732 protein-coding genes, 2 tRNA genes and 21 pseudogenes (2 of these 755 cut by a window edge) are annotated in these 922,746 nt (G+C 64.0%); 343 read left to right on the plus strand and 412 right to left on the minus strand.

All coding sequences use genetic code 11. The features are described from left to right. Positions 1-244 carry the 3' end of an alanine racemase gene (locus ACM62G_RS24240; protein WP_419735773.1) on the plus strand. The gene continues 890 nt to the left of window position 1, outside the view, so only the last 244 of its 1,134 coding nucleotides appear in the window; its start codon lies beyond the left edge, outside the window; it ends in the stop codon at positions 242-244. 31 nt (positions 245-275) lie between these two features. On the opposite strand, the gene ACM62G_RS24245 is transcribed toward ACM62G_RS24240, so the two are convergent. After that, positions 276-1,499 carry a hypothetical protein gene (locus ACM62G_RS24245; protein WP_419735774.1) on the minus strand — a complete coding sequence of 408 codons (1,224 nt, stop codon included), beginning with the start codon at positions 1,497-1,499 and terminating at the stop codon, positions 276-278. Between the two features lie 88 nt (positions 1,500-1,587). Further along, positions 1,588-2,337, minus strand: a complete 750-nt coding sequence (locus tag ACM62G_RS24250) for a substrate-binding periplasmic protein (RefSeq protein ID WP_054057337.1) — start codon at positions 2,335-2,337, stop codon at positions 1,588-1,590. A gap of 178 nt (positions 2,338-2,515) precedes the next feature. Between ACM62G_RS24250 and ACM62G_RS24255 the strand changes: the two genes are divergently transcribed. Together ACM62G_RS24255 and ACM62G_RS24260 are read left to right on the plus strand one after the other, a co-directional pair. Continuing rightward, positions 2,516-2,653 carry a hypothetical protein gene (locus ACM62G_RS24255; RefSeq protein ID WP_419735775.1) on the plus strand — a complete coding sequence of 46 codons (138 nt, stop codon included), beginning with the start codon at positions 2,516-2,518 and terminating at the stop codon, positions 2,651-2,653. A 91-nt stretch (positions 2,654-2,744) separates the two neighbouring features. Continuing rightward, positions 2,745-4,214, plus strand: a complete 1,470-nt coding sequence (locus ACM62G_RS24260) for a DUF6765 family protein (protein ID WP_419735776.1) — start codon at positions 2,745-2,747, stop codon at positions 4,212-4,214. Between the two features lie 189 nt (positions 4,215-4,403). Here the strand turns inward: ACM62G_RS24260 and hpaI are convergent, their stop codons facing one another. The 8 genes from hpaI to ACM62G_RS24300 form a co-directional block, all read right to left on the minus strand. Next, a complete protein-coding gene (hpaI, locus tag ACM62G_RS24265; protein ID WP_273820945.1) occupies positions 4,404-5,201 on the minus strand; it encodes a 4-hydroxy-2-oxoheptanedioate aldolase in 798 nt (265 codons plus the stop codon). Positions 5,202-5,217: 16 nt separating this feature from the next. Next, positions 5,218-6,021: a 2-oxo-hept-4-ene-1,7-dioate hydratase gene (hpaH, locus tag ACM62G_RS24270; protein WP_273820946.1), complete on the minus strand. Its 804-nt coding sequence runs from the start codon at positions 6,019-6,021 to the stop codon at positions 5,218-5,220. 14 nt (positions 6,022-6,035) lie between these two features. Continuing rightward, positions 6,036-7,343: an MFS transporter gene (locus ACM62G_RS24275; protein WP_419735777.1), complete on the minus strand. Its 1,308-nt coding sequence runs from the start codon at positions 7,341-7,343 to the stop codon at positions 6,036-6,038. Positions 7,344-7,379: 36 nt separating this feature from the next. Beyond that, positions 7,380-7,790, minus strand: a complete 411-nt coding sequence (locus tag ACM62G_RS24280; RefSeq protein ID WP_054057332.1) for a 5-carboxymethyl-2-hydroxymuconate Delta-isomerase — start codon at positions 7,788-7,790, stop codon at positions 7,380-7,382. A gap of 15 nt (positions 7,791-7,805) precedes the next feature. After that, positions 7,806-8,729 carry a 3,4-dihydroxyphenylacetate 2,3-dioxygenase gene (gene hpaD / locus ACM62G_RS24285; protein ID WP_273820948.1) on the minus strand — a complete coding sequence of 308 codons (924 nt, stop codon included), beginning with the start codon at positions 8,727-8,729 and terminating at the stop codon, positions 7,806-7,808. A gap of 80 nt (positions 8,730-8,809) precedes the next feature. Continuing rightward, positions 8,810-10,270, minus strand: coding sequence for a 5-carboxymethyl-2-hydroxymuconate semialdehyde dehydrogenase (gene hpaE / locus ACM62G_RS24290; RefSeq protein ID WP_419737556.1), 1,461 nt, complete (start codon positions 10,268-10,270; stop codon positions 8,810-8,812). Between the two features lie 5 nt (positions 10,271-10,275). Further along, a complete protein-coding gene (locus tag ACM62G_RS24295; RefSeq protein ID WP_273820949.1) occupies positions 10,276-11,043 on the minus strand; it encodes a fumarylacetoacetate hydrolase family protein in 768 nt (255 codons plus the stop codon). Further along, positions 11,040-11,711: a fumarylacetoacetate hydrolase family protein gene (locus tag ACM62G_RS24300; RefSeq protein ID WP_054064253.1), complete on the minus strand. Its 672-nt coding sequence runs from the start codon at positions 11,709-11,711 to the stop codon at positions 11,040-11,042. The genes ACM62G_RS24295 and ACM62G_RS24300 overlap by 4 nt, the downstream gene beginning before the upstream one ends. Positions 11,712-11,865: 154 nt before the next feature. Here ACM62G_RS24300 and hpaA point away from each other — a divergent pair, with 154 nt between their 5' ends. The 4 genes from hpaA (at position 11,866) to ACM62G_RS24320 (ending at position 15,656) form a co-directional block, all read left to right on the plus strand. Further along, the gene (gene hpaA / locus ACM62G_RS24305) at positions 11,866-12,774 is read left to right on the plus strand and encodes a 4-hydroxyphenylacetate catabolism regulatory protein HpaA (RefSeq protein WP_054057328.1); all 909 of its coding nucleotides are present in this window, start codon (positions 11,866-11,868) and stop codon (positions 12,772-12,774) included. Positions 12,775-12,955: 181 nt separating this feature from the next. Continuing rightward, a complete protein-coding gene (gene hpaR / locus ACM62G_RS24310) occupies positions 12,956-13,378 on the plus strand; it encodes a homoprotocatechuate degradation operon regulator HpaR (RefSeq protein ID WP_273820951.1) in 423 nt (140 codons plus the stop codon). A gap of 120 nt (positions 13,379-13,498) precedes the next feature. Beyond that, positions 13,499-14,668 (plus strand): p-hydroxyphenylacetate 3-hydroxylase oxygenase component, encoded by a 1,170-nt coding sequence (locus ACM62G_RS24315; protein WP_273820952.1) that lies wholly within the window; start codon positions 13,499-13,501, stop codon positions 14,666-14,668. Positions 14,669-14,729: 61 nt separating this feature from the next. Next, a complete protein-coding gene (locus ACM62G_RS24320) occupies positions 14,730-15,656 on the plus strand; it encodes a p-hydroxyphenylacetate 3-hydroxylase reductase component (RefSeq protein ID WP_419735778.1) in 927 nt (308 codons plus the stop codon). Positions 15,657-15,887: 231 nt separating this feature from the next. Here the strand turns inward: ACM62G_RS24320 and ACM62G_RS24325 are convergent, their stop codons facing one another. Further along, positions 15,888-16,316 (minus strand): helix-turn-helix domain-containing protein, encoded by a 429-nt coding sequence (locus tag ACM62G_RS24325; protein ID WP_419737557.1) that lies wholly within the window; start codon positions 16,314-16,316, stop codon positions 15,888-15,890. A gap of 343 nt (positions 16,317-16,659) precedes the next feature. Here ACM62G_RS24325 and ACM62G_RS24330 point away from each other — a divergent pair, with 343 nt between their 5' ends. Beyond that, positions 16,660-17,121: a RidA family protein gene (locus tag ACM62G_RS24330; RefSeq protein ID WP_419735779.1), complete on the plus strand. Its 462-nt coding sequence runs from the start codon at positions 16,660-16,662 to the stop codon at positions 17,119-17,121. A gap of 19 nt (positions 17,122-17,140) precedes the next feature. Here ACM62G_RS24330 and ACM62G_RS24335 read toward each other — a convergent pair whose 3' ends face one another. Beyond that, positions 17,141-18,127: a LysR family transcriptional regulator gene (locus tag ACM62G_RS24335; protein ID WP_419735780.1), complete on the minus strand. Its 987-nt coding sequence runs from the start codon at positions 18,125-18,127 to the stop codon at positions 17,141-17,143. Between ACM62G_RS24335 and ACM62G_RS24340 the strand changes: the two genes are divergently transcribed. Together ACM62G_RS24340 and ACM62G_RS24345 are read left to right on the plus strand one after the other, a co-directional pair. Continuing rightward, positions 18,106-18,537: a hypothetical protein gene (locus tag ACM62G_RS24340; protein ID WP_419735781.1), complete on the plus strand. Its 432-nt coding sequence runs from the start codon at positions 18,106-18,108 to the stop codon at positions 18,535-18,537. The genes ACM62G_RS24335 and ACM62G_RS24340 overlap by 22 nt on opposite strands. Positions 18,538-18,769: 232 nt before the next feature. After that, entirely contained in the window at positions 18,770-20,317 is a 1,548-nt protein-coding gene (locus ACM62G_RS24345; protein WP_419735782.1) for a M10 family metallopeptidase C-terminal domain-containing protein, read from the plus strand. Between the two features lie 243 nt (positions 20,318-20,560). Here ACM62G_RS24345 and ACM62G_RS24350 read toward each other — a convergent pair whose 3' ends face one another. Beyond that, on the minus strand, positions 20,561-21,424 hold the full coding sequence (locus ACM62G_RS24350) for an SDR family NAD(P)-dependent oxidoreductase (protein ID WP_419735783.1): 864 nt from the start codon (positions 21,422-21,424) through the stop codon (positions 20,561-20,563). 4 nt (positions 21,425-21,428) lie between these two features. Beyond that, a complete protein-coding gene (locus tag ACM62G_RS24355) occupies positions 21,429-22,349 on the minus strand; it encodes an alpha/beta hydrolase (protein WP_419735784.1) in 921 nt (306 codons plus the stop codon). Positions 22,350-22,480: 131 nt separating this feature from the next. Here ACM62G_RS24355 and ACM62G_RS24360 point away from each other — a divergent pair, with 131 nt between their 5' ends. Next, complete coding sequence (locus tag ACM62G_RS24360; RefSeq protein WP_419735785.1) at positions 22,481-23,497, plus strand: AraC family transcriptional regulator; 1,017 nt, start codon at positions 22,481-22,483, stop codon at positions 23,495-23,497. A gap of 323 nt (positions 23,498-23,820) precedes the next feature. Here ACM62G_RS24360 and ACM62G_RS24365 read toward each other — a convergent pair whose 3' ends face one another. The 3 genes from ACM62G_RS24365 to ACM62G_RS24375 form a co-directional block, all read right to left on the minus strand. After that, the gene (locus tag ACM62G_RS24365) at positions 23,821-24,180 is read right to left on the minus strand and encodes a cupin domain-containing protein (RefSeq protein ID WP_419735786.1); all 360 of its coding nucleotides are present in this window, start codon (positions 24,178-24,180) and stop codon (positions 23,821-23,823) included. After that, positions 24,177-24,770, minus strand: a complete 594-nt coding sequence (locus tag ACM62G_RS24370) for an N-acetyltransferase family protein (protein ID WP_419735787.1) — start codon at positions 24,768-24,770, stop codon at positions 24,177-24,179. Before ACM62G_RS24370 ends, ACM62G_RS24365 begins: the two co-directional genes overlap by 4 nt. Before the next feature lie 208 nt (positions 24,771-24,978). Beyond that, positions 24,979-25,950, minus strand: a complete 972-nt coding sequence (locus tag ACM62G_RS24375) for a GlxA family transcriptional regulator (RefSeq protein ID WP_419735788.1) — start codon at positions 25,948-25,950, stop codon at positions 24,979-24,981. A 109-nt stretch (positions 25,951-26,059) separates the two neighbouring features. Here ACM62G_RS24375 and ACM62G_RS24380 point away from each other — a divergent pair, with 109 nt between their 5' ends. Beyond that, complete coding sequence (locus ACM62G_RS24380; protein ID WP_419737558.1) at positions 26,060-26,623, plus strand: thioesterase family protein; 564 nt, start codon at positions 26,060-26,062, stop codon at positions 26,621-26,623. A 202-nt stretch (positions 26,624-26,825) separates the two neighbouring features. Then, on the plus strand, positions 26,826-27,368 hold the full coding sequence (locus ACM62G_RS24385; protein WP_419735789.1) for a GNAT family N-acetyltransferase: 543 nt from the start codon (positions 26,826-26,828) through the stop codon (positions 27,366-27,368). A gap of 99 nt (positions 27,369-27,467) precedes the next feature. Here the strand turns inward: ACM62G_RS24385 and ACM62G_RS24390 are convergent, their stop codons facing one another. From ACM62G_RS24390 to ACM62G_RS24400, 3 genes are all read right to left on the minus strand, one after another. Beyond that, complete coding sequence (locus ACM62G_RS24390; RefSeq protein ID WP_273820967.1) at positions 27,468-27,869, minus strand: hypothetical protein; 402 nt, start codon at positions 27,867-27,869, stop codon at positions 27,468-27,470. A gap of 123 nt (positions 27,870-27,992) precedes the next feature. Continuing rightward, positions 27,993-28,460 carry a GFA family protein gene (locus tag ACM62G_RS24395; protein WP_419735790.1) on the minus strand — a complete coding sequence of 156 codons (468 nt, stop codon included), beginning with the start codon at positions 28,458-28,460 and terminating at the stop codon, positions 27,993-27,995. Positions 28,461-28,475: 15 nt separating this feature from the next. Continuing rightward, positions 28,476-28,919: a GFA family protein gene (locus ACM62G_RS24400; RefSeq protein ID WP_419735791.1), complete on the minus strand. Its 444-nt coding sequence runs from the start codon at positions 28,917-28,919 to the stop codon at positions 28,476-28,478. A gap of 121 nt (positions 28,920-29,040) precedes the next feature. Between ACM62G_RS24400 and ACM62G_RS24405 the strand changes: the two genes are divergently transcribed. Together ACM62G_RS24405 and ACM62G_RS24410 are read left to right on the plus strand one after the other, a co-directional pair. Further along, positions 29,041-29,934, plus strand: coding sequence for a LysR family transcriptional regulator (locus ACM62G_RS24405; RefSeq protein ID WP_419735792.1), 894 nt, complete (start codon positions 29,041-29,043; stop codon positions 29,932-29,934). Positions 29,935-30,079: 145 nt separating this feature from the next. Continuing rightward, a complete protein-coding gene (locus ACM62G_RS24410) occupies positions 30,080-30,535 on the plus strand; it encodes a methyltransferase family protein (protein WP_419735793.1) in 456 nt (151 codons plus the stop codon). Between the two features lie 271 nt (positions 30,536-30,806). On the opposite strand, the gene ACM62G_RS24415 is transcribed toward ACM62G_RS24410, so the two are convergent. Then, positions 30,807-31,211, minus strand: coding sequence for a MerR family transcriptional regulator (locus tag ACM62G_RS24415; protein WP_054057898.1), 405 nt, complete (start codon positions 31,209-31,211; stop codon positions 30,807-30,809). A 73-nt stretch (positions 31,212-31,284) separates the two neighbouring features. Here ACM62G_RS24415 and ACM62G_RS24420 point away from each other — a divergent pair, with 73 nt between their 5' ends. Further along, positions 31,285-32,349, plus strand: a complete 1,065-nt coding sequence (locus ACM62G_RS24420) for an SDR family oxidoreductase (protein WP_419735794.1) — start codon at positions 31,285-31,287, stop codon at positions 32,347-32,349. A gap of 241 nt (positions 32,350-32,590) precedes the next feature. On the opposite strand, the gene ACM62G_RS24425 is transcribed toward ACM62G_RS24420, so the two are convergent. Further along, entirely contained in the window at positions 32,591-32,947 is a 357-nt protein-coding gene (locus ACM62G_RS24425; RefSeq protein WP_419735795.1) for a DUF6124 family protein, read from the minus strand. Positions 32,948-33,647: 700 nt separating this feature from the next. Between ACM62G_RS24425 and avs1a the strand changes: the two genes are divergently transcribed. Genes avs1a through avs1c form a run of 3 tightly spaced genes read left to right on the plus strand, consistent with a single transcriptional unit; the run spans position 33,648 to position 40,905 of the window. Beyond that, positions 33,648-34,835 (plus strand): AVAST type 1 anti-phage system MBL fold metallo-hydrolase Avs1a, encoded by a 1,188-nt coding sequence (gene avs1a / locus ACM62G_RS24430; protein ID WP_419735796.1) that lies wholly within the window; start codon positions 33,648-33,650, stop codon positions 34,833-34,835. Beyond that, entirely contained in the window at positions 34,825-40,629 is a 5,805-nt protein-coding gene (avs1b, locus tag ACM62G_RS24435; RefSeq protein ID WP_419735797.1) for an AVAST type 1 anti-phage system protease Avs1b, read from the plus strand. The genes avs1a and avs1b overlap by 11 nt, the downstream gene beginning before the upstream one ends. A gap of 18 nt (positions 40,630-40,647) precedes the next feature. After that, positions 40,648-40,905 carry an AVAST type 1 anti-phage system protein Avs1c gene (gene avs1c / locus ACM62G_RS24440; RefSeq protein WP_419735798.1) on the plus strand — a complete coding sequence of 86 codons (258 nt, stop codon included), beginning with the start codon at positions 40,648-40,650 and terminating at the stop codon, positions 40,903-40,905. A gap of 160 nt (positions 40,906-41,065) precedes the next feature. On the opposite strand, the gene ACM62G_RS24445 is transcribed toward avs1c, so the two are convergent. Together ACM62G_RS24445 and ACM62G_RS24450 are read right to left on the minus strand one after the other, a co-directional pair. Beyond that, positions 41,066-41,686 (minus strand): tyrosine-type recombinase/integrase, encoded by a 621-nt coding sequence (locus ACM62G_RS24445; protein ID WP_419735799.1) that lies wholly within the window; start codon positions 41,684-41,686, stop codon positions 41,066-41,068. A gap of 314 nt (positions 41,687-42,000) precedes the next feature. Continuing rightward, positions 42,001-42,711 carry an HNH endonuclease signature motif containing protein gene (locus tag ACM62G_RS24450; protein WP_419735800.1) on the minus strand — a complete coding sequence of 237 codons (711 nt, stop codon included), beginning with the start codon at positions 42,709-42,711 and terminating at the stop codon, positions 42,001-42,003. 458 nt (positions 42,712-43,169) lie between these two features. On the opposite strand from ACM62G_RS24450, the gene tnpB reads away from it, so the two are divergent. Together tnpB and tnpC are read left to right on the plus strand one after the other, a co-directional pair. After that, entirely contained in the window at positions 43,170-43,394 is a 225-nt protein-coding gene (gene tnpB / locus ACM62G_RS24455; RefSeq protein WP_419735801.1) for an IS66 family insertion sequence element accessory protein TnpB, read from the plus strand. Positions 43,395-43,547: 153 nt separating this feature from the next. Continuing rightward, positions 43,548-44,643 (plus strand): annotated as a pseudogene (tnpC, locus tag ACM62G_RS24460) (IS66 family transposase). 258 nt (positions 44,644-44,901) lie between these two features. Here tnpC and ACM62G_RS24465 read toward each other — a convergent pair. Both ACM62G_RS24465 and ACM62G_RS24470 read right to left on the minus strand, forming a co-directional pair. Further along, positions 44,902-46,314: a DUF4435 domain-containing protein gene (locus ACM62G_RS24465; protein ID WP_419735802.1), complete on the minus strand. Its 1,413-nt coding sequence runs from the start codon at positions 46,312-46,314 to the stop codon at positions 44,902-44,904. A 598-nt stretch (positions 46,315-46,912) separates the two neighbouring features. Further along, positions 46,913-47,323 (minus strand): annotated as a pseudogene (locus ACM62G_RS24470) (aldehyde dehydrogenase (NADP(+))); the annotation flags it as partial. Positions 47,324-47,833: 510 nt separating this feature from the next. Between ACM62G_RS24470 and tcmP the strand changes: the two are divergent. From tcmP to ACM62G_RS24495, 5 genes are all read left to right on the plus strand, one after another. Then, complete coding sequence (gene tcmP / locus ACM62G_RS24475) at positions 47,834-49,024, plus strand: three-Cys-motif partner protein TcmP (protein WP_419735803.1); 1,191 nt, start codon at positions 47,834-47,836, stop codon at positions 49,022-49,024. A 230-nt stretch (positions 49,025-49,254) separates the two neighbouring features. Then, complete coding sequence (locus ACM62G_RS24480; RefSeq protein WP_419735804.1) at positions 49,255-49,998, plus strand: phage Gp37/Gp68 family protein; 744 nt, start codon at positions 49,255-49,257, stop codon at positions 49,996-49,998. Positions 49,999-50,015: 17 nt separating this feature from the next. Continuing rightward, positions 50,016-51,350, plus strand: coding sequence for a three-Cys-motif partner protein TcmP (locus ACM62G_RS24485; protein ID WP_419735805.1), 1,335 nt, complete (start codon positions 50,016-50,018; stop codon positions 51,348-51,350). A gap of 208 nt (positions 51,351-51,558) precedes the next feature. Continuing rightward, positions 51,559-52,314: a hypothetical protein gene (locus tag ACM62G_RS24490; RefSeq protein ID WP_419735806.1), complete on the plus strand. Its 756-nt coding sequence runs from the start codon at positions 51,559-51,561 to the stop codon at positions 52,312-52,314. A 728-nt stretch (positions 52,315-53,042) separates the two neighbouring features. Then, positions 53,043-53,426 carry a hypothetical protein gene (locus ACM62G_RS24495; protein ID WP_419735807.1) on the plus strand — a complete coding sequence of 128 codons (384 nt, stop codon included), beginning with the start codon at positions 53,043-53,045 and terminating at the stop codon, positions 53,424-53,426. A gap of 85 nt (positions 53,427-53,511) precedes the next feature. Here ACM62G_RS24495 and ACM62G_RS24500 read toward each other — a convergent pair whose 3' ends face one another. The 5 genes from ACM62G_RS24500 to ACM62G_RS24520 all read right to left on the minus strand — a co-directional run bounded on the left by ACM62G_RS24500 (position 53,512) and on the right by ACM62G_RS24520 (position 60,415). Continuing rightward, positions 53,512-55,092 carry an aldehyde dehydrogenase (NADP(+)) gene (locus tag ACM62G_RS24500; RefSeq protein WP_419735808.1) on the minus strand — a complete coding sequence of 527 codons (1,581 nt, stop codon included), beginning with the start codon at positions 55,090-55,092 and terminating at the stop codon, positions 53,512-53,514. Between the two features lie 122 nt (positions 55,093-55,214). Beyond that, the gene (gene garD, locus ACM62G_RS24505) at positions 55,215-56,768 is read right to left on the minus strand and encodes a galactarate dehydratase (RefSeq protein WP_054064555.1); all 1,554 of its coding nucleotides are present in this window, start codon (positions 56,766-56,768) and stop codon (positions 55,215-55,217) included. Positions 56,769-56,848: 80 nt separating this feature from the next. After that, positions 56,849-58,216: an MFS transporter gene (locus tag ACM62G_RS24510; protein ID WP_419735809.1), complete on the minus strand. Its 1,368-nt coding sequence runs from the start codon at positions 58,214-58,216 to the stop codon at positions 56,849-56,851. A 104-nt stretch (positions 58,217-58,320) separates the two neighbouring features. Further along, on the minus strand, positions 58,321-59,232 hold the full coding sequence (gene kdgD / locus ACM62G_RS24515; RefSeq protein ID WP_054060954.1) for a 5-dehydro-4-deoxyglucarate dehydratase: 912 nt from the start codon (positions 59,230-59,232) through the stop codon (positions 58,321-58,323). A gap of 283 nt (positions 59,233-59,515) precedes the next feature. Next, positions 59,516-60,415 carry a LysR family transcriptional regulator gene (locus ACM62G_RS24520; RefSeq protein ID WP_419735810.1) on the minus strand — a complete coding sequence of 300 codons (900 nt, stop codon included), beginning with the start codon at positions 60,413-60,415 and terminating at the stop codon, positions 59,516-59,518. A 100-nt stretch (positions 60,416-60,515) separates the two neighbouring features. Between ACM62G_RS24520 and ACM62G_RS24525 the strand changes: the two genes are divergently transcribed. From ACM62G_RS24525 to ACM62G_RS24545, 5 genes are all read left to right on the plus strand, one after another. Continuing rightward, entirely contained in the window at positions 60,516-60,647 is a 132-nt protein-coding gene (locus tag ACM62G_RS24525) for a hypothetical protein (RefSeq protein WP_273820979.1), read from the plus strand. Further along, positions 60,644-62,431 carry an acyl-CoA dehydrogenase C-terminal domain-containing protein gene (locus tag ACM62G_RS24530; protein WP_419735811.1) on the plus strand — a complete coding sequence of 596 codons (1,788 nt, stop codon included), beginning with the start codon at positions 60,644-60,646 and terminating at the stop codon, positions 62,429-62,431. Before ACM62G_RS24525 ends, ACM62G_RS24530 begins: the two co-directional genes overlap by 4 nt. 77 nt (positions 62,432-62,508) lie before the next feature. After that, positions 62,509-63,672, plus strand: coding sequence for an iron-containing alcohol dehydrogenase (locus tag ACM62G_RS24535; RefSeq protein ID WP_273820981.1), 1,164 nt, complete (start codon positions 62,509-62,511; stop codon positions 63,670-63,672). 308 nt (positions 63,673-63,980) lie between these two features. Further along, entirely contained in the window at positions 63,981-64,178 is a 198-nt protein-coding gene (locus tag ACM62G_RS24540; RefSeq protein ID WP_054056974.1) for a hypothetical protein, read from the plus strand. Between the two features lie 55 nt (positions 64,179-64,233). Next, positions 64,234-64,785 (plus strand): DUF2857 domain-containing protein, encoded by a 552-nt coding sequence (locus ACM62G_RS24545; protein ID WP_054056973.1) that lies wholly within the window; start codon positions 64,234-64,236, stop codon positions 64,783-64,785. A 67-nt stretch (positions 64,786-64,852) separates the two neighbouring features. Here ACM62G_RS24545 and ACM62G_RS24550 read toward each other — a convergent pair whose 3' ends face one another. Further along, positions 64,853-66,964, minus strand: a complete 2,112-nt coding sequence (locus tag ACM62G_RS24550; RefSeq protein WP_419735812.1) for a TonB-dependent siderophore receptor — start codon at positions 66,962-66,964, stop codon at positions 64,853-64,855. 270 nt (positions 66,965-67,234) lie between these two features. Between ACM62G_RS24550 and ACM62G_RS24555 the strand changes: the two genes are divergently transcribed. Then, positions 67,235-68,080 carry a fumarylacetoacetate hydrolase family protein gene (locus tag ACM62G_RS24555; RefSeq protein ID WP_054056972.1) on the plus strand — a complete coding sequence of 282 codons (846 nt, stop codon included), beginning with the start codon at positions 67,235-67,237 and terminating at the stop codon, positions 68,078-68,080. 16 nt (positions 68,081-68,096) lie between these two features. Here the strand turns inward: ACM62G_RS24555 and ACM62G_RS24560 are convergent, their stop codons facing one another. Then, the gene (locus tag ACM62G_RS24560) at positions 68,097-68,720 is read right to left on the minus strand and encodes a TetR/AcrR family transcriptional regulator (protein WP_273820984.1); all 624 of its coding nucleotides are present in this window, start codon (positions 68,718-68,720) and stop codon (positions 68,097-68,099) included. Between the two features lie 205 nt (positions 68,721-68,925). Here ACM62G_RS24560 and ACM62G_RS24565 point away from each other — a divergent pair, with 205 nt between their 5' ends. From ACM62G_RS24565 to ACM62G_RS24575, 3 genes are all read left to right on the plus strand, one after another. After that, positions 68,926-70,446 (plus strand): phytoene desaturase family protein, encoded by a 1,521-nt coding sequence (locus ACM62G_RS24565; protein ID WP_419735813.1) that lies wholly within the window; start codon positions 68,926-68,928, stop codon positions 70,444-70,446. Beyond that, the gene (locus ACM62G_RS24570) at positions 70,439-71,602 is read left to right on the plus strand and encodes an FAD-binding oxidoreductase (RefSeq protein WP_273820986.1); all 1,164 of its coding nucleotides are present in this window, start codon (positions 70,439-70,441) and stop codon (positions 71,600-71,602) included. Before ACM62G_RS24565 ends, ACM62G_RS24570 begins: the two co-directional genes overlap by 8 nt. A gap of 298 nt (positions 71,603-71,900) precedes the next feature. Further along, positions 71,901-72,644: a polysaccharide lyase family 7 protein gene (locus ACM62G_RS24575; protein WP_419735814.1), complete on the plus strand. Its 744-nt coding sequence runs from the start codon at positions 71,901-71,903 to the stop codon at positions 72,642-72,644. A gap of 155 nt (positions 72,645-72,799) precedes the next feature. On the opposite strand, the gene ACM62G_RS24580 is transcribed toward ACM62G_RS24575, so the two are convergent. Genes ACM62G_RS24580 through ACM62G_RS24595 form a run of 4 tightly spaced genes read right to left on the minus strand, consistent with a single transcriptional unit; the run spans position 72,800 to position 75,093 of the window. Further along, a complete protein-coding gene (locus ACM62G_RS24580) occupies positions 72,800-73,213 on the minus strand; it encodes a DoxX family protein (protein ID WP_419735815.1) in 414 nt (137 codons plus the stop codon). Positions 73,214-73,224: 11 nt separating this feature from the next. Beyond that, on the minus strand, positions 73,225-73,977 hold the full coding sequence (locus tag ACM62G_RS24585) for a putative DNA-binding domain-containing protein (RefSeq protein WP_419735816.1): 753 nt from the start codon (positions 73,975-73,977) through the stop codon (positions 73,225-73,227). Continuing rightward, a complete protein-coding gene (locus tag ACM62G_RS24590; protein ID WP_419735817.1) occupies positions 73,974-74,798 on the minus strand; it encodes a DUF692 domain-containing protein in 825 nt (274 codons plus the stop codon). The genes ACM62G_RS24585 and ACM62G_RS24590 overlap by 4 nt, the downstream gene beginning before the upstream one ends. Position 74,799: 1 nt before the next feature. After that, complete coding sequence (locus ACM62G_RS24595; protein WP_054056965.1) at positions 74,800-75,093, minus strand: DUF2282 domain-containing protein; 294 nt, start codon at positions 75,091-75,093, stop codon at positions 74,800-74,802. 217 nt (positions 75,094-75,310) lie between these two features. Between ACM62G_RS24595 and ACM62G_RS24600 the strand changes: the two genes are divergently transcribed. The 3 genes from ACM62G_RS24600 (at position 75,311) to nhaA (ending at position 78,052) form a co-directional block, all read left to right on the plus strand. Beyond that, on the plus strand, positions 75,311-75,895 hold the full coding sequence (locus tag ACM62G_RS24600; protein ID WP_419735818.1) for a sigma-70 family RNA polymerase sigma factor: 585 nt from the start codon (positions 75,311-75,313) through the stop codon (positions 75,893-75,895). Next, positions 75,885-76,526: a DUF1109 domain-containing protein gene (locus tag ACM62G_RS24605; protein WP_054056963.1), complete on the plus strand. Its 642-nt coding sequence runs from the start codon at positions 75,885-75,887 to the stop codon at positions 76,524-76,526. The genes ACM62G_RS24600 and ACM62G_RS24605 overlap by 11 nt, the downstream gene beginning before the upstream one ends. A gap of 161 nt (positions 76,527-76,687) precedes the next feature. Beyond that, positions 76,688-78,052: a Na+/H+ antiporter NhaA gene (nhaA, locus tag ACM62G_RS24610; RefSeq protein ID WP_419735819.1), complete on the plus strand. Its 1,365-nt coding sequence runs from the start codon at positions 76,688-76,690 to the stop codon at positions 78,050-78,052. A gap of 37 nt (positions 78,053-78,089) precedes the next feature. Here the strand turns inward: nhaA and ACM62G_RS24615 are convergent, their stop codons facing one another. The 5 genes from ACM62G_RS24615 to ACM62G_RS24635 all read right to left on the minus strand — a co-directional run bounded on the left by ACM62G_RS24615 (position 78,090) and on the right by ACM62G_RS24635 (position 85,316). After that, complete coding sequence (locus ACM62G_RS24615) at positions 78,090-79,418, minus strand: amidohydrolase (RefSeq protein ID WP_273820991.1); 1,329 nt, start codon at positions 79,416-79,418, stop codon at positions 78,090-78,092. A 9-nt stretch (positions 79,419-79,427) separates the two neighbouring features. After that, the gene (locus tag ACM62G_RS24620) at positions 79,428-80,612 is read right to left on the minus strand and encodes an acyl-CoA dehydrogenase family protein (RefSeq protein WP_419735820.1); all 1,185 of its coding nucleotides are present in this window, start codon (positions 80,610-80,612) and stop codon (positions 79,428-79,430) included. Positions 80,613-80,631: 19 nt separating this feature from the next. Next, a complete protein-coding gene (locus ACM62G_RS24625; protein WP_273820993.1) occupies positions 80,632-81,978 on the minus strand; it encodes an MFS transporter in 1,347 nt (448 codons plus the stop codon). 6 nt (positions 81,979-81,984) lie between these two features. Next, complete coding sequence (locus tag ACM62G_RS24630; RefSeq protein ID WP_419735821.1) at positions 81,985-84,510, minus strand: TonB-dependent receptor plug domain-containing protein; 2,526 nt, start codon at positions 84,508-84,510, stop codon at positions 81,985-81,987. 104 nt (positions 84,511-84,614) lie between these two features. Further along, on the minus strand, positions 84,615-85,316 hold the full coding sequence (locus tag ACM62G_RS24635) for an enoyl-CoA hydratase/isomerase family protein (RefSeq protein ID WP_419735822.1): 702 nt from the start codon (positions 85,314-85,316) through the stop codon (positions 84,615-84,617). 147 nt (positions 85,317-85,463) lie between these two features. Here ACM62G_RS24635 and ACM62G_RS24640 point away from each other — a divergent pair, with 147 nt between their 5' ends. Further along, complete coding sequence (locus ACM62G_RS24640; RefSeq protein WP_273820996.1) at positions 85,464-86,486, plus strand: alcohol dehydrogenase catalytic domain-containing protein; 1,023 nt, start codon at positions 85,464-85,466, stop codon at positions 86,484-86,486. Positions 86,487-86,488: 2 nt separating this feature from the next. Next, positions 86,489-87,976: a class I adenylate-forming enzyme family protein gene (locus ACM62G_RS24645; RefSeq protein ID WP_273820997.1), complete on the plus strand. Its 1,488-nt coding sequence runs from the start codon at positions 86,489-86,491 to the stop codon at positions 87,974-87,976. On the opposite strand, the gene ACM62G_RS24650 is transcribed toward ACM62G_RS24645, so the two are convergent. Together ACM62G_RS24650 and ACM62G_RS24655 are read right to left on the minus strand one after the other, a co-directional pair. Then, complete coding sequence (locus tag ACM62G_RS24650; RefSeq protein WP_273820998.1) at positions 87,973-88,755, minus strand: IclR family transcriptional regulator; 783 nt, start codon at positions 88,753-88,755, stop codon at positions 87,973-87,975. The two genes, ACM62G_RS24645 and ACM62G_RS24650, sit on opposite strands and share 4 nt — an antisense overlap. Positions 88,756-88,862: 107 nt before the next feature. Then, positions 88,863-89,162 (minus strand): hypothetical protein, encoded by a 300-nt coding sequence (locus ACM62G_RS24655; protein WP_419737559.1) that lies wholly within the window; start codon positions 89,160-89,162, stop codon positions 88,863-88,865. A gap of 221 nt (positions 89,163-89,383) precedes the next feature. On the opposite strand from ACM62G_RS24655, the gene ACM62G_RS24660 reads away from it, so the two are divergent. From ACM62G_RS24660 to ACM62G_RS24670, 3 genes are all read left to right on the plus strand, one after another. Continuing rightward, positions 89,384-89,593 carry a hypothetical protein gene (locus tag ACM62G_RS24660; protein ID WP_026145362.1) on the plus strand — a complete coding sequence of 70 codons (210 nt, stop codon included), beginning with the start codon at positions 89,384-89,386 and terminating at the stop codon, positions 89,591-89,593. 30 nt (positions 89,594-89,623) lie between these two features. After that, positions 89,624-89,785: a hypothetical protein gene (locus ACM62G_RS24665; RefSeq protein WP_162491358.1), complete on the plus strand. Its 162-nt coding sequence runs from the start codon at positions 89,624-89,626 to the stop codon at positions 89,783-89,785. Between the two features lie 210 nt (positions 89,786-89,995). Then, the gene (locus ACM62G_RS24670) at positions 89,996-91,180 is read left to right on the plus strand and encodes a sugar transporter (RefSeq protein ID WP_419735823.1); all 1,185 of its coding nucleotides are present in this window, start codon (positions 89,996-89,998) and stop codon (positions 91,178-91,180) included. Here the strand turns inward: ACM62G_RS24670 and ACM62G_RS24675 are convergent. Continuing rightward, entirely contained in the window at positions 91,177-91,467 is a 291-nt protein-coding gene (locus tag ACM62G_RS24675; RefSeq protein WP_301601517.1) for a nucleotidyltransferase family protein, read from the minus strand. The genes ACM62G_RS24670 and ACM62G_RS24675 overlap by 4 nt on opposite strands. Before the next feature lie 289 nt (positions 91,468-91,756). Next, positions 91,757-92,695, minus strand: coding sequence for a hypothetical protein (locus ACM62G_RS24680; protein WP_273821000.1), 939 nt, complete (start codon positions 92,693-92,695; stop codon positions 91,757-91,759). Between the two features lie 221 nt (positions 92,696-92,916). Between ACM62G_RS24680 and ACM62G_RS24685 the strand changes: the two genes are divergently transcribed. Continuing rightward, on the plus strand, positions 92,917-93,264 hold the full coding sequence (locus ACM62G_RS24685) for a BON domain-containing protein (protein ID WP_273821001.1): 348 nt from the start codon (positions 92,917-92,919) through the stop codon (positions 93,262-93,264). A gap of 54 nt (positions 93,265-93,318) precedes the next feature. On the opposite strand, the gene ACM62G_RS24690 is transcribed toward ACM62G_RS24685, so the two are convergent. The 8 genes from ACM62G_RS24690 to ACM62G_RS24725 all read right to left on the minus strand — a co-directional run bounded on the left by ACM62G_RS24690 (position 93,319) and on the right by ACM62G_RS24725 (position 100,962). Then, positions 93,319-94,290 (minus strand): oligopeptide/dipeptide ABC transporter ATP-binding protein, encoded by a 972-nt coding sequence (locus ACM62G_RS24690; RefSeq protein ID WP_419735824.1) that lies wholly within the window; start codon positions 94,288-94,290, stop codon positions 93,319-93,321. Beyond that, the gene (locus tag ACM62G_RS24695) at positions 94,287-95,279 is read right to left on the minus strand and encodes an ABC transporter ATP-binding protein (RefSeq protein ID WP_273821003.1); all 993 of its coding nucleotides are present in this window, start codon (positions 95,277-95,279) and stop codon (positions 94,287-94,289) included. Before ACM62G_RS24695 ends, ACM62G_RS24690 begins: the two co-directional genes overlap by 4 nt. A gap of 8 nt (positions 95,280-95,287) precedes the next feature. Then, entirely contained in the window at positions 95,288-96,169 is an 882-nt protein-coding gene (ddpC, locus tag ACM62G_RS24700; RefSeq protein ID WP_054056954.1) for a D,D-dipeptide ABC transporter permease, read from the minus strand. Position 96,170: 1 nt separating this feature from the next. After that, positions 96,171-97,187 (minus strand): ABC transporter permease, encoded by a 1,017-nt coding sequence (locus ACM62G_RS24705; RefSeq protein WP_054056953.1) that lies wholly within the window; start codon positions 97,185-97,187, stop codon positions 96,171-96,173. Between the two features lie 70 nt (positions 97,188-97,257). After that, on the minus strand, positions 97,258-98,838 hold the full coding sequence (locus ACM62G_RS24710; protein WP_054056952.1) for an ABC transporter substrate-binding protein: 1,581 nt from the start codon (positions 98,836-98,838) through the stop codon (positions 97,258-97,260). Between the two features lie 195 nt (positions 98,839-99,033). Then, positions 99,034-99,573: a D-alanyl-D-alanine dipeptidase gene (gene ddpX, locus ACM62G_RS24715; protein ID WP_054056951.1), complete on the minus strand. Its 540-nt coding sequence runs from the start codon at positions 99,571-99,573 to the stop codon at positions 99,034-99,036. A 35-nt stretch (positions 99,574-99,608) separates the two neighbouring features. Beyond that, positions 99,609-100,469: a MurR/RpiR family transcriptional regulator gene (locus tag ACM62G_RS24720; RefSeq protein ID WP_054056950.1), complete on the minus strand. Its 861-nt coding sequence runs from the start codon at positions 100,467-100,469 to the stop codon at positions 99,609-99,611. Between the two features lie 157 nt (positions 100,470-100,626). Then, positions 100,627-100,962, minus strand: a complete 336-nt coding sequence (locus tag ACM62G_RS24725) for a DUF6124 family protein (RefSeq protein ID WP_419735825.1) — start codon at positions 100,960-100,962, stop codon at positions 100,627-100,629. Positions 100,963-101,390: 428 nt separating this feature from the next. On the opposite strand from ACM62G_RS24725, the gene ACM62G_RS24730 reads away from it, so the two are divergent. Beyond that, positions 101,391-101,987 carry a helix-turn-helix transcriptional regulator gene (locus ACM62G_RS24730; RefSeq protein WP_419735826.1) on the plus strand — a complete coding sequence of 199 codons (597 nt, stop codon included), beginning with the start codon at positions 101,391-101,393 and terminating at the stop codon, positions 101,985-101,987. After that, positions 101,980-102,858, plus strand: a complete 879-nt coding sequence (locus tag ACM62G_RS24735) for a queuosine precursor transporter (protein ID WP_419735827.1) — start codon at positions 101,980-101,982, stop codon at positions 102,856-102,858. The genes ACM62G_RS24730 and ACM62G_RS24735 overlap by 8 nt, the downstream gene beginning before the upstream one ends. Positions 102,859-102,906: 48 nt before the next feature. Here the strand turns inward: ACM62G_RS24735 and queC are convergent, their stop codons facing one another. After that, positions 102,907-103,602: a 7-cyano-7-deazaguanine synthase QueC gene (queC, locus tag ACM62G_RS24740; protein ID WP_273821007.1), complete on the minus strand. Its 696-nt coding sequence runs from the start codon at positions 103,600-103,602 to the stop codon at positions 102,907-102,909. A gap of 129 nt (positions 103,603-103,731) precedes the next feature. After that, complete coding sequence (locus ACM62G_RS24745; RefSeq protein ID WP_054056945.1) at positions 103,732-104,223, minus strand: winged helix-turn-helix transcriptional regulator; 492 nt, start codon at positions 104,221-104,223, stop codon at positions 103,732-103,734. A gap of 113 nt (positions 104,224-104,336) precedes the next feature. Here ACM62G_RS24745 and fabF point away from each other — a divergent pair, with 113 nt between their 5' ends. Together fabF and ACM62G_RS24755 are read left to right on the plus strand one after the other, a co-directional pair. Further along, positions 104,337-105,605, plus strand: a complete 1,269-nt coding sequence (gene fabF, locus ACM62G_RS24750) for a beta-ketoacyl-ACP synthase II (RefSeq protein WP_419735828.1) — start codon at positions 104,337-104,339, stop codon at positions 105,603-105,605. Between the two features lie 254 nt (positions 105,606-105,859). Next, positions 105,860-106,921, plus strand: a complete 1,062-nt coding sequence (locus tag ACM62G_RS24755) for an alpha/beta fold hydrolase (RefSeq protein ID WP_054060872.1) — start codon at positions 105,860-105,862, stop codon at positions 106,919-106,921. A gap of 33 nt (positions 106,922-106,954) precedes the next feature. Here ACM62G_RS24755 and ACM62G_RS24760 read toward each other — a convergent pair whose 3' ends face one another. After that, complete coding sequence (locus ACM62G_RS24760) at positions 106,955-107,440, minus strand: PaaI family thioesterase (protein WP_419735829.1); 486 nt, start codon at positions 107,438-107,440, stop codon at positions 106,955-106,957. Positions 107,441-107,535: 95 nt separating this feature from the next. Between ACM62G_RS24760 and ACM62G_RS24765 the strand changes: the two genes are divergently transcribed. Continuing rightward, positions 107,536-108,876, plus strand: a complete 1,341-nt coding sequence (locus tag ACM62G_RS24765; protein WP_419735830.1) for a PLP-dependent aminotransferase family protein — start codon at positions 107,536-107,538, stop codon at positions 108,874-108,876. 112 nt (positions 108,877-108,988) lie between these two features. Beyond that, entirely contained in the window at positions 108,989-110,167 is a 1,179-nt protein-coding gene (locus ACM62G_RS24770; RefSeq protein WP_273821012.1) for a GGDEF domain-containing protein, read from the plus strand. Positions 110,168-110,243: 76 nt separating this feature from the next. Here ACM62G_RS24770 and ACM62G_RS24775 read toward each other — a convergent pair whose 3' ends face one another. After that, a complete protein-coding gene (locus ACM62G_RS24775) occupies positions 110,244-110,918 on the minus strand; it encodes a hypothetical protein (protein WP_419735831.1) in 675 nt (224 codons plus the stop codon). 595 nt (positions 110,919-111,513) lie between these two features. Continuing rightward, positions 111,514-112,434 carry a LysR family transcriptional regulator gene (locus tag ACM62G_RS24780; protein WP_054059267.1) on the minus strand — a complete coding sequence of 307 codons (921 nt, stop codon included), beginning with the start codon at positions 112,432-112,434 and terminating at the stop codon, positions 111,514-111,516. 174 nt (positions 112,435-112,608) lie between these two features. Here ACM62G_RS24780 and ACM62G_RS24785 point away from each other — a divergent pair, with 174 nt between their 5' ends. Genes ACM62G_RS24785 through ACM62G_RS24810 form a run of 6 tightly spaced genes read left to right on the plus strand, consistent with a single transcriptional unit; the run spans position 112,609 to position 119,517 of the window. Then, the gene (locus ACM62G_RS24785) at positions 112,609-113,226 is read left to right on the plus strand and encodes a thermostable hemolysin (RefSeq protein WP_054059268.1); all 618 of its coding nucleotides are present in this window, start codon (positions 112,609-112,611) and stop codon (positions 113,224-113,226) included. After that, positions 113,223-114,788 (plus strand): AMP-binding protein, encoded by a 1,566-nt coding sequence (locus ACM62G_RS24790; RefSeq protein WP_419735832.1) that lies wholly within the window; start codon positions 113,223-113,225, stop codon positions 114,786-114,788. The genes ACM62G_RS24785 and ACM62G_RS24790 overlap by 4 nt, the downstream gene beginning before the upstream one ends. Further along, positions 114,763-115,644: a TauD/TfdA family dioxygenase gene (locus tag ACM62G_RS24795; RefSeq protein ID WP_054059270.1), complete on the plus strand. Its 882-nt coding sequence runs from the start codon at positions 114,763-114,765 to the stop codon at positions 115,642-115,644. The genes ACM62G_RS24790 and ACM62G_RS24795 overlap by 26 nt, the downstream gene beginning before the upstream one ends. Positions 115,645-115,653: 9 nt before the next feature. Beyond that, positions 115,654-116,781 (plus strand): aminotransferase class III-fold pyridoxal phosphate-dependent enzyme, encoded by a 1,128-nt coding sequence (locus tag ACM62G_RS24800; protein ID WP_273821014.1) that lies wholly within the window; start codon positions 115,654-115,656, stop codon positions 116,779-116,781. Continuing rightward, entirely contained in the window at positions 116,759-118,099 is a 1,341-nt protein-coding gene (locus ACM62G_RS24805) for an aspartate aminotransferase family protein (protein WP_054059271.1), read from the plus strand. The genes ACM62G_RS24800 and ACM62G_RS24805 overlap by 23 nt, the downstream gene beginning before the upstream one ends. A 2-nt stretch (positions 118,100-118,101) precedes the next feature. Beyond that, entirely contained in the window at positions 118,102-119,517 is a 1,416-nt protein-coding gene (locus ACM62G_RS24810) for an amidase (RefSeq protein WP_419735833.1), read from the plus strand. 6 nt (positions 119,518-119,523) lie between these two features. On the opposite strand, the gene ACM62G_RS24815 is transcribed toward ACM62G_RS24810, so the two are convergent. The 3 genes from ACM62G_RS24815 to ACM62G_RS24825 all read right to left on the minus strand — a co-directional run bounded on the left by ACM62G_RS24815 (position 119,524) and on the right by ACM62G_RS24825 (position 122,717). Beyond that, positions 119,524-120,435, minus strand: a complete 912-nt coding sequence (locus ACM62G_RS24815) for a DMT family transporter (protein ID WP_054059273.1) — start codon at positions 120,433-120,435, stop codon at positions 119,524-119,526. A gap of 153 nt (positions 120,436-120,588) precedes the next feature. Further along, positions 120,589-121,779 (minus strand): cyanate transporter, encoded by a 1,191-nt coding sequence (locus ACM62G_RS24820; protein ID WP_273821016.1) that lies wholly within the window; start codon positions 121,777-121,779, stop codon positions 120,589-120,591. A 215-nt stretch (positions 121,780-121,994) separates the two neighbouring features. After that, positions 121,995-122,717, minus strand: a complete 723-nt coding sequence (locus tag ACM62G_RS24825) for a pirin family protein (RefSeq protein WP_273821017.1) — start codon at positions 122,715-122,717, stop codon at positions 121,995-121,997. 223 nt (positions 122,718-122,940) lie between these two features. On the opposite strand from ACM62G_RS24825, the gene ACM62G_RS24830 reads away from it, so the two are divergent. Next, positions 122,941-123,891, plus strand: coding sequence for a GlxA family transcriptional regulator (locus ACM62G_RS24830; RefSeq protein ID WP_419735834.1), 951 nt, complete (start codon positions 122,941-122,943; stop codon positions 123,889-123,891). 185 nt (positions 123,892-124,076) lie between these two features. After that, a pseudogene (locus ACM62G_RS24835) lies at positions 124,077-125,527 on the plus strand (ATP-binding protein). Here the strand turns inward: ACM62G_RS24835 and ACM62G_RS24840 are convergent. Together ACM62G_RS24840 and ACM62G_RS24845 are read right to left on the minus strand one after the other, a co-directional pair. Next, complete coding sequence (locus ACM62G_RS24840) at positions 125,519-128,305, minus strand: ATP-binding protein (protein WP_419735835.1); 2,787 nt, start codon at positions 128,303-128,305, stop codon at positions 125,519-125,521. The pseudogene ACM62G_RS24835 and the gene ACM62G_RS24840 overlap by 9 nt on opposite strands. Before the next feature lie 243 nt (positions 128,306-128,548). Then, the gene (locus ACM62G_RS24845) at positions 128,549-129,004 is read right to left on the minus strand and encodes a helix-turn-helix domain-containing protein (protein ID WP_054059280.1); all 456 of its coding nucleotides are present in this window, start codon (positions 129,002-129,004) and stop codon (positions 128,549-128,551) included. Between the two features lie 260 nt (positions 129,005-129,264). Between ACM62G_RS24845 and ACM62G_RS24850 the strand changes: the two genes are divergently transcribed. The 4 genes from ACM62G_RS24850 (at position 129,265) to ycaC (ending at position 133,438) form a co-directional block, all read left to right on the plus strand. Then, on the plus strand, positions 129,265-130,188 hold the full coding sequence (locus ACM62G_RS24850; protein ID WP_054059281.1) for a LysR substrate-binding domain-containing protein: 924 nt from the start codon (positions 129,265-129,267) through the stop codon (positions 130,186-130,188). A gap of 250 nt (positions 130,189-130,438) precedes the next feature. Further along, the gene (locus ACM62G_RS24855; RefSeq protein ID WP_273821021.1) at positions 130,439-130,855 is read left to right on the plus strand and encodes a DoxX family protein; all 417 of its coding nucleotides are present in this window, start codon (positions 130,439-130,441) and stop codon (positions 130,853-130,855) included. Positions 130,856-130,901: 46 nt separating this feature from the next. Further along, positions 130,902-132,740: an amidohydrolase gene (locus ACM62G_RS24860; protein WP_273821022.1), complete on the plus strand. Its 1,839-nt coding sequence runs from the start codon at positions 130,902-130,904 to the stop codon at positions 132,738-132,740. Positions 132,741-132,811: 71 nt separating this feature from the next. Further along, a complete protein-coding gene (ycaC, locus tag ACM62G_RS24865; protein ID WP_054059284.1) occupies positions 132,812-133,438 on the plus strand; it encodes an isochorismate family cysteine hydrolase YcaC in 627 nt (208 codons plus the stop codon). Positions 133,439-133,542: 104 nt separating this feature from the next. On the opposite strand, the gene ACM62G_RS24870 is transcribed toward ycaC, so the two are convergent. Then, positions 133,543-134,562, minus strand: coding sequence for an alpha/beta hydrolase (locus ACM62G_RS24870; protein WP_419735836.1), 1,020 nt, complete (start codon positions 134,560-134,562; stop codon positions 133,543-133,545). 149 nt (positions 134,563-134,711) lie between these two features. On the opposite strand from ACM62G_RS24870, the gene ACM62G_RS24875 reads away from it, so the two are divergent. Beyond that, positions 134,712-135,608, plus strand: coding sequence for a LysR family transcriptional regulator (locus ACM62G_RS24875; RefSeq protein WP_273821025.1), 897 nt, complete (start codon positions 134,712-134,714; stop codon positions 135,606-135,608). Positions 135,609-135,647: 39 nt separating this feature from the next. On the opposite strand, the gene ACM62G_RS24880 is transcribed toward ACM62G_RS24875, so the two are convergent. The 9 genes from ACM62G_RS24880 to ACM62G_RS24920 all read right to left on the minus strand — a co-directional run bounded on the left by ACM62G_RS24880 (position 135,648) and on the right by ACM62G_RS24920 (position 144,318). Continuing rightward, positions 135,648-136,049 carry a hypothetical protein gene (locus ACM62G_RS24880; protein WP_419735837.1) on the minus strand — a complete coding sequence of 134 codons (402 nt, stop codon included), beginning with the start codon at positions 136,047-136,049 and terminating at the stop codon, positions 135,648-135,650. A 2-nt stretch (positions 136,050-136,051) separates the two neighbouring features. Continuing rightward, complete coding sequence (locus tag ACM62G_RS24885) at positions 136,052-136,786, minus strand: hypothetical protein (protein WP_419735838.1); 735 nt, start codon at positions 136,784-136,786, stop codon at positions 136,052-136,054. A gap of 13 nt (positions 136,787-136,799) precedes the next feature. Next, complete coding sequence (locus ACM62G_RS24890) at positions 136,800-139,217, minus strand: penicillin acylase family protein (protein ID WP_419735839.1); 2,418 nt, start codon at positions 139,215-139,217, stop codon at positions 136,800-136,802. Positions 139,218-139,244: 27 nt separating this feature from the next. Next, the gene (locus ACM62G_RS24895; RefSeq protein WP_054059290.1) at positions 139,245-139,865 is read right to left on the minus strand and encodes a 2OG-Fe(II) oxygenase; all 621 of its coding nucleotides are present in this window, start codon (positions 139,863-139,865) and stop codon (positions 139,245-139,247) included. Between the two features lie 27 nt (positions 139,866-139,892). Continuing rightward, the gene (locus ACM62G_RS24900) at positions 139,893-141,149 is read right to left on the minus strand and encodes a hypothetical protein (protein ID WP_273821029.1); all 1,257 of its coding nucleotides are present in this window, start codon (positions 141,147-141,149) and stop codon (positions 139,893-139,895) included. A 22-nt stretch (positions 141,150-141,171) separates the two neighbouring features. Then, the gene (locus ACM62G_RS24905; RefSeq protein WP_054059292.1) at positions 141,172-142,347 is read right to left on the minus strand and encodes a hypothetical protein; all 1,176 of its coding nucleotides are present in this window, start codon (positions 142,345-142,347) and stop codon (positions 141,172-141,174) included. 5 nt (positions 142,348-142,352) lie between these two features. Further along, positions 142,353-143,129, minus strand: coding sequence for a sterol desaturase family protein (locus ACM62G_RS24910; RefSeq protein WP_054059293.1), 777 nt, complete (start codon positions 143,127-143,129; stop codon positions 142,353-142,355). Positions 143,130-143,175: 46 nt separating this feature from the next. After that, positions 143,176-143,754, minus strand: coding sequence for an acyl-homoserine-lactone synthase (locus ACM62G_RS24915; RefSeq protein ID WP_054059294.1), 579 nt, complete (start codon positions 143,752-143,754; stop codon positions 143,176-143,178). 174 nt (positions 143,755-143,928) lie between these two features. Continuing rightward, positions 143,929-144,318, minus strand: a complete 390-nt coding sequence (locus ACM62G_RS24920; RefSeq protein WP_081009934.1) for a DUF4902 domain-containing protein — start codon at positions 144,316-144,318, stop codon at positions 143,929-143,931. Between the two features lie 124 nt (positions 144,319-144,442). Here ACM62G_RS24920 and ACM62G_RS24925 point away from each other — a divergent pair, with 124 nt between their 5' ends. Continuing rightward, entirely contained in the window at positions 144,443-145,156 is a 714-nt protein-coding gene (locus tag ACM62G_RS24925; protein WP_054059295.1) for an autoinducer binding domain-containing protein, read from the plus strand. A gap of 86 nt (positions 145,157-145,242) precedes the next feature. Here the strand turns inward: ACM62G_RS24925 and ACM62G_RS24930 are convergent, their stop codons facing one another. Then, positions 145,243-146,031, minus strand: coding sequence for a PhzF family phenazine biosynthesis protein (locus ACM62G_RS24930; protein WP_419735840.1), 789 nt, complete (start codon positions 146,029-146,031; stop codon positions 145,243-145,245). Between the two features lie 551 nt (positions 146,032-146,582). Between ACM62G_RS24930 and ACM62G_RS24935 the strand changes: the two genes are divergently transcribed. Continuing rightward, a complete protein-coding gene (locus ACM62G_RS24935; RefSeq protein WP_054059297.1) occupies positions 146,583-147,206 on the plus strand; it encodes a glutathione S-transferase family protein in 624 nt (207 codons plus the stop codon). Between the two features lie 11 nt (positions 147,207-147,217). On the opposite strand, the gene ACM62G_RS24940 is transcribed toward ACM62G_RS24935, so the two are convergent. Beyond that, on the minus strand, positions 147,218-149,389 hold the full coding sequence (locus ACM62G_RS24940) for a TonB-dependent siderophore receptor (protein ID WP_419735841.1): 2,172 nt from the start codon (positions 149,387-149,389) through the stop codon (positions 147,218-147,220). A 243-nt stretch (positions 149,390-149,632) separates the two neighbouring features. Between ACM62G_RS24940 and metE the strand changes: the two genes are divergently transcribed. The 3 genes from metE (at position 149,633) to ACM62G_RS24955 (ending at position 153,979) form a co-directional block, all read left to right on the plus strand. Continuing rightward, positions 149,633-151,921 (plus strand): 5-methyltetrahydropteroyltriglutamate--homocysteine S-methyltransferase, encoded by a 2,289-nt coding sequence (metE, locus tag ACM62G_RS24945; protein ID WP_419735842.1) that lies wholly within the window; start codon positions 149,633-149,635, stop codon positions 151,919-151,921. A 148-nt stretch (positions 151,922-152,069) separates the two neighbouring features. Beyond that, a complete protein-coding gene (locus tag ACM62G_RS24950; RefSeq protein ID WP_419735843.1) occupies positions 152,070-153,137 on the plus strand; it encodes a DUF2157 domain-containing protein in 1,068 nt (355 codons plus the stop codon). Continuing rightward, positions 153,134-153,979 carry a DUF4824 family protein gene (locus ACM62G_RS24955; protein ID WP_273826440.1) on the plus strand — a complete coding sequence of 282 codons (846 nt, stop codon included), beginning with the start codon at positions 153,134-153,136 and terminating at the stop codon, positions 153,977-153,979. Before ACM62G_RS24950 ends, ACM62G_RS24955 begins: the two co-directional genes overlap by 4 nt. Positions 153,980-154,385: 406 nt before the next feature. Here the strand turns inward: ACM62G_RS24955 and ACM62G_RS24960 are convergent, their stop codons facing one another. Beyond that, positions 154,386-155,777 (minus strand): aldehyde dehydrogenase family protein, encoded by a 1,392-nt coding sequence (locus ACM62G_RS24960; protein WP_419735844.1) that lies wholly within the window; start codon positions 155,775-155,777, stop codon positions 154,386-154,388. A gap of 101 nt (positions 155,778-155,878) precedes the next feature. Between ACM62G_RS24960 and ptrR the strand changes: the two genes are divergently transcribed. The 4 genes and pseudogenes from ptrR to ACM62G_RS24980 form a co-directional block, all read left to right on the plus strand. Beyond that, positions 155,879-156,763, plus strand: a complete 885-nt coding sequence (gene ptrR / locus ACM62G_RS24965; RefSeq protein ID WP_054061129.1) for a putrescine utilization regulator PtrR — start codon at positions 155,879-155,881, stop codon at positions 156,761-156,763. 65 nt (positions 156,764-156,828) lie between these two features. After that, positions 156,829-157,632, plus strand: a complete 804-nt coding sequence (gene dapF, locus ACM62G_RS24970; RefSeq protein WP_419735845.1) for a diaminopimelate epimerase — start codon at positions 156,829-156,831, stop codon at positions 157,630-157,632. Positions 157,633-157,690: 58 nt separating this feature from the next. Then, the gene (locus tag ACM62G_RS24975) at positions 157,691-157,987 is read left to right on the plus strand and encodes a DUF3144 domain-containing protein (RefSeq protein WP_054061124.1); all 297 of its coding nucleotides are present in this window, start codon (positions 157,691-157,693) and stop codon (positions 157,985-157,987) included. Between the two features lie 90 nt (positions 157,988-158,077). Beyond that, positions 158,078-158,197: pseudogene (locus ACM62G_RS24980) on the plus strand (histidinol phosphatase); the annotation flags it as partial. A 43-nt stretch (positions 158,198-158,240) separates the two neighbouring features. Here ACM62G_RS24980 and ACM62G_RS24985 read toward each other — a convergent pair. Further along, positions 158,241-159,143 carry a DMT family transporter gene (locus tag ACM62G_RS24985; protein ID WP_054061126.1) on the minus strand — a complete coding sequence of 301 codons (903 nt, stop codon included), beginning with the start codon at positions 159,141-159,143 and terminating at the stop codon, positions 158,241-158,243. Positions 159,144-159,623: 480 nt separating this feature from the next. Here ACM62G_RS24985 and ACM62G_RS24990 point away from each other — a divergent pair, with 480 nt between their 5' ends. Then, the gene (locus ACM62G_RS24990; RefSeq protein ID WP_160319913.1) at positions 159,624-160,610 is read left to right on the plus strand and encodes an MBL fold metallo-hydrolase; all 987 of its coding nucleotides are present in this window, start codon (positions 159,624-159,626) and stop codon (positions 160,608-160,610) included. 152 nt (positions 160,611-160,762) lie between these two features. On the opposite strand, the gene ACM62G_RS24995 is transcribed toward ACM62G_RS24990, so the two are convergent. The 4 genes from ACM62G_RS24995 to ACM62G_RS25010 form a co-directional block, all read right to left on the minus strand. Continuing rightward, positions 160,763-161,227 (minus strand): GNAT family N-acetyltransferase, encoded by a 465-nt coding sequence (locus tag ACM62G_RS24995; protein ID WP_419737560.1) that lies wholly within the window; start codon positions 161,225-161,227, stop codon positions 160,763-160,765. Between the two features lie 152 nt (positions 161,228-161,379). Further along, positions 161,380-162,627, minus strand: a complete 1,248-nt coding sequence (locus ACM62G_RS25000) for a ribonucleotide-diphosphate reductase subunit beta (RefSeq protein WP_416769221.1) — start codon at positions 162,625-162,627, stop codon at positions 161,380-161,382. Between the two features lie 373 nt (positions 162,628-163,000). Then, entirely contained in the window at positions 163,001-163,864 is an 864-nt protein-coding gene (dapA, locus tag ACM62G_RS25005; protein WP_054057672.1) for a 4-hydroxy-tetrahydrodipicolinate synthase, read from the minus strand. 283 nt (positions 163,865-164,147) lie between these two features. Further along, entirely contained in the window at positions 164,148-165,062 is a 915-nt protein-coding gene (locus ACM62G_RS25010; protein ID WP_054064424.1) for a LysR substrate-binding domain-containing protein, read from the minus strand. 110 nt (positions 165,063-165,172) lie between these two features. Between ACM62G_RS25010 and ACM62G_RS25015 the strand changes: the two genes are divergently transcribed. After that, the gene (locus tag ACM62G_RS25015) at positions 165,173-165,547 is read left to right on the plus strand and encodes a tautomerase family protein (protein WP_273825885.1); all 375 of its coding nucleotides are present in this window, start codon (positions 165,173-165,175) and stop codon (positions 165,545-165,547) included. Between the two features lie 37 nt (positions 165,548-165,584). Here the strand turns inward: ACM62G_RS25015 and ACM62G_RS25020 are convergent, their stop codons facing one another. Then, the gene (locus ACM62G_RS25020) at positions 165,585-166,493 is read right to left on the minus strand and encodes a LysR family transcriptional regulator (RefSeq protein ID WP_054057687.1); all 909 of its coding nucleotides are present in this window, start codon (positions 166,491-166,493) and stop codon (positions 165,585-165,587) included. A gap of 104 nt (positions 166,494-166,597) precedes the next feature. Here ACM62G_RS25020 and tam point away from each other — a divergent pair, with 104 nt between their 5' ends. Further along, entirely contained in the window at positions 166,598-167,362 is a 765-nt protein-coding gene (tam, locus tag ACM62G_RS25025) for a trans-aconitate 2-methyltransferase (RefSeq protein ID WP_419735846.1), read from the plus strand. Between the two features lie 232 nt (positions 167,363-167,594). On the opposite strand, the gene ACM62G_RS25030 is transcribed toward tam, so the two are convergent. The 9 genes from ACM62G_RS25030 to ACM62G_RS25070 form a co-directional block, all read right to left on the minus strand. Next, on the minus strand, positions 167,595-169,295 hold the full coding sequence (locus tag ACM62G_RS25030; RefSeq protein ID WP_419735847.1) for an ABC transporter ATP-binding protein/permease: 1,701 nt from the start codon (positions 169,293-169,295) through the stop codon (positions 167,595-167,597). After that, positions 169,292-172,075, minus strand: coding sequence for an insulinase family protein (locus ACM62G_RS25035; RefSeq protein WP_419735848.1), 2,784 nt, complete (start codon positions 172,073-172,075; stop codon positions 169,292-169,294). The genes ACM62G_RS25030 and ACM62G_RS25035 overlap by 4 nt, the downstream gene beginning before the upstream one ends. A gap of 57 nt (positions 172,076-172,132) precedes the next feature. Further along, positions 172,133-175,072, minus strand: a complete 2,940-nt coding sequence (locus ACM62G_RS25040) for a TonB-dependent receptor plug domain-containing protein (protein WP_419735849.1) — start codon at positions 175,070-175,072, stop codon at positions 172,133-172,135. A 181-nt stretch (positions 175,073-175,253) separates the two neighbouring features. Next, on the minus strand, positions 175,254-176,300 hold the full coding sequence (locus tag ACM62G_RS25045) for a FecR family protein (protein ID WP_273825891.1): 1,047 nt from the start codon (positions 176,298-176,300) through the stop codon (positions 175,254-175,256). Next, entirely contained in the window at positions 176,293-176,799 is a 507-nt protein-coding gene (locus ACM62G_RS25050; RefSeq protein ID WP_054064418.1) for a sigma-70 family RNA polymerase sigma factor, read from the minus strand. The genes ACM62G_RS25045 and ACM62G_RS25050 overlap by 8 nt, the downstream gene beginning before the upstream one ends. A gap of 129 nt (positions 176,800-176,928) precedes the next feature. Then, a complete protein-coding gene (gene ppnN / locus ACM62G_RS25055; protein ID WP_054057678.1) occupies positions 176,929-178,302 on the minus strand; it encodes a nucleotide 5'-monophosphate nucleosidase PpnN in 1,374 nt (457 codons plus the stop codon). Positions 178,303-178,405: 103 nt separating this feature from the next. Continuing rightward, positions 178,406-178,801 carry a RidA family protein gene (locus tag ACM62G_RS25060; RefSeq protein WP_273825892.1) on the minus strand — a complete coding sequence of 132 codons (396 nt, stop codon included), beginning with the start codon at positions 178,799-178,801 and terminating at the stop codon, positions 178,406-178,408. 109 nt (positions 178,802-178,910) lie between these two features. Continuing rightward, entirely contained in the window at positions 178,911-180,224 is a 1,314-nt protein-coding gene (locus ACM62G_RS25065; protein ID WP_419735850.1) for an ATP-binding protein, read from the minus strand. Next, positions 180,221-180,961, minus strand: coding sequence for a response regulator (locus ACM62G_RS25070; RefSeq protein ID WP_054057681.1), 741 nt, complete (start codon positions 180,959-180,961; stop codon positions 180,221-180,223). The genes ACM62G_RS25065 and ACM62G_RS25070 overlap by 4 nt, the downstream gene beginning before the upstream one ends. 337 nt (positions 180,962-181,298) lie before the next feature. Here ACM62G_RS25070 and ACM62G_RS25075 point away from each other — a divergent pair, with 337 nt between their 5' ends. From ACM62G_RS25075 to fabV, 3 genes are all read left to right on the plus strand, one after another. After that, complete coding sequence (locus ACM62G_RS25075) at positions 181,299-181,568, plus strand: DUF2790 domain-containing protein (protein WP_419735851.1); 270 nt, start codon at positions 181,299-181,301, stop codon at positions 181,566-181,568. A 62-nt stretch (positions 181,569-181,630) separates the two neighbouring features. Beyond that, positions 181,631-181,843, plus strand: a complete 213-nt coding sequence (locus ACM62G_RS25080) for a hypothetical protein (protein ID WP_419735852.1) — start codon at positions 181,631-181,633, stop codon at positions 181,841-181,843. 562 nt (positions 181,844-182,405) lie between these two features. After that, a complete protein-coding gene (gene fabV / locus ACM62G_RS25085) occupies positions 182,406-183,602 on the plus strand; it encodes an enoyl-ACP reductase FabV (RefSeq protein WP_054064414.1) in 1,197 nt (398 codons plus the stop codon). A gap of 139 nt (positions 183,603-183,741) precedes the next feature. Here fabV and ACM62G_RS25090 read toward each other — a convergent pair whose 3' ends face one another. Further along, positions 183,742-184,557: an AraC family transcriptional regulator gene (locus tag ACM62G_RS25090; protein ID WP_054057684.1), complete on the minus strand. Its 816-nt coding sequence runs from the start codon at positions 184,555-184,557 to the stop codon at positions 183,742-183,744. A 154-nt stretch (positions 184,558-184,711) separates the two neighbouring features. Between ACM62G_RS25090 and selD the strand changes: the two genes are divergently transcribed. Beyond that, positions 184,712-185,746 carry a selenide, water dikinase SelD gene (selD, locus tag ACM62G_RS25095; RefSeq protein WP_273825894.1) on the plus strand — a complete coding sequence of 345 codons (1,035 nt, stop codon included), beginning with the start codon at positions 184,712-184,714 and terminating at the stop codon, positions 185,744-185,746. Further along, positions 185,746-186,843 (plus strand): tRNA 2-selenouridine(34) synthase MnmH, encoded by a 1,098-nt coding sequence (gene mnmH, locus ACM62G_RS25100; protein ID WP_054064412.1) that lies wholly within the window; start codon positions 185,746-185,748, stop codon positions 186,841-186,843. Before selD ends, mnmH begins: the two co-directional genes overlap by 1 nt. Before the next feature lie 122 nt (positions 186,844-186,965). On the opposite strand, the gene ACM62G_RS25105 is transcribed toward mnmH, so the two are convergent. After that, complete coding sequence (locus ACM62G_RS25105; RefSeq protein WP_054064411.1) at positions 186,966-188,021, minus strand: permease; 1,056 nt, start codon at positions 188,019-188,021, stop codon at positions 186,966-186,968. 151 nt (positions 188,022-188,172) lie between these two features. Beyond that, a complete protein-coding gene (locus ACM62G_RS25110; RefSeq protein ID WP_054061526.1) occupies positions 188,173-188,610 on the minus strand; it encodes an Lrp/AsnC family transcriptional regulator in 438 nt (145 codons plus the stop codon). 132 nt (positions 188,611-188,742) lie between these two features. Between ACM62G_RS25110 and ACM62G_RS25115 the strand changes: the two genes are divergently transcribed. Continuing rightward, entirely contained in the window at positions 188,743-189,639 is an 897-nt protein-coding gene (locus ACM62G_RS25115) for a DMT family transporter (protein WP_054061527.1), read from the plus strand. Between the two features lie 67 nt (positions 189,640-189,706). On the opposite strand, the gene ACM62G_RS25120 is transcribed toward ACM62G_RS25115, so the two are convergent. Continuing rightward, complete coding sequence (locus tag ACM62G_RS25120; protein ID WP_273825895.1) at positions 189,707-190,489, minus strand: SDR family NAD(P)-dependent oxidoreductase; 783 nt, start codon at positions 190,487-190,489, stop codon at positions 189,707-189,709. A 101-nt stretch (positions 190,490-190,590) separates the two neighbouring features. Here ACM62G_RS25120 and ACM62G_RS25125 point away from each other — a divergent pair, with 101 nt between their 5' ends. Then, positions 190,591-191,145, plus strand: coding sequence for a TetR/AcrR family transcriptional regulator (locus ACM62G_RS25125; RefSeq protein WP_416769208.1), 555 nt, complete (start codon positions 190,591-190,593; stop codon positions 191,143-191,145). Here the strand turns inward: ACM62G_RS25125 and ACM62G_RS25130 are convergent. Together ACM62G_RS25130 and ACM62G_RS25135 are read right to left on the minus strand one after the other, a co-directional pair. Beyond that, a complete protein-coding gene (locus ACM62G_RS25130; protein WP_419735853.1) occupies positions 191,095-192,612 on the minus strand; it encodes an aspartate/glutamate racemase family protein in 1,518 nt (505 codons plus the stop codon). The two genes, ACM62G_RS25125 and ACM62G_RS25130, sit on opposite strands and share 51 nt — an antisense overlap. 8 nt (positions 192,613-192,620) lie before the next feature. Then, positions 192,621-193,910 carry a dicarboxylate/amino acid:cation symporter gene (locus tag ACM62G_RS25135; RefSeq protein ID WP_419735854.1) on the minus strand — a complete coding sequence of 430 codons (1,290 nt, stop codon included), beginning with the start codon at positions 193,908-193,910 and terminating at the stop codon, positions 192,621-192,623. Between the two features lie 181 nt (positions 193,911-194,091). Between ACM62G_RS25135 and ACM62G_RS25140 the strand changes: the two genes are divergently transcribed. After that, the gene (locus tag ACM62G_RS25140) at positions 194,092-195,003 is read left to right on the plus strand and encodes a LysR substrate-binding domain-containing protein (protein WP_419735855.1); all 912 of its coding nucleotides are present in this window, start codon (positions 194,092-194,094) and stop codon (positions 195,001-195,003) included. Between the two features lie 7 nt (positions 195,004-195,010). On the opposite strand, the gene ACM62G_RS25145 is transcribed toward ACM62G_RS25140, so the two are convergent. The 3 genes from ACM62G_RS25145 to ACM62G_RS25155 all read right to left on the minus strand — a co-directional run bounded on the left by ACM62G_RS25145 (position 195,011) and on the right by ACM62G_RS25155 (position 197,946). Continuing rightward, the gene (locus ACM62G_RS25145; protein WP_273825900.1) at positions 195,011-195,940 is read right to left on the minus strand and encodes an AEC family transporter; all 930 of its coding nucleotides are present in this window, start codon (positions 195,938-195,940) and stop codon (positions 195,011-195,013) included. Between the two features lie 130 nt (positions 195,941-196,070). After that, entirely contained in the window at positions 196,071-197,150 is a 1,080-nt protein-coding gene (gene ada / locus ACM62G_RS25150) for a bifunctional DNA-binding transcriptional regulator/O6-methylguanine-DNA methyltransferase Ada (protein WP_273825901.1), read from the minus strand. A gap of 94 nt (positions 197,151-197,244) precedes the next feature. Further along, positions 197,245-197,946 (minus strand): 2OG-Fe(II) oxygenase, encoded by a 702-nt coding sequence (locus tag ACM62G_RS25155; protein ID WP_273825902.1) that lies wholly within the window; start codon positions 197,944-197,946, stop codon positions 197,245-197,247. A 156-nt stretch (positions 197,947-198,102) separates the two neighbouring features. On the opposite strand from ACM62G_RS25155, the gene ACM62G_RS25160 reads away from it, so the two are divergent. The 6 genes and pseudogenes from ACM62G_RS25160 to ACM62G_RS25185 all read left to right on the plus strand — a co-directional run bounded on the left by ACM62G_RS25160 (position 198,103) and on the right by ACM62G_RS25185 (position 203,442). Beyond that, positions 198,103-198,702, plus strand: coding sequence for a flavin reductase family protein (locus tag ACM62G_RS25160; RefSeq protein WP_273825903.1), 600 nt, complete (start codon positions 198,103-198,105; stop codon positions 198,700-198,702). A 247-nt stretch (positions 198,703-198,949) separates the two neighbouring features. Then, positions 198,950-199,216, plus strand: a pseudogene (locus tag ACM62G_RS25165) (M20/M25/M40 family metallo-hydrolase); the annotation flags it as partial. 473 nt (positions 199,217-199,689) lie between these two features. Beyond that, a complete protein-coding gene (locus ACM62G_RS25170) occupies positions 199,690-200,637 on the plus strand; it encodes a cysteine synthase family protein (protein ID WP_419735856.1) in 948 nt (315 codons plus the stop codon). Then, on the plus strand, positions 200,637-201,200 hold the full coding sequence (locus ACM62G_RS25175) for a phosphoribosyltransferase family protein (protein ID WP_419735857.1): 564 nt from the start codon (positions 200,637-200,639) through the stop codon (positions 201,198-201,200). The genes ACM62G_RS25170 and ACM62G_RS25175 overlap by 1 nt, the downstream gene beginning before the upstream one ends. A 52-nt stretch (positions 201,201-201,252) precedes the next feature. Then, positions 201,253-202,173, plus strand: a complete 921-nt coding sequence (locus ACM62G_RS25180) for an EamA family transporter (protein WP_419735858.1) — start codon at positions 201,253-201,255, stop codon at positions 202,171-202,173. A gap of 3 nt (positions 202,174-202,176) precedes the next feature. After that, positions 202,177-203,442 carry an ATP-grasp domain-containing protein gene (locus tag ACM62G_RS25185; RefSeq protein ID WP_419735859.1) on the plus strand — a complete coding sequence of 422 codons (1,266 nt, stop codon included), beginning with the start codon at positions 202,177-202,179 and terminating at the stop codon, positions 203,440-203,442. Positions 203,443-203,613: 171 nt separating this feature from the next. Here ACM62G_RS25185 and ACM62G_RS25190 read toward each other — a convergent pair whose 3' ends face one another. Genes ACM62G_RS25190 through ACM62G_RS25200 form a run of 3 tightly spaced genes read right to left on the minus strand, consistent with a single transcriptional unit; the run spans position 203,614 to position 209,402 of the window. Then, positions 203,614-205,041, minus strand: a complete 1,428-nt coding sequence (locus tag ACM62G_RS25190) for an efflux transporter outer membrane subunit (protein ID WP_419735860.1) — start codon at positions 205,039-205,041, stop codon at positions 203,614-203,616. Then, positions 205,025-206,188, minus strand: coding sequence for an efflux RND transporter periplasmic adaptor subunit (locus ACM62G_RS25195; protein ID WP_419735861.1), 1,164 nt, complete (start codon positions 206,186-206,188; stop codon positions 205,025-205,027). The genes ACM62G_RS25190 and ACM62G_RS25195 overlap by 17 nt, the downstream gene beginning before the upstream one ends. Beyond that, entirely contained in the window at positions 206,181-209,402 is a 3,222-nt protein-coding gene (locus ACM62G_RS25200) for an efflux RND transporter permease subunit (protein ID WP_419735862.1), read from the minus strand. Before ACM62G_RS25200 ends, ACM62G_RS25195 begins: the two co-directional genes overlap by 8 nt. A gap of 220 nt (positions 209,403-209,622) precedes the next feature. On the opposite strand from ACM62G_RS25200, the gene ACM62G_RS25205 reads away from it, so the two are divergent. Together ACM62G_RS25205 and ACM62G_RS25210 are read left to right on the plus strand one after the other, a co-directional pair. Continuing rightward, positions 209,623-210,027: a hypothetical protein gene (locus ACM62G_RS25205; protein ID WP_054060373.1), complete on the plus strand. Its 405-nt coding sequence runs from the start codon at positions 209,623-209,625 to the stop codon at positions 210,025-210,027. A gap of 29 nt (positions 210,028-210,056) precedes the next feature. Beyond that, entirely contained in the window at positions 210,057-210,467 is a 411-nt protein-coding gene (locus tag ACM62G_RS25210; RefSeq protein WP_054060372.1) for a hypothetical protein, read from the plus strand. An 87-nt stretch (positions 210,468-210,554) separates the two neighbouring features. Here ACM62G_RS25210 and ACM62G_RS25215 read toward each other — a convergent pair whose 3' ends face one another. Both ACM62G_RS25215 and ACM62G_RS25220 read right to left on the minus strand, forming a co-directional pair. Beyond that, complete coding sequence (locus ACM62G_RS25215) at positions 210,555-212,564, minus strand: hypothetical protein (RefSeq protein WP_273825908.1); 2,010 nt, start codon at positions 212,562-212,564, stop codon at positions 210,555-210,557. Positions 212,565-212,809: 245 nt separating this feature from the next. Next, the gene (locus ACM62G_RS25220) at positions 212,810-213,502 is read right to left on the minus strand and encodes a YoaK family protein (RefSeq protein ID WP_081009921.1); all 693 of its coding nucleotides are present in this window, start codon (positions 213,500-213,502) and stop codon (positions 212,810-212,812) included. A 198-nt stretch (positions 213,503-213,700) separates the two neighbouring features. On the opposite strand from ACM62G_RS25220, the gene ACM62G_RS25225 reads away from it, so the two are divergent. Then, positions 213,701-215,347, plus strand: coding sequence for a phospholipase D-like domain-containing protein (locus ACM62G_RS25225; protein WP_419735863.1), 1,647 nt, complete (start codon positions 213,701-213,703; stop codon positions 215,345-215,347). Positions 215,348-215,495: 148 nt separating this feature from the next. Here ACM62G_RS25225 and ACM62G_RS25230 read toward each other — a convergent pair whose 3' ends face one another. Next, positions 215,496-216,725 carry an NADH:flavin oxidoreductase/NADH oxidase family protein gene (locus ACM62G_RS25230; RefSeq protein WP_273825910.1) on the minus strand — a complete coding sequence of 410 codons (1,230 nt, stop codon included), beginning with the start codon at positions 216,723-216,725 and terminating at the stop codon, positions 215,496-215,498. A gap of 78 nt (positions 216,726-216,803) precedes the next feature. On the opposite strand from ACM62G_RS25230, the gene ACM62G_RS25235 reads away from it, so the two are divergent. Then, the gene (locus ACM62G_RS25235; RefSeq protein WP_273825911.1) at positions 216,804-217,220 is read left to right on the plus strand and encodes a MerR family transcriptional regulator; all 417 of its coding nucleotides are present in this window, start codon (positions 216,804-216,806) and stop codon (positions 217,218-217,220) included. 43 nt (positions 217,221-217,263) lie between these two features. Here ACM62G_RS25235 and ACM62G_RS25240 read toward each other — a convergent pair whose 3' ends face one another. Continuing rightward, positions 217,264-218,802 (minus strand): MFS transporter, encoded by a 1,539-nt coding sequence (locus ACM62G_RS25240; protein ID WP_419735864.1) that lies wholly within the window; start codon positions 218,800-218,802, stop codon positions 217,264-217,266. 256 nt (positions 218,803-219,058) lie between these two features. Here ACM62G_RS25240 and ACM62G_RS25245 point away from each other — a divergent pair, with 256 nt between their 5' ends. The 3 genes from ACM62G_RS25245 to ACM62G_RS25255 all read left to right on the plus strand — a co-directional run bounded on the left by ACM62G_RS25245 (position 219,059) and on the right by ACM62G_RS25255 (position 224,023). After that, positions 219,059-219,952, plus strand: a complete 894-nt coding sequence (locus tag ACM62G_RS25245) for a LysR family transcriptional regulator (protein WP_054064397.1) — start codon at positions 219,059-219,061, stop codon at positions 219,950-219,952. A gap of 293 nt (positions 219,953-220,245) precedes the next feature. Beyond that, positions 220,246-221,835 carry a TerC family protein gene (locus ACM62G_RS25250; protein WP_273825914.1) on the plus strand — a complete coding sequence of 530 codons (1,590 nt, stop codon included), beginning with the start codon at positions 220,246-220,248 and terminating at the stop codon, positions 221,833-221,835. Positions 221,836-221,935: 100 nt separating this feature from the next. Further along, positions 221,936-224,023, plus strand: a complete 2,088-nt coding sequence (locus ACM62G_RS25255) for a putative bifunctional diguanylate cyclase/phosphodiesterase (protein ID WP_054059821.1) — start codon at positions 221,936-221,938, stop codon at positions 224,021-224,023. Between the two features lie 115 nt (positions 224,024-224,138). On the opposite strand, the gene ACM62G_RS25260 is transcribed toward ACM62G_RS25255, so the two are convergent. The 3 genes from ACM62G_RS25260 to ACM62G_RS25270 form a co-directional block, all read right to left on the minus strand. Beyond that, positions 224,139-225,590, minus strand: a complete 1,452-nt coding sequence (locus tag ACM62G_RS25260) for a DHA2 family efflux MFS transporter permease subunit (protein ID WP_419735865.1) — start codon at positions 225,588-225,590, stop codon at positions 224,139-224,141. Between the two features lie 303 nt (positions 225,591-225,893). Continuing rightward, entirely contained in the window at positions 225,894-226,814 is a 921-nt protein-coding gene (tal, locus tag ACM62G_RS25265) for a transaldolase (protein ID WP_273825917.1), read from the minus strand. 130 nt (positions 226,815-226,944) lie between these two features. Continuing rightward, positions 226,945-227,838 (minus strand): LysR family transcriptional regulator, encoded by an 894-nt coding sequence (locus ACM62G_RS25270; protein ID WP_054059823.1) that lies wholly within the window; start codon positions 227,836-227,838, stop codon positions 226,945-226,947. A 158-nt stretch (positions 227,839-227,996) separates the two neighbouring features. Here ACM62G_RS25270 and ACM62G_RS25275 point away from each other — a divergent pair, with 158 nt between their 5' ends. From ACM62G_RS25275 to ACM62G_RS25320, 10 genes are all read left to right on the plus strand, one after another. Then, positions 227,997-228,824, plus strand: a complete 828-nt coding sequence (locus ACM62G_RS25275; RefSeq protein WP_419735866.1) for an FAS1-like dehydratase domain-containing protein — start codon at positions 227,997-227,999, stop codon at positions 228,822-228,824. A 49-nt stretch (positions 228,825-228,873) separates the two neighbouring features. Next, positions 228,874-230,037, plus strand: coding sequence for an acyl-CoA dehydrogenase family protein (locus tag ACM62G_RS25280; protein WP_419735867.1), 1,164 nt, complete (start codon positions 228,874-228,876; stop codon positions 230,035-230,037). A gap of 10 nt (positions 230,038-230,047) precedes the next feature. Beyond that, positions 230,048-231,397: an MmgE/PrpD family protein gene (locus ACM62G_RS25285; protein WP_419735868.1), complete on the plus strand. Its 1,350-nt coding sequence runs from the start codon at positions 230,048-230,050 to the stop codon at positions 231,395-231,397. Then, positions 231,397-232,611, plus strand: coding sequence for a CaiB/BaiF CoA transferase family protein (locus ACM62G_RS25290; protein ID WP_419735869.1), 1,215 nt, complete (start codon positions 231,397-231,399; stop codon positions 232,609-232,611). The genes ACM62G_RS25285 and ACM62G_RS25290 overlap by 1 nt, the downstream gene beginning before the upstream one ends. A 113-nt stretch (positions 232,612-232,724) precedes the next feature. Then, a complete protein-coding gene (locus ACM62G_RS25295; RefSeq protein ID WP_419735870.1) occupies positions 232,725-233,537 on the plus strand; it encodes an HpcH/HpaI aldolase/citrate lyase family protein in 813 nt (270 codons plus the stop codon). A 235-nt stretch (positions 233,538-233,772) separates the two neighbouring features. Continuing rightward, positions 233,773-234,759: a TRAP transporter substrate-binding protein gene (locus tag ACM62G_RS25300; RefSeq protein ID WP_419735871.1), complete on the plus strand. Its 987-nt coding sequence runs from the start codon at positions 233,773-233,775 to the stop codon at positions 234,757-234,759. Positions 234,760-234,947: 188 nt separating this feature from the next. Then, positions 234,948-235,586, plus strand: a complete 639-nt coding sequence (locus ACM62G_RS25305) for a TRAP transporter small permease (RefSeq protein ID WP_054059564.1) — start codon at positions 234,948-234,950, stop codon at positions 235,584-235,586. Then, positions 235,586-236,869: a C4-dicarboxylate TRAP transporter large permease protein DctM gene (dctM, locus tag ACM62G_RS25310; protein WP_273825924.1), complete on the plus strand. Its 1,284-nt coding sequence runs from the start codon at positions 235,586-235,588 to the stop codon at positions 236,867-236,869. Before ACM62G_RS25305 ends, dctM begins: the two co-directional genes overlap by 1 nt. A gap of 774 nt (positions 236,870-237,643) precedes the next feature. After that, positions 237,644-239,971 carry an AAA family ATPase gene (locus ACM62G_RS25315; protein ID WP_419735872.1) on the plus strand — a complete coding sequence of 776 codons (2,328 nt, stop codon included), beginning with the start codon at positions 237,644-237,646 and terminating at the stop codon, positions 239,969-239,971. Between the two features lie 3 nt (positions 239,972-239,974). Continuing rightward, complete coding sequence (locus tag ACM62G_RS25320; RefSeq protein WP_419735873.1) at positions 239,975-241,003, plus strand: endonuclease; 1,029 nt, start codon at positions 239,975-239,977, stop codon at positions 241,001-241,003. Positions 241,004-241,006: 3 nt separating this feature from the next. On the opposite strand, the gene ACM62G_RS25325 is transcribed toward ACM62G_RS25320, so the two are convergent. From ACM62G_RS25325 to ribBA, 6 genes are all read right to left on the minus strand, one after another. Continuing rightward, entirely contained in the window at positions 241,007-241,633 is a 627-nt protein-coding gene (locus tag ACM62G_RS25325; RefSeq protein WP_054059568.1) for an START domain-containing protein, read from the minus strand. 148 nt (positions 241,634-241,781) lie between these two features. Continuing rightward, positions 241,782-242,936: an ABC transporter ATP-binding protein gene (locus ACM62G_RS25330; RefSeq protein WP_054059569.1), complete on the minus strand. Its 1,155-nt coding sequence runs from the start codon at positions 242,934-242,936 to the stop codon at positions 241,782-241,784. Positions 242,937-242,955: 19 nt separating this feature from the next. Next, entirely contained in the window at positions 242,956-243,765 is an 810-nt protein-coding gene (locus tag ACM62G_RS25335) for an ABC transporter permease (RefSeq protein WP_054059570.1), read from the minus strand. Positions 243,766-243,771: 6 nt separating this feature from the next. After that, on the minus strand, positions 243,772-244,716 hold the full coding sequence (locus tag ACM62G_RS25340; RefSeq protein ID WP_054059571.1) for an ABC transporter permease: 945 nt from the start codon (positions 244,714-244,716) through the stop codon (positions 243,772-243,774). Further along, a complete protein-coding gene (locus tag ACM62G_RS25345; protein ID WP_054059572.1) occupies positions 244,713-245,738 on the minus strand; it encodes a polyamine ABC transporter substrate-binding protein in 1,026 nt (341 codons plus the stop codon). The genes ACM62G_RS25340 and ACM62G_RS25345 overlap by 4 nt, the downstream gene beginning before the upstream one ends. 236 nt (positions 245,739-245,974) lie before the next feature. Beyond that, positions 245,975-247,084 (minus strand): bifunctional 3,4-dihydroxy-2-butanone-4-phosphate synthase/GTP cyclohydrolase II, encoded by a 1,110-nt coding sequence (gene ribBA / locus ACM62G_RS25350; RefSeq protein WP_054064386.1) that lies wholly within the window; start codon positions 247,082-247,084, stop codon positions 245,975-245,977. A 73-nt stretch (positions 247,085-247,157) separates the two neighbouring features. Here ribBA and ACM62G_RS25355 point away from each other — a divergent pair, with 73 nt between their 5' ends. Beyond that, on the plus strand, positions 247,158-247,451 hold the full coding sequence (locus tag ACM62G_RS25355) for a DUF1330 domain-containing protein (RefSeq protein ID WP_419735874.1): 294 nt from the start codon (positions 247,158-247,160) through the stop codon (positions 247,449-247,451). A gap of 143 nt (positions 247,452-247,594) precedes the next feature. On the opposite strand, the gene ACM62G_RS25360 is transcribed toward ACM62G_RS25355, so the two are convergent. The 8 genes from ACM62G_RS25360 to ACM62G_RS25395 form a co-directional block, all read right to left on the minus strand. Next, positions 247,595-248,158 (minus strand): NUDIX hydrolase, encoded by a 564-nt coding sequence (locus tag ACM62G_RS25360; RefSeq protein WP_054064385.1) that lies wholly within the window; start codon positions 248,156-248,158, stop codon positions 247,595-247,597. 1 nt (position 248,159) lies between these two features. Beyond that, a complete protein-coding gene (locus tag ACM62G_RS25365; RefSeq protein WP_054059575.1) occupies positions 248,160-248,912 on the minus strand; it encodes a GntR family transcriptional regulator in 753 nt (250 codons plus the stop codon). Positions 248,913-248,991: 79 nt separating this feature from the next. After that, on the minus strand, positions 248,992-249,387 hold the full coding sequence (locus ACM62G_RS25370) for a carboxymuconolactone decarboxylase family protein (RefSeq protein WP_054059576.1): 396 nt from the start codon (positions 249,385-249,387) through the stop codon (positions 248,992-248,994). A 57-nt stretch (positions 249,388-249,444) separates the two neighbouring features. Continuing rightward, positions 249,445-249,930, minus strand: a complete 486-nt coding sequence (locus tag ACM62G_RS25375) for a flavin reductase family protein (RefSeq protein WP_416769176.1) — start codon at positions 249,928-249,930, stop codon at positions 249,445-249,447. 12 nt (positions 249,931-249,942) lie between these two features. Continuing rightward, entirely contained in the window at positions 249,943-251,421 is a 1,479-nt protein-coding gene (locus tag ACM62G_RS25380) for an aldehyde dehydrogenase (protein WP_416769174.1), read from the minus strand. Next, complete coding sequence (locus ACM62G_RS25385) at positions 251,418-252,248, minus strand: alpha/beta fold hydrolase (RefSeq protein WP_054061344.1); 831 nt, start codon at positions 252,246-252,248, stop codon at positions 251,418-251,420. The genes ACM62G_RS25380 and ACM62G_RS25385 overlap by 4 nt, the downstream gene beginning before the upstream one ends. A 26-nt stretch (positions 252,249-252,274) precedes the next feature. Next, positions 252,275-252,865 carry an amino acid synthesis family protein gene (locus tag ACM62G_RS25390; protein WP_419735875.1) on the minus strand — a complete coding sequence of 197 codons (591 nt, stop codon included), beginning with the start codon at positions 252,863-252,865 and terminating at the stop codon, positions 252,275-252,277. Between the two features lie 369 nt (positions 252,866-253,234). After that, the gene (locus ACM62G_RS25395) at positions 253,235-253,513 is read right to left on the minus strand and encodes a hypothetical protein (protein WP_419735876.1); all 279 of its coding nucleotides are present in this window, start codon (positions 253,511-253,513) and stop codon (positions 253,235-253,237) included. A gap of 207 nt (positions 253,514-253,720) precedes the next feature. Here ACM62G_RS25395 and ACM62G_RS25400 point away from each other — a divergent pair, with 207 nt between their 5' ends. Beyond that, entirely contained in the window at positions 253,721-254,977 is a 1,257-nt protein-coding gene (locus ACM62G_RS25400; RefSeq protein WP_054064382.1) for a 3-phosphoshikimate 1-carboxyvinyltransferase, read from the plus strand. A gap of 12 nt (positions 254,978-254,989) precedes the next feature. On the opposite strand, the gene ACM62G_RS25405 is transcribed toward ACM62G_RS25400, so the two are convergent. Then, the gene (locus ACM62G_RS25405; protein WP_419735877.1) at positions 254,990-255,640 is read right to left on the minus strand and encodes an HAD-IA family hydrolase; all 651 of its coding nucleotides are present in this window, start codon (positions 255,638-255,640) and stop codon (positions 254,990-254,992) included. A gap of 138 nt (positions 255,641-255,778) precedes the next feature. On the opposite strand from ACM62G_RS25405, the gene ACM62G_RS25410 reads away from it, so the two are divergent. Both ACM62G_RS25410 and ACM62G_RS25415 read left to right on the plus strand, forming a co-directional pair. Continuing rightward, positions 255,779-255,982, plus strand: a complete 204-nt coding sequence (locus tag ACM62G_RS25410) for a hypothetical protein (RefSeq protein ID WP_419735878.1) — start codon at positions 255,779-255,781, stop codon at positions 255,980-255,982. A 184-nt stretch (positions 255,983-256,166) separates the two neighbouring features. Next, on the plus strand, positions 256,167-256,466 hold the full coding sequence (locus ACM62G_RS25415; protein ID WP_419735879.1) for a putative quinol monooxygenase: 300 nt from the start codon (positions 256,167-256,169) through the stop codon (positions 256,464-256,466). A gap of 184 nt (positions 256,467-256,650) precedes the next feature. Here the strand turns inward: ACM62G_RS25415 and ACM62G_RS25420 are convergent, their stop codons facing one another. The 9 genes from ACM62G_RS25420 to ACM62G_RS25460 form a co-directional block, all read right to left on the minus strand. Next, positions 256,651-256,998 carry a DUF2493 domain-containing protein gene (locus tag ACM62G_RS25420; RefSeq protein ID WP_419735880.1) on the minus strand — a complete coding sequence of 116 codons (348 nt, stop codon included), beginning with the start codon at positions 256,996-256,998 and terminating at the stop codon, positions 256,651-256,653. Beyond that, on the minus strand, positions 256,986-258,686 hold the full coding sequence (locus ACM62G_RS25425; protein ID WP_419735881.1) for a Na/Pi cotransporter family protein: 1,701 nt from the start codon (positions 258,684-258,686) through the stop codon (positions 256,986-256,988). The genes ACM62G_RS25420 and ACM62G_RS25425 overlap by 13 nt, the downstream gene beginning before the upstream one ends. 24 nt (positions 258,687-258,710) lie before the next feature. Further along, on the minus strand, positions 258,711-258,926 hold the full coding sequence (locus ACM62G_RS25430) for a hypothetical protein (protein WP_273826168.1): 216 nt from the start codon (positions 258,924-258,926) through the stop codon (positions 258,711-258,713). 116 nt (positions 258,927-259,042) lie between these two features. Next, positions 259,043-261,757: a magnesium-translocating P-type ATPase gene (gene mgtA, locus ACM62G_RS25435; protein WP_273826167.1), complete on the minus strand. Its 2,715-nt coding sequence runs from the start codon at positions 261,755-261,757 to the stop codon at positions 259,043-259,045. A gap of 286 nt (positions 261,758-262,043) precedes the next feature. Further along, positions 262,044-262,340 (minus strand): hypothetical protein, encoded by a 297-nt coding sequence (locus ACM62G_RS25440; RefSeq protein ID WP_419735882.1) that lies wholly within the window; start codon positions 262,338-262,340, stop codon positions 262,044-262,046. 362 nt (positions 262,341-262,702) lie between these two features. Beyond that, positions 262,703-263,551 (minus strand): urea carboxylase-associated family protein, encoded by an 849-nt coding sequence (locus tag ACM62G_RS25445; RefSeq protein ID WP_054060759.1) that lies wholly within the window; start codon positions 263,549-263,551, stop codon positions 262,703-262,705. A gap of 16 nt (positions 263,552-263,567) precedes the next feature. Then, positions 263,568-264,245: a GntR family transcriptional regulator gene (locus ACM62G_RS25450; RefSeq protein WP_054064377.1), complete on the minus strand. Its 678-nt coding sequence runs from the start codon at positions 264,243-264,245 to the stop codon at positions 263,568-263,570. Beyond that, a complete protein-coding gene (locus tag ACM62G_RS25455) occupies positions 264,242-265,747 on the minus strand; it encodes an amino acid ABC transporter permease/ATP-binding protein (protein WP_419735883.1) in 1,506 nt (501 codons plus the stop codon). The genes ACM62G_RS25450 and ACM62G_RS25455 overlap by 4 nt, the downstream gene beginning before the upstream one ends. 15 nt (positions 265,748-265,762) lie before the next feature. Next, positions 265,763-266,596, minus strand: coding sequence for an ABC transporter substrate-binding protein (locus ACM62G_RS25460; RefSeq protein WP_419735884.1), 834 nt, complete (start codon positions 266,594-266,596; stop codon positions 265,763-265,765). Between the two features lie 267 nt (positions 266,597-266,863). On the opposite strand from ACM62G_RS25460, the gene ACM62G_RS25465 reads away from it, so the two are divergent. The 5 genes from ACM62G_RS25465 (at position 266,864) to leuD (ending at position 271,389) form a co-directional block, all read left to right on the plus strand. Next, positions 266,864-268,057 (plus strand): lysozyme inhibitor LprI family protein, encoded by a 1,194-nt coding sequence (locus ACM62G_RS25465; protein ID WP_419735885.1) that lies wholly within the window; start codon positions 266,864-266,866, stop codon positions 268,055-268,057. 326 nt (positions 268,058-268,383) lie between these two features. After that, on the plus strand, positions 268,384-268,611 hold the full coding sequence (locus tag ACM62G_RS25470) for a hypothetical protein (protein ID WP_273826162.1): 228 nt from the start codon (positions 268,384-268,386) through the stop codon (positions 268,609-268,611). Further along, positions 268,608-269,189, plus strand: a complete 582-nt coding sequence (locus ACM62G_RS25475) for a hypothetical protein (protein WP_419735886.1) — start codon at positions 268,608-268,610, stop codon at positions 269,187-269,189. The genes ACM62G_RS25470 and ACM62G_RS25475 overlap by 4 nt, the downstream gene beginning before the upstream one ends. A gap of 167 nt (positions 269,190-269,356) precedes the next feature. Beyond that, a complete protein-coding gene (leuC, locus tag ACM62G_RS25480; protein ID WP_419735887.1) occupies positions 269,357-270,778 on the plus strand; it encodes a 3-isopropylmalate dehydratase large subunit in 1,422 nt (473 codons plus the stop codon). Continuing rightward, positions 270,775-271,389 (plus strand): 3-isopropylmalate dehydratase small subunit, encoded by a 615-nt coding sequence (gene leuD, locus ACM62G_RS25485; protein ID WP_054064370.1) that lies wholly within the window; start codon positions 270,775-270,777, stop codon positions 271,387-271,389. Before leuC ends, leuD begins: the two co-directional genes overlap by 4 nt. 234 nt (positions 271,390-271,623) lie before the next feature. Here leuD and ACM62G_RS25490 read toward each other — a convergent pair whose 3' ends face one another. The 7 genes from ACM62G_RS25490 to ACM62G_RS25520 all read right to left on the minus strand — a co-directional run bounded on the left by ACM62G_RS25490 (position 271,624) and on the right by ACM62G_RS25520 (position 278,207). Beyond that, complete coding sequence (locus tag ACM62G_RS25490; RefSeq protein WP_054060808.1) at positions 271,624-272,538, minus strand: LysR substrate-binding domain-containing protein; 915 nt, start codon at positions 272,536-272,538, stop codon at positions 271,624-271,626. A gap of 112 nt (positions 272,539-272,650) precedes the next feature. Then, complete coding sequence (dctA, locus tag ACM62G_RS25495; protein ID WP_054060809.1) at positions 272,651-273,943, minus strand: C4-dicarboxylate transporter DctA; 1,293 nt, start codon at positions 273,941-273,943, stop codon at positions 272,651-272,653. Positions 273,944-274,043: 100 nt separating this feature from the next. After that, the gene (locus ACM62G_RS25500; RefSeq protein WP_273826158.1) at positions 274,044-274,919 is read right to left on the minus strand and encodes an alpha/beta fold hydrolase; all 876 of its coding nucleotides are present in this window, start codon (positions 274,917-274,919) and stop codon (positions 274,044-274,046) included. A gap of 113 nt (positions 274,920-275,032) precedes the next feature. Next, positions 275,033-275,497 (minus strand): VOC family protein, encoded by a 465-nt coding sequence (locus tag ACM62G_RS25505; protein ID WP_054060811.1) that lies wholly within the window; start codon positions 275,495-275,497, stop codon positions 275,033-275,035. Between the two features lie 108 nt (positions 275,498-275,605). Further along, the gene (locus ACM62G_RS25510) at positions 275,606-276,574 is read right to left on the minus strand and encodes a DUF3829 domain-containing protein (protein ID WP_419735888.1); all 969 of its coding nucleotides are present in this window, start codon (positions 276,572-276,574) and stop codon (positions 275,606-275,608) included. Continuing rightward, entirely contained in the window at positions 276,574-277,764 is a 1,191-nt protein-coding gene (locus ACM62G_RS25515) for a hypothetical protein (protein ID WP_419735889.1), read from the minus strand. Before ACM62G_RS25515 ends, ACM62G_RS25510 begins: the two co-directional genes overlap by 1 nt. Then, on the minus strand, positions 277,761-278,207 hold the full coding sequence (locus ACM62G_RS25520; RefSeq protein WP_419735890.1) for a hypothetical protein: 447 nt from the start codon (positions 278,205-278,207) through the stop codon (positions 277,761-277,763). The genes ACM62G_RS25515 and ACM62G_RS25520 overlap by 4 nt, the downstream gene beginning before the upstream one ends. A 211-nt stretch (positions 278,208-278,418) precedes the next feature. Between ACM62G_RS25520 and ACM62G_RS25525 the strand changes: the two genes are divergently transcribed. From ACM62G_RS25525 to ACM62G_RS25550, 6 genes are all read left to right on the plus strand, one after another. Next, on the plus strand, positions 278,419-279,435 hold the full coding sequence (locus ACM62G_RS25525; protein WP_419735891.1) for an AraC family transcriptional regulator: 1,017 nt from the start codon (positions 278,419-278,421) through the stop codon (positions 279,433-279,435). Between the two features lie 241 nt (positions 279,436-279,676). After that, positions 279,677-281,323, plus strand: a complete 1,647-nt coding sequence (locus ACM62G_RS25530) for an AMP-binding protein (RefSeq protein ID WP_416769152.1) — start codon at positions 279,677-279,679, stop codon at positions 281,321-281,323. Between the two features lie 120 nt (positions 281,324-281,443). Then, positions 281,444-282,211: an SDR family NAD(P)-dependent oxidoreductase gene (locus tag ACM62G_RS25535; protein WP_419735892.1), complete on the plus strand. Its 768-nt coding sequence runs from the start codon at positions 281,444-281,446 to the stop codon at positions 282,209-282,211. Between the two features lie 11 nt (positions 282,212-282,222). Further along, entirely contained in the window at positions 282,223-283,410 is a 1,188-nt protein-coding gene (locus tag ACM62G_RS25540; RefSeq protein WP_419735893.1) for an acetyl-CoA C-acyltransferase, read from the plus strand. Between the two features lie 9 nt (positions 283,411-283,419). After that, entirely contained in the window at positions 283,420-284,547 is a 1,128-nt protein-coding gene (locus ACM62G_RS25545; RefSeq protein ID WP_273826152.1) for an acyl-CoA dehydrogenase, read from the plus strand. A gap of 15 nt (positions 284,548-284,562) precedes the next feature. Further along, positions 284,563-285,336 carry an enoyl-CoA hydratase gene (locus ACM62G_RS25550; RefSeq protein ID WP_273826151.1) on the plus strand — a complete coding sequence of 258 codons (774 nt, stop codon included), beginning with the start codon at positions 284,563-284,565 and terminating at the stop codon, positions 285,334-285,336. 133 nt (positions 285,337-285,469) lie between these two features. On the opposite strand, the gene ACM62G_RS25555 is transcribed toward ACM62G_RS25550, so the two are convergent. After that, positions 285,470-286,621 carry an acyl-CoA dehydrogenase family protein gene (locus ACM62G_RS25555; RefSeq protein WP_054064361.1) on the minus strand — a complete coding sequence of 384 codons (1,152 nt, stop codon included), beginning with the start codon at positions 286,619-286,621 and terminating at the stop codon, positions 285,470-285,472. 4 nt (positions 286,622-286,625) lie between these two features. Further along, positions 286,626-287,732 carry an enoyl-CoA hydratase/isomerase family protein gene (locus tag ACM62G_RS25560; protein ID WP_054061217.1) on the minus strand — a complete coding sequence of 369 codons (1,107 nt, stop codon included), beginning with the start codon at positions 287,730-287,732 and terminating at the stop codon, positions 286,626-286,628. A 275-nt stretch (positions 287,733-288,007) separates the two neighbouring features. Here ACM62G_RS25560 and ACM62G_RS25565 point away from each other — a divergent pair, with 275 nt between their 5' ends. Continuing rightward, entirely contained in the window at positions 288,008-288,358 is a 351-nt protein-coding gene (locus tag ACM62G_RS25565) for a hypothetical protein (RefSeq protein ID WP_026145275.1), read from the plus strand. A gap of 12 nt (positions 288,359-288,370) precedes the next feature. On the opposite strand, the gene ACM62G_RS25570 is transcribed toward ACM62G_RS25565, so the two are convergent. The 5 genes from ACM62G_RS25570 to ACM62G_RS25590 all read right to left on the minus strand — a co-directional run bounded on the left by ACM62G_RS25570 (position 288,371) and on the right by ACM62G_RS25590 (position 291,737). Further along, on the minus strand, positions 288,371-288,703 hold the full coding sequence (locus ACM62G_RS25570; protein WP_273826248.1) for a type II toxin-antitoxin system HicB family antitoxin: 333 nt from the start codon (positions 288,701-288,703) through the stop codon (positions 288,371-288,373). Next, on the minus strand, positions 288,700-288,954 hold the full coding sequence (locus ACM62G_RS25575) for a type II toxin-antitoxin system HicA family toxin (RefSeq protein WP_273826249.1): 255 nt from the start codon (positions 288,952-288,954) through the stop codon (positions 288,700-288,702). The genes ACM62G_RS25570 and ACM62G_RS25575 overlap by 4 nt, the downstream gene beginning before the upstream one ends. A gap of 102 nt (positions 288,955-289,056) precedes the next feature. Further along, positions 289,057-289,683, minus strand: a complete 627-nt coding sequence (locus tag ACM62G_RS25580) for a TetR/AcrR family transcriptional regulator (protein WP_054061221.1) — start codon at positions 289,681-289,683, stop codon at positions 289,057-289,059. Positions 289,684-289,689: 6 nt separating this feature from the next. Next, entirely contained in the window at positions 289,690-290,544 is an 855-nt protein-coding gene (locus tag ACM62G_RS25585) for a 3-hydroxybutyryl-CoA dehydrogenase (protein ID WP_419735894.1), read from the minus strand. A gap of 11 nt (positions 290,545-290,555) precedes the next feature. Then, a complete protein-coding gene (locus ACM62G_RS25590) occupies positions 290,556-291,737 on the minus strand; it encodes an acetyl-CoA C-acyltransferase family protein (RefSeq protein ID WP_054064358.1) in 1,182 nt (393 codons plus the stop codon). 343 nt (positions 291,738-292,080) lie between these two features. Here ACM62G_RS25590 and ACM62G_RS25595 point away from each other — a divergent pair, with 343 nt between their 5' ends. The 3 genes from ACM62G_RS25595 to ACM62G_RS25605 are packed head-to-tail and all read left to right on the plus strand — an operon-like array spanning position 292,081 to position 293,997. Continuing rightward, entirely contained in the window at positions 292,081-293,091 is a 1,011-nt protein-coding gene (locus tag ACM62G_RS25595; RefSeq protein ID WP_419735895.1) for an AraC family transcriptional regulator, read from the plus strand. Positions 293,092-293,136: 45 nt separating this feature from the next. Further along, positions 293,137-293,535 carry a carboxymuconolactone decarboxylase family protein gene (locus tag ACM62G_RS25600; protein ID WP_419735896.1) on the plus strand — a complete coding sequence of 133 codons (399 nt, stop codon included), beginning with the start codon at positions 293,137-293,139 and terminating at the stop codon, positions 293,533-293,535. Between the two features lie 30 nt (positions 293,536-293,565). After that, positions 293,566-293,997 (plus strand): VOC family protein, encoded by a 432-nt coding sequence (locus tag ACM62G_RS25605; protein WP_054060777.1) that lies wholly within the window; start codon positions 293,566-293,568, stop codon positions 293,995-293,997. Positions 293,998-294,054: 57 nt separating this feature from the next. Here the strand turns inward: ACM62G_RS25605 and ACM62G_RS25610 are convergent, their stop codons facing one another. The 4 genes from ACM62G_RS25610 to ACM62G_RS25625 all read right to left on the minus strand — a co-directional run bounded on the left by ACM62G_RS25610 (position 294,055) and on the right by ACM62G_RS25625 (position 297,532). Further along, positions 294,055-294,813 carry a DJ-1/PfpI family protein gene (locus ACM62G_RS25610; RefSeq protein ID WP_273826252.1) on the minus strand — a complete coding sequence of 253 codons (759 nt, stop codon included), beginning with the start codon at positions 294,811-294,813 and terminating at the stop codon, positions 294,055-294,057. Positions 294,814-294,946: 133 nt separating this feature from the next. Beyond that, positions 294,947-296,125, minus strand: a complete 1,179-nt coding sequence (locus ACM62G_RS25615) for an acetyl-CoA C-acetyltransferase (protein ID WP_054064355.1) — start codon at positions 296,123-296,125, stop codon at positions 294,947-294,949. A 14-nt stretch (positions 296,126-296,139) separates the two neighbouring features. Beyond that, on the minus strand, positions 296,140-296,799 hold the full coding sequence (locus ACM62G_RS25620; RefSeq protein WP_419735897.1) for a CoA transferase subunit B: 660 nt from the start codon (positions 296,797-296,799) through the stop codon (positions 296,140-296,142). 34 nt (positions 296,800-296,833) lie between these two features. Then, a complete protein-coding gene (locus ACM62G_RS25625) occupies positions 296,834-297,532 on the minus strand; it encodes a CoA transferase subunit A (RefSeq protein WP_026144891.1) in 699 nt (232 codons plus the stop codon). Positions 297,533-297,675: 143 nt separating this feature from the next. Here ACM62G_RS25625 and ACM62G_RS25630 point away from each other — a divergent pair, with 143 nt between their 5' ends. From ACM62G_RS25630 to ACM62G_RS25650, 5 genes are all read left to right on the plus strand, one after another. Further along, complete coding sequence (locus ACM62G_RS25630) at positions 297,676-298,578, plus strand: LysR family transcriptional regulator (RefSeq protein WP_054060778.1); 903 nt, start codon at positions 297,676-297,678, stop codon at positions 298,576-298,578. Positions 298,579-298,647: 69 nt separating this feature from the next. Next, the gene (locus ACM62G_RS25635; RefSeq protein ID WP_054064354.1) at positions 298,648-299,217 is read left to right on the plus strand and encodes a DUF4174 domain-containing protein; all 570 of its coding nucleotides are present in this window, start codon (positions 298,648-298,650) and stop codon (positions 299,215-299,217) included. Positions 299,218-299,260: 43 nt separating this feature from the next. Further along, positions 299,261-300,034 carry a class I SAM-dependent methyltransferase gene (locus tag ACM62G_RS25640; protein WP_419735898.1) on the plus strand — a complete coding sequence of 258 codons (774 nt, stop codon included), beginning with the start codon at positions 299,261-299,263 and terminating at the stop codon, positions 300,032-300,034. A 75-nt stretch (positions 300,035-300,109) separates the two neighbouring features. Beyond that, on the plus strand, positions 300,110-300,505 hold the full coding sequence (locus tag ACM62G_RS25645) for a GFA family protein (protein WP_054059989.1): 396 nt from the start codon (positions 300,110-300,112) through the stop codon (positions 300,503-300,505). A 220-nt stretch (positions 300,506-300,725) separates the two neighbouring features. Continuing rightward, complete coding sequence (locus ACM62G_RS25650; protein ID WP_054059988.1) at positions 300,726-301,511, plus strand: sulfite exporter TauE/SafE family protein; 786 nt, start codon at positions 300,726-300,728, stop codon at positions 301,509-301,511. Here the strand turns inward: ACM62G_RS25650 and ACM62G_RS25655 are convergent, their stop codons facing one another. After that, the gene (locus ACM62G_RS25655) at positions 301,512-302,390 is read right to left on the minus strand and encodes a LysR substrate-binding domain-containing protein (protein WP_419735899.1); all 879 of its coding nucleotides are present in this window, start codon (positions 302,388-302,390) and stop codon (positions 301,512-301,514) included. It lies immediately after the preceding gene. A 138-nt stretch (positions 302,391-302,528) separates the two neighbouring features. Here ACM62G_RS25655 and ACM62G_RS25660 point away from each other — a divergent pair, with 138 nt between their 5' ends. The 3 genes from ACM62G_RS25660 (at position 302,529) to ACM62G_RS25670 (ending at position 304,097) form a co-directional block, all read left to right on the plus strand. After that, complete coding sequence (locus ACM62G_RS25660; protein ID WP_273826255.1) at positions 302,529-303,161, plus strand: DUF998 domain-containing protein; 633 nt, start codon at positions 302,529-302,531, stop codon at positions 303,159-303,161. Then, positions 303,158-303,451 carry a hypothetical protein gene (locus tag ACM62G_RS25665; RefSeq protein WP_054059985.1) on the plus strand — a complete coding sequence of 98 codons (294 nt, stop codon included), beginning with the start codon at positions 303,158-303,160 and terminating at the stop codon, positions 303,449-303,451. Before ACM62G_RS25660 ends, ACM62G_RS25665 begins: the two co-directional genes overlap by 4 nt. Before the next feature lie 79 nt (positions 303,452-303,530). Next, complete coding sequence (locus ACM62G_RS25670) at positions 303,531-304,097, plus strand: nucleotidyltransferase family protein (protein ID WP_273826256.1); 567 nt, start codon at positions 303,531-303,533, stop codon at positions 304,095-304,097. Positions 304,098-304,103: 6 nt separating this feature from the next. Here the strand turns inward: ACM62G_RS25670 and ACM62G_RS25675 are convergent, their stop codons facing one another. Both ACM62G_RS25675 and ACM62G_RS25680 read right to left on the minus strand, forming a co-directional pair. Then, complete coding sequence (locus ACM62G_RS25675) at positions 304,104-304,673, minus strand: hypothetical protein (RefSeq protein WP_054059992.1); 570 nt, start codon at positions 304,671-304,673, stop codon at positions 304,104-304,106. Positions 304,674-305,198: 525 nt separating this feature from the next. Beyond that, positions 305,199-305,366 (minus strand): hypothetical protein, encoded by a 168-nt coding sequence (locus tag ACM62G_RS25680; RefSeq protein WP_419735900.1) that lies wholly within the window; start codon positions 305,364-305,366, stop codon positions 305,199-305,201. A 21-nt stretch (positions 305,367-305,387) separates the two neighbouring features. Between ACM62G_RS25680 and ACM62G_RS25685 the strand changes: the two genes are divergently transcribed. After that, positions 305,388-305,621, plus strand: coding sequence for a hypothetical protein (locus ACM62G_RS25685; RefSeq protein ID WP_419735901.1), 234 nt, complete (start codon positions 305,388-305,390; stop codon positions 305,619-305,621). A 156-nt stretch (positions 305,622-305,777) separates the two neighbouring features. On the opposite strand, the gene ACM62G_RS25690 is transcribed toward ACM62G_RS25685, so the two are convergent. Continuing rightward, positions 305,778-307,106 (minus strand): aspartate aminotransferase family protein, encoded by a 1,329-nt coding sequence (locus tag ACM62G_RS25690; RefSeq protein ID WP_273826258.1) that lies wholly within the window; start codon positions 307,104-307,106, stop codon positions 305,778-305,780. Between the two features lie 211 nt (positions 307,107-307,317). Here ACM62G_RS25690 and glnH point away from each other — a divergent pair, with 211 nt between their 5' ends. The 5 genes and pseudogenes from glnH to ACM62G_RS25715 all read left to right on the plus strand — a co-directional run bounded on the left by glnH (position 307,318) and on the right by ACM62G_RS25715 (position 311,434). Further along, entirely contained in the window at positions 307,318-308,061 is a 744-nt protein-coding gene (gene glnH / locus ACM62G_RS25695) for a glutamine ABC transporter substrate-binding protein GlnH (RefSeq protein ID WP_054059981.1), read from the plus strand. A gap of 31 nt (positions 308,062-308,092) precedes the next feature. Further along, the gene (glnP, locus tag ACM62G_RS25700; RefSeq protein ID WP_054059980.1) at positions 308,093-308,749 is read left to right on the plus strand and encodes a glutamine ABC transporter permease GlnP; all 657 of its coding nucleotides are present in this window, start codon (positions 308,093-308,095) and stop codon (positions 308,747-308,749) included. Then, positions 308,746-309,467 (plus strand): annotated as a pseudogene (gene glnQ / locus ACM62G_RS25705) (glutamine ABC transporter ATP-binding protein GlnQ). The gene glnP and the pseudogene glnQ overlap by 4 nt, the downstream one beginning before the upstream one ends. A gap of 12 nt (positions 309,468-309,479) precedes the next feature. Next, the gene (locus ACM62G_RS25710) at positions 309,480-310,517 is read left to right on the plus strand and encodes a C45 family autoproteolytic acyltransferase/hydolase (protein ID WP_419735902.1); all 1,038 of its coding nucleotides are present in this window, start codon (positions 309,480-309,482) and stop codon (positions 310,515-310,517) included. Between the two features lie 11 nt (positions 310,518-310,528). Then, the gene (locus ACM62G_RS25715) at positions 310,529-311,434 is read left to right on the plus strand and encodes a MurR/RpiR family transcriptional regulator (RefSeq protein ID WP_054059977.1); all 906 of its coding nucleotides are present in this window, start codon (positions 310,529-310,531) and stop codon (positions 311,432-311,434) included. Between the two features lie 77 nt (positions 311,435-311,511). Here ACM62G_RS25715 and ACM62G_RS25720 read toward each other — a convergent pair whose 3' ends face one another. The 4 genes from ACM62G_RS25720 to ACM62G_RS25735 all read right to left on the minus strand — a co-directional run bounded on the left by ACM62G_RS25720 (position 311,512) and on the right by ACM62G_RS25735 (position 314,340). Next, positions 311,512-311,982 carry an arsenate reductase ArsC gene (locus tag ACM62G_RS25720; RefSeq protein ID WP_054059976.1) on the minus strand — a complete coding sequence of 157 codons (471 nt, stop codon included), beginning with the start codon at positions 311,980-311,982 and terminating at the stop codon, positions 311,512-311,514. A gap of 27 nt (positions 311,983-312,009) precedes the next feature. Next, a complete protein-coding gene (locus tag ACM62G_RS25725) occupies positions 312,010-313,293 on the minus strand; it encodes an arsenic transporter (protein WP_419735903.1) in 1,284 nt (427 codons plus the stop codon). A 22-nt stretch (positions 313,294-313,315) separates the two neighbouring features. Beyond that, complete coding sequence (locus ACM62G_RS25730; RefSeq protein WP_419735904.1) at positions 313,316-313,663, minus strand: metalloregulator ArsR/SmtB family transcription factor; 348 nt, start codon at positions 313,661-313,663, stop codon at positions 313,316-313,318. Between the two features lie 221 nt (positions 313,664-313,884). Then, positions 313,885-314,340 (minus strand): VOC family protein, encoded by a 456-nt coding sequence (locus ACM62G_RS25735; protein ID WP_054064343.1) that lies wholly within the window; start codon positions 314,338-314,340, stop codon positions 313,885-313,887. 205 nt (positions 314,341-314,545) lie between these two features. On the opposite strand from ACM62G_RS25735, the gene ACM62G_RS25740 reads away from it, so the two are divergent. After that, the gene (locus tag ACM62G_RS25740; RefSeq protein ID WP_054064342.1) at positions 314,546-315,985 is read left to right on the plus strand and encodes an APC family permease; all 1,440 of its coding nucleotides are present in this window, start codon (positions 314,546-314,548) and stop codon (positions 315,983-315,985) included. Positions 315,986-316,021: 36 nt separating this feature from the next. On the opposite strand, the gene feaR is transcribed toward ACM62G_RS25740, so the two are convergent. The 7 genes from feaR to ACM62G_RS25775 form a co-directional block, all read right to left on the minus strand. Next, entirely contained in the window at positions 316,022-316,984 is a 963-nt protein-coding gene (feaR, locus tag ACM62G_RS25745; RefSeq protein ID WP_273826265.1) for a transcriptional regulator FeaR, read from the minus strand. Between the two features lie 147 nt (positions 316,985-317,131). Then, entirely contained in the window at positions 317,132-317,965 is an 834-nt protein-coding gene (locus tag ACM62G_RS25750; RefSeq protein ID WP_419735905.1) for a phosphodiesterase, read from the minus strand. A 25-nt stretch (positions 317,966-317,990) separates the two neighbouring features. Further along, on the minus strand, positions 317,991-319,025 hold the full coding sequence (locus ACM62G_RS25755; protein WP_419735906.1) for an ABC transporter ATP-binding protein: 1,035 nt from the start codon (positions 319,023-319,025) through the stop codon (positions 317,991-317,993). Next, positions 319,022-319,816, minus strand: coding sequence for an ABC transporter permease (locus ACM62G_RS25760; protein ID WP_273826268.1), 795 nt, complete (start codon positions 319,814-319,816; stop codon positions 319,022-319,024). The genes ACM62G_RS25755 and ACM62G_RS25760 overlap by 4 nt, the downstream gene beginning before the upstream one ends. Further along, a complete protein-coding gene (locus tag ACM62G_RS25765) occupies positions 319,813-320,658 on the minus strand; it encodes an ABC transporter permease (protein ID WP_419737561.1) in 846 nt (281 codons plus the stop codon). Before ACM62G_RS25765 ends, ACM62G_RS25760 begins: the two co-directional genes overlap by 4 nt. Positions 320,659-320,682: 24 nt before the next feature. Continuing rightward, positions 320,683-321,687 carry an ABC transporter substrate-binding protein gene (locus ACM62G_RS25770; RefSeq protein WP_419735907.1) on the minus strand — a complete coding sequence of 335 codons (1,005 nt, stop codon included), beginning with the start codon at positions 321,685-321,687 and terminating at the stop codon, positions 320,683-320,685. Further along, positions 321,671-322,690: a LacI family DNA-binding transcriptional regulator gene (locus ACM62G_RS25775; RefSeq protein ID WP_419735908.1), complete on the minus strand. Its 1,020-nt coding sequence runs from the start codon at positions 322,688-322,690 to the stop codon at positions 321,671-321,673. The genes ACM62G_RS25770 and ACM62G_RS25775 overlap by 17 nt, the downstream gene beginning before the upstream one ends. A 655-nt stretch (positions 322,691-323,345) precedes the next feature. On the opposite strand from ACM62G_RS25775, the gene mqo reads away from it, so the two are divergent. Together mqo and ACM62G_RS25785 are read left to right on the plus strand one after the other, a co-directional pair. Next, complete coding sequence (mqo, locus tag ACM62G_RS25780) at positions 323,346-324,995, plus strand: malate dehydrogenase (quinone) (protein WP_273826270.1); 1,650 nt, start codon at positions 323,346-323,348, stop codon at positions 324,993-324,995. A 149-nt stretch (positions 324,996-325,144) separates the two neighbouring features. Continuing rightward, on the plus strand, positions 325,145-325,450 hold the full coding sequence (locus ACM62G_RS25785; RefSeq protein ID WP_054059965.1) for an RcnB family protein: 306 nt from the start codon (positions 325,145-325,147) through the stop codon (positions 325,448-325,450). Between the two features lie 166 nt (positions 325,451-325,616). Here the strand turns inward: ACM62G_RS25785 and ACM62G_RS25790 are convergent, their stop codons facing one another. The 16 genes from ACM62G_RS25790 to ACM62G_RS25865 all read right to left on the minus strand — a co-directional run bounded on the left by ACM62G_RS25790 (position 325,617) and on the right by ACM62G_RS25865 (position 339,638). Continuing rightward, positions 325,617-326,534: a dihydrodipicolinate synthase family protein gene (locus ACM62G_RS25790; RefSeq protein WP_054064335.1), complete on the minus strand. Its 918-nt coding sequence runs from the start codon at positions 326,532-326,534 to the stop codon at positions 325,617-325,619. 124 nt (positions 326,535-326,658) lie between these two features. Then, positions 326,659-327,687 (minus strand): trans-3-hydroxy-L-proline dehydratase, encoded by a 1,029-nt coding sequence (locus ACM62G_RS25795; RefSeq protein WP_054059963.1) that lies wholly within the window; start codon positions 327,685-327,687, stop codon positions 326,659-326,661. 154 nt (positions 327,688-327,841) lie between these two features. After that, positions 327,842-328,564 (minus strand): amino acid ABC transporter ATP-binding protein, encoded by a 723-nt coding sequence (locus tag ACM62G_RS25800; protein ID WP_054059962.1) that lies wholly within the window; start codon positions 328,562-328,564, stop codon positions 327,842-327,844. Then, the gene (locus ACM62G_RS25805) at positions 328,557-329,207 is read right to left on the minus strand and encodes an amino acid ABC transporter permease (RefSeq protein ID WP_054059961.1); all 651 of its coding nucleotides are present in this window, start codon (positions 329,205-329,207) and stop codon (positions 328,557-328,559) included. Before ACM62G_RS25805 ends, ACM62G_RS25800 begins: the two co-directional genes overlap by 8 nt. 12 nt (positions 329,208-329,219) lie before the next feature. Further along, on the minus strand, positions 329,220-329,891 hold the full coding sequence (locus tag ACM62G_RS25810) for an amino acid ABC transporter permease (RefSeq protein WP_054064334.1): 672 nt from the start codon (positions 329,889-329,891) through the stop codon (positions 329,220-329,222). Further along, complete coding sequence (locus tag ACM62G_RS25815) at positions 329,884-331,647, minus strand: aconitase X (RefSeq protein WP_419735909.1); 1,764 nt, start codon at positions 331,645-331,647, stop codon at positions 329,884-329,886. The genes ACM62G_RS25810 and ACM62G_RS25815 overlap by 8 nt, the downstream gene beginning before the upstream one ends. Positions 331,648-331,657: 10 nt before the next feature. Next, positions 331,658-332,476, minus strand: coding sequence for a transporter substrate-binding domain-containing protein (locus ACM62G_RS25820; RefSeq protein ID WP_054064332.1), 819 nt, complete (start codon positions 332,474-332,476; stop codon positions 331,658-331,660). Between the two features lie 299 nt (positions 332,477-332,775). Beyond that, positions 332,776-333,531, minus strand: coding sequence for an AraC family transcriptional regulator (locus ACM62G_RS25825; RefSeq protein ID WP_273823136.1), 756 nt, complete (start codon positions 333,529-333,531; stop codon positions 332,776-332,778). A 74-nt stretch (positions 333,532-333,605) separates the two neighbouring features. Next, the gene (locus ACM62G_RS25830) at positions 333,606-334,862 is read right to left on the minus strand and encodes an FAD-dependent oxidoreductase (protein WP_419735910.1); all 1,257 of its coding nucleotides are present in this window, start codon (positions 334,860-334,862) and stop codon (positions 333,606-333,608) included. Then, entirely contained in the window at positions 334,859-335,095 is a 237-nt protein-coding gene (locus tag ACM62G_RS25835) for a (2Fe-2S)-binding protein (RefSeq protein ID WP_054064330.1), read from the minus strand. The genes ACM62G_RS25830 and ACM62G_RS25835 overlap by 4 nt, the downstream gene beginning before the upstream one ends. Continuing rightward, positions 335,088-336,203 carry an NAD(P)/FAD-dependent oxidoreductase gene (locus ACM62G_RS25840; protein ID WP_419735911.1) on the minus strand — a complete coding sequence of 372 codons (1,116 nt, stop codon included), beginning with the start codon at positions 336,201-336,203 and terminating at the stop codon, positions 335,088-335,090. The genes ACM62G_RS25835 and ACM62G_RS25840 overlap by 8 nt, the downstream gene beginning before the upstream one ends. Beyond that, positions 336,200-337,132 carry a 4-hydroxyproline epimerase gene (locus tag ACM62G_RS25845; protein ID WP_273823126.1) on the minus strand — a complete coding sequence of 311 codons (933 nt, stop codon included), beginning with the start codon at positions 337,130-337,132 and terminating at the stop codon, positions 336,200-336,202. Before ACM62G_RS25845 ends, ACM62G_RS25840 begins: the two co-directional genes overlap by 4 nt. A 109-nt stretch (positions 337,133-337,241) precedes the next feature. Beyond that, positions 337,242-337,913, minus strand: coding sequence for a GntR family transcriptional regulator (locus tag ACM62G_RS25850; protein ID WP_054058136.1), 672 nt, complete (start codon positions 337,911-337,913; stop codon positions 337,242-337,244). A 123-nt stretch (positions 337,914-338,036) separates the two neighbouring features. Continuing rightward, on the minus strand, positions 338,037-338,441 hold the full coding sequence (locus ACM62G_RS25855; protein WP_419735912.1) for a DUF2442 domain-containing protein: 405 nt from the start codon (positions 338,439-338,441) through the stop codon (positions 338,037-338,039). After that, positions 338,428-338,679, minus strand: a complete 252-nt coding sequence (locus ACM62G_RS25860; RefSeq protein WP_054058138.1) for a DUF4160 domain-containing protein — start codon at positions 338,677-338,679, stop codon at positions 338,428-338,430. Before ACM62G_RS25860 ends, ACM62G_RS25855 begins: the two co-directional genes overlap by 14 nt. Positions 338,680-338,849: 170 nt before the next feature. Then, positions 338,850-339,638, minus strand: coding sequence for an N-acetylmuramoyl-L-alanine amidase-like domain-containing protein (locus ACM62G_RS25865; protein ID WP_273823125.1), 789 nt, complete (start codon positions 339,636-339,638; stop codon positions 338,850-338,852). Positions 339,639-339,826: 188 nt separating this feature from the next. Here ACM62G_RS25865 and ACM62G_RS25870 point away from each other — a divergent pair, with 188 nt between their 5' ends. Together ACM62G_RS25870 and ACM62G_RS25875 are read left to right on the plus strand one after the other, a co-directional pair. Beyond that, positions 339,827-340,879: a GlxA family transcriptional regulator gene (locus tag ACM62G_RS25870; protein WP_273823124.1), complete on the plus strand. Its 1,053-nt coding sequence runs from the start codon at positions 339,827-339,829 to the stop codon at positions 340,877-340,879. A gap of 131 nt (positions 340,880-341,010) precedes the next feature. Further along, complete coding sequence (locus ACM62G_RS25875; RefSeq protein WP_054058141.1) at positions 341,011-342,729, plus strand: hydrogenase maturation protein; 1,719 nt, start codon at positions 341,011-341,013, stop codon at positions 342,727-342,729. On the opposite strand, the gene ACM62G_RS25880 is transcribed toward ACM62G_RS25875, so the two are convergent. The 4 genes from ACM62G_RS25880 to ACM62G_RS25895 all read right to left on the minus strand — a co-directional run bounded on the left by ACM62G_RS25880 (position 342,726) and on the right by ACM62G_RS25895 (position 347,720). Next, on the minus strand, positions 342,726-343,769 hold the full coding sequence (locus tag ACM62G_RS25880; RefSeq protein ID WP_054064325.1) for an ABC transporter ATP-binding protein: 1,044 nt from the start codon (positions 343,767-343,769) through the stop codon (positions 342,726-342,728). The two genes, ACM62G_RS25875 and ACM62G_RS25880, sit on opposite strands and share 4 nt — an antisense overlap. Beyond that, the gene (locus ACM62G_RS25885) at positions 343,766-345,247 is read right to left on the minus strand and encodes an ABC transporter permease (RefSeq protein WP_273823122.1); all 1,482 of its coding nucleotides are present in this window, start codon (positions 345,245-345,247) and stop codon (positions 343,766-343,768) included. Before ACM62G_RS25885 ends, ACM62G_RS25880 begins: the two co-directional genes overlap by 4 nt. 132 nt (positions 345,248-345,379) lie before the next feature. Then, on the minus strand, positions 345,380-346,396 hold the full coding sequence (locus tag ACM62G_RS25890) for an iron ABC transporter substrate-binding protein (RefSeq protein ID WP_054061483.1): 1,017 nt from the start codon (positions 346,394-346,396) through the stop codon (positions 345,380-345,382). A gap of 250 nt (positions 346,397-346,646) precedes the next feature. Then, a complete protein-coding gene (locus ACM62G_RS25895) occupies positions 346,647-347,720 on the minus strand; it encodes an AbrB family transcriptional regulator (protein WP_273823121.1) in 1,074 nt (357 codons plus the stop codon). Between the two features lie 131 nt (positions 347,721-347,851). Between ACM62G_RS25895 and ACM62G_RS25900 the strand changes: the two genes are divergently transcribed. Continuing rightward, complete coding sequence (locus tag ACM62G_RS25900; RefSeq protein ID WP_419735913.1) at positions 347,852-348,754, plus strand: LysR family transcriptional regulator; 903 nt, start codon at positions 347,852-347,854, stop codon at positions 348,752-348,754. Between the two features lie 43 nt (positions 348,755-348,797). Here the strand turns inward: ACM62G_RS25900 and ACM62G_RS25905 are convergent, their stop codons facing one another. From ACM62G_RS25905 to ACM62G_RS25915, 3 genes are read right to left on the minus strand one after another with little or no spacing between them, the layout of a single operon-like run. Further along, positions 348,798-349,406 carry a LysE family translocator gene (locus ACM62G_RS25905; protein WP_273823119.1) on the minus strand — a complete coding sequence of 203 codons (609 nt, stop codon included), beginning with the start codon at positions 349,404-349,406 and terminating at the stop codon, positions 348,798-348,800. Positions 349,407-349,447: 41 nt separating this feature from the next. Next, positions 349,448-350,764 carry a serine hydroxymethyltransferase gene (gene glyA, locus ACM62G_RS25910; protein WP_419735914.1) on the minus strand — a complete coding sequence of 439 codons (1,317 nt, stop codon included), beginning with the start codon at positions 350,762-350,764 and terminating at the stop codon, positions 349,448-349,450. Between the two features lie 49 nt (positions 350,765-350,813). Next, complete coding sequence (locus ACM62G_RS25915) at positions 350,814-351,578, minus strand: HalD/BesD family halogenase (protein ID WP_419735915.1); 765 nt, start codon at positions 351,576-351,578, stop codon at positions 350,814-350,816. Positions 351,579-351,787: 209 nt separating this feature from the next. On the opposite strand from ACM62G_RS25915, the gene ACM62G_RS25920 reads away from it, so the two are divergent. Further along, positions 351,788-352,243 carry an Lrp/AsnC family transcriptional regulator gene (locus tag ACM62G_RS25920; RefSeq protein ID WP_273823116.1) on the plus strand — a complete coding sequence of 152 codons (456 nt, stop codon included), beginning with the start codon at positions 351,788-351,790 and terminating at the stop codon, positions 352,241-352,243. Positions 352,244-352,259: 16 nt separating this feature from the next. Here the strand turns inward: ACM62G_RS25920 and ACM62G_RS25925 are convergent, their stop codons facing one another. The 8 genes and pseudogenes from ACM62G_RS25925 to ACM62G_RS25960 all read right to left on the minus strand — a co-directional run bounded on the left by ACM62G_RS25925 (position 352,260) and on the right by ACM62G_RS25960 (position 360,409). Continuing rightward, positions 352,260-353,060, minus strand: coding sequence for an alpha/beta hydrolase (locus ACM62G_RS25925; protein WP_419737562.1), 801 nt, complete (start codon positions 353,058-353,060; stop codon positions 352,260-352,262). 73 nt (positions 353,061-353,133) lie between these two features. Next, positions 353,134-353,493, minus strand: a complete 360-nt coding sequence (locus ACM62G_RS25930) for a Na+/H+ antiporter subunit G (protein ID WP_054057065.1) — start codon at positions 353,491-353,493, stop codon at positions 353,134-353,136. Continuing rightward, positions 353,490-353,768 (minus strand): K+/H+ antiporter subunit F, encoded by a 279-nt coding sequence (locus tag ACM62G_RS25935; protein WP_054057064.1) that lies wholly within the window; start codon positions 353,766-353,768, stop codon positions 353,490-353,492. Before ACM62G_RS25935 ends, ACM62G_RS25930 begins: the two co-directional genes overlap by 4 nt. Beyond that, a complete protein-coding gene (locus tag ACM62G_RS25940) occupies positions 353,765-354,253 on the minus strand; it encodes a Na+/H+ antiporter subunit E (RefSeq protein ID WP_419735916.1) in 489 nt (162 codons plus the stop codon). The genes ACM62G_RS25935 and ACM62G_RS25940 overlap by 4 nt, the downstream gene beginning before the upstream one ends. Next, a complete protein-coding gene (locus ACM62G_RS25945; RefSeq protein WP_419735917.1) occupies positions 354,250-355,929 on the minus strand; it encodes a monovalent cation/H+ antiporter subunit D in 1,680 nt (559 codons plus the stop codon). The genes ACM62G_RS25940 and ACM62G_RS25945 overlap by 4 nt, the downstream gene beginning before the upstream one ends. Continuing rightward, the gene (locus ACM62G_RS25950; protein WP_007986256.1) at positions 355,926-356,270 is read right to left on the minus strand and encodes a Na+/H+ antiporter subunit C; all 345 of its coding nucleotides are present in this window, start codon (positions 356,268-356,270) and stop codon (positions 355,926-355,928) included. Before ACM62G_RS25950 ends, ACM62G_RS25945 begins: the two co-directional genes overlap by 4 nt. Continuing rightward, positions 356,270-359,200, minus strand: a complete 2,931-nt coding sequence (locus ACM62G_RS25955; protein ID WP_273823086.1) for a monovalent cation/H+ antiporter subunit A — start codon at positions 359,198-359,200, stop codon at positions 356,270-356,272. Before ACM62G_RS25955 ends, ACM62G_RS25950 begins: the two co-directional genes overlap by 1 nt. Positions 359,201-359,385: 185 nt before the next feature. After that, a pseudogene (locus ACM62G_RS25960) lies at positions 359,386-360,409 on the minus strand (DMT family transporter). A 12-nt stretch (positions 360,410-360,421) separates the two neighbouring features. Between ACM62G_RS25960 and ACM62G_RS25965 the strand changes: the two are divergent. From ACM62G_RS25965 to ACM62G_RS26025, 13 genes are all read left to right on the plus strand, one after another. Beyond that, positions 360,422-360,985, plus strand: a complete 564-nt coding sequence (locus ACM62G_RS25965) for a helix-turn-helix domain-containing protein (RefSeq protein ID WP_054057059.1) — start codon at positions 360,422-360,424, stop codon at positions 360,983-360,985. Between the two features lie 229 nt (positions 360,986-361,214). Beyond that, on the plus strand, positions 361,215-362,417 hold the full coding sequence (locus ACM62G_RS25970; protein ID WP_419735918.1) for an SfnB family sulfur acquisition oxidoreductase: 1,203 nt from the start codon (positions 361,215-361,217) through the stop codon (positions 362,415-362,417). A 9-nt stretch (positions 362,418-362,426) separates the two neighbouring features. After that, positions 362,427-362,882 (plus strand): hypothetical protein, encoded by a 456-nt coding sequence (locus ACM62G_RS25975; protein ID WP_419735919.1) that lies wholly within the window; start codon positions 362,427-362,429, stop codon positions 362,880-362,882. Further along, positions 362,872-364,269 carry an LLM class flavin-dependent oxidoreductase gene (locus ACM62G_RS25980; protein WP_419735920.1) on the plus strand — a complete coding sequence of 466 codons (1,398 nt, stop codon included), beginning with the start codon at positions 362,872-362,874 and terminating at the stop codon, positions 364,267-364,269. The genes ACM62G_RS25975 and ACM62G_RS25980 overlap by 11 nt, the downstream gene beginning before the upstream one ends. Positions 364,270-364,407: 138 nt before the next feature. Then, positions 364,408-365,403: an acyl-CoA synthetase gene (locus tag ACM62G_RS25985; protein WP_419735921.1), complete on the plus strand. Its 996-nt coding sequence runs from the start codon at positions 364,408-364,410 to the stop codon at positions 365,401-365,403. After that, positions 365,400-366,176, plus strand: a complete 777-nt coding sequence (locus tag ACM62G_RS25990; protein WP_419735922.1) for an ABC transporter ATP-binding protein — start codon at positions 365,400-365,402, stop codon at positions 366,174-366,176. The genes ACM62G_RS25985 and ACM62G_RS25990 overlap by 4 nt, the downstream gene beginning before the upstream one ends. Then, positions 366,176-367,057, plus strand: coding sequence for a branched-chain amino acid ABC transporter permease (locus tag ACM62G_RS25995; protein WP_419735923.1), 882 nt, complete (start codon positions 366,176-366,178; stop codon positions 367,055-367,057). The genes ACM62G_RS25990 and ACM62G_RS25995 overlap by 1 nt, the downstream gene beginning before the upstream one ends. A 3-nt stretch (positions 367,058-367,060) precedes the next feature. After that, positions 367,061-368,110: a branched-chain amino acid ABC transporter permease gene (locus tag ACM62G_RS26000; RefSeq protein WP_419735924.1), complete on the plus strand. Its 1,050-nt coding sequence runs from the start codon at positions 367,061-367,063 to the stop codon at positions 368,108-368,110. 36 nt (positions 368,111-368,146) lie between these two features. Further along, positions 368,147-369,487, plus strand: coding sequence for an ABC transporter substrate-binding protein (locus tag ACM62G_RS26005; protein ID WP_054064315.1), 1,341 nt, complete (start codon positions 368,147-368,149; stop codon positions 369,485-369,487). Between the two features lie 3 nt (positions 369,488-369,490). Next, positions 369,491-370,258 carry an ABC transporter ATP-binding protein gene (locus ACM62G_RS26010; protein WP_273823076.1) on the plus strand — a complete coding sequence of 256 codons (768 nt, stop codon included), beginning with the start codon at positions 369,491-369,493 and terminating at the stop codon, positions 370,256-370,258. Positions 370,259-370,272: 14 nt separating this feature from the next. Then, a complete protein-coding gene (locus tag ACM62G_RS26015) occupies positions 370,273-371,739 on the plus strand; it encodes an FAD/NAD(P)-binding protein (protein ID WP_419735925.1) in 1,467 nt (488 codons plus the stop codon). A gap of 158 nt (positions 371,740-371,897) precedes the next feature. Then, positions 371,898-371,971 (plus strand) — tRNA-Cys (locus tag ACM62G_RS26020). Positions 371,972-372,250: 279 nt separating this feature from the next. Then, positions 372,251-372,550: a hypothetical protein gene (locus ACM62G_RS26025; RefSeq protein ID WP_419735926.1), complete on the plus strand. Its 300-nt coding sequence runs from the start codon at positions 372,251-372,253 to the stop codon at positions 372,548-372,550. 534 nt (positions 372,551-373,084) lie between these two features. Here ACM62G_RS26025 and ACM62G_RS26030 read toward each other — a convergent pair. The 7 genes from ACM62G_RS26030 to ACM62G_RS26060 form a co-directional block, all read right to left on the minus strand. Next, complete coding sequence (locus tag ACM62G_RS26030; protein WP_419735927.1) at positions 373,085-373,549, minus strand: hypothetical protein; 465 nt, start codon at positions 373,547-373,549, stop codon at positions 373,085-373,087. A gap of 222 nt (positions 373,550-373,771) precedes the next feature. Next, positions 373,772-374,191 carry a type II toxin-antitoxin system VapC family toxin gene (locus ACM62G_RS26035; RefSeq protein ID WP_419735928.1) on the minus strand — a complete coding sequence of 140 codons (420 nt, stop codon included), beginning with the start codon at positions 374,189-374,191 and terminating at the stop codon, positions 373,772-373,774. After that, complete coding sequence (gene vapB / locus ACM62G_RS26040; protein WP_054059308.1) at positions 374,188-374,418, minus strand: type II toxin-antitoxin system VapB family antitoxin; 231 nt, start codon at positions 374,416-374,418, stop codon at positions 374,188-374,190. The genes ACM62G_RS26035 and vapB overlap by 4 nt, the downstream gene beginning before the upstream one ends. Positions 374,419-374,628: 210 nt before the next feature. Further along, complete coding sequence (locus ACM62G_RS26045; protein WP_273822991.1) at positions 374,629-374,910, minus strand: DNA/RNA non-specific endonuclease; 282 nt, start codon at positions 374,908-374,910, stop codon at positions 374,629-374,631. A gap of 112 nt (positions 374,911-375,022) precedes the next feature. Beyond that, positions 375,023-375,940 (minus strand): ketopantoate reductase family protein, encoded by a 918-nt coding sequence (locus ACM62G_RS26050; RefSeq protein WP_419735929.1) that lies wholly within the window; start codon positions 375,938-375,940, stop codon positions 375,023-375,025. 180 nt (positions 375,941-376,120) lie between these two features. Then, complete coding sequence (locus tag ACM62G_RS26055) at positions 376,121-376,876, minus strand: hypothetical protein (protein WP_273822988.1); 756 nt, start codon at positions 376,874-376,876, stop codon at positions 376,121-376,123. Between the two features lie 30 nt (positions 376,877-376,906). After that, on the minus strand, positions 376,907-378,382 hold the full coding sequence (locus ACM62G_RS26060; protein ID WP_419735930.1) for an alkaline phosphatase D family protein: 1,476 nt from the start codon (positions 378,380-378,382) through the stop codon (positions 376,907-376,909). Positions 378,383-378,815: 433 nt separating this feature from the next. Between ACM62G_RS26060 and ACM62G_RS26065 the strand changes: the two genes are divergently transcribed. After that, positions 378,816-380,024: an MFS transporter gene (locus ACM62G_RS26065; RefSeq protein WP_419735931.1), complete on the plus strand. Its 1,209-nt coding sequence runs from the start codon at positions 378,816-378,818 to the stop codon at positions 380,022-380,024. 36 nt (positions 380,025-380,060) lie between these two features. Here the strand turns inward: ACM62G_RS26065 and ACM62G_RS26070 are convergent, their stop codons facing one another. After that, the gene (locus tag ACM62G_RS26070) at positions 380,061-380,921 is read right to left on the minus strand and encodes a DMT family transporter (protein ID WP_273822985.1); all 861 of its coding nucleotides are present in this window, start codon (positions 380,919-380,921) and stop codon (positions 380,061-380,063) included. Continuing rightward, positions 380,921-381,805: a MurR/RpiR family transcriptional regulator gene (locus ACM62G_RS26075; RefSeq protein ID WP_416769078.1), complete on the minus strand. Its 885-nt coding sequence runs from the start codon at positions 381,803-381,805 to the stop codon at positions 380,921-380,923. The genes ACM62G_RS26070 and ACM62G_RS26075 overlap by 1 nt, the downstream gene beginning before the upstream one ends. 85 nt (positions 381,806-381,890) lie before the next feature. Here ACM62G_RS26075 and ACM62G_RS26080 point away from each other — a divergent pair, with 85 nt between their 5' ends. Continuing rightward, the gene (locus ACM62G_RS26080) at positions 381,891-382,787 is read left to right on the plus strand and encodes an oxidoreductase (RefSeq protein ID WP_419735932.1); all 897 of its coding nucleotides are present in this window, start codon (positions 381,891-381,893) and stop codon (positions 382,785-382,787) included. Positions 382,788-382,900: 113 nt separating this feature from the next. Next, on the plus strand, positions 382,901-384,013 hold the full coding sequence (locus tag ACM62G_RS26085; protein WP_419735933.1) for a hypothetical protein: 1,113 nt from the start codon (positions 382,901-382,903) through the stop codon (positions 384,011-384,013). 87 nt (positions 384,014-384,100) lie between these two features. Here the strand turns inward: ACM62G_RS26085 and ACM62G_RS26090 are convergent, their stop codons facing one another. Then, entirely contained in the window at positions 384,101-384,559 is a 459-nt protein-coding gene (locus ACM62G_RS26090; protein WP_273822980.1) for a winged helix-turn-helix transcriptional regulator, read from the minus strand. A 97-nt stretch (positions 384,560-384,656) separates the two neighbouring features. Between ACM62G_RS26090 and ACM62G_RS26095 the strand changes: the two genes are divergently transcribed. Further along, a complete protein-coding gene (locus ACM62G_RS26095) occupies positions 384,657-385,598 on the plus strand; it encodes an aromatic alcohol reductase (RefSeq protein ID WP_054062463.1) in 942 nt (313 codons plus the stop codon). A gap of 152 nt (positions 385,599-385,750) precedes the next feature. Here ACM62G_RS26095 and ACM62G_RS26100 read toward each other — a convergent pair whose 3' ends face one another. Next, positions 385,751-385,963 (minus strand): protein L, encoded by a 213-nt coding sequence (locus tag ACM62G_RS26100; RefSeq protein WP_239688016.1) that lies wholly within the window; start codon positions 385,961-385,963, stop codon positions 385,751-385,753. 879 nt (positions 385,964-386,842) lie between these two features. Between ACM62G_RS26100 and ACM62G_RS26105 the strand changes: the two genes are divergently transcribed. The 9 genes from ACM62G_RS26105 to ACM62G_RS26145 are packed head-to-tail and all read left to right on the plus strand — an operon-like array spanning position 386,843 to position 394,932. Beyond that, the gene (locus tag ACM62G_RS26105) at positions 386,843-387,508 is read left to right on the plus strand and encodes a methyl-accepting chemotaxis protein (RefSeq protein WP_419737563.1); all 666 of its coding nucleotides are present in this window, start codon (positions 386,843-386,845) and stop codon (positions 387,506-387,508) included. Positions 387,509-387,517: 9 nt separating this feature from the next. Next, a complete protein-coding gene (locus ACM62G_RS26110; protein ID WP_054059318.1) occupies positions 387,518-387,886 on the plus strand; it encodes a response regulator in 369 nt (122 codons plus the stop codon). Positions 387,887-387,910: 24 nt separating this feature from the next. Beyond that, positions 387,911-388,198 carry an STAS domain-containing protein gene (locus ACM62G_RS26115; RefSeq protein ID WP_054059319.1) on the plus strand — a complete coding sequence of 96 codons (288 nt, stop codon included), beginning with the start codon at positions 387,911-387,913 and terminating at the stop codon, positions 388,196-388,198. A gap of 41 nt (positions 388,199-388,239) precedes the next feature. Next, positions 388,240-390,279 (plus strand): chemotaxis protein CheA, encoded by a 2,040-nt coding sequence (locus tag ACM62G_RS26120; protein WP_273822974.1) that lies wholly within the window; start codon positions 388,240-388,242, stop codon positions 390,277-390,279. 29 nt (positions 390,280-390,308) lie between these two features. After that, entirely contained in the window at positions 390,309-391,964 is a 1,656-nt protein-coding gene (locus tag ACM62G_RS26125) for a methyl-accepting chemotaxis protein (RefSeq protein WP_419735934.1), read from the plus strand. Between the two features lie 35 nt (positions 391,965-391,999). Further along, positions 392,000-392,539 carry a chemotaxis protein CheW gene (locus tag ACM62G_RS26130; protein ID WP_273822973.1) on the plus strand — a complete coding sequence of 180 codons (540 nt, stop codon included), beginning with the start codon at positions 392,000-392,002 and terminating at the stop codon, positions 392,537-392,539. A gap of 9 nt (positions 392,540-392,548) precedes the next feature. Continuing rightward, positions 392,549-393,358 carry a CheR family methyltransferase gene (locus ACM62G_RS26135; protein ID WP_273822971.1) on the plus strand — a complete coding sequence of 270 codons (810 nt, stop codon included), beginning with the start codon at positions 392,549-392,551 and terminating at the stop codon, positions 393,356-393,358. Then, entirely contained in the window at positions 393,355-393,846 is a 492-nt protein-coding gene (gene cheD, locus ACM62G_RS26140; protein WP_054059324.1) for a chemoreceptor glutamine deamidase CheD, read from the plus strand. The genes ACM62G_RS26135 and cheD overlap by 4 nt, the downstream gene beginning before the upstream one ends. Positions 393,847-393,849: 3 nt before the next feature. Continuing rightward, positions 393,850-394,932, plus strand: coding sequence for a protein-glutamate methylesterase/protein-glutamine glutaminase (locus tag ACM62G_RS26145; RefSeq protein WP_273822969.1), 1,083 nt, complete (start codon positions 393,850-393,852; stop codon positions 394,930-394,932). Positions 394,933-395,027: 95 nt separating this feature from the next. Here the strand turns inward: ACM62G_RS26145 and ACM62G_RS26150 are convergent, their stop codons facing one another. Beyond that, on the minus strand, positions 395,028-395,978 hold the full coding sequence (locus ACM62G_RS26150) for a hypothetical protein (protein ID WP_273822968.1): 951 nt from the start codon (positions 395,976-395,978) through the stop codon (positions 395,028-395,030). Positions 395,979-396,402: 424 nt separating this feature from the next. Here ACM62G_RS26150 and ACM62G_RS26155 point away from each other — a divergent pair, with 424 nt between their 5' ends. The 3 genes from ACM62G_RS26155 to ACM62G_RS26165 are packed head-to-tail and all read left to right on the plus strand — an operon-like array spanning position 396,403 to position 398,115. Continuing rightward, positions 396,403-396,972 (plus strand): hypothetical protein, encoded by a 570-nt coding sequence (locus tag ACM62G_RS26155; RefSeq protein WP_419735935.1) that lies wholly within the window; start codon positions 396,403-396,405, stop codon positions 396,970-396,972. A gap of 11 nt (positions 396,973-396,983) precedes the next feature. Continuing rightward, positions 396,984-397,316 carry a hypothetical protein gene (locus ACM62G_RS26160; protein ID WP_419735936.1) on the plus strand — a complete coding sequence of 111 codons (333 nt, stop codon included), beginning with the start codon at positions 396,984-396,986 and terminating at the stop codon, positions 397,314-397,316. A gap of 55 nt (positions 397,317-397,371) precedes the next feature. Then, positions 397,372-398,115 carry a hypothetical protein gene (locus tag ACM62G_RS26165; protein ID WP_419735937.1) on the plus strand — a complete coding sequence of 248 codons (744 nt, stop codon included), beginning with the start codon at positions 397,372-397,374 and terminating at the stop codon, positions 398,113-398,115. Positions 398,116-398,227: 112 nt separating this feature from the next. On the opposite strand, the gene ACM62G_RS26170 is transcribed toward ACM62G_RS26165, so the two are convergent. Next, positions 398,228-398,671 carry a tautomerase family protein gene (locus tag ACM62G_RS26170; RefSeq protein ID WP_419735938.1) on the minus strand — a complete coding sequence of 148 codons (444 nt, stop codon included), beginning with the start codon at positions 398,669-398,671 and terminating at the stop codon, positions 398,228-398,230. Between the two features lie 96 nt (positions 398,672-398,767). Here ACM62G_RS26170 and ACM62G_RS26175 point away from each other — a divergent pair, with 96 nt between their 5' ends. Next, the gene (locus tag ACM62G_RS26175; protein ID WP_273822961.1) at positions 398,768-399,739 is read left to right on the plus strand and encodes a GlxA family transcriptional regulator; all 972 of its coding nucleotides are present in this window, start codon (positions 398,768-398,770) and stop codon (positions 399,737-399,739) included. 35 nt (positions 399,740-399,774) lie between these two features. Here ACM62G_RS26175 and ACM62G_RS26180 read toward each other — a convergent pair. Continuing rightward, positions 399,775-400,203, minus strand: a pseudogene (locus tag ACM62G_RS26180) (NAD(P)H-dependent oxidoreductase); the annotation flags it as partial. Here ACM62G_RS26180 and ACM62G_RS26185 point away from each other — a divergent pair. Next, entirely contained in the window at positions 400,173-402,821 is a 2,649-nt protein-coding gene (locus ACM62G_RS26185) for an excinuclease ABC subunit A (RefSeq protein WP_419735939.1), read from the plus strand. The pseudogene ACM62G_RS26180 and the gene ACM62G_RS26185 overlap by 31 nt on opposite strands. 158 nt (positions 402,822-402,979) lie before the next feature. Here the strand turns inward: ACM62G_RS26185 and ACM62G_RS26190 are convergent, their stop codons facing one another. Then, the gene (locus ACM62G_RS26190; protein WP_419735940.1) at positions 402,980-403,396 is read right to left on the minus strand and encodes a nuclear transport factor 2 family protein; all 417 of its coding nucleotides are present in this window, start codon (positions 403,394-403,396) and stop codon (positions 402,980-402,982) included. Positions 403,397-403,617: 221 nt separating this feature from the next. On the opposite strand from ACM62G_RS26190, the gene ACM62G_RS26195 reads away from it, so the two are divergent. Then, positions 403,618-404,652: a GlxA family transcriptional regulator gene (locus ACM62G_RS26195; RefSeq protein ID WP_239687990.1), complete on the plus strand. Its 1,035-nt coding sequence runs from the start codon at positions 403,618-403,620 to the stop codon at positions 404,650-404,652. A 10-nt stretch (positions 404,653-404,662) separates the two neighbouring features. Here the strand turns inward: ACM62G_RS26195 and ACM62G_RS26200 are convergent, their stop codons facing one another. The 3 genes from ACM62G_RS26200 to ACM62G_RS26210 form a co-directional block, all read right to left on the minus strand. Further along, a complete protein-coding gene (locus ACM62G_RS26200; protein ID WP_419735941.1) occupies positions 404,663-405,145 on the minus strand; it encodes a YybH family protein in 483 nt (160 codons plus the stop codon). Between the two features lie 75 nt (positions 405,146-405,220). Continuing rightward, positions 405,221-406,093, minus strand: coding sequence for a DJ-1/PfpI family protein (locus ACM62G_RS26205; RefSeq protein WP_273822956.1), 873 nt, complete (start codon positions 406,091-406,093; stop codon positions 405,221-405,223). A 129-nt stretch (positions 406,094-406,222) separates the two neighbouring features. Continuing rightward, positions 406,223-406,969, minus strand: a complete 747-nt coding sequence (locus ACM62G_RS26210) for an SDR family oxidoreductase (protein WP_419735942.1) — start codon at positions 406,967-406,969, stop codon at positions 406,223-406,225. Positions 406,970-407,367: 398 nt separating this feature from the next. On the opposite strand from ACM62G_RS26210, the gene tatA reads away from it, so the two are divergent. Further along, positions 407,368-407,610 carry a twin-arginine translocase TatA/TatE family subunit gene (gene tatA / locus ACM62G_RS26215; protein ID WP_054058744.1) on the plus strand — a complete coding sequence of 81 codons (243 nt, stop codon included), beginning with the start codon at positions 407,368-407,370 and terminating at the stop codon, positions 407,608-407,610. Between the two features lie 25 nt (positions 407,611-407,635). Here tatA and ACM62G_RS26220 read toward each other — a convergent pair whose 3' ends face one another. The 3 genes from ACM62G_RS26220 to ACM62G_RS26230 all read right to left on the minus strand — a co-directional run bounded on the left by ACM62G_RS26220 (position 407,636) and on the right by ACM62G_RS26230 (position 411,168). Further along, complete coding sequence (locus ACM62G_RS26220) at positions 407,636-409,432, minus strand: EAL domain-containing protein (RefSeq protein WP_419735943.1); 1,797 nt, start codon at positions 409,430-409,432, stop codon at positions 407,636-407,638. A 149-nt stretch (positions 409,433-409,581) separates the two neighbouring features. Beyond that, on the minus strand, positions 409,582-410,598 hold the full coding sequence (locus ACM62G_RS26225) for a polysaccharide deacetylase family protein (protein ID WP_419735944.1): 1,017 nt from the start codon (positions 410,596-410,598) through the stop codon (positions 409,582-409,584). Positions 410,599-410,610: 12 nt separating this feature from the next. Next, positions 410,611-411,168, minus strand: coding sequence for an ester cyclase (locus ACM62G_RS26230; protein WP_081009869.1), 558 nt, complete (start codon positions 411,166-411,168; stop codon positions 410,611-410,613). A gap of 133 nt (positions 411,169-411,301) precedes the next feature. On the opposite strand from ACM62G_RS26230, the gene ACM62G_RS26235 reads away from it, so the two are divergent. Both ACM62G_RS26235 and ACM62G_RS26240 read left to right on the plus strand, forming a co-directional pair. Further along, positions 411,302-412,237, plus strand: a complete 936-nt coding sequence (locus ACM62G_RS26235) for a LysR family transcriptional regulator (RefSeq protein WP_419735945.1) — start codon at positions 411,302-411,304, stop codon at positions 412,235-412,237. Positions 412,238-412,446: 209 nt separating this feature from the next. Further along, a complete protein-coding gene (locus tag ACM62G_RS26240) occupies positions 412,447-412,758 on the plus strand; it encodes a hypothetical protein (protein WP_054058740.1) in 312 nt (103 codons plus the stop codon). A gap of 134 nt (positions 412,759-412,892) precedes the next feature. Here the strand turns inward: ACM62G_RS26240 and ACM62G_RS26245 are convergent, their stop codons facing one another. Continuing rightward, positions 412,893-413,756: a methyl-accepting chemotaxis protein gene (locus ACM62G_RS26245; RefSeq protein WP_419737564.1), complete on the minus strand. Its 864-nt coding sequence runs from the start codon at positions 413,754-413,756 to the stop codon at positions 412,893-412,895. After that, a pseudogene (locus tag ACM62G_RS26250) lies at positions 413,751-414,575 on the minus strand (CHASE3 domain-containing protein); the annotation flags it as partial. The pseudogene ACM62G_RS26250 and the gene ACM62G_RS26245, both read right to left, overlap by 6 nt. Before the next feature lie 237 nt (positions 414,576-414,812). On the opposite strand from ACM62G_RS26250, the gene ACM62G_RS26255 reads away from it, so the two are divergent. Together ACM62G_RS26255 and ACM62G_RS26260 are read left to right on the plus strand one after the other, a co-directional pair. After that, the gene (locus ACM62G_RS26255) at positions 414,813-415,001 is read left to right on the plus strand and encodes a DUF1737 domain-containing protein (RefSeq protein WP_054058755.1); all 189 of its coding nucleotides are present in this window, start codon (positions 414,813-414,815) and stop codon (positions 414,999-415,001) included. Between the two features lie 181 nt (positions 415,002-415,182). Further along, a complete protein-coding gene (locus ACM62G_RS26260; protein ID WP_419735946.1) occupies positions 415,183-415,953 on the plus strand; it encodes a PFL_4669 family integrating conjugative element protein in 771 nt (256 codons plus the stop codon). A 50-nt stretch (positions 415,954-416,003) separates the two neighbouring features. On the opposite strand, the gene ACM62G_RS26265 is transcribed toward ACM62G_RS26260, so the two are convergent. From ACM62G_RS26265 to ACM62G_RS26370, 22 genes and pseudogenes are all read right to left on the minus strand, one after another. Next, positions 416,004-416,408, minus strand: coding sequence for a TIGR03757 family integrating conjugative element protein (locus ACM62G_RS26265; protein ID WP_419735947.1), 405 nt, complete (start codon positions 416,406-416,408; stop codon positions 416,004-416,006). A 90-nt stretch (positions 416,409-416,498) separates the two neighbouring features. Next, positions 416,499-419,234: pseudogene (locus tag ACM62G_RS26270) on the minus strand (conjugative transfer ATPase); the annotation flags it as partial. A 20-nt stretch (positions 419,235-419,254) separates the two neighbouring features. Beyond that, a pseudogene (locus ACM62G_RS26275) lies at positions 419,255-419,664 on the minus strand (TIGR03751 family conjugal transfer lipoprotein). Then, positions 419,645-421,111: a TIGR03752 family integrating conjugative element protein gene (locus ACM62G_RS26280; protein WP_419735948.1), complete on the minus strand. Its 1,467-nt coding sequence runs from the start codon at positions 421,109-421,111 to the stop codon at positions 419,645-419,647. The pseudogene ACM62G_RS26275 and the gene ACM62G_RS26280 overlap by 20 nt, the downstream one beginning before the upstream one ends. Continuing rightward, a complete protein-coding gene (locus tag ACM62G_RS26285; protein WP_419735949.1) occupies positions 421,101-421,967 on the minus strand; it encodes a TIGR03749 family integrating conjugative element protein in 867 nt (288 codons plus the stop codon). Before ACM62G_RS26285 ends, ACM62G_RS26280 begins: the two co-directional genes overlap by 11 nt. After that, complete coding sequence (locus ACM62G_RS26290) at positions 421,967-422,635, minus strand: PFL_4703 family integrating conjugative element protein (protein WP_054058732.1); 669 nt, start codon at positions 422,633-422,635, stop codon at positions 421,967-421,969. The genes ACM62G_RS26285 and ACM62G_RS26290 overlap by 1 nt, the downstream gene beginning before the upstream one ends. Beyond that, positions 422,632-423,036, minus strand: a complete 405-nt coding sequence (locus ACM62G_RS26295; RefSeq protein ID WP_054058731.1) for a TIGR03750 family conjugal transfer protein — start codon at positions 423,034-423,036, stop codon at positions 422,632-422,634. The genes ACM62G_RS26290 and ACM62G_RS26295 overlap by 4 nt, the downstream gene beginning before the upstream one ends. 13 nt (positions 423,037-423,049) lie before the next feature. Continuing rightward, the gene (locus tag ACM62G_RS26300; protein ID WP_054058730.1) at positions 423,050-423,412 is read right to left on the minus strand and encodes a TIGR03745 family integrating conjugative element membrane protein; all 363 of its coding nucleotides are present in this window, start codon (positions 423,410-423,412) and stop codon (positions 423,050-423,052) included. Between the two features lie 37 nt (positions 423,413-423,449). Continuing rightward, positions 423,450-423,707: a TIGR03758 family integrating conjugative element protein gene (locus tag ACM62G_RS26305; protein ID WP_419735950.1), complete on the minus strand. Its 258-nt coding sequence runs from the start codon at positions 423,705-423,707 to the stop codon at positions 423,450-423,452. Continuing rightward, positions 423,685-424,014: an RAQPRD family integrative conjugative element protein gene (locus ACM62G_RS26310; protein ID WP_273822932.1), complete on the minus strand. Its 330-nt coding sequence runs from the start codon at positions 424,012-424,014 to the stop codon at positions 423,685-423,687. The genes ACM62G_RS26305 and ACM62G_RS26310 overlap by 23 nt, the downstream gene beginning before the upstream one ends. A gap of 102 nt (positions 424,015-424,116) precedes the next feature. Further along, the gene (locus tag ACM62G_RS26315) at positions 424,117-424,812 is read right to left on the minus strand and encodes a TIGR03747 family integrating conjugative element membrane protein (RefSeq protein ID WP_419735951.1); all 696 of its coding nucleotides are present in this window, start codon (positions 424,810-424,812) and stop codon (positions 424,117-424,119) included. Positions 424,813-424,879: 67 nt separating this feature from the next. Further along, a complete protein-coding gene (locus tag ACM62G_RS26320; protein WP_054058727.1) occupies positions 424,880-425,140 on the minus strand; it encodes a hypothetical protein in 261 nt (86 codons plus the stop codon). A gap of 7 nt (positions 425,141-425,147) precedes the next feature. Next, positions 425,148-425,663, minus strand: coding sequence for an integrating conjugative element protein (locus tag ACM62G_RS26325; protein ID WP_054063215.1), 516 nt, complete (start codon positions 425,661-425,663; stop codon positions 425,148-425,150). Continuing rightward, a complete protein-coding gene (locus ACM62G_RS26330) occupies positions 425,660-426,217 on the minus strand; it encodes a lytic transglycosylase domain-containing protein (protein ID WP_419735952.1) in 558 nt (185 codons plus the stop codon). The genes ACM62G_RS26325 and ACM62G_RS26330 overlap by 4 nt, the downstream gene beginning before the upstream one ends. Further along, complete coding sequence (locus tag ACM62G_RS26335; RefSeq protein WP_419735953.1) at positions 426,214-426,924, minus strand: TIGR03759 family integrating conjugative element protein; 711 nt, start codon at positions 426,922-426,924, stop codon at positions 426,214-426,216. Before ACM62G_RS26335 ends, ACM62G_RS26330 begins: the two co-directional genes overlap by 4 nt. Continuing rightward, on the minus strand, positions 426,921-427,604 hold the full coding sequence (locus tag ACM62G_RS26340; protein WP_419735954.1) for a hypothetical protein: 684 nt from the start codon (positions 427,602-427,604) through the stop codon (positions 426,921-426,923). The genes ACM62G_RS26335 and ACM62G_RS26340 overlap by 4 nt, the downstream gene beginning before the upstream one ends. After that, positions 427,601-428,134 carry a PilL N-terminal domain-containing protein gene (locus ACM62G_RS26345; protein ID WP_419735955.1) on the minus strand — a complete coding sequence of 178 codons (534 nt, stop codon included), beginning with the start codon at positions 428,132-428,134 and terminating at the stop codon, positions 427,601-427,603. The genes ACM62G_RS26340 and ACM62G_RS26345 overlap by 4 nt, the downstream gene beginning before the upstream one ends. A 174-nt stretch (positions 428,135-428,308) precedes the next feature. Then, complete coding sequence (locus tag ACM62G_RS26350; RefSeq protein WP_054060431.1) at positions 428,309-428,614, minus strand: hypothetical protein; 306 nt, start codon at positions 428,612-428,614, stop codon at positions 428,309-428,311. A gap of 358 nt (positions 428,615-428,972) precedes the next feature. Further along, the gene (locus ACM62G_RS26355) at positions 428,973-431,342 is read right to left on the minus strand and encodes a hypothetical protein (protein ID WP_419735956.1); all 2,370 of its coding nucleotides are present in this window, start codon (positions 431,340-431,342) and stop codon (positions 428,973-428,975) included. Positions 431,343-431,391: 49 nt separating this feature from the next. After that, complete coding sequence (locus tag ACM62G_RS26360; protein WP_419735957.1) at positions 431,392-432,141, minus strand: ABC transporter permease; 750 nt, start codon at positions 432,139-432,141, stop codon at positions 431,392-431,394. Positions 432,142-432,148: 7 nt separating this feature from the next. Then, on the minus strand, positions 432,149-433,138 hold the full coding sequence (locus ACM62G_RS26365) for an ABC transporter substrate-binding protein (protein WP_054063221.1): 990 nt from the start codon (positions 433,136-433,138) through the stop codon (positions 432,149-432,151). Positions 433,139-433,151: 13 nt separating this feature from the next. After that, positions 433,152-433,967 carry an ABC transporter ATP-binding protein gene (locus tag ACM62G_RS26370; RefSeq protein WP_419735958.1) on the minus strand — a complete coding sequence of 272 codons (816 nt, stop codon included), beginning with the start codon at positions 433,965-433,967 and terminating at the stop codon, positions 433,152-433,154. A gap of 143 nt (positions 433,968-434,110) precedes the next feature. On the opposite strand from ACM62G_RS26370, the gene ACM62G_RS26375 reads away from it, so the two are divergent. From ACM62G_RS26375 to chrA, 4 genes are all read left to right on the plus strand, one after another. Further along, positions 434,111-434,833 carry a GntR family transcriptional regulator gene (locus ACM62G_RS26375; protein WP_054060459.1) on the plus strand — a complete coding sequence of 241 codons (723 nt, stop codon included), beginning with the start codon at positions 434,111-434,113 and terminating at the stop codon, positions 434,831-434,833. 110 nt (positions 434,834-434,943) lie between these two features. After that, positions 434,944-435,435, plus strand: coding sequence for a GNAT family N-acetyltransferase (locus ACM62G_RS26380; RefSeq protein ID WP_054060460.1), 492 nt, complete (start codon positions 434,944-434,946; stop codon positions 435,433-435,435). 66 nt (positions 435,436-435,501) lie between these two features. After that, positions 435,502-436,443: a chromate resistance protein ChrB domain-containing protein gene (locus ACM62G_RS26385; protein ID WP_419735959.1), complete on the plus strand. Its 942-nt coding sequence runs from the start codon at positions 435,502-435,504 to the stop codon at positions 436,441-436,443. Further along, a complete protein-coding gene (gene chrA, locus ACM62G_RS26390) occupies positions 436,436-437,815 on the plus strand; it encodes a chromate efflux transporter (protein ID WP_419735960.1) in 1,380 nt (459 codons plus the stop codon). The genes ACM62G_RS26385 and chrA overlap by 8 nt, the downstream gene beginning before the upstream one ends. 133 nt (positions 437,816-437,948) lie before the next feature. On the opposite strand, the gene ACM62G_RS26395 is transcribed toward chrA, so the two are convergent. Continuing rightward, positions 437,949-438,512, minus strand: a complete 564-nt coding sequence (locus ACM62G_RS26395) for a LysE family translocator (protein ID WP_419735961.1) — start codon at positions 438,510-438,512, stop codon at positions 437,949-437,951. Positions 438,513-438,660: 148 nt separating this feature from the next. On the opposite strand from ACM62G_RS26395, the gene ACM62G_RS26400 reads away from it, so the two are divergent. After that, a complete protein-coding gene (locus ACM62G_RS26400; RefSeq protein ID WP_419735962.1) occupies positions 438,661-439,113 on the plus strand; it encodes an Lrp/AsnC family transcriptional regulator in 453 nt (150 codons plus the stop codon). A gap of 37 nt (positions 439,114-439,150) precedes the next feature. On the opposite strand, the gene ACM62G_RS26405 is transcribed toward ACM62G_RS26400, so the two are convergent. After that, the gene (locus ACM62G_RS26405) at positions 439,151-439,696 is read right to left on the minus strand and encodes a VOC family protein (RefSeq protein ID WP_054060463.1); all 546 of its coding nucleotides are present in this window, start codon (positions 439,694-439,696) and stop codon (positions 439,151-439,153) included. Between the two features lie 58 nt (positions 439,697-439,754). Then, complete coding sequence (locus ACM62G_RS26410; protein ID WP_419735963.1) at positions 439,755-440,507, minus strand: SDR family NAD(P)-dependent oxidoreductase; 753 nt, start codon at positions 440,505-440,507, stop codon at positions 439,755-439,757. A gap of 108 nt (positions 440,508-440,615) precedes the next feature. Between ACM62G_RS26410 and ACM62G_RS26415 the strand changes: the two genes are divergently transcribed. The 10 genes from ACM62G_RS26415 (at position 440,616) to argE (ending at position 450,456) form a co-directional block, all read left to right on the plus strand. Continuing rightward, a complete protein-coding gene (locus tag ACM62G_RS26415) occupies positions 440,616-441,533 on the plus strand; it encodes a LysR family transcriptional regulator (protein ID WP_273820900.1) in 918 nt (305 codons plus the stop codon). Between the two features lie 150 nt (positions 441,534-441,683). Further along, a complete protein-coding gene (locus ACM62G_RS26420; protein ID WP_054060466.1) occupies positions 441,684-442,088 on the plus strand; it encodes a nuclear transport factor 2 family protein in 405 nt (134 codons plus the stop codon). Between the two features lie 210 nt (positions 442,089-442,298). Beyond that, positions 442,299-443,792 carry an aldehyde dehydrogenase gene (locus ACM62G_RS26425; protein ID WP_419735964.1) on the plus strand — a complete coding sequence of 498 codons (1,494 nt, stop codon included), beginning with the start codon at positions 442,299-442,301 and terminating at the stop codon, positions 443,790-443,792. Between the two features lie 270 nt (positions 443,793-444,062). Next, positions 444,063-444,986 (plus strand): ABC transporter substrate-binding protein, encoded by a 924-nt coding sequence (locus ACM62G_RS26430; protein ID WP_416773502.1) that lies wholly within the window; start codon positions 444,063-444,065, stop codon positions 444,984-444,986. A 15-nt stretch (positions 444,987-445,001) separates the two neighbouring features. Further along, positions 445,002-445,805 (plus strand): ABC transporter permease, encoded by an 804-nt coding sequence (locus ACM62G_RS26435; protein WP_054060467.1) that lies wholly within the window; start codon positions 445,002-445,004, stop codon positions 445,803-445,805. After that, positions 445,793-446,626: an ABC transporter ATP-binding protein gene (locus ACM62G_RS26440; protein WP_273820898.1), complete on the plus strand. Its 834-nt coding sequence runs from the start codon at positions 445,793-445,795 to the stop codon at positions 446,624-446,626. Before ACM62G_RS26435 ends, ACM62G_RS26440 begins: the two co-directional genes overlap by 13 nt. A gap of 192 nt (positions 446,627-446,818) precedes the next feature. Beyond that, positions 446,819-448,138, plus strand: coding sequence for a flavin-containing monooxygenase (locus ACM62G_RS26445; protein ID WP_419735965.1), 1,320 nt, complete (start codon positions 446,819-446,821; stop codon positions 448,136-448,138). Positions 448,139-448,195: 57 nt separating this feature from the next. After that, the gene (locus ACM62G_RS26450) at positions 448,196-448,612 is read left to right on the plus strand and encodes a RidA family protein (RefSeq protein ID WP_419735966.1); all 417 of its coding nucleotides are present in this window, start codon (positions 448,196-448,198) and stop codon (positions 448,610-448,612) included. A gap of 12 nt (positions 448,613-448,624) precedes the next feature. Next, on the plus strand, positions 448,625-449,302 hold the full coding sequence (locus ACM62G_RS26455; protein ID WP_054060471.1) for a DUF1028 domain-containing protein: 678 nt from the start codon (positions 448,625-448,627) through the stop codon (positions 449,300-449,302). After that, positions 449,299-450,456, plus strand: a complete 1,158-nt coding sequence (gene argE / locus ACM62G_RS26460; RefSeq protein ID WP_273820896.1) for an acetylornithine deacetylase — start codon at positions 449,299-449,301, stop codon at positions 450,454-450,456. The genes ACM62G_RS26455 and argE overlap by 4 nt, the downstream gene beginning before the upstream one ends. Before the next feature lie 48 nt (positions 450,457-450,504). Here argE and ACM62G_RS26465 read toward each other — a convergent pair whose 3' ends face one another. Continuing rightward, positions 450,505-451,416 (minus strand): LysR family transcriptional regulator, encoded by a 912-nt coding sequence (locus ACM62G_RS26465; protein ID WP_273820895.1) that lies wholly within the window; start codon positions 451,414-451,416, stop codon positions 450,505-450,507. 259 nt (positions 451,417-451,675) lie between these two features. Between ACM62G_RS26465 and ACM62G_RS26470 the strand changes: the two genes are divergently transcribed. The 3 genes from ACM62G_RS26470 (at position 451,676) to ACM62G_RS26480 (ending at position 455,743) form a co-directional block, all read left to right on the plus strand. Beyond that, positions 451,676-453,283 carry a GMC family oxidoreductase gene (locus ACM62G_RS26470; protein ID WP_419735967.1) on the plus strand — a complete coding sequence of 536 codons (1,608 nt, stop codon included), beginning with the start codon at positions 451,676-451,678 and terminating at the stop codon, positions 453,281-453,283. A gap of 119 nt (positions 453,284-453,402) precedes the next feature. Then, complete coding sequence (locus tag ACM62G_RS26475; protein ID WP_273820893.1) at positions 453,403-454,254, plus strand: helix-turn-helix transcriptional regulator; 852 nt, start codon at positions 453,403-453,405, stop codon at positions 454,252-454,254. Positions 454,255-454,360: 106 nt separating this feature from the next. Continuing rightward, the gene (locus ACM62G_RS26480; RefSeq protein ID WP_419735968.1) at positions 454,361-455,743 is read left to right on the plus strand and encodes an aspartate aminotransferase family protein; all 1,383 of its coding nucleotides are present in this window, start codon (positions 454,361-454,363) and stop codon (positions 455,741-455,743) included. A gap of 114 nt (positions 455,744-455,857) precedes the next feature. On the opposite strand, the gene ACM62G_RS26485 is transcribed toward ACM62G_RS26480, so the two are convergent. The 5 genes from ACM62G_RS26485 to ACM62G_RS26505 all read right to left on the minus strand — a co-directional run bounded on the left by ACM62G_RS26485 (position 455,858) and on the right by ACM62G_RS26505 (position 467,664). After that, a complete protein-coding gene (locus ACM62G_RS26485) occupies positions 455,858-457,219 on the minus strand; it encodes a hypothetical protein (protein WP_419735969.1) in 1,362 nt (453 codons plus the stop codon). Beyond that, on the minus strand, positions 457,216-463,527 hold the full coding sequence (locus ACM62G_RS26490; RefSeq protein ID WP_419735970.1) for an AAA domain-containing protein: 6,312 nt from the start codon (positions 463,525-463,527) through the stop codon (positions 457,216-457,218). The genes ACM62G_RS26485 and ACM62G_RS26490 overlap by 4 nt, the downstream gene beginning before the upstream one ends. Before the next feature lie 5 nt (positions 463,528-463,532). Beyond that, on the minus strand, positions 463,533-464,186 hold the full coding sequence (locus ACM62G_RS26495) for a 4Fe-4S cluster-binding domain-containing protein (protein ID WP_419735971.1): 654 nt from the start codon (positions 464,184-464,186) through the stop codon (positions 463,533-463,535). 2 nt (positions 464,187-464,188) lie between these two features. Then, positions 464,189-466,021 (minus strand): AAA family ATPase, encoded by a 1,833-nt coding sequence (locus tag ACM62G_RS26500; protein ID WP_419735972.1) that lies wholly within the window; start codon positions 466,019-466,021, stop codon positions 464,189-464,191. Positions 466,022-466,170: 149 nt separating this feature from the next. Further along, positions 466,171-467,664, minus strand: a complete 1,494-nt coding sequence (locus ACM62G_RS26505; protein WP_337959415.1) for an MFS transporter — start codon at positions 467,662-467,664, stop codon at positions 466,171-466,173. A gap of 26 nt (positions 467,665-467,690) precedes the next feature. Between ACM62G_RS26505 and ACM62G_RS26510 the strand changes: the two genes are divergently transcribed. The 3 genes from ACM62G_RS26510 (at position 467,691) to ACM62G_RS26520 (ending at position 471,195) form a co-directional block, all read left to right on the plus strand. Further along, on the plus strand, positions 467,691-468,284 hold the full coding sequence (locus ACM62G_RS26510) for a LemA family protein (RefSeq protein ID WP_419735973.1): 594 nt from the start codon (positions 467,691-467,693) through the stop codon (positions 468,282-468,284). Positions 468,285-468,308: 24 nt separating this feature from the next. After that, complete coding sequence (locus ACM62G_RS26515) at positions 468,309-470,216, plus strand: M48 family metalloprotease (protein ID WP_419735974.1); 1,908 nt, start codon at positions 468,309-468,311, stop codon at positions 470,214-470,216. A 76-nt stretch (positions 470,217-470,292) separates the two neighbouring features. Beyond that, positions 470,293-471,195 (plus strand): LysR family transcriptional regulator, encoded by a 903-nt coding sequence (locus ACM62G_RS26520; protein ID WP_419735975.1) that lies wholly within the window; start codon positions 470,293-470,295, stop codon positions 471,193-471,195. A 116-nt stretch (positions 471,196-471,311) separates the two neighbouring features. Here ACM62G_RS26520 and ACM62G_RS26525 read toward each other — a convergent pair whose 3' ends face one another. Together ACM62G_RS26525 and ACM62G_RS26530 are read right to left on the minus strand one after the other, a co-directional pair. Continuing rightward, on the minus strand, positions 471,312-472,082 hold the full coding sequence (locus ACM62G_RS26525; RefSeq protein ID WP_054060483.1) for a substrate-binding domain-containing protein: 771 nt from the start codon (positions 472,080-472,082) through the stop codon (positions 471,312-471,314). A gap of 78 nt (positions 472,083-472,160) precedes the next feature. Next, the gene (locus ACM62G_RS26530; protein WP_054060484.1) at positions 472,161-473,459 is read right to left on the minus strand and encodes an MFS transporter; all 1,299 of its coding nucleotides are present in this window, start codon (positions 473,457-473,459) and stop codon (positions 472,161-472,163) included. Between the two features lie 370 nt (positions 473,460-473,829). Between ACM62G_RS26530 and ACM62G_RS26535 the strand changes: the two genes are divergently transcribed. The 7 genes from ACM62G_RS26535 to ACM62G_RS26565 all read left to right on the plus strand — a co-directional run bounded on the left by ACM62G_RS26535 (position 473,830) and on the right by ACM62G_RS26565 (position 482,414). Continuing rightward, positions 473,830-475,143 (plus strand): MFS transporter, encoded by a 1,314-nt coding sequence (locus ACM62G_RS26535; protein WP_192842778.1) that lies wholly within the window; start codon positions 473,830-473,832, stop codon positions 475,141-475,143. Between the two features lie 72 nt (positions 475,144-475,215). Then, positions 475,216-476,403, plus strand: coding sequence for an MFS transporter (locus tag ACM62G_RS26540; RefSeq protein WP_419735976.1), 1,188 nt, complete (start codon positions 475,216-475,218; stop codon positions 476,401-476,403). 103 nt (positions 476,404-476,506) lie between these two features. Further along, positions 476,507-477,058, plus strand: a complete 552-nt coding sequence (gene phnN / locus ACM62G_RS26545; RefSeq protein WP_419735977.1) for a phosphonate metabolism protein/1,5-bisphosphokinase (PRPP-forming) PhnN — start codon at positions 476,507-476,509, stop codon at positions 477,056-477,058. A gap of 271 nt (positions 477,059-477,329) precedes the next feature. Beyond that, complete coding sequence (locus ACM62G_RS26550) at positions 477,330-477,989, plus strand: ABC transporter ATP-binding protein (protein ID WP_273820882.1); 660 nt, start codon at positions 477,330-477,332, stop codon at positions 477,987-477,989. Next, a complete protein-coding gene (locus ACM62G_RS26555) occupies positions 477,986-480,475 on the plus strand; it encodes an ABC transporter permease (protein ID WP_419735978.1) in 2,490 nt (829 codons plus the stop codon). The genes ACM62G_RS26550 and ACM62G_RS26555 overlap by 4 nt, the downstream gene beginning before the upstream one ends. Beyond that, the gene (locus ACM62G_RS26560) at positions 480,465-481,544 is read left to right on the plus strand and encodes a lipocalin-like domain-containing protein (protein ID WP_419735979.1); all 1,080 of its coding nucleotides are present in this window, start codon (positions 480,465-480,467) and stop codon (positions 481,542-481,544) included. Before ACM62G_RS26555 ends, ACM62G_RS26560 begins: the two co-directional genes overlap by 11 nt. 78 nt (positions 481,545-481,622) lie before the next feature. Beyond that, positions 481,623-482,414, plus strand: coding sequence for a class I SAM-dependent methyltransferase (locus ACM62G_RS26565; RefSeq protein ID WP_273820879.1), 792 nt, complete (start codon positions 481,623-481,625; stop codon positions 482,412-482,414). Between the two features lie 9 nt (positions 482,415-482,423). Here ACM62G_RS26565 and ACM62G_RS26570 read toward each other — a convergent pair whose 3' ends face one another. Next, on the minus strand, positions 482,424-483,308 hold the full coding sequence (locus ACM62G_RS26570) for a helix-turn-helix domain-containing protein (RefSeq protein WP_054059790.1): 885 nt from the start codon (positions 483,306-483,308) through the stop codon (positions 482,424-482,426). A 280-nt stretch (positions 483,309-483,588) separates the two neighbouring features. On the opposite strand from ACM62G_RS26570, the gene ACM62G_RS26575 reads away from it, so the two are divergent. The 12 genes and pseudogenes from ACM62G_RS26575 to ACM62G_RS26630 all read left to right on the plus strand — a co-directional run bounded on the left by ACM62G_RS26575 (position 483,589) and on the right by ACM62G_RS26630 (position 493,865). Then, positions 483,589-483,783, plus strand: a complete 195-nt coding sequence (locus tag ACM62G_RS26575; protein WP_054059789.1) for a Flp family type IVb pilin — start codon at positions 483,589-483,591, stop codon at positions 483,781-483,783. A gap of 154 nt (positions 483,784-483,937) precedes the next feature. Next, on the plus strand, positions 483,938-484,132 hold the full coding sequence (locus tag ACM62G_RS26580; RefSeq protein ID WP_054059788.1) for a Flp family type IVb pilin: 195 nt from the start codon (positions 483,938-483,940) through the stop codon (positions 484,130-484,132). Between the two features lie 27 nt (positions 484,133-484,159). Continuing rightward, entirely contained in the window at positions 484,160-484,690 is a 531-nt protein-coding gene (locus ACM62G_RS26585) for an A24 family peptidase (RefSeq protein WP_054059787.1), read from the plus strand. A 2-nt stretch (positions 484,691-484,692) separates the two neighbouring features. Further along, positions 484,693-486,021 (plus strand): AAA family ATPase, encoded by a 1,329-nt coding sequence (locus tag ACM62G_RS26590; RefSeq protein ID WP_054059786.1) that lies wholly within the window; start codon positions 484,693-484,695, stop codon positions 486,019-486,021. 15 nt (positions 486,022-486,036) lie between these two features. Next, a complete protein-coding gene (cpaB, locus tag ACM62G_RS26595) occupies positions 486,037-486,852 on the plus strand; it encodes a Flp pilus assembly protein CpaB (protein WP_419735980.1) in 816 nt (271 codons plus the stop codon). A gap of 59 nt (positions 486,853-486,911) precedes the next feature. Next, complete coding sequence (locus ACM62G_RS26600; RefSeq protein WP_419735981.1) at positions 486,912-488,243, plus strand: TadE/TadG family type IV pilus assembly protein; 1,332 nt, start codon at positions 486,912-486,914, stop codon at positions 488,241-488,243. Between the two features lie 8 nt (positions 488,244-488,251). Next, complete coding sequence (locus tag ACM62G_RS26605; protein WP_054063247.1) at positions 488,252-488,731, plus strand: TadE/TadG family type IV pilus assembly protein; 480 nt, start codon at positions 488,252-488,254, stop codon at positions 488,729-488,731. After that, entirely contained in the window at positions 488,731-489,225 is a 495-nt protein-coding gene (locus tag ACM62G_RS26610; protein WP_419735982.1) for a TadE/TadG family type IV pilus assembly protein, read from the plus strand. The genes ACM62G_RS26605 and ACM62G_RS26610 overlap by 1 nt, the downstream gene beginning before the upstream one ends. Then, positions 489,219-490,439, plus strand: a complete 1,221-nt coding sequence (locus ACM62G_RS26615) for an AAA family ATPase (RefSeq protein ID WP_273820875.1) — start codon at positions 489,219-489,221, stop codon at positions 490,437-490,439. The genes ACM62G_RS26610 and ACM62G_RS26615 overlap by 7 nt, the downstream gene beginning before the upstream one ends. 3 nt (positions 490,440-490,442) lie before the next feature. Continuing rightward, entirely contained in the window at positions 490,443-491,879 is a 1,437-nt protein-coding gene (locus ACM62G_RS26620; protein WP_054059780.1) for a CpaF family protein, read from the plus strand. Between the two features lie 2 nt (positions 491,880-491,881). After that, positions 491,882-492,867, plus strand: a pseudogene (locus tag ACM62G_RS26625) (type II secretion system F family protein). Between the two features lie 29 nt (positions 492,868-492,896). Continuing rightward, positions 492,897-493,865 (plus strand): type II secretion system F family protein, encoded by a 969-nt coding sequence (locus tag ACM62G_RS26630; protein ID WP_419735983.1) that lies wholly within the window; start codon positions 492,897-492,899, stop codon positions 493,863-493,865. A 34-nt stretch (positions 493,866-493,899) separates the two neighbouring features. Here ACM62G_RS26630 and ACM62G_RS26635 read toward each other — a convergent pair whose 3' ends face one another. From ACM62G_RS26635 to ACM62G_RS26660, 6 genes are all read right to left on the minus strand, one after another. Then, positions 493,900-494,166, minus strand: coding sequence for a DUF3613 domain-containing protein (locus tag ACM62G_RS26635; protein WP_054059777.1), 267 nt, complete (start codon positions 494,164-494,166; stop codon positions 493,900-493,902). Positions 494,167-494,181: 15 nt separating this feature from the next. After that, positions 494,182-494,889 (minus strand): tetratricopeptide repeat protein, encoded by a 708-nt coding sequence (locus ACM62G_RS26640; RefSeq protein ID WP_273820873.1) that lies wholly within the window; start codon positions 494,887-494,889, stop codon positions 494,182-494,184. Beyond that, positions 494,886-496,127 carry a type II and III secretion system protein family protein gene (locus tag ACM62G_RS26645; RefSeq protein ID WP_054059775.1) on the minus strand — a complete coding sequence of 414 codons (1,242 nt, stop codon included), beginning with the start codon at positions 496,125-496,127 and terminating at the stop codon, positions 494,886-494,888. The genes ACM62G_RS26640 and ACM62G_RS26645 overlap by 4 nt, the downstream gene beginning before the upstream one ends. 370 nt (positions 496,128-496,497) lie before the next feature. Next, positions 496,498-497,202, minus strand: a complete 705-nt coding sequence (locus tag ACM62G_RS26650; RefSeq protein WP_273820872.1) for a hypothetical protein — start codon at positions 497,200-497,202, stop codon at positions 496,498-496,500. A 104-nt stretch (positions 497,203-497,306) separates the two neighbouring features. Then, positions 497,307-497,669, minus strand: coding sequence for a DUF7079 family protein (locus ACM62G_RS26655; protein WP_419735984.1), 363 nt, complete (start codon positions 497,667-497,669; stop codon positions 497,307-497,309). Between the two features lie 49 nt (positions 497,670-497,718). After that, a complete protein-coding gene (locus tag ACM62G_RS26660) occupies positions 497,719-498,273 on the minus strand; it encodes an ankyrin repeat domain-containing protein (RefSeq protein ID WP_419735985.1) in 555 nt (184 codons plus the stop codon). 199 nt (positions 498,274-498,472) lie between these two features. On the opposite strand from ACM62G_RS26660, the gene ACM62G_RS26665 reads away from it, so the two are divergent. Both ACM62G_RS26665 and ACM62G_RS26670 read left to right on the plus strand, forming a co-directional pair. After that, positions 498,473-498,973, plus strand: coding sequence for a GNAT family N-acetyltransferase (locus ACM62G_RS26665; RefSeq protein WP_054059771.1), 501 nt, complete (start codon positions 498,473-498,475; stop codon positions 498,971-498,973). Between the two features lie 124 nt (positions 498,974-499,097). After that, a complete protein-coding gene (locus tag ACM62G_RS26670) occupies positions 499,098-500,312 on the plus strand; it encodes an aldose 1-epimerase family protein (RefSeq protein WP_054063254.1) in 1,215 nt (404 codons plus the stop codon). A 61-nt stretch (positions 500,313-500,373) separates the two neighbouring features. Here the strand turns inward: ACM62G_RS26670 and ACM62G_RS26675 are convergent, their stop codons facing one another. Together ACM62G_RS26675 and ACM62G_RS26680 are read right to left on the minus strand one after the other, a co-directional pair. Beyond that, positions 500,374-501,768 (minus strand): sensor histidine kinase, encoded by a 1,395-nt coding sequence (locus ACM62G_RS26675; RefSeq protein ID WP_273820869.1) that lies wholly within the window; start codon positions 501,766-501,768, stop codon positions 500,374-500,376. After that, positions 501,746-502,429 (minus strand): response regulator transcription factor, encoded by a 684-nt coding sequence (locus tag ACM62G_RS26680; protein ID WP_054059768.1) that lies wholly within the window; start codon positions 502,427-502,429, stop codon positions 501,746-501,748. Before ACM62G_RS26680 ends, ACM62G_RS26675 begins: the two co-directional genes overlap by 23 nt. 314 nt (positions 502,430-502,743) lie before the next feature. On the opposite strand from ACM62G_RS26680, the gene ACM62G_RS26685 reads away from it, so the two are divergent. Then, a complete protein-coding gene (locus ACM62G_RS26685; protein WP_273820868.1) occupies positions 502,744-504,363 on the plus strand; it encodes a glucan biosynthesis protein D in 1,620 nt (539 codons plus the stop codon). Between the two features lie 144 nt (positions 504,364-504,507). Here ACM62G_RS26685 and msrA read toward each other — a convergent pair whose 3' ends face one another. From msrA to msrB, 3 genes are all read right to left on the minus strand, one after another. Further along, positions 504,508-505,233 carry a peptide-methionine (S)-S-oxide reductase MsrA gene (msrA, locus tag ACM62G_RS26690; protein WP_054063256.1) on the minus strand — a complete coding sequence of 242 codons (726 nt, stop codon included), beginning with the start codon at positions 505,231-505,233 and terminating at the stop codon, positions 504,508-504,510. Positions 505,234-505,253: 20 nt separating this feature from the next. Continuing rightward, entirely contained in the window at positions 505,254-507,044 is a 1,791-nt protein-coding gene (locus ACM62G_RS26695; protein WP_419735986.1) for a cytochrome c biogenesis protein DipZ, read from the minus strand. Positions 507,045-507,148: 104 nt separating this feature from the next. Then, the gene (gene msrB / locus ACM62G_RS26700; RefSeq protein WP_419735987.1) at positions 507,149-507,667 is read right to left on the minus strand and encodes a peptide-methionine (R)-S-oxide reductase MsrB; all 519 of its coding nucleotides are present in this window, start codon (positions 507,665-507,667) and stop codon (positions 507,149-507,151) included. A gap of 175 nt (positions 507,668-507,842) precedes the next feature. Between msrB and ACM62G_RS26705 the strand changes: the two genes are divergently transcribed. Together ACM62G_RS26705 and ACM62G_RS26710 are read left to right on the plus strand one after the other, a co-directional pair. After that, positions 507,843-508,559 (plus strand): response regulator transcription factor, encoded by a 717-nt coding sequence (locus tag ACM62G_RS26705; RefSeq protein ID WP_054058860.1) that lies wholly within the window; start codon positions 507,843-507,845, stop codon positions 508,557-508,559. Next, on the plus strand, positions 508,556-510,019 hold the full coding sequence (locus ACM62G_RS26710; protein WP_419735988.1) for a sensor histidine kinase: 1,464 nt from the start codon (positions 508,556-508,558) through the stop codon (positions 510,017-510,019). The genes ACM62G_RS26705 and ACM62G_RS26710 overlap by 4 nt, the downstream gene beginning before the upstream one ends. A gap of 1 nt (position 510,020) precedes the next feature. On the opposite strand, the gene ACM62G_RS26715 is transcribed toward ACM62G_RS26710, so the two are convergent. Then, on the minus strand, positions 510,021-510,899 hold the full coding sequence (locus tag ACM62G_RS26715; RefSeq protein WP_273820864.1) for a LysR substrate-binding domain-containing protein: 879 nt from the start codon (positions 510,897-510,899) through the stop codon (positions 510,021-510,023). A gap of 94 nt (positions 510,900-510,993) precedes the next feature. On the opposite strand from ACM62G_RS26715, the gene ACM62G_RS26720 reads away from it, so the two are divergent. Continuing rightward, positions 510,994-511,872 carry an EamA family transporter gene (locus tag ACM62G_RS26720; RefSeq protein ID WP_273820863.1) on the plus strand — a complete coding sequence of 293 codons (879 nt, stop codon included), beginning with the start codon at positions 510,994-510,996 and terminating at the stop codon, positions 511,870-511,872. A 7-nt stretch (positions 511,873-511,879) separates the two neighbouring features. Here the strand turns inward: ACM62G_RS26720 and ACM62G_RS26725 are convergent, their stop codons facing one another. Beyond that, positions 511,880-512,935 (minus strand): patatin-like phospholipase family protein, encoded by a 1,056-nt coding sequence (locus ACM62G_RS26725; RefSeq protein WP_419735989.1) that lies wholly within the window; start codon positions 512,933-512,935, stop codon positions 511,880-511,882. A gap of 311 nt (positions 512,936-513,246) precedes the next feature. Continuing rightward, entirely contained in the window at positions 513,247-513,999 is a 753-nt protein-coding gene (locus ACM62G_RS26730) for a DUF899 domain-containing protein (RefSeq protein WP_419735990.1), read from the minus strand. A 242-nt stretch (positions 514,000-514,241) separates the two neighbouring features. Here ACM62G_RS26730 and ACM62G_RS26735 point away from each other — a divergent pair, with 242 nt between their 5' ends. Then, entirely contained in the window at positions 514,242-514,667 is a 426-nt protein-coding gene (locus ACM62G_RS26735) for a YciI family protein (RefSeq protein WP_419735991.1), read from the plus strand. Between the two features lie 23 nt (positions 514,668-514,690). Beyond that, complete coding sequence (locus tag ACM62G_RS26740; protein WP_273820861.1) at positions 514,691-515,101, plus strand: VOC family protein; 411 nt, start codon at positions 514,691-514,693, stop codon at positions 515,099-515,101. Positions 515,102-515,234: 133 nt separating this feature from the next. Here the strand turns inward: ACM62G_RS26740 and ACM62G_RS26745 are convergent, their stop codons facing one another. From ACM62G_RS26745 to ACM62G_RS26760, 4 genes are all read right to left on the minus strand, one after another. Next, positions 515,235-515,423, minus strand: a complete 189-nt coding sequence (locus tag ACM62G_RS26745) for a hypothetical protein (protein WP_054058852.1) — start codon at positions 515,421-515,423, stop codon at positions 515,235-515,237. A gap of 155 nt (positions 515,424-515,578) precedes the next feature. Further along, positions 515,579-516,058 (minus strand): VOC family protein, encoded by a 480-nt coding sequence (locus tag ACM62G_RS26750; RefSeq protein ID WP_419735992.1) that lies wholly within the window; start codon positions 516,056-516,058, stop codon positions 515,579-515,581. 37 nt (positions 516,059-516,095) lie between these two features. After that, complete coding sequence (locus tag ACM62G_RS26755) at positions 516,096-517,274, minus strand: cystathionine gamma-synthase (RefSeq protein WP_419735993.1); 1,179 nt, start codon at positions 517,272-517,274, stop codon at positions 516,096-516,098. After that, the gene (locus ACM62G_RS26760) at positions 517,271-518,647 is read right to left on the minus strand and encodes a pyridoxal-phosphate dependent enzyme (protein ID WP_419735994.1); all 1,377 of its coding nucleotides are present in this window, start codon (positions 518,645-518,647) and stop codon (positions 517,271-517,273) included. Before ACM62G_RS26760 ends, ACM62G_RS26755 begins: the two co-directional genes overlap by 4 nt. 314 nt (positions 518,648-518,961) lie before the next feature. On the opposite strand from ACM62G_RS26760, the gene ACM62G_RS26765 reads away from it, so the two are divergent. Together ACM62G_RS26765 and ACM62G_RS26770 are read left to right on the plus strand one after the other, a co-directional pair. Then, positions 518,962-519,036, plus strand: a tRNA-Gln gene (locus ACM62G_RS26765). 197 nt (positions 519,037-519,233) lie between these two features. Then, positions 519,234-519,971, plus strand: a complete 738-nt coding sequence (locus tag ACM62G_RS26770; RefSeq protein WP_419735995.1) for a CPBP family intramembrane glutamic endopeptidase — start codon at positions 519,234-519,236, stop codon at positions 519,969-519,971. Positions 519,972-520,081: 110 nt separating this feature from the next. Here ACM62G_RS26770 and ACM62G_RS26775 read toward each other — a convergent pair whose 3' ends face one another. From ACM62G_RS26775 to ACM62G_RS26825, 11 genes are all read right to left on the minus strand, one after another. Continuing rightward, the gene (locus ACM62G_RS26775) at positions 520,082-520,873 is read right to left on the minus strand and encodes an ABC transporter ATP-binding protein (RefSeq protein ID WP_273820856.1); all 792 of its coding nucleotides are present in this window, start codon (positions 520,871-520,873) and stop codon (positions 520,082-520,084) included. 11 nt (positions 520,874-520,884) lie between these two features. Next, positions 520,885-521,646, minus strand: a complete 762-nt coding sequence (locus ACM62G_RS26780; protein ID WP_419735996.1) for an ABC transporter permease — start codon at positions 521,644-521,646, stop codon at positions 520,885-520,887. Further along, a complete protein-coding gene (locus tag ACM62G_RS26785) occupies positions 521,643-522,416 on the minus strand; it encodes an ABC transporter permease (RefSeq protein ID WP_419735997.1) in 774 nt (257 codons plus the stop codon). The genes ACM62G_RS26780 and ACM62G_RS26785 overlap by 4 nt, the downstream gene beginning before the upstream one ends. 247 nt (positions 522,417-522,663) lie before the next feature. Further along, positions 522,664-525,132 carry a TonB-dependent receptor plug domain-containing protein gene (locus tag ACM62G_RS26790; RefSeq protein WP_273820853.1) on the minus strand — a complete coding sequence of 823 codons (2,469 nt, stop codon included), beginning with the start codon at positions 525,130-525,132 and terminating at the stop codon, positions 522,664-522,666. Positions 525,133-525,287: 155 nt separating this feature from the next. Next, positions 525,288-527,558, minus strand: coding sequence for a TonB-dependent receptor (locus ACM62G_RS26795; protein WP_273820852.1), 2,271 nt, complete (start codon positions 527,556-527,558; stop codon positions 525,288-525,290). 389 nt (positions 527,559-527,947) lie between these two features. Beyond that, positions 527,948-529,006: an ABC transporter substrate-binding protein gene (locus ACM62G_RS26800; RefSeq protein ID WP_273820851.1), complete on the minus strand. Its 1,059-nt coding sequence runs from the start codon at positions 529,004-529,006 to the stop codon at positions 527,948-527,950. A 35-nt stretch (positions 529,007-529,041) separates the two neighbouring features. Further along, complete coding sequence (locus ACM62G_RS26805) at positions 529,042-530,094, minus strand: ABC transporter substrate-binding protein (RefSeq protein ID WP_419735998.1); 1,053 nt, start codon at positions 530,092-530,094, stop codon at positions 529,042-529,044. Positions 530,095-530,113: 19 nt separating this feature from the next. Continuing rightward, on the minus strand, positions 530,114-531,277 hold the full coding sequence (locus ACM62G_RS26810) for an LLM class flavin-dependent oxidoreductase (RefSeq protein ID WP_273820849.1): 1,164 nt from the start codon (positions 531,275-531,277) through the stop codon (positions 530,114-530,116). Positions 531,278-531,623: 346 nt separating this feature from the next. Continuing rightward, positions 531,624-533,492, minus strand: coding sequence for an ABC transporter ATP-binding protein (locus ACM62G_RS26815; protein ID WP_419735999.1), 1,869 nt, complete (start codon positions 533,490-533,492; stop codon positions 531,624-531,626). Beyond that, positions 533,485-535,266 carry an ABC transporter ATP-binding protein gene (locus ACM62G_RS26820; RefSeq protein ID WP_419736000.1) on the minus strand — a complete coding sequence of 594 codons (1,782 nt, stop codon included), beginning with the start codon at positions 535,264-535,266 and terminating at the stop codon, positions 533,485-533,487. Before ACM62G_RS26820 ends, ACM62G_RS26815 begins: the two co-directional genes overlap by 8 nt. Positions 535,267-535,419: 153 nt before the next feature. After that, complete coding sequence (locus tag ACM62G_RS26825) at positions 535,420-536,679, minus strand: acyl-CoA dehydrogenase family protein (protein ID WP_419736001.1); 1,260 nt, start codon at positions 536,677-536,679, stop codon at positions 535,420-535,422. A gap of 478 nt (positions 536,680-537,157) precedes the next feature. Between ACM62G_RS26825 and ACM62G_RS26830 the strand changes: the two genes are divergently transcribed. The 7 genes from ACM62G_RS26830 (at position 537,158) to ACM62G_RS26860 (ending at position 545,620) form a co-directional block, all read left to right on the plus strand. Then, a complete protein-coding gene (locus ACM62G_RS26830) occupies positions 537,158-538,213 on the plus strand; it encodes an ABC transporter substrate-binding protein (protein WP_419736002.1) in 1,056 nt (351 codons plus the stop codon). Between the two features lie 15 nt (positions 538,214-538,228). Continuing rightward, positions 538,229-538,975: a class II aldolase/adducin family protein gene (locus ACM62G_RS26835; protein WP_273820844.1), complete on the plus strand. Its 747-nt coding sequence runs from the start codon at positions 538,229-538,231 to the stop codon at positions 538,973-538,975. 163 nt (positions 538,976-539,138) lie between these two features. Beyond that, on the plus strand, positions 539,139-540,326 hold the full coding sequence (locus ACM62G_RS26840) for an LLM class flavin-dependent oxidoreductase (RefSeq protein WP_273820843.1): 1,188 nt from the start codon (positions 539,139-539,141) through the stop codon (positions 540,324-540,326). Positions 540,327-540,336: 10 nt separating this feature from the next. After that, complete coding sequence (locus ACM62G_RS26845; RefSeq protein ID WP_273820842.1) at positions 540,337-541,908, plus strand: ABC transporter substrate-binding protein; 1,572 nt, start codon at positions 540,337-540,339, stop codon at positions 541,906-541,908. Continuing rightward, positions 541,901-542,959: an ABC transporter permease gene (locus tag ACM62G_RS26850; RefSeq protein WP_273820841.1), complete on the plus strand. Its 1,059-nt coding sequence runs from the start codon at positions 541,901-541,903 to the stop codon at positions 542,957-542,959. Before ACM62G_RS26845 ends, ACM62G_RS26850 begins: the two co-directional genes overlap by 8 nt. 10 nt (positions 542,960-542,969) lie before the next feature. Next, positions 542,970-543,815 (plus strand): ABC transporter permease, encoded by an 846-nt coding sequence (locus ACM62G_RS26855; protein ID WP_419736003.1) that lies wholly within the window; start codon positions 542,970-542,972, stop codon positions 543,813-543,815. Beyond that, a complete protein-coding gene (locus ACM62G_RS26860; RefSeq protein WP_419736004.1) occupies positions 543,812-545,620 on the plus strand; it encodes a dipeptide ABC transporter ATP-binding protein in 1,809 nt (602 codons plus the stop codon). Before ACM62G_RS26855 ends, ACM62G_RS26860 begins: the two co-directional genes overlap by 4 nt. A 176-nt stretch (positions 545,621-545,796) precedes the next feature. On the opposite strand, the gene ACM62G_RS26865 is transcribed toward ACM62G_RS26860, so the two are convergent. From ACM62G_RS26865 to ACM62G_RS26885, 5 genes are all read right to left on the minus strand, one after another. Continuing rightward, the gene (locus tag ACM62G_RS26865; RefSeq protein ID WP_273820838.1) at positions 545,797-546,882 is read right to left on the minus strand and encodes an LLM class flavin-dependent oxidoreductase; all 1,086 of its coding nucleotides are present in this window, start codon (positions 546,880-546,882) and stop codon (positions 545,797-545,799) included. Between the two features lie 27 nt (positions 546,883-546,909). Further along, positions 546,910-549,510: a TonB-dependent receptor plug domain-containing protein gene (locus ACM62G_RS26870; RefSeq protein ID WP_419736005.1), complete on the minus strand. Its 2,601-nt coding sequence runs from the start codon at positions 549,508-549,510 to the stop codon at positions 546,910-546,912. Between the two features lie 213 nt (positions 549,511-549,723). Continuing rightward, the gene (locus ACM62G_RS26875) at positions 549,724-551,310 is read right to left on the minus strand and encodes an ABC transporter substrate-binding protein (protein WP_419736006.1); all 1,587 of its coding nucleotides are present in this window, start codon (positions 551,308-551,310) and stop codon (positions 549,724-549,726) included. Between the two features lie 4 nt (positions 551,311-551,314). Continuing rightward, entirely contained in the window at positions 551,315-552,523 is a 1,209-nt protein-coding gene (locus ACM62G_RS26880) for an LLM class flavin-dependent oxidoreductase (RefSeq protein ID WP_273820835.1), read from the minus strand. Positions 552,524-552,534: 11 nt separating this feature from the next. Then, positions 552,535-553,608 (minus strand): ABC transporter substrate-binding protein, encoded by a 1,074-nt coding sequence (locus tag ACM62G_RS26885; protein WP_273820834.1) that lies wholly within the window; start codon positions 553,606-553,608, stop codon positions 552,535-552,537. A 359-nt stretch (positions 553,609-553,967) separates the two neighbouring features. Between ACM62G_RS26885 and ACM62G_RS26890 the strand changes: the two genes are divergently transcribed. Continuing rightward, positions 553,968-555,035 (plus strand): sigma-54 interaction domain-containing protein, encoded by a 1,068-nt coding sequence (locus ACM62G_RS26890; protein WP_273820833.1) that lies wholly within the window; start codon positions 553,968-553,970, stop codon positions 555,033-555,035. Positions 555,036-555,075: 40 nt separating this feature from the next. On the opposite strand, the gene ACM62G_RS26895 is transcribed toward ACM62G_RS26890, so the two are convergent. The 4 genes from ACM62G_RS26895 to ACM62G_RS26910 all read right to left on the minus strand — a co-directional run bounded on the left by ACM62G_RS26895 (position 555,076) and on the right by ACM62G_RS26910 (position 559,704). Then, positions 555,076-555,822 carry a creatininase family protein gene (locus tag ACM62G_RS26895; protein WP_273820832.1) on the minus strand — a complete coding sequence of 249 codons (747 nt, stop codon included), beginning with the start codon at positions 555,820-555,822 and terminating at the stop codon, positions 555,076-555,078. A 205-nt stretch (positions 555,823-556,027) separates the two neighbouring features. Beyond that, on the minus strand, positions 556,028-557,026 hold the full coding sequence (locus tag ACM62G_RS26900) for a bile acid:sodium symporter family protein (protein WP_054058846.1): 999 nt from the start codon (positions 557,024-557,026) through the stop codon (positions 556,028-556,030). A gap of 265 nt (positions 557,027-557,291) precedes the next feature. Further along, complete coding sequence (locus tag ACM62G_RS26905) at positions 557,292-558,338, minus strand: alginate lyase family protein (RefSeq protein WP_419736007.1); 1,047 nt, start codon at positions 558,336-558,338, stop codon at positions 557,292-557,294. A 118-nt stretch (positions 558,339-558,456) separates the two neighbouring features. Then, the gene (locus ACM62G_RS26910) at positions 558,457-559,704 is read right to left on the minus strand and encodes an MFS transporter (protein WP_419736008.1); all 1,248 of its coding nucleotides are present in this window, start codon (positions 559,702-559,704) and stop codon (positions 558,457-558,459) included. A 73-nt stretch (positions 559,705-559,777) separates the two neighbouring features. On the opposite strand from ACM62G_RS26910, the gene ACM62G_RS26915 reads away from it, so the two are divergent. Continuing rightward, positions 559,778-560,467, plus strand: coding sequence for an ArsR/SmtB family transcription factor (locus ACM62G_RS26915; protein WP_054058843.1), 690 nt, complete (start codon positions 559,778-559,780; stop codon positions 560,465-560,467). Between the two features lie 11 nt (positions 560,468-560,478). On the opposite strand, the gene ACM62G_RS26920 is transcribed toward ACM62G_RS26915, so the two are convergent. Together ACM62G_RS26920 and ACM62G_RS26925 are read right to left on the minus strand one after the other, a co-directional pair. After that, positions 560,479-560,868 (minus strand): GNAT family N-acetyltransferase, encoded by a 390-nt coding sequence (locus ACM62G_RS26920; protein WP_239687995.1) that lies wholly within the window; start codon positions 560,866-560,868, stop codon positions 560,479-560,481. Between the two features lie 326 nt (positions 560,869-561,194). Beyond that, positions 561,195-561,737 (minus strand): cytochrome b, encoded by a 543-nt coding sequence (locus ACM62G_RS26925; RefSeq protein ID WP_081009876.1) that lies wholly within the window; start codon positions 561,735-561,737, stop codon positions 561,195-561,197. 211 nt (positions 561,738-561,948) lie between these two features. On the opposite strand from ACM62G_RS26925, the gene ACM62G_RS26930 reads away from it, so the two are divergent. Then, positions 561,949-562,176, plus strand: coding sequence for a PLD nuclease N-terminal domain-containing protein (locus tag ACM62G_RS26930; RefSeq protein ID WP_054058841.1), 228 nt, complete (start codon positions 561,949-561,951; stop codon positions 562,174-562,176). 126 nt (positions 562,177-562,302) lie between these two features. Next, a complete protein-coding gene (locus tag ACM62G_RS26935) occupies positions 562,303-563,811 on the plus strand; it encodes a hypothetical protein (RefSeq protein ID WP_419736009.1) in 1,509 nt (502 codons plus the stop codon). A 47-nt stretch (positions 563,812-563,858) separates the two neighbouring features. Here ACM62G_RS26935 and ACM62G_RS26940 read toward each other — a convergent pair whose 3' ends face one another. From ACM62G_RS26940 to ACM62G_RS26950, 3 genes are all read right to left on the minus strand, one after another. Then, positions 563,859-564,542 carry an amino acid ABC transporter permease gene (locus ACM62G_RS26940; protein WP_054058839.1) on the minus strand — a complete coding sequence of 228 codons (684 nt, stop codon included), beginning with the start codon at positions 564,540-564,542 and terminating at the stop codon, positions 563,859-563,861. A gap of 3 nt (positions 564,543-564,545) precedes the next feature. Continuing rightward, complete coding sequence (locus ACM62G_RS26945; RefSeq protein WP_054058838.1) at positions 564,546-565,274, minus strand: amino acid ABC transporter permease; 729 nt, start codon at positions 565,272-565,274, stop codon at positions 564,546-564,548. Positions 565,275-565,353: 79 nt separating this feature from the next. Further along, on the minus strand, positions 565,354-566,160 hold the full coding sequence (locus ACM62G_RS26950) for an ABC transporter substrate-binding protein (RefSeq protein WP_054058837.1): 807 nt from the start codon (positions 566,158-566,160) through the stop codon (positions 565,354-565,356). Between the two features lie 319 nt (positions 566,161-566,479). Between ACM62G_RS26950 and ACM62G_RS26955 the strand changes: the two genes are divergently transcribed. The 5 genes from ACM62G_RS26955 to ACM62G_RS26975 all read left to right on the plus strand — a co-directional run bounded on the left by ACM62G_RS26955 (position 566,480) and on the right by ACM62G_RS26975 (position 570,581). Further along, entirely contained in the window at positions 566,480-567,517 is a 1,038-nt protein-coding gene (locus ACM62G_RS26955; protein ID WP_419736010.1) for an isopenicillin N synthase family dioxygenase, read from the plus strand. A gap of 28 nt (positions 567,518-567,545) precedes the next feature. Next, a complete protein-coding gene (locus ACM62G_RS26960) occupies positions 567,546-568,355 on the plus strand; it encodes a MetQ/NlpA family ABC transporter substrate-binding protein (RefSeq protein ID WP_054058835.1) in 810 nt (269 codons plus the stop codon). Next, on the plus strand, positions 568,352-569,131 hold the full coding sequence (locus ACM62G_RS26965; RefSeq protein WP_419736011.1) for a methionine ABC transporter ATP-binding protein: 780 nt from the start codon (positions 568,352-568,354) through the stop codon (positions 569,129-569,131). Before ACM62G_RS26960 ends, ACM62G_RS26965 begins: the two co-directional genes overlap by 4 nt. Beyond that, positions 569,128-569,799 carry a methionine ABC transporter permease gene (locus ACM62G_RS26970; protein ID WP_054063264.1) on the plus strand — a complete coding sequence of 224 codons (672 nt, stop codon included), beginning with the start codon at positions 569,128-569,130 and terminating at the stop codon, positions 569,797-569,799. Before ACM62G_RS26965 ends, ACM62G_RS26970 begins: the two co-directional genes overlap by 4 nt. 275 nt (positions 569,800-570,074) lie before the next feature. Then, positions 570,075-570,581, plus strand: coding sequence for a hypothetical protein (locus ACM62G_RS26975; protein ID WP_081009871.1), 507 nt, complete (start codon positions 570,075-570,077; stop codon positions 570,579-570,581). Positions 570,582-570,647: 66 nt separating this feature from the next. Here ACM62G_RS26975 and ACM62G_RS26980 read toward each other — a convergent pair whose 3' ends face one another. Continuing rightward, positions 570,648-571,295, minus strand: coding sequence for a helix-turn-helix domain-containing protein (locus tag ACM62G_RS26980; RefSeq protein WP_054058833.1), 648 nt, complete (start codon positions 571,293-571,295; stop codon positions 570,648-570,650). Continuing rightward, positions 571,292-571,453: a hypothetical protein gene (locus tag ACM62G_RS26985; RefSeq protein ID WP_192842725.1), complete on the minus strand. Its 162-nt coding sequence runs from the start codon at positions 571,451-571,453 to the stop codon at positions 571,292-571,294. Before ACM62G_RS26985 ends, ACM62G_RS26980 begins: the two co-directional genes overlap by 4 nt. Before the next feature lie 208 nt (positions 571,454-571,661). Between ACM62G_RS26985 and ACM62G_RS26990 the strand changes: the two genes are divergently transcribed. Then, the gene (locus ACM62G_RS26990; RefSeq protein WP_419737565.1) at positions 571,662-572,342 is read left to right on the plus strand and encodes a GNAT family N-acetyltransferase; all 681 of its coding nucleotides are present in this window, start codon (positions 571,662-571,664) and stop codon (positions 572,340-572,342) included. 6 nt (positions 572,343-572,348) lie between these two features. On the opposite strand, the gene ACM62G_RS26995 is transcribed toward ACM62G_RS26990, so the two are convergent. Beyond that, entirely contained in the window at positions 572,349-573,203 is an 855-nt protein-coding gene (locus ACM62G_RS26995; RefSeq protein ID WP_054063266.1) for a CAP domain-containing protein, read from the minus strand. A 192-nt stretch (positions 573,204-573,395) separates the two neighbouring features. Between ACM62G_RS26995 and ACM62G_RS27000 the strand changes: the two genes are divergently transcribed. From ACM62G_RS27000 to ACM62G_RS27010, 3 genes and pseudogenes are all read left to right on the plus strand, one after another. Further along, positions 573,396-574,025: a cell wall hydrolase gene (locus ACM62G_RS27000; RefSeq protein WP_054060008.1), complete on the plus strand. Its 630-nt coding sequence runs from the start codon at positions 573,396-573,398 to the stop codon at positions 574,023-574,025. A 124-nt stretch (positions 574,026-574,149) separates the two neighbouring features. Continuing rightward, positions 574,150-574,905: pseudogene (locus ACM62G_RS27005) on the plus strand (MCP four helix bundle domain-containing protein); the annotation flags it as partial. Between the two features lie 132 nt (positions 574,906-575,037). Next, entirely contained in the window at positions 575,038-575,763 is a 726-nt protein-coding gene (locus ACM62G_RS27010; RefSeq protein WP_419737566.1) for a methyl-accepting chemotaxis protein, read from the plus strand. 6 nt (positions 575,764-575,769) lie between these two features. Here the strand turns inward: ACM62G_RS27010 and yghX are convergent, their stop codons facing one another. The 7 genes from yghX to ACM62G_RS27045 all read right to left on the minus strand — a co-directional run bounded on the left by yghX (position 575,770) and on the right by ACM62G_RS27045 (position 581,897). Then, on the minus strand, positions 575,770-576,657 hold the full coding sequence (yghX, locus tag ACM62G_RS27015) for a YghX family hydrolase (RefSeq protein ID WP_419736012.1): 888 nt from the start codon (positions 576,655-576,657) through the stop codon (positions 575,770-575,772). A 119-nt stretch (positions 576,658-576,776) separates the two neighbouring features. Further along, a complete protein-coding gene (locus ACM62G_RS27020) occupies positions 576,777-578,240 on the minus strand; it encodes a GDL motif peptide-associated radical SAM/SPASM maturase (RefSeq protein WP_273820823.1) in 1,464 nt (487 codons plus the stop codon). A gap of 133 nt (positions 578,241-578,373) precedes the next feature. Further along, positions 578,374-578,952 carry a DUF1842 domain-containing protein gene (locus tag ACM62G_RS27025; protein ID WP_054063271.1) on the minus strand — a complete coding sequence of 193 codons (579 nt, stop codon included), beginning with the start codon at positions 578,950-578,952 and terminating at the stop codon, positions 578,374-578,376. A 37-nt stretch (positions 578,953-578,989) separates the two neighbouring features. Further along, positions 578,990-579,625, minus strand: a complete 636-nt coding sequence (locus ACM62G_RS27030; RefSeq protein ID WP_054063329.1) for a DUF1842 domain-containing protein — start codon at positions 579,623-579,625, stop codon at positions 578,990-578,992. Positions 579,626-579,662: 37 nt separating this feature from the next. Then, on the minus strand, positions 579,663-579,851 hold the full coding sequence (locus ACM62G_RS27035; RefSeq protein WP_054063272.1) for a DUF1843 domain-containing protein: 189 nt from the start codon (positions 579,849-579,851) through the stop codon (positions 579,663-579,665). A 337-nt stretch (positions 579,852-580,188) separates the two neighbouring features. Further along, positions 580,189-580,743 carry a UPF0149 family protein gene (locus tag ACM62G_RS27040; protein WP_273820822.1) on the minus strand — a complete coding sequence of 185 codons (555 nt, stop codon included), beginning with the start codon at positions 580,741-580,743 and terminating at the stop codon, positions 580,189-580,191. 140 nt (positions 580,744-580,883) lie between these two features. Beyond that, a complete protein-coding gene (locus ACM62G_RS27045) occupies positions 580,884-581,897 on the minus strand; it encodes an aldo/keto reductase (RefSeq protein ID WP_273820821.1) in 1,014 nt (337 codons plus the stop codon). A gap of 277 nt (positions 581,898-582,174) precedes the next feature. Here ACM62G_RS27045 and ACM62G_RS27050 point away from each other — a divergent pair, with 277 nt between their 5' ends. Beyond that, positions 582,175-582,411 carry a hypothetical protein gene (locus ACM62G_RS27050; protein ID WP_273820820.1) on the plus strand — a complete coding sequence of 79 codons (237 nt, stop codon included), beginning with the start codon at positions 582,175-582,177 and terminating at the stop codon, positions 582,409-582,411. Positions 582,412-582,484: 73 nt separating this feature from the next. On the opposite strand, the gene ACM62G_RS27055 is transcribed toward ACM62G_RS27050, so the two are convergent. Beyond that, on the minus strand, positions 582,485-583,798 hold the full coding sequence (locus tag ACM62G_RS27055; protein ID WP_419736013.1) for an MFS transporter: 1,314 nt from the start codon (positions 583,796-583,798) through the stop codon (positions 582,485-582,487). 158 nt (positions 583,799-583,956) lie between these two features. On the opposite strand from ACM62G_RS27055, the gene ACM62G_RS27060 reads away from it, so the two are divergent. The 3 genes from ACM62G_RS27060 to ACM62G_RS27070 all read left to right on the plus strand — a co-directional run bounded on the left by ACM62G_RS27060 (position 583,957) and on the right by ACM62G_RS27070 (position 588,272). Then, a complete protein-coding gene (locus ACM62G_RS27060) occupies positions 583,957-585,054 on the plus strand; it encodes a sugar diacid recognition domain-containing protein (RefSeq protein ID WP_273820818.1) in 1,098 nt (365 codons plus the stop codon). Between the two features lie 207 nt (positions 585,055-585,261). Further along, a complete protein-coding gene (locus ACM62G_RS27065) occupies positions 585,262-586,401 on the plus strand; it encodes a glycerate kinase (protein ID WP_273820817.1) in 1,140 nt (379 codons plus the stop codon). 194 nt (positions 586,402-586,595) lie between these two features. Further along, complete coding sequence (locus ACM62G_RS27070) at positions 586,596-588,272, plus strand: SulP family inorganic anion transporter (RefSeq protein ID WP_419736014.1); 1,677 nt, start codon at positions 586,596-586,598, stop codon at positions 588,270-588,272. A gap of 144 nt (positions 588,273-588,416) precedes the next feature. Here the strand turns inward: ACM62G_RS27070 and pncA are convergent, their stop codons facing one another. The 6 genes from pncA to ACM62G_RS27100 all read right to left on the minus strand — a co-directional run bounded on the left by pncA (position 588,417) and on the right by ACM62G_RS27100 (position 593,839). Beyond that, complete coding sequence (gene pncA, locus ACM62G_RS27075; RefSeq protein WP_054059539.1) at positions 588,417-589,070, minus strand: bifunctional nicotinamidase/pyrazinamidase; 654 nt, start codon at positions 589,068-589,070, stop codon at positions 588,417-588,419. 305 nt (positions 589,071-589,375) lie between these two features. Continuing rightward, the gene (locus tag ACM62G_RS27080) at positions 589,376-590,161 is read right to left on the minus strand and encodes an anti-sigma factor family protein (RefSeq protein ID WP_054059538.1); all 786 of its coding nucleotides are present in this window, start codon (positions 590,159-590,161) and stop codon (positions 589,376-589,378) included. After that, positions 590,158-590,655: an RNA polymerase sigma factor gene (locus ACM62G_RS27085; RefSeq protein ID WP_054063277.1), complete on the minus strand. Its 498-nt coding sequence runs from the start codon at positions 590,653-590,655 to the stop codon at positions 590,158-590,160. The genes ACM62G_RS27080 and ACM62G_RS27085 overlap by 4 nt, the downstream gene beginning before the upstream one ends. Before the next feature lie 54 nt (positions 590,656-590,709). After that, positions 590,710-591,234 (minus strand): tetratricopeptide repeat protein, encoded by a 525-nt coding sequence (locus ACM62G_RS27090; protein ID WP_054059536.1) that lies wholly within the window; start codon positions 591,232-591,234, stop codon positions 590,710-590,712. Between the two features lie 232 nt (positions 591,235-591,466). Further along, positions 591,467-592,030 (minus strand): TetR/AcrR family transcriptional regulator, encoded by a 564-nt coding sequence (locus tag ACM62G_RS27095; protein ID WP_419737567.1) that lies wholly within the window; start codon positions 592,028-592,030, stop codon positions 591,467-591,469. A gap of 171 nt (positions 592,031-592,201) precedes the next feature. Beyond that, complete coding sequence (locus tag ACM62G_RS27100; protein ID WP_419736015.1) at positions 592,202-593,839, minus strand: methyl-accepting chemotaxis protein; 1,638 nt, start codon at positions 593,837-593,839, stop codon at positions 592,202-592,204. Between the two features lie 216 nt (positions 593,840-594,055). Between ACM62G_RS27100 and pssA the strand changes: the two genes are divergently transcribed. Continuing rightward, entirely contained in the window at positions 594,056-595,399 is a 1,344-nt protein-coding gene (pssA, locus tag ACM62G_RS27105) for a CDP-diacylglycerol--serine O-phosphatidyltransferase (protein ID WP_273820813.1), read from the plus strand. Positions 595,400-595,479: 80 nt separating this feature from the next. On the opposite strand, the gene efeO (ACM62G_RS27110) is transcribed toward pssA, so the two are convergent. From efeO (ACM62G_RS27110) to ACM62G_RS27130, 5 genes are all read right to left on the minus strand, one after another. After that, on the minus strand, positions 595,480-596,304 hold the full coding sequence (efeO, locus tag ACM62G_RS27110) for an iron uptake system protein EfeO (protein WP_054059533.1): 825 nt from the start codon (positions 596,302-596,304) through the stop codon (positions 595,480-595,482). Between the two features lie 25 nt (positions 596,305-596,329). Next, on the minus strand, positions 596,330-597,646 hold the full coding sequence (gene efeB / locus ACM62G_RS27115) for an iron uptake transporter deferrochelatase/peroxidase subunit (RefSeq protein ID WP_419736016.1): 1,317 nt from the start codon (positions 597,644-597,646) through the stop codon (positions 596,330-596,332). Between the two features lie 18 nt (positions 597,647-597,664). Then, complete coding sequence (efeO, locus tag ACM62G_RS27120; protein ID WP_419736017.1) at positions 597,665-598,858, minus strand: iron uptake system protein EfeO; 1,194 nt, start codon at positions 598,856-598,858, stop codon at positions 597,665-597,667. A gap of 8 nt (positions 598,859-598,866) precedes the next feature. After that, positions 598,867-599,709, minus strand: a complete 843-nt coding sequence (efeU, locus tag ACM62G_RS27125) for an iron uptake transporter permease EfeU (RefSeq protein WP_273820810.1) — start codon at positions 599,707-599,709, stop codon at positions 598,867-598,869. A gap of 216 nt (positions 599,710-599,925) precedes the next feature. Then, positions 599,926-600,618 carry an aspartate/glutamate racemase family protein gene (locus ACM62G_RS27130; RefSeq protein WP_054059529.1) on the minus strand — a complete coding sequence of 231 codons (693 nt, stop codon included), beginning with the start codon at positions 600,616-600,618 and terminating at the stop codon, positions 599,926-599,928. A 77-nt stretch (positions 600,619-600,695) separates the two neighbouring features. Here ACM62G_RS27130 and ACM62G_RS27135 point away from each other — a divergent pair, with 77 nt between their 5' ends. Beyond that, complete coding sequence (locus tag ACM62G_RS27135; RefSeq protein ID WP_419736018.1) at positions 600,696-601,487, plus strand: helix-turn-helix domain-containing protein; 792 nt, start codon at positions 600,696-600,698, stop codon at positions 601,485-601,487. A gap of 9 nt (positions 601,488-601,496) precedes the next feature. Here ACM62G_RS27135 and ACM62G_RS27140 read toward each other — a convergent pair whose 3' ends face one another. The 3 genes from ACM62G_RS27140 to ACM62G_RS27150 form a co-directional block, all read right to left on the minus strand. Then, positions 601,497-601,721, minus strand: coding sequence for a hypothetical protein (locus ACM62G_RS27140; RefSeq protein ID WP_419736019.1), 225 nt, complete (start codon positions 601,719-601,721; stop codon positions 601,497-601,499). Positions 601,722-601,747: 26 nt separating this feature from the next. Then, on the minus strand, positions 601,748-603,175 hold the full coding sequence (ccoN, locus tag ACM62G_RS27145) for a cytochrome-c oxidase, cbb3-type subunit I (RefSeq protein ID WP_419736020.1): 1,428 nt from the start codon (positions 603,173-603,175) through the stop codon (positions 601,748-601,750). Between the two features lie 249 nt (positions 603,176-603,424). After that, the gene (locus ACM62G_RS27150; protein WP_419736021.1) at positions 603,425-603,559 is read right to left on the minus strand and encodes a hypothetical protein; all 135 of its coding nucleotides are present in this window, start codon (positions 603,557-603,559) and stop codon (positions 603,425-603,427) included. On the opposite strand from ACM62G_RS27150, the gene tpx (ACM62G_RS27155) reads away from it, so the two are divergent. The 6 genes from tpx (ACM62G_RS27155) to ACM62G_RS27180 all read left to right on the plus strand — a co-directional run bounded on the left by tpx (ACM62G_RS27155) (position 603,558) and on the right by ACM62G_RS27180 (position 613,893). After that, positions 603,558-604,058, plus strand: coding sequence for a thiol peroxidase (gene tpx / locus ACM62G_RS27155; protein ID WP_054059525.1), 501 nt, complete (start codon positions 603,558-603,560; stop codon positions 604,056-604,058). The genes ACM62G_RS27150 and tpx (ACM62G_RS27155) overlap by 2 nt on opposite strands. 169 nt (positions 604,059-604,227) lie before the next feature. Further along, on the plus strand, positions 604,228-604,728 hold the full coding sequence (gene tpx / locus ACM62G_RS27160) for a thiol peroxidase (protein ID WP_419736022.1): 501 nt from the start codon (positions 604,228-604,230) through the stop codon (positions 604,726-604,728). A gap of 177 nt (positions 604,729-604,905) precedes the next feature. Continuing rightward, on the plus strand, positions 604,906-606,207 hold the full coding sequence (locus tag ACM62G_RS27165) for an MdtA/MuxA family multidrug efflux RND transporter periplasmic adaptor subunit (RefSeq protein ID WP_419736023.1): 1,302 nt from the start codon (positions 604,906-604,908) through the stop codon (positions 606,205-606,207). After that, on the plus strand, positions 606,204-609,305 hold the full coding sequence (locus ACM62G_RS27170; protein ID WP_419736024.1) for an MdtB/MuxB family multidrug efflux RND transporter permease subunit: 3,102 nt from the start codon (positions 606,204-606,206) through the stop codon (positions 609,303-609,305). Before ACM62G_RS27165 ends, ACM62G_RS27170 begins: the two co-directional genes overlap by 4 nt. Beyond that, positions 609,302-612,403 carry a multidrug efflux RND transporter permease subunit gene (locus ACM62G_RS27175; protein ID WP_419736025.1) on the plus strand — a complete coding sequence of 1,034 codons (3,102 nt, stop codon included), beginning with the start codon at positions 609,302-609,304 and terminating at the stop codon, positions 612,401-612,403. The genes ACM62G_RS27170 and ACM62G_RS27175 overlap by 4 nt, the downstream gene beginning before the upstream one ends. Next, a complete protein-coding gene (locus ACM62G_RS27180; RefSeq protein WP_419736026.1) occupies positions 612,400-613,893 on the plus strand; it encodes an efflux transporter outer membrane subunit in 1,494 nt (497 codons plus the stop codon). Before ACM62G_RS27175 ends, ACM62G_RS27180 begins: the two co-directional genes overlap by 4 nt. Before the next feature lie 56 nt (positions 613,894-613,949). On the opposite strand, the gene ACM62G_RS27185 is transcribed toward ACM62G_RS27180, so the two are convergent. The 13 genes from ACM62G_RS27185 to argH form a co-directional block, all read right to left on the minus strand. Continuing rightward, positions 613,950-615,026, minus strand: coding sequence for a GGDEF domain-containing protein (locus tag ACM62G_RS27185; protein ID WP_419736027.1), 1,077 nt, complete (start codon positions 615,024-615,026; stop codon positions 613,950-613,952). Positions 615,027-615,142: 116 nt separating this feature from the next. Beyond that, positions 615,143-615,874, minus strand: a complete 732-nt coding sequence (locus tag ACM62G_RS27190) for a hypothetical protein (RefSeq protein WP_273820800.1) — start codon at positions 615,872-615,874, stop codon at positions 615,143-615,145. A 163-nt stretch (positions 615,875-616,037) separates the two neighbouring features. Further along, on the minus strand, positions 616,038-616,412 hold the full coding sequence (gene nirD, locus ACM62G_RS27195; protein WP_054059517.1) for a nitrite reductase small subunit NirD: 375 nt from the start codon (positions 616,410-616,412) through the stop codon (positions 616,038-616,040). Next, complete coding sequence (nirB, locus tag ACM62G_RS27200) at positions 616,412-618,970, minus strand: nitrite reductase large subunit NirB (protein ID WP_419736028.1); 2,559 nt, start codon at positions 618,968-618,970, stop codon at positions 616,412-616,414. Before nirB ends, nirD begins: the two co-directional genes overlap by 1 nt. 331 nt (positions 618,971-619,301) lie before the next feature. After that, positions 619,302-623,342, minus strand: coding sequence for a molybdopterin-dependent oxidoreductase (locus ACM62G_RS27205; RefSeq protein ID WP_419736029.1), 4,041 nt, complete (start codon positions 623,340-623,342; stop codon positions 619,302-619,304). Between the two features lie 348 nt (positions 623,343-623,690). Continuing rightward, complete coding sequence (locus tag ACM62G_RS27210) at positions 623,691-624,410, minus strand: HPP family protein (protein ID WP_419736030.1); 720 nt, start codon at positions 624,408-624,410, stop codon at positions 623,691-623,693. Between the two features lie 158 nt (positions 624,411-624,568). Continuing rightward, positions 624,569-625,741 (minus strand): MFS transporter, encoded by a 1,173-nt coding sequence (locus tag ACM62G_RS27215; protein WP_419736031.1) that lies wholly within the window; start codon positions 625,739-625,741, stop codon positions 624,569-624,571. Between the two features lie 66 nt (positions 625,742-625,807). Next, positions 625,808-626,728: a polysaccharide deacetylase family protein gene (locus ACM62G_RS27220; protein WP_419736032.1), complete on the minus strand. Its 921-nt coding sequence runs from the start codon at positions 626,726-626,728 to the stop codon at positions 625,808-625,810. Then, entirely contained in the window at positions 626,721-627,563 is an 843-nt protein-coding gene (locus tag ACM62G_RS27225) for a polysaccharide deacetylase family protein (protein ID WP_419736033.1), read from the minus strand. Before ACM62G_RS27225 ends, ACM62G_RS27220 begins: the two co-directional genes overlap by 8 nt. 29 nt (positions 627,564-627,592) lie before the next feature. Continuing rightward, on the minus strand, positions 627,593-628,411 hold the full coding sequence (locus tag ACM62G_RS27230) for an ABC transporter substrate-binding protein (RefSeq protein WP_054059510.1): 819 nt from the start codon (positions 628,409-628,411) through the stop codon (positions 627,593-627,595). 40 nt (positions 628,412-628,451) lie between these two features. Next, positions 628,452-629,216: an amino acid ABC transporter ATP-binding protein gene (locus ACM62G_RS27235; RefSeq protein WP_419736034.1), complete on the minus strand. Its 765-nt coding sequence runs from the start codon at positions 629,214-629,216 to the stop codon at positions 628,452-628,454. A gap of 20 nt (positions 629,217-629,236) precedes the next feature. Further along, complete coding sequence (locus tag ACM62G_RS27240) at positions 629,237-630,115, minus strand: amino acid ABC transporter permease (protein ID WP_054059508.1); 879 nt, start codon at positions 630,113-630,115, stop codon at positions 629,237-629,239. A 167-nt stretch (positions 630,116-630,282) separates the two neighbouring features. After that, positions 630,283-631,710 (minus strand): argininosuccinate lyase, encoded by a 1,428-nt coding sequence (gene argH, locus ACM62G_RS27245; protein ID WP_419736035.1) that lies wholly within the window; start codon positions 631,708-631,710, stop codon positions 630,283-630,285. Positions 631,711-632,005: 295 nt separating this feature from the next. On the opposite strand from argH, the gene ACM62G_RS27250 reads away from it, so the two are divergent. Continuing rightward, positions 632,006-633,016 carry a LysR family transcriptional regulator gene (locus tag ACM62G_RS27250; RefSeq protein WP_054059507.1) on the plus strand — a complete coding sequence of 337 codons (1,011 nt, stop codon included), beginning with the start codon at positions 632,006-632,008 and terminating at the stop codon, positions 633,014-633,016. Between the two features lie 276 nt (positions 633,017-633,292). On the opposite strand, the gene ACM62G_RS27255 is transcribed toward ACM62G_RS27250, so the two are convergent. From ACM62G_RS27255 to ACM62G_RS27270, 4 genes are read right to left on the minus strand one after another with little or no spacing between them, the layout of a single operon-like run. Then, positions 633,293-634,573, minus strand: a complete 1,281-nt coding sequence (locus ACM62G_RS27255; RefSeq protein ID WP_419736036.1) for an efflux RND transporter periplasmic adaptor subunit — start codon at positions 634,571-634,573, stop codon at positions 633,293-633,295. Continuing rightward, positions 634,563-636,053, minus strand: coding sequence for a TolC family protein (locus tag ACM62G_RS27260; protein WP_419736037.1), 1,491 nt, complete (start codon positions 636,051-636,053; stop codon positions 634,563-634,565). The genes ACM62G_RS27255 and ACM62G_RS27260 overlap by 11 nt, the downstream gene beginning before the upstream one ends. Continuing rightward, on the minus strand, positions 636,046-637,245 hold the full coding sequence (locus ACM62G_RS27265) for an ABC transporter permease (protein WP_273826417.1): 1,200 nt from the start codon (positions 637,243-637,245) through the stop codon (positions 636,046-636,048). The genes ACM62G_RS27260 and ACM62G_RS27265 overlap by 8 nt, the downstream gene beginning before the upstream one ends. Then, complete coding sequence (locus tag ACM62G_RS27270) at positions 637,242-637,946, minus strand: ABC transporter ATP-binding protein (protein ID WP_419736038.1); 705 nt, start codon at positions 637,944-637,946, stop codon at positions 637,242-637,244. The genes ACM62G_RS27265 and ACM62G_RS27270 overlap by 4 nt, the downstream gene beginning before the upstream one ends. 384 nt (positions 637,947-638,330) lie before the next feature. On the opposite strand from ACM62G_RS27270, the gene ACM62G_RS27275 reads away from it, so the two are divergent. Next, on the plus strand, positions 638,331-639,080 hold the full coding sequence (locus ACM62G_RS27275) for a TetR/AcrR family transcriptional regulator (RefSeq protein WP_054059502.1): 750 nt from the start codon (positions 638,331-638,333) through the stop codon (positions 639,078-639,080). A 6-nt stretch (positions 639,081-639,086) separates the two neighbouring features. Here ACM62G_RS27275 and ACM62G_RS27280 read toward each other — a convergent pair whose 3' ends face one another. Next, entirely contained in the window at positions 639,087-640,859 is a 1,773-nt protein-coding gene (locus tag ACM62G_RS27280; RefSeq protein ID WP_419737568.1) for a M24 family metallopeptidase, read from the minus strand. Between ACM62G_RS27280 and ACM62G_RS27285 the strand changes: the two genes are divergently transcribed. Further along, on the plus strand, positions 640,860-642,440 hold the full coding sequence (locus ACM62G_RS27285; protein WP_419736039.1) for a PLP-dependent aminotransferase family protein: 1,581 nt from the start codon (positions 640,860-640,862) through the stop codon (positions 642,438-642,440). Here ACM62G_RS27285 and ACM62G_RS27290 read toward each other — a convergent pair. Next, positions 642,361-642,663 carry a DUF2388 domain-containing protein gene (locus ACM62G_RS27290; protein WP_054059501.1) on the minus strand — a complete coding sequence of 101 codons (303 nt, stop codon included), beginning with the start codon at positions 642,661-642,663 and terminating at the stop codon, positions 642,361-642,363. The genes ACM62G_RS27285 and ACM62G_RS27290 overlap by 80 nt on opposite strands. 93 nt (positions 642,664-642,756) lie before the next feature. Further along, positions 642,757-643,371, minus strand: coding sequence for a TetR/AcrR family transcriptional regulator (locus tag ACM62G_RS27295; protein ID WP_054059500.1), 615 nt, complete (start codon positions 643,369-643,371; stop codon positions 642,757-642,759). 146 nt (positions 643,372-643,517) lie between these two features. Here ACM62G_RS27295 and ACM62G_RS27300 point away from each other — a divergent pair, with 146 nt between their 5' ends. The 5 genes from ACM62G_RS27300 (at position 643,518) to ACM62G_RS27320 (ending at position 646,397) form a co-directional block, all read left to right on the plus strand. Continuing rightward, on the plus strand, positions 643,518-643,958 hold the full coding sequence (locus ACM62G_RS27300; protein WP_054059499.1) for a hotdog fold domain-containing protein: 441 nt from the start codon (positions 643,518-643,520) through the stop codon (positions 643,956-643,958). 94 nt (positions 643,959-644,052) lie between these two features. After that, positions 644,053-644,460 (plus strand): DUF2946 domain-containing protein, encoded by a 408-nt coding sequence (locus ACM62G_RS27305; RefSeq protein ID WP_273826421.1) that lies wholly within the window; start codon positions 644,053-644,055, stop codon positions 644,458-644,460. A 106-nt stretch (positions 644,461-644,566) separates the two neighbouring features. Continuing rightward, positions 644,567-645,172, plus strand: coding sequence for an SCO family protein (locus ACM62G_RS27310; RefSeq protein WP_054059497.1), 606 nt, complete (start codon positions 644,567-644,569; stop codon positions 645,170-645,172). A 72-nt stretch (positions 645,173-645,244) separates the two neighbouring features. Continuing rightward, positions 645,245-645,673 (plus strand): copper chaperone PCu(A)C, encoded by a 429-nt coding sequence (locus tag ACM62G_RS27315; protein ID WP_419736040.1) that lies wholly within the window; start codon positions 645,245-645,247, stop codon positions 645,671-645,673. 205 nt (positions 645,674-645,878) lie between these two features. Then, positions 645,879-646,397: a cytochrome P460 family protein gene (locus ACM62G_RS27320; protein WP_419736041.1), complete on the plus strand. Its 519-nt coding sequence runs from the start codon at positions 645,879-645,881 to the stop codon at positions 646,395-646,397. A 532-nt stretch (positions 646,398-646,929) separates the two neighbouring features. Here ACM62G_RS27320 and ACM62G_RS27325 read toward each other — a convergent pair. Both ACM62G_RS27325 and ACM62G_RS27330 read right to left on the minus strand, forming a co-directional pair. Beyond that, positions 646,930-647,304, minus strand: coding sequence for an NAD-binding protein (locus ACM62G_RS27325; protein WP_419737569.1), 375 nt, complete (start codon positions 647,302-647,304; stop codon positions 646,930-646,932). Positions 647,305-647,397: 93 nt separating this feature from the next. Continuing rightward, positions 647,398-647,804: pseudogene (locus ACM62G_RS27330) on the minus strand (NAD(P)-dependent oxidoreductase); the annotation flags it as partial. Between the two features lie 447 nt (positions 647,805-648,251). Between ACM62G_RS27330 and ACM62G_RS27335 the strand changes: the two are divergent. The 7 genes and pseudogenes from ACM62G_RS27335 (at position 648,252) to ACM62G_RS27365 (ending at position 682,195) form a co-directional block, all read left to right on the plus strand. Beyond that, on the plus strand, positions 648,252-656,546 hold the full coding sequence (locus tag ACM62G_RS27335; RefSeq protein ID WP_419736042.1) for an amino acid adenylation domain-containing protein: 8,295 nt from the start codon (positions 648,252-648,254) through the stop codon (positions 656,544-656,546). Positions 656,547-656,649: 103 nt separating this feature from the next. Beyond that, a pseudogene (locus ACM62G_RS27340) lies at positions 656,650-667,061 on the plus strand (amino acid adenylation domain-containing protein). Next, positions 667,058-671,196, plus strand: a pseudogene (locus ACM62G_RS27345) (amino acid adenylation domain-containing protein). The pseudogenes ACM62G_RS27340 and ACM62G_RS27345 overlap by 4 nt, the downstream one beginning before the upstream one ends. Then, a complete protein-coding gene (locus ACM62G_RS27350; RefSeq protein WP_419736043.1) occupies positions 671,196-680,345 on the plus strand; it encodes an amino acid adenylation domain-containing protein in 9,150 nt (3,049 codons plus the stop codon). Before ACM62G_RS27345 ends, ACM62G_RS27350 begins: the two are co-directional and overlap by 1 nt. Beyond that, positions 680,335-681,075 (plus strand): hypothetical protein, encoded by a 741-nt coding sequence (locus ACM62G_RS27355; protein ID WP_419736044.1) that lies wholly within the window; start codon positions 680,335-680,337, stop codon positions 681,073-681,075. The genes ACM62G_RS27350 and ACM62G_RS27355 overlap by 11 nt, the downstream gene beginning before the upstream one ends. Continuing rightward, a complete protein-coding gene (locus tag ACM62G_RS27360; RefSeq protein WP_273826192.1) occupies positions 681,065-681,259 on the plus strand; it encodes an MbtH family protein in 195 nt (64 codons plus the stop codon). The genes ACM62G_RS27355 and ACM62G_RS27360 overlap by 11 nt, the downstream gene beginning before the upstream one ends. A gap of 54 nt (positions 681,260-681,313) precedes the next feature. Then, entirely contained in the window at positions 681,314-682,195 is an 882-nt protein-coding gene (locus ACM62G_RS27365; RefSeq protein WP_419736045.1) for a TauD/TfdA dioxygenase family protein, read from the plus strand. Positions 682,196-682,254: 59 nt separating this feature from the next. Here ACM62G_RS27365 and ACM62G_RS27370 read toward each other — a convergent pair whose 3' ends face one another. The 5 genes from ACM62G_RS27370 to ACM62G_RS27390 form a co-directional block, all read right to left on the minus strand. After that, positions 682,255-682,965: a hypothetical protein gene (locus ACM62G_RS27370; protein ID WP_419736046.1), complete on the minus strand. Its 711-nt coding sequence runs from the start codon at positions 682,963-682,965 to the stop codon at positions 682,255-682,257. Further along, positions 682,928-683,968 carry a GSCFA domain-containing protein gene (locus ACM62G_RS27375; RefSeq protein WP_419736047.1) on the minus strand — a complete coding sequence of 347 codons (1,041 nt, stop codon included), beginning with the start codon at positions 683,966-683,968 and terminating at the stop codon, positions 682,928-682,930. The genes ACM62G_RS27370 and ACM62G_RS27375 overlap by 38 nt, the downstream gene beginning before the upstream one ends. A 37-nt stretch (positions 683,969-684,005) precedes the next feature. After that, positions 684,006-685,253 (minus strand): MFS transporter, encoded by a 1,248-nt coding sequence (locus tag ACM62G_RS27380; RefSeq protein ID WP_419736048.1) that lies wholly within the window; start codon positions 685,251-685,253, stop codon positions 684,006-684,008. A gap of 148 nt (positions 685,254-685,401) precedes the next feature. After that, positions 685,402-687,393, minus strand: a complete 1,992-nt coding sequence (locus ACM62G_RS27385) for a peptidase U32 family protein (RefSeq protein WP_419736049.1) — start codon at positions 687,391-687,393, stop codon at positions 685,402-685,404. A gap of 80 nt (positions 687,394-687,473) precedes the next feature. After that, the gene (locus ACM62G_RS27390; protein WP_054059237.1) at positions 687,474-687,854 is read right to left on the minus strand and encodes a RidA family protein; all 381 of its coding nucleotides are present in this window, start codon (positions 687,852-687,854) and stop codon (positions 687,474-687,476) included. A gap of 216 nt (positions 687,855-688,070) precedes the next feature. Here ACM62G_RS27390 and ACM62G_RS27395 point away from each other — a divergent pair, with 216 nt between their 5' ends. From ACM62G_RS27395 to ACM62G_RS27445, 11 genes are all read left to right on the plus strand, one after another. Next, positions 688,071-689,192, plus strand: coding sequence for an HlyD family secretion protein (locus ACM62G_RS27395; protein WP_419736050.1), 1,122 nt, complete (start codon positions 688,071-688,073; stop codon positions 689,190-689,192). Then, the gene (locus ACM62G_RS27400) at positions 689,189-690,754 is read left to right on the plus strand and encodes a DHA2 family efflux MFS transporter permease subunit (RefSeq protein WP_419736051.1); all 1,566 of its coding nucleotides are present in this window, start codon (positions 689,189-689,191) and stop codon (positions 690,752-690,754) included. Before ACM62G_RS27395 ends, ACM62G_RS27400 begins: the two co-directional genes overlap by 4 nt. 496 nt (positions 690,755-691,250) lie before the next feature. Then, complete coding sequence (locus ACM62G_RS27405; protein WP_054060443.1) at positions 691,251-692,201, plus strand: LysR family transcriptional regulator; 951 nt, start codon at positions 691,251-691,253, stop codon at positions 692,199-692,201. A gap of 225 nt (positions 692,202-692,426) precedes the next feature. Beyond that, positions 692,427-693,887, plus strand: coding sequence for a SidA/IucD/PvdA family monooxygenase (locus ACM62G_RS27410; protein WP_419736052.1), 1,461 nt, complete (start codon positions 692,427-692,429; stop codon positions 693,885-693,887). Continuing rightward, positions 693,884-694,858, plus strand: coding sequence for an ABC transporter permease (locus ACM62G_RS27415; protein WP_419736053.1), 975 nt, complete (start codon positions 693,884-693,886; stop codon positions 694,856-694,858). The genes ACM62G_RS27410 and ACM62G_RS27415 overlap by 4 nt, the downstream gene beginning before the upstream one ends. After that, entirely contained in the window at positions 694,855-695,760 is a 906-nt protein-coding gene (locus ACM62G_RS27420) for an ABC transporter permease (RefSeq protein ID WP_419736054.1), read from the plus strand. The genes ACM62G_RS27415 and ACM62G_RS27420 overlap by 4 nt, the downstream gene beginning before the upstream one ends. Then, a complete protein-coding gene (locus ACM62G_RS27425) occupies positions 695,757-696,776 on the plus strand; it encodes an ABC transporter ATP-binding protein (RefSeq protein WP_273826397.1) in 1,020 nt (339 codons plus the stop codon). Before ACM62G_RS27420 ends, ACM62G_RS27425 begins: the two co-directional genes overlap by 4 nt. Beyond that, the gene (locus ACM62G_RS27430) at positions 696,766-697,770 is read left to right on the plus strand and encodes an ABC transporter ATP-binding protein (RefSeq protein WP_419736055.1); all 1,005 of its coding nucleotides are present in this window, start codon (positions 696,766-696,768) and stop codon (positions 697,768-697,770) included. The genes ACM62G_RS27425 and ACM62G_RS27430 overlap by 11 nt, the downstream gene beginning before the upstream one ends. A gap of 63 nt (positions 697,771-697,833) precedes the next feature. Further along, positions 697,834-699,399: an ABC transporter substrate-binding protein gene (locus ACM62G_RS27435; RefSeq protein WP_419736056.1), complete on the plus strand. Its 1,566-nt coding sequence runs from the start codon at positions 697,834-697,836 to the stop codon at positions 699,397-699,399. A 55-nt stretch (positions 699,400-699,454) separates the two neighbouring features. After that, a complete protein-coding gene (locus ACM62G_RS27440; RefSeq protein ID WP_419736057.1) occupies positions 699,455-699,982 on the plus strand; it encodes a CMD domain-containing protein in 528 nt (175 codons plus the stop codon). Continuing rightward, complete coding sequence (locus tag ACM62G_RS27445; protein WP_273826401.1) at positions 699,982-700,572, plus strand: peroxidase-related enzyme; 591 nt, start codon at positions 699,982-699,984, stop codon at positions 700,570-700,572. The genes ACM62G_RS27440 and ACM62G_RS27445 overlap by 1 nt, the downstream gene beginning before the upstream one ends. A 46-nt stretch (positions 700,573-700,618) precedes the next feature. Here ACM62G_RS27445 and ACM62G_RS27450 read toward each other — a convergent pair whose 3' ends face one another. Next, the gene (locus ACM62G_RS27450) at positions 700,619-701,188 is read right to left on the minus strand and encodes a LuxR C-terminal-related transcriptional regulator (RefSeq protein ID WP_152973041.1); all 570 of its coding nucleotides are present in this window, start codon (positions 701,186-701,188) and stop codon (positions 700,619-700,621) included. A gap of 270 nt (positions 701,189-701,458) precedes the next feature. On the opposite strand from ACM62G_RS27450, the gene ACM62G_RS27455 reads away from it, so the two are divergent. Continuing rightward, on the plus strand, positions 701,459-702,997 hold the full coding sequence (locus ACM62G_RS27455; RefSeq protein WP_419736058.1) for a class I adenylate-forming enzyme family protein: 1,539 nt from the start codon (positions 701,459-701,461) through the stop codon (positions 702,995-702,997). An 87-nt stretch (positions 702,998-703,084) separates the two neighbouring features. On the opposite strand, the gene adeC is transcribed toward ACM62G_RS27455, so the two are convergent. From adeC to ACM62G_RS27475, 4 genes are all read right to left on the minus strand, one after another. After that, the gene (gene adeC / locus ACM62G_RS27460) at positions 703,085-704,500 is read right to left on the minus strand and encodes an AdeC/AdeK/OprM family multidrug efflux complex outer membrane factor (RefSeq protein WP_419736059.1); all 1,416 of its coding nucleotides are present in this window, start codon (positions 704,498-704,500) and stop codon (positions 703,085-703,087) included. Further along, entirely contained in the window at positions 704,497-705,324 is an 828-nt protein-coding gene (locus tag ACM62G_RS27465; RefSeq protein WP_054063317.1) for a helix-turn-helix transcriptional regulator, read from the minus strand. Before ACM62G_RS27465 ends, adeC begins: the two co-directional genes overlap by 4 nt. A gap of 271 nt (positions 705,325-705,595) precedes the next feature. After that, a complete protein-coding gene (locus tag ACM62G_RS27470) occupies positions 705,596-719,203 on the minus strand; it encodes an amino acid adenylation domain-containing protein (protein ID WP_419736060.1) in 13,608 nt (4,535 codons plus the stop codon). Between the two features lie 4 nt (positions 719,204-719,207). Next, on the minus strand, positions 719,208-735,347 hold the full coding sequence (locus ACM62G_RS27475; RefSeq protein ID WP_419736061.1) for a non-ribosomal peptide synthase/polyketide synthase: 16,140 nt from the start codon (positions 735,345-735,347) through the stop codon (positions 719,208-719,210). Between the two features lie 243 nt (positions 735,348-735,590). On the opposite strand from ACM62G_RS27475, the gene ACM62G_RS27480 reads away from it, so the two are divergent. From ACM62G_RS27480 to ACM62G_RS27490, 3 genes are all read left to right on the plus strand, one after another. Then, positions 735,591-736,595 carry a cupin-like domain-containing protein gene (locus tag ACM62G_RS27480; protein ID WP_054056602.1) on the plus strand — a complete coding sequence of 335 codons (1,005 nt, stop codon included), beginning with the start codon at positions 735,591-735,593 and terminating at the stop codon, positions 736,593-736,595. After that, positions 736,592-737,962 (plus strand): MFS transporter, encoded by a 1,371-nt coding sequence (locus ACM62G_RS27485; RefSeq protein ID WP_419736062.1) that lies wholly within the window; start codon positions 736,592-736,594, stop codon positions 737,960-737,962. Before ACM62G_RS27480 ends, ACM62G_RS27485 begins: the two co-directional genes overlap by 4 nt. A gap of 155 nt (positions 737,963-738,117) precedes the next feature. Then, positions 738,118-738,732, plus strand: a complete 615-nt coding sequence (locus ACM62G_RS27490; RefSeq protein WP_054056604.1) for an aspartyl/asparaginyl beta-hydroxylase domain-containing protein — start codon at positions 738,118-738,120, stop codon at positions 738,730-738,732. Positions 738,733-738,834: 102 nt separating this feature from the next. Here the strand turns inward: ACM62G_RS27490 and syrC are convergent, their stop codons facing one another. Genes syrC through ACM62G_RS27505 form a run of 3 tightly spaced genes read right to left on the minus strand, consistent with a single transcriptional unit; the run spans position 738,835 to position 743,122 of the window. Beyond that, entirely contained in the window at positions 738,835-740,046 is a 1,212-nt protein-coding gene (syrC, locus tag ACM62G_RS27495) for a syringomycin E biosynthesis aminoacyltransferase SyrC (RefSeq protein ID WP_419736063.1), read from the minus strand. A gap of 57 nt (positions 740,047-740,103) precedes the next feature. Further along, entirely contained in the window at positions 740,104-741,039 is a 936-nt protein-coding gene (syrB2, locus tag ACM62G_RS27500; protein WP_017904096.1) for a syringomycin E biosynthesis L-threonyl-[L-threonyl-carrier protein] 4-chlorinase SyrB2, read from the minus strand. Between the two features lie 16 nt (positions 741,040-741,055). Then, positions 741,056-743,122 carry an amino acid adenylation domain-containing protein gene (locus ACM62G_RS27505; protein ID WP_419736064.1) on the minus strand — a complete coding sequence of 689 codons (2,067 nt, stop codon included), beginning with the start codon at positions 743,120-743,122 and terminating at the stop codon, positions 741,056-741,058. A 328-nt stretch (positions 743,123-743,450) separates the two neighbouring features. Here ACM62G_RS27505 and ACM62G_RS27510 point away from each other — a divergent pair, with 328 nt between their 5' ends. The 11 genes from ACM62G_RS27510 (at position 743,451) to ACM62G_RS27560 (ending at position 819,134) form a co-directional block, all read left to right on the plus strand. After that, positions 743,451-744,512 carry a TauD/TfdA family dioxygenase gene (locus ACM62G_RS27510; RefSeq protein WP_054063322.1) on the plus strand — a complete coding sequence of 354 codons (1,062 nt, stop codon included), beginning with the start codon at positions 743,451-743,453 and terminating at the stop codon, positions 744,510-744,512. A gap of 77 nt (positions 744,513-744,589) precedes the next feature. After that, entirely contained in the window at positions 744,590-746,296 is a 1,707-nt protein-coding gene (locus ACM62G_RS27515; RefSeq protein WP_054056608.1) for a cyclic peptide export ABC transporter, read from the plus strand. A 134-nt stretch (positions 746,297-746,430) separates the two neighbouring features. Next, positions 746,431-749,028: a non-ribosomal peptide synthetase gene (locus tag ACM62G_RS27520; protein WP_419736065.1), complete on the plus strand. Its 2,598-nt coding sequence runs from the start codon at positions 746,431-746,433 to the stop codon at positions 749,026-749,028. Beyond that, positions 748,950-762,545, plus strand: coding sequence for an amino acid adenylation domain-containing protein (locus ACM62G_RS27525; RefSeq protein ID WP_419736066.1), 13,596 nt, complete (start codon positions 748,950-748,952; stop codon positions 762,543-762,545). Before ACM62G_RS27520 ends, ACM62G_RS27525 begins: the two co-directional genes overlap by 79 nt. Further along, the gene (locus tag ACM62G_RS27530) at positions 762,542-778,948 is read left to right on the plus strand and encodes an amino acid adenylation domain-containing protein (RefSeq protein ID WP_419736067.1); all 16,407 of its coding nucleotides are present in this window, start codon (positions 762,542-762,544) and stop codon (positions 778,946-778,948) included. The genes ACM62G_RS27525 and ACM62G_RS27530 overlap by 4 nt, the downstream gene beginning before the upstream one ends. A 368-nt stretch (positions 778,949-779,316) precedes the next feature. Continuing rightward, complete coding sequence (locus ACM62G_RS27535; RefSeq protein WP_419736068.1) at positions 779,317-810,189, plus strand: non-ribosomal peptide synthase/polyketide synthase; 30,873 nt, start codon at positions 779,317-779,319, stop codon at positions 810,187-810,189. A gap of 64 nt (positions 810,190-810,253) precedes the next feature. Then, on the plus strand, positions 810,254-811,411 hold the full coding sequence (gene macA, locus ACM62G_RS27540) for a macrolide transporter subunit MacA (protein WP_054064595.1): 1,158 nt from the start codon (positions 810,254-810,256) through the stop codon (positions 811,409-811,411). 2 nt (positions 811,412-811,413) lie between these two features. Next, on the plus strand, positions 811,414-813,375 hold the full coding sequence (locus tag ACM62G_RS27545) for a MacB family efflux pump subunit (RefSeq protein WP_419736069.1): 1,962 nt from the start codon (positions 811,414-811,416) through the stop codon (positions 813,373-813,375). 205 nt (positions 813,376-813,580) lie between these two features. Further along, positions 813,581-815,008: an efflux transporter outer membrane subunit gene (locus ACM62G_RS27550; RefSeq protein WP_273822897.1), complete on the plus strand. Its 1,428-nt coding sequence runs from the start codon at positions 813,581-813,583 to the stop codon at positions 815,006-815,008. After that, positions 815,005-816,105, plus strand: coding sequence for an efflux RND transporter periplasmic adaptor subunit (locus ACM62G_RS27555; RefSeq protein WP_419736070.1), 1,101 nt, complete (start codon positions 815,005-815,007; stop codon positions 816,103-816,105). The genes ACM62G_RS27550 and ACM62G_RS27555 overlap by 4 nt, the downstream gene beginning before the upstream one ends. After that, positions 816,102-819,134, plus strand: coding sequence for an efflux RND transporter permease subunit (locus tag ACM62G_RS27560; RefSeq protein ID WP_419736071.1), 3,033 nt, complete (start codon positions 816,102-816,104; stop codon positions 819,132-819,134). Before ACM62G_RS27555 ends, ACM62G_RS27560 begins: the two co-directional genes overlap by 4 nt. Positions 819,135-819,181: 47 nt before the next feature. Here the strand turns inward: ACM62G_RS27560 and ACM62G_RS27565 are convergent, their stop codons facing one another. Continuing rightward, positions 819,182-820,000, minus strand: coding sequence for a helix-turn-helix domain-containing protein (locus ACM62G_RS27565; RefSeq protein WP_273822893.1), 819 nt, complete (start codon positions 819,998-820,000; stop codon positions 819,182-819,184). Between the two features lie 73 nt (positions 820,001-820,073). Further along, positions 820,074-820,835, minus strand: a complete 762-nt coding sequence (locus ACM62G_RS27570; protein WP_160320672.1) for an acyl-homoserine-lactone synthase — start codon at positions 820,833-820,835, stop codon at positions 820,074-820,076. Between the two features lie 358 nt (positions 820,836-821,193). On the opposite strand from ACM62G_RS27570, the gene ACM62G_RS27575 reads away from it, so the two are divergent. Continuing rightward, entirely contained in the window at positions 821,194-821,793 is a 600-nt protein-coding gene (locus ACM62G_RS27575) for a LysE family translocator (RefSeq protein ID WP_054061017.1), read from the plus strand. 104 nt (positions 821,794-821,897) lie between these two features. Here the strand turns inward: ACM62G_RS27575 and ACM62G_RS27580 are convergent, their stop codons facing one another. The 8 genes from ACM62G_RS27580 to ACM62G_RS27615 form a co-directional block, all read right to left on the minus strand. Beyond that, on the minus strand, positions 821,898-822,629 hold the full coding sequence (locus ACM62G_RS27580; RefSeq protein WP_081006095.1) for a LuxR family transcriptional regulator: 732 nt from the start codon (positions 822,627-822,629) through the stop codon (positions 821,898-821,900). A 323-nt stretch (positions 822,630-822,952) separates the two neighbouring features. Next, a complete protein-coding gene (locus ACM62G_RS27585) occupies positions 822,953-824,188 on the minus strand; it encodes a Zn-dependent hydrolase (protein WP_419736072.1) in 1,236 nt (411 codons plus the stop codon). After that, positions 824,185-824,676 carry an L-2-amino-thiazoline-4-carboxylic acid hydrolase gene (locus ACM62G_RS27590; RefSeq protein WP_054061020.1) on the minus strand — a complete coding sequence of 164 codons (492 nt, stop codon included), beginning with the start codon at positions 824,674-824,676 and terminating at the stop codon, positions 824,185-824,187. Before ACM62G_RS27590 ends, ACM62G_RS27585 begins: the two co-directional genes overlap by 4 nt. A gap of 71 nt (positions 824,677-824,747) precedes the next feature. Next, positions 824,748-825,899, minus strand: coding sequence for a branched-chain amino acid ABC transporter substrate-binding protein (locus ACM62G_RS27595; protein ID WP_054061021.1), 1,152 nt, complete (start codon positions 825,897-825,899; stop codon positions 824,748-824,750). A 77-nt stretch (positions 825,900-825,976) separates the two neighbouring features. Beyond that, complete coding sequence (locus ACM62G_RS27600; RefSeq protein ID WP_419736073.1) at positions 825,977-826,693, minus strand: ABC transporter ATP-binding protein; 717 nt, start codon at positions 826,691-826,693, stop codon at positions 825,977-825,979. Then, complete coding sequence (locus ACM62G_RS27605; protein ID WP_054064586.1) at positions 826,686-827,459, minus strand: ABC transporter ATP-binding protein; 774 nt, start codon at positions 827,457-827,459, stop codon at positions 826,686-826,688. Before ACM62G_RS27605 ends, ACM62G_RS27600 begins: the two co-directional genes overlap by 8 nt. Beyond that, positions 827,456-828,556, minus strand: a complete 1,101-nt coding sequence (locus ACM62G_RS27610; RefSeq protein WP_054061024.1) for a branched-chain amino acid ABC transporter permease — start codon at positions 828,554-828,556, stop codon at positions 827,456-827,458. The genes ACM62G_RS27605 and ACM62G_RS27610 overlap by 4 nt, the downstream gene beginning before the upstream one ends. Further along, positions 828,553-829,503: a branched-chain amino acid ABC transporter permease gene (locus tag ACM62G_RS27615; protein WP_054061025.1), complete on the minus strand. Its 951-nt coding sequence runs from the start codon at positions 829,501-829,503 to the stop codon at positions 828,553-828,555. Before ACM62G_RS27615 ends, ACM62G_RS27610 begins: the two co-directional genes overlap by 4 nt. 194 nt (positions 829,504-829,697) lie before the next feature. Here ACM62G_RS27615 and ACM62G_RS27620 point away from each other — a divergent pair, with 194 nt between their 5' ends. The 3 genes from ACM62G_RS27620 to ACM62G_RS27630 all read left to right on the plus strand — a co-directional run bounded on the left by ACM62G_RS27620 (position 829,698) and on the right by ACM62G_RS27630 (position 834,028). Next, on the plus strand, positions 829,698-830,603 hold the full coding sequence (locus tag ACM62G_RS27620; RefSeq protein ID WP_054061026.1) for a LysR substrate-binding domain-containing protein: 906 nt from the start codon (positions 829,698-829,700) through the stop codon (positions 830,601-830,603). A gap of 223 nt (positions 830,604-830,826) precedes the next feature. Next, on the plus strand, positions 830,827-832,953 hold the full coding sequence (locus ACM62G_RS27625; RefSeq protein WP_419736074.1) for an EAL domain-containing protein: 2,127 nt from the start codon (positions 830,827-830,829) through the stop codon (positions 832,951-832,953). 232 nt (positions 832,954-833,185) lie between these two features. Beyond that, positions 833,186-834,028, plus strand: coding sequence for a Ku protein (locus ACM62G_RS27630; protein WP_419736075.1), 843 nt, complete (start codon positions 833,186-833,188; stop codon positions 834,026-834,028). Positions 834,029-834,125: 97 nt separating this feature from the next. On the opposite strand, the gene ligD is transcribed toward ACM62G_RS27630, so the two are convergent. Together ligD and ACM62G_RS27640 are read right to left on the minus strand one after the other, a co-directional pair. Continuing rightward, a complete protein-coding gene (gene ligD / locus ACM62G_RS27635) occupies positions 834,126-836,603 on the minus strand; it encodes a DNA ligase D (RefSeq protein WP_419736076.1) in 2,478 nt (825 codons plus the stop codon). Between the two features lie 94 nt (positions 836,604-836,697). Beyond that, complete coding sequence (locus ACM62G_RS27640) at positions 836,698-837,615, minus strand: DUF72 domain-containing protein (RefSeq protein WP_419736077.1); 918 nt, start codon at positions 837,613-837,615, stop codon at positions 836,698-836,700. Between the two features lie 327 nt (positions 837,616-837,942). Between ACM62G_RS27640 and ACM62G_RS27645 the strand changes: the two genes are divergently transcribed. Together ACM62G_RS27645 and ACM62G_RS27650 are read left to right on the plus strand one after the other, a co-directional pair. Next, positions 837,943-838,455, plus strand: a complete 513-nt coding sequence (locus ACM62G_RS27645; RefSeq protein WP_419736078.1) for an acyloxyacyl hydrolase — start codon at positions 837,943-837,945, stop codon at positions 838,453-838,455. Positions 838,456-838,719: 264 nt separating this feature from the next. Further along, a pseudogene (locus tag ACM62G_RS27650) lies at positions 838,720-838,860 on the plus strand (DUF6021 family protein); the annotation flags it as partial. 64 nt (positions 838,861-838,924) lie between these two features. On the opposite strand, the gene ACM62G_RS27655 reads toward ACM62G_RS27650, so the two are convergent. After that, positions 838,925-839,425, minus strand: coding sequence for a DUF4142 domain-containing protein (locus tag ACM62G_RS27655; RefSeq protein WP_419736079.1), 501 nt, complete (start codon positions 839,423-839,425; stop codon positions 838,925-838,927). Between the two features lie 188 nt (positions 839,426-839,613). Here ACM62G_RS27655 and ACM62G_RS27660 point away from each other — a divergent pair, with 188 nt between their 5' ends. The 6 genes from ACM62G_RS27660 (at position 839,614) to ACM62G_RS27685 (ending at position 843,362) form a co-directional block, all read left to right on the plus strand. After that, on the plus strand, positions 839,614-839,751 hold the full coding sequence (locus ACM62G_RS27660; RefSeq protein ID WP_192842800.1) for a PSPA7_2676 family Cys-rich small protein: 138 nt from the start codon (positions 839,614-839,616) through the stop codon (positions 839,749-839,751). A gap of 53 nt (positions 839,752-839,804) precedes the next feature. Then, positions 839,805-840,269 (plus strand): phosphotransferase system, HPr-related protein, encoded by a 465-nt coding sequence (locus ACM62G_RS27665; RefSeq protein ID WP_419736080.1) that lies wholly within the window; start codon positions 839,805-839,807, stop codon positions 840,267-840,269. Beyond that, positions 840,266-840,442, plus strand: coding sequence for a metallothionein (locus ACM62G_RS27670; protein WP_419736081.1), 177 nt, complete (start codon positions 840,266-840,268; stop codon positions 840,440-840,442). The genes ACM62G_RS27665 and ACM62G_RS27670 overlap by 4 nt, the downstream gene beginning before the upstream one ends. 166 nt (positions 840,443-840,608) lie before the next feature. Beyond that, positions 840,609-841,172 (plus strand): hypothetical protein, encoded by a 564-nt coding sequence (locus ACM62G_RS27675; protein ID WP_419736082.1) that lies wholly within the window; start codon positions 840,609-840,611, stop codon positions 841,170-841,172. A gap of 62 nt (positions 841,173-841,234) precedes the next feature. Beyond that, a complete protein-coding gene (locus tag ACM62G_RS27680; protein ID WP_419736083.1) occupies positions 841,235-841,741 on the plus strand; it encodes an AAA family ATPase in 507 nt (168 codons plus the stop codon). A gap of 223 nt (positions 841,742-841,964) precedes the next feature. Then, on the plus strand, positions 841,965-843,362 hold the full coding sequence (locus ACM62G_RS27685; protein WP_419736084.1) for an alpha/beta hydrolase: 1,398 nt from the start codon (positions 841,965-841,967) through the stop codon (positions 843,360-843,362). A gap of 95 nt (positions 843,363-843,457) precedes the next feature. On the opposite strand, the gene ACM62G_RS27690 is transcribed toward ACM62G_RS27685, so the two are convergent. Next, complete coding sequence (locus ACM62G_RS27690; protein ID WP_054060853.1) at positions 843,458-844,237, minus strand: helix-turn-helix transcriptional regulator; 780 nt, start codon at positions 844,235-844,237, stop codon at positions 843,458-843,460. 194 nt (positions 844,238-844,431) lie between these two features. Between ACM62G_RS27690 and ACM62G_RS27695 the strand changes: the two genes are divergently transcribed. From ACM62G_RS27695 to ACM62G_RS27730, 8 genes are all read left to right on the plus strand, one after another. Continuing rightward, the gene (locus ACM62G_RS27695) at positions 844,432-845,787 is read left to right on the plus strand and encodes an APC family permease (RefSeq protein WP_419736085.1); all 1,356 of its coding nucleotides are present in this window, start codon (positions 844,432-844,434) and stop codon (positions 845,785-845,787) included. Positions 845,788-845,799: 12 nt separating this feature from the next. Continuing rightward, positions 845,800-846,906, plus strand: a complete 1,107-nt coding sequence (locus tag ACM62G_RS27700) for a P1 family peptidase (RefSeq protein WP_419736086.1) — start codon at positions 845,800-845,802, stop codon at positions 846,904-846,906. 550 nt (positions 846,907-847,456) lie between these two features. Beyond that, positions 847,457-850,111 (plus strand): glycosyltransferase, encoded by a 2,655-nt coding sequence (locus tag ACM62G_RS27705; protein ID WP_419736087.1) that lies wholly within the window; start codon positions 847,457-847,459, stop codon positions 850,109-850,111. Next, positions 850,111-851,550 carry a radical SAM protein gene (locus ACM62G_RS27710; RefSeq protein ID WP_419736088.1) on the plus strand — a complete coding sequence of 480 codons (1,440 nt, stop codon included), beginning with the start codon at positions 850,111-850,113 and terminating at the stop codon, positions 851,548-851,550. The genes ACM62G_RS27705 and ACM62G_RS27710 overlap by 1 nt, the downstream gene beginning before the upstream one ends. A gap of 12 nt (positions 851,551-851,562) precedes the next feature. Then, complete coding sequence (locus tag ACM62G_RS27715; protein ID WP_419736089.1) at positions 851,563-852,372, plus strand: hypothetical protein; 810 nt, start codon at positions 851,563-851,565, stop codon at positions 852,370-852,372. After that, entirely contained in the window at positions 852,369-853,553 is a 1,185-nt protein-coding gene (locus ACM62G_RS27720) for an MFS transporter (RefSeq protein WP_419736090.1), read from the plus strand. Before ACM62G_RS27715 ends, ACM62G_RS27720 begins: the two co-directional genes overlap by 4 nt. 45 nt (positions 853,554-853,598) lie before the next feature. After that, positions 853,599-854,396 (plus strand): hypothetical protein, encoded by a 798-nt coding sequence (locus ACM62G_RS27725; protein WP_054061418.1) that lies wholly within the window; start codon positions 853,599-853,601, stop codon positions 854,394-854,396. 213 nt (positions 854,397-854,609) lie between these two features. Beyond that, positions 854,610-855,896, plus strand: a complete 1,287-nt coding sequence (locus ACM62G_RS27730; protein ID WP_419736091.1) for a cytochrome P450 — start codon at positions 854,610-854,612, stop codon at positions 855,894-855,896. On the opposite strand, the gene ACM62G_RS27735 is transcribed toward ACM62G_RS27730, so the two are convergent. Continuing rightward, positions 855,893-856,672 carry a hypothetical protein gene (locus tag ACM62G_RS27735; RefSeq protein ID WP_419736092.1) on the minus strand — a complete coding sequence of 260 codons (780 nt, stop codon included), beginning with the start codon at positions 856,670-856,672 and terminating at the stop codon, positions 855,893-855,895. The genes ACM62G_RS27730 and ACM62G_RS27735 overlap by 4 nt on opposite strands. Before the next feature lie 294 nt (positions 856,673-856,966). Here ACM62G_RS27735 and ACM62G_RS27740 point away from each other — a divergent pair, with 294 nt between their 5' ends. The 5 genes from ACM62G_RS27740 to ACM62G_RS27760 all read left to right on the plus strand — a co-directional run bounded on the left by ACM62G_RS27740 (position 856,967) and on the right by ACM62G_RS27760 (position 861,113). Further along, positions 856,967-857,251 (plus strand): hypothetical protein, encoded by a 285-nt coding sequence (locus tag ACM62G_RS27740; RefSeq protein ID WP_273822840.1) that lies wholly within the window; start codon positions 856,967-856,969, stop codon positions 857,249-857,251. Between the two features lie 70 nt (positions 857,252-857,321). Further along, complete coding sequence (locus tag ACM62G_RS27745; RefSeq protein ID WP_419737570.1) at positions 857,322-857,687, plus strand: c-type cytochrome; 366 nt, start codon at positions 857,322-857,324, stop codon at positions 857,685-857,687. A 186-nt stretch (positions 857,688-857,873) separates the two neighbouring features. After that, on the plus strand, positions 857,874-858,536 hold the full coding sequence (locus ACM62G_RS27750) for a hypothetical protein (protein WP_419736093.1): 663 nt from the start codon (positions 857,874-857,876) through the stop codon (positions 858,534-858,536). Between the two features lie 206 nt (positions 858,537-858,742). Next, the gene (locus ACM62G_RS27755; RefSeq protein WP_419736094.1) at positions 858,743-859,504 is read left to right on the plus strand and encodes a substrate-binding periplasmic protein; all 762 of its coding nucleotides are present in this window, start codon (positions 858,743-858,745) and stop codon (positions 859,502-859,504) included. 238 nt (positions 859,505-859,742) lie between these two features. Further along, on the plus strand, positions 859,743-861,113 hold the full coding sequence (locus ACM62G_RS27760) for a cache domain-containing protein (RefSeq protein ID WP_419736095.1): 1,371 nt from the start codon (positions 859,743-859,745) through the stop codon (positions 861,111-861,113). A 145-nt stretch (positions 861,114-861,258) separates the two neighbouring features. Here the strand turns inward: ACM62G_RS27760 and ACM62G_RS27765 are convergent, their stop codons facing one another. Beyond that, on the minus strand, positions 861,259-861,600 hold the full coding sequence (locus ACM62G_RS27765; RefSeq protein WP_054061426.1) for a hypothetical protein: 342 nt from the start codon (positions 861,598-861,600) through the stop codon (positions 861,259-861,261). Positions 861,601-861,827: 227 nt separating this feature from the next. On the opposite strand from ACM62G_RS27765, the gene ACM62G_RS27770 reads away from it, so the two are divergent. Then, the gene (locus ACM62G_RS27770) at positions 861,828-862,439 is read left to right on the plus strand and encodes a TetR/AcrR family transcriptional regulator (RefSeq protein ID WP_419736096.1); all 612 of its coding nucleotides are present in this window, start codon (positions 861,828-861,830) and stop codon (positions 862,437-862,439) included. On the opposite strand, the gene ACM62G_RS27775 is transcribed toward ACM62G_RS27770, so the two are convergent. From ACM62G_RS27775 to ACM62G_RS27850, 16 genes are all read right to left on the minus strand, one after another. After that, on the minus strand, positions 862,440-864,068 hold the full coding sequence (locus ACM62G_RS27775) for a (2,3-dihydroxybenzoyl)adenylate synthase (RefSeq protein WP_054064573.1): 1,629 nt from the start codon (positions 864,066-864,068) through the stop codon (positions 862,440-862,442). 33 nt (positions 864,069-864,101) lie between these two features. Next, on the minus strand, positions 864,102-865,520 hold the full coding sequence (locus ACM62G_RS27780) for an isochorismate synthase (protein WP_419736097.1): 1,419 nt from the start codon (positions 865,518-865,520) through the stop codon (positions 864,102-864,104). After that, on the minus strand, positions 865,517-865,846 hold the full coding sequence (locus ACM62G_RS27785; RefSeq protein WP_054061580.1) for an isochorismate lyase: 330 nt from the start codon (positions 865,844-865,846) through the stop codon (positions 865,517-865,519). Before ACM62G_RS27785 ends, ACM62G_RS27780 begins: the two co-directional genes overlap by 4 nt. Positions 865,847-865,860: 14 nt before the next feature. Next, positions 865,861-866,622: a thioesterase II family protein gene (locus ACM62G_RS27790; RefSeq protein WP_419736098.1), complete on the minus strand. Its 762-nt coding sequence runs from the start codon at positions 866,620-866,622 to the stop codon at positions 865,861-865,863. 14 nt (positions 866,623-866,636) lie between these two features. After that, the gene (locus ACM62G_RS27795) at positions 866,637-871,973 is read right to left on the minus strand and encodes an amino acid adenylation domain-containing protein (RefSeq protein WP_419736099.1); all 5,337 of its coding nucleotides are present in this window, start codon (positions 871,971-871,973) and stop codon (positions 866,637-866,639) included. A 47-nt stretch (positions 871,974-872,020) separates the two neighbouring features. Beyond that, positions 872,021-873,253: an MFS transporter gene (locus ACM62G_RS27800; RefSeq protein ID WP_419736100.1), complete on the minus strand. Its 1,233-nt coding sequence runs from the start codon at positions 873,251-873,253 to the stop codon at positions 872,021-872,023. Between the two features lie 11 nt (positions 873,254-873,264). Further along, positions 873,265-875,439 (minus strand): TonB-dependent receptor, encoded by a 2,175-nt coding sequence (locus ACM62G_RS27805; RefSeq protein ID WP_273822825.1) that lies wholly within the window; start codon positions 875,437-875,439, stop codon positions 873,265-873,267. Between the two features lie 191 nt (positions 875,440-875,630). After that, complete coding sequence (locus ACM62G_RS27810) at positions 875,631-876,938, minus strand: chloride channel protein (protein WP_419736101.1); 1,308 nt, start codon at positions 876,936-876,938, stop codon at positions 875,631-875,633. Between the two features lie 183 nt (positions 876,939-877,121). Further along, the gene (locus ACM62G_RS27815; protein ID WP_054056722.1) at positions 877,122-877,352 is read right to left on the minus strand and encodes a DUF1652 domain-containing protein; all 231 of its coding nucleotides are present in this window, start codon (positions 877,350-877,352) and stop codon (positions 877,122-877,124) included. Positions 877,353-877,492: 140 nt separating this feature from the next. Next, positions 877,493-878,977 carry a PAS domain S-box protein gene (locus ACM62G_RS27820; RefSeq protein ID WP_419736102.1) on the minus strand — a complete coding sequence of 495 codons (1,485 nt, stop codon included), beginning with the start codon at positions 878,975-878,977 and terminating at the stop codon, positions 877,493-877,495. A gap of 154 nt (positions 878,978-879,131) precedes the next feature. Beyond that, entirely contained in the window at positions 879,132-879,857 is a 726-nt protein-coding gene (locus ACM62G_RS27825) for an alpha/beta hydrolase (protein ID WP_419736103.1), read from the minus strand. Between the two features lie 35 nt (positions 879,858-879,892). Next, entirely contained in the window at positions 879,893-880,804 is a 912-nt protein-coding gene (locus ACM62G_RS27830) for a site-specific integrase (protein WP_419737571.1), read from the minus strand. Between the two features lie 229 nt (positions 880,805-881,033). Continuing rightward, positions 881,034-882,017 (minus strand): purine-nucleoside phosphorylase, encoded by a 984-nt coding sequence (locus tag ACM62G_RS27835; RefSeq protein WP_419736104.1) that lies wholly within the window; start codon positions 882,015-882,017, stop codon positions 881,034-881,036. Positions 882,018-882,081: 64 nt separating this feature from the next. Next, complete coding sequence (locus ACM62G_RS27840) at positions 882,082-882,315, minus strand: DUF465 domain-containing protein (RefSeq protein ID WP_054056753.1); 234 nt, start codon at positions 882,313-882,315, stop codon at positions 882,082-882,084. An 81-nt stretch (positions 882,316-882,396) separates the two neighbouring features. Continuing rightward, positions 882,397-884,544 carry a hypothetical protein gene (locus tag ACM62G_RS27845; protein WP_419736105.1) on the minus strand — a complete coding sequence of 716 codons (2,148 nt, stop codon included), beginning with the start codon at positions 884,542-884,544 and terminating at the stop codon, positions 882,397-882,399. Then, a complete protein-coding gene (locus ACM62G_RS27850) occupies positions 884,531-885,691 on the minus strand; it encodes a DUF3142 domain-containing protein (protein WP_419736106.1) in 1,161 nt (386 codons plus the stop codon). The genes ACM62G_RS27845 and ACM62G_RS27850 overlap by 14 nt, the downstream gene beginning before the upstream one ends. A gap of 290 nt (positions 885,692-885,981) precedes the next feature. Here ACM62G_RS27850 and idi point away from each other — a divergent pair, with 290 nt between their 5' ends. The 4 genes from idi to ACM62G_RS27870 are packed head-to-tail and all read left to right on the plus strand — an operon-like array spanning position 885,982 to position 890,367. After that, positions 885,982-886,548: an isopentenyl-diphosphate Delta-isomerase gene (idi, locus tag ACM62G_RS27855; RefSeq protein ID WP_419736107.1), complete on the plus strand. Its 567-nt coding sequence runs from the start codon at positions 885,982-885,984 to the stop codon at positions 886,546-886,548. A gap of 12 nt (positions 886,549-886,560) precedes the next feature. Next, positions 886,561-887,496 (plus strand): polyprenyl synthetase family protein, encoded by a 936-nt coding sequence (locus ACM62G_RS27860; protein WP_419736108.1) that lies wholly within the window; start codon positions 886,561-886,563, stop codon positions 887,494-887,496. Between the two features lie 20 nt (positions 887,497-887,516). Continuing rightward, on the plus strand, positions 887,517-889,325 hold the full coding sequence (gene dxs, locus ACM62G_RS27865; protein WP_419736109.1) for a 1-deoxy-D-xylulose-5-phosphate synthase: 1,809 nt from the start codon (positions 887,517-887,519) through the stop codon (positions 889,323-889,325). 52 nt (positions 889,326-889,377) lie between these two features. Further along, positions 889,378-890,367, plus strand: a complete 990-nt coding sequence (locus ACM62G_RS27870; protein ID WP_419736110.1) for a terpene synthase family protein — start codon at positions 889,378-889,380, stop codon at positions 890,365-890,367. A gap of 10 nt (positions 890,368-890,377) precedes the next feature. On the opposite strand, the gene ACM62G_RS27875 is transcribed toward ACM62G_RS27870, so the two are convergent. From ACM62G_RS27875 to ACM62G_RS27895, 5 genes are all read right to left on the minus strand, one after another. After that, the gene (locus ACM62G_RS27875) at positions 890,378-892,627 is read right to left on the minus strand and encodes an ATP-dependent DNA helicase (RefSeq protein WP_419736111.1); all 2,250 of its coding nucleotides are present in this window, start codon (positions 892,625-892,627) and stop codon (positions 890,378-890,380) included. Further along, the gene (locus ACM62G_RS27880; protein ID WP_419736112.1) at positions 892,624-894,264 is read right to left on the minus strand and encodes a VRR-NUC domain-containing protein; all 1,641 of its coding nucleotides are present in this window, start codon (positions 894,262-894,264) and stop codon (positions 892,624-892,626) included. The genes ACM62G_RS27875 and ACM62G_RS27880 overlap by 4 nt, the downstream gene beginning before the upstream one ends. Positions 894,265-894,369: 105 nt before the next feature. Next, positions 894,370-895,839 carry a PLP-dependent aminotransferase family protein gene (locus tag ACM62G_RS27885; protein ID WP_081005902.1) on the minus strand — a complete coding sequence of 490 codons (1,470 nt, stop codon included), beginning with the start codon at positions 895,837-895,839 and terminating at the stop codon, positions 894,370-894,372. An 11-nt stretch (positions 895,840-895,850) separates the two neighbouring features. After that, a complete protein-coding gene (locus ACM62G_RS27890) occupies positions 895,851-897,350 on the minus strand; it encodes a hypothetical protein (RefSeq protein WP_054057370.1) in 1,500 nt (499 codons plus the stop codon). A 593-nt stretch (positions 897,351-897,943) separates the two neighbouring features. Continuing rightward, the gene (locus tag ACM62G_RS27895; RefSeq protein ID WP_054057369.1) at positions 897,944-898,966 is read right to left on the minus strand and encodes a zinc-dependent alcohol dehydrogenase family protein; all 1,023 of its coding nucleotides are present in this window, start codon (positions 898,964-898,966) and stop codon (positions 897,944-897,946) included. A gap of 307 nt (positions 898,967-899,273) precedes the next feature. Between ACM62G_RS27895 and ACM62G_RS27900 the strand changes: the two genes are divergently transcribed. The 3 genes and pseudogenes from ACM62G_RS27900 to ACM62G_RS27910 form a co-directional block, all read left to right on the plus strand. Then, a complete protein-coding gene (locus ACM62G_RS27900) occupies positions 899,274-900,188 on the plus strand; it encodes a LysR family transcriptional regulator (RefSeq protein ID WP_017901839.1) in 915 nt (304 codons plus the stop codon). 104 nt (positions 900,189-900,292) lie between these two features. Continuing rightward, positions 900,293-900,835, plus strand: a pseudogene (locus ACM62G_RS27905) (tyrosine-type recombinase/integrase); the annotation flags it as partial. Positions 900,836-900,841: 6 nt separating this feature from the next. Further along, positions 900,842-901,369 (plus strand): annotated as a pseudogene (locus tag ACM62G_RS27910) (alpha-hydroxy-acid oxidizing protein); the annotation flags it as partial. A gap of 14 nt (positions 901,370-901,383) precedes the next feature. Here the strand turns inward: ACM62G_RS27910 and ACM62G_RS27915 are convergent. From ACM62G_RS27915 to surE, 4 genes and pseudogenes are all read right to left on the minus strand, one after another. Then, positions 901,384-901,584 (minus strand): annotated as a pseudogene (locus ACM62G_RS27915) (S24 family peptidase); the annotation flags it as partial. Positions 901,585-901,663: 79 nt separating this feature from the next. Then, positions 901,664-902,371: a hypothetical protein gene (locus ACM62G_RS27920; protein WP_419736113.1), complete on the minus strand. Its 708-nt coding sequence runs from the start codon at positions 902,369-902,371 to the stop codon at positions 901,664-901,666. A gap of 368 nt (positions 902,372-902,739) precedes the next feature. Beyond that, positions 902,740-902,927 (minus strand): annotated as a pseudogene (locus tag ACM62G_RS27925) (DUF3158 family protein). A 345-nt stretch (positions 902,928-903,272) separates the two neighbouring features. Continuing rightward, positions 903,273-904,028 carry a 5'/3'-nucleotidase SurE gene (gene surE, locus ACM62G_RS27930; RefSeq protein ID WP_273822801.1) on the minus strand — a complete coding sequence of 252 codons (756 nt, stop codon included), beginning with the start codon at positions 904,026-904,028 and terminating at the stop codon, positions 903,273-903,275. Positions 904,029-904,109: 81 nt separating this feature from the next. Here surE and ACM62G_RS27935 point away from each other — a divergent pair, with 81 nt between their 5' ends. After that, positions 904,110-904,526, plus strand: a complete 417-nt coding sequence (locus ACM62G_RS27935) for a MarR family winged helix-turn-helix transcriptional regulator (RefSeq protein ID WP_054062208.1) — start codon at positions 904,110-904,112, stop codon at positions 904,524-904,526. A gap of 48 nt (positions 904,527-904,574) precedes the next feature. Here the strand turns inward: ACM62G_RS27935 and ACM62G_RS27940 are convergent, their stop codons facing one another. Genes ACM62G_RS27940 through ACM62G_RS27955 form a run of 4 tightly spaced genes read right to left on the minus strand, consistent with a single transcriptional unit; the run spans position 904,575 to position 911,093 of the window. Further along, complete coding sequence (locus tag ACM62G_RS27940; RefSeq protein WP_419736114.1) at positions 904,575-907,622, minus strand: efflux RND transporter permease subunit; 3,048 nt, start codon at positions 907,620-907,622, stop codon at positions 904,575-904,577. A gap of 3 nt (positions 907,623-907,625) precedes the next feature. Next, positions 907,626-908,753, minus strand: a complete 1,128-nt coding sequence (locus tag ACM62G_RS27945; protein WP_419736115.1) for an efflux RND transporter periplasmic adaptor subunit — start codon at positions 908,751-908,753, stop codon at positions 907,626-907,628. Between the two features lie 10 nt (positions 908,754-908,763). Next, positions 908,764-909,603 (minus strand): MipA/OmpV family protein, encoded by an 840-nt coding sequence (locus ACM62G_RS27950; protein WP_419736116.1) that lies wholly within the window; start codon positions 909,601-909,603, stop codon positions 908,764-908,766. Continuing rightward, the gene (locus ACM62G_RS27955) at positions 909,600-911,093 is read right to left on the minus strand and encodes an efflux transporter outer membrane subunit (RefSeq protein WP_419736117.1); all 1,494 of its coding nucleotides are present in this window, start codon (positions 911,091-911,093) and stop codon (positions 909,600-909,602) included. The genes ACM62G_RS27950 and ACM62G_RS27955 overlap by 4 nt, the downstream gene beginning before the upstream one ends. Before the next feature lie 98 nt (positions 911,094-911,191). Here ACM62G_RS27955 and ACM62G_RS27960 point away from each other — a divergent pair, with 98 nt between their 5' ends. Both ACM62G_RS27960 and ACM62G_RS27965 read left to right on the plus strand, forming a co-directional pair. After that, complete coding sequence (locus ACM62G_RS27960) at positions 911,192-911,881, plus strand: response regulator (protein WP_419736118.1); 690 nt, start codon at positions 911,192-911,194, stop codon at positions 911,879-911,881. Positions 911,882-911,903: 22 nt separating this feature from the next. After that, complete coding sequence (locus tag ACM62G_RS27965; protein WP_419736119.1) at positions 911,904-913,061, plus strand: sensor histidine kinase; 1,158 nt, start codon at positions 911,904-911,906, stop codon at positions 913,059-913,061. A 37-nt stretch (positions 913,062-913,098) separates the two neighbouring features. On the opposite strand, the gene ACM62G_RS27970 is transcribed toward ACM62G_RS27965, so the two are convergent. Genes ACM62G_RS27970 through ACM62G_RS28005 form a run of 8 tightly spaced genes read right to left on the minus strand, consistent with a single transcriptional unit; the run spans position 913,099 to position 922,286 of the window. Next, on the minus strand, positions 913,099-914,532 hold the full coding sequence (locus ACM62G_RS27970; protein ID WP_419736120.1) for an aldehyde dehydrogenase family protein: 1,434 nt from the start codon (positions 914,530-914,532) through the stop codon (positions 913,099-913,101). Continuing rightward, positions 914,529-916,502, minus strand: coding sequence for an SDR family NAD(P)-dependent oxidoreductase (locus tag ACM62G_RS27975; RefSeq protein ID WP_419736121.1), 1,974 nt, complete (start codon positions 916,500-916,502; stop codon positions 914,529-914,531). The genes ACM62G_RS27970 and ACM62G_RS27975 overlap by 4 nt, the downstream gene beginning before the upstream one ends. A gap of 22 nt (positions 916,503-916,524) precedes the next feature. Continuing rightward, on the minus strand, positions 916,525-917,154 hold the full coding sequence (locus ACM62G_RS27980) for a hypothetical protein (RefSeq protein WP_419736122.1): 630 nt from the start codon (positions 917,152-917,154) through the stop codon (positions 916,525-916,527). A gap of 11 nt (positions 917,155-917,165) precedes the next feature. Then, on the minus strand, positions 917,166-918,647 hold the full coding sequence (locus tag ACM62G_RS27985; RefSeq protein ID WP_419736123.1) for an aspartate aminotransferase family protein: 1,482 nt from the start codon (positions 918,645-918,647) through the stop codon (positions 917,166-917,168). 8 nt (positions 918,648-918,655) lie between these two features. Further along, the gene (locus ACM62G_RS27990) at positions 918,656-919,327 is read right to left on the minus strand and encodes a class II aldolase/adducin family protein (RefSeq protein ID WP_419736124.1); all 672 of its coding nucleotides are present in this window, start codon (positions 919,325-919,327) and stop codon (positions 918,656-918,658) included. Further along, a complete protein-coding gene (locus ACM62G_RS27995) occupies positions 919,327-920,949 on the minus strand; it encodes a xylulokinase (RefSeq protein ID WP_419736125.1) in 1,623 nt (540 codons plus the stop codon). The genes ACM62G_RS27990 and ACM62G_RS27995 overlap by 1 nt, the downstream gene beginning before the upstream one ends. Positions 920,950-920,958: 9 nt before the next feature. Further along, entirely contained in the window at positions 920,959-921,855 is an 897-nt protein-coding gene (locus ACM62G_RS28000; RefSeq protein ID WP_419736126.1) for a TorF family putative porin, read from the minus strand. 26 nt (positions 921,856-921,881) lie between these two features. Continuing rightward, on the minus strand, positions 921,882-922,286 hold the full coding sequence (locus ACM62G_RS28005; protein ID WP_419736127.1) for a DUF2147 domain-containing protein: 405 nt from the start codon (positions 922,284-922,286) through the stop codon (positions 921,882-921,884). 187 nt (positions 922,287-922,473) lie between these two features. Here ACM62G_RS28005 and ACM62G_RS28010 point away from each other — a divergent pair, with 187 nt between their 5' ends. After that, on the plus strand, positions 922,474-922,746 hold the 5' portion of the coding sequence (locus tag ACM62G_RS28010) for a TetR/AcrR family transcriptional regulator (protein ID WP_419736128.1). Its footprint extends 387 nt past the window's final position; the window shows 273 of its 660 coding nt (coding positions 1-273); its start codon is at positions 922,474-922,476; the stop codon falls past the right edge of the window.

A 922,746-nucleotide genomic window follows, 5' to 3' on the forward strand; every position in this document is an offset into this window, starting at 1 on the left:
TGGGCAGGTCTGTGCCGCTGATGGGACGCCTATCGAAGGTCTGCTGCTGAGCAGTACCAACCAGGAGCACGGCGTCGCGTCCCATGCGTCGGTCGAGTGCGATGTGCTGGAGCGCTACCCGATCGGTACCCGTTTGCGCATCCTGCCGAACCATGCCTGCGCCACGGGTGCCCAGTTCCCCGGCTATGACGCCCTGGAAGAGGACGGGAGTCTGCGGCGGTGGGGACGTTTGCACGGTTGGTGATCGGCCCGGCGGGCCACGCACTCGCCGGGCATCAACCCAGCGGCGTCAGTTCCTGTAACTGCTCGCTGGTGGGAAAGCCGGTCGTGCGATAGCGCGGTGGATAGACACTGGCCGGTGTCAGCAGCGTTGCGACCCTGGGCACCAGTTCATCCCATGCGAACACCTGGGTGCGGGCGCTGCCATCCTCCTGCGGCTCGACCAGGACCACCCGGTCGGTCTGGGGCAGCAGGCTGTCGACGCTCTGTGTCCAACTGCACATCGAGAAGGTCCGGCTGTCGTCCTCCGAGCGCTGGTAGAGCATGTAGGAGGCCACGAACACGTCTTCCTGCTGCTCTTCATGGATCTTGTCGAGCAGTTCCTTCTGCGTGTGGTAGGTACCCTGCAACAGCAGGTGTTCCAGGGTGGCAAGACGCGCCTTGAGCGCTTCGTTCCCGGCCTGGAAGGGGACGATGTCCTGCTCCTGGTAGGTGTAGATCTGGCTGGAGACGGCCCGGCCGTTTTCCATCGCCTTGAAGCTGACCTCGACCATCTGGGCCATGCCTTGCTCGTCCTTGTCGCCGGTCACCATCAGCACGTCGTTGGTGGGGATCATGAACACCGGGCGGCCCTTGATCGGGGCACGCTGCAGGACATCCGGCAGCAGCACCCGGCTGATGTCGTAACCGTCGCCCCAGCGACCCAGATACAGCCCCGGGATGATGGGTTCGAAGGCCTCCGGCGTCGTTTCCCGCAGGTTCTGCACCGCGCTCGACAAGGCTTCGTCGAAGGTCACGCCCCAGCTTTCCTCCGGCCCCTTGGTCAAGGTGGCCGTGGATTCGGGGGAATCGACCGCCAGCAGCATCACGCAGTCCTTGCCCAGGGCGCGGTGGACCACCGTGTAGGGGGCCGCCCAGCCTTCGCTGCGAACATGGTGCAGGCGCACTTCATCCAGCATGCCGAGGTTGCGAATGACCGGCCGCAGCGCGGGGCGGACCTGTGCGAAGGTTTGCGGGGTCTTGCTCTTGGTGTTGAGCAGCGTGGCCACGTAGCCGTCGAGTATGGCGGCCTTCTTCGGCTTCTCAGCCTTCTGGTAGTCGCGAAACGCGTTGTGAAGGTTGAAGTAGCCACCATTGCCGTGCAGCAGCCGAAACTCATCGGGCACGTATTCGAGGTGGTCGCCATAGCCGGCCTGACGAGCGGCCTGGATGAATTTCCGGGCGAACTCTTCTTCGGTCAGCGGGCGATTGAAGAGTTTGCCGAGTAGGGTGCCGAACATGCGCGACGTTCTCCTTGAGTGCGAAGGGGTCATGGTGCGGGGTGAACAGGGCGGGGGTAAAGCACCTGCACGCAGCGCCGTGTGCCGCTCACGGCCCGGCAGCCGCTCTGTAGCGATTCTGGATGCGCTCCAGCTCGCCCGACTGACGCATGTGTTCCAGTGCGCGAGCCCAGTTGGCGACCACCTGGTCGTCGGAGTCGAGGCTGAAGGCGATGTAGAGTGAGGACCGGTACAGCTCGATGGGGACCTGCCGCAGTGTGCCGGGCTCGATGCCCAACTGGCGGCAGTAGTAGGCCACGCCGGCATCGGTGTCGCCGACGACGATCTCGGTGCGTCCGGCCAGCAGCATGCGATAGAGCTGCTGGCTCCCGGTGGCGCTTTTCTCGAGGTTCTGGAAGCCCTGCGCCTGCAGGGTGTCGGGGATCAGGCCGGCATGCCGGGTGGTGATGCGTGGAGCCTGCATCAGTTGCTCCAGGGTAGTCACCGGCTGCCGCGTATTGGCCAACTGGTAGGGATGAATGGATTCCTCCGCTATGGGCCCGACCCATTTGTACAAGGGTTCGCGCTCCGCCGTGCGAAACAGCGAATACATGATGGTCCTGGGCTGGTTCTGCAAGGAACGGGTGGCGCGCATGCTGGGCACCATCATCATATCGAACTCGTCGCCGGTCATTGCCATGATGCCCCGTACCACCTCCGTGGCCATGCCGGTGAGTTGGCCGTTCTCAAGATAATTGTACGGCGCCCACTCCTCGGTGACGACCTGATAGTGCTCGGCCCTGGCGGGAGTGCCGGGCAGCAGGCAGAACAGCACTGCAACAAGTACCGAATACTTCACGTCTTGGGCCTGGTGAGCTGTGGGGTGATCAAGGAAGGGTATGGTTCAACGGCTAGCGTGAGTATAGACACTAAACCCCTGAGAACGGTTCTCATGGACGAGTGATGTGCGACCTTGTGCAGGGCGGACCAGGCATCATGAACAACCTGTTCATCCTACCCGCTGAAATGGAACCGATATGAGCCTAGAAATTCCATCGAAGGTTGAAATAGAACGTGCCAGCTACGACGAATTTGGGGCTTTGTGGGGACAGTGCCGGTTCGGTGAGCAGCGATTGGGGCAGGCGAATAATAATAAAATCAATAATTATTATTGACTAGATGATGTCAATTTGACATTGCTCGTGGAGTGAAGTTATAAGTCTGAACAGTCAACGGGTGGTAAACAACGGTTTGAAGGGAGGCAGTATGGATCAGGATTTTCACTACTACGGTACTTTCCATTCGGCGATGTCGGCAGGGTTTGACAAGGACGATGCGACCCTGATTGCGAAGGCCTCGAATTTTATCGACTTTTTCCACGAGGGTGATTATGCATCCGACTGGTCACTGGTGAGCGAGACAAAAAAATCTTCTCACTATAACGTCGTGGCCAGGATGGAACATCCTCGATATACCTTTCAACATGGGTATTGGTCCACTTATAAGCACCCTGAGGATAGCGTGTGGTGCACCTATCACTTCATTCCCGGAAACTACGATGACCCGGCAGGTACACCCAGCAGAGAAAATATCCATGGGGTTGATGTAGCGAACTATATTCCCAAGCATGTCAAGAGGGAGACCCGCGGCGGTGAATATATACTAAGAAAATACAATCCTGAAACGTTGAACCACCTGCAGTGGGGGAGGATGCTCAACAGGCCACAAAGTGCACTGTCCAGAAGCCTGGTTCAAGACACTGTCCTGTGTGTGGCAGACGAAGATCGCCTGGAGAAGATCATCAGCCTGGCTGCAGTTGGCGCGGCGATACTCGAGACCGATCGCTCGGACGTCATTCGCAGATTCAAGTTGATTTTGCTGGGCGTCAGGGCCCATGTCATTGCCGATACATGGGCTCACCAGGACCACTGTGGCCTTGACAACGTCATGAACACCTACTGGGATGTGAACTATGATCCGGATTCCTGGAACCCGTTGAAGTTTGGACTTGGGCGACAAAGCATCGACTACAACGACGGCTCGTCGAAGGGTTGGAAGACTAAGGTTCTAACTGTTGGAAACAGCACGGTAGGGTATCTGTTGAATGTGCTTCCGGGGCATAGCCCGCTCGATATTCCAAATCCAAACTTCGAAGCCACTCCCAATGCTACGAGTTACCTGGGTCATGGCTGGCTCGGGCATTTCCCGGATTTCAGTTTCGTCAAGTTTCGCTACAAGCCTTGCTGGTCGGATCCGCGGCAAACGATTGAGCGGGATAACCCGAAGGAATATGAGGCTGCATGGGTCGAACTGACCAGTTTGTTCTACCAGGCTAAAACGGGGCGGAAACTGGAAATAAACGACCAGGTAAAAAGCGACATCAGCAAGGCCAAACAGGCCATTGAAACACCTTGTGAACTTGCCGCACTCATTCCCGTTCCCGGCAGAATGTCTTCGCAGAAGGCTTGGCAAAAGATTCTCTCTGAACAACCGGGTGATCAGATAAATACTATACAGGAACCTGATGCCAAGGCGGTGCTGGGCGGTTTGATTGAAAAGAGAGACACCAGCTACGTTAACATTCAAAGCGATCTCTACCTGTTCCAGATTGCCGCTGACTATCATTTTCACTTCATAAAACACTACTTGAAGGCAAATGGTATTTATCAATTCACAGGTGAATGGTCAAAGCAGAGAAGTACCTTGTCTGACGGCATCGTGAATCTGTTTTCGTAAGCACGAAATAATAGCTGTGTTGCCCACGCGGTCCTGATGGCCAGGTGCGGGTTGTTGAAACGACGTCTGTCCAACGGTTTTGGCACGCTTGCTGTTTGACTCACCGGCGCAGTCTCCCAAGACAGCAGGTGAGTCAAACGATAGCATCCGTGTGTGACGGCTGATGTATAGCCGGGCAAAGACCGCCGATCAGTAGACCCCGCCACCTGATGGGCCAGGCTGCCCGGTGTCTTTGAAGCGCGCCGCCAGCGTCTGCAATCCGCGCATCAGCACCGTGGTGTCGACGCCCACCGCGACGAACAGTGCGCCCAGTGCCAGGTAGCGTCGAGCCAGTGTCTCGTCCGCACTCAGAATCCCCGCCGCCTTGCCAGCCTTGCCCACCCGCAGGATGGCATCCTCGATCGCCGCCTGCACTTGCGGATGGCCCGGATTGCCGCGATGGCCCATCGACGCCGACAGGTCGGCCGGGCCGATGAACACCCCGTCCACGCCGTCGACCGCAGCGATTTCGTCGAGGTTGGCCAAGCCCTCGCGGTTCTCGATCTGCACCAGCAGGCACATCTGCTCATCGGCCTTGTCCAGGTAGCCGGGCAGCGTGTTCCAGCGCGAGGCCCGGGCCAGGGCGCTGCCCACGCCGCGAATGCCCTTGGGCGGGTAGCTGATGGCGCGCACCAGTTCCCGTGCCTGCTCCGCGGTCTCGACCATCGGCACCAGCAGGGTCTGCGCGCCGATATCCAGCACCTGCTTGATCAGCGCGGTGTCGCCGATGACCGGGCGGATGATCGGCTGTGACGGGTAGGGCGCCACTGCCTGCAACTGGCCGAGCAGGCTGCGCAGGTCGTTCGGGGCGTGTTCGCCGTCGATCAGCAGCCAGTCGAAACCGGCATTGGCCGCCAGTTCCGCGCAGTAGGCGTCGGCCAGGCCCAGCCAGAGACCGATCTGCGGCTCTTTCGCCTGGAGGCGGGCCTTGAAGGTGTTGATCAGCATGAGTGTGTCCTCCGGCTCAGACGAAGCGGCAGGCGATGCTGCCGAGCAGGTCGTAGTCGACGTGGAAGGTATCGCCAGGGTTGGCGGCGACCGGACGGGTGAACGAGCCACCGAGGATGATCTGCCCCGGCTGCAGGGTGACGTCGTACGGCGCCAGCTTGTTCGCCAGCCAGGCCACGCCCTTGGCCGGGTGGTTGAGCACGGCGGCGCTGACCCCGGATTCCTCGATCACGCCATTGCGGTACAGCACCGCCGGCACCTTGCGCAGGTCGATGTCGGTCGGCCGTACGGCGCGGCCACCCATGACCACGCCGGCGTTGGCGGCGTTGTCGGAGATGGTGTCGAAGACCTTGCGCGTGGCCTTGGTCTGCGGGTCGATCTGCTGGATGCGCGCATCGATGATTTCCAGCGCGGGGATCACCCACTCGGTGGCATCGAGCACATCGAACACCGTGCAGTGGGGGCCCTTGAGCGGCTTGCCGAGGATGAACGCCAGCTCCACTTCGACCCGCGGGACGATGAAGCGCTCGAAGGGAATGTCGCTGCCTTCGTCGAAGAACATGTCGTCGAGTAACGCGCCGTAGTCCGGCTCGGTGATGTTCGACGACACCTGCATGGCACGCGAGGTCAGGCCGATCTTGTGGCCGACCAGCTTGCGGCCGCCTTCGATTTTTTTCGCGACCCAGGCGCGCTGGATCGCGTAGGCGTCCTCGATGGTGATGCCGGGGTGGTCGAGCGAGAACTGGCGGACCTGTTCGCGCGAACGTTCGGCCTGGTCGAGGCGGGCGGCGGCTTGCTGGATCAAGGTGGAGTCGAGCATGGAGGCAATCTCTTTCAAGGGTTGACGGTGACGGCCCGGGTGCGCAGCACCAGCAGGCCGCCGAAGACGATGAACAGGGCCAGGATGTGCAGGGCCAGGCTCGGGCTGTGGGTGGTGTCGCGCATCCAGCCGATGAAATAGGGGGTGAGGAACGAGGCGATGCTGCCCAGGGAGCTGATCAGGGCGATGCCGGTGCCTTGGGTCCGGTCATTGAGGTAGGCCGGCGGCAGTTGCCAGAACATCGGCAGAGCGGCGCTGGCGCCCATGCCGGCGATGATCAGCCCGGCCATCACCGGTAGCGGCTGCTCCGGGGCGAGGCCGGCCAGGGCGATGCCGAAGGCGGCCATCAGCAGCGGCACGCACAGGTGCCAGCGGCGCTCCCGGCGACGGTCCGAAGAGCGGCCGCAGGCGAGCATGAACACGCAGCCGATCAGGTACGGCAGTGCGCTGAGCAGGCCGACGCTGGCGTCGTTGCCGATGCCGGCGCCATGGATCAGGCTCGGCATCCAGAAGGCCAGGGTGTTGACCGCCAGCATCACCGCGCAATAGATCGCCACCAGCAGCCAGATCGCCCGGTTCGCCAGCAGGCCGGCGAAGGAGGTGACCACCTTGCGCTGTTCCTCGCGGCCGAATGCCTCGCGCAGGGCGGCTTTCTGCCCGTCGTCGAGCCAGGCCACGCTTTCGAAATGCTCCGGCAGCACCGCCAGCACCAGCAGGCCGAGCAGGATCACCGGCGCGCCCTCAAGCAGGAACATCCATTGCCAGCCGGCCAGGCCGGCGGTGTTGTGCATGAGGCTGAGAATGGCACCGGACAGCGGTCCGCCGACCACGCCCGCCAGGGGCACGGCAATCGCGAACAGCGCGGTCACCTGCGCCCGGCGCCCGGCCGGATACCAACGGTTGAGGTACACCAGAATGCCCGGGAAGAAGCCGGCCTCGGCCGCCCCCAGGGCAAAGCGCAACAGGTAGAACACGCCGCTGCTGTCGATCAGCAGCATGCTGGTCGACAGCGCGCCCCACACCACCATCAGCGTGGCGATCCAGCGCCGTGGCCCGATCCGCTCCAGCGCCAGGTTGCTCGGCACGCCGAACAGCGCGTAGGCAATGAAGAACAGCCCGGCACCCAGGCCGTAGACCGTATCGCTCAGGTGCAGGTCGGCGGCCATCTGCATCTTGGCGAAGCCGATATTGATCCGGTCCAGGTGTGCGAACAGGTAGCACACCAGCAGCAGTGGAATCAGTCGCCATGTCACCTGGCGGTGAGCGCTGGCAGCAGGGTCCTGTGCCGCGCACAGGGTCGAGGCGGAGTGGGTCGTGCTCATGGTCTTGTACTTTTTATGGGATGAGACGGGATGGGCTCAGGCGCGGCCGTTGAACAGCGGGTGCAGGCTGCTGTGCTTGCCGTCGTAGACCTGGGCCTGGCTTTCGTCGATCTGCAGGGTGATGCCGATCGGTCGTCGCTTTACCAGCGGGTCCAGGACTTCCTTCAGCACCGCCAGCAAGCTGTCGCCGACCGCACTGTGCACGGCGCGGCTGCGCCCTTGGCCCATGCGCAGGTTGGCGTAGAGAAAGCCGTAGTCACCCCGGCCGTCGGCCACCGCGCAATGCGCGGCGGGGTAGGCCAGCACCCGGGTGCCGCCGGTGGGAAACACCGCCTTGCCGCTTTCGTCGCGGGCCTGGAGCATGGTGTCGGCCAGGCGGCGGCACAGCGACGGGATATCGGCCTCGGCCTCAAGGTCCGGGGTGTAGAGCAATACCAGATGGGGCATGAGCGGCTCCTGGAGTCAAAGGCGGTTGGCAAGGCCGACCGACGCGGGGTTGGAGGCCTGGGCGGCGGGGATCGCCGAACCGTCCTGGGGCGTGACCGGGAACAGGGCGTTGATCTGCCCGGTGCCGGAGGAGCCGAAGTACGGGGTCAGCACTTCGACATGGCCGTCATAGGCCGACCAGCCGAGTGCACCGAGCAGCATCGCCGTGTCATGCATGAAACCTTCGCCGTGGCCCTTGGCGGCGTATTCCGGGAGCATCGCGCAGAAGTCCGCCCATTCGGCGTCTTCCCACATTTTCACCACGCGGTTGTCCAGGGTTTCCAGGAACGGGCTCCAGACCTTGGTGGCGAAATCCGGCGCCTGGCCGTTCTGGGCAAAGCGATGGGACAGCGAGCCGCTGGCGAGGAACGCCACGGTACCGTCGTAGTGGTCCTCGACCGCCTTGCGCATGGCCCAGCCCAGGCGGGCGCTGTCGGCGAGGAAGTGCGAGGTGCACAGGGCCGAGACCGAGACCACCTTGAAATGCCGGTCCTGGTTCATGTAGCGCATCGGCACCAGCGTGCCGTATTCCGGGCCCAGGGTGGTGGCGTGGTGGGCCATGGTCTCGACCCCGAAGCGGTTGCAGGTGTCGGCCAGCAGCTTGCCCAGTTCACTGTTGCCGGGAAAGGCGTAGGGCATGTTGCTGATGAAGTGCGGCAGCTCGTTGCTGGTGTAGACGCCCTCGAAGTGCGGGCTGCAGAGCACGTGGTAGTTGGCGTTGACCAGCCAGTGGGTGTCGAACACGACGATGGTGTCCACGCCCAGTTCGCGGCAGCGTCGGCTGATCTCGTGATGCCCGTCGATGGCGGCCTGGCGGAAGCCCTGGCGTGGGCCGGGCAGTTCGGACAGGTACATGGACGGCACGTGGGTGATCTTGGCGGCCAGAGCGAGCTTGCCCATGGGGTTCTCCGGTAGTTGATTGTTGTTGTAGGCCCGCGTCGGCGGTAGGAGCCGGCCGGGCCGGCTCCAGCAGGATCAAGTTACACGCCCCAGCGCGGGATGTGGTGGCTGCCCATGGAGATGCATACGTTCTTGATCTCGGCGAACACCTCGAAGCTATACTGGCCGCCTTCGCGGCCGGTGCCCGAGCCTTTCACACCGCCGAACGGCTGACGCAGGTCGCGTACGTTCTGGCTGTTGATGAACACCATACCGGCCTCGATGCCGCGGGCCAGGCGGTGAGCCTTGCCGATGTCCTGGGTCCAGATGTAGGAGGCCAGGCCGTACTCGGTGTCGTTGGCCAGTTTGAGCGCTTCGGCTTCGTCCTTGAACGGGATCAGGCAGACCACCGGGCCGAAGATCTCTTCCTGGGCGATGCGCATGCTGTTGTTCACGTCGGCGAACACGGTCGGCTGGATGAACTGACCTTTTACCAGGTGCGCCGGCAGGTTGGCCGGGCGCTCCAGGCCACCGGCGAGCAGGGTGGCGCCTTCCTCGATGCCGATGCGGATGTAGCCGGTGACCTTGTCGTAGTGCTGTTGGGTGATCATCGAGCCGACCTGGGTCTTCGGATCGGTCGGGTCACCGACGATCAGGCGTTTGGCCCGTGCAGCGAACTCGGTGACGAATTGCGGGTAGACGCTTTCCTGGATGAAGATCCGGCTGCCGGCGGTGCAACGCTCGCCGTTGAGCGAGAAGATGGTGAACAGCGCGGCGTCCAGCGCGCGCTCCAGATCGGCGTCTTCGAAGATCAGCACGGGCGACTTGCCGCCCAGTTCCATGGAGTACTTCTTCAGGCCCGCGGTCTGCATGATCTTCCTGCCGGTGGCGGTGCCGCCGGTGAAGGAGATCGCCCGCACGTCCGGGTGACGCACCAGCGCGTCGCCGGCGGTCGCGCCGTAGCCCTGGATCACGTTCAGCACACCGTTGGGAATGCCGGCCTCGACCGCCAGGCGGCCCAGCTCGTTGGCGGTCAGCGGCGACAGCTCGGACATCTTCAGCACTGCGGTGTTGCCCAGGGCCAGGCAGGGCGCGGTCTTCCAGGTGGCGGTCATGAACGGCACGTTCCACGGCGACACCAGGCCACAGACACCCACCGGCTGGTACAGGGTGTAGTTGAGCATCTGGTCGTCGACCGGGTAGGTGTGGCCATCCATGCGGGTGCAGACTTCGGCGAAGAAGTCGAAGTTGTGCGAGGCGCGTGGAATCAGCACGTTCCTGGTCTGGTGGATCGGCAGGCCGGTGTCCAGGGTCTCCAGCTCGGCCAGATGCGGCACGTTCTGGTCGATCAGTTCACCGAGCTTGCGCATCAGCCGGGCGCGTTCCTTGGCCGGGGTGTTGGCCCACTTCGGAAAGGCTTCCTTGGCCGCAGCCACGGCCTGGGCGACTTCCTCGGCGCCGCCGCTGGCGACTTCACCGATCGCTTCGCCGGTGGCCGGGTTGTAGTTGATGAAGGTGTCTTTGCTCTCGACCTCACGGCCGTTGATCCAGTGCTTGATCATGCTGCTCATGCCTTGTTGTTCTTGAAGAAGTCAGTTTCACTGACGATTCGATTGACCAGGCGGCCGACGCCTTCGACTTCCACCACCACTTCATCGCCCGGCACCACGTCGGCCAGGCCCTCCGGCGTGCCGGTGGCGATCATGTCGCCCGGCTGCAGGGTCATGAAGCTGGAGAAGTATTCGATCAGGTACGGGATGTCGAAGATCATGTCCGCGGTGGTGCCTTCCTGTTTCAGTTCACCGTTGATCCAGGTGCGCAGTTTCAGGTTCGACGGGTCCGGCACATCGGCGACATCGACGATCCACGGGCCGACCGGGGTGGTGGCGTCGCGGTTCTTCACCCGCAGGTTGGGGCGGTAGTAGTTTTCCAGGTAGTCGCGGATGGCGTAGTCGTTGCACACGGTGTAGCCGGCCAGGTACTGCAGGGCGTCCTCGCGCTTGACGTTCTTCGCCGGTTTGCCGATCACCGCGACCAGCTCGCACTCGTAGTGCATGTAGGTCACGCCGTCCGGGCGCCAGGTCGCCTGGTTGTGGCCGGTGTAGGTGCCCGGCGACTTGATGAACGCCAGCGGCTCGGTCGGCGGGGTGAAAGCCAGCTCGCGTGCGTGGTCGGCGTAGTTCAGGCCCAGGGCGAACATGTTGCCGGTGGCCGGTGGCAGCCAGGTGACCTGCTGCTCGCCGAGCACGCGGCCGTCTTCCAGGCGCACGCTGTGGTCAGCGTCGACCAGCACCGCATGCACGGCGCCTTCGAACTGGATACGGGCGTGTTTCATGGGCGTGGCTCCTGTTCGCTGACGATGTGGTTGGTCAGGCGGCCGAGACCTGTGATCTCGACGTCGACCCGGTCCCCCGGCTGCACATCGACGCGGCCTTCCGGGGTGCCGGTGATCAGTACGTCGCCGACATCCAGAGTCATGAACTCGCTCAGTTCGGCGATCAGCCTGGCCACGCCACGCACCTGGTTGGCGGTGGTGTTTTCCTGCACGACTTCGCCGTTGACCCACAGCTTGATGGTCAGCGTCTGCGGGTTGGGCACGTCCTGGGGCGGTACCAGCACCGGGCCCAGGGCACAGAAACCGTCGCGACACTTGGCCTTGACCGCCGGGCGGTAGTAGCTGTCTTCCGGCAGGCTGAATTCGTTGGCGATGGTGTAGCCGGCCACATGCTCCAGGGCCTGGGCCTCGCTGACCCGGCTGGCGCGCTTGCCGATCACCACGGCCAGAGCCGGGCCCGGTTGCAGGCGCTCGCCGGCGGGATGTTCGACGGTACCGTCGTGCTGGTTGCGGGTGTTGGGCGTCTTGATGAACAGCACCGGTTTGACCGGTGGTTCCTTGTAAGGCGCCGCGTTGAACTCGGGCAGGCGCTGGGCGAGCAGGCCTTGGTAGTTCAGGGCGATGCCGAACAGCGTTCCGTGGGCCGTGTCGTACAGGCTTCGGGGCATCTCGATCTCCTGGAGGGGCCTGGGGCCCGATATTGTTAATGTGTTAACGTTATAATTAAGATGTTAACGATCGTCAAGCCAGGTTGCGTCCGGCCAACTGTTCAAAGCCGGTAAAAGCGCGCAGCATGCAGCCATAACAACAAGGAATTCCCTGATGCGCAGCGAACGTTCGCCCATCCCCAACATCAACATCGGGCAGGTCTACGACCAGCGCTACAGCGATGCCGAGATCCATTACGACCGCCTGAGCAACCTGGCCGGGTTCTTCGGCCGCAACATGCCGGTGCACCGGCACGACCGGTTCTTCCAGGTGCACTACGTCAAGAGCGGTGCGGTACGGGTGTACCTGGACGACCGCCAGTTCGTCGAAAGCGGGCCGATGTTCTTCCTCACGCCGCCGACCATTCCGCATTCTTTCGTCACCGAGTTCGACGCCGACGGGCACGTGCTGACCGTGCGCCAGCAACTGGTCTGGCAACTGCTCGAAGAAGACCCGGCGCTCGCGCCGCCACCGCCGATGGCGCCGGCCTGCGTGGCCCTGGACCGGCTCGAAGGCGAGCAGTTGGCCGAGGCCAGGCGCCTGGAGCTGATGTTCGACGCGCTCAGGGAAGAGATCGAAGGACAGGCCAGCGGTCGTGCGCCCGCGCTGCATGCCCTGACGCGGCTGGTGCTGATCAGCCTGCTGCGGCTGTCGGCGCATTCGCTCACGGCGCAACCGGCGCGGCATGAGGACCTGCAGGTGTTTCACCGCTTCAACGCGCTGATCGAGGCCCATTACCTCGAGCACCTGCCGCTGGCGGCCTACGCCGAGCGCCTGGGCGTGACCGAGGCGCGGCTGAACGACATTTGCCGGCGCATCGCCGACCTGTCTTCCAAGCGCCTGGTGCTCGAGCGCCTGATGCAGGAAGCGCGGCGCCTGCTGCTGTTCACCGGCCATTCGGCCAACGAGATCTGCTACCAGCTCGGCTTCAAGGACCCGGCCTATTTCAGCCGGTTCTTCCAGCGTTATGCGCAGATGACGCCGGGCGAGTACCGACAGCGCCAGGGCGGTTTCAGAGGATGACGGCATGGTGCGGCCTTGGGGTGATAGCCTTTTGTGCCGTTATCGTGGCGGCGCCCGGAACGACGGCCAATGCCTTTTCCGGGCAAGCGCTGGTACTTTCCATGAACGGTGCCAGTGTCGCTTGCCACCGCCTGTCGCCGGCTCGTAAGCTGATCGGCCTTTCACTGACCTTGTCCTGAAGATGCCCGTGCCACGTCCCTCACTGACCCTTTCGTTGCTCCAGGCCCGCGAAGCCGCGATGGCCTTTTTCCGTCCGTCGCTCAACGCCCACGATCTGACCGAGCAGCAGTGGCGGATTATCCGCATCCTGCGCCAGAACGGTGAGCTGGAGAGTTACCAGTTGGCCGAGAAGGCCTGCATCCTCAAGCCGAGCATGTCCGGGGTGCTGGTGCGCATGGAGCGCGACGGACTGGTGCGCCGTTTCAAATCCAACGAGGACCAGCGACGCATGTTCGTCGCCCTGACCGAGGCCGGTCAGCAGCGTTTTGTCGAGATGGCCGATGACATGGAATTGAACTACCAGCGCCTGGTGTCGCGCCTGGGCGAAGACAAGCTGGCACTGCTGCACGAGCTGCTCGACGAGCTGAAAGCCATCGAGCCGTGACAGACGTCGGGATGGCCAGGGGGTCGTGAAAAGTACAATCGGCCCTGTGGAACGTCCATTTTCCAAGTGGGGGCTGCGGGAAATACTGGAGGGGAATCCAATAATAATTCGGTACCCCCCATGAAACAGCCCAACCCGCTGCTCGAAGACCTCAAGGCCATTCTGCCGACCATCGCCGCCAATGCCGCGCAGGCGGAAAAGGACCGCCAGGTCCCCGCCGAAAACATTGCCCTGCTCAAGCAGATCGGCTTGCACCGGGCGTTCCTGCCCAAGGTCTACGGTGGCCTGGAAATCTCCCTGCCGCAGTTCTGCGACTGCATCGCCCTGCTGGCGGGTGCCTGTGCCAGCACCGCCTGGGCGATGAGCCTGCTGTGCACCCACAGCCACCAGATGGCGATGTTCTCCAAGCAGATGCAGGACGAGATCTGGGGCGAAAACCCCGATGCCACCGCCAGCAGCTCCATCGCCCCCTTCGGCAAGGTCGAAGAGGTCGAGGGCGGGGTGATGTTCAGCGGCCAGATGGGCTGGAGCAGCGGCTGCGACCATGCCGAATGGGCGATCCTCGGCTGCCGCCGGCTCAACAGCGAAGGCGGCCAGGACTACTGCTTCGCCGTGCTGCCGCGCAGCGACTACGAAATCCGTGACGACTGGTTCTCCGCCGGCATCAAGGGCAGCGGTACCAAGACCCTGATCGTCGACAACGTGTTCGTCCCCAACCATCGCATCCAGAAAGCCAAGGACATGATGGAAGGCAAGTCAGACGGTTTCGGCCTGTACCCGGACAGCAAGATCTTCTACTCGCCTTACCGTCCGTACTTCGCCAGCGGTTTCGCCACCGTCAGCCTGGGCGTGGCCGAGCGCATGCTCGAAGCCTTCAAGGAAAAGACCCGCAACCGCGTGCGGGCCTATACCGGTGCCCAGGTCGGCGCCGCCACCCCGGCGCTGATGCGCCTGGCCGAATCCACCCACCAGGTGGCCGCGGCACGGGCCTTCCTGGAAAAGACCTGGGCCGAGCACGCCGAGCACAGCGAAGCGCATCGCTACCCGAGCCGCGAGACCCTGGCCTTCTGGCGGACCAACCAGGGCTACGCGGTGAAGATGTGCATCCAGGCCGTCGACCGGCTGTTCGAAGCCGCTGGGGGCGGGGCGTGGATGGAGTCCAACGAACTGCAACGGCTGTGGCGCGACTCGCACATGACCGGCGCGCATGCCTACACCGACTACGACGTCTGCACGCAGATCCTCGGCCGCGAGCTGATGGGCCTGGAACCCGATCCGAGCATGGTCTGAAACCGCTCCATCCATAACAACAATCGAGGGGCTGCCGGTGTGGCGGCTCCGGGAGTCTTGCATGTCTGCTGAATTCGATTCGCGCGCGTTTCGCCGTGCGCTGGGTAACTTCGCCACCGGCGTGACCGTGGTCACCGCCGCCACCGCCGACGGTCGCCGGGTCGGCGTCACCGCCAACAGTTTCAACTCGGTGTCGCTGGAACCGGCGCTGATTCTCTGGAGCCTGGACAAGCGCTCGGGCAGCCTGGAGGTGTTCGAACAGGCCAGCCATTTCGCGGTGAACATCCTCGCGGCCGATCAGATCGACCACTCCAATCACTTCGCCCGCAGCAAGGACGATCGCTTCGCCGACGTCGAGCATGAAGTGGGCGAGGGCGGAGCACCGCTGCTGGCCGACTGCTCGGCACGCTTTCGCTGTGAAAAGTACCAGATGGTCGACGGCGGCGATCACTGGATCCTGATCGGCAAGGTCATTGCCTTCGACGATTTCGGCCGTGCACCGCTGCTGTATCACCAGGGCGCCTATTCGATGGTGCTGCCGCACACCCGTATCACCCAGCCGGACCTGGCGCAGCGGCCGAGCAGCCACTTCCAGGGCCGCCTGCGTGACAACCTCTACTACCTGATGACCCAGGCGGTGCGTTGCTACCAGAGCAACTATCAGCCACGGCAACTGGCGACCGGCCTGCGTACCAGCGAAGCACGGATGCTGATGGTGCTGGAGAACGACGCCGGTCTGAGCCAGGCCGAACTGCTGCGGGAAGTGGCGATGCCACAGCGGGAGGTGGAAGAGGCGATTGCCAACCTGTGCCGCAAGGGGCTGGTCACCGAGACGCAAGGGCGTGTGCGGTTGTCCGTGGCCGGCATCGACCAGACCGAGGCGCTGTGGGCCATTGCCCGCGAGCAGCAGGAGCGGGTGTTCAGCCAGTTCGAGGATGAGCAGGTGGAGAACTTCAAGCAGGTGTTGCAGGCGATCATCTCGGCCTGAGCGGGTTAGCCACCGCCATGACATGACGGGCGTTTTGCGCTGAGGCGACTGGCCTGTTCGCGGGCAAGCCCGGCTCCTGCAGGATAGAGGCGATCACCCATCCGATGAGCGCCAACATGCCGTAGGAGCCGGGCTTGCCCGCGAAGCGTTTGACCTTCAACCTCTCGGCAGATCCAGCGGTACCAACCGGTCCGTAGAGGTATCGGACGCGCTCGTGGCCCGCCCGGCCGGTCATCGTTGTGCAGACCCCCGGCCAGCGTCCGGATAGGTGGCTTGTTGTCTCCAGGACCGCGGCGTCATCCCTTCAGCTTTCATGAAGGTTCTGGAAAAGTGCGCCTGATCGCAGAAGCCGCACTCAAGCGCGATGTCTACCACCAGCATCCTTGAGCGACTGAGTAGCTCCTTGCTCTTGCTCAGCCGCTGTTCGCGCAGCCACTCCTGAGGAGAGAACCGAGTGCTTTCCTTGAACATGCGCGTAAAGTGACTGCGTGACAGTGCGCAGGCTTGTGCGACCTCTGTCACCGATATGCCGCTATCCAAATGATCCAGCATCAACTGCTTGGCCGTGCTGACTTGCCATGGCTTGAGTCGTTGGGGCAAATCCACTTCAACCGTCGCCAACACGATGCAATCGTCACCCCGGGGGGCGGCATCGTCCACGCCCGTACCGCAGGCACCGGCGTGCTCCTTCACCTGTGCCATGACCGCATCGTAGGCGTCGCCATCCTGAGGCTGCTGGCCGATGGAGACCCGTTGGCTGTTGAAAGGCGTCAGGGTTTCAGTGTGTGGACGGCTCATGGTTCTTCCCTTTTGCTGAACGGTGGCGAGAGTGCTCTTGGCGGGTTGTCGCCGAGTGCCAGCAAAAGATAGCGAAACATGTCTCGAAGTGATGGCGCATTTTTGCGCCCTTGAAAGTGCATTAATGCACCCTATACGACTCTCTTCGCGGTGCTAGGATCCGCGCTACCCGGATCACGTCGATCCCACTCGCCAGGAGAATCCAATGGCTGCTTCACGACCTTTCAACGACGACACCGCCTACTGGGGCGTTCCCTGGGAAGACAGCTACGGTTATCCGCAGGTGCGGCGGGTAGGGAACGAGATCTTCGTTTCGGGGCAGTTCAACCACGACGAAGAGGGCAACCTGGTCGCCCCCGCGCCGCTGGATGCCGACGGTAGGCCGAGCGATTACTCCTCGATGGGAGAACAGATGCGGGTCGCCTACGACAACATTGCCAAGCTGCTCGCCCTGTTTGGCGCCACGCTGCAGGATGTCGTCGAAGAGACGCTGTATGTGCTGGACATGGACGCGGCCTTTGCCGTGGTCGGCAAGGTGCGCAAGGCGGCCTATGGCATGGAGCGCCCTCAGGCCGCCAGTAACATCATCGGCGTATCGCGCCTCGCCCAGCGGCCGCAGCTGATCGAGATCGCGTGCCGGGCGGTGATCGGCGCGCAGGCCCGGTAATCCGGGGCCGGATGACGACCTATAAGGCCTGGAAAGGCTGATGCCCTTCCACGAGGGGCTTCAGGTCGGCCACGGCCGCGGCGCAGAAGGTCATGAAGGCCTTGACCCGCCAGGACTTTCTGATGTCCTGGTGGGTGAGCAGCCATAGCTCGTCCTGCAGCTCTCGCACCACCGGGCCGACGCGCACCAACCCAGGCGTGATGTCGCCGAGCATGCAGGGCAGAAAACCCAGACCCAGGCCGGCCGCGATGGCCGCGCTGGCGGCGGCAACCGAATCGGTGCGGTACGAGATGCGCTCCGGGGGTACCCGGCATTCGACATGGTTTGTCGCCTTCAAGCCGTATAGACCTCCCGAGTAGGATACCCATGACTGGCCTTCAGTGAAGGGATCGGTAGCGACCGTATGCCTGGCGCTGCCGTAAGCGGCCCAGGCGATGTTGGCCAGCTTGCGCCCCACCAGTGTGTCCGCCGGCTTTCGGGTGGCCCGCACGGCGATATCCGATTCATCCCTGGCCAGGCTCAACGTCTGGTTACCCACCAGCACTTCAATCGTGATGCCTTCATTGAGGGCTTTGAAATTCGCGATGATCGGGGTGAGAAAATACAGAAGCAGCGAGTCGCTGGTGGTGATTCGCAGTTTGCCCAGGGGCCCCTGGCCGGCACGGGAAACCCTACGGGTGACACTGACGATGTCCAGCTCGACCCGCTCGGCCAGTGCACGCAACTCCGCGCCTTCGGCCGTCAGCAGGTAGCCCGCCTTTCGGTGATCGAACAGCGCCACCCCGAGTGATTTCTCAACCTGAGCGATTCGCCGTGACACGGTGGAGACATTGATGCCGAGCTTCTTGGCCGTGTCAGCGCGATTGCCACAATCGCTCAGGGTCTTGATGATCCGCAAATCGTCCCATGAGAGCTGGCTGACAGCCTCGCCAGCATCCCATTTGGGGCCTTGGGGAGCAGCAGGGGCAGGCGAACTACTTTCAGGTGACGACTTCACGTAAATCATTCCAGATAGGGTGCGCTGATGATACGAGAAGGGACCGGTTCAACCAATATGGCGAAAACACCCTCAATAGAAGTCGTAATAAAGCTGCCATTCCTCCGTCGCCGTGTACCAGCCTGACGGAACAGACATTCCTGAAAGAGCGGGGATTTTTCTGCACGGGTGAGAACGCCGTCCTGCGCAGCGATGACCACCTGGCCCAGTTCGCATCGTTGCGGGCAGGCCTGGGTATTGGCGTATGCGCAAGCCAACTGGCGCGACGTCATGGCCTGGTGCGCGTGCTGCCCGAGCGGGTGGACTTTCCGGTCGATGCCTGGATCGCGATGGACCATGACCTCAAGCGGGTACGGCGTGTCACGCTGGTGTTTGATGCTCTTTCACAGGCGCTTTCACGCTTTTTGACCGACGCTTGATGGGAGAACCGAGGTTCGCAATCGACTCAAAGCGGACGGCGGCGAAATGCAGATGTCCGTCAACTGCCATCTTTCACATCGAATGGCGAAAACCTGAAGTTGCCGCCTACCGATGGGCCTCAAACCCGCCGCGTATAGCCCTTCATCGAGTTCGGCCCATTGCCATCAAGGAAACGGGATTACTGGCGTTACACCACACTCGCAGTGGGCTAACCGCAGGGAAGGAGCACGTATGACTCAAGTTTTCGAACTCAACGACGTCACCAGGCACACGGCGCACGGCGATGTGCAGATGACGAGCGCCGGTAGCCCGATCAGCAAGAACCCGATCGAACTCATCGTGCAGGGTACTCCTGGCAGTGACTACCTCCGGGGTGGGCTGGCGAATGAACTGCTGATGGGCGGGGCGGGCAACGACCAGATCGTCAGCGGAGGTGGCAACGATGTGCTGGTCCCGGGTGCCGGATACGACACCTTGTACGGCGGCGCCGGCAACGATGTATTCCGCTTCGATCGCATCGGCGACAGCTATATCAAAGCCACAGGCGAGTTCACCGATGCCATCAACCATTTTGATCCCGCCCACGATATTCTCGACGTGTCGGCCCTGGGCTTCAGCCGCTTGGGCGATGGCTATGGCGATACCCTGCACATTCGTAGCGAGCCTCTACGCGGCATCTACTTTCTGGAAAACTACGAGCAGGACCAGAACGGCCGACATTTTTCCGTGCAGTTCCTGGCCAACAGCGGCCTGATTACGGATGCCAACCTGCAACCACTGATTACCGGCACTTCGCGCAGCGACCTCCTGGAAGGCACAGGGGCCAGCGAAACCTTGAAGGCCGGCCCTGGCCGCGACACTGTCGAAGCAGGCGCGGGCAATGACCGGCTATTGGGCGGTGCCGGCGGCGACACCCTAAGCGGCGACGCGGGTGCCGACACCTTCGTGTATACCCAACTCAGCGACAGCTATCGTAACGAGGCGAGCGGCAGCTACAGCAGCCGCGACCTGATCACCGACTTCAGTGGGACCGATCATGACATGATTGACGTGTCCGCCTTGGGTTTCACCGGGCTGGGTAACGGCTATAACGGTACGCTGAAGGTCGTCCTCAACCAGGCCGGCGATGCCACCGCGCTTAAATCCCTGGAGGCTGACGCTCATGGTAACCGCTTCGAGATTCTGTTCAGTGGGAACCACGTCAATGAGCTGAACGCCAGCACTGTGCTATTCGCTCCACCCAGTGATGCGACCGCTGTGACCACCCCGCAGCCGATAACGCCCGTGAATCTGGTCGGCGACGATAAGGCCAACACCCTTTATGGCTACTGGGGCAACGACACCCTGGCCGGTGGCGCCGGGAACGACACCCTTGAAGGTAACGCCGGCGACGACGTCTTGACGGGTGGGTTGGGCGCGGACAAGCTGACTGGCGGCAAAGGCAGTGACCGTTTCGTGTTCACCAGCGGCGCCGATAGCCATGCCGGCAGCAGCGACCTGATCACCGACTTCATCTGGGGCGAAGACAAGCTCGACGTCGCCGCGCTCGGCGTCACCGGTTTGGGCAACGGCCGGGATGGCACCTTGTACATGACCTACGATGAAATCAACGACCGTACCTACCTGCGCAGTAGCGAGGCAGGTGCCGATGGGCACGCCTTCCAGGTCACGCTAGCCGGATTCGACTACACGCACTTGATCACCAATGCCGACCTGGTGCTTGCTGATACGACCGAGGTAGCGCTCATTGGACATCCCGCTGTCGACCCCGTGAGTTGACAGCTCCTTGACCGCCGGCTACCAGCACCCACCTTTATGAACCGCTTCCAGATCGGGCCGGAGGAGCGAGCCCTGGCCAGCCTTCGCCACCAGCCTCTGGCTGCGAGGCACCGTCACCAGCTCATGCCGCTGCTCGATGCAGTCCACCAGGGGCGGCCACCACCTGCTCCAGCGCGACGAACTGCCAGATCCCCCGGTGGTTATTCGTTTTCCATGGGGGTACCTTAAGCAAGCGGCGGGGCATCAACCCGGGGTTTGGGTGCGAACGGCTTCTTCTTCCAACTGGTGGAGCAACCGTTGCAGGCGGGCATCGCGGGCCAACTGCCAGTCCGTGAACACATTGAACAGGCCGCGCATCAGGGCGATAGGCGCCCAGCGAGCCGGTACAACGATGCGCGGCTGGCGCTTTTGCAGACCGCGCACCACGCCACGTGCCACCTGTTCCGGTGCAATCGCCCGATGCAGAAAGGCCGGCAACAGGGTTTCGTTCAACTGGGTGGCGATGGCGTTGCCACCGAAGGCAACCTTGGCGATGGCGGTCGCTGTCCAGCCGGGATAGAGAACGCTGGCGCTGGCCCCGCTCGCACTCAACTCGGCGCGCAACGAGCGGGCCAGCGACTCCACCGCCGCCTTGCTCGCGGCGTAGGGTGCGTTGGCCAGACCGTTCAAGTAGGCATAGGTCGACGACGTGACCAGCACCTGGCCCTGGTTGCGCACGACCTCCGGCAGCGCGGCGCGTACCGTGTGCCACACGCCAAACAGATCCACCTCGATGATGCGGCGGAACTCCGCTTCATCGCAGGTGCGTAGGGTCGCCGGTACGCCCCGCCAGGAGATGCCGGCATTGGCGAAGGCCACGTCGAGACGACCGAAGCGCTCGACCGTCTGGCGCACCACGGCCTTTGCCGCCTCGGCGTCGGTGACGTCGAAGGCCAGCGGCAACACGCGTTGGTTGTTGAACTCCTGGGCCAGCGTGTCCACTGCCTGCTGCGCGGTATCGGTGAGCACCAGGCTAGCGCCCTGGACGTACAGTTTCCGGGCGCTGGCGGCACCGATGCCGCCAGCCGCGCCGGTGATCAGAACCACTTTGCCTTGAAGGTCGTACATATTCTTATCTCTTTGTCGGGATGCTGGGCACGTTGCGCTTGAGGAAGTCGAGTTGATCAGCCACCACCTGCTCGAAGGCTTCGCCTACATAGATATCGAAGTGCCCATGGGCATAGCGCTTGATCTCATGACGAGGCGTGCGCCGGGCGTGATGCAGCGTCCGCTTTGCCGGTGCCACGCTGTCGGGGTCGCACACGCAAAACAGCACGGGGGCCTGGATGCGAGGTGTATTACGTCCGGGGTAGTAGCGAATGATGTCCAGCGCAAAGCGCGCGGCGGCCTCGGTACGGATCTGCGCACCTGGCGGGATCAGCCCGTGATAGCCGCTCCAGGCATCCGGCGAAGTCATGAGTGCCGTATCGCCCGGTTGACCGGCCAGCGGCACCAGAATGGGCTTGGCGCCGAACCACGAGCCGATACGGTCGGCCAGGGCCAGCACGGTCAGGCGAACTGACACCAGGGTTTCGGTGGCAAGACAGGAACTCAGGCCGTCGGTAAAGGGACATTGGGATATGACGGCGGCCACCCCGGCATCGGCGGCAGCGGTGGCCAGCACATGGCCGCCACCGAACGAGGTGCCCCAGATCACCACCCGCTGCGGGTCCACCTCCGCGAGCTGGCGGGCGTGAGCTATCGCGGCTTTCCAGTCGTCGAGCTGGCGCTTGATATCCAGCAGTTGGCGGGGGTTGCCCTCGCTGTCGCCGAAGTGGCGATAGTCGAACACCAGGCAGGCGTAGCCGGCGGCAGCGAAACGCTCGGCAAAGGCCGGCAAGCGCATCTTGCGTGTTCCGCCAAGCCCATGGGCCATCACCACCACCGGGAAAGGTCCGGCACCCAGGGGGCGGTAAAAGTCGGCAATGCAACGTGAGCCGTTGGAGAGGAACTGGATTGTCGCTGGTGCCAGAAGATCGGTGATCGTGTTCATGAACGGCATCTGCTGGAGTGGCTTGAGTGCCGTCATTCTCGGCGGTTGCCGGTTGGAAGGCTTGACGGTACCCGACTCCCGGCTTGACACTTGGCGCCAAACAACAACAGGCCACCCCCAAAAGAGGCCCGATGAGCCAGCCCTTGTATCGGCGCGTGGTGCCCGAAACTTACGTGCAACTGCTCTACGAATACCTGGAGGCACTCGGTCATGAGCCGGAATCGGTGCTGGGGCAGCCCTGGCCCATACCCGCCCAGGAAGGTGTGGGCGGCGTCGCGGTGGAGGAGTGGGACCGACTGCTGGTGATGGCGGCGCACGTGTTGGGAGATCCGCTGTTGGGACTGCACCTCGGTCAAACCATCAACGCCCGGCATATCGGTGTGCTGGGAGCGGTGATGCTGGCCTGCGGTAATCTCGGTACGGCGCTGCAACGCCTGGAACGCTACATTCGCCTGGTGTACGACGTCATTCCCATGATTCGCCGTGACGGCGACGGCTGGTTCGAACTGGTCTGGGATGTCAGCCAGTATCAGCCCGGCCCTTTGGTGAACGAAACCGGTATGGTTGCCATCGTGCAGTTCTGCCGCGCTCTGGTCCGTGGAACGGCCAACCCGCTGCGGGTCCACCTCAATCACGCGGGGCCCCTCGATACCCGCCCGTACGAAGCCTTCTTCGGCTGCCCGGTACGTTTCGGTCAGTCCGAGGCGGTCTTGCGTTTCTCCGCACAACTGCTCGAACTGCCCTTCAAGAGCCCCGACCCGACGCTGGTCTGCCTGTTGGAACAACATGCGGATCGCTTGCTGGCCCAGTTGCCACAGCAGGATGAGTTCGTGGAACAGCTGCGCAAGGCCATCACCCAGGCCATGTGCGTGGGTGAGCCGAGCATAAAGCGGATCAGTCCCCAACTGCGCCTCTCGTCCCGCACGCTACAGCGCCGCCTGCAAGAAGCCGGCACCAGCTTTCGCCATGAACTGAACCTGGTCCGCTACGAACTGGCGTTGTCGTACCTGCGCGATCCACGCCTGCAAATCGTGGATATCGCCATGCTGCTGGGTTATTCGGAGCACAGCGCCTTCACTCGCGCCTTCAAGGAATGGAGCGGAATGTCGCCCCATGAGGCCAGGCAACTCAACCCGGTGAGTGCCTGAGCGGGGAGTCCGTGGAGTTGGGGAAGGTTTTGGGAGCAGGTCACGTCTCTGATCGGCCTCGGGACTTGAGGCTCTTCATGAGGGAACCATTGAATGGCCGATAATCGAGTGGGAAATAGGTACGTCCTCTTTTCGATTGGCCTATTCGCGGGCAAGCCACGCTCCTACAGGATGGCGGTGACCACCACTCTGATGACCGCCGCAACACGGTAGGAGCGTGGCTTGCCCGCGAAGCTGTTGACCTTCAGCCAGCGATCAACTGTTGGCTGCTACAACCTGCTGCTCCAGCAGACTCTCAAGCTGGATGCAACGTGACCCCGTGCCTAGTTCGTGGGCAAGAGGATCACGAAGTTCTTTTTCATGTCTTCCAGCACGGTCCACTTGCCCTTGGCGCCCGGTTCGATAATGAACGTGTCGCCAGCGGCCAGTGTGACGGGGGCGCGACCCTCAAGCTCGATGACGCAGCATCCGCTCAGGACATGGCAGAACTCCCAAACCTTGTAGTCGATGCGCCACGCTCCGGTGCTGGCTTCCCATTCTCCGGAAATGCGACCCTGCTGTTCATCGTGGTAGTACTTGGACGTCAGCGTATGAGGGGTGCCTTCCAGGACCTCTTCAAAAAAGGGCAGGTCGCGCACCGGTTGGATATCCAGTTCGCGGAATACGGTCAGTTTCTGGTTCATGGTGTTTTCTCGAGCGCGTTGTGGTTGGGGCGATGCATCAAATAGGCTTCCCCGGTGACACCCAGCATCGGGTGCGGAACGATCTGGCAGGTTTTAACGATGTGAAAACCGTGACGTTCGTAGAAGCGGCGTGCACCGTGGTTTTCTGCATAATCGATCAGGCATAGCCCATCCAGGCCTGAGTCCTCGGCACGCTGCTGGGCGTGGCGAAGAAACTCGACACCCAGCCCCTGGCTGCGCCAGGCCTCATCCAGGGCCAGGCTGGATATGTATAAGGTGTCGGGTATTTCCATGTCGGCATAAGGCGCGAGGACCGGGTCTGTCTCGACAGGCCTGTCAGGGGTCTCGCGCAAGGCATAGCTATGCATCATGCCGATGACGCGCCCTTCGAAAGTGGCCATCAGGCAGTTCTTGTAGGAAAAGTCGCCCTGTTCCCTGGCATAGCGAGATGCACCGACACTCAGCAAGGCTTCTCCAGGTGCGGCAAGCTTGCTCCATATGTAATCGGCCATGCCCTCCGATGTCAGTTGAAAGAAGCGCGCAATGTCGTGCGCGTCCGAGGCTTGAGCGGGCCTGAAGCCGATAGGCATGTACAGTGCTCCCATGGAATCGGGTGGTTGGTTTTCAAGGATTGCGCCTTTGACAGGGGGCAGGGTAGGCGGGTTGAGCGGTTCCCATCATGCTCTGGGCGAACACCGTCAGCACGATGTGCGACGCTGCCCCCTGCTCAAGGGCACGTGGCCGTCCAATGAGCAGGCCTGGGGAATCGATCGTGCAGTTGCCGGTAGTCGTGGGCTGTTACGTGCTCGGCGTAAGCCGATGAAAGCGCTTTCGGAAAAGCGCGGGTGAGATACCAACACGCCGGCAGAAAAGCCGCCTGAACGAATTGCTGTCTTCGTAGCCCACTTGGTGGGTGATGACCTCAAAACCAAGGCGGGTGGTTTCCAGCAATTGCTTGGCCTTTTCCAGGCGCAGGGTCTGGAGGTAGGTCAGCGGCGTTTGGCCGGTGGCTTCCTTGAAGCGGCGCTTGAAGTTGCGCACACCGAAGCCGAATTGATCGGCCAGTTGGGCGATACTGTTGGGTTCGGCGAAGTTTGCCTCCATCCAGTCCTGCACGCGCATGACCGCCTCGTCCGCATGCCCACGCGGCATCGACCAACTGATGTAAACCGTCTGCTCGCTGCGCACGCCGTCAACCAACAGGTAACGGCCACACTGTTGTGCCAGTTCAAACGAGGCAAAACGGCGAACCAGGTGCAGCAGCAGGTCCATGGCGGCACTCGCGCCGGCACTGCTGATCAGGCGACCGTCTTCGCAAAGGATACGGCGCTCATCCAGGCAGACCTTCGGATAGTGCCGACGCAGAAAATCGGCGAACGCCCAGTGAGTGGTGGCCTCTACACCGTCGAGCAGGCCGGCTTCGGCGAGCATGAAGGCGGCGGTGCACATGGAGGCGATGATGGCGCCCTTGCGGTGCTGGTGGCGCAACCAGCTGCCGTACTGGGCAAAAGCCGGCAGGGCCTCACGCAAGCTGAAGAGAAAACCAGGAATCAGTACAAGGTCTGTTTTATCAATCGTATCGAGCCCTGCATCCACGGGCATGGGGCGTCCCAGGGCATTGTTCACTGGCAGCCCATCCAAGGAGGCGATGCACACGGTAAAGGGCTTCTCGGCAGGAGCCGCCAGGCGGTTTGCCGCATCCAGTACCTCTATTGCCAGGGCGGCAGAGGCCTGGGAGCTGTACTCGGCCAGGAGAAGCGTGACGTGCATGAAAATCCCTTTGCGCAATCGGCATGAAATTAGTCATTTCTGCATCTACCTTACTCCGAACAGCGCCTCTAGAGTGCGGCATCTTTCCGCTCCAGCAGGTATTTTTTGCATGAACTTATGGTTTCGCCTTTTCCTGATGCTGTTGCGCCGACCGTGGCGCCGCCCTGTGCACGGTCTCGCCACCACGGTGGTGCCCCTGCGCGTCTGGCCATTGGACCTGGACTTCAACCGCCACGTCACCAATGGCCGCTACTTCACCCTGGCCGACGTCGGCCGAATGGATTATGTGCTTCGCAGCGGCGCGTTTCGCGTGGCACTCAAGCACCGCGCAATGCCTATCGTGGGCGATGTGTGGGGCAAGTTCCGCCGCGAACTCAAGCTGTTCGAGCGCTTTGAAATTCACACGCGCATGCTCGGCTGGGACCACAAGTGGAGCTTCGTCGAACACCGCTTTGTCAAAGACCGGCGCGTGATTGGGGTCGTGGTCATGCGCGGGTTGTTTCGCGGGCCAAAAGGCAGTGTCGCACCGGCCGAATTTGCCGATGCCTTGGGCCTGGACAAGCAATCGCCAGCGCTGCCTCGCTGGCTGGCCGAATGGTCGGCCAGTTGCGACGGTTTGAGCGCCGAGCTGCGCGAAGCAGAGCAGTTGGAGCAGCCGCAGACAGCGAAATGAGCGTGATGGGTTCCCCCCTCCGACCGGATGCCAAGTGATCGGTTGATGGATTGCCTGCAGATCTACTTTGGTGTTTCGCACAAACGATTGCATCTGCTGGCGATGGCTCTATCAATATCCGTCGTATTGGATCTTTTCCTTGTGATCTGTCGCTCTAGACTGGTTCCATTCTCACGATTCACCTGGAAAGGAACCCATTCTTGTGCGTGACTTCGACTGCCAACCCGTTTTGTGTGGGAGCACGCTAAGGCTCAGGCCTCTAGCCGAGCGTGATTTTGAAGGCATGTTTCTGGCGGCCAGTGATCCGTGCATCTGGGCCGACCATACCGCCAGTGATCGCCATGAACGGCAAGTATTTGAAGCGTACTTCGCCTCTCGATTGGCCACTGGCAAGGCGCTCACCGTCATCGATATCGGCTCGGGGCAGATTGTGGGGACGTCTAGCTACTACCCGCCGCCTGACCGGCCGGAGAGTATCGCCATCGGCTATACCTTTTTGGTGCGGGCGAAATGGGGTGGCGATACCAATCGCGAGCTGAAGCGACTGATGGTGGAACATGCATTCAAGACGTACGACACCGTCTATTTCCACATCGCGCCTTCGAACATTCGCTCACAAAAAGCTGCCTTGAAGATCGGCGCCGTGCATTTGTATGACGCCGAGCTGAAGGTGTCGACTGCGCCTGCCTTGTGCAAGTGTTACGGACTTACCCGGGCACAATGGGCTGCGCAACAACGCGCCTGAAACAGCAGCGCCATGGATGCCCCCTACAAAAAATCCGGAACCGGGAATACGCCAGTGACCCAGCATGGATTCGGTCAGTGGATTGATGTCCAGTCGGTACTACTGCGCATACTGTTCGTAACCCAGCGAAATCCCATCATTGGCCGGGTAGCTGACGTAAACCACGATATCGTCACTGGTGGCCACGATTGCGTAGGGCCATTTCCCATTGGCTTTGCGCATTTCCTCGTAGAGCGGAAGGAAAAAGTTTTTCGTCTGCCCAGTCGGATCGTACGGCACTTGCCCGGTGAAGATAGGGTAGTGGTCGCCGTTGCACAGCTGGACCCGTTCCAGCTTGATGTCATGTTTTTCCAGAACAGCGCGGGCCGGGTGCTGCCAAGTCTTGAGATCCACATCGTGACAGTCCACCGCCTTGCTGCTGTAAAGCTCGGTGTCCTTCAGCGCCGGCAGCGCCCAAGCCAGAGAGGGCAGAATCAATAACAACACGGAAAGAAAACGCATCACACGGGCATCCTTGAACGTTGGGATGCGGATTGTAGAGGTTTCCGTGTGCGAGCGCGCAGCCGAGCCTTGGCCATGACTGGATGGGGAGCCTTGTCTTGATAGCCGCTACTGCTCGCAACGCTAGCTCTCAGCTCCCGGAGCCATCGCGGCGAACGCAGCCATCAATGCAGGATAATCCTGTGGATCGGGAAAGGCCTCGTAACTGACCTTTGCCCCGGTGCTGGCCCAGGGCAGTTTTTCTCGGGTCCAGGTCTCCATGAATGGTGCGTAACGCCCGGGGTTGTCGAGCAGGCTGCTGCGCACGCCCACGAAGTCATCATTTCCTTCAGGCCGAGTGAATAGCCACGACAGGCAGTGAGGGCAGAAATAGTGCCGGGTGGGGCCATGCATGCCAGCGATCACGGGGGAGCCCTGAGTGATCGAGAAGGCGTCGGCCGGAAACAGCGCAGTCAAGGAGAAGGCGCTTCCCGACATCTTTTGGCAGCCGGTGCAGTGGCACGCGCTGGTCATCACCGGTTGCGAACGTACTTCGAGCGTCACCTGGCCACAGCGGCAACTGCCGGTTGCACAGAAGTCGTCAATGATCATCGAGACCTCCACTCGTCAGGATTGGCCAGCGTTCAACACGGCTCCAAATTCCTCGGGCGTCGGGTTTTCCGGCCAGGTGGCGATGTTGTCGGGCAGGCGCAGCCAGGGTTGCTTGTGCTTGACCCAGATATGCGCCATCGGGCTCAACGAGCTGCGCTCTTCAAGCGTGCCTACGCGCAACACCCAGAGGCCGGGGGCCGCCGTCGTGGTGTTGTAGAGGCGTGTATGACAGGTGGCGCACAGGTGGTGGCGCGAGGTGTGGCCCTGGTCTTCATAGGCATATTCCACCGTCGGGCCTTGCAGCACGAACGCTTCACTGGACAGCAGGGCGTGCAGCGCAAAGCTGCTGCCGCTCCAGGTCTGGCAGAACTGGCAATGACAGGCGTAAACGGCGACCTGCACGTCGCTGTCCGAACGATAGGATACGGCGCCGCAACGGCAACCACCGGCAAGTTTCATAAGCAAATTCCCTGGTTTTCGACACTCGATGCTTTATGCCAAGCACCGATCGGGTTAAGAATGCCCCATCCTCAGCCTGATTAAAATTGATCAAACCTGACTACCCACTCATAGGAAATGTATGAATATCCCGCCACTTCAGTGGGAAACCCAGCGCGTGTTCCTGGCCGTGCTGCGAACCGGCAGCCTGTCGGCCGCGGCCCGAGCACTGGGCATCGCCCAGGCCACCGCACGACGACGAATCGACTCGCTGGAACAGAGTGTGGGGACCAGCCTGTTCATCCGCTCGCCGGCCGGCCTGATGCCCACGGACACCGCTCGGGAGTTGATCGAGCATGCGCAAGCGATGGCCCTGGCCGCCGAAGCGTTTACCCGTGCCGCCTCGGAGCAGGCCAATGGGCAAGGCGGAACCGTGCGCGTGACCAGCAATCAGTTGCTGGGCGTCGAGGTACTGCCTTCCATGCTGGGCGAGATCCGCGCTGCCCAACCCGAGTTGGCGATTGAGCTGAGCGTGTCGAACCGGCTGGAAGACCTGGCCTTGCAGGAGGCCGATGTGGCCGTACGGATTCGTCGGCCCTCCGAGGCGGCGGTGGTGACCCGCCATGTCGGCGACTTGCGCATTGGCCTCTATGCAACCGCCCAATTGATAGAGCATCGAGGGCTGCCTCGTTGCGCAGAGGAGTTGAACGAGTACCCCGTGATCGGCCCGGATCGCAACCTGACGGAACAGACGTTCCTGAAAGAGCAGGGGTTTTTCTGTACCGGGGAGAACGCCGTCATGCGCAGCGATGACCACCTGGCCCAGTTCGCCTCGCTGCGGGCCGGCCTGGGGATCGGCGTATGCGCCAGCCAACTGGCGCGACGTCATGGCCTGGTGCGCGTGCTGCCTGAACTCGTGGACTTCCCGGTCGACGTCTGGATTGCGATGCACTACGACCTGAAACGGGTACGGCGGGTTACGCTGGTCTTTGATGCGCTCTCGCAGGCGCTTTCAGGCTTTTTGACCGAAGCTTGATGGGGGCGACGAGCGTCCGCAATCGGCGAGAAGCGATTGCGGACTTTCCAGGAAATCCGGGGTCGCTCGCTGCTCATGGGGCTTGACCCTGAAGCGGCTACAACCCTCATTCTGGTGGAAAGTTCGTCTCTACCGGGAATTCATCATGGACAATCGCATTCCTCCACCGCTCGTTGCTACCTTGTTCGGCCTGCTGGCGTGGTTCGCTGCCCGGCAGTTGCCGGGTACCTTGGCGCTGGCTATCGAGTGGCGTGTGGGTCTGGCGCTGATCGTGTTGCTGGCAGGTGTGGCTATTTGTCTGGCTGGCGTATTTTCATTCCGCTGTGCACGGACCACGGTCAACCCGCTGAGGCCGGAAACGGCTTCTGCTCTGGTCCGCTCGGGCATCTACCGGTACACCCGCAACCCCATGTATTTGGGCTTCGCCACCGTGCTGGTCGCCTGGTCCATCTTCCTTGCCTGGCCGCCAGCCCTCCTGGGCGTGCTGGGTTTCGTGATCTACATGAACCGCTTCCAGATCGGGCCGGAGGAGCGAGCGCTTGCCGGTCTTTTCGGCAGGGACTTCACTCAGTACTGCAGTCAGGTCAGGCGTTGGCTCTAGGACAGGAACCGTTTGCCATTGACGTTCCTCCTCGTGTACTCCAGCCGATGGGTCTCTGTGTCTCCCTGAAACGGGTTCATACGTTGCCGCGTCATACCAGGCGTTTTGTGGTGAGGCGGCTGGCCCATTCGCGGGCAAGCCCGGCTCCTACAGAATGGAGGCGATCACCATTTTGATGGCCGCCGCAACCCGGTAGGAGCGTGGCTTGCCCGCGAAGCTTTTGATCTTCAGGCACTCGACAAAGGCTGCCGGTTGAGGCGTTGCCGGCAGGCTATGGCGCCGAGACCGGCTCAGGGACAGGCAGGTGAGCCATCATCTGCCCGTTGGCAATGGCACTGGCTTCAAGCTTCGCCCGTTCGCCGTCCAGAAACGCATACGTGGCCTGCAGGGTGGTGATCTTCGTTTGAATCTCGGCCATCTTGCTGGCGACCAGGGCCGCGCCTTGGGCGCAATTGATCGTATTGCCCCGCCTGGCCGCAAGGATCTCCCCGATCTCGGCGAGTGAAAACCCCACGCCCTGGGCACTCTGAATGAACGCCAGATCAGCCACGGTCTGATCGCTGTAGCTGCGGTAGTTATTGGCCTGTCGATGAGCCACGATCAGCCCGAGCTGTTCGTAATAGCGCAACGCATGGCGGCCGACTCCACTGCGGCGCTCCAACTCTCCGATGTTCACGACAAAAACTCCTTGACTGTAGAGTAGGCTCTACACCTTAGCCTGCGCCGATCATCCAAACAAGGATTCAGACATGAGCGTGGAATGCTTCGTCACCGGCGGCAGTGGGTTTGTTGGGCAACATTTACTGGCCCGTCTCACCGCGACAGGACACAAGACCTGGGTGCTGATGCGCACCCCCGAAAACATTGAGCGGCTCAGAGAGCAGGTAGGCCGGCTCGGCGGTAATCCCGCGCATATTCACGCCGTTGCGGGCGATATCAGCAGAGAGGGCCTGGGACTCAGCGAGGCGGACCAGCAGCGCGTGTCTTCGGTCGGTGTGGTCTTTCACCTGGCGGCGCAATTTTCCTGGGGACTGACAATGGAGCGCGCCCGCACGATCAATGTGCAGGGGGCGCTGAGAGTCGCCAGGCTTGCGGCGACCCAGCGCATCCGATTGGTGATGGTGGGCGGCTATATGCTGCAGAACTTTAGCCACCTTGCCAGCATCGGGGTGGATAATGAGTGCCCGGAAAACACCGATTGGCCCGCCGTCTATGGTCGTGTGGGCGGCTACGAAGGCAGTAAGCTCGAGTCCCATTTCGCCGTCATCCGCCACATGCAGGAAGCGGGCGCGGATTACACGATCGTTCACCCTGCAACGGTGTGTGGCCACAGCGAGAGTGGGCACATCGTCGAAGGACAACCCCTGGTCGAACTCATTCGAAACCTGGCGCAAGGGCGGTTCAAGGCGATCCCCGGTTCCGCCAGGCACTGGTTGCCATTGGTCAGCGTCGATTACCTGGTGTCGATGATCGCCTGCGTGGCATTCGACCCCACGATGGTCAACCGCCAGGTCCTGGCGCTCCATGAGCACACACCGAACCTGAAGGGGATGCTTGAGCAGATGGCAAAAACCCTGGAGGTCACGGCCCCCCGCCGCCATGTGGCGATAGGGTTGCTCAAGTGGCTTTTGAAAATTCCCGGCCTGGCGGCCCGCTTGGCGATCAGCGCCGAGTCACTGGACTTCATTCAGACGCAGCGCTTCGACATGAGCCATAGCGAGCAACTGGAGCGCAAGTATCGGCTGACCCATCCCGACATGACCCGGACTCTGGAAAGGACGGTGCGCTACGCCAGGGATCACTTGCCTCATTGAGGCCAACCGGTCAGACCCTCTTCGAGCCGGTAGAGAATGCCTTGTGTTCGGCCAGGCCCATGCTGAAACGCTTGTTGGATGCTGTTCGAAGGGGCGCGCAACCCCGCGGTGATCGGTATGGGCTGGCGACTGACCGCGGATAAGAAAGCCCCGCCAAAGCGGGGCTCTCTCCATCATGATGACCACCGCCGTACTGTAGGAGCAGGGCTTGCCCGCGAAGCTTTTGACCTTCAACCAGCCATCAACCGCTGACCGCCACAACTTGCTGCTCCAGCGAACTCATTCTCAACTGTGCCAGCTCAATCAAGTGCACCACCCCCATCGCAACCTTACGGTTCGGGCCGGTCTGGTTGTCGGCGTTCTCATAGGCCGTGGCAGCTGCTGATTGCAGAATCGAGTGGAGGTCGAGCAGGGTGTCTTCGTGAGTTTGCGAGGTCGGCGGCGGGCTTGGAGGCGTGGCGGCTGCGGTGGAGGCGGGTGCCGGTTTCGAGCCTGCCTCTGGCCCCAGGTCATAGTGGGCCAGTGCCTGATCGGCGATACGAGGATCGATGATTCCGGCACGAGGTCTAGCCGGCGGATTGGGGGTAGCTTTGAACATGATCGAACTCCGATATGAGGTGGAGCTGTCACCGTTCGCTTGCACACGAATGAGGGTGGCAGCCGTACGCAGGTGTGCAAGACCGGGCATATCGGACCCCGGCAGACTCGAAAGTCTCCCGCGCACGGCCACCATCAAGCTGGAATCGAAGAGGGCAGGAGCACCCGTCGAAACGGCTTGTTTGAGGGCGCGTGACGCACCGATATGAACGGACTTGCACATCCGTGTCATCCGTTGGGATGACCGAGCCAAGACTATCGGCGGCGTATGGCTCAAACAAGCGGTTGGGATTTTCTAGGAAATTTCAGGCAAGGGAAAGGGAGTTGTCTGGTTGGGCGCTGAGTGGGGTAAGCTGCCGACCAAGAGTGGCAGGCATTGACTCAGGGTCGACGGTCGTGATGGGCAGCTTTCGGCCAAAAGCAGACGCTCAAAAGCATCTACGAAAGCAGGGACGATTCAGGGGGATAGCCGTCACTGAGTGCCGTTCACTACAAGAAGGGACGCTATTCCTACGCAGGAGCCAGGCCCAGCATCACCGGAATTTCTCCGGCCTTTTCTAAAATGATCGCTTCGCCCGCAATCAGTGGATATCCTGCTTCCGGCTAGCCCCTGCAAGGAATAAGGTGTCACGCTTTGTGCAGCAAATGTGCCCTGAGCAGCAAAAGGAGTTGCGTGCCGCTAATCCGGTCAATGCAGTCGCATGATTAAACTGAAAATGTACCCCGCCAAGAACGGCGACGCGTTTCTGATCAACGCAAATGATCAGTACATACTGATCGATGCCGGCTATGCCTCTACGTACGCTACTTATATCGCGGAGGAGTTGGCTGAGCTGGCGGTGCGGGGAGAGTCCCTCAAACTGGTGGTTTGCACGCATATCGACGCAGATCACATTGGAGGCTTGCAGGCGCTGTTCACCGCCAACAGTGGCCCCCAACGCCGATTGATTGAGATTGACGCGGTTTGGCATAACAGCCTTCGGTCATTGCCAAGCACGCCCGACCAGCTTAGTTCGCCTGCTAATGCTGGCGTGCTGGAGGCCATCAAGCGCCGCGGCTTCCCTGTGCCGTCAGGGCTTGCCCCGAACCCTATCGGGGCTGCGCAAGGAAGCTCCTTGGCCAAGCTCCTGAGGACACATGGTTACCTTTGGAATCATGGTGATGGTTCCTGCTCTATCGACAGCAACTGTGCTACCTACTCGTTACCCAGCCAGGTACGACTTGATGTTCTAGGGCCAACTCTCGAGCGGCTGGAAGCACTTCGAGCACTATGGTTGAGGGAAATTCGCCGGCTGGGTTACAGAGGCAAGCCGGTTAGTGATGACCTGGTTGATGATGCATACGAGATGTTGTGTAGCCATTCAGCGCAACAGCCCACTGTGCCGAGCGTTCGGCCCATTTCTGCGCGCCGCGATCTCACGCTTGCCGAAGTTTATTCCCCGGATACTTCAGTGGCCAACGGCAGCTCTATTGCCTTGATTCTCAGCGCTGGGTTGGCGCGTGTGCTGTTGCTGGGTGATGCATGGGCAGAGGATGTGTACGCCGAATTGAAACGGCGTAGCCCGGACGCCGAGCAGCTAATTTTCAGTGCCATCAAAATCGCCCATCACGGAAGCATTCATAACACTAGCCCAGCGCTTCTCACGCTAATTGATGCGCCTTGCTACCTCATTTCCACCAATGGTTTACGGCACGCACACCCAGATTTTGAGGTTCTGGCAGCGATCGTTGATCGGCCAGCGGACTTTGAGCGCAAGCTCTATTTCAATTACGAAACTGAGGCCGTCCAACGGATGCGGAGCTATTCGTCGAAAGCTGGGGCTCAGTTCAGTGTTCATGTCGTCAACGATGAATGGATTCAACTAGGAGACGTCAACTGTGACGGATGAAGCAGTCAAACAAGCGACATGCAGGGTGACCAATGTCCATGAAGTGGGCACCGGTTGGCTCGTCACCCCCACACTCGTACTAACCGCTTTTCACTGTGTTGACGCGGCTGTTGAATCAGGTGATGCCCTTACAGTTCAATTCAGTACTGGAGCGGCCGCGGCGCAGTACACCGCTGAGCTTCATGCCCAAGCTGAAGGACTGGACGTTTGCTTACTGCGCTTGCCTGAAGCTGTTCAAGTCGAGCCTCTCACGATTAATACCAAGCTCCCTCGGCCAGGCGAGAAATGGTCCGCTTTTGGCTATGCCGTACACAAACTCGACCTAGGACACGCCCTCAATGGTCTGATCCAGCAAACGTTGGATGAGCTCACTCACGGCGTGGATCTGGATCTCACGGTAAGCCCAGAAACTCATCTTACGAATTATAGCGGTCTCTCCGGAGCGGCCCTTGTGGTCGAAGGGGAGTGCCGTGGGCTGTTACGGGTTAGTCTCGATACTGCCGTCGGTGCCATCAGTGCGTTCCAGCTGCGCTCGTTTCTTGAAACCAATGGAGTTCTGAACAAGGTCGAAGAGGACGTAACGCCTGGCGAGCTCTTTGGCACACGTCCGGAGTTTGATCAGCTGTTTGAAGAGCGCCTGACCTCACTTCAGCAAGGGTATCTGCTCCTGGAAGGGGCGCATGGCATCGGTAAGTCGACCTTTTGCAAACAGTATGAGCCTGTCAGTGAATCGGTCGAAGTCTTAGGGGTGTATGCGCTCTCTGAGCGGGGACGGGGGATTACACCCGCGCATCAGGCCCAGCCAGAGGTGTTCTATGACTGGGTCAATACGCTATGGTCGAACGAGGTCAGTGGGAAACCGGCTCGTTTACAGGAGCTCTCATATCCGGAGCTAATCCGGGCCAGCCATAAGCGAATCCATGACCTGGCCAAACGTTGCGCAGCGGCTGGTAAAGTTGGGTTGATCTTCATCGACGGCCTGAATGAAGCCACCGGCGCAGGATCTGAGGCTATTCAACGTCTAGTGGCGCTACTCCCGCCATCTGTGCCCAGCGGATTGATTATCGTAGTCACTGGTGCAGGCCTCACTGCCCATGCCGCGAGCATTGGCCCCGTGTTGCAGGCGGCCGTACGGTTGACGCTCCCTGCTCTGGAGGCGGATGTCCAAAAAGAGCTATGCATAGACCTGCTAGACCAGGAGCTGGTGACCTCAAGTCTCGTTTCACTGTTGTGTGACCGGGCGAAGGGGCATCCGCTGTACCTGCGTTACTTAGCAGACCTGGCTAACAACGGTGCCAGCGAAGCCGAGATCGCCCAAATGCCGGCGTTCAGCGGCAGTATTCGGGACTACTACGAAAGCTTGTGGGGGCAGCTACTGCCTGACCAAGACGCGATCAATCTGTTGGGCATATTGGCCCGGCTACGCTGGGGAGTTCCTACCAAAGACCTCACCGTGATGCTGCAACCGGCAGAGAGCGCAGTCTATGTCCCTACACTCACCCGGATCCGTCATCTTCTCTCTGAAGCGGACAGCACTGAGATTTACCACTCCTCGTTCTCGGAGTTTATCGAGTACAAAACCTCGACAATAAATGAATCGCTGCATGAGCGCTTGGCAGCATTCTGCTGCTTGGCACAAAGCGGCGACTATGGGCAGTTGAATCGGGTGTATCACGGGTTGCTGGGTGGCGCCGACGCGCAGTTGCAAGCGATCAAACAATGCCAGCAGGCCTGGGTGGACACCTCAGTGACACTCGGGGCTGTGCCAGATGTGCTGCTCGGAGATATTGAAGCGACGCTCGCCTCAGCGACGCGGATCGGTTCTGCTCAGGATACGATTCGCTTGCTGCTGTTGTCGCAGCGCCTGACTTTCCGCTACGGGATCTTGTTTGCTCAAGCGGCAGAGCGAGTTGCTCAAGCCTTGTGTGCGCTGGGCCAAACTGACCAGGCTCTGCGTCATGTGATCCGTAACGGGCGCCTGATCGCCTCTCCGTTTGAGGCCTATGCTGTCGCCCATGTCTTGATTCGGATGGGCAACGCTGAACAAGCGCTACTGCTTCTGGATAAAGTCCAACTGTCTCTGGATTCAGTTTTCGAGCAGTTTGCAGCGACAGGAAGCATCGAGTCCGGTCTGCTTCTCCGAACCATAATGAAACGTCTTCATGGCTTTGCTCTGGAGCACGCAGCTGGTGGAACACCACCGGTAGCCCGGGTATTAGCGGCGGCAATACGGCAGATTAGATCTGCCCCTGAAGTTTTTGGCGAGGGCGATTCAGCTGACATTGTCTCCAGCCTGGTCGGTAGCTTTTATGGGGCCAGATTATGCTTAAGCGGAGTGTATACCCCCGTTGCACAGCTGCCTCTTGCTGCTGCTCCAGCGGATTCGCTCCTGTCAATTTTGCTCGGCATCCTTACCCATGCTCAGGCAAGTACGCAGATTCATCAGATGCGTTTGCCTTCGTCTGTAGTTGCGTTGCTGCTGAAGGATCTCGAAGAGGTCAGTGAGCGTCTCGAGCAACCCGCTGAATTGAGATTTGTCGTGCTCAACACGCTAATCGAGACCGGAGCGTCATTGGACTTGATACGTAGGTGTGGAGGGGCCGATGTTGCTCAACCACCGCCACTCGTTATGTATTCATCCAATCGAGCGCAGCCGGATATCCAAGGCTTCCAGGATTCGTATGAGCTCTGGCGGGCTGCCGCCTTCTTTGATGAAAACCTGGCGCAACCGACAATTACCCCTGATCCAAACAACGACTGGGAGGCTTGGCTGGTCTCGCTGGCTGCTGCCGTCGCCTGGGCGGACGGTACCGCCCGAAGGGCGAAAGCAAACGCAGATGAAGTGACGCTTGGCCGAGTATGGGCGTTCCTGTCAGATCAGGTATTGCCAGTCACTACTCGTCCTTTGAGCGTTCGTGTCCAGTGGCAAGAGGCTTATGCCATACCGGAGACTATTTTCCCTCTAATATTCCAGCGCTTAGCCCAGCTTTTGCTGGACTGCCTCCCCCAAGAGGCCTGTCGACTTATAAAACTACTGGATAGCGGGTTTGCAGATCAGCTGGGGTTGTACAACGAAGGATTTCGTCTGGTCCTTGCCTTGGTTGTGACGGAGTTCGTAACGGCGGCATTGGAACCTGCGACAGAGGATGCATTGTTCGAGCTTGTGCTCCGTTGGCGCGACTATGTTCAAGCAAACGTGGAAAACCGCTACGAGCTCATTCCTGAGCTGTTGAGCATCGTCCCTTTGCTGGCGCACTTGGACGCACAGGAGGAGGCTGCGAGAACTTACCAGGCGGTATTGCGTTGTTCGATGGGCCCCAGCTGGTACAAGGAGGATCAGCTGTCATTGATGTCCAGCACCTTAGGGGCATTGCCTGCGGACACGCCGGTACCTACTGGCTCGTTAGTACAAATTGCGTCGTACCTGGAGCGTGCTAGCGGTGAGATGACTTTTCAACGCTATGTGCGAGCGGACAAAGGAACCTTCATTGGGCAACTGTGTCGGCGATCGCTTTACAGTCAGGCTGTTGGTTATTTCAAGCATCAAACGTGCGGGACGCTGTCTCAACTGTATGCCCAAGCGATAGCAGGGGGCTTGGACAGAGTCGCACCACTATCTGGTATGCATTTCCCTGGCGGGGCGCTTGAAGAGCAGGCTGCTTTGCTTGCATTGCTGGAGGAAGTTCCGGTCGCTGTTGATTGGAGGCTGCGTTGGGCTCTCCTTGAAGTCTTTTTGAATGGGGATGACCGCCACCTGACGGACTGGGGGAAGCAATTTGCCCACTTGATCGGTTCAATGGCAGAGGGCACCGATGAGCTCGTCTGGGCAGAGCGTCGAATCTGCATCATTTCGCAAGGGATGAATCCGGAGCGCGGCCGCAGTCTGCTGAAGGGCTTGGTGTCCTCCTTACCCGCGACGCACAAGCCCGCTTTTGAGGAGCTATACGCGTCCATAAAGGGACCGGCAGAATTAGACCTCTTTGAGCAGGTTGTGGCTGACTCGGCTCCCTCATCTTCAACTGAAGAGTCGTCTCCGGTCGACTCTGAGACGACGCCAAAAGCCGAGCGGCCTGGTGCAAAGTCCGTTGAGGAAATGCTGCACCACCCGGGAGTGTTCGGAAGCTTGTCGGTTGACGAGCAAGCGCGTCTCGACTTGCAGTCGGCAGTTGCCCTAAAGCGTCGTGGTAATACATCAGCCGCCGTTCAGGCAGCTGTCAACGTATTGCGGACGTTGCAGGAAGGCGGTTGGTCTATCTGGACGAGCAATCACACAGGCTCTCCCGCGGAGGAGATGATACAAGCAGAGATTCAAGAGGCTGACGCTGTAGCAAGGCTCTATGGCCCCCTAGCTTTAGAGGAGCGCCATGCGCCACGTTGGTTGATAGCGTCACACCTGATCGACAAGGTGGCCTGTAAGTTAGACGCGGAGCAGCAAAGCGCCTTACTCGAAATTGCGATCGAACACGTCGGCCATATGGTTGGACAAGCCTCAATCCAGGAGTTCGATTACCTAGGAAGCTCCACAGCGAGTGCATCGGAAGCACTGTTCGATTTGCTGCTTTGGTCGCTAGATCACCCTTCATGGGAGCGAAGGGATAGCGCTGCAGCGATGTTGCTGTGGTTAGTCGGTCATCGGGATGATTATTTAGCCCAAATGGCTCGGCTCGCGTTTTCCATGCTTCCCCAGAATCAGTCGGATCTCGCTGCCGCAGTCTTGGATATTCTGTCCAGGCGCAAACCTGTGGAGCTATGGGAGCGTCTTGCTTCGCACGTCGCGATTGGGGAGGTTCTAAGCGAGTGTAAGCACGTATCGCGTCTAGCCATTCTTTCTCGGATTGTCGATCGTGCTGCTGGAAAAAATTCCGCCACGGCAAAAGTCGCACAAGAAGCGCTAGATGCAGCTCTTAAGGACGATGGTTCTCAGCTCTCTGTCGAGGAAGTCGAGCCTCCTGAATATTTCCCTCGGGTTCTCCAATCGCAATGGCAGGAACTGGCTAAGCAAGGTTTGGTCACGCTAGCCATGCGGGACAAAGCTGATGAGGCGCTCGCGCTGATCTGCTTGCCTCTAACAACGGACGTTGTGCAGTTGCTGGAAGAACGCGTCGCAGAAAACTTCAGGCAACGAGTGAATTCCCCAACCGGCCGTTGGGCCAATTTGGGGCGCTTTGTACTTAACACCGCCTTACATCGGCCTATGCGCCGAGAGGATCTGTACGCGATCGAGGACGCGCTGCGCATCTATAACCCTAACAGTTGCTCGACACCTAAGAACGGCCAGCAACTACTTTCAGGCCTGATCGCCGCCTTGAAAAATGGATCGCTACAGGGGTTCCGACCAGAAAGTCAGGGTTTGGTATTTCTAGATGTTCAATGCGTAATTGAGCTCAATGGTGCGGCGACCGTCGTTGAGCTGCTTGCTCACCTTCGATCACATGATCCCCGGCAGCCCCCTTATCAATCCTATGTGGGGTTCACAGCCAACCAAGTCGCCCCAGAATCTCCTGACGGGCAGATGGCAATTTGTGTTCGAGCTGAGCCTACATCGGCGTATTTCGCATCGCTCACACCCGCCGTGCCATCGCGTAAATTCCTCCAGCTTATTGGTGGCAGCGAGTCTGCCACTGTTCGATATCACTGGCTTGATGGCAGCACCGTTACCAGAGGGGAAAACAGTCGTCGTGGCGAGGCCGTGATGCTTGCTATTCACAGAGGTGCATTGACGCTTCCACGTGGCTGGAATCTCGGGTGGGAGCTTCGACTGAACGGCCGTACCATGGCGACTATGGGCAGTTGAAAATACCGGAGATCACGTATGGCTTTTTTTGAAGCACCGGCCACACGGGCTGCTTTTGAAGAACGAATGGGGTTCTTGTTTGACCTGTGCAATACCGATCGGATGCGGTTTGGTTCTGGTGTGGGGGGAGAGGCGATTGAGAGCCTCCGACGGGTAAGAAAGTTACCCAACGGCCGTATCGACCTGCTGAGCATTGACGAGTTAGCTCGTGTGCAAGCGAACACGGCTCATCAGATGCAAAATTTCGCACCTTCGCTCGACTCCGGAGAAGACTGAATCAGGCAGACGGGAAAACTCATGGTGTAACCACGACAAAACTCGTTGCGCCGGTCGTGAAAGCTGACTAATCGGTTTGTAGTGCTGATTCGAACTCTGGTAGTCAATGTCTGCTTCTGGCCGAATAGCGACGGCCCCCAGCCGTCGCTAGGTCATGCGGCTAAACCTCTGTTTGCTCGGCCATCTCCAGAGCGTCGTCTACCTCGATGCCAAGGTACCTGACAGTACTTTCCAGCTTCGTATGGCCCAGTAGGAGCTGTACGGCCCTGAGGTTTTTTGTCCTGCGGTAGATCAGCGACGCCTTGGTTCGCCGCAGGGTATGGGTTCCGTATAGAGATGGATCCAAACCAATCGCTGTCACCCAGGCTTTGACGATCCGTGCGTACTGTCGGGTGGAAATATGCTCCGAGCGGGCAAGCCTACTTGGGAACAGGAAGTTCTCGCTTCGAAGCTTTGCATGGCGTATCCAAGCCTCCACCGCTGAGCGTGTCTGCTCTGTGATCTCAAACTGCACCGGACGATGGGTTTTTAGCTGCATCACAATAGCTCTCGGTGAAACGTGCTCCCCGTGGGCAATGTCCCGCACGCGCAGCCTGGTGAGGTCGCAGGCGCGCAGCTTGCTATCGATTGCCAGGTCAAAAAGAGCCAAGTCCCTGGTTTTCTCCGCAAGCTGGAGTCTGACGCGTATAGCCCAGATATCCCTAATCCGGAGCGGTGCTTTCTGACCAACGAGCGTTCCCTTGTTCCAAGGCTCGTGGCTAACGACTGCTATCGCTTTCATGGTTTGTTCTCCTCAGTGAGGGAGTACAAGCGTGCGCCCGCCCATGGGACGGAGCTATCCGGCCCATCAGCCGGCCGCCGAGGCGAAAACGGCGATAGCCGCCGTTCGAAGAACATTGCGCTAAAGCACGTCCCTCGGGCGAAAGTTGATTGGATAAGTTGTAACGGGAGCAACGTCATCGACGACTAGTTGAAAGCTCTTAGCCACACACTGTATAGGCGCTGGGCGAAAACTATCCAAAAGCTAAATCTGAGGGTTTCAGCCAAATTAAAACTTAGGGGCCGAGTTGCGGACTTTTACTTTAAAAATAAGACTCACGTTCGGAGGGATGAATAGATTGAAATTTCATGAAGCAACTGGAATATACTACCCACGAGTTCATCGACTAACTTGATCTGGTCATAGATTTCCTTGTCGTACGCGCTAGAGCCAGGTCGGGCCAAGGGAATGTATCTGAAGTCGTAGGCCAATGGCCTATATCTTGGGGAGTCAATGAGGACTTTGATTTTTGCTAATCGCTCAACTATCATATCTTGATTATTTCTTAGCTCAGGATCATGCGATCTCAAGGCTTGTTCGTAATGAAAATTATTTTCAAGAAATTGCTGGATTTTGTGATAGATCTCAATGGGGAAATCATAACCAGCACCAGTGAGGATATTAATTATTTCCCCTTCATTGTTATAGCTGAGTATTTCATTAATAATCTCCAAGAATCTGAACGCTCGATCACCTTCTGTGGCTCGAACAAATTGCAAGGATGATGCATCTCTTTTTAAATCTGCCTTGTATTGACCAAGCGAAAGTCGATCAATCTTCTTATCGTGAGCCATTCTATGGTGTTCAGTGCATAGAACGATAAGATTGGCGGGACGATTATCTTCTCTGTTTTCGTTTATGTGATGAATGTCAACGTAGAATCCAGTGCAATGGCGAACGCTGCACTTATGGCCTGCCTCTGTCATTACTTCCCTACGTATTGGTTCAGGAATATTCGGTCTACCTTGACTATATTTTCCAGCCATTTGTCACCTTTTACGCAGATTCTCAGTCATTGGCCACGTTGGCCCGTCCATACCTACATAATGCCTAAACGGCCAACGGCTGACTACTCGCTCGCACCTATGGCAACCCTTGTCTCGTTGAACTGCTTCCACAGAGCGCTACGCCCGATTGGAGCCTAGTAAGCCGCTCATCAGGCACCTCAGAAGGCAGCGGCACCTCCCCATCGGTCTATGAAAATCACGCTTGTACATTCGAAAGTGGCTGTCCGTTTTTGGCTGATAGCAGTCATTCAGGCTCAGCGTCATACGACATGACATTGCCCTGAATCTCCAATCGGCTCAACAAACTTGCCCTATCAGTCCCCCTCAGAACCTGATCGATTGCGGCGATTTTCAGTAAGCGATCCACCGCCCCCACATTCAAACCAAGAATCTGAGGCGTGATGCTGGGGGCCCAAATAGCTTCCGGAGCCTTTGCCATGATGCGTCCCAACGCCGGCGTTGAAAAAGTGTACCTCTACCCCAAGCCCGTGGACTTCCGAAAATCCATCGACGGCCTGGCTGCCCTGGTCGAGTTGGATATCAAAGTCGCCGTGTTCGATCCTGTGTTGTTCGTCTTCCTCAACAAGGCGCGTAACCGGATCAAGGTGTTGTATTGGGAGCGCAACGGTTTCTGCCTTTGGCTCAAGCGCCTCGAAGCCTAACGTTTCAAAACCACGCCCGAACTTACCGACGACGTCATCGTGCTGACGGTTCAGGAACTCAACTGGCTACTCGACGGTTTTGACCTCTGGCGCAACCGTCCCCATCAAGTTCTGACGCCTCGATATGTCGCCTAACCCGGTATAATCCGCGGCATGATTTCCATGCCCGACGACCTTCCCGATGATCCTGTTCTGCTCAAGCAGCTACTGCTTGAGAGCTACGCTGCGCGTTCGCGTGAGCAGGAAGTCAACCAGGCCTATGTGAGCCACATCGACGATCTCAAAGAGCAAGTCAAGTTGTGGCGTGACCGGTTCTTTGGCCGGAGGTCCGAGCGGACCGTCGACCCCAATACGCCGCAACTGGAAATGTTCAACGAGGCCGAGAGCGAGCCGTTGCTGACCGTCGAAGATCCGGAAGAAGAAGTGGTTGCGCCGACCCCGCGCCGGGGAAAACGCAAACCGCTGGCGGCGAGCCTGCCGCGTGTCGTGGTCGAGTACGACTTGCCCGATGAGGAACAAATCTGCGCCTGCGGTTGCCGCAAACATGTCATGGGCGAAGAAGCCAGCGAACAGCTGGACATCGTGCCGATGCAAATCTGGAAAGTTATCGCGGCTATGTCATGACCGATGATTACGCCGGCTATAACGCGTTGGCGTTGCAGCCGGGTGTGGAGCGTCTGGCCTGCATGGCCCATGCACGCCGCAAGTTCGTGGACGCACAAAAAGTGCAGCCCAAGGGTAAGACCGGTCGGGCCGATATCGCTCTGAACCTGATCAACAAGCTGTACGGCGTTGAGCGCGACTTGAAGGACACAACGGATGAGCAGCGTTTTATAGGTCGCCAGCAAGACAGCCGGCCAATCCTGCAGCAGTTGAAGAACTGGCTGGAGAAAACCTTGCCGCAGGTGACACCACAAAGTGTATTGGGCAAAGCGGTGCACTACCTGGCGAACAACTAGAGTCGCCTGGAGCGATATATCGAAGCCGGTTTTTACCCATCGACAACAATGCTGCCGAACGCGCGATCAAGCCGTTTGTGATCGGGCGCAAGGCGTGGCTGTTCAGTGATACCGTCAACGGCGCCACCGCTAGCGCGAAGATCTACAGCGTGGTCGAAACCGCGAAAGCCAAAGGCCGGGAGCCTTATACGTGGCTACGCCACGTACTGGAGCGGTTACCGCAGGCGAAGTCGGTAGAGGACTACGAAGCCTTGCTGCCGTGGAACTGCTCACCAGAGATGCCACGGTAAACCTGAGCCCCACCGTTTAGTAGGTGGGGTTTAGGGATCGGTTACGGTCCATCTAGATATATGCAGTAGTCGTTCATTATATTAACTCCGTTTCTCACTTTGCCTCGGGTGGCTTATCACACGCTCCAAACCGAATTCCGCTGGTCGAGATTTTCGATAGGTGGCTAACACCAGTATGTGAGTATAGGTCAATCTGCCGCAGCGATCCGTCTCGGTTTAATGGGCGTCACCTTTTCTACGAGTGCTTTCCGACTTTGGTCAAATTAAGAAATTGGCAAAGGCTCCGAGGTACGGTTTGATGGCCGCAATGACTGCGACGCGCTCATCAGTACGAGCAAGACGGAGCACCAGTTCGGCAAGCTCTCCTGTCTTCAAGCCTAATGCGTTTCCAATCTGGCTTGGCAGAGACTTTCGATTGTATATACGCAGTAGTCCCCGGTAATCTGCCTCGTTGATCACGGTTCGAAATTCCCGATCGAATTGTTCATAGAGGGCAGGAATGTCAATGCTCTGTGTCAATTGTTGCAAAGCGGCAGAGATGGCGGGCTCTCCGCGAGCTGACGCATTGAAGCAGTTGAGCTTGAATTTCACTTCTGCGATGACTCGTAAAGAGACTTGAGTATCGAGCTCACTGTTTAATTGTTTGAAAACCTGACTGACAGCCTGGTTGAAGTCTTTTTCAACGTCACGGACTAAGCGGGTGCTGACGAGTGCGAGAACCTCTGGTGTGCAGAATAAATTCTCGACCTCTGCAACTTCCAGAGTGTAGATGTTATCGTTCTGCAAGGCTGCGATTTCTGATGCCATGCGCCGATCACGATCGATAATGCCGTAGACCTGTAAGTGGTGGAGCTGAGTGTTCGAGCGCAAAGCACGAACAGCTTGGATGACTTGATCGCAGCTACCGCGAGGTATTACCAGAAAACCGGTGAGAATCTCGCGATAGAGCGAAACATCGTAACTACCGTTGAGGCCTTCGATGAATACAACGGGCTTTCGACTGCCGAGAACCTCGATTAAGAGTTCATCTGGGAAATCCTCCTTTTCCTCAATGAGTTCCCAATCCCAAGATGTTCCATCGAAGGACTTGAGCCAGACGCGCTGAGCTCCTTCTTGGGCGACGGCGAAATCCACATCGTGAGTTAGATATACGAAAAGACAATCGGGGCGCAAATCCTCAATCTCGGCCCACAGTGGAGCTTGCACTGACTTATGTAAGTGCAACTCAGGCTCGTCAATGACAATGATGCCGTTTTTGGGTGCTGCAAGACATTGTCCAATCAGATAGAAGATCACACGCTCGCCATCGCTCATCTCAGACGCGTTGTAGATCTTGCTCGTCCCCCCACGAACCTGAGTTTGTATTCGTAATCCTCTCACCACAAGCTCGCGGTGAGGAAGAACTCGCTCCCATGCCTGCTTTACCTTGTCCATCTTCGTCAGTGGAGGATCGAGTTTGGTGGCGGACTCGCGCTGAGCCACCTTGTATTTGGCATTTTCCTCAGTTTCATCCGAAAACAGATAGACCATGAGCTTATCGTAGTCATTCAAGGGTTTCGTTGCTGGGTTCTCTCGCCATCGAGGAAACTTGCTTTGTCCCGAACCAACAGAACCAAATATCAAGTTTTGCTCCGCAACATCAATAGCCACAGGTGTCGACGTGTCAGGCATACTAAGCGACTTCTGCGCAGAAATTCTGAATACGTGAGCTTGATCGGGCGAGTCCATGTCAAGCCAGGCCCCAAGGCGAGTTTTGCCTGAGCCATTAGCTCCTATAAAATCAGATTTCGACTGGTCGAAATTTTCTGACTGCCTACGCCGAGGCGTGGAAGTGTGATGAACCGGGTCACTGGAGTAATTGGCATTTAGTGCGCTGCGTCAGGTGGCATTTTTAGAGAGCAGCCAGCGATAACGATTATGATGCGGTTCCCCGCTCGCTGCATGACAATATCTTCATATGACCGGTGCTCAAGAAAGTCAACCCTCAGCTTTCTAAGGGTGGGCTAAGCCGGTTGAAGCTGCAATGGGTGCCTATTTCAGAAAGGTAGGTTTCTGAAAGTGGTAGACGGCAACGGTTGATAGCGAATACTAAAATACGGCAGCATAGACATCCGGTCTGATCTGACTGCATAAAGATTCCGATGACCAAAGGTGGAGTTGTGAACGAATTCAGTAAGGCCAGACTAGTCCCAGGACAGGCAAAGCGAAACACCGACCCCAAAAATAAAAAAGCCCCGCCAAAGCGGGGCCCTCTCCATCAACGCAGCAATCAGACCGCCGCATCACTCCACTGCCCATTCACCAGGCGACGCAGCCCCAACGGGTTGCCATCACGCAGTGCCTCAGGCAGCAGCGACTGCGGGTAGTTCTGGTAGCAAACCGGACGCAGGAAACGATCGATCGCCAGGGTACCCACCGACGTCCCACGGGCATCGGAAGTCGCCGGGTATGGCCCACCGTGAACCATCGCGTCACACACCTCGACACCGGTCGGGTAGCCGTTGATCAGGATCCGGCCGACTTTCTCTTCCAGCAGCGGCACCAGCCAGGCGAAGGCTTCGAAGTCTTCCGCTTCGCCGATCAGGGTGGCGGTCAGCTGGCCACGCAGGCCGAGCAGGGCCGCGCGCAGTTGCTCGTTGTCCTGGACCTCGACGGCGACAGTGGTCGGGCCTAAGGCTTCTTAGAAAATAGATCCGTCCCAGATCCGGTCGTCCCAGATCCGGTCCCAGATCCGTCCGTCCCAGATCCGTCCCCTTTTCTCGTGTTCGAACTGAACCAACGATTGGATAGGGCATAAAGTACTGGATCGGGTTTCTCGAATGGCCAGCCGTGGTGACGATGGTACTGGCAGCATGGTATACGGGGTCACGTCATTCGAACAGCAGGAAGATTGACTTCTGCTGCTCCATCTTCGGCAACGTGCTTTGGAGTAACCGGAAGAGGCCCGGAGCCTTGAGATTCCAACTGCTCTGTCTGTGCGTCATGAACCTGCGGGGATGGAGGGGGCCCTCATCTACACCGCTGCGAATGAGCTTCTAGTAACGGTCAACGGCAACAATGGACCTCGGTGCACTGCAGAGGCGGCCGTAGCCACCTGACTCAGGCTAAGATATCGTATCGCCACTACGCGCCACTCAACGTGATAAGCCGATCCGTGATAGGCGACCGAGAGGGTCAACAAGGAAGTGAAATGTCTTTGATACCAATGGAATATCAGGGTAGAGAACAGGCTTACGTCAAGCACACCATTCTGAGAACTTACTTGCAGCGGCTGTTCATGATCATAGGCCGCAGTGAGAAGGTGATCAATTTCGTCGACTGCTTCGCCGGCCCCTGGTCAGAAGAATCTAATGACTTGCGCGACACCTCCATTGGTATCTCGTTAAGCCTGATGAAGGATTGCGCAAAGGCGCTTGAGGAGCGGCATGGTGCAAAGGTGAAATTCCGCGCCTTATATATAGAGAAGAACGACGAAGCTTTCGCAAAGCTACAAAATTTTCTCTCCAACAACATGGGCAGTGTCGTAGAGGCCAGCTGCATCCACGGCGACTACATGACGAAAATCGACGATATCGCGAGTTGGGCAAAACAGGGTTTCACTTTTTTTTTCATTGATCCCAAAGGCTGGCGGAAGGTCATCAACGCGCCGGTACTAGCGCCGCTATTGACATTGAACAGAGCCGAGTTTCTCATCAACTTGATGTACGACTTCCTCAACCGAGCGATGTCGATGACGGCCCAGCAAGCTAACGTTGAAGAGTTGCTCGGAAAGCCAGTCACGTTTTCAGGCAAAGAGACGGCGTCCGAGCGGCAGCACATCATTGTTTCCCAGTACCGCCAGGTAGTGGGTGATTTGTACAACGGTAGGACAGCGTACGTCACGGTAGAGAGACCGGGAATGGACCGCGTGCTGTACTTCCTGATCTATCTCACGCGACACTCCAAAGGACTCATTGTCTTCAAAGAGGCCGCCGAGCAGATGGATATGGTGCAGCGCGTCAGTCAGTTCGAGGCCAAGCTAAGACAGCAAGCGAGCAAGAGGCTTCCTGTCTATGACCTTTTCTCCCTACCTGAGGATCAGCCCGAGCCAGTCAGCGTTCGAGACAACAGGATGCTCGCCAAAAAGTATTTGCTGACACGTCTCTCTACCACACCGTTGCTGGTGGACAATGATTGCTGGGCAAACTTCCTTGTGGAAACTGACCTCTACCCGACGGACCTGCAACTGGCATTTAAAGAACTCGCTAAAGAAGAGAAAATCATAAATCTGGATGCGGATGTTCGAAAGCGGACAAAAAATCCGGTAAGACCTAACTGGTCGAAAAAAAGTGAACGATGGGTACTGTGCGCAGAACCACTTTCGCAAAAAGATATTTGTTAGCTTTTATCAACAGTAAAAAATTAGCCGGCGACAAAAAGCCTTAACGCGTCACAAGGTTTCTAGCAAAAATAGTGTACTAATTAGATCTTATTTTGCTGAGTCTATCGGATATATGTGTTATGCTTATGGCTTGACAGGAGTCCGAACAGAAACTCCAAACATAAAGGTGATAACCATTTTAGTCGCGCCCGGTTTATATGAGCATCGTGCACGACAGGAGTTACAGTGCAATGAGTACCCAGACGAGCATAGAATGGACCGAAATGACTTGGAACCCTATCGTGGGCTGCACCAAGGTATCGCCGGGCTGCAAGCATTGTTATGCCGAGAATATGGCGCGTCGGCTGCAAGCAATGGGCACTCCAGGTTATGATAATGGTTTCAAACTTAGCCTGCGCCCGGAGAAGCTACGAGAACCACTTCAGCGCAAGAAGCCGACTATCTATTTTGTAAACTCCATGTCGGATCTGTTTCACGAAAAAGTCCCTGATCATTACATCGACCAGGTTTTTGACGTCATACGTGAGGCAACGCAACATACTTTTCAGATTCTGACCAAGCGTGCGGAACGCTTGGCTGATTACTTCAGCGGGCGCGTTCCACCTACCAACGCCTGGCTGGGCGTATCGGTCGAAGATAAAGCCTATGGCGTTCCTCGTATCGATTGCTTGCGTCGTGTGAATGCCACAATCCGGTTCCTCTCGGCAGAGCCCCTTCTGGAAGATCTCGGTGAAATAGACCTGACCGATATCCACTGGGTGATCGTTGGAGGCGAGTCAGGTGCGAAAGCGCGCCCTATGCAGCAAGAGTGGGTCGACAATATTCATCGCCAGTGCGATATCTCAGGTTCCGCGTTCTTCTTCAAACAGTGGGGCGGCTGGGGTGCGGATGGCATCAAGCGCTCTAAAAAAGCAAACGGGCGGCTGCTGAAAGGCCAGACCTGGGATGAAATACCTCTGTTGAATTTAGCCTGAGTTAAAGGGTTTATCGGATGGCCAAGGATGAAAAATACAAATGGAATATTTCCACTGGGACATATCCTCAGATTGACCCACATAGCAAGATTAAGCACAAGATCATCCAAGACTATATTCGCTCCTACATTACGGTCCTGATGAGTAACCAGATGATTCCCCGAATTGGGATTAACATAATCGATGGATTCTGTGGAGGGGGAATTTATAAAAACGATGATGGTATAGGCGTTCATTATGGATCGCCGATCATCGCGTTGGACACTGTGCGCCAGACAGTTGCGGAAATTAACATACTTAGAAAGCAAGCCCGCGAGGTAATCGCAAAATATTATTTTGTAGATATAAAAAAAGACAACCTAAATTACCTGGGCGCGATACTCAACGAGAAAGGGTATTCTCACTTAATAAACAAGGACGTGTTCCCCATTAGGTCTCGCTTCACCGACGCACTTCCGGCGTTAATCAATCAGATCAAGCAATTCAAGTTCTCCCAGCGCGCACTTTTCTTGCTGGACCAGTATGCTTACAAAGATGTTCCATTCTCCAGCATTCGCACCATCTTTCAGGAGGTTGGAAACGCTGAGGTTTTGCTGACGTTCAACGTTGACAGCCTGATTGACTATCTTTCAGAGCGAGAGGAAAACCGCAAGGCACTGCAGAATATCGACCTTGAAAAATACATTCCGTGGAAAAAACTCCCGGCCTTTAAGGCTACGATGCGCCATGAATGGCAGCATCTCATTCAACGCTTCCTGGCAGAGGGAATACTGAAAGAAAGCGGCGCAGAGTTCATGACGGTATTCTTCATAACGCCATTTGGTGCTAACCCTCGCACCTACTGGTTCATTCATCTTGCGAAGAGCTATCGCGCCAATGCCGTGATGAAGGAAATTCACTGGAAGTACGGCAACCACTTCTCGCACTCCATGACGCCCGCATTGTTCGTGGGTTACGACACTAAACGCGACATTCAGGTTACAGATCAACACAACCTAGGCTTCGGAGAAGAGCACTTCTTCGACAGCGTCACCGGAAAACGCATCGAGACCGAGCTCTCCGAGCTGCTGCCCAGACAGATCTACCAACAGCCGGTACAGACGTTCGAGACCATGATGAGGAGCATGGCCAACGGCACAATGGCCAACGAGAGCATCGTGCGCGAGGCCCTCCACATGCCAATTTTGTGCAAGGACATAGAGGTTTTCGACAAAGACAGTGGTACCAGGCGGCGCAAGGGCAGCAGCATCAAGTCCTCCGATATCCTGATGCCGGCAGCTCAGCGGTCCATGTTTTTCTTGCCTCCCATCTCGATGGTCCAGAAGAGAAAGACGGAGCTCGAAGATGAGTGATTGCCGGTGGCTCACCTCAGTTCAAAGCCATCGCCCGCGCCTGCGATAACTCCGTCCTCACGCACAAATGCTGGGTTCTGGATCGGTGACGATGCCTCCTGCCGTTCGGTAACAATACGCGACGTATACTCGGTACAATTGCGATCCGCAGGCTACTGAACGCAAAGCGGCAAGCAAATATCAAGATTTTCAGATTAGAGGGATAAAAATGCAAAGGAAGGCCGGTCTCATAGACGTATTCGCCAAGCCCTATGAGGTTTGGACCAGGCGCCGTAATAGTCACCAGGAGGCCTTGGATCTTGTTGTGAATCATGGCGTGCATCCAAGCCAAGCTCTGGATGTAAACGACAAGCTTATCGCTGTGGTAGCCACAGCCTCTGAAGCTGCGGCTCGAATGCTAACAGTGCGCGCTGACAATGGGCTAGAGAATCACGTTGAGGCAGCCCTGGATTCAAGCGCTGAATACCAGGCGCTGCGGAGGTCGATGCCATTGGCCGAGCCCCCGGAGCTTAGCGCTTACCAAGGCTCATTCACCGAGCGAGACTGGGAGCCTGCTGATGCCGCGATCAAGGTTAATGGCGTAAAAATGGCTGATGGGCAGTTTTTGTTCCACGGAGGGCTCTGGCCAAGTGACAGCAATAGCTTCATCACGACACGCCCGCTATCAACCTCTTTCTGCCCTCAGGTGGCATTGAGAAATGCCGAGTGGCGCGGCAAGGCATACGAATCTGGCCGTGTGGACCTGATGGTTGTGCGGGTCACAAATTCAGAAACGAAGGCCTATGCCTATAGCCGTGAGGGCGAACACGGCAACGAGAAGGAAGTTGTATTTGCAAGCGGCGCGAACCTTCGTCGTGTACGTGAGTCTAGGCTCGCTGATATGCCCGTAAGCAAAGTCACCTCTACGCTGGAGACACTCGAAAAGGTTGTGCCTGCTTATCTACTGGAGGTGGAACTTAGCTAGGTGCGGGCGGGTCTCGGATTACCGAGCATTTCAAAATCGTACCGTAGGCGCGGTTGCACCCGCGCCTACAGCTTACTCAAGAGGAACGGGTTCTACCCCACCATCGCCTCCTCTGACTCTGTCAGCTTGGAGCTGTGTGGCTGAGAGGGACCCATTCGAGAATCTTGGGTTGTTGATCGCGAACGCCATTTGGTCATTATCTTCACGTTCAACTGGTAGCGAGTGGCAAGCTTTCGATTCGACTCTTGCGACGCTTGGAGCTCGGCTCGAATTCGCGGCGTCGTTCGGGCTGAACCATGGATACGTCCTTCCAAAATGCATCCTCCTCCTGAGGCGTTAAGGATGCACCATGACTCTCCGGGACTGAACACCAAGTGCCTATCGCTCCTGCCAGAATGAGCTTTCAAGGCTAAGCTGAAACAGCCTTCCTAAAAATCTCATATTTCCTACGTGATTCAAGCGTGGGACAATATTGTGTGCGCCAAACGTCATGGCTACAGTCCCAAGGTCGCTGCAAATTCAGCGATACGGGTTTTGCAGCCCGTGACAACAAAGGCGCACAACGCCGCGATCAGCGGCATTTTTTCGTTCGCGTTATGGCGAGCTGTGCGCAGGAGGCTTCGGCCTGCCGGTTCCTTTGTTGCCGGTCTGCAAACCTGTGTACGGCTCGCCACCCCTCGTTTTGCAGCGTAGGTGACGGGCTCCTGACCCAACAAAGGAACTTCACCATGACCAAGAAAATTGTCCCTGATCCGCCGCCTGCCAACAGGGCTTTCGGCACAGACAACACAGCATCCAGCACCCGGTTACTCGACAGTCTCACATTCACCCGTTTCCGCCCCGTTGCACCAGAATCCCTTGATAAACCTTCCTTGTTCGCCATCCAGGAGGGCGTCACTGCCTACGACGCGCTGGCCCACGTCTCGCGCCTGCTCGAAACGGCAGAACTCAACGGCGACGAACTCAGCCTGCACACCGATCCTTTCGAGCGAGCATTGTTCTGGAGCATGCTGCATTCAGTAGAGATGGCGCGGGCAGTGGTCGACGCGCTGCTGGATGGCGTCCCCGTAGCGAACCAGAGTCTCCCGAAAACTGAAGACCCTCAGGGGTAGGTCACGCCTACCTTCAAACGGACACACACACCGCCGGAAATGAAAAAGCCCCGCCAAAGCGGGGCTCTCTCCATCAACGCAGCAATCAGATCGCCGCATCACTCCACTGCCCATTCACCAGGCGACGCAGCCCCAACGGGTTGCCATCACGCAGTGCCTCAGGCAGCAGCGACTGCGGGTAGTTCTGGTAGCAGACCGGACGCAGGAAGCGATCGATCGCCAGGGTGCCCACCGAAGTACCACGGGCATCGGAAGTCGCCGGGTACGGACCACCGTGGACCATCGCATCACACACTTCCACACCGGTCGGGTAGCCGTTGATCAGGATACGGCCGACTTTCTCTTCCAGCAGCGGCACCAGCCAGGCGAAGGCTTCGAAGTCTTCCGCTTCACCGATCAGAGTGGCGGTCAGCTGGCCACGCAGGCCGAGCAGGGCCGCGCGCAGTTGCTCGTTGTCCTTGACCTCGACGGCGACGGTGGTCGGGCCGAAGACTTCTTCCTGCAGCAGGGGATCGGATTCCACCAGCAGTCGCGCGTCAGCCTTGAACAGCTGGGCACGGGCCTGGCTGCCTTCCTGGGCCTGGCCGGCCAGGTGCTTGATGCCAGCGTGAGCCTTCAGGTGCTCCAGGCCGCCGACGTAGCTGCGCAGGCCGCCAGCGTTGAGCAGGGTCTGGCCCGCTTGCTGGTCCAGGTGCTGGCCCAGCTCGCCCAGCAGTTGGCTGTACTGCGGCGATTGCAGGCCGATGACCAGGCCCGGGTTGGTGCAGAACTGGCCGGCACCCAGGCAGACGGAGCCTGCCAGTTCGCGGGCGATGGCTTCGCCACGCTTGGCCAGGGCGCCCGGCAGGATGATCACCGGGTTGATGCTGGACATCTCGGCGAAGACCGGGATCGGCTGCGGACGCTCGGCGGCCATGCGGCACAGGGCGTCACCGCCTTTCAGAGAGCCGGTGAAACCAACGGCCTGGATGGCCGGGTGCTTGACCAGCCACTCGCCGACACCACCGCCGAAGACCATGTTGAACACGCCTTTTGGCATGCCGGTACGCTCGGCAGCGCGCTGGATGGCGCAACCGACCAGGTCGGCAGTCGCCATGTGGCCGCTGTGGGCCTTGAACACGACCGGGCAACCGGCGGCCAGGGCCGCAGCGGTGTCACCACCGGCGGTGGAGAAGGCCAGCGGGAAGTTGCTGGCGCCGAACACGGCGACCGGGCCGACGCCGATGCGCATCTGGCGCAGGTCGACGCGTGGCAGTGGCTGACGCTCAGGCAGGGCCAGGTCGATACGGGCACCGAGGAAGTCGCCACGACGCAGGACCTGGGCGAACAGGCGCATCTGGCCGCTGGTACGGCCACGCTCACCCTGGATACGGGCAGCCGGCAGGGCGGTTTCGCGGCAGACGATGGCGACGAAGCTGTCGTCCAGTTCATCCAGTTCGGCGGCGATGGCATCGAGGAATTCGGCGCGACGGGTCGGCGCCAGTTGGCGGAACTCGGCGAAGGCGGCAGCGGCGGCCTTGGCCGCCCGGTCCACTTCGGCTTCGGTGGCCTGGACGAAGGTGTAGGGCAGGGCCTCGCCGGTGGTGGCGTCCAGACTCTGCAGGTGCTGGGTGCCAGCGGCGCTGCGCTGGCCGGCGATGAAGTTGTGGCCGAGGATCTCAGGCATGGAATGCTCCTTTAGAGAGAAGTGAAGGAAGGAATGCGGATGGAATGGGCTGGCTCGATTCCCTGTAGGAGCCGCACCGCCGGCTCCTACAGGGGCTGCGAACATCGAGCCGGCCGGGTGCATCAGGTGATCGGCGCCGGGTTGAACAGGGTGATGTCGTTGTGCAGCTTATGCTGCTCGGCCCAGGTCTGCTTGCGGCCGCTGGCCACATCCAGATAGTAGTGGAACAACTCCCAGCCCAGTTCCTCAATGCTCGAACGGCCGGTGGCGATGCGCCCGGCGTCGATGTCGATCAGGTCGGGCCAGCGCTCGGCCAGCTCGGTGCGGGTGCACACCTTGACCACCGGGGCCATGGCCAGGCCATACGGGGTGCCACGACCGGTGGTGAACACGTGCAGGTTCATCCCGGCGGCCAGTTGCAGGGTGCCGCAGACGAAGTCGCTGGCCGGGGTGGCGCAGAAGATCAGGCCCTTGCGGTCGACCCGCTCGCCCGGGCCGAGCACGCCCTGGATGGCGCCGCTGCCGGACTTGACGATGGAGCCGAGGGACTTCTCGACGATGTTCGACAGGCCGCCTTTCTTGTTGCCCGGCGTGGTGTTGGCGCTGCGGTCGGCCGCACCTTGTTGCAGGTAGCGGTCGTACCAGTCCATCTCGCGCACCAGCGCGTCGGCCACGTCCTGGTTCTCGGCACGGGAGGTGAGCATGTAGATGGCGTCGCGCACTTCGGTGACTTCCGAGAACAGCACGGTGGCACCGGCACGTACCAGCAGGTCGGCGGCGTAGCCCAGGGCCGGGTTGGCGGTGATGCCGGAGAAGGCATCGCTGCCGCCGCATTGCATGCCGAGGATCAGCTCGCTGGCCGGCACGCTTTCGCGGCGGCGCTGGTCGAGTTTCTTCAGGCGCGTTTCGGCCAGGCCCATGATCTGATCGATCATTTCAGTGAAGCCCAGGCTGGCGTCCTGCAGGCGGTACAGCCACGGCTCGCTGAGGTCGACCGACGGGTCGTTGTCGTGCATCACCTGGCCGGCCTGCAACTTCTCGCAGCCCAGGCTGATGACCAGCGCTTCGCCGCCCAGGTTGGGGTTGCGCGCCAGGTTGCGTACGGTGCGGATCGGGATGTAGGCGTCGCGGGCGTTGATCGCCACGCCGCAGCCATAGCTGTGGGTGAGGGCGACCACGTCATCGACGTGGGGGTATTTGGGCAGCAGCTCGGCCTTGATGCGCTTGACCGCGTGTTCGAGCACGCCGGTCACGCATTGTACGGTGGTGGTGATGCCGAGGATGTTGCGGGTACCGACGGTGCCGTCGGCGTTGCGGTAGCCTTCGAAGGTGAAGCCTTCCAGCGGGGGCAGGGCGTCGGGCACGGCATCGCAGCGTGGCAGGCTGTCCAGTTCCGGGGCGGCCGGCATGGCCAGTTGGCTTTCCTGCACCCAACTGCCCTGGCGCAGGTCTTCCAGGGCGTAGCCGATGATCTGGCCGTAGCGGCGCACCGGTTCGCCCTTGGCGATGAACACGGTGGCGACCTTGTGGCTCTGCGGCACGGCTTGTACCAGCGTCAGGCCATCGGAGAAGCGGGCGCCTTCGCCCAGGCCGCCGTCATTGACCACCACCACGACGTTGTCGTCGTCGTGCAGGCGGACGTAGCGGGGCGAGTCAGAATGTTCGATCAACTGCATGGTCGTGCCTTTCTTATGGATTTCTCAGGCTTTGTTCTGCGTGCATGCCCGCGATGTAGCGGGCATGCACGGGTTCTTGCTCAGTGACGCGCCCCCGCGACTTTCATCGTGGGATTGGCATCCGTTGCCGCTTCATCCTTTGGGCCGTCACGCAATTCGATCCGCCTGATCGGGCCGACGATCACCAGGTAGCTGAACACCGCGACCAAGGCGTTGGCACCGACATACACCAGGGCCCACTTGAACGAGCCGGTGGCGCTGATGATGTAGCCGATGACGATCGGCGTGGTGATCGAGGCAATGTTGCCGAAGGTGTTGAACAGGCCACCGGACAGGCCGGCGATCTGCTTGGGCGAGGTGTCGGCCACGACCGCCCAGCCCAGGGCACCGATGCCTTTGCCGAAGAATGCCAGGGTCATGAAGCCGACCACCATCCATTCCGCCTCGACGTAGTTGCAGAAGACCATGGTGGTCGACAGCATCAGGCCGCAGACGATCGGCAGCTTGCGCGAGAAGGTCAGCGTGTGGCCACGACGCAGCAGCCAGTCCGAGATTACACCACCGAGCACACCGCCGATGAAGCCGCAGATGGCCGGCAGCGAGGCGATGAAGCCCGCCTTGAGGATGGTCATGCCGCGTTCCTGCACCAGGTACACCGGGAACCAGGTCAGGAAGAAGTAGGTGATGGCGTTGATGCAGTACTGGCCCAGGTACACGCCCAGCAGCATGCGGCTGGTCAGCAGTTGCTTGACGTAGTGCCACTTCGGACCGTCGTTGCTGCGTTTCTGGTCCATGTCCACCAGGCCACCGTTCTGCTCGATGTGCTCGAGTTCACTCGGGCTGATGCGCGGGTGCTGTTTCGGGTTGTAGATGGTCTTCATCCAGATGCCCGAGAACACGATGCCGAACACGCCCATCACGATGAACACGTGTTCCCAACCGAAGTGGTAGACGATCCAGCCCATGATCGGCGCGAACAGCGCGGTGGCGAAGTATTGCGCCGAGTTGAAGATCGCCGAGGCCGTGCCGCGTTCCGCCGCCGGGAACCAGGCCGCGACGATCCGGGCGTTGCCGGGGAACGACGGGGCTTCGGCGAAACCGACCAGAAAGCGCAGGGTGAACAGGGTGACGACCGCCCAGGTCACGGGCAGGCCGCCGACAAAACCCTGCAGCATGGTGAACAGCGACCAGCTGAAGATACTGAAGGCGTAGACGTTTTTCGAACCGAAGCGGTCGAGCAGCCAGCCGCCGGGGATCTGGCCGGCCACGTAGGCCCAGCCGAAGGCGGAGAAGATGTAGCCGAGGGTGACAGCGTCGATGCCCAGGTCTTTCTGCAGACTGGAGCCGGCAATGGCGATGGTGGCCCGGTCGGCATAGTTGATCGTGGTCACCAGGAACAGCATGAGCAGAATCAGGTAGCGCACATGCGTCTTTTTAGTCGCTTGCATGCCTTGTACTCCCACTAGTTATTTTTGTGCGGGCTAACGAGTTGTGACCGGAGCCGGCGGTTGCCCGGCTCCGGGTGCGGTGTTGGCAGTCCGCAGGGGCGCGCTTATTGTGGGCCCATCTTGTCCATCAGCGCCGCCAGGGCTTCGTATTCCTGTTCGGTCAGGTCGGTCAGCGGGGTCCGTACCGGGCCTGCGTCGTAGCCGGCGATCTTCGCACCGGCCTTGACGATGCTGACCGCATAGCCGGCCTTGCGGTTGCGGATGTCCAGGTACGGCAGGAAGAAGTCGTCGATCAGCTTGCCAACGGTGGCGTGGTCGTCACGGGCAATGGCGTTGTAGAAGTCCATCGCGGTTTTCGGCACGAAGTTGAACACCGCCGAGGAGTAGACCGGTACGCCCAGGGCCTTGTAGGCCGCCGCATAGACCTCGGCGGTCGGCAGGCCACCCAGGTAGCTGAAACGATCGCCCAGGCGGCGACGGATGGACACCATCAGTTCGATGTCACCCAGGCCGTCCTTGTAGCCGATCAGGTTCGGGCAGCGCTCGGCCAGCTTTTCCAGCAGGTCGGCGTTCAGGCGGCAGACGTTGCGGTTGTACACCACCACGCCGATTTTCACCGATTTGCACACGGCTTCCACGTGGGCGGCCACGCCGTCCTGGCTGGCTTCGGTCAGGTAGTGGGGCAGCAGCAGCAGGCCCTTGGCGCCCAGACGCTCGGCTTCCTGGGCATATTCGATGGCCTGGCGGGTCGAGCCGCCGACACCGGCGAGGATTGGCACCGACTGGGCGCAGGTGTCGACGGCGGTCTTGATCACCTGGCTGTATTCGCTGGCCGCGAGGGAGAAGAACTCACCGGTGCCACCGGCGGCGAACAGGGCGCTGGCGCCGTAGGGTGCGAGCCATTCCAGGCGCTTGACGTAGCCGGCGGCGTTGAAGTCGCCCTGGGCATTGAAGTCGGTGACCGGGAAGGACAGCAGGCCGTGGGAAAGGATGGATTTCAGTTCTTGTGGCGTCATTGTTCTAGGTATCCAGTGGCACGAGGGTGGAAGGAATTTCTGTAGAGGTAAGTTATCGTACAACTTAGCCGAAAGCTAGTGCCATTTTTCTCGATCGGCGAGATGGATGCATTTGCGAAGGTGCCGCGTCAGCTCAGGTAGATCGCCCGGTTATAAAGGTTGAGCCCTGGGTGATCGAAGGCTTCTGAGGCTGAGGACGAGTCATTCGGGGCTCTTCACTGGCAGAAGGCTAGGAGGATGGTTGTCGTACGATTGGCGGTCGACAGTCTGATCGGCCACCCCCTCAGTCCGCGCGGATATCCATGATCCGTTCCACCAGCCAGGCCAGCGCCGGGTCGTGCTGGCGGTGCGCGAGGTAGACCAGTTCCAGCTGGAACGGCTCCAGCGCGAACGGCAGTTCGAACAGTTGCAGCGGCAGCAGTTGCGCGAAGTGCGTGGCCAGCGCGGTCGGCAGGACCACGCACAGGTCCGATTCCGCCGCCAGGTGCGCGGCTTGCAGGTAGTTGGGCGTGGTGTAGACGATACGCCGCGACAGGCCCTGTTCCGCCAGCCATTGGTCGACCATGCCGCGGGTCTGGCCGCCATGCACCCAGAGGTGGCGCAGGCCGAGAAAGGTGGCCAGGTCGAGCGTTGCGTTCACCGCCGGATGGTCGTGACGTACCGCGATACGCAGGGTTTCGCTGCGCCAGTGGCGGCGTTCGAAGCGCGCGGGAGACTCATCGAAGCGGCCGAGCACCAGGTCCAGCTCGCCTCGGTCGAGGGCTTCCATCGGCAGGCTCGGTGCCAGGTGCACCACATCGACCCGCAGGTGCGGCGCCTGGGTCTGCAAGGTGGCGAGCAGCCCGGACATGCACAGCTGTTCGGCGTAGTCGGTCAGGGCGATGCGCAACTGGCGGTGGCTGCGGCCGGGATCGAAGCTGTTGTCGCTGCCCAGGGTCTGTTCGATCTGTTGCAGCGCGGCGCGGATCGGCCCTTCCAGCGCCAGGGCGCGAGGCGTGGGGCGCATGTGCCGGCCAACCCGTACCAGCAGCGGATCACCCAGCAGGTCGCGCAGGCGGGCCAGGGCGTTGCTCACGGTCGGCTGGGTCAGGGCCAGGCGCTCGGCGGCCCGCGACACGTTCTGTTCGCGTAGGAGCATGTCCAGCACCCGCAGCAGATTGAGATCGAAGGTCGATATATTCATGGCTGGAATACATGGGATGCAAAATTAAAATTTCAAAAATACTAGGGCCCTGACTAGGGTTGCGGCAATCCCTTCGATCATCGATTCAGGAGCGCCGCGAGTGAGCCACCCCTACCACGTTCAGCAAACCGCCGTTATCGGCGCCGCGACTTCGCCCGCCGTGCTCGACACCGCGCAGGACCTGGGGTTGATCCTGGCGCGGCTGGCCGATGTGCGGGAGGGCCGGGCATGAACTATCGGGCACCCTTGCGTGACATGCGTTTCGTGCTCCATGAGGTCTTCGACGGGGTGGGGCACTGCCGCCGCCTTGGCAACGGCCTGGACGGCGAGACGCTCGATGGCATCCTCGAACAGGGCGCACGGTTCGTCAGCGAGGTGGTGGCACCGCTCAACCGCCAGGGCGACGAGCAGGGCTGTCGTCTGGAGCAGGGCCGGGTACTGACCCCGGAGGGCTTTGCCCAGGCCTATCGGCAATACGTCGAACAGGGTTGGGCCGGCATGACCGGCCCGCTCGAGTACGAGGGGCAGGGCCTGCCGCAGCTGGTCTCGGCCAGTTTCCATGAAATGCTGATGGGCGCCTCGCTGTCGTTTCGCATCTACTCCGGGCTCACCGAGAGCGCCGTGCTGGCCCTGCATCGCCACGGCAGCGAGGCGCTCAAGCGCGATTACCTGGGCAAGCTGGTCAGCGGCGAGTGGACGGGCACCATGTGCCTGACCGAACCGCAGGCCGGTACCGACCTGGCGCTGCTGCGCACACGGGCCCAACCGGAAGCGGATGGCAGCTACCGCATCAGCGGCAGCAAGATCTTCATCAGCGGTGGCGACCAGGACCTGAGCGAGAACATCGTGCATCTGGTGCTGGCCCGCTTGCCGGAGGCACCGGCCGGTGTGCGGGGCATCAGCCTGTTCCTGGTGCCGAAGTTCGAGCCGGGTGCGGACGGCGGCGTGGGGCGACGCAATGCCGTCGAGTGCGGCGCCCTGGAGCACAAGATGGGCATCCGCGGTGCTGCCACGTGTGTGATGAACTTCGAGGGCGCCCGCGGCTGGCTGGTGGGCGAGGCCAACCAGGGGTTGGCGTGCATGTTCACCATGATGAACGATGCGCGCTTTCAGGTTGGCCTGCAGGGGCTGGGCATCGCCGAGGCGGCGTTCCAGGGGGCGCTGGCCTATGCCCGCGAGCGCCTGCAGTCGCGCAGCCTGGCCGGGCCGGTGGCGCCCGGGCGCGCCGCCGACCCGATTATCAGCCATCCCGATGTGCGCCGCATGCTGCTGACCCAGAAGACCCTGGTCGAAGGCTGCCGCCTGCTGGCGGCGTGCGTGGCCCGCGAGCTTGACCTGGAGCACGGTGACCCGGACCCACAGGCCCGCGCCGCCGCCGGCCACCGGGCCGCGTTGCTGATCCCCATCGTCAAGGCCTTTCTCACCGACGTCGGCCAGGAGGTTTCCAGCCTGGCGGTGCAGGTCCATGGCGGGCACGGCTATATCCGCGAGTGGGGCATGGAGCAGTTGATGCGCGACAGCCGCATCACCCAGCTGTACGAGGGCACCAACGGTATCCAGGCGCTGGATCTGATTCGCCGCAAGGTGCTGGCCGATGGTGGCGAGCAGGTGCAACAACTGATCCGGGAACTGCTCGATGAGGTGGCTGCCTGCAGCGATCCCGCCCTGGACGAGATGGCCCGGGTGGTGGGCCAGCGCCTGGAGCAGTGGCGTTCCCTCAGCCAGCACGTGCTGGATGTCTGCCGGGCCGATCCCCAGGAGATCGGCGCGGTGTCGGTGGATTTCCTCGCCTATTCTGGCTACGTGCTGTTGGCGGCGTTGTGGTTGCGGGCGGCGGTGTGTGCCGCCGCGGCGCTTGACCGTGGCACGGATGACCGGGCGTTCTACCAGGCCAAGCTGCAGGCGGCGGAGTTCTACTGGCGACGGCTGCTGCCGCGCGCCGGTGCCCATCGGGAGGCGCTGCTCGGCGGCGCAGCGTGCCTGATGGTCATGAGCGCGGAGCACTTCGCCTTCTAGCCGGTTTCCCCTTACGCCGTTCGCGCAGGCCGCGCCACGGCGAGTGCCATGAATACAAGAACAAGAGGAATAGGGACATGCAGCCTTTCAGCTTCGCCACCACGCCACAACTGCTCTGCGAACCGGGCGCGGCCGCCCGCCTGGCGTCATTGTGTCAGCAGCGCGGTGCCCGCCGGGTACTGATCGTCACCGACCCCGGCATTATCCGCCTGGGCCTGTTGGATGAGCTGTTGCCCGGTTTCACCCAGGCCCGGCTGGGCGTGGCGATCTTCAGCGATGTCTGCGCCGACCCGAGTGACACTTGCGTACAGTCCGCGGTCGAGCGGGCCCGCCACATCGGGGCCGAGTTGATCGTCGGCTTCGGTGGCGGCAGTTCGATGGATGTCGCCAAGCTGGTGGCGTTGCTGGCTCATCCCGAATGCAACCAGGACCTGCAGGCCATCTACGGCGTCGACCGGGCCCAGGGCCGGCGTCTGCCGCTGATCCAGGTTCCGACCACCGCCGGCACCGGCTCGGAGGTCACGCCCATCGCGGTGATCACCACCGGGCAAGCCAGCAAGATGGGCGTGGTGTCCTCGATCCTGCTGCCGGACCTGGCGCTGCTCGATGCCCGGCTCACCCTCGGCCTGCCGCCGGCGATCACGGCGGCCACCGGTATCGATGCCATGGTCCATGCCATCGAAGCCTACACCAGCAGGATCAGGCGCAACCCGCTGTCGAGCCTGTTGGCCCGGGAGGCGTTGCGTCTGCTGGCCGCCAACCTCGACCAGGCCGTGCACCAGGGGGACGACCTCGCGGCCCGCCAGGCCATGCTGCTGGGCGCCTGTCTGGCCGGGCAGGCGTTCGCCAACGCACCGGTGGCGGCGGTGCATGCACTGGCCTATCCGCTGGGGGCGCAGTTCCACGTGCCCCATGGGCTGGCCAATTCCCTGGTGTTGCCGCATGTGATGCGCTTCAACCGCGGCGAAGCCTTTGCCGACTACGCCGAGCTGGCGCCGATGCTGCTCGGCGAGCGGCTGCGGGCCGGTGATCCGCCGGCACGCTGCGAGCAGTTCATCGAGGAACTGGCGCAACTGGCGCCTCGCTGCGGTTTACCCACCCGGCTGCGCGATGTGGACGTGCCACGCCAGCGTCTCCGGCAACTGGCCGAGGACGCGATGCAGCAACAGCGGCTGCTGGTGAACAATCCGCGTGAGGTCCGGCTGGCCGATGCCCTGGCGATCTACGAAGCCGCGTTCTGAAGGGCTCGGCGAGCGCCCGCCATGGGACGCTCGCGGGCCGGCGGCTCGGATCCGAACAGGCCCCCACCCTGAACGCCCCACAAATGACGCCCGTTTTTTCCCGCAGGAGGGACGCTTTGTCTTACAGATAGCCTTGCGTGGAGCGACTACATAATTAGGGGCAGCACAAAATCGAGCGGTGCAGTGAAGGAGGGCGCTCTGAACCACCGAGGTGGATTCGCGAGCGGCCTGAGGAAAGTTCGCCGCACCGGCTCAACCACCAGTCCGTCGCACCCGGCTGCGATAGCGATCACAGGGAGTACACACAAATGGATTTGAGTTCCGATATCAGCGCTGACCAGACCTGCATGGTGCTGCTCAGAATCAACCAGGAGTCATTGCGGCGCGACGGTTTTCTGTTCGAACTGGCCAGCCACGTGGAGGGCTGGGCGGGTGTCGAGATCCTCAGCGTCGAGTTCGGCCGGCGTGACGAGCACGCTCCCGGCCCGGCAGACGTTCTGGCGTGAAGCAGTCTGGCCCACGCACGGGCCGTCATCCGACCATGGAATGGTAGAGGTTTATATGCACCCGTTGAATCTGGCTGTCGCCTTTCAAATCATGAACAACATCAAGACCGGCCAGTTGCGCAATTGCCTGGCCATGGGGTTTGAGGAAAAGGACCTGCAGACCCTGATCGACCCCCGCTGCATGGGCGCCCTGGTGAACTCGCCGGTGCCCTGGTTCAAGGTGCTGGTCGACGGTGATGTCGTCCAGCGGCTGCTCTCGCGCACCCGCGACAGTGACGAGGAGGAGCAGATCAGCCGGGCGCTCCGCCTGGGGGCCAGCTCGCCGATGATCCTCGAACTGTTCGGGCTGTCGCCCAAGGAAGTCGCCATCCGCCGCACCATGTTGGGCATACCGTACCGCAAGGGTCGCTGGCCAACGGTCAGTCAGGACGGGGAAATGCGTCTGTGGGGACATTGGGTCCGGCTGACCAAGGAGCTGGATACCGATACGCAGGACCCGCGCTCGGTGCTGCAGGTGGCGATGCTGATGACCGAGTGCGAGCCGACCTTGAACCTGGCCATGGTCTGGAGCCTGATCCGCGGCTGGATTGACGAGGAACTGGTGTGAGGCGTGGCTGAGCGGGTCGCAGGGGCCGGTTCCTGGGACCAGCCCCCGAAGCCCCCGGTGAAGGCCCTCAGTATTTCCAGGTCAGCGAAGCGGTCAGGTTGCGTGGTGCGCCGTAGTTGCTGGCCGTGCCGCTGTACAGGGACACCAGGTACTTCTCGTCGGTGACGTTGTTGAGGTTCAGCGACGTGCTCCAGTTGCGGTTGATATCGTAGCTGGCCATCAGGTCGACCACGGCATAGGGATTCTGGCGAATGCTGCTGTACACGTCATTCTGTACGGCGCTCTGCCAGCTCACCCGGGTCCCGACCTTGGCCTGTGGCAGGCCAGGCAGGCGGTAGGTCAGCATGCCGTGGACGCTGTGCTTGGGCACGTACTTGCGTGCCCGGTCGCCATCGGCACCGTCGATTCGCACATAGGTGTAGCCGCCCAGCAGGTCGAGGCCGGGCAGCACTTCGCCGCTAGCCTGCAACTCGATGCCGTGGCTCTTGTAGTCATCGGTGTAGTAGCGGTATTGGGAGCCCACCTGAATGTATCGGCTGTTGGACGGCACATTGCTCTGTTCGGTCTTGAATACGGCTCCCGTCAGGGTCAGGCGATCATCCATCAGGCTGCCTTTCACCCCGGCTTCCAGGCTCTTGCCTTCGAGTGGGGCGAGTGGCTTGCCGTCGATGCCGACCGTGCCGTACTGCGGATTGAAGATCTTCGTCCAACTGGTGTAGAGACTCCACTGCCTGTTCAGGTCATAGACCAGGCCGGTGTAGGGCGTGACCTTGCCATGTTCGCGTTGGGAGTGGTCGACACCATAGCTGTCGCCCGAGCCGTCGGCGCTGAGCATGCGCGCGCCGGCGATCCAGTGCAGGTCGTCCGCCAGGCTGAAGCGCGTGGCGGCGAACAGGCTTTTCTGGGCGTCGGTGAAGTTCTGTGTATTGGTATCGCTGGTGTAGATGAACAGCGGCGGTGTTTCGGTGCCCGCAAGAATGCTGGCAAATGAGGTCGGGTAGTAACCCGCCGCTGCGGCATCGTATTCGCGTGCCGTCTGGTGGGTACGGCCATAGCTGGCACCGACGGTCAGCTCATGTTCGCGCCCGAACAGGCTGAACGGGCCGGAGAGCTTCGCCTCACCCAGTAACTCGTGGGCCTTGCTGGTGGTATGGGCCGCGAACGCCGTGGCGTCATCGCCGGTGACGCTGGAAACATAGAGCATGTTGGTGTCTTGTTTCTCGGTGATCCCGGTGGCGGTGATCGTCGCGTTCCAGCCGTTGCCGAAATCATGCTTGAGCTCGGCAAAGGCGCGCTGGGTGTGCATGTTCCAGTAGGTCCACGGCTGGCCGACGCTGGAGCTGCGGCTGCGGTAGTGGATCGGGTTGTTGTTGCTGTCCACCAGGGGCAGGTTGCCCCACGTACTGCCGTTGGCGTCGCTGTTGTGCTGCGAGAAACCGACCGTGAGGGTGTCGGCATCGGACAGGTCGAACGCGAGCAGGCCGGCGACCACGTTCTTTTCGTGGCTGTAGCGATCGAGCCAGGCGTTGCCCTTGTCGTGGGCGTAGATGAAGCGTGCGCGTACGTTGCCGCTTTCCGTCAACGGGCCCGATACGTCCATGTCGATTCGGCGGTTGTCCCAGGAGCCGGCGCTGGTGTCGATCTGCGCCTGGAAGGTGTCGGTCGGCCGCTTGCGCACGAAGTTGACCGTGGCCGACGGGTTGCCGGTGCCGCTCATCAGGCCATTGGCGCCATGGAGCACGTCGATCTGCTCGTATTCGGCCATGTCCTGGTCGCCGATCAGGATTGTCTGGGCGAACGGCATGCCCATGCCGTCGTACTCGAACGTCCCGATATCGAAGCCGCGAGAAGTGAACTCGGTGCGGTCGGTTTCGCTCTGCTCCACCGTCACCGAAGGGGCGGAACGCAGGGCGTCCTTGACGCCATTGAGCTTGAAGTCATCCATTTGGGAGCGGGTGATGGTGGTGATGGCTTGTGGCGTTTCCTTGTCCGTCAGTCCCAGCTTGGTGGTGCTGGACGAGGGCTGTCCCTGGTAGCCCTCGCTCTGGGTGTCGCCCTGAGTGACAGTGCCTTGAATTTGCGTAGCGGGCAGGGTGAGCTCGTCGGCGGCGTTCGCCTGCGGCAGCACACTGATGGCGCCCGCCAGTAGCAGGGTGGTGGTGGAAAGGCAAGGATTCAAAATTCATGTTTCCTAATATGTCCAAAGGAAACACTATTCTTAATCAAGATGATAATCATTACCAAATGTGTCGATCTTGTTACCCAGCGGACAAGTGGTTTCATAGCGCGCAACGGATCATGACGAGCCCAGGGTGCAGTGCCCTGGCGGCGATCGGTGCTACCCTGGCGGTCCGCTTGTTTTCGAGCTGGCGCCGGATGCCGCCCGTATCCGCAGGTTTCCCTTTCAGGGCCCGTGGAACACGCGCCCCGTACGATGAGGAACAATCAGATGAAGCTCTGCCGTGTTGGCCAACCCGGACAGGAACGTCCGGGCCTTGTAGACGCCCAGGGACGTATCCGTGACTTGTCGGCTCACCTGGACGACATCACGCCCGACGATGTCACGCCAGCCGGCCTGGCACGCATCGCCCGGCTCGACATCGCTTCGCTGCCGCTGGTCGAGCAGGGCGTTCGCCATGGCGCGCCGGTGGCGGGGATTCGCAAGTTCATTGCCATTGGCCTCAATTATCGCGACCACGCCGAAGAAGCCGGCATGGCGATTCCGGATGAACCGGTGATCTTCACCAAGGCAATCACCTGTATCTGTGGCGCGCACGACAACATCGTGCAACCGCGCGAGTCGACCAGGCTGGACTGGGAAGTGGAGCTGGGGGTGGTCATCGGTACCGAGGCCCGTTCGGTTTCCGAGGCGCAGGCCCTCGATTTCGTGGCCGGTTACTGTGTGGTCAACGACGTCTCCGAGCGTGCGTTCCAACTGCAGTCATCGCAGTGGGACAAGGGCAAGGGTTGCGACACCTTCGGTCCCATCGGGCCCTGGTTAGTGACCCGCGACGAGATCGCCGATCCGCAGAACCTGGACATGTGGCTGGACGTGAATGGCGAGCGCCGCCAGACCGGCAACACCCGCACCATGATCTTCACGGTGGCGCAGATCGTTTCCTACGTCAGCCGCTACATCACCCTGCAGCCGGGAGACGTTCTCTGCACGGGCACCCCGCCGGGTGTCGGCATGGGCATGAAGCCGCAACCGCAATGGCTCAAGCCCGGCGACACGGTTCGCCTGTGGATCGAGGGCCTGGGTGAACAGCAGCAGACGGTCGTGTCCGCTGCCTGAGGACTGCTCGTCGGGTTCAGTCCCGGTTCTCGACCTTGAACAACTGCGCAAAGCCTTGCAGGGTGCTGTCGACGAAACGCTCGTCGGTGGTCCCGGCCGGGAAGTGCAGGACATTGTGGATCACCAGCGATGCCAGGCCATGGGTATAGGACCAGCCGGCGAGGGCGGCCCGGCGCACTTCTGCATGCTGCACATCCAGCCCCAGTATTTCGGCGATGATGCGCTTGAGCTCGCCGAACGCCTCTTCGCGCGCGATCTTGAGCTCCGGGATCATCTCGCCGTTGGCGAATTCGGGGCCGAACATCAACTGGTACAGGGCCGGGTTGCCGCGGGCGAAGCTGAAGTAGGCCAGGCTCGCGTTACGCAGTTTCCGCACGCCGTCGCTGTGGGCATCCCTGATCACCAGCACCTTGCCCAGTTCGCGAAAACCCTGGGCGGCCAGATGGCCGATGAGTTCCGCGCGGTTCGCGTAGTGGTGGTACGCCGCGGTTGAACTGACTCCGACCCGCTCCGAAACCGCCCGCAACGAGAGTTTGGTCGGTCCCACTTGCTCAAGCATCTGTCGCGCGGCGTCGAGCAGTTGCGGCGCCAGGTTGCCCACGTGGTAGGTATCGCGTGAGCGGGCGGAGGTCTTGGTCATGCGGGGGTGGTCTCGACAGCAGGAGATTGGAAGGTATTGGCGTGGTCACGATCTTAGCATGGCGAAGTATCTTGACAGTGCTAAGATTGCTTCGTAGCCTGTGCCCCACAACGAGGCCGAAGTCGTGAGTCGTGCGAACGGAGGCCAGCCCGTCCGGGGTGTTTTTTTAGCGTGATCTTAGCACTGATAAGTTAAGGGGAAGAACATGCAACACTATGACGCCGTCGTGATCGGCGCTGGCAACGCCGGATTGACCGCCGCAACGGCCTTGCAGCGGGGCGGCTGTCGCACCCTGCTGCTGGAGCGCCACAACATTCCGGGCGGTTGCGCCACGTCCTTCGTGCGTGGCGATTTCGAGTTCGAAGTGGCGCTGCACCAGCTCAGCGGCCTGGGCACCGAGGACAAACCCTTCGTCATGCGCAAGCTGTTCGACAAGCTCGGCGTGCTGGACAAGGTCGAGTTCGTCCAGGAGCAGGCGCTGTATCGCCTGGTGGTGCCGGGGGAGATCGACGTCACCCTGCCTGCCAGCTGGTCGGGGGTGCGCGATACCCTGCAGGGGCTGTTTCCGGCGCAATCCCAGGCGATTGCGGACTTCCTGGCGCTCTGCGAGAAGATCACCGTGGAGAGCTTCATGACCCTGCCCCAGGCGCGCCGCAGCAACAGCCAGGCGATGCTCGAGTCGATGTGCCCGTGCTTCGTGAAGTACGGTTTCCGTTCGGTGAAGGAGGTGCTGGACGAATTTTTCAGCGACCCCAAGCTGAAGCGGGTGGTGGCCACCTATTGGCTCTACCTCGGCGTGCCCCCCAGCAGGCTGCCGTTTCCGGACCTGGCCGCGATGTTGTATGCCTACGCGGCATTCAAGCCCTGGCATATCAAGGGTGGCTCCCAGGCCTTGTCCAGTGCGTTGGTGGAGTCGTTTCTCGAAGCCGGTGGCGAAGTCCGTTTCAACTGCGGCGTAGAGAAGATTCATACCCTCGACGGTCGCATCAGTGGTGTACGCCTTGAGGGGGGCGAGAGCGTTTCCTGTGCGGCCGTGGTGTCCAATGCCAGCCCACTGACCACCTTCAACGAGTTGCTGGATCTCGAGCAGCCCCCGCTCAAGGTCCGGCAGGATTTCAAATCCCGGCGCATGGGGACCTCGGCCTTCGTCATCTACCTGGGCCTGGATTGCACCCCGCAGGAGCTGGGCGTCACGCAAGCGTCCAGTTTCATCTACGAGACCCTGGACGAAGAGCAGATCTTCCAGCGCATGGGCAGCCTGGAACCCCCCCTGGGCGGCATGCTGACCTGTTACAACCTCGAAGATCCCGAGGCCGCGCCCCCCGGCAAGAGCCAGGTGGTGCTGGTTTGCCTGCAATATGCCGAGCCCTGGAAGGCCGTGTCGCCGGAGCATTACGCGCAAACCAAGTACGCGTTCGCCGAGCAACTGATCGGGGTGATCGAGAAGGTCTACCCGAAGGTGCGCCAGTACATCGAGGAAGTGGAAGTCGCCACGCCGCTGACCATGATGCGCTATCTCAATACGCCGGGTGGCGCCATCTATGGGTTCCAGCAAAGCACACAGGATTCGGCCTTGCTGCGCGAGCGCCTGGAGGGTGTGCCCGGTCTCTATATCGCCGGTTCATGGACCACCATGGGCGGCTTCCAGCCGACCTACATGGCGGGTGAGTCCACCGCCAGGGCGGTGCTCAAACAGTTGAAAACCAGGGAGGTGGAGCATGTCTGAGCAGAACCTGCTGAATGCCGTCGCGGGCTTTCGTGAGGCCTGGCAAGCCAAGGAGGTGCTGGAGCTGACGGGCAGCGACTTCCGCGAAATCAGGGGGGAGGTCGCCAGCACCGTGGTGCAGTTGCATCCCAAGCGGCTGGAACTGGAGGTCGCCGAGATCATCGACGAGACCGCCAGCACCCGGACCTTGCGCCTGGTCGCCGCGGACCGTGGCGTGCTGCCACCGTTCCAGGCCGGGCAGTACATCAACCTGTTCGTCGACATCGATGGCGTGGCCACCGCTCGACCCTATGCCATGTCTTCTTCGCCCGCGCAGCGTTCCCATTACGACCTGACGGTGAAGCGGGCCGCAGGTGGTTTCGTGTCCAACCATCTGCTCGACAGGGTCGTGGTGGGGCAGCGCCTGCACGGTTCCGGGCCGATGGGCAGCTTTCACCACAATCCGCTGTTCCATGGCGATGACCTGGTGTTCCTGGCCGGCGGCTCGGGCGGTGCGCCGGCGCGCAGTATCCTGCTGGACATCCTCGAGCGTGGCCTGCCGTACCGTTTCCACCTCATTTACGTGAACAGCTACATCGATGATGTGATTTTCGATGATGAACTGCGTGGCCTGGCCGATCACCATGCCCACTTCACCTTGAGCGAGGTGATTTCCCGTCCTCCGGCCGACCACCGGGGCCACACCGGTCGCCTGACGCAGCCACTGCTGCAGCAACTGCTCGGCGAGATCGGCGACAAGATGTTCTACGTGTGTGGTCCCACGCCGTTCAATGACAGTTGTATCGAGCTGCTCATGGCACTGGGTGTGAAGCGTCGACGTATCCGCGTCGAGGCCAATGGTGCGCCCAAGGCGCCGAATGAGCAGCCAGGGTGGCCTGAAGGCGTCTCACTGGATGATGAGGTCACCGTCACGGTCAATGGGCGCGGTCAGTTCCGCAGCCGCGTGGGCGAGCCCTTGCTCAATGCCCTGGAGCGCAATGGCTACGGCACCGAAAACGCCTGCCGTTCAGGCGAGTGCAGCCTGTGCCGGGTCAAGTTGCTTCGTGGCACGGTGTTCAATCCGCAGGAGGCCCATTTGCGCAAGTCCGATCGTGACTTCGGCTGGATCTACTCCTGCGTGGCATTCCCGACCGGGGATATCGAGGTCCTGCTCTGAAGGACCGTCTCTTCAATCGCTCCCCACACCAGGCAGCGAAGATCTGCCCTGCCAACCTGACGAAAAATCAGGGGCAGGGCGGTGGGTCTCAGGTGGGCGTGACTCACACTGCCAGGAAGCGGCCTGGCGTGTTCTGAAAAGCTGCGCATAAAAGAAAGAAAAGTTTAATGTCCTGAGATCGTTCAGTTCGCGCGTGTTCCTGATAAATTGATCAAAGGCTCTTGATGTGGTGGGGGCCTTGCCATTAACGCTTTGTAAGACTTTCATTCGTTGTGCAGGTGGGTAATAGGTGCGTTAAATGGTCAGGAAAAAATTGGCGCTGACGGCTCCGATATGCTTTTTCTGGAGCTCCGTATTATTGGCGAGTGCACTTGATCCAGGCGCCGCGCCTGGGAAAAATTTTGATTTGTCCTCCTATCGTTTGCAGACGTTCAATAGCAGTCTGCAGGTCCTTCAAGTGCAGCCGATCGGTTCGTATCTGGATCCCTTTTTCTTCACTGATTCAGTCACCGGGGAGATGGTATTCCGCGTGCCATCGGGTGCCGGGCACACCGCGCACTCTGAGTACCCCAGGGTTGAGCTACGCCAGATTTCCAGTTGGTTCATGACAATGAATCCGTCTCAGCCTCGTGTTCAGACAGTGAAACTGCGCGTGATCAACGAGCCTGCCAGGGGAGGCCTGATTTTCGCGCAAGTTCATGGTGAAGAAACGGGGGGTTCTGAAGCGCTAAAGCTTCGATGGCGGCAAGGAACTATAGAGGTTGGCTACAAAGAGCATTATGGGGACAAGGAGTCGCGCCTTGTCATGTTGAGAGGCCTGTCGCTGGGAGACGTGATCACGTGTCGCATCAGCGTTTTGAATGCTGATATCACCATTGAAGTTGAAAGTGAAACTGCCGGCTCAAAAAGAACCCTGCACTACGATCTTCCATCCTGGCGTGATATTCCTTTGTATTTCAAGGTGGGTGTCTATTCTCAGGATGACCAGGCAGACGGTTCGTACGGCAGCGCGGCAGTACTTGAGCTGAAAAACGCTCAGTAAGCTGGCAATCGGGGTGTGGATTGGCGTAGCAAGAATCTTCCTCAGATTTGGCTTGGCGTTTCCGTAACCCTGAGCGGGTAGCTCAGTGCCCTCGTTGAATACCCAGGCAGCCTCAGCCGAGCCGCCTCATCGGCGGCTGGCGGCGATCTTTCTCTTCAGCGCCAGCCCAGGCGTCGATCCAGCGCCCAACTGCCAGCACCGCGGCCGATCAGCAGCAACAGCAGGGCGGCCCAGGTCAGGTGGGTCGGCCAGGCATCGGGGTAGACGAATATCTCGATCACCAGGGTCATGCCCAACAGGGCCAGGGCCGAGAACCGGGTGGCCAGGCCCAGCACCAGCAGCAGGGGGAACAGATGCTCGGCGTAGGTGGCCAGGTGTGCCGCCAGCTCCGGGGGCAGCAGGGGCAGGGCATACTCATCGCGAAACAGCGAATAGGTGCCGGGCCTGATCGTCAGCAGGCCTTCGACCTTGGTGCGCCCGGAGAGCCAGAACACCGAAGCGATGCCCAGGCGGGCCAGCAGCAACAGGAGGTTGTCACTCAGCAGGCGGGTCAGCGCGGAAGCGTTCATGAACGGTACCTTCATTCGAGTGGGAGAGGGGCGAAGACCTGTGCGGCCATCAACGTGCCGAACAGCGTTGTGAAATCAAGATCCGGTTCACGCCGCTGGGCGTGGGTGCTGGCGGCGTCCAGCGACAGCCCGTCGGCGCAGGCGTCGAGAAAGGCCACCGCGCCAGCACTCAGGGGCGCATGGGTGACCCCGTCCAGTTCGCCAACCAGCAAGGTGCCTTCCCCGTGCCAATGGGCTGGCTGCCGGGCGATGCCCTCGAAACGGCTGCAGTACCACAAGGCATGGGCCGGGTGTTGCGCGCACCACTGCCAGCGCACACTGGTGCGTGGGCGCAGTGCCTGTCTGCCGAGCGCTTCCGGCGCGACGCTGGCCAGTGCCGCAGGCGCCAGGGCCGGTTCTACCGTCGAGCAGAAGGCTTCCAGCCAGAGTCGGTCCAACTGCGCCACATCCGGCAGGTAGGGCAAGTGCTGGGCGCCGGGATGTTCCGCCAGGAATGCCGGAAACTCATGGCCATACAGCGCCAGCCGTGCATCAATGGGGGGGTGTGCCTGGGCGTAGGTGTCCGCAGCGGCCCGCATCCATGCTTCGCCCACCAGGGTGAGCACGCTCGGGAAGTTGTCGCACAGGGCGTCGATGCACGCGGCTCGCACGGTGTTGCGGTACACGGCGAAACCCGGCTGTGCGGTGAGCGACTCCAGCGCCGGTGCCGGGTGTTGGTAGAGGGCCGCGACGAAGTCGTCCTGAAAACGGGCCAGGGTACTCATGGCGTGTTCTCCAGCAGCGTTTGCGCTTGCGTGCGCTCGCTCATCAACGTGTCGAAGTCCGGCAGCGCGTCATCGCGTTCGATCAGGGTGGGCAAGGGCCCCGTGCGTGCCAACAGGTTCCGGTAGAGCGCCCAGACCGGTTCGCTGATCTCGGTGTCGTGGCTGTCGATCAGCAGTGCGCTGGCGTGGTCGGCGCGATGCCCGGCCAGGTGCACTTCCATCACCTGGTCGAGAGGAAAGTCCCTGAGGTAGTCGTCGGCATGTTGGCCGAGGTTGTGGGTGCTGACGTAAACGTTGTTCAGGTCCAGCAGCAGGCCGCAACCGCTGAGGTGGGCCAGTTCCCCGAGGAACGCCGGCTCGTCCAGCTCATGGCCTTCCAGGTGCAGATAATGGCTGGGGTTTTCCACGGCGATGCGCCGGCCCAGTGCATCCTGGGTGCGGGCGACGTTGTCGGCGATACGTGCCAGGGCCGTGCGGCTGCGTGGGCACGGCAGCAGGTCAGGGTAGTAGTGGCCGCGCCAGGTGGCCCAGGCCAGGTGTTCGGAGACCAGCACCGACGTCACGGCATCAGCCAGGTGGCGCAGGCGGGCCAGGTGTTGTGGGTCGGGTGGGGCGTCGGCAGCCAGTGACAGCGATACCCCGTGCAGGGCCAGTGGATGGCGCTGGCCGAGGCGTTCGAGCCAGGCACGGCGGGGGCCGCCGAGCAGGTAGTTCTCCGCGTGCACCTCGAACCACAACCCGGGGGCTGTGGCCTCGAGTGCCTCGGTGAAGTGCTGGGGCTTGAGCCCCAGCCCTGCGCCCAGTGAGGCGGTGCTGTTCATCTCAGGCGTTTTTCGGGGTCAGCGAGCCGGCGCCGTTGGGCGTCATGATCCCGGTGCAGGTGCCGGCCGGCACTTCCTTGAAGGCGTTACCCTGATAGTCCTTTTTCGCGGTGCCTGCGCAGGTGGTACCGGCACCGGCCTTGCAGTCGTTCTCGCCGGCCTTGGCCACGCCGTAGCATTTTTCCATGGCCGGGTTCTTGCTCATGGCGGCGCCTTGGCTGGTGGTATCGGCCATGGCGGTACCGGCGAGGGCGGCCAGGGCGAGGGCGGCGGCGCTGAGGGCAATAGCTTTCATGAGGTGGACTCCAATGATGTTCAGGATTGAATGGGCCACTGTTCGCAGTGGTCACTAGCTAATTCGTTGCACCCTGAGGTTTGGTTACAGCGGTACCGATTTTTTTTCAGAGGGCCTGTTTGGGTCGATCTTGTGAGTCCGCCGGGAGCTTGGGTAGGATCTGCCGCTTGCAACGGCCCGTGCATTTTTCAGCCACGGGTTGTAACCAGGGCAGCGTATGCAACGAACTAACCATCAGGAACGCCTTGCCGAGCGTGAACAACAGCTCAAGAGCCTGCTGCTTGCCGGATTGGCCGGTGATGCCGCTAGTTATCGGGCGTTCCTCACGGCATTGGCCGGTCACTTGCGCGCGTTTCTGGGTCGGCGTCTGATCGGCCGGCCGGCGGAGGTGGAGGATGTGGTGCAGGAGGTGCTGCTGGCGGTGCACAATGCACGACACAGCTACCTGCCCGGGCAGCCGGTCACCGCCTGGGTGCAAGCCATCGGGCGTTACAAGCTGGCTGATTACCTGCGCACGGCACGACGCGTCCAGGATCGGCAGCTGCCGTTGGACGATCAGGCCGAATGGTTCGCCGAGACTGACGACCGGGCCACCGAAGCGAGCCGGGACCTGGGGCGCCTGCTGAGCCAGCTGCCCGACCGGCAGCGCCTGCCCATCGAGTACGTCAAGCTCGAAGGGCTGTCGGTGGACGAAACCGCGCACAAGGTGGGGCAGTCCATCTCCGCGGTGAAGGTGAACATTCACCGTGGCCTGAAAAGCCTGGCGAAAATGATTCGAGGTGAGCGTAACGATGAACACTGACGAACTGATCGGGCTGCTGGCCACCGGCAACCCCCGGGTGCCGCCCCATGTGTTGGCGCGCCGCCTGGTACTGGCGCTGGCCGCCGGCGGGCTGGGTGCCGTGCTGCTGATGGCCAGCCTGTATGGCGTGCGCCCGGACCTGGCCGAGGTCGCACGTACGCCGCTGTTCTGGGCCAAGCTGGCCTTGCCGGGTGTACTGCTGGGCGTGGCACTGGTGTTGGTGCACCGTCTCGCTCGCCCTGGCGTGAAGACCGGGCCGGCCGCAGGAGCATTGCTCATACCGGTGGCACTGGTGTGGCTGGGGGGCGCTCTGGAGTGGTTCGGCGCATCGGCGGGTGATCGCACAGGCCTGTTGTTCGGCACCACCTGGAAAACCTGCGCGCTGAACATCGCGCTGCTTTCGCTACCGGCGCTGGTCGCCAATGTGTGGGTGCTGCGCACGATGAATCCGACCCGCTTGCGCGCCGCAGGGGCTGCCGGTGGTTTGCTGGCGGGCGCCACCGCCACGCTGGCCTACTGTCTGCATTGTCCGGAAATGAACGTGACCTTCTGGTGCGTATGGTATCTGGCCGGGATGCTGCTGCCCACAGTGCTGGGGGCTTGGTTGGGACCGCGACTATTGAGGTGGTAGCGGGCCCGAACCCGATCGGTTCGCAGCGAGGGCCTGGCATAGCGGTTCGACCGGGTTGCAGCGACACCGGCATTCACCCTACGATATACAGGGGTGTGGCTTTCCATCGAAAGGCGCAGGTTAAAGACTTACGCCGGTCGGGCCGCTGGTGAGGATGGCTCATGCCCGCACCCAACACACCCGCGTCCCACTCTATCCCTCGCGTTCAGCAACTCACCCAGCAGGCGCTCGCCGCCATCGAACGCTTCAGTCATATCGAAGCGGTCAGCGGTATCGTGCTGCTCATTGCCGCCATCGTCGCCCTGCTCTGGGCCAACCTGCCGACATCTGTCGGCTACGAGGCCTTCTGGCATGCCCGCCTGAGTATTTCATTGGGCAGTTTTTCCGCCGGAGCGACATTGCACTACCTGGTCAATGACGGCCTCATGACGATCTTCTTCCTGGTGGTCGGGATGGAGATCCGCTCTGAAATGAAGGACGGTTCCCTGTCCAACATGCGTATGGCGACACTGCCGGTCATGGCGGCTTTGGGCGGGGTGGCAGTGCCGGCCCTGGTCTACGTGTTCTTCAACGCCGGCCATGCGTCCATCAGCGGTTGGGCCGTGCCGACGGCGACGGATATCGCTTTTGCCGTCGGGGTGCTCGCCCTTCTCGGGAAAACGATTCCTTCCGGGGTGCGGGTGTTCCTGCTCGCCCTGGCGATCATCGACGACATCGTGGCGGTGCTGATCATCGCCCTGTTCTATACCAGCTCACTCAATCCGCTGGGCGCCGTGGTGGCGCTGGCGGGGATCCTGGCGGTGCTGCTGTTCCAGCGAATGGGGATCGCCAATGCCTGGCTGTACCTGATTCCGGGCGCCATTCTCTGGGCCGGCTTTGCCATCCTGGGCGTGCATCCGACCCTGGCCGGGGTGGTGCTGGGGCTGATGACCCCGGTCTATTCCCGACCCGCCACGGAGCGTCCGCTGGCGACCCTCAGCCAGGCCATTCGCGAGCTGGTCGTCCACGTCAGTGAGCGTCCGGACCACGATGCCGTGCATCAACCGCTCGCTCGGATTCGCCAGGCCCATCGTGAACTGCTGGCACCGGTCAAGCGCGTGCAGGTTGCCCTGCATCCCTGGGTGGCCTACGGCATCATGCCGCTGTTCGCGCTGGCCAATGCCGGGGTCGAGATGGGCCATCTGTCGCTGGATTCCGGGTCTACCCAGGCGGTCATGATCGGCGTTTTCCTGGCCCTGGTCCTGGGCAAGCCGCTCGGAGTGGTGCTGTCCTGCCTGGTGCTGGTCAAGACGCGGCTTTGCCAACTGCCGGAAGGCGTGGAGTGGCGGGGCGTGGTGCTGATCGGCCTGCTGGCCGGTATCGGTTTCACCATGTCCATCTTCATTGCCGGCCTGGCCTACACCGACCAGAGCCTGCTGGGGATTGCCAAGCTGGGTGTGCTGTCGGCTTCCGGCTGCGCTGCGTTGCTCGGGTTGCTCTGGGGGCTGGGGGCGTTCGTTTTCCGTCCTTCCAGTGCGAGCCGATAGGTGTGGATCGCCCGGGCATGGACACCGGCTTGAAAGATCAGGGCGAAGGCAGTCCCATGTAGATCAGCGTCATCCTGCTCAGCGCCCGTATGCCCACCGCCAGGCTCGGGTCATCCACCTGGAAGCCCGGTGAGTGTGTGGGCCATGTCGGCTTGTCTTCCAGTTCCGCCGGGGTCACGCCCATGCGCATGAAAATACCGGGAATCTGGCGGGCGTACTCGGCGAAGTCGTCGGCGCCGTAGGTGCCATGGTCGATCTGCACCGGGCTGGTCGAGACCTGTTGCAACACCGGTAGCAGCCGGTCGACCAGTGCGGTGTCGTTGTAGCCCGAGCGATAACCGCCTGGCAGGTACTCGAGCTGGGCGGTGGCACCTGACGCCTCGGCGATGTTCTCGGCAGTGCGGGTCATGCGTTGCAACACGTCTTCGCGCTGCTGGTCGCTGACGGTGCGGATCGAGCCTTCCAGGCGCACTTCGGCGGGAAGGATGTTGTGCCGGTCGCCGGCCTCGATGCGCCCGACGGAAATCACCGGCGCCGGCAGTTGGCTGAGGTTCGACTGGCGGCTGGGGATGGTCTGCCAGGCGAGGATGACCTGGGCCGCGACCGGCACCGGGTCGATGCCGGTCCAGGGGAACGCGGCGTGGGTCTGGCGACCGATGATGCGCGCGACGAAGGTGTCGGCCGCTGCGGTGGTGCGTTGGCGACTGAGGGTGAAGGCGCCTGCCTTGCCGGCGGTGACGTGCAGGCCGAAGATTACCTCGGGCGCCGGGTTCTGCAGCACGCCTTGCCTGATCATCAGTCGGGCGCCACCTTCCTCGCCTGGCGGTGGGCCTTCCTCGGCCGGCTGGAAGATCAGCTTGAGGGTGCCCGGCAGTTGCTCGCGATGGGCCGCCAGCACCTGGGCGACCCCCAGGGCCATCGCCATGTGGGCGTCATGGCCACAGGCGTGCATGACCCCGACTTCCTGGTCTCGGTTACGCAGGTCGTTGCCGGGGTTTTTGGCCCGTGCCGTCGAGGCGTAGGGCAGACCGGTCTGTTCGGTGAGTGGCAGGGCGTCGAGTTCGGCACGGATCGCCACTACCGGGCCTGGCAGGCCGCCACGTAGGATGCCGATCACACCGGTGTGAGCGATACCGCTTTGTACCTCCAGGCCCAGTTCACGAAGGCGCTGGGCGATACGCTGGCTGGTGTTGAACTCGCGGTTACCCAGTTCCGGGTGCTGGTGGATGGCGTGACGTAACTCGATCACGCCGGGCAGGGCCTTGTCGATCAGCGCATCCAGGTCACGCCACGGCTCGGCGGCCGCCAGCGGGCCCGAAAGCAACAGTAGGCAGGCGCCAAGCGCCTTGAAACGGGGCATGGTCATTCTCGGCCCTCAGTAGGTGAAGGCTATGGGTGGTGCCTTGCTGTTGAGCAGGTAGTCGCCGATAGCCTTGTACTTGTAGGCCAGCGCGTCATGGGTAGTGTGGGTACGCGCATTGCGCCAGTGGCGGTCGAAGTTGTACCGCGACTGCGTGGTGGCGGCACCGCCGACATCATAGAGACGTTCGCATACATGCAGGGCGGCGCGGGTCGAGGCGATCTTGGCCTCGGCCACCGCGATTGACGAACGCGCGAGGATCGCTTCCAACTCGTCCCCCTCGGCCAGGCCCTGCAGCTGGCTGCGGGCAGCCAGGTCGACGGCACCCGCGGCTTTCTCCACCAGGGCCTCGGCACCGTGAATGCAGGCGGCCAGGTCGCCGATGGTGTGCAGGATGTAGGGGTCGTGGCGGGCCTGGTCGACACCGCTTTCGCGAACCGGCCTGGAACCGGTGCGTGCCCACGACACGGCATCGTCCAGGGCGGCGAGGCCGATGCCGACATCGATGGCACAGTGAATCAGCTGGGCGGTGGCGCCGACGTAGTTGCGGCGCTGATACCACTGGGCCAACGGGATCACCTGGTGCGGGAGTACCGACACATTTTCCAGCAGCGTACTGCCGCTGGCGGTCACCCGTTGGCCCATCCCGTCCCAGTCATCGAGCCGTGTGATGCCGGGCGTGTCGGCCGGCAGCATCACGTACACCGCCTGGCCAGCTTCGTCCACGGCCTGGATTTTCAGCAGGTCGGCGAACAGGCAGCCGGTGCTGTAGAACTTGCTGCCGTTGAGCACCAGTTGCCCGTCACGGCGTTCCAGGCGGGTGTGGATATCGCCGCGAAAGGCACCGCTGCGTTCGGCAATCGCGCCGGATGACAACTGACGTTCGCTGAAGGCGGTGAGGTAGCGCTGCTGTTGTTCGGGGCTGGCGATCAGGCGCAGGTGTTCGACCGTGGCGAAATGCGGGAACAGGGCCTGGGCCACGCTGGGGTCGGCCTTGGCCAGAATGGTGAAGATCTGTGCCACCTGCAGCAGACTGATGTCACCGCCGCCCAGGTGCGTTGGAACCCGGGCGGCGCCCAGGCCCGATTCGCGGATCAGGTCGAGTTGCGCGTGAGGCAGGATTCGTCTGGCGTCGCGCTCGCTGGCGCCGGGTTGGATCTGGTCGGCCAGGTGCTGGGCCAGGGCGAGGTAGTCGGTCATGGAGTTGTCCATTGAAAGGTCAGGAAGCATTGCGCAGGGCGTTCCGGGGCACGCCGAGCAGAAGAGTCAGGGTGCCGCCGGCCACCAGGGCCGCGACGATGTAGAGCGCCAGGCTGATGCTGCCGGTGGTGGTCTTGATGGCGCCGATCATGATCGGCGTCAGCAGGCTGCTGATCTGCCCGCAGCAGTTGACCAGCGCCAGACCGGCGGCCTTGGCGTGGTCGGACAGGTAATAGGTCGGGATGGTCCAGAAAATCGCCGTGGCCACCAGGTAGCCGCTGGTCATCAGGGTCAGCACGGCAATTGCCGAGTAGGGGCTGAACAGGAAATATGGCAGCACCAGCATCGCCAGCGCCGCTGCCAGGCCAGCCAGGGCGAAGTGCCAGCGCCGCTCCTGGTGCAGGTCGGAATGGCGGCAGGCCCAGAGCATCAGGCCGACCCCGACCACGTAGGGTAGCGCCGACAGCAGGCCCAGTTGCCCCAGGTTACTGACCCCGGCGTCACGGATGATCGACGGCGCCCAGATGTTGGTGACGTTGCCGGTGCACATGATAGTCAGGCAATAGGCCAGAGTGATGAACCAGACCTTGCGGTCCTTCAGCGCCTCGACGAAACGTTGATGGCCACCGGGTTTGCGCTGCTGCTGTTCATGGGCCAGCGCCTGCTCGATGGTGCGCTTCTCATCGGCGCTCAACCAACGGGCCGAGGCTGGCTTGTCATCCAGCCAGTACCAGGCGAACAGGCCGGCGAGCACCGGTGGAATGCCGGTGACCACGAACAGCCATTGCCAGCCGGTGAAATCACCGAGCCCGGCGAAATGCGTCATGATCGTGGTCGACAGCGGCCCGCCGACGATACCGCAGACGGCTATCGCCATGATGAAACGTGATGTGATCCGTGCTCGATGGCTGGCCGGAAACCAGTAGGTCAGGTACAGGATCACGCCGGGGAAGAACCCGGCCTCGGCGGCCCCCAGCAGCACCCGCAATACATAGAACTGCGCCGGGGTCTGGGCGAACGCCGTGGCGATGGTCACCAACCCCCAGAGCACCATGATCCGGGTCATGGTCTTCTTTGCACCGATCTTTTCCAGCAGCAGGTTGCTGGGAATTTCGAACAGCAGATAACCGATGGAGAACACCCCGACGATGATGCCGAACGTGGCGTCGCTGATGTTCAGGTCGGTCTTGAACTGCAGGTGGGCGAAGCCGATGTTGACCCGGTCCAGCCAGTTGAGCACGAAACACAGGAACAGGAACGGCATGATGCGCCACGCCAGTTTTCGATACAGGCGCTGATCCAGGATCGGCGTCGTGTTGCGAGTGTCGGAGCCGAGTTCGGCGGGCAGGCGGCTGTGCGTGTTCATCGGGCGTTACCAGCTCACGTCGACTTTGGCGAAGTAGTAGGCGCCTTCCAGACCATAGGGCGAGTACCAGCTGTAGGTCGGGTTGTCGGTGGGGAAGTAGTAGTAGCGCTTGGCTTCGTCGTTGAGCTGCTGTGGACGGCGCCCGAAGATGTTTTCGCCACCCACGGTCAGCTTCACCGTGTCGCTGAGGTAGTAGCCCAGGCTCAGGTCGGTGATGTAGGCCGGTCGGATGACTTCGTCACGGCTGGCGGAAATCTGGTTGCGCCCCACGACCTGGGAGTAGCGGGTTTCCTTGAGAGTCAGGTCGAAATCGCCCAGTTGCCAGGCAGCGGTCAGCGAGGTGGTGTTCTTTGGATAGGCCGAGGTCAGGTTGCCCTGGCGGTCACGGCCGACGGCGCTGATCCCGGTGCCGGCGAGGGCGGCCGGTTCCTTGATTTTCTCGATGGTCTGCAGGCTCTGATTGCTGAGCAGGGTCCACTTGGTCTTGCCGTAGCGGCCCAGGTCATAGCGGTAGTCGGCCACCAGGTCGATGCCGCGGGTGCGGGTATCGGCCAGGTTGCCGAAGTACGAAACGATCTGGTTCGGATCCAGGCCGCGGCTGGCAAGGATGTTGGACACGGCAGTACCCTGCAGGTTGCTGGTCTGCAGGATGCGGTCCTTGATATCGATCTGGTACAGGTCGACGGTGATGTCCAGGTTGTCGGTCGGTGTGGCGACGAAACCGAGGCTGTAGTTCATCGACCGTTCCGGCTTGAGCGCCTTGGCGCCCAGGGCCTGGCCGGCGGCGTCGTCGACGGTGACGTAGCGGGTGGTGGCCTGTTCCAGCAGACCGGTGATCGGGCTGGTGCGCCAGGCAGTGAGCGATGAAGAGTAGTACTGCTGTTGCAGGGATGGTGCGCGGAAACCGTTGCTGACGGTACCGCGCACGGCGAAGGCCGGGGTGAAGGCATAGCGGGTGGAGAGCTTGCCGCTGCCGGTGTCACCGAAGTCGCTGTAGTGCTCGAAGCGGCCGGCCAGGCTCATGTCCCACTTTTCGGTCAGGCTCTGGCTGAAGTCGATGTAGCCGGCGGTGTTGGTGCGTGAGTAGTTGTGCGCATCGGCCGGGGTGAAACCGACCAGTCCCGGCGCGCCGGGGTTGGGGCGCTGGCCGGCCAATGGGCTGCCGGCAGGGAACACGTAGCCGCCATCGGCATAGGAGGCGTACTCGCCGGCCTGGATCTCGAAGCCGTCGCGGCGGAACTCCAGGCCCGTGGAAACGTTCAGCGGCTTGGCGAACAGGCCGGTGTCGAACGAGCGGGTCAGGTCCAGGTTGTTGGTCCACTGGCTGGCGATCAGGTTGCCGCCATCCATGTCCCGCGGGCTGTTCGGGCCCAGCGATGGGTTGAGCGAGCGCTCGTTGCGAGTATTGGCGTTGTTGTAGCCGTAGCTGGTGCTCAGGTCCCAATGCCAGCCGAGCAGACTGTCGTTGCGCACGCCGAACACGCTCTGGAAATCATCCTCCTCGACCACGAACCGCGGCGAGAAACCGTCCGGGTAGACCGAGACGATGTTCTGCGGCGAGTTGGCCGTGCGGTAGGTGCCCCAACTGGTGGAGTTGCGGTGGCTGACGGTCGAGAACGAGTACAGCGTGTAGGCGTCGTTCAGCGGCAGTTCGGCGTTGTAGCCGAAGTTGTAGGTTTGCGAGCGGGGTTGGCCCAACTGCTGGCGATAGCGGCTTTGGCTGGTTTCCCGCGGGTCGGGTTGGCCATTCTGGCGGAAATAGATACTGGTGCGGTCCGGCACGGCACCTGCGACGTTCGAGCTTTCCTGGATGCCGATGTCGGCGCTGAGGCTGAAGAAACCGTCGTTGGGCAGTTCGAAGCCCTGGTTGATCTGACCCTGGCCGCGGGCACCGAAATTGCCCTTGCCGCCGACCCGGTCCGAGTACTGGCCATACAGGGCACTGGCGCTGCCACCTGTGTGGTTATTCTTGAGGATGATGTTGATTACCCCGGCAATGGCGTCCGAGCCATATTGCGCAGCCGCACCGTCACGCAGCACTTCCACATGGTCCACGGCGCTGACCGGGATCAGGTCGAGGTCGGCCGGCGACTGGCCGCTTGACGTTGCAGCCGTCTGCACGAAGATCAGCGAGGTGTTGTGCCGGCGCTTGCCGTTGACCAGCACCAGCACATGGTTGCCACCCAGGCCACGCAGGGTCGCGGACTTGACCGACAGGCCAGTACCACCGGTGAATCCGGCGGCATTGGTGTAGGACGGCACGCTGGCGGCGAGGGCGTCGCGCAGATTCTGCTTGCCCGAGCGGGCCAGGTCCTCGGCGCTGATCACATCGATCGGTGCCAGGCTCTTGGCCACGGTACGCCCGCTGTCCCGGGCACCGGTAACCACCACGGTCTGCAGCGCGGTTTCAGTGGTCGCGGAGGGCCGTGCGGGGTTCTCTTCGGCCAGGGCCGCCTGTTGGGCGCAGAGCCCGAGAATCCCGGCGGTCAGCAGGCTGAGCCGGGGTTGGAAGCGGAGGTGAGGGCGAGACATGGTGAGGCTCCAATGATTAGGTGCCGCTATCCATTCCTGGTGGTGGGAGTTCCTGACAGTACTGGCGAGGCTGCGGTGTTGGCTTTTCTGGTTATGGGGTTGGATCAGCGTTCGAGCATCACGTCCTGGCGGGCCTGGTCGACCAGTGCCATCTGCCGTTGCAGGCGGGCCTTGCGTTCGGCCAGCAGCAGGGTCTTGGTCCAGCCGATCGCCTTGCTGGAGTGGGCCGCCAGGCGCCCCGCCAGTTCCAGGGCGCTGGCATAGGCGTCGTCCACCACCTGGTTGACCAGGCCGATGGCCAGGGCTTCCCGCGCGTCGAAATGACGGGCGCTGAGCATGATGTCCAGGGCGACTGCCTCGCCGACCAGGGTCGGCAGGGTGATTGCGCTGAAGCCGGAGAGCATGCCGTGCTGCACTTCCGGAAAGTGGAAGTGGGTGTCATGGCGGGCGATGCGGAAATCGCAGTGAATCGCCAGGCTGATGCCCAGGCCCAGGGTGTGGCCGTGCAACGCGGCGATTAGCGGTTTGCTCAGGCTGTGGCCGACACCGGGCAGCGCGCGGGCCAGTGCCTGGCTGCTGACGGTCTCGCCGGTGGCCTGAATCTCCTTGAGGTCGGAGCCGGCGCAAAAGGCTCGCTCGCCGGCGCCGCGCAGGATGATCGCGCGTACGGCGGGATCCTGTTCGGCCTGCAACCAGATGTCGGCCAGTTCCTGCTTGGCTTGGCTGTCCAGGGCGTTCAGGCGTGCCTGGCGATCGAGCGTGACCACCAGAATCCCTTCGCCTGCGTATTGGTACTCGACTGTCATGGGGTGGGTTTCATCGTTTGTGAAAGAAAGACGCTTTGCCTCTTGAGGTCGGCGTCAAAGTCGGGAAAACTTAATGTATGTGCACAATGCAAACAACATGTTTGTTATATGAACATCTTCTTATTGGATCACAAACGGTTATAAAAAATGAAAGCGATAGTTCTAAAAGCCTTTGGCGGGCCGGAGCAGTTGCAGGTCGAGGAGGTGCCGACGCCGCAACCCGGAGCCGGTGACGTGCTGGTCAAGGTGCATGCCGCAGGCGTTTGCCATCACGACCTGCTGCACCGCGCCGGGCAGTTGCCAGGGGCTCATGCCGGCGGGGTGCTGGGGCATGAAGTAGCAGGCGAAGTGATCGAGGTCGGCTCCGGTGTGTTGCAACTGGCCGTGGGCGCACGGGTGGTGGTCTACCAGCGACGTTTTTGCGGCCAGTGCCGCGACTGCCTGCGCGGCCGCCAAGACCTGTGCCGGGCCCTGGGCCTGCCCTCGGTGGACACCGAAGGCGCCTATGCGCAATACCTGCGGGTGCCGGCGATTTCCGCGATCGAACTGCCCGATGGGCTCGATTACACCCAGGCGGCCCTGGCGTCCTGCCCGATCGCCACCAGCGTGCGCGCGCTGTATGGCGAGGCGGCGCTCAAACCGGGGGAAACGGTGCTGGTCAATGGTGCCAGTGGCGGTCTGGGAGCTCACCAGATCCAGTTGGCCCGGGCGATCGGCGCCCGCGTGATCGCAGTGACGGGCAGCGCGGACAAGGCCGCTTCGCTCAAGGCCCTGGGGGCCGATGAAGTGATCGTCAGCCGTGAGGGCTACAGTGCCCAGGTGTGGAAACTCACCGCCAAGCGTGGTGTGGACGTGGCCATGGAGAACCTTGGGCACACTCTCGAAGACACCCTGCGCAGCATGACCCTGGGCGGGCGTGTGGTGGTACTGGGCAACGTCGAGCCGGGGAGCGTTCCGGTTGCGCCGGGACTCTTGATCGGCCGACGCCTGCGGGTACAGGGCTCGGGGAGTGCGACTCTTGAGGAGGTACGCATAGCCCTTGCGCTGATTCGTGGTGGGCAGGTCAAGCCGCTGATCGACCGGGTATTGCCGTTCCAGCAGGCGGCCGAGGCCCATGCACTGCTCGAGTCGCGCCAGGTCAACGGGCGCATCGTCCTGAGTGGGTGGTAAGCATGGATATCAGTACGCTGCTGGGCCAGGCAGCCTGCAAATGGCCCGACTTGTCGGCGCTGACGGAGATCAGCACCGAGCGAACCCTGACGTTTGCCGAGCTGGATCGTGCCTTGAGTGCGTTCGGCCAAGCCTTGGATCGTCTGCAGGTGATGCCGGGCTCGCGTGTGGCGTTGCTGGCCGATGCGAGTATCGACTACCTGGTCGCCGACTACGGTTGCATGGCCAATGGGCGGGTGCGCGTGCCGCTCGACCCGGCATTGTCCATGGACGAACTGTTGGCGCAGTTGCACGATGCCGGTGCTGCCTTGCTGCTGTTTTCCAGTGGTTATGCGCCGGTGGTTGAGGGCTTGCAGCATGCCGGTATCCGATGCCTGGCTCTCGATACGGTGACCGGGCCGAGGGCTGTCGACGTCGGTCCACGCCCGGCACAACCCCCTCAGGCGCTGGCCTCTTTGAACTACACCGGCGGTACGACCGGTAAGCCCAAGGCGGTGATGCATCGTCATGCGAGCCTATGTGCGGTGTTGCAGAACATTGTCATGGGTCGTGGCGCCGCGGTGGGTGATGTGTTGTTAAACGTCCGGCCACTGTGGCCGATCGCGGCGGTGGCGGTGTTGGCGCATCTGCTCAGCGGGGGCCATGCGGTGTTGGGTGGGCGTTTCGATGCCGCGACCTTCATGGCCCTGCTCACTGAGCATCGTGTCGCCTTCAGTTCCCTGGTTCCGACCCAACTGCTGCGCCTGTTGCGCGAAAACGGTTCGGCATCTGCCGACCTGCCGCACTTCAAGAGCCTCGATGTCGGCGCTGCGGCATTGAACGGGGAGGTACTGGAGGGTTCCTGCAGCCTGTTCGGTGAGCGTATCGGTGTGCTCTACGGCATGACCGAGGCGCCCTGGAGTTGCTACCTCGCGCCAACCGGGATGATGGCGGCACGACGCGCCAGCGACAATGCCGAAGGTCTGGTAGGACGCCCGCTGTTCAGCGCCGCCGTGCGTATCGACCAGCCTGATGGGCACGGTGTGGGAGAGATCCTGCTCGGTGGCCCGCAGTTGATGAGTGGCTACTGGCAGCTCGAAGAGCTCAGCGCCCGTACTCTGGACAACGGCTGGCTTCGCAGTGGTGACCTTGGACGGATCGATGCCGATGGGCAACTGCGTGTGTTGGGGCGCTGCAAGGACATCATCCGCAGCGGCGGCAAGTCGGTGCAACCGGGAGAGGTAGAACAGAGTCTCTTGAGTCACCCGGGAGTGCAGGATGTGCATGTGTTTGGTCTGGCCGACATCGAGTGGGGCGAACAGGTATGTGCGGCGGTGGTAGCCGACGGTTCACTCAACCTGTCGGCGCAACAACTGGTGGAGCATTGTCGTGCCCAGCTATCGCGCTACAAGGTACCGCGGCGCATTTACTTCATTGATGAATTGCCACGTTCGCACTATGGCAAGGTACAGAAGAACCGCCTGCTCGCTGCGTTGGGCGCCGATTTCTAGAGATTGCCCAACTGCGCCGCAATGCCTTCGCAGGCACGGCGCACATGGCTGGCCAAGGAGGAGGCAGGGTGGGTTTCCTCCTCCATGTCCAGGCCGGCTACCACCACGGCGCCGATGGCCTGACCGGTGCCAACCCGAATCGGGAAGGCCACCGAAGACAGGCCGGGCTTGAACTCGCCATGGCCGAAGGCGAAGTCCTGCTGGCTGCGGGTTTTCTCCAGGGCCGGTAGGGCCTTGGCGTAGCGTTCTGCACCGAGAATGCCTTGGGCAGTGGCCGCCTCGTAGGTGGCCAGCACTGCACGACCGCTGGGGCTGCCGTCGATGGGGAATTGATCGGCCAGGTCGACGATCACGTTGAGCGGCGTGGTTGGCGTCCACATGCGTTCGATCAGCACCACCTGGTCCCCGACGGGGACCGACAGCGAGACGATGGCCTGGCGTTCGCCAATCAACCGCTGCAGCTCGATGGCATAGGGCAGGGCGATCTTGCGCAGATTCAAACGGTTCAGATAGGCCGCGGAATAGATCAGGCACTCCGGGCCCAGACGATAGGTGCCGCCTTGGGACTCGATCAGGCTCCAGTGGGTCAGGGTCTTGAGCAGGCGGTGGATGGTGGTGCGGTCGATGCCGGTCAGTCGCGCCAGGTCCAGCGCGCTGGCGCCATGCTTGAGCCCCGACAGTGTGCGCAACAGCACGATCGAACGGTCGATGACCTGAACGCGTCCCCCGGTGCTGTCCTTGCTGCTGGTGGGGTGGGGAGGAGTCGAAGAAATATCCATTGTGGCAGCGGCTTCCGAAATCGTTTTGATCGGCAAGCGCGGATCGCGGGCTTGGCCGGTGGCCAAGGTTAGCCGTGATCCGGGGCCGGGTGAAGCGTTGATTGCTGTCAGGCTACCTGCTCGACGGAGTTCGACTCGCCACCGCCGGTGGCGCCTGACAGCCATCCCCAGACGAAACTCAGCGTGGTGCGCCCGGCGTGATCGACATCGACCGTGCCACGTGAACAGCCGGAGCGCAGCTCGCCGTCAGTGGTCAGGCAGTGGTAGAGCAACTCGATGGTGTCGGGGCCGGTGATGCGCCCGACCTGGTGGCCACTGCGGATCTTGCCGCCCTGATAGTGAAAGATCGTGCTGGCATCGGAGAGCCCATGGGTGTTGCTCGCCACGGCGAATCGGCGGTTGTGCAGGCGTTCATGCTAGTCTGGTTTGGGCTGGGCACTTTTCTCGACGATAGCAACGAATGCTTTGCAGCCTGGCGGCGCTGAGTCTTGCTTGGGCGATGTCCTGTGGCAGGCCGCTGATTTCGGGCCGCCTGAAGGACAAACGCACCTTATGTGGACAAGATGCGTTTTCAGAAACGGTCCAGGCGTGGTAAAAAAATCCATCCCTCATCATCGAAGTTCGAAAAATGCCCAAGACACAGCTGGCAGGTAGCTCGGCAGCGACAGCGGCCGATATCGAAAAGTCGATCCAGGCCCTGAACAAAATGGCCGAACGCCTTTGGGGTGATGGTCGGGAAGCAGAGGCCCAGGCGCTCCTCAATGCCCTGGACGCCTTGAATCGTGCGCTGGACCGCATCCGGATCGGCCAGAGTCGTCGCGCGGCGACGCTGCACTGAAAACAGGAGGAACCCGCGCTATGGATGCACATGAGCGAGCTACTTGATCTGATCGCCGGGATTCTGAATCTGCCGGACGGTTCGAACCATCGCAGAAAACGCGTGTTTTCTCCGGGATTCCTGATTTTCGCGGCGTGTGTAGCCTTCGTGGAACTGGTGCTGCTCAATGCCTGGTATGGGTCAGGCGCTTGAGTATCGCTGCCACCGTCCTATCTGCGAGGCAGTACAACTGTTATGTTGCAACGTGACCGGGGCATGCTCGTCAGTTTCCAGCCATCGAGCTGCCTCAGGGAGCGAGCCTTGCACCCTGTGCGTCACCCAGGCTTCACCTGCTTTTCTTCGGGCGTCGGGCATCTGAGCCGTCGATGGCCCGATCCTCGATAGCGTAAGACGGATTGGCAAATGACCACCCCAGCAACTGAAAACACCGGCAACTGGCAACAGGTGATCGCCCTGGCCCTGGCCGCCTTTGTCTTCAACACCACCGAATTCGTGCCGGTCGGGCTGTTGAGTGCCATCGGTGAGAGCTTCGACATGTCGACCGCACAGGTCGGCCTGATGCTGACCATCTACGCCTGGGTGGTGTCGCTGACTTCGCTGCCGATGATGCTGCTGACCCGTAACGTCGAGCGGCGCAAGTTGCTGATGGTGCTGTTCGGGTTGTTCATTGCCAGCCATGTACTGTCGAGCATCGCCAGCAGTTTCGGCGTCCTGCTGGTGAGCCGGATCGGCATTGCCCTGGCCCACGCATTGTTCTGGTCCATCACCGCGTCCCTGGCGGTGCGGGTCGCGCCACCGGGCAAGCAGGTGCAGGCGTTGGGCCTGCTGTCGACCGGGACGTCCATGGCGATGGTGCTGGGGATTCCGCTGGGCCGGTTGCTGGGCGAAGCCATGGGTTGGCGTACGACGTTCCTGGTGATTGCCGTATTGGCTGGCGGCCTGGTGCTCTGGCTCGGGAAAACCCTGCCGTTGCTGCCGAGCCAGAACTCGGGGTCGCTGAGAAGCCTGCCGGTGCTGTTCAAGCGCCCGGCGCTGGTGGCGGTCTACTGCCTGACGGCATCGGTAATCACTGCGCAATTCACTGCCTACAGTTATGTCGAACCGTTCATCAAGACCGTGGCGGGCATGAGTGGCGAGGTGGTCACCCTGATCCTGCTGCTGTTCGGGGGTGCCGGAGTCCTGGGCTCGTGGTTGTTCAGCAGGTTCAACCGGCAACACCCGCAGCCGTTTCTGCTGGTGGTCACCTCGTTGCTGACTGTTTGCCTGCTCCTGCTGTTGCCGTTGAGTGGCAATGTTTCGGCACTGAGTGTGCTGAGCATCTTCTGGGGCATCGCCATCATGGGCTTTGGCCTGTCGCTGCAGCGCAAGGTGCTGGAACTGGCGCCGGACGCCACCGACGTGGCCATGGCGATGTTTTCGGGGATCTACAACATCGGCATTGGCGGTGGGGCGCTGGTGGGGAGTTGGGTAGGGCGCCAGCTGGGGTTTTCCTACATCGGCGTGGTCGGCGGTGCGCTGGCGGGTGTGGCGTTGGCGCTTTATTGCCTGTCGCTGTACCGCAATTCGCGTAGCGGTGTGCAGGGTTAGGCCTTGTCGTCGGTAGAGCTGTACGGACTCGGATCCAGCCGTTGCAGCGCAGCTTGCGCCGTGTGCTCATGCGAAGGCGCGCAATGCTCCGGATCGAACCAGATCATGTCGACATCGGTATTCAGAGGCGATAACTCACGACCATGCAAGTGATCCCAGACCGCATTCCTGACGAAGCCGGCAGCGATCCAGCAGTCGGGCAGACCGAGTGAATGAACCAGGTGAATCAGGCGCCAGCGTACGGGGTCGCCTGCGATGATCTGCTGAAGGCTTGAGAGATTGTCCATCAGCTGTCCTGGGCGGCAGAAAGCATCGAACCCATACATGGTTTCTTGGTTGACCGATCCAACATCATGTAGAGCAGCAAGATCGTCACGAAGGGAATTGATTATTGGGCTTATCATAACTGTGCCTGTCGGTCATAAAGAATCAGGCAGTTTGCCCAGAGAGTAGAGCCGATAAAGCGATCGATTTCCCAATGGTCCCTGGTCCTTTCCTGAACTCGATGTAGTCCATCTCTCTCAATGCCAGAAGAGTCCGCCATTTCAAATGGAGGGCTGTCATTCCCTGACGGTTTCAGCCGCAAGATCCCCGCATCGTCTCTTCGCTCTCGCGCTGCAATCTCTCGCCTTCGGCGCGCAACTGCTGCCAGTTCGGTGTGCCCTGGCACTGTTCGGCCACGCGTACCGTGATCTCTCCCATCTTGTGCATCTGTCGGGCAGAGAAACAGATGCCCGGATTGCCCTGGAGCGGCTGGCTCAAGCGATCGAGATAGGCCTTGCCCTTGCGCTCCGCCGCCTCGCAGTCACCGGAAAGATCCACGGCAGCAACCTCCGCCGAAATCTTGCCGCCACCCGTGGTGGAGCCTGGCGTATACGACGTGTTGTCGTAGGACGCTACGCCGCCTGTCTCACTGGCACCACCTGCCTGGCTCAGGGCATTGCCGATGAGGTTGTATTGCGCCGCACGGGCCGGATTGCTGCCGGCCATGCCCTGGCCGACACCGCTGCTCAGGGCTCCGAGCATGTGCAGGGCCGTGCCGAAGCCCGAGTCGGAATCCGAGTCATTGGCGCTGGAACTGGCCCTGGCAGGCGGCGCTGCGGGCGGCGGCGGTGTATCGCTGGAAATCAGCGCGCTGTTCTTGAACACGCCACTGCGCACCGAGCCATCCGGGGCGCGCATTCTGCCCCGGCCGGTCAGGGTACCGTTGAGCAGTTGCCCTTCGTAGTGGTAGCCCTCGGCCCACTGGATCGTGGCCGGCCCGTTGAAGGAACCCTGGACCATGGTGCCTTCGGTGGTCGAGAAGACCTGGCCATTGACCAGCGAGATTAGTACGCCCTTGCCGGACGCGAACCCCTTGTTGCATTGGCCGGACCAGATGTAGCTGGGGTTGGCGCGCTGGGCGTTCCAGTTCTGGACCTGGCAGCCCTTGTCGGTCTTGGCGAATTCGGTGGCCAGGCAGGGGCCGGCTGTGACGCAAAGGGCCAACAGGGCCAGCAGGCGGAGCAGTTTCATGTTCATGTACCGAGGAGAGAGGGGCGGGTACACGATAGTGGCTCATTAACACTGCCGCCACAGGCATGAAGGATTTCAGACGGGTTGCCGCCTGGCCGGCCGCGTCATGCTCCCCGACGCCACACACTATACTGATTGAGTGTTGGTGCGGCTGCGGCGCGTACTCCACAACCACACCCTGGGCATGAACAGTACGTCTGCAACCGACAGAGGGTTCTGCCATGAAACAACCATCCCTGCAGCATCTATCCCATGATCTGGGCATGGCTGTGCACGACACCTGGACCACCGCCCGGGTCAAGTCCGTCCTGGCCATGGCGGATTCCGCCCAGAGCCTGCACATCCATGTGAAAACCCATGCCGGGATGGTGTCCCTGAGTGGGCGGGTGATGAATCATCGCCAGTATGAGCGGGTGGTCGACCTGGTCCGTCTGGTGCCGGGTGTCATCGACGTCGACGCCCATGAACTGCTGACCCACGTGTTCATGCCCACGGGCCCGATGCAGCCGCCGAATGCGGAAGAGAGCAGCGAGTACCGTTCGCCAATGCCGCCGCGCAAGGACGAATGACCCTCTCGGTGCCGCCGTGGCAGGGGCGACGACTGCCCCTGCCACCTGTGGTCGTCAACGTTGGATGTGGCACCTGACTCGCTGATCCTGCGCGCCCACCATGACCTGGGGCTTCTCACAGCCCACGGTGCAGATCCGGCAGCGCTCGCGAAAGAAACACCCCTGCGGCAGACGCCGATTGCCCGGCAGCTCGGTCGGCGCCGCCACCTGGTCGGCCTGTAGCGGCACACCCAGGCGTGGCACCGCCTCGAACAGCAGGCGGGTGTACGGATGCAGTGGCGTGTCCAGTACCTGGGCGGCACTGCCCAGCTCGACGATCTGCCCCAGGTACATCACCGCCACCCGATCGGCCATGTGCCGCACCACCGAGACGTTGTGGGAGATCAGGATGTAGGTCAGCTGGCGCGCGCGTTGCAGTTCCGCCAGCAGGTTGAGGATTTGCGCCTGCACGGAGATGTCCAGGGCCGAGGTCGGTTCGTCGAGGACGATGATGTCCGGGTCCGAGGACAGTGCACGGGCAATGGCGATCCGCTGGCGCTGGCCGCCGGAGAACTGGTGCGGGAAGCGATCGAGGTATTCCGGGCGTATGCCCACCTGGGACGCGACCTTGGCGGCGACTTCGCGCATCTGTTCGCGGGACTGGTGGCCGCGGGCATACAGCGGTTCGGTGATGATGCGCCAGATCGGCAGGCGCGGGTCTAGGGACGACTGCGGATCCTGGAAGACGATCTGCACGTTGTGCCCGGGCTTGCCGTTGTCGTGCTCGGGCCAGTTCAGGGCGCCGCTGCTGGGGGCGATCAGGCCCATCAGTAACTGCGCCAGGGTGCTTTTGCCGCAGCCCGACTCGCCGACAATACCGAGGGTTTCGCCTGCCCGGACCTGCAGGTCGATGCCGTTCAGCGCATGGGCGTAGCCCCGTGGGCGGCCGAGCCAGTCGCTGCTCACCGGGAAGCGCACACGGACGTCGTCGAGCCGCAGGATCTCGGGCGCCGTTTCCGGCCGCGGATGAATGATGGCACTGTTCATTGCGACAGCTCCTTGGCCGGCAGCCAGCAGGCGCTCTTGCGTTGCTCGTTGCCGTTGATGGGGGTGAGGGAGGGACGCTGGGCGCAGGCGGGCATGCGATGTGGGCAGCGTTCGCCGAAGGTGCAGCCCTCGGGCAGGGCGGCCAGGTTCGGTACCTGCCCGGGAATGGTCTGCAACGGCTGGCCCGGTTCGACCATCTCCGGCAGGCCGCTGAGCAGGCCGCGGGTGTACGGATGCTGCGGATTGCCCATCACCTCGGCGGTGTTGCCTTGCTCGACCACGGCCCCGGTGTACATCACATAGACCCGGTCGCAGAACTGCGAGACCAGTGCCATGTCATGGGTGATCAGCAGGATCGCGGTGCCTTTCTGCCGGGCCTTCTCGCGCAGCAACAGCAGCACCTGGCGTTGTACGGTGACATCGAGCGCCGTGGTCGGCTCGTCGGCGATCAGCAACTGCGGTTCGCAGGAGAACGCCAGGGCGATCATTACCCGTTGGCGCATGCCGCCGGACAGTTCGAAGGGGTAGGCGTCCAGCACCTGCTCGGGGCTGGCGATGTGCATGTCGCGCAGCAGGGCGATGGCCTTCTGGCGGGCCTCGGCGGCGCTGATCTTCTGGTGGTGGATGATCACGTCGAGCATCTGCCGGCCGATGCGCCGGGTCGGGTTCAGGGCGGTCATCGGTTCCTGGAAGATCATCGCCGCATCGCGGCCACGAATGTGCAGCAGGTCCTTTTCGGACGCGGCGAGCATGTCGCGCTGGAGCATGCTCAGGCTGCCGGCGGTGATGCGGTAGCTGCGTTCGGGCAGCAGGCGCATGCTGAGCATGGCGGTGACCGACTTGCCCGAGCCGGACTCGCCGACCACGCCGACGATCTCGCCGGGATTGACGTGCAGGGTGACGCCGTTGAGCGCCTTTACGTTGTTTTTATAGGCCGGGAACTCCAGGCTCAGGTTGTCGATGGCCAGGACGGGAGCGGGTGTGGGCATGGGCATGGTCATTTCCCCTGTTGCCGTGGGTCGAGCAGATCGCGTACGCCATCGCCGAGCAGGTTGAAGCCGGTGGCGGTGATCAGGATCGCCAGGCCCGGAAAGGTCGAATACCACCAGTTGTCGAGGATGTAGTTGCGCCCGGTGGCGACCATCGCGCCCCATTCGGCGGTGGGTTGCTGGGCGCCAAGGCCGATGAAACCGAGCGCCGAGGCCATGAGGATGGCGCTGCCGATGTCCAGGCTCAGTTGCACCAGCAACGGCGGCATGGCATTGCGCGCCACGTGCCAGTGCACCAGGTGCCAGCGCCCGGCGCCGAAGGTCTGCGCGGCCTTGACGTAGCCCATCTGGCGGATGCTCAGGGATTGGCCGCGGGCCAGGCGCACGTAGGACGGAATCCGCACCAGGGTGATCGCCAGCATGGCGTTGAACAGGCTGGCGCCCAGGGCGGCGGCCAGGGCCATGATCAGCACCAGCGAGGGTACCGACAGCATGATGTCCATCAGGCGCATCACCAGCGCGTCGAAGCGGCCGCCAATGACGCCGGAAAAGCAGCCCAGCAGGCCGCCGATCAGGCACGAGGCAAAGGCCACGAACAGGCCGACACCGACCGACTGCTGGCTGCCGAACAACACGCGGCTGAAGAGGTCCCGGCCGACTTCATCGGTGCCGAACCAGTGCTCGGCCGAGGGTTCGGCCAGGCGCTCGGCCAGGTTCAGCGCATTGGGGTCGTGGCTGGCCAGCCAGGGCGCGAAGATCATGCACAGCAGCACGATGGAGGTGATCGCAAGGCCCGCCAGGGTCAGGGGGCTGCGGCGGACCTGGTAGGCCAGGTAGGCGAACGTGTCGCTCCAGCGCGGGCTGCGGGTTGCACTCAAGGGGACGGACATTTCAGCTCACCTCGCCGATGCGTGGGTCGATCACGCGGTACAGAAGATCGATGGCCATGTTCAGCAGCACATAGATGAAGGACACCAGGATCGCGAAGCCCATCACCGCCGGGAAATCCAGCGACTGGATCGACTTGACCACATAGGCGCCCATGCCGGGCCAGGCGAACACGGTTTCGGTCAGCACGGCGCCGTAGAGCAGATCGCCGAGGGTCAGGCCGAGCACGGTGACCGAAGGAATCAGCGCGTTGGGCAGGGCATGGCGCAGGATCACCGTCCAGCGCGACAGGCCATAGGCCCTGGCGGTGCGGATGTAGTCCTCGCCGAGTTGATCGAGCATCGCCGAGCGGATCTGCCGGGCGACCACGCCCAGGGTCACGAAACCGAGGGTGGCGGCGGGCAGGATCAGGTGCTGCAGCGCATCGCCGAACAGGCTGCCGTCGCCGGCGAGCAGCGAGTCGATCAGGTAGAAACCGGTGAAGGTCGGTGGGGGTGTCAGCCCTTCGGACAGGCGACCGCCACCGGGCAGCCAGCCGAGTTGGCCGTAGAACAGCACGATGGTGCCCAGGCCCAGCCAGAACGCCGGGGTGGAAATGCCGGTCACCGCCAGGGTGCGGGCGATCTGGTCGATGGCGCGGTTGTGGTAGACCGCCGACAGCACGCCCAGCGGCACGCCGACGAGAATGGCCAACAGCAGCGCCACCAGCGCCAGTTCCAGGGTAGCGGGGAAGAACGCCTGCAAGTCTTCCAGCACCGGCCGGTTGGTGCGGATCGAGGTGCCCAGGTCACCGTGCAGCAGGTCCATCAGGTAGCGGCCGTATTGTTGATACAGCGGCAGGTCCAGGCCCAACTGGTGGCGGATGCCGGCCACCAGTTCATCGCTGGCGCGATCGCCGGCGATCAGCCGGGCCGGGTCCCCAGGGATCAGGTGGGAAATTGCGAAGGTAATCAGCGAAACACCGAACACGACCAGTACCAGGCCGAGCAGGCGCTTGCGCAACAGAGTCAGGAAGGCCATCTGGCACCTCAGTCACACGAACGACGGGAACGCCGCGCCAGTCGCGAACGACCGGCGCGGGCGAGCAGGCTTACTTGCTCATGCTGCCCAGGTTGAACACCTGTTCGAGCATCGGATTGAACACGTAGCCCTTGACCGAATCACGCATCGGCAGGGTGTAGCTCTTCTGGTAGAGGTAGGCGTAGACGCTGTCCTTGAGCACCCTTTTCTGCGCCGTCTGGTACAGCTCGACGCGCTTGGCGGTGTCACTGGTGGCCGCCGCTTCACGGATCAGCTTGTCGACCTCGGGGTTGCTGTAGAACGAGCGGTTGCCCTGCAGGCCCTGCATCCTGGAGTCGAACCAGAAATTCATGAACATGTACGGATCGGCGAAGTCCGGGCTCCAGGCGCCGGCGGCGATGTCGTAGTCGGCCTGGCCGACGCGCTCGCGCAGGGTCGCGTTGGCGAGTTTTTCCAGCTTGAGGTTGACTCCCAGCGGGGCCAGCGCCGCCTGCAGCGTCAGGCCGATCGGTTCCCAGTTCGGGTCCTTGTCGGAGTACAGGTAGCTCAGGTTGGTGACTTTCTGCGGGGCCTTGGCCAGGCTTGCCTTGGCTGCGGCGAGGTCCTGCTTCATCGCCGGCAGGGTGCTGTCGTAGGCCCACATGCCATCCGGGATCGGCCCGTTCATCAGCTTGGCCTTGTCCTTGAGGATGCCCTTGACGATACCGCTGTAGTCCACCGCCTCGGTGATGCCACGGCGGGCGTCGACGCTGGTCAGCGGGCCCTTCTTGTTGTTCAGGTACAGGTAGGTCACGCGCAGCGACGGGAATTCCCTGACCGCCACCCCGGGCTTCTTGGCCAGTACGCTGAGCTGGTCTTCGGGCATGTCCTCGATGATGTCCAGGTCGCCTTTTTCCAGTTGCAGGCGGCGTACCGACGGCTCGGCGATGATCTTGATGATCACGCTTTTCAGCGCCGGCCTGGCACCGGCGAAATAGCTGTTCGGCTCCAGGGTCAGCGACTGGCCCTTCTGCCAGTTGCTCAGGCGGAAGGGGCCGGAACCGGCGGTGTGGCTGGACAGCCAGGCGTTGACGTCGCTGCTCTTGTTCACCACATCCGGGTTGATGATCGAGGCGCCGTTGTGGGCCAGGGTGAACAGGAACGGAGCGAACGGTGTCTTGAGGGTGAAACGGATGGTCTGCGGGTCGACCACCGAGACCACCATGTCCTCGGGGAAGGCGCCGGACGGGCCTTGCTTGAGGGTCATCAGGCGGTCGAAGGAAAATTTCACGGCGGCGGCGTCCACCGGTGCGCCGTCATCGAACTTATTGCCGGCCTTGAGTTTGAACTCCCAGACCAGGTTGTCGGGGGAGACGGTCCAGCTTTCGGCCAGGTCGCCCTGGACCTCGGTGCTGCTCCTGTCGCCTTCGACCTTGTAGCCGACCAGGCGCTGGTAGGACGGGTAGGTGATGGTCCAGTCGTTGTTGTCGAAGGTCACCGCCGGGTCGAGGGTCTGTGGGTCGGCGGGTTTGCCGATGACCAGCGTGTCCTGTGGCGTGGCCGCGCTGGTGGCCTGCCAGGCGCCGAGGCTCAGGGCGCTGCACAGCAGGGTCAGCAGCAGCTTGCCGGTGCCGGGGACGGTCTTGCGGGTCACGGTGTCGATTGGGTTCATGCCGGTTTCCTTGATCATTCGATGTATGGAAGTTCGTCAGGTTTTTTATAAAAGCTATAACCGGGCAGTTGCAGGTGAAGCGTAAGTCGCGCGGGTTATTGTTGTTTTCAGCCCCTTTGAGGCGGCTGTGCTGCGTAGCGTTCGAGGCTCTCTGGCCGCGTTGGTATCGGGTTGGAACGGTTACTGGGCGTTTGTCTATTCGTCCTCCAGCAGGGGGTAGTCGTCGGCATTGGGCAGCTCGTAATGCCACCACTCGGTGGCGATGGCCTGAAATCCGGCCGCGAGCATCACGCCGAGCAACAGCAGGCGATTGCGCTGCACCAGGGCGGGCAGGTCGGGGTAGAACTGATGGGAGCGTTCTTCCATGGTGTCGAAGGCGCTGCCCATGTCCAGCGGCTGGTTGTCGCTGTCGACCAGGGTCAGGTCCACCGCCACGCCACGGCTGTGGTGCGAGCCCAGGTGCGGGTCGCGCACGTAGTCGTTGTTCGGTAGCGCCTCCCACAGCAGGTGCTGGGCGTAGGGGGGGCGATAGGCGTCATAGATGCGCAGCGTATAGCCAGCCTGGCGGGCCAGCCGGCTGGCCAGTTCCAGGCGTTCGGCGGCTTCGCGGTGCAGCCGGCAGCGGGCAGTGGGGTAGATCACTTTCCCGGCCAGGTTGTCCGCGCTGGCGTAGATCATTTCGATCTGCACCTGGTAGCGCCGGGCATCGATTTCTACAAGGGGGTTGCTGTTCACACAAACACTCCGGTTGGGACTTGCTGGGCGTTGAATCAACCTTCGAACTGGCCGAAGGCTTTCTGCAGTTGGCGGTTACGGGCCAGGCGCTCGTCGAGCCGATCGCCGTACTTCTCCGCCACCGCCGAGACCACCAGGTTGAGCAGGCAGGTCAGTGGTGCGAGGGAGTCCCAGAACTGGCCGACATCGGTTTTCAGTTGCAGCAGGTCCAGGTCATGGTCGCGGGCCCAGGGGCATTGCAGGTCGGTGATCAGCGCCAGGGGCAGGTCGTTGTCCCTGGCCACCTGGCAGAAGGTCTGGGCCACGCTGGAGTAGGCGCGGAAGTCGGCGATGATCGCGTAGGGATTGGCGAAGCCGGAGTTCAGCGTTTCGGCATAGATGCCCGAGAGGCCGTCGACGTAGTAGACCTTGGGGCGAATGTATTCGAGGTGGCTGTGGAAGGCGGTGAGAATCCCGCGGGTCGACTGGATCCCCAGGATGAATACGGCATCGGCTGCATGGATGCGCTGCACGATCCGGGCAAAGGCCTCGCTGCGTGCCAGACCGTAGGCATGCTCGATGGCCTCGATTTCGCGATGCATGGAGCGGTCGAGGGCGTCTCCCTGGTTGGCCTCGGCCCGAAAGGCGCCGATGCGGTCGGTGATCAGCCAGGACGCCGGAGCCTCGCCACGCAGGCTCTTCTTCACGTCGTCGATGTTCTGGTAACCCAGTGAACGCAGGAAACGCCCCACGGATATGCCAGTGGTCGAGGCGTGCTGGGCGATGCTGTCGGCCGACTCGAACGGCAGCTGTTCCGGGTTGCCCAGCAGGTAGCTGGCGATGCGCTTGCCGGTCGGGGTCAGGCTGGAGAACTGTTGCTCCAGTTGCTGCAGGAAGCGGTTTTTTTCCGTGGACATGTCGGCGTGCCAGCGTCTGAGTTGTTATATCTATGTCATTTTCATGTTGCTTGTTATGAAAATAACATTGCTTTTCGAGATAGCACAATGCCTTTTTTCAGGCGCTGATCGGGGGGCTGGGCAAAGCGGATGTCCTATCTGGGCTGGCGAGCCGGATTCAGCATGGGTTCTCCACTACGGCTTCAGACAGTCCTGCCGGTGGCTCCAGATTGTTCAACGCCCGGTTGACCAGCAATTCCCCCAGCTCAGTCAGTTGCTGCACCGCCAGTACGACGCTGCGGTGTGAACCTTCCAGTTCGCTGGCCAGGTCGGTGGTCATGACGTTCAAGGAGGCAAGGGTCTCGCTGGCGTGACAGAGCAGTGATCGGGTGTCGATATCTGGCACTACGGTGAAGAGCGGCGGCCAGCGGCTCGCAGGTTGTGAACACCTTTGAGGGTTGCACCTGGAAAGGAAGCGGTCCGACTCCGGGGCGTGGGGGGTGGCCTTTTTCATGCTTGAGCTCCTTGCGGGGTGGGTGTCGGACTCATGGGCAAGCGGCATTGCATGGCAGTCACATGAGCGGACGGACCGCTAGTTATTACCAGAAAAACTCCATTGAATTAATCAAAATAATGAACATCGGTAAAAATAAGCCGTTGGCGTAGGAAAGTTCTGTGAGGTAATTCTATTAAAAGGGTGGGAGGTTTGTTTTTGTTGGGTGGGTGTAATATTTTTCCGTAAGGATTTTCTTGTTTTGATGTGTAGGTTGTTCTGGTGTTTCGATGACGGCGGTATCGTGGTAGGAAGGTGTCTGGTTATTCGTGGGGTGCTATCAAGGTGATTTTCCAGGGTAGTGTGTATAAGGTGATTTCAGGTTGAAAGGATTTTCCGGCTGATATACGAAGATGTGTTGTCTTTGCGAGGATAAGGAAGTGGTGTGTATGTACAAAAGGGACAAGGTGGAGAATCTGAAGAACAATATCAGATACCTCATGAAGAGTCGCGGCGAGACAAGGTTGTCGTTATGCAGTGCCAGTGGGCTGACCAGGACGACGATCTACAATATTCTGGAAGGTAGGGTGGTCAACGTACAGCAATCGACCATCCGCAAGATATCTGACTTCTTTGGGGTTTCCTACCAGGAAATAGAAACCGTCGATCTTGAACGCAGGGAAGTTGTAGAAAACAGTGTTTCCCTGCGTGGAAACATGAATCCGGCGGCGGTGCCGATTATCAGGGAGCGCTCGTTACCCGATAAACTTGACAGGAGAATCGGTGAGTTGGTCGTCAGTCATCCACTGACCTATTATTTCGGGGCGGCTTGCAACCTGATCGGGGTGCTTCTGGAAAATGGTATTCGAGGCATCAATGAGCCGGGAGACTTGCTGATCGTCAGAAGGAGCGCGTCTGGCGGCGAAGGGCAAAAGCTGGTTTATGAAAGGGAAACCAACGAGTTGCAGGTGGTGGGCGAGGCGCTTGTGGACTCTGCGGCTTTTCTGCTGGTGGGCGATATCATCGAGGAACGGTTCAATGGTTGAGCACAGGAAGAGCGAAAACAGCAGGTATAAGTTATTGGGTTTTGAAAATAACAAGAGCCTCGCCGTGGTCATGTTGATTTCTACAGGCAGGGTCATCAAGGTGAGGCTGGATGAGCTGCTGAAAAGTGAAATGCTGGATGACTTGAACAAGTCTGAAATCAAGGAGGTTTACCGGAAATTCTATTCGGGTGGCTCCGTGTTGACAGCCTACGAAATGAATGACCGGAATGAGCGCTCCTGGATGACCTATGTGGCCCTCAATCTGGCTTTATGCGCCATCTACATTTTTACCAATGTCTCTGCGGCAAAGCTCATACATGTCGAAGCGCTGGACGTTGTCGTGACCCCTGGTGTGTTTCTCTATCCGCTGACGTTTCTGGTCGTGGACCTGTTGAATGAGTCCTATGGGCTCAGGCTGGCAAGACGGGCGATATTGTTTGCTTTTGTGAACAATGCTTTCATCCTGTTGCTGCTGAGTCTTTCCAGTTGGGCCCCGGGCCTGCCCGGTTGGGCACTTGGGGCCTCCTACGGTGAGGTGGTCGGCCATGTTTCCTCGGCATTGATTGCTTCCTCGGTTTCGTTTCTGTTTTCCGAGTATGTGAATTCGTACCTGTTATGCAGGATAAAGCGGCTTACGAACTCCAGGTTTCTTTTCCTGCGCGTGTTTGTCAGTACTTTTTTTGCCGTGATCATCGACAGTTTTATTTTTTGCTTTGTGCTTTTTTATGGAACGATGCCGAATGAGAAAATCCTGGGTCTGATCTATGTGCAGATTGTCATAAAGATGTTTTTTGCCTTCTTCAATGTGCTGCCTGCCTATGGCGCCAGGGCACTGTTCAGACGCTATGTTTTCCAGGCTCAGCCGGCATAGGGGGAAAGACGAGCCATGGAAGTGGCTCGTCCCCTTGAGCGGGTGTCGTCAGAGACCCAGTTTTTCTTTCAGGCTACCCATGACCTCGCGCCGATGACCCAGGAATTGCTCCAGCCCCTTCGCGCGAAGATGGCAGGCATCACACTCGGCACAGCCATCTCCTTTCACGCCCCTGTAGCAGGTCAGGGTCTCCCGCCGAATCCGCTCCAACTCTCCGTGGTGGTCCGCCAATGCCCAGGTTTCGGCCTTGCTCAACCACATCAGCGGAGTCTCGATCCGCAACGGGTAGTCCAGGCCCAATTCAATGGCCGGGTTCAGCGCCTTGATGAAGTGGTCACGGCAATCCGGATAGCCGGAAAAGTCCGTCTCGCAGACGCCGGTGACCACGGTTCGTGCACCGAGCTGGTGGGCATGGATCGATGCGAGTGTCAGAAACAGGATATTGCGGCCCGGCACGAACGTGCTGGGCACGCCGCCTGCCAGGCTGTTGGCCGCAGGGACCGGTATGGCGTCGCGGGTCAGGCTGCTGACGGCCAGTTCGTTCAACACCGTGGTGTCCAATACCTTGTGCGTGGTGACGCCCAATTGTTTGGCCAGTTGCCGCGCCACTTCGATTTCGGCACGGTGGCGTTGGCCATAATCGAAGGTGATGCAATGGATTTCGTTGTACAGGGGGCGGACATGGATCAGACAGGTCGTCGAGTCCTGGCCACCGCTGAAAACGATTACTGCTTTTTCGGTCATTGTGCTCATCCCTGGGCGGTTGTGGGTTCGCGTCGACCCTACCGCAAATGACCAACCGGCTGGCGTGGGACGTTTCTGAAATTGCGCGTGCCGTCAGGGATGACACGGTCGCGCCCGGCCAGGCTGAACTCAGGCGTCGTCCCGGCGACCTTCCAGGCGCTGACGCATCTGTTCGCTGGCGGCCGGCCCGGGCTTCACGGTGCTGTTCTGCAGCGGTACCGGACGGCCATCGGCGACGTCCGCCAGCATGAAGTGCAGTGGCCGTCCGCTTTCGCGTTCGACGATCTGCACGCTTTCGCCTTCCGGCGCGTAATGGCGATTGCCCCATTCCACCAGCGCCATCAGCACCACGCGAAAATCCCGGCCCTTGGCGGTCGGTACGTACTGGTAGCGCAGCGGGCGCTGGCTGTAGGCCTGGCGTTCGAGCAAACCGTCTTCCACCAGCCCGTTCAGGCGCCGGGTGAGCATATTGGGGGCGATGTCCAGGCTGCGGGAGAACTCGTCGAAGCGTTTCAGCCCCTGCAGGGCGTCGCGCATGATGAGGATATTCCACCATTCGCCAACCCGCTCGAGGCTGCGGGCGATCGGGCATTCGGCATGGGCCAGGGTTTTGCGCTGCATGACGGCTCCTGCAGGGGGAATCGGATTTTTGTGAGGTCATATGTTACTTTCATGATGATAGTAACGTCCACAGGCCATTACCTTGCTCAATAACCTGCAGGAGTTGGATTGTCATGAACAAACGTATCGTTGTCACGGGCATGGGCGCACTGACCCCGTTGGGCTGCGGTGTGGAGTCGAACTGGCAGCGGCTGTTGGCCGGACAGTCGGGGATACGGCCGCTGCCGCAAGACCTGATCGGTGACCTGGCGATCGGCATCGGCGGCCAGGTCCCGGACCGCGCCCAGGACCCGGAGGCGGGCTTCGATCCCGACCTGCTGCTGGCGGCCAAGGAGCAGCGCAAGATGGACCGCTTCATCCTGTTTGCCCTGGCGGCGGCCGAGGAAGCGCTGGCCCAGGCAGGCTGGGCGCCCGATACGCTCCAGTCGCAGGCCCGTACCGGTACCATCATCGCCACCGGAGTCGGCGGTTTCCCGGCCATTGCCGAGGCGGTGCGGACGACCGACAGCAAGGGGCCGGGGCGCCTGTCGCCGTTCACCATCCCGTCGTTTCTGGGCAACCTGGCGGCCGGGCATGTGTCGATCCGTCATGGTTTCAAGGGGCCGCTCGGCACGCCGGTGACCGCCTGTGCCGCGGGCGTCCAGGCCATCGGCGATGCCGCGCGAATGATCCGGGCCGGGGAAATCGACGTGGCGATCTGCGGTGGGGCCGAAGCCTGTATCCACCGCGTCAGCCTGGCCGGTTTCGCGGCGGCCCGGGCGCTGTCGAGCGATTTCAACGAGACCCCGCAACGGGCTTCCCGACCGTTCGACCAGGCCCGTGACGGCTTTGTCATGGGCGAGGGCGCCGGCCTGCTGGTGATCGAGGCGTTGGAGCATGCCCTGGCACGTGGCGCGACGCCGCTGGCCGAACTGGTGGGTTACGGCACCAGTGCCGACGCCTATCACATGACCGCCGGTCCCGAGGACGGCGACGGTGCCCGCCGTGCCATGCAGCAGGCGCTGCTGCAGGCCGGGATCGACCCCTCGCAGGTCCGTCACCTGAACGCCCATGCCACTTCGACGCCGGTGGGTGACAAGGGCGAACTGGCGGCGATCAAGGCCGTGTTCGGTACCCGGGGCGGCCCGGCGATCAGCTCGACCAAGTCCGCCACCGGGCATCTGCTGGGGGCCGCCGGCGGCATCGAGGCGATCTTCGCGGTGTTGGCGTTGCGCGATCAGGTGGCACCGGCGACGCTCAACCTGGAGAACCCCGATGAGGCAGCCGAAGGGCTCGACCTGGTCCGTGGTCAGGCCCGACCGTTGTCGATGGACTATGCGCTGTCCAATGGCTTCGGTTTCGGTGGGGTGAATGCCAGCGTGCTGTTCAAGCGCTGGGTATAGAGAAAAGGGTTTGCCCCTGTGCATGGCATCGCCTGTCCCGACACCTTGTGGGCGGGGCAGGCTTCGCGTAGCGACACAGGCGATTTGCAGGCGGTTTTGTATCAGTGTGTATCCTGGCCGTTGCGCGATACACAGGCTTTCCCAATGGCCCGGAACTCGACACAGGCCGGATACGTCATGGCGGTCAAATGCATCCACGGTTTGCAGGGCGTCATCCAGACCCCTGACCCATGGCTGGCAACGGAGAGATCACCATGAAGAAGGCACTGCACAACAACAGGAACGGCCTGGGCCGCCTGGCCGGTTCGTCGATGCTCGCACTCGCCCTGTTCGGCATTTTCGGGGCGACCCAGGCGCAGGCGGCTGCCTCGGCAACGGTTGATGCGACCAGTGCCAGCACCTCCCACTCCGCACCTTCGCCTTTCGGCCCCCTCAAGCACATCAAGGCCGGGCTGCTTGACGTGGCCTATGCCGAAACCGGCCCGGCCGATGGTCCGGTGGTGATTCTGCTGCACGGCTGGCCGTATGACATTCACAGCTATGACAACGTCGCGCCGTTGCTGGCCGCCAAGGGCTACCGGGTGCTGATGCCCTATGCCCGTGGCTACGGCGATACCCATTTCCTCTCCGCGAAGACCCTGCGCAACGGTCAGCCCGCGGCGTTGGCGAGCGACGTCATCGACTTCATGGACGCGCTGAAGATCAAGCAGGCCGTGCTGGGGGGGTATGACTGGGGGGCGCGCTCGGCGGATATCGTCTCGGCCCTGTGGCCGGAGCGGGTCAAGGCACTGGTCTCGGTCAGCGGTTACCTGATCGGCAACCAGGCGGCTGGCAAGAACCCGCTGCCGCCCAAGGCCGAATTGCAGTGGTGGTATCAGTTTTATTTCGCCACCGACCGCGGTCGTGCCGGCTACGAGAAGAACACCCATGACTTCGCCAAGCTGATCTGGCAGACGGCTTCGCCGAAATGGGCATTCGACGATGCCACCTACGACCGTAGCGCCAAGGCGCTGGAGAATCCCGACCATGTCGACATCACGGTCTTCAACTACCGCTGGCGCCTGGGCCTGGTTCAGGGCGAGCCTCGATACGACGCGCTGGAACAGAAACTGGCCACGGCGCCATCGATCAGCGTGCCGACCATCACCCTCGAGGGTGATGCCAACGGTGCGCCGCATCCGGCGCCCGAGGATTACGCCAAGCGTTTCACCGGCAAGTACGAGTTCCGCCTGATCAGCGGCGGTATCGGTCACAACCTGCCGCAAGAGGCTCCAGAGGCCTTCGCCAAGGCGGTGATCGACGCGGATCATCTCTGAGGTTCCGGCTGTCCGTTCCCGAGCTGCGCACGTTCAGCGGCCCCTGGCCTGTTCGTCGCGCAGCGTCATCACCGCACTGGTGATACTGGCAACGAGCTTGCCATCTTCGCGTTCGATTTCGCACAGATAATGACTGATCGTTCGACCCAGGTGAGTCGCCCTGGCCCGAGCGTGCAGTCGCGACTTCCAGACCGGGCGCAGGAAGGTCGCCTTGAGATCGATGCTGGTAAAGCTTTGCGCTGGCTGCATCAACGTCGAATGGGCCGTACCGATGGCCGCGTCGGCCAACTCGCACAGCAGCCCACCGTGGACCGTGCCCTGCTGGTTGCCGTGCAACGCCGCATCGGCATCGAGTGCCAGGGTCGCCGTGGCCTCGCCGATGGCGACCAGGCGAAAGCCCAGCAGGCGGGAAATCGCCGTGGGGTACTGCATATGGGTGATGTCACTGTCAGCCAGCGTGCCGTCAAGCTGGCGCTGCAGGTACTCCAGTACCGGGAGTGGACGAACGGGTGCGGTCATGCAACCTCCTGTCGAGTGAGTGCCAGCGATTGGGCGTTTGCAGTGTGTGCGCCTAGAATGGAACAATCAAAAAATTGTCCTAGGGACATCCCCCGATGGCTGTTTCTTCTGTTTCCCGGGCGCTCGAAACGCTGGTGGCCGATATCCGCAGTGGCCGCCTGCCACCCGGCACGCCGTTGCCCACCCATCGCCAGCTCGCCCGCCAGCACGGCATGGCGATCGCTTCGGCGAGCAAGGTCTACGCCCGGCTCAAGGCCATGGGGCTGGTGGTCGGCGAGACGGGGCGGGGCACCTTCGTGCGTGATCGACCCCAGCAGCGCGAATGGGACAGTGGCGATGAGGCGCGGCTGAGCGCCAGTGCGATCGATCTGTCGTTCAACCATCCCGTCTGGCCGGGCCAGGCGGAACAGTTGCGCAGCCTGTTGCGCGACTTGGCGAACAGCGGCGACCTGGCGGCATTGCTGCACCAGCAGCCGCCGGGCGGGCGGCGCCACGAGCGGCGCATCGTCGGCGAGTTCCTGGCCAGGGCACGCGGCCTGGCGGTTGACGCGCAACAGGTGTTCCTGGTCAACGGTGCGCAGCAGGGGCTGGACGTTTGTGTGCGAGCCTTGCTCCGACCGCATGACGAGGTGGCCGTCGATGCCTTGACCTATCCCGGCTTCAGGATGCTGGCCGGTGTCCACGGGCTGGTGTTGCAGCCTGTTCCGGGCTTGAGTGACGGGCCGGACCTGGACGCGCTCGAGGAGGTGTGTCGGCAGCGACGGATTCGGGCGATCTACACCATGCCCACGTTGCACAATCCGTTGGGTTGGGTGCTGAACGCGAGCCAACGCCAGCGGCTGGTGACGATTGCCCGTCGGCATGATTGCCTGCTGATCGAGGATGCCGGCTACGCCTATCTGGTTGACGAGGCACCGCCGGCGCTGCTGAGCTTGGCACCGGAGCGCACCCTGTATGTCTCCAGCCTGTCCAAGAGCCTGGCCAGCGGGCTGCGCTTCGGTTTCGTCGTGGTGCCTGCGGCTTGTGCCGCTCGGGTGAAGGAAGTGATTCGTGCCAGTTCCTGGAGCATGCCCAGTGTGGTCACCGCCATGGCCACCCGCTGGATCGCCGATGGCACCGCCGCCCGTCAGGAAAGCTGGCTGCGCGACGAGGCCCGCCGTCGGCAGGTCATCGCCCGGGAGGTATTGGCCGGCATGGAGATGATCGCTCACCCGGCCTCTTTGTTTCTCTGGCTCCGCTTGCCGGAAGCATTGCGCATGGATCGCATCGCCACCGCTCTGGCCGAAAACGGCATTGCCGTGTCCAGGGCCGAGGCCTATGCGACCACCCGGCATGCGCCGCATGCCTTGCGCCTGGGGCTGAGTTCAGTGCCGTCGGCACAGTTGCCAGCGGTGCTGGCGCGGGTCAGGCAAGTCATCGAAGACTTCCCGATCTAGGTGTTCAGTCCGTCAGAAAGTTGGCAAAAAGCCATCTATGGGCAGGCTGTCTGCAATGAAAAGCATTATGATTGACGCTTTTGTCCCGTAAGTCAGAAAGGCCAGTCCGTCTATGTCGCTTGACCCCGTCACGTTGTTGACACTCACGATCGCCCTGGCGGCGGCCGCCGCGTTGTACCTGGCGGTCGAGTGGCGCAGTGTTCGTGAGCCATCACTGCTGTTCTGGAGTTCGGGTTTCGCAACGATCAGCATCGGCTCGACTCTCGCCCTGCTGCGTGGAAGCGGCTTTCTGCTGCTGGGTATCTGGTTCGCCAACGGCCTGCTGGTGACCGCGCACTGGTTTTTCCTGATGGGGGTTGCGCGGTTCACCGAAACGCGGCTCTCCCGTACCTGGTTCCTGGTTGTCGTGGTCTGGGTCGCCATGCTGTTTCTGCCCAATGACCCGTCGTGGTCGAAGATCATGATGCTGGTCAATTCGTTGATGGTTGCCCTGGTGACCTTGCGTGCCAGCTTTCTCCTGCGCCCCCATGGCAAGTCGTTGAGTGTGGGGGCGGTGCAGTTGCGTTATGTGTTGCTGATCCACGGGGCTTTCTATCTGATCAAGGCCCTGTCGACGATCATCCCCGGCACTTTGATCGACCTTGCAGCGTTTCGTGGCGAGATCATCCAGATTTCGCTGGTCGAGGGGGCGATGGCGATCATGCTGATTGCGCTATCGATGACCGGCACCGAACGCTATCGCCGGGAAAAGCGTATTGCCCGACTGGCGGCCCGTGATCCGTTGACCGCCATGTACAACCGTCGGGCCCTCGAAGTGCGTGCGCCGCGCCTGCTCGAAGAGGTCTCGGATACCCGGCCGGGAGCATTGCTGCTGATCGATGTCGACAACTTCAAGCTGGTCAACGATCTCTACGGTCATACGGCCGGCGATCGCCTGCTCGTGGCGCTGAGCGAGATGATTCGTTCGGTGTTGCCCGAAGGTGCACTGGCTGCCCGGTTGGGCGGAGACGAGTTCGTCATTCTGCTGGGCGGCACGTCGGGTGAGCAGGTCATTCATCTGGGCAGCACGCTGCGTGACCAGTTTCACCAGGCTGTTCGCCAGACGTTCGACACGCCCCAGGCGGTGACCCTCAGCATCGGCGCCAATCTGTTCGACCAGCCGCCCAGCAGCCTGGCGGCCCTGATCGAACGCAGCGATGCGGCACTCTACGAGTCCAAGCGTGGCGGGCGTGACAGTATTCGCCTGATCGACCGGACCGCTCCCCGCAGCGAGGCTCAGCGCACATCCTGATTCGCGGCTGTCGCCAACTGACGTGGAGGGGGGAGGCAATGGCGGCCAACAAGGATCGGGCTGCCAGGTTGAGCCGCTATTGGCCAAAAATCATGTCGAAGGCGAGCCGGCCCAGCGGGAGCATCAGAACCGCAAAGATGATGCCTAGCTGCCAGTACACCAGTTTGAATCTTGATTCGGTGTCCATTTTCAATTCGGTGATCGACGTCTTCAACGTGAAGCCCTGATCCTTGATGGCTGCGCGCAGTTCGTTACCTTGTTTTTCCATCGCCATACGCAGGTCATTGCCTTGTTTCTGCATCGCCATGCGCAGTTCGTTGCCCTGTTTCTCCATCGCACTGCGCAGTTCATGCCCCTGTTTTTCGATCTCACCACGCAACTCGTGGCCTTGTCTTTCCAGGGCCAGGTGAAATTCGTGGCCTTGTTTCTCCATCGCAAGGCGGAATTCACTGCCTTGCTCCCTGATTTCCGCTCGAAGCTCAACCCCTTGCACGGAGACGGCCTTGGCCAGGGTAGCTATCTGCTCACCTTGCTGCCTGACCGCGCCTTGCAGTTCCCTGACCGAGCCTTGCAGCTCCCTGATCGGGGCTCGCAGGCTCTGGCCCAGGTCGGCAATCTTCTGATTCATCTGCTTCTCGACGCGAATCAGGGCGGATCTTGATGCTGGATTTTGCATTTCGCCTCCCAGGCCCTGGCGACGGCCCCGGGTCCTTCGGGTGATGCGTTCATGGGATGTCTGCACGTTGTTCATATCCTGGCCTCGAAGATTGAAGCCACTAAAGGGGGCTTCTGCCCCGGGCAACAAGCCTGATCACATAATTGAACCGGATACCCCAGGTGAGATAGTCAGTGCATTCTCCGGTGGCCGTAAGAAAATACTTCGCGTGTTGCGTGCAAAGGAACGGTTATCCCCCTTGGGCGGGTCGAAGGATTGGGGCCGTTCCGTTCGGGCTTATTGAGCCTGCGGTATTGGGAGTACGGTTGTCCTACGATTGGGCCAACAAGGGCATGGCAGTATTTGCAAAAGAGTATTAACAAGGCAATGGCGCCAATATATTGCCGAGATTGCCTGTCCACTGGGGGAAAACCTATTTAAAGAGGGCAGGTGATCCGAACCCGGCGCAAGAGGATTAAAAGGATATCTTCCGGCGCCGTGGACAGTGATGTCTCTTTTTGGTGCGGCGGGGCATCGTAATGGATAGATTGTCCGACGTTTTTCAATTAATACCTGCTGTTGCTTAACAGATACATATGCTGTTGCTAATCAATTGCACTCATGCGGTGCAACTCCGGCAAGGCGGGACCGGTGCCGGGCAAGGGCACTGGTCCGAAGTGGGGCAGGCCTTTCAGGCACAGACCTTGGCGATCTGCTCGCGCAGCCAGGCACTGGCGCTGTTCTGGCCGCTCTTGCGGTCCCAGAGCATGTCCATGGTGAAGCTGGGCAGGCCCACCGGCGGCTTGCAGAAGGCGAATTTCGTCTCGTCGCAGATGAGCATCTGGATGCGCCGGGGCAGGGTCAGGACCAGTTCCGTCCCGTTGATCATTTCCAGTGCCGCCACATAACTGTTGGAACGGGCGACGATCTGTCGGGTATAGCCTTGTTTGCCCAGCCAGCCATCGACCATGTTGGTATCCGATATCCAGGGCGTGGGAAATACATGCTGGCGGGCAACAAAACTTTCCAGATTGAATTTGTTTCCGGTGGGGGTGAATTTCTTGTCGACGACACAGACCAGATCATCGTCGAGCAGTACTTTTGACTTGAAGTTTCTGGCGTCGCGGTGAAAGTTTGGCCCGGAACAAATGACCAGGTCGAGGCGGCCGTCTGAAAGTTTTTCCGCGGGGATATCCTTGTTGAATTTGTGAACGTTTATGATGACCGGGAAACTGCTTTTGATGAAACTTTTCAGAAGTGTCGGAAGTATCAGTAACTCGAAATACTCGGGAGCGCAGATGTTGAACGTTATCTCTTTCTTTGCCGGATCGAATGGCTTTGTTTCCGAATGACAGAGATTGATGCTTTTAAGGATGTTGATGACATGACTGTACATGCTGGTGGCCTTGCTGGTGGGCCACATGGCATTGCGGGTATGGATGAACAGCTCGTCCTCGAAGCTGGTACGCAGCTTCTTCAGGCAGTAGCTGACGGTGGACTGGCTGACGCAAAGGGTTTCGGACACCTCGGTAACGCTGCTCTGCTCATATATCGCAACAAATACCATCAGGTCCTGCATGTCCAGCTTTCTAAGCAAATTGCTATTGAGCATAAGAGATCCGTCTCGATGAAAATCCAATGGCGCTAATTCGTCACATTCCAGTGATTCATTCTATTTGTATATTAGCGGAAGCAATTTATTTTTTAAATAGCCTCGGCGAAGCCTCCTCCCTATATTCGCGTCTCACATTTTGATTACCCCTGCACAGGGACGGAGGAGGACGAAATGTTGGTACGTGTCACGGAAAATCAGACACCTTTGTGGATACAGGCGACGGAAGTTGTGAAAGAAAAATTTCGCAGCTCTTATAAGGCCAGTGTAGAACCCAACCCGCAGTACTTTGCTTTGACGCAGGATGCCGATGAGCAGATTCTCTCTTGCGCCGGTATAACGTTTGCCGATCACCGGACGTTGTTCTCCGAACAGTACCTGTCGGAGCCGATCGAGGTGATTCTGTCGCGGCGCTTCGAGAAGACCATCGATCGCTCGAACATCGCCGAAATTGGCAACCTGATTTCCCACCATCTGACCGCGGGCATCATCATGGTCAACATGATCCCGCTGCTGGCCTGGTGCATGGGCGCCCATTACCTGCTGTGCACGGTCACACCGCGGGTGCGGGAGATGATGGAGAGCTGCCAGATCGTGTTCGAGCCGCTGCTCGCCGCCGATCCGGACCGTCTGGTCAATGACGACGGCAAGAGCTGGGGCAGCTACTACTCGAAACAGCCGGTGACCGGTTTCATTCGCGTCGACCCGCAACGCTCGCGCTTCGCCGCCTTGACCCTCAATACGCTGTTCAGTCAGTTGCCGACCGACCTGCCAGCGAGGGCGCAACCATGAGCGGTGCATTCATTGCCGACTTGCGGCAGGCCTTGCAGGTCAATCGCGATGCCATCTGCGCGGTCGATTGTGCGGCAAACGGCCTGGAGCAGGGGGGCACCCTGACTTATGGCCAGTTGGAGCAGCGAGCCCTGAACCTGGCCGCCGAGCTGCAACGGCGCTTCAGTGCCGGTAGCGCGGGCGAGCGCGTGGTGCTGGGGATTGCAACGCGCAACAGCAGTGACTGGCTGGTGGCCGACCTGGCCTGCCTGTTCGCCGGCATCACCGCATTGCCCTTGCCACTGGCCTTCAGCCAGTCCCAGGCCGAGCACCTGGCCACGCGCTGCGATGGCTTCCTGGTCGATCACGCGGGGCTGCGTACCTTGACCGAGCGCTGGCTGCTGGACTTCCCCGAGGAGCGTCTGCGCCGGCTCGACCTGCCGGCCATCGAGCAGCCGCTGCTGAATGTGGCGGGCGATGACGAGTGGATCTGCAAGATCATCCATACCTCGGGCACCACCAGCCGGCCCAAGGGGGTGCGCCTGAGCACGGCGGCGGTAGGGGCCGTGCTGGCCTCGTTGCGTCAGGGGATGCCTGCCGATGCCCACCGTCGCTACCTGTCGCTGGTGCCGTTGAGCCTGCTGCTGGAACAGGTCACCGCTGCTTACCTGCCGCTGCTCGCAGGGGGGACGGTGTTTTTCCTGCCGGAAGCGGAGCCGCTGTTGGGGGAGCCGGGGGCTTCGCCACAACGTCTGATCGACTGGCTGCTGCGGGTCGAGCCGACGGCGATGACCGTGCCGCCGGTGATGCTCAACCGTTTCTACGAACAACTGGCCCAGGGCGACGAGCCGGGTGAGCGACTGTCGCGCTACCTGCATTCGGGTGTGCACATCACCTGTGGCGGTGCGGCGGTCAGCGTCGACATTCTCAAGGCCCTGGCCGAGGATGGGATCCCGGTGTTCCAGGGCTACGGGCTCTCCGAGAACGCCTCGGTGGTGAGCATGAACACTGCCTTGCACCAGCGTCTGGGCAGCGTCGGCAAACCGCTGGCGCACGTCCAGGTGCGCATCGGCGCCGACCAGACCATCGAGGTCAAGAGCAGCTCGCTGTTCAGCGGTTATTCGGGCCTGGACCCCAGTGCCTGTTCGATGTCCGAGGATGGCTGGATGGACACCGGCGACCTGGGCTCGCTGGATGCCGATGGCTACCTGTACGTCCACGGGCGCAAGAAGAATGTGATCTGCCTGCCCAACGGCCGCAACGTCAGCCCGGAGCAGGTCGAGCTGGAATACCGCGAGTACCCGGGGGTACGCGACGCCGCAGTGTTTTTCGATGAAGAGCATGGCCTGGTGGCCCTGCTCTGCGTCGAGTCGCTGCCGGAGCGGACCGAACTGGCCCATTGGTCGGGGCGACGCTTTTCCGACATCGAGCGGCCCAGCCGCCTGTGGCTGCTGACCAAGGACGATCCGCTGCTCGAACAGCTCTACACCGTGACCGGCCGCCCGAAGCGCGCCGACATCGCCACTGTTTTCTCCACACTGCAAGGGAATGCAACCCATGAACTCGCCTGCCTATCACTCTGAAAGTCCCGCCGTCTCGATTATCGAGCCCCGGCATTTCACCAGCCTGGGCAAGCCCGAGCTGTATGAACTGCTTGGCCACTACGGCATCGTGCTGTTTCGCAATTGCATCCACAGCGCCGAAGACTTCAGTGCCTTCGTGCGCCAGAACAGTTCGCGGTTGAGCCTGGACCCGGCACGGGTCATGGTCGGCGGCGCGGCGCAACTGGTGGATGCCGGGCGCGATGCGGTCGGCCTGCACTGCGAGAACGGCAACTCGCCGTTCTGGCCCGACATCACCTGGTTCTACTGCCAGGAAGCACCGCGCAAGGGCTCGCAGACCACCCTGTGCGATGGCGAGAAGGTCCTGGGGAAATTGTCGGCCGAGTGCCGCGAGTTCTTCGAGCACAACTCGATCCGCTACAGCCGCACCGTGGCCGGGGACAAATGGCGTCGGCTGGTCTGCCACTATTCCTCGACGCTCTCGGATCCGTCCGCGGTGACCATCGAGGATCTGTTGCAGATCACCGGTGATGACCCACGCACGCAGATCACCTTCAACCCGGCCGACGACTCGATCCACTACGCCTTCAGCACGCCGGCGATCCTGGTCTCCGAATTCAGCCAGCGTCCGGCTTTCGCCAACAGCATTCTCGGCCCGTCCTTCAACTATGAGGCGCCGGTGATCGATACCGTCTCCGGCTTGCCGATCCCGGCCGAGTTCCTGGCCGAAATCGCCGCGGTGACTGCCCAGGAAACCTACCCGGTCGGCTGGCGCGACCACGACATGGTGATGATCGACAACCGCCGGGTCATGCATGGTCGTCAGGCCATCGTCGATGACCGCCGACGCATCTTCAATGCCCTGAGCTACCGTTGAGAGCTTTTCATGAAAAATACTGACAAACAGATCATTACCGGCCAGTACGAGACCTATACCGACGGCGAGGGTCGCAAGATCATCGACCTGAGCGGCGGTTTCGGTTTCCAGGTACCTCAGGTGATCGAGGCCGTCAGCCGCCAGGCCGGCATCATGGGGCTGTCCAATCGCGTGCTGATGTCCGAGCCGCTGATCGGCCTGTGCCGCACCCTGTCCGAGCTGTTGCCCGCGCCGCTGGTCAGCTCCTATGTCTGCAGTTCCGGGGACGAGGCGTTCGAAGGTGCGTTGAAACTGTGCAAGGGCCTCAAGCCCAAGGGCAACACCATCGTCTTCATCCAGGGCGGCGACTACGGCTCGTTGAGCTACGGGCGCTGCTTGAGCACATCGACGGACTATCAGGAAATCCAGCGTTTCCTCGGCTTCGAGCGGGTGGCGATCCAGCAGGTCGCCGACCTGGACAAGGTCGACTGGGCCGACTGCTTTGCGGTTTGCCATACCAGCACGGTGATCGACGAGGGCGGTCGCCTGCGGCTGATCGATCAGGCGCTGCTCGACCAGTTGTATGCCCGCGCCGCCAAGGCTTCGGCACCGGTGATCGCGGTCGATGTGCAGACCTGCCTGGGCAGCCTGGGCCAGCTGTTCGGCTTCCAGCGCTACCAGAACAGCCCGGACATCGTGGTGCTGGGCGGGGCGTTGGGCGGTGGGGCGATTCCCATCGGTACCTACACCTGTAGCGAAGAGATGGCCTACCAGGTCTATGGCCGCAGCAGCCCGGCGAAACACGGGAGCACCACTGCGGGCAATCCGATGGCCTGCCTGGCCGCGCTGACCGCGCTCGACTATGTGCGTCAGCATGACTGTGCCAGGCAGTGCCTGGACAACGGCCGGCTGCTGGCTCAGACGCTCGCTCCGCTGGGGGCGGTGGCCTACGGAGGCTGGGTCAGCCTGCCGCTGGCGGGCGATCTGAAACCGGCCCAATTGTGCCAGATCCTTTACGAACGCGGTGTCTACGTCACCGTGCCACGGGGCCGCGAACTGATTCTGCGGTGCCCGGTTACCGCGCGCCCCGAACCTGTCCAGCGTGCCGCCCAGATCATCAAGGAGACTCTCAGCCATGTCCTTAACTCTGCCGCATGAACAACTGCTGGACGATTGCCAGCGCCACTGGAGTGCTTCGGCAGCCAAGCTCTACCGCCTGGGCAAGACCAGCGTCGAGCAGCACACCGACGGTATCTACGTCACTGACCATGCCGGCAAGCGTTTCATCGACTGTGCCTGCAGTTATGGCGTGTTCATCGTCGGCCATCGCAACCCGCTGGTGCGCGAGCAGGTGCAGAACCAGCTGAACCGCATGGCCTGGGTCCCGGAAGGACGTGTGCACCCGCTGCAGCATGCCTTGTCCGAGCGCCTGCGGGATGTGGTGCCGGGCGAATGGGGGGATGTCCAGTACATGGTTTCGGGCGCCGAGGCCATCGAACAGAGCCTGCGTTATGTGCTCAAGGTACAGAGCAACCGCCGCGGCATCGTGGTGATGGGCGACTCCTACCACGGCAAGACGCTGGCGGCGATGAGCATCCTTGGCCAGCAACAGCACCATCGCAGCTATGGCACCCATGCCCCACAGGTGACCTACGTGCCGTACGGCGACTTCGCCGCCCTGCAGAAAGCGGTGGGCGAGGGCGTGTGCGCGGTGTATGTCGAGCCGATTCTCGGGGGGGCGCACCTGCAGGTGCCGCCGGTGGGCTACATGGCCAACATCCGCGCCTTGTGCGATGCGACCGAGACCCTGCTGGTGGCCGACGAGATCCAGACCGGCTTCGGCCGTTGCGGCAAATGGTTCGCGGTGCAGTATGACGACGTGGTGCCGGACATCATGATCCTCTCCAAGGGCCTGACCGGTGGCTACACCTCGTTCGCCTGCGCCATGTACAGCCAGCGGCTGAGCCGGCAGTTCCCGCTGGCCGAGATCGAGCCCGACCAGCGGACCAATGGCGGCCATCCGGTGGCCTGCGCCTCGGCGCTGGCGGCCATCGACTACATCGAGGAGCACGACCTGGTCGAGCAGTCGCGGATCAACGGCGGCCTGCTGCGCCATGGCCTGCAACGACTGGCCGAGCGCTATCCGGCTATCATCGAGGATGTCCCGGGGGTGGGCCTGATGACCGGCCTGCGTCTGCGCGGTTCGGTGTATGAGGCACTGATGAGCATGGAACTGGGCAAGCGCGGTATCCATGCCGGGCATTCGATGAATGAAAAGGCCCGGCGTCCGGTGCTGCGTTTCTACCCGCCACTGAACATCACGCCCGAGGCCCTGCGCCATGTGCTGACCATGACCGAGGAGGCGCTGGAAGCCATCGCCCGGCGGCCAAGGCTGGGGATCAAGGCGTTCTCCCTGGTGGTGCGCAACATGTATCAGATCCCCAACAAGCTGCTGCGCAGCAAGGCGGAGGGGTGAGCATGTTCAATCCGGATACCCTGACCCTGCGGGAAATGGCCGGTCTGCTGCGCCGCGGCGCGCTGACCAGCGTCGAGCTGCTGGAGTTCTATCTGCAACGCATCGCCGAGCGCAACCAGGCGATCAATGCCGTGATTCAGCTCGAGTCCCTCGACGAGTTGCTGCGCCAGGCCCGGGAAGCCGATGAACTGGCCAGCCGCGGCAGGTTTCTCGGCCCTCTGCACGGGGTACCGCTGACGATCAAGGATGTCTGCCACGTGCGCGGCTTCCGCATGTCGCGCGGCCTGGAGGAACTGCTCGGCGAGCCCAGCCGGCAGGACGCCACGGTGGTCGCGCGGCTGCGCGAAGCCGGTGCGATCATTCTCGGCATCACCAACGTGCCCGAGCTGTGCATGGCCTTCGAAACCGAGAACCTGTTGTACGGGCGCACGCTCAATCCCTACGATGCCCAGCGTTCCGCCGGTGGCAGCAGCGGCGGTGAGGCGGCGGCCATCGCCGCCGGTTGCTCACCGGCCGGGCTGGCCTCGGACGCCTGTGGCAGCGTGCGGATTCCGGCGCATTTCAATGGCATCTGCGGGCTCAAGCTGACCCAGGGGCGGGTACCACTGACCGGCCAGTTCCCCAACGACCGTTCCGGGCTGTTCCACCTGACCTCGGCGTTTGGCGTGATGGGCCGCTATGTCGACGACCTGGTGCTGCTCGGGCCGTTGATCAGCGGGGCCGACGGCCAGGATCCGGATACGGTCGATGTGCCGTTCGCCGAGAGCAAACCCCTGGGCGAGCTGCGGGTGGCACTGTCCTGGGAGTCCAGCCGGACCCGGGCCAGCGCCGCGGTGAAAGAGGTGCTGCAGCGCGTCGAGGCCTGCCTGCAAGGTGTGGTCGCCGACGTGAGTCCGGCGCTCCCATCGATGCTCGACGAAGCCTGCGATATCCTCTGGCGGGTGTTCATCACCGGCGCGGACGCCGGCCGTAGCTGGCAGAAACTGTTCCAGGCCATGGGCAAGCAGGCCTATACCCCGGCCACGGCGGAACTGGTTCGGCGCAGTGAGCAGGTCGAGTTGAGCGTGGATGAGCTCAAGCGTGACTGGATCGCCATCGATACCTTCCGCTACCACTTGGCGAAGTTTTTCGCCGAGCACGACCTGTTCATCTGTCCGGTGTACCCGGACGTCGCCTTCGCCCATGGTGAGTCGCTGGAAGACCGCGATCGCTACGCTTTCGTGTTCCCGTTCAGTCTGTCGGGTTCGCCGGCGGTGGTCATTCGCGCCGGCCATGATCCCGACACCGGCCTGCCGATCGGCATCCAGCTGGTGGGGCCGCACTGGCAGGAGGCACGTCTGCTGGCAGTGGCGGCGTTCCTTGAGCGTCAACTGGAACGCTGGGCCCCGGTGGCGCCCCGGGGCACCGTCCTGCGCTGAGGTTTCTCAGGCCAGGACCGGCTTGGTGCTACGGCTGCCCAGCACCAGTGCGCCCATGCCGACACCCACCAGCACGGCACCGACGGCTTCCACCAGCGTCGGTTGCTGGCCCAGCCAGAACCAGTGGAACAGGGTCACGAACAGGGTATTGAGGTAGACATAGGAAATCACGGTCGACGGGGCGATCACCCCGATGGCCCGATGCAGCAGCCAGAAGGTCGCCAGGGTGCCGAACAGCGCCAGGTACACCAGCCAGAACAGATCCCGCCCCGTCAGCAGCGCACCGCTGCGCCAGCCACCGCTGAATACGCAGAACACCAACAGAAACAGCGAGCCGAAGAGCATGTTCCAGAAGGTCATCGCCACCGGGTCGCGTCCTTTGAGCACCTTGTTCTTGAAGCGCTGGCTCAGGGGCGAGTAGAGCGCCATCGCCAGGCAGCCGATGATGAAGACGATCACCGGGTAGGGGGCGGGCAGCTCGCCCGGAGCGGCCCCCTTGAGAATCAGCAGCACGGCGCCCACCGCGGCGAGCGTCATCGGCAACAGGCGCGCCCTGAGACTGGCGCTGGGCAGCAGAAAGGCCTCGAAGCCCAGGGTCATCAGCGGCACCAGGGTGTACAGCGTCGCGGTGTTGACCGCCGTGGTATAGCGCAACGCCTCGAACAGCGAACCGAAATACGCCGCCAGCAGCAGGCCCAGCACGGCGTGGGCCAGCAGGCCCCTGGCGGTCAGCGCAGACTTGTTGTTCAGAAGCAGCAGCGGCAGGAACAGCAACGCGGAAAACAGCAGGCGCAACCCGGTCAGCAGGATCGGGTCAATCGATTGGCCGACTTCGGCGGCAGCGAAGAATGACGCAGCGATCAGCAGCGCCCAGATCAGCATGCCCCAATGTGCGGCAGCGAAACCGACTTGTTTCATGAGTTTCTCCAGGAATGAGGGTGAGTGGCCCGGGTGGGCGAATGCCCCGTGCCCGGTTTGAACAGGGACAGACGGGGCAGGGGGGGGTCGCAGCAGAAGAGGCGGTCCTTTCAAGCCAAGCCGGGCGACCTGGCTTGAAAGGACCGTCGATGACTAGCGGATATGCTGGGCGTAATGCTTGGGGTTGAACCGCAGCACCATCAGGATCATCACGGCCATCACCGCGGCCAGCGACCACCAGGCCCATTCGAAGCTGCCCAACTGGTCGCGGATCACCCCGGCGATCAGCGGCGACAGGCCGGCGATCAGGTAGCCGATGCCCTGCACGAAGGCGGTCAGGCCACCGGCGCGGCGGGGGTCTTCCAGGTGATCGAGGGAGACGATCAGGCTCATCGGGAACAGGCCGCCGATACCCAGGCCCAGGAGGCAGGGCCAGAGCAGGGTGAAGTGTTGCGGGCTGAGGATCAGGCCACAGAAACCGGCGATGATCAGCCCCAGCAATACGGCCAGCACCAGGCGCCGGTCCTGGCTGCGGTTGGCCAGCGCCGGGGTCACCAGGCCGGACACCACTTCCATGGCGGTCAGCAGGCCCAGCAGCAGGCCGGCGCTCTGTTCGCTCCAGCCTTTTTCCACGTAGTAGGGGGCCAGCCAGGCCAGCACGCAGGTATAGGACGCCGTGCCGAGGCCGAAGAAAATCGCCAGCAGCCAGGCCCGCGAGTTACCGGCGAACGACTCCTGCCGGGTTTTGCCGGGCGCCTGTGGCAAGGCCGGTACCGCCGAGCGCTGGGCGTACCAGATGACCAGCGCCACCAGCGCCAGCACCGCCCAGATCGCCAGGCTGATGCGCCAACTGCCGGTCTGGGCCAGGACGAAGGGCGAGAACGAAGCCGCCACCGCCGCGCCGCCCATGATCGAGGTGACGTACACCCCCATGAACAGCGAGACGTTGTTGCTGAAGCGTGACTTGATCAGCGCCGGCATCACCGCCTGGATCAGGGCGATCCCGAGGCCGGCCAGCACCGCACTGAGGATCAGCTCGGTGGTGCTGTTCAGGTACAGCCGCGAAGCGGTGGCCAGGCCGATCACCAGCAGCGACACGACGATGGTGCGGTGTTCGCCGAAGCGCAGGGCCAGGCGCATGCCGAGAAACATTGCCAGGCCCATGGCCATGACTGGCAACATGGTCAGCAGGGCGGCAGCACTGAAGCTGAGTGGGATATCACCGCGAATCGCCGAGAGCAGCGGGCCGACAGCGGCCATCGAGGGCCGCAGATTGAGCGCGACCAGTACCACGCTGACCATCAGCCAGACGGCATGAGCGCTTGAAGCTCTAACGTTTTCCATGTGGGAGCCTTCCATGACAAAGCTCCAATTAGGCCACCGCTTGTCGACAGGGGCAATTTGAAAAACTAATGGGGTCGATTGAAAAATTAGGTGGGTACCGGGTTGACGGTACCCTCCGGCAGGCGCCTGGCAGGCGTTCGGCCCCGTCCTGCCTGGTCGTCATGACGGGTCGAGCGGTATGCGCCGCAGCCGGCCGGTCAGAGGCGCGTTTGGCCTCATGGCATTTGCGGCAGTTCTTCGGGGCGCAGGTCGAACACCAGCACTTCGGCATCCACGCCATTGGCCAGGGTCAGCAGGCGTTCCTGACGTACCCGCACGCCGTCACCGGTCTGCAGCACCAGGCCGTTGAGCTCGACGCTGCCGCGGGCGACGTGGACATAGGCGTAGCGGTGCTCGGCCAGTTCCAGGCTGGCGCTTTCCTTGCCATCGATCAGGCCGGCATAGACCCGCGCGTCCTGGCGGACCTTCAACGAGCCCTGGTCGCCATCGGGGGAGATGATCAGGGCCAGACGGCCACGCTTCTGTTCTTCGCTGAAATGCTGCTGCTGATAGCGTGGGGTGGCGCCACTGACGTCGGGCACGATCCAGATCTGCAGGAAGTGCACCAGCTCGTCGTGGGAGTGGTTGAACTCACTGTGGGCCACGCCGGTACCGGCGCTCATCAGTTGCACGTCGCCGGGGCGGATCACCGAACCGGTGCCCAGGGTGTCCTTGTGTTCCAGGGCCCCTTCGAGCACATAGGAGAAAATCTCCATGTCCCGGTGCGGATGCTGGCCGAAGCCCTTGCCGGCCGCGACGCGGTCATCGTTGATCACCAGCAGGTCGGAAAAACCCTGCTCGTTGAGGTTGCGATAGTTGGCAAAGGAAAAGGTGTGGAACGACTTCAACCAGCCATGGTTGGCAATGCCGCGGTCGGAAGCTTTACGAAGCGTGAGCATGATGAATTCTCCTTGGGGGACGTGGATTCGTCCGAGTGAGGAGCAGCTTAATGGTTACTCATCAGTTCAATAAGTAGATGGAAATTGAAAGACCGTCCCTCTCCAGTTGACAGTCTGGGTCGCCCCTCCTGTATCCTTGCCATGCACCACAGTCGCGCCGGGTAGCCATCCCCCGGGTGATCGTGTGGGCGCTCCCCGTTGAGAGTGAAGTGATGTCCAAGCAATGAAAACCGTGGCTATGGTGCTGTTTCCTGACTTTCTGCTGCTCGACATGGCCGGGCCCATGGAGGTGTTCTCCATGGCCAACCGCTACCTCAAGCCCGCCGACCACTATCAGCTCCTGACCATTGGCAGCGAACCGGGAGCGTTGCGCGCCTCCAACGGCGTGCGCGTCCAGGCCGACCAGGGCCTCGACCAGCCGCCGTCGGCCTACGACCTGCTGCTGGTCCCGGGCGGTCCCGGTGGCTACAACCGGACCCATCCGCAATTGGTCGACTGGCTGCGGCAGGCGGCCGAAAAGGCCACCAGCTATGGTTCGGTCTGCACCGGGGCCTTTGTGCTGGGGCATGCCGGTCTGCTCGACGGCCACCGTGTCACCACCCACTGGAACTACACCGAGCGCCTGATCAAGGCCTTTCCCGCGGCCATGGTCGAGACCGATCGGATCTACCTGCGCGATCACAGGCTGCTGACCTCCGGTGGTGTCACCGCCGGCATCGACCTGGCGTTGGCGGTGGTGGCCGAGGACCACGGCAAGAAGGTCGCCCAGGACGTGGCGAAGGTCCTGCTGGTGGTGATGAAGCGTCATGGCGGGCAGGCGCAGTTCAGCCCGCTGACCGCGGCGGTCGCACCGCAGCAGACGCCGGTGACCCGGGTGCAGAACCATGTGCTCGAACACCTCGACGAAGCGTTCAGCATCCAGAGCATGGCTGCCCTGGTGAACATGAGCCCACGCCATTTCTCGCGCATGTTCCTGCGCGAGACGAACATGACGCCCATGGCGTTCGTCCAGAACGCCCGCATCGATTACGCCCGGAGCCTGCTGGAAAGCACCGACCTGCCGCTCAAGACCGTGGCCTACAAGAGCGGTTTCGGCAGCGTGCGACACATGCGTTTCCTGTTCGGTGAAAAACTCGGGCTGCCCCCCATCCAGTACCGCGAGCAGTTCAGCTGAGGCACGTTTGTCCGCCTCGCGCACCGGGAAGTCCGTAACGCTCCCCCAGGGACGGTTGTTCCGTCACCCATGCCTGCCAAGATGGATGCGGATATTTCGCAAGGGAGGTGTGGGTCCGCTGGAACACTTCGCGCGTCGGCTCTGGCCACGTCGATGTCGGGGCCGGCTCGGGCCCGCGAGTAAAGATGAACAGCCTCAGACAATGGGCGGGCGATGCGCTGCTGCGCTTTGGCCCCTATGCCTTTCACCTGCGCCAGCGACTGGTCCTGGAAGGCGAGCGACCGCTGCGCATGGGTGGCCGTGCGCTGGATATTCTGCAGGTGCTGCTCGAACAGGCGGGCAGTGTGGTCAGCAAGGACGAACTGATCGCCCGTGTCTGGCCGACCTCGGTGGTCGAGGAAATCAACCTGCGTGTGCACATTGCCGCCTTGCGCCGGGCCCTGGGTGACGGCGAGGGTGGTCAGCGCTACATCATCAACGTTCCGCAGCGCGGCTACAGCTTCATTGCCTCGGTGCAGCGCGAACAGGCGGCGTTGCCGGTCCTGCTGGAAACCGCACTCAAGCCCCAGCACAATCTGCCGGCCCGGCTGACGCCGGTGACCGGACGCGATTCGCTGGTCGGCAGCCTGGTGCGTCAGTTGCCGGTGCGGCGCTTCATGACCCTGACCGGCCCGGCCGGTGTCGGCAAGAGCACCACCGCGCTGCGGGTCGCCGAACTGCTGCTGCAGCACTACCGCGATGGTGTGTGGATGATCGACCTGGCCACGCTCGAGGATCCGGCGCAGGTGGTCGGGCAACTGGCGCGCAGCCTGGAACTGGACAACGACCTGAACGGCCTGGCCGAACGGCATACCCTGGTGGTGCTGGACAACTGCGATCAGTTGCGTGACGACTGCCGGGCCCTGACCGGGCAGTTGCTGGCGGCGGCACCGCGGCTGTCGCTGCTGGTCACCAGCCGTGAGCCGCTGGCGGCCTGCGATGAATACGTACAGCGCCTGCCCCCCTGGCGGTGCCACCGGCGTCGGCACTGCACAGCGTCGAGCAAGCCATGGGCTACTCGGCGGTGCAATTGTTCGTCAGTCGGGCCCGGGCTTGCCAGCAGGGTTTTTGCCTGCGCGAGCGGGATCTGCTCGCGGTCCGCGATATCTGTCGCCGGCTCGACGGTCTGCCGCTGGCGATCGAGCTGGCGGCAACGCAGATCGGCGCATTGGCGCTGGTGGGCCTGCAGGCCCAGCTCGACAACTGTTTCCAACTGCTGACCCAGGGCCGCCGAACCGCCGAGCCGCGCCACCGGACGCTCAAGGCGGCGCTGGACTGGAGCTACGAGCGCCTGGCACCGCTGGAACGCATGCTGTTGCAGCGCCTGGCGGTCTTCAAGATGGGCTTCACCGTGGAGGCGGCCATCGCGGTCGTCGGCTTTGAACCGCTGGAACCGGCGCAACTGCCGCCATTGCTGGCCAGCCTGACCGACAAATCGCTGCTGGGAGTGGAGCAGGGCAGCGGTGCGCCGCGTTACCGCCTGCTCAACACCACCCGCACCTATGCGCTGGAGCAGTTGCAGCGTAGCGGGCACCTGCGCCTGGTGGAGCAGCGCCATGTCAATTATCTGGGGTGGGCGCAGCGGGTCTCAGGCTGACCGGCGTGGCTCCAACTGATCGAGCAGTTGCGCAGCCACGAGCAGGTCGGGTGTCTCGCCGCCTTCGCTGAACCGCCGATGGACCGCCGCCAGCAGTTCGTGGGCCGGGCAATAGCGACCCTGCTGCTGCCATAGCCGTGCCAGCGAGGTGGCACTGCGCAGTTCCCAGGCCAGGGCACCTTGCGCCCGGGCTATGTCGATGGCCTTGAGCAGCATGGCTTCGGCGGCTTCCAGGTGATGCTGTGCCAGCAGCTTTTCGGCCTGGGCGCGCAGGATCTCCGCGCAGCTCCAGCCGGCCGCACCGCTTTCGGCGCGTTCGAGCAACGCGTCGTCGACCAGGCGGCGGTCGAGGGTCACCAGGATCTCCTTCACCAAGCCGCTGCTGGCCGGGATCAGGGTGACCGGTGTTTGCTTGTCGATCACCTGGGCGTAATGCCGGCCCCAGTTCTGGAACAGCGCGACCGAGTGCTTCTGCGCCTGGCCCAGCAGCGTCTGCAGCAGTTCCCGGGCGGTTTCGGTGTCGCCGTTGCAGTAGGCGATCGGGCAGCCGGCCAGCGCCAGGGTGTAGCAGATCGAGGTGCCATGATTGACCTGCAGGGCGAGGTCCAGTGCCTGCCGGGCGGTGCGCCAGGCCTGCTGAGGCAGGCCCTGCAGCCAGAGGATGCGTGCCAGGACGGTCAGGGCGGCGACGCCCTGGTCGTACTGCACGCCAAAGTCGCGGGTGAAACGGTTGACGTGATCGCTGTGGGCCAGGCGCTGCAGTACCTGTTCGGCGAGCTCCCGGGCCAGGTGCTGGTCGCCGGAATAGTGCAGCGCCAGCACCCGCAGGCGCTGGGTGCCGAGCGACAGCGGGGTATCGCCCAGCGCCAGCTGGTCGAACTGCCGGCTCAGTTCCAGGGCCAGCCGGTAGTTGCCGTTGCTGAGGTTGGCGGTCATGTGCCCGGACACCGCCTTGAGCTGGCCGCCGAGTTCGCCATGGTATTCGGCCAGGGCCTGGGCGCTGCTGAAGGTGTCGATGGTTTCGCTGCTGCCGCCCTGGCTGTGGTAGCAGGCGTTGCCCAGGGCCAGCTTGAGCGCGATGGTCAGGCGTGGGCAGGGATCGGCCGTCCTTTCGAGCAGCTTGAGCGCCTTGCGCACATGGTCGCCGTGTTCCTTGGGCAATGACAGCTCCTGCCACAGGGGCGCCGAGGCGGCCGCCAGGCGGATTGCCAGGCTTTGCGGGCCCTGGGGCCCCAGCCCCCAGTCCAGCGCCGCGCGCAAGTCTTCCAGGCCGCGGGCGTAGCGCTCCAGCCAGCGTTCGGTAGCGGTGTGTTCCCACTCGACCTGGGCCTGTTCCATCAGGGCCAGGCAGCGTTCGGCGTGGCGCCTGCGGGTTCCCGGCAACTCGCAGGCCAGGTCGAGTTTTTCCAGGGCGTAGTGGCGGGTGGTGTCGAGCAGCCGGTAGAACACCTCTTCGTCACCCACCTCGACGTTCAGCAGCGACTTGGCCACCAGTTGCGTGATCGAGGCGAACACCTCATCGGCTTCGACGTTCGCGCCCCTGATCACCGCGGCGGCCGAATCCAGGGTGAAGCTGCCGCGGAACACCCCCAGCCGACGCAGGCAGGTCTGCTCGTTGGCGGTCAGTAGTTGGTAACTCCAGTCCAGGGTGGCGCGCAGGGTCTGGTGGCGACCCAATGGCGTCTGGCCGCCTTGGGCCAGCAGGCGAAAGCTGTCCTGCAACTGCGTGAGCAGGCCGTCCAGGCCGAGGTCGTCGACCTGGGCGGCGGCCAGTTCGATGGCCAGTGGAATGCCGTCCAGGCGGCGGCAGATCTCGATGGCCTGGGGCAGTTGCTCCCGGGTCAGTTCGAAGCTGTCCTGGCTGGCCATGGCCCGCTCGACGAACAACTGCAGGGCGGGGAAATCCAGGGCCCGGGCGTGGTCCTGGGCGGCTGCCGGCGGCGGGCAGTCGAGCGAGTCCAGACGCTGCACGAACTCGCCTTCGGCTCGCAGGCTCTCGCGGCTGGTGGCCAGGATATGCACCTGCGGGGCGCCCCGCAGCAGGCTTTCGCACAGCGGCGCGACGGCGTCGAGCAGGTGTTCGCAGTTGTCGATCACCAGCAGCATCTGCCGTTCGCGCAGGCAGGCGACGATGCTGGCGGTGGGGTCCGTCTCCTGCACGGGAATTTCGAGCAGCGTCGCCAGATGCGTGGCGGCCAGCGCCGGATTGTCGAGCGGGGCCAGGTCGAGCAGGCGAATGCCGTCCCGATAGCGGCCGATCAGTTGCTCGGCGACGCTCAGCGCCACGGTGGTCTTGCCGATGCCGCCGGGGCCGACCAGGGTGATGAAGCGCTGGTACGAGAAGTGCCGGAGCATGGCGGCGAGCAGCGCCTGGCGACCGATCATGCGGGTCCGGCGTATCGGCAGGTTGTGGCTGGCCGGCGCGGCGCCTTGCGGCTGTTGTTCGAGCAGGCCCCGCTGGCAGGGGGCGACGAAGCTGTAGCCGCGCTGGGCCACGGTGACGATGTAGCGCTGCCCGGCCTGGCCGTCGCCCAATGCCTTGCGCAGTGCGGCGATGTGCACCCGCAGGTTGATGTCCTCGACCACGCTGTCGGGCCAGACCCGGGCCATCAGCTCCTGCTTGCTGACCAACTGCCCTGCGTGCTCGAGCAGGATCAACAGGATGTCCATGGCCCGTCGCCCCAGTCGCAGAGGGCGGTCGCCCTCCAGAATCAGGCGTTGTCCGGGATAGGTTCGATAGGGGCCGAAACGCACGGCCTGCTCGAGTGAAAGGGTCAACGGGTCACTCCTGCTCGCTTTTTCTTCTGATCGTCCTCCGTGGTTCGTCGACGGAGGCGGCGGATGATCCGGGGCGCACGCAAGGCCCTGTCCATCACGCAATATCCGTGCATATTCCTCAGGTTTTGGCGGTTGTGCAATGTAGTGGCAGGTTGCCCCTGGCCGCTGGGGCAACTGCCATCCGTTTCACGACGGATGACCGGCAGGGTGTGGCGGCGAGGGGCAGGGCGGTGGAGCTCGGGATTACCGGGCGCAAGGCTTCTCGACATAGCACAGGTGGCGCTCACCCCGTCGGGCAGGCCTGTCGGCCAACTGTTGGCAGCGCCAGGCGAACGGGTTGATCCCCTCACTTCGCGTGAAGATGTGGCAGAAGTACGCCTGGTCGCAGAACCCGCAGTCCAGGCTGATCTGCGTCAGGCTCAGGTCGGTCTCGCGGATCAGGTGCTTGGCCCGCTCGATCCGCTGCTGGCGAATCCAGTCCTGGGGCGAGAGCCCGGTGCTGCACTTGAAGGCCCGGGAGAAATGGCTGCGCGACAACGAGCAGGCGCGGGCCAGCTCGCTGATCTCCAGGGTTTCGCTCAGGCGCTCGAGGATCAGTTGCTTGACCAGGTTTTCCCGCCAGGGCGACAGGCCGCCGGTGGTGGAATTGCGGGTTTCGCTGGCACAGGGCGCAGCGGCGATGTGCTGTGTTTGAACCATGGTCAAAGTCCGTGTCGAGGTGAGGGGCGCTGGCGCACAGCACGTCGAGTCAGCACCGTCCCACGGGAAATACAGGTAGGGGTTGAGGTCACCATTGTTGGACGAGGGCCGTTAAGGGGCGAGTTAAACGTTGTTAATTCCGTGTCCGGCCAGGGTGTGGCACAAGGCTGGCAACTGAGCACATCCTTTCAAGTATCGAGGGTAGGCGCCGATGGATACTGGAGGATCGCTCCCGGCTGACCGATGAGGAGACTGTGCCGATGAACCGAAACGACCTGCGCCGCGTCGACATGAACCTGCTGGTGATTTTCGAAGCCCTGATGTTTGAAAAGAACCTGACCCGGGTCGCGGAAAAGCTCTTCATGGGCCAGCCGGCCGTGAGCGCGGCCCTGGGCCGCCTGCGCGACCTGTTCGACGACCCGCTGCTGTTGCGCAACGGCCGCGGTATGGAGCCGACGGCACGGGCCCTGGCGATTCTCAAGGAACTGCAGCCGGCCATGGACACCATCTCCGGTGCGGTCAGCCGGGCCAAGGATTTCGATCCGGCGACCAGTCGCGACGTGTTTCGCATCGGCCTGTCCGATGACGCCGAGTTCGGCCTGTTCCCGCCGTTGCTGAGCCAGTTGCGCGAGGAGGCGCCGGGGATCATCGTCGTGGTGCGCCGGGCCAACTACCTGCTGATGCCGTCGCTGCTGGCCTCCGGGGAGATCTCCGTCGGCGTGAGCTACACCACCGACCTGCCGGCCAACGCCAAGCGCAAGATGCTGCGCGACATTCCCTGCAAGGTGCTGCGGGGCGACGACCGCCCTGGCCCGCTGACCCTGGACGAGTACTGCGAGCGGCCCCATGCGATGGTGTCGTTCTCCGGCGACCTGAGCGGCAATATCGACCTGGACCTGGCGAAGATCGGCCGCACCCGCCGGGTGGTACTGGGCGTACCGCAGTTCAGCGGGTTGCGGGCGTTGCTGGCGGGGACCGAGATGATCGCCACCGTGCCCGACTATGCCGCCTGCGCCCTGGTCGAAGGTTGCGCCCTGCGCGCCGAGGACCCACCGTTCGAGATCGATGCGGCGCAACTGTCGATGGCCTGGAGCGGCGTACATGACAACGACCCGGCCGAACGCTGGCTGCGTTCGCGGATTGCGCAGTTCATGTCCGCGCCACTGAACATCCCCGCGCCCTAGAGGGCGTTCGCCGATGAGTCCCCCACAAGGCCAGCGCCGCTCTCAAGGCATGTGCTGCGTGGCAGTTGGATTCATCCGTGAAGAGGCCATCAAGCCTTGCCCGGGCTCTCGACGGCCGCGATGACAGCCTGAACACCGCTTCTCTGGAAAGAGAGCACGTACATTCAATTTTTCCGCAGCCCGCCCCCGCACTATCGGTAAACAGTCCGGCGTCCCGACGCCGGTGGTTTCTCTTGGTGATGGGTGGATCATGAACGCTTCGTGCTGGAATGAACGGGCGCAGGCCTTCGGCTTGCTATTCATGCGCGTCAGCGCCGCGGTGTTTCTGCTCTGGGTCCATGGCCTGCCGAAACTGCTGCACTACAGCGCCGAGCTGCAGAACATCGAAGACCCCTTCCACCTGGGCGCGAACCTGACCCTGCTGCTGGCGATCTTCGCCGAAGTGTTCTGCCCGCTGCTGGTCATCGCCGGCGTACTGGTGCGTCTGGCGTGCTTGCCTATTCTCTGTGTATTGCTGGTGGCACTGGTGTTCGTGCACCCGGAGTGGACCCTCGCCGAAGGCCAGTTCGCCTGGTTGCTGCTGATCCTCTTCACCAGCCTTTTCATCGCCGGTCCCGGACGACTGGCGCTCAACAATCGTTTCGCCGGGATCTGGCGCATTGCCTGAGTCGCTGGCGAGCCTTTTCCATTTCTACCCTGACGAAGGAGACGCGATGAACGCCGATCTGATTCTGTTCAATGGTCAATTCCATACCGTTGACCGTGAGAAACCCCGGGCCAGCGCCGTGGCCATTCGTGAAGGCCGCTTCGTAGCGGTCGGCACCGATGCCGAGGCCATGGCCTTGCGGGGTGCGGGCACCCAGCTCATCGATCTCAAGGGGCGTTGCGTGATTCCGGGTCTGAACGACTCGCACCTGCACCTGATCCGTGGCGGCCTGAACTACAACCTCGAACTGCGCTGGGAAGGCGTGCCCTCGCTGGCCGATGCCCTGCGCATGCTCAAGGACCAGGCCGACCGCACGCCGACGCCACAGTGGGTACGCGTGGTCGGCGGCTGGAACGAGTTCCAGTTCGCCGAAAAACGCATGCCGACCCTGGAAGAGCTCAACCAGGCCGCGCCTGACACTCCGGTGTTCGTACTGCACCTATACGACCGTGCCTTGCTCAACCGCGCCGCCCTGCGCGTGGCCGGCTATACCCGTGACACGCCGAACCCGCCAGGTGGCGAGATCGTGCGTGACAGCAACGGCGAGCCGACCGGCATGCTGGTGGCCCGGCCGAACGCGATGATTCTCTACTCGACCCTGGCCAAGGGGCCCAAGCTGCCGCTGGAATACCAGGTCAACTCGACTCGCCAGTTCATGCGTGAGCTGAACCGCCTGGGCCTGACCAGCGCCATCGACGCCGGCGGTGGCTTCCAGAACTACCCCGATGACTACCAGGTGATCGAGCAGTTGGCCAAGGACGGGCAACTGACCGTGCGCATCGCCTACAACCTGTTCACCCAGAAACCCAAGGAAGAACTGGCCGACTTCAAGAACTGGACCGGCAGCGTCAAGCTGCACCAGGGCGATGACTTCCTGCGGCACAACGGGGCCGGCGAGATGCTGGTGTTCTCCGCCGCCGACTTCGAGGACTTCCTCGAGCCGCGTCCGGACCTGCCGGCCAGCATGGAGGCCGACCTGGAACCGGTGGTTCGCCACCTGGTCGAGCATCGCTGGCCGTTCCGCCTGCACGCCACCTACAACGAATCCATCAGCCGCATGCTCGACGTGTTCGAGAAGGTCAACCGCGACATTCCGTTCAACGGCCTGCCCTGGTTCTTCGACCATGCCGAAACCATCACCCCGCAGAACATCGAGCGGGTGCGGGCGCTGGGCGGCGGTATCGCGATCCAGGACCGCATGGCGTTCCAGGGTGAGTACTTCGTCGATCGCTACGGCGCCAAGGCCGCCGAAGCCACGCCGCCGATCAAGCGCATGCTGGCCGAAGGCGTGCCGGTCGGTGCCGGTACCGATGCCACCCGTGTCTCCAGCTACAACCCGTGGACCTCGCTGTACTGGCTGGTCAGCGGTCGCACCGTGGGCGGCCTGTCGCTCTATGAGGAAGGCCTGTCCCGGGCCACCGCCCTGGAACTGTTCACCCACGGCAGCGCCTGGTTCTCCTCCGAACAGGGCAAGAAAGGCCAGATCAAGGTCGGGCAACTGGCCGACCTGGCGGCCTTGAGCGCCGACTTCTTCAGCGTCGAGGAAGAGGCCATCAAGTGGATCGAGTCGGTGCTGACCGTGGTCGGCGGCAAGGTGGTGTACGCCGCCGATGACTTCGAGAAGCTCGGCCCGGGCAGCCTGCCGGTGCTGCCGGACTGGTCGCCGGTGGCCAAGGTGCCGGGGCACTGGCGTCCGACGGCGCCGCTGCAGGCCCAGGTGCATCATTGCAGCGGCCCTTGCGCCGTGCACGCCCACAGTCATGAGCGGGCCCGTCATTCGAACGTGCCGGTCAGCGACTTCCAGGGCTTCTGGGGCGCCTTCGGCTGTTCCTGCTTCGCCTTCTGATTTCCCACCCTACGGCGCCGGTCGATCCGACCGGCGCCACAACATGTCCCTACCCATGATGGAGCCTCGAAATGAGCAACGTTCCCTACAAACGCCTGGACAAGAATGACGCGGTGGTTTTGCTGGTCGACCACCAGACCGGCCTGATCTCGCTGGTGCAGGACTTCTCGCCGAACGAGTTCAAGAACAACGTGCTGGCTCTGGCCGACTGCGCCAAGTTCTTCAACCTGCCCACCATCCTGACCACCAGCTTCGAACAGGGTCCCAACGGCCCGCTGGTTCCAGAACTGAAAGAGATGTTCCCGGACGCGCCGTACATCGCCCGGCCTGGCCAGATCAATGCCTGGGACAACGAAGACTTCGTCAAGGCGATCAAGGCCACCGGCCGCAAGCAACTGATCATCGCTGGCGTGGTGACCGACGTTTGCGTGGCGTTCCCGACCCTGTCGGCCCTGGCTGAAGGCTTCGACGTGTTCGTGGTGACCGATGCTTCCGGTACCTTCAACGACACCGTACAGCAGGCTGCCTGGAACCGCATGACCCAGGCCGGCGCGCAGATGATGAACTGGTTCGCGGTGGCCTGTGAGCTGCACCGTGACTGGCGCAACGACATCGAAGGCCTGGGCAACCTGCTGTCGCAGCGGATCCCCAACTACCGCAACCTGATGAACAGCTACGCGGCGCTGACGGCCAAGTAAGCTTTTTGCTTCAACGCAAAACCCGCCGCAACGAGTGCGCTCGTTGCGGCGGGTTTTTCTGCATGGAAGGGTCATCCTTGACCGCTCGTTTTTCGTCTGAGTCCTTACTTCAGGTGGGTCTTGAGTTCCAGGGCCGCCTGACGCATCGCCGCTTTCACCTCAGGAATGCCGTTCAGCGGGTTGAGCAGGCCGAAGTCATGGATCATGCCGTTGTAGCGCACGCTGGTCACCGGCACACCCGCCGCGTCCAGGTGACGGGCATAGGCTTCGCCCTCGTCGCGCAGCACGTCGAACTCGGCGGTCTGCACCAGCGCCGGCGGCAAGCCGCGAAGCTGTTCGGTGCTGGCCCGCAGGGGCGAGGCGTGAATCTGGGCCCGCTCGGCGCTGTCGGTGGTGTAGTTGTCCCAGAACCACTTCATCATGCCCTTGGTCAGGAAGTGGCCCTCGGCGAACTGCTGGTACGACGGCGTTTCGAAGCTGGCGTCGGTTACCGGCCACAACAGCAGCTGGAAGCGCAGTTGCGGGGTTTTGTGTTCCTTGGCCATCAGCGCCACGACCGCCGCCATGTTGCCGCCGACGCTGTTGCCAGCTACCGCCAGGCGCTTGCTGTCGATCCCGATGTCCTTGCCGTGCTCGGCGACCCATGCGGTCGCGCCGTAGGCCTGGTTGATCGCGGTCGGGTAGTGCGCTTCCGGCGACGGGGTGTAGTCGACGTAGACCGCCACCGCACCGGAGTCGACCACCAGGTCGCGGATCAGCCGCTGGTGAGTCGGGAAGTCACCGAGTACCCAGCCGCCGCCGTGGAAGAACATGAAGGCTGGCAACGGGCCCTTGACCTTGGCCGGGCGGACGATCTTCAGGGTGACGGGTTGACCGCCCACCTGGATCGAACGCTCGCTGACTTCGATACCCGAGAGGTCGACCTTCACCGAGGCCTGCGCGCCGGTCAGGACCGCACGGGCGTCACGTGGGCTCAGTTGCTCCAGGGGCCCGCCACCGCCGGCGGCGAGGGCATCGAGGAACGCCTGGGTGTTGTGTTCGACGCCGGGGCTGCCGGCAGCGAAGGCCTGGCCGACGCTGAGGGCGAGGAGGGTGGTGGTCAGGGTCTTTTGTACGATGTTCATGGTGAAATCCTTTTGATTTGATTGATCTGCGTCAAGGGCGTTTGGCGACCGACTCAGTGGCTGTCGCTGCAACGTGTGAACAGATTAATGGGATGCCAGAACACGAAAAAGCGGCTATAAAGCGTTTTACTGTCAACCAAGGGGTGACAATGAACCCGTTCGAAGATATGCGTATTTTCTGTCAGGTGATGGACTCCGGCAGCTTTACCGCCGCTGCCGACCAGTTGGGCCTGTCCAAGCAGTTCGTCAGCCGGCGTCTGATGCAACTCGAAGAGCGCCTGGGCGTGCGGCTGCTCAACCGTTCGACCCGGCGCCTGGACGTCACGCCCCTGGGGCAGAGCTACTACGAGTCGGCCTTGCGTCTGCTGGGCGAGGTCGAACAGGTGGAGCAGGGCATCGCCGGCCAGACCGCCGAGCCCCGTGGCACCGTTCGCCTGAGCGCACCGCTGTCGTTCGCCCTGGCGCACCTGGGCTGCCTGCTGCCACCGTTTCTGCAGCGCTATGGCGAAGTCAGCGTCGAGGTCGATCTCAGTGACCGGCCGGTGGATCTGCTCGGCGAGGGCTACGACCTGGCGCTGCGGATCGGTACGCTGGAAGATTCGTCACTGATCGCCCGCCGTATCGCCAGCATCGACCGGGTGTACTGCGCCAGCCCCGAGTACCTCGCCGAGCACGGCACGCCGCTCAAGCCTGACGATCTGCATTTCCATGACTGCCTGCCCTATGGCCACGGTCGCCAGGTGCAATGGCGTTTCACCGGACCGGGCAAGCCGGTGGTGGTCAACGTCACCGGGCGGATGCGGGTCAACAACGGCGAACTGCTCCGGGACGCCGCCATTTCCGGAATGGGCATCACCTACCTGCCGATCTTCATCGTCGGGGCGGCGCTGGAGGATGGCCGGCTGGTACCGGTGCTGAATGAGCTGCGTCCCGAGCCGCTGGTGCTGTCGGCGGTGTATCCGCAGCATCGCCAGGCTTCGCGGCCGGTGCAGGCGTTCATCGAGTTCCTGCGTGAGCGCCTGAACCGCATCGAGGGCAGGCCCTAGTGGCCTGTACGGCGATCAACGACACAGGCCACCAGTCCCTCACGAAGGGCGCGTTCGAAAGGGCCGCCTGGAGCCCTCGAACCAATAGATCGTTGTGAAGTAGCCCCAGCCGATCAGGAATGAGGGCGCAATCGTCAACAGCACGTTGGGCGTGCCCGCCTGCATGTGAACCGCTGCCGACAGGCTGCTGAACAGGCTCACCACGGCCAGTGGCACCAGCGCGCGTCGAACCCGCAAGGGCCAGCCGGCACACATTCGCGCCAGCCTGAACATCAGCGACAGCGCGACCAGCGTCGAGCCATAGCTGATCAGCCCTTGAATGGCCGCCGCCAGGCCCATCGCGGCCATGCCGTGATCGGCGTTGGAGATCGCCGCCAGCGAACCATAGAACATGGCCGCCGGCAGTGCCGAGAGCAGGAGGGATCGCGTGTTCGCTCCCATGGCTATCGGATGATCTTTTCTTTGACGAACCACTCCGAGTCGGGTTGCAGCGCCACCACGCAGAGGATCTGGTCCGAGTAGGTGACGTGCCGGATGAAGTGCGCGTTGGTCACCTCATCGCTGGACATGTCCATCTTCGGGAAGAAGTTGGGGGCGACCGAACTCTGGCCACCGGGGATGACCCCGGTGTTCACATCCAGCACCAGGTCTTTGGACAGTGAACGAACGATCTCCAGCGCCAGTGACGACATCTCGGCATCCTGCACCTTGAGGCGCAGGTCGGGGTAGAAGCGGGCCGACGGAACCCGTGCGGACATGACCCGGAACATGTTGTAGACCACCGGGTTGTAGGTCTTGGCCACGATCAGGCGCGGCAGGCCGATGGATTGGATGACGTTTTTCAGAAAGAACTGATTGAGCTTCTTGAACAGCGTCGAGCCCCGGTACTCATCGGCGATCATCGCCGTCCACAGATAGAGGAACGACGATGAGCCGAATGGCAGGCTTTTCGCCCCGATGATCCCCACCACCCGCTCGCTTTCCGAGTCGATGGCCAGCGCCAGGTGCTCGTAAGTGTCGAAGATGCCGGGCTGGTTGCCAAAGTATTGCCTGACATCGTATTCGGGCATTCCCCGTTGCAGATCCTCGACGATCTTGACCTTGAAGCTCTCCGGGAAATTACGGCCGACAACCGAGTAATCCAGGTCCCAATCCGTGCTGCTTGTCTGTCTGTTCATAGGCGACCTTGATTCAGAGTTTGTTGTCTGGGAGAAATTTGAGTGCGTGGTTTTCGGACGTCTGTGTCGACGGCTGGATCCTGATGTAGTCGCCGCGTGCCCAGAGCCTGTTCATGTCCACATAACCGTTGAATTTGATGCCGGTGTTGGAAGAGGACAGGATGTAGCGGGAGTTATCGAGGTTCGACAGGTCGGCCACCATCCTGAAGGTGGCGGCAATGTTGGTGTTGAACGGGTTGGCCGGATCGCTGTAGTTGTAGCGGCCGACGTTCACCGTGAAATTGTCGCCCCCCAGGTTGTTGCGGTTGTCGAAGAACCAGGCCATGGGGCTCTTGTGCAGGGGCACATGCTCGCCAACGGCGGCATGCGCGCGCCCCCATTTCCAGCCGCTGACGTCAGCACCGTATTTGTCCCGGATCTGTTGCAGCGACAGGTTCAGGGAGGCCAGCAGCACCTGCCGGCAATGGTCATCCGCCCCACACCAGAAACCCTGGTCGGCCTTCCCGCTCAGCACCAGGTTGAGAAAGGCATCGTAGTTGCGCTGGTTCCAGCCGGCGGCCAGCAGCGCCTTGCCAATCTTCGGTTCCAGCAACGCCTGGGTGAGATTCTTCACCCAGTAGGCGGCGATCAATGGCGCTGCCGACTCAGGATCGGAGTCGAACCGCCAGGCCTTGAGCAGGTTCAATTGCTCCGGTTTCGACGCCAGCCCGTCGAGGGGTGCGAGCATTTTCGGCAGCAGGTCGGCCAGGGATGACGAGTAGCGATCGAGCTGGATATCGGTGGAGGTTTGCAGGGTATGCGGTGCACGCTCCTTCAACAGTGCCATGATGCGGTCGTAGCGATAGGGCAGGACCCAGTCATGGCCGAAGTTGAAGGCATAGTTGTCGGGCACGATGCGGTTGTTGGCGGTGGCGATGTAGCCGCTGGCCGGGTTGAACTGCCTGGGCTTTGCCGCTTCGGGCACATAGCCGGTCCAGTCGTACTTGGCTTCCCAGCCCGGCGCGGGGCCCTGGCCGAGGAGGTCGTCGTCCTGCGCCTTGACCGGTACCCGGCCGGCGGACACATAGCCGATGTTGCCGGCCGTGTCCCCATAGACCATGTTCTGCGGCGGCAGGCCGAAATCGGCGGAAGCCTGCAGGAACTGCGGCCAGTTCTGCGCGTGGTTGATGCCCAGGATGCTGTCGAAGGTCTTGTCGTTGGGATCCAGCCCGGTCCAGGCCAGGGCGATGACCACGGATTTCCTGTCGCCGATGGCCTGCTGCGCGGGCTGGTAGATATCGCTGATGACCGGGCCGTGCCGGGTGTGGCGCACCGACAGGGTAATCGGTGCCGCCCCCTTGACATTGATCTGCTCCTGCACCACCCGGAATGGCTGGTAGGTCGAATCCGAGGACAGGTACAGATTGCTGTCCGACGGATTCAGCTTCTCCAGGTACGCATCCTGGACGGACGAGCCGGTGTTGGTGTAGCCCCAGGCGATCTTCCTGTTGTGTCCGATCACGAACAGGGGCGCCCCGGCATAGGTGGCTCCCACCAGCGCCGAATCGGGTGTCTCCAGGGCCGCCAGGTAAAACAGCGCCGGGTTGGTCAGGCGCAGGTGCGGATCGTTGGCCAGGATCGGCTTGCCCGATACGGTATGGTCGCCGGCAATCACCCAGTTGTTCGAGCCGACACCCTCGACGTTCGAGGGCGGCAGCTTGTCCAGCAGGGCCAGGCCCGTGCCGGACGCGTCCAGGTTGTTGTACAGCGCGGCATAGTCGCGGGTCTTGACCGGCGCACTGCCCGGGTAAGGGGCGAACACCTCGTTGATCTGCGCGACGCTGAGGTTTTTCGACAGCGACAGGCGTTGCAACTGCATGCCGAGGTTGGAGCTCAGGGTCCACGAAAACAGCAGGTGCAGTGCGACGGAGTCCGAAGGCTCCCACTGCCGGGGCGCCGGGGAGCGGGTCAGGGAAAACTCCACCGGCAGACGATCGCCAAACTTGTCGATGAAGAAATTCACCCCGTCGCTGTAGCTACGCAGGATGTCCTGGGTCTGCGGCTTCAGTTGCTGAAAGATCAGCTCGGCGTTTTTCCTGAAGCCCAGCGTCCGGGCAAATTTGTCCATCTCCACTGTCGAGCTGCCAAAGGTCTCCGACAGGGTGCCGCTCGCGTAATTGCGGCTGAACTGCATCTGCCACAACCGATCACGGGCGTGGCTGTACCCCAGCAGGAAATACGCATCGCGCTCGTTGGCGGCCTTGATGTGTGGAACGGCGTTGGCATCCCAGGCGATACTGCCTTTATCGGAAATACCCTTCGGTACTTCCAGGACGCCGGTCTCGAACACATTGGACAGCGTGATGTTGTGCAGCACATACATCACGCCGGCCGTGGCGACGGCGAACGTGCCGAATACGCCATAGAGTATTATTTTTACCGATGTTTTCATGACATCCCACTTCCCGGATCAGTGAAATCACGCCACCCGACGATTTTTCTCTGCGTACTTGCTCACGAAAAACACCAGCGATACCCGTTCACCCTCGGTGACGGCTTCGACCTGATGGGGGAAGGAACAATCGGTGATCACCAGGGACTGCAACTCGGGGCGGATCAGATTCACCTGTTCGTCCTGTTTGTTGAAAATCAGGAATTCGCCACCGGCGAAGTGTTTGCCCAGTTGCAGGACGATCGAATAGAGGTAGTCGGGGTTGCTATCGATATCCAGGTGTTTGCCGATGAAGGAGCCGTCCTTCATCTTGTTGACCTGCATGCGCCGAATATGGAACTCGTCGCCATCGAGCAGCCGGGAGACGAAACTCAGCAATTTGTCGTTGCACACCAGCGAGATCATGTGATCGGCGAGCGGCTGGTTGACCCGGGTCGGTCGTTCGACATCGGTCATGAAACGGGCGACCGTGAGGTCGTTGAGTTCGTCGGCGTCACCGATATACACCTGCTCCCAGGGCAGCGACGGGTTGGCCAGGATGGCATTGATTTCATCCCAGTCATCCTGGCTGTACAGAAACCCGGTGGCGCTGGAGTAAAAAGAGCCGTTGTTTGCCAATTCTTTTTTTGCGACTTCGACAATGTTCATTTCACGTTCCTTCGTTGAGAGTGGTTATTAAACTTCGGCTTCTACCGCTGACGCCTTGCGCGCGGTCTGGGTTTCAAGGTGCTGCTTGTTCGCGTCGTACCAGGCGCAGATCCCGAAGGGATCGCTTTCATTTCGGCAAAGATGGTCGCGCAGGATCAGGAAGCTCTCGGTCATGCTCCAGGTTTCGGTCATCGGGCCGAATCGCGATGCCAGCGATTCGTTGGCGGCCCGTTCCGGGGCGATGCTCCAGAAGTTCACCCCCGGGTTGCGATGGTGAAAGTCATGGCTGGGCAGGTCCTGCATGAAGGAAAAGACCCGCAGGGGGATATCGATGAAGACCACGGCCAGCCCCCACGTCACTACCCGCCAGGCGAAGGCCCAGCCGGTGTGGTTCGCGGGGTAGGGGCGTCCGAAGAAGCGACCCCAGCTCAGCGATCCGTAGAAGATGTACTTGGGCAGCCCCCGGGTGTTTTGCGCAAACCACAGGTGTTCGGTGACGTGCTGGATCCAGGACGAGAACTGCGTCACCAGAAAGATCGGCAGCAGATAGAACACGGCAAAGGGCAGCATGTAGCCGGACAGGTAAACGCCGGTCAGCAGCAAGGCCCAATAGATTGCGCGGCTGATCCTTTCATGCCGGTCGGTCTTGATGAAGTTGACTTCGAGCCTGAACTTGATGTGCTCATAGATGCGCATCGGATGAAACGGGGCCAAGACCAGTTTGGTCCAGTATTCGCGCTCGCTCATGCCCTTGTAGAAACCATGGGCAGCCATGAACTGCAGGTCGACATCCTTGTCCGTACAAAAGGTATTGACGCTGTGGTGTTCACTGACATGAAGTTTCATGTAGTTATTCCACGGCGTATGCACGATGGGCATCGACAGCACCCACTTGCAGACAAACTTGGCCAGTCGCCTGTTGGCGATGCCGGCACCGTGAATGGTGTAGTGGAAGGTATGCAGAAGTCCTCGCTGGCGGTTGACCACCATGCAGATCATGGGAATCGACAGCAGCAGTTTGGTCGCCCAGTGCAGATCCGCCTGCAGCAGTTCGTTGCCGAGCAGGACCGCGGCGATGAACACCGCGTAACCCCAGCTGATCTGCAGAAACAGTTGCCAGGGTTTCAGCAGTGTTTCCTTGGGACCTTTCGGTGGATTCTGGTTGCCGGACTTGCCCGTCACCCAGGTCCAGAAGGCCTGGAGCGGCAAGTGCGCATAAGTGGCGCGGACATCGATACCGTGTCCGTATTTTGTATAGCGGGTACTAAAAAGTTCCTGTTTCATATTGGCAGTATCCCTACATCGCCTATAGATAATCCGTTTTCACATACAAGACAGCGACCGGGCCGAAGAAGGAGTAGAACGGTTCCATCTTGTAGTGGTCGACAGCCAGGACCACGAAGTCCTGATAGGCCTCCAGGAATATGCCTCCCATCAGGGCATATTCAGCGGCTTGCGAGAGAAAGTTGTTCCAGATGGTTTCGTCACTCTGGCCAACGAACCATTTGGAATACAGTGGACGTCTGGATTCGAAGATCTCTTCCATCTGTCCGTGGTCCAGACCGGTCTGGCCATAGTCCCCCGAGCGCAGCCGCTGCAGAATGGCCTGATGGCGCTCATGCCAACCCTGTTCATCACCACACAGTTCAAAGAACGACCCCGTGACGGCCGGTGCGCTCAGTTGATTGCCGATCGTCAGCAATTGCCGATTGACCTTGTCGAGAAACTCATCGCGGGCGTTGGCCGAATTCGCGTTGCGGTTGAACGAGATGTACTCGAACTCGCCGCCGAACAGTTTGTGTTCCAGGGGAACACCCACCGCGTTCGAGAACTCACTCAGGGCACTGTCCACCTTGAGCAGCTTCTCGCCCGCCAGCCCCGGTTTGGCCCCCACGTGGGTAAAGGTGTAGCGGGGCCTGCCTTCGGCATCCATGACATAGGAGTAGTCCGGGCATATCGCACTGACGATGGTCAGGCGCCGCCCCAATGACTGGCTGCGATGGATCTGCGCGACGACGCCTTCCATCGCGGTCTGCGTCGGCGGCATCAAGCCACCTTCGCTCAACAGCTGCGACAGGGCCGAGCCATACCGTTCAATGTGCGCGACATTCGTGTACTTGAGCTCGACGGAGGACTTCGCGGCATGTTCATCGGACAGCAGCAGCGATGCGATCGAAGGTATGCGTCCCTTGGTCTTGAATACGTGGATATTGGTCAGTACCCGCGCCTTGGAATTCGTCGGCAGCTCAAAGTCGAACTCTGAATACTTGTCCTTGAGCATCATGTAAAACAGGTAGTTGCTCACGGGCAGCGTCTTGTTGCCGAAAGACCTGCGCAGCTCGGCGTATTGGTGGCGCAGGGCCTCGATTCTTCTGGAGAGGAACTCCGGCTCCTTGGGGACATTCAACGCATCATGCGGAATCCCGCAGTTGATGCACTTCAAGAGGTCGCGACTCAGGCGTGAATCAATATTCAGGAACATATCAATTACCCGCGTTTGACCAGTGACTCTTGATTCACGCTTTCAGGGGCCTTCATGACGGCTGGCGCTTCATGAACATCCTTGAACAGCAGCATGTCGAGGAAACGGTTTTCCTTGTTGTCGGAAAAGCCTTGGGGGGCGAAGTTTTCCTTGGGGTTCTCGAAGGTGCCGAACAGCATGTCCCAGATCGGAAAGTCGCTGTAGTTGCACTCGTGGCGATCACGCTGGTGGTGGACCCTGTGCATCTCCGGGCGCTGGAAGAAGTAGCCGAGCCAGTGCGGGGTACGGATGTTGGTGTGATAGAACATCTCGCCCAGTGCCGCGAACATCACATAGAAGGCACCGGCCTCGATACTGATGCCCAGCAACACGTAGGCCACGGCGCTACCGAGCATCGAGTTGAAGACCATTTCCGTGGGGTGTTTGTAGAACGAGGTGAAGACTTCAATCCGTTGCGGGGCATGGTGAATCTGGTGGAACAGGCGCCACAAGGCGTTGTTGGCGTGACGCCAGCGGTGCCACCAGTAGGTCACGAAGGTATTGATGAAGTACGCGACGAAACCTGCCGCGAGCGGGCTGAGACTTTCAGAGATATGGAACAGGCTGTGGCCCTGCATCCATTTGTTCCAGGAGACACCGGCCAGCAGCGCCACCGCGATCTGAATGATGTTGAGGGTCATTGATCTGAAGAACCAGGTACTGACCTTGGGCAACTTCCATCCTGGGATAATATGTTCGAGAGCCAGTACCGCCAGGGCAACGCCTATCAGATAGAGAATCATGGTTAGTCCTTTAGTCCAGGTTTTATATAATCATCCAGCGTCTCGCCTAGTAGGCAGACAAGGCCTTTATCGTTTTCTCGTTAATCTCGATCCAGAATGCAACTACGGGTTTTCCATCGATCAACTGGGCGCTGGACACACGGTGTACATCCGCGCCCATTCTTCTGAGCAGTCGTTCGTTGCCGACAGCAGAAAAGGCGATGAGTCTTTTAACCTCATGGTCTTGCGCGACTCTGACGACCTGCTTCACCAAACGGCATGTATCCAGCCAATGGTCAGTACTCGGGGCATCGCTGTCCGATGAATTGACGGCAAAGCGGGAAAGTTCCCAGATGTCGTTCGACTTGGGCAACGGTATATCGCCCATCAAACCCGGGAAGATCTGTTCGAGAAGATAGTCTCTGCTCGTCGACAACATGCGTGCGCAGCCGCATACATTGCCGTGCCTGTCTCGAGCAATGACATAGTAGGTGTCTTCGTCATCAAATTCGTCGGACTCCAGGCCTTCCTCGCACTGCAGAGGCCAACCCATTTTCTCGACGAAGATTCTGTAGCGAAATAACCCGAGCCCGGCGATGAGCTCAGAAGGGAGTTGTCGCGCTGTACCATTTATTATATTCAGCATTCCGCACCAGCTTCCAATCCAGTTCCGCGAATTAGAAGTCATGGGTCTGCAAAAGCCTAGCTGCCCAAAAGGGCAGCTTCTAAAGTGCCATCTTCATTGCCTCTTTCCGGTGCCGCTATATTCCCTTCAAACCAATACGGTGCATCGCTGGATGTTGCTGCCGGATGACCGGGGTCAACTGTCGTGCCCGACTATTAAGCTGCTCGGCAGCTGACACTGCAAACCTTGTCTGGATATCCAGACAAAGAGCAGTTGTTGTGTCATATCGCTGCCCAGATCATAACCACGAGGTGAGCGTAACATGATGTTGCAACTGATTCCTCCCGGTGCTATAAGGACTTTTCCAGAAAAAGCTTCCTTGAACCAATTCCAACTAATGCTCAGTTTTGGTGCGGAGTCCTGGCACTCCCATTCACTGTATCCAGCATAGGCAACAGGCAGTCCGAATTCTTTTAATTCGGCAGTCAGGCTAGTGTCGATCCAGGCAAGACAAGGCTGGAATGACAAGCCAATCAACTCCGGATAAGACAGGCGTATCAACTGGTCTGGGGCTAGCGATTGCATCTTAATTACTCTGCCTGATTGTTGGTTTTATTTTTCAAATAGATTCCCCGTCCGTCCTGGCATCCAAACTCCAAAACATTGGAGTCGGGACTATCCCTTGCACCCTCACTAAAGGTAATTAGCTATGTCCGATTGGCGTGAACACTATCTTTCGCTATTTGCGCAGGCGAAAACAAAAGAGGAATTTCTGGTATTGCTCGAATCGGTTGTTCGGTCTTTCGAGTTTGATCGGTACTCATTGGGAATTCGTTTTCCATTACCCATTTCCAGTCCGAAATTTCATTTGTCATCCAATTACTCGCCGGCCTGGGAGAGTCGCTACATCGATAACAACTATTTCACTATCGACCCGACGGTGAAACATGGCCTGACCGAGCACCGGCCACTCTGTTGGTCCGCCGATGCATTCACCGAGCATCTTCATTTCTGGGAGGATGCCAAGCATTATCAGCTGGTCCATGGCTGGTGTACGCCCTCTCGGGCAAAGCACGACACCATCGGCATGCTCTCTCTGGTCAGATCGGCCAGCCCGATCACATCATTGGAGTTCAACGAGAAAGAAGCCAGGCTGGTGTGGATCGCCCATCTTGCACATTCCACCATGCTCGACTTCATTGCCCCCAGTTACATCCCTGAAGTGGGCGCATCCCTCACGGCCAGGGAGGTGGAAACCTTGAAGTGGTCGGCAACGGGCAAAACCTATTCCGAAACCGGGCAGATCCTGTCCATCGACGAAAGAACGGTGAAATTCCACCTGGTCAATGCCATGCGCAAGCTGCACTCCAGCAACAAGGTGGAAGCGGCGATGAAGGCCTATGCCCTGGGCATGCTTCATTGACCTGGCGCTGTAACTGAATCACTGGCGGGGAATCCAGATGGGCCGCCGGAGAAATACGCCAGCGTATTTCTCCGGCGCAGCGCACGCTACAGACCCTCAAGGGTGATTTCGCCGACCATGTAGAGCACCGACTCTCCCGTTATCAGCACACGGTCGCCAGCCATTTCGCAGCGCAACTGACCTTTGCGCAGGCCGCCCTGTTGTGCTGTCAGTATCTGTTTGTCCAGAACGCCGGCCCAGTAGGGCATCAGCGAGGTGTGCGCCGAGCCTGTCACCGGGTCTTCGTTGACCCCGACATTCGGGCCGAACCAGCGCGAGACGAAATCGAACTCGCGACCTTGGGCCGTCACCACGACACCCCGTAGCGGCAAGTCCTTGAGGCGGGCAAAGTCCGGTTTCAGTTTCTCCACGATCTGCTCGTCAGGCACGACGACGATGAAGTCGTCGGTGGCCAAGACGTCTGCCGACTCCAGGCCCAGTGCGGGCAGCAGATCCGCCGGGGGCGTGCAGGGCTCGGCGGTTTTCGCCGGGAAGTCCAGGGTCAGCCCGCTGCCGGAGCGACGGACCCGCAATTCTCCGCTGCGGGTCGAAAACCTCAGGACTGGCGCGTCGACGCCCAGCTTGTTGAGGATGACCCAGGCGGCCGCCAATGTCGCATGTCCGCATAACTCGACCTCGACCAGCGGGGTGAACCAGCGCAGTTCATAGACATCGCCCTGTTGGACGAAATAGGCGGTTTCGGAAAGATTGTTTTCTGCGGCAATGGCCTGTAGTTGTTCATCGGTCAACCAGTGATCCAGCGGGCAAACAGCCGCCGGGTTGCCGGCAAAGACCCGGGAAGCAAAGGCATCAACTTGAAAGATAGCGACCTGCATTGATCAAACTCCGGTTGTGGGCTGTTGCTTATAGGGAAGTAAGTACCGCTGGCGATAAGTTGGTTGTATTCACGATTAGGCTATGTACGAAATCGCTTGAAACTTGGTTATGCGGCGTTAAAAACCGGCTCGGAATGCTCATTGACAACCAGTCAACTGCGCTTCCTCGCCGGTTTTTGCCTTGCCTAACCTGCGTTTCAAACAATTTCGTACACAGCCTAGTGAGTGCCGGCAGTTACATGTATTGGATTTAAAACCAGGCACATAGCCTTGTATACCTGTCCTTTCGGGCAGGGCTGTCCAGCCGGCCATTGGGGGCGGATATGATCAGGGGGCAGGTTTAAACTTTCTGTGAGTTGATGTTTCGATTTCGGCTGGAATGACTACGGAAAAATCTTGCGTACAGCCAGCAAAATAGTCTTTTGACGAAATTCAGGCAACACTTTTAAACAAATCTTGAGTTGAATGACCGCTCTCGTTTAATGTCTCGCTCTGCTGGGGACAATGTCGATATATGTGAAACTCGTGTTCCCCGATCATAAGGAGATGAGATGCTGCAAATCCTGGGTAAGGCTTCCTCGATCAATGTGCGCAAGGTGCTCTGGACCTGTGCCGAGTTGCAGATTCCTTTCGAGCGACAGGACTGGGGCGCAGGTTTCAGGGAAACCGACAGCGCCGAATTCATGGCGCTCAACCCCAATGCGATGGTGCCCGTGATCAGGGACGACGGGTTCGTGCTGTGGGAATCCAACACGATCATCCGGTACCTGGCGAACCGTGCCAACGCCTTGCACCTGTATCCGGCAGAGGCCAGGGCCAGGGCTCGGGTGGACCAATGGATGGACTGGCAGGCCACCGACTTCAACAAGTCCTGGGGCTATGCATTCATGGCACTGGTTCGCAAAAGTGCCGCCCATCAGGACCCACAAGCGCTGGCGGAAGGTTGCCGGCAGTGGTCCAGGCACATGGCGATCCTGGACCGGCAACTCGAGGCGACGGGCGCGTATGTCAGCGGCAGCGAGTTTTCCCTGGCGGACATCCCGATCGGGCTGTCGGTGAACCGCTGGTTCGAAACCCCGCTGGAGCACCCGGACTTCCCCGCGGTCAGTGCCTATTACGAACGCCTGGGCCAACGTGCCGGTTTCCGCCTGCATGGCCGCAACGGCACGCCGTGAACCCCACGACCTCAGAAGTTGACCGAGGCACTCAAGCGCGCCGTGAGCGGCGCGCCCTGGAACAGGTAGTCGTCGCCCATGTACTCGCCGACATCGCGCCAGTAGCGTTTGTCGAACAGGTTGTCCACCGTCAGGCGGAACACCGTGTCGTAGCCGTCGATGCGCGTGCTGTAGCGGCTGCCGACGTTGAAGATCGCGTAGGCGCCGGTCTCGGCTCCGCCTTGATGGCTGGCGGACTTGCGGCCGCTGTACTGCATCCCGCCGAGCAGCGCCAGGCCGTCGAGCCAGGGCAGGGCGTAGTCGCCGGACAGACTGGCGCGTAGCCGCGGCACGTTGATCGCCTGGTGCCCTTCGTAGCTCGGCGTGCCGGTTTCGGTGACGCGTGCCCGGATCGCCGCGACGCTGGCGGCGATCTGCAGGCGCTGGGTCGCCCAGCCGTTGGCCGACAGTTCCAGGCCGGTGTTCTTCTGCTGGCCCTGCTGGACGAAGGTGAAGTCGCCATTGCCGTCAGGCTTGGCGTACTGGTAGCCCTGGCGGATCTGGAACAGCGCGGCGGCGAGGGTCATGCGTCGCCAGTCGTACTTGATCCCGGCCTCGATCTGGCGCGAGACCGTGGGTGCCAAGGTCTCGAACGCGTTGCTGGCAAACCACGGCGCGGTACCGCCCAATGACAGCCCCTTGCTGTAGCGGGTGTACAGCGACAGGTCTTCGATCGGTTTGTAGATCAGCGCCGCCTCGGGCAGGAACACGTATTGCCGGGTATGCCGAGCGGTATCACCGGCCTGGTCGAAGGTGCGTTCGTCCAGACGCACCTCGCGGCCGCCGAGGATGGTTTGCCATTGGTCGTTGAAGCGGATGCGGTCGGTGGCGAAGAGTCCGTATTGGCGGCTGTCCAGGTGGCGATAGGAGGGGCCGATGGCGCCGTCGTAACGCGGGAAGTTCTCCGGGTCGCCGTCGATATTGCCGTTGCCGATCCTTTCATTGATGGGGTTGTGCTGATCGACCACGCGACGGAATGCACTGGTGCCTACCGTCAGCTCATGCCCGAGACCGGCGGCATCAAAGTTGCCACTGAGGGCGGCCTGGATCTCGTCGTTGCGGCGTGTGTCATCGGGGCTGCGGAAATCGTAGATGTCGTAGTCGCCTTCGGGTGTGAAGTAATTGCCGAGTGAGCCCGATGGACAGTTGCTCAGGTAACCGCAACCCCAGGCAAACGAACTGTAGTCATCGATCACCACCCGACTGCGCGAAGCGCTCAGGCTGCCTTTCCAACTGTCGTTGAAGTGGTACTCGAACAAACCATTGATGTTCAGCGCATCGTTGCCCACCTGCGGAGAACCGCTCTGGTGACCCAGCAGCTTGCGCGGCGAGGCGCCGTGGGGCAGTTCGTTACCGCCGAGCAATTGATAGCCGGGCGCTGAGCGCTGCTGCTTGTTCTGGTACTCGACGTCCAGTTGCAGCAGGGCATCGGGGCTGATGTTCCAGTCGAAGGCCAGCGAGGCGAAATCGCGCTTGCCGTTGGTGTGCTCGACATAGGACTGGATGTCCTCGTGGGCCACGTTGGCCCGCAGGCCGAACTGCCGCTCGGGACCGAACCAGCCGCCGACATCGGTGGCCAGGTAGCCGCTGCCGCGGTCGTCGGTGGAGATGGTGACCGAGCGCACGTCGGCCGGGCGCTTGGTCACGTAGTTGATCACGCCGCCGGGTTCGCTGACCCCGCTTCCCAGGCCGGACAGGCCCTTGAGCACTTCGACCTGCTGCTTGTTCTCCAGGCCCACGTTCTGCTCGCCGGTGATGCTGCGGCCATTGATCCGGTAGCTGTTGGCGGCGTTGAGGGTAAAGCCGCGCACGTTGAAGTTCTCGTAGTAGCCCACCGGCGCATAGCTCTGGCCCACCGCCGCGTCGTTGCGCAGCACCTCGCTGAGCAGGCGTGCCTGCTGGTCCTTGAGCAACGAATCGGTGATGACCGAGACCGACGCCGGGGTATCGCGCAGCGGTGCACTGTCGAAACCGGCGACCGAGGCGTTGTCGGCACGGTAGCCGCTGGTGTCCTCGCCGACCACATTGACCGTCGGCAGCTCGGTTTCGGCAGCCTGTACGGCGGGCAGGCCGGTGGCGATCAGCAGCCCGAGAGTGATACGCGGGGCGGCGCGTTGGCCGGACCTGCGGTAAGCCTTGTACATCAACGATTCCTCGACATCCGGGCGACAAAAGCGCGCCATCATACAGAACGATGGAAACCGAGGCGTCTTTATGGCGATAGGCTCCGGGCAAACTGTCGGTGTTATCCAGGATGGGCTGTACGGTTTTCGTGAGGTCCAGGTGGAACATGAATTAAACTGGGGATCATCAAGATTAAAATGAGTTTGTCTCAATAGTGGTCGGATAACGACAATGGCTCCCATCAACACACAGGAGTTTTTGTCATGGCTTTGGCCCATTCCCTTGGATTTCCGCGCATTGGCCGCGACCGCGAACTGAAGAAGGCACAGGAAGCCTTCTGGAAGGGTGAACTCAATGAGGCCGGCCTGCGCGCTGTCGGCGCCGAGCTGCGCAAGGTCCATTGGGACCTGCAGAAGGACGCCGGTATCGAGCTGCTGCCAGTCGGCGACTTCGCCTGGTACGACCAAGTGCTGACCCACTCGCTGATGTTCGGCGTGATCCCCGAACGTTTCCGCCCGCACGACGGCAAGGCTACCCTGCAGACCCTGTTCGGCATGGCCCGTGGCGTCAGCGACCGTTGCTGCGGCGGTGTCCACGCCCAGGAAATGACCAAGTGGTTCGACACCAACTACCATTATTTGGTCCCGGAGTTCAGCGCCGACCAGTCGTTCCAGCTGGGTTGGGAGCAACTGTTCGAGGAAGTCGCCGAAGCCCGTGCATTGGGCTACCCGGTCAAGCCGGTGGTGATCGGTCCGCTGACCTACCTGTGGCTGGGCAAGGCCAAGGGCGGCGACTTCGACAAGCTCGACCTGCTGGAGCGCCTGCTGCCGCTGTACGGCCAGATCTTCCAGCGCCTGGCCGAACAGGGCGTGGAATGGGTACAGATCGATGAGCCGATCCTGGCCCTCGACCTGCCACAGGCGTGGAAGAACGCCTTCGAGCGGGCCTACAACCTGATTCAGCGCGACCCGTTGAAAAAACTGGTCGCCACCTACTTCGGCGGTCTGGAAGAGAACCTCGGCCTGGCCGCCAACCTGCCGGTCGATGGCCTGCACATTGATCTGGTGCGTGCGCCTGACCAGTACCCGACCATTCTCGACCGCCTGCCGGCCTACAAGATCCTCTCCCTGGGCGTGGTCAACGGCCGTAACGTCTGGCGCTGCGATCTGGAAAAGGTCCTGGCGGTGGTGCAGCACGCCCATGAGCGGGTGGGCGATCGCCTGTGGGTGGCGCCGTCCTGCTCGCTGCTGCACAGCCCGGTCGACCTGGAACGTGAAGACCAGCTCGATGCCGAGCTGAAAAGCTGGCTGGCCTTTGCCGTGCAGAAGTGTGAAGAGGTGGCGCTGCTGGCGCGGGCCGTGAGCGAACCGCACGCGGCAGAGGTGCAGAAGGCCCTGGCCGACAGCCGTGTCGTCCAAGCCAGCCGCGCCGCGTCGCCACGCATCCACAAGCCGGCCGTGCAGGCCCGTGTGGCAGCCATCACGGCCCGGGACAGCCAGCGCCAGTCGCCGTTCACCACACGGATCGGGAAGCAGCGCGCGGGTCTGAACCTGCCGCTGTTGCCGACCACCACCATCGGTTCGTTCCCGCAGACCGCCGCGATCCGCCTGGCCCGCCAGTCGTTCAGGCAGGGCAAGTTGACCGAGTCCGACTACATCGAGGCGATGCACAGCGAGATCCGTCATGCCGTGCAGATCCAGGAGCACCTGGGGCTGGATGTGCTGGTGCACGGTGAGGCCGAGCGCAATGACATGGTCGAGTACTTCGCCGAGCAACTGGACGGCTATGTATTCACCCGTTTCGGCTGGGTGCAGAGCTACGGTTCGCGCTGCGTGAAACCGGCGGTGATCTTCGGTGACCTGAGCCGTCCGCAAGCCATGACCGTGGAGTGGATCCGGTACGCCCAGGGCCTCACCGACAAGGTGATGAAGGGCATGCTCACCGGTCCCGTGACCATGCTGATGTGGTCGTTCCCACGGGAGGACGTGACCCGTGAAGTGCAGGCCCGGCAACTGGCACTGGCGATCCGCGATGAGGTCGTCGACCTGGAAGCGGCCGGCATCCGCATCGTGCAGATCGACGAAGCCGCCTTCCGCGAAGGCCTGCCGCTGCGCCAGGCCCAGTGGCAGCACTACCTGGACTGGGCCACCGAATCCTTCCGCCTGTGCGCCTCGGGTGTACGTGATGAAACCCAGATCCATACCCACATGTGCTACAGCGAGTTCAACGATGTGATCGAGTCCATCGCCGCGATGGATGCGGATGTGATCACCATCGAAACCTCGCGCTCGGACATGGAGTTGCTGGAGGCCTTCGAAGCGTTCGCCTACCCGAATGAAATCGGCCCGGGTGTCTACGATATCCACTCGCCACGGGTACCCGAGGTGGCCGAGATGGCCAACCTGCTGCGCAAGGCGGCCCGGCGGATTCCGGCCGGGCGTTTGTGGGTCAACCCGGATTGCGGGCTGAAGACCCGTGGCTGGCCGGAGACCGAGGCGGCACTGGTGAATATGGTGAGCGCAGCCCGCCAGCTGCGTGCCGAGCTGGCCTGAGGACCGGATAGCCGTAGCCGATTGGTGGAGGTTCCCGGGTTTTCGGGCCCCCGCACAAACGGGTCGCACGGAAGAGGGGATTGGGCATAGCATTCGCACTCGGGGTGGCGAGCGCTATCGGACTCGCCCCCGGTCAATGGATTGCCCGATGAGTCTACTCACCCAGACAGAAGCCCAGCAGCGCGCCGACGATATACGAGTGTTCCAGCTGGAGCTGGACCGGCTCGAACGCGAAGGCGCGCTGCAACTCTCTGCCGAGCAGCAGCTCGGCCTGACCCGCCATCACCAGGCGCTGCTCGCCGGCTACCGCGATGCCTTCGATATCGATCTGAGCACCCGCTCCCGGCAGTTGTCGATGGGCATGCGTATCGCCTCGTTTCTCGGTGCACTGGCCCTGGCGGCCAGCGTGTTCTTTCTCTTCTACCGCTTCTGGGGCACGTTCTCGACCGTCGCCCAGGTCACGACGCTGCTGTTGGCGCCACTGCTGACCTTCATCGCCACGATGTGGCTGCAGGGGCGCGACAGCACCGGCTATTTCACCAAGCTGGCAGCCCTGGTGGCGTTTGCCTGCTTCGTCCTCGATATCAGCATGCTGGGGCAGATCTTCAATATCGCCCCGTCCGACAAGGCCTTCGTCGTCTGGGGGCTCTTCGCCCTGTTGCTGGCCTACAGCTGCAACCTGCGCCTGCTGCTGTTGGCGGCGATCATCTGCCTGGCCGGCTTCGTCGCCGCGCGGGTGGGTAGCTGGGCCGGGGTATACTGGCTGGACCTGGGAGATATTCCGGAGAACTTCTTCCCGGCAGCCGTGTTGCTCGCTCTGGCTGCGCGGTTCATGCCGCACAAGCGCTTCCCCGGCTTCGCCATGACCTACCGGGTGTCCGCGCTCCTGGCCCTGCTGGTGCCGGTGCTGGTCCTGGCCCATTGGGGGGAGGGCAGTTACCTGGCGTTCGATCCGAAGCGGGTTGAGCAGGGCTATCAGGTGGCGGGTTTCCTGCTCAGTGCCGCAGCGATCTGGCTCGGCGTACGTTGGCATTGGCCGGATGTGGTCAACACCGGTGTGACCTTCTTCGTGATCTTTCTGTTCACCAAGTTCTATGACTGGTGGTGGGAGACTCTGCCCAAGTACCTGTTCTTCTTCGTGGTTGGCCTGGCTGCGGTGCTGGTGCTGGTGGTGCTCAAGAAACTGAGGGCACCGCAGGCCGGGGGTGTCCAATGATCAAATGGACAACCCGCTACACCCTGATTGCCGGTGTGACGCTGATGCTTGTCACCCAGGCGGTGGTTCTGCTCGGGGTGGCCCATAACCGCAGCGGAACGCCGCAAGCGGTACTGAACCTGTCCCAGCGTGAGCTGCAGTTGCCGTATGGCAATGATGCCGACAACAGCGGCCTGTCGCTGCATCTGCGTCTGCGGGGGCTGCATCCGTACGAGAACGCCTTTTCCGACCCGGGCGACATCACCGTCTGGCTGGACAAGGACAAGCTGGCGAGCCTGGGCTTCGATGTCTCCAAACCCTACGACACACAGTACAGGGGCAGCCGCTACGCCAGGCGGTTTTCCCGGCCGGTGTTCCTGGCCTTCGAGTTCAATGGTCCGGCCTATCGGCGGGCCGTCGAAAAGGCTCGGGCATACGAGGCGCGGGTCACGGAGAAAAATGCCCGGGAAGCGGCCAGCCGATCGCTGGCCTTCGAGCTGAAGGGCAACAGCCGGCTGTTCCTGATCGATGCCGGCCTGGATGCCCAGGCGCTGCGCGCGCAGTACCCGGATACCCGTCGATACCTGATCCTGCCCGGCAGGATCGAGCCCCTGGTGCTCGACAGCGGTGAAGACCGGCCGCGGCTGCTGACGGGGCGTGTCAGTGAGGTCGCGGCGGACAATATCAACGTGCCCGCCGCCTTCAGCCGCCTGCTCGAGCCGATACGGCAGCAGATCAGCGGGCAGCGCTACGAGGATCGCGAGAGTGACGCCTTCGGCTTCAGCGCGACGGTGGCCTTCGGGCAGCGGTTCGAGCCGTGGATCGTCGACCTGGCACCCACGCAGACGCCCCCTCGTCCGTAGTGAAGGGAAGGATCGGGAGCGCTGCTCAGGATTGACCTGCGGCGCTCCTCAGGGTTGTGGCCGGCATGGGCCTGGTAGAAATCATCATCCGCCGTTCAGGTCGGAGAAATGGTGCCCAGCAGGCCGATCGCGATGGTCAGTAGCAGGAAACCGCCGAGGAAAATTGCCATCTTGCCCATGATTTCAGGCCTCCTGAGCCAAGGAATTGCGGTGCAGCGAAAATCGAGTCATATCGAACTCTCCCCTCAAACACGACCCGGGACGCCGGGCGGTGACTTATTGTCGGGGGAAATCTGATCCCGATACAGATTCAGGTAACGAAGAAAAATACGGATCAGATGACTTTGGAGCTGGGCAGGTCATGGAGCAATGGCTCGCCACTGTTGCAGTGGCGAGCCAGGGGCTGTCAGTGGCGGTCCAGCCAGACGGTCTGGGCGTTGCAGAACTCACGCACGCCGAAGTGCGACAGTTCCCGGCCGAAACCGCTCTTCTTCACGCCGCCGAAAGCCACGCGGGGGTCGGAGGCGCTGTAGCCGTTGATGAACACGCCACCGGTTTCCAGCTCATCGGCCATCTGCCGTGCCAGCTCGACGTTGGCGGTGTAGACGGTCGAGGTCAGGCCGAACTCGCTGTCGTTGGCCAACGCCACGGCATGGCGGGCGTCACGGGCGGTGATGATCGACGCCACCGGGCCAAACAGTTCCTGCTTGAACGAGGTCATCCGGTCGGTGACATCGCCCAGCACGGTCGGCTCGTAGAAGTTGCCGTTGCCTTCGGCCTTCCTGCCGCCCAGCAGCAGGGTCGCGCCTTCGGCCAGGGTCGCCTGGACCTGCTGGTCCAGCTCGTCGCGCAGGTCGAAACGGGCCATCGGGCCGATGTAGGTCTCGGCCGACAGCGGGTCGCCCACCACCAGTTTGCGGGTGGCTTCGACGAACTTGCGGGTGAATGCCGCGACCACGCCCTGCTCGACGATCAGGCGCTTGGCGGCCGCGCAAACCTGGCCGGTGTTCTGGTAGCGGCCGATCACCGCCGCCTGCACCGCCGCGTCGAGGTCGGCATCATCGAGCACGATGAATGGGTCGGAGCCGCCCAGTTCCAGCACGCATTTCTTTAGCGCCGCCCCGGCTTGAGAGCCGATGGCGGTGCCGGCGCGCACGCTGCCGGTCAGGGTCACGGCGGCAATGCGCGGGTCGGCGATGGCTTTGGAGACACCGTCCGGTGTGACGTTGATCACTTCGAAAACACCCTCTGGGAAACCGGCATGCCTGAACGCATCGAGCAGCAGGTAGGCGCTGCCCATCACGTTCGGTGCATGCTTGAGCACGTAGGTGTTGCCGGCCAGCAGGGTCGGCACCGTGCCACGCAGCACTTGCCAGATCGGGAAGTTCCACGGCATCACCGCCAGGATCGGGCCCAGTGGCCGGTACTCGATACGGGCGCTGCCGTTGTTCACCAGCGTCGGTTCGGGCGCCAGCATGGCCGGGCCGTGCTCGGCGTACCACTCGCAGAGTTGCGCGCATTTCTCGATTTCGCCACGGGCCTGGGCGATCGGCTTGCCCATTTCCAGGGTGATCATCTCGGCCATCCGGCTGGCGTTGGCGCGCAGGGCTCCGGCCAGGGCGACCATCCGTTGCGCACGCTGGGCGATGCTGATCCGGCGCCAGCTGGCGTAGCCTTTGGCGGCGCGCGCCAGCGCTGCGTCGAGCTGCTCGGCGGACTCATAGGCATAGTGGCCGATCTGCTGGCCATTGAAGGGGTTGATCGAAATTGCGTGGGTCTGGTTCGACACAGTCATCATGGCACCGTCCTGTCGGGTGGGTTATGGGGCCAGATTACGGGGCTGTTGTTTTTCTGGAAACTGAATAATACTGAGCAAAACATTCACAATTGGAGAATGGTGTGGATCTGGTCCAGCTGGAAATCTTCAAGGCTGTTGCCGAGCAGGGCAGCATCAGTGCCGCCGCACAACTCATTCACCGGGTGCCATCGAACCTGACCACTCGCATCAAGCAGTTGGAGCAGGACCTCGGGGTGGAACTGTTCATCCGCGAAAAGAGCCGCCTGCGCCTGTCGCCGGCGGGGTGGAGCTTCCTCGACTATGCCCGGCGCATTCTCGACCTGGTCGCCGAGGCGCGGTTGACGGTGTCCGGGGAAGAGCCCCAGGGGCCGTTCGCCCTCGGCTCGCTGGAGAGCACGGCGGCGGTGCGCATCCCGGCGCTGCTGGCGGCCTACAACCAGCAATACGCCAAGGTCGAGCTGGACCTGTCCACCGGCCCCTCCGGCACCATGATCGAAGGCGTGCTGTCCGGGCGCCTGGTGGCGGCCTTCGTCGACGGGCCGATCCTGCACCCGAGCCTGGAAGGCGTGCCGGTGTTCGACGAGGAGATGGTGATCATCGCGCCCCTGCAGCATGCGCCGATCACCCGCGGCGCCGATGTGAATGGCGAGAGCATCTACGCCTTTCGAGCCAACTGCTCGTACCGTCACCACTTCGAGAGCTGGTTCAGCCACGACGCGGCGGTGCCCGGCAAGATCTTCGAGATGGAGTCGTACCACGGCATGCTGGCCTGCGTCAGCGCCGGTGCCGGCCTGGCGATGATGCCGCGCAGCATGCTCGAAAGCATGCCGGGTTGCAGCACTGTCAGTGTCTGGCCGATGTCGCCGGATTTTCGTTACCTGCAGACCTGGCTGATCTGGCGCCGCGGTACCGTGTCGCAGAACCTGTCGGTGTTCGTGCAATTGCTGGAAGAGCAGGGCCGGGCAAACCGCAGCCCGGCCGCGTGACGGACCGTCTGCCATCCCCGTATGCTTGGCGTTCGCCGAATGCCCCCACCCAGACAGGAGCGCGCATGACCCTCAGCTTTGTAAAGATGCATGCCCATGGCGATGACTTCGTCGTCATCGACCGTCGTGGTCAGGCGGACCCGATCACCAGCACGGTGGCCCGGCGCCTGGGCGACCGCCACCGTGGCATCGGTTTCAACCAGTTGGCGGTGGTGCTCGATTGCGAGGATGCGGCGGCCCGGGTGGTGTTCTGGAACTGCGATGGTTCGCCTCTCGAGACCTGCGGCAGCGCCACCCGTGGGGTGGCCGACCTGCTGATGCGCGAGTCGGGCAACTCGTCGGTGCAACTCAGGAGCAACCGGGGCTTGCTGACCTGCGTGCGCGAGGAGGGCGGGGCGATTTCGGTGGACATGGGCAAACCGTCGCTGGCCTGGCAGGAGGTACCGCTGGCCGAGGCCATGGACACCCTGGTCCTGCCGATTGCCGGCAGCCCGGTGGCCTGCAGCATGGGCAATCCCCATTGTACCTTCTTTGTCGAGGATATCGCCGCGGTCGACGTGGCCGAGCTGGGGCCGAGGATCGAAACCGATCCGCTGTTTCCGAAAAGGACCAACGTGCATTTCGTCCAGGTGCTGGACCGCGGTCATATCCGCCTGCGCATCTGGGAGCGGGGCGCCGGCATCGCGCAGGGTTCGGGTTCCTGCTGTTGCGGCGCGGTGGTGGGCGGTATTCGCCGTGGTCTGCTGGACGAGCGGGTCGAGGTGCAATGTGACGGCGGCACGGTCAGCGTGCAGTGGGATGGCCGTGGCGGGGTGATCCTGAGCGGGCAGGTGGAGACGGTTCTGCAAGGCACGATTGCCGGGTATTAGACTGGACAAGCGCCGGGAAAGGCGGTCCCATGTGCCGTTTTCATTCAGAGATAGTGCCATGTCAGAAATCATCGACGAATCCTTCTATGACCGTGCGGACGAGCACATCAACCTGTCCAACGAGCAGCTCAAGCAGGTCGAGAACTTCGGCAAGGTCAACGCTTCGATGATGTTCGGCACCACCCGCTTCAATGCCTGGGTCAGTGCGCGCAACTTCAAGTCCGGTGAGGAAATGGCCCAGGCCCGGGAGGCGATGCTCAAGTATTTCTGCGAGCAGTATCGGTTGATGCTCGAGGACAACCTCGACGATCACATCAAGCACTTCGACCTGTACATGGGGGCGAAGCAGGACTGAGTTGTCGAGGGTTCAGGTTCCGATCGTTCCCACGCTCCGCGTGGGAACGATCTTTGATCACATCGCTGATCGCTAACGGCTACGAGCCGCCAGCATCAACTGAGTCTGCTGCGCCAGGTACAGGCCTTGCCGGTCACCACCCTGGTGGCCCTGCATGACCTCAACCAGGCGCTGACCTGCGATTGCCTGGCGATCCTCGACCGGGGGCGCTGACGTAGTCGGCGGGGATGCCGTTGCCAGCGCAGTGACATACTCAGTGGGCGGAAGCCTTGCGCCAGGCGCTCATGATGGTCGCCAACACGATCAACGCGGCACCACCGGCCATGCGCAGCGACGGTTGCTCGCTGAACAGCCACCAGGCGCAGGCGATCGCATACACCGGCTCCAGCGCGATGATCATGCCAGCAGTGCGGGCCTGCAGGCCTTCGAGGCTTTTCACGAACAGGAACTGCGACAGCCCGGTGCAGAAGATGCCCAGTACCGCGAGATTCACCCAGTCGTCAGTGCTCAGGCTGTTGGTCGCCAGGTGGCTGAAGGCGAACGGTGCCACGAGGGCGGCGACCACGACGTTCTGCCAGAACGAAGTCTGCATGGCGTTCATGCCGCTGGTGTTGCGACGGTTGGCGACGGTCAGCAGGGCGAACGACAGGCCCGAAGCCAGGCCCCAGATCAAGCCTACGGTACCCTGGTCGAGCATGTCGAAGGAGGGCACCACCAGCACCAGGCCGGCCGACACCATCAGCAGCAGCAGGCTTTCGGTGGTGCCGATCCGGTCACGGAACACCAGCAGGTCGATCAGTGCGATGAATGCCGGGAAGCTGGCGAAGCCCAGCGTTGCCACAGCCACGCCACCGACTTTCACGGCGATGAAGAAGGTCACCCAGTGTGCGGCGAGCAGGGTACCGGTCAAGCCGATGATCGGCAGGTTGCGCCAGCTCAGCGCATCCAGCAGGCGGGTGCCCTTGAGCCCGGCGACGAAACCGAGGGCGATGAAGGCGAAGGTGGCGCGGCCGAAGGTGATCAGGCTGGCATCGGCCTGGATCAGAGCGCCGAGAATACCGGTCAGCCCGAACAGGACCGCGGCGATGTGGGCGACGAGCAATGCATTGCGGTGACCGGTTGCAGAACCGGCACTGGAGATCGATGTAGTAGTCATGGCAGTCAAATCTTCACAATTGTTGCGCACACAGAGATGGTCCGCTCGTGCGCGCGGGTCCATAGGTTCTGAGTCATATTGTTGTCTGCGACCGGTTGTCCGGCTCGGAAGGGCGCCGCAGCGTTGGAATTGTGAAGCGAGGCTGCATACTCGCGGGTGTCGCGGGACCGGCCTATGGCGTAAGGGCGGTCTGTGTGCGGATTATTGGATTTGCCGATTTTGACGGAGCGATCAGAAACGACACGGTTTTGTCGGAATACGACTTGCTGACCAGAGGTGGTTCATTGTGGTGCTGGCGGCTCTAGGCCGTCTGTCGCAGAGCGAGTGAGCCATGCCTGGCCCCTTCCGCTGTGGATGGCGAGTTTTGCACTTTATTTGGCGGGATATCCATCTGTGATCAGGGACGGGCCCCACATAGAATCTCTGAAACTGAAAGTTTATCTACGTTTTTATTTGAATGCTGATCTCAAGGTATCTTATATGGATCGCCGCAATGTGCTGAAAGTACTATTATCAGGTTTGGTGTTATCCATTACACCGACTCTGCCAGTGCCCGTGCTCGCGCAGTCCGCTCCTGACTTTGGACTGCCAACGCTGCCGCAAGAGCGCGTTCATCGCATTAAAATGGGGGGCGTAGAAATTATCGCTTTGCACGATGGCGCTACACGTCTCCCCTTGAGTGATCGCTATGTTGTCAATGCACCTTTTGCTGAAGTGAAGAAGTTGGCATCAGTCCAAGGCCTAAGCACTGAATACGTTGAGCTGCCGTTTACCGCTTATCTGATTGTTTCCGGCTCTCGCCACATTCTTCTCGATACTGGCCTTGGCGAGTTTGGGTCTCCGAGAGAAACCACTGGCAAACTGACAGAAAGTCTTCGACTTGCAGGTTACGAGCCCGAAGATATCGATACCATCCTCATCTCACATTTCCATGCTGATCATATCAGTGGGCTGAGAAATGCTGCTGGAAATTTTGTCTATCCAAACGCCACGGTCTGGGTGCCAGAACCCGAGTATGACTACTGGATGAGTGATGCCAACAGGCTGGCTGCGCCACTACAACGTAAAGGCGCATTCGAAATTGCCCGACGGGTGTTTCTTGGTATGCCTGAAAAGATGCTGAGAAAATTTAGTCCCGGAATAGAAGTTGCTCCCGGAATATTTTCAAAGGCTGCTTATGGGCATACCCCGGGACATACCATCTACGAAGTCCGCTCGGGCAAGAGTTCCTTTTACTACATCGCGGACATGATTAACGTTCCTGCTTTCTTTGCAACGCATCCTGAGTGGATGGTAGCCAGCGACATTGATCCAGAACGCGCGCTGGAAGTACGGCGGCAGTTCCTGAGTATGGTGGAGAAAACCAATCCATTGGTGGGCGGCTTCCATTTCCCATTTCCGGGCGTAGGGCATCTTGAACCTGAAGGGGCGGGCTACAAGTTCTACCCGGAAAATCAATCCAACTGATGTAGCCTGCCATTCAAATCGCACAATCGCCCAGGTTGCCTTGGGGGCTGGCGGCTCCAGGGTCTGTATGAAAAGCCTTGAGACGAAGGTCAGGCTGTTTTCAACGTAGCATCACCGAGGATCAAGGTTTTTCATACAGAGCCTAGAACGGGCTATTGCAGCGCAAGCATCATGGTGATGGGCGACAGATCGGGGCAGGCGGCGAAGCCCGCGTGCCTCGCGTAAAAATCGGCGAGCCTTTCATTCAAGGGATGGACCAGCACGGCGGTCGATCCCACTGTTTCGGCGGCATTGATACAGCGCTCGATCGCATCTTGCAGAAGGTCGATGGCATATCCGTTGCGCTGGATGGCAAGGTCTACACCCATTCGCCCCAGGATGGTGACTGGGTGCTGTGCGGGAGAGTTGCGTTGCCGGCTCCTTGGCGTCACGTGCGCACGCATGATCGAACCATTGGACAGGGTGTAGTAGCCGACGACCCTCCGGGTGCCTTTCAGGCAAATCACATACACCACCGCGTGTTTGGCGGCTTGGGCTTTATGTGCCTTGTGGAGGAGGTATTCATTGATCGACCTCTCTCCACAATCGAGATCACTTGGCTCGTGCTGCTCATCAATCCTGAGGCCTGCTCAGGTTGCCCTTGGATTTCCTGTACGTCCATACATAGATAACTACTGAGACAAAGGTCATCTGGGACCGGGTGTTGCCAATGAAAAAGCCCTGAACAGGTCAGGGCTTTTGGCGTCGCGATCCATGCGTGCGGAACGAATCAATCCCAGCTCAGTGCACCGCCGGTCTGGTACTCGATCACGCGGGTCTCGAAGAAGTTCTTTTCCTTCTTCAGGTCCATGATCTCGCTCATCCACGGGAACGGGTTGGTGGTGCCCGGGTACTCTTCCTTCAGGCCGATTTGCGACAGGCGACGGTTGGCGATGAACTTGAGGTAGTCCTCCATCATCGCCGCGTTCATGCCCAGCACGCCGCGCGGCATGGTGTCACGGGCGTATTCGATTTCCAGCTGGGTGCCCTGCAGGATCATCTGGGTCGCTTCTTCCTTCATCTCGGCATCCCACAGGTGCGGGTTCTCGATCTTGATCTGGTTGATCACGTCGATGCCGAAGTTCAGGTGCATGGACTCGTCGCGCAGGATGTACTGGAACTGCTCGGCGACGCCGGTCATCTTGTTGCGCCGGCCCATGGACAGGATCTGGGTGAAGCCGCAGTAGAAGAAGATGCCTTCGAGCACGCAGTAGTAGGCGATCAGGTTGCGCAGCAGTTCCTTGTCGGTCTCGACGGTGCCGGTGTTGAACTGCGGGTCGGAGATCGAGCGGGTGTACTTCAGGCCCCAGGTGGCCTTTTTCGCCACCGAGGGGATCTCGTGGTACATGTTGAAGATCTCGCCTTCATCCATGGCCAGCGATTCGATGCAGTACTGGTAGGCGTGGGTGTGGATCGCCTCCTCGAAGGCCTGGCGCAGGATGTACTGGCGGCACTCGGGGTTGGTGATCAGGCGGTAGACGGCCAGGACCAGGTTGTTCGCCACCAGGGAGTCGGCGGTGGAGAAGAAGCCCAGGTTGCGCATGACGATACGACGCTCGTCGTCGGTCAGGCCTTCGGGGTTTTTCCAGAGGGCGATGTCGGCGGTCATGTTGACCTCTTGCGGCATCCAGTGGTTGGCGCAGCCGTCGAGGTATTTCTGCCAGGCCCAGTCGTATTTGAAAGGTACGAGCTGGTTGAGGTCGGCGCGGCAGTTGATCATGCGCTTCTCGTCGACGGCGACACGGGCCGAGGCGCCTTCGAGTTCGGCCAGGCCTTCGGCGACATCGAGGGCGTCGAGGGCGGCCTTGGCGCGGATGATCGCGGCGGAGTCGCTGGCGGTCACGGCACGGGCTTCGAGGGCGGCGGCACCGCCGGCGCTGTCCAGGCGATCGAGGGTGGCTTCGGTGATCTGGCCGGCAACGGCGCCCTTGGCTGCCGCTTCGCCGTCTTCCTTGTCGAATTCGTCCCAGCTGAGCATCGGATATTCCTTGTAGGTAGGGGTGTTTGGAGGCCTGGTTCACTGCCTTTCGAGCAGGCAGGTAGACACGTGTTTGGAACTCCCGTTCAACAGGATTCACAGCACAAGCAGGCAATCGGCAAACCCTGGTGTTCCAGGGCGGTGAGAGGTGCCGTAGGAGAAGTTTGGCACATCATGTAGTGTTTTTCTTGGGTGTCGGCACACTATATGGTGGTTTTTCCGATGGGTCAATCCGCAGGTGGCTGCCGTGCGGTTTCGCCGCAGCCAGGGCGGCAGGGCCGCTGAGTGGCATTCGCCAATGCTCGATGACGCCTGCGCCATGGCCGCCCTGTCCGGCGGCCTGGCGACAGCAGATGAAACGGCCCCATGACGTCTAGTCGAGTGCCGCCAGTTGGCCTTGCAGGCGTGCGATCAGCGCACGGCTGCTGGCTTGCATGGGCGCACGCAGTTCGTCGCGAATCAGCCCCTGCAGGGCCAGCACGCTTTTCACCGGCGCGGGGTTGGGTTCGGCGAACAGGCTCTGGAGCAACGGCGTCAGTTGGAAGAAGGTGGTTCTGGCGGCGGTGAGTTGCTGGTCCCGGACCTGCCGGTGCAGTTGCACGAACAACTCCGGGCGAATGTGGGCCGAGGCGGCAATCGCCCCGGTGGCGCCCAGGCACAGGGCATTGAAGATCTGGTTGTCTTCGCCGCACAGCACATCGACCTTGCCGCTGGCCAGCAGTGCGAGGGTGTTGTTCAGGTTGCCGCCGCAGTCCTTGATGGCGACGATGTTTTCGTGGGCGACGATGTCGAGCAGGGTCGCCGCTTCGAAGCTGACCCCGGTGCGATAGGGAATGTCGTAGAGAATCAGCGGTACGCTGGAGGCATCGGCGACGGTCTGGAAAAACGCCTGCAGCCCGGCCTGGGAAGGACGGATGTAGTAGGGCGCGGGCACCAGCAGGCCTGCCAGTGGACGCTTGAGGATTTCACTCTGAAACTGCAGCAGTTCGCTGAGGTTGTTGCCGGCCAGGCCCATCACCACCTGCTGCGGTGTGGCCACTTCGAGTACCGCATCCAGTACCGCCAACTGCTCGTGCTTGCCCAGGGCGGCGGCTTCCCCGGTGGTACCGCAGACGACGAGACCGTCGACGCCACTTTCCAGCAGATGGCTGGCCAGCCGGCGCAGGGCGACGAAATCGATGGCCTGGTTGATGAACGGCGTGACGATGGGGACCCAGATACCTTGAAACGCGGACATGCACTTTCTCCTGATGGTTGACCGTTTCGTCACCGTCAGAAGCTTGGAGGGAAGTTGGGAGGAGGGAGGGTGCCCGTCGCGCTCAATGTCCTGTCAGCTCATCTGACGGGACAGCGCGCCCCGGTCACATGAGCGACTGTTTCTTCGATTTAGGGGCAAACGCAACGCACGCCACAGCCTTGGCATTCAAGCCCGTGGCGATAGCGAAAGTGTCGAGCGTTGCGGACATGTTTGTTTGCACCCTGATTCAGGCGCCCAGTTTTAAGAGCTGGCGCCGGGTTTGTCAATCCTTGGGCGTCTTGCCCAGGGAGAGCTCGGTGGTCGCTCGGCACGTGTGAAAGGTCTGTTGCTCCAGGCTCGTCCGGATCAGCGACGCCAATTGCCTGACCGCCCCCGTCGGCTCGGCCACGGCGCGGTGCAGCACATAACCCAGGTTCGGCACGTCGGGCAGCCCTGGCAGTGTTGTCAGGTGATCGGGCAGACCGATGCGGGTGCGCAGGGTGATACCCAAGCCCGCCGTCACGGCGGCCCAGATGCCGCCGACACTGGGGCTGGTCAGCGCCACCCGCCAGGGTATCCGTGCCTGATCCAGCGCTTCGGTGGCCGCACTGCGCAACACGCAGGGGGCATCGAACATCACCAGGGGCAGGGGTGCTTCCTCCTGGGCGAAGAGCTGATCCCTGGGGCCGATCCAGTGCATCGGCGTCGCGCCGATCCGGCTGGAGTGGGGTGTGTCGAGCGCGGTTTCCCAGGCCAGCGCCAGGTCCAGTTGGCCACGCTCGATCAGCCCCAGCAGTTCGGCGTTGCGGCCAATCCGCACTTCCAGGCTGACCCGCGGATGGACCTTGGCGAAACGGCGCAGGATGTCGCTGAGCAGGTGTTCGCCAAAGTCTTCCTGCAACCCCAGGCGCACACAGCCTTCGACCTGAGCCTGGTGCAGGCTGTCGAAGATCTCGTCGTTGAGTTCCAGCAGGCGGCGGGCCTGGCTCATCAGCGTTTCGCCCAGAGGCGTCAGCACCAGGCCGCGCCCCGACTTGAGCAGCACCGCACTGCCGACCTGTTCTTCGAGCCTTTTCAGTTGGGCACTGACGGCCGAGGTCGAGCGCCCGAGCCGGTCGGCCGCCTTGGCGAAGCTGTTCAGTTGCACGCCGGTGACGAAGGTGCGCAGGACATCGAGGTCGAAGCTGGGATGGCGCATGGCTTAAACGTCCACTTAATCGGGATTATGGGTTCTGATTAATCTGATATTCGGAATGATCGTCGCTTGCTAACTTGCCGGCGTCAACCCGATTCCAGGAGCTGTCCGCCATGCCTTTCGCCCGTATTTCGTTGCATCGGGGCAAATCGCCCGATTATCTGGAGAGGCTTTCCCAGAGCCTGCATGAAGCCTTGGTGGAAAGTTTCGACGTACCGCCCACCGATCGCTTCCAGGTCATTCACCAGCACGAGGTGGGGGAGTTGATCTTTGACGGGTATTACCTGGGCGGTCCGCGCAGCCAGGATTACGTACTGATCGCCATCACGGCTGGACGGTCGCGGGAGACGGCGGTGAAGCAGGCGTTCTACCGTACCCTAGTGGCGCGTCTGCAGGCGGCGCTGGGGCTGGACCCGGAGGATGTGATGGTGGTGATCACCACCACGGCGGCGGATGAGTGGTCGTTTGCCGGTGGGCGAGGGAATTGAGGGGGGTGATCCGCCAACGGCCACCCACGGCATCCGATCAGCGTTCGCCTGCGGCGGCAGCGATCACTCGCTCTCGAAAGCGCTGCAGCACCGACGAACTGTCGCCCACCCGCGTCGCCAGGTGAAGCGGCGCGATCAGTCCCGGGCATTCGGCCAGGGGCCGGTAGGCTATGCCATCGCCGCGCAGGCGCTGCATCGAGGCGGGGACGATGGACAGGCCAAGCCCCGCGGCGACCAGGCTCAAGGTCGCGGCCATGCGCGGGGCTTCCTGGATCACCCGGGGGCTGAAACCCGCCTCTCGACAGGCCACCAGGATGGCGTCGTACAGCCCCAGCCCGACTCGACGTCGATACAGCACGAAGGCTTCGCCCGCGAGGGCCGAAAGCGGCAGGGCCGTGTGAGTGTCCTGCGCCAGCGGATGGTCCATCGGCAGCGCCAGCAACATCGGCTCCGTCAGGATCGGCTCGGCTTGCAGGGTGGGTGTGCCGTTCAAGGGCGAACGCACGAACGCCGCATCCAGGCGCTCATGCACCAGCGCATCCATCAGCTCGCCGGTACCGGCTTCCTCCAGGACCACCGAGACACCACCAAACGCTTCACGAAAGTGCCGCAGAACACCAGGCACGAACGGATGCAGCGCCGCCGAACTGGTAAAACCGATACCGAGGCGGCCCTGTTCGCCACGGGCGGCGCGGCGCACCACCTCGGTCACCCCCTCGGCCCGCGCCAGCAGTTCCCGGGCTTCCTCCAGCAATGCCAGGCCGGCACTGGTCGGGCGCACACCGCGGGGCAGGCGCTCCATCAGGGTGACCCCCATCTCGGCTTCGAGCTTCTGCAACAGCCGGGTCAGCGGGGGTTGCTGCATATGCAGGCGCTCGGCCGCCCGGGTGATATGACCTTCCTCGGCGATGGCGACAAAGGCTTGCAGACGACGCAGTTCCAACATCTCAGATACCTTCAGGGTATGGCAGCTCATCATTATTGGCATTTGTCATCATGCTTTGCAAAACCTACGCTGTGCGCATTCCCTGAGCACAAAGAGGAAGCGTGATGACCTGGTCAGCCAAGCAGTATTCAACCTTCGAAGCCGAACGCACCCGCCCGGTACGTGATCTGGTGGCGGCGATCCCGACCCGCAATGTGCAGGTGGCGGTGGACCTGGGATGCGGGCCCGGCAATTCCACCGAGGTTCTGGCCGAGCGCTTTCCCGAGGCTCGGGTCACCGGTCTGGACAGCTCCGATGACATGCTGGTCAGTGCCCGTGCGCGCCTGCCCGGATTGAGTTTCGAACTCGCCGACATTGCCACGTGGAATCCGGGCCAGATGTTCGACGTGATTCTTGCCAACGCCTCGCTGCAATGGTTGCCGGATCATGCCAGCCTGTATCCGCATCTGGTGAGCAAGCTGGCCGGCGGTGGCAGCCTGGCGGTGCAGACCCCCGACAACATGCAGGAGCCTTCCCACCGGCTGGCGCGGGAAGTCGCGGCTGAGGGACCCTGGGCCGCGAAGATTGGCACTGTACGGCATCCACCGCGGCATGATGCGGCGTTCTACTATGAGCTGCTGAAACCGCATTGCGCGAACGTGGATGTCTGGCGCACCACCTACCATCACCCGCTGGCGGGCGGCCATGCGGCCGTCGTGGAGTGGTTCAAGGGGTCCGCCTTGCGGCCCTACCTGGCGCCGCTGGACGAGAATGAAAAGGCCGCCTACCTGGAGCACTACCTGGCGGCGATCAGTGAAGCCTATCCGGCGCTACCCGATGGCAGTGTGCTGCTGCCGTTCCCGCGGCTGTTCGTGGTGGCCAGTCGCTGATCGGCGACCGGGTCAGGTCATTGAGTGTCACGTTCTGCCGAGTGGCGCTCAGGGCCGCTTCCAGTTGTGCCACGGTTTTTTGCAACGAAATGCGGTTGCTGAAATAGGGAAGGGTCAGGAATGAGGTTTTTCCCTTGGGCCTTCAATCGCGATTGCAGAGCAGTCGCGATTTCCTGTGGGGAAATAAGAAATGTATGGCCAGCACCCACCCTGCAGGGTGCTGGCAACGTTGCTAAAGCGCGGTCTCCGGCTCCCGTTTTGCGGCTAGCGGGGTGTGTAGGTGGGACTGCAGCTCCAGCGTCTGCTCGAACAAGGCCTGCACCGCAGGTTGGTGGCTGACGGCAATGACGCTGCAGCCAGGCAGGCGCTCTCTGAGCAACAGCAGTAGCGCGCAGGCCGAGGTTTCATCCAGTTGGCTGGTGGCTTCGTCCAGGTAGAGCGTGTCGGGCCGGTAGAGCAGGGCACGGGCGAAGGCCAGGCGCTGCTGTTCGCCGCCTGAGAGTTCACGGGTCCATTCGGTTTCGCGCTGCAATTGGTCCTGCAGGACACCCAGGCCGACGTCCCGCAGCGTTGCGCGCAGTTCGGCTTCCCCGGGGACCTCTCTGGACGGGTAGGCCAGCAAGCGGTCCAGCCGGTCGCTGGCCAGATAGGCTTTCTGCGGCAGCAGCAGGCTGCGGCCGGGTGGCAATTGCCAGGTCCCGCGATGGAACGGCCAGACCCCGCCCAGGGTACGCAACAGTGTCGACTTGCCCAGGCCGCTCGGGCCGGCCAGTCGCAGCCAGCTACCGGGTTCGAGGTCCAGTTCCAGATGCTGAAGCAACGGGCTGCCATCGGGCAGCAGCACGCTGGCCGAGCCCAGTTGCAGGCGGCTGCCGAGAGCGGGTTGCCGGCGCTCGGCATGTGCCTGTTCCAGGGCGTTGTGAAACTGCCCCAGGCGTTCGACCGTGGCGCTCCAGTCCATGATCAGCCGATAGGCGCTGATGAACCAGCTGAGCGAATTCTGTACCGCGCCAAAGGCACTGCGGATCTGCATCAGCCCACCCAGGGTGATGGTCTTGGCCAGGAATGCCGGCAGGGCGGCGAACACTGGAATGATCAGGCTGATGCGGTCGTAGCTGACGGTGAAAAAGTTCAGGTCGCGTTCGCGGTTCATCAGTGCCCGCCAGTTGTCGGCGATTCGTTCGAAACGCGCCTTCAACTGGCGTTCTTCCACGCTTTCCCCGCGATACAGGGCGATCTGCTCGGCGTTGTCGCGCTTGCGCAGCAGGTCGGCCCGCAGGTCGGCTTCGCGATGCTGCTGTTCGTAGTTGAGGCGATGCAGCGGGCGGCCGATCCAGTGGGTCACTGCCGTTCCGACCACGGTGTAGATCACCGCGATCCACACCAGGTAGCCGTCCAGGGTCAGGCTGTAGCTGCCGAGGCTGAAGGTCTGGGTGCCGGATAGTTGCCAGAGGATGCCCAGGAACGCCCCGGCCTGGGCGAAGTTGGTGATGAACGACACCAGCAGGCTGACGCTGCTTTCGACCAGGCGCCTGACGTCTTCGGCGATGCGCTGGTCGGGGTTGTCCGGCTCGCCCTGGTGGCCCATGCGGTAGAACGCATGGTCAGCGAGCCAGCGGCCGATGACCTGCTCGGTCATGCTCTGGCGCCAGCGCAGCAGCAGGGCCTTGTGCAGCCAGTTCTTGTACACGGCGATCAGCACGAAGGCCCCGAGGTAGAGCAGGTACTCGCCCATCAGTCGATACAGCGCCGAGGTGTCGAAGGCACCCAGGGTGTCGTAGAAGGTCTTGCTCCAGGCATTGATCCGCACGTTGATCTGCACGATCAACAGACCCATGCCGATCACGCTGCCCAGCAGCAGCCACGACACCCACTGCTGGCGACTGCGCCAGTACGGCCAGGCCAGCCGGAAGAAGGTGCGCAGGGTGTTCATGGGCGTGCTCCGGAGGTTGGCAGCATTTGCAGTTCACGCTGGTTGGCCGGACTCCAGAGCTGCTTGGCCAGGGCCTTGAGGGCGGCCGGTTGCAGGCCTTGCACCAGTTGCCGCTGTTCACTCAGGTAGCGTGGGTCGGCATAGGCCCGTTCGCTGAGAATCAGCCGGTGGAGCTGGGTTTGCGGGTCGTTCAGCCGTTCGCGCTCCTGGCGCTCGAGTTGCTTGCGCAGGGCTGCCACGGTCTGGGCGTTGATGTGTTGCGGCAGTTGCGCGAGTACCTCGGTGGCCATTTGCCGGAGCTCGTCCAGGCGCTGCGGATCGGCGGTGAAGGCCAGGCGGCTGTCGATGCGCTGTGTGTCCTGAGCCAGTTCGCTTTCGAAGTTCAATCGATAGACGCCACTGGCTTCGCCGCGCAGCTTGGCCTTGAGCTCTTCCTGGGCCAGGCGCGCCAGCAGCGACACGGCGGCGGCCCGGGCCGGGCTCCAGGCGGCTTCGCTGAAACTGAAGGCTTGCAGATTGGCGCGGGGTTCCAGGGCAATTGCCAGGGTTTCCCGGTGGGCTCCGGTGAGCGGGGCGATGTCGTGGGCGGACAGCGCCCGGCCCCGTGGGATATTGGCCAGGTAGCGATTGACCTCGATTTCCAACTGCTGCGGCTCGATGTCACTCATCAGGTAGTAGGTGACCGGGCTCTGGCTCATGCGTTGCCATTGCTCCAGCAGGTCCTGGTGGCGCACGGCAGCCAGTTGTTCGGCATCGGGTTGCAGGGGCTGTCGCGGGGCGAAACGCAACCGGGCCAAGGCCTGGGCCTGCCGGGTCGAAACATTGTCGGCCTGGCGCGACAGGCCGTCGCGCATCTGCTCCAGGCTGTCGTCGACGGCCTGAGGATCGATCCAGGGCTGGCTCTGCCAGCTGTGATAGAGGGCCAGCAGCGGTTCCAGTCGCGCTCCCGTCGCCTGACCGGTGAAGGTCAGGCGACGGGCTTCGCTGCTCAGGCCGAGACTGACCTCATGCGCGCTGCGCCAGCGTTTCGACTGCGCCTGGCTCCAGCCTGGCGGGGCACTCTGGGAGAGCAGTTGTGCCGCGGTCTGTGCTTGCCATGGCACCAGGCCGTCGGCCAGATAGCCGGAGGGCGAGTCGATGCGCAACTGCGTCTTGCCATCCGTGCCGGCTCGTTTGAGCCAGACCAGCCGGTCGCCGTTGCTCAGTTGCCAGTGCTCGACCTGCTCGGCGTCGAAGCGTTGTTTGCCGATGATCCGGCCCGGCGTCTGCGGGACGGGCAGGCTCGGCAGTTCGGTCTGTTCCTCAAGCTTGGGCGGCACGGGGGGCAGTGGCGCTGCCCGCCACCGGGCAATGTCGGCCTCGACTTGCCTGGCGCTGGGCAGTGTGACGGGAGCCAGGCCAGGGGCCTGGTATTGCAGCACGCGATCCGGCTGGTCGGTCCAGTCGTTCCAGCGTCGGTTCAGGTCCGCGAGCTGGATACCGTCGAGCAGCTGCAGGGTCAGGTTGGCGATGGTGCTCGGGCGGACCACGCGGTGGTCCTGTATGGCGGCATCGTTGAGGCGGCGTACCCAGTCGGCGAAGTCACGGTCGTCGCCATTCTTGAGCATGCGCCGGGCGATATCGCGCAGGGCGGTTTTCTGCTGCTGGAGCTGCTGCTCGTCGAAACCGTTGTGGCGCAGGCGGGCAATCTCTTCGAGGATTTTCTGCAGGCCGGCCTCATGGCCGTTGGCACTGACCGCAGCGCCGACGGCGAGCACCGTGGACGCCTGGCCGATCTGGTGCTTTTGCAGGGTCAGGCTGCGTACCCCCGAACCGTTCTCGCGGCCCTGCTGAACCAGTTGCTGTTGCGCCAGCGACAGGACCAGGCGGTTGATCAGGCGTTGGCGCAGGCCCTCGGTGGTGGTAGCGCGGGCATCGGCCTCGTGGAAGCGGAACATCAGGGCGACGTTGCTGCCGCCGCTCTGGCTGTCCTGCACCTGGACGATGTTCAACTGTTTGCGCAAGGGCAGTTCCAGGTAGTCGCGACTGGGCGTCGAGGCGGTGGGCAACTGGCCGAACCAGTGTTCCAGGCGCGCCGGCAGGGTAGCGGGGTCGATATCGCCGGTGATCACCAACTGCATGTTGCCCGGTACGTACCAGCGCCGATGGAAGGCGGACAGGTCGGCCCACTGCGCGGCCTCGATACCCTCCCGGCTGCCGATGGGCGGGTGGTTGACGTAGCGTGAGCCGACCCGTTGGGCGTCACGTCGCTGTTCGTTCATGCGCTGGGCGACGCCCAGGCCACCGCGCCATTCCTCGAGGACGATCGGACGTTCCTGTTGCAGATCGGCAGCGGTGAAATCCACCGGACCGCTGATGGTCGCCAGTGCCTGCAGGCCCAGTTCCAGTTGAGCCGTGCCGGCGGCCGGGCTGAAGAAGTACTGGGTGCGGTCGTTGCTGGTGACGGCATTGAAGTTCTGGCCCTGTTTCCAGCCGGCGGCCAGCAGGCTCTGGCGTACCGTGCCGGGCAGGCTGCCACGCTGGTAGAACGACAGGTGTTCGAGCAGGTGAGCGACGCCGGCGCGTTCGCCGGTTTCATCCACCGAGCCGGCTTTCACCAGCAGGCGCAGGTCGACTCGGCCCTGCTGGCTGTGGTCCGGCAGCAGCCAGTATTCCAGCCCATTGGCCAGGGTGTCGCGCTGCAGGCGGTCGTCCCAGGGCAGTTCGGTGGTGGCTGGCCGGGAGGCGCAGGCGGTCAGCAGCAACAGGCCGGCAAGGCCTGTACAGAATGTCTTGATCATGAAGGGCTCGGGCTGGTTTCGGTCAGGGGCGGTCGGCCTTGCAGGAGCGGCAGCCGGCTAGAAGCGGTAGCCGACTTCCAGCCAGTACTGGCGGCCGATCTCGTAGGTGGTGGTTCCGGAATAGCTGACGATGGGCGACACCTTGTCCAGAACGTTGGTGATGTCCACAGCGGCGAACAGTGCCTGCTCGCGGGCGGTCGGCAGCTCCCAGTACAGGCGTGTGTCCCAGGTGGGGGCGGCCTTGACGGTTGCGGCCTCATACACGTCGTAGGTGGTCAGGCCGCCTTCGGCGTTGGGCAGGCTCGCGGTCTTGCCGGTGTTGACGATCTGCTGGTAGGGCCCGCGATAGCGCAGGAAGTTGCTCCAGGTCAGGTGCAGCGCTGGCAGGTCGGTAATGGTGGTGAGGCGGGCGGTCCAGGGACGGTTGAAGTCGCTGGTGGGCAGTTCGCTGTAGGCGGTCACCTTGCCGTCGTAGATCACATCGTTATCGTCGACTTCCGAGGCGGAGAGCACCTGCTGATAGTCGGTGTGGGTGCTGCGGGTGCGGTTCCAGTCGAGAGCCAGTTGCATCGAGGTCGAGGTCCCCAGGCCCTTGATGCGCCAGTCCGGGCTGACGGTCAGGCTGACGTTGTCGCTCTCGCTTTTGCCCTTGTTGGTGTAGGTGTAGTAGTTGGCGATGGTGGTCACGCCGTCGCCGGTCGGCAGGTCGAGGTTTCTCGCGGTGGAACGCACCACTTGGTCCTTGCCCTGGCGATGCACGTACTTGAGGTCGAAAGTGGTGTCCAGCCAGCGCTGGCTGATGCCCAGCATGACTTCATCGTCGTAGGGGATGTCCAGCTTGCGGAACGAGTTTTCGTCGACGCCATAGTTGACCCAACCGGCGAAGTCCTGAATCGTGGTGCCGGTCGAAGCTCCCCGGGTCCGGCGCCAACGCAGCGACTCGCGACCATCGGCCAGGCGATAGATGAACAGGTTGCGGCCGTAGTAGCGATTCAGGCCGCCGGTCAGTACGGTGGAGCGATCGGCGAATACGTCGTATTCGGCCGAGAACCGTGGTGCCAGGGTTTTCTTCTCCATGTAGTCGTCGGCGTCCAGGCGCAGGCCCGGACGCAGGGTCAGCTTGCCCAGTTCGATCTTGTCCTGGGCAAACAGGCCATAGCGTCGCTCGGTCAGCTCGATCTTGCCTTCACGGTAGTAGTTCAGGTTGCGAAAGTATTGGCGGGTCAGGGCGCCAAGGGCATTCCTGGAGATCGAGCAGTACTCGCTGTCGAGGGCACCGCTGGCGGTATTGCAGGTCAGGCTGCCGTTGGAGGCGCCCACTCCAAGGGTGGTCGCGGTCCAGACGTCGCCCGGGCGTTCGTAGGTGGCGGTCTGTTGGCTCAGCTCCAGGCCGGTCTGGAAATTGTGCGTGGTGCCCCAGAGCTGCACCGGCAGCCAATCCGCCTTGAGACTGTAGGTCGCACCGACCTGGGTCTGGGTCAATTCGCCCATGCCGCCCTCGGCGCTGGTGGCGGCGGTGCTCAGTACGCCGTTGCGATAAGGGTTGCCCCAGTTCTTGGCTTCGGACCAGCGCCAGGCCTTGTAGACGTTGCTGTCTGAGGTACGCGAGCTTTCCAGGTTGGTGTAGGCGAGCTTGTGGGTGTAGGTCGCCTGGTCGCCGAGCCAGATCGCCTGCAGCGACGCCTGGTAGCCACCCTGGTGAATCACCGTCGCCGAGTTGCGGGTATTGGCGCGAAAGTATTCACCCTCTTGCGGAGCATGGGTGAGGTTGAACCGGGTTTCGAGACGGTCGCTGGGGTTCCAGAAGCCCTTGAGCACATAATTGTCGATCTGCCGGCGTTGATCATGCTTGCCGTCGTCGGTGCCGCTCTGGTAGCCGTTGTCGTAGGCATTGAGCGGGATGATCGAGGTCTTGCGGGAGAAGTTCGCCATCAGGCCGAAGTTCTCGGTCAGGTGCCCCTCAAGGGTGGCCTTGTAGGTGAACTTGCGAAATTCCGGCTGGTTCTGCGCATCGCTCGACTGCTCGAAGGCATTGCGCTGGTCGTCGGCGATGTGGAACTGGGTCCAGGACGAGCGGGTCATGCTCATCGATACCTTGCCGTGCAGGTCTTCGGTCGGGCGGCGGGTGATCGCGTCGACCACCCCTCCGTTGAAACCGCCGAATTCGGCCGGCACGTTGCTGTCGTAGACCTTCACCGATTCCAGTTGGTCGGCATCCAGGGCGATGCCGTGGGCCCGGCTGGGCAGGCCCTCAATGCTGTTGTAGTCGTTCCAGGTATGGCTGCCGGGGTCCAGGTCGTTGTTGATGCTGATCCCGTCGATCATGAAGTTGTTCTGGTAGTACTTGGCGCCGTTGATGCTGATGTCCGCCGGGTCGATTTCACCGGCGGTGTTGGAGCTTTTTTCATCGGCGCGGAATTTCACGCTGGGGTGCATCTGCAGCAGGGTGGTGATGTCGCCATTGGCACCGGGGAAGGCTTCGATGGCGCGGCGGTCGATCACCGTTTCGCCCTGGAAGCCGCTTTCCTGGGGGGTACCCAGCACCACGATGTTTTCGGTGACCAGTACTTCGTGGGTGCTCTGGCGATAGGCCTCGGTCACCGGGATTTCTTCGAGGATCAGCGTGTCGGCAGCCGGGTTCAGGTGCCAGCGCACACCGCTGCCGTGCAGCAGGTCGACCAGCGCGTCGCGGGCCGAGAGGGTGCCACGGGCACCGACGGAATCGCGGTTGCGCAGCAGGGCGCTGTCGCTGCTGATCTGGATGCCAGCCTGCTGGCCGAAGGCGATCAGGGCGCCGGCCAGCGATTGCGCGGGGATGTCGAAATCGAAGCGCTGTTCCAGGCGTTGGCCCATGGAGAGCGGCTTGACGTCGTCGGCGCAGACACTGGCACTCATCAGCGCACCCACCAGCCCCATGGCCCCCAACCATTGGCCGGAACGGCCGAGCAGGGGTTTGTCGGTCGATCGGGCGAAAGGCGCCGTCCTGGAAATCGTCATGTATTGCTACTCCCCGTTGCATTGCCGAACGCATACGCGAACTAAAATGCGAACGCATCTCAAATGCGTTGCAGGCAAATGACGCAGTGCTTCGGGAAATTTTCAGAAAATAGTGAAAATAATTTCAGGCGGGTTGCATGGAGGGTTGGCGGGCCGGCAAATGACCGGCCCGCCCACGGGCTCAGGAGCGCGAGATGACCCAGAGATAATCGGACCAGGTCCGCAGTTGGCCACCATGGGCCTGGACCAGGGCCCGCAGCGCCGCTTGCGGGTTGCGCAGGTCGTAGACGCCGGTGACCTTTTCGGCGGCCAGGCTGTCGTCGGACAGCAGGATGAGCCCGTGATGGTAGCGACGCAGCTGGTTCACCAATTCGCCGATGCTCTGGTCATCGGCGACCAGTTGCCCCTTGCGCCAACTGGCGATCTGGGTCGACTGCAGGTGATTGCGTTGCAGGCGTCCGGCACCGTAGTCCAACTGCACTTGGTCACCCGCGGTCAGGACGTTGTCCAGGGCATCGGTCTGCAGGCGTTCGTCGCTGACCCTGACCGAGCCATGGGCCACGGCGACGTTCAACTGGCCGGGCGCCAGGCGCACCTCGAAGGCGGTGCCGGTTACCTGTACGGCGCCGCTGCCGGCCGTGACGGTGAAGGGGCGTTGCGGGTCCGGGGTGACATCGAAGTAGGCTTCGCCACGCAGCAGTTCGACCCTGCGTCGGCCCTCGTTGAAGTGGTTGGCCAGGGCGCTGTCGCTGCCAAGGGTGACCCGGGTGCCGTCGCTGAGCTGCACCAGGCGCATCTCGCCCACACCGCTGGTGTAGTCGGCACGCCAGCTGGGCAACAGCGGCAACAGCGCCAGCACCAGCACGGCGGCCACTGCCGTGCCGATCCAGGCCCGGCGCCGGGTGCGAGGCGTACGCCGGATCGGCTGCGCGGCGGCGGGTGGTTGGCGGGCCGCTTTCGGGGCGGGGCTCCAGTGCCCGGCATAACGGGGAGACAGGCCGCCGCCCAACCGCCAGACGCGCTCGGCCTTGCGCCACGCGGCGGCATGCTCGGGGGCGGCAGCCTGCCAGGCGGCACAGGCCGCTTGCAGAGCGGTATCGTCCGGGGCTTGCTGGACGCGTTCGAGCCAGTCGAGGGCGGTATTCCAGACCGGATCGTCGGCGAGGGAGGCCTTCATTGGCACACGGTCCTTGCTGGCTTGGTGGGCGATCATTGTCGCATTACTCATCGCCATCTCCCAGTCGCTCGGCACAATGGGTCAGCGCGGCGCGCACCAGCGAGTGCGCCAGGCCTACGGAAATGCCCAGGTGGCTGGCGATCTGCTGGAGGGTGCAACCGCCCAGCCGATGCATCTCGAAGGCGATGCGGGTGCGTTCGGGCAGTTCGGCCAGGGCGTCTTCCAACTGGCTCAGTTCGTCCTGATGATACAACTGGTGTTCGGGCGACGGTGTGTCGGCGGCCAGGGTTTCCAGCAGTTCGGCGCCGTCGGGCTGGTACTTGTCGCTGTGCAGGCGTCGGGTCAGGTCGAGAGCCAGGTTGCGCACGATGCGGTAGAGGTAGGCGACGGGGCGCTGGACAGGTCGGGTATCGCGCCCGTCGAAGCGCAGCCAGGCATCCTGCACCACATCCTCGGCCTGGGCCTGACCGCCGACGATAGGCGCGGCATAGTCGACCAGGGCCTGGCGATTGGCGAGATAGATATCGAGCTTGGAGTCTGGCTCGGCCATGGGAAAAGTAGAGGCGCCCTGAAAGTGAGTCATGAACAGCGGGCGCGACTTTACTAGTATTGAGAAGTATTATCAATTGAAGTCTTGCCCATCAGCGAACGCGATGGGCAGGACTTCAGGCGTGGAGCATCAGCTGACGACCCGATAGCACGGCTCATAGGCCGCGCCACCCGGCAGTTTCATCCGGTGCTGGGCGACAAAGGCCTGCAGCAGTTGGTCCAGCGGCCGCATCACCTCGGCATCGCCGTGGATCTCGTACGGACCATGTTCCTCGATCAGGCGGATGCCCTTGTCCTTGACGTTGCCGGCGACGATGCCGGAGAACGCCCGACGCAGGTTGGCCGCCAGTTCGTGGGGCGGCTGGTTGCGGTGCAGCTTGAGGCTGGACATGTTGGCGTGGGTCGGGTCGAACGGGTGCTGGAAGCCCTCGTCGATCTTCAGCAGCCAGTTGAAGTGGAAGGCGTCGTTGCGCTCGCGGCGGAACTGCTTGACCGCCTTGAGGCCCTGGGCCATTTCCCGGGCGACCTGCGCCGGATCGTCGATGATGATCCGGTAGTGCCTGTACGCCGCCTCACCCAGGGTCGCACCGACGAAGGCATGCAGTTGCTGCAGGTAGGCCTCGGCGCTTTTCGGTCCGGTGAGAATCACCGGGAACGGCAGGTCGTGGTTGTCCGGGTGCATGAGGATGCCCAGCAGGTAGAGGAACTCCTCCGCGGTGCCGGCGCCGCCCGGGAAGATGATGATGCCGTGGCCGACCCGCACGAAGGCCTCCAGGCGCTTCTCGATGTCGGGCATGATCACCAGTTCGTTGACGATCGGGTTCGGCGCCTCGGCGGCGATGATGCCCGGCTCGGTCAGGCCCAGGTAGCGGCCGGTGGTGATGCGCTGCTTGGCGTGGGAGATGGTCGCGCCCTTCATCGGCCCCTTCATCACGCCCGGGCCGCAGCCGGTGCAGATATCCAGGCTGCGCAGGCCCAGTTCGTGACCGACCTTCTTGGTGTACTGGTATTCCTCGCTGCTGATCGAGTGGCCACCCCAGCACACCACCATCTTTGGCTCCAGGCCAGGGCGCAGGGTTCGGGCGTTGCGCAGCAGGTGGAAGACGTAGTCGGTGATGCCCTGGGAGCTTTCCAGGTCGATGCGCTGGCTGCCCAGCTCGTTCTCGGTGTAGACGATATCGCGCAGGGCGCTGAAGAGCATTTCCCGGGTGCTGGCGATCATCTCGCCGTCGACGAAGGCGTCCGCCGGGGCATTGAGCAGTTCCAGGCGTACGCCACGGTCCTGCTGGTGAATACGGATCTCGAAGTCCTTGTAGGCTTCGAGGATGGTCTTGGCATTGTCGACATGGGCGCCGGTGTTGAGGATGGCCAGGGCGCACTGGCGGAACAGGGCGTAGATGCTGCCGGAGCCGGCTTCGCTCAGTTGCTGCACTTCACGCTGGGACAGGGTTTCAAGGCTGCCTTTGGGGCTGACCGAGGCATTGATTACGGATCGTTGGGTCATTCTCTATTCCATTAAAGCAACGCGGCCGGAGGGTAATGCACCGGTAGCGTCAGAAAGGCCGGCGCCGACCGATGTCGGGCGCCAGGGATGAGGCGGAAGGTATTCAAGTGCGCTGTACCGCCACGCATTTGATCTCCACCAGCAGGCCGGGGTGCGCCAGTTCCGGGACGCCGATTGACGTCCAGGCACAGTGCCCGCGCGGAAAAACACGATTCTTGACCTCTCGGAAGATCGCCAGGTGCTGGCTCATATTGACATGATAGGTGGTCATGTCGACCACGTCGTCAAAGCTGCAGCCGCCGGCTGCCAGTACCAGGCGCAGGTTTTCCCAGCAGGCGAGAAACTGGGCCTCGGGGTCCTGGATCACTTCCAGTGCCGCGGTTCGACCGACCTGTCCTGCGCAATACAGCGTCGTTCCGACCTTGACGGCGGGCGCGTAGCCGGCGCGTTCGACGATGTTCTGCATGGACGCTGGAACGATGATTTCGCGGTCTGCCATGGGCGGTTTTCCTGGTAGCTCTGAAAGCGGGCACTCGAGAAAGTGCCCTAGCATAGCTAAATCGCGCGCCCAGGTATGCCCCATTGCCGGGGCGGGAGGGGTAGAGGGTTCAAGGGTACACGACACCCAGTTGCAGCTCGGCGCACAGGCCGCCGCCTTCACGGTTGCTCAGGGTCAGCGAACCGCCCAGGGCCACCGCCAGTTGCTGGGCGATCGCCAGGCCCAGGCCGGTCCCGCCGGTGCTGCGATTGCGCGAGCTTTCCACTCGATAGAACGGCTTGAGCACTTCCTGCAATTCCGCTTCGGCGATGCCGGGGCCGCGGTCGAGGACCAGGATCGAGATGCCCTGGTGGGCCCTGGAGCGCACTTCCAGCTGCGCGGCACCGGCGAACTTCAGGGCGTTGTCCACCAGGTTGACCAGCACCCGGCGCAGGGCATGGGGGCGGACCTCGATCAGCGCGCCGTTCTTGCCCGTCAGTTCCACGGCCTGGCCGGTGTCCTGGTAGTCGAACACCAGGCTGTCGAGGAACGAGTCCAGGTCGATGCGGCAACTGAGTTCGGTCGCGCCATGTACGCTGCGGGCATAGGCGACGCCTTCGCGGACCAGGTGCTCGATTTCTCCCAGGTCCTGCCAGAGCTTGTCTTTCTCCGGCGATTCGTCCATGAATTCGGCGCGCAGTTTCATGCGGGTGATCGGCGTCTGCAGGTCATGGGAAATCGCCGCCAGCAGTTGCATGCGTTCCTTGAGGTAGTCGGCGATGCGCTTTTGCATGGCGTTGAACGCCGTGGCGGCATGGACCACTTCCGAGGGGCCGCTTTCGTCCAACTGCACGCCGTGGGTGTTGGGGTCGAGGTTCTCCACCGCCTGGGCCAGGCGGGTCAGCGGGCGCACGGCGATCCGCACGGCCAGCCAGGTGCAGCCGAGCATCAGTAGCAGTTGCCCGACCAGCACCGCTGGCAGCCAGGGTGACATCGGGGCCAGGGACGGGCGCACGTCGATGGTCACCGGGCTGCCGTCCTTGAGGGTCAGGTGGGCCTGGAAGTGTTTCACTGGCCCTGGAATGTCGCTGAAGGTCACCGGGTAGTCCGGGCCGAGGGCTTCCTCGATCGACGGCACGGCGATCGGCAAGTCGCCCGGACTCATGGGCACGCCGTGGCTGCCTTCGTCGAGCAGGTAGCCGTAGTTCTTGCGTGCCAGGCGTGGCAGCCAGCTTTCGCGTTCGACCGCCGGCAGCCGTTCGAGAATGGCGATGGAGGTCGAAACGTCAGTCTCCAGGTTGCCGAGCATGGCGTTCTTGGCGCTTTCGTAGCGTTCATAGGATTGCGCGCCGAACGACAGCGCCTGGGCCAGGATCAGGCACACCAGGAAGATCAGCGACAGTCGCGAGGCGAGGGTGCGCGGCCAGTGCAGCACGCGCCTCATGCCTCGGCACCCAGCAGTTCCACCGGCAGCGAGAACACATAACCTTCGCTGCGCACGGTCTTGATGTAGGCCGGTTCGCGGGCGTCATCCAGCAGGCGCTGGCGCAGGCGGCTGACCAGCAGGTCGATGGAGCGGTCGAACAGGTCGGCGTCGCGGCCCTGGGTGAGGTTGAGCAACTGGTCGCGGTTGAGCACCCGTTGCGGATGATCGAGGAATACCCGCAGCAGGCGGTATTCGGCACCGCTCAGGGCGACCATGGTGCCGTCCTGGTCGAGCAGGTGGCGGGCGGTGGTGTCCAGCTTCCAGCGTCCGAAGCCCAGCAGGCGGCCGCTTTCGGTGACCACCAGGTTGGGTGGCAGCATCCGTGTGCGGCGCAGCACGGCATTGATCCGTGCCAGCAGTTCGCGGGCGGCGAAGGGCTTGACCAGGTAGTCGTCGGCACCCATTTCAAGGCCGATGATGCGGTCGGTTTCGTCGTTGCGCGCGGTCAGCATCAGCACCGGGGTGGTCTTGTGCTTGCCGGCACGCAGCTCGCGGCACAGCAGCAGGCCGTCGTCGCCGGGCATCATGATGTCGAGCACGATCAGGTCCACCGGGGTGGTTTCCAGGAAGGCGCGCATCTGCCGGCCATCGGCGACGACCGTGGTGCGCAGGCCGTTCTTCTTCAGGTAGTTGCCGACCAGTTCCCTGATTTCCCGGTCATCGTCAACGATCAAGATGTGATCGACATGTTCCATCGGTCCGACCTCTGTCAAAAATGGTTAGGGCGCAGTCTAGCGACAAGCGCCGCGCTTGCCTGCCACGCTTTGTATTGCAGTGTATCTGGCGGGCGACGGATACATGGATATGCAAAAAAGTCGGCTCATGGGCGAACGCGCTGATCATCCTCGGCAAAATCCGGCTGGCCTGCGTTCGGCATCGGTGTGTATCGCACTGTATCCGACGGCGCTCCAGACACTTGAGCTTTAGCAGCGACCTGTTTGCGACACACAGGGGACACCTGGCGGGCATTCAATGAGCCCCATCGAGGCAACGGTACTCGACCTCACTGAAGCCAACCAGAAGGAAATGACCATGAACAGCAAAGCCCTCTTCGCCGCCTGCCTGTTTGCCGCCCTGAACGTCTGCACCCTGTCGGCCCGCGCCGAGTCCCTGGGCCAGTCGCAGACTGAAACCTACCGCTATGGCAGCCACCTGGACGTGCGCAAGGTGCTGTCCCTGAGCCAGGACGAAGGGCCGGAGTGCAGCGTGGTCAACGCCCGGATGACCTACCTCGATTCCCGGGGCGAACAGCACATCCTGGCCTACCGCAAGTTTTCCGATATCTGCCACGAGGGGAGTTGAGCCTTGGAACGTTTCGCCCTGGCCGTGTTTGGCCTTTTACTTCTGATACGAGAGTGCATGCCATGAACCACGTGAGAACCTACCTGAGTGCGATCGCCTTTTCCCTGGCCGGTGCCGCCGTACACGCTGATGCCGCGACCGAAAAACGCCAGTGCCCCGACGGCCAGTGCTTCCAGCTGACACCGGTGGGCGAGCAGCAGACGGCGCCACTGCTGGGTGAGAACGGCTCCAGCCGCACGCCGCAAGGGCGTTACCTGGAAGAAATGCAGGCCTGATGCACACCCGCGCCACCGCTTGTCCCGTATCGGGCGAGGGGTGGTGGGCAAGCCCTGACGGATAGAAGGGGGATGATTGGTGGTTAAAAAAAAGCTACTGCACAGGGAGTGCAGTAGCTGAAGTCTTAACCAAAGGATGATGAAGAAGAGTATGGCCCAATGACCGTTCCGGCAGCGTGCCGAAAACCGCTTGAGGCATAACTTTGCCATCGGGGAGCACGGTATCATCGTCCCCTGGTTATCGCTTATCAGCTGCATCAATAGTGATTATTGATACAAAACTGCCCGATTGTATCGAGTAGCGTGTTAGATGCAGCCCCGCTGTGTTCAGCGCTCCCCGAAAAGAGGAGCAGCGGGCCAGGGTCTGGGCGACCTGGCGTTGCGGCCCGATGTAGCTGAAGGTCAGGGTCTTCCAGTCGAGCAAGGCAGGGGCTTTTGCCTTCCCCGATGACAACCGATGTTGTAAAAGCAGTGACGCATGGGCTTTTCGAGCGTCTACGACTAGAATCCGCGACGTTATCATCACCAGCGTCGATACAGGCCTAAGAGAAAAGGGGACCTTATGATCATCAAACCACGCGTTCGTGGCTTTATCTGTGTGACCACTCATCCGGTGGGCTGCGAAGCCAATGTCAAGCAACAGATTGACTACGTCACCCAGCAAGGCCCGGTCAACGACGGACCGAAGAACGTCCTGGTGCTCGGCGCCTCTACCGGCTATGGCCTGGCTGCACGTATCACCGCCGCATTCGGTTGCGGCGCCAAGACCCTCGGCGTGTTCTTCGAGCGTGAGGGCGACGAAGGCAAGCTGGGCACCGCCGGCTGGTACAACAGCGCCGCGTTCCACAAGTTCGCCGAGGCCGAAGGCCTGTACGCCAAGAGCATCAACGGCGATGCCTTCTCCGACGAGGTCAAGCGCCTGACCATCGAAACCATCAAGCGCGACCTGGGCAAGATCGACCTGGTGGTCTACAGCCTGGCGGCTCCGCGTCGTACCGACCCGAAAACCGGTGAAGTCTACAGCTCGACGCTCAAGCCGATCGGCAAGTCGATCACCCAGCGTGGCCTGAACACCGACAAGGAAGTGGTTGCCGAAACCACCCTGGAGCAGGCGACCGAGGAAGAAATCGCCGGTACCGTCAAGGTCATGGGTGGCGAGGACTGGCAGCTGTGGATCGACGCGCTGGACGAAGCCGGCGTGCTGGCCGAAGGCGCCAAGACCACCGCCTTCACCTACCTGGGTGAGAAGGTCACCCACGACATCTACTGGAACGGTTCCATCGGCGCGGCCAAGAAGGACCTGGACCAGAAGGTCCTGAAGATTCGCGAGCGCCTGGCCGCCAAGGGCGGTGACGCCCGTGTGTCGGTACTCAAGGCCGTGGTTACCCAGGCCAGCTCGGCCATCCCGATCATGCCGCTGTACCTGTCGCTGCTGTTCAAGGTGATGAAGGAGCAGGGCGTTCACGAAGGCTGCATCGAGCAGGTCTATGGCCTGTACAAGGACAGCCTGTACTCGCCGACCCCGATCCTCGACGAAGATGGCCGCCTGCGCGCCGACTACAAGGAGCTGGCCCCCGAGGTGCAGGACCTGGTCGCCAAGCTGTGGAACGAGGTGACCACCGAGAACCTCAACGAATTGACCGACTTCGCCGGCTACAAGGCCGAGTTCCTGCGCCTGTTCGGTTTCGGTATCGAAGGTGTGGACTACGACGCCGACGTCAGCCCGGACGTGGCGATCGCCAACCTGATCCAGGCTTGAGTCGCGCCTGAGGCATCGATCGACCCGTGCGGTGAGCCGCACGGGTCATTGCCTGAAGCCGATCGCAGGTGCCATGCCCGGCGCCTGCGACTCACCCCCTCCCTCCACGGGCTGCCGCCCGACGCCGTCGCTGCCGTTTTCAATCCGCCAGCCGTTGCATCTTCGCCCAGTGTCCCGGCGCCAGGCCGAAGGTACTGCGGAATTGCCGGGTCATGTGGCTCTGGTCGGCGAACCCGGCCATCAACGCCGCCTCGCCCAGCGAACGGCCCTGTGCCAGTAACGAGCGCACCAGGTCCAGCCTGCGCATGCTCAGGTAACGATAGGGGCTGGTGCCGAACAACAGGCGGAAATCCCGGCTCAGGGCCCAGCGATCGCGGCCACTGTGCTCGGCCAGTTCGTCGAGGGTCACGGTACGGTCCAGTGCGCTGTGAATGAACTCGCGGGCGCGTTCCGCCGCCTGGTAGTCGAAGCTGCGCCGCTGGATCGGTGCGCCACAGACGGCATTGAGTGCGTGGGCCAGTTCGAAGATCGCATCCTGCTCCTGCAGTGGGTCGAGGGCATGGTCCATGTTCTGCAGCAGGGTTTCGGTGGCGATCCGCAGGCGTGGGTCGGCGCTCAGCCCGCCGGGGACGAAGGGCAGGGGCTGGCCGCCCAGCGCGGCCTGGATCAGCGACGGCTGGAGGTAGATCATCCGGTACTGGAAGCCGTGGTGGGTGCCGGCATGGCCATCGTGGACTTCATCCGGGTGCAGCACCATGGTCCCGCCGGGCAGGCTGTGGCGCTGGCTGCCGCGGTACTTGAAACTCTGCACACCGGCCAGCGTCCGGCCAATGGCATAGGTGTCATGGCGATGGGGGCTGAAACGGTGGCCATGGAAGAATGCTTCGAAACGCTCCATATGGCTGGTCTGCGGTGCGCGCTGCACCCAGTCGACGCTCGGCGTGTGTGTGCCCATGGTCCTGCCTGTTTTTATCTCTTTATTACCGGCCTGATAGTAAAGGAAAACGCCGGCAGGCGCCGCTTTGCCGCAGGCTTGCGGTTTTGCCCGACGGGTCGGGCAGGCCCGGGTCTGTTAGAATCGCAGGACTTTGATACTGCGAGGTTGACCGATGAGCGAACCGATTCGCCTGACCCAGTACAGCCACGGTGCGGGCTGTGGCTGCAAGATTTCGCCCCAGGTGCTGGAAGTGATCCTGGCCGGCAGCGGGGCCCAGAACCTCGACCCGAAACTCTGGGTCGGCAACGCCTCGCGGGACGATGCGGCGGTGTACGCCATCGATGAAGAGCGCGGCGTGGTTTCGACCACCGACTTTTTCATGCCGATCGTCGATGACCCCTTCGACTTCGGCCGGATTGCCGCGACCAATGCCATCAGCGACATCTACGCCATGGGCGGCGACCCGTTGATGGCCATTGCGATTCTCGGCTGGCCGGTGAACGTGCTGCAGCCGGAGATCGCTCGCGAGGTGATTCGCGGCGGGCGCGCCGTGTGCGACGCCGCCGGCATCCCGCTGGCCGGCGGGCATTCGATCGATGCGCCCGAGCCGATCTTCGGCCTGGCCGTTACCGGGCTGGTAGACAAGCGCAACATGAAGCGCAACGACACCGCCACGGCCGGCAGCATCCTGTACCTGACCAAGCCCCTGGGCATCGGTGTGCTGACCACCGCGGAAAAGAAAGGCAAGCTGCGCAGCGAAGACGTCGGCGTGGCCCGTGACTGGATGTGCACCCTGAACAAGCCGGGCAGCCGTTTCGGCAAGTTGGCCGGGGTGAGCGCCATGACCGACGTCACCGGTTTCGGCCTGCTCGGCCATCTGGTGGAAATGGCCGACGGCAGTGGCCTGACCGCCCGTATCGTGTACGAGCAGGTACCGCGCCTGGCGACGGTCGAGTACTACCTGGAGCAGGGCTGCATTCCTGGCGGTACACTGCGCAACTTCGACAGTTATGCCAGCAAGGTCGGCCCGCTGCGTGAGCTGCACAAGCGTGTGCTGTGCGACCCGCAGACCAGCGGCGGCCTGCTGGTGGCCGTCACTCCCGAAGGGCAGGCGGAGTTCCTTGCCGTTGCCGCCGAGTTGGGCCTGAGCCTTGAGCCCATCGGTCAACTGGTGGAGCGACAGAGCCATGCGGTAGAGGTGTCCTGATGCCAGGCGATATCACCGACTACCGCACACTGTTTCTCGACGATGTACCGATGATGGATGCCCGGGCCCCGGTCGAGTTCGCCAAGGGCTCCTTCCCCGGGGTGGTCAATCTGCCACTGATGAACGACCTGGAGCGTCAGCGGGTCGGTACCTGCTACAAGCAGCACGGCCAGCAGGCGGCCATTGCCCTCGGACACCAGTTGGTGTCCGGCGAGGTCAAGGCCGCCCGGCTGCAGGCCTGGGTCGACTTCACCCAGGCCCACCCGGACGGGGTGTTGTACTGTTTTCGTGGCGGCCTGCGTTCGCAGATCGTCCAGCAATGGCTCAAGCAGGACGCGGGCATCGACTACCCGCGAGTGGGCGGTGGCTATAAGGCCATGCGGACCTTCCTGATGCAGACCGTCGAGCAGGCGGTGGAGCAGGCCGACTTCGTGCTGCTGGGGGGCATGACCGGCACCGGCAAGACCGACGTCATCCTTCAGTTGAGCAACAGCCTCGACCTGGAAGGGCACGCCAACCATCGCGGCTCCAGCTTCGGCAAACGGGCCACCGGGCAGCCGTCCAACATCGACTTCGAGAATCGCCTGGCGGTGGATCTGCTGAAGAAGCGTGCCCGCGGTATCGAGCAGTTCGTGGTCGAGGACGAGAGCCGCATGGTCGGGCGTTGCGCCTTGCCGCTGGCGTTGTACCAGGGCATGCAGCGCTTTTCCATGGTCTGGCTCGAGGACAGTCTGGAGAGCCGCGTCGAACGCATCCTGCGCGATTACGTGGTGCAGCTCTGCGCGGAGTTCATTGCCGTTCATGGTGAGCACGGCTTCAGGCTGTTCAGCGAGCGTTTGTTGGGCAGCCTGGACAACATCCACAAGCGCCTGGGCGGCGAGTGCCATGGGCGGATGCGGGCACTGATGGTCGATGCCCTGGTCGAGCAGGAGCGTACCGGTAACGTCGAGTTGCACCGGGCGTGGATTCTGGGGCTGCTCAACGAGTACTACGACCCGATGTACGTGTTCCAGCGCGAGAAGAAAGGCGTGAGGATCGAGTTCGCGGGCGATCAGGCAGCGGTACTGGAGTATCTCGGGACCCGCACTCGACGCTGAGCGTTCGCCTGTAGGCGCCGGGCTTGCCCGCCAATGGGATCTTGAGGCCGCCCAAGGCTTCGCGGGCAAGCCCGGCTCCTACCGACAGAGTCCGGGCCTGCCCTCTACAGGGCAGGGGTCGGTCAGAGCACTGTCCACGCGACCAGACCGCTGACAATCCCGACCAGCATGGTCAGCACCGCCACGGTCACCAGCACCCGGGCATCGAAGTCCTTGCGCAGCATCAGCAGCGACGGCAGGCTGATGCTCGGCAGGGTCATCAGGAGCGCCACCGCCGGTGCGGTGCCCAGGCCGAGGGTCATCATGGTCTGCACGATCGGGATTTCCGCCGCCGTCGGGATCACGAACAGCGTCCCGACCACCGCCAGTGGCACCAGCCACAGCAGGCTGTTGCTCATGGCACCGTCGACATGGGGGAACAGCCAGACCCGCGCCGCGCCGAGCAGCAGCACCGCCAGGATGTAGATCGGGATAGTGCTCCAGAACAGTTGCCAGAGGGTCTTGCCCCAGCGTGCGAAGAAGTGCTGATCGCTCGCCGTGCTGGCCTCGACCACCGCTTCCACGGCCGGCTCCGGCAGGGTATCGGGCCGGGCCACCCGCTGGGCGATCAGCGACACGCCGAGCACCAGCACCAGGCCGGCCACCAGGCGGATCGCGCTGAAGCCCCAGCCGAGCACGAAGCCCATGAACACCAGGGTCGCCGGGTTGAGCACCGGGTTGGCGATCCAGAACGCCAGCGCCGCGCCGACCGAGACATTCTGTCGGCGCAGACCGGCGGCGACCGGTGCCGCACAGCAGGAACACATCATGCCGGGCAGGGCGAACAGCCCGCCGCGCAGGGTCGAGCCGAAACCGGCGCGGCCAAACAGGCGCAACAGCCAGTCACGGGGAATCAATACCTGCAGCAGCGAGCCGAGGATTACCGCCAGCACCGCCGCTTTCCAGATCGCCAGGAAGTACACCTGGGCATAGGCCAGTGCGGCGGCCACCGGTGAGCCCGGATTGTCGTTGATGATCGAGCCGCCGATGCTGTGGCTGTCCGCGGCGACGAAGGCCTTGGCGTAGTAGGGCGACCACTTGACGTAGTACAGGCCGATGGCGGCGATGGCGAGAAACAGCAGCGGTTTCCACCACAGCGACCAGCCCCGGGCAGGGGCGGTGGAGGAGAGTGAAGTCATGGCGAGCGGGCTCTGAAGGAGAGTGAAGGATATCGGGTGAATGATAACCCAGGGGCTGTGCTTCGCCATGTTATCCGGGTGAGATCTGATGTTTCCGGGTCGTCCGATAGCGACCTTTCATCACCGAGACACTGACTGTAAAGCTACAACCTCACGCCATCGGCGGCAGCCGCCGCTTCACCGGTGTCTTCTTGACGATCGCGGTATTGGTCTCCGCATGGCTGTTGAGCCGGTCGAGCAGGGTATCCAACTGCTCCATGTCCCGCACATGCAACCGGGCGATGAAGCAGTCATCGCCCGTGACCTTGTCGCATTCGGTGAACTCGGGAATCGCCTGGATCTGCCGTTCCACCTCGTGCAACTGGCCGGGCAGCGGGCGGATCCGCACGATCGCCTGCAACAGGTAGCCAAAGGAGCGGGGCTCGACCTCCAGGGTGTAGCCCCTGATCACGCCACGTTCTTCCAGGCGGCGCAGGCGCTCGGCAACGCTGGGGGCGGACAGTCCGCTGATCTGCGCCAGGGCCTTGAGCGAGCGCCGGGAGTCTTCCATCAGCGCCGTGAGCAGGAGTTGGTCAATTGCGTCGGTCATTTTGGTCTCGTAAGGTAAAAACGGCAGTCAACCTTGATCATAAAGGCAAAATCGCAGTTTAGCCTTTTATAGTCACTGGAGACGCCGTTGTGGCGCTTGGCATACTTTCGCCATCTGCCAAGGAGCTCAATCATGTCTCAATCACTGCATCGCGGGTCGCTGGAAATGGTCGCGGCCATGCTGATTTCCGGAACCATCGGCTGGTTCGTGCTGGTGTCCGGCCAGCCGGTACTCGATGTGGTGTTCTGGCGCTGCCTGTTCGGTGCGCTGACTCTGCTGGCGATCTGCGCCGTCATGGGCTTTCTGCGCCCGGGCATCCTGAGCCGCACCACCTTCCTGCTGGCGGTGCTCAGCGGGGTGGCGATCGTCGGCAACTGGGTGCTGTTGTTCGCGTCCTATTCCCGTGCCTCGATCGCCATCGGCACGGCGGTCTACAACGTCCAGCCGTTCATGCTGGTGGGGCTGGCGGCGCTGTTTCTCGGCGAGAAGATCACCGCGCAGAAGCTGTTCTGGCTGGGCCTGGCCTTTGCCGGAATGCTGGCGATCGTCAGTGCCCATGGCCAACAGGGTGAAAGTGGCGGCGATTACCTGCTGGGCATCGTGCTGGCGCTCGGGGCCGCGCTGCTGTATGCCTTTGCCGCGTTGATCATCAAGCGTCTGGCCGGTACGCCGCCGCACCTGATCGCGTTGATCCAGGTGGCCACCGGCACCCTGCTGCTGGCGCCCTGGGCGAATCTGTCGGTGCTGCCGGTCGGGGCCAGTGCCTGGGGCAGCCTGGTGACCCTGGGCATCGTTCACACCGGGGTGATGTACGTGCTGCTGTATGGCGCGATCCAGAAACTGCCGACGGCGTTGACCGGCGCCCTGTCGTTCATCTACCCGATCGCGGCGATCCTCGTCGACTGGTTTGCCTTCGGCCATCGCTTGCAGCCGCTGCAGTGGCTGGGGGTGACGGCGATCCTGCTGGCGGCGGCCGGCATGCAACAGGGCTGGACGCCCTGGAGCCGCCGGGTCGTCGCCCGGGGTTGACTGCCCCCCTGCGGGAGCCGGGTCCCACAGGCACAGTGGCATGGCACAAGCCCGGTGGGGGCATCGATCAGGCGCGATAGCGGGCTGCCGGCAATATCTGCATGTAGTTGGGCAGCATTGCCTGGCGCGCCGCTTCCAGAGCCTGCCACTGGGTTTCGTCCGGCAACGGTGGGATGGTCACGGTTTCGCGACGATCGAAGCCCACCAACGCCGCATCCACCAGGTCTTCGACTTCCATCACCGCCTGCAGGTCCTCGATCCGCTTGCCGGAGCGCTCCCAGATTTCGGTGCGGGTGGCGGACGGCAGGACGGCCTGGACATACAGCCCCTTGGCGCCCAGCTCGATGTTCAGGCCCTGGCTCAGGAACAGCACGAACGCCTTGCTCGCCCCGTAGACGCTCATTTGAAGCTCCGGCGCCAGGCCCACCACCGAGGCGAGGTTGATGATCGAGCCGCCACCGCTGCGGGCCAGGCGCGGGGCGATGGCATTGCTCAGGCGGGTGAGGGCGGTGATGTTGAGGGTGATGATCTGGTTGACCAGCTCCGGCGTCTGTTCGATGAAACTGCCGGCGCCACTCATGCCGGCGTTGTTGACCAGGATACCGATGCTGGCGTCGTCCCTGACCCGCGCCTCGATCCCGGCCAGTTCGCTGGCATCGGTGAGGTCGGCCTGCAGCACCTCCACGTTCGTCCCGGTTTCCGCGCGCAGGCGTTCAGCCAGCGATTCCAGGCGTGACTTGTCCCGGGCGACCAGCACCAGGTCGTGTCCGCGTTTGGCGAAACGGTCGGCATAGACGGCACCGATACCGGTGGAAGCGCCCGTGATCAGGACGGCGGGTTTGATGGTCATGGCGGGAATCCTCGTTGGCTGAATTTAAACATGATGATCATCATGTTTATTAAATATGATGTTCGTCATGTATACTGTCAAGCCTGTCAACGGAGGTTCGGATGAAAGTCAGTCGCGAGCAGGTTGCGCAAAACCGCCTGAAGATCCTTGAAGTCGCCGGCCGACTCTTTCGGGAGCATGGCTACGAGGCGGTCAGCGTCGCCCAGGTGATGAAGGCCGCGGGAATGACCCACGGTGGTTTCTATGGCTACTTCGCCTCGAAGGATGAGCTGGTGGTCGAGGCCCTGGCGCATGTGGCCTCGACCTCGCCGACGGTGGGCGATGACCTGGCCGGCTACATCTCTCGCTACCTGAGCAGCGACCACCGAGAGGATTGCGCGGGCGGCTGCCCGCTGGCCGGGCTGGCCACGGAAACCCGGCGCCAGTCCGCCGAGGCGCGGGCGCAGATGACCCGCAGCATCGGCCGGCAGCTCGAGCGCCTGGCGCAGGGCATGCCAGGCACCTCGACCGAGGAGATCCGGCGTGCCGCCACCGGCAGCCTGGCGACCCTGGTCGGTGCCCTGGTGCTGGCGCGGGTCTGTGACGACCCGCAGTTGGCCGAGCGGCTACTCGACGACAGCCGTGGCTGGCTGCTGGAGAAGAACCGCATCGGCTGATCGCCGCTGCGGGGTTTCCAGCGCCTGCTGCACGCAGCGCAGGGCGAGCAGGGTGGTCGGGTCGACCAGGCTGACCACGCCGCTGTCCAGCACGAAACGTTCGGCATGGGGCAGGATCAGCGGCAGTTCGGTACAGCCGAGGATCAGCACCGAAGCGCCCGCCTGGCACAGGTGGTTGGCGGCTTCGAGCAACTGCTCGCGGCACAGGCCGTCGGTGTGCCCGGCCTTGACCCCGCGTTCGCCGTAGATCGCTGCCATCACCCGTGCCTGCATGGCTGGCTGCGGGACGATCAGTTGCAACCCCCACTGCCGGGCCACGTCGTGGTAGACCCGGCTCTGCACCGTTCCCGACGTTGCCAGCAGGCCGACGCTTTTGCCGGCACCATGCTGCTCGGCGATGTGCCGGATGGTTACGTCGAGCATGTTGATGATCGGTGTCTTCAGATAAGGTTGGATCCGCTCGACGAACGCATGGGCGGTATTGCACGGGATGGCGATGGCATGCGCGCCTTCCTGCTCCAGGCGTTTGCAGGTGGCGTACAGCGCCATGCTCGGGTCGGTGGCCTGGTGCAGCAGGTTGGCGGTGCGGTCGGGGATCTGCGGGTTCTGCTCGACCACCATGCGGATATGCTCCTGGTCCCTGTCCGCCGGTGTGTGGCGGATCACCTTGGCCATGAAGTCGACCGTGGCCGCCGGGCCGACGCCGCCGACGATGCCCAGCTTGAAGCGTGGCGCGGGCGCCGGTTCGCTGGCGTGGATGGCGTAGTCGCTGTAGACCCGGTTGGCATCGAGCAGGGCGATGCCGCGCCGTTGCAGGTCCTGGCTGACCAGTGACAGTTCGGTCAGCCCCGGCAGGATCAGCGCGACGCCCTGCTCCTGCAACTCCACGCAGACCTGGTGCAGGTGTTCCAGCGGCGCCCCGTCGAACTGGCCGTCCTTGATCCCGTCGACGCCGTACATCGCTTCCATCAACCGTGCCTGGTTCTCTGTACCGGGATAGACCAGTTCATGGCGGTCGGCGAAGTAGCGTTCGAACAGCCCGCTGTGGCGCACATAGTCGGAGGTCAGGATACCCAGCCGGCCGCCTTCGGGCAGCGTGCGCTCGACCTGCTGGCGCAGGGCATGCAACAGGTCGAAGACCGGAATGCCCAGCTCGGCCTGGATCTCCTCGCGAAAGGTATGACTGGCAATACACGGCAGCAGGATCGCATCGGCTCCGCCGTTCTCCAGCGACTGGCACATCTGGAAGGCGTAGAACTTGCGCGAGCTCATGCTGGCGTCTCGGTCCAGCGGCAGCAGCACGTCCTTGAACGGGTGCTGCTCGAACAGGAAGTGGTAGCGCCCCTGGTCGGCAAGCACCGGGCGGCTGCTGATCAGCTTATAGAACAGGTCAGCGCCGGCCAGTGAGCCAAGCCCTCCGACAATGCCGAAGGTCTTGCCGGGAGAGGTGGATTTTTTCGCGTTCATGACGGTACTCAAGCCAGGGATTGCGTGGGTTGCACCGGGGCGGCCGGCTCGGCGGCGGTTTCGCCGGATTGCGCGCTGTCCTCCCTGCTCGCCACTACGGCGGTGGCGATGCTGTTGCCGACGATATTGGTCGCGGTACGGGCCATATCGAGGAACTGGTCGATACCGAGGATCAGCAGCAGGCCGGCCTCGGGCAGGTTGAACATCGGCAGGGTCGCCGCGACCACCACCACCGAAGCGCGGGCCACGCCGGCCATGCCCTTGCTGGTGACCATCAGCGTCAGCAGGATCAGCACCTGCTGGGCGAAGCTCAGTTCGATGTTGTAGGCCTGGGCGATGAACATCACGGCGAAAGCCTGGTACATCATCGAGCCATCGAGGTTGAACGAGTAGCCGAGCGGCAGCACGAAGCTGGAAATCCGCTTCGAGGTGCCGAATTTCTCCAGGGCGTCGATGGTCTTGGGATAGGCCGACTCGCTGCTCGCGGTGGAGAACGCCAGCAGCACCGGTTCGCGGATCAGCTTGCCCAGGCGCCACACCGAGCGCCCGAGGAACAGGCGCCCGATGCCGAACAGGATCGCCCACAGCACCAGGATGCCGACATAGAACTCGCCGATCAGCTTGCCGTAGTCCAGCAGCAGGCCCAGGCCTTCGGTGGTGAGAGCCGCGGCGATGGCGCAGAACACGCCGACCGGGGCGAAACACATCACGTAGTCGGTGATGCGGAACATGATTCTGGCCAGTTCATCCACCAGATTGCTGATGCCGACATACCCCTGTTTCTTGAGGAAGGACAGGGCAAAACCGAAGAACAGCGAGAACACCACGATCTGCAGGATCTCGTTGTTCGCCATGGCTTCGGCGATGCTGCGCGGGAACACATGGCTGATGAAGGCCTTGAGGCTGAAGTCGCCGACATTCACTGGTGCCGCGCCGCTGTTGGCGGCTGGCGCCACGAGGTTCAGGCCGGCGCCGGGCTGGAACAGATTGACCAGCAGCATGCCGATCAGCAGCGACAGCAGCGAGGCGCTGACGAACCAGATCATCGCCCGCAGGCCGATGCGGCCGACGGAGTGCGAACTGCCCAGGCTGGCGATGCCACCGACCAGGGTGGCGAACACCAGTGGGGCGATGATCATCTTGATCATGCGCAGGAAAATATCGGTGACCAGGCTGAAGTAGCCGGCCAGTTCCCTGGCCGCCCTGGCATCGCCGGCGTAGTGGTGGCAGGCCCAGCCCACCAGGATGCCGAGGCCGATCGCCAGGGCGATTTGCTTGGGAAGTCGTTTGCTGTTCACAGGAGCACCCTCAATGACCGTTCATTGTTTTTTTTGTCACGGGGCCAGTCTATGGCTGGGGAAAGGGCTCGATGATGAGTAAATGCCATACACTGATGCGTAATCGGAATAGTTTGCCGACGGTGATTGCCCGACACTGGCGGCTGCTCACGCCCAGCCCTCCTCAGCAGTGGGAATCACCATGCAGATCAAGTGGATAGACGACATCCTGGCGGTTGCCGAACTGAAGAACTTCTCCCGCGCGGCGGAGGTGCGCTGCATTACCCAGTCCGCGCTGTCGCGACGGATTCGTTCGTTGGAGGAGTGGGTCGGCGTGGAACTGGTGGACCGCGGCACCTACCCGGTGCAACTGACGGCCGCCGGACGGACCTTCTGCGAACAGGGCAGGGAAACCCTTGCCGACCTGCAGGAGCTGCGCGCGACCCTGCGCCGGGGCGACCGGATGCCCGGGCGTTCGATCCAGGTGACCGCCGGGCACAGCCTGTCCATGACCTTCCTGCCCAAGTGGCTGATGCGCTTCCAGCGTGGCAATGCCGGTTTCAACGCGCGGGTGGTGGCCGCCAATATCCATGATGCGGTCATCGCCCTGGCCGAGGGCGGTTGCGATCTGATGATCGGCTATCACCATCCCCAGGCGCCGATCCTGCTCGACTCGGAGAAGTTCATCAGCCTCACTCTCGGGCATGATTCACTGATCCCGGTCTCGGCACCGGACAAACGCGGCAGGCCGCTGTATGCCCTGCCCGGGAAAAAGCAGGCACCGCTGCCGTACCTGGCCTACACCGCGACCACCTTCCTGGGGCGGGTGGTTGAGGTGATCCTGAAAAATGCCGAAAGCCCCTGCGAGCTGGATCGTTGCTACGAGGCCGACATGGCCATGCTGCTGATGAAGATGGCCCAGGAGGGGTATGGCATTACCTGGCTCCCCGAAAGCGCGGTGCAGGATGAATTGCACAAGGGCACGCTGGTCCGGGCCGGTAGCGCGCACTGGAGTGCCGATCTGGAAATCCGTTCCTACTGCTCGGTGGCCAATGCCAACCCGACCATGCGCGAGTTGTGGAAGTCGCTGGAGGCCGAGCGCCGGCCTGCCTGAGCGCGCCTCAGTTGCCGATCAGGTACAGGCAGATCGACAGGGTCACCAGCGAGCCCAGGGTCGAGACCAGGATCGTGCTCGACACCAGCGAGGCTTCACGCTTGTAGTACTCGGCCAGCATGAACGGCCCGGTGCCGGTGGGCAGGGCACTGAGCAGCAGTGCCGAGTGGGCCCACAGCGGCGGCAGATGAAACACCCTGAACGCCAGGAACCAGGTCAGCAGCGGGTGTGCCACCAGCTTGAGCAGCACCAGCAACGTCACGCCCTGGCGCGGACCCTGTTGCTTATGCGCCAGGAACAGTCCGAGGGAAATCAGCGCGCAGGGGATGGTCGCCGCGCCGAGCAGGCTGAGAAACTTCTCCGCCGGTGCCGGCAGCGGGGCGCCACCCCAGGCCCAGAGGGCACCGAGCAGCGGCGACACCACCAGCGGATTTTTCGCCAGGGCCAGCAGCACCTTGAAGACGATCCGGTGCACCTGGCGCTCGGCCTGCAAGCCGATCTCGATACACACCAGCGCCAGGCCGAACAGCACGCAGACCACCAGCAGCGAAGCGATCAGCGCCGGTTCCAGGCCGTTCTGGCCGAGCACCATCACGCACAGCGGAATGCCGATGTAGCCGGTGTTGGCATAGGACGCGCTCAGGGCATCGATGCTGGCATCGGCGAAATGCCCGGCCTTGCGCCAACGCAGCAGCAGGGTCAGGGCGAAGATCGCCAGGGTGCTCAGAGTGAACGCCAGCACGAAGCCGGGATGCCAGATCTGCTCCCAGGTTGCTGTCGCCGTGGCCTTGAACAGCAACGCCGGCAGGCACAGCCAGACCACCATGCGATTGATCTCCGAGGCCGCGTTGGGCCCCAGGCGGTGGGTGCGACGGCAGATGAAGCCGACCAGGATCAGGGCGAAGATGGGCAGCAGGACACTCAATACGGAGGACATCGAAGCTGAAGCCTTGGGCATGCGCGGATGGGTGGGGAAGGGTAAGGGGGGAGATCGTTAGCTTGCAATTCTTCTTTGCCGGTGATGGTCCGTGGGTCGTGCCGGCAGCCGCGGCGCGACCCACGGACCATCATTGCGCCTCGCGGTCGAGCAACTGCCGCTTGCGCTCCACGCCCCAGCGATAACCGGACAGGTCGCCATCGCTGCGCACCACCCGATGGCAGGGAATCGCCACCGCCAGGCTGTTGGCCCCGCAGGCCTGGGCCACGGCACGGAAGGACTTTGGCGCGCCGATCATTTTCGCGATCTCGGCATAGCTGGCGGTGCTGCCCACCGGAATCGTGCGCAGCGCCTGCCAGACCCGTTCCTGGAAGGCCGTGCCGCGCAGGTCCAGTGGCAGGTCGAGACCAATCGCCGGGGCTTCGACAAAGCCCACCACCTTGGCCACCAATTGCTCGAAGTCGGCATCGCCACCGATGAAGTGGGCCCGTGGGAACTTGTCCTGCAGGTCCCGCGCCAGTGCCTCTGGATCGTCGCCCAGGAGGATGGCACAGACCCCGCGCTCGCTCTGTGCCACCAGGATCGCCCCCAGGGAACACTGGGCGATGGCAAAGCGGATTTCGGTATTGCTGCCACCGGCCCGGTAGTCGGACGGTTTCATGCCCAGCACCGCGTCGCTGGCTGCGTAGAAGCGGCTGCTGGCATTGAAGCCGGCACCGTAGAGCGCATCGGTGACCGAGCTGCCACGGGCCAACTGTGCCCGCAGCCTGCCGGCCCGGTGGGCGGCGGCGTAGGCCTTGGGTGTCAGGCCGGTATGGGCCTTGAACACCCGGTGGAAGTGGAACGGGCTCAGTCCCAACTGCTCGGCCAGGGGGTTGAGCGAGGGCAGGCTGTCCGATGCCTCGATCAATTGGCAGGCACGGGTGACCAGGGCCACCTGCTGCTGGTGGCTGGCGGTCTGGTCGGCGGCAGCCCGGCGGCTGGGTCGGTAACCGGCGGCCTCGGCCTGTTCGGCGCTGTCGAAGAACTCGACATTCTCCGGCCGTGGGCGCCTTGCGCTGCTGCTGGGGCGGCAATACACGCCGGTGGTCCGCACGCCGTAGACGAAGTCGCCGTCGGCGCTGGCGTCGCGGTTCAGGACTGCCTGCCAGCGTGGGTCGTTTTCCACGGTGCTGGCCTGGCGTGAAGCGACCTGGGTCGAAGTGTTCATGCTGTTCTCCTGTCGGATAAGCCGGTTTCGCTCAGTCTGCGGCGCTGGCCAAAACGGGGAACCCCGAGTCTTGCGGTTGAATTCTACTGCCTGTTCAGGTGGCGTCGTGAAAGATGATCCCCAGGGTGTGCCGGCGGCCCGAGTGTACGCGGCTGACGCCATGGCGCATGTTCACCCGGTAGCAGCCGCGAGTGCCTTCCACCGGCCGCTGCGCCACCGCGAAGATCAGTCCGTCACCCTGTTGCAGCGCGGCCACCTGGGGGCGACTCTGCATGCGCGGACGTTGTTCGGTGAGGACGAATTCGCCGCCGGTGAAATCCCGCCCGGGCCTGGACAGCAGGATGGCAACCTGCAGGGGAAACACCTGTTCGCCGTACAGGTCCTGATGCAGGCAGTTGTAGTCGCCGGCGCCGTATTGCAGCAGCAACGGCGTCGGGCGCTGCTGGCCGGCGGCATGGCAACGCTGCAGCAGGGCCTGGTGGGTGATCGGGTAGACATCGTTCAGTTGCAGGCGGCGGTTCCAGTCGTTGGCGATCAGGGCCAGGGGCGGGTAGAGCGCCGTGCGCAATTGGTGCACCAGGGCTGGCAGCGGGTAGTTGAAGTACTGGTATTCGCCCTGGCCGAAACCGTGGCGGGCCATGACCACCCGCGAGCGAAACGCGGTCTGTTGCGGATACAGGGCGACCAGCTCCCGGCACTGTTCGGGGCTCAGCAGGCCTGGGAGCAGGGCATTGCCCTGCCGGTCGAGGTCCTGGCCGATCGCCTGCCAGTCGAGTGCGTGTATCAGGGTGTGCATGATATGAGGGCCTTGAGCTGTGTTCAGGCCAACAGTCTGCTGCGCTGACCGTGGCGCCACACTCCGACTCTTGCGCTTGAATTACCGGGACGGGGCTGGGTTTCTCCTACGCGCTCCCCTAGGATATTTATCTTTGCCCTGTCAGGATTTTCCCCGATGTCCGCCGCCCACCGCCTTGCCGTGCCCCTGTCCAAAGCCTACCGCCTGCTCAACCACGGGCCCACCGTACTGGTCAGTGCGGCACACGATGGGCAGCGCAATATCATGGCCGCGGCCTGGGCCATGCCGCTGGATTTCGAGCCGCCCAAGGTGGCGGTGGTGCTCGACAAGTCGACCTGGACCCGGCGCCTGCTGGAAGCCTCGGGCAGCTTCGTGCTGCACGTGCCCTGCGTCGCCCAGGCGGACATCGTGCAAACCGTGGGTACCACCTCCGGCCTGGAACTGGGCCAGAGCCACAGTCGCGACAAGTTCGATGCCTATGGCCTGGAGACCTTCAAGGGCGAGCATCTCGACGCACCGCTGGTGGAAGGCTGTGTCGCCTGGCTCGAATGCCGCCTGTTGCCGGAGCCGCACAACCAGGAGCATTACGACCTGTTCCTGGGCGAGGTGATCGCCGCCCAGGCCGATTCGCGGGTGTTCAGTGACGGGCGTTGGCACTTTGAAGGACACGACTCGCTGCGCACCTTGCACCATGTCGCCGGCGGGCATTTCCTCACGATTGGCGACGCCGTGGACGGCCAGGTGTTGAAGCTGTAAATCAGATCCACAGGCCGACACCGATGGAATGCCCCATCGGCCGTTGCCCTGGCGCGCTATACCGTGGGCTCGGAACGGGTGTTAGTCTTGGGAACGCCAGAGGCTATGCCGGCCCGCGTTCGGTTAGGCTATGTACGAAATCGCTTGAAACTTGGTTATGCGGCGTTAAAAACCGGCTCGGAATGCTCATTGACAACCAGTCAAGTCGGGCGCGACCCCGGGCGTTCCTCGCCGGTTTTTGCCTTGCCTAACCCCTACCGCGGATTTCCCGCCGCTGTATTTCGACCACGGCTGTGTCGAGGCGGTACGCAGTGCGGCCGCGGGGCTTGGCTTGTCGCACATGGACATTGTCAGCGGTGCGGGGCATGACGCGATCTTCCTGGCCGAACTCGGCCCGGCGGGGATGATCTTCGTGCCGTGCGAAGGCGGGATCAGCCATAACGAAATCGAGAAAGCCGATCCCCAGGATCTGGCGGCCTCCGAGGCAATCGCCAAGGGCAGGCTCGCCGCCTGAAGGCCGAACGCCAATCTTTAGTGGGCCCGCACCTTGTGGGAGCCGGCAGGTTTAGCGTTATCAGGGGCCCCGCGGTCAGTCCTTATCTTGTGGCCCCAGCCTCCGAAGGCCACCATCAACCCGACACAGGCTTGCAACTGTTGCTCCAGCAGGACGACATAATCCTCCTCTCGGCATAGGTCGTCGCATTCATAGAGCTTTTATTTCACTCGCTGCCTGTTGTTGCCTCGATATCTATTACGATCAAGCCAGTGCCGATATTAATCTTTCGGAGGTTTTCAAGAATGGGTGCTTGTATGTTTATATTTCATACAAGTTTTTCGGAAATTTCTTTGCTGATTTTATGAGCGCGACCCTCGTTGCCTATGGCAAGGTGTATATGTCGTTTGCTTTCTAATGATTCAATAGGGTTCCTGAGGGTCGAAGCTTTCTGGAGAGGCCCCGACTCGATAATTATAAGAAAGGATGCCTGAATGAAGTTGAGTGATATTGGAAATACACCATTCTTGGAAATCTCGACTCTCGCCGGGAATGGTAATCGTTTCTTCTCAAAATGTGAGTTCATGAATCCAACGGGGAGTCATAAGGACAGAACCTACTTGAATCTCGTCAGTGGGCTTGAGGTATCAGGCTTTATAAAGCCTGGAATGACCCTTGTAGATTGCTCTACTGGGAACGGTGGAGCAGCGCTGGCGTGGATAGGTAGGGAAAAAGGTTACCAGATAAAGATATTCATGCCTGAGGGCATGACTCAGGAGCGTAAGGAGCAGATCATATCCTTTGGTGCAGAAATAGTTGAGACACCCAAGGAGGAATTTCTATCAGGCTCGGTCAGTAGGGCAAGGGCGTATTTGGCTGACGACAAGAGCGGGAATATCTATTTTCTGGATCAGGCGAGCAACCTGCTGAACAGGGAGGCATGGTTCGGTTGTGGCGAAGAAATACTCTTGTCATTGAAGGCGCAGGCTATCGTTCCTGACTTCTTCATTTGTGCCATAGGTACCGGCGGTACCTTTTCAGGTATTGCCGAGGTGCTGAAACGAGAGTACCCGGCAATTCGTACCATCGGTATAGAGGTTGAAAGTTCTGCTCCTCTTTATGCTTCGAGAAACTGTCTGAGCTTCAGGCATCGGCCCCACAATCTTATGGGGTTGGGAGCTGGAGTATTGTCTGAAAACACAATTTCCGGGCTTGTTGATGAAGTGCGTCTGGCCAATGGAGCCGCATCCTGGGGACGGATGAAGCAATTTATCCTGGAGTCAGGCCTGCAGATTGGACCTACCTGCGGATCGAATCTACTGATTTGTGAGGAGATAGGTCGTCAGGTTTCCAATAAGAATATAGTGACATTGTTTTTTGATAGTTCATGGAAGTACGAAAGTCGCTGGGATGGAATCTATCCGGAGTATCAGGAGGCGTGATGCTGCTTGAAGAAGTCTATAGAGCTGCCAGAGTTGTTCATTCAGGTCGTGCACTGACAACAGTCAATGAGTTTACTGACCAGCTTCCGGCTCTACGTCCCGAGGTTCTTATCGAGGTTGCACAGGCATTGATAAGAAAAATGGATCTTGGTGCGAGCAAGATTGTGACCGAGGAAGATAAAGGAGCGCCTCTTGCCACTGCCGTTTCGCTGTTAAGTGGTATACCCATGGCTATGGCGAGATGGTACCCCTATAGCCTCGGAGAACTGAACGAAAGGGTTGTGAGCATAAGCTCTGAGTATTTTGAGGGGCAGCTTTATCTTAATGGGATCAACCCTGGTGATCGGGTCGTGATAGTGGATGATACTCTCAGCACAGGTGGTGCAGTCATCGCATTGATTGAGGCGGTCCGGTGTGGCGGTGGCGAAGTGGTTGATGTTATCTGTGCAGTGGAGAAGCTTGGTTGTAATGGGGTAGACAATGTCTTGAGGGCAACCGGGATCCATGTGAAGACAATAATGAAGATCATCGTTGGGCCGGATGCCGTCCGGGTAGTCGGTTAGAGTTGGGGCGGTGAATATGTCTTGATATGGGTAAAGTAGAGGAATTGCCACCTTGAAAAGGTATGGAGTAGCTCTGGGCCTGTTGTTCTGCGCGGTAAGTGCCGCGTTTGACGTGTACGTCGCATTCATTACCCAGACCATCAGCACATTGGTGGTCATCTTCTACTGTTTCAGTGTTTCTGCGGTTGCCTTTCTGATCTATGCACTCTACACGGGTGGGGCTTCGCTGGTTATCAAGTTTAAGAAGGACTTGATGCTGGTCGCGTTGGTGAATGGCTCCGTGCTGCTCAATTGGGGTGGCCTGTTCTATGCACTTCGATACCTGGAGCCGGCCGTTGTCGGTGTGGCTTCGGTTGCCTGTGGCCCGGCCATTACACTGGTGGTTAGCGCCTTCGATAAAAAGAGCACCCGGGCCAGCCTGGTAGATACGCTGGTTTCCTATCTGGTGCTCGTATCGGTGGGGATCATGCTGTTCAACTCGTTTTCGGGGAACAGTGGGGTGGTGCATACCTCGGTCGAGCAACGGATTCTGGGCATTCTTGCTGTCGTTACCTGTGCCTTGGGCACCGTCCTGTACACCGTTTTTTCCAAGCGGCTGTTTGCTGCCGCCTGGGCGACCTACGAGATTCTTGCGGTCAGAAACGTCGCGATGGTCATCCTCTGCGCCTTTTTCATAGCGGTGACCGGGGATGGCTTTTCCATCGGTCGTGAATGGTTCTGGGCAATGGCTCTGCTGGTCTTCGTAGGGCATCTGCTGCCGATCTATCTCATCCAGAAAACCATCTATCACTTGAGCCCGCTGCATGTGTCGCTGGTGTTGCTGGCGCTGCCGGTGTTTGTCCTGCTGTTTCAGTACCTGGACTCACGGGTGGAGTTCTCGATCGCCAGTGTGCTTGCCATCGGCATCATCGTTGTTCTGTTGTGCGGGCGGGGAGTGGTGGACATCCATACCCGTATGAAAAAAGCGAGGTGAGCAATGGACAGGGTCGTGATGGTGGATGGGTTTTCCTCCGGCAAGCACCTGGCGAGGAGGCTCAAGGAAAGCGCCTGTGTGCTGCGACATTTGGCGTCCTCGGCAGCGCTGGACAGTTACTACTATGCCGGTTTCGATGGCTCGCTCTATGAAGACCTCCTGGTGAACCGGGATATTGAAGCTACGGTTGCATGGGTTGAAGGCTTCGCCCCGCAATTCATCATCGCGGGGGCCGAGAGCGGCGTCCTGCTGGCCGACCTGTTGAATGAGCGCCTGGACCTGCCTTACCGCAATCGGTTTGACAGGACCAAGGCTCGCAGGAACAAGTACGAAATGATCCGTTGTGTTGCTCAGGCAGGGTTAGCGGCGGCACAACAGTGCGTCGTTGATTCCTGGGTGGCCGCTGGCGACTGGATCAGGGGGAATGGTCGATTTCCTGTCGTGATCAAACCGCTCGAGAGTGCCGGTGCCGACGGTGTTGCTGTCTGCAATGACCTGGAAGCTTGCGAGGTGGCCTTCAGGTCCCTGCTGGGTAAGCGAAACAGGCTCAACTCGGACAATGTTCAGGTGTTGATTCAGGAGTACCTGGTGGGAGTCGAGTATGTCGTCAACATGGTTTCCCTGCGTGGGCGGCAGTTGGTGACGGAAGTGGTGAGATACCGCAAGCAACGGCTGGGCTGCGGTTCCGTCATTTATGACATCGATGAACTGGTGGCGCCTGACGACCCTGCTTTTCAGGTATTGGTGGGTTATACACGAGATGTAGTGCATTGCCTGGGGATCGAGAATGGTCCCAGCCATGCCGAAGTGATGCTCACCGGTACAGGCCCGAAACTGGTGGAGATCGCTGCGCGAACCGACGGTATTCTCAGGCCCGGGGTCTCTGAACAGACGACCGGACTGGGGCAGATCGAGGCGACTGCGCTGTCCATCGCCAAGCCGGCAGAGTTCGAGAGGCTGTTGGTTGCGCGGACGAGTTACCGGCTTTTGCAAAATACCTACAACGTCAGTCTGATCAATCGTTTGCAGGGGCGCTTTTATCGGGATGAGTTCATGAAAGAACTGCGTTCCCTTGAGTCATTTTTCGAGGCTGTCTTTTATTTGGAAGATGGCCAGCCGGTAGCGACCACCCGGGATGTTTTCAGTCAGCCGGGGACTGTTTATCTGGTTCATCCGGATCCTGAGGTGATCAGGGCGGATTACTTCAGAATTCGGGTGTTGGAGGAGGCGGGTATTTACTTGAGGCCTCTTCTTGGAGGGGGGATCTGAGAGAGTCGCCGCCCTCCCGGTTGCCAGCAATAGCACAATCTCCTGTGGGCGTCGGCTTGCTGGCGATAGCTTACTGTCAGTCGACATCTGCGCTAACTGACATACCGCTGTCGCCAGCAAGTGCGATGTTGGGCAGTGATCTGGTTTACATCCGCGAGCCTGCTTCCAGCGTCAGCCCTGGCCTTGCGGGCTCCAGCCCCCACCCAACGCCACCATCAGCCCGACACTGGCCTGCAACTGCCGGGTCTGCAGGGCCTGCAACTGTCGTTGCGCCTGCAGGGCGGCGGTCTGCGCGGTGACCACATCCAGGTAGTTCACCGCGCCAGCCTGGTAGCTGTTCATCGCCAGGGTCTGGGTGTGCTGCGCGGCATTCACCGCAGCCTGTTCGTCCCGGGCTTCCTGCTGCAGGTCGCGCAGTTGCGCCAGGTTGTCCTCGACCTCCCGCACCGCCCGCAATACATGGCTGCGGTACTGGGCGGACGCTTCCTCGAACTCGGCCTTGGCCTGCTGCTCCTGGGCACTGATCCGCCCACCATCGAAGATCGGCAGGTTGACCAACGGCCCCAGCGCCCAGTAACGGTTACCCGCCGACAGCAGGTTACCGACGCCCTGGGTCTGGCCGCCGACCAGGCCGGTCAGGCTGAAGTCGGGGTACCAGGCGGCCTTGGCCACGCCGATCCCGGCATTGGCGGCGAACACCCGGCGTTCGGCGGCGGCGATGTCGGCACGACGTTGCAGCAGGTTGCTCGGCAAGGCGCCTGGCACTTGGGGAATCGCCAGGATCTGCGGCGTCGCGGCCAGCTGGAAGTTGCTCGCCGACTCCCCGACCAGTTCGGCGATCGCATGCTCGGCCAGGTTGCGTTGCCCACGGACTTCGTCCAGTTGCGCCTCGGCTTCGGCCAGCTGGCTCTGGGCACGGGTCAGGTCGAGTTCCGAAGCGATCTTGCCTTCGTAGCGATCACGGGTCAGTTGCAACGCCTGGCTGTAGTCGTCCAGCGAACTGGAGAGAATCCGGCTCTGGGCATCCAGGCCATTGAGCTGGATGTATAGGCTTGCCAGTTGTTGCTGCAGGCTCAGCCGTGCCACCGCCAGGTCGTCGGCCGAAGCCTGGGCCTGGGCGTCGCCGGCGGCGACCTGGTTGCGGATACGGCCCCACAGGTCGAGGTCGAAGTTCAGCGCGAAACCGGCGGTGTTGCTGTTGTACACCGAAGGCTGGGTGCTGCCGCGCAGTGGGCGGTTGTCCGATTGCCGCTGGCGTTCGGGCTGGGCACTCGCGCTGATCTGCGGGAACAACCCGGCATGCAACTGGCTGGCGTAGGCCTGGGCACCGTCATAGTGGGCCAGGGCCGCCGCCAGGTCCGGGTTGGCCGTGAGCAGGCGCTGTTGCAGGTCGTTCAGGTGCTCGTCCTGGAACAGCAGCCACCACTGGCTGGACAACGGGTCGCCAGGCCTGGCCAGGTGCCAGGGGCCGTCGCTGGTCTGTTCGCGGTACTGCTCCGGCAGGTTGATCTGCGGCACCTTGTAGGTCGGGGCCAGCGAGCAGCCTTGCAGGCCGGCGATCAATAGCAGCCAGGCGCCGAGTTTAAGCTTTGCGGGCATGCTGTCCTCCGGCGTCGGCGAGTTTCACTAGGTCACCTTCGCGCAAGGCGTCCGGCGGGTTGTCGATCACGGTGTCGGCGGGCTTCAGGCCCTGGTCGATGACCAGGCGTTCACCCAGGTCCAGGCCGATATGGATATCGCGCAGGTGCACGTGTTTCTGCGCATCGAGCACCGCCACCTGGGTGCCCTTGGCGCGGAAGATCAGGGCGCTGGCGGGAATGCTCACGCCGTGGGTATCGGCCGGCACCGGGAGAGTCGCCTCGGCGTAGTCGCCCGGCAGCAGGGCGTTGTCCGGGTTGTCGGCGACGAACTGCGCCAGCAGGGTGCCGGAGCGCGCATCCACGGCTGTCGAATTGCCCACCAGGCGTGCGCTGAAGGTCTTGCCGGGGTGTTCCGGCACGCTCAACCGCACCTGCAGGCCGGGACGAATGACGCTGGCGTAGTTCTGCGGCACTGGCACATACAGCCGCAACTGGTGGGTATCGGCGATATCGAACAGTTCCGGATCGCTGTCGCTGTCGGCCTTGATCAACTGGCCGATGTCGGTGTTGCGGGCGGTGATGGTGCCGCTGAACGGGGCGCGGATGGTCTTGTAGGCCTCCAGCGCCGCCAGCCGTGCGTAGTCGGCCTCGGCGGCCTGGGCATTGGCCCGTGCCGCCGCCGCGTTGGAGCTCTTTTCATCGGCCTCCTGTTGTGACACCGAATGGGTGCTCACCAGGTTCTTCCAGCGGGTCGCGGTGGTCTGCGCCAGGCGCGCGTTGGCCTGTTCCTGCAGCATATGGGCATGAGCCTGGGCAACCTGCTGGTCGAGGTCCGGGCTGTCGATCCGGGCCAGGACCTGGCCGGCCAGGACCTGGCTGCCGATGTCACTGGTCCAGTCCTTGAGGTAGCCGCTGACCCGCGCATGGATCGGCGCCTTGCTCCAGGCCTCCAGGCGGGCCGGCAGGCGCAGGGTGTCGCCGGCAGCGTTCTGCGTTGGCTGGAACACGCTGACCATTGGCACGGCGGCGGCTTCGGTCCAGGCGGTCACGTCCCGTTCGTGGCGGGTTCGCGCGGCAATCCCGTTGGCCACCAGCAGCGCTGCCAGGGTCAGGCCGCCGACGCCCAGGTAGAGCAGGCGTTTGCCCGAGGGTTTGCGATCAGTCATGAGTCATTTCTCCAGCTACGGCGCGAAGGGGTTGTTGACGGCCATGCACCAGGCTGAACACCACGGGGACGAACAGCAGGGTGGCAGTGGTCGCCAGGATCAGACCGCCGATCACGGCGCGTCCGAGGGGGGCGTTCTGTTCCTGGGAGAGGGCCAGCGGCAGCATGCCGATGATCATCGCCAGGGCGGTCATGCAGACCGGGCGAAAACGGGTATAGCCGGCTTCCAGGGCGGCCTTGAGGGCATCGCCGTGCTCGGCCAGGCGTTCGCGGCAGAAGCTCACCACCAGAATCGAGTTGGCGGTGGCCACGCCCATGCACAGGATGGCACCGGTCAGCGCCGGCACCGACAGCGAGGTGCCGCTGAGGAACAGCATCCAGACGATCCCGGCCAGGGCCGCGGGCAGGGCGGTGATGATCACGAACGGGTCGATCCAGGACTGGAAGTTGACCACGATCAGCAGGTAGATCAGCACCACCGCGCCGAGCAGGCCGAAGCTCAGGCCGCTGAAGGCTTCATGCAGGGCGTCGATCTGCCCGTGCAGGCTCACCACCGCCCCCTTGGGCCGCAGCGATGCCGCATCGTCGAGGATCTTCTGCACGTCATGGGCCACCGCCCCCAGGTCACGGCCCTGGACGTTGGCGTAGAGGTCCAGGGTCGGCTGGATGTTGTAGTGGGTCACCACCGCCGGGCTGGGGACCCGGTTGATGGTCGCCAGGCCACCGAGGATCTGCGACTGGCCGTTGCTGCCGGTCACCGGCAGGGCTTCCAGTGCCGGCAGGCTGTCGAGGCGGTATTGCGGAGTGGCCGCGACCACGCCATAGGACACGCCGTTGGCCGGGTTGAGCCAGAAGGTCGGGGCCACCTGGGAACTGCCGGCCAGCGAGGCGACCATGCTGTTGGTGACGTCACGTTCGGTGATCCCCAGGCCCTTGGCGCGCATCCGGTCGACGTTCACCTGCAGCGACGGATACCCCTCGGACTGCTGGATCCGCAGGTCGGCGATGCCCGGCACGTGTTGCAGGCGACGCTGCAGTTCCACGGCGAACTTGCGGTTCTCCTCGGCACTGCGGCCGGAGATCTTCACGTCCAGCGGCGCCGGGGCACCGAAGTTGAGGATCTGGCTGCTGATGTCGGCGGGCAGGAAGGCGAACTGGCTGCCGGGGAAGCTTTCCGGCAGGGCGCTGCGCAGTTGCTTGACGTAGTCGGCGGTCGGCTTGTGACCGGGCTTGAGCGTCACCTGGATATCGCCGTCCTGCGGGCCGATGGTACCGCTGCTGCTGTAGGCCATGTCGATGCCGCTCAGCGGGATGCCGATGTTGTCGACGATGTTTTCCAGCTCCTCGGCGGGAATGATCTCGCGAATCCGTGCCTCGATACGGTCGAAGGCCGCGGCGCTTTCCTCGATCCGCGAGCCCAGTGGCAGGCGCACATGCAGGGCCAGGGCGCCGGCGTCGGTGGCCGGGAAGAAGTCCTCGCCCAGACTCGGCAGCAGGGCGAAGGAGGCCAGCACGCAGCCGAGGAAACCGAGCAGGAAGCGCCGGCGGCAACCCAGGGCGAGGGTCAGCAGACCATGGTAGACGTCGCGCACGGCGGAGAAGCCGCGCTCGAAGCTCTGCTGGAAGTTCAGCAGGCCCTGCAGCAGCGCATGGCGCTGGCGACCGTGCTGATCGCCTTCGTGATGATTGATGAACGCATCTTCCGGATGGTGGCCGGGACCGCCCTCGAGCACGTGGGGCTTGAGCAGGAACATCGCCAGGGTCGGCACCAGGGTCCGCGACAGGATGAACGAGCTGGCCATGGCGAAGATCACCGCCAGGGCCATTGGCCGGAACAGGTAGCCGGCGATGCCCTGCAGCATGAACATCGGCACGAACACGATGCAGATACACAGCAGCGAGACGAACGCCGGGCCGACGATCTGTCTGGCGCCGTCGAGAATCGCCGTCTTCACCGCCTTGCCCTGTTCCAGGTGCCAGTTGATGTTCTCGATGGTCACCGTCGCATCGTCCACCAGGATCCCCACCGCCAGCGCCAACCCGCCGAGGGTCATGACGTTGAGGGTCTGGCCGGTGGCCGCCAGCAGCGCGATGGCCGAGAGCACCGCGAGCGGGATCGAGGCGGCGATGATCAGGGTCGAGCGCCAGCTGCCGAGGAACAGCAGGATCATCGCGCTGGTCAGCAGGGCGGCGATGATCCCTTCACGGGCCACGCTGCCCACCGATTCCTTCACGAACACCGAGGCATCGCCCAGCAGCGAGGTCTTCAACTCTGGCGGCAGGGTCTCGTTGATCAGCGGCAGCATGCTGCGGATGCCGTCGACGATCGACAGGGTGGAGATGTTGCCGTTCTTCATCGCCGGCATCAGCACCGCCCGCCGGCCGTCGACCCGCACGACGTTGGTCTGTGGCGGCGAGCCGTCACGTACGTGGGCCACCTGGCCGATGGTGATCAGTGCACCGTCGACGGTCTTGATCGGCAGGTCGTTGAGTTCGTCGATCACCTTCGGGCTGTTGTTGAGCAGCACGGTGTATTCGTAGGGGCCGAGCTTGGCGGTCCCCACCGGGATGATCTGGTTCTGCGCCGCCAGCGCATTGCCGACGTCCTGGGCCGACAGACCCTTGGCGGCCAGCGCCTGGGGATCGAGGTCGAGGGTGATCTGGCGCTGTTTGCCGCCCATCGGGGTCGGCAGGGCCAGGCCGGGTACCGAGGTCAACGGCAGGCGGATGTTGTTCTGCACCAGGTCGCGGATTTTCGCTTCCGACAGGGTTGGGCTGGAGAATGCCATCTGCAGGATCGGTACTGTCGAGGCGTTGTAGTTGAGGATCAGCGGCGGAGTGATGCCCGGCGGCATCTGTTTCAGTACGGTCTGCGACACCGCTGTCACCTGGGCGTTGGCGGTGCGGATATCGACGCCGGGCTGGAAGAAGATCTTGACGATGCCCATGCCGGGCAACGATTGCGACTCGATGTGCTCGATGTCGTTGACCGTGGTACTCAGCGAGCGCTCGTAGGTATAGATCACCCGGCCGGCCATGTCGTCGGGGGACAGGCCGTTGTACTGCCAGACCACCGCCACCACCGGGATGCCGATATCGGGAAACACGTCAGTGGGCGTACGCAGGGCCGCCAGCGGCCCGATGATGCAGATGAAAATCGCCAACACGATGAACGTGTACGGCTTGAGCAGTGCGGTCTTTACCAGCCCGAGCATGCCTTGAACCTCCGGGGAGTGGAATTGCAAACCCCGGCAGTCTTGCCGCTGGAACCTAACGTTTGGCTTTCACCAACATGAAGGATCTTTTAGGTAACGACTTAAATTCCCTTCATTTCCCTTCATTTGTGAAAACCGCTCTATCTCGCCACTCTTGGCGCCGATCCGACGGCGATCCCGTCTACCGAAACCCCAGATGAATGTGAGAGGAGTTCATACGATGAACCACAAACCGCTGCTGCTGATTCCGACCCTGGGCCTGGTCTGCCTGCTCTCGGCCTGTGCCGGCCCGCTGCCCAAGGCTGACCCGAGCGAGGCCTGGATCGGCCTGCAGGGCCAGTCGAGCGACAACCTGATGGCGGAACGGGTGGACGGCAAGCGGGTGGACGACGGCCGCTATTTCGAAGTGGCGCCCGGCAAGCATGATCTGGAAGTGACCCTGATCCAGGGCGCCAACGGTGACCTCGACCAGCCGGAGTGCACCGGGCATGTCGAGTACGACCAGTTCAAGGCTGGCAGGCAGTACCACCTGGTGCAGTCCGGTTCGGGCAGCGATGTCGGCGCGATCCTGGTCAACGACCACGGCAAGCCTTTGGCCCAGTCCCATCTGTTCTCCTGCATCTGACGGCTCTTTTATCTTCGAGGTGACCCTGCATGACACTCAAACCGCTGATGCTGCTTCCCACCCTGGGCCTGGCCGTCCTGCTTTCGGCCTGCGCCGGCCCAATGCCCAAGGCTGACCCGCACCAGGCCTGGATCGGGCTGCAGGAGGAAGCGCCGAATGACCTGCTGGCTGAGAAGGTTGATGGCAAGCCGATCGATGACGGACGCTTCTTCGAAGTGACGCCCGGATCCCACAAGCTGGATGTGATGCTGGTGGAGATTCCGGTCGGCGATGGTAATCAGGAAGACTGTTCGGGAGAGGTCTCCTACAAACAGTTCAAGGCCGGTGAACACTACAAGCTGGTGGAGTCGAGCCTGGGCCAGGAAGTCAGTGCTCGCCTGCTGGACGCTCATGGCAAGGAAGTGGCCCATACCGGCGACTTCCAATGCATGCCGGGTTGAGGCGGCAATGGCAGTTACTGCACCGGGCCCCGAGTTGGGATCTACCGCCTGACGCCCGGTGGCAGCAAGAGCTACAAACGCAGATAGTCAGTATGGCGCGGCACTGATGGTCGCGTTGCGCCAGGCGGTCTGCAGCTGCTCGTCGAGCAGCGCGGGCACGCTCTTGCCCGGCTGTTTCTCCAGGCTCAGCTTCAACCCGTTGAGCGAGCGGCCGCTGAGGCGGTTCTGTGCCAGATCTTCGCGAAACACCTGCTCGGCGTCGGCGTACTGCTGCTGTTCCAGCAGCGCATAGCCGAGGGATTCACGCAGGGTGTAGTACCAGTCCGGCGGCTCGTTGTAGGCCAGTTGGTCCTGGATCTCGACCGCCTTGCGCCAGGCGGCGATCACCTGGGCCGGGTTGTCGCCCTGCAGGGCCTTCAGGTCGGTGAGCAGGTCCTGTTGTGGTGCCTTGGTGAGCACCTGGGCGGCTCTTTCCTTGAGGGCCATCAGGTCCAGCTTGCCCTGGCTGCTGGCCTGGGCCCTGTTCAGCAGGATCAGGTTGGCGATACGGAACAGCTGGAGGGCGTCGTTGTTGCCGTACTTCAGGGGCTTGTCACCCTTGAGGCTGTTGTCGACCGTCTGCCAGTATCCCTTGAGTGCCTCACCTGCCTTACCGCTGTCGGCTCCTGGCTGGGCCAGTTGCTTGTAGGCGTCGGCATAGGCCTTCATGGCCTGGGTGTAAGGAGCGGTCAGTTCCACCCAGGGTGTCTGACTGCCCTTGGTCGCGGCGGTGCAGGTGTCGTTGATGGTCTTGAGGCCGGCGATGATTTTCGGCTCGATCCGCGCCAGCGCGTCCCAGTCCTGGAAGCGTACGGCGAAGTAATAGGGTACGGCGTAGAAGTAGTCGGATTTGGTGGCGATCTCGTCAGGGTACTGCTTGCAGAGAAAATCCAGCGCGGCGTAGCGGGTGGTGTTTTCCACCAGTTCCTCGGCCATGTTCATCGTTTCGTTCTGCCGGCCCTCGATGGACAGGGTCCAGGTCAGGAAATGGATGTTGTGCCCCAGGTAGTGCAGCGGATAGGGGCTTTGCGGGTTGACCTGATGGGTGTAGGCGCGATCGACCGACACCGCGGTGTAGTTGGTGACACTGGCCAGGGCGTTGTTGCCGATGCGCTGGTAGATGTGCGATGCCATGTGCACCAGGTGGCCGATCGCCGGGTTCTGGTCGCGAAAGCGCTCGGCCATCGGCAGGCCGCTGGCGGGGAAGGGCGACTCTTCGATGGCGTGGATGTAGAAGTGGTTGGCGCCGGTGTGGAACTGGTCCTGGACCAGCACCCGGTTGAGTACCTGCAGGGCCTCGTAGGCGTGCTGGGTCGGCTCGACGTCGTTGGAGGTCGCCGCGGAGCCTTTCCACCATTTCCACGGTTCCAGGTTGAGCAGGGCATCGGCGTACAGGGTGGCGGCATCCAGGTCGTCGAAGTAGGTCTGCGACAGCTTTTTCATGGCCTCGGCGTAGCGCTCGTTGCCCTCCCTGCCGAGGAGTACCTTGCCCTCCTTGAGTGTGTACAGGCTCAGGAACGCACTGGCGTAGTCGACTTCGCGCTGCAATTGCCGGGGGCTGAACTTGTCTTTGGCGAGCGGATCAGCCTGGCGTGCCTTGGCCTTTTCGAGGGCGATCTGGGCCGAGCGATAGGCCAGGCGATCGCAGCCGAGGGTGGCGTCGCTGTTGATGTTCGAGTTGGCCGACAAGGCGATGCCCCAGTACGGCATCGCCGAGCCCTCGTCGACGCGGCTGGCCTGGTAGAAGGCACGAATGGCTTCGGCGAAGTTGAAACCGTACTGCAGGGCGATGCCCTGGCTGTAGAAGGCTTCGACCTTGTCGGCGTCCTTGAGGGCGACCAGCGGATAGCGGGTGCCGCCCAGGCCGGAGAGCAACTGGGCCGGCTGGGTGTCCTGGTCGCTGACACACTCGAGCAGGCTGCGCTCGTAGGGTTCGTCGGGCGGGGCCGGGACGAAACTCTTGGATTCTTCGGCACCGCCGTGGACATGGGCCTGGGCGGCGCCGGCCAGCAGGCAGAGGGCGAGCAGCGAAGGTTGGAACAGGTGGCGTACATCCATGTAGCGGTTACTCCAGAGGGGGGGCGGTTGATCATGTGGCGGTAGTGCCGGCCCATTCGCTGGCTTGCCAGCGAATGGGCCCTCAAGCCTTATTCCGCAGTTTCCATTCGATACCCAGTATTGTTGGGTTTTGGTGGAATGGCAATTTGCCGCTACGGCATTCGCTGACGGCCGGTGCCCTGGTCATCGGGGGAGATAAGCACCACGGGGGGAGACGCCGGGCGATCGGTGTGCCCGGCCGGTGTTCAGGTACGCAATTGATCCTTGCGATGGGTATTCAGGCAAACCCCGATAGCCACCACCACCGGCAGCAGCAACCCCCACAGTCCCGTCGCCAGATAGAGCAGCGCGGCACTGACGCAGCCGGCGGCGAAGGCCAGCAGGGTGGTGCAGATCGGCTTCAGACGCTGGCGGATCGTCGCCCGTTGCGCCGGGTCATGCTCACCCCACAGGGCGAACACATCGATGGCGAACTGGGTGACGTTGCCGGTCATCAGGGTGGTCGGCGGCGCGCCCTTGAGGTGCTGGCGGGAAATCGCATTCTGCACCGCCATGGCGGCGACGCCGGTCATGCCGGTGATCAGCGCCGTGGTGCTGTCGCCGTCGGCGAACGGGCCCCAGCAGATCGCCAGCCCGGCAAAGGCGGCGAGCATCAGTGTGTGAGCCACCAGCAGCAGGCGCAACGGCACCAGGCCGCGGCGGTGAATCGCTACGGCGGCCAGGTGCGTCAGGCCCACCACCAGCACGAAAACCGGCAGCGCGATCAGCTTGGACAGAGCGCCGGAGGCGCCATGGACGATGCTCACTCCCAGGGTCACGAAGTTGCCGGTGACATGGGCGGTGAACAGGCCCTGCAGGGCGAGAAAGCCCAGGGTGTCGACGAAGCCGCCATTGAAGCTCAGGGCCGGGGCCACGCTGGGGTGCAAGGAGGATTCCATGAAAGGTCCTTTCGGGTTCGGGAAGGAAAACCGCGGGAGGGTGTCAGTCCGCCGCGGATCATCGATCAGCCTAGAGCCCGGCGCGGCCCGGTGCTTGTATCTGGGTGCTGAATGTTTCATTTCATGGGCCGGTAGGCATACTGTCGACAAAGTTGGCTAGCCTTCTCCTCTCCAGCCGATCTCTCAAGGATGTGATGCATGCGCGTACTTCAAAGCAATGCCCAGGACGATTTCCGGGTCAAGGCGTATGCCGGCACCAGCGGGGTGTTGCTGGCCTTCGACCTGGCCGAGTCACGCCGTGCCGGCCTGCTCGGGTTTGCCATCGAGCGCCAGGTGGGCGACAAGCCCTGGCGGTTCCTGTTCAACAGCCTGACCTTTCCCGGCAGGGAGCACACCTTCCCCCAGTATCACGCCACCCCCAGTGACGTCGCACCGCTGCAGAAATTCCGCTGGGCCGACTACAACGTCGAGTCCGGTAGCACCTGCAACTACCGCGTGCACCTGGCCTATGGCACACCGGCTGCGCCGCGACTGGACGAGTCGCTGGCGATCAGCGTGACCACCGACAACGGTATGCCGAAGAACCAGCGGGTGATCTTCAACCGGGCGGTGGCGGCGAGCCAGGGGTTCGAGCGCAAGTTTCCCCAGCTGGACCAGCAACTGAGCGGCCAGAAGGACCTGCCGATCGAGCAATGGCCGGACGCCGCCCGCCTGTGGCTGGAAAACGGTCTGCTGGAGGCGCTGCTCGGTTTCATCGCCCGCGCCCGGGATGCGCAGTGGGGGCTGGATATCGCCATCTACGAATACCAGTTGCCGGCGATCGTCGAGGCGGTGAATGCGGCCAACGCCCGCGGCGCGCGCATCCGCGTGCTGTATCACGCCAAGACCGGGGACGAGGACACCGCGCTGAACGAGCAGAGCCTGGCGGCGATTCCGGCCGCGAGCAAGCGTGGGCGGGTCACCAGCAAGATCTTCCACGACAAGTTCATCGTCCTCAGCCAGCGCGACGGCGCTGGTGAGTATCAGCCTGCGGCGGTGCTGTGCGGCAGCACCAACTTCACCGCCAATGGCGTGTACCGCCAGGCCAACGTGATTCATATCCTCGACGACCAGCGCCTGGCGGCCGAATACAGCCAGGTTTTCGAGCAGATCTGGGCGGCACCGACGGATGTTGCCGCCACCCGCAAGTGGTTGACCGTGAACAACCCCATGGATCTGAGCCAGCCGCTGTTCGCCGGATTTTCCCCGCGCAGCGGCCAGGCTGACCTCAAGGCATTCGTGCAGATCATCAGTGCCGCGCAGAAGGACGTGCTGTTCGCCACCGCCTTCGAATTGCCCGAGCAGATTCTCGAGGCCTTGCTCGGCAAGCCCCATGACGATGTATTGCGTTTCGGTCTGCAGAACACGGCCAGCAGCATCTCCGGCATCCATGCCGACCGCACCGACGATTTCGTTGCCACGGCGCTGCTCGGCAGTGGCCTGGAGGGCTGGATCAAGGAGGGCCTCAAGGGGCAGAAGGGGCGCCTGCTGGTGCACACCAAGGCCATCGTCACCGACTTCACCACCGATGTGCCGACCATCATCAGTGGCAGTCATAACCTCAGCGTCGGGGCCAGTGAGGGCAACGACGAGAACTTCCTGGTGATTCGCGGCGATGTCGACCTGGCGGATCGGTATGGGCTGGAGATCCTGCGTTTCTATGAGCATTACCGGTTTCGCTATTACGCGAAGAAGCTGGCGCTCAAGCAGGTGCAACCGCTGGCGCCGGATGACAGTTGGAGCGATGCGTACTACAAGGATGGGGACCTGAGGATGTTGTCGCGGTTGCGGTTTGCCGGGCGCTGACAGGGGCCAGGGCCGAGCCCGGCGGTCATTTGTCCAGCGCTTTCGCGGGCAAGCCCGGCTCCTACAGAGTGTGGCCGAACGATGCTCTTGTGTATGGCGCAAACTTGTAGGAGCCGGGCTTGCCCGCGAAAGCGCCCCGCCAGGCGCATCACCGCTGGCGCTTCATCGCCGCCCGATACTGCCGCGTCCGGCGCCCGATGAACAACCGGTCCAGTACCAGGGCCCAGGCCGGTGAAACCTCGGGTCTGGTCCGGCGCCCCTGGCTCAGGCGCTTGAGCTGGAACTTCACCACCGCCATGTTTGCCAACGCCGCCAGCGGCTTTTTCTTCCAGCGGATCGGTGGCAGTTGCGGGTGGCTGTCGCGGCCTTCGCGCCAGTGACGGGGCAGGTTGGGCTCCACGGCCAACGCGGTACCGATGCCGGCCATGGCGACGCCGCTGTCGAGTACCTGTTGGACCACAGGCAGGCGGCGGATGCCGCCGGTGACCATCAGCGGCATCGTCGCGACTTTCGCCAGCTCACCGGCCATTTCCAGGAAGTACGCCTCGCGTGCCAGCGTCCGGCCGTCACGCGCTTCGCCTTGCATGGCCGGCGCCTCGTAGCTGCCGCCAGACAGTTCGACCAAATCCACCGGCAGGGCGTTGAGCCATTCGATGACCTGGCGGGCATCGTCGGCGTCGAACCCTCCACGCTGGAAGTCCGCCGAGTTGAGTTTCACCGCCACGCAGAAGCTCGGCGCCACCTCGGCGCGAATCGCCTTCACCACCTCCAGCAGCAGGCGGGCGCGGTTTTCCAGGCTGCCACCCCAGCGGTCGCTGCGACGGTTGCTCAGCGGTGAGAGGAACTGGCTGAGCAGATAACCGTGGGCGGCATGGATCTGCACACCGGTGAAGCCTGCCTGTTCGGCCAACCGAGCGCTGCGGGCGAAGCGGGCGATCACCTCGTCGATATCGGCTTCACTCATGGGCCGGGGTTGGGCGAACATTCTGGAAAACTCGCCCATCTCCAGGGACACCGCCGAAGGCGCCAGGCTGGCCTGGCCGAGATTGGCCGGGGTCTGGCGGCCGGGGTGGTTGAGCTGCACCCAGAACTGCGCCCCTCTGGCCCTGCCGATGGCCGCCCACTGGCGGAATTTCCCCAGGTGGCGTTCATCCTCCAGCACCACGCCGCCGGGGCCGGTCATGGCCCGGCGGTCGATCATCACGTTGCCGGTCAGCAGCAGGCCCGCTTCGCCGTCGGCCCAGGCGCGATAGAGTTCCATCAGGGGTTGGGAAGGGGCATTGTCCAGGTCGGCCATGTTTTCCTCCATGGCGGCCTTGGCAATGCGATTGGGGATCTGTACGCCGTTGGGTAACGACAATGCCTGGAAGGGTGACATGCTTGACTCCGGGGTAGTGGAGGGTTCAGGCTAAGTTTAAAGTAAGGTTTAATGTCAATAGCCGCTGCGAGGATTTCCATGAAAATCGGTGAACTGGCCCAACGCAGTGGCCTGGCGGCCTCGAAGATCAGGTTCTACGAGGCCCAGGGGCTGATCCGCAAGGTTCGTCGCCAGGCCAACGGCTATCGCGAATACCCGCCCGAGGTGTTGCAGACCCTGTCGATCATCCAGTGCGCGCAGCAGGCCGGCTTCAGCCTGGAAGAGTTGCGTGCGCTGGTGCCGACCAGCGAGCCCGGGACCTGGGACCATGATGAAATGATTGCCAGCCTGGAGCGCAAGATCGGCCAGATCGAGTCCATGCAGGCGCGCCTGGCCCAGAGCAAGCTGCAACTGCTCGGCGTGGTGAACAGCATCCGCAACAAGCCGGCGGATGTGTCGTGCCGGGAGAATGCCGAACGCCTGATGACGTCGCTGGCAGGGCCCCTGGAAGGTTGAACAGGGCCGGGCAAGCCTTGCGCCCCGGCCCTCTGCTAAGCCGTTACTCGCGCACCAGGGGCAGCGCCTGCGTGCCGGGCAGCGGCTTGCGCATCAGGGTGCCGACCACCACGGCGCCCAGCAGTGCCAGCAGGCCCGCCAGCCAGAGTACCGTGCCAAAACCGCCGACAAAGGCCTGGTGCGCCAACGGTTGTACCGCCGGGCGGGCCGCTTCCGGTAGCGTCGCCATGGCCGCCGGCATGTCACCGGCCACCACTCGCGAAGCGATTTCCTGGGCCCGGTCGAGCCAGAGGCTGGCCTGGCTGGCGAGACGGGCGTGCAGCAGATCCCGGGTATGCCCGGCCAGCACGGCGCCGAAGACCCCGATGGCCAGCACGATCGCGCTGAAACGCATGGTGGTGCTCAGGCCCGAGGCCATGCCCGTCCGATCGCGGGGCACGCAGGCCATGATGTTTTTCTGCGTGTCGCCGTTGAGCAACCCGGCACCGGCGCCAGTCACCGCGATCGCCAGGCCGAAGCCCGGGTAGCCGCCGCTGGAAACCGCCCAGGCACTGAGCAGGTTGCCGCAGCCGACCAGGGCCAGCCCGCTGGCCATCAGGGTTGCCGGTTGCAGTCGCGACGCCAGCCTCACGCCGATGCGCGGGCAGATGAGCATGGTCAGGGCGAAGGGCAGCATGCCCAGCCCCGAGTCGATCGCCGACAGCCCCAGGCCGTTCTGCAGATAGAACGGCAACAGCGTCATCATTACCTGGGCGCAGCCGGCATAGGCGAACATGCCGAGCAGGGCGCCGATGAAGCGCGGATGGCGAAACAGCTGCAGGTCGACCATCGGCCGTTTCTGCACGCGCTCGACCAGCACGAACACCCCCAGCAGGGCGCCGCCGACGAGCAGGCGGGTACTGGTCAGCGGGTGGCTCCAGCCGATCCGGTTGGCCTCGATCAGCCCCCAGATCAGAGACAGCAGCGCACCGCTGAAGGCCAGGCTGCCCCAGGGATCGAGACGCGCCGACTGGCTGTCGCGCGATTCCGCGACCGCATGGCGGACCAGCGCCACCAGCAGCAGGCCGACGGGCAGGTTGATGAAGAAGATCCAGCGCCAGCCCAGGTACTCGGTGATCAGCCCGCCGACCGTCGGCGCGGCGGTCATCGCCAGGCCCATGCAGGCCCCCCAGAAGGCCCAGGCGCGGGCGCGCTCGACCTCGTCATGAAAGGTGTGGCCGATGGTCGCCAGCGCCGAGGTCAGCAACAGCGCGGCACCGACGCCCTTGACCGCCCGCGCGATATCGAGGAACAGGCTGTCGGGCGCCGCGCCGCAGCCCAGGGAGGCGAGGATGAACAGGCCCAGCCCCCAGAGCAGGGTCTTTTTGCGCCCGAAGCGGTCGGCGATGCTGCCAGCGGGCAGCAGCAGGGCGGCGAAGGCCAGCATGTAGGCGCTGACCACCCATTCGATCGCGGTGAAATCGGCGCCCAGGTCGCGGGCGATGCTCGGCAGGGTCACGGCGACGATATTGGTGTCCAGGACAATCAGCGAGCAGACGCCGGACGCCGTGAGCAATGTCAGTCGCGGGCTCACCCGGCTCACGGCCGGGCCTGCACGGGCAGAGTGGCAGCGCTGGTCTTCGAGGCTTCGCTGTGGATGATTGCCTGGAAGGCAATGACGGTGGACGAGGCGGTCATTGCAAGTCCAGGTCGGTCGCAGTGGCTGAATGATAAGGGTGGAAGGTATTTGGCGGGCATGTTCAGGGCTCTCTACTGTGGCGGTGAGAACAGCTTATCGCGGGGAAAAACCATATGCGTTAGGCTGGCCTTGGCACTTCATTACCTTTGAGCTAATGACCATGGAAATCCGTCATTTCCGCTATTTCCTCGCCGTGGCCCGGCAGCGCAACTTCACCCGGGCGGCGGAACAGCTGGATATCGCCCCGCCGACCCTCACCCGGCAGATCCAGGATATGGAAAGCGCTCTCGGGACCCGCCTGTTCCAGCGCGGGCCACGCGAGGTCAGCCTGACCGAGGCCGGCGCGGCGTTGCTGCCCGAGGCCGAGGCGACCGTGCGCCAGTTCGAGTTCGCCCAGCGCAATGCCCAGCGCGCCGGACGGGGCGAGATCGGCCATATCGAGATCGGCTATGTCGCCTCGGCGGTGTACTCGGGCGTGCTGCAACAGCAGGTCAAGGCCTATGTCCGCGATTTCACCGATGTCAGCCTGAACGTGCGGGAAAGTCCCATGGCGGCGCTGCCGGGGCTGATCGCCGAGGGGCGTTTCGATATCGGCTACGTGCGTTCGCCGATGTCGCTGCCCGAGGCGGTGGAGGCGGTGCGCCTGAATGCCGAGGGCTTCGTGCTGGCGCTGGCGGACGACAGTTGGCTGTGCCGCTTGCGGAACATCGCTGCCGAGCATCTGCAGAACGAGACCTTCGTGCTGCCGGAGCAGATCAACGGTACCCTGCAGGTCGCAGCCCAGGGCGGCTACGCCCCCCACCTCGGGCCGCAGCCCGGTGGACTGGTGGCGGTGATTGCCGCGGTCTCCCTGGGCCAGGGGGTGGCGGTGGTGCCCGAGTCGGTGATCGGTCACGTCAACCTGCCGAATGTGGTCTATCGACCGATCGTCGGCTGTCAGGCGACATCCTGGCTGTCGCTGATTCATCGGCGTTTCGAAAAGGCGCCGGCGGTGGCCCGCTATATCGAGCGGGTTCGCCAGGATTTCCGCGCTGAGCGGGGCGCCGCGCGGTAACCGTCGCGCGCTGCGCTTTCATGATTTGAAATAGTTTGCCTGTCAGGCGGTTCTCCGGGGTCATGTAGGATTTATTTCCCTATTAGTCATTCAGGTTGGACATGAACACCCTCGCGGAACCTCCCGGTCGTCCCCTCACGCTTTCCTTCATGCACGCGCCCCGGTCGTGCGCCAGGCCCGGCAATCCCCCTGTCGAGCGTCTTTTCCTCTGTTGCCGCATCGTCTCCTGGCCGTCCCCGGGCTCGGTACCGTCGTGCGCGTCTGTTCGAATCCACTAAGGGAGCGCATTTTTCATGGAATGGTTGGCTGACCCCACGGCCTGGCTTGGCCTGTTGACCCTGATTTTCCTCGAACTGGTGCTGGGTATCGATAACCTGGTGTTCATCGCGATCCTGGCGGACAAGTTGCCGCCGCACCAGCGCGACCGCGCCCGTGTCATCGGCCTGTCCCTGGCGTTGCTGATGCGCCTGGGCCTGCTGGCCAGCATCGCCTGGATGGTGACCCTGACCCAGCCGCTGTTCGAGGTGCTGGGCAAGAGTTTTTCCGGCCGCGACCTGATCATGCTGTTCGGCGGCGTGTTCCTGCTGTTCAAGGCCACCATGGAGTTGCATGAGCGGCTGGAAGGGCACGTCAGCCAGCGCTCGGCGAATGGCGGTTACGCGCTGTTCTGGCCGATCGTCGCACAGATCGTGGTGCTCGATGCGGTGTTCTCCCTGGATGCGGTGATCACCGCCGTCGGCATGGTCGAGGAACTGTCGGTGATGATGATCGCGGTGATCGTCTCCATCGGCCTGATGATCGTCGCCAGCAAGCCGTTGACCCGTTTCGTCAACGAGCGGCCGACGGTGATCATGCTGTGCCTGGGCTTTCTGATGATGATCGGTTTCAGCCTCACCGCCGAGGGCCTGGGCTTCCACATTCCCAAGGGCTACCTGTACGCGGCCATTGGCTTCTCGGTGCTGATCGAGCTGTTCAACCAGGTGGCCCGCGCCCGGCGCAAGCGCTCTGCCCACGGCCAGCGGCCGCTGCGTGAGCGTACCGCCCATGCGGTGCTGCGCATGCTCGGTGGACGACGGTTGTCCAGCGAGGAAGTGGGCGAGGAGATCGCCGACCTGCTTGAGCCTTCGGCGGACGAGGCCCAGGTGCCGTTCGAGCGCAGTGAGCGGGTGATGATCAGCGGCGTGCTGCAACTGGCCGAGCGGCCTATCCGCACGCTGATGACGGTGCGGGCGCAGGTCGACACCCTGGACGTCGCCGACAGCCCGGCGCTCGTTCGGGAGAAATTGATCCGTTCGTCGTACTCTCGCCTGCCGCTCATCCGCCAGGGGGCGGTCGACGAGCCGCTGGGCTTTGTGCACAAGAAGGAACTGCTCAAGGCCTACCTGGATGGGACTGAACCGGGACTGGAGTTTTTGGCTCGCCGGGCGATAAACCTGTTAGACAGCTACTCTGTGCTCAACGCCCTGGAGCAGATGCGCCAGGCCTCGACCCATATCGCGTTCGTGGTCAACGAGTTCGGTGATTTCGTCGGTCTGCTGACCATGACCGACATCCTTGAATCGATCGCCGGCGAGTTGCCCGATGCCAGTGAGGTGGAAGGTCCCGAGGTGGTCGAGCAGGCGCAGGGTTTCCAGGTCAGCGGGGCCATGACCCTGAGCCGAGCGCGGCAGCGCCTCGGGATCGAGGCCCGGGCCACCGAGGATTACCAGACGCTGGCCGGGCTGGTGATGAGCCTGCTGGATCGACTGCCGATGGTCGGCGATCAGGTGCAGTGGGCGGGGTGGCGGATGACCGTGGTCGCGGTACGGGAGCGGCGGGTGACCCGGCTGTTTCTGGTGCGTTTGCAGGAGGGTGTCATGGAGAGGACACAGGGGGCTTGCTGATGAGTCGATCTTTCCCGTGCGCCTGGCGGCGAAGCGGGTAGAATCGGCGCCTTTTTGGTAGTCCGGAGGTGGCTCCGGCATGAGGTTTCAGGGTATTTCGATGCTCATTGGCAGTTATTCATCGTCGCTGGTCCTCATGTCGCTCTGCGTGGCGATCCTGGCTTCCTATACCGCCCTGGATCTGGCCGGGCGGATTGCCACCGCCAGCGGCCGGGCGGTCTACCTGTGGATGGCCGGGGGCGCCCTGGCCATGGGCGTGGGGATCTGGTCGATGCACTTCGTCGGCATGCTCGCGTTCCGCCTGCCGATCGAGCTGGGCTACGACGGGCCGATCACCGCCTTGTCACTGCTGATCGCCATTCTGTCCAGCGGTTTTGCCCTGTGGCTGGTCAGCCAGCCGCGCCTGCCGCTGATGCAACTGGCGTTCGGCTCGCTGATCATGGGCGCCGGCATCAGCGCCATGCACTACACCGGCATGGCGGCCATGCGGATGCAGCCCGGCATCGACTACGACCCGACCCTGTTCGGTGCTTCTCTGCTGATCGCCGTCAGCGCTTCGGCGGCGGCGCTGTGGATCGCCTTCCACCTGCGCCGCAACACGCCCTATATCCGCCTGGCCCGCAGCGGTGCCGCGGTGATCATGGGCGTGGCCATCGTCGGCATGCACTACACCGGCATGGCTGCGGCGAACTTCCCCGAAGGCAGTTTCTGCGGCGCTGCAGCCAGTGGCCTGGCGGTCAAGGGCCTGGACAACCTGGTGCTGGTGACCAGCCTGGCGGTGCTGTCGATCGCCTTGCTGACTTCGGTGCTCGATGCCCGGCTGGAGGAGCGCACCGCCGACCTGGCCGATTCCCTGACCCTGGCCAACCAGGAACTGACCCAACTGGCCCTGCACGACAACCTCACCGGCCTGCCGAACCGGATACTGCTGGCCGACCGCATCGACCAGGCGATGCACAAGGCGAGTGCCGAAGGGGGGTGTTTCGCGCTGATGTTCATCGATCTGGACGGTTTCAAACCGGTCAACGATGCCTTCGGCCATCATGTGGGCGACCAGTTGCTGCGTGCCGTCGCCCATCGCCTGCGTGACGACTTGCACTCCCAGGATACCCTGGCCCGGATCGGGGGCGACGAGTTCGTCCTGCTGGCGCAATTGTCCGAGCAGGATGACGCGCTGCAGGTGGCCACGCGTCAGGTCAGCCTGATTTCCCAGGTGTTCCAGGTGGCCGAACAGGATCTGCAGATCTCCGCGAGCATTGGGATCGTGCTGTATCCCGGCAGTGGCCGCACCGCCGAAGAGCTGCTGATGAACGCCGACGCGGCGATGTACCACGCCAAGGGTGCGGGCAAGAACGGCTACTGCTTCTTCGACGCCTCGATGAACGGCAATGCCCGCAAGAAGCTCAAGCTGCAGCAGGACCTGCGCCAGGCGCTGGAGACGGGCGAGCAGTTCCGCCTGCACTACCAGCCCAAGTTCGACGCTGTGAGCGGCTTGCCGATCGGTGCCGAGGCGCTGGTGCGCTGGCAGCACCCCGAGCAGGGGCTGATGATGCCGGACGCCTTCATCACCCTGGCGGAGAAGAGCGGGCTGATCATCCCGATCGGTGAATGGGTGTTGAACGAAGCCTGTCGACAGATGCGCCAGTGGTACGAACAGGGTTACCGGGACTGGCGTATCGCCGTGAACCTGTCGGCCCAGCAGTTCTGCCACTCCGGGCTGGTGGCCAGTGTCGCCAGTGCCCTGGCCCGGCACCATCTGCCGGCCAACAGCCTGACCCTGGAAATCACCGAAACCACCACCATGAGCGATGCCGACGCGAGCATGACGGTACTGCGCCAGCTCTCGGAAATGGGCGTGGATCTGTCCATCGATGACTTCGGTACCGGCTACTCCAGCCTGATGTACCTCAAGCGGCTGCCGGCCACGGAATTGAAGATCGACCGGGGCTTTGTCCGCGACCTGGAGCACGACTCCGATGATGCCGCGATCGTTTCGGCGATTGTGGCGCTGGGGCAGGCATTGGGGTTGCGGATCGTTGCCGAGGGCGTCGAGACCGACAAGCAGCGCGACTTCCTCACCCGCCTGGGTTGCAATTCACTGCAAGGCTACCTGCTGGGGCGGCCGATGCCGGCCGATCTGTTCATGGCCAGTATCCGCCAGGCGCAGGAGCAGCAGGCTACGGGGTGAGGTGGGTACGCCGGGTACCTCCCGCTTGCTGGCCCCCTGTTATTGTGGGAACGGGCTTGGCCGCTCCCACCAATCCTCCTCCCAAACTGCCTCTGCAAGCTGCAAACAGGTGTCCCTACACCGCCAGTGGAGTTTCGCCGCCGACGTTGCTGCCGGTCCGGGTCCGCATCAAGGTCGCGGCCATCCCGGCACCCAGCGCGGAAAACACCGCCCCGGCCAGAAACGCCGCCTGGTAGCCGTCATTGAGCGCCACCAGCTCCGCCACCCCGGCGCCCAGGTGCAGTTGCGTGCGCGCCGCCGCCAGGCTCGCCAGGGCTGCCAGCCCGAGTGCGCCACCCATCATGAACGCGGTATTGACCATGCCCGAGGCCAGCCCCGATTCGGACGGCGCGACATCGTTCATCGCCGCCAGCAGCAGCGGGTTGAAGGCGATCCCGGCACCCAGCCCCAGCAGCACCATACCCGGCAGGATATCGTGGACGAAGTTGCCATCCACCGGTGCCTGGGCGAACAGCAGCAGGCCGAGCGTCGCCAGGCCCAGCCCGGCGGCAAGCGGCCCGCGGATGCCGAAGCGCATCACCAGCCGGGCCGAGATTCCCAGGGAGAACACCGCCATGATCAGGTTCGCCGGCAGGAACGCCAGCCCGACTTCCAGCGGCGTGTAGCCCAGCACCAGTTGCATGTACAGCGCCGAGAGAAAGAACCAGGCGAACATCGCCGCGGCCCACAGTACCCCGACGACATTCGCCACCGCCAGGTTGCGCAGGCGGAACAGGCGCAGCGGCATCAGCGGAACCTTCACCCGGGTCTCGACCAGCAGGAACACCGCCAGCAGGCCGATGGCCAGCGCCAGTTGCCCGAGGGTGCGTGGCGAGCCCCAGCCCATCTCGTTGCCATTGACGATGGCGTACACCGCCAGCATCAGCGAGGCGGTCACCGTCAGGGCGCCGAGCACATCCAGGCTGCGCTCGGGATGCTGGTTGAGAGACCTGGACAGCAGGCGCAGCGACAACGCGATCACCGCCAGGCCGATCGGCAGGTTGACCAGGAAGATCCAGTGCCAGCTCAGGGTGCTGGTCAGCACCCCGCCGAGCAGGGCCCCGAGGCTGCCGCCACCGGCGCAGACGAAGCCGTAGACGCCCATGGCCTTGGCGCGTTCGGCCGGCTCGCTGAACAGGTCCATGATCAGCGACAGCGCCACGGCGGTGACCACGGCGGCAGCCAGGCCCTGGAAGGCCCGGGCCCAGATCAGCAGGGGCTGGGTCTGGGCGATGCCGCAGGCCAGCGAGGCCAGGGTGAAGAAGGCGATGCCGAGCAGGAACAGGCGGCGATGCCCGTACAGGTCGCCCAGGCGACCGCCGAGCAGCAGGAAGCCGCCGAAGGTCAGCATGTAGGCGTTCACCACCCAGGCCAGGGTGGTTTCGCTGAACTGCAGGTCGGTCTTGATCGATGGCAGGGCGACGTTGACGATGGTGGTGTCGAGCACGATCATCAGCACCCCGAGGCACAGTACTACCAGGGCCAGCCAGCGCTGTCGGGGGTTGGAGGAGGTATCGGGCACGGTCATGATGGTCTCTCTTGTAGGCAGGCGCGAGAGTTTAGGCACCGGTTCATGACGGGCTCAATGGTGAAATTGTCGGTGGATTGTGAAGAGGTGTTGCCGGGGGACGTGCGCTTGGAGCTCAAGGGGCTACACAGGAAACCGTGGAAGTCGGTGCGCTGGCGATAGCGGTGTGGTCACGGGATTGTTGCAGGGCTCGTTGGCCCTTTCGCGGGCAAGCCCGGCTCCTGCAGGTCCATGGCGGACACGAAATTGCGAACGCCGTAATCCTGCAGGAGCCGGGCTTGCCCACGAATGGCCCCCTAAGTCTTACCGGGTCAGCAAGGCTTCCAGCTTCTCCTGGTCGCGAGCGAACTGGCGGATCCCTTCGGCCAGCTTCTCGGTCGCCATCGCGTCCTCGTTGGAGGCCCAGCGGAACTGCGCCTCGTTCAGGCTCTGACGGGCTTCACCGGTGGTGCCCGGGGTCAGCTTGCGTACCAGGTTTCCCTGGTCCTGGGAGAGTTTCTCCAGCAGGTCGGGGCTGATGGTCAGGCGGTCGCAGCCGGCCAGGTGTTCGATCTGGTTGAGATTGCGGAAGCTGGCGCCCATGACTACGGTCTTGTAGTCATTGGACTTGTAGTAGTTGTAGATGCGGGTCACCGACTGCACGCCCGGATCGTCGGCGCCGGTGTATTCGTTGCCGGTGGACTTCTTGTACCAGTCGTAGATACGGCCCACGAACGGCGAGATCAGGAACACCCCGGCATCGGCGCAGGCCACGGCCTGGGCGAAGGAGAACAGCAGGGTCAGGTTGGTCTGGATACCGGCTTTCTCCAGCTTCTCGGCGGCGCGGATGCCTTCCCAGGTGGACGCCAGCTTGATCAGCACGCGGTCACGACCGACGCCGGCCTTGTCGTACAGCTCGATCAGCTGGTTGGCCTTGGCCAGCAGCGCGGCTTCGTCGAACGACAGGCGTGCATCGACCTCGGTGGAAATGCGCCCGGGAATCGCCTTGAGAATGCCGGCGCCCACCGCGACCGCGAAGTGGTCGCAGGCCAGGCCGACATCGCCCTTGGCCTGGGCCACGGCGTTCTGGAGCAGCTCGGCATAGCCCGGCAGGGCGGCGGCCTTGAGCAGCAGCGACGGGTTGGTGGTGGCGTCGACCGGCTTGAGGCGGGTGATCGCGTCGAGGTCGCCGGTGTCCGCGACCACGGTGGTGAACTGCTTGAGTTGTTCCAGCTTCGAAGTCATGAGCGTCTCTATCGGGAAGGGCATGGATCAATGCACTGATTGAGTGCCTGGGGCGTAAAAAGTTCTGTCGCAGGAATCGCTCAAGCATGCCGCGCAAGCCGGTGTTGTGCAACCCGCAACACGGGCCGGTTCATGTCGCGGGCGGCGGCATCAGCGTTGCGATCAGGGCGCGGACGGTGCCGGGCAGGGCCTCCAGCTCGCGCACCAGAATGCTGCGTTCGCGAATCGCCCACGGCTCGTCCAGCGCCACGCTCACCAGTTGCATCGTTCGGCTGTGCCGAACGGCCGCCGATTCGGGAATGATGCCGATACCGACACCGGCCTCGACCATCCGGCAGATCGCCTCGAAGCTGGAAACCTGGATACGCAGCGACAGGGTCTTGCCGATCCGTTCGACGTGTTCGCGCAGGAAACTCAGCAGGGTGCTGCCCTCGTGCAGGCCGATATGCTGGTAGGCCAGGGTCTGGCCCAGGCTGACCGCTGGCTGGCCCGCCAGCGGGTGGTCGGCCGGAACGATCAGCACCAGCCGGTCGGTGCTGAAGTGCAGCACCTGCAGGCCGCTGGCTTCGACGGGGCCGGCGATGATGCCCATGTCGCTGGTGCCGTCGAGCACGCCACGGACGATGTCCCGCGACAGCCGCTCCTGCAGGTCCACTGTCACCCCGGGGCGTTCCGAGAGAAACCCGGCCAGCACCTCCGGCAGGAACTCGGTGACCGCCGTGGTGTTGGCGAAGATGCGGATATGCCCGGCTGAGTCGCTGCCGTAGTGGGTGAATTCGCTTTTCAGGTAGTCGACCTGACGCATGATCAGCCGTGCGTGCTGCAGCAGCCGCTGGCCGGCGGGAGTCACCTCCACGCCACGGCTGTCGCGGTACAGCAGGCGGGTGTCGAGCTGCGCCTCCAGGGCCTTGATCCGCGCGCTGGCGGCAGCTGGCGAGAGGAAGGCGCGCCTGGCGCCCTGGGTCAGGCTCGGCGATTCGGCGATATGGATGAAGAGACGCAGGTCCGCCAGGTCGAAATGCATGGATGACTCCAGTCAGGGGGCGTGGCCCGTGTGGCAAGCGGACAGGCCGCTGGGCGTTCAGCATACCCGAACGCCGGTTTATCGAAATGCAAATTCTCGGAACGGCGATCAGCTTGCATCATCGGCGCACAACGATAAACGGCAAGGGGAAACCTTCCATGAGTGTGACGGATCCGAGAGCCTGGCTGGGCCGTAGCGAAGAGGCTCACGATCAACTGAGCCGCAACCTGCTCAAGCGTATCGCCGCGACCTTTGGCGAAAATGCGCCGGCCCATGGCGAGGCGTTGCCAGCGCTCTGGCAGTGGTGCTTTTTCCAGGACCCGCTGCCCGAAAGCCAGCTGGGCGGCGACGGGCATCCGGCCCGGGGTGGCTTCCTGCCGCCGGCGGACAATCGCAACCGCATGTGGGCCGGTGGCCGCCTGGAGTTCTTCGACAGTCTCAAGGCCGGCTTCGATGCCACCCGCGTTTCCACCATCCGCCATATCGAGGAAAAGCAGGGCCGTACCGGTGCGCTGCTGTTCGTCACCGTGTGCCATGAGTACTCCCAGGATGGCCGGCTGGCGATCCGCGAGGAACAGGACATCGTTTACCGCGAGCCGACCCCGCCCAAGCAGGGCAGTGGCGAGACGCTGCCGCAGGGGCAGTGGCACGAGGCGGTGGAGCCGACGCCGACCCTGCTGTTCCGCTACAGCGCCGTGACCTTCAACGGCCACCGCATCCATTACGACTACCCCTACGTCACCGGCACCGAAGGCTACTCCGGCCTGGTGGTGCACGGCCCGATGATCGCCACCCTGAACCTGCGCGCGTTCTGTCGCGCCCACCCCGAGGCCCGGTTGCGGCGCTTCTCCTATCGCGGCCTGCGCCCGCTGATCGCGCCACAGCCCTTCGAGGTCGGCGGACGGATCGTCGAGCCTGGCGTCGCCGAACTCTGGGCCGGCAATGCCGACGGTCTCGCCCAGCAGGCTCAGGTGCACTTCGAGTAAAAGCCCGCCACCGGACCGATCAAGACAAATAAAAAAAGGCCTTCTACCCATGAACTCCAATCAGAACGAAGCACTCAATGCCATTCGCGAGGGCGTGCGTGCCCTGTGCGCCGGGTTTCCCGCCGAATACTGGCGCAGGATCGACGAGGAAAAGGGCTTCCCCGAAGCTTTCGTCAAGGCCATGACCGAAGCCGGCTGGCTGTCGGCAATGATTCCCGAGGAATATGGCGGCTCCGGCCTGGGCCTGGCCGAGGCTTCGGTGATCCTCGAGGAGGTCAACCGCTGCGGCGGCAACTCCGGCACCATCCATGGCCAGATGTACAACATGTTCACCCTGCTGCGTAACGGCAGCGACGAGCAGAAGCGCCATTACCTGCCCAGGCTGGCCAGCGGCGAACTGCGCCTGCAGTCGATGGGGGTGACCGAACCGACCACCGGCACCGACACCACCAGGATCAAGACCACCGCCGTGCGCCAGGGTGACAGGTATGTGATCAATGGCCAGAAGGTGTGGATTTCGCGTATCCAGCACTCCGACCTGATGATCCTGCTGGCGCGGACCACGCCGCTGGCCGAGGTCACGCGCAAGTCCGAAGGCATGTCGATCTTTCTTGTCGACCTGCGCGAAGCCATCGGCAACGGCCTGACCGTGCAGCCGATTGCCAACATGGTCAATCACGAGACCAACGAGCTGTTCTTCGACAACCTGGAGATTCCGGCCAGCAGCCTGATCGGCGAGGAGGGCAAGGGTTTTCGCTACATCCTCGACGGCCTGAATGCCGAGCGCACGCTGATCGCCGCCGAATGCATCGGCGATGGCCGCTGGTTCGTCGAGAAGGCCAGCCAGTACGCCCGCGACCGGGTGGTGTTCGGCCGGCCGATCGGGCAGAACCAGGGCGTGCAGTTCCCGATCGCCGAAGCGCATATCGAGATCGAGGCCGCCGACCTGATGCGCTGGCGCGCCTGCGAGGAATACGACGGGGGGCAGAGCGCCGGCGCCTCGGCCAACATGGCCAAGTACCTGGCGGCCAAGGCCAGCTGGGAGGCGGCCAACGCCTGCCTGCAGACCCACGGCGGCTTTGGTTTCGCCAATGAATACGATGTCGAGCGCAAGTTCCGCGAAACCCGCCTGTACCAGGTGGCGCCGATCTCCACCAACCTGATCCTGTCCTATGTGGCCGAGCACCTGCTCGAACTGCCGCGCAGCTTCTGAGGAGCCCCGCATGAGCCATACCCAAGCCCTGGCCGAATTCCTCGCCGGCCTGCGCTACGAGCAGGTACCCGAGGCGGTGCTGGCCCGTAGCGAGGAGCTGTTCCTCGACTGGCTGGGCTCGGCCCTGGCCAGCCAGGGTGCCCATCCGATTCCGCTGTTCGAGGCCTATGCGCGCTGGATGGGCCCGGCGCACGGGCCGGCCGGCATCCTGGTCAGCGGCGAGCGCAGCTCGGCCTATTTCGCCGCACTGGTCAACGCCGCCTCGTCCCACCTGGTGGAGCAGGACGACCTGCACAACAGCTCCGTGCTGCACCCGGCCACCGTGGTGTTCCCGGCGGCGCTGGCGGCGGCCCAGGATCTCGGTAAATCCGGTCGCGAGCTGTTGCTGGCCTCGGTCGCCGGCTACGAGGCGGGGATTCGCATCGGCGAATTCCTTGGCCGTTCCCACTACCGTATCTTCCACACCACGGCCACCGTTGGCACCCTGGCCGCCGCCGTGGCCGTGGGCAAGCTGATGGACTTCGACCAGGAGCGGTTCATTCACCTGCTCGGCAGCGCCGGCACCCAGGCCGCCGGGCTCTGGGAGTTCCTGCGTGATGCCGCCGACTCCAAGCAGTTGCACACCGCCAAGGCGGCCGCCGACGGGTTGCTGGCGGCGTACCTGACGGCCGACGGCCTGACCGGGGCCCGCAACATTCTCGAAGGCGACCAGGGGCTGGCGGTGGGCATGTCCAGCGATGCCGAGCCGGCCCGCCTGTCCGATCGCCTGGGCAGCCGCTGGGCGCTGGTGGAGACCTCGTTCAAGTTCCATGCGTCCTGCCGGCACACCCACCCGGCCGCCGATGCGCTGTTGCAACTGATGGAACGGGAAGGCTTGCGCCACGAACAGATCGAACGGGTGGAAACCCGCGTGCACCAGGGCGCCATCGACGTGTTGGGCCGGGTCAAGGTGCCGCAGACCGTGCACCAGGCCAAGTTCTCCATGGGCACCGTGCTCGGCCTGATCGCCGTGCATGGCAAGGCCGGGCTGCCGGAGTTTCATGAGCTGGCGCTGACCGACCCGGCTGTTGCCGCCTTTCGCGACAGGGTCGGCATGACCCTCGACCCCGAAGTCGACGGCGCCTACCCACGGCGCTGGCTGGGCCGGGTGCTGGTGACGACGGTCGACGGCCGAACCCTGCCCGGGGCCATCGACGAGCCCAAGGGGGATCCTGGCAACAGCCTGTCGCGGGCCGAGCTGGAGGACAAGTTCCACCGCCTGCTGCAATTCTCCGGCGCCCGTTCCCCCGAGCAGGCCAGCGCCCTGATCCGCCAGGTCTGGGACCTGCGCAACACCACCGACCTGAAGGAACTGTGCTGATGAGCCTGGCAGCAGAAAACACTGCGGCCCCGCGGCCGCTGGACGGCATTACCGTAATCAGCCTGGAACACGCCATCGCCGCGCCGTTCTGTACCCGACAACTGGCCGACCTCGGTGCCCGGGTCATCAAGATCGAGCGCCCGGGTGTGGGTGACTTCGCCCGTGGCTACGATCAGCGGGTCAGTGGCCTGGCCTCGCACTTCGTCTGGACCAACCGCTCCAAGGAGAGCCTGACCCTGGACCTCAAGCAGGACCAGGCCGGGGACATCCTCGAACAAATGCTGGGCCAGGCCGACGTGCTGGTGCAGAACCTGGCACCGGGTGCCGCCGCGCGCATGGGCCTGTCGTTCGAGGCGCTGCATGAGCGTTTTCCGCGACTGATCGTCTGCGACATTTCCGGTTACGGCGAGGGCGGGCCCTACGAAAGGAAAAAGGCCTACGACCTGCTGATCCAGAGCGAAGGCGGCTTTCTCTCGGTCACCGGTGGTCCGGGCGAGGGTGAACTGGCCAAGGCCGGTTGCTCCATCGCCGACATCGCCGCCGGCATGTATGCCTACAGCGGCATCCTCTCGGCGCTGCTGCTCAGGGGCCGGACCGGGGAGGGCAGCCGGGTCGACATCAGCATGCTGGAAAGCCTGGTGGAGTGGATGGGCTACCCGATGTACTACGCCTTCGACGGCGCGCCACCGCCGCCGCGGGCCGGTGCCGCGCATTCGACCATTTACCCGTACGGGCCTTTCCCGGCCGGCGATGGCGGCACGGTGATGCTCGGCCTGCAGAACGAGCGCGAATGGGCGGCGTTCTGCGACAAGGTGCTGCTGACGCCGGAGCTGGCGGTGGACGAGCGCTTCTCGGCCAACTTCAAGCGTTCGGCCAATCGCGAGGTGCTGCGCCAGATCATCGTCGACAGCTTCTCGCGGCTCAGCACCGAGCAGGTGATCGAGCGCCTGGAGCAGGCGCAGATCGCCAATGCCCGGGTCAACGACATGCAGGGCGTGTGGCAGCACCCGCAGCTCAAGGCGCGGGATGGCTGGCGCCAGGTCGACAGCCCTTCGGGGAAACTGCCGGCTTTGCTGCCGCCGGCGCGCAATGCGGCGTTCGCGCCGCGGATGGAGGCGGTGCCGGGGTTGGGGCAGCACACCGAGGCGATTCTGCGGCAGTTGGGTTTTTCCGCCGAAGCCGTGGTGCAGTTGCGTTCGAGCGGGGTGGTCTGAGCCCTGTATCTGATCTTGAGGGCCCATTCGCAGGGCTTGCCCGCGAATGGGGCCCCTCAGATCACAAATCTCCCAAACAGCTGCGTGCACCACCACCGAACGAGGAATTCATCATGTCTTCATCCATTGTCCGCTCCGCGCTGTTCGTGCCGGGCAGCCGCCCCGAGCGTTTCGCCAAGGCCCTGGCCAGCGGCGCCGATGCGGTGATCGTCGATTTCGAGGACGCCGTCGAGGAGCCACTCAAGCGGGCCGCCCGTGATCACCTTGGGCAGTTTCTCGCTGACAACCCCGACGTGCGGGTACTGGTCCGGGTCAACGCCCCGGAGCACGCCGAGCATGCCGCCGACCTGGCCTTCTGCAAACGCCAGCCCGGCGTGGTCGGTGTGCTGCTGCCCAAGGTCGAGAGTGCCGCGCAGGTTGCGGCCGTGGCAGCGACCGGCAGGCGCGTCTGGCCAATCATCGAAAGCGCCCGCGGGCTGCTGGCCCTGGCCGAGATCGCGGGAGCTGCCGGGGTCGAACGGTTGTCCTTCGGTGGCCTCGACCTGGCCCTGGACCTGAACCTCGGTAGCGGCTCGCCGGCGGCCCGGTTTGCCCTCGACCAGGCCCGCCTGGCCCTGATCCTCCATTCCCGGGCCGCTGGGCTGGTGGCGCCGCTGGATGGCGTACACCCGGCCATTGATGACCCCGAGGGGCTGCAGCGCTCCATTCGCCATGCCTATGAAATGGGGTTCGCTGGTGCCCTGTGCATCCATCCCCGGCAAGTCGCGGTGACTCACGCCGCGCTGGCCCCCGGCGCCGAGGAACTGGCCTGGGCCCGGCGGGTGGTGGATGCCGGCCGCGATGGCGCCGGGGCCTACCAGGTCGACGGGCAGATGGTCGATGCGCCGGTGCTGCTGCGCGCTCGACGCCTGCTGGGGTTGCTGTAGGGGCAATCCCCGGCAATTGGCGGTGCCTGCCTACTGTGCATTGGGAGGGCACCGCTCCCGGAGCGCGCCTTGAGCCACCCTAAGATGGTATTTGCGGGGCGCCCTTCGGTTGCCCACGGCAAGCCCCCTGGCAGCGTTCGGCATGGCCGAACGCAGGTACTCAAAATTCGAAATTCACGACACGCATCGCTTTAGGCAACCTGCCTTGAACCACAACAATAAGAAGGTGACATCCATGCTCAAGTTGACCCGGGCGCTGTTCTGCGCCGCCACCTTGATCTCCGCCAGTCTCGCGCAGGCGGCCGATCCCATCGTCATCAAGTTCGCCCACGTGGTCGCCGAGAACACCCCCAAGGGGCAGGGCGCGCTGCTGTTCAAGAAACTCGCCGAGGAACGCCTGCCGGGCCGGGTCAAGGTCGAGGTCTACCCGAACTCTTCGCTGTTCGGTGACGGCAAGGAAATGGAGGCGTTGCTGCTGGGCGACGTACAGATGCTGGCGCCGTCCCTGGCCAAGTTCGAGCAGTACACCCGGCAGGTGCAGATCTACGACCTGCCGTTCCTGTTCAACGACCTGGCCGCCGTCGACCGCTTCCAGGGGGCCCAGGGCAAGGCGCTGCTGACCTCGATGCAGGACAAGGGCATTCTCGGCCTGGCCTACTGGCACAACGGCCTCAAGCAACTGTCGGCGAACAAGCCGCTGCGGGTGCCGGCCGATGCCCGTGGGCAGAAGTTCCGTGTCCAGGCCTCCAGCGTGCTGGAGGAGCAGTTCAAGGCGATCCGCGCCAACCCGCGCAAGATGAGTTTCGCCGAGGTCTACCAGGGCCTGCAGACCGGTACCGTCAACGGCACCGAGAACACCTGGTCGAACTACGAGAGCCAGAAGGTCAACGAGGTGCAGAAGTACTTCACCGAGTCCAACCATGGCCTGATCGACTACATGGTGATCACCAACAGCAAGTTCTGGGGCGGCCTGCCACCGGATGTACGCAGCGAACTGGAAAAGATCATGGGTGAAGTCACCGTCGAGGTGAACCGGCAGGCCGAGGCGCTGAACCAGAGCGCCAGGCAGAAGATCGTCGACGCCAGGACCAGTGAAATCATCACCCTGACTCCAGAAGAACGCGCGCAATGGCGCGAGGCGATGAAGCCGGTGTGGAAGAAGTTCGAGGGTGAGATCGGTGCCGACCTGATCGAGGCGGCGGACAAGTCCAACCAGCCTTGATCACCGTTCGGCGACGCGGAGCTGCATCCCCACGCGGAGCGTGGGGACGATCCAGCCAGGGGCCTCGCTCACGGGGCCGGCTGCTTCGGTTGCTCCCACGCTCTGCGTGGGAATGCAGCCCGTGACGCTCTGCGTCACCGTAACGCGATACCCGATCCAATCCTTTTTTCTCTCGCGGAGTCCTGTCCATGCCAACGCAATCCCTGCGGCGCATCTGGGCGCATTTCGAGGAAGGCCTGATCGCCTTCCTGTTGGCCGCCATGACCCTGGTGACTTTCGTCTACGTGATGGCTAACAACGTCTACACACTGTTCTTCAACCTCGCCGATCGATGGGCCTGGAGCAGCGGCTTTTTCAACAGCCTTGGCGACGCGACCATGAGCGTGGCCCAGGACATGACCTGGAGCGTGGCGCTGACCAAGGCCATGTTCGGCTGGCTGATCTTCTTCGGCATTTCCTATGGCGTGCGCACCGCCGGCCACCTCGGCGTGGACGCGCTGGTCAAGCTGACCCCGCGCCCGGTGCAGCGCTACCTGGCGATGCTCGCCTGCACCTGCTGCCTGGCCTATGCCGGGCTGTTCATGGTGGCCAGCTACAAGTGGCTGAGCGCGGTGCTGATGGCCGGTATCGGTGCCGAGGACCTCGACCAGTACGGCATCAAGGTCGGCCACATCGTGGTGATCGTGCCCATCGGCTTCGCCCTGGTGCTGATCCGTTACCTGGAAATCTTCTGTCGCCTCTTCAGCCGCCGCCAGAGCGGCCTGGGCCTGGCCGACGAGGCGGGCGAGGCCAGCAGGCTGGCGAACGAGCACAAGGAGCAGCACTGATGACCGTCCTCTGCCTGTTCCTGCTGCTGTTCACCTTCATGTTCCTCGGGGTGCCGATCGCGATTTCCCTGGGCCTGTCCGGTGCACTGTCGATCCTGCTGTTCAGCCAGGACTCCCTGAGCTCCCTGGCGATCAAGCTGTTCGAGACCTCCGACGCTTACACATTCCTGGCGATTCCGTTCTTTCTGCTGTCGGGGGCGTTCATGACCACCGGCGGAGTGGCCAAGCGCCTGATCGACTTCGCCAACGCCTGCGTCGGGCATATCCGGGGTGGCCTGGCGATCGCCGCGGTATTGGCGTGCATGCTGTTCGCGGCGCTGTCCGGTTCGTCGCCGGCGACGGTGGCGGCGGTCGGCTCGATTGCCGTGGCCGGCATGGTGCGTTCCGGTTATCCGAAGGCGTTCGGTGCCGGGATCATCTGCAACGCCGGGACCCTGGGCATCCTGATTCCGCCGTCGATCGTCATGGTGGTGTACTCGGCGGCGACCGAGACCTCGGTGGGCAAGCTGTTCATGGCCGGGGTGATTCCCGGGCTGCTGCTGGGGCTGATGCTGATGGTGGCGATCTACATCGTGGCGCGGATCAAGAAACTGCCGGCCCAGCCACGGGCGACCGTGCGCGAGTGGCTGGGCGCTGCGCGGCGGGCCTTCTGGGGGCTGCTGTTGCTGGTGATCATCCTCGGCGGAATCTACAGTGGCCTGTTCACCCCGACCGAGGCGGCGGCAGTGGCGGCGGTGTATTCGGCGTTCGTCGCGCTGTTCGTCTACAAGGACATGAAGGTCCGCGACTGCCCGAAAGTGCTGCTGGAGTCCGGCCGGCTGGCGATCATGCTGATGTTCATCATCGCCAACGCGATCCTGTTCGCCCATGTGCTGACCACCGAACAGATCCCGCAACAGATCACCAACTGGGTGGTGTCCGAAGGCCTGACGCCGATCGGTTTCCTGCTGATGGTCAACGTGGTGCTGCTGGTGGCGGGCAGTTTCATGGAGCCATCGGCTATCGTGCTGATTCTCGCGCCGATCTTCTTCCCGATCGCGATGAAGCTGGGTATCGACCCGATTCACCTGGGCATCGTCATGGTGGTGAACATGGAGATCGGCCTGGTGCATCCGCCGGTGGGGCTGAACCTGTTCGTGACTTCGGCGGTGACCGGTTTGAGCCTGGGGCAGACCATCCGCGCGGCCTTGCCGTGGCTGATGATCCTGCTGGCGTTCCTGATCCTGGTGACTTATGTGCCGGTCATTTCGCTGGCGTTGCCGCACTGGTTGGGGATGCCGTAGGGCTCGGTGGGATGATAGCCGTCGTCAGGGGCAGCGGGACTTGGTGACGGCGCTTTTTTGGTTATCCCGGGCCGGTAGGGGCCGCTTCAATCGGTCATTTCGAAAGGCCTGATGGGGGCCGCTGCTGATGGTTTGCGGGGGGCTGAGTGAGGGGGAATGGGGGGAGCGTGTACATATCCGTTTGCGCGTTTAGCTGATGTTACGGTTTCGCCCCTTACGGGCGAGTTACTTTTTTTCAGACGCCAAAAAAAGTAACCAAAAAACGCTTGCCCCTCCATTGGCCCTCGCTGCGCGAGGGTTCCTTCGCTCCGGTCCTGTTTCGAGAGCACGCCGTGACGGGCCATCCATGGCCCAACACGGCTCGCCCGGCATCCCTGCCGGGCAACTCTCGAAACAGAACCTCCACTCAGCCGGCTGGGAACGGGGCGGGTAGATCAAAAGCAAGATCACAAGCAAGAGCAAGAGCAAGAGCTTCGCGGCGGTGCGACAAGCCCGGTTCCTACAGGCCTGCGTCGTACACAGAGCCTGCATACGGCACCCATCTGTAGGAGCCGGGCTTGCCCGCGAATGGGCCATAAGTTTCACCGCATAATCTCCTGGCATCGCACCGCCATCTCCCGTTCTCGACGAATGCGCAACGGGCCTTTTATCGATACGCTGCTTGAGGCGGTAGGAAGTGGCGACGAAAAACGCCTCTACTTTTTGGCGCCTGCCGATTAGAGTTGGCGGATTTCGAAAGGCGCTGCTCTGGCCCGCCTCTCATGGAGGAGATTCATGTATTGCTTCGACCGCAGTTCCGTTCCGCCACCGAGTCTGTTGCAAAGTCGGGAGGCTAATGCTGACAGGCAGGCGTTGGCCGACTACTTTCTTGCCGACAGGACCAAGCGGGCGCAGAGCCGGGCACCGGAACCGGTTGTCGATCTGAATGAGAACTCAGTCCGTTCGGGGTTGGACCGGTTATTTCACGGTAAATGTGCGTTCTGCGAACGGGTGGTTCAGTCTAAGGCAACTTATCGATTTCGCCCGAGAGCGCAAGCCAGCCCACTGGAGCGAACTTCAAACGCTCACCTTTATTATGTCTGGCTGAGCAGTGCCTGGGAGAATCTCTACGCCATTTGCAAGGACTGCGAGCCTGTACGGCCGGACCACTTCCCGGTTTTGGGGCGGCGGGTAGCCTTGCCTTCGACGCAAGAAGTTGATGCCTATGCACAGGCTGGTAACGGTCTGTGGGGGGGCTACCCACTCAAGGAGCGTCATGTCTTGATCGACCCTTGCGAGCGGGTCGACCTGAGCCGGCATCTGTCGGTCGATCTGTCGGGTGAACTCTACGCCTTGAGCGAGCGCGCAGCTGCAACCATCACACACTTCAAGCTCAATCGTATTCAGTTGCTAAAGCTGCGCAAAAGCAAGCTGAAGACTTACTTCGACGATCTTATAGGCAACTGGTCTTTTTCCTTGGGAGAGGACGATTCACATCCCGTGCTTTTCGATTTTGCTCGAATGGATTTTGGTGGCTGCTGGTATTTGCTCTGCCGACGCATTGTACTGACGCTTTCAAAGTCCAGGGTTTCAGCTTCGGAACTGGCCCCGGATCGTATCGAACACACGTTGCGGGCCCTTAGCGAAAGCGCTGATGTCGTTGAGTGGTATGGAGGGTTGGAGCTCAGTCTGGCAGGGACTGCTGTGCGCGATTCCAGACCCGTTGCAAAGAGTGAGACGTTCGGGGCGCGTGATTGCCCATCGTTGGAATCGATCCGCTTCAGCAACTTCAAGGGCATAGAGCAACTTGAATTGAGGATACCCGCCGTGCCGCTCAGGCGGTCCTCGGGCACAAATGCTGTTCGGCCGGCCCTGCTGATTCTCGGTGAAAATGCCGCTGGAAAAAGCTCCATCCTTGAGGCCACAGCTTTGGTGCTCAGCAGCGATCTGGCTTGTACGAAACTGCCGGTGGACTACGCCTCGTTGCCTCTGGATCCCGAGTTACTGGGCGCGGTGCAGACTCCCCGTTGCAGTCTGGCCTCGGTGGTAGCGGTGTTCCAGGACGGTAGTGAACGGCACCTGACGATCAGCGAGGGCGAGTTCTGGCATGAAGACCGTGGACTGTCGGTTGACGGTCAGCCGCTCTTGCCTCAGGTCTTTGCCTATGGTGCCTTTCGGCAATACCAGAAGCGGGTCAGCCCTCGTAGCCCAAGTAAATCGATCATCAACCTTTTCGACTCGACAGCCCTGCTGTCCAATCCGGAAAAATGGTTGCTGAGTCTCAAGGCAGATGCCTTCAACAGTGTGGTTCGAACCTTGCGCGGCATCCTCTCGATCGAAGGCTCGTTCGAAATCATGGAACGCGACCCGCAGAACCAGCGCTGCCTGATCGTCACATCGGCAGGCGATGGCCAGCCCCTGTGCCGAACGCCACTGAGCCTGGCTTCATCGGGTTACCGTTCAGTCCTGGCAATGGCCTGTGACATCATCCAGGGCCTGATGAATCGACGACTCAATCCGCATTTCGAAAGCCTGGAAACGGCACAGGCCGTGGTACTGATCGACGAGGTGGAAGCGCACCTGCATCCACGCTGGAAAATTCAGATCATGCGCGCGTTGCGGGAGGCGTTGCCGCAGGTCACTTTCATTGTCACCACTCACGATCCGCTGTGCCTGCGCGGCATGCAGGATGGTGAGGTGATTGTCATGCAGCGTGTGTCCAGCGATCAACGCACGGATGTCCAGTGGCCGGTGATGGTCGAGCAACTGGTTCGCCTGCCGAATGTCAGCCAACTCACGGTCGAACAGCTGCTGACCTCGGACTTCTTCAGCCTGGCCTCCACCGACCAGCCTGAGACCGAGCGTGAACTGGCCGGCCTGGCCGATCTGTTGAGCGCGCGGGAGCAGGGCGAACGGTTGACTGCGCCGCAGCAGGACCTGCTGCGGCGGTTCGAACGTGATATCAGCGACGCCTTGCCGGTGGGTTCCAGCGAGGTTCAGCGGCTGGTGCAGGAGGCGGTGGTCGAGTACCTGGACAGCCGCAGACAGGTCTCGACACAAAAGCTTGCCCAACTGCGCAGCGCCGCCAAACAGCGCATCCTCGGCATCCTGGAGGGCATCTGAAGCATGCGTGCCGTCAGCCGCGACAGTGTCCCCGTGCCCGATGCGATGTCGGGAGATGACTCGCCAGCGAAAAAGGAGCTGCAGAAACTCCAGGATTACTTCAAGGCGCCAACGGGGGCGTTACCCGCCTTTGCCGTCTACAAGTCCGACAGCGTGAAGAAGCAGCTGCATGAGCTGTTCCACGGTAAATGCGCCTACTGCGAGAGCTTCTACTACGGCAGTGCCCCGGTGGATATCGAGCACTACCGACCCAAGGGCCGTGTCTACGAGGAACCGGATCATCCCGGCTACTGGTGGATCGCCATGGATTGGGAAAACCTGCTGCCCAGCTGTATTCACTGCAACCGGCGCAGTGGACAGGTAACGCCCACGTTATCGGCGAGCCTGGTCCGCCTGGTCAATGAAGACAAGGCGTTCAGCCGCTCAAGGATGCTTCAGACCGGCAAGCAGGACAGCTTTCCCATCCTCGGTCAGCGGGCTGCGGTGGGAGCGTCGGATTTTTCCGGTGAACAGGCACTGCTGCTGGATCCGTGCCGGGACCAGCCTGAAGAGCATCTGCGGTTTCATGTCGACAGCGACAACCTGATTGGTCTGGTCCTGCCCAAGCCCCATGACAGTGGCGGGCTGGCCCTGGGCGCTGGGGTGGCGGGTGTCAGGCCGGAGTTGCGCGGGGTGATCGAGCAGGCCCTGGCGGGTGGGTTGAGCCTGCGGGGCGCGGTGTCGATCCATGTCTATGGCCTCAACCGTCTCGGGCTGGTGCAGGAGCGCACGCGGGTGCTGCGCCAGTTGGAGTTTCTGGAGATGCTGGCGGTGGAAATGGGGCTGATGGCGCAGGAACTGGAGCCCGACAGTGAGGCTCCGGTTGTCGAGAGCGAGCAGGCGCGAGCGCGCAATGAACGCATTGCCAGGCGCCTGCGTTTTCTCCAGGAGCAGATACTCGGCGAGATCAAGACCATGGCTCGGCCCGAAGCGCCTTACTCGGCCATGGTTCGGGAGTGGCTGGAGGGGTTCAGGGCGCGTTTGAGCCGCTGAGGTTCAGGGCATGTCCCGCACACCCTGGCGCTCGGCCACCGCGCGCAACGTCCTGAGGCTGACCATCGGCGCGTCGACCACGAACCGGTTGGCCAGCCAGGAGGGAATGTCGCCCGCCGGCTCGGCCTGCAACTGGTAGGTCACCTCGGTCTCGCCATTACCCCTGGGCAGCATCTTCCACACGCCACTCAACTGGCGCACGCGGATCTGGCCGGGCACCGACGGCAGATAGTCGGGGGCCGCCTCCAGGCGGCGGATCAGGCTGCCGTCGTCATTCTGTTCGGTATGCACATGCAGCACCATGTCCCGCGGAGCCGCCGGCCAGGGCAGGTCGGTGGTCAGGTAGACCCAGGTGTCGTCGCCGTCGTTCTTCAACAGGCGCATCTCGGCGCAGGCGTACAGCCACTTGCAGGCGACCCGCAGATTTTCCTGCAGGTCGCGCAAGGTGGAGACCTCGGCCTTGATAGCGGTCACGCCGCGAAAGCTCTGGTAACGCGAACCCGGCACTTTGCTCAGGAAGACCTGGATGCCGTCCTCTTCATGGGCCAGCTTCCAGGCCTCGGGCGCAGCCATGGCGGCGCTGCTCAGGCAGGCCGTTGCCAGGGCGATCACGGATAGCAGGGTTCTCATCGACGGTCTCCGGGGCACGGAGGAACGTCCGTGTCTGCCAGATATAACACGCGGACACGAAATTTATTCGATGGCTTCGAAGGGAAGGGTAAGAAGCTCCCTGCCGGCGCCGACAGTCGACCGCGACGACAGGGAGAGCAGGCGGGTATCAGTGGCTGCCGGCGGCCTTGTTCAGGTCGCTTTCCTGCCACTCGGTATAGACGCAGGCATCGGCCGTGGCCCAGCGCACGGCGACTGAATCTCCGGCTTTGAGCGGCATGCCGGTGGCGGACAAGGCCTTGACGGTCATGGCCGTACCGCCCTGGGTGACGACGCTGCAGGTCTGGCTTTCACCGAGGAACAGCACCTCGCTGACGGTTGCCCTGACCTGGTTCCAGCCGGCGGCCAGCGGGTCGGCGGCGGCCTGTTCCAGGCTCAGGGCCAGGGCCTTCTCCGGACGCACCATCAGCAGGATGTCCTGGCCGTTCTGCAGGCCCGAGGTCAGGCGGATCGACAGCCCTTGCCCTTCGAAACCGGCGGCACCGTTGCCCTGGGCCTTGAGCCGCAGGAAGTTGGAGTTACCGAGGAACGAGGCGACGAAGGCGTTCGGCGGGTTCTGGTAGAGGTCGTAGCCGCTGCCCAGGCCGACAATCTTGCCATGGCTGAAGATGGCGATACGCTGGGACAGGCGCATGGCTTCTTCCTGATCGTGGGTCACGTAGACGATGGTGATGCCCAGTCGCCGATGCAACTGGCGCAGCTCGTCCTGCAGGTCTTCGCGCAGCTTCTTGTCCAGGGCGCCGAGCGGTTCGTCCATCAGCAGGATGCGTGGCTCGTAGACCAGCGCCCGGGCGATCGCCACGCGCTGCTGCTGGCCGCCGGACAATTGCGCGGGGCGGCGGTGGGCGAACTTGTCCAGCTGGACCAGCTTGAGCATGGCGTCGACGCGCTTGTCGCGCTCGGCGGCTGCCAGCTTGCGGATGGCCAGCGGGAAGGCGATGTTGTCGCGCACCGAGAGGTGCGGGAACAGCGAGTAGCGCTGGAACACCATGCCGATGTCACGCTTGTGCGGCGGCACGTTGACCAGCGACTTGCCCTCAACCAGGATTTCCCCGGAGCTGGGGCTCTCGAAGCCGGCCAGCATCGACAGGGTGGTGCTCTTGCCCGAGCCACTGGAGCCCAGGAAGGTCAGGAACTCGCCGTCCCTGATGTCCAGCGAGATGTTGTCCACCGCGGCGAAGTCGCCGTAGTGCTTGTTCAGGTTGCGCAGGCTGACCAGGGTGCGGTCGTTCTGTTGTGCAGGGTCTTTGATCACGGCACTCATGTTGTCTACTCCCGGGCGCTCAGGCGCTGAGTTCGTTGCGCCGACGCAGAGCGGCGGCAATCACCATCACCAATACCGACAGGCCGATCAGCAGCGTCGAAGCGACGGCGATCACCGGAGTCAGGTCCTGGCGCAGGGTGGTCCACATTTTGACCGGCAGGGTCTGCAGGGTCGGGCTGGCCATCATCACGCTCAGCACCACTTCGTCCCACGACACCAGGAAGGCGAACAGGGCGCCGGCGACCATGCCGGGGCGAATCGCCGGGAAGGTCACCTTGAACACCGCCTGCAGGCGCGAGGCGCCACAGATCACCGCGGCATCCTCGATCGACTGGTCGAACAGCTTCAGCGAGTTGATGATCGAGATGATGGTGAAGGGCAGGGCGACGATCACGTGGCTGACGACAAAGGCGAACATCGTGCCGGTGTAGCCGAGCTTGAGAAACAGCGCATAGACCGCCACGGCAATGATCACCAGCGGCACGATCATCGGCAGGGTGAACAGCCCGTAGAGCATTTCCCGGCCGGGGAAACGCCCGCGCACCAGCGCGAAGGCAGTCGGCAGGCCCAGCGCCACGGCGCACACGGTGGTCAGTACCGCGACCTTCAGGCTGGCCAGGGCGGCGTTCATCCAGTCCGGGTTGGAGAAGAACTGGCTGTACCATTTCAGTGTCCAGCCCGGCGGCGGGAACACCAGCCACTGGGACGAGCCGAACGACAGCAGGACGATGAACACGATCGGCAGCAGCAGGAACAGGGCGATCAGTCCGGTGGTGAAATAGAGGCCCAGGCGCAGGCGCCGGCTCATGGCATTCGGGGTCAGGAGCATGGCGGCTTACCTCGCGTTGCTCGCGCCGACCGGGGATTCCGGCTGGAGCTTCAGGTAGAAGTAGAACAGCACCAGGGTGATCAGGATCAGCAGGGCGGCGCCGGCGCTGGCCAGGCCCCAGTTGAGGAACGATTGCACCTGTTGAATGATGAACTCCGGCAGCATCATGTTCTGCGCGCCGCCCAGCAGGGCTGGCGTCACGTAGTAACCGAGGGACATCACGAACACCATCAGTGCACCGGAGAACAGGCCCGGACGGCACAGGGGCAGGAATACCCGGAAGAAATTGGTCCAGGGGCTGGCGCCGCAGATGGAGCCGGCCTGCAGGATCATCGGGTCGATGGCCTGCATGGTGGCCTGCAGGGGCAGGACGATGAACGGAATCATGATGTAGCTCATGCCGATCACCACGCCGGTCAGGTTGTGCACCATTTCCAGTGGCTGGTCGATGATGCCCAGGCCCATCAGCAGCTTGTTGATCACCCCGGACGCCTGCAGCAGCACCAGCCAGGAGTAGGTCCGCGCCAGCAGGCTGGTCCACATCGACAGCAGCACGATGTTGAGTATCCAGCGGCCCCAGCCGCGTGGTACCAGGGTGATCGCCCAGGCCAGCGGGAAGCCCAGCAGCAGGCTGAACAGGGTCACCAGGCCGGCCACCGAGAAGGTGTTGAGCAGGACCCGTGCGTAAGCCGAGTTGGCGAACAGTTGCTGGTAGTTGTCCAGCCCCGGCGTGGGTTCCAGCACGCCGCGCAGCAGCAGGCCGATCAGCGGTGCCAGGAAAAACACGCCCAGGAACAGCAGGGCCGGTGCCAGGTTGCCGGCGCCTTTCCAGCGGCGGGCCAGGGAGGGGGTGTTGTTCATCACAGCCGCCTTGCCTGAGGCCGAGCCGGCGACGCCAGTGGCGCCTCCGGTCGGTTGGGAGGAATGGGACGCGGTGGCGGCCATTTTCATTTGACCAGCCATTCGTTCCACCGTGTCGCGATAGCCGGACCGTTCTTGGCCCAGTAGGCGAAGTCAAGGGTGATCTGGTCCTTGGCGTAGGCGGTCGGCAGGTTCGGGGCCAGCACCGAATCCAGGCGCGACACGCTGTCGACGTTGACCGGCGCGTAGGCGGTCAGGTTGGAGAAGTCGGCCTGACCCTTGGCGCTGCTGGCGTTGGCCAGGAATTTCATGGCGGCGGCCTTGTTCTTCGACCCCTTCGGGACCACCAGGATGTCGGCCATGACCAGGTTCTGCTTCCAGCTCACGCCCACGGGGGCGCCGTCCTGCTGCAGGGCGTAGACGCGACCGTTCCAGAACTGGCCGAGGCTGGCTTCGCCGGAGGCCAGCAATTGCTGGGACTGGGCGCCGCCGCCCCACCAGACGATGTCTTTCTTGATGGTGTCGAGTTTCTTGAAGGCACGGTCCAGGTCCAGCGGGTAGAGCTTGTCGGCCGGTACGCCGTCAGCCAGCAGGGCCAGTTCGAGTACGCCAGGGCTTGGCCATTTGTAGAGGGCGCGTTTGCCGGGGTAGGTCTTGGTATCGAACAGCGCGGTCCAGTCCTGGGGCTTGCTGCCGGCGAGCTTGCCTTCGTTGTAGCCGAGCACGAAGGAGAAGAAGAACGAACCGACGCCGTGATCGGAAACGAAGCGCGGGTCGATCTTGTCGCGCTGGATCACGCTGAAATCGAGGGGTTCGAGCAGGCCTTCGCTGGCGGCACGCAGGGCGAAGTCGGCTTCGACGTCGACCACGTCCCATTGCACGTTGCCGCTTTCGACCATGGCCTTGAGCTTGCCGTAGTCGGTCGGGCCGTCCTGGACCACGGTGATGCCGCTGGCCTTGCTGAAGGGGTCGGCCCATGCCTGCTTCTGTGCATCCTGGGTGCTGCCACCCCAACTGACGAAGTTGACGCTTTCGGCGGCCATCGCGGCCTGGCTGCCCATGCTCAGCAAGCCGGCCAGCAATACAGCGGTCGTACCTTTTTTCAACACCATTTTCACGCCCTCATTGTTGTGTTCTTGAGCGGGCTATCGATGCCCGCCTATCGGGAGCAGCTGGTTTTTCAGTGCCTTTGCAGGCGGTCTTGGCAAGGCTAGTCGCCTGTCTCGTTGTCGGTCGGGTTCCTGTGAAAGTTTGTCAGGTCTATGGAATGTCATATTATGGTATTCCAAACTTTCTGCAAGCATTTTGCCTTACCGGTTATCCGGCCAGGAGGTTTTTTCTCCCGTCTTTACTGGGTGAAAGGGATGCTCTCGACCACTTCGAGGTCGTAACCGGTCAAGCCGGCGTATTTGAGGGGCGGGCCCAGATGGCGCAGCTTGCCGATGCCGAGATCCTGCAGGATCTGTGCCCCGGTGCCGACCTCGGAGTAGATTCGCGATTGCGAGCGGCTGTACTGGCGGGGTGGCTGGGTCAGTTGCGGAATCCGTTCGAGCAGGGCCTGGGACGATTCATGGTTGGCCAGCACCACGACCACGCCGCGACCCTCGGCGGCAACCCGCTGCAGGGCGGCCCACAGGGTCCAGTTGCTCGGCCCGTGGTACTCGGCACCGACCAGGTCGCGCAGCGGGTCGATGACATGCACGCGCACCAGCGTCGGCTCGTCACGGCGGATATCGCCCATGACCATGGCCATGTGCACGCCACCCTCGATACGGTCTTCGTAGCTCACCAGGCGGAAGGTGCCGTGCACGGTCGGCAACTCGCGCTCGCCGATACGCACCACGGTGTGCTCGGTGCTGAGACGATAGTGGATCAGGTCGGCGATGGTGCCGATTTTGATCCCGTGCTGGCGGGCGAAGACTTCCAGGTCCGGACGGCGGGCCATGGTGCCGTCGTCGTTCATCACCTCGACGATCACCGAGGCGGGGGTAAAGCCGGCCAGGCGTGCCAGGTCGCAACCGGCTTCGGTGTGTCCGGCGCGGGTCAGCACGCCGCCTTCGCGGGCGCGCAGGGGGAAGATATGGCCGGGCTGCACCAGGTCGTCGGCACAGGCGTTGGCCGCTACGGCGGCGGCCACGGTGCGGGCGCGGTCGGCGGCGGAGATGCCGGTGGTGACCCCGGTGGCGGCTTCGATGGAGACGGTGAAGGCGGTGCTGAAAACGCTGCCGTTGCTCGGCACCATCTGCTCCAGGCCCAGACGCTGGCAGTGCTCGTCGGTCAGGGTCAGGCAGATCAGCCCCCGCGCCTCGCGGGCCATGAAGCTGATGGCCTGTGCGTCGCAACGGTCGGCGGCGAGCAGCAGGTCGCCTTCGTTCTCGCGGTCTTCATCGTCCACCAGCAGAACCATCTTGCCCTGGCGGTAGTCTTCGATTATTTCTTCGATGCTGTTAAAGGCCATGTTGGATTCTCGGCGTGCGTGGCAGAATTTGTGGTATACCATAATACAAAATAAACAAACAATGAGGTCGACAATGAAGGCTTACTGGATCGCGCACGTGAATGTCACCGACCCTGAGCAATACACCGAGTACACCAGCCGCGCGCCGGCGGCCTTTGCCCGCTATGGCGGGCGTTTCCTGGCCCGGGGCGGGCGCTCGCAGGCGGTGGAAGGGCGGGAGACGCCGCAGCGCAGCGTGGTGATCGAGTTCGACTCCTACGAGCAGGCGCTGGCCTGCTACCACTCGGACTTGTATCAGGAGGCCAAGGGACACCGCGCGGGCGTGGCCGAGGCGGAAATCATCATCGTCGAGGGCATGGCGCCCTGACGTGACGCTACACGGGGGAATGGCCGTGATGATGGTTCGGGAATGCAGCGATGACGCTCTGCGTTACCAGGGCGGACTGGGAGGCGTTCCCTCGGGGACCGTGGGAAGGATCGGAACAGGGGCTCCAAGGCCCCCGCAAGGCCTCAGCGGATGAAGTGCACCTTGCCGGTATCGTCGTTACCAACATACAGGCCATAGACCCCGGCCTGTCGCTCCTCGATATAGCGCTCGAGAATCTGCCGGATCGCCGGGTAGTAGATGCAGTCCCAGGGAATTTCCTCGGGTGCGAAGAAACGGCGGTCCAGGGTCTCCGGCCCATACTGGTCGGTGATCTCCAGGGCGATGGCGCGGAAGATGATGTACACCTCGCTGATCTTCGGCACGCTGAAGATCGAGTACGGCGAGATGATCTCCGCGCGCACGCCGCTTTCTTCCCAGACCTCGCGCAGGGCGGCCTGCTCGGTGGTTTCGCCGCTTTCCATGAACCCGGCCGGCAGGGTCCAGGTGCCGGGGCGTGGTGGAATCGCCCGCTGGCACAGCAGGTAGCGACCGTCGCGCTCGATGATGCAGCCGGCGATGATCTTCGGGTTGACGTAGTGGATGTAGCCGCAGCCCCGGCACATCAGGCGCTCATGGGTATCGCCCGGTGGCACCTGGTGAGCGAGGTCACCGGCACCGCATTGCGGACAGAAGCGCGGGGCTGACATTTCAGCGACCTATGCGGGGTTCTTTCACGGCGATAGGGGCGACGATGTCCGGAATCGGCCCGGCCTCGTCCTGTTTGCGTTGCAGGTACTCCATCGCCACCTTGGCCGCGGCCCGGACGTGGTCCACCGAAGCCTGGTGCGCGGCCAGCGGATCGCCGCTCTTGATCGCCTCGACGATGCGCTCCATTTCCAGGTTGCTGGCGCCGCGGCGGTTTGCCTGGGAGACCGAGGTGGCCCGCAGGTAGCTGATGCGCGCCTGCAACTGGCGCAACTGGGTGGCGGCGGCGTGGTTGCCCGAGCCTTCGAGCAGCACGTCGTAGAAACCCTGGACCGAGTCGAGCACCTGCTGCAGTTCGCCGTCCTTGAGGGCCTTGCGGTTTTCCTCCAGGGCTTTTTCCAGGGCCTTGATGTCCTTGGCCTTGGCCCGCAGGGTGAACAGCTGGACGATCAGGCTTTCCAGTGCGCAACGCAGCTCGTAGATGTCCCGGGCATCGGCCAGGGTGATGATGGCCACGCTCGGGCCCTTGGCATCGGCGAACGCCACCAGCCCCTCGGACTCCAGGTGGCGCAGGGCCTCACGCACGGAGGTGCGGCTGACGCCCAGGCGATCGCACAGATCGCGCTCGACCAGACGGTCTCCCGGCAGCAGCTGGAAGTTCATGATGGCGCTTCGCAACTTGTCCAGCACGATTTCGCGCAGGGTGACGGGGTTGCGATTGACCTTGAAGTTGTCGTCGAGTGGCAGGCGTTTCATCGGTTGCGCTCTGAGTCGGGTCGTCCTGGGCACGGGAACAGGGTATCGGGCCTGTTACGCCGTGCCGGACAGCCATCGGTTAACTGGAGGAACCTGCTTCGGCGTCGGCCTCGGCAAAGGCTTCGCGGGCCAGCCGGAAACTGTCCACGGCCGCGGGGACACCGCAATAAATACCGACTTGAAGCAGGATTTCGCGTATTTGTTCACGACTGAGGCCGTTACGCAAGGCGCCCCGTACGTGCAGCTTGAGTTCGTGGGGGCGGTTGAGGGCCGAAATCATCGCCAAGTTTATCATGCTGCGCTCCTTGAGCGACAAACCCTCACGGCCCCAGACGTGGCCCCAGCAGTATTCGGTGACCAGTTCCTGTAGTGGACGGCTGAAGTCGTCGGCATTCTGGATGGATTTCTGCACATAGGCTTCGCCCAGTACCTGGGTGCGGATCTGCAGACCCTGCCGGTATTTCTCGTTGCTCATGTCGCGTCCTCGAAAAAGGGCCGTGCGCGAGAGGCCGGCGCACGGCCGAAACGGTGATCAGGCCAGGGCCGGCAGCGCGCCCAGCTTGCCCTTGTGGTAGATCATCGGGGTGACCGGGTCCTGTGGCAGGATCAGGTTTTTCACCGCGCCGACGATGATCGCGTGATCGCCGCCGTCGTACTCGCGCCACAGCTCGCACTCGATGATCGCCGTGGCCTTGGCCAGCAGCGGGTTGCCCAGCTCGCTGAGGCGCCAGTCGATACCCCTGGCCTTGTCCTTGCCCTTGCCGGCGAACGCATAGGCTTCGGCGGTCTGGTCGGCGGACAGCAGGTGAATCGCGAACTGCTTGCTGTCGCGCAGGATCGGATAGGTGTCCGAAGCATAGTTGGGGCAGAACAGCACCAGCGCCGGGTCGATCGACAGCGCGCTGAAGGCGCTGGCGGTGATGCCGACGATACCGCCGTCGGCGTCGAGGGCGGTGACCACCGTAACGCCGGAGGGGAAGGAGCCCATGACTTCTTTGTAGATACCGGGTTCGATCATTTCAGCTGTCTCCTAGCGCATCACGAAGGGGTCGGGCATCGGTGCCTGCGAGAGGTTGATCCACACCGTTTTCAACTCGGTGTAGGCCAGCACCGAATCGATACCGCTCTCACGGCCGTAGCCACTGTTCTTGAAGCCGCCGATCGGCGCCATGGCCGAGACGGCGCGGTAGGTGTTGACCCAGATGATCCCCGAGCGCACGTCCCGGGCCAGGCGATGGGCACGGCCCAGGTCGCGGGTCCAGATACCGGCGGCGAGGCCGAACTGCGAGTCGTTGGCGATGGCCAGGGCTTCGGCTTCGTCCTTGAAACGGATCACCGAGGCGACCGGGCCGAAGACTTCTTCCTGCATGATCTTCATCGAATTGCGGTCGCACTCGAACAGGGTCGGTTCATAGAACCAGCCGCCGCCGATGTCCGCGCGCTTGCCGCCGGTACGCAGGCGCGCGCCTTCGGCCAGGGCGTCGGCGACCAGGCCTTCGACCACGGCCAGTTGCTGGGCGGTGGCCATCGGGCCCATCTCGCTGGTTTCATCCTGCGGGTTGCCGATGCGGATGCGCCGGGCGCGGGCGATCAGGCGCTCGACGAACTCGTCGTAGATCTCGTCCTGCACCAGCAGGCGCGAGCCGGACACGCAGCTCTGGCCGGAGGCGGCATAGATTCCGGCGACCGCGCCATTGATCGCGCTGTCGAGGTCGGCGTCGGCGAAGATGATGTTCGGTGACTTGCCACCCAGTTCCAGGGACAGCTTGGCGAAGTTCTCGGCACTGCTGCGCACCACGTGGCGCGCGGTGGCCGCACCGCCGGTGAAGGCGATCTTGCGCACCAGCGGGTGGCGGGTGAGGGCGGCGCCGGTGCTCGGGCCGTAGCCGGTGATGACGTTGACCACACCGGGCGGGATGCCGGCTTCCAGGGCCAGCCGGGCCAGTTCGAGAATGGTCGCCGAGGCATGTTCGGACGGCTTGATCACGATGGTGTTGCCGGCCGCCAGGGCTGGAGCCAGCTTGATCGCGGTGAGGTACAGCGGGCTGTTCCACGGAATGATCGCCGCGACCACGCCGATCGGCTCGTGCACGGTGTAGGCGAACAGGTCCGGCTTGTCCAGCGGCAGGGTGCCGCCTTCGAGCTTGTCGGCCAGGCCGGCGGTGTAGTGGAAGAACTCCGGCAGGTAGCCGACCTGGCCGCGGGTCTCGCGGATCAGCTTGCCGTTGTCGCGGCTTTCCAGTTGCGCCAGTTGCTCCCTGTTCTCGGCGATCAGGTCGCCCAGGCGGCGCAGCAGCTTGCCCCGGGCGGTGGCGCTCAGGCCGCGCCAGGCCGGGTGGTCGAAGGCCGCCTGGGCGGCCTGGACGGCGCGCTCGACATCGGCTTCGTCGGCATCGGGCAGTTGTGCCCAGGCTTCGGCCAGGGCCGGGTTGAGGCTGTCGAAGGTCTTGCCGGACAGGGCATCGACCCATTCGCCGCCGATGCACATCTGAAAGCGTGCGAGTGTCATGCAACGATCCCCTTTATGGTTTGTTGGACGTAGGTGGTTGCAAGGAAGTCCAGGAGTACCTGGTTGACCAGGCGTGGTGATTCCACCGGCATCATATGCCGTTGCTCGGCGAGTACGGCAACCTGCGCGCCGGGAATCCGCTCGGCCAGTTGCCGGGCCATCAGCGGCGTCGAACCGGGGTCCAGTTCGCCGGTGGCGACCAGCGTCGGCACCTGGATGGTGTGCAGGTCGTCGGCGCGGTACATGTCCTGGGTGGCGAACAGCTTGTAGGTGGTCAGGTAGCCCTGCGGGTCATTGCTGGCCAGCACCTGGCGGATCGCGGCGATCTGCGCCGGGTTGGCGGCCTGGTATTCGCGGCTGAACCAGCGCGACAGGGCCGCCTCGGCATTGGCATCCGGACCGTGCTCCGCGGCCTGGCTGGTGCGGGCGATGACACCTTCGCGCTGTTCGGCACTGCGGTTGAATACGCTGTTGAGCACCACCAGGCTCTGCAGCCGTTGCGGATAGTTCAGGGCAAAGGCCCTGGCGACCAGCCCGCCCATGGAGAAACCGATGACGCAGGCGGTGGGCAATTGCAGGTGGTCGAGCAGTTCGCGCAACTGATCGGCATACCCGAGCAGCCCGCAGTCGGGGTCCGGGCGCGGGCTGGCGCCGTGCCCGAGCATGTCGTAGGCAATGACCCGGTAGTGCGGCGCGAGACCGACGATCTGGCCGCCCCACATTTCCTTGTTCAGCCCGACCCCGTGGATCAGGACGACGGGTTGGCCTTCGCCGGTCGCCAGGTAACTGGTGCCGGCCGGGGTGCGTTCAGCGGTGTGCCGAATCATGGAGCGCTCCTGCCTTTCTTATCTGATTACTGGGCTTTCTCGGCGGCCAGCTCTTCCAGGTCGATGTAGCGGTTGCCGATGCGTGGGTGCAGGCGGCCGCCGTCGGCGCAACCGAGGACCACGACGACTTCGTCGGCACGTGGCGCGTCTTCGATCTGCATTTCCAGGGTGATGTAGTGCGAACGCAGGCCTTCGTCGTCCTTGTGCATCATCGGGATCTGGATCGAAGTGCCCGGGCCGCCGCGCTTGTTGGTGAAGCTCAGGTAGCTCTTGGCCTTGACCGCTTCGCGGTAGTGGTTGCCGAAGCGCAGGGTGTGGATCACCGCCGAAGCGTGTTCGATCTCGCCATCGGCGCCGACCACGGCGGCCTTGCCATAGGCTTCGATCTTCTCGGCACCGCCAATGGCCTTGACCAGGCGCTCGACCATCAGGGCGCCGAGGTCGGAGCAGTTGGCACGGATTTCAGGCTTCAGGTCTTCGACGAAACCACGGCCCAGCCAGGGGTTCTTGATCACTACCGCCAGGCCGATCATGATCACCGGCTTGTCGGTGGCCTTGCCGCCTTCGATGAAGGTTTCCTCGATGTAGCTGACGATCTTGCGAATTTCGAAACTCATGGGGGCTCCTCGGTTGTGTGTCGGTCTGTTGGTATGATGGTATACCATAATATTGGCTGCGCAAGCCCCTTCAGCGAGTTTGTGCTGCCCAAGGATGACCGGAGGTCGGAACGAGCGGCTGAGGAGCCGGTTCTGAACGCTGGCGTCGGGAAGGGCCGGGTATCGATACGCCCGGCTGAGAGGTCAGAACTGCCGGCCGGGCAGGTTCTGCTGGCGAATCATTTCCATCAATTGGCGCAACCCCAACTGCGACTGGCGCTGGCTGGAGTAGTCCATGCACAGCGGCGCGCCGAGGCAGGACCATGGCGCCCGGTACCCGTCAGGCCTGACCCGTCGGCAAGCGTCCGCCACGCCCTGCGGCGCGGATCGTCAGCGGCAGTTGGCCGCCGTCACCCTGCAGGAGCCTGGCGTTCCACCCGATTCGGCGGCGTAGCGCCGGCAGTTGTCCAGGGATTTCGCGCTGGCGGTCTTCACGTTCGGCCCCCAGGCCAGTCCGCCGACACCGGTGCTCGGCACCGCCTTGGCGTAGCAGGGGTAACCATCGACCGGCGTCTGGTGCCCGGAGCAACCGGCGATCATCGAAAAGCTGTAGGCCAGCAGGAGCAGGCAGGGCAGGGATGGAAGGTGTTGTCGGCGGTCGGCGGTCATGGCACGTTCATTATCGGAAAAAAGAGTCGACTCTATTGTCCGGGGTTGTCGGTCAAGCGCAAGACCCGCAGGCGAGACAGTCGCGCCTGTCATGCATGGCCTGTCCGACAGAAACGGATGATCCGCCGGGCCCATTAATGGCATCATGGCGGACTGTCGAGGCGCACGAGCCTGTGCGCGTACCTTTCGAGCCTGGAGAGTTGATCAATGGCTGTGCAGCAAACCCTCACCGTGATCCCGCCGAACGCGTCCCTGAACGGCAAGGTGACGCCACCCGGTTCGAAGTCGATCACCAACCGGGCCCTGTTGCTCGCCGCCCTGGCCAAGGGCACCAGCCGCCTGTCCGGCGCGCTGAAAAGCGATGATACCCGCCACATGTCCAATGCCCTGCGGCAGATGGGCGTGACCATCAGCGAACCCGACGACACCACGTTCGTGGTCACCGGCAGCGGCCAGTTGCAGGTGCCGGAACAACCGTTGTTCCTCGGCAATGCCGGCACCGCGGTGCGCTTTCTGACCGCGGCGGTGAGCACCGTCAACGGCACGGTGGTGCTCGATGGTGACCACTACATGCAGAAACGTCCGATCGGCCCGTTGCTCGATGCGCTGCGTCGCGCCGGCCTGGATGTCGAAAGCCCCACTGGTTGCCCGCCGGTGACCGTGCGCGGCCAGGGCCGCGTGCAGGCGCGGCGTTTCGAGATCGACGGCGGCCTGTCGAGCCAATACGTGTCGGCGCTGCTGATGCTGGCGGCCTGTGGTGAGGAACCGGTGGAAGTGGCGCTGACCGGCAAGGACATCGGTGCCCGCGGCTACGTCGACCTGACGCTGGCCTGCATGCGTGCCTTCGGCGCCCAGGTCGAGGCGGTCGACGAGAGCACCTGGCGGGTCGCGGCCACCGGCTACAGCGCCTGCGACTACCAGGTCGAGCCGGACGCTTCCGCCGCCACCTACCTGTGGGCGGCAGAGGCCTTGACGGCAGGGCGTATCGACCTCGGCGTGGCCGGTGAAGATTTCACCCAGCCGGACGCCAAGGCCCTGGAGGTGATCCAGCAGTTCCCCAACATGCCGGCGGTGATCAACGGTTCGCAGATGCAGGACGCGATCCCGACCCTGGCGGTGCTGGCGGCGTTCAACCGCACGCCGGTGCGTTTCGTCGAGCTGGCGAACCTGCGGGTCAAGGAGTGCGACCGGGTTCAGGCGCTGCACGATGGCCTGAACGAGATCCGGGCCGGGCTGGCCGCGGTGGAGGGCGATGATCTGCTGGTGGCGGCCGATCCGGCGCTGGCCGGTACGAGCTGCAACGCGCTGATCGACACCCACTCCGACCATCGCATCGCCATGTGCTTTGCCCTGGCCGGGCTGAAGGTTTCCGGTATCCGCATCCAGGACCCGGATTGCGTGGCCAAGACCTACCCGGACTACTGGAAGGCCCTGGCGTCGCTGGGCGTGCAATACGCTTCGTAAGGCAACCGAGGGTCAGGCCTGGACCAGCGCCAGGCCCTGGTCGTTGCTGTCGACCGTCACCCGGCTGTAGTCCGCCAGCGTCGGGTGCGCTGTCTCCAGGGGGTGGCTGTGGGTGGCGGTGATCACCGTCACCGCCATACCCGCCGCTTCCGCCGCGCCAATACCGGCGGGCGCATCCTCGAAAATCAGACACTGTGACGGCTCGACACCCAGTCGCCGGGCGGCCAGCAGGTAGCCGTCCGGTGCCGGCTTGCCGCGGCCGACATCTTCGGCGGTGATCACCAGCGCCGGCAGGGCAATGCCGGCGGCGGCCATGCGGCTTTGCGCCAGGGCGCGCGGGGCCGAGGTCACCACCGCCCAGCGGTGGGCGGGCAGGGAGGCGAGAAACTCCCGCGCGCCCTCGATGGCCACCACGCCTTCGACATCGTCGATCTCGGCCTGGGAAATGGCCGCTGCCTCGCGCTCGGCGTCGATACCCGGCAGGTTCTGCCGGCGGATGGTATCGATGCAGCGCACGCCATGGATGGTCTGCAGAAAGGCCGGTACATCCAGGCCATGCCGTTGCGCCCAGTGGCTCCAGACGCGCTCGGCGGCGGCGATGGAGTTGAGCAGCGTCCCGTCCATATCGAACAGAAACGCCGCGAAGCGCTGACCCTCAAACATGGCGTATCCCCTCCGGGCAAAAGCCCATGCTAACACGCACACCTCCTCTGGCCGAGCGGGTGGGCAACTGTCGGTACCGCGCTTGCTACACTGAGAATTCCACGCCCGGACGGTCCGGGCGGTCGATGCGAGGTGCGTATGGATACTCAGCCTGCCGGTGTGACCCTTCCGTTTTCGCGGCATCCTCTGGGCGCGATGCCCTGGCGTGACGTGCCGGCGCCCGAGGAGGACGAAGTCGTCGAGGATGAGGTGGACGATGAGCCACCGCCGCAAACCTGGAAGCATCCCGAGGATGGCAAGGAGATGCCCGAGCGCGACCGGGAAACGCCGCTCAAGCCCTGATGGCGTGTCCTGATCCGGCTGTTGCCTGCCTGTCGTGTAGGCAATGGCCCTGTTCGCAGATCGCCGGGAACCTCCTTGTCTGTCGCGGCTCAGAGCCTTGCGGCCTTGATGGTCGAGCGACGAGAGATCATCATCGTCGGCCCTGGTGCCTTTTTGCACCCAGTTCCCATTCAGGTGAAAAACCATGAACCATGCAATTCGTGTCGTTGCCATTCTTCAATCCAAACCGGGCAAGGCTGCCGAGCTGGAGGCCGTGCTGAAGGCCGCTGTGGTGCCATCGCGTCAAGAAGCCTGTTGCCATGAATACACTCTGCATGTCGACCGGGAAAATCCCGGGCGCTTCGTTTTCATCGAGACCTGGAGCGACATGGATGCGATCGAGCGCCATCGTGTAACCCAGCACTACGGGATCATGGGGGCCGCCGCCGCCGACCTGGTCCAGGACAAGCAGGTCCTGTTGCTCAATGAAGTACCCGGACAGTAATACCGCCACGCAGGGACGCGTCCATTTTCCTTTCGGGATTCGACATGACCGTGCTGACTTCCTCTCTTGATGCCCTGCGGCAGGCGCGCTACTCGCCTGCCTGCGTACACCACAAGCCTGCGTACGTCGCAACCCGCGTACGCCGCACCTTGTGTTCGAGGGTGCTTGTGCATGGGTGTCTCGCTCAATCGTCGATCGAATGGATGTCAATGCCGTTGGCCCTGGCCTGGGCCACCAGTTCTTCGGTGTCGCTGCCGCCGGGGAAGGCGATCACCAGGTCCGGTTCGCTGTCCTGCAACATGAACCGGTTGCGGCGCCGCTCGGCCTGCTTGCCGTAGCGCTGCCAGTTGGAGGGGTAGCGCACGATGTGGGCGCCGGTTTCCCGGGCCCAGTCCTCCAGGGTGCTGCCCAGGTGCTGGTTGCCGCCGTGCACCAGCACCTCGATGCCCTGCCGGGCGTGGTAGGCCTCGAGCACCTTGCGACACAGGGCGGCATTCATGTAGTAGCGGCCGGCGCAGATCAGGACGCGCATGGGTAGTCATCCTTGTCGTTGCGGTCCCGTGTCGGACCGGACGCCTCCAGCGGCTCGCCCAGGCCCGGGATGTGTTCGCCGGCCCGCTCCAGCACCGGGTAGGCCAGGGCGGCGATGTGGTGATGCACCCGGCGGTAGTCGCGCAGCACCCGCTGGAAGATGTCCCCGGACTCGGCCCAGGCGCTCTTGTCGGCACTGAGCTTGCGAAAGTGCTCGCGACTGGCACTGGCCTCCAGGCGACGGATCGAGGCCTTGCGGGCGACCAGACGGTGGGCGCTGGCAATGTCCTCGCGCAGGAAGACGGTGATGGCCAGGCTCAGGCTTTCCAGCAGCTCATCGTGAAGGCGATGGATGTGCCCCAGCTCGAACTTCGAGAAGCCCTCGCCGCGCCGGCGGCGCCGTGCGGCCAACTGCGCCAGGTTGCTGGAGAGGATGTCGCCGGCATGCTCCAGGTTGATCACGAACATGAGGATTTCCTGGGCGCGGTCGGCGTCCTCGTCATAGAGACCATCCTGGCCGATGTCCGCGAGGTAGGCGCGGATGGCGGCGCTGAGCAGGTCCAGTGACTGGTCCAGTTGGCGGATCTGCTCGGGAGTGGCCTGGGTCGGGCTCTCGAACAGCCCGAGCATCTGGCTGAACATCACCGACAGCATGTCGGCCAGGCGCAGCGCTTCGCGCACGGCGTTGGACAGGCCGACATTGGCCACTTCCAGCCCGGCTTCGTCGAGGTACTGCGGCATGCCTGGGTCGGCTGCCGGTTCGGGGGCCGGCAGCCAGCGCGTCAGCAGGTTGGCCATGGGTTCCACCAGGCCGAGAAAGCCCAGCCCCAGTAGCAGGTTGAAGGCGCTGTGCAGGTACACCGCCTGACGGTCCGGGGCGATGCCCGAGTGTTCCAGCAGTGGGCCCAGCCACGACACCCAGGGCAGGATCAGCAGCGCTCCGAACAGCCGCACGGCGAGGTTGCCCAGCGGCATGCGCCGGGCGACCGCAGTGCTGGCATTGAGCACGGGTGGCAAGGCACCGCCGATGTTTACCCCCAGCACCAAAGCCAGGGTCGTGATCGGCGTCATTGCGCCGGTGCTGGCCAGCGAGGCGATCAGCAGGATCACCGCCACGCTGGAGTGGCAGATGCAGGTCAGCAGGGCGGCGACCAGCAGTGCGATCAGGATGTCGCCCTGCAGGCCTTGCATCACCGCCTGAAAGACCGGGGTGCTTTCCATCTGGCCGAGCACGCCGCCCAGCAGGTTCAGCGCGAGCAGCATCAGCCCCAGGCCGATCAGTGCGCAGCCGATGCTCTCGTAGCGCGAGTCATCGCGCAGGCGGAACACCACGAAACCGAGCAGCAGGACGATGGGGATTGCCAGCGAGGTATTGAAACTGAGCAGTTGCACGACCAGGGTCGAGCCGATGTTGGCGCCGAGCATCACCGCCAGCGCCGGCGCGAGGCTCAGGGTGCCGGCGGCGGTGAACGAGGTCGCCATCAGGCTGACCGCCGTGCTGCTCTGCAGGATGGCGGTCAGGCCGATGCCCGACAGCAGGGCTTTCCAGCGCTTGTCCAGGTTGCGGCCCAGGCCGTTGCGCAGTTGGGTGCCGAAGCCGCGCAGCAGGGCGGTGGAGACCATGTGGGTACCCCACAGCAACAGGGCGATGGTGCCGGCGAGTTTGATCAACAGAGTGGTTCCAGACATGAGGGTTCTCCCTGTGCTGGTGTGTTACTTCCTGGGTGGGCGCAGCAGCCTCACCGAGGCACGACTGATGGTGCTGGACAACCCCAGCAGGTAACGCATCTCGACACCGGTCAGGTGCCTGCGGACATACAGCCTGACGGTGACACGGCGGACGACCTGGGCGGCCTTGCTCAGGCACCGTACCGCCAGTGCCCGGACGCCGTAGTCGAGGAGGGCGAAGCATTTTTCCAATGGGTTCATGGCCGTCTCCCGGGTTTATCCGGTGGGGTCGATCCGGGCACGAACACCGCGACCCTCCTGATGGGAGGCGGCCGGGCGGCGCTCCCACAGGGGACGGTGTCGTACTCGGGTGCTCGTCAGAACCACTGCTTGAAGCGGCGGATGTAGAGGGTCTTCATGGTCTGGGCCAGCACGCAGTAGGTCAGCAGCGTGCCCACCAGCCATGGGAAGTAGCTCATCGGCAACGGCACCAGGCCCACCAGCGTGCCCAGTGGCGAGAACGGCAGGTAGATACCGATCGCGACGGCGATGCAGGTCATGACGATGATCGGCAGTGCCGCGGTGCTCTGGAAGAACGGGATCTTCTGGGTCCGCAGCATGTGCACCACCAGCGTCTGCGACAGCAGCCCCTCGACGAACCAGCCGGACTGGAACAGCGCCTGCATCTCCACGCTATTGGCGGCGAACACGTACCACATCAGCGCAAAGGTGGTGATGTCGAAGATCGACGAGGTCGGCCCGATCCACAGCATGAAGCGGCCGATGTTCTTCGCATCCCACTTGCGTGGCTTGCTCAGGAACTCCTTGTCCATCCGGTCCCACGGCAGGGCCAGCTGGGAGATGTCGTAGATCAGGTTCTGCAGCAGCAGGTGAATCGACAGCATCGGCAGGAACGGAATGAACGCACTGGCCACCAGCACCGAGAACACGTTGCCGAAGTTGGAACTGGCGGTCATGTTCAGGTACTTCATGATGTTGCCGAAGGTTTCCCGACCCTTGAGCACGCCTTCCTCGAGCACCATCAGGCTCTTTTCCAGGAGGATGATGTCGGCCGATTCCTTGGCGATGTCCGTGCCACTGTCCACCGAGATACCGACGTCGGCATCGCGCAGCGCCGGGGCGTCGTTGATGCCGTCACCGAGGAAGCCCACGGTGTGCCCGTTCGATTGCAGGGCCTTGAGCACCCGCGACTTCTGCAGCGGGGTCAGCTTGGCGAAGACCGTGCGCTCCTCGACCCGCAGCTTGAGGGTGGCCTCGTCCATGTGCTCGATGTCCTGGCCGAGCAGGGGCAGGCCCGGTTCCAGGCCGACCTCGCGGCAGATCTTGCAGGTGACCACCGCGTTGTCGCCGGTCAGCACCTTGACCGCCACGCCGATCTCGCGCAGGGCGGCAATCGCCGGGCCGGCGGTCTCCTTCGGTGGGTCGAGGAAGGTCAGGAAGCCGCGAATCACCAGTTCGCGCTCGTCGGCGGTCTTGTACTGGGCCTTGGCCTGGCCTTTGGCGATATTCCGGGTGGCCACCAGCAGCACGCGGAAGCCGTCCTTGTTGTAGTCGTTGGCCAGGGCCAGCAGTTCCTGGCGGCGCTGCTCGTCGAGAGCCATCACGGTGTCACCCTCCATCACCTGGCTGGAGATGGCGAGCATTTCCTCGACCGCGCCCTTGCACACCAGCAGGTGGTCGCCGTGGTTGTCCCTGACGATGATCGACAGGCGCCGGCGGACGAAATCGAACGGCAGCTCATCGACCTTGCTGTAGGCGAACGGCACCTGGAACTTCGGGTCCTGCTCGGAGAAGCGCAGCACCGCCTGGTCCATCAGGTTCTTCATGCCGCTCTGATGGTGGCTGTTCAGCCAGGCCAGGCCCAGCACCGCATCGTTGCGCCGGCCGTGGCTGTCGACATGGTGCTCGAGGATGATCCGGTCCTGGGTCAGGGTACCGGTCTTGTCGGTGCACAGCACGTCCATCGAACCGAAGTTCTGGATCGCGTTCAGACGCTTGACCACCACCTTGCGCCGGGCCATGGCGACGGCGCCCTTGGCCAGGTTGGCGCTGACGATCATCGGCAGCATTTCCGGGGTCAGGCCAACAGCCACAGCCAGAGCAAAGAGCAGGGCATCGCCCCAGTCGCCCTTGGAAAAGCCGTTGAGCAGGAACACCACCGGCACCATCACCAGCATGAAGCGGATCAGCAGCCAACTGACACTGTTCACCCCGCGGTCGAAGGCGGTCTGCACCCGCGAGCCGACGATGGCCTTGGCCAGTGAGCCGAAGTAGGTCCGCGGCCCGGTGGCGACCACCACGGCCTTGGCGGTGCCGCTGACCACGTTGGTACCCATGAAGCAGATGTTCTGCAGGTCGAGCAGGTTGTTCTGGTCGGCGGCGGCACCCGCTGCGGATTTCTGCGCAACGTCGCCGAGGGTGTCGTACTTTTCGACCGGCAGCGCTTCGCCGGTCAGCACGGCCTGGCTGATGAACAGGTCGCGGGACTCGATCAGGCGGATATCCGCCGGAATCATGTCGCCGGCCGACAGGTGCACGATATCGCCGGCCACCAGTTCACGCATCGGAATTTCGCGCAGGGTGGGCTGGCTGCCCATCTGCTCGCGACGCAGTACGGTGGCGGTGGTGCGGACCATGGCCTTGAGGGCTTCGGCGGATTTGCCCGAGCGGTACTCCTGCCAGAAGCGCAGGCTGCTGCTGAGGGTGACCATGGTCATGATAATGATGACCTTGGTCAGGTCGCCGTCTTCGCCGGCGCGCTCGGCCAGCCAGAAGTCGGTGAAGAAGCTGATGCCGGCCAGGATCAGCAGGACATAGATGAACGGGTTGTTCAGCGCATGGAGAAACTGCACCAGCGCGCGGGGCGGCTTGTCGTGGGCGACCTCGTTGAAGCCTTCGCGCTGCAGGCGGCCTTCGGCGTCCAGCTCGGTGAGGCCGTCGCGGCTGGCCCTGACGTTGCCCAGGGTGGTGGCCAGGTCCTGTTGCGATTCGCGGGCGGCACGCATCGACAGCCGGGTGTTGTCCTTGCCGTTGTGCTGGTGGTGCCGTGGCGGAGTTTTTACGTTGCTCATGGGAATGCCCCTGTCACGTCTTTGCGACCAGGCATGTGCGGCTCACCGAATGCGGGGCGAGCGAATACCTGCCGAGTCGCGAGAGTGCGATCGATTCGAATATGGGTGTTGGGGAATATTTAACGTTCGCTGCCCGCCCACGGAAAAACGACAGGCAGCGAACCGACTACTGGCTTCGTCCATAATGACTTTCTCGATATTCATTAATTAACGGGCAAAGAAATCCCGTGCACTTCAAAGTTGCGAAAGTGCATGTTTGGAAGTTGTCTTCGCTTGCGCCGGATAATTAGGCGGCGCGAACCTCGACGGCGCCTTCCAGGGTTTTACCCGCGCGCAGTGAGTGTGCGAGCGCGCTACTCTGCGGGTCCTGGCTGTCATCGAAGCTCCAGCGCTGCTGCAGCCGACCGGTGCTCGGGCAGATGCGCCAGCCGATGGTCGCACGTGGCGATGCCTGGGGAGCGGAGGAGGGAATTGCGAACAGGGCGCTGGGCCGCAGGGCCACAGTGGGCTCGCGGGACAGCTTGACGCGCATGCTGGAAGCAAAGGCGCGAACGCCTGGCATTACGGAAGATTTGAAAGTCATCACACACCTCGCGACCGGACTGGCGCCGGCAGAGGCGAGTTACGTGGAGCACGAGGCCCTGGCGCAGCTCACCCGACTGTGCGTCGAGTCCCGTCATTATTTGGGTTAAGCGCCCGATGAACCGCCTTCGCGGTGATCGGACTGCGTCTGGATACTGTGTCCATTGGGTTCTTTTTTAAGTTGAAAAAGGGCCTGTTTCGCAGGCAGGGGAAATTTACTCAGCGAGGCGTATCAAGTCAATAAAAAATAGGCTGTTTCGATACATATAAGCTGAATGGCAGCTGAAGTACTGCCGGATTGGATTTGAAGTTGTTTTACCGTTGGCTGGGGAGCCTGCCGCGATGGCAGGCTCCCGCAGTTGTTTACTCCCAATCGGCCTTGCCGATCGCCAGTCCATGCAAGCCGTTGTAGCTGGCGCGTTCCGGCGACTTCCAGCCTTCGAGCAGGCTGTCTTCGAGCTGGTAGACCTCGACGCCCAGCGGCCGGCACACGGACAGCGGGTCCTGGGCGTCCGGGCCCCACATCGGCAGCGACAGGTCGCCTCCCGGGCAGGTCGACAGGGCGCACAGCACGTCGATCTCGGCGAAGAATTCCAGGTAGTCGCCTTTCTTCGCCGGGCAGGCCTTCATGAAGTACATGTCGTCATGGTTCAGGCCGGTGCACTGGAAGATGTTCAGCACGTCGTGCACGTCGAACTCGGTCAGGCCGTGGGGCAGGACCGCGCGGGTCAGGTTGGAGTGGCAGTGGTGGTGGAAGTCCTCACCGGTGAGCATCTTGTTGACGTAGGGGTCGCAACGGGTGCCGAGCAGATCGTGCAGGCGCCCGCCGTGCTCATCGATGCCGTAGTCGGCCAGGCTGTCGTCGGTGATGGTCACCAGTGGCCGCAGGAACGGCAGGTTCGACCAGAGGCGGTCGTAGGTGCTCACGTGAGCACCCTGCAACTGGCGGGTACGGGCCGCCCACAGGCGTTCGCGCGGGTCGTTGGCGTTCCAGATGTTGAAGTCGCCGACCTGCGGGCCGACCGGTGCGGTCACACGGAACACGTGGCCGGCCGGCACCTTCCAGGCGCGGCCGGTGCGGATCGGCACCTCGAAGGACTCGATCAGGGTGCGGGCGTCCCGACGCTCGCGGATGCGATCGTAGAACGGCTTGTCGACCTGCAGGGCCGAGCCCTTGCTGACCTGGTAGGCGGCGGGGTAATCCTTGTACATGGGTAGGTCTCCGGTTTCAGGAACGGGGTGGGTGGTTGAACAGATCGAGCAGGGCGTGCTCGGAATCGTCCAGATAACGGGTCATGGCTTCGGCGGCGTCATGACGACGGCCGTCGGCGAGCAGGTCGTGGATCTGCCGGTCGCGTTCCAGCCAGGGACGCTGGAAGTTCTCTTCATCGGGCGCCACGGCGAACACCAGGCGCATCTGCGCGGCGATGTTGGTGAAGAAGGCGTCGAGCAACGGGCTGCGCAACAACCCGATGATGTGCTGGTGAAAGCGCAGGCTATGGGTACCGAAGGCCTGCCAGTCCTCGCGTTCGCGGGCCAGTTCGGCGGCTTCGATGGCGTCGAGCATGCGGTCGGACTCGTATTCGCGCAGCGGCTTGCTGCCCAGGATCGCCTGGACCTCCAGGGTGCGGCGCACCAGGAACAGGTCACGTACTTGTGGCACGCCGAGGCGCCGGACCATCACCCCCTTGTTGCGCACATAAGTGGCCAGGCCCTCATGCCCGAGCTGGTGCAACGCTTCGCGCACGGTGTTGCGCGAGGCGTTGTAGCGCACGGTCAGCTCGGCCTCGACCAGCGCCATGCCCGGCAGCAGCCGGCCGCCGATGATGTCTTCGCGCACCTCGCAGGCCACCTGGTCGGCCAGGGACAGGACGGTGCCGGTTTTTTCCGGGGTCTTGGTTTTCATGCCAGTTGCACATCCTTGAGGAAGCGGCTCATCCGTTCGCTGCGGTTGTCCAGCAGTTCGCGTGGCGCGCCGGCCTGGACGATCTGTCCGCTCTCCATGAACACCACGCGGTCGGAAACCTGGAAGGCGAACTTCATTTCATGGGTGACGATGACCATGGTCATGCCTTCGCGGGCCAGGTCCTCGATTACCTTCAGCACGTCGCCGACCAGCTCCGGGTCCAGCGCCGAGGTCGGTTCGTCGAACAGCATCACCTGGGGCCGCATCGCCAGTGCCCGGGCGATCGCCACGCGCTGTTGCTGGCCGCCGGAGAGCTGGTGCGGGTACTTGCCGGCGTGCTCGCGCAGGCCGACCTTGGCCAGCAGCGACAGGCCCAGCGCCCGCAGTTCGGCATCGCTGGCGTGACCGTGGTGGCGTGGCGCGAGTACGACGTTTTCCAGCACCGTTTTGTGCGGGAACAGATTGAAGCCCTGGAACACCATGCCGACCTGGACGATGCCGTCCATGTGCAGGCGGCTACCCAGGCTGCCGCCATCCTCGTGGCTGCCACGCAGGAACGGCGCGCCACACAACTCGACCTGGCCGCGGTCCAGTCCCTCCAGGCCGTTGAGGGTGCGGATCAGGGTGGTCTTGCCCGAACCCGATGGGCCGATGATCGACACCACCTCGCCGAAACGGATGTTCAGGTCGATGCCCTTGAGCACTTCCAGTTGGCCATAGTGCTTGCGCGCGCCGGTCACCCGCAGGGCGAACTCGCCGCGCCGCGGGGCGCTCTCCTGGCGGACGGGGAACCGTTCCGTCGGGCTGTCGGCAATCACCCTGGGCTGGCGGCGCGTCACGTCCAGGTGCTGTTCCAGGCGCCGCAGCAGGTAGCTGAACACCGTGACGATCAGTACATAGTAGAAGGCCACCGCGAGCATGGTCTCCATGACCAGGAAGTTCTGCGTGTACAACTGCTGGCCCACCAGCAGGATCTCCGACAACGAGATCACCGAGACCAGCGAGGTCAGCTTGACGATGGTGATGTACTCGTTGGCCAGGGTCGGCAGGGCTACCCGCAGCGCCTGCGGGATGACGATCAGGCGCTGTACGCCGGTGTAGCGGATACCCAGCGCCTTGCCGGCTTCGAGCTGCCCCTTGGCGACGGCCAGCAGGCCGCCCCGATGGATCTCGGCGATGTACGCCGCCTCGCTCAACACTAGCGCGATCAGGCCTGCGGCGTAGGGGTTGGACAACAGCGCGCTGGTGCTTGGAAACACCTGCGGCAGGTTGTAGACGAAGATCAGCAGCACCAGCAGCGGCAGGCTGCGGAAGAACCAGATGTACAGCGCCGCGCTGCGGTTGAGGGCGCGATTGCCCGACTGCCGGGCCAGGGCCAGCACGAAGCCGAGCACGATGCCCAGCAGCCAGGTCTCGACACTCAGCTCCACCACGGTGCCGACTGCCTTCCAGAAATCGCCGTTGACCAGCAGGCCTGCGGCGTAGTGCCAATCGAATTGCATGCTCGACGCTCCCGCTTACTGTGCCGCCTGGGGATTCTGGCCCAGGGCCAGGGCCACTTCGCTCGGGCTCGGTTCGCCGAGGTTGTAGCGGGTGAGGAGGGTCTGGTACTCACCGCTGCTCTTCATCGCCGCCAGCCCCTGGCGCAACTCGCCGAGCAGCGCATCGTTACCCTTGCGCACGGCCAGGCCGATCACCACCGGGTAGATCAGTTCCTTTGAACTGATAACCACCCGGCCCTTGAGCTTGTCGGCGGTGATCGCGGCCACCGCGGCGTCCTCGAACTGCACGTCGACGGCCTTGGCCAGCAGCGCCTGGGCCGCTTCCGGCGAGGTGGGGAATTCACGCGAGTCGATCGGCGCCTGGCCGTTGGCCTCGCAGTGGCTCTTGGAAAGTGCCATCAGCTTGGGAATCCACGAGCCGCCCTTGATCGAGCCGATGCGCTTGCCGCAAAGGTCTTCCGGACGCTGCGGGCGGAAGCTGTCATCGGCGCGGACCATCAGCGAGGCGCCGCTCTTGAGGTAGGGCACGAAGTCGACCTGGGTGGCGCGCTCGGGGGTGACGTACAGCGCCGAGGCGACTACGTCGAAGCGGCGGGCATTGACGCCCATCACCAGGTTGGCGAAGCGGGTGTCCTGGAACTGCGGGGTCAGCTTGAGGTGCTGGCCGAGCAGGGTCATGAACTCGGGGTCGAAGCCCGCCGGCTTGCCCTGGGCCAGGTAGGTGTAGGGCGGGTAGGTGAGGTCCGAGCCGATGCTCAGGCGGTCGGCTTGCAGGGTGCCGTCGGCGGCCTGTGCGGCGCTGGCGGCACAGAAGGTCAGGGCGAGGGTGAAGGCTTTGACTCGGGACATGGGAAACGCTCCACTGATGATTGTTCAACAATCGTTATGGATACGTATATCAATAGTCGTGCCATATACTGGGTTCATGGCCGATCAGACCGGCGCAAGGTGGCGATTCGCATCAGAAAAGCGCACGGCCTTTACCGCAAGTAACATCGTGGTGCGTCAGTGTGTGGCCTTTTTTCCGGCAGGACCGGCGGCTTGCCGGTCGATAGACGGGCAATCGGCGCTCTTGGCACAATCGGCTCTTTGGCAGGCATTCACTCAAGGGGCATCATGGACCGCTACGTACACTCCCTCCGTTCGATGTTGTTGCTCTCCGGGCTGCTGTTGGGGGCCGGTACACCCGCGGTCGCCGCGTCTTTCGATTGCCAGAAGGCCTCCACGGCGGTGGAAAAGGCCATTTGTGCCAGCCCCGAACTGAGCGGGCTGGATGGCGCCCTGGGCGCCTACTACAGCAAGGCCATGGCCACGCTGGCACCCGAAGCGGGTGAGGCCTTGCGCAATGACCAGCGGACCTGGCTGCAGGCCCGCAATGCCTGCGCGGCTGCCCCGGACAAGCTGGCCGCCTGTCTGCAACCTCTGCTGAGCCAGCGGGTGGTGGAGGTGGGCAAGCGGGTCCAGCCCGATACCGCGGCGCTGGACGCGCTCATCGCCAGCATTCCCTATCACCCGGCCGAGGCCGCCGAGGGGTTGAGAGGGTATCCGGGCAATGGCTTGGCCGCCGCCTGGCTGGTCTACCTGCGGCGTTTCGAACCGACCAGCGGGGTCACGCAAAAGGAGGCCGAGGAAAGTCGGCGAGTGGCGATCAAGGCGTTGTCGGACGACAGTTTCTCGCTGTCGGTCTTCACCGATACCGAGAAGGATGCCTCGGTCAGCCGTGAGCGGGTCGACCTGACGCTGCTGCGCATGCTGATCGAGCGATCGGAGTATGAGCCCTACAGTCAGCGTGCCTACGTGCACTGTTTCATTTTCTCGCGCCAGGGCGAGGATGCCTACGCCAGTTTTGGCCCGTTGTATGGTTCCAGCCGCGACAGTGGGGCGCCGATCTGCGAGCCCCAGGGCAATCTGTTCGAGCAGGGGCCGTGGAAACAGCTCGATAGCAGCTTCGAGCCGGTGCTGGCGGCGGCCAGCGAGAACAGCGGCACCATCCGTTTTGCCAGCTACGCCGGCTGGAGCCTGATGGCGCTGCGGGCAACCGTTTCCCCGCGGGATTTTCTCAAGGCCGCGGACCAGCAGGGTACGGATCCCGAGCAGGTCATCCGTGACTGGAGCGACGACAAGTCCTGGCCGACGAAACAGCGGCAACAGGCCTTGGCGGCCATTGAACCGGCGCGCCAGGCAACCAGCGCCTGGCTGCAGCGCGAGCGCGGCCTGTCGGCCAGCGAGGCCCGGCAGGCGGCAAGGGAGATCGTTCGCCAGTGGCTGGGCGACCGCCTGGATTTCGTTGGCGAAAACAGCGAAGGCTGATTCTTGACGCCTAAAATCCGGCACTCTATGATGCCGGCCATTAAATTGATATCAGTTGTATCAAGCAGTTATATCAAGGGACCGTCCAGACGGATTTCTCCTCAGGACGAGCTTCCTCGCGGCACAGCCGCCCTGCGTTCACCCCTTCGGGTCATCTCTTCATGTTCCGGGCGATGCAGCTCGCCCGGGCGACCGTTTCATGGCGCTCACGCCAGGCCAGGTCCATGAACTTGCCAATCGTTGGCAGGTCAAGGACCTGTTCGCGCTCGAAGTGGAGAACGCTGGCAATCACAACTCAGGGTGGATAACAGGGAGAGTCAGGTTTGATGGGTCATGTGTTCGGTTCGTTGCGATTGGCTGTCGCCATGCTGGCGGGTGCGGTATTGGCCGGTTGTGCCCAGTCACCGGGAACGCTTGAGCAGTGGGGCGGCTATGAGCCGCGGATCGGGCGCGTCGGTGGCAGCGATCGCCTGTCTGGCGAGAAGACACTGTTTGCCGAACCGACAAGCTACATGGATGTTCTGTTGAGCAACGCCCAGGGAGCCAGGCCATGAAGATCCCTGCCCTGATCCTGGCCATCGCGCTGCTGGCCGGTTGTGCTTCAAAATCCGACTACTACGTGTCGCCCACACCGGTGCATATCCCGGAAACCGCCACCTATTGGATCGACTCCTTCGATCTGGCACTGGTGGGGGAGAATCCTCGGTTTCTGTCCCAGGACATCCTGCGCCAGCGCTTGCGCAATCAACTGTCCGACAAGCTGAGCACCATTGGCCGCTATGCCAAAAACCGCGAAAGCGCCGATTACCTGCTGGACGTGAGTACGGTCTACACGCGCCACATCAGCGACTCCAAGGGCGGCCTGGTGTCGATGATCGTCGATGACAACACGATCCTGGCCAGTGTCGATTTCAGCTACAAGGTCAAGGTGTCCAGGTCTGGCGCCGAGGTGCTCAACTTCGCCCAGGCACGTGATCGCCTGATGCCAGCCGGCGTGCAGGGCAACCTGCGCAACTACAAGACCATGTGGGGCGCCATCAGCAACAAGGGCAATTCCGACGTCGAGGAGTTCTATGTCGACGTCTTGCCGAACTTCATCGTCAAGGACATCGAAGGCATTCCTTCGCACTGATCCCGTGCCTGTTCCGGCGCTTGTGCAACGCAAGCGCCGATCGAACACGATCCATGTTTCTCGCCATCACCCTCGCGGCATTGATGCACCTCCCACGCTCCCTATGATGGCCATGAAGTCTGTCGGATTCGACAGCCTCGCGTACTTTCATTCCTGCGAGCGCCACCATGACTGCAACGAGAACCCTCTACGACAAGCACATCGATTCCCATACGGTGTGTCGCCTCGACGACCAGGGCCATGTCCTGCTGTACATCGACCGCCAGGTCATCAACGAATACACCAGCCCGCAAGCCTTCAGTGGCCTGCGCGAAGCCGGGCGCGGCGTGTGGCGTCCGGAAACGGCCCTGGCCGTGGTCGATCATGTGAACCCCACCGCGCCCAGGCGCATTGCCGCCATGCCGGATGCCGGCGGGGCACGGCAGGTGTCGTACCTGGCCGAGAACTGCGCCGATTTCGGTATCGAACTGTTCGATGTGCTCGACAAGCGCCAGGGTATCGAGCATGTGGTCGCCCCCGAGCAGGGCTTCATCCTGCCCGGCATGGTGGTGGCGGCCGGCGATAGCCACACCACCACCTATGGTGCCCTCGGGGCCTTCGGCTTCGGCATCGGCACTTCGGAGATCGAACACCTGCTGGCCTCCCAGACGCTGGTCTACAAGCGCCTGAAGACCCTGCGGGTGACGGTCGACGGCGAACTGGCGGCCGGGTTGACCTCCAAGGACGTGATCATGGCGCTGATCGGCGAAATCGGTGCTTCTGGCGCGACGGGCTACGCCATCGAATTCTGCGGTTCGACCATCGATGCGTTGAGCGTCGAAGCGCGCATGACCATCTGCAACATGGCCGTGGAAGCCGGTGCCCGGGGTGCCTTCATGGCCCCGGACGAGAAGGTGTTCGCCTATCTCAAGGATAAGCCGCGGGCGCCACAGGGAGAACTGTGGGAGCAGGCTGTCGCCCGTTGGCGCGAGCTCAGGAGCGATGCCGGCGCGCGGTTCGACCGGGAGGTGCATCTGGATGCCACGGCCCTGGAGCCGATGGTCACCTGGGGCACCAGCCCGGACCAGGCGGCGCCGATCGGTGCACGGGTGCCGGACCCGGAAAGCCTCGACGATCCGATCCTGCGCCAGGACATGCGCCGGGCCCTGAACTACATGGGCCTGGAAGCCGGCATGCCGTTGAGCGAGATCGTCATCAGCCATGCCTTTATCGGCTCCTGCACCAATGCCCGGATCGAGGACTTGCGTGACGCGGCCCGGGTGGTGCGCGGCCAGCAGGTGGCCAGGCATGTGCGGGCGATGATCGTGCCGGGCTCCACCCAGGTTCGCGACCAGGCCGAAGCCGAGGGGTTGGCGGCGGTATTCATCGCGGCCGGGTTCGAATGGCGCCAGTCCGGCTGCTCGATGTGCCTGGCGATGAACGACGATGTGCTGGCGGCGGGCGACCGCTGTGCCTCCAGTACCAACCGCAACTTCGAAGGTCGCCAGGGCGCCGGTGCCCGCACGCACCTGATGAGCCCGGCGATGGTGGCGGCTGCGGCGATTGCCGGACGCCTGACCGATATCCGTTCCCTGGAGCAACGCCCATGAGCCTGCAACCGTTTTCCCGGGTCACCGGCAAGGCTGCACCGATGCTGGCGGCCAATATCGACACCGACGTGATCATGCCCAAGCAGTTTCTCAAGGGTATCGACCGCAACGGTCTGGATCGCGGGTTGTTCTTCGACCTGCGCTTTTTGCCTTCGGGCGAACCCAACCCCGAGTTCGTGCTGAACCAGCCGGCCTGGCAGGGAGCGAGCTTCATGGTGGTCGGGCCGAACTTCGGTTGCGGTTCCAGCCGTGAGCACGCGGTGTGGGGGTTGAAGCAGGTGGGCATCCGTGCCCTGATCGGCAGTAGTTTCGCCGGGATTTTCTACGACAACTGCCAGCGTAACGGCGTTTTGCTGATCACCCTCGATGAGGCGACGGTGCAGCGGTTGGGGCAGGTGGTGAGCCAGCCGCAGGGGGCCGAGATTTCGGTCGACCTGCAGGCCCAGCAGATTGGTTTGCAGGACGGCAGCGTGATCGGGTTCCAGATCGATGCCCTGCGTAAATCCGCCTTGCTGCTCGGGCTGGATGCCATCGGCAGCACCTTGCAGCGTCGCGAGCAGATCGAGGCATTCGAGCGCTCGCATCTGCAGGCCAATCCCTGGTTGAGCTGAGCGTGGCCAGAGTCCGTATACCTTCGTTTTGAATCGATTCATGTCTTGAGCAAGGCTTGGGTCCCATTCGCGGGCAAGCCGCGCTCCTACTGGGGCGGAGTCGAACGCAAATCCTGCGCTCGACGCAAACCTGCAGGAGCGCGGCTTGCCCGCGAACAGGCACCGAATGCGGCCTCAAACCATGGCTCTTCCCTGGAGGCGGGAAGGTCATGCCTCAGCGATCGTCGAAGCGTATCAGATCGACAATTGACGGAAGTGCTCCTGCAGAAACTCCACGCAGGCCCGCAATTTCCCCGAGTAGGCCAGCCGCGTCGGGTACACCGCCCAGACATTCGCACTCTGGGTGTGTTCGTGCAGCACCTGCACCAGTCGCCCCTGCTCCAGCAGCGGTTTGACGTCCCACAGCGAGCGCAGCAGGATGCCGCGCCCATCCAGTGCCCACTGCAGGACGATCTCGCCGCTGTTGGATGACAGCGGCCCGCGTACGCGCACGCTGTCCTGGCGGCCGTCGCACTCCAGGTTCCAGATCCCGAAGGCGTTGTCGCGCTCCTTGAGCACCAGGCAGTCATGCTGTTCCAGGTCGCTCAGTTGGTGCGGCGTACCACGTCGTTCCAGGTAGGCGGGGGCGGCGCACAGCACCCGGCGGTTGCTGACCAGGCGTCGGCCGATGTGCTGGCCGGGGATGTCATCGCCGACGCGGATTTCCAGGTCGAACCCTTCGCTGACGATATCCACCACGCGGTCGAACAGGTCCAGGCGGATTTCCAGTTCCGGGTAGCGTTCGGCCAACCGCGACAGCGCCGGGGCCACGTGGTTGCGACCGAAACCGAAGCTGCTGCACAGGTGCAGGCGACCGCTGGGGCTGTCATGGGCTTCGGACAGTTCGTCGCTGAGCTGCTGGAAATCTTCGAGGATGCGCACGGCCCAGCGTTGCACCCGTTCGCCGTCCTCGGTCAGGGCGATCCGTCGGCTGGTGCGGTGCAGCAGGCGGGTGGCGAGGGTGGTTTCGAGAATCTGGATGCGCTTGCTGACGTAGGCGGGCGACAGTCCCAGCTCGTCGGCCGCGGCAGCGAAGCCGGCCTTGCGGATGACGGTGAGGAATACGCGCAGGTCTTCGGGCAGGGGCACGGCGTCTTTCTTTGGATTCATGGGCGGAGCAACGGGCACTGGCGGCAGGAGCCGCCAGAATAGCATCCGTGGGAGCAGGATTTATCGGCGAAGTTGGAGGGCCCGTTCGCGGATAACTCCTGCTTCTACAGCATTACTCGGCGGGCTGGCTTACCAAGGCCTTGCGCTCGCGGCCGAGGGCGATCGGCGCCATCCTGCTACGGTCGAGCTGGCCTTCCCAGGCCGCCACCACCAGGGTCGCGACAGCATTGCCGATGATGTTGGTCAGCGAGCGGCATTCGGCCATGAAGCGGTCCACACCGAGGATCAGCACCATCGCCGCCACCGGTACGGTCGGCACCACCGCCAGGCTCGCGGCCAGGGCGACGAAGCCGGCACCGACCACCGCACCGGCGCCCTTGGAGGTGAGCATGGTCACCGCCAGCAGGGTCAGTTGCTGTTCCAGCGTCAGGTCGATATTGGTGGCCTGGGCCAGAAACAGCACCGCCAGGGTCATGTAGATGTTGGTGCCGTCGAGGTTGAAGGTGTAGCCGGTCGGCACCACGATGCCCACCACGCCCTTGGAACAGCCCAGCTTCTCCAGTTTCTGGATCAGTTGCGGCAGCGCCGATTCCGATGAGCTGGTGCCGAGCACGATCAGCAGTTCCGACTTGATGTAGCCCAGCAGGCGCAGGATGCTGAAGCCGGCATAACGGGCGATGCTGCCCAGCACACAGGTGATGAAGATCAGCGCGGTCAGGTAGAAGGTGCCGACCAGTTTCATCAGCGGCAGCAGCGAGCCCAGGCCGTACTTGCCGATGGTGAACGCCATCGCGCCGAAGGCCCCGATGGGGGCGACCCGGGCGATCATGCCGACGATGCGGAAGAACACTTCGCTGGCCTGGTGGATCACGCCCACCAGCGGCCGGGCCTTCTCGCCGGCCATCACCAGCGCCAGGCCGAACAGCAGCGAGACGAACAGCACCGGCAGGATCTCGCCCTGGGCGAAGGCATCGAAGAAGGTGGTGGGGATCACGTGCAGCAGGAAACCGGTCACACCTTCGCCGTGCTGGGCCTGGCCGACGAAGTTGGCGATGGCCGAGGTGTCGAGGGTCTTCACATCGACGTTGAAGCCCGCGCCCGGGTGCAGCGCGTGGGCTGCCAGCAGGCCGATGGCGAGGGCCAGGGTGGAGACGATCTCGAAGTACAGCAGCGCCTTGCCGCCGACCCGCCCGACCTGTTTCACGTCGTGCATGTTGGTGATGCCGGAGACCACGGTGCAGAAGATGATCGGGCCGATGATCATCTTGATCAGCTTGATGAAACCGTCGCCCAGGGGCTTGAGCTCGACACCGGCCTGCGGCCAGTGGTTGCCGATCAGTACTCCCAGGACGATGGCGATGACCACCTGGATATACAGGGTTCCCAGCAGTTTTCTGATTGTCATTTTTATTATCTCCGGAGTTACAGGCAAGCCGATCCCGCCAGGGGCCGTCACGGCGGCCCACGGGGAAGGGGTGTTTCAGATCAGGGTTGCAGGGCGCCCGTCAGCGCAGGAACGGCAGCACCTCGTCCAGCAGCGCCTGCGGGATTTCCTCGGCCAGGTAATGGCCGCCCGGCAGCGCCTTGCCGCGCACATCGGTGGCGACCCGTTGCCACTCGTGCAGTGGGTCGAAGCAGCGGCCGACCGTGCCTTCTTCGCCCCACAGCGCCAGCAGCGGCAGGTTCAGCTTGTGCCCGGCGTCGAGATCGGCCCGGTCGTGCTCCAGGTCGATACCGGCGCTGGCGCGGTAGTCCTCGCAGACGCCGCGGGCGCTGCCGGGCAGGCTGAGGCAGCGGATGTATTCGCTGAAGGCTTCGTCGGTGAACGGCTTGAGCCCGGCACTGCGGCTGCCCATGACGCTGCGCAGGTACTGCTCCGGGTTGGCCTCGATCAGGCTTTCCGGCAACGGTGCCGGGCGGATCAGGAAGAACCAGTGCCAGTAGGCGCGGGCGAAGGCTTCGTTGGTCTGGGCATACATCGACAGGGTCGGCGCGATATCCAGCAGCACCATGCGCTGCACCGCGTCGGGGTGGTCGAGGGCCAGGCGGTGGGCGACGCGGGCACCACGGTCGTGGGCCAGGATCGAAAACTGTGCGAAACCCAGGGCGCGCATCAGCTCGACGCCGTCGCGGCCCATCTCGCGCTTGGAGTAGTTCAGGTGCTGCTCGTCGGCCTCTGGCCGGCTGCTGTCACCGTAGCCGCGCAGGTCGGCGGCGACCACGGTGAAATGCCTGGAGAGCTCGCCCGCGACCTTGTGCCAGATGACGTGTGTCTGCGGGTGGCCGTGCAGCAGGAGCAGGCCTGGTCCGCTGCCGCCCACGCGGTAGGCGATGTCCACACCGTTGACGTGGCGCTGGTCTTTCTGGAATCCGGCGAACATGGAAGTGGCTCCTCGTTATGGTTGCCGACATCCTAAGTCCCACAGCGCTACAGGCAAGGCGCAAAGCGTGGTGCGCTCGTTCATGAAGTGTGTTGCTGGTCGCGGGCGAGGGTTCAGCCCCTGGACTGCTGGAACAGCTTCGCCGCCCGTGCCTCGATCTCGGCCTGGGTCAGGTCTTCCTTGTGGCTGGCGAGGAACCAGACATGGCCGAACGGGTCCCTGAGGGTGCAACTGCGGTCGCCGTAGAACTGGTCCTGCACTTCGCTGACCACCGTGGCCCCGGCCGCCGTGGCGGTTTCGAACTGCTTGTCGACATCCGAGACGTACAGATGAATACCGACCGAGGTGGGCCCCTGGGGACTGACGAACGGCCCTTCGCCGCAGGGTGTGCCGAGCATCAGCGGCGAGTCGCCGATGCGCAGTTCGGCATGGCCGATGCTGCCATCAGGCATTGACAGGCGCATGATCTCCGTGGCGCCGAAGGCTTGCTTGTAGAAGTCGATGGCCGCAGCGGCCTGGCTGACGCCCAGGTAGGGGGTGATGCTGTGGAAACCCTCCGGTATCGCTTTGACGCTCATCGTCGTTCTCCCTTGTCGTGTGGCGATGACCGGCCACCGTGGCCGGTCATCTGACTATAGGCCACGGGGGACGAGGGGTTGGGCGAGCTGACGGAGTGTGCTGCCGCCTCAGAAATCGACATCCGCCTGTCGGTTGTAGAGCGCCAGCAGGACGTCATAGCGGTGGCCGACGTTCCAGAAGTCATCGCTCAGCACCTGGGGTTCGGCGTGGTTGCGCCAGTCGCTTGCCAATTGCTCCAGGGCGGCCTGGTATTGTTGCATCGGCTGTTGCAGCCTCGACCACAATTCGTGGACCGGACCATGGCGGCGGTTGGCGGGGAGGGCGTTGCGATAAGCTTCGGCAGACTCCTGAGCTTGGCGCAGTTCGTCACGGGTGCTGCCGAGCAGGGGCAGGTCGAGTCGCTGCCGGCGTGCCGCTGCTTCCAGGCGGTCGATGCCCAGGCGGGCTTGCAGCATGTAGTTCAGCAGGTGCCAGTGCATGTCCCGGCCCAGCTTCTGCTCCAGGTGTTCCAACTGCCTCGGGCGCAGCGCGAGCTCGGTGCTTTCGAGTTCGCGGCGCAAGGTGTCGGAAAGCGGGAGGAAGGCCTGGACTCTTTCGGCGTGCCGCTTTCTGTCCGATTCGGCTATCACGCTGCTGAACTGGGCCTCCAGTTTCTCCGGCAGCAGGGGCTTGGCCGAGACCGAGTCCAGGAGCCCAGGTGCCTGGGCGCTTGTCAGGGCTGGCAGGTAGCGATCGGCGAGCAGGCCGATCTGCCGCGTGCCGTCGACAAGACTGGCCTTGAAGGCGTTGGCGGGTTTGCAGAAATCGTTTTTTATCGCCTGGTAATCATGGCGTTGCAGAGAGGGGAAGTCATCGTCCCTGTGGCTTTGCCCGGCCTCGCGATCCAGGCGCCAGGGCACCTCGGCGACATTCACGCACTTGACCAGTGGCCGCAGTGCATTGGCTTCGGCTGTCGCCTCACTGGCGTGACGGTCCAGCCAGATGTCGAAACGGTTCTGTTGCCGCTCGGTGCCGACCAGCAGGTAGAGACCGCAGATCAGCAGTACGCCGCCAGAGAGAAACCAGCGCTTGTCCATCAACGGGCCTCCTTGCCGTACCACTGTTCCCGGGTGGCCGGGAGACGGCAGTCCTCGACGCTTGCCGGCATGCGGCTGCACAGGCGCTCGGGCCAGGGCTGCAGCCCCTCGTTGCGGCCCGCTACGGTCCTGCCGTGCGCCACATAGAGCGCCAGCGTGCCGAGGCTGATACTCAGTATCAGGGCGCCGGCCAGCCAGCAGGAGAGGAGGTGGCGCCGCGGCCTTTTGCCTATCCGGTCAGTCCAGGCCAGTGCCAGCATCGTACCGGCGTAGGTCAGCAGGGGGAGCATGCCCAGCCAGGCGGCGGTCACTCCCGCCACCAGCCAGCAGGGCAGCAGTTCGCGCAGTAGCAGCGGCGCAGGACGGCGGGGGCTGAGCCTGTGCGACAGGCGTTGGCTGAGACGATGATCCAGCATCCAGACGCTGTCCGCCACCGCCGGCCAGAACCAGAGCAGGGTGCCGGTGAGCCCGCCCAAGGCCAGTGACCAAAGGGCAATGGCGTCGGCCGTCGCCTTCAACCCGCTGCCCGGCAACAGCTTCTGCTGCACCGCGGCGGCAGTGCAGGCCAATATCACCGCGGCGAAGCCAAGCCAACCGGTATCGGCGGACTGCCAGTCGCGCCAGAAGAATGCATTGGCGTCGGGCAGCCGGCTTTCCAGGCGTGGATGGCCGTGCCGGATCCTCTGCGCAGCCTGCTGGCAGGCCTGCCAGTCCTCCTTGTGGAAGCGGCGTGCGAAGCTGCGTCGCTCGGCCAGTGATATCGGGGCGAACAGCAGTTGCGTGGCGCGGTTGTCGGGCGTATTCGCCGGCAGTTGCAGGCGATGCATGTGCTGGGACAGCAGTTCTTCGTCCCGACTGCGTTCCAGCAGGCGCGTCCAGTACGGCTCCGGACAGCGGGGCGCGGGACCGACATCGTCCCACTGCCGCAGCTTGCACATCGCGTGAAAGAGCCGGGCAGACCAGAGCGGGCACTCCAGCAACAACCTGGCCAGTACTTCATCGAGCGGTTGCTGGTGGTCCAGGGCGTCGAGCCCGTAGAGTTGCACCCGGTGGTAGTACTCGCGCCAGAAACCTTCGACATTGCCCACATCGAGCTGATAGCCGAGGGCTTGTTCCAGGTTCCCCAACAGGCGTCGATGCAGCTCGGCGAGGGCGCTGCGGGGAACATCGGTAGGCCGCCACGGGCTCATCCACTGGAAGCGTTCCAGGCCCCAGTGGGCCAGCGCCGTGAAGTCCTGCCCGGGTTCGAGACAGCGCAGCAGCAGTTGTTCGCCGAATTCGTGCTCGCAGCCATAGAGGGGGCCTTGGCGAACCGCTCGTCGAGCAGGGCCGCAGTGATGCCTTCGAGTAACCGCGTGGCCGCGCGTTGGGCGCCAGAGTGGCCGGCGGGGCGGGGCTGCAGGCCGGTGTCCGTGTCGTAGTGGATGGTATCGCTGGCTGCTGCGATGTCCTCGCGTACTGGCTCGGGGCCCGTTTCGCGCCAGTCCAGTGCCTGCTCGTAGGCCTCGCGCAGTCGCTGGAAACCCTCCGGGTCATCGTCCGGGCGGGTGCGCTTGAGCAGGCTGGCGTACTGGCGCTTGATGCTCCGGGGATCGGCATCCGAGGGCAGGCCGAGGACTTCCCAACAACTCATCGATACACCTCGAACGCCGTGTTCGATGCGGCTACCACGATCATGCCCACAAGACTCCCGGTAAAGATCATTCCCTGATGGGGGAGCGATGGTATCAAAGTGCTGCTGTCTGCGCCGCAACAGGCTTTATCGGTGCAGCAGGCTGGCTTTTTGCTCGGCGCTGCCTAAGATGGCCGACACAAGGATCAGCACAAGGCTCGGGCGACAGCCAATGTCGGAAAAAGACACCATCTCCATCCATCTGGTGCGCGAGGCGCTGCTGCAGAGTTGCGTCCCGGGCGCGGCCACCGAAGAGGTGCTGGACAAGGTCGGGATCGACCCGCAGTTGCTGCAGCGGCCCGAGGCGCGGGTGCCGGCCAGTGACTATGCGCGGCTGTGGCGCCTGCTCGCGCGGCGCAACGATGACGAGTTCTTCGGCATGGACCCGCGCAAGCTGCGCGCCGGCAGCTTTGCCTACCTGTCCCGCATGGGCATGGCGCAGCCGACGGTAAGGGCCGGGCTGGAGTCCGTGCTGGCGTTCCTCTCGCTGATGTTCGAACGCCTGCAGGCCCAGCTGGTGACCCAGCAGAGCCTGGCGGAGATCGTCCTGGCGGAGCCTGAGGGGGAGGCCCGGCGACCGTTCACCTATTTCACCTACTGGATGATCGTCCATGGCGTGGCCTGCTGGCTGGCCGGACGGCGGATCCCGATCCTGGCCATCGAGTTGCGGTGCGACGAGCCGGACTACTGCGATGACTACCGGGTGATGTTTTCCGAGAACCTGCGCTTTGCCCGGCCGCGGACGCGGATGATCCTCGCCGCCGATTGCCTGGACCTGCCGATCAAGCGCAGCCACCAGGAGCTGCAGCGCTTTCTCGGGCATGCGCCGGCCAATATCCTGGTCAAGTACCGCGATGCCCAGAGTTTTTCCAGCCGGATCCGGCATGACCTGCGGCAGTTGCCGGCCCAGCAGTGGCCGGAAACCGAGGCGCTGGCGCTGCGGCTGTGCATGTCGGCTTCGACCCTGCGCAGGCGGCTGGCGGAGGAGGGGCAGACCTACCAGGGGCTCAAGGACAGCGTGCGCAAGGAACTGGCGATTGCCTGGCTGGCCGAACCGACGATCAGCTTCGGCGAAATCGCCACGCGGCTGGGGTTCGCCGATATCAGTTCGTTCTACAAGGCCTTTCGCAAGTGGTCGGGCTCAAACCCTGGGCATTATCGCAGCCTGATTCTCAACGACAGCCAGTAGCGCCGGGCACGGTGCTGGTCCGCCCTGTGCGGCATTTCATTTGATCCTTCCCACGGTCCCCGTGGGAATGCCTCCCAGGACGCTCCGCGTCCGCCCGGAGGGTGCTTGCGCCTATTCATCATTGGCCAAACCAGTCAAGCAGGTTGAAGGCTTTGACCATTGTCGCAAGTCCCTGACGGGGCGACTATTTCCTCGGTTTTTCTACGGTTTCCTCTAATAACAAGACCGGGAGATTGCTGGGATGCGTGACTATCTGACTGCCACCGAGACTTTCAATTATCAGCACGTGGCTGAAACGAGCCTGAAAGGCACCCTGACGGCGCTCAATGCCTGCGTCGAATGTTGTGACCGGTATGCCTTGCCGGGGCGGATCGCCCTGTTCTGGGAGGGCCGCGATGGCAGCAGTGCCACCTATACTTTCACGCAGTTGCAGGAGCAGGCCGGGCGTTTCGCCAATTTCCTGCTGGCCCAGGGCGTGGGGCGCGGCGACAAGGTTGCCGGGCTGTTGCCGCGCAATGTCGAGCTCTTGGTGACGCTGTTCGCCACCTGGCGCATCGGTGCGGTGTACCAGCCGCTGTTCACCGCGTTCGGGCCCAAGGCCATCGAGCATCGCCTGAACAGTTCGGCAGCCAAGGTGGTGGTCACCGATGCGGCCAACCGCAGCAAGCTCGATGAAGTCGCCGACTGCCCAACGATCGTCACGGTCGCCGGTGCCAAGGGGCAGGGCATCGTTCGTGGCGACTTCAGCTTCTGGGCCGAGGTGGACAATTACCCGGCGGCTTGCGAGCCGCTGATGCTCAGTGGCGAAGATCCGTTCCTGCTGATGTTCACCTCGGGTACCACCGGCCCCGCCAAGCCGCTGGAAGTGCCGCTCAAGGCGATCATCGCCTTCCAGAGCTACACCCGCGACGCGGTCGACCTGCGCCCCGAGGATGCCTTCTGGAACGTCGCCGACCCGGGCTGGGCCTACGGTCTCTACTTCGGCATCACCGGGCCGCTGGGCCTGGGCCATCCGATCACCTTCTACGATGGCCCGTTCACCGTGGACAGCACCTGCCGGGTGATCGAGAAATATGGCATCACCAACCTGACCGGCTCACCGACCGCCTATCGCCTGCTGATCGCCGCCGGCGAGGCGTTTTCCAGCCGGATCAGGGGGCGCCTGCGCGCCGTCAGCAGCGCCGGTGAGCCCCTGAACCCGGAGGTGATCCGCTGGTTCGCGGAAAACCTCGACGTCACTATTCTCGATCATTACGGGCAGACCGAGCTGGGCATGGTCCTGTGCAACCACCACGGCCTGCAGCATCCGGTGCACGTCGGCTCGGCGGGTTTCGCCTCGCCCGGTCATCGCATCGTGGTGCTCGACGACGATCATCGGGAACTGGGTGTCGGCCAGCCGGGGATTCTCGCCCTGGATCGTTCCCAGTCGCCGATGTGCTGGTTCAACGGCTACAAGGGCTTCGAGACCAAGGCGTTCGTCGGCCCGTACTACCTCAGTGGTGACACGGTGGAGCTGAACGCCGACGGCAGCATCAGTTTCGTTGGCCGCAGCGACGATGTGATCACCACCTCCGGCTATCGGGTGGGGCCGTTCGATGTGGAAAGCGCCCTGGTCGAACACCCGGCGGTGGTGGAGGCGGCGGTGGTCGGCAAGCCTGACCCCGAGCGCACCGAACTGGTGAAGGCGTTCGTGGTGCTCAATGCCCAGTACCGCGCCGAGCCGCAACTGGCCGAGGAGCTGCGCCTGCATGTGCGCAAGCGCCTCGCGGCTCATGCCTACCCACGGGAAATCGAATTCGTCGACGAGTTGCCCAAGACCCCCAGCGGCAAGCTGCAGCGTTTCATCCTGCGTAACCAGGAGATCGCCAAGGCCCAGGCCGGGGCCTGACACGACCCTGTAGGAGCCGGGCTTGCCCGCGAATAGGCCCTCAGGCTGAAAAAGCTTCGCGGACAAGCCCGCTCCTACCGAGATCCATCCAGAATTGAAATACCAACGAAGGACAGTGCAATGAACATACAAGACAAGGCTTTCCTGGTCAGCGGCGGTGCCTCCGGCCTTGGCGCGGCAACCGCTGACATGCTGGTGGCGGCGGGTGCCCGGGTGATGCTGGTGGACCTCAACGCCGAGGCCGTCGCCGCCCAGGCGCAGAAGCTCGGTGCCAATGCCCGCAGCGTGGTCGCCGACATTACCCGGGAAGACCAGGCAAAGGCTGCCGTCGAGGCAGCGCTCAGCGCCTTCGGCGGCCTGCACGGGCTGGTCAACTGCGCCGGCATCGTGCGCGGCGAGAAGATCCTCGGCAAGAACGGACCGCACCTGCTGGAGAGCTTCAGCCAGGTGATCAACGTCAACCTGATCGGCAGTTTCAACCTGTTGCGCCTGGCCGCCGCGGCCATGGCCGAGAGCGAGGCGGATGCCGGTGGCGAGCGTGGGGTGATCATCAACACGGCGTCGGTCGCCGCCTATGACGGCCAGATCGGCCAGGCCGCCTACGCCGCCTCCAAGGGCGCGATCGTCAGCCTGACCCTGCCGGCTGCCCGCGAACTGGCACGCTTCGGTATCCGCGTGATGACCATCGCCCCCGGCATTTTCGAAACCCCGATGATGGCCGGCATGACCCCGGAAGTCCGCGACTCGCTGGCGGCCGGCGTGCCGTTCCCGCCGCGGCTGGGCAAACCGTCGGAATACGCTGCACTGGTTCGGCACATCATTGAAAACAGCATGCTCAATGGCGAAACGATCCGTCTCGACGGCGCCTTGCGCATGGCTGCCAAATAGGAGAAATAGCCATGACTATCCAGGATCCCGTGGTCATCGTCAGCGCCGTGCGTACCCCCATGGGCGGCTTCCAGGGCGACCTCCAGAGCCTGACCGCGCCGCAACTGGGCGCCGCCTCGATCCGTGCCGCGGTCGAGCGCGCCGGGGTGGTGGCGGATGCCGTCGACGAGGTGCTGTTCGGCTGTGTGCTCCCGGCCGGTCTCGGCCAGGCTCCCGCCCGTCAGGCGGCGTTGGGCGCCGGGCTGGACAAGGGCACCCGTTGCACCACCCTGAACAAGATGTGCGGCTCCGGCATGGAAGCGACCATCCTGGCCCATGACCGGCTGCTGGCCGGCAGTGCCGAAGTGGTGGTGGCCGGCGGCATGGAAAGCATGTCCAACGCCCCGTACCTGCTGGACCGCGCCCGCGCGGGCTATCGCATGGGCCATGGCCAGGTGCTTGACCACATGTTTCTCGATGGCCTCGAAGACGCCTATGACAAGGGCCGGCTGATGGGTACCTTTGCCGAGGACTGCGCCGAGACCAACGGCTTCAGCCGCGAAACCCAGGATGCTTTCGCCGTCGCCTCCCTGACCCGTGCGCAACAGGCCATCCGCGAAGGCCGCTTCAGGGACGAGATCGTGCCGCTGCAGGTGACGGTCGGCAAGGAGCAACGGCTGATCAGCGATGACGAGCAACCGCCGAAGGCCAGGCTGGACAAGATCGCCTCGCTGAAACCGGCGTTCCGCCAGGACGGTACGGTCACTGCGGCCAACTCCAGCTCGATTTCCGATGGTGCGGCGGCGCTGGTGCTGATGCGCCGCTCCGAAGCCGAAAAACGCGGCTTGAAACCGCTGGCGGTGATCCACGGGCATGCGGCATTCGCCGACACCCCGAGCCTGTACCCGGTGGCGCCGGTGGGCGCGATCCACAAGCTGTTGAAAAAGACCGGCTGGACCCTGGACCAGGTCGACCGTTTCGAGATCAACGAGGCCTTCGCCGTGGTCACCCTGGTAACCATGGACAAGCTGCAGATCCCCCATGAGAAGGTCAACGTCAATGGCGGCGCCTGTGCCCTGGGACACCCCATCGGTGCGTCCGGTGCGCGGATCCTGGTGACGCTGCTGTCGGCACTGCGTCAGCAGAACCTCAAGCGCGGTATCGCGGCGATCTGCATCGGCGGTGGCGAGGCCACGGCGATGGCGATCGAGTGCCTGTAAGGAGTCCCCATGCTACCGAACCAAGAGCAACAACAGATCAGCGATGCCGCCCGGGACTTTGCCCAGGAACGGCTTAAACCGTTCGCCGCCGAGTGGGACCGTGAGCACCGTTTTCCCCGGGAAGCCATCGACGAAATGGCTGAACTGGGCTTTTTCGGCATGCTGGTGCCGGAGCAGTGGGGCGGTTGCGATACCGGTTACCTGGCCTACGCCATGGCCCTGGAAGAGATCGCTGCCGGTGACGGCGCCTGTTCGACCATCATGAGCGTGCACAACTCGGTGGGCTGCGTGCCGATCCTCAACTTCGGCAACGACGAGCAGAAGGCTCGTTTCCTGCCGGCCCTGGCCGGTGGGCAGATGCTCGGTGCCTTCGCCCTGACCGAACCCCAGGCCGGCTCCGACGCCAGCGGCCTGAAGACCCGCGCCCGGTTGGAGGGCGACCACTACGTGCTCAACGGCTGCAAGCAGTTCATCACCTCCGGGCAGAATGCCGGGGTGGTGATCGTCTTTGCCGTGACCGACCCGAGTGCCGGCAAGCGCGGTATCAGCGCGTTCATCGTGCCCACCGATGCGCCGGGCTACAAGGTCGCGCGGGTCGAGGACAAGCTCGGCCAGCATGCCTCCGATACCTGCCAGATCCTCTTCGAGGAGGTGAAGGTCCCCGTCGCCAACCGCCTGGGCGAGGAGGGCGAGGGCTATCGTATTGCCCTGGCGAACCTGGAGGGCGGTCGGGTCGGGATTGCCGCGCAATCGGTGGGCATGGCCCGGGCGGCGTTCGAGGCGGCCCGCGACTATGCCCGTGAGCGGCAGAGTTTCGGCAAGGCGCTGATCGAGCACCAGGCCGTGGCGTTCCGCCTGGCGGACATGGCGACCCAGATCGCCGTGGCGCGGCAGATGGTGCACTACGCCGCCGCCCTGCGCGACAGCGGCAAGCCGGCGCTGGTGGAGGCCTCCATGGCCAAGCTGTTCGCTTCGGAAATGGCCGAGAAGGTCTGTTCCTCGGCGTTGCAAACCCTCGGCGGCTATGGCTATCTGAACGACTTCCCGCTGGAGCGGATCTACCGCGACGTGCGGGTCTGCCAGATCTATGAAGGTACCAGCGACATTCAGCGCATGGTCATTTCGCGCAACCTGTGAGCAAGGACATTAACGATGAGCTACGAAACCATTCTGCTGGACATCAAGGGCCGCGTCGGCCTGATCACCCTGAACCGCCCACAGGCGCTCAATGCCCTGAACGCGCAGATCGTCAGTGAGTTGAACCAGGCGCTGGACCGCCTGGAGGCCGACCCAGAGATCGGTTGCGTCGTGCTGACCGGGTCGAAGAAGGCCTTTGCCGCGGGCGCCGATATCAAGGAAATGGCCGAGCTGACCTATCCGAAGATCTACCTCGACGACCTGTTCAGCGACAGCGATCGGGTGGCGAACCGGCGCAAGCCGATCATCGCCGCGGTGGCCGGTTTTGCCCTGGGCGGCGGCTGTGAGCTGGCGCTGATGTGCGACTTCATCCTGGCTGCCGACAACGCCAAGTTCGGCCAGCCGGAGATCAACCTCGGCGTGCTGCCGGGCATGGGTGGCACCCAGCGTCTGACCCGTGCGGTGGGCAAGGCCAAGGCCATGGACCTGTGCCTGACCGGGCGTTTCATCGATGCGGTGGAGGCCGAGCGTTGCGGCCTGGTGGCGCGGATCGTGCCGGTCGATGAGTTGCTGGACGAAGCACTGAAGGTGGCGGCCGTGATCGCCGGCAAGTCGATTCCGATCAGCATGATGATCAAGGAGAGCGTCAACCGGGCGTTCGAGGTCAGCCTGTCCGAGGGGGTGCGTTTCGAGCGTCGGGTGTTCCATGCGGCGTTTGCCACCGAGGATCAGAAAGAGGGCATGGCGGCGTTCGTGGCCAAGCGCGAGGCGCAGTTCAAGGATCGCTGAGCCTGGCCCAATCTTGTGAGGGCCGGACAGTGTAGGAGCCGGGCTTGCCCGCGAAGCTCCTGGCGTCCTCAAGGGCGCCTTCGCGGGCAAGCCCGGCTCCTACAAGGCTGGGCTTGCGGCACAGGTGCCGGCGTTATACCAGGTAGTGCTTGAGCTCCCGCGCAATCAGCATCCGCTGAATTTCGCTCGACCCTTCGTAGATCTGCGTGATCCGCGCATCCCGGTAGTAACGCTCCACCGGATAATCTTCCAGGTACCCATACCCACCATGGATCTGCATCGCCGAGGAGCAGACCTTCTCGGCCATCTCCGAGGCGAACAGCTTGGCCTGTGACGCCTCCGACAGGCACGGCTTGCCCGCGCTGCGCAGGCGTGCGGCGTGGAGGATCAGCAGTCGCGTGGCGTTGATCCGCGTGTGCATGTCGGCCAGCAGGTTGGCGATGCTCTGGTGCTCGATGATCGGCTTGTCGAACTGCACACGCTCGCGGGCATAACGCAGGGCGGCTTCGAAGGCGGCGCGGGCGATACCCAGCGCCTGGGCGGCGATACCGATCCGCCCGCCTTCAAGGTTCGACAGGGCGATCGCCAGGCCCTTGCCACGCTCACCCAGCAGGTTGGCCTCGGGTACCGTGCACTGGTTCAGGGTGACGGCGCAGGTGTCGGAGGCGCGAATGCCCATCTTGTGTTCGGTCCGGTCTACGATGAAGCCTGGCGTATCGGTCGGCACCAGGAAGGCCGAGAGGCCTTTCTTGCCCAACTCCGGGTCGGTCACGGCAAAGACGATCGCCAGGTTGGCACGCTTGCCATTGCTGACGAACTGCTTGGCGCCGTTGATCACCCACTGGCCGTCCTTGAGTTCGGCACGGGTGCGCAGGTTGTGCGCCTCGGAGCCGGCCTGCGGCTCGGTCAGGCAGAAACAGCCGATGGCTTGGCCGGTGGCCAGCTTCTGCAGCCAGGTTTCCTTCTGCGCCTGGGAACCGTAGTTGAGGATCGGGCCGCAGCCAACCGAGTTGTGAATGCTCATCAGCGCGCCGGTGGCACCATCGCCGGCGGAAATCTCTTCGACGGCCAGGGCATAGGCGACGTAGTCGACGTAGGTGCCGCCCCATTCCTCGGGAACCACCATGCCCAGCAGGCCCAGCTCTCCCATCTTGCGGACCAGGCCGTCGTCGATCCAGCCGGCCTTTTCCCAGGCCTGGGCATGGGGCACGATTTCGCCATGGGCGAAATCCCGGGCCATGTCGCGGATCATCACTTGTTCTTCGCTCAGTTCGATATCGTGCATGGCTTCAGTTTTCGCTTGTGTCTAGGCCTTGGAAAAAACGTGCGACCCGCTCGGGTTGCAGCGCGTGCAAGGTGGGTGGATTCCAGCGGGGCGTTCTGTCCTTGTCGATCAACAGGGCGCGCACGCCCTCCATCAGGTCGCCGTGCTCGAACCACTGGCGGTCCAGGTGCAACTCCATGGCGAAGCACGCTTCCAGGCTCAGGTGACGGCCCCGGCGCAACATCTCCAGGGTCACGGACATGGCCAGAGGCGAGCGGGTTTCCAGCAGGCTGACGACGTCCCGGGCCCACTCATGGCTGTCGGCGACGGTCACTGCACGCATCTGTTCGATGATGCTGGGCACGTCGGGCAGGGCGAAGAAGTGGTCGATGGCTGGGCGCAGCTTGTCCAGCGGTGCATCCGGCAGGGTCTGTACGGCCAGCTTGGCCAGCAGGCTCTGCAGGTCCTTGAGCGGGGTGTCGTGCCATTCCAGCTGGTCGAGGCGCTGGTCCAGCAGGGCCAGCCTGTCGCTGTGCAGGTACCAGTCGGCCAGGCCGCAGTAGAGCGCGTCGGCGGCGCGAATCTGCTCGCCGCTGACGCCCAGGTACAGGCCGATCTCGCCGGGAATGCGGGGCAGGAAGTAGCTGCCTCCGACATCCGGGAAGTAGCCGATGCCGACTTCCGGCATCCCCAGCCGACTGCGCTCGGTGACGACCCGCAGATCGGCGCCTTGCACCAGGCCCATGCCGCCGCCGAGGACGAAACCGTCCATCAGCGCCAGCACCGGCTTGCGGTAGTGATGGATGCAGAGGTCGAGAGCGTATTCCTCGACGAAGAACTCTTCGTGCAACCGGCTGCCGCTCTTGTAGCTTTCGTACAGCGAACGGATGTCGCCGCCGGCGCAGAAGGCGCGATCGCCGGCGCCGCGCAGGGTCACGGCGTGGATCTGCGGGTCTTCGGCCCAGGCATCGAGCTGGCGTTGCAGCAGGCGGATCATGTCCAAGGTCAGGGCATTGAGGCCGGCGGGGCGGTTGAGGGTAAGGTGACCGATGTGGTTGCGCACCTGCGCCAGGACATCGGCCGAGGTGTCGTCAAAATCCGTCGCAGCGGAGGATGAAACCCGAGCAGTCATTACTAACTCCCTGCTTTTATTGTCTTTTTAGGTGCGTTCGCAAGCGAACGATGGTTGATCGTATCAGTGCAAATTTGCCGTGTACAACCGAGATAAGTGCAGGTCTTGTCTGCATTTTTGCCTGTGTGGGCAGGCCTCTGGACAGTCTGGCTCAAGGTGCCGGGGTTGCAAGCCGGATCCGCGCTGTCCGCATGGCTGGCAGGCTGTGCGAATCCGGTTCGTATTGCGTGGACTCAGTGCTAAAGTCGCTTCTTTTTTTCGAGCAGGGAACGGTCATGCGGATGTTAATCGGGGCGGTGGCGGCAGTGGCATTGGCGGGGTGCATGGGCCCCGGCATGAATCAGACCCGCAGCACCGGGCCGACCAAGAGTTTCACCTCGACCAAGGCCGATAATGTCGTCGCCCAGTGCATCCAGTTCTCCTGGCAGGACGAAAAGGTCTTCGATGTCGACGCCGCAGCCTATCTGCAACCGGGCTACAAGGGTGGCTCGACGGTCTACACCCGTGGTTCCGAATACTTCGTCGATGTCCGCCGCGAGGCCGAGGGTACCGTGGTCGACTACTACGCCACCGTGACCAAACCGATCGGTGCCAGAAGGCTGGCGGCTGTCGCGACTTGTCTCTGAGGGGGGCCGGGCTCAGTTGCAGGCCTGGGTATGCAGCACGTCTGCAACCCACTGGTTGATGCTTTTATGGGCCAATTCCGCCTTGACGGCTATCGAGGCATGAAGTTCTGGCGCCAGGCGCAGGCTGAGTTTCCCCGAGTAGGGCTTCTGAGGGGAACGGCCCAGCTTGGCACAGGTTTCAAGGTAGTCATCAACCGCTTCTTCGAATGCGGCTTTCAGTTCCTTGACCGATTCGCCGTGGAAACCTACGACATCTCGAATGCCGGCAATGTGGCCGACGAATAGCTCATCTTCCGCACTGAACTCGATACGTGCGGCGTAGTTTTTGTAGTTCATCACATTCATGGTGTGACTCCAGCTTGTTCCAGAAAGGCTCGCGCATCGCGAACCTGATAAGGCTTGGCCTCTTTATCCGGATGTGGCCTATGAAACGTCACAACCACGTCGCTCAATTCGAAACGTACTCGTGACCCCTTGCCTTCAATAACCCTTGCTCCGACCGCGATGAAGAGGCTTTCAATGCGCGCCCATTCAAGCGTATTGGGGACAGGCCTCGCAAAGATGGCTCTCAGCGTGCTTAGCTGCTTGTTATTCATGGTATTAAAAAATGATATCAGTTTGAAGAAGAAAAACTGATTTTCAGCCGGAAGAAATCAAGCAGCAACCGCGATTAGGTCACCAGTTGCTTCAGGTGATTTTCACCGAGAGGCACTGGCCAGGGCGCCTTTCACCGCGCCCAAGGCAATTCCGTGCATCAGCAGTCGATGGCCCTGTGGCTCCAGGCCGGCATCGTCGGTCCAGGCCGGCAGGTTGTTCAGCAGACAGAGGAAGGTGCGCACGGTGGTGCGGGCCAGGGACTCGTCAGGGGAGAGGCCCAGGGGCGTGAGCAACTTGACCAGGTGGCTTTCGTAGCGGCGGCGCAATTCGAGCACGGCCGCCTGCTGCGAGTCGTCCAGGCAGTGGAATTCATGCTCCGCGACGCGGAAGAAATCGGCCTTGTCGCGGTGCAGGTCCAGGTGCGCGGTTATCAGTGCGTCCAGGCGCTTTTCTGCCGAGCGCGAGGCCCGCGCCGAGGGCGCGGCGACAATTTCGAGCAGGTCCAGATGCAGGCTCTCGATCAGCTCGAACAGCAGCGCCTGCTTGCTCTCGATATGGTTGTAGATCGAGCCCGGCTGGATGCCCAGGTGCGCGGCCAGTTCCCGCAGGCCAACCTGGGCGAACCCGCGCCGGGCAAACAGCGCCACGGCTTTGGTGCGGGTTTCCAGATGGCGTGAAGGTTTCTGTTCCGGCGCCTGCGATGCAATGGCAAGAGCTGCCCGGGCCATGGCCAATCAGCCTTCGTACGTGTAGAAGCCACGCCCGCTCTTGCGACCCAGGTAACCGGCCGCCACCATTTCCCTGAGCAACTGCGCCGGCCGGTACTTCGGTTCGTCGAAGCCCGAGTGCAGGCTCTCCATGATCGCCAGCAGGGTATCCAGGCCAATCAGGTCGGCCAGGGCCAGCGGGCCGATCGGCTGGTTGCAGCCCAGTTGCATGCCGGCGTCGATGTCTTCGGCGCTGGCCAGGTCTTCCTGGAGGACGAAGATGGCTTCGTTGATCATCGGGCAGAGGATGCGGTTGACCACGAAGCCAGGGCGGTTGCGGGCGGTCACGGCGGTCTTGCCGATCTGCGTGGCCAGGGCCAGGGCGCTGGCGTGGGTGGCGTCGCTGGTCTGCAGGCCGCGAATGACTTCCAGCAGACCCATCACCGGGACCGGGTTGAAGAAGTGCAGGCCGATGAAGCGTGCCGGCTGGCTGATGGCTGCCGCCAGTTCGGTGATCGACAGCGACGAGGTGTTGGTGGCGATGATGCACTCGGCGCCGACCACTTCGGCGACCTGCTTGAGAATGCGTTTTTTCAGTTCGAGGTTTTCCGTGGCGGCCTCGATCACCAGCTCGGCTCCGGCCAGCACCGCGTAGTCGGTACTCAGGCTGATGCGGCCGAGGGCGGCCTGCTTGTCCTCGGCACTGATCACGGCCTTGCGCACCTGGCGGTCGAGGTTGCCGCTGATGGTCGCCAGCCCTTTGTCCAGGGCAGCCTGGGACACATCGATCAGGCTGACCTGCAGCCCCGCCACCGCGCAGACCTGCGCGATGCCGTTGCCCATGATGCCGGCGCCGATCACGGCGATACGTTGGATAGTCATGAAGATCGTCCTTAAACCCGTTCGAAGATGACGGCGATGCCTTGTCCACCGCCGATGCACATGGTGGCCAGGCCATAGCGTCCGCCGGTGCGATGCAGCTCGTGGATCAGCTTGGTGGCGATGATGGTACCGGTCGCCCCGACCGGATGGCCGAGGGAGATGCCCGAGCCGTTGGGGTTGACCTTCGCCGGGTCGAGGCCCAGTTCCTGGCTGACCGCGCAGGCCTGGGCGGCGAAGGCGACGTTGGACTCGATCACGTCGAGGTCGGCGATGCTCAGGCCGGCGCGCTTGAGTGCCAGGCGGGTGGCCGGGATCGGGCCGAGGCCCATCAGTTCCGGTTCGACCCCGGCATGGGCGTAGGCCACCAGTCGGGCCAGGGGCTTGAGACCGTTGGCCTGCACCGCCGAGGCGCTGGCCATCAGTACGGCGGCCGCGCCGTCGTTGAGGCCCGAGGCGTTGCCGGCAGTGACCGTGCCGTCCTTCTTGAAGGCGGTGCGCATCTGCGCCAACTGTTCCAGCGAGGTGCTGCGCGGGTGCTCGTCGACGCTGAACAATTCGGTACCCTTGCGGCTGCGCACTTCCACCGGGGCGATCTGCCCCTCGAAGCGGCCTTCGTCGATGGCGCGGCGGGCCCGCACCTGTTCTTCCAGGGCCAGGTCGTCCTGCATCTGGCGGGTGATGCCATTGCGCTCGGCGATGTTCTCGGCGGTGATGCCCATGTGGATGCCGTGGAACGGATCGTGGAGGATGCCGAGCATGTAGTCGATGGCCTGCACGTTGCCCATGCGCGCACCCCAGCGGGCGGCCGGCAGCAGGTACGGGCCGCGACTCATGGATTCGGCACCGGCGCCGATGGCCACTTCGGCGTCGCCGAGCAGCAGGGTCTGGGCGGCCGAGACGATCGACTGCAGGCCCGAGCCGCACAGGCGGTTGACGTTATAGGCCGGGGTTTCCTTGGGAATGCCGGCGTTCATCGCGGCAACGCGGGACAGGTAGGCATCCAGGGTATCGGTGGGGATGACGTTGCCCATCACCACATGGCCGACCAGCGCCGGGTCCACATCGCTGCGCTGCAGCGCGGCCTTGACGGCAGTGGTGGCCAGATCGCTCAGGGGCACATCCTTCAGGGCGCCGCCGAAGGTGCCGATGGCTGTCCGGACGGCGCTGACGATATACACTTCGGGCTTTGACATGGGGCACTCCTGTTGGGTTGTCGTGGGCGCTTCGCTGTTGCTGTTGTTGGGGGAGCCGGTGGGGAAGCTTAGGCTGTGTACGAAATTGTTTGAAACGCAGGTTAGGCAAGGCGAAAACCGGCGAGGAAGCGCAGTTGACTGGTTGTCAATGAGCATTCCGAGCCGGTTTTTAACGTCGCATAACCAAGTTTCAAGCGATTTCGTACATAGCCTAGCCCGTCTCGGGCGCCCTATCTGCAGCAGGACCTATCTGGTCGCCCAGTCTAGGACCGCACATCGGTTCGGCCTATGCCGAAACCGCTCAGTAAATCTGTTCTTTTTTGCCATACGCAGCCTGAGATTCATGAAAGAAAAACATTCGGTGTCGTCGTACTTCGTCAAGGCCCTGCTGACGCGCTTTCTCGACCACCCGCAACGGGTCGCCGAGTTGCTGCAGGGTGCCGGTTTCAGCGAGCGCTCGGTGGAGGAACTGGGCGAGCGGGTGGCTCCCCGGCAATTGGCCCAGTTGTGGCTGGCGGTGATCCGCGAGCTGGGCGATGAGTTCTTCGGCTTCGACTCCCACGGCATGCCCGTCGGCAGCTTTGCCCTGATCTGCCGCGGCCTGATCCAGGCACCGACGGTAGGCAAGGCACTGGGCCTGTCGCTGGAGTATTTCGCGCTGTTCCTGCGCGACATCCAGGCCCAGGTGCAGGCGCGCGGCAAGCGGGTCGCCGTGGTGATGACCACGGATGCCCGCGACCCGTACCTGCAGGCGGTGGTTACCGAAACCTTCCTGATCCTGATCGTCGGCCTGATGTGCTGGCTGGCCGGCCGGCGGATTCCCATCAGTCGTGCACGCTTCGCCTATGCCCGGCCACCCCATGGCGACGAGCACCTGCTGTGGGGCGCCTATGTCGAGTTCGACGCGGCGGTCACCGAAATCGAGTTCGAGCGCGAGTACCTGCGTCTGCCGGTGCTGGCCGACCGCAAGTCGCTCTATGGGTTCCTGCGCGATGCGCCGCAGTCGGTGTTCATCCGGTTTCGCAATCGCGAGGGCTTCAGTGCCCGGGTGCACCAGCGGCTGCGTTCGTGCGGCTACGATCATTGGCCGACCCTGGAGCAACTGGCCGACGAATTCGGCATTCACCTGGCCAGCCTGCGCCGGGCCTTGCAGCGTGAGGGATTTTCCTACCAGGAGATCAAGGACGAAGTCCGTCGCGCCATCGCCTTCGAGCGCCTGCGCAGCACCCGCACGAGCATTGCCGAGATCGCCCTGGAAGTCGGCTTTCGCGAGCCGAGTGCGTTCCACCGGGCCTTCAAGCAATGGACGGGGGAGAGTCCGGGGAGCTTTCGTCTGCGCGGGCAGAAGGCGTAACGTAGGCGCCTTGACGTGCTAATCCATTCATTGCGAGGAAGCTCCATGTTGTCCCAGCACCTGACCGAATACGAAGACGCCAGCCCCGAAGTACGCGCGGTTTACGATGACATCATGCAGACCCGCAAGGTCGAGCAGGTCAACAACTTCTGGAAGTGCCTGGCCGCGCATCCGCCGACCCTGCGCCGCACCTGGGACAGCCTCAAGGAGATCATGGCCCCCGGCGCCCTGGACCCGCTGACCAAGGAACTGATCTATGTCGCCGTCAGCGTCACCAACAACTGCCCGTACTGCATCGCCTCCCACACCGCGGCGGCGCGCAAGGCGGGGATGACCGACGCGATGTTCGGCGAACTGCAGGCGGTGGTCGGCATGGCCAACGAAACCAACCGGCTGGCCAACGGTTATCGCATTCCGCTGGACGACGCCTTCAGGCTCGACTGAGCGACCTGCCATTCATCAGGGAGGATTCCCATGTTCAGTCATATCCAGCTCGGCGCGCGGGACCTGCCGCGCATGATTGCCTTCTACGAAGCTGTACTGGCCGAACTCGGCCTGGTGCGCATGGCCGATGAGCAGGATGGCGGCCCGCCGGGCGCCGGCTGGCGGTTGCCGGGTTGGGACTGGCCGCACTTTTTCGTGCAGGAGCCGTTCAACGGCCTGCCGGCGACCTGGGGCAACGGTGTGCAGGTGAGTTTCGCCGCACCGTCCCGGGCGGCGGTGCAGGCGGCCTGGGACCGTGCCCTGGCCCTGGGCGCAAGGGACGAGGGCGCGCCGGGCCTGCGGCCCCACTATGCGGCCGATTACTACGGCGCCTACTGCCGCGACCCGGAAGGCAACAAGCTGTGCTTCGTGCACACGGTCGAGCTGGAGGTGATGCTCACCCGGCAGCCGGGCAGGGCTTGAGTGTCACGGTTGCCTGTAGCCGTTTCGACCTTGAACAGCCAGGGCGGTTAATTCGGCTCAGGCGTTGCGCGTTTCCTTGATCATCTTCAGCCATTCGGTGGCGAGGCGATGGCAGTCGCCGGGCCACCGCGCGGTCAGCAGGTTGCCGTCACGGACGGTGAAGCCGCGTCCGGGTTTACTGGCCGAGTCACGCAGCAGCGCCGGTGGCCCGCTGATGAAGTCCCCGGGGCTGGCGAGCACGGTCTTGATCTCGGCTTCGACGGTCTGCGGGTAGGTGCGGTAGTAGCGACCGAGCCACGGCGCGGTAATCAGCCAGGCGGCCAATTCCATGGTCATCGACAGCAGGCCGGTGACCTTGCGTCCGTACAGCACCGAGCGGCCCGTGTCGGGGTCGAGGGTACGGGCGAACAGTAGCGGGCCGTGGCAGACCGAGGCGATCGGTTTGCCGGTCTTGAAGAAGTGCAGGGCGATCCGTTTCGCCGCCTCGGAGTCCAGCAGGCTGCGCATGCCATCGGCGTGGCCGCCAGGGACCAGCAGGCCGTCGAATTGCGTTGGGTCGACATCGGCGTAGGCCAGGGGATGCTGGAAGTGCGGGTCGGCAAGCATAGCCCGATAGCTGTCCAGGTCGGGCTTGCGGGTCATCAGCAGCGGATTGAGTGGGCCGAAGCCGTGTTCCACCAGGCGCGGGTCGGCATGGGCGACGGTGCCTTCGGGGGTGGCGAAACGGATTTCGATGCCGGCACGCTGCAGATACTGCCAGGGCACGCTGCTTTCGGTGGGGTCGTAGTCGCAGTGGGGCAGCAGGACGAGAATCATGCGGGGGCTGGCCTCGACAGGCATGGAAACATGAGTCGAGGATAGCACTCGTTCTGCGGTGGCAGCCGGCTCCCATCAGAAGGATCGGACATCCATTGCGCAGGAGCCGGGCTTGCCCGCGAAGGGGCCTTTTTTAACGCTCGATCGCCAGCGCCACGCCCTGGCCACCGCCGATGCACAGGGTCGCCAGGCCTTTTTTCGCATCACGCTTGATCATTTCGTGCAGCAGGGTCACCAGCACCCGGCAACCCGAGGCGCCGATCGGATGGCCCAATGCAATGGCGCCACCATTGACGTTGACCTTGCTGGCGTCCCAACCCAGTTCCTGGCCCACCGACAGCGACTGGGCGGCGAAGGCCTCGTTGGCTTCGATCAGGTCCAGTTGCTCCAGGCTCCAGCCGGCCTTTTCCAGGCAGCGCCTGGTCGCACTGACCGGGCCGATGCCCATGATCGCCGGGTCGACACCCGCGTTGGCATAACCGGCGATCTTCGCCAGCACCGGCAGGCCCAGGGCCTTGGCCTTGGCGGCGCTCATCAGGATCACCGCGGCGGCGCCGTCGTTCAGCGACGAGGCGTTGCCCGCGGTCACCGTGCCGTCCTTCTTGAACGCCGGCTTGAGTTTGGCCAGCGCCTCGGCCGTGGTGCCGGCGCGTGGCTGTTCGTCGGTGGCGAATGCCAGCGGGTCGCCCTTGCGCTGGGGAATCAGGATCGGCGTGATCTCGTCGACGAAACGCCCGGCCTCGATGGCGGCCACGGCCTTCTGCTGCGAGGCGGCGGCGAAGGCATCCTGGGCTTCACGGCTGATGTCGTACTTGGCCACCAGGTTCTCGGCGGTGATGCCCATGTGGTAGTCGTTGAACGCGTCCCACAGCCCGTCGCTGATCATGGTGTCGATCATCTGGCTATGGCCCATGCGCAGGCCGGTGCGGGCACCGGGCAGCACGTAGTTGGACAGGCTCATGTTTTCCTGGCCTCCGGCGATGATCACCTCGGCATCGCCGCAGCGGATAGCCTGGGCGCCCAGGTGCAGGGCCTTGAGGCCCGAACCGCAGACCTTGTTCAGAGTCATGGCCGGCACGGCGTGGGGCAGGCCGGCCTTGATCGCGGCCTGGCGCGCCGGGTTCTGGCCGGCACCGGCGGTGAGCACCTGGCCCATGATCACTTCATCGACCTGCGCACCGTCCAGGCCGGTCTGGCTCAGCAACTGGCGGATCACCGCCGCACCGAGATCCACCGCGCTGACGTTGGCCAGCGCACCCTGGAAGCTGCCGATCGCCGTACGGGTGGCGGCAACAATCACTACGTCTTGCATCGCTTCATTCCTCATCAGGAAAACTGCATTTCAGGCACATGGTCGGGAACGATCAGTTTACCCGCGGTCTTGCTGACAATCTCTTCGACGCTGACGCCAGGAGCGCGTTCCTTGAGGACAAAAGCGCCATTTTCGATTTCCAGGTAGGCCAGGTCCGTCAGCACGCGCTTGATGCAATTGGCGCCGGTCAGCGGCAGGCTGCATTGGGACAGCAGCTTCGATTCGCCATCCTTGGAGGCATGGGTCATGGTGACGATGATATTCTCGGCGCCGGCCACCAGGTCCATGGCGCCGCCCATGCCCTTGACCAGTTTGCCGGGGATCATCCAGGAGGCGATGTTGCCCTGCACGTCGACCTCGAAGGCGCCGAGTACGGTCAGGTCGATGTGGCCGCCGCGGATCATCGCGAAGGATTCGGCGGAGGAGAAGATCGACGCGCCGATACGGGCGGTGACGGTCTGCTTGCCGGCGTTGATCATGTCGGCGTCGACCGCGTCTTCGGTGGGGAAGGCGCCCATGCCGAGCAGGCCGTTTTCCGATTGCAGCATGACTTCCATGCCGGCCGGGATGTAGTTGGCGACCAGGGTCGGGATGCCGATGCCGAGGTTGACGTAGAAGCCGTCCTGCAGCTCGCGGGCGACGCGCTGGGCCATTTGTTCGCGGGAAAGTGCCATGTTCTTGTTCTCCGTAAGTCGAGGGGGCCGGGGATTACTTGCGCACGGTGCGCTGTTCGATGCGCTTCTCGAACGTGCCGCAGATGATCCGGTCGACGTAGATGCCCGGGGTATGGATCTGCGCCGGGTCCAGTTCGCCCGGTTCGACGATTTCCTCGACTTCGACCACGGTGATCCGGCCGGCGGTGGCCGCCAGCGGGTTGAAGTTCTGTGCGGTATGGCGATAGATGACGTTGCCGAAATGGTCGGCTTTCCAGCCCTTGACGATGGCAAAGTCGCCGGTGATGGATTCTTCCATCAGGTACGGGCGGCCGTTGAATTCACGGGTTTCCTTGCCCTCGGCCACGGGGGTGCCGACGCCGGTGGCGGTGAAAAAGGCCGGAATGCCAGCCCCGCCGGCGCGCATCTTCTCGGCCAGGGTACCTTGCGGGGTCAGCACCACTTCGATTTCCCCGCTGAGCAGTTGCTTCTCGAACAGGGCGTTCTCGCCGACGTAGGATGCCACCACCTTGCGGATCTGCCGGTCTTCGAGCAGCACGCCGAGGCCGAAACCATCGACGCCGCAGTTGTTGGAAACCACGGTGAGGTCGCGGGTGCCACGGCGCTTGATCTCGGCGATCAGGTTTTCCGGGATGCCACACAGGCCGAAGCCGCCGGAGAGTACGGTCATGCCGTCTTCGAGGCCGGCGAGGGCCTCCTCGTAGGACGCCACGCGTTTATCGAAACCTGCCATCTGCATGATCCTCTTTTGTTGTTCGTTGGCCTTCACGACCTTTGGACAGAGTGTTGCTCCGGGAAATATATTTGTTAAGTTGATTTTTAGGTTTGATTGATTGAGAAAACTCAATAAATGCCCGCTGCCATGAGAAAATTCCGATGACCGTCAAACAGCTTAGGGCGTTTCTCGCCGTTGCCCAGAGCCTGAGTTTCGCCGTGGCCGGTGAACGGCTGTTCCTCTCGCAATCGGCCCTGAGCCTGACCATCAAGGCGTTGGAGGAAGGGCTGGGCGGGCGCCTGTTCAGTCGCAACACCCGCAACGTCGCCCTGACTCCAGAGGGCGAGGCGCTGGTGCCGCTGGCCCGGCGCCTGATCGCCGACTGGGACAATGCCGAGGATGAATTGCGCCAACGTTTCACCCTGCAGCGCGGCCGGGTGACCCTGGCGGCGATGCCGTCGTTCGCCGGCAACCTGCTGCCGCCGATCCTCAAAACCTTTCGCGCGCGCTACCCGCAGGTCAACGTGGCGGTGAACGATGTGATCAACGAGCAGGTACTGGAGATGGTCGGCGATCGCCAGGTGGAGTTGGGCGTGGCCTTCGAGCCGCTGCAGAACTCGTCGCTACGCTTTACGCCGCTGTACATCGATCGCTTCGTGGCCGTGGTGCCAGCGGATTCGCCGCTGGCCGACGCGGCCGAGATCGATTGGGACACCTTGCTGCGTGAGCCCTTCATCACCTTGCAGCGCCCGTCGAATGTGCGGGTGATGCTCGAGGAGCACCTGCATGCCCGGGGCATGACCTTGCCGGTGGAGTTCGAGAGCCATCAACTGGCGACGGTGGGGCGCATGGTCGCCAGTGGCCTGGGCGTGAGCGCGGTGCCGGCGCTGTGTGTCGGGCAGATGCGCGAGCTGGGTGCGCGTTGCCTCACCCTGCATGGGCCTGTGGTCGAGCGGGCCATCGGCGTGTTGACCAAACCGGGCCATGAGTTGTCCACGGCGGCCCAGGCGCTGTTCGATATCCTGTTGGAAGAAAGATCCCGTTACCTGAATTTTGAGAAATAACTCGGCCCTGTGTGGATCTTTTCCTACGATGCGCAATCATTACCCCATGAATATTCAAAGGAGGTGTGTATGTTCGTCCGGTCTTTGACCCTCGCCGCCCTGTCGATCTTCGCGTCCGGCCCGTTGCTGGCCGCCGATGTCGACTCTCCGTTGGCCCAGGACTTCGGAAAATCCCGCGCACTGGTGGTGATTGCACCGAGCACCGCGGACCCGACCCTGGTCGGTCTGAAGAAGGCCCTTGACGAGCCGGCCAACCGCAAGGCGTTCGACGAGCGTCAACTGGTGCTGTACGAAGTAGCCCAGACGGTGGGCAAGCGCGCCGACAAATACATGGAGCAGCCGACCACCATGGCGCTGATCCGTGGACTGAAGCTGGGTGTCACACCGGAAGGCAAGTCCACGGTGATTCTGGTGGGCAAGGACGGCCAGCAGAAGACCCTCGAGCATGACGGGCCGTTGCCGATCGCCGAGGTGTTCAAGGCGGTCGATGACTTGCCGGCTGCCGAGAAAGCCACCGTCGCGCCGACACCCGCGCCAGCCCCGGCCGCCGCCGAAGCCAAGCCGGAGAAGGGCGGCAAGCCCGGCAAGGCGGAAAAACCGGGCAAGGCGCCTGCCGCGCCCAAGGATCTGGATGACTGATTCGGGTAGTATCCTGCAGTATTGACCTACGGAGATCGCTGGTATGTCGGGTGTTCACCAGGCTGCACAAGTCGGCTTCAGCGCCGAAGCCAAGACCTACGCCCAGGGGCGCCCTGACTATCCCGCCGAGTTGCTGCCATGGTTGCGTGACACCCTGGGCGCCGTCCCCACTGCCCGGGTAATCGATCTGGGCGCCGGCACCGGCAAGTTCACCCGCCTGCTCAGTCAGACCGGGGCCATGGTGACCGCGGTCGAACCGGTGGAGGCCATGCGCGCCGAGCTGTTGGCGCGCCTGCCGCAGGTGCGCGCGCTGTCGGGCACCGCCGACGCCATGCCGCTGGACGCCGGCAGCGCGGATGCGCTGACCTGTGCCCAGGCCTTTCACTGGTTTGCCCATGAATCATCGCTGGCCGAGATCCATCGGGTACTCAGGCCGGGCGGTCGGTTGGGGCTGGTGTGGAACGTGCGCGACGAATCGGTGGACTGGGTGGCGCAGATCACCCGGATCATCACGCCCTACGAGGGTGACACGCCGCGTTTTCATACCGGTGCCTGGCGCTTGCCCTTCAACGACAGTCGCTACTTCTCGGCGCCGCAACTGAGCCGTTTCGAGTACAGCCATGTGGGGACGCCCCGGGAGGTGATCATCGATCGATTCCTGTCGGTCAGTTTCATCGCGGCGTTAGCGCCGGCGGAAAAGGCCGCTGTCGCCGATCAGCTTCAACAGCTGATTCAGACCCATCCGGCCTTGCGTGGCCAGGAAACCGTTGCCTTTCCCTATCGCACCGAGGCCTATTGCTGCCTGCGCCGGGATTGATGCCTCGCGCGACCTGACGCCTGCTGCGGCAGCGGTGTAGGATGCCCTCGAATCAGCCATGAGCCGGGAGCCGATATGAAGGGCAGTTGTGCGTGTGGAACGGTCACCTATGAAGTCGATGCGCTCGACATGCCGATCGGGCATTGCCATTGCCAGACCTGCCGCAAGACCCACGCGGCAGCGTTTGCCAGCACGGCCGGCGTCAAGCGTGAACACTTTCGCTGGAAGACGGGGCGGGACGCGCTGACGGCCTATGAGTCGTCACCTGGCAAGCTGCGGCATTTCTGTTCGCGCTGTGGCTCGCACCTGATGGCCGAGCGGCTGAACATGCCGGTGGTGATCGTGCGAGTGGCGACGTTGGACGAGGACCCGGGGGTGATCCCCGAGCAGCACATCTGGGTATCCCATGATGTGCCGTGGTTGCGGTACGAAGGGCTGGTGCAGTATCCGCAGTGGCAGCCGGGGCGCTGATCACAGTACTGACATTGACCCCTTGCTGTTCGGGGTTTCCTCCCGGTTCCCCCTGGGGTTATGAGGTGTTCTCAAGGAGGCAAATCCCTCTGCTGAAACAGAGAAAGCGTCAGTCTGATCATTGATCTGGTTATAACGATAGATTTTATTTTTATAAACGGTCATAAGATTAACCGCTATGCTGCGCGCCTGTTTTGGTCGTCTCGCCCAGGGTTTGCTAATGGATGTCGGTAATTTCGGTTTTGTCGTAGCAGGCTTGGTGGTCGGCTTTATCGTAGGGATGACGGGCGTCGGTGGCGGCTCGCTGATGACGCCGATTCTGTTGTGGTTCGGTATCAACCCGGCAACCGCCGTGGGTACGGACTTGCTCTATGCGGCCATCACCAAGTCCGGTGGCGTGCTGGTGCACAAGCGCAACGACAATATCGACTGGAAGATCACCGGCTGGCTGACCCTCGGTAGCGTGCCGGCAGTGTTGCTGACCCTGTGGTTTCTCAGCAGCCTGAACGAGGCGCCCGATGAACTGAACCGCATCATCAAGCAGGCGCTCGGCGTGGTGCTGTTGCTGACGGCGCTGGCGGTGCTGTTCAAGAAGGCCTTGCTGAGGTTCGCCCACCAGCGCGGCGTCGACCACTCGCGAATCAGCGCGCCCAAGCTGAACGGCCTGACTGTGCTGACCGGCCTGGTCCTGGGCACCATGGTGGCGCTGACCTCCATCGGCGCCGGGGCCCTGGGCACGGTGGCGTTGTTCATCCTCTATCCGTTCCTGCCGACCCGGCGCCTGGTCGGCACCGAGATCGCCCATGCGGTGCCACTGACGCTGGTGGCGGGCCTGGGGCATGCGGGCATGGGCAACATGAACTGGGAACTGCTGGGCTTCCTGTTGATGGGCTCGTTGCCCGGGATCTACCTTGGCAGTCATCTGGCCGGACGGGTGGCCGACGGATTCCTGCGGCCGTTCCTGGCGTTGATGCTGTTCACCATCGGCTACAAGCTGGTGTTCTGATCACGCGGGAAGGTGACTGGCGCCTTCCTCGATCAGCCAGCGTTCGAACTTCTCCAGCGCCGGCGGGCGCTGCGCTGCAGGTCGGGTGACCAGCACATAACGTTCGCTCAACTGGGTGAACGTTGGCCATGGCGCACTGAGCCGGCCTTCCTTCAATTCCTGCTCGACATAAAGCCGCGGCACCAGGGCCATGCCAATGCCGGCCTTGGCCGCTTCAATCAGCAGCGCGTAGCGATCATAGGTAGGGCCTGCCGAAATGCCGGGCAGTTGCAGGTTGGCGAGCTGCGCGTAGCGGTCCCAACCGTAGGGGCTTTTATGCTTGTGCAGCAGTGGCATGTTGTGCGCCACGCTGTCGGCCAGGCGTGGATGGCAGACCGCGACCACGGGTTCCTCGAACAGCGACTGCACCTTCATCGGCTGCCAGGTCGCGTGCTCGTAGTTGATGGCCGCATGCAGGTCGCTTTCCTCAAGAGAGAAAGGCTGCGTCCTTTCGCGCAGATTGACTTCGATGTCCGGGTGACGCTCCCGAAACCGCGCGAGCCTGGGGATCAGCCAGCGGCTGGCGAGGGTCGGGATCACGCCGATTTCCAGTGAGGTCGTGCCTTGCGTGTCGCTCATCAACTGGCGGGTATGGCGTTCGATGTCGGCCAGCGCCGTGCGCATGCGTGCCGCATAGCTGGCGCCGGGAGCGGACAGTTCGACGCGGTTGCCCACGCGATGGAACAGCCTTACCCCGATGAAGTCCTCCAGCTTGGCGATCTGGCGGCTGATCGCACCTTCGCTCAGTGCCAGTTCCTGTGCGGCCTTGGCGAAGCTCTGGTGGCGAGCGGCGGCTTCCAGGGCGAGCAGCGCGGAGGTGCTCGGCAGGCGTCTAGTCATTGAGGGCCATCCATGGGGCGGGGGCGGCATCATGACGCATGCGCAAGCTGCCTTGCAAAAAAATCGGTAACGCATGAGAGGGCTGTTCCCTAGCATGGAGCGCGGATTGATCATTACAAGACAAGGGAGCGCCATACCGTGAAAACCACCGATCGTGCCTTGCTGGGATTGGGCGTACTGATTCCGTTCTGGCTGTTCCTGGGGGTTGCCCTGACTGCGCTCGCCTATCCGGGCTACAGCCATCTGGAACTGGCCATGAGTCAATTGGGCGCCGAGGGGGCACCCACCCACAGCTTCTCTGCATGGGTGAACAACTTCCCGTTGGGGCTGTGGTTCATGCTCTTTGCCTGGGGGCTGGCCAGACGCTTCAGGGACTCGCGGCTGGCGCTGCTCAGTGCGGCGCTGATCTTCGTGCATGGCCTGGCGAGCCTGGCCGCCGGCTACTTCTCCTGTGACCAGGGTTGCGTGCCTGCCCAGCCATCGCTCTCGCAACAGATCCACAACCTGTCGGGGCTGGTGATGTTCGTTTCGCTGACGCTGGCGGCATTGTTCTGGGTGTTCCTCGGCAAGCGACTGCTGTCGTCATCCGGCTTCGGCGTGTTTTCGGCAATCTGTGTCATCCTGTCGATCGTTACCGTGGCGATGATGGCCAAGGCCTTCGCCGAGGGGCACCTGTTTGGCCTGTACCAGCGATTCAACTATGGGGTGTCGGTGATCTGGGTCGCAGTGCTGGCAGTATTGGCCTTGCGTGGAACAGCGAGAGCAGAATGAGTGATAGGCAAGGCAGCATCCAGGACAGGATCAAGGCGTTGGTGGCAGCCAGCGCAGTGGACGAGATCACCTACAAGTCGGAGTGGCTGGGCTACCTGCCTTTCGGGGCCTTCCACTGGATCGAGCATCAGGGCAAGGATGTTTCCAGCGATTTCCCCGCAGGGTGGACGCTTGAGGACCTGACGGGGCTTGAGCGTTGCGGGTTCCTGGAGGTGCTTGAAACTCACCAGGACCCGGAGGATGAATTCGATCGATGGATCAGGTATCGCGTTTGCGTGACACGCCCCTGAGCCAGGATGAACCCGTGTTCGGCGCCGCTGGGCACCAGCGCCACAGCACGGCGAGCAGTAGATCCCAGAGGACTCCCATATGACATTGACTGTCGAACGCCTGATCAGCCTGGCGATGCTCAATCCGGCCAACGCTCAAATCACCGCACGCCTGCCTTCGCTGGGCCTGAACCAGTGCATGCTCACCGCAGGCTGCCTGTTCCAGGCCGTGTGGAATCACCAGGCGAAACTGCCGGCAGACTGGGGGATAAAGGACTACGACGTTTTCTACTTTGATGAGGACCTGTCCTGGGAAGCCGAGGATGCGGTTATCCGCTCGGTCGAGCGACTGTTCCAGGATCTCGGGGTCAATATCGAGGTGAGGAACCAGGCCCGCGTCCATCTTTGGTACGAGGAGCGGTTTGGCCGCTCCTACTCCCAGCTGCATTCGACCCGGGAGGGGATCGACCGCTACCTGATTGCCGGGACGTGCATCGGGTTGGATGTCGCCTCGGGGGAAGTCTATGCGCCGTATGGGCTGGCTGACGTGGAGCAGGGCATTCTGCGTATCAACCCCGAATACCCTGATCCGAACCTGTTCGAGCCCAAAGCAAGAAGCTATCAGGCTCGATGGCCCTGGTTGAGGATCATCCCGACCAGGTCGTAGCGATCCTCAACGCAGCTCGGTCACCAGGAAAAAGTGATGCCCGTAGGGCTGCACCGACGCATTATCCTGCCATTGCCTGTCGTTCCTGGGCTGGGTCAGTGGCTTGTCCGTTTCGTCATAGACGAGGGTATAGGCCACGTTCGTGCCGACATCGCCACCCGTTGAGCCCCAACTCCACTCATGGTACTTGGCCGACGACTGCGGCAGGCTGCGAATCGTTTCCAGGTAGACATGCCGCTTCAACTGAAAGCTCACCCAGCCGGCATCCACGCCATAGTGGTACGAGGCCGTCAGCAGGCCGACGGTAATGACGGGGGCTACGACGACTGACACCAGGCGTTTCCAGCGGCGCGTCCAGAGATTGGCCGCGAACCCTACGATGAAACTGCCGGATGCGACCAGCGCGGGCGCAGCGAGCAGGGGGATCAGGAGCAGCCAGAGCCCCAGGAGGCGGTCCAGTTCACTGCTGATGTAGAGAATCAGGCAGAACACCAGCCAGTCGCCGAGATGGCGTGCGGTGAAACGGTCGGCCTGGTCCTCTGCGGACGGTTTGATGCTGCTATCGAGAATGCTCAAGGCGTTTTGTCCTTCCATGACAACGCGAATTGACCCGGCTTCCTTTCGCGTACTGCTGTACCAGAAGGGGCGGGAGTGACTTCAACTCGCAACGATCTCTCCTGAGATCGTCGATGACCGGGTTCCGTCCCTGGGAGACGGTATAGTCAATAGTGACTAGTCAGTCAAACCCTATGAAAGCCTATCCACTTGGCGGCTATGTCCCGGCGTAGCTTGGCACGTGTGAAGAACATTGGACCCTTACTCGATATATCATTCGGTCTGAAGGTGAGAGGGCACTCAGGCAGTGGCTCCGTTTGGGGTGACCTATCGCTATCTCAGGCAGTTCCTCGCACAACAACGAGCGCGGGGTCGCCTTTCCAGCAGAGGGCATCTGTGATGACGAAAGTGTGACGGTTGCACGGTGCCTGGAAGGCGGCTCCGTGCCAGGGAGCCGCCATGGGGATCAAGGGTTGCGGCGCTTCAGGAAACCCTCGATGACGCCGGCGAAACAAGTCGTGAAACCGCAATCAACAGGCGGGCACATCAGCCAAGCGACTCGTCAAACGGCAACGGCACGTTCGGGTCACGCCGGACTTCAAACACGTTGAGCGTCATCGCCACCAGCGTGTAGTAGCCATACACACCGATCAGTTCGACCAGTCCCGGCTCGCCGAACAGCGCCACGCCCTGTTCATAGAGGTCGGCTGGCACGCGCCGAGTCTCGTGGAGCGATTGGCCGATGTCGTAGACGCATTGTTCGTCTGCCGCCTCGAACAAGGGGCCTGCTGTGCCCTCAAGGCATCGATGATCGCCCCGGACAAGCCGGCGGATCTGGCGATGGGCTCGTGGATCTGCCACTCGGCCTGGGAGCGCCACCAGGCGGCAGTGGTCAATATCGCCAGTTCGGTCAGGCGCAGCTCAAGGCGCGTGCCGTACCGGCAGAACGCTCCCAGGCGCTGGGCGTGATCGGCCAGCGCAGGGCTGTGGATCCACGCCAGGAACGGCCCGTCGAGGTTGCCACGCGGCCCCTTGAGGATGTCGGTGAGTACGCGCTGCTGATCTTCGCTCATGTTGCCGGCTGGCAACGGGGTCAGTCGGGATCTGATTTCCATGGGGGCTCCGTCAGAGTGCGTTGATGGCCACGTCGATGGCGCGGGCCAGCTTGTGGGTGATCTCGTCGATGTGGTGTTCATCGATGATGAACGGCGGTGCCAGCAGGATATGGTCGCCGTATTGGCCATCCACCGTGCCCCCCATCGGATAGCACATCAAACCTTCATTCATGGCGGCTTTCTTGAGGCGTGCGTGCAGCTTGAGTTCGGGGGCGAACGGGGTCTTGTCCTGCCGGTCGGCGACCAGTTCAAGGCCCTGGAACAGGCCGCGTCCGCGGATATCGCCGACATGGGCATGGTTGCCCAGCACTTCCATCAGGCGAGCCTGCAATGCATTGCCCCTGTCGATCACCCGATTGAGCAGGCCGCGCTGCTCGATGGCCTTCTGCACCGCCAGCGCCGCGGCGCATGCCGTAGCGTGGCCGATGTAGGTGTGCCCGTGCTGGAAGTAGCCGGAACCGTTCGCGATGGCGTCGCGTATGCGGGCACTGACCAGTGTCGCGCCAATCGGCTGGTAGCCGGCCCCCAGCCCCTTGGCGATGGTGATCAGATCGGCGCTGATACCTTCCTGCTCGGCGGCGAACAGTGAGCCGGTACGCCCCATGCCGCACATGACTTCGTCCAGGATCAGCAACACGCCGTAGCGGTCGCACACCTGCCGGATCTGCCGGAAGTACCCGGGGACCGCCGTGACCGCACCCAGGGTGGCTCCCACCACCGGCTCGGCGACGAAGGCCATGACATTGGCCGGCCCCAGGCGGAGGATTTCCGCCTCCAGTTCGAGGGCAAGGCGAGTGGCAAACTGTTCGGCAGTTTCGCCGTCGCGCTGCTCGCGGTAGGCGTAGCAGGGGCTGACATGGCTGACGTCAATCAGCAGCGGCTCGAATTGGCGGCGACGCCACTCATTGCCGCCCGCCGCCAACGCGCCCAACGTGTTGCCGTGGTAGCTCTGGCGGCGCGCAATGACATGCCGGCGACTTGGCTGGCCGATTTCCACGAAGTACTGCCGGGCCAGCTTCAGTGCGGTCTCGATGGCTTCGGAGCCCCCCGATACGAAGTACACCGACTCCAGGCCGGCCGGCGCGCGGGCCACCAGAAAATCCGCCAGCTCTTCCATCACCTCGGTGGTGAAGAACGAAGTATGCGCATAGGCCAGTTGCCCGATCTGCTGCCTGACGGCCTCGATCACCTGCGGATCGCTATGGCCCAGGCACGAGACCGCTGCACCGCCACTCGCATCCAGATACCGGCGCCCAGTGCTGTCGATGAGGTACGGCCCGTCGCCCGCAACGGCGGTGGGATAGGTTTGGGTGAAGCTTCGGTGCAGTACGTGGCTCATGATTCCTCCAAAGTTCGTGCAAATAATACTTGCATATGACAATGAAGCAACGGATATTTGCATTGCAGCAAGTGCAGAGTCACTGCTCGCTGGAATCCCTGGCATGGACTCGCCACCTAAAAACAATCAGGGGCCCGCCCCATACGTACTGACTGCCGCTTTCCCTCGCACCGACATCGGTGATCGAGCCCCCTTTTGCAGAGGAAAGACGATGAAAAAATTCTTCAAGGTATCGCTCGCAGCTGTGGCCCTTGCCATCACCTGCACTTCCCAGGCCGCCGACAAGGAACTGTTGATCGCCACGGACACGGCGTTCGTGCCGTTCGAGTTCAAGCAGGGCAATGAGTATGTCGGCTTCGATATCGATCTCTGGGCGGCCATCGCCAAGGAGATGGGCGTCAAGTACAGCCTCAAGCCGATGGATTTCAACGGCATCATCCCGGCCCTGCAGACCCATAACGTGGACGCCGCCCTGGCGGGGATCACCATCAAGGAAGAGCGCAAGCAGGCCATCGACTTTTCCGACGGCTACTACGACAGCGGCTTTTTGCTGATGGTCAAGAGCGATAACGACAGCATCAAGGGCGAAGCGGACGTCGCCGGCAAGACCGTGGCGGTGAAGAGCGGCACCTCGGCGGCCGACTATGCCAAGGCCAACTTCAAGGCCAGGGAACTGCGCCAGTTCCCGAACATCGACAATGCGTACCTGGAACTGCGTACCGGTCGTGTCGATGCCGCCATGCACGACACGCCCAACGTGCTCTATTACATCAAGACGGCCGGCGAAGGGCAGGTCAAGGCGGTGGGCAGCCAGATGATGGCGCAGCAGTACGGTATCGGCTTCCCCAAGGGCAGCGAACTGCGCGAGCCGGTCAACGCGGCGCTGAAAAAGCTGCGTGAGGATGGCACCTACGCGCGCATCTACGAGAAATGGTTCGGCACCCAGCCGCAGTAATCCCTTCCGCTTTTCTTGAGAGTTTCCGGTTATGCATTTTCAATGGAGCGCCATCTGGGATGCGCTCCCCGTTTTGCTGGAAGGCGCCAAACTCACGCTCTGGATTTCCATCCTGGGCCTGATCGGCGGCGCCGTCATCGGCGTGATCGCGGGCTTTGCCCGCGCTTACGGCGGGTTCCTCAGCAGTCGGGTAGCGCTGGTTTTCATCGAACTGATCCGTGGCACCCCGATCATGGTGCAGGTGATGTTCATCTACTTTGCCTTGCCCCTGATGATTCCGGTGCGCATCGACCCGTTCAGTGCCGCCGTCACCACCATCATGCTCAACTCGGGGGCCTACATCGGCGAAATCACCCGGGGCGCGGTGCTGTCGATCAACAACGGGTTCCGTGAAGCCGGCCTGGCGCTTGGGTTGTCCCGCCGCGACACGCTGCGCTACGTCATCGCGCCGCTGGCATTTCGCCGGATGATTCCGGCGCTGGGCAACCAGTGGATCGTCAGCATCAAGGATACGTCCCTGTTCATCGTCATCGGCGTGGCCGAGCTGACCCGCCAGGGCCAGGAAGTGATCGCCGGCAACTTCCGGGCCATGGAGATCTGGTCCGCGGTCGCGGTGATCTACCTGGTCATTACCCTGGTGCTCAGCTACGTCCTGCGCCGTATGGAAGCGAGACTCAAAATCCTATGATCGAATTCAAGAACGTTTCCAAGCACTTCGGCAGTACCCAGGTGCTGCACAACATCGACCTCAGTATTGCCAGCGGCGAGGTGGTGGTCATCATCGGGCCGTCGGGTTCGGGCAAGTCCACCCTGTTGCGCTGCATCAACAAGCTTGAGGACGTCACCGAGGGTGAGCTGATCGTCGATGGCCTGCGGGTCAACGACCCCAAGGTGGATGAGCGGCTCATCCGCCAGGAGGCGGGCATGGTGTTCCAGCAGTTTCACCTGTTTCCGCAAATGACCGCACTCGAAAACGTCGCCTTCGGGCCCATCCGGGTGAGGGGGCGGGCAAGGCCGAGGCGCATGCACTGGGGCGTGAGCTGCTGGCCAAGGTGGGGCTGGCCGAGCGCGCCGACCATTACCCGTCGCAACTGTCCGGCGGCCAGCAACAGCGCGTGGCGATTGCCCGTGCCCTGGCGGTGAAACCGAAGATGATGCTGTTCGATGAGCCGACCTCGGCGCTGGATCCCGAACTGCGCCATGAAGTGCTGACGGTGATGAAGGCCCTGGCCGAAGAAGGCATGACCATGGTGATCGTGACCCATGAGGTCGACTTCGCGCGCAAGGTGGCGAGCCGGCTGATTTTCATCGACAAGGGGCGCATCGCCGAGGACGGCGAACCTGAAACGCTGATCGCCAACCCGCCCAGCCCGCGCCTGCGGGAATTTCTCCAGCACGTGTCATAAGGTCGCCTAACCATGCTCGCTCAACTTCACATTGCCGGCAGCGCGTACGACCTGGGTTTGCGCCTGGGCGAATTCGGTCGCGAGGCCGTCAACACCCGGCTGCGGCCCTTGCCGCTGTGGCAACGACTGGCTGCCTTGGCCGGTTCCGACAAGGCCCGGCAGATGCAGGCCCTGGTGCGTCGGCACTACCCGCGTTACTGGCAGGAAATCGAAGGCCTGGCCGCCGGGCTGCAACTGCCGGTGGACGAAGTCTTCCTGTGGAACTGCCGCGGTGACTTCGCGGGGCTGGCCAGCGTGGACGGCTGTACCACCGTCTACGGTCGGACGCCGCAGGGCACGCTGATTGCGCACAATGAAGACGGGTTGCCCCAACTGCGCAACGATTGCGCGATCGTGCATGCCCGGCCCGATGAAGGCGCGGCCTTCACCAGCTTCATCTACCCCGGTTCCATTCCCGGCCACACCTTTGCGGTGAATGAGCATGGCGTGGTCGCCACCGTCAACAACCTGCGGCCAACCGATATTCCCGCCGGCTTGCCCCGCCAGATCCTGGGACGCGCGTCGCTGGATGCCCGGTCCATCGACGAGGCGATTGCCGCCGTTGCCACCACGCCGAGGGCCGGGGCCTTTCACCATGCCTTCGGCCAGGCGGGTTCGGCGCGGCTGGTCAGTGTCGAGGCGAGCGCCGCCGCAACGGCCGTGGTCGAGGTGGTGCAACCCGGCGGGCATTCCAACCACATGGTCCACGGGGCCCTTGCCGGGGTCGGCCAGGTGGTGACCGGCAGCTCGGGGTCGCGCCAGCAGCGGGTGGAGCGCCTGCTGGCAGAGGCGCAGACGGGCTTCAATCCATCGTGGGCCCTTGAGCTGTTGCGGGATGAGGCGGACCCGGCCCTGCCCATCTATCGCTGTGCGCCCGATGACCCGGATGACGAAAACACCCTGGCCACCGCGGTCTTCACCCTGACCGCGAGCACTGTAGAATGGCGCGTTTATACCCACCGCTCGACGGAGCAGCCGGACGCAGCGGGTGTGGTTTCTGTTTCCAGATAACGGATGGCCGGATGAGCAAAGCAAGCGAGCAACTGCCCGAAACGGTCAGCGGTTTGAAAGAACTGTTGGCCGCCATCGAGCGACAAGAGGTGGACATAGCCCTGGGCAGCAGCTCGACCCGCGTGCTCACGTCGCTGATCGAATCCCCCCAGCGCGCTGCCGTCTCGTCCATCAGCGAATTGGCGGAGCAGCTGGGGGTCAACGCCTCCACGCTGTCCCGCCTGGCCCGGCGCCTGGGGTATTCGGGCTTCAGCAAGCTGCAGGACGTGTTCCGTCGCGAGCTGACCGAGGGCAAGAGCTTCTACAGTGACCAGGCTTCCCGGCTGGTGGTCGGCCACGATGATTCCGGCGCACTCAGCCAACTGGCCCGACTGGGTCGGCAGGAAAGCGCCAACATCGCCAGCATGGTCGAGCAGGTCGACCCCGAGACCTTCGGCCAGGTGGTCGCCCGGTTGAGCACGGCAAGGCGCGTGCGCATTCATGGCATGCGCCAGTTCAACTCCCTGGCGCTGTTCATGTCGTACGGCCTGGGGATGTTGCGTCCCGATGTCAGCACCCTGGACTCCAGCCGCCAGGGCGTGGCCGATGCCCTGGCGCAGATGGATGCCGGCGATGTACTGGTGGTTGCCAGCTGCTTCCCGTACACCCCGAGTGTGCTGGCCACGGCTGAAGTAGCCGCGCGACACGGCATCGACGTCATCGCGCTGACCGACTCCGCCAGTTCGCCGCTGGCGAAGTCGGCCCTGCACAGCTTCTACGTTCCCAACCACAGCCTGTTCTTCAGCAACAGCATGTGCGCCTTCATGCTGCTCGCCCAGGGGCTGCTGAGCGCGGTTGCCAGCTCCCTCGGGGAAGCCTCGGTCGAGGCGCTGAGGTATCGTGAGAAACTGATTTCCGAGCTCAACGCTTCCTTGTAGTGCGTGTGGCGGCAGACAGGCATCGACGAACGGCGAAGGGGCGAGAGGCGCCGTGGGGCGATATCCACTGCTCCGACCTAGAGTGTGCCGATACGATCCAGTTCGCGTTTGAGCCCTTCGTGATCAAGCGTGGCGAAGGGCAATGCGAAAAAGGCACTGCAGCGTTTCCTGATGCGCGCCAGCGTGGCGTGGAAGGCGGCATCGATCGACGCCTCGTCGCCCACCACCTCTGAGGGATCCTCCAGCCCCCAGTGGGATTTCAGCGCGGGGCCGAAATACACCGGACAGGTTTCGCCGGCGGCCTTGTCGCAGACGGTGATGACGATGTCCGGCGGGTTGTCCTCGAAGGCCTCGTTACCCTTGCTGCTCAGGCCTGCTATGGAAATGCCGGCCTGCTGCAGGGTGCCGAGGCTGCGCGGCAGCACTTGCCCCTTGGGGAAGCTGCCGGCGCTCACGGCCTCGAAGCCTGACGGGGCCAGGTGGTTGAACAGGGCTTCGCAAAGAATGCTGCGGCAGCTGTTGGCCGTGCACATGAACAGGACTCGCATGGAGGGTTCCTCGCTTCGGGGTGGACTTCAGAGGCTCAGGCGCAGGGCCAGGGCTGAAAGGGTGATCAGCAGGACGGGCAAGGTCAGGAGAACGCCGACCCTGAAGTAGTAGCCCCAGGTGATGCGTACGCCCTTGCGCTCCAGCACGTGCAGCCAGAGCAGCGTGGCGAGACTGCCGATGGGCGTGAGCTTGGGGCCGAGGTCGCAACCGATGACGTTGGCGTAGATCATCGCCTCGCGCACCAGCCCATCGGCAGCGCTGGCCTGGATCGACAGGGCGCCGACCAGTACGCTGGGCATGTTGTTCATCACCGACGACAGCAGCGCCGAGAGCAGCCCGGTGCCGAGGGCGGCGCTCCACAAGCCGTGCTCGGCAAGCCGGTCGAGCAGATGAGTGAGCAGGTCCGTGAGGCCAGCATTCTTCAGGCCATAGACCACCAGGTACATGCCAAGGGAAAAGACCACCACCTGCCACGGGGCCTCGCGCAGCACACGGCGGGTAGAAATGCGCTGGCCGCGGGCCGCCACGGCGAACAGGCAGGCTGCACAGGCGGCCGCCACGCCGCTGATCGGGATGCCCAGGGGTTCCAGGGCAAACAGGCCGCCCAACAGGACCAGCAGTGTCCACCCGCCAACGATGAAGGTCGCGCGGTCACGGATGGCCGTCTTTGGTTCCTGAAGGGCCTCGAGTGCGTACTGCTTCGGAAGATCGCGACGGAAAAACACGAACAGCACCAGCAGGGTGGCGGCCACGCTGGCCAGGTTTACCGGAACCATCACCGAAGCGTACTCGGCGAAGCCCAGCCTGAAGTAGTCGGCCGAGACGATGTTCACCAGGTTGGAAACCACCAGCGGCAGGCTCGCGGTGTCGGCAATGAAGCCGGCAGCCATGACGAAGGCCAGGGTCGCGGCTGGCGGGAAGCGCAGGGCGAGCAGCATCGACATGACGATCGGCGTGAGAATCAGTGCCGCCCCGTCGTTGGCGAACAATGCCGAAACGGCAGCGCCGAGCAGCACGCAGAAGGCAAACAGGCGATGACCGCTGCCGTTTGCCCAGCGGGCCACGTGCAGGGCGGCCCACTCGAAGAAGCCGGCTTCGTCCAGCAGCAGGCTGATGACGATCACGGCGATGAAGGTGGCCGTGGCGTTCCACACGATCGACCAGACGGTGGGAATGTCGTGCAGCGACACGGCGCCGGTAGCCAGTGCGATGCTCGCACCGAGCGCGGCGCTCCAGCCGACGCCCAGGCCCTTGGGCTGCCAGATGACCAGAATGAGGGTGAAGACGAAGACGGCAGTGGCGACCAGCATGAAAGACTCGCTCGGTGGGTTGTCAGCAGCAGGAGGTGGTGCGTACGGGGCGGTCGTCCATGTTCTGCAGGCGTGCGGCATTGTCCTGCAGCCACGTGGCGTTGGCGTGCAATGTCACGTGCAGCATCTCGTGGACCCAGGCGGGCAGTTCCGGGTTGAGCCGGTAATACACCCACTGGCCCTGCCGGCGATCGAGCAGCAGGCCGCTGCTGCGCAGTTGCGCCAGATGGCGGCTGATTTTCGGCTGGCTGTCATCCAGGGCGCACATCAGCTCGCAGACGCACAGTTCGCCCAGCTTGGCGATCAGCAGGGTGGCGCGGGCGCGTGTCTCGTCGGCCAGGTTCTTGAAGACCTCGGGGGGAGTGATCACGGGAGCTACCTTGTATATATGGATAATCGAATATACGGATATCCATATTTAAAAGGCAAGCCCGATCGACGTTATTTCGCTGGTCCCGCAAGCGCTTGCCTGAGCCCGCGGCCATCGTGGTTGAACAGGCGACCGGGGCTCCGCAAGTGGCCACAAGCGTGCAGGCGAGCAAATGGTATCGCTTTGGCTTCTAGGCCGCCGCCTGAATCACACGGGGCATCTCAGGCAAACGCTTTCTCGAGAAAGGCCCCGAGCGTCTTCTCTTCCAGAATCTCGATGGAAAAGTGCCCGAAGCGCTTGGGCAACCAGATGATGCGCGTTCCGGAGGGTGACTGCAGATCCTCGCGGGTCAGGGGATTGCCGTTCTCATCTTCCGGCTGGACCCCGCAGGCGATCAGTTCGTCGTAGGCCTTTTCGATATCCGGCGTGGTGTAGCAGTGGCGATAGATCATGCCTTCGCCCACGGTATCGAGGAGCTGCTTCAGGTTGCCGGCCAGCGGCTCCACCAGCATGAAGCGTTCCTGCCCGATCAGCGCAACGGCGTAGCGCACATGCAGGCCGCCGCGGTCCCAGACCTGTGTCGTCGAGATCCTGGCCTGGAGTATCCGGGCGTAGTAGTGACAGGCCGCTTCCAGGTCAGCGACCAGTACGTCCACGTGGCTGAACTTCAAATCCATCGCCTACCTCCTTTTGATCGAGCCGGCAGAGTAAACCGGCCGGTTTGTCGTTGTCGCGCTGCATTGGATGCGGCGGGCCTGGTGTCACTGTCAGTCAAGCAATGGCGCTTATCGCCAAGACGTCCCGGGTGGAGCACTTTTAAGCTGGACTCCCGATCGTCTCCGAGTTCGGACACAACAATTTCAATAACCCCGGATGAATGCCATGAGTGCGAATATTCAAACAACCGGCACGTTGCGCAAGAATGCCCTGGGCATGTGGAGCATCGTGTTTTTCGTGATCGCCACCAATGGACCGCTGACCGGATTGGTCGGTGTGGTGCCCACTGCGATCCTGATGGGCAACGGCATAGGACTGCCGGGTGTGTTTCTGCTGGCAGGACTGGTGTACCTGTTGTTCGCGGTGGGTTTCGTCGCCATGGGGCGGTACGTACGCAACGCCGGGGCGTTCTATGCCTACGTTTCCAGCGGGTTGGGGCGGCCGTGCGGCACTGCCTCGGCGTTCCTCGCCATCACCGCGTATGCCGGCATGCAGATCGCCTGCTATGGCCTGATCGGCTTTTTCACCGCGCAGGCGCTGGAGAGTTTCGGCATCAGCCTTTCGTGGTGGGCGGCCAGCATGGGCTACGCGGCGCTGATCCTGTGCTTCGGCACCCGCAACGTCGAGTTCAACGGGCGTTTCCTGGCCTGGTTGATGCTCGCCGAACTGCTGGTGATTGCGGTCTTCGACCTGGCAGTGATCGTTCATCAGGGCGGGCCGGAGGGTTTCAGCCTGGCGCCGTTGCAGCCATCGAACGTCTTGGCCCCGGGATTGGGCGCGGCGCTGGTGTTCGTGGGCGGCGCCTTCATGGGGTTCGAGACCACCGCCATCTATGCCGAAGAAGCACGTGAACCGCACAAGACCCTGCCTCGCGCGACCTTCCTCGCGCTTTTGATCATCATGGGGTTCTACGCCCTGTCGTCATGGCTGATGATCGTTGCCATCGGGCCATCCCATGCAACGGCTTTCATCGAGCAGGATCCGGGGGCCGTCTGGTTTCGCCTGGCGAACGAGTGGGTAGGGCCGCTGCTCGCTGATTCGATTCATGTACTGTTGATCACCAGCCTGTTCGCCGTGTTGCTCAGCTTCCACAATTCGTTGTCGCGTTACCTGTTCGCCCTGGGACGGGAAAGGGTGCTGCCGCGGGTGTTCGCGCTCACCCACGCGCGGCATCAGACTCCCTGGTTGGCCAGCATTTTCCAGACCGCACTGGTGCTGTTGATCATTGCGGCCTGTGCAGTGCAGGGCGCCGATCCGATCACCCAGGTACTGCCGTTGGGCAGTGCGCCAGCCACGCTCGGTATTCTGGCCGTGCAGGCGATGACTTCGGTCTCCGTCATTGCCTTCTTCCGCCGCGATGCCAGGGGCAGCCATCTCTGGCAACGGCTGATCGCGCCGCTGTTGAGTGCGGGCGCGCTGGGTTACGGCATCTACCTGATCGTCATCAACATGGCCCTGCTGACCGGTGGCGAATCGATCTTCAATCAGCTGATTCCGCTGGGCATGCTCGGTGTGGCGCTGTCCGGTCTGCTGCTGGCCGGCTACCTGCGCTGGCGCAGGCCGGTGGTCTATCAGAACCTGGGGCGGGTCCTGAGCGAAGTCTGATACCCGGCAGCCGGTCCTTGGGGCCGGCTGTATTCTTCAGTTGCAGGCGGCCATGCGGAAGTCCTTCGGCGACTGGCCATAGCGGGCCTTGAACGCCCTGGAGAAGTGACTCAGGTCGCTGAAACCCCAGTCGAAGGCGACGGCCGATATCTTCTGTTGGTCGACGTGCTGCGCCAGCGATTCGGCGCAACGTTCCAGACGCCGCTCCATGATGTAGCGGCCAAGGGTGATGCCCTCATGGGCGAACAGCCGATGCAGCGTGCGCAGCGAGCAGCCCATGGCCCGGGCAATCAGGGCCGGGCTCAGCTCGGGGTTGGCGAGGTCGTCGTTGATCACCTGTTGCGCCCTGTTGAGCAACTGCGCCTGGGTCCGTGGAGCGCAGGAGGGGTGTTGGCGTATGTCTTCGCTCACCAGTGGCCGAATCAGGTGCAGCAGTGCATCCATCATGGCCTCTGTTGCTTCGGGGGTGTCGCTGCTGCTTTCGAACAGTTCGGTGACCAGTGCACCGGCGATTCGCCCGGGTCCCGAATCGGCGCGCAGGGTACGGTTGAGCAGCAGCCGGCGCCCGGATGCCAGCCGCTGTACCGTGTGACGCGGCAGGATCAGTGACAATTGGCCGGCCATGCCCTGGAAGCGAATGTCACAGGGCCGGGTGGCATCGAGCAGCACCAGATCGCCCGGTTGCAGCAGGCTCTGCTGCTCGCCATGCTCTATCCGGGCACTGCCGCTGGATTGGTGGACGAGGAAGAAGCAGTCATTGTCGTCATGCCGGATATCGTGGTGGTCGCGGTGGATATGCGGGCTGTTGCTGATGATTCGGGCACCCACCCGGGTTGGGTCGAAGGCGGGGGCGATGATCTGTCCGGAAAACTCAGTGATCGCTCGACCTGGCGGCGGCTCGCAATGAAACGCCCCGCAGTGGGCCTGCAAGGCGTGTTCCCAACGGCCGAAACCGTCACGTCCGTGAAAGCGATCATTATTCTGGACGAGCCCTTTCATGTTCCACCTCTGCACGCTTGTTCCTGCGATGGGTGCAATGTCGCCGCCAGGGGTGGCGATGGGTAGAAAGATAACATGTTAACGGGCGCCCTTCACGTCCTGAGACGCCATGACATCCCGGGTGTGCAGACCTGATCAGGTTCCCGCTCAGTCAATCAACCCATTCTCGTCATAAAACGGATACGGCCCCGCATATTCCCCGAACACCCCGTTGTGTGTCACCAGCCCACGCTGCGGGTGCCAGGCATGCAGCAGATAGCCGGCCGGCTCCAGGTTGAAGTGCGCTGGCGCCGTGTCCTGCAGGTCGAGAACGATCTGGTGGGACGTGCCCGGGCAGACACAGCAGACACTGCCGCCGAAACGACGCTGCATGGCGCGATGCAGGTGCCCGCAGAGCAGGCGTTCGACCTGCGGATGGCGCGCCACCACCGCTTCCAGCTCCGGTGCGTTCTGAAACGACTCGCGGTCCATGTGGCCGATACCGGTGATGAAGGGCGGGTGGTGCAGGACCAGCAGTGTCGGCACTTGCGGGCGCAGGCCCAGTTGCCGGTCGAGCCATTGGAGTTGCGCATCGGTGACACGGCCACCGTGGGCGCCAGGTGTGGTCGAGTCGAGACCGATCAGGCGCACCGGATGCTCGTCCACCACCCAGTCCAGCGGACCGTCGGTCGAACGCGGCAGGTAGTGATGGTCGGACAGGCCGGCCAGCATGTGCCCGCGATGGTCGTGGTTGCCGGGCACCAGGTAGCAGGGCATCTGCAGGCGCGCCAGCTCGGGAGCCAGCACGGCGTATTCATCCGCCCGGCCAAAGTCCACCAGGTCGCCGCTGATCACCACGATATCCGGGCGCGGGATGCTCGCGTTCAGGTGCTCGACGGCACGGCGCAGGGCGGCGAGGGTGTCGACCACGCCGTAGGTCAGGCGCTGGCCGGCCTTGAGGTGCAGGTCGCTGATCTGGGCGATGAGAAACGAAGAATTCAAGGAAACCTCTCGTACGGGGAAAACATCACGATTGCAGGGTGAACAACGCCTGGGGCTCGATCGCGAGGGAGATCGCTGCGCCGGTGGCGTGGATCTGCGGGTCGCTGCTGTCGACCAGCAGCGGTTGCGCCGCGCCGACATCCACCAGCAGGCGGCTCTGGGCACCCTGGAAGAACTGCCCCAGCAGCCGTCCACGCAGGTGCCCGGCACCGGGTTCCATGACCCGCAGATGCTCGGGGCGGCAGTAGACCGTGGTCGGCTGCTGCCCGCCGGTCCAGGGCAGCTCGCCGCCTTCGACCCGCAGTGCCTCGTGGGGGTAGTCGAGCACGGTGAAGGCGTTGAGATTGCCGACGAAGCCGGCGACGAAGGCGTTGGCCGGCTTCTGGTAGATCTCCCGTGGCGTGCCCAGTTGCGCGACGCGGCCGTGCTCCATCACCAGGATACGATCGCCCAGGGCCATGGCTTCGCCCTGGTCGTGGGTGACGAACACCGAGGTGATGCCCAGGCTGCGCAGCAGTTGGTCCAGCTCGCTGCGCAGGCGTTCGCGCAACTGGGCATCCAGCGCTGCCAGCGGCTCGTCCAGCAGCAGGACCCGGGGCCGTGGCGCCAGGGCGCGGGCCAGGGCGACCCGCTGGCGCTGGCCGCCGGACAGTTCGTGGATGCTGCGCTGGCCATGGGTTTCAAGGCCGACCAGTTCCAGCAGCTCGGCGCAGCGCCGTTTGCGTTCGGCGGTGGCAACGCCACGAACCTTGAGCCCGTAGACCACGTTCTCGGCGACGTTGAGATGGGGGAACAGTGCATAGTTCTGGAACACCATGCCGACGTCGCGGCGCTCGATGGGCAGACCGGTGACCTCCTGTTGACCAAAGTACACCTGGCCGCTGTCGGGACGCTCCAGGCCGGCGATCAGGCGCAGAGTGGTGGTCTTGCCACAGCCGGAGGGGCCGAGGATCGCCAGGATTTCGCCGGGTTCGATCTCCAGGTCCAACTGGTGCAGGGCAATCGTGCCGTCGGCAAAGGACTTGCGGCAGCCTTGCAGGCGAATCGGGGTGCCGGTCATGGGCGTTCTCCACGGGACAGACGGGTGCTGAGGGTCTGCACCGCAATCAGCAGTGGCACGATCAGCAAGAGGAAAATCAGCGTGTAGGCACTGGCGACTTCCAGCCGCGCCGAGGCGTAGCTGTCGGCCAGGCCCACGGGCAGGGTCTTGGTCATCGGGGTATGGAGCATCCAGGTCAGGTTGAACTCACCGAGGGACAGGGTGATCACCATCAGCACCCCGGCAAGAATGCCGGCACGGCTGTTGGGCACCACCACGTTGAAGAAGCGCCGCCAGGGACCGGCGCCCAGGCTGGCCGCGGCCTCTTCGAGCAGCGGCAACTGCTGGCGCTGCATCACCGCCATGACCGGGCGAACCAGGAAGGGCAGGGTGAACAGCACATGCCCCACCAGGATGAACAGCCAACTGCCGCGAAAGGCACCGAACTGGCCGTAGGTCAGCAGCAGTGCCAGGGCACTGGCCAGGCCGGGCATCGCCACCGGCAGCACCATCAGTTCCTCGAAGGCGCGGCTGAAGCGGTTGTTCATCCGCACCAGGGCATAGGCGGCCGGTACGCCGATGACGCACACGCACACGGCGCAGGCCAGGGCCAGTTGCAGCGACAGCCGGACGGTACCGGCATAGGCCTGCCAGACCTGGGCCAGCCAGGCGAACGTCAGGCCACTGGACGGGCCCTGAAAGTAGTTGCGGGTGAGCCCGGCGAGCAGTGACAACAGCACCGGCACCAGCATGAAGGTGCAGACCAGCAGGGTGAACGCCAGTTGCGCACAAAACAGCTTCGAACGTTTCACAGTACGCTCCCCGACGGCTTGACCCATCGGCGGGCCAGCAGCAATAACAGCCAGGTCACGCCACCGAGCACCACCGACAGTGCCGCGGCCACGGCGAAGTTGGCATAGTTGGTGAACACGTTGTAGATCGCCACCGGGGTGACGTTCAGGCGCGTGCCGAGGGTGAAGGCGGTACCGAAGGCACCCATCGCGGTGGCGAAGCAGATTGCCCCGCAGGACACCAGCGCCGGTGCCAGGCCCGGCACGATCACGTCGCGAACCACTTGCCAGAGCCCGGCGCCGAGGGACCGCGCGGCTTCCTCCAGGCTGCGGTCGAGGCTTTCGCAGGCGGCCATCACGGTGAGGATCACCCGTGGAATGGAGAAGTACAGATAACCGAGGAACAGTCCGGTCAGGGAATAGGCGAAGATCCAGCGCTCGCCGGCCAGGTGCAGGCCGAACTGGGCGAACAGGCCCTGGCGACCGGCCAGCAGGATCACCAGGAAACCCACCACCACGCCCGGAAAGGCCAGGGGGAACGTCAGCAGTGCCACCAGCAGCGAACGGCCGAAGAACCGCTGGCGAGCCAGGAACACCCCGCTGATGCCACCGACCAGCAGCGCCGCCAGGGTCGTCACCAGTGCCAGCAGGACAGTCTGCAACAGGCTGCCCAGGTACTGCGCGCTGCTCAGCACCTGCCAGTAGCCGCTGCCGCCGGCATCACGATCCTGTGCACCGAGCAGCACCAGATGGGCCAGCGGCAGCAACCAGAACGCCAGCAACAGTGCCACGGCCGGCGCCAGGGGCCAGGTCGCCGCCGCTGGCAGGCGCAGCCGTGGCCAGCCGCGGGGGCGGGCGGTCAGGTGATCGTCGAGCACCCGCGACACTTACTTCACCTCGCTCAGGTAGCGGGCGGCGAAGGCTTCCTGCACGGCGGCCATGTGCTCGTAGTCGACCACGCCGGCACGGGCATAGTCGCTGTCCGGCAGAAAGCGCGCGGCCACGTCCGCCGGCATTTTCATCTGCCGTACCGGGCGCAGGTAGGCATTGGCCCACAGGGTCTGGCCCTGGTCGGAGAGCACGAAGTCCAGGACCTTCTCGGCATTGGCGCGATGCGGGGCGTTGCCGACCGGGCTCATCACGTAGGGCACGCTGAGGCTGCCTTCCTTCGGGATCACGAAGGCGACGTTGGCCTGGTCCTTGTAGCGGGCACGGTAGGCGTTGAAGTCGTAGTCGACCAGGATCGGCAGTTCACCCGAGAGCACCCGCGCATAGGCGGTCTGCTTGGGCACGATCGGCGCGTTTTTTGCCAGTTTCCGGAAGTAGTCGATGGCCGGGGCGAAGTTGTCCAGAGTGCCGCCCATGGCCTGGTTGATCGCCACCGCCGAGACGTAGCCGACGAAGGCGCTGGACGGGTCGAGGTAGCCGACCATGCCCTTGTATTCGGGCTTGAGCAGGTCGGCCCAGCCTTGTGGCACGGGCAGGCCGCCGAGGGCGTCGACGTTGACCATCAGGCCGAGGGTACCCGAGTGAATGGCGAACCAGTGCCCGGCCGGATCCTTGAGGCCGGCGGGAATCTCGTCCCAGTGCCGGGGCTTGTATTCGCCCAGCACTCCGGCTTTCTGCGCCTGCAGGCCGAAGGTCACGCCGTAGTAGACCACGTCGGCGACCGGCGCGGCGCGTTCGGCGACTATCTGCGCCAGGGCCTGGCCGGAGTTCTTGTTGTCCAGCGGCACCTGCACCCCGGTGCTGTCGGCAATCGCCTTGAGCTGGCTGCCCCAGTCGGCCCATTCGGGCGGGCAGTTGTAGCAGATCGCGGTTTCTGCGGCGTGGGCGAGGCTGGCGATACCGCCGAGCAGCAGGGCGGCCAGGGTCTTACGGAACTGGGTCATGGAGCGTTTCCTCGTAGGGCCGCATGCTTTCGCCGGGCCGGATATGACAGGGCAGGCATTGGGAGGTGGGGCTGGCACCGTTGATGCGGGCCAGCAGGTGTTCGATCGCGGTGTTCGCCAGGGTGGTGATCGGCTGCACCACGCTGCACAGGGTCGGATGCATCTGGGTGCCGATGGCGATGCCGTCGAAACCGATGACCGACAGTTGTTCGGGTACGCCCCAGCCATTGCGACGCAGTTCGGCGATCAGGCTGATCGCCAGCAGGTCGTTGGAGCAGACCAGTGCGCTGGGTGGCCGCGGGCCACGCAGCAAAGGCTCGATGGCGGCGAAGTCGGCGCGGATATGCGCCGGCATCTCGATGACCGGCAGGGACGCCAGGCCAGCTTCCTGCATGGCGTCGCAGTAGCCGGCATAGCGCAGGCGGGCGCGGTCCGATTGCAGGGCGGGGCCGGCGACCATGCCGATCCGTGTGTGGCCGGCTTCCAGCAGGTAGCGGGTCGCCAGGGCCATGCCGGCGCGGTTGTCGACCGAGACCGCGCAGTAGTCGGTGTTGTCCGGCTGGTGGTAGGCGAGCACGAATGGCGTGTCCTCGCAGGCCAGGCTTTCCAGCAGGGTGTTCTGCTCGGCGTCGGTGACAGTCAGGATCAGGCCGTCGACCCGCTGGCGCAGCAGTTGCTCGACCACTGCGCTTTCGCGTTCGGCGGCGTAGTCGGTGGTCGCCAGCAGCAGGTTGTAGCCCCAGGCACTGGCGGCGCGCTCCATGGCCTGGAACTGTTCGGCGAACACCGGGTTGAGCAGGTTGGGCACCACCACGCCGATCAGGTTGGTCTGCTGCAGGCGCAACTGGCGGCCCAGGTGGTTGGGACGAAAGCCCAGTTCGCGGGCGGCGGCGAAGACCTGCTCGCGGGTCGCCGGACGCACCACCTCGGGGGTGGCGAAGGTGCGGGCGGCGGTCGCCCGGGAAACGCCGGCCAGGCGGGCCACTTCTTTCAAATCGCTCATTGTCGCGTCCTTGAGATCGATCTCATTGGGGGCGACAGTACGTGGCGAAGATGGCGAACAGATAAAGGAGTGATGACGGTTTGGTTTCAGCGGCAGAGGTGTTGTCGGTGCTGTCGCTTTCGCGGATTCATCCGCGGAAGCGATCGGGCAGGTGACCGGCAGCGTGCAATCGTCCTATTCGGCTACCACGGTTTTTGTCAAAGAGCTGTCGATCTTTGGTCTAAAAAAGGTAAGAAAACGACACTTTTTTTGACGTATGTGCGCGTGCAGTAGACAATGGCATTTCTGCCACCATTGATGCTGGCCAGTCTCTTCGTCCCTGCGAAGCCAGACTGCCCTCAAAGCCGCGTATTTGACGACTCTCCGGTCGCCGACCGGCTTGTCCGTTGAATGGTGCCGGAGCCGGCGGCCGTGCTGCCGGCAGCGTGTGCGACCACGCACCAACAGAATTCGTGTCACTCAAGTCAGCTGAAGCCAAGAACGACAAGAAGTCAGCGCAGGAGCGACATAAAAAGTGAGGCCGAGCCATTCTTGGCGGCCTTGTGTGCCCATCCTCCAGTTTTTCGAGTGCGGGAGTCCACGGTATTTCCGTGCGTCGTGGCCCTGCATGAACGAGAGCGGAGGAGCGGATGGCGTTCTATCGTAGGATGACAATATGTTGAAAAAAGTGAACACGGCGCTATTGGGCCTGGCCTTGTCGATCGGGGCATCGTCCTCGTTCGCGGCCGAATCCAAGAAGGTCGATGTGCTGCTGATCGGCGGCGGGATCATGAGCTCGACCCTGGGTATCTGGCTGAACGAGCTGCAGCCCGACTGGTCGATGGAAATGATCGAGCGTCTCGACGGCGTCGCCGAAGAAAGCTCCAACGGCTGGAACAACGCCGGTACCGGTCACTCTGCCCTGGCCGAGTCGAACTACACCCCGTACGGCAAGGACGGCAAGATCGACATCTCCAAGGCGATCGAGATCAACGAGTCGTTCCAGATCACCCGTCAGTTCCTGTCCTGGCAGGTGCGCCAGGGCGTGCTGAAGAACCCGCACTCGTTCATCAACTCCACCCCCCACATGAGCTTCATGTGGGGTGACGACAACGTCAAGTTCCTGCGCGATCGTTACGCGGCACTGCAGACCAGCCCGCTGTTCAGCGGCATGCAGTACAGCGAAGATCAGGAGCAGATCAAGAAGTGGGTCCCGCTGATGATGCAAGGGCGCGATCCGAAGCAGAAGATCGCCGCGACCTGGACGCCGATCGGCACCGACGTGAACTTCGGCGAGATCACCCGCCAGTACGTTGCCCACCTGCAACAGCAGCCGAACTTCACCCTGAAGCTGTCCAGCGAAGTGCAGGACATCAAGCGCAACGAAGACGGCTCCTGGCACGTGACCTACAAGAACCTGAAGGACGGCAGCGAAACCGCGGCCGACGCCAAGTTCGTGTTCATCGGTGCCGGTGGCGGCGCGCTGCACCTGCTGCAGAAGTCCGGTATCCCGGAAGCCAACGACTACGCGGCCTTCCCGGTCGGTGGTTCGTTCCTGGTGACCGACAACCAGGACATCGCCCTCAAGCACATGGCCAAGGCCTACGGCATCGCTTCGACCGGTGCACCGCCCATGTCGGTTCCGCACCTGGATACCCGCGTACTGGACGGCAAGCGCGTGATCCTGTTCGGTCCATTCGCGACCTTCTCCACCAAGTTCCTGAAGAACGGTTCGTACTTCGACCTGCTGACCAGCACCACCACCCACAACATCTGGCCGATGACCCGCGTGGGTATCGATCAGTTCGACCTGGTCCAGTACCTGGGCGGCCAACTGATGATGTCGGATGACGACCGCTTCAACGCCCTCAAAGAGTACTTCCCCGAGGCGAAGAAGGAAGACTGGCGCCTGTGGCAGGCCGGTCAGCGCGTGCAGATCATCAAGCGTGACGAAGAGAAGGGCGGCGTCCTGAAACTCGGCACCGAAGTCGTTGCCGCCAAGGACAACAGCATCGCCGGCCTGCTGGGTGCCTCGCCAGGTGCCTCGACCGCTGCGCCGATCATGCTGAGCGTGCTGGAGAAGGTGTTCAAGGACAAGGTGGCGACCCCTGCCTGGCAGGAAAAGCTGCACCAGATCATTCCCAGCTACGGCACCAAGCTGAACGGCAACCCTGAAGCCGTGCAGAAAGAGTGGAACTACACCGCCGAGGTCCTGCAACTGACCACTCCTCCGGTGATTGGCCAGACCGCGGCGGCACCGGCTGCAGCCCCGGCTGCGACCGACAAGCCGAAGGCTGAGGATCCGAAATCCGACATGGCGCTGTAAGCGACCCTGATCGAGTTTCGAGTCTCACAAAAACGCCACTCATCCGAGTGGCGTTTTTGCATCCGGCTTTCACAGGCCCCGTTGAATCGAATGATTTTCCTGTGCCGCGGTCAGACCCTTTGCATCCGTCTTGAGCCAAGGAGTCGTCCATGACCGTGAAATCCCTGATTGCCGGATTGTCCCTGGTGGCCTGTTCGGCCGTTGTGACACTGCCGCTGCAGGCGGCGCAGTCCTCCGATGAAAAAGTCCCTTCCACTTTCAGCAGCGGTGAGCTGGTGGTCGGCGACCGCGCCCCGGCGGTTTACCAGCGTGAGTCACAGGCGCTGCATGACTGGAAGAAACGCGGCCTGCATGCTCCGGAGGAGGACAGCCAGTGGGTGAAAATCAAGAATCAGTATGTGCTGGTGGCAATCACCAACGGCAAGATCATTGAACTCAAACCGGTAAAGCAATGAGTTCTGACCCGGTAGCTGTGCCGAATTATTCGCGGGCGAGCCCGGCTCCTGGCGTTTTGGGTCGTCCACATGACCTGAATTCGACACAGCCTCTGTAGGAGCCGGGCTTGCCCGCGAAGAGGCCGGGACAGCCGAAGCCGATTGGCAGGCTGCCCTGGCTCCGAGCTCAGAGCCCCACGTCCGGCAACACCGGTCGGTTGGCCAGGGCCTTGGCCATGATCTGCTCGACGAACAGCCGATCGGCCTCCGGCAGTGCCAGGCGCGGTGGGCGGGTCAGGGCGCTGCCGCGGCCGGCGATGGCTTCGCACAGCTTGATGCACTGCACCAGGTCCGGCCGCGCATCGAGGTGCAGGATCGGCATCAGCCATTCATAGATCGGCATCGCCTCGGCGAAGCGCCCGGCCTTGGCCAGGCGGAAGATGGTTTCGCCTTCCTTGGGAAACACGTTGGACATCCCCGACACCCAACCCTCGGCGCCCACTGCGATACTCTCCAGCACCACGTCGTCGAGACCGGCGAACAGCACGAACCGATCGCCGACTTCATTGCGCACGTCGATGAAACGGCGGGTGTCGCCGGAGGAGTCCTTGAAGCACACCACGTTGTCGCAGTCGGCCAGGGAAATCAGGATGTCCGGGGTGACGTCGTTCTTGTAGATCGGCGGGTTGTTGTAGACCATCAGCGGCACGTCGGCATGCCTGGCCACGTAGCGAAAGTGCTCGGCGGTCTCGAACGGCTTGGAGCCATAGACCAGCGCCGGCATCAGCATGACCCCGTCGACCCCGACCTTGCGCACCGAGTTGGCGACTTTTGCCGCCTGCACGCTGGTGAACTCGGCCACACCGCAGATCACCGGCACCCGGCCCCCGGAGGCGGCCACCGCGACTTCGGTGACGGCGATCTTTTCCTCGGCGGTCAGCGACGTGTTTTCGCCGACCGAGCCACAGACCACCAGGCCCGAGACGCCATCGCGGATCACGTTGGAAATTACTTGGTGAGTCTTTTCCAGGTTGATGGAAAAGTCGTCGTTGAATTGGGTGGTGACCGCGGGGAAGACGCCGCTCCAGTTGATGCGTTTACTCATGATGGACTCCTGGTTTAATTGTATTTCGTATACGATGTGGCTGATAAAAATCTGCGATTCGTGTGTCTCAGCGGGCGCCGTTCCAGCGCCGCAAGGTCGTGCATGGGTATTTAATCAGTGGGTATCAGGCTCCCGGCCAAGTGTCCGACAGTCGATAGCCCTGTGGCCACGGGTCAGCGGGGTCGAGCAGCAACTGGTGGGTACCGGTGATCCAGGCCCGGCCGGACAGGCACGGATAGATCGCCGTACGCCCGGCCAGCTCGGTCTGTGAGTCGATGCGGCAGTGGAACTCGGAGCCGATGATCGAGCGGCCGATGAAGCGTTCGCCGACCTTCAGCACCCCCTTGGCCTGTAGCACCGCCATGCGCGCCGAGCAGCCGGTACCGCAGGGCGAGCGGTCGATCTTGCCGGGGCGAATCACCACCGCGTTGGCAGCCGTGGCGATACCGTTCTCGTAGATCACCGGGGCGGCGATCTGGCAGAAGGAGATATGCGACCAGTCCGGGTTCAGCGGGTGGACGAAACCCAGTTGTTCGTTGGCGGCACGGGTGATCCTCAGGCCGGTCTCGACCAGATCCCGGGCCTCATCGGGGCGAATCGCAAAACCCAGGCGCCGGGCGTCGACGATGGCGAAACTGTCGCCGCCGTAGGCCGTATCGACCTGGAGCGAGCCCAGGCCTTCGACTTCGATCCAGGCGTCGAGGCGGTCGGCGAACGACGGTACATTCCTGATTTCCACCCGCTGGACCTTGCCGTCCCGGCATTCGGCTACGGCTTCGATCAGGCCGCCGGGAGCCTCCAGCACCAGGCGCGTTTGCGGTTCGGTCATCGGCAGGATGCCGCTGTCGAGCAGCACCGTGGACACGCACAGCGAATTGGAGCCTGACATCGGCGGGGTGTCGGCCGGCTCCATGATGATCCAGGCCATCTGCGCCCGCGGGTCCTTGGCCGGCACCAGCAGGTTGACGTGGCGGAATACGCCGCCGCGCGGTTCGTTGAGGACGAAGTTGCGCAGGGTTTCATCCTGGGCGATCCAGCGTGACTGCTCCCACACGGTGGCGCCCGGCGGCGGGGCGACACCGCCGACGATCACATCGCCGACTTCGCCTTCGGCATGGCAACTGACTACATGAACGATCTTCGAAGAACGCATTGCATACTCCTCCTTTCGTGTCTGCTCAACATTCCCCTGTAGGAGCCGGGCTTGCCCGCGAAAGCGCCGGCAAGGCTGCCACGCTGGCGAGGGAAATGGCCGCCTTCGGCGGTTCGCGGGCAAGCCCGGCTCCTAAAGGGATTGGGGGGCATTTCTACTTGACCGACTTGAGAAACGCCGCCGTCTCCGGCTGCCGTGGATTGCCGATGACCTGATCGGGCGAGCCGATCTCATGCACCAGGCCGTTGCGAAAGAACGCCACGCGGTCGGAAACGTCCCGGGCGAAACGGATCTCATGGGTCACCAGAACCATGGTCATGCCGTCCTCGGCGAGCATGCGCATGGTGTCCAGCACCTCGCCGACCAGTTGCGGGTCGAGTGCCGAGGTGGCTTCGTCGAACAACATGTAATCCGGTGACATCGCCAGGGCGCGGGCGATCGCCATGCGCTGCTGCTGGCCGCCGGAGAGCTTGCCGGGAAAGGTCTTGAGCTTGTCGCCCAGGCCGACATGGGTCAGCTGGCGCACCGCCAGTTCCTCGGCGTCCTGCCGGCTCTTGCCGAGCACCTTGCGCGGCGCCAGCATCACGTTCTCCAGCACCGTCAGGTGCGGAAAGGCGTTCCACTGCTGGAACACGATGCCGATCTTCTGCCGCAACTTGTTCAGGTCGGTGGCGCGGTCGTGGACCTCGATGCCGTCGACGCGGATGCTACCCTTGTGGATCGACTCCAGGCCATTGATGCACATCAGCAGGGTCGACTTGCCGGAACCGGAGCCACCGATGATCGACACCACCTCGCCCTTGTTCACCGTCAGACTGACGCCCTTGACCACTTCCAGGTCGCCGAAGGATTTGTGTACGTTGTCGATCTCAATCATTTTCTTGCCACCTTCTTTCCAGACGAGCGCCCAGGCGAGCGACCACCAGGCTCATGACGTAGTAGATAAGGCCCGCGATGCACAGCACCAGCAGCGGTTCCTGGATGCGCGTGACGATGGTCTGCGAGGCGCGCAACAGCTCGATGATGCCGATCCACATCACCAGCGCGGTGTCCTTCATGACCCCCAGCACCAGGTTCAGCCAGCCGGGGAAGGCCACCCGCGTGGCCATCGGCAGGACAATCCAGCGCAGGTCCTGCAGGTAGCTCAGCCCCAGCGAACGGCTGGCCCGGCGTACGCTCGGCGGCACCGACAGCACGCCGCTGCGCACGATCTCGGTGAAGTACGCGGCGGCGTAGATGCCCAGCACGATGCAGCCGACCGAAAAGGCGCTGATCTTCAGGCCCAGGATGCTCTTGAACGAGTTGAACAGGACGAACTGGATCAGCAGCGGCACGCTGCGAAACACGTCCAGCACCCAGGCCAGCGGCAAGCTCACCCGCGGCAGCAGTGCGCGCAGCAGGCCGAACAACAGGCCGGCGACGCTGCCCAGCAGGATCGCCCAGAACGTCAGTTGCAGCGTGACCCAGGCGCCGCTGAGCAGGAACAGCAGGTCATTGGCGGTAAGACTGGTAGAGAACATCGAGCAGACCCCTCAATAACGGAACAGCCGCCAGGACAACAGCCGGGCTATCGCGACGATCGCCTTGGCGATCAGGTAATACAGCACCGCCGCGATGGCGAAGTATTCGAAGGTGCGGAACGTCTTGACGTTGTATTCCTGGGTCACCCCGGTCAGGTCGTTGTTGAGCCCCACCACCACCCCCAGGGAGGTCATCAGCACCGCCCAGACCATCTGGTTGGTCAGGGGGTAGAACACCACCCGCAGCAACTGCGGCACGACGATCATCCGGTAGGCCTGGAAGGCGCTCATGCCCAGCGAGCGGGCGGCGCGCATCTGGGTGCCGGGCACCGCCTTGAGGCCGCCACGGAAGTTCTCCGCCAGGTAGCCGGCGTTGTTGAAGGTGATCCCGGCGAGCAGTGCGAACCAGGAACTGACATGCAGCCCCAGCGAGCCGAGGCCGAAATACAGGATGTAGATCTGGAACAGTGATGGGGTGTTGCGGGCGATCGACACCCAGCCGTTGGCGAAACCGCGCGGCAACGGTTGTCTGGCCTCGCGCATCACTGTCAGGGTCAGGGCGATCAGCACGCCGAAGATCATCGACAGGGCGGCGGTCTCGAAGGTCACCCAGGCGCCGCTGAGCATGTCGGGCAGGGCGCGGAACGCCGCGCGCCACTGGAAGGTGTAGCTGAAATTAAACATGGGCCGCTTCCTCCTGTTGCAACCAGGCTGGCAGGCGCCCACTGGCCTGGGCGGTGCAGGCGCTGTCGACGCATTCGGCGAGGCTGGCGAAGTGCACGCTGCGCCCGACCAGGCCGGGAGCGTAGTGGGCGTACTTGCCGGAGTTGGTCATCAGCGTGCGGGCGCCCGGCGGGATCACCGGTTCGCCGACCATGCACCAGCAGGTGTCGGTGATCAGCGTGGCGCCGAAGGCTTCGATCGGCTCCAGATATCCCGCCGCACGGGCCTGTTCCAGCACCGCGCGGCCACAGGTGATCGCCACGACCACCGACGGATGCTTGTGTCGGCCCTGGCACAACCGCGCCAGGTGGGCGAACTCGCCGAGGGAGAAGTGCGGATTGCCCAGCGAGATGACATCCACCGATGGGCTGCGGGCGCTGTTGAGTTCGTGCCAGCTTTCCAGCAGCCCGGCCAGGTCGATGCGTTCCACAGGCAGCGATGCATCCGCCACCTGTGCCGGATCGAGCGCCTCGGGGGTGACCCCGGCGATATGGAACAGGGGTGCCGCCGAAGTGGTGGCGAACGCGGCGCCAAACGCCTTGAGATCGTCGAGACCGGGCCGGCTGCGTTCCAGCCCGCGCACCAGGGGGATACGGCTGCCGCACAGCGTGCCGATGTGGTAGCCGAGCAGCGGGTAGAACGCATCGTCCAACGCGTTCAAGGTTGGCACCTCAATCTGCAACTGTGCCTTGCGCCGTTCGGCCAGGTGGCAACCGGTCAATGGGGCGCGGCCGGTCAGGGCGATGCAGATGTCCAGGTAATCGGGGTATTTCTGGGTCCGGGCACCGAGCACGCTATTGGCGTAGACCACGGCGTTGGATTCGGCCCAGACGATCTGCTCGCCGGCCTTGGGGGCGCTGTCGAGCAGGTACGGCGCACAGGTGTAGCTCAGTTGCGCGCCCATGGCCATGTAGGCGTTACCCAGGGCGCTGGCGGGTTCGCCGAGGGCCGCGTCGACCCCCAGCTCGCGCCAGCGCCGCTGGTCCACGGAGATGGAATTGAGGGTGGTCGGGACGCGTACCCGCGCGCCCCATTGCACCAGTTGTTCGGCAAAGCGCAGGCTCGCCGGGCCCGTATAGATGCAGCCATCGATATGGGCCTGGGTCACGTCCAGCAGGGCTGTGGCACCTTGCAGCCCGGCCATTCGCAGGACGATCTGCATGGCCACCTGGGCGGCCTTGCCATAGTGGCCGTCCAGCAGGCTGCGGTCGTACTCGCTGAGTTCGACGCTGCCGATTGCCGGGCGAAAGGAGGGCGGCGTTGGCGTGACCTGCCAGCCATCCGCAGGGCAGGCATCGAACAGGCTCAGGCGAGTATTTTCCACCCGGGCGAAGGCCTGGCCGCGCAAGGCGGCAAAGGCCTCCCTGCCGATGCACAGCACCGGCAGGGAACGGTCGAAAATCACCTGGGCCACCCACACACCCAACGTCAGGATCTCATCGGCCTCGGCCAGCACCAGGGCGGCAGGCGCATGGCCGTTGCTGATCGCCTCCATCATGACGCTGCTGCCGGTGCAGGAGCCGCGCCCGCTGGGCAATGCCAGCACACAGCCGCTCAGGTGCTGGCCGCTGAGGGGATGATGGCGATCGATCACCTCGCCGCTGAACGGATCGACGCCACCCCAGAAACTCAGGCCGACATCGGCGAACAGCAGGGGACCTTGGGCAGACCCTTCGACCAGACTGCGTCCGCTCAGGACAGTGGGCGTGCTGGGCATCGAGCGGTCCTCAGTAGTAGACGTGGGGAACGGTCAGGTCGGTCGGTGGAATCTCGGTGCCGACCCACTTGGTGAACAGTTCCTTGTAGCGCCCGGTCCGTACCTGCTGGTTGACGAACAGGTTGAGGTAGTTGATCAGGCCGTACTCGTTACGGGCGGCACCCAGCGACACATAGTCGATCACGTACGGGGCGTTGCCAACGACCTTCAGGCCCTTGTACTTGCCGGACTTGAGCGTCGCGGCGGCCACGGTGTTGGTCACCACGGTGGCGTCGATGTGGCCCTGGGCCACGGCCAGGATGGTGTCGTTCTGCGACTGGTAGGCACGGAAGCTGCCGCTGCCCCAGCTCTTCTGGTCCTTCTCCAGAGCGATGGCTTCGTAGGTGCTGCTGGTGTTGCCGACATTCTTGCCCTTGAGATCCTCGTACTTGCTGATGCCGGTGTCCTCGCGGGTCAGCACGACCATCTGGAAGGCGAAGTAGGGGATGCTCATGCCAATGGTCTTGGCGCGCTCGAGGGTGTCGGAGGTGGACGCGGTGATGACGTCGACACGGTCGGACATCAGGGCCGGGATCCGATCGGCGAACGGCGTTTCGACGACCTCGGCGGTAACGCCGAGGACTTTCGCCAGGTCGTTGCAATAGTCGACGTCGAAGCCCACCGGCTTGTTGTTGGCATCACGCGAGCCCATCGGCGGGAAGTCGAGGGTGACGGCACAGCGCAGCTTGCCCGAACTGATGATGTCATCGAGCTTGTCGGCCTGGGCCGTGGCGATGAAGCAAGAGCTGAGAACCACACTGAGCGCTGCGGCAAAAACGGGATTTTTCATGGAAGCCTCGTTTGTCGGTGAGTGGTGTTGGTTATCGTATTATGAATTTCGTATACGATATTAGATTAGCAATGACTGTGCCTGATTCCAGCTGGACAGGGAAATTCGTTGCAGAGCCTTGGCTTAGGGGGGCTGGTGGGCGCCGTGGGTCAAGGCGGGGGGACGTGTGGTGTTACAGAAGGGAGCAGACGAGGGCGAAAGCGCGCCTTAAAGGAACACAGTGGCGGCCGTTCGCGGCTTGCCCGCGAATGGCTCCTCAAGTCCACCCTCGGCCTCCTCACCAGACACCCGCCCTGACGTCACCGCTGCCGATGCGTCTCGCGATAATGGCTCGGCGACAACCCGGTCAGCGCCCGGAACTGGCGGCTGAAGGCACTGTGGTCAGTGTAACCGCAGCGCAGGGCGATCTCGGTTATCGGCAGGTCGGCCTGCACCAACAGTTGCGAGGCTTCCTCCAGACGCGCCTTGTGAATCATCTGCCGGGGCGTGAGTTGGAAGATCCGCTTGCACTGGCGCTCCAACTGGGCCACCGACAGGCCGGCGATGCCGGTCAGTTCGGCCAGGCTGATGGGCTGGGAAAAATGCTCGCGGATGTACGCATCCACCGCGGCGACTTTCGGAAAGGACGGATGGTTCGACTGCGGCAACTGCAGATCGCGGGAAATTCCCGCCAGGCCCACGATCCGTCCCTGCGGGTCGCGCAAGGGCACCTTGTGGGTCAGGCACCAGATCGGCTGGTTGCCGTAGTAGAGGTGCAGCTCCAACTGGTCGGCCAGTTCACGGCCGCTGCCCAGTACCCGGCGATCCTGTTCGGTGTAGGAGGCGCCGAAGCGCTCGGGGAACACCCGGTCGGCGGTCAGCCCCAACAACGCTTCGGTGTGCTTGAAACCACAGCGTCGGGCCAGGGTCTGGTTGGCGAAGGCATAGCGGGCCTGGTTGTCCTTGATGAAGAACACCACGTCCGCCAGGGTGTCGAGCAACGGTGCGATGCTGTGCAGGCTGTTCAGCAGCGTGGGCAGGTCGCAGGGCTTGAAGCTGTTGAGCGAGGCATACATGGCGGCAGGCATCTGGTGGCAACCCCCGGGATCATAGTGATCCGTCGGGGTTGCCGAAAGCCCCGGGCCACGCTTCATGCCGGTGGGGTGTCGTCCAGGTGCAACAAGGTGTCGATGCGTGCCGGGCCGAACGGTGGGCGCGGTGCCGCGGCCTGCCAGCCAAACAGGTAGGTGGTCGCACCACCACACACGCGGCCCTGGCAGGCGCCCATGCCGCAACGGCTGGCCAGCTTGGCCTCGCGCCAGTCGCGGTGGCCGAGCAGTTCGGCGTAGCTGACATCCTCGCAACGGCAGACCAGGGTGTCCGGCTCGGCCAGGGACTTGAGCCGTGGGTCGAGGGCAAAGGCCCTGTTCAGGTGGTCGGCAAAACCCTGCCAGCGTGCCCGCCGCGACCACAGGGCGCGGGCGGCCTGCCGCTCGCCCACGGCTGCATGCCCGGCGATCGCGCCTTCGACCAGGGCCAGCTCGCTGCCACCGGAACCGGTGCATTCGCCGGCGGCGTAATGATCGGCAAGGCTGCTGGCCTGCCAGTCGTCGACGGCGATGGCCTGGCCGGCGAGTGCACAGCCCATGGCCTGGCCGAGCTGGCTGTTGGGGATCAGGCCGAAGCCGCAGGCCAGTCGTTCGCAAGCCACTTCGACGATTCTGCCGTGCTGCCGCAGGCGCACACCTTCCAGGCGGTCATTGCCGAGGGCGGCAATCACGTGGGTATCGGTGCGGTAATGGCGGTCGAACAGAGCGAAGGCTTGCAGCCCCTTGTGTGGCCAACGCGGCAACTGTGCGGCAAAACCGGCGACGGCGGCCCGCGAAGCCTGTTCGGCGATTCGCTGGATCCGCGCCCCGGCCTGTCGCGCCGTGGCGGCGCTGGCGAGTAGCAACGGGCCGCTACCGGCGATCACCAGGCGTTCGCCGTTCACCGGCAGGCCGCCCTTGATCAGCGCCTGCAGGCCACCGGCACCGGTGACACCGGGCAGGGTCCAGCCGGGGAAGGGCAGCAGCAGTTCGCGGGCCCCGGTGCAGAGGATCAGGTTGTCGTAGCCGATCTGCCAGCCCCGTTGCGGGTCTTCGAGCAACAGCCGTTTCGGGCCACTGCGGGCGATCACCCGGGTGGCGGGATGGTGCTGCACATTGGCGCAATGTTGCAGGCGCTCGCGCAACTGCCGGGCCAGGGGCGGCAGCTTGGCCTGCGGCCCGTCACGCCAGATCTGCCCGCCGGTCAGTGGGTTGTCGTCGATCAGGGCGATGCGTGCGCCACTGGGGGCGGCGGCGAGGGCGGCGGCTATGCCGGCCGGACCGGCACCGATGATCAGCAGGTCGGTGGTTTCGCTCATGGCCGGGTCTCCACACGCATGCCGTCCTGGCACAAGGTCTGGCAGGCCAGGCGGCGGTAGCCATCGATACTGACCCGGCACTCCTGGCAGATACCCATGCCGCACAGCGGTGCCCGACGGCGGCCGCTCACCGACGTACGACTGCAGCCGTCACCGCCCAGGGCCAGTGCGGCGGCCACGGTGGTGCCATCGGCGACGCGCAGGGCGCGGCCGTCCAGTATCAGTTCAGGCATGGGCCGAGACTCCTGGAAAGCGCTGGGGCAGGTAGGGAGTGGCATCCAGCGGCAGCGTTTCGTTGAACAGTTGCCCGACCAGCAGATCGGCGGTGCCGGGGGCCGTGGTGACGCCCAGCCCTTCATGGCCGACGGCCAGCCACAGGCCCTTGCGCCGCGGGTGCTCACCCACCAGCGGCAGGCCGTCGGGACTCGCGGCACGCAGACCGGTCCAGGCACGGATGGCGTTGAGTCGGGCCAGGCCGGGCAGGTACTCGACGGCACGCTTGAGCAGCTTCGCCAGCATCCAGCTTTCGACTGCGAGGTCGCGGGTGCCGAACTGCCGCGAGGCGCCGATGAACAACTGACCCGTCGGGCGTGGCTGAATGTTGCAGGCGGTGGATGGCCCCTTGGCGTTGTGGGCGCTGGTGACATAACCCAGCTCCACCAGGGTATGGGTGACGCTGCCGGGATAACGGTCGGTGATCAGCAGATGCCCCTTTTTCGGCTCGATGGGCAGCTCCGGGCACAGCTCGTCAGCCTGCACGCCATTAGCCAGCACCACGGCACCGGCCGCGAGCCAGTGACCGTTGTCGAGCCGCACGCGCTGGCCGTCGATTTCGCGGACCCGCGCCCGACGCTGGCGAATGCCCGCGGTTTCGAGCATCCAGTGGGCGGTGGCCGGGGCGTAGAGAATGCCGTCGCCGTGAATCAGCAGGCCGCCCTCGAGCCCTTCGCGCAGTTGCGGTTCGCGTTCGTGCAGGGTCTGGCCGTCGAGCAGCTCACAGGCGATGCCGTGGGCCTGCAGGTTGTGGTGCTTGGCTTCGGCCACGGCCATTTCCTCGGCGTTGGCCGCGATCCACAGGGTGCCGTTGTTGCGATAGGCGCAGCCCTCGGGCAGCTTGGGCGCGTGCTCGCGCCAGCGTTGCACCGAGTATTGGCTCAGCGCCAGTTCGGCCGGGTTGTCATCGAGCACCAGCAGGTGGCCCATGCCCGCCGCCGTGGCATTGGGCAACCCGGCATCCAGCACCAGCACGTCGAGGCCCCGGCGGGCCAGGGCCTGGGCGCAGGCGGCGCCGACGATGCCGGCACCGATCACGATCACGTCGGCCACCGCGCCTTCGTTCACAGGCGGATGCCCCAGGCGAACGGGTCGTCCTGTTCGAGGATCAGGGTCGCTTCGGCGCTGATGTGTGCCCGCCCACGGATGGTCGGCACGATGCGCTCGCCGGCGGCCTCGTAGGAGCCTTCGAACTCGCTGCCAAGGATGCTGGCCTGACGCCAGACCTGTCCCGGTTGCAGCTTGCCATCGGCCGCCAGGCACGCCAGCTTGGCGCTGGTACCGGTGCCGCAGGGCGAGCGGTCGTAGGCCTTGCCGGGGCACAGGACGAAGTTACGGCTGTCGGCATGGGCGTCGTCGGCGAACAGCTCGATATGGTCGATCAGGCCGCCGTCCTCGCCACGGATGCCTTGCTGCTCCAGCGCCTGCTGTACGGCGAAGCTGTAGGCGGCCAGCGCTTCGAGGTTGTCGCTGGCGACGTCGAGGCCGTGCTCGGCGATCAGGAAGAACCAGTTGCCGCCCCAGGCGATATCGCCGACCACCAGGCCGATGCCCGCCACTTCCAGCGCCACGGCTCGCCGATAACGGTAGGCCGGCACGTTGCGCACGCTGACCGAGCGGTCCTCGTGCAGGGTGGCGTGCACGGTGCCGACCGGGGTCTCGATGGCATGGGTGCCCGGGCCGATCCTGCCCAGGTGGGCGAGGGATGCCACCAGGCCGATGGTGCCGTGGCCGCACATGCCCAGGTAACCGGTGTTATTGAAGAAGATCACGCCGGCACAGGCCTGCGGGTCCACCGGTTCGCAGAGCAGGGCGCCGACCAGCACATCGCTGCCGCGGGGTTCGAGGACGCAGGCGGCGCGCCAGCTATCGTACTGTTCGGCCAGGCGCTGGCGGCGCTCGGCCATGCTGCCGTGGCCCAGATCAGGGAAACCGGCGGTCACCAGGCGGGTGGGTTCGCCGCCGGTATGCGAGTCGATCACGGTGATACGTTTCATGGCAGGCCACTGTCGAATGAAGGAGATTGCAGAGTGGCCTGCGCGGGGGTGGTCCGGCTTGATGCTTTTATCGGGTGCTCATGACGAAATCAGCATAGTGGCATCTGGCTCAATGCGCGCGTGGCAGGTGCTTGAGCAGGGTCGCGCAGACACCGGCGATATGCTCGTCGAGCAGTTTCACCGCCCGTTCCACGTCGCGGGCGCGGCAGGCTTCGATGATTTCCCGGTGTTCATGATCGGCGCGCTCCTTGCCGGCGGACAGGCTCATCTGCATGCGCAGGTAGCGTTCCAGCTTGTCGTTGACCGAGCGGATCATGCCGACCAGGAACGGCCGCTGCGCCGGCTCGTAGAGACAGGCATGCAGCTCCCAGTTGAGTTCGGCCCAGCGGCCGACATCGTTCTCGCCGACGAACTCCTGGCAGATGCTCTCGGCCCTGGCAAAGGTGCTGTCGGTCATGTTCGGGATCGCCAGGCGCAACACCTTGTCCTCCAGCAGCATGCGCACCTCGAACATCTGCGCCAGCTCCAGCTCGGAGAGACGCGTGACCATCGCCCCCCGGTTGCGCTGGAACATCACCAGCCCCTCGGCCTCCAGCCGTTTGAGTGCCTCGCGCACCGGGATCTTGCTGACATTGAACTGGCGGGCGATTTCGTCCTGGCGAATCGGCTCGTCCTCGGCGAAATTGCCGGCGACGATCGCCTCGCGCAGGTGGCGGGTGATGATCTCCGAGGTGGAGGGCGCATTGCCCAGGTCCGGCAGATTGAGTTTGGGTAGGGACACGGCGCGATCATTCGAGAGGGATGGAAAGGATATGGTATACAAAAAACGTTCTGTTTTCCCTTCCTCTCGACGAGGCGGCACGCTGATGACGCCCGGGCCTTGTGCCAGGCGTCCGGGCCTGCTTCAGAGGGCGGGGCGCTTGCGCGGACGACCGCCCAGCTTGCCGTTCTCGCGAGCGGCGCGGGATTTGGCTTCGGTCGAGCGGGAACCGCCTTTCCTGCCCAACTGACCGGCCATCCACGATGCGCTACCCAGCACGCCATTGATCAGCGCGGGCAGGTGCAGGTCGACGTCCAGGGCCGGAAAATGCAGCCCCTGGCCGCTCGGGCTGAGGTCGATCCGTGCCAGTTGCGCAGGTTGGGCGTCGGCCAGGCCCTGGGCCAGCCGCGGTGGAAAGGACAGGCTCACGCCGGAGTCGAGACGGATCACCACGCAGTCGGTATCCGCGTCGTAATGGACCTGCTCCGCACGAGGCACCTTGGGTTGGGAGGCGTTTGCCTGCCTGAATTCGAGTTCAGTCAAAGTCACCGTGGATCTCCTTCCATTGCTGGCATTGATAGGCCAGGTCTTCGGTCAGCAGTGCGCACAGAAGCTTGAGCCTGCGATAGGTAAAACCGTAGTTGATACGCAGTTGCGGCGGACCTTCGGGGCACCGCAGGTGGAACACCGCTTCGTGCTCCCAGTTCATGACATGCACATGGCAGGGCCTGTGATCGTTGGAGTAGATCACTACTCGTACATCGTCGAATCGCGCTGTCGTCACCATGATTCAATAATAACCCATCCGTTTAGGTTTGAGAAAGTTGCCGACGTATGGCTGCTTCCTGCCGACATTCCCTGCCGGCACATTCAAGGCTAGACGGACTGCGGGTTACGACCCTGTTACAGGTATTTCCCGATATGTGTAACGATGGTTTTCGAGAGGTGCTGCTGGCCTCAGAGGGCCCGCAGCACCACGATCCCCGGGGTCTTTTTCACATAGGCGAGGAACGGCGAGTCGATGACCTGGTAGTGGTTCGACTGGGCCGAGGCGTTGCGCAGCACGGGGCCCTTGTCGGTCATGATGAAGATGCCCGTGTGGGTCACGTCCAGGCCCTGGGCGGGGGTGTAGATGCCGACGTAGTCGCCGGTGCGTAACCGGCTGATGACGGTGTCGTCGACGAACTGGCTGGGAATGTAGCTGATGGCGCGGGTCACCTCGGCGCTCGAACCACCGCCAGCAGGCGTCTTGAGGACCTTGGTGACGGTGGTGGCGTCCGGGCTGGCTTCGCGGGTCACGTCGCGGGCATTGAGCGGCGTGGCATGCGCCCAGTCGGTGAAGAAGTGTTTGCGGTTGACGTAGCTGATGTCGCCGTTTTCGTAGCGGGTGCGGACCACGTTCTCGATGAAGCGCGGCAGGCTGTCGGACTTGCGCAGGGCCTCGACGTAATCCAGGTAGGTGAAGCAGTCCAGGCCGCGAAAGTCGATCACCAGCTTTTCCGCCGAGGTCGCCGAGCCCACCAGCATATGCGGTACATAGGGTGTGCCGAGGAAGCTGGCGGAGATCTCGTCGATGCGCCGGCCGGTGTCGGGGTGGCCTTCGCTGGCCAGCCGCGACTCGATGAGCCTGATCTTGCCCAGGGTGTAGTCGTCCAGCTGGACCGGGGTATCGGGCGATGTCCGGGTAAAGCCGGTCAGCATCAGGCCGATTGCCAGGCCCGACAGGATCGACAGCATCTTGTTCATACAGTCTCCGAAAGACAGGCACCCCGGCTGTTCTTCAGGCGCGGATGCCGCCGAGCATTGTTTTCTGCCGCGTGACAGCTGTCAAAGAAAACTGCGTGGCACGCCTTTCGAACAGTTTTGAAGGCGCTGCGCGAACGCGATATTCTCGTGCCCACCAGCCTCCTGGTTCTCCTTGAGCATCATCACGCATGTCCGAATCACCACCGGCGGGGCACCGCCAATTCAGTCGCAGCCTCAAGACCCTGAATCTCGCCTACCTGAACGAGTCGGGCCAGGGGGCGGTCACGCCGCCGCCACCCCGGCGGATCGCCTTCGTGCTGCTCGACAATTTCTCGATGATGGCCTTCACCGGCGCGCTGGATGGACTGGTCACGGCCAACCTGCTGGGACGGGCGCCGCTGTATGAAGTGAAGACCTTTGGCATCGATCACCTGCAGATCGCCTGCGACCTGGGTATCTCCATCGCCGCCGACGACTGCATCAGCGCCCTGCGTCCGGACGGCGCCGACCTGCTGATTGTCTGCGGCGGCCTGCGCAGCCCGTTGCAGCCGGCCGGCAAGCTGGTGGAGAAACTGCGCCAGTGCGCGCGGGCGTCGATGCAACTGGGCAGCCTCTGGAACGGCTGCTTCCAGCTGGCCCATGCCGGCCTGCTGGACGGCCGTTCCTGCACCGTGCACCCGGAGAACCGCGCCGGCCTGATGGAAATCTGCCCGACGGTGCAGTTGTTGCCGCAGCCCTATGTGATCGACGGTGGGCTGATCAGCTGTGCCGGCGCCAACAGTGCCCTGGGCCTGATCCTCAACGTGATCCGCGCCCAGCAGGGCGACGAACTGGTACGGGGGATCGAGGCGATCCTCAGTTGCGACCGCAGCGAACAGACCGACAACATGCCGCTGGCGCGGGTCTCCCGCGATCCGCGTCTGCCGGTGGCGCTGCAAAGCCTGCTCGACCTGATGGAAAACAATATCGAAGACCCGCTGGAGCTCGACCAGTTGGCGGCCTACGTCAACCTGTCGCGGCGTCAGGTCGACCGACTGTTCCAGCAGTTCATGCAGAGCTCACCCAAGCGCTACTACCTGGAGCTGCGCCTGACCCGCGGCCGGCAACTGCTGCTGCAGACCAACGAGTCGGTGATCAACATCGCCACTGCCTGCGGGTTCGTCAGCTCGGCGCACTTCAGCCGCTGTTTCCGCGACTTCTTCGGTCACACCGCCAGCGAAGCCCGCGCGCGTCACCGCTGACGCCTGCACCTTCGGCCTTGACCTCGATCAAGGCCGGCTCCTCACACCGCGCTACTGTAGCCACTCCGGTCGGGCCATGGATTGTTCATCGCAGCAGTGGGCCCGGTACATGCTCAAGGAGGAGGTTAGTCATGCGCTCATTGAAGATCATTCTGTTGTCCACCGCGTTCAACGGTCTCACCCAGCGTGCCTGGTTGGCGTTGCGCGAAGCCGGGCACGAGCCCAGCGTGGTGCTGTTCACCACTGAAGAGGAGGTCTGCCGGCAGATCGAAGGCAGCGGCGCGCAACTGGTGATCTGCCCGTTTCTCAAGGACCGTGTGCCCGAGCAGTTGTGGCGCAATACCGAGCGCCCGGTGGTGATCATCCATCCGGGAATTGTCGGCGACCGCGGCGCCAGCGCGCTGGACTGGGCCATCAGCCGCAAGCTCCCGCGCTGGGGCGTGACCGCCTTGCAGGCGGCCGAGGAGATGGACAGCGGCGCGATCTGGGCGACCAGCGAATTCGAGATGCCGGCCCAGGTGCGCAAGTCGCAGTTGTACAACGGCCCGGTGGCCGATGCGGCGCTGATCTGCATCCATGAGGTGGTGGCGAAATTCGGTACCGATTTCAAACCGACGCCACTGGACTATGAATCGCCAGACGTGCGCGGCCACCTGCAGCCGAACATGAAGCAGAGCGACCGCAGCTTCAGCTGGCATGACAGCGCCGAGTTCATCAAGCGTCGTATCGATGCCGCCGATGGCCAGCCCGGGGTACTTGCCAGCCTCCAGGGTGAGCAGTACTACCTCTACGACGCCCACCTGGACAGCCGCTGCGGAACCCCCGGGCAACTGCTGGCGGTACACGATGACGCGGTGCTGGTCGCCACGGGCGATCGCAGCATCTGGATCGGTTCCCTGCGGCGCAAGCCCGCCACCGGCGAGGAAACCTTCAAGCGCCCGGCGCGCCATGTGCTGGCCGGGCGGCTGGACCAGGTGCCGACCCTGGACTGGTCGATCAGCACCCACCGGCAATGCCTGGAGGCCTACCAGCCGATCCGCTATCGCCAGGTGGGCGATGTCGGCGAACTGACCTTCGAGTTCTACAACGGTGCGATGAGCACCGAACAGTGCCGCCGGCTGGTCAGCGCGTTGCGCTGGGCCAGGGCCCAGGACACCAAGGTCCTGGTGTTCCGTGGCGGGCAGGGCAGTTTCTCCAATGGTGTGCACCTGAACGTCATCCAGGCTGCTGCGGTGCCAGGCCTGGAAGCCTGGGCCAATATCCGTGCGATCAACGATGTCTGCCGCGAACTGCTGAGCGCCCGGCAACTGGTGGTCAGCGGCCTGACCGGCAGTGCCGGGGCAGGCGGGGTGATGCTGGCGCTGGCGGCGGACGTGGTGCTGGCCCGCGACGGCATCGTGCTCAATCCACACTACAAGACCATGGGCCTCTACGGTTCCGAATACTGGACCTACAGCCTGCCGCGGGCGGTGGGGGCCGACCTGGCCCTGCAACTGACCCAGCAATGCCTGCCGCTGAGCACCACCCAGGCGCTGGCGATGGGCATGATCCAGGGCATCGGTCCGCGTTGTCCGCAGGCCTTTGGCGAGTGGTTGATGGGCGAGGCCCAACGCCTGGTTCACGAGCCGCACATGGCTCGCGAAAACAAGCAGGCGCCGGATCTGGAGGCGATGGAGTACTGCCGCGACCTGGAACTGGCGCAGATGCAGCAGGACATGGTGCAGGACCGCAATGGCTTCGCCGGCAAGTGCCGCAACTTCGTGCTCAAGCGCAAAGCCTGCGGTACGCCAGAGCGCCTGATCGCGCCCTGGGCCCGGCCGACCCGGACGGCGGGCGTGCTGACCTGCTAACCCAGCACGTGGGCGTGCCCGAGGGTCGACACCCGCACCTGGGCGCCGACCCGCGGTGCCAACATGCCGCTGCTGCGCACCAGCAGCGGACGTTTCCCCGCGTTGGCCAGTTCCACCGTCAAGGTGCAGGTATTGCCACCGAAGTCACAGTCGGTCACTACCGCCGGGCTGCCCGCGATCTCACCTGAGCCGGGCATGGCCAGTTGCAGTTGTTCGGGTCGCAGCATGATCTGCGCCGGGCCATGCAGGCCTTCATTGTTGACCGGCACCTTGCCCAGCTCACACTCCGCCCAGCCATCCTCGATCCGCGCCGGAAGAATGACCGCGTCGCCGAGAAACACGGCAGTGTCCTCGTCGACCGGGCGCAGATAGAGATCCATCGGCGCCCCGGCCTGTACCAGCCGGCCCTGGCGCATCACCGCCAGTTGATCGGCAAACGACAGCGCCTCGGCCTGGTCATGGGTCACCAGGATGGTGGTCACGCCGGCATCCGACAGCAGGCGCGCGACCATCTTGCGCATGGCCGCGCGCAGCCCTGTGTCGAGGGCCGAGAACGGTTCGTCGAGCAGCATCAGCCGTGGCCGCTGGGCCAAAGCGCGGGCCAGGGCGACCCGTTGCTGTTGGCCGCCGGACAGTTCATGGGGCCAACGGCTCGCCATCTGTGCATCCAGCGCGACACTCTCCATCAGTTCGGCGATACGCGGCTGTTTCTCGCTGGTCTTGCCGGCGAGGCCGAAGCCGATGTTGTCGGCCACGGTCATGTGCGGGAACAGCGCACCGTCCTGCGGCACATAGCCGATCAGGCGCTGGTGGGCGGGGATGGCGGTGTGGGCGTCGACCAGTGGCTGGCCGTCGAGCACGATGCTGCCGGAGTCGGGAAATTCGAAGCCGGCGATCATCCGCAGCAGGGTGGTCTTGCCCGACCCCGAGGGGCCGACGATCGCCGTGCGGCTGCCGGCGGCGAGCGACAGGCTGACGTTCTCCAGGGCCGATTGTGCACCGAAGGACTTGTAGAGCGAGTTGAGTACCAGAGCGTTCATCGGCCCGCCGTGCGTTTGGATTGATGGTAGAGAAGGCCGGTCAGCGGCAGCGACAACAGGATCATGATCAGGGCATAGGGTGCGGCGCCGGCGTAGTCGATTTCGCTGCTCAGGGCCCAGAAGCCGGTGGCCAGGGTGCGCGTGCCATTGGGCGCCAGCAGCAGGGTCGCGGTCAGTTCGTTGACCACGGCCAGGAACACCAGCGCCGCACCGGCGGCGGCACCCGGTGCGGCGAGGCGCAGGGTGACCAGCCAGAGGGCCCGAGCCGGCGAGCGACCGAGGCTCTGGGCGATGTTCTCCAGCTCCACCGGCGCCTGGGCGATGCCGGCGCGCAGGCTCACCAGGGCCCGCGGCATGAACATCAACAGGTAGGCCAGCAGTACGGTGAGCGAGGTCTGGTAGATCGGCCGGGCGAAGTGGATGGTCACCGTGACCAGCGCCAGCGCGACGACGATGCCCGGCAGCGAACTGGTGATGTAGTTGCAGCTTTCCAGCAGGCGATGCAGGCGCCCTGGCGAGCGGATCGACAGCCAGGCCACCGGCACCGCGGCGCAGGTGGTCAGCAGCGCACCGGCGGCCCCGAGCAGCAAGGTTTGTTGCAAGGCCGGCCACAGCTCATCCGCCTGCCAGACATCCACGCCGCCGGCGACCAGCCAGTTGCCCAGGGTGATCAACGGCACGCCGAGGGCCAGTGCACTGCTGAGCAACGGGACACTCAGGCCCACCAGCTTGCCCGCGACACCGAGCCGTACCGTGCGCTGCTGGCGGGCCGTACCGGAGCCGACCCGGGCGTAGCGGGCCTTTCCGCGGGCCGCCGACTCGACCGTCAGCAGCCCCAGGCAGCACAGCGCCAGCAGACCGGCCAGGGTGTGGGCCGCCGGGCCGCTGAACGTCGACTTGAACTGGTCGAAGATTGCCGTGGTGAAGGTGTCGAAGCGGATCATCGCGTAGAGACCGTATTCGGCCAGCAGGTGCAGGCCGACCAGCAGCGAGCCGCCACAGATCGCCAGCCGCAGTTGCGGCAGCACGATGCGCCGGAACACCGCCCAGGGCTTGAGCCCCAGTGATTCGCCGACGTCCTCGATGGCCGGGTCCAGGCGCCGCAGGGTGGCGGCGATGGGCAGGTAGAGGAACGGGAAATAGGCGATCACCGACACCAGCACGCCGCCGCCCAGGCCGTGGATCGACGGTACCAGGCTGACCCAGGCGTAGCTGTGGACGAACGCCGGCACCGCCAGCGGTGCGGTCGCCAGCAATGACCAGAGACGCCGGCCGGGCAGGTCGGTGCGCTCGGTCAGCCAGGCCAGGGCCAGGCCCAGTATCACGCACAGCGGCAGGGTGATCAGGGTCAGCAGCAGGGTGTTGGCCGCCAGTTCCGCCACCCTTGGGCGCCACACCAGTTCCAGCAGGGTGCTCCAGCCGGTCTGCCAGGCCGAAAGGACGACGAAGGCGATGGGCAACAGGGCCAGCAGGGACATCAGAAGCGACAGCCCGATGATCCACGGATTGCTCTGCCGAGCGAAAAATTTTCCGGCTCGCCGAGGCGAAAGCGCCGCAGGCGCGTGAGCGGCTGCGGCGGTGTCCAGAGGAGGGTTGGACTGCGGGAGCAATTACAGGATTCCGGCTTGGGTCATCAGGGCCACGGCCTTCTTGCTGTCGAGTTTCGAGGCGTCGACCTTCGGCGCGTCGAGGTCCTTGAGCGGCACCAGTTTCGCGTTGGAGTCGGCACCGACGCCGACTGCGTACTCGAACGAGTTGCCGTCGCGCAGCACTGCCTGGCCGCCCTTGCCGGTGACCCACTTGAGGAACGCCTGGGCCTCCTCCTGGTGCCGGCTGGACTTGAGCACGCCGCCACCGGAGAGGCTGACGAAGGCGCCCGGATCCTGGTGCCGGAAGTAGTGCAGCGAGGTGTTCTTGCTGTTCTCGCCGGTCTTGGCCTGGTCGCCGAAGCTGTAGTAGTGGTAGATCACACCACTTTCCACCTGGCCCGCGTTGACCGCCTTGAGCACCGCGCTGTTGCCGCGGTAGACCGAGGCGTTGGCCTTCATCGCCTTCAGCCAGTCCAGGGTGGCGGCTTCGCCCTTGAGTTCCAGCACGGCGGCGACGATGGCCTGGAAGTCGGCACCGGCCGGCGAAGCAGCCCAGCGGCCTTTCCACTCAGGCTTGGCCAGGTCGAGCAGCGACTTGGGCAGTTGCGCTTGGCTCAGCTTGTCCTTGTTGTAGACGAACACGGTGGAGCGGGCGGCGATACCGACCCAGTTGCCGTGGGCCGGACGGTAGGCGGCACCGACCTGTTCCAGGGTGCTCGGCGCGACCGGGGCGAACAGTTTGGCGTTGTCCACCAGCACCATGGCCGGCGAGTTCTCGGTGAGGAACACGTCGGCGGGCGACTTGTCGCCTTCCTGCACGAGTTGGTTGCCCATCTCGGTGTCGTCACCGTTGCGCAGGGTCACCTTGATCCCGGTTTCCTTGGTGAAACCCTCGACCCAGGCCTTGGTCAGGCTTTCGTGCTGGGCGTTGTAGACCACGATGCCCTCGGCGCTGGGCGCCGCGTAGGCCTGGCCGGCGCCGAACAGGGCGGTGGCCAGCAGGGTCATTTTGAACAGCGAAGGGAAACGGGAAATCATTCTGTGGAAGCTCCTGCGGTCTTGTGTACGGTCTTATGGTCGATGCCGAGGAGCGGGAGCGGGCGCGACTGCACCCTTTTCGCCGCTCCGGTTAAACAATAGGAATCATTCGCATGTTTGTTCGGGCGGGAATGTAGAGGGGCAGATGAGAAAAAAACGTGAAATGAATCGTTAAGCGGCGTCGTTTGCCGATGGGTTCAGGCAAGCGACAGCACCGCGATTGCATCCCTGCAAGGGCGGGTGCCGGGCCTCACTCCTGGCGGGCGAAGCGGATCACCAGGCGGGCGAAGTAGGCACCGGTGAAGATCACCGCCAGCAGGCGCAGGGTCTGCATGGCCAGCACCAGGCCGACGTCGGAATGGGTGTCGACCGCGATGATTGCCATGGTGTCCAGGCCGCCGGGGCTGGTCGCCAGGTAGACCGAGAGGAAATCCAGGCCCAGCCACTTCGCCAGCAGCCAGGCGGAGGCGGCGCACAGGGCGATCAGGCTGATGGCGCTGAGGATCATCACCGGCAGGCGCTTCCAGACGTAGAGCACGGTGGGGCGGTCGAAGCGCAGGCCGACGTAGCAACCGATGGCGCCGTAGGCCGTGGCCAGCAGCCAGGCCGGCAGGGTGATGTGCAACAGGCCGGACAGTTGCAATGCGCCACCGATCAGCAGGGGGACGAGCAGGGCTCCGGCCGGTACGCGGGTGCCGAGCACCACCCCGAGCACCGCTGTTGCCAGGGTCAGCCCCAGGCTGAGCAGGTCCAGCCCGTGTTGGGGCGCGGCCATTGCGTGCTGCTCGCCGCCGGCCGGCGCTTCGAGCACATGGCTGACCAGCGCGCCGATCACCACCACGCAGACCACCCGCACGTATTGCATGGTTGCCACGACCCGGCCGTCGGCCCCGAAATCATCGGCCATCGCGACCATGGCCGACGCCGCGCCGGGGGAGGTCCCCCAGGCGGCGGTGCTGGCCTGTATGCCGCCGAAACGGACCATCAGCAGGCCGACCAACGAGCTCAGGGCCACCGTCAGTACCGTGGCGAACAGCATCAGGTGCCAGGAGTCGGCCATGGCTTCTAAAACGGCCAGGGTCATCGAATGGGCGGCGAGCAGGCCGATGCAGCCCTGGCCCAGGCGGAATGCCTGGCGATGGATGCGGATGCGGGCGCCGCTGACGCCGAAGCCGATCGCCACCAGCATCGGCCCGATGAATTGACCGGCCGGCAGGTTGGCGTGCTTTAACAGTTGCCCGGCGCTGCCGGCGAGAAGGATCAGGGCCAGCCATTGCAGCGGGCGTGGCCAGTGGCTCAGGGAAAAACGCGATGAATCGGACAAAACTCCCTCCAGAGCGCCGGACGCACCTGTTGCAGGGCGTTGCGATCGACGCGATAGGTAAATTATTGATAGCGCAATTGATCAAGTCCAGTTTCTAATTGTCATGAACCTATAACTTTGGTTGATTGATTATGGACCTGCGCGATCTCACCTATTTCGAAACCATCGCCGAACTCGGGCACCTGGGGCGCGCCGCGGAGAAGCTCAACCGCAGCCAGCCGGCGCTGACCAAGAGCATCCAGCGCCTGGAAGAGTCGTTCGGTACCAAGCTGTTCGAGCGCGAGGGCCGGCGCATCAAGCTGACACCGGTCGGGGTGCTGTTGCAGCAGCGCGCCCGGCAACTGCAGCAGAACATCGCCGAGACCCACCGCGAGGTCCGTGACTTTGCCAGCGGTGTGCTGGGCAATATCCGCCTGGGCTGCGCGTCGAGCATGGCCGAGTACCTGCTGCCGCAGTTGACGGCGACCCTGCTCGAGCGTGCGCCGCAGATCACCCTGAACCTGGTGATCGGTCAGGACAACATGCTGCGCGAGTCCCTGCGTGCCGGCCGCCTGGACGTGGTGATCTGCCCACAGTTCGACAGTGATCCGCAGATACTGGCCCACCCGTTGTTCGACGATGAGGCGGTGGTGGTCGCCAGCCGCAACCACCCGATCTTCGACGGTCCGATCCGCCTGAAGGACCTGGGACGCTACCGTTGGGTGCTGCCGGCCACCGGTGTTTCCTCCCGGCGCTGGATCGACGGCGTCTTCCTGGCCCGCGGGCAGCCGCTGCCGTCGGTGCAGATCGAGACCAACACCATCTCGCTGCTGCCACCGTTGATTGGCCAGACCCAACTGCTGAGCTTCCTGGCGCGCAATACCCTGGAAGACGTGCGCGGGGCCATGCACCTGCGTGAGGTGCCGCTCAAGGAAACCACCATGAAACGCACCCTGGTCGCCGCCGTGCGTGACGGCGGCTACCTGTCCCCGGCGGCGCAGAGCCTGCTCGATCTGCTCACGCGTGATGGGCGGAGTTTTTTCGTGGAGCGTTGAGCGCAGGAAGCCAGCCGTCGGTGGCGGACTGCCTGAGTGTCGGTTACTCAGCCAGCATCAACGACCAGGCCACGGTCAGCACCATCAAAATGGCGAAGCCGCCATTGAGCGCCCGGCTCCAGATCGGATGGCTGAACAGGTGGCGCAACTGGCTGCCCGCAAAAAGCCATAGGACGTCGAATACCGTGCATACCAGAAGACAGATCGAGGCCTTGGCGACAGGCTCCCATGGCTGCGGCAGACCGAGCGTAAAACTGCCGAGCAGAGCGGCGAACGCGGCGTAGGCCTTGATGTTCGTCAGGCTCAGCATGACGCCGGCAGCCAACCCGGGTGTGCTCACTGTCGGCTGGTCATTCAGCGGCTCGGCGGTGGCGATGCCATAAGCCAGGTAAAGGATGTACAGGGCACAGGTGGCCATTAGCAGCGTGCTCAGCCAGGGAATGCCATGCAGGGCGATATACAGGCCGGCGTCCACCAGCGTGATGGCTACGATCAGTCCCAGGATGATGCCGATGAAGAACAGGAGCGAGCGCCGCAGCCCATGGACGGCGCCGCTGGCCGCCAGTGCCAGGGTGGCCGGTCCGGGGCTTGCCAGTAATGCGATCGCGGTCACGGTAAAGGTCAGTATCGCCTGGTCGATGGACACCAGCATTTCGAGCACCTTCGTCTGCCGTTATCAATGGCTGGGGTGGGCTACTGCGGCAGCCCGTGTTCGTGGCAGTAGTAGACGGTTCGGTGATGCTTCATGAAGTCGATGACGGCCCCGGCAACCGCAGTCGGGTCTTTGCGATGCAAAAGAACCTTGGCGATCTGCCGGGCTATCCATTCCATATGCGTCTCTTTCATGCCCAGGCGAGTCACTTCAACGGTGCCCAGCCGTATGCCTGACTCCCGGGTGGGGTCGCTGTCCCAGGGCAAGGGCATTTCATTGGCAATGATGTTGGCCGCTTCCAGTCGCTGTACCGCCTCGCGGCCGCAGGCAAAGGGTTTTGAGTCGATGACGATCTGGTGGGTCCGGGTGTAGCCCTTCTCTCGGTAGAAGGCTGTCACGCCGAGGTTGTCCAGGGACCTTGCCAGGGCCTGGGCATTGCGGACCACTTGCGTCATGTAGGCACCGCCGTACTCCAGCATCTCCGTGGCGGCCACCGCGAGTGCGGCCACCCTGTTGATCTGGTGGCTACCGGTCAGGGTCGGGAAAATCGCCGTGTGGATCGGCTCCGTGAGTTCATCGTCGTTCCAGGCCATGATGCCGCCCTGGGGGCCACTGAAGGTCTTTCCGGAGGAGCCGGTCATCAGGTCTGCGCCTTCCTTGAGTGGGTCCTGGAAAAGACCGGCGCCGATCAACCCCAACTGGTGGGCGGCATCGAAGTAGACCTTTCCACCCCAGGGGGAAACGATGCGCTTTATTTCAGCAATGGGCAGCGCAAACAGTGTCAGCGTCATTCCCAGGCCGATCACCGCCGGCTTGAGGTAGCGGGCGATCTGCTCGAAGCGTTCCAGATCCATGTCGCTGCTGCGGTGATGGAAGGGAATGTCCCATATCCTCAGTCCCCGGACCCCGGGGGCGCCGTTGCGCCGGTTACTGGTATCCCCACCCCGGATCAGCGGTACCGTCATGACGGTGTCCCTGGGGCGGGTCAGGGCCGTGTAGGCCGTCAACACCGCCGACATGCCGCCCATGAGGCGATGGTCGGCATGTTGGGCGGCAAAGGTCATTTTCAGCAGTTCCACGCACAGCGATTCCAGTTCGTCGATGTGCGTCATTCCTGAGAAAAAACGCTGGGCGCGGCCAATGTGCCCTCCGCTGCCGCGGGTACCCACCTCGCTTGAGAGGAGCGAGCGGACGCCAGGACTGGTGGGTGATTCGGCGGCCACGAGGTTGATGCATTGTTGCCCGCGCCACTGCGCGTTGCGTGCGACCGCGGCGTTGACCAGATCGGCCATGGCCGAGTATGACCGAGCCTGTTTCAGCAAGGTCCTGGCTTTCTCGAGGCAATCGGCATCATTCATGGTCGTGATTCCGCAGCGGGGTTCCTGGGACAATGGCGATCGTGGCGTCTCAGCTCGGCATGCGGGCCGCCTGCGCGTGCTGGTTTTCCCACCAGCGGTCATGACCGTGCAGGGCCCGGTCGAGGTACTTTTCATCGGCCCATGTCATGTTCAGGATGATCCGCGTGGCATCTTCAGTCAGTGCAACGGTGCGATGAAGGGTGGTGTCGGTACGCAGGAAATAGATATCACCCGTGGTGAAGCCATAGGTGGCTATCGGGTTGTTGCAAAGGATTTCGTGGATTCTGGGGTTGGATTTGTCCCAGGTGGTGTGGGGAACACACTGCAACATTCCGCCCTTGGCGATGGGCGGGGTCTCGATGATCCAGATCAGCGCAAAACTGTAGTCTCCCCAATGCCAGCCATGCGTGTCGCCTTTACGCTCCTGCTTGGTGATCAGGTATTCCTCATCCTTGGAAACGGAAGCGACAACCCGGCTGTCCGCGATCAGCGACAGGGTATCGAGCAGCGCCTGGGAGGTAGACAGCGAGACGATCAGTGGACTGTTCCTGGCGATGAACTCGCTGCGCACGACACTCATGTAGCGAGGCGTGTTATCGGTTGTCGCCAGGTGCAGGTCCCTGCGTTCGAGCTGGCGTCCGATAAGGTTGTTGACCTCGGCTGTCACCTGCTGGCGCAAGCGGTCATCCACGATGTCACGCAGTTTTATGAATCCATCGCGGGCGAAATCATTGCGTAGTAAGAAAATTCTTTCTTTGGTGAAATTGTTCTGGCAATGCTCTTGTAGGAGACTTTCGTTAAATACGTAATCCATTTCTATACTCCTGTTGGAATCAACTACAGGCAATAGGTCCGGCTGGCTCTTGCGGTCGTTGCATGAGTCATTCGGTTTTTTTGGGAGTACGACTATTGATCTCGAGACAAAGAGTAGGTGGAGGCGCTGAGGAAAGCCATTGTTTTTATTTGGAGGTGTGGTATGTAATGATTTTTCATTGTTTATTGAATGTTCGTAAGGTTTTTCGTATGAATAAGCTTACAAGGAACGGGAAGAGACTGGACGACATTGATCGCGCACTTGTTTTTCTTCTTTATGAGAACTCCCGGACGTCTATCCGGGCGCTGGCTCGCCGTGTAGGGTTGTCCGCGCCGGCGTGCAGCGATCGCCTGAAGCGCCTGGAACTGACGGGTGTGATTTGCCGGTTCAGTGTGGAGTTGAGCGCTTTGGCGCTGGGGTATGTGCTGCAGGCGCTGGTTCGGGTGAAACCCTACCAGGAGAAATTTCAGGACGTCGAGAAGTTGCTTCAGAACTTGGCTGAGTGCGTTGCCTGCTACAGGATTACGGGCGATGACAGCTTTGTCTGTCATCTCTATGTCGATTCTGTAGAACATCTGGATCATGTTCTGAGAGATATTGCGCGAGTGGCTGACACCCATACTTCAATAATAAAGGCAATTGAGCGAAAGCTTCCTGTTCTATAAATGGGGCCTTGGTCGGTTAGTTTCCATCGAGCGTAGGCCACCATTCGCTCCAGTGCTCTGCCCAGCAGCAGTGATGGTTGTAGCCGGGCATGACCTGGATTCGGGCGGCGGGTCGGCTCGGGTGTTCGGCGACGAACTGCCGGGTCAACTCAGGCGGAATGATCGGGTCGTCGGCGCCCACCAGGTGCACTTGCCTGAGGTGACTCAGGGCCGGGCCGAAATCGCCGGGGTTGAGCGAGCGGGTCAGCGGTTGCACGTGATGAAAGCGGGTCCAGGCCTGGTGGTCGAGGTTGCCGGCGACGGTGATGACGCTGTCGACGTCATCGCGGCGGGCGGCCAGCAGCAGGGCGATGGCCGCGCCACCGGAATAACCGACCAGTTGCAGTGTCTGGGCGTGGGCCTGTTGCTTGAGGGCGTCCACTGCGTGGTCGAGGCTGGAGACCACTTCGCTGGCGAAGCGCGCGTCGGTCCAGTAGTCACGATTGCAGGCGGCTGACTTCAGGTATTGGCAGGGGCGGGCGAGGTAGGCCGCGTTGCCGCTGGGCTGGGCGAGTGCCAGGCGCAGGGCCACCGGGTCGATGGGCGTCGGGTCGGTCGAGGGCTGGCTGGCGGTTACCCAGGCGAAGCCGTCACCTTCGAGGTAGATCGTCAGGCGTGGATTGTCGTTGAAGTGTTCCGGCCTGAAGACCTTGAGCTGAAAGGGCTGGCTGGCGATCTCCTGGGCTTGCCAGTGATGACCACGGGCCAGGTCGGTGGCTGCGGCGCTACGTGATTCGGGCGACGGCACGGCAGCGCAGCCGCTGACCAGCATCGTCATCAACAACGCCACGATTCCTTGTGGGAGCGGTGTGCCGCTTGGTACATGGGTTCGTTGGGGTAGGGGCGGCATCTCAGCTGCCGCCCTCGGGGCGCCCGCTGCTGACTTCTCCCGGCACGTCATCACCGGCCATGCGCTTGCGGAACAGCCCGGTGCGGGCCAGCAGCAAGGTGGTGACCGGTACGGTGATCGACAGCAGGATCGGGATCAGCCAGGCATGCATCACCGGTTCCGACTTGAGCGCGGAAAAGTACAGGATCGAGGCCAGCGCCACGCACCAGGCGCCGATGGTCGAGGCCAATGCCGGCGGGTGCATGCGCTGGAAAAAGTCCTTCATGCGCAACAGGCCGATGGCGCCGCACAGGGCGAACAGGCTGGCCAGCACCAGCAATACCGCCACCGGAATCTCGATCCACAACGACAGTTCATTCATTCGATCACCTCGCCACGCAGGAGGAATTTGGCCAGGGCAAAGGAGCCGACGAAGCCGAACAGAGCGATCAGCAGCGCCGCCTCGAAGTAGGTGTCGCTGGCATAGCGGATGCCCAGCACCAGCATCATCAGCATGGCGATGATGTACAGGTAGTCCAGCGCCAGGACCCGGTCCTGTGCCGAGGGGCCTTTGAACAGCCGCACCACGGTCAGGACCAGGGCCACGCTGAAGAGGAACAGACTGAACAGGATCGCGTTGGCGAGCAGGGCGCTCATTCGAAGATCTCCATCAGGGGGCGCTCGTAGGTGTCCTTGAAGTGCCGGATAAACAGCGCTTCCTCATCCAGGTCGAACACGTGCAGCAGCAGGATGCTGCGGTCCAGCGCCAGTTCCGACCAGACCGTGCCGGGAATCACCGTGCAGATCATCGACAGCGCGGCCAAACCGTTGGCGTCGCGCAGTTCCAGCGGCACCTTGATGAACGCCGAGCGCGGCGGTCGCCGACCGGCGTTGAGCACGCCCCAACCGACGGCCAGGTTGGATACGATCACATCTCGGCCCACCAGCAGGAACAGACGCAGGATCACCCAGGGGCGGCGGATGCGGATCGGCAGCGGCCGCAGGGGCGCCATCATCAGCGGCGCCAGGAAGCCCAGGGCTGCACCCAGCAACAGGTGGCCGGGACTGACCGAAAGGTTCAGCACCAGCCACAGCAGCCACAGCGCCAGGGACAGCCAGGGCGCGGGGAACAGGCGTTTCATGGCTGCACCTCCTGCGCGACGGCCTTGACTGCCGGGCTCGGTAACGCGCGGGTCGCCAGCACTGTACTGATATAGTGCCCGGGGTTGGCCAGGCTGGCGGCGGTGGCCTGGGTGTAGCGCAGCAGCGGCTCGGCCTTGACGGTCAACAGGATGCACAGGCCGAGCAGGACGACGATGGACAGGCACTCGAAGCGGCGCAAGGTCGGCGACGGGCGCTCCGCCGGGCTCCAGAAGCGCTGCACGCCCATGCGGGTGAAGGCGATCAGCGAGGCCAGCCCGGACACCACCAGCAGTAGCACCAGGGCCCAGGCCGCAGGCGAGATCGGCGCGTCCTGGCCGAGCCCCAGGGGGTTGAGCAGGGCACTGAGCAGGCTCAGCTTGGCGATGAAGCCCGACAGTGGCGGCATGCCGATGATCAGCAGGGCGCAGGCGATGAAGCTCAGGCCGAGGAAGGCCATGGTCCAGGGGATCACCTGGCCCACCACGGCTTTCTGTTCGTCGTCCAGGTTGGTGCCGGGGCGTGGGTGCAGCGATTCCAGCGGTCGGGGCAGCGGGTCGATGTCTTCGTCCAGCGGCAGCTCGTTGGCCGAGCGCGAACGTTCGATCAACTCGCTCAGCAGGAACAGGGCGCACATCGCCAGGGTCGAGCTGACCAGGTAGAACAGCGCGCCCGCCGTCAGGTTCGGCTGGGCGAAGCCGACCGCCGAGAGCAGGATGCCCGCCGATACCAGGATGCTCAGGCTGGCCATGCGTTCCAGGCGCTGGGCCGCCACGATGGCAATGGCGGCAACGCCTATGGTCGCCATGCCGCCGTAGATCAGCCAGTCGCCGCCGAAATACGCCGAGGCGCCGGCCTGGCCGGAGAACAGCAGGGTCCACAGGCGCAACAGGGTATACACGCCGACCTTGGTCATGATCGCGAATATCGCCGCCACCGGCGCGCTGGCCGAGGAGTAGGCCGGCACCAGCCAGAAGTTCAGCGGCCACATGCCGGCCTTGGCCAGGAATGCCACGGCGAGGATCGCCGCACCGGCGTGCAGCAGGCCACGGTCGGCCTCCGGCACCAGCGGGATCTTCACCGCCAGGTCGGCCATGTTCAGGGTCCCGGTCACGCCATAGATCAACGCCGCGCCGATCAGGAACAGCGATGAAGCCAGCAGGTTGATCGCGATATAGTGCAGGCCCGAGGACACCCGCGCCCGCCCGGAACCGTGCAGGATCAGGCCATAGGAGGCCGCCAGCAGCACTTCGAAGAACACGAACAGGTTGAACAGGTCTGCCGTCAGGAAGGCGCCGTACAGACCCATCAGCTGGATCTGGAACAGGGCATGGAAGCTGCTGCCGGCACGGTCCCAGCGGGCCATGGCGAACAGCAGGGCACACACGCCGACGATGCCGGTGAGCACCAGCATCAGCGCCGAAAGGCGGTCGACCACCAGCACGATGCCGAACGGCGCCTGCCAGTTGCCCGGCAGGTACACGCCGATGGAGGCGGGCTCCACCGATTGCTGGCTCCAGACCAGCAGCCACACGGAAATGCCCAGCCCCAGCAGGCTCGAACACAGATTGAGACGGGCTTTCAGCGGGCGGTGTTTCTCGCCGAGCATCAGCATCAGCGCGGCGGTCAGCAGCGGCAGCAGGATGGGGGCGACGATCAGGTGCGGTAGCAGACTCATTCCTTGGGCTCCCGACCGTCCACATGGTCGGTGCCGGTCAGGCCCCGGGATGCCAGCAGGACCACCAGGAACAGCGCGGTCATGGCGAAGCTGATGACGATCGCCGTCAGCACCAGCGCCTGGGGCAGCGGATCGGTGTAGTGCAGCAGGTCCTGGGGCACGCCGTCCTTGATGATCGGCTCCTTGCCGATGAACAGGCTGCCCATGCTGAAGATGAACAGGTTGACCCCGTAGGACAACAGGCACAGGCCCATCACCACCTGGAAGGTCCGGGGCCGCAGGATCAGCCAGACGCCGGAGGCGGCGAGTACCCCGATGGCAATGGCAATGACTTCTTCCATCAGGCGATTCCTCCCTTGAGTGCAGGCTTGCCGGGTGATGCGGTCAACTGACCGGGTCGGTGCGCACGAACCGACTGGTGCGCCAGCGCCGTGAGGATCAGCAGGGTCGAGCCGACCACCACCGCGTACACGCCGATGTCGAAGAACAGCGCACTGGCGACATGGATATCGCCCAGCAGCGGCAGGTGCAGGTGTGCGGTGTGGGTGGTCAGGAACGGATACCCGAAGGCCATCGCCCCCAGCCCGGTGAGCGTCGCGCAGAGCAGCCCGAAGCCCATCCAGCGCAACGGCCGCAGGCTCATCTGTGCCTCGACCCACTGGGTGCCGGCGACCATGTATTGCAGGATGAACGCCACCGACATCACCAGGCCGGCGACGAAGCCGCCGCCGGGCTGGTTGTGGCCGCGCATGAACAGGTACATCGAGACCACGAAGGCAATCGGCAGCAGCAGGCGCACCAGCACCGCCGGCACCATCATGAAGCCCAGCGCGGTGTCGCTGGCGCTGCGCGGGTTGACCAGGTCGGTGACCACATCGCTGGCCAGCAGGCGTTGCTGGTTGGGCAGCTCGAGGCTCTCGCGCGGCGGGCGGAAACGACGGAGCAGGGCGAAGATCGCCAGCGCGGTAGCCACCAGCACGGTGATTTCCCCGAGGGTGTCGAAGCCGCGGAAGTCCACCAGCATCACATTGACCACGTTGCTGCCGCCGCCTTCGGGCAGGGCCCGGCTGAGGTAGAACGAGGAAATGTCGTTCGGCGTCTGGCGGGTGAGCATGGCGTAGGACAGCAGCGCCATGCCGCCACCGACCAGCACCGACAGCAGCAGGTCGCGCAGGCGGCGAATACGCGCCTTGCGCAGGCTGTTGGGCAGCGGCGAAACCTCTTCGATTCGCCGTGGCAGCCAGCGCAGGCCGAGCAGGATCAGCACCGTGGTGACCACTTCGACCACCAGTTGGGTCAGGGCCAGGTCCGGTGCGGAAAACCAGACGAAGGTGATGCAGGTCATCAGGCCGCAGACACTGACCATGGTCAGTGCCGCCAACCGGTGGTACTTGGCCTGCCAGGCGGCGCCCAAGGCGCAGGCAATGGCCAGCAGCCAGAGGGTGACGAAGACGATCGAGCCGGGGATCTTCGGCCGGTCGCCCCAGCTCAGGCTGCTGTGCAGCATCGGGATCAGCCCGGCCACCAGCGCTGCCAGCACCAGCAGGAACAACTGCGGCTGCAGGCGCTGGGTGCCGAGCAGGCGGGTCAGGCGCCGCGCCAGGCGCATCTTCAGCACCAGTACCGATTCGAACAGGCGCTTGCCGTCCAGGCGGCCGATCAGCGGCGGACGGGCGAAGCGTCCGCGCTTGAGCTGGTTGCGCAGCAGCAGATAGAGCAGCACGCCGGCGGACATGGCGATCAGGCTCATGACCATCGGTGCATTCAGGCCGTGCCAGATCGCCAGGCTGTACTCCGGCAGGCTGCCACCGACCACCGGCAGGGCGGCGGCGGCGAGGATCGCGCCGACCACCTGGGCCGGGAAGATCCCCACCAGCAGACAGGTGAACACCAGCAGCTCGACCGGTGCGCGCATCCAGCGTGGCGGCTCATGGGGAGTGTGGGGCAGGTCGGTGGCCGGTGGGCCGAAGAACACGTCGACGGTGAAGCGCAGCGAATAGGCGACGCTGAAGGTGCCGGCGATGGTCGCGATGATCGGCAACGCCGCTTCGACCCACGCCGTGGAGTTGATGAACACCGTCTCGGCGAAGAACATTTCCTTGGACAGGAAACCGTTGAGCAGCGGCACCCCGGCCATTGCGGCACTGGCGACCATCGCCAGGGTGGCGGTGAACGGGATCAGCTTGACCAGCCCGCTGAGCTTGCGGATGTCGCGGGTGCCGCTTTCATGGTCGATGATGCCGGCGGCCATGAACAGCGAGGCCTTGAAGGTGGCGTGGTTGAGAATATGGAACACCGCGGCCACGGCGGCCAGCGGGCTGTTCAGGCCCAGCAGCAGGGTGATCAGGCCCAGGTGGCTGATGGTCGAGTAGGCCAGCAGGCCCTTGAGGTCGTTCTGGAACATGGCGCAGTAGGCGCCGAGCACCAGCGTTGCGGCACCGGCACCGCCGACGATCCAGAACCATTCCTCGCTGCCCGACAGCGCCGGCCACAGCCGCGCCAGCAGGAACACCCCGGCCTTGACCATGGTCGCCGAGTGCAGGTAGGCCGAAACCGGGGTGGGCGCGGCCATCGCCCGCGGCAGCCAGAAGTGGAAGGGGAACTGTGCGCTCTTGCTCAGCGCGCCGATCAGGATCAGTGGCAGCAACACGGGGTAGAGGGCATGGGCGCGGATTTTGTCACCGGCCGCCAGCACCGCATCCAGCTCGTAGCTGCCGACCACATGGCCGAGGATCAGCACCCCCGCCAGCAGGCACAGGCCGCCGGCGCCGGTGACGGTCAGCGCCATGTAGGCGCCGCGCCGGGCATCGGAGCGGTGGTGCCAGTAGCCGATCAGCAGGAACGAGAACAGGCTGGTCAGTTCCCAGAAGAACACGATCTGGATCAGGTTGCCGGACAGCACCAGGCCGAGCATCGCTCCCATGAACGCCAGGAAAAAGGCGAAGAAGCGTGGCACCGGATCGTCCGGCGACATGTAGTAGCGCGCGTAGAGTGACACCAGCGTACCGATGCCCAGCACCAGCATGGAAAACAGCCAGGCGAAACCATCCAGGCGCAGCACCAGGTCCAGGCCGAGGCTGGGCAGCCAGCTGACGGTCTGGTGGATCACGCCGCCGTGGGCGATCTGCGGGTAGAACAGGGCCATCTGAATTGTTCCGACCAGGGCAACCACACCGGCCAGGATCGATTCGCTGTTGCGCGCATTATGGGGCAGCACGGCTGCCAGACAGCTGCCTAAAAAAGGCAGAAGCAGTAGAACTATCAGTGACATAGGCTTCTAATCTGCAGGAGTTTGCGAAGGATCATACGTGGCCCGTCCGGGATCACCAACCCGGAAGCTGTCGCAGAATCCTACAAGGAGAGTGGCAAATGCCTGATATACCTGCCCGAAGAGTAGCAGTGTAGGAGCGTGGCTTGCCCGCGAAGAACGATCACGCGATCTCTAATTAATCTCCATCAGGGATTATTCGAATCCAGCCCCTGCGCTTCGACACCTTCCTCAACCGCCTCGGCACCCTTGCCCCTGGTCTTCAACTCACTGACGATCACTGCCGCCACGATCAGCCCCGCCCCGAGCAACGCCAACCCAGGCAACCGCTCACCCGCCAGCCGCCCGGCGATCCCGGCCCAGACCGGCTCGCCGGCGTAGATCAGCGTGGCCCGGGTCGGCGATACGCTCTTTTGCGCCCAGTTCATCGCCACCTGGATCGCCGCACTGGCGGCGCCCAGGCCGACGGCGCTGAGCAGCAGCGTCCAGGAAAACGTCGGCAACGCTTCCCGGGTCGGTGCGATCATCAGCAAGGCCAGCACCGAGGCGGTGCCCAGTTGCACCACGGTGACGCGGCGTACATCGACCTTGCCGGCATAGTTGCCGATCAGAATGATCTCGGCGGCAATCGCAATGGCGCTGAGGATGGTGGCGACTTCCCCCGAACTGAAATTCAGCTCGGCGCCGTTCGGTCCGGACAACAGCATCAGCCCGGTAAAGGCCAGCATGATGCCGATGCTGGGCATCAGGCCCGGCCGCTTGCCCAGCACCAGCCACTGCAACAGCGGCACGAAAGGCACGTACAGGGCGGTGATGAACGCCGACTGGCTGCTGGGAATGGTTTGCAGGCCCACGGTTTGCAAGCCGTAGCCGAGCATGATCGCCGTACCGATGAAGACCCCGGCCTTCACCTCGAACGCCGTCATGCCCCGCAGGCTGCGGGCCGAGAACAGCGCGACGATAATGGCCGCGGCGGCAAACCGCAGCCCGACGAAGAACATCGGTCCGCTGACGGCCATGGCGTGCTGCACCAGCAGGAAGGTGCCGCCCCAGATCATGGTGATCAGGATCAACACGCACTCGGCTTTGCTGAACCGCAGCACCGAAGGGACTAAACTGCCGGATTTGACCGATACCATGGCCTTGCGCGCTTCCTGGAGTGAGACGCACAATGCGCCGAAAGATGGGCAGTATACTGCGCAAACCCAGCATGTGAGCAATATAGTGCACAAAGAAACTTCGCAACGCGCTTCGGTTCTGCAACACGTCAGCCTCAATGTCCGGCGTCTGCGCCATGCGGCACAGTTGAGCCAGGCGGCGCTTTCGGAAAAATCCGGGGTCAGCCGGCGGATGCTGGTGGCCATCGAGGCAGGGGAAAAGAACGTCAGCCTGACCACCCTCGACCGCGTGGCCGAAGCACTTGACGTAGCTTTCAGCGACCTGATTCAGGCTCCCGATGCCCGTGACCCGAGCCGCATCAACGAACTGGCCTGGGCCGGTTCGATCCCGGGGAGCAAGGCGGTGCTGCTGGCCAAGGCGATGGCCAGCCGCGAGGTCGAGCTGTGGGAATGGCGCCTGGAACCGGGGGAGGTTTATCACTCCGAGCCGGACAACGATGGCTGGAGTGAACAGCTGTATGTCTTCGAAGGATGCCTGACCGTCTGGCTGGGGGAAGAACAGCGCTCGGTGGCGACGGGAGAGTTCTTCATGTTCCCGAGCAACCAGCCCCATGGGTATCGCAATGATGGCGAGGTCGCGGTGCGCTTCGTGCGCAATGTGGTGCTGTAAGGTGAATGGCCTGGGCGGGCGATTCGTATATAGCCTAGGCTTCGACTGATGTCCCTCCGAGTGTTGCCAGAGCAACAGTAACTGGACAGTTTGGCTGTTTTTCAGTTGCGTCCATTTCTAGGTTTTTATCATAACTATCTGAAATTTAAGAAATTTATATTCAGGCACGACTCCTGCTATGTCCTCTGCATGCGTTCTTTCGCACTCAACAGGACTCTGGAGTCGGTCTATGACAGCTGCCGCCAAACCCACCACTGTCGCCCATGTCATCCGCTCGGATGAAGAGGCGATCGCCGCCGCCAGGCAACTGGCCGCACGTTTTGCCGTCGAGGCCAGCGCACGCGACCGCGAACGCCGCCTGCCGGGCGCCGAGCTCGATGAGTTCTCCGCCACCGGCCTGTGGGCCATCACCGTGCCCAAGGCCTACGGCGGTGCCGGGGTGTCCTATGTGACGGTGGCCGAGGTGATCAAGATCATCTCGGCGGCCGACCCGTCCCTGGGGCAGATCCCGCAGAACCACCTCGGCGTGCTCGACATCCTGCTGCAGACCGCCAGCGAAGAGCAGAAACGCCACTACTTCGCCAAGGTGCTGGAAGGCTACCGCTTCGGCAACGCCTTCTCCGAAGCCAAGAGCAGGAACGCCGGCACCTTCGACACCCGCATCCGCTTCGACGGCGACAGTGTGGTGATCAATGGCGAGAAGTTCTACTGCACCGGCGCCCTGTTCGCCCATATCGTCCCGGTGGTCGGCCTCGACGAGGCGGGCAACGCGCAGATCGCCTTCGTCGAGCGTCATGCCCCGGGCCTGACCATCGTCGACAACTGGGACGGTTTCGGCCAGCGCACCACCGCCAGCGGCAACGCCCTGTTCGTCGATGTCCGCGTGCCGCGCAGCAGTGTCATTCCCGCTCATCTGGCCTTCGACCAGCCCACCGCCAACGGCCCGATCTCGCAGATCATCCAGGCCGCGGTCGATACCGGTATCGCCCTGGGCGCCCTCGAGGAAACCAAACGCCACGCCCGCCAGGCTCGCCCGTGGATCGACAGCCAGCAGGAACACGGTTGGCAGGACCCGTTCAGTCTCGCGGTCATCGGCGACCTGGAATGGCGGGTGCACGGCACCGAGGCGATCCTGGAAAAGGCCGGTCGGGCCATCGACCACGCTCTGGCGCAGCCCAGCGAGGACAGCGTCGCCGAGGCCTCGGTGGTGGTGGCCCAGGCCAAGGTGCTCTCCGCCGAGACCTCATTGCTCGCCGCCAGCAAGCTGTTCGAACTGGCCGGCACCCGCTCGGTGCTGGGCAAGCACAACCTCGACCGCCACTGGCGCAACGCCCGCACCCACACCCTGCATGACCCGGCGCGCTGGAAATACCACCTGATCGGCAACTACCTGCTCAACGGCGTCAAGCCGGCTCGGCATGCCTGGAACTAGGAGTCCGCGATGAACGCATTGAATCAAGCCATTCCCCGTGATGCCGCGCTGAACCATGCCGGCGCTGACCTGCAGGCTGCCCGCAGCGGCCTTGAACGGACGCTTGCCGCCGTGCGCGGCCACGCCAGCCAGGCACGCGATCCGCAGGTGATCAGCCAGTTCGGTGACCTGCAGATCCGTATCGAGGTCGCCACCGCCCTGATCGAGCGTGCCCAGCGTTTCGCCGACGGCTCCCAGGACGAGGCGGAAAAGCTCATCGCCGCCACCGAAGCGGCGATCGCCAGCGCCGAGGCCCTGCAACAGGTGGGTAACACCGAGTGGGCGCTGACCGGTCAGCGTGCCGTAGTGTCACCCAGCCATGACCCGCTGCAGGACCCCCTGCACCTGAAATACAAGCTGATTGGCAACTTCCGCCTCAATGGCGTGCTGCCCGACCGTTCCAGGAGTGCTGTCGATGTCCCGTGAAATCCGTCTCAATGCCTTCGACATGAACTGCGTGGGCCACCAGTCCCCCGGTCTGTGGGCCCACCCACGGGATCGTTCCTGGCAGTACAAGGACTTGGAGTACTGGACCGACCTGGCGAAGATCCTCGAGCGCGGCAAGTTCGATGGCCTGTTCATCGCCGATGTGCTGGGCATCTACGACGTCTACAACGGTAATGGCGACGCGGCGATCCGCCAGGCGGCGCAGGTGCCGGTCAACGACCCGTTGCAACTGATCCCGCCGATGGCGCTGGTGACCGAGCACCTGGGGTTCGGCCTGACCGCTTCGCTGTCCTTCGAGCACCCGTATCCGTTCGCCCGGCGGCTGTCGACCCTCGATCACCTGACCAGGGGCCGGGCCGGCTGGAACATCGTCACCTCGTACCTGGAGAGCGGGGCGAAGAACCTCGGCCAGCGCGCCCAGACCGAACACGATGCGCGCTACGACTACGCCGAGGAGTACCTGGAGGTCTGCTACAAGCTCTGGGAAGGCAGTTGGGAAGACGGCGCGGTGCTGCGTGATCGCGAGCGCAAGGTGTTCAGCGACCCGCGCAAGATCCACGAGATCCAGCACTTCGGCAAACACTTCCAAGTGCCCGGCATTCATCTGTGCGAGCCGTCGCCACAGCGCACGCCGGTGCTGTACCAGGCCGGCGCGTCGAGCCGCGGCAAGCAGTTCGCCGCCGAGCACGCCGAATGCGTGTTCGTCGCCGCACCGTCCAAGGTGCTGCTCAAGAAGGTGGTGGCCGACATCCGCCGGCGTGCCGCCGAGGCGGGGCGCGATCCGAAGAGCATCCTGATCTTCAACCTGCAGACGGTGATCGTCGACGAGACCGACGCCAAGGCCAGGGCCAAGTTCGAGGAATACAAGTCCTACGTCAGCTACGAAGGCGCGTTGGCGCTGATTTCCGGCTGGACCGGGATCGACTTCAGCCAGTTCAAGCCGGACGAGCCGCTGCGGCATGTACACACCAATGCGATCCAGTCGGCCGTGGAGACCTTCTCCACGGCGGACCCGAACCGGGTGTGGACGCCCCACGAACTGGCCGACTGGGTGGGGATCGGCGGCTTCGGACCGCTGTTCGTCGGTGGGCCGCAGACGGTGGCCGACCTGCTGCAGGAGTGGGTCGAGGAGACCGACGTCGACGGCTTCAACCTGGCGTATGCGCTGACCCACGAGACTTTTGTCGATGCGGTCGAGTGGCTGGTGCCGGAGCTGCAGAAGCGCGGCGTGTACAAGAAGGAGTACGCGCCGGGGACCCTGCGCGAGAAGCTGTTCGGGGCGGGACCGAAGCTGGCGGATATCCATCCGGGAGCCGGGTACCGGGATCTGGCGGCGTTGCAGCAGAAGCCGGTGCGCTCGGCCTGAGGGGCGGGCGATGGCCTTGAGGACGCCTTCGCGGGGTTGCCCGCCAATAGCCCCGAAAACAACACCCACAACTTTACAGACATACCCCATTGCCGCCAGCGGACCACCGCACGCCAAACCACAGCAAGAGGTGAGCCCATGAGCGTGCACGAACTCAAGCGTCCGCCCGCGACCCTGTCGCCGCAACCGGAAACGGTCTCGATCTTCCCCGCCGCCCTCGAACAACTGCGGCACTGGGCCCAGGTCAGCCCGCTGCATAGCGCCCTGCGCCACAAGCGCCACGGCCAGTGGCACAGCTGGCGCTGGATCGACACCCTGCGTGAGGTCGAGCGCCTGGCCGACGGCCTGCGCCAGCAGGGTTTCACGGCCGATTCGCGGCTGGCCCTCAGCGGCACCCTTGAACCCAATCTGCTGCTGTTGGCCCTGGCGGCCCATTCCATTGGCGGCCGGGTCTTCAGCCTGGCCCCGGACCTGAGTGTCGAAGCCCTCGGCCGGGCATTCTGGCGCCTGCACCCGAGCCACGGCTTCGTCGACAGCCGCCAGCAACTGCTCGACTGGATCGCCGCCGGCGATGCGGACAGCGCTCCCCGGGTGCTGATCGCCAACCAGTTGCCGGGTCGCCTGCCAGGCCTGCCACGGCAAACCGTGCTGGACTTCGCCGGCCTCTGCGGCGATAGCCCGGAACCGCGACCGATCGTGCTCTGGCGCGCACCGGCCGCCCAGCCACAACTCTGGAGCGAGGAGGACAGCGGCTGGCAGGGCGGCCTGGCGGTGGTGCTCGAGCAATGGCTGAACAGCGGCCACAGCCTGGCCTTCGCCGAAAGCCGCGACAGTGCCAGCCGTGATCGTCGTGAAGTGGCCCCGTCCGGGTTGCTGCTTTCCCCCGAGCGCCTGCAAGGCCTGGCCGACGAGATCGAACAGCGTCTGGCGCCCCAGGGCACCTGGCGTCGCCGGCTGTGCGAATGGTCGCTGGCCCATCCCGAACGCTTCGTCGCGCGCCTGCTCAAGCAGCGCGTAAGGCGCCTGCTGGGGTTCCAGCGCCTGCAATACATCTGGCAGCCGAGCCACCCCGCGAAGCTGCCGGCAACCTTCAACCAATGGCGGCTCCAGGCCCCGGGACGGAAAAGCGCATGAGTGTGGCCGAGCCGATTTTGCAGGTGCGGGACATATCCCTGTCGTTCAAGGGTGTGAAAGCCATCAACCAACTGTCGTTCGACGTCCGCCGCGGCGAGATCTGCGCGTTGATCGGGCCCAACGGCGCGGGCAAGAGTTCGCTGCTCAACCTGTTGAACGGCGTCTACCGCTTCGACAGCGGTGAGATCGTCTTCGAACACCAGCGCTTTCGTCGTATCGATCCGCTGGACGCCGCGCGCCGCGGTATCGGTCGCACGTTCCAGAACAATGCGCTGTTCAAGAAGATGAGTGTGATCGACAACCTGCTCACCGGCCTGTCGCGCTACCAGCGCAGCCACTTCCTCGAACAGGCCCTGGGCCTGCCGCGGGCGCGGCGCGAGGCCGAGGCGTTTCGGCGCCAGGCCCAGCAGATCCTGCAGTTGCTTGAGCTGCAGGCCCTGCGCGAGGTGCCGGTGGGCAATCTGTCCTATGGCTTGCAAAAGCGCGTCGAGCTGGGCCGGGCGCTGATCGCCGGGCCGACCCTGTTGCTGCTGGACGAGCCCATGGCCGGGATGAACGCCGAGGAAAAACAGGAAATGGCCCGGTTCATCGCCGGGGTCAATCGCGACCTCGGTACCACCGTGGTGCTGATCGAACATGACATGGGGGTGGTGATGGGCCTGTCCGATCACGTGGTGGTGCTCGACTACGGGCGCAAGGTCGGTGACGGTACGCCGGCCGAAGTGCAGGCCAACCCGGATGTGATCGCCGCCTACCTGGGAGCGGTGCACTGATGGCCTTCTTCCTGGAAACCCTGCTCGGCGGCCTGCTCGCCGGCACCCTGTATTCGCTGGTCGCCATCGGCTTCGTGCTGATCTACAAGGCCAGCGGGGTATTCAACTTCGCCCAGGGCTCGATGCTGCTGTTCGCCGCGCTGACCTTCGTCAGCCTGCACGAGCGTGGCGTACCCTTTGCCCTGGCGCTGCTGCTGACGGTGGTGGTGATGGTGATCGGTGCGCTGCTGATCGAACGCCTGGTGTTGCGGCCGCTGGTCAACCGTTCGCAGATCACCCTGTTCATGGCCACCCTCGGCCTGTCGTTCATTGTCGAGGGCCTGGCCCAGGGGCTGATGGGCTCGCAGGTGCGGGCGCTGGACCTGGGCATCGACGACGTGCCGCTGTTCGTCCACGGGGTGATGCTCAGCCAGTTCGACCTGATCGCCGCGGCCACCGCGCTGGTGCTGGTGGTGGTGCTCGCGCTGCTGTTCAACAAGACCCGCATCGGCGTGTCGCTGCGCGCGGTGGCCGACGACACCCAGGCGGCGCTGTCCATCGGCATTCACCTCAATCGCATCTGGCAGATCGTCTGGGCGGTGGCCGGGGTGGTCGGCCTGGTGGCGGGGCTGCTCTGGGGCGCGCGCCAGGGCGTGCAGTTCTCGCTGTCGCTGGTGGTGCTCAAGGCGCTGCCGGTGCTGATCATCGGCGGCTTCACCTCGATCGGCGGGGCCATCGTCGGCGGGCTGATCGTCGGCGCCGCCGAGAATCTCGCCGAGGTCTATATCGGCCCGCTGATCGGCGGTGGCATCACCCCCTGGTTCGCCTATGTCCTGGCGCTGGTCTTCCTTTACATCCGCCCGGCCGGCCTGTTCGGCGAGCGGGCCATCGAGCGAGTCTGAAACATGTCTGTTCCCGTGATCACTGAAACGGCACCCTGGGTGCTGGTTGAACGGCGCCTGCCGTGGAGCCTGATCGGCCTTTTGCTGCTGGCCTTCGGCGTGGTGCCGCTGGTGAGCAACGACTATTGGCTCAGCGCGATCCTGATTCCGTTCCTGGTGCTGTCCCTGGCCGGCCTGGGTCTCAACCTGCTGACCGGCTACACCGGGCAGACCTCGGTGGGCGCGGCGGGCTTCATGGCGGTCGGGGCCTTCGCCACCTACGGGTTCCTGCTGCGCCTGCCGGAGCTGGGCCTGCCTGTCGCGCTGCTCGGTGGCGGGGTGATCAGTGCGCTGGTGGGGCTGCTGTTCGGCCTGCCCAGCTCGCGGATCAAGGGCTTTTACCTGATGGTCACCACCCTGGCGGCGCAGTTCTTTTTGGAGTGGCTGTTCGTCAAGTTTCCCTGGTTCTACAACTACGGCTCCTCCGGGACCATCTCCGCGCCGAGCCTGAGCCTGTTCGGCCAGGACCTGAACACGCCGCTGGGGCGCTACCTGCTGACTCTGGTCACGGTACTGCTGCTGACCTGGACCGCGCGCAACCTGGTGAACAGCCAGACCGGGCGCAACTGGATGGCGATCCGCGACATGGACACCGCCGCCGCCGTGATCGGCATCCCGGTGGCACGCTACAAGCGCCTGGCGTTCGCCGTCAGCTCGTTCTACCTCGGCATCGCCGGCGCGTTGTGGGCCTTCGCCTACCTCGGGACGGCCAGCGCCGGCAGTTTCGACATCAATCGTTCGTTCCAGATCCTGTTCATCATCATTATCGGCGGCATGGGCAGTATCGCCGGCAACTTCATCGGCGCGGCTTTCATCAGCCTGCTGCCGATCCTGCTCAGCCACCTCGGCCAGGCCCTGCTGGGCGGTGCGGTGGATGCCGGGCAATTGCAGAACCTGCAGAAAATCATCTTCGGCGTGCTGATCATCCTGTTCCTGATCAAGGAGCCGGAGGGGCTGATCCGCCTGCTGGGCAATACCCGCGACCGGCTGCGCCACTGGCCGTTGCGCTTCTGACTTCCCGACCCGACATCCCTGGAGACCGATTCGACCATGCGTGCATTGTTCAAGCGTTCACTGACCGCCACCGCCCTGGCCCTGAGCATCCTCGGTGCGGCGGCACCCCTGGCCCAGGCCTCGCCGGACCAGCAGTTCTTCCCCTTGGCCACCTACCGGGTCGGTGCCTACGCCTCCAGCGGCGTGCAGGTGTGGGCGGGGATGATCGACTACCTCAACTACATCAACGAGGTCGAGGGCGGCATCAACGGCGTCAAGCTGGTGTGGCAGGAGTGCGAGACCGAGTGGACCGCCGAGAAGGGCATCGAGTGCTACGAGCGCTTCAAGAACGGCCTGGATGGCGCGCCGGTGGCGGTCTACCAGCCGAATGGCGCGCCGGCGGCCTATGCCTTGAGCGAGCGCGCGGAAGTCGACAGGATCCCGCTGATCACACTCGGCTACGGGCGCACCGAAGCCACCGACGGCAAGGTGTTCCCCTACAACTTCCCGGTGATGCTGACCTTCTACAGCGAAGCCTCGACCCTGGTGAACTACATCGCCCAGCGCGAAGGTGGCTTCGACAAGCTCAAGGGCAAGAAGATCGCCACCGTCTACCACGACTCGGCCTACGGCCGTGAAACCCTCGGCCCGCTGAAGTTGCTGGCGGAGAAGTACGGCTTCGAGAACATCCAGATCCCGGTGGCCGATCCCGGCAACGAGCAATCGGCGCAATGGCGCCAGGTGCGCCAGCTCAACCCGGACTGGGTGTTCCTGCGCACCTGGGGCGTATCGACCCCGGTGGCGGTCAAGACCGCCGCGCGCTTCGGCTTCCCGGTCGACCATATCATCGGCGACATCTGGGCCAGCTCCAGCGAGGACGTGCTGCCGGCCGGCGCCGCGGCCAAGGGCTACCTGGCGCTGACGCCGTACCCGGCGGGGACTGACTTCGAGATCCACAAGCGCCTCAAGCAATACATCCTCGACAAGGGCAAGAGCGACCTCAAGGACCTGAGCAACTTTGGCAGCGTGTACTACAACTCCGGCCTGGTGAACGCCGCCATCGCCGTGGAGGCCATCCGCACCGGCCAGGCCAAGTTCGGCAAGCGGCCACTGCACGGGGAGGAGGGCCGTTGGGGCCTGGAACACCTGGATATCGACGATGCCCGGCTCAAGGCCATGGGCTTCTACGGCCTGATGCAGAACCTCAAGCTGTCCTGCAGCGACCACGAAGGCGGCGGCTCGGCGCGGGTGCAGCAATGGGATGGCGCGCACTGGAGCCTGGTCAGCGACTGGATCGCCGCCGACCGCGCCCTGCTGCGGCCATTGATCGACGAGAAGTCGGCGGCCTTCGCCAAGGAAAAGAACCTGACCCCGCGCACCTGCGCGGCAGGCGAGTGAGCCATGGGCCAGGCGGCGATTGAAACGGGCGTGGCGCCACTGCTGCAGGTCGAGGACATCGAGGTGATCTACGACCGCAGCATCCTCGCGGTGTCCGGTGTGTCCCTGAGTGTGCCGCGTGGCGGCATCGTTGCCTTGCTCGGTGCCAATGGCGCCGGCAAGAGCACCACCCTCAAGGCCATCTCCGGGCTGGTACGCGCCGAGCGTGCGCAGGTGACCCGCGGCAGCATCCACTTCCAGGGCCAGGACAGCCTGGCGGTGGAGCCCAACCAGCGCGTGCGTGACGGCCTGGTGCATGTGCTGGAGGGGCGCCACGTGTTCGGCCAACTGACGGTGGAAGACAACCTGCGCAGCGGCGGTTTCGTTCGCGGCCTCAGCCGCCGTGAGCTGCAGGACGACCTGGAGCGGCTGTATGCCTGGTTCCCGCGTTTGAAAACCAAGCGCAAGACCCAGGCCGGTCTGACCTCCGGTGGCGAGCAGCAGATGGTCGCCATCGGTCGGGCACTGATGACCCGGCCGACTTTAGTCTTGCTCGACGAGCCATCCATGGGCCTGGCGCCTATTATCGTGGAAGAGATCTACGAGATCGTCGCCCAGCTCAACCGCGAGCAACAGGTGAGCTTCCTGATTGCCGAACAAAACATTAACGTAGCGTTGAAATACGCCACTCGCGGCCATGTGCTCGACACTGGCCGGGTGGTGCTCAGCGGAACGTCGGACGAATTGCTGGCCCGGAGCGACCTGCAGGATTTCTACCTGGGCAGGCACTGACAAGAGAGCGAAGAATGAGTGAAGTCCTGAGCGGACAGGCGACACACGCCATCCCGCCGGCAGCGGAGCAGGCTGACGTACTGATCGTCGGCGGTGGCTTGAGCGGAACCATGCTGGCGGTGCAGTTGCTGCGCCTGCCGGGGCGGCGGCGGGTGCTGATCGTCGAACCGCGGGCCGAACTCGGCCGCGGCGAAGCATACAGCGCCACGGAACTGGGCCACACCTTGAACGGCAACGCGGCGCGCATGAGCGTCGACCCGGACAACCCCGACGACCTCACCCAGTGGCTCACGGCCTACATTGCCCAGGGCGGCTGGCCGGAGTCGGACCAGCAGCACGTGCCGGTCAGCGAACTGTTCATGCCCCGTGGCCTCTTCGGCCTCTACGTGCAGCAACGCCTGGCCGAGGCGCGGGAGCAGGGCGCGGCCCGGGGCTCGACCGCCGAGCATGTGCACGGTGAAGTGGTCGACCTGCACAGCGACAGCGACGGAGTACGCCTGATACTGGCCGATGGTCAGCCGTTGCACGGCGCCCATGCGGTATTGGCGACCGGCATGTTCCCGGCCTCGCGCACCCGCCAGAAACAATCCAGCGGCCTCAACGCCACCGCCGTCGACCCCTGGGACGTCGCCACCCTGTCGCGCCTCGACCCTCAAGGCACGGTCCTGATCATCGGCTCCGGCCTGACCATGGTCGATGCCGTGGTCTCCCTGGAACAGGCTGGCCATCGCGGGCCGATCCGCGTCTTCTCCCGCCACGGCCTGCTGCCCCATGTTCGCCGCCAGCCGCCGACCTGGGTCGACTTCCTGGCGGCTGACCACAGCCTTCGCAGCCCGTTGCAACTGCTGCGCGAAGTGCGCCGGCAGTGTATCGAGGCCATTGAGGCCGGTATCGACTGGCAGGCGCCCCTGGACACGGTGCGTGCCCATATCGGCCGGTTATGGAGCCAGGCCACCGACGTTCAGCGCCGGCAGTTCGTGCGTCATGTGCGGCCCTGGTGGGAAAGCCATCACCACCGCTCGCCGCCGCTGAGCGCCGAACTGGTGGAGCGCCTGCACAGGGAAGGGCGGTTGACCATCGAGGCGGCTTCGCTCAAGGGGTTGGGCGACGTGCGGGATGGGCAGGTGAGCATCAGCATCCGGCCACGGGGCGAGTCACAGACCGTGACCGTCAGCGGTGTAGGCCTGATCAACTCCACCGGTATCGAATACGACTGGCGCCGGGTGGATCGTCCGTTGCCGCAGCAACTGCTGGCGCGCGGGTTGATTCGTCCGGGGCCACTGGCCCTGGGGATTGCGGCGGATGCTGGTGGTGCGGTGGTGGATGGCGAAGGCGATGTTTCGACACGGCTGTTCGCCATGGGCCCGCCGTTGCGCGGCATGTGGTGGGAGAGCACGGCAGTGACCGACGTGGCGATCCAGGCCAAGGCCCTGGCCGCGCGGCTGGTGCAATTGGCGGCTCGGGAGCAGGGTGAGGGCTGATCCAGAAAAATAAAAAATATTTAGAATTCAGGGGGTTGCCAGTGTCATTCAACTAGGACATAATGCGCGCCATCAGCACGGACGGCAACGTAGCGATCGCTGAAGAATCAAGGAGTTGCGGCAGGCACCGCTTGCAAGGGCGCTCGATTCGACCCTGAGGCCGAGTAGCAAAATGGTTATGCAGTGGATTGCAAATCCATCTACGCCGGTTCGATTCCGACCTCGGCCTCCACTATATCAAAAGCCCCGTAGATTAGCGTCTACGGGGCTTTTTATTTGTGCTTGGAAAAGCTGCTCCCTAAGCATCAGCCTCATTGTAGGTGCTGCTCGAAGCTGATCGACAGGCCCTCAAGGCTGATGGAAAACGCTGACACCCATTAGCCGCTCTCCGCCGTCTGCGGGATTACAGGATGCGGGGTAATGGACGATGAAAAACGAATGGAATGATGCCTGTGGCGAAACTCCATTTGATCGTAGTAGCGTTAAGCCTTGAACTCGTCAAGGATCGATCATGCCACAGCGCCTCAACCCAATGAAAGCAGCCCTTAGCCAAGCACCCAATGACACCTACCAACAATTCCAGGACCTGAGAGACGGCCTGATCGCTGCACTGGTCGATTGGCCAGTGCACAAGTGGGATGTTGTCGATAACTACTTGCCAACAAACGCCAAGGTCTCCCAAAAATCCAGAGAGTGGCTCAATGCGCTCGTCGACGTGCTGGACGTGAACCTTCCACGCCAAAAAGCCGAAGCCACGCCTGATCGGTTGGAAGAACTTCTGCTTCTAGCTTCGATGAAATCAATTGGATAGAAAAGCTCACCGGAGGCGGCGACAGATTTATTTTCTCAGTCCTAGAAAATAAATCCGTCCCAGTTCCCCGGTCCCAGTTCCCCCACATCCCATGCCTTGGCTAATACCCTTGTTGCATTGGCAGCTCGCGGGGAAGTTGAGGGCATCGAGGATGCAGCGACCAGCCTCTATGAGGCACTGGTCGCTGGCCTAAAGGTTATCCAAGCGTCTTGTAGTAATCGGTAAGCGTTTTATGGGACTCGATCAAAAACTCTGCGGCATTTTTGCCTGCGTCAGCAGTAACGCCTTTGTTTTTGTCAGAGGTCGATTCAGACCATGTCTTCGCGTTATGCAAGCACGCTGCTACCGTGCCTTTGCGTACGTTACCGGCCTTTCATGACTGGCGCATCGACCTTGACCGGGCAGCGACTAGGCAGACTGTTGTCAGCAGATGGAGAGCTTTCAGGGGCCCGGCTTCAGTTGCTGCCACTTGCCCGTCAGTGGGACGGATACACGCCACTCGCCGGTGCCCACTGGACTGGACGCATCCAATCCTCAGGTGGTTGGATTGGAGAGGATTACTTCGAAGTCCTCAAGCGCCTGCTGAAAATCCGAAAGGGCAAATGACACCGGCTGGCAGTCCACTATCCACCGTGTTTGCGCTCCGACTTCAAGCCCATCTGAAACACTCAGCCCAAACCGTGCCCAGGTAACGACGTCATTTGCGACGACCTGCTCAACCATGAGCACCGTGCAGTCGAAATCCATGTCATCCGCGCAGACGAGAAGGGGTACCAGTGTCGAGGTGCCGTCCTCACCCGGAGCGAAGCGGCGTTTGGCCAGCTCTTGCTCCTCTTCCTCCAGTAACCAAATTAGCGACAGCCCAAGCATTGCCGCCAGTTCGTAATTCAGGTGCTGGGCGGCCCACTGTTCGATGCCAATGCCATCGACCATCAGCCAGGCGCAGGCACTGCGAGAAAATTTTGCCTGATGACGAGCGGCACTGATGGAGTGAAGCATTGGGGCAGATTCCTTTTGAAATAAGCGTCTATCAATCACTGCGCTTCAAGTGGCTGATCAGGTGCAGATTGGGATGATCGCTGACAAGGGCCTCGATAAGGCGTTGTTCAACCTCGCGAGGCGCTTGGGGTTTGACTGAGAACGGTTGGTAGAATGACATCGCTACCATGCCTATGTTTTGGGCTTGAAGATTGGGTCGAGCAGTTGACCACCCCTTGGGCCTTACGAAGTCTCTACCCAATCTTCGTAATCAAGCCCAGCAACACGACTGAATTCGCGCACGTTGTTCGTCACCAGCATGCAGCCAGAAGCGATGGCATGCCCAGCGATGGCTGTGTCATTGGGTCCGATGGGCGTACCTGACTCGGTAAGCTTGAGTTTCACCTCTATCGTCGCATCCACCGCGCTCTGATCCCAGGCCAAGACCGCATCAAGGCGTTTCACAAACTCGTCGACCAGTTGCTTATGCTTGGCCGATGCCTTTTTGCCGATCTGCCCATAGCGCATTTCTGCATACGTAATGGCGGAAATGACAATCCGATTGCCTCGTTCAACTTCGGTCGTCAGACGCTGTATGACCGACGCTGGCTGTTCCCGCATGATGAACGAGCAGATACAGGTATCGAGCATGTAGGTGGTCACAGATTGAACCTGCCTTCATCCCCGATTACAGCTGGGCGCTCTTGCAGAAAGTCAGCATCAGCCTTTGCCACTTCAGAAAAAGACGACCAGGACGGCCGCACAGGGCGCAGAGTGATGACGTCACCCTCACGAGAAATTTCAAGCTCACCCACGCCCTCGTAGGCCATGTCGGCGGGTAGGCGAACGGCCTGGTTCTTGCCATTTTTGAAAATAGAAACGGTACGCATGTCTGACGACTCCTGCATATGTTCAACCTATGCATAATTTAGTGCTTTGGTTAGGCATATGCAAGGCATAGGTTTAATTGAGGGGCCAATTCGAACGCTCAGCGAGTCGTTGCCTGATCGACGCTCAAGCAGAGCGTGTTGTTGCCAAGGCAAGGCTGGGCCAAGGTGAAGATGACCAAGCCCCATGCCCTTATTAGCAGCCGATGTCTTTCACCAACTATCCACGAACAGGTTTGAGCGCCGCCTGCTCGGTCGCCGGCAATGTCGTCCAGACTTCAACCCGGACCGCTGCTCGATCTCCTCAACGGTGACTTGGTAGCTGCAGAAGCTGGCCGCACGAGGGGTGTCCTGGTCCATGATGAAGGCCGCAAAGGTCCCCTCGGTTGGCGTGCTGGTGGTGAAGATGATCTTCCAGTAGCCGCTGGGGATGGGGTGCTGCTTGGTGGTGCTGGGAAGGGTGTCGATGTAGCGCTCGTACAGCGTGCCGGTCATGCAATGCAAACACCAAAGACGAGCCCAAGGCTGCTGGCGTAGGTGCCTTGCAAGAAAGAACAGTACGTCCTCTCCGTGAGCTCAAGAGCATTCCAACCAGGTTGCACTGAAATCAACGGACCCGCCGCTGGTAAACATCCAGGTTTGTGTAAACCAGCGCCAACGTCGGCGTCGCCACACCGGCGGCGGACCCACGGGCCAGCAAATCGCCGATGATCTGATCGGCTTCTATCGTGCGCCCAGCGACCAGGTCACGGTACATCGAGGAGGTCTGTGGGGAGTCTTTCAAGGTCAGGACGCGCCGGGCCTCAGCCAGGAATCCCTCGCTGGGCGCTTCTCCAACGACGCGAACGATAGCGACGACCTCATCGATAATGCGTGTCGCAAACTCAAGTCCGCCTCGGGCCGCCACGACCTCGCCAATGCTGCCTCGCATCAGGCAGTTGATGCTGCCCATCGCGGCCAGCAAGGTCCATTTCTCCCACATTTCCCGAAGGATGGCAGGGGAGGTTCTGGCTTCAAAGCCGGCCTGGTCGAAGAGTTGATGAACCTGGCGTAGCCGCTCGGAACTGCTCCCATCCAGCTCGCCGTAGGCCATGTTGCTGAAGGTGCCCTGCTGAACGATTTGCCCTTGTTCATCCAGGCTGGTCGCCACTTTGCAAAGGCACCCGAGCAGCCGGTCAGCCCCGAAGCGCTCGGCGATCAGGTCCATGTGCCGCATCCCGTTCAACAGCGGCAGGATGACGGTGGATGGGCCTACGGCACCTGCCATGTCCGTCAAGGCAGATGCCAGCATGTAGGCCTTCACGGCCACGACGATGACGTCGTAAGGTGCCTTGATCTGGTCGACCGTGACCAGTTGAGGCCGGATTTCAATCGTTCCGGAGGGGGTCACTACACGCAGGTCATTCTCCTGAAGCTGAGAGGCACGCTGCGCACGCACCAGGAACGTCACATCTCTGCCTGCCTTGGCCAGCAGTGCTCCGAAAAAACCACCGGTAGCCCCGGCTCCTACGATCAATATGCGCACCGACGGTCTCCGCGAATCAGCTGAAACGGATGAATTTTCATTATGCGGGTATATGCCCGCAAATGACTTTAGGGCATGTGTGACTGAGGGTCAACCGGATTAAAGTTCACTCATCATCTAATCGTGAGTGGCCAGCAGGGTAGGACAATGGCTGGCCGAGGCCTGCACCTCCCAGGCACTTCATCTACCATCCTTGATCTCGTAATCGTGAGGAGTGAAGAAGCGCCCCTTGGGTGTGGGAAGACGGTTCGTCGTGTAGTGCTCATACCAGTACAGGGCCGTCGCCCAAATCGCCTCCGGGCTGGAGGCCCGTGACTCCAGGCCCGGCGTGATATCAAGGCCGGCAGAGGCAAACAGGGTTTCCAGCATGCAGGCCGATGGCAGCCCGACCCCATCGTGAATGGGGTTGGGCGTACGGGCGACGCCCCAGGCAAATGCCAGCCAGCGCAGTACGTGCTCCAGGGCATCGATATAGCTGCGCCCCTTTTCAAACAGCAGCAGCTGGCTGAGCACCGTTTCCTGTGGCACCGGAAAGGTAATCAGTGCAATGTTCTTCCACTTGCGGGTGTTGCCAAACTCGGCCAATGGGGTTTCCACGACGCCGTTGCGCTCGGTGGCGAACAGGCCATCGGCAGGCTGGAACAGCGGCACGTGGATAACGGTCGATTCCTTCAGCGAGCGCTGATGAAGTTTCAATAACAGGGCGGACGACCAGTACGACGGTAGCAGGTCGAAGCGCAGGTGCGATTGGCCGGTACGCAGCCTCCAGGACAAGGTGTCGTTGGCACCCAACAGCAGGATGTAGGATTGCTCGAGTGGTGCGTCCCCACCCAGTGCGGCGATGGCGCGTGCCAGCCAGTCGATATTGTTTTCTCTGGCCGGACGCTGCTGCTCGACGAAGTCGGGATTGGGATTGGCTACCTTGTTGAACTTCATGGGCATGGGACACCTTCCTGGCGAGGCTACTCAGGTATTGAGCAAGGTGAAAGGGCGGGTCGTCGTCGGGGGAGAGACCGGGGAGGTGATGGGGTGATAAGTGACCTTCATCTGAACGCCACTGCCCCAGCGGGAAAATTCGACAATGGCGACCTGGTTCCCGCTCCAGCGATTGTGCTTGTCGTCCTCGTTGTCTCTGGGCTTGAACTGCTTTTGCGCGCCAATGGTCGCGGCTGGCGCTTCAGGTGAGGCATGACGAAACCAGGTCTTGTGGGGGCCGAAGATACCCCTGACCTCATCCTTGAGGCTGGCCCACCGGTCCAGCACCGGCGTTACGCACAGGCTGCTTGGGGAACAGATGACTTCGGTCAGCGTGGTCCTGCCGGTACGGGTATGTACCGCTTGGGCAACCCGACTCCAATGCACGTCGCCAGTGAGGAACACCACCTGGATGCCGTATTCGGCCAGGTTGTCGAGCACCTTGATCAGTACGGCGAACTGTTGCTGATAGTTCGGCAGTTCGGCGTCCATCAATTTGCCGAACCGTGCCGGTTCGCAGAACAGGGTTTGCCCGGTGGCCAGCAGCCCTATGTGGGGTGTGCCGGCTTTCTTGTGGTCGATCAGTTGCTGTTCCCAGTCCCTGAGGGCCTGTTCGGTCTGCTCGGTCATCAGGCCCACGGGGCTGTCGAAGTCGAGCTGGCGATGGCTGCGGGTATCGATGAACAGCATGCACAGCGGCTCTATGTCCAGTCTCGTCCAGGTCCGATGGTTGTTGGGTGAGCCGCCTTGTTGGTAATCCTGGTACAGCTCTCGAGCAGCGTCGTCCCAGAAGTTCAGACCGGTAGGGGTTGGGGCGTGTTGGGTGCCTTTTTTCCAGAATTGCTCCCACGGATAGTTGTTCCAATACTCGTGGTCGTCCGGCAGGCACACGGCCGGGGCCTTGCTCAGGGCCTGCTGCAAACCACTCTGGCCGCTGAGCTCCGACAGCCAGTTACGTCTGTACTTGGCAGAAATGTCGCTGCGTAGGCCGGCTGCTGTGGAGGGCATGTCGTCCAGCGGTGGCTGGTCGAGGTAGACCTGGTCACCGGCGAACAGGGACATGTCCGGCTGCTGCGGAAGGCGTTGAATGAAACGACCCACATCCACCGGGTCGGTGCCGACGCAATAGCACGACGTCAGCAGGATCTTGAACGAGCCATGGGGAGCCGAGGGGACCTTGTCCGGTAATGAGCGCACACGCAGGAAATAGGGGGCGCCCACGTTGCCAGCCTCTACCCGAATGCGGTGTTCGATGCCCGGGCCCAGGGCGGTGAAGCTGAAGATGCCCTGATGATTCACCTGGGCGCCATCACGAATAGGGAATAGCCCTTGGGTCTCTGTCGGCTGCCAGGGGGCTCCGTCCAGCTGGAAGCTGACCTTGGGCGGGTGAGTCGTGTCGAACAGCCCCACCCACAGTCTGATTTCATCAGGAGGAGCGAGCAGGGGGCGCGCCATCAGCCGGGACATCCTTTCCTCCTACGGCCAAAAGGCCCGGATGCGGTTGATGGGAGACGGCGAAAACAGGGCTGGCCCAGGCTCGGGGTGAGGGCGCGACTGCCGGCTGGGGTCGTATGGAGTCGAAGACATGCTTACCCTCCCTGGCAAGTTGGCTTGCTAACCGGCAAGGGCGTTAGCCCGTCGTCTGTAGCGTTGAATCTAGTTCATGTCTTTTCGTTGGGGGCTGGCCGTCTGTCGGCACGCTGCGGTGCGCACTGCTGAATTCGTCGGCGTGGGGGCAGCGTTTCCAGTCGGTAGGCGAGTTGAGGTCAATACGATCACCTGGCTCTGTCTGTTCGCCTTCACCTGATAACATGGGGTTTTGGGCACGATTGATATCAAGAACTTCACCGCGTCGTTTGCGTGTACCAGGTCGATGCCGGGGGGCGATAGCCAGGTGGTGATGAACAACACAGCTTCTACACGTGGTTTGACGGCTCTGACGTGCGCGCTGCTGCTGAGCCAGTTCTTCCGTACCTGCCTCGGCGTCATGGCCCCTGAAATCCAGGCGGATCTGGACCTCTCGCCGGCGGGGTTCGGCCTGCTGTCATCCTGCTTCTTTCTCGCCTTCGGGTTTGCGCAGATCCCTGTCGGCATAGCCTTTGATCGCTATGGCGTAGGAGGGCCCACACGACGGTTGATGGCCCTTGGGGTGCTCAGCGCCGTGCTGTTTGTCTGTGCGCCTGGCGGCCTCACCGCCATGGTGGCGCAGGCCGGATTGGGGCTTGCCTGCGCCCCCATCTTCATGGGGCTGATGCACTACGCGGCCGAGGTTCTGCCGCCTGATCGTTATGTTCCGTTCGTCAGCCGTACCAATGCGCTCGGCATGCTGGGCGCGCTGTGTGCCACGGCCCCCCTGGGCTGGGTCATACAGGGCATCGGATGGCGCTCATCGATGGCGATCGCGGCCCTGGTCTTTGCCGTCGTCACCCTGAGCATATGGCGAAGCGTACAGGACCGGGGGCAAGCCCGGGAGCACAGCGAGAGCCCGACGGAAATGCTCCGGGCCAGTCTGAGCCTGCTGGCCATGCCGGCGCTCTGGACCATCATCCCGATGTGCATCGCCATGGCGGCGGGCACCTCATTCAGGAACGCCTGGGGAGGCCCCTACCTGGCCAGTGTCTTCGAGCTGGATATCGGTTCTCGAGGGTTGGCTCTGGCCGTTCTGAGTGTGGGGGCATTCTGTGTGGCCGGGCTGATGTCCTGGTTGGTCCAACGCTACGCGGTGCGCTCAACCGTCTTGAACTGGACGCTGATGACGTTCCTCGCCGCGATCGCGCTGGTGATCTGGCCCCAGGCTGGGGTGATGACCGACGTGGGCCTGCTGGCCTTGCTGGCGACGATCGGGGTGCTCCATCCGCTGGTGATGTCCCATGCCCGCAACCTGCTCAAGCCTTCGCTCAGGGGGCGCGGGCTTGGCCTGCTCAATGGGTTTGTGTTCCTCGGTTCGGCTTTTGCCTCATGGGCCTATGGCCTGATTGCCGCCGATGGGCTGCACCGCGGCTTGCCCGATGCGTCGATCTACAGCGAGATATTTGCCTTTTCGGCAGCGCTGACGCTGGTTGGCGGGCTGGCCTATGCCTTCAGCCCCCGGCGCTCTTTCCAGGATTGAAGGGGGCTGGCCCCGAGAAAGCATGGCGGGCCTTGCTCACAGGCTGATCGCCACGATTCCGGCCAGCACGATCACCGCCCCGGTGACGCGACGGGTGAGATTGCCCTCGCGAAAGAGCCAGTACGCGAGGAAAGAGCCGATGACAATGGACGACTCGCGCAGAGGCGCGACAAGGGCCACCGGCGCGCTCAGCATGGCCGTGAGAACGAGGACGTAGGCCAGCGGCGAGAGCACGGCGACGATGAGGATCGGCACCGCGTCGGCACGCAGGACGGCAGGGATCCGATGCCGGCGCCGCAGCGCCACGGGGGTCAGCATCAGGCATTGCAGCAGGAGTGTGCCTGCGTAATAGCTCAGCGGCGCCAGGTGCCACGAGGTGACCGAATAGCTGTCCCAGAGGGTGTAGCTGGCAATGGTGGCACCCGTCGCCCCTCCCCAGAACACCCCCGGCCGCGCCAGGCTGTTTGCGCTTCTGAACAGATTGCCGACAACGACGAGAATACCCACGACGATGAGCAACGCGCCGAACATCGCGACCACGGTGACCCGCTCCCCCAGCAGGAGCACCGCGACCAGCATCGTCAGCATGGGCCCCGTGCCGCGGGCGACGGAATAGACCACCCCCAGCTCTGCGCGCTGGTAACCGGCCTGCAGGATAAGGGAGTAGGCGATGTGCAATGTGGCCGAGACGGCGCAGCCCACCACGAACCGCCAATCGAACACCTGCTCACCCATGACCATGAGCGCAATGCCAATCGGCACGCAGAGCAGCGCCGAGGCGCAGCTATAGGCCCAGACGAACAGATAGGTGTCTTCGCGCTTGTATTTGGAGGCGATGTTCCACAGCGCATGGGCTGTCGCCGCGACGAGGACGAGCGCGACAGTGCCCGCGTTCATCAGTTGATGTCGGGCAGGTCGATGCCTGCCCGCTCGGCCCGACGGCTGCGCTGCGGGTCGCGCAGGGCGATGCCCGCGACCAGCGCGTCAATCACCACGAGTTGTGCCAGCCGGCTTCCCGCTGCGGCCATCTGCGCCGGCAGTGGCGCTCCGCCGACCACCAGCGCGATATCCGCGAGGGTCGCCAGTGGCGTGCCGTACTGGTTGGTGATGGCAATGAGCGAGGCCCCGGCAGAGGCGGCTGCATCGGCGATGGCGAGCGTGGATGAAGTGCGTCCGGTCGAACTGACGGCGATGACGACATCACCCGGGCCCAGGAGGCGGGTGGCGATCATCGCCGACAGGTAGTCCGGAATGCTGATGGTCGTGACGCCGACCGCGCGCAGGCGGAAGACGGCGTCGGCGGCGACCGTGGAGGAGGGGCCGGCGCCGAATGCAATCACCTGTCGTCCTGACAGGAGTGTATTGACCGCCTTGTCGAGCGCAGCGAGTTCCAGGGCCCCGCCGAGTGCGGTCAGGGCGTCGGTACCGGCGCGAATGGACGTCTCCAGCACGGCGGCCGACGTCGCGTCCGCGGCGAGGGCTTCAGGCGGCGCGAAGAACCTGGTGGTGCCGCGGGCGCGGGCGATCTCTATCTTCAGTTCGGCGAAGCCGCCGAACCCGATCGCACGCACCGCGCGAATCACGCTCGGCGGCGATACACCGGCCCGGGCGGCAACCTGCGCGGTCGTGCTGGCCCCGACGAACAGGGGATCGGCGAGCAGGACCGCGACGACCTTCGCTTCGCTTGCAGCCAGGCCACCACTACGGGCCTGAATGCTTCCGATCAATTGTCCCAAACGCTCGGCGTCGCCTGTAATGTGGTTACTATTTTCCTTTGTCATGCGTAATAGATTACAGTTGCCGGGTTGATAGCACAATCACCGTATGAACCGGTGTTCCGCCTCAGACTCGAAGGAGTGCGTTTCAATGAGCCCCACCATCAAAACAACCGTCGCTGTTCTGGGGCCGGGTGCGATCGGCACCACGATCGCCGCGGCGCTGCATGAAGTCGGCCGGACGCCGTTGCTGTGTGGACGTACGCCCCGCGACAGCCTGACGCTGCACGATGGCGATCGACTGATCGTCGTGCCCGGCCCGGTGCAGACGGATCCCGCGCCGATGGATCGACCGGTCGACCTGGTGTTTCTCGCGGTCAAGGCGACTCAAACCGCGGCGGCTGCACAATGGCTGGCGGCGTTGAGTGGTCCGCAAACCGTCGTATGCGTCCTGCAGAATGGGATCGAGCAGTTGGAGAGCGTCACCCAGCATTGCCCGCAGGCGCGCGTCGTTCCCGCAGTAGTGTGGTTCCCGGCCCAGGCGCAAGCCGATGGTTCGGTACGCTTGCGTGGCGACGTGCACATCAGCCTGCCAGACGCATCGGCCTCCCACGGGGTGGCGCAGGTACTGCAAGGCACCCGATGCTCGGTGGATCTGGCCCCGGATTTCAAGGCTCTGGCGTGGCGCAAACTGATGCAGAACGCGGCGGCCGGCCTCATGGCGCTCACGCACCGTCGTTTGGGCATGTTCAGCCGGCCCGACATGGCCAGGCTCGCCCTGGACTATCTGCAGGAGTGTCTGGCCGTGGCACGCGCCGAGGGTACCGAACTGGGCGATGAGGTGCCACAGGCCATCCTCGAGAAGTTTCAGGCAGCCCCCGCCGACATGAGCACCTCCATCCTGACGGATCGCGAAGCGGGTCGGCCACTCGAATGGGACATCCGCAACGGTGTCATTGCGCGTCGCGGCCGGGCTCTCGGTGTTCCGACACCCATCAGCGATGTCCTGGTGCCGCTTCTCGCCGCCGCAAGCGATGGCCCTGGCTGATCCAGCGGCGCGGGCTGATCGCCGATAATGCTGCCGCCCTTTGACCAGGCGGCAGATTTTTATCCCGGAGTGTGAATCAATAGCCGCCTCACAGACCAGTAAAGGTGATAGGAATGTTTGACTTCAGCCTGCTCGGGAAGAGCCGATTCGTGCGGCCTGGACCTTTGTGGCTGTTAGCGGCCTTGACGCTGCATGCTTCTTTCTCAAGTGCCCATGCAGTGGATACGCAGCCCGCTCTGGCCGATTCAGGCGCGACCAAAGACGGCTCCACAATGAACGACATTCCACCGCGCCTCCAGTGGACAGCGAACTATGGCTATTGCGGCGAGACAGCATTCATCAGCGCCGGGCTCTACTATGGCCAGTACGTTTCCCAGTTCGATACTCGTGCAATTGCCAGCCCGAATATCAACCAGTCGAAACGGGGTAGCCAGCTCCTGTTGGGCGTGAATGATGGGGTCACCGCCGCTCAGATGCGCTTGAAGTCTGTCGAGTGGGACAGCGTTACCACGCCGAACGCCAATGAATTCCTGGCATGGATCAAGGGTAATGTGCTGTCGGGCTATCCGGTCATCATGGGCGTTTACGAAAATCTTTCCAAATTCGAAGTCTCCGGAGATGAACGGGCAGGTGATGATGAGTACGACCATATCGTGCCCGTCATCGGTGTTTCGTCCACAGGGCCAGCCAACCAGTCGGCTACCTACCAGGCCGATGACATCATTACGTTCAGCGATAATGGCCTTTGGTCGCCTGATGGACCGCCGGCCTATCTTTATCGCTTCAAGTTCGGCGCCTTTCAGGCGAGCCGCCAGGAGGCCAATAATGAAAATCGACCGGTGTATTCCTTGCCTCGCGGCGGAAAAAACTATGCTGTGGCCATTACCGGAATCATCGACCGGGACGGGCAGACTCTGCCGGTTCGTCTGACCACCGACGTGAACGAAGAAAGGCCCGTGATGGGCGCCGGTTCGAACACCCGCCCTGCATCGGCCAGGGTCAACCTGACCGCCACGGTGTCGGGGCTCACCCCTGGCGTGACGTACACCCTGTACCGCTACGACAGCTTCGACAAGGTGCCCGACGCAGGTTTTAACAAACGAGCGTCCATGGCGGACAAACAGTGGAAAATCAACATCCAGACGGGGTCGACCTACGTATTGAACGAAACAATACGTTCCGATCAGGTAGCTGTATATCGAGCCGTTCCAGTTACGGCTCCATGAGCCATCTATGCAGAACGGGCATAGATCCAAATGGTCGGGCCGCGCAGAAATGGGGGCAGGGTAAGCCGTTGCTTGTAACGCAAACGATTACTCGGATGTTTCCGGATCGGATGGCATTGACGTGGGGACCTGCCATGAAGGTTTTTTGCCATCCTGGCTGTCGAAAAGGCGACGCGCCTTGCGGAAATCCTCGACGTTTTCGACGACCCAAGTCCAGATAGGGGACATACGCAGCAACAGTCCCCTACCCAGCGGTGTCAGCTCATACTCCACGCGGGGCGGGATCTCACCGAACTCCCGCCGGATCAGCAGACCGTCCCGCTCCATGGCGCGTAGCGTCTTGGTCAACATTCGCTGAGTCACACCCGCCATCTGCCTCTTGAGCTCGGCATGGCGCATCTTACCGTACACCCCCAAGGCATGCAGGATACCCAATGACCAGCGGCTCCCAGCGTGAGCGAGGACTTCCCGCCTGACGCCGTCATCCTCCTCTCTAAGGGTCTGGCAGATAGCTTCTGCCCGGCTGAGAGTTTCATGATCGGTCATTCGTCCCCCCTGGTATCACGCGTGTGCCTTCTTACGAGTGCTGCCTGAATCGTGCAGCATTCGCGCATCCTACAGGCAACAGGTCCCAGGAGAAATCATGACCGAAGTGACCCAGCTTTCCCCCCAATCCATTCTTGTTCTAGGCGCCGGCGAACTTGGCCTTCCGGTTTTGCGCAATCTCGCGCGAGTGGCAAAGCGTAAACCCGGCTCCACCCTCAGCGTCCTGCTCAGGGATTCGACCATCCACACCCAGGTGGCTGAGAAAAAGCGGGAAATCGATGAGCTTCGGCACCTGGGCATCCAGATGGTCGCCGCAGACCTGGTGAATGATTCAATCGATCAGTTGGCTGAAGTGTTCGCACGGTTCGATACCGTCATCGGCTGCGCCGGCATGGTCGCAGGTAGGGAAACCCCGATGAAATTAGCGACGGCAGCCCTCAAGTCCGGCGTGAAGCGCTACTTCCCGTGGCAGTTTGGCGTCGACTTCGAGGTGATCGGCCGGGGCAGCCCGCAGGACCTGTTCGATGCCCAGCTCGATGTGCGCGAGTTGCTTCGCGCCCAGGACAAGACGGAATGGGTCATCATCTCGACGGGCATGTTCACCAGCTTCCTTTTCGAGCCTGTATTCGAGGTGGTCGACTTCGAAAACGACACGGTGAACGCGCTGGGCAGTCTTGCCAACAGTGTGACGCTCACGACGCCAGACGACATTGGTGCGCTGACAGCGGAAATCGTTTTCTTCGAACCTCGCTTGCGCAACCAGATCGTCTACCTATCCGGCGACACTGTGACGTACGCCGAGCTTGCGAGTCTGCTCGAACACGTACTGGGACGCCCATTCAAACGTAACGTGTGGACGGTTCCGTACCTGCTTCAGGCGTTGGAGAAAGACCCCACTCATCACATCAAGAAGTACCGCGCGGTGTTCGCCCAGGGCAGGGGCGTGTCATGGCCCAAAGCGGGCACTTTCAACGAGCAGCAGTCGATTCGAGTCACCACCGCCGAGGCGTGGGCTCGGGAAAACCTGGCGGGCCGTTGAGTGCAATAGCCAGTCGCTTGAGGTCCCCGCGGAGGAGGGCGTAGGCCCATGGCGAAACCCACTGGAGAAGAACCCGGCCGGCCTGCCGATGCCTCCCGGTGGGTGCTCTGCTCAAGCATGCTGCCCGGCCGCAGGCCGTAGCAGCCGCCAGGCTAGTGGGCGGTCTTGACCACCAGGCGCCAGTGCACGCCCACCTTCTGGTCCGAGTGCCGGTGCTGGTTCCGGGGAGGGAAGTGGTCACCCTTGCGGGCGCTCAGTTCCTTGCCGCATCCGGTGCAGAGATAGATACCGGAGACCGGGACTGCAGCGTCGAATTCGTAGCTCAGATTCCACTCGTCCGAGTCACCCAGAAGTGCCATGGCCATCTTTCGATCCCTCATATGATGATGTCTGACTGCATAACGCTACTACCGCCTGGCTCAGGCCGGTTACTGGCATTTTGTCCATGCTGGATGCCCTGACAGGGCGTTCCACAGGTCGGCTACCGGCTGCCGGACAACCGCATCAGTACAAGGTTTTCAAGGACTTGGCCGTGGCGGCAACGAGGTTCGCTTCCGTACCCCGGAGCAGTCGGCTATGCTGTCTAATGGCCATAAACCAGACGGAAGGTACAGGGAAAAGGCTAAAGTGGAGGCATATCTCGCAGATAACTTCTATGTTGTCTGCATCGGCAGTGATATTCAAGGATCGAACTCATGACCCCACCTCAGTCCAGCCTTGGTTCCGTTTCTGGTCATCCGCGTTTTCGCTGGTTCGCGTTCATCCCGGTGGTACCTGCCGTTATCTGGATTCTCCTGCAATCAACGTCCCCGGCCAACCTGGCGGCCTGCGCGGTGCTGGTGCTGATCGGTTTGGGGGCCTGCGCCTGGAGTGCCGGCTCGGTGCGCGAGGTGCTGCGTCGTTCCACTGCGCGGGGACTGGCGGAGCAGGGCAGCAAAAATGCAGAGCAAGACCTCATGGCTTCGCGGGCGAAGCTGGATGAGGTGTTGCTGGGGGCCATGCCGATCTGGGCCAAGCAGGTGGAAAGTTCGCGCCTGCAGACAGAGGAGGCGATTGTCAGCCTGGTCAATCGGTTCAGTGGTATCGCCACGCGCCTGGAGGAAACGGTACAAGCCTCGCAGCAGGCGGCTGGCGAACTCGATGGCCAGGCCGCCGACGGCGCGCTCAAGGTACTGGCCCGCAGCGACAGCGAACTGAGCCAGGTGATCGATTCGCTCAAGGCCACCCAAACCAGCCGGGACCAGATGCTCGGCCAGGTGCGGGGGCTTACCGCCTATACCGGCGAATTGCGCACCATGGCCGCCGATGTCGCGGCGATTGCCGCGCAAACCAACCTGCTTGCCCTCAATGCCGCGATCGAGGCGGCCCGTGCCGGTGAGGCCGGCCGCGGTTTTGCGGTGGTGGCCGATGCGGTGCGCAACCTGTCGAGCAAGTCGAGCGAGACCGGCCAGCAGATGTCGGCCAAGGTCGATATCATCAATAACGCCATCACCCAATTGGTGGAGGCTGCTTCCAGCAGCGCCGACCAGGACAGCCATTCGGTGGGTGAGTCCGAACAGAGCATCCAGCTGGTACTCGAACGCTTCCAGAACATCACCGGGCGCCTGGCCGACTCCGCCGACCTGCTCAAGCAGGAAAGCTACGGGATTCGCGACGAGTTGACCGATGTGCTGGTCAACCTGCAATTCCAGGATCGGGTCAGCCAGATCCTCAGCCACGTGCGCGACAACATCAGTGCCTTGCACGATCACCTGCAGCAGGTCAGCCAGGCGCCGGAACGGGCCGAGGCCATCGACGTGCGGCAGTGGCTGGCGAGCATGGAGTCCACCTACGCCACCGACGAACAGCGGCGCACGCATCATGGCGCGGTCGCCACTCAGCAGACTTCACAAGACATTACCTTCTTTTAGGAGCCCATCATGGCGAAGAACGTATTAGTGGTCGACGATTCCAGCAGTGTGCGGCAAGTGGTTGGAATCGCCCTGAAAGGTGCCGGTTACGAGGTGATCGAGGCGAGCGATGGCAAGGACGCGCTGAGCAAGCTCACCGGGCAGAAGGTACACCTGATCATCAGTGACGTGAACATGCCGAACATGGACGGCATCACCTTCGTCAAGGAGGTGAAGAAACTGGCCAACTACAAGTTCACGCCTATCATCATGCTGACCACGGAGTCGCAGGAATCGAAGAAGGCCGAAGGCCAGGCCGCCGGTGCCAAGGCCTGGGTGGTCAAGCCGTTCCAGCCGGCGCAGATGCTGGCGGCGGTTTCCAAACTGATCCTGCCCTGACACTCCGATCGTGAGGAGGCTGCCATGTCCGTCACCCATGAAATCGTCGACGATACGGCTCGTGTCGGCATCGAAGGCGAGCTGACGATCTACACGGTCGCCGAGCTGGCGTCTGTGCTGTTGCCGAAGATTGGCGCGGCGCCGCGCCTGGAGCTGGACCTGTCGCAGGTCACCGAAATGGACGGTGCCGGGTTGCAGTTGCTGGCGGTCATAGAGCGTGAAGCCGGCCTCGGCGGTACGGCCCTGAGCCTGACCGGCAAGAGCCAGACGGTCATGCAAACGCTTCAACTCTGTCGCCGCAGCGCCTTGTAGCCGGCGCCGCGACCGTTTATCGATCGACAAGGAACGTCCAGGTGAGCATCAATCTCGATCAGGCACAGCAGACTTTCATCGTGGAGGCGCGTGAACTGTTGCAGACCATGGAGCAATCCCTGCTGCAACTGGAAAGCGAGCCTGGCGATCAGGATGCGATCGGCGCGATTTTCCGCGCGGCGCACACCATCAAGGGCTCTGCCGGCCTGTTCGGCCTCACGCCAATCGTCAGCTTCACCCATATCGTCGAGGATGTGCTCGATCGCCTGCGCGATGACAGTGTGGCCGTGGACGCCGCGCTGATCGCGCTGCTGCTCAAGTGCGGCGACCATATGCTTGAGCTGATCGAGGTGGTCGCCAACCGCGGCGAGGCGCTCGAACCGGCGGCGCTGGAGCGGGAAGCGGCCTTGCGGGCGGCGCTGAGTGTCTACCAGGCGCCTGCCGAGGCTGTCGAGCACGTTGAAGTCGCTGCAGCCGAAGCGGATGCGGGCACCCACGACGAGGTGCCCTGGCACATCTCCTTGCGCTTCGGCGTGGACGTGTTCCGTAATGGCATGGACCCCCTGTCGTTCCTGCGCTACCTCGATACCCTGGGACGGATGACCCAGGTGACCACCCTGACCGATGGCATCCCGGCCCTGGAAAGCTGGGATCCGGAGAGCTGCTACCTGGGTTTCGAGATCGACCTTTACTCCACCGCCGCCAGTCATGCCACCCTCAATGAAGTGTTCGACTTCGTGCGTGACGAGTGCGAAGTGCGCATCTTCATGGTTGATGAGGCCCCCGGGGATCCTGTTGGCAGGGATGTCGCGCTGTCTGAGCCGCAAGCCGCGCTTGCCGTCCCCCAGCGCCTGCCGGCGGCCAGTAAATCCAAACCCCTGGATGGCAACTATGTGCGGGTCAATGCCGACAAGCTCGACGAGTTGATCAGCCTGGTCGGCGAGCTGGTGATCGCCAGCGCCGGCGCCAGCCTGCTGGCCCGCTCCTGCAACAACGATCCGTTGCAGGAGGCCACTTCGAGCGTGTCGGGGCTGGTGGAGGAAATCCTCGATGGCGCGCTGCACCTGCGCATGATTCCGATCGGCGACACGTTCAACCGCTTCCGGCGCGTGGTACGCGACGTCAGCCAGGAACTGGGCAAGGACATCGAGCTGATCATCAACGGTGCGGAAACCGAGCTGGACAAGACGGTGGTGGAGAAAATCGGCGATCCGCTGATGCACCTGCTGCGCAATGCCATGGACCACGGTATCGAAAGCGCCGAAGCCCGGCGTGCGGCCGGCAAGCCGAGCAAGGGCCACCTGAGCCTCAATGCCTATCACGACTCGGGGAGCATCGTCATCGAAATCGCCGACGACGGCGCCGGCCTGAACCGCGAGCGCATCCTGGCAAAGGCCCAGGAGCGTGGGCTGGTCGCCAGCGGTGCGGTGCTCACCGACCAGGAAATCTACAACCTGATCTTCGAGGCCGGCTTCTCCACCGCCGAGGCGGTGACCAACCTGTCCGGGCGCGGCGTGGGCATGGATGTGGTCAAGCGCAATATCACCCTGCTGCGGGGCACCGTCGACCTGGACAGTCGTCCTGGCGAGGGGACCGTGGTGCGCATTCGCCTGCCGCTGACCCTGGCGATCATCAATGGTTTCCTGGTGGGCCTGGACCACGCGACCTACGTGATCCCCCTGGACATGGTCCAGGAATGCGTCGAGCTGGATGAGCACCAGCGCCAATCCAGCCGCAGGCAGGGCTATCTGGACCTGCGTGGCGAGGTGTTGCCCCTGGTGGACCTGCGCGAACACTTCAGGCACGAGGGGCCAGCAGCCCGGCGGCAGAACGTGGTGGTGGTGCGCTATGCCGAACACAAGGCCGGCCTGGTGGTGGACGAGTTGCTCGGTGAGTTCCAGATCGTGATCAAACCCCTGGGCAAGCTGTTTGGCGCACTGCGTGGTATCAGCGGCTCGACCATCCTGGGCAGCGGTGCGGTGGCCCTGATTCTGGATATACCGGCCTTGCTCAGCCAGATCGTACAACTGGAAGCCCGTACGGCCCAGGCACCTTTGTCGTCTCCTGTCGTTGGTCGCTGAAGTCTTTGCATTTCCATGGAGGTTCCCCGATGAAATGGTTCTACAATCTGAAAATTTCAATCAAGCTGATCAGCTCTTTCCTGGTGGTCCTGGCGCTGACCGCGGCCATGGGAGCCTTCGCCATCGTCCAATTGGGCAGCGTCAACCAGGCGGCCCAGGACATCCGGGGCAACTGGATGCCCTCCATGCGCGCCGCAGCAGGCATGCGCTTTTATGCGGCCAACTACCGGCTTAAGGAAAACCGCCACATCTCCACTGAGGTGGCCGAGGAAAAGGCCCAGGCGGAACGCGAAGCCGCCGAGGCGCGCCAGCAGTTCGAAACCAGGCTCGACACCTACGAGAAACTGGTCTCGAACGACGAGGACCGTCAGCTTCTCGATAGCGTCAAGAGCGCCTGGGCCACTTACCTGGCGGGCAGTCAGAAAGTGTTCGAGCTGTCCCGGCAGAATGAGGAGGCTCAGGCCCGTGGCGTGCTGCGCGGTGAGTCCAAGGTGCATTTTGACGAGGTCACGGGGCGCCTGGAGAAAATGATCCTGCTCAACGACGCCGGCGCCACATCGGCGGGTGACAAGGGGGCGGCGTTGTACGAAAGCTCACGCCTGTCGATCGTTGCGGCCCTGATCGTGGCGCTGGTGGTCGGCCTGGGGCTGGCCCTGTTCATCGCCCGGATCATCTCGCGTCCGTTGCGCCATGCCGCGGCTGTCGCCGAGCATCTGGCCCAGGGCAACCTCAACGCCCATATCGAACCGGGCGCCAGGGACGAGACCGGCATGGTGCTCAACGCCATGCGCAACATGGTCGGCAAACTGGCGCATATCATCGGCGACGTGCGCAACGCGGCCGACAACCTGGCCAGCGCTTCGGAGCAGGTCAGCGCCACCGCGCAATCGATGAGCCAGGCCACCAGCGAACAGGCGGCCAGCGTCGAGGAAACCAGTGCCTCGGTGGAGCAGATGAGTGCCAGCATCAACCAGAACACCGAGAACGCCAAGGTCACCGATGGCATGGCCAGCAAGGCTGCCAAGGAAGCCACCGAGGGCGGCGAGTCGGTGCAGCAGACCGTGGTGGCGATGAAGAAGATCGCCCAGCGCATCAGCATCATCGATGACATCGCCTACCAGACCAATCTGCTCGCCCTCAATGCCGCCATCGAGGCCGCACGGGCCGGCGAGCATGGCAAGGGCTTCGCGGTGGTGGCTGCCGAGGTGCGCAAGCTGGCCGAGCGCAGCCAGGTGGCCGCCCAGGAGATCGGTGAGCTGTCCTCCAGCAGCGTGGACATGGCCGAGAAGGCCGGCAAGCTGCTCGATGAAATGGTGCCGTCGATCACCAGGACCTCCGACCTGGTGCAGGAAATCAGCGCCGCCTCCGAGGAACAGGCCGCCGGTGTCTCGCAGATCAACATGGCGATGACCCAGCTCAACCAGGTCACCCAGCAGAACGCCTCGAGCAGCGAGGAGTTGGCCGCCACCGCGGAAGAAATGAGCAGCCAGGCCGAGCAGTTGCAGCAGGCCATGAGCTTCTTCGTGCTCGATTCCACTGCCAGGGCCGCTCAGGTTCGCAGCCCGGACAACCCCGGCCACGTGCCCGACCGCCAGGCCGCGCGGCCAGTGGCGCAGGCACCGCGCAAGGCGTTCGCCCACAACATGGCCGAAGCCTTGGACGAATCGGAGTTCACCCGCTTCTGATCGCAGGATCGAGGCCGGCTCAAAGGGAGAATGACATGGGCGCTGTAATGACCACCCGCCACACTGCGATCGCGACAGACGAGGATGCGCAATACCTGACCTTCATACTCGGCGGCGAGATGTTCGCCCTCGGCATTCTGGGCATCAAGGAAATCATCGAGTACGGCAGCCTCACCGTGGTGCCGATGATGCCCGCCTTTGTGCGCGGCGTGATCAACCTGCGCGGTGCCGTGGTGCCGGTGGTGGACCTGTCGGCCCGCTTTGGCCGGGCAACCTCGACCATCACCCGGCGCTCCTGTGTGATCATCATCGAGGCCCGGAGCGAGGAGGGTGAGCCCCAGGACATCGGGTTGCTGGTGGACACCGTCTCCGCGGTGCAGGACATACCGGCCGACCAGATCGAACCGCCACCCAGCTTCGGTGCGCGGATTCGCGCCGATTTCATCAGCGGCATGGCCAAGGTCGACGGCAAGTTCGTGATCGTGCTGGCGGTGGACAAGGTGTTGTCGATTGACGAGATGTCCAGCCTCGCCGAGGTCGCCCAGGCACCGGGGCTCGACCTGGACGCGCGTTAAGGTTCGAACATGTCAGACACCGCTTCTCTGGATGATCGTGAGTTCGGCCAGTTCCAATCCTGGTTGTACCGCGTGGCCGGTATCAATCTGTCGATCGCCAAGAAGGCCCTGGTGGCCGGGCGCCTGTTCAAACGCCTCAAGCATTTCGAACTGGAGACTTACGGCGAGTACTTCAGGCTGATCATGAGCGATCAGAATAAGGGGGAGCGGCAGGTCGCGCTGGATCTGCTGACCACCAATGAAACCTATTTTTTCCGCGAACCCAAGCACTTCGACTTCCTGCGTCAACAGGTCCTGCCCAAGGCCGCGCCAGGCAAGGTGTTTCGCGTGTGGAGCGCGGCCAGTTCTTCCGGCGAGGAACCCTACAGCCTGGCCATGACCCTGGCCGAACATCTGGGGACCACGCCCTGGGAGGTGGTCGGCTCGGACATCAGCACCCAGGTACTGGCTCGGGCGCGCACCGGGCATTACCCCATGGAGCGCGCTGGCACCTTGCCCACGCCGCTGCTGACCAAGTACTGCCTCAAGGGTGTTGGCCGCCAGGAGGGCACCTTCCTGATCGACAAGGCCCTGCGCAACCGGGTCAATTTTGTCCAGGTCAACCTCAATGAAAGCCTGCCCGAGCTTGGTGAGTTCGAGGTGATTTTCCTGCGTAACGTCATGATCTATTTTGACCAGAAGACCAAGAGCCAAGTGGTGGCCCGCCTGCTGCCGCGCCTGAAGTCCGGTGGTTACTTCATCATCAGCCATTCGGAAAGCCTCCACGGCGTGAATGACACGCTCAAGCTGGTGGCTCCGTCGATTTATCGCAAACCATGAAAAAGCCCGTAGATGTGAGTGAAGTGATATTGGCGCCAGGGCAGGTCAGCTTTGCCTCCCGGGCGACGCGCCTGCGTACCTTGCTGGGATCGTGCGTGGCGTTCACGTTCTGGCACCCGCAACGGCTGATCGGCGGCATGTGCCATTTCATGCTGCCGGCACGCTTGCGCCGCGACCAGTGTCTGGACGGCCGCTATGCCGACGAGGCGGTCGAGCTGCTGTTGCGGCACGCGCGCGCCCACGGCACCACGCCGCAGGATTACCAGGTCAAGCTGTTCGGCGGTGGCGAGATGTTCCCCGAGCAGCGCCGCGCCGTGTCGACGCAGGACGTGGCCCGTCTGAACATCCGCGCGGCGCTGGACCTGGCCGAGCAGCATCGGTTGCACCTGGCTGCCCAGGACATGGGCAGTACCGGCTACCGCACGATTGTATTCGACCTGTGGAACGGCAACGTCTGGGTCCGGCACCAACCAATGGGAACCCTCTAGAACATGCCTAACAGAAAAATCAGCGTGTTGCTGGTCGATGATTCGGCCGTGGTGCGCCAGGTGCTGCTGACGATTCTCAACGACACGCCGGATATCCAGGTCATGGGGGCCGCCTCCGATCCGATTTTCGCCATGGACAAGCTCGCCCGGGAATGGCCGGACGTGATCGTGCTGGACGTGGAGATGCCCCGCATGGACGGCATCACCTTCCTGCGCAAGATCATGAGCGAACGGCCGACGCCGGTGGTGATCTGCTCGTCCCTGACCCAGAAGGGCGCGGAAACCTCCCTGCAGGCGCTGTCGGCCGGCGCCGTGGAGATCATCACCAAGCCGACCACCGGGTTGAAGAATTTCCTGATCGACTCGGCGGGCGAACTGGTCGGGGCGATTCGCGCGGCGGCCAATGCCAACGTCAGGAACCTGGGCAAACGCAGCGCCCCCGTAACGCCTGCGCCGGTGCCCGCCAGCAAACTCAGCGCGGACGCGATCCTGCCCGCGGCCACCGGCCATGCCATGGCCCAGACCACCGAACGCATTGTCGCCATCGGCACTTCCACCGGCGGGACCCAGGCCCTGGAAACGGTACTGACGGCGTTGCCGCGGGTGTGCCCGGGGATGGTGGTGGTGCAGCACATGCCGGAGAAATTCACCGCCTCCTTCGCCGAGCGCCTCAACAGTCTGTGCCAGATCGAAGTCCGGGAAGCACGCAACAACGACCGCATCCTGCCCGGCCTGGCCCTGATCGCTCCGGGCGGTAAACACCTGATGGTGACCCGTAGCGGTGCCTTTTACCACGCCCAAGTCATCGACGGCCCCCTGGTCAACCGCCATCGTCCGTCGGTGGACGTGCTGTTTCGCTCCGTGGCCAAATTCGCCGGCAAGAACGCCACCGGCATCATCATGACCGGCATGGGCGACGATGGCGCGCGCGGCCTCAGGGAAATGCTCGACGCCGGCGCCACCACGGTGGCCCAGGACGAAGCCAGCTGCGTGGTGTTCGGGATGCCCAAGGAGGCGATCAAACTCAATGCCGCGCAGCGGATCATGGCGCTGCAGGACATTCACCAGGCGATTCTGCATAAGTGAATCCTGGGGCGGGCCTGCCATCATCCGGGAGGACGTCCGGCACAGAAGGTCTTTGGAGTGTGAGCAGAAGGTGGGAAGCACGTTGATGCAGGCAATCAATGCAACTCCCCTATGCTCATCCCCGAGGCCTTCTGTATGGCGCAGGCGAAATCATGCATGGAATGATTCGATACAGCGTTACCGCCAACGAGCAGGCTGTAACGAACACCTCTGATGCTCGGGTCGACAGATGATGGCCTAACGAACAGACTGGTGAATGATCGCAGCACAGCAAGGCCTTCACCGCGCTCATAGATTCTGTCGATAGACAGTCCCACACGGTTTACATCACGGGTCGCTGGATCCACGCTGAAGTATCCTGTTACGGGCGATGGATCAAATGCATACACGTGGGACACCTTCAGGTTCGCAGGTGTGGCAGGAAGGGCATAGGCAAACTGCTGGGCCAATCCCCCGCCAAGAGAGTGGCCGGTGGAAATCAGCTTGGCGTCGGCTAGCCAGCGTCCCTGTGCTGATCGGCTACGGTCTGAATACTCTTGCACGAAAGCAGGCGCAAAGTCTCTCACCAGGCGCGTGTACTCGTCGTCAACCTTGAACGTGAACCAGCGGAGATTCGATTTCCAATCCTTGCCGCTTTTGAACACGGTGCCACCAAACGCAACCACAACCTGCTTCAGGTCACGGTTCTCCCAGACTTCCGCACGAAGGTGGGAATCTCTCATGACCGTATCCAGGTGGCCATTGGGAAGTGGGAAATTAGTCCAGCGTGTCCAACCATGCTTTGCCAGTACCTGATTGGCAGTCGTTCCCTGGCAGATATCTTTGGGCTCATCGACAACAACACGCGCGTACGCGGCGTCGGACAACCAAGCATATTGCCAATGATTCTTCGCTTCGATTTGATTGGGAAATGGCTTGCCCAAGAGTCGATTGCCAGGTTCGCGGACTACCACTTCATCATGTGTCTGGTTAAAGGCGGCACAACCACTCAAGATTATTGGTATTAGCAAGGAACGGCCAAGTACAGTTATACGATAAGTTGCCATCACTTCTTTCCCTATCGATGGTGAAAAAACTAGCTCATCCCTGCCGTTGATGCAGATTGATTTAGAGTATTGGCAATTTGCCATTATCTTGCGTAATTGATTTTCTATTGAAATGGATCGTCCGGTGACTGCTTTTTGACGTCATTTTTTGAAGTTCGTGAAGGTTCGCCCCAGCCCATGAGATGCGCCACTCCCCATCGTCGCCTTGCCATTCGGACCGCTCCGACTGGTCGACGAGTGGCATATTGCCATCTTTCTATTTCTAACTATGCTCAATCAGTGTCAGCTTTGCTGGCAAAGGGACTTGTATAGGCTGACAAGATACATCTCCGGTCTACCCACAGCCAACGCACGCCTATCCAGTTCCCTGCATGTAGTAGTCCAATAACTGTCAACGAGCGTCAGCAGGATGATAGCTAAATGCATGAGTAGGACGGCTATATTTATAGTTGCACTTTCCTCGATCGAGGCGTGTACATCCATCCAGCTTGTATCCCGGTACGATGAAAACATAGATAAACAAACTCAGGAGTTGCAGAAGTCACTTGACAGGCACTTAACGTCTCTTCGTTTTTCCAGCGATGATGCCCTGAAATACGAAGCAAATCAAAAATTTTATACCGATGTCCTGTCAGATATAAATGCAATTGGCGTAAGGGCAAGCGCAATCTACAAAAATAAACTGACGATCCAACAGCTAGAGCTGGCGGAGCAAAACCTCGCCTGGCTAGTTCTTCTCAATAAAAGATGTATCGATGGGGCTCTCTCGATTGAGCAAAAAGAAAAAGTCAAGAGTAACGGCGTTGATCTCTCTATGGACTGCAAAACCGAAAATGGGGCTACAAAGAACGAGCCAAATAGAGGGGGGCAAAAGCTGAAGCGCGCATTCATAGAGCCAGTGAGAAATATGTTTAACCAAAATCTTGGAGCAATTATGGCGCTTGAGTTGGCTAAAAAACGCGGCGACGGCAATGACGAAGAATCAAGTAAATAAGGGGCGTGAAAATGGCAAGCATAAAAATTGATGAAATTTTTCCGCTCATGGTTGCTGCGGCAAAATTAGAGTTTGGTAAAAAATGGCCAGCCATTAAGGACTATGCTGAGGCGGAGCTGGAGAAACTGGCAAGAACCTTGGTGCAAATTGAAAAATTGAAGCTCACCAATCAAATAGATGAAGGTGAAGCCAGCGTACTCCTGGAAATGCAGAGGAATACGGCAAGAGCCGTCATGCTGGCTTTAGAGGGCATGAGCCTGATACTGGTTGAGGCAGCAATAAATGCAGCGCTTCAAGCAGCTAAAAAAATAGTCAATGACACTATTGGGTTTGTTTTGCTCTGATTCAATAAGCTTACTGCTGCAGTTGTCTATGGTTAAATCCAATAAAGGTGCCCATATGTCAGAGGAACGATTCAGGATCTGGATTACTTTTTGGCAGTTTGTTCTGGGTGCCGTCGTTGTCGGTATTTTTTCTACTGTCATCAGTCATCAAATACAGAAGCGGGAAGTAGAAATAAAAGAACAGGAGTCAAGTGCAAAGCTCCTTGAACAGGCGCTGCAAGAAGATATAGGCGTTCGCCGTCGTCTGTCTCAATATTTTGCAAGTGTCACGCGCTCGCCGGAGTTAAGGGAGCGTTGGGGGGAATATTCAAAAATTGTTGAGGCTGAGTACGAGGAAACAAAAGTCGAGAAGAAGAAGCTTCAAGAGCAGGTGAGAAACTCAAACCTCAGCACTTTAGAGCGCGACAACCTGTTGCAACGCATTGGTGAGCTGGAGCAGCAACTCAGCCCCAAACCCGGGATTCGTAAAGCCCCTACGCAAGCCAGGGTCTATATACATATAAGCTCTGAAGCCCAGCGGTCTGCCGCCGAGCAAACAGCCGTAGCCCTTCGATCTGACGCAGTGGCTGTTCCTGGCGTTGAATTGCGTGCAAACACGCCCCGCAAAACAGAAATCCGTTATTTTATGCTTTCGGAACGAGCAGAGGCCGAAGGGCTTGCATCGGCTATAAGAATGAACTGGCCAGATACAATCATTCAGTACGTCGCAGGGTTTGAGAACTCTACGGCCATTCGTCCCCGACACTATGAGCTGTGGATATCAGCAAATGCCAAATCTCAACTCAGTCGTTCTGATTGATCTCTTTCCCGTAGGGTATTGGATTTGGCGATATGAGTTGGTTTCGTGTGTGATGGGCAATGTTGCACAAGCGCAGGCCTTGGTCAGCGGTTCCTTTGCTTGCCCCCGGAGGTCAGGGGGCAAGATGCCCATAACCGGCGGCACGGGTGAAATCGGCAAGATGCCAAAGGCTTCCGTTCGCTCCCCACGTGCCATCGGCGACGTCCACCAGTTGTATCGACGTCATCAGCATGCGCCGATCATTCGGTTCCCGGCATTGTTCGACGGCTTGGTGCAATGCCTGCACATAGTTCTTGCGCATCCGCTCGTCCAGAACACCGGCCGGCACCTTGACCCTGAGGATGCAGGGAATGGCCTGGGCATGCAGGTTCACGCCACCGCAGAACCAGTCTTCAGCTCGAACCTCTTCGGTGAGTACCCAGCACAGGGCGCGCTGGCGGGGGTCATTGCCGATGTGTTCGCAGGCGATTGCGACCTCGCTGACGCGCTGCAGCAGGCGCTCGCGTTGCTGCTCACTGAACGCTCCGCGGGGTACCTTGATCAGGATATTGGGCATGGCTGAAACCTTGTGGATGGAAGGAGGTGCTATTGGGCCAGCTCCCCGACCGCTGCAACAGTGACCGATCTGTCTCTTTTCGTGCATAATCGGTCAATGCATGATTTCACCCTTATCGTCACACCGGGTGCATTCGCCTCCAGCGTCTGTTCCACCCTGGACATCCTCGCCACCGCAAAAGCCGTTGCGGAGCGTCGCGGCCTGGCCACGCCACGTTGGCGCGTGTGCGGCCCTCAACCCGGATGGGTGGGGTTGGGGCATGGCCTGCAGTTGCCTGTGGAGCCATTCGAGGCCGAGGTCGAGGACAACTCCTGCTGGGTCATACCCGGAATCGGGGTCAGTGATATCGGGATGCTCGAGCAGCGCCTGAAGGAGCCCTGGGTGGCTCCCTTGCTGGCGGCGTTGAACTCGCACATCGCAAACGGCAAGGAGGTGGCCGCCTCCTGCTCGGCGGTCTTTCTGCTGCAGGCGGCGGGGCTGCTGGAAGGACGGAGCGTGACGACTTCCTGGTGGCTGGCTCCGCATCTGCAGAAGATGGCAACGGGCTGTCGTGTCGACCCGGATTTCATGGTGCTGGCCGATCCTCCCCTGACCACGGCGGGGGCCGCGTTCGCTCAAACCGATCTGATGCTGCACCTGCTACGCAGGCGTCTGTCGCCTGAAATAGCCGATTGGGTGAGCAAGGCCCTGCTGCTGGATCGCCGGCAATTGCAGTCCCCGTTCGTGGTGCCCGCCATGATGGTGCAAGGCAATGCCCTGGTCTCACGCCTGACCGCACAGATCGAGGCTTCTTTGCCGGATCTACCGGGAGTGAGGGCCCTGGCCGCGAGTGTCGGCATGTCCGAGCGGACCTTGTCGCGCCACGTCCACAAGGCCACGGGGCACTCCACCCGGCAACTCATCCAGCGGGTGCAGTTGCACAAGGCGCGGGCACTGCTCGAATCCGGCGAGCACTCCGTCGAAGCCGTCTCGGCACTGGTCGGATACCAGGATGCAACTGCGTTGCGGCGTTTGATGCGTCGGCTGTTGAACGCAACTCCGCAACAGTTGCGCCTTTCTCCGAGATGACCTCGGTACGCACCCCCATCATCGTCACTGCCGTTGTCGCTTTCCTCGTAGGCCCAGCCCATCGAAAACACACGCTCGATCCAGCCTTTGAGCAAGGCGGGGAATGACCACCAGCAGATCGGGTAGACGATGACCAGGGCATCGGCACGCTCCAGTCGTTGCTGCTCAGCTGCTACGTCAGCCGGCGCTGCTGCCTGCTTCATGAAAAGCGCCTGCTCCGTCCGGTTGAAGCGCGGATCGAGCCCTTCGTCAACAACTGCGGCTTGAAATCTGTGCCATTGCACCCGCGCAACGCACCGACCACACTCACGAGCCAGACGGGGTATCGCGAAGGAAACCGTTGCCCGCTCGATAATGCGGCATCGCCAGCATGAGTTGCGGTTTACCCGCACCTTCAGCGCGTTGCCCTCCACGAACAGCAGGACAGGAACACATGCCAAACCCTTCATACGGTGAATCCTCATGCAGCGCTGCGGCCAGTGGCCAGGTGGAAGTGCGTGGCGCGCGGGAACACAACCTCAAGAATGTGGATGTCGCCATCCCACGCAATGCGCTGGTGGTGTTTTCCGGCGTGTCCGGCTCCGGCAAGTCCTCGCTGGCGTTTGGCACGATCTACGCCGAGGCGCAGCGGCGCTACTTCGAGTCGGTTGCACCGTATGCGCGGCGACTGATCGATCAGGCGGGCGTACCTGATGTCGATGCCATCGACGGCCTGCCGCCAGCGGTCGCGCTGCAGCAGCAACGGGGTGCGAGCAATGCGCGTTCCTCGGTGGGCAGCGTGACCACACTGTCCAGCCTCGTGCGCATGATGTACTCGCGCGCCGGCACTTATCCGGCCCATCAGCCGATGCTCCATGCCGAGGACTTTTCGCCGAACACGCCGCAAGGCGCCTGTCCGGCCTGCCATGGTCTGGGTCATGTGTACGAGGTGACAGAGGCCAGCATGGTGCCCGATCCCTCGCTGAGCATCCGTGAGCGCGCCATTGCGGCCTGGCCGCCGGCCTGGCATGGCCAGAACCTGCGCGACATCCTGGTCACTCTGGGCTACGACGTCGATCGTCCCTGGAAGGATTTGCCGAAGAAGGACCGGGACTGGATTCTTTTCACCGAGGAGACACCCACGGCGCCGGTCTATGCGGGCCTCACGCCGGCCGAGACCCGTGAGGCGCTCAAGCGCAAACTCGAACCCAGCTACATGGGGACCTTCACGGGCGCCCGGCGCCATGTGCTGCACACCTTTGCCAACACCCAAAGCGCACTGATGCGAAAGCGCGTATCGCGCTACATGGAGGGCCGGCTGTGCCCGGCCTGCCATGGCAAGCGACTCAAGCCCGAGGCGTTGTCGGTGACGTTTGCCGGGCTGGACATCGGCGAGTTCATGCAAATGCCCTTGGATCGCTTGGCGGCCTTGCTCGAGCCTGTTGCCCTGGGCGATTTCCCCGCTCACACGGCACAGGAAACGAGCGATCGCGGGGTGACACGGCGTGACCGTGCCGAGCGTGCCGCCAACCGTCGAACGGTTCATGCGAGCGCGCCTGACGTGCGGCGCACCAGCACGCTTTCGCAGGAAAAGCGTCTCGCCGCGCAGCGCCTGGCGGGTGGTGTGATGGCCCGTCTGCGCCAGCTACGCGGATTGGGTTTGGGCTACCTCACCCTGGACAGGGCGACGCCGACGCTGTCGGCTGGCGAACTGCAGCGTTTGCGCCTGGCCACGCAACTGAGCTCCATGCTGTTCGGCGTGGTATACGTGCTGGACGAACCTTCGGCGGGCCTGCACCCCTCTGACAGCCAGTCCCTGTACGACTCACTGGACACACTGCGCGATGCCGGCAATTCGGTCTTTGTCGTGGAGCATGACCTGGATCTGATGCGTCGTGCGCAATGGCTGGTGGATGTCGGGCCGGACGCGGGAGAGCGTGGCGGCCGCGTGCTTTACAGCGGTGTGCCGCAGGGGTTGCGTGAAGTTGCCGAGTCGCATACCGCGCGTTATCTGTTCGACGAGATCCCCGCGCCGCTCAGCCGTGAGCGCGAACCGGCCGGATGGCTGGAGCTGCACGGCATTCGGCGGCACAACCTGCATGGCGTGGACGCCCGCATCCCGTTAGGGGTGTTGACGGCGGTGACGGGCATCTCCGGGTCGGGCAAGTCCAGCCTGTTCGCCCAGGCCCTGCCGGAGTTGCTGCTGCACCTGGGGCACGAGCCGCAGGACGATGCGGCGGAAAGTGCCGAGGCTGAAGGCCCCACCGTGCTCGAGGTCACCGGCGGTCATCTGGCCGGAGACCTGGAGGTTGTCCAGCGCCTGGTCCAGGTCGACCAGAAGCCGATTGGCCGCACGCCACGTTCCAACCTGGCCACCTACACCGGTTTGTTCGATCACGTGCGCAAGCTGTTCGCTACCACGCCGGATGCGCGCCGTCATCGCTATGATGCCGGGCGGTTTTCCTTCAATGTGCCAAAGGGGCGTTGCGAAACGTGCGAAGGGGAGGGGGTCGTCAGCGTGGAGCTGCTGTTCATGCCCAGTGTCTACGCACCATGTCCGACCTGTCATGGCGCGCGCTATAACGAGGCCACGCTCGCCGTGCGCTGGAACGGGCGCAACATCGCCGATGTCCTGTACATGACCGTGGAAGAAGCCCATGACTTCTTCGCGGGCGAAGAGGCCATCGCCCGCCCGCTGCGGCTGTTGCGTGAGATCGGCTTGGGTTACCTGCGACTGGGGCAGCCCGCCACTGAATTGTCCGGGGGTGAAGCGCAGCGTATCAAGCTCGCCACGGAGCTGCAGCGAAGCCAGCGAGGCCGCAGCCTGTACGTGCTCGACGAGCCGACGACCGGCCTGCATGCCGCGGATGCCGACCGCCTGCTGGTGCAGTTGCAGCGCCTGGTCGAGGCCGGCAACACGGTGGTGATGATCGAGCACGACATGCGCGTGGTGGCTCAGGCCGACTGGGTGATTGACGTGGGGCCGGGGGCCGGGGAATCCGGTGGTCGTATCGTGGCGGCCGGCACGCCCCGGCAGGTAGCGATGGCGTCCGGAAGTCGGACGGCTTCGTTTCTTGCCGAGGCGCTCGGGCGCACGCAGTAGGAGGGGCATGGTGTCGGGGGCCCCGGCACAGGGCATTCTCTGAGTAAGTCACTGCCGGGGCGCCTGACCAGGCTCTGCACGAAATGTATCTGCGCTCACCCAGGCTGCGTTGAAAACCGCCTTGCCTGGCCTTCGCTCGAAAGCATTTCGTACAGACCCTAGTCATACCGTTGGAAGATCTTGGAGATGATTTTCCACTCGCCATCAACTTTCAGCAGCGAAAGAAAATCGTGGAAGCTGGCGCCCATGACGTCGTTTTCCATGTCCACACGGACAACGGCGGCGGTGGGCGCAATAGCCAGGATATCCAGGCGGCTGCGAGCATTCGGTGACGCTCCCAACGACTCGAAAAAACTTTCGAATACGGGAATGGCCGGGCCCTGAAGCAGGTCATTACCGCTGTAGCCCCACATGATGGCGTCCTGGTGAAAGGCGCTGTTGATTCGCGCGATGTCTGCCGTGCGATAACCCTCGATATAGGCTTGTGCTGCCTGAATCACTGCGTCGTATTCGGTGGTGGCGATGGGTTTCAGATGTGAAGTCATGATTTGAGGCCTGCATGTGTCAGTGGTCATGGCCGGCGTAACGCCTTGTGCGCTGATGAGCCGGCTGAAACGGGCTGATGTTTCCAAGCCCAGGTTTCGGGGCGTGCCACTCAATGAGAGGCGTGGCCTATCCAGGCCAGCTTCAGGGGGCAGCGTCCGACTGACTCTACGGACAGACTGGCGCAGCACAAACGACGTTTTTCCCTCATTTCAAGCCATATTGGAGCAGGGTCCATTGGCTCCTTGTCGGAATGATTTACCATCAGTTCATCGTGGATCTTTCCTCCCTGCTCCTGGAACAACTGATCATGCATCGGATCGGATTCTTCGTTTGCCACGGCCATGACGCGCTCGATCTCGCCGGGCCACTTTCGGCGTTCAACCAGGTGGTCACTGTGGCAGGTCAAAGTCCCTATGAGCTGTGCGTGGTGTCACTGACGGGTGGAAGCGTGTCGGGAAATACGGGACTGCCCATCGAGACTGCGGTTTATGAGGGAGAAACCTTCGATACCGTGGTTTTCGTCGGGGGGGACATCGCTCCGATGCGGACCGTCGAGACGGTCATCGCCGCGAAAGTTCTGAGCGCGAACGCTGCCCGGGTGGCCAGCGTCTGCACGGGGGCGTTTCTGCTGGCCGAGACCGGGTTGCTGGACGGAAGAAAGGCAACCACTCATTGGCGATATGCAGCGCAATTGCGGTCCAACTTTCCCAGAATCAAGGTCGAGGCCGACAGTATCTACATCATGGATGGCCATGTCTGGACTTCCGCCGGTATCGCCTCCGGGATAGACCTTGCCTTGGGGATGATCGAGAAGGATATGGGCGCCGACGTGGCGCGTGGGGTCTCAAGGTTATTGGTGGTTCCCTACCGTCGTCCGGGGGGACAATCCCAGTTTTCCGAGATGTCGCAAATGGACCCGCAATCAGACCGGATTCGGATTGCATTGAATTTCGCCCGTGCCCACCTGGCTGAGCCACTGCCGGTAGAACGGCTCGCTGACGCTGCTCGACTGAGCTTGCGGCAGTTTGGACGGGCCTTTCGCCGAGAGACCGGAGAAACGCCTGCAAGGGCGGTGGAGCGCCTGCGGGTAGAAGCAGCGAGGCTGCGGTTGCAGGATGGCAGTGAGCCGATCGAGCAGATTGCGCTGGCGGTGGGATTTGTCGATCCGGAAAGGATGCGTCGGGCCTTCATCAAGATCCATGGTCATCCACCCCAGTCTATCCGGCGCCAACGCAGAGACGGGCTGAAAGAAGATGCCCAACCCGCCCCTGCGTGTGTGGAGTGACCTTCAATGCTCAGGGGTTGAGCGGCTTCGCAGCCTCATTATCGTTCCACATGTCCCGATGAAGTTTCCATTCTCCGTTCTGTTTCAAAAAGATCAGGATCTGTTTGCCCCGGTACTGGACCTTGCCCGTGTGATCACGAACAACCGCATCTGACACTTCGGTAACCGCTTGGTCATCGCCGTAGAACTCGTAATCGCTGAAGGTGACCGTATTGGGCTTTTTGCCCACGAAGGCCTCTGTAAAGTACGCAACAATCGCGGCGGGCCCCACGACCCGTTCCCCACCCGGTTGCAGCAGTGCGCCATCTTCGGTGTACAAGCGCCCGATGGCCTGGTAATCCCCGTTTTTATACGCTTCGGCCCAGCGAATGTTTTCAGCCTTGATAGCTGTTTCGGTCGCAGGCTGCACATTCGCGGCGCACGCGAGGGAAGAAGCTGTGGTGAGCAGGATGGCGGCGGTTGATACAGTGATTTTCCGTGTGATGATCGGCATGTGTTTCAGTCCACAATTTTTACATCAGAGGTGACCAGGAGGCTGACCAGGGGCCGGCCTCCTGGCGTGGAGACTTCATTTGACGCCTGGAATCCGAGCGAGGCCCTTGGATGCTCCGGGAAGGTCCTTGTCGACCATGGCAATCACCTCGGGCCTGGCGTCTCTTGGGTGACCAGAGTGGAATGGCGGCGCAGGATCGTATTCGATCGCCAATTGCGTGAACTCGGCAGCTGTTTGGCCTCGCAGCTTCGCTGCGACGCGCAGAGCAAAGTCGATACCTGCTGTCACACCGCCACCACTCATGAAGCGACCGTTATCGTCTTCCACGAAGCGATCAGGTACCGCAATCGCGCCGTACTCGCCGAGCTTGTTGATAAAAGCCCAGTGGCAGGCGCTTTTCTTGCCATTGAGAATGCCGGTGGCGGCCAGAACCAGGGATCCGTTACACACCGAGGTGACGTGCTTGGCGCTTTCGGCCAGGCGGCGGATCTGTTTCTGATATTCCGGTTGCATCGGGACAGAGAGATCCGACCCTCCAGGAACAAGAATCAGATCCGTTTTTTCGATATCAGCCAGGCGTTCGGTGTTTCCATAGACGACCCCGAATTCCAACGTCACGTTTCCACCCTTGACGCTGGCATAACGCACCTGGGTATTGGGAAGCCGGTGGAAGATTTCACTCGGGCCAGCAAAGTCGAGCAGTGTTCCGCCATCGTAAGTGACTATCAAAATAGTGAGCGGGTCATGAGGGGACATCGCGGCAGGCTGGTTCGGCTGAGCCAAAGGTTTTGCAGTGGCGGCAGATGCTGACGCGGCAGGAGCAAGCAACGTGCTTGCGCCGAACATGGCGCCCAAGGTCGCCACGCTGCCGAACTTGAGAATGTTGCGACGGGAATGCCCAGCCTTTAATAACTGGTCGAAACCCTTATCATCATTTTTTTCAGTCATGATAAAAGCACCCATATTGTGAATCAAAGTAAGCAATACCCAACCAATAAAACATTACAGTGGGTTGTAATGGCGGCTGGTAGTTGAAAAGGTACGGGTAATGCGCTCGGGCGTAACTTGCCCTATGAGTCAAAGCTGGGATGCGCCGCCATCTACCACAAGCTCCGTGCCGACCACATAGGAAGATTCGTCACTTGCGAGATACAGGGCCGCATAAGCGATATCCTTGGGTTCACCCATGTAGCCGACAGGAACAAACTTCGCAAACTCGCTTTTGAAATGTTGAAGATCTTCTTCGGGCATGCCCCATTTCGACAAGAGAGGTGTGTTGATTCCACCAGGGGCAATCGCATTGAAGCGGATCTTGCGATCCAGAAATTCGAAAGACCAACTGCGTGCTAGGGACCTCACTGCCGCCTTGGCCGCAGCGGTCAGGGAAATATTGTGCTTGCCCGTCTGGGCCACGAAAGAGGTGTTCAATATGAACGATGCCCCCTGACGCAGCGCTGGCAGCACGACCTGAAGTGTGTACACCACGCCCTTGACGTTGATATCCATGATGTCGTCATAGAGAGCGGCATCTATGTCGTTGAGGGGCGAGGGCAATGCACAGCCGGCGTTAGCGAATACAATGTCCAACCCGCCAAACTTTTCATGCACCTGAGCCGCGATCTTGCGCATATCGTCAAGCGAGCGTACATCACCCTTGAGAACCAGGGCGTCCTCGCCCAGTTCAGCCTGGATTTTTCCAAAAATTGTATCGTCGCGACCGGTCACTGCAACTCGGGCACCTTCTGCAATGAACAACTTGGAAGTCGCCAGGCCAATTCCGCTGGTGCCACCGGTGATAAGTGCCGTCTTGTTATCAAGCCTCATTGGATCTTTCCTTACGTAGTGAATGATTGTCCAAGGAATGAGAGCGCCTTGTTGTGCTGGCGCTTGTGGGTGTGTTTCAGCATGAATTATGAGACGGGAGTGCAATGGCACAAAGGACTTAAAACCCTCATTTCGCGACACCGGAAAGGCAAGGCGGATATCCCGGATCAGCCGGTATATCGACAAGTTGCCCGCCGTAGTTTGTAACTCCGCAGTGTGCGGATTATTCAACTTGCGCCTGGCCGGCCCGGCAGTATTTCCATCAGAGTGCACAAAGGAGCCAGTCGCAACATGGCCCGAAACGAGGGAAATACGTCGTTTGCGCTTGATGCAGTCATACGTAGTCTTGGGTCAGGGCGAGAGTCCACAAGGCTTGAAATACAGATGAGGCGTTCTGAATGGGCATTTTCGACTGGAAGCACTGGATGGTAATACTGCTCGTTGCAGTACTCATTTTCGGAACTAAAAAGCTGAAAAATGCGGGTGCTGATGTGGGGGAATCCATCAAGAGTTTTCGCAAGGCCATGAGCGACGATGAAAGAACTTCCGATGAAGCGACAGCTCGGCCGTTGGCTCAGCCACAAACTATCGATGGTGAAACTCATCAGGTTGTAGAGCCTGTCAACAAGGCGCAGGCCTAGACCTTCGAGCTCCAGCTCGGCCCGTTCAGAGGCCGAGGGCGACCGCCGCCGGCCTGTCGCCGCCTGCCGGCAGGCTGGGGTTGAAACCCAGGGCAATGTCATCGGAGGGGCGGGTGAAGTGCGCCAGAGGCACGGGCCGGCTGAGGAAATACCCCTGGGCTTCATGGCAACCGTATTCGCGCACCAGGTTCAGGCAGCGGAAGGTTTCGATACCTTCGGCCACGGTGCGGTAGCCCAGCTCATGGGCCAGCTGGAACACTGAACGGGCGATGATCCGGTTGCGTGGGCAGTGCTCGAGGTCGGTCACCAGCGACTTGTCCAGCTTCAGCACATTGGCGGGTATTTCATGCAGATAGGCAAAGTTGCTGTAGCCGGTACCGAAGTCATCGATGGCCACGTCCACGCCCAGTTGGCGCACGGCCGCCAACTGGGTGATGACCTGCGGGTCGGCCCTGATCCATTCGCCTTCGGTGATCTCCACCTCCAGCCGTGGCGGCGCGATATGGTAATGCTGGCAGGTGCGGCTCAGGGTGCGCGCGATGTCCAGGTCCTTGAAGTCCTGGGCCGAGAGGTTGATGGCCAGACGAACCTCGTCGTCGTTCCAGGCCGCCAGTTCGCTCAGGGCGCGGTCGATCACCCAGCAGGTCACGCGGCTGATCTGTCCGGCGCCTTCGATCAGGGGGATGAACTCGGCGGGCGAGATCATCCCCAGGCGTGGGTGCTGCCAACGGATCAAGGCTTCGGCGCTGAGCAGGCGGCCATCGTGCAGGCTGAAGCGCGGTTGGTATTCCAGGTACAGCTCGCCATTGTCCAGTGCCGTGGGAAAGTCATTGAGCAGGGTGAACGCCCGGCGTTGCGCACGATCCTGGGTTTCGTCGTAAACCGCCCAGGGACCATGGCGCGAAATCGCCAGTTCGACCGCATGGGTGGCCTTGCGCAACAGGTCGGCCGCTGGCTGGTTGCCGAGTTCGCAGGTGGCGACACCGATGCTCATGGCCCGGGGCGCGAATGGCTCGCTGATCAGTGCCACCAGGGCACGAAACAATTCCTGCTGGCGAGGGGCGCGGCAGTTGAGCAACACGCAGAAGTCCCGTTCGCTGATGTGATAGAGCTCGGCCACGCCCTCCAGGCGCTCACGCAGGCGCTGGGCGGTTTCGCGGCGTTGCGATTGGCCGCTACTGACCCGCTCCTCCAGGACCAGGCGGTCGTCGCCGTAGCTGTCCTGAAGCCGCATGACCATCAGCAGGCGCGCCGTGGCATCGGCGTCCACCAGGCCCTGGGTGTCGAGCATGAACTGCAGCAGGTTGGGCAGCCGGCTGACGGGGTCGCGGTAGCGCAGCGATTGGCTCTGCTCGATCTGCACCATGACCATTTCGGCGAAGTCTTCCAGTGCCGTCAGCTCGTGGGGTTCCAACGGATGCGGGGCCTTGTCGATGATGCACAGACGGCCCAGGGCCTGCCCGTTGCGGTCGCGCAGCGGTGCGCCGGCATAGAAGCAGATGCCATCGGTGGCCGTGACCAGGGGGTTGTGGCCGAAGCGCGCGTCCTGCCGTGCGTCGGGCACGTGCAACACCCCCGGGCGGTCCAGGTGATGGCGGCAGAACGATTGTTCGATGGGCGTCTGAGGCGCATCGAAACCGACACGGCCGGCAAACCACTGGCGGTCCTTTTCGACCAGCGAGATCAGCGCCGTCGGTACCTTGAAATAGGCGGCTGCCAGCCGACAGATGCGGTCGAAGTTCTCGTTGTTGGCGGTTTCCAGCCATTGCAGGGCGTGCACGGCCGCCAGGCGTTGCTGTTCGGCGTCGAAAGTAGGGGGCATCAGGCGCTCCTGGAGGGCGACGATGACCCTGGGCAGTGGCTAATTGATATTTAAATGCTATCAACTTACGACCACCCTCCTTCGGGAAGGTTTCACACTGGCACCGACCTTCTTTCCGATCGCCTTCGCCGCCGTTTTCAGGCAGCAGCTCAGAGGGTTTCCTTCTCGCGCACGGTCAGCGGACTGCTGGCCACGAACCGGGCGATCTCGTCCTTGCGCATGAAGGCGACGCCGGCCCTGCTCTTGGCATAGGTGATGAATTCGTCCCACACGCTCACCATCTGCGGGGAACCGCTGATGCGATCGTGGGCGCTGATGGACATCATGCGGCGGCGCGATCGCGCTTCCTCATACAGCACATCGAAGTCCCGCTTGATCTGCGCCAGAAATCCGTCCGGCGAGTAGTTGCGTCCCTCGATCAGCAGGATGTCGTTGTTGCGCAGGGTGTAGGGGACGACGATGAAGTCCTTGCCGTTGACCTGCTCGATAAACGGTTCGTCGCGACTGAGGTCGTCGATGTGGTAGAGGTAGCCCTGTTCCTGCAGCAACGAGAGGGTATTGGGGCCGCGCCGCAGCCAGTTGCAGTTGTAGCCCACGGGGCGCTGGCCGGTCACTTCCTCGACCATGCGAGTGCCCTCGGCGATGAACCGGCGCTCCTCCTCGCGGCTCATCGCGTACTGCGAGCTCCAGCGCGGGCCATGGCCTGCGGCTTCGTGGCCCCTGGCAACGATTTCCCGGGCCAGCTCCGGGTGGCGGCGCGCGGCCTCGCCGATCATGTGGGAGGTCACTTTTACGCCGTGGCGATCCCAAAGGTCGAGCAGGCGCGGAACTCCCTCCCGATAGCCATAGGCGAACCAGGTGTTGGTCGCGGCATCCGAAGGCACGTTGGCCGGGAACTCCACCTTGGGGAACGGGCTGTCGGTGCCTTTGGGGGGCTGGCCTCCTGCCTCGAACTGCATCGAAATGGAAACCACCAGGCGGGTGTCGCCTGGCCAGAATCTGCCATTGGCGTCATGTGGCTGGGTGGCCATTGTTTTCTGTGGACCGGCCTTGGCGCCGGGGAGCATGGACGCGGTGGCGATGCCGCCGGCCAGCACGCCGGTCTGCTTGAGGAAACGACGCCGGCCGTTATCCGGCGCCTTAAGGGATTGTTCTGTCGAGGCCATGGGGGATCTCCGTTATCTGGCCACCAGGCCGGCTTGTTGAAGGAACGTCAGGTTGTCTTCCAGGTGCCAGTTTTCGGCGATGCGTCCGTCGGCGACCCGATAGATGTCGGTCGCGATGAAGTCGATGTTCTGGCCTTGTCCCGGCTTGCCCATGAAGGTGCCGGTGAAATGGCCCGTGAAGTGCAAGTGCGTGACTACCCGGTCGCCGGCCACGATCATCTGGCGGATTTCGCAACGCAGGTCCGGCACGGCGGAGCGGAAGGCCTTCGACGCGGCCAGCACGCCTTCGATGCCCTGGGCACGGCCGCCAGGCAGGGTCTTGTCGGAGAACGTCGGTGCCAGGGCCTGGCGCGCCATGGCTTCCTCACCGGTGTTCCAGAATGTGCCGTAGCGGCTGGCCGCGAGGGTTTGTGCTTCGAGCGTCTTCTTCGGCAGGCTGCCATCGACGACCAGGGTCGCGGGTTGGACGAGTTCGCCGGATTGGGCCAATACCGGTGTGACCACGGCCCCCAGGATGAGGGCTGGGATCAGGGCGGCTGCACGAAGCCGTCGGTGAGAGTTGAAGGACATGGTGGTCTCCTGGATTCGGGAAGTGGGGGCTGCGGCGCTGGTGTGCGGCCTGTCACCATGGTTACTCAACAAATCGTCGACAAATACCGGTATTCTTTGAATGGATCCTTTCCAATATTTCAAGAGTTGACGGATGATCGACAACCTGCCCAGCCTGCGCACCTTCGTGCGCGTCGTCGCCGCAGGCAGCCTGTCGGCTGCTGCGCGAGAGATGGACCTGTCGCTGGCGATGGTTAGCAAGCGCCTCACGCAACTGGAGCGGGAGCTGGGGATCCGTCTGCTCCAGCGCACCACGCGAAAGCAGGTACTGACAGAGGAGGGGGAGCTGTTTCATGCCGAAGCCGTTCGGATACTGGCGGCCATCGAACAGGCGGAGGCGGTCATCTCGGGGCGATCCCAGGCGATTGATGGCACGGTCCGTCTGAGCGCTCCCGTCGAGTTTGGACGGCAGTGGATCGCCCCCGCGATTGCCGCTTTCCAGAAGAGGCATCCCAAGCTGCGCGTGCAATTGGAGCTTTCCGACGTTGTCGTCGATCTGCTCGATGCCAACATCGACCTGGCCATCCGTTTCGGCAACCTGGCCGATTCATCCCTGATCGCCCGCCCGTTGGCGCCGAATTTCCGGGTGTTGTGCGCATCGCCGGACTACCTGAGGCAGTTCGGTGCGCCCACTCATCCCAATGAGCTGGTTCATCACCAATGCATCCTGATCGGCAGCCGCCCTCGAGCGGTGTGGACCTTCGATGGCGAGGAGCCTTTGTCGGTGCAGGTCACCGGGACGTTCGTCACCAATGACGGCAGCGCGGCCCATGCGCTGGCGCTCGAAGGGGCCGGTATTGCGCGCAAGTCGATCTGGGACGTGGGCGACGAAATCCTCGACGGCCGGCTGAACAGGGTGATGCCGACGTTTGCCATTGCGGCGGCACCGTTGAATGCGATCTACCCGACGGGACGCCACCTGGCGCCGCGTGTGCGGGCATTGGTGGAATTCCTGGGGGATCGGCTCGGCAAGGCATGGCGCTGGGAGCGCATGCGCCAGGTTGGGGCTGAAGGCTTGCAAGCCAATTAATGGTTTCTGACAGGGATCGCCCGCTGTTTCTGCGGCGAGCTGAAGCCTGCAAACAGGCAGTACGGGGCCATTTGAGTCACGACTGGGTTCGTCGCCTACCGGGGGCGGATCACGACTGACCATAACGACTAGTCAGAAAGAATGATGGAAGTTCGGCCCGCTGCCCGCTATAGCTGAAGGGCAGCAAGGGTCTTACAAGGACGCGCAAGATGATGATTTCTCTGATCACCCGGCTTATCGCAGGTTGCGGCACCGGTGCCGTCACCTATGACATCCTGCAGAGCGCGGCACCGGTTTTTCTTGAAGAAACCGAAGACCGGGATATTTACCGGGTGGTGCTTCGTCGGGGCGAGTTTCGGTACATGAAGGATGCGCCCTGTTTCGGCGGTTTCGATGCCGAGCTTGCCATGGGGTCGACCCTTTGCGGGGAGGTTCTGGGATCCCTCTCTGACCATGCGGCTGTCGGGGGCAATACCCCGGATCTGCTGGTGTTGAGCGTCAAGGCGAGGAGCTGGGGCTGATTGGGCGGAAGGGGGCGGGACGCAACCATCCTCGTCTGTCCCCGACCTTCCTGAAGGCTGCTCGACCTCCCACGGGCCCGGTCGAGCAGCCGACTGACAAGGCGCACTTCCCTGTGCTGTCGCCCGGCGTGCCCTCAGAGCACGAACACGTTCACCTGCTTTTCCAGGTTATGCGCCAGTTGCTGCAGGGCTCGGGCGGTTTCGCTGGTCTGCTCGACAGCCTGGCTGTTCTGCTGAGACATCTGGGCGATGCGCTCGACGTTGCGTGCCACATCCTGGCTGGCAGCGGTCTGTTCGCGCAGGGCCAGGGAAATCTGGTCCACCACACGCACCACATCGCTCGACGACTGGCGAATGTTGACGATGGCTTCACCCGCCTGTTGAGCCTGTTCGACACCGCCTTTGACCTGGTTCACGCCGATATCCATGCTGCCGACCGCGTCCCGGGTCCCGAGCTGGATTTTTTCCACCATCTCGGTGATTTCCTGGGTCGAGTTGGCGGTGCGTTGTGCCAGCAGCCTGACCTCATCGGCCACCACGGCGAAGCCACGGCCCTGCTCGCCGGCGCGGGCCGCCTCGATGGCCGCATTGAGTGCCAGCAGGTTGGTCTGTTCGGCAATGCCCTTGATGACACTGACAATGCTGGAGATATGCTCGGCATGCTGGTCCAGCTCGGCGATCTGCGTGGCCGAGGCCTGCACGGTCTCGGCAATCAGGCGCATGCTGGCCAGGGTCTCCTGGATGACAGTGCCGCCCTCGCTGGACTGGCGTCCCGACTCGCTGGAGAGCCTGTGTGCATCGCCCGCGTTGTCGGCCACATGGTTGATGCTGACCGTCAGTTCCTCCACCGTGGCGGCCATGGAGGAGGCCGACTGTGACTGCTCGTGGGTTGAGGCCGAAAGTTGCAACGAGGCGCTGGAAATACTCTCTGAGGCGCTCACCAGCTGTTCGGCACCCCGTTTGATTTCACCGATCATGACGCGCAGGCGCTCCTGCATGGTGGCGAAGGCCTGCAGCAGGATACCGACCTCATCACGCCCGTCGCTGGTGATGCGGCTGTCGAGGTGTCCGTCGGCGATGGTTCTGGCCACATCCACCGCCTGGCGGATGCGCCCGACCAGGGTGCTGGAGAGCGACCAGGCAATGAGCATCGCCAGCACGGCCGCTGCCAAGCCGCCGCCGATGAGAATGGTCAAGGCGGCGGACTTGGCGTCGTACATGGCGTTGGCGCGGGAGTCCTGCAGGGCTTTTTCGGTATCGCGCAACTGAGTGACGAGCTGGCGCATGGCGTCCATCTTGGCCTTGTCGTGGCCGGCCGCGATCTGGTCGCTGATGACGCCGATCGCTTGTCGACCCGCATTGATCTCCTTGCGCAGGGCGATGTTGGCCTGGACGTCATCGTTCATCCATTGTTGGTACAGGGTGCGCAACTGCTCCAGGCGTGCCTGCTGCTGAGGGTTGTCGGCGGTGGCACTCTTGAGCTGGCCGTAATAATCATCGAAGGCTTTTTCGCCCTGTCGCAGGGGCTCCAGAAAGCTGTCCCGGCCGGTCAGCGCGTAGCCACGCATGCCGGTCTCGATATTGATCAGACTGCGCAGCACGGCCCCTGACTGGTTCAGGACTTCGTAGCTGTGGATGTTGCTTTTGACGCTGCTGCTGACCTGATCGAAGCCACGCAGGGCCGAAAGCACCAATATTACGATGATCAGCAGGACCAGGCCGAAACCGGCGTAGAGCTTTTGTGAAATGCTCAGATTGGAAAACATAGGAAGGCTGCTCCCGAACCGTTGACTGAATGCTTCACCAACGCTTGCCATGAGAGGGGCGAAGTGATGGCTTAATGATGACTAATTGGCATCATCGATCGGACTTTTCTTGTACAGAAAAAGTTCAATGTACAAGTTATTTTTTGCGAGATGAGGGATGGACCGCCTGCACGTTCGCCTGTTTTTCAACCTGTTGGCCGGGTTTCCATGCGGGTTCGTCGTGATAATCTGCTGCTTCACGGCCTCGGTACAGGATGAGGCTCCTTATCGATTAAAGCAGGTGCTCCCATGCAGAAATCCCCTCCAGAAGGTCTTCCACGCTATCGGCTGCTGACTGGCAAGGATGACGCCAAGTTTTGCCATCGCGTGTCGGAGGCATTGGCATTGGGTTACCAGCTTCACGGTTCGCCCGCGGCCACCTTCAACGGTGAGCATGTGATCGTTGCGCAGGCGCTGATCTGGAACCCGGACAAGTAACGGCGCCACCGCTGGGGGAGCCGGCTTGCTGGCGATGGCGGTCGATCGGGCGGCGCAGGGCTTGCAGGAAAGTCGCACCGCCGACGGCTGAAAACCGCACGCTTGCGGTTCTGTTTTCCGGCTGCTGGCGGTTTTGTTCCTGATGACACTGGGGTCCCGATACCCCAGCCAGGAGCAAGCAATGTTCTATCCCATCGAAAGCAGACTCGGCCCGTTGCGCAGTGCCATGGAGCTGACCTTGCACACCTTTCATGCCGTGCAGATCTGGCAAGGCAGGGCCGCCAGCGAGGATAAGACCGCGATCATCGGTTTTGGCGGCTTTCTCGGCGCAATCAGGAACGTGACGCGTGGCGCCGAGCAGGGCGATCCGTATGCCGACCTCTGGATGTTGCGCATCCAGGAGAAACTGCAACGCTGCAAGGCCGAACTGGCGCTGATCCAGGACAATCTGGAACTGCTCATGAGGGCCTTTCCGGACGCGATCAGCGTGGAGGAAAACTTCAGTATCCGGCCCGTCAGGTTGCCGATCGTCATCACCACCCAGTTCGGTTACCTGGCGATGTATCTGCTGATCACCTACGACAATATCGTGCGCCGCCTGCTGCACGCCTACCACGTTGCGCTGATCGATCGACGGGAGATGGAGAGCCGGATCCATGCCGGTGGTCGCCTGTTGCGCGGCCTGTTCGGGTTTCCCCGCAGGTACCGCCATTCCGGGGCGACCCGGGTCGATTTCGCGTATGACAACGACCAGGCCCGGCAGGCCAGGAAGCTGTTCGGCGAGTTGCCCATGGATGTGCTGGATGGCACACGGCGGGCGGATTTTGCTCCGCCTCTCGTCCGTGACCGGGTCATTGAAGAAGCTGGCGATGTGGTCGAACAGTTCCCGTGGCTCGCGCCTGCGCCCAAGGCCAACGGCTATCAGGCGCCCGGGCTGACGACCGGCGATTGAGTCCCGCGATGTCCCTCAGCTACCCAGCCCATCCCGGCTGGGTAGTCTTTTTATCGGGTAGCGCTCCTGAATCGCCCGATCCTGTCCAGGGCACGCTCCAGGTTCGGATCGCCATACACGACATACTGACGGTCGACGACGACGGCCGGAATCCTGCTGATCCCGAGGCTCCAGGCATCGACGATGTCCTGATGGGCGCGGCTGATGTTGGCGGAGACCTCGGCGCTCATGATTTCCCCGAAGGCCGCCTGGGCTTGTGCCGGATCGGGAGGAAGATTTTCGAAAAGCGCCACCTCCAGCTGATCGAGGCGATCAAGATGAATCAGGCGCGTATCCGCCGACACATCAACCGGGTGCGCCGAGTCGGTGATGACCCAGGTCTCGGCCAGGCAAGGGGAGAGGCAGGCGAACAGCACGGCAGGGCTGCACAGTCGCAGCAGAGGATGAATATTCATGACAAGGATCCAGGTGACAGAAACCTCAATCCTCGGCAAAACGCCCGTCGCTGACAGCCGGAAAACTGCTCTGCGCCGGGCGGCTTTTGCTCACCGCCGCTCTCCCTGTTCGCCGCCGTGGTCGGTGCAGGCCGCGCCGCTGGCGATACCGCGCGCCCGGTCCATCCGCTGCGCAACGACCATGGCCGCTTCCAGCTCGCTGATGCCTTGGGCATTCATCAGTTCGTGACGCTCGGCCTTTTCCTCCGGTTCCGTCATCGCCATGGTCAGGTAGAGGCTCGGTGGCACCGCACGAAACAGCACCTCCATCGACTTGGAGAGGATCACCCCTTCGGTGAACTTCCCGGACTCCTTGCGGGCCGACAGCATCAGGGTTTTCTGCGCATCGGTGAGCGCGCGGAAGCGGGCGATCTTGTTGACCTCGTCCGGCGGCATATTCAGGCAGATCCACCACTCGATCATGTTCAGCATCGGCTCGGCGGCCTTGGGCAGGTCGTCGACGTTCTGGGTGGCGAGCCAGAACCAGGCACCCAGCTTGCGCCACATCTTGGTGATCTTTACCACGTAGGGCGACAGCAGCGGATTCTTGGTGATGATGTGCCCCTCGTCGGTGACGTTGATGATCGGCCGGCCGAGCATCTGGTCGCGTTCGGCGATGTTGTTCACCGTGTTGATCAGCGAGATGTAGGCGATCGACAACTGCGCGTTGTAGCCTTCGCGGGCGTAGGTCGCGAGGTCCACCAGGGTGATGTCGGCTTCCGGCCAGGGCGAGCCGTCGCGGTTGAACAGATCGCCGTCGGCGCCCTGGCAGAACATGTCCATGGCATCGGCCATCTCCTGCAGGCGCAGGCGACGTGGCTCCGGCAGGTCGCTGTCCTGGCCCATGTGCCGCAGGGCATCGCGGACGTCCTGGGTCAGCACGGTCTTGCCCCGGGCGGTGCAGACCTGGGCAGCGTTGAGAATGCTCTGGCGAATCAGGCTGCGGTCGGCGCGAGTCAGGCGCTGTTCTTCCTTTTCCTCGCCGCCGGTGATCATCAGGCGCGCAGTGATCTCGAGTTCGCCCAGCACGTCGCGTTCGTCGTCGCTGCTCTCGTCGTCTTCGAGCTCGTCAGCCTCGGCCAGCACTGCCTGGCTTGAGGTGTTCATCAGACGGTGGGCGTCGGCGAAGGGCGCCAGGCTGACGCCGGAGCCGGGAGCGAGCTTGACCCGATGTACCTTCAGCCCCAGGCGCCGGGCGAAGTCGGCGAACAGCCCGAAGCTGTTGCCGGCCTCGGCGATGAACAACCGTGGCCGGTAGATGGCGACCACCTGGTTGAGCAGGTTGTTGAGGGTGGCCGACTTGCCGGCACCGGTCGGGCCGAACAGGAACAGGTGGGCGTTCATCTGCCGGTCGAGCCGGTTGAGCGGATCGAAGGTCAAGGGCCCGCCGCCGCGGTTGAAGAAGGTGAACCCCGGGTGCCCGGTACCTTCGCTGCGTCCCCAGACCGGCGCCAGGTTGGCGACGTGCTGCACGAACATCAGTTGGGTGTACCACTCGCTGTGACGCATGCCGGGGTTGAATACGCAGGGCAGCCAGCGCAGGTAGCTGTTGAGCGGGGCGACTTCGTGTTCGTCGCGCACCGGTTGCAGCCCGGCGTTGAGCATCACGTTGTTCAATTGCAGGGTACGTCGGTCGAGCTCCTCGACATGCTGGCCGCGCAGGTAGAAGGCCACGGCGCCGCGATAGAGCTTGTGGGCGCTGCCCAGGTGCGAGCGGGCCAGTTGCACATCGTCCCGGGTCTGTTCGGAGGCGAGGGTGTCGCCCACGGATTTTTTGGCCAGGTGATTGAGGTGGTTTTCCAGGGTGTCCTGCGGGGTGATCACCAGGGTGATGCAGAGCACGGTGTCCTCGGGCATCTGGTCGAAAAGGGCATTGATGGCATCGCCGCCCTTGGGGGTTTCCCCGGTCAGGTGGCCGGTTATCGGCGGTATGCGCAGGCGGTCGAGCACGATCACGCGATGAGGCATCCGATCGAAATACCACAGGCCGTGTTCCACGTCCGAGCGGGGCTGTTCGAAGAACAGACGCTGGGCGAAATCGCTGCCGCTGGCCAGCGCCAGCTCGTCCTCGGTGGCGTCCGGCGGATAGTCGGCCTGTTGATAGAAGCGCTGGCGGTCTTGCGGTGAGTCGCCCAGCAGATTCGGCTGTGGATTGAACCAGTGCAGCAGCCAGCGGTGAATCTGCACGCCATCAAGGCGACGGGCCTTCACGCCGGCATTGCCCAGGCCGCCGACCAGGCGTTCGCAGAGGCTGTTGAGAGCCTGCTCGCTGCCTTGGCCGCGTTGCAGCGGCGTACCCTTGCTGCGCCGGTACACCACCAGGCGGATCTTGCGGCATTGACCGCGCCACGGGAGTTGGGTGACCGTCGTGTCTTCGAACAGACCTCCGGACTGAGACAGCGCCTCCAGGTGCTGGCCGAACATCCGCAGGTAGCACTCGCTGAATGCCGAACCGCGGGCACGCGGCTGGATGTAGGCGTCGAGCGTGCGCAGATAACCGCTCCAGTCGGGTTCGTCCTGGGCATAGAGCTGCAGCACCCAGGGCTGTTCCTCCAGTTCGTCGAAACTATCCTGCAAGGCGTTTTCCAGGGCGTCACGCACGGTGCGCAGCCAACTGGCCTCGCGGCCCTCGGTGCCGATGGAGGTCAGTTCGAAGAACGCCGCGACCGACTCGCCGTCCTCCAGCAGCAGGCACTGCGATTCGGGCAGGTATTCCACCCACGGCAGCAGCTCGACGAAGCTGGGTGTCACGTCATAGAGGGCCTGCTCGTCGGCCTGGGTGGCGGGGCCTTTCTGCCTGGCTGGCATCAGTAGTCCTCCGTACGTTCGCCGGGCAAGGCGTACTGCACCCGTTGGTAGAGCGGAAATACCGTGCTGTAGCCCGGCACCGGTACCGGATCGGAGCCGGCGAGGTGCGGGAACACGTACAGGACCAGGTCCGGGTTGGGCAGGCGCCGGAACTGGCTGTGGATTTCGTTCCGGGCGGTTCGGGTATAGGCCGGCTGGTCGCCGGTGCGTTCTTCGAGTGGGCGGCGCAGGGTCTGACGGATCTCCTCAAGGTGATGGTCCAGGGGGGCTGACCGGATTGGCTGTCCCAGATATCGGCCATGGTCTGCGGGCCGTGGGGCAGCAACTGTTCCTTGTCCGTCGTGCAGCCACAGATGAACAGGGCGCCCAGCAGCAGGCCGGGCAGGGGCTTAATCGAGGGTATTGGCATGGCCTGTTCCTGCAAGTTGCCGCACCTGGCGGCCGAGGGTTTCGTAGTCGATCTCCAGTTGCCGGTCCAGATGCACGGCGACCTGGGCACCCGGCTGTACGTAGACCGCGGCAAAGGCCTGGCCATACAGCTTGTTGACCCAGTCGCCGACGTCTTTCACGCCGCCGGAGAGAATGCTGTTGAGCGCCGAAGGACCGGCTCCCACGGTGGCACCGCCGGGGGTGATCACGGTGCCGGTATCGGCCCTGTCGGCTTCGAGCAGTGCCGCCACACCGGCACCGGCCGCGGTGATCAGGCTTCTGCTGCCCAGGTACTGCTGGGCGTTGGAGCGCCGTTCGCCGGCGATGCAGGGCACCCCATAGGGGTCGCTGAGCCAGCCGATGCCACCCTGGATCCTGCCGGACGAGGGGTTGGCGGACGGGCTGCTGCCCTGTCGGCCGGTCAGTTTCTGCGGCGTTGGCAGGGTGCGGATGCGGCCGTCGTTGAAGACGAAGGTCAGGCTGACGATCTGCCCGCGTACGCAGGACAGAGTCCAGTCTCCGGCGGCGGTACCGCTGAGCACCGCTCCGGCGACGTCCGGCAGGTCGATGCCATTGGCGGTGAGGTTGTCCGCGCCGATCAGTACCTTGAACGGGTAGGGGTCATTGACCACGCCATCCACCGGAACCCGGCCAACCAGCGCGGTCATGGCGATGGAGCCGGTCAGGGTGCTGTTTTCGGGGAGGGTATAGACGCGGTTGACCGGCGCCGGGTCCTGGCCGCTGGTGAGGTTGCGACCGGTCACGCCAGTGTTCTCCTTGTGCTGGCTTTGGCCCGGGTCGATGGCTTCGCGCAACCTGTCGGGGAACTGCAGGCCCGCTGCCGGTTTGCCGGAGCCGGCAGGCACCGGCTTGCCCCGGGCATCGATGGCGGTGGCGTCCTGGGGTTCGGTCCAGACCAGATCGTCCTGGGCGAAGCGCGTTTCGTCGCCAGGTTCCAGGCCCAGGCCAATCGGCAGGTCGGAGTCTTGCCGGCCGATGAAGCGCGTCGACAGCCTGTCCTGCAGATCCTCCAGCAGGCTCTGTTTCTGTTGGGGACTCAGGTCCTGCCCGAGGCCTTGCGGTGTGCGTTCGAGCTCGGTGTTGAGAATCTTCTGGATACGCTGATCGAGATCGCCGTCGCGCTGGCGCAGCCGGGTATTTTCCTCCTGTTGGCTCTTGTTTTCCGATAGCAGGGCCTTGAGCTCCTCGCGCATGGCCTTGGTCTGGGCAACCAGGGTCGCGACCGTGTCGTGCGGGGTATCGCCATCGATGCCCAACTGTTTCATCTCCTCTGGAGTCAGGCGGTGTCCGCTCGGGTCGGAGCGGTCCCGTGTGGCGTCCTTGTCGGAACAGGCCCGGAGCAGGCCAAACAGCACCAGCAACACCAGGGGCAGGAGCAGCCATTTGAGCAGGGCATTACTTTTCATCGGCATTCCCGTGCTTGGCGTGGCGGCGAGGGCGCGCATCGATCGGACTGAGGCTGGGCAGCAGCGATTGGGCAAGGTCCCGTCCCCGTGTCACCAGGTAGACCACCGTCGTGTCGCTCGGCTGCCGCGCGGGGCCGAGGTAGGGGTGCTGGAAGGCGGCGCTGATGAAGTCGCCCTGCAGCTCGCGCGGATCAAGGGGCAGGGCGGTGCTGGCGAGGTTCTGCAAGCGGACGGCACTGACAATGTGCTCGTCCAGTTGCCAGGCGCCCAGCAGGCTCGCCGAGAGGGGCTGGCCGGGCAGCAGGCTCGACAGGTCCGGCGCATGCCGCAGCTTCATGGCGACCACTCCCGGCAAGGGTTCCACCGTACGTAGCGGGGCATAGAGGTTCTGCGCGGCATAACGGGTAAGGGTGACCGGTATCGGTGTCTCCCGTGGGGCAACGGTTTTGCCCGTCTGCGCATCGGCGTCCTTCACCGCAGGTGCGGCGTAACGCGTGGGCACTGCGGGCGCCTTGACGATCCGGATGGGCTCCAGGGCAGTCGCGCCCTGGGGGGCGCTGGCGGCGATATCGATCAGGATCAGTTCACCGCTCTGCACATCCTGCAGTTGCAGCCGGGTCGGCTCGATCGGCACGTTGGCGCGCAGGTACAGAGTGCCGCCGGTGCTCTGGATCCGCAGCTTGTCGCCCAGCGAGCGGGGCACGCCGACCCGCACGTTCCGGTCGATGAACAGCACCCGTTCCTGGCCGACCTGCAGCGGTACGGCCAGGGGCAGTCGCTCCCAGGTCATCAGTTCGACGCCGTGGGACGTGCCGATGCCCAGCCAGAGGGCGGCTAAAAGCAGTGAGCGGCGCATCAGTCGTCTCCTTTCCGAGGGTCGGTGCTGACGCCCGACGGCCAGGTGCTGATGCGCTGCGGGACGCCGTCGTAGCAGTCCAGGGCCAGGCCGAACGGATTCTTCTGCGGGTCGATATCCCGACGTACCACCTTGAGCGGGTAGCGCACGAAGCTCTGCTTCACTCGCTCGGAACCGTAGAACTCCTCGGTGGCGAGATCGAGATTGAGTACCCACCGGTCCCGCCCCAGCACCTTGACCCGCTGCTCCGGGGCCTGGCCGTAGCTGCGCTCGGGAATCTCGAAGACGCCACGGGTGCGGCTGCGCAATTCACCGGCGACCTGGCGCTGCTGGAAATCCTGCTCCAGCAGCGACTTGCACGCGGGTGTCAGGTAGGCGGAGAGCTTGTGGATGGCGCGCAGGTAGTCCTTCTCGCCGTCCGCGGGCCAGCGGTTGAGTTGCTGGAAGATATACAGCCCGAAGGTATAGACCGATTCCGGCGGTACCTCCCACCATTTGCGCGTGCTGCCCGAGCGCAGGTCCGGCGGGATGTTGATGGTCAGGTTCCGGGGTGCCTCCCACCAACCCAGGCCCAGCAACAGCGCCACCCCGAACAGCAGGCCGCAACTGGCGCGCAGGGAGGTGACGTGGGCCTGCAACCGACTCACTTCGTTCTTGAAATGGCTCATGGGCGAGGGCTCCGGCGCGTGCTCCACAGTCCCGAGCGGTTCACCAGGTCGTGGCCGCCGACCCAGGCGGCCGGTACCGCTGAGCGGGTTGCCAGGTACCACTGCAGGTAACGGTACAGCCAGGTCTGCGGCTTGCCGCGTTTATGGCGCCGCAACAGTCGGCCGCCGACGAACAGCCCCAGGCCCATGCACAGCACGATGCCCGAAGGCATCAACGCGATGCTCTGCAGCAGTATCGCCGCGACGGTACCGAGACCGGCGCCGACCAGGGCGGCGGCGATCAGGGTGATCCACATCTCGTCGGCGGTGAGCCCGAGCACGATGACGGGTTGGTGGTTGAGGCGCGAGGGCAGAAAACGAATGGTTCCGTCGGGCAGGCAATGATCCGGGTCGTGTGTCATCGCAGTCATCTCCTCACAGCACCTCGGTGCCCTTGGTCAGCAGCCAGATCACCACCACCAGCAACAGGGCGCCGACGCCGCAGGTGAGGCCGAACTGGCCCCAGGTCTTCCTGCCGTTCTGCACCTCGGAGTAACTGCTGTAGGCGTGGTAGGCCACGCCACAGAATGCGGCGGCGGCAATCGCCAGGGCGATCAGTGCGACGATGTCGTAGCCGTGGTTCTGCAGGGTCTGGATGATGCCGTTGCCCTCGCCGCGGCTGGGTGGTTGCAGCTCGGGCAGGGCGGCGAGGCCCGTACCGGGTGTCAGGGCCTTGCCGGCGGCCAGGCAGAGGGTGAAGGGACGGAACAGTTTCCTGAAGAGCGAGAGGATGGTCATCGGGGGCCTCCATGGCGTTGTCGAAATTTGCGCAAAATCACCGCAACAGCAGCAGGGTGAGCAGGATGTAGATCAGCAGCACCTTGATCGTCAGTCCGGCGAACCGGCCCTGGGATAGCTGGCCGCTCGCCCAGCCCCGGTAGGCGCAGGCGATCGCCCAGGCGGCGAAGATCAGGGCGACGGTCAGGGCCAGGCCGGTCAGCAGGCCGGCGCTCTCTTGCGGGGTGAAACCGCTCATGGCCTGGAAGGCACTGAGCTGCGAGGGGTCATGCTCATGGCGTCTCCCCGGCGGCACGGGTGTAGTGCCCGCTCGGCTCCGGCACGGCACGGGGCTGCGCCCGCGCTGGCGAGAGGTAGTGTTCGATGCCTTGGCGAATCAGCTCCAGGTCGGCGGAAAGCTGCGAATAGTCGAAGTTGAACCGGGCGTGCTCGTCAGTGGGCAGGGCGGCGTCGGTGTACACCTGCCGGGTCATGGTATCGAGCAGGCGCAACAGCCCGGCCAGACGGGTGCGCTCATGAGCCGTCGGCTCGGCCTGGGCCAGGCTGGTGGCCAGGCCGAGCAGCGCCAGGAGGTAGTACGGGTATTTCAAGGCAAGGGGCATACAGGCGTTCCGCTCGAAGAAAGTTCGCTGAGCGTGCCGCAGACGCTGGAGGGGAACAGCCGGAAAACAGGATCGGATGGCGTGGGTTTACGGCTCTGGCGCTTACAGATATTTCTTGAAGCTGCCGACCGAGATGCTCACCGCCAGACCCAGGGCCAGTGCCCCCGGCAGTGTCACCAGCAGCGGATTGACGCTGAACGGCAGCGCGGGGTAAATGATCCATGGCGCGACCCAGAGCGGCGCGATCAGCCGCTTGGCGCGGTGGTAGATGAACCCCGATTCCCTGCCGGCGCCAAAGCGCCGCAGGTCCCTGCGCACCAGGCCATCCACCACGGCGCCGAGGAGCACCATCAGCACCAGAGGCAGCGTCAGGGTCAGGATCAGTAGGCGCAGCAGAAAGGTCAGCACGGCATACACCGCCGCCAGGCCATAAGACTCGATGTGGGCATGGACCCGCCCCACATGGCTCCGTAGCCCCGAGCCGGGCTTGTCGTTCGAGCGGGCCGCTTCGCCCGACCGGCTGATCCAGTCGATCAGCCCGGTTCTCTCGAAGCACCATTCGTACACCTGCGTGATGATCCACTGGGCCGTCTGTTCGGGCTGCTCGAGCAGCAGGCTTGCGGGGTGTGCAGCGCAGATCCACGCCAACTCGCGGTCGAGCATGTCCCGCGAGCGCTGCCAGCCTTCTTCCGGCCAGAACAGCAACAGGCCGAACCACTCGCTCAGCACGCTGAAGAACAGCGCCACCAGCAGGATGCCGAACAGGCTGAAGGGCAGTTCCAGGATTTTGCCGAGCAATCCCTTTTCACGTGTTGATTGCGGGTGTCTGGCGGTGGGTGTGGTGCTTGGCACGGGCTCGCTTCCTTCAATGAATCGCCACTTCACGCAGCTCGAAGCAGAGCAGCAGTGTCCCGGCCAGCGGGTCGCGAACTTCGATCCCCCGGGGGCCGACCCACCTTGGGCTCAGGCCGTTGTCCTCCAGCAGGGGGTAGAGGGCCTGGCCATCGAGCATTCCCAACTGGGCGAGGCCGAGCAGATCGCTCAGTTCAGCGCAGATGGCCGGCACCGAGGCATGGGGCGCCCATACTGCGACGAAGCGCAATTCCACCCGGGTCGGCCACTTCATTGCGGCCTCATTGATCCAGGCCGGTTTCGGTCACCAGCACCGGGTAATGCTCGATACCCAGGCGCCGGGCGAGGTCATCGGCTGAGGCCGGGGCCATGTCCAGGCCCCTTGCGAGCAGGCGCAACTCGGCCAGAGCCGGCAGCCGTTGCACGTTGACCACCAGGCCGACCGCCTTGAGGTCGCGCAGTACCTCGACCCGTTCCCGCAGCCAGTGTCGCGACAGCTCGTCATCACCCACCAGAAAGATCGGCCGCAGGCCGGGGATGTTGTGGACGCGAGGTGCGATCCGTCCGGGTTTGAGGATGACGGAGCGGACCGGCAGCATGTCCGCCTCTGCGTAGGGGCTCACGCGCACGGTGGGCAGTTGCATGGCCTTACCCGGCCGTGGCGCTGCGGACAGGTTGAGTGAGCGGTAGTAGGCCAGCGCGGAGGTACCGCCCAGGTCCTCCACGACCTTAAGCTCAGCCTCGGTCGCAAAGGGAACCAGCAGCATCAGGGCGCCGAGAGAACGAAGGGGTTTCATGGGGTGTTCCTTCCTTGATCCAGTCCATGTGAAACGCGCGCCAGCTGGCGCGCGAAGGCCTTGCGATAGCGTTCGGCGGGCGCACCCCCGACGGGCCGGTGATAACGCCCGGCGGTGGTCACCCAATCGATGCCGGGCTCCTTGTGCTCCAGCAGCAGGTGGGTGACGACGCTCAGGTTGCGGTACGGGTCCAGCGCCTGGCAGGGGTGAGTGAAATGTTCGCCGTTCCAGCCCAGGTTGACCTGGCCGAGCCCGGCGTCCACCCGTTTGGCGCCGACCTCGTGGATCGCCAGCAGCAGGGCGCGGCAGGCTGATCGACGGTCGGCGAAGCGCCGGGCCTCGCCGGCGACATTCAGGGTCCAGGGCCAGGGTATCAGCCGGCCGCGCAGCCGGGCGCCACTCTCCTGCAGGGCCAGCGCGTACAGCACCTGTGCCGGCACCGGAGTGCCTTGCGTCGCCCAGCGGTAGGCCAGGGGGGGCGCCGCGGCGACCGGCAGGCTCAGCAGGCCGGCAACGGTCAGAACGCCCCACAGGCGCAGATGGCCCGGGCTCATTGCCGTCGCCATTGACCGTTCACCGGGCGCATCACGGCGGGAACGGGCCCGCTGTCGCCCAGGCGGGCCCAATGCCCGGCATCATGATTGAGGGTGATTTCCCGCCGCCGCACCTTCTGCGGATCGATGCCGGCCTGCCTGGCCCAGTCCCGTAGCAGGCTGTCGTTGCCGCCGTTGTCGAGCAGGTAGAGATCGAAGCGCTGGCCATCGCGTTGCAGCTGCCCGACGCGGGTGATGCAGCTTTGGCAGCCGGGTTTCACGAAAACGGCGAGCCGGCCGGCGGCCTCGACCGGTGAAGCCAGAGCGGCGTTGCCGATCAGGTTCACCGGCAACTGATCGGCGTACAGCCGTTTATAGGCCCTGTCGTAGGCCCTCTGGTAATCGAGCAGCTTCTGCAGGCGGGCGAATTCGGCCTGAGCCTGCATCTGCGCATAGCGCTCCTGCTCGGCGGAGTCCCGTGCTTCGATGCCAAGGGCCGTCAACGGGTCGAGTTGGGGGGAGTGCACACCCAGCGGGCCTTCCATCAGGCGACGATAACGCTGCCATTCTTCCTGTTTGAGCCCCCATTCGGCGGCGCGCTGCTGGTCGAGGGTGCTTTGCCGGTAGAGGCGATCTGACTCGGCCGTCTGAGTGACGGGTTGTGCCATGACCGGCACCGACAGGAGCAGACCGCTCAACAGCCACCCACATCGTTGTTCGTCCCTCATGGTATCGACACCGCCGTGGCAGATCCGTCAGGCTTGACCCAGTGGGCCTTTCCCGAATCCAGGGCGGTCAGGCGCCAGCCCTGGAACAGCATGCCGGGCCGCAGCAGGTGCACATCTCCCAGCCGTTGCAGGCCCTGGGGCAGGACCGCCAGAAATGCCTCGCCCGCCCGGGACTCAAGGCCCAGGAGGGTGAAGGGGGGCGGGCTGGGCTTGGCGCTCACGGGGTTTGTCTTACGAGCTTTCGGCCTGGTTGAGGCACCGGGTGGCGCAGCCGCGGCCGTCGGCGTGGCGGGGCAGGTCGAGGAACACTTTTCCACGGTGGCCTGGAGCATCAGCAAGGTGCCTTCGCTGTGCTGCAAGCGGGTGCTCATGGCCGTCAGGTCCGCGGCAAGGCTGTCGACGGTGCGAGTGGTCGTCTCCAGCGCGCCCAGGCGCTTGAGCAGCGAATGCTGCGCGTGCTGGAAGTCTTCCTTGAGCACGCCCTTGAAAGGCTGCATGCCTTCCAGTTCATGATCGATACGTTGCAATTGCTGTTGCAGGCTGTGTATCCGCTCGGCGGTCTGCCCTGCCTGCATCGCGTCCGAGAGGGTCGAGAGCCGGTCGGCGAAGAACACCGCACAACCCACCACCAGCAGCACCGTTGCTCCTTGTACCAGTGCACTGCGTGAAGGCCGTTTCATTCTCGGCCTCCGGCCAGCGACGTCGCGCTGAAGCAGATGCGCCTGGCGCGCTCGTCGATTTCCACCTGCCAGGCCGGCCCGGCCAGGGCCAGCAGGGCGTTGCCGACCGTGATCGGGCCCAGCCGGTAATGCGCGGCGGGCAGCGGGTGGGCATACAGCACTTGCACCCCCTCGGGCGCGGGGCACAGGCGATAACCCGAGCGGCGCAGGACATGGATCATGGCGTCCTGGACACTGGGGTTCAGGTGATCCGGTATGCGGATATCGATGACCTGGCGCAGCAGATCCAACTGGTCGGCCCGTGGCGCGGTGTTGACCAGGGTGTAGCGCGCCAGTCGCAGTGGCGGTGACAGCTCGGGCTGCAACGGACGGTCCCGGGACACAACCGGCAGCAGCGCCCCCGCAGAGTCACTGAGCCCGGTGGACGCAGGTGGCGGTTCTGGCGAGACGCAGCCGGTCAGCGCGATCGCCGCCAGCGGCACTGCAAGCGTTACAAGAGCGGCCAGGGGCCGGGTAGGGGAGCCATGCATCCAGGTGTCCTCACGCGGTGTTGAGCACAGGGTTGCAAACCTGCGAGACCGTCACCGTCAGGAAACTGGATTGCGATGCGCGTTATTTCAGGCGGCCTCTGACCGCGAACAGGAAAAAGCCCGCCGAAGCGGGCCTTTTCTTGAGGTTGTGCCCGGGGGCGAGAATCGCGACGGTCACCCGGGCCATTCTTCCTTGAGCGAAAGCAGCAGGTACGGCAGCCCGTTTTTCCTATTCAGCAGGCTGAGCACCAGTTGCAGACGGAACCGTTTCCCCTTGAGCGGGCACAGGTCGAAATGCACCTGCTCGGCCTCAGGTTGCCGGTTGTGGGCCTTGGCCGCTGCGCCAAGCAGCTCCCGCAGGCGGATTTCGAAGGTTGACCCCCGTTGGCCCCTGTAGTCCTTTACGGCTTTCTTCCATAGCCGCGGGGTCAGGATAAGGGCGTGCCTGAAGGTAGCGCCCGCCTGTTGCGGTTGGGACATATGACTTCTCCTGTTGGAGAGAAACCACCGGTCCCGACCGGGAGGTGATTTCCCGGTTGAGGTAACAAGACGATGCAGCAGGTCACACCCGTATGCTTGAGCGTCTGCCCTGGGCGGATGCAAGAGTCGGGGAGAACAGCGCAGTCACAGTGAGGCTTCCATCGACGGAGGTCGATCGGTCGCATGACTGGAAGCGCTGCGACCTGGAGGCGGACCCTACGCAATGGCGTATCGTAGCCCCTCGGATCCAAGCTACATCGGCATGGTGCTGAAGATGTCAGCGGTATGCCCCCACACAATGAATAATGCTGTGGGGGCTGTCAAAACCCGATCTGCTACAGGTTCTTTCGGGGCCACCTCAAAGTGTGACGAATAGCGCCGAGGTCCAGACCCGCGACTGGTCACGCTGGCGGGCGCTGATGAACAGCGGATGTTCACGGCCTTTTTCCAGGCTCAGCGAGTTCAGCTCGATCCGTCCCGCCACTTCGCGTGGTAGCGGCGCCTCGCTGATCTGTTCCAGCGAAACCTGCAGCTCGGCACCCGACAACGGCTTGACGAACGAGCCGCTGGCCAGCAGTTCCTCGCCGCTCAGGTGCAGCGTCACCGTCGGGACATGCACGTGCGCAGGCGGTGTGAGCGGGTCGCCGACCTTGACGTAACCATCGATCCGCAACTGCACGTTGAGGTGGGCGCCGGCCAACTGGGAAATGTCGATTTCCAGGCTGTCGGTGTCGCCGTTGGTGTCGGTCTTCAGGGCCAGGGTGGTGGCGTCCTTGCGCCAGGCCACCTGTTCGGGGTGGTCGGCACCGATGAAGCGGAAGGCGTTGATGGTTGCGCCGGTGAGGCTGATCTCGCCCGTCCAGTAGGCGCCGCGGTAGCGGTCCTTGATCCGTGCACCGCCCAGGCGCAGACGGATCCGCCGTGGCGACAGGCCGGCCTCTGCATGCAGGTTGCGCGACCAGATGCGCTGTTCGCCACGGAACAGTTCGATCTGTTCCCAGCCGGCGTCGCCCAACAGCCGGTAATCCAGGGCGGTTTCACCGTTGACCGTCAGCACATCGCCCATCAGGTGCTCGCCCAGGCGCAACACCGCCAGGCTGCGTTCGCCGGTGGTCGCGAAGGTGTGGCGGGCACGCAGGGCCCGGCCGACGCCGGCCCGGTCGAAGCTCTCGGCGATCACGCCGGTCAGGCCGCCGCGCGAACCGAACACCGCCGTGGCCGGTACACCGCCGCCGCAGCGGCCCTGGTGCTCGTCGCTGTTGGCCGCGGCACCGACCCGGTAGCCGCGCTGCAGCGCTTCGGCGTAGACCCAGTGGAACTGGCCCCAGGCCGAGCCGACTTCCACCAGGCGCTCCAGTTCGGGGTGGTGCCAGTCGAGGTTGCAACGTCGACCACCGACGTGGGGCATCATCAGGTGGCCTTCCGGGTTGTGCGCGTAGGCCGCGTACAGCTCATCCACCGGCCAGGCACCGGGCTTGATGGTGCCGGCGGTGAACTCGTTCCATTCGAAGGACCGCACCAGGCGTCCCTGGGCATCGAACGGGAACTGCGGCTTGCCCTCGTGGAGGAACACCACGTTGCGGTCGCCGCCGGCGCAGGAGTTGCCGCACCACTCGGTACCCGGATAGCAGACGAAACGCCCCGGCTCGTTGAGTTCGTGGATCAGCTTGACTGCCGCATCCCAGCGCTGCTCGGTGATGTTGAAATCGTTGGCGGTATAGCCGAGCACATCGAGGCCGGCGACATCACGACCGTAGCTGAGGTTGTACAGGGTGTCGTTGGTGCCCACGGTGTCATCGGAATGCACGTGCAGGTCGGCATACAGTGGCCGCAGCGTGCCGAGTGCCGCATCGACATTGACGAACGCCGAGCCGGGTTGCACGCCGGCCTGCCCGGTGACGGCCTGGATCGACCATTCGCCCTGCGCCGTCAATTCGATGGTCGGCACCCGCAGGATCGCCCAGCCTTCGCCGGCCAGGGTGAAGGGCAGGCGCCGGATCTGCTGCGCAGGCCCGGCCAGCGTGAGTTCGCCGGTCAGTGGTGTGTGTCGGCAGGTGTTGCCCCAGGCGTCGTCCGCGCGTACCAGGAGGTCGAACGGCTGGCCTTCGCCGACCAGGCGCGGGGCGATCACCTGCAGTCGCTCCGGTGCACCGGGAATGATGTCCAGCAGCAGGTCGCCCGGTACTTCGGCGAACTTGGAACTGCCCAGTGGGTCGATGAACAGGCGCAGGCGGAAGTCCTTTTCGACGAAACTCTGCACGCGGGTGCCGGCACCTCCCTGGCGGCGGTCGCCGAGGCGGATGATGATGCGGTCGCCGGGGTTGAGATAGCCGTCGACGATGTCGATCAGGATGGCCTTCTGGAAGGGCCGCTCATGGCCCTTCTGGTCGAAGCGCACCTTCAGGTGCTGCACCGTGGCCGGGCTCTGGCCCGGCACCAGGTCACCGGCCTGGTACTCGGCGCTGACATAGTTGGCCGCCGTCGGGTCGGAGGTCTGGAACAGCGCCCAGTCCGAGTAGAACTTGAACGCCAGCTTGAGCCAGGCGCCGTCGGCCAGGCCGCTGGCACCGACCTCGTAGACGAAAGTGATCTCGTCCCACTGGCCGGCCACCAGGGTCTGGCGGTCGCACTGGATGCTGCCGAGGAAGGGGCGTGCCTTGTTGCGTTCGTAGAGCCCGCTGGGGGCGATGTACGGGCCGGCGTCACGGGGATCGAAGGTCTGGCTCACGGGAATACCTCGTTGGAAATCGCAAACGTGATGGGAACGGCGGGGCGCCTCAGGCGGCCCGCCAGGATTGGTAGTGACGTTCGAGCCGGCGGAACACCAGGCTTTCCATCAGCCAGGCGAGCAGGCCGATGATGACGATGCCCAGCAGCACCTGGCTGCTGTTGCCGATCTGGCCGCCCATGGAGACCATCCAGCCGATGCCCTGGGAAGCGCCGATCATTTCGGCGGCCACCAGCGCGCGCCAGCCCTGGCTGAAGCCGATGCGCAGCGCGGCGGTGAGAAACGGCAGCGACGCCGGCAGGTAGATGTGCAGCAGCAGTTGCAGCGCAGTGGCGCCGAGGGTCCGGGCCGCGCGGACTTCGCCGTCGCGGATGCCCAGTACGCCCTCCTGCAGGGTGACGATCATCGGGAACACGGCGGCGATGAAGATCACCAGCATGATCGAGAAGAACCCGAGGCCGAAGATGATCAGGATCAGCGGTGCCCAGGCGATCGGCGGGATCGCCATGAACAGGCTGTTGAGCGGCGCGACGAACTCGCGCAGGCGCCGCGACAGGCCGGCGGCAGTGCCGACCAGCACTGCGACGATCACCGCGCTGGCGAAACCGACCAGTTCCTCCAGGGCGCTGGCGCGGAACTGCTTCCACAGCGAGCCGTCGTCGATCCAGCGCAGCGCCTCGGCGGCGACCACCCAGGGTTGTGGCAGCACGTAGCTGGGGAAACGGCTGGCCAGGACGATCCAGACCAGCAGCAGAAAGGGCAGCGAGGCCCAGCCCCAATGGGGTCTTGGCAATTTCATCGGCGGCTCAACGGGAGGCTTTCTGCAGGTAGGAGGTGTCCACCAGGTCCTTCAGGGGCACCGTGGTGTTCATGAATTTGAGCGCGTTGGAGTAAGCCATCAGGCGCTCGATGAATCGCTGGTCGGCGTCGCTCAGTTCGGCCGACCAGCCCAGGCGCTTGCGCGCTTCGGCGACGATGGCCCGGCCGTCGGCCTGGGTGCCGTCGGGGCGCTGCACCGGCTCGAGGCGGAACGCGTCGGCGATGATCGCGTTGGATTCGCTCGGGTGCTCGTTGAGGTAGGCAATGGCCCGGCGGTGGGCGCGCAGCAGTTTCACCACGTCCTCGGGACGCTCACGCAGGGTTTGCGGCAGGCCGATGACCACGTACCACGGGTATTGCGGCAGGGCCTGGTTCACATCCAGCAGCAGGCGGGCCGAGCCGCGCAGCAGGGCCTGGCTGACGAAGGGTTCCCAGGAGAAGGCGGCGTCGACGAGGCTGCGGTCGAGGGCGGCGTTCATGTTGCCTGGCGGCATGTCGACGATGTCCAGGTCACTGTCCGGATTCAGCCCGGCGCGCTCGCCGAGCACGTAGCCGCGCAGCAGCACGTCCATGCCGCTGCCTTTCTTCACGCCGGCCAGCTTGTGGCCCTTGAGCCCGGCCAGGTCGTGGATCTGGCTGTGGGCACCGGCCAGCACGGCGGCCTGGCCATAGTTGACCTTGGCCAGGATCACGCTCTTCAAACCCCGCGTATACCACTGGTACACCGGCGGTGCGCCGACGTAGGCGACGTCCAGCTCGTGGGCCGCCAGGGCCTGCTGGATCACCGGGCCGTCGCCGAGGGCCTTGATGTCGACGTCCAGTCCTTCGTCACGGTAGTAGCCGAGCTTGTCGGCGATCAGTACGGGGGCGTTGGCCATGGCGAACACGTAGCCGATGCGCAGCGGTTCGGCGGCCTGGGCCGGGGCCAGCCAGGAGGTCGCCGCCAGGGCGACCGGCAGAAGCAGTTTCTTGATCATGTCGGGCTCGTTGTCAGTGGGTGGAGTCGATGCGCAGGGGGGGAGCGGCCATGACCTCGCTGATGCGCGTCATCAGGTCATTGCGGTAGTCGAGAAACTCGGGCAACCGGCGGGTCTCGAGGTTGCTGCGCGGGCGCGGCAGGCCGATGGCCAGCTCGCTGTGAATGCCGCCGGGGGCAATGTTCATGACCACCACGCGATCGGCGAGAAACACCGCCTCGTCGATGTCGTGGGTAATGAACAGCACGGTCTGGCCCAGTGTGGCCCACAGGCGCAGGGTTTCCTCGTTCATCGCCGCGCGGGTGATCGCGTCGAGGGCGGCGAACGGCTCGTCCATCAACAGCACCTCGGGCTCCAGCACCAGGGCCCGGGCCAGCGAGACGCGTTGCTGCATGCCGCCGGAGAGCTGACGCGGCAACTGCCGTGCGGCGTGCTCCAGGCCGACCAGACGCAGGTATTTCAGGGCCTGCTGGCGTTGCTGTGCCGCGTCGCCACGACCGGCGAGCTTGAGCCCGAAGCGCACGTTCTCCAGGGCGCTGAGCCAGGGAAACAGCTGCGGGCTCTGGAACACGTAGCCCAGCCTGGGCAGCTCCGGCCGGGTCGGCAGGCCGTTGACCAGCACCTGGCCGGCCTTCGGTTTCTGGAAGCCCGACAGCAGGTTCAGCAGGGTGGTCTTGCCGCAGCCCGAGGGCCCGAGAATGGCGACGAACTCACCAGGGCGAGCGCGCAGGTTCAGCCCCTTGAACACGGCATGGCCGTTCGGGTAGGCGAATTCGACATCCCGAACGTTGAGGGCATCGGGGGGCAGGTAAAGTTCGGCATGGGACATGGCAAGCGGCACCGAGTCATCTAGAATAGGCAATGCTTGGAATAATACGTATTAATACAAGTTGTCCCAAGACTAAATGGTCATAACCTTAGAAGCGAAGCGCCATCACCGTGCTTCATTCATTCCAACGGATCGGTAATCACGTGACTCTCCAGCGAGCAAGCGCCACCTCTCTCTACGAACAGATCGTCCAGCAACTGCTGCACGAGATTCAGCAAGGGCATTACGGTACCGACGGCAAGCTGCCGTCCGAAGCGGAGTTGATGGCACGTTTCGCCGTCAGCCGGGTGACCATCCGCCTGGCCCTCGGCAAGCTGGAAGAGGACGGCGTGGTGGAGCGCAAGCAGGGCAAGGGCACCTTCGTTGCCGCGCAGCAGGTTCGGCACAATCTGGATGCGCTGCGCAGTTTCCATGAGTCGTTGCTGCTGCAAGGGCTGCAGCCGACGATGAGCATGCTCGGGCATGAGCGCATCCCGGTGCCCGATGAATTGCGTAGCCTGTTCGAGGGCCATTGCGTGAAGGTCGAGCGCCTGCACTGGGTCGATCAGGAGCCAATCGCCTATGCCTGTAGCTATCTGACGGATGAACTGCGCGAGGTCGATTGGCAGGAGATGGCGCAGGTGCCGTTGTACTCGGTGCTCGAACGCACCACCGGGCGGGCGGTGATCCGCGCCGACATGGCCATCCGTGCCCGCGAAGCGGACAAGACCCTGGCCGCGCACCTGGGCGTCAAGCGCGGCACGGCCCTGCTGGTGATGGAGCGCACCTCCTGGTTCGACGATGACCGCTGCTGCGATCGCACGACCTTCTTCATCCGGCCCGAGCGTTATGCGTTCGTGCTCAGTGGGGTGTTCAAGAGCCGGTGACAGGACGGCGGGCTCCCCTGTCCAGGCGCGGTGCAACAAGGCTTGAAGCCAGGTGGGCGTCGAGGCTGATACCATTGCGCGATCATTGGTTCACTGTCTGGAACACCTTCATGAGCACCCCGTATTTCCGCCAACCCGTCGCCCAGGACGCCGAGCGCTGCTACGAGATCGAGATCGGCGCCTACGAGGGCGACGAAGCCGCCACCCTGGAAAAGATCCGCACCCGGATCGTGCAGTACCCGCAGGGTTTCCTGATTCTCGAGGTCGATGGCGGCATCGTCGGTTTCATCAACAGCGGCTGCGCCCATGAAGTGGTGATGTCCGACGAGGCGTTCAAGGAACTGGTCGGTCATGATCCCGTGGCACCCAATGTGGTGATCATGTCGGTGGTGGTCGACCCCGCCCACCAAGGCAAGGGCTACGCCAAGGTGCTGATGAACGAGTTCATCGCGCGCATGAAATCGCAGGGCAAGCAGACCATCCACCTGATGTGCAAGGAACAGCACGTCGAGCTGTACCGCAAGATGGGCTATGAGTACGTACGACCGTCGCCATCGGATCACGGTGGGATGGCCTGGCATGAGATGGTCATGTCGCTCTGAGTGGCTTGTAGAACTGGAGTAGCATGGTAGAGTAGAGTTAATAACAAATTATGTTTGAGGCTCTACATGAAAAGTTGGCTGCTTCTCGTGCTGGGGCTGCCTACCGCAAATTCGACCGAGCGCATGCGGGCCTGGCGGGCGCTCAAGGCGTGTGGCGCCAGCGTGCTGCGCGATGGGGTGTACCTGTTGCCCGAGCAGGCGGCTGGCCGGGAGGCGCTGGAGTCGGTAGAGCGTGAGGTCCTGTCCATCAACGGCACCGCGTACCTGTTGCGGGTCGATGACGACGGCGAGCGGTTTTTTCCGCTATTCGACCGCAGTGACGAGTACGCCAAACTGCGCGAGCAGATCGCGGCCTGTCAGCACGAGCTGACTTGCGACAACGCCCTGCAGACCGCCCGGCAGGTGCGCAAGCTGCGCAAGGCCTTCGCGCAGATCGGCACGATCGACTTCTTCCCCACGCAAGCCCGGCAACAGACTGATGAAACCCTGCAAGGGCTGGAAACGGCGATCAGCCGCACGCTGTCGGCGGACGAGCCCAGTCGTGGTGACGAAACGCTTCGCCTGTTGGCCATCGCGGACTTCCAAGGTCGCCGTTGGGCAACTCGCAAGCGACCGTGGGTGGACCGGCTGGCCAGCGCTTGGCTGATTCGCCGTTTCATCGACCGAAGCGGTGAGATTCTCTGGCTGGACACCCCCAGCGATTGCCCGGCCGACGCGCTGGGCTTCGACTTCGATGGGGCGACCTTCAGCCACGTCGCGGAGCGTGTCACCTTCGAAAACCTGCTGGCCAGTTTCCAGCTGGATGACCCTGCGCTGAAGCGCATCGCGGCGCTCGTTCACTATCTCGATGTGGGCGGCCAGCAGCCGGCCGAAGCGCCCGGTATCGAGCGGGTGCTGGCGGGGTTGCGCGAGAGCCTGGTTGACGATGACCAATTGCTGCTGGCCGCGAGCGGCATCTTCGACGGCCTTCTGGTTGCTTTTGCAAACGACGAGAAAAACCATGACTGACTCCCCTGTACGCGCCGCCGGGCAGGCGGCCGAGGCAAGGCCGCCCGTGAGCCTGTTCGAAGCCTTCCTGTTCTGGTTGAAGCTGGGCTTCATCAGCTTCGGCGGCCCCGCCGGACAGATCTCGATCATGCACCAGGAACTGGTCGAGCGCCGCCGCTGGATCAGCGAGCGGCGCTTCCTGCATGCCCTCAACTACTGCATGTTGCTGCCGGGGCCGGAGGCGCAACAGCTCGCCACCTATATCGGCTGGCTGATGCATCGCACCTGGGGCGGGGTGATCGCCGGGGCACTGTTCGTGCTGCCGTCGTTGTTCATCCTGATCGCCCTGGCCTGGATCTACGTGGCGTTCGGTGAGCTGCCGGTCGTTGCCGGCCTCTTCTACGGCATCAAGCCCGCCGTGACCGCCATCGTGCTGCAGGCCGCCCACCGCATCGGTTCGAGGGCGCTGAAGAACGCCTGGTTGTGGGCCATCGCCGCGGCGGCCTTTGTTGCGATCTTCGCCCTCGATGTGCCATTCCCGGCCATTGTCCTGGTGGCGGCGCTGGTGGGGTACCTGGGCGGCCGTTTCCTCCCGGACACGTTCGTCATCGGCGGTGGACATGCCGCGGCGAAGTCGAGCCATGGTCCGGCGTTGATCGACGATGACACGCCCACCCCCGAACATGCGCGCTTTCGCTGGGCGCACCTGCTGCGCCTGTTGGTGATCGGCGCGGCGCTCTGGGCGTTGCCCATGGGGCTCTTGGCCGCCGCATTCGGCTGGCAGGGGACGCTGACGCAAATGGGCTGGTTCTTTACCAAGGCCTCCTTGCTGACCTTCGGGGGGGCCTACGCGGTGCTGCCTTATGTTTATCAGGGCGCGGTCGGCCACTATGGCTGGCTGTCGCCGACCCAGATGATAGACGGCCTGGCCCTGGGCGAAACCACGCCGGGGCCGTTGATCATGGTAGTGGCGTTCGTCGGTTTCCTCGGTGGCTACCTGCAGCCGATGTTTGGCGCCGACCAGCCGTTTCTCGCCGGTGCGGTCGCCGCCAGCCTGGTCACCTGGTTCACGTTCCTGCCGTCGTTCCTGTTCATCCTGGCCGGTGGCCCGTTGGTGGAGTCCACCCACAATGAGCTGAAATTCACCGCGCCGTTGACCGCCATTACCGCGGCGGTAGTCGGGGTGATCGTCAACCTGGCGCTGTTCTTCGCCTACCACGTGTTCTGGCCGGACGGCATCGAGCACCATACCGACTGGCCGTCACTGATCATCTGCGTGGCGGCGGCCGTGGCCTTGTTCAGGTTCAAGCGTGGGGTGATTCAGGTGTTATTGGGGTGTGGCCTGGTCGGCATGCTGGTCTATCTGGTGCGGCATGGGCTGCTGGCTGGTTGAACGGTCCTGCGCTGAATGTGCAGCGACCCTAGTGACCGCCGTAGGCACGCACAGTATTCTCCCACGCCGATGGTTCGTAGGAAACCGACTTAATCTCGGAAGGCCATTTCGTCTCTTTACCAGGTGTTACGAGCTACACACTCGTCAACCGCAAAATCGCCGGCAGGGTCGCCAACAGCAGCGTCACCGCCATCCCCGCATTGAAGACCAGCGCGAACCGTGGCCGGGTCAGCAACCGGCGAAACGCCACCCCACCCACCGCCCAGATGCCCACGCAAGGAATCGACAACGCCGTCAGCAGCGCCGCCGCGATGCAGAGATTCACCACGTGGTTTTCCACGGGAATGTAGGTCGCTGCCGCACTGATCGACAGTGCCCAGGCCTTGGGGTTGATCCACTGGAACACCGCGCCACCCACGAAGCCCATCGGCGGACGGCTGTCCTGATGCAGTTCCAGCGGACCGCTGCTGGCGATCTTCCAGGCGAGCCAGACGATGTAACCGGCTCCCAGCATCGCGAGCAGGGTATGGATGACCGGCACCGCTTCGAACAACTCGCCCAGGCCCAGCCCGAGAATCGCGAACTGCACGCCCACCCCGAGGGCGATACCGGCCACCAGTGGCAGGGTGCGCCAGACGCCAACCCGCGCACCCGATACCAGCACCATGGCATTGTTCGGGCCGGGGGTGCCGGTCATGACCACACCAAAAAGCAGAAACGCGACAAGCACCGTGAGATCCGTCATGAACACCTTCAACGAGCGGTAAAAGAAGGTGGCTATTTTATTGTTTGAATCGCGCACATTGGTTGCATAATGATGTGTGGATTTGGCTTTGGTGCAATAAATGACAGATATTGACAAAATTGACCGAAAAATATTGCGTGAGCTTTCCCGGGATGCGCGGCAGACCAATGTGAAGCTCGCCGAGCGGGTGGGATTGTCTGCTTCGGCGTGCCTGCGGCGGGTGCAGGAGCTGGAGCGCTCGGGTGTGATCACCGGCTACCGGGCGGTGATCGACAGGAGCAGGCTGGGCGCCGGCTTTGTCGTCTACGTGACGGTCGGGCTGTCCAATCACACCAGGGAAAGCCTCAAGGCATTCGAGCAAGCGATCAGCCAGTCGCCGGATGTCGTGGAGTTTCACACCATCACCGGCTCCATTGAGTACCTGTTGCGGGTCGAGGTCGCGGACATCAAGGCCTACAAGGCCTTTCACACCGATGTGCTGGGGGTGCTGCCGCACGTCTCGTCGATCACCAGCCATATCGTGATGGATTCGCCGAAGAACGAACGCCCTTGAACCAGAGCGCTTGCGATCCGCATCGGCGCTGTTTTGGTCAATTGGCCGGCAGCGACACCAGCTCGATCTGCGAACCCCATGGCGTCAGGAAGTAGAACCACTGCACGCCATCGGGGTTGGTAATCGGCTCGTTCAGCACCTTCAGGCCCCTGGCCTTGATCACGGCCAGGCTGCGAGCCATGTCTTGGATCCGCAGGGCGAAGTGAGTGGCGCCGATGTCGTCCTCATGGGGTTGCAGGTGGTTGATCTTTGGCCCCTTGTACTGGAACAGCTCCACCTTGGCGCCGCCTTCCAGTTGCAGCATGACGAAGCGTTCCAGTTCGCTGGACTGATTCCAGCGGAACTGCTTCTTCCACTCAGCCGGAAGGGCACCCGGACGAATGTCCGAGATCACTTGGGCACCCACCAGGTCGGTGAAGAGTTTCACCGCCGAGTCGATGTCGGGTACGTTCATGCCAACGTGGTCGATGGCCGAAACCTGCAGCGCCTCAGGGGTGGTTGCCGGAGTGCCGGCTGTGGCGGCCTGGGCCATCGAGACCAGGGCCAGGGACAGTGTCAACAGGGCAATTTTTGCTGTTTTCACGGGATATTCCTTGGGATGTAGGGTGACGAGGCCGCAGTGGCTGCGGCCTCCGTGCGGATCAGATCTGCGCCTGGCCACCGTCGACAAACAGCTCGGTACCGTTGACGAAGCTCGCGTCGCTCGAGGCCAGGAACAGTGCGGCACTGGCGATCTCTTCCGGCTCACCCACGCGTCCCTGCGGAATCTGCGAGGCCAGGTAGTCGAGCAGGCCTTGCTGCTGCGCCGCATCCGGGCCGGCCAGGTCGACCAGGCCAGGCGTACGGGTGGCGCCAGGGCTGATGGTGTTGACGCGCACGTTGCGGTCCTTCAGATCGAGGATCCAGTTGCGGGCGAACGAGCGCACGGCAGCCTTGGAGGCGGCGTACACGCTGAAGGCCGGGGTGCCGGAACTGGCGGCGGTGGAGCCGGTGAGGATCACCGAGGCGTTGTTGGCCAGCAGCGGCAGGGCCTTCTGCACGGTGAACAGCACGCCCTTGACGTTGCGGTCGAAGGTGTCGTCGTAGTGCTCTTCGGTGATTTGCCCCAGTGGCAGCATCGAGCCGCCGCCGGCGTTGGCGAACAGCACGTCGATGTAGCCGCGCTCGGCCTGGATGCGCTGGTAGAGGGCGTCGAGCTGGTCGAGGCGGGTCGAGTCGACCTGCACGCCAGTGGCGTTGCCGACCTGGGCCACGGCGGCGTCCAGTTCGGCCTGGCGGCGGCCGGTGATGTAGACGTGGGCGCCTTCCTGGGCGAAGCGTTTGGCGGTGGCCAGGCCGATGCCGGTGGTGCCGCCGGTGACGACTGCGATTTTGCCTTCAAGTTTGCCGATCATGGTGTTTCTCCCGTTGGGTAGGTGATGTGTTGCGAGATGGGAAAAGCTTATCGACGGGCTGATCTTTTCAAAATAGAATTGTCTGAAACCTATCGTTGTAGAAATGAAATGAGCAAATTGCCCGATTTTGAGGGCCTGGCGATGTTCGCCAAGGTCGCTGAAGAAGGATCGTTCGCTGCTGCCGCCCGGGTCATGGGGGTGTCGGTGCCGACGGTGTCGCGTGCGGTCGCCAGGCTGGAGGAGCGCTTGGGTGGCCGGTTGTTCAACCGTACCTCGCGCCAGTTGTCGCTGACCGAGTTCGGCCTGAGCATGGCGGCGAAGGCTGGCGACATCTACCGCCAGGCCGAGGAGGTGGAAAGCGAAGCGCAGGAGCTGTCGGTGCAGCCACGCGGGCAGGTACGCCTGGCGATCCCGATGTCGTTCGGCCTGCGCTGGGTCGCGCCGCTGATGCCGGAACTGATCCGGCGCTTCCCCGAACTGTCGGTCGACCTGCATCTGTCCGATGCCTCGGTGGACCTGATCGCCGAGGGTTTCGATGCCGCGCTGCGGATCGCCGCGTTGCCGGATTCCTCGCTCGTCGCCCGCCGGCTGTGTGCCGTGACCCAGTTCCTGGTGGCGTCGCCTGCCTATCTGGAGCAACACGGTCAGCCACGGCATCCAAGGGAACTGGCCAACCGGCGGTGCCTCAGTTATGCCTACCGGGCCCGCACCCAGGTCTGGCGGTTCAGCCACGACAAGGGGGCTGAAGAAGATGTCGTTCCCAGCGGGCCGCTGCGGGTGACCAACTCCGACGCGATGATTCCGGTGCTGCTGGAAGGACTGGCGATCGCCGAATTGCCGGAGTTCATCGCCAGTGAATACCTTGCCGATGGTCGCCTGGTGCGCCTGCTGCCGGAATGGAGCATGACCCGTGGCGGCTTGTATTTCGTCACGCCGTCGGCACGTACGCGGCCGGTGAAGATCAGGGCGCTATCGGACTTTTTCGCCGAGCATCTCAGTGAACCTGCCTGGCGCTGGCCCAGGTAGAGCAGGGGCCATGATCGCGACTTTCGTTTCATAAATGAAAAGATGGATTTCTATCTTTAATGTTTTTGCTAGAAAGGGCCTTCGCTAGAGTGGAGGGCGTCGCCGCCGGTCACTGGCGGTAAACGAATCGACCACTCGAGGATTCCTCCGATGAAAACTGCCGTGCAACTCTTCCAGAACTACCTGGACGCCATCCAGAACCCCCGCGCCGCGGCCGAACTGTTCGCCGAGGACGGCGCCCTGGAAATTCCCTACCTGAAATCGCTGGGCATCACCGACCGTGTCGAGGGCCCGGAGCAGATCGAGGCCTTCATCGCCTCACTGCTGAACAAGGTTCCGGCGTTCAAGTTCCGTCGTATCCGCTTCCTGATCGATACCCCGGACCAGGCCTTTGCCGAGTACGACGTCGAGGCGCCGGTGCCGGCCACCGGGCGCATCTACCGCCAGTCCTACGCCGGTCGGCTGGTGGCCCGTGACGGCAGGATCCAGTTGCTGCGCGAGTCGCTGGACACCGTCGCCGCCGCCACCGCCTTCGCGCCTCGCGATGCCGTCTGATCGCCTTTCGCGATTCCGCAGGGCCTGGTTGCGCAACAACCCGTGGGGCCGGCCGGTCCGGCTACGTCTGTAAGGCCTTAGCTTTTTCCTGTTCAGGCAACAGGAAAAAGCTGGTTTCGCCGCGCGCCGGGTTCCCACCAGAATGCACTCCGACCCCGGGAGTACGTCGAGTGACGGCCCCGGATACACCACGCAACGCCTGGAGTGCGTATGAACGACCTCGACTATTGGCAGCAGCGGGCCGCCGGCCTGAGTTTTTGCGACAAGGCCCTGATCGATGGCCGGCCGGTCAGCGCCGCCGATCGTGCAACGTTCGACGCCATCAACCCGGCCACCCACCAATTGCTGGCCCGCGTGGCGTCCTGTGGCCAGGCCGAGGTCGACCTGGCGGTCAGCAATGCCCGTCGAGCCTTCGAGCAGGGGCCCTGGGCACGCATGGCGCCGGGTGAGCGCAAGAGAGTGATGCTGCGCCTGGCCGAACTGATCATGGCCAACCGTGAAGAGTTGGCCCTGCTGGACTCGCTGAACATGGGCAAGCCGGTCATGGATGCCTACAACATCGACGTGCCGGGTTCGGCTCACGTCTTCGCCTGGTATGGCGAGGCGCTCGACAAGCTGTATGACCAGGTCGCGCCGACCGCGCCCAATGTGCTGGCGACCATCACCCGCGAAGCCCTGGGAGTGGTGGCGGCCGTGGTGCCGTGGAACTTCCCGCTGGACATGGCCGCCTGGAAGCTGGCGCCGGCACTGGCCGCCGGTAACAGCGTGGTGCTCAAGCCCGCCGAGCAGTCGCCATTCTCCGCGCTGCGCCTGGCCGAACTGGCCCTGGAAGCGGGGCTGCCGCCAGGCGTGCTCAACGTGGTGCCGGGCCTGGGCGAAAACGCCGGACGGGCGCTGGGCCTGCACCCGGACGTGGATTGCCTGGTGTTTACCGGTTCGACCCGGGTCGGCAAGTACTTCATGCAGTATTCCGCCCAGTCGAACCTCAAGCAGGTGTGGCTCGAGTGTGGCGGCAAGAGCGCCAATCTGGTGTTCGACGATTGCCGGGACCTGGACCTGGCGGCGCAGAAGGCCGCGTTCGGGATCTTCTTCAACCAGGGCGAGGTCTGCTCGGCCAACTCGCGACTGTATGTGCAGCGCTCGATTCACGACGAGTTCGTCGAGCGTCTGCACGCCCAGGCCCGCCAGTGGTTGCCCGGCAATCCCCTGGATCCGGCCAGCCGCGCCGGTGCGATAGTCGACGCCGGGCAGAGCGCGCGAATCGTCCAGGCCATCGACCTGGCGCGCGAGGAGGGCGCCCGGCTGGTGTGTGGCGGCCGGCGCCTGACCATCGACGGCTCGGACAACTTCATCGAACCGACCATTTTCGCGAACGTCGACAGCCGGATGAGCCTGGCCCGCGAGGAGATCTTCGGCCCGGTGCTGGCGATCAGTGCGTTCGACAGCGAGGAGCAGGCGGTGCGTCTGGCCAACGACAGCATCTATGGCCTGGCGGCTTCGGTCTGGAGTGATGACCTCAATCGTGCGCACCGGGTTGCGCGGGCGCTGAAGGCCGGTACGGTGTCGGTGAACACGGTCGATGCGCTGGATGTGACGGTTCCGTTCGGCGGGGGCAGGCAATCGGGTTTCGGGCGCGATCTGTCGCTGCATTCGTTCGACAAGTACACCCAGCTCAAGACCACCTGGTTCCAACTGCGTGGTTGAAACAGCCGTTATGTTTTTCCTATATCCACTCCATATATTTGATGCTTTCTGAGTAGGTATTCCTGAGGGAATATTGAAACACCACAGTGACAAGTTGCCGCCGGCTCTTTCGAAGCGGGCGCGATGCAATCCTCTTTTGGCCCATGGCCGGTACTGCCAGATAAATAACAACCAACCCAATAGGCAGCGGGAGTGCGTTTAATCATGTCAAACATCTTGCGTGGACTTTCCTTTCGTAAAACTCTCCTGGTTTCGGCACTGGCCGTGGGCATGGCCGGTACCGCGCAGGCGGGGTCGTTGTCCATCGGTCACACCACCTGGGTCGGCTACGGTACCTTGTACCTGGCGCGCGATCTGGGCTACTTCAAGGAGCAGGGGCTGGACGTCACCTTGACCACCATGGAAGAAGCGTCGATGTACATGGCCGCCCAGGCTTCGGGCAAGCTTTCGGGCTCCGCCTCGACCATCGACGAGATTCTCAAGTACCGCAGCAAGGACTTCTGCTTCCGGGCGGTCGCCGCTCTCGATGAAAGCCACGGTGGCGACGGGGTGCTGGTGGGCAAGGACGTCACCAGCCTCAAGGACCTCAAGGGCAAGCCCATCGCCGTGAACGAGGGCTCGGTGTCGCAGTTCTGGCTGTCGTATCTGCTCAAGCAGAACGGCATGAGCCTGGCTGATCTGGATGTGCAGAACATGACGGCTGACGATGCCGCCACCGCGTTCATCGCCGGCCGCGTGCCGGCCGCAGTGACCTGGGAGCCACACCTGTCGCTGGTGCGTGAAAAGGGCCAGGGCAAGGTCCTGGTCGACAGCAGTGCCACGCCGGGGGTGATCGTCGATGTGGTCGCGCTGTCGTGCGATGTGATCGACCGGCAACCCAACGATGTCAAGGCGCTGGTCAAGGGGCTGTACAAGGCCGTGCAGTACACCCATGACCACCCGGAAGAAGCCTACAAGATCATGGCCAAGGGCGTGGGTGGCTACCTGGCCGACCCCAAGGAACTGGCCGCGGCCGCCAAGGGCGTGCGTTTCTATGACCAGGCCATGAGCGAGGCCTTGCTGGGCACACCAGGCAAGCAAGGCGAGATCGCCGGCATCATCCGCCTGGCCGACGACACCTGGAGCAGCCTGCAGAACAAGACCCTGGACGTTTCCTACGGCGACCTGGTCGACACCCGTTTCGTCAAGCAATAAGGCGGAGGCTCCCTGATGATCGATCGTCAATCCTGGGTCAGTCGCTGCCTGACCCCGAAAGTCGAGCTGCCGGCAGCCCTGGTGTTCAGCACCAGTGCGCTGGGCTGGCTGCTGGTGTTCGGCCTCTGGGCCGGGCTGTCCTACGGCGGTGTGGTGCCGTCGATGTTTCTGCCCACGCCAGGGGCGGTGGTCGAGGCGGGTCTGCGCCTGGCCGCCGACGGCACCCTGGGCAAGCACGTGCTGGCCAGCGTCGAGGTGGTGCTGATCGGCTTTGCCGTGTCCTCGCTGGTCGCCGTGCCGCTGGGGTTGCTGATGGGCAGCTTCCGGGTGGTGCAGGCGTTCCTCGAGCCGCTGGTGAACTTCATCCGCTACCTGCCGGTGACGTCCTTCGTGCCGCTGTTCATCCTCTGGATCGGCATCGGCCTGGAACAGCGGGTCGCGGTGATCATCTTCGGTACCTTCTTCCAGCAGTTGGTGATGGTGGCCGACGTGTCCAAGGGCGTCTCCAGGGACCTGATCAACGCCTCCTACACCCTCGGTTCCAGCCGTCGCGACGTGATCGTGCATGTGCTCGGCCCGGCTTCGCTGCCGGGCGTGCTCGACACCTTGCGGGTGACCATGGGCTGGGCCTGGACCTACCTGGTCGTCGCCGAACTGGTCGCCGCCTCCAGCGGCCTGGGCTACATCAGCCTCAAGGCGATGCGCGGCTTTCAGGTCGACGTGATTTTCCTCGCTATCGCGGTCATCGGCCTGCTCGGCCTGCTGACCGATCAACTGTTCCGGGTGCTTCGGCTCAAGGTGGTGTCATGGGCGCAGTAACTGCAATGCAAATGCCGGTCAACCCGGTGAAACAGCCGGTGGGTGCGCAGCCGCGGCTGCAGGTGGATCAGGTCTGCCTGCGCTACCGCAGCCCTGACGGCAATATCTTCACCGCCCTGGAGAACGTCTCGCTGAACGTGCCGGACCAGCAGTTCGCCGTACTGGTGGGGCCTTCCGGCTGTGGCAAGTCCAGCCTGCTCTACCTCACGGCCGGGCTGGCCGAACCGACCTCCGGCAAGATCCATGTCGGCGGGCAACAGGTGCGGGGGCCTGGCGCGGACCGCGGCATGGTGTTCCAGAGCTATACGCTGTTTCCCTGGCTGAGCGTGCGCGACAACATCGCCTTTGGCCTCAAGCGCAAGGGCATGGCCGCCCGGGAGCGCAAGGAGATCGTCGATTACTACCTCGACGAAGTCGGCCTGACGGCTTTCGCCGAGCGTTATCCCAAGCAGCTCTCGGGCGGCATGATGCAACGGGTGGCCATCGCCCGGGCCTTGGCCAACGACCCGCAGATCCTGCTGATGGACGAGCCTTTCGGCGCGCTCGACAGCCAGACCCGCATGCAGATGCAGCAACTGTTGCTCAGGGTCTGGGAGCACAGCAAGAAAACCGTGGTGTTCGTCACCCACGATATCGACGAGGCCATCCTGCTTGGCGACCGGGTCTACGTGATGGGCGCACGACCGGGGCGGATCAAGCGCGAACTCGATGTGCCGATGCCGCGCCCGCGTGACATGGACATGGTGATGGAACGCGAATTCATCGAGATGAAACGCGACATCCTCGGCCTGCTGCATGACGACTTGCAAGTTGCCCATTGAGGGGGAACTTCCAAACCTGTTTCACGGGTTTGGAAGTTGTTTTATCCGACTGTCTGGCGATATCGAATAATTATAGTCAGGCACAAGTTTAATAATAATTTACCGATGACCAGGCGCTACTTAATCTGCTGCAGCCGGCTCGCAACTACTGTTCATTCAAATACACCAAAGTCCTGGTGAAGGATATAACTCATGTCATTGGATAACATTGAAATCGATACCCTCGTGGTGGGTGCCGGCCAGGCCGGTGTGGCCATGAGCGAACACTTGAGCAAACAGGGTGTGCCTCACCTGGTGCTGGAACGCAGCCGCATTGCCGAAGCCTGGCGCACCGGCCGCTGGGACTCGCTGGTGGCCAACGGACCCGCCTGGCATGACCGTTTCCCGGGGCTGCAATTCGACATCGATCCCGATGGCTTTGCCGGCAAGGATCAGGTGGCGGCCTACTTCGAGACCTACGCGAAAAAGATCAACGCTCCGATCCACACCGGTGTCGAGGTCAAGCGTGTGACGCGTCATGCGGGGCGTCCGGGCTTCACGGTGGAGACCTGTTCAGGCACGATCCGTGCGCAGCGCGTGGTCGCGGCGACCGGTCCGTTCCAGAAACCGGTGATTCCGGCCATCGCCCCCAGGGATGAGCGCCTGTACCAGATCCACTCGGCCCAGTACTTCAACCCGCAGCAACTGCCGGAAGGGGCGGTGCTGGTGGTCGGTGCCGGTTCGTCGGGTGTACAGATCGCCGACGAACTGCAGCGCGCCGGCAAGCAGGTCTATCTCTCGGTCGGCCCGCACGATCGTCCGCCGCGTGCCTACCGCAACCGCGACTTCTGCTGGTGGCTGGGCGTGCTCGGGCTGTGGGACACCGAGACCATGCAGGCCGGCCGCGAACACGTGACCATCGCCGTCAGTGGCGCCCGAGGCGGCCATACCGTGGATTTCCGTCGCCTGGCCCAGGCTGGCATGATCCTGGTCGGGCTGACCGAGTCCTTCAACGGCAGCACGGTGACGTTCAGGCAGGACCTGGTCGACAACCTCGACAAGGGCGATGAAAGCTACCTGGCTCTGCTCGACGCCGCGGATGCCTACATCGAACGCAACGGCCTGGACCTGCCGCCGGAGCCGAGCGCCCGTGAGCGCGTCGGCGATTCGCCCTGCATCACCCGGCCACTGCGTGAGCTGAACCTGGCCGAGGCCGGGGTGAGCTCGATCATCTGGGCCACCGGCTACGCCGTCGACTACGACTGGCTGCAGGTCGACACCTTCGACGACAAGGGCAAGCCACAGCACCAGCGCGGTGTCGGCAGGGAGCCGGGGATCTACTTCGTCGGCCTGCCGTGGTTGTCGCGTCGCGGTTCGGCGTTCATCTGGGGCGTGTGGCACGACGCCCGGCATGTGGCCGGCCACATCGCCACCCAGCGTTCCTACCAGGACTACGAGGACGCCGCCCAGCGCCAGGCGGCCGGTGCCCTGTCCGTCGCCAGCGCGCCCGTGCCCCAGGTCGCCACCGCCTGATCAACCCCGCCAGGCGCGCCCCCGGGGCGTGCCTCGCCCTTTTCGAGGAAACCTGCAATGGCCACACCGACGCACACCCGTATCCGCATGTTCAATACCAAGGAAACCTACCCCAACCAGACCCTGGACAACGACCTGTGCCAGGCTGTGCGCGCCGGCAACACGGTGTACGTGCGCGGCCAGGTCGGCACCGATTTCGCCGGCAACCTGGTGGGCCTGGGGGATCCGGCCGCGCAGGCCGAGCAGGCGATGAAGAACGTCAAGCAACTGCTGGAAGAGGCGGGCAGCGATCTGTCGCACATCGTCAAGACCACCACCTACATCATCGATCCGCGCTACCGCGAGCCGGTCTACCGGGAAGTCGGCAAATGGCTCAAGGGCGTGTTCCCGATTTCCACGGGGCTGGTGGTGTCGGGCCTGGCCCAGCCGCAGTGGCTGATGGAAATCGACGTGATCGCCGTGATTCCCGGCTGACGGAGCCTTGCCATGACCTTTTCCATCGTCGCCCGGTGCGAAAGCACCGGCCAGTTCGGCATCGCCATCAGCTCGTCGAGCATTGCCGTCGGCGCCCGTTGCCCCTGGCTGCGTCCCGGCGTGGGCGCGGTGGCCTCGCAGAACATCACCTTGCCGGCATTGGGGCCGGAAGCCCTGGATGAGCTTGAGCAGGGCCTTTCTCCTGCCCAGGCGCTGGACCGGGTGCTGACGCGCAACGGCTACAGCCAGTACCGGCAGATCACCGTCATCGACCACCTGGGGCGCACCGCGCATTTCAGTGGCAGTGAAACCCTCGGCGTGAACAACGCCGTGAGCGGTGAACAGTGCGTGGCGGCCGGCAACATGCTGGCCAGCCCGGCGGTGATCGAGGCGATGGTCCGCAGCTTCGAGCAGGCCGAGGGCCAGTTGGCCGATCGCCTGCTGGCGGCGATGCAGGCCGGACTGGGCGAGGGCGGTGAAGCCGGTCCCGTGCATTCGGCGGCGCTGGTGGTGGTCGGCGAGCTGCTCTGGCCGATCGTCAACCTGCGCGTCGACTGGGCCGATGAGGATCCGCTCGGCGAACTGGGCCAGCTGTGGCAAGCCTACCGTCCGCAGATGCAGGACTACATCGACCGCGCCCTGGACCCTTCGCGGGCGCCTGGCTACGGTGTGCCGGGAGATGATCGATGAGCCTCAGCCGCGAGTTGCTGGCGCGGCTGGTGGCGTTCGATACCACCAGCCGCGAGTCGAACCTGGCGCTGATCGGGTTCGTGCGCGACTACCTGGCCGAACTGGGTGTGCCCTGCGAACTGATTCACAACCCCGAGGGGAGCAAGGCCAACCTGTTCGCCACCATCGGCCCGGCGGATGTGCCGGGCATCGTCTTGTCCGGGCACACCGATGTGGTGCCGGTCGACGGCCAGGCCTGGACGTGTCCGCCGTTCGAGCTGACGGAGCGGGGCGGCAACCTCTATGGGCGCGGCACGGCGGACATGAAGGGCTATATCGCCTGTGTCCTGGCACTGGTGCCGGCGCTGGTCGACAGTGCCCTGCGCCTGCCGGTGCATATCGCCTTGTCCTATGACGAGGAGGTCGGTTGCCTCGGCGTGCGTTCGCTGATCGAGGTGTTGCGTGGGCGGGCGGTCAAGCCGCTGCTGTGCGTGATCGGCGAGCCGACGCAGCTCAAGCCGGTGCTCGGGCACAAGGGCAAGCTCGCCATGCGTTGTGACGTGCAGGGCGCGGCCTGCCACTCGGCCTACGCGCCGCAAGGGGTCAATGCCATCGAGTATGCCGCCCGGCTGATCGTCGAACTCGGTCGCCTGGGCGAAGCACTCAAATCTCCCGGCCAGCATGACGGGCGCTTCGATCCGCCGTTCTCCACGGTACAGACCGGCGTGATCCAGGGTGGCAAGGCCTTGAACATCGTGCCAGAGGATTGCCGGTTCGATTTCGAGGTGCGCGCCTTGCCGCAGATGGATCCCTGGCAAGTGGCCGAACAACTGCAGCGGTACGCGTCCGACACGCTGTTGCCGGCGATGCGCGCGGTCAGTACCCAGAGCGACATTCGCTTCACCGAGTTGTCGAGCTATCCGGGGCTGGCCACTTCGGTCGAGAGCCAGGCGGCCGGTTGGGTGGCGCAGTTCTGTGGTTCGCGCGAGTTCGGCACGGTGGCCTTTGGCACCGAAGGCGGGCTGTTCGACCAGGCGGGTATCCCGACCGTGGTCTGCGGGCCGGGCAGCATGGATCAGGGGCACAAGCCCGACGAGTTCGTCAGCCTGGCGCAGTTGCAGGCCTGTGACCAGATGCTGGAGCGGGTCCTGGCTTTCGCTTGTCAGGTCCGATGACGGCCCCATGCGGAGGTTGCGTCGGCAACCTCACGCCCCCTGCGGCACTCACTTCTGTAGCCGCGCCAACTCCTCGATGCAGTACTCCACGAACAGTTGCGCCGGCTTGGTCAGTTGCGAGCGTCTCGGCCAGGCGGCCGACAGGCCCGATCCCGTGACGGTCTCCGCCAGGGGGACGCAGGCCAGTTGCCTGCCGTCATAGGTGTAGTTGGAGAATGGTCGGGTGACCAGGATCGAAAAGCCGAAGCCCTGGGCGACCATGCCCCGGACCATCTCGATCGAGGGGGAACTGAAGGTGATGTGCGGGGTCAGGCCGCGCTCGGTGAAGATGCTGACGAAGTAGGTCCGGCTGGGCAGGGTCCCGAGCAGGATCATCGGTTCGAGGACCAGGTCATGTAGCGACACCTTGGCCTGATGGGCGAAGCGATGATCGGCCGGTAGCAGCGCATAGGGTTGTTGCGGGGGCATCAGCGGCGCGGTCTCGATGGTGTGATCCAGGTCGTGCTCGAAGAGCATCGCCAGGTCGATGCTGCCGCTGGTGAGTGCCTGGATCAGCTCCTGCTGTTCGCCATCGCGGATCCGGATCTCCACGCCCGGCCAGCGTTCGCGGAAGCCGGCGATGAGGCGCGGCAGGTACAGCGGCGCCACCGTCTCGTAGCAACCGATATCGATCTGTCCGGCCACCACATCGTTGTCGGCCAGGGCGTTCTGCTCGAACTCGTGCGCCATGCGCAGCAGCTCCTGGGCCTTGCGGTAGAAGCGGTTGCCGGCCGGGGTCAGCGACATGCCGCTGGCGTGCTGGCGGATGAACAGCTGGACGTTGAAGCTGTCCTCGAGCTGGCGGATGGCGGTCGAGACCGAAGGTTGCGCGATGTAGAGCTTGCGCGAGGCTTCGGCGACGCTGCCGCATTCGACGACGGCGGTGAAGTACTTCAACTGGCGAAGGTTATAGGCGGCCACGGAATCCTCTCATCTGACACCTTGCAGAACCTTATTCAAGCGCACCCCGATAGTGCGTGGTTATAAGTTTTTTCCGGGTAAGGCGGAACATTTTTACTCATTTCCCCCGAGATGCCGCCCCGGCACTATGAAGCGGCCCGATGCCGTCCGGCATCGAAGAACAACACCTACAGGGCAGGCACACCCGTTGCCCATCTGCCAGCAATCTTCATGCCTCGCGTGGTTCAGGCGCGAGCGCCATTGTCCAGGGGAATGTCTGATGAAGCAGTTCGATTACGTCATTGTGGGAGCCGGCTCGGCCGGTTGCGTGCTGGCCAACCGGCTGAGTGCCCACCCGGAAAACCGCGTCTGCCTGATTGAAAGCGGCAGCCATGACAACAGCGTGCGTATCCAGACACCGGCCGGGACCATCACCCTGTACAAGAGTCGCAAATACAGCTGGAACTTCTTCTCCACGCCACAGAAGCAGCTCAACAATCGGCGCCTGCACACCCCGCGGGGCAGGATGCTCGGCGGCTCCAGCTCGATGAACAGCATGATCTACATCCGCGGGCATGCCAGCGACTACGACCGCTGGGCCGCCGCGGGTTGCCCGGGGTGGGACTGGAACAGCCTGTTGCCGTATTTCAGGAAGTCCGAACGCAACCTGCTCGGCCAGGACCTGCACTATCACGGTACCCAGGGCGAGTTGTGCGTCGATGTGCCGCGCGACCCCAACCCGGTGTCACGGCTCTTCGTGCAGGCGGCCGAGCGCTGTGGCATTCGCCGCAACGATGACTTCAACGGCGCCCGTTTCGAAGGCTCGGGGCTGTACAACGTGACCCAGAAGGACGGCAGGCGGCTGTCGAGCTTTCGTGCCTTCGTGCAACCGGTGCGGCAGCGGCCGAACCTGACGGTGCTCACCGACTGCACGGTCAAGGGCGTGGTCTTCGATGGGCTGCGCGCGGTGGGGGTGCGTCTGCTCGATGCCCGCGGCGAGTCGGTGATCCGCGCCCGGCGCGAGGTGATTCTCAGCGCCGGAACCCTGGGCAGCGCGCAACTGTTGCTGGCTTCCGGGATCGGCCCGAAGGAGCAACTGATCGAGGCCGGGGTCACGCCGCTGCACGATCTGCCGGGTGTCGGCAAGAACCTGCAGGATCACCTCGACGGCCTGGTCACCGTGCGTTCGCCATCCCCCCGGACCCTGGGCTTTTCCCTGGGCGCCTTGCCGAGCATTCTCGCCGCGCCGTTTCGCTACCTGCTTGGCCGCAAGGGCTGGCTAACCACCAACTACGTCGAGGCGGGCGGTTTTGCCCGCACGCCGCTGGCGGGCGAACTGCCCGATGTGCAGTTTCACTTCGTGCCCGGCTACCGCAGCCATCGTGGTCGCCTGTTCGAGTGGGGGCATGGCTATGCGCTGCACACCTGCGTATTGCGTCCGCGCAGCATCGGCCAATTGCGCCTGCAACCGGGAGGGGCGCTGGCCATCGATTTCAACTTCCTGGCCGACGACGAGGATGCGCGGGTCCTGGTCGAGGGCCTGAAGCTGGCGCGGCAGATCCTTGCCGACCAGGGTTTCGAGGCGATTCGCGGGACCGAGATGTTGCCGGGCAGCCATGTGCAGTCCGATGAGCAACTGCTGGCCTATATCCGCAAGCACGCCGCCACGGTGTTTCATCCCGTGGGCACCTGCAAGATGGGCACCGACGCCATGAGCGTGGTCTGTCCGCAACTGAAGGTGCATGGCCTGGAGGGGCTGCGGGTGGCCGACGCGTCGATCATGCCGACCCTGATCAGTGGCAACACCAATGCGCCGTGCATCATGATCGGGGAAAAGGCGGCCGATCTGCTGCTGAGCGCACAAGGGAGCGGCCAGGCCGCGCTGTGACGGCTGAAACCCGCTCACCCCAAAGGGTGATAGGCCGGCACCTCCAGTGATGAGAAGATGCCCCTGGCCGAACACCACCACCGGTACCGGCATGCGCTGAACTGCAAAAGGCCGCCTCGATGGCAAGCAATCGACTGACCACCCAAGACTGGTACCGCCACATGGCCGACGTCACCTGTGTGATCGGCCAGCCAGGCTTCGTCGATGCCCTGTTCGCGGCGCTGTGCCACCTGGCCCCGAGCCAGGGCACCATGGTCTATCTGTTTCCGCGCCAGGGGCTGCCGTCGGCGTTGGCCGAGACCCGGGATGACGGGCCCTGGTTGCCCCAGGGCAGCATCCGCGAGTACATCGGCGGCCACTACCTGCTGTGCCCGTTCTACCGCGCGGCGATGGAAGGGGCGAGCGCCGGCTGCTACCGGTTGGCCGATGTGGCGCCGGACCATTTCAAGCGCAGCGAGTACTACCTGACGTTCTACCAGCACTCGCACCTGGAGGATGAGGTGAACTACCTCGTACCGCTGGGCACGGAACTGGTGATTGCCGTAGAGCTGGCCACCACGGCCACCTACCGTGCCAGCCAACTGCGCGACCTCCAGCGTGTGACCCCGTGGGTGCTGGCCGTGGTCAGCCAGCACTGGCGCCATCTGGAAGGCCAGGTGCTGGGCGGGCGTTTCGAGAGCGCGATCGAGCGACAGATCGGCCGTGCGCTGAACACCTTCGGGGCCTCGGTGCTGACCGAGCGCGAGTGCGCCATCGTGCAACTGCTGCTGCGGGGGCATTCGAGCAAGTCGCTGGCCCGACGCCTGGGCGTCGCCGAGGACACCATCAAGAGTCACCGCAAGAACATCTACGTGAAACTGGACATTTCCTCGCACTCGGAACTGTTCTCGCTGTTCATCAATTCCCTGGCCCTGGCCCGGGACGGTCTGGGCCAGGACCCACTGGCGCACTACCTTGATCACCGACACTGATGGATATCCCGCTGCAACGAGGGTCCTGGCCCGGATGAACACCGGCCATGGGCTTACGGCAGGCTGCTGCCTGGAAAAAGACCACAACGCGATAGGAGTCATGGCCATGAACGCCCCCGTTACCCCGCAACGTACCACCCGCGACTACCAGGCGGCCGACGCCGCGCACCACATTCATGCCTTCCTGGACCAGAAGGCCCTCAATGCCGAAGGCCCTCGGGTCATCGTGCGCGGGGAAGGCCTGCACCTGTGGGACAACGACGGCAAACGCTATCTGGACGGCATGTCCGGCCTGTGGTGCACGCAACTGGGCTACGGGCGCAAGGACCTGACCGCCGCGGCGGCGACCCAGATGGATCGGTTGGCGTACTACAACATGTTCTTCCACACCACCCACCCGGCGGTGGTCGAACTGTCCGAGCTGCTGTTCAGCCTGCTGCCCGGCCACTACAGCCACGCCATCTACACCAACTCCGGTTCCGAGGCCAACGAGGTGCTGATCCGTACCGTTCGCCGCTACTGGCAGGTGGTGGGCAAGCCGACGAAGAGGATCATGATCGGCCGTTGGAACGGCTACCACGGCTCGACCCTGGCGGCCACGGCCCTGGGCGGGATGAAGTTCATGCATGAGATGGGCGGGCTGATTCCGGATGTGACGCACATCGACGAGCCCTACTGGTATGCCCAGGGAGGCGAGTTGAGCCCGGCGGAGTTCGGCCGTCGCTGTGCGCTGCAACTGGAGGAGAAAATCCTCGAACTGGGAGCCGAGAACGTCGCCGGTTTTATCGCCGAGCCGTTCCAGGGGGCTGGCGGCATGATCTTCCCGCCGGAAAGCTACTGGCCGCAAATCCAGCGCATCTGCCGCCAGTACGACGTGCTGCTGTGCGCCGACGAGGTGATTGGCGGGTTTGGCCGCACAGGGGAGTGGTTCGCCCACCAGCACTTCGGTTTCGAGCCGGATACCCTGTCCATCGCCAAGGGCCTGACCTCCGGCTACATCCCCATGGGCGGCCTGGTGCTGGGCAGGCGTATCGCCGAAGCACTGGTGGAGCAGGGCGGGGTATTCGCCCACGGGCTGACCTATTCCGGCCACCCGGTGGCGGCAGCCGTGGCGATCGCCAACCTCAAGGCACTGCGCGACGAAGGTATCGTCAGCCGGGTGAAGGACGACACCGGTCCCTATCTGCAGCGTTGCCTGCGGGAGGTGTTCGAGCAGCATCCGCTGGTGGGCGAGGTGCAGGGCGCCGGGCTGGTGGCGGCGTTGCAGTTCGCCGAAGACAAGGCCAGCCGCAAGCGTTTCGCCAACGAAAACGACATCGCCTGGCGCTGCCGGACCATTGGCTTCGAAGAGGGCCTGATCATTCGCTCGACCCTGGGGCGGATGATCATGGCGCCGGCACTGGTGGCCGGGCGCAGTGAACTCGATGAGCTGGTCGAGAAGACCCGCATCGCCGTCGACCGTACCGCACAGGAACTGGGCCGCCTCTGAGCCCTGCCTGCCGCATGAGCGTTCGGGGTGGCGGCGACGCCGCCCCGGGCCTAGCATTGAAGCGGACGTGCGCCCTGGCCCATCCCGATTGCATTGCTCACGAGGGCCCGGCGATCAGCCGCCGGTCCTGTTCTCTGAACGGCTCGTTTCGAGGGTTTGCTGCGACTCGACAGCCGCCACCACCTTGAGCTCGACCTGGCCGACCTCCAGGGCCTGTTCGATGATCAGGTCACCGCCCTGGCTTTTCAGCAGCGCCTGCAGGCGCTGGAACTCGTCACACCAGATGGTCTCGATGTCGCGGTCCCGGGTCTTGTCGCGTTCGTGGCTCATGGCCACGGCACGCACTTGCAGGCGGCCGGTGTCGGCCTTGCCGCCCACTTCGACCCCGAACCCTGGCGTGGCGGTCTTGCGCAGTACCACCCGACCGTTCTGCGCCCACGCGGTTTCCATGCCTTCGCGGGTCTCGTAGCCGAGGCTCGCAAGCCCCTGCAGCACCGCCTGGCGACGGGCGATGGCCGCCTGTGCCTGCAGGTGGGCCGCGATCGCGACCTTGCATTGCTCGATCAGTTCGTCCATCTGCTGCGGGTTCGGGCTGGCGTGACTGTTTGCGACGCGCTCCAGCAGTGGCTGATGAGTGGAATCCTTGAAGGCGGCCACTTCGTTGGCCAAGTCCTGCAACTGATTGAAACGGGCGCGTTGGTCCTGGTAGCGGCGCGTGGCGTGGGCCAGGTCGAGTACCAGGCTGTCGAGTAACAGGTTGCGGGCCTGCTGGCGCGACTCGGCCTCGGCCTTCCGCAGTTTCAGAACAAATGCTTCGGCCGCTTGTGCACCGTGCAGCAGTTGCAGTTCGGCAATGTGTCGGTCGATGCGCAACAGGCGGACATCCCTTGAACCGTCGAGCTGCTGCCGGGCGATCCAGTCGGCCAGCGAAGGTGTCGGCGTATCGCTCTTCAGTTGCTGGGCGAGGGCGTGTTGCTCTGCGCCGAGGGCTTCCTGTGCGGGCACGCTGGTCAGCAGGGCGAAACCCTTTGCCAGCAGGGTATCCGCGTCTTCACGTCGGGCACCCTGGGCCAGTTCGCCGATCTGCTGCCACAGTTCGCCGGTTACCCGGCCAGGCTTGGCGTGCAGGGCCTTGATCAGGGTCGCCGCGGTTTCGTGGACACGCCGCTGTTGCTGGCGTTTTTCCGTCGCCCGGATAATTGCCCGTTCCTCGCGCTCTTCCAGGTCACGTTCGAGGAAATCGATTTCGATGGGAACGGCCTTTTGCAGTTCGCGCAGTTGATCCTGTTGCAGCAAGGCGCGCAGGCGTTCATACCGGGCCAATGTCGCAGCCCGGTCGGCTTCGCTCAGCTCGCCGATTCTGCCGGCCTGCGCCAGCCAGCGTTCGAGGGCGGTTGCCAGGCGCTGAAGGTGAGCCTCGCAGATCGCCAGGATCTCTTCCCGGGTGACGATGCGGACGACTTTCGGTCCACTCATGCGCTGGTCTCCGTGAGGGGCGCCGGGCTGTCCGGCTGGGGTTCGAGGGCAGGTTGCAGGGCGTTCTCGATCGCCGCCCGCAGCCGTGCCCGTTCATTCTCGCCATCGTGGTACCAACCATGGGACGAGACCCGGTGCAGGCTCGCAATGGCCCGGTGCAGCACCGACGGCCGCCAGATTTCCCGGGCCCGGGCGCGGTTCAACAGGGGGTGGCAGGGGGAGTCGCATTCGATGCCAATGGCATACAGGCCCGTGGCCGGGTTCTCGATCGCAAAGTCCAGGCCAAAGGCATCGCCCTCGTTGGCACTGCTGGCTTGCCAGCCGAGCGACTGAATGTACTGGCCGACAGTGCTGACGAAACCGTCGCGCGGTTGCTGCTGACGGCGCCGGGCCTCGCCACGGTCGGTCTGCAGGCGGTTGAGCAGGCTGCTGCTGGTGGCGAACTCCCCGGACGACAGGCTCCGGGCATACTCCAGGTAACCCTGCAGGTAGTCGCGGGGGCTGTTGGGGGCGCGGTGGGTGTTGAGCATGTCGGAGATGTCGGCGATCGGCATCGAGGTGACCAGCACCACCTTCCGGCGGGCGCGGGTGACGGCCACGTTCAGCCGCCGCTCGCCGCCTTTCTGCCCGAGCACGCCGAAGCTGCGGCGGAACGCGCCCTGGCTGTTGCGGCCGAAGGTGGTGGAGAAGACGATGATGTCGCGTTCGTCACCCTGGACGTTTTCCACGTTCTTGACGAACACCGACATGTCTTCGCCGTCTTCCAGACGCTCGCGCTCCTGGGCGTAGGCCTGGCGGAACACCTCGTCTTCCTCGGCGCGTCGCTCCAGATGTTCCTCGATCAGGTCGGCCTGCTTGCGGTTGAAGGTGACCACGCCGATGGACGGGCGCTGTTCGTGAGGCTGGCGCCAGAGCTCGGCGAGATGCTCCACCACCCGCTCGGCTTCCAGGATATTGCTCTGGTTCTGGTAGAGCCCGTCCACCTGGATCAGCTCCAGCGGCTTGATCCGCAGGATATTGGCCTGGGGATGGCGCACCGGCACGCTCAGGCGGTTGCCGTAGAACGACGCGTTGGAGAAGCCGATCAGTTCGCGGTAGGCCGACCGATAGTGGATCTCCAGGGTGGTGCTGGGCAGTACGCTGCGGGCCAGTTGCAACAGGTCCGGGCAATCCTTGATCTCGCGGCGGTTCCAGGTGTCTTCGAAGGCTTCGCGCTGTTCCTCGTCGGCATCTTCATCCGGCAGGTCGCCGTCGAACAGTTCGGCCTCGTCACTCTCGACCCGGCTTGAGAAGAAGGCCGTGGGCGGCATCTGTTTCTCGTCGCCGCTGATCACTGTCACCCGGCCGCGGTAAAGCGTTGGCAGGGCAAACTCCACCGGCATCTGCGAGGCTTCGTCATAGATCACGGTATCGAACAGGCCGGCCTTGAGCGGCAGGACGCGGCTGGCCACGTCGGGGTTCATCAGCCAGACCGGGCGCAGGCTCATCAGGCCCAGTTCCGAGCCCATTTCGATGAACTCGCGCAGGCGTCGCGAGCGTTTGCCGGTCAGGCGGGTGACGTCTTCCCATTGCTTGCGGCTGCCCAGGCGGGCAGTGTCGACGCCCTTGCCGAGCAGTTCGCGGTTGAGCAGGCGCATCTGGATGTCGGCCTCGGCCAGGCCGGCAATCTTCGCCCGGGCCTCGTCCTGGCCGAACAGCAGCTCCGGGTTGGCCTGTTCGATCCGGTGCTTCCAGCCGAGCCGGGCTTCACGATTGAGCAACCGGCGCACGGCGCTTTCGAGCTGGTCGACGGGGAACTGATCGAGCTTGTCCTGGATTTGGCGCAGCAGGGCGAGCAGTTCGAGGTCGGCCTGGCCGAGTTGCCCGACCCGGCCGCGAAAACGCTGGTAGGCAGCCAGTGCGGGCAGGTCCTGTTGCAGTCGGGTCAGGGCCAGCAGGTTGCTTTCGTTGGTGGCGACGGCACGTTCAAGTGCCTGGCGCAGGTCGTCGCCGATCCAGTCGGCCAGGGCCTTGAGCCGGTCCAGGCTGTGTTGTCGTGCACCGTGGCGCACGAGTGCGGCATCGAGGTCCTTGAGCAGCGCCTCGAAGCTCTGTTTCTGCCCCGTAAGAATCGCGGCATCGACCTGTTCGCCACGCGGCGCCGACGCCAGGCCCTGGGCCAGTGCCTGGATCTCGCGCAGGTGGCGGATATCCTGGCTGGTCAGGCTCGCCAGCTCCAGCCGGACGGCCTGGGCAATCGCTTCCAGGCCCAATGCCTGGCGCGCGGTGTTCAGGGCCGCATGCAAAGGGCGGGTGCGGATTTCCAGTTCGGCGGCGGCCAGCAGGGCCGGCAGGCGGGAGTCGTCGGCCTGGGCGTCGTGGCTGCGCAGGAAAGCCCGCACCCGCCCGCGCCGCATCAGGTGCAACGGGTTGATCCGGGCCAGCCAAGATTTGGCTTTGAGCACCTGGGCGGTCTGTACCCGCAAGCTCTCCAGTTCCTTGTCGGTCAGGGCACCGAGTGCCGGGGAGTGGGCGGGCAGGTAGTGCGCGGGATCCAGCTGGCGCAGCTGTAGTTCGACATCACCCAGCTCGGCGAGCAGGCTTTCGCCGCGCAGGGCCTGGGCCGTTTCGCTGCGACGGAACAGCGGCAACCAACGGGCCAGCCGCAGGCGCTGTTCTTCCTTCAGGCCCAGCAAGGCCTCGACATGTCCGGCCATCCAGTTCCGGTAAGGCGTGGGGTCGTCGACTTCGAAACTGGACAGGTGTTCCTGCAGCACGCCCTGGCGAGCCGCTTCCGCGGCGACAAACGCCTGCAGGCATTCGGTGAAAGCCTGCAAGGTCGCCGGGTCGGCGGCGAAAGGCTGCAACTGTGCCAGGGCGCTGCCTTCGAAACGGGCCGGCAGCCAGAGACGGATCAGCGGTGCGCAGTTTTCTTCAAGGCGCGTCAGGCTGGCGATGTCCAGTCCTGCCAGGCGCTGGCGCAGTGCCGGAAACTCCAGGGGAGGGCTGCCTTGCTCCAGTTCGATCAGTTCTCCGAGCAAGCCGCGGTAACTGATGCCGGTCGCCTCGTCGAGACGATGCAGGCTCTGGTGGAAACGGTCCAGTTCGCCTTCCAGGGTTTCGATGCGTGCCGCCAGGCGTTCGCGCTGGCGCTGCCAGTCAGGGGCCCAGGCCCCCTCGATAAACAGCGCTTCCAGTTGCTCGCGGATGCTGCGAATGACCGGCTCGCGGTCGCGGTTGACGTCATTGAGCATGACGATGCGCTGGCCCAGGCCTTCGGCAACCAGGCGCTTGTGCACCACCTCCAGGGCTGCATGCTTCTGGCAGACGATCAGCAGGCTGCGCTGGCGGCCAATGGCGTCGGCGACCATGTTGACGATGGTCTGGCTCTTGCCGGTGCCCGGCGGGCCCTCGACCAGCAACCCGGGACTTTGCCGGGCGCGCAGGACGGCAGCCTCCTGGGACGGGTCGCTGGCGGCGGTGAAGAAGCGCTGCAGTTCGGGCGGTATCCCGCTGTCCTGCGCTTCGCCCGGCTCCTTGAGGCGCAGCGCGGTTTCCAGGCCGGTGCCAGCGGGGGACAGCGACCTCAACTGGCGCAGATCCTCGCCGATGGCCTGGCCCATGAAGGTGACATGGAACAGCACGGCGGCGCAGGCCAGTTCGTCCTTGTACGGTGTCACTTCGATGCTGGTCGGCGGCAGCGCGGTCAAGGCCCGTGATCGAGCCGTGGCGAGCATGCCAAAGGCGTCCATCACATCGGCGGCGCGGATCGCCGAGCGGCCCAGCAGTTCTTCCGCGGTCTTGCGCCACTGCTTGCAGGCTTCGGGGCCGAGCAGGCTGTCGAGCGCCGGGTTGAGCCGGACTTCCTCGCGTTCGCCGTCGAAGGCAAGTGCGACCTGGGCGCGGCTGCCGACTTCGACCAGCAGTTTCAGCGGCCACAGCAGCAACGGCACGATGCGTGGGCGGGTATTGCCCCGGGCATCGCGACTGAGCAGGAACGGGAACCCCAGGTACAACCCGTCGATGCCGGTATCGCGCTTGTACAGCGAGCTTTGCCGGTGCAGCGCGTGGAGTCGCGATTCCAGTTGCGTGTTGGCCAGGAAGCTTTCCGGGTCGAGATTCACCGAACGGGCGTTGCGCAACAGCAGGTGATCGAGCAGGGCGGCGGCGGGGCGACGCTCGCTGTCCAGTTCCTGGAGATCGACCCGCGCGGTGGTCTTGCCGATGCTCATGCGTACCAGTGGCCCACGCATCACCGCGGTGACGACCTTCTTCTCGAAGAAATCGAGGATCTGCGAGACGTACTGCTGCTTCTGCGGCTCCAGCCATTGCTCGGCGGGAATCGCCAGCAGCACCAGGGCCTTGGCCAGCGGCATGCGCCGTTCCAGGCGGAACTGCTCCGCCCAGTCATCCACCGCCGGTACGCCACTGCGGGCGAAGCCGCTGATACGCTCGTCGACGGCGCGATACAGATCCTGCCGGCTGTGCTCCAGCAACGCGCTGGCGCTCTGGGTGTCAAACAGCCGGACATCGGCTTCCCTGGCCAGGCCCGCGGCTTGCTCGACGATCGCCGTGGCCGAACGGAACTGGCTGATGTTCGCGCTGAGCAGGACGATCAGGTCCTCTTCGGCGATCACCCGGCGTTCCGACAGGGCCTGCAGCCCAGGATGGTCGGTGTCCGGCAGCAGGCGCTGGCGGTCCTGCCACTGGGCGGCCAGCCGTGCGCGGGAGGTGGACAGCAGATAGATGCGCAACTGCTCTTCGTCGACCTCGATGTGCTGGTGCAGCGCCCGCTGGCGAACGTTCTGCGCGCGGACGCTGAGCCGCGACAGCCAGCTTTCGGTCTGCAACTGTTCGAGCAGGTCGGGCAGCGAGCCGCTGATCAGCCGGTAACCCTCCAGCGGATGGTCCAGCAGCCAGCCCGGGGTGACGATTTCTCCGCGATGGATCAGCGGGATTTCGGGGTTGAGCAGTTTGAGGGCCAGCATCAGGCGGAAATCGTCCTCGATGCCTTCGTGCTGGGCCACCTGGCGCAAGCCGGCCAGTAGCCGCGGCGCCAGGCCGATGTGTTCGGCCCAGGTGACGATGACGCCACGCAGCAGATGGTCGAGGGCCTGGGCCCAGTGGTCCGCCTGGGCCGCCGCCAGGGCGAATACCGAGGGTTTGCGAAAGCGCTGGCTGCCCAGGGTGATGGCCGCGCCTTCGTCATCATCCCGTTCGCTGTACGACGAGGCCGGAGCCTCTACCGGCAGGCCGTTGAGCCAGTCCTGCAGCTGCGGCCACTGCCAGCGCTGGTGCCGGTCACGGGCCAGCAGGCCGCGCAGCAGCAGGTTCAGTTGCGGGTCGAGATCGTCGGGGATCGGCACGCCGTTGGCGAGCACATGAATCAGGAAGGCGTTGGGGTTGATGCCTTCGAAGCAGGCACCCTGGGTCAGCTGTTCGAGCAGGACCATGCCCAGGCTCCACCAGTCCGACGCCGGGGCCACGCCGCCGGCGATCGCTTCGGGGGCCATGTAGCGGCTGGTTTCCAGCGGGGAAACGATATCCAGGTCGAACTCGGACAGCCGCGCCGAGCCAAAGCCGCTGATCACCAGGTCCAGCGGTTCGCGGCTGCGCACCAGCAGGCTGGCCGGGCGCAGGTCGCGATGGCGCAGGCCGGCCTCGTTGAAGGCATGCAGGGCCTGGCCCAGCTCGCCGACCACATGGCGAACGGCGGCGGCATCGCGGACGACGCTGCCGAGGTCGGCCAACGTGCCGCCGGTCAGCTCCTCGATCACCTCGTAGGCGCGCTCATTCCAGCGGCCGGTGGCGAGAATCTCCGGCACATGGTCGCGGGGCAGCCGGCGGATCACGTCGTAGATGGCCGGGTCCGGTTCGGCACCCGGGCGGTACAGGGTCAGAACGGCCTGCTGGTCGCTTTCCTCATGCCGGGCGATGTAGCGCTCGCGGACGCCGTCGGTGCAACTGATCTGCCGCAGCAGGTGCCAACCCTCCACCCGTGTGGCGCTGTCGGGTTGCAGGGGCGCTTGTGGCGGCTCGATGTCGTTCGACGGGGCAGCCGCAGGGCCGCTGCCACACTCCAGGCACATCAGGTCGCCGGCCTCCAGGGGATGGCCATTTTCGCAGAGGGCGGTGAGGGGCGCCGCGGCGACTTCGTCGGCGACCTGGGCCAGTTCGTCCACGGTGACCACCGCTTGGGGACGCCAGCCATCGGGGTGAATGGCCTCGCCGGACAGGTCCCAGCCGCAGGCATGGTCACCGAGGATGCCTTCACAGAAGATTTCCGCGAGCGAGCGCTCCGACTGGCAGTTTGGGCAAAAACGAATCATCCGTATCACTTCCCTTGGCGAGGCCGCGAGGTATGGGCGCTCAGCTGTAGTTGGTGGCCTTGGTCATGGAGCAGGTCGCGTAGCCGAAGCAGGTCGTCACGCCTTGGGATGCCGGCCATCCAGACGCTGCCATCGTCGTCGAACATCAGGTCCAGCGCCTTGTCGGCAGGTATTAGCCGCCGCTCATAGGCGGCCAGACGCGTGCGCCCCCGTTCGGTGAACAGGCTCAGCCGCTGGTTGTCGCTGCCGCGCAAGGCCATCGATTGCGGCTGTTCCTGCCGGTAGGGGTCGCTGATCAGGCCGTCAATCAGGCCATGGGCCTGCCGTAGCCTGGGTTCGAGCTGCTCCAGCGAATAGCCGCTGTAGACCAGGATGTCGACGTCGCTCAGGCGGCGCAGTTCACCGAGCAGGGCCAGCAATGCCTCGAACTGATCGAAGGGCTCGCCACCGGACAGGGTGATGCCTTCGGCCTCGGCCAGCCACGGCTGCAGTTGCGCCAGCAGTTGAGGCAAGCCGATACGCCAGCGGCCGGGGCCCCAGGTGTCGGCGGAAATGCAGCCCGGACAACGAATGCTGCAGCCCTGGAACCAGATGCCCAGGCGCCGTCCCGGTCCCAGTGTGGTGACCGGAAAATGCACCCGTGACAGGCTCAGTTCCATGTTCAGCGACGTTCCAGGTTCAGGCCGGTGGCATCCAGTTCGGTAATCAGGAACGCCTGGCCCGGTTCCGCCTCCTGGTCGAACAGCGCCCTGGACAAGGGGTTGAGCAGGCGCGCTTCGAGCTGGTTGCGGATGCCGCGGCCACCGTTGGACAGGTCGCGCAGGCACAGGTCGTGCAAGGTCTGGCGAGCGGCCGGGGTCAGTTCGATGGTCAGTTGCTGGTCGCGCAGGTCGGCGAAGGTGCTCTCGACCATCTGGGTGAAGATCTGCTCGGCGACCTCCGCGCGGATGAAGTCGAATACGATGATGTTTTCACCGATGCGGTTGAGGATTTCCGGGCGGTTGAGCACCAGCTTGAAGTAACGGTCGATCTCGCCGTGGACCTTGTCGCGGACCATTTCATAGGGTTCGCCCGGCAGCACGTTGGCGGCGCGTTCGCCATTCTCACCCTGGCGGTAGATGCCCAGGTTGGAGGTGAACACGATCAGCGCCTCGGAGAAATACACCCGATCGCCGCGGCCGGAGGTCAGTACGCCGTCGTCGAGGATCTGCAGGAACTTGTCGAGGATGCGCGGGTGGGCTTTCTCGATCTCGTCAAACAGCACCACGCTGAAGGGTTTTTCGCGGATGGCGTTGGTCAGCTCGCCGCCCACGTCGTAGCCGACGTAGCCCGGTGGCGCGCCGATCAGGCGTTGGTCGGCATGTTCGGCGCTGAACTCCGACATGTCGAAGCGGATGTATGCGCTTTCGTCGCCGAACAGCAGGCTGGTGATGGTTTTCGCCAGCTCCGTCTTGCCGACCCCGGTGGGCCCGGCCAGAAAGGCCACGCCCCGCGGGCGGTTGCCCTTGCGGCTGGCACCGACGCCGGTCATGGCCCGCTTGACGATGTCGAGCATGTGGGTCACGGCATGGGTCTGGCCCTTGACGCGCCGGCGCACGATGTCATCGGCTTGGCGGATGCGCTGCCGGTCGATCTTCAGCCAGGGGTCTTCGGTGACGCCGACCTTGTAGCGACGCACGGCATCGGTGATGCGTTCCATCGGCACGTCTTCCACCCGGGCCAACTGGGCGATGGCGCTCAAATCGAGCAACAACAGGCCTTCGGTGTTTTCGACGAAGGCGTCGATGGCCGCCTGCCGCTCCTGCTCGCCGGCGTCGGACTTGCCCGACAGCCCCTTGAGCAGTGCCGGCGCCAACGCCCGGCGGGCCAGCTGGTCGGGTTTGGACACGGGTATGTGGCGCAGGCGCGGGTTGTCGACCAGCAGCCAGTCGGGCAGGTCGCCTTCCTTTTCCACCACCCACAGCACGCTGTTGAAGAAGGGTTTGCGCTGTTCTCCGGCCGGGCGGCTGCGGGTCTGGTGCGACAGGACCAGGGCCTGGGTGAACAACTGGTGTTCGGCCGCGCTCAGCGAGTCGTTGCGCACCACCAGGCGGGACGCGAAGTCGACGATCAGGGCGATCGGCTCGCCCGGGCGATTGACCAGGCGTTGCAGGGTAACCCCCAGCAGGTCGATTCCCGCTGGGGCAATGCCGTCTACTGGCGTGAGGCCCAGTTCGGTGAGCAGGGCCTGCCCGGTAGCCGGGTCGCTGCCGGGGCGCCCGAGCATGCGGAAACCGGCGACGGGATCCCAGGCGAGCACTTGGGCATAGCCGCTGCTGAGCAGCAGATCGCACAGCGCCTGGTTGAAGCTCTGCGCCGTGACGGTGCCGGGAGCTACCTCGCAGGCTTGCAGGTCGCGGATGTTCCCTGACAGGACAAATTGGCTTTTCAGCGGCAGGAAGCGCAACAGGTCGCGCGCCCACCGTGGCTGTTCAAACGGAGCATTCCCTGGCATTGGCGACTCGCAGCGGTAAGGATTTGCGTAGGATGTTACCTACAAGATGTCTTCCTTAATACCCTATTCGGGTCTGAAAAAAGGCATGGCGCGAGGTCAAGGCGGTGGCCCGCATACCCCTGGACGGGTAGCGGGCCCTGGCAGGCGGCCTAGTGCGCCGGGGTAGTCTGGTGGGCCTCTACCGCTTCGGTCAGGTCCTGGGTCATGCGCAGTTCGACGCCGGTGGGGGAGTACTGGGTGGCCGCGGCGAACGGCGCGGCGGCGACCGGCACCGGGTGTGCACGACGGCGCCAGACGAAGAACATCACCAGCGCCAGGTTGAGCACCGCGAAGGCCCAGAACAGCCCGGACGGCCCGGCCCATTCCATCAGCGGTGAAATCGCCAGGGGACTGATCGCCGAGCCCAGCGAGTTGATCAGCAGCAGCCCCTGGATCATTCGCACCAGGGCGCCGGACGGCGCACTGTCCGCCGCGTGGCTGACGGCCACCGGGTACACCGCGAAGACGCCCCCGCCGAGCAGGAACATCACCACCAGCATCGGCCAGCCCGACGCCGGCAGCAGCAGGGTGATCGCCGACAACAGCACGCAGGCGGCGCTCAGGACGATCAGTACGGTCTGGCGGTCCTTGCGGTCGGACCAGCGGCCCACCGGGTATTGCAGCACCATCGCACCGAAAATCACCGCGGCCATGGTGTGGCCGACTTCGGTGACGCTCAGCCCGACCTTTTGCAGGTACAGCGGCAGCAGGGTGTACACCGCGGCAATGATCACCCCGGAGCCGAAGCAGCCCATCACGCCGGTCGGGGTGATGCGGATCAGTTGGCCGGCCGGCAGTGGCTCGGCGCGTTCGACCGGCGGGGTGACCCGCGGAATCATGGCGATCGGCACCAGCGACAGCGAAGCGAGCATCGCCGCGATGGTGAACGGTACGCTTTCACCGGCGTCCATCACCGGGCCGAGGCTCATCTGCCCGAGCAGGCCGGCGCCGTACAGCGCGATCATGTACAGCGCCAGCAGGCGTCCGCGGATCTTCGGCTCGGCCACCAGCAGCAACCAGCTTTCCACCACCAGGTACACCCCGACGAGCGCCCAGCCGCCGACCAGGCGCAGGCCGGACCACACCCATGGGTCGTGGCTCAGGCCCTGCAAGGCGATGGTGACCGCGATCAGTGCGGCGAAACAGCTGTAGGCACGAATATGGCCGATGCGCACGATCAGCCGCTCGTTGAAGACCGAGCCCAGGGTCAGGCCGATGAAGTAGGCCGACGACACGATCCCCACCATGCTGGCGGAGAATCCCATTGCGTCCAGGCGCAGGGTGGTGAGCGAAGACATCAGCGCGCTGCCGATGCTGATGATGAACAGACCCAATAGCGGTGCCAGCGCCATGGTCAATAATTGCACGGACATGATGACCTCAGGAAACGGACGGAGTGACGGTGTTGCAGGCGGGGTCTTATAGGAGTTCTGGGCTGGCAACGCAGGCGCGGATCTTAGCGGGCAGGGTCGTGCAAATGAAGAGGTCGACGCGCGATTTTCGGCATCCTCATCGCCGGTGTGATGTTTTGTCGCAGGGGCGTGAACGGTGGTAGTGGCGAATTCTGCGCCTACCGGAGATTTTGCGCTAACATCGCCGCTCATTTTCCTGACGAAGATAAGGACGTCACATGACCTTCATTCTGATCCTTCTGGTTATCATCGCCCTCCTGGTCTTCTATGTCATCGGCATCTACAACAAGCTGGTGACCTTGCGCAACCGCTTCAAGAATGCCTTCGCCCAGATCGAGGTCCAGCTCAAGCGTCGTCACGACCTGATCCCCAACCTGGTGGAAACCGCCAAGGGCTACATGGCTCATGAGCGCGGTACCCTGGAAGCGGTGATCAACGCCCGCAACCAGGCCGTGACCGGTCTCAAGGCCGCCGCCTCGAAGCCGGGCGATGCCGGCAGCATGGCCCAGCTGGGCAGCGCCGAGGGGCTGCTGAACAGTGCCCTGGGCCGCCTGAACGTGACCCTTGAAGCCTACCCGGACCTCAAGGCTTCCCAGAACATGCAGCAGCTCGGTGAAGAACTGAGCAGCACCGAAAACAAGGTGGCCTTCGCCCGGCAGGCATTCAACGACGCGGTGATGGCATACAACACCTACAAGCAGACGTTCCCGCCGGTGTTCTTCGCTGCCGCCTTTGGACACTCCACCGATGCCAGCCTGCTGGAGTTCGCCGACAGTGCCGAGATCCAGGCTGCACCCAAGGTGTCGTTCTAATCCGCTTTCATCCACGGACGGTTCATGAATTTCTTTGAACACCAGGACCGCGCCCGTCGTCAAACCGGGCGCCTGATCCTGTTGATGGCCCTGGCGGTCATCAGCCTGATCGCCCTGACCAGCCTGGCTCTGACCCTGATCTGGCACTTCTATGGCGAATCGGAGAGCCGCCGCAGCGTGACGCCGGTGCTGGACCCGACGCTGGTCGGCGCCGTGGCGCTGGTGGTGATCGGCGTGGTGCTGTTCGGCTCGCTGTACAAGCGCGTGCAGTTGAATGCCGGCGGCAAGCTGGTCGCCGAAAGCCTTGGCGGGCGGCTGATCAACCTGGATCCCCAGGACTTCCATGAAAAGCGCCTGCTCAATGTGGTCGAGGAAATGGCCCTGGCTTGCGGTGCGCCGGTGCCGTCGGTGTATGTCCTCGAAGATGACAGTATCAACGCCTTTGCCGCCGGCCTGAGCCCCAAGGATGCGGTGATTGGCGTGACCCAGGGGGCGATGAGCCTGCTCGATCGCGATGAGCTGCAGGGCGTGATCGCCCACGAGTTCAGCCATATCTACAACGGCGACATGCGCCTGAACATGCGGCTGATCGCCTTGCTCCACGGCATCCTGCTGATCGGCCTGATCGGACACTGGGTGTTGCGCAGCGATAGCGGTTCCTCGCGCCGTTCCTCGTCCTCGAACGACAACAAGGGCGAGCTGTTCAAGGTGGCCGTTGGCCTGACTCTGCTGATACTTGGCTATGCCGGGACATTTTTCGGCAATCTGATCAAGGCTGCGGTCAGTCGCCAGCGCGAATTCCTCGCCGATGCCTCGGCGGTGCAGTTCACCCGCAATCCCGACAGCATCGGTGGTGCCCTGAAGAAGATCGGTGGCCATGCGGCCGGCTCGCAGTTGCGGGCGGCGAATGCCGCTGAGTTCAGCCATCTGTATTTCGGGGCCGGGATCAAATCGGCCATCGACGGTCTGTTCGCCACCCATCCGCCGTTGGCGGAACGTATTCGTCGGATCGAGCCGGGTTGGGATGGCCAGTATCCGCAGGTGAAACGCTCGGGCACCCACCCCGAAGAGCTGGCCGCGCCATCGACGCCGTCTGCTCGCCCGGCCGGGTCGACGGCCTTTGCTCAAGCGGCGGTTGCCCAGTCCATTGCCGCGATCGGCGACCCTGGCCTGGCGCACCTGCAGGAGGCCCGGGATACCCTGCAGACCTTGCCCGAGGCCCTGATCCGGGCTGCCCACGGCAGGGAAGGCGCCCAGGCACTGGTCTACGGTCTGTTGCTCGATTCGGTGGAGGTCCTGCAGCAACAGCAACTGGACCTGCTGCGCCCGCATCTGCAGCCGGCCCTGGCCGAGCGCCTGGAAGCCTTGCGGGCACCGTTGCGCGAGGTGCCCCAGGGGCAACGCCTGGCCCTGGTCGATCTGGCGATCCCGGCGCTCAGGCAGTTGGGCCGGGACGAGTTCAACGCCGTGAAGCGTGGCATGGCCTTGCTGATCCGCACGGACGATCGGGTCGAGCTGCTGGAGTGGACCTTGTTGCGCATCGTCGAACGCAATGTCGAAGGTCTGCGCTCGGTGGCTGGCAAGTATCGCCTGGAGGCGCTGGCCGACGAGGTGGCGCTGCTGCTGTCGTTCCTGGCCCGGGCCGGGCAGGCTGATCCGCAGCGGGCCGGCCAGGCGTTTGCCCATGGCTGCGCCGAACTGGCGTTCGTGGTGCCGGCCTTCAGGGGCGAGGGCGACCTGAAAGCCCTGGAGGCGGCCTTGCATCGCCTGACCGGTTTGCTGCCGCTGCAGAAGCCGGCACTGCTCAAGGCCATGGCCCGTTGCATCTGGCATGACGGCCAAGTCACTGCGGCCGAGGCTGAACTGATGCGGGCGGTGGCCGATATCCTCGATTGCCCGATGCCGCCGTTGCTTGCGGCGGCTCAGGCATGATGCTGCTTCATTGGCTGCATCTATCTGGCTGATCCATGCGTTACACTGATCAATCTGTTTCCGATGAGTGTACGCCGTGGCCATCAACTTCGATTTGAACGATCTGCAGGCCTTTCGCGCGGTGGTCGAGCAGGGCAGTTTCCGCAAGGCGGCCCAGGCCATCAATATTTCCCAGCCGGCCCTGAGCCGGCGGGTGGAAAAGCTCGAGGAAGCCCTTGGCGTGCGGCTGTTCGAACGCACCACCCGACGGGTCAGCCTGACCCAGGTCGGTCGCGCCTTCGCGCCCACGGTGGAGCGGCTGCTGGATGATCTGGACGTTGCGCTGCTGGGCATCACCGATGTCGCTTCGACCCGGCTGGGGCATGTCACCGTGGCCTGCGTGCCCTCGGCGGCGTATTACTTCATGCCCAAGGTGATTGCCCACTATCACCGCCAGTACCCGAAGATCCGGATCAAGGTGCTCGATTCCAGCGCCAACGACGTGCATGCGGCGGTGCTCAGCGGCGAGGCGGACTTCGGCCTGAGCTTCACGGGCAATCTGCAGCCGGAAATCGAGTTCGAGCTGCTGGTGGAGGAGCGTTACGTGGTGGCCTGCCGACGTGATCATCCGTTGGCGCAGCAGGCCAGTGTGAGCTGGAAGGAACTGTACCAGCAGGACTACATCAGCCTCGACAAGACTTCGGGCAACCGTTTCCTGCTCGATCAGGCACTGATTCGTCTCACGCCGGAAAAGCCGGGGGTCTGCGAGACCCGGCACGTCACGACCATGATCGGCCTGGTGGAAGCGGGGCTGGGGGTGGCGGCGGTGCCGACCATGGCGATGCCGGGACCGGAGCATCCGATTCTGACCGGTGTGCCGTTGATCGAGCCGCAGGTGATGCGCAAGGTGGGGTTGCTCAAGCGCCGGGGCCGGGTGCTGACCCCGGCGGCCCTGGAGCTGGAGCGGCTGATCGTGGAAATGAAGCAGCCGGCGGGGTAGTGGGGGTTATGAGGTGGGGGCTGGCCAGGCCGTTTGCGGATGAATCCGGTTCCCACGGACTGTTGTGAGAACCGGATCTGTCCGCGAAAGCGCCAGCATCCGCCGCGCAAAACGGCTCAGCGGCTCACTGAGTCCAGCCCGGTGGCCTTCACCGTCTCCTGGGCAGCCGGGGCAGCCAGGTACTGGAGCAATGCCTTGGCCTGTTCCGGGTGTTGTGCATCAACCGGAATACCGGCGGCGAACCGGGTCACCGATTGCACCGACTCCGGAATCTTGCCGACAAAGGTCACCCCCGGTACCGGCAGCAGCTCGCTGACCTGCTGGAAGCCCAACTGGTATTCGCCGCTAGCCACCACCGTGCCCACCGGGATCTTCGGTACCATGCTCGCCTTGGGCTTGAGCTGGGCCTCGATGCCCAGGCGCTTGAAGAGCTGCTCCTGGATATACACACCGCTGGCGCTATCGGAGTAGGCCACGGACTTGGCCTTGAGCAGGGTGTCCTTCAGTTCCTGCTCGGTGCCGATGGCCGGCTTGGCACTGCCTTCGCGCACCACCAGGCCGATCCGCGAGTCGGCCAGTTCGACCCGCGAAGCGGGCACGACCTTGCCTTGCTTGATCAGTTCATCGAGGGCGTAGCCGACCATGATCACCACATCGGCCTTTTCGCCGCGCGCCAGTCGATTGGGGATCGCCTCCGGGGCCTTGCCCATGGACGGGCCGAGCGCGGTGTCGAGGGTATTGCCGGTTTCGGCGGCGAATTTCGGGCCGAGAATCTTGTAGGCGGCGGTAAAGCCACCGGAAGTCATCACGCGGATTTCCTCGGCCTGGGCGACGCTGCCCAGGGCCATGCTGCCGATCAGGGCGAGTTTCAGAAAGAGTGCTTTCATCACATGTCTCTTATTGGAGGGGTGGAATACGATGCTGCCCCGTGGGAACCGGCTCCCACAGGGCAGAGGGGGCACAAACTAGAGGGCAGGCTTGAGCTGCAGATTCGCCTTGCGATACAGGAACAGCGTCGCGCACAGCGCACAGATGGCGGCAAGGCTCATCCAGTAACCCGGTGCGGCCTTGTCACCGCTGTATTCGATCAGCGCCGTGGAGATCGCCGGGGTGAAACCGCCGAACACCGCGGTCGCCAGGCTGTAGGCCAGGGAGAAACCGGCCACGCGGACTTCCGCCGGCATGATTTCGGTCAGCGCGGCAATCATCGCGCCGTTGTACATGCCGTAGAGGAACGACAGCCACAGCAGCACCAGCAGCATGCTGCTGAAGCTCGGTGCCTTGACCAGCAGCGACAGCGCCGGATAGGCCGTGGCCAGGGTCAGCCCGGCCATGGCCAGCAGTACCGGACGGCGGCCGATGCGGTCGGAGAGCGCGCCGCCCAGGGGCAGCCAGCAGAAGTTGGAGACACCCACCAGCAGGGTCACCAGCAGGCTGTCGGCGGTGCTCAGGTGCAGTACGGTCTTGCCGAAGGTCGGTGCGTAGACGGTGATCAGGTAGAAGGCGGTGGTGGTCAGCGCGACCATCAGCATGCCGGCAATCACCGTGACCCAGTTCTGTGCCAGGGTGTTGAGCACTTCACGCATGCCCGGGCGACGCTTGCGCTGGGCGAACTCCTCGGTTTCCGCCAGGTTGCGGCGCAGGAAGAAGATGAACGGCACGATCAGGCAACCGAGCATGAACGGAATGCGCCAGCCCCAATCGGCCACGGCGCTGGCGGCCATCCACTGGTTCAGGCCATAACCCAGGGCGGCGGCGACCACCACGGCGACCTGCTGGCTGCAGGACTGCCAGGCAACGTAGAAACCCTTGCGCCCCGGTGTGGCGATTTCCGCCAGATAGACCGAGACCCCGCCCAGCTCGGCGCCGGCGGAAAACCCTTGCAGCAGGCGCCCGAGCAGGACCAGGGCCGGAGCCAGCAGGCCGATGCTCTCGTAGCCGGGTACCAGCACGATCAGGATGGTGCCGCTGGCCATGATCGACAGGGTGACGATCAGGCCCTTGCGCCGACCGACCTCATCGATATAGGCACCGAGGATGACCGCGCCCAGCGGGCGCATCAGGAAGCCGGCGCCGAAGACCGCGAAGGTCATCATCAGCGAGGCGAACTCACTGCTGGCAGGAAAGAAGGCGGCAGCGATATAGGTGGCGTAGAAGCCGAAGAGAAAGAAGTCGAACTGCTCGAGGAAGTTGCCCGAGGTGACACGGAATACCGCGCCCGCCTTGGCACGGGCGGAACTGGCGGTGGGTGGTGTGGCGTGCATCGTTAGATCTCCAGCGTTTTTATGGCCTGCATCGGGTGCAGATTTTTATTGGTGGTGATACTGGAGCAGCCTTATAGATTTGATAAGTGCATTTTTAGAATGGATTGATGCATGTTATGGATCATTGCCAAGCTTTTGGTTGGGCGTGCTCCCAGAAAGCGCTAGTTTATCGGGTAGAGTCAGGAGATCACCCTGGGCGGCGGGACGGAGCGAAGCCTGATGTGAGTTCGTACAGTCAGGGTTCAGCAAGATCTGCTCACGGATATTGAGCAAAACGCTATGATCCGCAGGGTAGAGCGGATTTCGGGGGTGTGTGATCAGCGGTTCATCGGGAGTTTTCGGGCTGCGCCTGTCGCGCCAGGCCAGTGGCATGTTGGCGATCCTGATCGCCATCGGCCTGTCATCGTTGGACACCGCCATTGCCAACACGGCATTGCCGGCGATTTCCAGCAGTCTGCATACCACGCCCGCCGCTTCGGTGTGGATCATCAACGCCTATCAGCTGGCGGCGGTGGCCACCCTGCTGGCCTTCGCCTCCCTCGGCGGGGTGCTTGGGCATCGCAAGATCTATATGTTCGGCCTGGTGCTGTTCACCGTGGCCTCGGCGTTGTGTGCGATGTCGACCACCTTGACCCAACTGACGCTCGCCCGGGTGCTGCAGGGCATTGGCGGCAGTGCGATCATGAGTGTCAACGCGGCGCTGATCTTCAGCCTGTTCCCGCCGGAAAAACTCGGCAAGGGCATGGGGCTCAATGCGCTGGTGGTGGGTATCTCGTTCGCCGCCGGGCCCACCGTGGCCTCGCTGATCCTGTCGGTGGCCGACTGGCCCTGGCTGTTCGGGGTGAACATTCCCATCGGGCTGATTGCGCTGGCGATGGCGATCCCTTCGCTGCCGCATACGCCGCCCAATGGCCAGCGCTTCGCCTGGGGCACGGCCGGCCTGAGCGCGCTGACCTTCGGTTCGCTGATCTATGCGTTGGGCGAGGGCGCCCAGTTCGCCGGGGCGACGGCGATCTGCCTGGCACTGCTGGTGTGTGTCTGCGCCGGTTACCTGATGATTCGCCGGGAGGCCGGGCATCCGGCGCCGATGTTTCCCCTCGATCTGCTCAAGCGGCCGATGTTTGCCTTGTCAGCCCTGACGGCCTTTTGCTCGTTTGCCACCCAGGGCCTGGCGTTCGTCTCCTTGCCGTTCTTTTTCGAGACGGTGCTGGGCCGCGATCCGGTACAGACCGGCTACCTGATGACGCCCTGGTCGGTGGTGGTGGCGTTGATCGCCCCCTTTGCCGGGCGACTGTCGGACCGCTACCCGCCAGGGTTGCTCGGGGGAATCGGCCTGGGCGTGCTGTCGCTGGGCATGTTGTCCCTGGCCTTGCTGCCCAGTGATCCGAGTGCATTGGAGATCGGCATCCGCATGATCATCTGCGGGCTGGGTTTCGGCTTCTTCCAGTCGCCGAACCAGAAGGCGCTGTTGACCAGCGCGCCGCGTGAGCGCAGCAGCGGGGCCAGCGGGACGATCGCCACGGCGCGGTTGCTCGGGCAGTCGACCGGGGCGGCGCTGGTGGCCTTGAGTTTCGGTATCTCGAGCCATGAGGGGCCGATTCTGGCACTGTTTATCGGGGCGGGGTTTGCGGCGGCGGCTTGCCTGGCGAGTTTTTCGCGGTTGGTGGCGCGTCACGACATTTGACATGTTGACCCCGCCTTTGGCGGTTCGCGGGTAACCGAGCATCGGCCGGCCGCTCCTGCAAGGGGGAAAGGGATGGACAGGGATTACCTGGCGTTTTTTGCGTCGCTGTTTCTTTCAAGGCTGGCCGATCAGATCCTGTTGTTCATCGTCCCGCTGATGGTGTTCCAGACCACCAACAGTGCCGCCTGGACGGGATTGGCGTTCTTTGCCGAGGCGCTGCCACGGTTTCTGGCCTTTCCGGTATGCGGGGCCTTGTGCGACCGCTTTTCGCCGGTGCGTATCCTGCATCTGAGCCAGGCCTGCCGGGCCGTGGCCTGCGTACTGGCCGTTGCCGGTCACGGGCTGTTCGACGGGATCTACTGGCTGGTTGTGCTGTCGGCGTTGTGCGGGGTACTGACCACCCAGGGCATCATGGCCCGGGAGGTGCTGTTGCCGCATATCTTCGCGCGCTACAGCTACACCAGGACGCTGTCCTATTCGCAGATCGCCGACCAGAGCGGCCTGGTGCTCGGCCCATTGTTGGCCGCGCTGCTGCTGGAGGTCATGGCCTGGCAATGGGTGGTGCTGGGCGTGGCCGGGCTGTTCGTGCTGGCCGACCTGGCGATGCTCGCCTGGAAACGCAGCAGCGCGGTCACGCTCCCTGCCTTCGAACAGCAGCCGGGACCCTGGCTGCAGCCCTTGCGCACGGCCCTGGGGCATATCCGCACGCTGCCCGAGTTGCAGAAAATCATCTGCCTGGCGATCGGGGTCAACCTGATCGTCGGCGTGACCCTGGCGACCTCCGCCACCCTGGTGGTCGGCGTCCACGAGCAGGGCAAGGATTACTATGCCGGGCTGCAGGCGGTGGGCGCCGGTGTGACCATCGCCATCCTGTTCGTGCTGGCACGGATCAGCCTGTCGTTGCGCCTGCTGGGCGGGCTGTCCTATGCGCTGATTCTGCTGGGCGGTTTCATCAGCGGCTTCAGTCCCTCGATCGCGGGGTATGTGCCAGGTTTCCTGCTGGTGATCGGCTTTGACAAGATGTTCAACGTGTACATGCGCAGCGTCCGCCAGCGGGCCATCCCGGTGCAGGATTTCGGCAAGACCGTTGGCGTGATCACCTTGCTGAACAACCTGTCGCAGCCCCTGGCAGGTTTGCTGGTCGGGATACTGGCGGCACCGCTGGGGGCTCGTGGGGTGGTGCTGGTGCTGAGCATGGCAAGCACGCTCATCGGCGTGGCGGTGTGCTGGCGATGGTTCAGGCGCGTACCGACAACCTGATCGCGCCACTGGAAAAACCCCGCTGATTGGATATTCTGTGCGGCGATTATTGATCCGGCCAGCCGCTGCTACAGGCCTGGCGACAAGTACAGAGGATGTGGTGATGGCGGGCAGGTTGATCTATCTCATCGGGCCTTCGGGCTCCGGCAAGGACAGTCTGCTCGATGCCGCCCGCGATGACCTGGCGCAGCATGGTTGCCGGATCGTGCGACGGGTCATTACCCGTTCCGTCGAGGCGGTGGGCGAAGCGGCCCACGGGGTCAGTGCCGAGCAGTTCGCGGCGATGCGCGAGCAGGGGGCCTTTGCCATGAGCTGGGAGGCCAACGGCCTGAGCTATGGCATTCCCGTTGAAATCGATCAATGGCTGGCTGATGGCCTGGACGTGCTGGTCAACGGCTCGCGCGGCTACCTGCCCCAGGCCCGCCAGCGTTATCCCGACCTGCTGGCGGTGTTGCTGACGGTGGACCAGGCGGTGTTGCGCGAGCGGCTGCTGGAGCGGCGTCGTGAGTCGCCGGCGGAGATCGAGGCACGGTTGGCGCGCAATGCGGCCTTTACCCTCGGAGCCGGAGACGACCCGTCGCTGGTGCTGCTGGACAACTCCGGGCCGATCCGCCAGACCGTGACCCGGCTGTTCGCCCTGATCGGCAAGGCGTGAACCCGCCGACGTCCCGGCAGGTGTTGTCTGAAGTCGAAGGGGGGCTGTCCGGCTGCCGTTCATTCCCGACAGCCGCCTGAGCGAGGGCGGCCGGGGCCGCAGCCTGCGGACCGCTGATGGTGGTGTGGGGGCGAGCGCCTGGAGGCGTTGCGAGCCAACTTCCCCGGTTGAACGCGCGTGCAAAATGGTTCGTGATGCCCTATAACGGCTGACATCGTAAAGCCTGGCCTGGCGTTTCGCCAGCCGGGCTTGTCTCGGGAAGAGGTTATCGATGTTGCGTATTCGCGGGTTGAGCAAGGCCTACGCCACGGCCCAGGGACCGCTGGCCGTGTTGCAGGGGGTGGATCTGGAACTGGAGCAGGGCGCGAGCCTGGCCCTGATGGGGGAGTCGGGCAGTGGCAAGAGCACCCTGTTGCATCTGGTGGCCGGCCTGGACCGCGCCGACAGCGGTTCGATCGAGGTCGGCGGGCGTGACCTCTGCCAATTGAGCGAAGTGCAACTGGCCAACTGGCGACGCCAGGACATCGGCCTGATCTTTCAGCAGTTCAACCTGATCCCCAGCCTGAGCGTGGCCGACAACCTGGCATTCCAGGCGCGCCTGGCCGGGCGCCATGATCGGCACTGGGAGAACCAGCTGATCGAGCGCCTGGGGCTTGGGCAGACCCTGTCGCGTTATCCCGAACAGCTCTCCGGAGGCCAGCAACAGCGGGTCGCCCTCGGCCGTGCCCTGGCGGCCCGACCACCGTTGATCCTGGCCGACGAACCCACCGGCAGTCTCGACGAGAGCACCAGCGACGAGGTGCTGGATGTGCTGCTGGAACTGCTCGCCGACAACGCCACCAGCCTGTTGATGGTCACCCACAGCGAACGCATGGCCAGCCGCCTGCAGCGTCGAGTGCGTCTGCACGGTGGCCGGCTGAGCGAGTCATGAGGACGTTCTACTGGGCCTTGCGCGCGCTGCTCAGTCACTGGTGGCGGCATCGCGTGCAACTGGCCAGCGTCCTCGCCGGGTTGTGGTTGGCCACGGCCTTGCTGATCGGTGTCCAGGCGCTCAACAGCCAGGCTCGGGACAGTTATGCGCGGGCCAGCCAACTGATCGGCGGTGCGGCGCCTTATCGCCTGGTCAGCCGCGATGGCGGGCATTTCGAGCAGCAGGTGTTCGTCCGGTTGCGTTTGGCCGGCTGGCCGGTCTCGCCATTGTTGCAGGGGCGTCTGGAACTGGATGATCCCGGCCGGCCGGGGCATGTCCAGCGCCTGCAGGTGTTGGGCATCGATCCGGTCAGTTTGCCGCGCGACAGCAGCCTGGCCGGTCAGGCCGTGGACAGCGAACCGTTGCTGGCCTTCATCGGCGTGCCGGGGCAGACCTGGGTGGCGGCCGATACCCTGCAGCGCCTGGGGCTGAAGGTCGGCGAGCGGCCACGCACGCCGCAAGGGTTGCTGCTGCCGCCTCTGGCCCTGCGCCCGCAACTGCCGCCCGGCCTGCTGCTGATGGATATCGGTGCCGCCCAGCAGTTGCTCGATGCCCCGGGGCAGTTGTCACAACTGTTGCTGGCGACCGACTTTGCACGCACCGATCCGCCGTTGCCGGGCGATTTGCGCCATCGCCTGCGTCTGCAGGCGCCGGGTGACGAGAGCGACCTGGCACACCTGACCGAGAGTTTCCATCTCAACCTCAGTGCCCTGGGTTTCCTGGCATTTATCGTCGGCTTGTTCATTGTCCATGGAGCGATCGGCCTCGCCTTGGAGCAGCGCCGCGGTCTGCTGCGCACCCTGCGTTCCTGTGGGGTCAGCGCCCGCTGCCTGTTGAGCGCGCTGGCGGTGGAACTGCTGGGATTTGCCCTGGTGGGTGGACTGCTCGGCGTGATCAGTGGTTACGGTCTGGCCAGCCTGCTGCTGCCGGATGTCGCCGCGAGCCTGCGGGGGCTCTATGGTGCCGAGGTGGCTGGCAGCCTGAACCTGCCGGCCAGCGATTGGCTGGCGGGGCTGGGGCTGTCCGTGGGCGGTGCCTTGCTGGCCGGCGCTGGCAGTGTCTGGCGGGCTGCGCGGCTACCGTTGCTGGCATTGGCCCAGGCTGAAGCCTGGCGGGCGGCCCAGGCCCGGCGGTTGCGCCAGCAGTTCTGGTTGGCCGTGTCGTTGGCGTTGCTGGTGCCGGCGTGCATCGTCTGGGGCAACAGCCTGGCCAGTGGCTTTGCCTTGATGGCGGCCTTGCTGATTGCCGCGGCGCTGTTGTTGCCGGTTTGCCTGAATGGGTTGCTGAGCGCCTGGCTGCCGGCCTGCCGTCGGCCCCTGAGTCAGTGGTTCATCGCCGACAGCCGCCAGCAGTTACCGGCGCTGAGCCTGGCGCTGATGGCCTTGCTGTTGGCTCTGGCCGCGAACATTGGTGTGGGCAGCATGACCTCGGGCTTTCGCCAGACCTTCAACGGCTGGCTCGACCAGCGCCTGTTCGCCCAGTTGTATATCACTACCCAGGACCCCGCTCAGAACGCGCAACTGGAACACTGGCTGGCGGCACGCAGCGATGTCCAGGCGGTATTGCCGGGTTGGGACGCCGAAATCAGTCTGCAGGGCTGGCCGACCCAGGTGCGCGGCATACCGGAGGTGCCGGCCTATCGGCAGCACTGGCCATTGCTGGCGTCGGTCGATGGGGCCTGGCCGCGGTGGCTGGCGGGCGAGGGGGTGATGGTCAGCGAGCAACTGGCGCGGCACCTGGGGCTCGAACTCGGTCGCTCATTGGTGCTGCCTACCCCGGTTGGCGACTGGTCGCTGCCGGTGCTCGGCATATACGCCGACTACGGCAATCCCAAGGGGCATCTGCTGCTGGAGGGGCGTGCGCTGCAGGCCCACTGGCCTGAACTGCGGCCAACCCGCTACAGCCTGCTGACCGCTGCCGACAGCGTGGCGCCGCTCAAGCAGGCGCTGCGGCAGACCTTTCATCTCGACGAGGCGCACCTGATCGACCAGGGCGAACTCAAGGATACGGCCGGCAAGGTCTTCGAGCGCACCTTCGCCGCGACCACGGCCCTCAACAGCCTGACCCTGGGGGTGGCCGGCGTCGCGCTGTTCATCAGCCTGCTGAGCTTGAGCGAAAGCCGCCTGGGGCAGTTGGCGCCGTTGTGGGCGCTGGGGGTTGGCCGTCGCCAACTGCTGCTGTTGAGCCTGGGGCAGACCCTGCTGCTGGGCTCGCTGACGCTGTTGCTGGCAATCCCGCTGGGGCTGGCATTGGCCTGGTGTCTGGTGGCGGTGGTGAACGTCCAGGCCTTCGGCTGGCGTCTGCCGATGATCGTCTTCCCCTGGCAACTGCTGCACCTGTCGCTGATGGCGCTGGTGGTGACCCTGGTGGCGGCCGCCTGGCCGTTGTGGAAGTTGTTGCGGGTCAGCCCGGTGGCCTTGTTGAGGACGTTTGCCAATGAACGCTAGGGGCTTGTTCGCGTTGCTGTTCGGCTTGCTGCTGGTCGGCTGCGATCAATCGCCGGCACCTGAAGTGCAAGGCTTCGCCGGTCTGGGCGCGAGCGCCAGCGATTTCGCCCAGGTCGTACCGGGGCAGACGCTGGAGTTTCCCCGCGACCACGGTGCGCATCGCGACTATCGCATCGAGTGGTGGTACATCACCGCCAACCTCAAGGATGCCGAGGGTCACCGCTATGGCGTGCAATGGACGTTGTTCCGCAGCGCCCTGCGGGTGCCCGGCGACCTGCAGGGCTGGAGCGAGCCCACCTTGTGGATGGGGCATGCAGCCCTGACCAGTGAGCAGGGGCATCACTATGCCCAGGCCTTGTCCCGGGCCGGGGTCGGTACCGCTGGCGTCGAGGCCGAGCCGCTGCATGCCTGGATCGACGACTGGCAACTGCGCAGCCTCTCACCGGCCAACCAGGGCCTGGGGCAGATGTTGCTGACGGCCCATGGCAGCGATTTCGGCTACCGCTTGCACCTCAGTAGCGATCGGCCGTTGGTGTTGCAGGGGGATCATGGCTATAGCCTGAAGTCCGGCAAGGGGCAGGCCTCGTGGTACTACAGCCAGCCGTATTTCCAGGTCAATGGCAGTCTGCAGGTCGACGGGCGTGAGGTCCAGATCAGCGGCCAGGCCTGGCTCGACCGCGAGTGGAGCAGCCAGCCGCTGGCAGCGGAGCAGTCCGGCTGGGACTGGTTTTCCCTGCACCTGGCCGATGGCTCGAAGGTCATGCTGTTCCAGGTGCGCCAGCAGGGCGGCGAGGCCTATCGGGCCGGGACCTGGATCGGTGCCGATGGCCAGGCGCAGGTGCTCCGGGGTGACGATATCCGGCTGACGCCCGGGCGGGCGGCCCGCGTCGCTGGCCGCCAGTTGCCGGTGGAGTGGCAATTGGAGATTCCGAGCAGGCAGTTACGCATCGAGACGAAGCCGTTACGGGACGATGCCTGGATGGGCACCACCTTTTCCTACTGGGAGGGGCCGATCAGCCTGAGTGGCAGCCAACAGGGCGTGGGGTATCTGGAGATGACCGGGTATTGAGGGCGCTTCCAGATGGCCTGGTTGATATTCGCCTGACCGCAGCGTGCCCGATAGAGGATGACTTAAAGGAGGACTGACATGAGCACCGAACCAATCCGCTTCAATGATGGTGCCTCGTACGAGCGGTACATGGGCAAGTGGAGCCAACTGGCGGGGGAGGCGTTCCTTGACTGGATAGCCCCGGCACCGGGCCAGCGCTGGCTGGACATCGGCTGTGGCAACGGGGCCTTCACCGAAATGCTGATCGGGCGCTGCGAGCCGGTGTCGGTGGATGGCGTGGATCCCTCCGAGGAACAACTGGCCTATGCACGTACACGACCGGCGCTGGGCTCCACCACGTTCCTGCTGGGTGATGCGATGGCGCTGCCCTACGACGAAGACGCGTTCGACATTGCGGTGATGCCGCTGGTGATTTTCTTCGTTCCCGAGCCGGCCAAGGGCGTTGCCGAGATGGCCAGGGTCGTGCGCCCTGGCGGCGTCGTTGCCGCCTATGCCTGGGATATGTACGGGGGCGGCTTCCCCTATGAGGCGCTGCTGTCGGAGATCCGCGGGCTGGGCATCGCGGTGCCGAAGCCACCCAGCCCCGAGGCTTCACGGATTGAGGACATGCGCCAGCTCTGGGGCGCGGCCGGCCTGCATGACATCGAGACACGCGCGATCGAGGTCAAGCGCACCTTCATCGATTTCGATGATTTCTGGGAAACTGCCCGGGGCGCGCCGAGTGTCGGTGCGACGCTCGCCAGAATGGCCGCCGAGGATCTGGCCCGGCTCAAGGCTCGGCTGCGTGAGCGCCTGCCGGCCGATGCGCAAGGCCGTATCACCTACGGCGCCCGGGCCAATGCGGTGAAGGGGCGGGTGCTGGGTTCGTGACCGCAAGTCTCAGCCTTCCATCGTCTCGGCCCCAAGCGTCTGCACCAGGCCTTCGAGCATTTCCGTGGTCGCAGGGTCCTGCGCCGGCTCGACCACGGCTCGTGCTCCGAACTGGCGCGTCAGGCGATATTCGCTCGGCGTGCAGTTGGCGAACTGCTTGAAGGCGCGGGCGAAGTAGGAAGGGTCCTTGAAGCCGGCCTCATAGCCGATGCTGGTAATGGGCATCTGGCTGTTGTCCAGCAGCTCCTTGGCGAAGTCCATGCGCTTGTTCAGGATGTAGTCGGTGAAGCCGAGCCCATAGGTTTCCTTGAACAGGCGGCTGAAGCGGAAGGTGGTCATACCGCAGCGCGTGGCCAGTTCCTTCTGGTCGATGCTGTCGCGAAAGTGCTGGTCGATGTACAGCAGGACATGGCTGAGCGCCTGGTGCTTCTGATGGTCCGCGGTCATCCGGATACTGCCCGGCAGGGTCGGCGAGTGGTCGATCCGTGGGGTCTTGCGCTGGTCGTTGACCGGGCGACGCAACTCGTGGAGCTGGAGCACCGCCGCCAGGTAGCGATTCCTTTCGGCGACGCTCAGGGGCAGCACCATGTATTCCCAGACACACGAACGCATGGCCCACACCGCCAGTTCCTCGGAGTGCTGCACGGTGAACATGGTGATCGGGATGGTGGGGGCGGCGTGCTTGATCTCCAGCAGCATCCTCAAGCCCGGTGTATCGGGACGATCGAAGTGGATGCAGATCATGTCGGGGTGCAGCTTGCCCGAGAAGGCCGACTCTTTTGCCAGTGTGCAGTCGCAGGCCTGCTCAAACTGCCTGATGAGTTCGGGGGTGCTTCGATCCCGGGTTCGATCGAACCACAGCAGTGATGGTTTTCTGGTCACCTTCGACGTCATGCGCTCTGCTCTGAGGTTCGTACGGCCATCCATTGAACAGTATTGCCAATGTGGCAGCGCCTTTTCAGATTGAATCTCGATAAAAAGAGCCGACCTCAGTGCCTGCTGTTCTATGTGGCGTCGGTGCCGTCTCATGCCTGCAAACGTCTGCCCGCAAAAAAGTCCTAGGGATACGCAAAATCCTCCTAACCCTCCTGCAAGTGCCCTGACTACTGTAGCCACAAGCAGTTTTAAAACAGCTGCTGCCCGGTCATAACAACAAGCGAATGAGGTGTACGAAATGACTCTTCAAACTATCAAGACTTCGATAATGAAGTTCGCCAAAGATGAAGATGGCCTGACCATTGTGGAATACGCAGTGGCCGGTGGCTTGATTACCGTGCTGGTGGCTGCAGCCTTCGTGCTTTTGGGTGGCGCCGTGAACACCAAGATCAGAGCGCTGTGCCAGGCCGTCAATAACAACGTTGCGTGCTGATTACCCCCGACTCTTTGCCGGGGTGGCGCAGTTGTTCGTGGAATAACCGGTGGTCACTTCTTATCGGGGAACCACCGGATAATTCGATGAACTTCGAGCGATCCCTGTCGATGCAAGTTGCGGGTTGCATGAATGCTCAAGTGAGGTGTGCAAAATGACACTGCAAACAATAAGAGCGGCGATACGCAAGTTCAGCGCGGATGAAAATGGCCTGACCATCGTCGAGTACGCGGTGGCCGGTGGCTTGATCACCGTCGCTGTGGCCACGGCGTTCACGCTGTTGGGTGGCGCGGTGAATACCAAGATCATGGCGCTGTGCCAGGCCGTGAATAACAACGTTGCGTGCTAACGACCCATCCCACCTGGGAGACGCGCCATGTCCACGGAACTGCTGTTTTCTACCGTTTTGCTGATAGGACTGCTTGGCGTGGCGGTGGTGAGCGACCTGCTTCGCCACCGTATTCCCAATACGCTGGTCCTGTTGGGACTGGCGCTGGGGCTGGTCGGTCAGTTTCATTCAGGGGGTATGAGCGGATTAGGCGATGGCCTGTTGAGCGTGCTGATCTGTTTTGCCCTGTTCATTCCCATGTATGCGGTGGGCGGCATGGCGGCCGGTGACGTCAAGTTGATGGCCATGGTCGGCAGTTTTCTTCCTTTCCATTATGCCTTGTGGGCGGCGTTGTTCAGCCTGATCGCTGGCGGCCTGTGCGGTTTTCTGATCGTGCTGATTCGCGGTCAGTTATTCAAGACCCTGGGACGCTACTGGCTGATCATGCGGGCGCAGGCCTATCTGGCGCCCACTGCGGATGAAGCGGCCGGCAAGCCTTTCCCTTATTCGATTGCCATATTGCTTGGCACGTTGAACACCCTCAGCTGGCAACTGTTTGCCAGCGGGTTGGGAGGTTAGTCATGCGCATCGTCGAGAGTGACCGTTATCACAGTGAACGAGAGGCGGTGCAGCGGCTCGCCCCCCAACCCTGCACGATCAGCGAGACAGGGCTGACGGATAGCTTTCTCGGTGACCTGGTCTGCAAGCATCTGCATGATGCCGGGGTGCTGGACATGCCGCGGCTGGTCGAACGCCTGGCGCTGACCGGTGCCGTGCTGGAAGAGGTGCTGGCGTTTCTGCGCAAGGATGGCCGCGTCGAGGTGCTGGGCCAGGCGGGCGGGCAAACCGGTGGGCAGTCGCTGCGTTACGGCCTGACCGAACGCGGTCGCAGTTCCGCTCGCGATGCCCTGTCGCGCAGTGGCTACATCGGTGCGGCACCGTTCCCGGTGAGCACCTATCGTTCGCTGCTCAAGCTGCAGACCATCCACCATGGCAAGATCGGCGCGCACGACATGCGCATGGCGCTCGATGGCGTGGTGCTCACCGAGCAGATGCTCGATCAGCTGGGGGTGGCGCTCAACTCCGGACGGGCGCTGATGATCTACGGCCCGGCCGGTACCGGCAAGACCTACGTCAGCAGCCGCCTGATTCGTCTGTTCGCCGATCCCATCTGGGTTCCCCAGGCCATCGCGATCAATGAATCGGTGGTGGAGATCTATGACCCGCAGGTGCACCAGCGCCTGGATGACGACAGTCAACTAAACAACCTGATGCTCAACAAGGGCATCGATCGTCGGCTGCTGCGCTGCAAGCGCCCGCTGGTCATCACCGGTGGCGAGTTGAGCATGGAGCAGCTGGATATCCGCTATGACCCCTTTACCCGCCAGTACCAGGCCGCCCTGCAGCTCAAGGCCAGCAATGGCCTGTTCATCATCGACGACATGGGCCGCCAGCGCATGACGCCCGCCGAGCTGTTCAACCGCTGGATCGTGCCGATGGAAGAGAAGCGCGACTTCCTCAACCTCGGTGGCGGACGCCATTGCGAACTGCCGTTCGACCTGATCCTGGTGTTCTCCACCAACCTCAATCCCCTGGAGTTGGCCGACGAGGCTTTCCTGCGACGGATTGGCTACAAGCTGCAATTCGGTTACCTGAAGCCCGACCAGTACGAGCAGATCTGGCAGCAGGAGTGCGAGCGCCTGGGCATTCGGCATGACCCGATGCTGGTGCGCTACGCACTGCAGAAACTCTACGCCCTCGAAGGCATGCCGCTGGTGCCTTGTCACCCCCGCGACCTGCTGAACATGGCCCTCGATCGCCAGCGTTACCAGGGCGGCGGCGGGCCGCTGTCGCCACAGGAACTGGATTGGGCCTGGCGCAACTACTTCGTCCAACTCGACTTTCTTTGAGTGGGAGATACACAAATGAGCTCTCGTACTGCAACCCTGATTGGTATTTCCCTGGTCATGGGCCTGGGTGCCGCGTGGATGGCCAACTCCTGGTTGAGCGCACGGCTCAATGCCAGCCCGGATGATCACCTGCGAAACGTGGTGGTCTCCACGGTCGAGATTCCGTTCGGACAGATGGTCGAGGCCCAGCAGGTCACGACCGTGCGCATGCCCACGGAGGCGATCCCCGACGACGCCCTGGACGCCACTGAAAAGGCGGTGGGCAAGATTGCCACGTTCGACATCCTGCGCGGTGACATCGTGCGCGGCGCCAGGTTGAGCGAGCACTTGGGCGGCAGCACCCTGGCCTCGCTGATCGCACCGGACAAGCGGGCCATTTCGGTTCGGGTGGACGACGTGGTCGGCGTCGGCGGGTTCCTGCTGCCCGGCAATCGGGTCGATGTGCTGGCCACCAAGCACACCGATGGCAACAGCAACAACGCGGTGTCCCGAACCATCCTCGAGAATCTGCGGGTGCTGGCGGTGGACCAGACCGCGGGGACCGACAAGACCCAGCCGGTGGTGGTGCGGGCGGTGACGCTGGAAATGACCGCCGCCGAGGCGGAAAGCCTGGTCACGGCCCAGACCGAGGGCAAGTTGCAGTTGGCCCTGCGCAATCCGCTGACCGTGGACAAGAAACCGGTCGCTGCGCCCGTGGCACCTGTCGAGCCGCCGGTCACCGTCGCCAGCGCCACGCCACCACCCAAGCCCGTCGTGCATCGCCGCAGCAGTGGCGGCGGCACCATCACCGTGATCCGTGGCATCGAGGCCCGGGTGGTCAACGTGCAGTGAACGAGCGCCCCACGGACCGTGGGGCGACCGATTCGGTAACGGCAAGTGAGGGACTGACGATGTGTCCTCGAATTCAACCACGGCTTGCCCTGACGCCCGGGTGCCAGCGCGGATCGGTGACCGTCCTGATGGTGATCGCCCTGACAGCGATCACCATGCTGGCAGCCCTGGCGCTGGACGGCGGGCACCTGCTGCTGAACAAGACCCGGCTGCAGAATGCGGTGGACGCCGCGGCCCTGAGTGGCGCCAAGACCCTCAGCCAGGTCAGCGGCGGCACCGGCATTGCCGCCACCACGCGGGCTGCCGCACTGAACACGCTGACGCTCAACGCCAATGCCAGCGGCAACACCGAGCTGGCGGCGGCCATCGGCGGCAATGCGGGAACCTTCGCGGTGGTGGAACTGGCCAACAGTGTCTACGGACCGTTTTCCTATCCCGGGCCTGCGGATGCCACCTATGTCCGGGTCACGGTACCGAGCTACAGCCTGACCGGCTTTTTCTGGAGTTTCGTCCAGACACTGGGCAGTGCCGGCCTGGGCAACAAGAAGGTGGTGGCGATGGCCACCGCCGGGCCGAGCCCCACCAGCCCCTGTGATCTGGCACCGTTGATGGTGTGCGGTGACCCCAGCCAGTACAACCCCGGCGCGGGCAACTTCTGGGGTTATCGTTTCGGTGACCTGCAGGATCTGAAAACCGGCTCGGGCACCTCATCGGCGATTGGTCCCGGCAACTTCCAACTGCTCGATTTCGGCTCGGGTGGCAGCGCGGTCAGGGAGGACCTTGCCGGCGGCGGCTCGGTCTGCCGCAGCGTCGGGCAGAATGTCACGACTTCGCCGGGCAACAAGGTCGGTCCGACTTCCCAGGGCCTGAATACCCGCTTCGGCGAGTACGCAGGCGGGATGAAGGCTTCGGACTATCCGCCCGACCTGGTGGTCAGCTACAGCACGCCGATGATCACCAACAATTCGGGCACCCTGCAGTACAACGGCCAGACCGTCACCTCGAGCAACGGCTCGCTCACCGCAGGCGGCCAGGCACTGCTGGACTACAACGACTGGCGGGCGAGCACGGCGGCCTGTGTCGGCGGCTCCGGCAGCGGCTGCCAGAGCGGCGGGGTCTTCGAGCGGCGGATGCTCAAGGTGGTGATTGGCGACTGCACCGGGAAAAACAACGGTGCCACCTCGATCCCGGTGCTGGGCTTTGGTTGCTATTTCGTCGTGCAGCCGGCCGGTGGCAGCGGGAGCACGTCGGAGATCTTCGGCCAGTTCGTGAGCGAGTGCGAAGGGGACAACGTACCGGGTCCCAATCCTTCGGCGGACAGCGGCCCGCTGATCATTCAGTTGTACAAGACCTATATCAATGGCAGCGGCACCCCGAGCAACGACTCGTAGGAGGCGTCATGGGACTTCATGCGTTCCGACAGCCCAGGCACCAGCAGGGCCTGGCCCTGATCGAGTTCACCCTGGTTCTGCCGCTGTTGCTGCTGTTGTTGCTGGCGCTGGGTGAATTCGGCCGGATGCTGTTCCAGTACAACACCCTGTTGCAGGCCAGCCGCGATGCCGGTCGTTACGTCGCCGGCCAGGCCTGGAACCCGACGCTGGGCACCGTCGTACTGAGCAGCTCGCTGCAGACCCAGACGCAGAACGTCGCCGTCTACGGTGTGCCGACCAATACCGGCAGTGCCGTGGTGTCGGGGCTGACCACCGCCAACGTGACCGTCAGTGCGCTGGGCAGCAACCATGTGCAGGTCACCATCAACTACACCTTCTGTCCGGTGATCGGTGGTGGTGCCTGCAGCGGCTCGCTCAGCGGGTTCTTCCCGACGCCGATTGCACTGAGCATTCCGCTGGTCGCAACCACTGTGATGAGGGTGCTGTGATGAATCGCAAACAGATGCGTGGGCTCTACACGGTGGAATTCGCCATTGTCGGCCTGCTGGTGTTCATCGTGTTGTTCGGCGTGCTGGAAATGGGCCGCCTGTACTTCACGGTCAATAGCCTCGATGAGTCGGTAAGGCGGGGTGCGCGCCTGGCGGCGGTGTGCAATATCAGCGACCCGGCCGTGCTGCAGCGGGCGATCTTCAATGCCGCGGGCAACACCGGCCCGAGCCCGCTGATCAGCAACCTGAACACCACGAACCTGGTGCTGAGCTACCTGGACGCCAGCGGCGCGGTAGTGGCCAATCCCAACGATACCACCAGCCCCACGGGATTCCGGGCCATTCGTTATGTCCGGGTGAGCCTGTCGGGCTACGTGTTCAACCTGTTCATTCCCGGCCTTGGCGTGGCCATTACCTTGCCCACCTTCAGGGCGATCCTGCCACGCGAAGCCCTTGGACATCACTCCGAATCGGGGGAGGTCACGCCATGCTGAACATCAAGGAAACCCCGTTGAACCTGGCGACCGGCAAGTCCGGGCTGCGCTTGCTGATCAGTAGCCGCGATGCCACGGCGTTGCGGGATCTGCAAGGCGTCTGCCAGCGCATACCCAGCCTGGAGGTGAGCACCCGCCTGGTGAGCAATGGGCATGTCGACCCGCTCTACGGTCTGGAGCGGATGCCCGACCTGCTGTTGTTGCGCGTCAGCCACCTGTGGCGCGAGGAACTGGCGGCTCTGCTCCAGCGCCCCGCCCATGAGCGCCCGCCGTTGCTGGTGTGCGGGTTGTTGAATGAGCAGGAGGCCATGCGTCTGGCGATGCAGGCCGGGGCCCGCGATGTGCTCCCGGAGCCGATCGCCGAGATGGAACTGGTCGCCGCCCTGAACCGTCTGGTGGCGGAGGCCCGCGCCAGCAGCGGGGCGCAAGGCAAGCTGATCGCCGTGATGAGCGCCAAGGGCGGCTCCGGCGGAACCCTGCTGGCCTGCAACCTGGCCCATCAACTGAGCCTCAAGGACAGCAGCACCCTGTTGCTGGACATGGACCTGCAATTCGGCAGCGTGGCGCATTACCTGGAGGTGGCGCAGTCGCACAGTCACCTGGAGGTGCTGCAGCAGGTCGACGGCATGGACAGCGTGGCCTTGCGCGGGTTCTGCAGCCATTTCAGTCCGACCCTGCACGTCCTGGGCGGTCGGCCCGGCGAGCTGTGCCTGGCCCAGGACGCCCAGCCGGAACAACTCGATACCTTGCTGCAACTGGCCCGTGCCAGCTACGACTGGGTGGTGGTCGACCTGCCGCGGCAGATCGACCACCTCACCGGGTCCGTGCTGGAGCAGGCGGACCGGGTGTACGTGGTGGTGCAACAGAGCGTCTGCCACCTGCGCGATGCCAGCTCCCTGATGCGGATTCTTCGCGAAGACCTGGGGGTGCGTGGCGACCAGTTGCAGGTGGTGGTCAATCGCTATGACAAGGCGGCGCCCGTCAGCCTCAAGGACATCGGCGAAGCCTTGCGCAGCGTGAACCTGGTGAAACTGCCCAACGACTTCGGCCTGGTCAACCAGAGCCAGAACTCTGGCGTGCCGTTGGGGCTGCAGGCACCGCGGGCGCCGATTACCGTCGCGATGCGCGAGATGACCGGGCAGTTGTACGGCAACCCGCTGGCCGGGAACAACGGCCTGTTCAAACGCGCCTTCAACCGTATCTTCAGGGGGTGAGCCATGATCAGCGAATTTCGTAACCGCTTGCGCAAACAGTCCGGCAAGCCCCTCGTGGCGCTGGCCGCCCAGCAGGGCGATGAGCCGCCGGTGCCCGCCGCGGAGCTGATGGCCTGGGAGCGCACGGCGCCGGAGATCCCCTACGAGACCCGTAGCCAGGTTACCCCGGTGGAGGCCGAATGGCGGGAGCGGATTTACCAGCAATTGCTCAAGGTCATGGACCTGTCGCTGCTCGACGCGCTGGAGCAGGCCGAAGCCGCGCGGCAGATCCGCGATATCTGCCAGCGTCTGCTGGATGAACATTCGGCGCCGGTCAGTTCGGTCAGTCGCCAGTTGATCATCAAGCAGATCACCGACGAGGTGCTCGGTCTCGGCCCGCTGGAGCCGCTGCTGGCGGACCACAGCGTGTCCGATATCCTGGTCAATGGCCATGCCTCGGTGTATGTCGAGCGTTTCGGCAAACTGCAGAAGACCGATGTGCGCTTTCGCGACGATCAGCATCTGCTGAACATCATCGATCGCATCGTGTCCAGCCTGGGGCGGCGTATCGACGAGTCCTCGCCATTGGTCGACGCCCGGCTCAAGGATGGCTCGCGGGTCAACGCGATCATCCCGCCGCTGGCCATCGACGGGCCGAGCATGTCGATCCGTCGATTTGCCGTGGACCTGCTCAACACCGACAGCCTGATCCAGGTAGGAACCCTGACCCCGGCCATCGCGCTGCTGCTCAAGGCGATCGTGCGCGGTCGCCTGAACGTACTGATTTCCGGCGGTACCGGCAGCGGCAAGACGACCCTGCTCAACGTGCTGTCCAGCTACATCCCGCTGAACGAGCGGATCGTCACCATCGAGGACTCGGCCGAGCTGCAACTGCAGCAGCCCCATGTGGTACGCCTGGAGACCCGCCCCTCCAACATCGAGGGGCGTGGCGAGGTGAGCCAGCGTGAGCTGGTGCGCAACAGCCTGCGGATGCGCCCGGACCGTATCGTCATCGGCGAAGTCCGAGGCGTCGAGGCGCTGGACATGCTCACGGCCATGAACACCGGCCATGACGGTTCCCTGACCACCATCCATGCCAATACCGCGCGCGATGCGCTGGGGCGCGTCGAGAACATGGTGTCGATGACCGGTGCCACCTTCCCGATCAAGGCCATGCGCCAGCAGATCGCCTCGGCCATCGATGTGGTGATCCAGCTCGAGCGCCAGGAGGACGGCAAGCGTCGCCTGGTCAGCGTACAGGAGATCAACGGCATGGAGGGCGAGATCATCACCATGAGCGAGATTTTCTCGTTTGCCCGCAGTGGCGTGGGTGAAAACGGCGAAGTGCAGGGCGATTATCGCCCCAGCGGGATGATCCCGGCCTTTCGCGAGGTACTGGCCAAGCGCGGTATCGAGTTGCCACTCTCGCTGTTCCGCCCCGAGTGGATGGAGGGACGCTAGTCATGAATCACATCTCCGGCGAATTCATTCTGATCTTCCTGGGCATGGTGTTCATCGCCGCCTTCCTGCTGGCCCAGAGCGTGGTGGTGCCGGTGTTCGGCGAGGCGAGCAGGATGCGCAAGCGCATTCGCGGTCGCCTGCATGTGCTGGAGAAGGCCAACAACCTGCCGAACATGCAGACCGTGCTGCGGCAGAAATACCTGACGCGCCTGTCGCCCCTGGAGGCCGCGCTCGAACAACTGCCGTTCATGGCGGACCTGACGCAACTGATCGAGCAGTCCGGGCATGAATACCGCGCCTATCGGGTGCTGTTGCTCGGAGTCGCCATGGGCGCAGCGGCCGGGGCCCTGGCGCTGATGATGGGCGCCTCCGGGTGGGTGGCGCTGCTGGCGGCCCTGATGGTCGCCTGGTTGCCGCTGCTGAAAATCTTCAGGGACCGCAACCGGCGATTTGCCGACTTCGAGGTGGGCCTGCCCGATGCCCTGGATGCCATGTGCCGCGCGTTGCGCGCCGGGCACCCGTTCAACGACACCCTGCGGCTGGTCTCCGAGGACCAGAAGGGGCCGGTGGCCCATGAGTTCGGCCTGACCTTCGCCGATATCAACTATGGCAATGACGTGCGCCGGGCCATGCTCGGCCTGTTGGAGCGCATGCCGAGCATGACGGTGATGATGCTGGTGACGTCGATCCTCATCCATCGCGAGACCGGCGGCAACCTGACCGAGGTGCTGGAGCGCCTGAGCCGGCTGATTCGCGGACGCTTCCGCTTTCAGCGCAAGATCAAGACCCTGTCGGCCGAAGGGCGCATGTCGGCCTGGGTGCTGGTTTCCATTCCCTTCGTGCTGGCGGCGGTGATCCTGGTCACCACCCCAGCTACCTGCCGGTGCTGATCAATGATCCGGTCGGCCACAAGATGATCATCGGCGCCTTCTGCGCCATGTTGGTCGGGATTTTCTGGATACGCAAAATCATCCGTATTCAGGTTTAGGCGGTTTTCACCCTGTGGAGGGGCGAGTCATGGACTATCTGCTCGGGTTGTTCAGTCGGGTGACGGAGAATGAGGCGCTGGCTCGCCTGTTGTTCGTCAGCGCGATCGGTTTGAGCACGGTGCTGGCGGTGGTCACCGTCATCCTGTTGCTGATGGGGCTGCAGGATCCGATGCAGCGTCGCCTGGCCTCGATCAAGCGCGGACATATCGGCGGCACGGTGGGAGCAGAGGTGCCGGGTGGCCTGCAGGTGCTCCTGGAGCGGGTGGGGCAGCAGTTCGGTTCGACCGAGACGGCGCAGGCGTCCGCCACCCAACTGCTGTTGATCCACGCCGGGTATCGCTCGTCTTCAGCGGTGCAGGTGTACTGGGCGGTGCGCTTGCTGCTGCCCTTGCTGCTGCTGGGGCTCGGGGTGCTGGTGTTGCCGCTGGTGCCCAGGCTTTCCCTGGCCCTTGGTTTGCTGTTGCTGACCCTGGTGGCGGGTGTCGCCTGGCTGCTGCCGGCATTGTACGTCGGCAAGCGCAAGCAACGGCGGCAATGGCGTTTGCGGGCGGCCTTTCCCGATGCGCTGGACCTGATGGTGGTCTGCGTGGAGTCGGGGCTGGCCCTGCCGACGACCATCGAGCGGGTGGCTGAGGAAATGGCGGTCAGCCAGGTCGAGCTGGCCGAGGAACTGGCGCTGGTCAATGCGCAGATCCGTGCCGGGGTCAGCAACACCGAGGCGCTCAAGCAACTGGCGGTGCGTACCGGGCTGGAGGATGTGCAGGGGTTGGTCAGTCTGCTGGCGCAGAGCATTCGTTTCGGTACCAGCGTGGCCGAAACCCTGCGCATCTATGCCGACGAGTTCCGTGACCGGCGTACCCAGGCGGCCGAGGAGGCAGGCGCGAAAATCGGTACCAAGCTGATCTTCCCGCTGATTTTCTGCCTGTGGCCGAGCTTCTTCCTGATTGCGATCGGCCCGGCCATGATCGGGGTGTTCCAGGCCTTCGGCAGTCCATGATCGCCGAACGCCGATCCATGACACCGGCGCTGGCTCATTTGCCGCTGACGCTGCCCGATTCCTTCTGCTGGTAACGCTCGGGGATGGGATAGTTGAAACTGTTGAGCCAGCGTTGCATGGCCAGGTCGCGTTCGGCGGCCGAGGCGGTCTGCAGTTGAGGAGAGGCCACCACACCGCGAATCTGCAGTTGCAGCCAGCGTTCGGTGTCCTGCTGCTGCTCTGACGAGGGGCCCGGGTCAATCGCCCAGGCGCTCGTGGACAGGCAGGCCAGGGACACCATCAACAACCTCTTGGTATTCATCTCGACTCCTCGTCTCTACTTGATCTCACTGCCGGGAGCGGCATCGGCGCCCGGGCGCGCGCCCTCGACAGCCGCTACGTTCCGAGCCTGGGCCTTGAGTTTCGCCGCCCGGGATTGCGCCTCGGTGACCTGTTTCGGGCTCAGGTTGGAACGGCTCGCCAGCTCCGCGGCCTGCTTCCAGTTATCCTGATAGATCAACAGTGTCACCAGGTTGAAGGCGGCCAGCGAGTCTGACTGCTTGAGCTCCAGGGCGGTCAGAAACTCGAAGCGTGCATCGTTGATCCGCCGTTGGTTGAGGTAGACGACCCCCAGGTCATTGCGGATCTTTTCATCGGTGGGCGCCATCCTCGCGGCCCGTTCAAGATGGTCCAGGGCAGTGGCATTATCGTTTCGGGCCGCCGCCAACTGACCCAGGCCATGCTCGCCTTCGGCCGCCAGGCAAGTGCCGAGCAGCCCCTTGTACAAGGGTTCGGCGTCGCTGCGGCCGAGCATGCGCAGTATGCGAGCCTTGCGCAGGCGAACCTGGACCAGGTCGTCGGGCAGGCCTTCCAGGTTCGCCAGGCTGGCATACAGGCGGCCATCGTTGATCATTTCGTCGGCCAGGTTCAGGGTCAACTGCTGATCCGAAGGGGGAGGCGTGCAGCTGGCCGGTCGGGAAGACAGGGTATTGCTGGCACAGCCCGTGAGCAGCACCGTTGCCGCCAGCGCCATCACCGTTTTCATTGCGAAAGCCCCATGCGATTGTCGAAGTCACCGCTCTCGAGGAAGTACATGCGGTAGAAGTTCGGGTCGTAATTGCGCAGTTGCTCGCCAGGCAGCGAGGGCAGCTTGGCGTTGGCCGCCAGGGGTTGAACCAGGTGCGGCGTGACGATCATCAGCAGTTCGCGTTCGTCACGGTTGAGCGTGTTGTTGCGGAAGAATGCGCCAAGCACGGGAATGTCGCCCAGCCCCGGAAACTTGTTCACCTGGGCGGTGTTGCGGCTGCTGATCAGGCCGCTGACGACGAAGCTTTCGCCATCGGCCAGGGAAATGCTGGTGTCGGTACGGCGCACGGTCAGCGCCGGGACCACGATGCCGGAGATCTGCACGCCATTGGAGTAGTCCAGCTCGCTGACTTCGGGGGCGACTTTCAGGGTAATGCGACCGCTGCCGATGATGGTCGGGGTCAGGGTCAGGCGGACACCGAATTCCTTGTACTCGATGGAGATGGTATCGCTGCCCGAACTGGGTACCGGAATCGGCACTTCACCCCCGGCCAGGAAGCTCGCACTCTGGCCGCTGAGGGCCACCAGGCTCGGGCGTGCGAGGGTATAGGCGAAACCGCTGCCCTCCAGGGAGTTGATCAGCCCCAGCACATTGCCGCCGCCAATGCCGATATTGAACGAGTCGTTGTTGAGGGGGATGTTGGGCGCCAGGCGGCCAATCTGGCCGGGCGTCACCGTCACGCCGGGCACTGTGCCCGGCGAACCGAACAGGAAATTGCCGCTCTTGCCGAAGATCGAGGTACTGGCCTCCTTGAGTTTGCTGCGGCTGACTTCGACGAAGCGAATATCGGTCTGCACCTGGCTCGGCAGCAGCGGGTCTTCGGAAGGGACCGTCGAGACGCTGGTCAGCGCCGCGGTGGCCTTGCCCTTGACGAACACCATGCTTTGGCGTGGCGTCGGCGAGCAGGCGGTCCAGACCATCAGGCTGGTGGCGCCTGGAGCCATGCCGGTGAGAATGAAGGCACTGCCGCCGCTGGTTTGTACATCGGCGATCTTCGGGTCGCCCACGGCCAGTTGCGTAATGGGCACCGGCATCCGCAGTTCATCCTGAAGCCCCTGGCCCACCTCGAACACGGTGGGCAAACTGGCCAGTTGCGAACAGTTTCCCGCCGCGGCCTGGGCCGCTTCCATCCCCAGGCCCATCCATAACAGGCCTTGAACAATTGTCCTGAAAGCAGGCACGGTACGATAAATCATGATAGGTACACCCTCGCCGAACAGGCCGTCCGTGGGCTGACTGGGTTACCCCAGAACTGCCCCCCCACACTAACCACCAATGACGCCAGCAATATCCTCGATACCGCGCACGATCAGGGGAACAGGTCTGACTGATTCGCCGACTGATCGTTGAAAACAACTTGGGGTGATACAAGCCGGAATGGCTCGGTCCTTGTGTGAAAAGGTAGTTCAATCAAAGCAAAGCGCCATGATCGAAAGGAAAAACTTTCACTGCGCGAGGAGGGTGCTTGGCCCATTGATCCGGGACAGATCAGGGGCCTTGGCTACTTCGAGAGGAACTTGGGAGCGAACTTATGTGAACTTTGCCCAATAAGTCTGCCCTGACCCGTTACTTGGCTGCCGTATCTTGCGACTGGTTGTTGGCGTGATACAGCGCCAGGTGATTGGAAATGCACATGTCATAGGCCTCGACCAGAAACAGATGAGGCTTGGAGGCGATCGGTGGAACCAGGCAGCGGGTGGTGACGCGTTTGCCCAGTATTTCCGTATCGATATAGATGAGATTCACCGGAGACTTTTTCGGGTTTTCCTCTGCACTGAAGTACGCCCGGGTGTATTCCTCTTTGCCTTCGGTCTTGTCCAGCGATTGACTGTCGATCCGGGTGGTCAGGACGTCTCCGGCCGGAAAGCTCTTGTCCGCCATCAGCGCTACGCCGATCGGGCCGGTGAAGCCGGCCAGCAGCGCGTTCTTGCGCAGTTGCGATTGCAGGTTGGCATAGGTGACGAAGTGCAGCACCTTGATCGATGGCTGGCTGCCCAGTTCCGGCAGCGTTTCATAAGCTCGGTGGGCCAGCAGCCGCGGGCCTGTGGGTTTGGTCGCGGTGTCCGCTACACGATAGATGGCATAGGCATCACTGGTGATCAGCAGACTGAAAATCTCTTTTTCGCTCTCACTGTGGGGGCGCAGGTCCTGGATGGCGATCTTGTCCGACTGCTCCAGCCCCGGAAACTCCGGTGGCGGCACGGGTGGCTGGCTGGCGCAGCCGGCAAGGACCAGCAGGCTGGTGGCAAGAAGGGTTTTCAACGGGTGCATGGAACGTCCTGTTGTCATGGAAGAGAAGGGCTTCGGGTTGGCTTCGAATCCATCTGCCGGGTGAGCGAATGGATAGTGGCTAATAGCCATTCCATGATACGCGGCTATTGCCCGGCAACGGTATCGGTTTTGCCGAGTGCCCGGATGATATTCTGCCAACACTTCTCGATTTCCCTGGCAACCAAGCCACGCGGGTGCCTGGACTGCGGCTCGTCGACCACCCTGGGATTTTCCACAAGCCAGGCATCCGACCAGCCGGCCCATTCCCCGGCGACACACTTGAGGTTCGCCTGCAGAACCGGGAAAACCTCGTTCCACAAGATGCGCTGGACCTCTTCCTGCGAATAGCCGGACTCCCGGATGGCTCGTGCAATGGCGTCGTAGGTCAGCGGGTCGATCTCGGTATCGAGAAACAGCGACGAGAGGGTTTGCCAGATTTTCAGACGGTTCGTGTCAACGGACCTCATGGATGACGCTCCTTCAGCGGATGCCAAGGCAGACGTTGGCGTACATAGCCTAGGCGATGGGTAGAGCCGATTCGCCGTCCATCCCGCAAGGCGGATCATAAGTACCGTGCCAGCCCACCAGGGTGCGTTCGAACGAGTCCGCAAAGTACCTGGCGCCCTTGGCAATCCTCACCACGCCGCCGGCATAGGCCACCAGCATGGCTTCTTGCGCACGATGCTCCGTGGCTTCGCTCCACGCGCTGCTGCTGGGCAGCAGGTCCGGATCATTGGGGCTGACCCAGTGGACCTTGCTGACTTGCGCCGCCCGCCGCAAAAGCTCGGCCAGCCTGGAGTGCCCCTGATCCCGGGCGATATCCGCCGCCGTCTGCTCCTTGCCGGTCATGCTGTCGAGCGAGGCACCGGCACGAATCAATGCCCGGCAGGCGGCTTCATGACCGAAGTAGGCGGCCTGGTGCAGAAAGGTCCAACCGGAAGAGGCTTTTTGATAATGGCAGCAGCGCCGTGCAATCTGCGGCCACTCGCTCCACTCTGATAGCAGTGGATCCCACTTGCCATGCTTGGCCTGCTCGTAGGCCTGTTCCACGAGATTGTGCAGTGCGCTCATTTCGTTCTGTTCATGAGGGGGGAGTCGCTATACCGTGGCCACCTGCGCAGGAAAACGAAGGCCTGGACAGGGGCTAGGCGCACCTTCACGTCGCAGGCCCATCATTTCTCGCGTTCGACACACTGAATAAAATCCAACGGCTGTGTCTGCAAACAGTAACAAGAAATCGGAACATTGCGCATCAGGGAGAGGGAGATCAATGAGTTCATTCAGAGTGCGCAGGCTGGAAGGCACCGATACCCAGGCCTTGCTGGCATTCGAAACCCATAATCGTGAATGGTTCGAATCACGCATCGATGCACGCGATCCAGCCTTCTACTCATTGCAGGGCGTCACCGTGCATATCGAGGACTATCTGTCCGGCTTTGCCAAGGGCAACTGGCATCCGTTCGTTTTGGAGGACCCCAGCGGCAGGATCGTCGGCCGGGCCAATCTGAAAGATATCGACTCGTCCAAAGGCATCGCTGAAGTCGGTTACCGGGTCGCTCGGGACGTTTGCGGGCAGGGGCTTGCCACACTGGCCTTGAGGCATCTGATTCAGCAGGCCCGGCAACACTGGAAGCTCAAGCAATTGGTGGCGTATGTCTACAAGAACAATATCGGCTCAGCCAAGGTGCTGTATCGTTGCGGATTCCGGATCGAGCAGGCGCCGCAGGAAGAAGTAGGGGATGATCGGCATCGATGGGTGCTGTCGATCTAGCTCGGGAAGGCCTGTCCAGAGCAGGCCAGCTGGGCTGGCCTGTCGGAGTGTCTGTCCCTTGTTTGACTTGCTGAATCGTTTCACTAGGTTTATAAAAGTCGAACAATTCCAATAAGGACCGCCCATGAACACCCTCCGACTGATTTTCGGCGTTACCGCTCTGACCACCGCTTCCCACGCCCTGGCCTGGGACTATGTGCTGCTCGACAGCGACACCCCTGCGCAGAACCGCCAGATCACCAGCCAGCAACTGGGGATCAAGACCGCCAAGCCGTTCTCCATAACCCTGCGCACCTTGCACGGCGGCCGCCAGGAAGGGGTCAGCATTGTCGACATCGACAACGGCACGATGAAGCTCTCGGTGGTCCCGACCCGGGGCATGAACGTTCTGCACGCCTCCGTGGGCAATGTGCGCATGGGCTGGGATTCTCCGGTCAAGGAGGTGGTCAACCCGGCCTTCATCGAACTCAATGGCCGTGGCGGCCTGGGCTGGCTGGAGGGTTTCAACGAACTGGTGGTGCGTTGCGGCTATGAGTGGGTCGGTCACCCGGGGCTGGACAACGGCGAATTGCTCACCTTGCACGGCCGGGCGGCGAATATTCCGGCCAACAGGGTCACCCTGCATATCGATGAACAACCGCCTTACGCCATTCGCCTGCAGGGCGAACTGAAGGAGCAGGCGTTCAAGAAAGTCGACTTCTCCGTGGTCACCGAACTGTCGACGTTGCCCGGTAGCGTGAGCTTTGCGCTCAATGACACGCTGACCAACAACGGCGACTATCCGAAGGAATACCAGGCGCTGTACCACAACAACTTCAGCACGCCGTTCCTGGAGCAGGGCGCGCGTTTCGTTGCGCCGGTGAAGCAGGTGTCGCCGTTCAACGACAAGGCCAAGGGCGACCTGCCGGACTGGCAGACCTACCGCGCGCCAACCCGGGACTACGACGAGACGGTCTACAACGTCGTGCCCTACGCCGATGCCAAGGGCGATACCCTGGCGGTATTGCACAACAAGGCCGCAAACCTCGGGGTGTCGGTCGGCTTCAACACACAACAGTTGCCGGTGTTCTCCCTGTGGAAGAACACCGACACCCAGGGCCAGGGCTACGTGACCGGGCTGGAGCCAGGTACCAGCTTTTCCTATAACCGTCGTTACCAGCGTCCGCTGGGGTTGGTGCCGACCATCGGTGCCGGGCAGAAGCGGCAGTTCCAGATCAGCTATAGCCTGCTGGCGGACAAGGCGGCCGTGGATCAGGCGGTGCAGCGGGTGACCCAGATCCAGGATGGGCGCAAGACGGAAGTGCGCGGTACGCCCCTGGTGGACCTGAGCAAGGAATGATCCATCCTTCACTCGCACAACAGCAAAGGGCATTCGCGATCCGTCGCGCCGTCTGCGTCGGCTAGTCGACGGCGATCAGGTTGTCCCGGCACTCCAGAATCAGCCGGGCGCCTGTTCGCTCGCCGGTGCCGATCTTCAGGTTGAAGCCATGCAGGCTGATGATCGCCGCGACGATCGACAGGCCCAGGCCGAAGCCGCTGTGCTGGTTGCCGTCATCGCAGCGGTAGAAACGCTGGAACACCGCATCGCGCTCCGAGGGTGGAATGCCCGGGCCGGTGTCGATCACCTCGATCCGTGTGCTGCCCTGGTCGCTGGCCGCCAGCAGCACTACTTCACCGCCCGGCGGGGTGAACTTGATCGAGTTGCTCAGCAGGTTCGCCAGGGCCTCGAAGAGCAGGGCGCGGTCGCCGGTGATGTGCGGCAACACTTGCGGCAACTCCAGGCGCAGGCTGATTTGCGCTTCTTCGGCCAGGGGCAGATAGAAGTCATGCAACTCGCGCAGCAGCGGTAGTGGGTCGAGCACCACGAAGCCGGAACGGCGTTGGTGGTCTTCCAGCTCGGAGATCCGCAACAGCCCCTTGAAGCGCGCCATCAGGGTGTCGGTCTCGGCAATCACGCCGTCCAGTTGCAGGGCCTCGGGAGAGTCGTGCGGGGCCTGCTGCTGGATGCGGTAGAGCTGCGCGCGCAGGCGGGTCAGCGGGGTGCGCAGGTCGTGGGCGATGTTGTCGCAGACGCCCTTGACCTCGTTCATCAGCCGCTCGATGCGGTCGAGCATGGCGTTGACGATGGCCGCCAGCATGTCCAGCTCGTCGCGGCGGTTGGACAGTGGCAGGCGGTGGCCGAGGTCGCCGGCGACGATCGCTTCGGCGCTGGCCTGGATCGCCCGGATACGGCGGATCGGCCGACGCCGCAGCAGATGCCAGCCGGCAATGCCGGGCAGAATGGTCAGCGACACCGCCCAGAACAGCGCATGGAGGATGATCCGCGTCACGCCGAACAGCGAGCCGTTGTCACGCACCAGCAGCAGCCAGCGGCCGTCATGGGTCTGGGTGGCGACGGCGTCGCAACTGTCCTGGGGCAGGTTGGGGTCGTCGGAATCGATGCAGTTGGTCAGTTCGTGGATGTGGCCGTCCATGATCAGGTCCGGCGGCATTTGCTTGATCGGCCCGCTGAGGTGCATTTTCTGTTCGTTGAACAGGCCGTAGGCGTCGACCCCGCGCATGTCGAAAGTCATGCTGGTGGTCAGCGCGTCCAGCAACTGCTGGCCCTGGAAGCGCGAGAACAGGTGCTGGCGCTGCATCAGCGAGTGGCGCGCCAGCGTGTCGAGGTAGCCGGAGACCTCGTAGTAGAGCACGCCCATCAGGCTGCAGCTCCAGGCCACGAAGAGGAAACTGTAAAGCGCCAGCAGGCGGCTGGTGGACGAGCGCCAGCCCTTAGAGGGGTTCGGCAATGACATAACCGGAGCCTCGTACCGTGCGGATCAGCGGTGGCAGGCCGGGACTGTCGATTTTCTTGCGCAGGCGGCCGATGTGTACATCGATCAGGTTGGTGCCCGGGTCGAAGTGATAACCCCAGACTTCCTCGAAGATCATCATCCGCGAGAGGATCTGCCCGGTGTTGCGCATCAGGAACTCCAGCAGCTTGTATTCGGTGGGCAGCAGGCTGAGCAGTTGGTCGGCGCGGGTGGCTTCGCGGCTGATCAGGTTCAGTTCCAGGTCGGCGACCCGCAGCGAGGTCTCGAACTCCCGGGCCGGGCTCTTGCGCCGCAGCAGTACCTCGACCCGGGCGGCCATCTCGTCGGAGGCGAAGGGCTTGGTCAGGTAGTCGTCGCCGCCGGCGCGCAGGCCACGCACGCGCTCGTCGACATCGGAGAGGGCGCTGATCATCAGGATCGGCGTGGCGACGCCAATGGTCCGCAGGGTGGTGACGATGGCCAGGCCATCGAGTTCCGGCAGCATGCGATCGAGGGTGATCAGGTCGTAGTCGCCGCTCACGGCGCGTACCAGGCCTTCACGGCCATTGTCCACCCAGTCCACTTCAAGCCCATGGCTGCTCAGTTCAGCCACGATTTCCTTGGCGGTTACAGCATCATCTTCGATGGTCAGGATGCGGGTCATTGCGGTTGCCTCGTACGGACCTTCACAACAGGCGTGGGATTTTGCCAACAAACCAGTGAAAGCTTTCTGAAGAAATTTTCATGTTTTCCTGGCGGTCGTTAAGGGGAGCGCCCCGATATCGGATCGAGGCTTGAAACATCTAGCCACACCTTTGCTGAATAAAGCCTGTCATCAAGTTTTTCAAAGAGATTGCGAACGTTCCTCAGGATTTGGTATCTGTTTGCTTGCAGCCGCTGCTCGTGCGAAGTGGCTGATTCCCCTGTCCGACACCTTGCGTTTGCGGTGTCCGGATCGTCCTCAGTACAGGTCTTTTTATGCATCGCCGTAATCTCCTGAAAGCTTCCATGGCCCTGGCGGCCTATACCGGCCTGTCGGCCAGCGGTTTGTTCGCGGCACGGGCGCTCGCCGCCACCGCGGACGGTGACATCGAACATTTTGATTTCGAGGCGTTGCAGGCCCAGGCGAAGGGACTCGCTGGCAAACCTTATGTCAGTACGCGGCAGGTGCTGCCGCCGACGCTGGCGAACATGACCCCGCAGCAGTTCAATGCGATCCAGTACGACGCCCGGCATTCGCTGTGGAATGAGCTCAAGGGCCAGCTGGATGTGCAGTTCTTCCACGTCGGCATGGGCTTCAGGCAGCCGGTGCGCATGTACAGCGTCGATGCGAAGACGCGCCAGGCGCGGGAAGTGCATTTCCGGCCGCCGCTATTCAATTACGCCAGCAGCGGTATCGACCCGTCCCAGCTCAAGGGCGACCTGGGTTTTGCCGGCTTCAAGCTGTTCAAGGCCCCGGAAATCGATCGCCACGATATCGTCTCCTTTCTCGGTGCCAGCTATTTCCGCGCAGTGGACAAGACCGGTCAGTACGGCCTTTCGGCGCGCGGGCTGGCGATCGACACCTATGCGCACAAACGTGAGGAGTTCCCGGACTTCACCAAGTTCTGGTTCGAGACGCCGGCCAGGGACAGCACGCGTTTTGTGGTCTATGCCTTGCTCGACTCGCCGAGCGCCACCGGCGCCTACCGTTTCGATATCGATTGCCAGGCCGAGCAGGTGGTGATGATGGTCGAGGCCCATGTCAACGCGCGGGTGGATATCGAGCAGTTGGGCATTGCGCCGATGACCAGCATGTTCAGCTGTGGTACTCACGAGCGGCGCATGTGCGACACCATCCATCCGCAGATCCACGATTCCGATCGCCTGGCGATGTGGCGTGGCAATGGCGAGTGGATCTGCCGACCGCTGAACAACCCGGCCAAGCTGCAGTTCAATGCGTTTGCCGACAAGGACCCCAAGGGCTTCGGCCTGGTGCAGACCGACCACGAATTCGCCAGCTACCAGGACACCGTGGACTGGTACAGCCGCCGGCCGAGCCTGTGGGTCGAGCCGACCACGCCCTGGGGCGAGGGCTCGGTGCAGTTGCTGGAGATCCCGACCACCGGCGAAACCATGGACAACATCGTCGCCTTCTGGACCCCGAAGCAGCCGGTCAAGGCCGGTGACTCGCTGAGCTACGGCTACAAGCTGTACTGGAGCGCGCTGCCGCCGGTGGGTACACCGCTGGCACGGGTGCATGCGACGCGCTCGGGCATGGGTGGTTTCACCGAGGGCTGGGCGCCGGGCGAGCATTACCCCGAAGTCTGGGCCCGGCGTTTTGCCGTGGACTTCAACGGCGGCGGGCTGGAGCGGCTGCCGGAGGGGAGCGGGATCGAGCCGGTGGTCACCACCTCCAATGGTCAGGTGAAGGATTTCAGTGTCCTCAAGCTGGATGAGATCGGCGGCTACCGGGTGATCTTCGACTGGTACCCGACCAACGACAGCGTCGACCCGGTGGAGATGCGACTGTTCATTCGCAGCGGCGAGCGGACCTTGAGCGAGACCTGGTTGTACCAGTACTTCCCGCCCGCGCCGGACAAACGGCGTTATCCCTGAGGGGCGAGGCACCGTTTGAAATAGGTGGTGCCTGCTCCGTCGCTTTCGCGGGCAAGCCCGGCGCCTACAGGAACGTGCAGAACAAACAGCCCTGTACGGCACAACCTGCAGCAGCCGGGCTTGCCCGCGAAGAGGCCCTCAGGGTCACCGTATATCCGGCACCAGCACCGGATCTTCCCGATACCACTGCGGCTCCATGCGCTTGAGGTTCTCCACCTTCGGCAGGTCGTTGATGGCGATGTAGGGCACGTAGGGATGCAAGGTCAGGTAGTTCTGGTGATACCCCTCGGCCGGATAGAACACCTTGTTGTCCTCGATCCGGGTGACGATCTTCGACGGGAACACCCTGGCGCCATCCAACTGCGCGATATACGCCTGGGCGATCTTTTCCTGCCCGGCGTTCACCGGGAAGATCGCCGAGCGGTACTGCGTGCCGCTGTCCGGCCCCTGGCGGTTGAGCTGGGTCGGGTCGTGGGCCACCGAGAAGAACACCTGCAGCAGCTTGCCATAGCTGACCTGGCTCGGGTCGTAGGTGATCTGCACTGATTCGGCATGCCCGGTATCGCCTTCGCCAACCTGTTCGTAATGGGCGGTACCCGCCGCGCCGCCGGCATAGCCGGACACCACGTTCTGCACCCCGCGCACATGTTGGAACACGCCCTGGACACCCCAGAAGCAGCCGCCGGCGAACACGGCCGTGGCCTGGCCGGCGGTGGCCGGCTCATCCAGCGCCGGCGGAGCGATCTGCACCGCCGGCTCGGCGGCAAAGGCCAGGCGCTGCACCAGCAGGATCGACAGGGCCAGGCCGGCCACAGCGGCCATCGTCAACAGCGGCGAGACGTTTTTTTTCTGCATCATGGACTTGCTCATTTCATGCATCCTCTTGGCAATCAACCGAAGGTGAAGGCGTAGGCCTGCACACCGGGGTCGAGAAATTCGATGGAAAAGGTGTGGTCGCCGATGTCACCGGCCTGGCGCACCAACTGATACAGGCGCTGTTCGGTCACCGTGCCCTGGCCGTTGGCGTCGGTATCGGTGCCGTGGTCCGCGCCCGGCGCCTTGCCATCGACCTGCACCTTGAAGCGAACGGGTTGGCCGCTGGCGGAAGGGCCGAGCACCAGATGTAGGTCACGGGCATGGAAGCGGAAAACGATAGAGCCGCCTGCCTGGTTCAAGGCCGCCTGTTCCGGGCGCACGGTCCAGTTGCCCGCCAGGCCCCACTGATTCAGCTGCGGTTGCCGGGGCGCGTCATAGGTCTTGGGTTGGTCGGCGAGCTGCTGGCCCGGGGAAGCGAAATGCTCGGCACGGTCATAGCCGATGTAGGTTTCCGGCGATTTCACTTCGGCTTCATCCGCCGCCTGCATCACACCGCTGGCCTGGGCGCTGACCACGCCGCCGGAGACGTTCCGGTTGCCGGCTTCGGCCAGCAGTTGCTGGATCACCTGCTCGGAGCCGGCATAGTCGCCTTCGCCGAAGTGGTGGTAGCGCACCCGGCCCTGGGCATCGATGAAGTAGTGCGCCGGCCAGTACTGGTTGTTGAAGCCACGCCAGATGGCGTAGTCATTGTCGATCGCCACCGGATAGCGGATCCCCAGCTTGCTCACGGCCTGGCGTACGTTGTCGATGTCGCGTTCGAAGGCGAACTCCGGAGCATGCACGCCGATCACCACCAGGCCCTGGTCGTGGTATTTCTGTGCCCAGGCGTTGACGTAGGGCAGGCTGCGCAGGCAGTTGATGCAGGAGTAGGTCCAGAAGTCGATCAGCACCACCTTGCCCCTGAGTTCGGCGGCGCTCAGGGGGGCCGAGTTGAGCCACTGCACGGCGCCGGAGAGGTCGGGCAGGGTGCCTTCGACCGGCAGGGGGCGTTCAGTCGACGTTTTGGCGGCCATGGCCATCATGCTGCCGGCCGGTTGTTCATCGTGAACCACCGCCGCCATCATTGCGCCTGGCTGCGGCGCCGGGTTGAAGGTATCCAGCAGTCTCTGCTCGATGCCGGCAGTGGCGACCGTCGAGACCCGGGTCAGCAGGCCGGTGTCCAGGCCCAGGGCAATCGCCGCCACCCCGGCGAGCATCGCCGCGCCGAGACCGCGGCGTAGCCACTGGCCGGTCCCGAGGTTGCGTTTCATCACGCTGAATACCCGGCCACCGACCAGCAGGGCACCGGCCAGGGAGGTGGCGGCACCGGCGGCATAGGCCAGCAGCAATAGCGTGGTGCCGATGTTGGCGCCCTGCAGGGCCGCACCGGTGAGGATCAGGCCGAGGATCGGCCCGGCGCAGGGAGCCCACAGCAGACCGGTGGCGATACCGAGAACGAACGACGAGCGCACGCTCGGCTGCCCGCTTTCCGCCTGGGCCGAGCGTGACAGCCGGTCACCGGCCGAAACCAGCGGCCGAGCCAGGCGATCGGCCAGGTGGGGGAAGAGCAGGGTGATGGCGAAGAAGGCCATCAGCGCCATCGCCAGCCAGCGCCCGTACTGATTGGCCCGCACCACCCAGCCACCGCCGACGGCGGCGAGGGTGGCGACCAGGGCGAAGGTCAGGGCCATGCCGCACAGCAGCGGCAGGCCGCTGCGGCGCAACGACTCGCCGGAGCGGGCGAACACGAAGGGCAGCACCGGCAGGATGCACGGGCTGAGGATGGTCAGCAGACCGCCCAGGTACGCCAGGATGATTAAAAGCATGATGCAGATCCTTGTCGATGAAGTTGAAACGTTGCCGGCCGTAGGTCTCTGGCTGGGGTTGGCCCCTGTAGGAGCAGGGCTTGCCCGCGAACAGGCCCAGCCGCTCAGCCCGCACTCGGCGTGAAGCTCATCGCCACGCCGTTCATGCAGTAGCGCAAGCCGGTCGGTGCCGGCCCGTCGGGGAACACGTGGCCCAGGTGGCCGCCGCAGCGATGGCAATGCACTTCGGTGCGGACCATGCCCAGCGAGCTGTCGCGACGGGTGCCGACGGCGTTCTCCAGCGGCGCGGTGAAGCTCGGCCAGCCGGTGTGGCTGTCGAACTTGGCCGAGGAGGAAAACAGCGCCTGCCGGCAGCCGACGCAGGCGAAGACACCGGTGCGGTGTTCGTCGTTGAGGGGGCTGCTGTAGGGGCGTTCGGTGCCCTCATGGCGCAGCACCTGGTACTGGCTGTCGTTCAGCATCGCCCGCCATTCGGCGTCGCTGTGGTTGACCTCGAAGGTCTCGTCCGTGGCGCCTGGGGCAGCGTTGCCGCCGAGGGTGGCGGCCACCGCGCGCCAGTCGACGAAACCGGCGGCGAGCAGGGCGGCGGCACTGGAAAGAAGAAAGCGTCTTCTGCTGGACATGGCGTGATCTCCACGGCAATTGATCAGGCTTTCAGTGTCGGCCGGCAACGGTCGCCAAATCCTCCCGCAAAGTTAAATTAATCGTGAACATTTTCCCCCTGCCGATTCGGCACAATGGGGCGGACGTCATATGCTGTGAACGTCCCGGATATTTCACCTGCAGGAACGCCACACCATGGATTCACCCAAACGCATTCTGATCGTCGAGGATGACCTGCACCTGGCCGGGCTGCTGAGCCTGCACCTGCGGGACGAGGGCTACGAGGTCACCCATTGTGCCGACGGCAATCTGGGCCTGGCACAGTTGGAGAAGGGCGGCTGGGATGCGCTGATCCTCGACCTGATGCTACCGGGCGTCGATGGCCTGGAAATCTGCCGCCAGGCCCGGGCCATGGCGCGCTACACGCCGATCATCATCACCAGCGCCCGCTCCAGCGAGATGCATCGGGTGCTGGGCCTGGAGCTGGGCGCCGACGACTACCTGGCCAAGCCGTTCTCGATGCTCGAGCTGGCGGCGCGGGTCAAGGCCCTGCTGCGGCGGGTCGATGCCCTGGCCAGGAGCCTCAAGGTCGACGCCGGCAGTCTCGAACTCAACGGCCTGAGCCTGGACCCGCTGGCCCGCGAGGCCCGGCTCGACGGCCAGGCACTGGACCTGACGCCACGGGAGTTCGACCTGCTGCACTTCTTCATGAAGAACCCCGGTACGGTGTATTCACGCCTGGATCTGCTGAACCAGGTCTGGGGTTACCAGCACGATGGCTACGAACACACGGTCAACACCCATATCAACCGCCTGCGGGCGAAGATCGAGGTCGATCCGGCACAGCCCGAACGGATTCTCACGGTCTGGGGCCGCGGTTATCGTTTTGCTCCCGCGGGGCGTGCCGAATGAACCTGAGCCTGTCCCAGCGCCTGTCCGTGGTGTTCTCGATCCTGCTGCTGGCCTGCTGCGGCGCCTCGGTGTGGCTGCAGGTGCGCGCCAGTGACATGCACGAAAAGGAGGTGGTGCAGGGGCTGTCCCGCGACCTGGCCCGCAGCATCGCCCTGGAAAACCGCCTGGTGGGTACCGAGGGCCTGACCATGGACGGTGTGCGGGCGCTATTCGGCCAATTGATGAACGTCAACCCCAGCGTCGAGGTGTACCTGCTCGATCCGAGCGGGCGGATCACCGGCGACGCCGCGCCCCAGGGCCATCTCAAGCGTGACCAGGTCGACCTGGAGCCGATCCGGCGCCTGCTGGACGGCCAGCCGCTGCCGATTCTGGGCGATGACCCGCGCAGTACCGATGGACGCAAGGTGTTCAGCGCCGCCGCGCTGCACGGTGGCGGCAAGGAGTTGGGCTATCTCTACGTGGTCCTGCAGGGCGAAGAGCATGACCGCCTGGCGGCGCGCGTGAGTGCCAGCACGGTGTTGCGCACCACGCTGTGGGCCATGGGCCTGGTGGCATTGCTGGGTTTGATCGCCGGTCTGATTGCCTTTCGCCTGATCACCCGGCCACTGCGTCGCCTGACCGAGACCATGCGCGATTTCGACACCGATGCCGCCCCGGTCAACCCGCCGACACTGCCTCTTGCCGGTTCGGGGGGGGGCAACGAAATCGAGGTGCTGGAAGCCAGTTTCGCCCAGATGGCGGTGCGTATCGGCGAACAGTGGCGGGCCCTGACCCAACTCGACCAGGACCGGCGCGAGCTGGTGGAGAACATCTCCCATGACCTGCGTACGCCACTGGCGTCACTGCACGGTTACCTGGAAACCCTGTCGCTCAAGGGCGAGCTGCTGGCGCCGGACGAGCGCAAGCGTTACCTGGGCACCGCGCTGGCGCAGAGCAACAAGGTCCGGCAACTGGCCCAGGCCCTGTTCGAACTGGCGCGCCTGGAGCATGGCGAGGTGCGTCTGGAACGGGAGGATTTCTCCCTCAGCGACCTGATCCAGGACGTGTTCCAGAAATTCGAGCTGATGGCCGAAACCCGCCATTCGAAGCTGTTGGCGGTACTGCCGCGCGGTGCGGCGATGGTGAGTGCCGACCTCGGCATGATCGAACGGGTGCTGACCAACCTGATCGACAATGCCCTGCGTCATACTCCGGAAGGCGGCAGCATCGAGGTGGCGCTGGTGCATGCGTCGGGCAAGGTCCGGGTGACCGTCAGCGATACGGGGCCGGGTATCCCGCCCAAGCTGCTGGACAACCTGTTCCGGCGTCCCTTCAACCAGGACGGCGACCGTCGCAGCGGCGGCCTCGGCCTGTTGATCGTGCGGCGTATCCTGCAGTTGCACGACAGCCAGATCCGTCTGCTGTCGGTGCCCGGCAAGGGCGCGGTGTTCTGTTTCGAGCTGGCGGCAGCGGGCGAGTGAGTCAGGCGCTGGGGATGTTCAACGCCTCTTCGAGAAACCGCTGCATCGCCCTGACGGCCGGGGCCTGGACGGCGGGGACGGGGCGCACGTAGAGCCCGAAGGTCACCACCGGTGCGGCTGGCAGACCTTCGGCAGCCCCCAGCACCCGCATGCTTTGCGCACGGATGTTGCCTTCGAGCAGTACCGCAATGCCCAGGCCGGCCTCGACCGCCGATTGCACCGCCGGCAGGCTGGTACTACTGCACACCACCCGCCAGCCGATACCGGCCTGTTTCAGCTGCTGCTCCACCCGCGGCTGCCAGAGGCACGTGCCGCTGAAGGTCACCAGGGACAGGACCCGAGCGTCCAGCGTCGGTTCGAGCACCAGCCCACGGGCGCCGACCCAGAACAGCGGCAACTCCCAGCTCACCTGGGGCCTGGCGTTGATGCCATGGGTGTCGCCGACGACGATATCCAGTGCACCCTCGAGCAGCCGGGCGGACATGGCTGCGCTGCTGTCGACGGTGATTTCCAGGCTGACCTGCGGATAGGCCGCGGAAAACCGTTGCAGGGCCCGCGGCAGGCTGCCGATGGCGATATCCTCCAGCAGGCCCAGGCGCACCGTGCCCGCCACCTGGCTGGCCGCCAGTGCCCGCCGGGCATCGGCACCGGTGCCGAGAATGCTATGGGCGTAGGGCAGCAGGGTATGACCGGCCTCGGTCAGGCGCAGGCCACGGGGCGAGCGTTCGAACAGCCGCCGCTCCAGGTCCTCCTCCAGGCGGCGCAGTTGCATGCTGACGGCGGCCTGGGTCCGCCCCAGGCGCTGGGCGGTAGCGCCGACCGTACCGGTCTCGGCGACGGTGGCGAAAGTTCGCAGCAGGCTGCTGTCGAGATCGCGCATTATCAGAATTCCTTAAGCTGGAATCAGGAATATCAGGTTATTTGAATATCGGCCGGCTGGCTAGGATAGGCGCTCATTGACAGGAGTTTTTGCCATGCAGGACAACGCCGCCGTACTGAACCCCCCAGTCGCACGCACCTCTCGCCGGAATCTGTTACTGGCCGCGGGGCTGTGCGTGCTGTCGATGCTCTTCGTGCAATTCGGTGCGGCACTGTCGACACCAACCATGGACAGCTATGGAACCTTCAGTACCACCTGGTTGCGCCTGTGCTGGGCGGCGGCGATCCTGGGACTGCTGGTGCGTCCGCGGTTGCGCAGTTACTCGTGGTCGCGCTGGGGGGCCGCCGCCGGGCTGGGGCTGGCCATGGCGGTAATGACCAGCTGCTTTTTTGCCGCCATCCAACGCATTCCCCTGGGGCTGGCGATCGCCATCGAGTTTCTCGGGCCGCTGCTGGTGGCGAGCCTGGCTATCCGTCGTTGGCGGGCGCTGGTCTGGCCGTTCCTGGCGCTGCTGGGCGTACTGCTCCTGGCGCGTAATGACCAGGGCTGGGTCGGTGAACCCCTGGGGCTGCTGCTGGCCTTGGGTTCGGCGGCGGGCTGGGCCGGCTATATCCTGCTGATGAAACGGGTCGGCAGCCTGTTCTCGGGGTTTGAAGGACTGTCGGTGTCGCTGCTGGCCGCTGCCGTGATCACCGCACCCTTGGGGCTGTGGCAAAGCGGAGGGCACCTGCCGTGGCTGCAGGTGGCCAGTTGTGCCGGGCTGGCGCTGTTCGTACCGCTGCTGCCCTATGGCCTGGAGATGATCGCACTGCGGCGGATGCCAACCTCGGCGTTTGGCATCCTGATGAGTGTCGAACCGGCGGTCGGTGCATTGGCCGGCTACGTGGTGCTGAGCCAACCGATGGTGCCGCTGCAGTTCGCCGGCACCGCCTTGGTGGTCAGTGCCAGCCTGGGTGTGCTGGTGCTGCCTTGAGCGACGCTCAGGCCGGTTCCTGGGGGCGGCTTGTCGCCGATACTGCCGGCAACAGGCCGTATTGCCGGTCGGTGACCCGCGCCACGGCATGACCATGCCGGGCGATACGGTCGAAGACCTCGTTGCTCAGGCGATTCAGGCTGGTGGGGAAGCTTGCGGCAAACGCCGCATCGCTGCCTGCCGGCGCCTCGATCAGCGCGCTGGCGATGCCCAGGTAGCTGCCGCGTCCGGGCGCCTGGTCGAGGTATTCGACGAAGCTGCGTATCCGCAGGGCCCGGGACTGGTCGGACATGATGTCGGCCATGCGCTTGAGCCGCCAGGGGCTCAGTACGCCGGCCTGGAAGCCCGGCTTGAGTGGTGCGCCGGCATCACAGACGACGATCGGGTATTCGTAGCGTTTGCTGCGTCCGGTGGCCGCGTCGAAGAACGGCTCCAGGCCGAGGTTGTCGTAGACACCACCGTCATACAGGTGCAGCCTGGCGAAGGGCGGTTTGGTTGGCACCGCCGTGTTCAACGGCGCATCCCAGCCGCGTTGCATCCATTTGAAGCGCCGGCTGTCGAGCACCAGCGGGCCGATGCCGCCGGGAAATGCCGCCGAAACCGCCAGGGCCTCGGCCAACGGCATGTCGCTCGTGGCGGCGTAGCCGATGGAGTAGTCGCCCATGTTGCTGCGCTTGAAGCGAAAGCGCTTGCCGTTCTCGGCCGTGGTGCCGTTGATCGACCAGTCCGGCCGGACACCGACCTGCGACAGCAGGCCATCCACGCCCCATTCGTTGCGCAGGCCCAACGCCAGCAGGTTGGCCCGCGACAGCAGGAAGCGCCAGTTCAGCGGATTGAGCAACTGGCGCAGGCCACTGAGCAGCAGGCTGCGTGAGCAGAGTTTTTCCCGCAGCAGCGGATACAGCCGCTGCAGGAACTGCGCCGAATCGGGCCACTGCCCGCCGTTCTCATGCAACAGCAGTCCCACCAGCAGGCTGCCACCGGAAACGGTCGAGAGCTGGCTGACCCGCTCCAGCGCCTGTTGTTCGGCCAGATACCTGAGTACCCCCAGATGAAACACCATGGCCCGGACACCGCCCCCGAGAGGGCCAGGGCGAAATCCGAACGTTGATCAAGCGAGACGGCGGCAGAATCCATTGTTCCTCTCTGACAGGGGCTGATAGGGGAAAGAGTGCAGTAATAGCTTTTCGATATTAACCGTTCTGCTGACGAATGGTCGTGTTTGCCCCGCCCAACCCCGGACTTTCGACCGGGGAGGGGAGCAAAGTCAGCATATTTTGTAGGACTGGTCTGAATTGCTGGTGACGGGCAGGCCCGGCATGAACTTGTCAGCGTACGCCGATCTTATGACGAACGTGGCAACAGGCTCATTGATTATTTATCGCCATGGGACCCGCAGCAGGCGCGCCGGGCACTGTCGGTGTAGCGATCATGGAACCGGACCCAGTTCATGATCGGGCCTTCGTTGCGTCCCTTGGGCGTCAGGTCGAGGAAGTTGTGCGCGCCGATCAGTATGTCCAGGCCTCGCGCATAGGTTGAATAGGTATGGAAGATCTCACCTTCGCTGTTGCGGTAGAACACGCTGAGCCCGGGCATTTCCTCGGCACCGCCGGCGAGGCGTTGGTAGTTGTAGTCGATCTGGCCGCTGGCCCGTTCCTCGGGCGAAAAGCTCACGCCGAAGTCGTGGTTGAAGTCGCTGCCGGCCGAGGACAGCCACTCGAACCGCCAGCCCATGCGCCGTCTGAAGGCCTGGAACCGGGCCCACGGCGCGTGGGAAATGGCAACGAACGCAACGTCGTGATGGGCCAGGTGCAGGTTGGCACCGTCGAAATGATCGGCCAGGAACGAACAGTGGGGGCAGCCCTCGGCCCAGCCGTCGCCGAACATGAAGTGATAGACGATCAACTGGCTGTGGTTGCCGAACAGGTCGGCCAGCCGTCGCGGGCCGTCGGCACCTTCGAAGCGGTAGTCCTTGTCGACCCGCAGCCAGGGCAGGGCACGCCGCGCGGCGCTGAGCTGCTCGCGCTGACGGCTGAGGGCCTTCTCCTGGATCAGGTGTTCCCGACGCGCCGCCAGCCACTCCTGGCGCGATACCACGGCATGTTGTTCAACGTTGGGCTGGTTCATCACGAGGTTTCCTTGTGGTCGGTGCCGCCCGGCAAGGGCGCCGGGAAGCGGTGGGGGTACAGTTCTATGCTTAGTCGATTGGCGTCTGGCCTTCTCGACAGTCGCTTGTGGGCAACGTCTGAACCGGACCAGCGGCATTCCCGGAAAAATATTTTCAGCGGCCTGTCGATTCCGTGCCCGGCCGTTCGATTAACCCGTAGAGCCGCCACAGGGACGGCTCATCCACCATCAGGAGAACAGCTATGCGATTTATGGTGATCGTCAAGGCCAGCCCCGAATCGGAAGCCGGGGAAATGCCCAGCGCGCAACTGTTGACCGCCATGGGCGCCTACAACGAGGAACTGGTGAAGGCCGGGGTGATGCTCGCCGCCGAGGGCCTGCATCCCAGTTCCAAAGGGGCCCGCGTACGCTTTTCCGGCCAGCAGCGTACGGTCGTGGAGGGTCCCTTCATCGAGACCAGGGAATTGATCGCCGGCTTCTGGATCTTCCAGGTCCAGTCGCTGCAGGAGGCCATCGACTGGGTCAAGCGCTGCCCGAACCCGATGGTCAGCGACAGCGATATCGAGATTCGCCAGATCTTCGAAGCCGAGGATTTCGGCGAATGCCTGACCCCCGAGTTGCGTGAGCAGGAAGAACGCCTGCGCACGCAGTTGTCCGGACAACCGTGAAACCTGACGACAGGAGATCCACCATGAGAATCATTCCCTACCTGACCTTCAACGGTGACTGCAAGGAAGCCTTCGCTCTGTACAAGCGCGTGCTGGGCGGCGAGCTGTTTTCGCTGTCCTTTGCCGATGCACCCGCGGAGGCTGAAGTGCCCAAGGACAGTGACAAGATTTTGCATGCCTGCCTGACCGTGGGCGGGTTCAGCCTGATGGCCTCGGACTGCCCGTCCGGCCAGCCGTTTCAGAAACCGCAGGGGGTATCGGTCTCCCTCAACGTCGACAGCGCCGCCGAGGCCGAGCGCTTGTTCAAGGGGCTGAGCGAGGGCGGCAAGGTTTTCATGCCGCTGGCGAAAACTTTCTGGGCTGAACGTTTTGCCATGTTCGAGGATCGTTTCGGCGTGGCCTGGATGGTCAACTACGAAGGGGTCAAGTCGTAACCCCGCACTCTTCCGGATTGCACGGTCTTGTGCCGGGCCGGAGACTTGTGGGAGCGGGCTCGCCCGCGAAGCGTTTAGCGGTCCTGAGGACCCGTTCGCGGGCAGGCCCGCTCCCACTATCGAATCCTGCGGGTCAGGCGGTCTTGCGCCGCTCGACCCCGGTCGGACTGCCCAGGTCGGCCATTCGACGTTCGATCAGTACATTGCGCAGGGCCTGACGCGAAGGTGCGTCCAGTTGGTGCGCGCGCAGATTGAGTTCCAGCAGAATCGGGGTGGACCAGTTGCGGTAGGTGCGTTCGGCCATCAGTACGGGGGTCGTCATTGATTTCTCCTTGAACAATGGTTTGCCGGGCAAACGGGGATTCCATGAGTTGCCAAGGCTAGTAGAGAACCCAAAATGGTGCATGCGATGTCCGACGGCTGGCATTGTGCAATCGTGCTGTTCGTCGGATATCGCCCTTGTCCCGAAAACACCGCTCAGCCCTTGAGGGCCGCCTCGATCACGGCGATGTCGATCTTGCCCATCCCCATCATTGCGTCGAATGCGCGCCTGGCCGCCGCCGGGTCCGGATGGCTGATCGCCGCGGTCAGCGCCCGTGGCGTGATCTGCCACGACAACCCCCACTTATCCTTGCACCAGCCGCAGGCACTTTCCTGCCCGCCATGGCTGACGATCGCCTGCCACAGCCGGTCGGTTTCGGCCTGGTCGTCGGTCGCCACCTGGAAGGAGAAGGCCTCGCTATGGGGGAAGGTCGGGCCGCCGTTGAGGCCCAGGCAGGGGATGCCCATGACCGTGAACTCGACGGTCAGGACATCGCCCTGTTTTCCCGAGGGGTAGTCGCCGGGAGCACGGTGGACCGCGGTGACCGAACTGTCGGGGAAGGTCTGGGCATAGAAGGTCGCGGCTTCCAGTGCCGTGCCGTCGAACCAGAGGCAGATGGTGTTTTTGCTGGGCATGCCGATACTCCTCGGTTGATGGTCGGGAGGTTGTGTTTCAGATCCGTGCCAGGGCCTGTGCCAGGTCGGCCCGCAGATCCTCGACGTCCTCCACGCCCACCGACAGACGTACCAGCGCATCGCCGATCCCCAGTTGGGCGCGTGTCGCTGGAGGGATGGTGGCATGGGTCATGATCGCCGGGTGCTCGATCAGGCTTTCCACGCCACCCAGGCTTTCGGCCAGGGCAAAGATCCGCACGTTTTCCAGAAAGCGTCGCGAACCGGCCAGGTCGGTTTTCAGATCGACGCAGATCATCCCGCCAAAGCCGCCCATCTGTCGACGCGCCAGTTCGTGCTGCGGATGGGACGGCAGGCCGGGGTAATGCACCCGCGCCACCTGTGGCTGGCGTTCCAGCCAGGTCGCCAGTTCCAGGGCGTTGCTGCAATGGCGCTCCATGCGCAGCGCCAGGGTCTTCACGCCGCGCAGGGTCAGGAAGGCATCGAAGGGCCCGGAAATGGCACCCACCGCGTTCTGCAGGAAACCCAGGCGGTCGGCCAGTTCGGTATTCTGCCCCACCACCGCGATGCCGCCGATCACGTCGGAATGGCCGTTCAGGTACTTGGTGGTCGAATGCACGACGATATCGAAACCCAACTCCAACGGCCGCTGGATCCAGGGACTGGCAAAGGTATTGTCGGCGACGCAGAGGATGCCCCGGTCACGGCACAGGCGGGCAACGGCCGCCAGGTCGGTGAGGCTCAGCAGGGGATTGCTCGGCGTCTCGATCCAGACCATCCGTGTATCTGCCTGCAAGGCCGCCTCCAGCGCACCGGGGACGGTCAGGTCGACGAAGCTGAATCGATGCCCGGCGCTGCGCTGGCGCACCTTGTCGAACAGGCGGAAGGTGCCGCCATACAGGTCGTTGCCGGAGACCACATGGGCACCGGCGTCGAGCAGTTCGAGCACGGTGGAGATAGCCGCCAGCCCGGAAGCAAAGGCGAAGGCCCGGCTGCCGCCTTCCAGGTCCGCCACGCAACGCTCCAGGGCAAAACGCGTGGGGTTGTGCGAGCGGCCGTAGTCGAAGCCCTTGTGCACCCCGGGGCTGTCCTGCAGGTAGGTGGAGTTGGCGTAGATCGGCGGCATCAACGCCCCGGTGGTCGGGTCAGGCGCCTGACCGGCATGGATCACCCGGGTGGCGAAGGCGCGGCTGGCCGCGGATTGGTCGTGCTGGCTCATGCGAGGGATCTCCGCAGGTGATTGAGCAGGTCGAAGCGGGTGATCAGGCCGTGGAAGCCCGAAGCGTCGGCGATGATCGCCACCAGCCCGCGGTCCAGTTCAGCCTGCAGTTCGGCGAGGCTGGCGCCGGGCGAGAGGGTCTGCAACTGGTCGGTCATGACGCTGGCGACACTCAGGCGGAAATGCGCGGCATCGTCATGCATGCCGAGCAGGATGTCGGACTCGTCGATGACCCCGACCAGTCGTTGCCCATCGACCAGTACCGGCAGTTGCGAAACGTCCGCCAGGCGCATGCGCTGGAAGGCGGTCAGCAGGGTATCGTCCGGGCCGACGCTGATCACCCGGCCGTCCTCGAAGCGGCGGGCGATCAGGTCGCGCAGGTCGCCGTAGCGCTTGACCTGCAGCAGGCCCTGGTCGTTCATCCACTGGTCGTTGTAGACCTTGGACAGGTAGCGGGTGCCGGTGTCGCAGACGAAGGTGACGACGCGCTTGGGACGGGTCTGCTCGCGACAGTAGCGCAGTGCCGCCGCCAGCAGGGTACCGGTCGAGGAACCGCCGAGAATGCCTTCGGCGCGCAGCAACTGGCGGGCGTGGTCGAAACTTTCCTCGTCGGTGATCGAATAGGCCTGGCGCACGCTGGAGAGGTCGGCAATCGACGGAATGAAATCCTCGCCGATCCCTTCCACCGCCCACGAGCCGGCCGTGCCGAGGCTACCGCTGCGGCTGTATTCGGCGACCACCGAACCCAGCGGGTCGGCCAGCACCATCGACAGGTTCGGCTGCACGCGCTGGAAGAACCGGGTCAGCCCGGTGAGGGTGCCGGCCGAACCGACGCCGACGACGATGGCGTCGACGTCATGCTGGGTCTGCGCCCAGATCTCCGGTGCGGTACTGGTTTCGTGGGCCAGCGGGTTGGCCGGGTTGTTGAACTGGTCGGTGAAAAAGGAGTCGGGAATTTCCCTGGCCAGCCGGGCGGCGACATCCTGGTAGTACTCGGGATGGCCCTTGCCGACGTCGGAGCGGGTGATATGCACCTCGGCGCCCATGGCCTTGAGGTGCAGGACCTTCTCGGTGGACATCTTGTCCGGTACCACCAGTACCACCCGATAGCCCTTGGCCCGGCCCACCAGCGCCAGGCCCAGGCCGGTGTTGCCGGCAGTGGCCTCGATGATGGTCGAGCCCGGGCGCAGCCGGCCGTCGCGCTCGGCGGCGTCGATCATGGCCAGGCCGACCCGATCCTTGATCGAACCGCCGGGGTTTTGCGATTCGAGCTTGAGAAACAGCGTACAGGGGCCGGTGTCGAAACGGCTGACCCGGACCAGCGGTGTATTGCCGATCAGTTCGAGCACGGCGGGGCGGGAATTGTTCTGCATGTCTTCACCTCGTTACGGATGGCTTCGTATTGGATGGACAGCGGCCCGGGGAGCGGGTTGTGAAGGAGTGGTGTTTGGACCATAGGTCGGGATTGCGCCGATCGCAAACGGGCGGGGGCAGGGTGTTTTGCCCAGGGGCGTGCAATCAGGGAATGGCGGTCTGCTGGCCACCCATAAATAAGTAGCTGTATTCAAAGAAATTTTTTATCTGATGGGGCTTCCCATCGCGAATAAAGGTTGATACATTTGTCCTCGTTGTCGCAGTGGCCCGCCAGGGTCGCCAAGGAAAGCGACAATGTCAGCTTCAAATCTACAGGGGCGTCGCCAAGCGGTAAGGCAGCAGGTTTTGATCCTGCCATGCGTTGGTTCGAATCCAGCCGCCCCTGCCATTTTATCTCTTCTCAAGTTTTTATTTTCAGACCGATCAAGTCTTGAATCCCGTTTTTCCCGATTGAATGCACGCTACGGATATCTGCATGCTGGCGAGCTTCCACAGGGAATCACGCCACATTCAGGATTGTTCGCACAGCCGAAAACTTGCTAAAACGGACGCCTCTCACTGCGCGCCGATACCAGGGATGGCCGAATGATCCATGGCGGACTTGTCGTTCTGATCCACTACGGGCTTTACCTGATACCCGGCCTGCTGCTTTGCGGGTTCTGGTTTGGCCTGGTGCCTGGGACCCAGCCGGCCCTGCGCATCATGATCCTGCTGCTGACCTTCGTGCTGCTGCGCGACGCGATGACGCCGCTGGGCCTCTGGTCGCTCAGCGGCGACCTGCAGATCGGCTTTATCGCCAATCCGTTCGTGCTGACCGTGCTCGGTGGCTTGTCCCTGGGACTGGTGGCGCTATTGGCCTGGCGGGTGCCGTCGTTGTGGCAACGGGTTGTGTGGTTCAGAGGCAACCGTATTGCCGGGCCGGTGCTGGGTGTCGCTATCGGCTGCCTGATCGGTTTGCCGTTGCGGCTGTATCAGGGCATCGAACCGGCCGCGATCGCCGGCTACTGGAGCTGGTTCCCCGCAATGCTGGTGCTGGCCTATGGCGCCAATGCGCTGGAGGAGGTGCTGTTTCGCGGGTTCCTGCAAGGCTATCTGGAGCAGCAGGTGTCGCTGCTGCGGGCGGCGTTGATCAGTGCCGTGGCGTTTTCCGCCTGTCATGCCTTCCTGGCGCTGACGGTTACCCAACTGGGTTGGCCGGTGCTGCTCTTCACCCTTCTGGAGGGGCTGGCTTGTGCGCTGGTTCGCATGCGCCATGGCGTGCTGGCTTCGACGGCGACTCATGGCACGGCGATCCTGCTGATCGCGGTACCGATGGCGGGTTGAATGGCCGCCTGCGGCGGATCGCCAGCAAGCCGGTTCCCAAAGGCGCAGCATCAGCGCTAGTGACGGGGCCGATGTGGAAGCCGGACTCATCCATGAAAGCGAAGCCAACGCTAGTGCACCAGCTCCGCCAGCAACTGCTCCTTGTAGGCCTGCAGCAGTGCGCAGGCTCGATCGCGCGGATGGGGCAGGTCGATCCTGATCTCGTGCTTGATCCGCCCCGGGCGGGCGTCCATGACAATGACCCGGTCGCCCAGGTACAGCGCTTCCTCGATATCGTGGGTGACCATGATCACCGTGCAGCGCTGTTTGAGGCAGATGCCTTGCAGTTCATGCTGCAGGCGCACCCGGGTCAGTGCGTCCAGGGCCCCCAGCGGCTCGTCGAGCAGTAGCACCTTGGGCTGGTTGATCAACGCCCGGGCAATCGCCGCCCGCTGCGCCATGCCACCGGACAACTGATGCGGGTAGGCATTCTCGAAGCCCTCCAGGTTCACCAGGGCAATATGTTCGGCCACCAGGCGGTCCTTTTCCGCTTGGGTCAGCGGGTGGTTCTTCAGGGCCAGGGCGATGTTCCGGCCCACCGTCATCCAGGGAAACAGGCGGTGGTCCTGGAACACGATGCCGCGCTCCAGGCTGGTGCCGGTCACCGGCTTGTCGTCCAGGAGGATCTCGCCGTCATATTCGGCCTCCAGGCCGACGATCAGCCGCAACAGGCTGGACTTGCCGCAGCCGCTGGCGCCGACGATGCTGACGAACTCGCCGGGACGGATGTCGAGGTTGATGTTCTCCAGTACCGGCAGCGTCCGGCCTTCGAGCCGATAGGCCTTGCTCAGGCCACGAATTTTCAGGGCGCCGCTGTGCAGAGTGGGGTCGGCTGGTGGCAGGTGTTGGGCTATGGCATTCATGGGCAGGCCTTTCAACGGGTGGCGCGCCAGCGCAGCAGGTGCCGGCTGAGGCGGTTGAACAACAGATTCATCAGGTAGCCGCAGAGGCCGATGCACAGGACCCCGAGCACGATCACTTCCATGCGCGAGCCGGCTTCGGCGTTCATCATCAGGTTGCCCAGGCCGGGGCCTGAGGACAGGAATAGTTCACTGCCGACCGCCGTGACCCAGGCGAACGCCAGCGCGTGCAACACGCCGGTGGCGATCGCCGGCAGCGCGGCCGGCAGCAGCACGTGGACGAACTGCTGCGTACGTCTGAGCACCAGCACCTGGCCGACCTCGCGATAACGCTGCTCGACCTGGCTGAAACCCTGATAGGTGTTGAGGACCATCGGGTAGAACGCGGCGAGGGTGACGATCAGTAGCTTGGAGAACTCGCCGTTGCCGAACCACATGGCGATCAGCGGAATCCAGCCGAGCATCGGCACTTGGCGCACCGAGTGGAACAACGGGCCGATCAGGCGGTTGGCCAACGGCGACAGCGCCATCAGCACCCCCAGCGCGACGCCGAACAGGATACCCAGGGCCAGCCCGACACTGGTCCGGGTCAGGCTGGCGGCAAGGTTCACCAGCAGTTCGCCGTTACCGAGCATTTCCAGCAGGGCCGCGACGATGCTCGACAGCGGTACGAAGGCGTAGGCGCCGGCGGCGTTCTGGCGCGACAGGTATTCCCAGAGGCCTAGCAACAGCAGGGGGAGCAGCAGGCCGCGGCATTTTCCAAGTAGGCGGATCATCGGCGCTCCTGGTTGGCTTGCCAGCGGAACAGGCGCTGTTCGAGCTGGCGAAAGGAATAGTCGAGGGCAAAACCGATCACGCCGGTGATGAACACGCCGACCATCACCACGTCGATGCGCAGCATCTGCCGGCTCATTTCGATCATCTGGCCCAGGCCGCTATCGGCGGCCAGCAGTTCGGTCGCCACCAGCACCACCCAGGCACGCGTCAGAGCGATTCGCAAGCCGGTGATGATCGACGGGGCGGCGGCGGGCAGGGCGATCTCGCGGACCAGGGTGGGCCAGCGCAGGCGGTAGACGTCGGCGACTTCGAAGTAGCTGCGCGGGATCGCCCTGACCCCTTCGCTGGCGGCCAGGGCCACTGGAAAGAATGCGGTTTTGGTGACGATGACGATCTTGAAGGTCTCGTCGATGCCGAACAGCAGCACGAACATCGGGATCAGCGCAATGCTGGGGATCTGCCGCAGGGTATGGAACAGCGGCGAGCAATAGGCCCGCACCTGTTCCGACAGGGCCATCAGAATGCCGAAGGCCAGGCCGGCCAGGGCGCCGATGCCAAAGCCGAGGGCCAGACGCGACAAACTGTTGTGCAGGTGTTCGAGCAACTCGCCGCTGGTCAGCAGTTCCTCGAAGCTTTGCAGGACCTGCACGGGTGGGATCAGCAGGTTTCGGGGGAATAGTCCGGCCTCGGCAACCAGTGCCCAGAGCAGGAGCAGGGCCAGGGGCGAGATCAGCCAGGTCAGGGCGTTGAGCGGGCGCTTGTGGGGCATGGGCGGTTCGGGTCTGTTGAGGTTCACCCAGGGTGTCGCAAGAGGTGTGCCAGTTGGTAGTGGGAGGCTGGACTGACGCTATCGCCCGCAAGCCGGATCCCACAGGTTCCGTGTCGTAGGGTGATTCTGTGAACGACAGGGTCGCTGTGGGAGTCGGCTTGCGGGCGATAGCGCCGTCACGGGCACCATCCACTGATGCCCTGGCAACACTCTGTTGCTGCTCCAGCAGCAGCCCATCAGCAATCTCCTAGAAGTTGTAGCTCAGGCTGGTGTAGTAGAACGCCCCTTGGGCGCCCTCCGGGCTGGTGATCGAGTACTTGGGTACACCGTACAACTGTGTACCGTTGGCCTTGTCCGGGTAGCTGTCGAACAGGTTGATCGCGCCCACCGAAATCTTCAGCGCCTTGTTGAAGGTGTACGACACGTCCAGGTCGGTAACCCATTGCGCGCTGTAGGTCTGGTCCAGGTTGGGGTTGGTGGCGTTCAGGCTCTTCCACTCACCATAGCGGCGCTGGGCGATGGTGACGCCCCAGTTGTCATACAGCCAATTGGCGCTCAGGGTCAGCTTGGAATCCGGCGTGCCATCCTCGATCAGGCCCTGGGTGGCACGGCCGATGATCTGCGAACCGCTGATACCCCCGACATCGCGTAACGCGGTGATGGTGGTGTTGTTCTTGCTGAAGCCGCTGCTCAGGTTCAGTCGACCCCACTGCTGCAGGTCCAACTGGTAGTTGCCGGTCAGCTCGATGCCGTCGGTGCGGGTGTCGGCGATGTTGGTGTAGAACGCGGCGCTCTGGATGTTGGCGTACGGCGTGCCGGCGAAGATCGGTGAGACCACCGACGCCGGCAATTGGTCGGAGAGGGTGATACGGTTGTCGATGTCGATGCGGTAGGCGTCCACCGTGACCGAGGCGTTGGGCAGTGGCCGCCAGACCAGCCCCAGGGAGTAGTTGGTCGACTCCTCCGGTTTCAGCGCCTTGCCGCCAAGCAATTGCGCTTCGGGGCTGTCGGCGCGCAGGGTACGCTGCTGGACTTCGACGTAGTTGCCGCTGCCTGGCGGCTGCTCCACCACCTGCACGCTGAAGGACGACATGCCGCTCTGTACCAGCGATGGCGCGCGATAGCCGGTGCTGGCGGTGGCCCGCGCGGCCAGTTCCGGGGTGAGGTCGTAGCGCAGCGACAGCTTGCCGTTGGTGGTATCGCCGAAGTCCGAGTAGTGCTCGGTGCGCACGGCGATGCCGGCCTGGAATTTCTCGGTGATCTGGCCTTCGACGTCGAAGTAGGCACCCAGCACCTTGCGGTCCAGGGAGGCGGCGTCGACCTGGGTGATCCCCGAGTAGTAGCCTGGAATGCGCCGGCCGGTGATCGGGTCGATGGTGTTGAACAGTGGGCCGTTCTGCCAGCCGGCGGCTTCACCGGCGCTCAGCTCGTAGTTCTCTTTGCGCCAGGCCAGCCCGGCGGACAGGGTCAGCGGCTTGGCCAGCAGGTCGGTCGGAAAGTCGCGGACCCAGTCCAGGGTGATATTGGTCTGGTCGGCCTCACGCTTGCCGGTATAGATACTGCTCGGACTGTTCACGCCCCAGCTTGGGTTGATGGCGTTGCGGTCGTTCGAGGTCAGGCTGTTGTCGCCGTGGTTGATCGCCAGGTCGAACTTGCCCAGGTGCTCGTCTTCCCAGCGCAGGCCGCCGGTCACGGCGTAGTCTTCCAGTGAGTAGCGGGTCACCGGCAGACGGCCGTCGGGGTAGCGTTGCAGGGCAACACTGCCGTAGTTGTTGCGCAATGTCGTTGGTGGGTCGAAGAAGTTCTCCGAGTCGGTGTTCTTGTGCGAGTAGGTGGCAAAGCCGTAGGCGGTCAGCCCCTGGCTGAGGCCCATCTCGCTGTTGGCGATGAAGTTGTACTGGTCGGAAACACCGTTGGTGCCCCAGTTCCAGGTGCGATAGCGGTTGTTCTGCTCGCGCGGCGTGTTGATGCTGGTGTCGCCGGGGTAGAAGATCCGGTTGTCCGGGTTGGTGTTGCTGGCCGGATCCTGGCTGCCGGCATCGAAGCTCAGGGTCAGGAAGCCGTCGTTGGGCAGGGTGAAGCCCTTCCAGCCACTGTATTTGCGCTGCAGACCGTCGCCCTTGTCGTAACCGCCGAAACGGTAGCCGATGTTGCCACCCTCATCCTTTTCCTTGAGCACGATGTTGATCACCCCGGCGATGGCGTCGGAGCCGTACTGGGCGGCGGCGCCGTCACGCAGGATCTCCACGCGCTCGATGGCGCTCAGCGGGATCAGGCTGATATCGACCGCTGCGGCGCCACGGCCATTGACCAGGCTCTGGCGGGTGATGTTGGCGCTGGTATGGCGCCGCTTGCCGTTGACCAGCACCAGTACCTGGTCGGTGGCCAGACCGCGCAACGAGGCACCCTGGGCGATGGAGCCGGCGAACGAGCCCTGGGGCGACTGCGGCATGGTGAAGGACGGCGACAGGGCGGTAAGGGCGCCGGACAGGTCACTGGCGCCGGTCTCCTGCAATTGCTCGGCGGAGAGCACGTCCACCGGGGCGGCGCTTTCCAGCGCGGTGACATCGCTGCGGCGGGTGCCGAGCACCACCACGGTATCGAGGTGATCGCTGCTGGCAGCAGGTCTGGAAGGCGATTCGGCAGCGAAAGCGGGCACGGCAAGGCTGCCAATGACCAGCGCGACGGCGCCGGCCAGCGGATGACGAGGGAACATGGAAAATTCCTTTCAGCTTGAAAGTGGTTGATGGCCGCCCCCATCCTCGTGGGAGCCGGCTTGCTGGCGATGGCGGTGGGATAGCTCCCACTGACCAGGGTGGATAGCCGCCTTCGGCGGATCGCCAGCAAGCCGGCTCCCATAGGGGGCTTGCGTTAGAAGCGGCTGGTGACGCTCAGGCCGACGGTGCGTGGGTCGCCGTAGGTGATGACGTACTGCCCGGCCGTGCCGTTGGGGCGGCCGTGGACCTGGTAGCGGCGGTCGGTGACGTTGTCGATGAAACCGGTGACGCTGAGTTTTTCATCCGGGCTGTACCAGGTCAGCCGGGTGTTGGCCAGGGTGTAGTGCGGCTGGCTCAGCAGTTTGTCGGCGCTGCTCTGGCGGTCTGCCAGGAAGTACTCCTTGTCGCGATAGCTGACGTCACCGCTGGCCACCAGCTTGCCGCCGATTGCCAGCGGGAAGGTGTAGTCGGCGCCCAGCGAGACCACGTTGCGTGGCGAACGGACGAAACTGTTGCCGCTGTAGTCGCCGGTGACTGCGCCGGTGGTGGGGTTGGTGTTCTTGAAATCGGTGTATTCGGTGTCCAGGAACGACACGGCGGCCCGCAGGTGCAGGTAGTCGGTGGGCTGGCCTTCGAGTTCCAGTTCGGCACCCTTGACCTTGCCCTTGGCGCCGTTGGTCAAGGCGGTGGTCAAGACGCCGTTGTTGACGGTCAGCAGGTTCACCTGGATGTCCGAGTAGTCGTAGTAGAAGATATTGGCGTTGGCTGTCAGGCGGTGGTTGAACCACTCGGATTTGAGGCCCAGCTCGTAGGCGTCGAGCTGTTCCGGATCGACCGTGGTCAATTGCGCCAGGCTGGTCGACAAGCCGGTGTTGAAGCCGCCGGAGCGGAAGCCATGGGCATAACGGAAGAACACCCGGACGTTGTCGTTGATACGGTATTCGGGGGTCAGGTCGTAGGTCCAGGCTTCCCAGGTCTTGTCCTCCTGGCGATTGCCATTGGTGCCGCTGCCCGCCAGAGGGATCAACGGACCGTTGGCGGTGGCGCGGGTGAGCTGGCTCAGGTAGAGGTCGATGTCCTTTTTTTCCTGGGTCCAGCGCAGGCCACCGGTGACGCTGAAATTGTCGGTGAAGTCGTAGGTCAGGTTGCCGAACAGCGCGTAGCTGTCTGTCTTGTGGGTGTAGTTGAGGTTGCGTACGTCGGTGACGCCGCCGGTCTGGTTGGAACCTGTGCCATTGGGCGTGGTGCCGGGCGTGACGATTCGGGAGCCGTTGCTATCCAGATCCTCGTGGAAATAGTGCGCGCCGGCCAGCCAGCGCAGGGTTTCCTGCTGCGGCGAAGCCAGGCGCACCTCCTGAGAATACTGGCGGTAGGCGTTGTCGCTGAAGCTGGTGCCGTTGACCTCGTAGGGACTGTAGTCGGCGTCGCTTTTGGAGCGCCCGCGGATGTAGTCGTAGGCACTGATCGAGGTCAGGGTGTAGTCGCCCAGGTGCCAGTTGAGAGTCAGCGAGGTGCCATCGTGGTCGAGGCGCGAGTCGTCATCGACGTTCTGGTCGACATTGCGTCCTGACGGGCGCCGGTAACCGACGTTGTAGTAGCGGCCGATCGGCAGCGTGCCGTTGGCGCCGTCACCCTTGTACTCGCGGCTGTGGACCTTCAACAGGGCGTCCAGGTCCGGGTTGAGCTTGGCCAGGAACTGCAGGCGCACGGCCTTCTTGTTGACGTCGCCATAGGTCGAGTCGTCGAAGCGGTTGTTCTGGAAACCATCGCGCTCCTCGGAGTACAGCGAGACTCGCGCCGCCAGCTTGTCATCCACCAGGGCACCGCCGATGGCGCCCGTGAGGATACGATCATTCTTGCTGCCGATACCGAGGGTGGCGAAGCCGTCGGTGTCGAAGGTCGGCTTTTTCGAAATGATGTTCACCGCGCCGGCGGTGGTGTTCTTGCCGTAGAGCGTGCCTTGCGGGCCGCGCAGGACCTCGATGCGCTCCAGGTCGAACAGCGGACCGCCGCCGGCGATCGGCGCGTTGAGGTAGACGTCGTCGGCGTAGATCCCGACCGGAAAGACCGTGGCGGCGCCCGTGTCACCGGTGCCCAGGCCACGGATATACCAGCGAGGACGGGCGTCGCCGTCCGGGTTCTTGGCCGAGACGTTGGGAATGAAAGTAGTGATGTCGCGCAGGTTGCGCGCGCCATCGGCGATCAGGTTGCTGCCCTGGACCGCCGACACCGCCACCGGAACCTCTTGCAGGGTTTCTTCCCGGTGTTGGGCGGTGACGGTCACGGCTTTCAGCACCGGCTCGCTGTTGGTGTCGCTGGCCTCGCTGTCGGAGGTTTGCGCTGCCAGCGAAACTTCGCTGAAAGTACCACCGGCGAGGGCCAGGGTGAGCCATAGGCTCCTGGTGATTGGATTAAGTGTGTGCATCAAGTCTCTCCCCCTTGAATGTTTTGCTGAAGGGGCTTGAGCAGAGAACGTGCCAAGAATTTTAATGGTGTGGGTTCTTGCTGTTTAGTGCCTGTATTGCATTGAAAATAAAGGGTTTTATTTTATTTTAAGATGAACCGGCAAGTCGTTTTTCGGATAGCTGAGAAGTGCTTTGAACGCATTTAAAGTGAGTTGCCGGGGATTCAGCAGAAGTTGCTTGGAAGGTGCTGCTGGAGCAGCAAAGACCGGAAGGAGGGGTGTTGCTGGGCAAGCAGTTTGAGGTGAGAGGGTGGTGGGGTTTGGATCGCTATCGCCAGCAAGCCGGCTCCCACTCTGAATCTGTGAGGGCCGGCTTGCTGATAATCAGGCCGACATGAGCGACACAAACCTCAGACCGCTACCCGGGACGTCGACCCGATCACCTTCTCCAGCACCCGGAAATCGATCCACTCCCGTACATCGAAGCGTCGCGGAATGAAGGCCCAGCGATGCAGGAAATCGGTGAAATCCTGCAGCGCCTCGATCGACCGCGCATCAAGCGTGGTACGCAGGCGCCGATGGGCATCCTCGCCATAGGCGGCCGACACCCAGTACTCGCTGGTGTTCAGCTCGCGGGCGAGAAAGCGCCGGGTTTCCTCCGGGTTGGCCCAGGCCCACTGTTCGGTACGCAGCACGGTGTCGACGATTTTCACGCTGGCATCGAAATGCTCTTCCAGCAGGTGAGTGTCCACCGTCAGGGTCCGCGGCGTACCGTTGTTCGAGCGGATCAGCGGGTCCGGGTGCGAGCCGGTGTCGACCACCACGTGCAGACCGAACTCGTTGGCCAGGTGCACGGCATGGGCACCCTTGAGGAAGATCGCGTCGATATCGCCACGCAGCAGGCCGATCAATTCGTTGTTGCGGCGGCTGTAGTGGGTCACTCCGAGGCTGATCTGCGAGCCGTGGACGTAGGCCTTGGGGTGATCGCTGTAGGTACCACCGTAGGGATAGTCCACCAGCTCGACATCATTGACGCTCAGACCTTCGAGTTTCAGGGCATTTTCCAGGCCGCGCAGGGCCTGGGCACGGGTGAAATCGATCTGGACGTTGGCCCATTTCGGCAGGCCGAAGCGGCGGTTCTTCAGGTCGCGGACGGTTTTCACGCCGCTTTCCGCAGTGGTCAGGATCAGTTGCACCTCATCGGTCCAGGACAATCCTAGTACCCGCGTCTGCACGCCGCTGGAGTAGGCCCAGATGGCCGGGATGTTGCCGCCATGACGCACCGAGTTCCGCAGGTGATGGTCGTAGTGCGCCTCGCGGACTTCCCGTTCGCTGGACTCGCGCAACGACTGGATGTTGGTGCCCCAGGGCTGAAAGGCCTCTGCCAGGCGCCCGGACTGTACGGCGATACCAAGCCCAGTGGGGACCGGGCTGTGGGTGTACCAAAGCGTATCGAGTGGTTTGCTCATAAAGGCCTTCAGTTCGAATCCATGAAACCCGATGGTCAACCTGCCAGCGCGGCAGGAGTTTGCAGCAGCGATTCCAGTGGCCGGCGGTCGATCCAGTCACGGACATCGAAGCTTTTGGGAATGAAGCGCCAGCGGTGCAGGAAACCGGTGAAATCCTGCAAGGCCACGATGGCCTGTTCGTCGAGCCCGGTACGCAAGCGCAGGTGCGCGTCGTCGCCGTAGGCGGCGCTGACCCAATATTCGCTGCTGTTGGTTTCCCGGGCAAGGTAGCGGCGGGTGTCTTCCGGATGGGTATGGGCCCAGTGTTCGGCGCGCAGGACCGAGTCGAGAATGCCCCGGGCGACGTCGAAGTGCCGTTCCAGCAGGTTCAGGTCGACCGCCAGGGTCCGTGGCGTGCCGTTGTTGCTGCGAATCAGCGGCTCGGGGTGAGCGCCGGTGTCGATCACCGTGTGCAGGCCGAACTCGTGGGCGTGACGGGCGGCGCTGGCGCCTTTGAGGAAGATCGCGTCGACCTCGCCGCGCAGCAGGCCGAGCAGTTCCAGATTGCGGCTCTCGGTCTGCCGGCCGTTGACCGGTGTGCCGGCGACGGTCCGCCCCCGGCTTTCGCTGAAGGTGCCGCCATAGGTGAAGTTCACCAGTTGCACGTCGCCGACCTGCAGACCTTCGAGCTGCAGGGCGTTTTCCAGGCCGCGCAGGGCCTGGGCGCGGGTGAAGTCGATCTGCACGCTGGCCCAGTCCGGCAGGCCGAAGGTGCGGCCCTTGAGGTCCTTGACGGTTCTGATACCGCTGTCGGGGCGGGTCAGGATCAACTGCGTCTCATCGGCCCAGGACAGGCCGATCACCCGGGTCTCGCGGCCTTGGGCGCGGGCCCAGATGGCCGGGATATTGCCGCCGTGACGCACCGAGTTGCTCAGGGTGTGGTCGAAGTGCGACTCGCGTACCGCCTTGTCGTCGGACTCGCGCAGGGATTGCACGGCGGTGCCGAGGGCACCGATGGTCTCCTGCAGCCAGCCTTTTTGCACTGCGATGCCGAGTCCGGTCGGGACCGGGCAGCGCGTGTACCAGAGCGTGTCGAGTGGTTGGGTCATGTTCGGGACTCCATGGCGCTCAGGCGCTGGCTTTGAGGGGGGCAGTGGCGGGCTCGGCGGCAGAGCGCTGGTGCACCAGTGGCAGGACTTCCTGGCCGATGCGCAGGGCTTCCTCCAGGTGTGGGTTGCCGGCGAGGATGAAGGTCGAGAAGCCGGCGTCGCGGTATTCCGCCAGGCGCTCGGCGATGTTCTGGTGGCTGCCGACCAGGCCGACCGTGGGGCCTGGCTTGGCCTTGGCGAAGCCGGCCCAGAGGTTGGGACCGATGATCAGGTCTTCGAAACGGTCGATGTTCTGGTGATAGGCGGTCTGGCGCGCGCCGCCGACCGAATCCGAGCCACTGGTGAAACCCTTGGCCAGGGCGCTGCCGCGACCGTCGAGCTTGTCGAACTGACGGCGCAGGTCGGCCCAGGCCTGTTCCTCGGTTTCCCGGGCGAACAGGTCGACCCGCAGGCCGAAGCGCACGCTGCGGCCCTGTTTGTCCGCCAACTCGCGCACCCGCTCGATATGCGGCTTGAGCCTGTCGATCGGCTCGGCCCAGTTCAGGTAGACATCGGCGTGCCGTGCCGCTACCTCGAGGGCTGCATCGGAGAAGCCGGAGAAGTACACGCCGGGCCTGCGTTCGTTGTGCAGGCCGGGGGGCAGAGTGCCATTCTCCAACTGGTAGATATCGCCATCGTAGGAGAAGCGCTCGTTACGCCACAGGCCCTGGATGATGTCGAGGAATTCGCCGGTGCGCTTGTAGCGCAGGTCGTGTTCGAGGAAGTCGCCATGGGCCCGCTGGCTGGCCGGGTTGCCGCCGGTGATGATGTTCCAGTCCAGGCGGCCGCGGCTGAGGTTCTGCAGGATCGCCGCCTGTTGCGCGGCGTAGGCAGGCAGGGTCCAGGTGGCCTGGAAGGCGATCAGGAAACGGATGCGCCGGGTCTCCCTGGCCAGTGCTGCGGCGGCGATCCACGGCTCGGGGCCGGTGGGCAGCAGGGCGCCTTCGAAACCCGCCAACTCGGCGGCCTTGGCGACCTGGGCGATGTAGTCGATATAGGTGAAATCGTCGGGCTCGCCGTTGGGCAGGCGGCCGGGGGCGATATGGCCCGGACGGTGCCGGGCGCTGCCGCGGTTGTGTTTGTCGGTGCTCAACTGCGGGCCGTCGGTGCCCAGTGGCAGGCGCCAGAAAAATTCAGTGCTCATGGGTGCTCCCGGTTCAAGTGCACGATGGGTTGGGCACGGGATTGCAACGGCCATGCCACCGACCTGCCCGGGCCTTTGGGCGCCGGCTTGCTGGCGATGGCTATCGTTCTGGTGCCGTCTATGCAGGGGGATGGCCGCCTGCGGCGGATCGCCAGCCAGCCGGCTCCCACAGGTTTGTGTCGGTGGGGGGGATTAAGGCACTTCAGCAAGGGTGCTTCTGTAGCAGCACCTCTCCAGCAATAGTTGCTGTGGACGCAACATCAGGTCTGACAAGCGCCGTCCCTGCGGGAGCCGGCTGGCTGGTGATCCACCGAGGGTGGCCATTCGGCCCCGGCGCCCCTGAGCCTCAGGCTGGCGCCGCAGCGTTGATCTCGTCAACACTGGCCCCATTCCCGGCATTGTGCAGGTAGGTCTGATACAACGCCGCATAGGCTCCACCCTGGGTGATCAGATGAGCATGGGGGCCTTGCTCGACCAGTTGCCCATGGCGGATCACCGCAATGCGGTCGGCATCGCGAATGGTCGCCAGGCGGTGGGCGATGATGATCGCCGTGCGGCCTTCGCACAGGCGCCGGAATGCCTGCTGGATACGTCGCTCGGTATGGATATCGACCGCCGATGTGGCCTCGTCCAGCACCAGCACCGCCGGATCGGCCAGGTAGGCCCGCACCAGGCAGACCAGTTGCCGTTGTCCATGGCTCAGGTGGCCGCCCAGTGGTCCGACCTCGGTCCGGTACTGATGCGGGAGGCGTTCGAGCACCTCATCCGCACCCAGCTCCCGGGCTGCGGCGATCAGCGTGGCATCGTCGGCCTGCGGGGCGGCCAGGCGCAGGTTGTCGAGGATGCTGCCGCTGAACAGCACGTTGTCCTGCAACACCACCCCGACGTTACGCCGCAGTGTCTGTTGCGTCAGTTCCCGCACATCGATGCCGTCCAGCCGTACCACGCCTCCCTGCACGTCGTAGAAGCGCGTCAGCAATTGCACCAGGGTGCTCTTGCCATGCCCGGATGGGCCGACGATCGCCAGCACCTCGCCAGCGCCGATGTGCAGGTTCAGGTCGTTGATCACGGGCGACAGCCCGAGTGGATCGTAGGCGAACCGCACCTGCTCGAACCTCACCTCGCCACGGGCCCGTTCCAGCGTGCGAGGCTCGACCGGATCGTTGACCTGCGCAGGGGTGTCGAGCAGCAGGAAGATCCGCTGTGCTGAAGCCGAGCCAGTGGCATAACGCTCGAACAGCTCCGACAGCTCCTGCAACGGGCCGAGAAACAGGAAGACGTAGAACAGGCTTTCGGCGACCTGGCCGACGCTCACCGCCGACGCCGCCAGGCCATAGGCGCCGACCAGCAGCAGCGCGGCCATGCCTGCGGTGCTCAGCAGCGCGGTGAACGGGGCGAACCAACTGGCGCGCAGGCTGCCGCGAATCAGCGCCTGGTTGAAGTCGATCAGCAACTGCCGGTAGCGTCGCCGGTTGCTCTCTTCGCGTGCGCACTGCTGCAGCATGCGCACGCCACTGACGCTCTCCACCAGGTGGGCGGTGAATCGGCTGCGGTTTTCCGCGACCCTGGCCCAGTTGCGCTGGGAGATACGCTTGAAGCTCCAGGTTGCCAGCACCAGCAGCGGCACCGTCGCAGCCAGGCTGAGAAAGAACCGCGGATCGATGCACCACAGCATGATTGACGCCAGTGTGCAGCGCAGCAGCGCCCCGAGCAGTTCCGGCGGGCCCTGGATCAGCAGCGGTTCGAGGGCATCGACGTCGCGGTCGGCGCGGGAGATGATCCGCCCGGCCTTGGTCCGGTCGAAATAGCCGACGCTCAGCGCCTGGACATGGGCGAACACCCGGACCCGCAGGTCGTTGAGCACTCGGATCGCCGCGCTGCCGGCGACGAATTGCGAGACCCCGGCCAGCAGGAAACGTCCCAGCCAGCTGGCCGCCAGCCCAAGTCCCAGCCAGAGCACCAGGTGCTCGTCCAGCAACCAATGGCCGCCCTCGTGGACCAGGCCGCGATCGAGCAGTTCGCGAACGAACCACGGCCGCAGGAACACGGTGAACACCAGCAGCAGTTCGATGCCGATGACGCCGAGAATCGCCGTGCGGATCGGCCGCAGCAACGGCAGCAGGCGGCTGAACATGCTACGGTCGAGAGCCTTCCTGGCAAGCATTTCCTCGATTTCGATATCGCTCAGGGCTTTGCCCGCGGTTGGATTAGCCATGGTCGATCCCCAGCAGGTCACGGTAGTGCGGGTGGGTCTTGAGCAGTTCGGCATGGGTGGCGCTGGCGGCGATCCGGCCGCCGTCGAGCAGCAGCACTCGGTCGGCCAACTGGATGGTCGACAGTTTGCTGGAGATCAGCAGGACGCTGATGGCGCGGCCCTGCTCGCTGCGCAGCCCGCGGATATTCTCCAGCACCCGGCGCTCGGTCAGGGCGTCGAGCGCGCTGGTGGCATCGTCCAGGCAGAGGATATCCGGGGCGCCGAGCAGGGCGCGGGCCAGGCTCAGGCGTTGGCGCTGGCCGCCGGACAGGGTCACGCCGCGATCGCCCAGCGGCGTTGCCAGGCCCTGGGGCAGGCGTTCCAATACTTCCTCGGCAGCGGCCAGGCGCAGCCCTTCACGCAACTGCTCGTCGCTGGCGGCCGGCGCGGCCAGGCGCAGGTTGGCCGCCAGGGTGTCGGAGAACAGGAAGCTTTCCTGGGGCACCACATGCACCCGCCGGCGCAATTCGGTCAGGTCCAGTTGGCGGATGTCCTGCCAGCCACTGCTGTCGTTGCCGAGCAGCAGACGGCCAGCGCCGACATCGCCAAGGCGCGGCAGCAGACTGGCCAGCAGGCTCTTGCCGGTGCCGGTGGCGCCAACCAGGGCCACCACTTCGCCGGGCAGCAAGGTCAGGGAGCAGTCATGCAGGATATTCCGGCCGCCACCGGGGGCGCTGACGCTGACCTGTTCCAGCTTCAGTCCCACGGGCGTGGCTGGCAACCTTTCGCGGCCGCTGCGGATCGCTGCCGGTTCGTCCAGCAGTTGCCAGATCCGTTCGGCGCTGGAGCGGGCATCGGCGAAGGTCTGCATGACCCGGCCGATGCCTTCGATGCGAAACACCAGGGTGGTGGCGATCAGCAGCGAGGTCACCAGTTCGCCGATGCCCAGTCGTCCGACCGCGACCTGGTGGGCACCATAGACCAGAATCCAGACATGACCGAGAGCGACCACTGCCTGTGGCAGCGGGATACGCGAGCTGGAGTAGGCCAGGGCCTGGCGGGCGAGTTCGGCGAAGACCGCCACCTGCTCGGCGAAGCGGCGGATGCGTCGGTGTTCGAGGGCGAACGACTTGATCACCCGGACTCCGCCGATACCTTCGCTGAGGTCCTGGTTGACCCGGTCGTAGGCGGCACCGACGGCGCGGTCCAGGCTCACCAGGCGCTCGGTCTGCAGCACAAAGATCCACAGGCCGAAGGCAGTCAGCAGCAACGGCACCAAGCCCAGCAACGGGTCGTACCAGCCCAGCAGGCCGACTGCGGCCAGCACCACCAGCGGCGTTTCCACCACCTGGCGCCAGAAACTGATCAGCGCATCGCGGACCTTGTCGGCATCGCGGGTGGTACGGGTGATCATCTCACCCATGCCGTGCTGCCAGTGATAACCCAGGTGCAGGCTCTGTACCTGCAGGAGGATACGTTCGCGCAGGCGGGTCAGCAGTTCCTGGCTGAGCACCAGCGACAGTACGCCGGCGGCATACTGCAAGACGCCGCGCAGGGTGGCCACGGCAAGCATCAGCCAGAACCAGTACCAGCCAAGGCTGGCGTCCAGGCTGCCATCGGCCTGACGGACCACGGCGCGGCCGGCACTGACATCGTTGACCGCGTGGCCGATCAGCCATTGCTGCCAGACCAGGCCCATGTTGACGCTGATGAACAACGCGGCCACCAGCACGAAACGCCAGGGCATCTCGCGATAGATCGCCAGGCTGCGGAGCAGGGGGTGTTTTTCGCTCATGAAAGGCTCGACAGAAGAATTGCGGACCATCCCCTCTGGTTGTCTTCCTGTGGGCGCCGGCTTGCTGGCGATGGCGGTGTTTCAGACGACGTGGAGGTCGACTGTTGAGTCGCTATCGCCAGCCACACAGGCCACTAAGAGGGGATGAGGGGCTCAGCGGGTGGTGGCGCCCTGTTTTTCCTTGGCGTTGAGAATGGCGGTGTACTCGCCGGGGTCGACGCCGTTGAGGTAGTAGTTGCCGACGTGGTGCAGGCGCCAGCGAATCGGGTCGTGGGTGGTGTGCACCCGCGCATTGCGCCAGAAACGGTCCAGGTTCCATTTGCTCAGGGACGAGCTGGCGCCGAGCAGCGAGAAGATGTCGCTGGAGATTTTCAGCGAAGCGCTGTCGGCGTGGGCCCGGGCGGTAGCCACCGATAGGATCAGTTCGTCTTGCAGCGCCTTGTTCTCCGGGTCCAGCTCATGCCGGTCGAACACCCGTGCGGCATCGCGCAGCAGCGACTCGGCGGCGCGCAGAGCCACGGCGTACTCGCCGATCTGCTTGATGATGTGCGGTTCTTCGCTGGCCTGCTCGACACCACTCTCCACCCAGGCACGGGCGTTGTGCCTGAGGTAGTCGACGGCCGCGTCCAGGGCGCCGGCGGCAATGCCGGTGTCGATGGCCGCGTGCAGAATCTGCGGGAAGGTCAGCCCGGTGCGTTTCATCGGACCCTTGCGCCGTGAGACGAAACGCTCGTCCAGCTCGATGTTGTCAAAGATCACCGTGCCGCTGACCGAGTTCTTTTGGCCGAACGCGTCCCAGTCGTCCACCAGGGTCAGGCCCGGGGTGTCGCGATGCAGCAGTATGCCGGCGCCGCCGTCATCGCTGGCGGCGGTCAGGGAAATCCATTCGGACAGGTAGGAACCGGTGGAGTAGAACTTGCTGCCGTTGAGTACCAGCGTGCCGTCCTCGCGGCGATCGACACGGGTCTTGAGGGCGAATTTGTTCTTCCCGCCGACTTCCGCCAGGGCGTTACCCAGGCGCTTGCCGGCCAGCACATCGGCGAGCACACGGTCGCGCACCTCGTCTGGGTAGCCGATCACGCCGCGCAGCATCACGTTGTGGATCTGCAGTAGCTGGCCGACCCCGCCGTCGGCCACCGAAATCAGCCGTACGGTTTCGACGATGGTTGCCACCGACGCCCCCAGGCCGCCATGGGCCTTGGGTACACCGATGGCGGTGATGCCGCTGGCCGACAGCAACTGCGCCTGGCGCCGCGGCAGTTGGCCATTCTGCCGGCTATCGGCGGCGATCTCGGCGATCTCTCGGGCAATTTCCCGGGCGGCCTCGATGGCCTCAGCTTCGCTGCGCAGCAGGCGCACGGGCGGTTGCTCCTGCAGCGACGGGGTGAGGGGGGGGCGTTCGAGCTTGCTCATGTTCTACCTCTGGCAATTCACTGGATGAGTCCGTCTTGTGTCTCGTGGGGAGGTGCTCTCCCTGTAGGAACCGGCTTGCTGGTGATGGCGGAGTGTCAGACGACGCGGATGTCGACTGCTGGATCGCTAACGCCAGCAAGCCGGCTCTTGCAGGTCACGAGGCAAGGCAGCGGCGTTGCCGGGCCTTGAGCAAGTTCTGCGCCAGCGCTGTGAAACCGGGCTGTGAGCCTTGCAGGGCCTGACTTGCCGCTTTGCCGAGAGGCACCCGTCAAAGGGCGACTGCTGCTGGAGCAGCAGCGTCGGGAGGTGACTGCTCAGCCAGCAGCAATCCCGGCGCAATACTGCTGGACCATCAGCAATTTATCCCCGCCGATCTCCGGTGATCTGGCTGCAGCCCTTTGAAACCAATGCCTTCAGCTCTTGGCACGGGCGCTGCAATGGCACCCGTATCGACTTGCCCAAACCAATGGAGCTGCCCATGACCGCTGTCGCTACCCTGCCCGAGCCAGAGGCCCGGACCGAGCTGGACCAGATCTGGTTCACCCGCTGCCCGGTGCCTACCGCCTCCGGCATCGCCTACAAACTCGGCTGGCTCGGCGAGGAGTTCGCCGCCGAAGGTCTGCCGGTCTCGACCCTGCAGGAGGCCCGCCAACTGGGCCACCATCACTACGATCACCAACTGCCGGGGCTGTTTCGCGAAGGCGGCAACGTGCCGGCCTTGGCGGCCCGCGCGGCCGGTGCGCCGAGCCGGCTGATCGGCCTGACCTGGATCGAGGAGTGGCAGACGATCCTGGTTCGCCCCGATTCCGGCATCAGCCGCCCCGAACACCTCAAGGGCAAGCGCCTGGCCCTCCCGGCCTGGGGCGCCAGCCGCCCGGGCAGCATCGCCCGGGCCATGAGCCTGCACGGCTACAAGGGTGCGCTGAGCCTGGCCGGGCTGGGTTTCGATGACGTCGAACTGGTGGAAGTGGCCCTGCTGGACCAGGAACTGGCCAGCGACCCGCGTGCCGGGCTGCAGCGGCTATGGTCGGGGCTGGACTACCTGGCCCGTGGCGAGGTCGATGCGGTCTACGTCAAGGGCGCCTCGGCAGCCGACGCCGCACGGCGCTTGGGCCTGGTGGTGGGCATCGACCTGGACCTGATCGCCGAGCCGCGCTACCGCATCAACAACGGCACACCGCGACCGATCACCGTGCACCAGAGCCTGCTGGACAACCATTTCGATGTGGTCGTGCGCTTCCTCGCGCAAACCCTCAGGGCCGCCGAATGGGCGGCCGGCAACCGTGAGGCGCTCAACAGCATCCTCCAAGAGGAGACCCGCGCCGGCAGCGCCGGGGTGGCCGAGGCCTATCGCGGCGAGTTCCACACCACACTGGCTCCGGACCTGTCGCCACAACGTCTGGAGTTCCTCGGTATCCAGAAGGATTTCCTGTACCTGCACGGTTTCCTCGAAGGCGATTTCACCATCGCCGACTGGGTCGATCCGCGCCCCCTGCAAGCCGCCCATGAACTGTTGGCCAAGCGCCGCGCCTGAAACTGGAGAACTGCCATGACTGCACTGCTCAATGAATCGTCCGTGAACGAAGCGCTGCTGGACAAGGAACTGCAAGCCTTCGTCGACAAGGTGCTGGTGGAGGCCGAGGAGGCATTCACTGTTTTCCGCGAGACCCACACCATCACCGCCAATGGCACCGTCGGCTTTATCGAACGGGTTCCGGGACGCGAACTGCTGGTCTCGGTCAACTACGGTGGCCCGTGGAACTACCGCAAGCCGCTGCAGGCGACGGTCACCGACTTTGCCGGGAACGTGCTGCTCGGCAAGGGCAAGGGTGGCCTGGGGCGCTACACCAGGCTATTCCAGCAGCATACCGATATCACCACCGTTTCCCACGTGCATTCGCCGTACCTCGGCGCTTGGGCCCAGACCCACCGGACCTTGCCGTTTCATTACGTGCCGGTGCAGCGCTACCAGCTGGCACGCGAGCTGCCGGTGTACATCGACCGGCGCCAGGCCGAAGTGGATTTCATCCTCGAGAAGATCGCCGAGAACCCCTTCAACCTGGCGATCCTGGAGGCCAACGGCGGTTCCACCGTTTGGGGCAAGCAGGGCCTGCGCGCCACGGCGGAATTCATCCTGCTGCTGGAGGAGGGTGCCCAGTTGCAACTGTTGGCCGATGCCCTCGGTGGTTCGCGGCCCTATGGGCCGGGCGTGCTGACCCAGCAGTGGAAAATGAGCGGCTTGTACGAGCGGGCCACGGAGCTGGGGTTGGTGCCGGCGATCGACCGTCACAACTGACTCCTTTTGAGGCGCCCCCGCCCCCTGTGGGAGCCGGCTTGCTGGCGATCCGCCAAAGGCGACCCTCCATGGTGATAGACAGCTCGCTATCGCCAGCAAGCCGGCTTCGACAGGGAAATGCGTGCTCCCGTGGAGCCACCGTAATATTTCAAGGAACATGAACATGGCCGTAAAGATACTCTGGTACCTCACCACTCCCGATGGACCTTATCCGTGGGAACCCGAGGGCCGCTGGAAAACCGATTTCGAACACCTCAAACAACTGGCGGTGGCCAGTGACCGGCTGGGCTACTACGGTTCCCTGCTCGGTTCGAGCCCCAACGAAAGCCTGGCCGTGTCGGCGGCCCTGATCGATGCGACCAAGCGCCTGCGTTTTCTGGTCGCGCAACACCCAGGCGAGCTGTCGCCGGCGGTCCTGGCCAAGTGGGCGCTGACCTTCGATCAGTTCTCCAACGGCCGCCTGCTGTTCAATGTGGTCAATGGTAACGATGCGGGCCTGGCGACCCTCGGTGTACATTACCCGCACGACGAACGCTACGATTTCAGCCTCGAATACTGGCGCAGTTTCCAGAGCATCTATGCCGGTGAAACCGACGGCTACGACGGCCGCTACGTCAAACTGGCGCCACGCTCGCCTGGCGCGGCCGGGCATCCGCTGGGCGGCTGGCACCCGCCGAAGCAGAAGCCCGGCATTCCGCTGTGGGGGGCCGGCACCTCGGCGCCAGGGGTGGCGCACTCGGTGCAACTGCTCGACGTCTACCTGAGCTTCGCCAATACGCCACCGGCACTGGGCGAGAAGTTCCGCAAGGTGGCCGCCGAGGCGGCGAAGATCGGTCGCGAGCTGACCTTTGGCACCCGGTTGCAGATCATCGTCCGCGAAACCGAAGAGGAGGCCTGGGCCCACGCGGAAAAACTGCTGCAGCGCACCTCGCTGCAAACCGCCCGCGCCGCCATCGAGCGGCAGTTGCCGCCGGGGGCGACGCTGGACAACTTCCACAGCGATGACCCGCAGATCCAGCGCAACGTCGAGAGCATCCGCGCCGGACGCCTGCCCAAGGCCCGCGACCTGGAGATTTACCCCAACATCTGGCTCGGCCCGAGCCTGTTCGGCTTCAACATCCTCGGCCCGGCCGCCGGCACCTACCTGGTGGGTAGCGCTGAACAGGTCGCCGAGCGGATCCGCGAATACGAGGCCCAGGGTACCTCGGCCTTCATCCTCTCCGGCTTCCCGCTGATCGACGAGGCGCATCGTGTTGCCGACCTGCTGTTCCCCTTGCTCAATCTGGATCACGGTTTCGACGTCCCCAGACTGGGGGTGAAAACCCGCGCAGCAGTTGCCGAGCCGGCCTGAGGAAGCGCTCATGAGTCAGGAATTTTCCCGCCGGGCGTTTCTCGGCAACAGCCTGGCGGTCGGCGGTGGCCTGCTGCTCGGCAGCAGCCTGCTCGGCGGCTGCGACAACCGCGACGCGAGCGCGGCGACCGGTATGTTATCCGCGACCCCGGTGCATGGGGGCCGGCTGCGGGTCGGCATCATCGATGGCGACCAGGCCGGCAACCTCGATGCCCACAAGCCGGTGGGCGGCGGGATCATTCGTGGCTGGGCGCTGTACAGCAAATTCTGGGAATGGAACCCTGACGTCAGCACGCGCCTGGCCCTGGCCGAGTTCGCCGAGCCGAATGCCGACGCCAGCGCCTGGACCATCCGCATCAGGCCGGGCCTGGAGTTCCACCACGGCAAGAGCATCGATGCCGACGACATGCTGTTCTCGATCCTTCGCCTCACCGACCCCAAGCTGGCCTCACCCTATGCCGGACTGGTCGGTGCCATCGACCGCTCGGCGCTGCGCAAACTCGACAAGCGCACGATCGAGATCCGCTTCAAACAGGGTCAGAGCTTCTTCCCTCTGGACGAAACCCTGATCAGCTTCGGCGGCATCGTGCCCACCGACTACGACCCGGTGACCAACCCGGTGGGAGCCGGGCCGTATCGGCTCAAGCGCTTCATCCCCGGACAGCGCTCGCTCTACCGCCGTTTCGAGAATTACTACAAACCCGGCCAGCCCTATGCCGACGAACTGGAAATCATCGAGTTCAAGGACCAGGTTTCCCGCGCGGCGGCATTGCGCGCCGGACAGATCGACGTCGCCAGTGGCGTGCAGGCCGAGCACAGCGCGTTGCTCAAGGCCGACTCGCGCCTGAAGCTCTACGTATCGCCGACCACCTCGTTCACCGGTTTCAACCTCAATCTGGCCCGGGAACCGTTCCAGGATGTGCGGGTACGCCAGGCGTTCCGCCTGCTGGCCGATCGCAAGGAACTGGTGGAGCGCGGCCTCAATGGTTTCGGACGGATCGCCAATGATCTCTATTCACCCCAGGACCCCACGTACAACCACGAGATCGCCCAGCGCCCATACGACCTGGACCAGGCCCGTTCGCTGCTGCGCCAGGCCGGCCAGCAGGACCTGCGGGTCGAACTGACCACCACCCCGGGGGCTGGGGTCAACGCCGCGCTGGTGTTTGCCCAGCAGGCGAAGAAGGCCGGGGTGGAGATCAAGGTCACTCAGGTCGATGGCTCGGTGTTCAACGGCCCGCAGCGCGAGAGCTGGCTGCTGTCGCCAGGTTCCACTCCGGCCCGCGGCTTCCTCGCCTCGGCGTTGCACAACGATGCGCCCCAGGCGATCTACAACCGCAGCAACTTCCACGACGAGCGTTTCAGCGCGCTGTACCAGCAGGCGCTGGCGCAACCGCAACTGGAGCCGCGTAGGCTGCTGGTGCACGAAGCCCAGCGCATCCAGCACGAGCGTGGCGGTCTGCTGATCTGGGGCTTCAGCGATGTGCTCGACGCCGCCTCGGTGCGGGTCGGCGGCCTGACGCCGGAACAGACCACCTTCGCCTCCTGGCGTTTCGACGAGTTGTGGTTGAATCATGCGTAAAGCCCATCGCAAGACCTCGCGGACACCGGTCTGGCTATCCTGGTTCATCGGTCGCCTGGGCTATGGCCTGCTGACCGCCTGGGTGATCAGCCTGGTGGTGTTCATCGCCACCCAGGCGCTGCCGTCGGACCCGGCCCGGGTGATTCTCGGCCCCGACGCGCCGTTGCAAAGTGTACTGACCCTGCGCCAGCAACTGGGGCTTGACCAGCCGATCATTCTGCAGTACCTGCGTTGGCTCGGGCGCGCCCTGAGCGGCGACCTGGGGATCTCGCTGGATTCCAACGCCGCGGTCGCCGGCATTCTGTTCAGCCGTTTCGGCAACAGCCTGGCACTGGTGGCGGGCGTGTTCCTCCTGGCGGTGCCGGCGGCGCTGGCGCTCGGCGTGGCCCTGGCGCTGCGCCGGGACCGGCGCCTGGATCGCTGGAGCCTGTCGTTGCTGATCTTTCTCAAGGCGACGCCAGGTTTTCTGCTGGCCATCGCGCTGGTGCTGCTGTTTTCCATGCCACACATGGACCTGTTGCCGGCAGTGTCGATCCTCGATCCGGAGCGTCCGCTGCTGCGGCAACTGCAGTTCCTGGTATTGCCGGTCGTGGCCTTGAGCCTGTCGACCCTGCCGTATCTGACGCGCCTGGTGCGCTCGTCGATGATCGAGGCGCTGGAGTCCGACTATGTCATCGCCGCCCGGTTACGCGGCATCCCGCAGTGGCGCATCGTCTGGCGGCATACGCTGCCCAATGCGCTGGTGCCAGCGATCCAGGGGGTGGCGCTGACCCTGCGCATCCTGCTCGGCGGCGCGTTGCTGGCCGAGGTGGTCTTCAGCTATCCGGGGATCGGCACGCTGTTGAACGCGGCCATCCAGATGCGCGACCTGCCGATGATCCAGGCCTGCGTATTGGTCATCACCCTCAGCGTGGTGCTGATCAACCTGCTGGCCGACCTGCTGACCGTGTTGTCGACCCCCAGGCTGCGCACGGCCTGGCGGGTCTCTCTGATCCAACGTAACCAGCGCGGTATTCAGCCCTGGTGGCGGCGCTCGCCGAAGGCGCCTTGAGAGGTGATACATGAGTGATATCCGATTGTTGCGCGGGCGCCACTGGCTGGCCGAACCGCAGACCCGCAAGGGCGCCCTGATCACCCTGGCGGTGGTGCTGCTGGCGCTGCTCGGCCCGTGGCTGGCACCCCATGGCAGCACCGACATGGTCGGCCAGGTTTATGGGGCGCCGCAGGCCGGTGCCTGGCTGGGCTACGACTTCCTGGGGCATGACGTGCTGTCGCGGCTGCTCAGCGGTGGGCTGTCGGTCCTGTGGATGTCGGTGGCGGCTGCCCTCATCGCCCTGGCGGCGGGCAGTACCCTGGGACTGCTGGCGGGGCTGTCGCGACGACGGCTGGACCAGTGGATCAGTTGGCTGGCGGATGTATCGCTGGCATTTCCCGACCTGATCCTGGTACTGCTGATCGTCTCCATGCTCGGCCGGGCACCCTGGCTGATCGTGCTGACCGTGGCGATTGCCTTTATCCCCGGCGTGATCCGCCTGGCCCGTGGCTGCGCGGTCAGCGTGGCCGGGCAGGAGTTCGTCGAGGCGGCGCAGATGATGGGGTATTCGCGCCGGCGCATTCTGTTCCGCGAGATCCTGCCGAATATTCTGACGCCACTGCTGGTGCACCTGGGCAACATGCTGACCTGGGGCATCGGCATGCTCTCGGGCCTGAGTTTCCTCGGCTATGGCGTGGCGCCACCGGCCGCCGACTGGGGCCTGATGATCAATGAAAACCAGGCCGGCCTGCTGGTGCAGCCATGGGCGGTGCTGGCGCCGGCGTTGCTGGTTGGCATTTTCGCCTATGGCACGAACATCTTCGCCGAGGGTATCGGCCGCAGCAGTTCGCGGATCGGAGACCAGTCAGCATGAATGCCATTGCCGAAATGGAGCCACGCTTGCAGGCAGGCGTTCAGGTGCTGCGGGTGAGCGATCTGCGAGTCGAGCTGTCGGCCCAGGTCGATGTGCTGTCGGGGGTGTCGTTTGCGGTGGACGCCGGTGAGATTCTCGGCCTGGTGGGCGAATCCGGTTCCGGCAAGACCACCCTGGCCACCGCGCTGCTGGCGCATGCCCGACGAGGGGCGCGGATCGTCGGCGGCAGGATTGAGGTGGCTGGGCAGGCATTGCTGGAGCTGCGTGGCGAGGACCTGCGCCGGGCCCGCGGCAGCCTGATCGGCTATGTCGCCCAGGACCCGGCCACGGCGCTGAACCCGGCATTGCGTATCGGCCAGCTGTTGCGCGAAACCCTGGAAACCCATCAGGACGGGCTGAGCCGTGCTGGCGTGCGCCAGCGTATCGGCCAGACCCTGTGCGATGTCGGGCTGCCGGATGACGAGGCGTTCCTGCGGCGCTTTCCCCATCAGCTGTCTGGTGGTCAGCAACAGCGGGTCATGCTGGCGTTGGCCTTCGTGCTGCGGCCACGGCTGATCGTGCTTGACGAGCCGACGACCGCCCTGGACGTCAGCACCCAGGCGCATATCCTCGAGACCCTGCGCGACCTGTGCAAGCGCCAAGGTGTGGCGGCGGTGTACGTGTCTCATGACCTGGCGGTGATCAAGGACCTGGTGGACCGGGTCATGGTGATGTACGCCGGACGGCTGGTGGAGATCGCCGGGCGGGACGCGCTGTTTGCGCGGCCGGCCCATCCGTATACCCGTGGCTTGCTCGCGGCGATTCCGGATGTCGCCCAGCGCCGCGATCTGCAGGCGATTGCCGGTCAGGCACCAGCACCGGGGCAACGTCCGCGAGGTTGTGCGTTTGCGCCGCGTTGCGCGTGGTCCCGGGCCGAGTGCACGGCGGCGGAACCGGCCCTGAGCGAGTGGGCGACGGGGCAGGCGGTGGCTTGCCTGGCTCCCCATCGTGAACCCTTGCATTGGCTCGCCCAGGCAGTATTGGGGCAGGTGACGGCTGGCTCGGCGACGGAACCCTTGCTGGAGGTCGAGCGGCTGAACGTGGCGTATGACCGGCAGGTGCTGTTCGACGTGTCGCTGCAACTGCTGCCGGGGGAGTGTCTGGCGCTGGTGGGCGAGTCCGGCTCTGGCAAGACCAGCCTGGCCCGTGCCGTGGCCGGACTGGGGGAGAATGCCGAGGGCGAGCTGCGTTTTGCCGGGCAGGCATTGAGCCTGGAGGCGCGCGGGCGCGAGAAGGGCTTGCGACACCGCATCCAGTACATCTTCCAGAATCCCTATCGGGCGCTGAATCCGCGGCAGACGGTGTTCCAGACCTTGAGCGCGCCGTTGCAGCACTTCTTCGGTATCAAGGGTCGCCAGGCCTGCGAGCGGGTGGAGGCGGTGCTCAGGCGCGTGTCGTTGCCGGCGGCGGTGATGGAGTTGTATCCCCACAGCCTGTCGGGCGGCGAGCGCCAACGTGTGGCGATTGCCCGGGCGCTGGTGTGCGAGCCGACGCTGCTGATCTGCGACGAGATCACCTCGGCGCTGGATGTGTCGGTGCAGGCTTCGATCCTGGCGTTGTTGCGGCAGTTGCAGGAGGAGGGCCTGACCCTGCTGTTCGTGACCCATGACCTGGGGGTGGTCCGGGCGATTGCGGACCGGGTGCTGGTGCTCAGGCAGGGGCGGGTGGTCGAGCAGGGAGCGGTGGATGAGGTACTGGATCGCCCGGAGGCGGAATATACCCGCTCGTTGCTGGAGCATTCGCCGACGTTGCTGGGTTTGCGCTGATAAGGCACCGCTGCGCGGTGATCGCCAGCAAGCCTGCCCACAGGTTTTGTGTACGCAACAAGACCTGTGTCGCAAGTGTACTCGATACGGCCGGCAGCATATGACGCTGTGGGAGGCGGCCTGGCGGAGCTCCGCTTGCTGGCGATAGCGGTATCGGCCATGATACCGCTCCCCACCTATGCTACCCGCGCCTTGCGCCGCTCTGCCTCTTCACGTACGGCCGGGATGATCCAGCGCCCATAGTCGATCGTGTCATAGAGCGGGTCGTAACCTCGGTTCAGGAAAGTCGTCACGCCGAGATCCACATAGTCGAGCAGCGCCTGGGCCACCGTTTCAGGCGTGCCGACCAGCGCCGTGGTGTCGCCATAGGCACCCACCGCTGTCGCCGTCGGCATCCACAACGCCCGGTCGTGCCGGTCGCCCAACGCTGCCGCTGCCAGCAGCCGTTCGGAACCGGTGCCCTTGATGCGCTTCTGCCAAGGGCTGCCCGCCGCGAACTGCGGGTTGGCCTTGATCTGTGCCAGGATCTGCTCGGCCCGCTGCCAGGCCAGTTCCTCGGTGGCGCCGAGGATCAGCCGCACCGACAGACTCACCCGCGGCGTCGCAACACCCGCTGCCTGCGCTGCGGCCTTGAGCTTGCCGATCTGCTCGGCGACGCCGCTCAGCGGCTCGCCCCACAGCGCATAAAGGTCCGCATGCTTGACGGCGATCTGGTAGGCGATGTCCGACGAGCCGCCGAACGAGATCGGGATATGCGGCTGCTGCAACGGCTTGACCGGGGAAAACGCACCCTTGATGTTGAAATACTTGCCCTCGAAATCGAACGGTTGCTCTTCGGTCCAGGTGCGCCGGACGATTTCCAGGTATTCGTCGGTGCGCCGATAGCGTTCGGTCTTGTCCAGCAGGGTGTCACCTTCCTGGGGTTCGGCGCTGATGCCGGTAATCGCGTGCAGGCGAATCCGCCCGCCGCCTGTGGTGTGGTCCAGTGTGGCGAAGGCGCGTGCCGCAACGGTAGGAGCGGTCAGCGCCGGGCGATGGGCGATCATGAAACCCAGGCGTTCGGTATGGGCCGCCGCGTAGGCGGCGATCTGCAGGCTGTCGGCACTGCCCGGGCCGCTGGCGATCAGGACCCGGTCGAAACCGGCATGCTCGTGGCTGCGGGCGTGGTGGCGAATGAACTCCAGGTCGAAGTCCGGGCTGCGTACGCCTCGGGTCTCGGACCACTGGCGGGGAAAGATCATGCCGACAAATTCAATGGACATCGTGGTTGCCTCTTTGGGGGGAAAGGGTCAGAACTGGTAGTCGAACTGCGCCAGCACGGTGCGTCCGGGCATGGGTTGCAGGAAGGTGTTGGTGGAACCGGCCAAGCCGCTGACGAAGTTCAGCTCGTTGGTCAGGTTGAGCACCCGCAAGGTGGTGCTCCACTGCGGCTGGCGGTAGTACAGCGCCAGGTCGAGGTTGTATTCGTTGGGGATCTTCACGGTCTTGCTCAGGTTCAGGTACCAGTTGCTGGTCCACCAGCCGGACAGCTCGGCACCGAAGCCCGAGTCGAAGCGATAGTCGACATAGCCACTGGCGGTGTATTCGGGAATCTGCACGGCGTCGAAGCGTCCGGAGGGCCGCTGGTTGAGGCTGTTGTTATCGCCGAACACCGTGCCGTTGTCGGGAATGAACCCGGCCGAGGCGAAGCCGGCCTGCGAGGTGTATTCGTTGTAGGCATTGAGTTTGGACAGATTCAGGCCGCTGCGCAGGTGCTCGTCCGGCTGGTAGCGGATGGTCGACTCGACGCCCTTGATCACCAGCCGGGCGATGTTGTTGTTGCTGTCCGGCGACTGGTCGCGGGCCTGCTTGAAGGCGGCCAGGGTGAAAAACAGCTCCCTGGGCACGGCCTCGACCTTCAGCCCCACTTCATGCAGCACGCTCAGGCTCTGGAAGGCCAGCGGGTTGAGCTGGTTGGCGCCGGTACCGCTGCCCCAGCCGAGGCCATTGGAGAAGAACCCGGTATTGACCGCCAGCGAGCGGTCGAAGGTGTAGTACAGTGTGCTGTTTTCTGTGGGCTTGACGTAGGGGCTGACCTGCACCGAGAACAGCCGGTAGTCGTGGCTGTCCTTGCGTGGGTTGCCACCCGGCAGTACGAACGGGTTGTCGATCTCGGCATCGATCCAGCTGCGGCTGGCACCGACGTTCAGCCCGAACCGTTCGCCGAAGTGCAGGTTGTGCTGGCTGAACAGGGTCTTGGTGGTACAGGTGCTTTCGGCGGTATAGGGGGCGACCGACTCGGCATAGAGCCCGCCGCCGATGGGGTACATGGCCGGCAGGTTGAGCCAGCCGTAGTAGCTGGAGTACTGCGGTACGCCGGCCTGGCCGATCCAGGCCGCGTTGCCGCCAGCCGGGTTCGCGCCGGTCAGACCGAGCAGGGTGCCGGGGTTCTTGCCGGAGGGATCGAGGGTCAAGTCGTAGGCGTTGATGGTTGAGCCGAAGCTGTTGTTGGCGGCGATCGACTGGTTGAACTCGCGGCGGTAGATCAGCCCGCTGTTGCTCTCGTCGCGCAGGCTGAAGTCACCCAGGCGCAGTTCGTTGTTCCAGTGGAACTCGAAGCGGTTGTCGAAGATGTTGTCCTTGGATTTGACCTGAAACGAGCCGACCGCATCGGTGAGGTCCCTGGAGCGCTGGTAGAACGTGCTGTTGGCCAGGGTGATGGTCGGCGACAGGTCGGCCTCGATCCGCAACTGGGTGGTGAAGCGCCTTGAGCGGTTCTGGTCTTCGGCGCGTTGGCCGACTTGGGGCGACAACGAGGTCAGCCCATTGCCCGCCAGGCTCGGGTCGTACACCCAGCCGCGCAGGGTGCCGGGGCTGCCCTGGGTATTCGGCGAGGCCGCCTGGAACGTGCCGTCGACCACCGTGTACTGGCCCTGGGCATTGCGCTGGCGCTGGACCCAGCCCAGGGTCGCCGCATCGGCAGCACCGGAGGCGAGCACCGGTGACCACAGGGTCGTGCCATTCTGGATGATCGGCGTGGCGCGCCCGGCGTAGTACTTGCCGCTGTCCACCAGTTCCTGGGTGGCACGGTTCCAGCCGTGGGTGATGTTGTAGTCGTAGTAGTTGTCGTAGCTGGCGTTCCAGTCGACCCTTACGTTGTCGTTGCGCCAGGCCAGTGCACCGTAGAAAGCGTCGAAGTTGTTGTCGACGTTGTCGTAGAAGTCCTGCTGGCGCTGCTTGGTGATGCTGACCCGGTAGGCGAGGTTGTCGCTCAGGGGGCCGGTGTTGTCGATGCTGAACTTGCTCGAGTCGCGGGACGTGCCGTCCGGTATCCAGGCACCGACCTCGCCGCTGACCCTGGTCCTGAAGGTGCTGAAATCGGGCTTCTTGCTCAGGTAGTTGATGTAGCCGCCGCTACCGGAGACCGACCCATAGGTCACCGATGACGGGCCGGCGACGATGTCAGCGCCTTCGTAGGCGTTGAAATTGGCCGGGTGGCGCACACCGTAGGCGCGTTGGCCGTCCTGGAACACCTCGGAGCCCTGGCCGCGGAATTGCGGGGCGATGCCGGCGTTCTGGCCGCCGCCGCGGGTGATACCGGGGGCGTATTTGACCAGGTCATCGGCGCTGTGTATCGGGTCATTGGCCAACTGCTCGGCGTTGATCTGGGTGACCGAGCGCGGGGTATCGAGGACTTTGGCCTCCGTGCCGCCGTAGACCGAGGACGGTGGTCGGGTGGGCAGGGCATCGTCGTCGGATTGGCTGGCGCTGGCCTTGACGGTGACGGTTTGCAACTGGGTGTCGGCGGCGTGCGCCGGCAGCGTCAGGCTGGACAGGATAGCCAGCGCCAGGGCGCTCTTGCGCAGGTTTTCAGGGCCTGGCGCGGGTAAAAAACGTGCGATAGAGGGCATGACGAACTCGCCTCGAATGCCAAGGTGATGGAAACAGGGAAAGGTTGTGGGTGGAGGGGAGTGGCCGCCTGCGGTGGTTCGCCGACAGACCCGACTCCTACAGGTACTGCGTTGAATCCGGACGCGCCCATTGCAGGAGCAGGGCTTGTCGGGACGCCGCATCGCCGCGAAGAGGCCCCCAAGCCGTGCCCAAAAACCTGGAGTCACCCACAGTCAGGCGCTGTCCCTGAGCCACAAGCGCTCGAAGCGCCAGGTACTGAACAGCGATTCCTCCGCCGCTGCGCCGCCGACCCGGGTGGCGACGCTGTCGAGCAGGTCTGCGTACCCCCAGATCAGCAGACCGCCGCGCTCGTACTGGATGCGCTGGGCCTGGTGGACCAGGGCCGTGCGCTTGTGCAGGTCGGGCTGGGCCATGGCTTCGAGGAACACTTGCGAGAACTGCGGGTCGTTGAAGTGGGTTTTGTTCGACACCGCGAACGGCGCGTCGGTATGAATCGCGCTGGCCAGGAACGGCGCCCCGATACTGCCGCCGGTGCTCAGAGCCCAGTCGGTGCGCTGCGGGCCCTCGAACGTCGCCTGGTCGACCTGCCTGACCTTCAGGGTCACGCCAACGCGCTTGGCCTGTTCGGCCAGCACCAGTGCCGAAGACAGGCCGGGGCCGGCGGTGGTGATCAGTTCCACCTCGAGTTTTTCCTGGCCGGCCTCCTTGAGCAGTTGCGCCGCCTTCTGCGGGTCGTAAGGCCGCGGCCCGAGGTCGTGGTTGAAGGTCGGATCGCTCGGTGCATACAGATCGTTGGCGACCCGGCCCTGGCCGTTCAGCGCACGTCGCACCAGTTCCTCGCGATCGGCCAGCAGGCGGAACGCCTCGCGTACCCGCGGGTCGTTGAACGGCGGCTTGTCCAGGTTCATGTCGAACGACAGCCAGTTGCCGCTCACCGACTTCAGCAGGCGTACCCGCGGATCACGCTGCAGCACTTCAAGCTGTTCGGTGGGCATCACGTTGGCCATGTCGATCTGCCCGGCGCGCAGGGCTGCCAGGCGCGCGACCTGGTCCTTGAAGTCGATGATTTCCAGCTCGTCGGCGTAGGGCTTGCCTTCCTTGTAGTAGTTCTCGAAACGGGTGAACAGTGAACGCTGGCCGGGGTTGTAGCTTTTGAGCCTGAACGGCCCGGCGCCGACCGGGTTGTTCACCGGATGGTAATCCACCGGGACGATGCCGCCGAAGTTGACCCAGGTTTCCGCCAGCGGCATGTAGCTGCGGCCCTCGCGAAAGCCCAGGCGTACGGTCCGCGAGTCGAGCTTGACCAGATTGTCGCGATCGACCCAGTGCAGCAGCGCCGCATAGGGCGAGGCCAGTTGCGGGTCGGTCAGGCGGCGGATGGAGAAGATCAGGTCGTCGGCGTCGATGGTCTTGCCGTGGTGGAACTCCAGGCCCTGGCGCAGGCGCAGGGTCCACTGGCTGGCATCGGCATTCGGTTCGGCGAGCTCGGCCAGAGCCAGGCGTGGTTGCATGTGCTCATCCCATTCCCAGAGCTTGCTGTATAGGGCAAAGCCGCGGACGATGCCGCCGCCGACGGGTTTGTGGGCGTCCAGGTTGCCGTTCTGGTTGCCGTCGATGATACCCAGGCGCAACCGGCCGCCATAGCGTGGTTGGTCGTCGGTGGCGGCGCTGGCTGCCGGCTTGTCATCCTTCTGACCGCAGCCGGCGAGCAGGCTGCCTCCGAGGATGAGCCCGCCACCGAGGGCGGCGCTGTGGCCAAGAAAGGCGCGCCGGCTGAGTGAATGCGAATCCTGGCTCATGTGATCAGGCTCCGCTCGGACCGTTGGCACTGTGGAGTGCCAGCAGCGGTTCAGCCGTGCGGCTCAGGCCACCGCGTTCGCCACGAAAGTGCGGCAGTATGTGCTCGCCCAGGCGGTAGGCTTCTTCCAGGTGCGGGTAGCCGGCGAGGAAGAACAGATCGATGCCGAGGGCGTTGTATTCGCGAATCCGCGCCACGACGTTTTCATGGCTGCCCACCAGCGCGCAGCCGGGCGGAATGCCGATGTAGCCGAAACCGGTCCAGACGTTGGGGTGGATGAAGAAGTCCTCGAAACCCTGGGCCTCGCTCTTGTGGGCAAAGTCGTTTTCGTAGCTGAGCTTGCGCGCGGTGCGCAGCCCGGCATGGGCCGCCACGGCCTTCACCGCGCCACGGGCAATGCCCTCGTCGAAGAAGCGCTTGGCTTCGGTCAGCGCCAGTTCCTCGGTCTCGCGGGTGATGACATCGATGGACAGGCCGAAGCGAATGCCGGTGCGGCCGTACTTCAGTGCGCGTTCGCGGATGTCGGCGATCAGCGCGGCGATTTCCGTCGGGTGCTCGGCGCGCATCAGGTAGAAGTCGGCGTGTCGCGCGGCGAACTCCCGCGCCGCGATCGACGAACCGGCGGTGCAGATCAGCGGCAGCTCGGCCTTCTTCTGCGGGCCGCGCAAGCCGCCGCCATCGGCCTTGTAGAACTTGCCGTCGTAGTGGAAGGTTTCGTTGTTCCAGTAGCCCTTGACGACGTCCATGAACTCGATGGCGCGTTCATAACGTTCGTCATGCTCGCTGAAGTCGCCGACCTGTCGCTGGATCGTGTCCGAACCGCCGTTGATGATGTTCCACACCAACCGGTTGCCAGTGGCGCGCTGGTAGGTCGCGGCTTGTTGCACAGCGACCCAGGGCGTGTAGTGGTAGGGCTGGAACGCAGTGACGTATTTCAGCGTACGGGTTTCCCGAGCCAGCAGCGAGCAGACGGTCCAGGGTTCCTCACCGCTCGGTGCGTTGACCATCAGTGCGCCGCCGAAGCCATTGATTTCCGCGGCGCGGGCGATCTGGCCGAGGTAGTCGATATAGGTGAAGTGGTCGCCGACGCTGAAGCCGGAGACTGCGCCGGTGCTCGGACCGCCACGGTGCCAGTCGCCGCGGTTGCGTGGGTCGCCGGGGAGGAACTGGGTCTCGCCGTGCAGCGGCAGGCGGGTAAAGAATTCGATGCTCATCGGGACTCCTGTCATGGATGTTGAGTGATCTGGCCACGCAGGTTCGGCCAGTAGTCGGTAAGGTTCAGGTCGATCAGCGCCTGGTTGGTGTAGCGGGTGGCCAGCGCCGGAGTGATGTCGTAGTTGTCGCGAATCAGGTGGTTGGCCAGGGCGTAGGTGCTCAGGGCCTGGTAGTGGGCCTTGAGCTGCTGGTCGCTCTTGGGGCCCCAGCGATCCTTCCAGCTCACCGGGTCGCCCTGGTCGTCGCGGCGCAGCACGCTTTCACTGATGCCGGCACGGGAGGACAACTGGTAGTAGGCGTCCTGGTTCGGTTGCTGGGAGATCCACCAGGCGGCCTTGACCCAGGCGGTGGCGAGCAGTTGGGTGATGTCCGGATGCCGCTCGACGAAAAGGTCGGTGCCCCACAGGTCGGAGACCAGGCGCCAGTCGTTGCTGCCCTGCTTGGTCGACCAGATGATCCTGCCGACCCCCTTGTCTTCCAGGGCATAGGCTTCGTTGAGCAGTACCGCGGCGTCGACCTTGCCAGCGGACACGGCGGCGGCGCCGACCTGAGGGTTGAGGTTGGCGACCTTGAAATCGTCGAGCGTGAGCTGTTTGCTGGCGAGGAAGTTGCTGAAGGCGAACTCCCAGGGGCGGCCGCGATGCAGCGCCAGGCGCTTGCCTTTCAGATCCTCGATGGACCTGGCCGTGGAGTTGGCTGGCACCACCAGGTAGACGTTGTTGCCGCTGCCGCCCGGTACGATCAGCTTGCCTGGTACGCCACCGGCACCGGCGATCACCGAGGGAAGGTCGCCGCGCACGGCGAAGTCGATGCTGTTGTTGCTGAAACCTTCGTTGATCTGCGGACCGGCGCCGGCGTGGGGCAGGGCGACCCACTCCAGCTTGACCCCACGCTGGCTGAGCTGCTGTTCCAGCCAGCCGTCCTCGATCACCCGTCCGGGAATGCCGCCGAACACCGGCTTTCCACCCTGCGTGAACGCCACGATAGCGATCTTTACCGAGGCCGGTGCCGATTCGGCGAGTGCGCCGACGCTCACCAGTAACCCGGCCAGGGCGGCCAGGCTGTTGCGCCAGAAACCTTTCATCGAAATTCCCCCCTCTACAGCGATGCCGATCCTCTGTGGGACCGGCTTGCTGGCGATCCGCCGCTGGCGGCCAATGTGTGATGTTCCCGAGGGGGCAGAGCAGGTTGCGTGCCAGTGAACCGTCATTGCGCTGCAGACCGCGGTCGACAAGGGCGCAAGGGGTTCTGGCGAGTATCGTCGGGACAATCATGTGTTGATTGATACACAGGCGGCTGCTGACCGATTGCTGCTCCAGCAGCAGACGTGTAACAAAAAACATGCATATGATTTCAGGGAATATATAAATATTAATTAATAATTATTTAGTCTAAAAATCTTCGGGCACTATGGGGGCGCGCTTTTACTGCCAGGAATGCACCATGTCGCTGATCACACATCCCAACGCCCGCGAATTGACCAAGTCGGTGCGTGCCACCGTTCTGGTTTTCAAGGACCCGCGCTCCCAGGAGCTGCTCAGCCGCATCGAGCGCCTGGCCCCCAGCGAGGCCAACACGCTGATCATCGGCGAGACCGGTACCGGCAAGGAGTTGGTCGCGCGGCACATCCATCATCTGAGCCGACGTGGGCGCGAACCCTTTGTCGCGGTCAACTGCGGAGCGTTCGCCGAGACGCTGGTGGAGAGCGAGCTGTTCGGCCATGAGAAGGGCGCCTTCACCGGCGCCACCACGAACAAGGCCGGCTGGTTCGAGGCGGCCAACGGTGGCACGTTGTTTCTCGACGAGATTGGCGACTTGCCACTGAACATGCAGGTCAAGCTGTTGCGAGTGCTGCAGGAGCGTGAAGTGGTACGCCTCGGCTCGCGCACGCCGATTCCGATCAATGTGCGGCTGGTGGCGGCGACCAACGTCAACCTGGCCGACGCGGTAGTGGCGGGGAATTTCCGTGAGGATCTGTTCTATCGTCTGCATGTGGCGACGATCCGCTTGCCGCCGTTGCGCGAGCGCCCAGGAGACATCCTGCCGTTGGCAGAGTTTTTCCTTGAGGAGCATTGCCAGCGCCTGGGCTACAACCGAGCATCACTGAGCAGCGAGGCCGAACGCAAACTGCTGGAGCACAGCTGGCCCGGTAACATCCGCGAGTTGGAGAACGCCATCCATCACGCCTTGCTGGTATGCCGCAATCAGCGGGTGGCCCCTTCCGACCTGCATCTGGTGGACATGCGTCCGGTCAGTGGCGTGCGGCAGGACGAACCCGCACCGCCAACACGGGCGATCAGCGGCCCGGCGGACCTCGAAGCCGCGCTCAATGCCTTGTTCGAGCGCAATATCCCGGATCTGTACGAGCATATCGAGGAAACCATTTTCCGCACGGCCTACCGCTATTGTCACGGCAACCAGTTGCAGACCGGACGCCTGCTGAACATCAGTCGCAACATCGTCCGGGCGCGGCTGGAGAAGATCGGTGAGTTGAGTCGATCGGCGGAGTAGGCAGTGAGGCCCACGGGGCTGCCCGTGGGGCCGGGTGTCACTACGGGAGTGCTTCGCGGCTGAAGGCTTGCACTTCCTTCACCAGGCTCTGTGCCGCCAGGTGCACCAGAGCGCCGCCCTTTTCCACGCTGGCCAGGGCCGGGTCGGAGCCCATGCGGCCATCCGGGAAGCGTGCACGGAAGTCGAGCGCTTCGCGGATCGGCCCGGTGTTGGCGATCTGCGGCGAGTACTCGGCCGACTTGATGGCGTCCGGATAGGCCCACTGCGTCACAGCGATCTCCGAAGGCGTGGCGTGGCTGCCGTGGCCGGTCGGGAACTGCTCACGAGCCAATTCGCCGACGCCCTCAAGGTCCCACCAGTTGCACAGCTTCAGGGCGAAACCGGCGCGGCGCCTGGCGAAACTGGCTTCGGCATACAGTTCGGAGAACGCTGCCTCGATCGAGGCGATGTTGCCGCCGTGGCCGTTGAGAAACAGGATCTTCTCGAAGCCGTGACCGGCCAGGGAGCGTACCCAGTCGCCGATGGCGGCGATGAAGGTCGACGGCCGCAGCGAGAGGGTGCCTGGAAACGCCAGGTGGTGTTGAGCCATGCCGATGTTGAAGGTCGGAGCGATGAGGATATCGGCGCTTTTCTGCGCCTCATGGGCAATGATCTGCGGACACATCCAGTCTGTCCCCAGCAGCCCGGTGGGGCCATGCTGCTCGTTGGAGCCGATGGGTACGACGATGGTACGGCTGCGTTCGAGAAACTGGCCGATCTCGGTCCAGGTCGACAGGTGCAGAAGCATTGGATTTCCTCATGGCTGCTTGTTATGTACGGCACATGCTGCGCCGCTGTCGCTGACTCGGCAAGGGTACTGCCGATCCGGTCCACCGTCCCTGCGGGAACCGGAAATGCCTTCTGTGGGAGATTCTAGGGTTCTGCGCGAGGCTTGGGGGCCTTTTCGCGGGCAAGCCACGCTCCTACAGTCAGGGGGTGAACCTGGCAGGGCTTCAAGGATCGACCTGGCCCATCAGTTCGCCAACCGACTCCGGGCGCTTGGCGTAGCGCTGGGCCAGCACCGCGCAGACCATCAGCTGGATCTGGTGGAACAGCATCAGCGGCAGGATCAGCACGCCGATGGTACTGCCGGCGAACAGCACCTGGGCCATGGGTACGCCGGTGGCCAGGCTCTTCTTCGAACCGCAGAACAGGATGGTGATACGGTCTTCCTGGTCGAAGCCGAAGGCCTTGCCCAGCAGGGTCGACGCTGCCAGAACCAGACCCAGCACCACACAGCAGACCACCACCAGGCCGGCCAGGTCGCGGACGGGGATCTGGTGCCAGATGCCTTCGTTCACCGCTTCGCTGAAGGCGCTGTAGACCACCAGCAGGATTGAACCCTGGTCGACGAACTTCAGCCAGCTCTTGTTGCGGCCGACCCAGGCGCCGATCCAGCGCCGGGCGATCTGGCCGGCAATGAACGGCAGCAGCAGTTGCACGCTGATCTTCACGATGGCATCGAGGGTGGAGCTACCCTCGCCATGCACATTCAGCAGCAGGGTCACCAGCAGCGGCGTGAGGAAAATGCCGAACAGGCTGGAGGCCGCCGCGCTGCAGATGGCCGCCGGTACGTTGCCTCGGGCCAGGGAAGTGAAGGCGATCGCCGATTGCACCGTGGCGGGCAGGGCGCAGAGGTAGAGCATGCCCATGTACAGCGAGTCGCCGATCAGCGGCGAGAGCACCGGCTTGAGCGCCAGGCCCAGCAGCGGGAACAGCACGAAGGTCAGGCCGAACACCAGCAGGTGCAGGCGCCAGTGGCCGGCACCGGCGAGGATCGACTCGCGCGAGAGCTTGGCGCCGTGCAGGAAGAACAGCAGGGCGATGGCGATGTTGGTCAGCCAGCCGAAACCGACCGCCACCTGGCCACTGGCGGGCAGGAGGCTGGCGAGAATCACCACGCTGATCAGTGTCAGGGTGAAGTTGTCGGGCAGGAAACGGGGTCGGGTCATGGGGGGCGTTATCCGGGGACAGAAACAGTATGGGCACTTTAGCCGGTTCGATGCCTTCCGACTAACGCCAATAAGTCCCTGGATATCGCCTAACGGACACCTGTCCGGAAACACCCCTGGTCTGAGCCGTGTGCGATCCCCGTGGGTGCGGCTTGCCGGCTCTCCGCGATGGGCGGCAAGCCTGCTCGGTGTTTGAAGCCGTCGGGTCGATTGCTATCGCCAGCAAGCCGGCTCCCCCAGGGACCTTGCAAACATCGCGGGTCACCTATTTCAGGTAGCAGGCGCCCAGCCAATCCGGCGGGTTGGGCGCCAGTTGCCGGGCGAGCGGCAGATAACGCTGGTCCAGCTGTGCCGCCAGCCAATACAACTGGCTGCTGCTTTTCGGTTCCCAGCTACCGCTGTAGCCGCTTTCGCCAACACCTGCACGGTCACGGTCGAATTTCACGGTGGTATGGACGAACTCCTGGTGGCTGCGTTGTCCGCTGGCGTAGGTCGTGAGCCAGTCGAGCGAGTGCGCCAGCCAAGCGCCGCCTGGTGTGCGGTAGTCCAGCCAGTTGCCGCCGATGCCGTAGGGGCGGGCCGCCAGCGCGGCCTGGACCAGTGGCTCCAGGTCATAGACGACGTAGTGCAGGGCATCGCGCTCCTTGAAGTCGGTAACGGAGCCATCGGGCAGCAGGTTATCGGCGACCTGTTGGCGAAAGAGCCCGAAGGCCTGCCTGAGCATCTGGCGGTCAGCCAGCGCGGCTGCAGACAGGGTAACGAGCTTGACCCGATGGCTCTGCCAGTTGTTGGTATGGGTCCCCCCCTTGGCGCCATGGAACTGGGCGACCTGGGCCAGGTAGCCATTGCCGAGGTTGCGCAGGAAGGCGCGACTGGTCTCGCGGGTCTGCGGCCGCAACTGTCCGGCGGTCAGCTTGTAGGCCTCGATCAGTTGCTCAAGTTGGGTCTCGTCGATCGGATTGAAATCCGGCTGATAGGTGCTGAACCAGGCCGCGAGGCCTTCATCGACCTGCTTCAGATAGCGTGGATCCCCGTTCAGGCGCCAGGCCAGTGCTGCCCGACGCAGGATCGGCCAGTCCCTCTCGGCGGCAATGCTCTGTTCGCGCATGCCCTGGCCTGGCAGGGTTCCTTCGGTGTGCAGACGGGCCAGCGGTTGGGGCGTGGCGCTCAGTTGCCGACTCGCCGCAGCCAGTAGTTGCCTGGCAGACGGACTGCTGGCGGAGGGTTGGCAGGCACTGGCGATCCCGGAACCGCCGGGGTCCGGTTCCACGGCAGCGAAGGCGGCGCTCGAGAGTGCGGTGCACAGCACCATGCAAAATCTCAATCCGGCATGTGCCTTGCGGCGAGCAGTCAGTGACACGTTCCATCCCGGTGTTTGAGGGGCGACGCGGAAAATCTAGCACGGCGTGGTTCTCGGCAAGATGAAAGGATCAGGCCGTCGGTTCATGTAGCAGAGGCCTTTGTTCCTGTCTGCCCAACTGCAGGGAGAGGATCGCCAAGCCCTGGACCATAGCCGCGCAGCCCAGCAGCAGAAGTTCCCCCTGTGCGGCGCCGGCCAGGCTCTTGAGCGCACCGAACAAGGCCGGCGCAAAGGCATAGCAGCCTTGGGCCGTGGCAACGATCAGCGTGACCACTCGCTGGGTCTGCGCCCCTGGAAACTCCACTTGTGCAATCAGCGGTGGCAGCGAGGTGGCGTTGCCGATGCCTACGCCGAACAGGATGACCCCGACCCACAGCGACTCAGGGAAAGCTCCCAGCCCAGTCAGCACCAGGCAGCCGAGCAGTTGGCAACCGTAGCTCAGGCAGGCGACGTTGCGGCGATTCGCCCCCGCTGGCATCAGCCAGCCCACCAGTGTGCGACCTGCGATTGCGCTTGCCGTTGCCAATCCCATCGCCAGCCCGGCACGGGTCTCGCTGACATGCCCGGTCAGGATGAGAAACAGGTGAGTGACCAGCCCGATCTGGGCGAACAGGCCCAGCGACATGGCCACCGCCAGGGTGACGAAGCAACGATCGCGCCAGAGCGAGGTGGTTACGGCCATGAGGGCAACGGCTGGCTGCACGGGCGGTTGTGCGGCACCGTCGGCATGCTGCCCGAGCATTTCCGGACGGAACCTGAACACCGTGATTGCCAGCACGGCAATGGTCGCCGTCGACACGCTGGCAATCACGAGGGCCGCCTGGCTGAAGCCGATCCGCTCGATCAGGTACACCCAGGCCGAGGAGAAAATCACGCCACCGATACTCGCGCCGTTATAGGCTGTTGCCAGGGCGGATGGGCGCTTGAGCACAAACCAGGGAGAGATGAGCGCATTGACGGCGGCCGCGCCGAGCGTGACCCAGCCCAGGCCGCTCAGGGTCGCGGCGATGAACAGTTGGTAGGGCTGGGCGGCGATGGACCAGCCGTAGATGCCGACGCCCAGCAGCACCGAACCCAGCACGGTGGTGAGAGGAAGTCCGAGGCCCCTGTAGAGCCGGGGCAGATTCACCACTACCAGGATTCCCGCGAGGAAATGCAGGGTAACTGCCGCCGAACACAGTGGCAGGGGCCAACCGGTGCGCTGGATCACCGCGTGAAGGAAGATCGGCGGCCCATAGAAACCGATACCCCAGCCAAACACCGCCATCAGGAAGGTCGCTGCCACGACCTTTCGGCCAAAAAAATTCGCTTGTTTCATGAATGCATCCTTTCAACAGGTTTTTGGCGAGTATGATGCGCGCTGACAGAGATACTTCATGTAATGGTGAACTATGGATGCAGAAACAACTGACCTGTCCCTGGCAGCCGTCGCCGGTGCGATCGCCGATCCGGCACGGGCACGAATGCTCTGCAGCCTGCTCGATGGTCATGCACGTACGGCCACGGAACTGGCGGCCGTGGCTGATATCGGTGCGTCTTCGGCCAGCGGGCACTTTCTGCGCCTGCGTGAGCAGGGACTGGTTGAAATGCTGGTGCAGGGCAGGCATCGCTACTATCGCCTGGCCAATTCCCAGGTGGCTCGGGCCCTGGAGGCGCTATTGGCAATCAGCGCCCGCGATGTGGTGCCGTTCCAGTCGGCAACGCCTTCAGCCTTGCGGCAGGCCAGGACCTGCTATGACCACATCGCGGGAGAGGTCGCCGTCAGGCTGCATGACGCGCTGTTACGAGGAAACTGGATCGAGGCTGCGGGCAGGGATTACCGCTTGACGGCACAGGGAACCAGCGCCCTGGTTCGTTTGGGCATCGATGTCGAGGCGGTGTCCCGCCAGCGCCGACGCCTGGCCTATCCCTGCCTGGACTGGAGCGAACGTTCTCCGCATATCGGTGGGGCGTTGGGGGCGGCGTTGCTGGAGTTGCTGCTCAAGCGTGGCTGGGTCAGCCGTCATCTTGATTCACGCGCCCTGAGTCTGACGTCCAAGGGCGCCAAGGGGTTGGATAAGGCGTTTGGGATGAGTGATTGAGAGATCCACAATCATCCAACCGATATTTCCAGTATCTCGTCTCCAGCTTCATCCAGCGTGCCTGTCGAGGTCCAGCCCAGGTGCCGGTAGAAACCGTAGGAGCGTACGCTCGGGTCGCTGGCACATGCCAGGAACAAGCGCTTGAACCCTTGATCTCGCAAGGTATCGGTCATCATCGCCAGCAGGTGTTTACCGATGCCCTGGCCCTCGTAGGCGGGTAGCAGGGCCAGCACGGTGATTTCCCCGGTATCCCGGTCACCAAAACAGTAGCCGACGATCTGGCCGTCCACGCAGGCGACGAAGCCGGGAGCGCTGCCGTCCAGGATGCCTGCGCTCCAGGACTCGACGGTGATCCCCAGGGCGCGCAGATCCTCCTCGGTGAACGCATTTTCTCTCGTCAACCCGCGGATCCTGATGCAGGTCGATGAATCAGCCGGTTCGGCGCGGCGGAAGGTTAGATGGGGCACCAGGCAAATCCTCTCGGTTCGGGCTGTCTTGTCGCGGGATGAGAAACCGCTCGACCACTTTTGCGGACAAGTGGTTGATAGGCAATTTGCGTTAGTAAATAGGCAACAGCCGATCCTCTACAAGCCTCGGGACGATGGAATTACATTGTTTTTCAATGTTTAACAGACGGCTACACACTGGTAACAGGTGACGGGGAAAGTAGGTTGCGTGAGCAGGTTTCGAGCCCAGCCTGAGTGGCCGGTTCAACGTTGCAGGGATGTCATCGGTTTTCCGGGCGAGGTTGGCGATTGAGCATCCTGCCCAATACCGACCTTCCCATCAGCTGATGTTGCACCACCGCCAGCAGGTGCAGCGCAACCAATCCGCCGAGCAGTGCGCACATGACATGGTGTTCCTGATGCAGTTGCAGCAACGCGGATCTGGAATGAACCCACTGTGGCAACTCGAACAGATCGAGTATCTCCACCGGGTGATTCATCATCAGCACCCCCGTGACCAGCACGGCAGTCACCGTGGCATAGATCGCCACATGGGCAAGCCCGGCCAGGCGAGCCTGCCAGCCACGGTGGGCGGGGTGCGCGGGGGACTTTATCGCGAGCCAGAGACGCCAGGCGAAAAACGGGATGAAAAGGCTGGTGAGTTGAGGGTTGAACGACTCGACCCATTGCCGAAATGGCGCGTGCTGATCCAGCAGGGTCACGCCGAAGCCGCTGAAGGTCGCCCACAGGATCACGGCGGCAGATAACCAGTGCAGGAAGATGCGGGGTTTGGAATAGACGCCTGTTTCGCTGTCCTTGAGCATGGGCGTGGGGCAGTGGGAATGCTGAGTCAACGGGATGCCTTTTGGGAAATGAGTCTGATTCTCATAGGTGGCAAAAGGATATCCCTCTTAGCAGGGGCTGTAAATTCCGACGATTCGCGCGGTTTTCGGGAGTGAGGCGCAAACCCCATCAAATCCGAATGAACCCTCGCCACTGGCTCCTACCTAACGTCAGACACAAGGGAGGAAAACCATGCAAATCGAATATGTCTGGATCGCCCTGGCGGTGGTGGTGTTGCTGGTCGAGTTGTGGGCCATCAGGAGTGTGCTCAGGAGCGGACGGAGCGCCGGCACCAAGGGATTATGGATCGTCGTGTTGATCTGGGTGCCGGTGCTGGGGCTGGTGCTCTGGTTCTTCATCGGGCCGAAGGAGCCGACCCGGGAATTGCCGGCTACCGGACAGGGAAGGGGTTCGTTGTAGAGTGGCGACTTGTAGAGTGGCGATTCGTATCATCCGCTATTTGTGAACGGGGTCGCCTGGCGCCGATAGGCGGCCCGACGGGTGTGAGTCTAAGATGTGCACCTCAATCGCCGAGGAAGGCCGCTGATGCAATCCCCATTCGATCCACGGCTTCATGTCGATTGGAAAATACCTGGCGGCGAGCTGCTCGCGCTGTTCCAGCATTACTATCCCCAGATCAGCGTATTTTCCGGCGCAGGGTTCGAGGCGCTGCTGGATGAATTGTCCAACGAAATGGCTGAAGTCTGCCTGCAGGCCCTGGTGCCCCTGTTGGCGCAGCAGGGCTACGACGTGTGGAACCTGGATGCCGGAGCCGATGACTATCGGCTAGTCATCGTGCCTGTTGAACAACGCCGGGCCTTTGCCCGGTACTGGGAGAAGGATCACGGCGAGCCAAGGCTCACCCCGATCTTGATCGGAGCACAACAGCCGTCCGTGCCCGAGCCCGACAAGGCCAGGGGCAAGCGCCGCAAGCTGAACTGGCGGCAGGAGGTGCACCACTATCCGGGCGCCACCTACGTTGACGAGACCCACTACAGCAACGGTTGGGCCTCGATCACCGAGCAGGACGAAGAGCACTGGCAGTGTTTCCTGATCAATTACAACCCATGGCCGCCAACCGAACAGGACATGCTCGAGCACCGAGCCGATGGCACGGACGGGGCGGACCTGCAACTCATCCATGCCAGCCCCGAGCGCAGCCTGTGGAAGCGCCGCGTCAAGAGGGGGGAGCGCCACGGCGAAGACCGGTTCCGCTATGAAACCTGCCAGGGGCAGGCAATCCAGCCTTTCGGTCCGGCGGGGGTCGATTGGCCGGAGTTCGAGTGGGCCACTCTGGTCATGGGTTCGCGGATATTCGAACGCCAGCGCCTGTATGAGCCGGAACACCTCACGCGTATCTGGCGCATCACCGCGGACTCCAGTGAGGTGATTTTCGAGTGCCCGGATGACGTGGCGATCCTGCAGATCGGCCCCCGTCGTTTGCTGTTCATGCAATACAACGGGCCGCGGTGCTGGATCTGGGATGAGGAGCAGCCGGGCCAGGCCGCGGCTGCCCGGTCGATGCCCGCAGGCGGTGCCCAGGACTGGGCCTCCAGCCTGTACCTGGGCAACGACGAAGTGCTGCTGTTCAGCCAGGGCCAGCGCCAGAATCCGGAGGATGCGGGTTGGGCCGAGCGGGTATTGGAGGCGTGGCGTTTCAACTTCGTGACCGGCAGCGCGAGCAGGGCGGTGCTGGATGGGTTTGGCAGCGAGATTCGCCAGCAGACACAGTATTTCGTCACGCAGCCCAAGCGCACGATCACGCTGCGCACCTTCCATGGCAGGGTGCAGGCTTGCCGTGGACACGGCGATTGGTGGGTGCTGAACTATCAGTCCAACAGTTTCGGCACACGGACCATCGCCTGGTTCTGGAACCAGAGCAGCAACCGGGTGCTCAAGCTGTCGTCCAGGGATATTCCACGGGTCGAGCCGACGATTCGCTACCTGCCGACCCAGGATCGTTACCTGGCGTTCGAACGGGATTTCGTCGCACGGCTGCCGGCGTTTGCCGAGATGGTCGAGGCCAAGGGCTGTGAGGTGCTGGTCTTCGAGTAGTCGGTGAAAGCCCGCTCCCACAGGAGAGCGAGCTGCAGTGTCTGGGCTTATCGAGTGGTTGCCTGCTTGCGGGTCAGCACACCCGCCAGCAGATCGAGGCCGGTACAGAACACGAAATACACCAGCGCCACGAACACAAAGATTTCCGTCGGATGAACCATCACCCGGTTGCTCACCTGCGTCGCCACGAACGACAGCTCGCCCACGCCGATCACATACGCCAGCGACGTGTCCTTGATCAGTGAGATCCACTGGTTGAGGAACGACGGCAGCATGATCGGCAACGCCTGGGGCAGGATGATCAGGCGCATGACCTGTACCGGCCGCATGCCCAGTGCCCGTGCCGCGGCCCACTGGCCGGCCGGCAGGCTCTGGATACCGGCGTGCACCGAGTACGCCAGGTACGCGCCGCCGATCAGCGACAGGGCACAGACCACGGTGAACAGCGCCGGGATGTCGAAGTGGAACAGAATCGGCAGCAGGAAGTAGCTCCAGAAGATCAGCATCAGTACCGGGATCGCCCGCAGGAAACCCAGTACCGCAATCAACAGACCTTTCGGCCAGCCTTTGACGGTGCTCAGGGCAATGCCCAGCACCAGGCCGAGGATGGCCGCGCTGACGCCGGACAGCACGCTCAGCACCAGGGTCAGCGCGGCGCCGCCCAGCGGGCCGTTGGGGTAGGCACCGAGCAGGAAGTAGTCGAGGTTGTCGGTGATGACGGAAAAGTCCATGGCTCAGGCCGCTCCCTGGCGATAACGGCGGGTCTGGCGGATCCACTGGCCCGCCGCTTCGATCAGCGCGATGCTGAAGATGTAGAGCAGGGTGGCGAAGCCGAACGCCTGGAAGGTCTTGAAGGTCTCGGTCTCGACCTGGCGCGAGGCGTAGGACAGCTCGGCCAGGCCGATGGCCATGGTCAGCGAGGAGTTCTTCAGGGCGTTCATGTATTGCCCGAGCAAGGGCCCCAGGGCCGTGCGCAGGGCCTGCGGCAATACCACGTAGCGCCACACCTGTGCCGGGCGCAGGCCCATGGCCAGGCCGGCTTCGCGCTGTTGCGGACGCACCGAGGCGACGCCGGCGCGGAACTCTTCGGCGATAAACGCCGAGGTGTAGAGCATCAGCCCCCAGAAACCGGCGATGAATTCGAAGGACGGCCAGTCGAGGGTCATGCCGGCGACGCTCACCTCATGGGGCAGGTTGAGCCAGGTCACCAGCTCTTCGGGCAGCAGCGCGCTGACGCCGAAGTACCAGAAGAACAGTTGTACCAGCAGCGGAGTGTTGCGCAGCAGCGCCAGGTAGCCACGTGCAGGCCAGGCCAGCCAGCGCGAGCCGGACAGGCGTGCCAGGCACACCAGAAAGCCCAGCCCGGTCGCCACCAGGCAGACTACGGCGGACAGCGCCAGGGTCAGGACAAATCCATCGAACAGCCATTTCAGGTACTGCGGGCCGAGCAATTCACCAAACATCGATCACGGTGTCCATCCAGAAGACAAAGAGCCCGCACGGCGAACCGGGCAGGCTGTGGGGGTACGGCGGGGAGGGCGATCAGCTCTTGTCGCCGATCTTGTACAGGCGCGCCAGCGGGGTCTTGGTGTCGGGACCGAACCAGGTGTCGTAGATCTTCTGCGCCTGGCCCTTGGCTTCCAGTTCCACCAGGGTCTGGTTGACCAGGTCGGTCAGGGCGGTTTCGCCCTTGGGAATGCCGACGCCGATCAGGTCGTTGGAGATGGTGAAGGGCGGTACTTCGTACTTGTCCTTGTCCGGCACGTTGGCCAGCAGGCCGATCAGTTTCGGGCCGTCCTGGGTGATGGCCTGGACGTTGCCGTTGCGCAGGGCGGTGAAGGCGAACGGCGTGTCGTCGTAGGCAACGACCTTGGCACCGGGGAATTTCTCGCGCAGCACGCCTTCGTTGACGGTGCCCTTGTCGACGCCGACGCGCCACTTGTTCAGGTCGTCGCGGGACTTGAGAGTGCCTTTCTTGACGATGAACTGCTGGCCTGAACTGAAGTAGGGAATGCTGAAGTTGACCTGCTCGGCCCGCTCCGGGGTGATGGTGAAGTTGGCCAGCACCAGGTCGACCTTGTTGGCGACCAGCAACGGCACGCGGTTGGCCGGGTTGGTCGGTTGCAGTTGCAGTTTCACGCCGAGCTTGTCGGCGATGGCCTTGGCGTAATCCACGTCCAGGCCTTCGATCTGCTTGGTCTTGGCGTCGATGAAGCCGAATGGCGGGTTGCTGTCGAATGCGGCGACACGCAGGACGCCGGATTTCCTGATGTCTTCCAGGCGGTCGGCGTGGGCCAGGCCCGAGACGATCGCGAGAGTAAGGGCAGTGAGGGCAGTCAGTTTTTTCATGGGGTTCTCAACACTTGATGGATGATTCGGCGCCGAGTCTTGCAGCCCAACGACTGAACGACAAAAGAATATAAAAGAATGATTTGATCTCTTTTGGGTATAAGTCGATTTTCCGGGCTCTCTTTCCAGGCTTTCCCCGTAACTCGCGTTCCAGAGCCTTCCGGCCCGGCCGGGGAAGGAGCCTGCGACGCCCACCTGATCATGACGAGCCGATCGACAGCGAAACTAAGCTAATTCTAAAAAGATATTTATTGATGATTTTTAAGATCAGATAGTTTGAATGGAAAGCCCCATCCGTTCCGATCACAGGGAGTGAAACATGCCGCAGCCGTTGGACATCACCGCATTACCGCTGCTGGACCTCTCGGCGCTCGATGGCAACGCCGAACAACGCCAGGACTTCCTCGATGCGCTGCGTCACGCGGCACGGGACGTTGGCTTCTTCTACCTGACCGGTCATGGCGTCGACAGCGGCCTGCTGCGGCAGGTCCAGGAACATGCCCGGCAGTTCTTCGCCTTGCCCGACGAGGAAAAGGCCGCCGTCGGCATGATCCATTCGCCACATTTCCGTGGCTACAACCGCGCCGCGTCGGAGATCACCCGGGGCCAGCCGGACCTGCGCGAACAGTTCGATGTCGGCGCCGAACGCCAGGCGCTCGCGGTGGACGCAAACACGCCGACCTGGGCCCGCCTGCAGGGGCCGAACCTGTGGCCGCAGGCGTTGCCGCAACTCAAGCCGCTGCTGCTCGAATGGCAGCAGGCCATGACCGGCATGTCACTGCGCCTGCTGCGGGCCTTCGCCGAGGCGCTGTCGTTGCCCGAAGGGGCCTTCGACCCGTTGTATGGCGACAAGCCCAACGAACATATCAAGCTGATCCGTTACCCCGGTCGCGCGGCGAACGAGAGCAACCAGGGCGTCGGAGCCCACAAGGACTCCGGCTTCCTCAGTTTCCTGCTGCAGGACCGGCAGGCCGGCCTGCAGGTGGAAGTCGAGGAGGGCCGCTGGATCGATGCACTACCTCGGGACAACACCCTGGTGGTGAACATCGGCGAGTTGCTGGAACTGGCCACCAATGGCTACCTGCGTGCCACGGTACATCGTGTGCAGTCGCCGCCGGCGGGCAGCGAGCGGCTGTCGATCGCCTTCTTCCTCGGTGCGCAACTGGATGCGGTGGTGCCGCTGTACCCGCTGCCGACCGCCTTGTTGCGCGAGGCCCGCGGACCGGCCAGCGATCCGGACAACCCGTTGTTCCGCGACGTCGGCTGGAACTACCTCAAGGGCCGCCTGCGTTCGCACCCCGATGTCGCCCAACGTTTCTATGCCGATGCACTGGCGCCCAGGGCCGTCAGCGCCTGACCCCTACACCCGATCAAGGACTATCAGCATGTTGAAAAAAACCGCATCGACCCTGGCGGTCTGGGCCGGACTTTGCTCTTCGTTCACCGCCCTGGCGGCCGAGCCCTTGCGGGTGGCCGCCGACCCGGTGCCCCATGCGCAGATCCTCGCCTATGTGCAGAAGCTCGACCCGCAACTGAACCTCAAGGTCATCGAGATCCCCAACGGCGTGAACTCCAACGAGTTGCTGGCCCATGGCGATGTCGATGCCAACTACTTCCAGCACCTGCCGTACCTGCACTCCCAGGAACAGGCCCTGGGCCAGAAGTTCGCCGTGGCGGCGACCGTGCACATCGAGCCGCTGGGGATCTATTCACATCGGCACAAAAGCTTCGACCAGGTACCGCCAAAGGGCACTGTGGCCGTACCCAACAACGTCACCAACCTCAGCCGTGCGCTGTACCTGTTGCAGGACAACGGCCTGATCAGGCTCAAGCCCGGCTTCAACAACCCGGCCACCGACCAGGCCACGCCCAAGGACATCGCCGAGAATCCGAAGCAGTTGAAGATCCTCGAAATCGAGTCGCCGCAGATACCGCGTGCCCTGGACGACGTGGACCTGGCGGTGATCAACGGCAACTACGCGTTGGAAGCCGGGTTGTCGCCGGCCAGGGATGCCCTGGGCCTGGAGAAGGCCGGCAACAACCCGTACGCCAATATCGTGGTGACCACGCCGAAACTGCAGGATGACCCGCGTATCCAGCAGTTGGCCAGGGATCTGGTTTCGCCGCAGGTGGCGAAGTTCATCGAGGACAACTACGCCGGATCGGTGATCCCGGTCGCGGGCAACGTGCAATGATCCGCGTCGAGCAGTTGAGCAAACGCTATGGCGATGGCCCGGCGGTCCTCGACCAGGTGTCGCTGAGCATTCCGGACGGTTCGATCTACGGTATCGTCGGTCGCAGTGGCGCCGGCAAGTCGACCCTGCTGCGCTGCCTCAATCTGCTCGAGCGTCCGACTGCGGGGCGGGTGGTGGTCGATGGCCAGGACCTGACCGCGCTGTCCGACCGCGAGCTGCGTCGCCAACGCCAGCGCATCGGCATGATCTTCCAGGGCTTCAACCTGCTGCATTCGCGCACGGTTTTCGACAATGTCGCCGTGCCCCTGGAAATCGCCGGCATCGCCAGGGCCGAGCGCCAGGCGCGGGTGGGTGAGTTGCTGGAACTGGTGGGGCTGGCGGACAAGGCGCAGGCCTTTCCCTCGCAACTGTCCGGTGGGCAGAAACAGCGGGTAGGCATTGCCCGCGCGCTGGCGGCACGCCCGGCGTATCTGCTGTCGGACGAGGCCACCAGTGCGCTGGACCCGGAAACCACCGAGTCGATCCTGCAACTGCTGCGCGACATCAACCGTCGCCTGGGCCTGACCATCGTACTGATCACCCATGAACTGGACGTGGTCCGCTCGATCTGCGACCACGCGGCCTCCCTGGCCCATGGCCGGCTGCTGGAGTCCGGTCCGTTGCCGCGGCTGCTGGCGGACCCGGACTCCGCCCTGGGGCGCTCGTTGCGCCCGGCCGCCCCTCCGCGCTTCGACGATGAAGTGCGCACACCGAGCCTGAGGTTGGCACTGCCATGAACCGCACGATCGATTGGAGCGAGATTTTCCAGCTGGTGCTCAATGCCACTGGCGAGACCCTCTACATGGTGCTGCTGGCCGGGTTGTTCACCCTGCTGATCGGCCTGCCGCTGGGGGTGCTGCTGTTCGTCACCCGCCGCAACGGCCTGTATCCGCTGCCGCGGTTGAACGGCAGCCTGGCGGCGCTGGTCAACCTGGGGCGGTCGCTGCCGTTCGTGGTGATGCTGATTGCGCTGATCCCGCTGACCCGGCTGGTCGTCGGCACCACCCTGGGCAGCACCGCCGCCGTGGTGCCGATCACCATCGGTGCCTTTCCGTTCTTTGCCCGCATTGTCGAAAGTGCACTGGATGAGGTCGAGAAGGGGCGAATCGAAGCCATCCTGTCCATGGGCGGCGACATTCGCCATGTGATCCTCAAGGTGCTGCTGCCCGAATCATTGCCGGCGCTGCTCGCCGGTGTGACGCTGACCCTGGTGATGCTGATCGGCTTTTCCTCAATGGCCGGGGTCATCGGTGGCGGCGGCCTGGGTGACCTGGCCATCCGCTACGGTTACCAGCGTTTCAACAACGAGGTGATGGTGGCCACGGTGGTGGTGCTGGTGATTCTGGTGCAGGGTGTACAGAGCCTGGGCGACCGTCTGGTGCGCTCCCTGGCCCATCGGCGTTGAGAATTTCCCCGCTGCTTAGACTGATTATTTCTTTCGGTTATTTGTATAGCGCTTGCAAGCATATCCATGGCGCCTGAAGCGCTGCTGGAATCGCTCTCTCGTCTGCCTCGGCAGCAAAGTCGCTGCCATGACGGATATCTCTCCATAAAAGGCAGCGCAACGGTCGTTTCGGCAGTCGTTTCTGCTGCTTGATCGGCGTCTTGTCGTCTGTGGGGCATTCCCTAGAATCCGCCCCATCCGCTTCATCCAACTATCGAAGATCAGGGAGTTCCACCATGATGAATGCCATGCAGATGCAAATGCCGATGAACACCATGCCGATGATGCCAGCCATGGGCATGCCGATGATGATGGCGACCATGACCTGCGAAATGATGGATGACGGCATGCTGTGCAAGATGATGCCGGCAGCGGGCATGGACATGGCGATGTTCCGCAACAGCGCGCAAATGATGCAGATGATGATGGACTGCGGCATGCCGATGATGATGCACTGCGCCAACATGAGCATGATGTGCATGTCCCAGACCGCAATGGCGATGCCGATGATGAACGGCATGATGCCCATGCCGATGATGGGCATGCCGATGCCATCGATGAAGTGCGTGATGGAATGCTCCATGCAGGGCGACGCCATGATGTGCAAGGTCATGCCGATGGCCGGCATGAACATGGACATGATGAAGAGCTGCTGCACCCTGATGATGAAGCTGATGAACGATTGCGGCATGCCGATGATGATGAGCTGCAACGGCATGCCGTTGATGTGCTGCACCTGCTGATCGCTGATCCGATCATGAAAGGCCCGGCTGGAGCGATCCACGCCGGGCTTTTTCGTGCCGGGTCGTTCAGTCCAGGCGTTCGGGGTGGGTCACCACCAGATAGGCCACCGCTTCGCTGTCGGCGGGGTTGCGGTAGCGGTGCGGCTGGTCGGCGTAGAACAGGATCGAGTCGCCAGGGGACAGCAGGTAGCGCTCGTTGTTGACGCTGATCTCCAGTACGCCCTGGGCCACCACCAGGTTCTCCTGGACGCCGGGGCCGTGGCCCTCGGATGCCTCTTCGCCCAGTGGGCTCAGGCGCAGCTCGTAGAATTCCGATTGGCGGGTCACGTCGAAGGGAAACAGGGCGCGGCTGGTGAAGGTGCCATTGGCGTTGACCAGGCGCTTGCTGCGGCTGGCCGAGAGTACCGCAACCCCCTCGAAGGCGCGGTGTTCGAGAAACGCCGCCACCGAGACCTTCAGGCCCTTGGCGATCTTGCACAGCACCTTGATCGACGGCACGCTGCGTCCGGATTCGATCTGCGCGAGCATGGCGCGGCTGACCCCGCATTGGCGGGCAAGGGCATCGAGGGAAAGGTGGTGTTTGCCGCGCAGGCGCTGCAGGTTCTCGGCGACCCGTGCACAGATCGGGTCTTCGTCGAGCGCCGGCAGGTTGTTCAGGTCCAGGGTTGGCTCATCGGAGCCGGCCAGGAACCGCGAAGGATCTTGTGCGTTCACGCGTGACGGGTCTCGCTGGCGCGTACGCCCTGAGCCCATTGGAACGCCTGTTGGCCAGCGTTGCGTGCATAGAGCGCCCACAGTACTCGGCCCAGTTGCTGCGCCTGTTTGCGCTTGCGGTAGTGGGCGAGGTCGATGACGGTATCGGTCGGCTGCATGGGGACTCTCCTGTGTCGGTATGCGCTGAGAGTACGTGGTTGTTCTAATAACGATAAATACTGATTTTTTATTGATTGATTACTTTTTGGTCTTAATCGCTGCGCCTGACAGTCCACCGTTCCCCTGTGGCAGACCGGGTACAATGGGCAAGTCCGGGCATTTCCCCCCCCGAGCCCGGACATGCCCTTGCCCGGAGCCCGATTGTCGATGTTCACGCTGACCCGCCTGCAAACCCCACCCCCAGAGTCGATCAAAAGCCAGATCCTGCAAATGGTGGTCGACTATTTCACCGATATCAGCCAGGTCGCGCTGCCCCCGAGCAACCCGTTGTACAACCTCTATCAGTACGGGGTCGGCTACGAGGTGCATCTCTATCTGGAGGCCATGGACGGCAGCAAGGGCATCCCGGCGGAACTGGTCGTGGCCCTGGATGACGAGGACCCATCGCAGGTGCTGGGCTTTGTGCTGTATCTGCCTGCCAGGGATGACGCTCAGGCCTGCGCCGTAGCCTACATGGCCGTCAAGGCCGATCGCCGCCGACAAGGTGTGGCCCGCGCGATGCTGGCGCGGATGTTCGAGCACTACCCCCACGCCGAACTGGCCTGCTCAGCGGGCAAGGTGCCGTATTTCGAGGCGATGGGATTCCAGGTGCTGGCTGCCCGCGGGCCGCAGGTGCTGATGAACACTCGTGATCACGGTACCGACGGCCTGATTGCGGTGATCGACGTGGCGCCGATCTACAGCTCGAAGGAGGTGCGGCAGATTCATGCCTACCTGTTGCAGCAGCACGGCCGCAAGGCGATGGCGGAGGCCGAGAAGAAGCGCGACCGCCACCTCGACCAGCTTACGCGCCAGGCCAGTGCCCTGGTTCAGGAGCGTCTTGGCTGAGCCGCACTATTGTTGGGTGCCGAACATCGCGGTCCAGTAGATGCCCGAATCGCTCTTCGGGTCGACCGCATAGGCCCCGCCCATTTCGTGGAACTGCGGGTTCATCAGGTTGGCGCAATGGCCGGGGCTGGCCAGCCAGCCATCGACCACCTTGCGCGCACTGTCCTGGCCGGCGGCGATGTTTTCGCCGATCTGCTGGGCGAGGTAGCCCGCCAGCTCGGCGCGGTCACCCGGCGTGTGACCGTCGCGGTCCTGGTGGTCGAAGAAGTTGCTGTTGGCCATGTTGCGGCTATGCCCCTCGGCCGCGCCCGCCAGCAGGGCGTTCCAGGCCAGCGGTGCACTGGCGGCGAACGGCTGGCTGCCACACTGGCGCGGCTGGCTGCGGGCGCCGTTGATCATCTCCAGCAGTTTCTGGCCCTCGGCCTGGGAATCGCCAAGGCGGGCGGTCAGCAGCGGCCGCGCGAGGACGATACGCCAGTCGTTGCCCTGGCGGCTGACGCCGATGTCGACGAACTGCGGGTCCAGCACCACCCGGCAGAAGCTCTCGCGCACGGCCTTCATCGCTGCATCGGCATCCCGCGGCCCGGACAGGCTGATCGCCTGCACATTGACCATCGGATAGGCCGCCCGCGTCAGCGCCTGCTGCAGGTCGCCAGGGCTGTCCGGCGGCAGGACCAGGCGGGGATCGGCCGCCAGCGGTGGCAGTTCCAGCGAGGCCTGGCCACCACAGCGCTGGATCTGGCCACGGTAGCTGTTGATCGACTGCAGCAGTTGCGTTTCGTCGCTGGCCAGGGCATTGACACTGACTGCCAGCCCCAGGGCGAGCACGGCTGGACGCAGAGTGGAAAACAGGGCGCGCATGGACATCTTCCTCGAACGAACTGCGCACATGATGCGCGATAGTGCCCCGGTGAAGGCAAGGCCTTTTGTGTGAAACCGGTGGTGGAATGATTCATCCGTGGTGCGGTCGAACCTGCCAGCCCGCCCCGGATCGACTGCCCGGCCGTGGCAGGTTGACCATCGCGGGCAGGGTTCATTCGACAGGGTTCGATCATGCGTCTCAACGGGATAGTCGCGTGTCTTGTGATCACTTTTATCGCCTGCGAAGCCGCGCTTGTCGCGGCTGCCGAATCACAACCCCAGCCACAGGTCGTCATCGACAAGGCCGAAGCGCTGGAACAGAAAGCCGCCGAAAAGCAGAGCCCGGCAGCGCAGCCGAAGGCGCCAACCCTGACCCGGGGCGAGACGCAGGCGGTGGACCCGGCTGGCGATGCCGCGGTGGCCGATACCATCACCTGCCTGTCGCGCACTATCTACTGGGAGGCCAAGGGCGGTGAGCCGGCCGACATGGAGGCGGTCGCCAGTGTCGTGATCAACCGACTCGGGCATGACGGTTTTCCCGGGACCATCTGCGAAGTGGTCAAGCAGGGCTCGGAGAAGAAGGCCTGCCAGTTCTCCTGGTGGTGCGACGGTCGTCCGGACGATGTCCAGGAGGAGGACCGTTATGCGCTTGCCAAGGAAATCGCCCGCAAGGCCCTCAACCAGCAGCTCGAGGACCGCACCCATGGCGCCATGTACTTCCATGACCGCAGCGTCAGTCCGGACTGGGTCAGGCAGTACATCCGCACCGCCGAGACCGCCAGGTTCCTGTTCTACAAGCCCAGGGACGACAAGGCGAAATAGCCCTGTGCAGCGCAACGGTGCGGTCAAACCCTGAAAATGGTCTTAAATAACCGTCAGGGGGTGTCGGCACGCTTCCTGTTCCTGCGGCCGACCGGTTTGTCCTGGGCTGATAGAGGGCTGCATTGTGTCGATAAGATTGCGTCTGTACCTGCTGATAGGCAGCGGCCTGCTCACGGTGCTGGTCATGGGGTTGGTCGGTTACCTGGGCAACCTGCGGATGGCGCAGGCCACCAGCGACAGCGAGGTAAGCATGACCCTGCTGCGCAATCACCTGGAAGCCGACATGATGCACGATGCCCTGCGCGCCGATGTGCTGTCGGCGATGCTGGTGGGGCTGGGCAAGAGCGCCAGTTCCGATACCGAGGTGCGCGATTCGCTGACCGAGCACGCCAAGCACTTTCGCGAAGTGCTGGAGGAGAACCTCAAGCTGCCGGTCAACGACACGCTCAAGGCGGCGCTGAACCAGATCAGGCCGAGCCTGGAAACCTACATCGGCGCGGCCGAGCATATCGTCGACCTGGCCATTGCCAACCCGGACGGTGCCCAGCAGCAGTTGGGCTCGTTCAACAGTGCGTTCAGCCAGTTGGAGGACGCGATGGCCAAGCTGAGCGAGCTGATCGAGTCCAACGCGCAGTCGAGTGGCGAGGGTACCCGGCACACCATCAACAACGCCAACCTGGTCCTGGCGGGGGTGCTGGTCGCCGGCCTGCTGTTGCTGCTGGTCCAGGGGCGTTGGGTCATCAACGGCATCATGGGCCCGTTGCAGGCCGCCAGCCGTATTGCCGCCGACATTGCCCATGGCGACCTGAGCACGAAAATCGACGAGCCGCGGCAACAGGACGAGGCTGCCCGGCTGATCCGCAATCTGGCGACCATGCAGCGTGACCTGCGCAGCATGATCGAGGTGGTACGCAGCAATGCTCATGGCGTCAACGACATGAGCGAACAGTTGAGCGGCGGCTGTCACCAGGTGGCGGGCAGCAGCCAGCAACAGAGCGAGGCGGCCGGCACCATGGCGGCGGCGGCCAGCGAAATGACGGCGAGCATCGAGGAAATCACCCGCCACGCCGAGCGGGCCCTGGACATGGCCAACCAGGCCGAAGCGCTGGCCAAGAACGGCGGCCGGGTGATTCACCAGGTGGTCAGCGACATGGATGACATTGCCCGCTCGGCACAGCAGTCGGCGCAGGTGATTCGGACCCTGGACAAGGAGTCCGAGGCGATCTTCGGCATTGTCCAGGTGATCCAGGGCATTGCCGAACAGACCAACCTCCTGGCGCTCAACGCGGCCATCGAGGCGGCCCGTGCCGGCGAGCAGGGCCGCGGTTTCGCCGTGGTGGCCGATGAGGTGCGCGGGCTGGCCGGACGCACCAGCGCCTCGACCCAGGAAATCGCCGATATGGTCCTGCGTATCCAGAGCAGTACGCGCGAGGCGGTCAGCAGCATGGAGGCCGGGGTGGCCCAGGTCGACAAGGGCATGGCGGTGACCGCCGAGGTCGAACGGGCCATCCGCGAAATCCTCGAGGCGACGCTCAACACCAGTCAACTGGTCAACGACATCTCACGGACCATCGGCGAACAGAGCCTGGTCAGCAACGAGATCTCCCATCAGGTGGAGAAGATCGCCGACATGTCCGCCGGCAACAACCGGGTCATCGGCCAGACGGCGGAAGCCACCGACCAGTTGTCCAGCCTGGCCGGGAAACTGTCGCAATCGGTGGACCGCTTTCGGCTCTGACGACACTCAGGCGAGGTAGCGGCGGAACCAGGCCACGGTGCGGTCCCAGGCCAGGTTGGCGGCCGCCTCTTCATAGCGGGGCGTGGAGTCGTTGTGGAAGCCGTGGTTGACGCCCTGGTAGATATGCACCTCATAGGTCTTGCCCGCACTCTTGAGGGCCTGCTCGTAGGCCGGCCAGCCGTCGGTGATGGGTTTGTCCAGTTCGGCATAGTGCAGCAGCAGCGGCGCCTTGATCCTGGCGACATCCTCGGCCTTGGGCTGGCGGCCGTAGAACGGTACGGCCGCGCCCAGCTCGGGGTAGGCCACGGCCGCCGCATTGGCGACTCCGCCGCCGTAGCAGAAACCGGTGATGCCGACCTTGCCGGTGCTGGCATCCAGTTTCATCAACCATTCGATGGCGGCGAAGAAATCGTTCATCAGCTTCTCGGGGTCGACGCTCTTCTGCAGCGCCACGCCTTTCTCGTCGTTGCCGGGGTAGCCGCCGACCGAGGACAGGCCATCCGGCGCCAGGGCGATGAAGCCGGCCTTGGCCACGCGCCGGGCGACATCCTCGATATAGGGGTTGAGACCGCGATTCTCGTGCACTACGACCACCGCCGGGACCTTGCCCGTGACCCGGGCCGGGCGGACCAGGTAGCCACGCACCTGCTGATGGCCTTTGGGCGAGGGGTAGGTGATGTATTCGGCGACGATTTCCGGGTCGGTGAAGGACACCTGTTCGGCCAGCGCATAGTTCGGGCTCAGGGCTTGCAGCACGCTGGCGGCTGCCATCGCGCCGAGGGTGAACCTGGCCGCACGGTCGATGAACTCCCGCCGGGTGATCCTGCCATGGACGTAGTAGTCGTAGAGTTCCAGCAGTTCGGGAGCGAAGTCTTTCGCGGTCAGACGTTCCATCGGTGGCTACCTTGTCGAGTGGTTCGAGGGACGGGGCCACCCCACCGTGTGGAGGGCGGCCCCGTTGGCCTTGGCTCGACTCATTAAAGCAGCCTTTGGCGCCAGGGTGTACGACAGCATCAGACCAGGGTGGTCTGTGGTGTCCCCAGCAGGCGGGTGATGGTGTTGACCAGTTCCTGCTGCCTGGCCCGATCGCGCAGGTATCGCGCCTGTTCGGCGGCGACGTCGGCGGCGCAGTGCGGGCAGGTGGTCTCGTCGGCGTGAATGTATTGCAGGCAGCCGCGACACAGGGCCAGTTGTGGTGGAATGCGTCCCTCCTCGGGGGACTTGCGCCCCTGGTTGATCCAGGCCAGTTTGATCACCTGGCCGCTGTCGCTGACGCTGCCGATTCTTTCCCCGGTGTCGATGCGTTCGGTGATCAGGTCGAAACGGCCAACCGCGAAAGAGGCCTTGGCCGCATCCTCCAGCTTGACGATGCGTTCGCGCAGGCCGCGCTTGTGCAGGTCCAGGGCGCGATAATGGCAGTAGGGGTTGTTGCCGGGCTTGCCCAGTAGCGAATGCGAGGTCCAGGTACAGCCGCCGCGGCAGACGTCATTGTAGTAGCAGCCGCGACAGTAGCCCCACAGGTCCTCCACCGAGCGCAGCCGGCCGAAATGCATGCCTTCGCTGTAATGCCAGATATCCTGCAGGCTCATGTTGCGGACATTGCCACCGGAAAAGCCGACGGTCGCCAGCGACGGGCAACCCTTGACCGTGCCGTCGGCCTCCAGGGCCAGTACGGTCTGGCCGGCGGCACAGCCGCTCCAGTGTACGCGCTCGTCGCCGAAACCGCGCCACAGGTGCTCATAGGGACCGTAGTAGCCGATGTTGTTGCCGACGTTCATCAGTAGGCCGCGTTCGACACCTTCGCGGTACAGGCGCGCCAGCAGCGGCATCACCTCGAGCAACTGATAGGGCTGCAGCAACAGTTCGGGATGATCGACGGCGTTGCCCATGGCCACGGTCAACTGGATCTGCCAGTGGGTGGCGCCGAGGCCGATGATCAGTTCCATCAGCTCGGGCAGGTCGGGCAGGGTGGCCGAGCCGATCTGGGTGTTGACGCTCACTGCCAGCCCGGCCTGTTTCGCCCGGCGTAGGGTGTCCACGGCCTTGTCGAAGGAGCCTGGCACATTGCGCACCTTGTCGTGCAGCGGGGCCAGGCCGTCCAGCGACACACCCACGCCATTGAGCCCGGCCTCGACCGCGGCCTGCAACTTGGCCGGGGTCAGGTTGCGGCCACCGGTCTGGATCGCGCAGTACATGCCGTGGCCGTGGATGGCCGCGATCAATCGGGTCCAGTCCTTGCGCAGGTAGGCTTCCCCACCGATCAGGGTGATCTCGCGGGTGCCGAGGGCGGCGAGGGCATCGATCACGTCCAGGCATTCCCGGGTGTTGAGTTCATCGGGGCGTCGATGGCCGGCGCGTGACCCGCAATGCAGGCACTTGAGGTCGCAGGCGAGGGTGATTTCCCAGACCACATGGACCGGTACATAGCGCTTGAGGTCGGTTTCGCTGAGGTAGCGGGCGGGGCGATTGTCTGACATGGAAAATCCTTGCGCAGCCATAGGTGCGCGGCATCAGTCCATCGAAAGGCCCGTGCCGTCCCGGATGGCCGTGGCACGAGCGGATTCACCAAAAGAGCCCGGGCGCAAGCGGGGTGCGCCCGGGGTGTTGCGATCAGCGGGCTTCCAGGCGGCTGATTTCCGCGTTCAACTGCTCCAGGGCAGTGCGCAAGGCGCCGCTTTGCGCCAGTTGCTGCTCAGCCTGGCTCTGCACGGCCTTGAGCTGGGCCAGGTTGCCGCTGGTCGTTGCCTGCTGGATCGCGGCGGCGTAGAGCGGGATCGGATGCCGGTTGTGCTGCTCGGGCGCTTCGAGGGCCTGGCTGACCGCGGCATGCCGGACCTGCTGCCAGCGACCCTGCTCGTAGTAGCGGTAGTCGACGAAGCCGCTGGCCCAGTTGGCTTCCAGGATGCCACTGAGGTGGAAGGTCTGGGCGATCTGGCTCAGCGGGCCGCTCGGGCTGCCGGCCAGGGTCAGGATGATGTGGCTCTCGACCGAGGGTGAGAGCTTGGCCTCGCTATAACTGCCCCACACCTGTGCCTCGAAGTGGATGGGCGGGTAGGTGCTCTGGAAGAGGTTGGCGATACCGCTGACTTTCCTGCGGACCGTATCGACCAGCAGGTCGAGGGTCAGCACCGGTGCACCGATCAGCGGCTGGCTGATGTTCAGGCGTGTGTGAAAGAGTCCTACAGACATGATGCAGCTCCTTTGAAGTGAATTCAGGACAGGCGGCTCAGCGGCGTTCCAGGCGGCTGATCTCGCTCTTGAGGTTGTCCAGCGCGGCCTGCAGTTGCGGTTGCTGGTCCAACTGGTGCCTGGCCAGGTTCGCCAGGGATTTCAACTGGGCCAGGTCGCCAGCGGCAATGGCCGTCTGAATCGGCGCGGCATACAGCGGCAGAATCGGCGGATGCGGCTGGAGCACAGGGCCTGGCTCCAGCGGCAGGGGCTGGACGTGCGAGCGCACGCCACTGACCAGATGGGCCGGCACGTTGCTGGCTTCGACCCAGCGCTGGCCATCGAAGTAGGTATAGTTGGCGACGCCTTCCTTCCAGTCGCTGCCGACGACCAGATGCGCCTTGAAGCTGATGATCGAGTTGGAGCCCTGGCCCCCGTGATTGCCCTGGACACTGAGCAGGATCTTGCTGACACCGGGCTGCATCACGGTGAGGTAGCTGTACTCGCCCCAGACATCGACGTCCAGGTTGAGCGGCGGGTTGGTGGCCTGGGTGACCGCGGCGGTGCCGGTCAGGCGCTGCTCGGGGCTGAAGGCCAGAAGATTGAGATTGACGCCGGGTGCGCCAGCCAGGCCGGTGCCGATCCGGTAGGCGAGCGGAAACAGGCCGACTGGCTGCTGAAGAGTAGCGGACATGGTGATTGCCTCCATTGCAATACTTCGGAAAATAACTTCAGTGTTTTTCCAGGCGAGAAACTTCCTTGGCCAGTTTTTCGTAGGCGCTGTGCAACTCCTTGTTTTCCGGCTTGGAAACGTCCCGTTGTTTCAACAGCGTTTTCATTTGTTGCAGATTGCCTTCCGTGATCGCGTCATGGATGGCTACCCCATACGGGGTGATGGGGTGAGTGGCGGGTTTGTTCATGGCGATGCCTTCCTTGGTAACTGTGGGGGGCTGCCGGGTTGGCAGCGTTTGCAGTTAAGCAGGCGCGAACGAATATGCAATGAACAATACGGGCAAAATGCCAGTTAATTTTGTATCAGGGCTGATTAATAGCGAAGTGTAAAATGAGAGTTTCTTTATATCGTGATTGGCGATAAAAAGTTTTGGTTATTTATCGCCAATCCATTATTGGCTTATTGCGAAAGATAATATTTGGTCAGTTGATACCCGGGGGTTCTACGAAGTTTTTCGAGCGTCGCCCGGGCGAGCGCAAAGACATTACCTCTAGAGTTGGGGATGCGAATTAGCCACACAGACCCTAGCGCTGCTGAGCCCAGAAATCATGCAACCCACGCGCCGCCGGCTCGATGGCCGCCACGCGCTGGCGATGCAGGACCACGTCGAGGTCGGCCGGCAGTTCGAAGTTGTCCTGCTCGGCGCACAGGGTGATCGCGTCCAGCCACTGGGCTTGCGCCGCCGGCAACGCCGGCCATTGGCTGACACCGACGCCGCGCAGATAGCCGAAGCACCATTCCTCGGCCAGGACCAGTGGCTGGCCCTGATGCTCGGTTTCCTCGAAGCGGGCCTTGAAAGCCTGGGCATCGCTGGCCAGTCGGGTTGCCCGGGCGTTCATGTGGCGCACGCTCAGGTCGATGAAGCGTTTGCACTCCTGGGGCGTTTCCCAGTTCGGATTCTGGTCGCCCCAGATCGCCGGGAACCACACCGAGATATCGACCGGCAGCGGGCCGGACACCAATGCGGTGAGGTAGCCGTCGAGCTCGGAAGGATTGAGGACGGAGTGGTCGTCGCCGTATTTGAGCAGCGTGTCTTCGATGAACTCGAAGTCGGCGTCGTTCAGTGGCTGGTCTTGCATGGGAGGATCCTTGCTGGTTCGGGCGCGGCAGCCATTCGCCGCGCTGGAGAAAAGGCGCGCAGGATGGCGCGTTCAGCGGCATTTATCCAGCGTGGCAACGCGACGGGCGAGGGCGCATGCGCGCCTCGCCGCGCTGACCATCACTTTTCGAGCGGCTTGCGCCCGGAAACGAAGTGGCCGACATCGTTGAAACCGGGTGTCGAGGCATGCCCCGGGGTGACCAGCGAATCGATGAAGGCTTCGTCCTCGGCATTGATTTTCACGTCCAGCGCCCGGGTGTAGCTGTCCCACTGTTCCTCGGTGCGCGGACCGACGATCGCCGAGCTGACCGCGGCATTGTTCAGCACCCAGGCAATGGCGAACTCGACGATGCCGACGCCGCGGCCCTGAGTGTATTGCTGGATCTGCTGGGCGATACGCAGGGACTCCGGTCGCCATTCGGTCTCGAGGATACGCCGGTCCTGGCGTCCGGCACGGCTGCTGGCGTCCGGTACCACGTCCGGGGCGTACTTGCCGCTGAGTACTCCGCGGGCCAGCGGGCTGTAGGGCACCACGCCAAGGCCATAGGCCGCGGCGGCGGTGATCTGCTCGACTTCGGCCTGGCGGTTGACGATGTTGTACAGCGGCTGGCTGATCACCGGCCGGTCGACACCGAGCCGCTCGGCCACGCGAATCACCTCGGCGATTCGCCAGCCACGATAGTTCGACAGGCCCCAGTAGCGGATCTTGCCCTGGCGCAGCAGGTCGCCGATGGTCGCTACGGTGACCTCCAGCGGCGTGTCGTGGTCCTCGCGGTGCAGGTAGTAGATATCCAGGTAATCGGTGCCCAGGCGGGTGAGGCTGGCCTCGATGGCATTGAAGATATGCTTGCGGCTCAGGCCCCGGCGGTTCGGGGTGCCATCCGCCGGGCCGAAGCCGACCTTGGAGGCGATGACCCAGTCGTGGCGATGGCGCGCCACGCCTTCACCGACGATTTCCTCCGAGCGCCCGGCGTTGTAGACATCCGCGGTATCGATGAAGTTGACGCCCTGGTCCCAGGCCTTTTCGATGATGCGCAGCGAAGTCTCGGTATCGGTCTGCTCACCGAACATCATGCTGCCCAGGGTCAGGGTGGAGACCTTGAGTCCGGAGTGACCGAGGAGGCGATAGCTCATGCTGGAGGTCCTTTTACACGGAAGGAAAGTGCTTCATCAGATACCAGAAGCCCGGCCTGGAGCAATCCCCAATTTCCCCGGCAGCCGTGAACGAGCGGATCGGGTGGTTCGCCGCGTTTCCTGCCGATACGGGTCGAGCACGGCTACCGTTCGTCGGAACTGTCATTTCTGACAGGTATCCAGTCACGGTGAAATCGAGAAATATTTTGTTACGACTTGCTGCGGAGCAAGTGCTGCCCAGGTCGCATTCAATCTTGGTTCTACAGGGAGAGGAACAATGTTCAAACCCAGACATTTCGTCGCACTGGCGCTGTCGGTGATCGTGGCGCAGGGCGCGATGATTCCGGCAGCCATGGCCCAGGCCCGGCCGGCACCGACGACGCAGGGCATCAGTGTAACCAAGGCCGGTACTCAACTGGCAGCGGCCACCCAGAAACACCGGAAAAAACACAAGGTGCACAAGAAGGCGCAGCACTCGGCACAGCAGGAAAGCGCGACGAAGACCCTCGCGTAGCGGGCTTCCCTTGGGGGGAACGAAGGCCTGATAGCCGGCGCTGCCGGTATCAGGCCTTTTTCATGGGAACCGGTTACTGCGCCCGCAGGCCGCGGGTCACGCGCAGGGCCAGCACGGCACCGGCGACGATCACCGCGGCCAGCACGTACAGTGCGGCATCGGTGGACCCGCTGGCATCCTTGATCCAGCCCACCAGGTAGGGGCTGAGAAAACCGGCCATCTGGCCCATCGAGTTGATCAGCGCCAGGCCGCCGGCGGCCGCGCCGGCACTGAGCAGGGCGGTGGGCACCGGCCAGAACATCGGCAGGCCGGTGAGGGCACCCATGGTGGCGATGCTCAGGCCAAGAATGGCAATGGCCGGCGAGCTGGCGAAGTTCACCGCGATCAGCAGGCCCACGGCGCCCATCAGCATCGGTACCACCAGATGCCAGCGCCGCTCCTGGCGCAGGTCGGCGGAGCGCCCGACGAACAGCATGAACACCGCGGCCAGCAGGTAGGGAATCGCGCTGAGCCAGCCGATCACCAGGTTGTCGCTGAAACCGAGGTTCTTGATGATCGAGGGCAGCCAGAAGTTGATGGCATAGACGCCGCTCTGGATGCAGAAATAGATCAGCCCGAACGCCCAGATCGCCGGGTTCCTGAACACTTCGCCGAGGGAATCGCTGACGGTGCGCGGCTTGTTCGCCGCGTCCTCGGCCTGGTCGGCTTCCAGCACCGCGCGCTCCTCGGCGGTCAGCCACTTGGCGTTGGCGAACTTGTCGGCCAGCAGGAAGAAGGCGGCCACGCCGAGCAGGACGGTGGGGATGCCTTGCAGCAGGAACATCCACTGCCAGCCGGAGAGACCACCCTGGCCGGCGGCGAAGTGGTTGAGAATCCAGCCGGAGAAGGGGCTGCCGAGCAGGCCCGAGACCGGAATCGCCGACATGAACAGGGCCATGATGCGGCCGCGTCGGAAGCTCGGGAACCACTGCGAGAGGTACAGCACCACGCCAGGGAAGAAACCGGCTTCCGCCGCGCCGGTGAACAGGCGCAGGGTGTAGAACTGGGTCGGGGTGGTGACGAACAGCAGGCAGGTCGACAGCGTCCCCCAGGCGATCATCATCAGCGCGATCCAGCGCCGCGGGCCGAAGCGGGTCAGTGCGAGGTTGCTCGGTACGCCGCACAGCACGTAGCCAATGAAGAAGATCCCGGCCCCGAGGCCGTAGACCGTCTCACTGAACTTGAGGGCGTCGAGCATCTGCAACTTGGCGAATCCAACGTTGACCCGGTCGAGGTAGTTGAACAGATAGCAGATGAAAATGAAGGGGATCAGGCGCAGGGTGATGCGCTTGTATACGGCGTTTTTCAAGTCAGCGGTGGCCTGGGGCAACGCGGCGCTCTGTGACATGTCGGTCTCTCTTTATTATGATTTTTCGCGATGCAAGGGTAACGTTGCTCGCCCTGTGAGTCTCGGCCACCCCGATGCTGCTGTCTTTGTGCCGGCGCACAGGGTTTGCCAGCATGACCTGTGCCGCTGAACAATTCATTGCAAGGACTCCTTCTCTCATGTTCGAACTGGACCACGACCTCGCGCAGGATATCGTCGACCGCACGATGGCGATCCTGCCTTACAACGTGAACGTCATGGACAGCCAGGGCCTGATCCTCGGCAGCGGCGAACAGGAACGCATCAATACCCGCCACGAAGGCGCGCAACTGGTGCTGGCCAACGGCAGGGTGGTGGAAATCGACGTGCAGGCGGCCAAGTGCCTCAAGGGGGTACAACCGGGCATCAACCTGCCATTGCTGCACGATCAGCGCCTGATCGGTGTGTTGGGCATCACCGGTGATCCGGACCAGTTGCGCACCTATGCCGAGCTGGTGCGGATGACGGCCGAGATGCTGGTGGCGCAACGTCATCAGCAGGCTGAACAGCAGTGGCGGCGCCAGCGCTGCGATGACCTGCTGGCGTTGCTGCTCGGCGATGATGGTGACTCGCCACGCCTGCTCGACGAGGCCCGGCAGATGGGGCTCAAGCCACAATTGTCGCGAATTCCCTGCCTGTTCGAACTGGAACCGGGGCAGGCCACCGAGGCGCTGATCGCCTGGCTGCGGTCGCGTTACCCGGACAGTTGGTGCTTCAGTGCCAGCGAAGCGTCGTTGCTCTGGTGTCGCCCGGCGACACTGTCGCTGGATGAACCGCGCCTGCTGGAAAAACTCGACGGCCTGGGCTGGAAGGTATTGCGAGTGGCGGTGGGCGGCCAGGCCGATGGTCTGGCGGGGTTGCGCCGCTGTTATCGGCGGGTCAGCGATCTGTTGGGCTATGGTCGCGAAGTGCTGCCGAATACACGCGTGCTGCTGCTCGATCGTTATCGCCTGCCGGCAATGCTCTGGCGCTATCGCAACGACGATGCCCTGGAGGAACTGCTCAAGCCGCTGCGCAACGTGCTGGCCAAGGACGGCAACGGTCAGTTGCTCTTGACCTTGCGCAGTTGGTGCGAGCATGACGGCCAAAGCCAGGCCTGTGCCGAGGCACTGGGTATCCATCGCAACAGCCTGCGTTACCGCATGGAGCGGATCGCCGAACTCAGCGGCGTCGATCCGTTGCGGCTCGATGGCATGCTGGCGTTGTACCTGGGGGTGCAACTGTTGCCCCAGACCTGACGTCCTGTGCTGCCCTTGTAGGAGCCGGCGGTGCGGCGATCCGACTTGTCGGGGCGCCGAACCGCCGCGAATGGGGCCCCAAGCCTGGCCCGCACGCCTCGGGTTTGTGTGAATGAACAATAAAGCCCCGCAATGCTTGTGCAGCAGACCGGCGTCATGCGCCGTTTCTGCTGGCAGCATGGACGCTACAAGAACCGGAGAAGCCCCATGAAAATCATCATCGCCCCCGACTCCTTCAAGGACAGCCTGAGCGCCGACGGTGTCGCCAGGGCCATCGCCGAGGGGCTGGCCGAGGTCCTGCCGCAGGCGCAACTGCTCCGGTACCCCATGGCCGATGGCGGCGAGGGCACGGTGGAGTCGGTGCTTGCCGCCTGCAATGGCGAACTGCGGAGCGAAACCGTCCAGGGGCCGCTGGGTGCCCCGGTACGGGCCCACTGGGGCTGGTTGCCGCAAAGCCGCACCGCGATCATCGAGATGGCCGAGGCCAGCGGCCTGCAACTGGTGCCGCCCGGACAGCGTGATGCCTGCGTCACCAGCACCTTCGGCACCGGCCAACTGATCGGCGCGGCCCTCGACGCCGCAGCGCAGCGTATCATCCTCGCCATCGGTGGCAGTGCCACCAACGATGCCGGTGCCGGCGCCTTGCAGGCCCTCGGCCTGGGCCTGTTCGATGACCAGGGCCGCGAGTTGCCCCGTGGTGGCCTGGCTCTGGCGGGGCTGCAACGGATCGACCTCGGCGGCCTCGATCCACGCCTGGCATCGGTACGTTTCGAAATCGCCGCCGACGTGAACAACCCCTTGTGTGGGGAACAGGGCGCCTCGGCGATCTTCGGCCCGCAGAAGGGCGCGTCGCCGACGCAGGTACACGAGCTGGACGCGGCGCTTGGGCATTTTGCCGATCAGTGCGCCGCAGTGTTGCCACGGGATGTGCGTGACGAGCCGGGCAGTGGCGCCGCGGGTGGGCTGGGGTTTGCCGCCAAGGCGTTCTTCGCGGCGCGGTTCCGCCCGGGGGTGGAGGTGGTCGCCGAACTGGTGGGACTGGAGCAGGCGGTGCAGGGCGCCGACCTGGTGATCACCGGCGAGGGCCGCTTCGACGCCCAGACCCTGCGCGGCAAGACGCCTTTTGGCGTGGCCCGGATCGCTCGCCAGCAAGGTGTGCCGGTCATCGTGCTGGCCGGCACCCTGGGCGAGGGTTATGAGCAGATGTACCAGCACGGGGTCGACGCCGCCTTCGCCCTGGCTTCCGGGCCGATGAGCCTGGAACAGGCCTGTGCCGAGGCGCCGGCGCTGCTGTCGGCGCGGGCACGGGATATCGCCCGTGTCTGGAGGCTGGCAGCCGGGCGTTGAGCGTCCTGTACCACCGGGTCGCGCGTGGGGTGGTGTCCGCCAGGTGATTCGGCGTTAAGCTTGGCAACACCAATGGTTTGTCAGGAGACGCTCGATGGCTGGTATCCGCCCGCAATGGACCCATGAGGAGGCCATCCCAGAACGGGGCGGCCGCCAGGAGCGCTGTTCCCGGGCGGGATGGGCCGGCCTCGTCGATGCGTGAACCTTCCCTGCCGCCTGCCGCTGCCACCCCTGTTCAACCACGCCGCCTGGGGCCCGACCTGATCGCCGGGCTGTCTATCGCCGGTCTGCTGCTGCCTGAGGCGGTGGCTTATTCGAGCATTGCCAACCTGCCACCCCAGGCCGGGGTGATCGCGCTGTTCGCCGGGTTGTTCTGCTACGGCCTGTTCGGCACCAGTCGCTTCGCGATCGTTTCGGCCACCTCGTCGTCCGCCGCGGTGCTGGCCGCGGCGACGCTGTCCGTGGCCGGTACGGACATGGCCCTGCGCCTGACCATGGCCATCGGCCTGGTGATGATCACCGGCCTGATGTTCCTGCTCGCCGGGCTGTTCAAGCTGGGCAGCGTGACCTCGTTCATCGCCAAGCCGGTGCTGCGCGGCTTCGCCTTCGGCCTGGCGGTGACCATCATCCTCAGGCAGGTGGCGAACATCGTCGATGTGCATCCGCCACACAGCGACCTGATCCGCTTCATCCCGGAACTGCTCGGGCAATTGCCGCATTGGAACTGGGCGGGCGCGGCAGTGGCCGCCGTGGCGCTGGTGCTGTTGACGATCTTCGGGCGCCTGCGCCGTGTGCCGGGTGGGTTGCTGGTGGTGATGCTGGGTATCGTGGCAGGCAGATGGCTGGACCTGCCGAGCCTGGGGATCAGCCTGATCGGGGTCATCGACCTGCAGTTGGCAGTGCCGTCACTGCCGCGCCTGGGTTTCTCCGACTGGTTGAAACTGGTGGAACTGGGCTTTGCGCTGGTGATGATCCTGTACGCCGAATCCTATGGCTCTATCAGCGCCTTTGCCCTCAAGCACGGCGACCGGGTCAGTTCCAATCGCGACCTGCTGGTGCTCGGAGGGGCCAACCTGTTGTCCGGGCTGTTTCATGGCATGCCGGCTGGCGCGGGGTATTCGGCCACCTCGGCCAATGAAGCGGCTGGTGCAACATCGCGTTGTGCCGGGGTGGTCGCTGCGTTGGTGGTGCTGGCGATCGTGGCGACCGCGCTGCCACTGATTGCGCTGACGCCGGAGCCGGTACTGGCGGCGATCGTCATTCATGCGCTGGCCCGGGCCGTCAGCCTGGAGCCGCTGCAACGCTATTTTGTCTGGCGCCGCGATCGTTTCCTGGCGATTTGCGCGGTGGCTGCCGTGCTGTTGCTGGGGGTGCTGGATGGGCTGCTGGCGGCCGTGGCGATCAGCCTGATGCTGATGCTGCGGCAGATGTCCTCGGCGGCGGTGCAGGTGCTCGGGCATCTGGCCGACGGGCATGACTTCGTCGATTGCCAACTGCATCCCCAGGCACGGCAGGTGCAGGGTGTGTTGATCCTGCGGCCTGGCGAAGCGCTGTTTTTCGCCAATGCCGAGCGGATTCTGCGCAGTGTGCAGCGTTTGGCCCATGAACAGGGGCCGCAGGTGCGGGCGGTGATTCTGAGCCTGGAGGAGTCACCGGATCTGGATGGCACCAGTATCGAGGCCTTGCAGGATTTTATCGTCCGCTTCAAGGGCGAAGACAAGCGGTTGCTGTTCGCCCGGCTGAAGCATGGGGCTCACCAGGCCTTGCTGGCGTTGCCGGAGGCGGATCTGTCCGAGGTCGTTCTCAGTGAGCTGAGTGTGTATGCAGTGGTGCAGCAGGCGGGGGCCGCGGGGGGACAGGGCTCGGCCTGACACCCCCACAATCATGGGCTGGGCCTGCGGGCCCTTTCGCGGATAAATCCTGCTTCCCCAGCGGATCGTGGTGACCCCCCCCTTCTGTGAACGCCGGAAACCCGTGGGAGCAGCATTTATCCGCGAGAGGCCCTCAAGACGCCCCTAGAGCGGCATGAGGGACCGGGACTCCACGAACTGCACGCCCGCGGCCTCCATTTCGCCCATCGCCCGCTTCAGCGAGCCGTCCAGGTCGATGGCGCGGCAGGCGTCCGGGACCAGGAAGGTGGTGAAGCCCGCCGCCCGCGCATCCAGCGCCGACCAGGCAACGCAATAGTCCAGCGCCAGGCCGACCAGGTACAGCGTATCGATCCCGCATTCCCTGAGGTAGCCCGCCAGCCCGGTGGGTGTCCGCCGGTCGGCCTCGACGAATGCCGAGTAGCTGTCGATCTGCGGGTTGCAGCCCTTGCGGATTACCAGCCGCGCATGGGGCAGGTGCAGGTCGGCATGCAGCTCGGCACCGTGGCTGCCTTGTAGGCAGTGATCGGGCCAGAGCACCTGGGGCCCGTAGGGCAGTTGCACGGTATCGAACGGCTGGTGCCCCGGATGGCTGCTGGCGAACGAGGCGTGGCCGGCAGGGTGCCAGTCCTGGGCGATGATCACGTTGCGAAAGCGCCGGGCCAACCGGCTGATCAGCGGCACGATCTCGTCGCCACCGGCAACGGCCAGGTTGCCGCCGGGTATGAAATCGTTCTGCACGTCGATGACGATCAAGGCGCAGCGTGGGTCGTCCAGGGGCAGGGCGGTGGAGTTTGGCATGGGCGTGTCCTTGTCTGCCGGGTTCAGTTGACGGTCGAGCATACAAGCATGGCACAGCCGGGGGTGTCTGCTGCAATGGCTTGCTGCTGTAGGCGGGTGACGCCATGGAGGGTACGCTGTCGGCTGTTGCGCCATGGGGAACACTCCCCATGGCTCGATGCTCCAGGGGCTGTATGAAAAGGCTTGAGACGAAGGTCAGGCAAGGCGAAAACAGCCGAGGAAGCGGAGTTCACGGGTTGTAAATGAGTATTCCGAGGCTGTTTTCAACGCAGCATCACCGAGTATCAAGGTTTTTCATCCAGACCCTAGACGGCGAAGCGTTGGCGAAGCAGCTCCGCCATGGCGTGCAGTTCGCTCGCCGGATTGCGCCCAATGAGCATGTAGGCGTGGGTCTGGCCAACCCAGAACACCACGTTCATGCCACGACGGACCTCTTCGGTCGGCGCTCGCACACCTTTCTTCGCCCGGGTGATGCACAGGGCCAACGGCCCGTGCCGCGGGTCCAGGTAGGCCAGTTGCGCAATCGGCTCGCTTTCGTACTCGAGCATCTGGGCTCGCTTGAGCTGCGCCCCCGGCAACAGCACCTGGGGTGGTTCCAGTACCAGCCCGAGGCCCTTGTCGAGGGTGCGCAACTGCGCGCGCTGGGAACCTTCGTCGTCCGGCAGACCATCCAGGGTCTGCGCGGTATAGAGCGTCATGTAGTCGGCAACCACGCTGCGCCAGCTGACTTCAGTCTGATCCTTCGGTGCGTGCCAGGCCTGGAACAGTCGATCGGCGGCGATCCCGGCGACCATGAAACTGGCGGCGACCGCCAGGAATCCGCGTCGGCTCATCGATCGCCTGGCCGGTTTCGATGGCAGCGTTTCGAGCATCTCGGCAAGACGACTATGCGGTGCCTGCTCCAGCAGTTCATCGTAGGCTTCCCGGAAGGGCAGGTTGCTGCGGCCCAGCCATTCGACGCGCTCGGCGACCGCCGGGTTCTCGGCAATGGCAACCGCCACCCGGGCACGCTCTTCGGCATCCAGCTGGTCGTCGAGAAAGGCCACCAGCCGCTCATCGGAAGGCATCTGTTGAGAAAACTGGTCAGTCATCGCCGTTCTCCACGGGTTGAGGTGGGTACGGCACGCAGGGGCGGGTTCTGCGCCAGCTTGATGCGCGCGGCGGCGAGCCGGCTCATGACCGTGCCGATCGGCACCTCGAGAATATGGGCTACTTCCTTGTACGACAGGCCTTCGACATAGGCCAGGAACACGGTCTCGCGCTGAGCCTCGGGCAAGGCGTCGACGCGCCTGATGACCTGCGCGGCGAGCACGTGGGTCTGTGCCACCTGCTCGCCATCGAAGGCCAGCACCTCGTCGGCATCGACCTGGCCCTGACCCCGGCGCACGCGCTGGGAGCGGATCTCGTTGAGCCAGATCGAATGCAGGATGCTGAACAGCCAGCGATCCATGCGGGTACCGGCCACGAACTGTTCACCACGCTCCAGCGCCCGGACGCAGGTGGCCTGCACCAGGTCGTCGGCGAGGTGTCGTTGCCGGGACAACAGCAGGGCGTAACGCCACAGGCGTGTCAGGTGCTGGCCCAGTTCGGCTCGTATTTCCTTGTCGCTGGCGATGGCAGCCTCCGCGTTTTTCGGTGTTCAGGCCTGGGTCGGATGGGCGATGGCGTCGGCCAGGTCTTCATACTCTTCGCACTGGGTGCCACAGAGTGACTTGATGGCCTGCAACTGCTCCCGGGCGAGATCCAGGCGACCCTTGATCACATAGGCTTCACCCAGGTATTCGCGGACCTGAGCGTAGTTCGGATCGAGCTTTACCGCCTGCAGGTAGTAGCCGATGCCTTCGTCGGTGCGTCCCAGCTTGCGGGTGGCATAGCCGCGATAGTTCAGGGCCTTGGCGGTATCGGGATTCTTCAGGGTATCGAGGACGTTCAGCGCCTCCTGGTACTGCTGGTCCTTGGCCAGGCTGTAGGCGTAGTCGGCGCGTGCGTCATCGCTGGCGCGGCTGCTCACCAGGGGTTCGCATTTGTTGGTTTTCGGATTCCAGACCTGCTGGCTGGTGCATTTGGGCTTGGGTGGCGCCGGCTCGTCGCCGGAGGCCAGTGCCAGGTTGCTCGACAGGGCAACCAGCGCGGAAACGATCAAGGTGCTTTTGCGAAGGCTCATGGGTAGTGCTCCAGAGAATGGGCAACGATGAGAACGCCTGGGCGCCAGGTTTTATTCAATACCTCGGAAAATTATTTTATGCGGCGCTCCATCGGGCTCCCGGTTCCCGTTGCCGTAGGACCGCAACCCGTGCCCGTGTTCCAGACTGTTGCAGGGTTTTATCCAGTCGAGAGCCGGCGGGGCCGGACAAACGCCATTCGTGCAGAGGCTGTGGTTGGCGCTCAAGCCGCTGTCAGAGCGCCAATAACTGGCGTGCCATGCATTGCGCATTTTCGGCTGCACTGTGGTCACCCATGACCAGTGCCACGGTAATGGCGCCGTCGATCAGGATCAGCAATTGCCGGGCAACCACCAACGGATCGTCGATGCCATGGGCTTCACAGAGCTCGACGAGGTAGTCGAGCAGTTTCTGCTTGTGTTCCTTGGCCAGCAGGCGCACCGGGTCCTGCGGGTCGCCGGTTTCGCCAGCGGTGTTGATGAAGGCACAGCCACGAAAGCCTTCCGAGGCGAACCAGCCACCCAGCACGCTGAACAGGTTGAGCAGGCGTTCGCCGCTGGTGGGGGCCTTGTCGACTTCATCGCGGTACCACTGCATCCAGCGGACATCGCGCCGGCGCAAGGCCTCGATAGTGAGGTCATCCTTGGTGCCGAAGTGCCTGTAGATGCTCTTGCGTGCCACGCCGGAGGTCCTGACCAGCAGGTCGATCCCGGTGGCATGGATGCCGCCCTGGTAGATCAGCTTTTCGGCCGTTTCCAGAAGGGTCTCGCGAGTAGGGTTGGGTATGTTCTCGTTCATGGGCACGATGGTGGAACGATCGTTCTCAATGGTCAATCCCCCTTGCAGGAATATTTGCCGGCGGCCGGAGCCGTGGCGCTGCCCAGGGTCCCGGGCCGGGTGGTGGGACTGTGTCGGGCAAGCCTGCTGCCACAGTATGACGGGGACATCAGACTGTGGCAGCGCGGGAGGTCAGACCCTGAAGAAACTGACCTTGCGTGTCAGGTTGTCGGCCAGCGCCGACAGCTCGCGGCTGGACAGGGCGACCTGGTTGGAGCCGACCGAGGTCTCCACGGCGGCATTGTGGATGCGGCTGATGTTCTGGTTCACTTCCTGGGTCGCGACCCCTTGCTGGGTCGAGGCACTGGCGATCTGCGCGTTCATGTCGTTGATTGCACCGACTTCCTGGCGGATACGGACCAGCGCATCCTCGGCGACGCGGGTCTGCTCGACGGTACGCTGGGCCAGTTCCCGGCTGTTGCGCATGATTTCGGCGGTGTCGCTGGCGCCGGCCTGCAACTGCCCGACCATCTCGCGGATCTCCCGGGTCGAATCCTGGGTGCGGTTCGCCAGGGAGCGCACCTCGTCCGCCACCACGGCGAAACCCCGTCCGGCTTCGCCGGCGCGTGCGGCCTCGATGGCCGCGTTCAGGGCCAGCAGGTTGGTACGCTCGGCAATCGAATTGATCACCTCGACCACGTTTTCGATGGCCTGGCTGTCATGGGACACCCGCCCGACGGACTCGGCGGCGTTATCGAGCACTTCGGCAAGGCGCTGCATGTCGCTGGCGGTGGTCTGCACCACCTGCTTGCCGCTTTCCACCGCCTGGTCGGCAGCGTTGCTGGCCTGTGCGGCGTTCTGCGCGTAGGCGGCGATTTCGTGCACCGTGGCCGCCATCTGGTTGACCGCGGTGGCCATGCGTTCGGTTTCCCCGGTCTGCACGCGCATCTGCTCGTTGTTGCTCTCGGAACTGGCCAGCAGTTGCGAGGACGAGCCCATCAGGTCGTGGGCAACGGCGCGCACCTGGGTGATGGTTTCGGCCAGGTGGCGGTTGCTGGTCTTCAGTGCGCCCATGACGCTGTTGGGGTGGCGGGTGTCGATCACGCCGTCGAGTTGACCGTTGGCCAGTTGCCGGATCGCGTCGGCGACGGCTTCCGGCTCGGCACCCAGGGTCGACTTGAGGTTGCGGATGATCAGTGCCGAGACCAGCACGCTGAGCAGGATGGCGACGGTGGTGACCAGCAGCATCAGCGTGGCGAAGTGGCTGGCGGTGGTGCGCACTTCGGCCAGTTGCTTGCCGATCGAGGCCTCCTCCCAGTCGATCAGGGCGTTGATACGCTTGAGCCATTCCTTGTAGGCCGGCGAAATATCGCTCAGCAGGAAGGCCTGGGCCTTGTCCATGTCGCCCTGTCGGCGCAGCTCGATCAGGCGGGAGGTGAGGGCCAGGGTGCTCCGTTCGGTGCTCTTGATGTCGTCCAGCAGGCGGCGCTCGGCATCCGAGGCGCCCATCCTGGCGAAGATCGCGTCCATCGGTTGTGCCGAGTCCTGGTAATCGGCGTTCAGTTTCTCGATGGTGTTCAGATGGGTCTGCAGGCCGGCATCGTCACGCACCAGCACGGCATCGCGGATGGCGATGGCACGGTCATGCACGCTGCCGCGGAAGTTGATCGCGTAACGTTGCTTGACCGCGCTGTCGTCGCTGACATCGGTCAGCGTCGAGTCGATCAGGCCAACACGATTGACCCCGATCAGGGTTACCAGGATCAGCAGCGAAAGCACCAGCCCAAACCCCAATCCAAGGCGTTTGGCGATTGTCAGAGAGCGGGGCATTTCAGGTTTCCTTAGCGTAAACGCAGGATTGATATCAGAGAGCCATTATCTGGGTAGACATGTAGCCTGTTACAAGGGCGCATTCCAATTTGTTTTTATCTATCGCCGCGATGGAAGTTGCATCCCGGCGTTGGCAGCAATGCCCTGCTTGAACACGAGCATCCGGGACAACGCATGGTGTAAGCTCACGTCTTCTCCGAATTCGACCCGAGCCCTATGCCGTCGCTTTTCAAACGCGCCCTGTTACCCAAACTGCGCAGCTTCCCGCTGACCGCCGACTCCCTCACCATCCTGCCCTCGGCTGCCGAGTTCCGGCGTTGTCTGCTGGAGCGGATTGCCGCGGCACGGCAGCGCATTACCCTGGTGGCGTTGTACCTGCAGGAAGACGAGGCCGGGCAGGAGATCCTCGATGCCCTGCATGCGGCCAAGGCGGCGCGTCCGGAGCTGGAGATCGTCGTGGTGGTCGACTGGCTGCGCGCGCAACGCGGGCTGATCGGTGCCGCGAAGCAGCCGGGCAATGCCGCCTGGTACCAGGCACAGACCCGCGCCCATGAAACCGAAGTGCCGATCTATGGGGTGCCGGTGCAGACCCGCGAACTGTTCGGCGTGCTGCACCTCAAGGGCTTCATCATCGACGACTGCGTCATCTATAGTGGCGCGAGCCTGAACAACGTCTACCTGCACAAGTTCGACAAGTACCGTTTCGACCGCTACCACCTGCTGCACAACCAGGCGTTGGCCGATTCGATGCAGGGGCTTGTGCGCAAGGAGTTGCTGGCTTCCCATGCGGTCTGCCGCCTGGATCTGCCGAGCCTGCCGAGCACCCGTAGCCTGCGCGGTGGCATCGGCGACCTTCGCAGCCGCTTGAAAAGCGCCCAGTACGACACCCGCGCCGGCGGTGAGCCGAGCTTCAGCCTGTCGGTCAGCCCGTTGCTGGGGCTGGGCAAGAACAATCCGCTGAGCCGGGTGATCTGCGAGCTGATCGCCGCCAGCCAGTTGCAACTGACCATCTGCACGCCGTATTTCAACCTGCCGTTGGCGGTGACCCGGGAAATCAACCGCGCGCTGGAGCGCGGGGTGAAGATCGACATCATCGTCGGCGACAAGACCGCCAACGACTTCTATATTCCGCCGAGCCAGCCGTTCAAGGTGATCGCGGCGTTGCCGTACCTGTACGAAATCAGCCTGCGGCGTTTCGCCAAGCGCCATCAGGCGGCGATCGACAAGGGTTTGCTGAACCTGCACCTGTGGCGTGATGGTGACAATACCTACCATCTGAAGGGCATGTGGGTCGACCAGCGCTACACCCTGCTGACCGGCAACAACCTCAACCCACGGGCGTTCCGCCTGGACCTGGAAAACGCCTTGCTGATCGACGATCCGCGCAGCGAGTTGCTGGAAGTGCGGGCACGGGAGCTGCAATTGATCCTGGAGAACACCCGGCGTATCGGCAGCTTCCGTGAGCTGGAGACGTTGGTCGACTACCCGGAGGCAGTGGGCAAGTTCCTGCGGCGGGTGAGCCGGGTGAAGATCGAGCGGTTGCTCTATCGGATACTCTGATCCGTTGTGGGTGCCGAATTCATTGCGGCGTCGCGAAGAATCCCTCCCGGGCACGCGCAGGCGCCCGGGAGGGCAGGGCCTCAGTTCAGGCCCAGCTTGCCGCGCAGGGTCGACAGGTCTTCAGCCAGGGTGTTGACCGGGCCGACCAGGGCCTTGCGGTCATTGTCCTTGACCTTGTCATAGGTCTCGAAACCACCGTCCTTGGTCTTGTACTTGGCCAGGATCTTGTCCACGGTGGCAAAATTCTTGTCGACCTTGGCGGCGAAAGCCTTGTCCTGCTTCTCGATCTGTGGGCGGAACAGGTCGACGATTTTCTTCGCGCCGTCGATGTTGCCCTGGAAGTCATACAGGTCGGTGTGGCTGTAACGGTCTTCCTCGCCGGAGATCTTGGTGGCGGCCACTTCTTCGAGCAGGGCGGCAGCGCCACCGACGACTTTCTCGGGCGGGAAGGTCAGGCTGGCCACGCGCGATTGCAGTTCCTTGACGTTCTTGTCCAGGCCGTCGGCCAGTTCGCCCAGGCCCTGGGTCGAGTTTTCGGAGAACAGGCTGTATTCCAGGCGGTGGAAGCCGGTGAAGTCTTCGGCCTTGACGCCTTTTTCGTGATCGTCGACACGCGAGTCGATGGCTGCGTCCAGGTCACTGAACAGCTCGGCGATCGGCTCGATCGACTCGTAGTGAACGCGGGTCGGCGCGTAGAGCTTCCTGGCGGTCGCCAGGTCGCCTTTCTTCACGGCATCGGTGAACTGCTGGGTCTTGCTGGCCAGTTCGTCCAGTTGCTCGGTGACGTAGATCTTGTAGTCCGAAACCGGGCCGACCAGGTCCAGCGGTGCGGTGGCCGCGAAGGCCGAGAGCGGAGTGTGCAGCAGGCCGACGGCCAACAACAAAGCAAGAGGCGACTTCTTCATGAGAACTTCCCGGGTGAGTTAAGGGTCAAGCCGTGGTTTTTTGTTGTGTTGCAGAAAGCAGCGAGCGACCGATGAAGTCCTGGTCGCCGGTGACGCCCGGCAAGGTGAAGAAATAACCGCCACCGATAGGCTTGAGGTATTCCTCCAGGGGCTCGCCGTTGAGCCGGGTCTGGACGGTGATGAAGCCCTGTTCCAGGTCCGATTGGTAGCAGATGAACAGCAGGCCCATCTCCAGCTGGCCGTTCTTGCTGACCCCGTTGGAGTAGTTGAACGGCCGGCGCAGGATCAGGTTGCGCTGGGTCTCGGCAGTACGCGGGTTGGCCAGGCGGATATGGGCATCGAGCTTGGTCAGCTTGCCTTCCGGATCCCTGGTGTAGTCCGGCACCTGGGTTTCCTTCTGGCCGCCCATGGGCGCGCCGGTGCTCTTGACCCGGCCGATGATGCTTTCCTGCTCCTGCAGCGGGGTACGGTCCCAGCGCTCGACCAGGTTGCGGATGATCCGCACCGCCTGGTAGCTGCCGTTGGCGGCCCAGGCCGGTTCGTCGCTGCCCGGCTGGACCCAGACGATCCGGTCCATGGCGCTGGCGTCGTTGGAGTCCGGGTTGGCCGAGCCGTCACGGAAACCGAGGAAGTTGCGTGCGCTCTGGGCCGGCTCGCCAGGCTTGGTCGGGGCCTGTGGCGGTACGGTGCCTTCCTGTTTCCAGCGCACCAGCAGCAGATCCGGCGTGTTCTTGACGATGTCGCGCAGGGCGTGAATGTTGGTGTCCGGGGTGTTGGAGCAGAACTGGATGCTCAGGTCACCGTGGCACAGGTCCGGTTGCAGCGCATCGTTGGGGAAGCCGACCATCTGGATCAGGCGCTTGGGCTTGACCGACTCCAGGCCGAACCGCTCGTCGAACAGCGAGTGGCCGACCGACACGGTGATGGTCAGGTTGTCTGTCGTGACGACCGGGCCGAGGATGCCGGAGTCCAGGGGCGGCAGCTTCGGATCGACCTGTTTCACCGCGCCGCCATTCATCAGGAAAGCGATGCGTTCGTTGAGGGTGCGGAACAGCCGTTCCAGGTCCTTGCGGTCACTGGCCAGGACGTCGAAGGCGACGATCATGCCGGCGGCCGGGCGCGGGGTGACGATGCCGGTCTGGTGCTTGCCGTGGAAATCGTGGCGGTCCTGGGTCTTGTCGCTGCTCGGCGCCTGGGTGACCTGGGCCTGGGCTTGCGCCGCCGCCATGGCCGGGCAGCTCAGGGCACTGCCGGCGATGGCCGCGCCGGCCACGCCCATGCCCAGCAGGACACGCCGGCGGTCAGCGGAAAATTCTTTGTTGCGCTGTGGTGAATCGCTCATGTGCGGCTCGTCTGCTGATTAAAGGCCGGAGAGGCCAAGGGCGGAATCGATTCCATCGAGTGCATCGGCCAGAGCCTTGGCCTTGTCGGCAATCTGCTTGCGTTTTCCGGCGCCGACGGTGTCGTAAGTGGCATAGCTGTCGCCGCTGCGCAGGCCGTTGAATTCGGCGTCGAGGGCCACGGCCGCGCTGTCGAGCCTGGGCAGCAGCTCGGGTGCCGATTTCACCAGCAGCGGCCGCAGCAGCTCGATGACCTTGCGAGTGGCCTGCAGGTTGGCGGCGAAACCGTTCAGGTCGACATGGCTGTAGCGTTCTTCCTCGCCGCTGCCGCCACGGGTATCGGCAATGCTGCGCATGCTGCGGGCGACGATGCTGACCAGTTGCTCCGGTGGCAGCGACTGGGCCAGCAGTTGTTGCCTGAGGGTGGTCACATCGGCCTGCAGCCGCTCGGCCACCGACTTCAGACCGTCGACGCTGCGCTGCTGGAACAGGCCGTACTCGATCCGGTGGAACCCAGCGAAGCCTGGGTCCTGCTCACGTTTTTCGTAGTAGTCGGCGCGGGCGTTGATGCCGTTGTCCAGTTCGGCGAAACGCTGGGCGGCGGGCGCCAGGCGCTGGTAGGCGGCACGGGCCGGCACATAGAGTGCCTGGGCCTGGGCCAGGTCGCCGGCGTTGATTGCCTGCTGCAGGGCGTCGACGGCCTTGATTAGGGCGCTGCCCTGGGTGCTGAGGTAGACGCGGAACTCCGACAGCGGGCCGATGAACGCGGTCATCGAGGGGCGCGCCTTGGCGGCGGCTTCCGAAGCGGCGGTCGGGGTGACGTGCAGGGTGCCACGCGGGTTGCTCAGCAGGCCGCAGGTGATCGCGTAGTCGCCGGGAGCGAGGTTGGCGTTGATCACCTGGCTCAGGCCCGGGGCGATGTTCTCGCGCTCTTCGACCACCAGCACGCCATCGAGGATTTCCCATTCCACCGCACGGTCGGACTTGTTGACGATGCGGAAGCTGTTCAATCCGGCCGGTACGCTCAGCGCGTTCGGGTCGCAGCTGTGAGCGAGGATATTGACCGTGATTTCGTTGTGATGGCTCTGACGCTTGCTCGCGGCCAACTGCGAGGCGTAGTAGAACAGTCCACCGGCCGCGATCATCACGATCACCGAGCCGGCTACCGCCCAGCGCAAGGCCTGGGGCGGTTTGCCAGTTGCAGGGTTGGACATGGGTAACCTTACGGGTTGGGAACGGAAGAAGTTTGCTTGGCGGCCGGTAGTGAGGCCGGGATGAAGAACATCACCAGGGCGATCACCAGGTACAGCAGGTAGGCGCTCAATACGCTGACGGTCGGCGCGTCCTGGTAGCCGAACATGCCGGCCAGCACCGAGCCGGCCGGGCCGTCCATCGGCAGCGTGGCACTGATGTCGAAGACCACGTCCTGCAGGTGATTCCACAGGCCGGCCTCATGCAGTGCCTGCACCGAGTTGGCCAGGATGCCGGCCGCGACCACCAGGATGAACAGGCCGGTCCAGCGGAAGAACAGACCCAGGTTCAGGCGCATGCTGCCGGTATAGATGGCGAAGCCGACGAGGATCGCCAGGAGCAGGCCGAGCAGGGCGCCGATCGGTGCGCCCGGGCCTTCGCTCTGCTGAAACACGGCCAGCAGGAAGAACACGGTTTCCAGGCCTTCGCGGGCCACGGCGAAGAACACCATGGCGATCAGGGCCCAGACCTGATGTTTCGACCCCGCCAGGGCCTGGTCGAGGGAAACGTGCAGGGCGTGCTTGATGGAGCGCGAGACCTTGCGCATCCAGAACACCATCGAGCTGAGGATGCCGACGGCCACGAGGCCGACGATGCCTTCGAACAGTTCCTGCTGCCTTTGCGGGAATTCGGCGCTCACCAGTTCCAGGCCACCACCGACCAGCAGGGCCAGGGCCGCGGCGAGAAACACCCCGATCCAGACGGCGGGCATCCATTGGCCACGGCCGGTCTGCTTGAGGTAACTGGCAATGATGCCAACGATGAGCGCGGCTTCGATGCCTTCGCGCAACATGATCAGAAAGGGAACCAGCATTCGGCAAGCACGTCCGTTACTTAAAGTGGATAGTAATTTGTAACATAATGATACTCATTACTAAACAGCTTTTGCCGCCGCTAGCTGAACCGTGGCTGAACGGTTGGGGAGGGAAGGGGCCGGCTTGTTGACGATAGCGGTGTATCAGCAAGCCGATGCGTTACCGAGAGGTCGCTATCGCCAGCAAGCCGGCTTCTGCAAGGGATTGGGCCGCGGTCAGGAGCCCAGCGCAAAATCGACCGCCGCCAGCGCGTGCAATTCGGTGGTATCGAGCAGTGGCAGGCGACTGTCCGCGGGCTTGATCAGCAGACCGATTTCCGTGCAGCCGAGAACGATCGCCTCGGCACCGCGAGCGGCCAGCCCCTCTATCACCTGTTGGTAGACCTGCCGGGAATCCTCCTTGATGACCCCGACACACAGCTCGTCATAAATGATCCGATGGACCGCCTGGCGCTGCACCGCCTCGGGAACCAGCACCTGCAGCCCTTGGGCCGCCAGCCGCTGCTTGAGGAAATCCTGTTCCATGGTGAAGGCGGTCCCGAGCAGGCCGACTTTTCGGACGCCAGCGGCGAGAGCCGCTTGCCCGGTCGGCGTGGCGATATGCAGGAAGGGGATGTCCACGGCTTCCTCGATCTGCTGCGCCAGCCGGTGCATGGTGTTGGTACACAGCACCACGCACTCGGCACCGCCGGCCTGCAAGCGACGCGCCGCATCCTGCAGGATCAGCCCGGCATCGTCCCAGCGCCCGGCGTGCTGGGCCTGTTCGACAGGCCCGAAGTCTACGCTGTACATTAGCAGCGGCGCCGAGCGCAGCGGGCCGAGTCGCGAGCGGACCTGCTGGTTGATGATCCGGTAGTACTCGGCGCTGGACTCCCAGCTCATGCCGCCGATAAGGCCGATGGTGCGCATGTGGTGCTCCTGTCGATAAGGGGTTGCCGCGGCAGTCTGCGCGCTGGCGTCGATCATGATCTATCAGGAAATTTCAGATGCCCGGACAACGCCCCGGTGTGTTTCCCCTGCCAGCCCGTTCGCTGTTGGACGGCCGCCTGTGCCTGCAACTGTTGCCGCGTTCCGCCTATAGCGGTCGGGATCCGGTGCAGTGGCAGACCCTGGGCATTGCCCTGGAGCATCAGTGGGGTGTGCACGCGATCGATTCCGACCGACGCGTGGACTTCGACACCCATCCCGGCACCCTGGCCCTGACGCCGCCGGGTGTCGAGGTGTTTTCCGAGTCCGCCGAAGGTGGCGAGTATCTGCTGGTGCGCTGGCAACTCGAGGATGAACGGCCGCAGATACAACGCCGGCTGGAGAGTACCGGGCACGCACGAGGCTTGGCCCTGGGGCGGCAACTGCGCCGCCTGTTGCTGGAGCCGGACGGTGATCCGCTGCGGCTGGAGGCGACGGCACTGGAGTTTGTCGGCTTGTGCGATTCGATGCCGGCCGGCAATCCTCGACCGCGGGACTTTGCGGGGGTACTGCGCCGTTTTGCCGAGGATTTCGCCCAACCCTTGAGCCTGGCCCGGTTGGCGGCGGGGCAAGGGCAGTCGCAACTGCGCTTTCTGCGGGACTTCACCCGGGCCGTTGGCATGACGCCCCATGCCTATCTGCTGGAGGTTCGGGTGCAGGCGGCCCGGCGGATGATCGAGAGCGCTGACAGGCCGCTGGCGGAGATTGCCCTCGATTGCGGTTTTGCCCACCAGTCCCACCTGGGCAGCGCGTTTCGCAAGGTGCTGGGGATCACGCCTGGGGATTACCGCAGGCGTGTCACGGTTCGTTAACCTGCCACCCTACATATCCATTGGCGTCCACTCCCTGGTTGGCGGCTCCTCGACCATTGCCTTCGGCACCACCTTGCCCGTCGCCTGTTCAACCCGCTGCGCCACCTCCGGATCGTCGGAGAACAGCATGAGGCTGGCGTCATCCAGACTCTTTTCCGATTGATCCCGCAAGCAGTAGCCGATTCCCAGATACAGCGAAACCACCGCCATCAGATTCAAGCCGGTTTCCAGCATCGTCCTGTCCTCCTGTCCGTCAGCACTCAGGCAATCTGCGCCGCCTGTCGGGCCAGCGCGGTATCCGCCACCCGCACCGTGCGCCAGGTGTTGTAGGCCATCAGCAGCATGCCGCCGAGGAAGAACACTCCACCGACGAAGCGCACGACAAACCCGGGATGGCTGGCCAGCAAGGCCTCGACGAAGGAGTAGGTGAGGGTGCCGTCCTCGTTCACGGCCCGCCACATCAGGCCCTGGGTGATGCCGTTGACCCACATCGAGGCGATGTACAGCACTGTGCCGATGGTCGCCAGCCAGAAATGCAGGTTGATCAGCCCGACGCTGTGCATCTGCTCGCGGCCGAACACCCTGGGGATCATGTGGTAGAGAGAACCGAAGGTGATCATCGCCACCCAGCCCAGCGCGCCGGCATGGACGTGGCCGATGGTCCAGTCGGTGTAATGGGAGAGGGCGTTGACGGTCTTGATCGCCATCATCGGGCCCTCGAAGGTCGACATGCCGTAGAACGCCAGGGACAGCACCAGAAAGCGCAGGATCGGGTCGGTGCGCAGCTTATGCCAGGCGCCGGAGAGGGTCATCATGCCGTTGATCATGCCGCCCCAGCTCGGTGCCAGCAGGATCAGCGACATGGCCATGCCCAGCGATTGCGCCCAGTCCGGCAGGGCGGTGTAGTGCAGGTGGTGGGGACCTGCCCAGATGTACAGGGTGATCAGAGCCCAGAAGTGGACGATGGACAGGCGATAGGAGTACACCGGCCGGCCGACCTGCTTGGGCACGAAGTAATACATCATGCCGAGAAAGCCGGTGGTCAGGAAGAAGCCTACCGCGTTGTGCCCGTACCACCACTGCACCATGGCATCGGTCGCGCCGGAATAGACCGGGTAGGACTTGAACCAGTCCACCGGGATCGACAGGTGATTGACCACGTGCAACATGGCGATCACCAGGATGAAGGCGCCGAAGAACCAGTTGCCGACGTAGATGTGCCGGGTCTTGCGCCGTACCACGGTGGTGAAGAACACGATGGCATAGGCGACCCAGACCAGCGCCATCCACACCGCGCCGCTGAACTCGATCTCGGCGTATTCCTTGGTGGTGGTGTAGCCCAGCGGCAGGCTGACGAACATGATCACGATCACCGCCTGCCAGCCCCAGAAGGTGAAGGCGGCCAGGGTATCGCTGTACAACCGTACCTGACAGGTACGCTGCACTGCGTAGTAGCTGGCGGCGAATTGCGCGCTGCCGGCGAAACCGAAGATCACCAGGCTGGTGTGCAGCGGGCGCAGGCGGCCGAAGGTGGTCCAGGGCAGGTCGAGGTTCATTTCCGGCCAGACCAGTTGCGAAGCGATCAGCACGCCCATCGCCATGCCGATCACGCCCCAGAACACGGCGGCGATGACGAATTGTCGGACCACTTTGTAGTTATAGGCTTCTGCGTTTGCTGCTGTACTCATGCTCACGTCTTCCACGGTTGCCAGATCCTGCCAGGCCACCCCGGCCCGACATGGGACGGACTGTAGGAACTGCCGCGCAGGCAAAACAGACTCAGAAATGGCTCATTCATACGGATCAGGCTTTTATCCGGCGTAGATGGGCGATGATCTCGCCTGATATGGGTTTTGCTGAAAGTGACTGTCCTGTTTGCTGGTTTCAGGGGAACAGGGCGGCCCCAGGAGAGTGGCGGCAGTTTTCCGCGCAAGTTCCTACAGTAAAAAGCTGCATTTCAGATTTGCCGGACCGGCGCGGGTGTGCGAATTTGTCGCTCCGCCCATAGGTCGATCGGCGCTTTCGTGCTTAACTTCGACCTCTTCAAATATTTCTGGAAGGATTTCGTTCATGGCTCAAGTCACCCTCAAAGGCAATCCGGTCAAGGTCAACGGCCAACTGCCACAGGTCGGCTCCAAGGCCCCGGCCTTTTCCCTGGTCAACGCCGGCCTGGCCGATGTCACCCTGGAAAGCTTTGCCGGCAAGCGCAAGGTGCTGAACATTTTCCCAAGCGTCGACACCCCGACCTGTGCCACCTCCGTGCGCAAGTTCAACGCCCAGGCCAACGACGTGGCCAACACCGTGGTGCTGTGCATCTCGGCTGACCTGCCTTTCGCCCAGGCCCGCTTCTGCGGCGCCGAAGGCCTGGAAAACGTACAGAACCTGTCGACCCTGCGGGGTCGCGAGTTCATCGAGAACTACGGCGTGGCCATTGCCGAAGGCCCGCTGACCGGCCTGACCGCCCGTGCGGTGGTGGTGCTGGACGAGAACAACAACGTCCTGCACAGCGAACTGGTAGGCGAGATCGCCGACGAGCCGAACTACGATGCGGCCCTGGCTGTCTTGAAGTAAGCGGCGACCTCAGTCACCCACGGCCTGGCCTCGTCCAGGCCGTTTTTGTTTGTGCAGTGCTCTAGCGTGGGCCTGGTGCTGTGACAATTTGTGTTTGGGCGTAGGTGTCGCCGCCATATCGTGGTTAACTTCGACCCTTCCTCTACAACCGTTCAAAAGGATTCGCCGCATGGCTCAAGTGACGCGCAGGGGTGTGGTGGTGCAGGTCAATGGCGAACTGCCGCTCCCCGGCACCCGGGCACCCGCATTCTCCCTGGTGAACAAGGACCTGGCGGATGTCGCCCTCAGCGACTTCGCCGGCCAGCGCAAGGTGCTGAACATCTTCCCCAGCGTCGACACACCGACCTGCGCCAAGTCGGTCCGTGCCTTCAACGCCCACGCCAACGGGCTGAACAATACCGTGGTGCTGTGCATTTCCGCTGACCTGCCGTTCGCCCAGGCGCGCTTCTGCGGTGCCGAAGGCCTGCAGAAGGTGCAGAACCTGTCGACCTTGCGCGGCGCTCGATTCATGCAAGACTACGGCGTAGCCATCGCCGACGGGCCGCTCGCGGGCCTCACCGCCCGGGCCGTGCTGGTACTCGACGAGCAGGACCAGGTGCTGCACAGCGAACTGGTCGCCGATATCGGCCAGGAACCCGACTACGCCGCCGCTCTCGCTGTCCTGCAGTAAGCGACCTTGCATTTATTCACGGCCTGTCCCTGTCCAGGCCGTTTTTCATTTGCGTTTCAGTGCCTTGCCCAAAGGTCGAAGAACGTCATGCAAAGGTAAATTGCCGGTAAAGGCACTTTGCATGAAACATTTGAGTGCTTATCTTTCAGGCTCCTAAGGAAGAAGCTCTCGCCCACAATGGTTGATCACTCCATGCAATCCTCTGCTCCTCGCAAATCCCGTCGTTGGCTGTTCGGCCTGTTCACCGTGTTGATCATCGCGGCGCTGTGCTGGCATTTCTGGCCGGCCGGCGAGCACAAGACCGAACACAAGCCGGCAGGGCATACCGGCAAGACGGGCATGATGCGCCCGGGCTTCGGCGCTTCCACCGGGCCGGTACCGGTGCGCGTGGCTCCGGCGACCGTCGGCGATTTCCCGCTCTACTACAAGGCGCTGGGCACCGTGACCGCGCTGAACACGGTCAATGTGCGGGCGCAGGTGGGCGGCCAACTGGTCAAGATCAATTTCCAGGAAGGGCAGATGGTCAAGGCCGGCGACGTGCTCGCCGAAATCGACCCGCGCAACTATGAAAGCGCCTTGCTGCAGGCCCAGGGCACCCTATTGCAGAGCCAGGCCCAGTTGAAGAACGCTCAGGTCGACCTGCAGCGCTATCGCGGGCTGTATGCCGAGGACAGTATCGCCAAGCAGACCCTGGACACCGCCGAGGCCACCGTACTGCAGTACCAGGGCACGGTGAAGAACAACCAGGGCGCGGTCGACGCGGCCAAGCTGAACCTGGCGTTCACCAAGATTCGCGCACCGATTTCCGGACGCCTGGGCCTGCGCCAGCTGGACGTCGGCAACCTGCTGGCGGCCAACGACACCCAGGCCGTGGCCGTGATCACCCAGACCCAGCCGATCAGCGTGGCGTTCACCCTGCCGGAGAACAACCTGGACGTGGTGCTGCCGCGTTTCCGCAGTGGTGCGCACCTGCCGGCCGAAGCCTGGGATCGTGGTGATGTGAAGCTGCAGGCCACCGGCGTGCTGCAGAGCCTGGACAACCAGATCGACATCACCACCGGCACCCTGAAGTTCAAGGCGCTCTACGAGAACAAGGACCAGAGCCTGTTCCCCAACCAGTTCGTCAACGTGCGCCTGCTGGCCGATACCCTGAAAGGCGTGATACTGGCGCCGAGCGCGGCGATCCAGTTCGGTACCGACGGGACCTTCGTCTATGCGCTGGAGGGTGACAGGAAGGTCAGGATTCGTCCGCTGAAGGTCGGGCCGAGTGACGGTAATGTCACTGTGATCACCTCGGGCCTGGCCGCCGGTGACCGGGTGGTGCTCGAAGGCACCGACCGCCTCAAGGATGGGGGCGAGGTGGAAGTGGTCAATGACAGCCAGGACGTACCAAGTACGCCAGCCGAGCACTTGCACGGTGCCAAGGCCAAGGACGGCGAAGCGGGTACTGACACCAAGGCGAAAAAGGTCGGCGCATGAATCTCTCGCGGCTGTTCATTCTCCGCCCGGTAGCGACTACCCTGAGCATGCTGGCGATCGTCCTGGCCGGGGTGATCGCCTACCGGCTGCTGCCGGTGTCGGCACTGCCCCAGGTCGACTACCCGACGATCCGTGTCATGACCCTGTATCCGGGCGCCAGCCCGGACGTGATGACCAGCGCGGTCACCGCGCCGCTGGAACGCCAGTTCGGGCAGATGCCCGGGCTGACCCAGATGGCTTCCACCAGTTCCGGCGGTGCCTCGGTGCTGACCCTGCGCTTCAACCTCGACATCAACATGGATGTCGCCGAGCAGCAGGTCCAGGCGGCGATCAACGCCGCGACCAACCTGCTGCCCAAGGATCTGCCGGCACCGCCGGTGTACAACAAGGTCAACCCGGCGGATACCCCGGTGCTGACCCTGGCGATCACTTCGAAAACCATGCTGCTGCCCAAGCTCAATGACCTGGTCGACACGCGCATGGCGCAGAAGATCGCCCAGATCAGTGGTGTCGGCATGGTCAGCATCGCCGGTGGCCAGCGCCAGGCGGTGCGGATCAAGGTCAACCCCGAGGCCCTGGCGGCTAACAGCCTGAACCTGTCCGACGTGCGCACGCTGATCGGCGCCTCCAACGTCAACCAGCCCAAGGGCAACTTCGACGGCCCGACCCGGGTGTCGATGCTCGATGCCAACGACCAGTTGCGTTCGCCCAAGGAATACGCCGAGCTGATTCTCGCCTACAAGAACGGCGCGCCGTTGCGCCTCAAGGACGTGGCCGAGATCATCGACGGTGCGGAAAACGAACGCCTGGCGGCCTGGGCCAACCAGAGCCAGGCGGTATTGCTGAATATTCAGCGCCAGCCGGGGGCCAACGTCATCGAGGTGGTCGACCGGATCAAGGCGCTGCTGCCGAGCATCACCGACAACCTGCCGGCCGGCATCGACGTCGCCGTGCTCACCGACCGCACCCAGACCATCCGTGCTTCGGTGACCGACGTACAGCATGAACTGCTGATCGCCATCGCCCTGGTGGTGATGGTCACGTTCCTGTTCCTGCGCCGGGCCAGCGCCACCATTATTCCATCGGTGGCGGTGCCACTGTCGTTGATCGGTACCTTCGGCGTGATGTACCTGGCCGGCTTCTCGATCAACAACCTGACGCTGATGGCCCTGACCATCGCCACCGGTTTCGTGGTCGACGATGCCATCGTCATGCTGGAAAACATCTCGCGCTTCATCGAGGAGGGTGACAGCCCGATGCAGGCGGCGCTCAAGGGCGCGAAGCAGATCGGTTTCACCCTGGTGTCGCTGACCCTGTCGCTGATTGCGGTACTGATCCCGCTGCTGTTCATGGCCGATGTGGTGGGGCGGTTGTTTCGCGAGTTCGCCATTACCCTGGCGGTGGCCATCCTGATTTCCCTGGTGGTCTCGCTGACCCTCACACCGATGATGTGCGCGCGTCTGCTCAAGCGTGAACCCAAGGAACAGGAGCAGGGGCGTTTCTACCGGGCCAGCGGTGCCTGGATCGACTGGCTGATCGAGTCCTACGGACGCAAGCTGCAATGGGTATTGAGGAACCAGACGCTGACCCTGCTGGTGGCCGTCGGCACCCTGGCGCTGACCGTGTTCCTTTACCTGGTGGTGCCCAAGGGCTTCTTCCCGGTGCAGGATACCGGCGTGATCCAGGGTATTTCCGAGGCGCCGCAATCGGTGTCGTTCGCCGCCATGAGCCAGCGGCAACAGGAACTGGCCAAGGTGATCCTGGCCGACCCGGCGGTGGAAAGCCTGTCTTCCTATATCGGTGTCGACGGCGACAACGCCACGCTCAACAGCGGGCGGCTGCTGATCAACCTCAAGCCCCATCGTCAGCGAGACCTCAGCGCGGCGCAGGTGATCGCACGCCTGCAACCGGAGGTGGACCAACTGGTCGGCATCCGGCTGTACATGCAGCCGGTGCAGGACCTGACCATCGAGGATCGGGTCAGCCGCACCCAGTACCAGTTCAGCATGTCCTCGCCGGACGCCGACCTGCTCGCCGAATGGAGCGACAAGCTGGTCCACGCCCTGGCCCAGCGCCCGGAACTGACCGACGTCGCCAGCGACCTGCAGGACAAGGGCCTGCAGGTGTACCTGGTGATCGACCGCGATGCCGCCTCACGGCTCGGCGTGTCGGTCTCCGATATCACCGATGCGCTGTACGACGGTTTCGGCCAGCGGCAGATTTCCACCATCTACACCCAGGCCAGCCAGTATCGTGTGGTGCTCCAGGCCCAGGCCGGGGAGAAGATCGGCCCGGCCGCCCTCGATCAGATCCACGTCAAGACCACCAGCGGCAGTCAGGTCCGGCTGTCGAGCCTGGCGCGGATCGAGGAGCGCCAGGCGCAACTGGCGATCTCGCATATCGGCCAGTTCCCGGCGGTGACGATGTCGTTCAACCTGGCGCCGGGCGTCGCCCTGGGCAAGGGCGTCGGGATCATCGACCAGGTCAAGCAGGAGATCGGCATGCCGATCGGCGTGCAGACCCAGTTCCAGGGCGCCGCCGAAGCCTTCCAGGCCTCGTTGTCGAGCACCTTGCTGCTGATCCTGGCGGCGGTGGTGACCATGTACATCGTGCTCGGGGTGCTCTACGAGAGCTATATCCATCCGGTGACCATCCTCTCGACCCTGCCATCGGCCGCGGTGGGTGCCTTGCTGGCACTGATCCTCAGCGGCAATGACCTGGGCATGATCGCCATCATCGGCATCATCCTGCTGATCGGTATCGTCAAGAAGAACGCGATCATGATGATCGACTTCGCCCTTGACGCCGAACGCAACCAGGGCATCCCGCCCGAGCAGGCGATCTACCAGGCGGCGCTGCTGCGCTTCCGGCCGATCCTGATGACCACTCTGGCGGCGCTTTTCGGTGCCGTGCCGCTGATGCTGGCGACCGGCTCCGGCGCCGAACTGCGTCAGCCCCTGGGCCTGGTGATGGTCGGCGGGTTGCTGGTCAGCCAGGTGCTGACGCTGTTCACCACGCCGGTGATCTACCTGTTCTTCGATCGGCTGGGACGGCGCTGGGGGCGGCATCCGAGCCGCCTGGAGCAGGCCGACACATGAACCTTTCCGGACCCTTCATCCGCCGGCCGGTAGCGACCATGCTGCTGAGCCTGGCGATCGTCCTGCTCGGTGGCGTCAGCTTCGGCCTGTTGCCGGTATCGCCACTGCCGCAGATGGACTTCCCGGTGATCGTGGTCCAGGCCAGCCTGCCGGGTGCCAGCCCGGAAGTCATGGCCTCGACCGTGGCCACACCGCTGGAGCGCTCGTTCGGGGTGATCCCCGGCGTCAACACCATGAGCAGCCGCTCCAGCCAGGGTTCGACCCGGGTGATCCTGCAGTTCGACCTGGACCGCGACATCAACGGCGCGGCGCGGGAGGTGCAGGCAGCCATCAACGCTTCGCGCAACCTGCTGCCCAGCGGCATGCGCAGCATGCCGACCTACAAGAAGGTCAACCCGTCCCAGGCGCCGATCATGGTGTTGTCGCTGACCTCCGACGTGTTGCAGAAGGGCCAATTGTACGACCTGGCCTCGACCATCCTGTCCCAGAGCCTCTCCCAGGTGCCGGGCGTGGGCGAGGTGCAGATCGGCGGCAGTTCGCTGCCGGCGGTGCGCATCGAACTCGAACCCCAGGCGTTGAACCAGTACGGCGTGGCCCTGGACGATGTACGTACCACCATCGCCAACGCCAACGTGCGCCGGCCCAAGGGATCGCTGGAGGACGACCAGCGCAACTGGCAGGTGCAGGCCAACGACCAGTTGGAGAAGGCCAAGGACTACGAGCCGCTGATCATCCACTACCAGAACGGTGCGGCCCTGCGCCTGGGCGATGTGGCGAAGATCAAGGACAGCGTCGAGGACCGCTACAACAGCGGTTTCTTCAACAATGACGCCGCCGTGCTGCTGGTGATCAACCGCCAGGCCGGCGCCAACATCATCCAGACGGTCAACGAGATCAAGGCGCAGTTGCCGGCTTTGCAGGCGGTGTTGCCGTCCAGCGTCAAGCTGAACCTGGCCATGGACCGCTCGCCGGTGATCAAGGCGACCCTGCATGAAGCCGAGATGACCCTGCTGATCGCCGTCGCCCTGGTGGTGCTGGTGGTCTACCTGTTCCTCGGCAACTTCCGCGCGTCGCTGATTCCGACCCTGGCGGTGCCGGTGTCGCTGATCGGTACCTTCGCCATCATGTACCTCTACGGGTTCTCCCTGAACAACCTGTCGCTGATGGCGCTGATCCTCGCCACCGGCCTGGTGGTGGACGATGCGATCGTGGTGCTGGAGAACATCTCCCGGCATATCGACGAGGGCGTGTCGCCGATGAAGGCGGCCTACCTCGGGGCGAAGGAGGTCGGTTTTACCCTGTTGTCGATGAACGTTTCGCTGGTGGCGGTGTTTCTGTCGATCCTGTTCATGGGCGGCATCATCGAGAGTCTGTTCCGCGAGTTCTCGATCACCCTGGCGGCGTCGATCATCGTGTCTCTGGTAGTCTCCCTGACCCTGACGCCGATGCTCTGCGCCCGCTGGCTCAAGCCCCAGGGCGCGCAGACGCGCCTGCAGCGCTGGAGCGAGCAGGCCAACGAGCGCATGGTCAGCGCCTACGCCCGCAGCCTGGACTGGGTGTTGCGCCACCGGCGCCTGACCCTGCTCAGCCTGCTGGTGACCATCGCTGTCAACGTCGCACTGTACGTGGTGGTGCCCAAGACCTTCATGCCGCAGCAGGACACCGGGCAACTGATCGGTTTCATCCGCGGCGATGACGGGCTGTCGTTCGGCGTGATGCAACCGAAGATGGAGACGTTCCGCAAGGCGATCCTGGCCGACCCCGCGGTACAGAGCGTGGCCGGCTTCATCGGTGGCAACAACGGCACCAACAACGCTTTCATGCTGGTACGTCTCAAGCCGATCAAGGAACGCAACATCTCGGCGCAGAAGGTCATCGAGCGCCTGCGTGACGAGATGCCCAAGGTCCCCGGCGCACGCCTGATGCTGATGGCCGACCAGGACCTGCAGTTCGGCGGCGGTCGCGAGCAGACCACCGCGCAGTACTCCTACATCCTGCAGAGCGACGACCTGGCGGCCCTGCGCGAGTGGTATCCGAAGGTGATCGCGGCGTTCAAGGGGCTGCCGGAACTGACCGCCATCGACGCCCGCGAAGGTCGCGGCGCGCAGCAGACCACCCTGGTGGTCGACCGCGATACCGCCAAGCGCCTGGGCGTCGACATGAGCATGGTCACCGCAGTGCTGAACAACGCCTACAGCCAGCGGCAGATCTCCACCATCTATGACAGCCTGAACCAGTACCAGGTGGTGATGGAGGTCAACCCGAAATACGCCCAGGACCCGGAAACCCTGAACCAGGTCAAGGTGATCGGCAGCGACGGCCAGCGCATTCCGCTGTCGGCCATCGCCCACTACGAGAACAGCCTGCAGGAAGACCAGGTCAGCCATGAGGGGCAGTTCGCCTCGCAAAGCCTGTCGTTCGACATGGCCCCGGGCGTGACGGTGGAGCAGGGCACGGCGGCGATCGAGCGGGCGGTGGCCAAGCTAGGCCTGCCGGAGTCGGTGATTGCCAAGATGGCCGGCACCAGCGATGCCTTTGCCGCCACCCAGAAAAGCCAGCCGTTCATGATTCTCGGCGCGCTGGTGGCGGTCTACCTGGTACTGGGGGTGCTCTACGAGAGCTACATCCATCCGCTGACCATCCTCTCGACCCTGCCTTCGGCCGGCGTCGGCGCCTTGCTCAGCATCTACCTGCTGGGCGGCGAGTTCAGCCTGATTTCCCTGCTCGGGCTGTTCCTGCTGATCGGTGTGGTGAAGAAGAACGCGATCCTGATGATCGACCTGGCCCTGCAACTGGAGCGCCATTCGGCGCTCGAGCCCCTGGCCTCGATCCGTGAAGCCTGTCTGCTGCGCCTGCGGCCGATCCTGATGACCACCCTGGCGGCGATCCTCGGTGCACTGCCGCTGCTGCTGAGCACCGCCGAAGGGGCGGAAATGCGCCAGCCGCTGGGCCTGACCATCATCGGCGGGCTGGTCTTCAGCCAGGTCCTGACCCTTTACACCACCCCGGTGGTTTACCTTTATCTCGACCGCCTGCGCCACCGTTTCAACGCCTGGCGTGGCGTCCGTACCGATGGTGCTCTGGAAACTCCGCTATGACTGACCACTCCTACTGCAATGCGACCGCCCGGGCCGCACAACGCCTGGAAATGGCCCGCGGCTCGCGCCTGCTGAGCCTGGCCCTGTGCGGGCTGATGCTCAGCGCCTGCGCCGTCGGCCCGGACTACAAGCGCCCGGAAGCCGCCACGCCGGCGCAGTACAAGGAAGCCGCCGGCTGGCGCCAGGCCCAGCCCAGCGACTCGCTGGCCCGTGGCGCCTGGTGGGAGCTGTATGGCGATCCGGTGCTCAATGGCCTGGTGGAAAAACTCAACAGCGGCAACCAGACCGTGGCCCAGTCCGAGGCGCAGTTCCGCCAGGCCCAGGCCCTGGTGCGCAGTTCCCGCGGGGCGTTCTTTCCCAGTGTCGACCTGAGCGCGGGCAAGACCCGTTCCAGCCAGGGCACCGGCAGCAGCAACTCGAGCCTGAGCAGTTCCGCGAGCGGGATTCGCGACACCTACAACGCGCAACTGGGCGTGAGCTGGGAAGCCGATGTCTGGGGCAAGCTGCGCCGCGGCCTCGAGGCGGACCAGGCGAGTGCCCAGGCAAGCTTCGCCGACCTGGCGGCGATGCGCCTGAGCCAGCAATCGGAACTGGTGCAGAACTACTTGCAACTGCGGGTGATCGATGAGCAGAAACGCCTGCTCGAAGCCACCGTGCAGGCCTATGAGCGCTCGCTGAAAACCACCGAGAACCAGTACCGCTTCGGCGTTTCGGACAAGGCCTCGATCGCCCAGGCGCAGACCCAGTTGAAAAGCGCCCAGGGCGACCTGATCGACCTGGTCTGGCAGCGCGCCCAGTTCGAGAACGCCATCGCCGTGCTGACCGGGCAGGCGCCGGCCGACTTCAAGCTGGCGGCCACCCGCGACGTTCCGGCGTTGCCGCCGATTCCGCTGGGCCTGCCGTCGCAACTGCTGGAGCGGCGTCCGGATGTCGCCTCGGCGGAGCGCTCGGTGATTGCCGCCAACGCCAAGATCGGCGTGGCGAAGGCGGCCTACTACCCGGACCTGACCCTGAGCCTGTCCGGCGGCTACAGCAGCAGTACCTATGCCGACTGGATCAGCCTGCCGAACCGTTTCTGGTCGGTGGGGCCGAAACTGGCGATGACCCTGTTCGACGGCGGGCAGCGCTCGGCGGAAGTGGAACGGACCGAGGCGGTGTATGACCAGACTGTCGCCAAGTATCGCCAGACCGTGCTCGACGGTTTCCGCGAGGTGGAGAACTACCTGATACAGCTCAAGGTGATGGAGAACGAGGCGGTGGTGCGCCAGCAGGCGCTGGACTCGGCCCGTGAATCCCTGCGCCTGACCGAAAACCAGTACAAGGCCGGACTGATCGCCTACCTGGATGTGGTCACCGTGCAGACCACTGCCCTGAGCAACGAGCGCAGCGTGCTGAGCCTGCTGCAGAGCCGGCTGATCGCCAGTGTGCAACTGATCGCCGCCCTCGGCGGGGGCTGGGACGGCGCCACCGGGCCGGTGGCCGCCAAGTAACCCGATCCCTGCGGTGGGCCTGTTCGCGGCCAGCCTGGCTGGCCAGCGCAACTCCGTCACTCAAAAAAGGTATAGCGGTCCTTGCCGCTGTGCTTGGAGCTGTAGAGCGCCTGGTCAGCCTTGACCAGTGCCGAGTTCAGCGTGTCCTGCGGCTCGATCCGGGCCAGGCCGATACTGATGGTCACCGGATACTCGGTCATCGCTTCACGCACCCGTCGGCACAGGCGCGCCATCAGTGCCTCGGCCTCGATACGGGGCATGCCGTGCAGGTACACTGCGAATTCCTCACCGCCCAGCCGGGCATACTCGAAGTCCCCCATCACCGTCCTGATGTCCGCCGCCACGCGCTTGAGCACTTCATCGCCGACGTTGTGGCCGTGCACGTCGTTGACCTTCTTGAAATTGTCGACATCAATCATTGCCAGGTACTGGGCATGATCCTGCGGCGTCGTGCGCAAGTGCTGCTGGGTCTTGCTCATGAACGAGCGTCGATTGGGAATGGCCGTCAGCGCATCGATATAAGCCTGTTCCAGCAGCCGTCCAGCCATGATGTGGTTGTGCAGCTTGGCCTGTCGCAGCCTGAAGAAACTGTAGAGGGTAATTCCGGTGAGAAACAGCGAATAGCTGAGGATCAGCGCCCCCTTGAGCTCGTAGACGACGATCCCGGTCATGAAGAAGGGATCGAGCACTACCCAGCAAACGCCCACTGCGCAGAGAAATGACCAGCGACTCAACGGCAGCACCGAGGCACTGTAGAGAATGCTGGAGGCTGCAAGTATCTGCCAAACCGCATGCTGCTCCTGGGGCAGCCCCTCGATCACCAGTCGGATGCCCAGGGCGATCACGGCGACGAACACCAGGTTCAGCAGGTCGAAGTGCCGTGCCTGGCGCACGAAGCGTTGCAGGATCACCAGGGCGGTCAGGCTGGCGATGAACAGCAGGGACATCCAGGTGAAACCCTGGGCGCCAATGAAGCTGACGATCAGGTCGAACAGCAGCCAGATCCCCAGGCTGGCCAGGTAGATCAGGCTGCAGAAACCGCGCAGCCGTTCGAAATCGTGTTGCGCAAACTCCGCCTGGAGTGCCGGTGTAGGAGCCTGGCTGGTCACCTGGGCTTCAAGGGTCTTGAGCATTGCGGGCCTTGTTACGCGTTCGGAATCGTCTATGTGGACGATAGCGCAACTGAAGGTCCGCGAACCACTGCGCAGACCGGCCAGCCGCTTCGCTGCATGGCCGGTTGACGCCTACGTCAGCTACGCGGGCCGATGTCTATGCGTACGAATGTCCCCTTGGAGTTTCCCCCTACCTTGCCAGCCCGGCTTGAGAGTTTGTAGTAGGCCATGTGCACGCCATCGTCCATTTCGAGGAAATATTGCGCATCCAGGATGATCACGGTGTCGTGTTCGGCACTGGTCACCAAGGCCTGGCTGATGGCCGGCTCGTCGACCCCGCCGAGGCTGAGGCCGATCTGGTCGCCTACGGTCTGCCCGGGATAACGGTCTATATGGAACTTCACGCTGTTGCAATGCCTGCGCAGGTAGTCTCGGGTCACCCCCGGGTAACCGACTTCGTCATCCACCCCAGGCTTGCTGCCTCCTTCGCCGTCCTTGGGTACGCGCAGGTCGATGGTGAATCTCTCCGTTTCCGATTCGAAGGTGGTGCCGGCATGGTTGCGTACCTTGAAGGCGACCTTGGCAACGCCTTGCTCCCACAGATACTTGTAGGGCAGCCATACCCTGAGCGGGAAGTGGATCGGCCCGGGCAGCGGCACGGGCACCTCGTGGGGGCTGCCGCTGGGCGATGTGTAGAGCAGGGTCATATGGTCGACCTGACCGGCTTGCGCCGAATCGGGCCACGCTTCCTTGACGTCCAGGGCAAGGTTGGACGTGAGGGCGTCGACGGGCAGAAGGTTGTGTTCCGGGTATTCGAATTTTTCCAGCGCTACCGGAATTTTCAGGGCGGGAAGAGGAGTGTGATCCATCGTCGTGATCTCCATCGTGGCTGACAAGCGACAGGTGCTGCCTGGGCAACACCTGTCCCGCTGGCAATCCGGATGGATACAGCTGCCAGACGCCCATTAGGGCCTGCGCGGTCGAGACTGGCTACTGTCAGTTCTGACAGTCTTGCCAGGTTCCCGACGAACGTCAGATCACCGCGATCTGCACTTCATCGCCGGCCCAGCGCACTGGCCAGACTCGCAACTGCTGCTCCGGATACTCCAGGCAACTGCCGTCCTCGAGGTTGAAGTGCTGCTTGTACAGCGGCGAGGCGATCACCGGCTGGCCCTTGATATGGCCGACGATGCCGCGGCCGATCACATTGGCGCCGGACAACGGGTCATGGTTGTCGATGGCATACAGGGTGCGTCCCCGGGTGTCATCGGGCAGGTAGAACAGCGCGACCTGGGCGCAGTGGAACCAGACCACCACGCCGGAGTTCTCCACCAGGTCTTCGCGGCGGCAGACCGCCTGCCACTGCAAATCGTTGGCCATGCTGTGTTGTGCGGTTGACTGGCCCATCAGAGCACCTCCTCATGTACGGCAATCAGGTTGAGTTCATCGGCGCGCACCGGCCGGCGCTGCGCACGTTCCTTGACGAAATGGATGTCCGGGTCGCCGCGCCGGTCGTTGACGAAGGTGCGGAAGCGCTTGAGTTTTTCCGGGTCGCTGATCGCGTTGGCCCACTCGCATTCGTAGCGCTCGACCACCCGTTGCAACTGGTTCTCCAGCTCGGCGGCCAGGCCCAGGCTGTCGTCGATGATCACCGCCTTGAGGTAGTCGAGGCCGCCCTCGAGGTTTTCCCGCCACACCGAGGTGCGTTGCAGGCGGTCGGCGGTGCGGATGTAGAACATGAGGAAACGGTCGACGTAGCGGATCAGCGTCTCATCATCCAGGTCGGTGGCGAACAGCTCGGCGTGGCGTGGGCGCATGCCGCCGTTGCCGCAGACATACAGGTTCCAGCCTTTCTCGGTGGCGATCACGCCGATGTCCTTGCTCTGGGCCTCGGCGCATTCGCGGGTGCAGCCGGACACCGCCAGCTTGAACTTGTGTGGTGCGCGCAGGCCCTTGTAGCGGTTCTCCAACAGCAGGGCCATGGCCACGCTGTCCTGCACACCGTAACGGCACCAGGTGCTGCCGACGCAGGATTTCACCGTGCGCAGCGACTTGCCATAGCCATGGCCGGTCTCGAAGCCGGCATCGATCAGTTCGCCCCAGATCTCTGGCAGTTCGTGCAGTTGTGCGCCGAACAGGTCGATGCGCTGGCCACCGGTGATCTTGGTGTAGAGGTCATATTTCTTCGCCACCACACCCAGGGCGATCAGCTTGTCCGGAGTGATTTCGCCGGCGGCGATCCGCGGGATGATCGAGTAGGTGCCGTTCTTCTGCATGTTGGCCATGAAGGTGTCGTTGGTGTCCTGCAGCGGCACCAGCGCCTTGTCCATGATCGGCCGGTTCCAGCACGAAGCGAGGATCGACCCCACCGCCGGCTTGCAGATGTCGCAGCCGGTGTGACCCTTGCCGTGACGGGCGAGCAGTTCCTCGAAGGTCTCGATGCCACCGACCCTAACCAGGGCGTAGAGCTCCTGGCGGGTATGGGCGAAGTGTTCGCAGAGGCTCTTGTCGACGGCCACGCCGCGGGACACCAGTTCGTGCTCGAAGACCTGCTTGAGCAGCGCGCTGCAGCCGCCGCAGCCGGTGGCGGCTTTGGTCTGCGCCTTGAGATCGGACAGATCGCTGCAACCGGCATCCACCGCGCAGCAGATCGCGCCCTTGGTGACGTTGTGGCAGGAGCAGATGGTCGCCGTGGCGGGCAGGGCATCGGCACCGAGGGTCGGGGTGCCTTCGTTCATGGGCAGGATCAGGCTGGCCGGGTCCTGGGGCAGGGCGATGGAGTTCTGTACGTATTGCAGCAGGGTGTCGTAGTAGCTGTTGTCGCCCACCAGTACCGCACCGATGACCTTCTTGCCCTCGGCATCGACCACCAGGCGCCGGTAGGCGGAGTTGGCCTCGTCGATGAAGCGATAGCTGCGTGCGCCCGGGGTGGCGCCGTGGGCATCGCCGATCGAACCGACATCGACGCCGAGCAGCTTGAGCTTGGTCGACATGTCGGCACCGTTGAAGGTGTCCGCGGCTTCACCGGCCAGGCGGCTGGCGACATTGCGCGCCATGCTGTAGCCCGGCGCGACCAGGCCGAACACGCTGCCGTTCCAGGCGGCGCATTCGCCGATGGCCGAGATGGCCGGGTCGCTGGTCTGGCAGTGGCTGTCGATGACGATGCCGCCCCGTGGCGCGATCTCCAGCCCGCTGTTGCGGCCCAGCAGGTCCCGGGGGCGAATCCCGGCGGAGAAGACGATCAGGTCGGTTTCGAGAAATTCGCCGCCGTCGAAATTCATCCGGTAGCGGTACTGCTCGCCGGCGACTATTTCCTTGGTTGCACGGGAGAGGTGGACACCGACGCCCAGGCCTTCGATCTGCGCCTTGAGGGCGGCACCGCCATCGCCGTCCAGTTGCACCGGCATCAGACGCGGGGCGAACTCGACCACATGGGCTTCCAGGCCTAGGGACTTGAGCGCATTGGCCGCCTCCAGGCCCAGCAGGCCGCCGCCGACCACCACGCCACGGCGTGCTTCGGCGGCGGCCGCGCGGATCGCGTCGAGATCGTCGAGGGTGCGGTAGACCAGCCGCGCCGAGCCTTCGGAGCCGGGAATCGGCGGCACGAACGGATAGGAACCGGTGGCCAGGATCAACTGGTCGTAGGGCTGGCGGCCTGAACGGGTGACGATCTCGCGCCTGTCGCGGTCGATCTCCAGCACTTCGACGCCCAGGTGCAGCCTGACCCCGTGACGCTCGTACAAGCCGGGCTCGCCGAGGGCCAGGGCCTGGGCGTCCTTGCCGGCGAAATATTCGGACAGGTGCACGCGGTCATAGGCCGGTTGCCATTCCTCTCCATAGACATGCAGTTCGAACTGATGCAGGGCGCCACGCTCGATCAACTGCTCGACGCAGTGGTGGCCGACCATGCCATTACCCACGATCACCAGTTTTCTGCGATGTTCGACATTTACGATAGCGTTCATGGAGCTTCCTCGGATCACGGCCAGTCACGGACTGGCGCAGCCAGAAAAAATGCAAAAAAAAACGCCTGGAGCCGAAGCTCCAGGCGCCTTTGCCTGGTGTCTTATTCCTGTTCTGTGTGTGATCGCCGTTGACCACCTGAACGGTCTGCCAGGTCATTCATGGCAGAAAGTGACTGGATAAAAGCAGGGAGTGTGCCAAGTGCCGGTTTGTACGGTTTACTCGGTCTTTGTCGGTATTTTCCGAATAAATTCGACCTGTGTTGGTGCGTTCCGCTTGGCGGCTGCCAGCTATGGGGGCGCCCCCCAGGGCTCTTTCACGGATGAATGCGGCTCAATACACATCCCGCACATAACGCTTGTCCGCCGCCAACGCCTGGACATATGCCTGTGCCGCATCCGCATCCAACCCACCATGGGTGCGTACCACCTGCCTGAGCGCCGCATCCACATCCCGCGCCATGCGGCTGGCATCGCCGCACACATAGAACCCCGCACCTTCCTCCAGCCAGGCCCACAACTGTGCGCCTTGCTCGATCATCCGCTGCTGCACGTAGATCTTCTGCGCCTGGTCCCGGGAAAACGCGGTATCGAGCCGCTGCAGATGGCCCTGTTCACACCATGCCTGCAGTTCCTCGCGGTAGTAGAAGTCACTGGCGGCATGCTGCTCGCCGAAGAACAGCCAGTTCCTGCCCGTTGCGCCGATCGCCTGGCGCTCCTGCAGAAAGGCCCGGAACGGCGCAATGCCGGTACCCGGACCGACCATGATCATCGGCGCCGAAGGATCGGCTGGCGGGCGGAAGTTCGCCGATTTCTGCACGAAGATCGGCACATCCAGGCCCTCGGCGCGGTCGGCGAGGAACCCCGAACAGCAACCGGAACGCGCCTGCCCGGCGTGCTCGTAGCGGACAGTCGAAACCGTCAGGTGCACTTCGCCCGGATGTGCCTTGGGGCTCGAGGAAATCGAATACAGCCGCGGTTGCAGCGGTTTCAGGCAATCCACCAGTTCCTGCGCACCCAGCTCGACCTGCAGCTCGCGCAGCAGATCCGCCGGTTGCCGGCCCCACAGCCAGTCCTTGAGCTCGGTCTTGTGTTCATCGGCCAGCAGGCGCTTGAGCTGGCTGCTGCCCGAGCGTTGAAAGACCCGTTGCAACAAGGCCGGACTGATCCGGCCGATCTCCAGATGGCGGCTCAGGGCGTCGACCAGCGGCATGGGCGTCTGGTCCTTGAGGAACACCACCGTCTCGGCGCTGCACGCGCTCAGGCAGCCACGCAGTTGTTCCACCTGTTCGGGGCAGTGGCTGGGCCAGACACCGAGGGCATCGCCGGCCTGGTAGTCGAGGCCGCTGTCAGCCAGGTCGAAGACGAACTGCCGGGTTTCCTTGCCCGCGTCGGGGCCGCTGAGCAGACGGTTGTGCTTGAGCCGGGCCGAAAACGGTTGCTGGCGGCTGTAACGTGGGGCACCGACGAGCACCACAGGCTGGTCGGTGAGGGCCGAATCGAGCTGTTCCAACCAGGCGCTGGCCGGCTCCTGGTAGTCCGGCTCGCAGTCGACCCGGGCCGCCAGACGCTGTGCGCCGAGACTGTGCAGGCGCTCGTCGAGCTTGCGGCCGAAGCCGCAGAACTGATCGTAGCTGGAGTCACCGAAGGCCAGCACGGCAAAGCGCAGATGGGCCAGGCTCGGGGCATCGTCGGCTTCCAGCGCCTGCCACAGGCCATGGGCGTTGTCCGGCGGGTCGCCGTCACCGAAGGTGCTGGTCAGCAGCAGCGCACGGCCAGCCTGGCTCAGCTCCCGAGCCTGGATGCTGTCCATCGAGGCCAGCCGCACCCGATGGCCTTTCTCCCGCAGGCGCTCGGCGGCCGACTTGGCGAATGCTTCCACCGTACCGGTCTGGGACGACCAGAGCAGCAGCACGGGCGGCTGTTCGTTCGTGACTGCCGGCAGCACCTGGGGCTGGGCCGGCTCCTGGCGGGCGAACAGACCGGCCAGGAGCCCTTCGAGAATCAGTCGGTTGGACGGTTGCAGCGGCGCATTCGCCGGCAGGGTCGGGACACCGGCTGCGGCCTGACTGTGGCCCAGTCCGAGCAGGAAGCCTTGCAGGTAAAGGTTTTCATCGGGCGCCAGCTGGAGGCTGGGCGTGCTGTCGAGCCCGAGAATCCGGGCCAGGGCTTGGGTCTGCATCGTATACGCGGCCTCCGTGCGCAGGGGCAAGGGCTGTGGATCAGGCTTGGGCGAAGCGACCCGGTGCAGGGTCACGGCGCTGAACTTGAATTCCGGTTGCAGTGAGATCGGGTCCACGGCATCGCTGGTCACGGCGTTGATCGCCAGGTCGTCGCCGTAGACATCGTTCCAGTGGAAGGGCGCGAAGCAGTTGCCCGCTGCCACTCGCTCGCTGATCTGCGCCGGCAGCACGGCGCGTCCCCTTACGGAACGCACCTCGACGGCATCCTTCTCGGAGATACCCAGGCGCGCCGCATCGAACGGATTGATCTCGACGAAGGGGCCGGGATTGAGCCTGTTCAGCGCCGCGACCTTGCCGGTCTTGGTCAGGGTGTGCCACTGGTGCTGCAGGCGCCCGGTGTTGAGTACCCAGGGGAAGTGGTCGTCGGGTTGTTCGGCCGGTGGTTGCCAGGGCCGGGCGAAGAACCTTGCCCGGCCGCTGGCGGTGGGGAACAGCAGGCGCGGATGAGTGCCATCGGCAGCCGCTTGCGTGCCGTCGTTGAGGTAGCGGATCGGGTTGCGGTCCTGCTGCTGCCCGGGGCCGCAGGGCCACTGCAGGGGTGTCTGCTCCAGGCGCTGGTAACTGGCGCCGCGCAGGTCGTAACCGGTGCCGGGGTTCCAGGCGCGCTTGATCTCCTCGAACACTTGGGCGGCGCTGGTGTAGTCGAAGGCGTCGGCATAGCCCATTGCACAGGCCACCCGGGCGATGATCTGCCAGTCCGGCAGGGCCTGGCCGGGGGCGTCGACGGCCTTGCGCATCAGCGTCAGGTTGCGTTCGGAGTTGATCATCACCCCCTCGGTTTCGGCCCACAGGGCGGCCGGCAGGAGGATATCGGCGTAGCGGTTGGTTTCGGTGTCGAGAAAGGCGTCCTGGGCGATCACCAGTTCGGCGGCCTGGAGCCCGGCAATGACCCGTTGCCGATTGGGCGAGGATGCCACCGGATTGGTACAGATGATCCAGCAGGCCTTGACCTTGCCGGCCTGCATGTCCTCGAACAGGGCGACGCTGCCGCCACCGACCCGCTGGCTCAGGCTGCCGCGGGGAATCTGCCAGAGGTCTTCGATGAACTCACGGTCGGCGGCCACCAGGGCCGAGCGCTGGCCTGGCAGGCCGGGGCCCATGTAGCCCATTTCCCGGCCGCCCATGGCGTTGGGTTGGCCGGTGAGGGAGAACGGCCCGCTGCCGGGACGGCAGATCGCCCCGGTGGCCAGGTGCAGGTTGCACAGGGCGTTGGTGTGCCAGGTGCCGTGAGTGCTCTGGTTCAGGCCCATGGTCCAGCAACTCATCCATTCGGCCGCCTCGCCGATCCATTGGGCGGCCTGACGGATCTGCGCCTCGGGCAGGCCGGTCAGGCTGGCGACCCGGGCCGGGTGGTAGTCTTCAAGAAACTCCGGCAATGCGTCCCAGCCCTCGGTGAAGCGGGCGATGAAATCGGCATCGGTGTGGCCGTTCTTCAGCAGCAGGTGCAGCAGGCCGTTGAGCAGGGCCAGGTCGCTGCCCGGCCTGATCTGCAGGAACAGGTCGGCCTTGTCGGCCGTGGCGTTGCGTCGCGGGTCGACCACGATCAGCCGGGCACCGGCCTTGAGCCGGTCCATCAGGCGCAGGAACAGGATCGGGTGACAGTCGGCCATGTTCGCGCCGATCACGAAAAACAGCTCGGCCTGGTCGAAGTCCTGATAGGAGCCCGGCGGCCCGTCGGCGCCCAGCGACAGCTTGTAGCCGGCGCCGGCGCTGGCCATGCACAGGCGTGAGTTGGACTCGATCAGATGGCTGCGGACAAACCCCTTGGCCAGCTTGTTGATCAGGTACTGGGCTTCCAGCGACATCTGCCCGGAGACATAGAAAGAAAGGGCGTCGGGGCCGTGTTCGTCGAGGATCGCCTTGAGCCGGCGCGCGCTTTCGTCGATAGCCTGGTCCATGCCGACCTGGCCCGGGTCACGCTTGCGCTCGTGGCGCATGAACGCCTGGGCCATGCGTCCGGAGTGGGTGAGCGGCTGGGCGCAGGTACTGCCCTTGGTGCACAGGCGGCCGAAGTTGGTCGGGTGCTGCCTGTCGCCGCTGACCTTGATCACCTTGTTGTCGCGCACCTCCATGACGATGCCACAGCCGACACCGCAATAGGGGCATACGCTGCGTACGCTGGTCTGGGTCATGGTCTGTTGCTCCTGCCCGAGGAAATGATGCGTGCGGAAAAGAAAAAGGCGCTGTGTCGCTCTCCGTCGAAACGGGGCAACACGGCGCCTTTGTCGTGAGGTCAACCGCCTGCGTTGGCGGTCGTTGTTCCGGTTTTTGCAAGCTTTGCGCCAATTTGCGCAAAACCTGCTGAGTCGATGGGGCCGTGGTTGTCTGAACGAGCGCTGTCGCCAGCAAACCCGCTTCCACCGGTGCAACTGCACCGCAGCTGTCATGGAATACCTGGGGGAGCGGGCTTGCCCGTGAACGGCTCAGCCTGCACGGTCAATGACTGTGCATCGAGCCCCGTGCCCCAGCCTGGTGCAAAATCAGGGCCTGGACGCAAACACCTCGCCGATGCTGCGGCGCCTGGCCTGGGCCTCGCAAGCGCTGATCAACTGCTCCAGATCCTCGGCCGTCACATCGATGAACGCTTCCATCTGCGCCAGGGCCAGCTCCAGATCTTCACGGGCGATACCCAGGGGCTCGCCGGGGCGAGGAGGGTTGATAAAGGTCCTGGGCGGCTCGACATGCACCTTGGGGTAGCGCACCCGGGTCAGGTTGTTGTAGCCGATGGCAACCGCCAGCAGGCAGGTCGCCGCGAGCATCACCGGCTCCACGACCCGCCAGCCCAGGGCGACGGTATCCGGGTCGGCGATCACCATCAGCAGGGCGAGGGCTCCCGCTGGCGGGTGCAGGCAACGCAACAGGCACATGGCAAGCACCGCCAGGCACACCGCCAGACCGGCACTGCCCAGGCTGCGGTCGAGGAAATGCACCACCAGTATCGAGGCCAGGGTGGCGCACAAGTAGCTGCCGATGAGTGACCAGGGCTGGGCGAGGGCACCCGAGGAGACGGCGAACAGCAACACCGCCGACGCTCCCAATGGCCCGATCAGGTGCAGCGCCACTGGCAGCCCGAACAGCCGGGCACAGGCCCAGACACTGATCAGGGTGCCCAGGGCCACGCCAATGGCGGCACGGCTCCATTCGGTGGGGCGGGTATTGAGCGAGGGCGGCAACAGACGGCGGGACCAGCGGGCAGGCATGTCGGGAACAATCCACTTCAAAGGCACGGGACAAAAAAGAAGGGCTTGCGCGACTGGCGCAAAGCCCTTTCAAGGTTCCTGAGTTGGGGGAAGGAACGGCACCAGTGTGCCGGTTCCTTGAATCGCTGGCTAATTCATAATAATGAGCTTCAAGTGCATTATTTTTGCAGTGAAGGGAGGCTGCGACCGGCCAGGTAGCACAGGCAGCCACCGACGGCGGTGAGGCCGCAGAGCGCGTAGAACATGCTGGGTGCAGGTGCGTTGATCAGCAGGTAGCCACAGATCACCGGGCTCATGGCGCCCCCCAGGGCCGCCAGGTTCTGCGCGCCCAGATAGCTGCCGCGCAGGTGCTCGGGGGCGATGGTGTCGATGAACAGGTACTCGGCCGGGTAGATGATCATTTCCCCGAGGGTGAAGATGAACATGGCGATGCACCAGGACACCAGGTTGCCGGCCTGGCTGAAACCGATCAGGCCGATGATGAAGAAGGTGATGCCCATGCCCATCCAGTAGCGCAGTTGCTCGCGCTTGAGAAAACGGCCGATCTGGTACTGCAGCAGGATCACGCTGATGGCGTTGCAGGCCAGGATCGCCGACAGGGTCGTCAGGGCCTCCTGGCTGCTGTGGGTCACCAGCAGGTACTGCGACAGGTACAGGGTGTAGCGGCCATGGACGATGGTGTTGAGCAGGCAGCCGCCGGTGAACAGGATCAGCGTGCGGTCGCCGCGCAGGGTGCGCAGGGTATCGAGGAAGCTGACCGGCTTGCCCGGTGAGTCCCCGTTGCGCGGAGCGATGCCGAACATCAGGAACATGCTCGCGAAGGCAATGCCGGCCGCGATCAGGAACGGTGCCAGCGGATGGATCCCGGCAATCACCACGCCGAGCATGGGGCCGGTGGCATAGCCGACGTTGGTCAGGGTATAGCGCAGCGAGAACACCCTGGCCCGCTGGCCCATGGGCAGGTTCTCGCTGATGATCGCCTTGGAACCGATCAGGAACAGGGCCGAGGCGGCTTCGGTGATGACCAGGGTGAGGGTGGTCAGGTAGAGGTTCTGGGCGAAGGTCAGCAGGGTGAAGCCGATGGCGCTGGAGAGCATGGCCAGGATCAGCAACCGGCGCTTCTCCAGGCGATCGATGACATAGCCGCCATAGAGCGACATCAGGGTGGCGATGAACACCGCGATACCCAGAAGCAGGCCGACGTCCTGCTGGTTCAGGCCCAGCTTGCGGCTGAGGAACAGGGTCAGCAGCGGGCTGGTGATGGCGCGGCTGACGACGATGGTCACGGAGCAGATCATCAACCGGCGGATGACGAGGGAGTAGGTGGTCACTGGGGTGCTCGAGTCCTTGTTCTTGTGTGTTCGGCGAGTCGCTACGCCCGCGTCGCGGGCGTTCGCTCAGGGCAGGTAGGTCCGGTAGTGCCGCTCGTGGACCGCCGCCGGATGGTCCTCGGTCAGTGGCGCGGCAGTCTCTCGCCACCATTGCGCGACGTCCTCGGCGGTGGCGATCCACACGTCGTCATGTTCGCGGATGCCTTGCAGCAGCTCGCGCAGCATGCCGATGCGCCCGGGCGTGGCGATGATTTCCGGGTGCAGGCGCAGTACATAGCACAGGCCGAAACGGTGAAACCCGGCGAAGTCCATCTTCAGGTTGCCCAGTGTGTGGCTGTAGGAGGCGATCCGCGATTGCGCCGGAGGGACGGCGGGGCTCAGGTTGAAGGCGAAATAGGGCTCGTCCTCCAGTTCGTAGTGCAGCGGCAACTCGATCAGCCCGGGCGCCGTCGGATGGGTGAACGGCAGGTCATCGCCACGCCATGAGGACGACCAGACGATGCCCTGGTCCCGCAGGGCCTCGGTAAAGCCTGGCTGCCAGTGACCGGCGGGAATGCGGAAGCCCCGCGGGCGTTGCCCGGTCAGGCTGGCCAGGCTTTCGCAGCCGCGGATCAGCGCGGCCTTCTGTTCGTCGAGGCTGAGCCGCTCATAGTCCTGGTGGCGGTAGCCGGCGCAGGCGATTTCATGGCCGCCAGCGAGGATCGCCCGGATATGCGCCGGGTTCTCTTCGGCGACGATGCCCGGAATGCACCAGCTGCTGGGCACCGCCAGCTCCTCGAACAGCGCAAGCAGCCGCTCGACCCCGCGCTGGGTGCCGTAGCGCCACACCGACAGGGTCTTGTCACGTCCGGCCACCTGCGGCGCCTGGGTGAGGATGCCGTGGATGTCGTTGTAGTCGACGGTGATCACCACCGCGCTGCGATAGGGCGCGGGCCAGGGGCTCTGAAACGGCGGCAGGGCGAGCGATTTGCGGATGAACTCAGCCATGATGATGCTCCTTGAGCCACCAATGGGCGACGTCGCGGCAGGTGGCAAACCACACGTCATCGCGCTCGCGCATGTGTTCGAACAGCCGTTCGAGCAACAGCAGGCGGCCTGGCTTGCCGGTGATCTTGGGATGGAACAGGGTGGTCAGGCACAGACCCTCGGCGGCGGCACCGTCGAACTCACGGCACCAGTTGTCCAGGGTCAGCTCATAGCTGGCGGTGCGGTCCAGGCCACTGGGAAAATCCGGGCTCCGGGTGTAGGCGATCGAGGCATAGTCGTCCATCTCCCAGCGCCCGGGAATTTCCACCAGCGGCCGCTCGTGGCCGGGGACATTCACCAGGTAGGGGCGATCGTCGCCACGCATGCTGCTGGAATAGATCACGCCGTTTTCCACCAGCATCGCCGGCGTGTCGCTCTGCCAGTCGCCTGACGGTGTGCGAAAGCCTTCGGCGCGGATGTTCAGGTGTTGCCAGAACACCTCGCGGCATTTTTTCATTACGTCCTTCTGCTGCTGCAGCGAAAGGGCGTAAAAGGATTCGTGCTTGTAGCCGTGGTAGGCCACCTCATGTCCGCGCTCGACGATCGCCTGGCACTGCCGGGGCCAGTTCTCCACGACCCAGGCCGGGACGAAGAATGTGGTGGGCAGGGCAAACGCCTCCAGCAGGTCGAGCAGGCGCGGCAGCGCGCGATACGGGCCGTAGCCGCCGAAGCCGAAGTACTCGGGCTTGCGCCAGATCGAGTCGTCGAGCATGGCATCGCCGGTCGGGCCGTCGAGGTCGAACGCCAGGGCCAGGCAGGCTTTGTGCCCATCCGGCCAGGTCGGGGTCGAGGACATGGGTGGTTGTTCCTTGTTTACACCAGCGCTTACTGGCCTTTGTTGATGGCGACGCTGTCGACCGCACCGACCGACAGGTCCCATTTCTTCAGGATCGCCTGGTAGCTGCCGTCGGCGATCATGCCCTGCAGGGCGGCCTGGATGGCGTCACGCAGTTCGCGGTTTTCCTTGCTCACGCCAAGGCCGGTGAACTGCACGGTCATGGGGGTGCCGATGATCTTGAAGGTGTTCTTTTCCTGGGTCGTCAGGTACGGCAGGGTCTCGCTGCCCTGGACGGCGGCGGCGATCCGGCTCTGGCGCAGTTGCGCCCGGGCGTCGGCCGAACCTTCGGTGCCGATCACCTTGATCTGCTGGTCGGCCGGGCAGTGGGCGCTGCTCCAGGCGGCGATTTCCGCCGGGAAGGTGGTACGCCGGCTGGTACCCACGGTCCTGCCGCAGATATCGGTCATCTCGTTGATGTCCTTGTTCTTCTCCAGGGTGTAAAACTGCGAGCCGCTGGTGAAGTAATCGACGAAATCCACCGCCTTCTGCCGTTCCGCGGTGTCGGTCATGCCCGAGAGCACGATGTCCACGCGCTTGGTGGTCAGGGCGTTGATCATCTGTTCGAAGGAGGTCTCCTGCCACTTGATCTTCACGCCCAGGCGCTCGGCCAGGGCGTTGCCCAGGTCGAAGTCCAGACCGGTCAGCTCGTTGGTGGCCGGGTCCTTGAAGTCCATCGGCGGATAGTTGGGCACGATCGCCGCGACGATCTCGCCCTTGGCCTTGATGCTGGCGGGCAGCTCGGCAGCCCAGGTGAAACCGGAGGCCAGGAGGCTTGCGAGTACTGCGGGAATTGCGAGGTTCTTCATGGTCGTTCTCTTATGAAATGTTGTGAGGTTCAAATGGAACCTAGGTTCGAACGGCAGAAATGAAGCTTTGGGTGCGGGGGTTTTGTGGATTTATCAGTATTTCTTCGGGGCTTCCTTCCTCCACGATCTGCCCGCCGTCCATGAACACCATGCGATTGGAAACCTCGCGGGCGAAGCCCAGTTCATGGGTGACGACGATCATGGTCATGCCGGTGCGCGCCAGCTCGCGCATCACCGACAGCACCTCACCGACCAGTTCCGGGTCGAGTGCCGAAGTGGGTTCATCGAACAGCATCAGCTTGGGCCGCATCGCCAGTGCCCGGGCGATCGCCACCCGTTGCTGCTGGCCGCCGGACAGCTCGATGGGGTAGCTGTCGCGCTTGTGCGCCAGGCCGACCCGCGCCAGCAGTTCCAGGGCTTCGTCGGTCGACTCCTTGGGCGAACGCTTGAGGACCTGGACCGGACCTTCGATGATGTTTTCCAGCACGGTCATGTGCGGGAACAGGTTGAAACGCTGGAACACCATGCCGGTGGCCAGGCGCTGGCGGGCGATCTGCGCTTCGTTGAGTTCGTGCAGCTTGTTGCCGACCACACGGTAGCCGACCAGCTCGCCGTCGACCCAGAGGCCGCCCTTGTCGATCTTCTCCAACTGGTTGACGCAGCGCAGCAGGGTGCTCTTGCCCGAGCCGGACGGGCCGATGATGCACAGCACCTCGCCCTGTTCGACTTCGATGTTGACGTCCTTGAGGGCGTGGAACGAGTCGTAGTGCTTGTTCAGGCCGACAGCCTTGACGATGGTTCTCATGTTCGGTTTCTCCAGGACGCTTACGAACGCTTGCCGGCGCCGCGGGCGAATCGGCGTTCCAGGCGGCTTTGGGCAAAGGACAAGAGGGTGATCGCCAGCAGGTACCAGATACCGGCGACCATCAGCAGCTCCATCACACGGGCGTTGGCGTAGTAGATGTTCTGGGCGTTGTAGAGCAGTTCCGAGTACTGGATCACGCTGGCAAGACTGGTCGCCTTGACCATGCTGATGAACTCGTTGCCCACCGGCGGGATGATGATGCGCATGGCCTGGGGCAGGATGATCCGGCGCAGCGCCTGCAGGCGCGGCATGCCGATGGACTTGGCTGCCTCGTACTGGCCGGTGTCCACCGAGAGCAGGCCGGCGCGCACCACCTCGGCGGTGTAGGCGCCCTGGTTGATGCTCAGGCCCAGCAGGGCGGCGACGAAGGGGGTCATCAGGCTGACGGTATCGACCTGGAACAGCCCGGGAATCCCTACGGTAGGGAAGATCAGCGCCAGGTTGAACCACAGCAGCAGTTGCAGGATCAGCGGCGTGCCGCGGAACAGCCAGGTGTAGGCGATGGCGACATAACGCAGGATCGGGTTGCTCGACATGCGCATGATCGCGGTGATGACGCCGAAGAAGATCCCCAGGATCATCGCCAGCACCGCCATGACCAGGGTGTTCAGCAGACCGGTCAGGATCGACCTGGCGCTGAAGAACTGGCCGATGTATGACCATTCGATCTGGCCGTTGGCGAAAGCGCGGACCAGTCCGGCCAGGGCGATGACGATCAGGGTGGCGAAGAATATCCGCCCGTAGTAGCGCCGTGGCACATGCTCGTACTGGGTGATGTCGAACTGGTTCTCGGCCTGCTTGCGCTCGGCGAGCAGGCGATCCGCCTGGGTCTGGCTCATGGTATGTCTCCGTCTGCGGCGCCAGGGGCGCCGCCAGTATTTCTGCCTTGGATCACCGCCCCCTGTAGGAGCCGGGCTTGCCCGCGAAGCTTTTGGCGGCCTCAAGGGCCCATTCGCGGGCAAGCCCGGCTCCTACAGGGGAGGGGGTTACGGGATCGGGTGTTGGGTCAGAGGCGCAAGCCCGCGTAATGGGTGGTCCATTGCTGTTGCACGGCCAAGGCCGCCTTCAGCCGGGCGATCTGCTCGCGCACCTGCTGCGGTGCGGTACCGCCCCAGCCGCTGCGGGCGCCGATAGCCGCTTCCAGGGTCAGGCAGTCGCGGACGTCCGGGGTCAGCCGGCTGTCGATTTCGGCCAGCAAGGCCGGGCTTGCGTCCCACAACTCGAGGTCGCGGGCTTCGCAGGCCTTGACCAGCGCGCCGGTGATTTCGTGGGCCTCCTTGAACGGTACGCCTCGTACCGCCAGCCAGTCGGCGACTTCGGTGGCCAGGGCGAAACCCAGCGGCGCCTGGCGCCGCAGTTCCTCGACGTTGACGGTCATGGTCGCGACCATTCCGGCCATGGCCGGCAGCACCAGCAGCAGGGTGTCGACGCTGTCGAGCACGCCGTTCTTGTCTTCGCTCAGGTCGCGGTTATAGGACAGCGGCAGCGACTTGAGGGTCGAGAGCAGGCCGGTGAGATTGCCGATCAGGCGACCGGCCTTGCCCCGGGCCAGTTCGGCGATATCCGGGTTCTTCTTCTGCGGCATGATCGAGCTGCCGGTGGCATAGGCGTCGTCCAGGCTGACCCAGCGGAACTGCCGCGACGACCACAGGCAGAACTCCTCGGCCAGGCGCGAGATATTGATACCCAGCATGCTGGCGACGAACAGGAACTCGGCGACGTGGTCACGGCTGGCCACAGCGTCGATGGAGTTTTCACAGACCCCGTCGTAGCCCATCTCGCGGGCCGACTGCTGCGGCTGGCGGGCGATGGCCGAACCGGCCATGGCCGCGGCGCCGAGTGGCGAAAGGGCGGTGCGGGCATCCCAGTCGATCAGCCGCTGGACATCGCGCAGCATCGACTGGGCGTGGGCCAGCAGGTGGTGGGCGAAGACGATCGGCTGGGCCTGCTGCATGTGGGTGAAGCCCGGGCAGATGCTTTCCACATGCTGTTCGGCCTGTTCCACCAGGGCCTGTTGCAGGGCCAGCACTTCACTGGCCAGGGTGCGCACGTGGTCACGCAGGAACAGCCGCAGGTCGTTGGCGGTCTGGTCGTTGCGCGAGCGTCCGGCGCGTAGCTTGCCGCCCAGGGCGCCGAGGCGTTCGGTGAGCAGGCGCTCGATGAAGGTGTGCACGTCCTCATCGTCGAGGGTCGGGGCGATGCGCCCGGCCTGGAACTCCTCGCCGATCCGGTTCAGTGCCTCGACCAGGCTGCGGGTTTCCTGCTCATCGAGCAGACCGGCCCGCTGCAGTTCGTGGGCATGGGCACGGGAGCCGGCGAGGTCATAGGGCGTCAGGCGGAAATAGCGTTCCGGGCAGCGCGACAGGGCGGCCAGGGCCGCGGCCGGGCCGCTTTTGAAACGGGCCCCCCAGAGGCGATCGGTGGCTTGGGTCATTATTGTTTTCCTCACACGAATTGAATGTTCGATGCACCGCCGCAGCCCGCCTGAGGACGGCTCGGAACCGGCCTGCGGCGGGTGGGTCATGCATTGTTCAAGAGGGCAGTTACAGCGTAAGGGAACCGATCGCAATGTCGGTTTTTGAATACCTGGAGTCAGCGGGTTTTCGCTGATTTGCAGAATTTTGTTGTGGTTGCCAAGCCTTGTTTTCTGTGGTCATTATTATTAACCGGCTATGTTTTTCTTGTGGGACAGATCCTGGTTAATAGGCGGTTCGAGGTCAATAAGCATTATGGAAACCCAACTTTCCACTTCTGGAAACCCATCGGCGAAACCGACTCAGAGAGCTCCCCTGGCGCTCAGTGGACTGGATTTCAAATTGCTCAAGGTGTTCAAGGCGGTGGTCGAGGCCGGTGGCTTCAGCGCCGCCCAGAATGAGCTGAACGTTGGCCTCGCGGCCATCAGCAAGCAGATCTCCGACCTGGAGATTCGTATCGGCATGCGCCTGTGCACCCGTGGCCGGGAAGGTTTCTGCCTGACTGAGGAAGGTAGCCTGGTGTATCAGGCATCCATCGAGTTGTTTGCTTCGGTGGACAAGTTTCGAGACCGGCTTAGTTCTGCGCAGAATGAACTGATAGGGGACCTTGGTATTGGTGTCGTGGATAATACCATTACCGATCTTAATTCTCCGTTAGTTGCTGCGCTGCGAACTATCAACGAGCAGTCGCCGAAAGTAAGGCTGCGCCTGCATGCGGCACAGCTGGATGAAGTGGAAAGAGGGGTTGTCGAAGGCCGGTTCATTGCCGGAATAGTTCCGGTTTATCAGAAAAGGGAAGAGTTCGATTACTTCAATCTGTACGAGGAACTGTCCGAGGCTTATTGCGCTGTCGGTCATCCGTTGTTCGACCTCGACGATTCGCTGATCGACACCGATGTGCTGCGCAATCATCCGTTCATCAATCACCGGTACGCGATTCACCGCGACAAGCTGAACTTCGTCGGCCACGACAGCCATTCGGCCTCGGCGTCCCAGGTCGAAGCGGTGGCGATGCTGATCCAGACCGGGCGTTTCGTCGGCTTCCTGCCCCAGCACTATGCGGCTGCGCAGGTTGCCAGGGGCCAGCTGCGCGCCTTGCGGCCGGAGACCATTCGCTTCAACACACCATTCAATCTGATCCTGCGCCACAACACGACACGCGGTCCGCTGATCAAGGCATTTGCCCAGGCCCTTGGCGTGGATCTCAAGGTACCCGCCCAGGTTCTTGCAGAGGCTGCCGGTGTTCGTTCAAGTTCGGACCGTTGACGGATTTATTGCAAGTCGGCGCCAGGGTACGAATGGGTCGGGCGCGGCTGTTGGTAGTGCTCGCGATAGTTAAGGCTTTATTCGGGCAAACTTGCGTTTCCTTGCCGGCGCGTCGGCACAGGGAGCAATGGAAAATCACAACGCTTGCGCTCGCCAGCGGACTGTTGCAAAAGTCGGGAAGGGGATGTTGGCCGGGTAAGGAGACGCCCCGGCAATTGCCTTCGGTTAATTAATACCCTTGTTGCTCGCCGAACCGTCTTGCCAACCATGCCCGGCTCATTCCAGCAGTCGTACGAAACCCGGTTGCAACCCGAATACCTCGACCCCTTCCTGAGTCGCCTGCCCGGTCGTGATGGGCACCTGCCTGATCGGCTGGCCCGGCGCCTCGCGATAGTCCACCCGCATGCCCCTGGCATCGTGACGGATCGCCGCCGCGGGCAGGACGATCGCCTGGTCGTTGCGATAGGTGACGATGGTCAGCCGGGCACTCATGCCCAACCGCACCCGTTGCAACTGCTCGCGGGTCAGCTTGGGAATCGACAGTGTCACCGGAAACTGCGCACTGCCGCCCGGTACATCGTTGGGCAGGGCCAGGCTGCTGACGATATCGACCGAGCCGCTGAGCCGCTCGCCGTCGAAGCCGTCGCCGAGGATTTCCACGCTCTGCCCCGGATGCAACTGGTTGATATCCAGCTCGGAAACCTTGCTGACGATCTTCAATTGCTCGATGTTCGCCAGGCCGAACAGTACCTGCCCCTGGCTGACCCGGCTGCCGGTCTGTACCGGTGCCGAATTGCTGTTGGACGAGTTTTGCGAACCGTTGCCGCCCGGCGGGGGGACGACGATGCCGGCGAACGGTGCGGTGACGTCCTTGCCGTCGAGCAGGGCCTTGAGCGTCTCGTACTTGACCGTGGCGTTGGTCAGTTCCATATCGGCGATCAGCCGGTATTCGCCCTTGCCCTGGTCCAGTGCCTGCTGCAGCTCGCCTTCGGCGGCCGTCAGGTCCATGCGCTGGCTCTGCAATTGCTGCTGCAGGTCCTGCAGTTCATTGCGCGGGATGATACCGCGGTCGAACAGGTTCTGGCTTTCGCCCAGCTTGCGTTCGGTGTTGCTCAGCGTCATCTGCGCGCTGCGCAGGCTGCGCCGGGCCCGGGCGACCTGCTGGCTGTTGCTCCAGTCCTGCAGTTCCTGCACCGAGCGCCGCGCCTTGAGCTGGGCCGACAAGGCGTCGCGCAACTGGATCTCGAGCAGGCCCGGGTCCATCTGCAGCAGGGTCTGCCCGGCCTCGACCCGTTGTCCCTGTTCCACCAGGATCGCGCGTACGTTGCCTTCGAACGGGGCGGTCAGGATGATGGTCTTCTGTGGCTCGATCTTGCCCACCAGGCCGATCTGGTGCACCAGCGGTGCGGGCTGCACCGGTATCCAGCGGTCATCCCCGGACTGGTCGGCGGCGGGCGCACGCAGGGTGGTGACGACGACACCGGCCACCGCCAGCGCGAGCAGCAGCCCCGCGCCCTGTATCCAGCGCTTGCGCCGAATCTGCTTGTCAGTAGTCATTGAGTGCAATGTCCCAGCTCTCCAGTGTCATGCCCAACGTCAGGTCGAGCTGCGTCTGGGCGTTCAGGTAGGCGATCAGTGCGGTGAGGCGCGAGCTCTCGGCGTTGCGCAGGTCGCCTTCATAGCTCAGCACCTGGAAGTTGCTCGAGCGTCCGGCACTGAGCTTTTCCCGCTCGATATCCAGCTTGCGGCGGGACAGGTCCACCGCGCGCCGGGCGATCTCGTACTGTCGCCAGCGGGTGCCAAGGTCGCGAACCACGTCATTGACGCTACGCTCCAGGGCCTGGCGGGCGTCGGCCTGGATCAGTTCCTGTCTTTCCACGTCGACCCGTGCATGCACCTCGGCCTGGCGGGTACTCAGGTCGCCGATGGGGATCTGCACCTGGACCCCGGCATAGCTGTCCCAGCGCCGCGAGCCGTTGTTGCCGACGTCATTGTCGAGGCGGTCGCGAATCTGGTTGGCGCCGGCCACCAGCGACACGTCCCAGCGCCCCTGATCCTTGGCGATCACCAGGTTGAGGTCGGCCTGCTGGCTGCCCAGCAGGATGGCCAGGTACTCCGGCTGCTGGACCTTGGCCACCCGCAGGGCATCCTGCTTGTCGATGTTGACCTGCGAGGCCTCCAGCGCTTCGCTGGCACGGATCTGCGTCGACAGGTCCAGGGCCAGCAGGCGCAGCAGCGACAGGCGGTTGATGTCCACCTGGTTGCGGGCTTCCTCCACCCCCAGTTCCTGGGTGGCGATATCGGCTTCGGTCTGGACGATCTCGAACTCGGCCATGCGCCCGGAGGCGATCAGCGCCTTGTTCACCTCCAGCAGGGCCCTGGCGCGCTTGAGTGCGTCCTGGGTGATGGTCAATTGTTCCTGGGACCTGAGCAGTTCCCGGTAGGCGGTGATGATGTCGCTGATGGTCTGCGACACGCTGGTCTTGAGGTTGAGCCGGTTGATCTGCTCGGATATGCGGGCCAGGCGCAGCGGCGCGGTGGTCACGTCCCAACCGGCGCCGCGCATCAGCGGCTGGATGATCGCCAGGTCGAGGCCGTCGCTGCGATAGCGGCCGGCGACGTCGGCATTGTTCAACTGCTGGGTCCAGGCCATGCTCAGGCGAGTGCCGTACTCACCCAGCAGGCTGGCGGTCGGCGACAAGGTGGTATTGCGTGCGCTGTCCTCCGAACCCTTGGTCGTCCGGTATTGTCCGGAGAGCAGCAGCTTGGGGTTGAAGGTGTCCTCGGACACCCGCAGGTCGAACTTCTGGGCAATGCGCTGCAGGTAGGCGCTGCGGATGCCGCGGTTGTTTCGCAGGCCCAGGTAGACCGCGTCGCCCAGGGTCAGATTGGTGATCTGCTCGCTGAGCAGCACGCTGCGGGTCTGGTTGTTGCGCAGCGACGGCGCCGACGGCTGGCCCACCAGCGGGCTGGCGGCGAAGGCCTGGCAGCAGAACAGGCAGAGCAGGGTGGCCGTCCATGGCCTGCGTCTATTCATCGCGCAGCGCCTCCACCGGTTGCAGGTGCGAGGCCGAGATGGCCGGATAGAGCCCGAAGAACAACCCGACCAGCAGGGTGCTGCCGACCCCCAGCGGCAACGAGGCGGCGGCCAGGGAAAACTGCCAATCGGACAGCCGGGCATAGAGGTAGGCCGCCGTGACCCCGAGGATCGCCCCGGACAGCGCGCCCACCGCCGTCAGCGTCACCGCCTCGAGCAGGAACAGGTTGCGAATGTCCCGTCGCCGTGCCCCCAGGGCCATGCGGATACCGATCTCCCGTCGGCGTTCGGACACATTCATCAGCATCACGTTCATGACCCCCACGCCACCTCCCACCAGCGAAATGCCCCCCAGGGCCATCAGCAGGTAACCGAAGGTCCGGCTCTGCCGCGTCATGCCATCGATCATCTGCTGGGGAATCTGCACTTCCACTTCGCGCCCGCGCAAGGTGCTTTTCAACGCCGCGGCCAGGTCGCCGGCGACGGCTTCCATGTCCTGGTCGGCGGCGGCCCGGGCAACCACGCTGGTGATCTGCGGCGAATCGACGATGCGGCGCATGCCGGCCAGCGGCAGGAACAGCGAATCGTCGGTCTGCACCGGAATCAGCGCGGCCGCCGGTTGGCTGTGCAGGATCCCGATGACCTGGAACAGATAGTCGTTGAGGCGGATCCGGTCACCGACGCGCAGGGGCAAACCGGCGCTGCCCAGGGTTTGGGCGATATGGTCGCCGACCACGACATGGGTTTCACCCTGGTCGAAATCGGCAAGGAAGCGGCCCTCGCGCAGCTTCAGGCGCATGGTGCCGGCCAGTTGCGCGGTAGTGCCGACCCAGTTGGTATTGCTGCCATGGCCCCGGAACACCGCGGACCCGCTGGACAGCGCGATCGGCGCCAGGTACAGCAGGGAAGGCACCATCGCCTGCAGGCGCGCGGTGTCGATACTGGCGGGCATCGGCTCGCGCAGGTCGGCACTGCCGGGAAACTGCGCGGCCAGGGTGTCGGTGCCCATGTCCTTGAAGATGGCCGCCGCTTCCTGCGCCGCGTTATGGCCGATATTGATCAGTGCCACCACCGACGAACTGCCGATGACGATTCCCAGCAGCGCCAGTATCGACCGCTTGCCCAGGGTGCGCAGGCTGACGAACGCCTCGTGCAGCAATTGGCTGGCACTCTGCTGGACCTGCAGGCTCATGCCGGACACGTCTCGTGCACGACGCCATGCTGCACCCGGATCTGCCGATGCAGGCGCTCGGCGATGTGCGGGTCGTGGGTGACGATGATCAGGGTGACCTGGCGCACCCGGTTGAGCTCCAGCAGCAGGTCCATGATTTCCCGCGCCGTGCTGCTGTCCAGGTTGCCGGTCGGTTCGTCGGCCAGGATCAACGAGGGCTCGCCGACCAGCGCGCGGGCAATGGCCACCCGCTGACGCTGGCCGCCGGAAAGATCGGCCGGGCGATGGTGGGCGCGCTCGCCGAGACCGACCTGTTCGAGCATCGCCCTGGCCCGCGCCAGCGACTCGCCGCGCGGCACGCCACGGTAACTCAGGGGCAGGGCGACGTTGTCGAGGGCGTCCAGGCGGGGCAGCAGGTTGAAACTCTGGAACACGAAGCCGATCTGCTGATTGCGGATGGCCGCCAACTGGTCGGGGCTGGCACTGAAGATATCGTGCCCGGCGAAGTGGTAGCGGCCGCTGTTGGGCAGGTCGAGCAGGCCGAGGATATTGAGCAGGGTGCTTTTGCCGGAGCCGGAAGCGCCGAGGATGGCGCAGCTTTCACCGGCGTCGATGGACAGCGAGACATCCTTGAGGATGGTCAAAGGTTGCTCGGCGAGTCGATAGGTCTTGCCGATGCCTTGCAGGCAGATGAGGCCTTTGTGAGCGGTCGTGTCAGTCATTACGCAGAGCGCCGGCAGGCCCGTCCGCGATCCAGCCGCTGCCTGAGCGCGTTGCCAGTGTCCAGGCATGTTGCAAGGCAGGATCAGGCACAGGTTTTGTTTTCCTATTTTAAAATTTTGTTTGAATAGTATCCGCGATCCCGCTCCGATGCCAGCGGTTCGGCGCAACGAAAAGGGCTGTCTGGGCTTGCGATTTTGTGACAAGAGGAAACACTTTTTTGACACATTCCATCGTATTTTTCGTGAGTCTTCTATTGCCTTGCGCGAGGGTAGCGAATCCGCGAGAAGCTTGCGTTCCAAGGCTTTCAGAGGTATAAAAAATCAAATTTATTTTTAAAACGCTGTTCGTTCGGTCAGCTATCTCCTTGCAAAGGCTTCCCATCCATGGTCGCAAAGAAACTCAGCGCTCCCAATGTCACCAAGACTCGCTTGCTGGACGCCACGGAAGAACTGTTTACCAAGTACGGCTATGACGCCGTGCTGCTGCGCCAGATCACCGAACGAGCCCAGGTCAACCTGGCCGCCGTGAACTACCACTTCGGGGACAAGGACTCGCTGATGACGGCGCTGCTCGAACAGCGCCTGGGCCCCCTCAACGAACAACGCCTGGAACTGCTGGCCCGCTGCGAAGAGCAGGCTGACGGCCCGCTGGACTGCGAGACCCTGCTCGGCGTGCTGTTCGCCCCGGCGATGGGCCTGGAGCGCAGTGGCTCCGGTGAGCAAGGGCGGTCCTTCGTGCGTTTTCTCGGGCGGGTCTACAGTGACACTTCGCCTTTCATCCAGGAATACCTCAAGGAACACTACCAGCCGGTGTTCGAGCGTTTCTTCAATGCCTTCGCCCTGGCCTTGCCGGACATGCCGCGCAACGAGGTTGGCGTACGCCTGCAGTTTGCCCTCAAGGCCATCTCCGGGGTGATCGCCGGTACCGAGCTGCGCTTTCTGATGCAGGCCATGAGCCTCGGCCGGCCGGCGACGGATGCCGAGGTCATGGCCAAGCTGATCAGCCTGGTGTCGGCGGCGATTCATGCACCGATGCAGGACCAGCAGGCGACCAGCGCCCTGGACCGGGTACTGGAAACCCAGCACGAAATCCGCCAGGGTCACTCGGCGGGCGCCAAGGTGGCGAGCAAGTAGCGCGGTTCATGGCGCTGCCCGGTCGGCCGTGAGCGCCTGGCCGGGCTGGCCGATCAGCACATCCTCAAAGAACCCGCCGATGGCCTCGGTGGGGTGACGCAGCTGGATCTCCAGCACCCAGAGCCTCTCGCTCGGCACGATGTCCAGATCCGCCAGGGTCGCGGGACCGTGCAGGGCGTGGGGAAAGTCGGTCAGCCGGTGGCCGGCGAGATTGCGTTCCAGCAGCCAGCCCTTGGCTTCGGCACGAGCCTGGGCGAAGTCGTACAGCTCGCGCCCGCTCAAACCGCCGCGCCAGGCCTGGCAGGTCTCGTCGAAGACTTCGTGCAGGGCCTGGGTGCAGGCCTTGTGCAGTGGATGGTCACCGAAGACGAACGTGTCACCGTAGTCGCCTTCATAACCATCCCAGACCGGGCCGAGGTCGACCACGGCGATATCGGTTGCCTGCAGCCTGCGCTGCAGATCCATGCCCTGGCGTGGTACGCGGATGGTATCGGGGCCGAAGCGCACGTAGGTCGGGTGCCAGGTGTGGGAGGCGCCCATGGCTTTCAGGTGCTGGTTGGCCATTTCCAGGGCTTCGCCGGTGGTCATGCCGACCCTGAGCTTGCTGACGATCTGGGCCAGGGCGCGTACCGACTGTTCGCGGGCCGCCAGCATGCCTTCCAGGGAGTAACGCGGGCCGACCTGCTCCAGCACCGGGTCCCGTGGCCGTGCAGTGGCCGTGACGCCACTGGGCACGAAGGCCTCGGCGATGAACCGCTGTGGCGCCAGCCCGGCGGTGAGGCACTGGCTGCGCACCTCGCTGATCATCCGGCTGTTGCCGCAGGCGTAGACCTGCGCATCGGCCCAACGATGCCCATGCTGCAGCGCCACCTGTTGCAGCCGCGCCTGTGTGGACAATACCGCGAACCAGCGCAGTCGCGGATGTGCCCGGCTGGCGGCATCGAGGAATTCGCGATCGTAGAAGTCCTCCGCGCTCGATCCACCCCAGTACAGGGTGACTTCGGCCCCGTCGGCCAGGGCCCTGAGCAGCAGTGGCTTGATGCCGGCGTAGCCGGTGCCGCTGGCGAACAGCACGACCGGGCGCTGGCCATCGGGTTGCCAGGTGCAGGCCCCGAACGGGCCCTCCAGCGCCAGGCGCTGGCCGTTGTGCAATGAGTCGAGAACGCCTTCGGAAAAGACCCCACCCGGCACCCGACGAATATGGAACACCAGTCTGCCCTGGTCCTGTTCCGGCAGGTTGGCCACGGAAAAGCAGCGGCTGTCACCGTTATCGAGGCGAAACCTCAGGTACTGGCCGGCCCGCACTGGCAAGATATCGGTCGTTTCGGCCTGCAGCACCAACTCGCTGATATCGTGGCTGAGTGCGCGCTTGCCGAGCACCACGGCCGGGACTTCCAGGGTTGGCGTATCCAGCGACCAGCCGGGAATCTCCAGGCGCATATCGTTGCAGGCATGGCTCTGGCACAGCAGCGCCTCATCGGCGGCGAGAGGGAAGGAGGGCAGCGGATCGTCCGGGCCGAGCCGCTTGTCCCGGCGTTCGCCGCTGAGCACCTTGACCTTGCACGAGCCGCAGGCGCCGCGGCGACAGGAGAACGGCACCGGCAGACCACTGGCGAGCATGGCGTCGAGCAACAGCTCGTCGCCGGCACTGAAGGTTTTGCCCGAGGGCGACAGTTCGATGACATGGCGATGGGGATGCATGGCGACCTCGGCACAGGGAAGACCCTCATTGTTGCGGTAGACTAGGACCATTAAAACCTCCAGTTCTGGAAACTTCAGATGGTCCAGTTGCGTAAATGGCGGCCCTTGCTCAATCTCGATGCGGACCCGGGCCAGGCGTCCTATCGGCGGATCGTCGAAGGCCTGATAGCGGCTATCCGCGAGGGGCGCCTGCAACCCGGCAGCCTGTTGCCGGGTACACGGGAAATGGCGCAATTGCTCGACGTCAACCGCAAGACGGTGATCCTCGCGTACGAGGAGGCCATCACCCAGGGCTGGCTGGTCAGCGAAGCGCGCCGCGGCACCTTCGTCAACACGCAACTGGAAGCGATCGCGCCGTGCCAGGGCATAGCCCGGGACTTCGCTCCACGCCTGCTGGCGGAACCGCCCGTGCCTTACCTGCAAGCCAGCCGTCGCGACCTGGCACTGCAGCGCCTGCCCGGTGCGCTGTTCTTCGACAACGGCGCCTCCGACCATCGCCTGCTGCCCCAGGCCGTACTGCACCGTTACTACCGCAATGCCCTGCGCAGCAGTTTTGCCGCCAACACCGTGCGTCATGGCAGTGATGGCAGCGATGACCTGTTGCGCACGGCCCTGGCCGAGATGCTCAGGAACAATCGCGGGTTATCGGTGAGTGCCGAGAACATCTGCCTGACCCAGGGCACCCAGATGTCGCTGTACCTGGCGGCCAGCGCGCTGATCCGGCCGGATGACGTGGTGCTGGTGGAGCGCCTGAGTTATCCGCCGGCCTGGGCGGTGTTTCGTGCCCTGGGGGCCCGGCTGGTGACGGTCGACATCGACAGTGAAGGCTGCCAGGTGGACCAGATCGAAGCCTTGTGCCAGCAACACCGGGTGCGGATGATCTACCTCACGCCCCATCACCAGTTTCCGACCACCGTCAGTCTGCGCGCCGAGCGGCGGCAGAAGCTGCTGATGCTGGCCCGGCGTCACGACTTCTGCGTGATCGAGGAGGACTACGATCACGAATACCATTTCGAGGGTCGGCCCTATCTGCCGCTGGCCAGCGATACCGGGCAACGGCATGTGATCTATGTCGGTTCGTTGTCCAAGGCCCTCGGCTCGACCTTTCGCTGCAGCTTCGTCGTGGCGCCGGTCAATGTGATCCAGGTGCTGGAGCAGCGCAGCGCGCTGGTGGTGTCCCAGGGCGACGCGGTGATGCAGACGATGCTGGCGGCACTGATCAACGACGGCGAACTGAAAAAGCATCTGCGGCGGGTGTCGAAAACCTATCGGCAGCGGCGTGAAGTGCTGCAGGACAGCCTGATGAAGGCCTTCGGCGAGCGCATAGCCATCCGCCAGCCCCAGGGCGGCCTGGCTCTCTGGGTGGATTTCGAGGCCGGGACGGACGTCGACCGGCTGGTCGCACAGGCTCTGGAGCACAAACTGGTGGTGCGCAGCGGACGGCAATTCTCGCCCCTGGATCTGCCGGAGAACGGCCTGCGCCTGGGGTTCGCCTCGCTGGATACGGACGAAATCCACGAGGCCGTGCAACGCCTGGCGCAGGCCTCACGGCACGCCGTCCGCCAGCAGTTGCCAGGCGTCAAGGCTGCAGCAGAATCGCCTCGGCCAGTTCCTGGTCGGTGGCCTGCAGGTCCGGATGTTCCTGGCGAATCTGCCTGAGAGCCGCTTCCAGGTAGGCGCCGCGTATCGCGCCGCCACTGGCGATGAAGCTGGAGGCCTCATCGCGGGAAGGGGCCACCGTCTTCTTGTCCTTCTTGAAGGTGGAATAGAGCGACGCCGATATCCCGGCCGAGGTCGCAATATCACCGGCATCGACCCTGGCGAGGGCATGACCGGCAGGAAGCAGGGCAGCAATTGAAATGACCAGCACTACGCGACGCATGATCGTACGCTCCTGGAATTCAGGGAAGGTGTTACACCTTAGAGCGTAGTTGTTGGCGCAGCACGGCATCGCCCGCTTATCGGACGCGGACCGTCAGCGCCGCACCGACCGCCAGGCCGCTTCGGCCAGTTCGTGGCGATAGGTCCGTGGGGAGTGCTCGACCCGCCCGGCCAACCAGGCCCGGCAATAGTTTTCCGCCGGGCCGACAATCAGCGAAAGCAGCAGCTCCCTGGGAATCTCCAGCCGTTCATCGCCATCGACCGTGGCCGCCAAGCGCTCGCGCAACTGTCGGTTGCGGACCTTGTTGCGGGCCGCCAACTCATCGGCGAACGGCCCCTTGCTCACCACGAACCGCGCCTGGTACTGGAAGCGCGCCCATTGCGGCTGGTCGTCGACCCAGTCCACATAGCTGTGGACCAGGCCCTGCAACAGTTCCTTGAGGGTTCGCGCCTCGGCCAGGTGGGTCTCGCGCAACCGGGCCTGGTCATCCAGCGCGGCGAAGAACAGGGCCGCGACCAACCCCTCCTTGTTGCCGAAGTGGTGATAGATCGCCCCCACGCTGGTATCGCAGGCCACCCGGATGGTCTCGATGGTGCTGGCCTCGATGCCCTGTTCGTTGAAGCACGACAGCGCCTGCCTGAGGATCGCCCGTTTCAGTTCGGCCCTGCGGCCCGGGTAGCAACGTTCCAGCAGATCGGGATTTTCCATTGGGGGCAGCCTTGTAGTGGGCGGGAGAGGGCGCGGGGCCCGGTTCGGGAAACTGGCCTAGCTTGACAGATTTTTCCAATACGGAATATTGTTCTTTTACAGAATAATATTCTGTTTAATTCGTTCACCTTCTGGAGAGTTGCCAAATGAGTCAATCCCTGAACATGTTCACAGCGGTAGGGCCGGAGAAATTCAGCCAGATGACCTGCCAGATGGCGCCGTATTTCAGCACCATCGAGCCGTTGGTCAGTGAGCTGCGTGCCGGGCATTCGGTGGTGCAGGTGCCCTTTCGCCGGGAAATCACCAATCACCTGGGCACCGTCCACGCCATTGCCCTGTGCAATGCCGCCGAACTGGCGGCGGGGCTGATGACCGATGTCTCGATTCCCGCTGGTGCGCGCTGGATTCCCAAGGGCATGAGTGTCGAGTACCTCGCCAAGGCCAAGACCGCCGTACGCACCGTGGCCGATGGCAGTGCGGTGGACTGGCTGACGCCGGGTGACAAGATCGTGGCGGTCGACACTTTCGATGAGGCGGGCGTCAGGGTGTTCACGGCGCGGATCACCATGAACGTCAAGCTGTCCTGAGGACTGAAAGGGCACATGAACGGCGCCGCTGCTCGTGTGCCATTTTGTCGCACCGGCCGACGTCGGCAGGGCGACAGTGGTAAATTGCCTGCCCATGACCTCCTTTCTTCCCCCGGGAACATTCAGGCGCCGCACTGGAGCCTGGCTGAGCCTGTTCGCCATGCTGCTGGTGTTCGCCGGCCCGTTGATCGGGCAGGTGGCCAGCCAGGCCCGTGCGCCGCAGGTGACCCTGGAGGATCTCTGTGGTGGTCCTCCAGCAGGTTCCGGCCTGTTGCCGGAGCGCAGTCCCGCACCTTCCCCGCATCACCTCGCGCTCTGGGAAAAATGCGGCTATTGCTCGCTGCTGTTCCAGCATCCGGCATTGGCCGATTCCCATGGCGCGCTGTTCCTGGGCTCAGTCCCGCCGCCCGGCTACCCCGGTATTGCGTTCAGCCCGCAGCGGGCCGTGGCACCGGTCTTTCCCGGCTCCCGCTCGCGTGCGCCACCCCGGGCCCGTGCCTGACCCATCCTTGTCAATCGTGGTCGGCAGCGTGACTGTGCGCAGTGGCGCCAGAGCAGCAGGCCACCACCCCTTGCGTTGCACAAAGGCTACCTAGAGGGCCGTTTACATGAATGAGTTATTGACTCGCCGCCAGGTCGTTGCCGGCCTCGGGGTTCTCGGGCTTGGATTGCTGGCCGGCTGCGACAGCTCCGGCAAGCTGACCTACAAGTACGGCAAGGACCTGAGCGACGAGATCCTCGGGCGCAAGTTCAAGCTCAAGGACACCCAGGGCAACGTCACCCTGCTCGGCAGTTTCAGCGGCCTGATGCCGATGATCTTCTTCGGCTTCACCCAGTGCCCGGCGGTTTGCCCGACGGCGCTGGCTCGCGCGGCCCGCGCCAAGAAACTGATGGGCCCGGACGGCGACAAGCTGCAGGTGGTATTCATCACCCTCGACCCGGAGCGCGACACGCCGCAGGTGCTCGACGCCTACGTCAAGGCGTTCGACCCGAGCTTCGTCGCCCTGTACGGCACCCTGGAAGAAACCGCGCAGACCGCCAAGGAATTCAAGGTGTTCTACGAAAAGATCCCGGCTGGCGACAGCTATACGCTGTCCCACACCGCGACCAGTTTTGTCTACGACAGCCGCGGTCGTCTGCGTCTGGGCCTGTCGCCGTCGCTGACCGCCCAGCAATGCGCGGAAGATCTGCTCACCGTCATGTCGGTCTGCTGACAGGCGCTAGCTAGAAAAATTCGAGATAATCAAATGAAGTCATTGAAATATATAGTTTTTTCAATTTTTGGAATGATCAGCCTGCACGCTTCGGCACACACCCTGGTGCAAGACGCCTGGGTCCGTGCCACCGTGCCGGGACAACCCTCCACCGGTGCCTTCATGCGCATCACTTCGGCTGAAGGGGGCAAGCTGCTGGAGGCGAAATCGCCCGTCGCCAGACTGGTGCAGATCCACGAGTCGAAGATGCAGAACGACATCATGAGCATGCAGCCGGTCGCTTCCGTCGAGTTGCCAGCCGGCAAGACCGTCGACATCGCACCCGAGGGTTACCACATCATGCTGATGAACCTGGTCGGCCAGGTGAAGGAGGGTGACAGTGTGCCGCTGACCCTGGTGGTCGAGAACGCCAAGGGCGTGAAGGAGTCGATCGAGGTCAAGGCCGCGGCCCGGGCCCTGACCGAAATGCCGATGCACGATCATGGCAACATGACTCACTGACAAACCTTTTGCGGTTTCGGCAGAAAACGCCCCGGCAGGTCGAACCTGTCGGGGCGTTTGCATTGGCGGCCGCTGTCTGGTGTATCACAGTGTATCCGGGGCCGCCATTGATACATTGGCCGGCTTTTCGAGGGTTTGCGGACACCTGCGCGATACATGGCTGCGATTGACTGTGAAGCCTCCCAGGCACACAGGAAATGCTGACATGAAATGGCTTTATAGCGGATTGGCCGCGGCGGGCGTGGCCCTGTCGGTGGGTATCGCCCTGGCGGCACCGACATCGAACAGTGCGGCCAATGCGGAAAATGCTTCGCCGATCTATGGCGTGACCATCCCCGATGGCTATCGCCAATGGGAACTGGTGGCACCTTCACTGCAAGGACCGCCGCTGAACGAACTGCGGGCGATCCTCGGCAACCCGACGGCGCTCAAGGCCTATCGCAGCAACGACACCCGCCCGTTCCCCGACGGCACCATCCTCGCCAAACTGGCCTGGAAACACATGCAGTCGCCCGAGGCGGCCAGTGCCCTGGTCCCGGCGGACTCGACCACCGTGCAATTCATGGTCAAGGATTCGAAGAAATATGCCGCCACGGGCGGTTGGGGTTTTGGCCGTTTCATCAACGGCAAGCCGGCCGATGTGAGCCAGCATGAAACCTGCTTCGCCTGTCACCAGGCCTTGGTCAAGGACCGCGACTACGTGTTTACACGATTGGCGCGTTGAAGGCAGCTCGTTCGCGCGAATCCCAAAACCGGATCAGCCAGCCGCTTGCGCTTCTGGCTGATCCGGTTTTGGCGCTGTTCCCCGCTGGCCCATTCGCGCGCAAGCCTGGCTCTTACAGAGCTGCGGCATTCACAATATCCTGGTACACCGAGAGACTGTAGGAACAGGGCTTATCGGAACGTCGTACCGCCGCGAAGCTTTTGCTGTTGATCTCGCTTTGGCTTTTGATCTTGCTTTTGATCCACCGGCCCCGTTCCCAGCCGGCTGAGTGGAGGTCCTGTTTCGAGAGTCGCCCGGCAGGGATGCCGGGCGAGCCGTGTTGGGCCATGGATGGCCCGTCACGGCGTGCTCTCGAAACAGGGCCGGAGCGAAGGAACCCCTCGCGTAGCGAGGGGCCAATGGAGGGGCAAGCGTTTTTGGTTACTTTTGCCGCTTGGCAAAAGTGACTCGCCCGTGAAGGGCGAAACCGACACATCAGCTAAACGCGCAAATGGATATGCCCACGAGAGAAGCCTTAACGCCAGGGCTCCTGCTAACCTTGACCAACCCGCCGCTCCATGACCCGAGCCAGCACCGCCAGATCCATATCCCCCTCGCCATGCTCGACCGCATCGACCAGGTTGTCCCGAATCAACTCCGCACTTGGCATCGGCACCGAAACACTGCGCGCCGCCTCCAGAATCAGATTGACATCCTTGAGCCCCAATACCGCCTTGAACGCCGCATTCCCATATTCACTGCGGCCGATCAGCGCCCCATACCCGGAGTAGACCGGCCCCGGAAAGATCGTGGTCGAAATCAGATCGATCAGCGCCGCCGACTCCAGGCCATGCCCCTTGACCAGGCTGGCCGCCTCGGCCATGGCCTCGACTGCGGACACCAGCAGAAAGTTGGTCGCCAGCTTCATCGCATTGGCACTGGCCACACGCTCACCCAGGCGCCAGGTCTTGCGCCCGATCAGGTCGAACAGCGGCTGCACCTGATCCAGCGCCGTCGCCGGCCCCGCAGCCAGGATATTCAGCTCCCCGGCAATCGCCACATTCGGCCGGCCCATCACCGGCGCGGCGATATAGGTCAGCCCCGGGCCTGGTGCAACCCGGCCAGTTCCTCGGCAAAGTCCACCGCAATGGTCGCCAGGTTCACGTGAATCAGTGGCGCCCTGAGTTCATCGAGCAAACCGGAGTCGAGCAGCACCGAACGCATCGCCTGGTCATGGGCCAGCATGCTGAACACCACGTCCACCTCGAAGGCCTGGCGCGGCTGCATGGCCGCCTGGGCGCCGAGTTCCACCAGTGCCTGCACCGGTGCGGGCGAACGGTTCCACACCCACAGTTCATGGCCGGATTTCAGCAGGTTGCTGGCGATGGCCTGGCCCATGCTGCCCAGGCCGACGAAACCGATTTTCATGAAGACACACTCCTGACGTAAGGGGATGGCATGGACGGCATCCGCCGCCCGACACGCTATTGAGCACACCGGCAAGCGTCTGGAGTATGTCAGGAATCCTCCAGCATGCCTCGAAAGGTATCGGCTGCCGACTTCGATACATTGCCATACAGTGCAAACGCCGTATGGCCTGGGTCGCGCGCGGTTCCGAGCCCTGCATGAGCCAGGCGCTCAGGAGAGAAAAAGCGCGAAATCCCTTCATGAACGACGCAAGTTTGTATTTCCACCCAACAAAATTCGTGGTTATTATCCATCCGCGCTGTGGGACAGAATCCCCTCCAGTGTAAGAAGATTGCTACGGACAGCACAGTCCAGGCAGTCGCAGCCGATCGGGTCGACCCTAGCGCTGTCATCCCTGCGCAGGCCTCGTCACTGATCGTGAATCCTCCAGGGAATGAGAGGCTTGAATTGGTCAGAGAACCGAACGCCGCGCTTATCCAGCAATTGTTCGAATCCCGGGTCCTGCGTGATCCCTCGGCCCCGGCGCTGGGTTTCAGGGGGCAGGTGCTGAGTTACCAGCAACTCAACACCCGGGCCAATCGCCTGGCACACCACCTGCGTTCAGCCGGTGTCGGGCCCGATACACGGGTCGCCCTGTGCCTGCAGCGTTCGCCGCAGATGCTGGTCGCCGTGCTGGCCGTGCTCAAGGCCGGCGGCGCCTATGTCCCGCTGGACCCCACTTACCCCGCACAACGCCTCGCGCACATGCTGGCCGACTGCACGCCGCGGCTGGTGCTGACCCATGCCCCGGCGCTCGTCGGCCTGAACCCGGCGCTGGCCGGCCTGGCCGAACAGCCCGTGGTGCTCGACCTGGCCGACGAGGCCGCCTGGGCCGACTGTCCGGCGGACAACCTGCCGGCCCAGGCCCTTGGCCTGAACGATCGTCACCTGGCCTACGTCATCTACACCTCGGGTTCCACCGGCCTGCCCAAGGGTGTGCTGCTCGAACATCGCGGGCTGGTCAACCTGGCCCGGGTCCAGGGCCCGCTGTTCGCCGTCGGGCCCGGCGACCGGGTGCTGCAATTCGCTTCCTTCAGTTTCGATGCCTCGGTGTTCGAATGGGTCATGGCCCTGAGCCATGGCGCCTGCCTGGAGATCGTCGAGCCGGGCACATTCTTGCTCGGCGACAACCTGGCGCAGGTGCTGCGCGAGCGGCACATCAGCCATGCGACCCTGCCACCGCTGGTGCTGGCCGGGCTCGGCGACCCCGCCGCATTGCCCGAGCTGGTGACCCTGGTGCTCGCGGGCGAGGCGCCGAACCCGGCCCTGGCGGCCACCTGGGCCAAGGGGCGGCGGCTGTTCAACGCCTATGGCCCGACCGAAACCACCATCTGGGCCACGGTCTATCGTTGCGACGAACACCACGACCCGCAATCGCCCGTGCCGATCGGCGAACCGATCGGCCAGGCCAGTGCCATCCTGCTGGACGAGGCGGGCACGCCGGTGCGCCCGGGCGAGGTGGGTGAGCTGTTCATCGGCGGTATCGGCGTGGCCCGGGGCTACCTGAATCGTCCGCAACTGACCGCCGAACGTTTTGTCGACAGCCCCTTCGCCCCCGGCGAACGCCTGTACCGCACCGGCGACCTGGCGCGTTTCGACGCCGACGGCCAATTGCTGTTCCTCGGCCGCAGCGATTTCCAGGTCAAGGTGCGCGGTTTCCGTATCGAGCCTGGCGAAATCGAGGCCTGCCTGGACAGCTTGTCGGGTGTCGAAGAATCCCTGGTGATCGTCCGCGAAGACACACCGGGGGAACGCCGGCTGGTGGCCTACTACCGGGCGGCGGACGACATCAGCCCGCAGCGGTTGCGTGAGCACGCCCGGCAGAGCCTGCCCGAACACATGCTGCCGGCGGCCTGTGTACGCCTGACGCACTGGCCGCTGAATGCCAACGGCAAGCTCGATCGCCAGGCCTTGCCGGTGCCGGATGCCACTGCGCTGATCAGTCGCGAATATGTCGAGCCGGCAGATGGGCTGGAACAGTGGCTGGCGGATATCTGGGCGCAAGTGTTGAAGGTCGATCGGGTAGGGCGCGAGGACCATTTCCTGGCCCTGGGCGGCGACTCCCTGAGTGCCTTGCAGATCACTGTCAGGGTGCGCGAACAGGGCGGTCGGCACCTGCCGCTCAAGAGCCTGTTTCTCGAGGGCACGTTGCGCCAGGTGGCACGGCAACTGAGCGAACCCTTGGCCGCTGGCCCGGCCGTTGTCACCGAAGCGTCGCCGATCGCCCCGCTGTCCTACCAGCAGAGCGGCGTCTGGTGGCTGAACAAGGTGTCCGACGCCCGGGCCTATCACGCCCAGAGCGTGATCAGCATCCATGGCCGGCTCGACGAACCGTTGCTGCAACGTTGCCTCGACGAGATCGTCAGCCGTCACGAGATCTTGCGCACCACCTTCCATGACGACGGCGAAGGCGTGCCGTATCAGCGTGTACATGACCAGGCCCGGGCCGCGCTGGCCTGCATCGATATCCCGGCGGAGGATGAACAGGCGTTCATCGAACGGGTCGAGCAGGAGGTGCACCGCGCCATCGACGTCGCATGCCTGCCACTGGTGCGCTGGCTGCTGGTCCGACGGGGGGCCGAGGCCTATGCCCTGGTGCATATCGAGCACCATTTCGTGCACGACGGCTGGAGCGCCAACCTGTTCCTCGAAGAACTGCTGCATCTCTACCAGTACCATCACGGTGATCGCAGCGACCCGCTGCCGTTACCCGGGGCGCAATACGGCGAATACGCCCGCTGGCAACAGAGTGAGGCGGCCGAGGCCGAATACGAACGGCAGATGTGCTTCTGGAGGCAGCAACTGCAGGACGCGCCGTTCACCCTGCCGCTGCCCACCGATTATCCCAGGCCGGCGCAACGCAGCGGGCGGGGCCGGCAGTTGCGCTTCGAACTGCCGGCCGAACTGGCTGCCAGGCTGCGTCAGTTCAGTGATGCCGAAGGGGTGACGGTCTTCACCACGCTGTTCACCGTGTTCCAGCTGTGGCTGGGACGGCGCTGCGGTATCGAGGACTTCCTGGTCGGCTCGGCCGTGGCCAACCGCAAGTCGGTGGCCTACGAGCGTTGCCTGGGGATGTTCGTCAACAGCGTGGTGATCCGTGCCGATCTCGGCGGTGCGCCGACCTTCCGCGAGCTGCTGGGGCGTACTGCCGAGCGCATGCTCGATGTCTACGACCACGAAAGCCTGCCTTTCGAACGCCTGGTGCGCGAGTTCCAGCCCAGCCGCTCGCTGTCGCGCAACCCGCTGTTCCAGGTGGCCTTCAGTTTCCACAACTCGCAGACCCCGCAACTCAAGGGACCGGGCTTCGACCTCTCGCTGTTCGAGGCCTACAGCAACCAGACGGCGAAATTCGACATTGAGGTGGTGGTGATTCCCCGGGGCACCCGGGCCGACAACCTCGACACTCTGTCGCTGCTCTGGAACTACTCGGCTGATCTGTTCAAGGAAGAAACCATGACCCGCTTGCGCGACAACTACCTGGCGTTGCTGGGGCAGTGCCTGGAGGCACCGGAACGCCGCCTCGACAGCGACTCGGTGATCGGTGCCGAAGAACGTCACCGGCTGCTGACCGAATGGAACCCGGTCACGCCTGCCGAGCCGCCGTCACGTTGCCTGCACCAGCTGTTCGAGGAGCGGGTGGCGCTCGATCCCTGGGCACCGGCGGTCAGCCTCGAAGGCCAGACCCTCGGCTATGGCGAACTGAACGCCCGGGCCAACCGCCTGGCGCGGTACTTGCGAACCCTTGGCGTCGGCCCGGATGTGCTGGTGGGGCTGTGTGTCGAGCGTTCGCTGGACATGCTGGTCGGCCTGCTGGCGATCCTCAAGGCCGGCGGTGCCTACGTGCCGCTCGATCCGGTGTATCCGAGCGAGCGCCTGAACCTGTTGCTCGCCGACAGCAGCCCGGCAGTGGTGGTGACCCACGCCGCCGCCAGGCCAAGCCTGACCGCCGCCTGCAAGGGCCTGGCCAGCAAGCCACGCCTGCTGGACCTGGAAGTCGATGCCACGCGCTGGGCCGAACGGCCCGCCGACAATCTCGATCCGCAGGAACAGGGCCTGACCCCGAACCACCTGGCCTACGTGATCTACACCTCCGGTTCCACCGGCACGCCCAAGGGCGTGATGATCGAACACGCCCAGGTGGCGCGGCTGTTCAGCAGCACCGCCCGACAGTTCGAGTTCAACGCCGACGATGTCTGGACGCTGTTCCATTCCTTCGCCTTCGATTTCTCGGTCTGGGAGATCTGGGGCGCGCTGCTGCATGGTGCACGCCTGGTGATCGTGCCGACCCTGACCAGCCGCACCCCGGCGGATTTCTACCAGTTGCTCTGCGAGCAGGGCGTGACGGTCCTCAACCAGACCCCGAGCGCTTTCCGCAGCCTGCTCGGTGCCCAGGCGCGCAGCACTGCGGCCCACAGCTTGCGCCAGGTGATCTTCGGCGGCGAAGCACTGGAGATGACCACGCTCAAGCCCTGGTTCGCCGATCCGCGCAACAGCGACACGCAACTGGTCAACATGTACGGCATTACCGAAATCACCGTGCATGCCACCTACCTGGCGCTGCGGGCCGAAGACGCGGAGCAGACCGGCAGCCCCATCGGCCGGCCCCTGGCGGACCTGCGCTGCTACCTGCTCGGCAGCGCCGGACAGTTGCTGCCGATCGGTGCCGAAGGCGAGATCCACATCGGTGGAGCCGGGGTTGCCCGCGGTTACCTGAACCGCGCGCAACTGACGGCCGAGCGTTTTATCGACAACCCGTTCGTTCCGGGTGAACGCCTGTACCGCACCGGCGACCTGGCGCGCTACCGTGCCGATGGCAGCCTGGAATTCCTGGGCCGTAACGATTTCCAGGTGAAGATCCGCGGGTTCCGGATCGAACTGGGCGAAGTCGAAGCCTGCCTGGCACGCTGCGCCGGGGTGCGCGATGCGCTGGTGATCGCCCGCGAGGACCCGCCGGGCGAACCACGACTGGTGGCGTACTACACGGTCGTCGACGGTGCCGTGCCGACGGTCCAGGAACTGCGCGGGCAACTGGCGGCGGCACTGCCGGAGCACATGGTCCCGGCCGCCTATGTCAGCCTGCAAGCCCTGCCGCTGACCGCCAACGGCAAGCTCGACCGCAAGGCACTGCCGGCGCCTGACGACAGTGCCTTCGGCACGCGCCCCTTCAGCGCTCCGCAAGGTCCGGTGGAAATCGCCCTGGCCGAAGCCTGGGCCCATGTGCTCGGTCGCGAGCGGATCGGCCGCGAGGACAACTTCTTCGCCCTGGGCGGGCATTCGCTGTCGGCCCTGCGGGTCCTCGAGCGCCTGCGACGACAGGGCATCGAACTCGATGCCCGACTGATGTTCAGTGTCCCGGTGCTGCGCGAACTGGCCGCCGGGGTCGAAGTGGCGGAACTGGCCGCCCCCATTCCGGCCAATGCCATCGTTCGTGGCCAGTCGATCACCCCTGACTGCCTGCCGCTGGTCAGCCTGACGCAAGCACAGATCGACGCCATCCTGGCCACGGTGCAGGGCGGTGCGGACAACGTCCAGGATATCTACCCGTTGTCGCCGTTGCAGGAAGGCATGCTGTTCCACCACTTGATGGCGCGCAACGGCGATCCCTACCTGCTCTGGTGCCTGATGAGCTTCAGCGGCCGGCCGACCCTGGAACGTTATGTACGGGCGCTGGAAACCGTGATCGAGCGCCACGACATCCTGCGTACCTCGGTGTTCTGGGATGACCTGGAAGAGCCGGTGCAGGTGGTCTGGCGTCAGGTCGACGGCCTGGTCGAGGAGCTGCAGCTGGATCCGGCCGAGGGTGATATCGCCACGCAATTGCGCCAGCGCTTCGATCCCCGGCAATTCCGCCTGCCGCTGGACCGTGCGCCGCTGATGCGCCTGGTCATCGCCCGGGACGAGGCCAACGACCGCTGGCTCGGCCTGCGCCTGTTCCATCACATCATTGACGACAACACTTCGCTGAAACAGCTCAATGCCGAGGTCGAGGCGGTGCTTGACGGCAAGGCGGCCAGCCTGTTGCCGGCGCTGCCGTACCGCAACTTCATCGCCCAGCGGATCAGGGGCGGCGACCAGCAGGCCCAGGAACAGTTCTTCCGCGGTATGCTGGCCGGCATCAGCCAACCGTCGGCACCGTTCGGCCTGCTCGATATCCAGGGCGATGGCAGCGGGGTCAACGAGGCCCGGTTGATGCTTGACAATGGCCTCTGCCAGCGCCTGCGGCAGTCGGCCCAGGCCCTGGGAGTCAGCCCGGCCAGCCTGTTCCATGTCGCCTGGGGCCAGGTGGTGGCGCACACTTCCAGTCGCCAGGACGTGATCTTCGGCACCGTACTGTTCGGTCGCCTGTACGGCGGCGAGGGCGCCGAGCGCATCCTCGGGCCGTTCATCAACACCTTGCCGATCCGCATCGACCTGGCCGCCGAGGGCGTGGCCGCCTGCGTGCGCCGCACCCATGGGCTGCTGACCCAACTGTTCGAGCACGAACACGCCTCGCTGGCCCTGGCCCAGCGGTGCAGTGCCATCGCCTCGCCAACGCCGCTGTTCACCAGCCTGCTCAACTATCGCCATAGCGAACGGGCCACCGAGGGCGGTGACTCGACTTCCGGCGCCTGGAAGGGCATCGAGGTGCTGGGCGGCGAAGAACGCACCAACTACCCGCTGGTGCTGGCCGTGGACGACAGCGGCGAAGGTTTCCGCATCGGCGCCCAGGTCTGCGCGGCACTGGATGCACAACGCACCTGCGCGATGATGCGGCAGGCGCTGGAAAGCCTGGTCCGGGCCCTTGAAGAGGCACCGCAAAGCCGTGCCGACCGGCTGGATATCCTGCCGCCGGAGGAACGCCGGCAGTTGTTGCAGACCTGGAATCCACCCACGCCGCACACCGGCGTCAGCGACTGCCTGCACCCAGCGTTCGAGCGGCAGGTCGCCCGCCAGCCTGCGGCAGTGGCGGTGAGCTTCGAGGGCACGAGCCTCAGCTATGGCGAGCTGAATACCCGGGCCAACCGCCTGGCCCATCACCTGCGCCAGCGCGGGGTGGGCCCGGAAGTGCGGGTCGGGCTGTGTGTCGAGCGCTCCCTGGAGATGCTGGTGGGCCTGCTCGCCATCCTCAAGGCCGGCGGCGCCTATGTGCCGCTGGATCCGGCATATCCCGCCGAGCGCCTGGCCTATCTGCTGCAGGACAGTGGGGTGGCGCTGGTGCTCGTTCATCAGCCCACGCGCACGCTGTTGGCCGAGCCGCTTCACGCTCTGGCGAATGCTCCCGAATGCCTGGAACTGGATCGTGAAACCTGGGCCGACGGCCCGGCGGACAACCTCGACCCGGCGCGCCTGGGCCTGACCCCGGCCAACCTGGCCTATGTCATCTATACCTCCGGCTCCACCGGCCAACCCAAGGGCGTGATGATCGAGCACCGTCAGGTGGCCCGGCTGTTCGCCAGCACCGCGGCGCAGTTCGCATTCAATGCCGGCGATGTGTGGACCCTGTTCCATTCCTTCGCCTTCGACTTCTCGGTCTGGGAAATATGGGGCGCACTGTTGCACGGCGGGCGCCTGGTGATCGTCCCGGCGTCGACCTGTCGCGCTCCGGCAGACTTCTACCGGCTGCTCTGCGAGCAGCAGGTGACCGTGCTGAACCAGACGCCCAGCGCCTTCCGTGGCCTGCTGCAAGCCCAGGGCCGCAGCGAGGCGACCCACAGCCTGCGTTGCGTGGTGTTCGGTGGCGAGGCGCTGGAAACCACTCTGCTCAAACCGTGGTTCGCCGACCCGCGCAACAGCGACACGCAACTGGTGAACATGTACGGCATCACCGAGATCACCGTGCATGCCACCTACCTGGCACTGCGCGCCGAAGATGCCGAGCGTTCCGGCGCCAGTGCCATTGGCCGGCCGCTGGCGGACCTGCGTTGCTATCTGCTCGATGCGGCAGGGCAACCGGTGCCGATCGGTGTCGAAGGCGAGATCCACATCGGCGGTGCCGGCGTTGCCCGCGGCTACCTGAACCGCGCGCAACTGACCGCCGAACGCTTCATCGACAGCCCCTTCGTCGCTGGCGATCGCCTGTACCGCACCGGCGACCTGGCGCGCTACCGCGCCGATGGCAGCCTGGAATACCTGGGGCGTAACGACTTCCAGGTGAAGATCCGCGGCTACCGTATCGAACTGGCTGAAATCGAAGCCTGCCTGGGCGGCTGTCCGGGCGTGCGCGAGGCGGCGGTGATCGCCCGCGATGAGCAACCGGGCGAACCGCGGCTGGTGGCCTACTACACGGTGGCCGAGGGGGCCGCACCGGCTGTCCATGAGCTGCGCACGCAGTTGGCGGCAGCGTTGCCGGAGCACATGGTGCCCGCCGCCTACGTCCGCCTCGACTGCCTGCCGCTGACCACCAACGGCAAGCTCGACCGCCAGGCGCTGCCGCGGCCCGACGAAACCGCCTATGCGCTGCAGACCCATGTGGCGCCGAGCACCCCGATCGAACGGGCTCTGGCCGAGATCTGGTGCGAGGTGCTGCGCTGCGAGCGGGTCGGTCTCACCGACAACTTCTTCCAACTGGGTGGTCACTCGTTGCTGGCGACCCGCATCGTCGCCCGTATCGACGATCTGCTGGGCATCGAGCTGCCGATGCGGGTGATGTTCGATCATCCGACCATCGAGGCGCTGCTCGATTACCTCTTTACCCAGGCGCAGGAAACCCGCGCTTCCCCTTGAGCCCCTGAGAACGTCCCGGCCCACAAGGCCGGGTCGCGGCGTGCGGGGCCAATCACGCCCCTGAACCCTACAAAAACAATGCAGTCATGGATGGAAGCCTCTCATGTTCGACAAAACCTCGTTGCGTGATATGACGCCGGCGCAATTCGCCGCCTTGCACAAACGGTCGAAAATCACGCCGGCAGAGCGGGGCGACACGGCACCGCGGGCCTCCTTCGCGCAGCGTCGGCTGTGGTTCCTCGCCCAGTTGGCCGGGGGCGGCGACGCCTACCACGTACCGTTCGGGCTGCGCCTGCATGGGGCGCTCGACCGCTCGGCGCTGAAACAGGCGCTGGACCGCCTGGTGGCGCGCCACGAGGCATTGCGCACCACCTTTGCCGCCGAGGGGGACGAGGTGGTCCAACTGATCGCCGCGGCCGACTGCGGGTTCTCCTGGCAGCTCCACGATCTGGCCGCACAGCCTGAACCCGAGCCGCAGGTGGCGTTGCTGGCGGACGAGGAGGCGGGGGCCGCTTTCGATCTGCACAAGGGGCCGCTGTTTCGCGGGCGCCTGCTGATTCTCGGCGAGCAGGAACATGTCCTGCTGCTGACCCTGCACCACATCATCTGCGACGGCTGGTCGATGGCGGTGCTGACCCGTGAACTGGGCGAGCTGTACGAGGCCTTTCGCCAGGGGCTGGACGATCCGTTGCCGGCGCCGTCGTTGCAATACGCCGACTACGCCCAATGGCAGCACGGCTGGCTGGCCGAGCAGAGCCAGGCCGGCCACCACGACTACTGGCGCGACACCCTGGGCGGCGCTCCGGCCCTGCTGGAACTGCCCGGCGACCGTCCACGGCCGGCCCTGCAGCGCTACGAGGGCGGTTTCGAACCGCTGCTGCTGGATGAAAACCTTAGCCAGCAACTCAAGGCCCTGAGCCTGCGCCATGGCACCACGCTGTTCATGACCCTGCTGGCCGCCTGGGCGGTGGTCCTGGCACGCCTGTCGGGCCAGGACGACATCCTGATCGGCACCCCGGTGGCCAACCGTACCCGTCGGGAAACCGAAGGGCTGATCGGCTTTTTCGTCAACACCCTGGTTCTGCGTCTGTCCCTGGCCGGTGCGCCGACCACCGCGCAGTTGCTGGAGCAGGCCCGGGCCGTGGCACTGGGCGCCCAGGAACACCAGGAGCTGCCGTTCGAACAGGTGGTGGAGCGGCTCAACCCGCCGCGCAGCCAGGCCTACAGCCCCCTGTTCCAGGTGATGTTCGCCTGGGAAAACACCGAGCCGGGCGCGCTGCGACTGGGCGGCCTGGACAGCCAGCCGCTACGCAGCCGCCACCAGGCGGCCAAGTTCGACCTGACCCTGGTGCTGGCCGAGCAGGGCGGGCGCATCGGCGGCGGCCTGGAGTACGCCACGGCCCTGTTCGACGCGGCCACGGTCGCGCGGTTTGCCGGCCATCTGCGCCAGGTGCTCGAAGGCATGGTCGCGCAGCCGCTGCAGCCGGTCACGGCGTTGCCCCTGCTCAGTGCCGTGGAGCGTGACCGTCTGGTACGGGACTGGAATGGCCGTGAGCAGGCTTTCGACACCCGGCGTTGCCTGCATGAGCTGTTCGAAGCCCAGGCAAGCCGCGATCCCCAGGCCATTGCCGTGCGCTATGGCGACGACAGCCTGACGTATGGCGAACTCAATACCCGGGCCAATCGCCTGGCCCATGAGCTGCGCGCCCTTGGCGTCGGACCGGACGACCGGGTCGGGCTGTGCCTGGAGCGCACCCTGGACATGCCGCTGGCCGTCCTCGCGGTGCTCAAGGCCGGGGGGCCTACGTGCCGCTGGACCCCGGCTATCCGCCGGCGCGGCTGCGCCACATGCTGGTCGACAGTGCGCCTTCGGTGCTATTGAGCCATGGTCCGGCCCGGCCGGCGCTGCTCGCGGCCCTCGAAGGCCTGCCAGAGCAACCGCTGTTGCTCGATCTGCAACAGGATGCGCAACGCTGGGCTTCGCACCCGCCGCAGGACCTCGCACCCCAGGCATCGGGCCTGACGCCACGCCACCTGGCCTATGTCATCTACACCTCGGGTTCCACCGGCCAGCCCAAGGGCGTGATGGTCGAACACCGTGGCCTGCTGGCGCTCAGTGCCGCCTGGGAACAGCTGTACGCCCTGCGTCCGGGCCTGCGCCACCTGCAGATGGCCGGGTTTTCTTTCGACGTGTTCAGTGCCGACCTGATCCGCGCCCTGTGTTTCGGCGGTGAGCTGGTGCTGTGTCCGCGCCAGACCCTGATGGACCCACCGGCTCTCTACCGCCTGCTGCGGGATGCGCGGATCGACTTCGCCGACTTCGTCCCGGCGGTGCTCAACCCGTTGCTGGCCTGGGCTGAGGAAAGCGGCCATGAACTGGCGTTCCTCGACACCGTGGTCTGCGGCTCGGACACCTGGAGCGCCCACAGTGCCCGCCAGTTGCGCCAGCGGTGCGGCGAGGCGGTCCGAATCGTCCATGCCTATGGCGTGACCGAAGCCAGCATCGACAGCACCTGCTTCGAACTGCCGGCCCAACCGGCGGCCGACGCCGGCCTGCCCATCGGCCGGCCGCTGGCCAACACCCGTATCTACCTGCTGGACGCCCTCGGCACACCGGTGCCGACCGGCGTTGCCGGCGAGCTGCACATCGGCGGCGTCGGTGTGGCCCGCGGCTACCTGAACCAGCCGCAACTGACGGCCGAGCGCTTCATCGACAACCCGTTCGTGGCCGGCGATCGCCTGTACCGTACCGGCGACCTGGCACGCTACCGCGCCGACGGTCAACTGGAGTTCCTCGGCCGTAACGACTCCCAGGCCAAGCTGCGCGGCCTGCGCCTGGAGTTGGGCGAGATCGAGGCGCGCCTGCTCGATGTGGCCGGGGTGCGCGACGGCGTGGTGCTGTTGCGCAACGACGCCGAGCAGCCCAGGCTGGTCGCCTACTACGTCGAAAGCGAGGCCGGGAGCACCAGCCCCGGCGCCCTGCGCGAGCAGTTGGCCCTGAGCCTGCCGGACTACATGCTGCCCGCTGCCTTCGTGCGCCTGGACAACTTGCCGCTGACCGCCAACGGCAAGCTCGACCGTGGCGCCTTGCCGGCACCCGATGCCGCCGCTTTCGACCCGCGTCACTACGTTGCCCCGCAGGGCGAGCTGGAAACCGGCCTGGCGCGCATCTGGAGTGAAGTGCTGGGGATCGAGCGGGTAGGGCGCGACGACAGTTTTTTCGCCCTCGGCGGGCATTCACTGCTGGTGATGCAGGTGATCGCGCGGATTCGCCGCCAGCTCAAGCGCGAAGTCGCGGCCTCGGCGCTGTTCGCCAGCCCCCAGCTGAAACAGTTCGCCCGCAGCCTGGAAAGCGCCCGGGAGGCGGTCCGGGCGCCCATCGCGCGGATCGAAAGGGGCGTCGCGCAAACGTTGTCGTTTGCCCAGCAGCGCCTGTGGTTCCTCGCCCAGATGGAGGGTGGCAGCGCGGCCTACCATATGCCGCTGAACCTGAAATTGCGCGGCCCGTTGCAGGTGCCGGCGCTGGAGCGCAGCCTCAATCAACTGGTGGCGCGGCATGAAGCCCTGCGCACCCGCTTCATCAGTGTCGAGGGCGAGCCCCGGCAGGTCATCACCGAGCCAGGGCAGGGCCTGAAGCTCGAACGGCTGGAGGCCACTGCCGACCTCGACGGTCTGGTGGGGGCCGAAGGCGCACGAGCCTTCGACCTGGAACAGGGGCCGCTGATCCGGGCCGGGCTGGTCCGTCTGGCCGAGGACCAGCACCTGCTGTTGCTGACCCTGCACCACATCGTCTCCGATGGCTGGTCGATGGGCGTGCTGACCCGCGAGCTCAGCCAGTTGTACGCCGCAGCGCTGGAGGATCGCGACGATCCGCTGCCGCCACTGCCGCTGCAATATGTCGATTATTCGGCCTGGCAACGCCAGTGGCTGACCGCAGAGGTACTGGAACGCCAGGGCCGCTATTGGCGCGAAACCCTGGCCGAGGCGCCGGTGCTGCTGGAACTGCCGCTGGACCACAAGCGTCCGGCGGTACAGGACTATCGCGGCGGTGTGGTGCCGCTGGTGCTCGACGAGGCGCTGACCCGGCGCCTCAAGGACCTGAGCAGGCGCCAGGGCACGACGCTGTTCATGACCCTGCTTGCCGGCTGGGCGCTGGTGCTGTCGCGGCTGTCGGCGCAGGCCGACGTGGTGATCGGCGTGCCGTCGGCCAACCGCCCGAGCAGCGAACTGGAGGCGCTGATCGGTTTCTTCGTCAACACCCTGGCCCTGCGCCTGAAGGTGACCGGCAACCCCAGCGTCAGCCAGTGGTTGCAGCACACCCGTCAGGTCGCGCTGCAGGCCCAGGAGCACCAGTACCTGCCGTTCGAGCAGGTGGTGGAGCTGCTCAACCCGCCGCGCAGTCTGGCCTACAGTCCGCTGTTCCAGGTGCTGTTCGCCTGGGAACAGGGGCAGCAGGGTGAACTGGCCCTGCCGGGCCTTGCAGTCGAGCCGCTGGCAAGCCGCCAGCACGTCGCCAAGTTCGACCTGCAACTGGCCCTCAGTGAACGCGACGGGCAGATCGTCGGTGGCCTGGAATATGCCTCGGGGCTGTTCGAGGCGCAGACGGTCGCCGGTTTCGGCGAGTACCTGCGCCGGGTCTTGATGCAGATGGCCGCCGATAGCGAGCAGCCGGTCGCCAGCCTCGACCTGCTGACCCCCGGGCAGCGTCGGCAACTGCTCGACGAGTGGAGCCGTAGTCACACCGATCGCGTTCCGCAAGGCGGCTTCCTTGCCCGTTTCGAAGCCCAGGTGCAACGCGCGCCACAGGCCGAGGCGCTGGTCCATGCAGAACAACGCTACAGCTACACCGAGCTGAATGCGGCCGCCAACCGCCTGGCACATTTCCTGCGCGGGCAGGGCGTCGGTCCCGAGGACCGTGTCGGCCTGAGCCTGGAGCGCTCGCCACAGATGGTCATCGGCCTGCTGGCGATCCTCAAGGCCGGGGCCGCCTATGTGCCGTTCGACCCGGCCTATCCGGCCGAGCGCCTGGCCTACATGTTCGCTGACGCGGCGCCGAGCCTGCTGCTGACCCACTCGAGCCTGAGGGAAACACTGCCGGCCACGGCGACCGAACGCCCCCTGTACTGCCTGGATAGCGACCAAGCGCGCTGGGCCGGGCAATCCACCGACAATCCCGGCGTGGCGATCGGGCCGGACAACCTGGCCTATGTGCTATACACCTCAGGTTCCAGTGGTCGCCCCAAGGGCGTCGCGCATACACACCGGGCGCTGGACAACCTGATCGACTGGCAGCTGCTCGACGCCGCCGGCCCGGCCCCGGCGCCACGGCGGGTGCTGCAGTTCGCCTCGCTGAACTTCGACGTGTCGTTCCAGGAAGTCTTCAGCACCCTGTGTCAGGGCGGCTGCCTGGTGCTGATGGACGAGGCGGGGCGCAAGGATCTCGCCACGCTGCGCCCGACCCTGGTGGCCAGTGGCGTGCAGCGGGCGTTCCTGCCGTTCGCAGTGCTGCAGCAGGTCGCCGGCCTGAGCGACGGCGACACACCCGGGCCAACCGGCGGCTGTGACCTCGTGACCGCTGGCGAGGCCCTGCGGGTCAACGACGAACTGCGCCGCTTCGTCCAGGGGCTGGGCGGCGCGCACCTGTACAACCAATACGGGCCGACCGAAACCCACGTGGTCAGCCAGTTCAGCCTGGCCTGCGCCGAAGCCGCCGACTGGCCCGAGGCGCCGCCGATCGGCCGGCCGATCAACAATGCCCGGCTGTATGTGCTCGACGAGGCGCTGAACCCGGTGCCGCCCGGCGTTGTCGGCGAGTTGTACATCGCCGGTGCCTGCCTGGCGCGCGGTTACCTGAACCAGCCGGAATTGACCGCCGAGCATTTCCTGCCCGATCCGTTCAGCCGCGAGCCGGGGGCCCGCATGTACCGCAGCGGCGACCAGGTGCGCTGGCTGGCCGACGGCAACCTGCAGTACCTGGGACGCATCGACCAGCAGGTCAAGCTGCGGGGTTTCCGTGTCGAACTGGGGGAAATCGACAGCCTGCTGCAGCAACAGCCGGGCGTACTGGAAGCGGCCGTGCTGCTGCGCGAGGATGCCCCGGGGGACAAACAGCTGGTGGCCTACATCGTTGGCCCGGCGTCGGCCGAGACGCTGCGCGAAGCCCTGCGCCGCCAGGTGCCGGAACATATGATCCCCAGTGCCTGGGTGTCCCTGGCGCATCTGCCGCTGACGCGCAACGGCAAGCTCGACCGCCGTGCGTTGCCGGCGCCGGAGCGGGTGTCCGGCAGCGCCTACGTGGCGCCCCGGGATGCCGACGAGATCCAGTTGACCGACATCTGGGCCGAGGTGCTGCGCTGCGAACGGGTCGGGATGCAGGACAACTTCTTCGAACTGGGCGGTCATTCGCTGTTGGCCACGCGCCTGGTCTATGCGATCAACCAGCGCATGGCCGCACAACTGTCCCTGAGCAGCCTGTTCAAGACCCCGACCCCGGGCGAGCTGATGGCCGCGATTCGCGCCAGCCGTGACGAGCAGATCCAGCGTGAACCGGCCTTCGCGATGATCGAGCCGGACCTGGCCAACCGCCATGAGCCGTTCCCCCTGACCGATATCCAGCAGGCCTACTGGTTCGGCCGCGAATCCACGGTCAGCCTCGGTGGCGTCAGTGCCCACGGCTACGAGGAACTGCGCATCCGCGATTTCGACATCCCGCGCTTCGAGCGTGCGCTGAACCGGATGATCGAGCGCCACGACATGCTGCGCGCGGTTTTCCTCAGCGACGGCACCCAGCAGGTGCTGGCCCAGGTGCCGAGCTATCGCATGCCGCAGCTCGATCTGCGCGGCCTGGACCGCGAAGCCGCGCAACAGGCCCTGGACCACAACCGCCAGCGCCTGTCCCACCAGGTGCTGGACGCCAGCCACTGGCCGCTGTTCGAGTTCAGCCTGACCCTGCTCGACGCTGGCATCAGCCACCTGCACATCAGTCTCGATGCGTTGATCGTCGATGCCGCCAGCAGCCAGATCCTCGCCCGCGAACTGATGGGCTTCTACCTGGAACCGCAACGGACGTTGCCGGTGCCGGGCCTGAGTTTCCGCGACTACGTACTGGCCGAACATCGGTTGCGCAGCGGCGTGCGCTACGAACGGGCCCTGGCCTACTGGCGCGAACGGGTCACCCGCCTGGCACCGGCGCCGGACCTGCCGCTGGTGTGTCAGCCGCAGAGCATTGCCGCACCGCACTTCACTCGGCGCGACCGGCAGTTGTCGGTCGAGCACTGGAGCCGGATCAAGGAACTGGCCAGACAATTCGGCGTGACCCCTTCAGTGGTGCTGCTCACGGCCTTCTGCGAAGTGCTTGCGCTGTGGAGCCGTCAGCCGCGCTTCACCCTCAGCCTGCCACTGTTCAACCGCCTGCCGCTGCACCCGGAGGTGGACTCGATCATCGGCGACTTCACCTCGCTGGTGCTGCTCGAAGTCGCCATCGACGGCAACCTCGGCTTTACCGACAAGGCCCGGGCGATCCAGCAGCAACTGTGGCAGGACATCGACCATGCGGTGGTCAGCGGCGTGCGTGTACTGCGCGAGCTGTCCCAGGCCCGTGGGGCCCAGCAGACGGCGATTCCCATCGTGTTCAACAGCACCCTGTCCGAGGCGGCCACCCAACAGGCCGAGTACAACCTGGCCGATGCGCTGCAGGCGCAGAACGTGCACAGCATCACCCAGACCCCCCAGGTGTGGATCGACCATACCCTGCTGGAGCTGGAAGGGCGCCTGCTGTTCAACTGGGACAGCATCGACGAGCTGTTCCCGCAAGGCCTGGTCGAAGCGATGTTCGTCGCCTACAACGGCATCCTCGACCGCTTGCTCGAACCCGCGGCCTGGGCCGCCAGCACGCCCGGGCTGCTGCCTCAGGCCGGCCTGCCGCCAGCGCCGGCGTATCCGCAGGCATCGCCGCTGATGCATGAGCTGTTCGAGCGCCAGGCGCAGGCGACGCCGGATGCCCCGGCGCTGATCGCGCCGGGCCGACAACTGAGCTACGGGCAGTTGCGCCACGAGGCCCGTCGGCTCGGCGCCCACTTGCAGACCCTGGGCGTGCGGCCCAACCAACTGGTCGCGGTGATGATGGAGCGCGGCTGGGAACAACTGGTGGCAACCCTGGCGATCCTGTATGCCGGCGGTGCCTACCTGCCGCTCGATCCGGCGCTGCCGGCACAACGGGTACGGCATATCCTGGAGCGCGCCGAAGCGCGCCTGCTGCTCGCGCAACCCGGCCTGAAGGCGGACAGCGACTGGTCGTCGCGGGTGGAGATCATCACCCTGAGCGAAACCATGGACATGGGCGAGTCGGTGTTGCAGGCGGTCGAGCAGAACCCCGCAGACCTGGCCTACGTCATCTACACCTCCGGTTCGACCGGCGTGCCCAAGGGTGTGGTGATCGACCACCGCGGCGCGGTGAACACCCTGCTGGACATCAACCGGCGCTTCGCCGTCAGCCCGCAGGACCGGGTGCTGGCGATCTCGTCGCTGAGCTTCGACCTGTCGGTGTACGACTTCTTCGGCACCCTGGCGGTCGGTGCGGCAGTGGTGCTGCTCGAACCGCGCCTGGCCCTCGACCCGTTGCACTGGCGTGAGCTGATCGAGCGGCATCGCGTCAGCCTGTGGAACTCGGTGCCGGCGTTGTTCGGGCTGCTGCTGGAGTCCGTCGAGCAGCAGGGCGGCCAGTTGCCGACCTGCCTGCGCCTGGCGATGCTCTCCGGCGACTGGATCGCGCTGAACCTGCCGGACCGGGCGCGGGCGCTGCAGCCGGCGATCGAAGTGATCAGCCTCGGCGGCGCGACCGAAGCCTCGATCTGGTCGATCTGCTACCCGATCGGCCAGGTCGATCCCGACTGGCGCAGCATTCCCTACGGCAAGGCCCTGGACCAGCAGAGCTTCCATGTCCTCGACGAGGCGCTGCAACCGCGGCCGACCTGGGTGCCTGGCCAGCTGTATATCGGCGGTATCGGCCTGGCGAAGGGCTACTGGCGCGACGAGAAACAGAGCGCCGCGAGTTTCTTCGCCCACCCGGCGACCGGTGCCCGGCTGTATCGCACCGGCGACCTGGGCCGCCTGCTGCCGGACGGCAACATCGAATTCCTCGGGCGCGAAGACAACCAGGTCAAGGTCCAGGGCTACCGCATCGAGCTGGGCGAGATCGAAGCCGTGCTCAACCGTCACCCCGGCGTGCAGAGCGCGGTCGTACGGATTCTCGGCGAGCAACTGGGTGAAAAACGCCTGGCAGCCTACGTGATCAAGAGCGATGCACAGTTGCAGTCCGCGGATTTCGCCCTGTATCTGGTGGACAAGCTGCCGGCCTACATGGTGCCGACGTCATTCACGTTCCTTGAAACCTGGCCACTCTCGGCCAATGGCAAGGTCGACAAGAACCGCCTGCCGCAGCCGCAGGAGGAGGCGGACGCGGGACCCTTGCTGGTTGCTGAAGGGCCCGAGGAACAACGCCTGGTGGAGATCGTCCGGCAACTGCTCAAGCGCGAGACGATTGCCGGCAACGCCAATCTGCTCAGCCTGGGCGCCACGTCCATCGATATCGTGCGGATCAGCAACGCCCTGGCAGCCGAACTGCAGTTCCGTCCGCACCTGGCGCAACTGCTGGCCCAGCCGACCCTGGCCAACCTGCTGGAACTGTACCGTCGCCACCGGGAGACCCCGCTCCCGGCCGGCCGTGTGCCACAACCGCCAGCGCTGCAAGCGGAGGCGGTGATCGAGGATCCGCAACTGCGCCAGCAGTTCAAGGCCGACGAACGCGGGCGTCGACGTTTCGCCCGGCCGTTGCCGGCGGTGGCCCTGTCCCTGCCGGGCGAGGCCGGCTTCGCCCAGCGTTTCCGGGACTGTCGTTCGGTGCGTCGCTACGACCAGCGGCCTATTGCGACCCTGGCATTCGCCCACTGGCTGGCCGGTCTGTCGCGCGGGCAACTGGAGGGCGAGGTGAAATACCAGTTCCCCTCGGCCGGCGGTCTCTATCCGCTGCAGGCCTACCTGTACATCAAGCCGCAGCGGGTCGAAGGCGTGCCCGGTGGGACCTTCTACTACGACCCGGTGCGCCACCAGTTGCTGGTCATCGGCGAGCAATCCCGGCTCGACCCCGACACCTACGACTACTTCGTCAACCGCCCGGTCTACGAGAACGCCGCGTTCTCGCTGTTCCTCATCGCCGACATGGCGGCGATCCGTCCGCTCTATGGCGAGCGCAGCCGGGATTTCTGCCATATCGAGGCCGGCGCCATGACCCAACTGCTGACCATGACCGCCGCCAGTCACGGCCTGGGACTGTGCGGCATGGGCTCGATCGACGAACAGGCACTGCCGGCGCTGTTCGACCTGGGGCCGAGTCATCAGTTGATTTATTCGATGGTGGGCGGCCTGCGGGCTGAAGGCGAACAGCGCAGCATCGAGGTGGAGGCGTTCAACCGCACGCACACGGATGACGACAGCGACATGGAGGAAATTGAGCTATGAATGCCGAACAGTTGCTGGCCTTTTTCGACCGTCACGGTGTGGTGCTGGAAGCCGATGGCGACAAATTGCGTTGCAAGGCGCCCAAGGGTTTTCTCACCGAAGACCTGCTGCAGGCACTCAAGCGGCACAAGCAGGCATTGATCGGCCGGTTGACGGTCAATGACGGCCTGCGCCCGCGCGCAGTCGGCACGGCGCCGTTACCGCTGTCGTTCTCCCAGCGGCAGTTGTGGTTTCTCGACCAGTTGGAGCCGGGCAATCCGTTCTACAACATCCCCAATGCCCTGGTGCTCAAGGGGCGCCTGGACGTCAGCGTGCTGGAGCGGGCACTGAACGAACTGGTACGCCGCCACGAAGTCCTGCGCACGACCTTTGGCGATCACGACGGCGAGCCGTGCCAGGTGATTCACGAGCACCGTCCGCTGGCACTGGCGGTCACCGACCTGAGCCAGCTGCCGGCCGCCGAACGCGAGTCGCTGGCACAGGCACGGGTGGCCGAGGAGGCCCGGGCTGCGTTCGACCTGGCCGATGGCCCGCTGTTGCGCACCTCGTTGCTGCGCCTGGCGGACGACGAACACCTGTGGCTGTACAACCTGCACCACATCATCGCCGATGGCTGGTCGATGGGCATCGTCCTGCGTGAAGTGGTGACCCTCTATGGTGACTACCTCAGGGATCAGCCGTCGAGCCTGGCGGCGCTGCCGGTGCAGTACGCCGACTATGCCTGCTGGCAACAGCGGCGGCTGGGCGGCGCGGCCCTGCGGGAGCAGCTCGACTACTGGCGCCGGACGTTGGCCGACGCACCACCGTTGTTGACGCTGCCCACCGATCGGCCACGGCCACGGGTGCAGCGTTATGCCGGTGCCACCGTCGCCAGCCGTCTCGACAGCCGTACCCTGCGGGAACTGCAGGACCTCGCGCGGCAGACCCAGGGTTCGCTGTTCAACGTGTTGCTGGCGGCACTGGCGGTGCTGCTGTGGCGCCACAGCGGCCAGCAGGACGTGTGCATCGGTACCCCATTCGCCAACCGCGGGCAGGCCGAGATCGAGCCGCTGATCGGCCATTTCGTCAATACCCTGGTGATCCGCAACCGCTTGCAACCGCAATGGACCTTCGCCGAGCTGCTGCGCGAGGTTCGCGCCCGCATGCTGGAAGTCCACGCACACCAGGACGTGCCGTTCGAGCGGGTGGTGGAGGCGGTCAATCCCGAGCGCGATACGTCCTATTCGCCGCTGTTCCAGGTGATGCTGGTGTTGCAGAACACCCCCGGCGCGGCCGTGGACATGCCCGGGCTGAGCCTGGCGTCCTACGGTACCAGCAGTGCCACCGCCAAGTTCGACCTGGCCTTCGAGCTGGTGGAACAGGCCCAGGGCCTGCAACTGGTGGTCGAATACAACACCGACCTGTTCGATGCGGGCACCGTGGAGCGGCTGAGCGGCCACTACCGGCAACTGCTCGAACAGGTCGCCGCGGACGCCAAGCAGCCGATCGGTACCTTGCACCTGTTGACCGGGGCCGAGCGCGAGCAGATCGTCGTCGACTGGAACCGCAGTGCGCCGCTGGCCCGGGAGCCGGGCTGCGTGCAACAGCTGATCGAGGCGCGGGCGGCGGCGGCAGCGGACGATTGCGCCGTGGTGTTCGAGGGCGAATCACTGGGCTACGCCGAACTCAACCGTCGCGCCAATCGCCTGGCCCATCACCTGCGCAGCCTTGGTGTCGGCCCGGACGTGCGGGTGGCGGTGTGCCTGGAGCGCTCGCTGGAACTGCCGGTGGCGATCCTCGCGGTGCTCAAGGCCGGCGGCGCCTACGTGCCGCTGGACCCGACCTATCCGGTCGGGCGCCTGGGCCATATGCTGGCCGACAGCGGACCCCGTGTCGCCCTGGTCCATAGGGCGACCCGCCCGTTGCTGCGCGAGGCCCAGGGCATGGCGCACCACGAGGTGCCAGTGCTGGATCTCGACACGGACGCGGCGCAATGGGCTGGGCAGGCGGTGGACAATCCCGATCCGCAGGTCATCGGCCTGACCCCCGAGCACCTGGCCTATGTGATCTATACCTCCGGCACCACCGGGTTGCCCAAGGGCGCAATGGTTGCCCACCGCGGGCTGAGCAACCTGTTGCTGTGGTGCCAGCAGGTCTGTGGCGACGGCCGGCAGGCGAGCATGCTGCAAAAGATTCCGTTCGGCTTCGACGCCTCGGCCTGGGAACTGCTCTGGCCCCTGGCCATGGGCGGACGCCTGGTGCTGGCCCGGCCTGGTGGCCATCTGGAACCGGACTATCTGGTCCGCACCGTACGCGAGCAGCGGGTGTCCGCGCTGGTCTTCGTACCGGCCATGCTGCAACTGTTCCTCGACGTCGACGAGGTGGGGCAGTGCCAGGACCTGCGCAACGTCTTCTGCGGTGGCGGCGAACTGACTCCGGCGATTGCCCGGCGCTTCCGGCAGGTATTGCCCGCTGCGCGCCTGCACAACGTCTACGGCCCCACCGAAACCACGGTGATCAACAGCATCTGGACCCTGCAGCCCGGTGCCGACGTGCCAGAGCGGCAGTTGCCGATCGGCCGGCCGATTGCCGGCAACCGCTTGTATGTGCTCGACGAGCATGATGCGCCGGTGCCGGTCGGCGTCAGTGGCCACCTGCATATCGGTGGTGTCGGCGTGGCCCGTGGCTACCTGGGCCTGGCGGCGCTGACGGCCGAGCGTTTCATCGACAGCCCGTTCGTGCCCGGTGAGCGTTTGTACCGCAGCGGCGACCTGGCGCGCTACCGCGCCGACGGCCAGCTGGAGTTCCTTGGCCGCAACGACTTCCAGGTCAAGCTGCGCGGCGTGCGGGTGGAACTTGGCGAGATCGAGGCGCGCCTGGAGGCCTTCGCCGGCGTGCGCCGCGCCGTGGTGCTGATGCTCGGCGACGGCGCACAGCACCAGCGCCTGGTGGCCTGCTGCAGCTTCATGGCGCAAGCCCGGCCCGAGGAGACGGCGGTGCACGAGCATCTGGCGCTGACCGTGCCGGCGCAGGTCCTGCCCAGCGCCTACCTGTGGCTGGAAGAACTGCCGCTGACCGCCAACGGCAAGATCGACCGCGACGCGTTGCGGCTCATGGCCGACCAGGACCTGGCCAACCGCCAGGTCAACCTGTCGAGCCCGCGCGACCACATCGAACTGGCGCTCTACCAGATCTGGAAAGGCCTGCTGCTAGCGCCGCAGATCGGTATTCGCGACAACTTCTTCAATGTCGGCGGCACCTCGATCGCCGCGATCAAGATGGCCCATCAGGTCCGCGAGGTGTTCGGCATCGAGCTGCCGATCCGCGTGGTGATCGGCCATCCGACCATCGAGGCCCTGGGCGGCTGGATCCGCTCGGGAGCGGGGCCGGCCGCGGCGCAAGGCAACCTGATCGAGTTCCGGCCGGGTGCCGGCCAGCGCAATGTGGTGTGCATTCATCCGGCGGGGGGCACGGCGTTCTGCTACCTGTCGCTGGCCAAGGTCCTCGACGAATCGGTCGGGGTGTATGGCGTGCAGTCGCCGGGGATCAACCCGGGCGAGCGCACGGAGCCTACGGTCGAAGCGATGGCCGTGGCCTATCTGCGACTGATCGAACCGCTGCTGGCCCAGCCGCTGATTCTCACCGGGCTGTCGTTCGGTGGGCTGGTGGCCTATGAGATGGCCCGGCGCCTGACCGAAGCGGGGTACCGCCAGGTCACCGTGGTGCTGCTCGATACCCAGGGCTCGGACAACGCCGCCTACCGCCAGCAGATGGCACCGGTGGACATGGCCGAGTTCCGCGACAAGCTGGTGCGCTTCAACGGCATGTACCCGGGCATCGACGATGCCCAGGTCGAGCGCTATTTCCATATCTACAACCACAACCGCATGGCCGTGGCCGACTATGTCTGTGCCCCAGGGCCGGGCGGGTGGTGCTGATCCAGGCCCGCGAGGGCTTCAGCCGTACACAACTGCGTGGCCTGCGCGGTTTCTGGCGGCGTCGCGCCGGGGACGGTTACCTCGCCCGGCTGGTCAATGGCGGCCACTGGGACATGCTCGAGACCGTCGAGCTGCGTCGTGTCGCCAGGGCCCTGGAACAGGAACTGCGGCGCTTCGATGTTGCCGCGCCCGCCGATTCCTTGCCGCAGGAGGCGTAATGGACAACGCTCAGCAAGCTACTACCGTGGTCCCATCGCCGACCCTGCTCGGACGCTTTGCCGAACAGGTGCGGGCAACGCCCCTGGCCCTCGCGGTGCTCGACCGGCAGACGCAACTGAACTACCACGAACTGGCCGCTGCCAGCGAACGCATCGCCCAGGGGTTGCTGGCGCGGGGCGTATTGCCCGGCCAATCCCTGGCGTTGCGCATGCCGCGCTCCTGGCGCTGGCTGTCGGCAATCCTCGGCGCACTCAAGGTCGGCGCCGTGGTGGTACCGCTGGACCGTGCCAGCCCATTGGCGCGCCAGGCCCGCATGCTGGAGGACGGCGGTTGCGTCGGTCTGATGCTGGACGAGCCCTGTGCCGAACCATTGGCCAACCTGTGGCAGGCCGACGTCACGGCGCTGCTGGAACACGAGGCGCCGAGCCGGTTGGCGCTGCCCGGCGAACCGGCCGAAGTGAGCTTCCTGTTCTACACCTCGGGCTCGACCGGTACGCCGAAGGCGGTGGAGGTCGGCGAGCGTGGCCTGTTGCGCCTGGTGCAGCCGGATGGCTACATCGACATTCGCCCCGGCGACCGCTTTGCCTGCCTGGCCAACCCGGCCTTCGACGCGATCAGCTTCGAACTCTGGGCGCCACTGCTCAACGGTGGTGCCTGCGTCATCATCGCCGACGACGACCTGCTCGATGCCCGGCAACTGGCACAGGTGCTGGAGACGCAGCGGGTCGACAGCCTGTTCATGACCGTGTCGCTGTTCAACACCCTGGCCCAGGAGTACCCGCGTTGTTTTGCCAGCCTGCGCCAGGTTCTGATCGGCGGCGAACAGATCAGCGCCGTGGCGGTGCGCGACTGGTACCGGGCCAACCCGGACAGCGCCTGCCGGATCTTCAACGTCTACGGCCCGACCGAATGCACCACCTTCGCCCTGTGCCAACCGATTGCCCGTGATTTCATGGGCGCCTCGGTGCCGATCGGACGTGCCTTGCCCGATACCGGCCTGCGCATCCTCGATGAGCAGCAGCGCCCGGTCACGCCGGGCACGGTGGGCGAGCTGTACCTGAGCGGCAGCGGGGTCGCCCGTGGCTACCGCCACCGTCCGGAGGAAACCGCGCGCAGCTTTCTCATGCTGCCGGACGACGCTGGCCAGCCAAGGCGCCATTACCGGACTGGCGATCTGGTCCGGGAGAACGAGGCCGGCCTGGTCGAGTACATCGGCCGGGCCGACCGCCAGGTCAAGATCCGCGGTTTTCGGATCGAGCCGGGTGAGGTCGAGCAGCGCCTCCTCGAGCATCCCGGGGTCGCCCAGGCCTATGTCTGCACGCGCCGCCAGTCCGCCGAGGATCACCAGTTGCTGGCGTTCATCGTGCCGCGAGGCACCCTGGAACAGGCCGACTTCGACGCCTACCTGCGGGCGCAGTTGCCGGGCTACATGCGCCCGCACCATCTGTTCCTGCTCGACCGCCTGCCCCTGACCGCCAACGGCAAGGTCGATCGCGCCCGGTTGCTGGAACAGGACCGGCAACCCTGGCGCGCCATACCGACGGGCGAGCTGCCGGCCGCCAGTGAGCAGGGCGCGGAACTGTCCTGGCTGTTGGCGCAGGTGCGGAGCTTGCTCGGCCAGCCATGGCTTGGTGCCCAGGATGACTGGCTGGGCAGCGGCGGCGATTCGCTCAAGGCCTTGCGCCTGCGCTCGGCGATCCGCCGGCAATGGCAGGTGGAGTTGAACCTGGCGCAACTGCTGGGCGAGGACTTCGCCGCAGTGGCGGCCAGGCTGGCGACACCGCAGGTGTCCGCGGCGGCATACCCGCCGGCACCGCTGCCGAGCGCCGCCTGGCGCCTGCCGGCCACCGCCGAGCAACGTCGGTTGTGGTTGCTGCAACAGCGCGAGCCGGACTCGACGGCCTATAACGTGCCGTTGGTGCTGCGCCTGCCGGTCGGGGTCGACCCGGACGCGTTGGGTGCGGCCGTGGACCAACTGGTCGAGCGCCATGCCGCGTTGCGCACGCGTTTCGTATCCGGGCCGGACGGTCTCGATCAATGGGTCGCCGAGCAGGGTACGCGCTGCCTGCGCATGCCCCGCGGGCGATTTACCGAAGACAACTGGCAGGCTTTTGCCGAACTGGTGTTCGCCACCCCGTTCGACCTGGGCACGGCGACGCTGTTCCAGTCCTGGCTGCTGCCGTTCGCCGACGGTAGTGCCCGACTGTTGCTGCATCTGCATCACTGCGTGGTCGATGGCTGGTCGCTGAACCTGTTGTTCGACGACCTGCAGGCCCTCTACCAGGCCAATCGGCAGGGGCGCCACCTGCCTGAACCGCCCGCTCGCCTGACGCCGCTGGAATTCGGCCAGTGGCAGGGGCAATGGAGTGTCGCGCCGTACTATCGCCAGCAGCGCCGTGCCCTGGCGCAGTTCTACCGCGAGCAGCCGCCAGCTTCGCCGGCCTTGGCCCCGCAGCGCCGCGTTGGCGGCGCCCAGGCCCGACAATTCCGGCAGAGGCTTGCGCTGTCGCAATCCAGGGCTCTGGAGCTGTTCTGCACGCAGCAGCGCCTGACCCGTTTCGAGGTGCTGTTCAGCGTCTTCGCCTGGAGCCTGCATGCGCTGACCGGCCTGTCACATCCGCGCATCGCCAGCCCGGTGTCCAACCGGCCGCTGGGGGAGTTCGAGGAGGCCGTGGGCATGTTCGCCAACACCGTGCTGATCCCGACCGAACTGGATGGCCGGCAGTCGCTGGAGGCACTGCTGCACGCGCAGACCGATCGGGTTCGCCAGGTCCTGGCGTTGCAGGACGTGGCCCTGGCCGATGTGGTCGAGGACCTGCGGCTGTCGGGCCAGCAGGCGCTGTTCGACTTCATGTTCGTGCTGGAAAACACCGATTTCAGCAAGCTGGACGGGCTGGGGGCCCAACTCGAATTCAGCGGTCCCGTGCAGGCCAAGTGCGCGTTGACCCTGTCCCTGGTGGACAGCCCCGACGGGCTTGCGGCCTGGTGGGAGTACCAGTGCGACCCTTTCGACCTGCAACGTATCGAGGCGGCCGCCGAGTTGTTCCACGCCGGTCTGGATCTGTTGCTGCAGGCTCCGGACAGTCCGCTGGACCGGCTGCTGCTGCCCTACCGGCACCGCCTGCCGCCGGCCAGCCTGGGCGAACGGGTACAGCCGCCGTTCGCCACCCTGGCCGACTGGTTCGAACATCAGGTGCGCTGTACACCGGAGGCCACCGCCCTGGTGGCCGGCGAGCGGCGGGTGAGCTACCGGCGCCTGAACGAACTGGCCGATACCCTGGCAGCGACTCTCGGCGATGGCGCGAGCCTGCCAGCGTTGGACGGTGAACCGGGCCCGGTACTGCTGTTCCTCGATACCTCGGTGGAACATATCGTCGCCCTGCTGGCCCTGGCCAAGCTCAATCTCACCGCCGTGCCGCTCGATCCGGCCTATCCGCAGGCGGTGCTGCGCCAGGTGATGAGCCAGTGCCGTGCCCATGGCCTGCTGTACAGCGACGCCACCGAAGCCGCCCTCGAACGCCTGGGCGAGCACGCCATCGCGCGGCATCGGGTGGCACTCGATGCGCCGCCGCGGCCGTTTTCCCGGACGCCGCACCAGGGCGAGCGGCCGCTGTACATGCTGTTCACCTCCGGCTCGACCGGCATTCCCAAGGGCGTCCAGGTCACGGACCGGACCCTGTGCAACCTGCTGCACTGGCAGCGCGGTGCGGGTGAGCTGGCCCCACGGGCGCGGACCCTGCAGTTCTCCATGCTGTCGTTCGATGTGTCGTTCCAGGAGATTTTCAGCACCCTGTGCGGCGGCGGCTGCTACCACCTGATCGTCCCGGCCTGGCGCCAGGATGCTCCGGCGCTGCTGGATTACCTGCTGAAGGCGGACATCGAGCGGCTGTTCATGCCCTGCGTGGCCCTGCAGCACCTGGCCGAAACCGCCGTGCGGCGGGGGATCTATCCGACGCAATTGCGCGAGGTGGTGACGGCGGGGGAACAACTGCTGTGCAACGACACCCTGCGTGAATGGTTCGCCGGCATGCCCCAGGCCAGTCTGTTCAATCATTACGGTCCGACCGAGACCCATGTGGTCTGCGCCCTGCGTCTTGCGCCAGAACCACGGGACTGGCCGTTGCGCGCGTCGATCGGCCGGGCGGTGAACAACGCCTGTCTGCTGCTGGTGGATGAACAGGACCGGCCGCTGCCCGCCGGCATGCCGGGTTACCTGCTGGTGGCGGGGCCGATGGTCGCCCGCTGCTACCTGGGGGATGCGGCGCTCAATGCCAGCCGCTTCGTCGAACTGCCCGATGATAGCGGAGCCACGCGGCTGTTCTATCGCACCGGCGATCTGGCCCGGGTCGATGCCCAGGGCTGCCTGCACTACCTGGGGCGCGACGATCAGCAGGTCAAGCTGAGCGGCCATCGCCTGGAGCTTGGCCAGATCGAGGCCGCCCTGATGCAACTGCCCGAGGTGAGCGGCGCCGTCGTCACCCTGGACGCCGACTCGGCGAAGCTGAACGCCTACCTGCTACTCGACGGGCCGCCGCCGGCACCGCAGGCGCTGGACCGGCGACTGGCCCGCGAGTTGCCGGCCCAGGTGCGCATCGATGCCTACTGGCAGGTCGGGGAGTGGCCCCGCACGCCGAGTGGCAAGGTCGACCGCAAGGCGCTCCAGGGCCTGGGGGAGCCGCTTCCACGGGAGGCGGCAAACGCATCCGAGGAACCGGCCAACCCGTTGCAGCAGCGTCTGCGCGAACTGTTCGAAGCGGTGATCGGCCGGCCGATCGGGCTCGACCAGAGCTTCTTCGAAGCCGGCGCGACCAGCCTCGGGCTGATGCGCCTGCACGCCCGCTACAACCAGGAAAGCGACCTCAAGGTGAGCATGGCCGATCTGTTCGAGCAGGTCAGCATCCGTCGCCTGGCGGTCCATCTGGCCAGCACGCCGGTCGAGGCGCAGCAGCCACTGCGCGGTGGGGACAACAGCCATTCGCCGGTGGCGATCATCGGCATGGCGGTGAATGTCGCCGGTGCGCCCGACCTGGGCGCGTTCTGGTCGATGGTCCAGGCGGGCGAGTCGGGTATCGAGCTGTTCGCGGCTGAAGAGGGGCTGGTCGGCGCCCGTAGCCAACTGGCCGGGTTGTTCGACTTCGACCCCGAGTACTTCGGCATCAGCCGCCAGGAAGCGCGGCTGATGGACCCGCAGCAACGCCACCTGCTGATGGCCTGTGTCCAGGCACTGGAGCACGCGGCACTGGTGCCGTCGGCGGACGGGCCGCGGATCGGACTGCTCGCCAGTTGCGGCGAAACCACCTATTTCCAGCAACTGCTGCGCCAGGCCGGCGACAGCGAGCTGCCGGACGCCTTCCAGATGGCCTTGCACCACGACAAGGACTTCCTCGCGACCAAGGCCGCCTATCACCTGAACCTCGGCGGGCCGGCCATGAGCGTGCAGGCCGCCTGCGGCAGCTCGCTGATCGCCGTGCACCTGGCCTGTGCGCTGCTGCGCCAGGGCGATGCCGATGTGATGCTGGCCGCCGGGGTGCTGGTGGACCCGACGCTGACCGAGGGTTACCGCTACCGGCCGCAGCACATCTTCTCCCGGGACGGCCAGTGCCGACCTTTCAGCGACGATGCCAGCGGTACCCTCGGCGCCAGTGGCTACGGGGTGGTGGTGCTCAAGCCGCTGGCCCGGGCACAACGCGATGGCGACCGGATCTACGGGGTCATCGAAGCCTCGGCGCTGAACAACGACGGCCATGACAAGATGAGCTATACCGCACCGTCGGTGGCCGGCCAGAGCGCAGTGATCCGCGAGGCGCTGGACAAGGCTGGCCTGCGCGGTGCCGACATCGGTTATGTCGAGGCCCATGGCACCGGCACGCTGCTGGGGGATCCGATCGAGGTGGCGGCGCTGGGCAAGGCCTTCGGCACGGCCCCGGCGGACAGTTGCGCACTGGCCTCGGTGAAGAGCCAGATCGGTCACCTGGGGGCGGCGGCCGGGGTGGTCGGGTTGATTCGTGCGACCCTGGCGGTGTATCACGCGGTGGTGCCGGCGAACCTGGGCTTCAATCGGCTCAACCCGCAGATCGATCTGCAAGGCACGCCGTTCTACATCCCGACCCAACCGCGCGCCTGGCCGCCAGGGCGCCGGCGCGTGGCCGGGGTGAGCAGCTTCGGCATCGGCGGCACCAATGCCCATGCGCTCGTCGCCGCCAGCCCCACGCCCGAGCCGGTTTCGGCAGCGGGCGCGGCCTGCCTGCTGCTCAGCGCCCACAGCCGCAGTGCACTGTTGCGCAACATGGCGGCGATCAAGGCCTATCGGGAGGCGTTCCCACAGCGGCATGAGGCGCTGCTGCGTTTCCTGCAAGCGGGTCGCCGCCAGCAGCGCTGGCGTTATGGCGTGTGCCTGGCGGCCGGGGAGACCTGGCAGGTGGACGAGGCACTGATCCGCGAAGTGCCGCCGTCGACCCGCACCTGGTCGGTCGGGGATGCAGAACCGCAGGCCATCCTCCGGGTCTGGTACGACGGTACGCGGCTCACCTGGCCGACGCGCTCGGCCCCTCCGCCATGGGACCTGCCGCCGTCGGCATTCGATCTCGAGCCGTGCCGGTTCCAGCCGGCGGCCGCGTTGCCGGCGGTGCCGCTCGACAGCGCAGCACAATCGACTCGCAATGCCTTGCCGGACTGGTTCCACCAACGCCAATGGGTACGCCTGCGCCGATTGGGCAGCGGCAGCCCCCACGAACGTCGCGGCACCCTGGTGGTATGTGCCAACGAGGCACTGGACGGCGGCCTGCTGGACGCCTTGGGCCGCGTCTATCGACGGGTGGTCCAGGTCCGCGCCGGCAACGGCCTGCGGCGCCTGGCTGCCGATCGTTTCGAACTGGATCCGGGTGATTCCCAGGCACTGACGGCGCTGTTGGCCGAACTGATCGCGGCGCAGGTGGAGGAGTTGGACTGGCTGCACGCGTTGCCGCTGTCGGTCGGTGGCGCGGTGAACGAGCAGAGCCTGGCCGCTGCGCAATGGGCCTGCCTCGATACGCCGAGCGCCTTGCTCCAGGCCTGGGGCGAAGTCTCGGGGGTGCTGAAGCTGCGGCTCTGGTTGCTGTCCTGGCAGGCCTGTGCAGTCAACGGCGAGGTGCGGCGTCCGGAGCTGGGCGCCCTGGCCGGGGTCTGTGAGGTGGCGCCGCAGGAGTATCCGCTGCGGGTTCACTGGCTGGACCTGCCGGGTTCGCAGTGGGCGGACCAGGCCGGCACCTTGGCGGCACTGCTGGGCGACTCGGCGGCATTGCCACGGCGTCTGGCGATTCGCGGCGACTACCTGTGGCAGCCACGCCTGATTGCCAGCCCGGCACCGGCGTCCCTGCCGGCCTCGCCCTTGTTGCCGGCAACCGGCACCTTCCTGGTGCTGGGGGGTAACGGCGGCATCGGCAGCAGCCTGTGCGAGCACCTGCTGCAGGCGCCGGGACGGCGGGTGATCGTGCTTTCCCGTCGCGGTGAGCGGCCGCAGAATCTGCGCGACTACGGCGATCGGGTCGAGGTCGTGCAGGCCGATATTGCCGATCTGGCGCGCTGGCCGAGTGTCGTCGAGCAGTTGGCGCGGCGTTACGGCGAACTGGTCGGCGTCATTCACGCCGCGGGCATCGGTGCCGGCAGCCTGATTCGCCATCGCGATGCCCGGCAGATGGACAGCGCCATGGCCGCCAAGACCCTCGGCATGCTGGCGGTGGAAATGCTGATCACACGGTTGTCGCCGGGGTTCGTGTTGTACTGCTCGTCGATGTCGGCGCTGCTCGGCGGTGCCGGGCATCTGGACTATGCCGCTGCCAGCGGCGTCATGGACGGTTTTGCCCATTACCAGCCGGAGGCGGCCAGTCGTTGCGTACGGCTGGGCATCAACTGGGATATCTGGCGCGAACGCGGCATGGCCACCGCCGTGAGTGCCGGTGACGAGGCTCACCAGCGCCACCTGGCAGTCGGTTTGTCCGTCGAGGAGGGGGCAAAGGTGTTCGACCTTGCGCTGGCCCTGCAACTGCCGCAGTGCCTGATCTCGACCACTGCGATCGAGGCGTCGCGCGGGTTCTACCCGCGGCGGCACACTGCGCGGGTGCCCGAGGTCGTAGCTCCCTCCGTCGAACGCGGGCCGGACCCGGCGGCACATCTGGGCGAGTGCCTGTGCCAGTGGCTGGGAGTCGACACCCTGGACGACGAGGACTCGCTGTATGAACTGGGCGCCGACTCGTTGACCCTGCTCGACCTGATCGACGAGGTGCAGTCGCGGCTGGGCATCGGCCTGCAACTGTCGCAATTGAGCCACAAGGTCAGCCTGCGGGAAATTCTCACGCTGATCGAGGGCAGTGGCGCCAGGACGGCTGTCGTCGATTGGGCCCAGGCGGTGCAACTGGATGTCTGGAACAGTGGCAACGGCCGCGACTGGCTATGCCTGGTGCACCCGGTGGGGGGCGATGTCCAGGCCTATCGCGAGATGGCGGCGGCCTTGCCCGAGGCGCTGGGGGTCTGCGTGATCGCCGATCCGCTGCTGCAGCATCCGCAGTTGCCGCCGATCGCGATCGAGCAGCGCGCCGAACGTTATCTGGAGGCGCTGCAGAGCCGTTTCCCTCGGCAGTCCTGCCACTGGCGGCTGGCGGGCTGGTCGTTCGGCGCCTGGGTCGCCCAGGCCATGTGCGCGCAGGCGCAAGCCATGGGCCTGGCACAGCCGCTGCTGTACCTGATCGACCCGCCGGCGCCGGATGCCGGTGCCGAGCTGGCAGGGATGGACGAGGGGCATATCGAGCAGGTGTTCCAACGCGAGTTCGCCCAGCGCTGGCCCCAGGCGAGCGGGCAGGGGCTGTCCGAGGAAATGCGCGGCTACCTGCAACGCCTCACCGCCTGCTGCAAACACAACATGGCGAGCATGGCCGCCTTCACACCACCGGTTCTGCCGAACACCCAGGCCCGGTTGCTGGTCGCCACCCAGGCCAACCCCTATGGCGTCGGTCGCGCCTGGCCGGCCGACCAGCTCAAGGCGGCCTGGCAGGCGCTGCTGCCGCGGCTGTGCGACTGGCAAGCGCTGGATACCGACCATTACGGCATCGTCGCCGGTCACTGGGCACGGCTGATTGGCGAAACGATCGGCCAGGGAGGCGAACATGCGGCATGAGCGCAACGTGGACTGGCTGCAGGCGTTGATACCGGTGCTGCTGGCCGGGCAGGCCAAGGACTGGGCACTGCGCTGGAGCAACGAGTTGCAGGCGGCCCTGGCCGGGTTTGGCGAACCGCCGCCGTTTCGCCTGTTGCACGCCTGGCAGGCCGAGACGGTGTTGCCGGTGTTGCTCGAGGCCGACGTCGAGGGCACCAGCGTGGCGCAGCTGAATGTCCTGCGGCAGTTGCATCGGCGTGCGGCCCTGGGCCTCAACGGCCGGCGGGGCGAGTGGCTGGCGGCCCTCAAGCCGGTATTGCCGGCGCTGTACCGGCGAGCCTTTCCCTATGCCACCGGCTATGCCCGGGCCCATGAGATCGCCATGGTCTACGCCAGCGCGCCGGCCAATACGGCAATGATCGCCGAGCACTTCGGCGATGCCCAGGCCTACGCGGACTACTACGCCCAGCTCAGCACCGATGCCAACGCCGCCGCGTTTGCCGATGCCAACAGCCGGGCCTACGCACGAATCGCCGCCGCGGCCTATGCCGACAACGATGCCCAGGCCTACGCCGGCATCTGTGCCGGGGCCACGCGGATCTGCGCGCTGGTACGCGCCGGTAGCGGTGAGCGACAAGCCGAGGCCGGACGACAGGTATTCAGGCACCTGGCAGAAGGCTTGAGCCGCTGCCTGATCGAGGCGGTTCCGGCCGCACGGGGTTATTTCTCTGGAGAGCAGCATGAACAATGAAACGGAAATGTTCGACGTGGTGATCAATCATCAGGGCCAGTACTCCATCTGGCCCCAGGGCAAGGACATGGCCATCGGCTGGGCGGCTGTCGGGGCCCGGGGCGAGCGTCAGGCCTGCCTGGACTATATCGCCGAGCACTGGACCGACATGCGCCCGCGCTCCCTGCGTCAGGCCAGGGACTGAAGGCGGCCTGACCGGGCAGATTGCGGCAATAACTCAACAAAAAGGTGAGGGAACATGGATCAGTGGGCATTGAAGGCCGTCGAGAGGATCGCCGGCGAACGTCGGGCGCCGTACCAGCACATCACCGTCGATCGGTTGACTCCGATCATCGGCGCGCAGATCGGCGGGGTCGACCTGTCCGGGGAACTGGCGCCCGGGCAACTGGCGGAAATTCGCCGGGCCTTTCTGGAAAACCACGTGCTGGTGTTTCGCGACCAGCACCTGAGCGTCGAGCAGCACAAGGCCTTTGGTCGACTGTTCGGTGAGTTGCGCGCCTTGCCGCTGGAGGATATCGACGGCGACGATGCGGAACTGGTGGTCATCCGTGCCACGGCACAATCGCGCTTCGTCGCCGGGGAGGCCTGGCACACCGACGGTACCGCGGACCTGGCACCGTCGATGGGTTCGATGCTGTACATCAAGGAAACCCCGGCCATCGGTAGCGGTGGCGACACCTTGTTCGCCAATATGCACCTGGCGTTGGACATGCTGTCGCCGACCCTGCAGGGTTTTCTGCAGGGGCTGACGGCCATCCATGATGGGGCGATTCCGTGGAAGGGCTACCCGGCGCCGGAGGGGTTGCCCAGGACCGAACACCCGGTGGTGGTGCGCCATCCGGAGACCGGGCGCAAGACGTTGTTCGTCAACTCCGGGTTCACCTCGCATATCGTGCAACTGTCCGAGGGGGAAAGCCGGGCGCTGCTGGACCTGTTGTTCGGCCTGGTGGCCCGCGAGCCGATTCTCACCTGCCGGGTACGCTGGGAGCCCAATACCCTGGTGTTCTGGGACAACCGCTGCACCCAGCACCATGCGGTATGGGACTACTTCCCGCATTCGCGGTATGGCGAACGGGTGACAATCCTCGGTGAGCAGCCGCAGCCCTATACCGAAACCTGAAATCCTGTGGGCCCGCAGGCCTTCGCTCATCGACCGAATGGAGCGGGATGTGGGGTGGGTCAGGCCCACTGTGGCTGGGCGAGTCGGGGAAGCAGCGCCTCGACGATCAGCTCGCCGAAGGCCAGGTTGCCGTGCAACGGGTCATCGATCTCGCAGAACCGCGGGGCCTGCCAGCCATCCTCACCGTTGGCGGCGTCCCGCACATCGATCAGCTCGACGCCCAACTCGCGCAAGCGTCGAATCAGCACCTCCTGCGCCGCGATGAATACCTGCGCATCGGAAAACTCCGGCACCCGCTGCGGTGGCAGGACCACCAGCACCCTGATGCCCAGTCCCAGCACCCTTTCGTAGAACGCCAGGGCATACCGGCTCATTTCTACTATGATCGACTCGAACAGGGGCCCGCCCAGAAACCCGGCATCGAACTCGCCACTTTCATCCTGATAGCAGTGCCAGTTCGGCCGACTGGCGAGAAAGTGCACGCTCATGCCGAGCGTACTGACCAGCGGAACCGGCAGCTCTTCCAGCCGGGCCACCCCGGCCAGCTCCAGCGCCTGGCGATAACGCTGGTCCATTTCCGTATCACGAAACCCCACGTCCCCCGGCTGCGCTACCAGGAAGTCGACGTTGAAATCCCGTCCGGCCCCCAGCGGACCGCCGCAGGCCATCAACCCGCGGGCTTGCGCCGCCTTGCCGATCGGCCCGGCGTTGGAGTCGCCCAGCAGCAGGAAGCTAGGGCTTGGCGTAGTAGTCGAGTACGGCGTCTTCACAAACAAGGTCCTCGCTGGGCAGATGAGCGATCGGGTTGGCTGGTGCCACCGGCGGTTGGCCGTTCAGGGCGCTGAAGAACTGCCGCATGACGAACGCCACCCCGGCGGCCGTGACTTCGCGTTGGTTGTCCTGGTAGAAGGCGGCCCTGAACGGTGTGCCGGTGATGATCTCGTAGGAGGGGAAGTAGTCGACTTCCGGCTGTTCCTCGCACAACTGGCCGGCCACCGCGCGCAACACCGATTTGGAGTAGGTGGTGGCGGTCACCACATGCTGGCCGGTCGCGGTAGCGGTCAGCGGCACCGGCGACACGGTCAGCAGCACCCGGATCCGCGGATTCACCGAGCGCAACAGTTCGAGTGCCGTGTGCATTTCACGGTGACTGTCGACGAAGCCGAAGTTGTGCAGGGCATGGACCTGCGGATCGAACGTCCCCTGCAGCGTACCGGGGCAGAGCGGGTACACCAGGCCGTTGCGTCGATTCACCCAGGCCTCGGTCAGCCCCAGGGTGAAAACGAAGACCCTGGCCCGCTGCAACGCCGTCTTCATCGCCGCCAGCGTGACCTGTCGGGCCTCCAGCAGCGCCTGCCGGCTGGCATGGCCTTCGGGCTCGACCACCGGCCGCATGGGGTCGAAGAAACGTCCATCGCGGCTCCAGACCTCGTCGGGCATGGCCTGCCTGCCCAGGCACCACTCCAGCCACTGGCGCAACATCGCCGGGGTGTAGAGGTTGCCGGTGCGAAAGGAGAACACGCCATAGTGCCGCGCCTTGCGCTCGGCTTCCGACAGGCCGGCCGGCGCCGGTTCGCTGTCGACCCAGTTCATCCCGCGCTCCACCAGTGCCCGGCCGATATGCTGGGCAAAGCAGGAACCGGCGGTGACGATGGCATCGTCGCGTTCGATCCCGAATTGCGGCAGCCACAACTCGCTCATGCTTTCGGCCGTCTGCTGTGCCACGGCACTGCGCCAGAATGAACGAGGTGCCAACAGTTGGTAAGGATTCATCCCGGGTTCACTCCGAATTGGACCTGGTTGAGGGCGATCATGTTGTCGGTTCCAGCGCGCTGGCCGGCTGGCCGGCATTCAGTGCCCGGTAGCCGAGCAGGCCGATGGGCAGGCAGGCCAGCGCCAGGGCGGAAAACAGCACCACGCCGCCCAAGTGGCTGATCACCAGCGCCCCGAGCAGCGGCGCCAGCGCCGAGCCGAGCCCGGCCAGCATGGAAATGCCGATGAAACTGCCGCGCATGCCGGGCGGCGCGAGGCGATCGATCAGGGTGGCGAACAACGGCATGACGATGATCTCGGCCAGCGTCGCGAACCCGATCGCCAGTATCCAGCCGTACCACAGCGCGCCGGTGTTCAGGGCAATGATCGCGTGGCCGATCATCAGGCAGGCGAGGGCGAGGATGTAGGCGCGCTTGTCGGCCAGGTTCATCAGCCAGCCCATCAGGCACAGGTGGAACACCAGCACGACCGAGGCGTTGGTCACGCTCAGGCTGGCGATCACCGCGTTGATGTCCTCGACCTTGAGTGCCAGCAGGTAGAAGGTCAGCGACTCGTCGACCTGGGCGTAGACCAGCACCAGGAAGAAGTTGGCGACGATGATGGTCAGGAATAGCCGATTGCCGAGCATCGCCCGCAGCACCTCACGCAGGGGCGGCGAGGTCGGCTCGGTACCGGCCAGGTGCGGCGCCTGCAGCCGATAGCGCGCGGCGCCGAAGATACTCAGGGCCAGCAGTGCGTAGGTGACGGCGGCGATCGGAAACACCGCGTCGCTCTCGCGGTTGGCGAACCACATGCCGAGCAACGGCCCGCTGGCAGCGGCGCAATTGACCACGTAGTAGCGGATGTGGAAGAGAAAGGTGCGTTGGTTGTCGGTGGCGACGGTGTCGCTGAGCAGCACCCGCAACAGCGGTTCGAGGATGCTGTGGGCGACCGCCATGCCGATGATCGCGACGAAGTAGCTGGTCTGCCCGGGTGCCAGCCCCATCAGCAGGAAGCAGCCGGCGCCCAGGGCGCAGCCGAAGCCCATCAGGTTGCGGGCATTGAAGGTGTCACCGAGAAAGCCGCTGAGCGGTGAGAGGGCGATGCTGATCAGCGCACCCAGGGCCAGTTGCGCGCCGATATCGGTGATCGGCGTGCCGAAGCGTCGGTTCATCGCCACCACGATGAACGGCCAGACCATGAACGAGGCGACCCGCGACAGGCCGATGCCCAGCAGCAGCCAGCGGGTGGCCGCGGGCAGGGCCCACAAGGTCTTCCATAGGGCGGGTTTCTGGCGCAGATCCATCTGGCTCGTCTCGACAGGGAAACAGGGCCCCGCCTGGAGGCGGGGCCTGCTCATTGAAGAGGGCAATGCGCCGATATGCAAGCCCCGCGAAGCCGGTCGACGACTTTATTTGCGGGGCGGGCGAGAGCGGCCGTCAAGGCCGCTCACTTCAGTGTGGCGCGCGGGGAATGGTCTTGAGCAGATCGGCCGGGCTGATATGGCCGACCACCGCACTGCCCGGTTGCGGCAGGTCGAGGATGTGACCCTTGATCTTGCCGATGATGTGCATCTCGCAAGGCTTGCAGTCGAACTTCAGGGTCAGCACCTCGTCACCCTGGATCAGTTGCATCGGCGCGACCTTGGTCCGCACGCCGGTCACGCCCTTGGCCTGTTTCGGGCACAGATTGAAAGAGAACCGCAGGCAGTGCTTGGTGATCATCACCGGCACTTCACCGGTTTCCTCGTGGGCCTCGAACGCCGCGTCGATCAGCTTGACCCCATGACGGTGATAGAAGTCACGGGCCTTCTGGTTGTAGACGTTGGCCAGGAACGACAGGTGCGACTCCGGGTACACCGGCGGCGGGCTGGTCTCGGCCTTGCGGCCACCGCGCGGATGGGCGGCGACGCGGGCTGCGGTCAGCGCCTCGATCACTTCGCGGCGCAGGCTCTTGAGCTGCGAGTTGGGGATGAAGTAGGCCTGTGGCGCATCGAGCTCGATGGCGGTGGCGTGGTATTGGGTGGTGCCCAACTGGCCGAGCAGGTCGCGCAGTTGCTCCAGGGCCTGCTCCGGCTTGTTGGCCAGGCCGAACGGGCCGTCCAGGGCCACGCTGGCGCTGACACCATCCTCGCTGGTGGCGGTCAGTTCCAGACGCTCCTCGCGCAGGCGCGCGCTCCAGCTGACACCGACACGGCGCTCGGCGGAGGTCTTGAGCAATGCCTGTTGCCAGTTGTGATCCAGGTTGCGGTTCAGCGGGTGGTTCGGACGCAGGCGGTGCATGCCCTCCGGCATCTCGTTGGGTTCGACGCGGTAGCGGTAGCGTTTTTCACCGTCCTCCTCGAACTCGCCGCGCGGTTCGGCGACGTTGGCACGGAAGCCGACCACTTCGCGCTTGATCAGCACGTTGAGGCCATCGCCGTTGGACAAGGGCTCGGTGGTCACCACCTGCAGGTCGCGCTTGCCGGCTTTTTCCACCACGCCCACCGGCAGGCCGGTGAAGGTCGGAGTGTCGAAGGCGCCGATATCGATCTTGCGCTCGCTGACGAAGTAGTCGGTGCTGCCGCGGTGGAAAGTCTTCTCCGGGTCCGGCACGAAGAAGTGCGCGGTGCGGCCGCTGGAAGCGCGGGCCAGGTCCGGGCTGCCTTCGAGAATGTCGTCCAGGCGCTGGCGGTAGTAGGCGGTGATGTTCTTCACATAGCCCATGTCCTTGTAGCGGCCCTCGATCTTGAACGAGCGCACGCCGGCTTCCACCAGGGCGCGCAGGTTGGCGCTCTGGTTGTTGTCCTTCATCGACAGCAGGTGTTTCTCGTAGGCGACCACGCGGCCCTGGTCATCCTTGAGGGTATAGGGCAGGCGGCAGGCCTGGGAGCAGTCACCACGGTTGGCGCTGCGGCCGGTCTGCGCATGAGAGATGTTGCACTGGCCGGAAAAGGCCACGCACAGCGCACCGTGAATGAAGAACTCGATCGCCGCGTCGGTTTCGTCGGCGATGGCGCGGATTTCCTGGAGGTTCAGTTCCCGGGCCAGCACCAACTGGGAGAAGCCGGCCTGGTCGAGGAACCTGGCCCGTTCCAGGGTGCGGATGTCGGTCTGGGTGCTGGCGTGCAGTTCGATCGGCGGGATATCCAGTTCCATCACGCCCAGGTCCTGGACGATCAGCGCGTCGACCCCGGCATCGTAGAGTTCATGGATCAGCTTGCGCGCCGGCTCCAGCTCGTTGTCGTGCAGGATGGTGTTGATGGTCGTGAAGACCCGCGCGTGGTAGCGGCGGGCGAACTCCACCAACTGGGCGATATCGCTCACTTCGTTGCAGGCATTGTGGCGGGCGCCGAAGCTCGGGCCGCCGATATACACGGCATCGGCCCCGTGCAGGATGGCTTCGCGGGCGATGGCCACGTCGCGGGCGGGGCTGAGCAATTCCAGGTGATGCTTGGGTAGGGACATGTTTTTCTAGTCAGGCTGCACGGTCAAGGCGTGCATTGTACCGGCGAAACGCCGCGCCGGCACCCGTTGCGGCTGACCGGTCAGGCCTTGGCCGCCATCGCCGTGACTTCCACCTTCATGCCTTCGACCCCCAGGGCTGCCACGCCGATGGCTGCACGTACCGGCCAGGGTTTGACGAAGAACCGCCTGTAGACCTCGTTGAACGCCGGGCGGTCGGCGATATCGGTCAGGTAGATGGTCAGGTGCAGGACGCGGTCCAGCGAGCTGCCGGCCTTCTCCAGCGCCACCTTGAGCGCCTGCAGGGTGCATTCGCTCTGCCGGGTGATATCGCCCAGTTCCAGGCTGCCGTCGGCACGGGTGGGGATCTGGGTGGACACCAGCAGGCCGCCGAAGCCGGCCACGTCGGAGGAAATCGAGTCCGCGTCGGGATCCGGCAGGAAGGTCAGGTCATGATTGGCCATGGGGTTCTCTTGTTGAAAGTTGCGCAGGGAAGGGCGCGCACCTGGCACGCCCGTTGATGAATCAGCCCGGCAGTATAGGCGTGACGCGCCGGTACCGGTACCGCATTGCCCCGACGAGTGGATTCGCTGCCGGAAAATAGAGACTTGCATGATAAAAGCCGCCATGAAATATTATGATCATAATTTTTCGTTGCCAGCGATAGAGGTCAGACCGCCATGGGCACTCAAGTCCACATTGCCCCCGAAAGTACAACCGCTGTGGCCCCGGCGCGGCGCAAGCCACTCGTGCGCCTGGCGGTGCTCGCGGCAGCGGTGGCCGCGGCCGTCGTTTACGGCAGCCACTGGTGGCAGACCGGACGGTTCGTCGAGGACACCGAGGATGCCTATGTCGGCGCCGAAGTCACGGTGATCAGCGCCAAGGTCCCGGGCTACATCAGCGAAGTGGCGGTGAGCGACAACCAGTTCGTCAGGGCCGGGGACCTGCTGGCCCGCATTGATGTCCGTGACTACCGCATCGCCCTGGCCAAGGCCGAAGGTGCCGTGGCCGCCCAGCGGGCGAGCCTGGCCAACCTCGATGCCACCGAACAGTTGCAGCAGGCGCTGATCAGCCAGGCCCGTTCGCAGATCGATGCCAGCGATGCCGAGGCCCGCCGCGCCCACGACGACCACGCCCGCTACCAGACGCTGGTGCGCAGCCTGGCGGTCTCCGTCGAAAGTGCCCAGCGTGCCGATGCCACCTGGAAAACCGCCCAGGCCGAACGGGCCCGGGCCGAGGCGGGACTGCTGGCGGCGCAACGCCAATTGGCGGTGATCGAAACCCAGCGGCAACAGGCCCGGGCCATGCTGGAACAGGCCCAGGCCGAGCGCGACCAGGCACAGTTGAACCTCGGCTACACCGAACTGCGCGCACCGCTGGACGGGTATGTCGGCAACCGCCGGGCCAAGGTCGGCGCCTATGCGGCAGCCGGCAGTCAGCTGATTTCGGTGGTACCGGCCCATGGCCTGTGGGTGGACGCCAACTTCAAGGAAGATCAGCTCGCGCGGATGCAGGTCGGCCAAGCGGTCAATATCAAGGCCGATATCCTGCCGGGTCGTGAGTTCCATGGGCACATCGAAAGCCTGGCACCCGCCACGGGCGCCCAGTTCAGCGTGCTGCCGCCGGAAAACGCCACCGGCAACTTCACCAAGATCGTCCAGCGTGTTCCGGTGCGGATCCGCCTGGACGGCAGCGACGCCGACTTCGGTGCCTTGCGCCCGGGGCTGTCGGTTCAGACCGAAGTGAACACCCGCGAACAACCGGCTATCGAACCGGCGGTTGCCCAGGCCAGCCGGCCATGAGTGACGGGCTGCCGACACTGAGCACCCGGCAGAAGGTCGCCGCCTTTGCCTGCATGTGCCTGGGCATGTTCATCGCCCTGATCGACATCCAGATCGTGTCCGCCTCGCTGCGCGATATCGGCGGCGGCCTGTCGGCGGGCGCCGATGACACCGCCTGGGTGCAGACCGCCTACCTGATCGCCGAGATCATCGTCATCCCGCTGTCCGGCTGGCTGTCGCGGGTGATGAGCACCCGCTGGCTGTTCGCCGCCTCCGCCGCCGGCTTCACCCTGACCAGCCTGCTGTGCGCGGTGGCCTGGAACATCCAGAGCATGATCGCCTTTCGCGCGTTGCAGGGTTTGCTCGGCGGTTCGATGATTCCGCTGGTGTTCACCACCGCCTTCATCTATTTCAACGGCAAGCAGCGCATCATCGCCGCCTCGACCATCGGTGCCATCGCCTCGCTCGCGCCGACCCTCGGCCCGGCGGTCGGTGGCTGGATCACCGACATTTCCTCCTGGCACTGGCTGTTCTACATCAACCTGCTGCCGGGCCTGTTCGTGACCCTCAGCGTGCCGCTGCTGGTCCGGGTCGACCAGCCGAACCTGGCGTTGCTCAAGGGCGCCGACTACCTGGGCATCGTGCTGATGGCGGTGTTCCTCGGTTGCCTGGAATATACCCTCGAGGAAGGTCCGCGCTGGAACTGGTTCAGTGACAGCACCATCACCCTGACGGCCTGGGTGGCGTTGGCCAGCGGGGTGCTGTTCATCTGGCGCTGCCTGGAAATCGACGAGCCGATCGTCGACCTGCGTGCCCTGGGCGAGCGCAACTTTGCCCTCGGCTGCCTGTTTTCCTTCATCACCGGCATCGGCATCTTCGCCACCATCTACCTGACACCGCTGTTCCTCGGCCGGGTGCGCGGCTACGGGGCACTGGATATCGGTATCGCGGTGTTTTCCACGGGGATCTTCCAGTTGCTGGCGATTCCGGTGTATGCGTTCCTTGCCAGCCGTATCGACCTGCGCTGGATCCTCATGCTCGGCCTGGCGTTGTTCGGCCTGTCGATGTGGAATTTTGCGCCGATCACCCATGACTGGGGTGGCAAGGAACTGCTGCTGCCCCAGGCGATACGCGGGTTTGCCCAGCAACTGACCGTCGCGCCGACGGTGACGCTGACCCTCGGCTCCCTGGCACCAGCCCGGCTCAAGCTCGCCTCGGGGCTGTTCAACCTGATGCGCAACCTCGGCGGCGCGATCGGTATCGCTGCCTGCGCCACGGTGCTCAACGACCGCAGCAACCTGCATTTCCTGCGTCTGGCGGAGCACCTGAACAGCCGTAACGAAGAGATGAATCTCTGGCTCGAACGCTTGAGCAGCAGTGCCCAGGCGCTTGGCCAGAACAGTCTGGATGCCAGTCAGATCGCGTTGCGCCAGCTCTGGGCCCTGACTTGGCGAGAGGCCCAGACGCTGACTTATGCCGATGCGTTTCTGGTGATCATGGTCTGCTTTATTCTGGCGACGGTGTTGGTGCCGTTGATGCACAAGGTTCAGCCACCGCAGCAGCCTTCTGCGGATGGGCATTGATCAGGTGCGGGAGCTGCTGTCTGTTCGGCTTTTTCCGGGGGAGGTGGGAGGTGGGAGGTGGGAGGTGGGGTACATATCCGTTTGCGCGTTTAGCTGATGTTACGGTTTCGCCCCTTACGGGCGAGTTACTTTTTTTCAGACGCCAAAAAAAGTAACCAAAAAACGCTTGCCCCTCCATTGGCCCTCGCTGCGCGAGGGTTCCTTCGCTCCGGTCCTGTTTCGAGAGCACGCCGTGACGGGCCATCCATGGCCCAACACGGCTCGCCCGGCATCCCTGCCGGACAACTCTCGAAACAGAACCTCCACTCAGCCAGCTGGGAACGGGGCGGGTGGATCAAGAGCAAGATCAAAAGCAAAAGCAAAAGCTTCGCGGCGGTGTGGCGTTCAGCAAAAAAACTGAAGGGCCCATGCGTATGCCATCGCCAGCAAGCCGGCTCTCACATTTTTGCGTGTAGACTTCCAGATTTTCCGTGATCGGTAACGGTAAGGCGTGCGTATGGATCTGCGTCAGTTGGAAGCTTTTGCTGCGGTGATGTCGGCGGGGAGTGTCACCGCCGCGGGGAAGATGCTCGGCCGTTCGCAGCCCTCGGTCACCCGGGTGATCCAGGAACTGGAGCAGGAGCTGGGTTTCGCCCTGTTCGAACGCAGCGGGCCGAAGGTCACGCCGACGCACAAGGCCTTCATGATGTATGGCGAAGTCGAGAGCGCGCTGTTGGGGATACGCAATATCCGCCAGCGCGCGCAGCATATCGCCCAGGAGGAGAATCACCAGATCAAGCTGGTGGCGATTTCGGCCCTGGCCGCCGGCCTGCTGCCGGCGGCGTTGGCTCGCCTGCCCGAGACTCTGCGGCCGCAGCAGGTCCAGCTGCAGAGCATGTCGCCGGAAAACGTGGTGCAGGCGGTACTGTCCAAGACCATGGACCTCGGCGCGGTCAGCCTGCCGCTCGAACATCGCGGGCTGGATATCCACTGGATCGGCGAAGCCTCCTGTGTCGCGGTACTGCCGCAGCATTCGCCCCTGGCGGCCCATGAAGTGCTGCCCATGGATCTGCTGGCCCGCCAGACACTGGTCACCATGGCCAACCCCTACCGCTTTCGGCGGCGCATCGACAAGGCTTTCCGCGACGCGGGCTGCGGCACGCCCCGCATGCTCGACACCAACACTTCGCTGATCGCCATGCAGATGGCCCGCGCCGGCCTGGGCGTCGCCCTGGTCGATCCGTTTACGGCCAGGGGCGTGCCGGTGGAAGGCGTGGTGGTGCGTCCGCTCGGTTGCCATATCCCATTCTTCTTCGGCCTGATCTCGGCCTTCGCCAGCCCGCTGTCGGACGTGGCCCGGGCACTGATCGATGAAATCGCCCATTCGGCAAGATTGCTCTTGCCGCAAATGCTCATGCACGAAGCGGCAGCCCATGACGCGCTGCTGCAAAGTATCTATGCCGAGTAAGCCACGCGCACGTGGCGGCTTCTCGACAGGCACGACCGCCTGAAAATCATATTGGTTATATAAATATGCCTTTTTGTGCTTTGCGAGAATAAAAAACGCCTCTTAGTATTCGGATTACGAATTGAAGGCCGCCAAGAATTCATATTTGAATGTTAACGGCCTTTGCAGAAATGCGATTCAAGGGACGGGGACCGATCTCCCGACCTCATGCCGAGTACCCCATACATGTCCGATGCTACTGCCGCCGCCGGCCTGGCGAAACTGGAAGCACGCCTGCGCCAGGATCTCGACTGGCTCGATCTGCCCGCCAAACCCTGGGTCAAGCCACGCCTGCACGACGGTCAAGCCGTGCTGGACGTGGCGATTATCGGCGGCGGCATGGCCGGCCTGGCGCTGGCTGCCGAGTTGCGCCACCAGGGGGTGGCGGCAGTGATCTTCGATCAGGCGCCCGCCGGCTTCGAGGGGCCATGGGCGACCACCGCGCGCATGGAAACCCTGCGCTCGCCAAAACAGCTGACCGGGCCGGCCCTGGGCTTGCCGGCGCTGACCTTCCGCGCCTGGTTCGAGGCGCAATTCGGCCAGGAGGCCTGGGAGCGCCTGGACAAGATTCCGCGTCTGCAGTGGGCCGATTACCTGCGCTGGTATCGCAAGGCCCTGGCGCTGGAGGTGCGCAACGAACACCGGGTGAGCCGGGTGGCGCCACGCGCCGACGGCCTGGTGGAACTGCAGGTGCAGGCTGGCGCCCGGACGCAGCAGTTGCTCGCCCGCCATGTGGTGCTCGCCACCGGCCGCGATGGGCTGGGCGGGCCGTGGGTTCCGGACCTGGCGCGGGCACTGCCCTATGAGCTGTGGGCGCACTCGGCGGACGGACTGCGCAACGAGTGGTTCGAAGGCAAGCGGGTTGCGGTCATCGGTGGCGGCGCTTCGGCCATGGACAGTGCGGCGACCGCACTGGAGGCCGGCGCCAGCCGGGTCGACCTGCTGATCCGTCGCGCCGAGCTGCCGCGCATCAACAAGGGCAAGGGCGCCGGCAACCCGGGGATGACCCATGGTTACTGGCGGCTGCCGGCGGCCTGGAAATGGCGCCTGCGCAACTATCTCAACACCCAGCAGGTGCCACCGCCACGGGGCAGTACCTTGCGGGTCTCGCAGTCGGGCCGCGCGCGTTTTCTGCTGAACAGCCCGCTGCTGGCCGTGCAGGCAAACCCGGCCGGCGGCGTCTGGCTGGACACGCCGACCGCGCGTCTGGAAGCCGACTTCGTGGTGTTCGCCACCGGCTTTCGCACCGACTTCCGTCTGCGCCCGGAGTTCTCGCCGTTTTGCGCGCAGGTACGGACCTGGCGCGATCGTTTCGAGGCCCCAGCCGACGAGGCGGACGCGGAGCTGGCGGAACTGCCGGACCTGGGCAGCAACTTCGAGTTCCAGGAAAAAATCCCCGGAAGCTGTCCCGGCCTGAATCACATCCACTGTTTCAGCTATCCCGCCGCCCTCAGCTTCGGTGCGGTATCGGGCGACATTCCGGCGATCAGCGAGGGCGCCAAGCGATTGGCCCAGGCGCTGATCGGCGAGTTGTTCAACGCCGATATCGAGCAGCACTACGCGGCCATGCGCGACTACGCCGAACCGGAACTGCTTGGTGACGAGTGGGTTGCCAGCCAGCCGGACGCCCACGAGATGCGGCAATGATCGGCTGGACCCTGCGCCGGCTGGGCCAGTCGCTGCTGGTCATCTGGCTGATGACCCTGGTGGTGTTCATCGGCCTCAATGCGATCGGCAACCCGATGGACATCCTGGTCGGCGAAGACCTCAACCAGGCCGAGCGCCTGCAGGCCATCGCCCACCTGGGGCTGGACAAGCCGCTGTGGGAGCAGTACCTGATCTTCCTCAAGGGCGCCGTGCACGGCAACCTCGGACAGAGCTTCGTCTATCACGAAGACGCCATGCGCCTGATCCTGCAACGCCTGCCGGCCACCTTCGAACTGGCGTTCAGCGCGCTGTGCCTGGCGGTGCTGATTGGCGTACCGCTGGGCCTGTTCGCCGGGACATACCCGGAGCACCCGCTGTCGCGACTGATGATGGCCGGCAGCATCATCGGTTTCTCGCTGCCGGCATTCTGGATCGCGCTGATGATGATCCTGCTGTTCTCGATCACCCTCGGCTGGCTGCCGGCCAGCGGTCGTGGCGCCACCCGTGAGCTGTTCGGCGTGCAATGGTCGTGGCTGACCCTCGACGGCTTGCAACACCTGTTGCTGCCGGCGCTGAACCTGGCGCTGTTCAAGATTTCCCTGGTGCTGCGCCTGACCCGCGCCGGCGTGCGAGAGGTGCTGCCCCAGGAGTTCGTCAGGTTCGCCCGGGCCAAGGGCCTGTCACCGCTGCGGGTGATGGTCATGCACGTGCTGCGCAACACCATGATCCCGGTGGTGACGGTACTGGCGATGGAGCTGGGTTCGACCATCGCCTATGCGGTGGTGACCGAAAGCATCTTCTCCTGGCCGGGCGCCGGCAAGCTGATCCTGGACAGTATCAACACCCTGGATCGTCCGGTGGTGGTGGCCTATCTGATGGTGGTCGTGGTGATTTTCGTCGTGCTCAACCTGGTGGTCGACGGTTTGTATTACCTGCTCGACCCACGTGTTCGTATCGAGGCTGGCCGATGACCGCCGTGCTCGCCCATCGTTTGTCAGCGCAAGCGCCGTGGCGGCGGGTGCTGGTGGAGTTCCTCGGCTCCCCCTCGGCCGTGACCGGCGTGGTGCTGTTGCTCGCGGTGATGCTGCTGGCGCTGCTGGCCCCCTGGATCGTGGTGCAGAACCCCTATGACCTGATGCAGCTCAACGTGCTGGATGCGCGCCTGCCACCGGGCAGCGCCAATATGGACAGCGGCTATACCTACTGGCTGGGCACGGACGGGCAGGGCCGCGACCTGGTGTCGGCGATCCTCTACGGGCTGCGCATCAGTCTGTGGGTGGGCATCGGCTCGGCGCTGATCGCCGCGCTGATCGGCACGCTGCTCGGGCTGCTGTCGGCCTACGTCGGCGGCTGGGTCGATGCCTTGCTGATGCGCCTGGTCGACCTGCTGCTGTCGTTCCCGGTGATTCTCATGGCGCTGATGATCCTCGCCTGGCTGGGCAAGGGCGTGGGCAACGTGATGCTCACCCTGGTACTGCTCGAATGGGCCTACTACGCCCGCACGGCCCGCGGCCAGGCGCTGACCGAGAGTCGTCGCGAATATGTCGACGCCGCGCGGGGTCAGGGCATCGGTTCATGGCGGATCGTCATCGGCCACATCCTGCCCAACTGCCTGCCGCCGCTGATCGTCATCGGCGCGCTGCAGATCGCCCGGGCGATCACCCTGGAGGCGACCCTGTCGTTCCTGGGCCTGGGGGTACCGGTGACCGAACCCTCGCTGGGCCTGCTGATCGCCAACGGCTTCCAGTACATGCTCGGCAACGAGTACTGGATCAGCCTGTTTCCGGGCCTGGCGCTGCTGATCACCATCGTCGCGATCAACCTGGTGGGCGACCGCCTGCGCGATGTCCTGAACCCGAGGTTGCAACGATGAACCTGCCTGAATCGGCGATTGTCGCCGCAACGGACAAGGCCGGCGTGCCGACGCTCGAAGTGCGCAACCTCTGCACCTCGTTCCACACCCGTGCCGGCGTGTTGCCGGCGGTGCGTGACGTGTCGTTGCGGGTGCAGCCGGGGCGCATTCTCGGCCTGGTGGGCGAATCCGGCTCCGGCAAGTCGGTCACCGGTTTCTCCATCCTCGGCCTGGTCGATGCACCCGGGCGGATCAGCGGCGGCCAGGTGCTGTTCCAGGGCCGCGACCTGACCCGGCTCTCGCCATCGCAACGGCGCGAGTTGCAGGGCAACCGCATCGCGATGATCTTCCAGGACCCGATGATGACCCTCAACCCGGTGCTGCGCATCGATACGCAAATGGTCGAGGCGGTGCGTGCCCATCGATCGCTGGGCAAGCGCGAGGCCCGTGAGCACGCCGCGCGTACCCTGGCGCGAATGGGCATCGCCAGCCCCGAGGAGCGCCTGCGCGCCTATCCCCATCAACTGTCCGGCGGCATGCGTCAGCGCGTGGCGATTGCCATTGCCCTGTTGCATGCGCCGGACCTGATCATCGCCGACGAGCCGACCACCGCCCTCGATGTGACGATCCAGGCGCAGATCCTCAGCCAGGTGCAGCAACTGGTGCGCGAGCAGGGGACCTCGCTGATCTGGATCACCCACGACCTGTCGGTGGTGGCCGGCCTGGCCGACGACGTGGCGGTGATGTACGCCGGGCGTATCGTCGAGCAGGGCACGGTCGACGATGTCCTCGACCAGCCGCAGCACCCCTATACCCAGGGCCTGATCAACAGCCTGCCCAGCCGCAACAGCCGCGGCCAGCGCCTGCGGCAGATCCCCGGCATGGCGCCGGATCTGCTGTCGATGCCCGTCGGCTGTGCCTTCGCCGCCCGTTGCGCGCAGGCTTCGCCGTTGTGCGCGGCAGAACCTCAGCCCCTGCAGATGCCACGTGGACGGATCGTCCGCTGTTTTCACCCGGGAGCCGCCGATGCGCAGTGAGCAGATACCTCTCATCGAGCTGAACCAGGTCAGCAAGACCTTTGGCAAGGCGCCTGACGAGCGTACCCTTCAGCATCTGCTGCAACGCCTGTGCCTGACCCGCCCGCAACCGCGGACCCACGCCGTCGACCGGGTCGACCTGCGCATCGCCCGCGGCGAAGTGGTCGGGCTGGTGGGCGAGTCGGGCTGCGGCAAGTCGACCCTCGGGCGGATGGTCGCCGGGTTGCTGCCGGTGTCCTCGGGCAGCGTCCGGGTCGACGGCCTCGACCTCGACAGCCTGACGGCCGGGCAGCGCCAGGCCGTGCGCCTGAAGGTGCAGATGATCTTCCAGGACCCGTCGGCCAGCCTCAATCCGCGCCTGCGGGTCGACCGTATCGTCGGCGAGGGCGCGCTGTTGCACGGTCTCACCGACCGGCGCGGTTTCGACGACTACGTCTGTGCCCAGCTCGAACGTGCCGGGCTCAACCCGCAGTTGCGCCAGCGCTATCCGCACCAGTTCAGCGGCGGCCAGCGCCAGCGCATCGGCATTGCCCGGGCCCTGGCGGTGCAGCCGCAACTGCTGGTGTGCGACGAGTCGGTGGCGGCCCTGGATGTGTCGATCCAGGCGCAGATCCTCAATCTGTTCATGGACCTGCGCGACCAGCTCGGCCTGACCTACCTGTTCATCAGCCACGACCTTGGCGTGGTCGAGCACCTGTGCGACCGCGTGGTGGTGATGTACCTCGGCCGGGTGGTGGAGAGCGCGTCGGTGGACGAAATGTTCGCCCGCGCCAACCACCCGTACACCCAGGCCCTGCTGGCGCAGATTCCGCGCTTCGATGTCCGCAATACCCGTTATGACGCGATCCAAGGGGAAATCCCCAGTCCGCTGAGCCCGCCCGGCGGGTGTCATTTCCATCCTCGCTGCCCGCGCGCCACGGCGCGTTGCCGCGAGGAAGTTCCAGCCCTCAGGGAGGTTTCGCCGAACCACCTGAGTGCGTGTCACCTCAACTAGCATCCCTGAACGGGCGCGCTGATGCCCGGCATGCTTTTCGCCATTGCGTACAAGGAATCACCCATGCAACCACGTGTTCGCTCACTGATCGCCTCGGCGCTGCTCCTGGCCGCCGGCGGCGTCTCGGCCCAGGACCTGCGCATCGGCTACGCCGACCCGGTTTCCTCCCTCGACCCGCAACTGAACAACTATGCCGGCGACCGCTCGGTGGCGCTGCACGCCTTCGAGTCACTGGTCAATCGCCACGATGACAAGACCCTGCCGGGCCTGGCCAGGAGCTGGAAGGTGCTCGACCCGACCACCTGGCAGTTCGAGCTGCGCGACGACGTCAAGTGGCAGGACGGTACTCCGCTGACCGCCGACGACTTCGTCTTCTCCTTCGAGCGGGCGCGCAACGTGCCGGGCAGTGTCGCTTCCTACGCCGGGGCCACGCGCACCGTGGAGTCGGTGCAGGCCAAGGATGCCCATACGCTGCTGATCAAGACCCGCACACCGAACGCCAACCTGCTGCCCGATGTCGACTCGATCTACATCGTCAGCCGCCATGCCGGTGCCACCGCCAGCAGTGCCGACTACAACTCGGGCAAGGCCCTGATCGGCACCGGGCCGTATCGCTTCGTTTCCTACGTGCCGGGCGATCGCACGATCTTCGCGCGCAACGACAGCTACTGGGGCCCCAGGCCGACCTGGGACAAGGTCGACTTCCGCTTCATCGCCAACGCCGCCAACCGCACGGCGGCGCTGCTGGCCGGCGATGTCGACGTGATCGACAAGGTCTCGCCGACCGATGTCGAGCGCCTGCGCAAGACCCCGGGGATCAACGTCTTCGCCTACCAGGGCCTGCGCGCGCTGATCATCCAGCCGAGCTTCCGCGAGGGGCCGAACGAGTTCATTCGCGACAACAGCGGCAAGCCACTGGCGCAGAACCCGTTGCGAGACGTGCGGGTGCGCAAGGCGCTGTCGCTGGCGATCAATCGCCAGGCCATCGACCAGCGCATCATGCAGGGCACGGTCACCGAGGCCAACCAGTGGATGCCGGCCAACACCTTCGGCTACAACCCGCAGGTGAAGAACATTCCCTACGACCCGAAACAGGCCAAGGCGTTGCTGGCCGAGGCCGGCTTCCCGGACGGCTTCCAGCTGACCGTGCACGTTCCCGGCGACCGCTACCCGCAGGCACCGGAAACCTTGCAGGCGGTGGCCCAGTTCTGGACCCGCATCGGTCTCAAGGTACAGCTGGAAGTGCTGCCCTGGGCGGTCTACGCCGGCAAGGCGAACAAGAACGAGCTGGCGGTCAGCGTGATCGCCTGGGGCAATGGCACGGGCGAGGCGGCCTATGCGCTGACCAACATCCTCACCACCGTCGACAGCAGCAAGGGGCAGGGCGCCTCCAACTGGGGGCGCTACAGCAACCCGCTGGTGGACAAGGCGCTGATCGATTCCACCGCCGAATTCGATGAGGCCAGGCGGCGCAAGATCCTCCAGGATGCGGTGAAAGTGGTCAGCGACGATGTCGGCATCATTCCGCTGTTCCACTACCAGAATATCTGGGCTGCGCGTAAAGGCCTGAAGGTCGAGCCGCTGGTCAGCGACCGTACCGCCGCGCTGATGGTCACCGAGCAACCTTGAACCCAACGCCTTCCTGCCTGGGCGGGAAGGCTGTCATCGATCCGCAGGAAACCTCATGCCTTCCATCACCGTCAACGCTGTCGTGCCCGATCTGCTCGACAGCCTGCTGAACCTCCAGCCCGGCACGGCCTTGCACGACGTACGCCATGCCCGGGAGAAAGTCGTCTCGGCGACCCAGGGCAGCCAGGAGCTGTTTTTCGCTGCCGAACTGGGCAACGACCTGTCGCTGTGCGAGCGCCTGTGGGTGGCCTACTACGCGGCGCGACTGACTCCGCAGGCGGCGCTCGCCGCACACTACCTGGCGCAACTGCATGAACAGGGTATCGACAACGCCACCCTGGCCAGCATCGACGCGGGAAACCTCGAAGCGCTGGGCGATAGCCGCCTGGCAGCGATACTGGGTTTTACCCGTACGCTGATCGAGTCCCCGGTACATGGCGACAAGGCTGCACTGCGAACGCTGCAACAGCGGGGGCTGAGTACCGAAGAGATCGTCGTCCTGGCGCAGTTGATCGCCTTTGTGTCCTACCAGGTCCGCCTGGCCGCCGGCCTCACGGCCTTGTCCCGCGCAGGAGCCGCCTGATGAGCGAACCGATCCGCAGCAACGGTTTCACCAACGAAGTGCTGGGCTGGAAAGCCTGGCTGCCGACCATCGACCTGCAAAGCGCCACGCCGGAGCAGATCGCGGTGCTCGAAGAGAGTCACCCGCAGGCCAAGACCTCGGACTATTACCTGACCCTGGGCCATCACCCGGACATCCTGCGCCAGCGCTCCCAGGCGTTCAACGCGATCATGTACGCCCCGGGCGGCCTGTCCCGCGCCGAGCGCGAACTGGCCAGCACCGTGGTCTCGCGGATCAACCGCTGTGTCTATTGCGCCTCGGTCCACGCGCAACGCTTCGAGCAGTTGGCCAAGCGCAACGACGTGATCCGCGAGATCTTCGCCGACCCGGCCACGGCCGGCACGACGCCCCGCGAGCGGGCCATCGTGCAGTTCTCCATCGACCTGACGCTGGCTCCGGCGAACCTGGGCGCCGGTCACATCCTGGCACTGCGCGAGCATGGGCTGGACGATGGCCAGGTGCTGGACCTGATCCATGCCATTTCGATCTTTGCCTGGGCCAACCGGCTGATGCTCAACCTGGGCGAGCCGGTGTTTCCCCGGCAGGCGTGACGCCCGGAGGGGAGGCAGGGCCGGGCGAAGCCTGCGGGCGCAGGCCTCAATCGACGAGGATGATCTTCGACACCAGCTCGACGCTGTTCCTGGCCTGGAGTTTCTTCATCAGCCTGGCGCGGTGGACTTCCACGGTACGATGGGAAATCTGCAGCTGCTTCGCCACTTCCTTGCAGGTCAGGCCCTTGACGATGTGCATCGACACCTCACGTTCGCGGGGCGTGAGGTCCACGGCGATGCGCTGCATCCGGCCCAGGCGCTCCAGGTGCCAGACGATCAGCTTGAACGGGTCGCTCGGGGTCAGGGTATAGCCCTGCGACCTGGCCCAGAACACCTCGCCGTCCTTGCGCTGCAGCAGGCGCTCATCGGAGTAGGAACCGCTCTTGCTGCGCCGCAGCCCGTTGCGACTGCGAGTGCCGAAGGCCCGGTAGTCATCCGGGGAAGGATGGATCAGCAGGGTCAGTTGTCCCAGCAGCTCTTCGCGCGAGTAACCGAACAGTTCCAGGAAGGCGGCGTTGCAGTCGAGTATCACACGGTCGCCGGTGATCAACTGGGGGGCGGGTGACGCCATGAATGCCAGGCGCTGCAGATCCTGTTGTTGCACGATAGCGCTCATTGACATCCTGATTCGGTGGGGGCGTTGTTATTGATGAGCCCAAGGCTGGCTTACGTACCCCATGTACGTAGTTGTACCAACTGGCGAGCGATCCCGTTGGTATTCCATTGTAATCGATGCTTCAGCCAATCCAAGAAGGAAATCGCCATGATCCATGACCGTGTCCCCATTGTCGCGGCCAGCTGTTTGCCTTACGTGTGTCCCGACGATTGTGCCGCCAACAGGGAAAAGGCCCGCACCTCGCTCCTTCAGGCACGCAGGAGCTGAGCAATGAATATCGCCAACTGGCTGGATGACGCCGGCCGGCGTTGTCCGCAGCGGCCCGCCTTGTTCGAGGGAACACGGGAGGTGGCCGACTATGGCACTTTTGCCGCACTGGTCCGCCACCGTGCCGCCTATCTGACCGGCGAGCACAGCATCGTTCCCGGCGACCGCATCGCGTTGTTCATGCCCAACTGCTGTGAATACCTCGAACTGCTCCATGCCATCTGGTGGGTCGGTGCCGTGGCGGTGCCGATCAACTGCAAACTGCACCCCAGCGAAGCGAGCTGCATCATCGGCGACGCCCAGGCCCGGCTGATCTTTACCGATAACGGCGGACTGTTCCCGCGCGAGGCCTTGCCCCGCGGATGTCGTGAGTTGGAACGGGAGGACATGGGCGCGCTCGCTCCGATGGATGCGGTACTGCCGGACACGCCCTGCCCACGGCATGCCGACGACCTGGCCTGGCTGTTCTATACCTCGGGCACGACCGGGCGTCCCAAGGGGGTGATGCTCAGTCATGGCAATCTGGTTGCCATGTCGCTGTGCTATCAGTTGGATGTCGACCCGGTCAGCGCCGAGGATGCCGTGCTCTATGCCGGGCCGATGTCCCATGGTTCCGGCCTGTTGAGCTGCATCCACGTGCGCTGCGGCGCCCGTCACGTAGTTCCGGATTCCCGCGGTTTCAACGCCGATGAGTTGTTCGAGCTGGCCGCACGACTGGAGCGTGTCTGTGTCTTCGTGGCACCGGCCACGCTGCGGCAGATGGTCGAGCAGGCCCGCCGCCAGGGCTATGGCGGCGAGGGCATCAAGACCATTGTCTATGGTGCCGCGCCCATGTACCTGGCGGATCTGGAAGAAGCGCTCGACACGTTCGGTCCGCGGCTGGTGCAGATCTACGGTCAAGGCGAGAGCCCGTTGATCAGCAGCTTGTCCCGTGAGGTGGTCGCGGCTCGAAGCCACCCCGACTGGACCAGGCTGGCCGCGTCCGTGGGGCGGGCCCTGGCGTGCCTGGAACTGCGTGTGCTGGACGCCGGACATGAGCCGCTGCCGTGCGGGCAGTTGGGGGAAATCGCCGTGCGTGGGCCCACGGTCATGCGCGGCTACTGGGGGACCGACCTGGCAACGCGGCGTACCCTGGTGGATGGCTGGCTGCTGACCGGCGACGTGGGCTTTATCGACGATGCCGGCTACCTGACGCTCACTGACCGGGCCAGGGACGTGATCATCAGCGGTGAAGTCAACGTGTATCCAAGGGAGGTCGAGGAAGTGCTGGTGCAGCATCCGCAGGTCTTCGATGTCTGCGTGGTGGGGCAACCCGATGCCGAGCTGGGCGAGTCGGTGGTGGCGTTCGTCGTGCCACGTAGTGCCGGGACGCTCGACGAATCCTCGCTCGACGCCTGGTTCATCCAGCGCATGGCGGCATTCAAGAAACCGAACAGGTACATCCTCTGCAGCACCTTGCCCAGGAACAACGTCGGCAAGATCCTCAAGACCGAATTGCGCCAGTGGCTCAAGCGCCATGCCGGCGAGGCCTGCATTCCCTGAGGGTGGTAGCGGCGGTGCGAGCGATGGCGATGCGGGCCCAGGCGCGATGATCGCCGCGAGCGCCCGCATCAGCCCATCGTCTGCTCCTCAGAGGTTCTTGCCGCCGCGCTCCATCCAGCCTCCGCCCAGGGCCTTGTACAGATTGACCTCGGCGCTCAGTTGCGCCAGCCGGTCAGTGATCAGGGTCTGTCGGGAACTGAACAGCGAGCGCTGGGCATCGAGAAAGGTCAGGCTGTTGTCGACGCCGACGCGATAGCGACGCTCGGCCAGGCGGTAATACGCCTGGTTGGCCTGCACCAGAGCGTCCTGCGCCTGCAGTTGGTCCTTGTAGGTCTGGCGGGCGGCCAGGCCATCGGAGACCTCCTGGAAGGCGGTCTGGATCGATTTCTCGTACTGCGAAACGCGGATGTCCTTCTGGATCTTCGCGTAGTCCAGGCTCGCCCGCAGGCTGCCGGCGTTGAAAATCGGCAGGTTGATCTGCGGCTGGAACAGCCAGCTTCCCGAGCCGCCCTTGAACAGCCCCGACAATTCATTGCTGGAAGTGCCCGCGTTGGCGGTGAGGGTGATGCTCGGGAAGAACGCCGCGCGGGCGGCCCCGATGCTGGCATTGGCCGACTGCAGTTGGTATTCGGCCTGGAGAATGTCCGGACGTCGCTGCAGCAGGTCCGAAGGCAGGCCCGCCGGCAGTTCGGCGATCCAGTCGGCGGCCAGCGGCTGGCTGGACGGGCTGTCCGCCACCGGTGCTCCCACCAGCAGGGTCAGGTTGTTGAGGTCCTGGGCGACCTGGCGCTGGAAGGTCGCCAGGCTGGCCCTGGCGCTCTCCACCGAAGTGCGCGACTGGCTAAGGGCCAGGGCCGAGGCCGTACCGACCTGGTTGCTGTGTTCGGTCAGGCGCAGGCTCTGCTCGTAGGAGGCGAGGGTGTCCCGGGTCAGGGCCAGCAGTTCCTGGTCGGCGCGCCAGGTCAGGTAGGCATTGGCGACACTGGCGATCAGGCTCAGTTGGGTAATGCGGCGGGCCTCCTCGGTGGACAGGTAGGTCAGCAGGGCCTGGTCGCTCAGGCTGCGGACACGCCCGAACAGGTCCAGCTCGTAGGCGCTGATGCCCAGCGTCACCGAGTTGCTGTGACTGATGGCCGCCTTGCCGGCCTGAGTGATGCTGGCCGGCACGCGCTGGTGCGTGCCGTTGCCAGTGGCGCTGATCGCCGGGAACAGGTCGGCGCGCTGGATCCGGTATTGCGCCTGGAAGGCTTCGACGTTGAGGGCCGCCACGCGCAAGTCGCGATTGTTGCGCAAGGCGCTTTCGATCAGTTGTTGCAGTGTCGGGTCGCGAAACAGCTCTCGCCAGCCGACGTCCGCCGCCAGCGTCGCCGGGGCCGTGGCCTGATCGAGTGTGCCGGGGTATTGGGCGGCGACCGGCGCCGCCGGGCGCTGGTAGTCCGGAATCAGCGAGCAACCGCCCAGGGCCAGCGCGGCCAGCAACCAGGGACTGAGGGATCTGTTCATTCTGCTCCTATCATCCACTTGGCCAATCCATGTCGCCCGCTGACACCCAGTTTGGCGGCGGAGCGCTTGAGGTAGGTTTCAATGGAACTGTTCTTGACGCAGAGTTTCTCCGCGATCTCGGGTACGGTACCGCCGGCCAGCAATCCGAGGCAGACCTCCTTTTCCCGTGCCGACAACGTGATCTCGCAGGCACTTAAGCGCTCACCGAACTCCTGTTGCAGTTGTGTCTGTTCCAGGCTCGAGGCATGGGCTGTCTTGCCCTGCGGGTTTCTGGCGCTGGCCTGGCGACAGGCACGGGCGTGTCTTTGCGCCAGCGGCAGCAACGTCTCGGAGAGGCATTTGAGGAAGGACAGCTCCTGCAGGGAGTAATCGCGTTCCACCCGCGGGCGGTGCAGCGAGATCACGCAGCAACGGTTGGCCTTGCGTGAAATGAGGCTGCATTGATGGGACGTGCCGAGGCAATTGTTGTCTTTTTCGTCTTTCATCCGGGCGTTCAGATGAATCAGCAGTGCGTCCTGCACCTCCAGCACCCGTTTGACCAGAGGGTGGTCGTTGCGGTGCATGGCGTTGGTCGGACAGACCGCCTGCATTTGCGGGCTCAATTCGAGGCCCGCATGCCCCAGCAGTTGGACATCGACAACCGACGACTGACTGTCGTCGACGGTCCATTCGCTGAGTTCGATCCGGCTGACAGCCACCGAGGCGTTGACCAACTGATGCATGTTGCTCAGAAACGTCTCGTCCCCGATGCTGGAAATCAGTCTCCCCAGTTCTTGATAGATATGGGCGTTCTTTGCTTCTTTGACATTCGTTCGTGGGCTCATATGCTGATCCTGCATATCAGTAATAGCTTGCAATTCTGTCGGCAGGGCAGAGGCGATCCGTCCATTACCCTTCGACGCTCAAACCATTTCTTGCCTGATACCTGGCAGCCCAGGCATGACGTGTGAATCCATCCACAAAAACGATTCAGTACTGAATCATTAGACCCAGCTACGTAGGATAAGTCTGTAGTAGAAAACAGGGACATCCTACACGGCTGAGCCGGCGCCAGTTTAGCTGGCGCCGACTTTTCCAGAGTGAAGCGCTTCTCCATCAGGATGATTGAACGGCACTCTCCCTCAACGCCCGGGAGATCGCATGGCCCAGGGCCCCGACATGGGGTGGCTGGACCAGCGTGTTGTGCGTTCCGGGCAGTGCCGTGACGACTGGCGCGGCTTCCAGCAGCGCCCCCCAACCCAACAGCGGATCGTTGCGTTCCTGCCCGCTGGCGGTGAACAGCGAGACCTTGAGCGAGCTGGCCGGGCTCACATAGGCGCCAATGGCCAGGCGTATCGCATAGGCCACCGCGAGATGGCTACGCAGCAGGTCGGCATCGACGTCCTGGGGCAGCTCTTGCGGAAGCAGGCGATGAGTCATGCACAACGCCAGCATCGCCTCGATCGCATTCTCCTGCGCCAGTGCGGCCAGTTGCTGCCGCACCTGGGGTTCGACCTGCGTAGGCAGCCAGGCCATCAGGAACTGCGCCTCGCTCAAGGACTGCGCCGGGGCCGGCTCGGGACGTGCCGAAGCGTCGATGATGCCGACGAACTCCAGGGACTCACCCGCGGCCTGCAACTGCCTGGCCATTTCATAGGCGATCAGGCCACCGGCCGACCAGCCGGCGATCCGGTAAGGGCCTTGCGGCTGGACCTGGCGAATGGCTGCCAGGTAGCGCGCGGCCATGGCCGGCACCTCGAACAGCGGCGTTTCCCCGGCGACCAGGCCACTGGCGGCGAGGCCGTAGACCGGTACCTGCGGGTCCAGTGTCGGAGCCAGATCGCGGGCATACTGCACTTCACCGCCCAGGGGGTGGACCAGGAACAACGGTCGTTGCGAGCCCGTGCGGCGCACAGCCACCAGGTTGCCGTGCTGACCGGGACGCGCCTGGCCGTCCAGGGTCCGGGCGAAGCCGGCGATGGTCGGCTCGACGAACAGGTCACGCACCGCGATCGGCTTGCCGAGCACCTTGCGCAGGCGCGAGGCCATCTGCACGGCCATCAGCGAAATACCGCCGAGGCTGAAGAAATCGTCATGCCGACTGACCTGCTCCAGCTTGAACAGCTCCTTCCAGAGTTGGGCGATGGCGATTTCGGTGTCGCCCTGCGGCGCCTCGTAAGGCCGCGGCTCGGGGCGCGGTTCCTCGACCGGTGCCGCGATCGCCACGGCATCGGCCGAACGCGGCAATGCCGGCGTGTTCTCCAGCAACTGGCCGATGGACTGCTGTGCATCGCCCAGCAGATTTTCCAGGACCTTGGCAAACAGCTCGGCAATGGCCTGCACGGTGCTGACGTCGAACAGGTCGCTGGCGTATTGCAGGCTGCCGCGGATACGTTCGCCGGTGTCCACCAGAGACAACGACAGGTCGAACTGCGTGGTGCGGTGGGCGCTGTCCAGGGACGCCACCTGCAGCCCGGGCAGTTGCAGCGGTGCCGGTGGGGTGTTGTCCAGGCTCAGCATCACCTGGAACAACGGGCTGTGGCTCATGCTGCGGGTCGGTTGCAGGGCGCTGACCACCTGCTCGAAGGGCAGGTCCTGATGGCTGTAGGCCGCCAGGGTCAGGTCCTTGATCCTGCCGAGCAGGTCGCTCACCCGCAGCTCGCGGTCGGTACCGATACGCAGCGCCAGGGTGTTGGCGAAGAAACCGATCAACGACTCCAGTTCCGGCCGCTGGCGGTTGGCCACGGGGGTACCGACCACCACATCGTGCTGGCCGCTGAGGTGGTGCATCAATACCGACCAGCCGGCCAGCAGCACCATGAACAGCGTGCTGCCCTGGGCCTGGCTGAAGGCGCGCAGGTCGGCGCTCAGGCTTGGCGAGAAGGCGCACTCGACGATGCCGCCGGCATAACTCTGGATCGCCGGACGTGGCCGATCCAGCGGCAGGCTCAGCAGAGTGGGCGCACCCTCCAGGTGTTTGCGCCAGAAGTCGACCTGGGCCTGCAGCGCCGGGCCGTCCAGGGCCTGACGCTGCCACGCGGCATAATCCACGTACTGCAGCGCCAGGGCCGGCAGCGGATCCTTCTGCCCCTGGCTGAAGGCGTTGTACAGCACGCTCACTTCATGGGCCAGGACACTGTTGGACCAGCCGTCGGAAACGATGTGGTGCAGGGTGATCAGCAACACATGCTCGTCGTCCGCCACTTGCAGCAGTTGGCCGCGCACCAGCGGCCCCTGGCTCAGGTCGAACAGTTGTGTGGCATTGTCCTGGCCGAGACGGGCCAGCGTGGCCTCGCGGGACTCGGCCGACAGCGCACGCAGGTCCTGTTCCGTCAGCGGGAAGCGGGTATCGGCCGGAGCGATTTTCTGCAGCGGCTCGCCATCCACCAGTTCGAAACGGGTGCGCAGGGTTTCGTGGCGCATGACCAGGCGATCCAGGGTCGCCTGCAAGGCCACCTTGTCCAGCCGGCCGCTCAGGCGCAGGGCCATCGGCAGATGGTAGGCGGCGCCGGCGGCGTGATCGAGGTGGTCGAGGAACCACAGGCGTTGCTGGGCGAACGACAGCGGCAGCCGACCCGAGCGGTTGGCCCGGGGAATCGATTGCGCCTCGCTCGGTGCGCTGGCGTTGACCAGCGCGGCCAGGCCCCGCACGGTGGGGTCGTCGAACAGCTCGCGCAGGCTGATCCGGGCGCCGAGCTTGCGGCGCAGCCGCGAGAGCAACTGCACGGCCAGCAGCGAGTGTCCGCCCAGTTCGAGGAAACCGTCATGGCGGCCGACCTGGTCCAGGTGCAGCAGGCCTTTCCAGATCTCGGCGATGGCCTCCTCGGTCTCGCCTTGCGGCGCCTCGTAGGCCTTGCTGGCCAGGGCGTCCTGACCAGGAGCGGGCAGGGCGCGACGGTCGAGCTTGCCGTTGGCGGTCAATGGCAGCTTGTCCAGATGCACAAAGGCGCTGGGCACCATGTATTCGGGCAGACCGCCCAGCAAGGCACTGCGCAACTGCTCGGCCGGCACCGGCTCGCCGCAGACATAGGCGACCAGCCGCTGGTTATCCGAGTCGCCCTGGCTGTCATCGCGGGCGATGACCACCGCTTCGCGAACACCCGAGATCGCCAGCAACGCGTTCTCGATTTCCCCCAGTTCGATGCGGAAACCGCGGATCTTCACCTGGAAGTCGTTGCGGCCCAGGTACTCCAGGGTACCGTCGGCCAGCCAGCGACCCAGGTCGCCGGTCTTGTACAGGCGGGCCCCGGGTACCTTGCTGAAGCGGTCGGCGATAAAGCGTTCGGCACTCAGCGCGTCGCGGTTAAGGTAGCCACGGGCCACACCGGCACCGCCGATATGGATCTCCCCGGCCACGCCCAGCGGTGCGGGCTCGCCCCGGGCATCGAGGACATGCACCTGGACGTTGGCGAACGGCCGGCCGATGCTCGGTTTTTCGCCCAGATCACGGATCAGGTCGAGGGTCGCGTCCACCGTGCACTCGGTCGGGCCGTACATGTTGTAGAAGCGGATGGTCTGGCAGTTGCGCAGTTTTTCCCAGGTGCTGGCGTTGATTGCCTCGCCACCGAGCAGCACGCTGACCGGCTGGTAACTGCGACGCTCCAGCAGGCCGGCGGCGAGCAGGGTATCGAGCTGCGACGGGGTCGAATCGAAGGCGTGCACCTGGTGCTGTTCGAGGAAGTCGAGCAGCTCGCTGCCGCTGGCGCGGATCAGTTGCGGGATGATCACCAGCTTGTGTCCGGAGAACAGCTGCGAGATGCCCTTGATCGACATGTCGAAGAAGAAGCCGGCATTGAGCGCCACGGTGGCGGGTGTCGGGCAGTGCTGGTGGGTGGTGCGGGTCAGCACGTGCCAGAAGTTGAACACCGAGCGGTGCTCGACCATCACGCCCTTGGATTGGCCGGTGGAGCCGGAGGTGTAGATCACATAGGCCAGGTGCTCAGGCGTCAGGTCCGCAACGACCGGGTTGACGTCGAAAACCGCCTCGTCCACGGCCTGCAGCGATTCGGCGGTGTCCAGCAGCAATACCGGCAGGTCGCCGGCCGGCAGCGATAGCGCGGCCTGGGTCAACAATGCCCGTGGCTGGCTGTCCTGGAGCATGAAGGCCATGCGCTCGGCCGGGTGGGCCGGGTCGATGGGCACATAGGCGGCCCCGGCCTTGAGCACGCCGAGCAGGCCGACGATCATGTCGAGGCTGCGTTCGGCGCAGATGGCCACGCGTTCGTCCGGTTGCACGCCGAGTGCCAGCAGTTGCCGGGCCAGGTGGTTGGCGCGGCGGTTGAGCTGGCGATAGCTCAACTGGCGGTCTTCGCAGAGCAGGGCCACGGCATCCGGGTTGGCACGGACCTGGGCCTCGAACAGGGCATGGATCGGCTGGGCCGGTCCGAAGTCGGTGGCGGTGTCGTTGAAGCCGTGGAGCAACTGTTGCCGTTCGGCTTCGGGCACCACCTGCAGCTCGGCGGCCGGGCGCGCGGGGTCCTGTTCAAGGGCAGCGACCAGTTCGGCAACGGCCTGGCCCAGGTAGGCGGCGATGCAGTGCGGGTCGATGCCGCTGATCGATTGTGCGGTCAGGGAGAACACCTCGCCGACGTTGGCCACGGCAATCTCGATCGGATAGTTGGTACGGGTTTCCGAGGCGAGGAAGTGGATGCCGTCATGGTCCGCCATGTCCTCGACGTCCTCCCCGGAGGCGTTGACCAGATCGCCGTGGCGGCAGTTGAGGATCACCGTGAACAACGGCAGCGCGGCATCCACCGCACTGCACCGCTGGGCCAGGGCCAGCGGCGCCTGTTCGTGGGTCAGCAGTTCGCTGAGCTGCTGGTAGGCATCCTGGACGATATCGCGCACGCTGGTGTGTTGCAGGCGAATGCGCATCGGCAGGGTGTTGATGAACATCCCCAATGCCTGGTCGGCGCCGCTGGTGCCCTGGGAACGGCCCGACAGCACGGTGCCGAAGATCCCGTCGTCGCGTCCGCTGGTGGCCGCGACCACCAGGCCCCAGGCCGCATGGAACAGTACCGAGGTCGGTACGCCCTGGGCCCGTGCGCTGCGGTGCACGCGCTGGCTGAGGTCTTCGCTCAGGTGCTGCACCGAACGCTGAATCCCGGCACCGTTGCCATGCACATCCAGCACGCCGTAGGGCGCAGTGGTGGCGTCGACATCCGCCAGCAGGCGGCGGAAGTAGGCTTCATGCTCGGCCTGGGAGATGCTGGCGGCCTGGGCGATGAAATTGCGGTACGGCTGGGACGGTGGCAGTTGGTCGGCCTGCCCGGCCAGGACCGCCTGGATCTCGCGCATGATCAGGCGCAACGTCACGTTGTCGCTGACCAGGTGATGGTCGAGCAACGCCAGCAGCCACTGTTCGCGCGGGGCATCGTAGGTGACGTACGCGGCGATCAGCGGCGCCTGTTGCAGGTCCAGGCGCAAATGGTGGGTGTCGGTTCGTTCACGCAGCATCTGCAAGGCGTCCACGCCGGGCCCGCAGTCGAGTGTGACCACCGGCAGCCGGGCGCGACGATGGACCACCTGCACCGGTTGCGGCAGGCCTTGCCAGCGCAGGGCGGTACGCAGGATATCATGGCGGTCGATCACCACCTGCACCGCGCCGAGGAAGTCATCGAGCAGGGCACGGCTGCTGAAGGTCACCACGGTGCGCATCAGGTAGGCATCGCCTTCGGACTGCAACAGGTGGTGGAACAGGATGCCTTCCTGCAAGGACGACAGCGGGTAGATATCCTGCACGTTGGCCGCGCCACCGGGCACATCGGCGACGATCTGCTCGATCTCCTGCTGGCTCAGGGTCACCAGCGGCAGCATGTCCGGCGTCAGGGCCGTGCAATCGGCCGGGATCAGGTTGGCCGGCACCTGCCGTTCGGCATTGTCGCCACCGGCCAGCACGGTGGCCATGGCTTGCAGGGTCGGTGCCGAGAACACCGTGCGCACGTCCAGTTGCAGGCCGGCCTGGCGCAGGCGCTCGATCAGGCTGATGACCAGGAAGGAATGACCGCCGAGTTCGAAGAAGTGATCCTGGCGCCCCACACGCTCGATGCCGAGCAGTTCCTGCCAGGCCTGGGCCAGGGTGAGTTCGATCTCGCCCAACGGCGCCTCGTAGTCGCGGCTCACCGCGGCATCGCGGTCCGGTGCCGGCAGCGCCGCACGGTCCAGCTTGCCATTGGTGGTCAGCGGCCAGGCGGCGAGGGTCACGAAGGCACTCGGCAGCATGTGTTCGGCCAGGACGCTGGCCAGCTGGCTGCGCAGGGCCGAGGCATCGAGGCTGCTGCCGTCCTCGGCGATCAGGTAGGCCACCAGGCGTTTGTCGCCGGGTTGGTCCTCGCGCACGATCACCATGGCTTCGCGCACACCGGTGCAGGCCTGCAGTTGCGCTTCGATTTCACCCAGTTCGATACGGAAACCACGGATCTTGATCTGCGAGTCGTTGCGACCGACGTAGACCACGCCACCATCGGCGCGGTAGCGGGCGACGTCACCGGTGCGGTAGAGGCGCGCAGCGGGGAGGTCGGAGTAGGGGTCGGCGATGAACCGTTCGGCGTTCAACGCGTCGCGGTTCAGGTAATGCCGGGCGACCCCGGCACCCCCGATGTAGATCTCGCCATTGACGCCCACCGGTACCGGCTGCTGGTAGTCGTCGAGAATGCGCAGGCACAGGTCCGGCAGTGCCGGGCCGATCAGGCTGGGCGCGGCGGCGTCGATCTCGGCCTGGCTGACCGGGTAGTAGGTGGCGTGCACGGTGATCTCGGTGATCCCGTACATGTTCACCAGGCGGGTACGCGACAGCGGGGTGGTCGCCGTCCACGGCCGCAGGCTGCGGAAGTCCAGGGCCTCGCCACCGAAGATCACCTCCCGCAGCGCGTGCTCCTGCGCACTGCGGCCACGGGCTTCGATGAACTGGCGGAAGGCGCTCGGCGTCTGGTTCAGCACCGTGACCTGCTGCTGGCAGACCAGCGCGTAGAAGTCGTCCGGCGAACGGGCGACGTCACTCGGCACGATCACCAGCTTGCCGCCGTAACTCAGGGCGCCCCAGATTTCCCAGACCGAGAAGTCGAAGGCGAAGGAGTGGAACAGCGTCCAGGTGTCGTTGTGATCGAAGTCGAACAGCTCGGCGGTGGCGTCGAACAGGCGGGCGACGTTGCCGTGTTCCACCAGCACCCCCTTGGGCAGGCCGGTGGAACCCGAGGTGTAGATGACATACGCGAGGTGCCGTGGTGTCAGGCCCAGTTCGTCGGCCTGCGGGTTGCGGTCCAGGCTGCTGTCACTGGCGGCGTCCGCGCGGTTGAGCTTATCGAGTGTCAACACCGGTACGGCATGCGGCGGCAGGGCGTCGAGGCAGTCGGCCTGGGCCAGCAGCGCCACTGGCGCGCTGTCGTCCAGCAGGTAGCCGAGGCGTTCGGCCGGGTAGGCCGGGTCCAGCGGCACATAGGCCGCGCCGGCCTTGAGTACCGCCAGCACCGCGCAGAGCAGGTCGACACCGCGCAACGACAGGACTGCCACCCGGTCATCGGGGCGCACACCCTGGGCGAGCAGGGCACGGGCGATGCCGTTGGCGCGGCGGTTGAGCGCCTGGTAGCTCAGTGTCTGTTCGCCGAAGACCAGGGCGGTGCGTTGTGGGTGCGCTTGCGCCTGGGCTTCGAAACGCTGGTGAATCAACTGCTCGACCGGGAACACCGCCTTGGGCGGCCGCAGGGCCGGCGAGGCCTGGCGTTGCGCCGGGGTCAGCAAGGGCAGGCCGAGGACCGGCTGCTCGACATCCGCCACCAGCGCCTCGAGCAGAATCTGGAAGTGTTGGGCGAAGCGTTCGACAGTGCCGCGGTCGAACAGGTCGCTGGCATATTCGATTACCCCGCTCAGGTTGCCGCCTTCGCTGCCCAGGGTCAGCATCAGGTCGAATTGTGCGGTTTCATGGGCCTGGGCCACGGGGATCACGTTCAGCCCGGGCAGGCTTTGCTCGGCGCCGACCGGCGTGTTGTCCAGCGACAGGGCGACCTGGCACAGCGGGTTGTGGCTCAGCGAGCGCGGTGGCTGCAACGCCTCGATCACCTGCTCGAACGGAATGTCCTGATGCTCCTGGGCCGCCAGGAGGGTCTGACGGACCTGTGCCAGCAACTGCCCGACACTCGGGTTCTGCCCCAGGTCCACGCGCAGGGCCAGGGTATTGACGAAGAAACCGATCAGGTTTTCGGTTTCGGTGCGGCCACGGTTGGCCGTCGGCACACCGATCACCACGTCGCGTTCATTGCCCAGGCGGGCCATCAGCACCGACCAGGCACTGAGCAGCGCCATGAACAGGGTGACGTTGTTGGCCTGGCAGAAGCGTTCCAGGCGCTGGTACAGCGCCGGAGCGACCTGCACCGGCACGTCGCCGCCGCGGTAGCTCTGCACCGCCGGACGTGGCCGATCGGTGGGCAGCGACAGCAGCGCTGGCGCCCCGCCGAGGTGGCCGCGCCAGAACTCGGCCTGTTCGGCCAGGTACTCGCCGGTGAAGGTGCGGCGCTGCCAGGCGGCATAGTCGGCATACTGGATCGACAGTTCCGGCAGCGGGTCCGGTTGGCCCTGGCTGAAGGCCCGGTAAAGCTCGGTGAATTCCTTGACCAGCACGCCCACCGACCAGCCATCGGAGATGATGTGGTGCTGGGTGATGAGCAGGATGTGCTCGTCATCGGCCAGGCGCAACAGGCGTCCGCGAATCAGCGGGCCGCGTTGCAGGTCGAAGGGCTCCGTCGCTTCGTTGTTGCCGATGCGCGAGGCACTGAGGCTGGCCTGTTCGTAGGACAGCGCGCGCAGGTCCTGTTCGGCCAGGCTGAAACCGCAATCGGCCGGGGCGATGATCTGCACCGGCTGCTCGCCCTGGCGCTGGAAGGTGGTACGCAGGCTTTCGTGGCGCGCCACCAGGCGGTCGAGCGCGGCTTTCAGCGCGCCGCGGTCGAGATCGCCACGCAACAGCAGCGACATCGGCATATGGTAGGCACTGCTGGCACCGGGATCGAGCTGGTCGAGGAACCACAGGCGCTGCTGGGCAAACGACAGCGCCAGTGGCGCGCCGCGCTCGACGACGGTGATGCTGTCGCTGACGGCCGTTTGCAGGCCACCGACCACGCGCGCCAGCTCCGCCACCGTCGGATGGCTGAACAGCTGGCGCAGCATCATCTCGCCGCCCAGTTGCTGGCGTACGCGGGACACCAGTTGCGCTGCCAGCAGGGAGTGGCCGCCGAGTTCGAAGAAACTGTCGTGGCGACCGACGCGCTCCAGCCCCAGCAGTTCCTGGAAGATCTGCGCCAGGGCCTGTTCGGTGGCACCTTCGGGCGCGGTGTAGCCGCGCTCGGACATGGCGTCCAGATCCGGCGCCGGCAGGGCGTCCTGGTCCAGCTTGCCGTTGCCGGTGAGCGGGTAGGCGGCCACACTGACGAAGGCCGTGGGAATCATGTAGTCGGGCAGGGTGGCGCCCAGTTGCTTGCGCAGCGCTGCCACGTCCAGGCGGTTCGAGGATTGCGGGATCAGGTAGGCGATCAGGCGCTTGCCCTGGGCCGCATCGTCGCGGGCCAGCACCCGCGCCTCACGCACGCCGTCGCAGGCCAGCAGTTTGGCCTCGATTTCCCCCAGTTCGATACGGAAGCCGCGAATCTTCACCTGGGCGTCCATCCGGCCCAGGTGAATGATTTCGCCGTTGTCCAGCAGCTTGCCGAGGTCACCGGAGCGGTACAGGCGTTCGCCGGGGCGCATTGGGTCGGCGATGAACCGTTCGGCGGTCAGCGCCTCGCGGTTCAGGTAGCCGCGGCCGACCCCCAGCCCGCCCACGCAGATTTCCCCGGCCACGCCGATCGGCAGCAGCCGTTGCTGGGCGTCGAGGATGTAGGCCACGGTGGTCGGGATCGGCCGCCCGACATTGGAAATGCCGGCGGCGATGTCCGCCGCGCCGATCGCCTTGTAGGTCACGTGCACGCAGGTTTCGGTGATGCCGTACATGTTCACCAGCGCCACCTGGGGGAAGGCACGATGGAAGGCATCGAGCTTGCCCAGTTCCAGGCTTTCACCGCCGAAAATCACGTAGCGCAGGCGTTCCAGGCGTACATCGTGGCCGGCCAGTGCGGCCGCGCTCAGTTGCAGGAAGGCCGACGGCGTCTGGTTGAGCACACTCACCTGTTCGCGTTCGAGGAACGCCAGCAGTTCCCCCGGATCGCGACGCAGGGCCTCGGGCACCAGGGTCAGGCGGCCGCCGAAAAGCAGGGCGCCGTACATTTCCCAGACCGAGAAGTCGAAGGCGTTGGAATGGAACAGCGACCAGACATCCTCGGCACTGAAATCGAAGGCCGAGCGATTGTTGTGCAGCAGGCGTACCACGTTGCGGTGTTCGAGCAACGCGCCCTTGGGTTCGCCGGTGGAGCCCGAGGTATAGATCACATAGCACAGATGGTCCGGGGCGTTGAGGTTGGGCAGGTTGGCCAGATCCCGGGGACTGCCCCCGGTGTCCGCCAGGGCGTCACTGGAGAAGACTTCGATCCCGAGCGCCAGCAGCGCCGGGCTGGTTTCCCGGCCGGCGACGGCCTTGCGTGCGCCGCTGTCGCGCAATACGTAGGCGATACGCTCGGCCGGCGAAGCGGGATCGATCGGTACGTAGGCGGCGCCGGCCTTGAGCACCGCCAGGGTGGCAACGATCATGGCCAGCGAGCGTTCGAGGACGATGGCCACCAGTTCCTGCGGCTGGACGCCGGTATCGCGCAGGCTGTGCGCCAGGCGGTTGGCCTGTTCGTTGAGCTGGCGATAGCTCAGGCGTTCCTCGCCCAGGTTGACGGCGATACGGTCCGGCGTCTGGCGGGCCTGCTCCTCGAAGATCTGGTGCAGGGTCAGGGTGTCGGGCCAGGCGGCCTCGGTGTCATTGAAATAGAGAATCTGCCGCTGGCGCTCGACCGTGTCCAGCAGGGCGACATCGTCGACCCGCAACTGCGGGGTGTCGACGAGCGCCTGCAACAGGCGCACGTAGTGCCGCATCAGTTGGTGGATGAACTCGGGGTCGAAGAAGTCGGCGTTGTAGGCCAGGTGCCCGCGCCATTGCTGTTCGCCGGCATCGATCAACAGGTGCAGGTCGTTCTTGCCATAACCCAGGTTGGTTTCCAGGGTATTGACCTCGAGCCCGGCCACCAGGGTGCGCTGGTTACTGGCCTGCTGGAAGTTGAACAGCACGTCGAACAGTGCGGTGCGGCTCATGTCCTTGGCCGGATTGAGCGCCAGCACCAGTTGGTCGAACTGCATGTGCCGATGCCGCCGGGCGTCGGAAAGGGTGCCGGCGGTCTGCTCCAGCAGCGCCAGCAGGGTGGTGTCGCTGTCGCAGTGGCTGCGGATCACCACCAGGTTGTCCAGCGGCCCCACCACGTCCTGCAGGGCCGGTTCGCGGCATGCCGCGCTGGTGCCGACGACCAGTTCGTCGTGTCCGGCATAACGCCGCAGCAGGGCGGTGAAGGCACTCAGGGCCAGGCTGTCGGTACCGACGCCGACCTCGCGGGCCAGGTCGCCGAGACGCTTGACCAGCGCCGCCTCGATGACGAACTCATGGGTGGCTTCGGTGAAGACATGGACCGCCGCCCGTGGGCGGTTGAGTGGCAGTTCCAGGGCCTGCAGCTTGCCACGCAACTGGTAGGACCAGTAGGCACGCAGGTTTTCCAGCACGGCGGCGGGCAACTGGCGTTGCCAGGCGGCGAAGTCGGCGTAGCTCAGGGCCAGCGGCGGCAGCAGGGCCTCGCGCCCGGCGCAGGCGGCTTCATAGAGCGCCAGCAGGTCGCGCTTGAGCAACTGCAGGGAGGTGCGGTCGGCCAGCAGGTGATGCACGGCCAGGGCCAGCACGGCGTCGTTCCCGTCGGCGCGCACCAGGCTGGCACGCACCAGGCTGCCGCCGTTCATTTGCAGTGGGCGGCGGGTCTGCGCCAGCGCCAGGGCTCTCAGCTCGCCCGGGACCGCCTGGAACTGTTCCAGCGTCAGGCTGGCCGCTGCGTCAAAGCTCTGCCAGGCGGTGGCACCGTCGGAATGCACCCGGCAACGCAGGATGGCGTGACGGGCCAGCAGCCCGTCGAGGGCCGTTTGCAGGGCCGCGACATTCAACTCGCCGGACAGCTCCAGCAACAGGGCGACGTTGTGGTAGACCGGGTTGGCTTCATACAGGTAACCGGTTTCGAAGGTATCGACGAACCAGACGCGCTCCTGGTGATAGGACAGCGGCGTGCGCTGTGCGACCGGCGCCTGCCGGGTGACTTCGGGCAGGCTCGGGGCCGGGTCCAGTTCCAGGGCGCCGATGCGGGTCTGCGGGGCTTCGGTGAAGCAACGCAGCAGGCGCTCGAAGCGCGCCGCCAGGCGTTCGATGGTGCCGGCGTCGAACAGCGCGGTGGAGTACGACAGGCTGCAGGACAGGCTCGGGCCGCCTTCATCGATGTGCAGCGACAGGTCGTGCTGGGTGTTGTCCTTGTGCGACGGCAGGAACTGCAGGTTCAGCCCCGGCAACTGCAACTGCCCGCCGGCACCGCCGGCATTGGTGTAGAGCATGGTCTGGAACACCGGGCTGTAGCTGGCGCTGCGCGGTGGCTTGAGGGCTTCGACGATCTGCTCGAACGGCGTGTCCTGGCGGCTGGCGGACTCCAGCATCAGTTCCCTGACCTGTTGCAGCACCTGATCGAGGGTCGGGTTGGCGTCCAGGCGCACGCGCAGGGCCAGGGTGTTGACGAAGAAGCCGATCAGCGCCTGCACCTCCGGGCGGTCGCGGTTGGCGGTCACGGTGCCGATCACCACGTCCTGCTGGCCACCGATTCGGCCCAGCAGGACCGCCCAGGCGGCCATCAGGGTCATGAACGGCGTTGCGGCGCGGGACTGGGCGAACTTGCCGATGGCCTCGGACAGCGCCACCGGCAGGTCGAAGCCCAGGGTCTCGCCCTTGTAGCTCTGCACGGCCGGGCGCGGCCGGTCGGTGGGCAGGGTCAGCAGGGCCGGGGCACCGGCCAGTTGGCTGCGCCAGTACTCGACATGCCGGTTCAGGCGTTCGCCCTCCAGCTGCTGGCGTTGCCAGGCCGCATAGTCGGCATATTGCAGGGTCAGGGCGGGCAGCGGGTCGGGCTGACCGGTACTGAAGGCCTGGTACAGCGCGGCGAATTCCTTGACCAGCACGCCGATGGACCAGCCGTCGGAGATGATGTGGTGCTGGGTGATCAGCAGGCGATGTTCATCCTCGGCCAGGCGCAGCAGGCTGCCGCGGATCAGCGGGCCGTGGAGCAGGTCGAAGGGCGCCGCCGCTTCCTGCTCGCTCAGTTGCACGGCCTGCTGTTCGGCCTGGTCCCGGGGCAGGTGGCGCAGGTCGTGCTCCACCAGGTTGAAGCCGCAGTCGGCCGCGGCAATGACCTGCACCGGCTGCTCGCCCTCGCGGCGGAAGGTGGTGCGCAGGCTTTCATGGCGGGCAACCAGGCGATCGAGGGCGGCCTTGAGGGCGTCGCGGTCCAGCGGACCCTGCAGCACCAGTGCGGCCGGCATGTGATAGGCGGCACTGGCCGTCGGGTCCAGCTGGTCGAGGAACCAGAGGCGTTGCTGGGCGAACGACAAGGCCAGCGGGCCGTTGCGGTCCACCGCAGGCATGGCGTCAGAGACGGTATCGATGACCCGTGTCGCACCGCGTTGCTTGAGCAGACGCAGCAGTGCGGCACGTTTCAACTGGTCGAGACTATCGTTATGTGAATTCAATTTATCAAGCATCCTTGGAGACGATAGCGAGCAGTTCGCTTTCAGACAGCGAAGCCATTTCTTGTTGCAGGTCCAGCAGTTCGTCGGACTCGTACTGAGCCAGTTGCAAGGTGGTGACCAGGTCGGCCAACGCCTGCAGCGACGGGTGTTCGAACAGGCCGCGCAGGGGCACTTCGACGCCGAAGGTCTCGCGGGCCCGCAAGGTCAGTTGCACCGCCAGCAGCGAGTGACCGCCGAGTTCGAAGAAGTCGTCGTGGCGACCGATCCGCTCCAGGCCCAGCAGCTCGGCCCAGATCGCGGCCAGCAGCTCCTCGGTCTCACCGTTGGGCGCTTCGTATTCGCGGTGGGCGAAATCCTCGGCTCCCGGGGCGGGCAGGGCCTGGCGGTCGAGCTTGCCGTTGGGGCTCAACGGCAGCTGTTCGAGCACCACGAAGGCCGACGGCACCATGTAGTCCGGCAACTGCGAGCTGAGGTACGGCCGCAGTGTCTGACTGGCGTTGCCGGCGGACAGGTGCGGTTCGACGCTGAGGTAGGCCACCAGGCGCCGGGCTCCCGGCACGTCCTCGCGGGCGATCACCGCGGCCTCGCGCACACCCGGCAGGGTCAGCATCAGCGCTTCGATCTCCCCCGGTTCGATACGGAAGCCGCGGATCTTCACCTGCTGGTCGTTGCGCCCGAGGAACTCGAGCACCCCGTCGGCCCGCAGGCGCACCAGATCGCCGGTGCGATACATCCGGGCGTCGTCGCCGGCCGCGAACGGGTCGGCGAGGAAGTGCTCGGCGTTCAACTGCGGCCGGTTCAGATAGCCGCGGGCCACCCCGTCGCCGCCAATGTAGAGTTCGCCCGAGACGCCCAGCGGAACCGGCTGGCCCTGTGGGTCGAGCAGGTACAGGCGGGTGTTGGGGATCGGCCGGCCGACAGGCACCGTGCCCTGATCGTCCGGCGTGCAGCGATGCACCGTGGCCCAGACCGTGGCCTCGGTCGGCCCGTATTCGTTGTACAGGGTGATGGCCGGCTCGAATTCGGCACACTCGCGCACCAGCAACGGTGGGCAGGATTCGCCGGCGACGATCATCTCCCGCAGGGTGCGGCGGCCCCTGGTGGCCGCCAGGCTGCCCAGCACCAGGCGACCCAGGGACGGGACGCAGAGCAGGGTGGTGACCGCCTGCGCGTCGATGAACCGGGCAATGGCCTCGGGGTCGCGGGCCGTGTCGGCATCCGGGATGCACAAGGTGCCGCCGCTGAGCAGGGTGCCGAAGATACCCGCCACGGAGCTGTCGAAGGCGATCGACGACAGCAGCAGGAAGCGCCGTTCGCTGTCCGAGGCGTACACCGCACAGCGGGCCAGGGTCGAGGCCACCAGGCTGCGGTGCTCGATCGTCACGCCCTTGGGCTTGCCGGTGGAGCCCGAGGTGTAGATCACGTAGGCCAGGTGCGCCGAGGTCAGCTCGGCGGCGGCGAACGTCAGGTTCGCCGCCTCCGCAGGCGGCACCGGTACCGTGGTGTCCGCCTGTTCGAGGGCCAGGCAGCGGGTTTCGCCAGCCGGCTCGCCGAGCGCCGCACGTCCGAGCGGATCGGCCAGCAACAGGCTTGGCTGGGCGTCCCCGACGATGGCGGCCAGGCGTTCGGCCGGGTAGGTCGGGTCCAGTGGTACATAGGCGGCACCGGCCTTGAGGATGCCGAGCAGGCCGATGATCATCGCCGTACCGCGCTCGACGCAGATCGCCACCAGGTCACCCGGCCGCGTACCAGCCTCGACCAGGCGCCGGGCCAGGCGGTTGGCGCGGGCGTTGAGCGTGGCGTAGTCGAGCTGCCCATGGGCATCGACCAGGGCGATGGCGGTCGGCGTCCTGCCCACCTGCTCTTCGAACAGCTGTTGGATGCAGACGTCCTTCGGATAGTCCAGATGATTCTGGTTGAAGGTGTCCAGCAGCAGGGTACGTTCGGCGGGCGGCAGCACATCCAGTTCTGTGAGCGCGATCTTCGGCGTGTACATCAGCGCCTGGGTCAGTTGCTCCAATGCCCGTTGCATCAGTGCGCACAGGCGCTGTGGGTCCACCGGCCGCACGCCTTGCACCTGCAGGCCCAGGGCATCGCCGTAATCGTTGACCGACAGGGTCAGCGGGTAGTTGGTCCGTTCGGCACTGCCAAGCAGGCGCATGCCCGGCCACTGCAACTGGCTGTCGTCGCTCTGGTGCCGGTAGTTGAGCAGGCTGGTGAACAGCGGCAAGGCTGTCGCCACACCGCTGCAACGCTGGGCCAGGGCCAGGGAGGCCTGCTCGTGGATCAGCAGTTCGCCAAGGTCGCGGTGGGTGGCCAGCAGCAGTTCATGAGCACCCTGGCTGGCCAGTTGCACGCGAACCGGCAGGGTGTTGATGAACACCCCCAGGGCCCGTTCGGCACCGACCGAACCTTGCAGGCGGCCGGCGACCACGGTGCCGAACACCACATCATCGCGTCCGGTGCAGCGCGCCAGGACCTGGGCCCAGGCCACATGGAACAGCACCGCCGGGGTCATCCCGCGCTCACGGGCCTGGGCGCGGATCCGCCGGGTCAGGTCGTCGCCCAGTTGCAGTTCGGCCTCTTCGATGTGGTTGCCATCGCCCTGTACTTCCAGCAGGTCGAACGGTGCGGTCGGTGCATCGACATCCGCCAGGCGACGGCTGAAGTAGGCTTCATGGACCTCGGCCGGGGTGGCCTGGGTCTGGGCGATGAAGTCACGATACGGCTGCGGGGCCGGCAACTGGTCGCCCTGGCCATGGAGGATCGCATGGATTTCCTCCAGGACGATTTCCAGGGTCACGTGGTCGCTGGCCATGTGGTGGTTGAGCAGGGCCAGCAGCCAGCGCTCGGAGTGCGGGTCGCGGGCGATGCAGGCGCGCATCAGCGGCCCCTGGCGCAGGTCCAGGCGCAGCTGCCGCGGGTCGTTGAGGGTACGCAACTGCTCCAGCGGGTCGCGGTCGCTGTCGAGGGTGACGCTGTGCACCGGCAGGTGCGCCTGGCGTTGCACCACCTGCACTGGCTGCGGCAGGCCGTCCCAATGCACCGCCGTGCGCAGGATGTCATGGCGGTCGATGACCGTTTGCAGGGCCGCGATGAATGCATCGAGGCGCTGGCGGTCGTCGAATTCGATCATCGAGCGCACCAGGTAGGCATCGCCTTCGTGGCCCAGCAGGTGGTGGAAGAGAATCCCTTCCTGCAGCGGCGCCAGCGGGTAGATGTCCTGGATATTGGCGGCCCCGCCGGGGACGGCGCTGACGATCCGCTCCAGTTGCGTGGCATTCAGGTTCACCAGCGGCAGCATGTCCGGGGTCAGCTCGGTACAGCCGGCCGGGATACGGTTGGCCGGGGCCTGGAAGCGGATTGCCGGCTCATGGCTGATGGCAAGGGCCATCTCCCGCAGACTGGGAGAAGTGAATACGCTGCGTACGCTGGCATTCATGCCCTGTTGGCGCAAACGCTCGATCAGGCTGACCGCCAGCAGCGAATGACCGCCCAGCTCGAAGAAACCGTCGTGCCGTCCGACCCGCTCCACGCCGAGCAATTGCTGCCAGATCTGCGCGATGACGTGTTCGACCGGACCCTGGGGCGCCTCGTAGGTACGGCTGGCGAAGGCCTCCTGGCCCGGTTCCGGCAGGGCGCGGCGGTCGAGCTTGCCGTTGGGGGTCAATGGCAGCCGGTCCAGCACCACGAAGGCGCTGGGTACCATATGGCCGGGCAGCCGTTGCAGCAGCTCGGCACGCAGTTGCTCGGCGGACGCCGGTTCGCCGCACAGGTAGGCCACCAGGCGCTTGTTATCGGGGGCGCTTTGGTGCGCGCGGGCAATCACCGCCGCCTCGCGAACACCCGGCAGCGCGGCGATCGCGGCCTCGATTTCGCCCAGCTCGACGCGCAGGCCACGAATTTTCACCTGGTCGTCATTGCGACCCAGGTATTCCAGCGTGCCATCGGGCAGCCAGCGACCGATATCACCGGTCTTGTACAGCCGGGCCTCGGCCCGATCGGTGAACGGATCGGCGATAAAGCGTTCGGCGCTCAGTTCCGGCCGGTTCAGGTAGCCACGGGCGACGCCGACGCCACCGATATGGATTTCGCCGCGTACGCCCACTGGCAACAACTGGCCGTGGCTGTCCAGCACATGCAGTTGCATATTGCGGATCGGCTTGCCGATGGGCATCGAACGGTCCCGGTAGGTCGCCAGGTCGGTGTCCGCCCGGTGCCAGGCCACCACGTCGCTGCACTCGGTCGGGCCGTAGCTGTTGATCACGGCCGGTCGCGGCTGAGGGAGTTTTTCCAGCATGGCGATCTGAATCGGCTCGCCACCCAGTACCACCCGCTTCAAACAGGCCAGGGCCTGGTGGCTGTCGGCGTCCACCAGCGCATGGAAAGCGCTCGGCGACATGTTCAGATGCGTCACACCGGCTTCGGCGATCTGCGTGACGATGGCCTCGGGGTTGAACGGCTCTTCGGCCAGGTGCAACACCGCACCGACCATCAGTGGCGCGAGAATGTTCTTCTGGGTCAGGTCGAAGTTATAGGAGGAGGCCAGCAGCACCGCGTCCCCGGCGTGGAACTCGAGGTCGTCGAGGTACCAGTCCAGCAGGTTGCGCAGGCCGCGATGCTCGACCATCACGCCTTTGGGCAGGCCGGTGGAGCCCGAGGTGTAGATCACATAGGCCAGGTGGTTGAAGCCCAGCGCCGGCACCTCGGGGTTGTGCTGCGCAGCCTGTTGCAGCGATGGGTCATCCAGTTCCAGCGTGGCCAGGCCTTCGGGGACCGGCAACTGCAGCCCGTGCTGAATCACCAGGGCCTGTGGCGCACTGTCGGCCAGCATATGGGCCAGGCGTTGCGCCGGATATTGCGGATCCAGCGGTACGTAGGCGGCGCCGGCCTTGAGGATGCCCAGCAGGCCGATCACCATCTCCGGGCTGCGGCGGGCGCAGAGGCCAACGGTATGGTCGGGACGTACCCCCAGGGCGATCAGGCGATGGGCGATGCGGTTGGCCCGGGCATTCAGTTCGGCATAACCCAGGGACTGTCCGGCGCAGACCACTGCCACGGCGTTCGGGGTGCGCGCGGCCTGTTCTTCGAAGACCCGGTGGGGCAGGCGTTGCGGCGCTTCGTCCAGTGCCGCGAGCGGCGGATTGAACGATGACAGCAACTGCTGGCGCTGTTGTGCGTCGAGCAGCGGCAGGGTTGCCAGCGGCTGCGTGATATCGCCGAGCAGGGCGTCGAGCAGGTGCAGCAGGTGGCGGCTCCAGCGTTCGATGGTGCTGGCGTCGAACAGATCGGTGGCGTACTCGAACTGGCCACGGATGGTTGCGCCGTCGTCATTGAGCGACAGGCTCAGGTCGAACTGGGTGGTGCCGCTGGCCTGGGGCAGTGGCGTCAGTTCCAGGCCGGGCAGTGACAGCGCCTGGTCCTGCGGAGTGTTACCCAGCACCAGCATGGCCTGGAACAGCGGGCTGTGGCCGAGGCTGCGCTCCGGTTGCAGGGCTTCGACCACCTGTTCGAACGGCAGGTCCTGATGGTCGTAGGCCTCCAGGGTGATGGCCTTGACCCGCGCCAGCAATTGCTCGACGCGTTCGTGGGCCTGGACATCGACCCGCAGGGCCAGGGTGTTGACGAAGAAGCCGATCAGCGCCTCGGTTTCCTGGCGCGGCCGGTTGGCCACCGGGGTGCCGACCACCACTTCGGCCTGGTTGCTCAGGCGCGAGAGCAGGATCGACCAGGCGGCCAGCAGGGTCATGAACGGAGTCAGGCCCTGTTGCTGGCTGAACTGGCGCAGCCGGGTGCTGAGGGTGGCCGGCAGTTCCAGCGCCAGGGTGGCGCCCCGGTAACTCTGTACCTGGGGCCGCGGACGATCGGCCGGCAGTTCCAGCAGGCCTGGCGCACCGCTCAGGTGCTCGCGCCAGAAACGGGTCTGGGCCTGCAGGCGTTCGCCTTGCAGGTACTGTTGCTGCCAGGCGGCGTAGTCGGCGTATTGCAGGGTCAGCGCCGGCAGCGGATCGTCCAGGCCCTGACTGAAGGCGCTGTAGAGGCGGTTGAACTCGCCGATCAGCACGGCCACGGACCAGCCATCGGAGACGATATGGTGCTGGGTGACCAGCAGCACATGCTCGTCCTCGGCCAGTTGCAGCAGGCGTCCGCGAATCAGCGGACCCTGGCTCAGGTCGAACGGTGCGCCGGCTTCCTCACGGCCCAGTCGCTCGACGGCCTGTTGCCGGGCCTGCTCGTCCAGGTCCCGCAGGTCATGCTCGAGCAGACTGAAGCCGATGTCCTCTGGGGCGAAGCGCTGGCGGACGTGATCGCCCTGGCGTTCGAAGGTGGTGCGCAGGCTTTCGTGACGCGCGACGATACGGTCCAGGGCCCGTTGCAGGGCCTGGCGGTCGAGCTGGCCGCGCAGGCGCAGGGCCGCGGGCATGTGATAGGCGATGCTGGCGGCGTGGTCGAGCTGGTCGAGGAACCACAGGCGTTGCTGGGCCAGGGACAGCGGCAGGTCCTGGTCGCGGGCCACGGCTTCGATGCTCTGCACGGAGGAACGGCCGGCCTGGTCCACGCACTGGGCCAGGGCTTGCAGGGAGCCGATGCCGAACAGGGTGCGCAGGTCGATCTCGGCCCCCAGTTCCTGGTGCAGGCGGGCCTGCAGTTGCACGGTGAGCAGCGAATGGCCGCCCAGTTCGAGGAAGCCGTCGTGACGACCGACCTGGTCGAGACCGAGCAGGGTTTTCCAGATTTCGGCGATGGCCACTTCGGTCTCGCCGACAGGGGCCTCGTAGGCCTTGCTGGCCAGGGATTCGACACCTGGGGCGGGCAGGGCACGGCGGTCGAGCTTGCCGTTGGCGGTCAGCGGCAGCTTGTCCAGGTGCACGAAGGCGCTGGGCACCATGTATTCGGGCAGGTGCTTGAGCAGTTCGTTGCGCAGTTGTTCGGCAGGTGCCGGTTTGCCGCAGATATAGGCCACCAGGCGCTGTTCCTCACGGGCGATGACCACCGCTTCGGTGACACCCGAGATCGCCAGCAACGCGTTCTCGATTTCCCCCAGTTCGATGCGGAAACCGCGGATCTTCACCTGGAAGTCGTTGCGGCCCAGGTACTCCAGGGTACCGTCGGCCAGCCAGCGACCCAGGTCGCCGGTCTTGTACAGGCGGGCACCGGGCACCTTGCTGAAGCGGTCGGCGATGAAGCGTTCGGCACTCAGCGCGTCGCGGTTGAGGTAGCCACGGGCCACACCGACGCCGCCGATATGGATTTCCCCGGCCACGCCCAGCGGCGCGGGCTCGCCCCGGGCATCGAGGACATGCACCTGGACGTTGGCGAACGGCCGGCCGATGCTCGGTTTTTCGCCCAGATCACGGATCAGGTCGAGGGTCGCGTCCACCGTGCACTCGGTCGGGCCGTACATGTTGTAGAAGCGGATGGTCTGGCAGTTGCGCAGTTTTTCCCAGGTGCTGGCGTTGATTGCCTCGCCACCGAGCAGCACGCTGACCGGCTGGTAACTGCGACGCTCCAGCAGGCCGGCGGCGAGCAGGGTATCGAGCTGCGACGGGGTCGAATCGAAGGCGTGCACCCGGTGCTGTTCGAGGAAGTCCAGCAGTTCGCTGCCGCTGGCGCGGATCAGTTGCGGGATGATCACCAGCTTGTGTCCGGAGAACAGCTGCGAGATGCCCTTGATCGACATGTCGAAGAAGAAGCCGGCATTGAGCGCCACGGTGGCGGGTGTCGGGCAGTGCTGGTGGGTGGTGCGGGTCAGCACGTGCCAGAAGTTGAACACTGATCGGTGCTCGACCATCACGCCCTTGGATTGGCCGGTGGAGCCGGAGGTGTAGATGACGTAGGCCAGGTGTTCCGGGGTCAGGCCGGCAACGACCGGATTGTCATCAAAGGCTTCATCATCTGCCGCGCGCAGTGACTCGGCGGTGTCGAGCCGCAGCACGGGTAGCTGGCCGGCCGGCAGGCTGAGGGCGGCCTGGGTCAGCAGCGCGCGCGGCTGGCTGTCGTTGAGCATGAAGGCCATGCGCTCGGCCGGGTGGGCCGGGTCGATGGGCACATAGGCGGCCCCGGCCTTGAGCACGCCGAGCAGGCCGACGATCATTTCCAGGCTGCGTTCGGCGCAGATGGCGACGCGCTCGTCCGGCTGCACGCCGAGTTGCAGCAGCTGCCGGGCCAGGTGGTTGGCGCGGCGGTTGAGCTGGCGATAGCTCAGCTGGCGGTCTTCGCAGACCAGGGCCACGGCATCCGGGTTGGCACGGACCTGGGCCTCGAACAGGGCATGGATCGGCTGGGCCGGTCCGAAGTCGGCGGCGGTGTCGTTGAAGCCGTGGAGCAACTGTTGCCGTTCGGCTTCGGGCACGACCTTCAGGTCGGCGGCCGGGCGCGCGGGGTCCTGCTCAAGGGCAGCGACCAGTTCGCTCACGGCGTGGACGAGGTAGTCGGCGATACGCCGTGGGTCGATACCGTCGATGGCCTGGGTGGTCAGGGAGAAACCGCCCCCTTCATCGGCCACGGCCACTTCGATCGGGTAGTTGGTACGCGCTTCGTTGCTCAGGAAACGCACGCCATCCCAGGCCAGCACGTGCTCCTGGTTGGCCAGAGAGCCGCCGTCGGTGGAATGGCGATAGTTGAACAGCGTGGTGAACAACGGCAGGCCCGCCGCGACGCCGCTGCAACGCTGGGCCAGGGCCAGGGAGGCCTGCTCGTGGGCCAGCATTTCGCTGAGGTCGCGATAGGTCTCGTCCACCAGTGAGCCGACCCCGGAGCGGGCCAGTTGCACGCGCACCGGCAGGGTATTGATGAACACCCCAAGGGCGCGGTCCGCCCCCGCCGAGCCTTGCAGACGGCCGGCGACCACGGTGCCGAACACCACGTCATCACGGTCGGTGCAGCGCCCGAGTACCTGGGCCCAGGCGATATGGAACAGCACGGCCGGAGTGACCCCGGCGGCCTGGGCACGGGCCCGGATCCGCTGACTCAGGGCCGGGTCCAGATGCTGGCTGGTCTCGCTGACCCGGGCACCGTCGCCCTGGACATCGAGGATGCCGAACGGTGCGGTGGGCTCGTCGACATCGGCCAGGCGACGGCTGAAGTAGCCCTCGTGCACTTCGGCCGGGGTGGCGAGGACCTGTGCGACAAACTCCCGGTAAGGCTGCGGAGCCGGTAGTTCGGCGCCCTGGCCCTGCATCAGGGCACGGATTTCCTCGAGCACGATGCCCAGGGACACGTGGTCGCTGATCATGTGATGGTCGAGCAGGGCCAGCAGCCAGCGCTCGGCGTGTGGATCACGGGCGATGCAGGCGCGCATCAGCGGCGCCTGTTGCAGATCCAGGCGCAGCCGTCGTGGGTCGCTCAGTTGCTCCAGCTGGCTGCGCGGGTCCTGGTCCGGGCTCAGGGTGAGTGTTTCCAGTGGCAGTCGCACCTGGCGATGGACCACCTGCACGGCCTGCGGCAGGCCGACCCAGTGCACCGAGCTGCGCAGGATGTCGTGGCGGTCGATGACCGTTTGCAGGGCTTCGACAAAGGCATCGAGGCGCTGGCGGTCGTCGAACTCGATCAGCGAGCGCACCAGGTAGGCGTCGCCTTCGTGGCCCAGCAGGTGATGGAAGAGGATACCTTGCTGCAGTGGCGCCAACGGGTAGATGTCCTGGATATTGGCGGCCCCGCCGGGGACGGCGCTGACAATCCGCTCCAGTTGCGTGGTATTCAGGTTCACCAGCGGCAGCATGTCCGGGGTCAGTTCGGTACAGCCGGCCGGAATGCGGTTGGCCGGTGCCTGGAACAGGGCCTGGCTGTCGCGCCCGATGGCCTGGGCCATCTCCCACACGCTGGGCGCGGTGAACACGGTGCGGACACTGGCATGCAGGCCGCGCTGGCGCAGCCGGTCGATCAGGCTGACTGCCAGCAGCGAGTGGCCGCCGAGTTCGAAGAAGCGGTCATGACGACCGACCTGCTCGATACCCAGCAGGTCCTGCCAGACCCCGGCGACGATCTGCTCGACCTCGCCGCGCGGGGCTTCATAGGCGCGGCTGGCAAAGGCTTCCTGGCCCGGAGCGGGCAGGGCGCGGCGGTCCAGCTTGCCGTTGGGGGTCAGCGGCATGGCCTCCAGGTGTACGTAGGCGCTCGGCACCATATAGTCCGGCAAGGCCTCCAGCAGGGCCGCGCGCAGTTGCTCGACCGGCACGGCGTCGCCACACAGGTAGGCCACCAGGCGCTTGCTTTCGGATTGGCCGGGTTGGCTTTCCCGGGCCACGACCACGGCTTCGCTGACGCCTTCGCAGGCGGCCAGCACGGCCTCGATTTCCCCCAGTTCGACCCGGAAGCCGCGGATCTTCACCTGGTCGTCGTTGCGGCCCAGGTATTCGAGGGTGCCGTCGGCGCGCCAGCGGGCCAGGTCGCCGGTCTTGTACAGCCGGGCGTCCGAGGCGGTGCTGAACGGATCGGCGATGAAGCGTTCGGCGCTCAGTTCGGCCCGGTTGAGGTAGCCGCGGGCCACGCCGACGCCACCGATATGCAACTCACCGGCCACGCCCAGGGGCGCGAGGTTACCGGCGGCATCCAGCACATGCAGCTGGGTATTGCGCACCGGCGTGCCGATGGAGCGGAAGTCTTCGTTGTCGCGTTCCATCAGGCGGATCGAGGCGTTGACCGTGGCTTCGGTCGGACCGTAGGCGTTGAACAGCGCCGGGCGATGGGTTTCCCGCTCGAACCACTGGGCCACCGCCTGTTTGCCCACGGCTTCGCCGCCGATCATGAACTGGCGCAGGGAGGTCGGCAGGGGGACATGGGCATCGCGGGCGACCTGTTGCCAGAACACGGTGGGCAGGTTGGCGACGGTGATCGCGTACTGCTCGCACAGCGCGGCGAAGGCGGCGGTGCCGGCGATCCAGGCGTCCGAGCGCAGCACCAGGGTGGCGCCGGAGAGCAGGGCACCGAAGATCTCCTCGACGGACATGTCGAAGGTCATGGTGGCGAATTGCAGGACGCGGTCCTGTGGATTGAGGCCGTAGCGTTCCTGCAGGGCGCCGATCTGGTTGCACACGGAACGGTGCTCGAGCATCACGCCTTTCGGCTTGCCGGTGGAGCCGGAGGTGTACATCACGTAGCACAGGTGCCGCGAGGTCAGATGGGCGACGTGGGGATTGGCGTCGTTACCGGGGCTGTCCGTCAGCGACAGGTTGGGAATCGACAGTGGCGGCAGTTGCCGGGCCAGATCGCCCTGACTCAGCAGCACCCGTGGCGCGCTGTCGTCGAGCATGTGTTGCAGGCGGTCCTGCGGATAGTTCGGGTCGAGTGGCACATAGGCGCCACCGGCCTTGAGGATGGCGAGGATGCCGACGATCATTTCCGGGCTGCGTTCCACCAGCAGGGCCACCCGCTCATCCGGTTGCAGGCCCGCGGCGATCAGGCGATGGGCGATGCGGTTGGCCCGGGTGTTGAGTTCGGCATAGCTCAGGGCAATGCCTTCGGCCTGCACCGCGATGGCCTCCGGGCGTGCCTGCACCTGCTGTTCGAAGAGGTCCTGCAAGCGCAGGCCTTCGGCGAACGGGACGTAGGTCCGGTTGAAACCGGTGAGCAGTTCGCGACGCTGCTGGTGATCGAGCAGCGGCAGGGTTGCCAGCGGCTGCGTGATATCGCCGAGCAGGGCATCGAGCAGGTGCAGCAGGTGGCGGCTCCAGCGTTCGATGGTGCTGGCGTCGAACAGATCGGTGGCGTACTCGAACTGACCACGGATGGTTGCGCCGTCGTCATTGAGCGACAGGCTCAGGTCGAACTGGGTGGTGCCGCTGGCCTGGGGCAGTGGCGTCAGTTCCAGGCCGGGCAGTGACAGCGCCTGGTCCTGCGGAGTGTTACCCAGCACCAGCATGGCCTGGAACAGCGGGCTGTGGCCGAGGCTGCGCTCCGGTTGCAGGGCTTCGACCACCTGTTCGAACGGCAGGTCCTGATGGTCGTAGGCCTCCAGGGTGATGGCCTTGACCCGCGCCAGCAATTGCTCGACGCGTTCGTGGGCCTGGACATCGACCCGCAGGGCCAGGGTGTTGACGAAGAAGCCGATCAGCGCCTCGGTTTCCTGGCGCGGCCGGTTGGCCACCGGGGTGCCGACCACCACTTCGGCCTGGTTGCTCAGGCGCGAGAGCAGGATCGACCAGGCGGCCAGCAGGGTCATGAACGGAGTCAGGCCCTGTTGCTGGCTGAACTGGCGCAGCCGGGTGCTGAGGGTGGCCGGCAGTTCCAGCGCCAGGGTGGCGCCCCGGTAACTCTGTACCTGGGGCCGCGGACGATCGGCCGGCAGTTCCAGCAGGCCTGGCGCACCGCTCAGGTGCTCGCTCCAGAAACGGGTCTGGGCCTGCAGGCGTTCGCCTTGCAGGTACTGTTGCTGCCAGGCGGCGTAGTCGGCGTATTGCAGGGTCAGCGCCGGCAGCGGATCGTCCAGGCCCTGACTGAAGGCGCTGTAGAGGCGGTTGAACTCGCCGATCAGCACGGCCACGGACCAGCCATCGGAGACGATATGGTGCTGGGTGACCAGCAGCACATGCTCGTCCTCGGCCAGTTGCAGCAGGCGTCCGCGAATCAGCGGACCCTGGCTCAGGTCGAACGGTGCGCCGGCTTCCTCACGGCCCAGTCGCTCGACGGCCTGTTGCCGGGCCTGCTCGTCCAGGTCCCGCAGGTCATGCTCGAGCAGACTGAAGCCGATGTCCTCTGGGGCGAAGCGCTGGCGGACGTGATCGCCCTGGCGTTCGAAGGTGGTGCGCAGGCTTTCGTGACGCGCGACGATACGGTCCAGGGCCCGTTGCAGGGCCTGGCGGTCGAGCTGGCCGCGCAGGCGCAGGGCCGCGGGCATGTGATAGGCGATGCTGGCGGCGTGGTCGAGCTGGTCGAGGAACCACAGGCGTTGCTGGGCCAGGGACAGCGGCAGGTCCTGGTCGCGGGCCACGGCCTGAATGCTCTGGACAGCCGAGAGGGTCGCCTGGTCCACACGCTCGGCCAGGGCTTGCAGGGAGCCGATGCCGAACAGGGTGCGCAGGTCGATCTCGGCCCCCAGTTCCTGGTGCAGGCGGGCCTGCAGTTGCACGGTGAGCAGCGAATGGCCGCCCAGTTCGAGGAAGCCGTCGTGACGACCGACCTGGTCGAGACCGAGCAGGGTTTTCCAGATTTCGGCGATGGCCACTTCGGTCTCGCCGACAGGGGCCTCGTAGGCCTTGCTGGCCAGGGATTCGACGCCCGGGGCGGGCAGGGCACGGCGGTCGAGCTTGCCGTTGGCGGTCAGCGGCAGCTTGTCCAGGTGCACGAAGGCGCTGGGGACCATGTATTCGGGCAGGTGCTTGAGCAGTTCGTTGCGCAGTTGTTCGGCAGGTGCCGGCTCGCCGCAGATATAGGCCACCAGGCGCTTGCTTTCCGCCTGGCCGGGCTCGTCTTCACGGGCGATCACCACCACCTCGCGAACCCCGGCGCACAGGGCCAGGGCAGCCTCGACTTCGCCGATCTCGATGCGCAGGCCGCGGATCTTCACCTGGAAGTCGTTGCGCCCCAGGTACTCAAGGGCACCGTTGGCCAGCCAGCGGCCCAGGTCGCCGGTCTTGTACAGGCGCGCCTGGGGATCGCTGGAGAACGGGTCGGCGACGAAGCGCTCGGCCGTCAGTTGAGGCTGGTTCAGATAGCCCCGGGCAACGCCGATACCGCCGATGTGCAACTCACCGGCCACGCCCAGCGGTTGTACCTGGCCCAGGGTATCGAGCACGTGCATCTGGATATTGGCAATGGGGCGACCGATCGGCACGCTTTCGCCCGGATCGCCGGGACGGCACTGCCAGGCGGTGACGTCGATGGCCGCTTCGGTCGGGCCATAGAGGTTGTGCAGCTCGACACCGGCCAGTTGTTGTTCGAAGCGTCGTTGCAGGCCACGGGGCAGGGCCTCGCCGCTGCACAGCACCCTGCGCAGTTCGGGGAAGTCGCGGCTGGCGCGATGTTCCAGGAACAGATCGAGCATCGATGGCACGAAGTGCAGCAGGGTGATACCGGCCTCGCGGATCACCCGGGCCAGGTAGTCCGGTTCCTGATGGCCACCCGGACGGGCCATGACCAGTTCGGCACCGGCGAGCAACGGCAGGAAGAACTCCCAGACCGACACGTCGAAACCGAACGGGGTCTTCTGCAGCACCCGGTCGGTAGCGTCGACGGCGTATTCGTCACGGGCCCAGAGCAGGCGGTTGACCACGCCCAGGTGTTCGTTCATCACCCCCTTCGGTGTCCCGGTGGAACCCGAGGTGTAGAGCACGTAGGCCAGGTGCCCGGGCAGCAGGCCGAGGACCCGGGGATCCGGGTTGAAGGTCGGCTGTGCCGCCAGTTGTGCGCTGTCGTCGGGGTCGTCGAGCAGCAGCACCGGCACGTTCAGGGCCGGCAGCCCGTCCCGTAGCGCCTGGACGGTGAGGACCGCACGTGGCGCGCTGTCGTCGAGCATGTAGGCCTGGCGGGCACTCGGCAGGTCAGGGTCGACCGGCACATAGGCACCGCCGGCCTTGAGAATGCCCAGCAGGGCGATGACCATCTCCGGGCCGCGGCGCAGGCTGACGGCAACCCGGGCATCGGGTTCCACCCCCAGTTCGATCAGCCGGTGGGCGAGCCGGTTGGCCTGGCGGTTGAGTTGTTCGTAGCTGAGCAGCGGCCCGCTGTCGCCGCGTACGGCACAGGCGTTCGGCCTCTGGGCGACCTGCTGTTCGACCAACTGGTGGATCAGCACGTCGCGCGGATAGACGCGGGCGGTATCGTTGAATCCGACCTGCAGCTGCCGGCGTTCCTCCTCGCCCATCAGCGGGAAGTGCGCCACGGGGGTGTCATGCTGTTCCAGCACCGCTTCGAGCATGGCGAACATGCGCTGTTGCAGGCGCTGTGCCTCTTCGAGGCTGTAGTAGGCGGTGTTGAAGTTGAAGTCCAGGTGCACGTCTTCGAACGGATGGTAGTCGCGCACGAAAATCGCCATCGGCGTCTGCTCGTAGCCGTTGTCCATGGTGATCACCCGCGACGAGGTGCCACCAAACTGATCGTCGCCGTCGAGGCTTTCGAACGACAGCGAAACGTCGAACAGCTGCCGACGCCCGGTCTGGGCCAGGCGCAGGGTGCGGTTGAGCTCGGCGATGGGGAAACGCTGGTGGCGGTAGCAGCGACGCAGTTGCGCACCGGCGGCGTTCATCAGGTCCAGCAGCGAACCTTGCGGGTCGACCGCCAGGCGAATCGGGCTGACCGAGGAGAACATGCCGGCGGTGGCTTTCTGGCGGGCGGTGGTGCGGTTGTGCACCGGCATGCCGATGACGATTTCATCGACCCCCACGGTACGGCAGAAATAGGTGCCGACCACGCTGATCAGCACATGGGCCACCGACAGGCTGCGTTCGCTGGCGAACTGCGTCAGGGCGTTGTACAGCGACCGCGGCAGCATCGCCTGGACCTGGGCGCTGGGCGCCAGTTCGTTGGCCTTGCCGGCCTTGAAGTCGGCGCGGCGCTGCAACAGCGGCGGTGGCAGTTGCGCGTAGACTTCCTGCCAGAACTGACGGTCGCGCTCGTAGCGCGAGGACTGCAGGTAGGCACGGTCTTCCTCGAGAAACGACAGGTAGGAGTGGCCCTCGGCGACTTCCTCGTTGCCGGCCAGCAGGCTGTTGTAGGCGGCGCCCACCGCATGCCCGATCAGCGCCACGCCGATGCCGTCGGTGACCAGGTGATGGTAGCGGTTGAGCCAGTAATGGCGCTTTGGTCCGCAACGCACCATGCGCGCCTCCCAGAGCTGGCCGGTCAAGGACTCGAACGGTTTGCGAAAGGCTTCGCGCAGATACTCCATGGCCAGGCCGGCGTCGTCGTCGGCCTCGGAAAACTCCACCACTTCGAGCTTGACCTTGACCTCGGGCAAGACCCGCTGGCGACCGGTGCCGCCTTCATGGCTGAAACTCAGGCGCAGCGTGTCGTTGCGGTTGGCGACCATTTCGATCGCTTTCTCGAACAGCGGGATGTCGATCTCGCCGCGGATCTCCAGGGACATGCCGATGTTGTAGTAGGGCAGATCAGGGTGGGCGATCTGATCGAGCCAGATACCCTGCTGGACCGAAGCCAGTTCGTGGGACACGCTGGTTTGCGCGGACAGCTTTTCGGTCGACGAATCCATTTCGGAGCACCTGTTTGCAGAAATCAGTGGGCTCGTCTCCGAGCGAGGGACAGCACGGCGCGAAGGCTCGATTGTCGGTCGGCGGGACGAGGGAAAACGTGCGAAAAAAGCTAGAGCATCCACCCGTTGATGTCTGTCATGGGAAGCAGGGACAACCGCGCGGTGCGGGCATCGGTGCGTTTGGGCGCGTGCGTGTGACTCTGTTATATCAACGGCCCTGAGTGTTCTTGCGAGGGTCGCACCATGTCATCGATTGCCGAAGTGAACCGCCCTGAGTCGAAGTTCTGGAGTCTGTCGCGTTTTCCCAACCATCCTCAGGCAGGCCCTGTCGAAGTGATCGATGCGTTGACGATTACCCGGGAGGCATTCATCCGTCGCTACGTCAACCGCAACCGTCCGTGCCTGGTGAAGAATGCCGTGCGCCACTGGCCGGCGTTCCAGAAATGGCAGCAGTTGGACTACTTCAAGGCGAACTCGCGCAACAAGCCGGTGGTGGTGCGTTCGAAGATCGTCTCGGAAGTCATCGGCTGGTCGAAACCCGAGGTCAAGGCGGCGCTGACCGCGTATGCCGACACGGTTTACCGGGAGATGCCGTTTCACGAGTTTCTCGACGGCCTGGGCGAGGGGCATGATCCCCTGGTGGCGGACAGCTGCCGTTTTTCCGAAGGCTCGGCCATCGAGCAGATGAAGGATGACGTCGGCGGCCTGCCGTTCATGCCGCAATTATCCAAGTCCCGGCATTACCCGCCCCATCGCAGTTTTCTTTACCGCAACTCCTATACCGACTGGCATTTCCATGTGGTCGACGAGACTTTCATGGCCCAGGTGGTCGGTGCCAAGGAAGTGCTCCTGCTGCCGCCGGACGAGGCCAGTTGGCGGGCGCTGCGGCCGGTGATCGAAGAGGCGGGCTACCTGTATGACATCGATACCCGGCGCTTCCCCGGAACGCGCGACCTGAAGGCGCTGCGCACGGTGGTGGAACCGGGCGATGCGCTGTACATCCCGGTGTACTGGTGGCACGCCGTGCAATCGATGGACGACGCGTTCGGTGCCACCGTTGCGGCAACCTTCCCGACGCCCCTGCATGTCAGTGGCGATATCCGCTCGCCGATCGCCAGGCGGGTGCTGCGTACCTATCTGTTTTCCCGGCTGGCGCCGCTGGTGCTGGGCGCGGTGGCCTACTCCCTGGCCTGGCAGCTGGCGCAGAAGGTGAGTGATCTCTTCAGCCCTCGCGATGTGCGCCCATGAGCCTCTCGCGCCGTCTGCCATCCTTCGACCTGGGACGAAGTTTCTATTTTCTGTGGTGCGGCGAGTCCCTGGCGATCGTCGGCACCGCCCTGATGGAGTTCGCCCTCGGGGTCTGGGTCTACTCCCATACCGGCTCGGCAGTGGCCTTCGCCAACGTGGTGTTGGCGGCGACGCTGCCCGCGGTGGTGTTCCTGCCGTTGGCCGGTGGGCTGGCCGACCGGGTCAGCCATCGACTGATCATCATCTGTTGCGACGTCAGCCTGGCGCTGCTGCTCTTCGCCGTCATGGGGCTGCTCTGGTTCGATCGCCTGGAGCCGCTGCACCTGTATATCTTCAACTGCCTGGCCTCGATCGTCTCGGCCTTCCGCAAGCCGGCCTACCAGGCAGCCGTCAACTCGATCGTCGCCCCCGACAAGTTCACCCGTGCCTCGGGCCTCATGGGGATCAGCAAGAACGCCTCGGCGCTGGTTGCGCCGTTGCTGGCGGGTGCGATCATGGCCCACGCGGGGTTGGTGACCATCCTGGCGGTGGACCTGATCACCTTCTGCTCCGGCACCTTGCTGGTGATCAAGGCCTTTTCCCATCTGCGGCAGTCCTGCGAACGACCTGACAGCCCTGCCAAGGGCACGGTGCTGCACGGAGCGATGGGGAACGTCGCGGCCGCCCTGAGGTTTTTTGCCGGCACTCGGCTGATGGCCGGCCTGTTGGTCTACACCATGCTGCGCAATGCCATGCTGTCGCTGGCCACCCTGATGATGACGCCGTTGCTGCTGTCCACCCTGGGCAGCCAGACCCTGGGCATGGCCTACACCTGGGCGGCCCTGGGCGGGCTCGCCGGTGCCGGGCTGCTGATATCCATGGGCAACCCGCGACGATTGATGGCCCTGGTGGCCGCGGCTGATCTGTTGCTGGCGCTGTGTGTGATCGCCCTGGGTGTGGTCTCCCACGCCTTTGCCTACTGCTCGCTGGCCTTTGTCGCCATTACCGCGGCGAGCGTGGCCGACGCCAGTGTCAACTCGCTCTGGATGCGCAGGATCCCCGCCGGCAACCGGGCGAGTGTCTTTGCCTTGATCAGCATGCTGACCATTGCCACCACCAGCCTGACGATCTTCGTCGGTGGCCTGCTGGTCGACCACTGGTTTCAACCGGCGCTGGTGCCTGGCGGGGCCTATGCCGAATCGATCGGACGCTGGCTGGGGGTCGGCCCGGGGCGCGGGGTGGCAATGCTGTTCGTGGTGGCCGGGGCCTGCTTTGCGCTGTTGGCCCTGAGTGTCCTGTGCCATGGGCCGATGCGCCGCCTGGAGGGCGCGCAGCCCGAGGCGGCACCGCGGCACACGGCTGATCCGGTACAGGCCGACGCCCTGTGAAAAAGCCCTGAAGGCCGCGTGGCGGGCCTGTTGTACCAGATTCCCGTGACAGACAGGCCAGGGGCGCTGGGTCAACCTTTGCAGGCTCTCGCGCAGTCGTCAGGACTGCGCCCGCATCGCCATCCGAGCCGACAACAATCGATAGAGGAGGACCTATGCGTCCGTCATTTTATGATCCCAGTCACTTCCCCAAGCTTCAGCACCTGGCCAACAACTGGGAGGTGATTCGCAAGGAGTTTCTCGCCCTGAATGCGCCGACCCTGACCATCAACCGGGTCGGCAAGCAGATCACCGATATCGTCAACGAAGTCGATGAACACATGGCTGCCGGTGGTCAGTACGGCTGGATCTGGGGCTGGGGCGACAACATGGAAGTGATGCCCGAGTGGACCCAGTATGGCCTGATGGCCTACGACACACCGATTCCCTATGCCCGTGAGGCGATGCCGGAAACCATCGAGCTGCTGACCCAGATCCCCGGGGTCAAGCTCTGTGCCCTGCTGCGCATGGAACCCAACGTGTTCCTGGGCACCCATGCCCATACCGGCACCTGGGAGGAGGGGCTGCTGCACATGCAACTGACCATCGATGCGCCCGTCACCGGCAACTACGCCTACCTCAACGTCAACGGCAACTTCAACCAGAGCACCAATGGCAACCTGGTGATCTTCGACGGCTCGCTCGATCACTTCGCGGTCAATGCCTCGCGCGATTTCCGTACCGTTCTGTACCTCGAGTTCTATCGCGAAAAGAACATGATCGCCGCCTGATAGCGGACGCAGCGGTCCGCGCAAACGGGCCGCTTTGGCCGTCGCCGGCAGCAGGAACGAAGAAGGGGGCGCAAGCCCCCTTTTGTTGTCTGTCCGCAACCGTCAGGCGAAAGACGGCTGCAGGACTTCTTCCAGGAAGTTGAAGGCGGTCTGCTTGGCCAGCTGGGTGGACTCGAAGAACGCCAGGTGGCTGCCATCGCGCTCCACATGCAGGGTGGCCTCCTCGATCGAGGCGGCGATGTGGCGCGATCCGCCGATATGCGTGGTGGCATCGGCGTCGCCGGCGACCACAAGGGTCGGCACCGCGACCCGCGCCAGCTGCGAGGCCAGCTCGGTCTTGTTCAAGGCGTCGTTCAGGCGCGCATAGCGATAGAACAGCTCCGGGTTGACGTAGGGATAGAGCGCGACATGGGCGATCGGCTCGGGCGTGGTGGCCAGCGTCGCCTGGTCGAGGAACATCGTCTGCAGGTCGCTGGCCTCGTGGCGGTCCTGGGCCGCGGCTTCCATCAGCCACTCGAAGTTCTGCTGATGGGCGGTGCGCAGGTTGTCGTCGCCCAGGTTGTAGTCGCCATGCCACAGGCTCAGGGAACTGACCCGGTCGCCGTGGGCCGCGGCGGCACTGAGGGCGATCACCGCGCCGCCGCAGATGCCCATCAGGTGGGCGGTGGACAGTTCGTAGTGATTCATCACGCTGATCAGGTCGGCGACCTGGGCCTGGGTGTCCACGGCGATGCCATCGAAGGACTCGCAGGCACCGAACAGCCCGCGGGTCTCCCAGGTGACCACGAAGAAGCGTTCGCTCAGTGCGTCGAACCAGTCGCGGCAAAGGTCGAAGGGCATGCCGCAGGGCAGGGCGAGGACGATTGCCGGACGCTCCCGGTGGGTGCCGGCATAGACCGACAGGGCGACGTTGTCGCGGGTGGTCAGGTGCAGCGCCTCGATGTGCGGCGCGGCACCGCTGAAATCGAAATGCTTGAGCGCCCGCTTGAACGCCGCGCTCTCTTCGTCATCGTCGAAGTGATCGTAGCGGTAGTCGAGCGCCTCGCAGATCTTGCGGCTGATAAAGTATTCGAAGGACGACAGCTGGGCCTCGCCCCCGTGCAGGTACTGCAGGGCATGCACGCCGATCCGCGCAAAGGCGGCGTTGACCGCGCGTTCCGTGGCCCTGACGCTGGGCGAGGCCTGCTCGGGGAGCGGGCCATCGCCGTGGGCGAGAAAGCTCAGGCAAACGGGATCGGGCAGGTGGGTGGCAAGGTGCCTAAGCATCCTCACGGTCTCGCACAGGCGCAACGTTGCGTCGGTGGAAATAGTCATGGATTTCAACTCCTGTAGGCACATTGCGCAGGCCAACTGTCGTCAGGCTGGTAGGGATCAGGCCACTTCGAATTTCTTGCCGCGGGTGGTATGGGTCACGAGGCGGTTGTAGTCCGGCGTCTTGTTACCGACCACCTGTACCGCGCCGTATTTCTCCAGGCTGATGCGACCGCCGTATTCCTCGATGTGATCGGAGTCCGGGTAGATCTTCACGAACGACGGCACATAGCGCGACGCGAAGCCCATGCGCATTTCCTGGGACTCACCGTTGTGCGGGTAGGAGGCGTGCATCAGGGTCGACCAGAAAATGATGAACTGGCCGGCTTTCATCACCATCGGCACGGCGGCGGATTCGTCGGGCTTGAAGTTCTCGTCGATCTGCAACTGGCGATAGTCGTAGCCGAAGAAACCGCGACGTACGCCGTCCTTGACCACCGAGCTGTTGTTGGCCTCGGGGTCGTAGCTCATGCGCTTGGTTTCGTCATAGTTCATGCTGTTCTGGGTGCCGGGGATGAACTGCAGGCAACCGTTGGCGATGGTGGCGTCGGTGAACGCGGTCCAGACGGTGATGGTACCGCCGAAGTCCTCGTGTTCCGGCCAGAGGATCTGCGGCTTGCCGGAGGCGTTGGCGAAGGTGTCGGCCTGGTGCCAGTCGGTGCCTTCATCGCCTGGGTACTTGGGGAAGAACTCGGTGCGCCAGCACAGTACGTCCGGGCCGAGAATGCTTTCGACGCGGTCGCAGATCTGCGCGCGGCAGATGTGATCGGCCAGGAAGTCGTCATCCAGGTGACGGTCGTAGTTGGCGATGTTGGTGCCGGCGGAGATGGCATCCAGGTCCTGGTAGGCCGCCGCGCTACGGTCGAGCATGCGCAGGCGGGTACGCTTCCAGGCCTCTTTCATTTCTTCCGGCGAATAGGCATCGAATGGGCCGATGAAACCGTTCTTTTCGAACGAGGCGCGTTCTTCCGGGGTCAGGGCGAATTTTTTGCTCACGGGTCTTTCCTTTTGGTCAATGGGCTTGAACAAGGTTGCGGGAGATGTAGTCGGCCAGGACCTTGGCGGTCGCGCCGTTCGCCAGGACACCGGGGTCGAGGCTGATCTGGAAGTGAGTCTTGAGTTTGTTCAGCGAGCGGATCAGGGCCAGGGAGGTGCCGCCGAAATCGAAGAAGTCGTCGTTCAGACCGATGTTCTTCAGGCCCAGGTCCTCGTTCCAAATCTTGAGCACGAACTGTTCGGGAGCCAGTTGCGTGCGGGAGATATAGTCGGCCAGCACCTTGGCGGTTGCGCCGTTCGCCAGGACACCGGGGTCGAGGCTGATCTGGAAGTGGGTCTTGAGTTTGTTCAGCGAACGGATCAGGGCCAGGGAGGTGCCGCCGAAATCGAAGAAGTCGTCGTTCAGACCGATGTTCTTCAGGCCCAGGTCCTCGTTCCACACCTTGAGCACGAACTGCTCGACCTGGTTGAGCTCCGGGTTGCCGGCCGCGCCGACCGGGGTGACGCCGCCGGTGGGCGAGGGCAGTTGCTGCTTGTCGATCTTGCCATGGGCGGTCACCGGCAACTGCGCCAGGGCCAGGTAGGTCGAAGGACGCATGTAGTCCGGCAGGCTGGCGGCCACCAGGGCGGTGACTTCACCACGGACCTGCTCGGTCCAGGCGCCGAGGCCATGGCTTGGGACCACATAGGCCACCAGGCGCAGGTCGCCATCGCCATAGTCGTGTGCGCCGACATGGGCGGCCGCCACGTGCGGGCTGGTCTGCAGGCAGGCCTCGATCTCGCCCGGCTCGATGCGGAAACCGCTGATCTTCAGTTGCTCGTCGCAACGACCGGCGTAACGGTACTCGCCGTCTTCACCCAGGATCAGCAGATCGCCGGTGCGGTAGGCGCGGGTCGAGGTGCCGGGCAACTGGATGAACCTTTCGGCATTGAGGCTGGCACGGTTCAGGTAGCCCTGGGCCACGCCGGCGCCTTCGATATACAGTTCGCCGGCCGTGCCCCGGGGCACCGCTGCCTGGTTGGCGTCGAGCAGGTGCAGCCGCCAGCCATCCAGCGGCTGGCCGACGGAGACGATCGCACCGGTTTCCAGGTCCTGGCCCAGGACACGCTTGAAGGTGGTGTGAACGGTCGCTTCGGTGATGCCGTACATGTTGATCAGTGCCGGCTTCTGGTCGCCATGGCGCGCGACCCAGGAACGCAGCACGGTGGTCGGCAGCGCCTCGCCACCGAAGACCACATAGCGCAGGGCCAGGGGCGCCTTGCTGCCACGATCGGCCTCGTCGAGGCCGCGGAAGGCCGATGGGGTCTGGCTGAGCACGGTCACGCGCTGGTCCGACAGCCATTGGCGCAGGGCGCTCGGAGAGCGGGAGACGTCATACGGCACCACGCTGACCTGGCCACCGTGGGCCAGGGCGCCCCAGATTTCCCAGACCGAAAAGTCGAAACCGATGGAGTGGAACATCGACCAGACGTCCTGGGCGTTGAAACCGTAGACGCGTTGTGTACTTTCCAGCAGGCGGCTGACGTTGCCGTGGGCAACCTGTACGCCCTTGGGCTCACCGGTGGAACCGGAGGTGTAGATGATGTAGGCGGTGGCCTGGTCCGGGTCGCGACGGCCGACATCGGCACTCGGCTCCAGTGCCGGCGCGGACAGCAGTTGGTCGAGTGGCAGCACGCGCAGGGCCGGGCTCTGCGGCAGGTTCGCGGCGTCGCCGATCACCAGGTTCAGGCCGCTGTCGCGCACGATGTGCTCGACACGCTTGCCCGGATACTGCGGATCGATCGGGACATAGGTACCGCCGGCCTTGAGGATGCCCAGCAGGCTGATGACCAGATCGACGCTGCGTGGCAGGTACATGCCGACACGCATGCCATCCTTCACGCCCTCATGGCGCAGGCGCGCCGCGAGCTTCGACGACAGCGCGTCGAGTTGCGCATAGCTCAATGTCCGAGTGGCGTCGGACACCGCCGTTCGCTCGGGAAACTCACGCGCCCGTGCACCGAATATCTCATGCAGGAAAGCACCGGACGTGAGAGGGGCTGGCGCGGTGTTGACCGATTCGCCAGTGTTCTTGATCGGCATGACTTACGCTCCTGTGTAATAACCAGGTGCAGCGAATCGGCGCCTTGACGAGTTGCGCTGCACTTGAGACGTCCCTGCGGCCTGGGGACCCATTGCGAAAGAGCCGGCACGATCCGCAGTGGCCGCATTTCAGCATTGAGCGGTCGCCGGCGTCTGTCGCGGGAAATGGGGACAAAGCCGTCACGGGCGGCATACGCGGCGCCTGTCCCGGTTTGCAGTGACAGACAGCTCCCCGCCATCGATGTTCTTATCCTTGCGCGGCGCTGGGACCGGTTCGGTCTCGCGCCATACAACGTGGATGTGAGGGGCTGTGGTCCAGGAGTGTTCAATGAGTCTTCAAGCTAACGCTGCGCCGGTTTTCACCGCTGACGAACTGCCGAACTCGCCGGCCTGGCCCGATGGAGTGGGCGACCCGTTGGTACGCCTGTCCTTCCTGGCCCCCGGCATCAGCCTGCCGGTGGTGGTCGAGCCCGTCGCGGCCGGCCTGGATCCGGCGCTGTGGGCATCCACGCAACGCGAGGCGATCGAGGCGTTGCTGTGCCAATACGGCGCGCTGCTGTTCCGCGGCTTCGACCTGGGTTCGGTCGCGGCCTTCGAAACCTTCGCCGAGGCGCTGTCACCGGGCCTGCATGGCAGTTACGGCGACCTGCCGAAGAAGGAGGGTGGGCGCAATGTCTATCGCTCCACGCCCTATCCCGAACGCGAGATGATCCTTTACCACAACGAAAGCTCGCACCTGGAGAGCTGGCCGCGCAAGCAATGGTTCTTCTGCGAACAACCCTCGCGGGTCGGCGGGGCGACGCCGTTGGCCGATATCCGGCAAGTGCTCGGGCGCCTGCCGGCCGAGGTGGTCGAGCGCTTCGAACGCAAGGGCCTGATGTACAGCCGCACCTTTACCGCCGGTGTCGAGCCGGGCTGGGAATCGTTCTTCGGCACCTCCTCGCGTGACGTCGTCGAACAGCGCTGCCGTGAGCAGGGCACCGATTTCGAGTGGCTCGACGCCGATACCCTGCAGATCCGCACCCAGTGTCCGGCGGTGATCACCCATCCGTTCACCGGTGAGCGTTGCTTCTTCAACCAGGTGCAACTGCACCATCCATTCTGCCTGGGTGAGGAAATGCGCGAGGACCTGCTGGACATGTTCGGTGCCGACCGCCTGCCACGGCTGGTCAGCTATGGCGACGGCTCACCGATCGAAGACTCGGTCATGGCCCTGATCGGCGAGGCCTACGAGGATTGCGCAGTGCGTTTCGACTGGCGCAAGGGCGATGTGGTGATGCTGGACAACATGCTCGCCGCCCATGCCCGCGACCCCTACGAGGAACCTCGGCTGATCGTCGTCGCCATGGGTGAAATGACCGCCCGGGACGATGTCTGGAAGCCCGTCTGAACGACCCCACGCCGGGTCTCCCAGGACTTTAAACGGCCGGCCGGCGAGCGGGCCCCAGCATTCAAGGACAGTCACCAATGAACAACGGGCAAGAGAAAAAGGCCAAACCCGGCTCGGTCATGCGCCTGCTGTGGCGCAACCATCCCTGGCTGACCCTGATGACCCTGTTGACCGGGGTGATCAGCGGCGTGGCCTCCATCGCGGTGGTCAATGTGATCAACCAGGCGATCCACGAGGAGCGCTTCCAGTGGCAGACGGTGTACTGGTTTGTCGGCCTGAGCGTGGTGGCGCTGCTGTTCCGTAATGGCGCCGCGCTGTTTCCCGCCTATGCCAGCATGCGCATCATGACCCGCCTGCGTATTGCCCTGTGCCGCAGGATCCTGGTGACGCCTCTGGAAGAGGTCGATCGCCGCGGGGCGCCGAATGTCCTGACCATGCTCACCAACGATATCCCGCAATTGAACAGTACCCTGGTGATCATGCCGACGGTGCTGGTGGAAACGGCGGTGTTTCTGTTCGGCATCGGCTACCTGGCCTATCTGTCCTGGATCGTGTTCGCACTGACCATGGGCCTGATCGTGCTGGGGGTCACGCTTTACATGGGCTTTTTCATGGGGGGCATGAGCGTCACCCGCAAGGTGCGCGACGAGTTCACCGCGTTCAACGAATACACCCATGCCCTGGTGTTCGGTCTCAAGGAACTCAAGCTGAACGGCATTCGCCGCCGCTGGTTCAGCCGTTCGGCGATCGAGGAGTCCTCGACCAAGGTGGCCCGCTACAACTATTTCGAACGGCTCTGGTACACCGCGGCCGACAATGTCGGTCAACTGACCTTGTCGCTGCTGATCGGTTGCCTGCTGTTCGTGGCCCCCATGGCCGGCACAATCGACAGCAAGACCCTGAGCGCCAGTGTGCTGGCCGTGCTGTACATCATGGGCCCGCTGTCGCTGCTGGTCAGCGCCATGCCGCTGCTGGCCCAGGGACGTGTCGCCAGTGCCCGCCTGGCGGAGTTCGGTTTCTCCATCAACGACCCGCATCCCGAACCCGAAGCCCTCGCCAGCGAAACCGCCAACGTGCTGTTCCTGGATCACAAGAGGGACTGGAACAGCATCCAGTTGCAGAATGTGCGCATGAACTACGTGGATCCGATCAGCGGCTCCGGTTTTGCTCTGGGGCCCATCGACCTGACGGTACGTGCCGGTGAGTTGATCTATATCGTCGGTGGCAACGGCTGCGGCAAGAGTACCCTGGCCAAGGTGCTCAGCGGACTCTACATCCCCCAGGAGGGGCAGGTACTGCTCGACGGCAAGCCGATCACCGACACCTCGCGCAACCACTACCGTGACCTGTTTTCCGCAGTGTTCTCCGACTTCCAGCTGTTTAACCGCCTGATCGGCCCGGACGAGCAGGAGGATGCCAGCACGGAACTCGCGCAGAAATACCTGGCGACCCTGGGCCTGGCCGACAAGATCAGCATCGAGGGGATGGGCTACTCGACGACCAAGGCGCTGTCCTATGGGCAGCAGAAACGCCTGGCCCTGGTTTGCGCCTACATGGAAGATCGGCCGATCTACCTGCTGGACGAATGGGCCGCCGACCAGGACCCGCCGTTCAAGCGTTTCTTCTACGAAGAGCTGCTGCCGGATCTCAAGCGCCGCGGCAAGACAGTCCTGATCATCACCCACGATGACCAGTACTTCCAACTGGCCGATCGCATCATCAAGTTGGTGGACGGGCAGATCGTCTCCGACGTGAATTGTGCGGTACAGGGCAAGCGCGCCTGAATACCAGCGCTTCTTGACGCTTCCCGGGAGGCGGCTCCGCCAGGCTGGGCGAGGTCGCCCCCGGACCCGACTCAACTTTTAGCTATCGCCACCTTTTCGTCGTGGTGAGGCCGACCCTTTGCGAGAAGAAATGTATGGCGTTTGCTCTGACCGCTGCCCAACGCAATATCTGGCTGGACCAGATGACCCGAGGCGATTCGCCGCTGTACAACATCGGCGGCTATCTGGATATCGAGGGGCACCTCGATCCCGAGGTGTTCCAGCGGTCGGTCGACCTGCTGATGCAAAAGCACGACGCCTTGCGCATGGTCCTGCTCGACCAGCGCGACGAGGAGGGCGTGCCGCTGCAGTCCTTTGCCGAAACACTGCCGATGTGCGTGGCACCGATCGACCTGCGGGGCGAGGCGGATCCCCGGCAGGCTGCCCAGCGCTGGATGCAACGCCAGATCGAGACCGCCTTCGAGATGCGCGGCGGCCCGTTGTTCCGTCTCCATTTGCTCAGGATCGACGAGCAACGCTATTACTTTGTCATCCACGTCCACCATATCGTGCTCGATGGCTGGGGTATCGATGCGCTATTCGCTTCTCTCGGTCAGATCTACAACGCACTGCTCGATGAGCGTACGCCGGATCTGACGGCGCCGTCCTATGTCGACTTCATCGAGGACGACCACGCTTACCGCCAGTCGCCGCGTTTCGCCCACGACCAGGCCTACTGGCTGGAAAAGTACAGCGAGCTGCCCGAACCCTTGCTGCCCCCACGCCACCTCCAGGCCCAGGGCGAAGGCCCGATCCGCAGCGGCCATTTCACCTGCGGTTTTGCCCGGCACTTCGACATCAGCCTCGACGAACTGGCCCAGAGCGTTCAGGCCTCGCGTTTCCACGTTCTGCTGGCGGTACTGTATGTCTACTTCACCCGGATCCATGCGCGCGATGAGCTGGTGGTCGGCGTGCCGATCCTCAACCGTTCCAATGCCAAGTTCAAGAAAACCCTGGGGCTGTTTACCCAACTCAGCGCGGTGCGCCTGAGGTTTGGCGATGAGCTGTCGTTTGCCGAGCTGGTGCAGGGCATCTGTCGGGCGGTCAAGCAGGATTACCGCTACCAGCGTTTCCCGCTCAGCGATCTCAACCGCTTGCTGGAACTGCGCCGTACCGACCGTCTGCAGCTGTTCGACCTGACATTCTCCTACGAGCCGCACCATTACCTGATCCGCTTCGGCCAATCGAGCGCCCGGGTGTACAAGTCCTCGAACGATCATGAACAGACGCCGCTGGCCATCCACCTGCGCACCAACCTCCACGACAATGAATCCCGGCTGCACTACATCTACAACGAGGCGTATTTCCAGGCCGACGAGATCGAGCCGATGGCCGAGCGCCTGCAGCATGTGCTGGACCAGGGGCTGGCGAATGCGCAGTTGCCCGTGCGCGCGTTCTCCGTGCTCAATGCGAGCGATGCCTCGCAGTTGCAGGCATGGAATGCCGGGCAGCAGCCGTTCGCCCAGACGCAGACGATCCACCAGCAGTTCGAGGCCCGCGCCGCCGAGCGGCCGGAGGCCGTGGCGCTGGTATACCAGGACGAAAGCCTGACCTACGGCGAACTCAACGCCCGCGCCAACCAGGTGGCCCACCGCCTGCTGGCCCTGGGCGTGCGCCCGGATGACCGGGTGGCCATCTGCGTCGAACGCGGCCCGGCGATGATCATCGGTCTCTTGGGTATCCTCAAGTCCGGTGCCGGCTACGTGCCGCTGGACCCGGCCTATCCCCGTGAGCGCCTGGCCTACACCCTGGGCGACAGTGAACCGGTGGCCTTGTTGAGCCAGCAGTCGGTGCAGGAGGCCTTGCCACCAGTGCAGGTGCCGGTGATCAATCTCGATGATCTGGATCTACGGGACGAGTCCGTCCGCAATCCGCAGGTGCCGGGGCTGACGTCCGCGAGCCTGGCCTACGTGATCTATACCTCCGGCTCCACCGGTCTGCCCAAGGGCGTGATGGTCGAGCACCGCAACGTCGCGCGGCTGTTCACGGCCACCGAGGACTGGTTCGGTTTCAACGAACAGGACACCTGGGCGCTGTTCCACTCGTTCGCCTTCGACTTCTCGGTCTGGGAAATCTGGGGCGCGCTGCTGCACGGCGGGCGTCTGCTGATCGTGCCGCAACTGGTCAGCCGCTCGCCACAGGATTGCTACGCACTGCTGTGCAGCGCCGGGGTGACAGTGCTCAACCAGACGCCGAGCGCGTTCCGCCAACTGATTGCCGCCCAGGGCGACAACGCCCAGCCCCATGCACTGCGCCAGGTGATCTTCGGCGGTGAGGCGCTGGACACGGCGATGCTCAAGCCCTGGTATGCGCGGTCCGTGAACGCCGGTACGCAACTGGTGAACATGTACGGCATCACCGAAACCACGGTGCACGTGACCTATTACCCATTGCAGGCCGAGGATGCCCTGCGCATCGGGGCGAGTCCGATCGGCAAGCGCATTCCCGACCTGCGCCTGTACCTGCTCGATGGCCATGGGCATCCGGTACCGCCTGGCGTGGTGGGCGAGTTGTATGTCGGCGGCGCGGGCGTGGCCCGGGGTTATCTCAACCGTGAGGAATTGAACGCTTCACGCTTCCTCGACGATCCGTTCGACCCGGCCCCGGGGCGCGGATGTACCGCTCCGGCGACCTGGGTCGCTGGTTGGCCGACGGCAGCCTGGAGTACCTGGGGCGTAACGACGAGCAGGTGAAGATCCGCGGTTTCCGTATCGAACTGGGCGAGATCGAGGCGCAACTGGCCGCCTGCGAGGGCGTGCGTCATGCGCTGGTGCTGGTGCGCGAGGACGAGCCGGGTGACAAGCGCCTGGTGGCTTATGTCATCTCTGCCGCCGGCGTCGAGCTGGACGCCGTGCAACTGCGCGAGCAACTGCGCCTGACGCTGGCCGAATACATGCTGCCGAGCGCCTTCGTCAGTCTGCAGGCCTTCCCGCTGACCGCCAATGGCAAGCTCGATCGCAAGGCCCTGCCGGCGCCTGCGGCCGAGGCCTATGCCCGGCGCGAATACGTGGCCCCCGAGGGCGCGGTGGAAGTGACCCTGGCCGGGTTGTGGGCCGAGTTGCTCGGCGTGGACAGGGTGGGGCGCCACGATCAGTTCTTCGAACTGGGCGGCCACTCGCTGCTGGCGGTGAAACTGCTCGAACGCATGCATGAGGTCGGCCTGAAGGCCGATGTGCGGGTGCTGTTCGGTCAGCCGACCCTGGCCGCCCTGGCGGCCGCCAGCGGCCACGCAAGCGAAGTGCAGGTCCCGGCCAACGGCATCCCCGCCGGTTGCCGGCACATCACCCCGGACATGCTGCCCCTGGCCCGATTGAGCCAGGCCCAGATCGACCGCGTGGTCGCCGGCGTGCCGGGTGGCGCGGCCAATGTCCAGGATATCTATGCCCTGGTGCCATTGCAGGAAGGCATTCTCTATCACCACTTGAGCAGCGACGAGGGCGATCCCTACCTGTTGCGGGCTCTGCTGCGGGTCGACCGTTTCGAACGGTTGCTGGATTTCAGCGAGTCCTTGCAGGCGGTGATCGACCGGCACGATATCCTGCGCACCAGCGTGGCCTGGGAGGAACTGGACGAGCCGGTCCAGGTGGTCTGGCGCCAGGCCCGGCTGCGCCTCGAGGCGTTCCTGCCGCATCCGGATCAAGGTGACGTGGCGACCCAGTTGCAACAGCACTTCGACCCGCGCCGGATGCGCCTGGATCTGCACCAGGCTCCGATGATGCGTCTGCACTACGCCGAGGATGCCGCCAACGGCGGTTGGGTCGCGGTCCTGCTGTTCCATCACCTGATCGACGATGCCACTTCCCTGGCCCTGCTGGGCCGGGAGATCGAGGCCTTCAGTCAGGGCCGGGGCGCCGAGCTGGCGCCTTCGGTGCCGTATCGCAACCATGTCGCCCAGGCTCGCCTGGGGGTGACTCGTGAAGAGCATGAGGCGTTCTTCCGCGAGATGCTCGGCGATGTCGACGAGCCGACCCTGCCCTTCGGCCTGCAGGACCTGCAGGGAGACGGCAGCGGCATCGAGGAGGCCCACCTACCGGTGGATCCGGTCCTGGCCCGGCGGCTGCGGGATCAGGCCCAGCGCCTGGGGGTGAGCAACGCCAGCCTGCACCACCTGGCCTGGGCGCAGGTGGTGGGGCGTCTGTCCGCTCGCCAGGACGTGGTCTTCGGCACCGTGCTGATGGGCCGCCTGCACGGTGGCGAGGGCGCCGATCGCGCCCTGGGCATGTTCATCAATACCCTGCCGTTGCGAATCGCGGCAGGGGAGCAGGGTATCCAGGCGGCCGTGCGCACGACCCACGGGCGACTGGCGGCCTTGCTCGGTCATGAACATGCACCGTTGTCGCTGGCCCAGGCTTGCAGTGGCGTCGCGGCGCCGACCCCGTTGTTCAGCGCGCTGATGAACTACCGGCATGCCGCCGTGGGTGCCCAGGCACCCGAGGACGTCGGTCAGGCCAGGATCTGGGGTGGTGTCGAAGTGCTGGGTGGCGAGGAACGGACCAACTATCCGCTGTCGCTGTCGGTGGACGATCTGGGGGATTCCTTCGGCCTCACCGTTCAGGCCGTGGCCGGAGTCGGCGCGCAACGGATCTGCGGCTACCTGCATACCGTGCTGGAGCAACTGGCCGAAGCGCTGGACAGCCGGCCCGATGCGCCACTGCACAGCCTGGACTGGTTGCCGCCGCAGGAGCGCCGGCAGCTGCTGGAGGACTTCAACGCCTTCGATCGCGCCTATCCGCCAGGACTGCTGGTCCATCAACTGTTCGAGGTCCACGCTGCCGCACAACCTGACGCCGTGGCCGTCACCTATGAAGGCCAGCGCCTGAGTTATGCCGAGCTGAACCAGTGGGCCAACCAGATTGCCCACCGGCTGATCGCCGAGGGCATCGGCGCCGACGACCGGGTGGCGATCTGTGTCGAGCGCAGCCTGGAAATGGTCGCCGGCCTGGTGGGCATTCTCAAGGCCGGTGCCGGCTACGTGCCGTTGGACCCGTCGTACCCGGCCGAGCGCCTGGCCTATATGCTGGAAGACAGCGCCCCCAGGGTGCTGCTGACCCAGCGGGGCCTGCGCGAGCGTTTCCCCCAGGCGACCATGCCGGTGTTGCGGCTGGAGGCCGAGGCCAGGGGCGAGAGCGGCATTGACGCCGCGCCCCGGCACAATCCGCAACTCCCGGCACTGACCCCGCAGCACCTGGCCTACCTGATCTACACCTCGGGTTCCACCGGCCAGCCCAAGGGTGTGGCCATGCCCCACGCGCCACTGGTCAACCTGATGCAGTGGCAGATTGCCCAGGCCGCCGAGCAGGGCCGGCCCGTGCAGCGTACCTTGCAGTTCGCCGCCCTGGGTTTCGACGTGGCGTTCCAGGAAGTCTTCAGCACCCTGTGTGCCGGTGGCGAGCTGTCGCTGATCCATGCCGATATCCGCCTGGATTTCCGCCGGCTGTTCCAGCATATCTGCCAGCAGCGCATCGAACGGCTGTATATGCCGTGCATTGCCCTGCAGGCCCTGGCCGAGGCCATGGCGGCCGAAACCGGGCAGCCGGCCTGCGCCTTGCAGGATGTGATCACCGCCGGTGAGCAGTTGCGGATCACCGGGCCGATGCGGCGCTTCTTCGAGCGTCTGGACGCGGCGCGTCTGCACAACCACTATGGCCCGACCGAATCCCATGTCACCACGGCCCTGACCCTGAGCGGCGATCCACAGGCCTGGCCGACCTTGCCGAGCATCGGCCAGCCAGTGGCCAACACCCGTATCTACCTGCTCGATGAACAACGCCGGCCGGTGCCGGTGGGTGTAGCGGGGGAGATCTACATTGGTGGTGCCTGCGTCGCCCGAGGCTATCTGAACCGTGATGAACTGACCGCCGAACGCTTTATCGCCGATCCGTTCGCCACCACCGAAGGGGCGCGCCTGTACCGGACCGGTGACCTGGGTCGCTGGCAGCCCGACGGTCATATCGACTACCTGGGCCGCAACGACGACCAGATCAAGATTCGCGGTTTCCGTATCGAACTTGGCGAAATCGAGGCGCGCCTGGGCCAGTACCCTGGCTTGCGGGACACGGCGGTACTGGCCCGTGAGGACCGTCCCGGCGAAAAACGCCTGGTGGCGTATTTCAGCCTGCAGGACGGCCAGGCGCTTCCCGAGGCCGATGACCTGCGCCTGCATTTGCAGGCGTTGCTGCCCGACTACATGATTCCAGCGGCCTATGTGCACCTGGAAAAACTCCCGGTTTCGCCCAACGGCAAGCTGGACCGCCGCGCGCTACCCGAACCTTCGGCCGATGCCTTCGTCAGCCGCGACTACCAGGCGCCGGCCGGTGCCATCGAAACCAGCCTGGCCGCGCTCTGGTGCGAAGTGCTGGGTGTCGAACGGGTCGGCCGCCAGGATCATTTCTTCGAGCTGGGCGGTCATTCGTTGCTGGCGGTGAAACTGATCGAGCGCATGCGCCAGGCCGGCCTGAGTGCCGACGTGCGCGTGCTGTTCGGCCAGCCGACCCTGGCGGCGCTGGCGGCCGCCGTGGGTGGCGGGATCGAGATCGTGGTGCCGGCCAATGGCATTCCCGCCCACTGCGAGCGCATCACCCCGGATATGCTGACCCTGACCCAGCTGGACCAGGACAGCATCGACCGTATCGTCGCCGGCGTGCCTGGCGGCGTCGGCAACGTGCAGGATATCTACCCGCTGGCGCCGTTGCAGGAAGGTATCCTCTATCACCATATCAGTGCCGAACAGGGCGATCCCTATCTGCTGCAAGCGACCTTTGCCCTGCAGGACCTGGCTCAGCTGCGCCGTTTTGCCGACGCCCTGCAAGCGGTGATCGATCGCCATGACATTCTGCGCACGGCGTTGCTCTGGCAAGGTCTGGAACAGCCGCAGCAAGTGGTTCTGCGCCATGTCGAACTGCCGCAGGAGCAATTGCCGCTGGACCCGGCCGAGGGCGATATCCTCGGCCAGTTGCAGCGTCGCTTCGACCCCCGCGAATGTCGCCTGGACCTCACCCGGGCTCCGCTGATGCACCTGGCGTTCGCCGAGGATCCGGCCAACCGGAGGTGGGTGGCGATCCTGCTGTTCCACCATATCGCTCTCGATCACACCGCGCTGGACGTGATGAGCGCAGAGATGCTCGTCCATCTGCAGGGCGTGGCCGGGCAACTGCCGGCAGCCATGCCATACCGCAACTACGTGGGCCAGGCGCGCCTGGGGGTGAGCCGCGAGCAGCACGAAGCGTTCTTCCGCGAGATGCTCGGCGATGTCGAAGAGCCGACCCTGCCGTTCGGCCTGCTGCAGGTGCAGGGCGACGGGCGGGGCGTCAAGGAAGTCCGCCGCGATCTGCCGGCGGATCTTTGCCAACGCCTGCGCACCCAGGCCCGGCAACTGGGGGTGAGCGCGGCGAGCCTGCATCACCTGGCCTGGGCCCGGGTGCTGGGTGGCGTCAGTGGGCGTGACGACGTGGTGTTCGGCACGGTACTGCTGGGGCGGATGCAAAGCGGCGAGGGCGCGGATCGGGCGCTGGGGATGTTCATCAACACCCTGCCGTTGCGCGTCGACGTTGGCGCCTGCGGGGTGCGCGATGCGGTGCGCCAGACCCACCAGCGCCTGACCGCGCTGCTCGGGCACGAACATGCGCCATTGGTCCTGGCCCAGCGTTGCAGTGCGGTGGCGGCCTCGTCGCCGCTGTTCAGCGCGCTGCTGAACTACCGGCACAGCCCGGCACGCGAAGCCAGCGGTGGCGATCAGTGGGCCGGAACCCAGGTGCTCGGCGTGCTCGAACGGACCAATTACCCTTGCACCTTGTCGGTGGACGATCAGGGCGAAGGTTTCCTGTTGAGCGTCCAGGTCACGGCCGGAGTCGACGGTGAGCGGGTCTGCGGTTATATGCAGACAGCCTTGACCGAGCTGGTCGAGGCTTTGGAGTGCACGGCGGATGTGGCGGTGCGTGACCTGGCGCTGCTGTCGCACGCCGAACGCCGACATCTGCTGGAAGACTTCAATCCCGCTGCCGTGCCTTACCCTGCCGACCTGACCCTTGCCGGGCAGTTCGAAGCCCGGGTCCTGGCCAGCCCCGATGCGCTGGCGGTGGTCCAGGCCGGGCAAAGCCTGACCTATGCCGAACTGAATCGCCAGGCCAACCAACTGGCTCATCATCTGCTTGACCTGGGGGTTCAGCCTGACGATCGCATCGCCATCTGCGCCCGGCGCGGCCTCGACACGCTGGTCGGCCTGGTGGCGATCCTCAAGTCCGGCGCCTGCTATGTACCGATCGATCCATCCCACCCGACGGAGCGCCTGGCCTACCTGCTGCGCGACAGTGCACCACGGGTGCTGCTGACCCAGGCCGAGCTGCACGAACGGCTGCCAGCGGTCGAGGTGCCGGTGCTGCTGCTCGACGCCGAGGCACGCCGTGCGGCGGGTGTCGACGCGCAACCGCAGGACAATCCGGTGGTCGCCACGCTGGGCGCGGCAAATCTGGCCTATGTGATCTACACCTCGGGCTCGACGGGTGAACCGAAGGGCGTGATGGTCGAGCACCGCCAGTTGTCCAACCTGGTGAGCTGGCACTGCCGTGCCTTCGCGCTGACGGCGGGTGGCCAGACCGCCAGCGTTGCCGGTTTCGGCTTCGACGCGATGGCCTGGGAAATCTGGCCGGCGCTGTGCGCCGGGGCCACCTTGCACCTGCCCCCGGCAACCGCCGGCAGCGAGGATATCGACGGCCTGCTGAACTGGTGGCTGGCACAGCCACTGGAGGTGAGCTTCCTGCCGACGCCGATTGCCGAGTACGCCTTCAGCCAGTCGTTGCAGCACCCGACCCTGCGTACCCTGCTGATCGGCGGCGACCGCCTGCGGCAGTTCCCCGAGGGGCAGCGGTTTGCCCTGGTCAACAACTACGGTCCGACGGAAACCACGGTGGTGGCGACCTCGGGGCTGATAGAAGGGGGGGCTGCGGCGCTGCATATCGGCAAGCCGGTGGACAACACCCGGGTCTATCTGCTCGACGAGCAGTTGCATCCGGTACCGCTGGGCGTACCGGGTGAGCTGTATGTCGGCGGTGCCGGCGTGGCCCGTGGCTACCTGGGGCGTGCGGCGTTGACCGCGGAGCGTTTCTTCAAGGACCCGTTCAGCGGCGAACCCGAGGCGCGGATGTACAAGACCGGCGACCTGGCGCGCTGGCTGGCCGATGGCAACCTCGAGTACCTGGGGCGCAACGACGACCAGGTGAAGATCCGTGGCCTGCGCATCGAACTGGGCGAGATCGAAACCCGCCTGGCCGGGCATCCGGCGATCCAGGAGGCGGTGGTCCTGGCCCGTGAGGACCATCCCGGCGAGAAACGCCTGGTGGCCTACTACAGCTCGACCGATGCCACGCTGGAGATCGAGGCGCTGCGCGCCTACCTGCTGGAGCGACTGCCGGAGTACATGGTGCCTTCGGCCTATGTGGGCCTGGAGGCTTTCCCGCTGACCGCCAATGGCAAGATCGATCGTCGGGCGCTGCCGGTGCCGGATCTGGCGGCACTGGTCAGTCGTGGCTATGAAGCGCCGCAAGGGGACATCGAAATCACCCTGGCGCGAATCTGGAGCGAGGTCCTCACTGTTGAGCGGGTGGGGCGGCATGACCACTTCTTCGAACTGGGTGGGCATTCGCTGCTGGCGGTCACGCTGATCGAGCGTATGCGCCAGGCCGGGTTGAGCGCCGACGTGCGGGTGCTGTTCCGTCAACCGACCCTCGCGGCCCTGGCGGCGGCGGTGGGCAGCGGCACGGAAATCGTGGTGCCGGGCAACCTGATCCCCGCAGGCTGCGAGCGGATCACCCCGGACCTGTTGCCGCTGGTCAGCCTGACCCAGGCGCAGATCGACCACGTGGTGGCAAGCGTGCCGAAGGGTGCGGTGAACGTGCAGGATATCTATCCGTTGGCGCCGTTGCAGGAAGGTATCCTGTATCACCATCACCTGGCCGTGGACCACGCCGACCCTTACCTGCAACACGCACTGTTCAACTTCGACAGCCGGGCGCGGGTCGAGGCCTTCGTCCAGGCCCTGCAAGCGGTGATTGCGCGTCACGATATCCTGCGTACCGGCGTGGTCTGGGAAGGTCTGGACGAACCGGTGCAGGTGGTCTGGCGTCAGGCTGCCCTGACGGTGAGCGAGGTGTCGCTGGATCCGCAGGTCGCTGATATCGCCGAGCAATTGCGTGCCCGACTGGACGACCCACAGGTCCGTCTGGATATTCGCCAGGCGCCGATGCTGCGCCTGGACTATGCGCAAGACCGGCCCAACGGGCGCTGGACCGGTCTGTTGCAGTTCCACCATCTGGTCAACGACGCCACTTCGGTCGGGGTGCTGGTGGCTGAAGTCGAAGCCCATATGCAGGGGCGAGAGGAGCAGCTGCCGGCCTCGATTCCTTATCGCAACTATGTTGCCCAGTCCCGCCTGGGCGTGAGCCAGGCCGAACACGAGCAATTCTTCAGTGAAATGTTGGGCGATGTCGATGAGCCCACCTTGCCGTTCGGGCTGCAGGATGTGCAGGGCGACGGCCGCGGCCTCGAACAGGCCCAATGTCCTGTGGGCAGTGACCTCAGCCGCCGTCTGCGGATTCAGGCCCGGCAGTCGGGCGTCAGTGCCGCCAGTCTCTTTCACCTGGCCTGGGCCCGTGTCCTGGGCAGTGTCGCGGGCAAGGATGACGTGGTGTTCGGCACGGTGCTGCTGGGACGCCTGAAAGGCGGCGAGGGTGCCGACCGGGCATTGGGGATGTTCATCAATACCTTGCCTTTGCGCGTCGCGCTGGGTGGGCAGAGTGTGCGCGAAGGGATCATGAACACCCACGCGCGCCTGAGTGCCCTGCTCGGGCATGAGCATGCGCCGCTGATCCTCGCGCAAGGCTGCAGCGGCGTGGCCGCGCCGCTGCCGCTGTTCAGCTCGCTGCTGAATTACCGTCACCTGACGAGTGAGATTGCCGAACCGTCGGTCTGGAGCGGGATCGAGACCATTGCCGGCGAGGAACTGACCAACTACCCGCTGACGCTGTCGGTGGACGACCTGGGAGAAGACTTTGCCCTGCGCGTCGGTACCCTGGCGGGCACCGGTGCGCAACGGATTTGCGACTACATGCACACAGCTCTGGTGAATCTGGCCAATGCCCTGGAGCGGGCGCCCCAGACCCCACTTTCCGCGCTGTCGGTGCTCTCGGCTGCCGAACGCCGGCATCTGCTGGAGGATTTCAATCCTGCGACCGTGCCTTACCCTGCCGACCTGACCCTTGCCGGGCAGTTCGAAGCCCGGGTCCTGGCCAGCCCCGATGCGCTGGCGGTGGTCCAGGCCGGGCAAAGCCTGACCTATGCCGAACTGAATCGCCAGGCCAACCAACTGGCTCATCACCTGCTCGGCCTCGGCGTGCAACCTGACGATCGCATCGCCATCTGCGCCCGGCGCAACCTCGACACGCTGGTCGGCCTGGTGGCGATCCTCAAGTCCGGCGCCTGCTATGTACCGATCGATCCATCCCACCCGGCGGAGCGCCTGGCCTACCTGCTGCGCGACAGCGCGCCACGGGTGCTGCTGACCCAGGCCGAGCTGCGCGAACGGCTGCCGGCGGTCGAGGTGCCGGTGCTGCTGCTCGACGCCGAGGCCCGCAGCGCAGCGGGTGTCGACGCGCAACCGCAGGACAATCCGGTGGTCGCCACGCTGGACGCGGCAAATCTGGCCTATGTGATCTACACCTCGGGCTCGACGGGTGAACCGAAGGGCGTGATGGTCGAGCACCGCCAGTTGTCCAACCTGGTGAGCTGGCACTGCCGTGCCTTCGCGCTGACGGCGGGTGGCCAGACCGCCAGCGTTGCCGGTTTCGGCTTCGACGCGATGGCCTGGGAAATCTGGCCGGCGCTTTGCGCCGGGGCCACCTTGCACCTGCCCCCGGCAACCGCCGGCAGCGAGGATATCGACGGCCTGCTGAACTGGTGGCTGGCACAGCCACTGGAGGTGAGCTTCCTGCCGACGCCGATTGCCGAGTACGCCTTCAGCCAGTCGTTGCAGCACCCGACCCTGCGTACCCTGCTGATCGGCGGCGACCGCCTGCGGCAGTTCCCCGAGGGGCAGCGGTTTGCCCTGATCAACAACTACGGTCCGACGGAAACCACGGTGGTGGCAACCTCGGGGCTGATGGAAGGAGGGACTGCGGCGCTGCATATCGGCAAGCCGGTGGACAACACCCGGGTCTATCTGCTCGACGAGCAGTTGCATCCGGTGCCGCTGGGCGTACCGGGTGAGCTGTATGTCGGCGGTGCCGGCGTGGCCCGTGGCTACCTGGGGCGTGCGGCGTTGACCGCGGAGCGTTTCTTCAAGGACCCGTTCAGCGGCGAACCCGAGGCGCGGATGTACAAGACCGGCGACCTGGCGCGCTGGCTGGCCGATGGCAACCTCGAGTACCTGGGGCGCAACGACGACCAGGTGAAGATCCGTGGCCTGCGCATCGAACTGGGCGAGATCGAAACCCGCCTGGCCGGGCATCCGGCGATCCAGGAGGCGGTGGTCCTGGCCCGTGAGGACCATCCCGGCGAGAAACGCCTGGTGGCCTACTACAGCTCGACCGATGCCACGCTGGAGATCGAGGCGCTGCGGGCCTACCTGCTGGAGCGCCTGCCGGAGTACATGGTGCCTTCGGCCTATGTGGGCCTGGAGACTTTCCCGCTGACCGCCAATGGCAAGATCGATCGTCGGGCGCTGCCGGTGCCGGATCTGGCGGCGCTGGTCAGCCGCGGCTATGAAGCGCCGCAAGGGGACATCGAAATACGCCTGGCCGGGATCTGGCAAGAACTGCTGGGTATCGAAAAGGTCGGCCGCCATGATCATTTCTTCGAACTGGGCGGTCACTCGCTGTTGGCGGTCAGCCTGGTCGGGCGCATGCGCCAGGTCGGTCTGAGGGCCGATGTACGCGTTCTGTTCGACCAACCCACCCTGGCGGCCCTTGCGATAGCGACGGGCCAGGGCAGCGAGCTGGAAATCCCGGCCAACCTGATTCCCGCGGATTGCCAGCGGATCACCCCGGACATGCTGCCGCTGATCAGCCTTGAACAGGCCACGATCGATCGTGTCGTGGCCATGGTGCCCGGCGGCGTGGCGAATGTGCAGGATATCTACCCGCTGGCCCCCCTGCAGGAAGGGGTTCTCTATCATCACCTGGCGGCTGAACAGGGCGACCCCTATGTCCTGCAGACGCTGTTCGAGATGGCCGACCGTGAGCGTTTGAACACCTTTATCGACGCCTTGCAAAGCGTGATCGCCCGTCATGACATCCTGCGCACCGCCGTGCTCTGGCAGGGGCTGGAAACACCGCTGCAGGTGGTCTGGCGTCAGGCTCGGCTGTCTCTGGAAGAGGTCGAACTCGATGCAGCCGAAGGCGAGATCGTCGAGCAGTTGCAACAGCGCTTCGATCCCCGTCATTCGCGCCTGGACATGACCCAGGCACCGCTGATGCGGCTGGTCTTCGCCGAGGACCGGCCCCATCGACGCTGGGTGGCGATACTGTTGTTTCACCACATGATCCTCGACCATACCGCGATAGAAGTGGTCCTCCATGATATGCAGGCACACTTGCTGGGCCTGGCCGGCCAGCTCGGTGCCGCCGTGCCCTATCGCAACTATGTGGCCCAGGCCTGCCTGGGCACGAGCCGCGAGGCCCAGGAAGGATTCTTCCGCGAACTGCTCGGGGATATCGATGAACCGACCCTGCCGTTCGGGTTGCTCGATGTGCAGGGCGATGGTCGCGGTATCGAGAAAGGCAGCCTGGCCCTGGACCACCGCGTGGACTCGCGCCTGCGGGCCCAGGCCCGCCAGCTGGGGGTGAGTGTCGCCAGCCTGGTGCACCTGGCCTGGGCCCAGGTGCTGGGCAAGGTTTCGGGCAAGCGCACCGTGGTGTTCGGCACCGTGCTGATGGGCCGGATGCAGGGCGGCGAGGGCGTCGACCGGGCACCGGGGATGTTCATCAACACCTTGCCGCTGCGTGTGGAGTTGGCGGGACAGGGGGCTCGGGACGGGGTCCGGGCGACCCACGCCCGACTCACGGCGCTGCTGGGTCATGAACATGCGCCGTTGGTGCTGGCCCAGCGTTGCAGCGGTGTGGCTGCGCCGCTGCCGCTGTTCAGCGCGCTGCTCAACTATCGCCACAGTGTCGCGGCCGAACCCTCGGCTGAGGCGCTCGAGGCCTGGCGAGGTATCGAGGTGCTGGGCGCAGAGGAGCGCACCAACTACCCGTTGACCTTGAATGTCGACGACCTGGGTGACGGGCTCGAGTTGACGGTGCTGGTGACTGACAAGGTCGGAGCCCAACGCGTCTGCGGCTATATGCAGTCGGCGCTGGAACGCCTGGTCGATGCGCTGGAGCAGTCACCGGCTGCGGCGCTCGACAACCTGTCGATCCTGCCGGCCGACGAGCGTGAGCAGTTGCTGGTGGGCTTCAACGACACCGCGCTGGAATATCCGCAGGCGCAGACCATTCATGGGTTGTTCGAGGCCCAGGTGGAGCGTACGCCGGATGCCGTGGCGGTGATCCATGACGGCAGGCAGCTCAGCTATCGCGAACTGAACGAACAGGCCAACCGTCTGGCCCATGCCCTGCGCAAGCAGGGTGTGCAGCCGGACTCCCGCGTGGGGATCTGTGTCGAACGCGGCGCCGAGATGGTCGTCGGCCTGCTGGCGATTCTCAAGGCCGGGGGCGCCTATGTGCCGCTGGATCCAGCCTATCCGGCTGAGCGGATCGCCTACATGCTGCAGGACAGTGCGCCGGCCGTGGTGCTGGCCCAGAACGCGACCCAGGACCTGTTGGCCGGCGTGTCGGTGCCGGTGATCAATCTGGATCAGGGCACCTGGCAGGACGAATCCGTCCGGAATCCGCAAGTGCCGGGCCTGACCTCGGCCCATCTGGCCTACCTGATCTACACCTCGGGTTCGACCGGCTTGCCGAAAGGCGTGATGATCGAACACCGCAACACGGTGAACTTCCTGACCTGGGCCCACGGGGCCTTCGACAACGGGGCCTTGGACAAGACCCTGTTCTCGACCTCGCTGAACTTCGACCTGGCGGTCTACGAGTGCTTTGCACCACTGACCTCGGGCGGCAGTATCGAGGTGGTGAAGAACGTCCTGGAACTGCAACACGGCGAGCACGCTATCGGCCTGATCAACACCGTGCCTTCAGCGTTGAAAGCGCTGTTGGAAGTGGATGGTCTGCCTGCTTCAGTTCACACCGTCAACGTGGCCGGTGAAGCGCTGAAACGCAGCCTGGTGGAATCGCTGTTCGAGAAAACCACAGTCCAGTGCCTGTGCAACCTCTATGGCCCCTCGGAAACCACCACCTACTCCAGCTGGGTGGCCATGGACCGCGAAGACGGCTTCGCCCCGCATATCGGCAAGCCGGTGGGCAACACCCAGTTCTATCTGCTGGACGAACAGCAGCAACCCGTCCCGCTGGGCGTCCCGGGTGAAATCTACATCGGCGGTGCCGGCGTGGCCCGTGGCTACCTGAACCGCGATGATCTGACCGCCGAGCGCTTCCTCCGGGACCCGTTCAGCCAGGACGCTTCGGCAAGGATGTACCGCACCGGCGACCTCGGCCGCTACCTGCCAGATGGAAACATCGAATACCTGGGCCGCAACGACGACCAGGTGAAGATCCGCGGTTTCCGCATCGAACTGGGCGAGATCGATGCCCGCCTGGCGAAACACCCGGCGATCCGCGAAGCGGTGGTCACCGCCCGCGAGGACGTGCCGGGCGACAAGCGCCTGGTGGCCTACTACACCCTCCAGTCCGCCGATAACGAGCCGGCTATCGACAGCCTGCGCGGCTGGCTGCTGGGGCAATTACCGCCCTATATGGTCCCGGTGGCCTATGTGCGTCTCGATGCCTTGCCGCTGACCCCCAACGGCAAGCTCGACCGCAAGGCTCTGCCGGCCCCGGACGGGGATGCGCTGATCAACCGTGGCTACGAGGCCCCGCAAGGCGAAAACGAAACCCTGATCGCCGGGATCTGGCAAGAACTGCTGGGTGTCGCGCAGGTCGGCCGACATGACCATTTCTTCGAGCTGGGCGGCCATTCGCTGCTGGCCGTGAGCCTCATGGAACGGATGCGCCAGGAGGGGCTGGAGGCTGACGTCAGGGACCTGTTCGAACACCCCACCTTATCTGAATACGCGGCAACGATGGAAAGAATGGAGATTGTTCTGTGAGCGTGATCGAACTGTTGGCCGTATTGAAAGAGAAGGATGTGCAACTGGCTGTCAAGGGCGACCAACTGGTAGTCAGCGGCCGACGACAGTCCCTCAGCGAGCCCGCCGTGCTGGCGATGCTGCGCGACAACAAGGCGGCGCTGATCGAGCTGATCAACGCTGGCGAATACTCCAGTGGCAAGGCCGGCGAGGTGGAGATTCCCGCCCTGGCCATTCCGCCCGGTTGTACGTGCATCACCCCGGACATGTTGCCGCTGGTCAGGCTCGACCAGGCGGCCATCGAACAGATTGTCGCCACGGTCCCCGGCGGTGCGGGCAATGTGCAGGACATCTACCCGCTGGCGCCCTTGCAGGAAGGTATTCTCTATCACCATATTGCCGCCGGGCAGGGTGACCCCTATGTCCTGCAGGCGCAGTTCGCGATCGCCAGTCGCGCGCGTTTCGACGAGTTCGCTGCGGCCTTGCAGCAGGTCATCGACCGTCACGACATTCTGCGCACCAGCGTGGTCTGGGAAGGCCTGGACGAGCCGGTGCAGGTGGTCTGGCGCCAGGCCCGGCTGGCGATCACGGAAATCGACATCGATCCGCTCGCCGGCGCCGCCATCGAGCAATTGCAGCAACGTTTCGACCCACGGCATTACCGCCTCGATATCAGCCAGGCGCCCTTGTTGCGGCTGGCCTTCGCCCACGATGCGGTCAACCGGCGCTGGGTGGCGATGCTGCTGTTTCATCACATCGCCATCGACCACGCCGCCCTGGAAGTGGTGCAGCAGGAAATTCATGCGTACCTTTATGACCAGGCCCGGACGCTGGGCACGCCGGTACCGTATCGCAACTACGTGGCCCAGGCCCGGTTGGGCGTGAGCCGCGAGACCCATGAACGGTTCTTCCGCGAGATGCTCGGCGACGTCGACGAGCCAACGCTGCCATTCGGCCTGCAGGATGTCCGTGGCGACGGCCGTGGCGTCGAGGAAGCGACCCAGGCGCTGCCCGCCGAACTGAGTCGGCGCCTGCGCACCCAGGCCCGGCAGCAGGGAGTGAGCGTGGCGAGCCTGCATCACCTGGCCTGGGCCCAGGTACTTGGGCGCCTGTGCGGGCGCAGCGATGTGGTGTTCGGTACCGTGCTGTTGGGGCGGATGCAGGGCGGCGAGGGGACTCGGCGGGCGCTGGGCATGTTCATCAACACCTTGCCGCTGCGAGTGGCCGTCGGCGAGCAGGATGTGCGTGCCGGGGTCAAGGCGACCCATGCGCGGTTGAGCACGTTGCTGGGGCATGAACATGCCCCATTGTCCCTGGCTCAGCGTTGCAGCGGGGTGGCCGCGCCGACGCCGTTGTTCAGCACCTTGCTCAACTACCGGCACAGTTCGGCGGATACGGTGAGCGGCGAGACGGTGCAGTTGTGGGAGGGGATCGAGGTACTGGGTGGCGAAGAGCGCACCAACTATCCGCTGATCCTGTGCCTGGATGATCTGGGCGAAGGTTTCAGCCTGACCGTGCAGGCGGTCAGCGGAATCGATGCGCAGCGGGTCTGCGGTTATATGCAGACCGCGCTGGAGCAGTTGGTCCAGGCTTTGGAACGAGCTGCGACCGTCGCGCTCAACCGCCTGCCGATCCTGCCGGCCGACGAGCGCGAGCAGTTGCTGGTGGCGTTCAACGACACCGCGCTGGAATATCCGCAGGCGCAGACCATTCATGGGTTGTTCGAGGCCCAGGTGGAGCGTACGCCGGATGCCGTGGCGGTGATCCATGACGGCAGGCAGCTCAGCTATCGCGAACTGAACGAACAGGCCAACCGTCTGGCCCATGCCCTGCGCAAGCAGGGTGTGCAGCCGGACTCCCGCGTGGGGATCTGTGTCGAGCGCGGCGCCGAGATGGTTGTCGGCCTGCTGGCGATTCTCAAGGCCGGGGGCGCCTATGTGCCGCTGGATCCAGCCTATCCGGCTGAGCGGATCGCCTACATGCTGCAGGACAGTGCGCCGGCCGTGGTGCTGGCCCAGCATGCGACCCAGCAGTTGCTGGCCGGCGTGTCGGTGCCGGTGATCAATCTGGATCAGGGCACCTGGCAGGACGAGTCCGTCCGGAATCCACAGGTACCGGGCCTGACCTCGGCCCATCTGGCCTACCTGATCTACACCTCGGGTTCGACCGGCTTGCCGAAAGGCGTGATGATCGAACACCGCAACACGGTGAACTTCCTGACCTGGGCCCACGGGGCCTTCGACAACGGGGCCTTGGACAAGACGCTGTTCTCGACCTCGCTGAACTTCGACCTGGCGGTCTATGAGTGCTTTGCACCGCTGACCTCGGGCGGCAGTATCGAGGTGGTGAAGAACGTCCTGGAACTGCAACACGGCGAGCACGCTATCGGCCTGATCAACACCGTGCCTTCAGCGTTGAAAGCGCTGTTGGAAGTGGATGGTCTGCCTGCTTCAGTTCACACCGTCAACGTGGCCGGTGAAGCGCTGAAACGCAGCCTGGTGGAATCGCTGTTCGAGAAAACCACAGTCCAGTGCCTGTGCAACCTCTATGGCCCCTCGGAAACCACCACCTACTCCAGCTGGGTGGCCATGGACCGCGAAGACGGCTTCGCCCCGCATATCGGCAAGCCGGTGGGCAACACCCAGTTCTATCTGCTGGACGAACAGCAGCAACCCGTCCCGCTGGGCGTCCCGGGTGAAATCTACATCGGCGGTGCCGGCGTGGCCCGTGGCTACCTGAACCGCGATGATCTGACCGCCGAGCGCTTCCTCCGGGACCCGTTCAGCCAGGACGCTTCGGCAAGGATGTACCGCACCGGCGACCTCGGCCGCTACCTGCCAGATGGAAACATCGAATACCTGGGCCGCAACGACGACCAGGTGAAGATCCGCGGTTTCCGCATCGAACTGGGCGAAATCGACGCCCGCCTGGCCAGACACCCGGCCATTCACGAAGCGGTGGTCACCGCCCGCGAGGACGTGCCGGGCGACAAGCGCCTGGTGGCCTACTACACCCTGGCCGAGGGTCATGCTTCGGTGGAGATCGACAGCCTGCGCCGCCACCTGCAGGAAAAACTGCCGGAGTACATGGTCCCGGCCGTCTACGTCGTCCTGGAAAAACTGCCGCTGACCCCGAACGGCAAACTGGACCGCAAGGCCCTGCCGGCACCGGACAGCAGTGCCTTGAGCCATCGTGGCTACGAGGCTCCGCAAGGCGAAACCGAAATCGCTCTGGCGCGGATCTGGAGCGACTTGCTCAAAGTCGAGCAGGTCGGGCGTCACGATCACTTTTTCGAGCTGGGCGGCCATTCGCTACTGGCCGTCAGTCTGATCGGCCATATGCGCCAGGCCGGCCTCAGTGTCGATGTGCAGGCGCTCTTCAGCCAGCCGACCCTGGTGGCCCTGGCCGCGGCCGTGGGCGGCGGGCGGGAAATCGTCGTTCCGGCCAACCTCATCCCGGCCGGCTGCGAGCACATCACCCCGGCGATGTTGCCGCTGCTCAGCCTCGACCAGGCGGCTATCGATCGTATTGTCGCCAGCGTGCCGGGTGGGGCGGCGAATGTGCAGGATATCTACCCGCTGGCACCCTTGCAGGAAGGTATCCTTTATCACCACCTGTCGGCCGGCGCAGGCGATCCCTACGTCCTCCACGCACTGTTCACGGTGCCGGACCGCTCGCGGCTGGACGCCTTTGCCCAGGCGCTGCAACAGGTTATCGACCGGCATGACATCCTGCGCACCGCCGTGCTCTGGCAAGGTCTCGACGAGCCGGTCCAGGTGGTTTTGCGCCAGGCCCGGTTGCACTACGAGACCTTGGCGTTCGATCCGCGTTCTGGTGAGGTGGTGGACCAGCTCAAGGAACGTTTCGATACCCGCTACTCGCGGATGGATGTGACCCAGGCGCCGCTGATGCAACTGGTGTTCGCCGAGGACGAAGGACAGCAGCGCTGGGTGGCCATGTTGCGCTTCCACCACATGGCCCTGGACCACACGGCCCTGGAGGTGGTGCGTCAGGAAATCCAGGCGTACCTGCTGGGAGAGGCCGAGCAGTTGGGCAGCCCGGTGCCGTATCGCAACTATGTGGCCCAGGCCCGCCTCGGTGTGAGCCAGGAGGAACACGAACGGTTCTTCCGCGAACGCCTCGGCGATATCGACGAACCGACCCTGCCGTTCGGCCTGCAGGATGTGCAGGGCGACGGCAGCGATATCGAACAGGCCGATCTCGCACTGGACGCCAGCCTGAGCCTGCGCCTGCGGACCCAGGCCCGTCAGCTCGGGGTGAGTGCCGCGAGCCTGGTGCACCTGGCTTTCGCCCAGGTGTTGGGGCAGGCCAGTGGCCTTGACCAGGTGGTCTTCGGCACGGTGCTGCTGGGCCGGATGCAGGGCGGCGAGGGCGCCGATAGAGCCCTGGGCATGTTTATCAATACCTTGCCGCTGCGGGTGACCCTTGGCGGTCAAAGCGTGCGTGAGGGGGTCAAGACCACCCACGCCGAACTGACTGCCTTGCTCGGGCACGAGCACGCCTCCCTGGCACTGGCCCAGCGTTGCAGCGGGGTGAGTGCGCCGCTGCCGTTGTTCAGCGCCTTGCTCAACTACCGCCACAGCAGCCTGGCCGTGACCGAGCAGGCGCAGAGCGCCTGGCAGGGCATGCAGGTGCTGGGCGGGGCCGAAGAGCGGACCAACTATCCGCTGACCCTCAACGTCGACGACCTGGGGGAAGGGTTCCACTTCACGGCCTTGGTGGCGACCGCCATCGGTGCGCAACGGCTTTGCGGCTATCTGCACAGCGCCTTGGACGGCCTGGTGCAGGCCGTGGAGCAGGCGCCACAGACAGCGGTGCAAACGATTTCGATCCTGCCGGCCAGCGAGCGCGAGCAACTGCTCGAGCACTGGAACCAGGCTGGCCGGACCTATCCCGCCGATGCACCGATCCACCAGCAGTTAGAGGCCCGCGCCGCCGAGCGGCCGGAGGCCGTGGCGCTGGTATACCAGGACGAAAGCCTGACCTACGGCGAACTCAATGCCCGCGCCAACCAGGTGGCCCACCGCCTGCTGGCCCTGGGCGTGCGCCCGGACGACCGGGTGGCCATCTGCGTCGAACGCGGCCCGGCGATGATCATCGGTCTCTTGGGGATCCTCAAGTCCGGTGCTGGCTACGTGCCGCTGGACCCGGCCTATCCCCGCGAGCGCCTGGCCTACACCCTGGGCGACAGTGAACCGGTGGCCTTGTTGAGCCAGCACGCGGTGCGCGAGGCGCTGCCGGCGGTGGATCTGCCGCTGATCAATCTCGACGATGGCGATCTACAGGATGAGTCCGTCCAGAACCCGCAGGTGCCGGGGCTAACTCCGGCCAGCCTGGCCTACGTGATCTACACCTCCGGCTCCACCGGTCTGCCCAAGGGCGTGATGGTCGAGCACCGCAATGTTGCGCGGCTGTTCACGGCCACCGAGGACTGGTTCGGTTTCAACGAACAGGACACCTGGGCGCTGTTCCACTCGTTCGCCTTCGACTTCTCGGTCTGGGAAATCTGGGGCGCGCTGCTGCACGGCGGGCGTCTGCTGATCGTGCCGCAACTGGTCAGCCGCTCGCCACAGGATTGCTACGCACTGCTGTGCAGCGCCGGGGTGACGGTGCTCAACCAGACGCCGAGCGCGTTCCGCCAGCTTATTGCCGCCCAGGGCGACAACGCCCAGCCCCATGCCCTGCGCCAAGTGATCTTCGGCGGTGAGGCGCTGGACACGGCGATGCTCAAGCCCTGGTATGCGCGGTCCGTGAACGCCGGTACGCAACTGGTGAACATGTACGGCATCACCGAAACCACGGTGCACGTGACCTATTACCCATTGCAGGCCGAGGATGCCCTGCGCATCGGGGCGAGTCCGATCGGCAAGCGCATTCCCGACCTGCAACTCTATGTGCTCGACGCCCGTCGCGAACCGGTACCGGTGGGGGTGGTCGGCGAACTGTATGTCGGCGGGGCCGGGGTCGCCCGAGGCTACCTGAACCGCGCCGAACTCAGCGCCGAGCGTTTCCTTGCCAACCCGTTCAGCACCGACGTGAATGCCCGCCTGTATCGCACCGGCGACCTGGCTCGCTGGCTGGCCGACGGCAGCCTGGAATACCTGGGGCGTAACGACGAACAGGTGAAGATCCGCGGTTTCCGTATCGAACTGGGCGAGATCGAGGCACAACTGGCCGCCTGCGAGGGCGTGCGCGATGCCGTGGTTCTGGTGCGCGAGGATGAGCCGGGCGACAAGCGCCTGGTGGCCTACGTCATCGGTAACACGGACGCCGGGCAACTTCGCGAGCAACTGCGCCAGACACTGGCCGAATACATGCTGCCAAGCGCCTTCGTCAATCTGGAAGCCTTCCCGCTGACCGCCAACGGCAAGCTCGACCGCAAGGCTCTGCCGGCCCCCGACCGCTCGGCGGTGGCCAGCCGTGGCTACGAAGCGCCCGAAGGCGCCACCGAGATCGCCATTGCACGAATCTGGCAGGACCTGCTGCAACTGGAACAGGTCGGTCGCCACGATCACTTCTTCGAACTGGGCGGCCACTCGCTGCTGGCGGTGAAACTGATCGAGCGCATGCGCCAGATCGACCTCAGCGCCGACGTGCGCGTGCTGTTCGGCCAGCCGACCCTGGCCGCCCTGGCGGCGGCCGTGGGCGGCCAGCGCGAGATCGAGGTGCCGGCGAATGTCATCCCGGCCGGTTGCGAACGCATCACGCCGAACATGCTGCCGCTGGTCTCCCTGGGTCAGGAGGATATCGACCGCATCGTGGCCAGCGTGCCCGGTGGCGTTGCCAATGTGCAGGATATCTACGCCCTGGCGCCGTTGCAGGAGGGGATTTTGTACCACCACCTGGCCGCGACCCAAGGTGACCCGTACCTGCAATACTCGCTGTTCAGCTTCGACAGTCTCGAGCGTCTGCACAGTTTCGCCCAGGCCCTACAAGGGGTGGTGGCGCGGCACGATATCCTGCGTACCGCGGTGCTCTGGGAAAGCCTGGACACGCCGGTGCAGGTGGTCTGGCGCGAAGCGCCCCTGGGCGTTGAACGGCTGGAGCTGGACCCGGCGGAGGGCGATATCGCCGAACAACTGCGCGAGCGTCTGGACCCGCGGCACACCCGCCTGGATATCCGCCAGGCGCCGATGCTGCGCATCGGTTACGCCCAGGATCCGCTGAACGACCGTTGGCTTGGCATGCTGCTGTTCCATCACCTGGTGGACGACGCCACTTCGCTGCGTATCCTCTGCGGCGAAATCGAGGCGCATATGCTTGAGCGGCAGGCAGAGCTGCCGCCATCCGTGCCGTATCGCAACTATGTGGCCCAGGCCTGCCTGGGGGTCAGCCGCGAGGGACATGAAACGTTCTTCCGCGACATGCTGGGCGATATCGAGGAGCCGACACTGCCCTTCGGCCTGCAGGACGTGCAGGGCGATGGTCGCGGCATCGAGGAAGTACGCCGGGACGTGGAGGCCGGCCTGAGCCGGCGCCTGCGCTTGCAGGCGCGGCAGCTCGGGGTCAGCGCCGCGAGTCTTTGCCACTTGGCCTGGGCCCGGGTATTGGGTGCCGTGTCGGGCAGGGACGATGTGGTGTTCGGCACCGTGTTGCTGGGTCGCCTGCAGGGCGGCGAGGGCGCCGACCGGGCCCTGGGCATGTTCATCAACACCTTGCCGCTGCGGGTCACACTGGGGGCGCAGGGCGTGCGTAGTGCGTTGAAAGCCACCCATGTCCGACTCAGCGGCTTGCTCGCCCATGAACATGCGCCACTGACCCTGGCGCAGCGTTGCAGTGGCGTGGCCGCGTCGACGCCGTTGTTCAGTTCGCTGCTCAATTACCGGCAGATCGATATCAACGTGACCGACCAGGCGTTGGCCGCCTGGGAGGGTATCCAGACGCTGGATAGCGAAGAACGCACCAACTACCCCCTGACCCTGTCGGTGAATGACTTGGGCGAGGCGTTCAACCTGACGGTCATGGCCGAGGCGCAGATCGGCGCCGAGCGGGTCTGTGGCTATATGCACTGTGCTCTGCAAAGCCTGGTCGAGGCGCTGGAAAACACGCCGGCCCTGCCATTGACCCAGGTGTCGATCCTGCCCGATGCCGAGCGCGAGCAACTGCTGGTCGGCTTCAATGCCAGTCGCCGTGATTACCCACGGACGCAGACCGTGCAGGGTCTGTTCGAAGCCCGGGTTCGAGCTCGTCCCGAGGCGTGCGCGGCGATCCATGACGGCGTGTCGTTGAGCTATGCCGAGCTCAATAGCCGGGCCAATCGCCTGGCCCGCCATCTGCGTGGTCTCGGCGTGCAGCCGGGGGACAGCGTGGCGATTCTGCTGGAGCGCTCCCACGACCTGCTGGTCAGCCAGTTGGCGGTACTCAAGTGCGCGGCGGTCTATGTGCCGCTGGATATCAACGCCCCGGCCGAGCGCCAGGGCTTCATGATCGAGGACAGCCAGGCGCGGGTTCTGTTGACGCGTCATCGGCTGTCGCTGTCTGCCGCCGTGCAGCGTGTGGAACTGGACGGTCTGGACCTGTCTCGCCTGGACGGTGACGACCTGGGGATTACGCAGTCCAGCGAAAGCCCGGCCTATATCATGTACACCTCGGGTTCCACCGGTGTGCCCAAGGGCGTGCTGGTGCCGCACCGGGCTATCACCCGCCTGGTGATCAACAACGGCTATGCCGACTTCAACGACCGGGATCGTATCGCCTTTGCTTCCAATCCGGCCTTCGACGCCAGCACCATGGACGTTTGGGGTGCCTTGCTCAATGGCGGCCAGGTGCTGGTGGTGGATCATGAAACGCTGTTGGAGCCGGCACGCTTCGGTGAGTTGCTGGTCAGCGCCCAGGCCACGGTGCTGTTTGTCACCACGGCGGTGTTCAACCAGTATGTGCAACTGATCCCCGAGGCGATCAAGGGCCTGCGGATCCTCCTGTGCGGTGGTGAGCGCGGCGACCCGGCCTCGTTCCGTCGTTTACTGGCGCTGGCGCCACGGCTGCGCCTGGTGCATTGCTACGGACCGACCGAAACCACTACCTACGCCACCACCCATCACGTGACCGAAGTCGCCGAGGACGCCGACAGCGTGCCGATCGGCCGTCCCATCGGCAATACCCAGGTCTATGTTCTCGATGCCCGCCAGCAACTGGTGCCCCAGGGGTGCAGCGGTGAAATCTGCATCGGCGGCAAGGGTGTGGCATTGGGTTACCTCAACCGCGCCGAACTGAGCGCCGAAAAATTCATTGCCGACCCGTTCAGCGCCGAGCCGGATGCCTTGCTCTATCGCACCGGCGACCTCGGGCGCTGGTCGGCCGATGGCCTGCTGGAGTGCCTGGGCCGTAACGATAACCAAGTGAAGATACGCGGTTTCCGCATCGAGCCGGGGGAAATCGAGGCGCGCCTGAGCACTCATCCGCAGGTCCGCGAATGCATCGTGCTGGCCCGCGAGGACGTCCCCGGCGACAAACGCCTGGTGGCCTATGTCACCGCGACCGGCGAGCCGGCCACGGCGGAAGCACTGCGCAGTTACCTGCAAGGCCTGTTGCCGGAGTACATGGTACCCGGCGCCTATGTGCAACTGAGTGCATTGCCCCTGAACCTGAACGGCAAGGTCGATCGCAAGTTGCTGCCGATGCCGGAGTCGGACGCCCTGGCCTGCAGCGAATACCAGGCACCGCAAGGTGAAGTGGAAAATCGGCTGGCGTCGATCTGGGCGGACGTGCTCAAGGTCGAGCGGGTGGGGCGGCATGACCACTTTTTCGAACTGGGCGGTCACTCGCTGCTGGCGGTGACGCTGATCGAGCGCATGCGCCAGGCAGGTCTGAGTACCGATGTGCGGGTGCTGTTCAGCCAGCCTACCTTGGCCGCGCTGGCGGCGGCGGTGGGCAGTGGCCGCGAGATCCAGGTGCCGGCCAACCTGATTGCGCCGGGCTGTGAACGGATCACGCCGGACCTGCTGCCGCTGGCGAACCTGGATCAGGACGCCATCGATCGGATCGTCGCCACGGTGCCGGGCGGTGTCGCCAATGTTCAGGACATCTATGCCCTGGCGCCATTGCAGGAAGGCATCCTCTACCACCACCTCAGCGCGGAGCGGGGCGACCCCTACTTGCTGCAAGCGCAGTTCGCCTTCGACAGTGAGGAGCGTCTGGACGATTTTGCCAGGGCCTGGGAGTTCGTGATCGGTCGTCACGATATCCTGCGCACCGCGTTGGTCTGGGAAGGTCTGGACGAACCGGTACAGGTGGTTTGGCGCGAGGCCCGGCTGATACGCGAAAACCTGGAGCCGGACCCGCGGGCCGGCGATGTGGCGACCCAACTGCTTCAGCGGTTCGACGCCCGACATTATCACCTCGATATTCGTCAGGCGCCCATGCTGCGCTTGATCCAGGCCTGGGATGCGCCGAACCGGCGCTGGCTGGCGTTGCTGTTGTTCCACCACCTGGCGATGGACCACACCGCGATGGACGTGGTGAGCCATGAAATGCAGGCCTATCTGCTCGGTCAGCAGGCGCAACTGGGCGCGCCGGTGCCGTATCGCAACTACGTGGCCCAGGCCCGCCTGGGCGTTAGCCAGCAAGAGCACGAGCGATTCTTCCGTGAACGTCTCGGTGATATCGAGGAGCCGACCTTGCCGTTCGGCTTGCAGCAGGTCCAGGGTGATGGACAGGGCATCGAGGAGGCCCAACTGACGGTGGGTGTTGCCCTCGGTCAACGCTTGCGGGCCCAGGCCCGGCAGGCGGGGGTGAGTGTGGCGAGCCTGGTGCACCTGGCTTGGGCCCAGGTGCTGGGTCGGGTTTCTGCCCGCGACGATGTGGTGTTCGGTACGGTGCTGATGGGCCGGATGGAGGGCGGCGACGGTGCCGACCGCGCCTTGGGCATGTTTATCAACACCTTGCCGCTGCGAGTGGTCCTGGGCGGGCGCAATGTGCGCGAGGGCGTCAAGGCGACCCATGACGAACTGACCGCGTTGCTCGGGCATGAGCACGCCTCCCTGGCGCTGGCCCAACGTTGCAGTGGCGTCAGCGCGCCGCTGCCGTTGTTCAGCGCGTTGCTCAACTATCGCCACAGCAATTACGCCGTGACTGACGAGACGCGGGCAGCCTGGCATGGCATGCAATACCTGAGCGCGGAGGAGCGCACCAACTATCCGTTGAGCCTCAGTGTCGACGACCTGGGCGAAGATCTCCTGTTGACCGCCCAGACCGTTCCAGTGATCGAGGCCAAGCGGATCTGCGCCTATATGCACCAAGCCTTGCACAGTCTGGTCGAGGCACTGGAGCAGGCCAGCGAGGTGCCGTTGCCGCTGTTGTCGGTGTTGCCGGACGATGAGCGTCGGCTGTTGCTGGAGGGCTTCAATGCGACCGCGGTCGACTATCCTCGGGACGAGACCGTGCACGGGTTGTTCGAAGCCCGGGTGGCGGCCTGTGGCGATTCGCTCGCCGTCGTCGACGAGAACGGCAGCCTGACCTATGACGCACTCAATCGCCAGGCCAACCGTATCGCCCACCGCCTGATCGAATGGGGTGTTGGCCCCGATGATCGGGTGGCGATCTGTGTCGAGCGCGGCGTGGACATGCTGGCGGGGCTGCTGGGCATTCTCAAGGCCGGCGCCGCCTACGTGCCGCTGGACCCGCATTTCCCGCTCGATCGCCTGACCTATATGCTGGAAAACAGCGCTCCGGTGGCGACTCTCACTCAGCAAAGCCTGCAGCCGATCCTACCCACCAGCAGCGTACCGGTGTTGCTGCTCGATCCCGGGCTGGCCGAGCGCGAAGGCTTCCTGGCGCAGCCCGAGACCAATCCACTGCGTCATGACCTTCATCCTGAACATCTGGCCTACGTGATCTACACCTCGGGCTCCACCGGGCTGCCGAAAGGCGTGCAGATCAGCCACCGGGCCTTGGGCAACTTCCTCCACGGCATGGGCCGCGAACCGGGGCTTTCGCCTGATGATCGGCTGCTGGCGGTCACCACGATTTCCTTCGACATCGCCGCGCTCGAACTGTACCTGCCCCTGGTCAGCGGGGCCTGTGTGGTCCTGGCCTCCCGTGAGGCGACCGTGGACGCCTTGCACTTGCAGCGCCAGCTCGAGGAGCAGCGGATCACCGTGATGCAGGCCACCCCGGCCACCTGGCAAATGCTGGTCAGCAGTGGCTGGGCCGGCAAGCCGGACCTGCGGATCTTCTGCGGCGGCGAAGCCCTGCCGCGCAACCTGGCCGGTGAGCTGCAGGCGCGCAGCCGCGAACTGTGGAACCTCTACGGCCCCACGGAAGCCACCATCTGGGCCTGTGTCGCGCGCGTCGATGCACCGGGCGACCCGGCCATCCTGTCGGCGACAGTGCCGATCGGCAAACCGATGGCCAACACGCGGCTCTACCTGCTGGACGACAACCGCCAGCCGGTACCGCTGGGCGTGGCGGGCGAGCTGTATATCGCCGGCGTACAAGTGGCGCGCGGCTACCTGAACCGTCCGGACCTGACCGCCGAGCGTTTCCTCGACGATCCGTTCCACGATGGGCGCATGTACCGCACCGGCGACCTGGCGCGCTATCGGCCGGACGGCACGGTCGAGTACCTGGGCCGTAACGACGACCAGGTGAAAGTCCGCGGCTTCCGCATCGAACTGGGCGAGATCGAGGCCCGTCTGGCCACGTATCCCGGGATCAAGGACTGCGTGGTGGTGGCACGGGAGGATCAACCGGGCGACAAACGCCTGGTGGCCTACTTCACGCCGCAGCAGCCGGATACCGTGCTGCCGATCCAGAGCCTGCGCGAGCATCTGCAAGCGGCATTGCCCGAGTACATGGTTCCGACGGCCTATATGCAACTCGATGCCTTGCCCTTGACGCCTAACCGCAAGGTGGATCGCAAGGCGCTGCCGGCACCGGATGGCGCCGTATCCAGCCGCGAGTACGAAGCGCCGCTGGGCAAGGTCGAGGAGCGCCTGGCCGCTATCTGGGCCGACCTGCTGCACCTCGACCGGGTCGGTCGTCACGACAACTTCTTCGAACTCGGCGGCCACTCGCTGCTGGCGGTCACGCTGATCGAGCGGATGCGCAAGGCCGGTCTGAGTGCCGATGTGCGGGCACTGCTCGGCCAGCCGACCTTGGCGGCGCTGGCGGCGGCAGTGGGCCAAGGCACGGACATCGCGGTGCCGGCCAACCGGATCCCCGAGCCTTGTGAACACATCACTCCAGACCTGTTACCGCTGGTCAGCCTGACCCAGGCGCAGATCGACCAGGTGGTGGCGACGGTGCCGGGCGGTGCGGCAAACGTGCAGGACATCTATCCGCTGGCACCGTTGCAGGAGGGCATTCTGTTCCATCACCTGTCTGCCGGTGAAGGGGACCCCTATGTGCTGCAATCGCAGTTCCGCTTCGACAGCCGCAGTCGCCTGGACGACTTTGTCCAGGCGTTGCAGAGCGTGATCGAACGGCATGATGTCCTGCGCACATCGATCGTCTGGGAGGGCCTGGAGACGCCGTTGCAGGTGGTCTGGCGTCGTGCCCGGCTGAAGCTCGAGCCCCTCGGGCTCGATCCGCGCGACGGTGAACTCTCGGCGCAACTGCTGCAACGCTTCGATCCGGCGCATTGCCGCCTCGATCTCCATCAGGCACCGCTGCTGCAGCTGGCCGTCACCGAAGAGGCGTCCAGCGGGTGTTGGCTGGGTGTCCTGCGGTTCCATCATATCGCCATCGACCACACCACCCTTGCGGTGGTGCAACAGGAAATGCAGGCGTTCCTGCGTGGACAGGCGACCTCGTTGGCGCCGGCCGTGCCGTATCGCAACTATGTGGCTCAGGCACGACTGGGCGTGAGCCAGCAGGCCCATGAAAGCTTCTTCCGCGAGATGCTCGGCGATGTCGACGAACCGACCCTGCCGTTCGAACGGCAAGAGGTCAGGGGCGATGGACAGGCGATCGCCGAGGCTCACGCGGGACTGAGTGCCGATCTGTCTCGGCGCCTGCGTGGTCGAGCCCGCCAGGCGGGAGTCAGCCCGGCGAGCCTGGCGCACCTGGCCTGGGGCATGGTGCTGGGCCGTCTGTGTCAACGCGAAAAAGTGGTGTTCGGTACCGTGCTGATGGGCCGGATGCAGGGCGGCGAGGGCAGCGACCGGGCCCTGGGCATGTTCATCAACACCTTGCCACTGCGCCTGGACCTGGGCGAGCAGGGTACCCACAGTGCCCTCAAGGCGGCCCATGGCCGGTTGACCGCGCTGCTCGGTCATGAACATGCTTCCCTGGCATTGGCCCAGCGTTGCAGTGGCGTGCCGGCATCGATGCCGCTGTTCAGCGCCTTGCTCAACTACCGGCATGGTGGCGGTGAAGCCAGCCAGCAGGTTCTGGATGCCTGGCAGGGTATCGAAAGCCAGGGTGGGGCCGAGCGTACCAACTACCCGCTGACCCTGTCGGTGGATGATGACGGTGTGGGCTTCGGCCTGACGGTGCAGGCGGTTGCCGGCATCGATGCACGGCGGGTCTGCGGATATATGCAGGCCGCGCTGGAGAGTCTGGTGGATGCCCTGGAACAGGAGCCCGAGGCACCACTGGGCGGCCTTTCTATCCTGCCGGCCGACGAGCGCGAGCAGTTGCTGGTGGGCTTCAACGACACCGCGCTGGAGTATCCGCAGGCGCAGACCATCCATGGGTTGTTCGAGGCCCAGGTGGAGCGTACGCCGGATGCCCTGGCGGTGGTCCATGACGGCAGGAAACTCAGCTATCGCGAACTGAACGAGCAGGCCAACCGTCTGGCCCATGCCCTGCGCAAGCAGGGTGTGCAGCCGGACTCCCGCGTGGGGATCTGTGTCGAGCGCGGCGCCGAGATGGTCGTCGGCCTGCTGGCGATTCTCAAGGCCGGGGGCGCTTATGTGCCGCTGGATCCGGCGTATCCGGCCGAGCGGATCGCCTACATGCTGCAGGACAGTGCGCCGGCCGTGGTGCTGGCCCAGAACGCGACCCAGCAGTTGCTGGCCGGCGTGTCGGTGCCGGTGATCAATCTGGATCAGGGCACCTGGCAGGACGAGTCCGTCCTGAATCCACAGGTGCCGGGCCTGACCTCGGCACACCTGGCGTACCTGATCTACACCTCGGGTTCGACCGGTTTGCCCAAGGGCGTGATGATCGAACACCGCAACACGGTCAACTTCCTGACCTGGGCCCACGGGGCCTTTGGCAACGGAGCCTTGGACAAGACGCTGTTCTCGACCTCGCTGAACTTCGACCTGGCGGTCTATGAGTGCTTTGCACCGCTGACCTCGGGCGGCAGCCTCGAGGTGGTGAAGAACGTCCTGGAACTGCAGCACGGCGAGCATGACATTGGCCTGATCAACACCGTCCCGTCGGCACTCAAGGCGCTGCTGGAAGTCGACGGCCTGCCGCAATCGGTGCACACGGTGAACGTGGCCGGCGAGGCGCTGAAACGCAGCCTGGTGGAATCGCTGTTCGAGAAAACCACAGTCCAGCGCCTGTGCAACCTCTATGGCCCCTCGGAAACCACCACCTACTCCAGCTGGGTGGCCATGGACCGCGAAGACGGCTTCGCCCCGCATATCGGCAAGCCGGTGGGCAACACCCAGTTCTACCTGTTGGACGAGCAACAACAGCCCGTCCCGCTGGGCGTGCCGGGTGAAATCTACATCGGTGGTGCCGGCGTGGCCCGTGGCTACCTGAACCGTGATGATCTGACTGCCGAGCGTTTCCTCCGGGACCCGTTCAGCCAGGACGCTTCGGCAAGGATGTATCGCACCGGCGACCTCGGTCGCTACCTGGCGGATGGAAACATCGAATACCTGGGCCGCAACGACGACCAGGTGAAGATCCGCGGTTTCCGTATCGAACTGGGCGAGATCGAGGCGCGTCTGGCCAGGCACGCCGACGTGCGTGAGGCGGTGGTGATGGCCCGGGAGGACGTGCCGGGAGAAACCCGCCTGGTGGCGTACTTCACTCCGGCCGTTACGGGGCTTGTGTCCGACAGCGGCAGCCTGCGCACTTATCTGCGCGGGTTGTTGCCGGACTACATGCTGCCCGCGGCCTATGTGCAGCTCGAGCGGTTGCCCCTGACCCCCAACGGCAAGCTGGACCGCAAGGCTCTGCCGACACCGGACAGCAGCGCCTACGCTTCGCGTGTCTACGAAGCCCCGGTGGGTGAGGTGGAGATCAAGCTGGCGGCGCTCTGGGAGGATCTGCTCCAGGTCGAGCGGGTGGGGCGGCATGACCACTTCTTCGAGCTGGGTGGGCATTCGCTGTTGGCGGTCAGCCTGATCGAGCGTATGCGCCAGGCGGACCTGGAAGCCGATGTCCGGGTGCTGTTCGGCCAGCCGACACTGGCCCAGGTAGCCGCGTCGGTGGGTACGACACAACAGGTGGAGGTACCGCAGGCGAAGGTTCCGACACTCAAGCGCAAACGCGTTATCTGAAGCCCTGGCTCCGTACCTGACCGATTGCCGATCGGTCAGGTACGGAGCCGTTTTTCTCCCCCCATCCCCCCTGGCAACACGTCGAACTCTCGCAGGGCCGAGCCTTGTCCCGGCTTCCCATGACAGACAGTCCCAGGTGGATGCTCTAATTTTCGAGGCCTGTGGGGAGCATGGCGAATAGGGGTTGTTTCGCATGTGTCAGTGGTCCGCGAGCATTTGCCGCCGCGGCGCCGGTCACGCCTGCATCCCGATTGCCATGCTGTCTTCGAACCTCGAAGCCCCTCCGTTTTTATCGCGCGAACGCTGTCTCCGACACCGAGCCCTTGGGTTGTCAACCCTCTCCGACATGATAAACAGTAGGTTATTCGATGCACTTCAGCGAATTGATGGCAGTTCTTTCCACGCACGCGATTGGCCTTCAACTGGAAGAAGACAATCTGGTGATTCTTGGTGACGACGAGGGCCTTGACAGCGCCGTCTTCGATAGCCTGGTCGTGCACAAGGCGGAACTGCTCAGGCTGGTGGCTCGAAACGGAGGGGAATGGCTGAGTCCGGCCTTGCGCATCACGCCGCAGATGTTGCCGTTGGCCAACCTTGGCCAGGCCGCCATCGACCGGATTGTCGAATCGGTGCCGGGCGGAGCCGGCAACGTGCAGGACATCTACCCGCTGGCGCCCCTGCAGGAGGGGATTCTCTACCATCACCTGGCCGCCGGGCAGGGCGATCCCTATGTATTGCGTTCGTTGTTCGCGGCCGAGAGCCGCGAACGTCTCGACGATTTCGCCCAGGCCCTGCAAGCGGTGATCGACCGGCACGATATCCTGCGCACGGCGATGGTCTGGGAAGGCCTCGATGAGCCGATGCAGGTGGTCTTGCGCGAGGCGACGCTGGCGGTGGAGGAAGTCGCCCTGGCACCCGGAGACAGTGATATCGAGACCCGCCTGTGTGAGCGTTTCGATCCCCGGCATTACCGCCTGGACCTGCGCCAGGCCCCGCTGATGCGCCTGGTGTGCGCCGAGGACCGGGCCAATGCGCGCTGGGTCGCGCTCCTGCTGTTCCACCACATCGCCATCGACCATGCCGCGCTGGAGCTGGTGCAATACGAAATGCAGGCCTACCTGCTCGGCGAAGGACACGCGTTGCCCGAGGCGGTGCCCTACCGCAACTATGTGGCGCAGGTCCGGCTCGGTACCGGCGCCGATGCCCATGAAGGCTTTTTCCGCGACATGCTGGCGGACGTCGATGAGCCGACCCTGCAATTTGGCGTAGCGGAAATACCTGGCGGCAACCCGCGGATCGAAGAGCTGCACCTTCCTGTCGACGCCGATCTGAGCCGGCGTCTGCGCGACCAGGCCCGCCACTTGGGCGTCAGTGCCGCCAGCCTGCATCACCTGGCGTGGGCGCGGGTGGTGGGCGCCGTGTCGGGCAAGTCCGATGTGGTGTTCGGCACCGTACTGATGGGCCGGATGCAGGGCGGCAAGGGCGCCGACCGGGCGTTGGGCATGTTTATCAACACCCTGCCGTTGCGGGTGAAACTCGAGGGGCACGCGGTCCGCGAAGGGGTCAGGACCACCCACGCACGCCTGACCGCCTTGCTCGGTCATGAACACGCGTCCCTGGCCCAGGCCCAGCGTTGCAGTGGGGTGGCTGCCCCGACGCCCTTGTTCAGCTCGCTGCTCAACTACCGCCACAGCGCCACCGGCTCGCAGGTCTCGGCCGAGACCGCCCGGGCCTGGGCCGGCTTGCAGAGCCTGGGTGGCGACGAGCAGAGCACCTATCCGATCACCCTGTCGGTGGACGATCTTGGCGAGGGGTTCAGCCTGGCCGTCCAGACCCTGGTGGAGATCGGTGCGCAACGTATCGGTGACTATATGCTGGCGGCTCTCGCGGCGCTGGTGGAAGCCCTGGAGCAAGCGCCGCAGACACCGTTGCAGCAGTTGGAGATCCTCTCGGCCGCCGAACGCCAGCAGGTGCTGCATGGCTTCAATGCCACGGCGCGTGACTATCCACGGCACAGCAGCCTGGTACAGCTGTTCGAGCAGCAGGTGGCGGCGCAGCCCGATGCGTTGGCTGCCGTGCAGGGCGGGCAGGCATTGACCTACCGGCAACTCAACGGCCGGGCCAATGCCCTGGCGCAGTATCTGGCCGGTCTCGGGGTACAGCCGGGCGATCGCGTGGGCCTGCTGCTGGAGCGTTCCTTCGACCTGCTGGCCGGCCAGTTGGCAATCCTCAAGTGCGGCGCCGCCTATGTGCCGCTCGATATCAATGCTCCCGCCGAGCGCCAGGCGTTCATGTTGCATGACAGCGAGGCGCGGCAGGTATTGACCCGCGGCTCCAGCGAGGTGCCGGAGGGTGTCCGGCGGGTAGATCTGGACGCGCTGGCGCTGGTCACCGACGTGTCGAACCCGCAGCCGCTGTCGGGCGCCGAGTCGGTGGCGTACATCATGTACACCTCCGGCTCCACCGGAACCCCCAAGGGGGTACTGGTGCCGCACCGCGCGGTGAGCCGCCTGGTGCTCAACAACGGCTACGCCGATTTCAACAGGCAGGATCGGGTGGCCTTCGCCTCCAACCCGGCCTTCGACGCCAGTACCCTGGATGTCTGGGCACCGCTGCTCAACGGCGGCTGCGTGGTGGTGGTGGAACAGTCGGTGTTGCTGTCCCTGGAGGACTTCCGCGCCCTGCTGCTGACCCAGTCGGTCAGCGTGCTGTGGATGACCGCCGGCCTGTTCCATCAGTATGCCGCCGGCCTGATGGACGCCTTCGCACAATTGCGCTATCTGATCGTCGGTGGCGATGTGCTGGATCCTTCGGTGATCGCCCGGGTGCTGGCCGAAGGTGCCCCCGGGCATCTGCTCAACGGCTACGGCCCGACCGAGGCCACGACCTTTTCCACCACCCATGAAATCACCTCGGCCGGCAACGGTGCGATTCCCATCGGCCGGCCGATCGGCAACAGCCAGGTCTATATCCTCGATGCCTTGCGCCAACCGGTGGCGGTGGGCGTGGCCGGCGAGCTGTATATCGGCGGGCAGGGCGTGGCCAAGGGCTATCTGAACCGGCCGGAACTGAACGCCACGCAATTCATCGCCGACCCGTTCAGCGACCAGGCCGGGGCGCTGATGTATCGTACCGGCGACCTCGCGCGCTGGAACGCGGACGGTGTTGTCGAGTACCTCGGGCGTAACGACGACCAGGTGAAGATTCGCGGTTTCCGCATCGAACTGGGGGAGATCGAGGCACGCCTGGCCGCCTGCGCGGGCGTCAGGGAAGCGCTGGTGCTGGCCCGCCAGGACGAGTCCGGGCACAAGCGCCTGGTGGCCTATCTGGTTGGCGAGCCAGGCAACGCCTTGTCGGTGCCTGCGCTGCGCAGCGAGCTGGCGGCGTCCCTGGCCGAATACATGGTGCCGAGTGCCTTCGTGATCCTGGAGTCGTTCCCGCTCACCGCCAACGGCAAGCTGGATCGCCGCGCCTTGCCGGCGCCGGACGCCGACGCCTATGCCAGTCGCGAGTTCGAGGCGCCCGAGGGCGAACTGGAAACCACCCTGGCACAGCTGTGGGCCGACCTGCTCAAGGTCGAGCGTGTCGGGCGCAACGATCACTTCTTCGAATTGGGCGGCCATTCGCTGCTGGCGGTGAGCCTGATCGAGCGCATGCGCCAGTTGGGCCTGAGTGCCGACGTGCGCGTGCTGTTCAGCCAGCCGACCCTGTCGGCCCTGGCCGCCGCCGTGGGAGGCGGACGCGAGATCAGCGTGCCGGCCAACCTGATTGCGCAGGATTGCGCGCGGATCACCCCGGACCTGCTGCCACTGGTCAGCCTGACCCAGGCGCAGATCGACCGGGTGGTGGCGACGGTACCCGGTGGTGTCGCGAATGTGCAGGATATCTATCCGCTGGCGCCGTTGCAGGAGGGGATTCTCTATCACCACCTGGCCGCCGGGCAGGGTGACCCCTATGTCTTGCAGGCGCAGTTCGCCTTCGATGATCACCCGCGCCTGGACGCCTTTGTCCAGGCCTTGCAGACGGTCATCGACCGCCATGACATCCTGCGCACCGGGGTGGTCTGGGAAGGCCTGGATGCGCCTGTGCAAGTGGTCTGGCGCCAGGCGAGACTGCACCTGGATGCGCTCGAGCTCGACCCGGCGGCCGGTGATATCGGCACGCAACTGCATGGCCGTTTCGACCCCCGGCACTACCGCCTGGACATCGGCCAGGCTCCACTGATGCGTCTGGCCTATGCCGAAGATCCGCTCAACCGGCGCATCACCGCGATGCTGCTGTTCCATCACATGGCCCTGGACCATATGGCGATGGAGGTGGTGCAACATGAAATGCAGGCCTGGCTGCTGGGCGAGGCCCAAACCCTGCCGGCACCGGTGCCGTATCGCAACTACGTGGCCCAGGCGCGCCTGGGTGTGAGCCAGGCCGATCACGAAGCGTTTTTCCGTGACATGCTCGGCGAGGTCGACGAACCGACCCTGCCGTTCGGGTTGCAGGACGTGCAGGGCGAGGGTCGGGATATCGACGAGGCCAGCCTGCTGCTGGACAAGCGGCTGGACCAGGGCCTGCGCGCTCAGGCCCGGCACCTGGGGGTGAGTGCCGCGAGCCTGATGCACCTGGCCTGGGCCCAGGTGCTGGGCAAGGTTTCGGGCCGGCAGGATGTGGTGTTCGGCACCGTGCTGATGGGCCGGATGCAGGGCGGAGAGGGCGCCGACCGGGCGCTGGGGATGTTCATCAATACCTTGCCGCTGAGGGTCGCGGTGGGTGGGCAGGGGGTACGCGCCGGAGTCAAGGCGACCCATGCGCGGTTGACCGCGTTGCTGGGGCATGAGCATGCGTCCCTGGCATTGGCCCAGCGCTGCAGTGGCGTGGCGGCGCCACTGCCGCTGTTCAGCGCCCTGCTCAATTACCGGCATAGCGCCGTGGGCAGTGTGTCCGAACAGGCCATGCAGGCCTGGCAGGGTATCCATATCCTCAGTGAGGAAGAACGCACCAACTATCCGCTGACGCTGAACGTCGACGACCAGGGCGAAGGCTTCAAGCTGACCGCGTTGGTGACATCCTCGGTTGGTGCGCAGCGGGTGTGTGGCTACATGCGCACGGCGCTGGAGCAGTTGCTGGAAGCACTGGAACATACGCCGCAAGCGTCGCTGCAAAGCCTGTCGATCCTGCCGGCCGACGAGCGCGAGCAGTTGCTGGTGGGTTTCAACGACACCGCGCTGGAATATCCGCAGGCGCAGACCATTCATGGGTTGTTCGAGGCCCAGGTGGAGCGTACGCCGGACGCGTTGGCGGTGGTCCATGACGGCAGGAAACTCAGCTATCGCGAGCTTAACGAACAGGCCAACCGCCTGGCCCATGCCCTGCGCAAGCAGGGTGTGCAGCCGGACTCCCGCGTGGGGATCTGTGTCGAGCGCGGCGCCGAGATGGTTGTCGGCCTGCTGGCGATTCTCAAGGCCGGGGGCGCTTATGTGCCGCTGGATCCAGCCTATCCGGCCGAGCGGATCGCCTACATGCTGCAGGACAGTGCGCCGGCCGTGGTGCTGGCCCAAAATACGACCCAGCAGTTGCTGGCCGACGTGTCGGTGCCCGTGATCAATCTGGATCAGGGCACCTGGCAGGACGAGTCCGTCCGGAATCCACAGGTGCCGGGCCTGACCTCGGCCCATCTGGCCTACCTGATCTACACCTCGGGTTCGACCGGCTTGCCGAAAGGCGTGATGATCGAACACCGCAACACGGTGAACTTCCTGACCTGGGCCCACGGGGCCTTCGACAACGGGGCCTTGGACAAGACGCTATTCTCGACCTCGCTGAACTTCGACCTGGCGGTCTACGAGTGCTTTGCACCGCTGACTTTGGGCGGCAGCATCGAGGTGGTGAAGAACGTCCTGGAACTGCAACACGGCGAGCACGATATCGGCCTGATCAACACCGTGCCTTCAGCGTTGAAAGCGCTGTTGGAAGTGGATGGTCTGCCTGCTTCAGTCCACACCGTCAACGTGGCCGGTGAAGCGCTGAAACGCAGCCTGGTGGAATCGCTGTTCGAGAAAACCGGCGTGCAACGCCTGTGCAACCTCTACGGCCCTTCGGAAACCACCACCTACTCCAGCTGGGTGGCGATGGATCGAGAGGAGGGCTTCGCCCCGCATATCGGCAAGCCGGTGGGCAACACCCAGTTCTATCTGCTGGACGAACAGCAGCAGCCCGTCCCGCTGGGCGTCCCGGGTGAAATCTACATCGGCGGTGCCGGCGTGGCCCGTGGCTACCTGAACCGTGACGACCTGACCGCCGAGCGCTTCCTCCGGGACCCGTTCAGCCAGGACGCTTCGGCAAGGATGTATCGCACCGGCGACCTCGGTCGCTACCTGGCGGATGGCAACATCGAATACCTGGGCCGTAACGACGACCAGGTGAAGATCCGCGGTTTCCGTATCGAACTGGGCGAAATCGATGCCCGCCTGGCGAAACACCCGGCCATTCACGAAGCGGTGGTCACTGCCCGCGAGGATGTGCCGGGCGACAAGCGCCTGGTCGCCTACTACACCCTGGCCGAAGGTCATGCTTCGGTGGAGATCGACAGCCTGCGCCGCCACCTGCAGGAAAAACTGCCGGAGTACATGGTCCCGGCCGTCTACGTCGTCCTGGAAAAACTGCCGCTGACGCCGAATGGCAAACTGGACCGCAAGGCCCTGCCGGCACCGGACAGCAGTGCCTTGAGCCATCGTGGCTTCGAGGCTCCCCAAGGCGAAACCGAAATCACCCTGGCACGGATCTGGTCCGAGGTGCTCAAGGTCGAGCAGGTCGGACGTCATGATCACTTTTTCGAACTGGGCGGGCATTCGCTGCTCGCCGTGAGCCTGATCGAACGCATGCGCCAGGCCGGTCTGAGCGCCGATGTGCGGGTGCTGTTCAATCAGCCGACCCTGGCCGCGCTGGCCGCTGCCGTGGGTGGCGGACGTGAGATCGTGGTCCCGGCCAATGCCATCCCGCCGGGCTGCACGCACCTCACTCCGGACATGCTGCCGCTGATCGACCTGGACCAGGCGGCGATCGAGCGAATCGTCGCCAGCGTGCCGGGTGGTGCGGCGAATGTGCAGGATATCTATCCGCTGGCACCGCTGCAGGAAGGCATTCTCTATCATCACCTGGCCGCCGAGCAGGGTGATCCCTATGTTCTCCATGCCCTGTTCAACGTGGCGGACCGTCAGCGGCTGGACGCCTTTGCCCAGGCGTTGCAACAGGTCATCGACCGGCATGACATCCTGCGCACCGCCGTCCTCTGGCAAGGCCTGGACGAACCGGTCCAGGTGGTCTGGCGCCAGGCCCGCCTGCATTGCGAAGCCTTGGTGCTGGATCCGCGTGCCGGTGAGGTGGCGGATCAGCTCAAGGCGCGTTTCGACACCCGCCACTCCCGGCTGGACGTGACCCAGGCTCCCCTGATGCAACTGGTGTTCGCCGAGGACGAGGGCCAACAGCGTTGGGTGGCCATGTTGCGCTTCCACCACATGGCCCTGGACCACACCGCCCTGGAGGTGGTGCGGCATGAAATCCAGGCGCATCTGCTGGGGCAGGCCGAGCAGTTGGGCAGCCCGGTGCCGTACCGCAACTATGTGGCCCAGGCGCGCCTGGGGACCAGCCAGCAGGAACACGAAACGTTCTTCCACGAGATGCTGGGCGATATCGACGAGCCGACCCTGCCATTCGGCCTGCAGGATGTGCAGGTCGACAGCCACCTTATCGACGAGGTGAGTGCCGTTCTGCCGTCAGCCCTGAGCCAGCGACTGCGGGCCCTGGCCCGGCAACTGGGGGTCAGCGCCGCCAGCCTGCACCACCTGGCCTGGGCCCAGGTGCTGGGCAAGGTCTCGGGCACCCGGGATGTGGTGTTCGGCACCGTGCTGATGGGGCGGATGCAGGGCGGCGAGGGTGCCGATCGGGCCCTGGGGATGTTTATCAATACCTTGCCGCTGCGGGTCACCGTGGGCGAGCAGGGGGTGCGGGACGGGGTCAAGGCGGTCCACGGGCGACTGAGCGCGCTGCTCGGTCACGAACATGCGTCCCTGGCCCTGGCCCAGCGTTGCAGCGGCGTGGCCGCGCCAACCCCGCTGTTCAGTGCCTTGCTCAACTACCGGCATAGCGCCGTCGACGCGGTTTCCGAACCGGCCTTGCAGGCTTGGCAAGGGATCGAGATTCTCAGCAGTGAAGAACGCACCAACTACCCGCTGACACTGTCGGTGGACGACCTGGGCGAAGACTTCTCGCTGAGTGTCCTGGCCCTGGAGGGTATCGGTGCGCAGCGGGTCTGCGACTACATGCACACGGCCCTGGTCAACCTGGCGGCGGCCCTGGAGCAGGCGCCCCAGACGCCGTTGGCTGAACTTACGATCCTGCCCGATGCCGAGCGCGAGCAACTGCTGGCGGGCTTCAACGCCAGCCATCGCGACTACCCACGCACGCAGACCGTGCACGGGCTGTTCGAAGCCCAGGTCCGTGCCCGTCCCGAGGCGTGCGCGGCGATCCACGACGGCGTAGCGTTGACTTACGCCGAGCTCAGCGCCCGAGCCAACCGCCTGGCCCGGCACCTGCGTGGCCTCGGCGTGCAGCCGGGCGACAGCGTGGCGATGCTGCTGGCGCGCAGCCATGACCTGCTGGTCAGCCAGTTGGCGGCGCTCAAGTGCGCGGCGGTCTATGTGCCGCTGGACATCAATGCACCGCTCGAACGCCAGGGCTTCATGATCGAGGACAGCCAGGCACGGGTCCTGCTGACCCATAGCCAGGTGTCGCTGGCGACCTCGGCACAGCGGGTGGAACTGGACCGTCTGGACCTGTCCGCTCTGGATCCGGATGACCTGGGGATCACCCAGTCCAGCGAAAGCGTGGCGTACATCATGTACACCTCCGGTTCCACCGGCACCCCGAAAGGCGTGCTGGTGCCGCACCGGGCCATCACTCGTTTGGTGATCAACAACGGCTATGCCGACTTCACTCCCCAGGACCGGGTGGCCTTCGCCTCCAACCCGGCCTTCGACGCCAGTACCCTGGATGTCTGGGCGCCGCTGCTCAATGGCGGTTGCGTGGTGGTGATCGGCCAGGACGACCTGCTGTCCCCGGCGAACTTCCAGCGCCTGTTGCTGGAACAGTCGGTGACGGTGTTGTGGATGACCGCCGGGTTGTTCCATCAATACGCTGCCGGCCTGGGTGAAGCGTTTGCCCGTCTGCGCTACCTGATCGTCGGCGGCGACGTGCTGGACCCGGCGGTGATCGCCCGGGTACTGGAAAACAGTGCCCCCGAGCATCTGCTCAACGGCTACGGCCCGACCGAAGCCACGACCTTCTCCGCGACCTACGAAATCACCGCGGTCGGCAACGGGGGCATCCCGATTGGCCGCCCCGTGGGCAACACCTGCCTGTACGTGCTCGATGCCCAGGGCCAGCCGGTGCCGGTGGGTGTGGCAGGGGAGCTGTATATCGGCGGGCAGGGCGTGGCCCTGGGTTACCTGAACCGGGAAGAACTGACCCGGGAAAAATTCCTCGCCGACCCATTCGACGGCGAGCCGGACGCCCGCCTGTACCGCACCGGCGACCTGGTGCGCTGGCGTGCCGACGGCAACCTGGACTACCTGGGCCGCAATGACGCCCAGGTGAAGATCCGCGGCTTCCGGGTCGAACTGGGCGAGATCGAAGCCCGCCTGGTCGAGCATCCCGAGGTCAGGGAAAGCGTGGTGTTGTGCCGCGAGGATGTTCCGGGCGACAAACGTCTGGTGGCCTACTTCACGGCGCAGCAGCCTGAAACCGTGCTGCCGATCGAGAGTCTGCGCGACCATCTGCAAGAGTCCGTGCCGGAATACATGGTGCCGGCGGCCTACGTGCAGCTTGATGCCTTGCCCCTGACCGCCAACGGCAAGCTGGACCGCAAGGCGCTGCCGGTGCCGGATGCCCAGGCCCTGATCAGCCGCGGCTACGAGGCGCCGCAGGGCGAAGTGGAAGTGCTGCTGGCGTCGATCTGGGCCGATGTACTCAAGGTCGAGCAGGTCGGTCGCCACGACCACTTCTTCGAACTCGGCGGTCATTCATTACTGGCGGTGACGCTGATCGAGCGCATGCGCCAGGCAGGCCTGAGTGCCGATGTGCGGGTGCTGTTCAGCCAGCCGACCCTGGCCGCCCTGGCCGCGGCAGTGGGTACGGCCAGCGACCTGGTGGTGCCGGCCAACCGGATTGCTCCGGATTGCCAGCGGATCACCCCGGACATGTTGCCGCTGATCGAGCTGGATCAGGCGGCCATCGACCGTATCGCGGCCACCGTGCCGGGCGGTGCGCCGAACATCCAGGATATCTACCCGCTGGCACCGTTGCAGGAGGGGATTCTCTATCACCACCTCAGCGCCGAGGAGGGCGACCCCTATGTGCTGCAAGCGCAGTACGCCTTCGACAGCCGTGCCCGCCTGGACGACTTCGTCCAGGCACTGCAAGCGGTTATCGACCGACATGACATCCTGCGCACTTCCATTCACTGGGAAGGCTTCGACCAGCCCTTGCAGGTGGTCTGGCGCCGTGCCGAACTGAGCACCGAGGAGCGCGCGCTGGACCCTCGCGTCGGCGATATCGCCGAGCAGTTGCAGGCCGGCTTCGATCCGCGCCAGGTGCGCCTGGATATCCGCCGGGCGCCGATGCTGCATCTGGCCCAGGCCTGGGACGAGCCGAACCAGCGCTGGCTGGGGCTGCTGCTGTTCCATCATCTGGTCATGGACCACACCGCGATGGACGTGGTGCAGCACGAGATGCAGGCCGCTCTGCTCGGCCAGCAGGCGCAACTGGGCGCCGCTGTGCCTTATCGCAACTATGTGGCCCAGGCCCGCCTGGGCGCGAGCCAGGAGGAGCACGAACGGTTCTTCCGCGCACGCCTCGGCGATATCGACGAACCGACCCTGCCGTTCGGCCTGCAGGATGTGCAGGGTGACGGCAGCGAGATCGAACAGGCCCACCTGGCCCTGGACCTGGGCCTGAGCCTGCGTTTACGAGCCCAGGCCCGTCAGCTCGGGGTGAGTGCCGCGAGTCTGGTGCACCTGGCCTTTGCCCAGGTACTGGGGCAGGTCAGCGGTCGTGACCAGGTGGTCTTCGGCACGGTGCTGCTGGGCCGGATGCAGGCCGGCGATGGCGCCGACCGGGCCCTGGGCATGTTTATCAATACCTTGCCGCTACGGGTGACCCTTGGTGGTCAAAGCGTGCGTGAGGGGGTCAAGACCACCCACCACGAACTGACTGCCTTGCTCGGGCACGAGCACGCCTCCCTGGCGCTGGCCCAGCGTTGCAGCGGGGTGAGCGCGCCGCTGCCGTTGTTCAGCGCCTTGCTCAACTACCGCCACAGCAGCCTGGCCGTGACCGAGCAGGCGCAGAGCGCCTGGCAGGGCATGCAGGTGCTGGGCGGGGCCGAAGAGCGCACCAACTATCCGCTGACCCTCAACGTCGACGACCTGGGGGAAGGGTTCCACTTCACGGCCTTGGTGGCGACGGCCATCGGTGCACAACGTCTTTGCGGCTATCTGCACAGCGCCTTGGACGGCCTGGTTCAGGCCCTGGAGCAGGCACCAGAGAGCGCCGTACAGGCGATTTCGATCCTGCCGGCCAGCGAGCGCGAGCAACTGCTCGAGCACTGGAACCAGGCTGGCCGGACCTATCCCGCCGATGCACTGATCCACCAGCAGTTCGAGGCCCGCGCCGCCGAGCGGCCGGAGGCCGTGGCGCTGGTGCATCAGGACGAAAGCCTGAGCTATGGCGAACTCAATGCCCGCGCCAACCAGGTGGCCCACCGCCTGCAGGCCCTGGGTGTGCGCCCGGATGACCGGGTGGCCATCTGCGTCGAACGCGGCCCGGCGATGATCATCGGCCTCTTGGGGATCCTCAAGTCCGGTGCCGGCTACGTGCCGCTGGACCCGGCCTATCCCCGTGAGCGCCTGGCCTACACCCTGGGCGACAGTGAACCGGTGGCCTTGTTGAGCCAGCAGTCGGTGCAGGAGGCCTTGCCACCAGTGCAGGTGCCGGTGATCAATCTCGATGATCGGGATCTACGGGACGAGTCCGTCCGCAATCCGCAGGTGCCGGGGCTGACTTCCGCGAGCCTGGCCTACGTGATCTACACCTCCGGTTCCACCGGTCTGCCCAAGGGCGTGATGGTCGAGCACCGCAACGTTGCGCGGCTGTTCACGGCCACCGAGGACTGGTTCGGTTTCAACGAACAGGACACCTGGGCGCTGTTCCACTCGTTCGCCTTCGACTTCTCGGTCTGGGAAATCTGGGGTGCGCTGCTGCATGGCGGGCGTCTGCTGATCGTGCCGCAACTGGTCAGTCGCTCGCCACAGGATTGCTACGCACTGCTGTGCAGCGCCGGGGTGACAGTGCTCAACCAGACGCCAAGCGCGTTCCGCCAGCTGATTGCCGCCCAGGGCGACAACGGCCGGCCCCATGCCCTGCGCCAGGTGATCTTCGGCGGTGAGGCGCTGGACACGGCGATGCTCAAGCCCTGGTATGCGCGGTCCGTGAACGCCGGTACGCAACTGGTGAACATGTACGGCATCACCGAAACCACAGTGCACGTGACCTATTACCCATTGCAGGCTGAGGATGCCCAGCGCATCGGGGCCAGTCCGATCGGCAAACGGATTCCCGACCTGCAACTCTATGTCCTCGATGCCCGTCGCGAACCGCTACCGGTGGGGGTGGTCGGCGAACTGTATGTCGGCGGGGCCGGGGTCGCCCGTGGCTACCTGAACCGCGCCGAACTCAGCGCCGAGCGTTTCCTTGCCAACCCGTTCAGCACCGACGTGAATGCCCGCCTGTATCGCACCGGCGACCTGGGTCGTTGGCTGGCCGATGGCAGCCTGGAATACCTGGGGCGTAACGACGAGCAGGTGAAGATCCGCGGCTTCCGTATCGAGCTGGGCGAGATCGAGGCGCAACTGGCCGCCTGCGAGGGCGTGCGCGATGCCGTGGTTCTGGTGCGCGAGGATGAGCCGGGCGACAAGCGCCTGGTGGCCTATGTCATCGCCGCCGGCGTCGGACTCGACGCCGCATGGTTGCGTGACCAACTGCGCCAGACGCTGGCCGAATACATGCTGCCAAGCGCCTTCGTCAATCTGGAAGCCTTCCCGCTGACCGCCAACGGCAAGCTCGACCGCAAGGCGTTGCCGGCCCCCGATCGCTCGGCGGTGGCCAGCCGTGGCTATGAAGCGCCCGAAGGCGCCACCGAAATGGCGATTGCGCGTATCTGGCAGGACCTGCTGCAACTGGAACAGGTCGGTCGCCACGATCACTTCTTCGAACTGGGCGGTCACTCGCTGCTGGCGGTGAAACTGATCGAGCGCATGCGCCAGATCGACCTCAGTGCCGACGTGCGCGTGCTGTTCGGCCAGCCGACCCTGGCCGCCCTGGCGGCGGCCGTGGGCGGCCAGCGCGAGATCGAGGTGCCGGCGAATGTCATCCCGGCCGATTGCGAACGCATCACGCCGAACATGCTGCCGCTGGTCTCCCTGGGTCAGGAGGATATCGATCGCGTGGTGGCCGCCGTGCCTGGTGGCCTGGCCAATGTGCAGGATATCTACGCCCTGGCCCCCTTGCAGGAAGGCATCCTGTATCACCACCTGGCCGCGACCCAGGGCGACCCGTACCTGCAATACGCGCTGTTCGGCTTCGACAGCCTCGAACGCCTGCACAGCTTCGCCCAGGCCCTGCAAGGGGTGGTGGCGCGGCATGACATCCTGCGTACCGCAGTGCTCTGGGAAAGCCTGGATGCGCCGGTACAGGTGGTCTGGCGTGACGCGCCTCTGGGCGTTGAACGGCTGGAGCTGGACCCGGCGGCTGGCGATATCGCCGAACAACTGTGCGAGCGCCTGGACCCGCGGCACACCCGCCTGGACATTCGTCAGGCGCCCATGATGCGCATCGGCTACGCGCAGGATCCATCGAATAACCGCTGGGTCGGCATGCTGCTGTTCCATCACCTGGTGGACGACGCCACTTCGCTGCGTATCCTCTGCGGCGAAATCGAGGCGCACATGCTCGGCCGGCAGGGGGAACTGCCGCCGTCCGTGCCGTATCGCAACTATGTGGCCCAGGCCTGGCAGGGAATCAGCCGCGAGGAGCACGAAGCGTTCTTCCGCGACATGCTGGGCGATATCGAGGAACCGACACTGCCCTTCGGCCTGCAGGACGTGCAGGGCGATGGTCGCGGCATCGAGGAAGTCCAGCGGGGCGTGGATGCCGACCTGAGCCGGCGCCTGCGCTTGCAGGCACGGCAGCTCGGGGTGAGCGCCGCCAGCCTGTATCACCTGGCCTGGGCCCGGGTATTGGGCGTCGTGTCGGGCAGGGACGATGTGGTGTTCGGCACCGTGCTGCTGGGTCGCCTGCAGGGCGGCGAGGGCGCCGACCGGGCCCTGGGCATGTTCATCAACACCTTGCCGCTGCGCGTGACCCTGGGCGAACAGGGCGTGCGCGAGGGCCTGAAGGCCACCCATGCCCGACTCAGCGACCTGCTCGCCCACGAGCATGCGTCGCTGGTACTGGCGCAGCGTTGCAGCGGCGTGGCCGCGTCGACGCCGCTGTTCAGTTCACTGCTCAATTACCGGCAGATCGATACCCGTGTCACCGACCAGGCGCTGGCCGCCTGGGAAGGCATCCAGGCCCTGGACGGCGAAGAACGCACCAACTACCCCCTGACCCTGTCGGTGAATGACTTGGGCGAGGGCTTCAACCTGACGGTCATGGCCGAGGCGCAGATCGGCGCCGAACGGATCTGTGACTATATGCACTGCGCCCTGGAAAACCTGGTGCAGGCGCTGGAACAGACACCGCAAGCCCCATTGGGCGGGGTGAACATCCTGCCGGCGGGCGAGCGCCAGCAATTGCTGGAAAGCTGGAACACTCCGCATGTCTCCTATGCCGATGACACCTTGATCCACCGCACCTTCGAAGCCTGGGCGGTGGCGCAACCGGAAGCCGTGGCGCTGCAATACGAAGACCGCACGCTGAGCTACGGCGAGCTCAATGCCCGCGCCAACCAGGTGGCCCACCAGTTGCTGGCCCTGGGCGTGCGTCCGGATGACCGGGTGGCGATCTGTGTCGAGCGTGGCCTGGAGATGATGGTTGGCCTGCTCGGCATCCTCAAGTCCGGCGCCGGCTACGTACCGATCGACCCGGCCTATCCGGCCGAGCGGATCGCCTACCAGTTGCGCGACAGCGGCCCGGTGGCGGTGCTGGCCGATGCCGCCGGCCTGGCACTGCTGGAGACTTTCGACGGTCCCCGGCTGGACCTGCGCAGCCCGGCCCTGCAGGCCCAGCCCAGCAGCAATCCGCGGGTCAGCGGGATCAGCCCGCACCACCTCGCCTATGTGATCTACACCTCCGGCTCCACCGGGCTGCCCAAGGGCGTGATGGTCGAGCACCGCAACGTCGCCCGGCTGTTCTCGGCCACCCGGGCCTGGTTCGAATTCAACGAGCAGGATGTCTGGGCGTTGTTCCATTCGTTCGCCTTCGACTTCTCGGTCTGGGAAATCTGGGGCGCGCTGCTGCATGGCGGTCGCTTGCTGATCGTGCCGCAACTGGTCAGCCGCTCGCCGCAGGATTGCTACGCACTGCTGTGCACTACCGGCGTCACGGTCCTCAACCAGACCCCGAGCGCGTTCCGCCAGTTGCTCAACGCCCAGGGCGAGAGCGAATTGCGCCACTCCCTGCGCCAGGTGATCTTCGGTGGCGAAGCCCTGGAAACCGGGATGCTCAAGCCCTGGTACGCACGGGTGGCCAACGCCGGCACCCAATTGGTGAACATGTATGGCATCACCGAAACCACCGTGCATGTGACCTACTGCCCGTTGGTGGCGGCCGATGCGCAACGTGCTGGCGTCAGCCCCATCGGCGTGCGGATTCCCGACTTGCAGCTATACGTGCTCGATAGCCGGCGCGAGCCGGTGCCGGTGGGCGTGGTCGGCGAGTTGTATGTCGGCGGTGCCGGGGTGGCGCGGGGTTATCTGAACCGTGACGAGCTGACGGCCGAACGTTTCCTGCCGAATCCGTTCAGCAAGGATCCCCAGGCGCGCCTGTACAAGACCGGCGACCTGGGACGCTGGCTGGCCGATGGCAGCCTCGATTATCTGGGCCGCAATGACGACCAGGTGAAGATTCGTGGCTTCCGCATCGAACTGGGCGAAATCGAAGCCGCCCTGGGCGCCTGCACGGGTGTCCGCGAGGCGGTGGTGCTGGCCCGTGAGGACGAACCGGGGGACAAGCGCCTGGTGGCCTATGTGGTTGCCGCGTCCGGCCACGAGGTGGTGGCCGCCGAGCTGCGTGCGCAACTGTCGCTTTCGCTGGCCGACTACATGGTGCCCAGTGCCTTCGTCAGCCTGGACAGCTTCCCGCTGACCACCAATGGCAAGCTCAACCGCAAGGCGCTGCCGGCGCCGGATGCGCAAGCCCTGGTGCGACGTGAATACGCGGCCCCCGAAGGTGCCGTGGAAAACGCCATCGCGCAGATCTGGCAGTCGCTGCTGCAACTGCCGCAAGTGGGGCGCCATGACCACTTCTTCGAGCTGGGTGGGCATTCATTGCTGGCGGTCAAGCTGATCGAGCGCATGCGCCAGGTCGGTCTGGTGGCCGATGTGCGCGTGCTGTTCAGCCAACCGACGCTGGCGGCCCTGGCCGCGGCGGTGGGCGGGCATCAGGAAGTCCGCGTGCCGGACAACCTGATCGTGCCGGGCTGCGAACGCATCACCCCGGACATGCTGCCCCTGGCCGATCTCGATCAGGCCGCCATCGACCGCATCGTCGCGAACGTGCCCGGTGGCGTAGCCAATGTGCAGGACATCTATGCCCTGGCACCGCTGCAGGAAGGGATCCTCTATCACCACCTGGCCGCCCATGAGGGCGACCCCTATGTCCTGCAGGTGCTGTTTGCCTTCGACGACCGCCAGCGCCTGGCCGCGTTTGCCGAGGCCCTGCAGAGCGTGATCGAACGCCACGACATCCTGCGCACCAGCGTGGCCTGGGAAGGCCTGGACCAGCCGGTGCAGGTGGTCTGGCGCGAGGCTCAACTGAGCCTGGAAGAGGTCACGGTCGATCCGGCGGCGGGTGAGGTACTGGCCCAGTTGCACCAGCGGTTCGATCCGCGCCACTACCGCCTGGACATCGGCCAGGCGCCGCTGATGCGGATCGCCTATGCCCAGGAGCCGCTCAGCCAGCGGATCAGCGCGATGTTGCTGTTCCATCACATGGCCCTGGACCACACGGCCCTGGAAGTGGTGGTGGAAGAGATGCAGGCCAGCCTGCAGGGCCTGACCGGGCAATTGCCGGCCCCGGTGCCGTATCGCAATCATGTGGCCCAGGCACGCCTGGGGGCCAGCCGGGAGGAACATGAAGCGTTCTTCCGCGACATGCTCGGCGATATCGACGAGCCGACGCTGCCCTATGGCCTGCAGGACGTGCAGGGTGACGGCCGTGCCGTCGTTGAAGTGCAACAACTGCTCGACAGCGGCCTGAGCCTGCGCCTGCGTGGCATTGCCCGGCCACTGGGCGTCAGCGCCGCGAGCCTGATGCACCTGGCGTGGGCCCAGGTGATTGGCCGCCTCTCGGGTCGGGATGAGGTGGTGTTCGGCACCGTGCTGATGGGACGGATGCTGGGCGGCGAGGGCAGCGACCGGGCCCTGGGGATGTTCATCAACACCTTGCCGTTGCGCCTGAGCGTCGGAGACCTCGGCGCCCTGGCCGGGGTCAAGGCCACCCATGAGCGCCTGTCGACCCTGCTCGGTCATGAGCATGCTTCATTGTCCCTGGCCCAGCGTTGCAGCGGCGTACCGGGTTCGCTGCCGCTGTTCAGTGCCCTGCTGAACTACCGCCATAGCACCGGTGGCGTGGCTTCGTCCGAGGCGATTGCAGCCTGGCAGGGTATGCAGACCCTGAGCATGGAGGAGCGTACCAACTATCCGTTGTGCCTGAACGTCGATGACCTGGGCGAGGCTTTCATGCTCACCATCCAGGCCGTGGAACAGATCGACGCGCGTCGGATCGGCGGCTACATGCAAGCCGCCCTGGAGCAGTTGGTCCAGGCTCTGGAGCAGGCGCCGACCACGGCGCTCAACCGCCTGTCGATCCTGCCGGCCGACGAGCGTGAGCAGTTGCTGGTGGGCTTCAACGACACCGCGCTGGAGTATCCGCAGGCGCAGACCATTCATGGGTTGTTCGAGGCCCAGGTGGCAAGCACGCCGGATGCCTTGGCGGTGGTGCATGGTGAACAACGCCTGAGCTATCTCGAACTGAACGAGCAGGCCAACCGCCTGGCCCATGCCTTGCGCAAGCAGGGTGTGCAGCCGGATTCGCGAGTGGGCATCTGTGTCGAACGCGGCGCCGAGATGGTCGTCGGCCTGCTGGCGATTCTCAAGGCCGGGGGCGCCTATGTGCCGCTGGATCCAGCCTATCCGGCTGAGCGGATCGCCTACATGCTGCAGGACAGTGCGCCGGCCGTGGTGCTGGCCCAGAACGCGACCCAGCAGTTGCTGGCCGGCGTGTCGGTACCGGTGATCAATCTGGATCAGGGCACCTGGCAGGACGAATCCGTCCGGAATCCGCAAGTGCCGGGCCTGACCTCGGCCCATCTGGCCTACCTGATCTACACCTCGGGTTCGACCGGCTTGCCGAAAGGCGTGATGATCGAACACCGCAACACGGTGAACTTCCTGACCTGGGCCCACGGGGCCTTTGGCAACGGAGCCTTAGACAAGACCCTGTTCTCGACCTCGCTGAACTTCGACCTGGCGGTCTATGAGTGCTTTGCACCGCTGACCTCGGGCGGCAGTATCGAGGTGGTGAAAAACGTCCTGGAACTGCAGCACGGCGAGCACGATATCGGCCTGATCAACACCGTGCCTTCAGCGTTGAAAGCGCTGTTGGAAGTGGATGGTCTGCCTGCTTCAGTTCACACCGTCAACGTGGCCGGTGAAGCGCTGAAACGCAGCCTGGTGGAATCGCTGTTCGAGAAAACCACAGTCCAGCGCCTGTGCAACCTCTACGGCCCTTCGGAAACCACCACCTACTCCAGCTGGGTGGCGATGGATCGGGAGGAGGGCTTCGCCCCGCATATCGGCAAGCCGGTGGGCAACACCCAGTTCTATCTGCTGGACGAACAGCAGCAACCCGTCCCGCTGGGCGTCCCGGGTGAAATCTACATCGGCGGTGCCGGCGTGGCCCGTGGCTACCTGAACCGCGATGATCTGACCGCCGAGCGCTTCCTCCGGGACCCGTTCAGCCAGGACGCTTCGGCAAGGATGTACCGCACCGGCGACCTTGGCCGCTACCTGCCAGACGGCAATATCGAATACCTGGGCCGCAACGACGACCAGGTGAAGATCCGCGGTTTCCGCATCGAACTGGGCGAAATCGACGCCCGCCTGGCCAGACACCCGGCCATTCACGAAGCGGTGGTCACCGCCCGCGAGGACGTGCCGGGCGACAAGCGCCTGGTGGCCTACTACACCCTGGCCGAGGGTCATGCTTCGGTGGAGATCGACAGCCTGCGCCGCCACCTGCAGGAAAAACTGCCGGAGTACATGGTCCCGGCCGTCTACGTCGTCCTGGAAAAACTGCCGCTGACCCCGAACGGCAAACTGGACCGCAAGGCCCTGCCGGCACCGGACAGCAGTGCCTTGAGCCATCGTGGCTACGTGGCCCCCGAAGGGGAGATCGAAATCGCCCTGGCCCATATCTGGCAGGAGTTGCTCGGCCTGTCCCAGGTCGGCCGGCATGACCGGTTCTTCGAACTGGGTGGTCATTCGTTGCTTGCCATGCGCCTGATTTCGCAGATTCGCCAGCAACTGGGGGTCGAACTGGGTCTGGCCGAGCTGTTTGCCCAGGCCGAACTGGCGGACCTGGCCCAGGTGATCGCCCAGGCCGGGCGCAGCACCTTGCCGGAAATCGTGCCGGTGGCCCGCGACCAGGCCTGGCCGTTGTCCTTCGCCCAGCAGCGCCTGTGGTTCCTGGCGCAGATGGAGGGCGCCAGCGCCGCCTACCATATGCCCGGTGGCCTGAGCCTGCGCGGCGTGCTCGACCGTACGGCCCTGCAACGGGCCCTGGAGCGCATCGTCGCGCGTCACGAAGGCCTGCGCACCAGTTTCATCCTGGGCGACGACGAACAGCCGCTGCAACGGATCGCCCCGGCAGACGCCGGCTTCAGCCTGCAACTGCACGATCTGCAGGGCCTGGCGGATGTCGACGCCAGACTGCAGGCGCTCGCCAGCGAGGAAGCCCTGCAAGCCTTCGACCTGGAACAGGGGCCGCTGATTCGCGGCCGCCTGATCCGCCTGGCCGAGGATCATCACGTACTGCTGGTGACCCTGCACCATATCGTCTCCGACGGCTGGTCGATGAATGTCCTGACCCGCGAGCTGGCCGCGCTCTACGCCGCGTTCAGCCAGGGCCAGGAAGATCCGCTGGCGCCGTTGCCGCTGCACTACCTGGATTACGCGGTGTGGCAGCGTCGCTGGCTCAGCGGCGAGCGGCTGGAACAGCAAACCCGGTACTGGCAACAGGCCCTGGCCGATGCCCCGGCGCTGTTGATGCTGCCTACCGACCGGGTCCGTCCGGCCCAGCAGGACTATGCCGGTGCCGCGCTGCCGGTGGTCCTCGACGAACAGCTGACCCGCGGCCTCAAGGCCCTCGGCCAGCGGCACGGCACCACCTTGTACATGACGGTGATGGCCGCCTGGGCCGCGCTGCTCGGCCGTCTGGCCGGGCAGGAGGAAGTGGTGATCGGTTCGCCGGTGGCCAACCGTACCCGCAGTGAAGTCGAAGGGCTGATCGGCCTGTTCGTCAACACCCTGGCGATCCGCGTCGACCTCGGCGCGCAGCCGACCGCCGAGGCTTTGCTGGCCCGGGTCAAGACCACCACCCTGGGCGCCCAAATGCACCAGGACCTGCCGTTCGAGCAGGTGGTGGAAGTGGTCAAGCCGGTGCGCAGCCTGTCCCACAGCCCGATCTTCCAGGCGATGCTGAGCTGGCAGGACATGGGCGGCAGCGACCTGGCCCTCGGCGACCTGCGCCTGGAAGGCCTGGACGCGGGGCATACCCTGGCCAAGTTCGATCTCTCGCTGGACCTGGGCGAAGTCCAGGGCCGCCTGCTCGGTTCGCTGGAATATGCCACCGCGCTGTTCGATGAAGGCACCATGCGGCGTTACCTGGGCTACTTCCAGCGCCTGCTGGAAGCCATGGTCGCCGATGACCAGCAGGTGCTGGAAAGGGTGCCATTGCTCGATGACGCCGAGCGTGAACAGTTGCTGCGGGGCCTCAATGCCACCGAAGTGCCGTATCCGAGCCACAGCACGATTCACCAGTTGTTCGAGGAGAGGGTGCAGGCGCAACCGCAGGCCATCGCGGTGGCCTTCCAGGATCAGCGTTTGAGTTATGCCGAACTGAACCGCGAAGCCAACCGCCTGGCCCATCGACTGATCGGCCTGGGCGTCGGTCCGGACGACCGGGTGGCGATCTGCGTCGAGCGCGGGGTGGAAATGATGGTCGGCCTGCTCGGCGTGCTCAAGGCCGGTGCGGCCTATGTGCCGCTGGACCCGGCCTATCCGGCCGAACGCCTGGCCTACATGATCGAGGACAGTGCGCCGTCGGTCCTGTTGACCCAACGTGCATTGCAGGAACGCCTGCCGGCACTGGAACTGATGCGGTTGCTGCTCGACGCCGACCAGCGCCAGGCTTTCAGCGAGCGCGACGACAACCCGGTGGTCCCGGATCTGGGCGTACGCAACCTGGCCTACGTGATCTACACCTCCGGCTCCACCGGCAATCCGAAGGGGGTGATGATCGAACACCGCGGGCTGGTCAACTACAGCGTCGATGCCGCGCGCCTGTTCGGCCTGACCCCGGCGGACACCGTGCTGCAGCAGAACACGCTGAACTTCGACCTGTCGGTGGAGGAGATCTTCCCGGCCCTGTTGGCTGGCGCCACCCTGGCGCCAAGCCGGGAGATCTTTGGCAGCGAGGGGACGCAGGACTACGGCATCCGTCCGACCTTCCTGCACATGACCGCCGCCCACTGGCACACCCTGGCCGCCGAATGGCACAGCCAGCCGCAACTGGCCGCGCGCTGCCTGGCCGATGTCCGGCTGATCAACGTCACCGGCGATGCGCTGTCGGCGCAGAAGCTCAAGCTCTGGGATGAAGTGCGCCCGACGCATACCCGGCTGATCAACACCTACGGTCCGACCGAGGCCACGGTGTCCTGCACCGCGGCGTACGTCAGCCATGATGCCGAGGCCGGCAGCGAGGGCAGCGGCAACGCCACCATCGGCAAGCCGATGGCCAACACCCGGATCTACCTGCTCGATGCCCATCAGCAGCCGGTGCCGTACGGTGTGGCCGGCGAGATCTTCATCGGTGGCGATGGTGTGGCACGCGGCTACCTGAACCTCGAACAGGTCAACGCCGAGCGCTTCCTGGTCGATCCGTTCAGCGACCAGCCTGATGCGCGCATGTACAAGACCGGTGACCTGGCCCGCTACATGGCCGACGGCCGTATCGAGTACCTGGGGCGTAACGACTTCCAAGTCAAGGTCCGCGGTTTCCGCATCGAACTGGGCGAAATCGAGTTGCGCCTGGGCAACTGCGCCGGGGTCAAGGAAGCGGTGGTGATCGCCCGGGAAGACAACCCCGGCGAGAAGCGTCTGGTGGCTTATGTGGTCGCGCAACCCGAGGCAAGCCTGGACGCCGCCAGCCTGCGCGCGGAACTGGCGCCGCAACTGGCCGAGTACATGCTGCCAAGCGCCTTCGTGCTGCTCGACGCGTTGCCGCTGACCCCGAACCGCAAGCTCGACCGCAAGGCCCTGCCGGCCCCGGCGGAGGAGGCTTTTGCCAGCCGTGAGCAGGTCGCCCCGCAAGGCACTGTCGAAACGGTCCTGGCGCAGATCTGGCAGGACCTGCTCAACCTGGAACAGGTGGGGCGTCACGACCACTTCTTCGAGCGGGGTGGCCACTCGCTGCTGGCCATGCGCCTGATTTCCCAGGTGCGTCGACGCCTGGGCGTCGAACTGAACCTGGCGGACATCTTTGCCCAGCCGGAACTGGCGGCCCTGGCCGAGGTGCTGGCGCACGCCGCCGGCAGCAGCCAGCCGCCGATCGTGCCGGTGTCGCGCGAGCAGGCCCTGCCGTTGTCGTTCGCCCAGCAGCGCCTGTGGTTCCTTGCGCAACTGGACGGTGGCAGCGCGGCGTATCACATCCCGGCCGGGCTGCGTTTGCGTGGCAGCCTGGACCGTGTTGCGCTCAAGCAGGCGCTGGATCGTATCGTCGCCCGCCACGAAGCGTTGCGCACCACCTTTATCCAGTTGCCGGGGCAACAGCCGGAGCAACGCATCGCCCCGGCCGACATCGGTTTCAACCTGCAATGGCAGGTGCTGACCGGGCAGGCCCAGGCGGAAGAAGAACTGCGGTCCATCACCGCGCAAGAGGCTCGCGAGCCATTCGACCTGGTGAACGGGCCGCTGGTGCGTGGACGGCTGGTGCGCATGGCGGATGACGACCATGTGTTGCTGGTGACCCTGCACCATATCGTTTCCGACGGCTGGTCCGCCGGCGTCCTGACCCGTGAGCTGGGCACGCTCTACGAGGCTTTCCGCCAGGGCGCGGAAGATCCGTTGCCGGCCCTGCCGGTGCAATACGCCGACTATGCGCTATGGCAACGTCGCTGGCTGGAGGGTGAAGTCCTGCAACGGCAGGGGCAGTACTGGCAGCAGGCCCTGGCCGGGGCGCCGGTTCTTCTGACCCTGCCGAGCGACCGGCCAAGGCCGGCACAGCAGGACTACAGCGGGCATACGGTAGGCCTGGCCCTCGACGCCGAGCTGACCCGCGACCTCAAGGCGCTGAGCCAGCGCCAGGGCAGCACCCTGTTCATGACGGTGATGGCCGCCTGGGCCGCAGTGCTCAGCCGCCTGTCCGGCCAGGACGACGTGGTGATCGGTACGCCGGCGGCCAACCGTCAGCAGGCGGAGGTGGAGGACCTGATCGGGTTCTTCGTCAATACCCTGGCGATCCGTGTCGACCTCTCGGCCGCACCGAGCGTCGAGAGCCTGTTGCAACAGGTCAAGCAGCAGACCCTGGCCGCCCAGGCGAACCAGGACCTGCCGTTCGAGCAGGTGGTGGAGGTGGTCCGGCCGCAACGCAGCCTGGCCCACAGCCCGATCTTCCAGGCGATGTTGTCCTGGCAGAACACCGAGGATGTCGATCTGGCGCTGGGTGACATGGCCCTGCAGGGCATCGGAGTGACCAGCAGCACGGCCAAGTTCGACGTGCTGCTGGACATGACCGAAGTGGGCGACCGCCTGTTCGGTACCCTGGAGTACGCCACGGCATTGTTCGACGAAGCGAGCATGCAGCGCTGCCTGGGTTACCTGGAAGCCATGCTGCGCGGCATGGCGGCCGATGAACGGGCGCTGGTCGGCGAGATCGCCTTGCTCGACGAGGCGCAGCGCCAGGAACTGCTGGACGGTTTCAACGCCACGGCGGTCGACTATCCGCAAGACCTGACCCTGCACGGGCTGTTCGAGGCACGGGTCGCCGACTGCGGTGAAACGATCGCGGTGGTGGATGAGCAGGGCAGCCTGAGCTACGACGCGCTCAACCGCCAGGCCAACCGTATCGCCCACCGCCTGATCGGCCTGGGCATCGGCCCGGACGACCGGGTAGCGATCTGTGTCGAACGCAGTCAGGCGATGGTGGCGGGGCTGCTGGGGATTCTCAAGGCCGGTGCCGCCTATGTGCCGCTGGATCCGGACTACCCGATCGATCGCCTGACCTACATGCTCGGCAACTGCGCGCCGGCAGTGATCCTCACCCAGGAGTCGCTGCGGTCGGTGTTGCCACCGAGTGACGTACCGGTCCTGTTGCTCGATCCGGCCCAGGCCGGGCATGAGGGGTTGCTGGCCCAGCCAGACCATAACCCGCTGCGCGCGGACGTTCGTCCCGAGCACCTGGCCTATGTGATCTACACCTCCGGCTCCACCGGCCAGCCGAAAGGCGTGATGAACGAACACCGCGCGGTGGTCAACCGCCTGCTGTGGATGCAGGACGAATACGGCCTGGACGCCTCGGATCGGGTGCTGCAGAAGACCCCGTTCAGCTTCGACGTGTCGGTCTGGGAGTTCTTCTGGCCGCTGTTCAACGGTGCGCGGCTGGTGATGGCACGCCCCGGCGGCCATCGCGACCCGGCCTACCTGCGGCAGGTGATTGGCGAGCAGGGCATCACCACCTTGCACTTCGTACCGTCGATGCTCGACCTGTTCCTGGCCCACGGCCAGACGCAGCAGAGCGCTCTGCGGCGGGTCATGTGCAGCGGCGAGGCACTGCCAGGGCACCTGGTGCGGCGCTTCAAGCAGCAGTTGCCGCAAGTCGGCCTGTTCAACCTCTATGGGCCGACCGAGGCGGCGGTGGACGTGACCGCCTGGGATTGCGCCGGACCGCTGGAGCAGACCCCGGACAACACGCCGATCGGCAAGCCGGTGGCCAACACCCGGATCTACCTGCTCGACGCGTACCGTCAGCCGGTGCCGCGAGGCGTGGCCGGGGAGCTGTACATCGCTGGCGTGCAGGTGGCGCGTGGCTATCTGAACCGTCCTGAACTGAGCGCCGAGCGGTTCCTCGACGATCCGTTCGGTGACGGACGCCTGTATCGCACCGGCGATCTGGCCCGCTATCTACCGGACGGCAACATCGAGTACCTGGGCCGCAACGACGACCAGGTGAAGATCCGTGGCTTCCGTATCGAGCTGGGGGAAATCGAAGCGCGCCTGGCCGCTTGCGCCGGGGTCAAGGAAAGCGTGGTGCTGGCACGGGAAGACAACCCCGGCGAGAAACGCCTGGTGGCCTATGTCACGGCGCAACAGCCGGAAACCGTCCTGGCGGTCGAAGCGCTGCGTGGTCATCTGCAGGCTGTGTTGCCGGAATACATGGTGCCGGCGGCCTATGTGCAGCTCGATGCGTTGCCGCTGACCCCCAATGGCAAGCTGGACCGCAAGGCCCTGCCGGCTCCGGACGCTGGCGCGCTGATCAGCCGTGAATACGAGGCCCCGCAAGGCGAAACCGAAAACCTGCTGGCGCAACTCTGGGCCGAACTGCTCAAGGTTGAGCGCGTCGGGCGGCATGACCACTTCTTCGAGTTGGGCGGCCATTCGCTGCTGGCGGTAACGCTGATCGAACGCATGCGCCAGATCGGCCTGAGCGCGGACGTGCGGGTGCTGTTCGGCCAGCCGACCCTGTCGGCCCTGGCAGCGGCGGTGGGTGGCAACCCGGAAATCGTGGTGCCGGCCAACCGGATCGCTGCCGGCTGCGAGCGCATCACGCCGGACCTGTTGCCCCTGGTCGACCTGACTCAGGAGCAGATCGACCGGGTGGTGGCGAGTGTGCCGGGCGGTGCGGCGAACGTGCAGGATATCTACCCGCTGGCGCCCTTGCAGGAGGGGATTCTCTATCACCACCTGGCGGCGGAGCAGGGCGATCTCTATCTCCAGCAGGCGCTGTTCCACCTGCGGGACCGCGAGCGGCTGTCGGCCTTTTTCGACGCCCTGCAGGGGGTGATCGGTCGTCATGACATCCTGCGTACCGCCGTATTCTGGGAAGGCCTGGACGAGCCGGTGCAGGCGGTCCTGCGTCAGGCACCGCTGGTGCTGGAGGAGTTGCCGCTGACTGCGCAGGACGGCGATATCGACGAGCAATTGCGCAAGCATTTCGACCCGCTGCACTACCGCCTCGATGTGCGCCAGGCACCCTTGCTGCGCCTGGCCTGTGCCTACGACGCCAGCCGGCAGCACTGGGTGGCCGTGCTGCTGTTCCATCACATGGCACTCGACCATACCGCGCTGGAGGTGGTGCAGCACGAGATGCAGGCCTATCTGCTGGGGCAGCAGGCGCAGTTGGGCTCGCCAGTACCGTTCCGCAACTATGTGGCCCAGGCGCGTCTGGGCGGCAGCCAGGCCGACCACGAAGCCTTCTTCCGCGAGATGCTGGGCGATGTCACCGAGCCGACCCTGCCGTTCGGCCTGCAGGAGGTACAGGATGGCAGCGCCATCGAGCAGGCCCGCCGGGTGGTCGACCAGGCCTTGAGCCAGCGTCTGCGCCAGTGCGCCCGTCATCTGGGCGTCACTGTAGCCAGCGTGCATCACCTGGCCTGGGCCAGGGTGGTCGGCGGGGTCAGCGGTCGCGAGGACGTGGTGTTCGGTACCGTGCTGATGGGCCGGATGCAGGGCGGCGAGGGTGCCGATCGCGCGTTGGGGATGTTCATCAACACCTTGCCGCTGCGCATCGAGGTCAATGCCCGTGATGTCCGGGCGGGCGTCCGGGCGACCCATGACCGCCTGACGGACCTGCTCGCTCACGAGCACGCGTCCCTGGCCCTGGCCCAGCGTTGCAGCGGTGTGGCCGCGGCGACGCCGCTGTTCAGCGCGTTGCTCAACTACCGGCATAGCGCCGTGCAGGCCGACAGTCAGGCGCTGTCGGCGTGGAACGGGATCGAGGGGCTGGGCGGCGAGGAGTGGAGCAACTATCCGCTGACGCTGTCGGTGGATGATCTGGGTGAGGATTTCGTCCTGAGCGTCGCGGCCCTGGAGGGCATCGGTGCGCAGCGGGTCTGCGACTACATGCACACGGCCCTGGTCAACCTGGCGGCGGCCCTGGAGCAGGCGCCCCTAACGCCGTTGGCTGAGCTTACGATCCTGCCCGATGCCGAGCGCGAGCAACTGCTGGTGGGCTTCAACGCCAGCCACCGCGACTACCCACGCACGCAGACCGTGCACGGGCTGTTCGAGGCCCAGGTCCGTGCCCGTCCCGAGGCGTGCGCGGCGATCCACGACGGCGTGGCGTTGACTTACGCCGAGCTCAACGCCCGAGCCAACCGCCTGGCCCGGCACCTGCGTGGCCTCGGCGTGCAGCCGGGCGACAGCGTGGCGATCCTGCTGGCGCGCAGCCATGACCTGCTGGTCAGCCAATTGGCGGCGCTCAAGTGCGCGGCGGTCTATGTGCCGCTGGACATCAATGCACCGCTCGAACGCCAGGGCTTCATGATCGAGGACAGCCAGGCGCGAGTCCTGCTGACTCATAGACAGGTGTCGCTGACGACCTCGGCACAGCGGGTGGAACTGGACCTCCTGGACCTGTCCGCTCTGGATCCGGATGACCTGGGGATCACCCAGTCCAGCGAAAGCGTGGCGTACATCATGTACACCTCCGGTTCCACCGGCACCCCGAAAGGCGTGCTGGTGCCGCACCGGGCCATCACTCGTTTGGTGATCAACAACGGCTACGCCGATTTCAACGAACGGGATCGAGTGGCCTTCGCCTCCAACCCGGCCTTCGACGCCAGTACCCTGGATGTCTGGGCACCGCTGCTCAATGGCGGCTGCGTGGTGGTGATCGGCCAGGACGACCTGCTGTCCCCGGCGAACTTCCAGCGCCTGTTGCTGGAACAGTCGGTGACGGTGTTGTGGATGACCGCCGGGTTGTTCCATCAGTATGCCTCGGGCCTGGGTGAGGCATTCTCGCGGCTGCGTTACCTGATCGTCGGCGGCGACGTGCTGGACCCGGCGGTGATCGCCCGGGTACTGGAAAACAGTGCCCCCGAGCATCTGCTCAACGGTTACGGCCCGACCGAAGCCACGACCTTCTCCGCGACCTACGAAATCACCGCGGTCGGCAACGGGGGCATCCCGATTGGCCGCCCCGTGGGCAACACCTGCCTGTACGTGCTTGATGCCCAGGGCCAGCCGGTGCCGGTGGGTGTGGCAGGGGAGCTGTATATCGGCGGGCAGGGCGTGGCCCTGGGTTACCTGAACCGGGAAGAACTGACCCGGGAAAAATTCCTGGTCGACCCATTCAACAGCGAGCCGAATGCTCGCCTGTACCGCACCGGCGACCTGGTGCGCTGGCGTGCCGACGGCAACCTGGACTATCTGGGCCGCAATGACGCCCAGGTGAAGATCCGCGGCTTCCGGGTCGAACTGGGCGAGATCGAAGCGCGCCTGGCCGAGCATCCCGAGGTCAGGGAAAGCGTGGTGTTGTGCCGCGAGGATGTTCCGGGCGACAAACGTCTGGTGGCTTATATCAGCTCGACCGGAGAGTCGATCCCGGCGGAGGCGCTGCACAGCTACCTGCAAGGTTTGCTGCCCGAGTACATGGTGCCGGCGGCCTACGTGCAACTTGATGCCTTGCCCCTGACCGCCAACGGCAAACTGGACCGCAAGGCGTTGCCGGTGCCGGATGCCCAGGCGCTGGTCAGCCGCGGCTACGAGGCGCCGCAAGGCGAGATCGAAAGCCGATTGGCGGCACTCTGGGCCGAACTGCTCAAGGTCGAACGGGTGGGGCGGCATGACCACTTCTTCGAACTCGGCGGTCATTCGCTGCTGGCGGTGCGACTGGTCAGCCAACTGGCTGCCGTTGGCTTGCCGCTGTCGCTGGCCGAGTTGTTCCAGCACGCGACGGTCGCGCAGTTGGCTGCCCTGCTGGGCAGCCGGGCCGAGCCCGCAGGGGTTGAGCAAGTGGTGCCGGTACGCACCACCGGCAGTCAACGGCCGTTGTTCCTGGTCCACGAGTTCACCGGCCTGGACCTGTATTTCCCGACCCTGGGCCAGCATATCGACAGCGATATCCCGGTCTATGGCCTGCCTGGCATTCCCCTCGGGCAGCCGCAGTTGCAGACCCTGGAATGCCTGGCGAGCCGTCTGTTGAACCTGATGCGCAGCGTCCAGCCGCAAGGGCCTTATCGTCTGGCCGGCTGGTCGTTCGGCGGCTTGCTGGCCTACGAGATCGCCATCCAGTTGGAGAGCCTGGACGAGGAGGTGGAGTTTGTCGGCCTGATCGATACCTACATGCCGCGCCTGGTGGATCAGGGCCGCGAGCGCTGGAGTCCGCACAGCGCGCATCGCCAGCATCTGCTGGAACGCTGTGAATCGTTCTGGAATGCCCAGGGGGTGAGCGAGGAAACGCTGGCGGCACTGGACGTGGTGCGTTCAAGGCTGCAGGACTTCGATTTCGAAGGGCTCCTGCAACATTGCCGCGAGCAGGGCGTATTGCCACCGGAACTCGCTGTTTACGAGGCCGAGTCTCTGTGGCGGTACCTGGATCGCGAGGTGGCCCACGGGCATGCCCAGGCCCACTACACCGTGTTCCCCACCAGCGTGCCGGTGCACCTGTTCACCGCCACCGAGCTGGCCCACGATGCCGTGCCTCATGACGGTTACCTGGGGTGGGACGCTGTGCTGCCGCGCAGCCAGCTGCAGCGTATCGAGGTCGCAGGCGATCACCAGAGCCTGATGCAGGCACCGCATATCCAGCGCCTCGCAGGGGCGCTCAATACGGCGTTGGCTTCGCTGGCCGGGCATTCGGCGCCAGTGCGCGCCAAGCACCAGCCGTTGCTGACGATCCAGGGCGGGCGCGGCGATCACACGCCGGTGTTCTGCGTACCGGGGGCCGGCGACAGCGTCACGGGCTTTATCGGCCTGACCGACGCGTTCGGTGCGCATTGGCCGATCCATGGCCTGCAACCGCGCGGGCTGGATGGCCGCACGGTGCCGTACGGTTCGGTGGAAATTGCCGCCGAGGCCTACCTGCGGGCGCTCGACAGTGTGCAACCCGAAGGACCGGTGCACCTGCTCGGCCATTCCTTCGGCGGCTGGGTGGTGTTCGAGATGGCCCTGCGCCTGGCGGCTCGGGGGCGCGAGGTGGCCTCGTTGACCCTGGTCGACAGCGAATCGCCAGGCGGCAACGGTGTGGTCGGCAGGCCCTACACGTCGATCGGTGTGCTGGAACGCCTGATCGAGACCATGCAACTGGCGGCGGGCAAGTCGATGGACATCGACCGGGCCGCCTTCGAGGCACAGGGCGATGCCGGTCAACTGCAGCTGTTGCATGCCGGCATGGTCCGCGCCGGGCTGCTGCCGCAACGCTCGGCACCGGACTCGATGCGCGGGCCGGTGCGGGCCTTCGGTTCGGCCTTGCGCACCCGCTACCAGCCGTCGGCGGTCTATACCGGCCCCGTGCGCCTGGTGCTGGCCGATGACCCGGTGCTGGACGCGGCGGGCAACCAGCGCGAGCAGCAGGCCATGGTCAACGGCTGGCGGCGTTGTGCCCCGGACCTCACCGTATGGCGTGGGCCGGGTAACCATTTCACCATCCTCAAGGCGCCACATGTGCAGCATCTGGCGAGTTGGTGGCGAAGCTTCCATTAACCCAACCTCTTGAAATCCGGCGGCGAGGTCGCCGGGTCAACCTCCAACGCATTCGTGGCTTTCTATGAAAAAGTTGAAGTTTCGCAAAGTGGTAATCGTGACAGTGCTGCTGGTCCTGGCGGCGATCGTGTTCTACAGCGTCCAGGCACCGGCCAAGCCGCCGGAGTATCTGACCGCCAGTGTCGAGCGCACGGACATCGAGAACTCCGTCCTGGCCAGCGGGGTGCTGCAGGGCATCAGGCAGGTCGATGTCGGCGCGCAGGTGTCCGGCCAGCTCAAGTCCCTGAAGGTGAAGCTGGGCGACAAGGTCAAGGAGGGCCAGTGGCTGGCGGAAATCGACCCGGTGGTGCTGCAGAACGCCCTGCGCCAGGCGCAGGTCAATGAACAGAACCTGACCGCGCAGAAACAGGCGGCGGCGGCGCAGCTCAAGGATGCCAAGTCCACCTACGAGCGCTACAAGCAATTGCGCGAGGACGATGCGATCTCCAAGCAGGACTTCGAGACCGCGCAATCGAACTTCGAGGTCCGGACCGCCAACCTGCTGTCGCTGGAGGCCCAGATCAGGGATGCGCGGATCCAGGTGGAAACCGCCAGGGTCAACCTGGGCTACACCCGTATCGTCGCGCCCATCAGCGGCGACGTGGTGGGCATCGTCACCCAGGAAGGCCAGACCGTGATCGCCAACCAGCTGGCGCCGGTGATCCTCAAGCTCGCCGACCTGGACACCATGACCATCAAGGCCCAGGTCTCCGAGGCCGACGTGATTCATATCAGCCCGGGTCAGGAGGTGTATTTCACCATTCTGGGGGATGTCGACAAGCGCTACTACGCCAAGCTGAGGGGGACCGAGCCGGCACCGCAGAACTTCCTGGAAACCCAGACCGCCGGTACGCCCAAGCAGAATACCGCAGTGTTCTACAACGCCTTGTTCGATGTGCCGAACCCCGATCACCGCCTGCGCATTTCCATGACCGCCCAGGTGCATATCGTGCGTGACCGGGCCAAGGAGGTACTGACGGTGCCGGTCGCGGCCCTGGGCGAGAAGAACAAGGACGGCACGTTCCCGGTGCGGGTACTCGACGCGCAGGGCCAGGCCCAGGTGCGCAACGTGCAGACCGGCATCAACAACAATGTCCGGGTGGAGATCAAGACCGGCCTGGCCGAGGGTGACAAGGTGGTCATTGGCGAACCGTCCGCGACACCCGCGGTAGCGGGGGCCTGACCATGAGCCGGCCTCTGTTGGAACTCAAGGGGATTACCCGCCGTTTCGTCGCCGGCGAGAAGGACTTCGTCGCGCTCAAGGACATCAACCTGACGATCAATGCCGGTGAACTGGTGGCGATCACCGGCGCCTCGGGCTCCGGCAAGTCGACCCTGATGAACGTGCTCGGTTGCCTGGACCAGGCCAACACCGGCAGCTACAAGGTCGACGGGCGCGAAACCGGCAGCCTGACGGACGATGAGCTGGCGCAACTGCGTCGCGATCACTTCGGTTTCATTTTCCAGCGCTATCACCTGTTGCCGCACCTGGCGGCCAGCCAGAACGTGGAAATGCCGGCGGTCTACGCCGGCACCGGTGAGAGCAAGCGCAACAGCCGTGCCCATGAACTGCTTGAACGCCTGGGACTGGCGGCGCACCTGGAGCACCGCCCCAACCAACTGTCCGGTGGCCAGCAGCAGCGGGTCAGTATCGCCAGGGCCCTGATGAACGGCGGCGAAATCATTCTCGCCGACGAACCCACCGGGGCCCTGGACAGCGCCAGCGGCAAGGAGGTGATGAAGATCCTGCTGGAGCTGCATGCGGCCGGGCACACGGTGATCCTGGTCACCCACGATGACAAGGTCGCCGCCCATGCCGAGCGCATCATCGAGATCCGCGACGGCGAGATCGTCAGTGACCGGCCCAATCCGAATCGTCCGGTGGAGGGCGGGAAAACCGCGCAGCGCCCACCGGCCAAGCCCCGGCAGGGCAACCGCCTGATGGCCGCTCTGGCGCTGTTCCAGGAGGCTTTCGTGATGGCCTGGGTGGCGCTGATCTCGCACCGCATGCGCACCTTGCTGACCATGCTCGGGATCATCATCGGCATCACTTCGGTAGTGTCGATCGTGGCGATCGGCGAGGGGGCCAAGGAGTACGTGCTCAAGGATATCCAGGCGATCGGCAGCAACACCATCGAGATCTTCCCCGGCAACGACTACGGCGACAACAAGGCGGGGTCCATCGAAACCCTGGCGCTTTCCGATGTGGCGGCCCTCAACAGCGAGTACTACATCGACAGTGCCTCGCCGAACATCGGGCGCAGCCTGCTGGTGCGTTACCGCAATATCGATGTGACGGCGACCGTCAGCGGGGTCAGCCCTAGCTACTTCCAGGTGCGTGGCATCAAGATGGGCCTGGGGGTACCGTTCAACCAGGATGACGCCCGGCGCCAGGCCCAGGTGGTGGTGATCGATCACAACACCCGCATCCGCCTGTTCGGCGCCTCGGCGGACCCGCTGGGCCAGGTGATCCTGGTGGACAACCTGCCGTGCACGGTGATCGGCGTGACCGAGGACAGGAAGAGCATTTTCAACACCAGCAAGAGCCTGAACATCTGGATGCCCTTCGAAACCGCTTCCGGTCGCGTACTGGGCCAGCGCTTCCTGGACAGCATCACGGTGCGGGCCAGGGACGGGCAGCCGAGCAAGGTGGTCGAGGACAACATCAACAAGCTGATGGAAAGGCGTCACGGCACCAAGGACTTCTTCACCTACAACCTCGACAGCGTCATGCAGACCGTACAGAAGACCAGCCAGTCGCTGGCCCTGCTGTTGTCCTTGATCGCGGTGATTTCCCTGGCGGTGGGCGGTATCGGCGTGATGAACATCATGCTGGTGTCGGTGACCGAACGAACCCGCGAAATCGGCATCCGCATGGCGGTGGGGGCGCGCCAGTCGGATATCCGCCAGCAGTTCCTGGTGGAGGCGGTGATGGTCTGCCTGCTCGGCGGGATCATCGGCATCAGCCTGTCGTTCGGGATCGGCTATGTGTTCTCGCTGCTGGTCAAGGAATGGAAGATGGTGTTCTCGCTCAGCTCGATCGTCACCGCCTTCATCTGTTCGACGCTGATCGGCATCGTGTTCGGCTTCGTGCCGGCGCGCAATGCCGCCCGGCTCAACCCGATCGAGGCATTGGCACGCGATTGAGCGGACCGCAGGAGCCCGCGCGGCTCCTGCCCGGCGCCCCGGAATGTCCCCATTTCCCATGCCAGACAGGCCACTGTCGCTGGGGTTAAATGCAGGCCACGAAAGGGCGATGTGGCAGGGCGGGCGCGGTTCCCGTGCCCGTCCCCGTATTGACCCGATGTCCTCATTTCCCCTGACACCTGTGCTCGGAGTCTGCGAGAGCGTTATGCCTATCGCCAAACCTGTTGCCCGCTTGCTGCTGCCCGTGCTGTGCGCGGCGCTGCTGGGCGGCTGCACACTGGGTCCGGACTACCAGCGGCCACAGGTGAAGGTGGCGAGCCGCTGGTATGCGCCGCTGCCCCATGGCGCTTCGGTGGTAGGGCTGGACGACTGGTGGCGGCAGTTCAACGACCCGGCACTGGCGGCGCTGCTGCGCCTGGCCGAGGCCGACAGCCCGTCCCTCGACCAGGCGTTGGCCCGCATCGCCCAGGCCCGTGCGACCCTGGACGGCAGCCTGGCCGATGGCCGGCCGCAACTCAACGGTGGCTTGAGCAAGGCGCGGGCCGGCGTCAGCCAGCGTGCCCTGAACAAGGTCGGCAGCACCTCCGGGGCGACCCTCGATGCGAGCTGGGAACTGGATCTGTTCGGCAAGCTGCGCCGCAGCGACGAAGCTTCGCGCCATCTGTTGGAGGCCCGGATCGATGACTGGCATGACGCCAGGGTATCCCTGGCGGCCGAGGTCGGTGATGACTTCGTGCAGTACCGCGGCTGTCAGCTGTTGGTCAACGCCTACCGCGACCAGGCGCAATCCCAGGAACAGACCGCGCGCCTGACCCGGCTGTCGCACCAGGCCGGTTTCACCTCCGCCGCCGATGCCGCGCTGGCCGATGCCAGTGCCGCTGCGAGCCTCGCGACCCTGACCAATCAGCAAAGCGCCTGCGATGTGCTGCTCAAGAGTCTGGTGGCCCTGTCCGGCAGCAGTGAGGACAAGGTGCGTGAAGTGCTCGGCGATCTGCCGCCGCGCCTGCCGGAGCCGGCCTTGCTGGATGTGCGGGAAGTGCCCGCCAACCTGGTTCGCCAGCGTCCGGACCTGGCCGCCAGCGAACGCGAACTGGCGGCCGCCAATGCGCAGATCGGAGCCGCCCAGGCCGACCGCCTGCCCAGTCTCGGCCTGGTCGGCTCCTTGGCCGTGGGCACCACCACCGGCCAATACAGCCGAACCTGGAGCCTGGGGCCGCAGCTCAGTGTCCCGCTGTTCGATGGCGGCAAGCGGCGGGCGGCCGTGGACTCGGCCCGGGCCGGCTATGACTCGGCCCTGGCAACCTATCGGCAGACCCTGCGCACGGCCGTGCTGGAGGTCGAGCAATCGCTGGTGCGCCTGGACGCCGCGCGCCGCTCGGAGGCCGATGCCCGGCGCGCCACGCAAGGTTACGAGGCGTATTTCCAGGCCGTCGATCGCAACTGGCAGGCCGGCAATGCCAGCCTGCTCGACCGCGAGCTGGCGCGCCGCTCGGCGTTGTCGGCGCAAATCGAACTGATCACCCTGCAACAGAACCAGGTGCGCTACTGGATCGCCCTGTACAAGGCCCTCGGCGGCGGCTGGCAGGACCGCGACGGGCTGGCGGGCGAAGTGCCGAAGCGGGGTGGGGCATGAGGCTGACGGCAGGCCATGGCCTGCTGGCACTGGCTGGGCTCGCGCTCTCGGGATGGCTGCTCTTCGGTCGCGCCGCGCCGGCACCGGCGGCCACGCCCGTGGTGGCTACCAGCCTGAGCGTCGAGGCGGTGCAGCCGCGCCGTGAAGACTGGCCACAGGTGCTGGTGGCCAGCGGAGCCCTCGCGCCCTGGCAGGAGGTGCTGATCAGCGCCGAGACCGGCAGTTTGCGCATCGCCAGCCTGAACGCCGATATCGGCGACCGGGTGCGCAAGGGGCAGGTCCTGGCCACCCTGGCCGATGCCAGTGTGCAGGCCGACGAAAACAAGCAGAAGGCCGCGGTGGCCCAGGCGGCCGCACAGTTGCAGGAGGCACGCTCCAACGAGCGACGCGCGGCGGTGGTCGGGCAGAGCGGCGCCTTGTCGGAGCAGCAACTGGAGGAGTACCGGGTCAAGGTACAGACCGCCGAGGCCAACCTGGCGTCGGCGAACGCCGATCTGCGCAGCACCCGCATCCGGCTCGCGCAGACCCGTATCGTCGCGGTGGACGATGGCATCATCTCCGGGCGCAAGGCCCTGCTCGGCGATGTGGTGGCCACCGGCAGCGAATTGTTCCGGATGATCCGCGCCGGTCGCGTCGAATGGCAGGCCGAACTCGATGCGCGGCAGTTGCCGCAGGTACGCGCCGGACAATCCGCCGAGCTGGAACTGCCGGATGGCACGCAGGTGCGGGGGCGGGTGCGCCTGGTTGCGCCGGTGCTGGACAGCAAGACCAGCCGCGCGCTGGTCTATGTCTCCTTGCCCGGCGACTCATCGGCACGGGCCGGCATGTACGCCAGCGGCCGCATCGAACTGGCCGACCGCGCGGCGCTGACCGTTCCGGATACCGCCGTGGTCCTGCGCGATGGCCGCTCCTATGTGTTCGTGCTGGGCGAGGACATGCATGTCACCCAGCAGGGGGTGGAAGTCGGGCGCCGGCGCGGGCGGGCCGTGGAAATCGTCGCCGGGCTGACCGAGCAGGCGCGGATCGTGCGCAGCGGAGGCGCCTTCCTCAGCGACGGGGCCAGCGTGACCCTGGTCCACAAGGCGGACGAGCGATGAACATCTCCGCACTGTCGATCCGCTACCCGGTACCGGCGGTCATGCTGTTCGTGCTGCTGACCCTGTTCGGCGTGTTTGGCCTGGATCGGCTCGGCATCCAGGACTTTCCGGACACCGACCTGCCCACGGTGGTCATCAGTGCATCGCTGGAAGGGGCGGCGCCCGAACAACTGGAAACCGAGGTGGCGCGCAAGCTCGAAGACAAGCTGACGTCGTTGCGTCTGCTGCAACATGTGACGACCTCGATTACCGAAGGCAGCGTCAGCATCAACGTCACCTTTGCCATCGACAAGGACGGCAACGAAGCCCTCAACGAAGTGCGCAACGCAGTGGACAGTGCCAGGGCCGAATTGCCGGCGAGCCTCGACACGCCGTCGGTGTCGCGCCTGACCACCAATACCTCGGCGCTGCTGACCTACGTGGTCGATGCCCCGCGGATGAACGAGCAAGCCTTGTCCTGGTTCATCGACAATGAATTGAGCAAGCACCTGCTGGCCGTGCGGGGCGTCGCCAAGGTCGTCCGGGTCGGCGGGGTGGATCGGGAGATCCAGGTCGACCTCGATCCGGCCATGATGGCAGGGTTGGGGCTTGGCGTGACGGACGTGGCCGCTCGCTTGCGGGCGATGCAGAAAGACAACTCCGGCGGCCAGGGCGATCTGGGCAGCGGCCAGCAGGCCCTGCGCATCCTGGCGGCGATCGACGACCCGGCGCAGCTCGGCACCGTTCGCCTGCCCACCGGCGATGGACGCATGGTGGCCCTGCAGCAACTGGGTTCGGTCCGCGATACCCATGCCGAGCGCAGCACCCGGGCCTTTCGTGACGGCAAGCCGGTCATCGGCTTCCAGGTGATGCGCTCCCTGGGTTTCTCCGATATCGGGGTGACGGCGGATGTGCGCCGCGCGATCGACGAATTCGACGGCCAGCATGCGGATATCCGCATCGAAGAGGCGAGCAACAGCGTCGCGCCGGTGCTGGAGAACTATCGCGGCTCCATGACCCTGCTGTACGAGGGCATGCTGCTGGCCGTACTGGTGGTCGGCTGGTTCCTGCGTGACTGGCGGGCCACCCTCGTCGTGGCGACCGCGCTGCCGTTGTCGATCATTCCTACCTTCGGCGTGATGTATTTTGCCGGTTTCACCCTCAATACCATTTCCCTGCTGGCCCTGGCGCTGGTGATCGGCATCCTGGTGGACGATGCCATCGTCGAAGTGGAGAACATCGCCCGGCACCTGCGCCTGGGCAAAAGCCCGCGCCAGGCGGCGATCGAGGCCTCCGACGAAATCGGCCTGGCGGTGGTGGCGACCACCGTGACCCTGGTGGCGGTGTTTCTGCCCACGGCGTTCATGGGCGGGATATCCGGCAAGCTGTTCCGCCAGTTCGGCGTGACCGCCAGCGCGGCGCTGCTGTTTTCCCTGCTGGTGGCGCGCATGCTGACGCCGATGATGGCGGCCCATGTGCTCAGGGCCAGGTCCCATGTAGAGCAGGATGGCGGCTTGATGATCCGTTACCTGGGCTGGATCCGCACCAGCCTGAGCCGACGCCGGACCACCATGGCCCTGGTCGGCCTGCTGCTGCTCGGCTCCCTGGCGCTGATCCCGCTGTTGCCCACCAGTTTTCTGCCGGCCCAGGACAATGCGCGCAGCACCATCAGCCTGGAACTCGTGCCCGGCAGCAGCCTGGAGCAGACCGCCGCCATGGTCTTGCAGGCCGATGCCCGCCTGCGCACGATTCCCGAGGTGGCGCATGTTTTCGCCGCGGTGGGCAGCGGCGATATCTCCGGCGGCGGCAATCGCAAGGCGAGCCTGACGGTCGACCTGCTGCCACGCGACGAGCGCGCCCTCAAGCAGTCCTCGGTCGAGGCGAAGATGCGCGAGGCGCTGCGCAGCCTGCCCGGGGTGAGAGTCAATGTCGGCGGCGACCGCAGCGGGGAACGCCTGGACATCGTCCTGGCCAGTGACGATGGCGACCTGCTCGAACGCACCGCCAGTGCCCTCGAACCCCAGTTGCGCCAGCTCAGGGGGATCGGCAACGTGACATCGAGTACCGCGGTGCAACGGCCGGAGATCCAGATGCGCCCCGACTACGTGCGCGCAGCCGAGCTGGGTATCAGCAGCCAGGACATTGCCGACACCTTGCGCCTGGCAACCTATGGCGAATATTCATCGTCCCTGGGCAAGGTCAACCTGTCCCAGCGTCAGGTCGACGTGCGGGTTCGCATGCAACCGCAGGTGCGCACCGACCTGGAGAGCATCGCCCAGTTGCGGGTCAGGGGCCACGACGGCCAGGTCGCGCTGGCGTCGCTGGGCGAGATCGGCATGGGCAGCGGGCCGGCGCAGATCGACCGGCTGGACCGCCTGCGCAACATCACCCTGTCCATCGAACTCAATGGCCGCAATGTCGGCGAAGTGATGGATGAAGCCCGGCAACTGCCGGGCCTGCAGCACCTGCCCGGGCAAATGAAGCTGGTTGAGCAGGGCGAGCTGCAACTGATGAGCGAACTGTTCGGCAATTTCAGCCTGGCCATGGCCGTCGGCGTGTTCTGCATCTACTCGGTGCTGGTGCTGCTGTTTCATGACTTCATGCAGCCTTTCACCATTCTTTCGGCCTTGCCTCTGTCGCTGGGCGGCGCCTTGTTGGCCCTGCTGCTGGGCGGCATGAGTTTTTCCATGGCGTCGGTCATTGGGCTGTTGATGCTGATGGGGATCGTGACCAAGAACTCGATCCTGCTGGTGGAGTACGCAATCATGGCCCGCCGGGACCAGGCCATGCGTCGCCACGACGCCTTGATCGATGCCTGTCACAAACGCGCCCGGCCGATTCTGATGACCACCATCGCTATGGGCGCGGGGATGTTGCCGACGGCATTGGGCTGGGGCGGGGAATCGGGCTTTCGCCAGCCGATGGCCGTGGTGGTGATTGGTGGCCTGCTGGCTTCGACGGTCCTTAGCCTGCTGGTGGTGCCGGTGATTTTCACCTATGTCGACGACGGGCTCGAAGGGATCAAGCGGCTTGTGCGTGTACCCCGATAGGCGGAATGGACCGCCATCGAGGTGTTTTCAATAACCGGGAAATGGATTCAGAGGGCATTTTGCAGCGTGTTGGAACTCTCCGGGGCAGCCTTGGCGTCGGCCGAATGCATCCAGCGGATCAGCGAACGGCGACCGCCGATGCCCATCTTGATGGAGGCACGCTTGAGATAGCTTTCCACGGTATTGACCCGCAGCGCCAACTGCTCGGCCAATTCCGGAGCTGTGCGCCCGGCGAGCAGGCCGACGCAGACTTCGGTTTCCCGGGAGGACAGGTTCACCCCGAACATTTCCAGGCGTTCGAGGAAGCGCTGGCGCAAGGCATCCAGACCGCTGCCATCCAGATCCTCGGTCGCCGAAAGGTCTTGGGGGTGGCTCGGTGTTGGCTGCAGGGCCTCGACATGTTCGCCGATCATCGGCAGCAGGACGCAGGAAAACTCCTGGAGGAACGCACATTCCTGCGGGGAAAAACCTGGCGATGGCGCGGGGCGGTAGAGGGACAGGGCGTAGCAACGACTCCGGGTACGACAGATCAGGTGCAGGTGGTTGGGGCGGGTGTGCAGGGTGGAGGCGTGTTGGCAGCAGGTCAGTTCGGTTTGCGGCCACGCCCCGACAGCGTCATCGACGGGGGGCGCGGGCCATTTGACCGCGGCGGCGTTCATCAGGGTATCGGTGCAGATCGGGCTGATGCCCACGCCGCCGATGCTCGAACTGGTCGGATCGGCGGTATCGAGGCGCAGTTCGGTGATGTGCGTGGCATCGATCGGCAGTTGTGCCGTGATCAGGTCATGCAGCATGCGCGGAAAATGACGATTGCCAGTACTGGCAATCACCTTGCCGACAGAGGGGAAAAGCCATTGCAGATTCATCAGGTCTCCATTTTGCTGTTGGGCACAACCGCAGGGCGCCGCCCAAGGTTCCATGAGATTTTTCGGGTACGTATCAGTGGGTCGAGGTCATCAGTTGGCTGGGGCTGGGTGAACGCAGTGCGCCGTCGTCGAAAGTCCGCAGTGCGGCCATGGGTGGCGGTCTTTCGGTCAGGCGTTGCACATGATTGATCCTGAGTATTCGGTGGTAGATGGCTGGCGTGCATTCCAGCGTGCCGTAGATGACTTTTTCGCCTTTGCTGCCTTGCACGACATTGCGTCGAGCGACCGTCCAGCCGGAGCGTTTTAGAACTTTCTCCATCAGGGCGTCGACAATGACTTCATAAGTACCGATTTCTTGAGTGGAGGCGAACTGCAACATGGCCAGGAACAGCGCGACGGTGCGCAGGTCAACTTTGGCTTCGGTAAAGCCGCTGTCCGAAGTGTCGCTGTTCAACAAGGCAAAGCGACTGGCTTCCCAGCAGTCGATCAGGTTTGGCCTGGAGCGATCATCGCTCAGGACGAAGTTCAATGCCCCACAGATCAGGGTCGGTTTGTAGGAGGGGCGAAGTCTGACACAACCGGTCACTTGAACGCCTTTGTGGGTATAGAGGTAGAGGGCATCGTCATCGTCGTATTCGTCGAATTCATATTCGCTGCCGCAGTAGCTTGCAATATGCCACTTGCGTCGATCGATAAAGGCGGCCTTACGAATACTGAGTATTTGCTCTAATACATGGGAGGGGAGTTCGGAGTAGCTGGCGACGGCGACATGCACCTTGGAAAAAATATAAGAGGTCCAGGAAAACAGGTACGAGTGAGGGGCATAACCAATCATAAATGCGTCGCGAGGAGGAGATAGATGCATATTGTTATTGATCCCGGGTAAGCACGGCAACTGTACTTAAGTGCAGCTGCCGGCTGAAGGATAACTGCTGTCTAATTACCATCGCCCGAATACCGAGCTCGCCGTTCATTATCAGGCTCGCGCCGAGTGCATGACGGATTTTACAATTCTGTGACAGCGATCACGAATTGCTCATGACTCGAAGTATCGAGGGTGATTATTCATCGAATTGAAACAAAGGCAAGGTGCGCCCGCCTTTAATCGGCGAGGCAGGGAAGAACGACTTTTCCAGAGTGCGGAAACGTCGAGCGTGAAATAAATCCATTGTGGAATTTTTAGGGGGCGTGTCATGTACTACGTTGCAATTGCGATGCTGACGGTACTGCTGGTACCAGGTCCGACGAACTCGCTGCTGCTGCAGTCGGGGGTCACTCGTGGTCTGGGGACTTATTCACTGAAGTTGATTCTCGCCGAATGGACGGCCTACCTGATCCAGATCACCGCGTGGGGGTTCTTCATCGATGCGCTGACGCAGGATTACGCATGGGTGGTGGTGCTGACCAAGAGCCTGGCGGTGATATTCCTGTTCTACATTTCCCTGAAATTGTGGTTTTCGGCGCAGGCCGATGCCTCCGGAAAACCTTCTGCCATCTCGGTTTCGGCGCTGTTCGTGGCAACCCTGACCAACCCGAAAGGGCTGTTTTTCGCCTCATTCGTGGCCCCGCCAGGCACCTTCCTGCATCTGCAAAGCTACCTGGAATTCATGGCCGTCTTTTCCCTGGTGATTCTGCCCGTGGCTCTTGTCTGGGTGAGTCTGGGGGCGTTTTGCGAACGCAACTTCTCATCGTTCATATCGGGCAACAGGGTCAATAAATTTGTTTCCTTGGTCATCGGGCTGTTTGCCAGCATGGCCTTGTACAACTTGGCCTCGAAAGTTATCCTGGCCTGAAAGATTCCTGGCGCAGTGCTGGAAAGATCAAGACGATAACCGGGTCGGCCTCGGCGGTGAAAGACCCGCGGGGAAGGAAAGAGGGGCTGACTCGGGACTATCGGTTAGAAAATATTGTAGCGAATGGCCTTGACCATGGCCTGTCTGATATTGGTGCAACCCAGTTTCTCGGTAATTTTCTTGGCGTAGAATTTCACCGTGCGTTCAGTGATATTCATGATCAGGCCAATCTCCTGATAGTTCTTGCCAAGGGCCAGCCAGTGTAGAAACTCGATTTCCCTGGGGCTCAGTGACAGCAACTCTTCCTGGTTCTCTTCAATGGGCCGGTGCTGATGGATGATGGTACTGATTGCCTGGATCAGGAACAGATTCGAGTGAATGATGCGTTCAAAGTCAGGGTCGCCTTCGACACAGGGCAAGTGCAATGAACCGAAAGCACTGCCGGGCTCATGAGTGGGAATACTGAAGCCCTGGTCGATACCATAACGGGCGGATTGCTCGAAGACTTTGTTGGGAGTACGGGCACGGTCGTGTATCGTCGCCCAGAAAAAAGGGGATGAGGTGATGGCGGCATTGGCCATGACCGGATCGGACTTGTAGAGTGCCTGTTTGCGATAGGTGTCGACCCATTCTTGCGGATAGTTTCCATGAATGGAAATTTCGCCGTTTTCAATTAAGTGCGAGTCGGCGTAGACATAGGCGAATCGTGTTATTTCCAGCTTTTGAAGTGCCCAGCTCAAGACTTCGACATAGGTTTTTTCGCTGGCCCCAGGCATGTTGTTTTCAACTTCTCTAGCCAGATCAAACGTATGTTTGATTGTGCGGAGTTTGGGCATGAGAAACGGGCTCCGGTCAGCTCAATGTGCGCCGATTTATGCATCCGTAGTGGGGGGTGACATCTGTTTTATAACATCGACGAAAAACCATTTCAACATGTGTCAAAGTGAAATCATCCAAGGTAAAAAACCGACTGAATCACTCATGTTTGACGTCATTCCCTTGCCTTGACCGGCCAGGGTGGTCAGGTCCTTCGCGACGATTCAGTCCGTACCGGAGGAACTGTGTGACCGCCCAGTCACGAACAAGTTCCCCGGTAGACACGTCGTTTTCACCGCAGGTGAAAGGTGTCAGGGCAGGCACGAGGGTGGCCTGCTGTGCGTCAACGAGCGCTCTTGTCCAGCATCGCCAGCAGCAACACCTGGGTGCCAGCCTCGGCCCAGTGCGGATGGATGTGTTCAGCCTCGTTATGGCTCAGGCCGTCGACGCAAGGCACGAAGATCATCGAGGTCGGCGCGACGCGGTTGAGGTAGCAGGCGTCATGGCCGGCGCCGGAGACCATATCCCTGTGGCTGTACCCCAGTTGCTCGGCGGCGCGCCTGACACTGTCGATGCAGCCGGCGTCGAAGTCGATCGGCGCATAATCGAAGATCTGCTCGACCTTCCAGCGCAAGCCCATGCCTTCGGCAATGCGTTGGACCTGCTGGCGGAACTCTCGATCCAGTCCGGCCAGCGCTTCCTCCCGCGGATGGCGGAACTCGACACTGAAGAACACCCGCCCCGGCACCACGTTGCGCGAGTTGGGGAATACCTTGATCAGGCCAATGGTCGCCCGGCCTTCATCGCCCTGGGCCAGGCCCAGGGCATTGACCGCCTCGGCGACCCGTGCCAGGCCGAGGAAAGCATCCAGGCGCAGGGCCATCGGCGTGGTGCCAGCATGGGCGCTGCGGCCGAAAAGCTCGACCTCGTACCAGCGCTGCCCCTGTGCCCCGGTGACAACACCGATGGTGATGTCTTCGGCCTCAAGGATCGGCCCCTGCTCGATGTGCAATTCGAACGCGGCATGGATATCGCGGCCGCCCATCGGTTCGGAGCCGGCGTAGCCAATGCTTGCCAGGGCCTGGCCGAGGGTGATGCCCTCGGCGTCGGTGCGCGACAGGCCGTAGTCGAGGTCGAACACCCCGGCGTAGACACCGGAAGCGATCATCGCGGGGGCGAAGCGCGAGCCTTCCTCGTTGGTCCAGTTGATCACTTCGAGCGGCCGCTCGGTCTCGATGCCAAGGTCGTTGAGAGTACGGATCACCTCGAGCCCTGCCAGCACGCCGTAGATCCCGTCGAATTTGCCGCCCGCAGGTTGCGAGTCACCGTGGGAGCCGGTGATCACTGGCGCCAGGCTGTCGTCGCGGCCGGCACGACGGGCGAAGATGTTGCCCATGGCGTCGATGCGGATGCTGCAGCCGGCCTCACGTGCCCATTGCACGAACAGGTCGCGGCCACGGCGGTCTTCTTCGGTAAGGGCCAGGCGTGAAACCCCGCCGTTCTCGGTGGCACCGATACGGGCCATTTCCATCAGCGAGTCCCACAGGCGTTCGCCATCGATGCGCAGTGGCTGGCTCATGCCTCACCGTCCTGTGGTTTGACCTGGTAGCGGAAGTCGCAATGGGAAGCACCGCCCATGATGGTCTGGGTGCGCTTGAGCTCGACCCGTGGGTCGTAGCCGACAATGAACAGTTCGTCGCGGTTGCACGAGAGCAGGTGGCCGATCTCACCCAGGCCCATCTCGTGGTACATCTCGGCGTAGCGGCAGCGGTGCACGTCGTAGTCGAAGTGGGTGGCGTCGCTGGCGATCACGTCGACCTTCAGCGCGTCGTCCTTCTCCCAGAGCTCCTGCAGGTCGACGAAACCCTGCAGGTCGGGGCCATTGGGCTCGCGCGCAGCAAATTGCCGGCCGGCCTCGACCGCGGCCTGGGACACGGCCTCACCGATCACCGCGGCGGCCTTGTCCTTGCCGTAGTCGCGCACCAGGATTTCGTAGATGGGTTTGATGATCTCGGCCTCGATTCGCCGGCGGGCGAGGATGCCCAGTTCTCCGTCATGTTGACTCATAGTGTGTGCCTCCATCAGCTCCACGGACCGTCCGGGCGGTGGTGATACAGGGATCGCCACCGCCGGCCGGGTTATTGTTGGCCGCCGGCTACGCTGACCGGCCGCCAGGTATTGGCCTTGACCTGGTAAACGGTAAAGGTCGGGTTCTTCAGGTTGCCTTCGGCGTCGAAGGCGATCGGACCGGTGACGCCCTGGTACTGGCTGGCCTTGAGCACCGGCAGGTACTTGGCCGGGTCGGTGGAGTCGGCCTTCTCGATAGCGGCGATCAACACACCAACGCCATCGTAGGCGAAGGGGGCGTGCAGCTCGATATGGGTCTTGTAGTGTTGCTCGTAGGTCTGCTCGAACGCCTTGCCGCCAGGCATTTGTGCCACGGCCAGGCCCGGCTCCAGGGCAATGACGCCTTCGCCTTCCTTCTGCGCCAGTTCAAGGAAGGTCTGGCTGACGAAGCCACCGGCGCCCATCAGCGTGGCCTTGATTCCCAGTTGCCGGATGCGGCGGGCCAGGGGCGCGGCCTGGGCATCGACGCCGCCGAAGAAGATCAGGTCTGGGTTCTTGCTGCGGACGGTGGTCAGCACGGCGCTGAAGTCCACGGTCTTGTCGTCGACGTATTCGCGCGACACCACGCTGCCGCCATTTGCCTCGATGGATTTGACGAACTGGTCGGCCAGACCCTGGCCGAAGGCGGTGCGGTCGTCGATCACGGCGATGCGTCTGGCTTTCAGGGTTTCCAGCGCGTAGCGACCGGCGACCTGGCCGCCATCATCGTCATGGCCCATGACCCGGAAGCTGGTGTCGAAGCCCTGTTGGGTGTAGGCGTGGCCGGTGGCGACCGGCGCGACCTGGGCAATGCCGGCGTCATGATAGACCCGCGCCGCCGGAATGCTGGTACCGGTGTTCCAGTGGCCGACCACACCGACCACACCGGCATCGACCAGGCGCTGGGCGACGGTCACGGCGGTGCGTGGGTCGGACTGGTCGTCTTCCGACAACAGTTTGTAGGTCACGGCTTCGCCATGGATTTTCGGGTGGCGGGCGTTGGCTGCGTCGATCGCCAATTGCGCGCCGTTTTCCAGGTCCTTGCCGATCCGTGCGGAAGGGCCGGTGAGGGGGCCGGCCAGGCCGATGAGAACCTGCTGGTCGGCCTGGGCAACAGCGCTGGCCAGGCTGCTGATGGCGATACCGATCAGACCGGCGCGCTTGATGAGGGCAGTGATGTGCATGTGGGTGTCCTGTTGCAGAGTGCGACCTGACGGGTCGCTGGTTTTATTGGCTCCGGAGGCCCGGTGGCGGTTCGGGTTCATTCGCCGAGGTAGGCGGCACGGACATGCGGATCGTCCCGCAGGTCCGCCGAGGCGCCGTGCAGGCTGACCCGGCCGCTGTCCATGACATAGGCACGCTGGCAGACCTGCAGGGCGAGACGTGCGTTCTGCTCGACCAGCAGCAGGGTCATGCCGCTGTCGCAGACCTGATCGATCACCTCGAAAATCTTCTCCACCATGATCGGCGCCAGGCCCATCGACGGTTCGTCCAGCACCAGGAGGCGCGGGCGCGACATCAGTGCGCGGGCCAGGGCCAGCATCTGCTGTTCACCACCGGACAACAGCCCGGCCGGTTGCCGGACGCGACGGTGCAGATGGGGAAATCGTTCCAGCCAACTCTCGATCTCCTGCTCGACCTGTTCCTGGTCGGTGCGGCAGAAGGCGCCGGCGTGCAGGTTCTCCAGCACGCTCATGCGCGCGAACACGCCACGGCCTTCCGGCACCATGGCGATGCCCTGGCGCAGCAGTTCGTGGGCGGCACGGCCGGCAATCGAGCGACCGGCGAAGCGGATCTCGCCGGCGCTGGCCGGCAGCAGCCCGGTCAGCGCCTTGAGGGTCGAGGTCTTGCCGGCGCCGTTGGCACCGATCAGCGTGACCCGCTCACCCGGGTCGATGTGCAGGTCCAGCAACTTGACCGCGGCGATGGCGCCGTAGTGCACGCTCAGACCCTGGATGCGCAGAAGGGCTTCAGGCATGGGCGCCAGCTCCGAGATAGGCCTGGATTACCGCCGGGTCGCGGCGGACCGTTTCGGCATCGCCCCGGGCGATGACCTGCCCGTGGTCGAGTACCGTCAACTGGTCGCAGATGCCCATGACCAGCTTGACGTCGTGCTCGATCAGTAACACGGTGCAGCGGTCGGCGCGGATCTTTTCCAGCAGCTCGCGCAATTGCCGTTTTTCGCTGAGGTTCATGCCCGCCGCCGGCTCGTCGAGGGCCAGCAGGCGCGGTTCTGTAGCCAGTGCCCGGGCGATTTCCAGCCGGCGCTGGTGGCCGTAGGACAGGCTGTCGGCGCGGTAATCGGCGAACCGGCCGATGCCCACGTAGTCGAGCAGTTGCCGGGCCCGCTCGCGGGTCTGGCGCTCCTCCTCGCGGCCGCGTCGATGGCCGCTCAAGGCCGCCCAGACGCCGTTGCGGGTGCGCACATGTCGCCCGACCATGACGTTTTCCAGCGCGCTCATGGCGTTGAACAGGCGGATATTCTGGAAGGTGCGGGCAATTCCGGCCTGCGCCACCTTGTGTACCGACGAAGGCCGGTAGTCCTGGCCGTCGAGATGGAACTGCCCCGAATCGGCGCGGTACAAACCGGTCATCACATTGAAGAAGGTGGTCTTGCCGGCACCATTGGGGCCGATCAGTCCATGGATATGGCCGTTCTCGATGCTCAGACTCACGTCGCAAAGTGCCGCCACGCCGCCAAAGCGTTTGTTCACGCCGTTGATTTCCAGCAGGATCGTGCTCATCGCGCGCCTCCGTTACCGGCTGGCCAGAGGCCAGCTGGTCGATAAAGCATGGCGAGGATCAGCGCCAGGCCGTAGAACAGTTGACGGATGATTTCCGGGTCCAGCAGCACCTGGCCGAACAGGGCCTGTTGCAGGCTGCCCGTGCTCGCTCGCAGCACCTCCGGCAGGGCGGCCAGCAGCACGCAGCCGAGAATCACTCCCGGAACGTGGCCCATGCCACCGAGCACCACCATCGCCAGCACGGCGATCGATTCGTTGAGTGTGAAGGATTCCGGCGAGACAAAGCCCTGGAACGAGGCGAACAACGCCCCGCTGACACCGCCAAAGGCCGCGCCGATGGCGAACGCCAGCAGTTTCAGGTTGCGGGTGTTGAGGCCCATCGCTTCGGCGGCCTGCTCATCCTCGCGGATCGCCAGCCAGGCGCGACCGATACGCGAGCGCTGCAGGCGAATGCAGGTGAACAGGATCGCCACCATCAGCGCCGCGAACAGGTAGTAATACAGGTACACCGACGGCAGGCGCAGGCCGAACAGCTCCTGGGTGCGGGCCAGGTTCACACCCCACAGTTGCAGGGGATCGACCGAGGAAATGCCCTTGGGGCCATTGGTCAGGTTGATCGGACGGTCGAGGTTGCGCATGAAGATGCGGATGATCTCGCCGAAGCCCAGGGTCACGATCGCCAGGTAATCGCCACGCAGGCGCAGGGTCGGTGCACCGAGCAGGATGCCCAGGCCGGCGGCCAGCAGCGCGGCCAGCGGCAGGATTAGCCACAGCGGCGCATGCATCCCGCCGGGCAGCGCGGCGGCCAGCGACGGAAACTGGGTGAGCAGGTGCGGCGAGGAGAGCAGGGCGGCCAGGTAAGCGCCGACCGCATAGAAGGCGATGAAGCCCATGTCCAGCAGCCCGGCGTAGCCGACCACGATGTTCAGGCCCAGCGCCAGCATGATGTACAGCAGCGCGAAGTCCAGGGTGCGGACCCAGGCGTTGCCGCCCGCCTGGCCGACCAACCAGGGGGCGAGCAGCAGGGCGGCGGCGAACAGCAGCAGGCCGAGTTTTGCCCGTGGTGCGGTGTTGTTGAGGATCGATTCGACGGTCATGCGCGGCTCGCCAGTCGTTCGCCCAGAAGGCCGGTAGGGCGCAGCACCAGCACGGCGATCAGCACCATGAAGGCGAACACGTCCTGATAGTTGCTGCCGAATACGCCGCCAGTGGCTTCACCGAGGTAACCGGTGCCCAGGGACTCGATCAGGCCGAGCACGATGCCGCCGAGCATCGCGCCCTTGAGGTTGCCGATCCCGCCAAGCACCGCGGCGGTGAAGGCCTTGATGCCGGGCAGAAAACCCATGTAGAAGTGCGCGCTGCCGTAGTTGCTGGCCATCATGATTCCGGCCAGCGCCGCCAGTGCGCCGCCGATGGCGAAGGTCAGCACAATCACCTGGTTGGGGTTGATGCCCATCAGGCTGGCGACCTGCGGGTTTTCCGCCACGGCGCGCATGGCCCGGCCCAGGCGGGTGTGATGGACCAGCAGGAGCAGCGCGGCCATCAGGGCGGAGGCGATGCCGATGGTGGCGAGTGCCGTGACGTTGGTGATGGCGGGTGGGTGCAGGTCATCACCGGGGGTGACTTCGATCGGGTCTAGCGGTAGCAGTTGCACGAACATCTGCGGGTTGCGCGACCACACCAGCATCGCCACGGTCTGCAACAACAGTGAAACACCGATACCGCTGATCAGCGGCGCCAGGCGCGGGGCGTTGCGCAGACGCCGGTAGGCGACGCGTTCGATCAGCACCGCGAGCAACGCGCAGGCGGCCATGGCGCCCAGGGTCGCCAGCAGCAATACCAGCAGGCCGGGCAGAGCTGGGAACAGTGATTTCAGCAGGTGGATGAGCGACAGGCCGATCAGCGCGCCCATCATCAACAGGTCGCCATGGGCGAAGTTGATGATCCGCAGTATCCCGTAGACCATGGTGTAACCCAATGCGACCAAGGCATACAGGCTGCCGAGCATCAGGCCGTTGAGCAGTTGTTGTATCAGGGTATCCATTGCAGCGAAAAAGCCTCTGGTGCCAGAACGACCGCAAACGCACAAAGGCCGGGCCGGGAAGAGGCGCACAGTAGTTCTACATTCTATTTTTATCAAATATCTGTAAAAACTATGCTTATAACCAAAGCAAAAACCTAGAAATCTTGCGAAAAACAGTGGTTTTCAGCGTTTTATTTTTAGAATATTCTCAACACATGAAAAATACAGAACAGTTAGATAGCGATCCGCCCCTTCGTGCAGTACGCACCTTCGAAGCCTTCGCCCGTCACGGTGGCGTCAATGCCGCCGCGCGCGAGCTGGACATCTCGGCGTCTGCCATCAGCCACCAGTTGCGCCTGCTGGAGGAGTTTCTGCAGCAACCGCTGACCTTCCGGCAGGGGCGCAACCTGATCCTGACCGAGGAGGGCCGCGAGTATTACCGGGCGATCCGCTCGGCCTTCGCGGTATTGCGCAGCGCCACCGACCACGTGCGGGAAAAGTCGGCGCTGCGCCAGGTCACCATCAGCCTGATCCCGTTGTTCGGCATCAACCTGTTCATTCCGCGCCTGCCCGAGTTTCTTGAGGAAAACCCCGGCCTGGACATCAGTGTCACCTACGCCAACCACCGCAGCTATCCGAGCGATGCGGCGGATATCTCGATCCGCTTCGGTACCGGCCACTGGCCGGGCTATCACAGCGAACCGCTGATCTCCGGCGCCGTTGCGGCGTTCTGCAGTCGCGAGTTCCTGCAGCGCCACGGGCCGATCGACAGTCCCGAGGCGCTGGTCGAGCTGCCGCTGTTGCACGACGAAGAACGGGGCACGTGGGCGCAATGGTTCCAGCAGGCGGGCGTACGCCGCTCCACTGCGCTTAACGGGCTGTTGTTCGAGGATGGGCAACTGGCATTGACGGCGACACTGACCGGGCTCGGCTGTGCGCTGCTGCGTGAACCGCTGGTAATGCCTTACGTGGCCAGCGGCGAACTGGTGCGGCTGTTCGATAGCACGGTCGATGACGGTCGCGGCTACTACCTGTGCCGGCGTGCTGACAGCGAACTGTCCCGCGAGGGCCTGAACCTCTATAGCTGGATCAAGCGCAGCCTGATCGGCAACCCGGGCTGAGTACGCTGCGCAAACGACCCCTTGCGGGCGCCGCGAGACTGTGCCGGAGTCAAAGATAGCCAGCTCCCCAAGGGATGACGTCTTGGCCCAGGCTGAATCTTGCCGGCACACGGACGTTACGTTTGTATCGCTTCAGTTCTTGGAGCGGCATAATGCCACTACCTTGGGCACGCGGATGTGCCCGCTGTTTACCATCCCCCCGCGCCATTCGAGGTTCGCCAGTATGCAGTTCATTGACGATTCCGATGCCATGTACCGCCTGCTCATCCAGAGCGTGGTGGACTATGCCATCTACATGCTCACTCCCGAGGGCATCGTCGCGAACTGGAATCCCGGCGCCGAGCGCGCCAAGGGGTACACCGCCGGGGAAATCGTCGGCAATAACTTCTCGCTGTTCTACAGCGAGGAGGAGCGTGAGCGCGACCAGCCGGCGCAGAACCTGGAGATTGCCCGGCGGACCGGCCGCTTCGAGGACCAGGGCTGGCGCCTGAAGAAGGATGGCAGCGCCTTCTGGGCCCACGTGGTGATCGACGCGATTCATGATGACCACGGGCAACTGATCGGCTTCGCCAAGATCACCCGGGACATCACCGAGAAGCGCGACAACGAGCTGCAACTGATGGAAGCCAAGGTGCTGGCCGAACAGTACAGCGCCGAGATGGCCTCGCTGTCGCGCTTCCTCGACTCGGTCATTTCCAATATTCCCGCCAGCGTCATTGTCAAGGACGTGCAGACCAACCGGGTGCTGCTGGCCAACGACCAGGCCGAGGCGCTGTTCGTGCCGAACGGCGGCAGCATGGTCGGCAAGCTCATGGCCGACTGCCTGCCGGCGGAGTCGGCCGCCTATATCGAACAGCAGATGAGCCAGGACCTGCGCATCGGCCAGGTCAGGACCGTCGAGACCCTGGTCAATACCAATCGCGGCCCCAGGACCCTCAGAAGCCGCACCGTGCTCAACCAGGACCCCGGCAACGCCTCCGAGTACGTGCTGTTCGTCGCCGAGGACGTCAGCGTCGAACTGGCCGCGAACGCCAAGATCCACCACATGGCCCACCATGACGCGCTCACCGGCCTGCCAAACCGCGTGCTGTTCCACGAGCGGCTGAGAAACGCGCTGCAGCAAGCCAAGGGCACGGGCAGGATCACTGCCACGCTGTGCCTGGACCTGGACGACTTCAAGAACGTCAACGACGCCCTCGGCCACGGTTTCGGCGACAAGCTGCTGCGGGTACTCAGCGCGCGCCTGCGGGCCGAACTGCGTGACAACGACACCCTGGCGCGGCTGGGCGGCGACGAATTCGCTGTGATCCTGCCGGATCTGGAGACGGCCGAGGTCGCCGAGATGACCGCGCAACGGCTGATCCAGGCGATTCGCCCGGCGTTCCTGATCGACGGCCACAGCTGCTCGGTCGGCATGAGTATCGGTATCGCCCTGTCGCCGCAAGACCACCATCATCCCGAGCAACTGATGGGCTACGCGGACATGGCCCTGTACGAGGCCAAGCGCAACGGCCGCAGTCGCTTCGAACGCTTCAGGCCGCAGCTGGACGAGGCGGCACGCTATCGTCGCACCATGGAAACCGACCTGCGCACGGCGCTGCACTTCGGTCATCTGCAACTGCACTACCAGCCGATCGTCACCCGGTGCGGCAAGGAGATCTCCGGCTACGAGGCACTGCTGCGCTGGCGGCACCCGACCAAGGGGATGATCATGCCGAGCGACTTCATTTCCATGGCGGAAGAGACCGGCCTGATCCACGAGGTCGGCAACCGGGCCCTGAACCTGGCCTGTCAGGAGGCGGCCAGTTGGGGCACGGAGCAGACCGTTTCGGTGAACCTGTCGCCGATCCAGTTCAAGAACCCTGGCCTGGTGGATTCGGTGGCGCTGGCCCTGGCGGACGCCGGCCTGGCACCGTCACGCCTGGAGCTGGAGATCACCGAATCGGTGCTGCTGGACAACAGCGAAGAGAACGTGAACATGCTCCGGGCCTTGAAGGCACTGGGCGTGGCCATCTCCCTCGATGACTTCGGCACCGGCTACTCGTCACTCGGTTATCTGCGCTCGTTCCCGTTCGACCGGATCAAGATCGACATGTCGTTTGTGCGCGAGATGGCCCATAGCAAGGAAGCGCTGGCGATCATCAGAGCCATTACCGGCATGAGCAACAGCCTGCTGATCAAGACCACCGCGGAAGGGGTGGAGACTGCCCAGCAGGTGGAGCAACTGATCATCGAAGGTTGCTCGCACTTCCAGGGCTACTTCTTCGGACGGCCGATGCCGGCGGACGAGCGGCTGGGGAGCCTGTCCTCGGAGGCGGACGAACGCTTGTCGCCAGCGGCCTCCCTGTAGGAGCGGGCTTGCCCGCGAAAGGGCCCACAAGCCTTGCCCGCGCGCTCAGGCGCGGTCCGGCAGGGCTTTGCGCCGCCAATTAACCAAACCTTCGGCGCACCGCGTAGTCAGTTCTGATAAGGGCCCCGTTTCGAGTGGGCCAGGGCGGTGGCCGAGGAAACCCGTCTGCCTGGGCTGCGGCAAGCCGAGCTGCAACCCACCCGCCCAACCCATCCATGCGTAGGAGGCAACCATGGCCCGAGCCCTCTGGAAAGGTGCGATCAGCTTCGGTCTCGTGCATATCCCGGTATCCCTGAACACTGCCGTGCACGCCCAGGGCGTGGATTTCGACTGGCTCGACAAGCGCAGCATGGACCCGGTGGGCTACAAGCGGGTGAACAAGGTGACCGGCAAGGAGATCGAAAAGGACAACATCGTCAAGGGCGTGGAGTACGAAAAGGGCCGCTATGTGGTGATCAGCGAAGAAGAGATCCGCCAGGCCCGACCCGCCGCAACCCAGACCATCGATATCTTCTCTTTCGTCGAGGCCAGCGAGATCCCCTTGCAACACTTCGATACGCCGTACTACCTCAGCCCGGACCAGCGCGGCGGCAAGGTCTATGCCTTATTGCGCGAAACCCTTCACAGCACTGGCAAGGTCGCCCTGGCCACGGTGGTGCTGCACACCCGCCAGCACCTGGCGCTGTTGCGGCCACTGGACGCGGCGCTGGTGCTGATCACCCTGCGTTGGCCCGATGAAGTGCGCGGGCTGGACACGTTGGAGCTGGACAGCAGCGTGACCGCCAGCAAGCTGGACAAGCGCGAACGGGAGATGGCCAAGCGGCTGGTGGAAGAGATGAGCGGGCCCTGGACGCCTGACGATTACCATGATGCGTTTCGCCAGACCATTCTCGACCTGGTTCAGGAGAAAGCCAGCAAGGGCAGGATCGAGACCGTGGACAAGGGCGAGGAGGGCGGCGAGAAGGGCGCGGACATCATCGACCTGACCGAGCTGCTCAAGCGCAGCCTGGCGGGGAGCGGTGGCGCCAGGACGAAGAAGAAGCCGGCGGCGAAACGGCCCCGCAAGGCATCCTGAGGAGGAAGGCGCAGGCCCGCCGACCTGTTCGCGGATAAATGCGGCCCCCCGCTTTATCCGCGAACGCGCCTGTTGCCGCGAGCCGGCCGGCAGCCCCTCAGCCGATCCCCAGTTGCCGGCGCATACGCACAGTGATCGACTGGCGCACCTTGGCCATCTCCGCCCACGGGTCATCCACCTCGGCCAGGCGCTCATGCAGGTTGCCGATGTTCCACTGGTTGGCCCCCTTGAGCTGCGTCAGCTCCTCACGCCAGATCGGCACCGACACCGGCAATCCTTCACGGGCGCGCAGCGAATAGGCGGCGACGGTGGTCGCCCCTCTGCCGTTGCGCAGATAGTCGATGAAGATCCGCCCGATCCGGTTCTTCGGCCCTGACACGGCACTGAGCCGATCCGGAAACAGCCCTGCCAAGTGCTCGACGATGGCGTGGCAGAAGTCTTTCACCTCATCCCATCCCGCTCGCCGGGTCAACGGCACCACCAGGTGCATGCCCTTGCCGCCACTGGTCTTGAGAAACACCTTCAGGCCCAGCTCGTCGAGCAGCGTCAGGGTCAACCGAGTGGCTTCGAGCATGGCCTTCCACGGCAGCGCCGGGTCGGGGTCGAGGTCGAGGACGAAGCGGTCCGGCTGGTCAAAGTCCTTGTCGGTAGCGTTCCAGGTGTGCAGTTCGAGCATGTTCATCTGCACCGCAGCCAGCAGACTGTCGGCGCGATCGAACACCATCGCCGCCTGTCCGGCCTGTTCCTTGCCATAGCTGACCACGCCGGGAAGGTGCAACTGCCCGGCATGTTTCTGGAAGAACATCTCGCCGCCCAGGCCATCCGGTGCGCGCACCAGCGCCACCGGCCGATCCTTGAGCTGTGGCAGCAGCCAGCCGGCGACCTGGGCGTAGTATTCGGCGATCTGCCGCTTGGTGGTGCCGGTGGTCGCGTCGATCACCCGGTCGGGGTGGGTCAGTCGCAGGCTACCCGTTTCTGCGGGCGGCGCCTGCACAGCCTTTTTGCCGGGCTGGGCCAGTTCCAGATCGATGCCGCTGGCCGGTTTGTCATCGCGCAGGCCGTGAAAGACCGAATGACGCACCACGCCGTCCCGGGTCATCTGCGCATAGGCAACCTCGGCCAGCAACTGCGGCTTGAGCCAATGCACATCACGGGCTTCGGCGCCGGTCGGTGGATTGGCCAGCGCCGGCTTCCTGGTTTCCAGCGGCTTGAGACGCCCATGAATGCTCGCCAGCGTCACGGCGCTGAAACCGGTACCTACCTTGCCGGCGTAGCGCAGTTCGCCACGGTCGGGGTCGTGCAGGGCCAGCAGCAGGGCCCCGAAGGCGGTGCGGCGGCCCTTGGGCTCGGTATAACCCACGACCACGAACTCCTGGCGCCGCTTGCACTTGAGCTTGACCCAGTCACTGCTGCGACGGCCCCGGTAAGGACTGTCGGCGCGTTTGCCAATCAGGCCTTCCAGTTCCAGGCGACAGGCGCTGTCGAGCAGCGCCTCGACCGGCTGATCGAAATCGGCGGAAAACTTCAGTCGTTCGGAGCCGTTGTGTTCGAGCAATTGCGCCAGGGTACCGCGCCGATCCTGTATCGGTAGCGGGCGCAGGTCCTTGCCGCCGAGGAAGGGCAGATCGAACAGGTAGTAGGTGATGCGCTCGTCATGCTCGGTGTCGAAAGCATTCTGCAACGCCTGGAAATCGGCAACGCCGTGACGGTCCAGGACGACCATCTCGCCATCGAGCCACGCCGAATCCAGGCCCAGTGCCTTGAGCGCCTTGACCTGGCGCGGCATTTTCGCGCTCCAGTCGTGGCCGTTGCGGGTGAACAGGCGAACGTCATCCCCGTCGATACGGGCCAGGATGCGGTAGCCGTCGAACTTGACCTCGTAGCGCCAGTCCCCGCTGGGTGGCGAGTCGACCAGGGTGGCAAGCTGCGGTTGCAGCGCCGCCGGCAGGCTGGCCGCCTGGGGCCGCGGCTTCGGTTTGGCTTCATGTTGGCGAGCAGGCGAGGCCGCCTGGCGCGGCACCAGGGTTCGATCGCTGAGTACGCTGTCGGGGAGAGCGGCGACGATGCTGTAATCCGCTTCGCTGCGGGCCTGGCCGTCGTGGGACTTGACCAGCATCCATTGCTCCTTCTTGCCCGCCAGGTGAGTGCGGAACAGGTTCCAGGTGCCCGACAGCTTCTCGCCTTGCAGGCGAAAACGCAGCTTGCCCTTGGCATAGGCTTCACGAGGATCGCCCTCCGGCTCCCAGATGCCGCGGTCCCAGACGATCACGTCACCGGCGCCGTAATGCCCCTCGGGGATGTTGCCCTCGAAATCCGCATAGTCCAGCGGGTGGTCTTCGACGTGAACCGCCAGGCGACGAACCTTGGGGTCGAGCGAGGGGCCCTTGGGGATCGCCCAGCTTTTCAGGGTGCCGTCCAGCTCGAGGCGAAAGTCATAATGCAGATGGCTGGCGTCATGCTTCTGAATGCAGTACTGCAGCGCGTGCGCCGTATCGGGGCGCCGACGCTTGCCGGCGGGCTCGGGCGTGGCATTGAAGTCGCGTTTGCGCTGATATTCCTCAAGAGGCTTGGCCATGACGGGCTCCATAACGATTCACGAGGTCTCTCTGCTTGGGAGGCGAGGGCCAATCCGGGAGTTCAAAAAAGCTCGTGGCTGCCGCAGAGCCTGCCTATAGCTGCACCTGCGGCTCCACGCCGGGCTCGGTGACCAGTTCGTCGTCCAGGCCGAGATCGGCCAGCAGGCGGCGGGCGTCGTACGGAGCGTGCACCTTCTGGTCGTTGTCGAAGTAGCAGTACACGTCACGCGAAGCCCGCCGGGCCGGTGCCCGCTGAACGATCAGCTCGGCATCCCGCGGCTGGCCCCCCTCGCTCCAGGCCTGGATCCGCGAGCGCCAACGGTGCAGCGCCTTGGCGGTGTAGCCGCTGCTGTAGAGTTCGACGTCGCCGTGCAGGCGCAGGTAGACGAAATCGGCGGTGACATCCTCGACATACGGCCATTTACCGGCACTGTCGGAGACCACCAGCGCCACCTCGTGCTTGCGCAACAGGTCGACGAACGTCTCGCAGAGAAAACTCGGATGCCGGATTTCCACGGCATGGCGCAAGCGCGCGTTACCGCGAATGGTGGTGCCGCCGTTGCCCTGCAGGCGCTCGGCGGCATGTCCGGCGCAAGCCCGGGCGGCCTGGCGGTCCTTGGGCAATTTTTCCAGGAAGTCGCTGAAGCGCTGTTCATCGAACGTCATCGACGGCGGAAACTGCCAGAGAAACGGCCCCAGCTTGTCCCCCAGCATCAGCGGGCCTGAAGCGAAGAAATTGGCCAGCGGCTCGTCGATCTCGCGAAGCCTGCGCACATGGGTGATGTAGCGCGGCGCCTTGACCGAAAACACAAAGCCATCCGGCGTGCTGTCGCGCCACTGCACATAGCGTTCAGGCGTCTGCAGGGCATAGAACGAACCATTGATCTCGATGGTGTTGACTGCCCGCGAAGCGAAGGCCAACTCATCATCCTGGCGCAGCCCCTTCGGATAGAAATCCTTGCGCCACGGGCTGTAGCGCCAACCGGAAATACCAATGCGGATCTCGCTCATGAGTGCATCCATTCATTCGAGTCAATACATACTCATAGCGACCCTTGGGAATCCTGGAGGGTTCAGGGCGATGGACAAACGGCCTGGGTGATTGATGGCTGTTCTACCTACTGTCGTCGAGTGGTGAATCGGGATTCCCATCGGCCTCGATCTGACAGATTCGGCCTTCTTCGCCTTATATCATCGCAGTGGATACACACTTTAAACTTCGCGCCGTCGTTAGTTATTACCCATGACGGCGATGATTGCTGCCTTCAGGTATCTTGCCAAATACCGGGCACGATGTAGGAAATTGAATAGAGCCACTGATGATATTAAGGAATTGTTGTGAGAAAGTTACTGATCCCCGCCTTGTTTGCAGGCTGTTTCGGAACCGGGGTACAGGCTGCGGAAATTTCCGCGGCCATCGGCGCTACAGGCCAGGGAGCCCCGGCCCTTCGCGCGGGCCTGGGCTTTGGCTGGGATCAGCAGTGGTTCAATACTTCCACAGGGCATCTGACCGGCTATTGGGATATGGGCTACACCTATTGGGGGGCCGGAGATCAGGCGGGAACGCGTCACACTCTTTCTTTCGCCCCGGTATTCGTCTACGAGTTCGGCAACTCGGGCGTAGTACCCTTTGTGGAGATCGGTGTAGGTGTCTCCACTTTCTCGGGCTCGAGAGTCGGCGACAAGAAACTGGGAAGTGCCTTCAACTTTGAAGACCGACTGGGCGCCGGTATCAAGTTGACGAACAATCAGCGCCTGGGTGTTCGCGTCATTCATTATTCCAACGCGAGTATCAAGAAGCCAAACCAGGGCATAGAGTCGTACTCATTGTTCTATAGCCACGATATCTGACGGGCCTGGCGAGAGCGAATTCGGGCAAATGATTCTGAACACCCCGGCGACGGCAGCGGTCTACCCCTTCGTGTTCAACGTGGGCGGTAAGCTATCGGCGACTGTCAAGCGGGCGCCCGCATACCGCAAAGGCTAGGAGGCGACATGGAAAAAGACACGCAAGCACAGGCGAAAACCCAGGGTGAGCAAGAGCGGGATAACGATGCTCACCGGCCCGACGGCTCGTCCGGAACCGGGCACGACTCCACCGCACAAAAAACAGCCCGGGACCAGGGCCCGCATTCATCCGAACAGGCGAGTGTGAAGAACGACCTCGGCTTCGATCCGGACTCCCCAGACCTGGAGGACCCGCAAGTGGATCCCCAAGGGCCGGCAAAACCGCCCAGGGACGAGCGCCAGCACTAGATAAAACCGGGGCCGGGGGCCATCCGGGAGCCCCTGGACCCGGCTCATCAACTACGGATGTCCGTCACTTGCCATGGCTGGCATGCAACGCCTTGACCTGCTCCAGGTGATGCTCGAGCGTCGGCAGGGTCTCGCTGGCGAACGCCTTCAGCTCGGCCTTGTCCGAGGAAGCCGCTTCCTTCTTGAACAGCTCCACGGCTTTTTCGTGAGCCTTGAGCTGGTTCTCGACATAGGACTTGTCGAAGGATTCGTCACGCCATTCCAGGATCATCTTCTTGACCTTGTCGGTCAGCGCCACCTCGTCGGGCACCTCGATGTCCAGCTTGTGGGCGATCTCGGAGAGCTTCTGGTTGGCCTGGGTGTGATCGCTGACCATCTTTGCGGCGAACTGCTTGATGTCGGCGCTGTGGCTCTTCTCCTGGGCCAGCTTGCCGAGCACCACTTCGGAGATGCCCGATTCGGTGGCGGCATCGACGAAATCGTTGGAGGTCGCGGCCTGCACCTGCAGCGATGCCATGCCCAGTGCCAGCGCCAGGCCCGCGTATTTGAAGAATGGATTGCTCATCTTTCACTCCTTGCTCGTTGGTGCGACTTCAGTGTCGCGTTAGGTGCGACCCGGGGCCTGGGAAAAAGGTTTAGTTTTTTTGCGGGCGCGGGCGACCAATGACACGGGACGCAATTAAATAAAACCTTCACGGCAGCGACAGGTCAGTCTTTGTAAGGGCCTTCTTTCCAGGGCCAGGGAGGTGCCAGATGAAACTCGTCTGCCTGTTGTATGGATGCCAGTGGCGCAGCCTGCTGATCAGTGACGTCGCCGGGCACAAATGCGAATGCTGCGAGCGCTGCGGGGCCGTGCGCCACCGCCATGCCGACCAACCCATCCACCTGTAGAACCCGGCTTGCCGGCGAACCGCCGCAGGCGGCCATCCAAACGGAGAACCCTCATGCCTAAGCCAAACACCCAAAAGCCTCCACTCGATATCGACACCACCGAAGACCGCATGGCCAGCGTCCATGAACTGGACTTCAGCGAACGCCGCGACGAACGCCAGGGCCGCATCGGCGACGAACGCCCGGCGCGGGAAGTGGAAGAGGAGTATCCGGCCAGGCGCGTGGCCGAGAGCGGCATGACCGGCGGCGAGGCGCTGAGCGACAGCCCCCATGAAGACAACGTCACCCTCGATGACCTCAGCCCCGAGACGCTGTTCGACGAAACCGGCGCCCGCGGCCCGGACGAACCGGGTACCGGCGGCACTCCGGCGGACCAGAGCCTGCGCCGGGTCAAGGCCGCTGAGATCGGCGGCGGCATTGGCCTGGACGAGGCCGAACTGGCGCGCTCGGCACCGCTCGACGGCGAGCCGTGGACCGATGACGTCGTCCCCTCCAACAACGGGAGAACCTCCAAATGAACCTACAGCGCTGTGCCTGCAATCATTGTTCCTGCACCGTAGGGGCCAACGCCGTCATACGCGATGGCAAGGCCTATTGCTGCCAGGCCTGTGCAACGGGCCACCCCCAGCACCAGCCTTGCTGCAAGGGTGAGTGCAAATGTGGCGAGGCAAGTCATTCGACTTCACCTTGAGTTTCGTGGCCGGGCCTGGCTCGTGGCTGTAATGGCAGCTCCCCGCCAGGCTGAGTGTCCCTTTGGTCTTCCCACAGCCTGCTGTTGCGGGAGACGGCTCTTGACCCGCCAACCCTTTCCATCCCCCAATAGGCTTCTCGTCGCGCAACCAGGGAACAGGACGCACATGGGGCTGCAGATTTCCGACACCGACACCTTCATCACCTACCTGAATGCCGTGATAGCCGTGGCGGCGCTTTGCCTGAGCATCAGTAATCGAAGGACTCAACTGGCGACCTATCGCCTGACCCGCTCCAGCCACTGGAGCAGCACCAACGACCTGCACGTCATCAGCGCCGAGCAACTGGACGATTCCGTCCTGGTCAAGCTGGTGTTCTTCAATCCCGGTGCGATCGCCGCCTTGATCCAAAGCCTGGCCGTCTACGAAATTCCGCCGTCGGTCTGGTGGTGGCCACGCCGTTTGGACGGGCTACGGCGCAAGCGCATCGGATTCGCCCAATGGTGGCCAACGTGCGATGAAAACGAGAAGACACCGCGCCTGTTTGCAGACCGTTATCAGCAACTGCTGGTGAAGGAGAGCCGCGTCATCCTGGTGAGATTCCCCGGCAGGATCAATCGCCTTGTCCATGCCTTTGAGCTGAAGACCAATCATGGCCCGATCACTACCTGGTATGCCCTGGACTTCATCGAGAAGGGGTTTGCGTTTCAATCCTATCGGCGTTTCAAGTGAGGTCGGTCGGGTTTCATGCTATTCAGGCTGACGCCGACCACTCGACAAGCGAAGGACAGGGAATGCTCATCGTCTTCAGCGGCCTGCCGGGCACCGGAAAAACCACCCTTGCCAGGGCACTGGCCGAAACAACAGGCGCCGTTTATTTGCGGATCGACACGATCGAGCAGGCGATTCGCAACTCGGGGGTGCTTGCGCAGGGTGTGGGGCGCAGCGGTTATCTGGTCGCCAATGAGCTTGCACTCAGCAACCTCCGCTTGGGTCGCCTGGTCATCGCCGATTGTGTCAATCCGGTGGCCGAAAGCCGAAAGGCATGGAGCGATATCGCCTCTCGGGCGGGCGTTCGGTTGGTCAATATCCAGGTGATTTGCAGCGACAAGCACGAACATCGGCGTCGGGTGGAAACACGGGAAGTGGATGTTCCGGGGCTGACGCCACCCAGCTGGCAGTCGGTGCTGGAGCATGAATACGAAGCGTGGGAAGAAGCGCCGTTCAGCATCGACACTGCCCGGATGTCTCCGACGGATGCGGCCAGAATGATCACCAGTAGCCTTTTTCCCTTGCCGTAGAGCAGTTGCAGTCAACTAATTAGATAAGCCCACGTCGACAATATGCAAAGAGTCATCTATACCAATGGCAAAGTAATGGCGCATTCAGCCATCCCGCCTCTGCAGCGTTAAGCTACTGCTATCCCGCTACCGGGCACACGGTGGCGGGGAGGCTACCACTGATGCTGCGGATTGCTCTCGTCGAACCCATTCTGAGTGGATGATGGAACCTATGGCGATGATCATGAGTAGGGTAATCAAACGGTTACTGATAGCCAATGCCATCTTGTTATGCGGTTGCTTCGGCGGAGAATCGCCCCGGCTCTTGGAGCCTGTAGAAAAGGAGCTGGGAACAGATGGGCCAATCACCATGCATTATCATTCTGCGGTTTATTACCCTGATGAAATTTCACTCCAAGGAGGTGGTTATATAGTCGGGATTGAGAAAGGCGACCCTGATAAAATTCTTCAACCTGGGGAGACTCTGACGTTCGAGCAGCCCAACAGTGCAGATGAAACCGTCAGAAGCCAGCAGGCGGCCACTCACGCAGGCAAGATTATGTTCGTGTCGCACATTATTCGTGACCAGTCTCCTGGAAGCGCAAAAAGGAATTGCAGCTTGTTCAATGCCTATTATCGTGCAGGCGTCACCACAACGCCTCTTCGTGGTTGTGATGAACCATCCTTGTACCCTCCCGAGATCGCCTCAAAAAACGCGTATCGTTCAAGCTGGCTTGGTATGGATACACTGAGAGATTCTCTAAGTGCCGACATAAAATCCCAAGCCTATACTCATATAATTGTTGTGGTAATGGGGTGGAATACCGTTCAAGAAGAAGCAGTAAGAAATATTAACTCCATTATTAGGGGAATCAAGCATGCCAGCAGAAGAAGTCCTGTCACATTTAACCCACTAGTCATTGGCGTGACCTGGCCAAGTCAGTGGAACAACCCATGGTTTGATCCTGTTTATAAATTAACCAGCTTCAGAACAAAGGCAAAGGATGCCGATGAAGTTGGGTTAACCTGGTTAGGTGTTCTGTTGGGTAAGACCATTCCAGAAGCTAATAAACTTGCGAACAGAAGTATACCAGTAATAGCAATAGGACATAGCTTTGGGGCACGGGCGGCGACCACAGCCGCTTGTGACGGGCCAGTAATAGCCGTTGAGGCTGGCTCTCGATCTTCGAAGCGAACGGTGGATTTGTTGATCAATTATCAGGGAGCTTTCTTGACAAACAGATTGTTGGATAAGGGCCAAGACGGGAGCCTGAACGATAAATGTCCTAGGGCAAGGAACATAGCCTTAACTTCCTCCAAAAACGACACCGCTGTCAAAAGAGCTCTTTGGGGAACTTACGCCGGAAGCGAAAAAAGTTTCCTGGAATACTGTTCCGCACCTTCCAGCCTCATAAATTGCGTAAAAGCAGATGCAAAAGGCTTAATCGCTCCATTGCCGAATTCCAGTCGAAAGTTTACCTATATCAATGCGGACGACTTAATTGTCTACAACGCATTTTATACAGGAGGAGGGGCTCATAGTGATATTTATCGAGATGAGCAAGGAACCCTTTCATGGTCTTTTATCGAGGCGCTTGGCAGTAAAAGTACCTCATCATCTGCCACAATCATGCAACCATAACAGGTAAGGAGAGGTTGTTGGACACCTCCTGGAGGCGCACCAGATAAGCAGTGCTTGCAGCCATCAGATACTCAAGCGCTTGCAAGAACATTTGATCAAGGATTCTGCAACTCCTCAAACCCCAACTCCCGAATAAACACCGAAAACAGCTCCGGCTGCGAGGAAATATCCAGCTTCGCGTACAAATGCCGCCGATGCGCCTTGATGGTCTCCGGTGAAATTCCCAGCCGCTGGGCCATGGCCTTCGACGAATACCCGCGCAGAATCAGCCGGGCGATTTCCAGTTCCCGCTCGGACAACACCCCCTGACCAAACTTCGCCAACGCATCGCCCACCGGCGGCTGTACCGGCACGGAGATGCCGATACGCGTCCAATTCTGATGGAGCAGGGCCAGCACCCAGCCACTGACCAGGCTCAACTTCCCCAACTCCGCCGAATCAAACGCCCGGCGCATGCCGAGCGACAGCGACAGCACTCCGTCCGGCAGTTGCAACAGGAACTGCACTTCATCCACCAGCACATGGTCCTGGAAGTAGTTCAGGTAGTAGTCCGTTTGCCAGAAGTGGTCAGGCGCGACTTCCTCGAGGTGATAGAAACCACTGGCCAAACCTTCGCGAGCGGCCTGGTAGAACGGGTCCAGCAGGTACAACCCATCGAGATACAGCTCACCCGCCGCCGGTGCCGGCGCCGCATCGTATTCCTCGAGCACATGGGGCGCGCCCTGGGCGGGGAAGTGAATCGCCAGGGCGTTGTCGAACGGCACCCAATGGCGCAGTACCAGGATCAGCTGTCGCCAGAAGCGCGGGCTGCCGATCTGTTCGATCGCGCGCGCCAGCGCGGTATGGCTGGCGACTTCCTTGAAGAGAATGTCCACGGCTGAGTCCTTGAAACGGGTAGGGCATTGGCGCCCGATTTAGCGCGCCTGTCAACGGGGGTACCCCATAGGGGGAATTGCCCGGCCGGGCGCATCTGCCTAGATTCCAGGCCTATCAAGCGAGCCGTCGAGCCCGCAACTTGTCGAATTCCAGTTCTGCCTCCCAACACCTAGAACAACGCGAGGATGAACCTATGACCGCTCCTTCCCCTGAACTCAAACCCACGCTGAGCGTGCCCGATGTGGTCGCCATCACCGTCTCTTCGGTGACGCCCGCCAGTTCGGTGTTTGTCATTGCGCCGTTTGCGATCGCCCAGGCCGGCACCGGGGTGATCTGGGCGTTCATCCTGGGGGGCGTGCTGGCGCTGATGTTCGCCCTTTGCTATGCGGAGCTGGGCCGGGCCCACAGTGCCGCGGGCGGCGAGTACGTGTTCGCCAAGCGCGTGTTTGGCGGCATGGCCGGCTACGCCACGTTCCTGACCGTGCTGGCGATGCTGCTGTTCATTCCGCCGGTACTGGCGACTGGCGCGGCGACCTACCTCAACGCGGCGCTGGGCACGCAGTTCGACGGGCAGACCGTCGCCCTGGTGATCGTGGCCCTGAGCTATCTGCTCGGCATCCTCAACATCAAGCTCAATGCCTGGGTCACCGGCAGTTGCCTGTTGCTTGAGGTGGCGGCGCTGATGGTCATCGTGGTGTTGGGCTTCGGCCATGCCCGGCAGCCGGTCGGCAACCTGCTCAACCCGCTCATGCTCGACAATGGTGTGTTGCACGCGGCGCCCTGGGCGTTGGTGATCGGTGCCGTCGGCACGGCGCTGTTCTCCTTCAATGGCTATGGCGGCGCCGTGTTGCTCGCCGAAGACATGAAGTGCGGCGGGCAGGGCATCGCCAAGGCCGTCCTGTGGTCGCTGGTGCTGGTGGTGGCTATCGAGTTGATTCCGCTGATTGCGCTGCTGATGGGCGCACCGTCGCTGGAAGCCATGCTGGCCAGCGCGGATCCGATTGGCTACCTGCTGACGGCCCACGGCAACGAAACACTGTCCCGACTGGTCAGTGCGGGGATTTTCCTGTCGGTGTTCAACGCCATCATCGCCCTGGTGATCCAGATCGGCCGGGTGATCTACAGCAGCGGGCGCGACGAGTTGTGGATGCCGTCCCTGAACGGGGCCTTCACCCGCATCCATCCCAAGTGGGACTCACCCTGGCTGGCTACGCTGTTCCTGGCCGTGCCTTCGGCGGCGTTGACCTTCAGCTCCAACCTGTCGGAACTCACGTCCTTCACCGTGCTGCTGATCCTCTGCGTCTATCTGGTGGTCGGCCTGTGCGCATTGTTCAGCCGGGTGCTGCGCCGTGACCGTGAGCATCCGTACCGGATGCCGCTGTGGCCGCTGCCGGCCCTGGTGGCCGTGATGGGCGCGGGGTATCTGCTGGTGACCTTGCTGGCTGGTGCCTCCACCCGGGATATCTTCATCATTCTGGGCATCCTGCTCGGCTCCGTGGTGCTATACGGCACCTACGGCAAGCTGAGCCCGGCTTTCCAGAAACTTTAAGCGAGAGAAACGATGCGAGCACGCGACTTTGGTATCACCCTGGGCCTTGGAAAGCCGGGCCCCCACAACGCAATCACCGACGTGCCGGGGGTGCGGGTCGGCCATGCCACGCTGGACAAGGTCCATGAGGGCAAGCCCGTGCGCACCGGTGTCAGCCTCATCGAGCCCCGTGCCGGCGCCGCGCGCTACGAGCCCTGCTTCGCCGGCTGCCATGTGCTCAACGGCAATGGCGATGCCACGGGCCTGGAGTGGATTCGCGAAGCGGGGCTGCTGACCACGCCCATTGCCACCACCAACACCCACAGCGTCGGTGTAGTGCGTGATGCGCTGATCGCCCATGAGCACGCGACCCTGGCGGACCCGTCGACCTACTGGTGCATGCCGGTGGTGATGGAGACCTACGACGGCGTGCTGAACGACATCTGGGGTCAGCATGTGAATGCCGGGCTGGTTGAACAGGCGCTGGCGGCGGCCAGCGGCGGGCCGGTGATTGAGGGCGCCGTAGGTGGCGGCACCGGCATGATCTGCCATGAGTTCAAGGGCGGGATCGGCAGCGCTTCTCGGGCCTTGCCGGCGGAGCAGGGTGGCTGGACCGTCGGCGCCTTTGTCCAGGCCAACCACGGCCAGCGTCGCGAGCTGCGGGTCGACGGCTATCCCGTAGGCCGGGTACTGCTGGATTTGCCCTCACCGTTTATCGAACAGGATACCCCGGGCATGGGCTCGATCGTGGTGGTGTTGGCTACCGATGCCCCTTTGCTGCCGCATCAATGCCAACGCCTGGCACAACGCGCCTCGGTGGGCATCGCCCGCACGGGCGGGGGCACGGATGATTCCAGTGGCGATATCTTCCTGGCTTTCTCCACCGGTAACACGGGGCTGGCGCCGGCCGATTACAATCGTCGTATTCTGCCTCGGACGGCCCAGGTCGCCATGGTCAATAACGACCATATCTCGCCGCTGTTCGCGGCGGCGGCCGAGGCGGTCGAGGAGGCGATTATCAACGCGCTACTGGCCGGGCGGCCGATGCGGGCCGGGGATGGGCGGGAGGTGCCAGCCTTGCAGGGCGCACGCTTGATCGAGGCCCTGCAGACCCTGGGCTGGCGAGCCGCAGCGGTATAACGCCGCTCTGCAGGCAACAACACAATCGAATGATCGGGCCCGGCTGCGCGTGCTGCGCAGCCGGGCCTGTTGCAGGATAGCAGCAAAATAATGGCAATTTAATACTAACTTTCATCTCATCTTAGTTGCCCTCGATAAAAGGGACAGTTTGAAAAAATGTCTGTAGGACGGTTGCTTTGACTCGTACAGACGAGTATGTTCTTTACTAAATGTTACTCAGCGCCACCCATCAAATTTTCAAAACAAGATCCTGAAAAGGGAAGGGTAAAGAGCATGAGCCACCATCGCTGGAAAACCGTCCGTCCACCCCTGCATTTCCCGTCGCCACCCTGAACAATCCGCGCAGCCTGCAACTTGCTGGTCACATGGATGGCTGATTAATGGCCAAGGGAGAAGTGCGCCTGCAAAAGGCTATCTGAACGGGCACCTATCACCGAGTCGACAATATCGGGATGACAACACGTCATTTCGTATCGCTATGCATTATTAAAAGCTGGTCATTTTATTCCATGAAGACCAATACATTTCTATTGGTTCGAGAGGTATTGCTATGCCTGCTGGAGCGATATTCATATCCTTCGATGCTGTTGCGGTTTCCGGCATCACCGTCGAAGCCTCGAAACTGGCGAAACATCTCCTGCGCAAGGGGATAACTTCGTACCTCGACCTGGGTTATGAAATAAAGGTCGACAAGGGCAACTTCAACAAACCCTACGATCATGAAAAGGATATCTATCGGGATATCTTCAACCTGGTGCGGATCGAGGATATCGACACCGTGCCTTATTACAACGTGGACTTCATCGAGTACTCCCACAACATCCTCATTGCCCAGAAGGCCCAGGTATCCGCGCAGGAGCAGCAACACCTGCTCAAGGCCATTGGCGAGTCGGCTCAGGCCTTGTCCCTGCGGATCATCCAGTTGTGGGAGCAGCTCGATATCCGGCATGTCATCGTGGAAAACGCCACGCTGCCGGAAAACATCATCTACACCCAGGCGCTGTACCTGGCCATCGAGCGCTACGGCCGGCAGCATGGGCTGGGCAATTTTGTCATCTGGCGCGACCACGACCTGATGTGGAGCAGCGAAAAGTCCGTGATGAAATACGGGCCGGAGCCCTATCCCCATGCGGTCAAGCCGGTCAGTTCGCCCCATATCACCTATGTCACCCTCAACAACGACCTGAAGGACAAGCTCGAGCACTGGTGCGATCACCGGGTACAGGTGCAGGTCCGCAGGAACACCTATGACTTCAGTGGCCAGGGCCGCTACCACTCTATCAAGGAGCGCCTGGATATCCGCGACAGCGACCTGCTGATCGCCCGCACCACGCGGATCATTCCGCAAAAGCGCCAGGATCGCGATATCCATCTGGTACAGCGCTTGAACCAGCGCTTCGCCCGGGAGGGCAGCCGGCGCCGGGTGTACCTGGCACTGGCGGGCGACCCCGGCGAGCATCCGGCTTATTTCGCCGAATTGAACCAGTTGGCCCGGGAACTTGAGGTCGAGGCCTATATCAAGTTCGTCGGCGCACTGTCCCACGACTATATGCCGTCGAATGAGCGGACAATCACGGTCGAGGATCTTTACCACTCCTGCGACCTGGTTTCATTCCTGACGTCCTGGGGTTATGACAGTTATGGCAACCCCGTAGGAGAGGCCATCAGCAGCCAGCGCTGCTATATCGCCAGCAACTATGAGTATTACCAGGAAGTCTATGGTCGACATGGCTTCGAGGCGCCGATCATGGCGATTTCGCAAGAACATGACGGCCTGCCCGACGACAACTTCGTCGAGCAGGTCTACCAACTGCTGAACGACAAGGCGCTGATGGAACAGATAGCCCAGCGCAACTTTGCCATTGGTCGGCGGGTGCTCTCCAACAATATCGTGGACATGCTTGACCTGAGCCCTTGCGGAGGAACTATGCGTGATACTGTTTCTGTTTCGGTGGTGCTGCCGCTTTATAACGAAAGCGACCGAATCGATGTCGTGCTCGACTCACTGTTCCACCAGAAAACCCGGGACAATCTGATTACCCATGCCAGTTATGAACTGATCATCGTCGACAACAATTCGACCGACGATTCAGTGGCCAAGATCAGGCGTTTCAGCGAGCGCCATCCTTCCCTGGATATCCATGTGATCCAGGAGCTTACCCAGGGGGTTTCCTCTGCCCGCAAGCGCGGCATGGACTATGCCTCGTTGCGCTCGAAAGAGCGGGATATCCGCCTGGGCGTCGACAACCGGCACTACATTGCCTCCGCCGACGCCGACTGCACCGTCGACCCGTACTGGCTGCACGCGCTGATTGCCAGGATGATCGCCGAAAACGGTGACCTGGGCACCTGCAACTACTACTACAACGAAGCGCATTTCCGCCAGCGGCCGAACCTGTACAACGAGATCCAGAAGACCCTGCGTTGCCGCGAGATGTCCTTCTCGCTGTTCGGTGGTTTCCCGGACGGCAAGGGGTTCGCCGTCGAACGCCGGCTCTACGACCGGGTCGGCGGCATCGAGATCTTCTACCAGCTGGAAAACGGCCGTTTCGTCGAACACCTCTCCGATGACTGGGACTTCGGCATCCGGGTGATCGCCTGGGGCGGCAAGCCGGTCTACGCCCACGAATCACGGATCGAGATCAACAGCCGACGGGTGGACACCATTCTCGACGAGGTGATCACCGGCAATGCCTACGGCCAGGACGGCATCATCATCATGAAGGACGTGCGTCCGGAGGCCGAAGAGCAGGCTCCGACACTGCGCGACACCACGCCTGCCGAGTCGCGGCAGGCCTGGGAGTACTCGATCAAGGACTACGTGCCGAAGAACATCGTGCTGCCGGCGCTGCTCAACCCGCACATTCTGTTGGAGAATCCGGCGGTGCGGGCGTTCTTCGGCGAGCCGGTGGCGGACCGCCTGTACCAGCGCATCCACGAGATCAAGCAGCAGTCGCGGGTGATCGACTTCAAGCCGATCCACGCCTACAAGACCCCGTCCTATCGCCTGTACTTCGAGTTCCGCGAGGAGATCTTCAGCGCCCTGCGCCGCGCCGTGGGCGAGGACATCGGCTACCCACCGCCATTGCCGGCCTGTTTCGACAAGGTCAAGCCCGAGGATTTCCAGCGTTTCGTCTACTACTTCGCCGAGGACCGCGAGTCCGGCGAAGCCCATAACTACTTTGCCAACGGGGGGGTGTTCTGATGAACGGCGAAGCCCTGCACTCACTGCACGATATCGACCCGAACTACCCGGTACCGCGGGTCCATGAGTTCCTCGCGCACCCGGACAACAGCGCCTTCCTTGAGTACGTGTTCAACGACCCGTTCGGCTGCCACGTGTTCCCCGGCGATATGCCCGGCTATCCGTTGCCGTCGTTCTTCGCGGACATGGACCGGGAAATCCGCCAGGCCAGGCAGATCCACCTGTGGGCCTACATTCCCACCTGTCGCTACCGCTGCCATTTCTGCCAGTACCCGACGGTGATCCTCAACCCCAAGGCGGCCTCGTCCCAGGTGGTGTTCCGCGACGTGGTGGACTACAACATCCGGGAAGCCGGCCTGTGGCTGCAGAAGGTGCCGAGCCTGGCCCGGGCCGAGGTCGGCGAGTTCAATATCTTCGGGGGGACGCCCTCGCTGCTGCCGGAGTCGGAGCTGCGCCGGTTGATGGCGTTCTACCGGAGCCACTTCAACTTCTCGGCCGCGACCCTGCGCTTCGAGGGCGAGCCGGGCACGCTGAACAGGGAATACCTGTCGCTGCTCAAGGAACTGGGTTTCACCAAGATCAGCTTCGGCGCGCAGTCCTTCGACGACCGCATCATTGCCGCCTGCGGGCGCATGCACTCGGCCGAGGAGTGCGTGGACACCATCCACCACGCCCGCGCCATCGGCCTGGAGTGGGTCAGTGTCGACCTGATCTACGGCATGCTCGGCCAGAGCGTCGATGATGTGAAGTACGACATGCACAAGGCCCTGGAGCTGGAGCTGTCCCATGTGGTCATCAGCAAGCTGCACATGGAGGAGTTCATGAAGACCCGCACCGGGGTCTCCGGCGAGAAGCAGAGCCACTGGCAGCGCAAGGGCCTGATCAGCATGAACGACATGACCTTCCCGGGCCTGGGCAAGCAGTACCAGATGCGCGAGCTGGTGGAGCAGTACCTGGCGCCCAGCTATCGCGAGCACCCGACCATGTACTTCCACCAGAACGACCTGCAGCCGGAAAAGTGGAAGGGCCTGATCACCGACCTCGAGACCCAGTACCCCGAGGTGGCGATCGGCCTGGGCGGCAGTTCCAAATGCACCCGCGCCGAAGCGATCAATATCACCGGCTATGCCAAATACAAGCAGGCGCTGGACGAAGGCCGCCTGCCCATCGACGAAAGCCGTGGCGTCTCGCCGCTGCAGCGGGAGGTGAACGCCTTCAAGATGGCCCTTTCCACCCTGGTGCCGGTGGACGACCAGGTGTTCCGCCAGCGCTTCGACGGACGCAGCTACCACGACAACCCGATCATCAGCGCAGCCCTCAAGACCCTGGTGGACAAGGCTCTGGTCAGCGTCGAGGGCGAGCGGGTGCGGCTGACGCCCAATGGCGTGACCCTGGTGGAAGCCATCATCAATACCCAGTTCACTGAGCCCCGGGCCTGAAGGAGCGCGTCGATGCAACAGCACAACACCCCCTCCACAGCGGTCTTCAGCCTCCACTACATCGCCATCGATACCGAGGCCGGGGTGACGCCGGAGCAGTTCGAAACCTTCGTGCGCGAGAAGGGCGTGCACCTTCCCTGTTACCCGGGCTGGAGTTGGACCCTGCTGCGCGGGCTGCGGGGCGAGCGGGCAGGGCAGTACCTGATGCTGTTCGAGATCGCCAGTGTCGAACAGCGTGACCTGTATATCACGGCCGATGGCAACAAGACCGAACGGGCCCGCCAGTTCTGGCGTGAGCGGCCGCAGGCCCTGGATATCCTCGGTGAATGGCGACGCTACGGCACCTACGCCGAACTGCCGACGCTCTACACCGACTACCGCCTGCTGGCCGAAAACCGCAAGAGCACGGTCGCGCCGGGCCCGCGCTACCAGGAGCGGGCAGGGCAGGCGCCCATCGCCCGGGTGATCGGCCTCCACAACCTGGCGTTACGTGCGGATGTCCAGGCGCAGACCTTCGAGACCTTCATTGCCGAGAACCACCACCGCATCGAGGACTACCCGGACTGGAAGTTCCACCTGCTCAAGGGCGAGCGCGGCAATCGCCTGGACCAGTACGTGGTGATGATGGAGATCGCCAGCCTCCAGGCGCTGGATGTGTTCTACCCGGAGCCGGATATCGCCACCGACGAGGCGGCGAAATTCGCCCGGGCCCATCGCGACACCAAACAGATGTACGAGGAGTGGAAGCAACTGGCGTCGTTCTCCGGCTCGCCGCAGATCTACACCGACTACCTGTCGGTCGCGCAGAGTCTGAGCCGATGACGACTCAAGTGCTCGACTCACGACTGGCGGGCAATCTGCGCCAGCAGCAGGCTACTCGGCGGATTTTCCTTGTCGCCGGGCTGGGCATGGCCGCCTGGGCACCGCTGATTCCCTTCGTCAAGGGCCGGCTGGCCATCGGCGACGACACCCTGGGCCTGCTGCTGTTCTGCATCGCCGCCGGTTCCATGCTGGCGATGCCCTTTACCGGGTGGCTGATCGCCCGGTTCGGCTGCCGGGCCGTGATCCTGGCCTGCGCCACACTGTTGTGTCTGGTGCTGCCGTTCATGATGCATGCCAGCGCGACGCTGGTGCTCGCCGCGGCCTTGCTGCTGTTTGGCGCGGTCAACGGCCTGCTCGATGTGTCGATGAACGCCCAGGCGGTGATTGTCGAACGCGACAGCGGGCAGGCGAAGATGTCCGGTTTCCATGGTTTCTACAGCATCGGCAGCGTGGCCGGGGCGGGTGGCGTCAGTCTGCTGTTGTGGGCGGGGCTGGAGCCTCTGCAGGCGATCCTGCTGGTGGTGCTGCTGATCGCGTTGCTGGTGATGCAGGCCTGCGCCCATCTGCTCGGCCGACAGCCCCGGGAGCCTGGTGAGACCGCTGGCCTGCTGCAAGCGCTGGCCCAGCCGAGCCTGCTGGTCATCGCGCTGCTGTGCTTTTTCATCTTCATGATCGAAGGGGCGATGCTCGACTGGTCGGCAGTGCTGCTGCACAGCGAGCGGGGCATGGACAAGAGCCACGCCGGCTTCGGCTACACCCTCTACGCCCTGGCCGTGGCGCTGTGCCGGCTGGGCGGTGACCGCCTGGTCAATGCCGTGGGGCACCGGCGCCTGCTGGCGGCCGGTGCCGGCTGCGCCGCCATCGGCCTGTTGCTGATCGTCTCGATCGATCGGCCGGGGGTGGCGCTGGGCGGCTTCGTCCTGGCGGGCATCGGCCTTTCCAACATCGTGCCGATCCTGTTCAGCACCGCCGGCAACCACCCGCGCGTGCCATCGGGCGTGGCCCTGTCAGCCGTGACCCTGGTCGGCTACAGCGGCCTGCTCAGCGGCCCGGCGCTGATCGGCCTGGTCGCCCGGCATGCCAGCCTGACCAGCGCCTTTGGCGCCGGGGTGGTGATCCTGCTGCTGGTCTGCGCCAGCGCCTGGCGCATCACTGGCCGGGGGCCGAAGGCTGTGCGCTAGACACCGGTTTGTTTCGTCCCGACGTTACCCCTCCATGGAGTCATCATGAATCAGGAATCCGCAGCGGTATTCAGCCTGCACTACATTGGTCTCAACCTGAAAAAGGGCGTCACTGCCGAGCATTTCGAGGATTTCGTGCGCCAGCGTGGCGTCGCCATCCCGGCGTATCCCGGTTGGCGCTGGACGTTGCTCAAGGGCCTGCGCGGCGAGCGACAGAACCAGTACCTGATGCTGTTCGAAGCGCCCAGCGCCGAAGAATATGCCCACTACATCGACCACAACGGCGACCAGACCGCCCATGCCCGCGAGTTCTGGCAGCAGCACGGCGAGGCGCTGGAACTGATCGCCGAATGGAAAACCTTCGCGACCTTCGCCGAACTGCCGACCCTTTTTTCCACCTATTCGCTGCTGGCGCAGAACAACCACAGTTCCCTGGCCGAAGGCCCCAACTACCGCGCCGTGGCCGGCGAGAAACCGGTGGCACGGGTGGTGGGCATCCATAACCTGGCGTTGCGCTCCGGCGTGTCGGCGCAGACCTTCGACGACTTCATCACCGGCAATATCCAGCGCATCGAAGACTACCCGGGCTGGAAGTTCCACATGCTCAAGGGGCAGGGCGGTAACCGCCTGGACCAGTACGCGGTGATGCTGGAGATCGAGAGCCTGGCCTCGCTGAATGCCTTCCACCCGGAACTGGACGTGTCGACGGAAAAGGCATTGACCTTTGTCCGCGAGCACCAGGAGAGCGAGCGCATGTACGAGGAATGGCGGCAACTGGCGTCCTTCTCCGGTGCACCGCAGGTGTATACCGACTACATCACCATTGCCGGGAATGGCGACTGACATCAGCGGACTTCTGAGACGGCCGTTCCTACGCTACGCGTAGGAATGCCTCCCAGGACGCTTGTCGTCCGCTCTTGTGACGCAGCGCGTCACGGACTGCGTTTCCCACGCGGCACGTGGGAACGATCAGTAACGTCGTGTTGGTGTTCAGGCTCGAAAAGTCTAGAATCCGCGCTGTTGCAAGGCCCCAGCGAAGGAAAGCGAGACGGAACCATGCTCGAAGCCAACCCCAATTGCCCGATCCGTCGTCGGCTGGCCCATCTGCCCTGGGTCGGTGATAACCGCGCCGGCTTGCGCCATTGGCTGGAGATCCAGCGCGACCCATTGGCCTGGCTGCAGAAAATGCACGCGATGCAGCCGGACGTCGCCGTCATGCGCATGGGCCCGCAGCGTGTCTGGTGTCTGTTCCATCCGCAAGCCGTGCACGAGCTGATGGTCGAGCATCGCGACGACCTGCGTCGCTGGGCGCCAGCCCTGTGCATGCTCAAGCAATGGAACGGACGCAGCTTCATGATGCGCGAAGGCGAGCCGGCCCAGGCACAGCGCAAGGCGGTGCGTCCACACATTACTGCGCCAGCGGCCAGTGAGGTGCGCCACCTGGCCGCACACTGGGCAGAGCGGATAGAGGAGGGGCGCGAGTACGATCTCGACCTGGAAATGGCCGCGTTCAGCGCCACCCTCAGCGGTCACGCGCTGTTCGAGGTGGACCTGGAGCCTTCGGCCTACCGGATCGCCAAGGCAGTGCGCCTGCTGTCGCGGGTGGCGTTGCTGGAAATGTCCACCGGTCTGCCCCTGGGGCACTGGTTCCCGAGCAAACTTTGCCCGCGCAAACGCTGGGCGCTTGGGCAATTGCGGGCGGTGGTCGACGAGGTTGCGCAGCAGTCGCCCAGGCCCCTGGTCGAATTGCGCGATGAACTCTGCACGCTACTGATGGCATCGCACCAGTCCACTGGCGTCACCTTGACCTGGTGCCTGTTGCTGTTGGCGCAACGTCCGGACCTGTGCAAGCGACTGCGGGCCGAACTGGCCCCCATCGACTGGCCAGCCATCCGCTCGGTCAGTGACCTGCGCAACTGTCCCTTGCTGCGGGCGGTGCTGCAGGAATGCCTGCGCCTGTACCCACCAGCCTACGGCCTGGCGCCACGGCAGGTGACGGCAGACATCGAAGTGTCCGGGCATTCGCTCAAGCGGGGCGACGTGGTCATGGTCTCCAGCTGGATCACCCATCGCGACCCACGCTGGTTCGAGGCGCCCCTGGAATTCCGCCCGGAACGTTTCCTGGACTCGGCAACGTGGCCGCGCGGCGCCTATTTCCCGTTCGGCCTGGGGGACCGTTCCTGCCCGGGAACCGCGATGGCGATGATCGATCTGGCGGCAGCGCTGGCCTACTGGGTGGAGCATTGGGACATCGTGTACGACGGCGAGCTGGCGCCACGGGGCTGGTTTTCCCTGCGGCCGCAGCGGGCTCGGGTTCGGTTTGTGCGGATAGCCGAGGGTTAGTCGAGTGGCTGGACCTCAGTGTATGACTGTGTAACCGGTTTTTCGTCCTCTTTAACCAGAATTTCGACACTGTATTCCTTTAGCGGAAGGATCTTGGGGCGGCCATCCTTATAGATGGCCAGCTTGGAGCCGGAGGTGGCCACCAGAAAGCCCGAGGCAATGATCTTCTCGCCGTCCCTGACCACGTAACAGCGCTTTTTTGCCTGCTCGGAGAAATCGCAACCCTTGGCAAAGATCTCGCGATCGCGCTTCAGTGTCTGTTTGGCGCCATATTCGCCAATGGCGCCAGGGAGAAGCAATACCGGCAGCAGAATGAGCGGAATCAGCATCAACAAAGTCGTGATAACTGCGGAAAGCACCACGAGTCCACTGGTGAGCGCGACGTATCGATTGCGAGTGTATTTTTCAACAGTGCTCTTTATCCGAATACTGGTTTCGAATTTCTTGATAAGCACCCATTCAGTGGAAAGCCCCAGGATAGTGCCGGCGATGATTAGCCAGACCACCGGGTTGCGCACAATGCCGGTCCAGTTGCCAAGCGACTCGACCAGGGCCACGTAGGCGTAAACGAAATAATCGCGAGCTTCGACCTCGAATAGTCCAGAGGGAATATGCAGGCCACGCAAATAGTCCTGCCAGTAGATCAATCCAGTGACGTACGGCGCGGCGTAACCGACGAAGCCGAGAAAAGGCAACGCGAGTACCCAAGGGCATTGACTGGTGGATTTGGCGATGACGGCAGGCGTAGTCGTGTCGATCTTTTCTTCAGCGCTCATTGGAATCCTTTCGTGTGGTGGCTGATCAAGCTGAAAGCGCAGGGCGTCCGAGCTGAATTGGAGCGGGCGCCATTTTACGTTCCGGCAAGCAGATTCGACGAGGGGCAGTGTGAACGCCATTACGCACATACACGATTTAACATAATATACATTATGCGTAGTATAATATGACTCGTTCAGTCCGCTTCTCCACAGAATTCACGAGCCGGACCTTACGCAAATCAAGACCTTGCGCTAACGTCTCGCTCCCGGACGTTTCGCTCATTGCATCGCCACATCCTCCAAGGACGCTTCATGAAATGGATCATCACCGCAGCCATGCTGTTTGTCTGTAGCACAGGATCAGCCCAACCTATCACGCAACCGTTCACTGCTCAGGTTCAGAAAGTCTCGGACGCAGTGCTTTGCGGAGTCTACAAAGGTCAACGCTCGGAGTTCGCCAACGTAATGAACAAGCAATGTCGCGCTCAGGCACGCGCCGAGTTCGACGGCCTGCCAGATAAAAAGGCGCTCAAGGACTGCATCAAGCCTGGCAATGTGATCGACGATGACGTCAGGAAATGCATGAAAGGCCTTTGACCCGGCCAGACAAAGGCCCCAATGACGTATCCAGCCTCAGCATAAACAAGGGATCAGCATGCTTCGTGGAATGAAGGCACCACTCATGGCCTTACTCGGCACTCTATCGCTCATTCAGGCATCGCCATCCCTGGCGGATAACATCAATGGGAAGAACCTCTATTTACAACGATGCGCCATGTGCCATGGTGCCGATATCAAGGGAACAGGCCCGCTGGCTAAAAAAAGCAATCCTCCCACGCCTGATCTGACGACGTCAGCCTTCAAAAAGCGGTTGAATGATTACCCGGGCGTTATTGTTTCATCGGTAATAGGGGATTTGATTCCAAGAACCTTGCAGGAGAACGGTGTAAAGCTGCCTTCGCACGCCTGGAGCGTTAAGGATTTTCGCGATTTGAACCAATACATGGTGGGTGCTATTTCAGAAAGTCGATAATCCCGCTTGACTGACATTCATCCCCTCACACTGCTGGGATACGACCTTCACGGGCAACTCATGAGATAACTCAACTAAATGGAGATTTAGTTGAGTTATCCAATTCCAGTCATTTAACCGCCCGCTTCTCGGTTGATTCCGGCTGTGTTAAAACCACTCAAAACCTGAACCGGCGAGGACGTACACATGGGGCAACTCAAGGAAGCTTTGAAGCTGTTCAACGATGAGGAGCTTGAAAATGTGCGCGAGCATGTGAAAACGCTCTTCGATCTGGGCAAGGCACGCGCCACAGTCGCCGAGCTGGAGCTCACGAACCGCTTGAATACCTCCCTGGGCAGCGACAATCAGATAGTGCCCATTTCGAACATCATCGATACCTATTCGGAGGTGCATGCCTACAACCCTGCCGTGACCGATCGCCAGGTGCTCGGTGCGGTCATGGGGCCTCTGGAAAAAATCGTCGCAGGCGGTTCTGCCAGGATGCGCAATGTCATTGGCAGCCAGATAGCGGACATTATCAGGACCTTTCTCGCCCACGACGAAGAACTCACGGCAGGAAAGGACAGATACTTCGTCCTGACTGACGGCCCCTCCATCGTCAAGTTGGACCTCAGGATCTGGGCAACTTCTGTAAATGCCAGCGACATTCGTGAAAAGATCCAGAAAATCCTGGTGATCTCAGCCGTAAAGTCATCGATTGATATCCAAAAAACCAATCTCAATACCTTTATCTCGCTCTACCAGAGTCAACTAAGCCGATCGTCTCTGAGCCCCCATGAAATCATCGAGGAAATCACTCAAGCCACAGAGATCATTCGCGCACTCAAAAGCTTTGCAGCGCCGATCTAACGGCCGCGCCACCGGCTCTCACTCATAAAAGCAAGCGCCACTGCGCAACCGGGTGGCGCCCGCCAAGAACGCTCAATGGGCGTGCAGGGCACGTGCACAAAATTTGGGAACGATGCACCATCCGAGGGCTCTGATGCTACTCTGAAGCCGTTTGCTATCAGTCAGGCTACTGCCCCATGACATCCGCCGCGCTAGAGAGACCTGCCGTGGAACCCGCCGCCCGTCCATCGACGCCCCGTCCCTGGCTGGCCCGGCTGTGTCTTTCCCTGTCGCTGCTGACTGCACAGGCCGCATTGGCCGCGCCCTCTCCCATCGATCTGTACATCCTCGATGCGCCACCGTTGACCTTTGTCGACGATTCCAACGGACATGGCATCGTCGGCGATATTGCCGTGCAGGCCATCGCCAGGACAGGCCACACCGCCCATATAGAGGCATTGCCGTGGGCCCGGGCGCAGCGGCATGTCAGTGACAAGCAGGATCTGTTGATTGCACCACTGACGCGCACACCGGAACGTGAGGATCGCTTCACCTGGATCGCACCGATCATGAGCATGGACCGGGCGTTTTTCAGTCTCGACAAGCCGGTGACCAGCTTCGACCAGGCCAGGAAGACCTATCGGGTGATCGGTGTCGGGCTGGGCAGCGCGCAGGAGGAAATCCTGCGTACCCAGGGTTTTGACAAGGACCAGATCTACCCGCTGACCATCGGCGACAATCCCGCGCAGATGCTGCTCATGGGCCGGATCGATGCCTGGTTCAATGGCGTTCCGGAGAGCCGCTATATCTGGCCGAAGCTCTCCGATCGCAAGCTGTACATGAGCCCGGTGATGAGTTCGGCGCAGGTGTATCTGGCCTGCTCCAAACAGTGTTCCGCGGATCTGGTGAAGCGGCTGCGCAATGCCGTGGAGGCACTGCGTCGGGATGGGACCCTGGAGCGGTTGCGGGTGAGGTATATGCCGGAGTGATGATAGCTGCACTCCCCACCTGTTTGAGGTTACGGTGGGTCTGCCCGCCTTTCAGGGGGCAGTCCAAAGCCAGGCAAGGCTTGGCAGTGCCCTTTCTTGTTGTTGCATACCTTGTTTCCGCCTGATGGAACTGGCCCAATGTGGTCGTCCGATATCTACAAGACATCCGTAGGACTGAGCTCGTCGTCTCTACGAATTGCCTGACAACCCTCCCCACATGAGCCGGACAGGAGCCCAGATGCAGCTCAAACACAAAATCGTCGCCTTGGGGATTCTACCCCTGGCGCTGGCGATCGCGGTGATCTGCGGCCTGGTGTTTTCCCTCAACCGCCAGTTGGGCGACCAGCAGGCGCAACTGATCGAACACAGCATCCTGGCCAGCAAACGCGCCGAGCTGAAGAACCATGTCGCCCTCGCCCAGAGCCTGATCGCGCCGTTGTATAACGACGGCCAGGGCGATGAACAGGCCCGGCAGCAGGTGCTGGAGGTGCTGCGCAAGCTCAGTTTCGGCGTCGATGGCTATTTCTTCGTCTATGACCGCCAGGGGCGCAACCTGATGCATGCGCGGCAGGCGGAGCTGGTCGGCCGGGATCTCTGGGAGATGCAGGACCCCCACGGCCTGGCGGTGATCCAGGCACTACTGAAAACCGCACAATCCGGCACGGGTTTCCAGCGTTATGCCTGGAACAAGCCGTCCACCGGCCAGGTCACCGGCAAGTTGTCCTATGTGGTGATGCTCGATCGCTGGGGCTGGATGCTCGGCACCGGCATCTACCTGGAAGATGTCGACCAGGCCACCCGGCAGGCCCGCGACGAGGTGGCCCGTGGCATTCACGAAACCATGCTGGCGATCGCCCTGGTGGCACTGGTCGCGGTGCTGTTGGTGTTCGCCGGCGGCATGACCTTGAACTTCAGCGAGCAGCGCCTGGCCGACCGCAAGCTGCGGCAGTTGACCCGGCGTATCGTCAGCCTCCAGGAAGAGGAACGCTCACGGATCTCCCGCGAGCTGCATGATGGGATCAGCCAGTTGCTGGTGTCGATCAAGTTCAAGTTCGAGCTGGCCGGGCATGTCTTCGAAAAACAACAGTACGCCAAGGGCCTGGGCATCCTCAGAGAAGCCACCGAGCGCATGGGCGAAGCGATTGGCGAAGTGCGCAACCTGTCCCACGACCTGCGCTCGTCGCTGCTCGACAGCCTCGGCCTGCCGGCGGCGATCGGTCATCTTGCCGCGGAGTTCGAGCAGCGGACGGGGTTGCAGGTGAGTTGCAGCGTCAGTGACTTCGACAGCCGCCTGGCCGACGAGGCGGCGGTGTCGTTGTTCCGTATCGTCCAGGAGGGCCTGGCAAACATCGAACGGCATGCCCGGGCCCGTCACGTTTCGATCAACCTGTACAGCAGCGAAACCTCGATCCGCCTGCGAATGGTCGACGATGGGATCGGTTTCGACATCGCCCAGGTCACCCGCAGCCAGGCCGGTATCGGTCTGCGCAATATTCGGGAACGGGTCGAACAGCTCGGCGGACGCGTCGAACTGACATCGATACCGGGTAGAAGTGAACTGGATGTGTTGTTACCGGCAGCTCGGCCCAGGGAAGAAGCCGACCGCTAGGCTATGTACGAAGTCGCTTGAAACTTGGTTATGCGCCGTTAAAACCGGCTCGGAATGCTCATTGACAACCAGTCAAGTCGGGCGCGACCCCGGGCGCTCCGAGCCGGTTCTTGCCTTGCCTAATCTACTTTCGTACACAGCCTGGTTACAGGCAATCCTGCGCGGCACGCTCGAACGGCGAGGCCTTGAAGGTCGATGCCAGCAGTTGCCGTTCATAGAGAAACACCTTGCCGCCGCTGGGCGCCTTGTAGGCCTCGAGCACATTGTCCGCGGCGAACTTGCTGGCCACGACGATCTTGTAGTGCCGCTGGCTCTGGGAAACCATCGGGGTCAGGGCGTTTTTCTGCAGTTTCGGCACCACGCACTCGGTGTACTCCTCCGGCGTCTTGCTGGTCTGCAGGGTCAGCGTCGGGTCGTTGGGGGCGGAGGCACACCCCTGGAGCAACAAGGCGGCGAAGGCCAGAACGGGAAGCAGTAAGCGGCGCATGGGCAAATCCTGGTTAAAGACGCTGTTCGTTGGAATGGCGGCAATTTTCCGGTGTGCCCCGGCAAAACGGAACTTGCGATGCTTGATGTTCACTATTACCGGAACCGATAGTTCACTGCCCTTGCCCTGCTCCAGCGTGATTCAGCAACGGTATTTTCAAGGCGTTCAGCCGGTTGATCAGGCGGTCAGTCATGGCTAGACTCAGGCGGCCAGTCTGGAGACCGACAATGCCTGAACTACGCCCGCACTACTCGAGCCCCGATGCCCGCGACCTGATCCTGGATGCGGCGCTGAAGATATTTTCCGTCTCGGGTTTCGAGGGTGCATCGATTCGCCAGGTGGCCCTGGCCGCCCAGGTTTCGCCGCCGCTGATCCACCATCACTTCAAGGACAAGGAAACCCTCTGGGAACAGGTGGGCGAGCGGGTCACCGCCGATTTCCAGGTGTGGTTCAAGGACCTGTCGCTGACGGAAAACGCCGTCGATGCCCAGACCGTCCCGACCTTGGTCGGCGCCTATATGGATTATTGGAAATCCCACCCCAGCGCGCTGCGCTTCCAACTGTGGCGGATCATGGGCAAGCAGGACGAGGAACGCAAAAGACGCTCCGAACAGCTCAACAACCTGTTCGTGCCGATTTTCGCCAGGGCCCAGGAAGCCGGTTACGTGCGCAACGACATACCGCCCGGCCAGGCGATGATCACTGTCGGCGGGCTGATCCAGTATTGGCTGCACAGCCGGATCGAGGCCCAGGATGCCATCGCCGTGAGCGGCCACCCGGTGCCGGGTGACCAGGCTTTCCTGGCCTATGCCCTGAGCCTGATCACCCGTCCCGCCTGATCAGCCGGTCAGGTACTGCTCACGCAGGCGCTCGCGCAGCCCACGCTTGCTGATCTTGCCCACCGCGGTGGCCGGAAACACGTCAATGAAGCAGTACTGGTCCGGCTGCTTGAAGCTCGCCAGCCCCTGCTGCTGCAGGAAGTCACCGATTTCCCGCGATTCCATGGGCTGGCGCAGGATGATGAACGCGCAACTTTTTTCCCCCAGGTACTCGTCCGGCAAGCCGACCACCGCCGCATCATAGATCGACGGGTGGCTGATCAGCACACTCTCGACCTCGTCCACGGCGATCTTTTCGCCACCCCGGTTGATCTGCTCCTTGTCGCGCCCGCAGAGACGCAGGTAGCCCTCGGCGTCACGCCGGGCCAGATCACCGGTGCGGTAGAAACCGTCGGCGCGGAAGGCGTGCCGGTTATGCTCGGGCGCACCGTAGTAGGCGCGCAGGGTGTACGGCCCACGCACGAGCAAATGGCCCTTCTCCCCCACCGGCAACTCCCGATCCTGGTCGTCGACGATCAGCACTTCGTCCGCCGGCGACAGCGGCCGGCCCTGGGTGGTGCAGACCCGATCGAGCGGATCGTCCAGGCGGGTGAAGCTCAGCAGCCCTTCGGCCATGCCGAACACCTGCTGCAGTCGGCAGCCGAGGGTCGGTTCGACGCGGCGCGCGACATCCTCGGCGAACGAGGCCCCGCCGACCTGCAGCACCTGCAGCGAGTCGAGTACCGGTGCCAGTTCCTGCGCGGCCTCCAGCCACAGCAGAACCAGGGTCGGAACCAGCGAGACATGGGTGACGCCATGGGCCTCGATCAGTTCGAAGCACTCGATCGGGCTCGGATCCCGGGCAATCACCACGCAGCCTCCGACACTGAGGGTGCCGATGAAGCCGGGACTGGCCATGGGGAAGTTGTGGGCCATGGGCAATACCGCCAACTGGCGCGAGTCACTGTCCAGGCCACTGACGTGGGCACTGGCATGGGCGTTGTACAGGTACTCGTTGTGCCGCCGTGGAATCAGCTTGGGGATGCCAGTGGTACCACCGGACAGCTGGAAGCAGGCGATATCGTCGGGGCTCGGCTGGGCGATGGTCGCCGCAGTGTCCTGCCCCGCCATCAGGTCGCGCCAGGACTCCTGCGGCTCGACCGCCACCACCAGACGCAACGACGGCGAGCCGATACGGATGCGCTCGACCACCGCCTGCCTGGCGCTGTCATGGGGGTACTGCGGATGGAACCAGGCCACCGCATCGGTCAGGCCGACGAACTGGCCGATCTCCCGTTCGCCATGGGCCGGCAGGGCCATCACCGGGACCACGCCGAGGCGGAACAGGGCGAACACCAGTTCGACGACGGCCGCCTGGTTGTTCAGTTGCACGATCGCCACCTGGCCCGGCCGCAGGCCGCGGCTCCACAGTGCGGTGGCCAGGCGCTCGACACCTTCGTACAGTTGTCGATAACTGAGGCAGCGCTCGCCATCGACCAGCGCCGGGCGTTCCCCATGGCGCTCGGCCTGGGCCTTGAGCATCTGGCCCAGGCTCAGTTCCTGCCAGTACGGCAAACGACGGTATTCGCTGGCCAGGCCGGCGGGCGGCGCCACGCACTGCGCCCTCAGTTCACTCAGATTCTGATGCATGCTTGAAAATCCCTTTGGATGATTGGCTTCCTGTCAGGCCTGCAGCCGCGATGCCTCGACCAGGTTTTCACTCAGGCCCGGTGCCAGCGCATCGAGCATGGTCCGCAACTTGACGCAGGTTTCGCGGTATTCCAGTTCCGGCTCGGAGCCGGCCACCAGGCCGCAGCCGGCAAAGGCCCAGGCATGCTCGCCGCGCACCAGTGCCGAACGCAGGGCCACGGCGAATTCGCCATCGCCCTCGCTGTCCAGCCAGCCGACCGGTGCGGCGTACCAGCCGCGGTGAAGGCTCTCGTGCCGGCGAATCCAGCGGATCGCCGCCTGACGGTCCAGCCCGCCCACCGCCGGCGTCGGGTGCAGCGCCTCGACCACCGCGAGCAGCGGCACTTCGGGCAGCAGACGGCCGTGGATCGGCGTCATCAGGTGCTGGATATGCTTGAGTCGGTGAACCACCGGGACCTCAGGCACCTGCAACTCGGCGGTGAAGCGCCTCAGGTCACTGCGCAGGGTTTCCACCACCAGCGCATGCTCATGGCGATCCTTGGCGCTGGCCAACAGACGGTCATGGTTGGCCCGATCACTTTGCGCGCAGGTGCCACGGGGAATACTCCCGGCCAGCGCGGTGGTCCGCAGTTGCCCGGCCTGTTGCAGCACCAGGCGTTCCGGCGTGGCGCCGAGGAAGCAGCTGTCGCCACGGCGGAAGGCGAACAGATAGGCTCCGGGGTTGCCCTGCGCCAGGGCCTGCAGGATGCGTGGCAGGCTGAAAGGAGTGTCCGCCTGGATCCTGACCTCGCGCGCCAGCACCACCTTGTGCAACTGGCGGCTTTCGATATCGGCCAGGGCCCGCTTCACCCGCGCCTTCCATTCCTCCGCCGGCAGGCTTTCCCGAACCCGCGGATTGCGTCCCGGCTGCAAGGTCGTCACCGGCCTGCCCTGCTCCGTCTCCCACCAGTAATAAAGGTCGTCCAGCAGCTCCTGGCACAACGCCTGGCAGTCGGTCTGTTCGTCGATCTGGCTGGCCAGCAACAGATGCTCGCCCTGGCGGCTCAGCCGGGGCAGGACGAAAGCGGCCTCGGTAAATGCCCGCCATTGTTCCGAGCAGGGATTTTCCCGGTCGAAGGTGCGGCCGCCGAACAGCCGTGGCCGCTGTGGTCCGACGATGACCGCCTCGGCCATCCAGCATTGCCAGGCCTGTTGCAGCTCGACCAGCGACTGGTCCTGCTGCAGCCCCAGTTCCAGGGCACGGCCGACGCCCACCATCGCCGGGCCCGATTCGGCGAACTGCCAGAGTACGGCCTGAGTGAAGCCCCAGGCGGCGGCAAAGGCCCGCAGGCCGTCACAGGCCGGCCAGGGGCAACTGAAACAGGCCAGGACCGGCCGTTGTTGGTCGGTGGCGCGTTGCCGGGCCTGCTCCAGACAGTCGCGCAAGGCCGTGCGATCGATAAAGGGACTCATGCTTGCACCCGTTCAGGATAAGTGGCGCGCCAGTGCAGGATCTGCTGCTGGATGTTCCAGTGGATGATCTGCTCGTAGAGTTTTTCGATGAAACCGACCTCGAGGCCGGCCGCCTCCGCCCACTGGCGGCGCTCGGCAAGCATCGCCGCCACCCGCTCCGGCGCGGGGATGCTCTGCTCGCTCGGCTTGAATCGGGCGGCGGCCTTCACGTAGCGCAGCCGTTGTTGCAGGGTTTCGAGGATCTGATGATCGAGCGCATCGATACCGTCGCGAATGTCATTCAGGTCCAGGCAGGCTTCAGGTGTCTTGAGGTTCACAGTCGGCATGGCATTGATCTCGGTTAACGGAGGTGGACGTTGCGGGAAGCGGTATGGACCGCCAGGTTGGCAGGCGCGAGCGGCCCTACGCTGCCGGCGAACTCGGCCACCTGCTGCAGCAGGTGAAAGTGCCCGCCCGGTTGCAGATGCAACTGGTCGATGGCCGCCCAGTCGCGCCACCGCTCCAGGTCGGCCAGCGGCACATGCTCGTCATCACGCCCGTGAAACAGGCTGACGGCACAGTCCAGGGGCTTCGGCGGCTGGGCGCGATGGGCTTCGGCCAGGGCAAAGTCGGCACGCAGCATCGGCAGGAACAACGCCCGCGCCTCGGCATCACACAGCAGTTGCGGGGCGATGCCTCCCAGTTCCAGCAGGGCCGTGGCGAACGCCTCATCCGAGTGCCCGGCCAGGCAGCGATGCGGCGTCAGGTGCGGCGCGCGGACCGACGATAACAGCAGCCGCGCCGGCGGCCGCCCCTGCTCGCACAGCCGGGCCGCCAGCGCATGGGCAACGAAGCCGCCCATGCTGTGCCCCAGCAGTACCAGTTGCTGGTTGCGCGGCAGCGCCGCCAGGGCCTCTTCGGCCAGTTCGGCGATCGAGCCCGGCAACGGCTCGAACATCCGCCGTCCACGCCCGGGATAGAGCATGGCCGAGACTTGCACAGCGGTTCCCAGGTGTTCGGCCAGGGGCCGGTAGGTCGCCGGCTGACCGCCGGCGTGGGGGAAGATGAACAGGTGCACGGGGCTGGGCGACTGACCGCCCAGCGCTTCGAAAGTCAGCTTCATGAGCGTTCTCCAGGTCAGTCGCGGGTCAGGCCGAGCAAGGTTTCGGCAATGACCGCCAGCGACTCCTGATCACTCAACAGCTCCCAGTGCAGCGTCCACAGCGTCTGTGGCGCCGGCGCCTGCTCCAGCAGGTCCTGCCAGTCGTGCAACGGCTCGGACCAGCATTCGGCACTCGCCGCGCTTTGCAGGACGCGCACCGGCGCCGCCAGCCGTGGCGTCGGGTAGCCCGCCAGCCCGGCATGCAGGTTGCGACAACGCTGCAGCAGCGCCTGGAATGCATCGGGTTCCAGCCCATGGGGGATTCTCCCGGCCTGCCGCGCCTGTAGGTACAGATCGCCGGCGGGCACCGGCGGCAAGCCGAAGAAACGCGCCGGCTGCAGCACGCCATCCTGCTCGAAGCAGCGGGTGGAGAGCGGATCGAGCAGCATCAGCCCGGCCACCGGTTGGCCGCGGCGTTCCATCTCGCCGGCCAGCGCCGTGGCCAGTTTCGCCGCCACCGACCAGCCCAGCAGCAGGACCGGTCCGGGCAATGCCTTGAGGGTCTCGATAAAGCCGTGCAGTGCCGCAGGCAGCTCGCTGCCGCAGCGCCCCTGGGGATCGCGCAGGCCCACCAGGCTCAGTTGCCCGTCCAGGCGGACGGCCAACTGCCGATAGCTCTCGCACTCGCCATCAGCGGTCGGCAGGCAGACCACATTGACTCCACCCACCGGGCGATTGAGCATCACCAGTGGCTGTTCGGCCTTGGGCTGCCCCAGCCAAGCGACGAAATCCTGCAGGCGCGGATGCTGGAACAGGTCGCGCAAATGCACCTCGCACGCCAACTGCTGGCGCAGCAAGGCCATCAGCCGCGTGGCCAGCAGGCTGTCGCCGCCCAGGGCGAAGAAATCGCTGCGTCGGCCAACCTTGTCGCGCATGAGCAACTGCGCCCACAGGGCTGCGACCTGGGTTTCCAGCCCCGGATGGGCCGGCTCGTAGTCATCGCTGCCGGCCTTGTCGCCCAGCTTCAGGGCCGGCAGGCGGCCGCGATCGACCTTGCCGTTGCCGCTCAACGGCAAGCGCTGCAGGGTGACCCAATGCGCCGGCAGCATGTACTCCGGCAGGTGCCCCGCCAGGTGCCGCCGCAGGCGCTCGGCATCGAGACGGACCGCCGGCTCCAGGTTCTGTGCCAGCAGCACATGCTGGGCAATCACCGCCGCCTCGCTGCCGGCCTCGGGGAACACCCGCTGCCGGGCGAAACCGCTGCCACGCAGTTCGGCCTCCCATTGCGGCAACGACAGGAACGGCAGGTTGTTCTCCACCCGCCAGTCGTCATAGTCGCTCATGCCTTCGATGAAACCGATGCTGACCATCTGCAGGCGACAGTTCTGCGTCGCCTCGATCACCAGCAACTGGCCGCCGGGGCGCAGGATCTGGCGCAGCGAGGCCAGGGTGTTGGCCAGGTTGCGCGCGTCGTGCAGCACGTTGACCGCCACCACCAGGTCCTGGGACCCCAGGCGTACGCCTTGCGGCTCGGGCTCGTCGTTGATGTCGAAGTGGCCGTAGTCGATGAAGTCCCAGCGGGCGAAGCGCTGGCGGGCGCGCTCCAGGAAGAAATCCGAGAGGTCGGTGAAGCGATAGCGCACATCGTGCCCCTCAAGGGCGGCAAACAGCGATTCGCTGGTACCGCCGGTACCCGCACCGACCTCGAGGACGTTCAGGGTGCCCTGGCGGTTGCCGGCCAGGTGCCCCACCAGTTGCGCCGCCACCCGGTTGAGGAAGGCATTGACCGGGTTGAACCGGTAGATGCCTTCGGCGACCCGGGTCGAGCCCTCGGGGAAGTAGATTTCCAACGGGTCGAGGGTGCCGCGGAACAGCGACAGGTGGCCGTCGATGCTGCGGCGGATATAGGCCAGCACCTGTTCGGCATGGTCACCGAGCATGCCGATATCGCTCAGGGCCTGCCAGGCCGCCTCGAAGGCCTCGGCACCCAAGCCGCGGCGGGCGGTATAGCTATCACCGTCGCCCGCCTGCAGGAAACCGTCGTCGGCCAGGGTCTGCAGCCATTGCCCCACCAGCTTGGCATAACGCGGCAAGGCCTGCAGGCGCTGCATGACCTGCGCCTTGTCGTGGGTCATGCCCTCTTCGGTGAACAGGCCGGCCTCAGCCAGGGTCTTGGCCATGCCGAGCGCGGCCAGGCGTTCGATATCACGCCAGAAGGCATTGAAGCGTGGCAGGTCCAGATCGACCAGGGCCTGCTGCACCTCGTCCCGGCCGGCCTCGACAGTGGCTTGCCAGCGCTCCTCGACGTCCGCCGGCGGCTCCTGCCGGCAGCCGACCGGGTTGAGCGGGTCGTGCCGTTGCGCCGGGTCCAGGGTGACGTAAGCCACCAACTGACGGCTGCCGGCGCTGTCTTCCTGGACGTCCACCGCCGTACCCCGGATGCCGGGCTGGCGCGCCAGCACCGATTCGATCTCGCCCAGTTCGATCCGATGGCCCTTGATCTTGACCTGGAAGTCCTTACGACCGAGGAATTCCAGGCGGGCACCTGCGGTATAGCGCGCCAGGTCGCCGGTGCGATAGAAGCGTGCACCGGTCTGCGGGTCGAGGCTGAACTGCGCGGCGGTACGCTCGGGATTGTTCCAGTAGCCCAGGGCCACACCGATACCGCCGATATACAGGTCGCCCTTGACCCCTTCCGGGCAATCGCGTCCCTGGCTGTCGAGCACCCGGTAATACTGGTTGGTCAGCGGGTAACCATAGGGAATCGAAGCCCAGCACGGGTCCACCTGCCCGACCTCGAACCAGTTCGACCAGATCGACGCCTCGGTGGCGCCCCCCAGGGCCACCAGGGTCAACTGCGTACCACAGGCCCTGGCCCGGGCCGGCAGGTCCAGCGGCACCCAGTCGCCGGACAACATCGCCAGGCGCAGGCTCTGCGGCAGACGGGCGCCCTGCCCCTGCAGTTCGGTCAGCAGCATGTCGAACAGCGCCGGCACCGAGTTCCACACGCTCACGTCGTGGCGTTGCAGGCTGGCCAGCCAGTGCCGCGGCTCGCGCAGGCTGTCGGCCGCCGGCAACACCAGCGCCGCGCCGGCCGCCAGGGTCCCGAAAATGTCGTAGACCGACAGGTCGAAACTCAGCGACGACAGGCCGAAGATCCGGTCGCGGGCATCCACCTGCCAACGGCGGTTGATGTCCAGCACGGTATTCAGCGCGCCGCGGTGGTCGATCATCACGCCCTTGGGCTGACCGGTCGAACCCGAGGTGTAGATGATGTAGGCCAGCTCTTCATCGCGGCCCATCCCCACTTCCGGCGACAGGCCTTGGGCGGCGCGGGTCGCAAGGTCCACGGCCAGGGTGGCGAACGGCCAGTCCCGTTCGGCACCGCCGCGCTCCACCAGCACCGCCCGAGCGGCGCAATCCTGGTGGATCAGACGCAGGCGTTCCAGCGGCCCATCGGCCGCCACCGGCACGTAGACCCCGCCGGCCAGTAGCACCGCGAGGGTCGCGGCGATCTGCACCGGGCCCTTCTCCAGGCAGACCATGACCCGGTCACCCGGCACCACGCCAGCCTCGACCAGGTGGCTGGCGATGTGCGCGGCCACTTCGAACAATTCGGCGTGACTCAGGCACACCGAGTCGCTGAGCAGCGCCGGCGCCTGCGGGGTTTCCTCGACCCAGCGCAGCCAGGGCTGATAGAGCACGCCTTCGGGCAACTCGCCGGCCGTGGCGTTGACCTGCTCGCGCTCCTGCTGCTGGCGCGGCGGCAATGGCAACGGCAGCGACTGCTGCCAGTCCTGGGTGCAGAGCCATTCGATGGCCTGGCGATAACAGCCGAACATCTCATCCAGCAGCCCGGCGGGAAACAGCTCGTCGACCGCGTCCCAGTTGAGCATCAGGCCGTCGGCCAGCGGATAGGTCTGGTGATCGAGCCAGACCTGCGGCGTCTGCGACACCGACCAGCCGAGATCGCCCAGTTCCTGGCGGAACAACGGTGCCGGCATCGGCTTGTCCAGGTTGCAGGCGAACACCACCGGGGCGCTGCGGCGGGTTTCGTGGGCCATTTCCCGCAGCACTTCTAGGCCCGACCAGGCATTGTGCTGCAGGTCGTCATGCAACTGGCGCTGCAGGCGCCGGGTCTGCTCGACGAAACTCAGCGGCTGGCTGACATCCACTTCCAGCAGGGTCAGGTTGGTGAAATCGGCGATCATGTGCGCGACGTCCGGCGCCTGTTCCTGGCGGTCGAACAACGGCAGGTTGAGCACGAAGTGCCCGTCGCTGCTCCAGCGCCCCAGGACCTGGGCAAAGGCACTGGCCAGCACGCTGGCTACGGTCAAGCCGGCGTCGCGGGCACGCGTTTGCAAGGCGGCCAGGGAGGCCAGGTCGAGGGTGAAGGCCCGTCGCGAAAAACGGGTGCGGGTCAGTTGTTCCGGCTGACGGGCCAGGGGCAGCGCCGGGCCGCCGGGCAGATCGGCGATGCGCTGGCGCCAGTAGTCCCGGGAGGCCGCCAGGCTCGCTGTACGCTGTTGTGCCTGGGTCGCCAGGTAGTCGGCGAAACCGGTGCTCAGGGCTGGCAATTCGCCGCCGCGGCCGACATAGAACATCGCCAGGTCGTGCAGGAAAATTTCGAAGCTCAGCACGTCGGCGACCAGCAGGTCGAGGTTCAGGTGAATACGGCTGCGCCCTTCGCCCAGCAGGCTGAGCTGCACATCGCAAACCTCACCCTCCTCGACCCGCAGGCGCCGATGCGACAGACGCTCGCGCAAGGCCAGCAGGCCGGCTTCGGCCTCCGTCGCGGCGGCGTTCCGCCAGTCGTGGCGTTGCAACGCGGCCCACGGGCTGCGTGGCAAAATCTGCTGCTCACCGCTGGGCAGGAAACGCGCCCGCAGCATCGGGTGACGCTGCAGCAGCTGGAACATGGCCTGTTCCAGCCTTGGGGCATCGACCGCCTGGCCATCGAACTCGGCATACAGGTGACAACCGACACCGCCGAGGTGCTGGTCATCCTGGCGACCGATCCAGTAGGCCTGTTGAATCGGTGTCAGGGCAAAGGCGGCGTCCGGTTCGCTCTTCGCCACCGGCGCCAGTTGCGCCCGTGGCTTGCCCGGCCGGGCCTGGGCGGCCCAGTCCTGCAAGGTGGGGGCTTCCAGCAGGCGGGCCAGGCTCGGCAGCTTGATGCCCCTGGCGGCCATGCGGGTCTGCAGGCGCATCAGCTTGATCGACTCCAGGCCGTATTCGATCAGTGAGCGGTGCGGGTCCAGTTCCCGCGGGTCGAGGTCGAGCAGACTGGCGACTTCCTGGCGCAGTGGGTCGAGTAGAGAGGTCGCGCCGCTGGCGTCGACCGGGTCAAGTTCTCGTTTGGCATATGTCACTTAGAAACCTCCTGTTATCAAGTCAGTCAAGTGCCGTTCAATCGCGTTCAGTTGCCGTCGGGTTGCTCCCGTAGGGTTCGACTCAGCAGGCTCACGGCCAGCGGCAACGCCAGCAGTCCGAGCCCGTAGAAAACCGGCCAGCCCAGTCGGGTCAGGCCTTGCATGAGGGTCATCAGCACGAACAGGGCGATCAGCCGGCTGATACCATAGAGCGCCGCATAGTCGGTGGCGGCCTGGCGGCTGTTGGCCCAGCCGAGGATCACCGCGCAGATCACCACGTACAGGCCGCTGACGCCGAGGTTGATGGTGATGGCGCCGAGCATCGCCAGCGCCTGCCGGCCCTGCCAGGCGCCCAGCAGGAGCAGCATCACCGCCAGCAGGCCGAGCACGCAGAACACCGCCAGGCTGGTGCGCAGCCCGAGCCGGCGCAGGGTCCAGGGCGCCAGCACGGCGGCGAACAGACCACACAGCGGCGACAACAGCCCGACCACCGAGCCGACGGTTTCCAGGGGGACACCCAGGTCGATAAGCATCACCCGATTGAGGCTGAACAGGCTGATCAGCACACTGGAAACCACGGACAGCAACAGCAGGCGCCGGCGCATCATCGGCTGGGCCAGGGCCCGGAACAGGCTGGCGGAAGGCTCGGCCGCATGCCGCTGGCCGACCGCCGGGCGCCAACCGAGGATCGGCAAGGTGGTCAGCGCCAGCAAACCGGCCACGGCGAGAAAGATCGCCTGCCAGCCGAGACGCTCGAACAGCATCACGAACACCCCGCCGCCGGTCATGGCACCGATGCTCAGCGCGCCGACCTTCATCGCGCCGGCCAGGGCCCGGCTATGGGCCGGGGTGGTTTCGGTGACCAGTGCATCGAGGGCCAGGTCCATGGTCGCGGCGGCAAAGGCCACCAGCAGCCCCAGGGCCAGCAGCGCCACCGCAGGCCACTGCTGGCCGAGGCCGATGCTCACCACGGCGATGATCGCCACGGCCTGCATGGCCAGGATCCAGCCAACCCGATGTTCGCACCAGGGCCAGCGCCAGCGGTCGACCCACGGTGCCCAGAGGAACGTCATGCCGAACGGCAGCAGCAACAGGAACAGCCAGCCCATGCGCCCCAGTTCCAGGCCCTGGGCTCGCAGCAACGGCGGCAGGCCGCCCTGGACCAGGCCGAACAGGATGCCGAAGGCCAGGTACAACAGGCCGATGCGCGGCAGCAGGCGCCAGTAGTTCCGGTGCCCCTCGGAACGGACGACGGCGAGCGTGGAGAGGTCTTCAGACATTCGCGGCGCCCTCAGAAGTTCGCCGTCAGGCCGACGCCGACGACCCGGCCGCTACCGATCTTCACCGCCTGGACCGAGGCGCTGTAGTAGGCCCCCATGGCCTCGTAGCGCCGGTCGAACAGGTTGTTGCCGAACAGGTAGACGCCATAGTCCTTGTTCTGCCAGCCCAGGCGGGCGTTGGTCAGGTCGTAGGAACCGAGATTGAAGGTATTGGCGACGTCCGCCGCGCGCTTGTCGAGGTAGTGGTAATCGACATGGCCGTAGAACTCGCCGCTGATCGGCACGCCCCACTGCTCGGCCGGCACCCGGTAGTCGAGCCCCAGGTTGGCGGAGTACTCCGGCACGTTGGGCACCTGGTTGCCGTCACGGGCACCGCGGGTCAGCGCGGTGACCGTGGCGTCGACATTCTTCAGCTCGGCATGGGTGTAGCCCACACCGGCGTTCACACTCAGGCGCTCGGTCAACTTGAGCCGGGATTCCAGCTCGGCGCCGACCGAGTCGTAGTCGACGGTCACCGGCTGGTAGTTGACGCCGTTGTAGACATAGAGGTGGCCGTCCTTGACGTCGTTGTAGAACACCGCGCCATTGAGGGCGATCCGGTCATCCCACCACAGGCTCTTGAAGCCCAGCTCGTAGCTCCAACTCTTCGACGCATCGAAAGACTGCTCGTCGCGACCGAACGGGGTATTGGAAGAGTTCCACGGATAGTCGGCACCGACCACGCCGCGCCCCACGCTGACGTAGGTCATCAGGCTGTCGGACCAGTCGTAGCTGAGGCTGCCGCGCCCGGTGAGGAAATTGTCCGACATCGAGGCGTTCTGGTGGTACTGGCTGACAGTGCCCAGGTCACCGCCGCTGTAGCGATAGGTCGCGTCCTTGCTTTCGTGGGTGCCACGCAGGCCGAGGGTCGCTTTCAGGCGCTCGGCCAGGGGCACCGTCGCCTCGCCGAACAGCGAGTAGCTGTCGGTGCTGAAATCGTTCTTCTGCTGGCCGCTGAACACCGCAAAGCGCGGCTGGGTAAAGGCTTCGCCGTCGGTATGGGCGGTGAACTGCGAGTGCCAGAGGTTGATCCCGGTGACCCACTGCACGTAGCTGTCTTCCAGGGACGCGAGGCGAAACTCCTGCATGTAGGCGATATCACGCAAGGTACCGCGATAACGGTCGGCATCGCCGTCGAACACCGCTTGCGGGCTGCCGGTCAGCGCCGAGTAGAGCACGCTGTCGATCATGTCCATGCGCTGGTCGAAGGTCGAATACTGGACGCTCGACAGCGAGGTCAGTTGCGCCCAGCCCAGGTCGTGGGTGACCCGCAGGTTGACCGCCGAACTCTCCCGGCTGAAATCGTTGCGCGGGTTCAGCCCGCTGTCCGGCGTTCGCCCGCTGCGAAGAATGAAGCGCGGCGCATCGTCGTCATTGCGGTTGTAGGAGAACGTCAGCAGCGCCTGGGTGTCGTCGTTGGGCAGGAACAGCAGCGAACCGCGCATCGCGCTGATCTGCGAGGCACCGTCCTTGCCGCCGGCGGCGCGGTTGGAGATGTCGCCGCCCTGCTCGCTGTAGCGCAAGGCCAGGCGCCCGGCGACGTTGTCGCCCAGGGCCTCGTTGCTGATCAGTTCGCCCAGGGCGTAGCCCCGGCTGCCCCCTTCCACCCGCACCGAGCCTTCATGTTCGAATGACGGCCGATTGGGTACCACATTGATCGCCCCGCCCTGGGTGTTGCGCCCGTACAGGGTGCCTTGCGGGCCCCGCAACACCTCGACCCGCTCGATGTCCAGCAGCGCCGGCGGTACCCCGTAGGCGGAAACCGGCACTTCGTCGACGTTGAACACGATGGAGGTGTCGTCGGCCGACAACGGAGAAAACGAGCCGACCCCACGGATATTGCCGGAGTTGCTGTACTGGCCACCGGATTCCATGTAGTTGAAGTTGGGCACCTGACGCGCCAGGTCGGCGTTGCTCGACGCCGGGGCAATGTTCTGCCGGGCCTGTTCCGGGGTGATCACGTTCATGCTGACCGGGACCTGCAGTTCGGTTTCCTCACGCTTGCGGGCGGTAACCGTAATGTTCTGCAACTCGAGGGTGGGCCCACCGCCCTCCTCGGCAATCGCCGAAGACACGCTCAGCCCCGGGCTCAACATGGCGCCATAGACCAGGCCCAGCGCTGCCCTACCCTTAAACGATTGCCACATTGACCCGTCCTCTCCCTGAACCGCTGAGCATGCTTTTTAAGAATGAGATGCAATAATATTTATTGACTGAACGAATAGTCAATACACTGAACATGTAAATAATAACGCCCACGGATGACACGGATGCAACACCGTGCGCGAAACATCTGAAGGAAAATGAGGGGAGAATCAGTGGAGACGGGGGAGATGGTTCAGCACTTCGCCTCGGCCAGGCTGGCGCACAGCCGGCTCACGCACACCGAACCGACCACCGCGAGAATGATCGGCACCAGGAAGTCATGGTCGATGCGGGTGAACTCGACCACCAGGACAATGGCGGTGAGCGGCATGCTCATGGAGGACGCGAGGAACGCCGCGGCGCCGACGATGGCAAAGGCACCCAGCGGAACGCCCGGCCAGGCCAGGCTCCACAGCCCGCCGAGAATGATCGCCAGCAACGCGCCGATGGCCAGCCCCGGCGTCAGCAGACCGCCTTCGGCACCGGCACGCAGGCTGCTGCTGGTGATCAACACCTTGACCACCAGCAGCAACGCCGCCAGGCCGATCGTCAGCTCGCTGTCGAAGCCCAGTTGCGCGGGCCCCTTACCGTTGCCGAGGATCTGCGGCAGGTAGACGGCAACACAACCGATCAGGGTGAAGTTGAGCAACGACAACAGCGGCAGTTGCCAACCCCGCGCCGCGTGGGTCCGTGCCTGCCCAGTGAGGCGCACGAAACCATGGGCGGCCAGCCCGAACAGCGGGCCGGCGAGCAACGCCCAGGCCAGCAGGCCGGGACTCAACGGCAAGGCCGGCACCACGTACTGCACCTCGGCACCCAGGCCGATCCAGGCGACACAGGCGCCGATCGCCGAAGTCGCCAAAGCCATGATCGCCGCCGGCCAACTGAAGCTGCCGACCAGCACTTCCAGCACGAAGATGGCCCCGCCCAGCGGCACGTTGTACACCGCCGCCAATCCGGCGCCCGCGCCACAGGCGATCATCAGCCGCCGGGTTTCGGGCGACAGGCCGGCCTTGTGCGACAGCCAGGTGCCCACCAGGGCACCGACCTCGCGGGGCGCGACTTCGCGGCCCAGAGGGGAACCCAGGGCGACGGTGACGATCTGCAGCAAGGCATGGGCCAGGGTGGTTTTGCCCGGCATCTCGGCGGCACCCGGCGCCACGGCTTTCTTGACGCTCACCAATGGCCGGCCGAAACGATAGAGCAGCCACCAGCCCAGGCCGGCGACCAGGCCACAGAGGGCGAGCACCAGCACCCGGCGCTCGGGCGAGGCACTGCTGACGCCGACCAGGAAGCTTTCGTGACTGCTCAGGCTGTCCTGGCCGTAGCCATAGGCGAGGTGCTGGATGGCGTGCAACAGCATCGCCAGCAGCATGCCACCCAGGCCGGCACCGATGCCGGTGAGGATCACCACGCAGCCGAGGATCAGCCGTTGCCGCATGCCTGAACGGGTCTGTGGGCGTACGCCCTGCTGCTGTAGTCCCTGTTGCGCCAAAGCCATTGCAATCCCCGCACCGTCCAATACACCCGCAGGTCAGTATGTAGCGTGGGGACGGGCCTGCAAATCCTCGGATGGGATCGAGTCAGGCAGGGTTCAGGAAAGCCTGGCAGGCGTTGCTGCAAACGGACAAACAGGGCTGACAGCACCCCGTTTCTCTCCATGGGGCCACGCCTGATGCATGCCCTAGCTCTGCGCACGTCGCAATGCATTGAAGGCCAGCTCATCCTGCAATTCCTTGAGCAGGCGCACGGCATCCTCCCGCTGGCGCAAACCACCCAGGGCAATCCCCGCGACCATCAGGTCGACACGCCCGCTCTCGCGGTCATAGACCCGCACGCTCAACGAAGCATCGCCCAGCACACAGTCACAGGCCAGCGGCGCAAAGCCCTGTTCGAGCAGCGCTCGTAGATCCATTAAAGAAAACACCGGCGATATCCTTGAGCAGGTTGGCTGCGAGCCGGGCAACAGGCCCGACCGCCATGCCTCCATGCTGGGACGCCAGACCGGCGCAGGAAACCCGAATATGAACTAATGGCACTGGTGCATTTGCACTATCAGTCCTGCGAACGGGTGCCGAACAGGCCACGCTCACGGGCCCAGACAATCGCCTCACTGCGGCTGTGCACGTCGAGCTTGGAGTACACCGTCGCCACGTGATTGCGCACGGTATTGGGCGCCAGCTTCAGCCGCGCGGCGATTTCCTTGTCGGCCAGGCCTTCGCAGATCAGTTCCAGCACATCGCGTTCACGCGGCGTCAGGTCGGCGAAGGACAGGCCCGGCAGCTTGCGGGCGTTGACGTTCTTCACCGTCGCCAGCTTCTCGATCAGTTTCTGGCTGAACCAGGACGTGTCCTGCATCGCCGCCTCGATCGCCGCCACCAGTTCCAGCTCGGAGCGCTTGCGTTCGGTGATATTCATCAGCACCAGCAGGTAACAGTGTTCGTCCTGGATCTGCACACTGTCAGCGGACAACGCACAGTCGATCAGTTCGCCGTCCTTGCGCCGGATGCGCAGGTCCAGGCTCTCCAGGCGACCGGCCTTGGCCAGGGCGGCGAACACCTGTTCGCAGAGTTTGCCGTCCTCGAACAGGCCGACCTCGTCGAGCCGCATGCCCAGCAACTCCTGCGCCTGGTAGCCAGTGGTACCGAGCAGCGCCTCGTTGACGTCCAGCAGTTGGCGACTGGCAACGCCACAGAGCAGGGTCGGCGCCGGCGCCAAACGAAAGGCCTTGGCGAAACGCTCCTCACTCTGGCGCAAGGCGGTTTCGGCACGGCGGCGCGGTTCCAGGTCCATGAAGGTGAACAGCATGCAGTCCTGCTCGTTGATGTCCAGCGGCTGGCCGGCCACGATCACCAGCTTGCTGCCGCCTTCGGCCAGCTTCAGCTCGGCCTGCATCTGCGGAATGGTCGCCCCCTCCCCCAACCGCTGGATCGCCAGCTCGCGGCGCTCGGCGTCCTCCAGTACATCGAGCTCGTAGACCGAGCGACCGATCACCTGGTCGCGGCTGTAGCCGGTCATTTCGAGGAAGCCCTGGTTGACCTTGATGTAGCGCAGGTCGCTGAGCCGGCAGATCACTGCCGGTGCCGGGTTGGCACCAAAGGCCTTCTCGAAGCGCTGCTCGGCACTGGCGAGCTCCGTGGCGTCGCTGATGATCAGCACCAGGGATTCCGGTTCACCGGCGCGGTCGGTGAGGATCATGCTGCGGATATGGTGCACCCGGGTACGCTCCGGGTCGGCATGGGCGGTGACCTCGACCACCAGGTCGCTGAAGGTTTCGCCATTGGCGACCCGGGCGATCGGGTAGCTGTCGGCACTCAGGGGGTGGTGATTGCGGTAACGCAGGGTAAAGCGCTCGCGATACTGCTCGGCATTCGCCCCCAGTTCGCCGACCTCGCTGACACCATGCATGGCCAGGGCAGCCTCGTTGGCCCAGAGAATGCCCTGGTCGACTTCGATCAGGATCACTCCGTCGGACAGGCCGGCGATGATCTGTTGCAGTTGGCGGCGGTTGGTTTCGGTGGCGAGGACATCTTGGCTCATTGTTTCTCCCGAGGTGTCTGATGGCGCAAGGGCCGGCGTTCAAGCCGGCCGTTGCAACATCTGACCCCCGCGAGGTGCGCAAGTGCCTGAAAAATATAGGCCAGGCGCAGAACCCCATCACCTGTAGGAGCCGGGCTTGTCGACAAGATCGGTGTCAGGGCTTGAGCGACGCGGCGATCCAGTTCGCCAGGTCGATGACCTCGGTGGCGCTGATGGTATGTACCACACCGGGGTATGAATGAAACTGCGGCTCGATGGACAGGCTCTTGAGGTACGTCAGCGCATCGGTCGCTCCGGCGTAGGGAACCTGCGGATCCGCCGTCCCATGCCCGATGAACACGCTCAGGTTGCGGTAGTTCGCCGGCGTCCTGGCCTGGGTGCGCACCACCGGCAACAGCCGTCCGCTCAGCGCCGCGATGCCGTGCAGCACCTCGGGATGCCGCAGCGCCACCTCGTAGGTCATCATCGCGCCCTGGCTGAAGCCGACCAGAAAGACCTTCTCCGGCCGGGTGTGATACTTCTCGGTGACCCGCTGGATGAAGTCGGTCAGCGCCTCGGCGCTCAGCTTCAGGTCATCGCTGTTGCCATCGTACTGCGCCGCATCGGTACGCTTGTGGAACCACTGGTAGCCACCCGAACTCAGTTCCAGCCGGCCACGCACCGACAACACGGTGTAGTTGTCCGGCAGGCTCTCGCGGATGCCGAACAGGTCGTCCTCGTTGCTGCCATAGCCATGGAGGAAGATCACCAGCGGCTGGTCGCGGGTATCGGGCTCGGCCTGTTCCAGGTAGGTCAGTGGCATGTCGGCCAGCAGCTCGGGTTCGGCTGCCTGGGCCAGGGAACAGGTCAGCAGCAGTGCGAAGGCCAGGGGTTTGAACATGGTCGATCCTTTCGGGTAAGCGGGCGATAAGGTGTTCAGAGCAGGAAGCGATCGGTGACATTGCGCCGCTCGTTGTCGTCGCGCATGTCGTAGCCGGCCGTGGTGGCGATATTGGCGTGGTGCGCCAGCTTCTGGGCAATCGACACATCGTACTCTTCGATCACCCGGGTGATAAAGGAACGCCGGAAGTCATGGGGCATGATCTCGACACCCACCTGCCGGCCGCGTTGCTTGGCGATGTAGTAGATCGCGTGCTTGGTCAGCCGTTCGCGGGTGATGTGGTGGCCGCGACGAATCCGGTTGAACAGGAAGCTGTCGTCGGCCACACCCGCGGGCAGTTGCTCGCGACGAAAACGCAACCAGGCGTCGAGCTTGTCGAAGGCCCAGGCCGGGGCGAACTTGATCAGTTCACGGTTGCCCTTGCCGATCACCCGCAGGCTGCGCTCGGCGGCGTTGACCTGGTGCAGTTCGATATCCACCGATTCGGACTTGCGCATGCCGGTGCCGTAGAGGATCGCGATGATGGCGGCATCGCGCAGGCCCTGGGGCCGCGGGTCGGCGGCGCAGACGTCCATCAGGTCACGGATCAGCGTGCGGCGCAGGTTTCGCCCGGGGCTCAGACGCGAGCCGCCGGCGGCCTTGACCGCGCGGATTTTCATCAGTTGCTCGGGGGTGATCAGGTCCTGTTGCCAGGCCTGGTTCATCACGCCGCGGATGGCGTTGACGTAGAGCGACGAGGTATTGGGCGCGAAGCCGTCTGCCCGCAGGGCGGCCACCAGCGCGGTGAGATGGGCCGGTTGCAACTGGTGCCAGGCGATCTCGTCGACCGGCGTGTCCTCCAGACCCAGGCGATCGGCGGCATCCTGCAGCACGTAGCGCATGGTCTGGCGGCTGGAGGGCGCCAGGCGGGCCAGGTACAGCGTGACCGGCGCAAGCGTCCGGGCCAGAGCGGTGGGTGCGTTGATCGGCGGTGGAGAAGACAAGACCTGCACTCGAACGGGGGTGAGGTCGCCACTATACCGCGACTGGATGGTTATACAGTAGCGGATGCTGATTGGGGTGAAGTGATGGGTCGACCGGCCCTTTCGCGGGCTCCTGCTGATACACAAAGCCGAGGCGACGGTGGCAGCGGGCTCGCCCGCGGAAAGGGCCGGCACAGGCGCGCCAGAAACCGGCTCAGGACTCGGGAACGCCCTGCTCCCATTCGGACCAATGGCCGACGATCTCCTGCACCAGGGTGCTACCCACCCGGTAGAGGTTCTCCAGCGCCGGGGCGAAGCCACCCTGCCGGGCATAGTCGAGCAGGTTGTCGGCATCGCTGTAGCCGGGATACGGCCGGTCGAAGTTCGAGCCGGCGCGCAGCACCGCCAGGCGCCCGATGTCCAGCAGGCCGGCCCTGGCCGCCCGCGACAGCGCTTCATAGGTGGAGTTGTCTTCCTGCTGGGTGGTGCAGTAGACCCCCTCGCCGTCGGTCAGCAACCGGGTCCACACCTCTGCCCGCTCGCCCAGGCGCGTACCGGAAAACCAGGTACAACTCGAAGCGGTATCGCCACAGATCACCTGCGGCGGCTGGTTGGCCGGCGCATGGGGATACTTCGTCCGCCAGAGCGCCGACTCGGCGCTTTCGCTCAGGACGACATGGCGGGTCAAGGCATACGCCTTGGCCTGCAACCGCGCATTGAGCTCGAAGACTTCGGTGCGATAGTCCAGCGGCGGCTTTTCGTCCGGCCCGCGGGTGTTGATACCGATGTAGCCGCTCGGCCAGTGCGGCGGCGCATCCCGCGAGTCGAGCCCCCACTGGGTACCGAAGTCCACCAGGTAGCGGGCCCAGGCCGCGGTACCGAGAGTACCCCGGTGCGGGTTGATGCCGGCAATGCCGACGATCAGGAAATAGGTCTGGCGCAGGTCGAAACGGTTCGACAGGGCCAGCGCCAGGGTCGAGGCCGTCGCATTGGTCTGGCCCATGCCGGTCACCAGCAGGCAGACGCCCTGGTCGTTGCAGAGAATGTTCGGGTAGTCGGCACTCAATCCCGGCAGCGGTATTTCCTGGTTGAACGCCAGGCGCTCGATCCAGCTTTGCGCTTCGGGCGCGAACATGCTGATCAGCACGACTTTCGGCGTGATCGGCAGCTCGGCCGTGGATGACATTGTCGAGGACATGAAAACTCCATTCAGGGGGCTGCGGGCTCCGGTGCCCGCAGCGCGGCTCAAGCGGCTCGCCGAATCAGTGCGGCAGTTCGAGCTGGCGGACGATCCGGTCCTTCACCAGCAGCCGTTTTTCCTTGAGCTTCCTCACGTCGTCATCCTCTGCCAGCGCCGCCTCGGCTGCCAGCACCTGCTTGTCGATCTCGTCGTACTCGTCGAGCAGGTGGTTGAGCTTGCTGTCCTGGGCCCTGCGTTCCGTGACCTGCTCCCGGGTCAAATGCAAATCTGCGAACAAGTCGTGCTTAACTGGCATATCGTCACCTCGTAAATCTTGAAACCGATGGCTGTTCAGGGAGTTACCGCCTATCAATAGCATGCCCGGACGCCGATTGCCTCACTGCTTTGCCTTGCGACGGCGAATCCACAGCCAGCCAAGACCACCCAGCAACGCCGCCGCACCCGCCAGCACCAGCCCCTTGTAGGTGCGCAACGCCGAACGCATGGCGTTGAGCGGTTGGGTCAGGTAGCGCCGATTGGCCTGGTCGAACCGCGGCTCCTGGCACTGCTGGCCGAAATTCCCGGCCCAGCTGACATAGGGACCCTGTTCGACATAACGCTGGTACAGCGAGATTTCCTGATCGCTACCGGCAACCCAGCCGGCGGCCTTGCACAGTACCGCGGCAAACGCCTGGCTGCTGTGGGGCAACTGGTCGGCCGCCCGGCTGGCCAGGTCGGCAGCCACATAACGATAGTGATAACGCTGGTTGGGCTTGGCCTGCGCACCCTGCTGGCGCTTGACTTCCGCCTCCTCCAGGAACGGCCCCGCCTGCACTTCGACGGTGCCCAGGCTGTAGCTGCCTCCCAGCCAGCGGTAGTCCGGCGACATTTCATAGCCGAGGATTTCCATTCCCGACTGGCGCGCCAGCTTCGCCGCGGCATACAGCGCCTCGGCACGGCCGGTGGCGGTCCAGCGCGAAGCGCCGTCCTTGCGGTCCTGGCCATAGGCCTGGGCGGCGGCCTGCAGTTCAGGGCTGTCGAAGTACGCCGGGGCCTCATCGTAACGGCCCTCGCGCAACAGCCGGCGCCCGAGCAATTCGCGCAACTGCGCCGCCACCGGGCGGCGTACGTAGTTATCCTTGTCTTGCTGGGTGGCCGGCGGCGGCGCCGTCACATGGGCATCGACATAACCTTTCAGCTCATCGAGGGTCAGCACCCGCTCGGCCACGGTCGCCGCGTCCGGCCAATAGATGTCCTGGCTGCGATAGAGCTGGTCGAACGCCTGCAGGTAATCGCCACGGTCCAGGGCCAGGATCGCGCTTTCGCCTTCGACCCGGCAGCCGGGCTGGACCGTTTCGTAGGCCCAGTCCGGCGTGCGTCGCGAGCCCCAGACCTCGTCCTTGGGGAACGCTGCCGCGGCCTTGGCATAGGCCGCCGCAGCCTGGACCTTGTCGCCGTCACGCAGGGCCAGCTTGGCCCGCAGCCACCAGGCCAGGCCGCCATCACCGGCATGTTCGAGATAGCCCTTGGCGGCGGCGAAATTCCCCTTCTGGTAACTCAGCGCCGCCAGCCGGTCGGCGTTCTCCAGGCTGTCGCCGACACTGGCGAGCAGCAGTTGGGTCAAGCGTTGCTCCTGTTCCGGCTGTTCGTCGAAGAACCAGCCAACACGGCTCAACAGGTAGGCGGTGAACAGCTTCTGCACCGTCGGATGGGTCAATTGTTCCTTCAACGGCTCATCGGGCAGCGCCACCAGTTCGGCGGCGACCAGCCTGAGCGAGGCATAGCCACTGGCCGAACCCAGGCGGCTCTGGCTGGCATACAGCTGGATCGCATCCTCCCAGTTGCCCTTGAGCTTGGCCAGGCGGGCCTCCTCGCCCAGGCTGGCGATTCCCAGTTCCAGCGGATCGCTGAAGTCGCCGGCACTGAACTCGCGAGCCTGCTGAAAGGCCAGCCGTGCCTGGGCCTGCAAGGCGGCCGGCGTCTGTTGCGGATCGTCGCCGGCCTCGGCGCTCAGCGCCACCAGCGCCCGTCCCAGGGAATAGGCTGCCCAGGTGCTGCGCAGCTTGCGCTGTTCGGCGGGCAGCGCCAGCACCTTGCGGAAATACTCCGCCGCCAGGGCGTGGCTGCCAGCATCAAAGGCCACCGCACCGGCAATATACAGGCGCAACTCATCGGGCAGATCGGCCCCCTGGGCCTCCACCTGCTGCGGATCCTGCAGGGTGCGCAACTGGGCGACCCTGGCCCGCAGATTTTCCGGCAGTTCGCTGGCCTCGACCTTGTCGCGCTGCTCGCGGTAGGCGTTGGTATTGTCATCGCTGTACCAGTACATCCTCAGGGTCGCCTCGGTGGCGGGCTTGAGGCCGGCGACCGCCTGGCCGAGACGGTTCACTTCGAAGGCAAAGTTGGTTTCCGGCAGGTCGGCCAGTGTCTGCGCCCGGTCGTCCAGCAATCGCAGCGGAAAGTCCGGGCCGCAGGCCAGTGCCGAACCGAGCGGCAGGCTGAGGGACAGGCACAACAGGTGCCGGGGCCAGTTACGGGTAGACATGCCACGCTCCTTGATCGATACGGATACAGCGCGCCCAACCCAGGGCACGCCGGCCGCCAGCGGCGATACGGACGCTGGACTGGCGGCTGAAGACGAGATGTTGCGGTGATGCCTGCAAGCTGTAGCCATTGAGCCCATCGGCGCCATCGCAGTGTTCGGCGCTCAGTTCCACCCGTTCGGGCAGCGGCTGGTCGAGGTTGCCGACGTTGGCGAGGCTGATGTCATAGAGTCCGCCCTTGGACGACAGTTCGACCTGCCACCGGGCGGACAACGCATCGCCCCGGGCCACCGCAGCCAGGGTGGTCAGGCTCCAGGCCCGGCGGTCGCCCGGCAAGGGCAGGCGGAACCAGATCAGCCCGGCCAGGTGCGCCGGTGGTTTGTCCCGCAGTTGCCGGCTCAGTTGCGCCAGTTGCTGCGGATCGGCCAGCAGCTCACGGCGCTCGCCGCCACGGTTCAACGGTGCTTCACCCTCCACCAGCGGCGCACCGCCGCTGTCCGGCAGCAGCGCCACCCCATAGGCGGGCAAGGCGAGATAGAACGGCTTTTCGCTGATGCGGCTCCAGCGTTCGGCCCATTGGCGGGCCTGAACCGGGTCGAACAGGCCCAGCCGTGGATGGCTCACGGCGTGAACCTGCAACACGCTGCTGTCCACGACCTGCAACAACCCGGGCAGTTGCGGGCTGTCGAGCCAAGCGGGCAAGGCGGTGATACTCAGTTTCAAGCCGGAGGGCAATTGCCCGCGCAATTTCAGCAGGAAGTCGGTATAGCCCGACAAGCGGGCACTGGCGCTGTCATGGTCGATTTCCAGCCCGGTCAGCTTGACGCCGGCGGCCTGCCAGTCGGTCAGCATCTGCCCGATCTGCACGCGCGCCCCCTCCAGGTCCAGTGCCGGCAGTTGACCGTCCAGGCGCACCACTGCGATCAGTGGCCGGCCATCCGCCTCGAGCCGCGGCAGATCGACCAGCGCCCGGCTCCACCCTGCACCAGGCTGTGCCTGCAACGCCAGCACCCGCAGGGTCGAGAAATCCGCCCGGCTCTCGGCCAGGGCCTGCTCATGGGCGGGCCGCCACTGGCGCTGCCAGACATACAGTTGCTGGTCGAGAGGCGTTGCCGGGTCGGGCTGGCAGCCGGCAAGCAGCCCCAGCATCAGGCATGAACACAAGCGGCGAAGAAATGTGGCGGGCATACAATCCTTTGTCGGGCGCATGCGAGCGCCGTTTCGAGGGACGATATTACCTCAACGCGGTGGCCGCCGGCACGCGCAGGCTGAAGCAGCCGGCTGGGAAATGGACGACAGATGGCAGGGCCGAATGACGATGGTTCACTTGCGTCTGGAAAAACGCGATCTAGTCTTTCTCATAATCTTGAGTCAATGCCCTCAACCGAAGTCTGGTCAGCCGTTTTGCCCAGTGACAACGACACAGCGGAGTCCGAGTCATGGAGGAAACCCTCATCCTGGTCGATGAGGATGATTGCGAGACCGGCAGTGCGCAAAAGCTGTTCATCCATCAACAGGGCCTGCGGCACCGGGCCTTCTCGATCTTCATCTTTGATGAACATGGCCGCTTGCTGATGCAGCAGCGGGCCATGGGCAAGTATCACTCCCAGGGATTGTGGAGCAACACCTGCTGCGGACACCCGCGCCCGGGCGAGCAGACCCGGGCCGCCGCGCAACGGCGGCTGTTCGAGGAAATGGGCCTGAGCTGCCCGCTGCGCGAAGTGGCCTCGCTGCTCTACCGGGAACAGGTCTCGAACCAGTTGATCGAGCACGAATTCGATCACCTGTTCGTCGGCCTCAGCGATATCCCCCCGCTGGCCAACCCCGACGAAGCCATGGCCTGGAACTGGCTGCCGCTGGCCGAGATCCCCGGGCACATCGCGGCCGCGCCGCAGCAGTACACGGTATGGCTACGCCGGATCTTCGAGATCTACCCGCTATCGACCCTGCGTTTCTGGTACGAAGTCGCCCTCACCGCGCCCCTCTCCCCTCATTCGTTACGCTGAGAGGACCGGAGCATGAACACAGACACGCACTGCGCGGTGGCGGGCGGCCTGCCCAATGAAAAAGCCTGCCGCCCCCTTGATGACTGGCGCCGCGCCGTACTGGCACGCCTCGAACAACGGCTCGATGCGCAACTGCCCCCGGCGCACACCGTGCCCTCACGCCTGCACGAGGCCATGCGCCATGCCCTGCTGAACCCGGGCAAGCGTCTGCGTCCGCTGCTGTGCCAGGCCAGCGGCCTGGTGGTAGGCGCAGATCCGCAGGCCCTCGACGTGGTGAGTGCCGCCCTGGAAATGGTGCATGTCAGCTCGCTGGTCCACGACGACCTGCCGGCCATGGACGATGACCCGTTGCGCCACGGGCAGCCGACCGTCCATGTCCGGTTCGACGAAGCCACCGCCATTCTCACCGGCACGGCCCTGCTCACCCAGGCCTTCCTGACCTTGCAGCACGCCCCGCTGCCCAGCGCCCGCCGACTGCGCCTGGTAGCGGAACTGGCCCAGGCCACCGGCTCGCTGGGTATGTGCGGCGGGCAGATGCTGGACCTGCAGCCGCCGGCAATGCCGATGGACCTCGACACCTTGGAGCGTTTGCAGCAGCGCAAGACCGGCGCGCTGATCAGGGCCGCCGTGCGCATGGGCGCGTTGTGCGGCCGCCCGCTGCGGGCCGAGGTCGAGGCGCTGGAGCGCTATGCGACCGCCATCGGCCTGGGCCTGCAGGTGGTCGACGACGTGCTGGATGTCACTCAGGACTCGGCAACGCTGGGCAAGACGGCGGGCAAGGACGTCCGCGATGCCCGCTCGACCTACGTCTCGCTCATCGGCCTGGCCGCCTCGCAGGCCCTGGCCCGGCAACTGAAGCAGCAGGCCCATGCCGCCCTGGCCCGCTTCGACAGCCGCGCAGACTGCCTGCGGGCCCTGGCCGACCAGGCCATCGACCGCCAGCGCTGAGCGGTGGAGGCAGCTACGCCATGTTCGAACTACTCAATACCATCGACAGCCCGCGCGATCTCCGGGCCCTGCACCGGCAGGCCCTGCTGTCACTCGCCGACGAGTTGCGGGCGTTCATCCTGCACAGCGTCTCCCGAACCGGCGGGCACCTCTCGGCAAACCTGGGCAGTGTGGAAATCGCCATCGCCCTGCACTATGTCTTCGATACTCCGCACGACCGGATCGTCTGGGACGTGGGGCACCAGTCCTATCCCCACAAGATCCTCACCGGTCGGCGCCAGGCCATGGCCGGTGTTCGCCAACAGGGCGGCATATCCGGTTTTCCACGGCGGCAGGAGTCCGAGTACGACAGCTTCGGCACGGCCCATGCCAGCACCTCGATTTCCGCCGCGCTGGGCATGGCGCTCGGCATGCGGATCAAGGGCCGGCGGCGCCACTGTGTCGCGGTGATCGGCGACGGTGCCTTGAGCGGTGGCCTGGCCTACGAGGCGCTGAACAATGCCGGGGTGCAGGCGGACCTGCCGCTGCTGATCCTGCTCAACGATAACGACATGTCGATTTCCCCGGCGGTCGGCGCGCTGCGCAACCACCTGGCCGGGCTCACCACCTCGACAGCCCGGCCCGACGCGGCCAGCCTGTTCGAGGCCCTCGGCGTGGAGTACAGCGGCCCCATCGACGGACACGATCTCGACGCGCTGATCCCCGCCCTGCAAGCGCTGAAAGGTCGACCCGGCCCGCAACTGCTGCACGTCATCACCGAAAAGGGTCACGGCTACAGCCCGGCCGCCAGCGACCCGGTGCAGTATCACGCGACGGGCAAATTCAATGCCCAGGAAGGTCTCCAGGCCGTGCCTCCCGCTCGGCAGAGCTACGCCCAGGTGTTCGGCAACTGGCTGTGCGACGAAGCCGGGCAGGACCGGCGCGTTGTCGCCATCACCCCGGCGATGCGCGAAGGTTCCGGTCTGGTGGAGTTCGAGCGGCGCTTTCCCGATCGCTACTTCGACGTCGGCATTGCCGAGGCGCATGCCCTGACCTTTGCCGCCGGTCTGGCGACCGAAGGCCTGAGGCCCGTGGTGGCGATCTACTCGACCTTCCTGCAGCGGGCCTACGACCAGTTGATCCACGACATCGCGTTGCAGAACCTGCCCGTGCTGCTGGCCATCGACCGCGCCGGCCTGGTCGGTGCGGACGGCGCCACCCATACCGGAGCGTTCGATCTGGCTTACCTGCGCTGTGTCCCCAACCTGGTGATCATGGCGCCGGCGGATGAGAACGAATGCCGGCAGATGCTGCACACCGGCCTGTGTCACAACGGACCGGTAGCGGTGCGCTACCCGAGAGGCAGCGGCTGCGGCGTCCCGCTGCAGGCCCGGCTGACGCCCCTGCCGATCGGTCGCGGCGAGATTCGCCGACAGTCGACCCAGCCGGCAGGCCGGCGAGTGGCCATCCTGGCCTTCGGTTCGCTGTTGTCCGCCTGCCTGGAAGCTGCCCGGCGCCTGGATGCGACGGTGGCCAACATGCGTTTCGTCAAGCCGCTGGACATGAATCTGATAGAACACCTGGCCAGCAGTCACGACTTGCTGGTAACGGTGGAGGAAGGCTGCGTCAAAGGTGGTGCCGGGGCCGCCTGCCTCGAATACCTGGCCGCCTCGCTCAGTGGCCGGCCGACCCTGCAACTGGGCCTGGACGATCACTTTATCGAACACGGGACCGTCGAGCAGTTGCTGCAAGCCTCGGGCCTCGATGTCGAGGGGATCGTCACCTCGGTTCAGGTCTTTCGCGAGCAGGTCCGCTCGCGCGACGGCCGGCCCGGGTCGCCCCCGCCCTGAACACAGTCGCCATAGTGACTGACACAACCCTCTCGTTTTCGGAGAAAACAGCATGCCAGCGTTCGAACTGCCAACCTTGTCCCTGCCGTTTCCAGCGTGTATCAATCCGCATCATGACGCGGTCAACGAAAGCTGTCGGTCGTGGTTCATTTCGATGGAGTTCGAGGACCAGGAGGGTGTGCTACGGGAGTACGAGAGCGTCCGTTGCTGCGAGCTGATGGCTCGGGGGTTTCCCTGCATCGGGCCAACCGAGCTGGGAAATCTGACAACCCTCGGCTTCTGGATGTTCATGCTCGACGATAGTGTGGACCAGGGTCCCATGAGCATGCCGCATACCGCTGCCAGGCAGCATTTGGATCGCGTTTTTTCCCTGATCAGCGGAGCCAGGGACAAGTCGTCGTCCCTAACGAAACTGGAAGAATCGGGTGTCATACTGGTGTCACGGATACTCGATGAAATGACCCCGGTTGGCCGTGTACGCCTGCTTGACGACATACGCACATTGTTCGACCGGGTGACCCATCAGGTCGAAACCAGCAGCCGGTTCCCCGACAAAGTGCCGGACCTGCTGAGTATCGCCCGCCATCGCCGGATTGCTTCGGCAGCCCTGGTTACCTTCAGGCTTGGCGAATATGCCCATCACGCCGAGCTGCCGGAAGCCTTCTACCGGAGCATTCTGTTCGAAGCACTACAGGACAGCGCCGCCGATGTGGTCACCATGATCAATGATCTGTACTCCTACGAGAAGGAACATCAGCACCTTGAAATCCACAACTATGTTGTGGCCTGCCAGGACCTGCTGGGCGGCACCCTCGATGAAGCGGTGACCTTCCTCGTGCGGTTGCTGAACTCGCGGGTCCGCTGTTTCCAGCAGGCCCGCGAACGCCTGCCGGAACTGATCCGCACACAGGCCTTTTCAACTGGCGAGCAACATGCCATCCAACTTTATGTGCAAATGCTGGAACACTGGATGCGAGGCAACCTCGACTGGTCGGAGAAGGTCCCGCGCTACAACGCCATCCGCCAGCAACAGAGCCGCTGACCTCCTGCGCTCAGACCTGCCACCAGCGCGGCAACAACTGCCGGACCCGGGCCTCGGCGAACCGGTCATCGATCAGTACCACCACGCCGCTGTCCTGCTGGCTACGGATCACCCGCCCCGCCGCCTGCACCACCTTCTGCAGGCCCGGGTAGAGGTAGGTGTAGTCGTATCCCGAGCCGAACAACATCGCCATGCGCTGCTTGATCTGCTCGTTGAGCGGGTTCAGTTGCGGCAGGCCGAGGGTGGCAATGAAGGCACCGATCAGCCGCTGGCCGGGCAAGTCGATGCCCTCGCCGAAGGCTCCGCCCAGTACCGCGAAACCGATGCCCTGGCTGTGCTCGGTGAACTGTTCGAGAAAGGCCTGGCGCTGGCTCTCCTCCATGCGCCGCGACTGCAGCCACAAGGGGATGTCCGGGTGGGTATCGGCCATCCGCTGCGCCACCTGTTGCAGGTAGTCGAAGCTGCTGAAGAACGCCAGGTAGTTGCCGGGACGCTGCCTGAACTGCCCGGCCAGCAGCTCGACGATGGGCGCCAGCGACGCCTGGCGATGGACATAACGGGTGGAAACCTGGCTGACGATGCGCAGGTCCAGCTGTTCACGCCGAAACGGCGACTCGACGTCGATCCAGGCCGTGTCGGCGGGCAGCCCCAGCAGGTCGGCATAATAGTGCCGGGGGCTCAGGGTCGCGGAAAACAGCACGCTGCTGCGCGCCGCCGTCAGGCGTGGCCGCAGGAACGCTGCCGGCACCACATTGCGCAGGCACAGTTGCGACAAGCGTCGGCGGCCCACGTCGCGCACACTGATATCGAACAGGAAATGCTCGTCGAACAGCTCGCCTACCCGGGCGAACTGCAACAGCTCGAAGTAAAACGCCTGAAGCTCGCCATCCAGCCCCTGGGGGTGGTCATTGAGATAGTCGCCGATGGCCGCGGTGCACAGGGTCATCGCCGACAACAGCTTGCCCGGCGCCTGGTCGTAGGCCTGGTAGTTGGCGACCTGCTCCTTGTGCAGCACATTCCATTCGCGGCTCAACCGCTGCAGGGCTTTGTGCAATGGCTGTGGCGCCGTCTTGCGCACCTGCCCGAGCACGTGCTGGTCGAGGCCGGCGCTGTACATCTGGCGACCGCGCTCGACCAGGTTGTGGGCCTCGTCCACCAGGGCTGCAACCCGCCACTGGTTGGCCTGGGCCAGGCCGAACAGCAGCGCGCTGAAGTCGAAATAGTAGTTGTAGTCGGCAACCACCCAGTCGGCCCAACGGGCCATTTCCTGGCTCAGGTAATACGGGCAGATGTCGTGGGCCAGGGCGATCTCGCGCAGTGCCTGGCGATCGAGCAGGGTCACTGCGGCGGCGGCCTCGCGCGCGGCCGGCAGGCGATCGTAGAAGCCGCGCGCCAACGGGCAGGCCTCGCCGTGGCAGGCCTTGTCCGGATGCTCGCAGGCCTTGTCCCGGGCCACCAGTTCCAGCACGCGCAACGGCAGGCCTGGCTGGCTGGCGTGCAGCACCCGCGCGGCGTCCAGGGCCAACTGGCGTCCCGGCGTCTTGGCGGTGAGAAAGAACACCTTGTCCAGCCGCTGCGGGGCCAGGGCCTTGAGCATCGGAAACAGCGTACCAAGGGTCTTGCCAATGCCGGTCGGTGCCTGGGCCATCAGGCACCGACCGGTGCTGACCGCCTTGTACACGGTCTCGGCCAGGGCGCGCTGGCCGGGGCGGAACTCGCCATGGGGGAATGCCAGCTGGCGGGCGGCCTGGTCGCGGGCGCTGCGATGGGCCATTTCCTGTTCGGCCCAGTGCAGGAAGCATGCACACTGCCCCTCGAAGAACGCCTTGAGATCGGCGGCACTCCAGGTTTCACGCAGCAGCGTTTCCTTTTCGCTGACGACATCGAAGTACACCAGCGCCAGATGGATTTCGCTCAGTTGCAGGTGCTCGCAAGCCAGCCAGCCGTAGATCCGGGCCTGGGCCCAATGCAGTTGGCGGTGGTTGGCCGGCTGTCTGGCGAGGTCGCCACGGTAGGTCTTGATTTCCTCCAGTTGGTTTTGTGCCGGATCATAGCCATCGGCCCTGCCCCGAACCCGCAACTGCTGGTAATGCCCCTCCAGGGCCAGTTCGGCGCGATAACCCTCGCTGCGACGCGCGGCCACGGTGCGGTGGCCGGTGATGCCCTCCAGGGCGGTAGGCGACGGCGTGAAACGCAGGTCGAGGTCGCCGGCCTTGGCGGTGAACTCGCACAGGGCCCGCACGGCGATGCTGTAGCTCAAGCGACCGGCTCCGCCCATTGCACGTAGCAGACCGCGACCGGCATCTGGTGCCGGTGACAGAACTCCAGCCAGCGCAACTGGTTGTCCTGCAGGCGGTCGCCGGGGCCCTTGACCTCGATCATCCGGTAGGTTTTCTGCGCCGGCCAGAACTGGATCAGGTCGGGCATGCCGGCGCGGTTGGCCTTGATGTCGAGCAACAGCCGTTCGAACCAGTGCCGCAGGTGCGCCGGCGGCAGGCACTCAAGCGCCTGTTCGAGCAGCTCCCCGGTGAGCACGTTCCAGAACACGAAGGGCGACTGCAGCCCCCATTTGGCGACGAAGTTGTGTCGGATGGTCTGCTTGTAGCGCTCATCCGCCAGTTGCTCCAGGCACATGGCAAACAGCTCGGCGCGGCGGGCATGGAAATCCTCGCTGTGCAGGTCGGCCGGCCCGCTCTGGAAGGGGTGGAAGAACGCACCGGGCAGCGGCGCGAAGATCGCCGGCCAGCACAGCAGGCCGAACAGCGAATTGATCAGGGTGTTTTCGACGTAATGCACCGGCCCCTGCTCTTCCCACAGGTGCCGGGCGACCCGCTGCTCGACCGACTCGTGCGGCTCGCAACTCAGGCTGAAGTCCAGGCGCATCACCGGCACCGGTGCACTTCGGGCAACCGCCGGCAGCCCGAGCCGGCGCCGCAATCGCGGCAGAATGCGCTGCAGGTGCTGTTCTTCCCCGGCGCTCTCCGGCGCCGCCAGGGCCTCGTCGGCCAGGGTCATGGCCAACCCGTGCTCGCCCAGGCGCTCCAACACCCGGATACGCCGCAGCCGGGCGCCGGGGTAGCGGCAACCCTGGTAGATCGCCAACGCGCCGGCCAGGTCCTCCAGGCGCTCGCTGTGCTGGCCCAGTTGAAACAGCAGCTTGCCGCGCCGACGCTCCAGCCAGGGGTTGTCGGTTTCCAGCCGGCTGACCTGCTCCAGCACCCGGCCCACCTCCTCCCCGACCTCCAGGGCCTGCCGCGCCGCCTGCAGGTGCAGGTAGCCGTCCACGTCGGCGCGGCTGCGCAGGCCACGGGAGTCGGCATGAAACTCGACTTTTTCGTAGCTGAAGATGCCGAGGTCGGCCAGCACGAACTCCGACCAGTCCTGGTACAGGTTGCCGAAGAACATCAGCCGCAGGCGGTCGCACAGGTCCATCACCTGCAGGCTGTAGAGCCGGTCGGGTACCTGCGGGCACCACTGGGCGAACGGCCGCGGTTCGACGTGCAACGGCGCCAGCAGCTCGTACAGCTCGGTTTTCTTCAACCTGGACGGGGCCTGGAACGCCTGGACGATCTCGGCCTTCTGCAATACAGCGAACAGGCTCTCCAACGCCAGCGGCAGGTCATCGCGGACCCAGCCAAGGGCCAGCAGCGGCTGTACCGCAGCGGTAGTATCGCCAATCTCGTCGTAGTTCAGCCGGCTGCCGCGAAAGTGCTCGCCCTTGCGCATGACCATGCGCACCAGCAGCGCCTGCGCGGCCCTGGGCAGTCTGGCGAAGTCGTCGATGAACGCCCGCTCCCGCGCATCCAGCAAATCGGCGTAACGCTGCGTCAGCCAATCGAGCACACACTGGAAGTTGTTCAGGTAGTAAAACGGATCGTCGAGGGGCGCAGTTGTCACGGGCAGGCAGGACCACGGTTGTCGAATGCTGGTTATGCATACAGATAACAGCCCTCCCCGCGTCTGGCAAACACAATTGGACAAAGGGTTGCCCGGTACGGGGTTTCAGGGCCCGGACTCCAGGCGCAGGGCATTGCATAGCGCGCCCAGGGCCGGCTCCAGGTGGCGGTGACCGTTGGAGGTGCTGCTCAGGCGCAGGCAATCGCGGTGCAGGCCGTGCAGGCTGAACAGTTCACCGGGGGCGATGACGATGCGCTGTTCCAGCAGGTGCTCGAAGACCTTGCGCATGTCCACTTCACTCCGGGCCCGTGCCCAGACCGTGGCGCCGCCCTGGGGCGGGACGAAGTCGAGGCTGTCGGGCAGGCGTTCCTGCAACAGTTGGCAGACCTGCGACATGCGCTCCTGCAGCAGGCGGCGCAGGATACCCAGATGTTGGTCGAGACGCCCGCTGCCGTACAAGCGGGCAATCGCCTTCTGCCGGGTCGGCGACATGCGGAACGAGCGCAGCAGGAAATGCCGTTGCAGTTCCACCCCGAAGTGTCGCGACAGCAGGTAGCCGAATGGCGCCTCGCAGCCCATGAAACGCTCGAAGCCGGCCAGCACCAGCAGGCGATCCGGGTCGACCAGGTCACGCATGCGCGCGCCGGCGGGCTGGTAGGCCAGTTCACCGTGGCTGTCGTTCTCCAGCAACCACACGCCAAACTGTTCCAGCAGCCGGGCGATCTGCTGGCGATGCTCGGCCGGCATCAGGCTGCCCCGGGGCATGTTGACCGCGGAAGACATCAGCAGCAGCTTGACCGGCTGTGTGCGCAACAGCTGTTCGAGCTGTTCCAGGTCGAACAGCCCGTTGCCGCCCAGCGGCAATTCGACCACGTCGACGCCTCCGGCCTGCAACAGGCGCAGGATCACCCAGTCGCAGGGCGACTCCACCAGCACAGTGGTGTGTTTCAACGCCAGGGCCGCCATCAGGGTTTCCAGCACACTGCGCAGGTCGGCACCGATATAGACGTCGTCGGCATGCCAGTAACGCTGGGCCGAGGTGGTGTAGCGCACCGCCAGGGCGGCTCGCAGCTCCATCTCGCCAAAGGGTTGCAGTTGCGGCTGCTGTTGCCGCGGGTACTGGCGTACCAGTTCACGTTCGAGCAGCAGCAGCGGATTGTCCAGCGACAGCAGCAACGCCGGCTCGTCATTGCCCAGCACCAGGGTGCCGGGCCTGCGCGAATGCACGTAGATGCGCTCCAGCAGATCGGCCCCGCCACTGACGAACGAGCCGCCGGGTACCGGCAAGGCGTAATAGCCCGACTTGGCCTGGGAATAGACCCGCCCCTCCTTCTCCAGCAGGGAATAGGCGTACTGGACGGTGGAAATCGACACGTTCAAGCGCTCGGACAACTGGCGCAACGAGGGCAGCTTGACCCGCGCTTCGGTTTCGACTTCGTTGATCAGGCTGACCAGATAGCGATAGACCGCCTGGTAGGCAAAGCCCGCAGGCTTGCCTTCCGGGGTCGTTCGCGGCGTCCGGCCGCTCGGCCCGGCCGGGGTCGAAGCGGGTTCGGGAGATTTCGAGGCAGTCAATCGCAAACCCTTTAGCGTCCCGACAGGACTTCCTTGCGGACTTCGCCACTGTCGGGATGGATGATATCGACACGGTGCTTGTCCGGGTCGCTGGCCCGGACCCGGGCAATCAGCGAGGCGGCGGCACTGAAGTCGACCTGTTTTTTCTGGTAGAGATCCTGCAGGCGTTCAAGGGGCAAACCGCTGACCTCGCTCAGCCACTGCTCGACCTGCTCGCCGGCCGGCTTGCCCGACAGCGCCTTGTGCAGCTCCGGCAAAGCCACCAGCATGCCCGGGTGACAGCGGCGCAGGAACGGTTCCAGGCCACGGCCCTGATTGACGAAGGGCGCGAACAGCAGGCAGATCAGTTGCCCCTCGCTCAGGCCATAGGCCTCCTGGGCGTAGACCCGGGCCAGCGCCCGGCGGCCGAGGAGTTTCTCCGAGCTGTCGTAGGCCGCCATGGCCTGCTCGATCAGGCGTGCCGACATGCGTTTCTTGCGCATCATCACCACGGCCAGTTGCAGGTATTCGGTGATCCCCGTCTGGTAGCTCAGGCCCCTGACATACTGCGCCTGCAGACCGCGCATATGCGCCATCAGCAAGGGATTGGCGCAGTCGGATTCACTGAAGTGAAACGCCAGGTCGTCGAAGCGGAAACCGAGGAACTCGGTCAGCAACGGCCAGCGCTGCTCGATATCGCTGCCCACCAGGTCATGCACGCCGACCAGCATCGGCGGCTGGCTGCGGCTGGAGCGACTGATGGCCGGCCCCTGGGGCTGGGTCGCGGCGTCACCGTAAAGCTCCCGGTAGTATTCCAGGCTGAGTTCGTTGCAGGTCCTGACCGCCTCCTCGAATTCCAGCGCGCGCCCGCCGAGCGGGCTGCGCTCGGGAGTTTCGGTCGAGCGCAGCAACCATGTCAGGTACTGTTTCTGCTCGCGGGGCGGATCGCCGATGATCAGCGCATCGATGCCCTGGTCCCAGGAACTGGCCCGCTCGTAGAAATCGGCCATCGACAGGTAGCAGTTGTTGCAGAAGGTCGTGCGGCCATCGCCCGCCGTCAGATGGCCGTTCATGAGCAAGTCGCGCCGGTTTAGGTCGCGCCCCAGGTCGGACAACGGCGTGCGATGGTGGAACGGGCGCACGTGCCGGTTGTCGACCATCAGCAATTCCACCCGCGGATCGTCATAGACGAACAGGGCGCAATACCCCTGATGGATGTTGTTCATCACCGTGGACGTCAGGCCCGCATGACGCGAGGTGGCGATACGCAGGTTGAAGGTGGCCGGCGAGCGGCCGGCGATGCTCAACTGCGCGGCCCTCAGGAAGGCCAGCGTGTAGCTGCTGTCCTTGCCGCCACCATGGGCCACCATGACCTTGAACTCACCGATCCGCTCGATACCGCCGGCAGCGACGATCAGGCGCTGGATCAACAACTGCAGGGCGATCCGTTCGGCACGGGTGAAGTAACTCATCAACCGTTGTAGGACCTGTTGATATACATAGTTCATTGCCTGCTCATGAATAGAGCTCATAGCCTTTACACCTGGATTGGGTTCAGTGTCGGGCCAACGGCGCTCGTATTATCCGCGCTTGCCAGGTCTTGCCATGTTCAGGTGCCTGTTTGGCGTCCGCCACCGGAACATGTCGGGCAACAACAAGAGTATTACCCCGAGCCTGCAACATCCTATAGCAGGATATACGAGAGTGCCCTGATTACTGATTGCCGGTTAGCGTTGGAAATTTTCGGAGAAAGAACTTCCTAGGAATATTCTTACATCAACTTACAAACTTCGATTACATGCAATATCTTAACTGGCAGCACCCCGCCGCACGGGCGCTGCCTGGCCCTGCCTATGCTCTGCAAACTCGGCGCCCAAAGCTTGTGCAACTGGACCACTGCGGTACAACAACTGAAACTCGACCATGACTCATTCCTTGAGCTGAAAGTTACCGGTTAATTATCAGTGCTTAGAGCACGATTAACAGATACAGAATTTCTGAAAAAACCAGTTCAGTTGCAGTAAAACAGGCATTCCGGGGAAGTTCATCCGCGATAAAATATTGGACAAAATAAAAAGCCCCGTATCAGTCGCCTGATACGGGGCTGATGACACCTTGGCCGGCGTCAGGCCGGATCGAGCTGCAACGCCACGCGACCACGGCATGGACAGGCGTCCATGAAACGATGGGCCTCGACGAACTCGTCGAAGGGAAACGCGCGAATCTCCATCGGCGGCAACACACGATCGGCCGTCAACTGGTTGATATCGCGCAGGGCCCGTTGCACTGCCGCCTGGTCCTGCACAATGCCCAGCTCCGGCTTGCCGGTGAAGTTGCCGATGCAGTGCACGAAGAACTGGATGTTCTTCTGGAACGCCGCGCAGGCCGGGAACGGCGTCTGGTTGCCGCCCTGCAGGCCATAGAGCACCAGGCTGCCACGCGGCGCCAGCACATCGCCGAGCATCGACATCTGCGGGCCGCCCAGGCCGTCGAAGACCATGTCGACACCCCGTCCATCGGTGTACTTGTTGATCTGCATCAGCAGATCCTGCTCCTCGGTGACCACCACCTTCTCGGCGCCCAGGGCCAGCAGGCATTCGCGCTCCTCGGCGGTCTTGGTCGCGGCGATCACCTTCACGCCCAGGGCCTTGCCCAGTTGCACGAAGGCCGGGCCGGCGCAGTGGCTGGCATCGGTGATCAGGGCGAACTGCCCCGGCTTGACTCGCGCCAGGTCGACATAGGCGAAATAGGCGATCAACAGCGGGGTGTAGTGAACGCTGGCCTGGACCGGCGTCAGCACATCCGGATAACGGGTCAGGGACGAGCGCGGCATGAGGATCACTTCGCCGTACACTGGATAGTCGTTGGGGCTCTGGGCCGGGAAGCTGGCGACCTTGTCACCGACCGCCAGGTCATCCACGCCATCGCCGACCGCCGTGACCACGCCGGCCATCTCATGACCGATACCGGCCGGCAGACGGGCGTGGGAGGACGCCAGGTTCTGCCGCCAGAGCACGTCGTACCAGCTGATACCGATCGCCTCGACACGCACCTGCACTTCGCCCGGTGCGGGCAAGGTCGTCGCATGCTCTTCGCACTTGAGCACCTCGGCCGAACCAAACTTGTGAAAACGGATCGTGCGGGACATCGCAAACCTCGCCAAATGAACTTCTAATGACACGAACTCTATCCGGGCTTTGTGGGGAACACTATCCGTGCCCGTTAATAGTCGACATGCCTGTCATTGATTCGGGGGCATTGTACACAATGTCAGCCGCAGCGGGCCGCAGCTGTGAGAAAAGCCGCTTTTGCCGGCCGGACAGGCCCCGAAATCGGGGACCAGACGCCGCCATTCCCCGGCGAAATGGGAAAGTTCATTTTTCCAGTGCGAATCAGACGGTTTTGCCCGTAAGATTCACCTCTTACGTTATTGACCCTCCTGTGAAGCGAGCCCGATGAACCGTAACGACCTGCGCCGCGTCGACCTGAACCTGTTGATCGTGTTCGAGACCCTGATGCACGAGCGCAGCGTCACCCGGGCCGCGGAAAAGCTGTTTCTCGGCCAGCCGGCGATCAGTGCGGCGCTGTCGCGCCTGCGCAACCTGTTCGACGATCCGTTGTTCGTACGTACCGGCCGCAGCATGGAACCTTCGGCCCGGGCCGAGGAAATCTTCGCCCTGCTCTCGCCGGCCCTGGACTCGATCTCCACGGCAGTGAGCCGCGCCGCCGAGTTCGACCCGGCCACCAGCACCCAGGTGTTCCGTATCGGCCTGTCCGACGACGTCGAGTTCGCCCTGCTGCCGCAGTTGCTCAAACGCCTGCGCGCCGAGGCGCCGGGCATCGTGCTGGTGGTGCGCCGGGTCAACTACCTGCTGATTCCGGCCAAGCTCAGTTCCGGCGAAATCTCCATTGGCGTGTGCTACACCTCCGACCTGCCCGCCAATGCCAAGCGCAAGGTACTGCGCCGCAGCTCGCCCAAGGTGCTGCGCGCCGACACCATGCCCGGCCCGCTGACCCTCGATGACTTCTGTTCGCGCCCCCATGCGCTGGTGTCCTTCGCCGGCGACCTGAGCGGCTTCATCGATACCGAGCTGGAGAAACTCGACCGCAAGCGCCATGTGGTGCTGGCGGTTCCGCAGTTCAACGGCCTGGGTACGCTGATCAGCGGCACCGACATCATCGCCACCATCCCCGACTACACCGCCGATGCCCTGACCGCCGCCGGTGGCGTGCGGGCCGAGGACCCGCCGATTCCGGTGCAGAGTTTCGAGCTGCACATGGCCTGGCGCGGTTCGCAGGACAACGATCCGGGCGAACGCTGGCTGCGTTCGCGGATCCAGATGTTCTGCGGGGACCCCGAGAGCCTGTAGGCCGGTTCCACTGAAGGCCATAAAGGCTTTTAATACAAGCACTTAAGTCGAAAATGCGTCCATTACCGTCCGTCTGATTCCACTCAATTTCAGCTTGACTGGGGGTATCCACGGCAATGCGCTTGCTGGTCATGCTGCCGGTGCGTCCGGGAGAACTGGTGAAGATGCGTTGGGAAGACGTCGACCTGATCAACGCCGACTGGCGCTTTGTGGTCAGCAAGACCCGGTACCTGGACAAGAGCAAACACATCGTCCCCCTGCCGGAGCAGGCGCTGGTGCTTCTGCGCGAGCTGCACAAGCGCCGAGTGGTGGATGAGGCGGGCAACGGCTGGGTGTTCGTCTCCCCGGTCTACCCGGGGCGCCCCATCAATGCGACCTCTCTGGCCAAGTCCTATCAGCGACTCTGGCCGGAATATGCCATTACCGCTCACGGCTTTCGCGCCACCTACCGCACCCTCGCCCATGAGCATCTGGGCATCGATCCGATTGTACTGGAGCTGTCGTTGTCTCACCGCATGCCAGGCGCACTGGGCGCGGTGTATGCCCGCGCTCAATTGCTACCGCAGCGTCGGGAGGCCGCGCAGCTATGGACGGATTATTTGGATCGGTTACGCAAGAATGCGGCGTTAGCGACGCAGATTGACTGAGTCAAAGTGGTAGCCGACCAGGTCGGTGGCGACCTCTGGTTCCAGCTGTACGTGGTGCACCCTACCCTTGCCGATCAGTTCGTCGCCCGGGCACTGGCGGCGGGCTATCGAACCCTGGTCCTGACTACCGACGTTGCGGTCAACGGCAAGCGAGAACGCGACCTGCGCAGCGGCTTCGGTCTGCCGTTCAGGTGCAGCCCCAAGGTGGTACTGGATGGCATGCTGCATCCGCGTTGGTCTTGGCGCCTGCTCACCGGTGGCATGCTGCAGATGGCCAACTTCGCCAGCCGGGAAGCCTATGACGTGGAACTGCAGGCCGCCCTGCTCTCGCGGAAAATGGATGCGAGCTTCGATTGGAACACCCAGCAGCGACTGCGGCAGCGTTGGCCCCATCGCTTACTGGTCAAGGGAGTGCTGCACCCCGAGGATGCGTCCCGCTGCATCGAGCTGGGCGCCGACGGCGTCATCCTGTCGAACCACGGGGGACGTCAGCTCGATGCCAGCTATTCGCCGTTGGCGACGCTGCCGGACATCGCTCAAGCGCATCTGATGCCCGCGCCCTGCATGCTGTCGCCTTGGATCGAGACCAGGTACACATGGGGTGCCCGTATATTCAAAAGCTCATCCAATGAGATCTGCCGCTCGATGTGATCAGCGGCCGGTGACGGGAATCCCGCCGGCACCTTGAAGGCACAGAGAGGCAGCGCAACGCCGCCCCCTGCCAAAGGACCTAGAATGGTAAAGCACATGACGCACGACTTCCGATACACCTGTACGAATATACAGTTAACTTAGAATAAACTTTACTCCTCGCGCTCACAATAGGCATCATTTATTTAGCAGCGTCAACATAGACTCGACAAGCCCCTTATAATTATAGGCGCCCTCTGCCGAATCATTTCCGCATTCATACTTCGAAACCTTCCCCGCATCGACCAACAAGAAGTTGTTAGCGATCTGTTTCTGGTAGAACCCTCTTGCACTCATCTTATGACATGGCAAAGCAATGACAGCAGCATGAGACTCCCTTGATGCATAGAAAAGACGAACAGAGACAGAAGCGCACCCCATAATCTCTTCATTAATGAACATTAGATGGCCAAATCTCTTTTTTTCATCTTCCCTCGAACCTTCAAGCTTACCGCCAATAGCAAGCAATACACGCTTCGCGATATCCATTGACGCGCCATCTGAGATCCCGGGTAGTGCTTGTTGGATTATCTGCGTGCCAACAGGCACCGCGCAACTTCTGATTTCTAGGTTTCTATCATATCTTTCAAGCTGAACGAACAAACCGCTACCCTGAAGAAGCGTCATCCATCCATCATAGTCAAACAGGTCTCTCCCACTTTCGCTCATGGCCTTAGCCATGGCATCAAACAAGGTAGAGACGCCTTTGAACAAACGCCCAGTCTCATCACTCAACGTAGCCTCTCTACTAGTTGAGGCTGTAAAAATATTACCAGTGGAATTTAGCTGAAGCTTAACCACCGCATCTTCGTCTTGAGACATAGATTCAAAATCAAACCTTCCCATGCTTGCCCATCCCTGCTCAACCAAGATGATGATTAGTACCCCGAGAGCCTGAGCCCGAGCACCTGGACAGAAGCTGCCCCGCCTAGTTATACGCCTTAGCCTAAGAGAATTGAAAGAGTGGAGTCCGTAAAGCTCTACGCGTGGAAGCAAGACCCGACATGGTCACCTTGGTTAAGCCGGTCTCTATCTCGCAACTCAAGCTTGATATCCATTTGTTCCCTCACCCCAGAAATGGGTAGTCCCGCTCAGTTCCCTCCCGAATGCAGCAGGGCGTGTTGAAGTATGTGCTGCTCGTAGGCCTGATCAGCCGCCGCCACCTTGTTGGCACACAAGAACGCCTGGCACCCCATATTGTGAGTCAGGCTGATCTACATGTTGATTACGATCCGTTGCAGCTCCAGCGCATACAGATCGGAGATCAAGTTGATCGGCGTATGCTCATCACGTACTAGCTCCGCCCACAAATCGGCCCCATCTTGGTAAGGTCCGATCGGCTCCAACGCAGAAAAATAGTACCCGCCCCGGTCGACTGCTTGATCAAGCGAATGGGCAACAACGTGAAAGGGTACCCCCTACAGCAACAGCGACGTGACCCAGAACGTGATTGCGGCCAAAGGCCGTGGCGAGGTCCGCCCTGTCTGGGAGCTTTTCTACAACCACTACGTGGTACTCAAGGGCCTTAAGGCGCCCTACGTCACGGCAGCCGCCCAAAAGGTTCGGCCAGAGGGCGGGGCGGCAACTACGGCCCCAACAGCGGTGGGTATGACCAACTGGGCTACGGCACCTTGACCTTTACGCTCGAAGCGAAGCCATGAAACCACGTGCTCGTCATCCCCTGGCCGGTGACGAGCACACGACTGACACCCCTGCTCGATTCACGGGAAAGAGATTCAGCCCCCAACTAGATCTCGGCCAGACAAGTCCTGTCAAAGCTGAGCGGCGTTACCGTGACATGACCATCCTGCAAGGCCTTCGTATCCGAATCTTCCTCGTCAGATGCCGACTCACGGTGCAACTGCAACCAATGAAACTCCTGACCCCGCGGATCCTGGCCGCTCACCACGCGTACACCTCGCAGGGCGCCCCTTCCTTGGCGCGTGATGCTGATCGGGGGCGTCTGCCCTGCCATGACCACAGGAAAATTGACATTCAGGCAGACATCCCTGGGCCACTTCATCGAAACAATCTGCCGCAAGATCTGCGCTCCCTGATCCTGTGCGCAACCCCAGGGCATCGCCGCTCCGTCCACGAATGCCTGGCTCAGAGCGATCGAAGGCACGCCGAAAAGCAGGCCCGTCATCGCCGCCCCCACCGTTCCTGAGAAGGCGGTTTCGTTGCCCAGATTGGCCCCTCGATTGATGCCTGAAAGAACGATGTCAGGCAGCGGGTGCGTGAGCAAATGCCCCAAGGCCATCGCCACACAATCGCTTGGCGTACCGTCGACAGCCATCCGCCGCACCCCATGGCTGCTCAAGCGCAAGGGGCGGTGAAGGCTGATGGCGCTTGAGGTTCCACTTTGATCCAAGAGAGGGGCCACGACCCAGACCTCACGGGCAATCCTGCCAGCGATTCGCTCCAGCACCTTCAATCCGGGCGCATCGATACCGTCGTCATTCGTAAGCAATACCCTCTCGAACAAAGGCCTGCCCGCTTCCATTGTCTCTCTCCCCAGGCTAGATTGGCACACACTACGACAAAATACCTATGCATATATAGCTATATTTAGATAGCAATCACAATGAACGCCTCAGCCTTGAGAAAACACATCACCCAACTGGCCAAGAGATTGCGCCAGGAGGGGCGCAACTCCCCTGAAACCTGGACGCAAATGCTAGTGCTCAGTTCGATTGATCACCATGGCAGCAGCGCCACACCGTCGGTGATAGCCAAGGCGGAAAGCATGCAGTCCTCCAACCTTGCCGCCACACTTCGGGACCTGGAGGCCGCAGGCCTGATTCATCGCCAGGCTGATCAACAAGATCGGCGCAAGATCCTGCTCTCACTTTCAGAACAGGGACAAGCCCTCCTCAAAGCCAGTCGTGACCGGCGAGACACCTGGTTGGGTGAAGCCATGAAATCGCAACTGACAGACAGTGAACGCGAGCAGTTGGAAAACATCATTCCCATCCTGGTCAAGCTTGCCCGGGCGCCCTGAGCATCGAGCACACGCGGTTATCAGTGAGACCTGGCTTTCCACGCACCCTCAGGAGCCAGTGCTGGACCGAGGTCTGGCATGGCCAAACAACAACGTATAAAGCACCGGCACCAGCCCGAGCGTCACCAGGGTACCCAGTGCCAAACCGCCCATGATGGTGATCGCCATGCCCTTCCACAGTGGGCCGGCGAACAGCATCAGCGGCACCAGGCCAACGATGCAGGTCAGCTTCGTCATGACGATGGGCCTCAGGCGCATCACCGCAGCCATCACCACCGCGTCATGCAGCGACTCCCCCGCCGTTGACTGCGCCTCGATGCGTTCCAGCAGCAGTACCGCGTTGTTGACGATGATCCCGGCCAGCGAAAGCAGGCCGAAGGTCGCCATGAAGCCGAATGGGTACCCCGTCAGCAGTAACGCCACGGCCACGCCGATCAGTACGAAGGGCACGCTGGCGACGACAATCAGCAACTTGCGAAACGAATTGAACTGCCAGATGAACAGCAGCAGGATCGCCACCAGGGCGTGCGGCAGGTATTTCAGCAAGGCCTGGTTGGCCGCCGCCGCATCTTCGATTTCCCCACCCAGTTCGATCCGGTAACCCGCAGGCAGATCCAGGTTTGCCACCTGCGGGGCCAGTCGCTCGACAATCGAGCTGGCGGTCAACGACGGGTTATGCCCCACCACGGTGATCGCCCGCTGCAGATTGCGGCGCTGAATGGTCGAGGCCTCGAACTCGCTCCGCAGCGTCGCAATCGCGGACAGAGGCAGTGCGGCCGCGCCGTTGGCCGGAAATATCAGGGTACTGCCCAGGTCCAGACCGGACGAACCCACCTCACGCGCGACGATCGGCACCATCGCCTCACCGTCCTGCAACGATGACACCTGAATCCCGTCGTTTCGCAATTGCAGGGCCTGGGCGATCTCCGTGCTGCCGACGTTGGCCAGCCGTGCCTTGTAGGGATCGACCTGCACCGTGTAGCGCGAAAGGCGGGTACGCCAATCGTCGTGCACGTCCTCGGTGCCGGGCAAGGCCCGCAGCGCCGCCTCGAGCTTGCCAGCCAGATCACGCAGGACTGCTTCGTCCGGACCGATCACCCGATAGATCACCACACCGGCTTCGGTGCTTCCCATCGAGAAGCGCTTGGGCTGCGCCTCGACTTGCGGGTGTTCGCTCAACAGGTAGCGACGAGTCCGTTCGATGACCGCGTCCAGGTCAGCGCCTTCGCGGACGCTGACCGTGAAGTAGGCAACCTCCGGTGCCGGCAGCGGCGGATTGAGCCCCAGGACGATGCGCGGACCGCCCCCGGCGACATAGCCGATGCTGTCCAGGACATCGCGATCACCGCTCAGCCAGCGGCTGATTTCCCGTACCGTCTGCAACGTCGCGCGGGAACTGCTGCCCGGCTCCAGCGTGAGCGGAATCTGGAACTGCATGCGATCGGACTTGGGCAGAAAGTCATAAGGCACCTGGGTCAGCACGAAAGCCGCTGCCGCCAGCAACCCCAGCATGCCGCAGAGAAAACTTTTGGGGTAATTCAGCAACGTCGCGATCAGACGCCGGTAACCGCGGTAGAACCTCGAATCGTATTGGTCCGGGTGTTCGCAGGCCTGGCCCGCGGAGGGTGCCTTGGCAAAGTAGAAACACAGCAGCGGCGTCACCGTGACGCTGAGCAGCCAGGAGCCGAGCAGCGTGACCGCCAGCACCGTTGCGAGCGATCGCAGGTATTCATTGGTACTGGTCTGGCCCAGAAAAAACGGCGAGAACGCCAGCACGATCACCAGCGAGGACGTCAGCAATGGAATCATCAGGGTGCGCCCGGCCTCTTCGGCCGCCGAACGCCGCTCCTGCCCCAGGTGCATCCGCCGCTCGATGTCTTCGGCGATGACAATGGCATTGTCGACCAGCAGGCCCAGCGCCAGAATGATCGCCGCGATCGATACAGTCTGCAGTTCAACCCCCACCGCGCGCATGACGATGAGGGAGCCGAGAATGGTCAGCGGCACGATGGCCCCCACCACCAGGCCGGTACGCCAGCCGAGGAACAGCATGACCACCGCCATGACGATGACCACGGTCTCCGCCATGACATGCTGCATCTTCTGCATTTCGTGATGAACGACATCCGGCTGGAAGGTCACCACGTGCAGGGTGAAGTCCGCCGGCAACTGACGCTCCAGTTCCTTCAGACGCGCACGCAGTGTCTTGCCGAACGCCTGCATGCTACGTCCCGACTGCATGGAAACGGCCAATACGACGGCGTCCTGGGCCTGATAGACAGCGGCCGTCTCCGGCGGATCGGCGGGCCCGACAGAGACCTTGGCGACACTCTGCAACGGCAGCGTCTCGCCATTGGACAATCGCAGCGGCAACTGGCGAAGCTGCGTCTCGCCCAGCACTTCACCGGACACCGTCAGGGTGGTGTTCTGCCCGCCCAGGACCGGCATTCCGCCCGTAGCGATGACGTTCTGCCCCTGCAGTTGCTGGACCAGTTGCTGGACGGACAAGCCTGTAGCGGCCAGGCGCTGGCGATCAAGGTCGATATACAGGCGCTCATCCTGCAAGCCATACAGCTCGACCTGCTCGACACCCGGCAAGGCATAGAGCTGGTTGCGCAGGCGCTTGATCGGCCCGCGCATCTCGCCCAGGCTGTAGCCCGGTGCGGTCACGGCCACCGAGGCCACCGTGACCCGACCGAAATCATCATCGACGAACGGGCCCTGGGCTCCGGCTGGGAAACCGGCACCGGCCTCGGCGGCCTTGGCTCTGACTTTCTGCCACAGCGCTCCCAGGTCCTTGATCTCATCGTAGGCCGTGACCTGGATGATCACGCTGCCCGGTCGCACGGTCGTGACCAGATTCCTGATCTCGGGCAACTCGCGCAGTTTTTCTTCCGTTGGCCGGGCCAGCAGCTCTTCTGCCCGCTCGACCGGCAGCCCGTTGAAAGCAATGCTCACCAACGCATCACGAACGGTGATCGAAGGTTCCTCCTGCGAGGGAAAGCCGAGGAAGGTCACCACCCCGCCCAGCAGGATCAGCAAGGCGGCGAACAAGGTCAGGCGACTGGAGTTGATCGCGCTGCGGGTAAGGCTCATGGTTCAGTTCCCGATCAGGCGAGTGGTGGGCTGGAAAATGCTGACCGACTGGCCATCCGTGATGAACGAAGCGCCGGCGGTGACCACCCATTCGCCTCGCTGCAGGCCACTTTCGAGCAATGCTCGGCCCTCCTCGACCCTCTGGATCGATACAGGCCGCCTGAAGACTTTCTGCTCTGTCGGCAGGTAGACATAGACGTAGGGCTTGTCCACGCCCACCCACAGCGCCCGCTCGGGAATGGACAGGACAGGGGGCGTGGGCTGTTGCAAATGCACCAGCACGGTGAGGTCACTGGGAATGGCCGTGGACGGATCACGAACCTTGAAAATGCACAGTTGCGTCAGGCCATTGCTGGCCTTCGGCGAGACACCCTCCAGCACCAGAGCAAACGGCTTGTCAGGCGAATCGGCACGGTAGGCCGACGCTGAGTCGCCCGGCTTGAGTCCTGCCGCCTGGTCCACGGGCAGTGACGCGACCACCTGCTGGTCGCCGGCCGATTCCACCTCCAGCACCACTTGCCCAGCCCCCAGCTGGGCATAACGGTCCGCCCGACGCGAGACGACGCGCCCGGAGAACGGCGCCATCAGTTGGCTGCGCTCGAGCTCGCGCTGTGCCAGGGCCAGATCGGCCTGTGCCCGACGCCTTTCGGCCTGCGCCTGCGCATCGCTCTCGCTTGCCTGCTCAAGAACGCCTTGCGAAACACTGCCCGCCGCGAACAGCCGCTGCTGGCGTACCAGGTTGCTTGCGCGCTCGACAGCCTGTGACCGGCTGGCGTCCAGTCTGGCCCGAGCCTGCTGCAGGCGAAGCCGAGCCGGTTGCAGATCCAGGCTGGCCAACACCTGCCCTGCCCTGACCGTGTCACCGACCTCGACGAACAACTCGACCATCTGCCCAGCGGATTCAAAGGCCAGCTCTGCACGCTGACGTTGACGCACGGTACCGGTGAATACGGCATCACGGCCGTTCAACGGCGTCACGGCCTCGATCTTCACGGCTCGCTTGATGGGCGCGATGGCAGGCTGCTCCCTAGAGCAGCCCCACAGCATCAAGGCGCCTAGCATCAGCACCAGCCATCCGGACAGGCTGCTGCTCACCGCGCAGCAGCGTAACAAATCGAAAGAGCGTTCCATGAATGGCCCCTCAGAAGCTGTAATTCAACGCGAGCAGGCCGGTCGCTTCGAGGTGGGTTTCCACCAGCGGACTTGCGCCTGCCTGGTCGGTGTAATGCGAGGCACCGAGACTGGCCACCGTCGACCAATGGGCATCGAACATATGCTGCCAGTTGAGGGCCATCGAATAGGCGTAGATCCCGCCATCGGCCTGGAACCTGGAAAACCCGGAGCGCTGGCTTTGCAGTGAGCTGACACCGAAGTAGGTCTGGTTGTAGCGCCCGTCGCCGGCATGGGCATCGATATCGACGGCAACCGTGTCCCTCGGGTTGTGATAGACGATACCCTCCACCCCCAGCCGATAGCGGTTGCCGCGCTTCTGCCCGGCGGTGCGCAACTCGGCTTCGGCGCTGACGGACAGCCATGGCAGCAGCTGCTGTGCCAGCGTGAAATCGGCCACAGTCGCCCCAGCCACGCTGCCCATGCCTTCGAGCTCATTGGAACCGGGACGACTGCTGGTATTTTTATCGCTTCGACCGAAGTCATAGTTGAGCGCGGCACTGGCACTGAAGCCACTGGGCGATTGCCACTGCAGCCCCAGGCCGCGAGTGCTGTCGATGAACAGCAGGCCGCGCTGCAGGCTCAGCGTCGGTACCCATTGATGGCGATATTCGTCGGCACCCATGTAGCGCGGCACAATGGCGACGCCCATACCCAGGGTGACGTCAGTCTTCTCTCCCCAGAGGCTTTGCCCGGTGTTCGTAACGCCCTGCTCGGCCAGGCTGACGCCACTGCAGAGCAATACGCCGGCAGCCAGCAGGCATCGGGGCAAGGCATTGCCCGGTTCACGCAACAGGTTGAGAGGATTCATGATGAGGCTCCGGTATCAGGATGAGATGGAGGTGCTGCGGCATCCGTACCACTGAGCACGCGATAGATATCCAGGCGATTGAGCAACACGTCGTAGCGGGACTGCCGCCACGCCAGGTCGGCCTGGGCAAGACGAATGCGGGAGGTCAGCAACTGACCGCGCTCGGCGCCGCCCGCCGCCACCACGAGGGACAGGCGATCGGCCTGCTCCTGGGCCAGGTTGCGCAGGTCGGTTTCACTGTGCAGGCGCTCCAGAACCTGCTGCCGCCGGGTCAAGACATCGGCGACTTCACGAAAGGCCGCCTGGACGGTCTTCTGGTACTGCACGACAGCTATCTGCCGGCGCACCTCGGCCAGGTCCAGATTGGCCAGGGAACGCCCGCCGTCGAACAAGGGCAGCGTCAACTGGGGCGAGAACAGCCAGGCGCCCCGGCCGGCATCGAGCAGATGCCCCAGGCTTTCACTCGCCACGCCGATCCCGGTACTCAACCGAATGGTCGGAAAGAAGGCCGCCCTGGCGGCGCCGACATTGGCGTTGGCGGCCTTGAGCAACTCCTCGCTCTGACGCACGTCGAAGCGCTCCAGCAGACGCTGGGAGGGCATGTCGACCAGCCAGCCGGGCGTGCTCAAGGCCATCGCCAGCGCCTCATCGGACACCGGCGGCGCAGCCGTCCAGGTCGGGCCATAGCCGCCCCACAGTGCCAGGGCCTGGGTGGCACGCGAATGATTGGCGATAGCCGCCTGCAACTGGCGCTGGGCGCTTAGCGCCTCGCCTCGGGTCAACGCCAGGTCGTCGGCGGACAACGCGCCCTCGCGCTGCTGCTCCTGTGCCATGCGCAGCAACGCCTGGCGAGCCTCACAGATACGTTGGGCAGCGACCTGTCGGGCACCGGCCTGTTGTTCGAGCAGGTAGGCGCGGACGATTTCGATCAGCAACGCACGACGGGCCGCCTGCTGACCGAGGGTCGTCGCCAGATAGTCATGGCGTGCCGCCGCTGAGAGGTTCTTCACCCGGCCGAAGAAATCCAGTTCGAAGTCCGAGACCCCGAGAGAGGCGACACTCAGGTCCTGTCCGTAGCGCTCGTCGGCCGCCGCGTTATCGAAATGCTGACGATCACGCTGAAGGCCGGCATTCAAGGTCGGGCTGCGGTCGGCATCGCTGACGCCGTAAAGCGCCCGGGCCTCCAGCACACGAAGGCCCGCCAGCTGGAAGTCGCGGTTGGAACCGAGCGCCAGCACGACCTGTCGGCGAAGCTGCCCGTCCGGCGCCAGTTCCGCCAGCAGGGTCTCTTCATCAGCGGACAAGCTTGCCGGTGCCCCTTCCACAGGGTTTGCGACCAGGCTCTGGCCCTGCTGTCGCGGCACAGCCGGTACCGGACGCTCGTAGTCGGGTGCCAGGGAACACCCCGCCACCGCCAAGGCGAGCAGAAGCTCGCAGAGGCGCTGCGCAAGGCGTCGGGTAGACTTGGACAAGGGCGTATTCGTCAGCATAGGATCGCTTCGCGACAATGAGGTCTGCGAGCCATCCTAAGGGCCGACTTTCAATGAATCGTCCGCAAAATATCAAGATTTGATCAAGAGGCTTCCCCGTGTCAGGAAAACGTATTCTGGTCGTCGAGGACCATGCCGACAGTGCCAGTATTCTGGAGGCCTACCTGCGGCGCGATGGCTTCGAGGTCGCGCTGGCCGAAGACGGACAGCGCGGTATCGACCTGCATCGGCAATGGAAACCCGACCTGATTCTGCTGGACATCATGCTGCCGAGAGTGAGCGGCACCGAGGTGCTGTCCACGGTCCGCCGCAGCAGTGACACACCGGTGATCATGGTCACCGCCATGGGTGACGAGCCGGAAAAACTCGGGGCACTGCGCTACGGTGCCGACGACTACGTGGTCAAGCCCTATAACCCCAAGGAAGTGGTGGCCCGCGTCCACGCGGTGCTACGACGCTCGAACAGCAGCGCCAGCAATGACCGTCAACTGTGCTACAACCGTTTGCGGGTGGATCTCGAGGCGGTCACCGCCGCCATCGACAGCGTCGGCGGCGACCCCATCCTGCTCGACCTGACGCCCACCGAGTTCAAGCTGCTCGCCACCCTGCTGGCCACCCCGGCCAAGGCCTTCACCCGGGACGAACTGCTGGAGATCTGCCTGCCGGACAGCGACGCCCTGGCCAGGGTCGTCGACACCCACGTGCACAACCTGCGGCGCAAGCTCGAAGTCCACGCAATCGTGGACGTGCTGGTGACCGTCCGCTCCATTGGCTACCGGTTCAGGTGATGACGTGCCCCGATACCTGAGAATGAAAAGGGTCCGCCTGTGGCACTGGGTAGGTCTGCGCATGAGCCTGCTGGCCATCGGCGCGGTGCTGGCCATCGCCTTCGCCATGTGGGTGCACTTCACCCTGATGGACAGGGCCATGCTGCAAAGGATTCCCGTGCCTGTGCAAGCCGAATTCCAGCAGTTGCGGGCCGATCCACAGCTCAACCAGGCCAGGCTCTGGCAGATCCTGAGCCAGTACTACCCGATCGAAAACGTCCTGGCCGGCCTGGGCAACAGCGACTGGCTGCTGCTCTGGCTGCTGGTGGCCACGTCCATTCCGCTCATCCTGCTGTTCGGCTTTCTGTTTTCACGCCCGCTGTCACGCCAGTTTTCATCCATCGCCCAAATGGCCCGCCATGTCGCCCAGGGCGACTTTTCGACCCGTCTGCCGGCCAACGAAAAGGCCCCCGACGAGTTGCAGTGCCTGATCGGCGACTTCAACAGCATGACCACCCAACTGCAGGGCTATGAACAGGAAGTGCGCGAGTCCAGCGCGATGATCGCCCACGAACTGCGCACCCCGCTGAATGCTGCCCTGGGACGTGTCCAGGGCATGATGGACGAAGTCTTTCCCCGTGACCTCAACCAGCTGGAACGGGTCAAGGGACAACTCGACCAGTTGAACAAGCTGGTGGACGAACTGCACCTGCTGTCGCTGGCCAAGGCGGGTCAGTTGGTACTGGACAAGACCCGGTTCAACCTGGGGCAACTCGTCCATGAACGCCTGAGCTGGTTCAACACGCAACTGCACAGCGCCGGCATCGAGCCCGAGGTGCGAATCGCCGAAAGCCTGCACCTGCGCGCCGACAATGGGCGCATGGGACAGGTCATCAACATCCTCATCGACAATGCCCTGCGTTACGCCGCCCAGGGTGGTGACCTGCAGATCAGTGCCGTCACGGCCGGGACCTCGATCATCCTCAGCGTCGCCGACCGCGGCCCCGGCATCGACCCCGCAGACCTGAGCAACATCTTCGACCGCTTCTGGCGGGCCGAACGTTCCCGCGCCCGGCACAGTGGTGGCAGCGGCCTGGGTCTGTCGATCGCCCAGGCCATCTGCGCCGCACATGGCGGCACCATTGCCGCCGCCAATCGTGTCGGCGGCGGTACGGTGATCCGGATCGAGATGCCGGCCTGACTTTTGGAAGGTGCCCGTCTTCGACGGTAATGGCTCGCTAGCCGAACCGGCTGGCGAGCATCGAGATACAGCGGGCCAGTTTCATTCGGGTGGGGGTATACGGCGCAAACAGCCATCGGATGGGCAGGAAGGCTCCGCCGGTGAGCACCGCCCGCTCGTGGGAAAACGCCCGAAAACCATGGATGCCGTGGCTGCTGCCCATTCCCGAGTGGTTGACTCCGCCAAAGGGCAGTTTGCACTGCGTGTACTGCTGCATACAGTGATTGATGCAGGCGCCACCGGAACTGGTGACCGCCAGCAACCGCCTGGCCACCCTCCTGCTCTGGCTCCAGATATACAGCGCCAGCGGTTTGGGCCCGGCGTTTATCTGCGCGACAACCTCCTCCAGATGGTCGAACTCGATAATTGGCAGCAGCGGCCCGAAGATTTCCTCATGCCCGATGCGCGCTGCATTGATCGGAGCCCCAAACAAGGTGGGGGCGACATGACAACGGTCGATATCGTATTGGCCACCCCAGAGCAAGGGAACGCCACACGCCTGGGCATCCTCGATCAGTTCGGCCATACGCTCGGCATGGGAGTGATCGATGATTCGCGCCAGATCCGACGTTTGCGCCCCATGACGTGCGACCAGAATCACTTTGCACGCCTCGACGAACGCCTCTCGCACACGTCGATGGACGAACACATGATCGGGGGCGATGCAGGACTGCCCGGCATTGATCAACTTGCCCCACAGTAACAATTCGGCCGCGCGCTCAAGGTCAGCACTCTCGTCGACCACCGCCGGAGACTTCCCCCCCAACTCCAGGGTCACACTCGTCAGATGCCGCGCAGCGGCGGTCATGACAATGCGCCCCACTGCGGGCGAGCCGGTGAAAAAGATATGATCGAAAGGCAGTGCCAGCAACGCGGTGGCGGTCGCCACCCCGCCCTCGATCAGGACCACGGTATCGGCGGTGAATACCGCACTCAGCACCTGGGCCAGCACTGCATTTACCGCCGGCGTGTATTCGGAAGGTTTGCAGATGACTGTGTTACCCGCACCAATCGCCGAAACGAGGGGAGCGATGACGGTCGCCACCGGGTAATTCCACGGTCCGATGATCAGGCACCGGCCGCGCGGCTGGTATTCGATGCGCGCCGCCGAACCCAGGCTGGTGATCGTCATACCGACACGCCGTGGGCGCATCCACTGGCGAAGATGTCGGATCGCATGGGCGATCTCCTCCAGGACGGGAAGGATCTCGGTCAACTCCACCTCCAATTCAGGCTTGCCGAAATCCTCCACGAAGGCCTGGTACAGGGCCGGCCTTGCGGCCACCAGGGCCTTCTGCAAACGTTTCAGGCTGGCGATACGCTGGGCTGCCGATGAAGTACGCAGTTGAAGAGCCCGGCCTTTCTGGGCCTCGAAGCAGGCGCTGATACGGGTGGGATCAGTATCGGGGACACACTCGCAGAGCCGATTCATTTACGCTCTCCAGGCAGGTTCGGACAATCACTGGACAGGTTCGCGGGACCGTTGGCGACGGGCGGCAGCTCACGCCGCAGAAGAGCGGCCAACACCGGTTTGGGCAGCACACGCCCCAGGCGCACCAACCACCGCATGGACAAGGGGAACAGGTAATCCCAGTCGCCGCCGCGCAGGGCCCGAATCATGTGGCTGACGGCCTGTTCCTCGGAGATCTCCAGTGGCGCAGGCATGCCATCGTTAGCAGTCGAGGCCGTGGCGACAAACCCAGGGTAGAGAGACAGGAAGCGGATACCATCCGCCGCGAACTCGATGCGGCACGTGTCCATCAGCAGCCGCATGGCACCCTTGGCCGCACAGTAGGGCCCCTGAAGCGGCACGCCCAGGAATGAAGCCAATGAATTGGTGTGCACGACCAGACCGGCGCCCTGCTTGCGCATGTGCCACAACACGGGAAACAGGTAATGGACAACGACGTCATAGTTGCCCCGCATGCACTGCGTGACTTGTGCAGCCGTCATCTGGCGCATGTCGAGAGCCGGCGCACCACCGGCGTTGAGCACCACCACGTCGATGCGCCCAAGGTCGGCAACCGTTTCGTCGACCACCCGGCTGGCGCTCGACTCATCCAGGGCGTCTGCAGCATGGATGAGACAGCGCCCGCCCTTGGCGTGGATCTCCCGTTGCAACTCGGTCAGGCGGTCCAAGTTGCGAGCGGTGGCCACAACCACCGCCCCTTGTTCGGCAAGCCGTAACGCCAGGCAGCGGCCCATACCGGACGAAGCGCCGACGATCAGCACCACCTGGTGTTCGAAGGGCGACGGCCCCGGGGTGACATAGCGGCGAATCGAGAGCACCAGGCCGACCACCACCAGGGAAAACACGGTACTGACCAGCGTGACCGTATCCGCCTGCTCCCCCACCACCCACTGCGACGCGACCAGGGGCCCACAGGCACTACCCAGCAGTTGCATGGCCGGGATCAGGATCGCCACCCTCCCGCTCGGGTCCAGGCGCAGCGCCAGGCGGATCTGGAAAGGCGTGAGCGACAACCAGACGAAGCCGAACAGGCCACAAAGCAACAGGAACCCGGAGGCCCCGCGTTGAATCGAGGCGTGCATCCCCAATCCGACACCGGCCAACACCAGTGCCGCCATTGCCAGCATCGATAATTCCGGGATACGCCGTACCATCAGGGTACCGAAGGCACCGCCCAACACCTGCATGAACAGGGTGCCCGCGATCAGCCATTGAGCACCTGGCCCATCCAGGCCCACCGATTTGCCCAACGGTTCCAGGTAGGCCCACAAGGCGCCAATCGCACAAAGCTGGCCGAACACCGCGAGCAGAAGCAACACATGTCCCATCGACCAGACAAAACCGTTATCCCCACCCTCATCCAGGATCGCCGGCAACCGGTCAGGCTGCCAACGCACCAGAACCAGCACGCAAAGGGTCAACAGGGCGAGCAAGGCGAAGCCCCCCGAAATGCCGAGTCGAGGCAGGACTGTAAAGGCCAGCAATGCGGCAATGGTTGCCTGGGCCAAGGTCTGCAATAGCATGAACAGCCCCGACAACCGATCCGGGTCGGCAGCCCGCAGCAGCAGGCTGACCGCACCCCAGACCAGCACGCCCTGGGCGAACCCGGCCAGGGTTCGTACCGCCATCAGCGGGACATCGCTCACGGCCTGTAGCGTGGCAAGGTCCATACAGACGGCAACCAGTGCTGCCACGATCATCAACGACCGAAAGCGAACACGGGATTGCAGGATATCGCCGAGTACCACGCCCAGGCCCAACGACACGATCTCGCCCATGGCAACGATCCCAACGCCCTCCATCGACAGGCGGCCTGCCGCCAGCAACTCTCCCAGCAGCAACGGCTGCAGACCCGTCATCAGTGTGCCGATCGAGCCCAGGGCAAGGGCGGCGATCACATGGCTACGGCCAAACGTAGAGGTGGCTTTCATTGTTGTTATCCCCCGGGACGACTCAATAACCACGGATTTCCTGAGGCAGTTGTCCGTTGGCATAGGCTTGTGCGGCCCTCTTCTCGTCCTTGAGCAAACGGCCGTTGGCAACGAAATCGATCAGCCAGGGCAACTGGCTGATACGCTTCCCGGTTGCCTTGGCCAAGGTATAGGCCTTGGCGCATTTTTCGAACAGTTCCGCATTGAGCGCCATCCGGGCGGAGGTGGTTCCAAGGCAAACCGGCACCCCTCGGATCAGCAGGCTGTTGCCCCCAGCCTGCAAACTGCGCGGCAAATCCCGCTCATGCCCTGCCGGTGGCCCCATATGGCCCAGGTGGCGGGCCTGTTCGTCGAACAGCACCGGCAGTTGTCCCCCGAAGCCGGCCAGGCAGAAACCGAACGTGCCGCCCCCCATCAGGATGGCCCCCACATCGGGACGCGCGCGGTAGATCGCGGCATGGGTGATCGCCTGCGCGTCATCGCCAGCCTGGGCTTGCCAATCGAACGTTTGCGGCTCGCCCTTGAGCACCCAACCCACCAGCATCGAGCGGCCGCCCGGTACCCGAATCGAAAAGCTGGCCTCAGGTTCGACCACCTGGCTCGCCAGGCGCTGGCGCAGATCCAGCCATTGTTGCCGTATGACCGTGTTCATCAGACGTCCCCCTACACCAGTTGAAAAACATTATCGAAGCGCTCAAGTGCATCGTCGATCACCGCGTCGGTATCGGCCAGGCTGGTGTAGATACGGCTACCGGCCAGGGTGATCAGACCGTGCGCGGTGTAAGCGGCGCCCATCTCTTCCATCATGTGTTTGCGGCTTTTCGCCTCGTGGCGGGCGCGCAGCAATTTGATCGGATTGCTGGTGTCCAGCAGCAGGACACCCGAGGTCTGCAGGTGCACGATGGAGCCGATGTTGTAGGCAACATAGGGCAGGCCACGGCGCGCGATGATTTCCTCCAGACCTGCCCGCAGCCGATCGCCGGCCCTGCCCGCGACACCGGCCGCATCCAGCTTCTGCGCCTCGCGCAAGGCGTAATAGCCCGCCACACAGGAGAGCGGGTTGGCAGACAAGGTGCCGCCGACGAATGCCCGCCGTGCGGAAGTACCAATCCCACCCGCCAGCAGCGCCATCACCTCGCGGCGCCCACCAATGGCGCCGGCCATGGGGTAGCCCCCCGTCAGGCATTTGCCGAGCACGGTGATGTCTGGCATGACGTTGAAGTAGGCCTGTGCACCGCCCATGCCCGCCCGGAATCCGGTCACCACCTCATCGAAGACCAGCAACGTGCCGAATTCATCGCAGAGCTTGCGCAACTGCCGATTGAAATCCGGGTGCACCGGTCGTGTGCCACTTTCAGGGCCGAACGGCTCGACGATGATCGCCGCGGTGCCGCCCCGCAGCCGATTGATCAGCAGCCGTCGTCTCAGGGCTTCGAGATTGTTTGGCGGACTCTCCTGGGTGCAACCGGTCGCCCCTCGGGGAATCCCCACCGCCTCCAGCCGCCCCGTACCGGGCAGGCGCATCCCATACACCAGTTGATCACTCCAACCGTGGTAGGCCCCTCCGACCTTGATCACCCATTTTTTACCGGTGTAGGCACGGGCCAGGCGGACAGCCGCCATCACCGCCTCGGTACCGGAACCCAGTAGACGCACCATGTCCACGCCGGGCATGACCTCGCAGACCAGTTGCGCCAGCTTGACCTCATACTCGTGCAGCAGCCCGGTCACCGGCCCGCACTCATCGAGAATGCGGTTGACCTGCTCCCGAATGACAGGATGGTTGGATCCCAGCAAGGTTGGGCCCCCGGCCTGCAGGAAGTCGATGTAGCGGTTTCCATCGACATCGGTCAGGTACGCGCCCTGGGCCTGGGCAATGGCCAGGGCAAACGGGTGGTTGAACGCCAGGTTGTGCTGCACGCCCCCGGGGATCACCGTTTTCGCGGTCTCGGCGAGCTGCCTTGAACCTTTGCAGCGCTCTTCGAAATAGGACATCACCCGGCTGAGCGCATCCCGGCGAATGGGCCGGATCGGCTGTTTGACCAGCGCATCGAAGCGCTGATAGAGACTGTCGACATCTGGCCAGGTCGAGATGGCCGAGCAAGCGGCGGGACCTGTTTGAGGAGCGGTAAAAACCTGATTCATGGTTGCCTCTATGGACGCTTGAAGGAATGAACGGATGTTGACGACGCATCCACCAGCGCCGCGATCAGCGGCAGCGACGCCGCCCGCTGGCCCGGTTGCTCCTGCAGGCGTGCATTGATGTGATCGAGCAGGTATTGACGACAGAAGTCTTCGAGCCCCTCCAGACGCTCAAGCGTCGTTTCAATGTCCGGGCCGCAGCACAGCACCCCGTGATTGCGCATCAGATAACCGTTGAGGTCGGAGCGGACCGCACGCTCCAGCTTGCTGGCCAGCCATCGGCTACCGGAAGGCGCATAACCCACGATGGGGACTCGTACCCCAAGCAGTTCTCGCGTGGGTGCGCGATCCACGACCAACGCTTCGCCAAATAGCGTGCAGGCACTGGCCAGGGGTTGATGTGTGTGGATGGTGCACTGCACGTCAGGACGTCGACGCAACACCCGCGCATGCAGGCTGCTCTCGACCGACGGAGTCCCCTCGCCGGCGACCTTGTGCAGATCCTTGAGCCGCACGATGCACACGTCCTTGGCCTGCATGCTGTGGTAGTCAACGGCAGAGGGCGTGACCGCCATGTGCTCGGCATCGATACGCAGCGCCAGGTTGCCACCCGTTGCGGCAAAGAAACCGAGTCGTGACAGGTGCTGGGACAGCTCCACGACCCGTTGTTGAAAGATGCTCATCAAATGCTCTCCGGAGGGTTTAGGCGGCGGTACAGCGGTGTCAGGCACTTCTGCACTTCCTGGAAGGTGGCGAAACGATCGTCGTAAAGCCCCTTGAGATCCCTGGACGGCTCATAGGTCCGGTGCGGCCGCTGAAGGCCGGGGATGTCGTCGAACTTCAGGGCACCCAGGCCAACAGCCGCGATAAAGGCAGCTCCACGGGCGTTGGTCTGGATGGGGTGGTCGGGCTGATGAATCCGTTGGCCGGTGACATCGGCCATGATCTGGCACCACAGGTCGGACTGCGCGCCCCCGCCGACCGCCGTGATGGCCTCGCCGGAGCGCCCGAGGAAGCGGCCAAACGGCTCCAGCATCCAGCGGGTATTGAGGGCAATGCCTTCGAGGAACGCGCGAATGACGTCTTCACGCGAATGCTCCAGCTTCAGGTTGAACAGCCCGGCTCGCAGGCTCGGGTCGTCGACCGGCGAACGCTCGCCGCACAGCCAAGGCATGTAGATCAGCCCGCGGGCCCCCGCCGGCACGCGGGAGGCGATCCGGTCCAGCAACTCGTAGACATCCGGGTGCTGCTCATCGCTGAGCAACTCGTCGGGGTGATAGATGATCCGATCACGCAGAAACGACAGGTTCGCCCCGGCGGCCGTCTGCATGGCCATCGCCAGGTAGCGTCCGCTGATCGCGCTGGGCACTGCGGCCATATGGTTGCGCACACTGGATTTCTTGAAGGGCACATGCGCCCCGACCCAGGAAGACGTGCCCAGGTAGAGATGCGGCGAGTAGTCGCTGACCGCCGCACCCACTGCCACCGCCGAGGTGTCCGTCGCCCCCGCCACCACCCGGGTATCGGGCGACAGGCCGAGGCTGGCCACCAGGTCCGGCAGCAGCGGGCCCAGCACTTGGGTGGAGTTCACGAGTTCGGGCAGTTTCTGTGCATCGATACCCAGCCCGTCGACCAGGCCCTGGTGATACCGAATGTGCCGCGAATCACGATTGTCGGTCACCCAGGCCGTCAGCATCGAGTCGCCGGTGGCACAGAAGCGCCCGGTCAGCTTCAGGTTCATGTAGTCGAGGACATTCAGGAACTTGTACGTTCGGGCGTAGCGCTCGGGCTCATGGTCGCAGATAAAAGCGATGTGCCCCGCCGAGTCCTTGCCGGACAAGGCCGGTGCACCACCGGTAAGACGCAGCGAACGCCACAGTTTCAGGGGCGCGTAACCGCCCAGGTTGAATCGGCCACCGCCCATGCGGCGCTTGACCGCGGCGGCGCCACGCATATCCAGCCACAGCATGGCGTTGCCGATGGCCTGCCCGGCCCGATCCACGCAGACCGTTCCCTCGCTCTGGGTGGAACAGCACACGGCGACCACCTGGCGGCGCCTGGCCGGATCCGCCTGCAACAGCTCGCTCGCGCCCTTCAGGAACGCGGCCCACCAGTCGCCCGGATTCTGCTCGGCACTGACCCCGTTGACGTGCAGGGGTACGCTGTTGAAGACCCAGGCATGCACCTGGCCGTCCAGGGACACCAGGGCGCACTTGCACCCGGATGTGCCTAGGTCCACCGCCAGGACGAGTTGCTCCAGCCCGGCGGCCACCGAAGGCGACCGGGATACGAAAAATGCAGTCATGGCAACTACTCAGAAAAGGCGGGAAACCGAAAAGACCCAGCGACTGTCATCGGTGGTCCGCACATGATCACCGTCCTGGACCCTGTACAACTCGCGCGCCCGGGTATGCGGCGAGACCCAGTCGACACCCCAGTCGAACCCCCAGTGCCGGTGCGTCAGCCCCACCCCATAGTCGGAGAAATTGGCCTCGGAGAAATTGGCGATCTGCTGGTAGCCGGCATGCAGTTTCAACTGTGTATTACGCGCCAGCGCGTATTTGTAATCGAGGTCGTAGAGCGTGCTGCCGCGGGAGTTCTTTTCCCCCCTGGCATAACACTCCAGCGCCTTGGTCGGGTCACTGCTGTACTGCAGCATCGCCCCGCAGACACCCCCGGTGTTCGCACCCCGGTAGGTTTTGGAGAGCACCTGGGCGATGCGCCCCTCCAGCGCGCCATACCCGACCTCGAGCACCGCGAACTGCGAGTTGTAGTTCGTACTGTGTTCGTCGGTCGGTGTGAAGGTGTCGAAGTCGAAACGATTGGGTGCCTTGAACTGCGCCCCGGGGAACATCTCACTGGCCACCCCCACGCCGAAATGCCAGGCCTCCGGATTGCCGAAACGATACCCGCCGGCGAGCAGCACACCGGCGCCGTCGCCCCCGAGAAATTGCTTCTTGCTGACCGTGGTGAACTCGGCAAGAGCCACCAACCCGCTCTCGTGGGCGATCTGCACGGTGACCTTGGCCCCGGGCCGATTCAACGAGTCGGACACACTGCGTGTGCGGTTATCCGAAGCCAGGCGCGCCGTGACATCGATCGCGTAAGTGGCGGTTGCATCCGTTGCATCCTCATCCGCCGCAGCGAATGCCGGAGCGAGCAACGACAGCAGAACCGCTGCCAGGGCGTCCTGGACATGAGCTTTGCACATAGGATTCTCCTCCTGACCGGACCGGGTTATGCAGGACACACCGGGGTGGCCGGGAACGTCTCCACGCGCTTGAGCACTTCGGTCTTGCCAAGGATCTCGGTGCCGACGAAAGCCCTGATGTTGAGCAGACCGTCCTTGAGGCGAACGACGCCCTTGTACTTCTTGTGATCGCGCGGATCGTAGACCCAACCCTCACGCCAGGCCTCCTCCTCATACCGGGACATTTGCAGCACATGGGTGCCGCAGTCGCTGGCAACGGAGGCCTGGTCCCTGACCCACACCACCTGGCCACAGAGCATGGAGGCGCCGGTCGGACAATCCGCCAGGCGGATGACCGCATCCTCGTCCTCGGTGAGCCACAGGCCCTTGGCCTCGGCGGGTCCCTGGGCGGCGTGGCCGGTGCCGCAGAGCAAGCCAAACAGAGCGAACATAACGCAGGGTCGTAGCTTCATCGTCTTGTCCTTTCATTGATTTTTTTGTTCTACAGAAAGGCAGTCACACACCGCATCGATCAGTTATGATAGTGATGACTACACGATAGTTATAACTATCATTTTTCCAAAAAACAAGCGTCCGATAGTCTTCGCTATCTTTTCTGCTTTTGCCTGAAGGGACACCATGGCCAAGTCCGCTCCACCGCCCACCTCATCCCCCAGTGCGGGTACCGCCCTCGCCGCGAAAAAACGTCCCGCCCAGCAACGCGCGACCGAAACCTATGAACGGATCCTCGACGCCACCGCGAAAATTCTGACCGAGGTGGGCATCGAACGTCTGTCGACCAATCTGGTATGCGCGCGAGCGGGACTGACACCTCCGGCTCTGTATCGCTACTTCCCCAACAAGTTCGCCCTGCTCAGTGTGCTGGGGCAACGTCTGCTGGAGCGCCAGAAC

Source organism: Pseudomonas sp. COR18, assembly GCF_048568395.1.
Lineage (GTDB): Bacteria > Pseudomonadota > Gammaproteobacteria > Pseudomonadales > Pseudomonadaceae > Aquipseudomonas > Aquipseudomonas fuscovaginae_B.

Excerpts from the sequence above, each read along its gene's own strand:
- ACM62G_RS25635 (WP_054064354.1), top strand. The coding sequence starts at position 298,648 with ATGTTCGTCCGGTCTTTGACCCTCGCCGCCCTGTCGATCTTCGCGTCC.
- ACM62G_RS26300 (WP_054058730.1), bottom strand. The coding sequence starts at position 423,412 with ATGACCATCCTCTCGCTCTTCAGGAAACTGTTCCGTCCCTTCACCCTC.
- ACM62G_RS27255 (WP_419736036.1), bottom strand. The coding sequence starts at position 634,573 with ATGACTACTGACAAGCAGATTCGGCGCAAGCGCTGGATACAGGGCGCG.
- ACM62G_RS27425 (WP_273826397.1), top strand. The coding sequence starts at position 695,757 with ATGAACCTGCCTGAATCGGCGATTGTCGCCGCAACGGACAAGGCCGGC.
- ACM62G_RS25550 (WP_273826151.1), top strand. The coding sequence starts at position 284,563 with ATGAGCTACGAAACCATTCTGCTGGACATCAAGGGCCGCGTCGGCCTG.
- ACM62G_RS26635 (WP_054059777.1), bottom strand. The coding sequence starts at position 494,166 with ATGAATACCAAGAGGTTGTTGATGGTGTCCCTGGCCTGCCTGTCCACG.
- ACM62G_RS26865 (WP_273820838.1), bottom strand. The coding sequence starts at position 546,882 with ATGTCCATTGAATTTGTCGGCATGATCTTTCCCCGCCAGTGGTCCGAG.
- ACM62G_RS26895 (WP_273820832.1), bottom strand. The coding sequence starts at position 555,822 with ATGCTTCTGCACCTGTCGACCTGGACCGAGATCGGCCAGTTTCTCGAA.
- ACM62G_RS26420 (WP_054060466.1), top strand. The coding sequence starts at position 441,684 with ATGAAAACTGCCGTGCAACTCTTCCAGAACTACCTGGACGCCATCCAG.
- ACM62G_RS27300 (WP_054059499.1), top strand. The coding sequence starts at position 643,518 with ATGAGTCAATCCCTGAACATGTTCACAGCGGTAGGGCCGGAGAAATTC.
- ACM62G_RS27585 (WP_419736072.1), bottom strand. The coding sequence starts at position 824,188 with ATGAGCCAGCCACTGCGCATCGATGGCGAACGCCTGTGGGACTCGCTG.
- ACM62G_RS27720 (WP_419736090.1), top strand. The coding sequence starts at position 852,369 with ATGACGACTCAAGTGCTCGACTCACGACTGGCGGGCAATCTGCGCCAG.
- ACM62G_RS25090 (WP_054057684.1), bottom strand. The coding sequence starts at position 184,557 with ATGGGCACACACACGCCGAGCGTCGACTGGGTGCAGCGCGCACCGCAG.
- ACM62G_RS24245 (WP_419735774.1), bottom strand. The coding sequence starts at position 1,499 with ATGTTCGGCACCCTACTCGGCAAACTCTTCAATCGCCCGCTGACCGAA.
- ACM62G_RS27265 (WP_273826417.1), bottom strand. The coding sequence starts at position 637,245 with ATGAGCCTGCAGGTCCAGCAGAGTGCCAGCCAATTGCTGCACGAGGCG.
- ACM62G_RS24495 (WP_419735807.1), top strand. The coding sequence starts at position 53,043 with ATGACCAAGAAAATTGTCCCTGATCCGCCGCCTGCCAACAGGGCTTTC.
- ACM62G_RS27375 (WP_419736047.1), bottom strand. The coding sequence starts at position 683,968 with ATGAATCCTTACCAACTGTTGGCACCTCGTTCATTCTGGCGCAGTGCC.
- ACM62G_RS25125 (WP_416769208.1), top strand. The coding sequence starts at position 190,591 with ATGAAAGTCAGTCGCGAGCAGGTTGCGCAAAACCGCCTGAAGATCCTT.
- ACM62G_RS27735 (WP_419736092.1), bottom strand. The coding sequence starts at position 856,672 with ATGAGCGCTGAAGAAAAGATCGACACGACTACGCCTGCCGTCATCGCC.
- selD (WP_273825894.1), top strand. The coding sequence starts at position 184,712 with ATGAGCGAACCGATTCGCCTGACCCAGTACAGCCACGGTGCGGGCTGT.
- fabF (WP_419735828.1), top strand. The coding sequence starts at position 104,337 with ATGAACAAACGTATCGTTGTCACGGGCATGGGCGCACTGACCCCGTTG.
- ACM62G_RS25935 (WP_054057064.1), bottom strand. The coding sequence starts at position 353,768 with ATGAGCGCCCTGCTCGCCAACGCGATCCTGTTCAGTCTGTTCCTCTTC.
- surE (WP_273822801.1), bottom strand. The coding sequence starts at position 904,028 with ATGGAAGCGGGCAGGCCTTTGTTCGAGAGGGTATTGCTTACGAATGAC.
- ACM62G_RS26005 (WP_054064315.1), top strand. The coding sequence starts at position 368,147 with ATGCGTGCATTGTTCAAGCGTTCACTGACCGCCACCGCCCTGGCCCTG.
- ACM62G_RS27150 (WP_419736021.1), bottom strand. The coding sequence starts at position 603,559 with ATGAACGAAATCCTTCCAGAAATATTTGAAGAGGTCGAAGTTAAGCAC.
- ACM62G_RS24810 (WP_419735833.1), top strand. The coding sequence starts at position 118,102 with ATGTTCAATCCGGATACCCTGACCCTGCGGGAAATGGCCGGTCTGCTG.
- ACM62G_RS27295 (WP_054059500.1), bottom strand. The coding sequence starts at position 643,371 with ATGGAAAATCCCGATCTGCTGGAACGTTGCTACCCGGGCCGCAGGGCC.
- ACM62G_RS25540 (WP_419735893.1), top strand. The coding sequence starts at position 282,223 with ATGACTATCCAGGATCCCGTGGTCATCGTCAGCGCCGTGCGTACCCCC.
- ACM62G_RS25725 (WP_419735903.1), bottom strand. The coding sequence starts at position 313,293 with ATGCTGGTCGCCACTGCCGTCTTCGTCTTCACCCTCATTCTGGTCATC.
- ACM62G_RS26750 (WP_419735992.1), bottom strand. The coding sequence starts at position 516,058 with ATGCCCAGCAAAAACACCATCTGCCTCTGGTTCGACGGCACGGCACTG.
- ACM62G_RS25625 (WP_026144891.1), bottom strand. The coding sequence starts at position 297,532 with ATGGCAGGTTTCGATAAACGCGTGGCGTCCTACGAGGAGGCCCTCGCC.
- ACM62G_RS24675 (WP_301601517.1), bottom strand. The coding sequence starts at position 91,467 with ATGGACAATCTCTCAAGCCTTCAGCAGATCATCGCAGGCGACCCCGTA.
- ACM62G_RS24755 (WP_054060872.1), top strand. The coding sequence starts at position 105,860 with ATGAAGAAGGCACTGCACAACAACAGGAACGGCCTGGGCCGCCTGGCC.
- ACM62G_RS24870 (WP_419735836.1), bottom strand. The coding sequence starts at position 134,562 with ATGAACATCGTACAAAAGACCCTGACCACCACCCTCCTCGCCCTCAGC.
- ACM62G_RS25275 (WP_419735866.1), top strand. The coding sequence starts at position 227,997 with ATGAGTGTGACGGATCCGAGAGCCTGGCTGGGCCGTAGCGAAGAGGCT.
- ACM62G_RS25105 (WP_054064411.1), bottom strand. The coding sequence starts at position 188,021 with ATGACTTCACTCTCCTCCACCGCCCCTGCCCGGGGCTGGTCGCTGTGG.
- pssA (WP_273820813.1), top strand. The coding sequence starts at position 594,056 with ATGCCGTCGCTTTTCAAACGCGCCCTGTTACCCAAACTGCGCAGCTTC.
- ACM62G_RS26870 (WP_419736005.1), bottom strand. The coding sequence starts at position 549,510 with ATGCCCTCTATCGCACGTTTTTTACCCGCGCCAGGCCCTGAAAACCTG.
- ACM62G_RS25175 (WP_419735857.1), top strand. The coding sequence starts at position 200,637 with ATGCTGCTTGAAGAAGTCTATAGAGCTGCCAGAGTTGTTCATTCAGGT.
- ACM62G_RS26940 (WP_054058839.1), bottom strand. The coding sequence starts at position 564,542 with ATGGACTTTTCCGTCATCACCGACAACCTCGACTACTTCCTGCTCGGT.
- ACM62G_RS26195 (WP_239687990.1), top strand. The coding sequence starts at position 403,618 with ATGATTTACCATCAGTTCATCGTGGATCTTTCCTCCCTGCTCCTGGAA.
- ACM62G_RS27405 (WP_054060443.1), top strand. The coding sequence starts at position 691,251 with ATGGATCTGCGTCAGTTGGAAGCTTTTGCTGCGGTGATGTCGGCGGGG.
- ACM62G_RS26790 (WP_273820853.1), bottom strand. The coding sequence starts at position 525,132 with ATGTTCCCTCGTCATCCGCTGGCCGGCGCCGTCGCGCTGGTCATTGGC.
- ACM62G_RS27750 (WP_419736093.1), top strand. The coding sequence starts at position 857,874 with ATGGGGCAACTCAAGGAAGCTTTGAAGCTGTTCAACGATGAGGAGCTT.
- ACM62G_RS26470 (WP_419735967.1), top strand. The coding sequence starts at position 451,676 with ATGAAGCAGTTCGATTACGTCATTGTGGGAGCCGGCTCGGCCGGTTGC.
- ACM62G_RS25735 (WP_054064343.1), bottom strand. The coding sequence starts at position 314,340 with ATGGATTTGAAGTTCAGCCACGTGGACGTACTGGTCGCTGACCTGGAA.
- syrC (WP_419736063.1), bottom strand. The coding sequence starts at position 740,046 with ATGACTATTTCCACCGACGCAACGTTGCGCCTGTGCGAGACCGTGAGG.
- ACM62G_RS25600 (WP_419735896.1), top strand. The coding sequence starts at position 293,137 with ATGTTGTCCCAGCACCTGACCGAATACGAAGACGCCAGCCCCGAAGTA.
- ACM62G_RS26360 (WP_419735957.1), bottom strand. The coding sequence starts at position 432,141 with ATGAAATTGCCAAGACCCCATTGGGGCTGGGCCTCGCTGCCCTTTCTG.
- yghX (WP_419736012.1), bottom strand. The coding sequence starts at position 576,657 with ATGGAACGTCTGACCGCGAAAGACTTCGCTCCCGAACTGCTGGAACTC.
- ACM62G_RS25040 (WP_419735849.1), bottom strand. The coding sequence starts at position 175,072 with ATGACGATTTCCAGGACGGCGCCTTTCGCCCGATCGACCGACAAACCC.
- glnH (WP_054059981.1), top strand. The coding sequence starts at position 307,318 with ATGAAAAAATTCTTCAAGGTATCGCTCGCAGCTGTGGCCCTTGCCATC.
- ACM62G_RS27605 (WP_054064586.1), bottom strand. The coding sequence starts at position 827,459 with ATGAGCACGATCCTGCTGGAAATCAACGGCGTGAACAAACGCTTTGGC.
- ACM62G_RS27065 (WP_273820817.1), top strand. The coding sequence starts at position 585,262 with ATGAAAATCATCATCGCCCCCGACTCCTTCAAGGACAGCCTGAGCGCC.
- ACM62G_RS25950 (WP_007986256.1), bottom strand. The coding sequence starts at position 356,270 with ATGGAAGAAGTCATTGCCATTGCCATCGGGGTACTCGCCGCCTCCGGC.
- ACM62G_RS25445 (WP_054060759.1), bottom strand. The coding sequence starts at position 263,551 with ATGTACAAGGATTACCCCGCCGCCTACCAGGTCAGCAAGGGCTCGGCC.
- hpaR (WP_273820951.1), top strand. The coding sequence starts at position 12,956 with ATGCCCGTGCCACGTCCCTCACTGACCCTTTCGTTGCTCCAGGCCCGC.
- ACM62G_RS24450 (WP_419735800.1), bottom strand. The coding sequence starts at position 42,711 with ATGGCTGGAAAATATAGTCAAGGTAGACCGAATATTCCTGAACCAATA.
- ACM62G_RS25665 (WP_054059985.1), top strand. The coding sequence starts at position 303,158 with ATGAGTGATAGGCAAGGCAGCATCCAGGACAGGATCAAGGCGTTGGTG.
- ACM62G_RS26310 (WP_273822932.1), bottom strand. The coding sequence starts at position 424,014 with ATGCCCCTTGCCTTGAAATACCCGTACTACCTCCTGGCGCTGCTCGGC.
- ACM62G_RS25220 (WP_081009921.1), bottom strand. The coding sequence starts at position 213,502 with ATGGAATCCTCCTTGCACCCCAGCGTGGCCCCGGCCCTGAGCTTCAAT.
- ACM62G_RS26320 (WP_054058727.1), bottom strand. The coding sequence starts at position 425,140 with ATGAAGTGGCCGACCCGGGTGGAATTGCGCTTCGTCGCAGTATGGGCG.
- ACM62G_RS24850 (WP_054059281.1), top strand. The coding sequence starts at position 129,265 with ATGAACCGAAACGACCTGCGCCGCGTCGACATGAACCTGCTGGTGATT.
- ACM62G_RS26835 (WP_273820844.1), top strand. The coding sequence starts at position 538,229 with ATGACTGCACTGCTCAATGAATCGTCCGTGAACGAAGCGCTGCTGGAC.
- ACM62G_RS24785 (WP_054059268.1), top strand. The coding sequence starts at position 112,609 with ATGTTGGTACGTGTCACGGAAAATCAGACACCTTTGTGGATACAGGCG.
- ACM62G_RS27700 (WP_419736086.1), top strand. The coding sequence starts at position 845,800 with ATGCGAGCACGCGACTTTGGTATCACCCTGGGCCTTGGAAAGCCGGGC.
- ACM62G_RS27190 (WP_273820800.1), bottom strand. The coding sequence starts at position 615,874 with ATGGATCACACTCCTCTTCCCGCCCTGAAAATTCCGGTAGCGCTGGAA.
- ACM62G_RS25075 (WP_419735851.1), top strand. The coding sequence starts at position 181,299 with ATGAACAGCAAAGCCCTCTTCGCCGCCTGCCTGTTTGCCGCCCTGAAC.
- ACM62G_RS26910 (WP_419736008.1), bottom strand. The coding sequence starts at position 559,704 with ATGAAACAAGCGAATTTTTTTGGCCGAAAGGTCGTGGCAGCGACCTTC.
- ACM62G_RS27665 (WP_419736080.1), top strand. The coding sequence starts at position 839,805 with ATGCCTAAGCCAAACACCCAAAAGCCTCCACTCGATATCGACACCACC.
- ACM62G_RS27000 (WP_054060008.1), top strand. The coding sequence starts at position 573,396 with ATGCGTCTCAACGGGATAGTCGCGTGTCTTGTGATCACTTTTATCGCC.
- ACM62G_RS26000 (WP_419735924.1), top strand. The coding sequence starts at position 367,061 with ATGTCTGTTCCCGTGATCACTGAAACGGCACCCTGGGTGCTGGTTGAA.
- ACM62G_RS27835 (WP_419736104.1), bottom strand. The coding sequence starts at position 882,017 with ATGTCCTCGACAATGTCATCCACGGCCGAGCTGCCGATCACGCCGAAA.
- ACM62G_RS25820 (WP_054064332.1), bottom strand. The coding sequence starts at position 332,476 with ATGAAAAATCCCGTTTTTGCCGCAGCGCTCAGTGTGGTTCTCAGCTCT.
- ACM62G_RS27130 (WP_054059529.1), bottom strand. The coding sequence starts at position 600,618 with ATGCGCACCATCGGCCTTATCGGCGGCATGAGCTGGGAGTCCAGCGCC.
- ACM62G_RS25970 (WP_419735918.1), top strand. The coding sequence starts at position 361,215 with ATGACAGCTGCCGCCAAACCCACCACTGTCGCCCATGTCATCCGCTCG.
- ACM62G_RS25210 (WP_054060372.1), top strand. The coding sequence starts at position 210,057 with ATGACACTCAAACCGCTGATGCTGCTTCCCACCCTGGGCCTGGCCGTC.
- ACM62G_RS25650 (WP_054059988.1), top strand. The coding sequence starts at position 300,726 with ATGGATGTCGGTAATTTCGGTTTTGTCGTAGCAGGCTTGGTGGTCGGC.
- ACM62G_RS27655 (WP_419736079.1), bottom strand. The coding sequence starts at position 839,425 with ATGAGCAATCCATTCTTCAAATACGCGGGCCTGGCGCTGGCACTGGGC.
- ACM62G_RS26705 (WP_054058860.1), top strand. The coding sequence starts at position 507,843 with ATGGATTCACCCAAACGCATTCTGATCGTCGAGGATGACCTGCACCTG.
- ACM62G_RS25120 (WP_273825895.1), bottom strand. The coding sequence starts at position 190,489 with ATGACCATCAAACCCGCCGTCCTGATCACGGGCGCTTCCACCGGTATC.
- ACM62G_RS25795 (WP_054059963.1), bottom strand. The coding sequence starts at position 327,687 with ATGCGTTCTTCGAAGATCGTTCATGTAGTCAGTTGCCATGCCGAAGGC.
- ACM62G_RS27095 (WP_419737567.1), bottom strand. The coding sequence starts at position 592,030 with ATGAACGAGAACATACCCAACCCTACTCGCGAGACCCTTCTGGAAACG.
- ACM62G_RS24545 (WP_054056973.1), top strand. The coding sequence starts at position 64,234 with ATGCACCCGTTGAATCTGGCTGTCGCCTTTCAAATCATGAACAACATC.
- ACM62G_RS25860 (WP_054058138.1), bottom strand. The coding sequence starts at position 338,679 with ATGGTGACGACAGCGCGATTCGACGATGTACGAGTAGTGATCTACTCC.
- ACM62G_RS27625 (WP_419736074.1), top strand. The coding sequence starts at position 830,827 with ATGCAGTTCATTGACGATTCCGATGCCATGTACCGCCTGCTCATCCAG.
- ACM62G_RS26430 (WP_416773502.1), top strand. The coding sequence starts at position 444,063 with ATGGCCGGTACCGCGCAGGCGGGGTCGTTGTCCATCGGTCACACCACC.
- ACM62G_RS27435 (WP_419736056.1), top strand. The coding sequence starts at position 697,834 with ATGCAACCACGTGTTCGCTCACTGATCGCCTCGGCGCTGCTCCTGGCC.
- ACM62G_RS25605 (WP_054060777.1), top strand. The coding sequence starts at position 293,566 with ATGTTCAGTCATATCCAGCTCGGCGCGCGGGACCTGCCGCGCATGATT.
- ACM62G_RS26575 (WP_054059789.1), top strand. The coding sequence starts at position 483,589 with ATGACTCTTCAAACTATCAAGACTTCGATAATGAAGTTCGCCAAAGAT.
- ACM62G_RS27225 (WP_419736033.1), bottom strand. The coding sequence starts at position 627,563 with ATGTCCTCGACCCCGACCTGGCCGGATGGGCACAAAGCCTGCCTGGCC.
- ACM62G_RS27070 (WP_419736014.1), top strand. The coding sequence starts at position 586,596 with ATGCGTGAACCTTCCCTGCCGCCTGCCGCTGCCACCCCTGTTCAACCA.
- ACM62G_RS26260 (WP_419735946.1), top strand. The coding sequence starts at position 415,183 with ATGTTCTATCCCATCGAAAGCAGACTCGGCCCGTTGCGCAGTGCCATG.
- ACM62G_RS27790 (WP_419736098.1), bottom strand. The coding sequence starts at position 866,622 with ATGAAGCTGACTTTCGAAGCGCTGGGCGGTCAGTCGCCCAGCCCCGTG.
- ACM62G_RS24615 (WP_273820991.1), bottom strand. The coding sequence starts at position 79,418 with ATGACCATGCCCCGTTTCAAGGCGCTTGGCGCCTGCCTACTGTTGCTT.
- ACM62G_RS26400 (WP_419735962.1), top strand. The coding sequence starts at position 438,661 with ATGACAGATATTGACAAAATTGACCGAAAAATATTGCGTGAGCTTTCC.
- ACM62G_RS26850 (WP_273820841.1), top strand. The coding sequence starts at position 541,901 with ATGCGTAAAGCCCATCGCAAGACCTCGCGGACACCGGTCTGGCTATCC.
- msrA (WP_054063256.1), bottom strand. The coding sequence starts at position 505,233 with ATGAGCAAGTCCATGATGCAGAAAAAAAACGTCTCGCCGCTGTTGACG.
- ACM62G_RS26740 (WP_273820861.1), top strand. The coding sequence starts at position 514,691 with ATGAGAATCATTCCCTACCTGACCTTCAACGGTGACTGCAAGGAAGCC.
- ACM62G_RS25505 (WP_054060811.1), bottom strand. The coding sequence starts at position 275,497 with ATGAGCGTCAAAGCGATACCGGAGGGTTTCCACAGCATCACCCCCTAC.
- ACM62G_RS24630 (WP_419735821.1), bottom strand. The coding sequence starts at position 84,510 with ATGTCTCGCCCTCACCTCCGCTTCCAACCCCGGCTCAGCCTGCTGACC.
- ACM62G_RS25555 (WP_054064361.1), bottom strand. The coding sequence starts at position 286,621 with ATGCACGATATCGAACTGAGCGAAGAACAAGTGATGATCCGCGACATG.
- ACM62G_RS25160 (WP_273825903.1), top strand. The coding sequence starts at position 198,103 with ATGTCCGCCGCCCACCGCCTTGCCGTGCCCCTGTCCAAAGCCTACCGC.
- ACM62G_RS26090 (WP_273822980.1), bottom strand. The coding sequence starts at position 384,559 with ATGACCGATCATGAAACTCTCAGCCGGGCAGAAGCTATCTGCCAGACC.
- ACM62G_RS25500 (WP_273826158.1), bottom strand. The coding sequence starts at position 274,919 with ATGTTCGCCGGATTCCAGAAAGACCAGCGCCACGTCAACGGTGTGGAC.
- ACM62G_RS27185 (WP_419736027.1), bottom strand. The coding sequence starts at position 615,026 with ATGCTCAAGACCCTTGAAGCCCAGGTGACCAGCCAGGCTCCTACACCG.
- ACM62G_RS25405 (WP_419735877.1), bottom strand. The coding sequence starts at position 255,640 with ATGTTTGAGGGTCAGCGCTTCGCGGCGTTTCTGTTCGATATGGACGGG.
- ACM62G_RS26065 (WP_419735931.1), top strand. The coding sequence starts at position 378,816 with ATGAACAACACAGCTTCTACACGTGGTTTGACGGCTCTGACGTGCGCG.
- ACM62G_RS26290 (WP_054058732.1), bottom strand. The coding sequence starts at position 422,635 with ATGAGCCATTTCAAGAACGAAGTGAGTCGGTTGCAGGCCCACGTCACC.
- tnpB (WP_419735801.1), top strand. The coding sequence starts at position 43,170 with ATGATGCGTCCCAACGCCGGCGTTGAAAAAGTGTACCTCTACCCCAAG.
- ACM62G_RS24805 (WP_054059271.1), top strand. The coding sequence starts at position 116,759 with ATGTCCTTAACTCTGCCGCATGAACAACTGCTGGACGATTGCCAGCGC.
- ACM62G_RS24635 (WP_419735822.1), bottom strand. The coding sequence starts at position 85,316 with ATGACAGTCGAGTACCAATACGCAGGCGAAGGGATTCTGGTGGTCACG.
- ACM62G_RS25510 (WP_419735888.1), bottom strand. The coding sequence starts at position 276,574 with ATGGACAAGCGCTGGTTTCTCTCTGGCGGCGTACTGCTGATCTGCGGT.
- ACM62G_RS24780 (WP_054059267.1), bottom strand. The coding sequence starts at position 112,434 with ATGCTCAATAGCAATTTGCTTAGAAAGCTGGACATGCAGGACCTGATG.
- ACM62G_RS27640 (WP_419736077.1), bottom strand. The coding sequence starts at position 837,615 with ATGAGCGAGATCCGCATTGGTATTTCCGGTTGGCGCTACAGCCCGTGG.
- ACM62G_RS25490 (WP_054060808.1), bottom strand. The coding sequence starts at position 272,538 with ATGAATCCAAAGAAAGACGCCGTGCCCCTGCCCGAAGACCTGCGCGTA.
- ACM62G_RS25375 (WP_416769176.1), bottom strand. The coding sequence starts at position 249,930 with ATGATCGAACCCGGTATCTACAAAGAAGTCATGGGCTCCTTCCCCTCC.
- ACM62G_RS25050 (WP_054064418.1), bottom strand. The coding sequence starts at position 176,799 with ATGGCCGAGCCAGACTCCAAGCTCGATATCTATCTCGCCAATCGCCAG.
- ACM62G_RS24795 (WP_054059270.1), top strand. The coding sequence starts at position 114,763 with ATGAACTCGCCTGCCTATCACTCTGAAAGTCCCGCCGTCTCGATTATC.
- ACM62G_RS25520 (WP_419735890.1), bottom strand. The coding sequence starts at position 278,207 with ATGAGTTGTTGGGAAGTCCTCGGCCTGCCCTCGGATGCCGATCCCCGG.
- ACM62G_RS27440 (WP_419736057.1), top strand. The coding sequence starts at position 699,455 with ATGCCTTCCATCACCGTCAACGCTGTCGTGCCCGATCTGCTCGACAGC.
- ACM62G_RS26370 (WP_419735958.1), bottom strand. The coding sequence starts at position 433,967 with ATGTCCCATGCCGAACTTTACCTGCCCCCCGATGCCCTCAACGTTCGG.
- ACM62G_RS27415 (WP_419736053.1), top strand. The coding sequence starts at position 693,884 with ATGATCGGCTGGACCCTGCGCCGGCTGGGCCAGTCGCTGCTGGTCATC.
- ACM62G_RS25775 (WP_419735908.1), bottom strand. The coding sequence starts at position 322,690 with ATGAGCGATTTGAAAGAAGTGGCCCGCCTGGCCGGCGTTTCCCGGGCG.
- ACM62G_RS25170 (WP_419735856.1), top strand. The coding sequence starts at position 199,690 with ATGAAGTTGAGTGATATTGGAAATACACCATTCTTGGAAATCTCGACT.
- ACM62G_RS24360 (WP_419735785.1), top strand. The coding sequence starts at position 22,481 with ATGAGCCAGCCCTTGTATCGGCGCGTGGTGCCCGAAACTTACGTGCAA.
- ACM62G_RS25690 (WP_273826258.1), bottom strand. The coding sequence starts at position 307,106 with ATGAGCCACGTACTGCACCGAAGCTTCACCCAAACCTATCCCACCGCC.
- ACM62G_RS25955 (WP_273823086.1), bottom strand. The coding sequence starts at position 359,200 with ATGTCACTGATAGTTCTACTGCTTCTGCCTTTTTTAGGCAGCTGTCTG.
- ACM62G_RS25380 (WP_416769174.1), bottom strand. The coding sequence starts at position 251,421 with ATGACACTCGCACGCTTTCAGATGTGCATCGGCGGCGAATGGGTCGAT.
- ACM62G_RS25670 (WP_273826256.1), top strand. The coding sequence starts at position 303,531 with ATGACATTGACTGTCGAACGCCTGATCAGCCTGGCGATGCTCAATCCG.
- ACM62G_RS27705 (WP_419736087.1), top strand. The coding sequence starts at position 847,457 with ATGCCTGCTGGAGCGATATTCATATCCTTCGATGCTGTTGCGGTTTCC.
- ACM62G_RS26450 (WP_419735966.1), top strand. The coding sequence starts at position 448,196 with ATGGCCACACCGACGCACACCCGTATCCGCATGTTCAATACCAAGGAA.
- ACM62G_RS26925 (WP_081009876.1), bottom strand. The coding sequence starts at position 561,737 with ATGCTCAAGGACAGCGAAACAGGCGTCTATTCCAAACCCCGCATCTTC.
- ACM62G_RS24895 (WP_054059290.1), bottom strand. The coding sequence starts at position 139,865 with ATGAACATTGTCGAAGTCGCAAAAAAAGAATTGGCAAACAACGGCTCT.
- fabV (WP_054064414.1), top strand. The coding sequence starts at position 182,406 with ATGATCATCAAACCACGCGTTCGTGGCTTTATCTGTGTGACCACTCAT.
- ACM62G_RS24575 (WP_419735814.1), top strand. The coding sequence starts at position 71,901 with ATGGTCAGGAAAAAATTGGCGCTGACGGCTCCGATATGCTTTTTCTGG.
- ACM62G_RS26905 (WP_419736007.1), bottom strand. The coding sequence starts at position 558,338 with ATGGTGCTGTGCACCGCACTCTCGAGCGCCGCCTTCGCTGCCGTGGAA.
- ACM62G_RS27285 (WP_419736039.1), top strand. The coding sequence starts at position 640,860 with ATGGTCCAGTTGCGTAAATGGCGGCCCTTGCTCAATCTCGATGCGGAC.
- ACM62G_RS26800 (WP_273820851.1), bottom strand. The coding sequence starts at position 529,006 with ATGAGCAAACCACTCGATACGCTTTGGTACACCCACAGCCCGGTCCCC.
- ACM62G_RS26495 (WP_419735971.1), bottom strand. The coding sequence starts at position 464,186 with ATGGAACTGAGCCTGTCACGGGTGCATTTTCCGGTCACCACACTGGGA.
- ACM62G_RS27320 (WP_419736041.1), top strand. The coding sequence starts at position 645,879 with ATGAAATGGCTTTATAGCGGATTGGCCGCGGCGGGCGTGGCCCTGTCG.
- ACM62G_RS26060 (WP_419735930.1), bottom strand. The coding sequence starts at position 378,382 with ATGTCCCGGCTGATGGCGCGCCCCCTGCTCGCTCCTCCTGATGAAATC.
- ACM62G_RS26525 (WP_054060483.1), bottom strand. The coding sequence starts at position 472,082 with ATGAAAGCACTCTTTCTGAAACTCGCCCTGATCGGCAGCATGGCCCTG.
- ACM62G_RS26570 (WP_054059790.1), bottom strand. The coding sequence starts at position 483,308 with ATGACGTCGAAGGTGACCAGAAAACCATCACTGCTGTGGTTCGATCGA.
- ACM62G_RS26885 (WP_273820834.1), bottom strand. The coding sequence starts at position 553,608 with ATGAAAGGTTTCTGGCGCAACAGCCTGGCCGCCCTGGCCGGGTTACTG.
- ACM62G_RS26970 (WP_054063264.1), top strand. The coding sequence starts at position 569,128 with ATGAACCGCACGATCGATTGGAGCGAGATTTTCCAGCTGGTGCTCAAT.
- ACM62G_RS25020 (WP_054057687.1), bottom strand. The coding sequence starts at position 166,493 with ATGTTGGAACTGCGTCGTCTGCAAGCCTTTGTCGCCATCGCCGAGGAA.
- ACM62G_RS25130 (WP_419735853.1), bottom strand. The coding sequence starts at position 192,612 with ATGAACGCGAAAAAATCCACCTCTCCCGGCAAGACCTTCGGCATTGTC.
- ACM62G_RS26205 (WP_273822956.1), bottom strand. The coding sequence starts at position 406,093 with ATGACTGAAAAAAATGATGATAAGGGTTTCGACCAGTTATTAAAGGCT.
- ACM62G_RS26455 (WP_054060471.1), top strand. The coding sequence starts at position 448,625 with ATGACCTTTTCCATCGTCGCCCGGTGCGAAAGCACCGGCCAGTTCGGC.
- ACM62G_RS25630 (WP_054060778.1), top strand. The coding sequence starts at position 297,676 with ATGACCGTCAAACAGCTTAGGGCGTTTCTCGCCGTTGCCCAGAGCCTG.
- ACM62G_RS24255 (WP_419735775.1), top strand. The coding sequence starts at position 2,516 with ATGAGCCTAGAAATTCCATCGAAGGTTGAAATAGAACGTGCCAGCTAC.
- ACM62G_RS26110 (WP_054059318.1), top strand. The coding sequence starts at position 387,518 with ATGGCGAAGAACGTATTAGTGGTCGACGATTCCAGCAGTGTGCGGCAA.
- ACM62G_RS25315 (WP_419735872.1), top strand. The coding sequence starts at position 237,644 with ATGTATTGCTTCGACCGCAGTTCCGTTCCGCCACCGAGTCTGTTGCAA.
- ACM62G_RS26080 (WP_419735932.1), top strand. The coding sequence starts at position 381,891 with ATGAGCCCCACCATCAAAACAACCGTCGCTGTTCTGGGGCCGGGTGCG.
- ACM62G_RS25440 (WP_419735882.1), bottom strand. The coding sequence starts at position 262,340 with ATGACTTTCAAATCTTCCGTAATGCCAGGCGTTCGCGCCTTTGCTTCC.
- ACM62G_RS26735 (WP_419735991.1), top strand. The coding sequence starts at position 514,242 with ATGCGATTTATGGTGATCGTCAAGGCCAGCCCCGAATCGGAAGCCGGG.
- ACM62G_RS27870 (WP_419736110.1), top strand. The coding sequence starts at position 889,378 with ATGCCAGCGTTCGAACTGCCAACCTTGTCCCTGCCGTTTCCAGCGTGT.
- ACM62G_RS25845 (WP_273823126.1), bottom strand. The coding sequence starts at position 337,132 with ATGAAACGTATCACCGTGATCGACTCGCATACCGGCGGCGAACCCACC.
- ACM62G_RS25420 (WP_419735880.1), bottom strand. The coding sequence starts at position 256,998 with ATGCGCGTCCTGATCTGCGCCGGCCGCTACTACATGAATGCCGCCCTG.
- ACM62G_RS26150 (WP_273822968.1), bottom strand. The coding sequence starts at position 395,978 with ATGGCAACTTATCGTATAACTGTACTTGGCCGTTCCTTGCTAATACCA.
- ACM62G_RS24280 (WP_054057332.1), bottom strand. The coding sequence starts at position 7,790 with ATGCCCCATCTGGTATTGCTCTACACCCCGGACCTTGAGGCCGAGGCC.
- ACM62G_RS24530 (WP_419735811.1), top strand. The coding sequence starts at position 60,644 with ATGAACTATCGGGCACCCTTGCGTGACATGCGTTTCGTGCTCCATGAG.
- ACM62G_RS25070 (WP_054057681.1), bottom strand. The coding sequence starts at position 180,961 with ATGGAACATGTCGATCACATCTTGATCGTTGACGATGACCGGGAAATC.
- ACM62G_RS27235 (WP_419736034.1), bottom strand. The coding sequence starts at position 629,216 with ATGAGAACCATCGTCAAGGCTGTCGGCCTGAACAAGCACTACGACTCG.
- ACM62G_RS25305 (WP_054059564.1), top strand. The coding sequence starts at position 234,948 with ATGCCAACGCAATCCCTGCGGCGCATCTGGGCGCATTTCGAGGAAGGC.
- hpaH (WP_273820946.1), bottom strand. The coding sequence starts at position 6,021 with ATGCTCGACTCCACCTTGATCCAGCAAGCCGCCGCCCGCCTCGACCAG.
- ACM62G_RS27485 (WP_419736062.1), top strand. The coding sequence starts at position 736,592 with ATGAGCCTCTCGCGCCGTCTGCCATCCTTCGACCTGGGACGAAGTTTC.
- ACM62G_RS27030 (WP_054063329.1), bottom strand. The coding sequence starts at position 579,625 with ATGTCCGCTACTCTTCAGCAGCCAGTCGGCCTGTTTCCGCTCGCCTAC.
- ACM62G_RS25940 (WP_419735916.1), bottom strand. The coding sequence starts at position 354,253 with ATGAAACGCCTGTTCCCCGCGCCCTGGCTGTCCCTGGCGCTGTGGCTG.
- ACM62G_RS26815 (WP_419735999.1), bottom strand. The coding sequence starts at position 533,492 with ATGGCTAATCCAACCGCGGGCAAAGCCCTGAGCGATATCGAAATCGAG.
- hpaD (WP_273820948.1), bottom strand. The coding sequence starts at position 8,729 with ATGGGCAAGCTCGCTCTGGCCGCCAAGATCACCCACGTGCCGTCCATG.
- ACM62G_RS26130 (WP_273822973.1), top strand. The coding sequence starts at position 392,000 with ATGGGCGCTGTAATGACCACCCGCCACACTGCGATCGCGACAGACGAG.
- ACM62G_RS26155 (WP_419735935.1), top strand. The coding sequence starts at position 396,403 with ATGAGTAGGACGGCTATATTTATAGTTGCACTTTCCTCGATCGAGGCG.
- avs1c (WP_419735798.1), top strand. The coding sequence starts at position 40,648 with ATGGCTTTTTTTGAAGCACCGGCCACACGGGCTGCTTTTGAAGAACGA.
- ACM62G_RS27315 (WP_419736040.1), top strand. The coding sequence starts at position 645,245 with ATGATCAGCCTGCACGCTTCGGCACACACCCTGGTGCAAGACGCCTGG.
- ACM62G_RS26540 (WP_419735976.1), top strand. The coding sequence starts at position 475,216 with ATGGACAGGGATTACCTGGCGTTTTTTGCGTCGCTGTTTCTTTCAAGG.
- ACM62G_RS26805 (WP_419735998.1), bottom strand. The coding sequence starts at position 530,094 with ATGACCCAACCACTCGACACGCTCTGGTACACGCGCTGCCCGGTCCCG.
- ACM62G_RS26220 (WP_419735943.1), bottom strand. The coding sequence starts at position 409,432 with ATGCCCCCTACTTTCGACGCCGAACAGCAACGCCTGGCGGCCGTGCAC.
- ACM62G_RS27505 (WP_419736064.1), bottom strand. The coding sequence starts at position 743,122 with ATGCCGATCAAGAACACTGGCGAATCGGTCAACACCGCGCCAGCCCCT.
- ACM62G_RS27820 (WP_419736102.1), bottom strand. The coding sequence starts at position 878,977 with ATGAGCCAAGATGTCCTCGCCACCGAAACCAACCGCCGCCAACTGCAA.
- hpaE (WP_419737556.1), bottom strand. The coding sequence starts at position 10,270 with ATGATCAAGCACTGGATCAACGGCCGTGAGGTCGAGAGCAAAGACACC.
- ACM62G_RS26655 (WP_419735984.1), bottom strand. The coding sequence starts at position 497,669 with ATGAGGTCCGTTGACACGAACCGTCTGAAAATCTGGCAAACCCTCTCG.
- ACM62G_RS24640 (WP_273820996.1), top strand. The coding sequence starts at position 85,464 with ATGAAAGCGATAGTTCTAAAAGCCTTTGGCGGGCCGGAGCAGTTGCAG.
- ACM62G_RS26580 (WP_054059788.1), top strand. The coding sequence starts at position 483,938 with ATGACACTGCAAACAATAAGAGCGGCGATACGCAAGTTCAGCGCGGAT.
- ACM62G_RS24950 (WP_419735843.1), top strand. The coding sequence starts at position 152,070 with ATGAGTCTACTCACCCAGACAGAAGCCCAGCAGCGCGCCGACGATATA.
- mqo (WP_273826270.1), top strand. The coding sequence starts at position 323,346 with ATGTTGAAAAAAGTGAACACGGCGCTATTGGGCCTGGCCTTGTCGATC.
- ACM62G_RS24445 (WP_419735799.1), bottom strand. The coding sequence starts at position 41,686 with ATGAAAGCGATAGCAGTCGTTAGCCACGAGCCTTGGAACAAGGGAACG.
- ACM62G_RS26475 (WP_273820893.1), top strand. The coding sequence starts at position 453,403 with ATGGCAAGCAATCGACTGACCACCCAAGACTGGTACCGCCACATGGCC.
- ACM62G_RS26325 (WP_054063215.1), bottom strand. The coding sequence starts at position 425,663 with ATGAAACCCCTTCGTTCTCTCGGCGCCCTGATGCTGCTGGTTCCCTTT.
- ACM62G_RS27050 (WP_273820820.1), top strand. The coding sequence starts at position 582,175 with ATGTTCAAACCCAGACATTTCGTCGCACTGGCGCTGTCGGTGATCGTG.
- ACM62G_RS26330 (WP_419735952.1), bottom strand. The coding sequence starts at position 426,217 with ATGAGCCCGGGCCATCTGCGCCTGTGGGGCGTTCTGACCGTTGCCGGC.
- ACM62G_RS26445 (WP_419735965.1), top strand. The coding sequence starts at position 446,819 with ATGTCATTGGATAACATTGAAATCGATACCCTCGTGGTGGGTGCCGGC.
- ACM62G_RS26600 (WP_419735981.1), top strand. The coding sequence starts at position 486,912 with ATGTGTCCTCGAATTCAACCACGGCTTGCCCTGACGCCCGGGTGCCAG.
- ACM62G_RS24300 (WP_054064253.1), bottom strand. The coding sequence starts at position 11,711 with ATGCCCCGAAGCCTGTACGACACGGCCCACGGAACGCTGTTCGGCATC.
- ACM62G_RS26185 (WP_419735939.1), top strand. The coding sequence starts at position 400,173 with ATGCCAAACCCTTCATACGGTGAATCCTCATGCAGCGCTGCGGCCAGT.
- ycaC (WP_054059284.1), top strand. The coding sequence starts at position 132,812 with ATGAGCAACGTTCCCTACAAACGCCTGGACAAGAATGACGCGGTGGTT.
- ACM62G_RS27380 (WP_419736048.1), bottom strand. The coding sequence starts at position 685,253 with ATGGATCTGCGCCAGAAACCCGCCCTATGGAAGACCTTGTGGGCCCTG.
- ACM62G_RS27260 (WP_419736037.1), bottom strand. The coding sequence starts at position 636,053 with ATGAATAGACGCAGGCCATGGACGGCCACCCTGCTCTGCCTGTTCTGC.
- ACM62G_RS25360 (WP_054064385.1), bottom strand. The coding sequence starts at position 248,158 with ATGTCAGCCCCGCGCTTCTGTCCGCAATGCGGTGCCGGTGACCTCGCT.
- ACM62G_RS26935 (WP_419736009.1), top strand. The coding sequence starts at position 562,303 with ATGCAATCCCCATTCGATCCACGGCTTCATGTCGATTGGAAAATACCT.
- ACM62G_RS25145 (WP_273825900.1), bottom strand. The coding sequence starts at position 195,940 with ATGTCCTCCGTATTGAGTGTCCTGCTGCCCATCTTCGCCCTGATCCTG.
- ACM62G_RS25800 (WP_054059962.1), bottom strand. The coding sequence starts at position 328,564 with ATGATTGAGATCGACAACGTACACAAATCCTTCGGCGACCTGGAAGTG.
- ACM62G_RS27135 (WP_419736018.1), top strand. The coding sequence starts at position 600,696 with ATGCCCGGACAACGCCCCGGTGTGTTTCCCCTGCCAGCCCGTTCGCTG.
- ACM62G_RS25925 (WP_419737562.1), bottom strand. The coding sequence starts at position 353,060 with ATGACGATGCTGGTCAGCGGCTGCGCTGCCGTGCCGTCGCCCGAATCA.
- ACM62G_RS26160 (WP_419735936.1), top strand. The coding sequence starts at position 396,984 with ATGGCAAGCATAAAAATTGATGAAATTTTTCCGCTCATGGTTGCTGCG.
- ACM62G_RS25385 (WP_054061344.1), bottom strand. The coding sequence starts at position 252,248 with ATGATTCGGCACACCGCTGAACGCACCCCGGCCGGCACCAGTTACCTG.
- ACM62G_RS25715 (WP_054059977.1), top strand. The coding sequence starts at position 310,529 with ATGAGCAAAGCAAGCGAGCAACTGCCCGAAACGGTCAGCGGTTTGAAA.
- ACM62G_RS26960 (WP_054058835.1), top strand. The coding sequence starts at position 567,546 with ATGTTGAAAAAAACCGCATCGACCCTGGCGGTCTGGGCCGGACTTTGC.
- ACM62G_RS27210 (WP_419736030.1), bottom strand. The coding sequence starts at position 624,410 with ATGCCTGCCCGCTGGTCCCGCCGTCTGTTGCCGCCCTCGCTCAATACC.
- ACM62G_RS26945 (WP_054058838.1), bottom strand. The coding sequence starts at position 565,274 with ATGTTTGGTGAATTGCTCGGCCCGCAGTACCTGAAATGGCTGTTCGAT.
- ACM62G_RS26345 (WP_419735955.1), bottom strand. The coding sequence starts at position 428,134 with ATGCATGGCTCCCCTACCCGGCCCCTGGCCGCTCTTGTAACGCTTGCA.
- ACM62G_RS27250 (WP_054059507.1), top strand. The coding sequence starts at position 632,006 with ATGGAAACCCAACTTTCCACTTCTGGAAACCCATCGGCGAAACCGACT.
- ACM62G_RS27465 (WP_054063317.1), bottom strand. The coding sequence starts at position 705,324 with ATGAGCCCACGAACGAATGTCAAAGAAGCAAAGAACGCCCATATCTAT.
- ACM62G_RS27275 (WP_054059502.1), top strand. The coding sequence starts at position 638,331 with ATGGTCGCAAAGAAACTCAGCGCTCCCAATGTCACCAAGACTCGCTTG.
- ACM62G_RS25870 (WP_273823124.1), top strand. The coding sequence starts at position 339,827 with ATGTCCGAATCACCACCGGCGGGGCACCGCCAATTCAGTCGCAGCCTC.
- ACM62G_RS27545 (WP_419736069.1), top strand. The coding sequence starts at position 811,414 with ATGAGCCGGCCTCTGTTGGAACTCAAGGGGATTACCCGCCGTTTCGTC.
- ACM62G_RS27890 (WP_054057370.1), bottom strand. The coding sequence starts at position 897,350 with ATGAGCTCTATTCATGAGCAGGCAATGAACTATGTATATCAACAGGTC.
- ACM62G_RS27815 (WP_054056722.1), bottom strand. The coding sequence starts at position 877,352 with ATGGATCTACGAGCGCTGCTCGAACAGGGCTTTGCGCCGCTGGCCTGT.
- ACM62G_RS27035 (WP_054063272.1), bottom strand. The coding sequence starts at position 579,851 with ATGAACAAACCCGCCACTCACCCCATCACCCCGTATGGGGTAGCCATC.
- ACM62G_RS26075 (WP_416769078.1), bottom strand. The coding sequence starts at position 381,805 with ATGACAAAGGAAAATAGTAACCACATTACAGGCGACGCCGAGCGTTTG.
- ACM62G_RS27785 (WP_054061580.1), bottom strand. The coding sequence starts at position 865,846 with ATGCCGACTGTGAACCTCAAGACACCTGAAGCCTGCCTGGACCTGAAT.
- ACM62G_RS24345 (WP_419735782.1), top strand. The coding sequence starts at position 18,770 with ATGACTCAAGTTTTCGAACTCAACGACGTCACCAGGCACACGGCGCAC.
- ACM62G_RS27445 (WP_273826401.1), top strand. The coding sequence starts at position 699,982 with ATGAGCGAACCGATCCGCAGCAACGGTTTCACCAACGAAGTGCTGGGC.
- ACM62G_RS24420 (WP_419735794.1), top strand. The coding sequence starts at position 31,285 with ATGAGCGTGGAATGCTTCGTCACCGGCGGCAGTGGGTTTGTTGGGCAA.
- ACM62G_RS27780 (WP_419736097.1), bottom strand. The coding sequence starts at position 865,520 with ATGAGTCCCTTTATCGATCGCACGGCCTTGCGCGACTGTCTGGAGCAG.
- ACM62G_RS27180 (WP_419736026.1), top strand. The coding sequence starts at position 612,400 with ATGACTGACCACTCCTACTGCAATGCGACCGCCCGGGCCGCACAACGC.
- ACM62G_RS27455 (WP_419736058.1), top strand. The coding sequence starts at position 701,459 with ATGAATATCGCCAACTGGCTGGATGACGCCGGCCGGCGTTGTCCGCAG.
- ACM62G_RS27220 (WP_419736032.1), bottom strand. The coding sequence starts at position 626,728 with ATGGCTGAGTTCATCCGCAAATCGCTCGCCCTGCCGCCGTTTCAGAGC.
- ACM62G_RS27800 (WP_419736100.1), bottom strand. The coding sequence starts at position 873,253 with ATGTCTGAAGACCTCTCCACGCTCGCCGTCGTCCGTTCCGAGGGGCAC.
- ACM62G_RS24595 (WP_054056965.1), bottom strand. The coding sequence starts at position 75,093 with ATGAAAGCTATTGCCCTCAGCGCCGCCGCCCTCGCCCTGGCCGCCCTC.
- ACM62G_RS25755 (WP_419735906.1), bottom strand. The coding sequence starts at position 319,025 with ATGACCGGCACCCCGATTCGCCTGCAAGGCTGCCGCAAGTCCTTTGCC.
- ACM62G_RS24935 (WP_054059297.1), top strand. The coding sequence starts at position 146,583 with ATGCTGCAAATCCTGGGTAAGGCTTCCTCGATCAATGTGCGCAAGGTG.
- ACM62G_RS24860 (WP_273821022.1), top strand. The coding sequence starts at position 130,902 with ATGAACGCCGATCTGATTCTGTTCAATGGTCAATTCCATACCGTTGAC.
- ACM62G_RS24760 (WP_419735829.1), bottom strand. The coding sequence starts at position 107,440 with ATGACCGCACCCGTTCGTCCACTCCCGGTACTGGAGTACCTGCAGCGC.
- ACM62G_RS25835 (WP_054064330.1), bottom strand. The coding sequence starts at position 335,095 with ATGCCTGAACTGATACTGGACGGCCGCGCCCTGCGCGTCGCCGATGGC.
- ACM62G_RS24350 (WP_419735783.1), bottom strand. The coding sequence starts at position 21,424 with ATGTACGACCTTCAAGGCAAAGTGGTTCTGATCACCGGCGCGGCTGGC.
- ACM62G_RS26820 (WP_419736000.1), bottom strand. The coding sequence starts at position 535,266 with ATGAGCGAAAAACACCCCCTGCTCCGCAGCCTGGCGATCTATCGCGAG.
- ACM62G_RS25530 (WP_416769152.1), top strand. The coding sequence starts at position 279,677 with ATGCGTGACTATCTGACTGCCACCGAGACTTTCAATTATCAGCACGTG.
- ACM62G_RS25205 (WP_054060373.1), top strand. The coding sequence starts at position 209,623 with ATGAACCACAAACCGCTGCTGCTGATTCCGACCCTGGGCCTGGTCTGC.
- ACM62G_RS26235 (WP_419735945.1), top strand. The coding sequence starts at position 411,302 with ATGATCGACAACCTGCCCAGCCTGCGCACCTTCGTGCGCGTCGTCGCC.
- ACM62G_RS25535 (WP_419735892.1), top strand. The coding sequence starts at position 281,444 with ATGAACATACAAGACAAGGCTTTCCTGGTCAGCGGCGGTGCCTCCGGC.
- ACM62G_RS27400 (WP_419736051.1), top strand. The coding sequence starts at position 689,189 with ATGAGTGACGGGCTGCCGACACTGAGCACCCGGCAGAAGGTCGCCGCC.
- ACM62G_RS27775 (WP_054064573.1), bottom strand. The coding sequence starts at position 864,068 with ATGCATCAGAATCTGAGTGAACTGAGGGCGCAGTGCGTGGCGCCGCCC.
- ACM62G_RS25825 (WP_273823136.1), bottom strand. The coding sequence starts at position 333,531 with ATGTATGCCTCGCTCAACAGCTTCAAGCCCTGCGACCTGCCCACGCTG.
- ACM62G_RS24395 (WP_419735790.1), bottom strand. The coding sequence starts at position 28,460 with ATGATCATTGACGACTTCTGTGCAACCGGCAGTTGCCGCTGTGGCCAG.
- ACM62G_RS24770 (WP_273821012.1), top strand. The coding sequence starts at position 108,989 with ATGTCGCTTGACCCCGTCACGTTGTTGACACTCACGATCGCCCTGGCG.
- ACM62G_RS27055 (WP_419736013.1), bottom strand. The coding sequence starts at position 583,798 with ATGTCACAGAGCGCCGCGTTGCCCCAGGCCACCGCTGACTTGAAAAAC.
- ACM62G_RS24725 (WP_419735825.1), bottom strand. The coding sequence starts at position 100,962 with ATGAAAAAGGCCACCCCCCACGCCCCGGAGTCGGACCGCTTCCTTTCC.
- ACM62G_RS27240 (WP_054059508.1), bottom strand. The coding sequence starts at position 630,115 with ATGAGCCAGACCCAGGCGGATCGCCTGCTCGCCGAGCGCAAGCAGGCC.
- ACM62G_RS26715 (WP_273820864.1), bottom strand. The coding sequence starts at position 510,899 with ATGCGCGATCTCGACAGCAGCCTGCTGCGAACTTTCGCCACCGTCGCC.
- cheD (WP_054059324.1), top strand. The coding sequence starts at position 393,355 with ATGAAAAAGCCCGTAGATGTGAGTGAAGTGATATTGGCGCCAGGGCAG.
- ACM62G_RS26710 (WP_419735988.1), top strand. The coding sequence starts at position 508,556 with ATGAACCTGAGCCTGTCCCAGCGCCTGTCCGTGGTGTTCTCGATCCTG.
- ACM62G_RS26105 (WP_419737563.1), top strand. The coding sequence starts at position 386,843 with ATGCTCGGCCAGGTGCGGGGGCTTACCGCCTATACCGGCGAATTGCGC.
- ACM62G_RS24580 (WP_419735815.1), bottom strand. The coding sequence starts at position 73,213 with ATGAACGCTTCCGCGCTGACCCGCCTGCTGAGTGACAACCTCCTGTTG.
- pncA (WP_054059539.1), bottom strand. The coding sequence starts at position 589,070 with ATGCCAAACTCCACCGCCCTGCCCCTGGACGACCCACGCTGCGCCTTG.
- ACM62G_RS26175 (WP_273822961.1), top strand. The coding sequence starts at position 398,768 with ATGCATGATTTCACCCTTATCGTCACACCGGGTGCATTCGCCTCCAGC.
- ACM62G_RS25980 (WP_419735920.1), top strand. The coding sequence starts at position 362,872 with ATGTCCCGTGAAATCCGTCTCAATGCCTTCGACATGAACTGCGTGGGC.
- ACM62G_RS25740 (WP_054064342.1), top strand. The coding sequence starts at position 314,546 with ATGAGTGCGAATATTCAAACAACCGGCACGTTGCGCAAGAATGCCCTG.
- ACM62G_RS24410 (WP_419735793.1), top strand. The coding sequence starts at position 30,080 with ATGGACAATCGCATTCCTCCACCGCTCGTTGCTACCTTGTTCGGCCTG.
- ACM62G_RS24830 (WP_419735834.1), top strand. The coding sequence starts at position 122,941 with ATGAAAACCGTGGCTATGGTGCTGTTTCCTGACTTTCTGCTGCTCGAC.
- ACM62G_RS27745 (WP_419737570.1), top strand. The coding sequence starts at position 857,322 with ATGAAGGCACCACTCATGGCCTTACTCGGCACTCTATCGCTCATTCAG.
- ACM62G_RS25450 (WP_054064377.1), bottom strand. The coding sequence starts at position 264,245 with ATGAAAACCAAGACCCCGGAAAAAACCGGCACCGTCCTGTCCCTGGCC.
- ACM62G_RS25295 (WP_419735870.1), top strand. The coding sequence starts at position 232,725 with ATGTCTTCATCCATTGTCCGCTCCGCGCTGTTCGTGCCGGGCAGCCGC.
- ACM62G_RS26125 (WP_419735934.1), top strand. The coding sequence starts at position 390,309 with ATGAAATGGTTCTACAATCTGAAAATTTCAATCAAGCTGATCAGCTCT.
- ACM62G_RS26170 (WP_419735938.1), bottom strand. The coding sequence starts at position 398,671 with ATGCCCAATATCCTGATCAAGGTACCCCGCGGAGCGTTCAGTGAGCAG.
- ACM62G_RS27580 (WP_081006095.1), bottom strand. The coding sequence starts at position 822,629 with ATGCCCAAACTCCGCACAATCAAACATACGTTTGATCTGGCTAGAGAA.
- ACM62G_RS26985 (WP_192842725.1), bottom strand. The coding sequence starts at position 571,453 with ATGCAGCCGACCGATACCGTCATCGACCTCGCCCACTACCGCAAGCGC.
- argE (WP_273820896.1), top strand. The coding sequence starts at position 449,299 with ATGAGCCTCAGCCGCGAGTTGCTGGCGCGGCTGGTGGCGTTCGATACC.
- idi (WP_419736107.1), top strand. The coding sequence starts at position 885,982 with ATGGAGGAAACCCTCATCCTGGTCGATGAGGATGATTGCGAGACCGGC.
- ACM62G_RS25620 (WP_419735897.1), bottom strand. The coding sequence starts at position 296,799 with ATGGCACTTTCCCGCGAACAAATGGCCCAGCGCGTCGCCCGCGAGCTG.
- feaR (WP_273826265.1), bottom strand. The coding sequence starts at position 316,984 with ATGAAAGGGCTCGTCCAGAATAATGATCGCTTTCACGGACGTGACGGT.
- ACM62G_RS27680 (WP_419736083.1), top strand. The coding sequence starts at position 841,235 with ATGCTCATCGTCTTCAGCGGCCTGCCGGGCACCGGAAAAACCACCCTT.
- ACM62G_RS24570 (WP_273820986.1), top strand. The coding sequence starts at position 70,439 with ATGTCTGAGCAGAACCTGCTGAATGCCGTCGCGGGCTTTCGTGAGGCC.
- ACM62G_RS27270 (WP_419736038.1), bottom strand. The coding sequence starts at position 637,946 with ATGACTGACACGACCGCTCACAAAGGCCTCATCTGCCTGCAAGGCATC.
- ACM62G_RS24390 (WP_273820967.1), bottom strand. The coding sequence starts at position 27,869 with ATGCGTTTTCTTTCCGTGTTGTTATTGATTCTGCCCTCTCTGGCTTGG.
- ACM62G_RS25325 (WP_054059568.1), bottom strand. The coding sequence starts at position 241,633 with ATGAGAACCCTGCTATCCGTGATCGCCCTGGCAACGGCCTGCCTGAGC.
- ppnN (WP_054057678.1), bottom strand. The coding sequence starts at position 178,302 with ATGACCCAACGATCCGTAATCAATGCCTCGGTCAGCCCCAAAGGCAGC.
- ACM62G_RS26145 (WP_273822969.1), top strand. The coding sequence starts at position 393,850 with ATGCCTAACAGAAAAATCAGCGTGTTGCTGGTCGATGATTCGGCCGTG.
- ACM62G_RS25575 (WP_273826249.1), bottom strand. The coding sequence starts at position 288,954 with ATGAATAACAAGCAGCTAAGCACGCTGAGAGCCATCTTTGCGAGGCCT.
- ACM62G_RS24855 (WP_273821021.1), top strand. The coding sequence starts at position 130,439 with ATGAACGCTTCGTGCTGGAATGAACGGGCGCAGGCCTTCGGCTTGCTA.
- ACM62G_RS27520 (WP_419736065.1), top strand. The coding sequence starts at position 746,431 with ATGGCGTTTGCTCTGACCGCTGCCCAACGCAATATCTGGCTGGACCAG.
- ACM62G_RS26650 (WP_273820872.1), bottom strand. The coding sequence starts at position 497,202 with ATGCACCCGTTGAAAACCCTTCTTGCCACCAGCCTGCTGGTCCTTGCC.
- ACM62G_RS25810 (WP_054064334.1), bottom strand. The coding sequence starts at position 329,891 with ATGTTTAATTTCAGCTACACCTTCCAGTGGCGCGCGGCGTTCCGCGCC.
- ACM62G_RS27985 (WP_419736123.1), bottom strand. The coding sequence starts at position 918,647 with ATGAATCAGGTTTTTACCGCTCCTCAAACAGGTCCCGCCGCTTGCTCG.
- ACM62G_RS26965 (WP_419736011.1), top strand. The coding sequence starts at position 568,352 with ATGATCCGCGTCGAGCAGTTGAGCAAACGCTATGGCGATGGCCCGGCG.
- ACM62G_RS27045 (WP_273820821.1), bottom strand. The coding sequence starts at position 581,897 with ATGAGCTATCGCCTCCTCGGTCACTCCGGACTCAAGGTCTCCACCCTG.
- ACM62G_RS24720 (WP_054056950.1), bottom strand. The coding sequence starts at position 100,469 with ATGTCCACGGAAAAAAACCGCTTCCTGCAGCAACTGGAGCAACAGTTC.
- ACM62G_RS25770 (WP_419735907.1), bottom strand. The coding sequence starts at position 321,687 with ATGACCCAGTTCCGTAAGACCCTGGCCGCCCTGCTGCTCGGCGGTATC.
- ACM62G_RS27895 (WP_054057369.1), bottom strand. The coding sequence starts at position 898,966 with ATGTCCCGCACGATCCGTTTTCACAAGTTTGGTTCGGCCGAGGTGCTC.
- ACM62G_RS24820 (WP_273821016.1), bottom strand. The coding sequence starts at position 121,779 with ATGGAAAACGTTAGAGCTTCAAGCGCTCATGCCGTCTGGCTGATGGTC.
- leuD (WP_054064370.1), top strand. The coding sequence starts at position 270,775 with ATGAGCCTGCAACCGTTTTCCCGGGTCACCGGCAAGGCTGCACCGATG.
- ACM62G_RS27550 (WP_273822897.1), top strand. The coding sequence starts at position 813,581 with ATGCCTATCGCCAAACCTGTTGCCCGCTTGCTGCTGCCCGTGCTGTGC.
- ACM62G_RS24915 (WP_054059294.1), bottom strand. The coding sequence starts at position 143,754 with ATGCTGAATATAATAAATGGTACAGCGCGACAACTCCCTTCTGAGCTC.
- ACM62G_RS27490 (WP_054056604.1), top strand. The coding sequence starts at position 738,118 with ATGCGTCCGTCATTTTATGATCCCAGTCACTTCCCCAAGCTTCAGCAC.
- ACM62G_RS25335 (WP_054059570.1), bottom strand. The coding sequence starts at position 243,765 with ATGCTCCTGACCCCGAATGCCATGAGCCGGCGCCTGCGCCTGGGCCTC.
- ACM62G_RS25400 (WP_054064382.1), top strand. The coding sequence starts at position 253,721 with ATGGCTGTGCAGCAAACCCTCACCGTGATCCCGCCGAACGCGTCCCTG.
- ACM62G_RS24705 (WP_054056953.1), bottom strand. The coding sequence starts at position 97,187 with ATGGCCTTCCTGACTCTGTTGCGCAAGCGCCTGCTCGGCCTGGTACTG.
- ACM62G_RS24670 (WP_419735823.1), top strand. The coding sequence starts at position 89,996 with ATGACCACCCCAGCAACTGAAAACACCGGCAACTGGCAACAGGTGATC.
- ACM62G_RS26685 (WP_273820868.1), top strand. The coding sequence starts at position 502,744 with ATGCATCGCCGTAATCTCCTGAAAGCTTCCATGGCCCTGGCGGCCTAT.
- tpx (WP_054059525.1), top strand. The coding sequence starts at position 603,558 with ATGGCTCAAGTCACCCTCAAAGGCAATCCGGTCAAGGTCAACGGCCAA.
- ACM62G_RS25390 (WP_419735875.1), bottom strand. The coding sequence starts at position 252,865 with ATGAGTTTCGAAATTCGCAAGATCGTCAGCTACATCGAGGAAACCTTC.
- ACM62G_RS26775 (WP_273820856.1), bottom strand. The coding sequence starts at position 520,873 with ATGAATGCCATAGCCCAACACCTGCCACCAGCCGACCCCACTCTGCAC.
- ACM62G_RS27325 (WP_419737569.1), bottom strand. The coding sequence starts at position 647,304 with ATGAAGCTGGCGACCAACTTTCTGCTGGTGTCCGCAGTCGAGGCCATG.
- ACM62G_RS25565 (WP_026145275.1), top strand. The coding sequence starts at position 288,008 with ATGCGGATGTTAATCGGGGCGGTGGCGGCAGTGGCATTGGCGGGGTGC.
- ACM62G_RS25395 (WP_419735876.1), bottom strand. The coding sequence starts at position 253,513 with ATGACCGCCGACCGCCGACAACACCTTCCATCCCTGCCCTGCCTGCTC.
- ACM62G_RS24745 (WP_054056945.1), bottom strand. The coding sequence starts at position 104,223 with ATGCAGCGCAAAACCCTGGCCCATGCCGAATGCCCGATCGCCCGCAGC.
- ACM62G_RS26880 (WP_273820835.1), bottom strand. The coding sequence starts at position 552,523 with ATGAGCATCGAATTCTTTACCCGCCTGCCGCTGCACGGCGAGACCCAG.
- ACM62G_RS24330 (WP_419735779.1), top strand. The coding sequence starts at position 16,660 with ATGGCTGCTTCACGACCTTTCAACGACGACACCGCCTACTGGGGCGTT.
- ACM62G_RS25355 (WP_419735874.1), top strand. The coding sequence starts at position 247,158 with ATGAAGGCTTACTGGATCGCGCACGTGAATGTCACCGACCCTGAGCAA.
- ACM62G_RS26605 (WP_054063247.1), top strand. The coding sequence starts at position 488,252 with ATGGGACTTCATGCGTTCCGACAGCCCAGGCACCAGCAGGGCCTGGCC.
- ACM62G_RS26245 (WP_419737564.1), bottom strand. The coding sequence starts at position 413,756 with ATGCAGGAGCGCCTGCGCGTCATGATCGGTGAAATCAAACGGGGTGCC.
- ACM62G_RS24825 (WP_273821017.1), bottom strand. The coding sequence starts at position 122,717 with ATGCTCACGCTTCGTAAAGCTTCCGACCGCGGCATTGCCAACCATGGC.
- ACM62G_RS26230 (WP_081009869.1), bottom strand. The coding sequence starts at position 411,168 with ATGTCCTTCAACTCTCACCGACGGCTTCGTGCAGCCGCCCTGATCCCA.
- ACM62G_RS26990 (WP_419737565.1), top strand. The coding sequence starts at position 571,662 with ATGTTCACGCTGACCCGCCTGCAAACCCCACCCCCAGAGTCGATCAAA.
- ACM62G_RS25190 (WP_419735860.1), bottom strand. The coding sequence starts at position 205,041 with ATGCCCGCAAAGCTTAAACTCGGCGCCTGGCTGCTATTGATCGCCGGC.
- ACM62G_RS26720 (WP_273820863.1), top strand. The coding sequence starts at position 510,994 with ATGCAGGACAACGCCGCCGTACTGAACCCCCCAGTCGCACGCACCTCT.
- ACM62G_RS27080 (WP_054059538.1), bottom strand. The coding sequence starts at position 590,161 with ATGACTGACCAGTTTTCTCAACAGATGCCTTCCGATGAGCGGCTGGTG.
- ACM62G_RS26425 (WP_419735964.1), top strand. The coding sequence starts at position 442,299 with ATGAACGACCTCGACTATTGGCAGCAGCGGGCCGCCGGCCTGAGTTTT.
- ACM62G_RS24680 (WP_273821000.1), bottom strand. The coding sequence starts at position 92,695 with ATGAAACTGCTCCGCCTGCTGGCCCTGTTGGCCCTTTGCGTCACAGCC.
- ACM62G_RS24990 (WP_160319913.1), top strand. The coding sequence starts at position 159,624 with ATGGATCGCCGCAATGTGCTGAAAGTACTATTATCAGGTTTGGTGTTA.
- ACM62G_RS25245 (WP_054064397.1), top strand. The coding sequence starts at position 219,059 with ATGGAAATCCGTCATTTCCGCTATTTCCTCGCCGTGGCCCGGCAGCGC.
- ACM62G_RS26135 (WP_273822971.1), top strand. The coding sequence starts at position 392,549 with ATGTCAGACACCGCTTCTCTGGATGATCGTGAGTTCGGCCAGTTCCAA.
- ACM62G_RS26590 (WP_054059786.1), top strand. The coding sequence starts at position 484,693 with ATGCGCATCGTCGAGAGTGACCGTTATCACAGTGAACGAGAGGCGGTG.
- ACM62G_RS27310 (WP_054059497.1), top strand. The coding sequence starts at position 644,567 with ATGAATGAGTTATTGACTCGCCGCCAGGTCGTTGCCGGCCTCGGGGTT.
- efeB (WP_419736016.1), bottom strand. The coding sequence starts at position 597,646 with ATGAGCGATTCACCACAGCGCAACAAAGAATTTTCCGCTGACCGCCGG.
- ACM62G_RS26745 (WP_054058852.1), bottom strand. The coding sequence starts at position 515,423 with ATGACGACCCCCGTACTGATGGCCGAACGCACCTACCGCAACTGGTCC.
- ACM62G_RS24560 (WP_273820984.1), bottom strand. The coding sequence starts at position 68,720 with ATGACCAAGACCTCCGCCCGCTCACGCGATACCTACCACGTGGGCAAC.
- ACM62G_RS27770 (WP_419736096.1), top strand. The coding sequence starts at position 861,828 with ATGCCTGAACTACGCCCGCACTACTCGAGCCCCGATGCCCGCGACCTG.
- ACM62G_RS24955 (WP_273826440.1), top strand. The coding sequence starts at position 153,134 with ATGATCAAATGGACAACCCGCTACACCCTGATTGCCGGTGTGACGCTG.
- ACM62G_RS25615 (WP_054064355.1), bottom strand. The coding sequence starts at position 296,125 with ATGCAAGACGTAGTGATTGTTGCCGCCACCCGTACGGCGATCGGCAGC.
- ACM62G_RS24480 (WP_419735804.1), top strand. The coding sequence starts at position 49,255 with ATGAGTACCCAGACGAGCATAGAATGGACCGAAATGACTTGGAACCCT.
- ACM62G_RS25890 (WP_054061483.1), bottom strand. The coding sequence starts at position 346,396 with ATGATTTCCCGTTTCCCTTCGCTGTTCAAAATGACCCTGCTGGCCACC.
- ACM62G_RS26440 (WP_273820898.1), top strand. The coding sequence starts at position 445,793 with ATGGGCGCAGTAACTGCAATGCAAATGCCGGTCAACCCGGTGAAACAG.
- ACM62G_RS26085 (WP_419735933.1), top strand. The coding sequence starts at position 382,901 with ATGTTTGACTTCAGCCTGCTCGGGAAGAGCCGATTCGTGCGGCCTGGA.
- ACM62G_RS25080 (WP_419735852.1), top strand. The coding sequence starts at position 181,631 with ATGAACCACGTGAGAACCTACCTGAGTGCGATCGCCTTTTCCCTGGCC.
- ACM62G_RS24925 (WP_054059295.1), top strand. The coding sequence starts at position 144,443 with ATGTCCGATTGGCGTGAACACTATCTTTCGCTATTTGCGCAGGCGAAA.
- ACM62G_RS26975 (WP_081009871.1), top strand. The coding sequence starts at position 570,075 with ATGATGAATGCCATGCAGATGCAAATGCCGATGAACACCATGCCGATG.
- ACM62G_RS27990 (WP_419736124.1), bottom strand. The coding sequence starts at position 919,327 with ATGAGCATCTTTCAACAACGGGTCGTGGAGCTGTCCCAGCACCTGTCA.
- garD (WP_054064555.1), bottom strand. The coding sequence starts at position 56,768 with ATGCAGTTGATCGAACATTCTGACTCGCCCCGCTACGTCCGCCTGCAC.
- ACM62G_RS25455 (WP_419735883.1), bottom strand. The coding sequence starts at position 265,747 with ATGCAATTCGATTGGCACTACGCCGCAGGCCTGCTGGTCAACGGCGAT.
- ACM62G_RS27725 (WP_054061418.1), top strand. The coding sequence starts at position 853,599 with ATGAATCAGGAATCCGCAGCGGTATTCAGCCTGCACTACATTGGTCTC.
- ACM62G_RS27355 (WP_419736044.1), top strand. The coding sequence starts at position 680,335 with ATGCGGCATGAGCGCAACGTGGACTGGCTGCAGGCGTTGATACCGGTG.
- ACM62G_RS24910 (WP_054059293.1), bottom strand. The coding sequence starts at position 143,129 with ATGATTCTCTATCTGATAGGCGTTGCCCTGGCGGTACTGGCTCTCGAA.
- ACM62G_RS26615 (WP_273820875.1), top strand. The coding sequence starts at position 489,219 with ATGCTGAACATCAAGGAAACCCCGTTGAACCTGGCGACCGGCAAGTCC.
- ACM62G_RS26875 (WP_419736006.1), bottom strand. The coding sequence starts at position 551,310 with ATGAGCCAGGATTCGCATTCACTCAGCCGGCGCGCCTTTCTTGGCCAC.
- ACM62G_RS25250 (WP_273825914.1), top strand. The coding sequence starts at position 220,246 with ATGGAATGGTTGGCTGACCCCACGGCCTGGCTTGGCCTGTTGACCCTG.
- ACM62G_RS25975 (WP_419735919.1), top strand. The coding sequence starts at position 362,427 with ATGAACGCATTGAATCAAGCCATTCCCCGTGATGCCGCGCTGAACCAT.
- argH (WP_419736035.1), bottom strand. The coding sequence starts at position 631,710 with ATGACCCAAGCCACCGATCGCCTCTGGGGGGCCCGTTTCAAAAGCGGC.
- ACM62G_RS24775 (WP_419735831.1), bottom strand. The coding sequence starts at position 110,918 with ATGAACAACGTGCAGACATCCCATGAACGCATCACCCGAAGGACCCGG.
- ACM62G_RS25410 (WP_419735878.1), top strand. The coding sequence starts at position 255,779 with ATGGATACTCAGCCTGCCGGTGTGACCCTTCCGTTTTCGCGGCATCCT.
- ACM62G_RS27840 (WP_054056753.1), bottom strand. The coding sequence starts at position 882,315 with ATGCCAGTTAAGCACGACTTGTTCGCAGATTTGCATTTGACCCGGGAG.
- ACM62G_RS26285 (WP_419735949.1), bottom strand. The coding sequence starts at position 421,967 with ATGCGCCGCTCACTGCTTTTAGCCGCCCTCTGGCTGGGCATCGGCACG.
- ACM62G_RS26675 (WP_273820869.1), bottom strand. The coding sequence starts at position 501,768 with ATGTCATTGCCGAACCCCTCTAAGGGCTGGCGCTCGTCCACCAGCCGC.
- ACM62G_RS27715 (WP_419736089.1), top strand. The coding sequence starts at position 851,563 with ATGCAACAGCACAACACCCCCTCCACAGCGGTCTTCAGCCTCCACTAC.
- ACM62G_RS25115 (WP_054061527.1), top strand. The coding sequence starts at position 188,743 with ATGTCTCAATCACTGCATCGCGGGTCGCTGGAAATGGTCGCGGCCATG.
- ACM62G_RS26565 (WP_273820879.1), top strand. The coding sequence starts at position 481,623 with ATGAGCACCGAACCAATCCGCTTCAATGATGGTGCCTCGTACGAGCGG.
- ACM62G_RS25285 (WP_419735868.1), top strand. The coding sequence starts at position 230,048 with ATGAGCCATACCCAAGCCCTGGCCGAATTCCTCGCCGGCCTGCGCTAC.
- ACM62G_RS25570 (WP_273826248.1), bottom strand. The coding sequence starts at position 288,703 with ATGAATGTGATGAACTACAAAAACTACGCCGCACGTATCGAGTTCAGT.
- ACM62G_RS24275 (WP_419735777.1), bottom strand. The coding sequence starts at position 7,343 with ATGAGCACGACCCACTCCGCCTCGACCCTGTGCGCGGCACAGGACCCT.
- ACM62G_RS26810 (WP_273820849.1), bottom strand. The coding sequence starts at position 531,277 with ATGAGCACTGAATTTTTCTGGCGCCTGCCACTGGGCACCGACGGCCCG.
- ACM62G_RS24465 (WP_419735802.1), bottom strand. The coding sequence starts at position 46,314 with ATGCCTGACACGTCGACACCTGTGGCTATTGATGTTGCGGAGCAAAAC.
- ACM62G_RS25610 (WP_273826252.1), bottom strand. The coding sequence starts at position 294,813 with ATGATTCTCGTCCTGCTGCCCCACTGCGACTACGACCCCACCGAAAGC.
- ACM62G_RS24535 (WP_273820981.1), top strand. The coding sequence starts at position 62,509 with ATGCAGCCTTTCAGCTTCGCCACCACGCCACAACTGCTCTGCGAACCG.
- ACM62G_RS25370 (WP_054059576.1), bottom strand. The coding sequence starts at position 249,387 with ATGAGCAACGAGAAATACCGGCAGGGTCTGCAGATCCGCACCCAGGTA.
- ACM62G_RS27595 (WP_054061021.1), bottom strand. The coding sequence starts at position 825,899 with ATGCACATCACTGCCCTCATCAAGCGCGCCGGTCTGATCGGTATCGCC.
- ACM62G_RS27555 (WP_419736070.1), top strand. The coding sequence starts at position 815,005 with ATGAGGCTGACGGCAGGCCATGGCCTGCTGGCACTGGCTGGGCTCGCG.
- ACM62G_RS26435 (WP_054060467.1), top strand. The coding sequence starts at position 445,002 with ATGATCGATCGTCAATCCTGGGTCAGTCGCTGCCTGACCCCGAAAGTC.
- ribBA (WP_054064386.1), bottom strand. The coding sequence starts at position 247,084 with ATGGCCTTTAACAGCATCGAAGAAATAATCGAAGACTACCGCCAGGGC.
- nirB (WP_419736028.1), bottom strand. The coding sequence starts at position 618,970 with ATGAACGCTATCGTAAATGTCGAACATCGCAGAAAACTGGTGATCGTG.
- ACM62G_RS25460 (WP_419735884.1), bottom strand. The coding sequence starts at position 266,596 with ATGTCCCGAGTCAAAGCCTTCACCCTCGCCCTGACCTTCTGTGCCGCC.
- ACM62G_RS25215 (WP_273825908.1), bottom strand. The coding sequence starts at position 212,564 with ATGGATGTACGCCACCTGTTCCAACCTTCGCTGCTCGCCCTCTGCCTG.
- ACM62G_RS26365 (WP_054063221.1), bottom strand. The coding sequence starts at position 433,138 with ATGATCAAGAAACTGCTTCTGCCGGTCGCCCTGGCGGCGACCTCCTGG.
- ACM62G_RS24730 (WP_419735826.1), top strand. The coding sequence starts at position 101,391 with ATGTACAAAAGGGACAAGGTGGAGAATCTGAAGAACAATATCAGATAC.
- ACM62G_RS26550 (WP_273820882.1), top strand. The coding sequence starts at position 477,330 with ATGTTGCGTATTCGCGGGTTGAGCAAGGCCTACGCCACGGCCCAGGGA.
- ACM62G_RS26380 (WP_054060460.1), top strand. The coding sequence starts at position 434,944 with ATGAGCACCCCGTATTTCCGCCAACCCGTCGCCCAGGACGCCGAGCGC.
- ACM62G_RS25560 (WP_054061217.1), bottom strand. The coding sequence starts at position 287,732 with ATGACTGCTCGGGTTTCATCCTCCGCTGCGACGGATTTTGACGACACC.
- ACM62G_RS25515 (WP_419735889.1), bottom strand. The coding sequence starts at position 277,764 with ATGAGCCCGTGGCGGCCTACCGATGTTCCCCGCAGCGCCCTCGCCGAG.
- ACM62G_RS27230 (WP_054059510.1), bottom strand. The coding sequence starts at position 628,411 with ATGAAGAACCTCGCAATTCCCGCAGTACTCGCAAGCCTCCTGGCCTCC.
- ACM62G_RS26755 (WP_419735993.1), bottom strand. The coding sequence starts at position 517,274 with ATGAGCCAGCACGACCAATCCGCGGCCAGCCGCGCCTTCGCCACCCGG.
- ACM62G_RS26555 (WP_419735978.1), top strand. The coding sequence starts at position 477,986 with ATGAGGACGTTCTACTGGGCCTTGCGCGCGCTGCTCAGTCACTGGTGG.
- ACM62G_RS24985 (WP_054061126.1), bottom strand. The coding sequence starts at position 159,143 with ATGACTACTACATCGATCTCCAGTGCCGGTTCTGCAACCGGTCACCGC.
- ACM62G_RS27970 (WP_419736120.1), bottom strand. The coding sequence starts at position 914,532 with ATGAATCGGCTCTGCGAGTGTGTCCCCGATACTGATCCCACCCGTATC.
- ACM62G_RS25930 (WP_054057065.1), bottom strand. The coding sequence starts at position 353,493 with ATGAATGAACTGTCGTTGTGGATCGAGATTCCGGTGGCGGTATTGCTG.
- ACM62G_RS26095 (WP_054062463.1), top strand. The coding sequence starts at position 384,657 with ATGACCGAAGTGACCCAGCTTTCCCCCCAATCCATTCTTGTTCTAGGC.
- ACM62G_RS25805 (WP_054059961.1), bottom strand. The coding sequence starts at position 329,207 with ATGTTCTCTACCAGTCTTACCGCCAATGACCTGCTGTTCCTGCTCAGC.
- dapA (WP_054057672.1), bottom strand. The coding sequence starts at position 163,864 with ATGTCCGCGTTTCAAGGTATCTGGGTCCCCATCGTCACGCCGTTCATC.
- ACM62G_RS27430 (WP_419736055.1), top strand. The coding sequence starts at position 696,766 with ATGCGCAGTGAGCAGATACCTCTCATCGAGCTGAACCAGGTCAGCAAG.
- ACM62G_RS27060 (WP_273820818.1), top strand. The coding sequence starts at position 583,957 with ATGTTCGAACTGGACCACGACCTCGCGCAGGATATCGTCGACCGCACG.
- ACM62G_RS24500 (WP_419735808.1), bottom strand. The coding sequence starts at position 55,092 with ATGCCTGAGATCCTCGGCCACAACTTCATCGCCGGCCAGCGCAGCGCC.
- ACM62G_RS26995 (WP_054063266.1), bottom strand. The coding sequence starts at position 573,203 with ATGCGCGCCCTGTTTTCCACTCTGCGTCCAGCCGTGCTCGCCCTGGGG.
- ACM62G_RS25045 (WP_273825891.1), bottom strand. The coding sequence starts at position 176,300 with ATGAGTAATGCGACAATGATCGCCCACCAAGCCAGCAAGGACCGTGTG.
- ACM62G_RS26645 (WP_054059775.1), bottom strand. The coding sequence starts at position 496,127 with ATGATTTATCGTACCGTGCCTGCTTTCAGGACAATTGTTCAAGGCCTG.
- ACM62G_RS25185 (WP_419735859.1), top strand. The coding sequence starts at position 202,177 with ATGGACAGGGTCGTGATGGTGGATGGGTTTTCCTCCGGCAAGCACCTG.
- ACM62G_RS25065 (WP_419735850.1), bottom strand. The coding sequence starts at position 180,224 with ATGAGGCGCGTGCTGCACTGGCCGCGCACCCTCGCCTCGCGACTGTCG.
- ACM62G_RS27515 (WP_054056608.1), top strand. The coding sequence starts at position 744,590 with ATGAACAACGGGCAAGAGAAAAAGGCCAAACCCGGCTCGGTCATGCGC.
- ACM62G_RS25785 (WP_054059965.1), top strand. The coding sequence starts at position 325,145 with ATGACCGTGAAATCCCTGATTGCCGGATTGTCCCTGGTGGCCTGTTCG.
- ACM62G_RS27675 (WP_419736082.1), top strand. The coding sequence starts at position 840,609 with ATGGGGCTGCAGATTTCCGACACCGACACCTTCATCACCTACCTGAAT.
- ACM62G_RS25985 (WP_419735921.1), top strand. The coding sequence starts at position 364,408 with ATGAGCGTGCACGAACTCAAGCGTCCGCCCGCGACCCTGTCGCCGCAA.
- ACM62G_RS25995 (WP_419735923.1), top strand. The coding sequence starts at position 366,176 with ATGGCCTTCTTCCTGGAAACCCTGCTCGGCGGCCTGCTCGCCGGCACC.
- ACM62G_RS27845 (WP_419736105.1), bottom strand. The coding sequence starts at position 884,544 with ATGTCTACCCGTAACTGGCCCCGGCACCTGTTGTGCCTGTCCCTCAGC.
- ACM62G_RS26025 (WP_419735926.1), top strand. The coding sequence starts at position 372,251 with ATGCCACAGCGCCTCAACCCAATGAAAGCAGCCCTTAGCCAAGCACCC.
- ACM62G_RS27695 (WP_419736085.1), top strand. The coding sequence starts at position 844,432 with ATGACCGCTCCTTCCCCTGAACTCAAACCCACGCTGAGCGTGCCCGAT.
- ACM62G_RS26410 (WP_419735963.1), bottom strand. The coding sequence starts at position 440,507 with ATGATCGGCAAACTTGAAGGCAAAATCGCAGTCGTCACCGGCGGCACC.
- ACM62G_RS25060 (WP_273825892.1), bottom strand. The coding sequence starts at position 178,801 with ATGGCAGACCGCGAAATCATCGTTCCAGCGTCCATGCAGAACATCGTC.
- ACM62G_RS24920 (WP_081009934.1), bottom strand. The coding sequence starts at position 144,318 with ATGCAATCGCTAGCCCCAGACCAGTTGATACGCCTGTCTTATCCGGAG.
- nirD (WP_054059517.1), bottom strand. The coding sequence starts at position 616,412 with ATGGGCCAGTCAACCGCACAACACAGCATGGCCAACGATTTGCAGTGG.
- ACM62G_RS27575 (WP_054061017.1), top strand. The coding sequence starts at position 821,194 with ATGTACTACGTTGCAATTGCGATGCTGACGGTACTGCTGGTACCAGGT.
- ACM62G_RS26860 (WP_419736004.1), top strand. The coding sequence starts at position 543,812 with ATGAATGCCATTGCCGAAATGGAGCCACGCTTGCAGGCAGGCGTTCAG.
- ACM62G_RS24600 (WP_419735818.1), top strand. The coding sequence starts at position 75,311 with ATGCAACGAACTAACCATCAGGAACGCCTTGCCGAGCGTGAACAACAG.
- ACM62G_RS26045 (WP_273822991.1), bottom strand. The coding sequence starts at position 374,910 with ATGACCGGCACGCTGTACGAGCGCTACATCGACACCCTTCCCAGCACC.
- ACM62G_RS27140 (WP_419736019.1), bottom strand. The coding sequence starts at position 601,721 with ATGCTGGAAACCGGCTTGAATCTGATGGCGGTGGTTTCGCTGTATCTG.
- macA (WP_054064595.1), top strand. The coding sequence starts at position 810,254 with ATGAAAAAGTTGAAGTTTCGCAAAGTGGTAATCGTGACAGTGCTGCTG.
- queC (WP_273821007.1), bottom strand. The coding sequence starts at position 103,602 with ATGACCGAAAAAGCAGTAATCGTTTTCAGCGGTGGCCAGGACTCGACG.
- ACM62G_RS26780 (WP_419735996.1), bottom strand. The coding sequence starts at position 521,646 with ATGATCCGCCTACTTGGAAAATGCCGCGGCCTGCTGCTCCCCCTGCTG.
- ACM62G_RS24765 (WP_419735830.1), top strand. The coding sequence starts at position 107,536 with ATGGCTGTTTCTTCTGTTTCCCGGGCGCTCGAAACGCTGGTGGCCGAT.
- ACM62G_RS24845 (WP_054059280.1), bottom strand. The coding sequence starts at position 129,004 with ATGGTTCAAACACAGCACATCGCCGCTGCGCCCTGTGCCAGCGAAACC.
- ACM62G_RS27420 (WP_419736054.1), top strand. The coding sequence starts at position 694,855 with ATGACCGCCGTGCTCGCCCATCGTTTGTCAGCGCAAGCGCCGTGGCGG.
- ACM62G_RS26950 (WP_054058837.1), bottom strand. The coding sequence starts at position 566,160 with ATGAAAAAACTGACTGCCCTCACTGCCCTTACTCTCGCGATCGTCTCG.
- ACM62G_RS24710 (WP_054056952.1), bottom strand. The coding sequence starts at position 98,838 with ATGAACCCAATCGACACCGTGACCCGCAAGACCGTCCCCGGCACCGGC.
- ACM62G_RS24590 (WP_419735817.1), bottom strand. The coding sequence starts at position 74,798 with ATGAACAGCACCGCCTCACTGGGCGCAGGGCTGGGGCTCAAGCCCCAG.
- ACM62G_RS24490 (WP_419735806.1), top strand. The coding sequence starts at position 51,559 with ATGCAAAGGAAGGCCGGTCTCATAGACGTATTCGCCAAGCCCTATGAG.
- ACM62G_RS27560 (WP_419736071.1), top strand. The coding sequence starts at position 816,102 with ATGAACATCTCCGCACTGTCGATCCGCTACCCGGTACCGGCGGTCATG.
- ACM62G_RS25235 (WP_273825911.1), top strand. The coding sequence starts at position 216,804 with ATGAAAATCGGTGAACTGGCCCAACGCAGTGGCCTGGCGGCCTCGAAG.
- ACM62G_RS24565 (WP_419735813.1), top strand. The coding sequence starts at position 68,926 with ATGCAACACTATGACGCCGTCGTGATCGGCGCTGGCAACGCCGGATTG.
- ACM62G_RS26730 (WP_419735990.1), bottom strand. The coding sequence starts at position 513,999 with ATGAACCAGCCCAACGTTGAACAACATGCCGTGGTATCGCGCCAGGAG.
- ACM62G_RS27965 (WP_419736119.1), top strand. The coding sequence starts at position 911,904 with ATGAAAAGGGTCCGCCTGTGGCACTGGGTAGGTCTGCGCATGAGCCTG.
- ACM62G_RS26340 (WP_419735954.1), bottom strand. The coding sequence starts at position 427,604 with ATGAAACGGCCTTCACGCAGTGCACTGGTACAAGGAGCAACGGTGCTG.
- ACM62G_RS24650 (WP_273820998.1), bottom strand. The coding sequence starts at position 88,755 with ATGGATATTTCTTCGACTCCTCCCCACCCCACCAGCAGCAAGGACAGC.
- ACM62G_RS26825 (WP_419736001.1), bottom strand. The coding sequence starts at position 536,679 with ATGAGCAAGCTCGAACGCCCCCCCCTCACCCCGTCGCTGCAGGAGCAA.
- ACM62G_RS26915 (WP_054058843.1), top strand. The coding sequence starts at position 559,778 with ATGGATGCAGAAACAACTGACCTGTCCCTGGCAGCCGTCGCCGGTGCG.
- ACM62G_RS27950 (WP_419736116.1), bottom strand. The coding sequence starts at position 909,603 with ATGAATCCTCTCAACCTGTTGCGTGAACCGGGCAATGCCTTGCCCCGA.
- ACM62G_RS26855 (WP_419736003.1), top strand. The coding sequence starts at position 542,970 with ATGAGTGATATCCGATTGTTGCGCGGGCGCCACTGGCTGGCCGAACCG.
- ACM62G_RS27900 (WP_017901839.1), top strand. The coding sequence starts at position 899,274 with ATGAACCGTAACGACCTGCGCCGCGTCGACCTGAACCTGTTGATCGTG.
- ACM62G_RS26100 (WP_239688016.1), bottom strand. The coding sequence starts at position 385,963 with ATGGCCATGGCACTTCTGGGTGACTCGGACGAGTGGAATCTGAGCTAC.
- phnN (WP_419735977.1), top strand. The coding sequence starts at position 476,507 with ATGGCGGGCAGGTTGATCTATCTCATCGGGCCTTCGGGCTCCGGCAAG.
- dctM (WP_273825924.1), top strand. The coding sequence starts at position 235,586 with ATGACCGTCCTCTGCCTGTTCCTGCTGCTGTTCACCTTCATGTTCCTC.
- ACM62G_RS27170 (WP_419736024.1), top strand. The coding sequence starts at position 606,204 with ATGAATCTCTCGCGGCTGTTCATTCTCCGCCCGGTAGCGACTACCCTG.
- ACM62G_RS24815 (WP_054059273.1), bottom strand. The coding sequence starts at position 120,435 with ATGAAACAAGTCGGTTTCGCTGCCGCACATTGGGGCATGCTGATCTGG.
- efeO (WP_054059533.1), bottom strand. The coding sequence starts at position 596,304 with ATGAAGAAGTCGCCTCTTGCTTTGTTGTTGGCCGTCGGCCTGCTGCAC.
- ACM62G_RS27020 (WP_273820823.1), bottom strand. The coding sequence starts at position 578,240 with ATGTCAGACAATCGCCCCGCCCGCTACCTCAGCGAAACCGACCTCAAG.
- ddpC (WP_054056954.1), bottom strand. The coding sequence starts at position 96,169 with ATGTCCGTCCCCTTGAGTGCAACCCGCAGCCCGCGCTGGAGCGACACG.
- ACM62G_RS27620 (WP_054061026.1), top strand. The coding sequence starts at position 829,698 with ATGAAAAATACAGAACAGTTAGATAGCGATCCGCCCCTTCGTGCAGTA.
- ACM62G_RS24295 (WP_273820949.1), bottom strand. The coding sequence starts at position 11,043 with ATGAAACACGCCCGTATCCAGTTCGAAGGCGCCGTGCATGCGGTGCTG.
- ACM62G_RS27165 (WP_419736023.1), top strand. The coding sequence starts at position 604,906 with ATGGTTGATCACTCCATGCAATCCTCTGCTCCTCGCAAATCCCGTCGT.
- ACM62G_RS24355 (WP_419735784.1), bottom strand. The coding sequence starts at position 22,349 with ATGAACACGATCACCGATCTTCTGGCACCAGCGACAATCCAGTTCCTC.
- ACM62G_RS24880 (WP_419735837.1), bottom strand. The coding sequence starts at position 136,049 with ATGGGAGCGAACACGCGATCCCTCCTGCTCTCGGCACTGCCGGCGGCC.
- ACM62G_RS26610 (WP_419735982.1), top strand. The coding sequence starts at position 488,731 with ATGAATCGCAAACAGATGCGTGGGCTCTACACGGTGGAATTCGCCATT.
- ACM62G_RS25585 (WP_419735894.1), bottom strand. The coding sequence starts at position 290,544 with ATGACTATCCAACGTATCGCCGTGATCGGCGCCGGCATCATGGGCAAC.
- ACM62G_RS27290 (WP_054059501.1), bottom strand. The coding sequence starts at position 642,663 with ATGCGTCGCGTAGTGCTGGTCATTTCAATTGCTGCCCTGCTTCCTGCC.
- ACM62G_RS24315 (WP_273820952.1), top strand. The coding sequence starts at position 13,499 with ATGAAACAGCCCAACCCGCTGCTCGAAGACCTCAAGGCCATTCTGCCG.
- ACM62G_RS24890 (WP_419735839.1), bottom strand. The coding sequence starts at position 139,217 with ATGAAAACATCGGTAAAAATAATACTCTATGGCGTATTCGGCACGTTC.
- ACM62G_RS24370 (WP_419735787.1), bottom strand. The coding sequence starts at position 24,770 with ATGCCTATCGGCTTCAGGCCCGCTCAAGCCTCGGACGCGCACGACATT.
- ACM62G_RS27615 (WP_054061025.1), bottom strand. The coding sequence starts at position 829,503 with ATGGATACCCTGATACAACAACTGCTCAACGGCCTGATGCTCGGCAGC.
- ACM62G_RS25990 (WP_419735922.1), top strand. The coding sequence starts at position 365,400 with ATGAGTGTGGCCGAGCCGATTTTGCAGGTGCGGGACATATCCCTGTCG.
- ACM62G_RS24905 (WP_054059292.1), bottom strand. The coding sequence starts at position 142,347 with ATGTTCCTGAATATTGATTCACGCCTGAGTCGCGACCTCTTGAAGTGC.
- ACM62G_RS24555 (WP_054056972.1), top strand. The coding sequence starts at position 67,235 with ATGAAGCTCTGCCGTGTTGGCCAACCCGGACAGGAACGTCCGGGCCTT.
- ACM62G_RS26055 (WP_273822988.1), bottom strand. The coding sequence starts at position 376,876 with ATGAAGTTCAACAAGGTAGCCAATCCCAATCCCGACTTCGTCGAGCAG.
- ACM62G_RS25915 (WP_419735915.1), bottom strand. The coding sequence starts at position 351,578 with ATGGATTACGTATTTAACGAAAGTCTCCTACAAGAGCATTGCCAGAAC.
- ACM62G_RS27660 (WP_192842800.1), top strand. The coding sequence starts at position 839,614 with ATGAAACTCGTCTGCCTGTTGTATGGATGCCAGTGGCGCAGCCTGCTG.
- ACM62G_RS25640 (WP_419735898.1), top strand. The coding sequence starts at position 299,261 with ATGTCGGGTGTTCACCAGGCTGCACAAGTCGGCTTCAGCGCCGAAGCC.
- ACM62G_RS24930 (WP_419735840.1), bottom strand. The coding sequence starts at position 146,031 with ATGCAGGTCGCTATCTTTCAAGTTGATGCCTTTGCTTCCCGGGTCTTT.
- ACM62G_RS24620 (WP_419735820.1), bottom strand. The coding sequence starts at position 80,612 with ATGACCGACTACCTCGCCCTGGCCCAGCACCTGGCCGACCAGATCCAA.
- ACM62G_RS24320 (WP_419735778.1), top strand. The coding sequence starts at position 14,730 with ATGTCTGCTGAATTCGATTCGCGCGCGTTTCGCCGTGCGCTGGGTAAC.
- ACM62G_RS27610 (WP_054061024.1), bottom strand. The coding sequence starts at position 828,556 with ATGACCGTCGAATCGATCCTCAACAACACCGCACCACGGGCAAAACTC.
- ACM62G_RS25200 (WP_419735862.1), bottom strand. The coding sequence starts at position 209,402 with ATGCTCGGGCTGGTAAAGACCGCACTGCTCAAGCCGTACACGTTCATC.
- ACM62G_RS27710 (WP_419736088.1), top strand. The coding sequence starts at position 850,111 with ATGAACGGCGAAGCCCTGCACTCACTGCACGATATCGACCCGAACTAC.
- ACM62G_RS25465 (WP_419735885.1), top strand. The coding sequence starts at position 266,864 with ATGGACCGCTACGTACACTCCCTCCGTTCGATGTTGTTGCTCTCCGGG.
- ACM62G_RS25865 (WP_273823125.1), bottom strand. The coding sequence starts at position 339,638 with ATGAACAAGATGCTGTCGATCCTGTCGGGCCTGGCAATCGGCCTGATG.
- adeC (WP_419736059.1), bottom strand. The coding sequence starts at position 704,500 with ATGAACAGATCCCTCAGTCCCTGGTTGCTGGCCGCGCTGGCCCTGGGC.
- ACM62G_RS25280 (WP_419735867.1), top strand. The coding sequence starts at position 228,874 with ATGAACTCCAATCAGAACGAAGCACTCAATGCCATTCGCGAGGGCGTG.
- ACM62G_RS26335 (WP_419735953.1), bottom strand. The coding sequence starts at position 426,924 with ATGAGGGACGAACAACGATGTGGGTGGCTGTTGAGCGGTCTGCTCCTG.
- ACM62G_RS25345 (WP_054059572.1), bottom strand. The coding sequence starts at position 245,738 with ATGGTGTTGAAAAAAGGTACGACCGCTGTATTGCTGGCCGGCTTGCTG.
- hpaA (WP_054057328.1), top strand. The coding sequence starts at position 11,866 with ATGCGCAGCGAACGTTCGCCCATCCCCAACATCAACATCGGGCAGGTC.
- ACM62G_RS24380 (WP_419737558.1), top strand. The coding sequence starts at position 26,060 with ATGAACTTATGGTTTCGCCTTTTCCTGATGCTGTTGCGCCGACCGTGG.
- ACM62G_RS25230 (WP_273825910.1), bottom strand. The coding sequence starts at position 216,725 with ATGTCACCCTTCCAGGCATTGTCGTTACCCAACGGCGTACAGATCCCC.
- ACM62G_RS25475 (WP_419735886.1), top strand. The coding sequence starts at position 268,608 with ATGAAGATCCCTGCCCTGATCCTGGCCATCGCGCTGCTGGCCGGTTGT.
- ACM62G_RS25425 (WP_419735881.1), bottom strand. The coding sequence starts at position 258,686 with ATGTCTGGAACCACTCTGTTGATCAAACTCGCCGGCACCATCGCCCTG.
- ACM62G_RS26585 (WP_054059787.1), top strand. The coding sequence starts at position 484,160 with ATGTCCACGGAACTGCTGTTTTCTACCGTTTTGCTGATAGGACTGCTT.
- ACM62G_RS25260 (WP_419735865.1), bottom strand. The coding sequence starts at position 225,590 with ATGACCGTGCCCGATACCTCCTCCAACCCCCGACAGCGCTGGCTGGCC.
- tal (WP_273825917.1), bottom strand. The coding sequence starts at position 226,814 with ATGACTTCGAAGCTGGAACAACTCAAGCAGTTCACCACCGTGGTCGCG.
- ACM62G_RS24685 (WP_273821001.1), top strand. The coding sequence starts at position 92,917 with ATGAAACAACCATCCCTGCAGCATCTATCCCATGATCTGGGCATGGCT.
- cpaB (WP_419735980.1), top strand. The coding sequence starts at position 486,037 with ATGAGCTCTCGTACTGCAACCCTGATTGGTATTTCCCTGGTCATGGGC.
- glyA (WP_419735914.1), bottom strand. The coding sequence starts at position 350,764 with ATGAATGATGCCGATTGCCTCGAGAAAGCCAGGACCTTGCTGAAACAG.
- ACM62G_RS25470 (WP_273826162.1), top strand. The coding sequence starts at position 268,384 with ATGGGTCATGTGTTCGGTTCGTTGCGATTGGCTGTCGCCATGCTGGCG.
- ACM62G_RS24665 (WP_162491358.1), top strand. The coding sequence starts at position 89,624 with ATGAGCGAGCTACTTGATCTGATCGCCGGGATTCTGAATCTGCCGGAC.
- ACM62G_RS25290 (WP_419735869.1), top strand. The coding sequence starts at position 231,397 with ATGAGCCTGGCAGCAGAAAACACTGCGGCCCCGCGGCCGCTGGACGGC.
- ACM62G_RS26505 (WP_337959415.1), bottom strand. The coding sequence starts at position 467,664 with ATGAGCGGCGATGTTAGCGCAAAATCTCCGGTAGGCGCAGAATTCGCC.
- ACM62G_RS25225 (WP_419735863.1), top strand. The coding sequence starts at position 213,701 with ATGCGCGTACTTCAAAGCAATGCCCAGGACGATTTCCGGGTCAAGGCG.
- ACM62G_RS26350 (WP_054060431.1), bottom strand. The coding sequence starts at position 428,614 with ATGTCCCAACCGCAACAGGCGGGCGCTACCTTCAGGCACGCCCTTATC.
- msrB (WP_419735987.1), bottom strand. The coding sequence starts at position 507,667 with ATGTCCAGCAGAAGACGCTTTCTTCTTTCCAGTGCCGCCGCCCTGCTC.
- ACM62G_RS27995 (WP_419736125.1), bottom strand. The coding sequence starts at position 920,949 with ATGACTGCATTTTTCGTATCCCGGTCGCCTTCGGTGGCCGCCGGGCTG.
- ACM62G_RS28000 (WP_419736126.1), bottom strand. The coding sequence starts at position 921,855 with ATGTGCAAAGCTCATGTCCAGGACGCCCTGGCAGCGGTTCTGCTGTCG.
- ACM62G_RS27955 (WP_419736117.1), bottom strand. The coding sequence starts at position 911,093 with ATGCTGACGAATACGCCCTTGTCCAAGTCTACCCGACGCCTTGCGCAG.
- ACM62G_RS24660 (WP_026145362.1), top strand. The coding sequence starts at position 89,384 with ATGCCCAAGACACAGCTGGCAGGTAGCTCGGCAGCGACAGCGGCCGAT.
- ACM62G_RS27920 (WP_419736113.1), bottom strand. The coding sequence starts at position 902,371 with ATGGGAAGGTTTGATTTTGAATCTATGTCTCAAGACGAAGATGCGGTG.
- ACM62G_RS24540 (WP_054056974.1), top strand. The coding sequence starts at position 63,981 with ATGGATTTGAGTTCCGATATCAGCGCTGACCAGACCTGCATGGTGCTG.
- mnmH (WP_054064412.1), top strand. The coding sequence starts at position 185,746 with ATGCCAGGCGATATCACCGACTACCGCACACTGTTTCTCGACGATGTA.
- ACM62G_RS26030 (WP_419735927.1), bottom strand. The coding sequence starts at position 373,549 with ATGCTTCACTCCATCAGTGCCGCTCGTCATCAGGCAAAATTTTCTCGC.
- ACM62G_RS26670 (WP_054063254.1), top strand. The coding sequence starts at position 499,098 with ATGAACACCCTCCGACTGATTTTCGGCGTTACCGCTCTGACCACCGCT.
- ACM62G_RS25525 (WP_419735891.1), top strand. The coding sequence starts at position 278,419 with ATGTCGGAAAAAGACACCATCTCCATCCATCTGGTGCGCGAGGCGCTG.
- dxs (WP_419736109.1), top strand. The coding sequence starts at position 887,517 with ATGTTCGAACTACTCAATACCATCGACAGCCCGCGCGATCTCCGGGCC.
- ada (WP_273825901.1), bottom strand. The coding sequence starts at position 197,150 with ATGAACACTTCGACCCAGGTCGCTTCACGCCAGGCCAGCACCGTGGAA.
- ACM62G_RS27450 (WP_152973041.1), bottom strand. The coding sequence starts at position 701,188 with ATGAGCGCTATCGTGCAACAACAGGATCTGCAGCGCCTGGCATTCATG.
- ACM62G_RS27480 (WP_054056602.1), top strand. The coding sequence starts at position 735,591 with ATGTCATCGATTGCCGAAGTGAACCGCCCTGAGTCGAAGTTCTGGAGT.
- ACM62G_RS26680 (WP_054059768.1), bottom strand. The coding sequence starts at position 502,429 with ATGACCCGCATCCTGACCATCGAAGATGATGCTGTAACCGCCAAGGAA.
- ACM62G_RS26190 (WP_419735940.1), bottom strand. The coding sequence starts at position 403,396 with ATGACCACTGACACATGCAGGCCTCAAATCATGACTTCACATCTGAAA.
- ACM62G_RS24510 (WP_419735809.1), bottom strand. The coding sequence starts at position 58,216 with ATGCAAGCGACTAAAAAGACGCATGTGCGCTACCTGATTCTGCTCATG.
- ACM62G_RS26620 (WP_054059780.1), top strand. The coding sequence starts at position 490,443 with ATGATCAGCGAATTTCGTAACCGCTTGCGCAAACAGTCCGGCAAGCCC.
- ACM62G_RS25645 (WP_054059989.1), top strand. The coding sequence starts at position 300,110 with ATGAAGGGCAGTTGTGCGTGTGGAACGGTCACCTATGAAGTCGATGCG.
- ACM62G_RS24375 (WP_419735788.1), bottom strand. The coding sequence starts at position 25,950 with ATGCACGTCACGCTTCTCCTGGCCGAGTACAGCTCCCAGGCCTCTGCC.
- ACM62G_RS27025 (WP_054063271.1), bottom strand. The coding sequence starts at position 578,952 with ATGTCTGTAGGACTCTTTCACACACGCCTGAACATCAGCCAGCCGCTG.
- dctA (WP_054060809.1), bottom strand. The coding sequence starts at position 273,943 with ATGACAATCAGAAAACTGCTGGGAACCCTGTATATCCAGGTGGTCATC.
- ACM62G_RS27525 (WP_419736066.1), top strand. The coding sequence starts at position 748,950 with ATGTACCGCTCCGGCGACCTGGGTCGCTGGTTGGCCGACGGCAGCCTG.
- ACM62G_RS26480 (WP_419735968.1), top strand. The coding sequence starts at position 454,361 with ATGAACGCCCCCGTTACCCCGCAACGTACCACCCGCGACTACCAGGCG.
- ACM62G_RS25545 (WP_273826152.1), top strand. The coding sequence starts at position 283,420 with ATGCTACCGAACCAAGAGCAACAACAGATCAGCGATGCCGCCCGGGAC.
- ACM62G_RS26280 (WP_419735948.1), bottom strand. The coding sequence starts at position 421,111 with ATGAAAAGTAATGCCCTGCTCAAATGGCTGCTCCTGCCCCTGGTGTTG.
- ACM62G_RS27175 (WP_419736025.1), top strand. The coding sequence starts at position 609,302 with ATGAACCTTTCCGGACCCTTCATCCGCCGGCCGGTAGCGACCATGCTG.
- ACM62G_RS27090 (WP_054059536.1), bottom strand. The coding sequence starts at position 591,234 with ATGAGCCTTCGCAAAAGCACCTTGATCGTTTCCGCGCTGGTTGCCCTG.
- ACM62G_RS24365 (WP_419735786.1), bottom strand. The coding sequence starts at position 24,180 with ATGAACCAGAAACTGACCGTATTCCGCGAACTGGATATCCAACCGGTG.
- ACM62G_RS26665 (WP_054059771.1), top strand. The coding sequence starts at position 498,473 with ATGAGTTCATTCAGAGTGCGCAGGCTGGAAGGCACCGATACCCAGGCC.
- leuC (WP_419735887.1), top strand. The coding sequence starts at position 269,357 with ATGACTGCAACGAGAACCCTCTACGACAAGCACATCGATTCCCATACG.
- ACM62G_RS25330 (WP_054059569.1), bottom strand. The coding sequence starts at position 242,936 with ATGAGTGCCGTGATCAAAGACCCTGCACAACAGAACGACCGCACCCTG.
- ACM62G_RS26510 (WP_419735973.1), top strand. The coding sequence starts at position 467,691 with ATGACCTTCATTCTGATCCTTCTGGTTATCATCGCCCTCCTGGTCTTC.
- ACM62G_RS25885 (WP_273823122.1), bottom strand. The coding sequence starts at position 345,247 with ATGTCCCTGCTGGCCCTGTTGCCCATCGCCTTCGTCGTCCTTTCGGCC.
- ACM62G_RS26265 (WP_419735947.1), bottom strand. The coding sequence starts at position 416,408 with ATGAATATTCATCCTCTGCTGCGACTGTGCAGCCCTGCCGTGCTGTTC.
- ACM62G_RS27010 (WP_419737566.1), top strand. The coding sequence starts at position 575,038 with ATGGCGGCGGCGGCCAGCGAAATGACGGCGAGCATCGAGGAAATCACC.
- ACM62G_RS25155 (WP_273825902.1), bottom strand. The coding sequence starts at position 197,946 with ATGCACACCCTGATACACGCACTCGACTGGCAGGCGATCGGCCAGGAC.
- ACM62G_RS25015 (WP_273825885.1), top strand. The coding sequence starts at position 165,173 with ATGCCTTTCGCCCGTATTTCGTTGCATCGGGGCAAATCGCCCGATTAT.
- ACM62G_RS25255 (WP_054059821.1), top strand. The coding sequence starts at position 221,936 with ATGCTCATTGGCAGTTATTCATCGTCGCTGGTCCTCATGTCGCTCTGC.
- ACM62G_RS25655 (WP_419735899.1), bottom strand. The coding sequence starts at position 302,390 with ATGACTAGACGCCTGCCGAGCACCTCCGCGCTGCTCGCCCTGGAAGCC.
- ACM62G_RS27565 (WP_273822893.1), bottom strand. The coding sequence starts at position 820,000 with ATGAATCTGCAATGGCTTTTCCCCTCTGTCGGCAAGGTGATTGCCAGT.
- ACM62G_RS26165 (WP_419735937.1), top strand. The coding sequence starts at position 397,372 with ATGTCAGAGGAACGATTCAGGATCTGGATTACTTTTTGGCAGTTTGTT.
- ACM62G_RS25415 (WP_419735879.1), top strand. The coding sequence starts at position 256,167 with ATGAACCATGCAATTCGTGTCGTTGCCATTCTTCAATCCAAACCGGGC.
- ACM62G_RS25905 (WP_273823119.1), bottom strand. The coding sequence starts at position 349,406 with ATGCTGGTGTCCATCGACCAGGCGATACTGACCTTTACCGTGACCGCG.
- ACM62G_RS27600 (WP_419736073.1), bottom strand. The coding sequence starts at position 826,693 with ATGCCTGAAGCCCTTCTGCGCATCCAGGGTCTGAGCGTGCACTACGGC.
- ACM62G_RS27730 (WP_419736091.1), top strand. The coding sequence starts at position 854,610 with ATGCTCGAAGCCAACCCCAATTGCCCGATCCGTCGTCGGCTGGCCCAT.
- ACM62G_RS26015 (WP_419735925.1), top strand. The coding sequence starts at position 370,273 with ATGAGTGAAGTCCTGAGCGGACAGGCGACACACGCCATCCCGCCGGCA.
- ACM62G_RS25900 (WP_419735913.1), top strand. The coding sequence starts at position 347,852 with ATGGACCTGCGCGATCTCACCTATTTCGAAACCATCGCCGAACTCGGG.
- tcmP (WP_419735803.1), top strand. The coding sequence starts at position 47,834 with ATGTCTTTGATACCAATGGAATATCAGGGTAGAGAACAGGCTTACGTC.
- vapB (WP_054059308.1), bottom strand. The coding sequence starts at position 374,418 with ATGCGTACCGTTTCTATTTTCAAAAATGGCAAGAACCAGGCCGTTCGC.
- ACM62G_RS24960 (WP_419735844.1), bottom strand. The coding sequence starts at position 155,777 with ATGATGACTGTGTCGAACCAGACCCACGCAATTTCGATCAACCCCTTC.
- ACM62G_RS24940 (WP_419735841.1), bottom strand. The coding sequence starts at position 149,389 with ATGTACAAGGCTTACCGCAGGTCCGGCCAACGCGCCGCCCCGCGTATC.
- ACM62G_RS27940 (WP_419736114.1), bottom strand. The coding sequence starts at position 907,622 with ATGAGCCTTACCCGCAGCGCGATCAACTCCAGTCGCCTGACCTTGTTC.
- ACM62G_RS26490 (WP_419735970.1), bottom strand. The coding sequence starts at position 463,527 with ATGATTCGTTTTTGCCCAAACTGCCAGTCGGAGCGCTCGCTCGCGGAA.
- ACM62G_RS26500 (WP_419735972.1), bottom strand. The coding sequence starts at position 466,021 with ATGCCAGGGAATGCTCCGTTTGAACAGCCACGGTGGGCGCGCGACCTG.
- ACM62G_RS27850 (WP_419736106.1), bottom strand. The coding sequence starts at position 885,691 with ATGCTGGGGCTGCTTGCCGGCTGCCAGCCCGACCCGGCAACGCCTCTC.
- ACM62G_RS25920 (WP_273823116.1), top strand. The coding sequence starts at position 351,788 with ATGAATAAGCTTACAAGGAACGGGAAGAGACTGGACGACATTGATCGC.
- ACM62G_RS25580 (WP_054061221.1), bottom strand. The coding sequence starts at position 289,683 with ATGGCCCGGGCAGCTCTTGCCATTGCATCGCAGGCGCCGGAACAGAAA.
- ACM62G_RS24335 (WP_419735780.1), bottom strand. The coding sequence starts at position 18,127 with ATGATTTACGTGAAGTCGTCACCTGAAAGTAGTTCGCCTGCCCCTGCT.
- ACM62G_RS24625 (WP_273820993.1), bottom strand. The coding sequence starts at position 81,978 with ATGAACACGCACAGCCGCCTGCCCGCCGAACTCGGCTCCGACACTCGC.
- ACM62G_RS25035 (WP_419735848.1), bottom strand. The coding sequence starts at position 172,075 with ATGATCAAGACATTCTGTACAGGCCTTGCCGGCCTGTTGCTGCTGACC.
- ACM62G_RS24885 (WP_419735838.1), bottom strand. The coding sequence starts at position 136,786 with ATGAACAGACAGACAAGCAGCACGGATTGGGACCTGGATTACTCGGTT.
- ACM62G_RS25010 (WP_054064424.1), bottom strand. The coding sequence starts at position 165,062 with ATGCGCCATCCCAGCTTCGACCTCGATGTCCTGCGCACCTTCGTCACC.
- ACM62G_RS27740 (WP_273822840.1), top strand. The coding sequence starts at position 856,967 with ATGAAATGGATCATCACCGCAGCCATGCTGTTTGTCTGTAGCACAGGA.
- ACM62G_RS26785 (WP_419735997.1), bottom strand. The coding sequence starts at position 522,416 with ATGCCCCACAAGCGCCCGCTCAACGCCCTGACCTGGCTGATCTCGCCC.
- ACM62G_RS27760 (WP_419736095.1), top strand. The coding sequence starts at position 859,743 with ATGCAGCTCAAACACAAAATCGTCGCCTTGGGGATTCTACCCCTGGCG.
- ACM62G_RS26240 (WP_054058740.1), top strand. The coding sequence starts at position 412,447 with ATGATGATTTCTCTGATCACCCGGCTTATCGCAGGTTGCGGCACCGGT.
- avs1a (WP_419735796.1), top strand. The coding sequence starts at position 33,648 with ATGATTAAACTGAAAATGTACCCCGCCAAGAACGGCGACGCGTTTCTG.
- ACM62G_RS25790 (WP_054064335.1), bottom strand. The coding sequence starts at position 326,534 with ATGAGTAAACGCATCAACTGGAGCGGCGTCTTCCCCGCGGTCACCACC.
- ACM62G_RS26560 (WP_419735979.1), top strand. The coding sequence starts at position 480,465 with ATGAACGCTAGGGGCTTGTTCGCGTTGCTGTTCGGCTTGCTGCTGGTC.
- ACM62G_RS26890 (WP_273820833.1), top strand. The coding sequence starts at position 553,968 with ATGTCGCTGATCACACATCCCAACGCCCGCGAATTGACCAAGTCGGTG.
- ACM62G_RS25110 (WP_054061526.1), bottom strand. The coding sequence starts at position 188,610 with ATGACCGACGCAATTGACCAACTCCTGCTCACGGCGCTGATGGAAGAC.
- ACM62G_RS26485 (WP_419735969.1), bottom strand. The coding sequence starts at position 457,219 with ATGAGTGGACCGAAAGTCGTCCGCATCGTCACCCGGGAAGAGATCCTG.
- ACM62G_RS25590 (WP_054064358.1), bottom strand. The coding sequence starts at position 291,737 with ATGTCAAAGCCCGAAGTGTATATCGTCAGCGCCGTCCGGACAGCCATC.
- ACM62G_RS25320 (WP_419735873.1), top strand. The coding sequence starts at position 239,975 with ATGCGTGCCGTCAGCCGCGACAGTGTCCCCGTGCCCGATGCGATGTCG.
- ACM62G_RS27825 (WP_419736103.1), bottom strand. The coding sequence starts at position 879,857 with ATGTTCAAACCCCTGGCCTTCGCACTGCTGCTGACCTGTTCCCTGGCC.
- ACM62G_RS26010 (WP_273823076.1), top strand. The coding sequence starts at position 369,491 with ATGGGCCAGGCGGCGATTGAAACGGGCGTGGCGCCACTGCTGCAGGTC.
- ACM62G_RS27385 (WP_419736049.1), bottom strand. The coding sequence starts at position 687,393 with ATGTCCCTACCCAAGCATCACCTGGAATTGCTCAGCCCCGCCCGCGAC.
- ACM62G_RS25875 (WP_054058141.1), top strand. The coding sequence starts at position 341,011 with ATGCGCTCATTGAAGATCATTCTGTTGTCCACCGCGTTCAACGGTCTC.
- ACM62G_RS27860 (WP_419736108.1), top strand. The coding sequence starts at position 886,561 with ATGAACACAGACACGCACTGCGCGGTGGCGGGCGGCCTGCCCAATGAA.
- ACM62G_RS26660 (WP_419735985.1), bottom strand. The coding sequence starts at position 498,273 with ATGAGCGCACTGCACAATCTCGTGGAACAGGCCTACGAGCAGGCCAAG.
- ACM62G_RS25830 (WP_419735910.1), bottom strand. The coding sequence starts at position 334,862 with ATGAGCGAAACCACCGACCTGCTGATCATCGGTGCCGGTCCGGCCGGC.
- kdgD (WP_054060954.1), bottom strand. The coding sequence starts at position 59,232 with ATGACGCCACAAGAACTGAAATCCATCCTTTCCCACGGCCTGCTGTCC.
- ACM62G_RS27630 (WP_419736075.1), top strand. The coding sequence starts at position 833,186 with ATGGCCCGAGCCCTCTGGAAAGGTGCGATCAGCTTCGGTCTCGTGCAT.
- ACM62G_RS24875 (WP_273821025.1), top strand. The coding sequence starts at position 134,712 with ATGAACCCGTTCGAAGATATGCGTATTTTCTGTCAGGTGATGGACTCC.
- ACM62G_RS27410 (WP_419736052.1), top strand. The coding sequence starts at position 692,427 with ATGTCCGATGCTACTGCCGCCGCCGGCCTGGCGAAACTGGAAGCACGC.
- ligD (WP_419736076.1), bottom strand. The coding sequence starts at position 836,603 with ATGGCCAAGCCTCTTGAGGAATATCAGCGCAAACGCGACTTCAATGCC.
- ACM62G_RS26530 (WP_054060484.1), bottom strand. The coding sequence starts at position 473,459 with ATGCACGCCACACCACCCACCGCCAGTTCCGCCCGTGCCAAGGCGGGC.
- glnP (WP_054059980.1), top strand. The coding sequence starts at position 308,093 with ATGCATTTTCAATGGAGCGCCATCTGGGATGCGCTCCCCGTTTTGCTG.
- nhaA (WP_419735819.1), top strand. The coding sequence starts at position 76,688 with ATGCCCGCACCCAACACACCCGCGTCCCACTCTATCCCTCGCGTTCAG.
- ACM62G_RS25030 (WP_419735847.1), bottom strand. The coding sequence starts at position 169,295 with ATGAACACCCTGCGCACCTTCTTCCGGCTGGCCTGGCCGTACTGGCGC.
- ACM62G_RS27980 (WP_419736122.1), bottom strand. The coding sequence starts at position 917,154 with ATGAACACGGTCATACGGCAACAATGGCTGGATCTGCGCCAGCGCCTG.
- ccoN (WP_419736020.1), bottom strand. The coding sequence starts at position 603,175 with ATGAGTACAGCAGCAAACGCAGAAGCCTATAACTACAAAGTGGTCCGA.
- ACM62G_RS26515 (WP_419735974.1), top strand. The coding sequence starts at position 468,309 with ATGAATTTCTTTGAACACCAGGACCGCGCCCGTCGTCAAACCGGGCGC.
- chrA (WP_419735960.1), top strand. The coding sequence starts at position 436,436 with ATGACTGACTCCCCTGTACGCGCCGCCGGGCAGGCGGCCGAGGCAAGG.
- ACM62G_RS24900 (WP_273821029.1), bottom strand. The coding sequence starts at position 141,149 with ATGAAACAGGAACTTTTTAGTACCCGCTATACAAAATACGGACACGGT.
- ACM62G_RS26830 (WP_419736002.1), top strand. The coding sequence starts at position 537,158 with ATGACCGCTGTCGCTACCCTGCCCGAGCCAGAGGCCCGGACCGAGCTG.
- ACM62G_RS26225 (WP_419735944.1), bottom strand. The coding sequence starts at position 410,598 with ATGGCCTCGACAGAACAATCCCTTAAGGCGCCGGATAACGGCCGGCGT.
- ACM62G_RS28005 (WP_419736127.1), bottom strand. The coding sequence starts at position 922,286 with ATGTTCGCTCTGTTTGGCTTGCTCTGCGGCACCGGCCACGCCGCCCAG.
- ACM62G_RS27765 (WP_054061426.1), bottom strand. The coding sequence starts at position 861,600 with ATGCGCCGCTTACTGCTTCCCGTTCTGGCCTTCGCCGCCTTGTTGCTC.
- ACM62G_RS24485 (WP_419735805.1), top strand. The coding sequence starts at position 50,016 with ATGGCCAAGGATGAAAAATACAAATGGAATATTTCCACTGGGACATAT.
- ACM62G_RS27305 (WP_273826421.1), top strand. The coding sequence starts at position 644,053 with ATGACCTCCTTTCTTCCCCCGGGAACATTCAGGCGCCGCACTGGAGCC.
- ACM62G_RS27945 (WP_419736115.1), bottom strand. The coding sequence starts at position 908,753 with ATGGAACGCTCTTTCGATTTGTTACGCTGCTGCGCGGTGAGCAGCAGC.
- ACM62G_RS27365 (WP_419736045.1), top strand. The coding sequence starts at position 681,314 with ATGGATCAGTGGGCATTGAAGGCCGTCGAGAGGATCGCCGGCGAACGT.
- ACM62G_RS24800 (WP_273821014.1), top strand. The coding sequence starts at position 115,654 with ATGAAAAATACTGACAAACAGATCATTACCGGCCAGTACGAGACCTAT.
- ACM62G_RS25195 (WP_419735861.1), bottom strand. The coding sequence starts at position 206,188 with ATGACTGATCGCAAACCCTCGGGCAAACGCCTGCTCTACCTGGGCGTC.
- ACM62G_RS27100 (WP_419736015.1), bottom strand. The coding sequence starts at position 593,839 with ATGCCCCGCTCTCTGACAATCGCCAAACGCCTTGGATTGGGGTTTGGG.
- ACM62G_RS26955 (WP_419736010.1), top strand. The coding sequence starts at position 566,480 with ATGCCGCAGCCGTTGGACATCACCGCATTACCGCTGCTGGACCTCTCG.
- ACM62G_RS26770 (WP_419735995.1), top strand. The coding sequence starts at position 519,234 with ATGATCCATGGCGGACTTGTCGTTCTGATCCACTACGGGCTTTACCTG.
- ACM62G_RS25595 (WP_419735895.1), top strand. The coding sequence starts at position 292,081 with ATGAAAGAAAAACATTCGGTGTCGTCGTACTTCGTCAAGGCCCTGCTG.
- ACM62G_RS25140 (WP_419735855.1), top strand. The coding sequence starts at position 194,092 with ATGCAGATCAAGTGGATAGACGACATCCTGGCGGTTGCCGAACTGAAG.
- ACM62G_RS24645 (WP_273820997.1), top strand. The coding sequence starts at position 86,489 with ATGGATATCAGTACGCTGCTGGGCCAGGCAGCCTGCAAATGGCCCGAC.
- ACM62G_RS27040 (WP_273820822.1), bottom strand. The coding sequence starts at position 580,743 with ATGCAAGACCAGCCACTGAACGACGCCGACTTCGAGTTCATCGAAGAC.
- ACM62G_RS26200 (WP_419735941.1), bottom strand. The coding sequence starts at position 405,145 with ATGCCGATCATCACACGGAAAATCACTGTATCAACCGCCGCCATCCTG.
- ACM62G_RS26760 (WP_419735994.1), bottom strand. The coding sequence starts at position 518,647 with ATGCAGAACAATTCCCGCCCCGCCGTGCTCGAACTGATCGGCAATACA.
- ACM62G_RS24790 (WP_419735832.1), top strand. The coding sequence starts at position 113,223 with ATGAGCGGTGCATTCATTGCCGACTTGCGGCAGGCCTTGCAGGTCAAT.
- ACM62G_RS26070 (WP_273822985.1), bottom strand. The coding sequence starts at position 380,921 with ATGAACGCGGGCACTGTCGCGCTCGTCCTCGTCGCGGCGACAGCCCAT.
- dapF (WP_419735845.1), top strand. The coding sequence starts at position 156,829 with ATGACCCTCAGCTTTGTAAAGATGCATGCCCATGGCGATGACTTCGTC.
- ACM62G_RS27350 (WP_419736043.1), top strand. The coding sequence starts at position 671,196 with ATGGACAACGCTCAGCAAGCTACTACCGTGGTCCCATCGCCGACCCTG.
- ACM62G_RS24605 (WP_054056963.1), top strand. The coding sequence starts at position 75,885 with ATGAACACTGACGAACTGATCGGGCTGCTGGCCACCGGCAACCCCCGG.
- metE (WP_419735842.1), top strand. The coding sequence starts at position 149,633 with ATGGCTTTGGCCCATTCCCTTGGATTTCCGCGCATTGGCCGCGACCGC.
- ACM62G_RS27975 (WP_419736121.1), bottom strand. The coding sequence starts at position 916,502 with ATGAAAGCCACCTCTACGTTTGGCCGTAGCCATGTGATCGCCGCCCTT.
- ACM62G_RS25340 (WP_054059571.1), bottom strand. The coding sequence starts at position 244,716 with ATGAAAATGGCCGCCACCGCGTCCCATTCCTCCCAACCGACCGGAGGC.
- ACM62G_RS24260 (WP_419735776.1), top strand. The coding sequence starts at position 2,745 with ATGGATCAGGATTTTCACTACTACGGTACTTTCCATTCGGCGATGTCG.
- tatA (WP_054058744.1), top strand. The coding sequence starts at position 407,368 with ATGGGCATTTTCGACTGGAAGCACTGGATGGTAATACTGCTCGTTGCA.
- ACM62G_RS26695 (WP_419735986.1), bottom strand. The coding sequence starts at position 507,044 with ATGCTTTTAATCATCCTGGCGTACCTGGGCGGTCTGCTGACCATCCTC.
- ACM62G_RS24585 (WP_419735816.1), bottom strand. The coding sequence starts at position 73,977 with ATGAGTACCCTGGCCCGTTTTCAGGACGACTTCGTCGCGGCCCTCTAC.
- ACM62G_RS24695 (WP_273821003.1), bottom strand. The coding sequence starts at position 95,279 with ATGCCCACACCCGCTCCCGTCCTGGCCATCGACAACCTGAGCCTGGAG.
- ACM62G_RS26840 (WP_273820843.1), top strand. The coding sequence starts at position 539,139 with ATGGCCGTAAAGATACTCTGGTACCTCACCACTCCCGATGGACCTTAT.
- ACM62G_RS26640 (WP_273820873.1), bottom strand. The coding sequence starts at position 494,889 with ATGAAAACGGTGATGGCGCTGGCGGCAACGGTGCTGCTCACGGGCTGT.
- tpx (WP_419736022.1), top strand. The coding sequence starts at position 604,228 with ATGGCTCAAGTGACGCGCAGGGGTGTGGTGGTGCAGGTCAATGGCGAA.
- ACM62G_RS27395 (WP_419736050.1), top strand. The coding sequence starts at position 688,071 with ATGGGCACTCAAGTCCACATTGCCCCCGAAAGTACAACCGCTGTGGCC.
- ACM62G_RS25365 (WP_054059575.1), bottom strand. The coding sequence starts at position 248,912 with ATGAAACGCCTGCCACTCGACGACAACTTCAAGGTCAATCGCAACCCC.
- ACM62G_RS24520 (WP_419735810.1), bottom strand. The coding sequence starts at position 60,415 with ATGAATATATCGACCTTCGATCTCAATCTGCTGCGGGTGCTGGACATG.
- ACM62G_RS26930 (WP_054058841.1), top strand. The coding sequence starts at position 561,949 with ATGCAAATCGAATATGTCTGGATCGCCCTGGCGGTGGTGGTGTTGCTG.
- ACM62G_RS27475 (WP_419736061.1), bottom strand. The coding sequence starts at position 735,347 with ATGGATTCGTCGACCGAAAAGCTGTCCGCGCAAACCAGCGTGTCCCAC.
- ACM62G_RS26255 (WP_054058755.1), top strand. The coding sequence starts at position 414,813 with ATGCAGAAATCCCCTCCAGAAGGTCTTCCACGCTATCGGCTGCTGACT.
- efeO (WP_419736017.1), bottom strand. The coding sequence starts at position 598,858 with ATGTCCAACCCTGCAACTGGCAAACCGCCCCAGGCCTTGCGCTGGGCG.
- ACM62G_RS27810 (WP_419736101.1), bottom strand. The coding sequence starts at position 876,938 with ATGGCTTTGGCGCAACAGGGACTACAGCAGCAGGGCGTACGCCCACAG.
- ACM62G_RS26900 (WP_054058846.1), bottom strand. The coding sequence starts at position 557,026 with ATGACCCGACCCCGTTTCCTGCCCGACAACTTCACCCTGACACTGATC.
- efeU (WP_273820810.1), bottom strand. The coding sequence starts at position 599,709 with ATGCTGGTTCCCTTTCTGATCATGTTGCGCGAAGGCATCGAAGCCGCG.
- ACM62G_RS24425 (WP_419735795.1), bottom strand. The coding sequence starts at position 32,947 with ATGTTCAAAGCTACCCCCAATCCGCCGGCTAGACCTCGTGCCGGAATC.
- ACM62G_RS26395 (WP_419735961.1), bottom strand. The coding sequence starts at position 438,512 with ATGACCGGCACCCCCGGCCCGAACAATGCCATGGTGCTGGTATCGGGT.
- ACM62G_RS27535 (WP_419736068.1), top strand. The coding sequence starts at position 779,317 with ATGCACTTCAGCGAATTGATGGCAGTTCTTTCCACGCACGCGATTGGC.
- ACM62G_RS26535 (WP_192842778.1), top strand. The coding sequence starts at position 473,830 with ATGTTGGCGATCCTGATCGCCATCGGCCTGTCATCGTTGGACACCGCC.
- ACM62G_RS27360 (WP_273826192.1), top strand. The coding sequence starts at position 681,065 with ATGAACAATGAAACGGAAATGTTCGACGTGGTGATCAATCATCAGGGC.
- ACM62G_RS24735 (WP_419735827.1), top strand. The coding sequence starts at position 101,980 with ATGGTTGAGCACAGGAAGAGCGAAAACAGCAGGTATAAGTTATTGGGT.
- ACM62G_RS26415 (WP_273820900.1), top strand. The coding sequence starts at position 440,616 with ATGAGCAAATTGCCCGATTTTGAGGGCCTGGCGATGTTCGCCAAGGTC.
- ACM62G_RS25300 (WP_419735871.1), top strand. The coding sequence starts at position 233,773 with ATGCTCAAGTTGACCCGGGCGCTGTTCTGCGCCGCCACCTTGATCTCC.
- ACM62G_RS26795 (WP_273820852.1), bottom strand. The coding sequence starts at position 527,558 with ATGCACACACTTAATCCAATCACCAGGAGCCTATGGCTCACCCTGGCC.
- ACM62G_RS24975 (WP_054061124.1), top strand. The coding sequence starts at position 157,691 with ATGTCAGAAATCATCGACGAATCCTTCTATGACCGTGCGGACGAGCAC.
- ACM62G_RS27510 (WP_054063322.1), top strand. The coding sequence starts at position 743,451 with ATGAGTCTTCAAGCTAACGCTGCGCCGGTTTTCACCGCTGACGAACTG.
- ACM62G_RS26115 (WP_054059319.1), top strand. The coding sequence starts at position 387,911 with ATGTCCGTCACCCATGAAATCGTCGACGATACGGCTCGTGTCGGCATC.
- ACM62G_RS27935 (WP_054062208.1), top strand. The coding sequence starts at position 904,110 with ATGAACGCCTCAGCCTTGAGAAAACACATCACCCAACTGGCCAAGAGA.
- hpaI (WP_273820945.1), bottom strand. The coding sequence starts at position 5,201 with ATGCTGATCAACACCTTCAAGGCCCGCCTCCAGGCGAAAGAGCCGCAG.
- ACM62G_RS25710 (WP_419735902.1), top strand. The coding sequence starts at position 309,480 with ATGCTCGCTCAACTTCACATTGCCGGCAGCGCGTACGACCTGGGTTTG.
- ACM62G_RS25270 (WP_054059823.1), bottom strand. The coding sequence starts at position 227,838 with ATGCATTTCGACCTGGCGGACCTGCGTCTCTTCATCCATATCGCCGAA.
- ACM62G_RS27805 (WP_273822825.1), bottom strand. The coding sequence starts at position 875,439 with ATGTGGCAATCGTTTAAGGGTAGGGCAGCGCTGGGCCTGGTCTATGGC.
- ACM62G_RS26725 (WP_419735989.1), bottom strand. The coding sequence starts at position 512,935 with ATGGTGTTTCATCTGGGGGTACTCAGGTATCTGGCCGAACAACAGGCG.
- ACM62G_RS27685 (WP_419736084.1), top strand. The coding sequence starts at position 841,965 with ATGAGTAGGGTAATCAAACGGTTACTGATAGCCAATGCCATCTTGTTA.
- ACM62G_RS26295 (WP_054058731.1), bottom strand. The coding sequence starts at position 423,036 with ATGACACACGACCCGGATCATTGCCTGCCCGACGGAACCATTCGTTTT.
- ACM62G_RS27670 (WP_419736081.1), top strand. The coding sequence starts at position 840,266 with ATGAACCTACAGCGCTGTGCCTGCAATCATTGTTCCTGCACCGTAGGG.
- ACM62G_RS27570 (WP_160320672.1), bottom strand. The coding sequence starts at position 820,835 with ATGATTGGTTATGCCCCTCACTCGTACCTGTTTTCCTGGACCTCTTAT.
- tam (WP_419735846.1), top strand. The coding sequence starts at position 166,598 with ATGACCTGGTCAGCCAAGCAGTATTCAACCTTCGAAGCCGAACGCACC.
- ACM62G_RS26210 (WP_419735942.1), bottom strand. The coding sequence starts at position 406,969 with ATGAGGCTTGATAACAAGACGGCACTTATCACCGGTGGCACCAGCGGA.
- ACM62G_RS27390 (WP_054059237.1), bottom strand. The coding sequence starts at position 687,854 with ATGGCCAATCATGACCTGACCTTCCTGCCGGATCCCGACGCGGACTCG.
- ACM62G_RS27205 (WP_419736029.1), bottom strand. The coding sequence starts at position 623,342 with ATGACCCAGACCAGCGTACGCAGCGTATGCCCCTATTGCGGTGTCGGC.
- ACM62G_RS24690 (WP_419735824.1), bottom strand. The coding sequence starts at position 94,290 with ATGAACAGTGCCATCATTCATCCGCGGCCGGAAACGGCGCCCGAGATC.
- ACM62G_RS25430 (WP_273826168.1), bottom strand. The coding sequence starts at position 258,926 with ATGAACCCATTGGAAAAATGCTTCGCCCTCCTCGACTACGGCGTCCGG.
- ACM62G_RS25945 (WP_419735917.1), bottom strand. The coding sequence starts at position 355,929 with ATGAGTCTGCTACCGCACCTGATCGTCGCCCCCATCCTGCTGCCGCTG.
- ACM62G_RS24405 (WP_419735792.1), top strand. The coding sequence starts at position 29,041 with ATGAATATCCCGCCACTTCAGTGGGAAACCCAGCGCGTGTTCCTGGCC.
- ACM62G_RS27590 (WP_054061020.1), bottom strand. The coding sequence starts at position 824,676 with ATGAGTCAACATGACGGAGAACTGGGCATCCTCGCCCGCCGGCGAATC.
- ACM62G_RS25000 (WP_416769221.1), bottom strand. The coding sequence starts at position 162,627 with ATGCTCAGCTGGGACGAATTCGACAAGGAAGACGGCGAAGCGGCAGCC.
- ACM62G_RS26845 (WP_273820842.1), top strand. The coding sequence starts at position 540,337 with ATGAGTCAGGAATTTTCCCGCCGGGCGTTTCTCGGCAACAGCCTGGCG.
- ACM62G_RS25880 (WP_054064325.1), bottom strand. The coding sequence starts at position 343,769 with ATGAACGCTCTGGTACTCAACTCGCTCTACAAGTCCTTCGGTGCACAA.
- mgtA (WP_273826167.1), bottom strand. The coding sequence starts at position 261,757 with ATGAGCAACGTAAAAACTCCGCCACGGCACCACCAGCACAACGGCAAG.
- ACM62G_RS25720 (WP_054059976.1), bottom strand. The coding sequence starts at position 311,982 with ATGCGAGTCCTGTTCATGTGCACGGCCAACAGCTGCCGCAGCATTCTT.
- ACM62G_RS26385 (WP_419735959.1), top strand. The coding sequence starts at position 435,502 with ATGAAAAGTTGGCTGCTTCTCGTGCTGGGGCTGCCTACCGCAAATTCG.
- ACM62G_RS24400 (WP_419735791.1), bottom strand. The coding sequence starts at position 28,919 with ATGAAACTTGCCGGTGGTTGCCGTTGCGGCGCCGTATCCTATCGTTCG.
- ACM62G_RS25815 (WP_419735909.1), bottom strand. The coding sequence starts at position 331,647 with ATGCCCAGCACGCCCACTGTCCTGAGCGGACGCAGTCTGGTCGAAGGG.
- ACM62G_RS26630 (WP_419735983.1), top strand. The coding sequence starts at position 492,897 with ATGGACTATCTGCTCGGGTTGTTCAGTCGGGTGACGGAGAATGAGGCG.